Source organism: Acidithrix sp. C25 (genome assembly GCF_904848545.2).
Map to the genome: position 1 here is coordinate 173015 of NZ_CAJHCI020000002.1, position 922746 is coordinate 1095760.

General features: G+C 47.7%; 753 protein-coding genes, 14 tRNA genes, 3 rRNA genes, 31 pseudogenes and 2 riboswitches (1 of these 803 running past the window's edge). Of the genes and pseudogenes, 296 read left to right on the top strand and 505 right to left on the bottom strand.

Features of this window, described 5'->3' with window-relative positions:
- Positions 1-228: 228 nt before the first annotated feature.
- The gene (gene bluB, locus ACIDITHRIX25_RS94020) at positions 229-879 is read right to left on the bottom strand and encodes a 5,6-dimethylbenzimidazole synthase (protein ID WP_407071680.1); all 651 of its coding nucleotides are present in this window, start codon (positions 877-879) and stop codon (positions 229-231) included.
- A 227-nt stretch (positions 880-1106) separates the two neighbouring features.
- Between bluB and ACIDITHRIX25_RS94025 the strand changes: the two genes are divergently transcribed.
- Positions 1107-2831, top strand: coding sequence for an ABC transporter ATP-binding protein (locus tag ACIDITHRIX25_RS94025; protein WP_201733038.1), 1725 nt, complete (start codon positions 1107-1109; stop codon positions 2829-2831).
- Positions 2832-3032: 201 nt separating this feature from the next.
- Here the strand turns inward: ACIDITHRIX25_RS94025 and ACIDITHRIX25_RS94030 are convergent.
- Positions 3033-4132 (bottom strand): annotated as a pseudogene (locus tag ACIDITHRIX25_RS94030) (IS630 family transposase).
- Between the two features lie 352 nt (positions 4133-4484).
- On the opposite strand from ACIDITHRIX25_RS94030, the gene ACIDITHRIX25_RS94035 reads away from it, so the two are divergent.
- Together ACIDITHRIX25_RS94035 and ACIDITHRIX25_RS94040 are read left to right on the top strand one after the other, a co-directional pair.
- Positions 4485-5792 carry a methyl-accepting chemotaxis protein gene (locus tag ACIDITHRIX25_RS94035; protein WP_283770422.1) on the top strand — a complete coding sequence of 436 codons (1308 nt, stop codon included), beginning with the start codon at positions 4485-4487 and terminating at the stop codon, positions 5790-5792.
- 167 nt (positions 5793-5959) lie between these two features.
- Positions 5960-7069: a hypothetical protein gene (locus ACIDITHRIX25_RS94040; RefSeq protein ID WP_201733039.1), complete on the top strand. Its 1110-nt coding sequence runs from the start codon at positions 5960-5962 to the stop codon at positions 7067-7069.
- A 156-nt stretch (positions 7070-7225) separates the two neighbouring features.
- Here the strand turns inward: ACIDITHRIX25_RS94040 and ACIDITHRIX25_RS94045 are convergent.
- Both ACIDITHRIX25_RS94045 and ACIDITHRIX25_RS94050 read right to left on the bottom strand, forming a co-directional pair.
- Positions 7226-8313, bottom strand: a pseudogene (locus ACIDITHRIX25_RS94045) (IS630 family transposase).
- Positions 8314-8658: 345 nt separating this feature from the next.
- Entirely contained in the window at positions 8659-9393 is a 735-nt protein-coding gene (locus tag ACIDITHRIX25_RS94050; RefSeq protein ID WP_052605344.1) for a PIG-L deacetylase family protein, read from the bottom strand.
- Between the two features lie 1587 nt (positions 9394-10980).
- On the opposite strand from ACIDITHRIX25_RS94050, the gene ACIDITHRIX25_RS94055 reads away from it, so the two are divergent.
- From ACIDITHRIX25_RS94055 to ACIDITHRIX25_RS94070, 4 genes are all read left to right on the top strand, one after another.
- Positions 10981-11445, top strand: coding sequence for a peroxiredoxin (locus ACIDITHRIX25_RS94055; protein WP_052605345.1), 465 nt, complete (start codon positions 10981-10983; stop codon positions 11443-11445).
- 179 nt (positions 11446-11624) lie between these two features.
- Positions 11625-12500, top strand: coding sequence for a cytochrome c oxidase assembly protein (locus ACIDITHRIX25_RS94060; RefSeq protein ID WP_052605346.1), 876 nt, complete (start codon positions 11625-11627; stop codon positions 12498-12500).
- Between the two features lie 680 nt (positions 12501-13180).
- Positions 13181-13426, top strand: a complete 246-nt coding sequence (locus ACIDITHRIX25_RS94065; RefSeq protein WP_201733579.1) for an IS3 family transposase — start codon at positions 13181-13183, stop codon at positions 13424-13426.
- 53 nt (positions 13427-13479) lie between these two features.
- A complete protein-coding gene (locus tag ACIDITHRIX25_RS94070; RefSeq protein WP_201733040.1) occupies positions 13480-13752 on the top strand; it encodes a hypothetical protein in 273 nt (90 codons plus the stop codon).
- A 67-nt stretch (positions 13753-13819) separates the two neighbouring features.
- Here ACIDITHRIX25_RS94070 and ACIDITHRIX25_RS94075 read toward each other — a convergent pair whose 3' ends face one another.
- The 5 genes from ACIDITHRIX25_RS94075 to ACIDITHRIX25_RS94095 form a co-directional block, all read right to left on the bottom strand.
- Positions 13820-14068, bottom strand: coding sequence for a hypothetical protein (locus ACIDITHRIX25_RS94075; protein WP_213333439.1), 249 nt, complete (start codon positions 14066-14068; stop codon positions 13820-13822).
- A gap of 248 nt (positions 14069-14316) precedes the next feature.
- Complete coding sequence (locus tag ACIDITHRIX25_RS94080; protein WP_052605349.1) at positions 14317-14556, bottom strand: hypothetical protein; 240 nt, start codon at positions 14554-14556, stop codon at positions 14317-14319.
- Between the two features lie 52 nt (positions 14557-14608).
- Positions 14609-14923 carry a hypothetical protein gene (locus ACIDITHRIX25_RS94085; RefSeq protein ID WP_052605476.1) on the bottom strand — a complete coding sequence of 105 codons (315 nt, stop codon included), beginning with the start codon at positions 14921-14923 and terminating at the stop codon, positions 14609-14611.
- Between the two features lie 15 nt (positions 14924-14938).
- Positions 14939-15184 (bottom strand): hypothetical protein, encoded by a 246-nt coding sequence (locus tag ACIDITHRIX25_RS94090; protein WP_052605351.1) that lies wholly within the window; start codon positions 15182-15184, stop codon positions 14939-14941.
- Positions 15181-15597: an ACP S-malonyltransferase gene (locus tag ACIDITHRIX25_RS94095; RefSeq protein ID WP_201733042.1), complete on the bottom strand. Its 417-nt coding sequence runs from the start codon at positions 15595-15597 to the stop codon at positions 15181-15183. The genes ACIDITHRIX25_RS94090 and ACIDITHRIX25_RS94095 overlap by 4 nt, the downstream gene beginning before the upstream one ends.
- A 669-nt stretch (positions 15598-16266) precedes the next feature.
- Between ACIDITHRIX25_RS94095 and ACIDITHRIX25_RS94100 the strand changes: the two are divergent.
- The 5 genes and pseudogenes from ACIDITHRIX25_RS94100 to ACIDITHRIX25_RS94120 form a co-directional block, all read left to right on the top strand.
- Positions 16267-16782, top strand: a pseudogene (locus ACIDITHRIX25_RS94100) (IS607 family transposase); the annotation flags it as partial.
- Positions 16783-17212: 430 nt separating this feature from the next.
- Positions 17213-18379, top strand: a complete 1167-nt coding sequence (locus ACIDITHRIX25_RS94105; RefSeq protein ID WP_052605353.1) for an acetyl-CoA C-acyltransferase — start codon at positions 17213-17215, stop codon at positions 18377-18379.
- A 226-nt stretch (positions 18380-18605) separates the two neighbouring features.
- On the top strand, positions 18606-19322 hold the full coding sequence (locus ACIDITHRIX25_RS94110; RefSeq protein ID WP_200891221.1) for a histidine phosphatase family protein: 717 nt from the start codon (positions 18606-18608) through the stop codon (positions 19320-19322).
- A gap of 2 nt (positions 19323-19324) precedes the next feature.
- Positions 19325-19822 carry a DUF3090 family protein gene (locus ACIDITHRIX25_RS94115; protein ID WP_052605354.1) on the top strand — a complete coding sequence of 166 codons (498 nt, stop codon included), beginning with the start codon at positions 19325-19327 and terminating at the stop codon, positions 19820-19822.
- Positions 19783-20505, top strand: coding sequence for an SCO1664 family protein (locus ACIDITHRIX25_RS94120; RefSeq protein WP_201733043.1), 723 nt, complete (start codon positions 19783-19785; stop codon positions 20503-20505). Before ACIDITHRIX25_RS94115 ends, ACIDITHRIX25_RS94120 begins: the two co-directional genes overlap by 40 nt.
- Positions 20506-20548: 43 nt before the next feature.
- Here the strand turns inward: ACIDITHRIX25_RS94120 and ACIDITHRIX25_RS94125 are convergent, their stop codons facing one another.
- The 12 genes and pseudogenes from ACIDITHRIX25_RS94125 to ACIDITHRIX25_RS94180 form a co-directional block, all read right to left on the bottom strand.
- Positions 20549-24061, bottom strand: a complete 3513-nt coding sequence (locus ACIDITHRIX25_RS94125) for a putative bifunctional diguanylate cyclase/phosphodiesterase (protein WP_201733044.1) — start codon at positions 24059-24061, stop codon at positions 20549-20551.
- Between the two features lie 1158 nt (positions 24062-25219).
- Complete coding sequence (locus ACIDITHRIX25_RS94130) at positions 25220-26185, bottom strand: electron transfer flavoprotein subunit alpha/FixB family protein (RefSeq protein WP_201733045.1); 966 nt, start codon at positions 26183-26185, stop codon at positions 25220-25222.
- A 141-nt stretch (positions 26186-26326) separates the two neighbouring features.
- Positions 26327-27103, bottom strand: a complete 777-nt coding sequence (locus tag ACIDITHRIX25_RS94135) for an electron transfer flavoprotein subunit beta/FixA family protein (protein WP_052607104.1) — start codon at positions 27101-27103, stop codon at positions 26327-26329.
- 41 nt (positions 27104-27144) lie between these two features.
- Complete coding sequence (locus tag ACIDITHRIX25_RS94140; protein WP_201733046.1) at positions 27145-27861, bottom strand: glycerophosphodiester phosphodiesterase; 717 nt, start codon at positions 27859-27861, stop codon at positions 27145-27147.
- 24 nt (positions 27862-27885) lie between these two features.
- A complete protein-coding gene (locus ACIDITHRIX25_RS94145; protein WP_201733047.1) occupies positions 27886-29373 on the bottom strand; it encodes a sensor histidine kinase in 1488 nt (495 codons plus the stop codon).
- A 97-nt stretch (positions 29374-29470) separates the two neighbouring features.
- Positions 29471-30346, bottom strand: a complete 876-nt coding sequence (locus ACIDITHRIX25_RS94150) for a histidinol-phosphatase (protein WP_201733048.1) — start codon at positions 30344-30346, stop codon at positions 29471-29473.
- Positions 30347-30365: 19 nt separating this feature from the next.
- Positions 30366-31514 (bottom strand): ArsA family ATPase, encoded by a 1149-nt coding sequence (locus ACIDITHRIX25_RS94155; protein WP_201733049.1) that lies wholly within the window; start codon positions 31512-31514, stop codon positions 30366-30368.
- Positions 31511-32491, bottom strand: coding sequence for an ArsA family ATPase (locus ACIDITHRIX25_RS94160; RefSeq protein WP_052607099.1), 981 nt, complete (start codon positions 32489-32491; stop codon positions 31511-31513). Before ACIDITHRIX25_RS94160 ends, ACIDITHRIX25_RS94155 begins: the two co-directional genes overlap by 4 nt.
- Before the next feature lie 25 nt (positions 32492-32516).
- Positions 32517-32750, bottom strand: a complete 234-nt coding sequence (locus ACIDITHRIX25_RS94165) for a DUF3107 domain-containing protein (protein WP_052607098.1) — start codon at positions 32748-32750, stop codon at positions 32517-32519.
- Between the two features lie 276 nt (positions 32751-33026).
- A complete protein-coding gene (locus ACIDITHRIX25_RS94170; RefSeq protein ID WP_052607097.1) occupies positions 33027-33608 on the bottom strand; it encodes a cytochrome b/b6 domain-containing protein in 582 nt (193 codons plus the stop codon).
- Positions 33605-34270 carry a molybdopterin-dependent oxidoreductase gene (locus ACIDITHRIX25_RS94175; protein WP_160291923.1) on the bottom strand — a complete coding sequence of 222 codons (666 nt, stop codon included), beginning with the start codon at positions 34268-34270 and terminating at the stop codon, positions 33605-33607. The genes ACIDITHRIX25_RS94170 and ACIDITHRIX25_RS94175 overlap by 4 nt, the downstream gene beginning before the upstream one ends.
- 138 nt (positions 34271-34408) lie before the next feature.
- Positions 34409-35511, bottom strand: a pseudogene (locus ACIDITHRIX25_RS94180) (Mrp/NBP35 family ATP-binding protein).
- Between the two features lie 108 nt (positions 35512-35619).
- Between ACIDITHRIX25_RS94180 and ACIDITHRIX25_RS94185 the strand changes: the two are divergent.
- Both ACIDITHRIX25_RS94185 and ACIDITHRIX25_RS94190 read left to right on the top strand, forming a co-directional pair.
- Positions 35620-36360, top strand: a complete 741-nt coding sequence (locus ACIDITHRIX25_RS94185) for a helix-turn-helix transcriptional regulator (RefSeq protein WP_201733051.1) — start codon at positions 35620-35622, stop codon at positions 36358-36360.
- 1398 nt (positions 36361-37758) lie between these two features.
- Complete coding sequence (locus ACIDITHRIX25_RS94190; RefSeq protein WP_201733052.1) at positions 37759-38178, top strand: HIT family protein; 420 nt, start codon at positions 37759-37761, stop codon at positions 38176-38178.
- A gap of 315 nt (positions 38179-38493) precedes the next feature.
- Here the strand turns inward: ACIDITHRIX25_RS94190 and ACIDITHRIX25_RS94195 are convergent, their stop codons facing one another.
- The 11 genes from ACIDITHRIX25_RS94195 to ACIDITHRIX25_RS94245 form a co-directional block, all read right to left on the bottom strand.
- Positions 38494-39114: a sulfite oxidase-like oxidoreductase gene (locus ACIDITHRIX25_RS94195; protein ID WP_201733053.1), complete on the bottom strand. Its 621-nt coding sequence runs from the start codon at positions 39112-39114 to the stop codon at positions 38494-38496.
- Between the two features lie 210 nt (positions 39115-39324).
- Positions 39325-40467, bottom strand: a complete 1143-nt coding sequence (locus tag ACIDITHRIX25_RS94200) for a cytochrome c-type biogenesis protein CcmH (RefSeq protein ID WP_201733054.1) — start codon at positions 40465-40467, stop codon at positions 39325-39327.
- Between the two features lie 32 nt (positions 40468-40499).
- A complete protein-coding gene (locus ACIDITHRIX25_RS94205) occupies positions 40500-41120 on the bottom strand; it encodes a TlpA family protein disulfide reductase (protein ID WP_201733055.1) in 621 nt (206 codons plus the stop codon).
- Positions 41113-43077, bottom strand: a complete 1965-nt coding sequence (locus ACIDITHRIX25_RS94210; RefSeq protein WP_201733056.1) for a heme lyase CcmF/NrfE family subunit — start codon at positions 43075-43077, stop codon at positions 41113-41115. The genes ACIDITHRIX25_RS94205 and ACIDITHRIX25_RS94210 overlap by 8 nt, the downstream gene beginning before the upstream one ends.
- On the bottom strand, positions 43074-43574 hold the full coding sequence (locus ACIDITHRIX25_RS94215) for a cytochrome c maturation protein CcmE domain-containing protein (RefSeq protein ID WP_201733057.1): 501 nt from the start codon (positions 43572-43574) through the stop codon (positions 43074-43076). The genes ACIDITHRIX25_RS94210 and ACIDITHRIX25_RS94215 overlap by 4 nt, the downstream gene beginning before the upstream one ends.
- Before the next feature lies 1 nt (position 43575).
- Positions 43576-43746 carry a hypothetical protein gene (locus tag ACIDITHRIX25_RS94220; RefSeq protein ID WP_160291922.1) on the bottom strand — a complete coding sequence of 57 codons (171 nt, stop codon included), beginning with the start codon at positions 43744-43746 and terminating at the stop codon, positions 43576-43578.
- Between the two features lie 22 nt (positions 43747-43768).
- Positions 43769-44551, bottom strand: coding sequence for a cytochrome c biogenesis protein CcsA (gene ccsA / locus ACIDITHRIX25_RS94225; protein ID WP_052607085.1), 783 nt, complete (start codon positions 44549-44551; stop codon positions 43769-43771).
- 4 nt (positions 44552-44555) lie between these two features.
- Positions 44556-45215: a heme exporter protein CcmB gene (locus ACIDITHRIX25_RS94230; RefSeq protein ID WP_152626188.1), complete on the bottom strand. Its 660-nt coding sequence runs from the start codon at positions 45213-45215 to the stop codon at positions 44556-44558.
- Positions 45212-45946, bottom strand: coding sequence for an ABC transporter ATP-binding protein (locus ACIDITHRIX25_RS94235; protein WP_201733058.1), 735 nt, complete (start codon positions 45944-45946; stop codon positions 45212-45214). The genes ACIDITHRIX25_RS94230 and ACIDITHRIX25_RS94235 overlap by 4 nt, the downstream gene beginning before the upstream one ends.
- Positions 45947-46421: 475 nt before the next feature.
- Entirely contained in the window at positions 46422-47393 is a 972-nt protein-coding gene (gmd, locus tag ACIDITHRIX25_RS94240; RefSeq protein ID WP_201733059.1) for a GDP-mannose 4,6-dehydratase, read from the bottom strand.
- Between the two features lie 128 nt (positions 47394-47521).
- Positions 47522-48304, bottom strand: a complete 783-nt coding sequence (locus ACIDITHRIX25_RS94245) for an enoyl-CoA hydratase/isomerase family protein (protein ID WP_201733060.1) — start codon at positions 48302-48304, stop codon at positions 47522-47524.
- 169 nt (positions 48305-48473) lie between these two features.
- On the opposite strand from ACIDITHRIX25_RS94245, the gene ACIDITHRIX25_RS94250 reads away from it, so the two are divergent.
- The 3 genes from ACIDITHRIX25_RS94250 (at position 48474) to ACIDITHRIX25_RS94260 (ending at position 54238) form a co-directional block, all read left to right on the top strand.
- Positions 48474-48614, top strand: a complete 141-nt coding sequence (locus tag ACIDITHRIX25_RS94250) for a hypothetical protein (RefSeq protein WP_160291921.1) — start codon at positions 48474-48476, stop codon at positions 48612-48614.
- 1598 nt (positions 48615-50212) lie between these two features.
- Positions 50213-51511, top strand: a complete 1299-nt coding sequence (locus ACIDITHRIX25_RS94255; protein ID WP_201733061.1) for an ATP-binding protein — start codon at positions 50213-50215, stop codon at positions 51509-51511.
- A gap of 408 nt (positions 51512-51919) precedes the next feature.
- On the top strand, positions 51920-54238 hold the full coding sequence (locus ACIDITHRIX25_RS94260) for an IS1634 family transposase (protein WP_201733062.1): 2319 nt from the start codon (positions 51920-51922) through the stop codon (positions 54236-54238).
- Positions 54239-54354: 116 nt separating this feature from the next.
- On the opposite strand, the gene ltrA (ACIDITHRIX25_RS94265) is transcribed toward ACIDITHRIX25_RS94260, so the two are convergent.
- Complete coding sequence (gene ltrA, locus ACIDITHRIX25_RS94265) at positions 54355-55608, bottom strand: group II intron reverse transcriptase/maturase (RefSeq protein WP_201733581.1); 1254 nt, start codon at positions 55606-55608, stop codon at positions 54355-54357.
- Between the two features lie 83 nt (positions 55609-55691).
- Between ltrA (ACIDITHRIX25_RS94265) and ACIDITHRIX25_RS94270 the strand changes: the two genes are divergently transcribed.
- Positions 55692-56876: an IS1380 family transposase gene (locus ACIDITHRIX25_RS94270; protein ID WP_201733063.1), complete on the top strand. Its 1185-nt coding sequence runs from the start codon at positions 55692-55694 to the stop codon at positions 56874-56876.
- Positions 56877-57173: 297 nt separating this feature from the next.
- Here ACIDITHRIX25_RS94270 and ACIDITHRIX25_RS94275 read toward each other — a convergent pair whose 3' ends face one another.
- Positions 57174-57374, bottom strand: a complete 201-nt coding sequence (locus ACIDITHRIX25_RS94275) for a hypothetical protein (RefSeq protein WP_201733065.1) — start codon at positions 57372-57374, stop codon at positions 57174-57176.
- 1174 nt (positions 57375-58548) lie between these two features.
- Between ACIDITHRIX25_RS94275 and ettA the strand changes: the two genes are divergently transcribed.
- On the top strand, positions 58549-60225 hold the full coding sequence (gene ettA / locus ACIDITHRIX25_RS94280; RefSeq protein ID WP_052606841.1) for an energy-dependent translational throttle protein EttA: 1677 nt from the start codon (positions 58549-58551) through the stop codon (positions 60223-60225).
- Between the two features lie 1005 nt (positions 60226-61230).
- Positions 61231-61902 carry a TetR/AcrR family transcriptional regulator gene (locus ACIDITHRIX25_RS94285; protein ID WP_052606837.1) on the top strand — a complete coding sequence of 224 codons (672 nt, stop codon included), beginning with the start codon at positions 61231-61233 and terminating at the stop codon, positions 61900-61902.
- Positions 61903-62138: 236 nt separating this feature from the next.
- On the opposite strand, the gene ACIDITHRIX25_RS94290 is transcribed toward ACIDITHRIX25_RS94285, so the two are convergent.
- The gene (locus ACIDITHRIX25_RS94290) at positions 62139-63353 is read right to left on the bottom strand and encodes an acyl-CoA dehydrogenase family protein (protein ID WP_052606838.1); all 1215 of its coding nucleotides are present in this window, start codon (positions 63351-63353) and stop codon (positions 62139-62141) included.
- A gap of 786 nt (positions 63354-64139) precedes the next feature.
- Between ACIDITHRIX25_RS94290 and ACIDITHRIX25_RS94295 the strand changes: the two genes are divergently transcribed.
- Positions 64140-65105: a methyl-accepting chemotaxis protein gene (locus tag ACIDITHRIX25_RS94295; RefSeq protein ID WP_283770423.1), complete on the top strand. Its 966-nt coding sequence runs from the start codon at positions 64140-64142 to the stop codon at positions 65103-65105.
- Between the two features lie 376 nt (positions 65106-65481).
- Here the strand turns inward: ACIDITHRIX25_RS94295 and cysS (ACIDITHRIX25_RS94300) are convergent, their stop codons facing one another.
- The gene (gene cysS / locus ACIDITHRIX25_RS94300; RefSeq protein ID WP_201733066.1) at positions 65482-66849 is read right to left on the bottom strand and encodes a cysteine--tRNA ligase; all 1368 of its coding nucleotides are present in this window, start codon (positions 66847-66849) and stop codon (positions 65482-65484) included.
- Positions 66850-66870: 21 nt separating this feature from the next.
- On the opposite strand from cysS (ACIDITHRIX25_RS94300), the gene valS reads away from it, so the two are divergent.
- Complete coding sequence (gene valS / locus ACIDITHRIX25_RS94305) at positions 66871-69516, top strand: valine--tRNA ligase (RefSeq protein ID WP_201733067.1); 2646 nt, start codon at positions 66871-66873, stop codon at positions 69514-69516.
- 257 nt (positions 69517-69773) lie between these two features.
- Here valS and ACIDITHRIX25_RS94310 read toward each other — a convergent pair whose 3' ends face one another.
- A complete protein-coding gene (locus tag ACIDITHRIX25_RS94310; protein ID WP_052606433.1) occupies positions 69774-71231 on the bottom strand; it encodes an amidase in 1458 nt (485 codons plus the stop codon).
- Positions 71232-71911: 680 nt separating this feature from the next.
- On the opposite strand from ACIDITHRIX25_RS94310, the gene ACIDITHRIX25_RS94315 reads away from it, so the two are divergent.
- Complete coding sequence (locus ACIDITHRIX25_RS94315; protein ID WP_249685728.1) at positions 71912-73087, top strand: acyl-CoA dehydrogenase family protein; 1176 nt, start codon at positions 71912-71914, stop codon at positions 73085-73087.
- A gap of 318 nt (positions 73088-73405) precedes the next feature.
- On the top strand, positions 73406-73486 hold the full coding sequence (locus tag ACIDITHRIX25_RS94320) for an SEC-C metal-binding domain-containing protein (protein WP_407071689.1): 81 nt from the start codon (positions 73406-73408) through the stop codon (positions 73484-73486).
- Between the two features lie 381 nt (positions 73487-73867).
- On the opposite strand, the gene ACIDITHRIX25_RS94325 is transcribed toward ACIDITHRIX25_RS94320, so the two are convergent.
- The 5 genes from ACIDITHRIX25_RS94325 to ACIDITHRIX25_RS94345 form a co-directional block, all read right to left on the bottom strand.
- Complete coding sequence (locus tag ACIDITHRIX25_RS94325; protein WP_201733070.1) at positions 73868-74722, bottom strand: IclR family transcriptional regulator; 855 nt, start codon at positions 74720-74722, stop codon at positions 73868-73870.
- A 262-nt stretch (positions 74723-74984) separates the two neighbouring features.
- Positions 74985-75554: a carboxymuconolactone decarboxylase family protein gene (locus ACIDITHRIX25_RS94330; RefSeq protein WP_052606437.1), complete on the bottom strand. Its 570-nt coding sequence runs from the start codon at positions 75552-75554 to the stop codon at positions 74985-74987.
- A complete protein-coding gene (locus tag ACIDITHRIX25_RS94335; protein WP_052606448.1) occupies positions 75551-76426 on the bottom strand; it encodes a fumarylacetoacetate hydrolase family protein in 876 nt (291 codons plus the stop codon). Before ACIDITHRIX25_RS94335 ends, ACIDITHRIX25_RS94330 begins: the two co-directional genes overlap by 4 nt.
- A gap of 6 nt (positions 76427-76432) precedes the next feature.
- Positions 76433-77248 carry an SDR family NAD(P)-dependent oxidoreductase gene (locus ACIDITHRIX25_RS94340; RefSeq protein ID WP_052606438.1) on the bottom strand — a complete coding sequence of 272 codons (816 nt, stop codon included), beginning with the start codon at positions 77246-77248 and terminating at the stop codon, positions 76433-76435.
- Between the two features lie 106 nt (positions 77249-77354).
- Positions 77355-78131 (bottom strand): SDR family NAD(P)-dependent oxidoreductase, encoded by a 777-nt coding sequence (locus ACIDITHRIX25_RS94345; protein ID WP_201733071.1) that lies wholly within the window; start codon positions 78129-78131, stop codon positions 77355-77357.
- 306 nt (positions 78132-78437) lie between these two features.
- On the opposite strand from ACIDITHRIX25_RS94345, the gene ACIDITHRIX25_RS94350 reads away from it, so the two are divergent.
- The 5 genes from ACIDITHRIX25_RS94350 to ACIDITHRIX25_RS94370 all read left to right on the top strand — a co-directional run bounded on the left by ACIDITHRIX25_RS94350 (position 78438) and on the right by ACIDITHRIX25_RS94370 (position 82943).
- On the top strand, positions 78438-79310 hold the full coding sequence (locus tag ACIDITHRIX25_RS94350; RefSeq protein ID WP_052606440.1) for a fumarylacetoacetate hydrolase family protein: 873 nt from the start codon (positions 78438-78440) through the stop codon (positions 79308-79310).
- Between the two features lie 152 nt (positions 79311-79462).
- A complete protein-coding gene (locus tag ACIDITHRIX25_RS94355; RefSeq protein WP_201733072.1) occupies positions 79463-80485 on the top strand; it encodes an ABC transporter substrate-binding protein in 1023 nt (340 codons plus the stop codon).
- A 31-nt stretch (positions 80486-80516) separates the two neighbouring features.
- Complete coding sequence (locus tag ACIDITHRIX25_RS94360) at positions 80517-81350, top strand: ABC transporter permease (protein WP_201733073.1); 834 nt, start codon at positions 80517-80519, stop codon at positions 81348-81350.
- Positions 81347-82150 carry an ABC transporter permease gene (locus ACIDITHRIX25_RS94365; RefSeq protein ID WP_052606443.1) on the top strand — a complete coding sequence of 268 codons (804 nt, stop codon included), beginning with the start codon at positions 81347-81349 and terminating at the stop codon, positions 82148-82150. Before ACIDITHRIX25_RS94360 ends, ACIDITHRIX25_RS94365 begins: the two co-directional genes overlap by 4 nt.
- On the top strand, positions 82143-82943 hold the full coding sequence (locus ACIDITHRIX25_RS94370; protein WP_200891286.1) for an ABC transporter ATP-binding protein: 801 nt from the start codon (positions 82143-82145) through the stop codon (positions 82941-82943). The genes ACIDITHRIX25_RS94365 and ACIDITHRIX25_RS94370 overlap by 8 nt, the downstream gene beginning before the upstream one ends.
- Positions 82944-83959: 1016 nt before the next feature.
- Here ACIDITHRIX25_RS94370 and ACIDITHRIX25_RS94375 read toward each other — a convergent pair.
- The 5 genes from ACIDITHRIX25_RS94375 to ACIDITHRIX25_RS94395 all read right to left on the bottom strand — a co-directional run bounded on the left by ACIDITHRIX25_RS94375 (position 83960) and on the right by ACIDITHRIX25_RS94395 (position 92112).
- Positions 83960-84151, bottom strand: coding sequence for a hypothetical protein (locus tag ACIDITHRIX25_RS94375; RefSeq protein ID WP_201733074.1), 192 nt, complete (start codon positions 84149-84151; stop codon positions 83960-83962).
- A 1121-nt stretch (positions 84152-85272) separates the two neighbouring features.
- On the bottom strand, positions 85273-86277 hold the full coding sequence (gene glnII, locus ACIDITHRIX25_RS94380; protein WP_201733075.1) for a glutamine synthetase GlnII: 1005 nt from the start codon (positions 86275-86277) through the stop codon (positions 85273-85275).
- Between the two features lie 390 nt (positions 86278-86667).
- Complete coding sequence (queA, locus tag ACIDITHRIX25_RS94385) at positions 86668-87729, bottom strand: tRNA preQ1(34) S-adenosylmethionine ribosyltransferase-isomerase QueA (protein WP_152626092.1); 1062 nt, start codon at positions 87727-87729, stop codon at positions 86668-86670.
- 1547 nt (positions 87730-89276) lie between these two features.
- A complete protein-coding gene (locus ACIDITHRIX25_RS94390) occupies positions 89277-90767 on the bottom strand; it encodes a CoA-acylating methylmalonate-semialdehyde dehydrogenase (RefSeq protein WP_052604727.1) in 1491 nt (496 codons plus the stop codon).
- A 49-nt stretch (positions 90768-90816) separates the two neighbouring features.
- A complete protein-coding gene (locus ACIDITHRIX25_RS94395) occupies positions 90817-92112 on the bottom strand; it encodes an aspartate aminotransferase family protein (protein WP_052604728.1) in 1296 nt (431 codons plus the stop codon).
- A gap of 133 nt (positions 92113-92245) precedes the next feature.
- Here ACIDITHRIX25_RS94395 and ACIDITHRIX25_RS94400 point away from each other — a divergent pair, with 133 nt between their 5' ends.
- On the top strand, positions 92246-93574 hold the full coding sequence (locus ACIDITHRIX25_RS94400) for an aminotransferase-like domain-containing protein (RefSeq protein ID WP_201733076.1): 1329 nt from the start codon (positions 92246-92248) through the stop codon (positions 93572-93574).
- Between the two features lie 303 nt (positions 93575-93877).
- On the opposite strand, the gene ruvB is transcribed toward ACIDITHRIX25_RS94400, so the two are convergent.
- The 12 genes from ruvB to ACIDITHRIX25_RS94460 form a co-directional block, all read right to left on the bottom strand.
- Positions 93878-94954: a Holliday junction branch migration DNA helicase RuvB gene (ruvB, locus tag ACIDITHRIX25_RS94405; RefSeq protein ID WP_201733077.1), complete on the bottom strand. Its 1077-nt coding sequence runs from the start codon at positions 94952-94954 to the stop codon at positions 93878-93880.
- Positions 94951-95553 (bottom strand): Holliday junction branch migration protein RuvA, encoded by a 603-nt coding sequence (gene ruvA, locus ACIDITHRIX25_RS94410; RefSeq protein ID WP_052604731.1) that lies wholly within the window; start codon positions 95551-95553, stop codon positions 94951-94953. The genes ruvB and ruvA overlap by 4 nt, the downstream gene beginning before the upstream one ends.
- A gap of 66 nt (positions 95554-95619) precedes the next feature.
- Positions 95620-96129, bottom strand: coding sequence for a crossover junction endodeoxyribonuclease RuvC (gene ruvC, locus ACIDITHRIX25_RS94415; RefSeq protein ID WP_052604732.1), 510 nt, complete (start codon positions 96127-96129; stop codon positions 95620-95622).
- A 66-nt stretch (positions 96130-96195) separates the two neighbouring features.
- A complete protein-coding gene (locus ACIDITHRIX25_RS94420) occupies positions 96196-96666 on the bottom strand; it encodes a peroxiredoxin (RefSeq protein WP_052604733.1) in 471 nt (156 codons plus the stop codon).
- The gene (locus ACIDITHRIX25_RS94425) at positions 96666-97415 is read right to left on the bottom strand and encodes a YebC/PmpR family DNA-binding transcriptional regulator (protein ID WP_052604734.1); all 750 of its coding nucleotides are present in this window, start codon (positions 97413-97415) and stop codon (positions 96666-96668) included. Before ACIDITHRIX25_RS94425 ends, ACIDITHRIX25_RS94420 begins: the two co-directional genes overlap by 1 nt.
- A gap of 25 nt (positions 97416-97440) precedes the next feature.
- Complete coding sequence (gene pdxT, locus ACIDITHRIX25_RS94430; protein ID WP_235347610.1) at positions 97441-98040, bottom strand: pyridoxal 5'-phosphate synthase glutaminase subunit PdxT; 600 nt, start codon at positions 98038-98040, stop codon at positions 97441-97443.
- Between the two features lie 14 nt (positions 98041-98054).
- Positions 98055-98966, bottom strand: a complete 912-nt coding sequence (pdxS, locus tag ACIDITHRIX25_RS94435; RefSeq protein ID WP_052604807.1) for a pyridoxal 5'-phosphate synthase lyase subunit PdxS — start codon at positions 98964-98966, stop codon at positions 98055-98057.
- A 177-nt stretch (positions 98967-99143) separates the two neighbouring features.
- On the bottom strand, positions 99144-100199 hold the full coding sequence (locus ACIDITHRIX25_RS94440; protein ID WP_052604735.1) for a DUF3048 domain-containing protein: 1056 nt from the start codon (positions 100197-100199) through the stop codon (positions 99144-99146).
- Positions 100200-100258: 59 nt separating this feature from the next.
- Positions 100259-101068 carry a M48 family metalloprotease gene (locus tag ACIDITHRIX25_RS94445; protein ID WP_052604736.1) on the bottom strand — a complete coding sequence of 270 codons (810 nt, stop codon included), beginning with the start codon at positions 101066-101068 and terminating at the stop codon, positions 100259-100261.
- A gap of 21 nt (positions 101069-101089) precedes the next feature.
- Positions 101090-102169 (bottom strand): glycosyltransferase family 4 protein, encoded by a 1080-nt coding sequence (locus tag ACIDITHRIX25_RS94450; RefSeq protein WP_052604737.1) that lies wholly within the window; start codon positions 102167-102169, stop codon positions 101090-101092.
- Positions 102170-103556: 1387 nt separating this feature from the next.
- Positions 103557-104453 carry a lysophospholipid acyltransferase family protein gene (locus ACIDITHRIX25_RS94455; RefSeq protein WP_201733078.1) on the bottom strand — a complete coding sequence of 299 codons (897 nt, stop codon included), beginning with the start codon at positions 104451-104453 and terminating at the stop codon, positions 103557-103559.
- 213 nt (positions 104454-104666) lie between these two features.
- Positions 104667-105437, bottom strand: coding sequence for a CDP-alcohol phosphatidyltransferase family protein (locus ACIDITHRIX25_RS94460; protein WP_052604740.1), 771 nt, complete (start codon positions 105435-105437; stop codon positions 104667-104669).
- Positions 105438-105797: 360 nt separating this feature from the next.
- Between ACIDITHRIX25_RS94460 and ACIDITHRIX25_RS94465 the strand changes: the two genes are divergently transcribed.
- Positions 105798-107798 carry an elongation factor G gene (locus tag ACIDITHRIX25_RS94465; protein ID WP_160291731.1) on the top strand — a complete coding sequence of 667 codons (2001 nt, stop codon included), beginning with the start codon at positions 105798-105800 and terminating at the stop codon, positions 107796-107798.
- Positions 107799-108270: 472 nt separating this feature from the next.
- Here ACIDITHRIX25_RS94465 and ACIDITHRIX25_RS94470 read toward each other — a convergent pair whose 3' ends face one another.
- The 4 genes from ACIDITHRIX25_RS94470 to npdG all read right to left on the bottom strand — a co-directional run bounded on the left by ACIDITHRIX25_RS94470 (position 108271) and on the right by npdG (position 112718).
- Entirely contained in the window at positions 108271-108777 is a 507-nt protein-coding gene (locus ACIDITHRIX25_RS94470; RefSeq protein ID WP_052604742.1) for an HIT family protein, read from the bottom strand.
- Positions 108774-110738: a threonine--tRNA ligase gene (thrS, locus tag ACIDITHRIX25_RS94475; protein ID WP_201733079.1), complete on the bottom strand. Its 1965-nt coding sequence runs from the start codon at positions 110736-110738 to the stop codon at positions 108774-108776. The genes ACIDITHRIX25_RS94470 and thrS overlap by 4 nt, the downstream gene beginning before the upstream one ends.
- Before the next feature lie 190 nt (positions 110739-110928).
- The gene (gene cysS, locus ACIDITHRIX25_RS94480; protein WP_201733080.1) at positions 110929-112056 is read right to left on the bottom strand and encodes a cysteine--tRNA ligase; all 1128 of its coding nucleotides are present in this window, start codon (positions 112054-112056) and stop codon (positions 110929-110931) included.
- Positions 112053-112718, bottom strand: a complete 666-nt coding sequence (gene npdG, locus ACIDITHRIX25_RS94485; RefSeq protein ID WP_201733081.1) for an NADPH-dependent F420 reductase — start codon at positions 112716-112718, stop codon at positions 112053-112055. The genes cysS (ACIDITHRIX25_RS94480) and npdG overlap by 4 nt, the downstream gene beginning before the upstream one ends.
- A 125-nt stretch (positions 112719-112843) precedes the next feature.
- Between npdG and fabI the strand changes: the two genes are divergently transcribed.
- Positions 112844-113617 carry an enoyl-ACP reductase FabI gene (gene fabI, locus ACIDITHRIX25_RS94490; protein ID WP_052604745.1) on the top strand — a complete coding sequence of 258 codons (774 nt, stop codon included), beginning with the start codon at positions 112844-112846 and terminating at the stop codon, positions 113615-113617.
- A gap of 24 nt (positions 113618-113641) precedes the next feature.
- Here fabI and ACIDITHRIX25_RS94495 read toward each other — a convergent pair whose 3' ends face one another.
- Positions 113642-114136: a hypothetical protein gene (locus ACIDITHRIX25_RS94495; RefSeq protein WP_052604746.1), complete on the bottom strand. Its 495-nt coding sequence runs from the start codon at positions 114134-114136 to the stop codon at positions 113642-113644.
- Positions 114137-114660: 524 nt separating this feature from the next.
- Between ACIDITHRIX25_RS94495 and ACIDITHRIX25_RS94500 the strand changes: the two genes are divergently transcribed.
- Entirely contained in the window at positions 114661-115545 is an 885-nt protein-coding gene (locus tag ACIDITHRIX25_RS94500; RefSeq protein WP_201733082.1) for a hypothetical protein, read from the top strand.
- 250 nt (positions 115546-115795) lie between these two features.
- On the opposite strand, the gene ACIDITHRIX25_RS94505 is transcribed toward ACIDITHRIX25_RS94500, so the two are convergent.
- From ACIDITHRIX25_RS94505 to ACIDITHRIX25_RS94545, 9 genes are all read right to left on the bottom strand, one after another.
- Complete coding sequence (locus ACIDITHRIX25_RS94505) at positions 115796-119245, bottom strand: UvrD-helicase domain-containing protein (protein WP_052604749.1); 3450 nt, start codon at positions 119243-119245, stop codon at positions 115796-115798.
- A gap of 16 nt (positions 119246-119261) precedes the next feature.
- Positions 119262-122345 carry a PD-(D/E)XK nuclease family protein gene (locus ACIDITHRIX25_RS94510; RefSeq protein WP_201733083.1) on the bottom strand — a complete coding sequence of 1028 codons (3084 nt, stop codon included), beginning with the start codon at positions 122343-122345 and terminating at the stop codon, positions 119262-119264.
- 230 nt (positions 122346-122575) lie between these two features.
- Entirely contained in the window at positions 122576-124639 is a 2064-nt protein-coding gene (locus tag ACIDITHRIX25_RS94515; protein WP_201733084.1) for an AAA family ATPase, read from the bottom strand.
- The gene (cobN, locus tag ACIDITHRIX25_RS94520; protein WP_201733085.1) at positions 124632-128174 is read right to left on the bottom strand and encodes a cobaltochelatase subunit CobN; all 3543 of its coding nucleotides are present in this window, start codon (positions 128172-128174) and stop codon (positions 124632-124634) included. The genes ACIDITHRIX25_RS94515 and cobN overlap by 8 nt, the downstream gene beginning before the upstream one ends.
- Before the next feature lie 149 nt (positions 128175-128323).
- Complete coding sequence (locus ACIDITHRIX25_RS94525; RefSeq protein WP_052604753.1) at positions 128324-129928, bottom strand: cobyric acid synthase; 1605 nt, start codon at positions 129926-129928, stop codon at positions 128324-128326.
- Positions 129921-130916, bottom strand: a complete 996-nt coding sequence (locus ACIDITHRIX25_RS94530) for an aminotransferase class I/II-fold pyridoxal phosphate-dependent enzyme (RefSeq protein WP_052604754.1) — start codon at positions 130914-130916, stop codon at positions 129921-129923. Before ACIDITHRIX25_RS94530 ends, ACIDITHRIX25_RS94525 begins: the two co-directional genes overlap by 8 nt.
- Positions 130913-131959 (bottom strand): CobD/CbiB family cobalamin biosynthesis protein, encoded by a 1047-nt coding sequence (locus ACIDITHRIX25_RS94535; protein ID WP_201733086.1) that lies wholly within the window; start codon positions 131957-131959, stop codon positions 130913-130915. The genes ACIDITHRIX25_RS94530 and ACIDITHRIX25_RS94535 overlap by 4 nt, the downstream gene beginning before the upstream one ends.
- Positions 131960-132080: 121 nt before the next feature.
- The gene (locus ACIDITHRIX25_RS94540; RefSeq protein ID WP_052604756.1) at positions 132081-132803 is read right to left on the bottom strand and encodes an adenosylcobinamide-GDP ribazoletransferase; all 723 of its coding nucleotides are present in this window, start codon (positions 132801-132803) and stop codon (positions 132081-132083) included.
- A 22-nt stretch (positions 132804-132825) separates the two neighbouring features.
- The gene (locus ACIDITHRIX25_RS94545; RefSeq protein WP_201733087.1) at positions 132826-133341 is read right to left on the bottom strand and encodes a bifunctional adenosylcobinamide kinase/adenosylcobinamide-phosphate guanylyltransferase; all 516 of its coding nucleotides are present in this window, start codon (positions 133339-133341) and stop codon (positions 132826-132828) included.
- A gap of 34 nt (positions 133342-133375) precedes the next feature.
- Positions 133376-133550, bottom strand: a riboswitch (cobalamin riboswitch).
- Between the two features lie 78 nt (positions 133551-133628).
- Here ACIDITHRIX25_RS94545 and ACIDITHRIX25_RS94550 point away from each other — a divergent pair.
- Complete coding sequence (locus ACIDITHRIX25_RS94550; protein WP_249685729.1) at positions 133629-134078, top strand: cob(I)yrinic acid a,c-diamide adenosyltransferase; 450 nt, start codon at positions 133629-133631, stop codon at positions 134076-134078.
- 43 nt (positions 134079-134121) lie between these two features.
- Entirely contained in the window at positions 134122-135579 is a 1458-nt protein-coding gene (locus ACIDITHRIX25_RS94555; protein WP_201733088.1) for a cobyrinic acid a,c-diamide synthase CobB, read from the top strand.
- 322 nt (positions 135580-135901) lie between these two features.
- Here ACIDITHRIX25_RS94555 and cobI read toward each other — a convergent pair whose 3' ends face one another.
- On the bottom strand, positions 135902-136621 hold the full coding sequence (gene cobI, locus ACIDITHRIX25_RS94560; protein ID WP_283770424.1) for a precorrin-2 C(20)-methyltransferase: 720 nt from the start codon (positions 136619-136621) through the stop codon (positions 135902-135904).
- 415 nt (positions 136622-137036) lie between these two features.
- Between cobI and ACIDITHRIX25_RS94565 the strand changes: the two genes are divergently transcribed.
- Positions 137037-138077, top strand: coding sequence for a GGDEF domain-containing protein (locus ACIDITHRIX25_RS94565; RefSeq protein ID WP_201733090.1), 1041 nt, complete (start codon positions 137037-137039; stop codon positions 138075-138077).
- Between the two features lie 1442 nt (positions 138078-139519).
- Here ACIDITHRIX25_RS94565 and ACIDITHRIX25_RS94570 read toward each other — a convergent pair.
- The 4 genes and pseudogenes from ACIDITHRIX25_RS94570 to ACIDITHRIX25_RS94585 form a co-directional block, all read right to left on the bottom strand.
- Positions 139520-139897, bottom strand: coding sequence for a hypothetical protein (locus tag ACIDITHRIX25_RS94570; protein WP_201731841.1), 378 nt, complete (start codon positions 139895-139897; stop codon positions 139520-139522).
- Positions 139894-140657 (bottom strand): annotated as a pseudogene (istB, locus tag ACIDITHRIX25_RS94575) (IS21-like element helper ATPase IstB). Before istB (ACIDITHRIX25_RS94575) ends, ACIDITHRIX25_RS94570 begins: the two are co-directional and overlap by 4 nt.
- The gene (locus tag ACIDITHRIX25_RS94580) at positions 140657-141814 is read right to left on the bottom strand and encodes a DDE-type integrase/transposase/recombinase (protein ID WP_201733091.1); all 1158 of its coding nucleotides are present in this window, start codon (positions 141812-141814) and stop codon (positions 140657-140659) included. Before ACIDITHRIX25_RS94580 ends, istB (ACIDITHRIX25_RS94575) begins: the two are co-directional and overlap by 1 nt.
- Positions 141741-142154 (bottom strand): hypothetical protein, encoded by a 414-nt coding sequence (locus tag ACIDITHRIX25_RS94585; protein ID WP_201732502.1) that lies wholly within the window; start codon positions 142152-142154, stop codon positions 141741-141743. The genes ACIDITHRIX25_RS94580 and ACIDITHRIX25_RS94585 overlap by 74 nt, the downstream gene beginning before the upstream one ends.
- A gap of 586 nt (positions 142155-142740) precedes the next feature.
- Here ACIDITHRIX25_RS94585 and ACIDITHRIX25_RS94590 point away from each other — a divergent pair.
- From ACIDITHRIX25_RS94590 to ACIDITHRIX25_RS94625, 8 genes are all read left to right on the top strand, one after another.
- On the top strand, positions 142741-143781 hold the full coding sequence (locus ACIDITHRIX25_RS94590; RefSeq protein ID WP_201733092.1) for a GGDEF domain-containing protein: 1041 nt from the start codon (positions 142741-142743) through the stop codon (positions 143779-143781).
- Between the two features lie 101 nt (positions 143782-143882).
- A complete protein-coding gene (gene cobM, locus ACIDITHRIX25_RS94595) occupies positions 143883-144695 on the top strand; it encodes a precorrin-4 C(11)-methyltransferase (RefSeq protein WP_052604763.1) in 813 nt (270 codons plus the stop codon).
- 27 nt (positions 144696-144722) lie between these two features.
- The gene (locus tag ACIDITHRIX25_RS94600) at positions 144723-145781 is read left to right on the top strand and encodes a cobalt-precorrin-5B (C(1))-methyltransferase (RefSeq protein ID WP_201733093.1); all 1059 of its coding nucleotides are present in this window, start codon (positions 144723-144725) and stop codon (positions 145779-145781) included.
- Positions 145771-147033: a bifunctional cobalt-precorrin-7 (C(5))-methyltransferase/cobalt-precorrin-6B (C(15))-methyltransferase gene (locus tag ACIDITHRIX25_RS94605; RefSeq protein WP_201733094.1), complete on the top strand. Its 1263-nt coding sequence runs from the start codon at positions 145771-145773 to the stop codon at positions 147031-147033. The genes ACIDITHRIX25_RS94600 and ACIDITHRIX25_RS94605 overlap by 11 nt, the downstream gene beginning before the upstream one ends.
- Positions 147030-148733 carry a precorrin-3B C(17)-methyltransferase gene (gene cobJ, locus ACIDITHRIX25_RS94610; protein ID WP_201733095.1) on the top strand — a complete coding sequence of 568 codons (1704 nt, stop codon included), beginning with the start codon at positions 147030-147032 and terminating at the stop codon, positions 148731-148733. The genes ACIDITHRIX25_RS94605 and cobJ overlap by 4 nt, the downstream gene beginning before the upstream one ends.
- Positions 148730-149065: a 4Fe-4S binding protein gene (locus ACIDITHRIX25_RS94615; RefSeq protein ID WP_201733096.1), complete on the top strand. Its 336-nt coding sequence runs from the start codon at positions 148730-148732 to the stop codon at positions 149063-149065. The genes cobJ and ACIDITHRIX25_RS94615 overlap by 4 nt, the downstream gene beginning before the upstream one ends.
- A gap of 37 nt (positions 149066-149102) precedes the next feature.
- Positions 149103-149915, top strand: a complete 813-nt coding sequence (locus ACIDITHRIX25_RS94620; RefSeq protein ID WP_201733097.1) for a precorrin-8X methylmutase — start codon at positions 149103-149105, stop codon at positions 149913-149915.
- Complete coding sequence (locus ACIDITHRIX25_RS94625) at positions 149912-150784, top strand: sirohydrochlorin chelatase (RefSeq protein WP_201733098.1); 873 nt, start codon at positions 149912-149914, stop codon at positions 150782-150784. Before ACIDITHRIX25_RS94620 ends, ACIDITHRIX25_RS94625 begins: the two co-directional genes overlap by 4 nt.
- Before the next feature lie 76 nt (positions 150785-150860).
- Here ACIDITHRIX25_RS94625 and ACIDITHRIX25_RS94630 read toward each other — a convergent pair whose 3' ends face one another.
- Entirely contained in the window at positions 150861-151625 is a 765-nt protein-coding gene (locus tag ACIDITHRIX25_RS94630) for an SDR family oxidoreductase (RefSeq protein WP_201733099.1), read from the bottom strand.
- 600 nt (positions 151626-152225) lie between these two features.
- Here ACIDITHRIX25_RS94630 and ACIDITHRIX25_RS94635 point away from each other — a divergent pair.
- From ACIDITHRIX25_RS94635 to ACIDITHRIX25_RS94665, 7 genes are all read left to right on the top strand, one after another.
- Entirely contained in the window at positions 152226-152399 is a 174-nt protein-coding gene (locus tag ACIDITHRIX25_RS94635; RefSeq protein ID WP_201733100.1) for a hypothetical protein, read from the top strand.
- A gap of 1634 nt (positions 152400-154033) precedes the next feature.
- Positions 154034-155080, top strand: a complete 1047-nt coding sequence (locus ACIDITHRIX25_RS94640) for a LacI family DNA-binding transcriptional regulator (protein ID WP_201733101.1) — start codon at positions 154034-154036, stop codon at positions 155078-155080.
- 124 nt (positions 155081-155204) lie between these two features.
- Positions 155205-156557, top strand: a complete 1353-nt coding sequence (locus ACIDITHRIX25_RS94645; RefSeq protein ID WP_052604772.1) for an ABC transporter substrate-binding protein — start codon at positions 155205-155207, stop codon at positions 156555-156557.
- A 169-nt stretch (positions 156558-156726) separates the two neighbouring features.
- The gene (locus tag ACIDITHRIX25_RS94650; RefSeq protein ID WP_201733102.1) at positions 156727-157683 is read left to right on the top strand and encodes a carbohydrate ABC transporter permease; all 957 of its coding nucleotides are present in this window, start codon (positions 156727-156729) and stop codon (positions 157681-157683) included.
- Positions 157684-157689: 6 nt separating this feature from the next.
- Positions 157690-158535, top strand: a complete 846-nt coding sequence (locus ACIDITHRIX25_RS94655) for a carbohydrate ABC transporter permease (protein WP_052604773.1) — start codon at positions 157690-157692, stop codon at positions 158533-158535.
- 38 nt (positions 158536-158573) lie between these two features.
- The gene (locus tag ACIDITHRIX25_RS94660) at positions 158574-160187 is read left to right on the top strand and encodes an alpha-amylase family glycosyl hydrolase (protein WP_052604774.1); all 1614 of its coding nucleotides are present in this window, start codon (positions 158574-158576) and stop codon (positions 160185-160187) included.
- 122 nt (positions 160188-160309) lie between these two features.
- The gene (locus ACIDITHRIX25_RS94665; protein ID WP_201733103.1) at positions 160310-161461 is read left to right on the top strand and encodes an ABC transporter ATP-binding protein; all 1152 of its coding nucleotides are present in this window, start codon (positions 160310-160312) and stop codon (positions 161459-161461) included.
- A gap of 318 nt (positions 161462-161779) precedes the next feature.
- Here ACIDITHRIX25_RS94665 and ACIDITHRIX25_RS94670 read toward each other — a convergent pair whose 3' ends face one another.
- Together ACIDITHRIX25_RS94670 and ACIDITHRIX25_RS94675 are read right to left on the bottom strand one after the other, a co-directional pair.
- Complete coding sequence (locus tag ACIDITHRIX25_RS94670) at positions 161780-162244, bottom strand: MarR family winged helix-turn-helix transcriptional regulator (protein ID WP_052604816.1); 465 nt, start codon at positions 162242-162244, stop codon at positions 161780-161782.
- A 147-nt stretch (positions 162245-162391) separates the two neighbouring features.
- Entirely contained in the window at positions 162392-162814 is a 423-nt protein-coding gene (locus ACIDITHRIX25_RS94675) for an SRPBCC family protein (RefSeq protein ID WP_152625871.1), read from the bottom strand.
- Positions 162815-163019: 205 nt separating this feature from the next.
- On the opposite strand from ACIDITHRIX25_RS94675, the gene ACIDITHRIX25_RS94680 reads away from it, so the two are divergent.
- The 6 genes from ACIDITHRIX25_RS94680 (at position 163020) to ACIDITHRIX25_RS94705 (ending at position 170306) form a co-directional block, all read left to right on the top strand.
- A complete protein-coding gene (locus ACIDITHRIX25_RS94680) occupies positions 163020-164039 on the top strand; it encodes a PfkB family carbohydrate kinase (RefSeq protein WP_052604777.1) in 1020 nt (339 codons plus the stop codon).
- Positions 164040-164442: 403 nt separating this feature from the next.
- Complete coding sequence (locus ACIDITHRIX25_RS94685; protein WP_201733104.1) at positions 164443-165333, top strand: amidohydrolase family protein; 891 nt, start codon at positions 164443-164445, stop codon at positions 165331-165333.
- Positions 165334-165795: 462 nt separating this feature from the next.
- Positions 165796-166548, top strand: a complete 753-nt coding sequence (locus ACIDITHRIX25_RS94690; protein ID WP_052604779.1) for a GntR family transcriptional regulator — start codon at positions 165796-165798, stop codon at positions 166546-166548.
- 675 nt (positions 166549-167223) lie between these two features.
- The gene (locus ACIDITHRIX25_RS94695; protein ID WP_052604780.1) at positions 167224-167985 is read left to right on the top strand and encodes an SDR family NAD(P)-dependent oxidoreductase; all 762 of its coding nucleotides are present in this window, start codon (positions 167224-167226) and stop codon (positions 167983-167985) included.
- A 73-nt stretch (positions 167986-168058) separates the two neighbouring features.
- A complete protein-coding gene (locus ACIDITHRIX25_RS94700; RefSeq protein WP_160291733.1) occupies positions 168059-169276 on the top strand; it encodes an alpha-hydroxy acid oxidase in 1218 nt (405 codons plus the stop codon).
- 25 nt (positions 169277-169301) lie between these two features.
- Positions 169302-170306, top strand: coding sequence for an acetamidase/formamidase family protein (locus tag ACIDITHRIX25_RS94705; RefSeq protein ID WP_052604782.1), 1005 nt, complete (start codon positions 169302-169304; stop codon positions 170304-170306).
- 616 nt (positions 170307-170922) lie between these two features.
- On the opposite strand, the gene ACIDITHRIX25_RS94710 is transcribed toward ACIDITHRIX25_RS94705, so the two are convergent.
- Positions 170923-172308, bottom strand: a complete 1386-nt coding sequence (locus tag ACIDITHRIX25_RS94710) for a type I glutamate--ammonia ligase (protein ID WP_201733105.1) — start codon at positions 172306-172308, stop codon at positions 170923-170925.
- Positions 172309-172584: 276 nt separating this feature from the next.
- Here ACIDITHRIX25_RS94710 and ACIDITHRIX25_RS94715 point away from each other — a divergent pair, with 276 nt between their 5' ends.
- Positions 172585-173289: a gamma-glutamyl-gamma-aminobutyrate hydrolase family protein gene (locus ACIDITHRIX25_RS94715; RefSeq protein ID WP_152625872.1), complete on the top strand. Its 705-nt coding sequence runs from the start codon at positions 172585-172587 to the stop codon at positions 173287-173289.
- A gap of 184 nt (positions 173290-173473) precedes the next feature.
- Positions 173474-175102, top strand: a complete 1629-nt coding sequence (locus ACIDITHRIX25_RS94720; protein WP_201733106.1) for a long-chain fatty acid--CoA ligase — start codon at positions 173474-173476, stop codon at positions 175100-175102.
- A gap of 598 nt (positions 175103-175700) precedes the next feature.
- Here the strand turns inward: ACIDITHRIX25_RS94720 and ACIDITHRIX25_RS94725 are convergent.
- Entirely contained in the window at positions 175701-175859 is a 159-nt protein-coding gene (locus ACIDITHRIX25_RS94725) for a hypothetical protein (RefSeq protein WP_201733107.1), read from the bottom strand.
- Positions 175860-176227: 368 nt separating this feature from the next.
- On the opposite strand from ACIDITHRIX25_RS94725, the gene ACIDITHRIX25_RS94730 reads away from it, so the two are divergent.
- The 3 genes and pseudogenes from ACIDITHRIX25_RS94730 (at position 176228) to ACIDITHRIX25_RS94740 (ending at position 178962) form a co-directional block, all read left to right on the top strand.
- A complete protein-coding gene (locus ACIDITHRIX25_RS94730) occupies positions 176228-176503 on the top strand; it encodes a hypothetical protein (protein ID WP_152625873.1) in 276 nt (91 codons plus the stop codon).
- 550 nt (positions 176504-177053) lie between these two features.
- Positions 177054-177668, top strand: a pseudogene (locus ACIDITHRIX25_RS94735) (IS1595 family transposase); the annotation flags it as partial.
- Positions 177669-178179: 511 nt separating this feature from the next.
- Entirely contained in the window at positions 178180-178962 is a 783-nt protein-coding gene (locus ACIDITHRIX25_RS94740; protein WP_201733108.1) for an acyl-ACP thioesterase domain-containing protein, read from the top strand.
- On the opposite strand, the gene ACIDITHRIX25_RS94745 is transcribed toward ACIDITHRIX25_RS94740, so the two are convergent.
- Both ACIDITHRIX25_RS94745 and ACIDITHRIX25_RS94750 read right to left on the bottom strand, forming a co-directional pair.
- Positions 178959-179816, bottom strand: a complete 858-nt coding sequence (locus ACIDITHRIX25_RS94745) for a deoxyribonuclease IV (protein WP_201733109.1) — start codon at positions 179814-179816, stop codon at positions 178959-178961. The genes ACIDITHRIX25_RS94740 and ACIDITHRIX25_RS94745 overlap by 4 nt on opposite strands.
- Before the next feature lie 260 nt (positions 179817-180076).
- Positions 180077-180538: an aminoacyl-tRNA deacylase gene (locus tag ACIDITHRIX25_RS94750; RefSeq protein ID WP_160291736.1), complete on the bottom strand. Its 462-nt coding sequence runs from the start codon at positions 180536-180538 to the stop codon at positions 180077-180079.
- Positions 180539-180733: 195 nt separating this feature from the next.
- Here ACIDITHRIX25_RS94750 and ACIDITHRIX25_RS94755 point away from each other — a divergent pair, with 195 nt between their 5' ends.
- Positions 180734-182302 (top strand): hypothetical protein, encoded by a 1569-nt coding sequence (locus ACIDITHRIX25_RS94755; RefSeq protein ID WP_201733110.1) that lies wholly within the window; start codon positions 180734-180736, stop codon positions 182300-182302.
- 277 nt (positions 182303-182579) lie between these two features.
- Positions 182580-183368: a crotonase/enoyl-CoA hydratase family protein gene (locus tag ACIDITHRIX25_RS94760; protein WP_200891192.1), complete on the top strand. Its 789-nt coding sequence runs from the start codon at positions 182580-182582 to the stop codon at positions 183366-183368.
- A 22-nt stretch (positions 183369-183390) separates the two neighbouring features.
- Here ACIDITHRIX25_RS94760 and ACIDITHRIX25_RS94765 read toward each other — a convergent pair whose 3' ends face one another.
- From ACIDITHRIX25_RS94765 to ACIDITHRIX25_RS94840, 16 genes and pseudogenes are all read right to left on the bottom strand, one after another.
- On the bottom strand, positions 183391-183849 hold the full coding sequence (locus ACIDITHRIX25_RS94765) for a GNAT family N-acetyltransferase (RefSeq protein ID WP_201733111.1): 459 nt from the start codon (positions 183847-183849) through the stop codon (positions 183391-183393).
- A 48-nt stretch (positions 183850-183897) separates the two neighbouring features.
- Positions 183898-184584 (bottom strand): hypothetical protein, encoded by a 687-nt coding sequence (locus ACIDITHRIX25_RS94770; RefSeq protein WP_201733112.1) that lies wholly within the window; start codon positions 184582-184584, stop codon positions 183898-183900.
- 56 nt (positions 184585-184640) lie between these two features.
- A complete protein-coding gene (locus tag ACIDITHRIX25_RS94775; RefSeq protein WP_201733113.1) occupies positions 184641-185165 on the bottom strand; it encodes a DUF4193 family protein in 525 nt (174 codons plus the stop codon).
- A 200-nt stretch (positions 185166-185365) separates the two neighbouring features.
- Positions 185366-186970 (bottom strand): FAD-dependent thymidylate synthase, encoded by a 1605-nt coding sequence (locus tag ACIDITHRIX25_RS94780; RefSeq protein WP_160291737.1) that lies wholly within the window; start codon positions 186968-186970, stop codon positions 185366-185368.
- 200 nt (positions 186971-187170) lie between these two features.
- Positions 187171-189786 carry a DEAD/DEAH box helicase gene (locus tag ACIDITHRIX25_RS94785; protein WP_201733114.1) on the bottom strand — a complete coding sequence of 872 codons (2616 nt, stop codon included), beginning with the start codon at positions 189784-189786 and terminating at the stop codon, positions 187171-187173.
- A 141-nt stretch (positions 189787-189927) separates the two neighbouring features.
- Positions 189928-190653: a twin-arginine translocase subunit TatC gene (gene tatC, locus ACIDITHRIX25_RS94790; RefSeq protein ID WP_152625874.1), complete on the bottom strand. Its 726-nt coding sequence runs from the start codon at positions 190651-190653 to the stop codon at positions 189928-189930.
- A gap of 92 nt (positions 190654-190745) precedes the next feature.
- On the bottom strand, positions 190746-191252 hold the full coding sequence (locus ACIDITHRIX25_RS94795) for a Sec-independent protein translocase subunit TatA/TatB (RefSeq protein ID WP_201733115.1): 507 nt from the start codon (positions 191250-191252) through the stop codon (positions 190746-190748).
- A 115-nt stretch (positions 191253-191367) separates the two neighbouring features.
- Positions 191368-191706, bottom strand: coding sequence for a hypothetical protein (locus tag ACIDITHRIX25_RS94800; RefSeq protein ID WP_201733116.1), 339 nt, complete (start codon positions 191704-191706; stop codon positions 191368-191370).
- Positions 191707-191870: 164 nt separating this feature from the next.
- Positions 191871-192449 (bottom strand): signal peptidase I, encoded by a 579-nt coding sequence (gene lepB, locus ACIDITHRIX25_RS94805; protein ID WP_052604799.1) that lies wholly within the window; start codon positions 192447-192449, stop codon positions 191871-191873.
- Between the two features lie 77 nt (positions 192450-192526).
- Positions 192527-194002 carry a Pup--protein ligase gene (gene pafA, locus ACIDITHRIX25_RS94810; protein ID WP_235347624.1) on the bottom strand — a complete coding sequence of 492 codons (1476 nt, stop codon included), beginning with the start codon at positions 194000-194002 and terminating at the stop codon, positions 192527-192529.
- A 67-nt stretch (positions 194003-194069) separates the two neighbouring features.
- Entirely contained in the window at positions 194070-194750 is a 681-nt protein-coding gene (prcA, locus tag ACIDITHRIX25_RS94815; protein WP_052604800.1) for a proteasome subunit alpha, read from the bottom strand.
- Positions 194750-195574, bottom strand: a complete 825-nt coding sequence (gene prcB, locus ACIDITHRIX25_RS94820) for a proteasome subunit beta (RefSeq protein WP_249685730.1) — start codon at positions 195572-195574, stop codon at positions 194750-194752. Before prcB ends, prcA begins: the two co-directional genes overlap by 1 nt.
- 373 nt (positions 195575-195947) lie before the next feature.
- Positions 195948-196052 (bottom strand): hypothetical protein, encoded by a 105-nt coding sequence (locus tag ACIDITHRIX25_RS94825; RefSeq protein WP_502756216.1) that lies wholly within the window; start codon positions 196050-196052, stop codon positions 195948-195950.
- A pseudogene (gene tnpA / locus ACIDITHRIX25_RS94830) lies at positions 196052-196348 on the bottom strand (IS200/IS605 family transposase); the annotation flags it as partial. The gene ACIDITHRIX25_RS94825 and the pseudogene tnpA (ACIDITHRIX25_RS94830), both read right to left, overlap by 1 nt.
- A 68-nt stretch (positions 196349-196416) precedes the next feature.
- A complete protein-coding gene (locus ACIDITHRIX25_RS94835) occupies positions 196417-196818 on the bottom strand; it encodes an APC family permease (protein ID WP_201733117.1) in 402 nt (133 codons plus the stop codon).
- 80 nt (positions 196819-196898) lie between these two features.
- On the bottom strand, positions 196899-197105 hold the full coding sequence (locus ACIDITHRIX25_RS94840; protein WP_052604805.1) for a hypothetical protein: 207 nt from the start codon (positions 197103-197105) through the stop codon (positions 196899-196901).
- A 146-nt stretch (positions 197106-197251) separates the two neighbouring features.
- Between ACIDITHRIX25_RS94840 and ACIDITHRIX25_RS94845 the strand changes: the two genes are divergently transcribed.
- On the top strand, positions 197252-197416 hold the full coding sequence (locus ACIDITHRIX25_RS94845) for a hypothetical protein (protein WP_160291738.1): 165 nt from the start codon (positions 197252-197254) through the stop codon (positions 197414-197416).
- Positions 197417-197532: 116 nt separating this feature from the next.
- Here ACIDITHRIX25_RS94845 and ltrA (ACIDITHRIX25_RS94850) read toward each other — a convergent pair whose 3' ends face one another.
- From ltrA (ACIDITHRIX25_RS94850) to arc, 4 genes are all read right to left on the bottom strand, one after another.
- Positions 197533-198774: a group II intron reverse transcriptase/maturase gene (gene ltrA / locus ACIDITHRIX25_RS94850; RefSeq protein WP_201733118.1), complete on the bottom strand. Its 1242-nt coding sequence runs from the start codon at positions 198772-198774 to the stop codon at positions 197533-197535.
- A gap of 1018 nt (positions 198775-199792) precedes the next feature.
- Positions 199793-199993: a ubiquitin-like protein Pup gene (locus ACIDITHRIX25_RS94855; RefSeq protein ID WP_052606877.1), complete on the bottom strand. Its 201-nt coding sequence runs from the start codon at positions 199991-199993 to the stop codon at positions 199793-199795.
- A gap of 14 nt (positions 199994-200007) precedes the next feature.
- Complete coding sequence (gene dop / locus ACIDITHRIX25_RS94860; protein ID WP_201733119.1) at positions 200008-201501, bottom strand: depupylase/deamidase Dop; 1494 nt, start codon at positions 201499-201501, stop codon at positions 200008-200010.
- A 64-nt stretch (positions 201502-201565) separates the two neighbouring features.
- Positions 201566-203290: a proteasome ATPase gene (arc, locus tag ACIDITHRIX25_RS94865; RefSeq protein ID WP_349632171.1), complete on the bottom strand. Its 1725-nt coding sequence runs from the start codon at positions 203288-203290 to the stop codon at positions 201566-201568.
- Between the two features lie 256 nt (positions 203291-203546).
- Between arc and ACIDITHRIX25_RS94870 the strand changes: the two genes are divergently transcribed.
- Positions 203547-203786, top strand: a complete 240-nt coding sequence (locus ACIDITHRIX25_RS94870; protein WP_052606879.1) for a ferredoxin — start codon at positions 203547-203549, stop codon at positions 203784-203786.
- A 525-nt stretch (positions 203787-204311) separates the two neighbouring features.
- Here the strand turns inward: ACIDITHRIX25_RS94870 and ACIDITHRIX25_RS94875 are convergent.
- Positions 204312-205337 carry an IS630 family transposase gene (locus tag ACIDITHRIX25_RS94875; RefSeq protein ID WP_201733120.1) on the bottom strand — a complete coding sequence of 342 codons (1026 nt, stop codon included), beginning with the start codon at positions 205335-205337 and terminating at the stop codon, positions 204312-204314.
- A gap of 732 nt (positions 205338-206069) precedes the next feature.
- Positions 206070-206130, top strand: a riboswitch (Fluoride riboswitch).
- 40 nt (positions 206131-206170) lie between these two features.
- Here ACIDITHRIX25_RS94875 and ACIDITHRIX25_RS94880 point away from each other — a divergent pair.
- From ACIDITHRIX25_RS94880 to ACIDITHRIX25_RS94905, 6 genes are all read left to right on the top strand, one after another.
- Positions 206171-207115 carry a respiratory chain complex I subunit 1 family protein gene (locus ACIDITHRIX25_RS94880; RefSeq protein WP_201733121.1) on the top strand — a complete coding sequence of 315 codons (945 nt, stop codon included), beginning with the start codon at positions 206171-206173 and terminating at the stop codon, positions 207113-207115.
- 10 nt (positions 207116-207125) lie between these two features.
- The gene (locus ACIDITHRIX25_RS94885) at positions 207126-207806 is read left to right on the top strand and encodes a hydrogenase (protein ID WP_052606881.1); all 681 of its coding nucleotides are present in this window, start codon (positions 207126-207128) and stop codon (positions 207804-207806) included.
- Positions 207807-207930: 124 nt separating this feature from the next.
- On the top strand, positions 207931-209259 hold the full coding sequence (locus ACIDITHRIX25_RS94890) for a proton-conducting transporter transmembrane domain-containing protein (protein ID WP_201733122.1): 1329 nt from the start codon (positions 207931-207933) through the stop codon (positions 209257-209259).
- On the top strand, positions 209259-210740 hold the full coding sequence (locus tag ACIDITHRIX25_RS94895) for an NADH-quinone oxidoreductase subunit D-related protein (protein WP_201733123.1): 1482 nt from the start codon (positions 209259-209261) through the stop codon (positions 210738-210740). The genes ACIDITHRIX25_RS94890 and ACIDITHRIX25_RS94895 overlap by 1 nt, the downstream gene beginning before the upstream one ends.
- A gap of 6 nt (positions 210741-210746) precedes the next feature.
- Positions 210747-211556, top strand: coding sequence for an NADH-quinone oxidoreductase subunit B family protein (locus ACIDITHRIX25_RS94900; protein ID WP_201733124.1), 810 nt, complete (start codon positions 210747-210749; stop codon positions 211554-211556).
- Positions 211546-213543, top strand: a complete 1998-nt coding sequence (locus tag ACIDITHRIX25_RS94905) for a proton-conducting transporter transmembrane domain-containing protein (protein ID WP_201733125.1) — start codon at positions 211546-211548, stop codon at positions 213541-213543. Before ACIDITHRIX25_RS94900 ends, ACIDITHRIX25_RS94905 begins: the two co-directional genes overlap by 11 nt.
- A gap of 518 nt (positions 213544-214061) precedes the next feature.
- Here ACIDITHRIX25_RS94905 and ACIDITHRIX25_RS94910 read toward each other — a convergent pair.
- The 6 genes from ACIDITHRIX25_RS94910 to ACIDITHRIX25_RS94935 all read right to left on the bottom strand — a co-directional run bounded on the left by ACIDITHRIX25_RS94910 (position 214062) and on the right by ACIDITHRIX25_RS94935 (position 217167).
- Positions 214062-214919, bottom strand: coding sequence for a tRNA (adenine-N1)-methyltransferase (locus ACIDITHRIX25_RS94910; protein WP_201733126.1), 858 nt, complete (start codon positions 214917-214919; stop codon positions 214062-214064).
- 258 nt (positions 214920-215177) lie between these two features.
- Positions 215178-215408: a hypothetical protein gene (locus ACIDITHRIX25_RS94915; RefSeq protein ID WP_052606884.1), complete on the bottom strand. Its 231-nt coding sequence runs from the start codon at positions 215406-215408 to the stop codon at positions 215178-215180.
- Complete coding sequence (locus ACIDITHRIX25_RS94920) at positions 215389-215595, bottom strand: hypothetical protein (RefSeq protein WP_201733127.1); 207 nt, start codon at positions 215593-215595, stop codon at positions 215389-215391. Before ACIDITHRIX25_RS94920 ends, ACIDITHRIX25_RS94915 begins: the two co-directional genes overlap by 20 nt.
- A gap of 64 nt (positions 215596-215659) precedes the next feature.
- Entirely contained in the window at positions 215660-215992 is a 333-nt protein-coding gene (locus ACIDITHRIX25_RS94925; RefSeq protein WP_052606886.1) for a phage holin family protein, read from the bottom strand.
- A 74-nt stretch (positions 215993-216066) separates the two neighbouring features.
- Positions 216067-216693, bottom strand: coding sequence for an LON peptidase substrate-binding domain-containing protein (locus ACIDITHRIX25_RS94930; protein ID WP_052606887.1), 627 nt, complete (start codon positions 216691-216693; stop codon positions 216067-216069).
- Between the two features lie 57 nt (positions 216694-216750).
- The gene (locus ACIDITHRIX25_RS94935; protein ID WP_052606888.1) at positions 216751-217167 is read right to left on the bottom strand and encodes a PaaI family thioesterase; all 417 of its coding nucleotides are present in this window, start codon (positions 217165-217167) and stop codon (positions 216751-216753) included.
- Between the two features lie 312 nt (positions 217168-217479).
- On the opposite strand from ACIDITHRIX25_RS94935, the gene ACIDITHRIX25_RS94940 reads away from it, so the two are divergent.
- Together ACIDITHRIX25_RS94940 and tal are read left to right on the top strand one after the other, a co-directional pair.
- Entirely contained in the window at positions 217480-218202 is a 723-nt protein-coding gene (locus ACIDITHRIX25_RS94940) for a fatty acid desaturase (protein ID WP_213333443.1), read from the top strand.
- Between the two features lie 199 nt (positions 218203-218401).
- The gene (gene tal, locus ACIDITHRIX25_RS94945; RefSeq protein ID WP_052606890.1) at positions 218402-219529 is read left to right on the top strand and encodes a transaldolase; all 1128 of its coding nucleotides are present in this window, start codon (positions 218402-218404) and stop codon (positions 219527-219529) included.
- Between the two features lie 455 nt (positions 219530-219984).
- Here tal and ACIDITHRIX25_RS94950 read toward each other — a convergent pair whose 3' ends face one another.
- On the bottom strand, positions 219985-223632 hold the full coding sequence (locus tag ACIDITHRIX25_RS94950) for a beta strand repeat-containing protein (RefSeq protein WP_201733129.1): 3648 nt from the start codon (positions 223630-223632) through the stop codon (positions 219985-219987).
- Between the two features lie 1924 nt (positions 223633-225556).
- On the opposite strand from ACIDITHRIX25_RS94950, the gene ACIDITHRIX25_RS94955 reads away from it, so the two are divergent.
- The 7 genes and pseudogenes from ACIDITHRIX25_RS94955 to ACIDITHRIX25_RS94985 all read left to right on the top strand — a co-directional run bounded on the left by ACIDITHRIX25_RS94955 (position 225557) and on the right by ACIDITHRIX25_RS94985 (position 235256).
- The gene (locus tag ACIDITHRIX25_RS94955; protein ID WP_201733130.1) at positions 225557-226852 is read left to right on the top strand and encodes a methyl-accepting chemotaxis protein; all 1296 of its coding nucleotides are present in this window, start codon (positions 225557-225559) and stop codon (positions 226850-226852) included.
- A gap of 288 nt (positions 226853-227140) precedes the next feature.
- Positions 227141-228490, top strand: a complete 1350-nt coding sequence (locus tag ACIDITHRIX25_RS94960; RefSeq protein ID WP_201733131.1) for a phosphoglucose isomerase-related protein — start codon at positions 227141-227143, stop codon at positions 228488-228490.
- Between the two features lie 208 nt (positions 228491-228698).
- On the top strand, positions 228699-229478 hold the full coding sequence (locus ACIDITHRIX25_RS94965; protein WP_201733132.1) for a 6-phosphogluconolactonase: 780 nt from the start codon (positions 228699-228701) through the stop codon (positions 229476-229478).
- Positions 229479-229985: 507 nt separating this feature from the next.
- Positions 229986-232283 carry a 5-amino-6-(D-ribitylamino)uracil--L-tyrosine 4-hydroxyphenyl transferase CofH gene (cofH, locus tag ACIDITHRIX25_RS94970; protein ID WP_052605221.1) on the top strand — a complete coding sequence of 766 codons (2298 nt, stop codon included), beginning with the start codon at positions 229986-229988 and terminating at the stop codon, positions 232281-232283.
- Positions 232284-232339: 56 nt separating this feature from the next.
- The gene (locus ACIDITHRIX25_RS94975) at positions 232340-233431 is read left to right on the top strand and encodes an LOG family protein (protein WP_201733133.1); all 1092 of its coding nucleotides are present in this window, start codon (positions 232340-232342) and stop codon (positions 233429-233431) included.
- A 20-nt stretch (positions 233432-233451) separates the two neighbouring features.
- On the top strand, positions 233452-234075 hold the full coding sequence (locus ACIDITHRIX25_RS94980) for a hypothetical protein (protein WP_201733134.1): 624 nt from the start codon (positions 233452-233454) through the stop codon (positions 234073-234075).
- A gap of 96 nt (positions 234076-234171) precedes the next feature.
- Positions 234172-235256 (top strand): annotated as a pseudogene (locus tag ACIDITHRIX25_RS94985) (ferritin-like domain-containing protein).
- Positions 235257-235514: 258 nt separating this feature from the next.
- Here the strand turns inward: ACIDITHRIX25_RS94985 and ACIDITHRIX25_RS94990 are convergent.
- From ACIDITHRIX25_RS94990 to ACIDITHRIX25_RS95000, 3 genes are all read right to left on the bottom strand, one after another.
- Positions 235515-236207, bottom strand: coding sequence for a response regulator transcription factor (locus ACIDITHRIX25_RS94990; RefSeq protein WP_052605217.1), 693 nt, complete (start codon positions 236205-236207; stop codon positions 235515-235517).
- Between the two features lie 41 nt (positions 236208-236248).
- Positions 236249-237688 carry a HAMP domain-containing sensor histidine kinase gene (locus ACIDITHRIX25_RS94995; RefSeq protein WP_201733136.1) on the bottom strand — a complete coding sequence of 480 codons (1440 nt, stop codon included), beginning with the start codon at positions 237686-237688 and terminating at the stop codon, positions 236249-236251.
- 149 nt (positions 237689-237837) lie between these two features.
- On the bottom strand, positions 237838-238512 hold the full coding sequence (locus ACIDITHRIX25_RS95000) for a hypothetical protein (RefSeq protein ID WP_201733137.1): 675 nt from the start codon (positions 238510-238512) through the stop codon (positions 237838-237840).
- Positions 238513-239898: 1386 nt separating this feature from the next.
- On the opposite strand from ACIDITHRIX25_RS95000, the gene ACIDITHRIX25_RS95005 reads away from it, so the two are divergent.
- The 3 genes from ACIDITHRIX25_RS95005 to ACIDITHRIX25_RS95015 all read left to right on the top strand — a co-directional run bounded on the left by ACIDITHRIX25_RS95005 (position 239899) and on the right by ACIDITHRIX25_RS95015 (position 243981).
- Positions 239899-241278, top strand: a complete 1380-nt coding sequence (locus ACIDITHRIX25_RS95005; RefSeq protein ID WP_201733138.1) for a type IV pilus modification PilV family protein — start codon at positions 239899-239901, stop codon at positions 241276-241278.
- A gap of 52 nt (positions 241279-241330) precedes the next feature.
- The gene (locus ACIDITHRIX25_RS95010) at positions 241331-242020 is read left to right on the top strand and encodes a PulJ/GspJ family protein (RefSeq protein ID WP_201733139.1); all 690 of its coding nucleotides are present in this window, start codon (positions 241331-241333) and stop codon (positions 242018-242020) included.
- Positions 242021-242214: 194 nt separating this feature from the next.
- On the top strand, positions 242215-243981 hold the full coding sequence (locus tag ACIDITHRIX25_RS95015; RefSeq protein WP_201733140.1) for a pilus assembly PilX N-terminal domain-containing protein: 1767 nt from the start codon (positions 242215-242217) through the stop codon (positions 243979-243981).
- 33 nt (positions 243982-244014) lie between these two features.
- On the opposite strand, the gene ACIDITHRIX25_RS95020 is transcribed toward ACIDITHRIX25_RS95015, so the two are convergent.
- Positions 244015-245007, bottom strand: coding sequence for an NADP-dependent oxidoreductase (locus tag ACIDITHRIX25_RS95020; protein WP_201733141.1), 993 nt, complete (start codon positions 245005-245007; stop codon positions 244015-244017).
- Between the two features lie 958 nt (positions 245008-245965).
- On the opposite strand from ACIDITHRIX25_RS95020, the gene speB reads away from it, so the two are divergent.
- Entirely contained in the window at positions 245966-246943 is a 978-nt protein-coding gene (speB, locus tag ACIDITHRIX25_RS95025; protein ID WP_349632172.1) for an agmatinase, read from the top strand.
- 285 nt (positions 246944-247228) lie between these two features.
- Here speB and ACIDITHRIX25_RS95030 read toward each other — a convergent pair whose 3' ends face one another.
- The gene (locus ACIDITHRIX25_RS95030) at positions 247229-247984 is read right to left on the bottom strand and encodes an HAD-IIA family hydrolase (RefSeq protein ID WP_201733143.1); all 756 of its coding nucleotides are present in this window, start codon (positions 247982-247984) and stop codon (positions 247229-247231) included.
- A 63-nt stretch (positions 247985-248047) separates the two neighbouring features.
- On the opposite strand from ACIDITHRIX25_RS95030, the gene ACIDITHRIX25_RS95035 reads away from it, so the two are divergent.
- The gene (locus tag ACIDITHRIX25_RS95035) at positions 248048-249280 is read left to right on the top strand and encodes a DUF1015 family protein (RefSeq protein WP_201733586.1); all 1233 of its coding nucleotides are present in this window, start codon (positions 248048-248050) and stop codon (positions 249278-249280) included.
- Positions 249281-249434: 154 nt separating this feature from the next.
- Here ACIDITHRIX25_RS95035 and ACIDITHRIX25_RS95040 read toward each other — a convergent pair whose 3' ends face one another.
- The 8 genes from ACIDITHRIX25_RS95040 to ACIDITHRIX25_RS95075 all read right to left on the bottom strand — a co-directional run bounded on the left by ACIDITHRIX25_RS95040 (position 249435) and on the right by ACIDITHRIX25_RS95075 (position 257466).
- Entirely contained in the window at positions 249435-250193 is a 759-nt protein-coding gene (locus tag ACIDITHRIX25_RS95040) for a sulfite exporter TauE/SafE family protein (RefSeq protein WP_201733144.1), read from the bottom strand.
- A gap of 205 nt (positions 250194-250398) precedes the next feature.
- Entirely contained in the window at positions 250399-251484 is a 1086-nt protein-coding gene (locus tag ACIDITHRIX25_RS95045; protein WP_052604277.1) for a class I fructose-bisphosphate aldolase, read from the bottom strand.
- Positions 251485-251526: 42 nt separating this feature from the next.
- Positions 251527-252231 (bottom strand): tetratricopeptide repeat protein, encoded by a 705-nt coding sequence (locus tag ACIDITHRIX25_RS95050; protein ID WP_201733145.1) that lies wholly within the window; start codon positions 252229-252231, stop codon positions 251527-251529.
- A 119-nt stretch (positions 252232-252350) separates the two neighbouring features.
- Positions 252351-253727 carry a hypothetical protein gene (locus tag ACIDITHRIX25_RS95055; protein WP_201733146.1) on the bottom strand — a complete coding sequence of 459 codons (1377 nt, stop codon included), beginning with the start codon at positions 253725-253727 and terminating at the stop codon, positions 252351-252353.
- A 536-nt stretch (positions 253728-254263) separates the two neighbouring features.
- The gene (locus tag ACIDITHRIX25_RS95060; RefSeq protein WP_201733147.1) at positions 254264-254734 is read right to left on the bottom strand and encodes a Fur family transcriptional regulator; all 471 of its coding nucleotides are present in this window, start codon (positions 254732-254734) and stop codon (positions 254264-254266) included.
- Between the two features lie 76 nt (positions 254735-254810).
- Complete coding sequence (locus ACIDITHRIX25_RS95065) at positions 254811-255611, bottom strand: metal ABC transporter permease (RefSeq protein WP_201733148.1); 801 nt, start codon at positions 255609-255611, stop codon at positions 254811-254813.
- Positions 255612-255693: 82 nt separating this feature from the next.
- The gene (locus ACIDITHRIX25_RS95070; protein WP_052604281.1) at positions 255694-256506 is read right to left on the bottom strand and encodes a metal ABC transporter ATP-binding protein; all 813 of its coding nucleotides are present in this window, start codon (positions 256504-256506) and stop codon (positions 255694-255696) included.
- Positions 256507-256515: 9 nt separating this feature from the next.
- Entirely contained in the window at positions 256516-257466 is a 951-nt protein-coding gene (locus ACIDITHRIX25_RS95075) for a metal ABC transporter solute-binding protein, Zn/Mn family (RefSeq protein ID WP_201733149.1), read from the bottom strand.
- A 542-nt stretch (positions 257467-258008) separates the two neighbouring features.
- Here ACIDITHRIX25_RS95075 and ACIDITHRIX25_RS95080 point away from each other — a divergent pair.
- Entirely contained in the window at positions 258009-258932 is a 924-nt protein-coding gene (locus ACIDITHRIX25_RS95080) for a hypothetical protein (protein ID WP_201733150.1), read from the top strand.
- Between the two features lie 500 nt (positions 258933-259432).
- Positions 259433-260431: a hypothetical protein gene (locus tag ACIDITHRIX25_RS95085; RefSeq protein WP_052607181.1), complete on the top strand. Its 999-nt coding sequence runs from the start codon at positions 259433-259435 to the stop codon at positions 260429-260431.
- Between the two features lie 470 nt (positions 260432-260901).
- On the opposite strand, the gene ACIDITHRIX25_RS95090 is transcribed toward ACIDITHRIX25_RS95085, so the two are convergent.
- The 4 genes from ACIDITHRIX25_RS95090 to ACIDITHRIX25_RS95105 all read right to left on the bottom strand — a co-directional run bounded on the left by ACIDITHRIX25_RS95090 (position 260902) and on the right by ACIDITHRIX25_RS95105 (position 266964).
- Positions 260902-261885, bottom strand: a complete 984-nt coding sequence (locus tag ACIDITHRIX25_RS95090; RefSeq protein WP_201733151.1) for a hypothetical protein — start codon at positions 261883-261885, stop codon at positions 260902-260904.
- 145 nt (positions 261886-262030) lie between these two features.
- A 5S ribosomal RNA gene (gene rrf, locus ACIDITHRIX25_RS95095) occupies positions 262031-262147 on the bottom strand.
- Between the two features lie 56 nt (positions 262148-262203).
- Positions 262204-265208 (bottom strand): 23S ribosomal RNA (locus ACIDITHRIX25_RS95100).
- 238 nt (positions 265209-265446) lie between these two features.
- A 16S ribosomal RNA gene (locus tag ACIDITHRIX25_RS95105) occupies positions 265447-266964 on the bottom strand.
- The 16S, 23S and 5S rRNA genes sit together here, the layout of an rRNA operon.
- Positions 266965-267986: 1022 nt before the next feature.
- On the opposite strand from ACIDITHRIX25_RS95105, the gene ACIDITHRIX25_RS95110 reads away from it, so the two are divergent.
- From ACIDITHRIX25_RS95110 to ACIDITHRIX25_RS95130, 5 genes are all read left to right on the top strand, one after another.
- Positions 267987-269336 (top strand): APC family permease, encoded by a 1350-nt coding sequence (locus ACIDITHRIX25_RS95110; protein WP_283770440.1) that lies wholly within the window; start codon positions 267987-267989, stop codon positions 269334-269336.
- Positions 269337-269830: 494 nt separating this feature from the next.
- Complete coding sequence (locus tag ACIDITHRIX25_RS95115; RefSeq protein WP_201733152.1) at positions 269831-272194, top strand: transglycosylase domain-containing protein; 2364 nt, start codon at positions 269831-269833, stop codon at positions 272192-272194.
- Between the two features lie 728 nt (positions 272195-272922).
- The gene (locus ACIDITHRIX25_RS95120) at positions 272923-273588 is read left to right on the top strand and encodes a class II aldolase/adducin family protein (RefSeq protein WP_201733153.1); all 666 of its coding nucleotides are present in this window, start codon (positions 272923-272925) and stop codon (positions 273586-273588) included.
- A gap of 43 nt (positions 273589-273631) precedes the next feature.
- Positions 273632-274012 (top strand): carboxymuconolactone decarboxylase family protein, encoded by a 381-nt coding sequence (locus ACIDITHRIX25_RS95125; protein ID WP_201733154.1) that lies wholly within the window; start codon positions 273632-273634, stop codon positions 274010-274012.
- 45 nt (positions 274013-274057) lie between these two features.
- Positions 274058-274513, top strand: a complete 456-nt coding sequence (locus ACIDITHRIX25_RS95130) for a MarR family winged helix-turn-helix transcriptional regulator (protein WP_052606246.1) — start codon at positions 274058-274060, stop codon at positions 274511-274513.
- 69 nt (positions 274514-274582) lie between these two features.
- Here ACIDITHRIX25_RS95130 and ACIDITHRIX25_RS95135 read toward each other — a convergent pair whose 3' ends face one another.
- From ACIDITHRIX25_RS95135 to pheS, 12 genes and pseudogenes are all read right to left on the bottom strand, one after another.
- Entirely contained in the window at positions 274583-275191 is a 609-nt protein-coding gene (locus ACIDITHRIX25_RS95135; protein ID WP_201733155.1) for a DNA-3-methyladenine glycosylase, read from the bottom strand.
- A 400-nt stretch (positions 275192-275591) separates the two neighbouring features.
- Entirely contained in the window at positions 275592-276998 is a 1407-nt protein-coding gene (gene argH, locus ACIDITHRIX25_RS95140) for an argininosuccinate lyase (protein ID WP_201733156.1), read from the bottom strand.
- A 118-nt stretch (positions 276999-277116) separates the two neighbouring features.
- A pseudogene (locus ACIDITHRIX25_RS95145) lies at positions 277117-278305 on the bottom strand (argininosuccinate synthase).
- 495 nt (positions 278306-278800) lie between these two features.
- The gene (gene argR / locus ACIDITHRIX25_RS95150; protein ID WP_052606250.1) at positions 278801-279259 is read right to left on the bottom strand and encodes an arginine repressor; all 459 of its coding nucleotides are present in this window, start codon (positions 279257-279259) and stop codon (positions 278801-278803) included.
- Entirely contained in the window at positions 279260-279385 is a 126-nt protein-coding gene (locus ACIDITHRIX25_RS95155) for a hypothetical protein (RefSeq protein WP_283770428.1), read from the bottom strand.
- Positions 279386-279387: 2 nt separating this feature from the next.
- Entirely contained in the window at positions 279388-280293 is a 906-nt protein-coding gene (locus tag ACIDITHRIX25_RS95160) for an ornithine carbamoyltransferase (protein ID WP_201733157.1), read from the bottom strand.
- Between the two features lie 267 nt (positions 280294-280560).
- Entirely contained in the window at positions 280561-281778 is a 1218-nt protein-coding gene (locus tag ACIDITHRIX25_RS95165; protein ID WP_201733158.1) for an aspartate aminotransferase family protein, read from the bottom strand.
- Positions 281779-281869: 91 nt separating this feature from the next.
- A complete protein-coding gene (gene argB / locus ACIDITHRIX25_RS95170; protein ID WP_201733159.1) occupies positions 281870-282739 on the bottom strand; it encodes an acetylglutamate kinase in 870 nt (289 codons plus the stop codon).
- A 232-nt stretch (positions 282740-282971) separates the two neighbouring features.
- Positions 282972-284144 (bottom strand): bifunctional glutamate N-acetyltransferase/amino-acid acetyltransferase ArgJ, encoded by a 1173-nt coding sequence (argJ, locus tag ACIDITHRIX25_RS95175; protein ID WP_052606254.1) that lies wholly within the window; start codon positions 284142-284144, stop codon positions 282972-282974.
- A complete protein-coding gene (gene argC / locus ACIDITHRIX25_RS95180) occupies positions 284141-285229 on the bottom strand; it encodes an N-acetyl-gamma-glutamyl-phosphate reductase (protein ID WP_052606255.1) in 1089 nt (362 codons plus the stop codon). Before argC ends, argJ begins: the two co-directional genes overlap by 4 nt.
- A 49-nt stretch (positions 285230-285278) precedes the next feature.
- The gene (gene pheT / locus ACIDITHRIX25_RS95185) at positions 285279-287714 is read right to left on the bottom strand and encodes a phenylalanine--tRNA ligase subunit beta (protein ID WP_201733160.1); all 2436 of its coding nucleotides are present in this window, start codon (positions 287712-287714) and stop codon (positions 285279-285281) included.
- 188 nt (positions 287715-287902) lie between these two features.
- Positions 287903-288955 (bottom strand): phenylalanine--tRNA ligase subunit alpha, encoded by a 1053-nt coding sequence (gene pheS, locus ACIDITHRIX25_RS95190; protein WP_082058720.1) that lies wholly within the window; start codon positions 288953-288955, stop codon positions 287903-287905.
- Between the two features lie 728 nt (positions 288956-289683).
- On the opposite strand from pheS, the gene ACIDITHRIX25_RS95195 reads away from it, so the two are divergent.
- Together ACIDITHRIX25_RS95195 and ACIDITHRIX25_RS95200 are read left to right on the top strand one after the other, a co-directional pair.
- Positions 289684-290568 carry a YihY/virulence factor BrkB family protein gene (locus ACIDITHRIX25_RS95195; RefSeq protein ID WP_152626070.1) on the top strand — a complete coding sequence of 295 codons (885 nt, stop codon included), beginning with the start codon at positions 289684-289686 and terminating at the stop codon, positions 290566-290568.
- The gene (locus tag ACIDITHRIX25_RS95200) at positions 290565-290753 is read left to right on the top strand and encodes a hypothetical protein (RefSeq protein ID WP_152626071.1); all 189 of its coding nucleotides are present in this window, start codon (positions 290565-290567) and stop codon (positions 290751-290753) included. Before ACIDITHRIX25_RS95195 ends, ACIDITHRIX25_RS95200 begins: the two co-directional genes overlap by 4 nt.
- Before the next feature lie 1353 nt (positions 290754-292106).
- On the opposite strand, the gene ACIDITHRIX25_RS95205 is transcribed toward ACIDITHRIX25_RS95200, so the two are convergent.
- The 4 genes from ACIDITHRIX25_RS95205 to infC form a co-directional block, all read right to left on the bottom strand.
- Positions 292107-292904, bottom strand: a complete 798-nt coding sequence (locus tag ACIDITHRIX25_RS95205; protein WP_052606258.1) for a TrmH family RNA methyltransferase — start codon at positions 292902-292904, stop codon at positions 292107-292109.
- A 75-nt stretch (positions 292905-292979) separates the two neighbouring features.
- Positions 292980-293348 carry a 50S ribosomal protein L20 gene (gene rplT / locus ACIDITHRIX25_RS95210; protein ID WP_052606259.1) on the bottom strand — a complete coding sequence of 123 codons (369 nt, stop codon included), beginning with the start codon at positions 293346-293348 and terminating at the stop codon, positions 292980-292982.
- Between the two features lie 136 nt (positions 293349-293484).
- The gene (gene rpmI / locus ACIDITHRIX25_RS95215) at positions 293485-293679 is read right to left on the bottom strand and encodes a 50S ribosomal protein L35 (protein ID WP_052606260.1); all 195 of its coding nucleotides are present in this window, start codon (positions 293677-293679) and stop codon (positions 293485-293487) included.
- Positions 293680-294001: 322 nt separating this feature from the next.
- Positions 294002-294601, bottom strand: a complete 600-nt coding sequence (gene infC, locus ACIDITHRIX25_RS95220) for a translation initiation factor IF-3 (RefSeq protein WP_082058721.1) — start codon at positions 294599-294601, stop codon at positions 294002-294004.
- Between the two features lie 215 nt (positions 294602-294816).
- Here infC and ACIDITHRIX25_RS95225 point away from each other — a divergent pair, with 215 nt between their 5' ends.
- Entirely contained in the window at positions 294817-295188 is a 372-nt protein-coding gene (locus ACIDITHRIX25_RS95225; protein ID WP_052606262.1) for a hypothetical protein, read from the top strand.
- Positions 295189-295801: 613 nt separating this feature from the next.
- On the opposite strand, the gene hisG is transcribed toward ACIDITHRIX25_RS95225, so the two are convergent.
- From hisG to fdhF, 3 genes are all read right to left on the bottom strand, one after another.
- Positions 295802-296677, bottom strand: a complete 876-nt coding sequence (gene hisG / locus ACIDITHRIX25_RS95230; RefSeq protein WP_052606263.1) for an ATP phosphoribosyltransferase — start codon at positions 296675-296677, stop codon at positions 295802-295804.
- A gap of 198 nt (positions 296678-296875) precedes the next feature.
- The gene (locus ACIDITHRIX25_RS95235; RefSeq protein WP_201733163.1) at positions 296876-297283 is read right to left on the bottom strand and encodes a helical membrane plugin domain-containing protein; all 408 of its coding nucleotides are present in this window, start codon (positions 297281-297283) and stop codon (positions 296876-296878) included.
- Between the two features lie 4 nt (positions 297284-297287).
- Positions 297288-300251, bottom strand: a complete 2964-nt coding sequence (gene fdhF, locus ACIDITHRIX25_RS95240; protein WP_201733164.1) for a formate dehydrogenase subunit alpha — start codon at positions 300249-300251, stop codon at positions 297288-297290.
- Between the two features lie 630 nt (positions 300252-300881).
- Here fdhF and ACIDITHRIX25_RS95245 point away from each other — a divergent pair.
- Together ACIDITHRIX25_RS95245 and ribD are read left to right on the top strand one after the other, a co-directional pair.
- On the top strand, positions 300882-301361 hold the full coding sequence (locus tag ACIDITHRIX25_RS95245; protein ID WP_052606267.1) for a MogA/MoaB family molybdenum cofactor biosynthesis protein: 480 nt from the start codon (positions 300882-300884) through the stop codon (positions 301359-301361).
- A gap of 41 nt (positions 301362-301402) precedes the next feature.
- Positions 301403-302413: a bifunctional diaminohydroxyphosphoribosylaminopyrimidine deaminase/5-amino-6-(5-phosphoribosylamino)uracil reductase RibD gene (gene ribD / locus ACIDITHRIX25_RS95250; protein WP_160291851.1), complete on the top strand. Its 1011-nt coding sequence runs from the start codon at positions 301403-301405 to the stop codon at positions 302411-302413.
- Between the two features lie 345 nt (positions 302414-302758).
- Here the strand turns inward: ribD and ribH are convergent, their stop codons facing one another.
- The 5 genes from ribH to def form a co-directional block, all read right to left on the bottom strand.
- Positions 302759-303229, bottom strand: coding sequence for a 6,7-dimethyl-8-ribityllumazine synthase (ribH, locus tag ACIDITHRIX25_RS95255; protein ID WP_052606270.1), 471 nt, complete (start codon positions 303227-303229; stop codon positions 302759-302761).
- A gap of 243 nt (positions 303230-303472) precedes the next feature.
- Positions 303473-304687: a bifunctional 3,4-dihydroxy-2-butanone-4-phosphate synthase/GTP cyclohydrolase II gene (locus tag ACIDITHRIX25_RS95260; protein ID WP_052606271.1), complete on the bottom strand. Its 1215-nt coding sequence runs from the start codon at positions 304685-304687 to the stop codon at positions 303473-303475.
- A 58-nt stretch (positions 304688-304745) separates the two neighbouring features.
- The gene (locus ACIDITHRIX25_RS95265) at positions 304746-305324 is read right to left on the bottom strand and encodes a riboflavin synthase (RefSeq protein ID WP_052606272.1); all 579 of its coding nucleotides are present in this window, start codon (positions 305322-305324) and stop codon (positions 304746-304748) included.
- Positions 305325-305354: 30 nt separating this feature from the next.
- A complete protein-coding gene (gene fmt / locus ACIDITHRIX25_RS95270; RefSeq protein WP_201733165.1) occupies positions 305355-306272 on the bottom strand; it encodes a methionyl-tRNA formyltransferase in 918 nt (305 codons plus the stop codon).
- Positions 306272-306769 carry a peptide deformylase gene (def, locus tag ACIDITHRIX25_RS95275; RefSeq protein ID WP_052606274.1) on the bottom strand — a complete coding sequence of 166 codons (498 nt, stop codon included), beginning with the start codon at positions 306767-306769 and terminating at the stop codon, positions 306272-306274. Before def ends, fmt begins: the two co-directional genes overlap by 1 nt.
- Positions 306770-307257: 488 nt before the next feature.
- Between def and ACIDITHRIX25_RS95280 the strand changes: the two genes are divergently transcribed.
- On the top strand, positions 307258-308085 hold the full coding sequence (locus ACIDITHRIX25_RS95280) for an SCO6745 family protein (RefSeq protein WP_201733166.1): 828 nt from the start codon (positions 307258-307260) through the stop codon (positions 308083-308085).
- A gap of 440 nt (positions 308086-308525) precedes the next feature.
- Here ACIDITHRIX25_RS95280 and ACIDITHRIX25_RS95285 read toward each other — a convergent pair whose 3' ends face one another.
- The 15 genes from ACIDITHRIX25_RS95285 to pyrR form a co-directional block, all read right to left on the bottom strand.
- Positions 308526-308801, bottom strand: a complete 276-nt coding sequence (locus ACIDITHRIX25_RS95285) for a hypothetical protein (protein WP_052606276.1) — start codon at positions 308799-308801, stop codon at positions 308526-308528.
- A 771-nt stretch (positions 308802-309572) separates the two neighbouring features.
- Positions 309573-311663: a primosomal protein N' family DNA-binding protein gene (locus ACIDITHRIX25_RS95290; RefSeq protein WP_201733167.1), complete on the bottom strand. Its 2091-nt coding sequence runs from the start codon at positions 311661-311663 to the stop codon at positions 309573-309575.
- Positions 311635-312828, bottom strand: coding sequence for a methionine adenosyltransferase (gene metK / locus ACIDITHRIX25_RS95295; RefSeq protein WP_052606279.1), 1194 nt, complete (start codon positions 312826-312828; stop codon positions 311635-311637). Before metK ends, ACIDITHRIX25_RS95290 begins: the two co-directional genes overlap by 29 nt.
- Before the next feature lie 110 nt (positions 312829-312938).
- Complete coding sequence (gene coaBC / locus ACIDITHRIX25_RS95300; protein WP_201733168.1) at positions 312939-314192, bottom strand: bifunctional phosphopantothenoylcysteine decarboxylase/phosphopantothenate--cysteine ligase CoaBC; 1254 nt, start codon at positions 314190-314192, stop codon at positions 312939-312941.
- Positions 314193-315076: 884 nt separating this feature from the next.
- Entirely contained in the window at positions 315077-315442 is a 366-nt protein-coding gene (gene rpoZ, locus ACIDITHRIX25_RS95305) for a DNA-directed RNA polymerase subunit omega (protein WP_235347797.1), read from the bottom strand.
- Positions 315443-315710: 268 nt separating this feature from the next.
- Positions 315711-316271, bottom strand: coding sequence for a nucleoside/nucleotide kinase family protein (locus tag ACIDITHRIX25_RS95310; protein ID WP_052606001.1), 561 nt, complete (start codon positions 316269-316271; stop codon positions 315711-315713).
- Between the two features lie 5 nt (positions 316272-316276).
- Entirely contained in the window at positions 316277-316597 is a 321-nt protein-coding gene (gene mihF / locus ACIDITHRIX25_RS95315) for an integration host factor, actinobacterial type (protein ID WP_052605998.1), read from the bottom strand.
- Positions 316598-316740: 143 nt separating this feature from the next.
- The gene (locus ACIDITHRIX25_RS95320; RefSeq protein WP_201733169.1) at positions 316741-318165 is read right to left on the bottom strand and encodes a hypothetical protein; all 1425 of its coding nucleotides are present in this window, start codon (positions 318163-318165) and stop codon (positions 316741-316743) included.
- Between the two features lie 226 nt (positions 318166-318391).
- Positions 318392-319075 (bottom strand): orotidine-5'-phosphate decarboxylase, encoded by a 684-nt coding sequence (gene pyrF / locus ACIDITHRIX25_RS95325; protein ID WP_052605992.1) that lies wholly within the window; start codon positions 319073-319075, stop codon positions 318392-318394.
- 553 nt (positions 319076-319628) lie between these two features.
- Entirely contained in the window at positions 319629-320561 is a 933-nt protein-coding gene (locus ACIDITHRIX25_RS95330) for a beta/alpha barrel domain-containing protein (RefSeq protein WP_052605990.1), read from the bottom strand.
- Positions 320562-320800: 239 nt separating this feature from the next.
- Entirely contained in the window at positions 320801-324133 is a 3333-nt protein-coding gene (gene carB / locus ACIDITHRIX25_RS95335; RefSeq protein ID WP_201733170.1) for a carbamoyl-phosphate synthase large subunit, read from the bottom strand.
- Positions 324134-324222: 89 nt separating this feature from the next.
- Positions 324223-325344, bottom strand: a complete 1122-nt coding sequence (gene carA / locus ACIDITHRIX25_RS95340) for a glutamine-hydrolyzing carbamoyl-phosphate synthase small subunit (RefSeq protein ID WP_349632157.1) — start codon at positions 325342-325344, stop codon at positions 324223-324225.
- On the bottom strand, positions 325335-326735 hold the full coding sequence (locus ACIDITHRIX25_RS95345) for a dihydroorotase (protein ID WP_201733171.1): 1401 nt from the start codon (positions 326733-326735) through the stop codon (positions 325335-325337). The genes carA and ACIDITHRIX25_RS95345 overlap by 10 nt, the downstream gene beginning before the upstream one ends.
- Positions 326732-327661 carry an aspartate carbamoyltransferase catalytic subunit gene (locus tag ACIDITHRIX25_RS95350; protein ID WP_201733172.1) on the bottom strand — a complete coding sequence of 310 codons (930 nt, stop codon included), beginning with the start codon at positions 327659-327661 and terminating at the stop codon, positions 326732-326734. The genes ACIDITHRIX25_RS95345 and ACIDITHRIX25_RS95350 overlap by 4 nt, the downstream gene beginning before the upstream one ends.
- 14 nt (positions 327662-327675) lie before the next feature.
- Complete coding sequence (gene pyrR, locus ACIDITHRIX25_RS95355; RefSeq protein ID WP_052605986.1) at positions 327676-328278, bottom strand: bifunctional pyr operon transcriptional regulator/uracil phosphoribosyltransferase PyrR; 603 nt, start codon at positions 328276-328278, stop codon at positions 327676-327678.
- A gap of 138 nt (positions 328279-328416) precedes the next feature.
- Here pyrR and ACIDITHRIX25_RS95360 point away from each other — a divergent pair, with 138 nt between their 5' ends.
- Positions 328417-329928 (top strand): LCP family protein, encoded by a 1512-nt coding sequence (locus ACIDITHRIX25_RS95360; protein WP_201733173.1) that lies wholly within the window; start codon positions 328417-328419, stop codon positions 329926-329928.
- 1350 nt (positions 329929-331278) lie between these two features.
- Here the strand turns inward: ACIDITHRIX25_RS95360 and ACIDITHRIX25_RS95365 are convergent.
- The 6 genes from ACIDITHRIX25_RS95365 to ACIDITHRIX25_RS95390 form a co-directional block, all read right to left on the bottom strand.
- On the bottom strand, positions 331279-331926 hold the full coding sequence (locus ACIDITHRIX25_RS95365; RefSeq protein WP_201733174.1) for a cytochrome c oxidase subunit 3 family protein: 648 nt from the start codon (positions 331924-331926) through the stop codon (positions 331279-331281).
- Entirely contained in the window at positions 331923-333869 is a 1947-nt protein-coding gene (locus ACIDITHRIX25_RS95370) for a cytochrome c oxidase subunit I (protein WP_201733175.1), read from the bottom strand. Before ACIDITHRIX25_RS95370 ends, ACIDITHRIX25_RS95365 begins: the two co-directional genes overlap by 4 nt.
- An 85-nt stretch (positions 333870-333954) precedes the next feature.
- The gene (locus ACIDITHRIX25_RS95375) at positions 333955-334869 is read right to left on the bottom strand and encodes a cytochrome c oxidase subunit II (protein WP_052605975.1); all 915 of its coding nucleotides are present in this window, start codon (positions 334867-334869) and stop codon (positions 333955-333957) included.
- Positions 334870-334872: 3 nt separating this feature from the next.
- Positions 334873-335550: a hypothetical protein gene (locus tag ACIDITHRIX25_RS95380; protein WP_201733176.1), complete on the bottom strand. Its 678-nt coding sequence runs from the start codon at positions 335548-335550 to the stop codon at positions 334873-334875.
- A gap of 955 nt (positions 335551-336505) precedes the next feature.
- Positions 336506-337063: a TlpA family protein disulfide reductase gene (locus ACIDITHRIX25_RS95385; RefSeq protein ID WP_160291838.1), complete on the bottom strand. Its 558-nt coding sequence runs from the start codon at positions 337061-337063 to the stop codon at positions 336506-336508.
- A gap of 52 nt (positions 337064-337115) precedes the next feature.
- Positions 337116-338021 (bottom strand): heme o synthase, encoded by a 906-nt coding sequence (locus tag ACIDITHRIX25_RS95390; RefSeq protein WP_052605972.1) that lies wholly within the window; start codon positions 338019-338021, stop codon positions 337116-337118.
- 248 nt (positions 338022-338269) lie between these two features.
- Here ACIDITHRIX25_RS95390 and ACIDITHRIX25_RS95395 point away from each other — a divergent pair, with 248 nt between their 5' ends.
- The 3 genes from ACIDITHRIX25_RS95395 to nusB all read left to right on the top strand — a co-directional run bounded on the left by ACIDITHRIX25_RS95395 (position 338270) and on the right by nusB (position 340643).
- A complete protein-coding gene (locus ACIDITHRIX25_RS95395; protein ID WP_201733177.1) occupies positions 338270-339376 on the top strand; it encodes a M24 family metallopeptidase in 1107 nt (368 codons plus the stop codon).
- 227 nt (positions 339377-339603) lie between these two features.
- Positions 339604-340170: an elongation factor P gene (gene efp, locus ACIDITHRIX25_RS95400; protein WP_052605970.1), complete on the top strand. Its 567-nt coding sequence runs from the start codon at positions 339604-339606 to the stop codon at positions 340168-340170.
- Positions 340167-340643, top strand: a complete 477-nt coding sequence (gene nusB, locus ACIDITHRIX25_RS95405) for a transcription antitermination factor NusB (RefSeq protein ID WP_052605969.1) — start codon at positions 340167-340169, stop codon at positions 340641-340643. Before efp ends, nusB begins: the two co-directional genes overlap by 4 nt.
- 184 nt (positions 340644-340827) lie before the next feature.
- Here the strand turns inward: nusB and ACIDITHRIX25_RS95410 are convergent, their stop codons facing one another.
- The 9 genes from ACIDITHRIX25_RS95410 to ACIDITHRIX25_RS95450 form a co-directional block, all read right to left on the bottom strand.
- Entirely contained in the window at positions 340828-341466 is a 639-nt protein-coding gene (locus ACIDITHRIX25_RS95410) for a hypothetical protein (protein WP_152626047.1), read from the bottom strand.
- A gap of 533 nt (positions 341467-341999) precedes the next feature.
- The gene (locus ACIDITHRIX25_RS95415) at positions 342000-343037 is read right to left on the bottom strand and encodes a 3-dehydroquinate synthase (protein ID WP_052605967.1); all 1038 of its coding nucleotides are present in this window, start codon (positions 343035-343037) and stop codon (positions 342000-342002) included.
- 350 nt (positions 343038-343387) lie between these two features.
- Entirely contained in the window at positions 343388-344575 is a 1188-nt protein-coding gene (aroC, locus tag ACIDITHRIX25_RS95420; protein ID WP_052606007.1) for a chorismate synthase, read from the bottom strand.
- 110 nt (positions 344576-344685) lie between these two features.
- Positions 344686-345303, bottom strand: a complete 618-nt coding sequence (locus ACIDITHRIX25_RS95425; RefSeq protein ID WP_052605966.1) for a hypothetical protein — start codon at positions 345301-345303, stop codon at positions 344686-344688.
- Between the two features lie 13 nt (positions 345304-345316).
- Positions 345317-346042 (bottom strand): type IV pilus inner membrane component PilO, encoded by a 726-nt coding sequence (locus ACIDITHRIX25_RS95430; RefSeq protein ID WP_201733178.1) that lies wholly within the window; start codon positions 346040-346042, stop codon positions 345317-345319.
- Positions 346042-347955 carry a pilus assembly protein PilM gene (gene pilM / locus ACIDITHRIX25_RS95435; RefSeq protein ID WP_201733179.1) on the bottom strand — a complete coding sequence of 638 codons (1914 nt, stop codon included), beginning with the start codon at positions 347953-347955 and terminating at the stop codon, positions 346042-346044. The genes ACIDITHRIX25_RS95430 and pilM overlap by 1 nt, the downstream gene beginning before the upstream one ends.
- Positions 347952-348131 carry a helix-turn-helix domain-containing protein gene (locus tag ACIDITHRIX25_RS95440; RefSeq protein ID WP_052605963.1) on the bottom strand — a complete coding sequence of 60 codons (180 nt, stop codon included), beginning with the start codon at positions 348129-348131 and terminating at the stop codon, positions 347952-347954. Before ACIDITHRIX25_RS95440 ends, pilM begins: the two co-directional genes overlap by 4 nt.
- Before the next feature lie 754 nt (positions 348132-348885).
- On the bottom strand, positions 348886-349653 hold the full coding sequence (locus tag ACIDITHRIX25_RS95445) for a prepilin peptidase (RefSeq protein ID WP_201733180.1): 768 nt from the start codon (positions 349651-349653) through the stop codon (positions 348886-348888).
- Positions 349650-350912 (bottom strand): hypothetical protein, encoded by a 1263-nt coding sequence (locus ACIDITHRIX25_RS95450; RefSeq protein WP_201733181.1) that lies wholly within the window; start codon positions 350910-350912, stop codon positions 349650-349652. The genes ACIDITHRIX25_RS95445 and ACIDITHRIX25_RS95450 overlap by 4 nt, the downstream gene beginning before the upstream one ends.
- Positions 350913-351317: 405 nt before the next feature.
- Between ACIDITHRIX25_RS95450 and ACIDITHRIX25_RS95455 the strand changes: the two genes are divergently transcribed.
- A complete protein-coding gene (locus tag ACIDITHRIX25_RS95455; protein WP_201733182.1) occupies positions 351318-352103 on the top strand; it encodes a tyrosine-protein phosphatase in 786 nt (261 codons plus the stop codon).
- 308 nt (positions 352104-352411) lie between these two features.
- Here ACIDITHRIX25_RS95455 and ACIDITHRIX25_RS95460 read toward each other — a convergent pair whose 3' ends face one another.
- On the bottom strand, positions 352412-353719 hold the full coding sequence (locus ACIDITHRIX25_RS95460; RefSeq protein ID WP_201733183.1) for a zinc ribbon domain-containing protein: 1308 nt from the start codon (positions 353717-353719) through the stop codon (positions 352412-352414).
- Positions 353709-354332 (bottom strand): annotated as a pseudogene (locus ACIDITHRIX25_RS95465) (IS607 family transposase). The gene ACIDITHRIX25_RS95460 and the pseudogene ACIDITHRIX25_RS95465 overlap by 11 nt, the downstream one beginning before the upstream one ends.
- Positions 354333-354867: 535 nt before the next feature.
- Between ACIDITHRIX25_RS95465 and ACIDITHRIX25_RS95470 the strand changes: the two are divergent.
- A complete protein-coding gene (locus tag ACIDITHRIX25_RS95470; RefSeq protein ID WP_201733184.1) occupies positions 354868-356730 on the top strand; it encodes a N,N-dimethylformamidase beta subunit family domain-containing protein in 1863 nt (620 codons plus the stop codon).
- A gap of 60 nt (positions 356731-356790) precedes the next feature.
- On the opposite strand, the gene ACIDITHRIX25_RS95475 is transcribed toward ACIDITHRIX25_RS95470, so the two are convergent.
- From ACIDITHRIX25_RS95475 to ACIDITHRIX25_RS95485, 3 genes are all read right to left on the bottom strand, one after another.
- On the bottom strand, positions 356791-356958 hold the full coding sequence (locus ACIDITHRIX25_RS95475; protein WP_201733185.1) for a hypothetical protein: 168 nt from the start codon (positions 356956-356958) through the stop codon (positions 356791-356793).
- Positions 356959-357250: 292 nt separating this feature from the next.
- A complete protein-coding gene (locus ACIDITHRIX25_RS95480; RefSeq protein WP_201733186.1) occupies positions 357251-357484 on the bottom strand; it encodes a hypothetical protein in 234 nt (77 codons plus the stop codon).
- Positions 357485-357634: 150 nt separating this feature from the next.
- Complete coding sequence (locus tag ACIDITHRIX25_RS95485; RefSeq protein WP_201733187.1) at positions 357635-358144, bottom strand: MarR family winged helix-turn-helix transcriptional regulator; 510 nt, start codon at positions 358142-358144, stop codon at positions 357635-357637.
- A gap of 98 nt (positions 358145-358242) precedes the next feature.
- On the opposite strand from ACIDITHRIX25_RS95485, the gene ACIDITHRIX25_RS95490 reads away from it, so the two are divergent.
- On the top strand, positions 358243-358806 hold the full coding sequence (locus ACIDITHRIX25_RS95490) for a YceI family protein (protein ID WP_052605759.1): 564 nt from the start codon (positions 358243-358245) through the stop codon (positions 358804-358806).
- Positions 358807-359209: 403 nt separating this feature from the next.
- Here ACIDITHRIX25_RS95490 and ACIDITHRIX25_RS95495 read toward each other — a convergent pair whose 3' ends face one another.
- On the bottom strand, positions 359210-359827 hold the full coding sequence (locus ACIDITHRIX25_RS95495) for a NifU family protein (protein ID WP_249685770.1): 618 nt from the start codon (positions 359825-359827) through the stop codon (positions 359210-359212).
- A 308-nt stretch (positions 359828-360135) separates the two neighbouring features.
- Here ACIDITHRIX25_RS95495 and ACIDITHRIX25_RS95500 point away from each other — a divergent pair, with 308 nt between their 5' ends.
- The 3 genes from ACIDITHRIX25_RS95500 to ACIDITHRIX25_RS95510 all read left to right on the top strand — a co-directional run bounded on the left by ACIDITHRIX25_RS95500 (position 360136) and on the right by ACIDITHRIX25_RS95510 (position 365031).
- Entirely contained in the window at positions 360136-361359 is a 1224-nt protein-coding gene (locus tag ACIDITHRIX25_RS95500) for an ATP-grasp domain-containing protein (protein WP_213333444.1), read from the top strand.
- A 96-nt stretch (positions 361360-361455) separates the two neighbouring features.
- Positions 361456-362874 carry a radical SAM protein gene (locus ACIDITHRIX25_RS95505; protein ID WP_201733190.1) on the top strand — a complete coding sequence of 473 codons (1419 nt, stop codon included), beginning with the start codon at positions 361456-361458 and terminating at the stop codon, positions 362872-362874.
- 78 nt (positions 362875-362952) lie between these two features.
- Positions 362953-365031, top strand: coding sequence for an ATP-dependent DNA helicase UvrD2 (locus ACIDITHRIX25_RS95510; protein ID WP_052605770.1), 2079 nt, complete (start codon positions 362953-362955; stop codon positions 365029-365031).
- Positions 365032-365033: 2 nt separating this feature from the next.
- On the opposite strand, the gene ACIDITHRIX25_RS95515 is transcribed toward ACIDITHRIX25_RS95510, so the two are convergent.
- From ACIDITHRIX25_RS95515 to ACIDITHRIX25_RS95530, 4 genes are all read right to left on the bottom strand, one after another.
- Positions 365034-365747: a PaaI family thioesterase gene (locus tag ACIDITHRIX25_RS95515; RefSeq protein ID WP_201733191.1), complete on the bottom strand. Its 714-nt coding sequence runs from the start codon at positions 365745-365747 to the stop codon at positions 365034-365036.
- 59 nt (positions 365748-365806) lie between these two features.
- On the bottom strand, positions 365807-366586 hold the full coding sequence (locus tag ACIDITHRIX25_RS95520) for an exodeoxyribonuclease III (RefSeq protein ID WP_201733192.1): 780 nt from the start codon (positions 366584-366586) through the stop codon (positions 365807-365809).
- 90 nt (positions 366587-366676) lie between these two features.
- A complete protein-coding gene (gene fabZ / locus ACIDITHRIX25_RS95525; protein WP_052605773.1) occupies positions 366677-367093 on the bottom strand; it encodes a 3-hydroxyacyl-ACP dehydratase FabZ in 417 nt (138 codons plus the stop codon).
- A 106-nt stretch (positions 367094-367199) separates the two neighbouring features.
- Entirely contained in the window at positions 367200-371060 is a 3861-nt protein-coding gene (locus ACIDITHRIX25_RS95530; RefSeq protein ID WP_235347748.1) for a multifunctional oxoglutarate decarboxylase/oxoglutarate dehydrogenase thiamine pyrophosphate-binding subunit/dihydrolipoyllysine-residue succinyltransferase subunit, read from the bottom strand.
- A gap of 327 nt (positions 371061-371387) precedes the next feature.
- Here ACIDITHRIX25_RS95530 and ACIDITHRIX25_RS95535 point away from each other — a divergent pair, with 327 nt between their 5' ends.
- The 7 genes from ACIDITHRIX25_RS95535 (at position 371388) to ACIDITHRIX25_RS95565 (ending at position 379753) form a co-directional block, all read left to right on the top strand.
- Complete coding sequence (locus tag ACIDITHRIX25_RS95535; protein ID WP_052605775.1) at positions 371388-371708, top strand: hypothetical protein; 321 nt, start codon at positions 371388-371390, stop codon at positions 371706-371708.
- A gap of 157 nt (positions 371709-371865) precedes the next feature.
- Positions 371866-372093: a hypothetical protein gene (locus ACIDITHRIX25_RS95540; protein WP_052605776.1), complete on the top strand. Its 228-nt coding sequence runs from the start codon at positions 371866-371868 to the stop codon at positions 372091-372093.
- Between the two features lie 562 nt (positions 372094-372655).
- Positions 372656-373465, top strand: coding sequence for an alpha/beta fold hydrolase (locus ACIDITHRIX25_RS95545; RefSeq protein WP_201733193.1), 810 nt, complete (start codon positions 372656-372658; stop codon positions 373463-373465).
- A 1278-nt stretch (positions 373466-374743) separates the two neighbouring features.
- On the top strand, positions 374744-375646 hold the full coding sequence (locus tag ACIDITHRIX25_RS95550; RefSeq protein ID WP_082058663.1) for a TIGR01777 family oxidoreductase: 903 nt from the start codon (positions 374744-374746) through the stop codon (positions 375644-375646).
- Positions 375647-375840: 194 nt separating this feature from the next.
- The gene (locus tag ACIDITHRIX25_RS95555; RefSeq protein WP_052605778.1) at positions 375841-377460 is read left to right on the top strand and encodes an AMP-binding protein; all 1620 of its coding nucleotides are present in this window, start codon (positions 375841-375843) and stop codon (positions 377458-377460) included.
- Between the two features lie 152 nt (positions 377461-377612).
- Positions 377613-378332, top strand: coding sequence for a DUF169 domain-containing protein (locus tag ACIDITHRIX25_RS95560; RefSeq protein ID WP_213333445.1), 720 nt, complete (start codon positions 377613-377615; stop codon positions 378330-378332).
- A gap of 53 nt (positions 378333-378385) precedes the next feature.
- Positions 378386-379753: an ABC1 kinase family protein gene (locus tag ACIDITHRIX25_RS95565; RefSeq protein ID WP_213333446.1), complete on the top strand. Its 1368-nt coding sequence runs from the start codon at positions 378386-378388 to the stop codon at positions 379751-379753.
- A 299-nt stretch (positions 379754-380052) separates the two neighbouring features.
- On the opposite strand, the gene ACIDITHRIX25_RS95570 is transcribed toward ACIDITHRIX25_RS95565, so the two are convergent.
- Positions 380053-383181, bottom strand: a complete 3129-nt coding sequence (locus ACIDITHRIX25_RS95570; RefSeq protein ID WP_201733195.1) for an EAL domain-containing protein — start codon at positions 383179-383181, stop codon at positions 380053-380055.
- 1059 nt (positions 383182-384240) lie between these two features.
- Between ACIDITHRIX25_RS95570 and ACIDITHRIX25_RS95575 the strand changes: the two genes are divergently transcribed.
- Entirely contained in the window at positions 384241-384918 is a 678-nt protein-coding gene (locus tag ACIDITHRIX25_RS95575) for a hypothetical protein (RefSeq protein WP_052605782.1), read from the top strand.
- Positions 384919-385254: 336 nt separating this feature from the next.
- On the opposite strand, the gene aroQ is transcribed toward ACIDITHRIX25_RS95575, so the two are convergent.
- The 10 genes from aroQ to ACIDITHRIX25_RS95625 form a co-directional block, all read right to left on the bottom strand.
- Positions 385255-385692, bottom strand: a complete 438-nt coding sequence (aroQ, locus tag ACIDITHRIX25_RS95580) for a type II 3-dehydroquinate dehydratase (RefSeq protein ID WP_201733196.1) — start codon at positions 385690-385692, stop codon at positions 385255-385257.
- A 595-nt stretch (positions 385693-386287) separates the two neighbouring features.
- The gene (locus tag ACIDITHRIX25_RS95585; RefSeq protein ID WP_201733197.1) at positions 386288-387217 is read right to left on the bottom strand and encodes a ketopantoate reductase family protein; all 930 of its coding nucleotides are present in this window, start codon (positions 387215-387217) and stop codon (positions 386288-386290) included.
- A gap of 1815 nt (positions 387218-389032) precedes the next feature.
- On the bottom strand, positions 389033-390613 hold the full coding sequence (locus ACIDITHRIX25_RS95590) for a bifunctional shikimate kinase/3-dehydroquinate synthase (protein ID WP_201733198.1): 1581 nt from the start codon (positions 390611-390613) through the stop codon (positions 389033-389035).
- 1279 nt (positions 390614-391892) lie between these two features.
- Complete coding sequence (locus ACIDITHRIX25_RS95595; protein WP_201733199.1) at positions 391893-393209, bottom strand: arsenic transporter; 1317 nt, start codon at positions 393207-393209, stop codon at positions 391893-391895.
- Positions 393210-394474: 1265 nt separating this feature from the next.
- Entirely contained in the window at positions 394475-394666 is a 192-nt protein-coding gene (locus ACIDITHRIX25_RS95600) for a hypothetical protein (RefSeq protein WP_201733200.1), read from the bottom strand.
- A 191-nt stretch (positions 394667-394857) separates the two neighbouring features.
- Positions 394858-395001 carry a hypothetical protein gene (locus ACIDITHRIX25_RS95605; protein ID WP_160291776.1) on the bottom strand — a complete coding sequence of 48 codons (144 nt, stop codon included), beginning with the start codon at positions 394999-395001 and terminating at the stop codon, positions 394858-394860.
- A gap of 152 nt (positions 395002-395153) precedes the next feature.
- Positions 395154-395603 (bottom strand): nitroreductase family deazaflavin-dependent oxidoreductase, encoded by a 450-nt coding sequence (locus ACIDITHRIX25_RS95610; RefSeq protein ID WP_201733201.1) that lies wholly within the window; start codon positions 395601-395603, stop codon positions 395154-395156.
- Between the two features lie 136 nt (positions 395604-395739).
- Positions 395740-395810, bottom strand: a tRNA-Arg gene (locus tag ACIDITHRIX25_RS95615).
- A 144-nt stretch (positions 395811-395954) separates the two neighbouring features.
- Positions 395955-396182 (bottom strand): exodeoxyribonuclease VII small subunit, encoded by a 228-nt coding sequence (locus ACIDITHRIX25_RS95620; protein ID WP_201733202.1) that lies wholly within the window; start codon positions 396180-396182, stop codon positions 395955-395957.
- A 24-nt stretch (positions 396183-396206) separates the two neighbouring features.
- Complete coding sequence (locus tag ACIDITHRIX25_RS95625; RefSeq protein ID WP_201733203.1) at positions 396207-397682, bottom strand: exodeoxyribonuclease VII large subunit; 1476 nt, start codon at positions 397680-397682, stop codon at positions 396207-396209.
- A gap of 227 nt (positions 397683-397909) precedes the next feature.
- On the opposite strand from ACIDITHRIX25_RS95625, the gene ACIDITHRIX25_RS95630 reads away from it, so the two are divergent.
- Entirely contained in the window at positions 397910-398464 is a 555-nt protein-coding gene (locus tag ACIDITHRIX25_RS95630; RefSeq protein ID WP_201733204.1) for a hypothetical protein, read from the top strand.
- A gap of 152 nt (positions 398465-398616) precedes the next feature.
- On the opposite strand, the pseudogene ACIDITHRIX25_RS95635 reads toward ACIDITHRIX25_RS95630, so the two are convergent.
- Together ACIDITHRIX25_RS95635 and ACIDITHRIX25_RS95640 are read right to left on the bottom strand one after the other, a co-directional pair.
- Positions 398617-398859: pseudogene (locus ACIDITHRIX25_RS95635) on the bottom strand (zinc ribbon domain-containing protein); the annotation flags it as partial.
- An 18-nt stretch (positions 398860-398877) separates the two neighbouring features.
- On the bottom strand, positions 398878-399744 hold the full coding sequence (locus ACIDITHRIX25_RS95640; RefSeq protein ID WP_201733205.1) for a transposase: 867 nt from the start codon (positions 399742-399744) through the stop codon (positions 398878-398880).
- 31 nt (positions 399745-399775) lie between these two features.
- On the opposite strand from ACIDITHRIX25_RS95640, the gene tnpA (ACIDITHRIX25_RS95645) reads away from it, so the two are divergent.
- Positions 399776-400195: an IS200/IS605 family transposase gene (gene tnpA, locus ACIDITHRIX25_RS95645; protein ID WP_201733588.1), complete on the top strand. Its 420-nt coding sequence runs from the start codon at positions 399776-399778 to the stop codon at positions 400193-400195.
- A 225-nt stretch (positions 400196-400420) separates the two neighbouring features.
- Here the strand turns inward: tnpA (ACIDITHRIX25_RS95645) and ACIDITHRIX25_RS95650 are convergent.
- Positions 400421-400495 (bottom strand) — tRNA-Lys (locus ACIDITHRIX25_RS95650).
- A gap of 1040 nt (positions 400496-401535) precedes the next feature.
- Positions 401536-401613: transfer RNA gene (locus ACIDITHRIX25_RS95655), tRNA-His, on the bottom strand.
- A 176-nt stretch (positions 401614-401789) separates the two neighbouring features.
- Between ACIDITHRIX25_RS95655 and ACIDITHRIX25_RS95660 the strand changes: the two genes are divergently transcribed.
- Together ACIDITHRIX25_RS95660 and ACIDITHRIX25_RS95665 are read left to right on the top strand one after the other, a co-directional pair.
- Positions 401790-401862, top strand: a tRNA-Arg gene (locus tag ACIDITHRIX25_RS95660).
- A gap of 1011 nt (positions 401863-402873) precedes the next feature.
- The gene (locus tag ACIDITHRIX25_RS95665) at positions 402874-403605 is read left to right on the top strand and encodes an NYN domain-containing protein (RefSeq protein WP_052605334.1); all 732 of its coding nucleotides are present in this window, start codon (positions 402874-402876) and stop codon (positions 403603-403605) included.
- A gap of 37 nt (positions 403606-403642) precedes the next feature.
- On the opposite strand, the gene ACIDITHRIX25_RS95670 is transcribed toward ACIDITHRIX25_RS95665, so the two are convergent.
- The 6 genes from ACIDITHRIX25_RS95670 to ppk1 form a co-directional block, all read right to left on the bottom strand.
- The gene (locus tag ACIDITHRIX25_RS95670; RefSeq protein ID WP_201733206.1) at positions 403643-404407 is read right to left on the bottom strand and encodes a class I SAM-dependent methyltransferase; all 765 of its coding nucleotides are present in this window, start codon (positions 404405-404407) and stop codon (positions 403643-403645) included.
- A gap of 45 nt (positions 404408-404452) precedes the next feature.
- A complete protein-coding gene (locus ACIDITHRIX25_RS95675; protein ID WP_201733207.1) occupies positions 404453-404734 on the bottom strand; it encodes a hypothetical protein in 282 nt (93 codons plus the stop codon).
- A 724-nt stretch (positions 404735-405458) separates the two neighbouring features.
- A complete protein-coding gene (locus ACIDITHRIX25_RS95680) occupies positions 405459-406457 on the bottom strand; it encodes an RNA-guided endonuclease InsQ/TnpB family protein (protein WP_213333447.1) in 999 nt (332 codons plus the stop codon).
- Between the two features lie 9 nt (positions 406458-406466).
- Positions 406467-406682: a helix-turn-helix domain-containing protein gene (locus tag ACIDITHRIX25_RS95685; RefSeq protein WP_052605330.1), complete on the bottom strand. Its 216-nt coding sequence runs from the start codon at positions 406680-406682 to the stop codon at positions 406467-406469.
- A gap of 294 nt (positions 406683-406976) precedes the next feature.
- Positions 406977-407672, bottom strand: a complete 696-nt coding sequence (locus ACIDITHRIX25_RS95690; RefSeq protein WP_052605329.1) for a CYTH domain-containing protein — start codon at positions 407670-407672, stop codon at positions 406977-406979.
- A complete protein-coding gene (ppk1, locus tag ACIDITHRIX25_RS95695) occupies positions 407672-409777 on the bottom strand; it encodes a polyphosphate kinase 1 (RefSeq protein ID WP_201733209.1) in 2106 nt (701 codons plus the stop codon). The genes ACIDITHRIX25_RS95690 and ppk1 overlap by 1 nt, the downstream gene beginning before the upstream one ends.
- A 195-nt stretch (positions 409778-409972) precedes the next feature.
- On the opposite strand from ppk1, the pseudogene ACIDITHRIX25_RS95700 reads away from it, so the two are divergent.
- A pseudogene (locus ACIDITHRIX25_RS95700) lies at positions 409973-410538 on the top strand (IS607 family transposase).
- Positions 410535-412140, top strand: a pseudogene (gene tnpB, locus ACIDITHRIX25_RS95705) (IS607 family element RNA-guided endonuclease TnpB). Before ACIDITHRIX25_RS95700 ends, tnpB begins: the two co-directional pseudogenes overlap by 4 nt.
- A gap of 123 nt (positions 412141-412263) precedes the next feature.
- Here the strand turns inward: tnpB and ACIDITHRIX25_RS95710 are convergent.
- The 4 genes from ACIDITHRIX25_RS95710 to nadC all read right to left on the bottom strand — a co-directional run bounded on the left by ACIDITHRIX25_RS95710 (position 412264) and on the right by nadC (position 418527).
- Entirely contained in the window at positions 412264-414870 is a 2607-nt protein-coding gene (locus ACIDITHRIX25_RS95710; RefSeq protein WP_052605361.1) for a pyridoxal phosphate-dependent decarboxylase family protein, read from the bottom strand.
- Between the two features lie 257 nt (positions 414871-415127).
- On the bottom strand, positions 415128-416627 hold the full coding sequence (locus ACIDITHRIX25_RS95715) for an L-aspartate oxidase (protein WP_200891222.1): 1500 nt from the start codon (positions 416625-416627) through the stop codon (positions 415128-415130).
- Between the two features lie 7 nt (positions 416628-416634).
- Positions 416635-417558, bottom strand: coding sequence for a quinolinate synthase NadA (gene nadA / locus ACIDITHRIX25_RS95720; protein ID WP_052605362.1), 924 nt, complete (start codon positions 417556-417558; stop codon positions 416635-416637).
- 129 nt (positions 417559-417687) lie between these two features.
- Positions 417688-418527: a carboxylating nicotinate-nucleotide diphosphorylase gene (gene nadC / locus ACIDITHRIX25_RS95725; protein ID WP_201733212.1), complete on the bottom strand. Its 840-nt coding sequence runs from the start codon at positions 418525-418527 to the stop codon at positions 417688-417690.
- Positions 418528-419066: 539 nt separating this feature from the next.
- Between nadC and ACIDITHRIX25_RS95730 the strand changes: the two genes are divergently transcribed.
- Positions 419067-420455 (top strand): FtsW/RodA/SpoVE family cell cycle protein, encoded by a 1389-nt coding sequence (locus ACIDITHRIX25_RS95730; protein WP_201733213.1) that lies wholly within the window; start codon positions 419067-419069, stop codon positions 420453-420455.
- Between the two features lie 744 nt (positions 420456-421199).
- Here ACIDITHRIX25_RS95730 and ACIDITHRIX25_RS95735 read toward each other — a convergent pair.
- Together ACIDITHRIX25_RS95735 and ACIDITHRIX25_RS95740 are read right to left on the bottom strand one after the other, a co-directional pair.
- The gene (locus ACIDITHRIX25_RS95735) at positions 421200-421469 is read right to left on the bottom strand and encodes an integrase core domain-containing protein (RefSeq protein ID WP_201733214.1); all 270 of its coding nucleotides are present in this window, start codon (positions 421467-421469) and stop codon (positions 421200-421202) included.
- Positions 421470-421694: 225 nt separating this feature from the next.
- Entirely contained in the window at positions 421695-422003 is a 309-nt protein-coding gene (locus tag ACIDITHRIX25_RS95740) for a helix-turn-helix domain-containing protein (protein ID WP_201733589.1), read from the bottom strand.
- A gap of 1211 nt (positions 422004-423214) precedes the next feature.
- On the opposite strand from ACIDITHRIX25_RS95740, the gene ACIDITHRIX25_RS95745 reads away from it, so the two are divergent.
- The 4 genes from ACIDITHRIX25_RS95745 (at position 423215) to ACIDITHRIX25_RS95760 (ending at position 425500) form a co-directional block, all read left to right on the top strand.
- On the top strand, positions 423215-423337 hold the full coding sequence (locus tag ACIDITHRIX25_RS95745) for a PIN domain-containing protein (protein WP_201733215.1): 123 nt from the start codon (positions 423215-423217) through the stop codon (positions 423335-423337).
- A 314-nt stretch (positions 423338-423651) separates the two neighbouring features.
- A complete protein-coding gene (locus tag ACIDITHRIX25_RS95750; protein ID WP_201733216.1) occupies positions 423652-424668 on the top strand; it encodes a hypothetical protein in 1017 nt (338 codons plus the stop codon).
- The gene (locus ACIDITHRIX25_RS95755; protein ID WP_052604193.1) at positions 424655-424837 is read left to right on the top strand and encodes a hypothetical protein; all 183 of its coding nucleotides are present in this window, start codon (positions 424655-424657) and stop codon (positions 424835-424837) included. The genes ACIDITHRIX25_RS95750 and ACIDITHRIX25_RS95755 overlap by 14 nt, the downstream gene beginning before the upstream one ends.
- A 33-nt stretch (positions 424838-424870) precedes the next feature.
- The gene (locus ACIDITHRIX25_RS95760) at positions 424871-425500 is read left to right on the top strand and encodes a hypothetical protein (protein ID WP_201733217.1); all 630 of its coding nucleotides are present in this window, start codon (positions 424871-424873) and stop codon (positions 425498-425500) included.
- Positions 425501-426268: 768 nt separating this feature from the next.
- Here ACIDITHRIX25_RS95760 and ACIDITHRIX25_RS95765 read toward each other — a convergent pair.
- The 3 genes from ACIDITHRIX25_RS95765 to ACIDITHRIX25_RS95775 form a co-directional block, all read right to left on the bottom strand.
- Positions 426269-426330, bottom strand: a tRNA-Ser gene (locus ACIDITHRIX25_RS95765).
- Positions 426331-426504: 174 nt separating this feature from the next.
- The gene (locus ACIDITHRIX25_RS95770) at positions 426505-427884 is read right to left on the bottom strand and encodes an exonuclease domain-containing protein (protein ID WP_201733218.1); all 1380 of its coding nucleotides are present in this window, start codon (positions 427882-427884) and stop codon (positions 426505-426507) included.
- A 189-nt stretch (positions 427885-428073) separates the two neighbouring features.
- Positions 428074-428427 (bottom strand): hypothetical protein, encoded by a 354-nt coding sequence (locus ACIDITHRIX25_RS95775; RefSeq protein ID WP_152625797.1) that lies wholly within the window; start codon positions 428425-428427, stop codon positions 428074-428076.
- Between the two features lie 268 nt (positions 428428-428695).
- Here ACIDITHRIX25_RS95775 and ACIDITHRIX25_RS95780 point away from each other — a divergent pair, with 268 nt between their 5' ends.
- The 4 genes and pseudogenes from ACIDITHRIX25_RS95780 to ACIDITHRIX25_RS95795 form a co-directional block, all read left to right on the top strand.
- Entirely contained in the window at positions 428696-428971 is a 276-nt protein-coding gene (locus tag ACIDITHRIX25_RS95780) for a coiled-coil domain-containing protein (protein WP_201733219.1), read from the top strand.
- A 139-nt stretch (positions 428972-429110) separates the two neighbouring features.
- Positions 429111-429377 (top strand): annotated as a pseudogene (locus ACIDITHRIX25_RS95785) (integrase core domain-containing protein); the annotation flags it as partial.
- Between the two features lie 98 nt (positions 429378-429475).
- The gene (locus ACIDITHRIX25_RS95790) at positions 429476-429718 is read left to right on the top strand and encodes a hypothetical protein (protein WP_201733220.1); all 243 of its coding nucleotides are present in this window, start codon (positions 429476-429478) and stop codon (positions 429716-429718) included.
- A 251-nt stretch (positions 429719-429969) separates the two neighbouring features.
- Positions 429970-430383 (top strand): annotated as a pseudogene (locus ACIDITHRIX25_RS95795) (zinc ribbon domain-containing protein); the annotation flags it as partial.
- A gap of 183 nt (positions 430384-430566) precedes the next feature.
- Here the strand turns inward: ACIDITHRIX25_RS95795 and ACIDITHRIX25_RS95800 are convergent.
- From ACIDITHRIX25_RS95800 to ACIDITHRIX25_RS95810, 3 genes are all read right to left on the bottom strand, one after another.
- Positions 430567-431049, bottom strand: a complete 483-nt coding sequence (locus tag ACIDITHRIX25_RS95800) for a peroxiredoxin (RefSeq protein ID WP_052604201.1) — start codon at positions 431047-431049, stop codon at positions 430567-430569.
- Between the two features lie 194 nt (positions 431050-431243).
- The gene (gene recD2 / locus ACIDITHRIX25_RS95805; RefSeq protein ID WP_052604200.1) at positions 431244-433442 is read right to left on the bottom strand and encodes an SF1B family DNA helicase RecD2; all 2199 of its coding nucleotides are present in this window, start codon (positions 433440-433442) and stop codon (positions 431244-431246) included.
- Between the two features lie 210 nt (positions 433443-433652).
- Entirely contained in the window at positions 433653-434210 is a 558-nt protein-coding gene (locus ACIDITHRIX25_RS95810; RefSeq protein WP_052604183.1) for an MBL fold metallo-hydrolase, read from the bottom strand.
- Between the two features lie 279 nt (positions 434211-434489).
- On the opposite strand from ACIDITHRIX25_RS95810, the gene ACIDITHRIX25_RS95815 reads away from it, so the two are divergent.
- Positions 434490-435395: an NAD(P)-dependent oxidoreductase gene (locus ACIDITHRIX25_RS95815; RefSeq protein WP_201733221.1), complete on the top strand. Its 906-nt coding sequence runs from the start codon at positions 434490-434492 to the stop codon at positions 435393-435395.
- A 135-nt stretch (positions 435396-435530) separates the two neighbouring features.
- Here ACIDITHRIX25_RS95815 and ACIDITHRIX25_RS95820 read toward each other — a convergent pair whose 3' ends face one another.
- Together ACIDITHRIX25_RS95820 and rodA are read right to left on the bottom strand one after the other, a co-directional pair.
- Positions 435531-436136: a bifunctional nuclease domain-containing protein gene (locus ACIDITHRIX25_RS95820; protein ID WP_160291687.1), complete on the bottom strand. Its 606-nt coding sequence runs from the start codon at positions 436134-436136 to the stop codon at positions 435531-435533.
- A gap of 92 nt (positions 436137-436228) precedes the next feature.
- The gene (rodA, locus tag ACIDITHRIX25_RS95825) at positions 436229-437416 is read right to left on the bottom strand and encodes a rod shape-determining protein RodA (protein ID WP_052604180.1); all 1188 of its coding nucleotides are present in this window, start codon (positions 437414-437416) and stop codon (positions 436229-436231) included.
- A 686-nt stretch (positions 437417-438102) separates the two neighbouring features.
- Here rodA and ACIDITHRIX25_RS95830 point away from each other — a divergent pair.
- The 5 genes and pseudogenes from ACIDITHRIX25_RS95830 to ACIDITHRIX25_RS95850 all read left to right on the top strand — a co-directional run bounded on the left by ACIDITHRIX25_RS95830 (position 438103) and on the right by ACIDITHRIX25_RS95850 (position 447538).
- Entirely contained in the window at positions 438103-439176 is a 1074-nt protein-coding gene (locus ACIDITHRIX25_RS95830) for a PspA/IM30 family protein (protein ID WP_201733223.1), read from the top strand.
- Between the two features lie 209 nt (positions 439177-439385).
- Positions 439386-440009: pseudogene (locus ACIDITHRIX25_RS95835) on the top strand (IS607 family transposase).
- Complete coding sequence (locus ACIDITHRIX25_RS95840; RefSeq protein WP_201733183.1) at positions 439999-441306, top strand: zinc ribbon domain-containing protein; 1308 nt, start codon at positions 439999-440001, stop codon at positions 441304-441306. The pseudogene ACIDITHRIX25_RS95835 and the gene ACIDITHRIX25_RS95840 overlap by 11 nt, the downstream one beginning before the upstream one ends.
- Before the next feature lie 2383 nt (positions 441307-443689).
- Positions 443690-445411 (top strand): HlyD family secretion protein, encoded by a 1722-nt coding sequence (locus ACIDITHRIX25_RS95845; protein WP_052604177.1) that lies wholly within the window; start codon positions 443690-443692, stop codon positions 445409-445411.
- A gap of 168 nt (positions 445412-445579) precedes the next feature.
- Positions 445580-447538 (top strand): glycosyltransferase family 2 protein, encoded by a 1959-nt coding sequence (locus ACIDITHRIX25_RS95850; RefSeq protein WP_201733225.1) that lies wholly within the window; start codon positions 445580-445582, stop codon positions 447536-447538.
- A gap of 359 nt (positions 447539-447897) precedes the next feature.
- On the opposite strand, the gene ACIDITHRIX25_RS95855 is transcribed toward ACIDITHRIX25_RS95850, so the two are convergent.
- From ACIDITHRIX25_RS95855 to ACIDITHRIX25_RS95885, 7 genes are all read right to left on the bottom strand, one after another.
- Positions 447898-449016 carry a galactokinase gene (locus ACIDITHRIX25_RS95855; protein WP_052604175.1) on the bottom strand — a complete coding sequence of 373 codons (1119 nt, stop codon included), beginning with the start codon at positions 449014-449016 and terminating at the stop codon, positions 447898-447900.
- On the bottom strand, positions 449013-449999 hold the full coding sequence (gene galT, locus ACIDITHRIX25_RS95860; protein ID WP_052604174.1) for a galactose-1-phosphate uridylyltransferase: 987 nt from the start codon (positions 449997-449999) through the stop codon (positions 449013-449015). The genes ACIDITHRIX25_RS95855 and galT overlap by 4 nt, the downstream gene beginning before the upstream one ends.
- Before the next feature lie 282 nt (positions 450000-450281).
- A complete protein-coding gene (locus ACIDITHRIX25_RS95865; RefSeq protein ID WP_201733226.1) occupies positions 450282-451079 on the bottom strand; it encodes a DeoR/GlpR family DNA-binding transcription regulator in 798 nt (265 codons plus the stop codon).
- 97 nt (positions 451080-451176) lie between these two features.
- Complete coding sequence (locus ACIDITHRIX25_RS95870; RefSeq protein ID WP_201733227.1) at positions 451177-453198, bottom strand: beta-galactosidase; 2022 nt, start codon at positions 453196-453198, stop codon at positions 451177-451179.
- Positions 453195-454073 carry a carbohydrate ABC transporter permease gene (locus ACIDITHRIX25_RS95875; protein ID WP_052604170.1) on the bottom strand — a complete coding sequence of 293 codons (879 nt, stop codon included), beginning with the start codon at positions 454071-454073 and terminating at the stop codon, positions 453195-453197. Before ACIDITHRIX25_RS95875 ends, ACIDITHRIX25_RS95870 begins: the two co-directional genes overlap by 4 nt.
- Positions 454070-455038, bottom strand: a complete 969-nt coding sequence (locus ACIDITHRIX25_RS95880; protein WP_200891156.1) for a carbohydrate ABC transporter permease — start codon at positions 455036-455038, stop codon at positions 454070-454072. Before ACIDITHRIX25_RS95880 ends, ACIDITHRIX25_RS95875 begins: the two co-directional genes overlap by 4 nt.
- 120 nt (positions 455039-455158) lie before the next feature.
- Positions 455159-456508, bottom strand: coding sequence for an ABC transporter substrate-binding protein (locus ACIDITHRIX25_RS95885; protein WP_201733228.1), 1350 nt, complete (start codon positions 456506-456508; stop codon positions 455159-455161).
- A gap of 479 nt (positions 456509-456987) precedes the next feature.
- On the opposite strand from ACIDITHRIX25_RS95885, the gene ACIDITHRIX25_RS95890 reads away from it, so the two are divergent.
- The 4 genes from ACIDITHRIX25_RS95890 (at position 456988) to ACIDITHRIX25_RS95905 (ending at position 462670) form a co-directional block, all read left to right on the top strand.
- Positions 456988-458370 (top strand): glycoside hydrolase family 36 protein, encoded by a 1383-nt coding sequence (locus ACIDITHRIX25_RS95890; RefSeq protein ID WP_201733229.1) that lies wholly within the window; start codon positions 456988-456990, stop codon positions 458368-458370.
- 118 nt (positions 458371-458488) lie between these two features.
- Positions 458489-459421, top strand: coding sequence for an aldose 1-epimerase family protein (locus ACIDITHRIX25_RS95895; protein ID WP_082058392.1), 933 nt, complete (start codon positions 458489-458491; stop codon positions 459419-459421).
- Between the two features lie 370 nt (positions 459422-459791).
- Entirely contained in the window at positions 459792-460745 is a 954-nt protein-coding gene (galE, locus tag ACIDITHRIX25_RS95900) for a UDP-glucose 4-epimerase GalE (RefSeq protein ID WP_201733230.1), read from the top strand.
- A gap of 746 nt (positions 460746-461491) precedes the next feature.
- Entirely contained in the window at positions 461492-462670 is a 1179-nt protein-coding gene (locus ACIDITHRIX25_RS95905; protein WP_052604163.1) for an ABC transporter ATP-binding protein, read from the top strand.
- A 276-nt stretch (positions 462671-462946) separates the two neighbouring features.
- Here the strand turns inward: ACIDITHRIX25_RS95905 and ACIDITHRIX25_RS95910 are convergent.
- The 12 genes and pseudogenes from ACIDITHRIX25_RS95910 to ACIDITHRIX25_RS95965 all read right to left on the bottom strand — a co-directional run.
- Positions 462947-463642 (bottom strand): annotated as a pseudogene (locus ACIDITHRIX25_RS95910) (acyl-CoA dehydrogenase family protein); the annotation flags it as partial.
- Positions 463643-463741: 99 nt separating this feature from the next.
- A complete protein-coding gene (locus tag ACIDITHRIX25_RS95915) occupies positions 463742-463864 on the bottom strand; it encodes a hypothetical protein (protein WP_283770429.1) in 123 nt (40 codons plus the stop codon).
- A gap of 88 nt (positions 463865-463952) precedes the next feature.
- A complete protein-coding gene (locus tag ACIDITHRIX25_RS95920) occupies positions 463953-464990 on the bottom strand; it encodes a hypothetical protein (RefSeq protein ID WP_201733232.1) in 1038 nt (345 codons plus the stop codon).
- A 173-nt stretch (positions 464991-465163) separates the two neighbouring features.
- The gene (locus tag ACIDITHRIX25_RS95925; protein WP_201733233.1) at positions 465164-466486 is read right to left on the bottom strand and encodes an AlbA family DNA-binding domain-containing protein; all 1323 of its coding nucleotides are present in this window, start codon (positions 466484-466486) and stop codon (positions 465164-465166) included.
- Between the two features lie 68 nt (positions 466487-466554).
- Entirely contained in the window at positions 466555-469320 is a 2766-nt protein-coding gene (locus tag ACIDITHRIX25_RS95930) for a GIY-YIG nuclease family protein (protein WP_201733234.1), read from the bottom strand.
- 2 nt (positions 469321-469322) lie between these two features.
- Complete coding sequence (locus tag ACIDITHRIX25_RS95935; RefSeq protein ID WP_201733235.1) at positions 469323-470261, bottom strand: Eco57I restriction-modification methylase domain-containing protein; 939 nt, start codon at positions 470259-470261, stop codon at positions 469323-469325.
- Between the two features lie 191 nt (positions 470262-470452).
- The gene (locus ACIDITHRIX25_RS95940) at positions 470453-473062 is read right to left on the bottom strand and encodes a hypothetical protein (protein WP_201733236.1); all 2610 of its coding nucleotides are present in this window, start codon (positions 473060-473062) and stop codon (positions 470453-470455) included.
- On the bottom strand, positions 473059-474738 hold the full coding sequence (locus ACIDITHRIX25_RS95945; protein WP_201733237.1) for an Eco57I restriction-modification methylase domain-containing protein: 1680 nt from the start codon (positions 474736-474738) through the stop codon (positions 473059-473061). Before ACIDITHRIX25_RS95945 ends, ACIDITHRIX25_RS95940 begins: the two co-directional genes overlap by 4 nt.
- Positions 474735-475643, bottom strand: coding sequence for a hypothetical protein (locus ACIDITHRIX25_RS95950; RefSeq protein WP_201733238.1), 909 nt, complete (start codon positions 475641-475643; stop codon positions 474735-474737). The genes ACIDITHRIX25_RS95945 and ACIDITHRIX25_RS95950 overlap by 4 nt, the downstream gene beginning before the upstream one ends.
- A 115-nt stretch (positions 475644-475758) precedes the next feature.
- Entirely contained in the window at positions 475759-476196 is a 438-nt protein-coding gene (locus tag ACIDITHRIX25_RS95955) for an MBL fold metallo-hydrolase (protein WP_201733239.1), read from the bottom strand.
- Positions 476193-478322 (bottom strand): hypothetical protein, encoded by a 2130-nt coding sequence (locus ACIDITHRIX25_RS95960; RefSeq protein ID WP_201733240.1) that lies wholly within the window; start codon positions 478320-478322, stop codon positions 476193-476195. The genes ACIDITHRIX25_RS95955 and ACIDITHRIX25_RS95960 overlap by 4 nt, the downstream gene beginning before the upstream one ends.
- Positions 478319-479467: a hypothetical protein gene (locus ACIDITHRIX25_RS95965; protein WP_201733241.1), complete on the bottom strand. Its 1149-nt coding sequence runs from the start codon at positions 479465-479467 to the stop codon at positions 478319-478321. The genes ACIDITHRIX25_RS95960 and ACIDITHRIX25_RS95965 overlap by 4 nt, the downstream gene beginning before the upstream one ends.
- Positions 479468-479771: 304 nt before the next feature.
- On the opposite strand from ACIDITHRIX25_RS95965, the gene ACIDITHRIX25_RS95970 reads away from it, so the two are divergent.
- The gene (locus ACIDITHRIX25_RS95970; protein ID WP_201733242.1) at positions 479772-480092 is read left to right on the top strand and encodes a hypothetical protein; all 321 of its coding nucleotides are present in this window, start codon (positions 479772-479774) and stop codon (positions 480090-480092) included.
- 58 nt (positions 480093-480150) lie between these two features.
- Here the strand turns inward: ACIDITHRIX25_RS95970 and ACIDITHRIX25_RS95975 are convergent, their stop codons facing one another.
- The 13 genes and pseudogenes from ACIDITHRIX25_RS95975 to ACIDITHRIX25_RS96035 all read right to left on the bottom strand — a co-directional run bounded on the left by ACIDITHRIX25_RS95975 (position 480151) and on the right by ACIDITHRIX25_RS96035 (position 493100).
- Positions 480151-480945 carry a site-specific integrase gene (locus tag ACIDITHRIX25_RS95975; protein WP_249685736.1) on the bottom strand — a complete coding sequence of 265 codons (795 nt, stop codon included), beginning with the start codon at positions 480943-480945 and terminating at the stop codon, positions 480151-480153.
- A 321-nt stretch (positions 480946-481266) separates the two neighbouring features.
- Positions 481267-481395: pseudogene (locus tag ACIDITHRIX25_RS95980) on the bottom strand (hypothetical protein); the annotation flags it as partial.
- Positions 481396-481555: 160 nt separating this feature from the next.
- Positions 481556-482260: an Eco57I restriction-modification methylase domain-containing protein gene (locus ACIDITHRIX25_RS95985; protein WP_201733244.1), complete on the bottom strand. Its 705-nt coding sequence runs from the start codon at positions 482258-482260 to the stop codon at positions 481556-481558.
- A complete protein-coding gene (locus ACIDITHRIX25_RS95990) occupies positions 482257-483084 on the bottom strand; it encodes a DNA methyltransferase family protein (protein ID WP_201733245.1) in 828 nt (275 codons plus the stop codon). Before ACIDITHRIX25_RS95990 ends, ACIDITHRIX25_RS95985 begins: the two co-directional genes overlap by 4 nt.
- Complete coding sequence (locus tag ACIDITHRIX25_RS95995; protein ID WP_201733246.1) at positions 483081-484595, bottom strand: ISL3 family transposase; 1515 nt, start codon at positions 484593-484595, stop codon at positions 483081-483083. The genes ACIDITHRIX25_RS95990 and ACIDITHRIX25_RS95995 overlap by 4 nt, the downstream gene beginning before the upstream one ends.
- A complete protein-coding gene (locus tag ACIDITHRIX25_RS96000) occupies positions 484519-485079 on the bottom strand; it encodes an acyl-CoA dehydrogenase family protein (protein WP_201733247.1) in 561 nt (186 codons plus the stop codon). The genes ACIDITHRIX25_RS95995 and ACIDITHRIX25_RS96000 overlap by 77 nt, the downstream gene beginning before the upstream one ends.
- Before the next feature lie 122 nt (positions 485080-485201).
- On the bottom strand, positions 485202-485999 hold the full coding sequence (locus ACIDITHRIX25_RS96005) for an enoyl-CoA hydratase/isomerase family protein (protein ID WP_052604161.1): 798 nt from the start codon (positions 485997-485999) through the stop codon (positions 485202-485204).
- Between the two features lie 715 nt (positions 486000-486714).
- Positions 486715-487713, bottom strand: coding sequence for a glycosyltransferase family 4 protein (locus tag ACIDITHRIX25_RS96010; RefSeq protein ID WP_201733248.1), 999 nt, complete (start codon positions 487711-487713; stop codon positions 486715-486717).
- Positions 487707-487904 carry a hypothetical protein gene (locus tag ACIDITHRIX25_RS96015; RefSeq protein ID WP_201733249.1) on the bottom strand — a complete coding sequence of 66 codons (198 nt, stop codon included), beginning with the start codon at positions 487902-487904 and terminating at the stop codon, positions 487707-487709. Before ACIDITHRIX25_RS96015 ends, ACIDITHRIX25_RS96010 begins: the two co-directional genes overlap by 7 nt.
- 3 nt (positions 487905-487907) lie before the next feature.
- Complete coding sequence (locus ACIDITHRIX25_RS96020; protein WP_052604159.1) at positions 487908-489092, bottom strand: glycosyltransferase family 4 protein; 1185 nt, start codon at positions 489090-489092, stop codon at positions 487908-487910.
- Positions 489093-489248: 156 nt separating this feature from the next.
- Positions 489249-490394, bottom strand: coding sequence for a hypothetical protein (locus tag ACIDITHRIX25_RS96025; RefSeq protein WP_201733250.1), 1146 nt, complete (start codon positions 490392-490394; stop codon positions 489249-489251).
- 393 nt (positions 490395-490787) lie between these two features.
- Entirely contained in the window at positions 490788-491993 is a 1206-nt protein-coding gene (locus ACIDITHRIX25_RS96030; protein ID WP_200891155.1) for an acyl-CoA dehydrogenase family protein, read from the bottom strand.
- Positions 491994-492461: 468 nt separating this feature from the next.
- Positions 492462-493100 carry a DsbA family oxidoreductase gene (locus tag ACIDITHRIX25_RS96035; protein WP_201733251.1) on the bottom strand — a complete coding sequence of 213 codons (639 nt, stop codon included), beginning with the start codon at positions 493098-493100 and terminating at the stop codon, positions 492462-492464.
- Between the two features lie 275 nt (positions 493101-493375).
- Between ACIDITHRIX25_RS96035 and ACIDITHRIX25_RS96040 the strand changes: the two genes are divergently transcribed.
- Positions 493376-494113 carry an NUDIX hydrolase gene (locus tag ACIDITHRIX25_RS96040; RefSeq protein ID WP_052604198.1) on the top strand — a complete coding sequence of 246 codons (738 nt, stop codon included), beginning with the start codon at positions 493376-493378 and terminating at the stop codon, positions 494111-494113.
- Positions 494114-494688: 575 nt separating this feature from the next.
- Here ACIDITHRIX25_RS96040 and ACIDITHRIX25_RS96045 read toward each other — a convergent pair.
- The 7 genes from ACIDITHRIX25_RS96045 to alaS all read right to left on the bottom strand — a co-directional run bounded on the left by ACIDITHRIX25_RS96045 (position 494689) and on the right by alaS (position 505398).
- Positions 494689-495909 (bottom strand): type II secretion system F family protein, encoded by a 1221-nt coding sequence (locus ACIDITHRIX25_RS96045; protein ID WP_201733252.1) that lies wholly within the window; start codon positions 495907-495909, stop codon positions 494689-494691.
- A gap of 849 nt (positions 495910-496758) precedes the next feature.
- Complete coding sequence (locus ACIDITHRIX25_RS96050; RefSeq protein ID WP_201733253.1) at positions 496759-498396, bottom strand: type IV pilus twitching motility protein PilT; 1638 nt, start codon at positions 498394-498396, stop codon at positions 496759-496761.
- 18 nt (positions 498397-498414) lie between these two features.
- Positions 498415-500166 carry a GspE/PulE family protein gene (locus ACIDITHRIX25_RS96055; RefSeq protein ID WP_201733254.1) on the bottom strand — a complete coding sequence of 584 codons (1752 nt, stop codon included), beginning with the start codon at positions 500164-500166 and terminating at the stop codon, positions 498415-498417.
- Between the two features lie 64 nt (positions 500167-500230).
- Positions 500231-501112, bottom strand: coding sequence for a shikimate dehydrogenase (gene aroE, locus ACIDITHRIX25_RS96060; protein ID WP_052604153.1), 882 nt, complete (start codon positions 501110-501112; stop codon positions 500231-500233).
- A complete protein-coding gene (gene mltG, locus ACIDITHRIX25_RS96065) occupies positions 501109-502164 on the bottom strand; it encodes an endolytic transglycosylase MltG (RefSeq protein ID WP_201733255.1) in 1056 nt (351 codons plus the stop codon). Before mltG ends, aroE begins: the two co-directional genes overlap by 4 nt.
- A gap of 91 nt (positions 502165-502255) precedes the next feature.
- On the bottom strand, positions 502256-502684 hold the full coding sequence (ruvX, locus tag ACIDITHRIX25_RS96070) for a Holliday junction resolvase RuvX (protein WP_052604151.1): 429 nt from the start codon (positions 502682-502684) through the stop codon (positions 502256-502258).
- A 143-nt stretch (positions 502685-502827) separates the two neighbouring features.
- Positions 502828-505398, bottom strand: coding sequence for an alanine--tRNA ligase (gene alaS, locus ACIDITHRIX25_RS96075; RefSeq protein ID WP_201733256.1), 2571 nt, complete (start codon positions 505396-505398; stop codon positions 502828-502830).
- 637 nt (positions 505399-506035) lie between these two features.
- On the opposite strand from alaS, the gene aspS reads away from it, so the two are divergent.
- From aspS to ACIDITHRIX25_RS96110, 7 genes are all read left to right on the top strand, one after another.
- Positions 506036-507796, top strand: coding sequence for an aspartate--tRNA ligase (gene aspS, locus ACIDITHRIX25_RS96080; protein ID WP_201733257.1), 1761 nt, complete (start codon positions 506036-506038; stop codon positions 507794-507796).
- A gap of 42 nt (positions 507797-507838) precedes the next feature.
- Positions 507839-508969, top strand: a complete 1131-nt coding sequence (locus ACIDITHRIX25_RS96085; protein ID WP_201733258.1) for an AAA family ATPase — start codon at positions 507839-507841, stop codon at positions 508967-508969.
- Positions 508970-509461: 492 nt separating this feature from the next.
- Positions 509462-509653: a hypothetical protein gene (locus ACIDITHRIX25_RS96090; protein ID WP_052604147.1), complete on the top strand. Its 192-nt coding sequence runs from the start codon at positions 509462-509464 to the stop codon at positions 509651-509653.
- A gap of 1029 nt (positions 509654-510682) precedes the next feature.
- Entirely contained in the window at positions 510683-511711 is a 1029-nt protein-coding gene (locus tag ACIDITHRIX25_RS96095; RefSeq protein ID WP_502756220.1) for an ATP-binding cassette domain-containing protein, read from the top strand.
- Positions 511704-512522 carry an ABC transporter permease gene (locus ACIDITHRIX25_RS96100; protein WP_201733260.1) on the top strand — a complete coding sequence of 273 codons (819 nt, stop codon included), beginning with the start codon at positions 511704-511706 and terminating at the stop codon, positions 512520-512522. Before ACIDITHRIX25_RS96095 ends, ACIDITHRIX25_RS96100 begins: the two co-directional genes overlap by 8 nt.
- Before the next feature lie 1928 nt (positions 512523-514450).
- Positions 514451-514816 carry a hypothetical protein gene (locus ACIDITHRIX25_RS96105; protein WP_052605916.1) on the top strand — a complete coding sequence of 122 codons (366 nt, stop codon included), beginning with the start codon at positions 514451-514453 and terminating at the stop codon, positions 514814-514816.
- 3 nt (positions 514817-514819) lie between these two features.
- Complete coding sequence (locus tag ACIDITHRIX25_RS96110) at positions 514820-515086, top strand: hypothetical protein (protein ID WP_052605915.1); 267 nt, start codon at positions 514820-514822, stop codon at positions 515084-515086.
- 44 nt (positions 515087-515130) lie between these two features.
- Here ACIDITHRIX25_RS96110 and ACIDITHRIX25_RS96115 read toward each other — a convergent pair whose 3' ends face one another.
- From ACIDITHRIX25_RS96115 to tgt, 7 genes are all read right to left on the bottom strand, one after another.
- Positions 515131-516267 carry a glycosyltransferase family 4 protein gene (locus ACIDITHRIX25_RS96115; RefSeq protein ID WP_052605914.1) on the bottom strand — a complete coding sequence of 379 codons (1137 nt, stop codon included), beginning with the start codon at positions 516265-516267 and terminating at the stop codon, positions 515131-515133.
- A 259-nt stretch (positions 516268-516526) separates the two neighbouring features.
- Positions 516527-518854, bottom strand: a complete 2328-nt coding sequence (locus tag ACIDITHRIX25_RS96120) for a glycosyltransferase family 2 protein (protein ID WP_201733261.1) — start codon at positions 518852-518854, stop codon at positions 516527-516529.
- Between the two features lie 270 nt (positions 518855-519124).
- Positions 519125-521362 carry a RelA/SpoT family protein gene (locus ACIDITHRIX25_RS96125; RefSeq protein ID WP_235347771.1) on the bottom strand — a complete coding sequence of 746 codons (2238 nt, stop codon included), beginning with the start codon at positions 521360-521362 and terminating at the stop codon, positions 519125-519127.
- Positions 521363-521461: 99 nt separating this feature from the next.
- Positions 521462-522997 carry a protein translocase subunit SecF gene (gene secF / locus ACIDITHRIX25_RS96130; protein ID WP_201733262.1) on the bottom strand — a complete coding sequence of 512 codons (1536 nt, stop codon included), beginning with the start codon at positions 522995-522997 and terminating at the stop codon, positions 521462-521464.
- A 32-nt stretch (positions 522998-523029) separates the two neighbouring features.
- Positions 523030-524457: a protein translocase subunit SecD gene (secD, locus tag ACIDITHRIX25_RS96135; RefSeq protein WP_052605910.1), complete on the bottom strand. Its 1428-nt coding sequence runs from the start codon at positions 524455-524457 to the stop codon at positions 523030-523032.
- Positions 524458-524628: 171 nt separating this feature from the next.
- Positions 524629-525093 carry a preprotein translocase subunit YajC gene (gene yajC / locus ACIDITHRIX25_RS96140; protein ID WP_052605909.1) on the bottom strand — a complete coding sequence of 155 codons (465 nt, stop codon included), beginning with the start codon at positions 525091-525093 and terminating at the stop codon, positions 524629-524631.
- Positions 525094-525182: 89 nt separating this feature from the next.
- A complete protein-coding gene (tgt, locus tag ACIDITHRIX25_RS96145; RefSeq protein ID WP_201733263.1) occupies positions 525183-526298 on the bottom strand; it encodes a tRNA guanosine(34) transglycosylase Tgt in 1116 nt (371 codons plus the stop codon).
- A 456-nt stretch (positions 526299-526754) separates the two neighbouring features.
- On the opposite strand from tgt, the gene ACIDITHRIX25_RS96150 reads away from it, so the two are divergent.
- Positions 526755-528554: a glycoside hydrolase family 15 protein gene (locus ACIDITHRIX25_RS96150; protein WP_201733264.1), complete on the top strand. Its 1800-nt coding sequence runs from the start codon at positions 526755-526757 to the stop codon at positions 528552-528554.
- A gap of 752 nt (positions 528555-529306) precedes the next feature.
- On the opposite strand, the gene ACIDITHRIX25_RS96155 is transcribed toward ACIDITHRIX25_RS96150, so the two are convergent.
- From ACIDITHRIX25_RS96155 to ACIDITHRIX25_RS96175, 5 genes are all read right to left on the bottom strand, one after another.
- Positions 529307-530596, bottom strand: coding sequence for an ABC transporter substrate-binding protein (locus ACIDITHRIX25_RS96155; RefSeq protein ID WP_201733265.1), 1290 nt, complete (start codon positions 530594-530596; stop codon positions 529307-529309).
- A 192-nt stretch (positions 530597-530788) separates the two neighbouring features.
- A complete protein-coding gene (locus tag ACIDITHRIX25_RS96160) occupies positions 530789-531529 on the bottom strand; it encodes an ABC transporter ATP-binding protein (protein WP_052605906.1) in 741 nt (246 codons plus the stop codon).
- Positions 531510-532295 (bottom strand): ABC transporter ATP-binding protein, encoded by a 786-nt coding sequence (locus ACIDITHRIX25_RS96165; RefSeq protein WP_052605905.1) that lies wholly within the window; start codon positions 532293-532295, stop codon positions 531510-531512. The genes ACIDITHRIX25_RS96160 and ACIDITHRIX25_RS96165 overlap by 20 nt, the downstream gene beginning before the upstream one ends.
- Positions 532296-533321 carry a branched-chain amino acid ABC transporter permease gene (locus ACIDITHRIX25_RS96170; RefSeq protein ID WP_052605904.1) on the bottom strand — a complete coding sequence of 342 codons (1026 nt, stop codon included), beginning with the start codon at positions 533319-533321 and terminating at the stop codon, positions 532296-532298. It lies immediately after the preceding gene.
- A gap of 146 nt (positions 533322-533467) precedes the next feature.
- Positions 533468-534343 (bottom strand): branched-chain amino acid ABC transporter permease, encoded by an 876-nt coding sequence (locus ACIDITHRIX25_RS96175; protein WP_052605903.1) that lies wholly within the window; start codon positions 534341-534343, stop codon positions 533468-533470.
- 332 nt (positions 534344-534675) lie between these two features.
- Between ACIDITHRIX25_RS96175 and ACIDITHRIX25_RS96180 the strand changes: the two genes are divergently transcribed.
- The 4 genes and pseudogenes from ACIDITHRIX25_RS96180 to ACIDITHRIX25_RS96195 all read left to right on the top strand — a co-directional run.
- Entirely contained in the window at positions 534676-536379 is a 1704-nt protein-coding gene (locus tag ACIDITHRIX25_RS96180; protein WP_160291833.1) for a sensor histidine kinase, read from the top strand.
- Between the two features lie 66 nt (positions 536380-536445).
- Positions 536446-537237, top strand: coding sequence for a response regulator transcription factor (locus ACIDITHRIX25_RS96185; protein ID WP_249685738.1), 792 nt, complete (start codon positions 536446-536448; stop codon positions 537235-537237).
- A 335-nt stretch (positions 537238-537572) separates the two neighbouring features.
- Positions 537573-538706, top strand: a complete 1134-nt coding sequence (locus ACIDITHRIX25_RS96190; RefSeq protein ID WP_249685742.1) for an IS630 family transposase — start codon at positions 537573-537575, stop codon at positions 538704-538706.
- A gap of 638 nt (positions 538707-539344) precedes the next feature.
- Positions 539345-539461, top strand: a pseudogene (locus tag ACIDITHRIX25_RS96195) (hypothetical protein); the annotation flags it as partial.
- A gap of 399 nt (positions 539462-539860) precedes the next feature.
- Here the strand turns inward: ACIDITHRIX25_RS96195 and ACIDITHRIX25_RS96200 are convergent.
- Positions 539861-540073 carry a hypothetical protein gene (locus ACIDITHRIX25_RS96200; protein WP_152626041.1) on the bottom strand — a complete coding sequence of 71 codons (213 nt, stop codon included), beginning with the start codon at positions 540071-540073 and terminating at the stop codon, positions 539861-539863.
- A 177-nt stretch (positions 540074-540250) separates the two neighbouring features.
- Positions 540251-540385, bottom strand: a complete 135-nt coding sequence (locus ACIDITHRIX25_RS96205; protein ID WP_082058684.1) for an IS3 family transposase — start codon at positions 540383-540385, stop codon at positions 540251-540253.
- 363 nt (positions 540386-540748) lie between these two features.
- Here ACIDITHRIX25_RS96205 and ACIDITHRIX25_RS96210 point away from each other — a divergent pair, with 363 nt between their 5' ends.
- The 3 genes from ACIDITHRIX25_RS96210 to ACIDITHRIX25_RS96220 all read left to right on the top strand — a co-directional run bounded on the left by ACIDITHRIX25_RS96210 (position 540749) and on the right by ACIDITHRIX25_RS96220 (position 544181).
- Positions 540749-542308 carry an HRDC domain-containing protein gene (locus tag ACIDITHRIX25_RS96210; RefSeq protein ID WP_201733266.1) on the top strand — a complete coding sequence of 520 codons (1560 nt, stop codon included), beginning with the start codon at positions 540749-540751 and terminating at the stop codon, positions 542306-542308.
- A gap of 464 nt (positions 542309-542772) precedes the next feature.
- The gene (locus ACIDITHRIX25_RS96215; protein ID WP_201733267.1) at positions 542773-543888 is read left to right on the top strand and encodes a WD40/YVTN/BNR-like repeat-containing protein; all 1116 of its coding nucleotides are present in this window, start codon (positions 542773-542775) and stop codon (positions 543886-543888) included.
- Positions 543885-544181 (top strand): MoaD/ThiS family protein, encoded by a 297-nt coding sequence (locus ACIDITHRIX25_RS96220; RefSeq protein ID WP_201733268.1) that lies wholly within the window; start codon positions 543885-543887, stop codon positions 544179-544181. The genes ACIDITHRIX25_RS96215 and ACIDITHRIX25_RS96220 overlap by 4 nt, the downstream gene beginning before the upstream one ends.
- A 698-nt stretch (positions 544182-544879) precedes the next feature.
- Here ACIDITHRIX25_RS96220 and ACIDITHRIX25_RS96225 read toward each other — a convergent pair.
- On the bottom strand, positions 544880-545251 hold the full coding sequence (locus ACIDITHRIX25_RS96225) for a DUF3054 domain-containing protein (RefSeq protein WP_201733269.1): 372 nt from the start codon (positions 545249-545251) through the stop codon (positions 544880-544882).
- 738 nt (positions 545252-545989) lie between these two features.
- On the opposite strand from ACIDITHRIX25_RS96225, the gene ACIDITHRIX25_RS96230 reads away from it, so the two are divergent.
- The 5 genes from ACIDITHRIX25_RS96230 to ACIDITHRIX25_RS96250 all read left to right on the top strand — a co-directional run bounded on the left by ACIDITHRIX25_RS96230 (position 545990) and on the right by ACIDITHRIX25_RS96250 (position 550614).
- Complete coding sequence (locus ACIDITHRIX25_RS96230) at positions 545990-547273, top strand: ABC transporter substrate-binding protein (RefSeq protein ID WP_201733270.1); 1284 nt, start codon at positions 545990-545992, stop codon at positions 547271-547273.
- Positions 547274-547356: 83 nt separating this feature from the next.
- Complete coding sequence (locus tag ACIDITHRIX25_RS96235; RefSeq protein WP_201733271.1) at positions 547357-548235, top strand: branched-chain amino acid ABC transporter permease; 879 nt, start codon at positions 547357-547359, stop codon at positions 548233-548235.
- Positions 548228-549214, top strand: a complete 987-nt coding sequence (locus ACIDITHRIX25_RS96240; protein WP_200891263.1) for a branched-chain amino acid ABC transporter permease — start codon at positions 548228-548230, stop codon at positions 549212-549214. Before ACIDITHRIX25_RS96235 ends, ACIDITHRIX25_RS96240 begins: the two co-directional genes overlap by 8 nt.
- Positions 549207-549926, top strand: a complete 720-nt coding sequence (locus ACIDITHRIX25_RS96245; protein ID WP_052605897.1) for an ABC transporter ATP-binding protein — start codon at positions 549207-549209, stop codon at positions 549924-549926. The genes ACIDITHRIX25_RS96240 and ACIDITHRIX25_RS96245 overlap by 8 nt, the downstream gene beginning before the upstream one ends.
- Positions 549919-550614 carry an ABC transporter ATP-binding protein gene (locus ACIDITHRIX25_RS96250; protein ID WP_052605896.1) on the top strand — a complete coding sequence of 232 codons (696 nt, stop codon included), beginning with the start codon at positions 549919-549921 and terminating at the stop codon, positions 550612-550614. The genes ACIDITHRIX25_RS96245 and ACIDITHRIX25_RS96250 overlap by 8 nt, the downstream gene beginning before the upstream one ends.
- 828 nt (positions 550615-551442) lie before the next feature.
- Here the strand turns inward: ACIDITHRIX25_RS96250 and ACIDITHRIX25_RS96255 are convergent.
- Together ACIDITHRIX25_RS96255 and ACIDITHRIX25_RS96260 are read right to left on the bottom strand one after the other, a co-directional pair.
- Positions 551443-552042: a phosphatase PAP2 family protein gene (locus ACIDITHRIX25_RS96255; protein WP_201733272.1), complete on the bottom strand. Its 600-nt coding sequence runs from the start codon at positions 552040-552042 to the stop codon at positions 551443-551445.
- Between the two features lie 149 nt (positions 552043-552191).
- Positions 552192-552377, bottom strand: coding sequence for a hypothetical protein (locus tag ACIDITHRIX25_RS96260; RefSeq protein WP_201733273.1), 186 nt, complete (start codon positions 552375-552377; stop codon positions 552192-552194).
- 310 nt (positions 552378-552687) lie between these two features.
- On the opposite strand from ACIDITHRIX25_RS96260, the gene ACIDITHRIX25_RS96265 reads away from it, so the two are divergent.
- From ACIDITHRIX25_RS96265 to ACIDITHRIX25_RS96300, 8 genes are all read left to right on the top strand, one after another.
- Positions 552688-552990, top strand: a complete 303-nt coding sequence (locus tag ACIDITHRIX25_RS96265; protein ID WP_052605893.1) for an urease subunit gamma — start codon at positions 552688-552690, stop codon at positions 552988-552990.
- 76 nt (positions 552991-553066) lie between these two features.
- The gene (gene ureB / locus ACIDITHRIX25_RS96270; protein WP_052605892.1) at positions 553067-553372 is read left to right on the top strand and encodes an urease subunit beta; all 306 of its coding nucleotides are present in this window, start codon (positions 553067-553069) and stop codon (positions 553370-553372) included.
- Positions 553373-553377: 5 nt separating this feature from the next.
- A complete protein-coding gene (ureC, locus tag ACIDITHRIX25_RS96275; RefSeq protein ID WP_052605891.1) occupies positions 553378-555087 on the top strand; it encodes an urease subunit alpha in 1710 nt (569 codons plus the stop codon).
- 37 nt (positions 555088-555124) lie between these two features.
- The gene (locus tag ACIDITHRIX25_RS96280; RefSeq protein WP_052605890.1) at positions 555125-555829 is read left to right on the top strand and encodes an urease accessory UreF family protein; all 705 of its coding nucleotides are present in this window, start codon (positions 555125-555127) and stop codon (positions 555827-555829) included.
- Between the two features lie 24 nt (positions 555830-555853).
- Positions 555854-556486, top strand: a complete 633-nt coding sequence (ureG, locus tag ACIDITHRIX25_RS96285; RefSeq protein WP_052605889.1) for an urease accessory protein UreG — start codon at positions 555854-555856, stop codon at positions 556484-556486.
- Positions 556487-556539: 53 nt separating this feature from the next.
- Positions 556540-557397: an urease accessory protein UreD gene (locus ACIDITHRIX25_RS96290; RefSeq protein WP_201733274.1), complete on the top strand. Its 858-nt coding sequence runs from the start codon at positions 556540-556542 to the stop codon at positions 557395-557397.
- Between the two features lie 756 nt (positions 557398-558153).
- On the top strand, positions 558154-560127 hold the full coding sequence (locus ACIDITHRIX25_RS96295; RefSeq protein WP_201733275.1) for a M13 family metallopeptidase: 1974 nt from the start codon (positions 558154-558156) through the stop codon (positions 560125-560127).
- Positions 560128-560146: 19 nt separating this feature from the next.
- Positions 560147-560407 carry a Smr/MutS family protein gene (locus ACIDITHRIX25_RS96300; protein WP_201733276.1) on the top strand — a complete coding sequence of 87 codons (261 nt, stop codon included), beginning with the start codon at positions 560147-560149 and terminating at the stop codon, positions 560405-560407.
- 399 nt (positions 560408-560806) lie between these two features.
- On the opposite strand, the gene ACIDITHRIX25_RS96305 is transcribed toward ACIDITHRIX25_RS96300, so the two are convergent.
- From ACIDITHRIX25_RS96305 to ACIDITHRIX25_RS96320, 4 genes are all read right to left on the bottom strand, one after another.
- Positions 560807-560880: transfer RNA gene (locus tag ACIDITHRIX25_RS96305), tRNA-Met, on the bottom strand.
- Between the two features lie 65 nt (positions 560881-560945).
- Positions 560946-563885: a UPF0182 family membrane protein gene (locus ACIDITHRIX25_RS96310; RefSeq protein WP_201733277.1), complete on the bottom strand. Its 2940-nt coding sequence runs from the start codon at positions 563883-563885 to the stop codon at positions 560946-560948.
- A gap of 12 nt (positions 563886-563897) precedes the next feature.
- On the bottom strand, positions 563898-566672 hold the full coding sequence (locus tag ACIDITHRIX25_RS96315) for a DivIVA domain-containing protein (RefSeq protein WP_201733278.1): 2775 nt from the start codon (positions 566670-566672) through the stop codon (positions 563898-563900).
- A 526-nt stretch (positions 566673-567198) separates the two neighbouring features.
- Positions 567199-568203: a S16 family serine protease gene (locus ACIDITHRIX25_RS96320; protein ID WP_201733279.1), complete on the bottom strand. Its 1005-nt coding sequence runs from the start codon at positions 568201-568203 to the stop codon at positions 567199-567201.
- 709 nt (positions 568204-568912) lie between these two features.
- On the opposite strand from ACIDITHRIX25_RS96320, the gene ACIDITHRIX25_RS96325 reads away from it, so the two are divergent.
- Complete coding sequence (locus tag ACIDITHRIX25_RS96325) at positions 568913-569566, top strand: HEAT repeat domain-containing protein (RefSeq protein ID WP_052606825.1); 654 nt, start codon at positions 568913-568915, stop codon at positions 569564-569566.
- 187 nt (positions 569567-569753) lie between these two features.
- Here the strand turns inward: ACIDITHRIX25_RS96325 and ACIDITHRIX25_RS96330 are convergent, their stop codons facing one another.
- Genes ACIDITHRIX25_RS96330 through ACIDITHRIX25_RS96340 form a run of 3 tightly spaced genes read right to left on the bottom strand, consistent with a single transcriptional unit; the run spans position 569754 to position 571416 of the window.
- Positions 569754-570746: a rod shape-determining protein gene (locus ACIDITHRIX25_RS96330; protein ID WP_201733280.1), complete on the bottom strand. Its 993-nt coding sequence runs from the start codon at positions 570744-570746 to the stop codon at positions 569754-569756.
- Positions 570724-570918 carry a hypothetical protein gene (locus ACIDITHRIX25_RS96335; RefSeq protein WP_152626143.1) on the bottom strand — a complete coding sequence of 65 codons (195 nt, stop codon included), beginning with the start codon at positions 570916-570918 and terminating at the stop codon, positions 570724-570726. Before ACIDITHRIX25_RS96335 ends, ACIDITHRIX25_RS96330 begins: the two co-directional genes overlap by 23 nt.
- Positions 570919-570924: 6 nt before the next feature.
- Positions 570925-571416, bottom strand: coding sequence for a molybdopterin synthase catalytic subunit (locus tag ACIDITHRIX25_RS96340; protein WP_052606827.1), 492 nt, complete (start codon positions 571414-571416; stop codon positions 570925-570927).
- Between the two features lie 180 nt (positions 571417-571596).
- Between ACIDITHRIX25_RS96340 and ACIDITHRIX25_RS96345 the strand changes: the two genes are divergently transcribed.
- The 3 genes from ACIDITHRIX25_RS96345 (at position 571597) to ACIDITHRIX25_RS96355 (ending at position 575558) form a co-directional block, all read left to right on the top strand.
- A complete protein-coding gene (locus tag ACIDITHRIX25_RS96345; RefSeq protein WP_201733281.1) occupies positions 571597-572796 on the top strand; it encodes a PDZ domain-containing protein in 1200 nt (399 codons plus the stop codon).
- Positions 572797-572977: 181 nt separating this feature from the next.
- Positions 572978-574150, top strand: coding sequence for a zinc-dependent metalloprotease (locus ACIDITHRIX25_RS96350; RefSeq protein ID WP_082058816.1), 1173 nt, complete (start codon positions 572978-572980; stop codon positions 574148-574150).
- 70 nt (positions 574151-574220) lie between these two features.
- Positions 574221-575558 (top strand): hypothetical protein, encoded by a 1338-nt coding sequence (locus ACIDITHRIX25_RS96355; RefSeq protein ID WP_201733282.1) that lies wholly within the window; start codon positions 574221-574223, stop codon positions 575556-575558.
- Between the two features lie 20 nt (positions 575559-575578).
- Here ACIDITHRIX25_RS96355 and ACIDITHRIX25_RS96360 read toward each other — a convergent pair whose 3' ends face one another.
- Complete coding sequence (locus tag ACIDITHRIX25_RS96360) at positions 575579-575845, bottom strand: hypothetical protein (RefSeq protein WP_052606831.1); 267 nt, start codon at positions 575843-575845, stop codon at positions 575579-575581.
- Positions 575846-577459: 1614 nt separating this feature from the next.
- Between ACIDITHRIX25_RS96360 and ACIDITHRIX25_RS96365 the strand changes: the two genes are divergently transcribed.
- Together ACIDITHRIX25_RS96365 and ACIDITHRIX25_RS96370 are read left to right on the top strand one after the other, a co-directional pair.
- Entirely contained in the window at positions 577460-577702 is a 243-nt protein-coding gene (locus ACIDITHRIX25_RS96365) for a WhiB family transcriptional regulator (protein WP_052606835.1), read from the top strand.
- Positions 577703-577708: 6 nt separating this feature from the next.
- Positions 577709-578554, top strand: a complete 846-nt coding sequence (locus ACIDITHRIX25_RS96370) for a hypothetical protein (protein ID WP_201733283.1) — start codon at positions 577709-577711, stop codon at positions 578552-578554.
- Positions 578555-578640: 86 nt separating this feature from the next.
- Here the strand turns inward: ACIDITHRIX25_RS96370 and ACIDITHRIX25_RS96375 are convergent, their stop codons facing one another.
- A complete protein-coding gene (locus ACIDITHRIX25_RS96375; protein ID WP_201733284.1) occupies positions 578641-579462 on the bottom strand; it encodes a Druantia anti-phage system protein DruA in 822 nt (273 codons plus the stop codon).
- Positions 579463-579464: 2 nt separating this feature from the next.
- On the opposite strand from ACIDITHRIX25_RS96375, the gene ACIDITHRIX25_RS96380 reads away from it, so the two are divergent.
- From ACIDITHRIX25_RS96380 to ACIDITHRIX25_RS96390, 3 genes are read left to right on the top strand one after another with little or no spacing between them, the layout of a single operon-like run.
- Positions 579465-579635 (top strand): helix-turn-helix domain-containing protein, encoded by a 171-nt coding sequence (locus tag ACIDITHRIX25_RS96380; RefSeq protein ID WP_502756221.1) that lies wholly within the window; start codon positions 579465-579467, stop codon positions 579633-579635.
- Positions 579632-579904, top strand: coding sequence for a hypothetical protein (locus ACIDITHRIX25_RS96385; RefSeq protein ID WP_052604141.1), 273 nt, complete (start codon positions 579632-579634; stop codon positions 579902-579904). Before ACIDITHRIX25_RS96380 ends, ACIDITHRIX25_RS96385 begins: the two co-directional genes overlap by 4 nt.
- A gap of 54 nt (positions 579905-579958) precedes the next feature.
- Positions 579959-580402: an integrase core domain-containing protein gene (locus tag ACIDITHRIX25_RS96390; protein ID WP_160291723.1), complete on the top strand. Its 444-nt coding sequence runs from the start codon at positions 579959-579961 to the stop codon at positions 580400-580402.
- On the opposite strand, the pseudogene ACIDITHRIX25_RS96395 reads toward ACIDITHRIX25_RS96390, so the two are convergent.
- The 4 genes and pseudogenes from ACIDITHRIX25_RS96395 to ACIDITHRIX25_RS96410 all read right to left on the bottom strand — a co-directional run bounded on the left by ACIDITHRIX25_RS96395 (position 580289) and on the right by ACIDITHRIX25_RS96410 (position 586872).
- Positions 580289-581541, bottom strand: a pseudogene (locus tag ACIDITHRIX25_RS96395) (aldehyde dehydrogenase family protein). The gene ACIDITHRIX25_RS96390 and the pseudogene ACIDITHRIX25_RS96395 overlap by 114 nt on opposite strands.
- Positions 581542-582973: 1432 nt before the next feature.
- Positions 582974-583243 carry a WhiB family transcriptional regulator gene (locus ACIDITHRIX25_RS96400; RefSeq protein WP_283770431.1) on the bottom strand — a complete coding sequence of 90 codons (270 nt, stop codon included), beginning with the start codon at positions 583241-583243 and terminating at the stop codon, positions 582974-582976.
- A 222-nt stretch (positions 583244-583465) separates the two neighbouring features.
- Entirely contained in the window at positions 583466-585466 is a 2001-nt protein-coding gene (locus ACIDITHRIX25_RS96405) for a vWA domain-containing protein (protein ID WP_052604612.1), read from the bottom strand.
- The gene (locus ACIDITHRIX25_RS96410; protein ID WP_201733286.1) at positions 585463-586872 is read right to left on the bottom strand and encodes a sigma 54-interacting transcriptional regulator; all 1410 of its coding nucleotides are present in this window, start codon (positions 586870-586872) and stop codon (positions 585463-585465) included. The genes ACIDITHRIX25_RS96405 and ACIDITHRIX25_RS96410 overlap by 4 nt, the downstream gene beginning before the upstream one ends.
- 250 nt (positions 586873-587122) lie before the next feature.
- Between ACIDITHRIX25_RS96410 and sdhA the strand changes: the two are divergent.
- The 5 genes and pseudogenes from sdhA (at position 587123) to ACIDITHRIX25_RS96435 (ending at position 591036) form a co-directional block, all read left to right on the top strand.
- Positions 587123-588873, top strand: a pseudogene (gene sdhA, locus ACIDITHRIX25_RS96415) (succinate dehydrogenase flavoprotein subunit).
- A gap of 4 nt (positions 588874-588877) precedes the next feature.
- Positions 588878-589627, top strand: a complete 750-nt coding sequence (locus ACIDITHRIX25_RS96420; protein ID WP_201733594.1) for a succinate dehydrogenase iron-sulfur subunit — start codon at positions 588878-588880, stop codon at positions 589625-589627.
- Positions 589614-589964, top strand: coding sequence for a hypothetical protein (locus ACIDITHRIX25_RS96425; protein WP_201733287.1), 351 nt, complete (start codon positions 589614-589616; stop codon positions 589962-589964). Before ACIDITHRIX25_RS96420 ends, ACIDITHRIX25_RS96425 begins: the two co-directional genes overlap by 14 nt.
- A complete protein-coding gene (locus ACIDITHRIX25_RS96430) occupies positions 589965-590762 on the top strand; it encodes a hypothetical protein (protein ID WP_201733288.1) in 798 nt (265 codons plus the stop codon). It abuts the gene before it with no gap.
- 64 nt (positions 590763-590826) lie between these two features.
- The gene (locus ACIDITHRIX25_RS96435; RefSeq protein ID WP_052604618.1) at positions 590827-591036 is read left to right on the top strand and encodes a hypothetical protein; all 210 of its coding nucleotides are present in this window, start codon (positions 590827-590829) and stop codon (positions 591034-591036) included.
- A 526-nt stretch (positions 591037-591562) separates the two neighbouring features.
- Here the strand turns inward: ACIDITHRIX25_RS96435 and ACIDITHRIX25_RS96440 are convergent.
- Complete coding sequence (locus ACIDITHRIX25_RS96440) at positions 591563-592792, bottom strand: kynureninase (RefSeq protein WP_201733289.1); 1230 nt, start codon at positions 592790-592792, stop codon at positions 591563-591565.
- 577 nt (positions 592793-593369) lie between these two features.
- On the opposite strand from ACIDITHRIX25_RS96440, the gene ACIDITHRIX25_RS96445 reads away from it, so the two are divergent.
- The 6 genes from ACIDITHRIX25_RS96445 (at position 593370) to ACIDITHRIX25_RS96470 (ending at position 602236) form a co-directional block, all read left to right on the top strand.
- Positions 593370-594137: a hypothetical protein gene (locus ACIDITHRIX25_RS96445; RefSeq protein ID WP_152625850.1), complete on the top strand. Its 768-nt coding sequence runs from the start codon at positions 593370-593372 to the stop codon at positions 594135-594137.
- Positions 594138-595289: 1152 nt separating this feature from the next.
- A complete protein-coding gene (locus ACIDITHRIX25_RS96450) occupies positions 595290-595967 on the top strand; it encodes a GntR family transcriptional regulator (RefSeq protein ID WP_052604621.1) in 678 nt (225 codons plus the stop codon).
- Positions 595968-596043: 76 nt separating this feature from the next.
- Positions 596044-597285: a CaiB/BaiF CoA transferase family protein gene (locus tag ACIDITHRIX25_RS96455; RefSeq protein ID WP_201733290.1), complete on the top strand. Its 1242-nt coding sequence runs from the start codon at positions 596044-596046 to the stop codon at positions 597283-597285.
- A 239-nt stretch (positions 597286-597524) separates the two neighbouring features.
- Entirely contained in the window at positions 597525-599582 is a 2058-nt protein-coding gene (locus tag ACIDITHRIX25_RS96460) for a hydantoinase/oxoprolinase family protein (protein ID WP_201733291.1), read from the top strand.
- 17 nt (positions 599583-599599) lie between these two features.
- Positions 599600-601453, top strand: a complete 1854-nt coding sequence (locus tag ACIDITHRIX25_RS96465; RefSeq protein ID WP_201733292.1) for a hydantoinase B/oxoprolinase family protein — start codon at positions 599600-599602, stop codon at positions 601451-601453.
- A 141-nt stretch (positions 601454-601594) separates the two neighbouring features.
- Positions 601595-602236 (top strand): isochorismatase family protein, encoded by a 642-nt coding sequence (locus tag ACIDITHRIX25_RS96470; protein ID WP_201733293.1) that lies wholly within the window; start codon positions 601595-601597, stop codon positions 602234-602236.
- A gap of 538 nt (positions 602237-602774) precedes the next feature.
- Here ACIDITHRIX25_RS96470 and ACIDITHRIX25_RS96475 read toward each other — a convergent pair.
- The 8 genes from ACIDITHRIX25_RS96475 to ACIDITHRIX25_RS96510 form a co-directional block, all read right to left on the bottom strand.
- Positions 602775-603767: a malate dehydrogenase gene (locus ACIDITHRIX25_RS96475; RefSeq protein ID WP_052606566.1), complete on the bottom strand. Its 993-nt coding sequence runs from the start codon at positions 603765-603767 to the stop codon at positions 602775-602777.
- 122 nt (positions 603768-603889) lie between these two features.
- Positions 603890-605086 (bottom strand): NADP-dependent isocitrate dehydrogenase, encoded by a 1197-nt coding sequence (icd, locus tag ACIDITHRIX25_RS96480; protein ID WP_052606567.1) that lies wholly within the window; start codon positions 605084-605086, stop codon positions 603890-603892.
- 295 nt (positions 605087-605381) lie between these two features.
- Positions 605382-606275, bottom strand: a complete 894-nt coding sequence (locus tag ACIDITHRIX25_RS96485; RefSeq protein WP_052606568.1) for a methylenetetrahydrofolate reductase — start codon at positions 606273-606275, stop codon at positions 605382-605384.
- Positions 606276-606307: 32 nt separating this feature from the next.
- A complete protein-coding gene (locus ACIDITHRIX25_RS96490; protein WP_152626104.1) occupies positions 606308-607165 on the bottom strand; it encodes a bifunctional 5,10-methylenetetrahydrofolate dehydrogenase/5,10-methenyltetrahydrofolate cyclohydrolase in 858 nt (285 codons plus the stop codon).
- A gap of 108 nt (positions 607166-607273) precedes the next feature.
- Complete coding sequence (gene purH / locus ACIDITHRIX25_RS96495) at positions 607274-608785, bottom strand: bifunctional phosphoribosylaminoimidazolecarboxamide formyltransferase/IMP cyclohydrolase (protein ID WP_052606570.1); 1512 nt, start codon at positions 608783-608785, stop codon at positions 607274-607276.
- Positions 608782-609420: a phosphoribosylglycinamide formyltransferase gene (purN, locus tag ACIDITHRIX25_RS96500; protein ID WP_052606571.1), complete on the bottom strand. Its 639-nt coding sequence runs from the start codon at positions 609418-609420 to the stop codon at positions 608782-608784. Before purN ends, purH begins: the two co-directional genes overlap by 4 nt.
- 576 nt (positions 609421-609996) lie before the next feature.
- A complete protein-coding gene (locus ACIDITHRIX25_RS96505; RefSeq protein WP_201733295.1) occupies positions 609997-611541 on the bottom strand; it encodes a sensor histidine kinase in 1545 nt (514 codons plus the stop codon).
- Positions 611538-612272, bottom strand: coding sequence for a response regulator transcription factor (locus ACIDITHRIX25_RS96510; protein ID WP_052606594.1), 735 nt, complete (start codon positions 612270-612272; stop codon positions 611538-611540). The genes ACIDITHRIX25_RS96505 and ACIDITHRIX25_RS96510 overlap by 4 nt, the downstream gene beginning before the upstream one ends.
- Positions 612273-612425: 153 nt before the next feature.
- On the opposite strand from ACIDITHRIX25_RS96510, the gene ACIDITHRIX25_RS96515 reads away from it, so the two are divergent.
- Entirely contained in the window at positions 612426-612629 is a 204-nt protein-coding gene (locus tag ACIDITHRIX25_RS96515) for a DUF805 domain-containing protein (protein WP_502756217.1), read from the top strand.
- Between the two features lie 178 nt (positions 612630-612807).
- On the opposite strand, the gene sucD is transcribed toward ACIDITHRIX25_RS96515, so the two are convergent.
- The 4 genes and pseudogenes from sucD to ACIDITHRIX25_RS96535 form a co-directional block, all read right to left on the bottom strand.
- On the bottom strand, positions 612808-613692 hold the full coding sequence (gene sucD / locus ACIDITHRIX25_RS96520) for a succinate--CoA ligase subunit alpha (protein WP_201733297.1): 885 nt from the start codon (positions 613690-613692) through the stop codon (positions 612808-612810).
- Positions 613693-614844, bottom strand: a pseudogene (gene sucC / locus ACIDITHRIX25_RS96525) (ADP-forming succinate--CoA ligase subunit beta); the annotation flags it as partial.
- Between the two features lie 142 nt (positions 614845-614986).
- The gene (locus ACIDITHRIX25_RS96530) at positions 614987-615400 is read right to left on the bottom strand and encodes a cobalamin B12-binding domain-containing protein (RefSeq protein ID WP_052606577.1); all 414 of its coding nucleotides are present in this window, start codon (positions 615398-615400) and stop codon (positions 614987-614989) included.
- 176 nt (positions 615401-615576) lie between these two features.
- A complete protein-coding gene (locus ACIDITHRIX25_RS96535; protein ID WP_201733298.1) occupies positions 615577-617130 on the bottom strand; it encodes an AMP-binding protein in 1554 nt (517 codons plus the stop codon).
- Positions 617131-617647: 517 nt separating this feature from the next.
- Between ACIDITHRIX25_RS96535 and ACIDITHRIX25_RS96540 the strand changes: the two genes are divergently transcribed.
- Together ACIDITHRIX25_RS96540 and ACIDITHRIX25_RS96545 are read left to right on the top strand one after the other, a co-directional pair.
- Complete coding sequence (locus ACIDITHRIX25_RS96540; RefSeq protein ID WP_201733299.1) at positions 617648-619312, top strand: DUF885 domain-containing protein; 1665 nt, start codon at positions 617648-617650, stop codon at positions 619310-619312.
- Positions 619313-620272: 960 nt separating this feature from the next.
- Positions 620273-621478 carry an MFS transporter gene (locus ACIDITHRIX25_RS96545; RefSeq protein WP_201733300.1) on the top strand — a complete coding sequence of 402 codons (1206 nt, stop codon included), beginning with the start codon at positions 620273-620275 and terminating at the stop codon, positions 621476-621478.
- Positions 621479-621695: 217 nt separating this feature from the next.
- Here ACIDITHRIX25_RS96545 and ACIDITHRIX25_RS96550 read toward each other — a convergent pair whose 3' ends face one another.
- The 16 genes from ACIDITHRIX25_RS96550 to ACIDITHRIX25_RS96625 form a co-directional block, all read right to left on the bottom strand.
- Entirely contained in the window at positions 621696-623927 is a 2232-nt protein-coding gene (locus tag ACIDITHRIX25_RS96550; protein ID WP_249685746.1) for an ATP-dependent helicase, read from the bottom strand.
- A 44-nt stretch (positions 623928-623971) separates the two neighbouring features.
- Positions 623972-625516 (bottom strand): glutamine-hydrolyzing GMP synthase, encoded by a 1545-nt coding sequence (gene guaA / locus ACIDITHRIX25_RS96555; RefSeq protein WP_201733301.1) that lies wholly within the window; start codon positions 625514-625516, stop codon positions 623972-623974.
- 480 nt (positions 625517-625996) lie between these two features.
- Positions 625997-627160, bottom strand: a complete 1164-nt coding sequence (locus ACIDITHRIX25_RS96560) for a GuaB3 family IMP dehydrogenase-related protein (protein ID WP_052606582.1) — start codon at positions 627158-627160, stop codon at positions 625997-625999.
- Positions 627161-627310: 150 nt separating this feature from the next.
- On the bottom strand, positions 627311-627715 hold the full coding sequence (locus ACIDITHRIX25_RS96565) for a hypothetical protein (RefSeq protein ID WP_052606583.1): 405 nt from the start codon (positions 627713-627715) through the stop codon (positions 627311-627313).
- Between the two features lie 40 nt (positions 627716-627755).
- On the bottom strand, positions 627756-628478 hold the full coding sequence (locus tag ACIDITHRIX25_RS96570; protein ID WP_201733302.1) for an NUDIX hydrolase: 723 nt from the start codon (positions 628476-628478) through the stop codon (positions 627756-627758).
- A 407-nt stretch (positions 628479-628885) separates the two neighbouring features.
- Entirely contained in the window at positions 628886-630535 is a 1650-nt protein-coding gene (groL, locus tag ACIDITHRIX25_RS96575; protein ID WP_052606585.1) for a chaperonin GroEL, read from the bottom strand.
- Positions 630536-630829: a co-chaperone GroES gene (gene groES, locus ACIDITHRIX25_RS96580; protein ID WP_052606586.1), complete on the bottom strand. Its 294-nt coding sequence runs from the start codon at positions 630827-630829 to the stop codon at positions 630536-630538.
- Between the two features lie 153 nt (positions 630830-630982).
- Positions 630983-631984 (bottom strand): tRNA (adenosine(37)-N6)-threonylcarbamoyltransferase complex transferase subunit TsaD, encoded by a 1002-nt coding sequence (gene tsaD, locus ACIDITHRIX25_RS96585; RefSeq protein ID WP_082058775.1) that lies wholly within the window; start codon positions 631982-631984, stop codon positions 630983-630985.
- A gap of 545 nt (positions 631985-632529) precedes the next feature.
- Positions 632530-633069 (bottom strand): DinB family protein, encoded by a 540-nt coding sequence (locus tag ACIDITHRIX25_RS96590; RefSeq protein WP_052606590.1) that lies wholly within the window; start codon positions 633067-633069, stop codon positions 632530-632532.
- Positions 633070-633992: 923 nt separating this feature from the next.
- Positions 633993-634568, bottom strand: a complete 576-nt coding sequence (gene rimI, locus ACIDITHRIX25_RS96595; protein WP_201733303.1) for a ribosomal protein S18-alanine N-acetyltransferase — start codon at positions 634566-634568, stop codon at positions 633993-633995.
- 611 nt (positions 634569-635179) lie between these two features.
- On the bottom strand, positions 635180-635542 hold the full coding sequence (locus tag ACIDITHRIX25_RS96600; protein ID WP_201733304.1) for a hypothetical protein: 363 nt from the start codon (positions 635540-635542) through the stop codon (positions 635180-635182).
- 9 nt (positions 635543-635551) lie between these two features.
- Positions 635552-636577: an IS630 family transposase gene (locus tag ACIDITHRIX25_RS96605; protein ID WP_201732410.1), complete on the bottom strand. Its 1026-nt coding sequence runs from the start codon at positions 636575-636577 to the stop codon at positions 635552-635554.
- A 32-nt stretch (positions 636578-636609) separates the two neighbouring features.
- Entirely contained in the window at positions 636610-638451 is a 1842-nt protein-coding gene (locus ACIDITHRIX25_RS96610; RefSeq protein WP_201733305.1) for an IS1634 family transposase, read from the bottom strand.
- Between the two features lie 340 nt (positions 638452-638791).
- Positions 638792-638941, bottom strand: coding sequence for a VapC50 family PIN domain-containing toxin (locus ACIDITHRIX25_RS96615; RefSeq protein ID WP_502756218.1), 150 nt, complete (start codon positions 638939-638941; stop codon positions 638792-638794).
- Complete coding sequence (locus ACIDITHRIX25_RS96620) at positions 638913-639353, bottom strand: PIN domain-containing protein (RefSeq protein ID WP_201733306.1); 441 nt, start codon at positions 639351-639353, stop codon at positions 638913-638915. Before ACIDITHRIX25_RS96620 ends, ACIDITHRIX25_RS96615 begins: the two co-directional genes overlap by 29 nt.
- Before the next feature lie 4 nt (positions 639354-639357).
- On the bottom strand, positions 639358-639912 hold the full coding sequence (locus tag ACIDITHRIX25_RS96625; RefSeq protein WP_201733307.1) for a helix-turn-helix domain-containing protein: 555 nt from the start codon (positions 639910-639912) through the stop codon (positions 639358-639360).
- Positions 639913-640696: 784 nt separating this feature from the next.
- On the opposite strand from ACIDITHRIX25_RS96625, the gene ACIDITHRIX25_RS96630 reads away from it, so the two are divergent.
- The 9 genes and pseudogenes from ACIDITHRIX25_RS96630 (at position 640697) to ACIDITHRIX25_RS96670 (ending at position 649682) form a co-directional block, all read left to right on the top strand.
- Positions 640697-640942, top strand: coding sequence for a hypothetical protein (locus ACIDITHRIX25_RS96630; protein WP_201733308.1), 246 nt, complete (start codon positions 640697-640699; stop codon positions 640940-640942).
- A gap of 340 nt (positions 640943-641282) precedes the next feature.
- The gene (locus ACIDITHRIX25_RS96635; RefSeq protein ID WP_201733309.1) at positions 641283-641450 is read left to right on the top strand and encodes a hypothetical protein; all 168 of its coding nucleotides are present in this window, start codon (positions 641283-641285) and stop codon (positions 641448-641450) included.
- 98 nt (positions 641451-641548) lie between these two features.
- Positions 641549-642451, top strand: a complete 903-nt coding sequence (locus ACIDITHRIX25_RS96640) for a transposase (protein WP_201733310.1) — start codon at positions 641549-641551, stop codon at positions 642449-642451.
- Between the two features lie 320 nt (positions 642452-642771).
- A complete protein-coding gene (locus ACIDITHRIX25_RS96645; protein WP_201733311.1) occupies positions 642772-643251 on the top strand; it encodes a hypothetical protein in 480 nt (159 codons plus the stop codon).
- A 274-nt stretch (positions 643252-643525) separates the two neighbouring features.
- Complete coding sequence (locus ACIDITHRIX25_RS96650; RefSeq protein WP_201733312.1) at positions 643526-643888, top strand: DUF4011 domain-containing protein; 363 nt, start codon at positions 643526-643528, stop codon at positions 643886-643888.
- A gap of 135 nt (positions 643889-644023) precedes the next feature.
- Positions 644024-646750 (top strand): DEAD/DEAH box helicase, encoded by a 2727-nt coding sequence (locus ACIDITHRIX25_RS96655; RefSeq protein ID WP_213333451.1) that lies wholly within the window; start codon positions 644024-644026, stop codon positions 646748-646750.
- 153 nt (positions 646751-646903) lie between these two features.
- Entirely contained in the window at positions 646904-647491 is a 588-nt protein-coding gene (locus ACIDITHRIX25_RS96660; protein ID WP_201733314.1) for a DUF6431 domain-containing protein, read from the top strand.
- Between the two features lie 26 nt (positions 647492-647517).
- Positions 647518-648871, top strand: a pseudogene (locus ACIDITHRIX25_RS96665) (DDE-type integrase/transposase/recombinase).
- Positions 648868-649682: pseudogene (locus ACIDITHRIX25_RS96670) on the top strand (ExeA family protein). Before ACIDITHRIX25_RS96665 ends, ACIDITHRIX25_RS96670 begins: the two co-directional pseudogenes overlap by 4 nt.
- A 547-nt stretch (positions 649683-650229) precedes the next feature.
- On the opposite strand, the gene ACIDITHRIX25_RS96675 reads toward ACIDITHRIX25_RS96670, so the two are convergent.
- A complete protein-coding gene (locus ACIDITHRIX25_RS96675; protein WP_201733318.1) occupies positions 650230-651462 on the bottom strand; it encodes a HypC/HybG/HupF family hydrogenase formation chaperone in 1233 nt (410 codons plus the stop codon).
- Between the two features lie 104 nt (positions 651463-651566).
- A complete protein-coding gene (locus ACIDITHRIX25_RS96680) occupies positions 651567-651689 on the bottom strand; it encodes a Rieske 2Fe-2S domain-containing protein (protein ID WP_201733319.1) in 123 nt (40 codons plus the stop codon).
- A gap of 63 nt (positions 651690-651752) precedes the next feature.
- On the opposite strand from ACIDITHRIX25_RS96680, the pseudogene ACIDITHRIX25_RS96685 reads away from it, so the two are divergent.
- The 4 genes and pseudogenes from ACIDITHRIX25_RS96685 (at position 651753) to rnhA (ending at position 654382) form a co-directional block, all read left to right on the top strand.
- Positions 651753-652438: pseudogene (locus tag ACIDITHRIX25_RS96685) on the top strand (Kae1-like domain-containing protein).
- 240 nt (positions 652439-652678) lie between these two features.
- The gene (locus tag ACIDITHRIX25_RS96690) at positions 652679-652921 is read left to right on the top strand and encodes a HypC/HybG/HupF family hydrogenase formation chaperone (protein ID WP_201733322.1); all 243 of its coding nucleotides are present in this window, start codon (positions 652679-652681) and stop codon (positions 652919-652921) included.
- Positions 652922-653065: 144 nt separating this feature from the next.
- On the top strand, positions 653066-653509 hold the full coding sequence (gene cynS, locus ACIDITHRIX25_RS96695) for a cyanase (RefSeq protein WP_201733323.1): 444 nt from the start codon (positions 653066-653068) through the stop codon (positions 653507-653509).
- Between the two features lie 414 nt (positions 653510-653923).
- Entirely contained in the window at positions 653924-654382 is a 459-nt protein-coding gene (gene rnhA, locus ACIDITHRIX25_RS96700) for a ribonuclease HI (RefSeq protein ID WP_052604358.1), read from the top strand.
- Between the two features lie 4 nt (positions 654383-654386).
- On the opposite strand, the gene ACIDITHRIX25_RS96705 is transcribed toward rnhA, so the two are convergent.
- From ACIDITHRIX25_RS96705 to acpS, 6 genes are all read right to left on the bottom strand, one after another.
- Positions 654387-655145 carry a hypothetical protein gene (locus ACIDITHRIX25_RS96705; protein WP_052604292.1) on the bottom strand — a complete coding sequence of 253 codons (759 nt, stop codon included), beginning with the start codon at positions 655143-655145 and terminating at the stop codon, positions 654387-654389.
- 432 nt (positions 655146-655577) lie between these two features.
- Complete coding sequence (gene tsaE, locus ACIDITHRIX25_RS96710) at positions 655578-656039, bottom strand: tRNA (adenosine(37)-N6)-threonylcarbamoyltransferase complex ATPase subunit type 1 TsaE (protein ID WP_201733324.1); 462 nt, start codon at positions 656037-656039, stop codon at positions 655578-655580.
- Positions 656032-656616, bottom strand: a complete 585-nt coding sequence (locus tag ACIDITHRIX25_RS96715; protein ID WP_201733325.1) for a uracil-DNA glycosylase — start codon at positions 656614-656616, stop codon at positions 656032-656034. The genes tsaE and ACIDITHRIX25_RS96715 overlap by 8 nt, the downstream gene beginning before the upstream one ends.
- A gap of 42 nt (positions 656617-656658) precedes the next feature.
- On the bottom strand, positions 656659-657780 hold the full coding sequence (gene alr / locus ACIDITHRIX25_RS96720) for an alanine racemase (protein WP_201733326.1): 1122 nt from the start codon (positions 657778-657780) through the stop codon (positions 656659-656661).
- Positions 657744-659255 (bottom strand): NAD(P)H-hydrate dehydratase, encoded by a 1512-nt coding sequence (locus ACIDITHRIX25_RS96725; protein ID WP_201733327.1) that lies wholly within the window; start codon positions 659253-659255, stop codon positions 657744-657746. The genes alr and ACIDITHRIX25_RS96725 overlap by 37 nt, the downstream gene beginning before the upstream one ends.
- Before the next feature lie 213 nt (positions 659256-659468).
- Positions 659469-659900, bottom strand: coding sequence for a holo-ACP synthase (gene acpS / locus ACIDITHRIX25_RS96730; protein WP_052604296.1), 432 nt, complete (start codon positions 659898-659900; stop codon positions 659469-659471).
- 608 nt (positions 659901-660508) lie between these two features.
- Between acpS and ACIDITHRIX25_RS96735 the strand changes: the two genes are divergently transcribed.
- A complete protein-coding gene (locus tag ACIDITHRIX25_RS96735) occupies positions 660509-661735 on the top strand; it encodes a hypothetical protein (protein WP_201733328.1) in 1227 nt (408 codons plus the stop codon).
- 335 nt (positions 661736-662070) lie between these two features.
- Here the strand turns inward: ACIDITHRIX25_RS96735 and ACIDITHRIX25_RS96740 are convergent, their stop codons facing one another.
- From ACIDITHRIX25_RS96740 to ACIDITHRIX25_RS96985, 50 genes and pseudogenes are all read right to left on the bottom strand, one after another.
- Positions 662071-663138 (bottom strand): radical SAM protein, encoded by a 1068-nt coding sequence (locus ACIDITHRIX25_RS96740; protein WP_052604298.1) that lies wholly within the window; start codon positions 663136-663138, stop codon positions 662071-662073.
- Between the two features lie 221 nt (positions 663139-663359).
- Positions 663360-665207: a glutamine--fructose-6-phosphate transaminase (isomerizing) gene (gene glmS / locus ACIDITHRIX25_RS96745; protein ID WP_201733329.1), complete on the bottom strand. Its 1848-nt coding sequence runs from the start codon at positions 665205-665207 to the stop codon at positions 663360-663362.
- A gap of 510 nt (positions 665208-665717) precedes the next feature.
- Positions 665718-667031, bottom strand: coding sequence for a phosphoglucosamine mutase (gene glmM / locus ACIDITHRIX25_RS96750; protein WP_201733330.1), 1314 nt, complete (start codon positions 667029-667031; stop codon positions 665718-665720).
- A 9-nt stretch (positions 667032-667040) separates the two neighbouring features.
- Entirely contained in the window at positions 667041-667433 is a 393-nt protein-coding gene (gene rpsI, locus ACIDITHRIX25_RS96755) for a 30S ribosomal protein S9 (protein WP_052604301.1), read from the bottom strand.
- 16 nt (positions 667434-667449) lie between these two features.
- Positions 667450-667905: a 50S ribosomal protein L13 gene (rplM, locus tag ACIDITHRIX25_RS96760; RefSeq protein ID WP_052604302.1), complete on the bottom strand. Its 456-nt coding sequence runs from the start codon at positions 667903-667905 to the stop codon at positions 667450-667452.
- 101 nt (positions 667906-668006) lie between these two features.
- Positions 668007-668858 (bottom strand): tRNA pseudouridine(38-40) synthase TruA, encoded by an 852-nt coding sequence (gene truA / locus ACIDITHRIX25_RS96765; RefSeq protein WP_201733331.1) that lies wholly within the window; start codon positions 668856-668858, stop codon positions 668007-668009.
- Positions 668859-669044: 186 nt separating this feature from the next.
- A pseudogene (gene rplQ, locus ACIDITHRIX25_RS96770) lies at positions 669045-669395 on the bottom strand (50S ribosomal protein L17); the annotation flags it as partial.
- Between the two features lie 2 nt (positions 669396-669397).
- Positions 669398-670336: a DNA-directed RNA polymerase subunit alpha gene (locus tag ACIDITHRIX25_RS96775; protein ID WP_052604305.1), complete on the bottom strand. Its 939-nt coding sequence runs from the start codon at positions 670334-670336 to the stop codon at positions 669398-669400.
- A gap of 29 nt (positions 670337-670365) precedes the next feature.
- Positions 670366-670989 (bottom strand): 30S ribosomal protein S4, encoded by a 624-nt coding sequence (rpsD, locus tag ACIDITHRIX25_RS96780; RefSeq protein ID WP_052604306.1) that lies wholly within the window; start codon positions 670987-670989, stop codon positions 670366-670368.
- A 21-nt stretch (positions 670990-671010) separates the two neighbouring features.
- Positions 671011-671409, bottom strand: coding sequence for a 30S ribosomal protein S11 (gene rpsK / locus ACIDITHRIX25_RS96785; protein WP_052604307.1), 399 nt, complete (start codon positions 671407-671409; stop codon positions 671011-671013).
- 77 nt (positions 671410-671486) lie between these two features.
- On the bottom strand, positions 671487-671864 hold the full coding sequence (rpsM, locus tag ACIDITHRIX25_RS96790) for a 30S ribosomal protein S13 (protein WP_052604308.1): 378 nt from the start codon (positions 671862-671864) through the stop codon (positions 671487-671489).
- A 4-nt stretch (positions 671865-671868) separates the two neighbouring features.
- The gene (gene rpmJ, locus ACIDITHRIX25_RS96795; protein ID WP_082058421.1) at positions 671869-671982 is read right to left on the bottom strand and encodes a 50S ribosomal protein L36; all 114 of its coding nucleotides are present in this window, start codon (positions 671980-671982) and stop codon (positions 671869-671871) included.
- Between the two features lie 91 nt (positions 671983-672073).
- Entirely contained in the window at positions 672074-672298 is a 225-nt protein-coding gene (gene infA / locus ACIDITHRIX25_RS96800; protein ID WP_082058422.1) for a translation initiation factor IF-1, read from the bottom strand.
- Between the two features lie 170 nt (positions 672299-672468).
- Positions 672469-673230: a type I methionyl aminopeptidase gene (map, locus tag ACIDITHRIX25_RS96805; RefSeq protein WP_235347526.1), complete on the bottom strand. Its 762-nt coding sequence runs from the start codon at positions 673228-673230 to the stop codon at positions 672469-672471.
- A gap of 55 nt (positions 673231-673285) precedes the next feature.
- On the bottom strand, positions 673286-673945 hold the full coding sequence (locus ACIDITHRIX25_RS96810) for an adenylate kinase (protein WP_201733332.1): 660 nt from the start codon (positions 673943-673945) through the stop codon (positions 673286-673288).
- Between the two features lie 40 nt (positions 673946-673985).
- Positions 673986-675281, bottom strand: a complete 1296-nt coding sequence (gene secY, locus ACIDITHRIX25_RS96815) for a preprotein translocase subunit SecY (RefSeq protein ID WP_052604309.1) — start codon at positions 675279-675281, stop codon at positions 673986-673988.
- 190 nt (positions 675282-675471) lie between these two features.
- Positions 675472-675972 carry a 50S ribosomal protein L15 gene (gene rplO / locus ACIDITHRIX25_RS96820; RefSeq protein ID WP_052604310.1) on the bottom strand — a complete coding sequence of 167 codons (501 nt, stop codon included), beginning with the start codon at positions 675970-675972 and terminating at the stop codon, positions 675472-675474.
- 6 nt (positions 675973-675978) lie between these two features.
- Complete coding sequence (gene rpmD / locus ACIDITHRIX25_RS96825; protein WP_052604311.1) at positions 675979-676179, bottom strand: 50S ribosomal protein L30; 201 nt, start codon at positions 676177-676179, stop codon at positions 675979-675981.
- The gene (gene rpsE, locus ACIDITHRIX25_RS96830) at positions 676176-676721 is read right to left on the bottom strand and encodes a 30S ribosomal protein S5 (RefSeq protein WP_052604312.1); all 546 of its coding nucleotides are present in this window, start codon (positions 676719-676721) and stop codon (positions 676176-676178) included. The genes rpmD and rpsE overlap by 4 nt, the downstream gene beginning before the upstream one ends.
- A 4-nt stretch (positions 676722-676725) precedes the next feature.
- Positions 676726-677094 (bottom strand): 50S ribosomal protein L18, encoded by a 369-nt coding sequence (gene rplR, locus ACIDITHRIX25_RS96835; protein ID WP_201733333.1) that lies wholly within the window; start codon positions 677092-677094, stop codon positions 676726-676728.
- Positions 677095-677118: 24 nt separating this feature from the next.
- The gene (rplF, locus tag ACIDITHRIX25_RS96840; protein WP_201733334.1) at positions 677119-677661 is read right to left on the bottom strand and encodes a 50S ribosomal protein L6; all 543 of its coding nucleotides are present in this window, start codon (positions 677659-677661) and stop codon (positions 677119-677121) included.
- A gap of 34 nt (positions 677662-677695) precedes the next feature.
- Positions 677696-678097, bottom strand: a complete 402-nt coding sequence (gene rpsH, locus ACIDITHRIX25_RS96845; protein ID WP_052604315.1) for a 30S ribosomal protein S8 — start codon at positions 678095-678097, stop codon at positions 677696-677698.
- A 15-nt stretch (positions 678098-678112) separates the two neighbouring features.
- Positions 678113-678298 (bottom strand): type Z 30S ribosomal protein S14, encoded by a 186-nt coding sequence (locus tag ACIDITHRIX25_RS96850; protein WP_052604316.1) that lies wholly within the window; start codon positions 678296-678298, stop codon positions 678113-678115.
- Positions 678299-678308: 10 nt separating this feature from the next.
- Positions 678309-678875: a 50S ribosomal protein L5 gene (gene rplE, locus ACIDITHRIX25_RS96855; protein ID WP_052604317.1), complete on the bottom strand. Its 567-nt coding sequence runs from the start codon at positions 678873-678875 to the stop codon at positions 678309-678311.
- The gene (gene rplX / locus ACIDITHRIX25_RS96860) at positions 678872-679177 is read right to left on the bottom strand and encodes a 50S ribosomal protein L24 (RefSeq protein ID WP_052604318.1); all 306 of its coding nucleotides are present in this window, start codon (positions 679175-679177) and stop codon (positions 678872-678874) included. The genes rplE and rplX overlap by 4 nt, the downstream gene beginning before the upstream one ends.
- The gene (rplN, locus tag ACIDITHRIX25_RS96865) at positions 679177-679545 is read right to left on the bottom strand and encodes a 50S ribosomal protein L14 (protein WP_052604319.1); all 369 of its coding nucleotides are present in this window, start codon (positions 679543-679545) and stop codon (positions 679177-679179) included. Before rplN ends, rplX begins: the two co-directional genes overlap by 1 nt.
- Positions 679542-679814: a 30S ribosomal protein S17 gene (rpsQ, locus tag ACIDITHRIX25_RS96870; protein WP_052604320.1), complete on the bottom strand. Its 273-nt coding sequence runs from the start codon at positions 679812-679814 to the stop codon at positions 679542-679544. The genes rplN and rpsQ overlap by 4 nt, the downstream gene beginning before the upstream one ends.
- Positions 679815-679827: 13 nt before the next feature.
- Positions 679828-680034 carry a 50S ribosomal protein L29 gene (gene rpmC / locus ACIDITHRIX25_RS96875; RefSeq protein ID WP_052604321.1) on the bottom strand — a complete coding sequence of 69 codons (207 nt, stop codon included), beginning with the start codon at positions 680032-680034 and terminating at the stop codon, positions 679828-679830.
- Complete coding sequence (gene rplP, locus ACIDITHRIX25_RS96880; RefSeq protein WP_052604322.1) at positions 680034-680468, bottom strand: 50S ribosomal protein L16; 435 nt, start codon at positions 680466-680468, stop codon at positions 680034-680036. The genes rpmC and rplP overlap by 1 nt, the downstream gene beginning before the upstream one ends.
- Positions 680469-680470: 2 nt before the next feature.
- On the bottom strand, positions 680471-681331 hold the full coding sequence (rpsC, locus tag ACIDITHRIX25_RS96885; protein WP_201733335.1) for a 30S ribosomal protein S3: 861 nt from the start codon (positions 681329-681331) through the stop codon (positions 680471-680473).
- The gene (gene rplV / locus ACIDITHRIX25_RS96890) at positions 681331-682029 is read right to left on the bottom strand and encodes a 50S ribosomal protein L22 (protein WP_082058423.1); all 699 of its coding nucleotides are present in this window, start codon (positions 682027-682029) and stop codon (positions 681331-681333) included. Before rplV ends, rpsC begins: the two co-directional genes overlap by 1 nt.
- On the bottom strand, positions 682026-682307 hold the full coding sequence (rpsS, locus tag ACIDITHRIX25_RS96895) for a 30S ribosomal protein S19 (protein WP_052604324.1): 282 nt from the start codon (positions 682305-682307) through the stop codon (positions 682026-682028). The genes rplV and rpsS overlap by 4 nt, the downstream gene beginning before the upstream one ends.
- A 15-nt stretch (positions 682308-682322) precedes the next feature.
- On the bottom strand, positions 682323-683159 hold the full coding sequence (gene rplB, locus ACIDITHRIX25_RS96900) for a 50S ribosomal protein L2 (RefSeq protein ID WP_052604325.1): 837 nt from the start codon (positions 683157-683159) through the stop codon (positions 682323-682325).
- Positions 683160-683174: 15 nt separating this feature from the next.
- Entirely contained in the window at positions 683175-683462 is a 288-nt protein-coding gene (rplW, locus tag ACIDITHRIX25_RS96905; protein ID WP_052604326.1) for a 50S ribosomal protein L23, read from the bottom strand.
- A gap of 3 nt (positions 683463-683465) precedes the next feature.
- Positions 683466-684158: a 50S ribosomal protein L4 gene (gene rplD, locus ACIDITHRIX25_RS96910; RefSeq protein WP_052604327.1), complete on the bottom strand. Its 693-nt coding sequence runs from the start codon at positions 684156-684158 to the stop codon at positions 683466-683468.
- A gap of 3 nt (positions 684159-684161) precedes the next feature.
- Complete coding sequence (gene rplC / locus ACIDITHRIX25_RS96915) at positions 684162-684803, bottom strand: 50S ribosomal protein L3 (RefSeq protein WP_052604328.1); 642 nt, start codon at positions 684801-684803, stop codon at positions 684162-684164.
- 221 nt (positions 684804-685024) lie between these two features.
- Complete coding sequence (rpsJ, locus tag ACIDITHRIX25_RS96920; protein ID WP_052604329.1) at positions 685025-685351, bottom strand: 30S ribosomal protein S10; 327 nt, start codon at positions 685349-685351, stop codon at positions 685025-685027.
- A 133-nt stretch (positions 685352-685484) separates the two neighbouring features.
- Positions 685485-686672, bottom strand: coding sequence for an elongation factor Tu (tuf, locus tag ACIDITHRIX25_RS96925; protein ID WP_052604330.1), 1188 nt, complete (start codon positions 686670-686672; stop codon positions 685485-685487).
- A gap of 78 nt (positions 686673-686750) precedes the next feature.
- On the bottom strand, positions 686751-688835 hold the full coding sequence (gene fusA, locus ACIDITHRIX25_RS96930) for an elongation factor G (protein WP_052604362.1): 2085 nt from the start codon (positions 688833-688835) through the stop codon (positions 686751-686753).
- Positions 688836-689151: 316 nt separating this feature from the next.
- Entirely contained in the window at positions 689152-689622 is a 471-nt protein-coding gene (gene rpsG, locus ACIDITHRIX25_RS96935) for a 30S ribosomal protein S7 (protein ID WP_052604331.1), read from the bottom strand.
- 6 nt (positions 689623-689628) lie between these two features.
- Complete coding sequence (gene rpsL, locus ACIDITHRIX25_RS96940; protein WP_052604332.1) at positions 689629-690000, bottom strand: 30S ribosomal protein S12; 372 nt, start codon at positions 689998-690000, stop codon at positions 689629-689631.
- Between the two features lie 324 nt (positions 690001-690324).
- Complete coding sequence (locus tag ACIDITHRIX25_RS96945; protein ID WP_201733336.1) at positions 690325-694278, bottom strand: DNA-directed RNA polymerase subunit beta'; 3954 nt, start codon at positions 694276-694278, stop codon at positions 690325-690327.
- A 3-nt stretch (positions 694279-694281) separates the two neighbouring features.
- Positions 694282-697848: a DNA-directed RNA polymerase subunit beta gene (gene rpoB, locus ACIDITHRIX25_RS96950; RefSeq protein ID WP_052604333.1), complete on the bottom strand. Its 3567-nt coding sequence runs from the start codon at positions 697846-697848 to the stop codon at positions 694282-694284.
- A gap of 347 nt (positions 697849-698195) precedes the next feature.
- Complete coding sequence (rplL, locus tag ACIDITHRIX25_RS96955) at positions 698196-698573, bottom strand: 50S ribosomal protein L7/L12 (RefSeq protein WP_052604334.1); 378 nt, start codon at positions 698571-698573, stop codon at positions 698196-698198.
- 122 nt (positions 698574-698695) lie between these two features.
- Positions 698696-699229 (bottom strand): 50S ribosomal protein L10, encoded by a 534-nt coding sequence (gene rplJ / locus ACIDITHRIX25_RS96960; protein ID WP_052604363.1) that lies wholly within the window; start codon positions 699227-699229, stop codon positions 698696-698698.
- A gap of 191 nt (positions 699230-699420) precedes the next feature.
- A complete protein-coding gene (rplA, locus tag ACIDITHRIX25_RS96965) occupies positions 699421-700140 on the bottom strand; it encodes a 50S ribosomal protein L1 (RefSeq protein ID WP_052604335.1) in 720 nt (239 codons plus the stop codon).
- Between the two features lie 41 nt (positions 700141-700181).
- The gene (gene rplK, locus ACIDITHRIX25_RS96970) at positions 700182-700610 is read right to left on the bottom strand and encodes a 50S ribosomal protein L11 (protein ID WP_052604336.1); all 429 of its coding nucleotides are present in this window, start codon (positions 700608-700610) and stop codon (positions 700182-700184) included.
- Between the two features lie 115 nt (positions 700611-700725).
- On the bottom strand, positions 700726-701427 hold the full coding sequence (nusG, locus tag ACIDITHRIX25_RS96975) for a transcription termination/antitermination protein NusG (RefSeq protein WP_052604337.1): 702 nt from the start codon (positions 701425-701427) through the stop codon (positions 700726-700728).
- A gap of 43 nt (positions 701428-701470) precedes the next feature.
- A complete protein-coding gene (gene secE / locus ACIDITHRIX25_RS96980; protein WP_152625815.1) occupies positions 701471-701764 on the bottom strand; it encodes a preprotein translocase subunit SecE in 294 nt (97 codons plus the stop codon).
- A 27-nt stretch (positions 701765-701791) separates the two neighbouring features.
- A tRNA-Trp gene (locus tag ACIDITHRIX25_RS96985) sits at positions 701792-701863 on the bottom strand.
- Between the two features lie 512 nt (positions 701864-702375).
- Here ACIDITHRIX25_RS96985 and ACIDITHRIX25_RS96990 point away from each other — a divergent pair.
- Positions 702376-702969 (top strand): RNA polymerase sigma factor, encoded by a 594-nt coding sequence (locus ACIDITHRIX25_RS96990; RefSeq protein WP_052604339.1) that lies wholly within the window; start codon positions 702376-702378, stop codon positions 702967-702969.
- 879 nt (positions 702970-703848) lie between these two features.
- Here the strand turns inward: ACIDITHRIX25_RS96990 and rpmG are convergent.
- From rpmG to ACIDITHRIX25_RS97005, 3 genes are all read right to left on the bottom strand, one after another.
- Positions 703849-704013, bottom strand: coding sequence for a 50S ribosomal protein L33 (gene rpmG / locus ACIDITHRIX25_RS96995; protein ID WP_082058425.1), 165 nt, complete (start codon positions 704011-704013; stop codon positions 703849-703851).
- A 75-nt stretch (positions 704014-704088) separates the two neighbouring features.
- A tRNA-Met gene (locus tag ACIDITHRIX25_RS97000) sits at positions 704089-704165 on the bottom strand.
- A 1-nt stretch (position 704166) separates the two neighbouring features.
- Positions 704167-704242, bottom strand: a tRNA-Thr gene (locus ACIDITHRIX25_RS97005).
- Positions 704243-704361: 119 nt separating this feature from the next.
- On the opposite strand from ACIDITHRIX25_RS97005, the gene ACIDITHRIX25_RS97010 reads away from it, so the two are divergent.
- Positions 704362-704874: a GNAT family N-acetyltransferase gene (locus ACIDITHRIX25_RS97010; RefSeq protein WP_160291698.1), complete on the top strand. Its 513-nt coding sequence runs from the start codon at positions 704362-704364 to the stop codon at positions 704872-704874.
- Between the two features lie 1640 nt (positions 704875-706514).
- Here the strand turns inward: ACIDITHRIX25_RS97010 and ACIDITHRIX25_RS97015 are convergent.
- The 3 genes from ACIDITHRIX25_RS97015 to ACIDITHRIX25_RS97025 all read right to left on the bottom strand — a co-directional run bounded on the left by ACIDITHRIX25_RS97015 (position 706515) and on the right by ACIDITHRIX25_RS97025 (position 709250).
- On the bottom strand, positions 706515-707147 hold the full coding sequence (locus tag ACIDITHRIX25_RS97015) for a DNA-3-methyladenine glycosylase family protein (protein ID WP_201733337.1): 633 nt from the start codon (positions 707145-707147) through the stop codon (positions 706515-706517).
- Positions 707148-707186: 39 nt separating this feature from the next.
- Positions 707187-708704, bottom strand: coding sequence for a polyprenol phosphomannose-dependent alpha 1,6 mannosyltransferase MptB (gene mptB / locus ACIDITHRIX25_RS97020; protein WP_201733338.1), 1518 nt, complete (start codon positions 708702-708704; stop codon positions 707187-707189).
- Positions 708705-709168: 464 nt separating this feature from the next.
- Positions 709169-709250: transfer RNA gene (locus tag ACIDITHRIX25_RS97025), tRNA-Tyr, on the bottom strand.
- Positions 709251-709277: 27 nt separating this feature from the next.
- On the opposite strand from ACIDITHRIX25_RS97025, the gene ACIDITHRIX25_RS97030 reads away from it, so the two are divergent.
- A complete protein-coding gene (locus ACIDITHRIX25_RS97030; protein WP_200891172.1) occupies positions 709278-709766 on the top strand; it encodes a YajQ family cyclic di-GMP-binding protein in 489 nt (162 codons plus the stop codon).
- Positions 709767-710083: 317 nt separating this feature from the next.
- Here ACIDITHRIX25_RS97030 and ACIDITHRIX25_RS97035 read toward each other — a convergent pair whose 3' ends face one another.
- On the bottom strand, positions 710084-710581 hold the full coding sequence (locus ACIDITHRIX25_RS97035) for a phosphatase domain-containing protein (RefSeq protein ID WP_052604346.1): 498 nt from the start codon (positions 710579-710581) through the stop codon (positions 710084-710086).
- 92 nt (positions 710582-710673) lie between these two features.
- Here ACIDITHRIX25_RS97035 and ACIDITHRIX25_RS97040 point away from each other — a divergent pair, with 92 nt between their 5' ends.
- Positions 710674-713721 (top strand): bifunctional lysylphosphatidylglycerol flippase/synthetase MprF, encoded by a 3048-nt coding sequence (locus ACIDITHRIX25_RS97040; protein WP_052604347.1) that lies wholly within the window; start codon positions 710674-710676, stop codon positions 713719-713721.
- Between the two features lie 523 nt (positions 713722-714244).
- On the opposite strand, the gene ACIDITHRIX25_RS97045 is transcribed toward ACIDITHRIX25_RS97040, so the two are convergent.
- From ACIDITHRIX25_RS97045 to ACIDITHRIX25_RS97115, 15 genes are all read right to left on the bottom strand, one after another.
- Positions 714245-715873 carry an NADH-quinone oxidoreductase subunit N gene (locus tag ACIDITHRIX25_RS97045; RefSeq protein WP_052604348.1) on the bottom strand — a complete coding sequence of 543 codons (1629 nt, stop codon included), beginning with the start codon at positions 715871-715873 and terminating at the stop codon, positions 714245-714247.
- A 5-nt stretch (positions 715874-715878) separates the two neighbouring features.
- Positions 715879-717414, bottom strand: a complete 1536-nt coding sequence (locus tag ACIDITHRIX25_RS97050) for a complex I subunit 4 family protein (RefSeq protein ID WP_201733339.1) — start codon at positions 717412-717414, stop codon at positions 715879-715881.
- 56 nt (positions 717415-717470) lie between these two features.
- On the bottom strand, positions 717471-719402 hold the full coding sequence (nuoL, locus tag ACIDITHRIX25_RS97055; RefSeq protein WP_201733340.1) for an NADH-quinone oxidoreductase subunit L: 1932 nt from the start codon (positions 719400-719402) through the stop codon (positions 717471-717473).
- A 1-nt stretch (position 719403) separates the two neighbouring features.
- Complete coding sequence (gene nuoK, locus ACIDITHRIX25_RS97060; RefSeq protein ID WP_052604351.1) at positions 719404-719709, bottom strand: NADH-quinone oxidoreductase subunit NuoK; 306 nt, start codon at positions 719707-719709, stop codon at positions 719404-719406.
- The gene (locus tag ACIDITHRIX25_RS97065; protein WP_052604352.1) at positions 719706-720386 is read right to left on the bottom strand and encodes an NADH-quinone oxidoreductase subunit J; all 681 of its coding nucleotides are present in this window, start codon (positions 720384-720386) and stop codon (positions 719706-719708) included. Before ACIDITHRIX25_RS97065 ends, nuoK begins: the two co-directional genes overlap by 4 nt.
- Entirely contained in the window at positions 720386-721069 is a 684-nt protein-coding gene (nuoI, locus tag ACIDITHRIX25_RS97070) for an NADH-quinone oxidoreductase subunit NuoI (RefSeq protein WP_052604353.1), read from the bottom strand. Before nuoI ends, ACIDITHRIX25_RS97065 begins: the two co-directional genes overlap by 1 nt.
- A complete protein-coding gene (gene nuoH, locus ACIDITHRIX25_RS97075; RefSeq protein ID WP_201733341.1) occupies positions 721069-722292 on the bottom strand; it encodes an NADH-quinone oxidoreductase subunit NuoH in 1224 nt (407 codons plus the stop codon). Before nuoH ends, nuoI begins: the two co-directional genes overlap by 1 nt.
- Positions 722292-724856: an NADH-quinone oxidoreductase subunit NuoG gene (gene nuoG / locus ACIDITHRIX25_RS97080; protein WP_201733342.1), complete on the bottom strand. Its 2565-nt coding sequence runs from the start codon at positions 724854-724856 to the stop codon at positions 722292-722294. The genes nuoH and nuoG overlap by 1 nt, the downstream gene beginning before the upstream one ends.
- Complete coding sequence (nuoF, locus tag ACIDITHRIX25_RS97085) at positions 724849-726162, bottom strand: NADH-quinone oxidoreductase subunit NuoF (RefSeq protein WP_052604355.1); 1314 nt, start codon at positions 726160-726162, stop codon at positions 724849-724851. Before nuoF ends, nuoG begins: the two co-directional genes overlap by 8 nt.
- A complete protein-coding gene (locus ACIDITHRIX25_RS97090; RefSeq protein ID WP_201733343.1) occupies positions 726159-726794 on the bottom strand; it encodes an NADH-quinone oxidoreductase subunit NuoE family protein in 636 nt (211 codons plus the stop codon). Before ACIDITHRIX25_RS97090 ends, nuoF begins: the two co-directional genes overlap by 4 nt.
- Positions 726795-728051, bottom strand: coding sequence for an NADH-quinone oxidoreductase subunit D (locus ACIDITHRIX25_RS97095; protein ID WP_152625817.1), 1257 nt, complete (start codon positions 728049-728051; stop codon positions 726795-726797).
- Positions 728052-728208: 157 nt separating this feature from the next.
- Positions 728209-728670 (bottom strand): NADH-quinone oxidoreductase subunit C, encoded by a 462-nt coding sequence (locus tag ACIDITHRIX25_RS97100; protein WP_052604356.1) that lies wholly within the window; start codon positions 728668-728670, stop codon positions 728209-728211.
- Entirely contained in the window at positions 728671-729249 is a 579-nt protein-coding gene (locus ACIDITHRIX25_RS97105) for an NADH-quinone oxidoreductase subunit B (protein WP_082058433.1), read from the bottom strand.
- A 100-nt stretch (positions 729250-729349) separates the two neighbouring features.
- On the bottom strand, positions 729350-729793 hold the full coding sequence (locus tag ACIDITHRIX25_RS97110; protein ID WP_052604357.1) for an NADH-quinone oxidoreductase subunit A: 444 nt from the start codon (positions 729791-729793) through the stop codon (positions 729350-729352).
- Between the two features lie 237 nt (positions 729794-730030).
- Positions 730031-730189, bottom strand: a complete 159-nt coding sequence (locus ACIDITHRIX25_RS97115) for a hypothetical protein (protein WP_160291699.1) — start codon at positions 730187-730189, stop codon at positions 730031-730033.
- Positions 730190-731772: 1583 nt separating this feature from the next.
- Here ACIDITHRIX25_RS97115 and ACIDITHRIX25_RS97120 point away from each other — a divergent pair.
- The 3 genes from ACIDITHRIX25_RS97120 to ACIDITHRIX25_RS97130 all read left to right on the top strand — a co-directional run bounded on the left by ACIDITHRIX25_RS97120 (position 731773) and on the right by ACIDITHRIX25_RS97130 (position 735700).
- Complete coding sequence (locus ACIDITHRIX25_RS97120) at positions 731773-733113, top strand: geranylgeranyl reductase family protein (RefSeq protein WP_201733344.1); 1341 nt, start codon at positions 731773-731775, stop codon at positions 733111-733113.
- Between the two features lie 356 nt (positions 733114-733469).
- A complete protein-coding gene (locus ACIDITHRIX25_RS97125; RefSeq protein ID WP_201732276.1) occupies positions 733470-733673 on the top strand; it encodes an IS1634 family transposase N-terminal domain-related protein in 204 nt (67 codons plus the stop codon).
- Entirely contained in the window at positions 733616-735700 is a 2085-nt protein-coding gene (locus ACIDITHRIX25_RS97130; RefSeq protein WP_201733345.1) for an IS1634 family transposase, read from the top strand. The genes ACIDITHRIX25_RS97125 and ACIDITHRIX25_RS97130 overlap by 58 nt, the downstream gene beginning before the upstream one ends.
- Before the next feature lie 64 nt (positions 735701-735764).
- Here ACIDITHRIX25_RS97130 and hemL read toward each other — a convergent pair whose 3' ends face one another.
- Both hemL and ACIDITHRIX25_RS97140 read right to left on the bottom strand, forming a co-directional pair.
- The gene (hemL, locus tag ACIDITHRIX25_RS97135; RefSeq protein ID WP_052606639.1) at positions 735765-737072 is read right to left on the bottom strand and encodes a glutamate-1-semialdehyde 2,1-aminomutase; all 1308 of its coding nucleotides are present in this window, start codon (positions 737070-737072) and stop codon (positions 735765-735767) included.
- A gap of 240 nt (positions 737073-737312) precedes the next feature.
- A complete protein-coding gene (locus tag ACIDITHRIX25_RS97140) occupies positions 737313-739124 on the bottom strand; it encodes a methyl-accepting chemotaxis protein (protein WP_201733346.1) in 1812 nt (603 codons plus the stop codon).
- Positions 739125-739512: 388 nt separating this feature from the next.
- On the opposite strand from ACIDITHRIX25_RS97140, the gene ACIDITHRIX25_RS97145 reads away from it, so the two are divergent.
- Positions 739513-740643 (top strand): glycosyltransferase family 2 protein, encoded by a 1131-nt coding sequence (locus ACIDITHRIX25_RS97145; RefSeq protein ID WP_201733347.1) that lies wholly within the window; start codon positions 739513-739515, stop codon positions 740641-740643.
- A 402-nt stretch (positions 740644-741045) separates the two neighbouring features.
- On the opposite strand, the gene hemB is transcribed toward ACIDITHRIX25_RS97145, so the two are convergent.
- The 5 genes from hemB to ACIDITHRIX25_RS97170 all read right to left on the bottom strand — a co-directional run bounded on the left by hemB (position 741046) and on the right by ACIDITHRIX25_RS97170 (position 746808).
- Positions 741046-742026, bottom strand: coding sequence for a porphobilinogen synthase (gene hemB / locus ACIDITHRIX25_RS97150; RefSeq protein WP_201733348.1), 981 nt, complete (start codon positions 742024-742026; stop codon positions 741046-741048).
- 176 nt (positions 742027-742202) lie between these two features.
- Positions 742203-743705: a uroporphyrinogen-III C-methyltransferase gene (cobA, locus tag ACIDITHRIX25_RS97155; protein ID WP_201733349.1), complete on the bottom strand. Its 1503-nt coding sequence runs from the start codon at positions 743703-743705 to the stop codon at positions 742203-742205.
- A 220-nt stretch (positions 743706-743925) separates the two neighbouring features.
- A complete protein-coding gene (gene hemC / locus ACIDITHRIX25_RS97160) occupies positions 743926-744807 on the bottom strand; it encodes a hydroxymethylbilane synthase (RefSeq protein WP_201733350.1) in 882 nt (293 codons plus the stop codon).
- Between the two features lie 22 nt (positions 744808-744829).
- Positions 744830-746086, bottom strand: a complete 1257-nt coding sequence (gene hemA / locus ACIDITHRIX25_RS97165; RefSeq protein ID WP_052606633.1) for a glutamyl-tRNA reductase — start codon at positions 746084-746086, stop codon at positions 744830-744832.
- Positions 746074-746808: an NAD(P)-dependent oxidoreductase gene (locus tag ACIDITHRIX25_RS97170; protein WP_201733351.1), complete on the bottom strand. Its 735-nt coding sequence runs from the start codon at positions 746806-746808 to the stop codon at positions 746074-746076. The genes hemA and ACIDITHRIX25_RS97170 overlap by 13 nt, the downstream gene beginning before the upstream one ends.
- Before the next feature lie 120 nt (positions 746809-746928).
- Between ACIDITHRIX25_RS97170 and ACIDITHRIX25_RS97175 the strand changes: the two genes are divergently transcribed.
- Positions 746929-747633, top strand: a complete 705-nt coding sequence (locus ACIDITHRIX25_RS97175) for a hypothetical protein (protein WP_052606631.1) — start codon at positions 746929-746931, stop codon at positions 747631-747633.
- A gap of 34 nt (positions 747634-747667) precedes the next feature.
- On the opposite strand, the gene proC is transcribed toward ACIDITHRIX25_RS97175, so the two are convergent.
- From proC to ACIDITHRIX25_RS97200, 5 genes are all read right to left on the bottom strand, one after another.
- Complete coding sequence (gene proC / locus ACIDITHRIX25_RS97180; protein WP_052606630.1) at positions 747668-748456, bottom strand: pyrroline-5-carboxylate reductase; 789 nt, start codon at positions 748454-748456, stop codon at positions 747668-747670.
- A gap of 225 nt (positions 748457-748681) precedes the next feature.
- Entirely contained in the window at positions 748682-749149 is a 468-nt protein-coding gene (locus ACIDITHRIX25_RS97185; RefSeq protein WP_201733353.1) for a type III secretion system chaperone family protein, read from the bottom strand.
- Positions 749150-750394 (bottom strand): glycosyltransferase, encoded by a 1245-nt coding sequence (locus ACIDITHRIX25_RS97190; RefSeq protein WP_201733354.1) that lies wholly within the window; start codon positions 750392-750394, stop codon positions 749150-749152.
- Positions 750395-750724: 330 nt separating this feature from the next.
- A complete protein-coding gene (locus ACIDITHRIX25_RS97195) occupies positions 750725-751306 on the bottom strand; it encodes an RsiG family protein (protein WP_201733355.1) in 582 nt (193 codons plus the stop codon).
- A gap of 222 nt (positions 751307-751528) precedes the next feature.
- The gene (locus ACIDITHRIX25_RS97200; RefSeq protein ID WP_052606285.1) at positions 751529-751858 is read right to left on the bottom strand and encodes a S26 family signal peptidase; all 330 of its coding nucleotides are present in this window, start codon (positions 751856-751858) and stop codon (positions 751529-751531) included.
- A 186-nt stretch (positions 751859-752044) separates the two neighbouring features.
- Here ACIDITHRIX25_RS97200 and sodN point away from each other — a divergent pair, with 186 nt between their 5' ends.
- Complete coding sequence (gene sodN / locus ACIDITHRIX25_RS97205) at positions 752045-752437, top strand: superoxide dismutase, Ni (protein WP_052606286.1); 393 nt, start codon at positions 752045-752047, stop codon at positions 752435-752437.
- A 407-nt stretch (positions 752438-752844) separates the two neighbouring features.
- Here sodN and ACIDITHRIX25_RS97210 read toward each other — a convergent pair whose 3' ends face one another.
- The gene (locus ACIDITHRIX25_RS97210) at positions 752845-753675 is read right to left on the bottom strand and encodes a hypothetical protein (RefSeq protein ID WP_201733356.1); all 831 of its coding nucleotides are present in this window, start codon (positions 753673-753675) and stop codon (positions 752845-752847) included.
- Between the two features lie 306 nt (positions 753676-753981).
- Between ACIDITHRIX25_RS97210 and ACIDITHRIX25_RS97215 the strand changes: the two genes are divergently transcribed.
- Positions 753982-754054, top strand: a tRNA-Lys gene (locus tag ACIDITHRIX25_RS97215).
- A gap of 461 nt (positions 754055-754515) precedes the next feature.
- The gene (locus ACIDITHRIX25_RS97220) at positions 754516-755472 is read left to right on the top strand and encodes a pirin family protein (RefSeq protein WP_201733357.1); all 957 of its coding nucleotides are present in this window, start codon (positions 754516-754518) and stop codon (positions 755470-755472) included.
- Positions 755473-755562: 90 nt separating this feature from the next.
- Here the strand turns inward: ACIDITHRIX25_RS97220 and ACIDITHRIX25_RS97225 are convergent, their stop codons facing one another.
- A complete protein-coding gene (locus tag ACIDITHRIX25_RS97225) occupies positions 755563-756345 on the bottom strand; it encodes a thioesterase family protein (RefSeq protein WP_201733358.1) in 783 nt (260 codons plus the stop codon).
- A 139-nt stretch (positions 756346-756484) separates the two neighbouring features.
- Positions 756485-757681 carry an MFS transporter gene (locus ACIDITHRIX25_RS97230; RefSeq protein WP_201733359.1) on the bottom strand — a complete coding sequence of 399 codons (1197 nt, stop codon included), beginning with the start codon at positions 757679-757681 and terminating at the stop codon, positions 756485-756487.
- 259 nt (positions 757682-757940) lie between these two features.
- Between ACIDITHRIX25_RS97230 and ACIDITHRIX25_RS97235 the strand changes: the two genes are divergently transcribed.
- Positions 757941-759098 (top strand): 3-keto-alpha-glucoside-1,2-lyase-like domain-containing protein, encoded by a 1158-nt coding sequence (locus ACIDITHRIX25_RS97235; protein ID WP_201733360.1) that lies wholly within the window; start codon positions 757941-757943, stop codon positions 759096-759098.
- 1234 nt (positions 759099-760332) lie between these two features.
- Here the strand turns inward: ACIDITHRIX25_RS97235 and ACIDITHRIX25_RS97240 are convergent.
- The 9 genes from ACIDITHRIX25_RS97240 to ACIDITHRIX25_RS97280 form a co-directional block, all read right to left on the bottom strand.
- On the bottom strand, positions 760333-762393 hold the full coding sequence (locus ACIDITHRIX25_RS97240) for a hypothetical protein (protein WP_201733361.1): 2061 nt from the start codon (positions 762391-762393) through the stop codon (positions 760333-760335).
- A 65-nt stretch (positions 762394-762458) separates the two neighbouring features.
- A complete protein-coding gene (locus ACIDITHRIX25_RS97245; RefSeq protein ID WP_283770437.1) occupies positions 762459-762593 on the bottom strand; it encodes a hypothetical protein in 135 nt (44 codons plus the stop codon).
- A gap of 98 nt (positions 762594-762691) precedes the next feature.
- On the bottom strand, positions 762692-763948 hold the full coding sequence (locus ACIDITHRIX25_RS97250; protein ID WP_201733362.1) for a glycosyltransferase family 2 protein: 1257 nt from the start codon (positions 763946-763948) through the stop codon (positions 762692-762694).
- Positions 763949-763975: 27 nt separating this feature from the next.
- The gene (locus ACIDITHRIX25_RS97255; protein WP_201733363.1) at positions 763976-765862 is read right to left on the bottom strand and encodes a DUF2334 domain-containing protein; all 1887 of its coding nucleotides are present in this window, start codon (positions 765860-765862) and stop codon (positions 763976-763978) included.
- Between the two features lie 152 nt (positions 765863-766014).
- Positions 766015-766221, bottom strand: coding sequence for a hypothetical protein (locus ACIDITHRIX25_RS97260; protein WP_201733364.1), 207 nt, complete (start codon positions 766219-766221; stop codon positions 766015-766017).
- Positions 766222-766531: 310 nt separating this feature from the next.
- Complete coding sequence (locus tag ACIDITHRIX25_RS97265; RefSeq protein WP_201733365.1) at positions 766532-768166, bottom strand: hypothetical protein; 1635 nt, start codon at positions 768164-768166, stop codon at positions 766532-766534.
- 9 nt (positions 768167-768175) lie between these two features.
- Entirely contained in the window at positions 768176-769354 is a 1179-nt protein-coding gene (gene wecB / locus ACIDITHRIX25_RS97270; protein WP_052606298.1) for a non-hydrolyzing UDP-N-acetylglucosamine 2-epimerase, read from the bottom strand.
- Positions 769355-769477: 123 nt separating this feature from the next.
- Positions 769478-770005 (bottom strand): hypothetical protein, encoded by a 528-nt coding sequence (locus ACIDITHRIX25_RS97275; protein WP_052606299.1) that lies wholly within the window; start codon positions 770003-770005, stop codon positions 769478-769480.
- A 119-nt stretch (positions 770006-770124) separates the two neighbouring features.
- Complete coding sequence (locus tag ACIDITHRIX25_RS97280; protein ID WP_201733366.1) at positions 770125-771087, bottom strand: class E sortase; 963 nt, start codon at positions 771085-771087, stop codon at positions 770125-770127.
- Between the two features lie 255 nt (positions 771088-771342).
- On the opposite strand from ACIDITHRIX25_RS97280, the gene ACIDITHRIX25_RS97285 reads away from it, so the two are divergent.
- The 13 genes from ACIDITHRIX25_RS97285 to ACIDITHRIX25_RS97345 all read left to right on the top strand — a co-directional run bounded on the left by ACIDITHRIX25_RS97285 (position 771343) and on the right by ACIDITHRIX25_RS97345 (position 782023).
- The gene (locus ACIDITHRIX25_RS97285) at positions 771343-772458 is read left to right on the top strand and encodes a hypothetical protein (protein ID WP_201733367.1); all 1116 of its coding nucleotides are present in this window, start codon (positions 771343-771345) and stop codon (positions 772456-772458) included.
- Between the two features lie 178 nt (positions 772459-772636).
- On the top strand, positions 772637-772873 hold the full coding sequence (locus ACIDITHRIX25_RS97290) for a MoaD/ThiS family protein (RefSeq protein ID WP_052606302.1): 237 nt from the start codon (positions 772637-772639) through the stop codon (positions 772871-772873).
- A 767-nt stretch (positions 772874-773640) separates the two neighbouring features.
- Complete coding sequence (locus ACIDITHRIX25_RS97295; protein WP_052605479.1) at positions 773641-773889, top strand: helix-turn-helix domain-containing protein; 249 nt, start codon at positions 773641-773643, stop codon at positions 773887-773889.
- A gap of 127 nt (positions 773890-774016) precedes the next feature.
- Positions 774017-774517 carry a transposase gene (locus tag ACIDITHRIX25_RS97300; RefSeq protein ID WP_283770438.1) on the top strand — a complete coding sequence of 167 codons (501 nt, stop codon included), beginning with the start codon at positions 774017-774019 and terminating at the stop codon, positions 774515-774517.
- Positions 774518-774809: 292 nt separating this feature from the next.
- On the top strand, positions 774810-775880 hold the full coding sequence (locus ACIDITHRIX25_RS97305) for an ABC transporter ATP-binding protein (protein WP_082058725.1): 1071 nt from the start codon (positions 774810-774812) through the stop codon (positions 775878-775880).
- Entirely contained in the window at positions 775877-777130 is a 1254-nt protein-coding gene (locus ACIDITHRIX25_RS97310) for an ABC transporter permease (RefSeq protein ID WP_052606304.1), read from the top strand. The genes ACIDITHRIX25_RS97305 and ACIDITHRIX25_RS97310 overlap by 4 nt, the downstream gene beginning before the upstream one ends.
- Before the next feature lie 81 nt (positions 777131-777211).
- Positions 777212-778150 carry a flagellar motor switch protein FliM gene (locus ACIDITHRIX25_RS97315; protein ID WP_052606305.1) on the top strand — a complete coding sequence of 313 codons (939 nt, stop codon included), beginning with the start codon at positions 777212-777214 and terminating at the stop codon, positions 778148-778150.
- Positions 778137-778472, top strand: coding sequence for a flagellar motor switch protein FliN (fliN, locus tag ACIDITHRIX25_RS97320; RefSeq protein ID WP_082058726.1), 336 nt, complete (start codon positions 778137-778139; stop codon positions 778470-778472). Before ACIDITHRIX25_RS97315 ends, fliN begins: the two co-directional genes overlap by 14 nt.
- A 122-nt stretch (positions 778473-778594) precedes the next feature.
- Complete coding sequence (locus ACIDITHRIX25_RS97325) at positions 778595-779131, top strand: flagellar biosynthetic protein FliO (RefSeq protein WP_052606306.1); 537 nt, start codon at positions 778595-778597, stop codon at positions 779129-779131.
- Between the two features lie 62 nt (positions 779132-779193).
- The gene (gene fliP / locus ACIDITHRIX25_RS97330; protein ID WP_052606332.1) at positions 779194-779841 is read left to right on the top strand and encodes a flagellar type III secretion system pore protein FliP; all 648 of its coding nucleotides are present in this window, start codon (positions 779194-779196) and stop codon (positions 779839-779841) included.
- Positions 779838-780110 (top strand): flagellar biosynthesis protein FliQ, encoded by a 273-nt coding sequence (gene fliQ, locus ACIDITHRIX25_RS97335; RefSeq protein WP_052606307.1) that lies wholly within the window; start codon positions 779838-779840, stop codon positions 780108-780110. The genes fliP and fliQ overlap by 4 nt, the downstream gene beginning before the upstream one ends.
- 4 nt (positions 780111-780114) lie before the next feature.
- Complete coding sequence (locus ACIDITHRIX25_RS97340; RefSeq protein ID WP_052606308.1) at positions 780115-780885, top strand: flagellar biosynthetic protein FliR; 771 nt, start codon at positions 780115-780117, stop codon at positions 780883-780885.
- 4 nt (positions 780886-780889) lie between these two features.
- Positions 780890-782023, top strand: a complete 1134-nt coding sequence (locus tag ACIDITHRIX25_RS97345) for an EscU/YscU/HrcU family type III secretion system export apparatus switch protein (protein ID WP_052606309.1) — start codon at positions 780890-780892, stop codon at positions 782021-782023.
- Positions 782024-782594: 571 nt separating this feature from the next.
- Here ACIDITHRIX25_RS97345 and ACIDITHRIX25_RS97350 read toward each other — a convergent pair.
- The gene (locus tag ACIDITHRIX25_RS97350) at positions 782595-783611 is read right to left on the bottom strand and encodes a glycosyltransferase family 2 protein (RefSeq protein WP_052606310.1); all 1017 of its coding nucleotides are present in this window, start codon (positions 783609-783611) and stop codon (positions 782595-782597) included.
- A 305-nt stretch (positions 783612-783916) separates the two neighbouring features.
- On the opposite strand from ACIDITHRIX25_RS97350, the gene ACIDITHRIX25_RS97355 reads away from it, so the two are divergent.
- Genes ACIDITHRIX25_RS97355 through ACIDITHRIX25_RS97365 form a run of 3 tightly spaced genes read left to right on the top strand, consistent with a single transcriptional unit; the run spans position 783917 to position 787857 of the window.
- A complete protein-coding gene (locus tag ACIDITHRIX25_RS97355; protein ID WP_052606311.1) occupies positions 783917-785968 on the top strand; it encodes a flagellar biosynthesis protein FlhA in 2052 nt (683 codons plus the stop codon).
- Positions 785946-787529, top strand: a complete 1584-nt coding sequence (locus ACIDITHRIX25_RS97360) for a hypothetical protein (RefSeq protein ID WP_201733369.1) — start codon at positions 785946-785948, stop codon at positions 787527-787529. The genes ACIDITHRIX25_RS97355 and ACIDITHRIX25_RS97360 overlap by 23 nt, the downstream gene beginning before the upstream one ends.
- Positions 787530-787545: 16 nt before the next feature.
- Positions 787546-787857, top strand: coding sequence for a hypothetical protein (locus ACIDITHRIX25_RS97365; protein ID WP_201733370.1), 312 nt, complete (start codon positions 787546-787548; stop codon positions 787855-787857).
- A gap of 623 nt (positions 787858-788480) precedes the next feature.
- Here the strand turns inward: ACIDITHRIX25_RS97365 and ACIDITHRIX25_RS97370 are convergent.
- The 5 genes from ACIDITHRIX25_RS97370 to ACIDITHRIX25_RS97390 form a co-directional block, all read right to left on the bottom strand.
- Positions 788481-789338: an OmpA/MotB family protein gene (locus ACIDITHRIX25_RS97370; protein WP_201733371.1), complete on the bottom strand. Its 858-nt coding sequence runs from the start codon at positions 789336-789338 to the stop codon at positions 788481-788483.
- Positions 789339-789342: 4 nt separating this feature from the next.
- Positions 789343-790140, bottom strand: a complete 798-nt coding sequence (locus ACIDITHRIX25_RS97375; protein ID WP_052606316.1) for a flagellar motor protein — start codon at positions 790138-790140, stop codon at positions 789343-789345.
- A 2-nt stretch (positions 790141-790142) separates the two neighbouring features.
- Positions 790143-790400, bottom strand: a complete 258-nt coding sequence (locus ACIDITHRIX25_RS97380) for a flagellar FlbD family protein (RefSeq protein ID WP_052606317.1) — start codon at positions 790398-790400, stop codon at positions 790143-790145.
- A gap of 478 nt (positions 790401-790878) precedes the next feature.
- Complete coding sequence (locus ACIDITHRIX25_RS97385; RefSeq protein ID WP_201733372.1) at positions 790879-792156, bottom strand: flagellar hook protein FlgE; 1278 nt, start codon at positions 792154-792156, stop codon at positions 790879-790881.
- 79 nt (positions 792157-792235) lie between these two features.
- A complete protein-coding gene (locus ACIDITHRIX25_RS97390) occupies positions 792236-792577 on the bottom strand; it encodes a flagellar hook capping FlgD N-terminal domain-containing protein (RefSeq protein WP_502756222.1) in 342 nt (113 codons plus the stop codon).
- Positions 792578-792581: 4 nt separating this feature from the next.
- Between ACIDITHRIX25_RS97390 and ACIDITHRIX25_RS97395 the strand changes: the two genes are divergently transcribed.
- Positions 792582-792827 (top strand): hypothetical protein, encoded by a 246-nt coding sequence (locus tag ACIDITHRIX25_RS97395; RefSeq protein WP_052606320.1) that lies wholly within the window; start codon positions 792582-792584, stop codon positions 792825-792827.
- Between the two features lie 17 nt (positions 792828-792844).
- Here the strand turns inward: ACIDITHRIX25_RS97395 and fliK are convergent, their stop codons facing one another.
- From fliK to ACIDITHRIX25_RS97445, 10 genes are read right to left on the bottom strand one after another with little or no spacing between them, the layout of a single operon-like run.
- Complete coding sequence (gene fliK / locus ACIDITHRIX25_RS97400) at positions 792845-794542, bottom strand: flagellar hook-length control protein FliK (RefSeq protein WP_201733373.1); 1698 nt, start codon at positions 794540-794542, stop codon at positions 792845-792847.
- Positions 794539-795759, bottom strand: coding sequence for an NlpC/P60 family protein (locus ACIDITHRIX25_RS97405; RefSeq protein WP_201733374.1), 1221 nt, complete (start codon positions 795757-795759; stop codon positions 794539-794541). Before ACIDITHRIX25_RS97405 ends, fliK begins: the two co-directional genes overlap by 4 nt.
- A complete protein-coding gene (locus ACIDITHRIX25_RS97410) occupies positions 795756-796193 on the bottom strand; it encodes a hypothetical protein (RefSeq protein ID WP_201733375.1) in 438 nt (145 codons plus the stop codon). The genes ACIDITHRIX25_RS97405 and ACIDITHRIX25_RS97410 overlap by 4 nt, the downstream gene beginning before the upstream one ends.
- Positions 796190-797512, bottom strand: a complete 1323-nt coding sequence (locus ACIDITHRIX25_RS97415) for a FliI/YscN family ATPase (RefSeq protein WP_201733376.1) — start codon at positions 797510-797512, stop codon at positions 796190-796192. The genes ACIDITHRIX25_RS97410 and ACIDITHRIX25_RS97415 overlap by 4 nt, the downstream gene beginning before the upstream one ends.
- Positions 797512-798198 carry a FliH/SctL family protein gene (locus ACIDITHRIX25_RS97420; RefSeq protein ID WP_201733377.1) on the bottom strand — a complete coding sequence of 229 codons (687 nt, stop codon included), beginning with the start codon at positions 798196-798198 and terminating at the stop codon, positions 797512-797514. The genes ACIDITHRIX25_RS97415 and ACIDITHRIX25_RS97420 overlap by 1 nt, the downstream gene beginning before the upstream one ends.
- A complete protein-coding gene (gene fliG, locus ACIDITHRIX25_RS97425) occupies positions 798198-799211 on the bottom strand; it encodes a flagellar motor switch protein FliG (protein WP_213333453.1) in 1014 nt (337 codons plus the stop codon). The genes ACIDITHRIX25_RS97420 and fliG overlap by 1 nt, the downstream gene beginning before the upstream one ends.
- A complete protein-coding gene (fliF, locus tag ACIDITHRIX25_RS97430) occupies positions 799208-800740 on the bottom strand; it encodes a flagellar basal-body MS-ring/collar protein FliF (protein ID WP_201733379.1) in 1533 nt (510 codons plus the stop codon). Before fliF ends, fliG begins: the two co-directional genes overlap by 4 nt.
- Before the next feature lie 19 nt (positions 800741-800759).
- Complete coding sequence (gene fliE, locus ACIDITHRIX25_RS97435) at positions 800760-801161, bottom strand: flagellar hook-basal body complex protein FliE (RefSeq protein ID WP_201733380.1); 402 nt, start codon at positions 801159-801161, stop codon at positions 800760-800762.
- 42 nt (positions 801162-801203) lie between these two features.
- Positions 801204-801647 (bottom strand): flagellar basal body rod protein FlgC, encoded by a 444-nt coding sequence (locus ACIDITHRIX25_RS97440; RefSeq protein ID WP_052606328.1) that lies wholly within the window; start codon positions 801645-801647, stop codon positions 801204-801206.
- Entirely contained in the window at positions 801647-802000 is a 354-nt protein-coding gene (locus ACIDITHRIX25_RS97445; RefSeq protein WP_201733381.1) for a flagellar basal body rod protein FlgB, read from the bottom strand. Before ACIDITHRIX25_RS97445 ends, ACIDITHRIX25_RS97440 begins: the two co-directional genes overlap by 1 nt.
- Positions 802001-802788: 788 nt before the next feature.
- Here ACIDITHRIX25_RS97445 and ACIDITHRIX25_RS97450 point away from each other — a divergent pair.
- The 5 genes from ACIDITHRIX25_RS97450 (at position 802789) to tnpC (ending at position 806766) form a co-directional block, all read left to right on the top strand.
- Positions 802789-802992, top strand: coding sequence for an IS1634 family transposase N-terminal domain-related protein (locus tag ACIDITHRIX25_RS97450; protein WP_201732276.1), 204 nt, complete (start codon positions 802789-802791; stop codon positions 802990-802992).
- Positions 802935-804968, top strand: a complete 2034-nt coding sequence (locus ACIDITHRIX25_RS97455; protein ID WP_201733382.1) for an IS1634 family transposase — start codon at positions 802935-802937, stop codon at positions 804966-804968. Before ACIDITHRIX25_RS97450 ends, ACIDITHRIX25_RS97455 begins: the two co-directional genes overlap by 58 nt.
- A 51-nt stretch (positions 804969-805019) precedes the next feature.
- Complete coding sequence (locus tag ACIDITHRIX25_RS97460; protein WP_201733383.1) at positions 805020-805271, top strand: hypothetical protein; 252 nt, start codon at positions 805020-805022, stop codon at positions 805269-805271.
- 76 nt (positions 805272-805347) lie between these two features.
- Entirely contained in the window at positions 805348-805536 is a 189-nt protein-coding gene (locus tag ACIDITHRIX25_RS97465; RefSeq protein WP_201733384.1) for a hypothetical protein, read from the top strand.
- A 42-nt stretch (positions 805537-805578) separates the two neighbouring features.
- Complete coding sequence (tnpC, locus tag ACIDITHRIX25_RS97470) at positions 805579-806766, top strand: IS66 family transposase (RefSeq protein ID WP_201733596.1); 1188 nt, start codon at positions 805579-805581, stop codon at positions 806764-806766.
- 451 nt (positions 806767-807217) lie between these two features.
- Here the strand turns inward: tnpC and ACIDITHRIX25_RS97475 are convergent, their stop codons facing one another.
- The 4 genes and pseudogenes from ACIDITHRIX25_RS97475 to ACIDITHRIX25_RS97490 all read right to left on the bottom strand — a co-directional run bounded on the left by ACIDITHRIX25_RS97475 (position 807218) and on the right by ACIDITHRIX25_RS97490 (position 809933).
- On the bottom strand, positions 807218-807487 hold the full coding sequence (locus tag ACIDITHRIX25_RS97475; protein ID WP_201733385.1) for a hypothetical protein: 270 nt from the start codon (positions 807485-807487) through the stop codon (positions 807218-807220).
- 73 nt (positions 807488-807560) lie between these two features.
- A pseudogene (gene istB, locus ACIDITHRIX25_RS97480) lies at positions 807561-808343 on the bottom strand (IS21-like element helper ATPase IstB).
- Positions 808343-809470 carry an IS21 family transposase gene (istA, locus tag ACIDITHRIX25_RS97485; RefSeq protein ID WP_201733387.1) on the bottom strand — a complete coding sequence of 376 codons (1128 nt, stop codon included), beginning with the start codon at positions 809468-809470 and terminating at the stop codon, positions 808343-808345. Before istA ends, istB (ACIDITHRIX25_RS97480) begins: the two are co-directional and overlap by 1 nt.
- Positions 809471-809477: 7 nt before the next feature.
- On the bottom strand, positions 809478-809933 hold the full coding sequence (locus ACIDITHRIX25_RS97490; protein ID WP_201733388.1) for a hypothetical protein: 456 nt from the start codon (positions 809931-809933) through the stop codon (positions 809478-809480).
- A 444-nt stretch (positions 809934-810377) separates the two neighbouring features.
- On the opposite strand from ACIDITHRIX25_RS97490, the gene ACIDITHRIX25_RS97495 reads away from it, so the two are divergent.
- Complete coding sequence (locus ACIDITHRIX25_RS97495; RefSeq protein WP_201733389.1) at positions 810378-811064, top strand: Druantia anti-phage system protein DruA; 687 nt, start codon at positions 810378-810380, stop codon at positions 811062-811064.
- A gap of 281 nt (positions 811065-811345) precedes the next feature.
- On the opposite strand, the gene ACIDITHRIX25_RS97500 is transcribed toward ACIDITHRIX25_RS97495, so the two are convergent.
- Positions 811346-812218, bottom strand: a complete 873-nt coding sequence (locus ACIDITHRIX25_RS97500; RefSeq protein ID WP_201733390.1) for a hypothetical protein — start codon at positions 812216-812218, stop codon at positions 811346-811348.
- Positions 812219-812903: 685 nt separating this feature from the next.
- On the opposite strand from ACIDITHRIX25_RS97500, the gene ACIDITHRIX25_RS97505 reads away from it, so the two are divergent.
- Complete coding sequence (locus ACIDITHRIX25_RS97505) at positions 812904-814010, top strand: IS1380 family transposase (protein WP_201733391.1); 1107 nt, start codon at positions 812904-812906, stop codon at positions 814008-814010.
- Between the two features lie 50 nt (positions 814011-814060).
- On the top strand, positions 814061-814375 hold the full coding sequence (locus tag ACIDITHRIX25_RS97510) for a hypothetical protein (protein ID WP_201733392.1): 315 nt from the start codon (positions 814061-814063) through the stop codon (positions 814373-814375).
- Positions 814376-815312: 937 nt separating this feature from the next.
- On the opposite strand, the gene ACIDITHRIX25_RS97515 is transcribed toward ACIDITHRIX25_RS97510, so the two are convergent.
- From ACIDITHRIX25_RS97515 to ACIDITHRIX25_RS97525, 3 genes are read right to left on the bottom strand one after another with little or no spacing between them, the layout of a single operon-like run.
- A complete protein-coding gene (locus ACIDITHRIX25_RS97515) occupies positions 815313-815654 on the bottom strand; it encodes a paraquat-inducible protein A (RefSeq protein WP_152625792.1) in 342 nt (113 codons plus the stop codon).
- Positions 815651-816451 (bottom strand): IS21-like element helper ATPase IstB, encoded by an 801-nt coding sequence (gene istB, locus ACIDITHRIX25_RS97520; protein ID WP_082058385.1) that lies wholly within the window; start codon positions 816449-816451, stop codon positions 815651-815653. Before istB (ACIDITHRIX25_RS97520) ends, ACIDITHRIX25_RS97515 begins: the two co-directional genes overlap by 4 nt.
- Positions 816399-817184, bottom strand: coding sequence for a Mu transposase domain-containing protein (locus ACIDITHRIX25_RS97525; protein ID WP_201733393.1), 786 nt, complete (start codon positions 817182-817184; stop codon positions 816399-816401). The genes istB (ACIDITHRIX25_RS97520) and ACIDITHRIX25_RS97525 overlap by 53 nt, the downstream gene beginning before the upstream one ends.
- A gap of 228 nt (positions 817185-817412) precedes the next feature.
- Here ACIDITHRIX25_RS97525 and ACIDITHRIX25_RS97530 point away from each other — a divergent pair, with 228 nt between their 5' ends.
- From ACIDITHRIX25_RS97530 to ACIDITHRIX25_RS97595, 14 genes are all read left to right on the top strand, one after another.
- The gene (locus tag ACIDITHRIX25_RS97530; protein WP_201733394.1) at positions 817413-818024 is read left to right on the top strand and encodes a hypothetical protein; all 612 of its coding nucleotides are present in this window, start codon (positions 817413-817415) and stop codon (positions 818022-818024) included.
- Complete coding sequence (locus tag ACIDITHRIX25_RS97535) at positions 817961-818665, top strand: tyrosine-type recombinase/integrase (protein ID WP_201733395.1); 705 nt, start codon at positions 817961-817963, stop codon at positions 818663-818665. Before ACIDITHRIX25_RS97530 ends, ACIDITHRIX25_RS97535 begins: the two co-directional genes overlap by 64 nt.
- Positions 818662-819621, top strand: a complete 960-nt coding sequence (locus ACIDITHRIX25_RS97540) for a tyrosine-type recombinase/integrase (RefSeq protein ID WP_201733396.1) — start codon at positions 818662-818664, stop codon at positions 819619-819621. The genes ACIDITHRIX25_RS97535 and ACIDITHRIX25_RS97540 overlap by 4 nt, the downstream gene beginning before the upstream one ends.
- Positions 819618-820646 (top strand): tyrosine-type recombinase/integrase, encoded by a 1029-nt coding sequence (locus ACIDITHRIX25_RS97545; RefSeq protein WP_201733397.1) that lies wholly within the window; start codon positions 819618-819620, stop codon positions 820644-820646. Before ACIDITHRIX25_RS97540 ends, ACIDITHRIX25_RS97545 begins: the two co-directional genes overlap by 4 nt.
- Before the next feature lie 948 nt (positions 820647-821594).
- Complete coding sequence (locus ACIDITHRIX25_RS97550; protein WP_201733398.1) at positions 821595-822098, top strand: reverse transcriptase domain-containing protein; 504 nt, start codon at positions 821595-821597, stop codon at positions 822096-822098.
- A 137-nt stretch (positions 822099-822235) separates the two neighbouring features.
- Positions 822236-823471 carry a site-specific integrase gene (locus ACIDITHRIX25_RS97555; protein WP_201733399.1) on the top strand — a complete coding sequence of 412 codons (1236 nt, stop codon included), beginning with the start codon at positions 822236-822238 and terminating at the stop codon, positions 823469-823471.
- On the top strand, positions 823468-824277 hold the full coding sequence (locus ACIDITHRIX25_RS97560; protein ID WP_201733400.1) for a tyrosine-type recombinase/integrase: 810 nt from the start codon (positions 823468-823470) through the stop codon (positions 824275-824277). Before ACIDITHRIX25_RS97555 ends, ACIDITHRIX25_RS97560 begins: the two co-directional genes overlap by 4 nt.
- Positions 824278-824511: 234 nt before the next feature.
- On the top strand, positions 824512-825594 hold the full coding sequence (locus tag ACIDITHRIX25_RS97565) for a tyrosine-type recombinase/integrase (RefSeq protein WP_160291912.1): 1083 nt from the start codon (positions 824512-824514) through the stop codon (positions 825592-825594).
- Positions 825587-825859, top strand: coding sequence for a hypothetical protein (locus ACIDITHRIX25_RS97570; protein WP_201733401.1), 273 nt, complete (start codon positions 825587-825589; stop codon positions 825857-825859). Before ACIDITHRIX25_RS97565 ends, ACIDITHRIX25_RS97570 begins: the two co-directional genes overlap by 8 nt.
- Positions 825860-825927: 68 nt before the next feature.
- Positions 825928-826554 carry a tyrosine-type recombinase/integrase gene (locus ACIDITHRIX25_RS97575; protein ID WP_200891212.1) on the top strand — a complete coding sequence of 209 codons (627 nt, stop codon included), beginning with the start codon at positions 825928-825930 and terminating at the stop codon, positions 826552-826554.
- Positions 826541-827590: a tyrosine-type recombinase/integrase gene (locus tag ACIDITHRIX25_RS97580; protein ID WP_201733402.1), complete on the top strand. Its 1050-nt coding sequence runs from the start codon at positions 826541-826543 to the stop codon at positions 827588-827590. The genes ACIDITHRIX25_RS97575 and ACIDITHRIX25_RS97580 overlap by 14 nt, the downstream gene beginning before the upstream one ends.
- A 133-nt stretch (positions 827591-827723) precedes the next feature.
- Positions 827724-827936: a site-specific integrase gene (locus tag ACIDITHRIX25_RS97585; RefSeq protein WP_201733403.1), complete on the top strand. Its 213-nt coding sequence runs from the start codon at positions 827724-827726 to the stop codon at positions 827934-827936.
- Positions 827923-828933, top strand: coding sequence for a site-specific integrase (locus ACIDITHRIX25_RS97590; RefSeq protein ID WP_201733404.1), 1011 nt, complete (start codon positions 827923-827925; stop codon positions 828931-828933). The genes ACIDITHRIX25_RS97585 and ACIDITHRIX25_RS97590 overlap by 14 nt, the downstream gene beginning before the upstream one ends.
- Positions 828934-829037: 104 nt before the next feature.
- The gene (locus tag ACIDITHRIX25_RS97595) at positions 829038-829715 is read left to right on the top strand and encodes a group II intron maturase-specific domain-containing protein (protein ID WP_201733405.1); all 678 of its coding nucleotides are present in this window, start codon (positions 829038-829040) and stop codon (positions 829713-829715) included.
- A gap of 116 nt (positions 829716-829831) precedes the next feature.
- Here ACIDITHRIX25_RS97595 and ACIDITHRIX25_RS97600 read toward each other — a convergent pair whose 3' ends face one another.
- Together ACIDITHRIX25_RS97600 and ACIDITHRIX25_RS97605 are read right to left on the bottom strand one after the other, a co-directional pair.
- Entirely contained in the window at positions 829832-832237 is a 2406-nt protein-coding gene (locus ACIDITHRIX25_RS97600; RefSeq protein ID WP_201733406.1) for an IS1634 family transposase, read from the bottom strand.
- Positions 832238-832365: 128 nt separating this feature from the next.
- Positions 832366-833139: a winged helix-turn-helix transcriptional regulator gene (locus ACIDITHRIX25_RS97605; protein ID WP_201733407.1), complete on the bottom strand. Its 774-nt coding sequence runs from the start codon at positions 833137-833139 to the stop codon at positions 832366-832368.
- A gap of 151 nt (positions 833140-833290) precedes the next feature.
- On the opposite strand from ACIDITHRIX25_RS97605, the gene ACIDITHRIX25_RS97610 reads away from it, so the two are divergent.
- Positions 833291-833629, top strand: coding sequence for a helix-turn-helix domain-containing protein (locus ACIDITHRIX25_RS97610; protein ID WP_213333454.1), 339 nt, complete (start codon positions 833291-833293; stop codon positions 833627-833629).
- 69 nt (positions 833630-833698) lie between these two features.
- Positions 833699-834520: pseudogene (locus ACIDITHRIX25_RS97615) on the top strand (IS1595 family transposase); the annotation flags it as partial.
- A 1096-nt stretch (positions 834521-835616) separates the two neighbouring features.
- On the opposite strand, the gene ACIDITHRIX25_RS97620 reads toward ACIDITHRIX25_RS97615, so the two are convergent.
- The 4 genes and pseudogenes from ACIDITHRIX25_RS97620 to ACIDITHRIX25_RS97635 all read right to left on the bottom strand — a co-directional run bounded on the left by ACIDITHRIX25_RS97620 (position 835617) and on the right by ACIDITHRIX25_RS97635 (position 838269).
- Entirely contained in the window at positions 835617-835994 is a 378-nt protein-coding gene (locus tag ACIDITHRIX25_RS97620) for a hypothetical protein (protein ID WP_201731841.1), read from the bottom strand.
- Positions 835991-836754, bottom strand: a pseudogene (gene istB, locus ACIDITHRIX25_RS97625) (IS21-like element helper ATPase IstB). The gene ACIDITHRIX25_RS97620 and the pseudogene istB (ACIDITHRIX25_RS97625) overlap by 4 nt, the downstream one beginning before the upstream one ends.
- The gene (locus tag ACIDITHRIX25_RS97630; protein ID WP_201731840.1) at positions 836754-837911 is read right to left on the bottom strand and encodes a Mu transposase domain-containing protein; all 1158 of its coding nucleotides are present in this window, start codon (positions 837909-837911) and stop codon (positions 836754-836756) included. The pseudogene istB (ACIDITHRIX25_RS97625) and the gene ACIDITHRIX25_RS97630 overlap by 1 nt, the downstream one beginning before the upstream one ends.
- Positions 837838-838269, bottom strand: coding sequence for a hypothetical protein (locus ACIDITHRIX25_RS97635; protein WP_201733409.1), 432 nt, complete (start codon positions 838267-838269; stop codon positions 837838-837840). Before ACIDITHRIX25_RS97635 ends, ACIDITHRIX25_RS97630 begins: the two co-directional genes overlap by 74 nt.
- Before the next feature lie 266 nt (positions 838270-838535).
- On the opposite strand from ACIDITHRIX25_RS97635, the pseudogene ACIDITHRIX25_RS97640 reads away from it, so the two are divergent.
- Positions 838536-838716: pseudogene (locus ACIDITHRIX25_RS97640) on the top strand (IS1595-like element ISAxf1 family transposase); the annotation flags it as partial.
- A 96-nt stretch (positions 838717-838812) separates the two neighbouring features.
- On the opposite strand, the gene ACIDITHRIX25_RS97645 reads toward ACIDITHRIX25_RS97640, so the two are convergent.
- From ACIDITHRIX25_RS97645 to ACIDITHRIX25_RS97665, 5 genes are all read right to left on the bottom strand, one after another.
- Entirely contained in the window at positions 838813-839037 is a 225-nt protein-coding gene (locus ACIDITHRIX25_RS97645) for a hypothetical protein (RefSeq protein WP_201733410.1), read from the bottom strand.
- A 928-nt stretch (positions 839038-839965) separates the two neighbouring features.
- A complete protein-coding gene (locus ACIDITHRIX25_RS97650) occupies positions 839966-840283 on the bottom strand; it encodes a DUF6262 family protein (RefSeq protein WP_201733411.1) in 318 nt (105 codons plus the stop codon).
- On the bottom strand, positions 840280-841029 hold the full coding sequence (locus ACIDITHRIX25_RS97655) for a tyrosine-type recombinase/integrase (RefSeq protein ID WP_201733412.1): 750 nt from the start codon (positions 841027-841029) through the stop codon (positions 840280-840282). Before ACIDITHRIX25_RS97655 ends, ACIDITHRIX25_RS97650 begins: the two co-directional genes overlap by 4 nt.
- A complete protein-coding gene (locus ACIDITHRIX25_RS97660; protein WP_201733413.1) occupies positions 840915-842195 on the bottom strand; it encodes a hypothetical protein in 1281 nt (426 codons plus the stop codon). Before ACIDITHRIX25_RS97660 ends, ACIDITHRIX25_RS97655 begins: the two co-directional genes overlap by 115 nt.
- A complete protein-coding gene (locus ACIDITHRIX25_RS97665; protein ID WP_201733414.1) occupies positions 842161-843279 on the bottom strand; it encodes a tyrosine-type recombinase/integrase in 1119 nt (372 codons plus the stop codon). The genes ACIDITHRIX25_RS97660 and ACIDITHRIX25_RS97665 overlap by 35 nt, the downstream gene beginning before the upstream one ends.
- A gap of 72 nt (positions 843280-843351) precedes the next feature.
- Between ACIDITHRIX25_RS97665 and ACIDITHRIX25_RS97670 the strand changes: the two genes are divergently transcribed.
- Positions 843352-843594, top strand: a complete 243-nt coding sequence (locus ACIDITHRIX25_RS97670; protein ID WP_201733415.1) for a hypothetical protein — start codon at positions 843352-843354, stop codon at positions 843592-843594.
- A gap of 690 nt (positions 843595-844284) precedes the next feature.
- Here the strand turns inward: ACIDITHRIX25_RS97670 and ACIDITHRIX25_RS97675 are convergent.
- On the bottom strand, positions 844285-845040 hold the full coding sequence (locus ACIDITHRIX25_RS97675; RefSeq protein ID WP_201733417.1) for a glycosyltransferase family 4 protein: 756 nt from the start codon (positions 845038-845040) through the stop codon (positions 844285-844287).
- Positions 845041-845184: 144 nt separating this feature from the next.
- Positions 845185-847290, bottom strand: coding sequence for a methyltransferase domain-containing protein (locus tag ACIDITHRIX25_RS97680; RefSeq protein ID WP_201733418.1), 2106 nt, complete (start codon positions 847288-847290; stop codon positions 845185-845187).
- A gap of 294 nt (positions 847291-847584) precedes the next feature.
- Between ACIDITHRIX25_RS97680 and ACIDITHRIX25_RS97685 the strand changes: the two genes are divergently transcribed.
- The 6 genes from ACIDITHRIX25_RS97685 to ACIDITHRIX25_RS97710 all read left to right on the top strand — a co-directional run bounded on the left by ACIDITHRIX25_RS97685 (position 847585) and on the right by ACIDITHRIX25_RS97710 (position 851122).
- Positions 847585-847773, top strand: coding sequence for a hypothetical protein (locus ACIDITHRIX25_RS97685; RefSeq protein WP_201733419.1), 189 nt, complete (start codon positions 847585-847587; stop codon positions 847771-847773).
- Positions 847774-848343: 570 nt separating this feature from the next.
- Entirely contained in the window at positions 848344-848652 is a 309-nt protein-coding gene (locus ACIDITHRIX25_RS97690; protein WP_201733420.1) for a hypothetical protein, read from the top strand.
- Positions 848653-848728: 76 nt separating this feature from the next.
- A complete protein-coding gene (locus ACIDITHRIX25_RS97695) occupies positions 848729-849430 on the top strand; it encodes a tyrosine-type recombinase/integrase (RefSeq protein WP_201733421.1) in 702 nt (233 codons plus the stop codon).
- Positions 849430-849774: a helix-turn-helix domain-containing protein gene (locus tag ACIDITHRIX25_RS97700; RefSeq protein ID WP_201733422.1), complete on the top strand. Its 345-nt coding sequence runs from the start codon at positions 849430-849432 to the stop codon at positions 849772-849774. Before ACIDITHRIX25_RS97695 ends, ACIDITHRIX25_RS97700 begins: the two co-directional genes overlap by 1 nt.
- Positions 849771-850253 carry a hypothetical protein gene (locus tag ACIDITHRIX25_RS97705; protein ID WP_201733423.1) on the top strand — a complete coding sequence of 161 codons (483 nt, stop codon included), beginning with the start codon at positions 849771-849773 and terminating at the stop codon, positions 850251-850253. Before ACIDITHRIX25_RS97700 ends, ACIDITHRIX25_RS97705 begins: the two co-directional genes overlap by 4 nt.
- Before the next feature lie 155 nt (positions 850254-850408).
- On the top strand, positions 850409-851122 hold the full coding sequence (locus ACIDITHRIX25_RS97710) for a hypothetical protein (protein ID WP_201733424.1): 714 nt from the start codon (positions 850409-850411) through the stop codon (positions 851120-851122).
- A gap of 644 nt (positions 851123-851766) precedes the next feature.
- Here ACIDITHRIX25_RS97710 and ACIDITHRIX25_RS97715 read toward each other — a convergent pair.
- The 14 genes from ACIDITHRIX25_RS97715 to ACIDITHRIX25_RS97780 all read right to left on the bottom strand — a co-directional run bounded on the left by ACIDITHRIX25_RS97715 (position 851767) and on the right by ACIDITHRIX25_RS97780 (position 867993).
- A complete protein-coding gene (locus ACIDITHRIX25_RS97715) occupies positions 851767-852162 on the bottom strand; it encodes a flagellar export chaperone FliS (RefSeq protein ID WP_201733425.1) in 396 nt (131 codons plus the stop codon).
- A gap of 33 nt (positions 852163-852195) precedes the next feature.
- On the bottom strand, positions 852196-854748 hold the full coding sequence (fliD, locus tag ACIDITHRIX25_RS97720; RefSeq protein WP_201733426.1) for a flagellar filament capping protein FliD: 2553 nt from the start codon (positions 854746-854748) through the stop codon (positions 852196-852198).
- Positions 854749-854869: 121 nt separating this feature from the next.
- Positions 854870-855700 carry a flagellin N-terminal helical domain-containing protein gene (locus ACIDITHRIX25_RS97725; RefSeq protein ID WP_201733427.1) on the bottom strand — a complete coding sequence of 277 codons (831 nt, stop codon included), beginning with the start codon at positions 855698-855700 and terminating at the stop codon, positions 854870-854872.
- 201 nt (positions 855701-855901) lie between these two features.
- Positions 855902-858199, bottom strand: a complete 2298-nt coding sequence (locus tag ACIDITHRIX25_RS97730; protein WP_201733428.1) for a tetratricopeptide repeat-containing glycosyltransferase — start codon at positions 858197-858199, stop codon at positions 855902-855904.
- 183 nt (positions 858200-858382) lie between these two features.
- The gene (locus ACIDITHRIX25_RS97735; RefSeq protein WP_201733429.1) at positions 858383-858880 is read right to left on the bottom strand and encodes a hypothetical protein; all 498 of its coding nucleotides are present in this window, start codon (positions 858878-858880) and stop codon (positions 858383-858385) included.
- Positions 858881-858915: 35 nt separating this feature from the next.
- Positions 858916-859389 carry a chemotaxis protein CheX gene (locus ACIDITHRIX25_RS97740; RefSeq protein WP_201733430.1) on the bottom strand — a complete coding sequence of 158 codons (474 nt, stop codon included), beginning with the start codon at positions 859387-859389 and terminating at the stop codon, positions 858916-858918.
- Positions 859390-859755 (bottom strand): response regulator, encoded by a 366-nt coding sequence (locus ACIDITHRIX25_RS97745; protein ID WP_201733431.1) that lies wholly within the window; start codon positions 859753-859755, stop codon positions 859390-859392.
- A gap of 74 nt (positions 859756-859829) precedes the next feature.
- Positions 859830-860741: a CheR family methyltransferase gene (locus tag ACIDITHRIX25_RS97750; protein ID WP_201733432.1), complete on the bottom strand. Its 912-nt coding sequence runs from the start codon at positions 860739-860741 to the stop codon at positions 859830-859832.
- Complete coding sequence (locus ACIDITHRIX25_RS97755; protein ID WP_201733433.1) at positions 860732-862057, bottom strand: protein-glutamate methylesterase/protein-glutamine glutaminase; 1326 nt, start codon at positions 862055-862057, stop codon at positions 860732-860734. The genes ACIDITHRIX25_RS97750 and ACIDITHRIX25_RS97755 overlap by 10 nt, the downstream gene beginning before the upstream one ends.
- A 4-nt stretch (positions 862058-862061) precedes the next feature.
- Positions 862062-862436 carry a response regulator gene (locus tag ACIDITHRIX25_RS97760; protein WP_052604991.1) on the bottom strand — a complete coding sequence of 125 codons (375 nt, stop codon included), beginning with the start codon at positions 862434-862436 and terminating at the stop codon, positions 862062-862064.
- Between the two features lie 88 nt (positions 862437-862524).
- Positions 862525-862971, bottom strand: coding sequence for a chemotaxis protein CheW (locus ACIDITHRIX25_RS97765; protein WP_200891197.1), 447 nt, complete (start codon positions 862969-862971; stop codon positions 862525-862527).
- Between the two features lie 2 nt (positions 862972-862973).
- Positions 862974-865388, bottom strand: a complete 2415-nt coding sequence (locus ACIDITHRIX25_RS97770) for a chemotaxis protein CheA (RefSeq protein WP_201733434.1) — start codon at positions 865386-865388, stop codon at positions 862974-862976.
- A gap of 1039 nt (positions 865389-866427) precedes the next feature.
- The gene (locus tag ACIDITHRIX25_RS97775; RefSeq protein WP_201733435.1) at positions 866428-867309 is read right to left on the bottom strand and encodes an oxidoreductase; all 882 of its coding nucleotides are present in this window, start codon (positions 867307-867309) and stop codon (positions 866428-866430) included.
- Positions 867310-867873: 564 nt separating this feature from the next.
- Positions 867874-867993 (bottom strand): pentapeptide repeat-containing protein, encoded by a 120-nt coding sequence (locus ACIDITHRIX25_RS97780; protein ID WP_502756219.1) that lies wholly within the window; start codon positions 867991-867993, stop codon positions 867874-867876.
- Here ACIDITHRIX25_RS97780 and ACIDITHRIX25_RS97785 point away from each other — a divergent pair.
- Together ACIDITHRIX25_RS97785 and csrA are read left to right on the top strand one after the other, a co-directional pair.
- Positions 867948-868070: pseudogene (locus ACIDITHRIX25_RS97785) on the top strand (hypothetical protein); the annotation flags it as partial. The gene ACIDITHRIX25_RS97780 and the pseudogene ACIDITHRIX25_RS97785 overlap by 46 nt on opposite strands.
- A 77-nt stretch (positions 868071-868147) precedes the next feature.
- On the top strand, positions 868148-868546 hold the full coding sequence (gene csrA, locus ACIDITHRIX25_RS97790) for a carbon storage regulator CsrA (protein WP_235347646.1): 399 nt from the start codon (positions 868148-868150) through the stop codon (positions 868544-868546).
- Positions 868547-868981: 435 nt separating this feature from the next.
- Here the strand turns inward: csrA and fliW are convergent, their stop codons facing one another.
- Genes fliW through ACIDITHRIX25_RS97815 form a run of 5 tightly spaced genes read right to left on the bottom strand, consistent with a single transcriptional unit; the run spans position 868982 to position 873814 of the window.
- Positions 868982-869455: a flagellar assembly protein FliW gene (gene fliW / locus ACIDITHRIX25_RS97795; protein WP_052604986.1), complete on the bottom strand. Its 474-nt coding sequence runs from the start codon at positions 869453-869455 to the stop codon at positions 868982-868984.
- A gap of 22 nt (positions 869456-869477) precedes the next feature.
- Positions 869478-870437: a flagellin N-terminal helical domain-containing protein gene (locus tag ACIDITHRIX25_RS97800; protein ID WP_201733438.1), complete on the bottom strand. Its 960-nt coding sequence runs from the start codon at positions 870435-870437 to the stop codon at positions 869478-869480.
- A 5-nt stretch (positions 870438-870442) separates the two neighbouring features.
- A complete protein-coding gene (gene flgK, locus ACIDITHRIX25_RS97805) occupies positions 870443-871843 on the bottom strand; it encodes a flagellar hook-associated protein FlgK (RefSeq protein WP_201733439.1) in 1401 nt (466 codons plus the stop codon).
- Complete coding sequence (gene flgN, locus ACIDITHRIX25_RS97810; RefSeq protein WP_052604983.1) at positions 871840-872325, bottom strand: flagellar export chaperone FlgN; 486 nt, start codon at positions 872323-872325, stop codon at positions 871840-871842. The genes flgK and flgN overlap by 4 nt, the downstream gene beginning before the upstream one ends.
- Before the next feature lie 46 nt (positions 872326-872371).
- A complete protein-coding gene (locus tag ACIDITHRIX25_RS97815) occupies positions 872372-873814 on the bottom strand; it encodes a type IV secretory system conjugative DNA transfer family protein (protein ID WP_201733440.1) in 1443 nt (480 codons plus the stop codon).
- Positions 873815-873976: 162 nt separating this feature from the next.
- Between ACIDITHRIX25_RS97815 and ACIDITHRIX25_RS97820 the strand changes: the two genes are divergently transcribed.
- Complete coding sequence (locus tag ACIDITHRIX25_RS97820) at positions 873977-874189, top strand: hypothetical protein (protein ID WP_052604981.1); 213 nt, start codon at positions 873977-873979, stop codon at positions 874187-874189.
- Between the two features lie 504 nt (positions 874190-874693).
- Here the strand turns inward: ACIDITHRIX25_RS97820 and ACIDITHRIX25_RS97825 are convergent.
- From ACIDITHRIX25_RS97825 to ACIDITHRIX25_RS97840, 4 genes are all read right to left on the bottom strand, one after another.
- Positions 874694-876007, bottom strand: coding sequence for a helicase HerA domain-containing protein (locus ACIDITHRIX25_RS97825; protein WP_201733441.1), 1314 nt, complete (start codon positions 876005-876007; stop codon positions 874694-874696).
- 196 nt (positions 876008-876203) lie between these two features.
- Positions 876204-879179 (bottom strand): hypothetical protein, encoded by a 2976-nt coding sequence (locus ACIDITHRIX25_RS97830; protein ID WP_201733442.1) that lies wholly within the window; start codon positions 879177-879179, stop codon positions 876204-876206.
- A 32-nt stretch (positions 879180-879211) separates the two neighbouring features.
- The gene (locus tag ACIDITHRIX25_RS97835; RefSeq protein WP_052604978.1) at positions 879212-880177 is read right to left on the bottom strand and encodes a hypothetical protein; all 966 of its coding nucleotides are present in this window, start codon (positions 880175-880177) and stop codon (positions 879212-879214) included.
- A 228-nt stretch (positions 880178-880405) separates the two neighbouring features.
- Positions 880406-880717, bottom strand: coding sequence for a DUF6112 family protein (locus tag ACIDITHRIX25_RS97840; protein WP_052604977.1), 312 nt, complete (start codon positions 880715-880717; stop codon positions 880406-880408).
- A gap of 137 nt (positions 880718-880854) precedes the next feature.
- Between ACIDITHRIX25_RS97840 and ACIDITHRIX25_RS97845 the strand changes: the two genes are divergently transcribed.
- The 3 genes from ACIDITHRIX25_RS97845 to ACIDITHRIX25_RS97855 are packed head-to-tail and all read left to right on the top strand — an operon-like array spanning position 880855 to position 883123.
- The gene (locus ACIDITHRIX25_RS97845) at positions 880855-881913 is read left to right on the top strand and encodes a sensor histidine kinase (RefSeq protein WP_201733443.1); all 1059 of its coding nucleotides are present in this window, start codon (positions 880855-880857) and stop codon (positions 881911-881913) included.
- Positions 881910-882623 carry a response regulator gene (locus ACIDITHRIX25_RS97850; RefSeq protein WP_052604975.1) on the top strand — a complete coding sequence of 238 codons (714 nt, stop codon included), beginning with the start codon at positions 881910-881912 and terminating at the stop codon, positions 882621-882623. The genes ACIDITHRIX25_RS97845 and ACIDITHRIX25_RS97850 overlap by 4 nt, the downstream gene beginning before the upstream one ends.
- A complete protein-coding gene (locus tag ACIDITHRIX25_RS97855) occupies positions 882620-883123 on the top strand; it encodes a Fur family transcriptional regulator (RefSeq protein ID WP_201733444.1) in 504 nt (167 codons plus the stop codon). The genes ACIDITHRIX25_RS97850 and ACIDITHRIX25_RS97855 overlap by 4 nt, the downstream gene beginning before the upstream one ends.
- Positions 883124-883375: 252 nt before the next feature.
- Here the strand turns inward: ACIDITHRIX25_RS97855 and ACIDITHRIX25_RS97860 are convergent, their stop codons facing one another.
- The 4 genes from ACIDITHRIX25_RS97860 to serS all read right to left on the bottom strand — a co-directional run bounded on the left by ACIDITHRIX25_RS97860 (position 883376) and on the right by serS (position 887533).
- Positions 883376-885124: a glycoside hydrolase family 25 domain-containing protein gene (locus ACIDITHRIX25_RS97860; protein WP_201733445.1), complete on the bottom strand. Its 1749-nt coding sequence runs from the start codon at positions 885122-885124 to the stop codon at positions 883376-883378.
- A 137-nt stretch (positions 885125-885261) separates the two neighbouring features.
- The gene (locus ACIDITHRIX25_RS97865; protein ID WP_235347644.1) at positions 885262-885672 is read right to left on the bottom strand and encodes a succinate dehydrogenase hydrophobic membrane anchor subunit; all 411 of its coding nucleotides are present in this window, start codon (positions 885670-885672) and stop codon (positions 885262-885264) included.
- A gap of 1 nt (position 885673) precedes the next feature.
- Positions 885674-886072, bottom strand: coding sequence for a succinate dehydrogenase, cytochrome b556 subunit (gene sdhC / locus ACIDITHRIX25_RS97870; RefSeq protein WP_052604972.1), 399 nt, complete (start codon positions 886070-886072; stop codon positions 885674-885676).
- Positions 886073-886222: 150 nt separating this feature from the next.
- Complete coding sequence (gene serS / locus ACIDITHRIX25_RS97875) at positions 886223-887533, bottom strand: serine--tRNA ligase (protein ID WP_201733446.1); 1311 nt, start codon at positions 887531-887533, stop codon at positions 886223-886225.
- A 27-nt stretch (positions 887534-887560) separates the two neighbouring features.
- On the opposite strand from serS, the gene ACIDITHRIX25_RS97880 reads away from it, so the two are divergent.
- From ACIDITHRIX25_RS97880 to ACIDITHRIX25_RS97935, 12 genes are all read left to right on the top strand, one after another.
- Positions 887561-888514, top strand: coding sequence for an ABC transporter ATP-binding protein (locus ACIDITHRIX25_RS97880; RefSeq protein WP_201733447.1), 954 nt, complete (start codon positions 887561-887563; stop codon positions 888512-888514).
- Between the two features lie 248 nt (positions 888515-888762).
- The gene (locus tag ACIDITHRIX25_RS97885; RefSeq protein WP_052604968.1) at positions 888763-889491 is read left to right on the top strand and encodes an ABC transporter permease; all 729 of its coding nucleotides are present in this window, start codon (positions 888763-888765) and stop codon (positions 889489-889491) included.
- Positions 889492-889881: 390 nt separating this feature from the next.
- Positions 889882-890841 (top strand): COX15/CtaA family protein, encoded by a 960-nt coding sequence (locus ACIDITHRIX25_RS97890; protein ID WP_201733448.1) that lies wholly within the window; start codon positions 889882-889884, stop codon positions 890839-890841.
- Between the two features lie 98 nt (positions 890842-890939).
- Positions 890940-891233, top strand: coding sequence for an ATP-dependent Clp protease adapter ClpS (clpS, locus tag ACIDITHRIX25_RS97895; RefSeq protein ID WP_052605005.1), 294 nt, complete (start codon positions 890940-890942; stop codon positions 891231-891233).
- A gap of 20 nt (positions 891234-891253) precedes the next feature.
- Positions 891254-891730, top strand: coding sequence for a DUF2017 family protein (locus ACIDITHRIX25_RS97900; protein ID WP_052604966.1), 477 nt, complete (start codon positions 891254-891256; stop codon positions 891728-891730).
- A 433-nt stretch (positions 891731-892163) separates the two neighbouring features.
- On the top strand, positions 892164-893813 hold the full coding sequence (locus tag ACIDITHRIX25_RS97905; protein ID WP_201733449.1) for a Gfo/Idh/MocA family protein: 1650 nt from the start codon (positions 892164-892166) through the stop codon (positions 893811-893813).
- Positions 893814-893947: 134 nt separating this feature from the next.
- Positions 893948-894922 carry a Gfo/Idh/MocA family protein gene (locus ACIDITHRIX25_RS97910; protein WP_052604964.1) on the top strand — a complete coding sequence of 325 codons (975 nt, stop codon included), beginning with the start codon at positions 893948-893950 and terminating at the stop codon, positions 894920-894922.
- Positions 894923-895802: 880 nt separating this feature from the next.
- Positions 895803-896666, top strand: coding sequence for an alpha/beta fold hydrolase (locus ACIDITHRIX25_RS97915; RefSeq protein WP_201733450.1), 864 nt, complete (start codon positions 895803-895805; stop codon positions 896664-896666).
- 28 nt (positions 896667-896694) lie between these two features.
- A complete protein-coding gene (locus ACIDITHRIX25_RS97920; RefSeq protein WP_201733451.1) occupies positions 896695-897966 on the top strand; it encodes a CysS/YqeB C-terminal domain-containing protein in 1272 nt (423 codons plus the stop codon).
- A gap of 75 nt (positions 897967-898041) precedes the next feature.
- Positions 898042-898114, top strand: a tRNA-Glu gene (locus tag ACIDITHRIX25_RS97925).
- 87 nt (positions 898115-898201) lie between these two features.
- Positions 898202-898276, top strand: a tRNA-Asp gene (locus tag ACIDITHRIX25_RS97930).
- 20 nt (positions 898277-898296) lie between these two features.
- A tRNA-Phe gene (locus ACIDITHRIX25_RS97935) sits at positions 898297-898372 on the top strand.
- 92 nt (positions 898373-898464) lie between these two features.
- On the opposite strand, the gene ACIDITHRIX25_RS97940 is transcribed toward ACIDITHRIX25_RS97935, so the two are convergent.
- Positions 898465-898686 (bottom strand): hypothetical protein, encoded by a 222-nt coding sequence (locus ACIDITHRIX25_RS97940; RefSeq protein ID WP_201733452.1) that lies wholly within the window; start codon positions 898684-898686, stop codon positions 898465-898467.
- A gap of 173 nt (positions 898687-898859) precedes the next feature.
- Positions 898860-900269: an NAD-dependent malic enzyme gene (locus ACIDITHRIX25_RS97945; RefSeq protein WP_052604961.1), complete on the bottom strand. Its 1410-nt coding sequence runs from the start codon at positions 900267-900269 to the stop codon at positions 898860-898862.
- A 168-nt stretch (positions 900270-900437) separates the two neighbouring features.
- On the opposite strand from ACIDITHRIX25_RS97945, the gene ACIDITHRIX25_RS97950 reads away from it, so the two are divergent.
- The 4 genes from ACIDITHRIX25_RS97950 to ACIDITHRIX25_RS97965 all read left to right on the top strand — a co-directional run bounded on the left by ACIDITHRIX25_RS97950 (position 900438) and on the right by ACIDITHRIX25_RS97965 (position 907281).
- Entirely contained in the window at positions 900438-902981 is a 2544-nt protein-coding gene (locus ACIDITHRIX25_RS97950; RefSeq protein ID WP_201733453.1) for an alpha-ketoacid dehydrogenase subunit alpha/beta, read from the top strand.
- A 1004-nt stretch (positions 902982-903985) separates the two neighbouring features.
- Entirely contained in the window at positions 903986-905191 is a 1206-nt protein-coding gene (locus ACIDITHRIX25_RS97955) for a class I SAM-dependent RNA methyltransferase (protein ID WP_201733454.1), read from the top strand.
- Between the two features lie 880 nt (positions 905192-906071).
- On the top strand, positions 906072-906656 hold the full coding sequence (locus ACIDITHRIX25_RS97960; RefSeq protein ID WP_052604957.1) for a hypothetical protein: 585 nt from the start codon (positions 906072-906074) through the stop codon (positions 906654-906656).
- 13 nt (positions 906657-906669) lie between these two features.
- A complete protein-coding gene (locus ACIDITHRIX25_RS97965) occupies positions 906670-907281 on the top strand; it encodes a hypothetical protein (RefSeq protein WP_201733455.1) in 612 nt (203 codons plus the stop codon).
- A gap of 252 nt (positions 907282-907533) precedes the next feature.
- Here ACIDITHRIX25_RS97965 and ACIDITHRIX25_RS97970 read toward each other — a convergent pair whose 3' ends face one another.
- From ACIDITHRIX25_RS97970 to purF, 3 genes are all read right to left on the bottom strand, one after another.
- Positions 907534-908154, bottom strand: coding sequence for an orotate phosphoribosyltransferase (locus ACIDITHRIX25_RS97970; protein WP_201733456.1), 621 nt, complete (start codon positions 908152-908154; stop codon positions 907534-907536).
- The gene (purM, locus tag ACIDITHRIX25_RS97975; RefSeq protein WP_201733457.1) at positions 908151-909266 is read right to left on the bottom strand and encodes a phosphoribosylformylglycinamidine cyclo-ligase; all 1116 of its coding nucleotides are present in this window, start codon (positions 909264-909266) and stop codon (positions 908151-908153) included. Before purM ends, ACIDITHRIX25_RS97970 begins: the two co-directional genes overlap by 4 nt.
- 203 nt (positions 909267-909469) lie before the next feature.
- A complete protein-coding gene (purF, locus tag ACIDITHRIX25_RS97980; protein WP_249685752.1) occupies positions 909470-910999 on the bottom strand; it encodes an amidophosphoribosyltransferase in 1530 nt (509 codons plus the stop codon).
- Between the two features lie 235 nt (positions 911000-911234).
- Here purF and ACIDITHRIX25_RS97985 point away from each other — a divergent pair, with 235 nt between their 5' ends.
- The gene (locus ACIDITHRIX25_RS97985) at positions 911235-912092 is read left to right on the top strand and encodes a PHP domain-containing protein (RefSeq protein WP_052604953.1); all 858 of its coding nucleotides are present in this window, start codon (positions 911235-911237) and stop codon (positions 912090-912092) included.
- A gap of 697 nt (positions 912093-912789) precedes the next feature.
- Positions 912790-914223: an APC family permease gene (locus ACIDITHRIX25_RS97990; RefSeq protein ID WP_201733458.1), complete on the top strand. Its 1434-nt coding sequence runs from the start codon at positions 912790-912792 to the stop codon at positions 914221-914223.
- A 439-nt stretch (positions 914224-914662) separates the two neighbouring features.
- Here the strand turns inward: ACIDITHRIX25_RS97990 and purL are convergent, their stop codons facing one another.
- On the bottom strand, positions 914663-916870 hold the full coding sequence (gene purL / locus ACIDITHRIX25_RS97995; protein ID WP_249685753.1) for a phosphoribosylformylglycinamidine synthase subunit PurL: 2208 nt from the start codon (positions 916868-916870) through the stop codon (positions 914663-914665).
- 1611 nt (positions 916871-918481) lie between these two features.
- Here purL and ACIDITHRIX25_RS98000 point away from each other — a divergent pair.
- Positions 918482-918916, top strand: coding sequence for a hypothetical protein (locus tag ACIDITHRIX25_RS98000; RefSeq protein WP_052604949.1), 435 nt, complete (start codon positions 918482-918484; stop codon positions 918914-918916).
- Between the two features lie 865 nt (positions 918917-919781).
- Here ACIDITHRIX25_RS98000 and purQ read toward each other — a convergent pair.
- The 4 genes from purQ to purB form a co-directional block, all read right to left on the bottom strand.
- Entirely contained in the window at positions 919782-920456 is a 675-nt protein-coding gene (gene purQ / locus ACIDITHRIX25_RS98005; RefSeq protein WP_052604947.1) for a phosphoribosylformylglycinamidine synthase subunit PurQ, read from the bottom strand.
- Between the two features lies 1 nt (position 920457).
- Positions 920458-920718, bottom strand: a complete 261-nt coding sequence (gene purS, locus ACIDITHRIX25_RS98010; RefSeq protein ID WP_052604946.1) for a phosphoribosylformylglycinamidine synthase subunit PurS — start codon at positions 920716-920718, stop codon at positions 920458-920460.
- A gap of 75 nt (positions 920719-920793) precedes the next feature.
- Positions 920794-921819: a phosphoribosylaminoimidazolesuccinocarboxamide synthase gene (locus ACIDITHRIX25_RS98015; RefSeq protein ID WP_200891196.1), complete on the bottom strand. Its 1026-nt coding sequence runs from the start codon at positions 921817-921819 to the stop codon at positions 920794-920796.
- A gap of 350 nt (positions 921820-922169) precedes the next feature.
- A protein-coding gene (gene purB / locus ACIDITHRIX25_RS98020) for an adenylosuccinate lyase (RefSeq protein ID WP_201733460.1) crosses the window boundary here: on the bottom strand, positions 922170-922746 show its final stretch. It continues 749 nt past the right edge of the window; only the last 577 of its 1326 coding nucleotides appear in the window; its start codon lies off the right edge, out of view; the stop codon is at positions 922170-922172.

Here is a 922746-nt window from a genome sequence, read left to right on the forward strand (position 1 = left end):
CGTTAGTCAACTTACATTCATATTCTGATAAATAAGCAATTTTTTGCGATTGATTATCGAAAGTTATCCAACTTCACGTGTTGTAATTAGCGCTGTTGATGAAATCTACCAAGAAGAGCACCTTGCTATCTCCTATTCGCCGAGATATGACTCTTTCTTGAATCTATCGATTGACATCGCATAAGTTTGGCCAAAAAAGATAAGACCAATGAGGGCACATGAAATAGATCAGAGGTCCAGCTTCAAGCGTTCACCGTAGCGATTTTGAAAAAGTGCTTCTTCAAGGGGGCGGCGCCCTCTCCAGTTGAAGCGCTCCAAATCTGGAACCTCCATAAGCGTCGAAATGGGTCCAAGACAAAGCCATGCGATCGGCCGTAGCGGAGAAGGGATCCCGACCAGATCACAGAGGAAGGACTCTTGATAGAACGATACCCATCCAACGCCATATCCTTCAGCGGTAGCGGCTAGCCAAAGGTTCTCAATGGCCAAGCACACCGAATAAAGTCCTGTTTCATCAATAGTATTGCGGCCCAAAATTGCTGACCCACCCCGGCTCGGATCATAAGTCACTACGATTCCGATGGCTGACTCCATGATTCCTTCGATCTTGATAGGGTTGAAAGTCTCCTGCGCTTCTCCAATAAGCCGGTCCGAAAACTTAGAACGCTCCACCAAGACGTGATCTCGAAAGTCGATGCGGATAGCGTCGTCGTCCACAAGAATAAAGTCCCACGGTTGAGTCATTCCGACTGAAGGTGCCTGATGCGCAGCTCTCAGAATACGTTTCAGTTTGCTTTGATCCATCGGACCACCGATGAACTCATTCCTCACGTCCCGCCGCATCTGAATGATTTCGTAAAAACCATCTATGTCTATCAAATGAATACTCCGTTCTAAGATCTCTTCAACTGATAACTCATCATCACAATCAACAGGTTGAATGAAATTCAATTTTTGACGTTACAAATAAGATAAATAAAAGTAAAGGTCTACCATATGCAATACATGCGCTATGCGAGAACTAGCGGCGATGGGACAATACCAAAGACGCGATCTCCAAGGCAGCCATCCTTCGGGCCTGGTCATTTTTAGCTAAATATAAACGGATGCTGATCGTCTTTGTTCTCCTAATAGGCCTTGGGCGGCTAATCGATCTCGCACCCCCACTCATTACAAAGTCAATCATCGATACAGCGATTCCCAAAAGATCACTCTCACTGCTATATCTTCTAGTAGGAGCAGCGCTCGCCGCGACTGTCACATCCACGACAATCAGTGTCGCTTCGAGATGGATCAGCTCAAAGATGGGTGAAAGCTTAATACTTGACCTTCGCTCTGCACTCTTTGCGCATCTTCAACGACTTCCCATTGCCTTTTACACAAAGAGCCAATCTGGTTCGATAGTGTCGCGCCTCAACAATGACGTCCTCGGCTCCCAACAGGCAATATCGATTATTTCAAGTGTCTTTTCCGACGTTTTGACTTTGACATTCACACTTTTCATAATGCTAAAACTCTCACCGTCCGCTACTGCAATAGCCTTAGTAACCATGCCGCTCCTTGTGGTAGTAGATCGAAAGCTGGGGCGCCGAATCGCGCCATTGGCAAGGAATCAGATGAAAGCCAATGCTCAACTATCCAATCTAACCACCGAACGAATGAACGTCTCAGGCGCTCTTTTAGTAAAGCTTTTTGGCAATGTGACAAGAGAGACTCACAATTACGACTATCGAGCTGGAAAACTTCGAGATTCAGGGATCAAATTAGCAGTAGCTGGTCGCCTATATGGAGCAGCAGTTTCATTGATTGCGGCACTTGGCGTTACTGGTATCTACCTTATAGGTGGACGTCTCGCCTTGGACCGCCAACTAACCATCGGCACCTTGGTTGCGCTGACACAATTTGCCACCAACCTCTATACACCAATTACCGACTTGGCAACTCTCAAGGTAACCCTTTCTCAGTCTTTAGTCTCTTTCGATAGAGTTGCAGAGGTACTCGCCGTCGCACCAACCGTCACAGATCCAGAGTTTCCCAAAGCCATCAAAGAGATAGAGGGCAAAATCGCCTTCGAAAATGTCGATTTCACCTACCCTGACATTGAAACGCCCTTTTCAGAGGCGCCAGATGTGCAACCTTCAACCACGGTAGCGCTCGAGTCCATATCATTTATCGTTGAACCCGGAACAATGACGGCCATTGTCGGGCCTTCAGGTGCTGGCAAGTCAACAATTGCTTCGCTCATTTCACGCCTCTACGACCCAGATGCGGGAGAGATCTCTCTCGATGGTATCAATCTCCGTGAAATCTCACTTCAAGACCTGAGCGACCATATAGGAGTAGTATCACAAGAAACATTTCTCTTCCACGACACCGTAGCGTCAAATCTGCGTTTCGCCCGTCCTGATGCGACAAATGAAGAACTTATAGCCGCAACAAAAGGGGCACAGATCTATCAAACGATCATGGAGATGCCCGATGGGTTCGACACATTAGTCGGCGAACGTGGATATAGGCTCTCAGGAGGTGAGCGACAGAGACTTGCAATTGCTCGCGTTTTTCTAAAAAAACCTGAAATCGTAATCCTAGATGAAGCAACCTCTCATTTAGATACGGAAAATGAGGCAGCAGTTCAGAGCGCCCTCTTTAACCTACTCTCCAACCGAACCTCGATAGTGATCGCCCACAGACTCTCTACGATCGTCGCCGCAGATCAAATCGTTGTAATCAAATCCGGGAAAATCGCTGAAAAAGGACGACACGCTGAACTGCTGGAGAAAAAGGGAGTCTACCGAGACCTCTTCGAAACCCAACTCGTCCTAAAACAATAGCCACCTGAACTTTTAGCCGCCATCTGTTAGGCCAACAATAAAACCAAGCAAGTCTCATGATTGCTTTGAATCGATCAACCGCCCATATCCTTGAAGCCTCATTGGAAAATACCCATTTCTATGAATTTCAAAACCGGAATCTTTTTTTGGAGGTCAACACCTATCTGGATCTAGTGTCCCCTCTCATAAGTTCCCTGAGTTCTAGTTCCCCAGATACTTTGCCATCGATGCGAATATCTCGTCAGCTGTCTTTACCCACCTAAATGGTGTTGGGTCTTGGTTCCAGCGCTCTGCCCAGGTGTTGATCGAAGCAACGAGTTGCTTTTGTGACTTATGGGTGGATCTGTGGAGCATTTTGGTAGTCAGTTCCGAGAACCATCTCTCAACCAGGTTCATCCACGAGGAGTAGGTGGGTGTAAAATGGAAGTGGAATCTGGGGTTTTTTATGAGCCAGGCCCGTACAGCATCGGTTTTATGCGTTGCATAATTGTCCAGGATGACGTGGACTTCGAGTTCTTTTGGAACTTCTTTTTTCACCTGATCCAAAAAGGCTATGAACTCGATCGCCCGATGAGCCTTTGTGGTGTTGGTGATCACCTTGCCAGAGGCAACATCAAGTGCTGCAAAGAGATTTGTTGTGCCGTTGCGTTTGTAGTCATGTGTTTGCCGCTCTGGAACAAAAGGTCTCATGGGAAGCAGTGGCTGGGTTCTATCCAACGCCTGGATCTGTGTCTTTTCGTCAATACATAGTACCAGTGCAGCATCAGGGGGATTGAGATAGATCCCAGTTATGTCGCGGACTTTTCGGTAAAGGCCGGATCGGTACTGATGTTGAAGTATCCCAAGACATGGGGCTTGAGGCCAAAGGTTCTCCAGATACGTGAGATGCTCGCTGGTGATACCCCGATCCGCTTGGACATTGAAGACGTCGACCACTGGGTAGCAAGCGGGGGCTCTTCTTCCAAAGTGATCCTTAGAATCTCGGCGATCTTTTCGTCATCAATGCTTCTCGGTTTTCCACTTCTCGGTGCGTCATCGAGAAGTTCCACTCCGTAGTTGATAAAACGCCGCTTCCATTTGCATACCGTCTCTGTAGATATCTGAAGTCTTTGCGCGATCTCGTTGGTTCCAACCCCTTCGTTACTCCATAGGGCAATGCTGGCCCTTGCCACCTGTCCTATGGGAGCTGTGGACTTTCTTACCACTGCTTCTAATTCGCTACGTTCTTTGGGACTGAGCGGAACCACCGAAGCTTGTCGTCCAGATCTCTTCTTGGGCGGCTTGCTCTGGTTGGCATCAATGTTTGGCTCCTCTGAAACGGTGTGACTTAGCATCGTTCTCCCTTGCAAGGTTATGTCCTTACCAAGGAGAACAACCTTAGAAGGGATTAATTCCTCAGTTTCAGGGAAATTATGAGAGGGGACACTAGTAATTCGATGGAAAATTAGCACCATTAATGCGTCGTAGAAGTCCACAAAAACCTCTTCAGAGGCGGTACCACCTCCAATAGCAAAGCTGAAAAAATACAAAAGTCAAGTGGGCTCACAAAGTTGTCATGGTCTTAAAGGACGATCAACAATGGGCCGATAGCCACTATCAAGGTGATCCCAACGCTAGGGGAAACACTGGGCATCGTTATGAAAGGTACCGAATTTGATAGGGAAAATACTTTCTAAGCTTCCAAAAGGAGCCAATCTCGACGATCTGGCTTGGGCAAAACGGCATCGATTTATTGTCTATACTCTATATTTTCAGGTTCCATTTCTAATAATCGTCTCGTTACCAGAGCACTCCACCACCAAGGTACGACTGGTCGATATCGGTATACAATTTGCATTCTGCCTCGCTGCCACTCTAATTAAGGCGCGAAGGCTTGCAACGATCACAACTAGCCTCGGCCTTTTATGGGCCGGGGCCGCTCTCGTACACATCACACACGGTATGCCAGATTTCCATTTTTACTTCTTCGTTCTCCTGGCTATAGTGGCTCTCTACGAAGAGTGGACACCATATCTTCTCTCCATTGGATTCGTCTTAGTGCACCACATTCTCCTCGGCCTTTTTTGGCCCAATTCTGTCTTTTATACCTCCTATGAAAGAGCAAACCCAATTGGATGGGCCCTTATACATGCTGGATTCATCTCGGGAGCAGTAGCTGTACAAATTGTCTTCTGGAGCTTCTCAGATGCGCTACGCAGCCAGAGCTCCGCGCTCCTAGAAAAAAGCACCTTTGAAGAAAAGCAACGTTATGAGCTCCAGCTAGAAAAAGAAAAAAGTGACCGTGAAGCGATCGAAAGACGCTCTCAAGAGGTAGAGAGAGCCCGCAGAGACCAAATCGAGGTCGCTAGTCAAGCCAGCGGCCTCTTGGCAGGATCCGACCAGATTAGGGCAAACATCGATGCAGTCGCAGGTGCAATTCGAGAGATGGAGCTTACAATAACAGGGATAGCGCACGGTGCCAACCGTGCCGCAGAGGTTGCACATGATGCCGCTGGAATCGTCGGGAAGACCTCGATGACCCTTGATCGACTGGATAAAAATTCCGCCAACATTAGCCAGATCGTAGTTACCATAACTGAAATCGCAGAGCAGACGAACCTCCTTGCGCTCAATGCAGCCATTGAAGCTGCGCGCGCTGGCGAAGCCGGCAAAGGATTTGCCGTAGTGGCCAATGAAGTCAAAGCGCTTGCCGCAGCTACAGCGCGTGCTACTGCGGATATCGGCGCCATGGCAATATCGATGACTTCAGATACGAGCGCGGCGAGCGCGGCGTTCTTAGAGGTAACCGATACTGTGAGCGAGATCGGGAGACTTCAAGGCGAAATTGCCGTCTCGGTCGACTCCCAGGTTGCATCTACGAACGAGATCGCACAAACCGTAGATGATGTCGTAAAAACAACGATCGAGATCAATAACCGCATCGCATCACTTCAAAACGCTAAAGGGAAATCTTTAGCCTAAAAGTAGAGGTAATCCCGAGATCTTGGCCGGATGGAACTTCTCTTTGTTACCTTGACGATTCCTTCGACTCAATCCCGAGATCTTGGCCGGATGGAACCCTAAAAAATAAAAACTGTGCTCGGTGACAGGCAAGAAATAATAACTAAAAAGGATAAGGAGGAAGACCTATGCCAGGAATGACCTCGACACCCGGCCACCCCTTTGGCACCTTAGGTTCGCACCTATACCTAATAGTCGGCATAATCATCACAGTCGCCATGGCATTGAACCTAGCGGTATATCTATTCGCAGAATCAAAACCAAGGACAGATATCCAAAAGACAGAGGCGCAAAATATCGTCGCCACCGCGACGAGCTCCAACACAACTCTTAGCTTTCTATCCATTTCATTTGGCGCCATCTGGATCATCGACGGAATGCTCCAGCTCCGCAACGGAATGCCAAACGGCTTTGTGTCGAATATTATCAGGCCCGCATTTGTGAATGCTCCGTCTTTTTTGCGACCACTTGGGGACCTTGGTGCCTGGGCCTGGAATATCAATCCATTTCGCGTTGATTTAGCTACCGCATGGATTCAGCTCTTTATCGGCATGGCGCTCGTATCTCTCAAGCCAAGTAAAACCTGGCGTCTGGCAATCTACCTCTCGATCGTATGGGAGCTCATTGTCTTTTGCATAGGTAATGGCTTTGGACTCTTCTACAAGGAAGCGGCTTGGTACAGTGGAGCACCTTCAGCAATATTGATTTACCTCTTAGTCTCGGTAGAGCTGCTAATGGCTTCCAATGGTAAAAACAAATTCCCAACAAGCCAGCGACTGGGATGGGGATTGGGAATCTTTTTCCTTGTGGGTACCCTCCTTGGTGCGCTTCCATCCGAGGGATACTTTAAACCCAACGGATTTTTCACGATGATCACGTCGATGGCGAAAAATCGACAACCCGAGGTCTTTTCGAGCCTACTCAATGCTGCGGCAAATATTACAGAGGGCAGAGGATCCATAATCAGCCTGATTCTAATCTCACTGGGCCTTATTATTGCGACGGCCTTGATAGTAGCGCCAAGCTCAGTCGCCACCATCTATCTAACTATCATCGCCTCACTAGTAATGTGGGCAACAGTCATGGATTTTGGAGTATTTTCGCCAACTGGAACAGACTTCAACTCTGGCCTTCCAATCATCATGGTCTCAATCGCGCTGCTCATGGAGAAAAGAAAAAATCTATCCAATATAGACGAGCCCGTAAAGTCGGTATCTGACAAAGTGCTTCCGAGTTAGGGACACAACCACTTGGCTAGTATTTGTCAATATCCGACTCAAAGAGATGAGGTAAAAACTCTGTGACCTAAGCTCTGCACGGAGCTTATAGAAAAAGCAAACGGGCCCTTGGTAAGATTTTACTTTAGATGATTGCTAGTGTCCCTAGTCATAAATTCACTTAGTAAATGGTCCGAGGTACTTTTCCATGGATTTGAAGATCTCGTCAGCCGTCTTATGCCATCTAAAAGGACGAGGATTCTCATTCCAGGTTTCCGTCCATTTTGTAATAGCTGCAATAAGTTGCTTTTCTGACTTGTGTGTTGACCTCTGCAACATCTTGGTAGTTAGTTCAGAAAACCATCGCTCTACAAGATTCATCCACGATGAATAGGTGGGAGTAAAGTGAAAGTGAAAGCGTGGGTGCTCAAGGTTCCATTTACGCACTGTATCGGTCTTATGGGTGACGTAGTTATCCATAATGAGATGGACCTCTAGATCTTTTGGTACCTCTTTGTCAATGAGATCTAGAAATGAGATGAACTCAACTGCACGATGTGCAGTTGTCGTCTGTGTTATGACCTTTCCAGATGCTGTGTCAAGAGCAGCATAGAGATTGGTTGTTCCATGTCTTATGTAGTCATGTGTTTGACGCTCCGGTACAAAGGGAGTCATTGGAAGAACTGGTTGTGTCCGGTCAAGTGACAAGTATTTGTGTCTTCTCATCGACACATAGCACAAGTGCTGCTTCCGGGGGATTGAGATAGAGTCCAACTACATCTCGAACCTTTGAAGTAAAGTTAGGGTCGTTAGATATGTTGTAGTACTCAATGAGATGGGGTTTTAGTCCAAAGGTTCTCCATATACGAGAGACTTCTCGATTGAGAGACGCCAGCAACTCTTGCCATCTCAGTTGTTGACCACTGTGTAGCGTTCTTTGGCTCTGTGGTTGTAGTAAGACGAATGATCTCAGCTATCTTGTCATCGTCATGGATTCTTGGGGTTCCACTTCGTGGAGCATCAGATAGAACTGATACCCCAAAGAGAGAGAACCTCTTCCTCCACTTAGAGACAGTAAAGCTTGAGACACCGGACAATTCAACGATCTCTTCGTGGCTAAGGCCATCAGCTGCGCCAAGAGCAATCTTGGCACGAGTTACATGAGACTGTGGCGAGGTTGTAGCACGGATTACACCCTCTAGGAACTTTCTGTCGTTGTCTGAAAGAACAACCTTGTATGCCGGTCGACCGATCTTCTTTTCCATTACTCTCCTAAGTGTAGTGAAATGTACCTCTGTATAGGTAAAACACTACAAATAGGGATTAATTCCTTATTTAAATGAATTTATGACTATGGACACTAGCTAGGTGCCCAGTAACTGCACATTAAGCAATTGCGCACGTAGCGACTACCCGTCTAGCAATAGAATTCAGAATCAAAGAAGCCACGTCCAAAAGCGCCTCGAAAAGAAAGCGACGATCAACTCCGATGAGGCCACGACTAACGACAGGACCTTAAGGACAAGGGCATAGAGACCCATGGTCTCTATGCCAAAACAACAAACCCACTAAATAGAAGATGACACAAACATCCCAGCAGGCAAATCGCTCTAGAAGCTAGCTACGTAGAATAGTTCCGCAAGCTTACCGTCCTCTAGGCCAGCATACAATGCAGATCTCGACCCCCACTGACCGAGCATATCCGCGAGCTTCTCTGGAGTTGGAAGTTGGCTCTTGTGCTCATGCAGAGCCTTCAACTTGAGTTCAAACGTTCCTGTGATATCAACTGCAAAATTCGACCTTGGGCTTGCCATCATCAAAATCTGGCTCACACTGTGAGGCTCAAAACCTTCATCGATCAATTGAGGAAACGCAAATGGGTTTCTCGAATCAGGATAGATCGCCCTTAGAGCCGCCTCACCGGTAGCCAAATGGTCAGGGTGGGACGCCGGCATCCTCTCATAGTTTCTTTCAGGAGACTGGCATATAACCGTGTCGGGACGAACTCTCCGTATAGCTCGAGATATACCCTTCCTTAGCTCCAAGCTAGGCTCGACTTCGCCATCGATGAATCCAAGAAACTCTATCGAGGAGACGCCATAGACGTCACCAGCGCGCGTCTGTTCCAACTGACGAATCCCTGGAATCTCCGACCTATCAATCGTCCTATCAAAGCCACCGGCTTCGCCTGAGGTAGCAAGGCAATAGTGAATCTCGATACCGCTTTGGATCCACTTCGCTATAGTTCCACCCGCCCCAAAATCTGCGTCGTCGGGATGAGCGGCAACCACAAGAACGACCTTGGGCGCCTGAATCTCTACTGCTTTAAAACTTGAACTTTCCATGCTATATAGCCTAGGTGAATAGGCAAAAAGTTACCACACCGAGCTATTCCAAGATCGAATATCGATTTCGATCGAACCATAGGTAACTACAATTCATCCAGCTACTCCCTAGTAGCCTAGGAGACTATTGCGCAATTCATAGATCGACTCTTTCGGGTGGTATCTTTTGACTCAGAATGAAGTTGCTATGCCTTATCTAGCATTAAGTGCGGAGCTTTAAATCCAAAACAGCTAAAGATCTACTTATGCAATTGTCTCCGTGCGACATGAGGTTGCCGAATTTAACGCTTCGAAAAGGAGGAACTTGTCATTCAGCTGGCAAAGCCCACCGACACATGCCAGAGGAGTAATTCTCTGGTATGGAGCTGTCGGAAAAGTACCCACGGGGAATCTCATAGGCCAAATCCGTGAGGTGAAGCCGACACTGCCAGCAACAAGGCCCTAAGGGGCCAGACAATAAGGGACCAGACAGCATGGAGGTGGGCCTAGCTGGGTATGAGCAACATATGTGAACTGCTGGTTAAAGATCGTTATTGCAAACAAGCCAAAGTTGCTGATGGGCTTGGACCAAAAGCTACCTGCGACGGTCGCATCAGTGGAGATTGGATGCGCGCTGACAACAATTCCCTCCGGTGAAAAGGCAGGCCCTAACCCCAGCGTATATTATTTCGGTGGAACATTTCTAAGTCGCTATCTCCGCCCAAGCAATTGGGCAAGCCCCCCCAAGGAAGGCCGATGGGGATGTGAGCATAAGGATTGGATACAAAGCGAAACGCGCTCTTGTAATGCGACGGATACACCTTGAGACATTACCTAACACGGAGCCAAGCAGACTTCCCCGCCGTGCCAAGGTGTGAAATGGTCTTAGTTGCGAGATGGTCTTAGTTGCGAGATGATTCATAGAACCTCATAGGCTATGAAGGCAAATGAACATGGCTAACGCCACGTGTGGCCCTACTGACGAAACCAATTGGGATAAGATCGACTGGTCGAAGCTCAACAGTAACGTCAAGAGGCTGCAAACCTACGTCGTAAAGGCTATGCATCCAAGGCAAATTGGTAACTGTATGACCGGGTCCCAAAAGGGGCCTTCATAAGGCTTGATCCCAGTGCGATGAAAGTTGCCCGCTAGGATCTTAAGGAGGCACGGCTCAGCAATGAGTCGTGCCTACCCGACTAGAAAATCATACATTTCGATTGTTACCCGAATAGCCAAAACAAAAGACACCCACGGCCAGCGAAGTTGCCTATAACCAGTTCTCTTATGTTTGACCCAACAGCTATACCCCAAGAAGAACGAAGCTACAACATCTGCCGGTAAATCTGAAAAGAAATAGTATATTTAGCCAGAACTTTAATTCGTGGCGCTCAATGAAATGCGCTCGTAGCCCTTTAGATACCACCATTTGAGACGACCTAGCTTCAAATGGTAAAAAACAGGAATGCACCATCTGTAGTCGTAGCAGCGAAGTTTAGACTAAAAGTTACCGGTACCTCCAATTGTTTCTTTCTCATTATTGCTGGCCATCAAGAACTTTATACAGTTCAATTAATCTAGTTTTAATCAAAATCCCAAGAAGGACCCAAATGACTCCAAAATTAAGCCCTGGTGATCTCGCACCAAACTTCACGCTCAAAAATCAGTTCGACCAAGAGGTCTCTCTCAATGACTTTCGCGGCAATAGGGTGATCATATACTTTTATCCAAAAGACTTTACTCCTGGTTGCACCCAAGAAGCTTGCGACTTTAGGGACTTCGTCTTCAGCGTTGATGGTCCGAATAAAATCATTGGCATCTCTCCAGATTCAGTAGATAAACACCGGAAATTCGCAACCGAATTCTCACTCGACTTCGACCTATTGAGCGACTCCGACACTACAGTAATGGCTCAATGGGGTGCCTACGGAGAAAAACAAAACTATGGAAAGACTGTAATTGGGGTAATTAGAAGCACATTTGTCATAGATCCCTCAGGTTACATAACCGATGCCCTCTATGGCGTAAAGGCTAAGGGCCATGGAGCGCGCATCGCTAAACTACTGGGAATCTAATTCAAAGGCTAGACAATTCAAAGACGAGGTATTCGCCAAAGATGTAGCCGCATTTTCAGCGATAGGTGGGCACTACTTGTACTTTACGAAACCGCCGGTTACAAAAACTGGCGCATAACACCTTGTAGGCGATTTAGTAGGTACCATTAGAAATCCATCGGATATAGACTCCTAAACCAATGGTCCTATTCTTAGCCCAACTATCCCCATCTGTAACCATCAACCAACTACTTACAGGCTTTCAATTAGACCCGTTGTCGATACTTGCCGACGCAGCCCTGGTGGCAACAGCCATACTCTACATATTAGGAGTAAGAAGGCTCGCAAAACGAAACCGAATTTGGTCTAAATGGAGAACGCTCTCATTTATGGGGTCCCTCTTCACCATCTTTTTCGCTGTCGGATCTGGATTCGCTAGCTACGACGACTCCGTATTTTGGATGCATGTCATCCAACATCTACTTTTGATGAACGCTGCTCCAATAATGCTTGTGTTGTCAGCGCCGGTAACTCTAGCGCTACAAGCTTCTAATCGAAGCACGACTACTTCAATCCTAAAGATAATCAACTCACGATATATCAGCTTCTGGTCATTTCCGATAGTTGCGTGGCTGAGCAACTGGGTCACAATGTATGCCTACTTTTTGACCCCCCTATATAGCCTCTCAATTAGGCATCCTCTTTTTCACTACTACACCCATCTTCACTTTTTGATAGCGGGATTCTTCTTTTGGAGCGTAGTTCTCGGTCTAGATCCAGCCAAACATCGCCTTTCATTCGGAGCCAAGCTCGCCTTTTTATTGACCGGAATCCCTTTCGGTTCATTCTTGGGAATCGCCATTATGCAAAGTTCGAGATCCATTGACCCGGCGGCTAATACCCTGACCGATACTCACATGGGTGGATCAATCCTTTGGATCTTTGGCGAAATCTTCACATTTGCTGCTATCGGCATAATCTTTGTTCAGTGGTCCCGCGCTGAAGAGCGTTCAGCCAAACGCCTCGACCGAGAACTCTATCCCGATTCAATGCCGCCCTATCAACCAAATTCCTAGACAAGCGACAACGACAGTACTAAAAACCCTGGCTCCATAGCCATAAAGATAGAAGTTACCTTTCAATTCACCGAGATCGCTTTTGGATTTACCCGATTGTAAATTCACCACACCTTCAAATTGGAAAAAGCCAACATGCCCGTGGAAGGCTCCCATTTAATTGATCCGCTACCAATATCAGCTTTGTATCCATAATGTAGATGGAGGAAATTAATGTGAAGTCCAAAAGGCATACCCGTTCTCCTCAAGGTAAGCAGGGCGCAGGTGTGTAAGAAGATCGCCGAAGGGGACAAGATGCTAAATGACGGTGCAACCATAAGTGAAGTTGCCGCTTTGCCATAAAAGCCCTAAGGCGCTGCAGTTACCGAGACGACCTGGTACCGATGGAAGGGTACCTACGCTGCATTGAAGGGAACCAAAGTAAAGCTTACTCAAGGAACTTGAATCTAAAGAACCGTCGCCTAAAGAACATCGTTGTCGACCTAACTCTTGATGTCGCAATGGCCAAGGAGGCGACGATAAGAAACTTCTAACCCCGAATCGTCGTCGTATGGTAGTTCACAAACTACAGATACGATTCGGGGTTTCTAAAGAGACGAGCCTGCAAAGTAGCAGGTCAAAATCGTTCTACGCAGCGTACCGTAGCACCTGAACGCAAAAGTGCAGATCTAGACGAAGAGATCACGCAATTCCTTAGAACGTTTGTCCTAGAACACAAAGCTCAAGGTTACAAAAGAGCATATCGCTACGTCATAGACAAGGGATACCATGTCAATATCAAAAAGGTAAGGTCTCTTTGGCAACAAGCCGGCTTGAAGGTACCCTATAAAAATAAGAAGAAGTCGACCGTTGGAAATCCAAACGTTTGGATTTCCAACGGTATCGGTATCCGTCATTCATCCTTCCCGAGCTATGACATCGATTGAGCACAATTTGGTCTCCTTGGTATATAGTTATGGCAGATTGTTGGATAACAGGTTTGGTAGATGTCTTAAAGAACATATTGATTTGGGAAGAACGTGGCTGTGGGCGCGATGTGATCCTGAACCGTGTCGTCCGAATACATCCAGCTACAGATGCCTGTGGATACATTGCACTGGGCGCGCTTTATCATTGTGTAATACTGTGCGTATTCGGATCCCATTGCAATGACGCCCCACTCGCCAGGAGGGACAGTAACTTTGTAGGAGTAGCCTTCGGTTTGGCTATTGTTGATGTTGAAGCCTACCGCACTGCTGATGTCGGAGACTGATATGTTTATGGAACCGCCGATTTGCGCCGAGACCGTTACCGCGTAGTTGCATTGTTGCTGCGCAACGTTAGGTCTTGCGGTCGCGAAACCACATTGCACCCAGTCGCCTGAGTGATATCCCTGAAAGGTCTTTTGGACCTGGTAAGTCGGATAGATCTAATAGAGAGGTCTCATGTGCTCGGTTTGACTCGCTGTAGTCGCCCATGCGGCAGACCCAGTCATTCCGACCGCCACAGTCGATAACGCCAATGCCCCAATCCAACTCCGATCCAACTCCGATCCTTCCTGATATTCTTTTACTACCCACTGTGAACATCCCCCGCTCCGTTATTGGCTATCATGCTGATAGCGTTCGTCTATATGGCTCATAAAGCGAGTTCGCCTATCGTGGATAAGCCCTTGATCGATTGGTTCTGCTATAAATCATTCCATGGCAACCACATCCGTAGTCATAGAACACTGGTGGTAACGCTAACCATTTATTTTTTGCCAGACATCTGCCCAAAAGATGATTTCGAGGTCTTTTGAGCTTTAAATTCCTGGAAGATTACCCTCAAAAGACACCTAGGGTATGGTCTTTCTGGCTTGCAAAGCAAGTTGGAACAAACTGCCATACTCTAGAGTCAATGGATCTAAAAGTAGGCAAATGCAACAACTGTCCTGAAACTCACCGCCAAGACCTACAGGGATATTTGACAGGTAGAAGTCAAAGTAGTCGTAGTCAAGAACCGGAATCGGTACCGGTTTCTGAACCGGGCTAAGCGGAGCGACGGACCAAACCGGCGCACGGCCCGCTTGTGCCATATTTGTATCCAGCGCCGCTTTTACATTTTAGCCTCGCTAAAGTCCGGGCTTCCTATCTCCAATTCCAAAGGTGCGGTGCTACGCTAACTAGAAACCACACCTCAAGAAAGATTGATGTAGAAGCCAAAATAGCCCCACCAAAGACGTACAAGCGTCTCTTCGAACTGGAGTAGCTAGCGATTTTGATCTTAGCTTTTCTGTTGCGTTCCCTTCCTGCATGCAGTCGCATGAGCACCGGGAAACGATCCTCCCCATACTTGGAATGGAGGCTCCAAATAGCAAGCCCCGTATAGAAGTCCAGCAGGGGAATCGCCGTCAGAAGTATGGCCTTAGCTTTGCCTGACAGCGCTATTGCAGCATTTAACATCAGACCTTTAACCTCCTACGCACATCCATGTGAAGGCGATACCCAATAGTGCAAGCCTACCCATATATTTCTGCTGCCGCACATGGTCTGCGTCTCCCCAATGTAGCCAGCTGCTCCAAACATGGCCGCTGAGAGCGCGCCTGATACTCCAGCGATCGCGATACTGACGCCGAGAGGAACTAGTGCGGCCGTAATGACTCCATAAAGTGCTGCTCCTCCATTCAATTCGTCAACCAGGCCAGTTGCAAAGCATTGGTTCATGTACCATTGAAACCCATCCCACCCCTCAAAGCGGAAGCTCTCCCAGCCACTACACCCGCCCCCAACGAACAAATCAGGCTTAATAATTCCGCCCTTTGATGGGTATTTCGCAGAGAGTCGCACTGATGTTGAAACCCTACTGTCTTGGCGGCCATCGGTGCAGCATCGTATATCTGAATCATCTGTTTAACCGCACTGTATTCCTGCGGAGAACTCACTTTCGCGAAATCAGGCGAAAGATAAGCGAAGTAACCCCGGGTTACGACATAGGGAGAAGCCTGTGCCACCCAATCGGCGGGTAAAAGGCGACCAGAAGTGATTGAACTCGATCCAGAACCCGAACTCGCGCTTTGTGCAGATGCAGTGGTTGCACTAACGCCAATGGCGGCCGCGCTAACAGCCAATGCCCCCAAACCAACTGCGATCCTTCCTGTTATTCTTTAATACCCACTGTGAACACCCCCTCTTGCTTATTAGCTATCATGCTGATAGCGTTCGTCGATACGGCTCGTTAAACAAGTTCGCCTATCGTGGATAAGACCTTGATTTATTGATTCTGCTATAAAGCATCCCCGTGGCCACCACCACATTCGAAGCCAGCCTCCGTAGTCATAGAACACTGGTAGTAACGCTAACTATTTATTTTGCGCTCGGCATCTGCTTAAAAGATGATTTTAGGAGTTTTTCGGCCTTTATTTTTTTTGATGAAAACTTTTTAATAAATCTTGACTTACTCCAAGCTTCTGGAGAAATTATCCGATATTTCTGATGATATTGAACGATAACCTTGGCGAGTCGGAATTTTATCTCTGCGTAGATCCACAATAACTCTGGGGATCGACTGGAATTGCTTTGGTATTTGGATGCAAAGCAGTTCCCGGCGTTTGGATTAATCGATACGCCGGAACCTTTACCTACTTTCCCTTTAGTACCCGCCTTGTAAGTTGATGATCTTGGCTCCCGTAACTATCCGATTGCATATGGCATCGGCGGCGGTCGGGTCATCGATTAAACGGTGAAAGGTATCGGGAGCAAACAACAGTTGACACTTTTCTATCCAACACTTGCGATACTTAACTGTAATGGCTAATACTTACAGCATTGGTGAGTTCGCACGACGGATTGGGCGTAGTCCAAGTACAGTACGGCGATGGGAGCAAGAGGGCAAGATCACGCCCAAAAGGCTCCCTAGCGGGCATCGCTACTTCGATGAGTCTGATGTACGAGCTATGCTGGGCGGCGCTCCTGTTAGTCGAGTCACTGTCGTCTAGCGCCGAGTGAGTGGTTCAGGGCAAAAAGATGACCTGGTATCACAGGTTAAAGCTATGGAGATCTACTGTCTTAACGCTGGTATAGCTGTAGATGAGTGGACTTAGGAAATCGGCGGAGGTATGAACTTCAAACGCAAGAAGTTCCTAGCGCTTATGGATCGTATACAGCACGGAGAGATTGAACGATTAATAATCGCTCATAAAGACAGACTCGTTAGGTTTGGATTCGATCTTATCGCCCACATAGCTGAAGAATCGGGATGCGAGATAGTAGTAGTCAATCAACCATCGTGTTCACCAGAACAGGAGATGTCGGACGCGATCATTCCTAAATAATATCGACCATCCGGAATTAGATAATCAACCCAATTGAGGGATACCCATCGAAATAATTCGGCGAACTCAGCATCTTTAGGCTACTAAACATTGCCACTTTGAAGTAACCTAAATAAATAACTTCCCTAGGAGCTCAATATTTATTCATCATATAAATCAAAATATGTTAGTTCAAATCCATAAAGACAAAGAATAGCTGAAGTTTCAAAGGAGACATATCGTGCAAACCTCTAAATTACCAGCTATAAATGCATCTATCTATCTTGAGTCTTAACAAATTGGCCTAAGCTGACGCAGCCAAAATGGCCGTCATCGATAATCGCAAGAAAACTCCGCTACCTAGTGGTAACATAGGATGGCTAAGAGTTGTCAATTTGAATGTTCGGAATGGTCCGCGCTTCAAGAATTGGAATTGGTGAAAATGGAAGAAGCAGTAATTGTAGCTACGGCTAGGACGCCGATAGGACGCGCTTACAAGGGATCGCTCATCGACTACCGCGCGGATGATATGGCAGGATTCATCGTTGGCGAATTGATGAAGAAGGTGCCGAACCTTAGCCCATCGGAGATCGACGACGTTATAATTGGCTCTGCCAATCACGCTGGCGAGCAATCAATGAATCTGGGCCGAAACGTAGCAATGCTAGCTGGATTGCCCGATAGTGTTCCCGGAACAACAGTCAATCGATTTTGCGCCTCGTCCCTCCAAAGTATCAGAATGGCCTTTCATGCAATTCGGGCAGGAGAAGGGCATGCTTTCGTAGCTGGCGGAGTGGAAAGCGTTACGCGTACACTCGGAGTCGGCTTTTCCGCATCGGATATGAATCCCCGATTCACCGATACATCCCGGTCCGACTTTATAAACCTTATGTACATACCAATGGGGTTGACGGCTGAAAACGTCGCCGACCAGTATGGCGTAAGTCGAAACGAGATGGACGAATTCGCCAAGCTCTCACAAGATCGCGCAGTCGAGGCACAGAACAACGGATTCTTCGAAAGAGAGATATCTCCGGTTACGCTTCCCAATGGGACCATCGTCTCCAAGGACGACGGCCCGCGCGCTGGGACCACAGTCGAAGCACTTTCGACACTCAAACCTGTATTTAGACCAGATGGAAGAGTTACCGCTGGCAATGCATGTCCCCTAAACGACGGGGCTGCAGCAGTAATGGTGATGTCCAAGTCGCGCGCACAGGCACTTGGAATCAAGCCACTCGCTAGAATTATCGCATCTGCCGTCAGTGGCCTTGCTCCAGAGATAATGGGTGTTGGCCCGATCGAAGCGATTGCCAAGGTCCTATCTCTAGCAAACATGAAGATCTCAGATATCGACATAGTCGAATTGAATGAAGCCTTTGCTGCACAGGTAATTCCGATCGCTCGTGAGGTTGGCATTTCAATCGAAGATCAACTCAACCCTCACGGTGGTGCAATCGCCCTAGGCCATCCATTTGGAATGACAGGCGCCCGCATTATGACCACCCTTCTAAATGATCTTTCTACGCTTGACAAGACATTCGGTCTTGAAACCATGTGTATTGGCGGCGGCCAAGGAATGGCAATGATTGTCGAGCGACTCAACTAGAAGATATCGACCACATGGCAATATTAGCTTAGGAGATTCAATCTGTTAGCTATTGTCTACATCGATAGTAGGTCAAACTTCTAGGGATCTCTCGTCTCCTTGGAAGTTTGACCATTACCGCCCTCGCAATATGTCGGGGGCGGTTCTATTAAGATCGCCAATCCCTGTAGGATGTTTCCAGGTAAATTCAAAACATTTTGAGACTCTCACTAAAGATCGAGGCACCTTGGAGAACCAACATATCGAGAACCAACCCATTGTCGTTGATTCTCCCAAAGATACAGAGATCTCAAATAGCTCCGATCAAGGCGACAAAGAACCAAAAGAAACTTCAACCACGTTACTTCTCATTCGCCACGGCAAGACGCCAACCACTGGAACGACGCTTCCCGGACGGGCCCCTGGGTTGCATCTCTCAGAAGAAGGAGCCGAACAAGCAAATCAATTGATAGGTACGCTCCGCTCCATTGAGATAGACGCCGTCCTAACCTCTCCACTTGAGCGAGCCAAAGAGACAGCTCAACCACTGTGTCTCGATCGCCAAATTGAAGCAATAGTCGATCAACGAATCATAGAGTGTGACTTCGGCGATTGGACCGGACGAAGGTTAAATGAACTCTCAAGGCTTCCGGAGTGGAGAGTGGTCCAGGCTGCCCCAAGTAAATTCAGATTTCCCAATGGCGAATCTTTCAGAGAGATGTCAGAGAGAATGATCGACTTCTTGGACTTTGTGCACCAAAGATACAACGGGAAGACGGTCGCAGCCTTCACCCACGCAGATCCAGTAAAAGCTCTTATCGCACATTGCTTGGGTCTGCACCTTGACGCCTTTCAAAAGGTAATAATTTCAACAGCTGGAGTTAGCGCCATCTCCATAACCAATACGTCCAACTACGCTTTGTATGTGAATACAACAGCAAAACCCAATATGAAAGTCTCCTAAAATTGCCAATCGAACGCCACTTTAGAATGCCAATAGAAGTCGCCTTAGGTGCTATCGGAGAGCCTGGCAATAGAGTCTTCATTCTGCAAATTCGCGAGCCTGGCGAGCAACTCACTCTCAAGCTCGAAAAGACACAGGTAGCTGGGCTCATACAGTACATTGCTTTGATCTTGGGCGAGATTGATCGACTCGGTCACCTCCCTAAGGCCTTCCCTATCGAACCTCCAATCGAACCAGAATTTGCTATAGGTGAGATCGGGGTGGCCCATCTCGAAGCCGAAGATGAGGTAATCATCGAACTCTCCGAGCTCAGCCCCCAGGATGAAGAGGGTTCGTCTGTCGTATTGACAATTTCAAAAGAACTAGCCGGTACAATTGCAATTCAAGGTACCGAACTCATTGAAGCGGGTCGCCCGACTTGTCCGCTTTGTGGGTTTGCCATAGAACCAGAAGGACATCCTTGCCCGAGAACAAATGGATACAGGGCACCGACGCCCTAAATCTCCTAGGAACTGGATCGATTGAAGTTATAGGTCGAATGCCCTATAGCTCTAATGCCACGCTCTTAGTAAAGATCCAGGGAGAAGGCGACGAAATAGCGGCTATCTATAAGCCGCACCAAGGAGAACGGCCCCTGTGGGACTTTCCCGATGGCCTATACCAGCGTGAAGTAGCAGCATATCGACTCTCTGAATCTCTCGGATGGGATCTAATACCGCCCACCATAATTCGCTATGATGCTCCCTATGGAGTCGGATCCCTTCAACTTTTTATAGATGCTCGCTTTGATGAGCACTATTTCACACTTATGGATCGTCCCGAGCTTGCCTCGACCTTCATCCGCTTTTGTGTCTTTGACCTGATCGCCAACAATACGGATCGAAAATCTGGCCACATTTTAATCGATAAAAATGATCACCTATGGGGCATCGATAACGGATTAACGTTTCACGAAGATTCCAAGTTGAGAACTGTGATTTGGGAATTTGGTGGCGCTCAAATCCCAGAACAAGACCGGGAACTTCTAAGAAAAAATTCCAGTGAGATATCGGAATCATTGTCAGAATTAATCAGCGAGGTCGAACTAGAGGCACTTTCAAGGAGAATAAGGTACGTCATCTCAAAGAAAAAACTACCCGAGCTAGATCCAGAGTATCGCCCATATCCGTGGCCCCTCGTCTGATTACCTAACCGCTACCCAAGTTCATCGTCAACTTCAGGGTAAATCAGTAGATGGTGCGAGAGCCCAAAGTGTCAGAAAAACGAGCGTCAATGATTTCCGTTTCGATAGGAACGCTTATCTCTTCCAATGCAGGTGCAATGTAATAACCTTGCGCGAATGTGCAGCCAATCGAGGCTAAAAGTTCTAGCTGCATCTTGGTCTCAACACCTTCGGCGACCGTGCTTACTCCAAGCGCGTCACACATGGCCACAATTGCAGAAGCGATCTGACGCGAATCGTCCGCCTCCAATTTTGCAACAAATTGCTTATCAATCTTTACGATATCTGGTGCGAGTGAAGAGAGCTGAGCAAGCGAAGAATAGCCCGTTCCGAAATCGTCAATCGAGATCAATACGCCAATGCTTTGCAGGTCACGGAGCAAGGGAGCTATCTCAGAGGGGTAGCGCATCATCTCGCTCTCTGTAATCTCCAAGACCAGTTCGCCTTTCGAAAGATTTTTAGATGCTATCAAATCTATGAACGAACTCCGACTCCCCGTCTCCAATTGACGCATGGAAACATTAACGGCAATAAATGGACTGCGACGCGGATCAAAAGATTGAAAGGTTCTAAGCGCCGAAACTGATGCTGAAAGTGCAAAGGCACCATGGAGATGAATCAAACCTGAATCCTCAGCAATCGGTATAAACTCATCGGGGCCAATCGTGCCAAGCTTTTTACAGTTCCACCTCATCAACGACTCATATCCTACGACCAGGCCGCTATGTATATCCAAGATGGGTTGATACGCCATGTATATCTCATCTCGAGATAGGCTCTGGCGAAGGGCTGCCTCAACAACCATTCGACGCTCTGCGCTAGACCTAAAGCTCTTGTCAAAGAATGCTACCTTCGAGCTTCTACTCTCTTTAGCCTTATACATAGCAGTGTCAGCATCTCGCAAAAGTTCGTCCCACGGTGTATCAGATAATCCTGTCGCCACACCGATACTTGCCGAAGAAAAATAGTCTTCACCATCTATTACAAATGGCTTCGCGAAATTTCGGGCAATCCTAACTCCGAAAGCTTCGGCACCCGCTTGGTCTTTAAAGCCACCCGCAACGACTATGAATTCGTCACCACCAAGTCGAGCAACCACATCTTGATCGCGCCCGGCACTTATCATCCGTTTGGCTACACTCACGAGCAGACGATCACCAACGAGGTGTCCTCTGGTATCGTTTATCAATTTAAACCGATCGAGGTCTAGGAAAAATAACGCTACCAAGCGACCATCATCTAAATTAGAGACGATCTCCAAATAGCCCTTCTCGGCCCCCCGGCGATTTAACAAGCCTGTCAAGGAGTCACGTTCAAGGGCCGCTTCAAGTTCTGATTCATTCTGCTTATGACGCGAGATATCAGCAACCACAGCGAGACGAGAGATTACATTTCCGAAGCTGTCTCGAATTGGGGATATCTTAGCAAGGCCATGAACAGTCTTGCCGTCCCCTCTTAAGAGTATCAGTTCGTGCTGCATCTCTGGGAAGCTATCCCCGCTTCCCCATTCCAGAGTCGGATCGGTAGCTGACATCGGATCCAAGAAGTCCGAGACGTAGCATCCAACGATGTCACTAGCATCTCGATCAATTAGAGCCTCCATTGCCCTATTTGCATAAGTTACGCGCCCATCTAAAGAGACAACCCATATACCTTGACCAGAGGCCTCCACGATCGATCTATATCTAGATTCGCTCTCTTCGACCTCACGCTCCATCTTGCGTCTCTCTGTCACGTCACGAGCGCTGACAACCGTAGTCGCACCGGATGAGTGTCTAACAGGAAGTCGATTGGCGACGGCTTCTAAAAGGTGGAGATTTCCTCTGTGATCTTCAATTTCAAAGAGAAGTTGATCCATCGCCCCCAAAAGGTCACCATAACCCAGCTTCTCAGTCCCACCATGGTATTGGATTACCTCGCTCATGCGTCGCCCTTCTAAGAGCGAGGGGGAGAGTCCAAGCACCTCACGGTGGCTAGGTGAAGCCCAAACGATCCTTCCATCATCAGAGATAGCCCAGACCAACTCCGACATTGCCTGAACAATAGTTGCAAACAGTGCGTCATCTTCCCGCTGACGAATCATCGTGCTGGCCTCTAGTTGACTCGAGGAGATAGAGGCAACGGCTGGATTCAACTGTGCCACAGCTTGACGCAGGCCATTTCGTTCGATCTCGCTAAATTTGGAACCATCTATCTTAGCAAATCCAATCACTCCCAAAATAGAACGACCTTGAATGATAAAGTCGATCTCATCACTTACTGGGTCCTCCCCAAGCAATTGAACTATTCGAAGTGAGATGGCATCAGATGAGGCGAAGTCCACTAAATCTATGATCCGCTCACCATTACCGATAAATAAAAGCCGGTAACCGGTTATTCCTCTTGGGCGTTCGATGAATTTAGCCCCATCCAACAGGACCGCAAGCCGCAAGCCGGACGAAAGCACTCCAAGTGCACTAGTCGTCACATCCAACAAAGATCGAAGCGAGGTCTTGCCAGTGACTCCGCTGGCAAATGACCAATTCCACGCCACCATCCACTCGCGATCTAGTCGTAAAACGGCCAAGGTTACCTGCGAGGAAAAGGCACCAAGAGCCATCAAATCCAGTCTTGAAAAAGCAAAGCTGGTCGCACTGGCTATGACCGCCGACCCGATCGGCCTTTGACCAGGTAGCGAAATAGGAACTATAGCTATCGATCGGAAGTCGCCTAGGGCTCCCAGCCTATCGACGAATTCCAAGGAGAGGCTCGGAGTAGCCACCTTTTCTTGGGAGTCATAGACGATCGCCGCCTCAGATGGAACCTCTTCGGATTTCATTACTTCGCGCAAATGTGAGAGCGAATCCTCCGCCAAAGAATTACCAAGCCGGCTAAATGACCGACAATTCGAAACAGCGTCTTCGGAGTCATCCTCTATAAAAAATTCTATGTGACTGCAATCAAAAAGTTTGTTGAGCACCTTTGCAAATTCGTAGAACAGGTCACCCTTTGAGGAAACCGTCTGCATTGACAACGCACTAGCTTCAAAGATCTCAAACCTTTTCTCGAGTGCTCTGAGTTCATCCCCCGATAGGTAATCCTCGATGGCAGCGACGACGGACGTTGTGGTGGCCACAAATTCTTCATAATCCTTGCTAGAGTGAGCCAACGAATTCTGAAAAAAATCAAACCTGACGAATAACTGATCGAATGATCTACCTTGAACTTGACTTTGGACCACAATCGCACCGTCACAAAGGTCCAAAGCACATCTATCGATCGACTCTATGGAGGTAGATTTACGAATAACAAATGCGTCGCGATCGCTAAGGCTGAAGTCACCTGACGGATCAATCTCAAAGATCTCACCATCTATCTTTGAAAGCGACAAAATCAAATAGAGGTGATTGGTAGCAAGGTCGTCTATCGAACCCAGGTAGATTGAAACCCTTTTTACCTCATCAAGGTCAAAGCCACTGGCAACATCGAGCATGCAGCGAGCAAGGCCCTTGCTCAGTCGCAACTGCGATAGGTTCAATGTTGCCCTCTTTTCAACTCGGCTGACCCTGACAGTAGCCTACTTTTAGTCTCTTGGATTACATTCATCCTTATACTTGAACTCTCAATTAAAAGCTCATAGTTACATCGACATTTGGGGGCATTAATATTATCGATTCCTAAAACATCAAAATTGAATAGATCCGGATCAACTTCGATCCTACAACCAAAAACCACAATCAGTTGTTATTCGCTACTGATCAAAGAGTCTTCGCCCTCGCTAATCTACCTCTTTAGCAAAAGCATCGCCAAGGAGCATATGCGAAAGACGACAAACGATCGACTCTGGTAGCTTTCTTCAAAATCACATTTAGATGGCCAAAGCAAGTGTCGATCTTGCCTACGCAAGTACCATCCCAAGCGGTCAACCATTGCCCAAAGAGCAGCGCTCGCAGTGATAACCAGACGAGTCAAATCAATGCGCGATAAGCTCCGGGATTACATTCGACGTTCCCATGAAAAGTAAACCTTGTTGCCATCGTCAACTAACATTGCCCATCAAAATTATCTTCCAAAAAAATCAAACTCAATCACTACCTCCAAAGCCATTCGCACTTTTCAACTGGTCAATTAGATGACTGCGCACATAGATACTTTGCTCGTTGAATAAAAATCCATCAACCCTATAAAGCAACGAGCGAAATAAAAAGCAGACCTTCAGAAGCAAAAATCCTGGTAGAAAGTGATAAATGCTATTCAAATTGAAAATCGATGCCATATTCAAAAGACGTATCCACTCCCCCATCTCTTGAGCTGGGTAGTGGAAGATAGCATAATTATTGGAGATTGAGCGCACGCGAAAGAGCCTCCGTGAATATCTTCTTTCGGCGCGATTGAGATGATGAATCAAATTCGCAAAGCCACGTTAACAACTTTGGCTCAGGAGTCAACCCCTGAGCCAAAAAAATAGATCTAACACACCAATTACCCAAAGGCCGAGGCCACTGCTATCGTTGCGCAGTTCGCGCGGTGCCTACATTTCATAGGGTTGCAAACCTAGAGGCACTCTAGATCAAGGTCCAGTTGCTTAGAACTTGGCACAACCGCATAAAAAAAGCGCAATAAACTCCTATACAAAAAATGAGGAGTTAATTCGACCTGATAGCAATCATCCGATGAAAGAAGACTCTCTGGTCGACTATCTGGCTCGGAGGGCCTCGATCAATGCAGGAAGAACCTTATGAACGTCGCCAACGATTCCCAGATCGGAGATAGAAAAGATTGGAGCCTCTTGGTCCTTATTGACCGCGATTATATTCTTCGCACCCTTCATTCCAACCATGTGCTGTGTTGCACCAGAGATACCACAGGCTATGTAGACAGTTGGCTTAACCGTCTTTCCGGTCTGACCAACCTGATAGGAATATGGCACCCATCCGGCATCTACAATCGCCCTAGATGCACCAGGGGCACCGTTGAGCAAAGAGGCGAGCTCTTCAACCATCGTATAGCTCTCTGCTTTGCCAAGTCCTCGGCCGCCTGAGACAACGATCGCCGCCTCGTCCAACTTGGGACCAGTTCTCTCTTCAACGTGGCTTTCCAGTAATTTGGCGCGACCCGCGGCACCGATATCACCAGCCTCTCGAGTGATCAAAGTCGGAGTCTTTGGATTCTGCTCAGCCACAAAGGACTTTGCTCTGATCACAAAAATACCTGGCACCTCAGAGGTGAAACGAGCGGAAACGATCTCTGATCCACCAAAGATTGCATGCTCTGAGAGCAAGTCACTGCCCTCGAGAAGAAGGTTCACAACATTAGTCAGAACTGGCGCATCGATCTTGGCAGAAAGTCGACCTGCTGCATCTCTTCCCTCATATGAAGCAGCGAAAAAGATCGCCGATGGAGCTGCTCCACCTTGAATCTCTGAGGCCATAACCGCACCAACTGTAGTTCCGGCAAGACGATTTCCGGTATCAGAGATTCCCACCACCGAATCAGCACCATATTTTGACGCCATGTCTACGAATTCGCTGCTAGGAACAGACCATGTATAGGCTACAACTTCACCAGCTAGCCTTGCTGCTGTGCTTATTAGTTCTAGCGATGCCGCCGATATGGTTGATCCAGCTGGCTCAGCCAAAACCCAGATCTTTGCTAGTGTCATTTTCAAACTCTTTCGTATCAATTCAACCTTCGAGCAACTCCCCAAAGGCAATTAAGTTAGCTAACTGATATAATTCCGTGCGCACAAAGGTGCGACTTGAGGCGGTTTATTTATTAATTCAATGCCGATTGGCGCACGAACCTAGATGACTTTAAGGCTCTCGAGGTACTCGATAATCTTGGCAAAGCCATCGCCCTCGTCCACTACCACCGTACCGGCGCCTCTAGATTCAGCCGGGCGAATCGAAGTTATAGTCTCACGGGCACCGCTTGCTCCCACGCTATCGGGAGAAAATGCTAGATCATCGATCGACAGCTTCTCAACTGGCTTAGATTTGGCGGCCATTATGCCTTTAAAGTTCGGATACCGTGGCTCAACCACCCCAGCAGTTACAGTAACTAAAGCTGGTGTTGGAACCTCAATCTCATCGAAGCCAGCCTCGGTCTGTCGAGCTACTATCAAGGATTCGCCTTTAACCTCGATCCCCTTGGCAAAGGTTACGCTAGGTAGATCCAGAAGCTCAGCAATTTGAACAGGAGTAGTTCCGGTATAGCCGTCACTCGATTCAGTCGCCGCTAAAACGAGGTCGAAAGACTCTCGACCAATCGCCTTAGCCAGTACTTTGGCTGTAGAAAGAGCATCGGAACCGGCCAGACGCGGGTCACTGATAAGGACCGCACGATGAGCCCCCATGGCTAGGGCATTTCTAAGACCCGATACCTCTTCTCCAGGGGCCATCGAAAATAATACGACCTCTCCAGCGCCGGCTTTGTCGACAAGCTGAAGGGCCATCTCCACTCCATAGGAGTCTGATTCATCCATTATCAACTTGGTATCACGTGCCAGGTTGTAATTAGCGTCCATCTTTGCGGGCGCAGCTGGATCTGGAATCTGTTTTACACAGACAGCAATTTTCATATCTCTATAATCCCTTTAATCCTCTAGTAATTGCAAATGTGCTAGGCAGCGCCTGATAGCACAGCGACAGCTGCCTCAACCTTATTTGTAATAATCCCGTCGATCCCTAACTTAGCGAGCGTAGAGACACGCTCATTTAGGTCAACAGTCCAAGCTATCACACCCAAACCGAGTTCGTGGGCGTCTTTCAAAACCTGCCCATCCAAGGAAGAATGATGTGGCAAAATATAGTTCGCCCCCATCTCAGTAGCCGCGTGACAGAGTGCGACGGCATCTGAACCAATGGATGTCAGCAGCCCAATTGCAAAATCAGGCGCTAAATTGGAAAATACCTCAAGGGCTCGAATCGAAAAGCTAGAGACCATCAAACGCGACGAACCGCCGTAATTCGATAACTCCTTGGCCAAAAGACGAGAAGTTAGCTCCGATGGGACCCAACCTACTTCCTTGGGGTCGCTTTTGATTTCAATATCCACAAACTGTCCATTTAGAATCTCGAGTGCATCGCTTAGACGAAGCAACCCGCCACCCATCGCTTTGGAGATCTCTTCAAAACTATGCTCGGCAACCGCTCCATAGCCTCGAATAACGGGGTCATGTATAACGGCCAATACGCCATCCGAAGTGGCACGCACATCTAGTTCTGCCCCATCTCCACCCTCTGGAGCTATTGACTCGAAAGCTTCCCTGGAGTTGTCAACTCTTCCAAAAGAAGCTCCCCTGTGACCAAGAATCATTGGTCTTTTCTGGTTAGTCACTTTTTCCTTCCTAAACGACGTACTTCAAAGGCTAATCCGATCAGGAACCGGAACCCTGACCCGAATATGGGCACCCTGTTGGGAACCGTAAGATATCTCTCCACAAAGCTGCGACGTCACCAAGCTATCCACTATCGAAAGGCCAAGCGACGTTATCTCCTTGGGGTTAAAACCCTCTTTAAAACCGACACCACTATCGCTTATCTCAATAACTAAAGATGCTAGCCGCCTTGAAAAAGTCAACTTTATATGGCCTGAACGCTCGCCGGCGCTTTCATCCCTTGACGAAAAGGCATGTTCGATGGAATTTTGGATCAACTCGGTCAAAATAAGAGCTAGCGGCGTTGCAACCGTAGCATCCAATTCGCCTGGGCTACCTGAAATAGTTATCTCCAAATGAAGATCTGGTGGAACTGACTCATGGGCTAAATCAACGATTGCCGAGATCACCTCCCCGAAATCGACAACATCCCCGACGTCACGGGACAAGATCTCATGGACGACAGCTATGGAGCGAATTCTCCTCTCAGCCTCTCGAAGGGCCTCTTTGCCATCTTCAGAGGTAAGTCGGCGAATCTGCAACCTAAGCAGGGAGGAAATAGTCTGGAGGTTGTTCTTTACACGATGGTGAACCTCTCGAATCGTGGCATCCTTAGATAAGAGCAACCTATCACGTCTTCGCAGTTCACTCACATCCCGCAGAAGAACTAAGGAGCCAGAATATTCACCTAGATTCAAAAGAGGAAGCGCCTGAAACATTACAGTCGTGACTGGCTTTTTCTCAATCTCTTCAACGACTGGCTCAAGATTTAGCCTCGCTCTAGCGATAACCCCAAGGTCCAACCCCAGAGAGGCAAAGGTATCTCCTACTCGCGCCACATGACTGCCAAGTCGATGCAGGGCCGAGGCTCCATTGGGCGACATGAAGGTAATTACATCATCCTCATCTACAACCATGGCACCATCGCCAACTCTCGGCGCCTCAGCTAGATCATCCGAGCTAAAAGGAAACTCACCTCGGGTAATCATATTTGCAAAGCGCTCAAACAGAGAGACATAGATCCGTTCAAGCTCACCACGAACAAGTTTTGCATTGAGTTCGTATTCACGAACCATTGCTGCCACAACGACGCCGTCATGTCTTACTGGAATACAAAAGGAGACCCGGTGCTCATCGCTATGAGGGACCCGGCTCTCTTTAAAAGCAATATGGCCAGAAGAAAGACACTGAGTAATTCCCGGAGCAGATGAGGCTGTAATTACACTTGAGACCAGGTCCTTTGGGTAAAGCGTTCGCGAGGTGGCAGGTCGAACTTGAGCGACCACCATATAGTTGAGCTCGCCCGAAGGCTGGGCTGGGTTACTCAGATCAAAGTAGGTCGGAACATAGAGAATTAAGTCCGAAAAACACAAGTCTGCCAAAAGGCCCCAAGCTGAGGTCAACTTTTGAAGATGAGCAACAACTTCCGGCGCAATTCCTGCTCGGTGCGCTAAGCCTGCGAGAGTTGTCACTACTTATTTTCCCCGCTAGTAACGCAGGTCATTGACTTATCCATAGATTTCCTACATTCCATCGTTATACCCGTCAGTCAAATGCCACAGCGATCAATCAATTAACGTTGATGGATATCTGCCTTTTTTGCCTTGCAGAAAAGGCTGTTACGCTGTCGTAACCGGCACCTTTGACCATTGATGCGACATCGTTGAATCTAAATGAGACATCTCCCAGAGAGTGAGCATCAGAAGCTGTGGTTATCTCAACGCCATTACTTGCGAATTTCGACAAAAGATAGGGTGAAGGATAGGCTTCGCCCACGGGTTTACGCCATCCAGCGCTCGACACCTCTGCCACCATCTTGCAATCACGAGCAGCTTCGGCTATTCGATCGTAGAATTCATTAGGCGTATTTGGAAACATTCCTGTTACCTTTATCAAATCAGGGTGAGCCAAAACATCCACGACCGAGGTGGCTGCCAGTTCCTCAAGGGCACGGGTATATCCCTCCCAAGCATTTTCGACCCCTAGTTCTGCCCAGTACCCCTGGACAAATGGGTCGGTGGTGTGGTCAAATGGCCAATCCCCAACCCAATGTATAGAACCAAGCAAGACGTCGAATGGATAGTCCGCCAACAATTGGGTAACCTTATCCATCGATCCTTCGTAATAATCCACCTCAAGACCCATTACGATAGGAAGACCTGCAGCTTTAGCAGCTAGACAGACCTCGACGTAACGATCAAGATCGGCTCGTGCATGGTCTTTCCAGTAGTCCTGCATCAAAGTTCGCATCGGAGTATCAGGGTAGCGCTTGAAGAAATCCCCTAGAACCTTATCCGTCTGAGAAAAACGAAAGAGATGTTCAGTTACAGCGATCTCAACGACGCCATTAGCTTGAGCTTTTTCTAAATATTGGGCTAGATACTCAACGGTGGGGTCAACATCGCGCTGTCCGTGCGGCCATAGATGGAGATGGTAATCTATCACGACAATTCCTAAATCTGCTTTAAAATTTTACGAAGTCGAGATTAGATCCTATTCGCTCGAGAGAAGTTAAGTCTGCGACATCCGTCTCAAGATACGGCGTCGCAAGGACCTTGGCCTTATCCACAAGCAAAGTTGCCAAAAGATTGTGCTGTTGTCCATAGAGATTGGAAAAATCCAAATAAGTTGAACCTATCTCAGACAAGACGCCACGCATGATACGTGGGTCCACCCCTAAAAATCTGTCCTTAACCAAGATTTCTGAATCAGCGATTAGCCTTTGGGCGATCTGGATCGCATTCTGATCACCAAGGTAATAAGGAAGACTTCTATTCACGATCAAAGCACCAAGATTGAGGTGGCGCTCCCGAAGAGCTCCCAGAAAAAATTCAGCCTCTCGCATCGGAAGGTATTCCGGCGACGTTACTACCAAAAATGACGTCACATCGCTCCTCAACAATGCACTTACCGACTTACCTCTTTCGATAAAGCCATCGTACATCGATTGAAAAAGTATGAAAAACTCCGCCACCTGCTCCAGAAAGTCTGAACCTATAATGCGATCAGCTACTTGATAAAATGGTTTGAATGCAGTGGCCACCAGGCGAGAACGATATGGCGCAGTGATCCACCGCAGGAGTTTAGAGGAGAAAAAGTCAGCCATCCTCTCGGGGGCATCTAAGAAGTCCATTGCATTTCTGCTCGGAGGAGTATCAACTATCAGAAGGTCAAAGTCACCCTTATTGTATAGGTCATAAAGTGACTCCATGGCGATATAGTCGTGGCTTTGGACAAAGCGCGATGAGATATTTCTATAGATCGGATTCGCCAAGATCTCACCCCGAACCCTCATATTTGGAGCGTATCGAATCACAAGGTCATCCCAGGAAGCTTTAGTGTCAAGCATCGCGGCGTACAATTCACCCTTGGGGGATCTTTCTCCAAAGCCTGAGAGGTCTACCTTGGTTACGACGTTTCCGAACTTAGCCAACCCCATAGCATCAGCTAGACGTTTGGCGGGATCCACTGTCAGAACCAATACTTTACGATCGGTTTCAAGAGCTGCGATTGTACCCAAAGCCGCAGCCGTGGTTGTCTTGCCAACGCCTCCAGCGCCGCCTGTAATCAGAATCGACTTCTGTGTAACAAGTGAATTTACTAGCTGGTTCACGATCCGCTCAATTCGCCATCGAGCGCTTCGGCAATCTCTCTGGAAAGACGTATGCCATCCTCTGCACCCATGAAATATGGGATAAAGATAGTGGCAATACCTACGGGTAGTTTTGAGATGAACTCTCTGGAATGGCTGCTTCGTGACTCCCTTAGGCCAGTAGCTAACGACGAGGTTGCCAAAAATGCATCGCTGGAGTCACCCGCGATCGCTAAGAAATCGTCGTGAAGATCGCCAGTCATAATCGAGCGAAAGATCTCTCCCTGGCTATTTGAAAATGGTTCGGCCATAACTTTGTTGATCACGGCTCCAATTACATTCATTGAAGTCTCATTAGCCAAACGATCTATTAGCTCCAACGACTCGACTACCGGTGTCTCTTCTGGAGTTACCACCAAGATCAACGCGGTAGTTGATGGATTGCTCAGAATCTCCTGCATCCAGGCGGTCTGCTCTTTCACTAAACCAATTTGGAAGAGCTCTGATATCCCCGCTGGAGATGCTAATTGTGAGACGATGTGACCACTTGCTGATGCATCCACAAAGACGATATCGTAATTGCGCTCTCTTACTTCGTAGCAGATCTTACCCATAACTAAAATCTCTTTTACCCCCGGAGCAGCATTGGCCACAAAGTCAAATGCCTTGGCTAGAGGACCTAGCTTGGTGATAATCGGAATTCTAAGGTTTAGGCGCAAATATTCAGCTAGCGCATCCTCAGTATTCATGGCCATTACATAGAGGTTCGGAGCTACCGCCTTGGGCTTGAACTCAACGTTCTCTATGCCAAAAGCGGCGCTCACGTCACCCCGAGCGTCAACCTCACAGACTAAAGTTCGCAATCCTGCTTTGCTGGACAGGCGGGCTAGTCCGGCAGTTATGGTGGACTTTCCAACTCCACCTTTTCCGGTGACAATCACCAAGCGCTTGGACAGAATTGCATCGCCTAAGTCGCTATGTCCTTCGAGGTTGTTCATCAATTTTGGACCCTCAAATCACCACTTAGGCGCCAAAGCCTACCCGACGCTCTTCTTGCTGAGAACCGACAACGATATAAGCGATTTTCCCTGGAGCAACGCCGATCTTGCGCCCTTTTTTGTCCTCAATCCAATGAAGAGCGTCTTGACTCTTCGTGAGCGCATTCAGCGTCTCAACGAATTCATTCTGATCCTTATCGTCACCTACCTCAAACGCAAGCTCACGACTCGAATCCAAAAATCCAATTTTTATGTCCACTTGTAACTCCTTAATTCGACTTCGCAAAAGACCTTGCCGGCAAAGACTTCACCGAAATAGCACCAAACAATTGCAAACTATTACGCTTGACTAGAGTGATTGCCTATAACAACACTAGAGGATAGCCAATCACTTCTGTTATATTTCGTCTGGGTTTGAAAGCCAAAGCTCAGTCAAAGACGCTATCGCCTCCAGAAAAGCTACGAAATCGAGACCTTAGTCTGAGCGGACGTTGACAGATATAAGTGGAACCGCCAGAGCCAAGGACCCCGAAAGTCATTCCTTGTTGGGTCCTCTATTGAACTTGTCGACCACCACAAAATAGAGGTGACCAACGACAACCGCCATTATTAGATAGAAAAAAACCGTATGGGCTATAGTGGAACCCACCCGAAAGGAGTAGGGGAAATACCTAAAGAACCTCAGAATCAACCCTGAAATGATCAGCACGACCATCGAAGCAGCAATTATGGCAGTCGCAATCTTCTGTCCGCCATTAGGAGTTCTTCTACTATAGGTTGGCCTGCGACCGCTTGAAATCCACCCTCGAACAAATCTGGAGTCTGCTATCGTCCAAGAAGTCAAGACATTCCATGCCTTAGCAATGGGTCGATCGCGCAGAGGAAAGTAGCCAACTGCCATTACGGCTATACATGCTATGCCTGTGATTACGTGGACTTCCCTAAAAAATTCTCTATTTCCAAAGATGGCTTGCAAGCCACCTACGTAAAAGGTAAGCGCCGAGAGCAAGGATATAAAAAAGAGCACCGACGCCAAGTTGTGCAAAAAGGCAGGTTTACGCCCAAGATCACGATACCATCTCAAATCCCCCTTAGTTTCTCCGAGATGCGCCTTCAACTCTGGGGAATCCTTGCATCTGCGGGGTAACCGTAGTTCTCCCAGTATCCCGTAATTGGTGAATTGGATAGCTCGACGTCCTTTAGCCACTTGATCGATTTGTATCCATAGCTTTTATTGACAAACAACCTCAGCGGCCCCCCATGTTCTAGCGGCAAGGGCACACCATCTAAATGAGTGACTAGCATCGTTCCATTGCTCATCGCCTGATTCAAAGGAAGACTCTCCGTATAGACACCATCGAAAGAGCGAAAGTTAACGTACTTCGCACTACTAGCGGGCTGAGCCATCTCTATAACCTTAGAGAGTGTCACGCCGCCAAAGCGTTGATTCGGGACGCTCCAACCGGTAACACAGTGAAAGGTGGCGACTAGGTCCGGAGTATGCATAATCGCTAAGTTCTCCAAAGACAGAGTCAAGTTATTTGCGACCTGGCCCCTTACTTCCAATCTAAAGGAGGAATTGTTCGTCGTCGGGAATCCATTGGTAACCGTATAGATCTGATATCCAGATATACCGGCAATACCAGCCAAAGCAGAACCTCCGAGAAGATTCTTTAGCCCAGAGCCAGCAACGACTAATCCCACCCCACCGACACTTAATCCAACAAAGACCCTGCGCGGCACCGAAGCACCATTGGAGCTAGGAGTTTTGGTTTTCATATCCATAAACTATGAAAACCAAATCGTCCATTCAATGTTCCATAATTTCAAACTTCTCATACAAATCTCAGGTTCACTAAATCGCTATCTATTAGCTAGAAGATTAGAGAATGTGATCCTCGTTGCAAAGTCGTCGCACTAACGGACCTTCAGCTCACTTTTATAGATCCTGGCAGGTCCCATCGCTTCAATCACTTGGGCTATTCGCATAAACTCAACCGAAACCTCAGACTCCGGCGACGCAAAGACAATTGGATTACCCACATCGCCACCTTCTCTAAGAGCGATCTCGATAGGTATAGTTCCAATCAAAGGTAACTCAAGTGACTGCGCCAAACTCTCTCCGCCGCCCTTGCCAAAGATGTCATATCGCTTCTTATCGTCGCCGCGGAAGTAGCTCATATTCTCGATGACCCCACGAAGAGGCAACTTCAACTTTCGAGCAGCTAGAGCTGATCGCTGTGCAACCCTCTCAGCGGCGTCTTGAGGGGTAGTGACCACAAAGGTCTCGATCTTTGGCAGATATTCAGCCAACGAAAGCGTCACGTCGCCCGTCCCCGGTGGTAGGTCCACGCAGAGGTAATCGATCTCCCCCCAAAAGACATCCAGAAGAAACTGCTCAAGGCCTTATGCAACATTGGTCCACGCCAAATAACCGGAGTATCATCTGCCACGAAGTAACCGACGCTCATAGTTTTTATCCCAAAGCGCACAGGCGGTATCATTACCTTTCCAATCAAAGATGGTGGGCGAACTGCTCCAAGCATCCTAGGTATCGAAAAGCCATAGACATCAGCGTCCAAGATGCCAACACTGTGGCCACGGCGTGCAAGCGCACTTGCCACACCCACTGTGACGGAAGATTTCCCAACGCCACCCTTTCCTGAAGAAAATCCCAGGACTCGGGTGCGCGATCCTGGCGCCATCAAGCGATTCACTCGATTCTCGCCATCTTTAATCAAAGTCTTATCAAGAAGATGTGACTCGAGCTTTTTTATCTCAGCGTCAGTCATCGCTCGAGCTTTTATTTCAAGCGGCACACCATATTCTTGTGCGATTTGCTCCATTTGGTCGGCAATTGGGTCAAAGTATCCACCATTTGCCGGATATGTTAGAAGTTCGACGCTATAACCGCCCAACTTCTTAGTCACCTGTGAGATCATCTCCAAATCGGCTAGCGACTCCAAAATATCTGGTTCCACCACCTTGCCAAGGTGTGAATAGAGTTCCTGTGTGTTCATCCTGGCACTTTTTCTTTCTTATTTGAATCAAGGTCCGATATCGAGGATAGATTTCTCCTATCTAGATAGAATAATTTATAGTCATTATTAGATTGCTAAGTAGGTTCAATGAGCACGATAGAAAAAGTCGCTGATCTTGGAGCGCCACATTCTGTAGATGACCCAGAGTTTCAAGCAACGGTCAGCGCCGTGGTGGCAGCTTTTGGTGACCCAACTCGTCGCGAGATCTACCTCTTCGCGCGCGACAACGAAGGTGTTACAGCTAACCAAGTCGCTGATAAGTTTTCACTTCACCCAAACGTTGCCCGCCACCACCTAGATAAATTGGTATCAGGAGGCTACCTCGACGTAACTCTCGAACGTCCGATCTGCGGTGGCGCAGGACGACCATCAAAGCGTTATAAGGGCGCACCGGGTGTTACCTCATCAAACAGGGTCGCATCCAAACGTGATGAACTTCTCTCAATGCTGCTCAGCGCAGCCTTAGAACTACTCGATCCGACCACTGCTGAACTCATGGCTGAAAGTGTCGGTGAACGCTATGGTTCACAATTGGCCCAGACGATGCACCCTCACCTTGAAAATCGTTCTATAAAATACGCTATCAGGACGATCGCAGATGCACTTAGTGCCCATGGCTTTGCGGCAAAACCCAACCAAATTCGAGGCTCGCTATCTGTTGTAAATGAAAACTGTCCATTCGGCGATGCTTCGCTTACCAATCCCGTAATCTGTGCTCTTGATCGTGGTCTAGTCCGAGGAATGTTAGGTGCGCTAATCAAAGAAAAGGTACCCATAACTCTAACTTCTAGAGCCAAAGGCGACTCCTCCTGCTCAGTAAGTCTATAAATCAGTAAGTCTACAAAAAGTTACCTTCGTGAATTTCGAAGATCCAACTTGGGCCAAAGCAAGAAAAAACCGATACCCACTTTTGTCTCACCTAACTTGATGAATTGAATTTGCCTCAACGATGCTTAAAACAACGAAACGCCATCCAATTTCGATATAGAAGTTTCGATTCACAAGACGGTTACGATTGCACCGTAGATAAGTTGTCTAACCATCGTGTTGGCGGCAAAGATCCACGGATGACTATGAGATGCACCCATTTGGAAGGCGCTGAAGTTCTTTATCGTAATGAGGTATTTGATTCGCTCACACTCACAACTTCAATTAGGAAGCACGGGAGCACCCAGTCGGTCAGAGGCGAATATTTTTTCTATCAGGAGTCTATTTTACCAAAACAAGAACACTCCTCAAAATATACAAATAGACCAGACTGCACTCGACGAACCTACTCCGAACCAAGCGCCTACCAATGGCCATCAACGAGCCTCCAGCTCTTGGGGTTCCACGCAACCAACAGCGTTTGGGGTGGAGATTTGAAAAAGGGAATTACGGCGAGGCGAAGATCATTAATTAGCCACTTCTACAATTAGCTACTTCTACAAAGCGCCTATTACATGTCTGCATAGACTCCAAGAAAGGCAGGCGCCGCCAAGTAGATCAAAGGCAAATTAGCAAGAAAACAGATCGCTACCCTTAGAGACTCGCAGCTATTATGGGTCGAAATGGCGTCAGGCGTCCGAACTGTCGGCGTGATGGGCAGGTCGGAAATTAACATTCAGTACGACCGAGTAAAGCCACCTAAGTATTGCACGTGTTGCACCTACAAATATCCGAAAAGGTCCAAAGAACCAAAGCACCACATACTCATAGACTTGGCATTTGACCACTCCGTCTTAAACCCTACAGTGGTCAGAGCGGCATCCATGATAGGTCTCGACAAACCAGAGCGCTAGCCCTATTTAACAACGTAACTCGATATGAATGCGATCTTATGTCCACCTATTGAAAAACGAGTGTTCAATGGCCAATTCGACAAACAATGCAACGATAATTTCACCTTCACCAACTTGCTTGAAAAAGCTGGATAGCAAGGCAGCCACATCGATCCAGGTTGACGTTGGTCAATTCCGGCTGAACCAAAAAAAGATCCACCGGAAGAAATCACTCGCACTTGTCGATCTTATTTCTGTCGTGCCAACCTCTAATGATTCAATGGAAACGACTCTACTGATATCATGCTAAGTAGCCAAAAGATACAACGCCGCGAGTAAACCAAAGGCTCCACTTCAAAAGAGGTAGACCAAGTGCCATCAGTCCATGAAGACCATCCTAAGATACTTCCTTTACGCCAATTCATTCATCTAACTGGTCATCAAGGAAACGGATCGAAAGGGATCGATGACTGAAGAATCTCCCTTCCTAGATATACCAAGTTCGGAGTGGATTGCATCTAACCGGTCTGCGTTTGCAATCTTCGACTCTTTCCCGGTCGCTAAGGGTCACTGCCTTATTATCAGTCGTCGCTTCATACGAGACTGGTGGGAGGCACTTCCAAGCGAACAAGCCGATATTTTTGCTTTGGTTTCCGAAGTAAAAGAACTACTCGACAAGCAATATTCTCCAGCCGGATACAACATCGGTACAAACGCTGGATCAGCCGCCGGTCAGACTATCTTCCATCTACATCTTCACCTAATCCCGCGCTACATCGGTGACAGTGAACATCCACAAGGAGGAGTGCGAAATGTCTTCCCTGAAAAGGCTAGCTATCTTAGACCCCCTCTCCGACCAATAGACAACGCTAACGCACCCTTTTAGAAGAAAAGATCTAGATTGCCACTTCGTGCAAAATTAAGTTTGAACTATCAGCAATTGACCATACGGCTTGTAAATCCTAAGATTTGCAACCATAGAGCAATCCGATAATCCGATATGTTAAACCTTCTGGGAGCCCTTTGAGCAAAACACAATGCCAATCTCACAAAAGATCCCTTATGGAAGCTTCATGATGCTCTCAAATCCATTTAGTCACAGGCGTACAAATCAGCTCGATCTGTGTGACAGTAAATGTGGGAGCAAAAAAGATTGCGCCAAGCAAAGTCGAGCGAGGAAACGACTCAACTTTTCTCCAGCTCAATCACCCCAATAGCGCTGCTCCTGGAATGGATCTCCATACATGTGATAGCCATTAGCTTCCCAAAATCCAGCTTTATCTGCCGACATGAATTCAATTCCACGTAACCATTTAGCTGACTTCCAAAAATATAACTTCGGAAATAAAAATCTCAGCGGGTAGCCATGTTCAGGTTCGAGTTCCTTCCCATCAAATTGGAACGCTAAAAGAGCAATCGCCCCATCACTCAAAATATCAGTCAACGGGACGTTGGCACTAAATCCAAATTCCGAGTGAAGCATCACATGCGTAGCCTCATCTTTTACTTGGGCCATCTCGATGATGGTCGTCAGTGGCACTCCCCGCCAAGATGTATCGAACTTTGACCACTTGGTAACACAATGGATATCAGTAACGACATCAACGGCATCAAGAGCCATGAACTCCGCCCAAGAGATCACCAACGGATTGGCTACAGCCCCAACAACCCTTAAGTCCCAGGATGAAAGATCCTTATATACCGGTACGCTTCCCGCGTGCAATACCGGAAACCGATCAGTAGAATACTGTCCGGGAGGCAACCGCGAAGGATCGACACCCTTAGCAGCCAAATCTTTTCGATTGCGCTCAAAAAAACCCATTTGGTCTTCTAACCCTTTTCTATCAAATAAAGCTAGCCACAAAAAGTACCCGAGCTAAAAGCTTTCACAGTTCATAACCATTGGAGATACAAAATAGTTTCTAATTTCTTCACAAAATCAATCTTTTTAAGAGAGCCTTCCATCATCAAAAAAATAAATCAATATAAATGAGGGCACAAATACCGTAAAAATTCAATAAATTTTTACAACCTACGAAGGTACGAGAAGATGGGCTGCCTTATAAGCGCTCGCAATATCAGAATGAACCTGCTTTAACAACGCCGCAGACGGAGAGAGTTTGAAGAATGCGTCAAACTGCCTCACCGCCGCATTAGGGTTTCCCTGATCTGTAAAGAGAGCTATTCCATAAAATAACCTTCCGTATATATAGGAAGGATCAACCTGAACGGATCGACTAAGTTGTGCTAAGCCTTGGACTCGAAGAGCATTCGACTTATCCTTGTTTCCTGCCTGCAGTAGGAGCCAACCGTTCCAAGCAAGCGCCACAGGCTGACTTGGTTCACTATGCAAAACCGCGCTAAAGAGCGAAAGTGCGGCAGTATCAGAGCCAACACTAGCCAGATCTTGTCCATTTTGAATATCTAGGGCAACTTGCGAGACTGAAAGGCCTCCCGCGGCAGCGCTAGAAGTGGTAAGACTAAAAAGCAAAAGCCCCGCCCCGCTCAGAACCAGCACCACCCCTACAACAGCTACAATCCTCTGGGGCCATGTAGCCCGACGGATTATCTCAAATGATCGGCGACTAACAACCGGACGACTTATTGGCGCAGTCGAATCATCTACTAAATTCAGATCAGAGACGCCTAGATAATCGACCCTAACGGCTGAGTCCACCTCTTGGCCGTCATGGCTCTCTAGGGAGCTCTCCATTTTGGTACTTCGGCGTCGTCGATAGTACAAAAAACCACCTATGGGACCTGCGATGGCGACCAAACCACCAAAGACCGCCAAATAAAGACCGCCATTTGAATTAGGAGGGGTCAGAAGAATCGACGGGCCATATGTCGCAACCAATTGATTGATAATCTCCGAGTCGCTAGCGCCAGAATGAACCATTTGAGAGATAAAGGCACGTAGTGCATAAGCTGACGAAGTATTTGCATCCTTGGTCGAGACCGAAATACAGGTAGGACACTTTATAACTGCTTCAAGATGGCTAATACGACTTGCCATCGTCACTTTGTGAGGAGACAAAAAGAGATAGCCAAAGATGGTAACGACAAAGATCACCATAAGAATACTTAGGCGCCATGTTGTCTTAGAGTAGGCGAACCTCTTTGGTCGAGGTTGCCCATTTTCACTAATTTCGGGATCCAATTTGATAGCTTCCAACCGCTAAAAGTATCTCTTTCGCATTAATTCCTCTAACCGTAGGTCGAGTAGGCAAGGCTAAGTACTGAAGAGAGTGTAGCGGTTGTGACCTGTCCTACAATCCGAGTGACCACCTTCCCATTGGGTGCAACTATAAAGGTCTGGGGCGGGTTCACCACTCCCCAATTCAAAGAGATCACGCCATTACCGTCGTAAATGACCGGCCAAAACATTCCCGTCTGTCGAACAAACGCTGTTGCCGAAGACCGTCGATCGTTTACGGTTACGCTCAAAATCGCCAACCTAGAGCCATAAGGTCGACTCTTAGCAGATCTCACAAATGACTCGATCGCTCCAGTTTCGCTACGACATGGTATACACCAGCTAGCAAAGAAGTTCACGATCAAGTAATCGCCACGATACGGATGTGGCGCGATAGCCAAATGAGAGAGCGTAGTACCCGCCAATTCTGGTGCGTTCTGACCGATCAGATTAGAGGCAGCTACGGTCGAGGTTGAAGTCGGCGTGAGAAATGCCACTGAGACCGAAAAAGCCACCACAAGAATGGCGACCAAAGCCAAAACCCATCTAAGTCTTCTTCCCCCTCTCCTTTGCTCAGAAGGCTGACCCGTAACAAGAGGTTCAGCGTCATCATGTGTCAAATCGTTAGACACCTACTGCTTCACCCTTTAGCTGGTTTATTTGGGGAACCTTAGATTTGAACCGAAGCGAGCCTAAAAGAGCAAGGCCACCACCAAGTCCCATAAGTACCCCACCGATCCAAAGCCAAGACACCAGTGGCTCGACCACTACACCGATGATTACCTGCGACTTAGCGCTCTGTGGTGGTGAATCAAGTGTGACGGAGACATCTCTTAAAATACCGGCACTCACACTTGGGGTACCCACAACTTGGGAATTCGTTCCAAACTGAGAGATGGCTGGATAAAAGGGCCCCCGACCATCGATCATAATTGCAGCTCGAAGTGAGGTTTTAGCTGGCGTCACCAGGGTCGATACGCCCTCATATGTGAGTTTGTGACCTTGAAAATATGCGCTTTGAAATGGAGAGATCTTCACCTCTCCCCGGACACCAAAGGCGGTAGACGTGGCTAGAGCTATAGCCACGACAGCAACACCAATATGGGCAATCAAACCCCCCATAAGGTGTGCTCGAACCGAAAACGACTGCTTTAGGCCTCGTCGGGAGAGAAGTACCCCAATCATCTTCTTGAGCGAACCCGTCAAGGCAAAGGTACCAAAACCATAGGCTGCTATCAAGCCCTTATCCCTAGAACCCAAAAATACCGCTATCGCCATCGCTAGAAGACCCATCATCAATGGCACAAAGAGCTCATTGAAGAGAGACTTGATCGAAATATTGGTATAAGGGACAAAGGGTGAAACCGTCATAAAAAACAAAAGGGCCAACCCTAGTGGTGCTGTAAAGGCATTGAAGAACGGTGGTCCCACCGATACGATCGAGTTGTTGATAGCTTGAGCCAAAAGTGGAAACGTCGTTCCTAAAAGGACGATGCCGGCAAAGGCGCTAAATAAGAGGTTGTTCACAAGATAGGTGCCATCTCTATTTATACCAGTCGCAGAGAACGACGACGCACGCATCGACGAGGCGCGCCAGGCGATAAGGCCGAACGAAACTACAGTTACAAAGGCAAAAAAGATTATAAGGATAGGACCTAGCGTCGATCCCGAAAAGGCATGCACCGACTGCAGTACGCCACTGCGGGTAAAGAAGGTGCCCAAAATTGTCATTGAAAATGTAGCCACCAAAAGGCCAATATTCCAGATCTTCATATTTCCGCCCCGAGAGCCGGACATGGAAGAATGAAGATAAGCGGTTCCAAAAAGCCAAGGTAAAAAGGCGGAATTTTCAACTGGATCCCAAGCCCAATAGCCACCCCAACCAAGAACTTGATATGACCACCAAGCCCCAAGGAAGATACCAAGTGTCAAAAATATCCAGGCAACCAACGCCCAGTACCTAGTCTCTCGAGCAAATGTTGTATCGGAACGATTGGAGATGAGCGACGCTATTCCGAATGCAAATGGAACAGTAAAACCAACATAGCCCATATAGAGCATTGGTGGATGAAAGGCCACCAAGGGATAGTTCTGAAGAAGCGGATTAGGCCCGCTTCCGTCAATCGGCGGATGGGCAAGAGTCAGAAATGGGTTAGCAGAGGTGGCCATCATTATAAAGAAGAAGCCAGCTACAACCAACCCCACTACCATCGCCCATCCAAAGGCAACATCTAACTCGCGCTTTCGATATTTAAAAAGGACTAAAACCAGATAGAGAGCCAAGATTGTCGCCCATAGCAAGATGGATCCAGCAAGAGATGACCACATACCGGTAATTTGATAGAGAAGCGGTGTCTCCCGTGAAGAGTTCGAGGCAACGTAGCTAAGGGAAAAGTCATGAGTCAAAAGGCCATGCTGCATGGCACCGGTGCTAATTAGCGCACCAGCAAAGACCAGTACCACAAATCCCCCACTGCGCCGAATAGATTTAGCATCCTTAGCACGAATGCCAAACAGGTACGAGATAATCCCCGAGATTGAACCAACGATCGACACGACTAGACCTGCGGTGCCAATTATCGCGTTCATAGTTTCTTTCCGCCAAGTGACGCAACTCGAGAGGGGTGCGCCGCTATGTAACTCGATGAGTGCTTGACCATGATCTGATTAGAGTAAAAAGTTCCATGAGAAAGGTAACCCACCAGCACAACTGGAAGATTCGCTTGAAAAAGCTGAGGAGGATTAGCGCTGTCAATTACAGAAATCCTTCGCCCATCCACACCTGAAACTTGAAAATCAACGCCCCCCTGATTGTTAGTGGTAACACTGTGAGGCACAACAACTCCTTCCAGGCGAAAAGTAGAAGTCCCCAAGGTTGCCTCCATGGAGAGTGTCTCATCTACCGTCCTGAAATAAACTAAGGCGTTGCCGAGGCCCCGAACTAAAAGAAATCCCAGTGCTAGGGCTAAAACTACAAATGGAGACCATATCTTTAAGGCTCGGCGCCGTTTAGCCCTTTTTGGGAGTGGCGGTTCAAAGATTGCCCGATCATTGAGGAGGTCCGATACCTCTTGTTGCTCCGACAAACTATCTCTCTCCCTGTCTTGGGTTAGAGGAGTTCGGTCGCCTTCTTTCATTTTCAACTGGAATTGGAATCAAAGCCTTTTTTACTCTAGAATTTCGACTAGCTAACCAAGCCCAATACGCCCCAAGTCCACCTAGGACAAATCCATAACCTGCTTCTACGTAACCATTCATCTTTAAATCTATCCGATCCTGCTCAAACCATTTTAACGTTGCTTTTAGAATTAGCGTTATCTAGCAGTTCGCTAACGCGATCTGCATCACTTTGTGATTGAGCCAATCTTTCGCTTTGCCATTGAGAAATTTGTCTCTCTCGCAGAGAATCTTCGCCTTGAGCAATCCTGTATCTAAAGACAACCAATGCACAATACGCGAGAGTAAAAGCAACAAACCCTAGCAACATAGTCCAGGCCATAATCCCGTGAATCTTGGCATTCATCCCCAACGATGCAACAGTTGCGCCTTGGTGAAGGGTTCGCCACCAAACAACGGACTCATGAACGATTGGAACGTCAATGAAGGCAAATAAAGCCGCTATTGCGGATCGCTTAGCGCGTTTATCTGCCGGCATTGGAACAGCACGTAGCGCGAGATATCCTAGGTAGAGAACTAACAATATCGCAGTGGTGGTGAGCCGTGCATCCCAGGTCCACCAGACACCCCATGCGGGACGACCCCAAATCGATCCCGTAATGAGCGTCAGTGCTGTAAAGACAACTCCCACCTCCGCCGAGGAAGATGCGAGGCGATCCCACCTAAGCGAGCGCGTTGGCCTCCAAAGGTATAGAGACGAGGCCAAAGTGGTGACTCCGTAAGCTAAATATGCAACCCAAGCCACCGCCGGATGGACGTAAACCAACCTGGCTAAATTTCCCTGAACCGCATCTGGCGGAGTTATAAACAGGCCTAACACCACAGTTGCCGCGATGGCAACAAGGGCACTCGCGGCCAAATATCTCTGTGCAATCTTCAATTTCAAGAGTTCAGTCCTCCAAAATGGCGCCAAAGGAGACCGCGCCGCCAACTATAAATACAACAGCAAAGACCAATAAAAGTTTCAACCATGGATCAAAAATCGAACCATGGCCATTCAATGCATCGCTCCACGCCTTTGTCGCCGAAATTACAACTGGTGCTAATATCGGCAAGACAAGCATGGGAACCAAGCTCTCCGAAGAATTAGCTCCACGAACTAGGGCGCCAAAAACCAGACCTACAGATCCTATACCAGCAGTAGCCAATAGTGTCGACAGGGACAGTAGCAAAAAGCTATGAATTGGGACCGAAAATAGGACTACAACCCCAATTCCAACCAAGATATCCAGGATCAGCAGAATCAAAAAGAGAGCTAGAAACTTACCTACAAAAATTGAGATACCATCGAACCCAAGCAGCAGTAGACCGTCCACAGCATCATTTTCGGACTCCACTCGCATTGAACGTGATACCAACAAGATCGAAGAGAATGTAATCAAAACCCAAAATAGACCCGGCGAGATACTGACCATAAGCGGCCCTTGGGTATCGAAGGCGAAGCCAAATAGTAAAAGCACAATCAAGGCAAAGGGCAACACCTGACCAAGGCCGCTCTTGGAACGACTTTCAATCAAAAGATCTTTTTTAAAGATCGTCATCGCTCTCATGCCGAGGGATCCCAAGTCGAATCGATCGATGAGCCCTCTTTGTCAAAAGCAGCTTTATCGTCCCTTGGACTAGGGAGAAACCTTCCACCCACCAAAGTCAAAGAGCGACCACTACCTAGAAGCGGACCATGGCCTTCATGACTTGATACCAAAACAGCAGTACCTCGCTTTTTGGCTTCGAGAATTAACATATCGACAACACTGCGACCATTTGAATCCAACGAGGCATGAGGCTCATCCAGCAACCAAATAGGGGGGTTTTTTATCACCAAGTTAGCCAAGGTAACTCTTTTTTTCTGACCTGCTGAAAGTTGAGAAACCGATGTTTGACAGAGGCGTCGATCGAGACCAAGTAGCTCTTTTGCGCTATCTACTCTTTGAGGCGACAAACCAAGACTCTTAGTCGTAATCTTCAAGTTCTGATCCACGCTCAAATCCTCATAGAGGTAGCTGGTGTGGCTAATAAGTCCTATTCGAGACCTCAGACCTCTATCTGGGTAATACAAGTCGAAACCAAGAACTGAACCTCGACCCGAGTTGATCCTAGCTAGACCAGCTATAGCACGAAAAAGAGTAGTCTTTCCAGCACCATTAGGACCAGAAATCAAAAGCAAATCTCCCGGTTCAACCCTCAAAGTTAGACCGTACACAGCAGGAAAACCGCCGACTTGGATACCAATGTGATCCAGTTCTATTAGATATGCAGCCTCTGTCTCTGAGGCGAGCGACATTTCATTGGACTTCTTCTTAGCAAACGTGACGCTTCGCCTCCTTTGAGGAAAGATATATTCAAAAACTGATGTCGAAGGGTTTCAACGATGCAGCGAACTCTTTTATTGCAATCATCCTTATGGAGATCGTCAAACGGAATAATCAAGGCGACAGGGCGCTCATCCACTACGAAAATAAAATACCTAACCAATGACGCCGAGCACTTAAGCTTTATAGAGACCCAACTACACCTTTGAAAATTACACAGTCAACAAAAAAGCGACCAGGCCATCAAAACCAAAGACCATGGTGCATTCAAGGTATTTACGACCGGGATTGGTTCGCCATCGCCTCGGATTAGTCACTTTAAAATCTTCGACTTCTCCCACTAGCCGCACTCAAGCCAAGACAAAAACAAGTACAAAGCAACTAGCAAGCGGTCACTAAGAGAATCTCATCCGGTACAAGTGCGACCTTTGTCGAAAATCTTGCTACTTATCCGATCTGGCGTTTGAGAATCTCTAAATCGCTTTCGACCATCATTCGGATAAGCTCAGGAAAATCGACTTCGCGCTTCCATCCAAGCTTTGCCTCTCCATGAGAACTGTCGCCGACCAACAGATCAACCTCTGCGGGCCTCACAAAACGCTCGTCCAGGACCACATAATCTCGATAGTCAAGGTCCACTACCTCGAAGGCGAGCTTTGCGAACTCCCTTACTTCATGAGTCTCCCCAGTCGAAACGACAAAGTCACCGGGCTCATCTTGTTGAAGCATGAGCCACATCGCTCGAACGTAGTCTTTGGCGTATCCCCAATCTCTCTGTGCATCCAAATTACCGAGGCGAAGTTCGTTAGTGAGACCTAACTTGATCGATGCAACAGAATTTGTAATCTTACGGGTCACAAATTCAAGACCACGTCGTGGAGATTCATGGTTGAATAAAATACCAGAGTTAGTATGCATTCCATAGCTCTCTCTGTAGTTCACCGTGAGCCAATGGCCATACAATTTGGCAACCCCGTAGGGTGACCGAGGATAGAAAGGTGTCGATTCACGCTGTGGAACCTCTTGAACCTTACCAAACATCTCCGAAGAAGATGCTTGGTAAAACCGAGCGGATGGAACCACGGTTCTGACCGCATCTAGCAGTCTTGTAACACCAAGAGCGGTAGTTTCTCCCGTTAGAACGGCCTGACTAAAAGAGGTCTGAACGAAAGACTGAGCTGCCAGGTTGTAAATCTCATCCGGCTTGGACTCACTCAATACGGTCTGCAGCGAAGTTTGGTCCAGTAAGTCTCCAGATACGAGTTCTATTGAATCTTGGATATGGGCGATTCGCTCAAAGTTTAGAGTCGAAGATCTTCGCGTCATACCTATCACTCGATACCCCATCGACAAAAGAAACTCTGCCAAATAGGAACCGTCTTGACCGGTGATACCAGTCACTAGTGCTACTTTGCCCAACTACTGCTCCAAGTCTATGACATCGATGAATGAAAACAGAGGTCGAAATTTAGTGACCTCCAATTGCAACAGATACGAATCTAATCGTAATATCGCTAGCACCACTCTCAGAACCAGAGTCCGTCTATCTAGTTATCATTCCAAGAGGCTGCTCGCTTTTCAACAAAGGCCATAATCCCCTCTTTGGAATCCTGTGTTTGGGTCACAATTGAAAGCATGGACTGAAGGTAGGAAAGGGCTTGCTCGGAAGTCATATCCATAGCCTTGTAAAACGAACTCTTACCGAGTGCCGTAATAGATCCAGACTTTGAATTAAGAGTTGCAAGAACTTTAAAGAGTTCTCCATCGAACTTTTCTTCTGAAACTACCTTGTTGATCACGCCAAGCTCCAAAGCGCGATTGGCGTCAATACGCTCACCTGTTATCATCAATTCAAACAGTGCCCTAGGCGCAATATATCGAAGCAATGGCACCGTAATCACGAATGGCCAAACTCCAACGTTGATCTCAGGTGCTCCAAACTTTGACCGTGAGGTTGCTAAGACCATATCACAAGCAGCCATAAGGCCAAAACCTCCGGCCAGCGCGTAGCCATCTACGGCAGCCACTATAACCTTTGGATAGCTCCACATATATTGAAAGAGGCCACCAAGTGCCGCTCTGGCACGATGCAATTCGTAAAAGGTTGCGCCTTCGGCCATAGTCGAAAGATCAACGCCAGTCGAAAAGGCCTTATTACCACTCCCGCGAATAACCACCGAGCGCACGTAGTGTTCATTTTCAAAACGCTTCAACTCTTGATGAATCGCATCTAAGACCTCCATAGTGATGGAGTTCATCTTTGAAGGACGATTAATAATTAGAAAAAGTGTCGAATCTTTGACTTCTACGATTAATTCTGGACTAGACATAACCAAAATGTACTCCTATAAATCAATCCAAATATCTAATTTAACAAAAAAGAATCTCTAAGAATGATTCACATCAACACGAAAATCAGATTGCCTCAAATTCGGAACTTGAAAACGAGTTCCATCGAGGGCGCAGGTTGGATTACGAACTCTCGACAATCGGAGAAAATTGCCCTATCGCCGAAACGAAATTGCAACTCTCACCAACGACGCTGAAAATCTCCCAGTAAAGCTCCATATGACAATTCGAAACACCCTAGAGCTAAGTGAAATTGATCTTCCCAACGAATCTATCTTTGGTCAGCGTTAAATATCTGTCCTCATTCACCCCTTGGCTGCTAACTAGCATCTACTGCAAAGCAAATTGTCAAACTGTAGCTAAATGAAAATCTCCGATCGGAAGCGAAGACTTTGGAGATCCACTCCAGTGTTGTCCAATAATTAGAGCTCGCGATTTCAGGATTGATGTGATGGGATGCCCCTTTTCCGAGCCGATATCTCAATCTTTAGTGAAAGATATTTGGACTTAAAGATATTTGGGCAAAAACACCATTATCCAGATCGCCAGACTCTATATGCAACACATCCAATCAGAATCTAAAACTGCCGCGACGAAAAAACTTTGAGATTTAGATACCCTGAATCAGCTCCCATTACCTGTCCGAATACCTTGCTTGCAATAGCAACTATCGCCTTGAGACTGTCACCTTGCGCATGCCGCCCATAGACATAAGTGGCCTATCAACCTTTAAGGTTAAATCCGAAATCACTGAGGTTACCCAGAATCAGTAGACACCTAACAATTACCCATACGATGTTGCAATGTTAGGTGCCACTATGGCAATCAATAGGAGGAACTTCGCCTCGGAGTTCAAAAGCAGCCCATAGAGCAATTGATTACGGCCGTAGCGTAAAAGAGTAGCTATAGAGCTCATCCTTAAAGAGGATTCACTTAGAAGGTGGATCCGCGACGAACGTCGATGCATCCAAGCTAGCGAAATCACAAGCAAAGAGCCTCTGAGCGCTGCTGAACGCCAAGATCTCGTACGACTTCGCCGTGAGATGGCAGGATTACAGAAGGACAATGCCTTCCTGAGCAAAGCAGCCGCGTACAACGCATGAGAATCCACCAAGCAAGAGAGATTTGAACTAATGAAAGCGGAGTCATTCTGAAGGTAACTCTCCGATCTTATCGATCCCACCGTTCGTGATGGGAATTGCGCTAACTGCTAATTGTCCGATCGGTGGCTTAATTGCACAGTGACTGCGCACTTTATCAGGCGGATATCAATTGGTCGTGCTAAATCATCTGCACTTAGATAATGCTTCTTGGTATAACCGCCATGCCATGGCACCTTATGATGTATTGATCGCGATTTCATTTGCAATCTTCGATTATTTGGTTGCAAAGGCGAGGCTCGAGGCATCGAGGAATTCGTAACCCTAAAACTAAATCACCTCAGAAGGATAAACGATAGACAACTTGCCTTTGGAGTCGTCGGGGCGATCTATTTGAAGTTGTGTATCATAATGTTCGCGATATCGGCTTTTGAGTTGCTATCCGCACCGATGCCCAAAGCTTTATGTCGTCAACGACATTTCCCGTTATAACGACTTCAATACGGTAAAACGACCAGATCCAAATCGGTTCAAACGGGACGAAGAGCTAATTTAGCACATAAAGTGGATGCGTCATCCCCCGGAGCCTATCGGGAATGTCTATCCCAAAAATCTACTCTGATTGGGATTAGTTCGGGGAATGAGAAGATCGATTACAACTTCTAGACGATCAAGATGGAACTGATACGCCTGTGATATGCAGCGCCCTTTCACCTTGATTCCATGGAATTATGTGTATGAATTGACATTGTTTCCATGGAATTTTGTGCGACGAAGTATAATGGTTATATGGAACGGCATTGTTTAAAATCGCTGGAGAACTGGAAAAACAATAAGTTTCGCAAACCCCTTGTCATCCTCGGACCACGACAAGTCGGAAAGACTTGGCTTATACAAGAATTTGGTAAGCGCAATTACGAAAAGGTAGTGTACGTCAACTGTCAGCGTAACCCAGACGTGAATCAACTGTTCGAGGGCGACCTCGATCCAAACAGGTTATTACAAGGCCTTCAAATTATTGCCAAGGCTACTATCGATCCCGCTAGAACTCTTCTCGTGATCGATGAGATCCAGGATGTTCCAAGAGCGCTTACCTCTCTCAAGTACTTTCAAGAGCTACGCCCTGATATCCATTTAGCAACCGCCGGCTCACTCCTTGGGGTTGCGCTTCATAAAGATAACTCTTTTCCAGTAGGCAAGGTAAACATTCTTAACCTTCACGCCCTGGACTTTGATGAGTTCCTTAGAGGACTTGGAGAAGAGCATCTAGCCGACCTCTTGCTGGAACAAGATTACGGTCTAATGTCTACGTTCCATAATCATTTGGTTGAACTACTAAATGAATACATCTTCGTGGGCGGGATGCCGGAGGCGGTATCAATTTATCGAGAAGAGAGGTCGGTTGCGGCTGCTCGAAAAGTTCAACTAGAGATTGTCCGAGGATATGAGAATGACTTTGCCAAATATGCGACCCCCTCAATAAGTCGCCAAATCGCCCAAGTTTGGGAATCGATGCCCGCCCAACTTGCCCGCGAAAATAGACGCTTTGTCTTTGGCCACGTACGAGAAGGAGCTAGATCTCGAGATTTCGAGGATGCGATTAGCTGGCTACAAGGAGCGGGGCTAGTCCACAAGGTAACCCGGTTTACAAAACCTGCTCACCCAGCACGGAGCTATGAGGATCCCAAGATATTCAAGCTCTTCCTTCATGACGTTGGAATACTTGGCGCACTCACTAAATTGGACCCCACTGTCTTGGTCAACCGATCGAGGACGTTTGTCGAATTCCATGGTGCTCTCACGGAACAATACGTTCTACAACAGATAGTCGCTACGAGAAATGAAGTTCCAATGTATTGGACCCCCGAGAAGCCAACTGCTGAAGTTGACTTTGCCATCGAAAGACCTTCAGGACTAGTTCCGATTGAGGTAAAAGCATCTGAGAACCTGAAATCTAAGAGCCTTCGCAGTTATATTGATCGCTTTCAGCCACCAGAAGCTGCTCGCTTTTCATTGTCGAATTATCGCGTACAAGAGGATTTAGTAAACGTACCACTCTATGCCATCGGTTCCTGGCTGCGTCGTTAACGTGTAAAATCGCCGCACTGCGATGAAGATACGATCAAGGATCAACGATCACGATATCAATCAGTTCACTTCCTATAGAAAAGTGAGAGTAACTGTTCAGGTCGCCAATATTGCCAGCAACATTTAATTGACCCAACAGAACAGGCTGGTGAAGGAGAATCCACCCGAGTTGTTGTAAAGACTCCGCCAAAAGGAATATCGACTCGAAAACGACCTAACCCCAGTTTCGGCTGAATTCCCCCCAAGACCCCGTTTAAGCCCCCTTTTAGCCCCTATTTAGGGGTAACCCCTATTTGGAGATGCTGGTAGATGAAGTTCGGTTTTCTCAAGTGGCGAATGTAGTGCCCTAAGCTGAGAGTTAGCTGGGAATATTGGCCTACAAGGTAATTCATCTGGTATACTTGTTATATGTTCATTCGCGAGAAGACCACTAAGAATAAGGCAACTGGAACTAAATATATAAAGCATCAGTTAGTTAGGTCTTATCGCGAAGGAGACAAAGTACGCCAAGAGATAGTTATGGATCTAGGACGACTTGAGATTGATCCTAAGGACTACAAGAAGCTAGCTCAGATATTGACGATGAGACTAGCTGGCTCTGAGTCTTTGTTTGAAGGTGATCTAGAACTAAAGTCAATCGCCGATAAAGTTCTATCTAGCTTTTCTGTTACTCAAACACTTCGCTCTGATCGTGAAGTAATCACAAAAGATGCCGAGTTCCTAAATGTCAATACATCATCTCTAGAGGCATCTGATATTAGGCGCTTAGGTCCTGAACTAATAGCTAGTAGCTTCTATGACAGATTGAAGATCAAAGAGCAGCTACTACGTTGTGGCCTTAGTGAAAAAGAGACAGCAATTGCTAAAGCTGTAATATGTGCTCGTTTGGTTGCTCCTTCTTCTGATCTTGAAACACATCGCTTCCTAAAAGAGGACTCTGCACTCTATGAATTGGTAGACCAAGACCTTAGCAATATCGGTAAAGATGCTATTTATGAGATAGCTGATGCTATCTACGAAGCCAAAGACTCAATCGAGATGGCACTTATCAAAGCCGAGAATGAGCTTTACCCAACTAATAAGCGTCTCTTTTTATTTGATCTTACCAATGCCTATTTTGAGGGACGAACACTTGGTAATGATCTAGCCCAATATGGCCACTCCAAAGAGAAGCGCTTCGACTGTACTTTAGTAAGTCTTGCCCTTTTGGTGGATGATCGTGGACTACCGATCTATAGCCACATATATCCCGGTAATCAGTCAGAGCCTGAAACCCTTGGTGATGTCTTATCTAGTATCTCTAGTCACCTAAGACAGGGACTCTTTAGCGAAGATCTCCCAACGGTTATCATGGATAGAGGGATAGCAACTTATGACAACATCGCACTGATTGAGTCCTATGGTCTTAGCTATCTGGTAATTACACGCGCTAATGCAGCTAGACACTATCTAGCTGAACTACGCCAAGGAAAAGATACCTTCTTAGAGATCAAGAACTCCTCCAATGAGAGCATCTACATCAAAGAACTGGGTGATGACCTGGGTGTTGAGCTGGATGACAAGGGAGAAGCTGCCGAGGCGGGTGCCGAGATGGATGGCAAGGTGGGAGTTGCCGAGGGAGAAGTTGCTGAGGTAGAAGTTGCCGAATCGGGTGCCGAGGGAGAAGTTGCTGAGTCGGGTGGCCACCTGGGTGCTGAGGTGGATTCTGAGCAAATAGTTGTTCATCTACAAGGCATCGAGTCGATGGGCATCGAGTCGATGGGCATCGAGTCGATGGGCATCGAGTCGATGGGCATCGAGTCGATGCGTGTTGATTTCATCGATGCTGGATCACTCAGCGCTCATCCACAAGCTAACCATTCACTTGGCGGCGAGTCCCTCGGTATCGATTCGATGGATACTGCTCCACAAGTTGGCGGTCCACAGGCCAAGCACTCCCAGAGCAATGAACCCCAAGCCAACCATTCCAATAGAGCTCAACCATACGCAAGTGACTCAATGGACAACAAGATAAAGCAGATCCTATGTATCTCAGAGCGTCGCAGGGATAAAGAAGAGGCAATTGCTAGAGGTATGCAAACTAAGTTCCAGAGTGCATTTGACAAACTAGCTGACTCAGTTAAGCGTGGTCAATATTCCAATGCCACAACTGTGGCTTCAAGAATAGGAAAGCTAAAGCAAGAGCATCGCTCTATTGCACGTCGCTATGAGATAGATACCATAACTGGCGATGATCAAAAAGTCAAAGAGCTGGTTTTGACTGAGAAACCAAAAGTAAAAGAAGCAGCTGAGACTCTCTATGGTGCATATGTGATTGAGACCAATAGGAACGATCTAGAACCAGAAGAGATCTGGAAGCTCTATATGACCCTAACAAAGGTAGAGGATGCATTCAAAGCCCTAAAGAGCAATCTAGGGATGAGACCGATCTATCACCAACTAGCTAGTCGTACCGCTGCTCATCTATTTATCTCAGTAGTTGCTTATCACCTCTATGGAGCAATTGCACTTAGCTTATCTCAAGCCGGTGACAAAAGAAGTGTTCACAGCATTCTTGCTCAAGTGTCTACCCATAGCCGCTTGAACGTAACGATGTTAGATGATAACAAACGTCTACATAACCTTCGTATCTCCTCTACTCCAAACTCTACCCAAAAAGAGATCTACTCTATTCTTGGAGTAGTAGATACCCTAGCTCGAACCAAGAAGGTGATTGCTCAACTGTAGTGCCCAAATCCAGACACCAATATGGTCATGACCTGGGCTTTCATGGGGTGGTTGTCGAGTGGCGGGGAGGAACTTCCCCTCCCCGCTCTCACAGAACCGTGCGTGAACCTCTCAATTCACACGGCTCCTAGCGAACCGACTTTTGGTATTACCCCAAATGACCAGTGAGCCCAAAGATTGGGTTCACGTTCGGCTATTTGAGATAGGTATTTCCAAGCATTTGCTCGTATGCTAAGTCGCCTGTACTTTTTGCGTGCCCATCTAATCAAATAGATATTGATACGTCGGAGGAGTTGGCCTAATCTGGATTTGTAGAAGCGTCCATAGTAGTTGATCCAGCCTAAGATCACCGGGTTGTAAAGCCTGGCGAGTTCGGCTATGGTTTGGCCTGTTTGGAGGTGAATACGAAACCGCCTAAGTTCTCTGCCCATTTCTTCTACCGCTTTATCTGAAGCCGCTGGCAGGAAGTTGTTAAACTGCTGCTTGAACTTATTGCGGGCGTAGCGTGGTGCAAAGGTAAATCCTAGAAAGTCAAAGCGTATTTGTTCGAACTCTCCTTTACGGTTGGAGTCCTTACAATAGACGATTTTGGTCTTTTGTGGATGTAACTCCAACTTGACCTGCGTCATTCTCTGACCTATAGCCTCTAGGATCTCTTCGGCTCGTTTCTTTGTTTCCACATGTACCAAAAGGTCATCCGCGTATCGTTCAAACGGGGCATAGGGTAAGTTCTTTACCATCCATTTGTCAAAAGCGTAATGTAAGAACAGATTCGCCAAAATCGGAGAAATCACCCCGCCTTGGGGTAATCCTTGCTCTCGATCTATTAGTTGTCCATCTTTGTTTTGCATTGGAGCTTTCAACCAACGTTTGATGTAGAGAATTATCCATGGCTCTGATACGTGCATAGAGACAGCTTTTAGCAGCAGTTCATGATCTATTGTGTCCAAGAAGGCCTTGATATCTAGATCAATGACCCAATCGTACTTCCAACATCTCTTGCGTGCTTTTTCAATGGCATCATGGGCTGAGCGATTCGGCCTGTAACCATAGGAGTCTTCGTGGAAGACCTCTTCCAATCTTGGCTCTATGTAGGCTTTAGCTACCCCTTGGGCGATGCGATCTTTGACGGTTGGAATACCTAGGATTCTTTTACCGCCATCTGACTTGTCTATCTCGACATATCTAGTTGCCGCTGGAAAATAACTTCCAGAAGCCATTCGATTCCAGAGTTGGTAGAGATTGTTCTTTAGATCCATCTCAAAGACTGAGATGGACTGCTTATCAATCCCTGGTGCTCCTCGATTGGCTTTTGCCTCTTTGTATGCTTTAACCTGGATCCACCGAAAATTTAGCCGCTCAACTTTGATTTTGGTATAGAAAAGGTGCTCTGAACTGGTAGAATGATGTTTGAAGACACTTCAAATCCATCAGTTCAAGGAGCACCTTTTAGATGCGAGCATCTGCTAGTGCTTTAGAGTGTTTGATAGTCACCTTTGACGATTCGAACGCAGTTTCCAACAGTGGGTTAATACTCCCTATCACCCTTGCTGAGAGACTTGGCCTTAGGGATCTCTTTGATTTACACATTGACCTAGAGGATCGTCCTGGACGAGCAAATGTTGGCAGAAAAGCTATGGCTATCGTGGCCTCCATTTTGGCCGGTGGTGATTGCATTGATGACACTGCAATCCTTGAAAGCCCAAATGCACAAGTTATCCTTGGTCAGATAATGCCAGCACCATCCACTCTTGGTGTCTTCTTGCGTAGTTTTGAGACCAGTGACATCGCAGATGTTGAACGAGTTGCAGCTTTGTTGCTAGAACGAGCCTGGCTAGCTGGAGCAGGTCCAGGTGATGAGCCGCTCACCATTGATGTTGATTCCACGATATGTCAGGTATATGGAAACAAAAAAGAAGGAGCTGGATTTGGTTATACCAAAGTAAGGGGGTATCACCCACACCTAGCAGCTGTTGGCAAGACAGGTGACATTCTTGGAATAGTGACTCGTGAAGGCAATGCCAATACCGCCCGTGGTGCCGGGGAGTTTGTAACCCAGGTAATCAACAATGCCAGAGCCGCTGGAGCAACTGGTGAAATAACCATGCGTTTTGACTCTGGGTTCTACTCAAGAGCCGTTAGAGACGCAGCTAGTGCGGGTGATGTTCGCATTTGCATTACAACACGGATGTCCAAGAGACTAAAAGGTATCATCTCCGATATCCAAGAGGATGCCTGGACTTCAATTCCCTACTGGCTTGAAGGTGGAGCTGATGTAGCAGAAGTGAAATATCGCGCATTTGCAAGAGATAGACAAGACGTTCGTCTTATCGTACGAAGGGTCAAGCCTACTCCAGGGTCTCAGCTGGCACTATTTAGAGACTATGACTATCACGCATTTATTACCGATCGACAAGGCGAAACGCTCTTTCTTGAGGCTGATCACCGAGTACATGCCCAGATCGAACTAGTCATCAAGGATCTCAAAGGAGGTTCTAGATGGAATCATGTTCCATCCAGATACATGAACGCTAATGCCGTTTGGTTGGCTCTGGTCTGGTTAGCTCTGGTCTGGTTAGCCATTGGTGCAATTGCAGTGCAATTGCACACAACCTGGCACGGTTCACTGCACGAATAGGTGCTATTACAGAAACTGTTATCACCACACCAAAGCTTCGACGGTGTTACTTTCAGATCGCAGGACATATCACTCGTTCAGCTAGAAAAGTAATACTGCATCTTGAAGAACACTGGCACTATAAGGATAAGTTCTTAGAGGCTCTTGATCGGATCAGAAAGTTTGAGATCGCCATCACCTGAACATCTGGTTACCTAACACACTGAATATTACTTGAAGGAACTGCTCTAGAAGACAAGGGATTAGGTCACTATACCCAAAATGAGATTTCACAATCTCAAAAATGACCAAAAAGGCTCAATCACAAAGCGAATAGGTCATATTTGGCACTCTGAAACCAGATTTAAGCCATAGACCCTCCGTCAAACCTAAATCAGTTCCGAAAAACCGACTCAGAGTCACACCGAGGGGCTCAAGCTGGTCCATTTCTGTGGATTCAGGTTTAAGTACGACGTACTTGTCGATATCAAAAGCTTTTTCTTGTCGTGGTCTTGTCATTTGATCCCTCCCCCTCAACTTTTACCTTGAGAAGTTGTTCATTTGCATTTCCTGTTCACTCCATCCCCTTGGCTCCATCCTCATTACAAGGACTTCGTAGCTACTACGGGATGGTCCGCCCCCAATCCATAGGCATTTGGTACTTTCCCTCTTGTTGATCTGCAACTTGTAGGTTTTTCCTCATCTATGGGCTTAGCCCATGTGGGCTTAGCCAAGAACGTCTAGGACTGGGTTCTCATGTTCCACATAAACGCCTGATGTTAAGCTCACGCCACCTACACGCCGGATGCCCAAGGAGCACTAATTGGGTTAGTCTCCAAGTTGTCCCGAAAGTTCGACGTCCCTCGGTTTCGACATCATCCATACCAATTTCGAACGCTTCGTCAGTGGTTTGTTTTCACTCGTCTTCTTAACTCATACCTGAAAGAGTCATTGCTCTAACTTTTCCGTACCGCTTTGGACAACGCTCTTTGAACAACGCTCTTTAGCTAATGCCCCGTGCCATTATCGATAAGGTGGTTTGGAATCTCCTCCCAAAAGGCGATCCCGGAGGGCCTACCTCCATCATCTATGTAGCATTGCAGTGTGATTGTTATCAGCTTGTAGGTGATTTACAACCTCTTTCATTCATGACGCACGTCGAAAGTAGGGATAACTTTCTAGCTGTACTGCCAACACCACTATTGCCCAGCCCTCCTGAATAGTTACAAGTGAGAAAGATTCTCGCTAAGAAGTTCCAAGGCGAACCGGAAGTCCGTAGTATCCAAGTGGATACTACGGCTACAATCCACAGAAGATCTCAAAGTAAACCACGACAGCGCAAGATGTCCATGGGAGATGGGCAACCATCGATTCGTCTTTGTTCGGCATCTATGGATAAGACGCAAAGTACTAGACCGGCCAGAGCGAAAAGAAAAAGAGTACATACGCATGCGTAGGGATTTTGGAGCGGCGCAACGAATGGTTCATCGAGGTCGGGTACTCCACACGGAGGAAGACCCTGATGAAACGCCTTTCCTGCAAGGTCCGTGACGGACTTTGCAGTTACTCAAGGGTGGCGCTTTGGCCTTATCTGCGGACAAATAGACATACGGATATGTCGATGCGACTCATTTATGGAAAAAATTTGTTCGAAGTGAAGGAAAATCACTGCTCACAGGTGAGACTAGAGGTCATGGTTGCTCAACATATCTTTACTACTCGCAATCTCGGTCGCTTCTACCAACCCGATCGCGAGGTCCTCAAGGACATCAATCTATCGTTCTACCCAGGAGCAAAGATTGGCGTAATCGGAGCGAACGGATCAGGCAAGTCCTCACTCCTTCGAATAATGGCTGGACTAGACGACGGTTACAGCGGTGAGGCCCGACTCACTCCCGGGTTCACCGTAGGCTACCTCCCCCAAGAACCGCTCCTTGACCCAACAAAGGACGTCGCGGGCAATGTCGCAGAAGTCCTAAAAGAGCAGCTGGATCTCTTGGCCAGATTCAATGATGTATGTGAAGCATTTTCTGATCCAGAGGCGGATTTCGATTCTCTGCTGGCCGAACAGGGTGATCTTCAGACCAGAATTGACGCATTACAAGGCTGGGATCTTGAGCGCACTCTCGAAGTCGCCATGGATGCACTCCGTCTCCCGCCACCGGATGCCGACGTAACAACCCTCTCTGGAGGAGAGCGACGTCGAGTTGCCCTTTGCCGATTACTTCTGGCAAAGCCTGACCTCCTCCTTTTAGACGAGCCAACGAACCATCTCGATGCTGAGTCAGTAGCATGGTTGGAGCGGACGCTGCAGGACTATAGCGGCACAGTGATCGCCATCACGCACGACCGATACTTTCTCGACAACGTTGCTTCTTGGATCCTTGAACTCGATCGTGGTCGAGGCATCCCCTGGGAAGGAAATTACTCCTCATGGCTTGAGCAAAAACAGGCGCGCCTCGCCTCTGAGGAAAAAACAGATCGGGCACGTCAAGCAGCGCTCGCTCGTGAACTCGAGTGGATTCGAATGTCACCTCGAGCCCGCCAGAGCAAGGGTAAAGCTAGAGTCAACGCCTTTAATGAGCTGGTGGCAGAGGCCGAAGCAGCAGATCGACGAGGCGATGTCTTGGAGATCGCAATTCCACCAGGACCCCGCTTGGGCGACAACGTGGTCAACGCAAGCGGGCTCACCAAAGGATTCGGCGACCGCTTGCTCATCGAAGACCTTGAGTTTCGCCTCCCACCAGGGGGAATTGTTGGTGTCATAGGTCCGAATGGTGCAGGGAAGACGACACTGTTCAAATTGGTGGTTGGCCTAGAACAACCTGACAGCGGTACAATCGAAGTTGGCGCAACAGTGGCTCTTGCCTATCTCGACCAATCAAGGGACACGCTTAACCCGGCGGCAACCGTCTTTGACGAAATCACGGGCGGCATCGAGCGAATCATAGTGGGAAGCAGAGAGATCCATGCACGGGCCTACGTGGCGAGCTTTGGCTTCAAAGGAAGTTCACAGCAAAAGCGTGTCGGGGAGATCTCTGGTGGAGAACGAAACCGGGTACAACTCGCCAAGGTCCTGCGAACTGGTGGAAATTTACTCCTTTTAGACGAACCAACGAATGATCTCGACGTCGACACGCTCCGGGCACTTGAAGATGGCCTACTGACTTTTCCTGGCTGTGCAGTGGTGATCAGTCACGATCGATGGTTCTTGGATCGGGTTGCGACACACATACTTGCCTTTGAGGGAGAAGCAGAGGTCCGCTGGTTTGAAGGAAACTTCTCGGACTATGAAGCCGATCACCACCGACGCCTTGGCATCGACGCGGATCGACCTCATCGGATGAAGTACAAAAAGCTCACTCGATAAGCCATCGATAACTCACCAAGGCGGTTTCTAGGGCGATGTCGATGATTGTAAGTGCTCGCGCGAGGATCTCCCTAGGGCAACGTCGCAAATATCATTCGCCCTGAGGCACGTAACTGCTCGCTGGGATGTATGCAAAGATAGTCAAGGTAAAGCATTGAGCCGATACTGCGACTTTCGTCCCAATCGCATTAGCCTCGCGAGATGGGCGTGAACCTAAACGCCATAGTCCATTACTAGCACTATGCTAACCCTGTCCTAGACCTTATGGGCAACTGATAAATCTAGCGGTTATTTAATCATTGTCTTGGCTATCCCTTTGTGATATCCAAGACAATGAATAGCGTCTGGCGATGGCAATTCAATCTCCACAACTCTACACTCCCAAGGTGGTATCGAAAGAGCACAAAGAAGAATGCTTGATGAGACAAACAGGAGTTGGAACTCCCCGAGGACAATCATCCTGGATTTCAACGCTAGCAAGATCTCCGACCGCTAAGAGAAAAGAAACCTAGAAACTTTGGCATAAAAATGACTGGTCTTGCCATACCCGCCATTTCAAGCGGTGCAGAAAATCGACTGTTTCCAAACTATATAACTAATCAAGCGACAAATAACGCCAAACTACAAACAATACCTACCGAGATCTAAGCAAGTCGCATTTGCCAGGTCGTCTCCCACTAAGGGAGCTCGCAAAAAAAACGTCGCTCTTGGACCACGGAATCGACCGTCATCATCATTTCTCTAGCTCCAGTAGTCCCATGTCATTTGTGGATTAAAATAGTAGTCAACCGCCGGAATATCCCAAGCAATTGTTCATCAAGCAACAAAAGCAAGCTTTAAATCAACTAATCACAGTGACGTTTATTTCAGACATCTTACAATTTATCAAAAGCACGATCTCAGCCCAAGGATCCTTGACTCAAATTGAAGGCGCTAAGCTACCGCATGGTAATTTATATAGAAGGTATGTATTTTCAATCATCCCCAACCAACTAGAAGGTCCATTTGGAATCTAAGATCCATGAAGTTGTAGATCAGAATTCAGAGCGACAATTAAGGTTGCCTGGAGACCAAAGAAAGCGACTGCTTCTAAAACACGCCCTATGGCACTTTTCGCAAAAGGGCTTTCATGCGACATCGATGCAAGAGATCGCAACCTCAGCTGGAATAACGAAACCCGTTATCTACCAACACTTTGCCTCAAAACGCGCACTATATCTTGAGCTTTTAAATCTTGTCGGCATAGAACTCTGCAATGTTATTAGAGACGCTACCACCGGCGCTAAGACGGTACACGAGCGAGTGTCGCGTGGGTATATGAGTTACTTTCAGTTCGCTCATGATAACAGAGCCGGATACGAGCTACTCTTCGGCTCAGGCCAGCGTCTAGATGTCGAATTTCAAATGGAAATATCTAGAATTGAAAATGAAATATCAGACCTCGTCACCAGCCAGATAGATGCAGACATCTCTGAGGCTCACCGTCGCTTCCTAGCGCTTGGAGTTATCTCGCTAGCCGAAGGAACAGTGCGGCGATGGCTTCGTGAGATTGAGACAAGTGACCCCGGCGTAACTTCATTTACTGATACCAATGGACCAATGTGGGCTACGCGAGTGGCAGAACTTGCCTGGGCTGGACTAAGGGGTATCCAGCGAGAGCCAGGGAATGACAGCTAAAAGCACTCAATAGTTAAATTTCCCCACCAAAGATCACGGTCGCCATATGGTAAACCTTAAATATTACGCGCCGCTCATAACTACAAAGAGCCAAGATGAGCGGCGCGAATTATCGATTATTTTTCCTAATTGCAAAGACAAAGAAAAAAGCAGTCCTAGCGCGAAAGAAACCTCAGGTTCACACCTAAAATCTCCACAACAGCGGAGCCATTGCAGATACTCTAGAAGAGCGAGGCCTAGCGGATGGTTACACCCGAAATTGCTCTTGAAATTATCAGCCGCTGAATCTCACTTGTACCCTCAAAGATCGTATAGATCTTCGAATCTCGGTGCCAGCGCTCAACTGGGTACTCTCTAACGTAACCATAACCGCCTAAGATTTGAATAGCCTGTTCAGTAACCCAAACGGCTGTCTCACCCGCATAGAGTTTGGACATTGATCCCTCACCTTTAGTAAAGGGAACATGTGTCGCTGCCATATTTGCAGCTCTCCAAACCAATAGACGAGAGGCCTCCACTCGCATAGCCATATCTGCGAGCTTAAAGGCGATACCTTGATTCTCAATGATCGCCTTACCAAATTGCTTGCGTTCCTTGGCGTAATCGAGCGAGTACTCATAGGCAGCTCGGGCAATTCCCACCGCTTGTGCACCCACCATTGGCCTGGATGCCTCAAAAGTAGCCATTGCCGCCTGGGAAGAAGATCTCTTACCTTCACGTGCTCGAGCGAGACGCTCGTCAAGTTTCTCTTTTCCTCCAAGTAGCATCGACGAGGGAATCGTGACATTATCGAGGATAACTTCAGCCGTATGTGAAGCTCGAATTCCCATCTTTTTAAATTTCTGACCCATCGAAAGACCTGGAGTTTTCGGTGGTATTACAAAAGAAGCCTGGCCTCGAGAGCCAAGAGTTGGATCTACAGTAGCCACAACTACATGAATATCAGCTATGCCTCCGTTGGTAATCCAAGTCTTGGTACCGTTTACGGTCCAGGTGTCGTTGGCTTCGTTGTAGGTTGCACGTGTTCGAAGCGACGATACATCAGAACCTGCGTCTGGCTCGGTAACCGCAAAAGCGGCCAGTTGTGGCTTTTCCGGAGTCCCAAAACACTGCGGAACCCATTCGCCTATCTGTTCTGGCGTGCCATTGGCCATGATCCCAGCCACACCCAATGTAGACCCAAAGATCGCTAGAGCAATTCCGGCATCACCCCAGGACATCTCCTCGTTTACCAACGCAAGCATCAGCCCCGTCTTGTCTCCATAACATGTCGCCAAAAAATCAAAAGAGTACAATCCAGCATTAGCCGCCTCTTGAATGATGGGCCACGGAGTCTCCTCGCGCTCATCCCACTCCTGGGCAGCCGGTCGAATAACATTTTCGGCAAAATCATGGACCCATTTCTGAATCGAAATCTGGTCTTCATTTAGTTTTAGGGAAAAATCGCCCATTTAGACCTCACAACATAAAGTATCTATAAATCCACTTACTATGTTACCACTAAGTAACATCGTCAAGCCACTCGAAGAATAAAAATCTCCGATTGTCAACAGCGCAGCTTTTAAAACGAAAAAATCTACGATCATCCAAGCAAATAAAGCGGACTCCAAAACCAACAATTCACCACAGAGAAGCCGATTCAAATTATTGTCCACTAAAGATTGGCTAAAAAGCAGTCAAATTGACGCATCGAAAATCTCCAAAAAAAAGATCTGACGAACTGCATCCATCATTCGAATCTTGCTTTGCCCACCAGTTTTGGATTGAGCGCATTTGTCGCTTAGGACCCATCACCAAACGATCACCCATACATAAAGGCCAGCGCCACACCCCCTTATTTTAAGAATACCTAAAAAAGGGCCCACAGAAAGTTCCCACGTGATGGTCGTTGTTATCTGTCTGCGCCGTATTGCCCCAGAGCTGAGGCTTGGATCGAACCATAGTCGCGAAGGTAGATTTGAATCCGCGACTATCGCGAGTCAGCTGTTAAAGATCAGAATAGGAGTCATATTTATCACGTTGAGCCCTCTTCTGAAAATAATTATTCAAATCTCGAAAATATCTATAATAAAATGCCGTCGAATTGACGAAATGATACAAAGTAGATTTGCCTAACCAAAATTATTTTGCTCGAAGAAAGCTCAAGAGAAATGCTTATTTTTGGTCTAAAAATAAATACTATCGAGCTTCAAAACGAGCTGGCATCTTTACATTAGGAAAATTCGAGAGGAGACGGGGTGTCTTTAACTGAAGTCCCCACGAGGGAACCTTTTCTGCAAAGTAAAGGCGGCGCCACTTCTAGTTCGCTAGGAAGTGTATTTAGTCCCGAGGTGGCTCTCGCGGCGTTGGAAAAACATATGGCCATGATCGCCTTTGATACGAGAGGCAATGTTCTATGGGTAAATCGACTATTCGCCAATGCTGTCAATTATGAGATATCAGACCTAATCGGCCGTCATCATAGTGAACTATGCACGCGACATTTCGCCTCTTCAAGTGACTACAAGGAACTGTGGCGGCGCCTAAATGATGGAATTTTCTTCTCTGACAAGATCGAACGGGTAACTAAATCTGGATCAACCATCTACCTCGAAGCTACCTACATGCCCGTTGTTGATCTAGATGGCACAATAATTGGCGTCATAAAAGTAGCAACAGACATTACCCAACGAGAATTAGAGACCAAAAGGGCACTCTCAGTTCTGCAAGATATGGCAATAAATCTATCGCAACGAGCCACTGAAGGTATCACCTGTGCTGAAGAGGTATCTGGCGGAGCTGAGAAGCTGGTAGTTGATGCAGCCACTAATACGGCCCTGGTAGATCAACTTGTTGTCCAGACAGACCAAATCGACAAAGTTGTGGGGACTATCAGGGAGATATCTAGCCAAACAAAACTTCTATCTCTAAATGCATCGATCGAGGCCGCTCGAGCTGGCGATCAAGGATTGGGCTTTGCGGTCGTAGCGAATGAAGTTAGAACTTTGGCATCAAAGGTTGATAATGCGACTCATGAAATTCAAACACAGCTAAAGACGATAAGCGAGACTGCATCGCGGCTATCGCTTAGCAACAACGACACCACCGAGATTGTGATCTCATCTCAAGCCTCGACCCAACAAGTCCTATCGGAGTTTCAAGGTGTAGGCGTTGCAGCTAGCGAACTAGAAAATTACGTCCGAGTGACCTCAGAAGCCAACTAAAAAAACATTCCGCGGCACCCCGATCACTAGTTACCTCTCCTTGTGATCGGGGTGCCTTCTCATTGAAGGCTCTAAACACCCAGTGGAACCTTATGACAAAACATTACTGACAAAAGCTCAACAAAACCGACCAAACGAGAGACCTCGTGGCGCTGCAAATCTATAAAGCACCTATGGCTTCAAAAGTAGTTACCATTTCAATGGCGCAACTACCAAAAAATGGACTCATAGATTTTATTGCACGTACACTTAGCACCACGAACCCGCGACTGTCACCATTGGGGTTTTACTTGGGTTAAGGAGCTAGAAGGGTTGTGACTTCTAACGGCCAAGGAACCGCTATTTAGAAGTAGAATCAACCAACTTGGCCCACGACCTAAAGCTTTCGTATCTGGCCACCTTCCTTGGTATCTTCGATCCCATAACCCAATTCCAAAAGGCGATCACGCAATCGATCCGAAGCCGCGAAATCTTTCCTTTGCCTAGCCCCCTCGCGCTCCAGAAAGAGCTCAACCACAGCATCAGGAAGAACAAGCTCACTCCTGGTTACCCCAAGTCCAAAGACCCTAACGACGATCTCTATCGCCTTTGCGATTGCTATGGCCTTTGTCAGGTCACCATTGTCAAAGGAAACATTCATCGAGGTAATTCCCTGGAAGAGAATCGAGATGGCTAGCGGCGTATCCATATCGTTATCCATAGCTTGCCCAAAAGATTCAAGAATCTCCGAATCTGCTTGCACATGCGAAATAGATGCGTCGTAATGGCGATCAAATCGCACTAGCGCATTGTCAATTCGCTCTAAGGCCCGGGCAGCATCGCCAATCAAGGTGGAGTTCACCTCCAAAGGAGAACGATAGTGTGACTGAAGGACCAAAAGACGAAAGGCTCGAGGATCGTCCTCACCAATCAACTCGGGTAAGCTTACAAAATTTGAAAGCGACTTTGACATCTTCTCATCGCCAACCACAATAAACCCGTTGTGAACCCACTTGTCTGCAAAAGAACTACCTAAAGCCAAAGCTTGTGCGCGTTCGTTTTCATGGTGTGGAAAGGCTAGGTCAGCTCCCCCACCATGAATATCAAAGGATGAACCAAGCAGATCCTGTGCCATTACGACACATTCAGTATGCCAACCCGGCCTTCCTCTGCCAAAGGGCGACTCCCAAGCCCACTCGGCATTTGGAGTATTCTTCCACAGTGCAAAGTCGATTGGCGACCGCTTGTTCGGATTGGGCTCCACTCGAGCACCTGAACGCATGGACTCCAAAGATTGATGGGCCAAAAGTCCATAGCTCTCAATACGCGACACCTCAAAGTAAACTCCATCGCCACCTATGTATGCCGCACCTATCTCTATCAACTCAGATATAAAGGTGATCATCTCTTGGATGTAAGCGGTAGCATGCGGAACGTGGGTAGGTCTTAGGACATTTAGGTCATCCAAGACCTTCCACCAAACCTTCTCGTACTCGCCAGCTACCTGAGATGGCTGGCGATTCTCAGAGTCGGCTCGCGCGAGAATCTTATCGTCGACGTCAGTTATATTGGAAACGTGTATTACGCCGTGGCCTTGATACTCAAGGTAACGGCGTAGAATATCATAAACGAGCACAAAACGACCGTGTCCCAAATGGGGCACATCGTAGACTGTCGGCCCGCAAACATACATCTTAATGATGCCGTCGACGGCCGGTCGTAGCTCTTCAATTTGACCTGTTGCACTATTGTGTAAGTGAATCACAAAGGTATGGTAAAGGCAGCGATGACGTTTTCAGTCCCCGAAAAGCCAACTCTCGATGGCATTGAGGAAAAATGGAGCAAAAATTGGGAAAAAAGCGGAGTTTTCACCTTTAGAGAAGATGATACAACCTCTCCAATCTTCTCGATCGATACTCCGCCACCCACGGTCTCAGGTTCATTACACGCCGGACATGTTCTCTCGTATACCCATACTGACATCATTGCAAGGTTTAAAAGAATGACCGGCCATAACGTCTTCTACCCAATGGGTTGGGATGACAATGGCCTACCCACCGAGAGAAGAGTCCAAAACTACTATGGGATAGCATGTGACCCTTCCATCTCCTATGTCCCGACATTCGTACCGACACCGCCCACTGATGCGAATGCAAAACCTCTCCCAATTTCACGCACAAACTTTGTAAATGCCTGTCAAAAACTCACCCAAGAGGACGAGCAGGCCTTTGAAAAGCTGTGGCGCACTCTCGGGCTTTCGGTAGATTGGTCCAAGACCTACACCACCATCGGCCAACGTGCGCAAAGGGTATCCCAACTCAGCTTTATTCGCCTCTTCAAAGAAGGGGCTCTCTACCATGGAGAATCCCCAACCCTCTGGGACGTTGACTTCCAAAGTGCAGTCTCCCAAGCAGAGCTTGAGGACAAGGAAGAAGATGGGCTCTTTTACTCGATCAACTTCTCGTTGGCTGGAACCAGCGACCAAGTGGAGATACAAACTACACGACCCGAGCTTTTAGCTTCCTGTGTCGCCCTAGTAGCCAATCCTAAGGATCCTAGATACCAGAGCTTGTTTGGAAAATTCGCCATCACCCCACTATTCGAAGTCGAAGTTCCAATTCTGGCGCACCCCCTTGCTGAGATCGATAAGGGATCAGGGATCGCAATGATCTGCACTTTTGGAGATTTGACAGATGTACTCTGGTGGAAAGAGCTGAATCTAGCACTACGGCCGACCATTGACCGCAGGGGTCGCCTAGCCTCGATCGACTTCAGCGACGAACGCTTCCCGAGCAAAAATCCAAACAGTGCCAACGCCTTTTATAGCGAGATTGAAGGAAAGACCACTAAAACAGCGCGAACCACGATAGCCAAAACCCTAGAAGTACATGGGTTCTTTCATGATCAGCCAAAAAAGGTCCGACACAGCGTTAAATACTTTGAGAAAGGTGACAAACCTCTCGAAGTTGTAACCTCATGGCAGTGGTATATACGTACCCTTGCCCATAAAGAGCGATTGCTCGAACTCGGCAAAGAACTACATTGGAATCCGCCGTACATGAAGGTTCGCTATGACAACTGGGTGAATGGCCTAGCCTCGGATTGGAACATCTCTCGGCAGCGCTATTTCGGGATTCCGATCCCGGTATGGTACCCAATTGACGACGAGGGCCAAATTGATCGCCTTTCGCCCATTCTCCCAGAAGAAGATGAACTCCCTATCGATCCATTTCAAGATACACCTTCTGGATACGACCCGGGACAACGTGGGGAAAAAGGTGGCTTTATTGGGGACTATGACGTAATGGATACGTGGGCAACCTCTTCGTTGACCCCACAGATAGCAAGTGGCTGGGAAGAAAATAGCGACCTTTTCAAAAGACTGTTTCCCATGGATCTTCGGCCCCAGGGGCAAGATATCATCCGAACCTGGCTCTTTTATACAATTCTTCGCTCTTATCTCAGCGAAGATCGTCTACCGTGGAAAAATACAGTAATCTCTGGATTTGTTCTCGACCCCGACCGCAAAAAGATGTCGAAATCAAAGGGCAATGTTGTAACACCTATGCCTTTGATCGAAAAGCACGGAGCTGATGCGCTTAGGTACTGGGCTGCAAATGGGCGACCTGGTGTCGATACTGCAGCAGATGAAAATTCAATGAAGATCGGTCGTCGCTTGGCGATAAAGGTTCTCAACGCCTCAAAATTCGCACTCGCTATCGCAGCTAGTGAATTAGACGTTCAAGGTGTTAGCGAAGTTGAGCTATCCCCGATTGACGAAGCAGTTATCAGAGATCTAGAAGGCGTTGTCGCAAATGCGACAAAGTCTCTAGATTCCCTGAACCACACTCGCGGCCTTGAAGCAACCGAGACTTTCTTTTGGTCGTTCTGTGACAATTATTTGGAGCTGATAAAGATACGAGCATATGGCACATCCGAACAAGGGGTTACCTTTACAACTTCGCAGACTCTATCCGCACGAATAACTGCGCTCGCCGTAATCAATACCTCACTTCGCCTTTTGGCGCCTTATCTACCATTTGCAACAGAGGAAGTTTGGTCTTGGTTTGAGTCGGGATCAGTCCATAGCCAAGATTGGCCGAACGATCTCACAATAATGGACACAGCTAAGGCCTACCTAGGGAAGCTGACCTCTCCTGAAGCAACTCTAAAGACCGGCGAAGCCAATCAAATTGAGACCTCGGCGATTTACCAAGTACTATCCAAGGTTAGAAGAGCCAAAAGCGAAGCTAAGACCTCAATGAAATCTCCAGTTTCAAAACTCAAGATAGTTGGAAGCTCTAGCATCATTAGAAATTTCGAATTAGCCAAAAATGACCTCATGGTGGCATTGGTAACGAATCAAATCAACCTTGTCAACAACGAAGACCAGGCAGACCTCGAAGTTGAGATAGAGCTAGCTCCACGCTAGATAAAGTTCTTCCTTCTGTGGATTGATAAAAAACATAGACAAAAAAAACAACATAGACAAAAGGGAGAGGACCGGTTAAGTAGTACCCGTCGTCCATCTCCCTTTTGTAACTTCCTTTTTCACCTGGTCGACTGTTACCTGTTAGATCTCCTATCTGATCCGTTGAACTCATCAACTCCTATCACTCGCATTAAACCCCTGAGCGTATCGACCAGGTATGAAGCAATATAGATGCGAAAATAGCTTGGTGGATAGACTCACCCATTTGAGGCATGTACCGAGGGATACCTATCCATCCACTGAATCGCTTCCTCAAATTGACCACACAGACGAAGGAGCGTTCCTTCTCTTCCATATGCGCCCACAAGTTGAACACCGATCGGCAATCCAGAAGTTGAAGTGGCAAACGGAATCGAAGCTGCTGGATTTCCAGCAACGTTAAACTGCCCAGTAAATTGGATATATTCAAGTACCCGGGATTGGCTGACCCCTGGCTCGCAAAGGTATCCAATCTCTGGCGGAAGCTTCGGCAACGTCGGAGTAATCAAAATATCAAAACCCTCAACCTCCCAGAAACTGGCGATCCGTCGTCTATAGTCACTCAGCCATGCAATGGCATTGAGATATTGTGGCGCCGTCGTAGACATACCCACCTGACAAAAGAGTGCATTGTCCGCTTCCAACTCAGATGGATCGATGGTCCGACCCAAAAGATTCGACCACGCAAGAACGTCGCTTGCCACCCATGAAGCTACCATGGTGACAAAGGTAAACGAATACGCCGGGTCTTCTAGTGCTTTGGGGTAAGCCGAAACCACTTCATGACCGAGCGATTCACAGAGTTTCGCTGCATCCAAAACGCTTTGAACACATTCCAAATCACTGAAGTAACCCTCCATAAGAGGCTGTGTTACAAAGCCTATACGTAACCGACCAGGATCTTTGTTAACCTGATCTGCAAAACTCGATTCATGGACCGGAGCCACATAAGGATCACCTAGCCGGTAACCCGAGATAAGATCGAGAATGGAAGCTGAGTCTCGCACCGACCGGGTGAGAACGTGATCTATGGCCGCACCCGCCCAGGAGTCGGAGGCCTCGGGACCTTGTGAAACACGGCCGCGGCTGGGTTTAAATCCGAAGAGCCCACAAGCACTCGACGGGATTCTAATCGATCCTCCACCGTCATTACCGTGCGCCACGGAAACTATGCCAGCAGCAACCGCCGCCGCAGACCCACCTGAAGAACCGCCGGTGGAGTGATTCAAATTCCAAGGATTGCGACTGGGGCCATATGAGAGTGGCTCAGTCGTAATCGTGGTCCCCATCTCGGGACAGTTGGTCCGACCTATTACGTTAAAGCCTGCATCTAAAAATGACTGGGTGAGATAAGAATTACTCGTTGGGCGAAAGTCAATCACCTTCAAAAATGTCGTACCACCATAGTACGGCTCCCCCGCCATCGGTGCTCCTAGATCTTTCAGTACAATCGGAACACCTCTAAATGGACCGTCCGCCAATTGCCCTTTGGCCTCGGCTCTAGCCTTTTCATACCTTGGATGGATGATGGCATTCAACTTAGGATTCAGTTCCTCTGCCGCCTCGATAGCGGAATCAACGGCCTCAAGAGGAGAGACCTTCTTGAGTCGAATGAGTTCGGCCAAACCACAAGCATCCAACTTTGACAAATCTCGATCGATCACTTCATAGTCCAATCTTTTCTATCCCTAGGAATTAGGTTAACGCTAAAACCATGGCCAAGTATGACATAAACCACTAACTGACAAAAGGCCAAAAACTCTTGGACCCAAAGTCGGATGGAAAATCTGGACCTACGGTAACCACGGTCATTTAAAAGATTAAAGACTCAAATAAAGCGACATTGCCCAGATCAAACTCAATAACAATAAACGCCCATGGTGCCAAATCTGATCATTTATCACAAGCAAAATCCCATCCGCTCGCGCGGCCCTTTTGATAACATTGCAATTAATAATGAAAACCTTCACTCGAAGGATTCGAGGTTGCAAATTTGACTGAGAATCAAGGACGACTGTCGCCTCACAAAAAGATTACAGGCGCTACAATAGCACCTTGGATCGGTAGGCAATGCGTAACTCGCACTACAACACAACATTGAGATGCGAATATAAGAATTGACATTTTTCCTAGAGTTCTAGCAATTTTGAAAATATCAACAAATATCGAGTTGGCAATTGAAACAAAATGACAATTTAGACCTCTGGTTGATGGTGTATTCTTTGAAGGGAGGGCTTGGTGACGAACACTCAGAGTTCAATCTCCTATAGCTCACTAGAACTCTTCGACCTTGCAGATCGAAAATTAAGTTGGTCAGCGTGAACCATAAAGTCATGTAATGATCGGAAGGACAAAAATGGTTAAAACCCCAATCAAACCGCTTGATCTATTCAATATAGATTCGATGCTCTCAGCCGAAGAGATCGCGATACGTGACACCGTCCGAAAATACGTCGAAAAACGAATCAAACCAGAAGTCGCTGATTGGTATGAATCCGGAGAGCTTCCAGTCGCCGAGTTAGCAAAAGAACTCGGCGAACTCGGCGTTCTCGGGATGCATCTCGACGGATGGGGTTGCGCTGGAACTAGCGCGGTTTCATACGGTCTTGCCTGCACTGAATTAGAGGCAGGCGATTCGGGCCTTAGATCGTTAGTCAGCGTTCAAGGCTCGCTCGCCATGAAAGCCATACACGCCTTTGGATCGACCGAACAAAAGGATCAATGGCTTCCGGGCATGGCTGCCGGCGATATCATCGGTTGCTTTGGTCTGACCGAAGCCGACTTTGGATCAAACCCATCTGGAATGCGAACTAATGCCAAAAGAGACGGCGGAGATTGGATCCTCAATGGATCGAAGATGTGGATCACCAATGGATCGGTTGCTAAAGTTGCTGTCGTATGGGCACGCACGGATGATGGCGTGCGAGGATTTGTAGTCCCAACAGACACACCTGGATTTAGCGCAAATCTTATCCACAAAAAACTCTCATTAAGGGCTTCCGTCACCTCTGAATTGGTATTCGACAATCTGCGCCTTCCAGCAAGCGCGGTATTACCGGAGGTATCCAGTCTGAGAGGCCCCCTAACGTGTTTGAATGAAGCCCGCTTTGGAATCCTCTTTGGTGCATTAGGAGCGGCTCGCGACTGCCTAGAGAGTGCCATAACCTACGGTTTAGAGCGAGATCAATTCGACAAACCGATAGCAGGCTTCCAACTCACACAGAAGAAGTATGCCGACATGACACTAGAACTCGGCAAAGGAATGCTCCTTGCCATCCATGTCGGTAGATTAAAAGATCAGGGACTTGCCACTAGCGAACAAGTTAGCCTAGGAAAGCTAAACAATGCTCGGGAAGCTCTTGCTATCGCACGAGATTGCCGCAGCATACTTGGCGCAAACGGGATTACCTTAGAGTATCCAGTTATGCGCCACTTATGCAATCTCGAATCGGTCTTTACCTATGAAGGTACCAACGAAATGCATACTCTAGTTGTGGGTGAAGCCCTAACTGGACTAGGTGCATTTAGGTAAAATACAACACTACGGAGATAGCCGCAAACCCTAGGGGACAATAGAGTTGGCACCTAGGGGTATAGAATATTAATCAAGTTTACGGGGCAAGAATCAGAGGAACACGAGGCCGGCTTATCCCAAGGATCGGTTCACCACAGCCACCTAAAAGGGTCAAGTCGGCCTCAATTACCTCCGTGGAGGCTATATCTGTCCTACTATAGCCATATCCTGCCTTAATACCGCGAAATGGTAAAGCTAAAGCGGAAATCGAAACCCGTGCACCTACACATCGAGAACCTCGGCGAACGGGAAATAGGGCTAAGAACCACCTTCAAAATGGCCAAAAGAAACGATTTGTGTTCCTGTGGAAGTGGCAAGAAGTTCAAGGGGTGCTGCGCCTCTAGGAGAATTAACTAGCCAAGAACTAGTGAATACTGCGATCAACGACAGCTAACGAACCAAGGTCCATAGCGGACAAAGAAAATCGTCTCGTTATCCGAATCGCAATCGGCGACTTCGCCCTCATGCTTCGCAAGAGTTTGAATGAAAACCTGCGTTCAAAGTTAAAAGCCGCTCATAAGATGCAAATTCCAGAACAAAAACAGCACGGGCTATCGCAAACTTCGCCCAATCCTATCCGGTCCCCAATTGTTCGCCTTTCAAAGCTTCAATCATTTCACCGAGGTCGATCTATTCGTTAATGTCTATCGACTCCAAAATAGAATCCGTAACAGCGACAGTTCAATGACATTCAAATCTCGAAATAGCGCAATTTAAAGGCGTCATCTCTTAGACCATTCAATATTGAATACTTCCTCCAAGTCGCAAAGTAATCTCCCTTGAAGCCACAAGAAGGGGCTCAAGTATCTTATCAAGCAACTTCTTGCGAGTATATTCTGCAGTGGGAACCGCTACATTGATCGCAGCAACTATACCCTTTCCGCTCTGACGTATCGGCGCTGCAATAGAAGACAATCCCGGAATTGCCGACTCTTGCTGGAGAAGGTAGCCATCGCTTCGAGCCGATGAAAGCTGCTCAAGAAGCTCGTCCATCGTTCTAACAGCATTGGGTCCCCAACGACCAGCAAAAGAGGTCTGCGAGATGGTTCTATGAAGTTCATCCTCTGACATGCCGGCCAAAATAACTTTGCCAATTGAACTAAAGACCGCAGGCACCGTCGAACCAACCCGAATGGCATCCGAAAGAACCCCGTCACGCCGTGGTATCCGCGCAACAAAGAGCACCTGATCACTATATAACACCCCGAGATTGACCGTTTCAGCAGTCCTAGCGTGTAAATCTCGCATGTTGGGATCGGAAGTCTGCACAAGGTCCATACCCTGCACCGCTGCGAAACCGAGCGCCAGGACACTAGTCCCTGGCCGGACCTGACCATCTATCGTTCGTTCAAGGTAACCCTCTTCTTCTAGGGTCGCAACAAGCCGAAATGTGGTGGGCATGGGAATCCCGCTTAATTCCACTAGTTCCTTGACACGAAGGGTCGGTGTCTCCGCAGTAAAAAACGAAAGGAGTCGCAACCCCTTAGCAAGGGCTTCAACGCGATAGGAACGTGGCTGTGACTTGGTGCCATCAACTTTAGAATCATCGATCTTATATTTGTCATTTTCTTCTGGTATCGTCGAGTGCTCCATTACTGCGCTTTACTGCTTGGGGAATCAGAAATCGATTCCTAGAATACGATTACGATTCTCGAGTTTGCCATCATAATCAAATTGATATTGAACCAATAAGATCCACCATATCTATTTCGTTCGAATAAATGCTACCTCATCCCTTAGAAATTAATTTTTAGCCTCCGGCTTAACTCAAACCTACCCTTAAAGCATCTAGTTCACAGATTGCCATCTATCTTTGGTCAATCCAAAAGGACCGATCACAAGATGGGGGTCACAGTCATACTCTGAAAATTCGAAGTTGAAGCGCGAGAGTCTGATAATAACCAATCAGACTCGAAAGTTCAAAGATTGCCCTCTCACCGAGGTCAATTAGGCATTGCTCAAAGTCATCATCGTCCAAATCGCCTTCGCCCACGAGTAAAGCACCGATTCTAAAGGCTGTAGCCTCCGCCTGTGTCTCAGCCGCAGGAAGGCCACCTGAAAAGATCGCGGCAATATCTTCCGAGGTGAGACCAACATCAACAGCAATGGGCTCATGCGAACGGCGCTCAAAGTCACAGTCCCACCTGGCTGCCACCATCAAAATTGCTGCCTCACGAACTCTATCTGAGAGGCTAGTAGAGTAACGAATCGCTGAGCCAACCTGCGAAAGGGCAGCTCCTACCTTAGGTGCCAATAGCATCGCATTAAAGGGCCCCTCTAGTGCTCCATCTATATCTAAAAGAGGAAAACGCTGAATCCCCTTGGATCGCACCCCAAATGCTATCTCGTCGTAAAGTGCTTGCTGATCTGGATCTAAAACCTCTCGCGTAAATTTAGCAATACGACTACCGCCTCGTTGGCTCATCCAGCTCCCTCCCTAGCTTCGGTGGGTTCCACAAAGTCTGACACGATCTCACCTAAATCACCTATCGTGCTCGAAAGCCTATCTCCTGCCTTTAGATACCTAGGTGGGTCCATGCGGTTTCCCACCCCTGATGGTGTACCTGTGAAAATCAAGTCACCGGCTCTTAATTCACAGACGCTCGAAAGACGGCCGATCAACTCTGATACCGACCAAATCATCTCCGAACTTCTTGCCCGCTGAACTAGTACTTGGTTCAATCGACCTTCGAGAATGAGATCATCGCGATTTAGTAGCTTTGACGCTAAGGTAATAGATGGCCCCACTGGACCGAAATGTTCAAATGACTTTCCCAAACTCCACTGTGGAGAAGAACCACTGAGTTGCACATCTCTAGCCGATAGATCTTGGCCAACCATCAACCCCGCGACATAAGACCAGGCGTCCTCCTCTTTGATCCGCCGTCCATTGCGTGCCATCACAACCACAAGTTCTATCTCCCAATCGAGACGAGGAGTGACCACTTGCACTTTGGTATATGGTCCAGCTATGGAGCTAGGGAACTTCGTAAAGACTTGCGGAAGACCACTTCGGTCGTAACCCGCCTCATTAGCATGACTTCGATAATTTAGGCCAATAGCAAAGATCTGGCCAGGACGTGGCGTGGGCGTTCCCAGAAGGGAGATTTCCGGCGAGCCATCTTTCTGAGGTTGAGCTTGATCCATCCATTCTTCAAAGTCCCGCCAAACCTCAAACAAGTTCTGAGGATCGGAGCTAAAGCGACCCTTGCTCAACGTTGCTACATCGCTGTAGCCCTGATCAAAAAGCAAAGTTGCTCTACCTGAAAGATTTGCTAATCTGACATGTCGACCCATCTCCAACTATGCCCCAATCATCGAATAGCCGCCATCGCACATAATAAAGTTGCCCGTCATGTGACTCGCGTCGTCGGTGGCGAGCCATAAAGCTGCCGCAGCCAGCTCCTCAGGCAGTGGAACTCTACCCATAGGGGTCTGAGATAGCACCCTCTCACGCCGCCCGTTATTCCAATCTTCCCTAGTAATGGTCGATTCAGTCTCCATAAATCCCGGTCCAAATGCATTTACACGCACCGTTGGTGCAAAGGCAGCCGCATAAGACTTTGTAAGACCGATGATGCCATACTTTCCGGCAGCATATTGAGGCGCCCGAGGGCTTCCACGGACCACCACAGTTGAAGCGATATTGACGATAGAGCCTCGACCTCGCTCTAGCATTCTTTGCCCATTTTCCGAAATCATCAGTAACGTGCCTTTAATGTCAACCGCCAACACCCGATCTACGACGTCTTCGGTAATATCTCTCCAAGACATCTGATCAGTCGCAATGTCACCAACATTGTTGACTAGGACATCCAAGCCACCGGTCCGCTCCCAAACTTCGGCACACATCTCCTTAGTCTGATTCCAATTTCGGAGATCTGACTGAATCAGAAACGCTTTTCTTCCATATTTCTCTACCGCCTCTAGTGTCCTCTTTGCGCCTGCGCCAGAGGAGTTAAAGTGAATAACTACATTTGCACCCTCGGCGGCTGCTCGCTGAGCTAACGTTGCTCCAAAGCCCGTTCCAGCCCCTGTCACCATCACCCACTTTTTACTAAAACGAGGGTAGATCGCTTGTGGGAAGCTGAGACTTTGCGCCCGTTGATCAATATTCATCAAAACTCCTTGTAAATCTCCAGTTCACTAAAATCTCTCCACCCGGGACGCTGGAGTGGAAACTCTAGTGAAAATAATGCCGCGTCTAGTCGCAAAAGACGACTACTCATACCAGTGTCCTTCCACCATCCACATAAAGTACGTGACCCGTAATAAACGACGAGTGTGGCGACGCTAAAAAGAGTGCTGGTCCAGTTAGCTCCTGAGTCGTCCCCAACCTTCCAGCTGGAACCATCTTTTGGAGCTTGGCCCTATTACCATCTCGCTCAAGATAATCCATGGTAAGATCCGTCTCTGTGTAACCCGGTGCAATCGCATTTACAGTCACCCCAAATGGAGCCCATTCCCGCGCCATTACCCTCATCATCTGGTTTATCGCCCCTTTGCTTGCTGCATAGGGAGCATGGTCGGGGTGTGCTAGAAGTCCCGAAACCGATGAAAGAATGATGATTCTCCCGAAACCCCGCTCCACCATCGACCTACCAACAGACTGTGCAAGCCAAAAAGCGCTATCTAAATTGATCCTTAGGACTTTGGTCCAATCATCCTCGCTAACATCCAAAACCGGCTTTCTTTGGTTAATTCCTACGCAATGAATGAATATATCGATCTCGCCCAAAACTTCAGTGGCCTGTTTGACTGCCATTCGAGCACTAGTAGCCACCGATAAATCAGCGACGATCGCCTTACAGGGACCATGGATCTCCTTCGTCGTCGCCTCCAGTCTGGCTTGGTCTTGATCCACTAAAACAATCCTTGCGCCGCCACCTATGAACGCCTTAGCACAGGCCGACCCAATACCTCCGGCCCCAGCAATCAATACTCCTCGACCATCCAGTCCAAGCCAAGATGACGAAGTCTCTGGCTCGATTTCACCGTTCATAGAGGATCCTCTTTCGTTCTGAGTTTCATATAGTAAAAGTGACTTTCATTATTACACGTTCGATCGAAGTTGTCAACTAAAGTCGGGATGATTAAGAATTAAAATTTTCCCGACGAGCAAACCGGAGAATTAGCCAGAGGCTTGAATTGTAAGCATTGATAAACACCGAGCGCTCCGAACGCAAAGGCCATAGTTCCAAATACCAATAGTTGCTAGGAAAACTACTTGACAGCCAAAAGTATGACTGGTATTGTTTGAATAAGTAAAAGTGACTTTCACTGTATAAAACTATCAAGGAGGGGCGGAATGAAACTAGTTACATTTGATTCCGGGAGAGTCGGTAAGTTAGATGGGGAGACCGTTGTAGAGTTGGACTGTTCATCCATGCGTGAATATTTCGAACGCGACAGCGCCGTTCGAGAGACCGGAGAAAGACTCCCACTTTCGAGCGTGCGCCTCCGCGCACCAATCGTACCAAAAAAATTCTTTCACACCGCCGGAAACTTCATAGAGCATCATCAGGACCTAGAGCGTGTTAACTGGTCCCATCCTGTCAATAAAGGAATCGTCTTCTTCCAGAATGTAGACGCAATTATTGGTCCCGACGAGCCAGTGGTCTACCCAAGTCAACTGACAAACGAACTCGATTACGAACTAGAGATGGTGATGGTCATTGGCAAGGGTGGCAAGTTCTTCTCAGCCGAACAGGCCCTAGACCACATTGCCGGTTACATGATCTTCAACGACATCACAGCAAGAGATATTCAACGGCGCGAAATGAAATCTGGCGTCTTTTCATTCTCAAAGGCAATCGATACTTTTTGCCCGATTGGTCCATGGATCGTCACCCCAGACGAGGTAGGCGATCCTCACGACCTTGATATGGAGCTTCGAGTCAACGGTCAAGTTAGACAAAAGTCAAACACTTCTCATATGTCGGTCTCAATCGCTCAGTTGGTCGCATACCACTCACCACAGATCTATAGTCCGGGGGATCTAATCTCTACTGGAACAATCGCCGGTGTGGCCGCTAGTACCGACGATCCCTTCTCAAACTATCTACAACCCGGCGATATAGTCGAAGCGGAGATCGAAAAACTCGGAGTTCTTCGATCTCCGATCATCTCGTGGATGCAAAAATATGGCCAAGAACCGCCACCAGCGGATATATGGATGTAGCCCACCACCCGAGCGCCTCAAAAACGCACCGTATTTTTATATTTTATTGAACCATCGAATCACCAGCATCGCTTGGTCCAATAAAAGAAATCACCGCTACTTCGTACTACCTAATGTATAGCTGTCAAAACAATCAATGGGGGATCTAGAAAGTGAAAATATTCAAAAACATCAACCGCCGCTCTATAACAGCTGCTTCCTCGCTCGCAACCTTTGGCCTAATTGCGGCTGCTTGTGGAAGTTCAACGTCATCTACAAATACCACAAGCGCATCCGCGAAGACAAGCACAACCATTGCACCGGCAACCATTAATGTGGGAGTCCTCCCTATAGCAGACGTGGCACCCCTATATATCGGAATCAAGGAAGGATTCTTTGCCAAACAAAAACTAACTGTGGTCCCTCATGCTTTACAAGGCGGAGCCGCTGTAGCCTCAGCCGTAGTAGGTGGATCACTGCAATTTGGATACGGCGCTACGGCGAATCTAATTCTCGCAAACGCACACGGAATAGCGTTAAGGTTCGTGGCTGCCGGAGACTTCGCGGCTTCCAACTCCACCAATGCATGGTCTGGCATCTTGGTAAATGCAAATAGTGGCATTACTTCAATAGCCGGTCTGGCGGGCAAAACAATAGCGTCAAATGCTCTACAGGGTGAAAATGAACTAGCCCTAGATAGCGTCCTCCTCAAAAATGGTGTAAATCCATCCTCAGTACATGTCGTAGTCCTGTCATTTCCGACAATGGTATCAGCGCTGGCCGCTGGGCAAGTCCAAGCGGTAACCGAGGTAGAGCCCTTCGTGGCATCGATAGCCGCCCATGGAGGAAAACTACTTTCACCGCTATTCGAAGGCGAGCAACCGGGGATGCTCGTCTCGGGTTACTTCACAAGTGCGGCAGAGATATCTTCAAATCCAGGAGTAGTAAAGCGATTCGTAACCGCGATAAACCAGTCGCTCAACTATGCGGCCGAGAACCCAAGCGCCGCTCGCGCTATAATTCCAACCTATTCGAGCATCCCAAGCACGGTTGCCAATAATATGAAGCTGCCGGTTTGGAGTTCGACCATCACTTCAAGCAGCGTTCAAGGGCAAGAGCAACTGATGAAAAAGCTTGGTTGGATTACATCGAACGTCTCCAATAGCCAACTGGTCTGGTCGGGAGCAAACAAATGACGCTGAATAGGGATTGGACTTGGAGGACAGTGTGAATCAAGTGCGGTTTGCGCCTGATCAAAGCGAAAGGCCTCTTGAGCTTCCTCGAGCGCGCCTTACGCCTCGTCAGCGTCGCACAGTTCGTCAAATTGGCGGCATCTTGGTCGCGCTGGCGCTTTGGGAGTTATCAAGTGCAACTGGAGCCGTAAATAGTAACGCGCTAGTTACACCACTGGCAACTTTGGGTGGCATTACATCTCATATGACAGCCCTTGCCACAGCATTGGTTGCAACACTAGAAGCTTGGGCTCTAGGTATATCAGTTGCCGTAGTTGCCGGGATCCTAATAGGCACTTTGGTTGGACGTTCGCAAATCGCCGATGCCGCCACGGAGACGATCGTGAGAATGATGCGACCGCTGCCCTCACTCGCGCTCATTCCAATCGCAATTCTAATTGCAGGACTCGGAGTTAGAATGACCGCAGGATTGGTCTCCTTCGCGGCTTTTTGGCCTGTATTCATAAACACGAGAGTGGGTGTTCGTCAGGTAGATAACACCGTCCTCGAAACAGCGGCGGTATTAGGACTAAAAAAACTCAACCTCCTCTATCGAGTGGTTCTGCCATCAGCTAGCCCGATGATCGCAAGTGGTATCCAAGTAGCAATCAGCCTCGCCTTAGTGGTCACGGTGTCAGTCGAACTCGTCGGAGGAACCGGAGGGCTGGGCGAGTTCATTCTCCTAGCTCAACAAGGTAATGAACCCTCGGTGATGTTTGGGGGAATCATCATGGGAGGTCTACTCGGTTGGGGAATTAGCAGACTCTTCGCCTGGATAATCGATCGATTTATCCCCTGGAGAACTCAAGGAATTAGAACCAACGCATGATATCTAGAAAGCAAAACCAAACAAGACAGAGAAAACTCTCTCGTCTAGCGGTGGGATGGCTCGGTTTGGTCATTGTGGCTGCCCTCTGGCAATTGCTGGCCGTGACCCTTCACACCAGCGTGTTTCCAACCTTTATTGCATCATTGGTCGCTGCTTGGAAAGTTGTAACTAGTTCAGCCCTGAGGGTGGACATAATTCCTTCGCTAGAACGTACCGCGGTCGGCTTTCTAATCAGTGTAATCATAGGCATAACAGCAGGAATGATCATAGGCCATTATGAGGTGGTCAGAGACTGGACCTCTGCAGTAGTGGATTTTATGCGGTCTCTACCCACTCCTCTTTTGGTGCCTATCGCAATTGTAATCTTCGGGATCAACGGTCGGATGGTAGTGGCTACTATCGTCTCTGCGGCTATTTGGCCGATCTTGATCAATACGGCCAATGGGACCTCAACGATAGAACCCACCATGATCGATACAGCCACGACTTACGGACTCCGAGGTAGAACTCTATTTTGGAGGGTTGTTCTTCCCGCGGCTAGCCCACAAATATTCGCCGGCCTTCGTATAGCCCTAAGCGTCTCACTTGCCGTAATGGTCGTTGCCGAAATGCTAGGAGGTGGATCCGGAATCGGTTATTTCATTGCCAACGCGCAACAGTCTTTCAACATCAAAGGATCCTACGGTGGAGTGATCGTACTGGGGTGCCTCGGGTGGATCTTCGACACACTATTTTTATCATTTGAACGCCGATTACTGTCATGGCAAAGAGGCACCTTAGGAGGCTCGTTCGATGTCTAATTCAATTTTAAGTATTCGAAACCTTCGAGTATCGATTCAAAGTCGCGATGGATCCTTGAACGAGATTACCCGCGATGTAAGTCTAGAACTAGCTCCACACGAGTTTGTGAGTATCGTTGGGCCATCCGGCAGCGGCAAAACTACACTTTTACGTGCGGCATCTGGTCTACGCCCGCCAAATGGCGGCACGGTGGTATTTAATCAAATGCCAGTTACCGAGGTTCCCAAAGGCCTCGCGATCGTCTTTCAAGAGTACAACAAAAGTCTATTTCCGTGGCTTAGCATTTTTAAAAATGTGGCAATGGGAGCCCGTGATTGTTCGAGTCATGAGCGGTCGGAGCGAGTCACAAAAGCCCTAGCGCAAGTGGGATTGAGTGGCTTTGAAACTCGCTATCCATGGGAACTATCTGGCGGCATGCAACAAAGGGCGGCACTAGCTCGTGCTATGGTTTCAGATCCACAGATATTAATGATGGACGAGCCCTTTGCCTCGGTGGATGCGTTGACCCGAAACCACTTAGAGGATGTGGTTCAAAAGCTATGGGATAGTTCGACCTTCTCAGCCCTCATGGTCACCCACGATGTCGGAGAGGCGGTTTACTTGAGCGATCGAGTATTGGTGCTTTCAGCAAGACCGTCAACCGTTTTGGCTGAGATCAAAATAGATCTAGAACGTCCTCGCTCACATTTCGAGACAAAACAGAGCAAACGCTTCGTAGAACTGGCTGCCGAAGTCCTCGAAAAAGTGGAAGAAGCTGGGCGTCAAAGCGTCCAGGGCAAAGAGCTAATCTGAAGTGAGATTCCTTAGGAGAACTCATAACAACGTACTTCACCGAGGGAATCAGTCATACCTGTCATAAGGGTCGTTCAAACATCTTTATCAAATTTATAACACCGCAGATTCTATCATTTCTTTAACACGGATCGCTTCGACCATATTTATCGCACCTCGATGGTTTAATTTTCGGCTCTAAAAAATGGCTACAGCCAACGAACCGTTAGCCCCATTGGGGGCAGAGCGACACTTCGGAATTAACTGTCACTCGAAGTCACAAGCTGTGGAATACTCAAAGTTCATTTTATGAAGTCGCTTTGTAGGCGATTCGGAGTTCAGCCAGAATACAACTTGGCAAAACCCTCATCCGAGAACAGCTCTGAAAACAGCTTACAAAGCAACTGCAAAGGTCTCAATTGCCTCAAGGTGATATCAAATTACGCGGTATCCAGGATGACCACACTGAACCGTTGCACTAGCTACCATGTGAGTTGTCCGTAATCAAAGAAACGACGATAACTATCTAGATCGATAATACGGGGTATATCTACAAATAATTCCGAAGAAAACAAGACATCTAGTATCGAATCGCAGGAACATTAATAGTGGCCGTAGGCTGTAAATAGTCAGACACTCAATGAGAATGTCAAAGAAGACGACAAAGATGGTACCAAAAAGGAAGCAGTAACTCCTAACCAGAGAGTCAACTGGTGTGCCACTATGACTAAAAGAAAGCTTTATCTATCGATTGCCAAAGGCTAGACTGACATTAGTCTAAATGTTGACTCAGGAGGTATCCGTCCCTCGGTTTCGACGTTATCCAATTCGCTTTCGAGATACTTGTCGTGGTTGATGAAGATGGTTCGTTCTCACTCGTCTAGCCAACCCATATTTGACTTAGTCTTTGCTCTAACTACCCTTGGCCGCAAGTGCCAATAAATTACAGATATCTTTCATATCCACCGTCCATTTCTTTGAACTCATTTATGTTCTTTCCTCCTTTGGTATCCGCTTTTTTAAGACGCCGAAGCGAATTAATCAGGTAAAGAATCAGGTGGTCCAAAGATCCCGGCGAGATGGTCCAAAGATAAAAGAAAAGTCACTGACTTGAGCTTCTTTATATTGACCTTCTCACTTGCTAGTGCCGATCTGTATTTGGATACCGCTTCACCAGTCTTGTCATTCGCCTTTGAACAGGAGATTCTCCAGTCGTTCAGCTCCTTCATCAAGAGACCTTTTGTGCGAAGGTATTCTCCAAGTTGTAAGTCAGACATTGTTGCAGTTGCGAGTACGGACTTGTTACTTAGCCTCTGAGCTCCATAAGTAGCCGCGAACGAAATAGATGACGCCTTAGAACGACTTTATCAAAATGACTTTCCGCATCAAAAAGACGTATCGAGTAGCTTTACAAATGGTCTGGGACCCAGATACTCAAAAGATGCCTTGTCTATAATTTCTTTAACACGGGATCGTATCAGCCATATTTATAGCAGCTCGATAGCAAGGCCTCGGATCTAAAAAAATGGCTGAGGCCAACGAACCTATAGCCCCATTTGGGGGCAAGGTGACACTTCGGAGTTAACAGTCACTCGAAGTCGCAAGTCGCGGAATAGTCCCGCACTCAATGAGAAGGTCAAAGAAGACTACAAGATGGTGGAAAGGAGGATTGCGGTAACTCCCAACCCGAGCGTTTATTGCTGTAACAGTATAGCTAAGAGGTGGCTTTATCTATCGACCGTCAAAGGCTCGACTGAAATTAGTCTAAAAGTTGGCTCAGGGGGTGTCCAGCGCTCGGTTTCGACATAATCCAATTCGCTTTCGAGATACTTGTCGTGGTTAATGAAGATGGTTCGTTCTCGCTCGTCTAGCCAACCCATGCTTGAAATAGTCTTTGCGCTAGCTTCTTTAGTACCACTTTAGAGAACGCTCTTTGGCTACCTCACCGTACCGCAATTGCTATAGCCCTGCGAGGTCCGCTCCAAAGAGGAGACCTCGCAGGGCTAAGTTCTATAACTCATCTTTAGCGTTCCAGTATGATTGCTATCGCCTTTTAGAAGAACTAGAACCTATTTGAATTATGACAAACGACGAAAGTTCGGTCTAGATTCAATAAACCAAATCAGCTTACCTACTTAACCAATAGTGATCCCATCTACTAGCTCATTTAGCTTTCCAGGCGGCATTGAAAAAAGAGGATGCGTCACCAAAGCTAAAGACCCTCCTACATCTACAAAAACAGCCGGTGGTGAAAACTAGTTTTCACCACCGGCTTGTAGATCAGAGACCTAGACAAAGAGTTTTAATTTTTTCATCAAGAACCATCCCTCGAGGTTGATGGTAGTCAAAATTAATCCTGGGCAGCAGCACCACATACGGTTTCAACGATCAACCGCGAAACAACATAGGGGTCGGCATTGGCATTTGGACGACGATCTTCGATATATCCCTTCTTAGCCTTTACTACGTGCCATGGGATACGAATCGAGGCTCCACGATCGGATGGTCCGTAGCTAAAGACGTCATAGCGGGCTGTTTCATGCGCACCGGTCAAACGACGTTCGATTCCATCACCGTAGTTGGAAATGTGCTCATCTACATTCTTCCCAAGAGCTTCACATGCTGCGATGATCGCATCGTAATTTTCACGGGTTGCCTTGGTCGAGAAGTTGGTGTGGGCTCCAGCCCCATTCCAATCTCCGTCCATCGGCTTTGCGTCAAAACTAACTACTACACCATGATCTTCAGCAATTCTGGCCAACAACCAACGCGCCATCCAGATTTGATCACCAATTACAGGAGGAGCTAAGACGCCAATCTGAAACTCCCATTGACCCATCATTACCTCAGCATTTGTACCCTCAATCGCCAATCCAGCATCGATACAAGCGGCTGTGTGCTCTTCTACGATCTCGCGACCGACAATTTTCTCTCCGCCAGTACCACAGTAGTAAGGACCTTGTGGTGCTGGGAATCCATTTTCTGGCCATCCAAGAGGGCGTCCATACTGAAAGAAGGTGTACTCTTGCTCAATACCAAACATTGGCTCTTGGTCGGCATAGAGCTCGGCCGCAGCCAAACAAGCGGCTCTAGTGTTGGATGGATGTGGCTCAAAGTCCGTCGTAAGAACTTCACAGAGCACCAAAAGGTTCTCACCACCGCGAATTGGATCTGGACAAACCAATACGGGTTGCAACACGCAGTCCGAGTTGCTACCAGGAGCCTGATTGGTGCTCGACCCATCAAATCCCCAAATCCCTGGCTCGACGCCATCAGCAATAATTCGGGTCTTGTTGCGCATCAAAGGTGATGGCTTGGTACCATCAATCCAAATGTACTCCGCCTGATAACTCATTTTAAGCATGCCTTCCATCTCTCAAAGGGGCGCGGAATGATCTTACGCCCCAGCGACCAAATACTTGAAACAGGAAGACAGCTCTGTTTTCCTGCATCTAACCATCTTCAACGCCGTTTGTTTCGAACATTTTTCTAAAATATGAACGGAGTGTAAACGCAAAAAATGACGTCTTCACCGCATAAAAACCAGATACATCAGGGAATGGTACTCGCTATTGCCTAGGCCATTGCGACTTCGAAACCCATACATATCCAGTAGTGGCAAAAGAATTGGTCACAACCATAGTAAAAGGAGGAAAACAGAGATTTTCGTCTATAAATTTCCAAAATGTTAATTCTTTTGTTTCTCTAAACTTTGACTAGATCGGAAGCTAGATCGTAAATCGAATCATCGCTCTAGAGAATCCGAGTTGGCACGCTTTAGCAACATCGCGTCCCCGAAGGATAAAAACCGATATCTCTCTTGTTTTGCATGCTCGTAGATCTCCCTCCATCGCGGTCCCACAAAAGCATCTACGAGGAGCAGAAGTGACGACCTTGGAATGTGAAAGTTCGTCAGCAGTACATCGGTAACAAGAAATTGATAGCCCTGGTGGATAAAGATCGACGTGCGCCCACTGAGTTGGCCAGTCGTACCAACAGTCTCAATCGTTCGTACAACCGTGGTCCCAATTGCTATGACCCTAGGTGCCGATCGTATTTGATCCCAAGCCTCGCTGCTAACCGAATAGCTCTCGGTGTGGATTTTATGATCTCGAATTCGCTCTGTCTTGATTGGAAGAAAAGTGTCCAGTCCAACGGATAGCTCTACCTTAACCAAAGAGGCGCCAGCCCTTGAAATAGCTTCAAGCAAATCGTTATCAAAGTGCAATCCAGCAGTAGGAGCAGCCGCTGAAGAGCCTCGATTGGCATAGACGGTTTGATATCTCTCCGGAGTTTTCAATGGCTCCTTGATATAAGGCGGCAACGGAACTTCGCCACTTTTCTCGATCAATTCCGGCTCTAAGACCTCTACAATCAATCGAACTGGGGCATCACCTTCGCGCTCACGTCTTTCTTTTACGACAGCCACAACAACACCTTGCCTGTCGCAAAGGGGGACCCCAAAAAGGAGTTTCCTGCTTGGATTGGCCAGGGTCAACCAGAATCTTGGCGCCACCTCCTCTAAAAAGAGAAGCTCAACCGCCCCACCAGATTCTTTGAAAAGCGTTACCCGAGCTGGAAGGACTTTAGTGTCATTGACCACAACGACGTCGCCTTCTTTCAAAAGCAGGGGGAAGTCATAGACATGGCGATCTACGAATTTCTCACCAGAAGCATCGAGCAGCCGGGCAGAGGATCGAGGTTCAATAGGGCTCTGGGCAATAAGAGATTGCGGCAAATCATAGTCGAAGAGGGCCATTTCGTCGACAGCCGCAGTCGGATCTACATTCTTTGAATCATTATTCATAAACACCTGAAAAAAGTCTATGAGACCCACCCTCTAAAAACGACACCATCTTAGGTATTGGAATCTCGTCGAATTGAAAGTGAATTACAAATTCATAATCCAAAAGCAATTAGCGAAGAAGAAGTCAAACCCGAGATACGTCTCGCTAGAAGCCTCAAATCGACAATATTTGCATCGACATTATATGAATCGAAATATTTGCGGCGCTCAAACACGAATGTATTGGAACTCCATCCAATAGTCACACGGTGATCACACTGTGATCACAACGAGATCAAAGTGGTTTCTTTGGTCTCGATCCCTAGAGGCAACCCCAAAAATCTCAAATGCATAGTCACCTTGGAGCTAAAGCGCTGAATCGTTCAGAACTACCTCGTTGGGCGGACAATAATGATCAAAGAAGTATCTAAGTCTGTCAATAAAATTTTCAAATTCAAAGATCTAAGCCACCTCCATCGCTACTCCGCCCTCTTGGAAGGGCCATTCGAGTTAAGTGACAACCGTATCGACAACCTAATTGACAGAGAAAGCTTTCGATGAGGTTCCTCAGCAAAACACAGAGGCAGGATTACTCGCAATCCCCGCGAGATCCGATCAAGGCGCCTGGGTAATCCATTGCATTTTTACCGCTGTGAAAGCTGAAGGTCACAGGGAATAATTATCGATTCGCCCTGCCCCATCTTGGTCACGGAATAAACACTGAATTGACCAAATATGATAAGGCGCAATGGCTATTATGCATATTAAATATTGTCTGTTTCGACCATTCAACCCTATTAAAATCACAATCTAAGCAAAGCACTCAGGTTAGAGATAGAGCGCTTTTGGGCCAATTTGGTAAGCAATGATCGGCCTGGCAAATCGACAACACAAATCTGCCGGAGCTCTAACGACAAACCACTCAATCAAATGGCGAGGGAAAAAGTGGCGAGGGAAAAAGTGGCGCTGATGGTTGCAGTCGATGATTAAGATGGCTAGTTGCAGACAAAGATGCGAAGGTGCAATCAAGGTTGAGCGGGCTTAACCCATCGCATCTTTTCTTACTCTGCATCAATTCCTCTGCATCAATTCCTCTGCATCAATTCCTCTGCATCAATTCCTCTGCATCAATTCCTCTGCATCAATTCCTCTGCATCAATTCCTCTAGCACCTTATTGGCCCCCTAGCGATAGCTTATGTGCAAAGCTCGCTCGATTCACAATCAAATTTACCCTTTGCAATGCCATAGATCAAAGAGTTCCCTTGATATTGCCATAAATTTAGATGAATTGCTCAGAAATCAGTTACCAAATAGGCTGATGATTCCAGTGACTCCTTGTTAAAATACCTGCGTCAATTGAAGATAAACGTGCATGTAACAACGTCAACAAAACCATGAGATCCCATATCAAATCAGCGATATAGTGATCACTTGGTCATAGCGGTGGGTACTGGTGGCTTAGGCAAGCTACCAGTACCCAGCCTGATTGAAACCAAACGAACTGAGACCCAAGTACTATAGTTCGATCTTTATCTCAATTGTAGACCTACTGCGTCCTAGGTCTGTCTTAGGTTTGTGGGAATCCGAAGTCGACACCCCGTCGCGACTCATGGACCCAGCGCTGCGTGACCACTTTGCCTCTGGTGTAGAACTTCACGCCTTCTTCACCATGGACATGGGTATCGCCAAAGAGCGAGTCCTTGTATCCACCAAATGAGTAATAAGCCACCGGAACTGGAATTGGAACATTTATTCCGACCATGCCAGCTGATACTTCACTCTGGAAATAACGAGCTGCGCTTCCAGAACGAGTAAATATCGAGGCCCCATTGGCAAATTGATTTGAATTGATGAGTTCGAGAGCTGCGTTGGAATCTGCTACCCTTGTACAACTAAGTACTGGTCCAAAGATCTCGTTGTCATAGACGGCCATACCAGGGGTTACATTGTCAATCAGTGATGCGCCAAGATAAAATCCAGCCTCACTCGCTACCTTATGGTCACGGCCATCGACAACCACCCGAGCGCCGTCCTTTCTTGCCGTCTCGATAAATGATGCTACCCTATCACGATGCTCGGCTGTGACCAGCGGTCCCATATCTACGCCTTCGTCAATACCGTATCCAATATGTAGTTTTGCGATACGATCTGAGATCAGGTCGATCATTTTATCTGCGATATCCCCGACCAACACCAAAGCCGAAATCGCCATACAGCGCTCCCCTGCAGAGCCATAAGCCGCAGAAACAACAGCATCAGCAGCAGCTTCCAAATCTGCATCAGGCAACACAACCATATGATTCTTAGCGCCACCAAGAGCTTGGACGCGCTTGCCATTTGCGCTAGCTCGACCATAGATATACCTAGCTATTGGTGTCGATCCTACAAAGCTGACGGCTCTAACCAGGCTATGGTCCAAGAGGGCGTCGACGACGGTCTTATCGCCTTGCACAACATTAAAGACACCATCTGGTCCACCCGCTTCGCTAAAGAGAGAGGCCAACAATAATGAAGTACTGGGGTCCTTCTCAGAAGGCTTCAGAATGAATGTATTTCCTGTTGCAATTGCAACAGGAATCATCCAAAGCGGAACCATCGCTGGAAAGTTAAAGGGGGTGATTCCAGCCACCACTCCAAGAGGCTGGCGAATTGAAAAAGTATCAACCTCACGAGAGACACCCTCGGAATACTGGCTCTTTTGGAGTTGTGGAATACCACAGGCAAACTCCACCACCTCAAGACCCCGTCGCACCTCTCCAATTGCATCTGGGAGAGTCTTTCCATGTTCATTGGAGATAACCCGTGCAATATTTGTCACATTTCGCTCAAGCACCTCTCGGTATGCGAACATGACTCTCGCCCTTTGGCTAAGTGGAGTCTTACCCCATGTTGCGAAGGCTTGATGAGCACTAGCAACTGCGCTATCCACATCCAAAGAGGTTCCTAAGACAACGCTTCTTGTTACCTGTGCGGTACCAGGGTCATAGACGTTGGACGAACGATCCGACTCCCCTAGATTCTCTTTGCCGTCAATATAATGTGCTACTACATTTTCCATAGCGAACTCCTCACTGTAAGCAAAAATAAAAATAAATCAAGATCTCAATTTAAAGAGATTTACTAGCCGCAGCGATGGCCTCGACCAATGCGTCAATCCCGTGATCGGCTTCTTCCAACGTGATCGAGAGCGGTGGAGCAATTCGAAGTACATTTCCAGCGATTCCACCTTTGCCCACAAGCAGACCGCGACTCTTAGCCTCTTCAAGGACTAGGGAAGCGATCGCCGGAGATGGCACGACTGAACCAGCTTCGCACAACTCAATTCCAATCATTAGCCCCTTACCACGCACGTCAGCTACCGTATCTATAGCTTTGGTCTCGTTCAAAAAGCGCGTGATCATATGGGCACCTACTTTTGCTGAATTAGCCTGGAGGTCATTCGATAACAGATATTCGAGATTTGCTAGCGCACCACGAGCCACCAAAGGCGTACCTCCAAACGTCGAGATCGAGGTACCTGGGATCGCGTCAATCACCTCTGATCGACCTACTATTCCAGCCATCGCAAGGCCGTTTCCCAGTCCCTTAGCAAATGTAATGAGGTCAGGAGCGACACCGTGGCTTTCGTATCCCCAAAAATTCTCGCCAGTTCTTCCCCACCCAGTCTGAACCTCATCTGATATATAAAGAATTCCGTGCCGGTCGAGAACCTCTTTGATCGCTCCAAAATATCCATCGGGAGCCAGTGAAAATCCACCAACACCCTGTATTGGCTCGGCGATCAGGGCGGCAACTTGGCCTGATGTAGCAGTAGAGAGCAAGTCTTCCAAGTCTGCCACTCCACGCTTGATGTACTCAGAATCGCTCAAACCTGCCAATGGCCCCCTGATTCTAGAGCCACCGAGGATATAGAAGACTTGAAATGGTGAGAGATTCGTCGCGGCATACCCTGGATTAGCGGTAACTGCCAATGAAGAGAACGAACGACCATGATATGAGTTCCGTACCGCCAAAATCTGATTGGAACTTCGAAATGCTGTAGCGAACAATAGAGCGGCATCGTTTGCCTCTGAGCCAGAAGTCGTAAAAAATACCTTGGCGTCATCGATATTGGACAACTTAGCAATTCGCTCTGCCAACTCGATCATTGGTTCGATTAGATACAGAGTCGAGGTGTGGATCATCTTTTTGGCTTGGTCGACTATGGCATCGACAACCTCCGGAACCGAGTAGCCAGTCATTGTCGTCAGAATCCCACCAAAGAAGTCCAGATAGCGGTTACCGTCAGCATCCACCACATAGCGTCCATCGCCAGAGACGATACTTATCGGCTCGTTATAAAAAAGAGACAGCCACTTAGGCATTACTGCTTTATGGCGCATTAGTAAATCATGCTGAGACATGGTGAGGCTCCTTGACCTTAAATGGGCATCTGATCCTGAGGTAAAAACCCATACTCTACAAAATATCTTAAAAGATTGCACTTTGTACTAATTATAATGCTATTTTTGTATTAGTACAAAGATTGGTTTAGCGTTGATCCTAAAAATTGATTCGTCCCGCTTCCTCGGTGTCAAAAATGCTAAAGAGATCGCCGAGCAATTGGAGGAGATAGTCATCACCGAACAGGTCTCCTCCGACACAAAACTACCCCCCATTAGAGCGCTAGCTCGAACGCTTAGTGTCTCTCCATCCACGATCGCAAGTGCCTACTCTGAACTTGAGCGACGGGGGCTAGCCAAAGGTTTAGGGCGTGCTGGAACTGTGGTGACTCGAAGAAATCGTGACCTTGGACGTGCTCGGGTATTTAGCATGGTGCCTACTCGTAACGAAGGATTAGCGCTCGATCTTTCAACCGGCTTTCCAGACCCTATACTGCTCGATGATCTACATCGCCGGGCAAAGGTAGAGCTAGCAACTACGACATCGTCAAATTTCCTACATCGCACTGTCTGTGATGAACTTCTAATTCAACTTATGGTGCTACACGAGGTGAAATCCAACGAGATAACAGTTGTCAATGGATCTCTAGATGCACTTGATCGCATCCTTGAGCAGACAACAACTCCCAGTGACCGTATTGTCGTCGAAGAACCCAGTTATCCACCGATCTTCGATCTCTTAGAGGTGCATAAATTGATCCCTATCCCTGTCAAACTAGACAGCGAAGGAGTCGAGCCTGACTCTTTAGCCGCAGCCCTAACGCGATCTCCGACAGCGATAATAGTGCAACCTCGATCACAAAACCCAACTGGTATCTCAATGAGTGCAACTCGCTACCAAGAACTAGCTTCAATCTTCGCCAAATCTGAAAAAGTAACAATCATAGAAGACGACCACTCCGGAGCCATTTCAACTTCAACGATAAGATCCTTCAGGGGCAAGGTCCCTAATCGTGTTATAAATATTCACGGATTTTCGAAGTCTCATGGACCCGATCTACGAATCTCTTCAATTGCGTCAGATTTTGAGACTATCAGCGCCCTCAATAGTCGTCGACGTCTCGGGCCATCTTGGACCTCTGAGATAATTCAAAGGATCCTAGCCAATCTCCTGAGCGATTCAATTGCAAACGAATCTGTCAATAATGCCCGAAAGACCTACGCTAAGCGCCTCAGCGACCTAGCCGAGGCGCTTAGGCAAGATGGAATCGAGATCTCATCCAACGATGGATTAAATGCATGGATCCCAGTGACATCCGAAGTAGGGGCCATCACAGACCTCGCACGCCAAGGAATCGTAGTTGCACCGGGGAGCGCATTTCATTTAGATCCGAACCATTTACCTCATCTAAGGGTAACCACGGCGGCCCTTACCGATCCCCCACTTAGCCTTCATATGGCTCTAAATGCATGGAAGGTGTAGACCCCTAAAACAAAAAGTTAGACCTTTATGCCTATGGCGACCCAACAATAAAGGTCACGAACCTTGGAAGAAGATCTTGGCAAAGAAAGAGTGACATCGATATCTATATTTGCATCTAATGGCTCGTGATCATTATCGCAAGCCAAACAAATAGTCCCTTTTATTTAAAGTGGCTCTTGTCAAGGCCACCATTTGCGCAAAGCACTTGCGGTCTGGCTTTTTTAATCCGCTTGGCCAAAGATGGCCAAAGTTAATCCAAGATCTACTCCAAGACTCTCCAACTAGAAGCTTTGGACGGAGTCACTAACCAAAGAGATCTCCGCTATCGGCAGGCCTATCTAGCCCTATATGTTGATACGCCAGAGCAGTAGGAACGCGGCCTCGCGGGGTCCTTGAAATTAGTCCACTCTGGAGTAAGAATGGCTCATAGACGTCCTCGATCGTCTCAGCGTCTTCACCTATCGTCGCTGCGATAGTCGTAATTCCAATCGGTCTTCCACCGTATCGGATACACATGGTCTCAAGAATAGTTCGATCGATCTTGTCGAGACCCATCTCATCGGCTCCAAAAAAGCTAAGAGCACGCCGGGCAGTTTCCATATCTATCATCTCTGCTTCGTTCACCTGGGCAAAGTCACGCACACGCCGAAGAAGACGATTAGCCAATCGGGGCGTGCCACGGGAACGTCTTGCTATCTCAATCGATGCATCTCCAGTAATCTTTAGATTCATAACGCCAGATGAACGTTGCACGATCTTAGTAAGCTCGGGAACTTCGTAGTAGCCCAGGCGCGCCACAAAGCCAAAGCGGTCCCTCAGAGGACCAGTTAGCATTCCGGTTCGCGTCGTAGCACCAATAAGAGTAAATGGTGCTAGGTCCAACCGGATAGAACGAGCCGTCGGTCCCTCTCCAATGAGGATATCTAACTTGAAATCTTCCATCGCTGGATAAAGCACTTCACCTGCAGATTTAGACATCCTATGGATCTCATCGATAAAGAGGACGTCACCCTTGTTGAGGGAATTTAAGATCGCGGCCAAATCTCCTCCGCGAACCAGTGTTGGACCAGAGGCGACACGAAATCCTGCGCCCATCTCATTTGCAACTATCTGGGCTAGCGAAGTTTTGCCGAGACCGGGCGGCCCCGCAAAGAGAATATGGTCTACGCTTTCGCCACGCTGAATCGCAGCCTGGATAACAACATCCAGGTGACCTTTAAGGTCTGGCTGACCAATAAATTCCTCAAGACTTCGAGGTCTAATCGCAGATTCAAGTGCCGAATCGCCAACTATTGCAGCTGGATTGGTTGCTTCGATGCGATGACCACGATCACCACCGCCAACGTCACTAGCGCCGACGACCTCTTTTCTCGGACTCATTTCGTGAGCTCCTTCAGTGCAAATCTCAGGGCCTGCTCGGAATCGAGATCTCCATCGATCCTCGAGAGCGCCCCTCTAATCTCCTTGGAGTCAAAACCAAGTGCCGATAGAGCCCCTTCAACCTCGTTTCGCACCCCAGCCGAGATGCTCAAACGCCGCACATTGCCTATCGAATCATCTCCAACTGCAGTTCGAATGAGGCCAACTTTAGAAGAAAGCTCTACCAATATCCGACTCGCTGTCTTTTCCCCGACTCCTGGAACCCTAGTCAGCATCGCGGTCTGTTTAGTCTCTATAGCCTCAATCAAATCGTCGACCCGCAAGGTGGAAACTATCATGGAAGCCATAGATGGACCAATCAGGCGAACATTAATTAGCGCTTCGAACAGATTTCGATCCGCCATTGACCCGAAGCCGAAGATCGTAATGGCATCTTCACGTACGACCGTTACACAATATAGTTCAACGTCCTTATCGACCGAGACCGAGACAAAGAGCTCCGCCGAAACCGAAACGAGATACCCAACCCCACCAACATCTACAACTATTGATCGGTCTCCAGCCTTTCCTCTAACCTTGCCACGTAATAGCGCTATCAACGAAGATCTCTACTTTCCTAGAATTAAAACTAACAGATGAAAATCGAGCTTCTGATTTGAACCCAACTAAGAGAGTACCAGAGCTCCGCCACCAGAGACATTTGCTAGATGACACATTCCAAGAGCTAATGCATCAGCGACATCTGGAGGATTTGGCATCTCATCTAGGTTAGCTAAAAGTTGTATCATTCGTTGAACTTGATACTTCGAGGCGCTACCGTGACCAGCTACAGCCAACTTTACTTCAGCGGCGCTATATTCAACGACTGGAACCCCTCTTTGGTAACAACACATATGCACTAACCCAACGGCCTGGCCAACGCCAAAGGCAGTCTTGGCATTCTTGCGAAAAAGGATCCTCTCGATGGCTACGACATCTGGAGAAAAATCATCCAAAAGAGAGACAAAATCCCCATGAAAGACTGAAAGGCGATGGCCCAAGATATCCTTGTGATCCGTAACAATAACCCCACCGCTGATCATATCGACTCCAGGTTGGATGGAAGAAGCTGGATTATTCTGAACAACACCATAACCACATCGCGAGAGGCCAGGGTCAATTCCAAGTACACGCATCCGCGCCCCCATCTGGGTTTTAGTCGGCAATTGGGATCGTAATCTACGAAAATAGGAGACCTAAAATTAACGTCCCGAAGATTTGGCTTCAGCCTCTTGAATAGCCTCCAAAAGAGCGCTGGTGGGCTTATACGTCAAGCCAGCCGTAGTTCGATGACAATATGAAATAATACCGAACCTGTCGATCACAAAGATGCTTCGCCGATAAAAGCCAAGTGGCCCTAGCACCTCATATGCCTTTGCGACCGCCTTATCGCCATCACTGAGAAGTGGAAAATTAATCCCATATTTCTCAGCAAAGTCGCTATGAACTTGAGGATCTTGAGGGGATACCCCCCAAACCATCGCTCCCAATCTCGAAAAGTCAGCCATTCCATCTGAATAGGCCCTAAGCTGAATAGAACATACTGGTGAGTGGTCTTCGGGGTAGAAGGCAAGCACCAATGGGGTGCCAATCATCTCAGATACACGATAACTCGCTCTAGGGCTCCCGTCTAGCGTAAAGTCAGGAGCCCTATCGCCAACACCAAGTGGCACTACGCCTCCACCAATTCAAGAATCGAATCTGGAATATCAAAATTTGCATAGACATTCTGCACATCATCGAGATCTTCTAGTGCATCGACGAGCTTTAGCACCTTGCGTGCATCCAACTCATCATTTAGCTCAATCGTAGCATTGGGAACCAGATCTAATTCGCTCGATGAAACTTTGAATCCTGCTGCCTCGATCGATTCACGAACCTCTTGAAGAAGATGCGGAGGACATAGCACCTGCCAGGAATCACCTAGATCAACTAGATCTTCAGCACCTGCATCAGCAGCTGCGAGCATCAGCTCATCTTCGTCTATGTCACGTGAGGTTAAGATTACGCCCTTACGCTCAAATTGCCAAGCAACCGCACCCGGCTCTGCCATGGATCCGCCGTTTTTGGAAAAGATTGTCCTGACATCAGGACCGGTTCGATTGCGGTTATCGGTAAGACACTCGATGATCATTGCAATTCCGCCTGGGGCATAACCCTCATAGGAGACAGCTTCGTACTTTACGCCTTCAAGTTCTCCGGTTCCGCGCTTTATAGCACGCTCGATAGTATCGAGTGGGACTGAGGCTTCGCGGGCTTTAGCAAACATCGTGCGAAGCGTTGCGTTCGAGCTAACATCACCACCGCCTTCGCGGGCTGCGACTTCAACTTGACGAATCAATTTTGCAAAGAGCTTGCCTCTTGCCTTATCTTGAGCACCTTTTTTGTGCTTTATGGTTGCCCATTTAGAGTGACCTGACATTTATTTCCACCTAGAGCCAAAACAACTAAACTCGAAAGTCATCCACGAATAGCTTATGCAGCCTTGAGTCGTTGGTAACCTCGGGATGAAATGAAGATACCAATACATTAGCGTTACGACACACAGCAGGGACGCTCTCAATACGATTTGGTCCAAAGTCATATGTTACACTCGCCAACACCTCGACTCCAGCTCCAACTCGAGTGACTACCGGAGCGCGAATGAATGCTCCACGCATTGGCGTATCAAGCCCTTTGACTTGAAGATCCGCCTCAAAGGAATCGACTTGGCGTCCAAAGCCATTTCTTCGAACCGAGATGTCAATACCACCAAAGGCAATTTGATCCGCCCGGCCATCATGGATCTCCTTAGAAAGCAAGATCATTCCGGCGCAAGTCCCAAAACAGGCACCTTGGTTTGCCAAAAATTCACCAATGGCCCCGAAGAGTCCTGAGGATTCCAAGAGCATCGATATCGCCGTAGACTCCCCACCTGGAAAAACCAAATGCGTAATGCCAACCATATCTTTGGGGAGTCTTACAAGCTTGGACGAGACATCGATTCGGGCAAAAGCCTCTTGGTGCTCACGGAAATCTCCCTGCAGCGCCAAAACACCTACATTCACCGCCAAGGAACTAGTTACCAACCTCGTTCGGCGAGGTGAACATCTACTTCGTCCATCTCAATACCCACCATGGCTGGGCCTAGATTTCTAGAGACCTTGGTCAATATTTGAGGATCCATATAGTGTGTTGTTGCCTCAACGATCGCGCGAGCGCGCTTAGATGGGTCACCACTCTTGAAGATACCAGAGCCCACGAAGACCGCTTGTGCACCCAATTGCATTACAAGTGCCGCATCTGCTGGGGTGGCAATTCCACCGGCACAAAATAGCGGAACCGGAAGTTCGCCTCGACGGGCCACCTCTTGCACGAGTTCGATTGGAGCACGCAACTCCTTAGCCCAAGCGTACAACTCGGAAGAGTCAGCTTGGCCAATCTTTCTTACGTCCCCCAGAATGGAACGCAGGTGACGAACGGCTTCGATTACATTACCAGTGCCAGCTTCGCCTTTGGATCGAATCAGAGCGGCACCCTCGGAGATACGACGAAGAGCCTCTCCAAGATTTGTAGCACCACAGACAAAGGGAACATTAAACTTCCACTTATCTATGTGGTGAGCCTCATCCGCTGGCGTCAAAACTTCAGACTCATCGATATAGTCAAGCGCCATCGACTGCAAAATCTGTGCTTCAACGAAATGGCCGATCCTTGCCTTTGCCATCACTGGAATCCCCACCGACTCCTGAATCTCAGCAATTAGTGCCGGGTCGCTCATTCGAGCAACACCGCCATCGCGGCGAATATCAGCAGGTACTCGCTCAAGAGCCATAACGGCTATCGCTCCGGCGTCTTCAGCGATCTTGGCCTGATCGGCGTTGACTACGTCCATAATTACGCCACCACGGAGCATCTCCGCCAAACCGGTTTTTACGCGTACTGTAGCCTTCTCCAACGATTCTTTTACGATCTCACTGTTGTCGTTTGACACTTTTATCCACACCTAAGCTCTTATCCAATGTAGACACGCCTACATTGGAGCACCACACTATGGATACTCATTCTAGTCCTAAAATAATAAGTTAGGATTAGCGACCACGGCTCTCAAACCAAATCGTCCGGACAATTTCACAAGAAAACCATCGAAGATGGAAATTTAATACAACGCCTATTGTGTCGTTGTAAAAGATGCACCAATAGGCGCAAAGATTACCCAGGTCCTACCGGGACGAAGTTTGACCGGTGTGCCACTGCTATAGGAGTAGTTTGTCGGTGAAACATTTGAAGATTTGGCCCATGTTGCAGCTCCTACATATCCACCTATTGCAATCTCAGCGTTACCATTTCCTACAATCATCCCTTCTGGAACTGGATTGCCAGCCGGATCCACAAATCCTGTATTGGCGTAGGGAATAAACTCAATTATCAAATTCGTCGCCGAGATGGGAGCACCCGTCGTATCCACTACGTTGGTGCCATTGATGGACTTGGTCCAATCGGACCCTGAGCGATGGTAGGTCCAAGTGTCAGTGGTGACGCCTGACATCGCGATAGTAATGCTTTTATTACGTATTGTTGCACCAGGTATTTTCAAGTGGGCCGAGCCATATTGAAACAACGGCTTAGCTGGAACACCGCGCCCATTTGCTGCACCATAGAGCGCCTTAGTGCTAGAGTAAAGATTGTGTGGCTCTGCTCGAGAGTAGTCACGCGTGTAGGCGCTACCTGCTACCATCGCACCAACGTCAACGATGCCGGTTGCTCGAACTTCCGAGACAAAAGTAGGTATTCCCCCGGAATAGGCAAGTAAACCCGTCGTCTGGGCGGCTAGAGCAACGTCGGTTCCACGCACAGATCGAATTGGCCCAACCGAAGGTGCATTTTGGCTTTGAAAGACTGCCATATACCGAGTGATTCCACCCTCAACGACCTCTTCATAGACGAGATCGGCTTGGTTGATTCCAGACTGGGGCCAAGCCTGGGGAGCATTGTCAATCTTGACCATTAGCGCCGGTCTATTCAACTTCGAGGCATCGGCTTTTGTTGCCGGCAATCCCGTCAAAGGAAAGGTGCCAATCGTAGCCGAAGTGGTGGATGTGGTCGACGTCGGTACCGCATTTGTAGTGGATGAGGAAGCAACGGAACTACCCGAAGATCCACATGCTGCCAATAACATTCCTGTGGTTAAGGCAATACCAACTAATATAGAACCACTTTTTGGCAAAGTCTTCTCCAATTCATCGACGTCATAATTAGCGTAATATCAAGTACGTCAAATCTGATTCAAAATCCCGACAGCTCAGCTATGCGTTGGTCCATCTCGATATCATCGAACTCTGGGATAAACCAAAATTGTGCAAACAATCGTCTCTCGGTATCCTTTGACGGTCTGACACTTATCTCTTCGGCACGTTCCATAGCTGAGATGAGGGCAGGTGGAAATCGGGTTATGGTAATACCACCAATGTCATTGGCGATATCGCGGCCCAACATCTCGTGACTATGAGCCGATGGAACAAAGCGTTGGGAGTATTTGCCCATCGTTCTTTGGAAGGCTCGTAATCGAGCTTCGTATTGAACTTGACCTGTTCGAATCTTGACCAATTCGCGAGCTATAATCGCCTCTAATTCCATGCGAGTCAGCAGTTCCAATGCACCAGAGGTGACCACAAAGGCACCTTGACGTCCGGGACCCACTATAGCAACTGTATTGATCTGAGGTTCATCGAGCAGATAGGCCCCAGGCATATCTATTCCGACTGTCGCCGACAATCCCTCCAGCAGCGATACAACACGAGGATGAAGATCGCCAGAGAGCTCGGTCAACCCGAGAAATCTTGTCTCGTCAGCACCTCCCTGACTGAATGAGACAGATCCAAAGACAAGAGAGCCCGCGACGATGATTACGCCGATCAAAAGGCCAATCTTGTCGGGAACGCCTACTATTGCGACCAGAGATCCAATAACAATGCCAAGGACTGCTCCCACAATCCCTGAAACAACCATGAAGTAGGTCAACAACTCCGCGGCCGCTGCCTTGGTGTCAAAACCCTTTACTCCACCCCAAAATTTGAATGCGCCCTGTTTAGACAACGCTAAAAACCTCACCTAGCATCAAGAAGCTTCGGAAATCGATTCTTCAAAGGCTTTGAGATACCTTAAAGCAAGATTATCAATTGAGTGCTCTGATGCTCTCTGTAAACCGCTAGATACTAGCCGCTCTTTCAACTTATCATCCTGTAAGACCCGATCAATTGATAACGCTAGAGCCTCTGGATCACCAGGAGCCACAAGCAGAGCCTCTCTATCCTTCCTGGCGACCTCTCTATATCCCCTGATATCCGATGCCACCACAGCACCAGAAGCTGCCATAGCTTCAAGAAGAACGACACCAAATGATTCACCAAAAAGACTTGGTGCAACAAATACATCGGCCGCCCGCATACGTGATGCGGCCTCTGCATCTGAAATTCTACCAAGCCAATCCACATTCGACAAATGAGAGAACTTTTTATGCAATACCGGAGTCTCAGGACCATCACCGGCAATCCAAAAGGTGGCGGGTGATCGGACTAATTCCACGCTACGCAAAAGAACCTCTAAGCCTTTACGATTCTCATGGCGTCCCAAAAAAAGTACCACCGGGGATTCTTTTGGCCAAATGGGGCCTGTTGAATATCGACCCAAATCAACGCCATTACCCAAGATCTCATAACTTCCGCCTATGACACGAGATGCTGTTTTAGCAGCCTCAGCTGAGACTGCGAAGCGCCGGGTAATCCTACGCGCCAGCGGAGACATCGCCCTGCCAAAGGCGAGATAAGCTAGTGACACTCCTTGGCGGTGGAAGGTGCCAACGATGGGAATCTCTACCGAAGCCAACGTAACCAAACTAGGACCAGGCGCAAGGGGCTCATGTAGGTGGACGACGTCATATGAGTAACTCCTCAATTCGTGACGCAACTTAGCCATTGTCGAGGGGCGCAGGCCAGTAGGCGCAATCGAGCCATTTGCACGAAGTCTTAGCGAAGGACCCAAACAGACCATATCGTATGGAGGAATCAAATCGTCACAGGGGGCGAATAGTTCCACCTCGTGACCGTGTGCACGCATCGCCAACGTTAGGCCTACCACCTGAGATTGAACACCCCCAGGAAAACCAAGGCTATATGGACAAACTACTGCAACTTTCACTCAAAATAGGTTAGGCCACACTCTGGCTAATAGCTACCCTCAATTCCTGGCAATTACGCTGCCCAGTTATTCATCCCTCAATTGCTCAGATAACGCAATCTCAGCCAAAACCTTCCTTAGCGCTATAGCTCCAACAAAAATATCAATTGGTGGCTTCTGATCTACCAGAGCGGACTCAAAGTACCAATGTGGGTGCGCTTTGGCGACTCAACAAGAACTTCAGATCGTGGCATTCATGGGCCGTCGCCCCAATCGAGATCGAAATAGTCATCAAAAAGGCTATGGAGAACCATCGAGCACCCCTCTTCAAGGAGATACCTTCCCGAGGGGTAAATCGACGAACTCGAGGCAATTATTAGTCTCACACAAATCGCCGATTTGAAAAATACCCTAATCTCATCTTCCGCAAGCATTTTCCAATAGAAGATAGGCTGCAACGGCGAGATCAAGCTTCTCGAAGCACCAATAATGACCTAATTTCCCCAGAGTTACAGCCAATCGAGCCATCTAACAACTTCAAAAAGACACCTAGATAAGAGTGAAAATAGACCTTATCAATAAGAACGCGGAGTATAAACCTCCCAAAGGCTACGACATCGCTAAATTGGCCAACCATTTCAGGAGAACATTACGGAATTAGCTCTTTAACAATTTTAGATTTTTAGCGCTATATGGCTTGGTCGTCTAAGGGTAAAAACCTCTAACTGAATCAAAATAGACGACCATTAATAATTGACTTTTAAACTACTATGGCCACTGCTAAACAACCATCAATACAGGATCATTTGTAATTAAATCTCAAAAAATCAAGGGTGAAATATAACCCATAGTTGACCTACTATCTAATTTGGATTCTCAAGTCATATTATCGCCAGTGCTATCGCTTTAAAAATAGATCCAACGCTAACAGATAGCAATAAGAAACCGCATCGATCGACAACAGCATAACACCTAAAAATATCCCAATCGTAAAAAGCAGGGTGCAGAAAGGCTAAGCGTGGAGACGGATGTTAGGAGCCTGCGCTAGAAGTTTTCTCTACGATACAATCTTACCGCTAGGTCAGGCATCTTATGAAACCATAGCCCAGAACTTCGCTCCTGCTAGACACATCAAGCCACTTAGAATCACATTTCAGTGCGCAAAAATCACCGTTAGAACCTGATATCCTACGAGTACATTAGCACTGTTATACAATCAAGTAGCGAAAACCAAACCATGTTTTGGTAGGCCCGTATCCAAATAAAGTATCCCAATATCCGTGTTATCTATGGCTTCGAATAACCATGCTATTCATCTCTAGTAATATCGAAACATTACAAACAATAGCTATTATACAATCGAAGTGATCAGCAAAATTAAAATAATGAGCTTACTTTGTAAAGCCCATTATTTGAGATTTAAATTGTCAAAGAGGGGTTGAAAAACGTGCCACTGCTCTGGTGCTTGGCTAATCAAGGTCTCAAAAGCATATGCAATCTCTTGAGTTAAACGTTTTGCATCGCTTCGGAGATTGGTGCGCTCGCCCACCTTTATTTCAGGCAACATTCGCATGCAATGGCCTCCATTGGCCTCCATAAAGACGGCAGTTGGAAGTAGCGGCGCTCCCGTGCGAAGCGCCATTATTGCAGGCCCCAGTGGCATTGAGATCTTTCTAGAAAAAAAATCAACCTCAACACTTGAAGCGTCCAAAGAGCGGTCGGCCACGATCGCTACCACCTCATTTGCGCGAAGAGCGGCAACTATCTTTGGCATCGGATTGTCATCGTGGCGAATTGGTTTCACGCCAAATCGAGTCCGAAGTTCTAAAAACCACTCATATAACTCTTGAGGCTCAAGGCCCTCAACAACTGCATTGACGCCAATGCGATCCGTATCGAACCAAGCCGCGCCAAAGTCCCAATTGCCAAGGTGCGGAGCAACTACAATTGCTCCTCTTCCTTGTGCGATGGCTTCGTACAGGCTCTCCATTCCCTCAGACCGGCCGTGAGACAATATCATAGATCGTGATGCTGTGCCCATCTTGAATGATTCAAACCAATACTGGGCATAAGATACAAAAGACCTAGCAACAAAGGCTTCCAAGTACACGCCCTGTGTCCCCACGACAGGTGCAAGGTTATTTCTCACCACCAAGCGTCGCTTTGGATTGGCTAAATATGCTAGCGACCCGCCAAAAACTCCAATTTTAGAGCCCAATTCAAATGGAATCACTTCAGCTATGGCGTTGGCAATCTTATAGCCAAGCAAAAGCCCTCTGTCTTTGAAAAACTTCTGAATTTCCATCAACCTTCGATCAACAATGGAGAGTTCTCATCCAAAGATCCCTATCACCACTGGCCGCCAAAGCCAGCACTACCAACGGAAATTTCGGATCCACAAACAAAGCTCCAGCTTAAGCTCATCTTTGATGAAAACGAAAGACCCTGCTCTTTTGATCTATCAACGGTCAGCCAAAGTGGATTGTCGTGGAACTAACGAGCAAAAGGCTAAAAGGAGTTAGTCGTGGAACTTTGAAGTAAACCATCGTGAACGATCTGCATTTGCCTGGCTAACTCTAACCCTATGGCTTCTGCGGTTATCAGCACGATGACCACGACCACTACGAAAACGCTCTTTCAAAGACGTCTCCGAGAGACGCTTACGAGATTGATACGATTGTCGGATACGTAGCTTAACCCTGTTATCTCTATTGGATGCTTGAGCCCAAACCTTGATAAATCTTTGAAAGACAGTAACCACAGAAAGAACAAGAACAAGCCACAATATAGGAATCAACAAAGGTGGAATCAAAATCCCCACCATCAATAAAACGAGGCGCTCAGCGCGTTCCATGATCCCGCCCTTGGCATTGAATCCAAGAGATTCGGCTTTGGCTCGCTGATAAGAGATCAAAGATGCGCTCCCGTATACCCCAAATGGCAAGATGACAAGATAGGTATGATGGCTAGCGATAAAGTAAAAAGAAAGGCCAACTGTTATCATCAAATCGCTGAATCGATCCGATACCGAGTCGAAGAAGGCACCGCGGGCTGAAGAGGTTCCTCTGGCTTTAGCAACAGGTCCGTCCAAAAGATCAGGTACCGATGAGGCCACCAATGCTATGAAAGCTATGAAAAGATGCGACGTTGCTAAAAGAGCACCCGTCACGACTGACATTACCACACCTGTTAGCGTCAAAATATCAGCCGTAATACCGATACTAGCTAGCGCAATTCCAACAGGTTGGGTTCTCCGATCAACTTGTGACCTCAGATTCCCATCAAACACTTTAGAATTCTCCAATTTTGAGATAATTTAGTGCGATCTTATCTCAAGAAACCTAAGACCCACCAACCATTGCTTTCATCTTAGGCCATTTCGAAGTAAATTAGCACCCTATGTGGCAGATGTCTTAGTTACAAAAGTCACCTCCAATTCTTGGAATCGAGGTTCGCTTTCTGATAAGTTCTCAGGTACGGAGGTGTTAGGCGCTTGAAGTTTATGGATCAAAGAGTTGGAAAGAGACCGAAAAAAAAACCAGCCATCCACTTCCGCAGATAATCAGTAACTCTCAAAACGCTCCCAATAAGACGCTTTGAAAATGAGGCCATGGGGCATATATCCTCATGGACCAAGGAGGTGGTTGGATTGAACCCGACAAACTCGGAGAAGATCCGAAATGTTGCAGTCGTCGGCCAGACAGGTTCAGGCAAGACTAGTCTCGTAGAAGCTATCTACCATCACATAGAAAAGACCTCACGCAAAGGGCGTATCGAAGATGGTAACACAATTAGCGACTTCGAAGCCGAAGAGATCAAGCATAAGCACTCTATAAGCCTCTCTTTGGTAACCCTCAACTATGGCGGATACAAGATAAATCTCCTGGACACCCCTGGAGTGGTCGACTTTATTGGAGAGGTGCATAGTGGCCTTGGCGGCTGTGATATGGCACTCTTTGTCGTCTCCGCAAGTGAAGAGATCACATACGACACAAGACGAATATGGAATATCGCTGCAGCAAACTCCATCCCGAGGATGATCTTCATAAATAAGATGGACAAGGATCGCGCCAATTTTGAAGATACGATAGATGCATTGTCCCTGGCATTTGGGGCCGGGATCGCTCCAATCGAACTCCCAATAGGAAATGGCCCCAATTTCGCGGGTATCATTGACCTATTCGACGAGACTTCTACCTCATATTCTGCTGGGTTACCTACCATCTCTGAGATCCCAGCAGATATAGCCATTACCGAACACCGAGCTCATGATCTCCTCGTCGAGGGAATCGTAATTGCAGACGACTCTGCAATGGCTGCATATCTAGAGGGTGAAGTACCGCCAAAAGCCGAATTAGAAGAGCTGATGGCCCAAGGAGTGGCCAAGGCACAAGTCTTTCCTGTAGTTGTGGGCTCCGCCACATCCCAAATTGGAATAGACCGACTAGTCACCTTCCTCTGTGAGATCGCGCCACCACCAAACCCCAATACAAGCGACGCCCTTGGCCTTCAAACCTTTAAGACCTATTCGGATCCTTTTCTTGGCCACCTCAGTCTTACTAAGATCATCTCAGGAACGCTCAAGGTCGATAGTGAGTGCTTCAATCACAGATCAAACGCCACTGAAAAAATCCATTCCTTCTTCAGCCTGGTAGGTAAAGAACATCTAAATTTAGCTACGGCTTCAAGTGGCGACATAGTCGCTATAGCAAAGCTGGGATCGCTAAGGACCGGCGACTTTTTAGGAACACCAAACTCCTCGGCCCCTAGACAGCTACTTGAATTTCCAAAACCTACCCTTTCATACAAGGTAACACCGGCTGCTAAAGCTGACGAAGAAAAACTCTCGCTGGCCCTATCTAAGATTATCGAAGAGGACTCAACTTTAGATATCCATCGAGATACACGATCTCATGCCCTAATTCTCTCTGGAATCGGTGAGTTGCAACTCACAACGGCACTTGAAAAAGCACAACGAAGATACGGCGTCAAAGCAACATTGAGTCCTTGTGACGTAGCGTACCTGGAATCTCTGGCGGGAAACTGCGAGGTGGAGGGAAAGTACAAGAAACAAAGCGGAGGTCACGGGCAATTCGGAGTCGCTCGCCTTCGATTTGGCACCAAGGAGATCGGTGGTGGCTTTAGCTTTCACGACGAAATCGTTGGAGGTTCTATTCCTCGCCAATTCATCCCAGCGGTAGAAAAGGGTATTGTTGATGGTGCAAACACCGGAGGTAAATACGGGTTTCCTGTAGTAGATTTCGAAGCACACCTATACGATGGCGCCTATCACAGCGTGGACAGCTCGGAGATGGCCTTCAAAATGGCTGGTTCGATCGCCCTTCGTGAGGCGATCGAACGCTTAGGAACTGTTGTCCTCGAACCTATATCGCAGATAAAAGTTTCAATTCCTCCACAGCTCCAAGGCGAGGTCCTTGGAAATCTAAACTCCCATCGAGCAAAGGTTCTAGGTAGCGACCATGACCAAGCAACTGGAAGATTCATTATAAGTGCAGTTGTGCCCACCAACGAACTGATGACCTATTCAAATGAATTGCGTTCGATAACAGCAGGACAAGGTGAGTTCGATGCGACCTTTGACCACTACGAACCACTTCCCAAGGCTCTCTACGGGAAGTATCTTACCTAAAGATATCGGTCTTTTGCCAAGGAAGCGGTGACGCTCAAAGTCGCTCATCGATAACGGCATCTACAAAGAACTAATTCACACAGAACCCTGACAAACAATAAGGTCCCAAGGCTCATCTACACTATAACTCTTGGGACCTTTTCAATAGGAACCGAGCTTGCTTTTGTTATTTGCGACACAACATCTGAAGTGGATCTGATTAATCAATTGAAGAACAGAAAACGAATGCCTCCGACTTATTTTCTGGACCAATCTGTTATTGTTTGCCGCCCTAGTGATGCTACATCCAAATAATTGCTGGATTGCCAACCAATCAATCGAAAGATTCGAAAGAGGCTCGGTCTACTGCCTAGCGACCCCCAAACGACTCAATCGACAAGACCACTACATGCAATCAAGAAAGTTCGTTACCACATAGCAGGAGGAGCCAAAAAGAAGGGACCTACCCAATACACGCGTAGGCTCCATGAAATCAACTTTGATCCCTCTTTTCCCATGCATCCTTCAATCGCCCGTAGGTAGAATCCAACGACTCTGGGAGAACCCTAATATTGGCTATCGTGGTCGCAAAGTTAGTATCGCCAATCCAACGAGGCACTAGATGAAAGTGTACGTGGTCATCGATCGCTGCTCCCCCGGCCTTTGAAATGTTCGCACCCACATTGAAGCCATCAGGATTATAGACGTCCCTAACGATGCCAATAGCTCTTCGCAACAATAGCGTATTTTCGATCGCCTCCTCTTGGGAAAGATCCAATATGTCGTTGTGATGAAGATAGGGAATAACCATGAGATGTGCAGGTGCATATGGATAGGCATTCAGAACCACGTAGTTTCCCTCACCGTAGTGCAAAACCAAGTTCGACTCTACTGTGTTTGGTTCTCCCAATTTACAGAGAATACATCCAAGCATCTCTTGTTTGGTGCTAACCCCTTCAACAAAGGTGCGTCGCCAACCAGCCCAGAGGATGTCGATCATTCGGTGACCACCAGTGGCGTTGGGACAAGTTCGCCGGAGATCTCATCCAAGAAGGCACTAAATAAGACATCGGTCTCTGGCTTATCGGATCCTCTTCTATTGACACCTACAGTCTGGGCAGCAACATCCCGGTCACCTACAACCAAGATGTATGGCGTCTTGTCCAACTTAGAGCGCCTGATTCGAGCCCCTAGTGGCTCATTAGCCCCATGGACAACCACCCGTGCTCCAATTTGAGTCAAGGCACGAGCAATAGACTCCGCATATTCATGGTTCGACTCTTTCACTGGAACAACCGTTATCTGGGTTGGAGAGAGCCAGGTTGGAAGAGCACCTGCATAGTGTTCGAGCAAAATTGCAAAGAAACGCTCCACAGAGCCAAAGAGGGCTCTATGGATCATATAGGGCCTCTTGCGAGTATTATCCGAATCGACAAACTCCATATCAAATCTCTGTGGTAGTTGCAGATCAACCTGCAATGTAGAGACTTGCCAACGTCGCCCAATCGCATCCTTTAGATGAATATCGATCTTAGGAGCATAAAAGGCGCCCTCGCCCTCTGCTCTAACATAGGGTATTTCCGACTGCGATAGAGCATACTCAAGTGCGTTAGTTGCCTCTTCCCATTCATAGTCCTCTCCAACGGACTTGGCGGGCCTAGTGGCAAGTTCGGCCTCGAAATCCTCTAGACCAAAGGCTTTAAGGAGTTCTATAATGAACTTCAAAAGACGAGAAAGCTCACCGCCAAGCTGCGAAGGTGCGCAAAATATATGTGAATCGTCCTGTGTCAATCCTCGGACACGTGCAAGGCCATGCAACACGCCGGATCTCTCAAATCGATAGACAGTACCAAATTCAAAGAGGCGCAGTGGAAGCTCTCTGTATGATCTCTGATGGGCCTTGTAGATCAGGATGTGCATTGGACAGTTCATCGGCTTGGGGTAGTAGGTAGCTCCCTCCATCTCCATTGGAGGATACATGCCGTCCTTGTACCACTCGAGATGGCCCGAGACCTCAAATAAGGTCGACTTAGCAATATGGGGAGTCCATGCAAACTGATACCCCCCAAGAAGATGCGATTTCTTGGAGAAGTCCTCCATCAAGTGTCGAATCAGCGCACCCTTAGGGTGAAAAACGGGAAGTCCGCCACCAATTTCCGGCGGAAAGTGAAAGAGATCTAACTCCATTCCAAGTTTACGATGGTCTCTTCGTTCAGCTTCGTCCAGACGAACTAGGTATGCCTCTAGTGCATCCTTTGACTCCCATGCAGTTCCATAGATGCGTTGTAGCTGATCTCGCTTTTCATCGCCCCTCCAGTATGCCCCTGCCACTCTCATTAGCTTGAATGAGCCCAAATATGAGGTAGACGGGACGTGTGGACCCCGACAGAGATCCACAAATGTCTCACTATTTCGATAGATAGAAACACCCTTATCACTCACGCCTTCGTTGGCGTCTTCGGAATCATCCAAATGAGCTACACCTTCGATGATCTCTCGTTTGAACGGTTGGTTTCCAAAGAGATCGAGGCCCTCTTGTATCGAGAGTTCCTCACGCACGAAACGCTGATTTGCCTTTATGATGGAGCGCATCTTTGCTTCGATGCGTTTCATATCCTCGTCGTTAAAGCGACCATTATCAACAAGAGCAAAGTCGTAATAGAAACCATCCTGAATAAATGGACCTATGGCGAACTTCGAGCCTGGCCACAGTTCTAATACGGCTTGAGCCAAAACGTGAGCTGTGGAGTGGCGTAAAATCTCCCGACCGGAATCCGAGTCGCCCGCGACTAAAACCACCTCATCGCCAAAGGGAGTCCGCGACAGATCGACCAATTCGCCATTGCACTCCATCGCCAGAATAGATCTTTTGTTCTTGATTTCCACGGCATTCACGACTTCGAAACCGCTAAGAGCCGAATCTATCTCTCTTGAGGTGCCGTCGGGGAGCAATACTTTCATAGTCTCTTTACTCTCTGTCTTCCCAATTATTTACAGACAAGTCTATCGCTCCATAGGCCCATGGCCAATAAGCGTCTCTCATAATGACTACCTGTAGAGAAATTCACGTTTTGGGGCAACTATCAAGAGGGTGTCTAAGCCAACGACACCAAAGATCGATATGCCCCAAATTCAAGTTCCCAATTTTGGCTTAAAGTACAATTCCTAAGAGTGCTGCGGCTCTAGTAACATCAAAGTTGGCCCTTGCGGCATCGTCGATGATCGCTAAAGCAGATGGGGCGTCCAGGTCATTTGCTAAAGCAGTACATACTTCTATAGATACGCCATTATCTACCTTGGCAGAGGTGACAGATCTCCAAAGGTTGATACGCTCAGTCGCGTGCTTGAGCATCTCCTCGTTCCACTCCCAATGGCTCCGATAGTGGTTTTCCATGAGCGACGCCCTCACGATGCCAGCGTCATAATCGGCTAGGAGATCACCAATAAAGACAAGATTTCCAAGAGACTTAGACATCTTCTCGCCGCCCAAGTAGACCATACCCACGTGCATCCAAACATCAACGAAGTCGTGACCTGTTACTACCTTGGATTGAGCAGCTTCACATTCGTGATGTGGGAACAAAAGATCGTACCCACCACCATGAATATCGATCTTATCTACACCCAATTCGCGCATAGCCAAAGCCGAACACTCAATATGCCACCCTGGACGTCCTGGGCCGAATCGTGAGTCCCAGAATGGTTCATCCTCGAGCGAAGGCTGCCATAGCACAAAGTCAAGTGGATCCTTCTTGTTCGGATCTTCAACGTTTCCGCCCCGTTCGGAAGCTATAGCGAGCATCTCTTTGCGATCAAGATGCGAAATCTCGCCGAAATCTGCATACTTAGATTGGTCAAAATAGACCGCTCCACCGCTTTGATACCCATAGCCAGCATCAATAATGCGTTGGATCATCAAGAGAATATCTGAGATCGCAGAAGTTGCTCGAGGCTCAACTTGGGGTGCCAAAAGGCCCAATGCGGTCATATCTCGATCAAATCTAGCGATCTCAGATGCCGCCAAATCTAGATAATGAACTCCTAAGCTTCGTGCTTTACCAAGAATCGAATCGTCGACATCAGTGATATTTCGAACCCATTTGACCTTATAACCCTCTTGCATCAAAGCCCGCGACAGAAGGTCAAAGCTCAAAAAGACAGCTGCATGGCCAAGATGTGACGCGTCATATGGGGTAATACCGCAACTATACATCGTCACCTGATCTCCACTGGGTGAAATCGTCTTCATTTTCTGCGTAGCGCTGTCGAAAAGTTTCATTTATTACCTGCCTCAATCCCTGAAAGTGAAAGTGAAGTCCGAGTCTTATACCGAATGTTCACATTTATCAGCACTGCCGTCATTGCCTCAATCGCCAATGCGGCAGATATATTCCCAGCATTGATCCCCCGACAACCTGGAATCTCATTCACAAGTTCGATAACGCTGGCAATGGCATCGCTGTCATCGGAGCAAACCAAAATATCCGAGTGCAGCGAGGAACCCAAATCGCCCAATTCCTTCGCAGGCGCATGGTGAAAGGCTCCAACGATACGAGCTCCAGGTACACAAGAAGCCAGATGTTGCGCTACTGAACCTCTTGGTAGCGTCAAAGCGTGCATATTGCGGCCATGCTTATAGAGGGCGTTCGCCATTGAAATGACGATCTTTCCCTGGACTTGCTGGGCCACACTCGTAAGAGTCGCCTCTGCGCCATCCCAAGGTGTTGCTACGACAACGATCTCAGATTGGGCTGCACTCAAGTTGTCACCGCCAACTAGTGTTCCAGTCAAGGCGCTCAAATCTAAGGTGTTGACGAACTCCTTAGCTCGTTCGGGATCTCTCGACCCCAAGGTCACATTATGGCCCAAAGACGCATATCTAAGGCCCAAAGAAGATCCTGCGGGGCCTGTCCCGCCTAGGACGCCAATCGATGGTTTCATACAATACCTCCAAATTCAATTCGCTACCTTATCAAAAGGCGCGACTCTGTGCCTTCAGTCCTACTAGCGTGCATGTTGGAACTTTTTAGGTTTTGCTTGCAAGGCTATAAGGATTGGAGAGACAAATGGGCATTCTCGACGGAAAGAAGATACTCATCACTGGAGTATTGAACGACCAATCGCTGGCTTTTTCAGCCGCTCAGGAAGTTCAATCCCAGGGTGGAGATGTAATTTTGACCGGCTTTGGCCGCGGGATGTCGATTACCGCACGAGTTGCTAGAAAACTAGCCGCAACGCCTGAGGTCTTAGAGCTCGATGCGTCCAATCCTGAGCACTATGTAGCACTAGCAAGTGCAATTGAAGCGCGATTTGGCCATCTAGATGGAATACTCCACGCCATCGGCTTTGCGCCGGCCCCGTGCCTAGATCCCGATATGTTTGTGGCCGAGTGGTCTGATGTGGCTACTGCGGTCCAAGTATCTGCTTATTCACTAGCACCACTAATCAAGCACCTCTTACCACTCCTGAAAAAGGGAAGCGATCCTTCAGTGGTTGCACTTGACTTTGACGCAACTCAAGCCTGGCCCGGCTACAACTGGATGGGCGTCGCCAAGGCGGCTCTTGAGTCCCTGACTCGTTATATGGCCCGTGAAGCAGGACGCGACGGTGTTCGAGTAAACCTGATCTCAGCTGGACCAATTAGAACCATTGCCGCGAAATCTGTCGGCGGATTCTCCGATTTCGAAACGATATGGGCCGATCGTGCACCCCTTGGATGGAGCGTTACCGACGCAAAGCCGGTGGCAAAGGCCATAGCTGCACTCCTATCCGACCTCTTCCCAGCCACGACTGGTGAGATAATCCACGTCGATGGTGGATTTCATGCCGTGGGAGCCTAAACAATAAGCGTTCCCTTTGAGAAATTAATGGAGTCTCGATGAAATCTCGTCTGAGACTCCAGTCAAAAACGAGCGAACCGTTGACTCGGCCATACGATGCATAATCAATTTGTCGATCTTTTCGCCAAAAGCACCTAGAGGAACTCGATAGCTTCCACGAAGCGCCAAACGAACATGTGTCTCGTCCACCCTAGAGAATTCCAAGTCACCTTCAAGACGAGGAAAGAGAAACTTAGCCGAATGGGACTCCCATGCAATAGGCAACAAAACGCAACCAAAGGCTTGTCGACTTTCGCCCATATAAACTTCGACTTGTTTTGAGATCAATCCACTGGGCCCAACACGAGTTACGAAGGATTGATCCTCTAAGATCTCGCGACTGGCGACCCCTAGCCATTTAGCTTGGTCAACTTCAAGTAGTGATACCACCTCTTCATATTTGGCTTCAAAATGGACGAAGTCAAAGATGAAGGTAGCTGAACCTTCTTCAATGTCACCAGACAAATCCTCGATAGCCATAGATCTCACCTACTCTCTCTAATTAGTAATACTCAATTGGCAACGCTTCAATTGATAACGTCGTCGCCGCGCAAAACCTAAATGTAGATCTCGTCGCTCTCTCGCAACTAAATCCCTTATTTCAACGATTTTTCAAACTCAATATACCCACCTGGGATTGCCGTACTATCAAACAACGGGAGAAACCAATGGGATTTTAGGGTCAAACTCTTTCGAAACTTCTAATTCGTACCCTATGATTTTGGATCAAATCCTCACTTTTGTATTAGGGGAAAAGGTCACAAAGATCATACGACAGCCTCTTGATAAGCACTTAAACCAGTTCAAAGGCTATATAACACAGCTCGCACTCACCGCAATCGACCAGGTAATCTCTCAGCTAAAATTCAGATTCACCAAAAATATCAACTTTTGAGAGCTTACAAAGAAAGCTTCAAATAAGATAATGGTGGTAATTTCAATCCAAATCGCCTTCCTCCTCGCCATTGTGGCCTCCCGCGCTAACAGTCTAAGGAGTCGTCTAGGTGTTTGAAAGAAAGAATTACTGTGGTCCTAACGCTACAAGCAAGCCAGCAGCCGGCCAATTATTTTACAGAACGTTAATCTTTGTAACCATCTGTTTTACCAGCCTTCTTGGTCCTCTCCCAGCAAGCGCATCTGCTAAGGCAACTTCGGGCAATGGGTCGTACACTATTACGCTCTATGCGCCCTCTCAGGTCGGCACGCCAGCGCTCCCTGGAAAGACGATTGTAGGCACAGGCGGAAAGCCGATCTACCCCGTACTTTTTCCAACCCTCACAACGGACTCCAAACAATTTCAAATCACGCCCTGCGTTGCGGTCTTTTTCAAATATTATTCGACCAAAGCCCAAGCCGCCTACGCCTACAACTTAAATCCACAGCTCTGGTTTACCTTGAATCGTCACTATGGACCATGTAAATCTCGCCAAACCAACTATCAAACCAGCCCGACACCACCAAAGGTCTCACAAAGTACCATTGTTGCCGAGGTTTCGCGGCTTCTGCCATCGCCAGCTCCGTTCATGACGCCATATTTTGGAATATTCGGTCTAGACAGTTACCTCAGCAGCGGCGCCAAATTCGTTGATCAAATATCGGTGTCTACAATTGCCGGAAAGGTCGTCGCGGTGGCTAGCGGGCAGTTGACGATCGACTACGGCGATGGAAGCACTCCATTTGGGCCAACTTCAAACTCTGGCGGTAAATATCCTCTTGGGGATCTAATACACCTCTACAAAAATACCGGTTGCTATAGGATCACAATCGTTGAAAATTGGAGTGTCAACTATTCAGGAGGAGGGAGTTCTGGTACCATTGGGGGAATCACCACCCAGGGCTCATTGAACAATTACTGCGTCTATCAAATGAACGCGCTTATGGTTCGATAAGGCGGTTATCTACTGGGCCACACGCTTTTGAGATACTACGCCCTCTTAGGGTTCTTCATTCGGTATATTTGGCTTTCGATCCAATTCAAAATCATTTTGATACAAACAATATCCAGACCAAAATGACTCTCAGCCAAGAGGTAGCGATCTCCCTGAGTGCTCAGTGACATTGGCTCTGGGTTGCATTGACACGCAACTCTGTGTTTGATCGAATTCTCAACTAGACCCAAGTGATCATACGAACCTAGACTTAATCCAAATCTAGGTTCGTAGGATCCAAGGAAATGGCCATATCCAAGAGCTCATCCTCTCCAATTTGAGGAGCTTCTACCTCACGGTATCCGTCTTTTGTCAAAAAGATAAATCTAACATCGTCAACTACAACCCCCAAATTGCAGCTTTGGGCCAACGCTTTGTAGAGAAAACCCTGGCCCTTATATCGATCAAGCGCCTCATTTACAAAGTCATCCTCTAGAGTCGATACCACTTTATAATCGAACAGTCTCAGGTGACCATCGATCACATATCCCAAATCAATGACACCGTGAACTTGACCAATACCCTCCAAGGTCGCCACTATTGGAAACTCTCGCATAGAATCTTTGGCGTTTCGAATGGAGGGGACCTCTAGCGCCACTTCAAGTATCGAACAGACCAAACCTATAGTGAGGGGATCTACCCCTAGATTCGAGAGAAGCAATTTAGAGCGATCCATCGTCTGGGCCGGATCATCAAAGATCGCTTCCGCCAAACATAAATGTACATAAGAGCCAACTTCGCTCCTAGAACTAGGTAAGGCAGACGTCGGGGTGCTCCCTTTAGATCTCGAATGCCGATAAGGTTTATCGACTTCAAGTTGCGAAGCGTTGATCCAAGTTCCACGTCGAATTGATCGCTCGATCTCTAAGCGGGCTTGGACCATCTCCTTGGTAGAGGCCATGGAGTGTGATCTAGTCATCGTGGTAGAAACCACTGGCCGTGCCAGATCGGTCTCGACAAAGTTAACCGCTTCTTTGGATAGAGCGACTAACAGCTCCCAAGTAAACCTTATGTTGGAGATATCGCTCGATCCCCAAAGCGTCTTAGCGGCGGCGATCTCATCTCCTGTGGCTGGGATGGTAACAAAAAGACGATCTTTGGCGCGGGTGGTGGCAACATAACAAAGTCGTACGCTCTCTGCCAAGTCCAACTCCTTTTCTGCGTTCGCTGCTTGTTCGTATCCATCGCTGTATGCCTCTTTATGGAACCTATAAGCGAGCGGAACCACCCCTTGCCCAAATCGATCCGAAATTACCTTTGCACCGCCTCCATAAACGAGGTGAGTTGAGCGATGCGAACGAGTAAGCGAACTCGCAGTGGAGGTCAATATGACCACCGGAAATTCCAACCCTTTAGATGCATGAATCGTCATGATCCGAACGTTAGAAGTGCCCAGATCACCGCCCTCACTCTCGTTGGTCTTTAGGTTATCGGCCATCTTCTTGGTCACGAAACTGACATACGAGCCAAGCTCGCCAGCACCCGTTGAACTCCATGAAAATGCCTCCTCCTTGACGTAGTCAAGACGCCGCCAAAGCTCCGGCGGATTACTGGTCGCAGATCCACGGACAACGAGCGAAAAGGAATCGATCACATGCAATAGACATTCATAGGCTGATCGAGTGCGGGCCCTATCATTTAGATCATCAAGAAAGGAGATAGCACCTTTCAATCTCTCAACTTTTTGGTCGAGCTCTGGGGTATGGGCTGCATAGAATCCCCTTCGGATTGCCTCAACCGCTCGTCCTAGGCTTCCATGTGGCAAAGATAGGTCGACCAAATCCTGATCGCTAAAGCCCATCAAAGAGGACCTAAGGGCATGAAATAGACAAAGTCCATCATATGGGCGGACTCCAGCTCGCAAAAGCATAAAGAGCTCTGAGATCAGTGGATCTGAATAGATTGAGGTTGACTTAGAAGATAGAAAATCAATACCTTGACCTCTCAAAGCCCAGAACAACTCATCCAAAATGGCTCGATCCGGAACCAAAATTGCAATGTCACCATATTCAACGGGCCTCAAGCCATCCTCACCCTGAATTAAATGCCCCTCATCTATCAATTTGTTGATCGTGGCGATTACTAGCTCCACTTCGACCTGGCGTCTTTGATCAGCAGAGATTCGAAACCCCTCATCAACGACTTGGTACTTTGAACTTGCTAGTAAGCTAACGGGCTCATATCGGTCGCTTCGCTGTCGCACAGATGCAAGGGGGGAGGCCGGCAATCCACTCGTTATTGCAAAGTAGTCCTCAAATGAGTCATTGACCCAATTGACTATCTCCTCATTCGATCGAAAATTGACATTGAGGTCGACTCGACTTTCCGCAGAAGTCGACCGAGCAACCAAAAGATAGCCATCTAGATCTGCACCACGAAATCTATAGATACTCTGTCTGGGATCCCCTACGAAAAATAGCGGCGCCAAAGGAGTTTTTTCCTGGGCGTCTATCGATCTCTCAAAAGTCCCAGAGAGTCGTTTGACAATCTCCAACTGAACAGGGTCAGTGTCTTGAAACTCATCAACCATAATCACCGAGTACGAATTGCGGATCTCGCAAACAAGTTGCGGTGGTGCGTCTCGCAAAAGCTCCAAACAAAGATTTAATTGATCTCCAAATGTGATCTTTCCCCCTCGTCGCCTCGCAAGGCGAAGCTCAATTACAAACCCACAAAGCACCGAAAAGACATTTTCACAAAGCGCCTCAGTAATTTTTTCCACCACACCCTGACGGCGATCTTGAATCTCGCGGATCATCTCAACGACAGCGTTCTTTTGGGGAGCACCTCCCCAATTGGCAGCCTTGCCCTTATTACCTGGTTTGGCCGTCGGAAAATAGGGTGCAACCCTTGAGGAGAGGTATAAAAAAGCTAACGACGGCTCAGAAGAAGAGAGAGCCTCTCTTAGACGTGCACCCGCATCAACCAAAGAAGAGACAAGTTGGGCCAAAGCATCTTGATCCGCAAGGGCATATTGGTATTGTGGGTTGGCGCCAAGGGCGTCAATTTCCTCAATGATCCCGTGGATTTCATCAAAAACATCGACGACCTCCTCCTGATAGTTAGTATCAGGTGCGCTTAAAGTCTCCTTTTTGTGTCGGTAATCGCCGGGGTCAAGCACTTTGTTATCGATCGACCGCGCCATCTCAAAGAGGTCGCTTGGCTTTATGCCAAGTTCGACCAAGAGGCTTATGGAGGTAGCAGCGACCGGATCACCAAAGACATCTACAAAGAAAGAGTCCCATTCCCTTTGAAAAAATAAAGCCTCTTCCACCTCATCCATCGTTGAAAAGACAAGTGGAAGGCCGACCTCGAGAGGGTTTGAAGAAAGAATTGAATTTGCTAACGAATGAATCGTTCCAATTGGAGCACTCCCCAGGAGATCAAGGGCTCTCTTGGCGAGACCGAAACTCTCGCCTTCTTGGGCAACCTTATCTAGGAGGCGCATCCTAATCCGATGGGCTAGTTCGGTAGCAGCGGCATCGGTAAAGGTAATAGCGGCGATCTTGGTTATATCCACACCCGACTCTACGATCGAAATAATGCGAGAGACCATTGAGGTGGTCTTGCCGGTCCCAGCACCGGCTCGCACGAATAGGGTCGAATCAATCTCACTGGAGATTCGAGAACGCGAATGACTATCTATTAATGGCTCTACCATCTATCAACACCTATCATCAAAGATCTGATCTCACCAATGAGATAATCGATTGCCAAACCTGGAGGTCCCAAGGCACGTCATCGCCAAGGTTGACTCCGACAGAAAGAAGGCGAGCTTTGAGTTTTGCGCGCGTTCGAAGGGCATCTAATCCATCGGGATTACAGTATGAGCATCCCCCTTGGAAAGCTGTATAATCATGCAAACCTGCCAGAAAGAGTCCATCTCGGATCAGAGCTATAGCAATAGCACTGGTTTGTAGACCAAGATCTATAGCCTCTGCGGGTACTTCAAAGCGAGAAATTCCACGGCGCTCAGAGACAAACCAATATTCTAACTTTACCTGATCAACCACCTGATCAAAAGAGGTCATCAGATACCTCTCAAGTAGTTGCCGATAGAGAACAAGCTGGACCTTCTGAGGCTTTAGGTTTTTGCCAGATAGATAGCCCAGGGAAGAGCCGGTCTTATAGTCAATCACAATATAGGATCGATCACTCAGCTTTATGACCCTGTCCATCTTCCCCACCAAATTGACCGAGAGGTCCTTCAAAAAGGGGCTCTGCATTGTTAGAGTTGTAGGTTCAATGCCAAGCTCGCGAAAGTCGTCCTCGATAACAAGGCCAACGAGAGATTTATTCATGAGGTTGACAAACTCTCTCGCCTCTCTTTGGATCGTCCTGTAGTCCAGCTTCCTCCAAAACTTATAGATCGAAGTGGCCCAGGGCCTCTCTGGTTCAAAGTGCTGCCAGGCTTCATCTACAATCTTTGACAAGTCAGAGTCATCGATCTTCAAGATACCTCCCGAAGACAAGGTCCGCCCTTGAAAGTATCTATCGCCTAATCTCTCAAAGATCTCATGGAGGATCCCTCCTCGAACAAGTGGATCGAGCCTAAGTACAGTCTCCGGTTCGGTGATCTCTCGTATCCTTAGGATACGCATCGCAAAGAAGGCAAAGGGGCATGAAAGCCAGTCCTCAACATAAGTAGTTGCCAATGGTCGAGTCACCCCAAGATCCAACTTTGAAATATCTACCAATGAGAACAAAGGCGTTGATGGCTCTGGGGCCCTAGGGTAAATTGATAGCTGATCACGGGACCTCTCGGGCAATTCACCAGGGGTAAGGTCTTGGATAATCGCAGTCATAGAATCATTGATAGGCACCCGAATCTTCTCTAAAAGGTCAAACCGAGAGCGAATAGTCTCAACCCCTGTATTTGCAAGGGGTCGATCACTTCTTCTATTTGACCCCTTGAGTATCTCGATAAATGCCGAGGGAAACTGTCCCTTTGCTTTTGCTACATCAACACGAGGATACGTTAGCGTCACCGATTGACTCATGCCTATCGATAGCGCCAAAGCTCTATTTCCGATAGCGACCCGGTCACCTTGACGTTGGAGCTTAAGGATATTGCGGGTACGCTCCTCCAAAAGAGTAGCCGGAGGTGAAATCGGAAAAAAGCGTTCAGTCATACCTAGGACGAATGTATTTGAAGCACTCAATCCGCTAAATGACGACGCCAGTTCAAGGCGCAATCCAGCCTTATCGATCTCAAAGTTGCTGGGCGTACTTGGCGTTGCGTGACCCAAGGAGATCCAAAATCCAAGTTCATTCGGCCTCTCATCTAGATCGTCGCCATCCAAGCCAACTACTTGCGCCAAACCCGCGACTATCTCTTGCACCCCTTCTCGTGGTATCTCATTTCTATCGAGGGGCGAAGCTTCAAATAAAAGAGGAAGCTTCTCATAGACAACTGCAAGAAGTTTCCAGGTAGCAAATGCCAAATCTCGCCACGATCGACCACTTAGAGCTGCGGTCCAAACGGAAAAGCTCTGATCGAGACGAATCAAAAAATCACTAAGGATCTCTTTGGTAATCTCATCCTTGGAGGCAGAATTCTCACCCCTTGTTTCAAGTCGATTCTTCCAATCGTGAGCCCAGCCAAAGACGTCACCATCTATCTTGGCCGAAATCGTCACTCCAACTAGATCCCCAAGCGCCAGATTGTCACTTTGGGCCTCTAAGTTGGCATCTAAAAGTACCGAGACAAGGTCGCTACGTCGTTTATTTCTACACAGTTCCACAAGCTTAAAGGCCATAACTAAAGCCGGCTTAGTTCCTAGGTTGGATGCATCACTAAGAAAAGATGGTACCCTTGCTGCACTAAATCTCTCCAAAAGACGATGAAGGTAGGTTGGCTCGTTAGTATATCGAACCACAATGTCGGAAATCGATATACCGCTAGCCAAAAGCTCCAAGACCTTGGTCACTACGTAGTCAACTTCGTCGGCTACATCAGCCAGGGACACCTCTTGGAAGTCGGAGGCCGAAAGAGCTATCTCCCTTGGCAATTCCTCTGAATTCAAGCCATCGCCAACCGACCCTAAAAGGTCAAATACCTCACTAAATCGGCTATCCACCTCGGCAATTCCGCTTCTGAGGTGAATGATATTTAAAGGAGTCTTTTCATAGAGTGCAATTAGCATCTTAAAGGCCGATGCCAAAAGGCCATGGGGGGCATACAAAACCACCGAGCCGAAGGCCGCTTCGATTGTAATTGGAGCACTCGATCCAATTACATCGGCAGCTACCCCAAAGATACTTGACTCAAGTATTAAGTTAGCCTTTCGTAACTTTCTAGAGATCGAGCCATAGACATCCAAACAAAACCTAGTAGATACCGAGACACCCAAGCCGCTCTCGATAAAACCGAGATCTGAGCCACCCAACTCGACAATGGCTCGCTCTAGAGCACTCAAGGTCTCAGGGTCTGGAGTAATTCTGTCATAGAGGCTTGGATTTGAGGCCTTTACCTCAAAAAATGCGCTTCGCAGCATCGATTTGGCCGTCAAGGCTGAGGCGATTCGAGGCACTCCATCCAATTGCAATTGTGCTACCGATCGCTTAGCGAAGGCCAAAATGGACAAAAACTCGACATTAAAGAGATTTCTAGTAGTCGCCAACTTGCTCGAAATTAAAGTCGGACTAAGGCCACCTGGGACAATTACAGTTACGCCACGCATGGGAGAGTTTCCCTTTATACGATCGATCTCCCATATAAGACGTTCTAGCGCCTCTCCGAGATAAATCTCTTGGGCCATATTGTTTTCACCATTCCATTATCTGCGCAATAGAACTGGCCATCAACCAACTCCACCATCACCCAAGAAGGCCAAAGCCTCAAAGCGTTGCATATTAATGCGCAATACTTTTCAAGGTGCAATATAGCAAAGGTATGCGACCATTAAAAAAACAGAGCCTTCTTCGACCATTAATAAAGCAGAGCTTTCATAGCCACGAGCCGTCACCTAGAAAGCACCCAGTCGGTCATCTATTGACCTGTAAAATCAATGTAACTTGCTTTGGCTAATCGCGCTAACTCTCGACAAAGGCCAATCTTTGGATGGTCCATCTCCAAATCCACAAAGACTGCCTCGATCTTCTCAAATGCAATCGATTCAGCAGCCGCCATTGCTAAAACCCGAGCATCGCCTTGCACAGAGGTCGGGCGATGGTCGCTCAGCACAATTAGAAGCGGATTCAAACCGCCATTGCTAGTACTTTTACACAGCTTGATACCCTCTTGGATTCCGAGGTGCAATGGTGAAGTGCCTCCCGATCTAAGCTGGCCCAGCCGACGCTCGACCAACTCGATACTTCTAGTAGCTTTGAGAATCGTGGATGCACTCTCTCTAGCAAATGCCACCAAAGCAACTTTATCTCTTCTTTGGTATGACTTCTCCAAGACTCCAGAGAGTATCTCCCTTGCCAGGGTCACCCTACGATCGAGTCCCATCGAGGAAGAGGTATCTAAGACAACGATGACCAGCCGGGCTTGATTCTCTAAGAAAAGCGTGCTTCTCAAATCGTCGCTCGAAAGATCACTTTGTTCGGAGTTACTCATCGATATACGCACGATATTTGCCACAACACTGGCGGTGTATGCGATTTTATTTGAATCATAAGTGCTCAAAGCCACGCTAGCCACCGCAACACCTCGGCTTTGTGAAGGGGCCAGCGGGTTTGGTCGTCGCGAGGGGTCTACAAAATCTGAGTTTCTGGCTCCAAATGGTCGCGACTTATCGAAGAGCAACGGCCGAGCCGAAGCTTTCGATAGATCAAAGTCGGCCACATTGTAGCTTCCGCGGCCACGATTATCACCAAAGGCCGATGGATCATTACGAGACGGGCCGCCCTCAGTTTCAGTCTCAGTCTTGGCTAGGTTCTTGGCCCTAGCCTCACCAAGTGCGTTGTATGAACTTCCAACTTCGCTCATAGGACTAGGCGTATCGTCCATGGAATCGTTCTCATCTGTCTTGGTAGGCATATCAGCGTTAAGGTCTTGGCCAGGGGCTTTACTAGAGCCTTGGCTTACTCTATCTTGGGTTTCACCTTTTATCTTGGGTTTTGGGTCTTCTCGGCTATTGCGCTCATCCATCGATTTAGCGCCTTCAGCTTGGGAATTCGATCTACCTTTTGAAGAGGATCTGTTACCATCTCCTTCTTGGCGATCATTTTCGGTGGCTAATGTGGCATCACTTCTGTGGCCAAAGACCATTGGAGCCACTCTTTTTAGATGATAAGGCTTCACTACCTCCTCATTACACCAAGCTGCATAGGCCGCAGAACTTCGGATCAATACCAAATCTCCTCTGAGCGATGGTGCACCAAAGTGCGAAATGATCTTTCCAAACTCCTCCCATGAACCCTCATCAAAGGAGGCCGCCAAGCCAAGGTCTCCCTTTTGGGCTGAGAACTTTGCTCTTTGGATTGCCTCCCGAAGCTCTAATTGACTCTCTAGATAGGCCAGGCAAAAACGCTCTGGATCTCTGTCGAAATCCAATCTTCGCCTTACAGCATCGATGCGTTCACTTGGATCAACCAAGGGCTGGGCCCTAACATAAAGACCAAAACGATCAAGCAGCTGTGGACGCAACCAACCCTCTTCACGATTCATGGAACCAATCAGCACAAACCGCGACTCTTCGACAACCGACACATTGTCGCGCTCCACTCTGTTGATACCCGTTGCCGCAGCATCCAATACCAGATCCACCAAGTGATCCCCGAGGAGATTTACCTCATCCACATATAAGATGCCACGATTTGCCTTGCCGATAAGGCCCTGAGAGATAACCACTTCCTTGTCGCCAAGGAGGCGGGCAAGGTCTATCGATCCCTTGAGTCGGTCTTCTGTAGCACCTAGGGGAAGTTCCACGAATGGAGAGTTGAGATCTATCAATTCGCTCAAGCTGCGAGCCAAGGTGCTCTTAGCGGTCCCCTTGTCCCCTTCCACCAAAACCCCACCAATTGCTGGATCGATTGCAGCGATAATAAGGGCTAGCTTTAGGTCTTCGTTACCAACTACTGCGCTAAATGGAAAGATCTTACTCATTGGCCTCTCGCCTACCTTCTTCCGCCAATATTTCACCGGCAAGGAGCTCTTTGGCCTCGCGAGATGGCTCCTCCCAAAGTCCTCGTGATATGGCTTCCATCAATCGATTGGCAATGGATACCACGGCATGAGGATTGACCTCATGGAGAAAGCCTCTCACCTTCGGATCCCCTAGATAGGCTTGGGTGACTCGCTCGTACATCCAATCTTCAACCACATTTGCAGTGGCATCATAACCATAGAGATAGTCAACTGTAGAGGCGAGTTCAAAGGCACCCTTGTAACCATGATTTTGCATAGCAGAGATCCATTTTGGGTTGATAACCCGCGATCGGACCACCCTAGCTGCCTCTTCTGCTAGGGAGCGAACCTTTGGCGAGGTCGGATTAGAGGAATCTCCAAAGTAGCCCTTGGCATCTACCCCTGTAATGGACCTAATGGCCGCAAGCATTCCCCCATGGTCTTGGAGGTAGTCGTCGGAGTCAAAGATGTCATGTTCACGATTGTCTTGATTTTTGATCGCTATATTTGCAGCACCAAGTCTCTTTACCAGGGCCTCTTGGGCTGGAATCCCAAATCCACTGCTCGAATAAGAATAGCCAGACCATGCCAGATAGACCCGAGCCAAATCTTGGTCATCACGCCAATTCCCAGCATCCAAAAGAGGAAGTATCCCCGATCCATAGCCACCAGGAGCAGGTCCAAAGACTCGGGCTATCTCGCCCGAAGAACCTAAATTTGACTCTGGGAAGGACCTAGCAACCTCCATTGCAGCTTGGTCAAACAATCTTATGGCACCCGGAAAAGCATCCCTAAAGAATCCAGAGACACGCAAGGTCACATCCACCCTAGGCCGCTTTAGTTCTTCATCTGGAATAACGCTGAAGCCAACTACCTTTTGCGTTGACGGATCCCACTTGGGCCTCACGCCCATTAGCCACAGTGCTTCAGCTATATCATCACCGCCAGTACGCATAGCCGCGGTCCCCCAAACGACGATGGCAACCGATGTTGGATAGGATCCCGTCTCAAGCAGATAGCGATCACAGACCGCTTGGCCTAGCAGTGCACCGGTCTCATAGGAAGCGATGGTTGGAAGCGAACTAGGATCGATCGAATAAAAGTTTCGCCCGGTTGGTAGAACTTGAACCGCACCGCGAGATGGTGAGCCCGAAGGACCTGGCTCAATAAATTCTCCAGCCAAGGCTCGTTCTATGGCAGTTATCTCGTCAATTGTCGCATCCAGACGAGGCAGCAACTCCATGCGAAGGGCTTCAAGACAGCTTCTAACTTGACTATTTTCCCTAAGGTCTCGATGCAACTCTGAATCGCACTCAACCTCTTGGGCCAATATATATTCACTGATAAGTTTGGATGCTACATCGGCTATCGCATCGCTTTGGTTTCGATCTTGTGGGTCCAAGTGGGCAACCTCGGCAATTGTTTCATGCAGAGACGGGTATGAGAAGGCAGGAATTCGACTCAGCGCAAAGATCAAATCGACAAGGGGTTGCCCATCATGGCAACGACCCAGCACGTGCAAACCACCTCGAATGGTTGCATCCTTTATCTCACAAAGATACCCATCCAACTCGAGCAATATCTCATCAAAGTCATCGTCTTCAAAGTCAAATGAAGCACCGTCTAGATTTAGGTCCTTATGCATCTGGACCTCTTGCATAAGCTCCCAGATGGACGCCCGAATCGATGGCAGCTTTGAGGGATCTAAAACAAGATAGCGCGCATGGTTATCGAGCAATGTCTCAAGCTCAAGGAGCTCCGAATAACTCTCGGCTCTCGTGAGAGGGGGAATCATATGGTCAATAATCACTCCATGGCTACGCCTCTTAGCTTGGGTCCCCTCTCCCGGATCGTTTACTACAAATGGGTAGATAAGCGGAATCGAACCCAAGGTGAGATCTGGAAAACAGTGTCTTGATTGACCAGTTGCCTTACCCGGAAGCCACTCAAGGGTACCGTGTTTGCCGAGATGGACGACTGCATTAACGCCTATGATCTCTTCCAACCACCGATAGAAAGCAACATAGTGGTGCGTTGGCGCCAACTTTGGAGAGTGATAGATCGCGATCGGGTTCTCTCCAAATCCGCGCGGAGGCTGTATCGTTAAAAAGATATTTCCGAACCAAATTCCAGGAAAGAAGAATTCGCCATCTTCATGATACCAATCACCAGGTGGATCACCCCAGGACTTAATCATCGTTTCTTGGACCGAAGAAGAAAATGACCCAAAGATGCCAAGATAGTCCTTGACCTTCATGCGATTGGTGACTGCGGCCCCCTGCTTGATCCCTAGGGCAAACTCCTCATATTCATAGGTATCAGAGAGCCTCTCCATCAACTCGACGCCGGAGTTAGGGATATCTTCAATGTGATATCCAATCTCTTTAAGGTGATTCATGAGAACTATCACCGACTCTGGTGTGTCGAGGCCAACCGCATTTCCCAATCTGGACTTCTTGGTTGGATATGCAGAAAGCACTATCGCCACCTTCTTCTTAGCCGGAGCGAGGTTCGCCAGTTGAACATAGCCTCTGACCAACTGCGCCATTCGAGATATTCGCTCTGGGTCACATCGATAGGCATAGATGGCGGCAGTTTGAGAAAGATCCGACTCTATCTCCTCTTTGTATGAGACAGGAACCGTTATAATCCGTCCATCAAACTCTGGGATTGCGACCTGCCAGCTCGCATCGAGTGGCCCAAGGCCGACCTCAGACTCTAGGAACTCCTTGTTCGAAGCCGATGAGATAATTGCCTGAAAGACAGGAACACCCAGATCACTTGTGGCGCTAGCATCCCAACTCATCGTCTCTTCGTCGAAACTTCCAGCGGCTAACATGGTGACGATTGCGGCTTTTGGTCGGAATTTCCGCGCAAATGCCACGACATCATCGCCTTGGGCGACATTGTCGATTCGCCTAAGTGAATAGGCATAGATCGGCACTCCATGAAGGCCCTCTTTGGCCAGCCCTTGACAGATCTCATCTATGAATTTTGTATTTCCCGAGATAGCATGTGCCCGATAGAAAAAGACTATGACATTGTTATTATCATCCTCATCAGGAAGATAACCACCTAGAACGCCAACTTGTGGAATTGCAAGCGCCTTTGTGTACCCGATAGTTGTCATCAACAAGGTATCAGACAAGTAGTAAAAGAAGTTCGCGAAGTTATCGGGGCCACCCTCAATTAGATAAGAGGCTGCGCTTACCAAAATAGGTTCAGGGACGTTGGACAAAGTCGCAAGCTCGGGATCAAAGTCGGCCTCTCCACTAAATAGACAGACGAAGATCCCGCGCTCCATCGCACCTCTAAGTTGCTCCATTATTTGATCGCTCAAACCTCTTCGTCCGCCAAGGACTCGAAGTGCAATCAGCGACGCCGAGGCGATCTCACTTGGAGTCACCTCATCAATACGTCTTGCGCTAATTCGACCAAGCTCCCCAGAAAGTTCATCGCCGACCAAGGCGATCGAGAGGATCTCGGTGTCAGCGTTCGAGATATAAAGAATCATTCCATCTTTCCAATTCTCAATTAATTACTTGATAAAGCTCATACAAAAAAAAGCCAGAGACATGTCATCAAAAGACACAGGCCCCGAGTCCATCATCGTCAAGAGTCGCTCACTAAAACCGTAACTTTCTCAAAGGCGACTTGGGGTGCTCAGATACCGATCATCGAATAGATTGCACTCATCGAGAGATTTTCTTGGATCAACGACGCGGCACTTTCAAAGTACGCCTCGCGAATCAGACCATAGGAAAAGTCATCCCTATAGTGCTTATTGACTCTCTGGGCAAAATAGTCGAGAATTCCATTACGGGCTTGGTCGTTCTCAAAGAGTCCATGAAGGGTCGTTCCGCCAATAGCGCCCTGACAATAACCTTCTTCAAGATAGTCACTCTCATCAAGCGAGCTTTGTGAAGGGCCACCTGCATCAGATATCTGAGCTTTTTGGGTCGAATCTGGCGCCTTTAGATAAAAGAGAGGATTGCCCGGAGAACGATCTACAATGCCGTGGTGAATTTGATAGCCCTCGACGTATACCTCAGTGCTTTTCGCAATCGCCAACTTTCCATTACGTCGAGCTAGGGTCTTTTCGCCTTGAAAATTGACTGTTCCGGATATGAGATCCAATCCCTTGTAACCCATATATTCCGACTCCACGCCATCGTTGATAAGGCTCATCAACATCTGATAACCACCGCATATACCAAAAAGACCACCGCCATTGGCCACAAAGCCTTCGATCGCAGCTTCGAAACCCGCCGCTCGAAGCGCCATCAAATCCGAGACGGTGCTCTTGCTCCCAGGTATGATCAATAGATCTATCCCTCTCAGGGCTCGGGGATCACTCACCAACCGTAAGTCAACAAGAGGCGACTTCGCCAGTGGCTCAAAATCATTAAAGTTAGAGAGGTAAGCCAGGTTCAAGATACCAACGACAAGGCGTGAATCTACCCTTTTGCCATTCTCATCACCGCAGGGAACTCCCCCTTGAAAATTACCGTTAATCGAACGACTCCGTGGCGAAAAAAGCTCCAAGAGACCCAATGAATCCTCGGCGTCCACGCCCATATCTGGAAGATAGGGAATTACCCCTATTGTAGGAGTAGATGTGAGGCGCAACAGTTCTGTTAGTCCCGGCTCTAAAAGGCTAGGATCCCCACGAAACTTATTGATAACAAACGCACGAATTCTGCTGCTCAGCTCAGGGGCGAGGATGGTCTTGGTACCAAAGAGGCTAGCAAAGACACCTCCTCTATCGATATCACCGACCAGAATCGAAGAAATTCCGACTCGATCTGCAAATCCTAGATTCACAAGGTCATTAGAGGCTAAATTGATCTCCGCTGGAGAACCCGCTCCTTCACATATAACTACGTCATAACTCCGTGTCAAAGCTTTGAAGGCGCCATCTACAATCCCCGTCAACTCCATTTTCCTACTCTGAAAGGCGCTCGCAGATAAGGTTTCAGACTCCCTGCCCATGACTATAACTGAAGAGGCCATTGCAGAAGTTGGTTTGAGCAAAACCGGATTCATCTCAGCTGTCGCTTCAATTCTAGCTGCGGCAGCTTGAGACGCCTGGGCACGCCCAATCTCTTTACCATCGAGCGTCACATAGGAGTTCAACGCCATATTCTGGCCCTTAAATGGCGCGACTGAAACTCCATCATTGGCCAAGGCTCTAATGATGGCCGTGACCACGAATGACTTACCGGCATTGGAGCCAGTTCCAGTAACTAACAGTCCTTTATTAGACATTCCAAGCACCATACCTTTGACAGATCTCTTCGAGTGAGCCTTCTAGGCGATCCAATCCATGCTCGTCACAAACGGCTATTCGAACTCCGTCGATATAGCCAAATGATCCACCACTGCGCAATAAAATCCCCTTTTCTAGGAGCCTATGTAATAGCCTCGGTGCGTCTTTGATGAAAAGGTAATTTGCATCAGAGCGACAAGGAACCAACCCAGCCCTTGTCAAGATCTCGACAAGGCGGCGTCGCCCTCTAGCGGTTTCAAAAGCAACTTGGCTCAGATCGATTCGCTCTAAGATCAAAGGCACCATCGCCAAGGCGAGGCCAGAAACCGACCACTGCGTCTTAGCTCTACGAATTGAATTTGCAGTCTCATGGTTAGGAGCGATCAAAAAACCAAGCCTCAAACCCGGTAGTCCAGACAATTTGGTCAGCGAACCCAATGAAAATGCACCCGTCTCAAAGTCGCGTCGCGTCCAAGTGCCAGTTGCGATAGGGTAAAAAGCTTCGTCGTAGACGATCACATCATCAACATCACCTATCAATTGGCCACTTGGATTATTTGGATTAGAGACTATCATTTGCCCGCCACTACTATCGGCAAGGTATCGGCTATAAAGTCCAAAGTCAAAACGAGAGACCTTTGCACTCTTGATGTACCCACAGACTAATGAGATCGCCTCGGCGCCGCCATTGGTCAAAACCAAGAGGTTTGGATCGACGTTGAGTGCCTTCGCTAGAAGATTAGTGCTTGAAGATTCATTGGGATATCGGCTAAGGGAGTCTAAAGATGCGATCAAATCCTCGCGAAAATCCGGGGCAGCAAAATTAATGGATGCAGAAAGATCCAAAAGTGACCCGGCCTCCATCAAAAGAGCCTCTTCGATCATCCCACCATTGCCTCCATGGGGGGAGTTGGCGAGACCTAGTGCCATCTCAGCGACCTTATCATGATCGCATTTCGATATAGGCGTGCCAACGGGTATCTTCAACACGGAGATCCATCGGCTGCCAAAGGGCCAGAGTCATAGGAGTTGTTAGAGTTCGTAGTCACCTTTATCCCAGGTGAAAGAGCAATTGCCACACCGATTGCGACCATCCAAAGTGAAGCTCGATCTACAACCTCAATCGCACGCCTTACATCCGCCGGTGTTGCGCCCCTTGATCCGCCCAATTTGGGTCGATCAGATAAGACCCCGTCATATGTGATTGGACCGCCCAAGGCTACATCGAGCATATTTGCTAGGGTCGCCTCCATTAAGCCAGCATTGGGAGAAGGGTGAGCTCTAGATTGAGAGTGACTCAGACGAACTATCTTGATCACTTGTGCAAGGGTTGCTCCTCCCCCTCCCAAAATCAGGGCCAGTGATCCAAGTCGTGCCGGGAGATACCCCAAGGCGTCGTCAGTCTTAGCCGAGACAAATCCAAAGTTAACATAACGCTTATTCAAATGCCCCACCATGGCATCTGCTGTATTTGCCACCCTGTGTAAGAGTGAAAAGCGGTTACCGCCGACGCCCTCCCAAAAGATCGTCGCCGCCACAGCATCGTTGAAATTTTCAGCTAACGTTTCAACCAGAGCACTAGCGATAGCTTCGAAAGTTAGTTCGGCGGTATCCCTCCCAACGACCATCGAGAGAGCCCGTCGCGCAGGAGCGATATCACCGGCCTCCAAATGAGTCAGAACCTCCTCCACGTGCTGAACTAGAGAACGGCGCCCAAGTGCTAAGTATGTTGCAAAGGTCTCCCTCTTCCATCCCCTTGGAACCAACCCGAACAAGGCTATCGGAGCGGCTAGAGCAGCCAAATAACGAAGGCCCCCCGCCTTGGTGTCGCTCCAAAAGATCTCTTGCGCAAAATTGGCGTATCTACCATAGTGCACCAAAGGATGAATTGGGGATGGCAATTCACCAATTGTGGAATCTAAAAGGTAACCACCCACTATTCCCATTGCCCTTGAAACACTAGAGTTTGCTCCAACCCTAATGCGTAGGCCCTTGGCCATTTTCTTCTTCTGTCTCGCATAAAAAACCATCGTAAATCCCAACTCAAACCCCTAGGCCACGACTAAACGGCGCAACCTGATTCAAACAATCAACAAATCCTCAAAAAATTAAGCGACAAACGAACAGCGAGGAGCCACTAACGACGCCAATCTACCGAATAGCGCTTAGGAAAAATCCAACCTCAAAGGCGACCCCGGCAGCCCCAAGAACATCACCGGTGACTCCACCTAGGCAAGACCGCGCACGCCAAACAACCAAAATAGCCAACAGCGAGCCAAAAACAATGCCAACAAGCGGCCTTGCTCCTTCCAAAAGAGTCATAACGGCGACAATTGCAACGACCTCTACAATCAAAACAGCCATTATCGATTTAGTTTCTGACTCCTTGGTCAGACCAAAGACCCCAATCATCGAATTAGATCGAGCTGGCTTTTGGGAGATGACCAAAAGAGCCATTATTGCCCTAGAGAGGCCATAACCGCCAATGATCAACGCGCCAAAGCCAAAAGATGAACTCAGATATGAAAATCTAAGCAAAAGTACGGTTCCGACCGTGATCGCACCAAAGGCACCGATTTGAGGCTCTGCCATCACCAAGAGGCGTTTTTCTCGTGACAACGGCGCGATCAGACCATCGCCACAATCGGCCACCCCATCCAAATGAAGCCCACCGGTTATAACTACATCTACCCCAACCAAGACGCCACCAAATGGTATGACACCCAAAAATGGGTGGACCAAAAGAGAAACGATCACAATAACCAAACCAAGCAGCATCCCTACTATCGGAAACACAGCAAGTGATCCCCGGGAGAGGCGACCTCGAGTGGGAAAGATCGATAAAAAACTAAGTGATGCAAAAAAACTTCTCATCGTCAACTATCACGACCGATGGTCAGCTCCACCATGGAAGCTCAAGAGACATCAGACGATTAGCGACAACTAAGAATGCTTGATCAGCTATGTTGGAGATCTCACCGGACAAAAGACCAACCTTGTCAACAAAGTCAAATGTTGTAGTTGATTCAGGATGAACGCCCGCACCGACGACCTCCCCAACTACGACGATTGGAACATGTCTATTTCCAAGAGCGCTACAAAGTCTCTCAATCGGAGCGCAAAAGTCCTGGTATCGCACTAACCAGGTACCTATTGAATCAATTAAAAGTGGTTTAGTGGCATTGACGATTAGATCGACGAGTTGATCTCCCGACTCCAATTCAATAGTTGACATCCAATAGGCGCGCCGAGATTGGTGCCTGGCAATACGATCATTGATGTCATTGGATTGGCCCAGTGTTGCGACATAGGTGCAGCGCTGACCGTAGCGCTCCATCCACTTCTGGGCTATATCACTCTTACCTGATCGCGTTCCTCCAAAGAATACAACCAGTTCCTTATCTACTTTCAAGATGTCCTCGCATCTCGCGACCCCATGGGCGCGAACTATTTTTTAGGTCAAATCAGGTATCCTGGCTCCGTTTCATCACCTTCGCACAACCTTCCAGATGAGATTTTCATCCGTGGCATTGCTGTGCGATGCTCCACGTTACAGTTGCGGGACAGCGCGGGCATTTCACCCAACTTCCCTGAAATTCCAATTTCATACTACCGTTTAGAAGTATGGGAATTGCAGATTCAATCGTATTACTAAACACAGGTCACGGAAAAGGAAAGTCTTCGGCGGCTTTTGGAGTCATGTCACGTGGATGGGCGCGTGGATGGCGAGTAGTTGTCGTTCAATTTATCAAGTCAGGCAAATACAAAACCGGTGAAAAAAAACTTGCTGACACACTGGGAATTGAGTGGCACACCCTAGGGGATGGCTTCACGTGGGAATCGACCGATCTTGATGAAACCGCCGCTAAAGGACGCCACGCCTTTGGCGTCGCTAGAGACCTCCTTATCAGCGGCGACTACGACCTGATAATTCTCGACGAGCTTACCTACGCCATAAAGTACGATTGGGTGCGTGAAGATGAGGTTATCTCAGCGATAACAAACCGCGCGAAAAAGACAAATGTTGTCATCACCGGACGCGATGCAACAGATGGGTTGATAGAAATAGCCGACACTGTTACCGAAATGCGCAAGATCAAACACGCATACGACCAGGGAATCAGGGCAAAGAAAGGCATTGAGTTTTGATGGTGACCCGAAATTACTGCGGCCAATTTAATTCTTCATCAAAATGACCCAGGAGACAAAAATCCCAGACAATGACTTTAGATCATTCCTTATCGCTGGTTCGGCATCAGGAGTTGGCAAGACATCTATCTCAATTGGAATAATGGCTTTACTAAAAAAAGCTGGCTATCGAGTCGGAGCTGCAAAAGTTGGACCAGATTTCATAGACCCCTCTTATCATCAAATCGCAACGGGACGCCCAAGCTACAACTTGGATTCGTTTATGACGGGGAGAGATGGCGTATCGACCTCCTTTTATCGCGCATGCGAAGACAACGACGTCGTTGTCGTAGAGGGTGTAATGGGACTCTTCGACGGCTCTGACAAGCTAGGAATCGACGAAAAAACAATCAAAGGAGATCCCCCCAGGTTAGGATCACACCACTCAACCTACGAGATATCTAAAATCTTGAACTTACCGATAGTCTTAGTCCTAGACGGCAGGGGTCAGTCTCAATCCATTGGGGCCCAAGCATCTGGATTTATCGAGCATGCAAGAAAGGCCAGTGGCGACTCCAATATAATTGGGGTGATAGTCAATAAGACCAAGAGTTCCCGCCATCAACAGCTGATGGATGGTGCCTTTAGCAACCTGGGAATCAGATGCTTTGGGCATATTCCCTATGGTTCGCTCCCGAATCTAGAATCGCGCCACCTAGGTCTTATACCAGCCCTCGAGCGCTTAGAAATGGTTGCGACCCAAATCGACCAAATAGCCGATCGCCTCAGCCAATCCATCAACATCGAAGAGATCTTAGAGAAATCAACGTCAGTGGCTCGACCGAGCCAACTTCGGCTCAAGGATAAAGCACTTGGTGCTCATTTAGCGGCGCCAAGGAATTTGGCCCCAAGGTCAAAACCCTTACCGATTGCCATGACCATAGGAGCGGCATTTTCCTTTATGTACCAAGAAAATATCGACCTGATCAATGAAGCTGGCGGCCAAATCGTTCCATTTGATCCCTCAAGAGAGGCCTTCCCTAAAGATGCAGTTGGACTCATAGCCTCTGGAGGATTTCCTCAACTTTACCCAAGAGAGATCACAAACAGCGCTGGCCTATCTTTGGAACTTCAAAGACGACATCTCGATGGAATGCCGATATGGGCTGAATGCGGTGGTTTGATGTGGCTCACCCAAGCAATCGACGAGATCCCGTCAATCGGACTCCTAGATTGCAAATGCGCGATGACAAAAAAACTAACCCTAGGCTACAAAAAAGCGACGGCCACCGTCGAGAACCTACTCTTTGAGGCTGGATCAACGATCTACGGCCATGAATTTCACTACTCTAGGATCGATGTCGAGACTCAATCGCTCATTTCAGACGACTCGCCGATCTCCTGTTTCGCATCCCCAACCTTGTACGCTAGCTATCTTCATCTCCACCTTGGAAGATACCCAGTTGCTGCGAGCCGCTTCATTGAGGCTGCAAGAAGCTTCCAGAACAAAAGCACCATCTAAAAGCAATAGCTGCTAAAAGCTTTTGGCGCCGAGACCATTGGTTTCCCGAATCCATATTTATCCCGAATCCAAATGATCCTTATCTAACTAAAAATACTCACCGAAGTTCTTTAGTGGCAAAAAGCTTCGGCTTTATTGCTTTGTTTCTCCTAGAGTCGGTATTTCTCCTAGCATTGGGCGCATCTCTGAGATGGAAAAAACTATCCTAATATTTGCAAAAAGATCAATTGATTTAGACCCCAAGTAAGGCCTTTAGTTGATACCCTTGCGCTCTAGAGTTAGATCAAGATCGAAACTAAAAAAGATTTTGAAGATCTTGCTCCTACCCAAAGTCGGACCTTACCGCAGGGGAAATTACGGTGGCAAAATAACTTAAATAGTCTTCGGACACCAAGGAGGCTTCTACGATTCTCTCAATCTGAGTTCCCAATTGTTCGCCAACTAGCGCTTGGCTCAAACGATCGGTTTTGGCGAGTGCCTCTCTGACCTTGCCAAAACGACGCCCACACTTGTAAATTACCACAGTTGCCTGCCTGTCAGCCAAGAGGTCGCAAAGGCGATCGAGATCTTCGTCTTGGACTACCGCTACGACATATAGCCGCTCGCTATTATCCAAAAGGTCCATATTGACGCGGCAAGCCAAGTAAGTAAAGGCTGGTATCCCAGGAACCATCGAGATCTCAACGCCATTATCCAATTGCGAGACCGCCCTAGCCAACGGATAAAACGTGGAATATAGTGATGGATCCCCTAGGGTCACAAAGGCTACATCTTCATCTGGAGCACATCTCTCAAATAGCTCTCGTGCAGCCGCCTTTGCACTACTTTCACGCAAAGTTTGGCCAGAAGTTCCCCGAGTCATTTGAAAGACGATCCGTTCAATCTCACGATTTGGCAAGATCGCTCTCACAACCTCTTCTGCGCGACCAGAACTATCCATCGATACCGTGGGCGCTAAAACAATCGAGGCGGACTCAAGGATCTCCTTGGCCAAGATAGTCATCATCTTCGGATCACCAGGGCCTACCCCAACACCATACAACCGCCGCAGTTTACTTCTCCTCGTTAAATCGCCAACAAGGGACCATATCTTACAGGGATTTTAGATTCAACTAACCCGTCGCTCCCAGGAAGTGATTCTAACGGAAAACAGCTAAGAAAATTTTCACTTACCGCTTAAAAAACGCCCCTTGTGTCGATATGTATGATTGCGAATACAAACAACACTATAAGTGGTATTTTGTGATAATATTAAAAAATACAGTTCGATAAAAGAAATATAAATAGGATTGAAGAGATGCACTTTTAATTGCGATATAGTTAGCGTCTTGTGCGCTCAAATAGTGATTCAGCAGACTAGTGACGAGAGATAAGAAATGATGTGCCCCGACGGACCAAGATGCGATTACAAGCCACTTGGGCATAAAACCTTCAGAACGACTAAGTAGACCTTCGACATGCCAAAACAGAGCGAGCCGGGCAAGTTTGCTAGCGCAATTGAAAAAACACAACTAAACCATTGGCTAAAAGACGCACCTACTTCACTTCCCCTCACCACAGGTTCAAGGGGCAAATGGATCAGTGCATTGGTGATTGCTGGAAGCTTCATGGGTATCGTCATAACCTACGCGCTCGGGTCTCCAGCTTTCTTTCTAATTGACTACATCCTAAATGGTGCATTTATGATCGTCGGATTTGCAGTATACGCAATGGCTGAAAGAATCGGCCGGGTTGGCATCAACCTAGTGGTTATCGCGTCCACCTCGGTAATAACCCTAGAGATAGCAACAGGATACGGAAAAGATCCATCAATCCTGGCAGTTGTCTTTTATGTATGGGTTGCACTCTATGTCTTTTCATTTCTTTCCACCGCTGAATCACTTGGTCATGTTGGATATATCATTGTCGCCTACACCATTGCAATTGTTTATGGCGACAAACCAAGCGCGCCGCTAGCGGACTGGCTTTTAACTGTGTCAACCGTGATCGTAGCGTCAATAAGCTCTGGGTATTTGAATTACACGATTCGCCAAATTGCAATTACGGATTCAATGACATCCCTATCAAATCGCAAGGGATGGGATCTAGCTGCGCCCCGTGAACTCAATAGAGTTCGAAGAAATGGCGCCTTTGTGGTTTTGGCGATGATCGATATGGATGGCTTCAAAGAGATCAACGATACTCATGGCCACCCAATGGGAGACGAAATCCTAATAGGTGCAGCCAAGGCAATCAGAGCGAGCGTTCGTCCATTTGATGTAGTCGCTCGATGGGGTGGCGATGAGTTCATCTTTTTAAGTTTGGTCGCAACGCGAGACGACGCCAATGCATTTATTGATCGAGTTGTCACTAACATACAAAGCGTTAGCCCGATCTCCTGTGGCGCTGTTGTAGCTTCACCAGATCGTGAGATACAGGAGATGATTGACGCTGCAGACGCTGCGCTCTATCGCTCGAAAAGAAATCTAGAAACGTCCTACCAATTGCTAGACATTTGATTGATAAATTTCTTACAAGAGCAATCAAAAGCCAAAAACACCGTTGAGCCTTCGTGATAATCGAAAAAAGTAGCATCATTTTAAATTGCGACCATAAACCTCTTCGATTTTTGCCATATCCCAGATTGGAACCACAAACTTGGAACTACCCGTGGAAGGTAATATTCAACTCTAACACCATATGACATGAGCAATGGCCCATCTTTTCCACAGCTAGAGTGCAATGCCACCCCGTTGCAAACAGGACAATGCAACCAGGGCAAAATATTGGTGAGTTTTGACAAGAATTGATAGGCCATAATTTGACCTCATCTGGCCTACGCTCGTAAAATACTATCGATCGAGCCTTCATCTCTAGCAAATTGTTACTGGCCATTGAGAACTGCAAGTTGGTGGACACGAAGAATGCATACAAGTGGCCATCACTTTTGCACATTTTACCACAGCTCGCGTTTACCTGAGGCCGCTTTTTTTACTATTACAGTAGCTATTTCATTCGGTCCTTCTATGGGCATTTCTTGTCGAGGAGGTGAAATAATGTAACCTTTGGTCGCAAAGGTCTATTAACTACTCCAACTTGCATCCAAGAGCAGTTAATTGTCGATTAGATGAAAGTGCTCCATCGAGGCGCAGTGTGATTTTTAGATAGGGTTGAGATTTCGTTGAGGGCGACTTGGAAAAGATCTCTTTATTATTCTTTTTTATGGGTAGTAGCTACAGGTTGAAAGAGCCTCGTGGGCGAAGATCGTTGGATTGTGCGTAAACGCGAAGCGTTTTCCACATTTCAACTTTCGTTTGCGTAGCAATCGTTCACAACTCAATAACCCCCATTACGTTCCTGGATAGGTGGAGGTTCTAGGTTCTAGATTCTAGAGAACTAGCGAGTAGTGACGGCACCGCAAGTTACCCAACCCAACCAAGAGGCCCCATCGTGAACCCCAATGGCCCGTTACGCGACGATAGAGCGACGATAGGTTTGCTTGCAATCGAACAAATTGGCCCCATCAGCTCTTGGGCATGAAGTTGACATGGCGAATCAGTTGACATGGCGAATCAATGAGATCGTGGAACATTCGCGACAAGGGTTGGATCCCGTGGGCTTTGTCTATATGGTGACGATTCGCTATCCTTGTTGGTTCTCTTTGGTCAAGAGCTAAGACATATCGTCATTAGTTCTCTAAAGTGTGGGGTCTAAAGCGTGAGATCCATGTGTGGTCATTTGATTCATGAGGAACGGAGATTTCTCCGAGTCTGGTGACAGTAGGGCACCAGCAGCTATCAATCGAGAAACCGAATGGATGTATCAATCGTCCTGATAGTCGCCGATATAGATAGAGCACTACACGGATAGAGTCCTATATAGATAGAGCCCAACCAAGGACTATGTTAGGCCTTGGTTGGGCTCTTATTTGATTATTACTGGGTTTCTAAGAGTGTTATCTCTATATCTCTCCCATGAGTTCGCCTACTGCGAGAGGCTCGTCGCAGTGAGGGCACAGCCCGCCAATGCCAACGCGAGTCATGAAGACTCCACAATCGCTACAGCGTTGTATGCCGAGTTCGTGCACTCCACAAGAAGGACACTCATAGATACTGATATTTCGACGAGGTTTACTTATTCCAACTATGGCATTGCTCACCAATCCTTGATGGCGTCTTCGATAGGCTCTATGTTTACAAGTTGCCGAACAATAGATGCGTCGACCGATTGAGACAAATTGACCTCCACAGATAGGACAGGACTTCTTTAGAGAGGGATCATCTAACGCCTCTCTATCGTTGTGATAGGAGGGATCATCTAACGCTGGTCTCTGGCTCATAGTGGCACCACACCTTTACCCGAAAGAGCTTGGCTAAGGCGAATAGAGTCTCCTTTGGTTTCTATGAGATGGCCATGATGAGCCAGACGATCAACAAGTGCTGCAGCGAGAGATCTAGGCGTGATGATCTCGTCGAAGGACGCTATAGGGTAATTCGAGGTCACAATCATTGAAGTCTTCTCATAACAAGCATCGACCGCCCGATAGAGAGACTCTGATTCCATAGAGTTCATAGGAAGTATTCCTAGGTCGTCAATGACAATCAAATCCATTCTCATCAATTTGAGCATCATCTTCGCCAAGGTGTCAGTGGCCTTAGCTATATCCATATAACGACACAGAGTTTCAGGGGTGTACCAAGCTACCCTGAAACCTGCTTCGATTCCAGCACTTGCAAGTGCCTCCGCCAGAAAGCTCTTACCCGTTCCAGGAGGACCAAGAACCAGTAAGTTCTCTTTAGTCTTACCCACTCCAAGTTGGACAATCCCATAATGGTTCTATTTGGAATCGATGATATGGATGAGTCAAACCCCTCTAGGGTTCGATTGGAGGGGAGATTCGCTGCTATGCGGCGAATCTCTAACGTAGAAGCATTTCTGCCTTTTAGCTCGATTTCCAATAGCAGCCGGATCATCTCCATGGGATCCCATCGCTGTGCTCGGGCCGAAAGAGCTAAATCATAGTAGCTCCGCCTAATATGAGGAAGCCTAAGACGCTTGGTCATAGCTTCGATCTCGTCTTGGATTATATTATCGGCCATTATGACACCGCCGCAAGTTTGGACCAGGCGTCAGTAGATGCACCATAGGGACCCTGTGGTGAGCTAGATGCACCATTAGAACTCTGTGGTTTGGAACTCTGTGGTGAAGTGGCCTTAGTTCCACTACGAGCTGACCTTTTGTGAATTACCAAGAGATCAGCTATTACCGAGTGATTGAAGGCTCCAAGACGAAGTGACTCCTCAATTATTGAAGAGGAGACTTCATTATTGGCGTAGCCCACTAGATCTGCTATCGAGGTTTCAATACCGCTGGCTCCACTATTACAAGCCCTAATGAGCCATTGGCTAGCATCAGGTGTAATTGAAAGAAACTTAGCCTGAGTTTCATTGGTCGGAATCGGCATCCTCACAAGTGGGCCATTGGGATGATCTGGTTCCTTATGAGAATCGTCAATGACATAGCTGAAAGCTTCTCCTCTTGCATGGCGAGCTATTTCGTTAACATATCCACCAGCTTCTTCCTGGGCTACGATGACCACTTCTTCCCCAACGCTGCGAACATAGACTACTCCGCGACGATATTTCGCTGGTACCGAGTAACCACAGTGGTTGAACCTAACGATGGGCATCTTTGGCTCTACCTTGCGCATCACTCCATAAGCACCGAGATAAGGCACTTTAGGAAGGCTATGAAATGTCATAGCCTCAGATTGAAGTACCACTGATGGGATCTTGCCTGAGGTTGAGTGGACAACGGAGTTGATAGAAGTGGTATAGGCGGCACATGCAGCTTCAAGTTCAGCGATGTTCCTGTAGTTTTGAACGAGGTTGGTGTCTTTTGGGCAGATATCTTCTTTTGCCACCCTAACTGCAGCTTCTACTCCACCTTTTGATGCTGGATCATAGACAACGCAAGTTTGGATACTAAAGCCATACGCACTAGCGAAGGAGACCATCTTGGGGTTAATGACAGCCACCCCTGCGATATGCTTCACCGCAGCAGTCTTAGCGTTGTCGGTGAGTACATAAGCCGGAATACCCCCTATGTACCTAAAGCAGTAATCTAAGGCCATAATCACATTGGGCAGTGACTGATCCGGGATCCATTTAACGATCCTCACCTTAGAGAAAGGGAGATAGAAGTGAAAGAGTGTGGTCTTTTTCCCATCGATCACAGGACCATGAAGAAAAGTCATACTGTGCCCATTTCCCCATCTCGGCAATCCAAGGCCAAAAGATTCTTTGCGTAGATTTCCTCCAGGCGACCTTGGCTGTAGCTACAGCTCTTCTAGTGCTTCGAATTGAACCGTTATAACCTAGCGCCACCAGCCTGACATGGATCGCCTTAGCCCGGACCTTAGCCTTAGACTTGTCAACGGCTTCCTCAATTACGCCAGCGAACTTATCGGTGGCCTTAGGACGCCTCTCATATTGACCCTGTCGTATCAGTTGTCCGGCATTTCTTGCTTGAACATACTTCTTTAGGGGTATTAGGAGAACAGCCAACGAACTGCGCTGCTCCGTTATACGATCCAAAAAGATCGTAAGCCTCAATAATTTCCATGGATTCTTTGCTATCCTTCACTTTGGGCCCTTTCTCGGCATTAGGAACTGGATAAATCCATAATGCCCCAAGATAAGGGCCCTCATTCTTCTTTTTTCTCAAAAAGTGATAGCCAGACCGCCTTTGCGTGCCCACTCTCGGGTCCAGGGGACCCGAGAGTGGGCCGTCACGCTAGGCGGTCATCCTGTATGCAATTTTCGTGGCTATATTCATTCATGCCAAATGGCCATATTCATGCATTTTCAAATGGCCGTTGACACAAATCAATGCATCTAAAAGACCAAAGTCGATCAATAGTCACAATTACCTATATCAGTAGCTACATGAGAATCTCAAATCGGGATACCCCTTTCGGCAAAACAAATACAAAAAAGACTAAAAGAAGATGACTTTAATTGCGATATAGCAATCATCTTGTTCAGCCAGCAAAGGATATGGCGACAGGTGATTATCAATTGTCAAAGATACAAGATCACAGCATGGCCATTCCTTGAATCACACACGTAGTTCCAAGAAGAACATCATAAGGTCCAAGAAGAATATAAAGAGAGTCGTCGAGTGCCAGCCCTAACCAGACCAAGCAGTATTTCAAAGATAGCTCAAGATACGCAACTCTACCATTGGCTAACCGACGCACCAAGAGCGCTTCCACTCACTACTGGTTCGAGAGGAAAGTGGCTCGGCCTCTTTGTGATAATCGCGAGCATAATGGGTCTTTCGGTCTCGTTGATAACCGACCCGTCGCCCCAAACTCAGATCATTGACATCTTAGATGTTGTCTCATTGCTCTTAGGTGTTGGCATATACATAATTGCGGAAAAAATCCCCCGCGTTGGGATCAATGTTATTGTTCTTGGATGCACCACCACAATTACCATTGAGGTATCCATTGGATACAGCGCCCGTCCGGCCAATCTGGCAATCGTCTTTTATGTATGGGTTGCACTCTATGTATTTTCATTTCTTTCCACCGCCGAATCACTTGGTCATGTCGGATATATCATCGTCGCATATACCGTGGCGCTCATCCTTGGGGCGAGACCACACGAACCTCTGGCGGACTGGATCCTTATCATATCAACTGTGGTAATCGCCTCCATCAGCTCTGGGTATTTAAATTACACGATTCGACAACTTGCAATTACCGATTCGATGACCTCCGCGTCAAATCGCAAGGGATGGGATCTAGTTGCGCCCCGTGAGATCAATAGAGCCCGAAGAAATGGCGGTTTTGTAGTTGTGGCAATGATCGATATGGACGGCTTTAAAGAGATCAACGATACTCATGGCCATCCGATGGGAGATCAAATCCTAATAGATACAGCCAAGGCAATCAGACAAAGCGTTCGCCCATTTGACGTCGTAGCACGTTGGGGCGGAGATGAATTCGCATTTATGGGGCTAGTCTCAAATCGCGACGAAGCCAAAGCCTTTATCGAACGAGTGGTCACCAATGTCCAAAAGGTGAGCCCGCTCTCCTGCGGAGCGGTGGTAGCAACTCCCGATCACGATATTGATAACCTGATTTCAGCTGCCGACGATGCCCTATATCGATCTAAGGGAAACAGTAATAAGCGATTTCACATGGTGTACATTTAATTTATCGGATGATCCGTCAGATAATAGGCCAGTCATGCGGTCTAAACTAAGTTATTCGTTCAATGCTATAAATTTGACGAACAACTCTTTAGGAGATCTAATTGATAAGTTTCGTAGGGGCCGGGCCGGGAGATCCCGAGCTCATTACCATCGCCGGAGCCAAGGCGTTGGCCGTTGCTGACATCGTCATCTGGGCCTCATCACTGGTGCCAGAAACCATTCTCGACCACTGTAGCGCTTCTCCTAGAATCTATGACTCGGCATCGATGACCTTAGAAGACGTGATCGAGGTATATAAAACCGAAAAAGAATCAAATATCGTCCGTCTGCATTCAGGAGACCCTTCTGTCTATGGGGCCATTCAAGAGCAAATAGATATATGCATAGCCCACGGCCTCGACTACAAGATAATCCCCGGCGTTACATCACTAGCTGCAACAGCGGCACGAATCGGCCGGGAACTTACGATACCGAAGGTTTCACAATCGGTCGTCTTCACTCGAATTGCATCTCGAACCTCCGCGTCGATGCCAGAGCGGGAAAAGCTCTCATCCTACGCTAAAATCGGTGGCTCGATTGGAATCTTTTTGTCAATAGCCGATCCCCAGGGAATGCAAGAAGCTCTACTTTGTGAAGATAGCGCCTTTACTATCGAGACTCCAGTCGTAATTGCGATCCGCGTTAGCTGGCCCGACGAAAAAATTATTGAGACCACCTTGGGGAACCTCGCATCTTCCCTAAGAGCAACGGGGGCAAAGAGAACGGTACTTGTCCTAGTCGGCGAAGCCCTTGGGGGTCAGGCGGAACGCTCTCACCTCTATAGGCCAGATTTCGCCCACGTCTTTAGAAAGCGATCGCTTCCTGGTACCACGATTGGTAGAAGAGCAAAAAAGTCGACTTCGGCTCATCTGTGACCAGCCAAAAAGCTTAAGGGGAGATAGTTGTCACCCACTCCAGTCAAGAATTTAAAGAGCGGTTGGACTACTGGAACCTGTGCCAGCGCAGCCGCTAAAGCCTCAGCGATAGCTTTCTGCACCGCCCAAAAGCCCAATGAGATCGAGGTTCCTCTCCCTGATGGTTCAAGGGTATCGTTCATGGTGGGGTGGAACAACGATCAAGCCTTTGTAATAAAAGATGCTGGAGATGACCCTGATTGTACACATGGGGCGATGATATGTGCCTCCTTGACCCAAAGAGCTGACGAAGAAATTTCCTTTCTGGCTGGCGATGGCGTGGGGGTCATCACCAAGGAGGGGCTAGGGCTTCCTCTAGGTGACCCAGCGATCAATCCGGTTCCCCGAAGAATGATAGCCCAGGCAATACGTGAAGTGAGCAATCTCGGTTTCATAGTAACGATTAGTGTCCCCGGTGGCCAGGAGATGGCTAAAAAAACTACAAATGATCGCCTTGGAATCGTCGGCGGGATCTCCATCTTAGGAACTACCGGCATCGTACGACCATTTTCCACAGCTGCCTACCGGGCTTCAGTGGTCCAACAGATCGACGTTGCTGCAGCTCAAGGGGCTAACGAGCTATGCCTGGCGACAGGGTCTCGCAGTGAAGCCTTTGCAATATCGAAACGGCCCGACCTTGACTTGGTCTCTTTCGTTGAAATTGGAGACTTTACTAAAATTGCCCTCAAGCGCGCCAACCACTACGCCTTCGAGAAGGTTACCTGGGTCGGAATGGTCGGCAAGGTCACCAAGATTGCAAGTGGTTTTTTGATGACACATTTTCATCGAAGTGCATTAGACACCACCATCTTGGACGAGGTCTCTAAGATGACTACTACAAACAGTAAAATTCTCACTGCAGCAACAGCCACTGAGACCGCCCGACACTTCTATGAAGTCTGTATCGGCGAAGGCGAGATCGCCCCTTTGGACGAACTAACTCGACGCGCATACCAAAATTGCAAGCTAGAACTTCCAAAAATAAGCGACTTCCAGATGGTGATGTGCGACTTTGACGGATCAATGGAGATTTGCCGTGCCCACTGAGATCTTTATTCTCGGAATTGAGGGCGATCTAACCCAGAGAATTCCTCCTCATTGGCTCGGACAACTAAGAGGAGAGATAGTCATCCTGTCTCGATCGAGCTATCTGAAAAATCTCCAGCTTCCCCCTTCGATTCAGATCGCTTCAACCCATCTCTTTGACGAAGGCTACACCAAAGCACTGATGCAGGCTGTAACATTTGATGGTCCGATCCTAGTTCTAGCTTCAGGAGATCCAGCCTTCTTCGGGCCAATCCCCAGCCTTAGACGGATCTTTCCGGAGGTGCCTCTCCATATCTGCCCTAAGCCATCGTCAATATCTAGGGCCTTTGGACTTTTAGGGATGAATTGGGAAGATGCAGCTGTCATCTCTGGGGTAGGACGCGATCTCGACCTATTCGAAAGAGAACTTGGCGGCCACCTTCGCCTTGGTGTCCACAAGATAGCAGTGTTGACCTCTAAGACGACACCCCCATCCTATGTCGTCCAAAAGATCTATGAATTTTCCCGCACTGACTACGAGATCGAAATCGCAACCGATCTCAACCACTCCAGCCAAGCTATCTATGGTGCTCCATTCGAAATGGATGAGATCGATAAAAAAGCACTCGCAATAGTAATTGCATACCAAAAAGATGCCAAGACTCGAGACTCTCCAGCCGTTTCAACTTCTAAACTTGCCGACGCATTCAATCCAAAATCAAAAAGATTTTCTCAATTTGAATTTGACTCATTTGGATCAATGATCACAAAAAAAGAGATACGCGAATTGGTGGTAGGCAAGATAGCGCCTTGGAGATTGCCATTTGGCACCTTAGTCCTAGATATTGGTGCAGGTTCAGGCTCTGTTGGCCTTGAGGTGGCTAGACAGCGTCCCGACCTTCAATTAGTGGCAATCGAGCGACGGCACGAATCCATTGAAATAATAAAAGAAAATGCATCGCGCCTAGAACTTGCAATCAAGGTCATAGAGGGTGACGCGATCGATTATTTAGATAAGATCTCGACACCAAGCTCAATATTTGTAGGCGGAGGTGGTACCGAAATCCTCGAAGAAGTAGTTAGGCTCTTTGGAACCAAATCGATAATAGTGGCCACTTCAGCGACTCTAGAGAATGCGCAAAGGACCCACGATCTCCTTGGAAATCAGGTAATGGCTCAAATCTATCGAACAACCCCTCTTGGAAAATCCGGCAACCGAATAGATGGATACAATCCAGTCTTTATTTCATGGAATGAGAAAGCGCAACTATGAGCCGCTTTGTATTCACTTTGAAGGATGCAGATCTTGATTTAATTGCGCGACGAATCCCAAATTCACGGCTACTAACTTTCAATCACGAATCACTAGCCGAAAATTGGGAGTCGAAAAACGAACTTATATTGATTATGGCTCTTGGCGCCGCTATACGAATCATAGCCCCGCTTATAACAACCAAATATAAAGACCCAAAAGTAATAGTGATCGATTCAAATGGCGAGAATGTAATTCCGATCCTTGGAGCACACCTAGGAGCTAACCAGAGCGCACAAGAGATTGCCCAGCTTCTAGCGGCTCGCCCAATTATCACCACGAGCTCAGATCTAAGCCAATCCCTAGCAATTGACGCCTTTAGAGGATTTAGAGCCATCGGTCAAGTCGCAGGGTTCATCACAAGCACGAGCCGAGGAGAGAGATTTAAAGTTCTCAATCCAGCTAATCATTGGTTACCCCCAATGCTTAGATCCAAAGCAATGGATGACTCACGATCTCAGTTAAATGAAGTTCTAATATCAAACAAAAAAAGCCAAATAGAGCAGTTTTTACATCAAGACGACTCAACCTTGCGAGTCGTCTTGATTCCAAAAAATTTGGTCTTAGGAGTTGGCGCCTCCAGCGACGCAAGTAGTGGCGATTCTCGCCTTCTGCTAGATGAGGTCCTTGGCATCTTTGACATAACCCCCGAGGCTCTAGCTCTCGTCGCCACCATCGATAAACGAGCCAACCACCCAGCTATCTGCGGATTAGATCTTCCAATTGCCAGCTTTAGCCCAAGCGAGCTAGACAAGATAACGACTCCAAATGGCAACGAATTGGTTCGATCTTTTGTGGGCACCACCTCGGTAGCCGAAGCGTCCGCACTGCTTAGCTCCAAGGCCAATCAACTGCTAATTGAAAAACAAAAGGGGCCAAAGGTCACAATTGCAATTGCCGAAGCGCTCCGAGAGGGACACCTAAGCATCTGCGGATTGGGGCCTGGCTCTATGGATCTCGTGACGCCCAAGACGATAAGGGCTCTATTGGATGCCGATGTTGTAATTGGCTTTGATGGCTACATCAACCAAATCGAACATCTCCTCAATCCTTCTCAACTGATCCTCTCTTCACCGATTGGCCAGGAGACAAAACGCGCACAAGAGAGCCTTTCTCATCTAAGAATGGGAGACAATGTAGCTTTGGTTGCTTCAGGGGATCCCGGAATCTACGCCCTTGCAACATTAGTTCTTGAGCTAAAAAACGAGCTCCCACTTGAAGATCGCCAAAGCAGTTCGATCTCAGTCTTACCAGGAGTGACAGCTGGTCTTTCAGCAGCATCGCTATTGGGCGCCCCTCTCGGCCACGACCACTGCTATATCTCCCTGAGCGACCTCATGACGCCATGGAAAATAATTCGAAAGCGGATTGAAGCTGCCGCTGAGGCAGACTTTGGAATCGTCTTTTATAATCCAAGATCCAAAGAACGCAATTGGCAACTCAACGAGGCGCTAACTATAATTGCCGCTTCACGCCCGGGCACTACCCCGATCGGGATAGTAAAAGATGCCTATAGGCCAAACCAAGAGGTAATAGTTACCACCCTAGATGAGATCGACACCGACATAGTTACGATGACTACTACAGTGGTCGTGGGCTCCTCAACAACCTTTATTGTCGATGGATTGATGACCACTCCAAGAGGATACCTCTCAAAATGATGCAGCGGATACCTCTCAAAATTACCCAGGCGCTACCTCTCAAAATTACCCAGGCGCTACCTCTCAAAATTACCCAGGCGCTACCTCTCACAGACAAAAGACAATTAAAAGCAGAGGTCATCGCTGAGTCAAACTCGATTCAAAAAATCGCATTTGACCTTGACACCTGTTCAGGATGCGGCGCCTGTATTAGAACTTGTCCCCAAAGAGCAATTCATGGATCAACCATTGGCATCTTCATCGATGAGGATCTTTGTAATAGTTGTGGCGAATGCGTCGAAATCTGTCCCAAGGGATCTTTAGTCTTTTGTTCACCACCTGGTCAAACCTAATCTGACTTTTCAAATCCGTTGACAAGCCCCAAGATTAATGAAGAGTTCACTCGATCTAACCCTCTTCAAAGAATTAGATCGGTGTCATCGAAACAGCCTATCGATTTCACCAAAAGCCAAAATAAAGGTAACAAATAATGCCCAATCCCCCAGTAATATCGTCATTGAAGTGAAGAGCATCAACCGGTACCTCCAGCAAATGGCTGGTAACGACATTGAAGATAAAAGCATGGCAATTATCGCTCAAAGTGTAAACCTTAACGGCTTTGATCGATATGAGCGCGAAGTTGCTGCAAGGGTTATCCATGCCTGCGCGGATCCAACGATTTTAGAGACGCTCTCATTTTCAGATGGCTCAGTCGCCAAGGCTGTCAATTGCCTCGCTAACTCTAGAGCTAAGGTAATTACCGATGTTGAAATGACACGGCGAGCCCTCTATTGGAGAGAGACGATATGTGGCCTCGACCAAGTGGAAACTCCCGATCAAAACAAGACTCGGACACAGACAGGTATAGAGAATGCCCTACTAGAGTCGCCCTCTGATCCAATAGTCGTCATCGGATGTGCCCCAACAGCACTCTATTCAGTAATTGAACTGTGGGAAAAAGAAAGAATTGATCCGACTTTAGTCGTCGCACTTCCCGTCGGCTTTGTAGGTGCAGCAGATGCGAAAAAACTCTTGCAAGAAAGCGAGATCCCCCAAATCTCCAACATAGGGCCCCGTGGAGGCTCAGCTATGACAGCGGCGGCCTTCAACGCCATTGCGAGAATGGCAAAAGGCTCCTTCGTGCTAGAAGAAGCCTTAAATCGAATTACCCCAAAGGCCAACGAAACGAGAAGACCCAAATGACAAACGAGCTAAGCGACATCTTTATTGTCGGCCATGGAACAAAATCTGCAATGGGACAAGAACAACTAAGGACCCTAGTGGAAATGTGTAGTAAGCACTTCCAGGGACGCAAGGTTGGATATGGCTATTTAGAACTGGCAGATCCACATCTTGAAACCGCACTTAGGGGCTTCATTACCAAAGATACAAAAGAAATCACAGTGATACCTTTGGTGCTCTTAGGTGCTGGCCACGCCAAAAGTGACATAGCTGGAGCAGTCGAGGCTGCCCGAGGCGAATTTACTACCATTGAATTTCGCTATGGTCGAGATCTCTCGATAAGTATCGAGTTGATCGATGCATTCATGGAGCGCTACCGCCCTATCGACCCCAGCCAAGAAAAAGACGAGGAGGCGATCCTCCTTGTAGGACGAGGTTCAAGTGATCCTGATGCAAATTCAGAGGTCGCAAAGATAGCCAGGATGATCACCGAGATACACCAGATCTCTATTGTGGAAAGTGCATTTATATCCCTAACCACTCCCAGCGTCCCCCAAGGTCTAGAGCGCGCCTATCGCCTTGGCGCGAAAAGAATTACAGTACTACCATATTTTCTCTTTGCTGGCGCATTGATCGATCGAATTTCCCAACAGGCAAAAGAATGGAGTGTTACACACCAAGATGTCACCTTGGGCATCCATGGTGAACTTGGACCTCACGAAGTGCTGGTGGAGTTAATCGCCCAGCGCATAGCCGAAGCCGATGGGGACAGGGTCCAAATGAGTTGTGATCGTTGCATCTACAGAATTCGAACAAAAAACTTCGAGTCAAACTTTGGACAGCCACTGGTGGTGGCATATCCGAACGACAATCATCACCACCACCATTAATGGTGGTCATATCGCCACTTTCACGACAAGCCTATACTTTTGGCGCGGTTACCTTTAGCCTCCTTGGCACTAAAAGTTATGGGCCTCCCACAAAGCCTCCATTGGAATATAGGAGCTGACCATTTATCCAACCGCCTCGTGGCGAGCAGAGAAAAGAGACAAGATTTGCAACATCTTCTGGCTCCCCAACACGCCCCAGTGCAGTTTTACTCTTAATCAAATCAATAAGCTCAGGAGACATCCAGCCCGTATCGGTAGCTCCAGGATTTATCACATTCGATCGAATTCCCAATTCAGAAAGTTCATGGGCAGCAGCTAAAACAATTCGATCGAGCCCGCCTTTGGTAGCGCCGTAGGGGAGATTGAAGGCTGTGTGGTCGCTGGTAAGTGCGACAATGCGGCCTTGATCTGGCGCTAAGCTCCAACGAGTTGCAAACTCTCGAATCAAAAGCCAGCTTGCACGCATATTTACCTGAAAATGACGATCGAAGCTCTCAAGTGTCGTATCCATAATCGATGAATCCACAGACTCACAATGCGAAAGAACCAACACAGCCACAGGACCCAATTTCGAGTTGACCATATCAAAGATCATCGATGGAACAGAGAGCTCCGAAAGGTCGGCTTCTATGCCAATACTTAGTCCTCCCAAGTTGGCGATATAGTTGCTAAGTTCGCTGTTATGCTCAGGATCGGCTCCCCAAGGCATCGATTCGTCATATCGGCTCCAGTAGGTGTAGGCGATATCAAAACCATCCCGAGCTAGAGCCTTAGCAATCGCGCTTCCAATGCCTATTCTTCTGCCGACTCCCGTTATTAGCGCCACTTGCCTTGGTGCCATCGCATGCGCCCTCCTACCCTTTTGTAATGGCCAACTTCGAAATCATCACCGCTATTTATCGCAATCCATAAGATCGCCTCAGCTAAAGGGAAATCCCAAATCCCAACAGATACCGTCACGCCTAACAATCCTCATCTACCAAGTTATCTCTACATATGGCAACGGCCATTAGAAAATGCATGAATGTGGCAACGAAAATTACTACGGAATGACCACCTAGCGTGACGGCCCACTCTCGGTCTCTGGAACCTTCGAGGCAACTATCCCAAACCCATCGGAGACTGTCGCATTCGGCCTGCAACTACGACTCTGCGTCTCTGACGACGCGCAACCGGTAGTTATAACCAACTGTGGACCAACTCATCTTTGTCTTCTAGCACATGGCTACATACTTGCCTAAATGAAGATCAAATCCATAACAACCTAATCCAAATAACAACATCGTCTAGCATTGTAGCTATCACGTCGTGTGGTCTCCTTGGTACGCAAGATCAGTTATCACCAACAATACACCACAGTACCGCCAACATTGAAAAGAGCATTCCTACAATCAGCTAAAGGAGATCATTACCCAGGCTCCCTTTCGAGAAAGGGGTCGAATTGACTGAATTCAAGACCACCTCTGATCGCCTACATCCTCTCGTAGGCGTCGATCTGAAGCACGAAATTGGTAATCTCGTCGCGGAATCAGGGGTCGTTCTCTCGACTTATAGCGCGATAAGTCTCCACGTCTTAGTTACAGAGTCGCCAACGCTGTGGACAAACTCATACTGATCGCTAAAGGCCGACGACGCCCCGCTAGAAATCATCGAGCAGTACATGGCTAATCAGCGCAACGTTTGAGCACAGTTCTTTAGGGCTTCGCCCCAGTGGGGCTCTACATCTCCATGGCTAGTGCCATGGAGATTCTGCCCCACACCCATTGCGCTAACCCACAACTATGCAAGTTACACGTCAGAGGCGGCAATCATCGACTCGTATCGGTTCCGTCTCTATGGGATATGATGCAAGGCGCTGAAGTGGCGAGGTTACCACGACAAAAGGAGTGCCTATAGATCCGTAGACATTTCAGAACATCAGGATTATCCCAAATGGATAAAAACCTCTTCACTTTAAAGCACTCCACATTTGAAGCCGAAATTGGATTATGCCTAATCAAACCCAACGTCCGTGATAGGCACTATCGCCATAATCTCAAACAAAGAGGCCGAAGAAAATCAGTTATATCCAATTGCGATAATCAAACCCCGGGAAAAACGAGCTTAAGGGAATCGTCATAGCTCAAAACCTATAAGTGCAAAGATTGAATCCTGTTCACCTACCGAGTTGAATGTTCACCCACCGAGTTAACTGGTCATAATAAATTAATAAAAACACGACTTAAAATGGCGGAACACAGCTTAAAAATATAATTTACTCGATTGGACCAACCGAGTCAAAGGCGCAAATAGTAGCTGCCATGTCGACTAGTGACGTTCCAGCGACATATTAAAATAGCTACAAGTATGCAACTTGGGCTTCGATTGAGCGCGCCACTAGCCCCTGTGGGAATCAGCTCACCATCGCACACAGGACATGGCTCATCAATCAATCACCCACTGCGCATAAAAACATCGAATCTTCCCTTATTGTTACAGACCTGGATCCAATTGGATTAAATGGATTATTTCATAAAATCACTAGCGCTAAAGTAAAACTTTTGAATAGTTAATGTTGATACGATATGGCATCATCTAATAATAATTATCCCGGTAAATCAACTAACGAACAATCATAGATCCAAGCAGGTGAAGCAAAATCAGGTTAAATCCAAAAATAATCAGGTATGTCAACACAGTCGACATAGAGTCGACTGCTGGAGGAGACATTGTCACTGATAAAGTCCACGTGATTCAAAAATAAGAAAGTAACGGCCTAGGACTTGTTTAAAAATCACATTTTACTATTTCAAATATGGCCCATTCTCCGTCTTTGGATAATTCTCATGGTTCAAAATAACTGTAGCTAAGGCTACAGATAAAATTCTAGGAGAGGGTCCGGACCAAAACAATCCCTCACCATACCATGGCCATACAAAGCAGGCCAAATGCCAAAGCCGTAGCTGCACGATTAAACGAACTAGAGATAAACACGGCTAAGACAAGCATGCAATTGAATAGATAGATAGATCAAGAGCAGGGTAGAAATTTTTGAGGCAGCAGTGGTGAAGTTAGCCCTGATCTAGTCCCATCCCAAAAACTAATAAGCCTCATCATCTTCGCAGGTAGAAAAGTTTTTAAAAATATTTTCCGCAATTGACTTGAAAGTGCCATTACTAGTGAATAATATTACTTCTAGTGGAAGCGCTTCCACGGCTCGAATTACCTTGGGGAAGGTAGAGCCAGTGAACGCACAAAGGGGGAAACCACGTGCTAAAACATTCGAGAGTTAACATATTTGATGTTGCTAACCATGCTGGCGTCGCCGTTTCCACCGTTTCCAGAGTGCTAAATGGAAGCACTAAAGTTTCAGATGCAACACGTACAAAAGTACTTCTTGCGATCGAGACACTTGATTTTAAACCAAGTCGCCTCGCCAGCAGCCTATCTAAAGGAAGATTCGACAACGTCGCTATCGTGGCGCCGTTTCTCACTCGACCCTCAGTCGTAACTAGAATCGATGGCGCACTTGATTTCTTAGACCAAACGGGTCACAGCACAGTGCTCTACAGCGTCTCCAAAACATCTCAGCGCGACCACTACTTCGAAGCACTAATGGATCAACATGAAGCAACCGGTGTGATTGTGATATCTGTTCCGATGATGCCCGAGCATATACGAAAGTTCCAATCCGCTGGAGTCGCGTTGTCCCTTGTCGACACGATTGGCGAAGGAACCGCTCAGGTCACAATAGATGATCAATTGGGTGGACGCCTAGCTACTAACCACCTCATTGAAGAAGGACATAGCCGTATCGGTTTCATCGGCGATCTAATCAAAGGGGAAAGCCTCAAATTCTCGTCTTCTCGCGAACGACTCATTGGAATGGTCCAAGCACTAACGGCCAATGGATTGACCCACGATGAATCCTTGGTCAAGTTAGGTGATCATAGCGCTGAGGCAGCTCGAGTATGCGCCCAGCAACTCTTGGAATCAGCCAATCCACCGAGCGCAATATTCGCCGCATCAGATACACAGGCTATAGGAGCACTGGTGGCGGCTGAATCTTTGGGACGCAAAGTTCCTCAAGATTTGGCCATAATTGGCTTTGACGACCTAGAAGTCACCAGCCTTTTGGATCTCTCAACCGTGCGCCAACACTTACATGAGAGCGGAAGGCTCGGGGCCCAGCGACTAACCACTCTCATGGAGGGCAAAAAAATCGACGAACCAACACTCCTGATGGACATCGAGGTGGTCGTTCGCTCTAGCACTAAAGGAGAACGGGGGTCAAGCCTGAGTCGAATTATCTCGTAATTCAAATTCTTAAAAGGTAAAAAAACGATCGAGGTTATGGTCTTGGGCCACTTGGTAATTCGCGCCCAATACCTAACGCTCGATCGATGCTTATAGCTTCGCAGAAGCACGAAAGGAAGTCTAGATGAAAATCCATAGCAAATCTACGGTGAAGAGGAACCCTCGTAAAAGGGCGGGCAAATATGCAATAACCATCGCTACATCTGCTTTAGTATTAAGCGCTTGTGGCTCATCGTCAACATCTTCATCATCGGCCTCGACCTCAGCATCTGGGACCTCAGGCGGCATAACCACTATCAATTGGTGGGCGAGCCCCCTTGGTGGCGCAGGCGATCGCCAAAAGCTAATCACTGCCTTTGAAGCGGCAAATCCAAACATAAAGATCAAACTGATCTCCGCTCCAACGAACACAGATACAAATCGAGCCCAACTTATCACCCAGATCTCTGGGGGTGCCACAACACCTGACGTCTTTATGGGGGATGTGATTTGGCCGGCTCAATTCGGAGCCCATGGCCTTGCGCTACCGTTGAGCAAATACCTACCGGCGAGCTATTTTGCTAAATTTGCACCTGGACTAGTATCTGGAGCATCCTATAAGGGTCAGGTATATGGATCACCACTCTTTTCAGACCAAGGCTTTCTCTACTATCGCAAAGATCTTTTAGCCAAAGCGAATCTACCAGTTCCAACGACATGGCCACAACTCGAATCTGAAGCGGTAACCCTCGTCAAAGATGGTTTAGTTCAAAACGGCTTCGTTTGGGAGGGGAACTCCTACGAGGGCCTGACTTGTAACTTTATGGAATATCTCGCTTCGGCAGGTGGAACCGTTGTCAACTCAGGATATAGCGCGTCGACTATCAATTCCGCAGCCGGGCTAAAGGCACTCACCTTCATGCGAAGCCTAATTACCAGTGGCGCCAGCCCTGCCTCTGTCACTACAATGCAAGAACCACAAGCCGAATCAACGTTCGTAGCCGGCAATTCCGCCTTCTTGAGAAACTGGACATATGCATGGGCTGACTCCCAAAACCCCGCCACTTCAAAGGTGGTCGGCAAAGTTGGAGTGGCCCCTCTCCCAACCTTCCCAGGTCAAAGTGGACCTGGTTATTCAAACATTGGTGGGTGGAACTTGTATGTCAACCCTCATACCAAGCACCTTCAGGCCGACCTAACCTTTTTGAAGTGGATGTCAGGAACTGCAGCCCAGACCACTTTAGGAAACCTGTCCTTTATTCCTACAGTGGAATCCGTTCGTCAAGCCTTTGCTTCGTCGACGACGGCTCCTCCTCCGCTTCAGATAGCTGCAAAGACCAAACTGGTACCTCGTCCTTCGGGTACGCCAAACTATGCTGCGGTTAGCCAAGCAATCTACGCCAATGTAAATGCCGCTCTTTCGGGTTCCACCTCGGTAGCTTCAGCGCTTTCAACCGCTTCATCTCAGATGAACTCAGCGTTGGGTGGCGGCCTCTAACCCCCCCATAGCGATGTGCCCCTTGGAGTTTTCAACTCATGCATGCTTAGCCATGTATGAGTTGAAAACGACTGCCACCCCCAGGTCAAGGGGCACAAACAATTGACAACGGGTTCAGCCGTATCAATATAGAAGCAATCTATCTAAAACAGCGAGGTGAAAGATACCCATGGTTGCAACAGAAACGAAAGTCACAGAAGCCACGCCTACTTCAAAAGCCGCTTCGAAAAAGCTCCGAGATCGAAATCAAATCCTACTGGCGCGCCTCGGATGGCGCTTCACCACACCTTCACTGCTAATAGTTGGCCTTGTTACAATCTTCCCAATCTCTTTCTCAGTAATCCTAAGTCTCTCAAACGTAACCCTTTCAGGAAACGGCTTTTCGCTTGGGGGCTTTACCTTCAACAACTTCTCGATCTTGATTCACTCATCTGAGTGGCGTTACGCTTTAGCCTTTACAATCTTCTATACCATTGTTTCGGTCCTAGTGGAGGTAATACTAGGAACAATGATCGCGCTTTTGATGGAACGCCTTTCCGGAGGACGCGGTCCCATGATGGCCCTGCTACTCCTGCCTTGGTCGATAATCACCGTAATATCGGCCGAGCTTTGGCAATATATATTTCAGGGTTCCTACGGCGTCATGCAACAGATCTTTAGCGCCGTCGGCCTCGGCAAACCGGTCTTTCTCGGAAGTCCCACGCCAGCCATCATCTCAATGATGATTGCCGACATCTGGAAGACAACACCCTTTGTGGCGGTAATCGTCCTAGCGGGTCTCGTGATGCTACCCGGCGATGTCTTTGAAGCAGCCGCAGTGGACGGATGCTCTGGATGGGTTATGTTCTGGAAGATAACCTTCCCTCTGCTGCGACCAACAATTGCCATCGCGGTCCTATTTAGGATCTTACAAGCGTTTGGAATCTTCGACCTCCCATTCGTTTTGACTGGTGGAGGGCCCGGGACTTCTACTACCTCCTTGGCAATCCTGGGGTACAAAGCCATGTTTCAAAACCTACAATTCGGACCTGGTTCTGCAGTTGCGGTCAGTGCTACGGGCCTGGTTTTAATCGGTTGCCTTTCATTTCTAAAGGTCTTCAAGAGCCAAGTGAACAACGGGGAGTAGCCAAAGATGGAACGTAAGAAAAAAACCGGTTTCGCTCGATATATCAACTTGGTAAATCTCGGAGTCTTCGTAGTCGTCACATCGGTGAGTTTGCCGATCTACTGGCTAGTTATCTCAAGCCTCAAACAACCAGTGGCAATAGGTGCATCGCCACCTCAATATATCCCCTCTCCGTTTAGCTTTGCAAACTATCAGCAGGCATTCAGTCAATACGGCTTCAGTCAATACTTCATCAACTCAATGATCGTGACCGTAGCTGCTACCATTTTGGTATTGGGACTGGGATCTCTAGCGGGCTACGGCTTGGCACGACTTCCAATGCGAGGCAAAACCACGATCATGTTGACGCTTTTGGTCATTTCGCTATTTCCAGGAATTGCAGTAATTCCGCCCCTATATCTAATGATGCGCACTATTGGATGGTTAAACAGCTATCAGGCGCTCATAGTTCCCTACACCGCTTTCAATCTACCCTTTGCCATTTGGATCCTGAGAAACTACTTCCTGGGACTACCAAAAGAGATGGAGGAGACGGGACGAATAGATGGCGCATCCCCACTTCGCATCTACTGGTCGATCATCTTGCCACAAGCGTTGCCGGGCCTCTTCACAGCTGGAGTCTTCACCTTTACAGCGTGTTGGACGGAATTTCTCATGGCACTAACCCTCAACAACTCGAACAGTTTTAGAACCATACCTGTAGGAATCGCACTCTTTGGCACACCATTCAATATTCCCTATGGAACAATATTTGCAGCTAGCGTTGTAGCAGTTGTACCGATTGGAATTCTCGTATTTGTCTTCCGCAAGTCGGTGGTCTCCGGTTTGACCTCCGGGGCGGTAAAGGGCTGAGGAAAACGCCACAATTTTTATAAGGAAAGCTGAATTAATTGACAGATATTGACCTTAAGGCACAAAGACACTGGTGGGATGGATCACTGATCTATCACATCTATATTCGATCCTTTAAGGATGGCAACGGAGACGGGCTAGGAGATATAATCGGTGCCCACGAAATGCTACCGTATCTAAACTGGCTCGGCGTAGGCGGCATCTGGCTTTCACCGAGTATGCCCTCTCCAGATCGAGATTGGGGATACGACGTAGCCGACTACAAAGGCGTCCACCCCTCTATAGGTACAATGGAGGAGCTAGAGCGCTTCATATCAACAGCAGCAGAGTTAGGAATCCACGTACTTCTAGACCTTGTCCCTAACCACACGAGCGACCAACATGCCTGGTTCATTGAGTCTAAGGGTAACCCAAAGTCAAAATATCGAGACTACTACGTTTGGGCAAAGGGCAAGGGGCCGAACCAGCCACCTAATAATTGGATCGATGCAACTGGTTCGAGCGCATGGACCTTTGACGAAGCTTCCGGGGAATATTATCTCCACAACTTCTTAAAGAGTCAACCGGATCTGAACTGGTGGAATCCACAAATTCATCGAGAGATGGATGAGATCGTTCAATTCTGGTTCGCGAAGGGTGTGGCGGGATTTCGAATCGATGTAGCGCACGGCCTCTACAAGGACAAAGACCTAAGAGACGACCCAATTGCACCTCCTGAAGATACGGTGAATGAACGGTTCAACTTGATAGAAAAATATTCGAAAAATCAACCCGAGGTCCACGATGTCTATCGGAGATGGAGAAACTTAGCAGAGTCGTACTCTCCACCGCGTCTACTACTGGGTGAAACCTGGGTGGATGGCTTAGAAGGGTTGGCGAAGTTTTACGGAAAAAACGATGAACTTCAAATGGCCTTCAACTTCCTCTTTACCTTCTCGAAGTTCGATGCCAGCTCTCTTAGGAAGTCCATCGCCGAGACACTAAGACATCTCCCTGAGGGATCTACTCCCGTCTGGACTGCTTCGAACCACGATATCTCCCGCTTCCCAACACGATGGGCCAAAGGTGATGCGAAAAAGATCCGAGTTGCACTTACAATCCTTGCCACCCTTCCGGGCACGTTAGTCATTTACTATGGTGACGAACTTGGGTTTGGTGACGAAGCGGTACCACCAAAGATGATGCGGGACGAAATGACAGCGGGCATACCAGGTACTCGATTTGAAAGAGATAGCGCAAGACTACCAATGTCGTGGAACTCTAGTGCAAATCGTGGCTTCAGTGATGGCGACAGCGCTCCGTGGTTACCATATAGAGCAAATGACTATCAAGATGTGGCCTCGCAAATGGCCAATAGGAATTCGATCCTTCACTACGCTCGAGAACTATTTGCATTGCGCAAGACGGCCTATGACTTTCGACGAGAACATTTTGCCCTCTTGGAGAGTCCACCCGATGTACTCTATTACCGAACCGGGCGTTCTTATGTTGCCTCAAACCTTTCAGATGCAACGATAATTGCACACTGCGACCCAAATTCAATCGTCCTACACAGCCTAGATAACACAAGCTGGGAGGTCCAAAGTGATACAATTCAACTAGCGGGATGGGAGTCCGTGATTTCGACTCAAGAGCTACGTTTTACTTTTTAAGACAAAATCATTAGTCAAAGACCAAAGAAACCGCTGGTCTTAGCCATTTAAACAAATGGTGGCCACCAGCGGTAAAGACCGAAAAATTGCGAGAAACTACTACCTAACTGGGGGACGCAACCGTGGCAACTATCAATCTAGAAAATATTAAAAAGATCTATCCAAACGGTTACGAAGCGGTACATGACATCTCTTTATCGATCGCCGAGGGAGAATTTATGGTCCTAGTTGGCCCGTCAGGATGTGGGAAGACCACGCTACTCCGCATGGTTGCCGGACTCGAAGATATCTCACACGGATCTTTAAAGATCGGCGAGAAAGTAGTCAACGAAGTATCACCCAAAGACAGAGACATCGCGATGGTATTTCAAAACTATGCCCTTTATCCCCACATGACGGTAGCTGAAAATATCGGCTTTGCCCTGAAACTCAAGAAGCTGCCCAAGGAAGAGATCGGCAATAAGGTACGTGCCGCCGCAGAACTTCTTGGTCTGACCGAATGGTTGGACCGTAAGCCTCGGGAACTCTCTGGGGGCCAACGCCAACGTGTAGCCATGGGCCGAGCAATAGTAAGGGAGCCTTCGGTTTTTTTGATGGACGAACCTCTTTCAAACCTCGATGCCAAGCTTCGAGTGAAGATGCGTTCTGAAGTCCTAAAGATTCAGCGCCAGCTTGGCGTAGCAACCATGTACGTTACCCACGATCAGACCGAGGCTATGACCATGGGAGACCGCGTGGCGGTTCTAAATAGCGGCAATCTCCTCCAATGCGATACCCCGCAAAACCTATACGACTATCCCATCGACCAATTCGTCGCTTCATTTATCGGATCGCCCGCAATAAACCTCTACCAGGCAGAATTGACTCAGGGCGCCAAGGGACTTATTCTCGCTGGGGAACTCATCGATCTACCTGACAGCGTTCTCGTATCACATCCAATCCTCGAAAGTTACGCAAGCAAGCAAATTACCGTTGGTATTCGCCCCGAGGACCTATCGTTGGCTGACGAATTAGAGACTAATGCGGTAGGTGCTGTAGTGGAAATCGTGGAAGCGCTAGGCTCTGAACTCATCGTTCACTTCACGATAAAAGCTAATTCGATCACCGTTGAGGGTGCGATTGAAGAGGCAGAAACCATAATGGAAAGCAAAGGGGCAGGAGTTGCTCGGATCGAACCACGCGCAATTGTAAAGGCTGGAGATAACGTTCGCCTAAAGCCAAATTCTACCGCTTTTCACTTCTTCGATTCCGTCACCGGGATAGCAATCTACTAACGACTCGACTTTGCCGATTTAACCCTTTCGGCGCTTATATCGCTTCAGGGCTCTAAATGTCTATTGGCACCTTCGTAAAAGATTTTGAAGGTGCCAATCTCCAAAAGACGATGGGCCACAATTTAGTGCCACCGTCCATTGCCACTAGAGATTTCGCCACATAACATTCGTTATCAAGATAATCCAATTAGGCCGAGCTTATGTGATGTCAAAATCATCTCATCGCTAGATCTCTTAATCGGTTAGACCGTAGCAACAATCGAAATAGAAATTCACGATTTAAAGGTTGGCCCAAGGAAGACCAAAACACTTTATGAGCTATGCCTCTTCAATCGCCGACAAAGCCTTTAATTGCTCCACAAAAGCTTCTACATCGATGAGTCGACTAAAAAATTCCTCGTCACATCGCTCTACGGCAACTATGGCCTGATTCGCCAGTTCAGTTCCAGCTTCGGTAGCCGAAAGAAGCCACGCTCTCTTGTCGAGTGGGTCCTGACTTCGAACAATTAGATTCTTTGCCTCAAGGCTCCTCAAGACCTGAGAGGTCATCATCGGATCGATAGATGCAAAGCTTGCTAAATCTCGTTGGTTGATTACCCGCTTGTTCTTAAGCCAAACCAATGAAGCTAGAGCCACAAATTGAACATGGGTCAATCCAAATGGTCGAAGTGCAGCCCTTTGAGATGCCTGCCAACGATTCGTGGTATACCAAAGTAAAAAGCCAGGACTCGCCTGTGGCGTATCGAATTCACTATCTAAGTTTTGCCGAGGAGCTATCGCCATATCTTGAATCCTTCCCAAATCGAAATAAGCATAGTCAAAATCTAACAATGGCATAGCTAAAGTAATCTTGGTGGCCACTGAAGGTTAAATAGCTCTTGCGATCCGGCAACCAAAGCGGCCCTTATAATCACTGCGAAGTTCTAAAACCTAATTTTCAACCATCTCTACCAGGCGATCTAAACTGGCTTTGGTATTTGAGCGAATACCTGGAGCCAAAATACGTCGCCACATCCAGGTCATTGGCCCTGAAAGTGAAACCGCTACCTCGATGTCGCTTCCACCATCTTCGCGGGCCAAGAGAAAATGACCAAATATCAATTTGGCACCGACCAACCGTGAGCTATTGACAAAAGAGCTACCTAACTCCAATGACTCAATTTTGATAGAAACCTTCGGTCCCCTTTTTGGCTTCATCTCTCCAACGCCACCTTGAATCATAGGTCCCACAAGAGTGGCCCACTCGACATCTAAATCCCAATCACTCCAACTCCCAAGGTCCAGCCAGCGATCGTAGAAAGTCGATGGAGCTACCTTTGAGGACGCTCGAGCTACAGCAATCACTTTTTCCATAAATATATAGTATACGCGCTTATTATATTTTCGTCCCTTGGATCCAAGACCTCGCTCCACGATTCAGCCCTCAAGGTGCTAGGTTACAAATCCGGATATGGAAGTTACCCAACTCTCCAATGGGTAATCAAATCTCTTATGCAAATCTCCAATTCGCTTCTATCATGATTTAAGCAAGATGAAAGTCACGCGTGACAGGTGAGATATGCCCCAAAGCCAAAACGAGATAGCCATCGAAGATTCGACCGGCAATGCGAGAGACGACCAAACCTTAGAATCCAAACCGGCTGCTGTAATCTTGGGAGAAAACCTCGTAGACCTCTTTGTAAGCGAAGATAGCGCTATTAGGGCAATTCCTGGCGGTGGACCGCTAAACGTCGCTAGAACGATCTCTAGATTAAAGGGCCACTCATATCTCTTTAGTCGACTTTCCTGGGACGTCTTCGGGCGCAAGATTCGAGTCGGACTCCAAAAAGACGGAGTAATCCTTGGGCTACCCGATGAAATTCAACTACCCACTCCCCTAGCGGTGGTAAACCAAGACCAAGGTAAGACAACTTATGGCTTCCATCTAGATAGAACCTCCGCTTTTCAAATCAACACGGACGAAGTTAGCGCATTCATGGATCAATGCAAAAGGCCTATCGGCGCAATTTATGCCGGTACTTTAGGACTAGTAGTAGAACCCATGGCTTCTGTAGCAGAGGTAATTTTATCCAGCGCTGCGGAAGATACCCTTGTCGTCATAGATCCAAATTGCAGGCCCACTGCAATCGCCGACAAGGATCTATATATCGCAAGACTCACAAGACTATACAAACGCTGTGATGTCATAAAAGTCAGTGATGAAGATCTGGATTACCTATTCCCCGGGCTAGAGATTGCAAATGCCGCTAAATCGCTTCTTGCTCAAGGGCCACGATGTATCCTCGTAACCCGTGGTGGGGCACCTATAGAGATCTACATTGGGGATCAAACCGCATTCGTAGAGATACCTATTGTTAGGATCGCTGACACCGTAGGTGCTGGAGACGCATTTGTCGGAGGATTCATTGCCTGGTGGTTAAAGTCCAAACTAAGCCGAAATGAAATCAACGACATAGGCCAAGTCACTAAAGCCGCTAAAGCCGCTGCTCTAATAGCTGCTCTAAACTGCACCAAGCAAGGAGCCGAACCCCCGTGGGCCCCTGAGGTATCCTCCATAGAAGGCTGGTCCGATCTGTAGTTTCGAAGGAATGTGAACTTATAAAAGTTAACGCCATTTAAGCTCTCACGATCTAATCGGTATAGTGATTTTTACCAGCCCTAGAGGTGCTGGAAGACGAAGGTGAGCCGCCCTCATAAATCACCCAATTATTGCAATTTCAATCGACGATCGAGAGTTCTCAAAAACAAGCATCCCCGAGTAGGTCCCATCTGGGTCAATTACCAGAACGCTTTGGGTCCAACGAACCCTAATCACCAACCCCAATCTTCAATCGCACAAATCGCTGTATTGGTATTTCTCTGAAAAGTTCCCATCAGGGCGCTAAGTTAGGATCATAGGAAAGTTTTGCTGTCGCAATTTACCATCGATCGCAATTTAACGATTCCGAAGGTAGCAAGTATCGATCAATAGGAGATCAAAGTTGGCCCAAATTACACTTCAAGACCACGAGATCAACGACTTTGTCAAGTCCCTTTCATTACCAGGAATAATCGACATCCATATCCACTTCATGCCAGACAATGTGATGGCGAAGGTTTGGCAATACTTCGAAGATGCCGGCCCTTTAATTGGTCGACACTGGCCCATACAGTACAAAATCAGCCAGTCAGAACGTCTTTCGTTTCTAGATAAAATCGGAGTAATTGCACATAGCGCATTGAACTACCCCCACAAGGCCGATATGGCACAGTGGCTAAATCAATGGAGCGCAGACTTTGCCAAATCACAGAAGTCGGTCATCCATTCAGCCACCTTCTACCCAGAAGAATCCGCACCTCAATATGTAACTTCTGCAATCCAAGAAGGAGCCAGGGTCTTTAAATCCCATGTCCAGGTGGGAAACTACGATCCTAGGGACCCAAATCTAAACGAGGTATGGTCGATCTTAGAAAAATCACAGATACCCATCGTGATACATGCAGGCTCAGGACCAACATCAGGAAGATTTACAGGAGTTGACCCCATCTCATCTGTCTTGGAAAGATTTCCCGAACTGTATCTGATAATCGCGCATATGGGAATGCCTGACTATCTTCAATTCATCGAACTCGCCCAGCGATACCCTAACATTTATCTCGATACCACCATGGCCTTTACCCCCTTCACCCAGGAACAGTCTCCATTTCCTATCTCCTTATTACCCATCTTGCAAAAACTCCAAGATAAAATTCTCTTGGGCAGTGACTTCCCCAATATCCCATATCAATATGCCCTCCAACTTTCATCACTAGCCAACTTAGGTCTTGGCGATGAATGGTTGCGGGCCATCCTCTATGAAAACGCCAAACGTCTCTTTCACGTCGGCGCCTAAAGTAAAACCAACCAGAGACCAATAGATCGCACCGACAGATCTCATCGTACAAACGGACCCAAACCGTGATCTCAACTTGCTTTGCGATATCTAAAATTGCTCAAAAACAAATTAAGGTTCATCACTCTAACATGGATCCGGATCAGCGCTAGGTTCCCATACCTCAAAAATTATCTCGACCAAAAGGTTATGTTTCAAGTGGGTCAATCGCATTTTGAATGGCAGATTCCACTTAAACCCAAGCGATGATACAAGATGTGGGGCCTAGCTTAGCGAGAACTCTAGGAAACGATTCCCGACTAAAAAAGATACATTCCGCATAGATATTACCAAATTTGAAGCGCACAGCCACAACTTATAAAACGGTAACAATCGTCTTCCTTAGGGTCAATCCAAAGCATCGATCTGCTAATCTTATGACAAATTTGCCTTAGAATAATCCCTACAAAACAGGAGTACGGTTTGAATCGCAAAAGTCCGCTGCCACTTTGGTCACAGCTCCTAGAAGACTTACGCAGAAGAATATCTTCTGGCGAATTCACTGAAAGATTTCCAACGGACAAGGAGATGATCGAGCACTATCAAGTCTCACGTCAAACCGTTCGTGAAGCCGTGCGTCACTTGGAACAAGATGGCCTCGTGGTTCGCCATCGCGGGCGAGGAACCATTCTGTCACACTCTCGCTTTGAACAGCGTCTCGGCTCGATCTATTCGCTCTTTCGCGAATTAGAGCGGTGCGGATATCAGCAGAACTCTAAAGTTCTTTTTCAGGGTAGCGTCATCGACGAAGCTTTAGCGTGTCAGTTCCAATTGACCGACGACAACTTCTTCTACCTAGAACGTCTTAGATATGCGGGCGCCTTAGAAGTGGCTCATGACAAGGTGCACATACCAATGAGTTATGCAAAGCCTCTCCTAAATGTAGCCTTTGAGCACACATTCCTTTACGACGAACTTGAACTGCGTTGTCACATCTCGCCCACCAGTGGCGAAGAAAGATTCTCGCCAATCGTCCTACCACCATCAGAATCAGAACTACTCGGTTGTAAATCACCGAGTGCCGCTCTCTCAATCCGAAGAGTCACATATTTCGGCGCGGCTCAACTCGAAGTACGCGACACGATCGTTCGAGGAGACCGATATTGGTTCGTCTCCTCGTTCGACTCCGCCAAAACCTCCAATTCAACGCAATTGAGCCAAACGTTCTATAGTTGACATCCTCGAGAAATATGACTTGGAAGTAACTACACGATAATCAAAAGACAAGGGTGACACAAAGAAAAATTAAATCAATCCTTTATTCAGCCCCTTCGCACCTGTCCCTGCAGAATACTCTGCAATCGAGGGAGGGGAAACAACTCTCGAATTAAAGCGTTATGTCACGAAATTAAAGCAACATTCCTATAGGTCCAAAATTGTCCAACGTCCACATATTGGATCAACCAACTAACGATTTGTCCATTCGAAAATAAAAGTCCCAAGATCATTCGATACTAAAGATCACAATGCAAAATAGCAAGGCATAGATGCAAGGTGTCTTCCAAAAAGTCATTTACGAGGTCCACCATCTACCATTGTTTACCAAATCGTTCCATCTAAAAGGGCAAAGTACCAAACAGAAACTCCTAAGAGCAAGTGCCAAGCGACGGTCCAAAAAACCCAATGAAACCACCTCATCGTTTCGCCCAGTCCAAAAAACTCATGGTCATTTAAATAATTCGGGAGAAATATACCACTCGTCCTTGTGTGGTAGGGTATCATCTGTGATAATTCATAGATGCATTAGGGATACAAGAGGATCCTAAGCGTCGAAGGCGTTAGCAATTGAGATCATCGAAGATATCCAAAACGATGAAGAGAATTAAGATTTTAAATTCGGAGTGATAAAAAATGGACCTTGGCCTCAAAGGCAAAGTTGCGCTTATTTCAGGAGGAACCAAAGGAATTGGTCGTGCTATTGCTGTGGGATTTGCAAAGGAGGGTGCCAACGTGGCATTCTGCGCCCGTAACCCCTCAGAAGTGGCTGAAACTCAAACACTCTTAAATTCACTTGGCGTTCGAGCGATGGGGACAACGCTTGACATAGGAAATGCACAAGGTGTTGCTGATTGGGTGGAAGCCAGCGCATCGGAACTTGGCGGCCTCGATATCGTAATTAATAACGTCAGTGCACTTGCCATACCTGACAGCGAAGAAAATTGGAAGCTCTCACTAGAGGTCGATCTAATGGGTACAGTTAGAATCTGCAAGGCCTCGCTACCCCATCTAATTGCTCGTGGCGAAGGATCGATAGTGAATATCTCAAGCGTGTCGGGGCGCGAAGCCGACTTTGCAGGTGGGCCATACGGAACTGTCAAATCTGCAATTATCGCCTATTCAGCCCACCTAGCCTTCACCTATGCTGACAAAAATATCCGTGCAAATACGGTTTCACCTGGTAATACTTACTTTCCGGGTGGAGTGTGGGAAAATATTGAAAATGGAAATCCGCAACTCTTCGATATGGCGATGGCGCTAAATCCAACGGGAAGAATGGGAACACCGCAAGAGAGCGCCAATGCTGTAATATTTTTATCAAGCCCCGCAGCGAGCAGAATCTCTGGTACCAACCTCGTCGTCGATGGGGCGCTAACCCGAGGAATTCAGTTCTAGCCGTAGAAACAAAGCGAGCAGTTTAATTGAAAAACCCCTTGATAATTAGCTACTTGATCCAATGAGAGCAATCATGAAAAGACCGCGGCTAAGAAATGTTGGAAATTATTTGAACTTCTCCGACGACTTCTTCAATCTAGAAAGATCAAGATTGACCCGCGTGGCCGATATCGCCGACATGCGAGAGCTTGCGCGACGTAGAGTCCCTAAGGGCGTCTTTGATTACGTCGATGGTGCTGCGGGAACCGAGGAGGCGCTAAGGCGTCAAAAAGACTATTACCTAAGGGCCGAGTTCACTCCCCGCCTACTAGTCGACATCTCTAAGATAGATACCTCTACCTCAATTTTAGGGGTGAAGAGTCCAATGCCCTTCGCGCTAGCTCCAACTGGATTCACCCGGCTGATGCACCATAGTGGAGAGGTGGGCGTCGCCCGAGGTATTAAGGATTCAGGCCTTCATTATGCCTTGTCAACGCTGGGAACAACCTCGATCGAAGAGCTAGCTAAAGCTGCGCCTTCCACGCGCAAGATCTTTCAACTTTACCTTTGGAAGGATAGATTATTCAACATTGAACTGCTCGAGCGGGCAGCAAGAGAGGGATATGACAGTGTCGCATTGACCTTAGATACGCCAATTGCTGGACTTAGAAATCGCGACGTTAGAAATGGTTTTACAATTCCACCGACGCTCTCTCTATCTTCATTGATAGATATTTCAATGCATCCGAGATGGTGGTTCAATCTTTTGGCTTCACCCCCTATTGAATTTGCAAACCTCAAATCCACTTCGGGCTCTGTAGCTGACCTAGTTGGGCAAGTCTTTGATCCCGCGATTACAGCCAAGGATATTCATTGGCTCAGAGAGCATTGGCAAGGAAAGATAATCGCAAAAGGGGTAACTACAACCGAGGATGCCCTCACCTTAGTAGACCTTGGGGTCGATGCCATCTGGATCTCCAATCACGGAGGACGCCAGCTAGAGATGGCACCAATACCACTGGAGGTACTCCCGAAGATTCGTGCTGGGTTACCTGCTGAATACGAAATCTATATTGATGGCGGAGTCACCACTGGAGCAGATATCATAGCCGCCATTGCCCTAGGTGCAAATGCCGTATTTATTGGTCGCGCTTATCTCTATGGACTCATGGCAGGTGGACAAGATGGCGTTGCAAGAGCACTTGAAATCCTCTCCAAGGAGGTCCGCACCCAAATGGGATTGATGGGTGTTACATCTATCGATCAACTTTCAGAGAAAAACGTCAAAATCAGACCTCGAGAGGGTCGATAAGGGAACTACAAAGGCTGACAGGCAGATGGAAAAAATAGAATTTAGACCAGAACGAGAGCAATTCAACTATACCTTCGGGGGAGCAAAGCCGCTATTTAAGGTCCGTCCAGGAACGATCATGGAACTCTGGTCGGAAGACGCTTTCAACTATGCCCTTCAAACACCAGCAGATCTCTCCAGTCAAAAGGTAGATCTGCGCTATGTCAACCCTCAAACAGGTCCTTTCTACGTGGAAGGCGCAGAGCCCGGCGATACCTTGGTGCTTCATTTCATCTCAATGAAGCCAGCACGCGACTGGGGGGTCTCTGCGGTAATGCCATTTTTTGGCGGCCTCACTTCAACAGATCGAACCGCAACCCTTCAGGATCCCCTCGAAGATACCACATGGATATACCATATCAATCGGTCAAAGAATACGCTTGAATATGATGCTCGCTTTAGTGAATTTAAAGTTGACCTTCCTATCGAGCCGATGCTGGGAACCGTTGGAGTTGCTCCCGGCGCTTCCGAAGTAAGAACTTCCCTTGTCCCGGAGCGCTTTGGCGGGAACATGGATACACCTGAGATGAGACCAGGGGTTACTTGCTTTTTAGGGGTAAATGTAGAGGGAGCGCTCTTTTCACTTGGAGACGGCCACTACCGCCAAGGAGAGGGCGAAGCATGCGGAACCGCAGTTGAAGGAGCCATGACCACCACTTTGATAGTAGAGCTGATCAAAGGTAATGCACCCCTTTGGCCAAGAATCGAAAGCGACGACCAGCTAATGGTAGTGGGGTCATCGAGGCCAATGGAAGACTCTTGGCGAATTGCACAAGTAGAGATGGTTCATTGGTTTCAAGAACTATTCGAGCTGCACCATATGGACGCCTACCAACTGCTATCGCAGATCTCAAAGGCGCCAATTGCCAATGTGGTAGATGCAAACTATAGCGTTGTAGTCAAAGTCGCTAAAAACCTTCTTCCAAGGGTATCCATCTACAATGATATTCACAACGAACTGAGAGCAATTGCCTCAAAGCTTGGGATTTGATCACCGGCGATTGATCTCTAACCCGCAATAAATATGGTCCGTACCTCAATCGCCAAAAACACTGCGATGGTAGCACTTCCGTCCTTCCCTTCGCCTAATCTGGACCAAAACATAATCTAGACCAAAACTCAGAACCTAAAAGTCAATCCCCAATGCGCCGCTAAGGTGAAAAACCCTAGATCCCATATCTGCCAGCTCGCGCAAGATCACTCGAAGGAACCGCGTGAGGATTGAAACACCAGAACCCGGCCACCGCCACAAATAACGCACCTGGGTTCTGACGATCTCACTCCAACGCGCCACGTGCCACAGATGACAATATCGACAACACTGGGTCGCTTGAGTGTCGCTTGAGGGTCGCTTAAGCGCCAATAGAGGCCGGAAGCTCAAAGTAAGATTGAGCCAAAGACGCCAAATAACCCAGATCAATCATAGCGCTCCAAGTAGCGTCCTCTATCTTTTGGATCTTAGTGCCTGGATCCAAAAGATAGGATTGGGAAGGATTCGCCCGTATAAAACCAACTTACATGGAATCTCCGATCACGCATAAGTTGGCAAAAACCATCGCATCCACTATTGCGATAGATCCCATATCGAGATCCTAGTCTTGATATGACTAGTAACGATATCTGACTGCAGCGGTCGCATCTAGGTCACCAATGCCCTGTAGGTAATTTGACTCTGCAACTCGCAACGAAGCAAATGTTTCGATGAATACCTGTCCAAAGGCGTCCATCAAAACTTGACTCCCTTTTAATGCCTCAACTGCTTGATCGACAGAGGTTGGAAAAGACGGTGAATCCTCAAATTCCCCTAAGTCAACTAACGTCCCACTTGTATCGCTACCGATCGAACGCAACTTTTCAATGGCCGCTGTCGCAACTGCAGCCATTGAAGCGCCCACTAGGTATGGCGAAGCACTTTGATCAAAGACTCCGATACGCCCAAAGGCGCCAACCTCCCCAGAGATCTCATTCGCAGGAACCAAAGAGATTGAAGAACTCGGATTAATGAGACCAGCCACTCTCTTTGACTTAGATCGTTGCTCTTTGGCGAATCTCAAATATGAGCCATAACTCGGTGCACCAATCGCGACAAGCGCATTCAATTCCGAGATCAATTCACGAAAAATTGCCTCGCCCTCTGGTGTTAGTCCTGCGAATTCGCTACCGGCTCCAAATAGATTCTTCCCAGAGCTTTGAAAGACAAATCTAACCTGACCACAATTATAAGGACCATCAATACTGACTGTCGGCGAGAAGGATGCTCTCAAGTCATGGTGCCGAGAGGCAATTCGAATGACGTGACGAACCAAACTTGCCACATCGCCAGCTCGAACGATATCGTACGAATCCGTTGAAACCTTAAACTGGCCAGAAGCAAAACCAGGAAAGATCTCGTTTACTCCAACGCCGGCTGCTTCCAAGTCTTCTAAGATCTCAAGACAATACGCGCCAACGTCCACCAAACGAGCCAACCCAAAAGAGGAACCCTCCAGAACGTTTGGAGTATCTTTTCCCTCTTTCGAGGCCTTGGAAGTAATCGGTTCAACAGACCATTCGACTTCAAAACTAATGCGTGCTACAAGGCCAATTTTGGAAAGTTCACCTTGTAGTCGGCCAGCAATGTTTCGATGACAGAGTTCATAGGCCGAACCGTCAAAGTTGAATCGCGACCCAGCTACCCAGGCCCATCCCGGATCGCCCTCTACCAAGGATAGGGATTCAATGTCTGGGAAGAGAAGAATTTCGTGTTCTTTTGAATATGCATTGGGAGCAGGGACGTCATTTACCATATGGGTGTCCAAAACGGGTGAGATCAATAAACCTTTAGACAGAACCGTATCTAGACGTTGAAAAGGAATCGCCTTGGCTCTTGCAATGCCAGAGTTATCGATAAACGAAATAGCAATAGCTCGGACATCGCTCTTTTCTAGATTGCGATGGACCCCATTTACTAACGATGAATTTTTTTGTCTCAGATCGTGGAGAAGATCGTTCACTTCAATCCTTTCTTAGGCTGAATTCGAACTCGATATTCAATCCAAATACCATCTACACCTTAGGCAATAGTATCGCCTTTGATCCGCTATCTCGAGATCTCCCTGCTATGACGACAAAGGATCTTACACGATGTTGCTCTTTGGTTCATAAAATACAAAAAGAAACCAACGCACTCTCCGCGGCCAAATCACCGACTCGTGCTTATAAGATTGACGAAATCGATAACCCGTACTAGTCAATTTAGGACTGTGGCGACCGTAGATCAAGGGGAAGAGTTGAAGAGAATAGGCATAACCTTTGGCAGGCAAAATGACCATAGGTACGGGATACATGTTGGCTACAGCGATGCTTTGAGCAAACTCAATGCGCTTTCAATTCTCGTTTCGGCGGCGCCAACCAATCTTTTGGAATCCCCCGAATCTGAAATAACGCTCTCGGAGTACGCCCGCTCCACAATGGACCAATTGGATGGACTGATAATTTCGGGTGGTTGGGATGTCGATCCCGCGTTATATGGCCAAGACCCTCATCCCAAACTAGAAACCATTGATCCACAAAGAGATCGCTTTGAGATGGCGATGATAGAAGCAGCTCTTTCGTCATCCAAGAAAATACTCGCGATCTGTCGTGGGATGCAAATATTGAATGTCTTCCTGGGCGGTTCGCTTTATCAAGATCTGGTCAGTGCTGGCTTTCATGACCACTCCAAGCCAAAACAAGAATACGACCTAGCCCATGCCATTCGATTCGAAAGTAATAGCGAACTTGGATCACAGATGAAAGGTGCCGAAATGGTAAACACACTTCACCATCAAGCGGTAAAAGACGTCGGTAAAGATGTTCATCCTGTCGCCTATAGTCCCGACGGCGTCATTGAGGCCATCGAAGGCAACAATCTGATGGGAATTCAATGGCATCCAGAGCGGCTATTCCAGAGGGACGATAGACATCTAGCTGGTTTCGAATGGGTTGTTTCCTAAACCTTAGATCCCTCAACAAAGATGGATACCTCCACATTTCAACCTCCAGATCGACAGAACAAGCCCTGTCGATAAATTTCTCCCATCTAAATATATCGATAACCATTCAAACCAAAAATGTCGATAGATTTAGGCTAACTTTATAGGGGATAAGAATAAATTTTCAGGGGGAAACAATATGTCAATGATGGACGTCGATCTAAATACATGGCGCCTTCTCGCCCATGCAGACACGCACTTTAGTGACGTTGAGATCGTCACGCAAACTTCTCCAACGACGACCCACCGCTATAGCTTTGGTGACTTCACAAAGAGAAGCAAAAAGCTGATGAACGTCTTAGACGGCCTTGGTCTTACAGAAAACGCAAAGGTCGCCACTTTAAGTTGGAACAACTATCGCCATCTAGAGTGCTATTTCGCAATTCCATGCACTGGTCGCATACTTCATACTTTAAATGCTCGGCTATCTTCAGAGGACCTAATCTTCATAATCAACGACGCAAAAGACGAAGCCATCTTCACGACACCAGATCTCGTCCCAGTTCTAGAAGCCATTGCAGAACAAATTCCCACCGTAAAAAAGATCATCGTGATGGACGACGTAATTCCTCAAAGCTCAATTGAGGGCCTTGAGTCATACGAAGAACTACTCTCGAACGCACTCGATGAGTACGACGAAAAACCTATTCCAGAACGACAGGCGGCTGGCCTATGCTACACATCAGGCACGACTGGACGGCCCAAGGGAGCGCTTTACACGCACCGCTCCACCTTTCTCCATGCATTAAATACAGCATCGCCCGCTGGCATGTGTTTTGGAATCTCAGATTGCATCCTTCCTGTAGTGCCGATGTTTCACGCATCAGCATGGGGAATGGTTCATGCGGCAATTGCCACAGGCGCAAAGATTGCATTTGCTTATCCTCATCTACACCCCAGTTCATTTGTGGATCTTCTGATAAACGAGGAGGTAACACTTGCTGCAGGTGTTCCTACTGTATGGATAGGTCTAGAAGAAGAATTACGATCGAGAGGCGAACTAAAACTAAGCCTCAGAGAGATAGTTTGTGGTGGATCGCAACCGCCGAAAGCACTCATTGCTAGATATAGAGACAACTTTAACATCCCAATCGTCCAAGCTTGGGGTATGACCGAAACCTCACCATTAGCGACAGTCGCCAGGCCAAAGCACTCCATGCGCCACCTTGGCGCAGATGAACTTCTAGAGCGGGTTGGAGGCCAAGCTGGGATTCCAGCACCAGGAATTGACGTAGCCCTTAGAGATGACGAATGGAGCCAAGTTGACTGGGACGGGACGTCAATGGGAAATCTCTACGTACGCGGACCTTGGGTAATCAGCGCATATCTACACGAACGTGGCGCCGACTCCTTCACAGAGGATGGATGGTTCAAGACAGGCGACGTAGCAATTGGATCTCCAGATGGCTATTTCGTCATAGCCGATCGCACTAAAGACCTAATCAAATCGGGCGGCGAATGGATCTCCTCCGTCGATCTAGAAGGCGCCCTAATGGCAATGCCAGGAGTTGTCGAAGCAGCTGTGATTGCTATGCCCGATGATAAGTGGCAAGAGAGACCCCTCGCATGTGTCGTTCTGGACAAAGATGCAACTATTGACATTGAATCAATAAAAGCTCATCTTGAAACTCAAGGATTTGCAAAATGGCAACTCCCCGACAAGGTCGAATTCATCGATCAGGTTCCTCGAACCAGCGTCGGAAAATTCGATAAAAAAACACTAAGGGCTAAATTCACGAGCCAAGACGAACCCGGCAGCTACAACAAGAACTAAGGGTACAAACAATTAGAGTCGATTTCGAAGCAATTATCTCTACTAAAACAACAGGAGTTTCCTAGTGTCCCTGTGGGATTCGAGGGATTACATGTGTGCACACTATTGCCAGATCATCGACATCATACTCGCGCTAGCGATCTTTAGACTGCTAAGCGCGATCTTTCTAGAGATCTTTCTAGATGAGATATGCCGTGACTTGGGTGGTTACCACCGTCGCGAATGAACTCGTAAAAGTTCAGTGACTTAGCATATGCGAACTTTATACCTGATGAGCTCAACCACTTATACTTTTGCCAAACCACTCACCAAAAGACAAAGATAGAAAGAAGCTATGACGCCTTCGTCACAGCCATATCCCCAATTGAGGACAGTTTTGATGAAAACTACAGAGAAACCCTAAATTAATCCTGCCACTCGATGCCCACCTTGGATATCAATGACAAAGTATTTACCAGGAAATACCCAATAATTATGCCACAAGGCATCTTCCGCGCCAAGTTGCAAAATAAAACATGATCCAATAGTTTCAAGGGCCAAAAGCGGAGTTGTCTCCGCCTTTGGCCCCATTTGATAGTACTTCGGGTGGGAAGTTTTGCTAGGCCATATCTACTATTGGCTTGTTTAGCTTCATTGCACCTGTTGAGCCATAGAAGGCTGCATCACCAAAGCTGAAGACTCCACCGTCGCTTGCGACTAACCAGTAGCCCTTACCATCTGGGGTTCCAAGAGCACAACGAGAGATCAAATCGTGCACGAACTAACCGGCTACGAGCAACCTAGCGAAATTTCGGCCTCGATGGAATTTCTGTTTCTAGAAAATCTTCTTAAAGCAAATACTCGCCTTGGAACGCCCTATCCAACTTGATCTATCTATATTTCGTTTATGCGCAAATATCGTCAAGAAATCATAGTTAGACTTCCCCGTTCACCTTGGTGAGATAAATAATCGGAGATACTAAAACCATTCTGAGGCTTTTGGGGAACTCTTAAACTGCTGCGATGGGATTTCGAGCAACATTCCAATCAAGCGTCTAACTTTAACTATCTCTCATAGGGTCGCAAGTTTTCCTGCGTGACCTCAAAGGGATAAACTTTGCGTAGTTATGGTGAATAACCATATGAATGCCAAGCTCCCTAAGTCTGAACCACCATAACAATTGCGCAATCCCGCTACGAGGAACGAGCGGTTACCGAATGTGGGTGTATTTGACCAATTGCACCCGAAAAGATCAACTCACTAGTCACCACCGAGCCACCATAGTTCTTGCATCAGATAAAGGCGTTGTCTATCACATCCGCACCAGTGGTGTTTCTGAGCCGGTTCACAAAGAGATCTACCGTCTCTTAGGAGTTAGTGATCCCCTTAAACGGATAAAGACGATTGCGACGCATTTGTAGTGTCCCAACGTAAGACCACATACTCAACTAGCTGGGAGAATAGGTTGATTTTAGGAAAGATGGGTTGGTGCAATTGAACACAACCTGGCACGATTCACTGCACGAATACGTGCTATTACAGAAACTGTTATCACCACACCAAAGCTTCGACGGTGTTACTTTCAGATCGCAGGACATATCACTCGTTCAGCTAGAAAAGTAATACTCCATCTTGAAGAACACTGGCACTATATGAATAAGTTCTTAGAGGCTCTTGATCGGATCAGAAAGTTTGAGATCGCCATCACCTGAACATCTGGTTACCTAACACACTGAATATTACTTGAAGGAACTGCTCTAGAAGACAAGGGATTAGGTCACTATGGCCAAAATGAGATTTCACAATCTCAAAAATAACCAAACAGGCTCAACCACAAAGGGAATAGCTCATATTTGGCACTCTGAAACCAGATTTAAGCCATAGACCCTCCGTCAAACCTAAATCAGTTCCGAAAAACCGACTTGGATTCACACCGAAGGGCTCAAGCTGGTCCATTTCTGTGGATTCAGGCTAAATAAGCTACGAAAAGCAATGGCTGATCGTAATGGTTTATACAAACTTGGAGGAAACGTCCAGGTAGATGAGTTCTTTTTGGGTGGTGAGAGCCATGGCGAAGGCTAAAGAGCAAAAGGAACGACACAAACGAATGTCCTAATTGGCGTATCGCTTAGCAATGGAGCTCCGATCCATTGCTTTATGGAAGTAATCAAAGACACCACCGCCAAATCATTCAAAGATGTTTTTGTAAAGCGTTTAGATTCTGACACGAAGCCGATAAGCGACGGTAATCCAAGTTATGGGGCATGTGCTCGAGAGCTTGGATTACCAAATTCGGTTACTTTATCCAAAGACGAACAGGCACATGCAACATTTAAATGGTTCAATACCCTGATTGGAAACTGCAAAAAATTTATCGACGGAACCTATCACGGACGTGAGGAACGTAAGCAACTTTACCTCGAGGAATTCGTTTACCGATTTAACCGAAGGAGGTTTGGAATGTCATTGGTCGAGCGACTTCTCAATACATGTGTGTTTGCGTCGCCACATCCGCTACTCCGGAATGGCTCTTGCTTGCGAAAGTTTATAAGTACGTATACGAATACAGCCAGGCGAGATCAGTGATTACAGCCCCGTAAAATGCACACAAAATCTCCTCCCCGGTGACGGCCTAGCATGGCTGTCCGCCCTTGGGGCCAAGATACCTGAGAACTGCCAACATAAAAGTGGTTCGGAATCACTTTTTGAGAAAAGACTCCGACGAAGAACGATCTCTGACGCCACGTTAGACTCATGCTACTCATAATGTTAAGATACATAATGCAAAGATCGGGCTCAAATTGAAGGAAGCCAAGCGATCAAATGCAAATCATGAACATTTAGGCTCTCATTAGATCGTACACCTGCAACATTGATGCTTTAACCAATTCGAAGAACCTTGCTCGTTCTAATTTGCCTTTATGACCGTTCGTAATACTTGATATGGGCTCCTTCTCCTTGGCAATTCTCGATGGTCGCTTTGATGCAAGAAATCGCTCAGCAGTCAAACCCTATGCGGATAAGTCGAACTTCTAAAATAGCTTTAGAAACACCATAGACACCATTTGATCGGGTATCGAACTAAGTTATCCATGCAATGAATCACCGAATAGCTCAACTAGAAACAAACATAAGTAAATCGCCATTAACCCTGATTGAGATCCCCAAATCCGGTCGGGTCTTCACGTCGCAGCGGCGCTTAGGACTTGGCGATTGTGACACAATGGGGCGCCTTCGCATTGATTCTGCGGTCCGCATAGCCCAGGATATCGCTGCTAGCGATCTAATCGACTCTGGCCTCTCCCAAGAGGGTATTTGGGTTGTCCGTCGAACCGCAATAGAGTTCTTAGGTGACGCTCGCTACCAGGACCTAATCAATGTCAGCACATTCTGTGCCGGAGTAGGAAGAGCATGGGCTCAAAGAAGAACAACTATTCAAGTTGAAGAAAAACCAGTCGTGGAGATATCTTCTCTTTGGATTCAGACCGACCCGATAACCCGCACCCCAAAGAGCACTTCAGACTCCTTCCTAGCCATCTTTGGTCCGTCAGCATTTGACAGGCAGGTTACTCACCGATTAGCACTTGATCCTCACACGACAGGCAAGAAACTCGATTGGACACCACGCTTCACCGACTATGACCTGCTGGGACACATAAACAATTCGACCTATTTCGAAGCCGCTGAAGAACTAATCAACCGATACGACCCACCGAAAAATGACCGTCAACACTTCACCGTAGTTGGAGAGTATCGTGCAGGAATTGAAATAGGACGACCTCTATCGATCGCTATCAACGACCTGGAAAGTGAGGTCGCTCAAATCGACTTCGTCTGTAATCAAAAAAGTGAATGTTCAATCTGGTTGGCTCAGAACTAATTCTGTTCTGCTTGAACCATGCTTTGCACCAAATCGACGTCAGATCTTCTGGGACCATCGCCAGCACCAGGCGTCTCTAGGATCAAATCCACATTTCGAAACCACTCGCTATTTACGAATTGACCCAAAGCGACCAAACCGATGTGTCCATCGCCCAAATTCTCATGACGGTCGAGGTTGGAACCACATGTTGACTTGGAGTCATTGAGATGTACCGCTCCAATTACATCTTTTTTGAACTTCTCCGCAAGCGACGAGCTAAAACGCTCCATCTCTTGGGATACGGTATAGTCACAACCGCTCGCAAAGAGGTGTTGGGTATCGACGCACAGCCCAACACGTACGCTCTGCGAGGTCGACACCAATAGTGCGAGCTCGCTTAGGCTCGATCCAACTGAGTCACCGGCTCCAGCACTATTTTCAAGAAGTAATCGCACTCGCTTGGTTCCCTCGAGTGCTTGATCAATGGCGTCAACGATCTGGTTCAAAGCACTGTCAAAGCCGGCGCCCTTATGGCTACCCACATGAAGCACGACACTCTCGACGCCTATCTCATCGCAATAGTTGACAGTCTCTTTCAGCAGTGCTTTGGACTTCAAATAGAGTTCGGGGTCAGGTGATGCTAGATTGATCAGATAACTCGCGTGGCTGACGATCTTAGATACGACTCCTGATGTTGCCGCCATCGCCACAGCAACATCACTAAACCCATTTAAAGAGATCCGCTGGGCCTTCCAGCCCCGAGGTGAATTCGAAAAGATTTGAATTACACCAGCGCCTATCTCCTCACCACGTGTAATGGCCTTGGCTACGCCGCCAGCACCAGATACGTGTCCACCTATCAGCCTTGTCATGTCGTTCCTCCGAAGTTAACAACCTAACCAAAATCTCTATAAACAGCTACCAACTAAAGAGATATATAGTCACTTTCAAATCAGGTGCTAAAAAAATGAGCTAAGTGAGCCAAGCAACTGAGCCAAGGAAGGTTAACTCGAACTTGCGACAAGGAAGCCAACTATCGGTGAAGGTTCGAGGCCACTATCGTGAACCAACTCTGCCTGATTTAGCTATCTCTGGGCTACCTCAGGGGTATTGTGCAAATCAATTGTGCAAATCAGTCTTCGGCTAATTCGTACCTAGCTGGTCCGAAAAGCTCCATTCGCACACTTCGATTTAGAGCCACCACGCTAGTTGGCGTACCTGCACTAACCCAAACAACATCAAAGTCCTCTAAGGCGCTATCAACGAATAATGTGACCTCATCGGGAAGCGACAATGGGCTAACAGCGCCCACGGAGTAATTGGTCCTCTGGTGGACTAGAGCTGGACTACCAATCCTAAGTTTCAAGTCGCCATGAACGAGTCGAACCTTATCGCGTGATACTCTTTTGATCGCAGATATCAACACAACAACTGTTGACGAATCAGAGACAAATACAATCGACTTGCCGATTGCACCGATCTCAACGCCTAGGGCTCGCGACGCATCCAAGGAAGTTGCCGTCGAATCGCTAAAGTCCACTACCTCCAAGTTATGCTTGGCTATATCAAAATTAACTTGATCTGGTTGCGACATCTTGAGCCTTAGTAGATGAAAATAGTTAATTCCTAGAGTACTCATTACAAGCACAATCCATCAAATGCACCTATTACCGCTAATTTGCTTTATGCTACTCTAAGGCGTTAAAAACCTAAAACACCAAAGTTCACTACGGCACGGCACTTTGCGACCTGCCTAGCAGATTAATAAAACTGGAGTACGTTAAAGACAATGTCGTCCCGATTGGAACTAGAGCTAACCAGTAAGAGGCCAGATGAAACCTGGACCTGGAGAAAAGCCGGGGCTAAAGAGCCTAAGGGAGTACTTTCAGGGTCATTACTTTACGAAGGAGCCAAAGTTGGCGATGTCGTAAAGGCTGAAGTAAATTTCGAAATCGATGGTATATACGTTGAGTCCGTGCATGCGCCCCAAAAGCGCGAGGAATCACGTAATAATATTATCGAGATCGTGCCCAAGCCCATTAGCACCTTCACCACGATCGAGCGAGCAAAACAATCTCGCTCTAAGGATAAGCCCCGCGGCCGAAAAGAAGAAGGTGGAGCTAGTACGGGCGAAGCTAAACCTAGAGGCGAGAGGCGAGAACGTCGTGATGGCGCGGACTCTAAGCCGCGAGAAAAGCGAGAATTCAAACCACGTTCCAACGACGACCGTCGTCCTGCCACAGAGGGCGCAGATGATGCCCAAAAGACAGGAAGTCGGCAACCACGTGGCGATGGCGCGAATCGCAAGCGCAACGAATCACCTAGGACCCCGAACAATCGACCGGCCCCAGTTCGCTTTGCGCGATTGACTCCCCAGAGTCACCACAGAAACGCTTTCCTTGCAGAGGTGCCTGAGGAGCAAAAGTCAATTGCAGAACAGCTAATGGCCGGCGGATTACCTGCTGTTAGAACAGCTATAGCAACCCAAAACCAAGAGCTTGCCAAAGAGTCTAAGCCTCCTATGCCATCGGATCCAATTCTCGCAATCGCAGAATCGCTTCTACCTGCATATGAGCGAGCATCTTGGCGAGATCGTGCTGAAGCCGCTCTAGCAATCGCCGACAATATCTCCATTCGCGATATCAAGACAGTAGTTTCATTCGGCGAACGAGTGGCTAAAGCCGAAGAGCTCGTCGAATTGCTCGGTCGACTAAAGGTACTACTTAAAGCTCGAACTGAAAAGCTTGAGTCAGAATGGGTAGCCCAAATAGAAGAAGCACTTACAGAGAACAAGAGCATCAAGGCTGTACGTGCCTCAACAAGAGCCCCTGACGTTAACTCTAAATTGCCAGAGGAACTCCTAAACCGCCTCTCTGAGGCCGCAAGCCAGACCTTGAGCCCGGCTTCATCACCGGACCACTGGAGCGCCATGCTAAGCGCCCTTGAGACGTCGCCGATTAGAAAGCTCGTTGTTCCAAGTGGCCTTCCGGAAAACTCACCAGTTGAACTACAGGCCCTCGCACAGCAGATGAGTGGCCGCATACCTCACCTAGCTGAACTCCTTGGAATAAAGATGCCTCCGCCTCCACGTCCCCGACGCAAAATTGGAGACCCAGTTGAAGCGCAAGCTCCAGTTGAAGCGCAAGCTCCAGTTGAAGCGCAAGCTCCAGTTGAAGCGCAAGCTCCAGTTGAAGCGCAAGCTCCAGTTGAAGCGCAAGCTCCAGTTGAAGCGCAAGCTCCAGTTGAAGCGCAAGCTCCAGTTGAAGCGCAAGCTCCAGTTGAAGCGCAAGCTCCAGTTGAAGCGCAAGCTCCAGTTGAAGCGCAAGCTCCAGTTGAAGCGCAAGCTCCAGTTGAGTAACTTACAAGTCTGACTAGAACAAGCAAAAGTACCCCCGTTCAAACGAAAGTTAGGATGGGGGTACTTTTTTATTTCAAAGATCCCGAACCACGGAGATACGACACTGAACGACGGAGTACGTCGCCCGCGCCCTAACAATCAGGGAAACAGTGTCAATCTGGCGAAAAATCACAAACAAAGTCGCACAACTGAGATTTGGCCAAAGTATAAAGGGCAAAAAAGATAGGATCGAGTTGTTGATCATATCGAAGATCACTGACTAAGAATGTGAGAATAAATGGCGACCGGTACATCATCAACGGCTGTCGAGCAAATGATGCTTGACGAACACATTATGGCAATTGCAATAAATAGACCAGAAGCTCGAAACGCCATAAACGGAGCAGTTGCCCAAGGAATAGAGGCTGCGATAGACAACTACGAAGCCAACGAAGATGCATGGGTGGCAATTCTCTATGGCAATGGAACCAACTTCTCGGCTGGGGCCGACCTCAAAGAGATTGCGAGCGGCAATGCTAGTGCTCTAGCAACATCTCGTGGCGGATTCGCCGGCATCGTCCGTCGGGATCGAAAAAAGCCTCTCATAGCGGCTGTGCACGGCTCTGCCCTAGCGGGAGGATGCGAGATCGCACTAAGCGCCGATCTAATAGTTGCCACAAAATCAGCCAAATTTGGGGTACCAGAGGTAAAGCGATCCCTAGCAGCGGCAGCTGGGGGACTTTTTAGATTGCCAAAGGTCCTACCTAGAAACCTAGCATTAGAGATGATACTCACAGGGGATCCCATCTCTGCAATCGACGCTCACCTGCACGGAATGGTCAATGTGATCACCGAAGACGACCAACTGCTTATAGATGCCACTGCCTTAGCCAAGCGAATTGCAACAAATGCCCCACTTGCGGTTAGAGAGTCGCTCCATATCGCAAAGAGAGCTCTAAGCCTGTCTGAAGATGAGCTATTTTCATTGAGCGCCATGGCTATGAGCACCCTATCACAGACAAATGACTTTCGAGAAGGGCCCAGAGCGTTCATTGAAAAGAGAGAACCCAAATGGACTGGCTCATAAGTCCACTTTAGGCTCAGATAATTTATGCCTCTCGTGTCATCCTCAGGCCATCCGCTTTGAACCCAGCTCGTTCTAAAGCACTCTTAGAGGAACGAGCTCCGGGAGAGACAAAGCTGTGAATCGATAAAGTTCCGCAACCCAATGCCACTGCAACGATCTCATTGAGAAGTTTGGATCCATAACCTTGGTTGCGGAACTTGCTATCGACAAAGACTATAAACTCTCCACTTTGACCATCAATAATCAACGAAGCAAACCCAACTAAATCAATCCCACATCGTCCAATCAGAAGCTTCCGATCGTCAGATCTACTCAAATCTGGAAAAAACGAAGGGTAAAATCGATCAAAAGCTTGCCTTGCCAGTTCTTGACCACCGCGATATTTCGAAACCTCATGGACCAGAGCACTAATACAAGTGAGGCCAAAATCCCGCTCTCTTGGTGAAAATGGCTCGACCGAAAGGCTTTTTCCTATGACCAAAACTCCTTGCGACAACAAATTAGCTGACGACTGCAAAATCCGTTTTCGTTACGGCTGTTCTCCTAGCAGCTTTTGAGCCCTAGCTACTATGGTCTTTCGCCCTCGATGTTCTGTCTCAAAACGAACCACCAGATCCAGCTCAGAAGGGCTCAGCAGGTCAAATCTTGCGACTATTTGATTCGCCGATAAAGTCTGATAGTTAGGAATTATGACATCGATCTCGCCATTGGAGACGTCAGCAACATTGACATCATTTACCGATGCTAAAGGTCGTGACTTAGCATCTAGGTCACCAGCACCACTCTCATCTGATTCTGTCAAATCCGCCAAAACCGTTGTCTTCTCGCTGGCCTCCGCCTCGACTGTCGTTGTTCTATCAGGCTCAGAAGAAGGAACATCTGAATAAAAACCACCATCGTTAGAAGTCGACGATGAACCACCCGGAGTGGAATCATTACCCAGTATGAACCTCGCTAGATCGCCCCAAGGTTCAGGCAGCACCGAAGTAATTCCATCCGTCACAGAACGTCGGATATCTTCAACTTGGGTCTTTACCTTATTGCCCGTATAGTCGACGGCCATCTTTCCCATGAATTTGGCTACCATAGTACGCGACTCTACGATAGAGCGACCATTTTCAACGGCCTTTGGCAATGATTCCGCCACTGATGTTATTATTCCAACTGGGGCATATACGAGGTAGTCGAGAACCTTAGCAATATCTTCTTCTTGCACCGTGACATCAATTCCTTATTTCTTGGTAGAAAACCACCAATAATCATTACAAAATCTTACACACAGTCGCGGCAATAAGTATGTTCCTTATCAGCTAGCTGGGTAAGTTTCTTCACCAAAAAACAACTTTGGCATACAAACTCGTCGGGTTGCCTCGGTAAAACCGTGAGCGCGATATCTGATCTATCGTCGGAATCATCGTCGTCATAGTCCTCGTCGTCTGAATCAACGACCACGAGACGTTCTTTTAGAATGTCATCGAGACTAGCCTCTACCTCTTCTTCAATCTCTTCATCGTCATCGGATTCATCATCTACATCTGAATCCGGGAGGTCAGCATCGTCGTCGTCATCGACCAAAATATCGTCTGGTTCGAGTTCTTCCTCTTCCAACTCATCGACATCAAGCTCTTCTAGATCTTCCAAATCGTCAGGATCGTCGAGAATCTCTTCATCGTCGAACTCCACATCGTCTAGTCCCTCGTCAAATTCGTCGTCTAATTCGTCATCTAATTCAAGATCGTCGCTCAAACCCGCATCATCGTCGGGCTCTTCAAATTCGACTGCCTTCTTCCGAGCCATAAATTGTCCTTTCAATAACTTTATAAAATGTCACAGAGATCATCAACGTCATCCCTATGACCAAAAAAATACCCAAACCGGCCTGAATCGCTTGCAAATATAAATACTTCGCATAGTGGATCAAGATTAATACAGATTTTGTTCCCGAAAGAATCTAGTAACTTGGAAGCGGTTATTATGCCTGTTATGTCGATTAGTGACTATATCGATCTTTCCGCCTTGTCAATCTCACGCTTTATCGAATCCCTACGACCCAAAGAACCATCGCTCAAATCAACATGTAACATAGATGATGATATTCGTTGATGGCGCGCTACTTTCGAAATTGCCTTAAAAAGAAGTTGAGCAACCTCTCTATAGCTCTCATGTCCCTGTGGTTGGGATCGCAATTCAATCAAATGCATCAATTCGCGAGCATTTGCCTCAATTTGAAAGCGCACTCGATATGCCATCGGCACAAGATACGCACTTATGTCACTCCCATATCTTTCATCAATCCTGGCATGTAGCTCCAAAGGCGCTTCAAGCGCCTTTTGGTACCTAACCTTCTCTTTTGTCTTGAGTCGGCTAGAAGCATAGCTGCCAAGATCCATTGTCAAGGTTTGCCAGGAGATGTTGAGCATCCGGTGACGCTGAAGGTCGCGAAAGGCACCGTAATCGGTCTCTATCTCAAATAGATAACGACTACGCTCAAAGGCTCTCGAAGGGCGATGGCGTCGGTTCAATCGTTCACCTATGTACCCTTCAAACAAGTGGTCTAGCTCTATTGCTGTAATCGAATCGAGATAGCGATCTATTTGAGCGGCTGACAACTGAGTCATCTCAAAGAGTATTCCACTGGCAACTCGGCGCTCCCCGTCTGTGTCAAAAGAGATAAGGCGGACGCGACATCCCAACTCTCCCGTCAAACAATCATCATCTTCTAGAGGATCGCTGTTGGTCGCTCCTTTAAGTTCCCTTCTGGTGGAGATGTGGCGTGTATCTGAAAGATACTTTACCCACGGATCCCGCCGATCATTGCGATCAAGTCGAGAGACCAAAGAAGGAATCTGCGAATATAGCTGTCTTTGAAGCGACGCTCCAAGTCTTTGTATCTCCATTAGCGGATGCGCCAATAGGTGAAGGGTCAACGCCTCAAACGCCTGCGCAGAGCCGTAGACGCCAACGTTTGACTTGGTTGAAGCAGGTAAAAGACCTCGCGTAGCATCCAGTGCCGCAGCTCTTAGTGTAGCCCTTTGCAATGGCGAGTCCTCACTAGAGGTTGCGCCATCTTGAAGCAACCTAGCCATGACCTCCTTGGACAATGCGGCATACTCCACAAAAAGCTCATCCATGGCATTTGAAAAGGCCAAGGGGTCGTCGCCTTGTAACTCGGGTGGGGTGTAGTAGCGAAATTTCCCATTGGAATCGAGGAGGTCGTATGGTATGTAGCGAGTCGATTGTTCAAGATATGACATCAACCTGGGGCGCTCAAGCACCTTAGTGGCAATGTTAGATATGTTCTCAAAGGAAAAATGAATCGATCCAAGTTGAGCCACCGAATCATCCCCATAGTCGGCCAAAACTCGAGAAAAAAGGCCCTGGGCCCTAGCTACCCCCTGTCTGGATTGGTCGCTAACCATTTCATTATCATAAAACTCATCCAAAAACAGGCGGCGAATCGACTTTGGAGAACGAGAATATCTGGCAAACAAAGCTGCCTTGGTAACTTCGGGGAGGTTCGTTATCGAAAAGACGTCCTCTTCGATACTGGAAAAGTAACCGCTGAGGATCTCTTTTTCAATTTCAGTAAATTCTTCGGTCATTGCCCAATACATTAGGAGCACTTGAGGGAAATGGCTTCAATAATGTCTATCCAATAGCGGTATTTTAAGATCCCAAAGGAAAATTCATCCGCTCTGGCAGTGTTTGGCAAACCCTATTCGTCAATTGGTATAACTCTTTAGCTGGGGCCGAAAAGGCAAATTGGCCAAAAAAAGCGCTAGCGTGCAACCTTAGTACAATGTCACCGCTGAACTCTGATGGAAGCCTCCACGACACCTCGACACAAAAGGCGATTCAATGACGACAGGTTCAAAGCTACCTGCGGATCGTCCACCACCGAGGCTAACTGGCGCGCTAAATCGATAATCTGCTTCATGAATCGAACGAAGTCTCCACCAGGGACTCCATGATCGCCTATGACGCTGGCGAGGTCTCTGCCTCGAGCCCAAGCGCCGGCGTAAACCATAAATCCGGACTCGACTGATTTGGTTGGAGGAATTCTAAGGCGGGACTCCTCGCGATTTAGTTCCGCCCTAATATCGCACACCAAATTAAATCTCTTTTCAAGTTCACGAGACGGGAAACGATCCGACCCTGGAGCTGAAGTACGCGGCTCATAGACAAAGACCGACAGAAGAGATGCAAGCTCAACTGAATCTAACCCCGCAAAGACTCCATTATCATAGGCAAGAGCGATCAACAGATCAGATTCATGAAAGAGACCAGCTAGACGCTCGCCCTTTGTTGTAAGTTCCCAGTCAACAACAAAATTGTGAGTCGTGAGCACCTCAAGGACTCGATCAAACTGCCTAGCCAAGGACTCTGTATTGGACTTAACGCTCTGTCTGAGCTCCCCAGTTGTGAGTTGAATCCGCCGGAGCCGCTTTATCGCGGCTATATGTCTCGTAAAGTCTGGACAACGTCGAAGCTTATCCCGAAGTTCGTTCATCTCATCTTCATTTGCCTCCTCGAGCTCTCTTTGACCAGTGCGACGCTGGAGCAATGGCTCTACCAACAAACAGTCGGCTATTGGCATATCCCTTAAATGGTCAGCTACAAGATGAAGATAGTCATGGTCCTTGGGATCGTACTGGACCTCTACCTCGATGCGACCAACGACCTTAGGAATAAAATCGATCGTATTGGGCCGCAGAAGGTACTTCTGACCACTTGTACTGATCGCCCACGCGCTAATTCGCCCGCCCTTTTTCTTCGAGCTAGAGACGATAGCCAATCGTGTTGGAAAATGAGACTCTCCCTCGCTGGGTGCTATGATGACATCTCCCGGTCTTAACCTAGAGAGATGGAGGTGGATCAAGCGCTCTGGAGGAGGCGCAACGCCAACCTTTGGAGCCCGATCCTTCTTCTTCACCGAATCATATATAGCCTCAACGTCACCCAATTCACACGACGCCGCCTCTAGCAACTCATCTTCTTGGCTTCTAAGCTTGGCCAATCGCGCCTCTAAACGCACTATCTCTGCGTTAGATCTAAATTGTGCAAATGAAAGATTCAACAAGTTGTGCGCAATCTCGGGCTCGAAACTCTTCACCAAATTAGCGGCCATATTGTAAGTGGGTCGAAAAGATGAAGTAAGGGGATAGCTGCTTGTCAGCATCAAATGAGAGACTTGATCGAAGCTTACAAATGGAGACCAAAGCGAAAGGCAATAACCTATCTCGTCGATTCCGCGACGTCCTGCTCGCCCTGAAAGCTGTGTATATTCACCCGGAGTAAGAAGCTCATGAGTCTCGCCGTTGAACTTGTTTAACTTTTCAATCACAACGGTCCGAGCTGGCATATTGATCCCCAAGGAAAGGGTCTCGGTCGCAAAGACAACTTTCACTAGCGCTCTTGAAAAGCACTCTTCAACTGCCTCTTTTAGTGGCGGGACCATCCCCGCATGGTGCGCCGCTATACCGGACTCTAAACCAGCCATAAAGGTCGAAAACCCTAAAGCTTCCAGATCTTCCGATGAAAGATTAGTAATAGACCTATCGACGATTGCACGAATCTCGCTTCGCTCTGCCGGGGTCGTCAAACGTACCGAAGCACGCACCAACTGCTCAACGGCTGCTTCACAGCCTTGTCGTGAAAAGATGAAGAAGACAGCGGGAACCATCGATTCATCCTTCAAGAACTCGACCACCTCAAGGCGTCGTGGAACGCCGCTTCGTCTCAGCGGCCTCTTTCGAACGATAAGCCCTTGAGAGCGAGGATCGTCATAGCGTGAGCAATCTGGGTTAGGGCGACCATCTACTATTGCCTCCATAATGTTTAGGCCATTGAATCGATCTTCGGCAACTCCGTAGAGATGCACCAACTCAACGGGACGCTTCGTCTCAACCACCACATCTGTAGGGCCTCGAACGGTTCTAATCCAATCACCAAACTCCTCGGAGTTGGAGACTGTTGCCGATAGACAAACCAAAGAGACCGACTCAGGGAGGTGAATAATCACCTCTTCCCAAACCGCACCGCGATAAGGGTTCTGCAGATAATGGACTTCGTCCATAACCACATATGCCAATCGGCCCAGATCGGCATTACCCTCATAGAGCATGTTCCTAAGTACTTCCGTCGTCATAACCACAACTTCAGCATCTGGATTTACAACGTTATCCCCCGTTAGAAGGCCGACCCGATCGGGACCATAGAGAGTTATGAACTCATAAAACTTTTGATTTGACAGTGCCTTTAGAGGAGTCGTATAAAAGACTCTCAGACCCAGCGAGAGAGAGCGATCAACGGCATATTGAGCCACCAGCGTCTTTCCACTTCCCGTAGGAGCAGCAACCAGTATCGAACGATCCATGTCGATCGCTGCAAAAGCCTTCAGCTGGAAAGGATCCGGCATCAATCCTGTTCGTTCGATAAACGATTTGTAACTAGGAGTAGTGAGCAATGGGGGCTATTTCGTCAGTTGATTAAAGCTTTGATACAACTGATCTTATGGCAAATTCTAAAAAGAAAACCACCTTAGCTAGGTATTTCACAATTAGCTAGCCTTGATCTCTTTTTTCTCGCGAACCAAAACTCTTCCAATCAGGATCGCCACCTCATAAAAGACCACCAAAGGGATCGCTAGAGCAAACAGTGAAAACGGATCAGAGCTAGGAATCACAACAGCTGCCACTGTAACGATTATTACAATTGCCCATCGTCTAACCGAGGCTAGCTTCTTTGGGGTAACAACTCGAGCAAGTTCAAGAGCCACAAGTAATACCGGAAACTCAAATGAAGCCCCAAAGGCCGCCATGAGCAAGAATATCAGGTTCAAATAGCTTGAAGGCGTGTAGATCTGCTTGAGCTGTTTCCCACCGGCTGCCTGCAGAAAGGCTAAGGCGTGCGGAAAGATAAAGTAAGCAACATATGCACCGCTAACAAAGAGAATCAAAGACGCTAGGACAAATGGAACCGCATATTGCTTTTCCTTTTTTCGAAGGCCCGGCGTAATGAAACGCCATAGTTGCCACAAAATTACCGGCAATGCAAGAAAGACTCCGCCATATCCTGCAATCTTAATTCTCAGCGCAAAGCCATCCAAGGGACCCGTCACATAAAGCGAACATGAGGATACTCCTGATACGTGACAGTAAGGCTGGGTAAAGAAATTTAACGTTTGGTTATAGAAGATATAAGAGATCACCGATCCAACCAATATCGCAAGTGCAATCTTGGTCATTCGCGATCTAAGCTCCGCCAAATGCTCAAAGATGCTCATCGAGCCATCTTTATCACCTTTGTGTTTGAGCGATATTCTAGGTACCTTTATATTCTTCAAATTCGAGACCAACTGCTAGTTTAGGAAACTTCTTAGTTCCAATAGGGATCTGCGTTGAATCCTAGATGATCCACGCCTTCAATTGGGCTCCATGGACGTAAAGTCGCATCGGCACTCCAGCTTAACGACAAATTAGCCCCACCAGACGTATTAGCGCCTTGGGGGTCGACGTTAGATTCCTCTTGGGTGATCGAGTTGGTCCCAAACATAGATGCTGCATGCGCTTGTGAAGGCGCCACTGCGGACGTAGTCAATAGTGAAGCTGCAGCACCTAGAGGTCCTTTGAGAGACATGGCTGAACCTAGCGGTCCTTTGATTGAACCAATAGAGGAGTCCACAAAGGATGAGATAGGGCCTACACTCTCGGTAATGGTACTTAGAGCACCATTCATCTCGGTCTGAATGCGCCCACGAACCTTCTGAAACTCATTCCAGTACTTTCCAATTTGGCGCATTGCGACAGGAAGTTTGTCGGGTCCAAGGACTATCAAAGCAACAGTTGCAATAATCAACAACTTTGTCGGATCTAAGTTGAACATATCAACCAAGATACTCTGTTATTGGTGACAACGTTGAGCGTATTCTAAAGATAAGTGATGATAGGTCACATTAAGAACTCCCACCTTAGAATACTCACCTGGAACCGACAAGAAACTACTCTTCTTTAGTAGACCCCTTCTCTATAAGTCGATCCAGCCAACCATCATTTGAAATCTGATAGTGAAAGTCCATCAGCTCGTCATAAGAGATTGGTTCGCCTTGATGGTCCTCTTCGAGTTCCATCGGCATTCTCCAAAAACTCATGGTCACACCCGACGACAATAAAATATCTACAACAGCCTTCTCAGCAGGCTTGGAAACCCTATAGCGGCAACTAGGACACCTAAAATTGTAGGAGGCCTGCCCATCTGTTGAACAAACCATAACTTTGATGTCTGCTAGCGTCAATTCGACATCACCACAGGTCGGACAGCTAGCCTTAATTAAAGGCATCGCGACTCCCTTCGCAAATTTGCATCCATACAAATAACCTAACAACGTGACTAATTTTTTTACGTTGCTAACCTTGGTTATCGACCGCGAAGATTAAAAAGTTGAGGAGAACGTTAGGTGAACCGCTCAAGCTAAAAGCATGTCAATTGAGACTCAGTCATCGACTACAGAATTGCGATTCGGTTAAAGGGATAGTATCTCAAAACTACCTGCCCCACGAATAGCGAACCGGGAACTGGACCAAAAAATCGAGAGTCGTACGAATTTCCACGGTTATCTCCCATCATGAAATAGTCACCGGGCGGAATTTTAGTCGGCGGAAGATTGTAAGTGAAATCCCCCTTGGGTAGATAAGGTTCACTGAGCCTCGTGCCATTTATATAAACGTGTCCATGTGAGGCAGAGATCGTCTCACCCGGCAAGCCAACTACCCTTTTCACCAGATCTTTGATCGTCGGGTCGACCTTGTCTGCAGCTGGACGAACGAAGACGACCATGTCGCCTCTCTTGACGCCAAACAAGGCAAAATTTACCTTTGACACAACAATTCGATCATTTATCATAAGAGTTGGTATCATCGACCCAGATGGAATATAGAAAGATTGAAAGACAAATAACCGAATTAAAATCGCAAAAGTGATCGAAAGTCCAAATGCTATTAAATTCGGGCGTAACCATCGTCTTGGCTTATCCGAACGAGCTAATTTAGCAGCATTCTTACCGGCTTCATTTGGATCAGACAAAGTTTCTCCTCGGACCTCGGAATTCGGCAAAAATACACCAACAATTCCGATTTAGCTTACAAATCGAACAAAAGAGCTTACAAACTCTCAATCAGCTTATCTACCCTATCGTCTTCAGATCGAAATGGGTCTTTAAGCAGTACCGTCCGTTGCGCTTGATCGTTCAATTTAAGGTGAACCCAGTCGACAGTAAAGTCGCGGCGCTTCTCATTTGCACGCTTTATGAATTCCCCACGAAGCTTGGCACGCGTCGTTGAAGGAGGGGTCTCCACCGCTGCTTCAATAGCCTCATCGCTAACCATTCGCTCGACAAAACCACGCTTTTGCAGCTTGTAAAAGACTCCACGATCTCTTGATACGTCGTGGTACTGAAGGTCGATAAGTGAGATCTGCGGATGGCCCAGCGTCACATCATTACGGGCCATAAACGCCTCAAGTAGATTGTATTTAATAACCCAATCACATTCGCGGCCAAGCCTAAATGGGTCGATGGCTATATTCTCTAACACATAGATCCACATATCGAGGGCTTTGGACTCCTGATCGGGCAATCCTTGCAGATCACGATATTTGACTGCGCGTTCACAATATTCATTCTGAATCTCAAGTGCGCTTAGCTCGCGCCCATTGACTAGACGGATCTTCCTGGTGCAGGTGAGGTCGTGCGAGATCTCACGAATGGCACGAATTGGATTTTCAATTGACAGATCACGCAACACCACGCCGGAATCCTCAAGCATTCTCAACAAAACCGTAGTCGTTCCGACTTTGAGAAAGTTTGTATATTCACTCATATTGGAGTCGCCGACGATTACATGCAGGCGTCGATACTTCTCGGCATCCGCATGTGGCTCATCTCGAGAGTTGATTATCGGTCGCGAACGGGTCGTTGCAGAAGATACGCCCTCCCAAATATGCTCAGCCCTCTGTGAAATCGAATAAACCGGCCCTCGAGCGGTTTGGAGGACCTTACCCGAACCAGCAAAGATCTGACGAGTCACAAAAAATGGAATGAGGATATCCGAATATTTTGAAAAATCATCGGTCCTAGTGGTCAAATAGTTCTCATGACAACCATATGAGTTTCCGGCCGAGTCGGTATTATTTTTGAATAAATAGACGACGCCCCGAATGCCCTCTTCTCGCATTCGAGCCTCAGCCGAAAAAACCAATCCTTCTAAGATCTTTTCGCCTGCTTTGTCGTGTGCCACCAAGTCATAGAGCGAATCACACTCAGGCGTGGCATATTCAGGGTGTGAGCCTACATCGAGGTAGAGTCTGGCGCCATTTCCTAAAAATACATTCGAGCTTCTGCCCCAAGAGACGACCCTTCTAAAGAGATATCGGGCCACCTCGTCCGGACTGAGGCGGCGCTGACCACGCAACGTGCAGGTAACCCCGTATTCATTTTCAAGGCCAAAGATTCTCTTTTCAAGTGTCAAAGCATTCTCTCCATATACATCTTTGACCCAAAACGCCGTTCGAACCAAGATCTCCAATAATTTTAAATTCGCCATGGTCGTTTCTGGCCAGTGAAGCGTCGATAGGGTCACCTAGCCGCCTAGACCTAGAGGGAAAAGTATTTCCCTCTAGGTCCCTATCATACCTTCATCGAAAAATTCACTCCTCGAGCAATTCACTCAATTCGCTTCCAATGATGCGCCTAAAAGTACGGCGACCATTCTTGTCCTGTAATACTGCAACCTCAAGATCATGGGCCCCAAGCTTTCGTTCTGGACCACCTAAGGCTAAGATGGCCGAGGCTAGGGTACCTTTTAGGGAGTCCGAGGCGTCGTAAGTCTCGCCAAAGCGAGTCGCAATTGCATCCGATTCGCCTCCTAGAACCGTAAAACGATCTTCGTCCATTACCGTACCGTCGTAGAGAATATGGAACAATTGCGACCGAAAGTTCTTCCTTCCGAGTTCAGCGACGAGTATCTCAACTTCAAGGGGTTTCATCTCATGGGTAAAGACTTGACCTAGATAAGAGGCATAAAGATTGGCAAGCGACCGAGCATCTACATCATCCCTCGAATAGGCATAGCCTTTGGTATCAGCGTGACGAATCCCTGCGACTCTAAGTTGGTCAAATTCATTGTATTTACCAACGCCGGCGAAAGCTATGCGATCATAGATCTCCGAGACCTTGTGCAAGGACTTAGATGGGTTCTCAGCACAAAGAAGTATCTCATTTTGAAAGATCGCACAAATAAGTGAGCGGCCACGAGCAATTCCCTTTCGAGCGTAGTCTGCTCGATCCTTCATTACCTGTTCAGGTGCTACGTAATACGGCATACTCATTATTGGCCGCCTCCAATCCCTCTACGATTTCCAAATACTTCTACCGCGATTGCACCGATCTCTTCATCACTAGCGGCTTCAAAGCCCGCACTAGTGATAGTTGCAACAACTGGGAAGATCTTCCTTGCCAGGTCGGGACCGCCAGTTGCTGAATCCTCTTCGGCTGCTTCAGTCAAAGCCGAGATAGCAAGTTCGAGCGCACCTTGGCGAGAGAGTGGAACGTCTTCCCTCAGACCGGCCTTGATAGTGCCCTTTGCGTCCCTACCACCCGAACCGGTCGTCTGAAATGCAACTTCTTCATAACGCCCACCTGTAATGTCGTAGGCAAAGATTCTCCCGATCCCACGGATCTGATCCCATCCAGCAAAGAGTGGGACAACGGCGAGACCCTGCATTGCCATGGGCAAATTAGCTCGGATCATCTGTCCTAACTGGTTTGCCTTACCCTCAAGGGAGAGCACGACACCCTCGACCTTTTCGTAATGTTCCAGCTGGGTTTGAAAAAGTCGGACCATTTCAATAGCCGGACCCGCTGCACCTGCTATGGCCACTCCTGAGTAGCGATCAGCCGCAAATACCTTCTCGATCCTACGATGTGCAATAAAATTACCCTCAGTGGCTCTACGGTCTCCCGCCATTACCACCCCATCGGAAAACTTAAATGCAACAATTGTTGTGCCGTGAGGAACGCTAAGTTGACCATTGGAAGTGCTCAAAGAAGAAGCAATGCCTCCACTGTCAAATGGAGACAGACCTGCTCTATCGAGCGTCATCAAAAAATTCGGACCTGGGTCCTCTGTTGGACGAAAAATCGGCAAACTCACCGTAACTCTCTCCTATCCACTTCTACCTGAAACGGACTCTAACCATTACCTTATTACCCTACGGCAGTGATCAACAATTCCGAACACTTCCAAGGCAGCTCTTAGGCCGTTCAAGCAAATTCACTTTGGTGCAATTTCCCTATTGAATTGCTAAAACTTCATTGGAATTCTACAACCCTCCAGTCGCCCGAAGTGGATCAAAATTCGCCTGCACTTTTTCATTTAGGCCATTTAGGTCATTTAGGTCAATGGCACTAAAGCGTCAAAGCACAACCAGGCAATGCGCTGGTGCAACGAAAGATTGCATCTAAAAGAACTAGCAGCTCCATAAATTTAAACCAATGGGAGCGCAATCCCCTCCGTAAGGGAGGGGTCAAGCGACCCCATCCTTTCTTGGTCTCCCTGATTTACCTCTTGGGAGTTTCTGCTTTTCTATGTACTTCTTTACTTTCTCTAATGGGGCTCCACCACAAGACACTATCGACCATGAGGGTGACCAGAAGTGGTTCCCCCACAAAGCATCTCGGACTTCCGGCCAGTTCTTTGGCTTGCTCTCATGGCTGCGAGCGTCTTCATCAACATCACCAGCCTTGATAAAGCAACTTTAGCTGCGTTGGTTATCGACAGGTGAGCATGATCACCGTCTATCTCAAAAGCATCGGAGATGGAATCAAAACGAGTACACACTTCAATGAGAGCGGATTTGATCTCGTTACTTACTCTGTTCGTCATCACATAACGGCGATATTTAGGAACCAGTACAATGTGGGCATGAAATTGATATAGACCACATGCCTCGGGTTACGCTAATCATCGATCACGAACTTCGGGTGAGCACTTCTTTACTCTTGCCATAATGATGACTCCTTAACCCAAGACTTGGAGTCTCCAAGATTTCCGGGGCGTATCAAAAAGATAGCTCCGCCACCCACCGTCATATATAGCAATCCAAAGACACCGACAAACCAGCCATAGGCCGATCCGCCCAAGCGCGAGCTCCACTGGCATGCATATCCAACTAGTGGAATCCGAATGCCCAGTTCAGCCACCACTCCTGCAACTAAAAGTTGTCCGACTCCAACCACCAACCACTCCCAAATGCTTGCTGGTCCAAAGTTATTTAGGGCGTCGCCATAGGCGAGAAAAATTCCCGTCCTAATCGAAATAATCGAAGACGAGACTCCAAAAAGAGTAAAAAAACGAAGAGACCGACTCAAATCCTGGACATAGCCAAATCTAGCCATTTCATCGCTTGTATCGCTTTTCGTGGTCGGCTTGATCCGACGCCGATCTCGACTAACAATCAAAACGCACCCGGTGAGTGTCAAGATAGTTGGCACATTTGCTTAGTTGGATCTTGGCGATCTATCTGGTCCTTTAATTCACGATTCCAGATGTAGATAGTTGTCTTTGGTATCTGGACTTGTTTAGCCAAATCGGCGATTGCACCTCTGGGTGCATTGGGATCTGACAACAGCTCCCTCAGCCTCTTGACAACAGCTTCTTTTTGATCCTTTGGATAAGGCTTCATCGTGTTCGATCAAAGTTCTCGCCCTGCATGGTTGGTATTCTATTCGAATAGATGCCAACTCCCTTGACACCTAGGGCTATGGAGCAATTGCACTTAGCTTATCTCAAGCCGGTGACAAAAGAAGTGTTCACAGCATTCTTGCTCAAGTGTCTACCCATAGCCGCTTGAACGTAACGATGTTAGATGATAACAAACGTCTACATAACCTTCGTATCTCCTCTACTCCAAACTCTACCCAAAAAGAGATCTACTCTATTCTTGGAGTAGTAGATACCCTAGCTCGAACCAAGAAGGTGATTGCTCAACTGTAGTGCCCAAATCCAGACACCAATATGGTCATGACCTGGGCTTTCATGGGGTGGTTGTCGAGTGGCGGGGAGGAACTTCCCCTCCCCGCTCTCACAGAACCGTGCGTGAACCTCTCAATTCACACGGCTCCTAGCGAACCGACTTTTGGTATTACCCCAAATGACCAGTGAGCCCAAAGATTGGGTTCACGTTCGGCTATTTGAGATAGGTATTTCCAAGCATTTGCTCGTATGCTAAGTCGCCTGTACTTTTTGCGTGCCCATCTAATCAAATAGATATTGATACGTCGGAGGAGTTGGCCTAATCTGGATTTGTAGAAGCGTCCATAGTAGTTGATCCAGCCTAAGATCACCGGGTTGTAAAGCCTGGCGAGTTCGGCTATGGTTTGGCCTGTTTGGAGGTGAATACGAAACCGCCTAAGTTCTCTGCCCATTTCTTCTACCGCTTTATCTGAAGCCGCTGGCAGGAAGTTGTTAAACTGCTGCTTGAACTTATTGCGGGCGTAGCGTGGTGCAAAGGTAAATCCTAGAAAGTCAAAGCGTATTTGTTCGAACTCTCCTTTACGGTTGGAGTCCTTACAATAGACGATTTTGGTCTTTTGTGGATGTAACTCCAACTTGACCTGCGTCATTCTCTGACCTATAGCCTCTAGGATCTCTTCGGCTCGTTTCTTTGTTTCCACATGTACCAAAAGGTCATCCGCGTATCGTTCAAACGGGGCATAGGGTAAGTTCTTTACCATCCATTTGTCAAAAGCGTAATGTAAGAACAGATTCGCCAAAATCGGAGAAATCACCCCGCCTTGGGGTAATCCTTGCTCTCGATCTATTAGTTGTCCATCTTTGTTTTGCATTGGAGCTTTCAACCAACGTTTGATGTAGAGAATTATCCATGGCTCTGATACGTGCATAGAGACAGCTTTTAGCAGCAGTTCATGATCTATTGTGTCCAAGAAGGCCTTGATATCTAGATCAATGACCCAATCGTACTTCCAACATCTCTTGCGTGCTTTTTCAATGGCATCATGGGCTGAGCGATTCGGCCTGTAACCATAGGAGTCTTCGTGGAAGACCTCTTCCAATCTTGGCTCTATGTAGGCTTTAGCTACCCCTTGGGCGATGCGATCTTTGACGGTTGGAATACCTAGGATTCTTTTACCGCCATCTGACTTGTCTATCTCGACATATCTAGTTGCCGCTGGAAAATAACTTCCAGAAGCCATTCGATTCCAGAGTTGGTAGAGATTGTTCTTTAGATCCATCTCAAAGACTGAGATGGACTGCTTATCAATCCCTGGTGCTCCTCGATTGGCTTTTGCCTCTTTGTATGCTTTAAGTACGACGTACTTGTCTTTTGTCAAAAGCTTTTTCTTGTCGTGGTCTTGACATTTGATCCCTCCCCCTCAACTTTTACCTTGAGAAGTTGTTCATTTGCATTTCCTGTTCACTCCATCCCCTTGGCTCCATCCTCATTACAAGGACTTCGTAGCTACTACGGGATGGTCCGCCCCCAATCCATAGGCATTTGGTACTTTCCCTCTTGTTGATCTGCAACTTGTAGGTTTTTCCTCATCTTTGGGCTTAGCCCATGTGGGCTTAGCCAAGAACGTCTAGGACTGGGTTCTCATGTTCCACATAAACGCCTGATGTTAAGCTCACGCCACCTACACGCCGGATGCCCAAGGAGCACTAATTGGGTTAGTCTCCAAGTTGTCCCGAAAGTTCGACGTCCCTCGGTTTCGACATCATCCATACCAATTTCGAACGCTTCGTCAGTGGTTTGTTTTCACTCGTCTTCTTAACTCATACCTGAAAGAGTCATTGCTCTAACTTTTTTAGTACCGCTTTGGACAACAGTCTTTAGCTAATGCCCCGTGCCATTATCGATAAGGTGGTTTGGAATCTCCTCCCAAAAGGCGATCCCGGAGGGCCTACCTCCATCATCTATGTAGCATTGCAGTGTGATTGTTATCAGCTTCTACATGATTTACAACCTCTTTCATTCATGACGCACGCCGAAAGTAGGGATAGGCCAAGTTCAAATTGTTCCCAAATGGTGATGAATCGATAGCCTCTAGGGTAATGTGACAGTGAAGGGTAGCTTCTGCTGCAAGTAGAGTCTCGGCACCAAAACAAAAACCGATATCAAAATCGACTATAGGCTCTTCAATTTTCTTAATCGTCCAAAGAGATTGCCAGCTAGCAGGCCCAAATCAGATAAACCGAACCTGCTAAATCCGCCATAATTATGCCCAGAGAGAGATAGCGTCATCCAGTTGATCTAGATCGAACTAGAGATCTTATTATCACCCAAAAGTTGAGCCACTACATCAAGATGATCTTGCGTCTCTGTTCTTTGGGTATTAGCCCCACAAGAAGTTATTGTCCACCTTTTTGAACGTAGTTGCGGACAAACTCCTCCGCATTGTCTTCTAGAACTTCATCAATTTCATCGAGCAAATCATCAAGCTCAGCCTTAAGCTTGTCTGACTTATCAGCCGTGCCTGGCGTGACCTCCTCTTCTACCGTCTCTTCTGTTCGAGTCGACGCAGTTTTTCGAATCATCTCACGTTCAGCCATCGTTAACTCCCGTTCTAAGAACCCAACCGTTTTATCAGCTCAGCAGCTGTGGCGCATTCTCTAATTAATTCATCGACGTGCTCAGCACTACCTCTTAGCGGATCCATCATAGGAACCCTACGCAAAGGATCCTCACCAAGATCAAAAATCATAGAATCCCAGTTAGCAGCCGCCACCGAAGGTCCATATTTTTCTAAACATTTACCTCGAAAATATGCCCTAGTTCGTTTTGGTGGCTCATATACCGCATCCGCTATTTCAGTTGGACTAACCACATTTTCCATATTCAATCTATAGAACAAAGATTTTGCCGGTCTTATGTCATGATATTGCAAATCAATCGCTGCAAGCTTTGGGTCATCCCATAGAAGGCCATGTCGTTGCTGATAGCCCTGGACCAACCTATATTTGGCAACCCAATCGAGACGATCAGCGGCCAGCATAGGGTCCCGCTCTAGAAGTCCAAGAGTCTCTTCCCAAGCGCCAAGGAGTTGCTTGGCCTCAACCTCGTCACCCAAAGCCAAAAGGCCGTGGCTCTGAGAATATCGTTTAGCTCGCTCTAGGTATCTATGTTGAAGATCCAAGGCGGTAATCGTCTTACCAGAGGCAAGCCTTAGAACCTTTTTGAGAGTGACGTCATAGGATATCGTTCTAAGCGTTGTAACAGGGTGCTCCAACGATGCTTCTATCCCATCCAAGGCTCCATCTTCTATCATCGCCAAGATAAGGGCCGTTACGCCCACCTTCAACCACGTTGAGAATTCAGACATATTTGCATCCCCAAGAATTACATGCAACCTACGATATCTCGTAGCATCGGCATGAGGTTCATCTCGGGTATTTACAATGGGCCGCTTGAGAGTCGTTTCGAGACCGACCTCTTCTTCAAAAAAATCAGCTCGCTGTGAGATCTGAAATGGAACCTGCTCCTTCGGAACGTAGCTCATCTCAGTACCGACTTTTCCAGCACCTGCGAAGATTTGTCGCGTTACAAAATAAGGGGTAACTTGCTCTACGATCTTGGCGAATGGAACGTTGCGATCCATCATGTAATTCTCATGAGTCCCATAAGAATTACCCTTTCGATCAGAATTGTTCTTATAGACCACTATGGATTGGCCCTGAGGCAAGACCTTGGAAGCCGCAATCATTGAGCGTCGAAGGATCTCCTCGCCTGCCTTATCAAAGACAACAGCTTCGCGCGGCGTCAAGCACTCAGGAGAGGAGTATTCAGGGTGGGCGTGATCTACGTAATATCTAGCACCATTTGTCAAAACCGTGTTGACCAAATGAGTTTCGACCTCGGGGCCCAACAAGAACTCCCGCTGAAAGCCCCGAGCATCTACCATTGGAGACTCGTCGTCAAAGTCCCATCCAACGCGTTTTGAGATCTGCGTTACGTAAGAGTTGACAAGCATCGATGAAGAGGTTATTGGATTGGCATCCGCCACACCAACTGTTTGAATTCCATACTCAGTCTCAACTCCACACACTTTTGCAACTGCCATACTTAGCACATATCCTTAATAAACATCATCTTCGGGAAGTGACCTAGTGATCGTAACCAATAATTTATAGATATTGGCCAGTTCCCACCTTCTCAATCGCTCGACCACCCTTTGCCTCTTTACCTTCAGCAACTAGGGTTCGCACATAGACGATACGCTCGCCCTTCTTGCCCGAGATCTTGGCCCAATCATCAGGATTGGTAGTATTGGGCAAGTCTTCGTGCTCTTTGTATTCCTTGGCGATCGACCAAATCAAATCCTGAGTACAAATTCCGCCATCCGACCCAGCAATTGCTCGCTTGATCGCTAATTTCTTAGCTCGACGCACGATATTCTCAATCATGGCACCAGAAGAAAAATCCTTGTAATAGAGGATCTCCTTGTCTCCATTTTGATAAGTCACCTCGAGGAAACGATTCTCTTCGTCTGTACGATACATCTCTTCGACAGTTCGCTCAATTATCGAACGAACTGTCTTTTCTCGATCTCCGCCGCCGAGGTTTTTCACCTCTGACGGATCAAGCGGAAGGTCAGAGGTGAAATATCGACCAAAGATCTGTGTCGCTGCTGTCTCATTAGGACGCTCAATTTTAATTTTCACGTCAAGGCGTCCTGGGCGCAAAATTGCTGGATCTATCAGATCTTCTCGGTTAGAGGCGCCGATAACAATAACGTTCCTAAGCGTCTCTACACCGTCAATTTCGGCCAAGAGTTGTGGGACTATGGTTGACTCCATATCTGAGCTGATACCGGTACCTCTGGTTCTAAAGAGTGAATCCATCTCATCAAAGAAGATTATGACTGGATTGCCCTCTTCAGACTTTTCACGAGCTCGCTGAAAGATCAGTCGAATTTGACGCTCCGTCTCTCCAACGTACTTATTTAGAAGTTCCGGCCCTTTGATATTCATAAAGTAACTACGCCCAGTAGCTTCGCCTTTTATCGCCGCTACCTTCTTAGCCAACGAATTGGCTACCGCTTTTGCAATTAATGTCTTTCCGCAACCTGGAGGACCATATAACAATATTCCTTTTGGAGCCGGAAGTCGATAATCCAAAAAGAGTGCTCGGTGCAAGAATGGTAATTCGACTGCATCGGTAATCTCTTCGATTTGAGTGTCGAGACCACCCACATCCTCATAGGAGACGTCTGGGACTTCTTCTAGGACCAACTCATCCACCTCAGGCCTTGGGAGCTTTTCTAGGATCAGATTCGTCCGGGTGTCCAATAGAACCGAATCCCCCGAGCGCAGCTTTTCATAGCGTGCATCTCCAGCGACTTCTACCACTCGTTCCTCATCCGCTCGAGCCGAGACTAAGAGCCTCTTACCAGGCTCTAACACATCCTTGACAGTTACAACCTCGCCGACCCGCTCTGGGGATCGTGCAAAAATTACAGCAAAAGAATCATTAAGTGCGACCTCTTGTCCAATCGTTATCTCTTCATCCAGTAGATCTGGATGCATAGAGACGCGCATCTTCCGCCCCGATGTGATGATATCGGCACTGCCATCATCATTCAACGATAAAAAAATGCCATAGGCGCTTGGTGGCTGAGTTAGCTTCTCAACCTCTTCCCTCAGTGTGGCGATATGCTCTCTTGCCTGCTGAAGGGTAACAGTTAGCTTCTCATTACGTGTAACTGTCTGAGATAGCTGTCCATTAACCTCAAGAAGTTTCTCTTCGAGGGCCCGCATCCTAAGTGGCGAATCCTGCAAACGCTGTCTAAGCTCTGCCACCTGCTCAGTAAGCACGGCCACCAACTCTTCCGGCGTTGCATTTCCATTCAATGATTCACTGTTAAAATCGTCATTGCTAGTCGTAGAGACCACCTCCCTAAGCCATACGCTACACCCTATGTCGACACTTTTGACACAGACAAAAGGCGTTTTGATGAACTAGTTACCTCGATTGCATCGTAATTGTCAAAATGTGCCCAATAAAGGACGCTGTCCTTCTAAATTTATATCTTGCGTAATCAACGTTGAATTAAAAAGTAAGTCAAAACGAGCCAAACGAATCACGTGATATAAGAAGGACCAAAGAATGAAAGTCTGGATTGACCAAGATCTATGTACTGGGGATGGACTCTGTGAAGAGATCTGCCCTTCCGTATTTACCCTTCAAGACGATGGCCTTGCATACGTAAAGGATGAGACCACAGTCTTCAACTCTCCCGGCGGAGCCCAGCAGATGGCGCTGGTTCCATCATCCAAAGAGAGCGAAGTTATCGAAGCTTCCGAAGAATGCCCGGGTGAATGTATATTTGTGGAGATGGAAGCTTAGATATCGCACCAGGTTGTAAAGACCCTAGGGCCATGGACATCTAAATTTAAAAACAGTTCCAAAAGACTCCAATTAACTCCTTAGCGCTAAATATGGAAAGATCTTTTAGCAGGTGGCTACAGCACAGAGTCACCTGCTACTTGCTTTCGAGGATAGTTTCAATCCCAGAGCCATCGGAATCGCATGGCCGCAGAAGAATTTGCAATGTCTAATAATTCACATTTACCCAGGAGCCTATCGCTAGAAGGTTTTGGACCTTGATTCATGGCAGGTCTTGGTCTTTTTATTTGCCCCGCACTTTCAGAAGAAGACAAGCAGATAGGCACGCTCATCCTAAAACCAGCAAAAACTTAGTCATCGTTTTTTGGGAGGAGGCTGGGCCATTGCCAAGAAGTGCCCTGGGCCGACACTTTGGCTTAGACACTTTGGCTTAGAGTAGAAATATACGCGATTCAAAGGGGTGCATCTTTGGTGTAATCAATGATTTGATGGTATTCGTATCGATAATCAGACTACCTATAGAGCTCACACTCTGACTTGCTCCTTGAAATCAAGCAAAGAGTATGAGAATGTCGTCGTGTTGAGATAGTCGACTAATTCCTTTGTGACTGGTTCAATCTTGGGAATGAAGCGATTGTGGGTTACAGCAGAGCGCCCTTGCTTCCAAACGTGTTCCTGGGGATTGAGTTGCGGAGAATACGGAGGGAAATGGACTGCTTCGATGTGATGCTCCCTAATTGCCTCTTGAGCGACGCTCCCTCTGTGCCATCCTGCCCCATCCCATATAAGCAGAATCTTCTCTCTTGGGTAGATCTTGCGGAGCTTCAGCAGTATGGCCGCTGTTTCATGCATAGTCTGGCGCTCTGTTGCAAATGCATGCTCCTTGCCTGTCTTGAGGTTCAAAAACCCATAGATGCTCCGGTTCATTCTGGTTCCATTGGTCTCAATTACAGCTGGTGTGGTTCCTTTCGGTATCCACACTTTCTGAGTAGTTGTCGCCTGAGTGAGAACCATCTCGTCTTCACAGAGAATCACCGTATCTGGATCAGAGAATGCCTCTTTCAGACGTTCTTGCTGCTCGTCTTTCCATTCAGCTACCGCTTGTGGATCAGCCTTCTCGTACTGTTTGCCCGGCAGATGGAAGCTGAACTTACTTTCCCGAAACAGAACGTAATAGCTAGTGCTAGAGGCATAGAGAACACCGTATCTGCGCTTGAGTACTGTAGCCAGGATCCGTGTTGACCAAAACGGGGAACTGCTATAGCCGTGGTCATTGGGAGTTGTAGTCGTGAGCATGATTGCCACTTCATCTCTTTGAGACTTTGAGAGAAGTACCGGAGCGTTGTTATGGCGCTTGTCCTTGAATGCCTCAGTGCCAACGCTGCGGAATGACCGTCGAATTCGCTGTACATGCTTGACAGAGAGGGCTGTCCTGTTGAGGGGACTCCCATCTTCAAGGGTGAGAACTGCCAGCGCCCGCTTATATTCGTCGATGTTTTCAGTCTTCGCCATGAATGCTTCAATAGTGGCGAGTTCCTCGGGTGTAAGCATGTCATGAGAAGATTAACACACTTTACAAGAAATTAAAAGGGCTCATTGGAGCATTTCAGAGTGTTATGCGAATAGTCGTTTCCTAGGCGAAGATTAAGCGTGGCCTTAACAATCCAGCAATATTGAGTTTTGATAAGTTATCGAGAGTCAGCGCTGAGAGTTACCAAAGTGCCGATGCTGAACAAAATGCCACTAGCACGACCACTAGCAACGCGACCTTCGTCGAAAGGAGTCTTGCTCAAATGATCAGCGGTTCCCTATAGCAGACAACCCAAGATCACCGGCTAGCCCCCACTTCTATTGATCGCACGATCTGCCTTGTCTTAAAAGTTGCAGTATGCACTAGCAACCCAAAGCATAAAACCAGCGTCTTTTTGTCGTTGACCATGGCAAACCTACAAGCCTTGCTTGGAATGTGGGTCCTCAGAGACGATGTCCATGGAAATCGTGGCAATGGGGTCTTTACTGATCAAAACTTACATACCACAGCAGTTAAATTAAATAAGAATACTGGCGCAATCACCAGGCGTGCGTCTAAATTCTCTGGCCCATAACCACCGGTCTTGGATCGAATTTGCGACCCATCCTGAAAATACGACGGAGCGTCCTCGGCCTCCTTGGACCTTACTTTAGATCCATGGGTTTCCCACAACGAAATCGTGGGTGTCTCGACTTCAAATTCATTTCACCAATCAAGTTGCCTCTAGTATTCCTTTCTGATAGTGTGCAAGTTTATGGACTGGCGATGGAGTTCGCCATAACTGCCACAATGGCTAATGACTCCTACATAGCGTAAGTATCAATACCGTATCGACTTACTTATGGAGGAAATTTTGGTCGTCAGCCCAGTTCTAATTCAAGTATGTCAAGTTCTAACCGTCATACTTGGAGCACCCCTTTTACATGGTTTTATCGTGAAGCTGGAAGAGAAAATTCAGAGAGGCCAAGGACCATCGGTGTTCCAGCCTTATCGTGACTTGATAAAACTTCTGAATAAGGAACTAGTGATACCAGAAACCGCATCATGGGTATTTTGGGTCGCGCCAGTGGTCGCATTCACCTGCATGTTGATTGTACCGATTCTTATTCCAGTGCTGACAAATTATCCTCTCCCGCTGTCCAATATGGGTGACATTTTGGGAGGCGGATTAATTTTAACATTGGGGAGTTTCGCAATCCTCTTAGCCGGACTAGATTCAGGACAACCATTCGGGGGGTTAGGTTCTTCTCGAGCTGTAATGCTGACCATACTGGCTGAACCTACCTTGATTCTCATCTTTGTTGGCGTATCCTTTTTGGACCATTCAATGCTCCCCTTCGTCGCAAACCATTTACTAGTCAGAAACCCCTCCACCTACTGGAGCCCCGCCCATCTATTTTTAGTCTTCGGGTTCTTGATACTTTTAACAGTTGAGACTGATCGACTACCTATCCATTCGTCAATACATTACGAAATCTATATGATTGACGATGCCAGGATTCTTGAATATTCAGGACCATTATTGGCGGTCATCAAATGGTCTACATGGATGAAGCAGTTCATTTTGTACACCATTTTCCTAAATGTATTTTTCTTTCCGTGGGGACTTTCCACGAGCGGATCCATTCCATCATTGCTTTTAGCAATGGGCTTTATTGTCCTAAAATATGGGGCAATTGCCGCGGTTATGTCAGTTACAGACACGATTCAGTCTCGACTACGGTTTTATCGATATCAAGAACCGTTGGCGTTATCATTTTTGTTCGCCGTGGTCGCCTTGATCGCAAATCAGATCTAGAGGTAATGGTATGTTAATAGCTCATTTAAGCTCTCTTGCGACTTCAATTTTCAGCTTTCTGATAACCATTGCATTAGTTTTATCCTTTGTAATGATTGGATCACATTGGCTGAGAAACCACATCTTGGCATTTGCGGCCGAATCTTGGGTCATTGCAATTTTGTCAGCCTCGGTAGCATATTACGGACACTACAAAGAGCTGTATTTAATTGCTATCCTAACGGCGCTATTCAGAGGCAGTTTACTACCCTATCTCCTATTGCGATTGGCAAAAAGGCTTGATATAAAGAGAGAATTTACGCCCATATTTCGGCCGGCCTCTGGCATGGTAATCGGCTCTGTTTTGGTAGTTTTCGCCTTCGTAATAAGTAGATCCCTTGGAGGAACATTAGGTTTAGCGAACAACATCGCACTAACGGCGCTGACAGCAATGTTCGGGCTAAAGCTCATTGGGTTTTTGCTAATGATTCTTCGATCAGAAGCAATTAGCCATATTCTTGGACTTTTAGTAATCGAAAACGGTATTTTCCTAGGATCTCAAATTTTAGTACCTGGACTTCCGCTCCTCTTGGAGCTAGTGATCTTGTTCGATCTGCTAATCATCGTTATGACTTTTGGAATCCTAGTCCGATACCTCAAGCTTGACGTAGGAACAACGTCATCTCGGGATCTCCAAAAGTTGGTTGGTTGAGACGATGAACCTGATATGGATATTATGGACAATTCCCATGGTGGCAATTTTGCTAGGCTTCCTGAGAGGGAAAAGTCTTAGGGACGAGTATGTAAATCTCATATCTTCCCTTGGTGTTTTTGTCGTGTCACTTGTCTTGCTGATTGCAGACGGTAGCAGCCAGAAGGTATACCTATCTGGGTACGTCCTCGTCTCGCCACTTGGAAATTGGGTAACATTCTGCGTAGGAATTGTATATCTCCTCGCATCTATCTATTCAGTTGGCTATATGAAACTCTTAAACGTATCGCCTAGACAGTTGTCGAAGTTCTACAGTTTAATGGAAGGATTTGCCCTTTCGATGCTAGTAGCGGCCTTTATGAACAACCCTGGACTCTATTGGATTGTTATAGATGTCACCACAATAATAAGCGCCTTTTTAGTTGGGTTTGAGCGGGGACCTGAGAGCATCGAGGCTTCTTGGAAGTACCTAATCATTGTTTCCTCAGGTCTATCACTAGCACTATTGGGAATTGTTCTATTCTATTGGGGAGGCACCTTCCACCTGGGCCAGGTATATTCAATGAGCTGGGAAACTTTGCATTCCGTTGCAGAACAGGTCCCGACGCCCCTCTTGTTGACGTCTTTCTTTTTAGTGCTAGTTGGCTTCGGGACAAAAGCTGGATTAGCACCAATGCACACTTGGCTTCCTGACGCTCATAGCGAGGGGCCTGCTCCTGTTTCAGCCATGCTATCTGGTGCCCTTCTCAATACAGCGATCTTGGGAATTGTACGTTTTCTTGCCATCTTAAAGGGCACTAAGTCCTCGGGTCCAGCTCATTTAGCAGTAATAATTCTCGGAGTGTTTTCTCTATTTGTTGCAGCTACTTTCATAGTACGTCAACAAGGCATCAAACGACTAATGGCCTATTCGAGTATTGAACATATTGGCATCATCGCGATTGGCTTTGGCTTTGGAGGGGCCCTGGGTGTCGCAGGGGCTATGTACAACATGCTCAACCACTCCCTAAATAAATCGCTAATGTTTTTCGGTTCCGGGAATGCAATGCGAAATTACAGATCTAAAGAAATCGATAAGATTCGGCGAGTGCTCACCTATTTCCCCGTGACAGGCTCCCTGTGGCTATTGGGCGCCATTGCAATTACGGGCGCTCCTCCGTTCGGATTATTCCAAGGTGAGGTATCTATCCTTCGCGCTGGGATGCAAAGCAAAAATGTTTGGGCGGTTTGGGTGGTGGCAATTCTTCTAATTGTTATCTTTATTGGTTTCCTAAATCACTTCCGAGCAATGTATTTCGGTTTAGATGTTGAACCAGGAAATGCACCAACAATAACAATGAACACTTGGCTGTCACTCCCAATGTGGTTGAGTTTACTAGCGATTGTAGTGTTAGGGCTCTGGTGGCCATCAGGGTTAGTGCATTTCTTCATAAACGCAGGGAAGTCACTTTAATGAGTAAATCAGTTCGAAGATACGTGCAGCCAACGGAACTAATCGATGTAGCGAGGGAACTTCTCGCCCTCGGATGTCGATTTCAGATGGCCTATCACCGCCACAGCGGACGATCCCTAGAGATTGTTTACTTGGTTGATCAAGGCCCCAACCTTGAATTCTTGGAGATAATCGTGCGCTCAGAAGGGGAACTACCTTCCCTTTCTGAGGTCGCCCCGTTACTTAGCTGGTACGAACGAGAGATCATGGATCTCTCGGAAATTACATTCATAGGTAATCCAGAATCTTTTCCACTGGTTGTGCTAAACGGAATGACGCTAGATGGCTCACCATTTGACCCCAACTGCGACGTTCAACCCCTTTTATCAGGAACTCCAGCGTCGCCAAGCCTTCCTGAAATTGAAGCAAGTCAGGTCCAAGACCTTTTTTGGGGTCCAATTCGCGCAGACATCGTTGAAACGGGCGAGTTCCATTTTGCATATATCGGTGAGGAAATCTTGCACCTCACTCCGCGATTATTTTACAAGCACCGTGGAATTGAACACGGCCTTCAAAATCGTGATCCCGCAGCTGGACTCATATTAGCAGAGCGAGTGTCTGGAGTTGGAACAATCAGTCACGGCTTGGCATACTGCCTTGCCGTCGAAAATGCGTTTGGGTTTGAAGTTCCCCAACGTGCACAATTATTGAGAATAGTATTGGCGGAGCTTGAGCGTATCTACAACAATCTTCACTTCTTTGCAATGTTAGCCAAAACGACGACCTTGAAAGTTGGTGAAGCCTTCGGACTACTGCTGGAGGAAGAGGCAAAGCAGATCAATGCCAAGTTGAGTGGTCACCGTCTACTTAGAAATCTTCTGTCCACCGGAGGTTTGCGCAGAGATCTCAACGTTGGGTTTCTCGCCTTTGAGCTTCGGTCCCTCAAAGCAAAGGTTCAAGACTATTTAGATTCGCTTGCCAACACGCAAAGCTACCTAGATCGTCTTATGGAAACCGGCATTCTTTCAGCTGATGCTGCATTCGATTTCGGCGCAACAGGTCCCATCGCGAATGCCTCAGGGCTTCAAAGAGACTTACGTGTCCATCATCCATATTCAGGATATGACGCACTTTCTATGAAAATTCCGCTTCGAACAAAAGGGGATGCCCTTGCCAGAGCCGAAGTTCGTGCCGAATCGCTCATTGGGGCATTTGATTTGATCGATCAAGCTATTGAGACCTTAGAACCAGGTGATATAAACCTATACAAACCAATCGTCCCTGTCGGGACTGTAGATGGACTCGGCTGGACTGAAGGGCCGAGAGGCTCATGTTTTTATGCAGTTCGTTTGAATGATGGAATCTTTGAACGGGTGAAGATAAAGTCACCTTCCTTTTCAAACTGGAAGGCGTTTCCCCTTACGGTTCACTCCTCCAACATGATGGATTACGCGATCAACGAGGCAAGTTTTGGGCTAACAATTGCTGGCGCAGACAGGTAGACAATAATGAAAAATTGGACCCTAAAAGGATTAGTCGCTGGTAAGGCGACAACGAACTGGCCGAACTCAGGTGACAACGATGGTCAAGATGGAGTAGCTGGAATGCCAATCTTTGACCCCAAACAATGCTCCTTGGGGTGCCAAACGTGCGTACAAGTATGTCCCACTAAGGCTTTTAGTGTAGAAAAAAATAATCTAGATGAGGTATCTGTCTCACTCGATTACGGACGATGTATCAACTGTCAAATATGCGTGGAGACTTGCCCAAGCGAAGCCTTGAAAAGTTCTCCCCAACGGGCCATGGTTTCAAGATCGAAAAGTGACCTTGTATCTTCAGACCTGGAGGGCGAACCGGAGGTCAATCGACTTCAAAGTCGAATAAGTTCTATCTTTAGGGGTAGCCTTCGCCTCCGGCATGTCGATGCCGGATCGTGCAACGGTTGTGAATCTGAGCTCGGCGCCCTGAACAGCCCATTTTACAATCTTCATCGCCTCGGAATATTCTTTACGCCGTCACCTCGATTCGCCGATGTCCTGCTTGTTACAGGCCCAGTAGTTCCCCAAATGAAAGAGCCGCTTCTGCGAACTTGGGAGGCAATGCCCAGACCACGTTTCGTAGTTGCCGCTGGGACATGCGCAATTTCGGGTGCACCTTTCGATTTTGGATATTCAGGCGGATATGGCTTAAGCGATCTTCTGCCCGTAGATATTTTTATACCAGGTTGTCCGCCCACTCCCGCAGAACTAATCCATGGTCTGCTTCTACTCACAGATCGAATCGACCAAAAAATACACGGTGGTAGAAATGAGCCTTGAACTAATTTCAATTGGCGCCGTATTATTGGCTGCCACCGTGGTGGCGGCTGGCCTCAAGCAATCCTTTTTCATTACCAGATCTTTTTTCTCCCTAGGAGTGCTATTCCTCCTAATAGGAAGCATGTTTGCATTGCCTCACGGTACCAGAGGCGTCGAACTCTTCCCAAGTGGAGGTCTTGCCGTTACCTTCTCACTTGATGCTTCAGCTAGCTGGCTTGTGGCGTGGGGATTGGCCCCAGCCCTCTTTGCAGGGATTACCATCTCCCGTAGCCGTATCTCCCAGGGCTGGTATGGGGGCGCCGCTCTTACCATTCTCGGAGCAATTGGAGTCGCTGGCTTACAAGACGGGATCTCATTTCTAATCGCCTGGGAAGTAATGAGCTTGGGCGGGGCATTCCTGTTGCTAAACGATCGGCGCGCTCCTACCGCTGATGCGGGTCAATCGAACCTATTCATGCTCTCATTACTTGAAGTAGGCAGCGTCTCATTGCTAATTGGCATGCTGGTGCTTGGATCGCGGGATCCTAGCTTTTCAGTCTGGCACGGCTTATGGCTTGGACTGTCACCACTAGAGACCTTCGGCATCGGAGTGCTGTTCCTGATTGGTTTCGGAGCAAAACTCGGGGTTTTGCCTTTCTATGAGTGGTATCCGTCTGCCTATTCAAGTGGCAGTGGTGCAACCGGGGCAATACTCTCGGGTGTGGTATTAAATGTCGCATGGTATTCTCTAGGTCGTGCACTTCTTCATTGGATGCCAGCCTCAAAAACGCCTCTGCTTTTTGGGGTGTTGGTTCTAGCCGCTGGCGTCATCTCGGCTATTCTAAGCATTTTGTACGGCTTCCAGCAAGGTGATTGGAGAAAACTACTTTCATTTTCGACAGCTGAAAATGGGGGCCTTGCCACAGCAGCACTTGGCGCTGCAATTATGTTCAGAGTTGCCGGACTCCCTGACCTTTCAACCCTGGCTTGGGTTGTTGGCCTTTTGCATCTGGGAGGACACTCACTTGCTAAGGGTTCGCTTATGATCACGGCGGATCAGATTTACGAGACAGGCGGAACCTACGAAATCAGTCAGCATGACGCCTTATCTAGAGCGCCTTGGACCCTAGGCGTTGGCGCCGTAATGGGTGGAATGAGCCTTTCCGCCATGCCTCCTATGGCTGGATTTGTAAGCGAATGGTTTCTTTTCCAAACTCTATTTCAGGCCTTTAGATTCACAAGCTCGACCGGTAGGGTTGCGCTGGCGTTAGCGGGTGCAGGTATAGCGCTAACCGCTGCACTCTCGCTCGCTACCATGATGAAGGTTTTAGGTGTCGGGATGCTAGGAAAAAACCAAAATAGAACGCCACAGCGCCAGACATTGCCCGTTGACCAAAAAAGCCGTTCTCTTGCAGTACTAAGTCTTGGAACATTGGCCCTTGTTTATTCGGTAGGAATGATCTGGTGGATCCGTGAACTTACATATGCATCTTGGATAGGACCATCACAAACCGTAAACCACATGGTTGACGGTTTGCTCCTAGTGCCGCTCTCATCTGGTTTCGCATTTATTTCACCATTTCTCTTAGTTGTAGTAGGTGGATTGCTCTCTCTTATTCCACTGGCACTAATTCGACTTAGACGTCATGGGATCAACGGTTATAGAAAAGTTCCAATATGGGCACAAGGTCTGGAAAAGGTACCCGAATCAAGCGCTACCACCGCTTTAGTATTCTCCAATGCTCTGCGCCAATTTTATAGCTTCATATACCGACCCAAGACTGTTGCCAAGTCTGACGGAAACGAGAAGGGCTACTTCGTAAAACAGGTAAGTTTCGAATACTCGGTGGCTCCAATTTTTGGGCCATTTCTTTTCTCACCAATTGTACGATTAGTTAGGTGGACCTCAGAAAAAACCTCAAAAATGCAAATGGGGTCGATGAACGTTTACATCCTCTACATAGGCTTGATGCTAATTCTGATCCTTGCAATAGCTATTTTTATATAGCCTTAGGTTCGGCCGCCACCGAACTATGCTAGACGCCGACCATGGTAGCCACCATGTCGTAGCACGATGGGTCAATGGCGACTGAAACGTGTAAGTTTGCGCCCATGAAACATGCATACTGTAGCCACTCGATCATTATGCATAACAACAAAAGCCCACAAAGGATGTGCCGAGCCCACCCAATTTCGGCCAATTATGGATTTCTTACCACGAGGTACTGCGCCTCGATAACATTAACCAACAAATGGCCAGATCAAAACCATATTGGTCCATCCACTTAGGGCCCTTTTTGTCAGGGTTCCACAGCCAAAGAGTCAACTCCTCAACAAAACTTCCACTGTCGTAGTTGGCCGGGAAGCATCTACTGCGTAAAAGTTAGAAGACCGACTCAACAAGACATCACCAACTCATCTTTACGTCCGGTGAAGAACGTCCTCGGTCCTATAGCACCTGCACCTTTGGGCCGGAAGACGATAGAAATCAAAAAGACAGAGCAGCTACCAAGAGTGGGGGTAAAATTATTCCTGCGGGCTCGGGACGAAATGGTCTTCCAAGAGGACAGCGCCATCTATTTCTATGGGTTTTACAAAATCGCCAAGGATTCTCGCTTTAGTCAAAAATCCCGTATGAGCGACCATCCTGTGATCGGGTCGAAGAGCACTAGAGGAGTGGTACCACTCCCTCACAAAGACCTCAAGGGTCTCGCCTAAAAAGAAGCCATTGACGTTCAAGCTTGAGCGAAATTTCTCCAACTGGCCAACACTGGTTTGGTAGGCAAGTACAATTCCCCCCGGAACAAGCTTTCCATGGAGGTGTTCTAAGACGCGCCATGGTTCAGGAAGGTCCAAGACCACTCGATCAAACGGGCCATCCTCAATGGCGGTATATGCATCTGCTATCTTTACGGTGTATCTCGATAGCGCACTTGGTCCTAAGTAACTTTGAACATTATTCCAAGCCCTGTTGGCAAAGTCCTGTCGAATCTCATATCCAGTGACTATCGCGCCTGCATTCAACAGGGCCATCGATAAAGCACCAGAGCCCACGCCGCTCTCTAACACTCTTGAGCCTTGGCCGATGTCAGCCATCATCAAAATCTGCCCGAGATCCTTAGGATAGATAACTTGGGCACCTCTAGGCATTCCCGTAATAGCCTCAGCCATGGTGGGGCGAACGGCCCTAAAGGCTTTGCCCTTGGAGCTAAATAGGCGAAAGCCCGGTAGTTGACCGATAAGTTCATCATGAACGATTGAGCCATGATGCGTGCTCGACTTTTTGCCCTGACCCAAATCGATGAATTGGCTTCGCCGCCGCTCATCGATCAGAAGAACTCGCTCACCATCTCTAAATCTATATTCGTCGTTTTCTGGATTCACTGGAAATCAATTCTGCTAATTAAATTAAAAACTTGTCCGCTGAAGGCAATGGTTGGGATTAGAGGCTCGTGCACACCAAAGTCGTAACTCCTCAATCCAGTTGTCTCCGTAGTCTCCACCAAAAAGCTAACGGGATCAAGATCCCACTCAAAGGGCCACGAGAACGGAATCTAAAAAATTGACTGTTGAGGATTTGGTCTAGCGAGTTTTACTCTTATCGTCAGGCTAACGGGCCAACAATTGAGTAACGTCGTAAATCTATTTGACTTTGTAGCTTGTGATTTTGAGATTCTCACCGTCTTTAAGAACGATTCGAGCGTTGCCGCCACGTCCTCTTTTTTTAAGGCGATTATAAACCCATGCACCAATTACGAAATAGCGAACCAGTGGGGAATAACGCGCTAATCGGCCCTTTAAAAGACGATTGATTACGCGGGCGAGAGTTGCGCCTAAACCTTTTTTGACTACCTTAGATGCGGGTGATTTCAACGATTGTATTCCTCTTACGTCCTAAACGATAGCCTAGATAAAGTGCCACCACAAAGACACCAACACCAATTGCAGTCCCAATCGCAGGTAGTGCGGGCAATGCAGTCTTGCCTGCCTTCGTCAAACCCGACTCGAGTTCTTCGAACTTCGCTTTGATGTCTTCTCTAGTAATCTTGTCTTGTGCCACTCAATTCCCTTCGTAAGTTATTATCAACATAAGGTCATCAAACCAAACCTTGAATTCAAGAAATTTATTTAAGCAGTTCTTTGGCTGACGCCTTTCGCCGGGCCGCCTTCAGCGAAACCAGCGTAAGAGCAATACCAACTACAGCGATGATCAGATATGGGATCCAACTTAGATCACCTGTAAATGTTGAACCAGTTTGACTCTGGAGAAGTCGTAAAAATCCAAGTAGCAGTAGGATTACTCCGAGCACCAAAAGAAGCGATCCAGCCAATCCGAAGATTAGATAACGCCCTAGCTTTTTCGCGGGCCCTAAAGTCTCTTGCTTGACATATGCCAAAAGGGTCGCCCTCAAGTCCTCGAAGGGACTCTTGGTCTCAAAGATCTCTTTCAACGTCATTTATCGACCTATCTCTTCAAAAACTACCAACGTCTAATGACTCTCTTTGATCGAAGCTAGTTAGGGTCACAAGCCTATCGGATTCCCAGCATCTTCTCATAAAACTCAATCTGTTCGGCAACGAAGCCGCCTAATGTCTCTAGCCTATTTGATCCAAAGGGTTCCACAAGCAACTCATGGCGTTGGTCTTTATGTAATGGTGTCTTAGCGCACAAAGCCCATAGGCGCATCGTTGGATCAGTTGGCAACTCACTAGAGTCAAAGATATTTACCTTAGCACCCATCTCAATCGCTAATCGGATCGCATGCTTTAGATAATTCTCTAATTCCCCTAGTCGCACTAGGTCAGGCAAGTCCATATCATTGGCACTTCTAATCAAGGCAACCGGATACGGATCGTCAGGCAACCAGTTCTTAACGGAGATTCGCTCGTCTCCCACCACCTCTACAATTCGGTCTCCAGTTGTTAGGAGTCCTGACGAAACGATACGGACCCTCGTTGCATAAAAAGGAGACTCCTCCTGAAGCGGAATAGTAACCTTGTCATTGTCGGTGTCAGCTATCACAAAGCAGCCATCATTACGATCACAGTCTCGAATCAGTTGGTGGTACCGGGGTTCAAAGACCCTAATAGTCAAGCTTTCACCTGGAAATAAGATCAGTGGAATTATAAAGACACCGCTTGGAGTATCGAAAATCATCTATGAGCCCTTCGAGAGATCGACGCCTTTATCAAGTCCATCAACGAAGCCTACGCTCTATCCCTCTCGAGGACGCAAGAAATAAGTAGAGCGAGCAGTCGCAACGAATCGATCAGCGTCGTCATAAACATCCGCGCTTACAAATAGTACTCGCTCACCGCCGGAAATCACTTTCGCGGTGCAGATCAAACGACTGCCGACCTTTGCAGGACGCAAAAACGAAACACTCAAATCGGTATTTGAGGTATAGACCTTTCGCCCAGCAAAGGTGACTGTGGCTGCGCCCATGGCCGAATCGATAAATGCAGCTATGAAACCGCCCTGAATTACGCCCGCCGGATTCGAAAATCTCTCATGTGCAATCATCTGCCAAATGGAGACTCCAGGTGTCGCCTTATCGAGGCACTCCATCCCTAGAGTAAGATCACAGGGAGGAGGGATCTGTATCTTTGGACGCTCTTGGCGTTGCACCACTCAAAACCCCTTAAAACTCGATGAGATAACTCAAACCATTCATAACCTTAGCGGAAGTTGAGGATCAAAAAGATGCAATTATCCTCGAGGAAAAAGGTTCGCGCGCCACTAAAAGATCAAAAATAGCCAGAATCTAACGACGTCGAAAAATAGTTGAAATCTTTTTTGAAAAAAGTCAAGGTTATTTTGAAGAATTGTTCCCTGACTGGAAATAATTTCAATAACATTTTGTTTAGTAATCATCGTTATAAATTCAATGACAACTAATCTGGCCTAATGCACCTTTTCCTGAAATCACTTTTAGTGGCCTTTTTGGTAACCCAAGTCGCTATCTTCTGCACCACCGTCTTTTTGCATCGCGCTGCGTCTCATAGAGCCCTTAAGCTTTCCAAGCCACTCACCTACATCTTTCGAACCATAATATGGCTGACAACTGGAATCAAGCCACGTCAATGGGTCGCCGTCCACCGGGTTCATCACGCCTACACCGACGTTCCGGGAGATCCACATTCACCAATTGTCGAAGGCTTCGCAGCAATTCAATTTGGTAACGTCTACTTTTATCGCAGGACTATTCGAATTCCTGGGTTAGTGGAACGTTACGCCAAGGACCTAGCGCCAGACAAGATGGACAAGATCGTCTACGATCGATCGCTCCTAGGACTCGGTATAGGCATAGTCATTTTGTGGTTAACCTTCGGTTGGGAACTAGCCCTCATAACGTCGGTACTGCATACAGCGATGTATCTACTTCTATCCGGCGCTATAAACGCAATTGGTCACACCTATGGCCGTAGACCATACGACAATTTGGCAACAAACAACAACTGGCTTGCGCTTTTGACAGCAGGCGAAGGTCTCCATAACAACCATCACGCTGCGCCAACGTCTGCGAAGCTAGCTCTTGGCAAACGCCAAATCGATCCATCCTGGCCCTTTATCAAAGTTATGGTTGCATTGGGACAAGCCACAATACGCCATAGCGAGCCGAAATTTGTAAATCCCAAGCGAATTACCAAGGAAACCATCGCCTAGGCAACCTGTAACCGCCTGCTTTTTTGGCAGTGGCTAAAATATGACAAACCCGAACTTTACAATCTCCCAATGCAAATGGCTGCACTGGGAGATTTTGATTGATATTGATTACCTAAATATAGGCACTGCGACCTAAGATTTTCACTATCATCTATCGATTGTGCAAAATGCAACATATCTGTGAGGAGCCGAATAAGTGATGACAGAGATCGCCCCAGAACGTAATCCCCACCTAGCTAAAATTCTAGAATTTGGCACATCTCCGTGGATCGACAACATTACAAGAGATTGGTTTGTAAATGGAAAACTTTCCGAGCTAATAGCTCTTGGGGTCGTCGGTCTCACCTCAAACCCTTCCATCTTTTCCAATGCGATCTCCTCCACTGATATCTACGATAAGGACATTGCAGCTTTTGCATCAAAGGGTCTCAACTCCTCTCAGATCGCCTTCGAACTAGCAAAATATGATGTATCGGCCGCAGCACGACTTATGGCACAAATCTACGAATCCTCCAACAAACAAGACGGTTGGGTCTCCCTAGAGGTCGATCCAGACCTCGCATTCGATTCACCAGGAACTCTCGCCGCAGCAAAGGCGCTTCATCAAGAACTCCATATTGATAATGCAATAAAGAACATCATGATCAAAATTCCAGCCACCAAAGAGGGGCTTGGGCCCATCGAAGATGCCCTTGCATCTGGAATTAGCGTGAATGTTACTCTAATATTTTCCCTAGAACGATATCGCGAGGTCTATCGCGCCTTCCTTCGAGGCGCCTCTCGTTTTGCACAAGATGGTGGCGACCTAACTACCCTAAAGAGCGTCGCATCATTTTTTGTGTCGCGCTTGGACTCAGCAATCGACCCGCTGCTGGTTCAAAGGGGTCGCCCAGATCTAGTTGGAACCGTTGCCTTAGCTCAATCCAAGATGGCCTATCAAGCGTTCTTAGAGTTTCAAAACGAAAGCGAATCCCAAGAGCTACTTGCCAAGGGGCTGTCGCCACAACGTCCTCTTTTCGCCTCGACATCAACTAAGAATCCCGACTTTCCTGACTTGTTGTATGTTGAAAACCTCATTGGCCCTAACTCTGTCAACACAATGCCACTGGGAACCCTGGAAGCACTTGTAGATCATGGCAATCCTAGGAAAGAGTCCGTGCTCGAAGATATTGAAGGTGCAATAGAACTACTTTCATCAACACTATCTTCTTTAGACATTGACCTTGTCGAGGTCACTCAAGAGTTAGAACGCCAAGGTGTATCCTCATTTTCCAAAGCTTGGCATGCACTTCTTGAAGAGATTGAAAAAAAGATAGCAAACTTCTAACAAAATCAATCATCTCTGCAAAATTTACTACATGACACCTAGAGAGGCATCACTTGACGGAAATATATACCAAGTGATGCCTTTGCGTTGAGGCTTATGCCAACCTCACCAAAAATAAATTCACACCGGAGCAAAAAGCTATATGTCCTAGCCAAACTTTCCAAAATTCAACCCATTCTCCCAGCTAGTAGCCTTAAGGTCTAATGTTGGGACACTACTAATGCGTCGCAATCGTCTTGATTGGATAATACTCTTTGGTTAATGCCCCATGCCACAATCGCTATAGCCCTCAAGGATCTCCTCTAAAAAGGAGATCCTTGAGGGCTAAGTTCCGCTATTTATCTTTAGCAGTGCAGCGAGATTGTCATCTCCTTGTAGCAGGTATACGACCTCTTTGATTTATATCACACGACGAAGTAAGGTCTGGATTCAACAAACCAAATTAGCTTTCTTGCTCAGCCAACGGTAATTGCATCTATTGGCTCATTTAACTTCTTAGGTGGCAATGAGCCATAGAATGCAGCATCACCGAAGGAGAAGACCCCTCCATCACTAGCTACCAACCAGTAGCCCTTGCCATCTGGGGTTGAAGCAATTCCTACTATTGGCTTGTTGAGTGTCTTAGGTGGCAATGAGCCATAGAAGACAGCATCACCAAAGCTAAAGACCCCTCCATCACTAGCTACCAACCAGTAGCCCTTGCCATCTGGGGTTGAAGCAATTCCTACTATTGGCTTGTTGAGTGTCTTAGGTGGCAATGAGCCATAGAAGACAGCATCACCAAAGCTAAAGACCCCTCCATCACTAGCTACCAACCAGTAGCCCTTGCCATCTGGGGTTGAAGCAATTCCTACTATTGGCTTGTTGAGTGTCTTAGGTGGCAATGAGCCATAGAAGACAGCATCACCAAAGCTAAAGACCCCTCCATCACTAGCTACCAACCAGTAGCCTTTGCCATCTGGGGTTGAAGCAATTCCTACTATTGGTTGATTTAGGTTTTTATTGGCTAGAGATCCATAGAAGGTTGCACTTCCATAGCTAAATACTCCACCATCACTAGCTACCAACCAGTAGCCCTTGCCATCTAGGGTTGAAGCAATTCCTACTATTGGTTGATTTAGGTTTTTATTGGCTAGAGAGCCATAGAAGGTTGCACTTCCATAGCTAAATACTCCACCGTCTTTTGCAACTACGTAATATCCAGGCTTTGTGGTGGTAGATGGATTTTGAGTTGATGGACTTTGATTAGTTGTAAGTGTTGTTATAGATACCTCGTTAGAAGGTAACGAACTACCTGAGGTGTTAGTTGCTTCTATATAGAAATAATAGGTAGTAGATGGATTGAGGTTTGTAACTGTACAGCTTGTTGAACTAGCAGTTAAAGGTGTTGTACAGCTAATAGGTGTAGTTGATTCTTTTCCACTTGTTGTTCCTTCAAAGATGTTGTAGCCAGTAGCTGGTAGATAGCTTTGGTTAGTAGATTGGCTCCAGCTAAGTGTTATAGATGTTGGTGAAATAGGTGTTGGATTGTTTAGTTGTGGGGGTGCTGGGTATGGAAAAGTAGTGGTGATTACTCGAGGAGTTTGTTGGACAGAGCCAGCATTGCAATATGGACCAGTAGCGCTTATACCTCTTTGGTCTGTTGTTGGACAAAGGGTGATGCTCGGTCCATTAGTACCAATAGTTACAGCTGTTTTAGTAGGTATCAGCCCTATTGCTGGGTTGCCTGGCTCAGGCAGGATTGTTTGTGTTGGACCACCGTTGTTTTGAAGGGGACCGAGATTTTCAGACGCGATCGAAACAATACTTGTAGATTTATTAGCAGTAGGTGAGCTTGGAAAACCACAGGTGTTATCGTCTGCGACGATGTAGCCAAGGTCAGTAATGGTGGTACCGTACCCGCCACACTCACCGCCAGATGGGGCACCACCTTTAGTTGCGAGTAGGTCGGCGGCGAGGTATGTCGCGGCATCGCCGCTAAAGATTGCAGCGGCGTCCGCAGAAATGTTGTTGAAAAAGGTGGAGTTGGTAACGGTGAGCGTACCACCATTACCGTAGATGCCCCCGCCTTGGTCGCCTTGGCCGCCCGCAATGTTGTTGAAAAAGGTGGAGTTGGCAACGGTGAGCGTCCCACTATAGAAGATGCCTCCGCCTTGGCCTCCGTTTTGGCCGCCCGCAGTGTTGTTGAAAAAGGTGGAGTTGGTAACGGTGAGAGCGCCATCGTTGGCGATGGCTCCGCCTTGGCCGCCATAGCCACTAATGGCGCTGTTGTTAAAAAAAGTGGAGTTGGTAACGGTGAGCGTCCCACTGCTGAAGATGCCTCCGCCTTGGCCGCCTTGGCCGCCTTGGCCGCCCGTAACCGTTACTCCATTTAGGTTCACGAAGTTGCTGTTAATAGTTAGGACTGTACCTTTGCCTTGTCCATCAAGAGTTGGGTTTGTTACCCCAGGGGCAGGTTGTATCGTGACTGGTGTCGTCGCTGAGGTATTTGCTGTATTGAGGGTGAAGTTGCCTTCATAGGAGTTGGTGCTTGTTATTGAGCTACTTCCAGATGTTACGAGGTCAATTGTTCCACCAGCTCCAACATCACCAAGAGCTGTTGTAAGGTTGCATGCATCAGTTGCATCAGCACAGGTAGCTGAACCAATTGGCGTTGCTGCTGCATAGAGAACGCTTGCCAACTGTAGAGAACCAGCATCACAGTAGACCCCAGATACGGTTGCAAAACCACGCTGATCTGTTGTTGGACATAAGGATAACTTAGTATTATCAATAGTTACAGTTGCAGTAGGCGGTATCAGGCCGATCGCTGGGTTGGTGTGCCCGGGCAAGATTGTTAGTGTTGATCCGCCGTTATTTTGGAGGGAACTTAAGAGTCCTGGCGAAGAGGCTTTGTTAGTACTTGGTGGAAAATAGTCACTGGATTTATGTAGGCCACAGGTGTTATCGTCTGCGACGTTATAACCATAATCGATAAATCCACCCCCTGAGCACTCACCGCCAGTCGAGGGGGCCGAGGGAGTTGCCAGAAGATCAGCGGCGAGGTTTACCGTGCCAGATGCGTTGTAAATTCCGCTGCCGAGGCCAGAAGCGCCGCCGCCAAGGACACTGTTTCCACTGATGGTCGAATTGGAAATAGTGGTCGTGCCACCATTGTTGTAGATACCCCCACCGTCGCCGGAGAGACCGGGAGTGGTATTGGTACCAGCGTTGCCCGCCCCATTACCCGTAATCGTGGCATTCGAGATCGTGAAAGAACCGGAACTATGATAGTAAATACCACCGCCGTTACCGCCAGTGCCCGCAGAGGCGAAAGTGCCGTTACCACCAGTGCCAGCAGAGTTACCAGAAATAGTCGAGTCAGTAATTGTGAGAGAACCAGTACCGACATAGCTAATACCACCACCGTTACCGCCAGCGCCGCCAGAACTAAGTCCATTGCCACCATTGCCAGCAGAGTTACCAGAAATAGTCGAGTCAGTAATTGTGAGAGAACCGGAACCAGAATAATTAATACCACCACCGTTACCGCCACGGCCGCCGGGACCCTGAGTGCCATAGCTGCCGCTTGCTGCTTGTCCACCCGTAATCGTTACTCCAATCAAGTTGACGTATACGTTGGTGTTGATTGTTAGGACCGTACCGCTGTTATTTCCATAAAGTGTTGGGTTTGTTACCCCAGGAGCAGGTTGTATCGTGATTGGTGCGGTCAGTGAGGTACCGTTTGTATTGAGGGTGAAGTTGCCTTCATAGGAGTTGGTGCTCCCTGGCGTTACGAGGTCGATTGTTTCACCTGCGGTTACCTTGGTTAGTGCAGTTGCAAGGTCACATGCATCGTTTGCGTCAGCACAGTTGCCTATACCAGTTGAGCTTGCCGCTGCATAAAGGATTGTATTTGAGGAAGTGGTACCAGTAGAGGCACCACTTGGTGATATCGTTGAAAATCCAATAGCACCTACTAGACAGATAAGAGATAGGGCAATTCTCTTAAATGATCTACTTACGAATGAGATGACACCGAAAGTAGATCTTGCAAAAGATACCTTCTTTGAATTTGAATAACCGCTAAATGGCTTTCTGTGCGATTTAGGAAGTTTTGACATAAAAGTTGTGACCCATCTCATTATCCTTGCGTTTACCTGTGCTTACTTGTTTGATTCAATTATGCAACATTTAAACTAACATTCTATGTGTAACTATACCGCATAATCAAACACAAAGAGTGACTTTAAAGCAAGCAATCTCAATCAACTGGGAAATTAGTTAGCAAGAAGAGATAAATAGTACCTTTGGTGACGGTAAGCGTGAGAATGGCTAAATCGTTGCTCTGTTCTTCCATTGGTGGTTTCTAGCACCAGTGTCGCCTAAATCTAATTAATTTCGATTTCTCGTGGATCGACTTACCTGGTTGAAAATTTCTTTTAGTTGGTGATCACAAGTCAGCAACTTGGAAACGCTAGACCCCACTTAGCTCCAACGACAGCTACTGAGCCCTTCACCAATAGCCTTTTCTTGATCTTTAGAATGAAGCCCCTCATCGTCCGTTCAAGGTTTTCGTTCTACAGGGTTGATATTCCGTACAAAGCGATGCTAACTTCCTTGACGCTTGCGGTGTCAATGGCCGCTGAGAAATGCAAGTTAATTGCCGCGAACAATGCATACAGGGGGCCGTCGCTTTTGAATGTTTTACCACAGCTCGCGTTAAGCTAAAGCCCTCCTTTTTGGCCATTACGAGTAGATATTTCATACGGTTCTGCAATGGGCATTTCTTGGAGGGGAGAAACCATACAACTCGTTGGGCGCTCTAGCCGAATTCGCACCTTACAGGCCTCGGAGAGCTATGTAGAGTCGATCAGATGAAAGTTGTCGATGGCAGTTTGATTTTTAGCTAGGGTTGACATTTCGATGTGAGGGAATTGGAAAAAGATCTCTTTATTATTCCTCTTTAATTGGTAGAAATGATACTTGAGAGCATTGCGGCCACAGTTGGTGAAGCCGATCGTTTGGCAATTGCCCGGGTACTCAATCAGACGACTGCTAAACCTGCCATGTTCGCTTCACTCTACCGAGCGTTCAACCCATCCTGACGCAGTATCGATCGGTGCGCCTCCATTGGTGGGACGTCTGGTTATGGCTTTGAGAGAGGCAGGTATAGCAATTGGCGAACCCACATGTGTGGGATGTGGACGAACAAATCACAAGGCGACCTCGTCGCAGGAAGGCGGGGTGTGTGGTAATTATCGGCGTCGACAGCTGGCTACAACGTGTGTTTCGTGTGGGAAGATAAAGATCGTCCACAAACCTAATCAGCACGAACGGAACATTGCTCATCACCACTAGCAATGCTCCACAACTCAATAGCCCCAATGGCGGCGCTAAAGAGCTAGAAGTCTATCCAACCAAACAGGAGGCAGCTATTTGCGAACTCCACTGGCCCGCTACGTGACGATAGCGCGACGATTCTGTTATACATCTTCGATCTCCTAAGCCAAAAGCAATGAGAGATCGTCAATTAGTTGTCTGAATTGGCAGAGTTAAGTGTGGTCATTTGATTTAGTTGCCGACTTATCGTCGGCAACTAAATCAAATGACCACCACGGGTAAGTCGATCCACGGGAAACCTAAATTAACTAAATTTTGGCGGCACCAAGGTGCCAGAAAACCATTAATCTGGAACTGAGCAAATGTGCCAACTATTCTGACACTCACCGCTACCCAAAAAGATATCTACTCAATTCTTGGGATAGTAGACACCTCAGGTCGAACCAAGACGGTGATTGCTCAACTGTAGTGCCCAAATCTTGACACCAATATGGTCATAACCTGGGCTTTCATGGGGCGGTGCCCGAAACTAGAGCTAGCGATATCAGGTCTATCCAAGCGCGACGTCTCCAGCCATCAAACTTTCATTTAATTCCAGGATAAAACTTACATAAGGTCATCTTAAGGCCGATAACCAAAGGGATGAAGTGGTCCTAGTTGTTCTGAGTCTCAACAATAAAATCAGCTGAAAGGTCGGCATACAATATGTCTATCGACATAAATCACGGTCAAGCTTTCGATACTACTGAGCCAACCGTGGCAAATCAATCTTCGATTTCGCGATATGAACTAATGGATTCAATCGACCTTGCAGATCGCATAATTGACCTTATTGAAGGATCTTCTCATATCGCGATTGTAGCTCGCAACTTCGCCGATCGCCTTGATGTCACCTCGCATGATACCACGACTATAGCCACCTCGATAGAGGAGATGTCAGCCACTGCCAGGGAGATCTCACAGAACGCTCAGATCGCATCAGATGTAGCCGAAGCGTCCAAACAGCGCGCCGAAAACGGCTCGCAAGCGCTAACTCGCCTCTCTGGCCAGCTTCAAAATATGGAGAGCGCGGCCTCAGCAATCTTCCATTCGGTCGAAGAGTTCGTTTCCGAGACAAGAATAATTACTACGCTGACCGAAAGTGTCACCGATATTGCCGACCAAACCAACCTCTTGGCCCTAAATGCGGCTATCGAATCTGCTCGAGCGGGGGTGCATGGCAAAGGATTTGCTGTAGTGGCGGAACAGGTTCGCTCCCTCGCAGATCGCACGCGAGAGATGGCTCGTCAAATCGCCGAAAGCGCAACAGTTATAAACTCGAAGTCAGAGGCGGTTCGAAGTCTATCCTTACAAGGACAGGAACTTGCAAGCACGAGCTCCGCTTACATCAATGAAGCCATTGGAGTTCTCGCAGAGGCAGAAAATGCCTCAATCGAGGCCAAAGAGAGAATCTTGCAGATTGCCATTGGAGCGGAAGAACAAAGCGTAACATCCTCAGAGATGGCACACAACGTATCAAATGTCGATAGCGAACTTCTAAATATAAAGTCGAACTTCTCTACGATTACCGATGGCGTTATGAGGCTCACTGAATCCGGCCATAAAGCGGTTTCAGACGTTACATCAAATGGCCACAGCGCGCAGCTAATTTCAGCGACCAAAGCTGACCATCTACTTCTAATACAATCAGTCATCTCGGCAGCCTACAGTAGTGATCTTCGAACGCGCTCGGAGTTCAAACTCGCAGACGAACACCATTGCCGCTTAGGTATATGGATCGATAATGTCGGCTTCGAAGAGTTCTTCGACAGCGTCGCATTTGCCCAATTGCTTCAAGTACACCCAGAGATTCACAACAGTGCCAAGAAGCTCTTGGCAAGCGCGGTCGATAACGATCGCGATCGAATGGCCAGATACACAGTTGAACTACTCTCACACGTGCCAATAACACTTTCAAGTTTAGATGACATGAGATTTGAAATCCTAAAACTCGAATTCTAACGAGACCACCCGGAAAACAAAACGAGCTCGAGAATTGGACGACTCGAGCTCGAAGAGCCTTTGGTCACGCTAAAAAATTGACCATTTAATCGATAAAAAAGGTCCGTCTTTTTTCGTGTTTATATCTATTTAAAGGCAACTTAGCCATTGAAGCAAAGATCAACGACGGATAGTTACGACTTTGATAAATCGGTATCCATGAATGTTGCGCCAATGCCATTAGGGTATAAAAAGTCTTGAACGTTGGGGGCATTGCTCCCATCCCAAACAACGAAACGAGAGATTAATATGGCATTCGACCTCGCAACTCGTATCCTTGAAGGAGACAACACTATTTGGGGACCCAATAGTGTCGCCCCAAATCGCCTTGGTTGGATACATCTAATTGAACGCACACAGGAGTTCCTGGACGACTTACGCTCATGGAGCGAAAGTATCGATCAATCCAAAATTGTAGTACTAGGTATGGGTGGGTCTAGCCTTGGACCGCGCGTCTTCTACGACTTTACAAAGCGGACTAATAGTGCGATCCGAGAGATAGTGGTAATTGATTCAACAGACCCACGTGGCTTTGCTGACCTAGACATTACCGACGCAGCCTTCATCGTCTCATCTAAATCTGGAACGACAGTTGAATCAGAGGCTCTATTTCGTTTCTTTCGAGGTCGCCAGTCGAATCCAAAAAGATTTATCGCCATTACCGATCCGGGGTCACCACTAGAGGCAATGGCAACCGAACTAGGCTTTAGCAGAGTCTTTTCAACTCCACAAAACGTTGGCGGTCGATTCTCGGTCTTCAGCGAATTCGGCCTCGTGCCTGGCATATTGGCAGGCATCGATATAGTTGAACTCCTCAGCGCTGCCCAAAAGACTGACAGTGGCAAATATGTCGAACTCGGAGAGACTCTCGGTGCCAACGCTAATTCTGGAATACCATTCGTCTCTATCGAATATGAAAGCGACGACAAGCGCTCAATCGGTATGTGGACCGAACAGATCTTGGCCGAGAGCACTGGCAAGGAGGATAAGGGGCTAGTTCCTGTACCACACCGGTCAAAAGAAGGAACTTATCCAACCTCTAACTTGATAGTGGAGTGCAATAACGTACAAGAGTTGGGCCAACACCTATATGGAATGCAACTCGCTACCGCAGCAGCAGGATACAGCCTAGGTATCGATCCATTCAACGAACCAGACGTCGGCGTATCAAAAGAGATAACTCGCCGAGTTTTGGCTGGCGAAAAGTTCAACCCGACCCTAGAGGATCTCGAGTGTGACCAGGTGGAGAGCTATATCTCCGACCGTAGTGACGAGGGTAAATACTTCGCACTATCAGCCTATCAACCACTTGGGTTCGAGGACGAACTATACGCCTGGCGAGATGACCTAGCCAAAGCTATAGCTACCTCACCAATCACAGCAGGACTCGCACCTCGACATCTTCACTCCACTGGACAACTGCACAAAGGTGGGCCAAAGACGCTTGAACTGATCCAAGTCGTCTCAAAGGACTATGGGCCTAAGGTTACAATCCCAGATATGGATACCGACTTTGGAACTCTGATTAGAGCTCAGGCAGATGGCGATGCGATAGCTTGTCAAAATCGCGGTCAAAAGGTATCGCGACTCTATCTTTGAAGAACTTAACGACTGAAGCTCCAAGTCTTCTCGTAGAAGCCTGGAGCTTCAGTTCGATCTATGGTTTCCAATTGATAACTTACAAGATCGGAAAGCCATAACAGCCTGAACCAAATGCCGCACAAATAAGTCTCAATTGATCATTTGCACCTATAAAAGCTAATGACAAAACTAATACCAAGATAAAGATCCCAAAGGCGAAAATAAAATGGATAACTACCGATTCGAGGTCTCACCAGACGTTGGGGCCTCGCTCTCCAATCTCCTAGCACGACACATTGAAACTTCACCTGACCATCGAACCTCATTCTTTGCCACAGGTGGATCCCAGGCTACAATGTGGTACCCAACGATAGCATCGAAGTGGAATTCTATCATTTCGAAAAATGGCGCTCTTGATCTTTTCTTAGGTGATGAACGATTGGTTCCCCTAGAAAGCCCAGACTCAAACACTCGACTCATCAATGACCTCTTGATGGAAAAGGCTTCTGGCGCGGATATCACCTATTTCACACCTACCCTTGGCCAAGACACAGCTTCATTAATTGCGATCGAGCAACTTTGTGGGTCGTCAACACTGCTCGCAAATGAAGAGATCGAGCCATACCGAAAGTTTCTAGCTTCCCTAATAAATCGATATGACGAGCTTCTGGAAAAAACAGTTTCAAATCGATTCCTCCATCTTGGTCTAGGGCCAGATGGTCACATAGCCTCGATTTTTCCAAATAGAACTGACTTCAACATCAAAGGCAAGTTCTGCGAGATCGGTTATGACTTAGCTCAAGTCAACAAAAACCTACGCCTAAGCGTAACCATGGACTTTATCAACTCTTCAAAAACTGTTGTGCTATCTGTAACTGGCCGTGAAAAAGCTAAAGTTCTACGTAAGGTACTTGAAAATCCAAGCGACTACCCCGCAGGGAGCCTTGGGGCTTTGGATCTGATAATCCTAGTTGACGAGGATGCAGCTAGCGAATTCGATCTCTAGAGGGCGAATTTATCTTTCCCTTTGATCGCCAATACCCACTCACAAAGAGTAAAAGCAATCACCTTCGAGATCAATCGAAGTAGATCAATCGAAGTAGTAGTCCCCCCCCCAATCCCAATAATCTTCCATCTCTCGAACTATCAATGAGTTTTGGTCTCTCAGCCATCAAAGCGCATGGGGACCAAAACTCGATGACCAAATACGACGTCGCAAAATAAAAGAGGCGCTAACACCAAGCCAAAAACCAAACAAAACTCGCGCTCGCCGCCATAGTTTTGCTGAAATACGAACAACAAGACACCAAGTATTACAGGTCCGACCCCAGTCCCATCTCCCAGTCCCATCTTGGCGGTGCAAAAGTCGAGTGAACCTTCGAGGTCGCTACTAACAAAGATTCGGCTCTCCCAGTAGTATTCGGGTCAAGCAAATGAACTTTGGAGATATCAAATGTGGCGCAGTCTCCCAAGAATGACCCAGAACCAATTAATTTGACCTATTGTTAGAAATATGGGATCACAACTTTCTAATTTATCCACCACCCAACTGCTGGAGCGAGCAAAAAAGATACGAGATGAAACCTTTGGTGATTGCATAACATTCTCGCCAAAGGTCTTCATTCCGCTAACCCAACTTTGCAACGATAGTTGTGGATACTGCACCTTTGTAAAACGCCCGTCTCAATTAGAAAGCCCTTTTTTATCACCGGCTCAAGTAGAAGAGATCGTCCGCCAAGGCGTACAAGCAAACTGTCATGAAGCACTTTTCACCCTGGGAGAGCGACCTGAAGATAGGTGGATTCAAGCTCGTCAATGGCTAAATGACAATGGATACTCCTCGACCGTTGATTACATTCGGGATATCTCAAAAAAGACAATGACGACCTTCGGCCTCCTTCCACATGTAAACGCAGGTGCACTCTCCAAGAAAGAGCTAGAAGAGGTGGCCCCCTATTCTGCATCAGTTGGAATGATGCTCGAATCGATCCGAGGGGATTTAGATTGCCACAAGGGCGCCCCTGACAAGACGCCACAGCGTCGATTAGAGACCATAAAAAGTGCAGGCGAACTGGCGATTCCATTCACAACAGGACTGCTAGTTGGAATTGGCGACGATGAATCCGATCGCATCGAAGCCCTAGAGGCAATCGCCAAGCTCAACGACGAATACGGCCATATCCAAGAGGTAATAATTCAAAACTTTCTGCCCAAGGATCAGACCCGCCTATTTGCTATGGAAAAATGCGACGATGAAACCTTTCTGCGCAGCATCGCGCTGGCAAGAATAATCCTTCCTACCTCGATCCATCTCCAAGCACCTCCCAATCTTAGCGATAACATAAGAGCACTCATTGGCGCTGGGATAGACGACTTTGGTGGAATATCGCCAGTCACAATCGACCATGTGAATCCCGAACGTCCTTGGCCACACCTCGAAGTGCTTGCCAAAGAGGTCAGAAACGAAGGTTATGATCTAATTCCGCGCCTTCCAATATATCCTGAATTTGCCCGCGATGAAGAAAAGTGGCTACGGCCTGAGTCGCGCTTTTATGTAATGGACCACAGCGACTCGCTTGGTTATGGACGAGAAGACGACTGGGTCTCAGGCGGTGATACTCCCCCACCAGAGATCTTGGAGCCCATCTTGAAAAAGAGTGGACTCGCCCTATTTTCGCCAGATCCACATAACTCAAACCGAAACGAGATCGACGAGATAATTGATGGTATCTTGATTGGCCATGAGATAAATGAACATGAGATAGAGGTTCTATTTGGAGCTAGAGGCTCAAAAGTTCGTAAAATCGCAGCAGTCGCAGACGAACTTCGCGCTAAAAGCGTTGGCGACACTGTAACCTTCGTGAGAAATCGCAACATAAACTACACAAACATCTGCACCTTCAAATGTCGCTTTTGCGCCTTTTCCAAGGGCCCTCTCTCATTAAACCTAAGAGGAACGCCATATCTGTTGGACATGGATCAACTTGCCCAAAGGGTAGTAGAAGCAAGCGAGCTAGGAGCAACCGAGGTATGTCTCCAAGGCGGTATCCACCCTTCTTTTGATGGTAACTATTACATTGAGGTAGCCAAAACGGTTCGAAGTGCCGTTCCGGAGATGCATATTCACGGTTTTAGCGCCTTAGAGGTCCATGAAGGTGCACGTCGCCTTGGGATCGAACTCAGCGAATATCTTCAAATGTTAAAAGATGCCGGACTCAAGACACTACCTGGAACTGCTGCTGAGATCCTAGACGACGATATCAGAGCTAGGTTATGCCCGGACAAGATAAATACCCGCCAGTGGCTTGACGTGCATCGAGCAGCTCATGGTGTTGGTCTGCGCTCGAATATAACCATCATGTTTGGAACCTTCGAAAGACCAAAGTCATGGGCAAAACACTTTGTACTGACACGTGACCTTCAAAAAGAGACAGGCGGCTTTACCGAATTCGTACCTCTTCCATTCGTCCATATGGCGTCACCAATCTACCTTCAGCAAAAGGCGAGGCGTGGCCCAACTTTTAGGGAATCGCTGTTAATGCATAGTGTTGCTCGATTGGCATATCACGGCTGGATCGATAACATTCAGGCATCATGGGTAAAGATGGGTATCGAAGGGGCAAGGACACTCCTTCGATCAGGAGCCAATGACCTTGGCGGCACTCTGATGGAAGAAAACATCTCCAGAGCAGCCGGGGCTTCTCATGGACAACTCCTCGACCTTGAAGGCTTCAAAGAGATCGTCAACCCACTGGGGCGAAGATTAGCACAGCGAAGCACACTCTATAAGGAAATAGCGCAATTTAGCTAGGTTGGATTCGCATAGACTTATTGGCTAAGAACTTCCAAAAAACTTTTACGAGACGATTGAATACGACATTGACGCAAGATTCGCGATTTAAAAACTCCATGCACCAATCGACACTGCTCCACGATGAAATCGTGGCCCTTATTGATAAGTTAGGACCCAAAAAAAATCGCGATCTTATCTTTCAGCTTCTCAGCGTCTGTGTTAACTTCGCTGACGAAGAGACTGATCGTCTGGATATTAAGATTGCCTCAAGTGCTCTTGCAGAATTGAGTAATGCATTTTCAACCTTTAGGGCCTATCGCAATCAGCACAAATTGACGATCTTCGGTTCGGCTCGAACCACAAAGGACGACGCCGATTATCGCGCAGCCCATGATCTAGCTCAAGCAATGGTCGAAAATGGTTGGATGATAATTACCGGTGCTGGCCCCGGTATCATGGAAGCTGGAATCGAAGGAGCAGGACGTGAAAACTCCTTTGGAGTAAATATCAAGCTGCCCTTTGAGGGCGGGGCGAACCTATTTATCGCTCAAGACCCAAAACTCGTAGAGATGAAGTACTTCTTCACCCGAAAACTTATCTTCATGAAAGAGTCGCATGCCTTTTTAATCCTTCCAGGAGGATTTGGGACTCTAGACGAAGCATTCGAGCTTCTCACTCTCGTTCAAACGGGCAAGTCGCCTCTGGCACCGATTGTCTTTTATGAAGCCAAAGGCGGAAACTACTGGAACCATTGGCTCGACTACGTAAATAAGCAGCTCTTTGAGCGAGGAATGGTCTCGCCCCAAGATTCAGCCCTCTATCTCATCACCGACTCACACGAAAAGGCCGTTGATGAGATAGTCAGCTTTTATCGCAACTATCATTCGATGCGCTGGGTGGGAAACTTGCTTATTTTACGGATGAGGTCTGCCCCATCCAAGAGTGAAATGAAGGCCATTAATCGTGACTTTGGGCACATCTGCCAATCTGGGACCATAGAATCCATACCAATCACTGGAACGGAAAAAGGCGAAAAAGACGGCCTTGATCTGGCAAGAGTGGCACTTCGTTTTGACAAAAGCTCCCATGGCGAGTTGCGAAACTTAGTCAATGCTCTCAACGGTCTGTCAAGCCTAGAGATAAATCTTCCGATACAGACTAGGTGAAATCTTGTGTTGCTTGTGGGATGCCAGCTCCCGACGGATCATCTAGCTGTGCATACTGTGGGCAGTTCTATGACTCACCGAGTGCCTATGAACTTTCGCCATCACCTACGACCTTCCTTTGGAGAACAGCGACCACAACCCTCGCTGAGGCAAGGATAGAAGATGGCATATGGAGGATATCAGCCGGACCTGGTGCGAAACCTCAGATCTCGATGCTGGCCATTAGACGTGATAGCAAATATACAGTAGCACTTCTAGATAAGGATCTACAGCGGGTCTCAACCGTAATTGTTAGAATACCCGATCCATCGACAGGTGAATCATCTCGATTCCTAGCGGTTGTAAACGACGATGTAAAGACCTGCCTGGTAATTCATGGCGATGGTCCTACCGGATTCCATATAGTAAATCGCCAAGGTGACGTTGTAGGGCTGGCATCTCCCCGCCCGGGATTTCCTCTTTCGGGAATGGATGCGCTCCTAACTGGAACCCATTACGACTGGAAGCCCCTTGAATTCTTCGCCATCGTCTTTAGTCTGATGCTCGCCAAGATCTCAGCCAAAAAGTGTGACTTGACGGATATAGATCACCTTTGCCTTGACTCAGATGAGAACCTTGAGGGATCAGCCTCCGACGACAACTAGCAATGAACTTGAAATCTTTGCACATCTCCACCAAAATGTTTCGTGCCTAACGATTCCCTGTGATATCTTAATTATTAGGCATCAGGGGGAGCAAAAATGACTACTAAACGCTATGTCCTTCCAGTCGAATTGACAGGCTGGAAGACCAAAGACGACACCGGAGAAGTTCATTTCAGTTGGGACTATGACAGCGGGCGCGAAAAGATGCTCAACTTATACGACAAGGGTAAGCGACGCCAGTGGGACGCCCAAATTAGAATTGACTGGTCAGAGACGATCGACATAGACAATCCCTTGGGCACAGAGGACCACTTCGTACCCATTTGGGGTTCGCCAATGTTTGACAAACTAGATGCAAAAGGTCTAGGCGAGCTGAAGTTGCACCTGGCATCATGGCAATTCTCACAATTTCTCCACGGCGAACAAGGGGCTCTCATATGCGCTTCTAAGATCGTTCAAAATGTGCCGGACATGGATTCGAAATACTACGCAGCTACCCAGGTGATGGATGAGGCACGCCACGTTGAGGTCTATTCAACCTACCTAAATAAATTAGGAATTGCCTATCCAATCAACCCTAACCTTCGCTCCATCCTTGATGATGTTTTAAACGACTCTCGCTGGGATATGACCTACCTAGGCATGCAGGTTCTAATCGAGGGCCTTGCCCTTGCAGCTTTTGGCATGATACGTAATATGACAGGTAATAAACTTGCTCGAGACCTGACTGCCTATGTTATGCAAGATGAGGCACGCCACGTAGCCTTTGGGAGAAATGCACTCCGCGACTACTACCCAAACCTAACAGAGGCCGAACGTCAAGAGCGCGAAGAATTTTGCGCCGAGGCATGTATAGCCATGCGCGACCGATTCTTAGCCAATGAGGTCTGGTCAAACCTAGGTCTGGATACCAAAGAATGTGTCCAATGGGTAAATGAATCCGAGTCGCAAATTGCATTTAGAAGTTTGCTCTTTACAAGAATCGTACCCATCCTAAAAGATATTGGACTCTTCGGTAAAACGATGCGCGACACCTTTGAAAAGATGGGGTTCTAGGCTTCGCCGAAGTTGACATCGACCAAATTATGGACGAAGACGATCAAATAGCTAGCGAAATCGATAAGGCAAGGGTCGCCGACGTCGACAAGACCGTTGCCCTTGGCGCACTGGAAGACCTATAATTCAAGGCAATAACCAATTGTAACCATGAGCCTTATGGCTCCCATAAGGCTCATGGTCTAGATGAGAAACCACCGATACGGCCTACATTAGCGCCATAAAGTCGACGAACTGTCAACGAACTTAGGGCCACTAAGAGAACGAGTTAGCCTTGTAGTTCTAGCGCCGCTGTCAGCTATGAATAATCTTTGGAGTCCCGATAAACTCTTGCACGGTCTATTCCCGGAACAAAAGCTCTAAAGATCTACCAGATGCGAGATTCATTGCCACCTCGAAGATGGCGGCAGAAACCTATATCCCGCACCTCGCACTGTCTGAATCAAAGAATCATGGTGAGGTATATTGATCTTCTTGCGCAAATACCCGACATAGACGTCCACTATATTTGACCCAGGATCAAATGAATAGTCCCAAACATGATTGAGAATCTGAATTCGAGAGAGCACTTGACTGGGATTTCGCATGAATAGCTCGAGTAACGCCCATTCGCGTTGAGCCAATTCAATGCGACGTCCGCCTCTAAATGCAACTTTGGAGACTAGGTCAAAGCTGACATCGGCCACCTCCAGAGTTGTAAGAGAGGTCGTCTCAAAGTTTCTTAGAGCTGCGCGAATTCTAGCCAAAAGTTCATCGAAGGAGAACGGTTTGGTTACGTAATCAGTCGCGCCAGCATTTAGGCCTTTCACCTTCTCGGAAATCTCATCTCGAGCAGTAAGAATAATTACCGGCTTTGAAAACTTCTCCGACCGCCAATGCGCCAATACAGCCTTGCCATCCTTGCCCGGCAAACCAAGATCGAGCAGTACCAGATCGATGTCGTCGCGCATCAGTGGAACCACGGACATCGCCGAATCACCATCTTGAATCAATGTCGTTGCGTAACCTTCAGCACGAAGCCCTCTGGAGATAAAACTCGCAATCTTTGGATCGTCTTCTACAATGACAATATTCACGCTTGCATCCTCACATCTCGAAATTCGCTCATTAAAACCGCCTATAGCTCATAGTCGTCATCTGGTATTTCAGCCATTACCAACGGAAGGAGCATGGAAAAACGTGCTCCACCATAGGGGGAGACCTCAAGAACCACACACCCCTTATGTGCCTTCGCAACCGCATCGACAATTGACAGCCCTAACCCTGCTCCCTTTTTATAGGGTTGAGAGCCCCGAGCAAAGCGAGCAAAGATCGCATCTTCCATTCCAGTTGGAACCCCTGGTCCGCTATCAGAAACTGATATCTCCAAAACCGAACCCCGAGTGGTTGCACTAATTTCTATTACATCATTCATTTGGGTCACTTTGACTGCATTTTCCACCAAATTCAAAAGAGCGCCACGAACTTTTGCAGCATCAAACTCAACTACTAGATCAGGAGGCTCTTGATATTGCCAATTACGGTCAGCAATCACAACTGACGACGAGTAAAGATCCGCCATAAATGATCTAAAGTCAACTGGCCCTCGAAGAATAAAATCTCGCTCCATAGTGCGTCCCAAAAGCAGAAGCTGATCAATTAGATGGCTCATAAAGGTTATCTCTTCCTTAGCCGCCTCAAAGCTCTCAATATTGTCCTGCGATAAAACTTGACCAGAGCGCGCTATGAGCTCCAAGTTCCCGTTGATTATGGTAAGCGGGGTCTTGAGTTGATGTGAGACATCCGAGAGAAGTCTCTTCTGTCCCTCCATCATCTCATCCAGTCGATTCAGCATCTCATCAAAGGTCTTGGCCAAAGTACCAACTTCGTCCGTTGCCCCGCTGTAATCGATTCGCCGGCTTAAGTCTCCATCTGCGATTCCGATTGCTGCATTTGTGATTCCGCCCACGGTCTTCATCACACGTCGCAAAAGAAGGTATCCACTGCCCATAGTAAACAAAAGTGCTATCGCCGCCTCGAAGAGCACCAAAACCAACATCTGATGCATCTGAGTTATCTCTTGAGATAGGTCCGCAGTTGCAATGAAAACCCCAAAAGGTCGTCCGCTAATCAATATCGGAGTGGCCACAACCAAATATGGTACGCCAAGCGCGCTGAACGTCAACACCTTGGTAGTCGTAGGGAAATGATAGACGAGATTCTTTATAGGGCCGTCGGGAAGGACTCCTTGAGATCCCGTAGAACCCAAAATAGGGTGACCAACAATTGCTATAACTATACTTTTTTGACTATTGAGCTGATGCTCAATCAGGTATGTTTTAGAGTAGATAAAGACATTGCTTGACGTAGAGGTACCAATCGCCCTTTCATATTCAGCGACCTCGTCAACCAAGTTTTGTCGAACAAGGGCGACCGAACGCTGTCCAAAAGTCTGAGAGACCTGAAGCACTACCAGACCTAAGACACCAGAGGTCACGATAAATAGGGCAAGAACAAGACGTGGGACCGTGCCGATTCTTCTCTTTATACGCCGTGTCTTAGGTGAACTATTTTCCATTGCACAACCACAAAGACTCAATGCATTGATTTGAGGAATCAACAGCGCCAGTATTCTTTAGAGGTTGGCACAGGTAGAAGTGAATCATATTTACTCGCATGACATACCAGGCTTCAATCATCTAATAAAAAGGTAAGAGACTCTGGCTATCAAGAGTCAGACTTCTTCGTTGAGGTGGAAGGCGATGACGATATCGAACTCGAAGACGAGCTCAAATCACCACCCGACGAACTCTTGGAATCCCCTGTAGCAGAGGTAGTTGTTGTCGATTTATTAGAATCAGCTGAGTCACTCGATGCTTGAGTTGTGATGGTTGCGATTGATGTCGAAGGCGCAGTGGCTGTTGCCAGTGTAGTCTGAGGTGCCGGCGTGGAGACAACAGGGGCGACAGGCTTTGAATCCTCCACCGATGATGGCTTCGAATCAGCCGAATCATAGGAGTAAACCTTGACAGTGGGGGTGACAACCTCTAGGTTCTGGGAGTTAGCCATCAACGATGTAGTCGTTGTGGGAGTTGTCGTTGAAGACGATCCAACCAAAACGGTGCCCGAGGTAACCGAGGGCGAGGTAGTAACTAGCGATGTTGAAGAGGTGGTTGTTATTGTCATTGTGCTTGGAGCTATCAAAACTGCACTCGGCAGCGCTCCAGGTCCGCTACCCAAGATTCCAAAGTGCATATAGGCCGCTATGATGCTGGCACCCAATATCATAGGCGCGACAAACCCGGCAATTCGAAGTGACTTCGAGGCTCGAAACCCCATTGGCCATGAATTACCCTTTTGTGGCCTATTGTGACTAAAGTCTGGCCTATCATCGCTGACCATTTAGATCATTTCTCAATTCTACAAATATCTCAAAGGTACAAAATCCACGCGCCTTAGCCAACCACAGCCAAGACGGGATCTGTGAATATTAAAAAGCACTAACCTCATAACAATTATGGTGGGACTATCCCCGGCAAAAGATTAATAGCTCATGAAAATTCTCTAATCAACTACCCGCCACCTAAAGCGATCGAGACTCACACGGCTTTTGGATCAGCATGAACATGACTATAGTGCACTACGGCTTTCCTGGACAATCTTAGCCCAAGGAGCTCAAAGAGTAAGAGCAAAGACAGCGGCAATCGGTCCGCTTTCATATCGATGCGCTGGACCTTCCGCTTCGCCAAGGAGAGATTAACAACCCAATTCATCCACAAAGGGCCCTGAGCTCATTCGTATAAGCGATTTCGCATCTGGTGGCAAAACATAAAACACTTTTTAAGTTAAAAGTCCCTCAGTCATTTTGACCAAAGAGCTATTTCGCCCAACACGAAAACCCATTTTACGATCATGACACCAATCGAATTAGAAGATTCTTGCTGTCATGACAAGCGGTGAAGGAATACTCCCTAGGAAACAGTGGCGCAATCGGATTATTTACCACCCTCGATGACATCAACACACCTACTTTTAGATTTCTAACGCCGCATCAAAGGTCGAACATGGCACGACAAAGAGCATCTGAATCTACCTTCGCCAAATGTAATAACTGACTCTGGATTTGTCCAGTTGTCTCATGCGTCAGAGATTACCCCAAGTCAGAAGGAATGCCATTTGTCACAAATGAACCACATGGACATAGGCAATCGATGAACCAAGATTCAAGGCTCCCGAGGCAAGATCCACTTAAAACTCTTTGAGGTACCAAAAGAGCTAACCTTATTCAAAGATATGACCATCAAAGGCGATGGTCATCCAGCCAATCCAGATCGGCTACCTTCGGCTACCTTCAGCTTTCTTCGGCTCTGAAGTACCCCCATAATTTGTCGCGACATACAACACCACGACTCCAAAACTACAATTTAGAAAATGTGTCTAAAAATTCCGCGCCTATGAGCCAAGCGAGCGCCCTAATAAAGCTATAAAAGCACCCCTAAATATGGCGGCCAATCGACTCCGCCTATCAAGAGCAAGATCTTGCGAACACACCAGCGACTCTGTTAATCTCGACAGTCCCTCATTGCTTTGGGGTTGGGTTATGAAGCGATGCAAGATGGCGCTCAACGTGGCGCTCAAGCCAAAAACTCCTAGGAGCTACAGGTCTGACCTGCCCTAGTGAGATTTACCTTTTGCTAACAGCTCTAATATGAATCGCCCAGCCCATCAAGTCGCAATAAGGTAAAGATTTACGCAAATATCGCCGATAACACTCCGGTGAGCACAAGGATGGCAATCAAAACTTCCTCGACACGCTACAAAAAAAGCGACGATGGACTGAGCATAATAGGGATAGTTATCGCTGTCACTATTTTGCTACTCACGTTAATTCCAGCCACCAAACTATTAGAGGCCACCATTGGAGTCTCTGGGAACAACAGAGATCGTGTAGCAGCTGCTGGATTAGCCAACTCGTCACTAGAAACAATCAGACTTCTAGCGAATTCGAACTTCACGGGTTTCGTCAATGCCAATCTAGGGACCAAGATCACCACACAAAAAGTTGGTCCTACAACTTTTACAATTCAAACAGAGCTAGCCTGGTCGACTGGAACACTTACCGAGCAAGGATGCGCCGTCCAAGGTACCTCCAAAACATACAATCAACCGATAGTTGAAGCCACAGTATCCATCTCTTGGGTCGCCACACCACCAACCCCGCCTGAAATTGCAAACGAAATTATCATTCCACCTCCTCAGGCCTATGGTGGACCATCCCAATCAGGTTCATCCACCACGACTAGTCCATATTCGCCTTCGAGCGGTAATCTTTCCATCGACATATCCAATGCGGCCAATGGACCAAGCTCGGGAGTTTGGGTCCAAGTTTCGAACTCCACACAAACTCAAACCGTCGCAACTGACGCCAATGGGTGTGCCTTTTTCCCATTTCTCACGGCAGGCGCTTATACCGTTAGCCTTCCATCCAGTCTCAACCCTGGTTATGTCGACAACTCAAACAACCCGAATCCCTCTGTCTCTGCCACCGTTACCTTAGGAAATACTACGTCGGTACAGTTTGCCTACGATAAGGGTGCATATCTCTCCTTGGGCGATCCCAACAGCGAGCAACTAGCAGTTGCATCTGGACTAACCGCTGCAAATTCACAACTGCCCGTAGGTGGCTCGTCGAATGTCACGCAATCAAACAACCCCTCAAACAACCTCCTATGGGGTCCTCTCTTTCCCTTTTCCTCAGGCTATCAAATTTGGCTGGGAAGTTGCTACACTCTAAATGCAGTTCCACGTTACCCTGCGCTTTCAAGCACACCGATAATATCAGTTACCCCAGGTGGAACCACCGCCATATCACCGACATATGCAACCGTGACAATAACCGCGACCATCAACGGTTCACCTGCCACAGGTGATACAATTCAAGCAATTCCGGTGGCAGATACAAGCGGTACGCCTTGTGGAACTTCGACGCCAATCTCACTGGGGCAGATAGGAACTTCACCTAGTACAGCTTCAAGCGTAACTTCATATCTTCCTCTTGGCTATTTCGACCTCCAGGCGGTCGATTCTAACAATACTGTGGTCATTCCACCCTCATCTCCCGTTTCGATATTGGGTGGTGGTCCAATTGCTTTCACAATCGGAAACTAAAAAACGAAGTCAATGGCGAACCAAGAAAATAACAACCACACAAAAAGGAGGTGTGGGCTTTGACGACGCGGGCCTTGGTTTGGTAGAAATCCTTATTGCTACATTTCTCTTTGGGATTGTATCGGTTATGACTTTCCAAATCATAAACACCTTTGCGTCAACCCAAGCTTCGATCACCAACAGTTCAAAGTCAAGCGCGACCGCGATGACCGCGATGAATCAAGTTACCCGTAGCATCAGGAACGCGCAGACCCCAAGTAACCAAAGCAGTCCGTTTGTCTCGGCATCCGCCAATTCTATCGATTTCTATACATACGATTCAGCAACTAATTCCGACGTCGAAATGATAATAAGCGCTAATCCCATAACCGGAACTTCGTGTCCATGCACTTTAACCCAGGAGACCATCAATCCTGGCTCATCCAATACGACTTTAGTGTTGGCAACGCACCTAGCTAATGACTCCATCTTTTCATTTGGGACGATTACCTCTCCAACCTCGATCTCAATCTCATCTCTTGCGATCTCCGGATCAACAACTAGCGCCAGTACGCTCGCTCAGATAGCTTCAGTCTCGATAACTTTGGTGGAAGCGGTCGGCACCACAGCACAATCATCCACCATTACCAGCACTATTGGAGTTTTTGGCTATGGATCAAATCAATCGATCGACACTACAACAACTACGAGTGGATCAGAAAGCGAATCTACTACAACAACTAGTGGATCCTCGGATAACTGATGACGAAAGAGAACGCAAACCGAAAGTTACTAACACCACGAATAAACGGCCCCAAACCTCGCTCTTTTTACCAAATTTATTGACCCAGTATCCCAAATGAAACGATAAAACATCTGCGGATCAGCCACATAAGTTTAAAAAAGAGAATTAAGAAACTTGAAGCCACGATCCGTCATAAAAAAAGGGAAAGAATAATGAAGGTCACTTCCAGAAAAGATCGGATGACGAAGCAGGCCTACCGCGGGAGATACTTATCCAAAAATAATCGTCACATTCCCAATAGCGAACGAGGAGATTTGGCCATCATTGTGGCGATATTGGCGGTACTCCTACTGAGTGCAATTCCGCTGGCCACTTATGCTGCTACCGTAAATCAATTACCCCTTACGCGAGGATCACAAGACTACCAAAGCGCTCTAGGAGCGGCAGAATCTGGCGTTACTGACTACCTCAACAGGATGAACCAGATAGCACTAAATCAAGCTGGAAACTACTGGAAGTACTCTGCATCTAATCTACCGCCTGATGGAAATGGCGCATTTACCGGGTGGGTCGCGGTACCCGGGTCAACAAATGAGTACTTTCACTACACTCCAGATGCCTCTAATACGGCTTCAACAGGTATCGTCTATCTTACGTCTACAGGCATTGCCCTTCACGGAGCCCAAACACAAACAAGAACAATTAAAGTAGCTCTGCGGACGAACGGCTTCTTAGACTACCTCCTTATGACGGACACTATGATGGTAGATCCCTCGCTAGCTCCTAATTTCGATAGTGCATTTAACAGCGCTAAAGCTGCCACCACTGAATGTGGATACAAATTCTCACAACCCAATGATAACGCCGCCGGATCGCCGGCTGATTCCGACTCTGACAGTTATTCCTATGATCAAAATACCACCGGACCAGAGCGGTATACATGCTATGGACTCATCAATTACTACGGTACCGGACAAATCTTCAATGGGCCGTTGATGACAAATGACATGTACTACCTATACGGCACCCCGCAATTCAACGCTCGGGTTTATTCTGGATCAACAACAACTAGTGGATACTCTTCCCACCCATACTGGATCGATCCACAAAATGCATATTTCGATATGAACTCTAGCGACAACCCCACCTTCATCCATCCTGGAGATCCCAGTCACCAACCAGCACTTGTCTTTCCTACCAACAACAGTTCATTAGCGAACGCAGCAAAAGCTGGCGGTTGCATCTACTATGGACCAACTTCGATTGTCTTTTTAGGATCATCAATGAGCGTCTATAGCCCTGAGACATCATCCTCAGCAACAAACGCTGGATGCACCGGCAGCGGCAATTTGCCATTACCAGCTAATGGCGCCATTTACGTAAATTCGCTACCATCCGGTCAAAGTTGTCCAGTAAATACCCAAATCACCGTTGGAGGAAATTCATTCGACTGCAGCCAGGGAGAAGTTGCAGTACAAGGTACAATCACCGGAGGGATCACAGTTGGCTCTTACAACAATATCTATATCGATGGAAACCTCGAATATACCAACTGCGGGAGTTCTTCATCGAATGACGTCCTCGGTCTAGTTGCGCAAAGCTTCGTCAAAGTCTCCTCGAATTTTGCAAACGACAACATTACGCCCGACAATTGCTTTTCTCAACCAAGCACAAACCCTGTGATAATGGCCGCGATCCTAACGTTGAACGATTCTTTCGAGGTCCAACACTTTTGGGACACATCTAGAGGGGTGCTCGGGACAATATATCTTGACGGATCTCTGGCTGGCAAATACGCAGATATCGAAGGTTCGTTTAATAATGGCGCAACGGTTTCAGGCTACAACACGACCTATACCTATGATCCTCGTTTGGCGTATCTCACCCCGCCCTTCTTTTTGTCACCAGTAAATTCTGCCTGGAAGACGGTCTCCTCGGTGGAGACCGTCAACCCAAGCGGACTTCCAGCAATACCCTAGACATAAAAGTATGAAATTGTCATCTCGGACTATCTAGAGGCGAACTACCATCTTGCCGGTATTCAAACCAGAAAACAGGCCCATAAAGGCCTCAGGAGCATTTTCTAGTCCATCCACAAAGGTCTCATCGTAGGTGAGCTTGCCATCGCTAATCCAGCTAGAGACATCTTTCAAAAATTCATCTCTGCGACTGCCGTGATCACTAACTATGAAGCCGGTAATGGTCAATCGACGCTGGATTGCCCGAAATAGATTTCCAGGTCCAGGCTGATAGGTCTCGTTGTTGTACTGTGAGATAGCGCCGCAAAGTACCAGTCTCGCAAAATCATTGGTTGCTTCAAGAGCAGCAACTAGGTGATCTCCTCCTACGTTATCGAAATAGACATCGACGCCATCGGTAGCGGCCTCCATAAGTTGGTTCATGATCGGTGCTTCCTTATAGTCGATAGCTACGTCGAAGCCCATTTCAATCAGACGCGCGCACTTCTTGGAACCACCGGCACTTCCTATGACTTTGGCCCCAGCAATCTTAGCCATCTGACCCACAGCCGATCCGACAGCGCCACCAGCACCTGAAACAAAGACGGTCTCACCTTTCTTAGGCTTGCCTAAGTCAAACAATCCCACATACGCAGTCATGCCAGGCATTCCCAAAATGCCTAAATAGGCACTTGCCGGGATACTCGAGGTTGGAATCTTTAGCAGGTGCTTAGCCTCGGCAACGTCATAGTCACGCCAGGCAAGCATTCCGGTAACCAAGTCTCCGACTGCAAAGCCTGGTGTATTTGACTCTATGACCTCACCAACTCCTCCTCCGGCTAGTGGAGCATCGATAGCAAATGGAGGTACATAACTCTTAGCATCATTCATACGACCGCGCATGTAGGGATCAACCGACAAAAAGAGGGATTTTACCAACACTTCACCCTCACCAAGTGAAGGCAATTCAACGTCGCTACGGCCAAAATTATCCAGAGTTGGATGACCTTTAGGGCGCGAACTAAGTATTATCTGATGTGCTTTCATAATCTCAACTAACTTTCCTTATCGGGTAATTTCAGGTCCTGCCGAAGCTTTGGAGCTAACGCAGTTTCTTCAATCACTCAACCACAACTTTTCCAATACAACGATAGTCCTTAAATTGTCCCCAAATTGCTCAGATTGAAATCCCGAAAACTTTTAGAGATCGAAATCTCCATTACGAAGTTTGAACCTTGCTCATCTTTTCAAATGCAAGGTTTCGATAAAATCAAAGACGTAGCGGCAAAGACATCATGTGATTTCTTAAATACCCAAGCGAAAATTAGATGACATCCGCGTATTTGGATGCAAACCCGAAGTTGTAAAGCCATCTTACCTAGATATCTCCGAGTGAGTAAGAAGTACTAATTTGACAATCAGTTGCTAACAATAGAACCCAGATAGATTTCACCATGCCAAAGAGGCAAAAGCGACAGAGGCAAAAGCGACAGAGGCAAAAGCGACAGAGGCAAAAGCGACAGAGGCAAAAGCGACAGAGGCAAAAGCGACAGAGGCAAAAGCGACAGAGATGAGGGAGATGAGGGACTAAATCCACCCTATGCTCGAATTACTCAAACCATTAAAACCAAGTTTGCATAATACTCTCTCTGCTAAAAGAGGTAGCAGACCTTATTGCGCTGGGAGAATGTAGTCAAATCTCAACATAAGATGGACCATAGCTGTCGCTCTCGGCATCAAACTAAACCATGCCTTGGGGCTCATAGCGCGCCAGTTCGTTGGAATATTCAATAAATAAATTGGAAAACCTACAATACCTACCACCCTTATCTGTCAAGATTTACCAAGAAGCCACTCGTAGCATTCTGACATCTGACACCTAAAGCCGCTCCGAAGGGACATAGAATCGCGCTTAGGAGATATTAGGTGTCCACCTTCTGTAGATTTTCACTAGTGACAAGACGAAAAGGATCACACAATGCCAAAGAGAGAGCTCAAACCAGGAATGGCCTCCCAGCTCGATACCGCGTCTTACCAGGGTATTGCCACCTTTGCCCAGAGACCGCTGCTGACAGAACCCTCAGAGCTCGATGAGTGGGAGCCAGATATCGCCATAGTGGGTGCACCTTGGGACGACTCAACTACAAATCGCCCAGGCGCACGATTTGGCCCACGATCACTGCGTGCTGCTGCATATGGGCCCGGAACATATCACATGGACTATGGGATCGAGATCTTTGAAGAGCTCGAAGTGGTCGACTTCGGCGATGCTATCTGCTCGCATGGAATGTGGGAGGCATCTAGAAGTGCTATCGAAGAACGCGTCTATGAAGTTGCATCTCGAGGAATAATACCTATAGTTATCGGAGGCGATCACGCTATCACGTGGCCCAGCGCGACGGCCGTCGCACGAGCTCACGGATGGGGAGAGATCGGGATAATCCACTTCGATGCCCATGCCGATACTGCCCTTGAGATAGATGGCAACTATGCGAGCCATGGCACTCCCATGAGACGCCTAATAGAATCAGGTGCTGTCCAAGGACGCCACTTTGTCCAAGTTGGCCTTCGAGGCTATTGGCCACCAGCAGAGACCTTCGAATGGATGGGCGAACAAGGTATGCGATGGCATACCATGAATGAAGTCTTTGAGCGCGGCCACCATGCTGTGATCACAGATGCAATCGAGGAGGCAAGCGCTTCGCCCAAAGGAATATACCTCTCAATCGACATAGATGTCCTTGACCCTGGATTCGCTCCCGGAACTGGAACCCCTGAGCCAGGAGGAATGGCCCCAGTTGATCTATTGCGAATAATTCGACGCATCACCAGGGAAGTCAACGTGGTCGCTATCGATATCGTGGAGGTCTCGCCCCCATTTGACTGGGCCGAACTCACAATAAACAACGCTCACCGATGCGCACTTGAATCGATCGCTGGTATCGCTATGCGCCGTAAGGATCTAAGATCCACCCAAAAATAGGTAGATTCGCCTTATAAATTGGCGCTCCTTATCTTCCTGGAATGTTCTTGGAGCACAATGTTCTTGGAGCGCCAAACCAACGAACCACAGCCCAAACCAAAAAGAAGCGCCCAATCAGAGATCTATCAGCACGACTACCCAACCCCAAATTCTAAGGTCGTCTAAAACCCAAAAGATCTATAGCCATGCCAAAGAGCGACTTATCCTCGAACAGACCGTATGGCCAGCTCCAAGGTCGATCAACCACGTAGCAATCAACCACATAGCCGACTGATCTCACCTGCCTCATCTGACAATTGCCTCGTTGACCAATTCCGAAAAGTTAGCGGCAATATAAGCCGGCTTGGACTCTCCATCTGGAACACCTTTAGATACGCCCGAAAGCACCAATCCAAAGCCGCAGGCAAGCTCATTGGCAAAGGCGCCATCGGTCTCAAAGCGATCTCCCACCATGAGGGTAGGCTGACCAACTAAATCCCTTATAAGTTTCGCCATGGGCGCGCTTGGCTTTCCAGCAACCAGTGGAGCCTTTCCTCCAACTGTGGCTACAGCTGCGACCATCGATCCGGCACCTGGCAAAAGACCACCAGTGATTGGAAATGTAGCGTCGGTGTTAGTAGCTATAAAGGTTGCACCATTTCGAATTGCATTTCCAGCCCGGCTCAACTTAGCATATGAGATCTCTCGATCTAAGCCAACAACTACCACATCGACATCATCGTCATCTACAACCTCTACGCCCCTATTGGCCAATGCGTCGTTGATTCCAAATGCTCCAACCACATAAGCCCGACTCCCTGGGGCCACCATAGACGCAGCAGCCATTGCGGAGGTAACAAGATTTGTCGCTTGAATGTCAATTCCGAGACGTTCAAGCTTTTGAGAGTATTGTTCCTTGGTCAGGGTTGAATTATTTGTAGCAAAGGTAACGGTTATACCGGCCCTTACCAGCTGAGCGACCGCCTCGATCGATCCTGGAATTGGATCATTCAATAGCCAAATCACTCCATCAAGATCTATTACCCAATTCTCTTCCGTCACCGCTTAGAGCCTTTCTAAAGTTGCTATCCGTTACGTCCACTAGGTCTAGCTCAACAAAATTCAATAAAAGTTGCAGGCGATCCATTCCGAGCAAATGGCCCTTGGAGACCAACAACCACTCCAACCACTCCAACAAGTGCAACTAGAAGCTATAGAGTCTATAGTTACCATGACACCAAAGCCAAGCAAATGGCCCTTTTAAAGAGTGGAGCTACACTATTGCATAACTTTCGCGACTTTCGTGCCATCCGCGCCAACACAGAGGAACTCTCCTTTGCACGGCTAAGTTCAAATGAAGCCTTCGAACCAGATGATCTTGTCGAAGATGAAGAGTCAAGTTATTACCTCTATGAGATCTCCAAATGGTCACAAACCTGTGAGCCACTAAGGGTTATGGGGGTAGTTGGAATACTCAGGATGACAAATCTCCCAGATCAAAAGGGTTACGAAACCGAAATAATCACAGATGAAGCTCTCTATTCATCAACAGATCCATTTTCAGAGATCCTCACCCACGAACAAACTCTAGATGAGGCGACAGCTAACTTTACTATCGCTCCTTCTCTAGCTAAAGAAGGAGTTGGGCCTATCTGGGCCTTAATAGACAGCGAGATAATCCAAGAGGTAGCGCCCATGAAAATCGGTCCAATCTCTCGAACCCAAGATGACGATTCATACGCTCATAGAATCTTCGTTCTACCTCAGCCAAGTGCTAAAGCACTCATCAAAGAGGCGATCGAATCCTCCCAAATAATCCTAGCCGATGGCCATCACCGCATCCAAAGAGCAAAGGTCGAACTAGCCAGTCAACCAGCCGGATCCGCTATTGAAATGATTGCCTTTGTCTGTGCGATAGACCAAGCCTCCCACCTCATCCGGCCAATTCATCGGATATTCTCAGTATCTTGGAGTAACGATGAGATCGAATCAGCACTTTTGGAGCTAAAAGAGCACTTCACTGGGGCCTCCATCGATCTACCTGGGCCATACGTCACACTGATAACTTCAAATACAAAAATGAAACTTCCAATTTCATCGTCAATATCGACTGCACTTAGCCTTGTCGAAGAACGCCTTGGCGCAGACGAAAGCGCAAAAATAGAATATTCAAGCGACAAAGACTATGCGATCTCAAAGGCAACGGCACCTGGGGTGATAGCGATGATCTGTCCTAAAACTCCAATTGAAGAGATCGTAGATAGTGCAATCAACCACAGGCCACTCAGAGCGAAATCGACTCTCTTTTACCCCAAACCACTTCCGGCTCTCATACTCAAAGAGGCAGATAATCAATAGTCAAAATAGCTAGTTCCAAGGAGGAGACAACCACTTCCTAGACGAAGGAGATCCTCGGTGCCTTCTCCGGGTCGATCCCATCTAAAAGGCCTGTCCCCTCTATAAGGTCAGTCTCCTCTAAAAGGCCAGTTTCTTCTCATAGATCAGTGCCTTCTCATAGGTAGGTCTGGTAGAACAAGATAGAACTGACGCAAACACCAAAAATAACAATAGAGATACGCAAAACTCTCGCGCTGAGACGACTAGCGATCTTAGCGCCTAAGAATCCACCCAAAATGAAGCCGATCGCCATCACACCAGCGTCCAAGAATGCAACGTGGGTGACTAAAACATAGATCAGATCGCCCACTGAAGCTATCACTACCGAGAGCGTGATCTTTAGAGCATTATTGTTCTGCAACGTCTCATCCGAAAAGATGGAGAGAATGGCTAGAAGGATGATACCTAACCCTGCGCCAAAATAGGATCCATAGATCGCCGAGATACCAATGGCCAAGGGCATGACCCATTTGCTCTTTGAACTCACCTTTGAGAAAGAGACGAACAAAGAGATACGCTCTTGAAAGACTAACAGCGCACACGCGCCTAAAATCAAAAATGGAACCACAGCGCGAAAGTATGATACCGGCGTTGTGAGCAGTATCACAGTACCAACGACAGATCCAAAGACACATGCAATCGAAGCTTGAATCAAACGATGCCGTTGATGAGGCAGGGCCCGGCGATATCCAATGGTCCCACTTATATATCCAGGAAGCGAGGCCAAAGAATTTGTTACATTGGCCACTATCGGACCCAGGCCGACGAAAAGCAGTGCTGGAAAGGAGATCAGCGATCCACCACCGGCAATCGAATTAACGGTACCCGCAACCAAACCAGCAGCGACCAAGAATAGAAGGTGTGCGATATTCAATTAAATTTCCTGGAGTTCACCAAATAGCATTCGAAAATTACCGCTCTTTACAAAAAGAAGACCCAAGCATCTCACTTGGCATCGAAAATGGAAGTTCCAAATTAACGACAAAGATCGAGATAGATAGGGTCTGCTAATAAAAGTCGGCGCCCTCAGCATTAGGGGGCGCCGACGTAAGCGTGAGAAAAGACTCTACTTTGAGGGCTTATGCAACATCGATAGATGTGTCTAGATAGACATCTTGGATTGCATTCAAGAGCTCAACACCTTGGTTTCTCGGACGTTGAAAAGCCTTTCGGCCAACTATCAAGCCACTACCACCTGCGCGCTTGTTGATAACAGCCGTTCTAACTGCCTCGGCTAGATCGGTAGCACCTTTGGATTCCCCACCGGAATTGATCAAGCCAATTCGACCATTGTAACAATTGACTACTTGCCAACGCGTTAAATCGATTGGGTGATCGGTAGTGAGGTCACTGTAGACCAACGGGTCCGTCTTCCCAAAGCCGACCTTGATGTATCCGCCATTGTTTTCCGGTAACTTTTGCTTGATGATATCAGCCTCGATAGTCACACCCAGGTGATTCGCCTGCCCAGAAAGGTCAGCAGATAGGTGATAGTCAACCCCGTCCACCTTGAAGGCATTATTTCGAAGATAGCACCACAAAACAGTAAACATCCCCAAACGATGAGCCTCCGCAAAGGCGTGGGAGACCTCCTGGATCTGACGAGTAGATTGCTCTGAGCCAAAGTAGATAGTGGCACCAATGCCAGCCGCTCCTAGATCCCACGCTTGGCGAACTTGTCCAAACATCACTTGATCAGGATTGGCTGGATAGGTTAGAAGCTCATTGTGGTTGATCTTGACGATCATTGGGATTCGATGCGAATAACGACGAGCAACAATTCCCAATCCACCCAAGGTTGTGGTCACTGCGGAGCACCCTGCTTCGATAGCAAGGTCACATATGGCTGCTGGGTCAAAATATTGTGGTGCCTTAGCAAATGAGGCGGCACCCGAGTGCTCAATCCCCTGGTCAACAGGAAGGATAGAGATGTAGCCGGTGTTGGCCAGACGACCATTCCCATAGAGAGAAGCGAGCGAACGCAATACCTGGGGAGATCTATCTGAGAGCGCGAAGATCTCATCAAGAACATTTGCTCCAGGAAGAGTCAAACTCTCCTTAGGAATTCCCACACATCGATGCGAAAGGAGATCTTTCGCATCGTCACCCAACAATGATTCAACGTCTATCGTCAACGTCAATTCCTCCTCAACAGCTCTTGGCATCCTCGCCAATATCCTAGCGAATCAAATAAATGCGACTACAGGCTAGCGCAGGTCAGCCAGTCTCTCCGCGACGTCATATATTCCTGGCTCCCATGTTGTAATCTTACGAAACAGATTACGGGCATGCTCTAGATCTCCGACCTTTTCATACAGATCAGCCAGCACATACCACTGGCGAATATCGATCAGTCGTGGCTTTACCCGCCGAACGGTCTCAAATCGAGAAAGCAGAGCTATACCTTCGGTATATTTCTTTTGATCCGACAAAGATCCTGCCAAAACAATCCTAGCTTCAGCCATAACCTCAGCCGAAGGAGAGACAAGGCCGACTTCCTCATAGATCTCGCGCACCTTATTGTGGCGACCCATTGCTCGATAGCAGTCCGCTATCACAGGTCCTTGATCGACAGAGCCAGTCGTTGAAGCAGATGCCTCAAGCTGCTCAATCGCAAGCTTCCACTTGCCCTGGCGATAATAGGTTAGACCTAGCACCTCTCTTATGCTCTGAGATACAGGAAGATGCTCTAGAACAGCTACTAGGTTTCGCTCAGCGTCTTTGTATCGATCTGCTTGATAGGCTCGGATACCCTCTGCGAGATCACGTCGAATTTGATTAACCTTGAAGGTAGAGAGCCCCTTTGGAGACTCGCGCAGAATAATCTCATCGACGTTGTATCCAACAATCCCACCAACAATGCGCCTCTGACTCTTTTGAGCCGGAACCTCAACTTCAGGCTCTTGTGCCACCTGAGGTTCCCACTTTTGCAGTGGTTGCGGCTGAGTGTATTGGCTCTCGTCGATTTGATCTCGAGTTGAATGAAGCTTTTCATCTTCTCGAGGCGCTACATGGGCAGCTCCCTTTTCGGCTACTCCGCCCCAGGATTTACCTTTAGTCTCGTTATCTCTAAAGGATCGATCTCCGCCTGGACGATCTCCGCCACGACCTTGGTAACCGCCACCTGAGCCGCCACCAAATCCACCTCGGGATCCGCCACGGTCGTCGCGTTCACGGAAGGAACCACCACGGTCTCCCCGGTCTCCCCGGTCTCCACGGTCTCCAAATGGCTTGTCTCTACCTGGTCGATCTTCACGGGATCTAAACGGACGATCTCCGCCGCGACCTTGGTAACCGCCACCTGAGCCGCCACCAAATCCACCTCGGGATCCGCCACGGTCGTCGCGTTCACGGAAGGAACCACCACGGTCTCCAAATGGCTTGTCTCTACCTGGTCGATCTTCACGGGATCTAAATGGACGATCTCCGCCTGGACGATCTCCGCCGCGACCTTGGTAACCGCCACCTGAGCCGCCACCAAATCCACCTCGGGATCCGCCACGGTCGTCGCGTTCACGGAAGGAACCACCACGGTCTCCCCGGTCTCCACGGTCTCCAAATGGCTTGTCTCTACCTGGTCGATCTTCACGGGATCTAAATGGACGATCTCCGCCTGGACGATCTCCGCCGCGACCTTGGTAACCGCCACCTGAGCCGCCACCTGAGCCGCCACCAAATCCACCTCGGGATCCGCCACGGTCGTCGCGTTCACGGAAGGAACCACCACGGTCTCCCCGGTCTCCACGGTCTCCAAATGGCTTGTCTCTACCTGGTCGATCTTCACGGGATCTAAATGGACGATCTCCGCCTGGACGATCTCCGCCGCGACCTTGGTAACCGCCACCTGAGCCGCCACCAAATCCACCTCGGGATCCGCCACGGTCGTCGCGTTCACGGAAGGAACCACCACGGTCTCCCCGGTCTCCACGGTCTCCAAATGGCTTGTCTCTACCTGGTCGATCTTCACGGGATCTAAATGGACGATCTCCGCCTGGACGATCTCCGCCGCGACCTTGGTAACCGCCACCTGAGCCGCCACCTGAGCCGCCACCAAATCCACCTCGGGATCCGCCACGGTCGTCGCGTTCACGGAAGGAACCACCACGGTCTCCCCGGTCTCCAAATGGCTTGTCTCTACCTGGTCGATCTTCACGGGATCTAAATGGACGATCTCCGCCTGGACGATCTCCGCCACGACCTTGGTAACCGCCCCGGCCCTCTCTGTCTGATGTGGTGTTAGCACCTGGGACATATGGGGCTCTAGGCTTACGTTCAAAGGAGCCTCTCCCCGAGTCGCCTTCACCCTCGGAAGAACTTGATCGAAAGATCCGCTTTGTTCCTGGATCGCTCGATCCCCCTTCGCCGTCAGGTCCGCTTCGCTTACTAGCTCGACCATCGCCCTTGTCATTTTCAAAATCTTTATTACTACTCACACTGATTCTCCGTTATACGACTTTCAAGGGACGATGGGACAGATTTACGGTCGATGTTTGACGACCTAGTGGCTCTGACCATGCCAAGTTGGCAAAGTTAAAGATTCTACCATCAAAAAGCCAAGTCCCCTACCACAACGCATCGACAAGCAATCCGATCGAAGGAAATTACACCGCAAGGGGGCCTTCGGCCCTGGCATCTAAGTAACAATTTAAAGCTACGAGTGCTTATACAAAAGTGAACTATTCAAGTAGGATCGACCAGCAAGAAGGCTCTAGCGGCCAGCGCAATTGAGCTGTGTAATTGAGCTGTGTAATTGAGCTGTGTAATTGAGCTGTGTAAGTGAGCTGTGTAAGTGAGCTGTGTAATTGACTAGCGCAACCAGCCAGCGCAATTGGCCAACCGGTAGATAAGTAGCTCTAGTGCGCCGCCAAAGCGGACAATCAGTCAGCTTCCAAAGTGATAAAAGATATCTTATGGTAGATCTTGAGGTTGAGCAAGTTTGAGATTTCACCTCCGAGAAATCTCAAAGCTACACCGCTGACACCTTCCCTCAATCTCGATGGTGTGAGAGATATCGGTGAATCCAGCCTGTTTTGCAACCTCATTAGTCCAGCTCTCAACTAAAGCAGCTTCGATCTCAATTGCATCTCCACAATCTCGACAGATTAGATGGTGGTGATGAGAGGAGAGGGAACAAAGTCTATAAAGCGTCTCGCCTGAGGGAGTGAGGACAGAGTCAATGTTCCCCGCCTCCGCAAGAACTCGAAGCTGCGAATAGACCGTAGTCAGCCCAACTCGATAACCTCGCTCACGCAATTTGGAGTGCAATTCTTGGGCACTTGAGAAGTTTGAAGCCTCTTCCAAGACCTCCGAGAGCGCCTTTTTTTGACGGGTCGCACGCCCCCTTGCCTGAGTAACCTGACCGCTAGTTAAATTTGCATCTGCCCCAAGGTCATCACCTGAATTTTGAACTTCCATCACCCCATCCAATCATCAAATAGGGTCTGTTGGACCCAGCTCGCTACCCAATAATGCAACAATACGGCAAAATCAACTAGAGCGCTCGGACAATCCTAGAACGATCATGACGAAACCATGAAAATCCTCGGACACCTAGGTAGACCAAGAAACCTATAGCAGTTATAAAAAAGCTGACAGGATATGGCGAATAAAAGGCCAAAAATAGGCCAATCCAAGTGATCAATAATCCAATAGCTATCGAGTAGACGAGACCCAACAGGGGACGACCAGTCAGTCGCACTCCTGCAGCCGCAGGCGTTACCAAAAGCGCAAAGATCAAAAGTACGCCAATTACCTGAACCGCAATCGAGACGGTAAAGGCAACCAAAATCATAAAACCAAGCGAAATAAGAGTCACATTCGCACCAGATGCACTTGCGACTTCTTCATCGACAGAGGCAAAGAGCAAAGGATGGTAGATAATGATCACTACCGCCAATACCGCCACACCTGAAATAACAGTAAAAATTACATCTGAAGAAGATATCCCTAAAATCTGTCCGAAAAGAATGGAGTAGGCCTCTGAAGAGTAACCCTGGTAGAGAGAGATGAATAAAATTCCAAGTCCCAGCATGAATGCCAAGACTATCCCGATCTGAGTATCTCTAGATGCTGCCTTCTTGCCTAATGCTCCCATGAAGACCGCCCCACCCATGGTGAAGGAGAGCAGACCCACAATAGGACTCAAACCCAGATAGACAGCGCCGGCTGCTCCAGCAAATCCCACGTGAGAGAGTGCATGGGCTGCAAAGGCAGACTTACGGATAATGACAAAATAACCGACTACTCCTGCCACAATGGCTACAATCGTTCCGGTTTCAAATGCATTTCTCATGAACGAAAAGGTCCACATAAATGAGAAATCAGAGAACAAGTTGATACCAAAAGTTGAGCCACTCGTAATAGAACCAAAGATATTAATGGTGGTTACCTCCTTCTAGCTCGCTAAAGATCGCAATTCTGCCCCGATCGTCCCTAAAGACCTCGACCGACATTCCATATAGCCTCGAGAGGTTCTCCGAGGTAAAGACTTCATCTGGAGTTCCCGTAGCGACCTTATGGTTGGCGATGTAAATAACCCGATCCAGATAGGGCAAAAGAGGGTTCAAATCATGTGCGACTAAAAGCGCAGTAACGTTATGACTCTTCACCAAATCCGATATGGCTTGGGCTAAATTGGCCCCGGCTCTCATGTCGAGATTTGCCAAGGGCTCATCGAGCAAGAGCATCGAAGGCGATCGAGCCATCGCTTGAGCCATAAAGACCCGTTGAAGTTGACCCCCAGAGAGTTCGTGAATCCGTTTGCCTATGAACTCCTCAGCGCCTACCAGCCGTAAGGATTCCTCTACCAGTTGTCTTGCTCGAGCCTTCTTCGCGCGAGAGACGGGACCAAAGTTACCTCCAAGTAGCGCCAACATAGCAAACTCTCTAACGTCAATCTGAATCTCAGAATCTATGAATCGCCTCTGGGGCACATAGCCAATTTGACTTCGCGCATTGGATGGAGCTCCTCCAAAGACTTTAAGATCACCCTCCAATATTTGAATATTCCCAAGCAAAGCACGAAATAATGTTGTCTTTCCGGCACCATTTGGGCCAAGTATCGCCACAAACTCCCCTTGGCCAACGCAGATATTGGCACCGGACCACAATAGGTCTTGGCCGTATCCGACTCCTAGGTTCTTGGCCTCTACAACCATCTTTGAATCGTTTGACGTCACATTAGACATATCGATCTATCAACCCTTCTGGCCTTGGTTTTTAGTAGTTATCGATCGACCAAGTGCACTTGAGATACGATCGATCTGAGATCCCATCCACGCTTCAAATGTCGCACCTACGGGCTCGATGATCTCAGAAATCCCCACAACACCGATTCCTTTCCTGATGGCCATGGCCCTGATTGAACTGGTAAGTGGAGTGATTGTTTGGGTATTGTAGATCAAAAGGCGTGCGCTATGGCTACGTAGCTGCTCCTCAAAGGTGACAACAGACGAAATTGGAGGATCGTTTCCATTGGCTATCGCAGCCATAAAGCTCAAAGGTGAGATCAGATTGAGGCCCGAAGCCCGCGCAAAGTAGACAAAAATATCCTCCGTGGATGCAACAGCCATGGAGTGATAGCGCCGAGATAAATTAGCTAGGCTTTGATAGAGCACGTCCAATCGCTTTGAGACCAGGCGAAAATTCGCCTCAAAATACGCCCTATGCGTAGGCATGGCCTTTATCAAGTCGCCTTCCATAACAGCCACGATTCGACGCACGTAAGTTGGGCTGTACCAGAAATGTGGATTCGCTCCAACACCTTGTTTTAGCACTGCAGCCACATTTAACTCCTGTCGAGTCTTCGACGGTGTGGCGCCTAAGACCTTGGCAGCCCAATCATCGTATCCAGCCCCATTGATCACAACTATCGAAGCGGAAGAAAAGGCTCTAGCTACAGAGTTCGAAACTTCATAGGCGTGAGGGTCGGCATTTGGATCTGTGATGACACTGAGAACATGCAGATATCTGCCGCCAAGCTGCGACAGGAGACTTCCCCACGTATCCTCAGCAGCTACAGCAGTAATGTAATTACCCTTGGACTGCGTCAAAGCTGATGTCGAGGTGGTTCCACAGCTAGCAACCATCAAAACAGCCAGCATTATAACGATCGCCCTAATTAACTGGAGCCGGAACGTCTTCACCATTACTTAGCACTCTTATCCGAAATCATTACGATTAACACTATCCATAATGATAACGGTTACCGATAAAAAAAAAGTCCCGCACGGACAAGCTTAAAGATCAATTCCGGGCCAAATTAACCACTCCATGAGACAACGAATCCAACGAGGCAGACAAATTGCCTGCTAGTAACGTATTCGATGGGGTTCCATGGTGCTACGAAGCCTTGATCGTCTGCAGCCGACGATGCTTGATCTATAGATCGAGGGAGTTACTAATCAACCAGTTCGCCCTAGCTCGTGGTCTCGATGCCAAGATGATCGCTGAAAAATCAATTATCTGCTTGATAGTCTCGGCTCCTAAAGTCACATCCATCGATAAATTGGACAAAAAACCATCAAGTTGGCTCCCCTGTTGGCTTGTGATCATTAATTATTGGCAAGACAAAATAATATGACATAACTGCCATTTTCCAACTAAAATAAAAATTGCCAAGATCTCTCAGATCAAAGCGCCAGCTAACCCAAAATCCATGGACCGCCCAACTATCACAAAGCGAGCTAATTTGTCTGAGTTGAACAATAATCAAAGTAGCGCACTCAAAACAATCGTGAAGAATCCAACTCGGGTAGATGAAGTCATAGCGTATTTTCTCACACCGAGTCTGGCCGGAACTGCCCAAAGAGCGGCCGCTAAAGAGCTAGAGTTGAAAAAAGAGCCATCTCTAGCAGCGCAAGCATCAACAGCTCGCGCGATTCGTCGAGCACGGATCGACGGTGCAATCTCAGGCACCTCGCTCTATGCGGCACTCCCTGGGGCGTTTGTATCGGCAATTTGCGCACAAGTTACGCTCGTGCTCGAGATAGCCCAAATCTATGGCCACGACCCAAACGATCCCGCCCGTGTCGGAGAACTTCTATATTTTCTCGGGAAATATAAGGACATAGACAGTGCACATTCCGGGGTGGAACTCGCCTTGAATCCACCCGAAAAAGAAAAAACAACTCGCAGCATCTACGGCCTCCTTGCCACAATCAAGCAACTACCCGAACTAGCTGGGGTCACCTTCAAATCGTTCAAAAGCGCGACCAGGGCGCAAAAGATCAAAATGATCCTCACCTATAGTTGCATGGTATTGCCACTTGTAGGAATTCCCTTTTGGAGCTACAGCTACTCACGCCAAACAAGAATGCTCTCTGACGCCGCCCAAAACTACTATGGCAACCCAAATTCATCTTCACAAAAAGTAAAAGTCAACTACGACTCGCAAACCTTTAGCCTCTCTGATCGTATAAAAGTTGGCTTGGCATTGGCGAGCATTACTATCATTCTGATTGCGGCCACCATCGCGATAGCCCTCAGTGGTCTGGGACTAAACCATCGAACGCTACTTAAACTATTTGTTGGAGAAGCACTTCTAGTGGTCTTTTCGATACGCCTATTCTGGTTGACCAAAACAATTGAATTTCAGAGAAAACCAATTCACTAAATCTCTATAAACCAAGCTCCACCTCGAAGGAATCGATTCACATTTGAGGGTCCCAAGAATTATCCCCCACTTCTATACAAAATCTCAATCAAAAAAACCGAAACCTAGAGATGACTCGGTCGAAAAATTGCAGAGAACAAGATGAGACAGAGACTGAGTCCAACTAAACCAAGTCACATCCAGCTGTAATCGGCCCTAGACACCAAGCAGGGCCACGGTAAAGACAAAGCTAAATCTCAGGCTACCCTCCCCATAAGTATTGAAATAAAACCAACCAAACATAATTCAAGCGTCATCTAAGCCCAATACCTAAGCCCAATACCTCAGCTGTAAACCTAATAATTATAAACAACTCTCATGATGCAACCCGTCGATAGATCACTCGATAAAAAAACCAAAATCGAATTGATACACCACTATGATAAACTTTGCACTGATTTCAAAGATAACGAGACAAAGCTGATTTTTACTTTGTAAGAGATGGTCCAAAAGGAGATAAATTGCTTTTAGCAGCTGCTTCAAATCCACTGGCCGCTCAACTTATAGCGTGGCTAATACTCTTATCCATTTACATGTCGCCATCAATAGTCGGTCACTTTCGCCACTACAAAAAGATGCCAAAACTCATAATTGCTAATATCGTCTTAGGAATGACCCTTATCGCGCTGCCAATTCTTTTGGTATACGTAATAGTTAAAACTAGAGTTACCTCTACACAAACTTCATTTGGTCAAATCGCCCAACCAACTGGAGATTCAACCGCTCTAGGATCACCAGCTAAATCTAAAGCAGGCAGACAACCCAAGACAAGCCAAACCTCATTTAGTCAAATTGCCCACCGTATCAGTGATATCCGTGACCAAAAGATCTTCGCACGCGCTCTAAATCGATACAACGCAGAGCTCAACATCTGGCAGGAAGAGCGCCAAGACCTACTAGATACGATCGAGATGGCTAAGACTGGAAAAGGAATACGACCCGATGATCTGAACCTCCTCCCTGGGGAAACAGTCTTCTTGGTAATAACTAGCGTCAGCCTCATAGAGATAAAAAAAGGACCAAGTACATACGTAGGAAAATCGAGCGGAATCTCAGTACCAGTTGCCAAGATCGGGGGTCGAACCATACGGTATCGCGTCGGGAAGACGAAGGGTCACGTGGTCTCGGGCACTCCTTACCCAGAAGCCACAGATAAGGGAGACTTTTATATTACTTCACAACGCCTCATCTATATAGGGGCCCAAAAAACCGCCACTACTGAACTCTCAAAGATGATTGCAGCAACTATAGAGGCAGGAACCATCACAATCTCATCTACAAGCAGAGTCAAACCAACGACAATCGCTTACGGAGCGCATCTAGACAACAGAGTGCGACAAAGTATCATCATTGCACAGGGTTGGCACCACAACGATCCAACAAGTGCAGTCGAAGAACTCAACCAAGAGCTACTAACACTAGAGAAGCGAAAGCCACAGATACCACCGACCCCCAAGTAGAAAACGCCATCATAACCATGGCAACCAACCAAAATGTACCAAAAATAAAGGCGCCTAAGCCCTACCCCATCACAACCAGGGAATGCTGCCTTGGCTCCTAGGTGGGAGTCCTAATCACCTAATAGGAATTTCCAACTCAAAATCCATGATTCATCCCACGAGAACATCTTGGCCATAACGGACCCATCCTTCATCGACAACAATTAAGTCCCATCAACAAGGAGCCTCAAATCCAACGATCTTCAATCCTTCGACCGCTAAATAACAAATAAAGCGAGCACTGGGAATCAAACCTTACGACCAGCTAATTTTTCTGAGTAAAAGTCGCCACTGACCCTAGCGCTACCGTCTGGTCGAATCAACAAATCACGAATCCCCTGTTGTGGAAGTCACACCTAGATTTCAAGAGTCGAACTACCAGAATTGCGATAATCACCATAAAAAAACTATCACAAAGGCTGACGGTACCACTACGCCAACGCATCAAGGAGGCCAACCGCAACCTCTGGGTTAGCAACAGCGCATTTAGGACAAGACGGGCCCTGCCCCGGAACATTCAGCCAATAACCTAAGACAAAGGAGTGTGTAGCCGCCACATCACGCACCAACTGGGAACTTGACACAACTTGACCATTTGGCCCCGTCGAAAGACCGGCATAGATCGAAATGGTCGGATTCACACTCCGGGCCAGCTCAGCGGCCTGTTTTACGAACCTTGAATAGACCGCAACGGAGGTCTCCATGGATTGGCTCTGAATCACTATTCCGAAGGCCACCTTAGAGATAGATTGAATCAATCCAGAGGCCAAAAAGGCACTTGCACGATTCTCGCCCGGCGACGAAAGTGCCATGAGATCCAAACCCGGAGCGACAATAACAGAAAGATTCGACGGCTGAGCCAATCGCACAAGACTCTCAGTCGCTAACGAAACATTCTCTTGCTCAGAAATCGGAGTAAAGCTCCAATGCTCAGGATCATAAAGAACAGAACCAAAGCCGGCATTCTTCGAAGAACTCAGCTGCGAAGCGTTAACCCCAAGAACAGACCGAAGATCGAAAGTAAATGTAGATCCCCAATTAGCAAGTGGTCGGGGCAGAACATTACCATTCAGCAATATATTGGTATTCGAATTATCAAAGGCTCGCCGCGCCAAAGCATTACTACCGTTCTTGTCCAAGAGGCCAATTACATTCGCCGCTATGATCCAATGCAGCCCACCAAGCAAACCACTAACCCCATGAGAAAAAGAAGGCGAAGTCGAAGTAGTACCTCCACCACCTTGACCAGGGAGCGACCCAGAAATTGAAAGCGCGGTAGAAGACGACGCACTACCAGGCCTAGGCGCTGTTGAAACCTTCGCTAAGGTCGTAGCAGTATTACCGCAGGCACCAGCCAACACAGCTAATCCGACTAACCAACTTTGATAGAAGAACCGACGCGATCGCGCTCTCAAACGTCACCCCAAAATATAGATATACAAATCACCATCAAGGATATACCGAGTGGAAGTGAAAACTAAAAGCACCACCACTGCCAAAACGAATTAAACCATAATGAGCGAAGCTACCAATGTAGCTTCGCTCATTTATCAAATATATATCCGGCGGCGTCCTACTCTCCCAGGGAGTTGCCCCCCAAGTACCATCGGCGCTGGCAGTCTTTACTTCCGTGTTCGGAATGGGAACGGGTGTTTCCCCGCCGCTATGGCCACCGGAATATCTTGGTTGCTCGAATCATCGAGCTACCTATAGCGAGCACGAGCTTTATATTTAGCTCCAAGCCCTCGGCCGATTAGTACCGGTCAGCTGAATGTGTTGCCACACTTACACTTCCGGCCTATCAACGTGGTAGTCTGCCACGGGCCTTACCAGGTTAACCCTGTGGGAGACCTCATCTTGGAAAGAGCTTCGCGCTTATATGCTTTCAGCGCTTATCCCTTCCGTAGGTTGCTAACCAGCCATGCCCCTGGCGGGACAACTGGCACACAAGAGCTACGTCCGTCCCGGTCCTCTCGTACTAGGGACAGCCTTCCTCAGGTCTCCTGCGGCTGCATCGGATAGGGACCGAACTGTCTCACGACGTTCTAAACCCAGCTCGCGTACCGCTTTAATGGGCGAACAGCCCAACCCTTGGGACCTACTACAGCCCCAGGATGCGACGAGCCGACATCGAGGTGCCAAACCTTCCCGTCGATATGGACTCTTGGGGAAGATGAGCCTGTTATCCCCGGGGTACCTTTTATCCGTTGAGCGACGGCGCTTCCACACGCTACCGCCGGATCACTATGCCCTGCTTTCGCATCTGCTCGACTTGTAAGTCTCGCAGTCAAGCTCCCTTTTGCCATTGCACTCAACGACTGATTGCCAACCAGTCTGAGGGAACCTTTGGGCGCCTCCGTTACACTTTAGGAGGCGACCGCCCCAGTCAAACTGCCTACCTGACGCTGTTCCCGATCCGGATAACGGATCTAGGTTAGAACCTCAATACAAACAGGGTGGTATTTCAAGGATGCCTCCACAAAAGCTAGCGCTTTCGCTTCATAGGCTCCCACCTATCCTACACAATCTGTACCAAAGATCAACATCAAGCTACAGTAAAGGTCCACGGGGTCTTTCCGTCCTTATGCAGCTAACGAGCATCTTTACTCGTAGTTCAATTTCGCCGGGTCTGTGGTTGAGACAGTAGGGAAGTCGTTACGCCATTCGTGCAGGTCGGAACTTACCCGACAAGGAATTTCGCTACCTTAGGACCGTTATAGTTACGGCCGCCGTTTACCGGGGCTTAGGTTCAGAGCTTCGCTTTTTAGGGCTAACCCTTCCCCGTAACCTTCCGGCACCGGGCAGGCGTCACAGCGTATACGTCGTCTTTTGACTTTGCACGCTGCTGTGTTTTTAGTAAACAGTCGCTTCCCCCGATTCTCTGCGGCCCACTTGAGCTACGGAGAGTAAATCTCCTCACCTAATGGGCCCTCCTTCTCCCGAAGTTACGGAGGTATTTTGCCGAGTTCCTTAACCACAGTTCTCCCGATCGCCTTAGTATTTTCTACCTACCCACCTGTGTCGGTTTGGGGTACGGGCACCACAGATACTCACTAGAAGCTTTTCTTGGCAGCTTGGAATCAATGACTTCGCCTGAATCGGCTCGGAATCACGCCTTGGAGTTTTATAGGGACCGGATTTGCCTGGGCCCTCTCCTACACGCTTTCCCCGGGATAACCAACACCCGGGATCACCTATCCTCCTGCGTCCCTCCATCGCTGAATAACGCATCTGTCGTGGTACTGGAATATAAACCAGTTGTGCATCGGCTACGCCTCTCGGCCTCGTCTTAGCTCCCGACTCACCCTGGGCGGATTAGCCTTGCCCAGGAACCCTTGGGTTTTCGGCGGAGGAGTTTCTCACTCCTCTCTCGCTACTTATGCCAGCATTCTCACTCGAATCAGCTCCACAGAATGGTTTCCACCTCTGCTTCACAGCTTGATTCGACGCTCCCCTACCACTCCCTATAAATAGGAAGTCCGTAGCTTCGGCTCTTGGCTTGAGCCCCGTTAAATTGTCCGCGCGGGATCACTCGACCAGTGAGCTATTACGCACTCTTTGAAGGGTGGCTGCTTCTAAGCCAACCTCCTGGTTGTTTTCGCGATCCCACATCGTTTACCACTTAGCCAAGAATTAGGGGCCTTAGCTGACGGTCTGGGTTGTTTCCCTTTCGACCAACGAAGCTCATCCCTCGTGGTCTCACTGCCAGACTGTTGAAGCGTTGGCATTCGGAGTTTGGTTGAGGTCAGTAGGCGGTGAAGCCCCATCGCCCATCCAGTGCTCTACCTCCAACGCTGATCATCTGACGCTGCACCTAAATGCATTTCGGGGAGAACCAGCTATCACCGAGTTTGATTGGCCTTTCACCCCTATCCACAGGTCATCCCCCATATTTTCAACTATGGTGGGTTCGGCCCTTCACGGGGTCTTACTCCCGCTTCAGCCTGCCCATGGATAGATCACTCGGCTTCGGGTCTACAGCGTGCGACTAAATTGCCCCATTCAGACTCGCTTTCGCTCCGGCTACCCATCACTGGTTAACCTCGCCACACACCGTAACTCGCTGGCTCATTCTTCAAAAGGCACGCCATCGCTAGTTGCCTAGCTTTGACTGATTGTAAACCAACGGTTTCAGGATCTATTTCACTCCCCTCCCGGGGTGCTTTTCACCTTTCCCTCACGGTACTAGTTCACTATCGGTCGCCTGATATGTACTTAGCCTTACGAGGTGGTCCTCGCAGATTCACGCCGGCTTTCCCGGATCCGGCGCTACTTGGGAGACTAAACAAAAGAGGTCGAATACCTTTAACATACGGGGCTATTACCCTCTGTGGCTAAGATTTCCATAACGATTCTGCTAGGTATCGACTTTGTAACTCTTTCTTAGCTTCTGACATAGCTAAACGTCATAGTTCCCACGACCCCACAACTGGCAACGCTGTCAGGCTATCACACCAGTTGGGTTTAGGCTTGGTCCCTTTTCGCTCGCCGCTACTAAGGGAGTCACATGTTGTTTTTTCTTCCTCGGGGTACTTAGATGTTTCAATTCCCCCGGTTCCCTCTACTGACCCTATATATTCAGGCCAGAGTGCCATGACTACTCATGGCGGGTTTCCCCATTCGGATATCCACGGATCAAAGCTAGATAGGCAGCTACCCGTGGCTTTTCGCAGCCATCCACGTCCTTCATCGGCATCAGGCGCCAAGGCATCCACCGTTGGCTCTTTATAACTTGGAGAATAAAGTTGCTCGTGCTCGCTATAGGTTTCTCAATGAGCGAATTGGTCGCTCCTTGGTAACGAAATAGGATGGTCCACATAATTTGACTCATATGGCATGCATTTTCATATACAGTCAGTTCTTCGACATATCTAAGGAACCCATGACCGTTGTACTTGGCGTAATTGCCGTTTTCGAACGTTTTATCTACTATTGCTAGTTGATATGTCATGGACCTAGCTATGACAGCTCCTTAGAAAGGAGGTGATCCAGCCGCACCTTCCGGTACGGCTACCTTGTTACGACTTCACCCCAATCACCGACCCCACCTTCGACGGCTCCCTCCATTACTGGTTGGGCCACCGGCTTCGGGTGTTGCCGACTTTCGTGGTGTGACGGGCGGTGTGTACAAGGCCCGGGAACGTATTCACCCCGACAATGCTGATTCGGGATTACTAGCGACTCCGGCTTCACGCAGTCGAGTTGCAGACTGCGATCCGAACTGAGACCGGCTTTGTGGGATTAGCTCCCCCTCGCGGGATTGCGACCCTCTGTACCGGCCATTGTAGCATGTGTGCAGCCCTGGACATAAGGGGCATGATGACTTGACGTCATCCCCACCTTCCTCCGAGTTGACCCCGGCAGTCTCTCATGAGTCCCCGACATTACTCGCTGGTAACATAAGACAAGGGTTGCGCTCGTTGCGGGACTTAACTCAACATCTCACGACACGAGCTGACGACAGCCATGCACCACCTGTGAAGGGCCCTAATGGACACCGTATCTCTACGGCTTTTCCCAACATGTCAAGCCCAGGTGAGGTTCTTCGCGTTGCATCGAATTAAGCCACATGCTCCGCCGCTTGTGCGGGCCCCCGTCAATTCCTTTGAGTTTTAGCCTTGCGGCCGTACTCCCCAGGCGGGGCACTTAATGCGTTAGCTACGGCACGGAACCCGTCGAAGTAGGTCCCACACCTAGTGCCCAACGTTTAGGGCGTGGACTACCAGGGTATCTAATCCTGTTTGCTCCCCACGCTTTCGCTCCTCAGCGTCAGTGTCGGCCCAGATTGCTGCCTTCGCCATTGGTGTTCCTCCCGATATCTGCGCATTTCACCGCTACACCGGGAATTCCACAATCCCCTACCGAACTCAAGCCATAGCAGTATCGAATGGCGGCCCCAGGTTAAGCCTGGGGGTTTCACATCCGACTTGCCAAGCCGCCTACGAGCTCTTTACGCCCAATAAATCCGGACAACGCTTGCTCCCTACGTATTACCGCGGCTGCTGGCACGTAGTTGGCCGGAGCTTCTTCTGCAGGTACCGTCATTTTCGTTCCTGCTGAAAGGAGTTTACGACCCTAAGGCCTTCATCCTCCACGCGGCGTTGCTGCGTCAGGCTTTCGCCCATTGCGCAATATTCCCCACTGCTGCCTCCCGTAGGAGTCTGGGCCGTGTCTCAGTCCCAGTGTGGCTGATCGTCCTCTCAGACCAGCTACCCGTCGATGCCTTGGTGAGCCGTTACCTCACCAACAAGCTGATAGGCCGCGAGCCCCTCCCAAAGCGAAAAACTTTCCTCACTCTATCTTGTGATAGTGTGAGCATATTTGGTATTAGCATCGGTTTCCCGGTGTTATTCCAAACTTTGGGGCAGGTTGCTCACGTGTTACGCACCCGTTCGCCACTATCTATAAGGGCAAGCCCTTATAAACCGTTCGACTTGCATGTGTTAAGCACGCCGCCAGCGTTCGTCCTGAGCCAGGATCAAACTCTCCATCGAAATTGATGAAAAAGCTTAATTCAAGCTAATTACTGTTTTTTTGAGTTTCTCAAAATTTTTGAATTGATTAGGTCTGTACTTGTTTAGAAGTTGTTGATCGAATTCATAAGAACAGGTGTCTTCGTTTCTCTAAGAGGTGATATGTGTCTTTGGCTTTGGCTAGTAAGTACCTAAGTTATTTGATACTTATCAGTTAGTTGTCATTGACTCACCTAGTGAGTCGTTACGACTCTGTAGATATGAAAGTCGTTCAACAGACCAAAACTGGCTGTAATTCGAATGCACGCTATATGAATCTCATTTAGCTATGCTTCTCATCCTATTTCGTTGTCAAGGAGCGGCCCTTATATAGCTAGGTGTTAGCTTTTAGAAGTTAGCTTGTCCTTTTGATAGATAAATCATATCTAAGGCCTTAGCTAACTACTAGCTTTCACTTTCGCTACAAAAGTGTTTCCGTTGGATCATCTCTTATGCCTTAGTTCAAGGAGCCCAAGAGCTCTTTTCCCTTGTGGAATAAGAAATGATCTCAGAATTCCTTCGCATTTGTGTTTCACGAATGTTTCGTGGCTTTCAAAGCGGACTTATAAATCTATAAGGGTTGATGGTGAGTTGCTGCAATTTTGTTTGGATTTTTTGAAAAATGTTTGTGGGGGGTGAGGGGGGGGTCAGCAAGGCCTGACGGAGACTTTGGCTTGGGATGGTCTGCAACCCACAGCCCGAGCACCAACTCAAAGCTAATGTCCCCCTCTTAGGCCATCTACTAGTTCTCCTTCACATCCTCTAGCGGTAATCGGTCTACAGCGCTTTACTTGCACCGCGGACGCAGCACGAAGACCTAAAGTCTGAGATCCTGATTTGGAAAGATCACGCCAATCACCTTGATGGGACTAGATTTTTATAGACAAAAGCGCTGATGCCAAGGAATCGATTACAAAATTTTACATTCACGAAGAACCCCAATTGATAGAGGCTGGACAGCCATTGAACGATGGATCAATAGCGAACCCACAGAGATAGGACTGCTGCAATCCGGCGCGCTTTCAATTTCGAGCACTGTACCATTCGTTGGAGTTATCGTAACATTGTCCCTACTGGTAGCAGCTGCGGGCATATCTACCCTTTATTACATCCTCGCCGGAGCTCTAATTAGTGCCCTGCAGGCAAACAGCATCTCGGAGTTCGCGCGAGTAGCGCCCAGTTCCGGATCGCTAATAGCTTGGGCTCAAATGACCTTCGGGGAAGTGGTATCAACACCGCTCGCCTATCTTCTAACGACCTCTTATTTTGCCATTATCTCGGGGCTGATCGTTGCAAGTGGATGGTGGCTCCAAGAAACATTAATATCATTCAGCGCACCTTCGATACCTTGGCAGGTCTATTCGATTTTCATCGCGCTGATCGTCTTGACTTTCATCGTCGGAAAGGCAAGAAGCCTCCTAAACATCAACCTTGGACTTGTTGTAATCCAGATAGTTGGCCTAGCGGCCCTTGCTGCAATCATAATTGCGCGATATTACAAAAACTGGAACAGCTCCTATGTCGCACTACCAATCCATGGCCAACTAGGGACATCTTGGACGAGTGCAGTCCCAATCGCCTTTTTCATCTTCCTGGGTTGGGAAAATATCTCGGCACTTGCTCCACAATTTAAAGGTGGGTCTAAGTCAGTAGCAACCAAAATATACTTAGCAATTGGTGCAACCGCACTAATTGCAATAGTCATCTCTTTTACTACCACACTTGGTCTAGCATCTGATCTTTCCAAAATCATAGCAAGCCCCACTCCACTGGTTGAAGCAGCAAAATCAACAGCGCCATACCTGGTAAAAGTTACCTATTTTCTGGGACTGCTGTCGCTAATAAGCGCACTGTTTTCGCTTGTAACAAGCCAAGCTAACATTATCAATTACTGTGGATTACAAAGCTATTTTACCAAAAGAATCACCTCTAAAAACTCTCAACCCATTCCACACAAATCTGGCGTCATCCTAATAGTTGGTGCAACTGTGATAGGGGTTATTCTGGGATCTGGTCGTGATCCATTGCTGTACTTCTCCGAAGCTGCAACGCTATCTGCCCTGCTTACCATCATTGCTTATCTCACGATCAATCTCGCCGTACCAATCTATTTTCGAATTTATAGGCCCGAGGTCTACTCTAAAGTCAAACATCTTGTAATCCCAATAATCGCCTCAATCACCTTGGTCTATCCGATCTATCTACTGGTCTCACCGAACCAATCTGCACCATTTGGCTATTTTGGGGACATTCTAGGGCTCTTGCTTATCGTCGGCCTTGGAGTTGGCCTCTATAGACGAACTCACCTACAAAACCTTAAAAATACAAAGCTGCAAGAGTCAAGATTGCGATGACTAAATGGCAATACAATTGTCTCTAGTTCATTTAGAGCCTTCCATTTCAAACTATCTCTTATCAACTAGATCTTCATCAAATTAAAGATCAAAAATCTATATATAACCCACATTCACCATTTTTTTGCATCTCACAGCAGCTATATCGTCTCAATCAAATGTGCTTCAACAGGCTCGATGACCCATGCGAAACAGCGCAGCACTAGCGATGGCCAAACACTCTCGTGATCATCCCATCTCATTCTCACCTAGCCAACGCGCTGATGCTTAGGGCAGATCCATGATCCCATAGATTGGTTAGGCGTAGCCATTGCCACATGAAGGCCGCATGAAGTTGGGATTCTCCTATAAAATACCAAAAGAGGTGTAGGAGAGCTTTTCTTAGAAAGACTGCCTGTGTTTTCTGTGCAACTTTCCAAAGCAGCTAAACCACACCCCCATTTAATACGATTAAATAAATAGACAAAAAGAGCCGCCAACTCAAAGCAAAGAAGATGGTCCATAATCTAAAGCCAAAAACCAGAAGGCGAGAGATGATCTCGCTCTTTTTATCGCTCGCGTCAATAGGGCTACTTCTTAGTGCCTGTACTCTTCCAAAAGTCGTTTCGACCAACCCAGATACCTTCGCTCAGATCTCTTCTATTTACGCTTCGAATGGCACACTCATAACCCAAGTACCCACCAACATCGTACGTATCCCAATTCCACTCAGTCAGATGGGAAGCGAAATTCCAAAAGCCGTCGTCGCAATAGAGGACAGGCGCTACTGGAAGCGGGGTCCCATAGACATAAAATCGACAATTCGTGCAGCGCTTGCTGATCTTTCGGCTGGAGCGGTAGTACAGGGTGGTTCTACCATCGAAGAACAACTAGTGAAACTAGAACTTGGAACTCCTAAGCGAACCCTGGCCGAAAAGACACACGAGATACTACTGTCCCTCGGCTCTCTAGCCGGAACCACCAAAAGCATAGTTTTGGACAAATATCTAAACGATGTCTACCTAGGTGAAGGGACATTTGGAATCCAAGCCGCCTCACTTAGATATTTCTCCCTTAACGCAAATCAGTTAAATCTAGTGCAGGCAGCATTATTGGCCGGATTGATCAATGCCCCATCTGCCTATGATCCAATTCTTCATCCAGCACTTGCCCTATATAGGCGCAACCAAGTCCTGAACGCTCTATATGTGAATAAGCAGATCACCAAACAACAGCTAAGTTCTTCGCTATCGGCTCCAATTCAATTGAATCCTTCGAATACCGTAGTAAATCCAAAACTAGGGTATTTCTCAGAGACCGTTCTAAACGAAGCCGCAACCCTACCTGCGCTTGGATCGACCCCTACCCAGCGCCTAAATCTTATCGAGCACGGGGGACTGAAGATTGTAACTACAGAGGTCCAATCCCAACAAAAACAAGCACAAAAAGCTGTCTTAGATGGCATTCCGAACTCTGCCAACATGCCAAGCGGAGCACTGGTCTCGATCAATCCGGCCAATGGCGCCATTGAGGCATTGGTGGGCGGCCCAGGGTACAATTCGGGTAAGGCCTATTCTCAATTCAACATGGCAACCCAAGCACAACGTCCATCGGGATCGACCTTCAAGGTGATAGCACTAGCAGAGGCACTTACACAAGGCTTTACCGCTAAAAGTGTCTTTTATGCACCAAAAGTCCTTTACGTTGCACCTGCAAATCATCAGTCAGCTTGGGTTGTCCATAATTACGAGGGGGAACCCACTGGCTATATGACCCTTCTTACAGCCACTGCCCTTTCGGTGAATACCGTATATGCACAATTGATCACCAAAATTGGCCCAGCTAATGTAGTCTCTATGGCTCATGCTATGGGAATCAAGAGCCCACTGCTACCCTATAACTCGATCGTACTAGGTGCCCAGCCTGTCACACCGCTTGACATGGCTAGTGTAAATGCAACCTTGGCGGATTACGGAACCTACAACGCTCCCTATAGCATCTCGGCGATCTACGACTCCTCTGGAAAATTAATCTACTCCCATGCGCTTCACCCCAAGCAAGTGCTCTCGCCAACCATAGCGGCAACAGAGATCCAGATACTAACGCACGTAATGACAGAAGGAACAGGCGTCAACGCCTCCCTCTATCGCCCGGCTGCTGGAAAGACTGGAACAGGAGAAAACTGGGCAGACGCTTGGTTTGCAGGTTTTGTACCACAATTAGCTACCGTTGTATGGGTTGGATATCCAAGCGGCGAGGTACCAATGATTCCGCCAACTACGCCGATTTACGTAACTGGAGGAAGCTGGCCAGCAAGGATCTTTGCGCAGTATATGACCTCAGCACTTGCGGCATCTCCAATTGAGCAATTTAGGACTCCCACATCATTTGCAGTCGCGCCACCGGTGCCAACCACGACTTCCCCGCCAAAGGTATCGACAACGGTTACCACACCATCCACAGCCCTTACCAATGTCATCGGGATGCCAGTCAGTCTGGCTGAGTCAACGTTGTCAGGGCAAGGCTTTAAAGTTTCACTATCTTTTGCCCCATCTAGCGAATACCCGCCTGGATATGCAATTTCACAGAGTCCATCCCCTGGGGTTGCATTAGTTAAGGATGCGACAATCGATCTAACGGTAGCAAAGGGGACCTTGACCTATCCCTCGATAGTGGTGGTGCCCAACCTACTAGGCCTAACCGCTAGTCAAGCAAATGAAACCATATCAAGTGTCTCCCTGTCGGGAAGCTGCACCACCAACCAACAGACAGGTACTTCAGGCGCCAACCAAACTCCCCAAGCAGTTTGGGAGCAGTCGCCGATACCAGGCACCCAAGTGCCCTTAGGCTCCACCATTACCTGCTATAACAATCCCTAAAATCAATACAAACAAGTCAATACAGCCAGGTCAACACAACTGGGGACTCCCTCGGCAAAGCCACCATCACAGAGGTCAAAGCCACCAATAGAGGTGCCGGAGTCACCCGCTAAATTCTCAAACGATCATACCATAGCTACTATTTTCCAATTCTTATGATCTATACGAGATGGGCATCGAGATAAAAGCAGCGCCGCCACCGGATTGACAAAAAGCTAGAGCATCGAAACTATCTTCGGCCCCTAGATCATCTTCGCAGACGCTGAAGCGATCAAGGATCGATACTGTATTGCTGGTAGCTAAAACATATACCACCCTATTTTAGACTTCAGGGAGATCTATTCTTGCGAGGTGCATAGCTCAAAAGATACAGACAAGGTAACTATCGACTCTCAAGTTAAAGAACCGCATCACTTACGCTCGACCAAATTAGATAAAGGCCCATATTGGAGCCCGCGCCCATCCACAGGGCTGCGCCAAGCAATAAGACAAAGCCCATTTTGAAATCGCACCCATTTGGATCATCTCATCGGTAAGAGGCCGACAGTTAAAGCTCTGGACTTTTAGATTCCAAATCGGATCCTAAAAAAATAACGACGAATCCTAAAAAACAAGACTCTCAGTCCAAGCAAAAGGGCATCTCAAAAAAGTTTTACATCTTTCGGAATAGTGTAGTAACTACTACAGTTAGAGGTATTAGGAAAAATACGCGATGAAACGGAATGCCAATGTCTAACACACTATCAAATACACAGATCAAAGATGAGATTGTAAAAGCTACAGAGCACCTATTTAGAAGTGGAGTGATGTCTCACAGCGGTCACGCAAATATCTCTGCGAGAAGCGAAGATAACGAAATGCTTCTAAGCATCGAGGGACAGGTCCGCAATCTCACCGCTAGCGGAATCGCTCGCGTAACCTTAGAGGGAGTGGATGTCGACCATCTATTGGACCCAACAAATACCGAGATCGTAAGGATGCACTCTGAAATCTATAAGCTCCGACCCAACGTTGGTGCGATCATTCATACCCACTCCCCATCCCTACTTGCATTCGCACTTGCGGCAAAGGAACTACCAATCAGATACGAAGCCCTTTTGCGATTTGGCCAAGCATCGAACGTACCAGTTGCGCCATGGGCTCCTCGTGGTTCAGATGAGTCAATCACATCGATTATAAATTGTGTCATCGAAAACGAACAAACCAATGCGGTACTTTTGGCTAACCATGGAGTTTTAGTGTTTTCAACCACGCCATGGGCAACGGCAGCTTTACTTGTCGCCCTTGAAGAGGCAGCTCAAGGCGAACTAGCCGCGATTGCATTAGGTGGAGCAATACCGTTTCCTCAAGGTGCACTCAAAAAAGTACTTGAATCGATAGCCCGCGTCCACTAACTCCATCCAAAATCACTCCCGGAGACTAACAAGAAGAAAAACAATGGAAGAAGAAAAACTAAAAGAGATTCAAGATCGCTATATCGATCTTACGGGAGCACTCCCAAGTTCAATCGAACTTCGAATCGCACTTTGTAAAGCAACCAACCGAATCAATACCGTCCTAGCGATCGAAGACCTTCGTCAAGTGGTTATCAACGAAAATCCACTCGGCCACAAAATTAGCCAATTGGTTCAGTTTGGTCAGCTCGTCGTGCTAGGAGAGCGAGATCCCGCCAAAATTCACGCGCGTGCCGCAATCAAGGCCGGAGCCTCGACGACAGAACTTCTTGGAGTGGTTGAATTAGCTTTAATAACCTCCGGCATGCCCGCCTATAGCCTAGGCGTAGAGATCATCTCGGAGGAAACCCAACCAAGGCAATAGAATATCCTACAAAAGAGGGATACGACCTCTCGGAGGTTAAATACATTGGTAGAGGCAGAGCCGAAAACTAAAATTGAATCTGGCATCGGCTTTCGTATTAGTCGACTAGCTCGCAATATGCGCTCGCAATGGGCTCAAAACTTATCCGAACTCGATATTTCACCTCCCCAAGCAGCGATTCTACGAACCGTTGTCGAGGAAGATGAAGTCGGGATCGGAATCAGGGAAATTGCAAGACGTCTTGGCGCAGATCCAATGAATGTGAAACGCACGACCGACACCCTTGAGGATCGCGGGCTAATATCAGCCGCCACTGCTTCAAAGGGCCAGAGAAAGCGGATCTTGCTCACACAATCGGGAATTGCACTAGCACGTCAAGTTGAAGAAAAGGTGCAAGCTCAAGAGGAGGAGTTCAGAAGAGTCCTGACTCTAGAGCAAAGGAAAATTCTGATCGATTCAATAATCGCACTGGAAGAACACTTCGGAATAAGCAACGAATAGAAGTATCCAATTACAAACTCAGTGTTCGATCCCACCTTAGAAATCAGCGCGGGATCGAACACCTTTTGGTTAGCGCCCCTTAGAGAGGTAGGTCGAATCACTATCCACGAAACGCCACTCTAATTCTGTCCCTTTAGTGATGCCAATTCGGGGTGTGGCTTTAATAACTTTCGACGCAGCTTCTAAGACCGCAAATAACGATATTCCTTGGTCATTTCGGCAAATATTGATTCCGTCATCACTGAGTTTGACGTTCAGGTAGCGTCCGAGGCGCCCAGGTCCAACACTGGACAAAGGCTCGCGCTCTTTGGAGGGGCCAATGACGCGAACTTTAGATCCTGCCTTGTCATATTCCAAGGGCTCACCAGCACGGACCAAGATTCCAGAGGGCGACCCAGCCGTCTCAGCGACGATATTTAGACAATGATGAATGCCGTAACTGAGATAGACGTAGATGTGACCTGGCGGTCCAAACATAGTTTTATTGCGAGGTGAAATACCGCCAAAGCCATGCGAAGCAGGGTCATCTTTACCGCGATATGCCTCAACCTCGCTCACGCGAATAGCCCGACCTCGATAGAGTATCACCATCCCAATCAGGCTTTTAGCGACTTCCAATGTGTCTCTTTGAAAAAACTCTTCGTCGCAAATTTGCCTCAACGAATAGATCTCATTCATGACTATCGTGGGTCTCCATCTGCCAGCTAGAAACAAAGAAAGCCAATAAAGGCACATCAATCTCGATTTTATAGTCAATCAGAGATACTTGATTTGAACGATCTACAACCCAATCAAATCGCTGGATCTTATCTCACCGCAAAGGCCAGCCCCTGCGACAAAAATCATCGAGATCCTTATCCAAGATATCTAGCAAAGAAAGGCACAAGGGCGCCTCGACAAAGCAAATTACAAACCATTTAGATCAATCATCTGAGTTTGCTGATGTGACAAGAATTAAAATAAAGACTACCAATGTCAAGGCCTAAAAAAATCTAGGCCCTCACTTGTTAGCATTCACCATTATTTGCCGTGCCACAGGCGATCCCATCATTGGGCAAATCACATCTGGTCCCTGACGCTATAACTCGCGCATGTTTAGATGCGACAATTCATCCAAGCGCTTCGCATCGATAGTCAAACGCTCGGAAAAGATGGACCGCTGAAGTGCAACAGCCTCGGTACCAGATCCTCCTCGAGTGATCCTTCGCTTAACGCTTTCACCTGGCAGAAGCAGTACCGCAGCTTCATCACCAAGAGAAGGATGCGCCGAAACCAACTCCTCCAAAGGAACGTGGCGCTCAAGGGAATCCCGCACCAATCCGCCAACTATTGAGTGAGCCTTGCGAAATGGAATACCCTTTTTTACCAGAAACTCTGCTAAATCAATAGCACATAGATAAGGTGAATCGGCAGCCTTTTTCATCCGAGCAAAGTCAAACAAAGCGGTCGATAGCATCCCATTTACCGCCAACAGAGCTCGCCCAACTTGGATCAAAGAGTCAAAGAGAGGCTCTTTATCTTCTTGAAGATCACGATTATACGAGAGTGGCAGCCCCTTGAGAGTTGCGAGAAAACCACTTAGATGACCAATCAGTCGGCCAGCTTTACCTCGTGCCAACTCAGCAATGTCTGGGTTCTTCTTCTGGGGCAACATGGAGGAGCCTGTCGAATAAGAGTCATCTAGTCGCACAAATCCAAACTCTTCAGTTGACCAAAGTACTATCTCTTCACCAATCCTGGAAAGGTGTACGCCAATCAGAGAGAGGTCGAACAGTGCTTCGGCGACGAAATCTCTATCTGATACTGCATCTAGGGAGTTTTCAAACGGTCCTGCGAAGTTCAAGACCGCCGCGGTGTAGGAGGGGTCGATTGGCAAAGTAGAGCCACCAAGGGCTCCGGCACCCAACGGGCTCACATCCATTCGTCCCAGTGTGGCAATAATGCGATCGAAGTCTCTCGATAGTGCCCACCCATGGGCCAAAAGGTGGTGCCCAAAGAGAACTGGTTGCGCCTTTTGTAGATGGGTATAACCCGGAAGATAGGCATCCTTTGCGTCATCAGCTAGTTCCGCCAAGACGATTTGGAGATCTAAGATGCGCTCGGCAACTATCGTCAACTCTCGACGAGTAAAAAGGCGAAGATCGGTAGCCACTTGATCATTGCGAGAACGCCCAGTGTGCAACTTGGCACCAACGTCACCGGCAATCTCTGTAATTCGCCTCTCGATTGCGGTATGGATATCTTCATCCCGGTCTGAAAATGAAAATGAACCGCCGGCGAACTCAGACTCTATTAGGACCAATGCATCATATAGAGTTGCGGCCTCTGTGGCAGTTAGAATTCCAACCTTCTCTAGTCCTGCTAGATGCGCCTTTGAACCCACTATGTCATCTAGCGCAAGGGTGCGATCAAACGACAACGATTCGGTATAATCCCAAAGCAGCGCCGACGGTTCGGAGCTAAATCTCCCGTGCCATAAGGTCATACGTCTTCCACTTCTCCTTGCATGTCACAGCTCATTTGAGATATTCCATGACTAAAACCTTTGGTCCCCAATGGCGCACCATCGGGGCACAATCCAACAAACGATTGCGGACTCAAACCTAATCGTGATTTACTTGCTTTCTAGACCAAGTTTCGACACCTAAGCCCCAAATCCTTACAAATCCTTCCGCATCACTATGTCTAAATGCATCTTCTTTTTCATAAGTAGCTAATTCGTAGTCGTAAAGCGAATACTCCGAGCGACGTCCACTGACAAAGACTCGATTCGGTTCGAGTCCTAGTCTTACCTCACCGCTTACATATTGCTGTGTATATTCCATGAAGTTGCTTAGACCTTCGCGCAATGGGGAGTACCAGAGTCCGTCGTAGAGAAGCTCAGAAAAGCGATGTGACAATTTAGCCTTTTCATGGCTAGGTCTCTCTCAAGAGTTATGTCCTCTAGAGCATCATGTGCCATTATCAATCCAAGGGCCGCCGGGGCCTCATAGACCTCTCGACTTTTAATTCCCACGCGGCGGTTTTCGACCATATCGATCCGTCCAAAGCCATAGGAGCCAAAGGTGACATTCAACTCATCGATGATATCCACCAAATCCATTGGCTTATGATCGATCGCAGTTGGCTTTCCCTTGTCGAAGGTGATGACAACTTCGCTTGGCTCACTCTTTGTACGAACGGTCATCTCATAGACATCACTTGGAGGTGGGGCCCATGGGTCCTCCATCTCTCCACATTCGATCGCTCGCCCCAAAGGTTTTGATCGATCGAATAGGGCTTATCCTTCGTAGCAACGATGGGTATCGAATTCGCCTCTGCATAATCGATCGAATCAGCACGTGAAAATCCCCAGACTCGAACGGGAGCCACGATCTCTAGCTTTGGATTTAGTGCGCGTATTCCAACTTCGAATCTGACCTGATCGTTTCCTTTGCCAGTACAACCATGGGCTACCGCTACCGCATCGTACTTCTTTGCTGTTTCCACGAGATGGTGCGCAATCACAGGTCGCGACAACGAAGAGACGAGTGGGTATTTATTCTCATACATTCCATTTGCAAATAGAGTAGGCAGAACAAAATCATTTGCAAATTGACTTCGAGCATCTATAACCTCGACGGCGATTGCACCAGCAGCAATTGCTCGATGGCGGATAACTTCAAAGTCACCGCCTTGGCCGACGTCCACCGCCATAGCTACTACTTCATAGTCGTGTTCCTTGGCTAACCATTTAACTGCGACAGAGGTATCGAGACCTCCAGAATAGGCAAGAACAATACGCTTTTTCATATCTAGTTACCATCTCCTTATATTTACTTATCAACTATCACCGATGTGAAAGTTAGATTACTGACTAAAAAACAATTGAACAAATGAAAGCTAGAGAGATCACCTTTTGGTTCTCGAGGTCACTCCGTTGCCTCAGGCGATCATACAACTTATTTGGGGCTGGCCCAATTGACAAATCTGACATCTCCTAGCTAAAGCCTACCTAGCTCATGCCAACCCCATAAAAAAGACCACTAACCAAAGGCCTAGAAAAGCCACCTTTTTGATAGCCCTTCCTAGCTGCAACCTTCCTAGCTGAAATCAAGGAGCTGAAATAAACAAGCAAGTACAACCGGTAAGAGCTTTTATCGCCGATTTTCATCTTTGTGTGCTCCTATTCGAGTCACGGTCAACCCATCTATATGTAGCATGATCGGACCGTTTAGTGCGATCGGACCATATAGCGTGATCGCACTCGCAAAATCTACGAGCAAATATCTGGTCAAATCATCTCTCTCAGAGGCCAGCCAGTCCGCTAAGGCGTCGATGAAGCTCACTGGCGCCACCCTCGGCAGTAACCAGCAAAATAGTATCATCACCAGCAACCGTTCCCAGTAGCCCCTCCACTGTCGTTCGATCCAATGCAGATGCGACAACGTGCGCAGAACCCGGGGGCGTCTTGATGAGGACCAAGTTACCCGAGACAATCATATCCACAACCCACTCTGAAAGGACCCTGCGAAGATGGTCAGTGTCTAAGCCATTGTCACGCAACCCCGACGGAATCGCATAGACAAGTTCTCCGCCAGGAACCTTCACTTTGATCGCCCCGAGCTCTTCCAGATCTCGCGAGACCGTCGCTTGAGTGGCATCTAAACCAGAGCGAGCCAAGATTGCAACCAATTGCGCTTGCGATGAGACGTACTCATTTTCTAGGATCTTTGCAATCTGATATTGTCGTCTATTCTTAGTCACCTAAAACTCCATCTCAAAAAAGCACTCACTGCGATCGCGATAGGTCTCTTCGAAATGGTAAGTCGCTGCAAAAAAGCCATCGACGACAAAAACCCAGTTACCATTACCGTGGTCGTTCAATTTCACGACTACCTACTCAGGGTCATGCTAAGGACCCCTTTGAAGGCAGCCATCCGATTGGCTGCTTGTTTAAAGATTACCTTCGCGTAGCGCTCCATTACTTCGTTGGTGACCTCTTCGCCTCTATGTGCAGGCAGACAGTGCATATAAACCGCATCGGAATCCGCTTTGGCCATCATTGCACCATCAACCTTAAAACGCGGCTCAAAGGCTGCCCTGATCTCTTGGGCCCTTGCTTCATCTCCCATCGAAACCCAGGTGTCACCATAGACCACATGGGATCCGCTCACCGCATCAATTGGGTCGTCGTAAAAGGTTATCGGACCCAGTTCGATTAGGGAACGCTTGGTTTGCTCGTCAAAGTCGTACCCATCTGGAGATGCGATTGAGATCGAGGCGCCGATTTTGAGGGCAGCCTGGGCCAAAGAAAGTGCAACATTATTTGAATCACCCACATAAGCGATGCGAAGTAGCTCACGGTTGAACTTGGAATCAAATAAATCAGTGATGGTCAATAGATCTGCTACTGCTTGGCATGGATGAGCCTTATCAGATAGAAGATTTATTACGGGAACCGAAGAACCCAGATCAGAGATCGATCGAGCCATCCGTTGGAGCACCCGATGATCAAAGACGCGTGCCGCTATAACACTATGATATCCAATCAATGTCCTAGCGATATCTTCGGCCGACTCACGAACATCTATCCCTACCTCGGCGGCTTGGATGTAGACCGGATGGCCCCCTAGGGCAACGGTGGCCATCTCGGCGGAGTTTCGAGTACGTAGAGATGGCTTTTCAAAGATCAAAGCTACTCCTTTGCCTCGCAGGAGATTTGCATCTTCCTTCTTCGCCATCTCTAAGATCTCTTTTATTTGGTCTCCATCAAAAGAGTCAAAGTCTAAAAAATTCACTTTTCATCGCCTTTATAAAAAATCCACAAAACTCATCTAAATCCACTACGCCGACCCAATGCAAAAGCTTCAAAGACGGCCCACATACAACCAAATCATCCACAGACTCACTAACGCCACAGCTAAAGCCCTAAGCACTAAAACCCAGAGCACTAAAACCCAAAGCATCAAAGTCTCCAACCACGCCATCTGGAGCCTTGAAAGATAAGCGTCTTAGCGCCAGTAATTCACAGCAGCCATTAAGAGCGATGAGGGCCCTTTGATACCTTAGAGAAAGTCGATCGCGCTAGCAATTATCCCTAGTGCAATATCTATCTCTTGAGCTGTGACCAAAAGAGAAGGAGCAAGTCGAATGATGCTATCTCCAATTGGATTCACAATCAACCCAAGTTCCAAGCACCTCTTGGCCATCTTGGAGGCGTTTTGATCTCTAAGGCCAAACCCAATCAAAAGACCTTCACCTCGTACTAAAGAGATTCCTTCGATACGACTCAAACCCTTCTTTAGGTAGCTTCCCATCTCAATTGCACGCCTCACAACATCTTCTTCGATCATGGTGGTAATAGTCGCTAGGGCGCCAGCCATTGCTAATGGCGACCCACCAAATGTTGTCCCATGATCTCCAGGGGCGAAAGACTCCCAAATACCGTTCCTCGCCCAAAGGGCACCTACTGCAACGCCCGAGGCCATCGCCTTTGCCATGGTTACCATGTCAGGGGAAATTCCGCCTCGATGGTGATCAAACCAGTTTCCGCAACGCCCAAAGCCGCTTTGAACCTCATCGATAATCAATAGAACTCCATATTGACTAGTAAGTTCACGACAGAGCGCCAAATAGTCACGATGGAGTGGGATCACCCCTGCTTCGCCTTGAATCGTCTCGATAATCAGCGCCGCCACGGTAGGCCTGGAAAGAGCCTCCCTGAGTTGTTCGACGTCACCGGGTTCGATATGGGAAAAACCAGGGACTAGGGGCATAAAGGGAATCTGTTTGGAGACTTGACCCGTTGCGCTAAGTGCCCCATATGTCCGACCATGAAAGCTACCATTTAGGGCCACAATATCAGTTCTTTGTGGGCCACCATATCGCCGAGCCAACTTTAGTGCTGCCTCGTTGGCCTCAGCCCCTGAATTAGAAAAGATTACACGACCACCTTGGGCGTCATCTCCGGTAATTAGACGATCGATAAGATAGGCAGCCTTAGGACCGTTTTCATTTGCGAAGAAGTTCGAGGTGTGAATCAACTTGTGTGCTTGCGTTGCAATTGCATCGCTAACGCTCCTAGGACAGTGACCTAGCGAACAGACTGCAATTCCACCTAGAAAGTCCAGAACTGCGCTCTCGTCACTACGATAGAGCCAAGAACCCTCACCTCGAACAAAGGCATCGCGCGGTTCGCCGTAGTTTGCCATCAAATAGCTCTTAGTCCCCTCCATCGCATCGATGGTCTGAGAAAAGGCCAAAAGCTCTTCATAATCACTCAATTAAATCTCTTTTCTGTCCATGTCTAACCAATCGCTAATTTGGTCTCGACAATCTCTAAATGACGGCTTCACCTGCGACTTTCCCGCAGGATTATTTCACCACCATTGTTCCAATTCCATAGTCGGTGAAGATCTCAAGCAGCAGTGAATGTTCAAGGCGACCATCTAAGATATGGGCTGATCCAACTCCTACCTCAAGCGCCCCTAAACAGCTCTTTAGCTTTGGGATCATTCCATCGGCAATCGATGGACTTCCCAGAAGCTTGGCCAACTCAACTGAGTCGGTACGCCTGATCAGCGAAGATAGATCGGGGTAGTTGGAATATATCCCCTCAACGTTGGTCAGATAGATCAGCTTTTCTGCTCTAAGAGCTCCAGCAATGGCACCAGCTACAGTATCTGCATTGATGTTGTAGGCTTGGCCACTGTCATCTAGCGCAACTGTTGCTACCACCGGTATCAGCCCCTCATTTAGGAGCTTCAATAGGAGCTGTGGATCGACACTTTCAACTTGTCCCACAAAACCCAAGTCACCTCCAGCCGCGCTCACATTGATCAGACCGGCATCTCCACCGCTTAGGCCCACCGCAACCGGGGCCAGTTGATTGATTGCACCCACGATCTCTGGATTGATCTTTCCCAAAAGCACCATTCTGGCAACTTCGAGGGTCGCTAAATCTGTAACCCGAAGTCCCCCTACGAATTGGCTCGCAATTCCCAATCGACCTAACATCTCACCGATCTGTGGTCCTCCGCCATGGACGACAACAACTCTGATGCCAACTGACGATAGGGTGACGACGTCCTTGGCGAAGGAGACCAGGGCATCCTTTTCATCTGAGTCTGAGATCGCATTTCCGCCGTATTTGATTACAAAAGTAGCACCATGAAACCTTCTTATATAGGTCAGAGCCTCAATCAAAACACCAGATTTTAAAAGTGCATCATTAAATTCAACCAAGAGAACTCATTTCAAAACCACCCAACAATAAAAGAACTAGTAGGAAAGACGCTTCCTTCACCACCGAGACCAACTACCTCAAATAATCATCTTTGAACCAAAGTCGACCTGGCCATCCGCCTTGTTTTATGTACCAAGCATCGCAACTAACTAAATAAAAGAGCACTGGCCAAATTGCATCTAGTCAAGCCAGTCAAAATTGAAGTTAGGCGTTCACGTCCACCGGTGGGCGTTAGGAGGTCCTCATGTTTTCAGCTATGTATGCTGGCGATAGGTCAGCTGTGATGATTGAAGCTGACTCGATGCCACATGAGAGGTCCACTTCAAGATGAATCTCGCGCAAGGCCATCACCGCTGCCGTAGTAGAAGGATCAACCAGAATCTCTTCACCGTCGCTATAGAGCATTATCCCGCCGTATCTTATTGTGACTCGATCGATATCAAGGTCCACGCCAGCAGTGCCAACCTCGCTAATAATACGTCCCCAATAAGGATCCTCGCCAAAAAACGAACACTTGACCAAAGACGATTCCGCTATCTTGCGAGCAACAGCTAAGGCATCGTCGACGCTAGCTGCCTTAGTTACAGCCACCTCAATAAGTTTGGTTGCACCTTCGGCATCAAAGACGATTTGGCGAGCTAGGTCATAGCAGATCGAATATAACCCTTGGTAAAGCTCTCCTGCGCTTAGTGATCTTCCGCTTTTTCCTGAGGCCATTACAAAGACGGAATCATTCGTAGAGGTACAACCATCTATGGTGATTCGGTTGAAAGTAGCATCAACAGCCCGAAAGAGACCTTCGGCAAGGTCATCGCGATTTACTTGCGCATCAGTCGTAACCATGGCAAGCATCGTCGCCATATTAGGGGCGATCATCGCCGCACCTTTAGCGATCCCTCCGAATTTAACTCCATTTATCTCATAAGTCGAGGTCTTAGCGAAGGTGTCTGTGGTCATCATTGCCTCAGCCGCTAGGGTTCCGTCTTGAAGGGTAGCACCAAGGCTGTCTACCGCTCCTTCGAGACCGCCAATTAGCTTTTCCACCGGCATTTGAATTCCGATCAATCCGGTAGAAGCCACCATCAAAGAAGTCGGATCAACCCCCAAGAGTTCACCCAGGCGCTCGAGCGACCGCTTAGCCGCTTCATCTCCCCGCTTGCCGGTTGCAGCATTGGCATTTCCGCTGGTTAGCAAGACGCCAACCATCTCGCCTTTGCTCAGAGCTAAATTTGCCTTCGACAATTTGACCGGTGCCGCAGCAGATAAGTTTGTCGTGAAGGTGCCAGCGGAAACATATGGACGGCAGTCTTCGCTTACGACAAGAGCCATGTCAGCCTTATTGGACTCTTTTATGCCAGCAGAGACCCCTGATGCCCTAAAGCCACCTGGAAATGTAACACTCATGGATAAAAACTCACTTTCGATAAACCGGCATCCTCGGCTAGACCAAAGGCGATATTTGCCGCCTGTATAGCCTGACCAGCGGCGCCCTTAACCATATTGTCGATCGCAGCTAGAACTATGACCTTATTTGTCTGAGCGTCGTAACTGACCGAGACTAAGGCATTGTTAGTACCTAATGTGGATTTAGTTCGTGGGGAGACTCCTGGTGCCAATACCTCGACAAATTGATCTCCACTATAGAAGTCACTAAGGAGACCATTGAGATATCGACTTAGAAGAGATGACTTAGCAGTAATGTCGCTGACGTGGGAAAGGCCAAGCTCGCCCGCAACTTCGCCCGATAAATCGCCAAAACAAGTCGCCAATATTCCCCTTGTCATTGGGACCAGATGGGGTATGAACAAAACACTAGATCCTAAGTTTTGCTCAATCTCAGGGCGATGGCGATGGCCAAAAAGACCATAGGCCATCACATTTGAGTCAATCTCACTAAATAGATTCGCAACCGATGAGCCTCGCCCCGCCCCCGAGACGCCACTCACCGCTGAGATCACGACGTTGTTCGAATCGATGATCGACTGATCCAAAAATGGAAAGAGGGCTAAAGTCGAGGCAGTTACATAACATCCCGGCGCCGCTATCAACTTAGCCCCTATCAGCTGGGATCTATTTAATTCACAAAGGCCATAGACAGCTTCTTCAAGTAGCTTAGGCTCCGGGTGGACATAGCCATAGTAACTCTCATAAAGCGAGGGATCTTTGAGGCGAAAGTCAGCTGATAGGTCGATGACGCAGGAGACCTTATCGATAATTCGAGGCACGATCTTGGTTGCAGTATTATTTGGTAGTGCCAAAAAGGCGAGGTCGACTTGGTTGTGTTCGATAAAGTCACACAAACCATCGGTATCGAAGAGCACCATCTCACCAAAGCTTGAGGTCTCAAGGTGAGGATAGATCTCGCCTAGGGTAGCACCGGCATTTGCGCCACCCGATAGACCAACCACTTCAAAGCTGGGGTGCACCCCCAAGGATCTAATGAGTTCTGCACCACCATATCCTGATGCTCCAAAAATAACTGCTTTCACAAGAGTTAAATATACATCGCTATGAATTATTCACTGCGATGTATCATAACTAATCTCGCAATTTACCAAGTCCTGCACGCTCTACCTGGTCAATTAGGCCATTTCGCACAGCTCTGATCTCAGCATCGGTCAAAGTATGGTCAAAAGAAGCAACATTTATGCGATAGGTAAGAGATCGCGCATAGTCACGAAGAGCAGGGCCTTCATAAGCGTCAATCAGCTCGATGGTACTCGCGTAGCTCTTTAGCCCCTTTTGAATCTCTTTAGCCAGCATGTCTGCCAAGACCGCTCGCTCCACTCCAAAGGAGAGGTCAAACTCGGCCGAAGGAAATTGTGAAGGAGCTGGAACTACTTGGGTTGCAACCTCACCAAAGATCGTCTTATCTAAGTCCATCTCCATGTAGACAACCGGACTAGGCAAAGCCTCGCCAAGGATATCTTCAACCACAAAGGGGTTTATCTCGCCACAGACCCCAACCATCTCACCATCTCGCAAGATCGCTAGGGTATTGTTTGGGTGCATCCCGAAGTAACCAGCCTCCAACTGGCGAGCCACCTCTATCTCGCTGAGACGAACAACGCTCAGATTTTCTTCCACTCCGAAATGACTGATCAAATCAAGGTATAGATCATATCCCCAAATGCCCAAACCACTCTGTCGATAAAAGAGCCACGCTCCATGTTCACTTTCATCGGGCAGAGCTTGGTCATATTTGGGGTAAGAAAAGACCTTGCCTACTTCAAAGAGAGCTACAGTCTCCTCGCGACGTCGAACATTGGCTATTAGACCACGGAGCAAGCCTGCAAGCATAGAGCGTCTAAGAATTGACTCTTCTGCGACCATCGGGTTGGAGACAGAGAGTTCACGGCCGTAATCGCCCAGGCGGCGCTGTTCGTCCGGGCCAAGAAGGGTTGAACTCCATGCTTCATAAAATCCCTTTGCCACGCAAAATCCAACCAGCTCCCGCCTCTTTCTTTGCACCAGACTGAGTCCCCCAACATTTGGGACCAACAACTGGTGGCGTTGAATATTTGAATATCCAAAGTGGCGAGCAAACTCCTCAATCACATCTGCTTCAATGCGGACATCTGGTCGATTCGACGGCGGGGTTACCATAAGGGTCGCCTCGTTAGCCTCATCGATCTCAAAGCCCATTATCCCGAGCTTCTTTGCGACGATCGAGATAGGAATATCACTTCCAAGGAGAGCCACGATCCTCGATGGTCGCACCTCAATAACAGGAGCCACAAACTCGCCCCTAGCAATTGCAATTGAGGTAGGACTAGTACCTAATAGGAAGGAGAATCTCCCAAGTGCCAATTGACCAATGAGTGGATCCACGCCTCTTTCAAAGCGCGCCGAAGCCTCACTTCTAAGACCCAGGCGCTTGGATGTCTTAGCAATCAAGTCGCTCCTAAAGTGAGCAATCTCTAAGATCACCTCATCGGTAGTGCTGGCAATCTCACTTGAGTGACCACCCATGATTCCAGCGATTCCAACGACGCTGTCATTTGAGTCGGCAATCACTAGGTCAAGCGGCTCCTCTGAGCCTCGTCTTGGTTCAGCTAAAGTCCGCACCACTCCGTCAAGGGTCACAATCTCTTCTTTTGGCTTGGCTGAACGAACCACTAAAGACGACGATGGCAAAAGAGTCAAATCATATGGGTGCGTGGGTTGTCCAACTTCCAACATCACATAGTTGGAGACGTCGACTACGGGCGAGATCGAACGCATCCCAGCAAGCTCAAGGCGACGAGCTACATATGGTGGTGCCTCCAAAAGTGAAGTCCCCTCGAAGTTCGCAATAATCAACGAGGTAGCGCCTTCTCCAAGTACCCCATCATCAAGGGGTTTGACCTCAACCGAGCTAAGGTCGGCCACCTCAGGCCCACTAAAGTCAAGGCCAAAATAACAAGCTAGCTCTCGGGCTACCCCAATGTGAGAATTAGCGTCTGGCCTATTGGCTTCGATCGCCAAATCAAAGACCACCTCTGGGGTGATTCCCAAGGCTTGAGTGACTTCTAATCCAGGTGCCAATGAAGGATCTAAGATCATCAACCCATCTAGATCGAGACCAAGGCCAAGCTCCTTGGCCGAGCAAAGCATCCCGTTAGAGGCTACGCCCTTCATCTTACGTGGCGAAATTGCAAAGTCACCAGGAAGCACAACGCCCGGACGAGCTAGAGGAACTTGATCACCAACGCCAAAGTTAAAAGCTCCACAGACGATCTGTTCGGTTTCGCTTCGACCGGCGTCCACTACAATTCGCCGGATCCTATCAGCACCCTCTATCGAATGAACCTCAAGAACTCTGGCAACGACAACGCCATCTAAATTAAATCCGCTACGCTCTACGCCCTCTACCACCAGGCCAAGGGAGTTCATCGCCTCCACCATGATCGAAACGACGTCACCTTGCTCGCTAGAATTCGAAAGCGAGTTGAAGTCTGCGAATTCATTCAACCACGAAAGTACTACACGCATCTAAGTTGATCTTTCACTAATTATTGAAGAGATATGGCCAACGTCGATTCGAATGAGAAATTCTAAATCTCAGTTGGCATCAAAAGGGCTAGAAAAATATGGAATGGGGTAAATTTACGCCCTTTTAGGGGCAGTGGCTTATAAAAATTTCGCGATAGCGTCCTTTATGGCGGCCATGCAAACGCCAATCAAGCACGCGAGAGGTAGCGAAGGTCATTCTCAGTAAGGATTCTCATATCTGGAATCTCATATCGCATCTGGGTTAAGCGATCAATCCCAAAGCCAAAGGCAAAACCTGAATAGACCTCCGAATCGATCCCTACTGCTGAAAACACATTCGGATGAACCATTCCACAGCCCCCGAGCTCAATCCAGCCAGTTGACGAGCATGTGCGACAGCCACTTCCGCGACAGATCGTACAAGTAACCTCAAATTCAGCAGATGGTTCTGTAAAGGGAAAGTAAGCCGGACGAAGGCGAGATTTTATGTCAGGTCCAAAATACGATTGTGTAAAGGCTTCAATCGTGCCTGCGAGATGGCCAAAGTTTATACCCCTGTCAACAACCAGTCCCTCGATCTGGTGGAAACCAACAGTATGTCGCGCATCAGCGGTGTCACGTCGAAAGACCCTGCCTGGCATAATCGCATAGATCGGAAGTGATTGGTTCTGCATCACCCGTATCTGAACTGGCGAAGTGTGGGTTCGTAGCAGTACCGAATTATCTGCTCCATAATTTAGGTAAAAGCTATCTTGACCATCACGAGCTGGATGGAACTTAGGTATATTGAGTGCCTCAAAGTTATACCACTCTGATTCAACCTCTGGTCCTTCTTCAACGCTAAAGCCCATGCCAATAAAGGTATCTTCAAGCTGCATCCGAGTACGAGTCACCAAGTGACTACGGGCTGAGGAGATACGGTCTCGTCCTGGCCGCGCCGTTGGGTCACTAAAAGATGACGCTAAGACCATTGAGCGCTCTCGATTGACGAGATCGGGTCGCGCCTCTGCCACGACACGGTCGATTCGATCTCGAAGTTCGTTTATTATCTCGCCAGCCTTTGGCCGAAGAGAGGCCTCAAGACCCCCGAGTTGTCGGTATATGCCCGCAACCTTACCCTTTTTACCGGTAAAGTCCGAGGCGAGAAGGTCTAGGTCACCGACAGATTCAACCTTAATAAAACGTGAATCAAATTCTGTGGAAAGCTGCTTTACCAAATCTTGAAGTTGATCAATATCCATATAATCCTAATTCCACGACGCCTAAAACTCTAGAAAGATAGCCTAACCGGGCACGGATCCAAAATTTGACATTCAAATCGGTAGATACAACATTGCTAAAAGATTGCCAAAATTGACCACCACGAGAGATCCAGTCACCGCCTAATGGGTTAGTCATCTGACGGGTTGATCATCGCCAGGATAATTGCCAAAGTAAAAGTGAGCCACCTAAAGCAAATCGATACTCTTTTTTCAACAGAGCGTTTTTGGGTCGTATCATTTTTCGACGTGGCATCTTTTGACGTGGCATCTTTTGAGGTGGCATCTTTTGAGGTGGCACAACATAGCCAAGCAACAAGTTAGCACTCAGGTCCAGTTGACTTGCCTTCGATCAGCTAACCTTATGGTAAGGGCCACATTTTGAATTAAGGACGGCGTCGCAATTCGTGATCACCCCGCTAAATCGATGAAAACTTCAACGCTATAGAACCTACCTGTTTAAAAACGAGATATTCACCTTCGTGTACAACCACAAAGCTTCATGGGTCATATAAATGAGATCCCTAGGATTGCTTGGCACCTTTGATAATCAGCTAATAGCAGCAATCATCTACTTCAAAATCCACATCGACTAGGGTGGTTTGAAACTGACTCCAAGCAAAGAAACTTTCGTGAAAATCTCCTCTTTAATCCCATCGCTTGTCAAGCTAATCGATTCCATCCAACGAAAAAACAAAGTCGCTTCATTTATGGTTGCGGTGTATATAAAATCCTCGAGAGATCGAGTCTCTTCGATGGCTGCGCTCTTTGCCTATTATGCCCTCTTTGCGATTATCCCACTATTAATCCTTCTTGTGGGCCTCTTGGGGATCTTTACGACCCACAACAGTTCCCTCAAAGAAACGGTCCTAAATTCAGCTTTAGCGAACTTCCCAATCATTGGCGCCCAGATTAAATCCAACATTCACGTACTGGTGATTGGAACTATCAGCTCGATCGTCTCGGTCGTAACATTAGCCTCAGCTACGAAAGGGCTATCCTCCATCGCCATGCGATCAATGCAGGACATCTGGTACGTGGTACCAGCCGAGCGCGGAGGCTTTGCACCCCAACTTGGCAGAAAGATCCTATGGAGCTTAGTGATTGGAATTGGATCAATAGCATCGACAACCCTAGCTGCTTATTCATCAAGATTCTTGATAATTTCAATCCTCATCGCCGCCCTAATCAACATAGCAATGTTCATCTTGGCTACAAATATCTGCTTACCTAAGTCGATTGGCATTCGTAAGATCTGGCGCGGTGCTGTTGCAGGAGCAATCGTCTGGCAGATCCTTCAGTTCTTTGGCTCTTCGATCGTCTCTCATCAACTCTCAAAGGCAAGCGCTCTATATGGCTTCTTTGGGATCGTAATCGGGCTTTTAACATGGGTTTATCTGATCAGCTACGTCACGTTAATCACTGCACAGATCGACGTCGTATTTGAGCTCAAACTTTGGCCAAGATCGTTGGATCGATCTAACCCAACCACAGCCGACCTAGCTGCTCAAAAGCTACAAAACAAGGCAAATGTCATCTACACAAACCAAACCCTAGAGTCGACACCCGCACCAAAATCTATAAATGGGAGATGAAAAACCAACGGCCCTACCATGCGCCCGTTACAAACTTTCAATTCACCCAACCGTTCAGAGTCGAACCCGGAACTACTACAAATCCACATACGACAACAGAGCTATCTCCTGCCACCCAGATCAAAGAAGGTTACCACTTCGATAACCACGACAACCTCGACAGTTCGCCGCTCACCAAAGTTTAAACCCAATTAGTCAAAATCCAATTAATCGTGCCCTCGGTTGGCACTTCGTCACCCAGGGCATCGCCTTGAATGAAACGGCGCTCACGAGCGTACCGTGGGCCTCGCCACGACACCATCACAGACAGGCAACACCTCTGCTAAAGCAACACTTGGGTCTATAAAAGAATCCAATAAGGTACTGACGTAGAGAGGTACCTGCCTAGATTTTCGAAAATCAAATGACATCGACCGACGTGTTAGTCCCACACGGCAATAAAAGCACACTTATGGTCGAACTAGGACTGGAGGTTCTTGAGGGAATACGAGCGCTACAGATGGCTTTCGCTGCGCTTCTTCTGGATTACTAGCAACCTGAATCGCCACGCGGGTTGCGAAGTCAACTTTCAAATCATAAACTTAAGGATACGTTTCTTGGTACTGTTCTAAGAGAAAGTCGCGAGTCCCAGAGGGCCAGCCCGAGGATGCCAAGTGGTATCGTCTAGGACGGGAGCCGGGACCCGCGCATTTATTGAATCAAATTCGCGCCAAAGTAAATAGCTTTCCCTGCCACTCCTCCTTATTGGAGTCGGTCGAAATAGCCCTTAAGTACTCAGAAAAAACTCGTACAATCCCACAAACTGCTCCAACCAACCGAAATAATGGATCCTTCTTTGCGTGTCAGCCATAGGTAAGCTATCCAGAATCGTAAAGATTGTTTAGCCCATCAAGAATCGTTACCCCGTCGCGTCCATCCTCTCCTTGGCCTCGACTCTCCTTCCACAGCTTCGCAATCCTTCATGGAAGATTGCCGGAGCAATCGTGGTAAATCCGCTGGATCGCGCCACAATAAGAGGACGCCGTCCATTAGCGATTCCAGGAGTTCAAAACCGGGGCAGGTGATCTATATCAACGATGCACCAAGGCAACTGAATCTAACCAAAATTGAGAGTTGCATTTGGCATCTCTCAATTTCCACCAAATCTACCTTAGTACTTCGTTACAATTAAAAGCTGAGTGGAGCCACTGGCTCAGACGTGTTAGGGCCATTGTGGTCAAGCGTATCCAAATAAGCCTCGAAAGAAATTGCAAGTGATCAAGTCCATCTGCGCCTGGTAGTGGTAGCGGTAATAGCATCGCCCACAAGAAACCTCACGACTTCAAGAAAACTTGCCGAACAGTACCTGCTAGCTGGCTAAACGGCAGATTCTCATTTGTTATCACAAATTGACGCTGTCGTTTGGACCGGCCATCGCATCGCAGAAAAGGGAGTTAATCACACTATTACCAGGAATAAAAAGTAGTTAGAATCAGCAGGCAGAAGTCCGCTATCAGGGTATGTCAATTCAGAAAAGATCAATCATCATATATAGTTCGCTATATCAAACCGACAAAACCACGTTGTCTGGCTGACTCAAAGAGTAATAGCGTTGCTGCCATCGAAGCATTCAGAGACTCGAGACTAGGGGCGGTTGGAATTCGAACCATCTTATCGCAGCGGTCCTCAACCTCTTTGGTAATTCCAAAGGCCTCGTTGCCAATTACAATCGCTACATTTGCAGAGAGTTGTGCATCAACATATGAAAGTTGCGAGCCAAGGCTAGTCCCGTAGATCTCATATCCTCGATTGGAAATCTCCGCCAAAGTGTCGTCTTTATCAACGGCAACGGTGACGTCCACAAAAAATATGGAACCAACAGAAGAACGAACAACCTTGGGGTTATAAGGGTCGACACAACCTGGGAGAAAGACGATCTCACGGATACCCGAGGCATGCGCTGATCTAATTATGGTACCTGCGTTGCCAGGGTCTCGAATCTCATCTAACACAAGTATTGGCAATGTGGTACTAGATGATGGAGTTCGCCTGGTCTCCATTGGAGCCACCGCAACGACAGGTTGGGCATTCGAGAGATCCAATATCGCCTCTAGGAGACCGCTCTCAACTTCAAAGACGGAGATCCCTCGCTCAAAAGAGTCGGTAATCAAAGGAAAATGGCTCTGATTTAGATCGCAGGAGTAATAGACACCCTCTAGATCGATTCCCGATCGAAGTGCTGCCTCAAGGCAATTAGGGCCCTCAAGGACAAATGCTCTCTCAGAAAGACGGAAGCTGGCCTTGGAGACCAGCTTCCTCAATCTCTTTATACGTTCGCTTCGCCCGCTCAAACGCATGGCTTACCCAAACGACCTAGTCGTCAGAGAAACCAAAACGAAATAAGACGAAAGGCAATAGTAAAGCAACTGTCTCTAAGCTTCTTTAGCGGCTAAGGCTTCTTTGGCTACACTAGCGATCTGGGCAAAGGTGTCGCCATCGGTGACAGCTAGCTCTGCGAGCACTCGCCTATCCAAATCAATCTCCGCTAACTTTAGCCCTGCGATCAACTGAGAGTAGCTGATGCCATTCAAACGCGCTGCTGCATTGATCCTTTGAATCCACAAGCGACGAAAATCACCCTTTCGCGCGCGACGGTCGCGATATGAGTACTGCAAAGCGTGCATGACTGCTTCGTTTGCTGACCTAAAACTCTTTGACCGATTACCGTAGTAACCTTTAGCGGACTCTAATACTGCTTTATGGTTTTTCTTGGCGTGAACGCCACGTTTTACTCGAGCCACTTGTCCTACCTTTCCTCAAAACTAATCGCACCTAACCATCAATGAAAGATGCACAAACCAAAATACGATCTATCGCATTCTCCTGTAAGACCTATAAAACCAAGATCTATAAATCCGCGACCGATAACCGGCTCTGTTAGAGACCTAGCATTCGACGGATTTGTCGAGCCTGGCCGCCAGTAACTTCAGCATCTTGTGCCAAGCGCCTTGTCCTTGTTGAGGACTTCTTCTCGAGCAAATGCGCTCGATAAGACTTGCGCCTTGTAATCTTTCCGGTAGAAGTCACTTTAAAGCGCTTCTTCGCACCGGTATCAGTCTTCATCTTTGGCATAACTATGCTCCCATCTCATTTATCTAAAAACTTCTCGTACCCTAGGCATTCGTCCACGGCAATCAAGTATCCAAAACTAAAAGTACCCCAACTGGTGCCAAGGCGAAACAGCGGCCGGTCAAAAAGAAAACACGACCTCTAGCAAAACACCAAAAGTAACTGCATCAACTTTAGCGCACCAAACAATAAACTTTTTTGGGCTTTAGGGACACAAATAACCATCGACCCGAGTCAAAGAATCAGGCAAGTATCAGCTTTTCAACATAGTCTTACCAGTAACCTTGGGACTGTCAGAATAGACAGTGCCTCTCGGCAATCCTAACTAAATATCACCATCGGCGATAATGTTAGGATGATCATCCCCGCTGTCGCTACGAGTAGCTACAGGTTTTACTGGTGACTTACGCTCGGGTGCTAAAACCAAAATCATGTTCTTCCCGTCAAGCTTCGCCGCAGCCTCAACCTTGGCGATTCCGGCGGTCTTCACTTCGATCTTATCGAGAATCGACTTACCGAGCTCTGGATGAAATACTTCTCGTCCTCTAAACATCACAGTAATTTTGACTTTATGGCCCTCACCTAGAAACTTGATAACCTGTCGGGTCTTAGTGTCAAAATCTCCGATGCCAATCTTTGGACGGTACTTCATCTCTTTTAGCTGCGAGCTTACCGACTTGCGCCTTGAATCTCTAGCCTTTTGAGCGCTATCAAACTTGAATTTGCCATAGTCCATTATTCGACAAACTGGAGGCATTGCATTAGGTGCCACCTCCACCAAGTCAAGGTCCATGGTCTTGGCAAGATCTATAGCCTCGGCCACAGATTTAATGCCTAGCTGATTTCCTTCTTGATCGACGAGTCGAACTTCTCGCGCGCGAATCCTCTCGTTTGTACGAGGTTCACCTGGTGTTGCAGTTGCTATCTAACATCACTCCCTAAGTATGAAAAATTCAAACCAAAATCGACATCACTAAAAAAGAGACACTCGATCGGTACTAAATTAAAAATTACAACAAATTGGCTCAATAAATCAAGCGAACTCTATGCCGAACTGAGTCGAGCCCGATGAAATAAGATTCATCAAGGCGGCAGCCGAAGCTAGCACTTGCAAAGAATAGTGCTATTAGTCTATCGGTAATGAGTACGCTTTGGACACCTGATGGTGAATACACCCCGAAAACAGAACAAAATGAAACCCCGGCGCCACAGCAAATGGGAGATTTGAAGAATGCCGAGGAAAAAAAGGACGAAACACAGGAGCTGGCAGATCAAATTAGAAAAGCCGATCCAGCGGTAATCGTGGCAAATCACTGCTATGGCCTCTTCGAACTTGCCGCAATACACCTTTCAGATCAGCCACCAAATCTAATTGGCGCATCTCTTGCCATTGACGCACTAGCTGGTATTGTAACCTCACTTGAAGGTAGACTTGGAGAATACGAGCCAGAACTAACTGATGCCCTAGCACAGCTTCGCCTAGCATTTATCCAGATGTCTTCGCTCCAGTAGCGATTCCACGGAGCTGCTAATACCTAATAGATCTGAGTTTCAGCAAAGCAATATGCTCACCTGAGACTCAGATCAAGACCATAGCCAAAATGACAAATTCGCCGATCCATAACAAATCCTGCCCTACAAACATTGGCCGAACCATAGATAGCACACTTGCATCCATTCACATAACATATAGAGAAAAAACAATCGGAATCCGCGCCTAAAAACTCTCGATAAATGGACATCAAAATTGGTATCAAGATAACCATGGCCGACCCCTGATTTCGCACAAGTACTCCACCACTAGAGATGGCCGCAAGAAATCGATGGCGTAGCCTAAGTTATAGCCAAAGTTACAGCCAAAAGACGAGCTGAAGCTTAAATCAAGTCGGCTTCGCCACTATGTCTACACGTCCAAGGATTGCACGCCACAGAACAATGGATGCCGTTGCAAATCTCCCATCCCCACAGGGGAACTTATCGTGAATTTAACGCCACACGGCTACAAGACGAGAGTTGTACCCCGCCCAAAATCAAAAAGCACCCATATAGGTAAATTCAGCCCAACAATGGAGCTAGGGATGAGGCGGCGACCGAAACCTTACCTTATCGTCAATCAAAAGAAGCACTACGGGATAATTTTAGAGAGCGGAAGCTCCAAGATGCCGGTAGCACCTGCGTCTACCAACATTGGAATCAAGGTGTTAATCCCCTTGCGCGGCACGACCGTCTCGACCGCAAAACCAGCGTGACCAAAGAGTTCTGCCACCGTAGGCGCCTTCATGGATGGAATTAGAGAAATTACCTTCTCGAGATCCGATCCACCCACATTCAGCTTGAGTAAGACTTGACCCCTTGCAGCAAGCGTTCCCGACAAGAGGGTATAGAGCTGATTCATCGCGTGCCTTTTAGCCGGATCAGCAGCAGCAATTGGATTAGCCAAAAGTTCAGTGTACGAGACCAAAACTGTATCGATAATACGCAGTCCTGCCGCGCGGATAGCCCTTCCGGTCTCAGTGATTTCTACCACAGCATCGGCTATATCTGGAATTTTAGCTTCAGTCGCTCCATAAGAAAGAAATACGTCTGCATCAATCCCTTTGTCCTCGAAATATCGTCGAGTCAAATTCGGGTACTCGGTAGTCACCCTGACGCCGTCTTTGAGATCTGAGACCGACTTGACTCCTGAAGATTCCGAAACTGCCAGCACAACTCGAATTGGATTAGTAGTGACCTTTGAGTATCTCAGCTCTCCAATACTCACCAACGTGCTCGAGGTCTCTTCAACCCAATCTCGACCGGTAATTCCTATGTCAAAGAGGCCATCGGCAACATAGGTTGGAATCTCCTGTGGTCGCAAGATTCGAACCTCATCGATCCTTGGGTCGTCGACGCTAGCTCGATAGTCCACCTCCGATGAACGCTCAACAACTAGATCAGCATCTCCAAATAGCTCCAGAGTCGCCTTCTCCAACGATCCCTTTGGAAGCACAACCTTTAGCATTCAAACCTCTACTTTATTCAAACTCATCGATAATAACCCTAGCCGTCAAGGATCTGACCAAGAGTAACCTTGAGCAATTGATTTGTGGATGTTTCGCCAATATCCAAAGAACTCAACCAAACCAACGATTCACCCTCTTTGAATGCAAACAAATACAAAGGTGATGGTCCATCAGGTAAGCCTCAAATGACTTTCACTTTATGACTTTGAACCAATGCCAGCCACAAAAGCAAGTCCCATGGCGATTCCTCTTCTCACCTCAGCACTTCGCATCGTTCTAAACAATTCCATAAATGTTGGAGGACGCTTAGATCCAAGGATCTCCGAAGTAGCCGAAAGACCACTTTGGAGGCCCCGGAGCAACTTCGGATCGAGTTGTCCTGCCAATCCTAAAAAACGAGCCAAATTTTCAATTCCTTGTCGAGTCGATGGATTATTCATCTTCTCCACAATCACACTTGTCGACTGCGGTCCATTCTCTAAAAGGGCATTCAACAACTCAGTGACCTTTGAGGTTGAGAGGTTCTCCACAAGACGTGCCAGCTCATCTTGAATCAATAGCTTTTCATCAAATTCTGGTTTGTAATTTTCAATCGCCTTGGCCATTGGATTATAACCCTCCATCTTTTCTGGGTTGCGAAGGCTCTACGTAGTCGCTTCGCTCCCATTTGCTTTCTACCAAAACTCCCATTTGGGGGTTCCTCACACCATTGCGAAAGTTATTTTTAGGAAGTGGAGACTTACCTTTAGCCGACAAAACCTCCATCTTGACCGCTAGCTCTTTGTATGCAGGGGTATGAGTAGCTCGATCTGTATGAGACGAGGTAAGTGCATTGATAGCGCTCTCATTACTTTGAGAATTCATGGGCAGGTAAACTTCGCGCCCATGAACCCGGTCACTAATCAAAACCGACACCTTTACCGCTCCACGGCGAGAGGTAAGTCGAACAACACTCCCATCGCTAAGATTTCGTTCTTTAGCCAGCTCGGGAGATACTTCCAAGAAAGTACCTGGAGTTCTAGATGAAATTCCCTGAGACTTATATGTCATATTCCCCTCATGAAAATGCTCCAGGAGGCGGCCATTGTTGACGTGTAAGTCGAATTCATCGTCAGTCACTTCGCTTGGTTCAATGAACTCGAGTGGATAGAGTTGAGCTTTTCCAGATGGAAAGGCAAAACCATCCAAAAACAAGACGGGGGTATCGCTTCCATCTGGTTTTACCGGCCACTGAAGCGATGAAAATCCCTCCAGCGCCCCATAGGTAACACCGACAAAGATTTCGGCACACCTAGATGCCTCGTCCATGATCTCCTCGGGCGAGCCATAGCTCCAATTGGCACCAAGCGCATTCCCAATTGAAGTTATAATCTTCCAGTCAGGGCGTGACTCACCCAATGGCTCTAACGCTTGATAAAGTCGCTGAATGCGACGCTCGGTATTTGTGAACGTTCCCTCTTTCTCTAGACTCGGACTCGCTGGCAGAATTACATCTGCAAATTGCGCAGTCTTAGAAAAGAAGATATCTTGCACAACAAAGAGCTCCAACTTCTCAAAGGCGCTCTGGACGTGGTTAATGTTAGCATCGACAAGACCCATATCTTCGCCGATCAAATATAGGGCCTTTAGGGAACCGCCATGGATGGCGTCCACCATCTCATGGTTATCGAGACCAGCCGTCTTTGGTAGACCGACGCCCCACTGTCGCTCCCACTTGGCCACTACAACAGGATCAGATAGTTTTTCATAGCCTGGCATCATCGCTGGCATCGATCCAAAATCAGAGGCACCTTGAACGTTGTTATGTCCACGCAATGGATAGGAACCACACCCTGGTTTTCCATAGTTTCCAGTGATCAAAAGTAAGTTAGAGATCGCCGTAGAGGTATCTGAGCCCCCATTATGTTGGGTAACGCCCATTGCCCAACAGATTACGACGCCCTTGGCGCTGACGATCTCATTAGCCACTTCTATGAGTGTCTCTTTTGAGATTCCAGTAATATTTGAGGTTGTCTCTAGATCAAAAGGCTCAAGGCTAGCGATATAGTTCTCTAGGTTTTCAACCTTTGACGTAAGGAACTCCTGATCAGCTAAGTTATTTTCATAAATATACCTAGTGACCCCACTGAGCCAAACCAAATCGGTTCCTGGTTTTGGATGAAGGAAGATATCTGCACGCTCGGCCATCTCATGACGACGAAGATCCGCGACTATCAACCGCTGACCCTTGAGCTTATGTGAACGTTTTATTCGCGTCGCGATCACCGGGTGGCTCTCTGCTGTATTTGAACCAATGATTATCACCAGCCCCGCGGCCTCTATATCGGTCACCGAACCAGAGTCGCCTCCGATTCCAACCGTTCTCCAGAGTCCCATCGTCGCTGGACTCTGGCAGTATCTAGAGCAATTGTCAATGTTATTGGTCCCAACAACCGCACGAGCCAACTTTTGCATGAGGTAACTCTCTTCGTTGGTGCACTTTGAAGATGAGATGAAGCCCAATGCGTCGGCTCCGGCTTCACCTTTTATCTCTCTCATGCGTCGGGCTATATAGGATATAGCCTCATCCCAACTCGTTTCACGAAAACCCTCGCCATCTCGAATCAACGGAGTAGTAAGTCGTTCCTTGGAATTTATGTAGTCCCATCCAAATTTACCTTTTACGCAGGTAGATACGGCATTTGTCGGACCATCGCTCGGTTCCACTTTTAGGATCTTGCGACCTTTGGTCCATACCTCAAAGCTACAGCCGACTCCACAATAGGTACATACGGTCTTGGTCTTTTTGATCTGCGACCCTCGAAGCCGAGATTCCATCTCCGAGATAGCCATAACCGACTGAATTCCAGTAGCTGGTTCGGCTGCTTTTGTAAGTGCGATCATTGGGGTAGTCAACGAAGAAGGTAGGCCAGAAAGAAACCCGGCTTCACCAAGCATCGACTTTTCTATCAATGCATTACATGGACAAACCGTAACGCAGTGACCACATCCTACGCAGCTAGATTCACCGGCCAATACACCATCGTCCCATATGACACGTGGCCGTTCCAAACTCCAATCGATCGAGAGGGTCTCGTTGACCTGGAGATCCTGACAAGCCTCTACGCAGCGACCACAGAGGATACACTGGCTTGGATCATATCGATAAAAGGGATGAGAAGCGTCAATCTCATATGGCTTAGCTTCAAATTCATACTTTGGGTGCTTAATCCCAGAAGCCGATATCGTGTTATGGATTACGCAATTGCCGTTATTGTTCTCACATAAGGTGCATGCGAGGTCGTGATTATGCAAAACACGAGAGATTGCTTCTATTTGAGCCGCCTTAGCACTTGGAGAATCACTCAACACGGCCATGGCGTGGCTAACTCGGGTATCGCATGCTCGTACAAGCTTTGAATCAACCTCAACAAAACATGTATCACATGTCCGAATTGGACCCAACACTTCGTTGTAACAGATCTGAGGCAACGTCTGCTTGTAACGATTGACTACATCTATTAGCAACTCACCAACTCGACAGGTCGCCTCAATACCATTTATCGTAATCGAAATCTCTTGACCATATTCCATAGTAGCCAAGCCTACATCTATAAATTTACGATTACTGAGTCAATAGGGAGCCAAAATTCCAGATGGGCACCAAAAATCATTTCGGCTAATGGCGATAACTGGCCGGCTATCTGACAATCCATACAGTCCAGTGACCCAAAGGTCGCCAAAGCCAAATCTCACGACCTCTTCAGAGACCAAATTACCGTCTAGAGCTACCGAAGGTTGCTTAGAAATAGGTAGCTTTGACCCGAAATGACGTATCACCTAATTGCGAAGCGTTGCTCGGCACCACAATACTAAATCTATATCTATCTCAGCTAAACGACACCCTGGTCACATCTTGTACAAGGGGTGCGACAGAAATTGCCATACAACTGGGCAATCTAATCGCAGGGCAACGAGATGTTTCGACGCCCACCTCTTTGCGCCCACAAGCGACAACAACGGCGGACCGAAACCCACCTGATACAAGTTGTCGAGTCAAGTGAGCTGCGATCGTCCTATATTCAACTAACAACTAAGTCAAGAAATCTGACCAAACAGTGGCGTCTTTGGTATCTATAGTTAGAAGGTTATTTCGTCGATCCATCCGTCTGGCCACACCGAACACCTCCATTTACTAGGGTGTAGCCAAGGAGGTTTTAATAAATGCAAGAAGCGAAGATTCTCACTGTATCAGATGGAGTAGCGAGCGGAGCCAGACAAGATCTATCGGGGCTAGCAATTGAAGAACTCCTAATCAATAACGACTTCGTAGTTATCGAGCGACGCGTCTGTGAAGATGGAAGAGACGTTGTAGCTTCGAACCTGTTGGAGCTAGCAAAAGACTTTCATGGCCTCATTGTAACCACCGGTGGCACAGGATTTAGCAAACGAGACCAGACTCCCGAGGGTACGGCTCTCGTAATCGAACGGGAAGCACCAGGCTTTAGCGAATATATGCGCGCAGCTAACCCCTTGGGGATGCTCTCACGAGGAAAATCAGGTATTTATCGATCGAGCCTCATTTTAAATACACCGGGCTCCCCAAAGGGTGCGACCGAAAACCTTCAAGCCGTGATCGATCATCTAGGACATGCTCTAGCACTTTTGGAGGACCCTGCGAATCCTCACCCAACTAAACCATGAGCCAAGACGACACTAACAGCTGGAGCGACAAAGACGACCAAATGATGCGTCTTGCCATCGCAGCCTCTTGCGATTCTCGAATCATTGCCCGACCAAATCCATGGGTGGGAGCGATAATACAAACTTACGACAATGAAATTGTAAGCGGGTCGACTCAAGCACCTGGCGATCGCCATGGCGAGATTGTGGCGCTGGACAAACTGGGTGATAGAGCCCGATCTGGAACCCTTTGGGTAACACTAGAGCCATGCTCACACCATGGTAAGACTCCCCCGTGCGTCGAGCGAATCATCTCATCAGGAATAGAACGAGTCGTGGTCGGAATAATCGACCCTGATCCAAGAGTTGCTGGAAGTGGAATAAAGATCCTTCGTGAAGCCGGGATTGAAGTTTGCGTCGGTGTCCGCGCTAAAGAGGTCGCAATGGATCTAGTTGGATATCTAATCTCTAGGAAGTTGGGACGCCCAATGACATTGGTCAAGTTGGCATCTACCTTAGATGGATACATCGCCGCAAGTGACGGAACCTCCAAATGGATCACCAACGAGGAATCCCGTCTGGCAGTGCAAGAACTTCGGGCCGACAGCGACGTGATAATCGCTGGATCTGGAACCCTTAAAATCGACGACCCATCTCTCACAGTTCGATTAGAAAATCGACGCTCGCCCCTACGAGTAGTACTCGGAGCGATCCCACCAAATGCGAAAGTCCATCCCGCTAGGTCATTTAGTGGTGATATCAAAGATCTACTTAGCGAACTAGGCAAAGAAGGCAACCTCATGGCAATGATAGAGGGAGGCGCACACGTAGCAAATCAATTTCTCAATCAGCACCTGATCGACAGATTACACATCTTCTATGCCCCTAAAGTTTTAGGAGGTGGGCAAGGTCTGCGACTCTTCGAGGGCCAAGGTGCGCTAACGATGGCCATGGCCTATGAGTTTGATCACCTCGATACTAGAACTCATAGGGGTGACATAGAGGTAATTGTCCAATCAAAAGAGACCACGAAGCTCATCCAAGAAGTCGTAACAGCTTCAACGAACCACTAAGACAGTAATCCGCTTTGATTCGTCAATCACTATGGGAAAATCCAGAAATTAAATTTCGCCGATCAGAAAGTCTTAAAGCCCACTAAATGATAACCAAGCCAGTGCAACTTATATCTGTCCAAGTCTCTCACCACAACAATCAAGCCTTAGATTTCTTGGTTGACTCCTAAAGTTGCCTTGGTGAGACTATTGCCAAAGAATGCAACGACACCTTGATTTGTCGTTGAGCCAAAAAGCGCTTTCCTCAGTCCCTGGCAACTAGTCTCTTGCAGCTGTTCTCGATCTCTTGCAGCTGTTCTCAATCTCTTGCTAAAGACTCTTACAAAAAATAGAAGTCCATCAGCGTCAGCTTTGGATCTGGTCCATCACCGAGCGCATCTCAAGAGCCGCCATCGCTGCATCAAATCCCTTATTTCCGGCCTTAGTTCCCGCCCGCTCAAGAGCTTGTTCAATACTATCCGTTGTAAGAACACCCATAATCACTGGGACTTCACTCTCAAGCGAGGCGTTCAATATACCTGAGGCCATGGAGGAGACGACAACGTCGTAGTGGCTCGTAGCTCCACGAATCACTGCACCAAGGCAGATAATTGCTCCGTAGCGACCGCTCTTAGCCCCCACCTTTGCCAGCAAAGGCAACTCCGCTGCTCCGGGTGCATAGGCCAGGTCAATATTGGCTTCATCCATTCCATGACGAACCAAGCAACGCTTGGCGCCCTCAACCAATGGATCCACAACCAGCTCGTTGAAGCGAGACGCCACAATCAACACTCGCCACTTCGGAGGTTCATATGTACCTAAATAAACAGCTCCCATTCGAGCTTCCTTTCACCTTGTGGACTATTCATCCAAATTATGACAGATGACCGCAGTTATGGAGTCATCGAAATTCATTGTGCTGTCAATTTTGCTCGATTAATTTTGCTCCATCAAGGGTCAAAGTCAACTGTCAAAGCGCTCAAAAAACCATTTTGCACAGGCTAGCTTTGACCCAAAACGCTTTGGCCTAAAACGTCACGACCCAAAAATGCTGCGACCACTCTCGCAGAATTGAGTCGATCATATACCTTCGATCAGGTGACCCATGCGACTCTTCTTAGTCCGAAGATATTCAATATTTGACGGATTAGGAGAGGTCGTTAGTGCAACTCTATCGACGATGTCAAGGCCAAAACCGGCCAAACCTCCGTATTTGGCGGGATTATTAGTGAGCAGCCGCATCTTTCCGACGCCAAGATCCACCAATATCTGAGCTCCAATGCCATATTCTCGCGAATCAACTGGAAGTCCAAGCTCCAGATTGGCATCAACGGTATCGAAGCCCTCATCTTGTAGAGAATAAGCACGAATCTTATGCGCGATTCCAATTCCGCGCCCCTCGTGGCCCCTCAAGTAAACAATTACCCCTGATCCCGCCTTTGCGACCATCTCAAGAGCACTATCGAGCTGCGGACCACAGTCGCATCTCATCGAGCCAAAGACATCCCCTGTGAGACATTCCGAATGAACACGCACGAGAGTTGCTACATCTGGATCGATCTCACCCATCGTAAGGGCAAAGTGGCTTTCGCCATCGAGCAGTGATTCAAAGACATATCCGACAAAATCACCGTATTTTGTCGGGATCTTAGCCGACGCACCATCGACCCGACGAACTAATTTTTCGTTTTTTCGCCTATACCGAACAAGATCTGCAATAGAGATCATTACAAGGCCGTGCTTTGTCGAAAAGGACTCCAGCTCATCAAAACGTGCCATTGCCGATTTATCACTGGTGACAATTTCACAGAGAATACCAGAAGGAGCAAGTCCTGCCAAAATCGCCAAATCGACAGCCGCCTCAGTGTGACCTTGACGCTTGAGAACCCCACCTTGGCGATATCGTAGCGGCAGCACATGGCCAGGTCGAGCCAGGTCCCTCGGCTTTGTTAGAGGATTTACCAACGCCTGAATAGTTGCTGCTCGATCAGAAGAAGATATGCCAGTTGTGGTTCCGTGCACCGCATCCACGGTAACGGTAAAGGCAGTTCTTTGAGATTCCGTGTTCTCATGAACCATCAGAGGAAGGTCTAGCTCGTCGAGGCGCTTACCGATCATCGAGGCACAGATTAGACCTGAGGTATGTTCTAGGTAAAAGCTTATCGCTTCGCTGGTAACGAATTGGGAGGCCATAATGAGGTCGCCCTCATTCTCACGATCCTCATCGTCGACCACCACCACCATCTCTCCACGTGCGATGGCTTTAATAGCCTCTTCAATTGCAGCTAACGGCACAACAAAACCTCAATTACGAAAAAATAAACTTGGCACAAGCCAAATACAATCGGCAAAGCTATCTAACTGCCGAAAACTGCGCGCTGGCAATTCGAGATACGTGCTTAGCCAAAACATCAAATTCTATGTTGACAAGATCGCCCGGCGCTCGATCTCCAAGAGTTGTGACTAAAAGAGTGTGAGGGATCAAAGCTACCTCAACCCAATCCTCGCCATTTCCAGCAACGGTCAAAGATACCCCGTCGATAGCGATAGACCCCTTTTCGACGACGTAGAGGGCGTCGCTTGGTGAGATTTCAATGCGAAATCTCTCGCCAGCGCTTAGCACCTTGGCGGTTGAATCAATGTGACCTAAAACAAAGTGGCCACCAATTGAATCGCTGGCGAGCATGGCAGCTTCTAGGTTTACCCTTGTCTCCAAGGTGTAGGTCAGTACCTTTGTCCTAGATTGAGTCTCGCAAACAACATCGGTGCTAAAGGTCTCATCACTGAAATCCACCACAGTCAAACAACAACCATCCACCGAAATCGATTCACCAATTTCAAAGCCTTTGCCTCGGTTGAGCCATTGAAAGATATATCTTGAAGAATCTATTCCAACCACAGAGCCAATACTTTGGACTAAACCGGTAAACATTAAATCATCAACTCCAATGATTGATAGCTGCTACTGAAATGATAACTTCTTAGAGCCGACTCTAACTCCACGCAACCAATCAGACGCAGTCATCACCCTTCGCCCCTCAGGCTGCACCTCTAACAAAAGTAGGCCACCTGGATTACAGATTACGATATCATCAACTATCGTTCCCGGATCATCATCATCGAGCGCATCGATCTCTATAGGCCGCGCTGAAATGATCTTGACGCGCTTATCCTTTAGCGTCGTCCAGGCCTCACCCAATCTAACGATCTTGAAATTAGCCTCAGAATCCAAGTTGAAGTCGCAATGGAGGTCGTCAGAGGTAATCTTCTTAGCGTAAGTCACTTCACCATTCTGCGTAACTCTTTGTGAGAAACCCTCGCTACCCTTAGAAAGATGATCGACCAATAGCTCGGCGCCTATCTCGGTAAGTGTCTCTCTTAGCTCTTGAGAGGTCTCATCACCCGATAGAATCAACTCCGACTGGGCAAAGATATCACCTTCATCAAGGCCAGGGCCGATCTCCATTAGGCACACCCCTACCTTTTCATCTCCGGCAAGAATTGCCCGCTCGATCGGAGCGGCACCTCTCCACCTTGGTAGCAGCGAAAAATGTATGTTGACAAAAGGAGCAAGCTCCAGAATCTCATCACTAAGGATCTTTCCAAAGGCAACCACCACTCCAAGGTCGAAGTCAAAATCAACCAACTCCACCGGATCATAAAGAACTTTGATGCCATGGACAAGTGCAACTTCTTCAACGAGCGTGGGCGAGATCGCCTTTCCTCTGCCGCGTCGAGCTGGTGGATTAGTGACTACACAAACCGGCGTCATATTCGATTCGATAAGGTGCTCTAAGACGCTTGCGGCCTCTTGGGGTGAACCCATAAAGACAATCTTTGGATTACTAGAAAGGCTACTGAACTCATTTTTATTTGCCACTATTTCATACTTTCGAGTGCGAGCTTACGAAGTTCCTTCTTCGAAGCCTTTAATTGATCAGGATCTAACCGTTCAACAAGCAATACACCGTTTAGGTGATCAAGTTCGTGTTGAAATACGCGACCTAATAAGTTGTCCCCTTCTATAGATACGGGATCTCCGTTTAGGTCGATCCCTTCCAAATGAACCACTTTGGGACGAGTAATCGGCCAGAACAACCCGGGCACACTAAGGCACCCTTCCTCGTAGGTCCATTCGCCGGAGGTCTCGGTGATTACGGGATTTAGAACAACCCTAGAACCATCGCCAATGTCATAGACAAAGATGCTTTTGGATATACCTATTTGGTTCGCAGCCAACCCTACACCGGGTGCGATGCGCATTACCTCGATCATCTCTTCGCAAAGGCGTGCAATCGAACCGTCGATAGTGTCGACCGCCTTAGTTCGTTGACGTAAAACTGGATCACCATAGGTACGAATCGGAAGTTTAGACACAACTTACATCCTAGTCCGCTTCGTGTCGCTATTGAAACCAACCGACCTTCGCGTTCTTCAAAGTTCAACGATTATAACCGAGCTGATGCTTTCAAAAGGTTACAAACATCTCCTTTGAAGCTCACGGCCAATGCTATTGTACAAAACACCCCACAAAGTGAGGTTTGAGAAACGCTCGATTAAACACTGCCTCTTGGACTTACCGACTAGTCAAACCAAAGTAAGGCAGCTGCCCCATTTCGCTAAATTAGGGCCACTTTAACTTCAGCCAATATAGACCATCGGCAAAGAGTAAGATCATGGAGGAAGTTGAGTTCTCGTTTTGTATATAACCGAGAAAACTAATGACACGCACCTAAACACAAACCTAAACAAGACAAACCCCAAGAACGATAATCCACTGACCATCCAAACCAAAGATAGGAATCTTCTATTTGAGGCGAACTATTCAAAAAGGATGAAAAAAATGATGAAAGGAGCCAACGGAATTGGAAAACTTGGCAAATGCACGTCGCTTTTATAAGGCATATGAGTTAGCGCATGCTGGCATATACTTCTATGACCCGGCCCACCAATACTACAAACAAGCTGGCGTCTCGTCCCGCTTTATGGGCTATTTCGCCTCACGGGTGGCAGGTATGGGAGCGGTAACAGCCCCTGTGGTCACTTCTAGCTTCTACTCATTTTCGCCTTCAGCGATAGAAAATTTCATACCCCTAGCTTGGTCTCTAACAACCCCAGGGGCCATGATCGAGGCGAGACTCAAAGCAGCAGGCGAGATGCTCGCCGTTCCATGTCAAAGCCTTGGAGACGAAGTTGATTATTTGATTGAGAAACTTGAACCAATTTCCAAGACGTTGCCCCTCTACGGTCGACCACTATTTGCCGGTCACCTATCCATAGAATTAAGCTCCGATCGACCAACGCGGCTATGGCAGCTGATCACTCTATTTCGTGAACACCGAGGCGACAACCATATTAACTGCCTCGTGCATGCACAGATAAGTGGAATTGAAGCAAATTATCTCCACTTCCTAGATGGGAGAATCCCTAGAGAATTTCTCACCAGATCGCGAGGATTTAGCGATCAAGAGTGGGATGACGCTCTCCAAGTGCTAATCACTAGAGGTCTTGTCGCTAAAGACGGTCAATCACTCACCACCGAGGGGAAATCTCTGAAGGCATCTATTGAAGACGAGACCGACGCACTCTCAAACCAAGGGCCTGCCCAACTCGCCGACGATACCGAAAGGGTCATCGAAACTCTTCAAAAGCTATCGAAGTTAGTCAAAGAGACCCACTCACTTCCGATTTAGAAGATACATCTTCCCGAGGCGACCTTCCCAAGTGTCAAAGCTTTAGGAAGGTCGCCCGCATCCATAAAACCAAACAGATTCGAATTCAGACAAACAAGAGCGCGCTAACATACCATTCGAAAGCCAATATGGCATTATCTCACCATTTCAAAAGCACTAGTTCATGCATTTCTGCGTAATTTAGCTCTGTCTTATTGAGATTTAACTCTGTCTTATTGAGATTTAACTCTGTCTTATTGAGATAGGTCTATGCCTCATATGTCAAAGCGCGCATCGCCACCTACGGTCCTGTCGTGTTTCGACTTGAGAACCAAAAATCAGGTGACACGCAGCCTTATCTAAGTCAGGGTCGCTCGCATCCCTATCTCCCAAAAATTCTAAGTCGGCATTTGTCTAAGATTATACCAGACTAGACCTATCGCCGAAAGATTAATGAAAAGTCACAAGGAGTCGTTCCTACAATCAAAGGCCACTAATTGAACCTCAAAGTTTTCGACACCTAAAATCAAATTTGCCGCAACCGTCAATTCGACCCCGCAGCAAGGCAAGCCAACTTTAAATCCTTCCAAAAACTCACGCACCTCTCGAAGATTCGCGACTGCTACCCAATTTCCTTTGATCGCCATAACGAGACACGTCACGGATTTAGACCTGTTGAAATTCGAGTTCGCCAAAATACCAATGAGAGCAACTATCCAGACTGCCACTGTCGCCATTATCAAAATCCGAAATCGAATCTACCTCGGGACGAATACGCTCCCAATGGCCTCACCCAGTCAAAATAAAGCGATTCCAACAAGAACAACCCACCACAAACGCTATTATAAAAAGTAACGATCACATAAAAAATGATCCGTAATCGATGCTTCGAATGCGTCTACATGGCTCATTCCAAAAATATTCAACCGAGCCAATCTAAATGAACAATCTCAATGAATCACGGATGCACCACTGGGTAAAAAGCACATAAAAGATCGGAGATCCTTTGACGGAGACCAAGAAAGGATCCTTTAGAGATTGCTCAACAACACCCAGCTAGAGAGTTGGAGCAAAAGAGTTGGAGCAAAAATCATGGGCATCGCCTTGCCTAAAAAGCCTCATCTGGGACGACTCACATGGGACGAATCGCCGAGGATCGCTTTTGTAGTCACCTGTTTAAAGTCGTCGCTTCTAAAAATCCTGTTCATCTCAATGATTCAATTTCACCATCCATATCAACCAGCGACACAGAGCACAACTTTACGACCTATCAAGACGATCAAAAAAGTAATTTCACCAAGAGGAATCTTTCAGATCTTTATTGCCTTGGGGCTATTGCCCCATACAGATACACCGCTCGCCATAGCGGTCTCGACAATTCGACAATTCGACAATTCGACAATTCGACAATGCCCTACAATGCAACAAAGCTCAATAATTCAATAACGCCTCGGAATAAGTAGTCAGTAAAGATAAATCTCGCAAGAGCCTCTCGTGCTTCAAAGCGGCTAAATCTCTCTTGGGTCCACGTGCAGGTGAACTTCATTGCGGTAAGGGCTAAGAGTCTCAATCAGGCCACTAAGGAGGTCATGGTCTAGTGCTTTTATGACGTAGCGATCCTCACCTAGGGAAATCATCTCGACATTTGAAAAACGGGGATCAGTATTTATCAAATCAAAGGTTGAAAGACTAAAGAGCGAAGCTCCATCACCATAAAAGGTAGCCAGTGCACAATATGGAGGTAAGTCTAACTCCTTGCGTTGATTTCGATCTAACTCCAAAAGAGACTTTGGTGACCTTGTTATCATCGAATTTAGAAGATCTGAGCCCAAATCTCTGCTTTGGATCAAGATCCGACTTTGAGATTCACCATTGGGCTCGAAGCCACTTTGAAAAAGAAGGCGAGCTGCCCTATACCAGTGGCCAAAGATTCGATTAGTCGAATGAAAGCTAGGCGTAGCAAAGAATTGGTCAAAGTCCACGAAGCCAACTCCCGACACTCGCTCGAGCCTCGTCAAAGCTCCCACGGTACCAACGACCACCTCTGCCGATTCAACTTCGATTGATGAGAAGTTCTTCTCATCTAAGAGCGGTACCTTTATAGAAAGTATCGATTCAAGTTCGTCTGCGATTCGGGTCGTACCAAATGAGACCGCTACAATTCTGGTCGATTTACAAAGGCCACAGGCTACTGGGGTAGGAAGACGGCACTTTGGACAAATCAGACCCCTGGGGAAAAGCTTCTCAAAATCGCTCTTTGCCTTCTCGGTTCGAAATTCATAGTGATGTAAAAAATTCGGCGTGTTCTTTCCCTCTTCGCTGTATGGTTCTCCCATGATCAACGGGGTGGAACACGCCTCACACAAAACGGTCTTCTTGCACTTTGTACACTTAAATCGATTGATCTTTCCCTTTCTATTATGAATCAAAAGAACTGGAGCCTTATCTCTTCCTACAACGCTCCCCCTAATCCGATTGATCCAATGTACAAGATCGCTATTGACAAGAACTCCTCCGTTCTCATTCAAATCCACCTCAGCGACCTTTGGCCAGCACTTGGAGTCGTTTCCCTTGGTTACGATCCGAGTTTGATGGGAATATTCCGGACTTGGATAGCCAGATATTGAAATCAGGTCACAACGCTCCAACTCGCCTCGCCGCTGAGCGATGACGGCACTCTCCCAGGTAGGCTCCGAGGAATTCTTGTGGCCGCTATCGGCAGGATCCACGACAACAATTGCTCCGAGATTACCAATTGGCGCGAAGACGCCAATACGACTCGATATTATACAGCTAGCGTCAACTCGCTGTGACCTGGCCTTTTTGGTATCGCCTCGCTCTAGAACGTAAGTAGATAGACCCATTTGACCAAGGCGCAAGTTACTTCTTTGCATCTCAAACTCATTACCAAAGAGAACGAGTACTCGTTTTTGCATAGAGATAGCCCGAATGCAGAGTTCAAAGATGGTATCCTCAACGCTTTCACATGGGCTAATTCGGATGTAGGTGGAACCCGGGGCGGCCTTTTTTTGAAGATCAGAGCCTTGTCTAGCTTCTAATGAGCCAGCTTCAAATGCGTCACCTCCTGACGCCTCAATTCCTGCATCTAGGCCCTGCCTGGAGGATCTCTTGGTGGGGGGATTAGTCAAATTCGCCCGCCCCATACCTTCGCCATCCCCTTGAAGTGAATACGGAGTTGAAGCGGCCGCACTTCGTGCATGTTTTAGGAAATGTACTAGATTCGACCCATAGCGCCACGCACCAAATCGACAGAGCTCATAGAGATCTGTCGAGAGAGCATAATTATCTAGAAAATAGAGCTCTAAAACCTTATCGATTGCTACGGTGGGTCGATGAGGATATTCAACAACCCATCCTCTAGCACTTCTGTTGTTCAGCGGGGCTCGTACTGGAGTTCCCAGTCCGATCTTTCCTATCAACTCTTTGGGAACCGAATATGAAAATACTCGCTCCAAAGAGACGACGTCAAAACGAACCCCTACGAAATGACCAACATGGTCCAAACCCTCATCGAGTTCATGAAAATCACTGGGGAACTCTGAGATGGTATTAGTTGCCGAGGGCTCGCTTGAATTCATCAAGGTTACTTAGGATCTCCCATGTGAAGCCCTTGTCGTTACGGCCGAAATGGCCATAGGCTGCAGTCTTACGGTAGATAGGACGTCGTAGATCGAGATCACGAATGATCGCGGCCGGACGTAGATCAAAGGTCTCGCCAATTGCCTTGGTTATCGCATCTGGTGAGACCACTTCAGTACCGAAAGTTTCGACCATCAACGAGACCGGTCTTGCTACACCAATTGCATAGGCCACCTGGACCTCGCAGCGACTCGCAGCGCCACTGGCTACCACATGCTTTGCAACCCAACGAGCTGCATATGCGGCAGATCGATCGACTTTAGATGGATCCTTGCCTGAAAACGCACCGCCACCGTGACGGGCCGAGCCTCCATAGGTGTCAACTATAATCTTGCGCCCCGTTAAACCCGTGTCGGCATGTGGCCCGCCAATCTCAAAGCGACCGGTTGGATTTGCTAGAATCCTAAATCCCTTATGGTCAAGTCCTTCAGGAATCATAGGATTGATAACCGACTCTCGTAGGTCTGGTAGCAGAAGAGTCTCTAAATCGATTCCAGGCTGATGCTGAGTAGAGATCAAAACTGTATCGAGGCGAACAGGAACATTTCCTTCATATTCGATCGTTACTTGAGTCTTACCGTCAGGGCGTAGATATGGTAAAACACCCGCCCGACGTACCTCAGAGAGCCTTTGGGCCAATCTGTGCGCGAGCCAAATCGGAAGCGGCATCAAATCTGGCGTCTCATCACAGGCGTAACCAAACATCATCCCCTGATCTCCGGCCCCCAAAAGATCCAGTTCATCCGAGGTTGAACGAGAGCGAGTCTCAAGAGCGGTGGTAACACCCTGGGAGATATCAGCGCTTTGCTCGTCAATCGAGACTATTACTCCACAGGTATTTCCATCAAAGCCATAGCTCTCAGAGGTGTACCCAATATCACAGATCGTATTTCGGACTAGGTGGGGAATATCCACATAGCTAGAGGTCGAGATCTCGCCAGCCACGACGACCAAGCCAGTTGTCAGGAGGGTCTCACAAGCCACACGACCATTTGGATCCTGGGTCAAAATGGCATCCAGAACCGAATCGGAGATCTGATCGGCCATCTTGTCTGGGTGACCTTCGGTTACAGACTCCGATGTAAATGTATACCGCTTTGACATTTTATAAACTCCCATGTCCTTGATTAATAGTCTTCCCTAAGGAATCCGTGGGGCGAATCTGAAAACTCTTCCAACACAAATTACTAACGGTGTTGAACTATCCCCAAAGCTTAGTTTTTCAACGGGAACTTCAAATCAAGTATTTTCACCAATGATAAAAGAAGGGACTTGGCTATCTTGGACTTCTTGGCTAGATCGATACGCTCAGACGAGCCCTGCGAGTCTAAAATCCACACAGCGTTGGAGTCCGATCCAAAGCCACTTCCATCTTCAGTGACGTCGTTTACGACCATCAAATCGATCCCCTTCTTGGATAGCTTCTTCTTCCCATTTAAAAGAGCATCATTGGTCTCAGCTGCAAAGCCAACGGTTACACATTTAAGGTCGTTCGATTTTATGTAGCTAGAGGAGTCAGCCAAGATATCGGGATTCTCGATCAGTTCAATTTGAGGCGCACTAGCACCCTTTTTGATCTTAATTGAGGCAGGATTTTTCACCCGATAGTCCGCTACAGCAGCACACATGATGAGTCCGTCGCTCTCTGACAAATGGGAAAGTATCTCTTGGTGCATCTCAAGCGCGCTCTCAACCCGAATCGTCTCGAAACCATCAACGCGAGCAAAGTCCACGGTAGATACAACCACACCTACAGCGCCAAGTAAAGCGGCTTCTGTGACGATTGCAATTCCCTGTTTGCCACTGGATCGATTGCCAATAAAGCGAACTGGATCGATCGCCTCTCTGGTGCCACCGAGACTTATCAAAAGGCGCCGGCCTTTCAGCGGCTGAGAATCTCCTGCCTCTTCCTCATCTCTCCGCTCCAACTCAGTTTGAATCGCTTCCATAATCTTATGCGTCGGGGCTAGCCGCCCAAAGCCAACGTCGCCACCCGCTAGTCGACCCGCCTCAGGATCCACTACGCAAAATCCCCGATCCCTGATCTTTTGAACATTCTCTATGACCCCTGGGTGGAACCACATCTCTGTGTGCATTGCCCCGCAAAGAACTATCGGCGCAGCGCTCGCAATCAATGTAGTAGTTAGCGCATCATCGGCGATAGCACCTGCAAACTTTCCAATGAGATTGGCAGTCGCAGGAGCAACAACTATTAGATCTGAATTCTGCCCTACCTTGGTGTGAGGAATTGGATCTCCTGAAGTCCACAGATCGGTCAACGGCTCGTGGGTACCCAAGGCGCGAAAGGTTGCAAGGCCGACAAATTGAAGCGCCGACTCGGTCAATATCGGAGTCACATAGGCGCCGGCATCAACGAGTGCTCTGCAAAGCTCAACTGCCTTATATGCAGCAATGCCACCCGAAACCCCCAGCGCTATATTCTTGCCTTTAATTAAATTCTTTTCCATTACCTTCGATGTTATCCAACTTGATCCCAACTACCTCGATGAGACGTAGGTTATGGTCCTACTTTGACGAGAGAACCCGAACCTTCAATAAGCAGATTATGAGTCAGACAGCCAGAAAAGGCAACGTCACCGGAAGAGAAAAAGAAGATGGAAAGCCGTTGCCGTCAATGTCTTCGCATTTTCCTGGTTCGCACTTACTTTGGTGGCTGTCACTTGTGAACAACCAACAAAGCAATCAGGGAACTAATTACGAAAAGAATAGATAACACCGATCAATATCTTAAGCCCCATCTTTAGCCGCGCCCAAGGATAAATAGAGCTCAACAAGTTGACCCCTCAAAAGACCTAGAAATATCTTGAGAGATAAGGGAGAAGGGAGAAAGCACAAATAGGTACTGGGGAAGAATACAGAATCCCAGCTGTTCTGCCCATTCGAATGAAGCGAAAAAGCTACCGCATTGGGACTTCTTGGGCTAAAAGCTATTGGGCTGAAAGCTATTTGGCTAAAACTTTTGGGCTAAAACACCAAACAAGTCATGTAACTCAAAGTGGCTTTTGCAGAGCCGAAGTCAATAAATTCCAAAAACAATCGATAGTCATCGCAGGAACACCCATTAGTTCGCCATCTCTTGGATGCATTTTTGCCTTCAAGCTAAAGGATTCGCTTTAGCTGGGAGCAACATAGGAAAGACATCGAATCAGCTGCGAACGGGCGCCTTAGAATACAAAATTTAAATAAAGTATTTGAATAAAAAAATGGCACCCGCTCGTCGCAGATGCCATCAAAACTGATGCGAGGGAAAGAAAAACTACGATAGGCAGAGATTCACTCAGTAGTTTTTTCTAAGTCGTTACGAGAAGGGATTACCCAAGAGCAAAAGACCTCAGTCCAGTTCGCCGTTACCATCGATCTCAGAGGCAATAAAGATCTCATCGCCAAGATCCATTGCATCGAACTCCTCAGCGTCCTCTGACTCTGGTATTACAACAGCTGCAATCGCCTCACGAATCGGAACCACAAAGCCAGAAGCAATTTCATCAAACGATGCTGACAGGGGCTTTCGTGTAACGTCGTCAAATTGGGGTGGGACTATAGCTCCCATATTTCCACCAAGGTGAGCATGATAGGCATTGATCTGTCGGGCCCGACGCGCAGCGAGTGTCACTAGGGAGAACTTGGAATCAACCTTATCCAAAAGGTCCTCAATTGGGGGACTCATAAGCGAACCATCGAATGCAGACTTAGCCAATGCGAATCCTTAAAAAAAACATTAAATACGGCTTTTCAGTCTAGTCCAGTTCACTGAAGTTACGACTATCGCAAAGACTAAGGAATCCGAGCTACTCTACCTTGATGGCCATGACCACCTCGGTGTTGATAGCTAATCTCCCAATTCAAGTCAAGTCATCAAGTCAAGTCATCAAGTCAAGTCATCAAGTCAAGTCATCAAGTCAAGTCATCAAGTCATCAAGTCAAGTCATGAATGACAAAGAGCCACTAGGGATAATCTTGGCAATCTAGGGATGATCGTGACAATCGCCAATACAGGTTTCAATAAAACCCGCTATCTCAGCGACTACCGCCTCAAGATCATCATTGATAAAGCGCTGTCCGCCTAGAGCCAGTGCACTTTCAATTTCGCTATTTGCCAAGGCAACACGAGCAGCAATATGACCCTGGTCGTCACCTCGAACGCGAAGCCGACGCTCTAGCTCTGAATCGCTTGGCGGAGTTAAGACCATAATCTTTGCAGATGCAATCAGCTCTCTAATCTGTTTGGCACCTTGAACATCTATCTCAAGGAGAAGATGACTTTCGCACCCAAAAAACCGTTCCTCTGGAAGCGGTGTTCCGTAGAAGTTGTCTAAAAAACGAGCATACTCAATAAAGCCGTGGTCGGCAACCTTAGAGAGAAAGCTCTCTTCATCCACAAAGACGTAAGCGCTCGCCGATTCATTTTCACGACGAGTTCTTGTCGTCCAAGAGCGAGACAAAGAGAGGTTCTCAACACATTCAATGAGTCGGCCGGCAACGGTACCTTTACCGACGCCGCCCGGACCACAAAGGACGAAAATCAAGCTAGCTAGGCTTTAGAAGCCTCTTCAAGCAGATTTTGCTTCTGCTTGACCCCTAGACCCTGGAGGCGTCTCGTTTCAGTGATTCCGACAGCATCCATAATCTTCTTAGAGCGAACCTTGCCAATTCCTGGCAGAGATTCAAGAACGGATGCGACTTTCATCTTTCCAATAAGTTCATCGTTAGGAGCCTTTTCAAGAAGCTCAGAGAGGGTAACCGTACCCAGCTTTAGCTTTTCTTTGATTTCAGCTCGTTGTTTACGGGCTTCAGCAGCTTTCTTTAGTGCGTCGGCTCTTTGTTCTGGTGTTAATTGTGGAGGCAAAGGCATATTGTGAAATTACCGCAGGCTACGACACTTCGTGTCGATTTCGGCAAAATTTCAAAAAAAAGTTGGTAATTAATATCAATGTAGTCATTTCATGAATCGAATATCAACATATACGTAATGTTATTAATGGATTTGAGGCCAAATCAGTGGAGTCCGGAAACCTTAAAATCACGAAGTTGATCCTGGCCGTATGATGCACGAAGGACTTCCTTGGCACCATGGAGTGTATCGAATTCCCCACGGGCAGCAATCACAGAATAGATATTCTTTGACAACTCGATCTGGTCTTCGATTTGACAGATCGAATGCAAAAGGCTCAAGCTCTCTCGCTTGTCAAATTTGATCTTTCCCGCCAAAAAAAGCTCACCTAAAAGAACACGGTTCTCTTCGTGAATGAAAAAGAAGTCGTCATAAGGAAGGCTCTTTCCAATCGAAAGGTCCACTGCGCGACGAGCATTGATCGGAGTCAAACGGTGGTCGCCCCAAAAGACCAGCCACGCAAAGTCAGGATTGGAGTCCATAAACTTCTCCACCTCTTCATCGCTGTAAAAGAGCGGTCGGCTGGGATTGTTGACAAGGTTGCGACGTACGCTTGCACGCTCGTCAAAGCGGAGCCTTGCATAAGTAGCCACCGACAGAGCACTATTTGCCGCTAAGTGATGTCTCACGCTATAGTCGGGGTCTTGGCAAAGCTCAAGTGCCAAATCCTCCGGAAGGCAGCTATTTGCGGCCACTTTAGATCTCGCTGGGACATCTCGATCGCAAGCCAATGCCCGAAAGATCTCTAACGATCCATCAATTACAGCGGTAATGGATGCTCCGAGGGCTCCCCTCACGCGCCAATCTACATCCCGAGATAGTTTGAGCGCCAAGGATCGATTCAAGTTAGGGTGCGTAGCCGCTCTGATTCTAATCTCATGTGATTTGCCAGAGATCAGTGACTCTAAGACCGCTGGGGGTGAGATTGGATTTTTGACCAATGCTAATCTCACGGGGTCGCTATCATCGTGCATAAGGCTTATCAAGATCGCAGGATCCACCACCGTGTTTGACGCAACGGCCGCCCTCACAGTAACCGAACGATCGCCCGCCAAGCTAGCATGAACATCCCTTGGACAAGAGGTGTTTTCTGCCACATTAGCACGAACCTCATAGTCGCTATGGGAACTCATGGTCACCAACACATCCGCCGGAGCGCATCGATTTGTCGAAGCAGCACGAAGAACTTTAAGCTCTTTGAAATCGATGATCTTTCTCATCACCTCGGGCGGGCAGCATCTATGGCGCGCCAATAAAAACCGTCCCTCCAGCGAGGTTGACAAAAAGTCACACAACTCCGTCGAGAGGTCATCGTCGCTTTCGATCCGCTGAAGTACCACCAATTCATCGGGCTCAAAGCCAACACGGAGTGCATCTCGAATTACTATTGCATGGCGACTCGATGTATGTGAATCTATCTTGCATCTAAATCGATCCGCATCTAAAAGCACTTCATGACAGCCACCGCCCCACAGATCCCCGCACTGGATCATATTGGCGTCAGAAAGCATCTTTTCTTTGCGCTTCATAGTGCGACCTTCCTAATAGCACACTTGCGGCTACAGAGGCATAGATAGGCAAATCTAGCGATCCTAAGATCTCTATTAGACGTCCCCAAATGTCAACAAGCCCGAAAACCTACATGTATAGAAAATCTTCGTACTCAAAACGAGTCGACTTTAATTCCATTTAGAGACAGCGATGCCACGGGTAAAATTGATAAAATCAAGGTGATTCGCTCAGCTAATAACCATATTAAATCTTCGAAATCGACTCCAGAAGCATCTCAATAGCCTCGCGAGGTCTCTGTGAGCGCGTCACGCTTCGACCCAGAACAAGAAGGTCCGCTCCTTGAGTCAGCGCTTGGGTGGGTGTCATGACTCTAGATTGATCATCTCTAGCATCGTCTCTAAAACGTATTCCGGGAACGACCGCAAAAAGATCTGGCTCAAGCTCCTTAGCTCTAGCGACCTCGTGACCAGAAGAGACAAATCCACGGGCGCCGCTGTCTTTAATTAGAGTCAATCGCTCGGCGAAACCCGCGGGGTCGATGGATGAATCACTGGTCAGATAGGTCACCCCTATGATCGCCGGAGGCTCTGCGACTCCAGCTAGAACCGCCCCAGTCACCACGCCCTCAACGGCAGCCTTTAGCATATCAAGGCCTCCCAGAGAGTGAACAGTCAGGAGTTCCACACCAAAGCTACCTATGACCTTGGCTGCTTTGAAGACGGTATTAGGAATGTCATGAAGCTTCAAATCCAAGAAAATTCTATATCCGAGCTCCCTCAAGGAGTAGATTACACTTGGTCCTTCCGACACAAACAGCTCCAAACCAACCTTTGCATATCCAAATGCATAGGAATACTCCTTCGCCCAGCGAAGAGCTTCAACCACATCATCGGTATCTATCGCCAATGCGAGCCTAGAGTCTGACATCTCACAATCTTTCTTCTTGGTATCAAAGGACCACAAGGGCTAGTCAAGCCTGCCTTTTTTATTACGCGACTTCACAGGTCAAAATTTCACAGGTCAAAACTAAAAAAATCAAGTCAATTTAACTCGAAACTTCCCAAATCAATACTTGCATAGAAGTCGTATGCATATATCAGTTTTGGAAACGTATTTACCATTAAATAGGTTGCAATTGAAAACTCATAGAGCGTCTTCTTGCTCCAATCATGCCAATGAAACAACGAGGTGCTAGAGGCCCCCTCAATCAAGCATCCTCCCCGAGTTACCCCTAGTAGCCAACATGGTGGCAAAGATATAGGCACACATGGAATTGTTCTTGATGGCCAAAGGAATCTTATAAGTATTGGCCCACTTAGCCCAAGGCGATTCTCTGTGATACACGCGGCTCTGTGGTACAGCCGGCTCTGTGGAGTCAACTATGTGGGAATCGACCAATCTATCGTTATCTACCGCCTGGCTTCAGTTGCCATGCTCGACCAATTGAAGAAGCCAAAGTATGGAAAACCACAGAAAACGATCAATCTCGTGTAGCGGCAGCTCCACCACGATGAGCGGCACCTACGAGGTCCGAAACAGCTGAAAACCCCAACTTCTCGATCTCTTTTGGAAGATCCTGAATCACCTTCGAGATTACTCGAGGCTCGACAAAGGATGCCGTTCCAATTTGGATTACTCGAGCCCCAGCTGCCAACATCTCAATAGCCCCTCGGGCATTCGAGACTCCGCCCACACCGACGATCGGAAGATTCGGAAGTGCCCTATAGGAGTCGTAGATCGCTCTCAATGCAATCTGATGCAACGCTGGACCCGAGAGTCCTCCACCGCGCGCCCCAAGAGATGGCAGAAGGTTACCCATGTCAAGAGAGAGACCTAGAGCTGTATTTGTGAGGACCACCCCAGATGCACTTGAGGCATCAACTACTTCAAGGATCTCCCCCAGAAGGTGTGTGCTTGGAGAAAGTTTAATAAGTCTAGGCAGTGACAATTCCTTTGTGGCATCAAGAATCTCGCCTACGCTGGTAACCGAATGGGCAAACATCTTGTTCTTATCCTCAATATTTGGACAAGATACATTTACCTCAACGCCAACCACTATTGGATCTACCCCTTGTAGAAGAGCTGCAGCTCGAGCGTAATCATCGATGGTTCTTCCCCAAATGCTCACGATCGTGGGAACATTTATCTTCACCAACTTAGCAAGTAGGTTCTCTCGCCAAAATTCAATTCCTGGCCCCGTAAGGCCAACCGAATTCAACATGGCCGCATTTGCACCAACAACCCTAGGAGCTGGATTGCCTTTGGTTTCAAAAGGGGCTAGCGATTTAGTGACAAATGCACCCATCTCGGCCATATTGACATATCCGTGCAACTCATTTGAAAAACCCCCAACGCCTGATGCATTCATAACTGGCGTCTTCAAGGTCAGCCCTTGGCAAATCACACTTGTCATATCAACCAATTGCTCGACCTCCCGATTTAGCCATCCAATTCAATTCGGCTCCATTGTCTAATATCGCCTAATATCGCCTAATAAAGCACAACCGCTCCAATACTATTTTCTAGATCCAGTGACGTTACTACCCAAACTAAAGAATACTTCGGTTGTGCCCTGCCGTTTCGTTGCGCCCTGCCATTTCACTGTATCAACGGCGCTGTATCAACAACATGGTATCAACTTGTACTGTAGCGCTATCTCGAACCCTTGGAGATCGAACGGTGGAACTCTTGAATCGAGGTAATGGTCATTTTGTTGTCTTTTAGTGCCTCGATCGCCGAAACGCCAGCTAGCGCAGCAGACATGGTAGTTACACAGGCCACCTTGTAACGATTGGCGGAACTTCGAATATGATATCCGTCACTTCTTGGTCCTCGTCCTCGTGGTGTATTTATCACAAGACCAACTTCACCCGATGAGATAAGGCTCACTGCGTCCAACTCGTCGTCTTGAGCTTCGCCAATCTTACCAACCACGTCATCAACCGAAATATCAAAACTCGATAGCAGCTTTGCAGTCCCACTGGTAGCAGCTATTGAAAATCCTAGAGCGCGCAGACGACGGGCCAACTCAACCCCCGATGCTTTGTCTCGATCGGCGAGGGATAAAAAGACCTTTCCGCTAGAGGGAAGGGAGGTTCCGGCTGCCAATTGAGATTTAGCAAATGCCAGGGCAAAGGTGGAGTCGATACCCATTACCTCACCGGTGGAGCGCATCTCTGGCCCAAGCAAAGTATCAGCTGAAGGAAAGCGTGAAAATGGCATTACAGCCTCTTTTACCGCATAGTAGTCTCGATCCACCGCTACAGGAAGGATCCCCTCTGAGGCAAGCTCTTTTAGGCTACGTCCGACCATCACCAAACTTGCGATCTTGACAAGTGGTACGCCCGTTGCCTTAGAGACAAAGGGTACGGTACGCGAAGCTCGAGGGTTAGCCTCAATGACATAGAGCGAACCGGCTTTGAGGGCAAATTGTACATTTATCAACCCCACCACCAAAAGTGCATCTGCTATCTTGGCTGTCGTTTGGACGATCTCTTGCTGGATCTGCGGGGGAAGCGTTATCGGTGGAATCACACAGGCTGAATCGCCTGAGTGGATCCCGGCCTCCTCAACGTGCTCCATGATGCCCCCTAGTAAAAAGCCACCATCTTGATCCCTGATGGCATCGACGTCGATCTCAATTGCATCCTCTAAAAACGAGTCGATCAAAACCGGGCGCATCGACGCTTCGCCACCTTCGGCCGACAGCGCACTAAGGCGCGAAAATGCAGCCTCAAATTCTTCAAGATCGTAGACAATCTCCATGGCTCTGCCACCAAGGACATAAGACGGACGCACCAAAACAGGAAAGCCAATCTCTGCAACGACCTTTGAAGCCTCTTCAAAGGTCGTTGCAGTACCACCTGGGGGCTGTGGAATCGAAAGTGACTCACACATTGCCGACCATCGCTTTCGATCTTCGGCGATATCGATGGCGTCAGCTGATGTGCCTAAAATCAGGCTTGGATCAATTCCTTGAGCTAACCGAAGGGGTGTTTGACCTCCCAAGCTAACGATAATCCCAGCGAGATTACCGCCACCAAGACCGCTTGATTCGGCTTCAATTACCGAATTTAGATCTTCAGGAAAGAGCGGCTCGAGATAGAGCTTATCTGAGGTATCGTAATCAGTGCTAACAGTCTCTGGATTGCAATTGAGCATTATCGTCTCATAGCCTGCTTCAGATAGCGCATAACTAGCATGCACGCAGCAGTAGTCAAATTCAATGCCTTGGCCAATTCGGTTTGGCCCCGACCCCAAAATTATTACCTTCTTGCGATCCCCAAGGGTGGCCTCGGACTCTCCGTCATAGCTGGAGTAGTGATATGGGGTTGTCGCCTCAAATTCTGCTGCACAGGTGTCAACTGTCTTATATCCAGGCACTAAGGCGAACTTCGATCTAAGCTCACGAAACAATGTCTCAGATGTATTGGTCAAATAGCCCAATTGAGCATCAGAAAAGCCATTTCGCTTCGCGCGAAGTAGATCCTTACGTGTTATTTGATCTTTCAACGAATCAATAGAGTCGCCTTCGTCGTCAACTGCTAGATCGCTCCAAAACCTCTTCTCGTCGACGATCTTTCGAATCTGAAATAGAAACCAAGGGTCAATCTTTGTCTTTTCGTAGACGAGCTCAATCGATGCCCCCTTGCGCAATGCTGATTCTACCTCAAAGATTCGACTAGGAGTTGCCTTTGTAGCCAGGTTCAAGACCTCATCGAGGCCTAGTAGATCAAGTGACTTATCCAGCGGATCTCCCCCAAGGCCATAACGACCAAGTTCGATCGAGCGCATCGCCTTTTGGAGCGCCTCAGTAAAAGTTCGACCGATCGCCATCGCCTCGCCGACACTTTGCATCCTGGTTCCAAGTCGGCTAGAGACACCGGGGAACTTCTCAAAGGCCCATCTAGGTACCTTTACCACCACGTAGTCGATGCTCGGCTCAAAAGAGGCGGGTGTAACTTTTGTTATGTCGTTTTCTATCTCATCGAGGCGATAGCCTATCGCCAACAGAGTTGCTATCTTGGCTATGGGAAAACCTGTGGCTTTAGAGGCCAAAGCTGATGACCGCGAAACCCTTGGGTTCATCTCAATCACAACCATCTCACCGTTAGTGGGATCGATGGCAAATTGGATATTCGATCCGCCGGTCTCCACTCCAATACGGCGGATAATTCTAAATGCAGCGTCTCTCATCATCTGATATTCGACGTCACTTAGCGTCTGGGCAGGGGCAACCGTTATGGAGTCTCCTGTATGCACGCCCATTGGGTCAAAGTTCTCAATAGAACAGACAATGACTGCGTTATCTGCTCGATCGCGCATCACCTCAAGCTCGAACTCTTTCCATCCCGCAATGGACTCTTCGATCAAAATCTCAGATATCGGTGAAGCGCTCAGGCCAAAAGAAGCAATCTCTAGGAACTCCTCGGAATCTAAGGCAATACCAGTACCAGCACCACCTAGGATAAAACTTGGTCGAACCACAACTGGAAAGCCAATCTCCTCGGCGACGCTTATAGCCTTTTCCATGTCATGAGCAAAGCCAGAGCGAGGAACCCTAAGTTCAAGCTCGTCCATTGCATTCTTGAAGAGCTCTCTATTCTCAGCTGTATTGATAGCAAGGGCATTTGCACCAATCATCTCAACTCCGTAGCGCTCCAACACCCCAGCAGCATTCAACTCCATTGCTAGATTCAAAGCGGTCTGTCCGCCAAGGGTCGGGAGCAAGGCGTCCGGTCGCTCCTTGGCAATGATCATCTCTAACACGGCCAAAGTTAGTGGTTCGATATAGGTGGCATCTGCAAAGTCGGGATCGGTCATAATCGTAGCTGGATTTGAATTCGCCAAGATTACTCGATAACCCTCTTTAGAGAGGACTCGACAGGCTTGTGTGCCGGAGTAGTCAAATTCGCATGCTTGTCCAATGACAATTGGACCAGAGCCGATCACCAATACCGATCTAATATCTGTTCTAGCCGCCAACCGAATTCCTCCTAGTAGTTTAAATTTGTTTCTTAGATCAATATTGAAAGTTGGTGTGAGCCCAGCTCTAGGGCTCATCGCCCGTAGTCTCAGGCAGATCGCACTTCTTTTGCGAATAGATCAAAGAGGTAGAGCGAGTCGTGGGGACCTGGTGAAGCTTCTGGGTGGTATTGCACTGAAAAGGCCCTTGCATCATCTAGCGAAAAGCCCTCAACCACATTGTCATTCAGATTGACATGAGTAATTGTAGATTTGCCATAGGCCAAAGAGAGCGAATCTCGATCGACTGCGTAGTTGTGATTTTGGCTCGTTATTTCCACCACCTGGTCGCTCAAGCGCGAAACCGGATGATTACCACCATGGTGACCAAAGTTCAACTTATAGGTTGTGGCACCGATAGCTCGAGCAAGAAGTTGATGGCCAAGACATATTCCAAAGAGCGGTACCTTCCCAAGTACCTCTGTTATCTGGCTATTGGAATAGGTGAGCGCGGAAGGGTCACCTGGACCATTGGATAGAAAAACGCCAGCTGGACCATAGCTCAAGATCTCGGCTCCACTTGTAGTCGCCGGGACCACCCTAAGGCGAAAGCGCCCCGCTAGATATCTTATGATCGATGACTTCATCCCGTAATCGATCGCAACTACCAAAGGTCCCTCTCCAACTTCAAAGGAGTTACCCCTAGTGACCACCGCAGCTAAATCTTTATTGTCGGTAGAGTGTTCGGAGGTGGCGAATTTGGCAAGTTCCCTTGGGTCGCCAACGCCAATTACTCCAGGCATGGCACCATGTTCTCTGATATGTCTCGTCAGGGCTCGGGTATCCAAACCTTGTATCAGGGGAACGTTGGACTCTTCACAAAGCGCCAGAAGCGACTTCTCCCCACGATAGTTGGAGCGCACTCCGCTGTAGTTGCGGATAGCAACCGCGTTAGCCCAGATCCGATCTGACTCCATATCATGGAAGTTGCAGCCATAGTTTCCTATCTCTGGAGTAGTAAAAGTTATAAATTGGCCTGCATAGGATGGATCGGTAACAACCTCTTGGTATCCCGTTAGAACAGTGTTGAATACAACCTCGCCAAGGGCTACCACCCCGGCGTAGCTCTTTTGAGAGAGCGAGAGGATCTCGATCTCATAAAAGGTACCATCACTCAAAACGAGATAACCATCACTGGAAAAAAAAGTTTCTTCGCTAAAAATCAACGCCAATTACCCTCTTCTTGAAGTTTCTCATCTATTACCAAAGCTTTGCCTCCAACTATCAAATGGCGAACTGCGCCATTTAGTGTCATGCCAAGATATGGCGAATTCTTGGCCTTAGAGGCCAGAGCCTCTATCGCCATGGTTCGCGTCGCTTCAATATCCAATACCACCAAGTCTGCTATTGCCCCTACGTCCAAGATTCCACTCGATCCGCCCGTATCACCAATGAGGCTTGCACTTTGCCAGGAGATCATCGAGATGATCCGCCATAACCAGGCCAATAACTCAAATGGATGGGGATCGTTATCGAGCAATTGTGCACTTTTTATCACCTGGGATGGAAGCTTCGGAATGATCCCTAAATCCGCAATTACACCTTGTGCTCCAGTGAGTAAAACTTGGAACGAGTTTTGTAGGCCCAACATCCCAAAGGCAGCGATCTCTATTGGAGCATCCTTCTTCCAGGTTGCATGGGGGGCATGATCGGTCCCAATTACCTCAAAGACTCCATCACCAACCGCTCTCCAAAGCGCCTCGATAGAGGCCCTATCTCTAAGGGGCGGATTGACCTTGAAGCGCGAATCAAAGCTTCTAGTTGCTCCATCGTCTAAAAAGAGGTGGTGTGGGGTGACTTCAGCCGTCACTGCTAATCCGTTCGCCCTAGCTGAACGAACCAGTTCGGCCGAGCGAGCGGTCGAAAGATGTAAGAAATGAATTGGAGCCTTGGTATTGGTGGCTAATTCTATATCTCGAGCAACCATCAACTCTTCAGAGATGCCAGGAATCCCAGGTAGACCTAACTCAGCTGAGACAAGTCCCTCGTTGATTACCCCACCATCGAAAAACTCTGACGTTTCAGCGTGCTGTGCAACAACGACACCCAGGCGCGATGCCACCTCTAGAGCCCGGCGCATCACTAGATTACTTTGAACACCCGAACCATCGTCGGTAAAAACCCTAACTCCGGCACTGGCCAGCTCACCAATTGGCGAGAGAACTTCTCCTTGTCTCGCCTTAGTAGTTGATGCAGCAAAGGCAATTCGAAGCGGCAGGTCTTTTACCATCTCTCGAAGGTGCGACAAAATAGAAAGGTTATCAACCACTGGAGTGGTATTGGGCATGGCCAAGAGCGATGCATAGCCACCTAGCGCACCGGCTCGACTTCCGCTTTCAAAGGTCTCTGACTCGCCATCACCTGGAAGTCGTAAATGAGTATGAGGATCCACAAACGCCGGGGCAACGACGCCCCCGCGAACATCTAGTACAATATCGCCATTGCCCGGAGTCAATCGATCGCCAACCTCTTGAATCAGCCCTTCGCCAATTCGCAAGTCACCCAAACGAAACCCATTACGATCAGCAATAATTGCATTCAAAATCAAGATTGAACGATTCAAGCCTCTCCCTTTGTATTTGAATTGGCCTCAAAGACCGCCTCTAAGACCGCCATCCTGGTAAAGATGGAATTTCTAGTCTGCTCTCTAATTAGCGAACGCTGAGATTCTGCGAGATCCGAATCCACCTCCATACCTGGAAATACAGGACCAGGGTGCATGATCATCGCGCCTTTAGAACCCTTTGAAAATCGCTCCTTGGTCAAGGAAAACCTGCTCGCATATTCTTGGTCATGGATCACTGAGTCACCTCGAATCCGTTCGCGCTGCACTCGTAACATGTAGAAGATATCGACCTTAGGAACAACCGAATCAAACGAATCACTGATTTCGACAGATTCGCCTTCAAATTGCCACGGAACAAGATCCCTGGGACCCACAAGTACCACCTTGGAGCCAACCTTTGACAATAGGGATATCAGGGAACGCGCGACGCGCGAATGAGAGATATCGCCGACAATTGCAATCTTTTTACCCGCCAGAGCATCGATCGACCCAAAGTGTGAGACCAAGGTAACAAGGTCCAAGAGAGCCTGAGTCGGATGTTGGTGAGCTCCATCGCCAGCGTTAATGACCGCGCTATTGGACCACCTTTGAGCCAGTATTGAAGCACCACCGAAAGAGGAACGAATCACTATGGCATCTGGACAATAGGACGAAATCGTCGAGATTGTATCCTTTAGGGTCTCGCCCTTAGCTAAGGATGAGTTCTTCGAATCAAAGACCACCACCGAGGCACCCAACTTTTTGGCTGCCATCTCAAAGGAGACACGCGTTCTAGTGGAGCTCTCAAAAAACATCAACGCTAAAGTTTTGGACCGATAAACCCTTGGACTTGCACCACCGCGAAGATCCAGCGAACGGTCTATGATAGACCTCAAATCCGCTTCGCCGAGTTGTTGAATTGTATGAAGCCCCTCTGAAAGCATTTAGCAATACCGCCCTAGGATTCTTGAACTTGGTTTGTCTGTCCCTGATCTTGGTAGATGGAGATCGATTCAGGGGTAACCTCAACGTATTCACTAAGAGCTGTTGGCAAGTTCTTGCCGACAAAGTCAGGGCGTATTGGCACCTCCCGATGGCCACGGTCCACAATCACCGCAAGTTGGACCTTAGATGCCCGAGCGCGAGATAAAAGCGAGTCCAAAGCAGCACGGACCGTTCGACCTGTAAAGATAACATCATCAACCAAAATGACGACTTTATCCTCTGCGGAACAAGGCAGAAAACTACGATCGGCTGGAAGATCCATTGCGCCAGCCGAAGCCTCCGTGGAATCATCCCTGAAGTGGGTAACATCTAAAACACCCTGAGGGACCGTTACCCCTTCGAGAACTTCAATTCGTTTGGCCAACGCCTGGGCAAACCATTCGCCACCGCGGAGCAAACCTAGCAGCATTAGGTCATGAGGACCTCTGTTGCGCTCTAATATTTCGTGGGCTATTCGAGTAATCGCGCGATCTATCTCTGTTTTGGAGAGAACTTGCGCTTTGAGTGTGAGGCCACCCGCACCAGTTGGTACGAGCCGCAGTTTATTCGATGGCATTTAGCCTCCATGAACCGTGTAAGTATCGCAGTACTTACTTTACGGGCAACTAATACCTAATAGGCTAGTTTGAGCGATTGCACTTTCAACCCAATTGCACAAATCTCATATTCGATCGATAACAAAGAACGCAACTAAATGCCCGAGAATCAATTTTACTATCAACCTCCTCAACCAAAGGACTCAAAGCCAGCCCTACCAAACCACAAGATCTATCGCAGACGACGAATATTGGTTGCAACAATTGGTATCTTGGTTCTGGTTCTAATCCTCGGGGTAGTAGGCGTCTATGGCTATGCCAGGATCAAATTTGGACAGATAAAAAAGGTAGGAGTGGGCGGTCTCTCTGCAACCATATCCAACCAACCAATCAACATCCTTCTGGTTGGGAACAACTCCAGAAGCGTTTTGAACGGCAAACAAGCCAGCGCCTTTGGCACAGGAGCTCAAGTCGGTGGCGCCAGAAGCGATGTGACTATGATCGCTCATCTCGACCCCGCAACCAAAAGGGTCACCTTGGTATCCTTACCTCGTGATCTGTTCCTGCCCATACCCGGCTCAACCAAATCAAACCGCGTCGATGCCGCTCTAAACAAAGGGCCATCGGTGCTCGTTAGCACAATAGAACAAGACCTAGGGATACCTATCCAGCACTACGTCGAATTGAATTTCGATACATTTCAATCCCTTGTCAACGCTTTAGGTGGCTTATATATGGACTTTCCATATTATGTAAAAGACGCTATGACCGGTCTCAACATAACCCACACTGGGTGCCAATACCTCAACGGCACACAGGCCCTAGCTTTAGTGCGCTCTCGCGAAATGTATTATTCAACAAATGGGATCAACTACCTACCCGATGGACTAGGAGACCTCTCTAGGATTCGAAGAGATCACGAATTCCTCAGAGTACTGGCCCAACAAGTAAAAGCTAAAGGAATATCCAACCCACTAAAGCTCAACTCAATCCTCTCGTCAGTGGTCCCCTTCCTCAAGCTAGACAGTACTTTTACCTTCAACGGACTTCTTGGCCTGGCCACAACGTTCAGAAATATTAATCCAAGCGCGGTAGCAACAGCCACCCTCCCAATTGCCCTCGAGAACAACTATCAATACCTAGGTGCCAGCTACGGAGATGTGGTCTTTCCAGCACAACCCCAAGACGCTGCGGTAATGAACCAATATCTTGGCCTTAGTGTACCAAAACTGTCACATAGCACCATCTCTATCGCAGTGCTAAATGGAACAGGTCAATACCAACAAGCCTCATCCATCGCTACCTCCTTAGGCGCCCTGGGCTACAAGATCCTAGCAACAGGAAATAGTCCTATCTACGGCTCAAACCTAGAGACGGTGGTGCGTTATGCTCCTGGATATCTAAACCAAGCACAAGTAGTCATGGCGAGCCTCTCAGGCGCAGTGGTCCTAAGCCAAGGAACGACATCCAATGGTGCAAAGATAAATGTCATAACAGGCACCTCACTAAGCGTCGCCCCACCTCAACAACAAGCACAACCTTCGCCAAATTCAACAGCCGCAAACTCCCATCCGACAGTTACCACAGCACCCATCACCCTGCCGGCAACTAGTTCTAATACACCGCTTCAGCCCTGGGACCCCCGAGCCTGTACCACCAACGCCGGATAGAAAAACCGAATCTACAACCCACCAAACCATTGCCAATTACAACAAAATAGAGAGATGTACCAGCTTGAGAGCTAGAGCCATACAAAAAAAGAGAACGTTAATACGACCTCGACAGCTAACCAAAGCCCTCTCGATCTAATCAAACAACCATCCGACAAAACGCTTCATCTAGAGCAATGGTTCTCGTAAACCAATAGACAAGCCTCGGCCGAATCTAAGAGACCTCTCTCCAAGTTCGCCTCTAGAGCAGCCTTTACCAACCTTTGCAAGAACCCTTAGATCAAAGCAAAAAAAGAACCAAATAGTCCAAATCATGAGCAAATAATCTCAATTGCGTTAGTTAACCCAACCCTAGAAGAAGCCCTGGAAAAACCACAATCTCGTCTATATCTTGATATGTGTCATAGCGTGGGTCGCAATGTCTGATCTGATGCTCTTGCGAAACCCACAAGAGCTAAAATTAACGAAGACCGCCTTGGCACCTTGCTATGACCAAAATGCACCTTGCCAAGACCAAAATGCAACTTGGTGACTTTTCTTTAATCTTTGGACCACCTATATCCAACCCTCAGAGACAATTACACAATTGAAAAAATCAACTATTCCAAGTGGCATTTTCTCCCTCCACCTACCGGTGCTAGGCCATATTGAATAAAAACACTTGAACAAAAGGTGCGCGTTGTATTACAAAAAGTACATGATTTAAATACAAAAGGGTAAAAAATCCACTTGTGCAACTGTCGCCTCTCTCCGCTATCGAATCGCATCAATCTCTAATTCGACAAATTGTCCGCTAAAGCGATCCTGGGAAACTTTGTCACTACAACCCATGGACACTTGAAAACTGGGTAGCAATTAAAGAAGCCAATGTTACAGAAAAAAATCCACCAGGAGACTAAATACCAACTCAGCGTTCACGCCCAATGCGCCCCTAGTCACTCCGCTATGGCATCAATCCCAAAAACCAGCCGAATCCACCGAAGCCTACATCCAAACACGATGGACTAAAGAAGATCACGAGTTCGATAGCAAGCTAATAGGAACACCCCTAAGCCACCTTGGCATACGTCGCCAAAAAGACGACAAGGGGAACAAAACCAAAGAGAATAAAAAACGGGGGTACCGGCCAAAATGGCCAACACCCCCGTTCCTGCATAATTATTAACTAAAAACTAATTGAATCTTTTCCTTTGGAAGAAACCCCAAAAGAGAATTCCTATAAATATGCCTAGCGGAATGACCATTGTCAGGACACCACCAGCAGGCACGTTCATCGGACCTACACTAGTAAACATGGCTACCTTTCTTTGAGTTGTGACGAATAGGCACTCTATTCATCACAACCACAAGTTAGAGAACGTAAAAGAGGACAAAAAATACCACTGAAACGATTGCCACGAAAGCCCAGTAATAGCTAAACCCCTCAAGATTAGATCTAAAGTTCTCAGCCATCATCGAGCTCGAGAGCCCCACTCCCCCATCGCTAGCAAGTGCGCGAGCATTGCGTAACGAACGAGCAATCAAGGTCTCTAGCCAATACATTGACAGGATAATAACGCCGGAATAGACAGGAGCAAATGCAACATAGACGCCAGCGTATCCAAAAGCACCTGGAAAGAAGTTCAACCGACTCAGCTCCCAAATCTGGAAACCAGCCGCAAACAACCCAGCCAGAAGAGCCGTAATGTTGGCTACCTGCCAGTCAATTGTCGAGCCCTTCTTTAGGCGAAAGTTGCCATATGCATTTAAGATAGCGCTCAGAAGAACCAAGGTCAGAATAAGAGAGCCCATAAGGGTCGAAGCAGTCTGACCATGTGGATCCCAAAGGCCATGCGAGTTCAGAGAACGTAGATAGAAATAAGCAAAGGCAATTCCACCAAAAAGGGTCATCACCAAGCCAATAGCTATCCTCGCGCCCCACCAGTGAGAACCTAGTGCAGCCTCATGATAGAGTTGCACCTCGTCCACTACGGGACGATCTTCGGTAATTTCACTCATGCTTTGCCTCCCGTGCGAACTACATCCTTATCGGCATTCTCAACAACTATATCAGCCATTGGCAATGCATCCAGATCAGCATACTCATAGGGTCCAGCCATTACAACAGGTACCGTCTTGAAGTTATGTTGAGGCGGTGGATAAGAGTCCACATGCCATTCAAGACTGCGCGATCCCCATGGGTTTCGAACTGCAGGAGTACGAGTAACCACAAGCTGCCAAAGGAAGGTTACGACAAAGAAGGTCAAAGAGAGCCCAAGCACATAGCTCGAGATCGAAACCCAATCATTCAAGGTCTGAAGACGCTGAGCATACTCGAATACTCGGCGCGGCTGACCCAAGAGTCCGACCGCAAACAAAGGCAAGAAGGTCGAGTTGAATGAGATCATCATCGACCAGAAATGAATCTTACCCCACTTCTGGTTGAGCTGGAATCCAGTAACCAAAGGAGTGTAGTAATAGATCGCACCAAAGAATGCGAAGATTACCCCACCCATGATGGTGTAGTGGAAGTGAGCCATAACAAAGAAGCTACCGTGCACCGTTACGTTGATTGGTACGTCAGAGACGTAAACTCCAGTCAGTCCGCCGAAGAGGAAGTTGAAGTAAACACCCAACATAAAGAGCATCGGCACAGTAAGGCGGATTCGAGCCTTCCAAAGAGTTCCCATTCCAACCAAGTAAATAAAGCCTGTAGGAATTGAGATCAGCTCTGTTGTCAACATGAACAATGGACGCATATCCGGGTTCATACCGCTCTGGAAGAGATGGTGCTGCCATACAAAGAAGCTAAGCACTGCCAGACCAATCATACCAGCGGCTGATGTCTTGTAACCAAAGATCGGTTTTCTCGCGAAGACCGGAATAATCTCTGCGACCATTCCAAAGCCTGGAATCGCCAACAGATAGACCTCCGGATGGCCAAAGAACCAGAACAAGTTCTCCCAGAGGAAGGATGAACCTCCGTGGGGACCATAGAGCATCGAAGTTTGGGCAGTGCGATCAAGTGCCAAAACATACAAACCATCAATAAGCACTGGAACTGAGAGAATCATTGTGAAACCAAGGGACAGCATCGACCAACCCATGATATTCAAACGATTCCAAGTCATACCTGGTGCTCGATAGTTGATAATCGTAGCCACAATGTTCGTCGAAGCACAGACCATTGAAAGGCCCTGCAGGCCGAATCCAAAGATATATGCATCCTGGCCCACACCTTGTTGGATCGAGAGCGGAGCATACGACGTCCAACCAGATTGGAAGCCGCCCTGCCACAATGCGGACAACAATATTACATATGAGATCGGCGTAAACCAGAACGAGGCTGCCTCTAAACGAGGAAATGCCACCTTCTTGGAGCCAATCATCAAAGGAATCATAAAGTTACCAAACGGCCCAAGAACCACCGAAGTCATCATCATCATCATCATGGTTCCATGCTCACCTACGATTTCAAGGTAGGTGCTTGGTCCCCAAATATGGTGGGTCGGCGACAACAGTTCTGTTCGAATGGCTAGAGCTAACAGGCCAGCCGTGAAGAAGTAGACCAACATACCAAAGAGATATTGGATTCCAACTATCTTATGGTCTTGGGTATATTGAAAATACTTCGTCCATCCAGGCTTTAGTTCAGGTTCGCTAAAGTCGGGCTCGTAACCCAGCATCTTCTTGATTGGATAGTTGAGGGCCCCAAGGCCAGCAAACCATCCAACGACAGCAAAAGCATAACCAAGACAGATAGCAACGTCATTTTGACCACTACCTATAACTTGTGGATAGCCGCCGGCGATGGCATTACCCATCCAGTGGCCAAAGAGATACCCTATGCCACCGGCGACGGCTCCAGTTATTATGCTCGGGCTAAAGATACCCTTACCTGAAGTACCTGGAGTGCCACTCGAAGAACCTGATTCGGTCTCTTTCGAGAAGTCAATTGCCATGAATGCAATCCTCCAAATTCAAAAAAAATAAAACAAAATATTTGCTGTTTTCGCTATACATTACATACCGCCAATTCAAATCAAACTAAAGATTCGCATTGGGGTCGGTTGCAGTATTGTAATAACCGCCACCAGCACCTGAGTAAGAAGGCGTATAGGTCAATGAATACTTAGGTAGAAGTTTCGTCAAAGCAGCATTTTGGGTCTCCATATTGGAGGCCCATGTCTGAAATTGTGCTTGACTTACCACATGTCCGTAGTTATACATAGCCCCGTGCCAAATACCACATAGCTCGTCGCAACGAACAACAAACTTTCCAGTCTGTTGAGTCTTGGCGTAAGCTATGTTATTGTAGTCTGGGTTCGCATCAGCCTTAACCCCTAGGCCATAGGCCCAAAAGTCGTGAATAACGTCCAAACTTGTAACATTGAACTGAATCTCTGTATTGTTTGGAAGTTCAAGACTAGTGGTCTCCATGCCACCAAATTGGGGCCATCGGTAAGTAAAGCGCCATTGCTGTGCAATGACTTGAACCTGCAAAATGTTCTTAGTTGCAGGCCTCCAAATCGGGCTCGAACCTTCAGCTCCTCCAGCTCCGGCTGGAACCACCAAAAAGTAAGTACCAAAGGCAGCCAAACCCAAGACCAAAGTGGTGGTGATTATATACCACGCGCCCTGAGCCTTAGAGTTTCCGCTGATATTGGCGCCGGGAGCGAGTGGGTCTTCACCCGGACGCACCCTCCACTTCATAATCGAATACCCAAAAAAGAGCCAGACGAAAAAGAGCACAGGTACTACCAGTGTTGACACCAACCTGATGTCAAACTGAGCGCCTTGGGCTTGGTCGGTCATCGTGCCAGGCGGGAGGTGAGGTCCTAATACGAACCAAACCAACGCCATGCCGATAACCGAGGTGATAGCCCAAATTACCAGGATCTTAGTCAGATGGCCCTTAGTGGATTCTTCGCTGCGGGATTCGTCTAAAACGAAATTAGCCATCGACTAAACCACCTTCAGAAATCCGGCCATGTAACCTATGTTTTGCATTGGGCCACCATTGCCGTCTACATAACCAAGTCCACATGGAACAAAGCATTGCCATCTATAGCTACCAACGCCACCGGTGTGGAATTGGAAGGTAATAGTGGTATGAGCCTCGCTCAAGTTGCAAGGACCTGCATTACAGAAATTCTTTGCAGTTGAGCTGACGCCATACATCGGGACATTGATCCCAAGGCCTGGAACATTAAATGTATGAGCTATTCCATTTCCCGTATTGGAATTTGGATTTACTATATTCTCCGCTACTCCATTTACATACGCAATATTACCGACTGTGCCTTGTATTTTGGACCAGACGGTATTTCTCAGGTTTCCACCTGAATCGTATTCGTAAAGCGTTACGTGAACAGTGCTATGTGTAGGAAGCTGGATCAGAGTGGTCTGATGCCAAGCACCGTTGGCATCTTGGATAAAGTACCCCACCCAGTTTGGATGAGGACCTACGCCCACTGCACCATCAGTCTGCATAACAAGGTTAACGACGCCAGGAGTAGAGGAGGGTGTTGCTGAAACAGTCGGCGGTGTCGACCTAAGATATCCTGCGACCGCAAAGACAATTAATCCAAGCAGTGCCGCAAATGATACTAATAGCGCGCCAGCGCGAGCTCCTTTCGACAATCTTACCCCTTTCTATAACTACTTTGAAGACTACAAAAGACCCTATTGAGAATAGGACCAATGGCCCTATCGATAGTGTCTTCCTTCACCTTCGTCTAAAAATTTACTATGCCTGAGGATCAACTGAATGTCATCTTCGAGAATATTTAGAATAAAGTTTGTATATGCAAATCTGTAGTGTAAATAACGATACAAATTAGTAGACAGTATCTCGCTTTATTAATTTACAGCTCTAAATGAAGTTGACAAAAATATCAAGCGCCATTGGCAAATCTGCCAATGTAAAGAACCAACTCCCTTGCCTTGGGGCCAAGGGAGTTGGTTTGGCTCAGCGCTTTACATAGTGCTTTTATGCGCCTCATAAAACTCTTGGGTTGAATGTTTTAACCAAAATCAAGCTAACGATAAATCACCTATGGAGCGTTGTCACGTTACGACAAGACAGATTTTGACTTTTCTTCTATCTTTGGACCATCTCGCCGAAATCTTTGGACCACGATTCCATAATCTTTGGACCACTTCGCCGTGGTTAGACAACTCGATCAACTCGCTAATGACCCAAAATGCCCAATAACCGCTCGATCCAATAACCGCTCGATCCAATGGACAACATCGTCGCTGGGGTCAAAGCGAGATCTTCTGTGACTTACTTCCCAATGCTCCAAGCAACCATAATAAGGAGACCTTTAGCTCATCGGATACCTGCAGGTTGAAGAAAGATCTGCCAGTTGAAGGTAGCCTCGTTCGAAATTGATTCAAAAGAGGAATGACTACCGAATTGTTCCTCACCTCGCAGTCACTTTGCGCGTGATACAAGATCTTGGCCGGCTGCTTCACGGTACATGTCCAGTCTCGGTTGCATTGCGCGTGGTACAGGCCCCGAAAGCCACTCCGAATAAGGCCACAAAGACCACCAGAGCATCAAAAGGAAGCTAAAACACCTAACTAAAGACGCTTAGGCCAAGGCGTTAGTGCGTGCGATGAGGGTCGACTTTGAGATTGCCCCAGCAACGTACCCTTTGATCACGCCATTAGATCCGACAAAGACTGTCACTGGTACTCCCGGAATCAAATATGGTCCGACTAAATCCCCATTTGCATCAATGACCGTAGGATAGGGAATCCGAAAGGAATTAACGAACGAAAGCGCGGCGCTAGAACTCGACGTCTCATCAACCCCAACAAAGTTAATCTTGCCAGCGTATCTTCCACCCAAAGATGCAAATGTTGGCATCTCCTGTCTACAGGGAATACAGGCGGGAGAAAAGAAATTTATCACCAACGGTCGTCCTTCAAGACTCTTTAGAGAGACGAATTTCGAACCATTAGATAGAGAAGGTAACGAAAATAATGGTGCCGGATGCCCAACGAGCGGCGAGGAGGTGACCACGCCAGAACCAGGAGCTGAGAGAGCTAGCGACGCTTTAGAGCTAGTAGCTTTCAAAACTGCAAAGACCACCAACAGGCCAATCGCTAATACCCCGATCAAGGTGAGCACCCGAGTTGGTGTCACCTTTGATCCTCTTTGGTCACCACCCATAGACCCTGACGGCTCAAGTGGTGAGCTAGTGGTGGAAGACAAGGGTATCAATCCCCATTGCTAAAAATAGGACTGTCAAATAGGTTATCGAATAGCTAAATACCCGCATTGCAACCTTGGGACTATGACTACTGCGCAACTTTAAGGCGTAGTAGATAAAGCCTGCTCCTAGTGCTATAGCTGTAACATCATATATCACCCCAAGGTGTGCGATTGGCCCCATAACCAGTGTCGCGATGACCAGGATAACTGTATAGATCAATATGGATCGAGATGTCTGCTCGAAGCTAGCCACCGACGGCAGCATTGGAACGCCAGCGTTCGAATAGTCCTCCTTGTAACGGAAGGCTAGAGCCCAAAAATGTGGCGGAGTCCACAGAAATATGATCAGAAACATCATAACTCCGGAAAGCGTTATATCATTCTGCACTGCAGCCCAGCCAACCAAGACAGGAACGGCACCAGCAGCACCACCTATAACAATATTTTGAGAGCTACTCCTCTTTAACCACATTGTGTAGACAAAGAAGTAAAAAGCTGCTGCTGCAAGCGAGAGTGACGCCGTCAGAAGGTTGTCATATTTCCATAAAATAATGAACGATATCAGCTCGACCAAAATAGCAAACGAGAGGCCCGCCGTTGGAGAGATCTCGCCGGTTACAAGAGGACGCTGCTTTGTACGCTTCATCAAGGCATCTATATCTCGATCAAACCACATATTGGCTGCATTTGCACCGCCAGCGCTTAAAGTTCCTCCGAGAAGCGTTATCAAAACTCGACTTATTGATGGTAGTCCACGCTGTGCTACAACCATAGCTGGGAGAGTTGTGGTCAAAAGCAACTCGATAATGCGCGGCTTCATCAATACTACATATGCCCGAACCGTCTTAAATCCGGAACCGGTCTTTAGGGCAACAGGGATGGAATTCATCGTTTTTGGTTACTCGCTTCTGCCGCAAAAGTTAGGACTTTATACCCTAACCAAATCCACATAAAAAACTTACTTGATTTTTAGATGATAGTGAGTGTCATGTCGATTCGCCCACATCTCTTGGTCGACAATAAAGGTGGCTTCTCAAGGAAAGGTCACCTCATTATCTCTCCACCCTCAACAGCCACACCATAACAAGACATTCCGAGATCGCAAAAATCCACCAAACAAGCTACTATTGTGACTCAATGATGTCCATTTCAAGAATTTTGCGCTTCGTTGAACTTGCACTTTCCAAGACCCAAGAACCGTTCATATTTCTATCCACAGAACCGACGACTGTCTACTACTTCACCGCCTTTGCCTCCTCGAATGCGACAATTCTTATAACCAAATCAGACCAGGAGACCGTCGAAGTCAATCTGGTGACAGACGGACGGTACCTAGATCAAGCTCGTTCAAATTTATCGGACCTTTTGCAATCGACGCAGATCAACTTTCAAATTATCAACCAGGCCGAAAACAGCTTCCAAAGCATAATCCAATCGAACTCCACCAAAGAACCACGTCTGCTTTTGGAGTTCGATAGAATCTCCCACGCCAACTTCCTTGGTGTATTAAGTAGCTTTGCAACCAAACCTGAGGTTTTAGACGTCACTTCCCTTTTGGTTAGTCAACGCCAGGTTAAAGACCACAAAGAGATTGAAAAGATAGCTCGTGCCGCAACCATTGCGTCCATGGCCTTTGAGGAATTTGCGACCGAACTACGACCGGGAACGACAGAAGCCCAAGCGGCGGCCAGACTCGATTATCTGATCCGAATCAACGGAGGAGAAGGAGTTGCCTTTGATACGATTGTCGCATCCGGTCCCAATTCGAGCTTTCCCCACGCACTTCCAACCAATCGACCGATAATGGCGAACGAGCCAATCGTGGTTGACTTTGGCGCTACCTTCGAAGGATATCGCTCCGACTGCTCCCGCACGATCAAAACCGCCGGAACAAGCTTTAGTGACGAGGTCGAAGAGGTCTATCAAAAAGTTCTATTATCCCAGGAAGAAGGCATCTCAATGCTTAGGCCGGGCGTTTCATCAGGCACCATTGACGATAGATGTCGCAGCTCCTTCGACGAGGGATCCCGAAGATACTTCTCTCATGGCACGGGCCACGGCGTTGGCTTAGAGATCCACGAAGCACCCTGGCTGCTAAAGGGCCAGACTACTGAACTATGCGAAGGAATGGTCGTAACGGTTGAACCAGGCCTTTACTACCCAAACCAATTTGGGATAAGGATTGAAGACCTATTCGTTATCACAGACCAAGGTGCGAGGTTACTAACCAACCTGACCAAATAACTGACTCGAAAACCCGAATTAAGGTTCCTAATAAAGGATCTCTAACTGCTTCATTTTGGCTTCGTCAGGGACATCGGTTCATCGACCCAGTGGAAGATAAACCACATTGGCGAAGTCGCCAAAGTCGCCTAGCCGAACAACAACTGATGCTCAGCTAAGCTTGAATAGGAATATTTCAGAGATCTTTGACTTCAGGCAAAACTTTGCCGACTACCAACGGAGCTAATATGGGCGTACCCACGTCATCTAACGACTTTAAAAATGGCATGACCTTAGACCTCCCTGATGGTCTTTTCGCAATCGTAGAATTTCAACACGTAAAGCCCGGTAAGGGCGGTGCATTCGTAAGGACGAAACTTAAGAACCTAAAGACAAAGGCTGTTATCGATAGAACCTACCGTGGAGACGAGAAGGTAGACCAAGCGATAATTGAAAAGCACGATATGCAATACCTTTATCGAGATGGTGAAAGCTACGTCTTTATGGATAATTCATCCTACGATCAGATCTCGGTAAGTCCAGACGAACTTGGAAGTGCCGCAAGCTTTATAAAAGAAGGTGACACCGCATCGGTGTCTTCGTACCAAGAAGTAGTGGTTGGAGTTGAACTGTCAGCTTCAGCTAACCTGACAGTAACAAATACTGAACCTGGAATTCAAGGTGATCGAGTCTCTGGCGCGCGCAAGCCAGCCACCCTTGAGACGGGATTCGTTCTCCAGGTGCCACTATTCATCGAGCAAGGTGAGAAAATCACAGTCGATACCCGTACTGGTGAATACATATCCAGAGCATGAGCAAAACCACTGGTTCTGGATCGTCGCCCGCCAAGAAGGGCGTTAACGACCTATCGGTCGGCCTTGCGCGGCGGGAGGCTCGCCAAAGAGCTGTTTCGATTATCTACGAAGCAAAGATCAAAGAGATCACCCCAAAGAGTGTCGCCGAAGAGCAAGGGCGGAGCTCGCTTGATGACCTAACGGCATATCTTGTAGATGGTGTCGACGCAGAGGCCCAATCGATTGATGCAATCATCGATCGCCTCTCATCCAATTGGCAATTTGATAGACTCCCACTAGTTGAGGTATGCATCTTAGAGATTGCCATATTTGAACTTCTCGATGGCAGAAACAACAAGGCAGTAGTCATAAACGAAGCCGTTGAATTAACCAAACTTATCGCCGATCCAAAGTCGGTCAAATTCATAAATGGAATCTTGGCCAATATAGCCAAGCAGTACCTTGAGCCAAACCCAATCCAAAATATCGATTGAGTAGATATCGATCGAGTAGATATCAATAGACAAAATCTAGCCTTTCCAAAAAAGGCAAAAAAAAACAGCCACCACCTCAATCAGAGGTGGTGGCTGTTTTTACACTGTGGCGGCTGTTTTTACACTGTGGCCACCTAGTCATTATTGGTTCAATACCTAGTAATCACGACTTTTACTATGGAAGTTAGGAAACCGAGACAAGTGCTGACGGATAGTTCTTTATAGTGGTCAATCCGAGAGTCTTTGGTGCGACTCCCAGCTCCTTTGCATCGAGGTTCATGGTCGCTTGAGCCTTGGCGGCAAGGCGATCCATTGCCTTTTGGTGGCTAACGATATCCGCAAGCAAGGCTGTGTTTTTAGGATTTACCAAGATACCCTTAAAGTCGATCAGGATTTGAGCAGCATCTGGGAATGCCCAACTTCCAAGTGAATTTACTATCACGTTGATATGGTAATTTTGCAGAATATTAGGTATGCTCGTCGACGCTAGATCAAGCAGATCCGAGTTGCCGATCGGCGAACAGTTTGGCTCCGCATTGCTTACAATCGCCTTGGCAGTTGAGAGCTGATTGCTGGTCTTGTTGATTATCGCAGTAACAGCGATAATCGAGTCGGCCAACGAGGCGTTACACGACTGGATCTGGCCCCACATCGTAGTTTGAAGTATCTGATACTGACTAGACCTATCTGCCTTGGTTGCAGACCTTGGATAGTCTGATACAACAACTATCGCGATTGCCAAAATGGCAATAGTCGCAATGGCCCAAGTTCTTCGGTACCATGGTTTCGTACCTGGCTCAAATACCGTTGGACTTGCCTTCAATTTTACCCCTTTAAAACCATCTTGCAGATCGACTAAAATCAGCCGAAGCATCGATGTCTCTTGTCTATCCAGTTTCCGAGCGTGGAAACTGGGGTCACTTGCTCATATCTTTTTTAAGTTCGTACCCATAGTAATCGAAGTCACCAACTTAGTGGATCCCATGACCTCGCGAAGGCAGCCACACTAGATTAGACAAGATTTCCTGGGTCGCCTTGGCGTTTCAGGAAACTAGCACAGGTCGTCTCGATCAAAACCCGATATTCACGCCACAAATTATCCAAAACCCACATCGGCCACCACTGCCATTAGGTGTTAGCGAATTACCAAAGCAGCAACTGCGATCGATCGGCACTTGAAATACACATAGGAATACACCTTTCCAAAAGCCGCCTAGCAAACGGCAATCTCGCAAACGATTAGGTCATCTTCAATGAATCTCATCTGCCACATTGGTCGGCTCGTAAAAACCACCCGTACGACCACGCAGCTAGGGCCTAAGTCAATCAACTAATCAATTTGAATCTAAAACCCAATCAATTGCGATGATATGACCCCATAGAGGCAATTGCCGATTCAATCAATTGCGATGGGATGCCATTTACAACCTCTAGTTCTCCAGTTTGATTCATTAAGACGAAAGTTAGCGAACCATAGGCCTTTTTATCGCGAGCGAGATATCCAATGACATCGTCAAAGTCGACGCTGTCTGGAATCGAGGTAGAAAGTTCAAAGCGAGAGACTATCTCATAGTGACGATCAAGCATCTCCGAAGAGATTCGACCCATTATATGACTTAGGTGCCCAGCGAAGATTAGACCAATTCCTACCGCTTCGCCATGCATCAACGGAGAGATCTTCCCCGCCAGGGAGAGCGCCTCTAGGCCATGGGCCATAGTGTGGCCATAATTCAAGAGGGCCCTTCTACCACCTTCACGCTCATCGAAAGAGACTACGTCGGCCTTAATCTTGACGCACTGCGAGATGGAAGCCTCTAGGTCATCAACATCTAGATTGCCAGCACCTAAAAATTCATACTTTGCCATCTCGCCCAAACCTGAACGAAATTCACGCTCAGGTAACGACTTCAGCGTCGAAACGTCACAGATCACCGAGGACGGGTGCCAAAAACTACCAGCTAGATTCTTTCCAGCTGAAAGGTTCACTCCGGTCTTTCCTCCAATTGCAGCATCTATTTGACCCAGGAGAGTAGTGGAGATATTTATATAGCGAATACCTCTAAAGTAGATCGAGGCCACAAACCCGCCTAGGTCACTCACGACTCCACCACCTACGTTTACTATGCAATCTCGTCTACTTAGGCCAAAGGCAGCTATCTCCTCAAGTAGCCTCTCGACAGTGGATATCCGCTTTGCATTCTCTCCATCTTCAATGACAAATGTAGAAGACGCAATATTTGGCGGATCAGGAATCATCGGAATATTAGGTTGCCTAAGTATTACTACCTTGGAAACGTCTTCCGGTAAGTACTTCCACCATTCATCCAACAGATCGTTGCCAACCAAGATAGGATAGCCACGATCGTCACCTAGATTGAGGTACGTCTCTCTCATGTGTAAAAATACTCCCCATACAGATATTGTTAAATCACGCTGTCAAAGTGCCACCCGGAACGATCAACTAAGCCGCTCAAGTTCACACTCGCCAGACGCCCCATGATGAATGTAACAAGGTGAATATAACAAGGTGAATGTAAATAGAATCCCGCCAACCATAGCTACCGCTTCAAATCAAATTGCAACCTCGCACATCTCATTGAACCTTTTTAGATTGAATGCTTAGAGATCCAAGGCGCACCTTGGCGATCGCTGCCAACCAAGTCGAAGAAGTTAGTGTCGAAATCGACGGATTAAACCTACATTAGGTTGGCACTGCCTCAAAGCTACGACCAAAGGCTCATCTATTACAGATGAGTTCCTTGAGACTTGGAATCAGTATTCCCTAACGCCTGGACATAGCTGCTATAGTTTCGCACAAACTCTGAGACCGAGTCTCCACCAAACTTTCGCACTGCCTCATCGAGCAAGACCAATGCGACCATCGTCTCAGCTACTACGCCCATTGCAGGGACTGCCGTGACGTCAGTTCGTTCCTTGAAAGAGACCGTGGCTTGCTTGGTGGCCACATCGACAGTCTCTAAAACCGGACGATTCAGGGTTGCGAGAGGCTTCATATAAGCAGTCATGATCAAAGGTGCTCCAGTGGTCATGCCACCTTCGACACCGCCAGCGCGATCGGTAGTTCGGTAGTATGAATTCTCTTGACTATCCCAAAAAACAGCGTCATGGGCTTGGGAGCCCAGTTTGGAGGAGACCTCGATTCCATCTCCGATTTCGACGGCTTTTATCGCCTGAATGCTCATTAGCGCATGGGCTAGCAATCCATCAATTCGTCTATCCCAATGCACATGAGAGCCAAGACCAACGGGAACACCCCATGCTACAACCTGAGCGGCACCGCCCAAAGAATCTCCTACTTTGGCGGCAGCTTTGATCTCTGCGATCATAAGCTCTTCTTTAGACCTATCAAAACACCTGATCTCCGAGGCGTCGATCTCGGCTAAATCCTTGGGTTGTGGAAGTTCTTCAACTAAAAGCGATACTTGGCCCAGAGAAATTACATGAGATAGGATGCTTACGCCAATCTCAGCCAACATTTTCTTAGCTATAGCACCAGCAACGACCCTCGCAGCCGTCTCGCGAGCACTAGCACGTTCCAGCACGTCGCGAGCGTCGTCAAAGCCGTACTTGAGCATACCAGTCAAATCTGCGTGACCGGGTCTTGGCGTAGAAAGCGGCTTCGTAGTCGCTCCAAGGCTTGGAGACATCTCCTCTTGCCATTTGGGCCATTCACTGTTGTGGATCTCAATGGCTATCGGAGAACCAAGGGTACGTCCATGTCGAATTCCACCAAGAAGCGTCAACTCGTCTTTTTCAAAACGCATTCGAGGACCACGGCCAAAACCCAAGCGCCTTCTTCCAAGCTCGCCTTGAATCTCTGCTTCACTTATCGCAAGGCCCGCAGGAACACCTTCAAGCACAACCACCAAACCCTGTCCATGGGACTCACCTGCAGTTAGAAATCGAATCATGGTCAACAATCTAGCTTGTCTGGCGCCAAAGGTATTTCCTCTTAGCGGATATCGCCGACGAGCGACTTCAAGGTTCATCTAGAGAAGTCGCCACAGCTCTTATTTGCCTATTATTTAACTATCGCTTGGTTGAGACAAAGCTCGAATGGATTTGCTCCACCATTGCTAAAGGTAGCACAACCCGTCGTTTGATCTATCGAAGTCAACACGTAGCTTACGCCAACAGTTTGGCCGGGGGTGATCCCTGAATATACTGTCCCGTTCACAGAGACTTGAGCTACAGCGGGTTGTCCAACCGGCGACACCGATATCAATGCAATTTGGCTAGGCGACCCCGTCGTTGTCGTCGTCAATGACACCAACGTCGTAGAGGTGGAACCTCCCGCCAATGTGGTTGTAGATCCTGTAGCCGAAGTGGTAGGCGACGATGCGGCGGTCGTTGTCGTGCTAGCAACCAAAGGAACAAATGGATCTTTGTTTCCGTAGTTCAAAATTGTCGTGGTCACGCCTGGCAAGGTGGTTGAAGTGGTAGTTGATGATGTCACCGTCGGAAGAGATGGAGTGGATAAGGTACTTGGCGAAGATGACGCGTTACCCTTTACGTAAAGATAACCACCAACCCCAATCAATATGACCACTAGAGCCAAAGCCCCGATGAGCAAAGTTCGACGACTCGAAGCGCCGCCTCCTTTAAGTTTCGATAACAGATCTTCTATAGGGTTAGCCATTTTGCCTCCTTGGCTATCCGACAGCGCTGGTCGTAGTCGAGGTACCCGACGAAACGCTAGGACTAGTTGGGGGCGCCACCTTTATGGTTGCACCAGAGGATGTTGACGCCTGTCCCGGAACTCCAGGTGGTATTTGCTGGGAATAGATCGTGATTCTGATATTTGCTGAAAGCTCAGCCCCCGCCGATTGAGACGGAGAAGCCGTAGAGCTACCGCCAGAACCCCCTGTCGCTGAGAGGTTTACCGAATTCACTATTACTAAGCGCGAGAGTTGATTTAGGCGGTTCAGAAAGTCAAGAACCTGAAAGTAACCACCCTGAATCTGAATTCCCGCTGTCACCGCTGGCAAATTGGCGGCCCCTTGGGATGTGGAACCTTGAGTCGAAGCACTCGCTTGAGGCTGCGATGGCGTTACCGACATAAAGGTAATACCGCTCATCTCCGATATCGTATTCAAAGAAAGAAGAAAATTTGCTAAATCGGGGTAGACCGGAATCGCCAATGCGAGAGTTTTCAATTCGTTTTGCGCAGCTGGGAGTTCCTTTTTGAATGCCTTCAAGGTCGAGATCTGGCTCTGCATCGAAGATAGCTGCGATTGATTCGATAAGAGTGTTACATTAGCCGCCTCAATAGCTTTACTTTTAGGTTGCCATATCAAAAAGTAGAAGCTTACTATCAAGATCAGCCCAACCAGGGTTGCGACAATGACGATGCGCCTACTCTTTTCGTTTTTCATCATTATGAGATCCCCCCACCAATGAGATAGGACTGAAAGCGACTAGGCGTAGGATTCGGTGCCAATGTCGCAGTCGAGCTAAAGGTGACGATATTTGCACTCGCTCCATTTACAACTGGAGCATTTGTACATGATTTACCTGAATCTGTCGTGGAAGACGATACCCAAGGATCAAGGATGCTAGAGAGGCTCCCGATACCATTGATCCAGTGAGAAGGCGACTGTTGAGAACACCCCATAGCGCCAAAGCTAACTGTAGCAGGCCCGGATCCACTCGAGGATATCCCCGAAAAATTGGTCCACCACACGTCATTAGGAGTCGCGGAATTCAGCTTCGTAATCAGAACCGACCAATTCACATCATTGGTAAGGACGGCTCGAACTTGATTTTCTGCATTCGTTAGGGTCGTCCTCACCCCTGCAACCGGACTCAATTGAGCTATCTGTGCCGCATCAAGAGTTATCTGAAGGTCAGACTGAGATATCTGGGAGTTGATATTTGTCAATTCATTATTATGAAGGAGATAGAGGCCGGCGAGTCCAGCGATTATCACCACTACTGCAGCACCAGAATATAGGCTCGCACTTCTAATTTGGCGCTGTAGGGCCGCATCACCACTTAGAAGGTTTACGACGTGTCTCGGACCTGAACCGATCCAACGACTAAGCGCCAGCGCCAATGCTTCAGGCATTACACTGGCTATTCGATCTTTGTCGGCGCTCGAGAGGTCAGGTACATCGAGTTCAATCGACTCGAACATATCCAATCGGGCCAATTCAATCTCTGGAGACAAGCTTTGGCGAAGCGCCTCGTAAAAGCCAGCAGTTAGAGATCCTCCCCCTCCTACCAAGACACGGACGTTAGCATCCTCTTCTCTCTGAAATAGGTAAGAGCTAAGTGTTGTGGTTATGGCTTCAGTGATCTCATCAATGCCGTTGCGAACAACCGTACGAAGACGCTTCGGGTCAATATCGGCATCAATCTCTTCATTTACATCAGAAAATGCTCCCAGGGATCTCTTGATCGCCTCAGCTGTTGCCAAATCCACCGAAAACTCTCGAGCTATCGATTTAGTAACAAGATCCCCGCCTATGTCGTCCAACGATCTCGCGACAGTCAGCATCCCATCTTCGGCGATACCAACGCTCACCTTATCCGCCCCAACAACTACGATTACGATCACCTGGCTCGACCGACCCCGCATTGGATCCGCAAGAGCATCTAAAAGATCTGTGGAATCACCGGTGGAATCAAGGTTCGAGGAGTCATTTGCTTCGAGTGAACTATCGCCTTTGTCCGCCTTGACCCTATTGATCTTTGGAAAGCGAACCACTTTGCTCGAGGATTTCAACAGTTCTGAAACAGAGCTACCTGAGGCAATCTCATCTAGAAGGCTCACCGTGCGAAAGAGTGCTATGAATGATGAATCGATAGCCGCCAACCGCAGATTTGCCGCTGCAACTGCAACTTCGTATTCAGAAAGCACCTCCACATCGCCGGCGACCAAGTGCATATAGTCCAAGTTACCTCGGGGGACCCGCTTCATCTGAAAATTGGACTCATAGTCGACTCGATATTCGTTGATATCACCAGGCAAAAACTGTGCTGCCTCGATCGTCATGGCCCCTTTTAACTCTTGCTCTGTCATCTTGGGCAGCTCTAAATCGCGAATAAATACGCGTGATCCCGATGCACCTACGACGACTTCGGTAGAGCTAAATTTACCCTGGTTCCAAAGTCTCTTGATCGAAGCAGTTACCGCTGCTGCATCGCGAATCTCTCCACCTACTACCGCACCGTTAGGAAGAGTCACAAGGCCAAAATTGGAAATCCTTGGCAGGCTCTTGCTGTCGTATTCGATCTCTACAGCTTTGATAGCAAAAGAGCCAATGTCAACACCAGCAACTCGTTTCAACTGATATATCCTCCGCGCTTGAGATAGCTCTCGACATCTCCCCTACGGATCCGCCAAGCCTTTCCAACCCGTGTAGCTGGCAACTCCGACGTCGCTATCAACCGATAGACGGTCGTAGTGGACACCTTCATCACGTCCGCGACTTCGCGTACTCGCATCAATTCGTCTTCAAACATTAAGGCACCCCTCTTAGGGCAAAACTAACGAATCAACATTCAAGAAATAGTCACCATAACGCAATGTCATGCAGTGTCCCAACTTCCGCCGCATCATCTACTTATTCAACATCTTCAACATTGACAACAATAAGAATATCGGCAACATCTTGCCCAAGTTGACGATTAATGATGAAATTACAGAAAAATAATTACCGATGTATAATTACATCAATGTAATTTAGTTTATAAAAATTGTCGCTCTAGAGCATCTTTGAAGAATCTATCCGAAATAAATTGATCCAATTAAATCAGAAATAGAGATCGACCCAAGGTCGACGTCACCATGAGTCACTAACGAATAAAGCCAGCTAGAACAAATCGTATAGTCTAAGCCATCCAAAATACCATGGGCCGATGAGCTATCGAATTAGGCCATACTAACGAAATATTCATCATAAAAGTTACATTTTACTCTTCGATATTGAAATTAATAACCTCAAAAATATCCAAATAATTGAATCAAAATTGAACTAAAATTTCTAATTAATCAACCTAAAAAACAAAGTCTTCGGCAAAACAACATAAAAAAATACGGCTGCTGCACCACAAAGAGGTGGAACCCACTCATAGACACAACTGGGAGTCCCATAGTAACGCTCTAACACGTTAGTCCCCTGCAAAGGGCCTGTTAGATCGATCCAAATGATCAATCAGGAAAGACTACGCCTGGTTCGAGCGAATAGACCTTCACCAAGACGAAAACCGCCATATCCTAAAATATACGAAAACTATTTCCAATAACCATCGACGTCAGTGCCGAGAGTGCCATAAATGGACCAAAGGGAATTGAGGATTTAACGGATCTAGAGACAAGCAATATATAGCCAATTCCAAAGATTGATCCAAATCCGAAGGCACCGTAGAGGAAATTGATCGTGGGATTCAGCCCCAAAACACCCAGGTTCAGGCCGATAAAGCCGGCCAGTCTAACGTCTCCAAAGCCAATCGAACTGGGTCGCAACAAAAAGATCAATCCAAAGATACCTATGTCAATACCAAATCCTTCGATCGAAGAGACCAAGTAGTGAAACGACCCCATCTCATTGCAGTAGGCCACAATCAGAAGAAATGTCACCAAGGCGCTGGGATAGATGATCTTGCGGGGAAGCTTTCGTGTCTCTATATCAATAAGGGCAAGGCAAACTAAACTCGCGCTAAAAAGGGCTAGCTGCGGAGCGACGAAGGTCCTTCCAAAGAGGGCTGCGACAAGACCAAACAGGGCTCCGGTGGAAAGTTCCACCAAAGGGTACCTAACAGATATCTTTGAGCCGCAGCTATGACATTGCCCCCTTAACGCCAAAAAAGAAGCTATCGGCAGGTTGTCAACAGCTCGCAATCTATACCCGCATGAGGTACAGTGTGACGGTGGCAATACGATAGATTCACCTCTTGGAACCCTCCATATGACCACATTCAAAAACGAGCCCACTGCTAGACCGACAACCGCGAATAGGGCTACGAAAATCCCGTTTGGTGTCACCTTGGTAGATCTCTTTGTGATTGACGCAGGCGCCGAGTAGCTTCTTTACTCAATCCAAAACGTCCGCGGCTCTCCGAGGAATCAAAAATCTTAGCTAACGTCGATCGTCGAGCCATCGAAGTTGGCGCTGTGGGTTCATCCTCGACGATATATAGCTTCATCGGAGTTGGACTATGAATAGCGGTGGTGCCATACAACTGCCAAGATACGGCGGCAAGAAAGACCGCAACCATTGAAAAATCAAGTATCGAGCTATAGACCAGCGGGGAAAACTTTTGAGCAGAAAAGTAGAATGCAATGACCGATGCCAATACCAATGATCCAACCACCAAAAATCGATAGTCTTCAATTCCTGCCGTACACAGAATAATCAATGCCAACGATGGTGCTAGATAATACGAAACCATCACAGGTTCAAAGAAGACTCTCAAGCTCAGGCAAAGCGTGGCAATTGTAACAAGCTCGCTCCATTGCATCTCCCTCTTTAGCAATCGGCTCCGAAGTTGAAATGAAATAAGCACAACGAGCACCAAAGCGGCCAAGCGAAACGGACCAGCCGAGAGCGCCTTTGAATGAATTGACCCGATCAGTCCAATCAATGTCAGATGATCGACCGCCGGAAAGTTCGGTTGATTGAGAATGGATTTCAAGCTCTGAAACGGAGCGGCGATAACTGCTGGCAAAAACAGAAAAAAAGGAACTCCTGCCATTCGCGCCAAACTTCCAAGCAGTTGCTTGAACTTTGGCGTCTTGGCAATAAATATAGGCAGAAGTAGAAACAAGGTGAGAGGCTGGAAACCCAGGGAGATACCAGCCAAATAGGAGGCCTTTACCCTTCTACCTTCTTTAACTTCCACTACTGCCAAAATGCCAAAGGACAGTGCTGCTAGATCCTCAGGGTGACCCCAGGGGAAAAGCAGATAAGCCCCAACCGCACATGCACCTAAGATATATGAAACCTTGGCTTTTCTTTCAGGAAAGATGTGCTCAATGAACCTCTGAGCGCAATAAGCCCAAAAGGCGAGAAATAAACCTAGATAAAAGATCGAATATATCCATGCCACGGGGTGATGTGTCGGGTATGGATAGGGCTCTACGAGATGCAATAGGCTCAGAAATTCAGCTAGAGGCGTGAGGGAAAGTGGACCGAACGGTGGCGCTATAAGGCCATTGTGGGACGAGTACATTATCCCATATCCCCCCAGAGGATCATATGAGAATCCCTCAGAGTGGCGAATAAATCCCCCGAATAGATCCAACTTCTCTTGCCGAAGAAGAGTTCAGCGTAAAAAAAAGTGGCACAAAGTGCCAGCGAGACAAATAAGAGATACAAAAAGAGCGGATAGAACCACCTCTTTGAGGTAACTCTAGATCTCCCAACAACTACTGCCAAGGTCTCCGATTCGTTCTTCACTCTGTATTTATCGGTACAAAAAGAAGTTTCCTGTACATAAAAGCACCATCGAGCTATGACCGACACCTCTCGGTCACTCTAAATCACCCTTCAGAATAAATCGCCCCCTAGAGAGCCACCTGGGCCACCTGAATCAAAATAGATCACGACCGTCATTCATTTAAGAACCCTGAGCGTTATGCAATCCGATAGAGCAATATAACTTAGAGGTTAATAAAAAGCGATAAATCGAAACGGAGCACCTACCAAAATGTCAACAACACAAGATAAGTCCAAAGGCCAACAAGGCGATCCACAACCGAATCGCCACATAAAAATGGATGGTGCATTCAACTTCCGCGACCTAGGAGGCTACAAAACCCAAAATGGAGGCACTGTAGCATGGAGGAAGCTATTTCGATCCGACGACCTCTTTCGCCTTAGTGATTCAGACATTTCATTATTTGATCAAATAGGGATAAAGACGGTAATCGACCTTCGAACCCCCCAAGAGGCGACTGCGAGGGGAAGGTTTCCCCTCGATAAGTACAGTCTCAATTACCTACAGAGGTCTTTGATCGACATCTCGGCAGATTACTCCCTAGCTGCTGGCGATGGCGCTCTGAACTATATCTTTGAGCGATATACGCAAATATTGACCGAAGGATCCTCCGGGATCGCCCAGGTAATCACAACGCTGGCCGCCGCTCCTAGTCGACCCGCGGTCTTTCACTGTGCCGTAGGGAAGGATCGAACAGGACTAATCGCCGCTCTATGTTTAAGCGGCCTCGACGTAGAACGACAATCCATCGTCGAAGATTATGCACTGACACAAAAGGCTGTTGAGGCAATGCTCGGCTGGCTCGATCTCCAGCTACCAGATGTGGCCAAGCAAATTAGAGCTTTACCACAAGTTGTCATGGGTGCAAAAGGTGAAGACATGGAACGCGTTTTGGCATGGATAGACCAAAAATACGGTAGCACCCATAAGTATCTGACCTCGATTGGCGTCTTGGAATCCGACCTAGCGACCTTCAAAGCCTCAATGATTATTTAACCTCAGCCAAGTCATAGCTAATGCATTCGTTACTTCCACAAATAAATGTGCTTAGCTGTCTCATTCTTATCTATATGTGGCCAATTGTTTCGCCTCTAATTCGGAACCTCAAATGTACCCCGAGAGGCGAAACAAAGAAGGTATAGCCGCATAGTGCCTCAAAACAAAGGCAATCCAAAAGATAATCCAACCGAGGTCACATTTGAAGTCTGTAAATCATCAACTGCTCCCAAAAACCTGAGCATAATTGCTCAAAGCCGTTGGGCTTATCCGCACATGGTTGATAAGAGATTTGGGTCTCTTGCAACTCATGCCCCTTGACGCATCGTTGCGCCGGATGAACGAGCTAGTAAGATACGTCGAACTTCCCTATGAGGGGTATAGAGAGTTATCTCATGATCGAAGTATCTATGTCGCAGGTTCAAAGCAGCGTTGAAATCAGCCTGGAGAACATCCCCGTTTGCACAGTGAAACTTATCCACCACACGCTTACCTTCCAGTAGATGTGTGTTGGAGTCCATTTGCGATGTATAGGCCGCATTCACGAGAACATTTCTCGCTTTAGCCTGTTGTGTTGTAGATTCAAGGGCTTCTGCTAGTGTGCCTTTGGCCCATGCTGACATTTTCTTGTTGTACTTCTTCTGGGGCTTCTTCTTGGCGATAGGACGGCTTAGGTCTTCGGAGATAACGAGGCTGGCCTTGTCTACTACCGAATGGGCTGCCTTGAAAGCAATGTTCCTGATTCGTTTCTGTGCCTTATTCTTGCGAGCGTTGATCTTCTTTGTCCCAAGGTTGTTGGTCTTGATACGGTCAGCCTTAGCTGTGTGTCCGGCTTCTCTGTGCTTTTTTTCTAGGGCGTGTAGCTTGTTGCGAGCCTTGGCGGTTTTACTAGCCTTGCCACTGTACTCGGTCATGATTTTGCCAAGCCCCATGCCGTGCGTGTCTCCATCTGAGTCCACGAACGCTTCGGTGTATCCTTTGTCAACGGCGATAACATCGGCCCCGACTGGGCGGCCTGGTGGTTTCTTGAATGCGTAATGGATCTCGGTAACGTCGTCCTTGACTATGATCCTGAGGTTCTTGCCATTGGTAGTTGTGACTAGACGGATGGGTTGTCCGTATTTGGCTGCGATGTTGATGACCACGACGACTTTGCCATCAACAATCTCGGTATGGTGTCTGTCTGAACGGACTACGAATTGGTTGTTGACCTTGGAATGTCCGTGCTTGAAATGCTTTCGCATCTGGCGCTGTCGGAAGTTGTCTTTGGTCCACTCGTCCTGCAAGAGTGTGTAGAGGCGAGCGAGTTCTTCTTTGTCGTCTTTGGCTCGGGCATAGATAGCCCTACGTACCTGCTTGCGAGCGGCAGCTCGATAAAGGAAGACATCATTAACAATATCTTTCGTGCTCTCGTTAGGGATGGTGCCATCTATTGGCAAGTTAAAATAGAGGGCGAGACTGCTGATTTCGTTACGAATATCGTTAGAGCTTTTGCCAACCGTCTTTCGTCCACCGTATCTTCGCCAGATGTCCGCTCTTATGTAGCCAACGGCCTTAGCTATCGGCAGTAGCTCTTTGGGTGTGTCGGCGTAGATGATGCGAGTGCTAGTTGTCACTGAGTACCTGAATCTTGTGTTTGGGATACTCGGCCTGGAGCTGTTGCTTGTATTTCCTCACGCCATAAAGCCGACAGCTAAAAGTGTGGACGATAGCGAGCATATCTTCGACCATCTCCTGTTCTGGTGAACACGATGGTTGATTGACTACTACTATCTCGCATCCCGATTCTTCAGCTATGTGGGCGATAAGATCGAATCCAAACCTAACGAGTCTGTCTTTATGAGCGATTATTAATCGTTCAATCTCTCCGTGCTGTATACGATCCATAAGCGCTAGGAACTTCTTGCGTTTGAAGTTCATACCTCCGCCGATTTCCTAAGTCCACTCATCTACAGCTATACCAGCGTTAAGACAGTAGATCTCCATAGCTTTAACCTGTGATACCAGGTCATCTTTTTGCCCTGAACCACTCACTCGGCGCTAGACGACAGTGACTCGACTAACAGGAGCGCCGCCCAGCATAGCTCGTACATCAGACTCATCGAAGTAGCGATGCCCGCTAGGGAGCCTTTTGGGCGTGATCTTGCCCTCTTGCTCCCATCGCCGTACCGTACTTGGACTACGCCCAATCCGTCGTGCGAACTCACCAATGCTGTAAGTATTAGCCATTACAGTTAAGTATCGCAAGTGTTGGATAGAAAAATGTCAACTGTTGTTTGCTCCCAAATACCTCAAGACATACCTAATATAGGTTTTTTCTTTGGATCTATCACAGCCACATCGATAGCGCCTGAAAATTGCCATCAACTTACAACTAGAATACACCCATCCGTAGTGGTGGAGCTGCAGAGTCGAGGGCGATCCAGACTAAATGAAAAAAGACTGTGCCTGAATCAAAATATCAAATAATGCCGCTAATCTATCAAGCCAAGAAACAGCCTTTAGTGCATTATTGAATAATAAGAGGTTCCAAAATCCATGTCTCCAGGAAAATCACGATCCCACCAACCTGTGGAATCCAAACCCCAAATATCTCCATTTGATAAATTATATTTAGATCAAGTTGGCCCATCGTTTTAGTCCAACAAACAAGTAATACAAACCTTGTCAATTCCTAGAAAACTATTTAAATGCATTATTACCCTTCCCTTAGCACCCAATTGACTTCTTCAGGAGCTGAAAGAGTTCTTAGCGGAGCTGACAAATGATCAAGCAATGGTTTTCAAAGACCACGACGCTCAAACGAACAATGACCCTTTTCGTGTTAGCCTCACTTGTCATATCGGCACCTATTGCCATTGCGCACTCAATATGGTCTCCAAGCAAAACAGCCGTGACCACAAAGACGTCCAATAGGTCCAAGACTACGACAACCACCGCTAAAGAGACAAGAAAGACTATCGCTAGCCTCAAGGCACAATTCCCAACCTTATCTCCGGGATCGCTATATTCAGCGTCGATCGCAGCCGAGAACCGAAAGCCTGGTACTACAAGTTGGAGAATCACGGGCAACCCAATACCAGGGCAAATCGAAGGTTTTGCATCTTCCACCTTTGCTAGAGTCGGCGATACCTTACCCTTTTACATCTCTACCATTTCACCCTCCTATTCAATAGTGGCTTACCGAATGGGCTGGTACCAGGGAAACCTAGCGAGACTGATTTGGAAATCTGGGACCCTTCCGGGCCATCTACAGCCACAGTGTCCAATACTTGCTCCAACAAATACCGTGGAATGCTCGAATTGGAGTCAAAGCATCAAGGTTCACATATCAAAGGCGTTTATTCCGGGAGACTATCTCTTCAAATTGATAGCATCAAATGGCCAACAGCAGTACATTCCCCTAACTGTCGTAGACCCATCTTCCAATGGGGCAATTGTAGTCATAAACGCCGTAAGCACTTGGCAGGCCTATAACAATTATGGCGGCTATTCCCTCTACCATGGACCCAATGGAGCAAATGCGACCAGGGCTACGAAGGTCTCCTTCGATCGGCCATACGCCTTCGATTTTGGTTTAGGAGGAGGAGACTTTCTCGGAAACGAGCTACCCCTAGTTGCATTTGCCGAAAAATTAGGGCTCAACGTTACCTACGTAAACTCGGTATACCTCCAGATGCATCCTTCATTGATCCTAAATCACAACGCAGCGGTGAGCCTAGGTCACGACGAGTACTACTCGGTCAAAATGCGAGATGCTCTCCAGAATGGAGTCAATAACGGAAGAAGCATTCTATTTCTGGGGGCCAACGCAATCTTTAGGAGGATTCGTTTCGAGCCCTCTCCTATGGGTCAAGATCGGATAGAAGTAAACTATCGAAACCCTTATCAAGACCCACTATTTGGAAAGAACAACGCCAGAGTCACAGCCAATTGGCCTGCATTCCCTGATGCGAATAATGAAAGTTCTTTGATCGGCCTACAATACGAGTGCAACCCTGTTAACGCGCCTCTCGTCGTAACGGATCCATCGTCGTGGATCTTCAGCGGCACCAACGCGTATCTCGGCTTTAAGGTACCTTCGTTAGTAGGACCGGAATTCGACCAATATATTCCTTATTCCCCGCATCCGTCTAACCTTCAGATTCTCGCGCACTCTCCACTTCTATGTCGAAATGTCCCGTATTTTTCGGATATGTCATATTACAGCACTCCTACCGGTGGAGGCGTATTCGCAACGGGCACTAACTACTGGGTGGTTTCACTGATGGGCGGATGTCCTTCGTTTACTGGACCGTGTCCAGATCCATTTACCCAAACTGTCACCGCCAACGTGCTAAAGGCGTTTGGATCGGGCGGAGTTGGAATCATTCACCCATCGATTCCAAATGCCAACTCAATCTACTACAATCCCCCCTTCCCAGCATTGACTCCGGTTCCTCCAATCATCTCAGCACCCACCACAACCAAACCACCCACTCCGTGTTCAACCGGCCCCAAATCCCAGGTCACATCGACCACGAGTGGTTCTAAAACAACTTCGTCTACGACAACGACTCTTTGTCCAACTGCTACCACCTCTCCATCTACTACCAGTACCACAACTGCTACAGTGACGCCAGGGTAGAACTCGGTTGGCATGGGCAAAATTTTAAAGCAGATAAAACCGCGGGTAAACCCCTTGGTGCTAGCAACATCGGATAAGAACGATGCCAATTGGACCAGACCTGCGGAGTGTCGTTGGAGTGGTTACCTTGGTTAGCTCAATATCGGTGGAACCACCTATCCGAGTGTATGTCACCACCGTATCGCGGTGGATATCAAGACCAGCGACTCTGTCTCTAATCTGTTCCATTGTGCTAACCGCACTAATTGTTTATTAGTGGAGGTTGTAGGGATCAGGCCAAGGTAAAGCGGAATCTGGAGTACGTGCTCGTAGCGACATTCTTTGGTTCTCAACGGTCCACCACCAAACTTATAACGCGCTCATGGCTGCAAGAAAGGACGGTGACTACTCCCGAGGGCCTTCATCGCTAGCATTACATGCTTCAGCGGTGTTGCCAACGTCATAAGAACTTTTATCGGATTTACCGGAATACTCAGCGAGGATGGCGTAACGGCCGAACCCTGAGAGGTCGAGGAAGTTTTCAGGCACTGTGAATGAGCTCTTGATGAGCCGTCGGAGCCAGCAAATCATCGAGCCAGGCAGACATCTGGAGTCGGCCTCCCAATAATCGCGTCAACTCTTCGAAAGACAGTTGTCGCGCGACCTTCTCGACAATCTCAGGCGTCACTTCACGTCGACCCAGATAGTGAACCTCCCCGCCCTTACGGACGGGGAGGTTCACTCCGCCAGCGAGCCGATACCTCAAGCAAGACAAAAGCAGAACCTGAACGAAGATCTTGGTCCACGACTTGAATCCAACAAAAGGGCCTCAAGAATAGAAACTGGGATCTAAAAGATCTTGTAGTCTCTTATCGGATTCTATCAAAGCCAGCTTTTTTTCTTGCCAGCCCCAAATAAGGCTGATTCAGGAGAGGCTCGGACATCTCGCAGAATCACAGTCGCTAGTTGCAACCGCGACACTTTCCAATTCTTCAATCGGGCGATCAACAAAAATGGTGAGTATGTCCAAATCGGCTTCATCATACTTAGATAGAAAGTAACGACGAACTCCATTAACGTGGGTTGGAGCAGCCTCATTCAACTTATCAAATCCCAATGGTGTAATAGTTGCGTTCATTCCTCTGCGATCAGTAGGACAAGTCGTCTTTTCGACAAACCCAGCAGCAACCATATGTTCAAGCCGGCGAGTCAACCCCGAACGGGAGACAAAACAGGCGTTCGCCAAAGCGGACATCCGCATCGTTCCACCTAATGCTTCAGATAGATGTACAAGCACTTCGTACTCAGCCAATGATATCGAATGCGCCGCTACTAGGTCTGCATCGAGTCTCGACATAAGCAAAGCATTCAACGTCAGAAATTTACGCCATGCATTTTGCTCACGTTGATTCAACCAAATACCTTCATTTAACATTTTCTCTCATTTATTCTAAACATTACGGAATTATTTGCGCACGCAACTATGTTGAAAGGTACAACTATATGATAGTCAACACCGAAAGGAACCATTAAATGTCTGCAATAACAAGTTCCGCAGAATTAGGCCTCAAGGAAGGGACCTGGACAATCGACCCAGCCCACTCCTCTATCGAATTCGTCGTAAAGCACCTTGTTGTCTCAAAAGTACGAGGACGATTCAACGAATTTGCAGGAACCATCACCGTCGCATCCAACCTGCTCGATTCCGCGGTAAATGCTACCATTGCAACAAACAGCATCTTTACTGGACAAGAGATGCGCGATAACCATCTCAAGTCTGGAGAATTCCTCGACGCCGAGGCGAACCCACAGATCACCTTCGACTCGACATCTATCGTCGCCAATGGTGACTCTTACACCTTGAACGGGGATCTATCAATACATGGCGTAACCAAGGGCGTAGCGCTTGACCTTGAATTCAACGGTATCGCTTCACATCCAATGGGGGGAAATCGGGCTGCATTCACCGCCACGACAACCATCTCTCGCAAAGACTTCAACATGGAGTACAATGCACCTCTAGAGACCGGCGGAATGCTCCTAAGCGACAAAATTACAATAGAACTCGAAATTCAAGCCTCAGCTCCAGAAGCCTAGACCTAAAAAGTCCAAATCTGGGAAATCCAGCACGAACTTTGTAACCCATCAAGTTGCGACCAAATCAACTAAAAATGGTCGCAGCTTGCAGGCTCAATATCGTTCAGCCGTTGTCCAAAAAACTAAAAGCGCGAGATCGGCCACAGTCGTGGCGGATCTCGCGCTTTTTTATACCTTCAATATCCAAAGACTAACCTTAGGCGACAGAGTTGCCAAAGCTCAATCTGTCCTGGTTCGAATGACCATAGTTCAAGAGAGTGAGCCATGCCCTAAGCGACAAACCTATACCCGCAATGACCCCTTGGACTAGTTGGCCCTACCAATTGGAAGAACGAGTAGAAACTAGACTTGGCAAGAGTTTGATTTAGGAGTTACATCTCGCTCTGAGTAGCAGATCAAAAAGCTACTTCTTAGATGGCTGATAAAAAGGATTTAGCCCTGAAAGGTGATCCGTTACATCTACAATCTGCTTAATGGATGGAAGGGCATCCTTTATTGCCACTTCAATACCTTGAGAAAGAGTGACTGAAGCCATTCCACACCCTTGGCAACCACCCGAAAGGCGCAAATACGCTATCTCGCCATTTACGCCAACCAGGTCAGCTCGACCACCATGGCTTGCAATTGCCGGGTTAATTTCATCCTGTAAAATTGCAATAATAGCACGAGCATCGTCGGAGTCTAGAGTTGCATCCGCAAACCCCTCTGGAGCGGGCGCTGTGGACGTAGGGGAGTTAGGGTTGACTATCACCAAACCGCCATCTTCGCCAACTTCCATACGGCTCCCGCGCAAGCTTGCGATGCTCTTCGAAGGAATCACCACTGTTATCCCTGGTGCTATCTCCTCTATCGCATCATTGCGGTCAGCGTCTGAAATCGCTTGAAAATAGACGTCATAATTGTAAGTTGAACCATTGGTACCTGCAATTTCAACCCACAATGCAAGTAAACTTGGATCAGCCTCCTCGGCTGCAACGGATGCAACTAGTTCCTGAGCCTCAGGTGTCAGATCCAAAACCATCTCGTCCACGGATTTCCCGCCTTTTTGTAAAAAACTAAACTTTTTCATATCCTCTTAAAGCCACTAAACTAGTCCTATAGACATGATAGGTGAGATCGGAAACTCTTCCCAGCTTAGCCCACATCTCTTTGTTGTTATTCTTCCCTCGAAGGATAACAACATAAAGACCACAACTTATATGCCTTAACACAAAGACTTTGGCCAAACCAGACCAAAAAAAAGAGCCAGTAGGAGCCTTTGAAGTACAGGTCAGAGGATTTATCACTCGCCCCCAAAGAAGAGAAAGCGACGCAGATATGGAAAGACTAATGATTATCATGCCCGCAAATACATACCGGGCCCAACGATTCATCACGGCAGCAATCGAGTTGGGCGTTGAGGTGACAGTCGCCACAGATAGTGACTTCTCGCCACCAGATCCTACCAAGAACGTTATAGACGGTATATCCTTCTGCGATCCCAAAAGTGCAGGCAGAGCCCTTGGAGAGATAGCGATTGAAAAAGGAATAAAGAAAGCTATCGCGATCGACGAGGGAGGTGTGGAGGTTGCAGCTTGGACTCAGGCTACCATTTCCAACCTTTCATCACCACCAATTGGAACCCTAGTCTCCAGAGACAAGGCAAATCTCCGTAAAACCTTGACTGCCGCCGGAGTCCCCCAGCCAACCATGCACCAAGTGATCAAAGGTGAACAATTAGAGCAATTTAGCGAAAATGATTTTCCGCTCATTGTAAAACCCTCCAAAGGATCTGGTTCGATTGGAGTCGTTCGAGCAGACAACCTCAAAGAACTCAAAGAGGCCCTTGAAATTACAGACCTAGTCATCTCAGAGATGGCCCTTAACGATCAGGTAACGCTTATTGAGAGTTATATTGGCGGCACAGAATTTGCCGTCGAGCTCCTAGTCGTCGAAGGTAAAGTTCACGTTCTCGCAATCTTTGAAAAGCCTGATCCCCTAGAGGGCCCCTACTTCGAAGAAACGATATACATCACCCCACCAAGAATCTCAAAATCAGACTACGAAGTTATAGTCGCCAGCATGGATCTGTGTATAAAAGCACTCGAGATATCGAATGGCCCGATGCACATAGAAGTTCGCGTCCGACCCGACGGAGTGGTATTTCCAATCGATATCGCTACGCGGTCGATCGGTGGAAACTGTTCCGACGTCCTAAACTTCGATGGCATGGTATCGCTCGAGACACTGATCATCTCAAACGCGCTCAATCTAGAGATGCCAAATATCTCCAGAGAAAAACAAGCCTCCGGCGTCTATATGATTCCCGTGGATGATCGAGGTTACCTAAGGGAGATCTCTGGCCTTCATGATGCCGAAAGAGTTGGATTTATTGAGTCAATCTCCATTACCGCAGCGATTGGAAACCATTACCGCCCTGTACCCTATGATAATAAATATCTGGGGTTTATCTTCGCAAAAGCACCAACCTCCGCATTGGTCGAAGCGGCACTTCGAAAGGCAAGAAAACGATTAAATATCGTCTATTCACCTTCTAAGTCTGAGCTTGTGTAGTCTGGGTACCACTCAATTAGCAGAAGCGATCCCCTAGGATATCAACCAAGCTCTTTCGACGACAAAAACCACGACAACTCTTACCGAGGCTTTGAATTGAATATATTAATCGCAAGCACATATGAACTTGGACATCAACCATTCTCAAGTCTCTACCTAGAAAGTCAGCTACGAAAGCAGGGGTGGAATTGTCAAATTTTAGATACCTCCCAATACGAGAACTCTCCAGCGATCTTATCTGGCATGCTCAGCAATTTCGATGCACTTTTGATCTCAGTACCTATGCATACAGCCTCTTCTTTGGCACTTGAGCTCGTTGAGACGATCACGGAGCGATTTTCCAACCTCCCAATTGGCCTCTTTGGCCTTTACGCCTCATCGCTTGAGCACCTCAGCCTTCCAGCATCAATTAGCCTCCTCGCAAGCGGCGAGATCGCAGACGAAGTGACCCAATGGATAACCGAAATTGAAGCAAACTCCCAAATATCAAGAGTTGTAATTAGAAAAAACCGCTCATCCAACCCAAATGCAAATGAGCTTCGACTGGATCGAAGACTAGTTGGACCTTTGGAAAATTACACGAAATTGGTCCACAAGGAAAAGACCATTGCCGTCGGCTACACCGAAACTACAAGGGGTTGCATGCATCAGTGCCGCCACTGTCCTGTACCGGTCGTATACGAGGGAAAGATTCGAATATTTGAACGCGGTGGCGTCTTGACGGATATCGATGACCTCGTAGCCATGGGTGCGCAGCACATAACCTTTGGAGACCCCGACTTTTTCAATGCACCAATTCATGCTATGAAAATCGTTGCCGAGATGCACAAAAACCACCCTCAGCTAACTTTCGATGCGACAATCAAGGTGGAGCACCTTCTAAAGTATGAGACGCTTATAAAACAACTCAAAGAGTTTGGATGTCTCTTCGTGGTAAGCGCTTTTGAACACGTTTCGTCGTCGGTGCTTGAAAAGTTCCAAAAGGGCCACGATAGGCACGACATGGTAAGAGCCCTAGAACTCTGTCGACTTAACGGAATCGAAATTCGACCCTCCCTCCTTCCATTCACTCCATGGACTACGCCTAGCGATCTAATGGAGCTCTTCGAATTCGTAGTAGAAAACGACCTCATAGACAATATTGATCCTGTACAGTTTGCCATACGACTTTTAGTACCAGAGGGGTCGCTCTTGCTAGGCGACGAAGAAGATCAAAATAGATTCAAACCTTCCAAAGATAATCCACTTACGCTAATATGGGAGTCACCTGATCCAAAGCTCGACGAGCTGGCAAGGATCTTTAGTGATATCGCTGCAGGTTCAATCGACTCGAAGGATCCAGCCATATCGAAGTTTGATCTCATGTATCAGACAGCTGGTAATATGCTAGGTCTCCCAATTCGCTACTCAAATTGCACATCATCTACAAACCGCGAGGTGCCACGACTCAGTGAATCCTGGTTTTGCTGCGCCGAACCTACTCAAGGGATGTTGGCAAAGACAAAGGCCCAGTGAGCAACTTCTTGACATCTTCGTCCTAAGGAATTCAAAGAGCCGCTCCTAGCCAGTACGGCGCCCATAACTGGAGGATCTGTGTCGGACATTGCACTATTCAAAGGATTGACTGAAGAACAAATCACAGCGGTAACAGACCAATCACCAATTGTCTGCATCATTGCTGGTCCTGGCAGCGGAAAGACTACAGTCTTAACCAAACGTATAGCTCACCGTGCCACAAAACACCAGATCGCTCCAAAGAACACGGTAGTCATAACGTTCACAAATCAAGCGGCTCAAGAGCTACGAACTCGCTTGGCCACCTTCAATCTTTACGACCTACCTTGGATTGGAACCTTCCACGCCTTTGCCTTTCAAGTTATCCGCAAGTATCACGAAGAAAGACGGACCCACCCGCCTCTGCTAATCACATCCAAGCCGCGAGAGATCCAAGCGATGCTCCATGACTCCAGAGACCTTAAAGGGCTCATAAGTCGTTCACCATCGAGTAGCTCCGAGACGTCAAAACTATCTCATTTGGTCATTGCTGAGATTGCCACAGAGATAGAAAATGCTAAGTCGGAGATGATATTAGTCAACGACTATTTGGAGTGGTACAGAAGGACAAATCGCCAAAGTAGTATCGGCGGTGACGTCCTAGCAGAGATCTTCATGGCTTACGAAGCGCGTAAGAAAAAGCTCAACCGAATTGACTTTGAAGATCTTCTCCTAGTTGGTGGCGATATCCTGGTCGATAATACCAGCTTTGCAGCCACCTTCAGATGGTGGTATCGACACTTTTACGTAGATGAATTTCAAGATGTCAACCGCCCTCAAATACGCCTTCTTAAAGGACTGGTAGGCGATAATCCTGATCTTTGTGTGGTGGGAGATCCAAAACAAGCGATCTACACTTGGAACGGCGCTACGCCCGGAATCCTTTTGAACTTCGACCAGACCTTCCCCCGAGCTCAATACCGCTATCTGACCGCCAACTTTAGATCCTCACCCGAGATCGTTGATCTCGCCAACGCAATAGCAACCTCGTTTGAAGACAGCGACCTATCGCGTCGCGGAGGGGTGATCTACGCAAAACGCCAGGGTGGATCTATGCCAAAACTCCTGGAATTCGAGAATGACGAAAATGAATCCAAAGAGATCGCAAAGTCGATCTATGAATCTATCACCGATGGAAGATTGGCAAATGAGATCGCCGTCATAGCTCGGACAAACTCTCTCCTTCCACCTCTAGCCGAAGCGCTCTCATCTCTAAGGGTTCCCCACCAAATCTTAGGTGGAGAGCAAATCCTAAACAACAACTTAGTAAAGTCGACGATGAAACACCTAAAAGAGGTGCTCGGCCCTCGAGGTCGTCTTCAGGATGCGATAGTTGAGATAGACAACCTCATAAAAGAGTTCGAAAACGATCGCAACTCACAAAAGACAGAAGAGTCACTGGAGTACCTCCGATCAATCGCCCTAGAATCACTCCGCTTTGACCCGCGAATGGATATCTATGGCTTCACGACCTATTTCAAGGCTCGAGCCAACGACATTGGATCGACAAAAAAAGACGGAGTAACTCTCACAACGCTGCATCGATCCAAGGGCCTTGAATGGCCATCGGTCTACTTGATTGCACTGGAAAATGGCATCTTGCCACACAGTAAATCTGTTACTCCGAGCGCCTACGAAGAGGAAAAACGTCTCCTATATGTCGGCATAACGCGGGCGCGAGACAATCTGATTCTTAGCTACGCAAAAAAACGAGGCAGTTCTAACAAGTTTCGCAGTCCCTCGGACCTCCTATATCCAATTGAGGAACTTGTAACCATGGGTAACCAAAAGCTTGCAACCAAGGAGGTCGCACTCTCTTACATCCGTCAAAATCGAAAGATGCTACTCGAGCCCCATAAGTCGTCACTTCCTCAAGGGATAGACCCGATCATCGACACATTACTTCTATGGAGAAAGACAAAGGCGCTAGCAGAAGCCAAAGAAGATCGATCTATCCTTAGCGAGGTTACCTTGGAGGCAATCGCGGCCTCCTTGCCTAGAGGGATCGATGAACTAAATCGAATTCCGGGGGTATCCACTCACTTTTCAATCACATATGGCAGGGAACTCTTGCGTCTCACCAATGGCCTTCGCAAAGCATCAAAATCGAGAACCTAACATCAGAGCTGGGGCTTTTGACCCTCGTTGGTTCTTTCACGCTCGCCAGCCAACTGCGCCAGCTTTGAAAAGTCCACAGAGATGAATAGGGCATCTGCCTCCGCAGTCAAGATGTCCCCAAAATAACACTTGCCCTCGGTGAAAACCTTTTTTCCCTCCTTTTTCACGATACGTGCTACAAATGTGAGAGGCTCACCAAGTGGCGTGGGCTTTCGATAGTTCACACTCAGGCGAGCTGTCATTCCTGGAGAACCCGACATAGATTGAGCCAAACCCAAAACTTCGTCAAATGCAGCAGCGATATGACCTCCATGAACAGATCCTGGAGGACCCTCATAGGCCGAACCAAAGGTCACGACACCCACTACGATCGGAGAGCCATCAGGGTCACTGCTCAAGGAAAGTTCTACCGGAGGAGCTATTGGATTTGCAGCACCGGAAATAGGTGAGAAGTCCATAAATCCCCCATTTCCACCCGTATTTGCAGCTTCGGCAAAACCCTCATAAACGCGTCCGGATGGAAATCTACCTATATCTTCGGCTACCTTTTCGATCGCATCTGCGATCAACCCCAATTGTTCGGTTGGCGCTTTTGATGCGACCACAGATTCAATTACCGCTCTAGTCGCAGTGCCAATACGATTGAATTGGCGACGGCGATCCGAATCAACTCCATTAAATGAGTCCACGATACTGTCAAGCCACGAATTCGTCAACTTACTCCCAATCTCCATCTCAAAAATAAAACACCCTAACAGGAATCAGCTTCGCCGATCTAGTGGTCAAATTCGATAACAAGAGGTGCGTGATCGCTAGGGCGAGCTTGACTTTGACCACCCTTTCGTTCATTACGGTCAATCAGGGCCCAAACCATATCACGCGATACCTTTTGTGATCCTAAAACGAGATCGATCCTCATTCCATTCTTTTTATGAAATGCACCATTTCTATAATCCCACCAGCTGTAGAGGCCAGAATCTTTGTACATCTGCCTAAAAAGATCGACAAATCCTGCCTCAATGATCGCTTCGATCGCCTTACGTTCTAGGGGCGAAACATGAGTCATGCCGTCAAAAGCCGAGATATCCCAGAGATCCAAATCACTAGGCGCGACATTGAAGTCACCGCCAAGAACGACAGCCTCGTATTGCTCGGATTCTAAGCGACTATCTGACAAAAGTGCTTCGAGCCAACGTAGCTTATATTGGTAGTGGTCGTCTTCTAGAGAACGACCATTTGGGATATAAAGTGAGGCTACCCTAACCCCTTGACAAGTGGCCCAAATAGCCCGTGCTTCGCCAGAGGGGTCATTGGTCAAACCATATCGCGGTGATTCAATTCCGACTTTCGAGAGAATTGCCACACCGTTCCACTGACCCTGACCATAGTGAATCGACTCGTAACCCAATTGGGCAAAGAGGTCATCGGGAAATTTATCTTGGGCGAGCTTGGTCTCCTGAATACATAGGACATCTGGGGAAACGTCATCGAGCCAAGCAACCACACGGTCGATTCGCGCCTTTAGGGAGTTTACATTCCAGGTTGCCAATCGCATTATCTAACCGTCGTCCAACCTAAAAAAGAAATAGCGCGATCAAAGATCTCGCTATTTCTACCTAAACCTTGAATTGGGTCTACTTTGGCACTAGGCATCAGCGATTATGAACATAATGTCCACCTCAGTCGTCGTCGCCCCGTTAATAGATGCGACCCCATGACCCTTGCCCGCACGAGCCGAGAGTCGACCTATAGTGACTTCGAGATCCAAAATATCACCGGGTACAACTTGCTTGCGGAACCGAGCCTGGTCGATTCCTCCAAAGAGGGGCAACTTGCCCTTGTAGCGCTCGTCAGCTAGGACGGCACATGCCCCCAACTGCGCTAGGGACTCCACCTGCAACACACCAGGCAAAGTTGGTCTTCCTGGAAAATGACCGCCAAAAAAGTCTTCGTTGCCAGTCAAGTGCCATCTACCTCTGGCATACTCACCGGGGCGAATTTCAAGGATCTCATCGATAAGTAAAAAGGGTGGACGATGCGGTATTAGCTCTTGTGGTTTCACACATTAAAGACTAGATCATCAATTCAAAATGAGCTACCGAGAGATAGGTCTTATAGCCTCAATAAAGAGACAGAAAAGCCAATCCCTCGGTAGTATCAACAAATCACTATTGATGGTTCTTTACTCGACCCAAAAGAGCCGTCTCCACGGACTGTTCAATCGCTCGATAGAGCAGGTCCTTCTGTTCAAGTCCATGCATAGCCGCAGAACCAGTTGCCGGAGAACCAGAAGGTACCCGGGAAACGTGCCGAAGTTGGAAGTCTTCCCTTAGCAACGAGTGAAGCTGGGAATGGACAAAACTCCATGCCCCTTGGTTCTCGGGCTCCTCCTGAAGCCAAACTACCTCTTTAGTGCGATAGTACTTAGAGAGAATTGAACCCAATTCAGAGACTGGCCATGGGTACAATTGCTCCACTCTAACGACAGCCGTTGTCGAAGTGGGGTTCGACTCATTCAACATCGAGTCTCTCTTTGCGATGGCTTCATATGAGATCTTCCCAGAGCAAAGAACTACGCGGTCTACATTCTCAGCCGAGTTTCCACTTCCAACGTCAAAGCTCGGATCATCGATTATTGGCTGGAAGGCTCCATTTAGAACTACGTCCAACGGCACACGAGTAGTCTTGGCTCTCAGTAGAGACTTGGGAGCAAATAGAACAACCGGACGAGCTTGAGTCCTCATTACTTGACCACGCAACATATGGAAGTATTGTCCCGCTGTAGTCAAATTCATGACAGCCATATTCTCCCCAGCACAGTTCTGCAAGAAACGCTCCATGCGTCCCGAAGAGTGTTCTGGCCCTTGGCCCTCATAGCCATGGGGTAAGAGTAGTACGAGACCAGAGCCCTGATCCCACTTATCGTGAGCGGCGATTAGGAACTGATCCATGATAATCTGAGCACCATTTGCGAAGTCACCAAATTGCGCCTCCCAGATTACTAGGGTATCCTTTCGAACCGTTGAATAGCCATATTCAAAGCCAAGAGCGGCATATTCAGACAATAAAGAGTCAAAGATCATAAATCGACCTAGAGAGTCCCCATTATCTACAAAATCCGCCAGATGCTCCAGTGGAATATGATTATCGCCATTTTTATAGTCGATCAATGCTGCATGGCGATGCGAAAATGTTCCTCGCCTAGAATCTTGACCAGCCATTCTGACGTCATGGCCCTCAAGCATGAGGGTTCCAAATGCCAACGCCTCACCTAGTGCCCAATCCACTTCGCCCGAGGCAAGGGTATCCCTGCGAGCCTCTAATTGACGCAATAGCTTGGGGTGAACGGTAAAGCCAGACGGCCACGAGTGCAAAGCCTTAGCCAAGACGTCGATATCTCCCGATTTAGCGCGAGTATCAACTACGGTCATCGGCACATTGTGTTGGGGTGCCCTAGGAAGTTCCGTAGGCTTGGGAGGAGCCGTCGATCTCGTTTGATCCAGGGCAGACTGCAACTTCGAGAGAAAGTCGTCCAAGGAGGCTTCAGCCTCTTCCATCGAGATATCACCACGAGAGACTAGCGACTCCGTGTACAGTTTTCGAACCGATCTCTTAGCCTCAATTACTTCATACATCTGCGGCTGGGTGTAGCTTGGCTCGTCTCCTTCGTTATGGCCGAACCGACGATAGCAGACCATGTCCACAACTACGTCTCTATGAAAGGCTTGTCGATAGTCAGTCGCCAATCGTGCGACGGAGGCTACCGCTTCAGGATCGTCACCATTGACATGGAAAACGGGCGCTTGTATCATCTTGGCAACATCGGTCGCATACCTTGAAGAACGGGCTTGAGCTGGATTAGTCGTAAATCCAACCTGGTTATTTATGACCAAATGTATCGTTCCACCGGTTCTATAGCCACCAAGTTGGGAAAGGTTCAAGGTCTCAGCCACCACACCCTGGCCGGCAAAGGCTGCGTCACCATGTAAAAGAATTGGAAGAATTGGGAAGTCGGTACGATTTCTGGTTATATCCTGCTTAGCTCGAACCATTCCCTCGACAACAGAGTCAACAGCTTCTAGGTGCGATGGATTAGATGACAAGGTAACGTCGATAGGGCTATCACTCATTCCGCGATATACACCATGAAATCCCTTGTGGTATTTGACGTCGCCGGAACCCTGTACGCTCGAGGGATCTAAATTACCCTCAAACTCCTCAAAGATTTCGCTATAGCTCTTTCCAACAATATTAGTCAAAACATTCAATCGTCCTCGGTGGGCCATTCCAATGACAGCCTCGGTCAAGCCTGAGGTAGCAGAACGATCTAGCACCTGATCCAAAAAGACGATTGCTGACTCACCGCCCTCTAAGCCAAACCTTTTCTGTCCGATATATCGGGTATGTAAAAATCTCTCGAACGCTTCGGCTGCATTGAGGCGTCCCAGAAGGTGTAGCTTTTCAGCACCGGAAAATCGGCTAACCACGCCTTCGACGCGCTCTTGGATCCATCGCTTTTGCTCAGAGTCCTGAATGTACATATATTCAAGGCCAATAGTTCGACAATAAGTGTCCCTTAGAACCTGAAGGATCTCACCGAGGGACATCTTATCCTTGGCGGTAAGCCCACCCGAGAAAAAGACCCTGTCAAGATCCCAAAGAGTCAGACCATATCTGGCTGGATCCAACTCTTCCGGCATTGCTGGAGACTTGCTTGTCAAGGGATCCAACCGTGCCATGAGGTGGCCACGGGAGCGATAGGTATCAATCAGCTGATTGACCATCGCCTGCTTACGCAACTTGATCATATCCGAAGCATCATTTTCGGTATGATCCCGCTGCCAAGTCACTGGAGGATAAGGCACCCCCATTGACTCGAATACCTCTTCGTAAAAGCCGTGCTCGCCGGTGAGTAGTGAAGAGATATATGCCAAAAACAGTCCAGATTCGGCACCTTGTATGACCCTATGGTCATAGGTTGAGGTAAGCGTCACAGTCCTAGATACACCCAAATCAACCAAAAGCGTCGGATCTGCAGCCGCCATCCCAACAGGATAGGAGATTGCGCCTACGCCAATAATTACACCTTGACCTCGCATCAATCTTGGCACTGAATGTTGCGTGCCGATGGTGCCAGGGTTAGTAACTGTCAAAGTGGCACCAGCGAAATCATCCGGAGAGAGCCGATTGGCTCGCACCTTTCGAATCAGAGCTTCATAGGCTTTGAAGAAGCCAAAGAAGTCTAAGTCCTGAGCCGAACGAATTACTGGAACCATAAGACTTCGCGAACCATCTGACTTTTCAAGATCTACGGCAATTCCTATATTGATCTCCTTGGAGCGCTGTACTCCTGGAGTTCCTTTAGCGTCAATCTCTTCTAAAAATACAGAGTTCATCACAGGAAAGTTGCGAACCGCTTTGACTATCGAATACGCAATGATATGAGTAAATGAGATCTTCTCACCAGAGCTTCGAGCCAAATGATTGTTAATCACTCCTCGGTTGATTTCGAGAAGCTTCGCAGGTATCTCTCGCACTGAGGTAGCCGTTGGAACCGTAAGAGACGCCTCCATGTTTGCAACGATCCTAGATGCACTACCGCGAATAGCTTGTACATCTGCACCCAAAAGTGGGACTATAGGTGCTAGTGAAGGTGATGGTTTCTTGACATTTAAGACTGCACCCTGATTTGATTTAGCATCAGAGACAGCCAAACCAACCGGGGCCGCCGGGGTTATAACTGCTTCAGGAGTCGCGATAGGTGTATCAGAAATGACCTCACCTACGGGAACTCTTGCTACTAAACCTGCTTCTATCGCTCCAGTTTCATCATGGCCTTGGCCATAGAGGTTGGAGTCTTCTTGGGTCTGTTGTTCGCTAGTCTTTGAATCAACTCGGTAGTCGGCGAAGAAGTCGCGCCAAGATTCCGGAACGGAATTTGGATCACGCCTGTACGCGTCGTAGTAGTCTTCCACAAGCCAGGAATTTGGACCAAACGTATTTATCGAATCTATGTGTTTTTCACTCACCTTACTATGGTAGTCAACTATCACACCAATGTTAAAATCTAGGCTAACCAATCTCCAAATGGCCATGAAAGCTTCGCCATACAGTCGCCCAAAGCAACCAACAGGCAAGCTCAGCCATGGACGAAACCTCCTTTGGGTCCTATTGACAAGTCATGTCATCGAACTAACCTTGGGACTTGATTCGCAAACATCGTCGGCAAAAGACGTCCCTGGTGATGGCCCAGCAATATCATGGTCCAGACAAAACAAAATAAGAGAAAAGAAATGGTTATAATCATTTTGTAGATGGCCCACGAATAATTTTCCAATTCAGCTAAAAGGAATCTCATGAAGCTAAGAAGTCTCAGGCTCGTAATCGCGACAATTTCAGTAATCGCAACCGCTTCAATGATTATCTCTGCAATATTGCTCCACATAGGTGCCGTAATTGCATTTGGATCTTTCGCCGCAGTATCAATAATCGTTCTAATTACGGCCACAACCGTGGTTAAAGGTGAAACCGTTCCAAAAGATGGAGCAAGCTCAAAAGAGCTTTCCTTGGAACTCGAAGACAAAATCACTATGATCTCATCAGAAAGCGAGGTCGAGGAGTCCGACCTTAGAGACCTCGTTCGGATCGCTGTTAAATTAGGCGAAAACCTGCATTAAATAAATCAGCGGGATTTCCACTTTCCCTTCTCGACTTGTTGTATGACAATCTACGATCTCATGCCAAAACCATAAATCTGGCCTTCAATGCCATTAAATATAGACAAAAGTTGCAGCTATATTAAAGGATGGTTCGTTTACTTCCGAAACTCATGGGATGACAACAGTTTCACCGAGCACGAGCCGAGCTGTAATGAGAGGCGTAGACCCAGGATCAATATCGGACTGCGCCGTTTGCGCCAAGCACATTAGATTTTCAGCAAAATTGCGACCACGTCAGGTTATCGCCAACGTCTATGAAGATGGCAAATGGCAACGAGTCGAATATTTTCACGAAGAGTGCTACCAGATCGCCAATGCCCCCTATGGCAACACCCAATCTTAATTCTTTGAGGCAGCTCTAATCCAGCGCTTTATTGGCCTAAGTCGCAAGGGCATCCACCTTCGCAAGTCAACTAATAGGATTTAAAACGTTTGAGATGTAAAGCACTATCCAGCGGCCCCTGCGGCCCCTGCGGCCCCTGCGGCCACGTAATTTTACAATTACGGATTCAAAATACAGATTTAAAACAATTTTAAAGTGAAAATGACTATCACTTGGTGATTAAGGTACTCGCGCCAAATCAAGCAGCGCGAATTCCCATAGAAAACTAAAGGTCACGAAATGTGGCTCCATTGGCAATATCTACTGGCAGCACCCAAACCCAATTGGAAAACTCATTCTGATTACATAGTTCCCAAGGGCTCCAACTAAAAAAGGGCCAAGTCCATGCAACGACAGCAAAAACCATGCCCTAGATCCGAAGAGACCATATCAATGGCGATCTCCAAGGTTCCCTTCAAACAAATGTAGATCGCCACTAGCCCTGTCGAACAAAATTGTCTAAGCCGACCCATCCAACAATTGGGCACTTAGACCATTCGAATAAAATAGGCTATTGGATGTGTTGACTTCAAGATCCGATTCTCTTTCTATAACTTTCCAAGAAGCACGAGGACTTCTCTTCGAGGGAACGACCCAGTTGATCCTCGTGCACGGAGCGATGGATCGAGCAAAGTCATTCTCTAGAATGACGCGGTCATTAGTCGACTTCGGCTTCGATACCAAAAGCTATGATCGGCGCGGCTATGAAGAGTCCGCCCTTGTTGATCCCTATTCGCAACAGAACCCTCCCACGATCGAAGACCACATTTTAGATTTGGCAAGCGTTATTGGAGAGCAGAAATCGCTGATCTTTGGCCATTCTCTCGGTGGCACTATTGCGTTACTCCTATCGGCACGAAACATCTCTCCGATAGCTGGAATAGTTACCTTTGAAAGCCCACTGCCCTGGATGGAATTCTGGAGGAGGTCTGGCGCATACGGAATCGACCCAGATAAGCCTCTGGACCTCGACTTTTGCGAAGAGTTCGCTGAAATATTCATGAAGCGAATGCTTGGCGAGGAAAGGTGGATGCGACTTCCACCCAGCACTCGAAAAAAACGCCGATTAGAGGGGTCGGTCCTGGTAGCCGAGATGGCTTCCATGAGCCATCTCACCCCACCCTTGGACCCGTCACTCATAAAAGTTCCAACCATCATAGGTTGTGGGATCAATGCGCCGAGTCGCCACAAAGAGGCTACAGCCTATCTCGCATCCAATATTGCTGGGGCAAAAGCGGTGGAAATTGCAGATACTGACCACGGAGTTCATCTGACGAACCCAACAGCTGCCGTAGATCTAATCAAAGGACTTTGGCAATTTACCAAGGATTAAGATAGATCCCTGGCCACAGAAAGCCAAGTTCAAATCAGAGTCGACTTGGAAAATCAAAATTCAGAATAAATAAAAGTTGAGCTAGTTGAGATAATAGAGCGTATCTAGATCAGGTACCACAGCGCCTCCAGGATTCTCCAACTCAGAAAGATCAATATATCGGCTGGACCACAGAAAGGGCCTAAAATATCACCTCAAAGCTGGAAGATCCACCGTGACATCGACCTTGGAGATTCCTCATTGGTTCAAATGAATTTCATCGACTTAATAGAACCATGCCCAAAAAGACCCAATGGTCTGAAGCCCTCTGGATTTGATCTTCAAGTCATGTCCTTCTAGCTTCATAATCTTTGAACAAAAAGACATTTATTCGAAATAAGAAATTGAATCCGCAATCGATGCGTTGTGTCAAGTTGACAAGATTATGTTCAGCGGATCGCTCTGATAACTTGATTTTTGCTCAGGCAAGAAACCGTACTAGAGCTATTAGGTAGTGCTAGATCGGTTGTAGGTAAAAGGTGGTGAGAAATGAACACTATGTCGTTCATGGCTGGTGACATTATTCGAATGCAAAAGCGTATAAAAACAGACCTCGCGGCCAGGTTGCAACTAAAATTCTATAAATGATTAAGGTGCAAAATATAAATGAATCAATCCTTCATCGATAACCGCTAAAAACCTTAGCACTGCGACAGTAAATCTTGCCATAAACGCTAATCCTACTTGGTTGATAATCAGTATTTGGCGAAAGACAGAGAGCCTGATATAAAAAATGAAAGCTAAAGATCTCTTTAAAGGCACTGCTAATTTACCTAAATTTCCTCCAGATGGTTGGATACAACTGGAGTAGATTCCCTTGGCAAGCTAGCATACCCCCAGTTCGAAGATGACGTCGGCGTCACGTCTTCGTCGACGACCAATCCTAATTAATCCGCCAAAGCAACTCCAGATAGACAAGACCATACATTAACATCCACTGTCAAAACCCATTGTGAAAATATTTAAGGCTTGTCAAAACGGTCAGAATTTACCTCGCTTGATTCACAGCATATCAATCTCTAGCATATGATTTTCGTTAAAGAGCGGCGATAGCTATGCTTCTATAAGTCAAAATATTGAGCAAATTCTAAAATTAGAGCAATATATCAAGTCAGATAAAGAAGCAAATATCTAGAAAAATAATTTCGACCAAAAAGTGGAATTATTATAATCAAACAATTGATGGATGATAAAAACTTCATCTGTAACTATGAAATTTAGATCAGGAGTAGAGATAAATTGAAGATTTTACTAACTGGCTCCTCGGGGCTCATAGGAAAAAAATTAAATGGCGCCCTCAAGGCTAGGGGTGACGAAGTACTAATTGCAAAAAGAGGTACCACGTCTGAAAGAAACACCGTTTCTTGGGAAATCGATCGCGCTGAACTCTCAGGAGTTGGTCTATCCAACCTCGATGCAGTAGTTCACCTAGCGGGAGCCCCAATCGCACAAAAACGGTGGAGCCCAGAACGCAAAGCGGAGATATATGACTCTCGAATCAACGCCACAAGGTCTATCTTCCAGGCGGTGGAAAAACTCGAGGTCCCCAAGGTTAGATTTGTCATAGCATCAGCGATTGGCTTCTACGGTGACCAGGGGGATAAGATCCTCGACGAAAAATCCCCTGGCGGAGTGGGATTTCTGGCAAAAGTAACCACCGATTGGGAAAAAGCCGCAGCGCCAATCAACCAAGATGGTTGGTCTGTTGCACTCGCTCGCACCGGAATTGTTTTGGATTCAAGAGGAGGCGCCCTTGCCAAACAGCTCCCCCTCTTCAAACTAGGGTTGGGTGCCAAATTAGGGGCTGGAACTCAATGGAGCAGCTGGATTCATATCAACGATGAAGTGAGCGCTCTCGTCTTCCTTTTGGACCACCCAGAGATCGAAGGACCTGTCAACCTCGTGGCTCCAAACCCTGTTACTAATTTAGCCTTTACGCGCGCCCTTGGAAATGCACTGCATCGTCCGGCAGTACTCGGAGCCCCCAGTGTGATACTGAAAGCACTGTTGGGCGCCGAGATGGCCCAAGAGATGCTATTTTCATCGGCGCGAATTCTGCCGTCAGTCCTAGATTCAGCCGGCTTCAAATTCGAATTCCCCGAAATTAACGGCGCTCTCGCCAATTTAGTGGCGAATAAATAGGAATCTGGAGATACAAATCTCGTGAGGTAAAGTTTCGAGGTTGTCACCACCTTCCTAAGTCGCAATATCTGCAATCTAATTCTTACTTTAAAGTGAGTTAGACATCGAAATAAATTGAAATAGACACAATCGACATATTGCCAAAAATATAAATTTTGACGATATGTCGATCAAAAAGGCGATAATTTAAAGGCGTGGCTATTTCATATGAACAAGGATCTTCTTCAACACCCCTTTTGGCCGAGACAATTGGAAGTAATCTAGAAAAAACCGTATCTAGATTCGGTGATCGCGAGGCGCTAGTAGCGATCCATCAATCAATTCGTCTCACTTACAATGAATTCAACAAGCTGGTCGACGACCTAGCGCTCGGCCTTCTCAACGAGGGGTTCACCAAGGGCGATCGGATCGGGATCTGGAGTCCAAACCGCTACGAGTGGGCTATCGTCCAGTATGCAACCGCAAAGATTGGCGTAATACTTGTAAACATCAATCCCGCCTATCGTACCTTCGAGCTTGAATACGTCCTAGACCAGTCGGGCTGTAGTGCAATCTTTGCCATGACCAGCTTCAAGACCTCAGACTATTCGTTGATGATCAACGAGGTAAAAGAGAGGCTACCTGGGCTTCGTCGCGTCTTTCTCTTCGAGGACTCGAGCTATAGCGATCTTTTGGTCAGTGGAGCAAAAGGAGACAGAGAACAATTGCGTTCGATCTTGAACCAGTTGGACTTTGACGATCCGATCAACATCCAGTACACCTCCGGGACTACGGGCTTTCCCAAAGGTGCAACCCTCTCTCACCACAACATTCTAAATAATGGCTATTTCGTGGGAGAAACCTGCAAATATACGGAATTCGACTCTGTCGTAATCCCTGTGCCTTACTATCACTGTTTCGGGATGGTGATGGGGAATCTAGCATGCACCTCGCACGGTTCAAAGATGATAATCCCCTCTTTCGCGTTCGAACCAAAAGCAGCCCTGTCTGCCGTCACCACCGAGACCGCAACTTCTCTTTATGGCGTACCGACCATGTTCATAGCAGAACTAGCAGACCCGACCTTTGGCGACTACGATCTATCGAGCCTGCGCACCGGGATAATGGCCGGTTCGCCATGTCCTGTGGAAGTCATGAAACAAGTCGTAAGCAAGATGAACATGAGTCAGGTCACTATCTGCTATGGGATGACAGAGACTTCGCCTGTTTCCACCCAAACCAAGGTGGATGACGAAATCGAAAAACGAGTTGGAAGTGTCGGGCGAGTACTTCCGCACTTGGAAGTAAAGGTCGTTGACAGTGACGGGCACTGCGTTGAACGGGGGGTTCCTGGAGAGTTTTTGACTCGCGGCTACTCGGTAATGCTCGGCTATTGGAATGACTCTAAAAAGACGACCGAAGCGATCGATCCTGCTCGATGGATGCACACTGGCGATTTAGCAATAATGGACGAAGACGGCTTTCTCAACATCGTTGGAAGAGCAAAGGACATGATAATCAGGGGAGGCGAAAACATCTATCCACGAGAGATCGAGGAATTTCTATATTCGCATCCAGATATCATGGACGTCTCTGTCATTGGAATTCCCGATCCTGTCTATGGTGAGGTCGTCATGGCTTGGATAACACTCAAAGAGGGGGCTAATCTCACTCAAAAAGATATCCATGACTACTGCGAAGGTAAGATAGCCCACTATAAAGTTCCAAAGGTCATTAAATTTGTCAGCGAATTTCCTATGACCGTTACAGGCAAAGTCCAAAAGTACGTCATGCGACAACAGGCCATCGCGGAGTTAGGACTTGCGCCTTCATAGTCGAACCAGGTGATCAATGATCAAATCACCACCGTCCGGAGAGTCCTGAAGCGTCGATGACGTTACTAGTCAGTGAATTGATCAAGTAATTTTGACTCGCCAACTACAAATCAGTCCCGATTACCTTTTAATTACGATCTAGACTCAATTGAATGATAGAAATGCAAAACGCCGCTTCAAAACTCAAAAGTACGCTCCATCTAAATGTAGAACCTATCGGAATAAGTTTTTCAGATAGGGTCGATCCATCGCAGGAGTTCTTCGACATTGAGATGCCACTGCCCACAGAAGATGGACGCACCGGCAGAGTCGCCGCTGGATGTGTATTTTGGATGCACGCGGTGGAAAGGCGTTTCGCAACAGTTGCAGCCGACCATGCAAACTGCTCGGTCGGCTCTTTTACCCATGGTTTCTTGGAACTATCCGTGGCTGCAACAAAATCAGATGTCGGTGCTCTAGTAACTTCGGGCTGGGTCAGTGAATCTGACTTCGGCACCATAGAGCACGTTACAACCCAACCCGAACAGGTAATCTACGAGCCGCTCTCCTCTTCAAGCTCCGTTCCTGATGTCGTTTTTCTGCGATTGAATGCGCGCTCTGCAATGATCTTTAGAGACGCATTTCCAACCGCTAGGATCGAGGGAAAACCCCAATGTCATATCGTGGCTATCGCCAAAGAGCTAGGGGAGATAGCGCTATCGTTTGGATGCATGCTTTCGCGAACCCGAACCTCGATGCCATCTTCGGAGATGACCGCCGCCATTCCTGGGCCATTACTACAAGAGGCACTGGATCGGCTCGAAGAGACAGCGTCGATCGATCGAAACGTGGCCAACTATGCATCGATTGATTCGAAACGATTTGCGAATTAGCAGATAATGAAAGTCTCCTCTAGCAAGATCATCTCAAATCGATGAAGCCTCCTTTGAACTCATCACGGATACGACGTCTAAGCAAGCTCGTCAATATGGGTTCAAAGGTTGCAGGCCGAACAATCGCTGAAAAGGCTTTAGCTACCTTTAATGCACACGAGCCTGGTGTGCCAATCGACAGGTCTCGACAGATAACAACTATCAATGATGTGGCAAAAGAGCTAGGTTCGATGAGAGGCGTTATGACCAAATTCGGTCAAATGCTAAGCTACGTATCAACCCCAATTCCTCTCGAGCTACGTTCACCATTTAGCTCACTCCAAGACAGCGTCCCGCCGATGTCAAAGGAGTTGGTAGACGAGATTATACGACAGGAACTTGGAGATGGTCCCGATGGCGTATTTGCAATTTGGGATCCAGAGCCAATTGCCGCTGCTTCAATTGGGCAAGTTCATCGTGCCGTTACATCAGATGGAGCAGCCGTCGCAGTAAAGATTCAATATCCCGGAATCAAAAATACCATTACCGCAGACCTATCAAATCTCCGCCTCATAGCCAAGGGTCTGAAATTGGGATATCCATCGATGGACACCGATTCGATGATAGACGAAATCGCGGATCGCATCTTAGAAGAGCTTGACTACAAGGCCGAAGCCACCAATCAAAGAAAATTCGCTAACTTCTTTGAGGGCCACCCAACAATAGTCATACCGAGAGTTATTGCAGACTATTCAACCGAAAAATTACTCACTACCGAACTTGGAGAAGGGGTCAGCTTTTCAAAATTCCAAGAATACGACCAAGAGGCCAAGGATCTGGCCAGTGAAACAATATTTCGATTTGTCTTTAGAAGTTTATATCAACTTAGGTCATTCAACGGAGATCCCCATCCTGGCAACTACCTCTTTGGAGAAGATGGCCGAGTCACTTTTTTAGATTTCGGATTGACCAAACACTTCGGAAAGCAAGAGATCGAGATCTTTGAACATCTGATTATTGCAATGGTAATCGACAAGGATCCAGTGGCTTTTAGCGCATCGATCAAATCGGCTGGATTGCTCTCTGAATCGTGCGACCTTGATGTCGAGCAAATCTATGACCATTTTGTCCCATTTTATGAGTCGGTTATGGACAACAACAAATTCGCCTTCAACGAGGACTACACATCACGCCTCTTCGCCCATACCTTCAACCAGAAGGCACCGATCGCCAAGTACCTAAATGTATCGCCATCGTTCGTGGTCATTCAAAGAATCAATCTGGGTCTCTATTCAATCCTTGCCGCCCTCTCTGCTGAAATGAATTTCCGAGGTATAGCCGGCGAAATTTGGCCATTCACGAAGACGCCGCCATCAACTGACATGGGAGCAAGAGAAGTAAATTGGCTCAAAAACCTCGATGAAGGTACCGCGAAGCAGTAAGCGCCGGGGGTGACCCACGGGCAACCTCACTTAGAAAGCTCCTTCTAGTTATCTCCAAAAGAAAGAACAAGAGTGAATCTGGATAAAGTAGCTCCACCTAAATTATTTCCACAGCCCAACGCCAAGATCTAAATACTACTTAGAGATCACCAGCAGATAAAAGTGGTAGAACCACTACCAAAGGTCAAACACATCCGACTCCAACCCCACCATTCAAAAATGACCAAACTCTTCCAAACTCTTGAAAAGAAATCTTCGCATTAGCAATTACAAAGGAGACCGGTCTCTTCGAGCATTACTTAGGTCACCTTTAGGGCGCAATCCTCCTTTGCAAGAAAGAGCGCTTCATCTGGATCCATCGGCCTTGCGAAAAAGTATCCTTGGATAAAGTCAACCCCTAGGGCTTGAACCCTCTCTAGCTGCGCCTGGGTCTCAACTCCCTCGGCAACTGTCGCCAACTTTGATGCTTTTGCAATCTCCACCAGCGCTGGCAATATAGCTGCGGCTTTAGATCCTGAATCGGAGTTTTGGACATAGCTCTTATCGATCTTCAAAATGTCAAAGGGAAGATCTCGCAAATTAGCTATGGTCGAGTTTCCTACTCCAAAGTCATCCAGGGCAACCAGAAACCCAAGGCGCTTCAATCCGTCCACCTTCTCTAAAAACTGGTCAGATTGAAGTGCTAGATTACCTTCGGTAATCTCCACTACGACGTCGTTGGGCAAAAGCCCAAACTTTGCTAGGAGGCGATTCAACTTGAAAGAAAAGTCACGCTCCAGGAATTGAAGTGGTGAAAAGTTAATTGCGAAGGTTGTGTTTAGCTTCATAGATCGCCATTTAGCAAGTTCTTGAAGTGCATCGCCGAGAATAGACCAGCCCAATAGATTTATAACGTGGTTCCGCTCTGCACTTGGTATGAATAAGTCAGGCGGAATTATTCCTCTTTGAGGATGGCGCCATCGAGCCAGAACTTCAAAGGATTCTATTTTTCTCGTATCTGCCCTATAGATTGGCTGATATTGAAGAAAGATCTCTTTTCTCTCCACAGCTCGCCGCAGCTCAACCACCAAATCAAGGTCGGAGAGAAGATTTGCGTCGGATCTAGAGGCTGGACGAAATACCTCCACCCTGGCTTTACCCAATGATTTGGCACGATACATGGCTAGGTCTGATTCGCGCAACAGATCTGCTGGAGTAACGGATTTATCTCGCGAAAAGGCCACCCCGAGGCTAGCAGTAATCACGTGGTCGGCCCCATCTATAGATATTGGAGCCGATATCCCCGCTAGGATTCTCTCGGCAATATCGGTGGCCTGAGAAACGCTTCGAATTCGACTCAACAATACTACAAACTCGTCTCCACCAATTCGAGCCGCAACGTCTCCGGGTCGAATCAAATCAATTAGCCTCTTGCTAACTTCGATGATCACAAGGTCGCCATATGCATGACCCTTTGAGTCATTGACGGCTTTAAAGCCATCCAAATCAATAAAAATGAGAACCGTCAACTGCTTAAGACGCTGTGAATCAATTGCTGATTTTGTCCGGTCCAAGAGAACGCTTCTATTGGCCAACTGGGTCAATTCATCTCGAAGGGCTCGTTGTCGCAACATCTCTTCAAGTTCAACGCGATGAGTAATATCGGTAGCAGAGAGATAGAACCCATCGATTTTTCGACCAGAATCAAATCTTGGTGACGCATTCAACTGTAAGTGAATATCGCTTCCACCACGACCAGGCACCTTGACCGTCAGGGTCTCCAGCTCTAAGCTTTCGTCAGACATCGAATCAAAATTATCTAAAAAATCGACAAAAAACCTGCCAATTCTAATCTTCTCGTCCGCTCCGACCATGCTAAATAAATTTCGACCAACAATTTGATCGCCCGGAATTCCTAATGTTCGTCCGACCGAAGGAGACGCTAGCTCAACGACGCCACAGACATTGACTATAGCAACCATATCTTGTAAGTTTTGGGTCAAAGAACGAAAGACCTCTGCCTCTCGTTCCGCTTGCAGTCTCAACTCTTGGCTGACTCGAGATTGAACTGCGCCATTCAAAGCAGAGGCAACGACCTTAGAAAAGTTTTCGACAAAATGAAGGCTCGGGCCTATTCGATTTGAAATTGGCGAAACCGATATCGAGATAGTTGATCCATTTGGACCTGAAATACTTATAACTTTGGACTCATGCAGAGAGGGCGACTCAGGGGCAAGGTTATCATTGGGGCCTACGGAATCCGCGTCAGCAAAATCTGACTTTAGAGCTGCGTGGTCGCCATCAAAAGCCACCTCTACTTCAACTTTGCCAAACTCACCATGACTTGCCAGTGAGTCAACTATGCGACTTGCTAGGGCCTTTGGCGAGGTGATCTCTTGGGGCTTTTGCGCCATCAAAACCAGTGATTCAAGCTCGCGTTCACGACGCATGGCCTGCTTGCGCAAGCGCAACTTCAAAATCGCGGCGCTGATAACTCTGGAAAACTGAGTCATCACATCCAAGTCAAAGAGATCAAATCTCTCCTTATTAGAAGAAAGCAGTCCGATAACTCCAATGCAAGAAGCAAATTCATCCATCAGCGGAACGGCGATAACAGATTGGGAACCAGATTGTACACTATGTAAATAATCCAACAGGGCAACTTCATTTGGCCAACAACGTCTAGCTGAAAGGTCAAAGATGATCACAGGCTTGCCGGTCTTTCGAACCACGCCAGCGACTCCTTCGTCGAGCGATCGCTGGCGTCCGACTACACCACCAAGCGGTCCATAAGAGGCTTCAATCGTCGCCAGGTGAGTCTCATTGTCGGCAACGATAATCCTCGCTGAGTCTGCGCCCACTCCTAGAGCCGCCTGCTCGCAGATCTTATTCAGGCTATCGAATGCAAATTCTGCATCCACAACGCCTTGGATGGCACCACCTAAAACCTCTAGATGGTGGCCCTGCCTCACAAAATGATCTTTGCGTTGCATATCCATCAAGTAGCGAGACAGGCGTCTAACGCCTCGATAGGTTATGAATTTAGTCAACTCTTGCAGCTGGCTACCTTTGTCTACTTTCGCAACCAATACGCCCAGCAGACTACCACTTAGAGCGTTATCAAAAAACGGAACAGTCAGTAAAGAGATCTGGCCATCCTTGGACGAATTCGGATGTTCTGATAGATTGATGATCCGATTTGATCTTGGGAAGGCTTCGCTCACCCACTCTGTCAAAAAGTTGCCTTCTGCCTGTATTGGCATGAAATCAAACAGGCCAATTCCGAAACCCAAGGAACCCCGCTGGGAAGTACCTACCTTGATAAATGCGAGTCTAAATTTATCGTAGGCATATATGACTGCGAAGTCAAAATTCGCACTCACCACCAAAGCCTCACATGTATCGGAGGCTACTTGACGAAGCTCTTGATCATCTGTCCAACGCTGCAACTAAGACCGACTCTCTCCCCTGATAAATCTGTTTCTACCATCATTACGCGAAATCAATATCAAATAAAGAAATGTCCTAAATTTAAAAAGCACCTAACCAGATAGCAATCGGCAAAAACACCATCACACTATAGTTAGCCTTTGCTCAAGAATCCTTCGCACCAAGTTATTACGACCCCTCAAGGGGCCCAATCTCCTTATCAACACTCCATAAGAGCGACTCCCAAAAGCAGAATCTAAAATAAACAGATATACAACCAGTTCAACATCTAGGGCTCGACATCTAGTGCTTGCCAAAATCCGATATCTCCTATTGTTCGAGATGCTACCACTCAAACAATAGCGGAGACCAAGCAGACCAAGTAGTCAAATAATACTTCCAAAGGCTAACTATCATATTTATTTAATCCAGGTACAGTCTACGAAGGCCCTTGACGTCTTTAAATGGCTAAAATGCTAAGCGTATTTCACCATCCATGATGCTTGCTGGGGCCAGATTCCAAGACCTTGAGCCCGCCTCCTTTAGTTGGATTGGGTTCACTCATTTACTTTTGATGATTCAGCTATCAAACCAGCTCGTTCTGAAATCACAGCTGTCACAGCTGTTATCTGATAATTTTTCTCTCTAGCATTTGCAAAGAACTATCTCTCGATCATGTTGATGCGCGCTCACGGGCAAGGAGCAAAATCCAGAACTGGGAGAATCGGGTAATTTCTCCTCATAACTACACCCCATCAGACTCTTCAATGGCGCTAATAAAATGGGCGCCAAAAGATAAGTTACCGGCAAAGAGGGGCCTAACAACCCATGAGGAAGGCCAAACAATTAGATCGCTCACAATAGCGTAAAAAGCAAGGTGTCGGATTTCTCAGAGCAAAGGCGCCAAAAGGCCCATATCTGCCGCTATTAAATTATTTCCAATATAGCCTTATCTATAATGGTTCAAAGTCGTATTAAATCTGCCCTAACAGCCAGAGCGAAACATTCCATGCATCGATGTGCAAACGATATTGACACAAAGATAGCAATCGCCAATTGATCAGAGATGAAAACATCAAGTGAACCAGAGTCCATCGCCTCACCAGAATTCCAATGATCCAATAATTTCGAAAGAACCCCGTTGGCCAGCTTCGATCGCCCTCTTAGTTGCAATCGCACTTTATGTCGTCCTTCCACAGACTCTCATCTATGGTCCTCGGTATCTAATTCCCGCCCTTGAAATCGTCCTCATCGTACCACTCACAATCTTCAATCCATTTCGAGAACACCACGAAACTAAGGCTCTTAGATACCTAGCTATTTCACTTATAGCACTTGTAAATTTTGCCAATATTACATCTGTGATTCTCCTGGTTCAAAGGCTTCTCGATGCATCGAAGATCTCCGGACGAAGTTTGGTCTATTCGGCAGTTGCAATATGGCTGACAAATGCAATCGTCTTTGGACTTTGGTTTTGGGAGTTAGATCGAGGCGGACCAGCCAAACGTGCTGTCCATCATGAGGCCGTCCCTGACTTTCTTTTCCCTCAGATGACAGACCCACAATTTGCTAAACCAAATTGGAGGCCCACATTGATCGATTACGTCTACGTCGCATTCACCAATGCAACAGCCTTTAGCCCCACAGACACAATGCCCCTAACATCCTTTGCCAAAATGCTCATGACCGGGGAGTCGATCGTCTCCATGATAACTGTTATCGTTGTCGCGGCTAGAGCGATCAATATTCTTCCCTGAAGGGTTGATGCAAGGAAATTGCCCTAGAAATGCAGAGTTAGCAAGGATTATCAAAAAAAAAAGGAACACCCGAGCAAAATCCTGATAAATCGATACTCTCCATATCTGGCCTTTGTTTCCCCTTTTCAACGTTGTCTGTCTTCCTTTATTTTTACCTAAGTGCTACTACTAAAGCACTTAGGTAAAAACCACGCTGGCAACTCGAAAGCATTCAAAGAACCATACGGGTCGTTAGCTTCGAACTAAAGTGCCGAATATACAAAGATGTCTATTGCTCGCAGCCCCTAGGTGTCAAGGGAGTTGTGAGCTAGGCGATTATTTGCATCGCCCTCAGGATTAGGATTCGAGGCTTCGCAATAGACCCCGTAGTGCTAGCTCGTATCCATAAACTCCAAGGCCGCTAATTTGACCAACAGCTAACGCCGCCAAAACAGAGGTATGTCGAAAAGCTTCACGTGCATGAACATTTGATATATGGATTTCGACAAAAGGCACCTTAACTGCTGCTAATGCATCCCTAATCGCATAGCTATAGTGCGTGAAAGCACCAGGGTTGATTACGATTCCATCATGATCACCAAACGTTGCATGAATTGCATCGATGATGGCGCCTTCATGGTTTGACTGAAAAAATTCAAGCTCCACATCTAATTCGCTTTTCAGAGACTCCAATCGAGCCTCAATCGTTGCCAACGAGTCAGAGCCGTAAATCGTGGGCTCCCGTCGACCCAGCATATTCAAGTTCGGGCCATTGACAATCAGTACCTTTTTCAATTATCTCTCCCTCCAATTGGATAACTATATGACCATACTTGTCAAGCGCAATCTCTATCAACTTGAGAATTGGCCCTTCTAGTCACTCGAAAGTACCCTTTCCTCGTCTCATCTAAACCCTTGATCGTCAATTTGGAATGCCACCTAGGCTCCATGGCGTCCGAAGGACGGCCGAGATGCCTAGAACCTCCGAGTCGAACTGGACTAACTTAATGCATAAACCTCCTTGAAGGCAGATCCAATTTAGACCTCAAAGTAGTTCGGTTGTTCCGGGGGCGAAAACTTTTCGTTTAACTTGGTCGATATTGCTCATCTTGACGCCAACCTCAGTCACCTGCTCGGTGAAATTCAGAATACTTCGGATCTCTAGTCAATTAGATTCAACCTCTCACCCCACGCTAGGAGGAGTTATCGTCGACTCTATCGACGAATGTGACCTCAACCACTAAGACCTCCTCAAATACAACTACGTTACTATCGGACGTCACGAACAACTATTGCTACGTGGTCGAGCACTTAAATGGTCCTATCCGACAAGGTCAACTCCTCAAACTCATCTCCGTCCACCCAAAGATCCGAGTGCGGACCCTTCTAGCTAACTAAAGGATCTCTCTATCCCCTTAAGAGCTGCCAGCATTGCATTATTAGCCGGAGTGGCTATACCAAAGCGCACTCCAAGTCGCGCGATAGCACCGTTGATAAAATCAATCTCCGTCAATTCGCGTCTCTCCACGCTTTGAAGCATCGACGCCTTAAAGTCTCTGGGCAAGTCCACCCCGGCATGCTCCCAGATCGCCTTAACATTTCGCTCGGTAATGGAAATGCCGGCTGCATCTGCAAGATTGATCCCTTCAGTGATAATCTCAAAAGCAGATCTTTGCACCTCTTCAATTTCATATAGGTCGCCATATGCAAGCCTGGTAATCGCGCTAAGCGCTCCAGTAGCCAGATTCACCAAAAGCTTGTCCCAAATCGTTCCAACTATGTTGTTGGAGATGACGGTCATCAATCCAGCGTCGTCAAAAGTCCGGGCAATTTTTTCAAGTCGCGGAGTAATTCTGCCATCTGTTTCACCTATGACGGTCTCCCTATTTTGAATGGTCACCCCAAATTGGCCCAAGTGGTTCCGAGCACTGCCTACGTAAGTCCTGGCACTCAAGACCTTGTCGACGCCAACTACCTCAGCCAATATCTCTTCATTGCCAAGGCCATTTTGAATGGTCAAAACACTACTCTTTCCCCCAACCACGCCAAGGACACTTTGAATAGCTCCCCTAGTTTGCCTTGATTTGACCAAGATTATAATCAAATCGGCAACCGGTATTTCGCGAGAATCGGCTGTCGCCCTTACCATCGATACCTTGGTTTGACTATCAATATTGATAGTCAAACCATTTTCATTTATCTCCTTGGCTTGTTCGCTTCGCCGGCAAAGTAGCGTAACTTCGCAGCCGCTATCAAAGAGCAAGGCTGCGAAAGCACTCCCCAGCGCGCCAGCGCCCACCACACAGACCGAAATGCCCATCTATTTACACCATTGACCTTCGAAATCTAATAAATAACCGCTTTTAGCTTGATCCAAAAGGACAACGAAGACCACACCAAGAAGAAGCATCGCTCTAAAAGAATCAAATCCGACCCATATGACGGTATCAAAGTCCACAAGAACCATCAATCTAAATTCCACAAGACTCAAATACAAACGAATGAGACAACCGCTCCACTTAGTAGAGTCGTAGAGGCCCGACCGCTCCCAAATACCTACGCATTCAAAGGTGCTCGATTCCCCTTCGCTCTCCAGCCGCTTTCATTCTTCCTGCACGTCAAGAAGGAACCGAAGTGAGAGGTTGGTAGCCCATTTCCCACGCCCAACTTTCGTTGTCGTAGTTTGCTTGGAGTCCTACCATCGTCGACAGCATTTTCTACTTTACGTTCACCACAGCAAACTAACATCAAGAGATCTTATTCACTTCCCGATAGGAAGTGAATAAGCTGATTTGGCGGTCGCAGATCCTCAATTTGATGTCCACATCAGTGAGGTAATTCTTGTTCGTCTTGCCGATCGCATTCCGAACAAGAATTGCCATCCTGAAAGTTATCCCCATGCTGAAGCGTTGAGAGAGAGATCCAAGGACTCGATCGGGATAGTTTGGGCTGCCATGTGCCGCATTAATCCTTTGAACCTTGGAACATCCGACCTAGAAATTTATTTAATGTATTTATTCTTTATTCTCGATGATTGACCATGGTGAACAGATCCTAGAGATCTTCTTCGACTTCGCATTACCAACCAAGCGGGGAAGGTCTTCAGTGCGATGAACGTAGTCCTCGATCTGAAATAGGTCACTTTGTCACATCGGGTTACACTTTGAAGTCTTTCTTATGCTCAACGAATCTCAGCGATTGTTAGACGATACACTTTCTAGGGGTGGTTCCAACAAACTTTGCATTAGAGAGAAAGTCTCCCTGGCGTTTTCAGTTCAAGCACCGCATGCCGTGTCAAGGCTAAGTACGCTGGGGGATATTTCGTGCCAGTGGGCTAGGTATCACTTGTAGCTTTTTGGGATATTCGAAGATGACGCAAATGACCCTATCTCTAATCTCGGGTATAAAAATGAAAGTAACCAACTACTGCGCCGCACCACCAATAATCTGCCTAATAGCAGATTAACGTCTTGCATACACCTAGTAGGAACAGGTAACGTCCTTGTCATTGGATCTCCCCTGCCTCGATATCGACCCTCCCGAGCCAAGAGTCGATATAGTGAATACGGATATCCACCGCGTTAAAGCCCGCCTGGTCCTTAAATTGGATACGGGCAGCTTCTCTAGTCACAACTCTGCGTTTTGTTTTGATCTGGACACTTCAGCCACGATCCAATAACTTCCGTCAGCAAATAGGCTGAAGGTTGTATAAAAGCGAAATTCAGAACAGTCATCGTCTCTGATCACCGAGCACAGCTCGGCATCGTTAGTTGAGCGAAATCCCACTCCGGAAGAAATCCGCTAATGCTTCCATGGTGATTTTAAAAAGAACTAATAGCCCCTAATTAAGGTTAAATCCGAAGTCCTGCACCATTTACGATACGACACAACCTCTAGATTCGAAGATACGATGTTCATCATCGGACTGTGGAAGTTCATAAATTGCTGGCCAACGCTATTAGCGGTTCCAATCATATTGTTGAAATTAGGAACATCTAACCCTGGTCGTGCGTAAAGAAAATGATAATCCAACAATCTGCCAAAATCAACGGCGACAATTTGCCGCCAAATTTTCGACACTAACAATCTAAGATCGACATAAGCAAACTAAAAAAGATCTCCTGCAAATGAAAGGCTAAGTAGCCAAATCATTTAGGACGTCAATCAATGTCTCATCAGAAACCTCCACGCCTCCTTCAGGCAGGCCGATTCCATTTAGGACCACAAACCGGACTCCGCCACGATATTTTTTGTCATGCATCCAAGCGCGGTGCATGTCTTCCATTTGAAACCGTCCGAAAGTACAAAGACCATAAGCGCTAAGGATCTGGCGATGCTGCTCCACCACCTCATTTGAAATTCGTCCCTGTCTGTAAGCGAGATATGCCGCTGCCATCATTCCAAGCGCTACGGCTTGACCGTGACGATCAGGCGTCTCTTCTAACAGGTATTCAAAAGCGTGTCCAAAAGTATGGCCATAGTTAAGATATATACGCTCGCCTTGCTCGCGCTCGTCCGCAGCGACAATTTGCGCCTTTATATCAACCGAACGAGCCACGACAGAACAAAGCAAGTCCTTGTCACCTAATAATATAGCCTGTGCATTCTTGAACAAAAACGATAGAAGCTCTGCATCGGCAATCAATGCATGCTTGATGGTCTCAGCGATCCCCGAGACGAAGCCATCCTGTCTCCTAGAAGATGCAATATCAACGTCATCAACAACAACAATTGGCTGATATATGGTTCCTATAAGATTAGATCCCTGCGGTAAATTGATGGCATTCTTACCACCAATTGCAAGGTCAACCTGCCCTAGCAATGTAGTCGGTAATAGTGCGAGCTTAATTCCACGGTTAAAGGTAGATGCCACAAAACCAACCAAGTAGCAGAGCGAATCGTCCCCTACCCCGACGATGACGTCGTCGCGATGAGCATTATGGCTCGCCAAAAAGAGCGAAAGTTGATGAACGATCTCAAATGACTTACATCTCGGACCCAAAGGAACTACAAAAGTCGAGACAACTAGCCCTCGATCCCTCAATCCAGTTGCAACAGATTCAACCATTTCAACGTCATCGATCGCCGATATCACAAAGGCATTTTCGCCACCGTGGAGCACTGGCAGCAGATCGCCAAAACGTTCGATCAAACCCTCACCAATATGCACGTAGTGAGCCCCACCCATCGGCGCCACCAATATGCTTTGAACTTGGTCAGGAACGGTCGCCGGAGCGACTACGGCCTCAATGATCTCCATGACGATAGCTTCCGGGCGACGTCCGTTAGTTCGCACTTTGAGCGTTGCAACACTTCTATATAGTGGCAGGCGCCGCTCGTATATTCCCCTCAAGTTGGCCATTGACATCATTGGGCGATAGGCGTCATGGCCAATTCTAAGTACGGCCTCGTCATATTCGACCTCAAGATAGATTACGATTGCACCAGGAAAGGCAAGCCGAGTCCCCGCGTGCTCGGCAGCACCTCCCCCTAGAGCGACCACTGCGTCAGGACCCGAAAGTATCTCAACTACGGTTCTATGTTCGATCTGTCTAAAGGCCGCCTCTCCGTCTTCGTCAAAGATCGCTCGAATAGATCTTTTCTCTTTCCTTTCGATATGAATATCGCTGTCAACGAAGGGAACCCCTAGTTTCTCGGCCAGCAAATAACCCACTGTCGTCTTGCCTGAGCCCATAAACCCAATTAGGACTATCACTGAACTACCTCAACTCCAATATCTACAATATGAGATCGTGATCTAGCAAAGCCCGCTTTTCCATCTAAATGGCGCCTAATAGGAATTTCACTGCACCTGCGAAAAAACCCGAGGTCTCACCCATCGAAGGTACAACTAGCTCGTAAAAATCGCCGATACAAGCTAACCCTAGTGCTACAGGATAGTGTCCCGATGATAACGCCGTGATGCCATAGTATCGCCAGAGACCAGCATTTCGCCGCTCAGGGACACACCTAATATTTGGGCCGTGTTCCCTCGACAGTGAAAGGCTCCCATTTAATTGATCCGCTACTAATCTGAGCTTTGTATCCATAATGTAGACGGAGGAAATCATTTCGATGTCCAAAAGACCTTTCCGATACATGCAAAGAAAGCCAAGCGCTGATGCTGAAGAAGCTCACTCTCTAAAAGAGTCCGAGGTTACTGAGATTTCCGAAAATGCTTACACCCTGGTGAGAGTACTTTCGGTGCAATAAGCTGCAATGAAGTAAAGCAAACAAAAAGACCTCCATCCTAAAAAGAGCATCAATCGAAAGAAGCGTCGCCTAGAAACGATCGACACTTTCCTGTCTCTTGATGCTCCAATGGCTAGATAGGTAATGCCGGAATCTTCTAACCATAGAATCACACTTCATCAGTGATCGCAAGCTATCGCATGCGATCGGTGTTTCGGAGGCGATCATTGGTACCTAAGACTCTGAGGCCCAAGAGGGATCGTAATTTCAATGACGCCACAAGTCCGCCAATACGCGACACAACCCAGACGACCCAGTAAGGGGTTTCCCGCTCCTAAGTCCATTAGCTTTTGTGTAGCGATAGGACGACGAAGGGCACAAAAGACCATCAATCACGTGACAATTCAATGCCAATGGGATCAGCCTGTAGACCAAAAAGTACCGTTGCTGTTTCGAGGTCCAGTTGGCATAGCAAACCAAAAGCTCAGGTAGCAGCGGTGTTGAGATTGTCGGATCTCCATGAAGGAAATTGGACCCGGTGGGATTGGTTCAATAGTGACGATCCCATATCTAAATCTAACTTCAATCTCATAAACCAAGAGCTACGAGGGAATCGGCAAATAGTTAACCAAAATGCAAACGCCACAGGTGGGTAAATCCATATAAAACCAAAAATAACCAGACTTCACAGGCACTAAGGTTCGAAAAACTGAGCAAATATGCCAGCTATCTTGGCCCTGTCCAATAAGGACACTAAGTCGAAGTGCACCAAACAGATGATGGTCGATACGGCAAAACCGAGCTCAATGAATCAAGCTTATCCAACCTGAAAGGGCTAGCAGGGTAACTAAAAGTACCGGAACCGTTAAGATGATCCCCTGCTTGAAATATTGACCCCAAGAAATCTTTATTCCTTTTGTTTCAAGCACATGGAGCCACAAAAGCGTGGCTAGCGATCCAATAGGGGTGAATTTAGGACCAAGGTCTGCCCCCACTACGTTCGCGTACACCAAGACTGAGTGAACAACACCAGATGTGTGAGAGCCGTGAATGGCAAGCGCACCAACTAGAACCGTTGGCATATTGTTCATCACCGCCGACAAGACCGCCGCTCCAACCCCACCAACCAGGGCCGAAGGAACCACGCCCGCATGGCTTACGCCAGACAGGGCCTCCGATAGATAACGAGTGAGACCCGCATTGAAGAGGCCATAGACAACCAGATACATGCCGACTGAAAAGACCACGATCTTCCAGGGTGCGTCCCTAATCACCTTAGAACTTGATAAGGCTCGAGACGAAGACGCCAAGGCTAAAAATACGATAGCAATAAGCGATGCAGGGACTGAAAGTGCGAAATGAAGCGGCTCCGAAAGCAGGTAACCAATTACAAGCGCTACCAAAACTACCCATCCAGCTCGAAAAATCCTTCGATCTGCTATCACCGAACTTGGAGTTGGCAAAAGACCAACGTCGTATCGAGATTTCAAATCCCCACGGTAGTAAAGATACAAAACACCCAAACTTGCCCCAAAGGCGACAACATCAACCGGCGCCATCGTCGCCGCATATGAGACAAATCCAATATGAAAGTAGTTGGCACTGACGATATTAACCAAATTCGAGACTACAAGCGGAAGGCTGGTCGTATCGGCAATAAAACCTGCGGCCATTACAAAGGGCATGGCCGATCGCCGATCAAAACCCAAGGCAATCATCTGCTCGTAAACTATCGGCGTGAGAATCAGAGCAGCTCCATCGTTTGCAAAAAAGCAAGCGACAAAGGCTCCAAGTACAAGTTGGTATATAAATGCGCGCGTCACGCTTCCTCGCGCAAGGATCAGCACATGCAGAGCTGCCCACTTGAAGAAACCAACTCGATCTAATACCAGAGAAATAATAATTACCGCAACAAAGGTAAAGGTCGCATTCCAGACAATCGACCAGACGGTGGCCACATCAGCTAATTTAACCACGCCAAGGGAGATAGCGACGATCGCCCCGCCAGCCGAAGACCAACCGATTGAGAGCCCCTTGGGTTGAATTATGACCAAGGCTAAGGTAACTCCAAAGATCACGACGGCACAAAAGGAGAGCCAAAATCCACTCAATGCAATCATTAGAAGGCACTTTCAAAGAGGATGAGTCGCCCAACCCTACCGAAGGGGAGATCAATAAAATTTGCACGACGACTGGATCGTAAACTGAAATTTAAGGTGTTCAAACCAACGTTCCTAACCACTTGAACTAAATAGACACTGACAAACGGCCACAGAATCAAGGAAGGGCTATCGAAAGTGAGAGGAATCAACTAGGCAATATCAATCTAACTGACCATCGCCTAAGTGCATCCAAAATAACCAAAGGACAAATCGACATGGACAAAGGCTCCCTGGCCCAAGAACGCAAGTAGCCGAGAGAAAAACTATGGAAATCAATCACATCAAGTTAGAAAAGGTTACAGCGTGCGATCCTAGGTCCATTAATTGGCCCAAGCAACTTCGAATCGTGACAGTCTCAAAATAGCCATTCGCTTATAAGAGACCACGGACTGGATAAAGCCTGGCCAAGATAATTCTCCGGAGAAAAACTGCATCAAAAAATGAGAGAACTAAAAGATCAAAGGTAAGCTATCGTCACTATCTAATTACCCAAGGTTTCACATTCAATTTCCTAGAGCTATGAACACAACTAGGTTCTAGCTGCAAATTTACCTTAAATTACTCATAAGGACTTCCGCGATAAGCCAACTACCACAAGCTAGCAAAAACGACACTGCGATAAACACGGTCTATTTAAAGACGATCTATATAGAGGCCACTTATTGAAAGCCTAGATTCTCGGACTTTCTTTTCATCCCAGCGTTCATTGCAACCCATGGATGAAAAAACCAATGACGACGATTAAAACCCCCGCTCTTAAAAGAGCGATTCATCTGGCGACGTTAAATCGCACCCAAAGATACTAAAAATGCTCCCAAATCGATTTGTCACAGAATTTTTCCAATTCAGATCCAGCTGATACAAATAATCCCTCTACCTTGAAAATGACAGATATGACAAATGTTTATGATGCCATATAATGTGAAGCTAGATCTGGGCAGAAATCTTAAAAGTTAGATTGATACAAGATCGACGTGGCACCGTATCCGACGCAATGAAAAATAGTGGTCAGACGATAAAGAAAAAGAAGAAAGTAGCTTACCTAGTAGGAATCTTCGCAGTCTTCATGCTGGTCTCACAAGTTATCATTTCAGATACTGTCACGTCAAAAATCGCTAATGATGCACAAAATGTACTCAAAGCACGGCCGACGGTTTCCCCTAACCTAGGACCCATGAGCTTCTCAACCACCAACTGATAGGCTTTAGACTCTCAACCAATACCTACAAAACAGCCCGAATCTCAGATATTACTCCGAATGCCTCATTTGCCGGGGTTAAACTTGCCCATAACGGAGTCTGTCCTAGTGCAAACAAAATTGATTTGGATGCCACAATTAAAGCCGCCTCGATATCAAACCACATCCAAAGCCAACTGCTATCTGCTAGCGGACTTTCTGTAACTAATGTGACCATCGATCACTCTGGGATCCACCTAACTGCTGGACCAGGAGGTCTCGCTCAGATCCTCCTCTACCCTTCGAGAGGCAACGATAAAAAAACTTCCAAATCAAATCAGTCCAGCTGTTTGAACATTCGCTGCCCTTGAAAACTGTCGCTCAAAGCCTAGACCCATCCATCTCGCTCAACCAGGTCTCAAAGTATATTCATCTAAAGGTGATAAGACCATCATCATCTGGGCTTTTACTCAGTTTTACGGCAAGCAACGTACCCTTGGCGGCCTCTTCAAATTGCCGCCCTTGAGCCTCAAAGAGAGCCCGACCATTTTGGGCCAAACCGTCATCTCGCAAAAAGTGCCCAGCGATCAAACAAGTCGATGCGATAGATCCACATCACTACATCAAGAGTAAAAGCTTCTGGGTGCAAGATGCCGCTGGATCAGTCCAAAGTTACTAGGCGATTCCAAAAAGACCTGCCCCAAGAGCCCTTGAGTCAAAGCGGCCTATTGATCCAAAGGCATTGCAACGAATACTGGAATCAACCGAGAAGTCTTAGTTGCATATTCGCCATATGGTGGAAAAGCCTCGACAGCCCTAGCCCACCAAAGTTCTCTTTCTTCACCAGAGACCTCCTCGACCCGATAGTCAAGCACCCTTGAGCCATCTTGGATCATTATCAAACCAGGATTTGCCTTGAGGTTATGATACCAAAGTGGATGATCCTTTGATCCGCCCTTTGAGGCCACCAATGCGTACTGGCCGGAGTGTTCCACCCTCATCAATGGCGTCTTTCTAATCTTTCCCGATCGACTACCGAGGCTTGTAACTATCACGACAGGTAGGTTCGATTCACCTAAAGTATTACCTTGTCTACCTTCTGAGCTTTCATAGGTCTCTACTTGATTTCTAACCCAATCACTCGGACTGGCTTCGTACTCTCCATATAGTGGCATGAATAGATACTATGCGAAACCACTAGGTGAGTCGATACTCTCGCGCGATCCATCCACAAAACCACATACATTGATTTAGCCCAACTTGCAGCTGAAATCTAAAAGCACAAGGTTTCAACCTTGTGCTTTTAGATAGTGCCCCCGGCAAGACTCGAACTTGCGCTCATGGTTTAGGAAACCAATGCTCTATCCCCTGAGCTACGGGGCAATGCCCGCTTAGAAAGATCTAATCCCTCCGCAAAAGTGGACCACTATAGATTACACTCATAGCACGCGAATCAAGACCGAACAACGCCTTGGTGAGATAAGAAAATGCCATCTGACCATTAAAAAGTCATATCTTGGCAAACCCTATTGCGAATCAGAGGCATGAACGCCATCAACCCCTAAAATATCTTCGAGCTCAGATTCGGTGGCCAGGATCCTCGATTCGCACATGGTAATCAACTCCTTGGCGCGCTTGACATCCGCAACTAGAGAATCTAGAGAACGTTGATTTTGAATCTTTTTAACAAGCGCATCAACCTCGGCAATCGCGGCCTCGAATGAAATCTCATCTGGAGTATTTTCAGCTGTCATGGTTCACTCTCGTCTTTCCCTTACCTAATTTATCGAGCTAACGCTAGAGACCGTTGCATTAAATTTGCCGTCCTTCATGGTAACTGTAACCTTGCCCTTAGCCCGTATCTTAGAAATCTCATTTGCCACCTTACCTTCAACCTCAACGATTGCATATCCCAACGCCAAGATAGATTTCGGATCAATTGAATTCAACAGGAGGGTGGCAGATAACAGCTGTGAACGAAATCTCTCTATAGAGGAAGTCGAAGCGTACAGAAGATCTCGATCGAGGCGCGCTAGGGCCTTTTTGGGATCATCTACCATCCTCTCGACAAGGTTCCAGTCCAGTTGAGACGATGCGCTCTCAAGTAAAGCACGAGAATGTCTCAAAAGATCATCTCGACCAAGTGCTACCCTTTCGCCTGCGCTAGCTACCAATTTCGAGATCTCACCGATGGAGTCCCAAGCGACCACTCCTAAATTCCAACCCGCACGAGAGATCGCTTGCTTATGGCCACCAAGTTGCCGCGAGGCACCGGCAAAGACCATGTACTTCTGAGTCACCAAGGCACTTCGAGCGATTTCAATCCGCTCCTGCGCGAAGCTATTAGCATTACTTACTGCCTCTTTTAATCTCAGATGGAAGGTAAAAACCATTCGATTAAGCTCGCTAGCGGCATCATTAGGGTTAGAAAGTGCCTTATTCGACACTTCATTAACCAATACATCATCGGTTGAGTGGCCAATTGCGGCCCAGACCGGTACCTTACAAGTAGCAACAGAGCGGGTCGGCCCTTCAAGGGAAAAACTAGCCAGGTCCACGTGATCACCGCCACCTCTAGCCAAGACGACGATGTCAAAATCATGCGACCGCTCATTTATTCGAGCCATGGCTTCCGGTATCGAGAACGCAACATTCTGACCGGAGGTATTCACGTAGAATGGTGTCACCAAAAATTTATAATGCGTGCGATCCAAACGCGTAACAAAGTCTGACTCAGCAGCTGAACCCCGAGATGTAACCAATGCGATTCGAAGAGGAACTAAAGGTGCTTTCAAACCTCGATTAAGATCGAAGATACCTTCTTCTTTCAATCTACGCCGGAGTAAATCCTTTGCGCCTTCAGCTATCTGACGAGTCCTTTCGATATCTACACCAACTATGACCAGCTGAAGCTTGCCAAAGGGCTTGTAGATATCAATATGACCGAAAAAGACCGCTCTAAGATCCGGGACCAGAGCCATCTGGGCGGTTGCAAGTGACGCCTTGATAGATTTCAGTTGGCTCTGAAAAATCACCGCGTCTAACTTGGCAATGGGCTTACCTACGGGCGAATTCCGATCCGCATATTGACATAAGCTCAGATACATCTGGTCATACTTTGCGGTTGTTGCATTAAAAGATACAAAACCTTCGACTCGAAATGGTTCGCGCGAACTGCCTAAGCTGGACAATAACGCTTTCGACGTATCCAAAAGAGAGCCAACGCTATAGGTGCCGATTTCACTGCTCAACATGTTCACATCCTAATGGGGTCCAACATCTCCGCGTGGAACAACAACGCGTGCACATGTAGAATAATGACAAGAAAGCAAATCACGATTATTTAGAATCTTGCCAGAAAAGGCTTTAGTATCCATTGGCTAAGGATTAGCATAATTTAGTCGATCTAGTCTTGTGGAAGTCATCGTTACAAGACGACAACCGAGAAAGATCTCCAAAATCGCCACCTCGGAAGGAAATCGTGACAAACGGTCTAAGGCAAAAAGGGTTGGTCGCAGGGACTATAGTCTTAGTCATCCTACTGTTGGGCTTTACCTTCGTAACATATAATGGCTTTGGGACTTCCACGGACACCCAAATCAATCCGGTCCAGATCGAGGCACAACCGAAGGCGAACTTTCCCGAAAAGATCAAGACGACAGCCACGACTCATCGAACTAATATCCTCAAATACAGAACATCTGGTTCCGTCTCGGTAGGTCTCCCCAATTTTTCTGGAGACCTTTCCGTTGTATTCAAAGGAACTTTCGCCGAAGATCCAAACTCAAAATTCAGATTGGCAGTTGATGGTGTACCAACGCCATTTGGGACCCTAACCCTAAGAACCTCAAACGTAATGGTACAAACCGCAAAAAATTATATCCTTCGCGGCAACGTGACCCAATTCTCGTCCCGCTTTGTTCGAATGCAACTCACTTCAGCCAACGGTTTAAAGTACATAGCCGTGCTCCACGACTTTGTAAATGGAATAGCTAACACCTTTACGGGGATCTTTTTTCTAGCACCTCGGGGTTGACAATCCAACCGTCAAGATGATGGTAGCAATAGCAGGCGACAAGGTTGGTGTCAACTTCTCGGCCCTGAAGGACCGAGCTTGCAAATCACAGAAAGAGGCAAACTGCTTAGGCTCGCCTAAACGAGGCAACGTTAGTTGCGCAGTATATGGGCTCATGCGGCCTCTCCTGTGTTGCGTTCGGTAGCGTGACTCACTACCCAGCTATCGTATGCGCGCTTGGCGATGTTAATAGCTGCGTTCCAGTCGGCTGACAGCGACAGCCCACAACTGGTGTAAAGAAAAGTATCCCTATTAGGGCGGTTTTTCTTGTCTACATGCCCACAAGCAGAACATTGCTGACTGGTATAGGCGGGATCAACATAGACCACTTTGATACCAACGCGGATTGCTTTGTAGTGAACAAATGATCCAAGCTAGTGAAGTCCCCAAGAATTGAGTGCTACTCGCTGTGGCTTTGGTAACCGTGCCCGATTACGGATGCCTTCGAGATCTTCTAGGGCAATTGCGTAGCCGGTGCGTTTAGCCTCAGTAACAATCTTCTTGGAGATGCAGTGGTTTGTGTTTTTCACGAATCTAGCTTCACATTCTGATCTTTTTATCAGTAGGCGCTTTGCAGATCGTCTTCCCTTCTTTTGTAGCTTGCATCGTAATTTCATATTGCGATTACGAACATGATTCAGGTGTTTGCCTGAAAAATTGGTTCCATCTGACAGGGTGGCGATGTTGATGATGCCAAGATCTACGCCCAAGAACCCATCTGGGGATTCGTTCATGATCTCATCAGTTACATCAATGGTTGCATAGACATAGAACGATCCTTTGCGAAACACTAGATCACTCTCAGCGATCTGAGTATGTTTCAGAAGTTCTAGCTGCCAATCAGCACAGACAAACGGTGCTGATTTAGCTCGTCCATTAATTGTCCATATACTGAGCGTTTTAGCTTCAAGACACCAAGACATGTTTCTTGCATCAAATGGCTGGGCTGAACTCCACGAGAACTGCCTCTTGCGCGTGCGTCTAAACTTTTTGTCCCCAGAGTTATAGGCATCTGCTACCTTTGCGATTGTTCTCACCGTGGCTTGGGCACCAAGGCGAAATTCCTCTTTGGCTTTGGAGTAGGTTAAGCGATGGATAGCAAACCTAGAGAACTCTCTAGTCTCCCAAGCGACTGTGGATATGTAGTTAGCAGTGGCGTTGCACAGTCGCAGGGTTGCTCCTAAGTCGTCCGTTATCTTGCGGTTTGCATTAATCTTGATCGGCACGACTATCTTGCTCACAACCTGCAGTTCTCAATGGCCATTAACAGTAATAAGCACACTTCCTAAGCAATTTGGTCGAGGTAGAAGCGTAGTCTCCGCCCTAAATGCACATTTGGTCTTTGTCACCAAATACAGAAGGGGTGTCTTTAATGGTGACCTACTGGATGTCTGTAAAACAGTAATGGAGCAGGTTTGTTTGGACTTTGGTGTATCTCTAATCGAGTTCAACGGCGAAGACGACCATGTTCATCTCTTGATCGAGTATCCACCGACCGTACAGCTATCTCGTCTAGTTAATTCTCTCAAAGGCGTATCAGCCAGAATGCTGCGCACGCAGAGATCAGCACAAGTAAGGAAGTATCTATGGGAAGAACACTTCTGGTCGCCATCGTACTTTGTGGGCTCTGCGGGAGGTGCAAGTCTAGATGTGTTGCGCACGTATATAGAAAACCAACGGAGGCCGAGCTAATGTGTACGACTATCCCTCCCCGCCCGCAAGGACGGGGGTTCCCGGCGCATCTGATGAAACACTAACCGACTGGGTTGTCGAGCGACTATCGGTGTCGCCCAACTAAGCGAGGAACTTTGACGACACGTGCACGGGATTTGAGCCATAATTATCGCAATGTCGGGCTTTGCTTTGCCTGATCTTGTCCACCAACTAAAAGTTCATTGGCTCTAAACAGCGTAAATATGGTGCGCCCCCTGGGATTCGAACCCAGAACCTGCGGATTAAGAGTCCGTTGCTCTGCCGTTGAGCTAGAAGCGCATTTGGAACTATCAATTTAGCAGCCACACCGTGATCACACTGCGGAATTATCAAAATTCGCATCTCAAAATTACTTTGGTCAACAAAAACAAGCACTCATCGACTATGGGATATAATCAGAGATTCACTAGATAAGGCAGTGATTCACTTATCAAGCAACCTTAATGCTTAGATCACTGTGGCTTAATTGGACTTCCATAAAAAATATCCATTTCGCTACGCAAAGTGGCCATTCTCAAGGAGCAGAGCACTTCTCAATCGCGTTTCACCTCAAAGATTCACCTAATGGTCGCGCTCTAATAACCCATGGGCGCCCGTTTAAACAAGGCCCCATTTTGGGACAGTCTTATGCTGACATAGCAGAACGAGATGCACCTCAAACCTTAGAACTCAACCCTGCCCGACTTGTCGCCCTTAGACGATGCGATTGCGGGCTATCAACAAGGATAACCTAGAGATGCGCGGCAAAGATATTTGACCATTGACTTTGCGCAAATCAAAATATGACCTCAATTCGCCTTCTCCCTTTTTATGCGACATTCGAAGAGGTCATGAATGAGCAAGGGGGCATCGCTTAAATCGAGTTTCATCCAGCATCAGCCGAATTTCTCAACCAAGACAGCAAGCACCTCCTCTAAATTTCCCACTGTTTGGGCGTACCCTAAATCTCACCACGTTATAAACGCATTGAAATGGATTGGCTTCTCTGACGCCCCGTTCAATATTGATTCTCACCTAAAAAAGCTATCTCCACTACCTGCCGTACCTCTCGAATGGCCAAAGAGAGGGAGTATTTGATGGTCCCAAAAAGCTAGGAGAAGGAGAAACTGTCAGCAAAATTGATTTTAGCAAGCCTTCGATCCGTCGGCAAAGGAAAATAGATAGCTCGCCAACAAGGACCTACAGACCACGGCCTCGGTCACGAACAGAGATGACGATCTTCGGCGATCTGGAATTTAGATTAGCAAAGCGGCATCAAACACTTTGGCTAACATCAAAAAGACTTCTCCAACGATATAAACGTAGGAGAAGTCTCAACTTGGGGTGATCGAGGGGACTTGAACCCCCGACCTCCAGGGCCACAACCTGGCGCTCTAACCGGGCTGAGCTACGACCACCAAGAAAGTACTAGTTTAGCGCGGCAATGGCAATGTTAGATCCGAAAAAGCCATTACACTTTCCCGTAAGATAAATTATTGTTGAGTTATCTGGAATCAACTATAAAATATCCTCTTCAACAGCGTCCTAAAATCCCGTTTCGTTCGACTAAAGTTATAGACCGATTTATATTTTCGCCCCTGTAGCTCAGCGGATAGAGCAACTGCCTTCTAAGCAGTGGGTCGTAGGTTCGATTCCTACCGGGGGCGCAACTTCTTCCTAGAATGAAAGATCACAAATGAATCCAGGTTCGTCTTTGTCATAGCTTGCATAGACGAATCAGACAAGACAATTGCAAAGACGAATTTCATACACAAATAGGAAAAGTTCCGTGGAAAGTCAAGCGCATCCTTTAAAATCCCGCCCTTTAGCAAATGCCCTTTGTTATTACAACCACAAGAGGCGAGAGTCCTCGGATTCCGTTGACTTTTACCCTTACCGCATCAACTATTTCCAATGATCGAAGTAGACACGAACCACCATTAGTACCAAGAAACCATCAAAAAGTTGTACCAGCTAGATTATTGTGCCTTGGATTTCGACGGAGTCTTGGCCCCTTGGGAAGGGCCAAGACCATAACAAAATACCTCTTCGATTCGCACGTAAAGCTGGGAAACCAAACCTCAAAAACCCAAAAACGTTGCCTTCTTTAGCAGGATTTTAAAACAATGGTCGTTTGAATCCGTAATAGTTCCACGTATAAACCTTCCCTTCAAAGCCGCTTATCTTTCAGTAGCGGGACAATGCCACACCCCGGGCCTCCAAATTAAGCTTTATCTCAAATCAAATCATCCATCATAAAATGCACAAACTGGCTTTTGATCAAACGAACGCCGTTCAAAAAACTAGAATGACCACACCCAATAGGAAACCGCTAAATCAATAGGCCATCTGGCTCGCCCAATAGAAGCTGAGCGTGATTGCCAAGCGTTGGCGAATTGCTTGAAGCTGATTTGATTGGGAGGGTCGACCATTCAAGTGAAATCCAAATCCAAAGCTTTTAAAGGACAGATAGTGGAATGAGAAGTGGCTCGATTGCGCCCGAAGACACAACCTTGTGACAAGTCACCAGTATTCTAACTATCGCAGAGATCAAGTTACAAAATAGGTCAAATGATTATGAAAAAATCACTTTTGCGTGATGCTTGCGCCACGATCAATTAGTTTATAATCCCGATAAATGATGCTAAAATAATTCAAGCGATAGAACGGATAACAATTTGAACAAGCTGCGCGTCGGTTTTTATTACGATGGATCCTTTTTTGACAAGGTAAACAGATATTATCGTTTCTCTCATTCGAAGGGTGAATTCATCAACCTAAACGGCCTCCAAGATTTGATATCTCGGCAACTTGCAATGCAAAACGGACTCTCCCCTAGCTCCTACCAGATCGTAGAGGCGCATTTTTTCAAAGGACGTTATTCGACCAAATCTCTAAGGGACTTCGCTCGGCCAATCCAATCGCCACGTCAAATTATGGGCGACGAATACCAGACGCCCCAGATTGCCGCACTTGGCGAAGACGATCGCTATGTGAGAATCCTAGAAAGCGAAAGGTACGTCGAAGACAATTTGATGTATGCGGGCATAGTGCCTCATTATTACCGAGTAACGGAGGGCAACGGAACGCATTCTGAAAAGGGTATTGACGTATGGCTGGCGCTAACAGCTTACGAAGCAGCCCTCGAGCGAGGGATCGATACCGTAGTGGTCTTTACCGGTGACGAAGACTTTGTGCCTCTTTTCAAGCGGCTCAGTTGTCGTAACGTCCGTGTGGCATTGATCTCCGAGCGCGCAGAATGGGAAGATCGAAACGGAGAAAAACGATTTCTGGGTTATTCCCGTCGTCTCGCCGAAGAATCAGATTATGTCTTTACTCTTTCAAAGCTCATAGCAGACCTTGAAGCAAAAGACCCTGAGTCGTGCCTTGAAATATTTATCGGCCCGTAATAGAAGAATGAGAAAACCTAGCTTAAAGTGCCTTTGGTTACAAAACCGTCGAAGTGTATACATTGGCAACATATGGAATTGAGATCTTTCCCTCGCTATCTAAATTATCCATGAGGATACCCAGCGCGGCTTCAACAACCCGTTCTCGATCCACAGAATCAAGCGTGGATACCGGCGAAAAGCTCATTATCAACGACCGAGCCAACTCCGGGTCAAGACGATGCACAAATGGAGTTTTTGTGCGAGAAAAGCTTGAAAACCGCTTTGTACCCGTAATTTCTTCAACGATTCTAGCGATAACGATTCGATTCTGATAGGAATCCACAACTCTGTCAAAATCACTTACCCAGGGGACACTGCCGTCACGGATATTCCATATCAAAACGAGCTTGCCCTGACTACCTAAAATACGCGAAAATTCTCTAGTGGATCTATCAATATCAAACCAATGCGCAGCTTGGGCGGCAAAGATCGTGTCAAACATACCGTCTGGAAACGAAAGGTCCTCTGCCTTAGTCGCAACCATATCGAAAGGTTCGACCTTTAGCTTGGACCGCTGCAAGTCCTGAAGCATTTGCACAGAAAGGTCCGTTGGAATCAATAATGCCGGGTCCAAGCTGCTAAGACGCTTAGTAAGAGCTCCGGTACCAGCAGCAATTTCAACGACCTTTTTACCCTTTACAGTAGCTGGATCTATACAATCAATCGGATAGCTAGGGCGCGCACGCCCATAATGATCCGCGACTGCGCCAAAACTTTTTCCGAGCTTAACTTGCTGATCCCGATAATGCGACTCGCTCATAACAACGCTTTAGTCCTTTCGTAACCATGGAGAAGATTTTGCCAATCAACCAACTTTGGGAGTCAAATCAGAGGTTATCCTCGCGATATCCGAGGTCAACGACTGAATAGACTTATCCATCTTAGGAACATTGGTGGCGAAATTAGAAGATGAAGCGCTACTACAAGAATCGGCAAAATCCTTCGCGTCAGAGAGCGTCCTGCTCCAATCCGACGAGAGCGGACTTTCTGGTGCTACAGGTTGAGAGACCATCTTTGATACTTTAGATTCCAGCTTCAGGCAGCCACTCGCTGTAAGTGGAATATTCCCATGTGAAACTGAACTCACTATCGATCCTAAATTTGAATTCAATTGAGAAACATCCGGAATCCCATATTGAGTTATCCATTTTGATAGAGAGATGGCTTGAGTAGCTGCATTGGATGTGCTTGAGATTGTGGACGATACCCCACAACTACATAAAAGCGCAACCAAGAAGGGAACGAATATCCATCGTAAAGAGCTGAAAGTCTTCAGGTCTGGCTCCTTATTAAATCATGAAACTATTAATGGCAAATTCACTCTTACAAAAGCTTATGGTCGAAAAGATGGTACCCAACCAACTTAGCGAGTATTGCCACCTCGAGCAACCTTCGCGCTGCTAAAGCGTTGTTCATCAACAAGAAATGACTCGGAACAAAGCCCATTAGACCTCAAAAACCCTTCGCATTACTAGTACTAACCGCAAAGAAAGACTCTGAATCTCTTCAAATTTTTCACCGCAGAGCCTAGACTGACCAATCAAAGTACCGCTATTCTGCCATGACCTCTTGTGATAAACTCTTCACCAAGATGATTGCCACGATCATGGGTATATGGACTTTATCTCTGTGATTTCACTCAGTAGGCCAAAGGCACCACAAGACCGTACCATCCAAAAACCACAATCGCCGAAAATTCAACTTACCCTCTATCCAGCAAGGCGAAGTTACAGCGAAAAAAATAGGTCAAAAAGAGATCAAAACGGTGACATCCTCCCCGCCCTTACGGACGGGGCTTCCTATACCTGCTTTTATGCAGGTATAAGTGGTTGACGCTTCATCGGGTTGCTTTGCTTAGTCGAAACAGACTTCGCCTGCAATATCCCTCTGCGTCCTGTGACCGCAAGCCCTGCGGCAATTATGTTTTTAGCTGCATTTACATCAGCGTTATCTATATGACCACACGATTGACAAGAAAAGACCGCTTGGCTCTTGCGGTTTTTTCTCATCGTATTGCCACATACCGAACAACGCTGGCTTGTATATGCAGGATTGATAGATGTTACTTTAACTGGCACTTGAGCATTGGTAGCTTTGTCGTTGAGTCTCTTTCTAAAGATCCCCCAGCCTTGTTCCAGGATCGATCTGTTTAGGCCGGACTTGGCTGCTACGTTCTTGCCAGGGTTGGCAATTGTCCCCTTGGCTGATTTGGTCATGTTCTTGATCTTTAGATCTTCTATGACAATTGTGTCATAGTCATGGGTCAACTTGGTTGTTGTCTTTTCGATCCAATCCTTACGACGATCTACTTCCCTAGCTGATAGCTTGGCTATGGCTAGCTTGGTAGCTTTTCTACGGTTAGATCCTTTGCTCTGTCGAGCTAGCTTTCTCTGGAGTCTCCTTTTTCTCTGGAGCTGGCCTTTGGTTAGTAGCTCTGGCATCTGCATCTGCTCGCCATTGGATAAGGTAACTGTAGAAGAGATGCCCATATCGATCCCAATAGAAGAACCGGTAGAGACTCTATCCATCTGAGAGGCTGGAGCGGTAAAGCTAACAAACCACCTACCAGAGCGATCCTTAGTTACTCGTGCAGAGGTGGAGTTTTCTATATCGAGCCACTTACGACTAACACGGAACTTCACCCATCCACACTTTGGGACTAATACCTCGCCCCACTTACGGTTGAGTCTCTTTACGGATAAGTCCCGTATGGCAAAGCCCTCATTTATCTCAGCCTTACGCCATGTCGGTCGCTTGAAGTGATCTGGCCTTCCCCACCAGTTTTGAAAAGCACGGTCTAAGTCTCTCAAGGCTTGTTGTTAGATTGCAGAAGAACCCTCTTCTAACCAAGTCTCTTTGCGGGCTTGGGTGAGTTCCTTAGCTTGGGTGTTGTAGGTGATCTTTTGTGACCTACCCCTAACCCATAAGTTGCGTTGTTCGAGGCCAAGATTCCAAACAAAACGAGCATCGGAGCAGTGTTGTACCAGAATGGGTAGTTCCTCATCCTCTGGGTACAAGCGCTCTCGAATGCTCATATCTATACCTATCGACCAAATGCACGCTGGACTTTAGTTGGACTTGTCAACAAACAGATTGAGTCCTTTAAGCAAAGAGAACTGCGCCTATTCATCCCCGCCCTTACGGACGGGGTTTTCCGGCGCGCTTTGATAAAAATAATATGCCACAATAAAGCGTCGCGGTAACGCACCAAAATACAATTATCGACGACCTGACAACTTGTCTGGGCTTTAGTAGAGATCCGAATCCTTGTCCTTGACGCATTAACGCCCCTAGATGAACTTCGCCGAACTACAAGTGATAGATTTAGCCTAAGAGCCGGATATCGCACGTTCTAGTTTGGAGCCCGCGCTAGCATATTTCGCTCCAGCTTCAAGGAATGATGAGACTAAAGTCGATCGCAAGGCAACTGCACTTTTGTCCAGCAACTCAAGCTCGATCTCCCGAAAGGTAAGCTTTGATTTAGAAGGTTGACATAGATCGATAACATTGACTATATCGTCGTCGATCTCAATAAGCCTAGAGCCCCGTGCGCCTATAATGTGGCTATTTCTCCGTGACTCCAGAGCAGCCACCAATACAAGCGAACCAAACTTCTCAGCTACTAATGGAAATGCGTGAACAATATTTCCGGGCATCTCCGAAAAGGTGCTACGATCTTCAATCTCTATTCTTGAGGTGGTTCGAACGCCATCAGCTTCAATAACTTCGCCCTTGGTCTTCAACGCCCAAACTCCAAGCTGATCGCCTTCGGGATGGATACGACCACCTAATGTCGAGGCATGATCAACACCAAGGCGGTACCTAAATCTCAACGCCATGCTTTCATTCGACAGAGCCCCATCAGATGAATCAAAATACAGCGTATAGGTATGAACCTCTGGAAGAATTTCAATCTCGTCCAAACCTTCACCAATAGTGAGTCTTGGTGGAGAATAGTCGATCTCCACCTCGAGCTTCACTTCGTCTTCTGTATTCAAAGCTCCCCCTATTTCAGGAATATCCATCAAAAAATCGTCTCGATAGACGACGATTGCGTACGTCTTGCCTCTTCGGTCGCAAGTTCGCAAAGACGATCTTGCACCGAGATTCCAACCTTGGTCTCCATGCGGGCGTAAAAACCTGACGAATCCATGGACCAAGAGAACATGTCATCATCTAAATTAAGGCGAAGAATATCCAAAATTCGCGCCTTGTCTAGCTCGGCCTCAATCGGAAATATCGCCTCGATTCGTCGATCCAAGTTCCTCTCCATGAGATCTGCCGAACCGACCCAGATTCTCACTGGATTCTCTTTAGTACCCCCAAAAGCAAAGACTCTGGAGTGCTCTAGGTATCGCCCGACGATAGATTTGACGATGATGTTATCGGATAAACCCGGAACCAAAGGACGAAGACAACAGATCCCACGTGCAATGATGTCGATCTTAACGCCACGCCCCGACGCAGCATAGAGTGCGTCGATAATAGCTGGATCAGTCAGATTGTTCACCTTGATAATGATCCTACCAGCATCTTCTCGTTCAGCCTGTTCGTCAATTAGCTCTATCAACCGCGACCTCAAAAATGCTGGGGCCAATATCATCTTTTGATATTGTCCGGGGCGAGAAAAGCCAGTGAGGAGATTAAAGACCTCGGCAAGGTCTCGTCCGATTTCGGGATTCGAAGTCAAAAGGCCTAAATCCTCATAGGCACGAGCAGTCTTTGAGTTGTAGTTGCCGGTTCCAAGATGACAGTAAATTCTGCTCCCTTGCTCTTCGGCCCTAATCACCAAGGCTGCCTTTATGTGAGTCTTGAGACCCATTAGACCATAGACAACGTGTACCCCTGCCTCCTCAAGTCGCTTTGCCCATGAGATATTTGCCTGCTCGTCAAATCTCGCCTTTAGCTCTACCAATACTGCAACTTGCTTTCCAGCTTCAGCAGCCCTAATTAGCGCTGCCATAATTCTTGAATCACCTGAAGTCCTATAGAGCGTCTGCTTGATTGCCAGGACACTCGGGTCGACTGCAGCCGCTTCGATAAAGTTTTCAACCGTGGTTGAAAACGACTCATAAGGATGATGCAACAATATATCTTGGGACGACAATACATCAAAGACATTGACCCTACGCGAGGCAGTCGATTCAACGAGTTCAACGGGGGTAACTGGTGAAAAATGCGGTCCAGAGATCTCTGGAATATCAATGTCATAGACAGCCCAAAGCCCTGAGAGATCTAGAGGAAAGTCAACTTCATAGACGTCATCTCTATGAAGCCTCAACTCGTCTATGATAACTTCCTTGATCCAAGCCGGTGCACCCTGAGAGATTTCGACCCTCACCGCGCGCCCAAAGCGCCGACGCCTAAGTTCAATCTCAACCAATTCAAGAAGGTCGTCCGCCTCTTCCTCTTCAAGCGAAAGGTCTGCATTTCGCGTTACTCTAAAGGAAAAGTGGTGGCCAATCTCCATCTCTGGGAAGAGTCGATCGAGATGCGCGCCAATAATGCTCTCTAGGGTGACAAATCGAGTCGAGTCGTCAAGTGGAACGAACCGAGGCAAGATTGGAGGCACTTTAACTCGAGCGATTCGTGACTCTTTTGAGATCGGATCCGTTACGACCACGACCAAGCTCAACGTGAGGTTTGATATGTAGGGGAACGGATGGGCGGGATCCACAGCTAAAGGTGTCAAAACTGGAAATATCCTATTATTGAAGACTTGAACCATGCGTTGGCGATCATCTTCACCGAGATCGCCAAAGTTCAATATCTCCACGCCATGGTCCTTGAGCTCCGGGAGGATCTGCGACCTATAGACGATCCCAACCCGCTCTAGAAGTGGGTTCAAAAGCGCCCTAAGCGCTTTTAGCTGCTCTCGGGTACTCATTCCATCCGAACTCTTGGAACGAACACTAGCGGCCAGCCGATCCTTTAATCCGGCGACCCTAACTTGAAAAAACTCGTCCAAACCACTTGAAAAGATAGCTAGAAACTTGATTCTTTCCAAAAGTGGTAATTGCTTATCTTCGGAAAGCTCTATAACCCGTTCCGCAAATCTAACCCATGAGAGCTCTCGATTAACGAATCGAGATGGTCCCAATAGCTCCGCGACATTCGATGATCCGTCCATACCTATAAGGTTATGGTCTTTGGAGGTACTACGCGCGACAAAAGGACCATTGCTGTTGTTTGCACGATTAATTCAACAAGCAATGGTAATTACAAGGGGAAAATACAGAAAAGCTAGTGAATGGTTTGCGATGAAACTTCAAATTAAAGACAGGGTTGCAACAGTTGACGCAGAGATGTTCCATAACGATATGTAATGAACTTGCGTGAGTGGGCGCTGTCCCAAGGTATACATCCTCAAACGGCATATAAGCGGTATCGTGCCGGTACTCTGCCTGTCCCTGCGCTAAAGTAGGGCAACTCATATTGGTGGGAGATCTAGAGTCTCAACCGTCCGTATCTAAGTCTGCCGTCATATATGCACGAGTGTCTTCTGCAGATCAAAAATCAGACTTAGATCGCCAGGTTGCCAGAGTTCTCACTTGGGCTACAGAGCACGGGTACTCAATAGATCGCGTAGTAACCGAAGTTGGTTCGGCACTTCGCAGACATAGGCGAAAGTTTCTGTCGTTACTTAAAGACCCAACAGTAGACACGATTCTGCTACAGCACAGATACCGCTTCTGCCGGTTTGGAGCTGAATATATAGAGGCTGCACTTGAGGCTCAGTCCAGGAAATTGGTTGTGGTAGATCCAGCCGAGGTAGACGATGACTTAGTGCGTGATGTCACGGAACTACTCACGTCTTTGTGTGCTCGGTTATACGGTCGCAGTTCGGCTGCTAACAAAGCTCAGCGTGCTATTGATGCGGTGTGCTCATGATCGCGATAATGCGGACAAAAGCACAGGCTCAAAGAGTATCCGATCTCACCGGAGGTAAGGTTCTTCTTGACGAAGGTAACCCAACAAGGAAAGTATCGCTCACCGGAGATTTCGAGCAATACCGAGATGAGTTAGAGTCAGTCAGCGTACTATTTGCAGTTATGTGACGATACCGGCGAGAAGGTTCCGACTGGTTGGACGGTCACAGGGGCTTCGTTTGAGGTCGAGTGGCCAAAAGACCCGCAGTCAGCCTCTCTTGTCTGGTCTCACTTCGGAGCCAGAAGAGTCGCCTACAACTGGGCACTAGCCAAAGTCAAGTCGGATATGGATGCCAAGAGAACAGACGTAAGCTACCCATCCACACCGTGGACTCTTGAGGCTCTTCCTAAACGGTGGAACCAGGAGAAGAACGAGGTCGCGCCCTGGTGGGGAGATAACTCCAAAGAGGCGTATGCCTCTGGTATAGCTGACCTAGTTCGCGCGCTATCTAACTGGTCTAGCTCTAAACACGGCAGACGAAAGGGTAGAAAGGTCGGCTTCCCGAAGTTCAAGTCTAAGAGAAAAGACCGCAACAGAGTACGTTTTACGACTGGCACTATGGGTTTTGAGGACGATCATCGAACAATCGTGCTGCCGATGATAGGTGCGCTACGCTCTATGGAGAACACGCGCAGAATACAGCGTCACCTAGCTAAGAACAATGCTCGTCTACTCAAGCGCACTCTATCACAGAGATGGGGTCGGTTGTTCGTCTCCTGCCAGCTCGCGATCAAGACAAGCGTAGTTACTCCACCGTCTGCAACTATGTCCAAGAAAGACCCGCGCGCCGGTGTCGATCTAGGACTAAGGTCACTTGCTACTATCGCAGACAGCAATGGCGGCATAACAGCTATTCCTAACCCCGCTCCGCTCAGAGCTACCATGAATGAGCGTCGTAGGGTTGGGCGCAATCTCACCCGACGGATACCCGGATCACACGGTCACAGGCAAGCGAAAGCCAAGCTTGTCAAGTTAGACCGTAAAGCCGTATACGTCCGTCGTGAAAGTATCCATCAGTTAACCTGTTACCTGGTGGATAACTACAGCGAAGTTAAGATTGAAGACCTTAACATCGCTGCCATGGGTCGAAGTATGGGAAGACGGGCATTGCGCCGTTCGGTATCTGATGCCGGACTCGGAGCCTTCAAACCAACGCTTACCTATAAGGCGATAAGTGCCGGAGTCAAGGTAGTCGTTGTAGATCGCTTCTTTCCCTCGTCGCAAATCCACCACAACTGCACAGGCAGACTCACGGGTGCAAAGCTCGCAAAGAGACTTATCTGTGATACTTGTCATGTTGAGGTGGATCGAGATGAGAATGCTTCATTGAATATCCGTGACTGGTCGGTTATCAGTTGTGGGCCAGTTGGGTCCAGCGCCCTGCCCGTTCCCAGGCCATTTGGTACAGGCGGCAGTTGCGACGATGGGATGACTCATCATCGCAAGAGAGAACGTAAGACCGCTAGCAATACTGGCGGTGCTCAAAGAGGCAAGAACGACCCTCGGGCGAGTGAGAATGAAGCCCGAAGGAAGAACCTTGAAAAAGGTGCATCTAGTGAGTAGACTCACCATTTATCATTCAGATGCAACGGACTGCTAGCCATCAATCAATAGGGCTTTCGCGCCAGCATTTAATTCACAGAACTAAGTTCGCCTTTTAGCCCCGAGGCCACCAAAGTCGATCAATTACCCAAGAGGCATTTGGATAAGTTTTTCCGTCTCCATCTGAGCCACTCGGCTAAACTCCAGAATAAATTCTCGAAGAATCTCTACTCGTCGTCGCTTAGCTAAAGTTATTAGGTAGGGATTCATAACGGTCGAACGCAAAACCACTACCCCACTTCGGCGATACGATGCCTCGCCATCAGTGATTCCGGCCGCCTCAATAAAAGTTCTCATCGTCGGGTAGCTATAGGCTGGTTGGGCAAAGGTCGTCTTGGAGAGAAAGAAGGGTTGCGAGTAGCTGTACTCCCTTTCACCATGTTCAGCCTGTATTGAAAAATGCTTATAGACCCGATTTGTAAGATCGCACATACCCTCTAAAGTACGATCCCCCTTGGCTCTAACCCCAAAGATAATAATATTTGTATCTGGCGGCTTGGATTTGCCATCTTCCCTTGCATAAGTGAGCACCTCAAAGTCTCGTCGAATCCCTGTGGCGTCTAGCGCTTCATTTAAATTCGACAGCCATTCAAAGAGTTCCCTTGCTGCGAGCCACGACGATCGCACGATCTTGCCATGATTTAGCCGATCCAATGGAATCAACTCAGTATTTAGCCAAAGAGCGGTAGCTGGGAAGCTGGGGCGTGAACCCTCGAGAGTGTAGGGGGCAAAGGCCTCGGTTGCTATCAACCCTACCTTGGCCCGATCTCCCGGCTTGGCCGTCTCGACGAGATGTCTTGGAGGTAGGTGTAATATTCTTGCATCTGCAACCGAAGTAATATAAGGCGCTTTTTGTCTAACCAGTAGTCTGACCCAGTCATTTCGAAATGCTACTGCACCGCATGGGTAATTCACATACCCCATCTTGTGGGGATCTACGGTGACAGAATCCGCTAGTGCAATTGCATCTATCGCCCCAACGATCGCGCTATCTGAAAAGGCCACCTCAACCGACTTGTGAAAGTGAGCTTCCCTCCTTCTCTCGTAGTCGAAGTTAGAGAGAACAAGCTCAATCTCTCCCGAAAGATCGCTAACCATCTCACTAGAAGCGCAACTACCCAAGTCATCTGGAGGCAACGCAGTTCCTTTGGAGTCAGCGTCACCATCTCTCAATTGATTGACAACCGATAAGAGCAAGTCCAGCGCAGTTGCAACCGAACTTAGTTCCCGACCAGCCAAGGCCTCTAATGCAGAGGATGAGTAGTGCAAGAACAAGACGTCGCTATCACCTTCGCCAAATAAAAGATCATCTAGTGCTTGGATTAAACGAACGACCTTCTCGACAAAATGATCTGTTATTGTCGGCTTGACCTCATCAACTTCGAACACCAATAACTCGAACTCGCCATCTAATAATTCCAAAGACGCTATTGAAACCAAAGAGTTCAAATCGTCGATCACGCGCTCAGAGGCCGCCTTGATGAGCAAAGTCCTAAAGAACCCTCCCCAGGCAGCGTCCACATGTACCCAAAAACTGATGCCCTTTGTTTGCATTCTTTGTCGCAACTCAATAATCTTATCGACAGGGTCTATCGCACCCTCTTCTGTCGTACCAGCAATTCCAATTACACAAAGCGGAATTCGCCCCTTTTTGGTCGCGTCTAGAATCTTCAACTCAAGGTCGTTGATATCTAAACGAAAGGTCGAATTCATCTCAACTGGGACCAAACAGTCCTTGCCAAGGCCCAAGAGATCAAGCGCCTTTGAGATTGAGTAGTGGGCTGCTCCAGAGACAAAGATCGCAGGCGGGAAGTCAACTAAGCAACGCGCCATCCCATTAGCAAGGCTGTACTTGGAATCACTCTCCAAAAAGCGCCATGCCATATCAGCAATTTCATTATCTGATGGGCCATCCTGGCCTCGGGGAGAGCCCATCTTTTGCTTTATCGCCTCTAAATATCTAGAGATCAAAGCCAATGACTCACTAGGTTCGATATTGAGCAGCTCTTGAGGGTCAACCTCAGAAATATTTCGCATGCCAACAAGGCCATCTTCGCCGATGACGTTAACTTTGAGTTCGAGAGCCCGCGCGATTGCGGTATCACGCACCGATAGCGGAAAATACTTTACAGCTCGAGCCACCCAAAGCGATTCGATATTGGCGACAGTTCCCCCGGAAGTCAAATGACACCAAGCATATTCAAATGAGAGCATCTTGTGATATTCGTCCAAAGAAGCTTGGGTGACGACCCGAGGTGGATCGGGAGGAGGGGTAAATCCTATCATTCCAAGCAGCCGATTACAGGCGTCAATCTCATATTCAAGAGTCACTGCTCCGGTCTCAGAGGTGACGTTGTTTGAGTTGTACAAAAGACCAGCAAGAGAACCGACCAGGGCGGGAATAGTGGTCTCTCCCTGTTGGTGAGCTATATAACGAGGAGAATAAAATGGGAAACTCCGTCGTAGTCGCCCTAGCATCTCACTCAAACGCTCTTGAAGATCACTCCGTTCGTCGATGAAATCATGCGCCTCGGACGGGGAGATAACCGTGGGATCTGACGGATAGTAGTTGCGCCTCCAGTGAAAATAATCATCCAAGACCGTCCCGAAAAGTTCCTTTATAAACTGCGAGTTTTCACCCTTTGGACCTGGAAAATACGCGAGAAAATTCTCCTTTGAAATCTCTGACATTCAGCCATACCCCCACAAAACCATTCAAATATGCAAGCTCTAGAAAACTCTAATAGCATATGGAGTCCCATTCGGATACGAACGATAATATTTTTAAGATCTCAGCGCAATTTTCGACCACCAGAGACGAAAATGAAAACCTTTACCAAGATACCAAAGATATGGTGGCTGGTAAAGCGAGAATTTACCGCCGAAGATTTCTAATTATACGACTTTATCTTTCTATTGTGACGATCCCAAAGACACCAATGAGTTGGTTAAATTCCAAATGGAACTAAAGAGATTGAATCCTTAGTTTGATCGACATGAAATGCAATACTGGAGAGATGATCGAAATCCTCTCGATAATGAGCACCTCGAGATTCCTGTCTTGCCAGCGCACCCGAAAGGACTAACTTTCCTACCTCTAGCAGATTCAGGGTCTCCACCTCACTTGGAAGTGAGGTTTCAAATGACTCAAAAAGGTTCAACCGTCTCCTGCCGTCTTGAATTTCAACGCCATTTCTCAAAACCGATGCACAGGAGGTCATAATCTGTTGAATCTGAGGACGCAAATAAAGGTCAAGACCGCCAACAAAAGGAGGGGCATCATCACAATGCCCGGGAACCTCGAGTTCCTTTAGAGCTGTTCTAGCTGCCCTTGCACCCATTACCAGCCCCTCTAACAGTGAATTTGACGCTAGGCGATTCGCACCGTGCAGTCCAGTGCTTGCGACTTCTCCTGCAGCAAACAAGCCAGCAACGGTAGTTCTTCCGTGACTATCGGTGCTTACTCCACCCATTTGATAGTGGGCAGCAGGCGAAATCGGCACTGGCGACGACAGAGGGTTTAATCCAAGGTCAACACAAGAGGCATAGACCGTAGGGAATGAGTTCGCAAGGTCTCCCACTGGACGCAGGTCTAAAAAGACACCACCACTTGAGCGCTCTTCATTGATTACTGCACGCGCAACAACATCACGAGGTGCCAATTCACCCAAAGGGTCGTAACGAGTCATAAAGCGCTCACCATTTTTGTTGAGCAATATGGCACCTTCGCCTCGGCAAGCCTCAGAGATAAGAGAACCATCCATAAGTGCCGTAGGGTGAAACTGAGCTAATTCGATATTTCTGATGGTGGCGCCTGCCTTCAATGCAAGCACTATGCCATCACCAGTTGCCTCTGGGGGATTTGTTGTAACGGAAAAGAGCTGGCCTGAGCCACCTGTGGCAAGGACTACCGAGGCTGCAGTAATCTTTATCAACTCTTGATTAGGACCAAAAGCCCAAGCGCCCATGACAGACTCGTCCTCTGCCGCTCTCAGACCAACGACAAAGTGGCGCTCTAGCGAGGTTATTCGGCCAATAAGTTTGCTATGCAAAAATTTCAAGAGGAAGAGACCAGAACGATCGCCTCCGATATGCTTGACTCTCGGTCGTGAATGTCCACCTTCTAGTGCCAGCTCAGGGTCAAAGTCCATACCCAACTCCTTGAGTAGCGCCAGATGTTCCAGAGATTCACCAAGAATCTCCCGCGTTACCGTCGGGTCACTCAAGCCACGACCAGCACGAAGGGTATCCTCGAGGTGCGACGGAATATCATCTCGGCCATCAGGGAACGCAATACCGCCTTGGGCCCATTGAGTGGATCCAGAGACAAGTTCGGTCTTCGTAACAAGCATCACCCTAGCGCCCATCGAAGAGGCCAGCAAAGCTCCATAGGCTCCCGCTACGCCACTTCCAATAATCAAAAGGTCAGTTTCAATCTCTTCAAACACAGACTGACTAACCAATTGAGATCATGGCTTCGATTGCCCCTAGTGCAGCCCTTGCGATCTCCTCGTCCACCGACACAACATATTTGTCCTCGACCAAAGAGTCATATATCTTTTCAAGGGTGATCATCTTCATATATTGACAGATAGCACTTTCTTTGACGGGTAAAAACTTTTTACCTGGCGCCATCTTGTTCAACCGATGAATGATACCGACTTCCGTAGCAATCACAAATTCTGTCCGGTCGGACGCCTTAGCGTAGGTCACCATCCCTTCAGTTGAAAGCATTTTGGCATCGGGCTTCAAGTACAGACAAGAGCTTCCACAGGAGCATTCAGGGTGTATCAAAAACTCGGCGTCTGGATGCGCTTCAAGAGTCTCGCGAATCTCTTTATCTCCAATTCCGCCATGCACGTGACATTCTCCCATCCAAACGTGCATCTTGATGCCAGTGACACGCTCTACGTGAGCTCCAAGAAACATATCAGGCAGAAAAAATATCGGTCGAGTTGCATCTAAAGATTGCACAACTGCAACAGCGTTAGCGCTAGTTACGCAGACATCGGCCAGGGCCTTTACCTCTGCGGATGTATTGACATAAGCAACCACTTGCCCGTTAGGATTTTCATCCCGCCACTCCTGGACGTCCTTTGCGCTTATCGTGTCAGCCAAAGAACATCCAGCATCTAAATCTGGAATCAATACCGTCTTTTTAGGATTCAAAATCGCGGCGGTTTCGGCCATAAAGTGAACGCCAGCAAAGACAATGATGTCGGCCGAAGTGTTGGCCGCCACTCGGGAAAGGCCAAGTGAATCTCCTACAAAGTCTGCCACATCCTGAACTTCGGGACGTTCGTATGAATGAGCTAGGATAACTGCATTCCGCTTCTTCTTCAACTCCATAATCTCTTGCGAGAGATCAATGCTCAACATAATTCGCTCCCTATGCCTTAAGCACATGCGGTTGTAGTCATTAAGACTAGTACCTATCGATAATCATACACCAAGCAAGCTTTACCTTGCCATTCGCTTAGGATCCATTGTTGGTATGCACTATTGCTGCTATGAGATATCCAATGAGATGTCGATCGCATTTGCGGAGTGAGTCAGGGCACCTACTGAGATCAAATCAACGCCGGTACGGGACACTTGAGCAATCCGACTCAACACCATATTTCCGCTAGCCTCGACCAGGACTCTGCCTGCAACGATTCGAACTGCTTCCTCTGTAGATCTATCGTCCATATTATCCAACAAGACTCCATCAGCTCCGCTTTCAAGAGCCTCTTGAAGCTCGTCCAAATTAGAGACTTCAACCTCGACTTTTAGATAATGAGGCGCATTTGCCTTGGCAGCCATCGTAGCTGCTCGCACTGATCCCAAGGATTCGATGTGGTTATCTTTGATTAAGATCCCATCGAATAGGCCAAACCTGTGATTCACGCCACCACCAACTTTGACCGCATACTTCTCCAAATACCTAAGACCAGGAGTGGTCTTGCGAGAATCGGCGATCTTCGCCTTTGTCCCACGAGCCTCTGCCACAAAAGTAGATGTCATAGTAGAGATTCCGCTCAATCTTTGAATTAGATTCAAAGATAACCTCTCGCTAGCCAAGATAGATCGAAGATTTCCCCTGACCCGGGCGAGCACTTCACCATTGCGAACATGGCTACCTTCGTCAACTTCCAATTCAAAGAAGACATCTGAATCGATAGTTCGAAAGATCTCTCGGGCGATCGGCAGGCCTGAAATAATCGCGTCGCCTTTAGAGACGAATACAGCCTCGCCAGATCTCTCATTAGGAATGGTGAGTATTGACGTAATGTCACCTGCTCCTAGATCCTCTTCGATCCATCGAGATATATCACCGCGTAAGTGGCGAAAGTCTAATTGCGTCATTCAAACGACTCCAGTTCAATTCTGTCTTGGGGCGCCAACTGCTTTTTGCCTAAGATTGAATTCATCCTAGACGTCAACTAGGATCCCTCAAATAAATAGTGAAAACCAGGCAAAAAATTAGCCCGGCGCATAATGCAAGTCTTTTTATAGATTTCTATCAGACAAAGCCCCCACTAAAAGATAGGGGCCTAGTTGCGACAAATTACCTATTACACCACCTGCAAAACGAGCTGGCTAATCTGAATTCGTATTCAGAAATCTTTTGCCTCCAATTTCCCTGCCCACGCCAGAAGAACCAGGCATTAAGGGATCTGATCTAGCAATGAAGACCAAACGTCTGTGGTGGCCAGAGGCGAAATAGTAGAGGTCAAAGTGCCAAAGATAGATTCGACCAAGGACATCGTCAAACCTTGGCAATGGTCATAACGTGGCCATAACTCGTGTTAGCTTGGAATCGTGTTATCATAGACGCCAACGGTTCGGAATAATTGCGCTAATTTATCACTGCGCTAACCTACACCCAGAAAAGGAGTCCGTTTTTGGGTTCAAGAATTGCCGCAATGGGGCAAATTCCACAACGAGCTAATGTCAAACGCTATACCCGGCAGCGAAAGAGCGAGCTCGGTATGCTGCTACTTGCATCTGGGATTACAATTCTTGCCTTTCTATTAGCATCGCTAGGCCTCAATTCCGCCCTACCCTCCAACCTGATCATCGTCCTAGTCGCCATGGTCGCATTGCCACTTGTTGTCCACATTGCAAATCTCTTTTTGGCACCCTATGCTGATCCAGCGCTGATGCCCATTGTCGCCCTCTTAAACGGTCTGGGCTACGTGATGATCGCACGTCTAGATCCACAAGAAGCACTTCTTCAAGGGGTTTGGGCCACTTTGGGCGTGATAGCCTATATTTCAACACTAATAATAGTAAATCGATCTGAAATTTTGGACCGATATAGATTCCTCCTGGCGCTTTCGGGACTGCTGCTATTAGTTCTGCCGCTAGCACCAGGAATAGGGCAAAATATAAATGGCGCCAGGTTGTGGATAAGACTGGGACCGGTCAGCTTTCAGCCTGTAGAAATTGCCAAGCTAAATCTCGCAATCTTTTTTGCCTCCTACTTCATTGAAAAACGCGACGTGTTGGGCGCCATGGGGAGTCGTTTGAGCCTCCGAGAATCGCTAAATATACGAATCTTAGGACCCATTGCCACTGCGTGGATTGCATCGCTTCTAGTCATGACTCTCGAGCGAGATGTTGGCTTTTCGTTGATGCTCTTTTTAGTCTTCATCATCACGATATGGATGGCGACTTCTAGAATTCGCTACCTCTTTGGTGGCAGCATTTTGTTTGTCCTTGGAGCGCTTGGCGCCTCTAATCTTTTTACACAGGTCAACGTAAGAGTAACTATCTGGATAGACCCATGGAAGTACGCCCAAGGAATAGGGTATCAGATCGTCCAGGCACAATATGCTCTGGCTGCAGGTGGGATCTCTGGTACCGGTCTCGGGAGGGGTCACCCCACAATCATTCCTGTTGTAACGTCAGACTTCATCTTTGCCGCTATCGGTGAAGAGATGGGGCTCTTGGGAACCAGCGCAATAGTGATGGCCTTCCTACTCATAGTTGGAATCGGAATCAGAGCCGCACTGCGAGCAAAGAGCCCTTTTGGCTCCCTAATCGCGGCTATCTTCACTATGATAATTGGTCTTCAATCGTTTTTCATAATGGGTGGAATCGTGCGGCTGCTACCCCTTACCGGAGTGACCTTACCATTTGTTGCCTATGGCGGATCATCGTTGATCTCAAATTACATTCTGATTTCGATCCTTATGAGAATTAGCGATGAAGGTAATCGCCCAGACGAGCTCGAAAATGAACTCAAATCCAGACGATCTTTACTTAGCCGCAGGGCCAAAACCGCATAGGCCAACCTTAAAGATTAACCCTTTGGGCCACGCCACTTCTTCCTAAATTCACCATAGGACTAAAAGGATCTAACTTAAAGTCAAGGTAGAAAGTACCCAGAACGACCGCGATCTGGCTCGGCCCAATCACCTTCAACGTCGTGGAGACAAATTGTGGCCAGAGATACCGTAGCCTGAGATATTGCAAGAATGCACCTGACCGACTAGGTGCAATGTATGGCAATTTTTTCTAGAACAATAACACTATCTCCCCAGGGCCTCTATTACCAACTTGGATTTGCGCTATCGTTATGAGTTGTCTGCATCATCAGGCATTGCAACAAATTGCATACATAGGTCCTGATATCTTTAAACATTCGCCTTGAAAGTCACCATGACTTTCCTAAACAAACGCACGGCATGATCCCCAAAATCCGCCTAAGCCTCATTCGGAACTTTAACTTTAATTTACAAAAGATCCCAAACCGTGTGTAGTCAATTGAACCAACGGGAGCGTAATCCCCTTCCGTAAGGGAGGGGTCAAGCGACCTCGTTCTTTCTTGGTCTCCCTGATTTACCTCTTGGGAGTTTCTGGTTTTCTATGTACTTCTTCACTTCCTCTAATGGGGACCCGCCACCAAGAAAATTAATCACGAACCATGCGGAATAGCAATTCTCAAAGTATGTTTAAAAACCTATTCAACACGAACGGAACATTGCTCATTACCACTAGCAATCGTCCACAACTCAATCAACCTTTCTTCCTCAAACCCTCACGAAACACGCCGGAGCGTACCAACCTCGTCGTTTATACGACTTGGTAAGCACCATTCGTTGGTCTTGTGCGGTGAGTTCTAGGAATCGTGTCGGAGATAGGTATCCAAGAGAGCTGTGACTTCTAAATTCATTGAAGTCATCGCTATAGATATCTAGCAGCGCTTGTCCTTCTTCGACGCTCTCGAATAGATCGCCGTTGAGAAATTCATCTCTTAATCTGGAATTGAAAGATTCAACTCTGACCCCATAAAGCTGCACTGGGCCATGGAGATACAGGTTCGGTAGGCATAAGGGTTACGCCCATTTCAATTGACCATTCCGAAAGAGCTTTCGAGATGAACTCTGGTCCGTTGTCACACCTTATTTAGATAGGATGACCTCGGCTTGCTACGATATCATCCAGGACGGCAATAACTCCTAGTGAATCGATCGATCTGGCTGTTATTGACGCTAGGGCTTCCCTCACAACCTAGGGCTTGAGTATTAATCAATGATACTAAAGGATCTTGATAGTACGAGTATCGGTTGTCTGGTCGAATTGAAAGTCAAGTGCCCATGAAACGTTTTTCTCCAGAGGAACGTGGTAGCCCATGGATTGTCGTGACTAGAAGATGCTTTACCAACGGTGGACTTCTTCTTATTTTTATAGGGTACCTTCAAGCCGGCTTGTCGCCAAAGAGACCTTACCTTTTTGATATTGACATGGTATCCCTTGTCTATGACGTAGCGATATGCTCTTTTGTAACCCTGAGCTTTGTGTTCTAGGGCAAACGTTCTTAGGAGTTGCGTGATCTCTTCGTCTAGATCTGCACTTTTGCGTTCAGGTGCTACGGTACGCTGCGTAGAACGATTTTGACCTGCTACTTTGCAGGCTCGTCTCTTTAGAAACCCCGAATCGTATCTGTAGTTTGTGAACTACCATACGACGACGATTCGGGGTTAGAAGTTTCTTATCGTCACCTCCTTAAGCATGGAGACATCAAGAGTTAGGTCAGCAACGATGCTCTTTAGGCAACGGTTCTTTAGACGACGGTTCTTTAGACGACGGTTCTTTAGATTCAAGTTCCTTGAGTAAGCTTTACTTTGGTTCCCTTCAATGCAGCGTAGGTACTCTTCCATCGGTGCCAGGTTGTCTCGGTAACTGCAGCGCCTTAGGGCTTTTATGGCAAAGCGGCAACTTCACTTATGGTTGCACCGTCATTTAGCATCTTGTCCCCTTCAGCGATCTTCTTGCGCACCTGCGCCCTGCTTACCTTGAGTAGAACGGGTATGCCTTTTGGACTTCACAATAATTTTCTCCATCTACATTATGGATACAAAGCTCACATTGGTAGCGGATCAATTAAATGGGGGCCTTCCAAACCTCCCGTTGTTTGATTAGAAAATTGTCTTTCGCTTTTCTGAGGATTACGGACAACTCTAAGCCAGGAGTAGCACAAAGGGTAACTGGTTCCGAAACTACGTATTGGAACCAAACCCCTTTATTTCGAGTCCAATAGAGCTAAAAACACAACTTTCAGATCCAATTACGGGACTGCTTATTTCTTTGGATCCAAAGAAACGCTCGAGGGGAGTTCTTGAATTCTAAGCAACCATTTTGAGTAAATGCGTTGCTGTCCAATACGCAAAAACGGTCATTTCACAATGGCCCCTGTGGTAGGTTAAAAGCACTGGTAAAGAGTTTTGGAATACTCACGAAGTGCGGCGACGGTTATCTGAGTAATTGTGGTGGTCGACGCGAGAGTGCTCATTGCAGAGTTGCTCCGCAGACGAGAACGTGACCTTTTTCGCCATCCGGAGTTGCACAGTGTCGTCGCTCAAGAGCAGTAGTAAGGGACTTGGCACCAACTACCAAAATGAGCAAGGAACATTGTCGAAGGTGGCCATTTGAGCCAATTGCAGGTCGACCTACTGTTGAGCCTCGTTGATGATCGTTTCTCTAGCCGCACCATTGACATCATTCCTTCGTCTGCATACGAGAAGAAGAAGGCAGTCGCACTTCGTTGAGTCCGCAAGATCCGCAGGATTGGGCTCCTGTCGCGCTAGCCATGACCATGGATGCTGGCATTCTTACACGTGACGGTGACTTCCTCGGATGCGGACTTCCGATATGGACGGTGGAGTAGTTGCACTTATCGAGTTGCTGGCCACCCTGGATAAGCTCGATAAATTCGCATATTTAGATCCACCAAAATAAGACGCTGCTGCTGCGGCTCCTCGAAACTTCAACTCAGACGATGGAGGCTATTCTGGGCTGATTTATCCAAACGAACTCGTTGCTATGTCTAACTTGAATCCGCTCAGTATTTGGAAGCTATCTAATCCGGCGATCTGTGCGGGCTCAGGTAGAAAGAGAATCGCGTTCAGAGAATACCGTTGTCGCTAATTTACTTCCCTATAACAGATATATCGGTGCAGCACCGATATATAGTTATATTCGATGAATAACATTAGAGCACATGATGGGCGGACGCCGCGGCTTGTTTCGGCATTGCGCGAAGTACTTCCTCGAGCTGTGACATTGAACGTATCTTCGATAAATGGCTCGGTTGCCACTGTAGCCGTTGGTTCTCGGGAGTTAAAGGTGCGATGGGTTGGAAGGGGTGGTCTTCCTCAGATTCGTGACGTCCTTCAATTTCAGGAACGGCCAGACGTGATCGTGGGTTCGGAGATCTCGCTCGCCGCTCGAGAGTTAGCCTCGCAAGCTGGTGTTGGCTGGGTTGATGAAACGGGAGCTGCTGAGATCGTAGTTGGGAACATCATTATTGCATTATCCGGGAATCGGCAAGCTAAGACCTACGAGCCGAGTTGGAGTCCGACGGTCCTCGGGGTTGCCGAGGCATTGCTCTGTGGCGTACCGGCTACGGTCACGGCAGTAGCGAAGGTGTCAAGGCATTCCACTAGTTCGATTGCAGAGGCGCTAGCCGTTCTTTCGAAGTGGGAGCTGCTCCAGACTAAAGCGTCGAGAGGCCCCCGTTCGGGGCGTCAGGTCGTCGATCCGGATCGTTTGTTGGATGAGTACGCAGACGCTGTGGCCCTGCAACGACCAAAGGCTGAGTTGCGTTGTGGGGTCCTGTGGAGAGACCCTCTGGTCACCGTCAGGGAGTTGGGCGAGCAATTTGATAACGCTGGTATTGCTTGGGCCGCGACGGGGGCGCTCGGAGCGGCGATGCTTGCCCCCTACCTGACTGAGATATCTGGAGGAGACCTCTATGTCGATGGCCGAAGAGAACTGGATCTTCGCAACGCTGCGCGTTTCGCGCACGTTGAGCCTATGGATGGTGGCAGGCTCATCCTCCGACCCTTTCCCACTCAATTCTCTAGACGAACTGCTGGTGAACGAGATGGCATACGCGTAGCCCCCTGGCCGCGGATATATGCCGACCTTCGCCATGTCGGAGTCCGGGGAGAGGAAGCGGCAGAACATTTGAAGGAGGTCCAGCGTGGCACTCGATGATCCTCCTCGCTCCAGAGCAGCTCGTCGTGCAGCCGAAGAAGCGCTGGTCCGAGTGGTGCACCACTATGGAGAGAACCCCGAGTTTGTCCTACTTGGCGGTTTAGTGCCCGATCTGCTCTGCTCAAAATCAGGAGTCATCCACGCCGGCACAACCGACGTCGACGTTTAAGTCGACCTTGAGATAGCAGCCGGCGCGACCAACATGTCCCGTCTCGAGCAGGCTCTCAGCAACGCAGAATTCACTCCCGACCCTCAGCGCGTCTGGCGATGGCAATCAGATGCAGATGGACAGAAGGCCGTCGTCAAGTTTGAACTGCTCGCTGATCTAGAGTATGCGCCGGCCGGCTCCTTGGTCAGCTTCGATGACTGCAAAGAACTCGGAGCGGCGAACCTTCGGGGTACCGGATTTGCAGCTCGCGATTTTTTACCTCGGACTATGAGCGCCCAGGTTGGCGGAAACCAATATTACGTTGATGTGAAAGTCACTGGCCTTGCCGGCTTTCTCTTGGCAAAGATCGCAGCCGCCTATGGGCGACGCAAGGAAAAGGATTGGTATGACATCGCCTTCGTGCTCCTACACAACGACCTAGGTGGGCCAGTGAAAGGAGCAGAACTTGTCGAAGCTCGGTTCGGAAGTGAGCTGGTCGGAGGTGTTCGAACTGCTATTGATGATCTTTACGCTAACTTTGCCAACACTGGCGCCCAAGGACCTGTAGCCTATGCATCTCAAATGATCATCGACCATCCGGAACTCGATGAGAAATCACTACGCGCTGATTCGGTAGTCGCAGTCCGAACTTTTTACACCCGCCTTAATTTAAGCGTTACGTAAATTGCGATTTTGCAATGAAGTTCTCGGCGCGCGCGTGGAAAAGCTCTTTCTGGAAATCTAAAAACTAGCTCCCCAGAGTTGTACAAATTTAGCTGTACAACTAACGGGGCAACATACGATGTTGAATGAATAGATGCTCCTACAGTAATCGAAATGAATTACGTATCCTAGAAGTTCGAAGACATCCCATCGCAATATTTGATTCTTTGCTGATACCGACTACTTTGCACCGCCTCCTGTTGGTGATCCATCCCCTATGCGAGTCGACGACGTCGATTTTATATGCTTATCCGCGTTACCGCCTTTTTCCGAAAGTGGCTAGTTGCGTAGAAATCTCTACACTTCGAAGATCCTCGTAGGGGTACCGCCAAATGGAAGATCGATGTAGGTGACGAAGGGTCACTCTTTTACGAGTGCTACAAATCAACACACAGGACAGCGAACTTCAGAGACGGTCTGCTCAATAGCGATCTCGGCTACGGGACCAATTCTCTGGTAATGGAGGATTCTCACCTCCTTTAAACCAACGAGGGCATTACAAATATCGCTAGGATCGAAAAGGACGGGGGAGCCTATATTGGCTTTGTTTTGTTTCACAGTGTCAACGCTCTTCCAAAACTGAGCCATTCTCCAAGTTTGGAGAATGATCGATTTGGAAGATTGGGCATTAATACGGAAGGCTCCGAATTAGATGGCTGAGAGGAATCTGGTTAGAGCCCGCTGAAAGCTGAAGGGCCCCTTTAAGGCTTCTGAAAAGGTGAGGTCTTGCGCGCCCGGAGGGATTCGAACCCCCAACCGTCTGATCCGAAGTCAGATTTAGGTTCGTTCGCAATATATCTGGAATGAGCTTTAATCGTCTTGAACTGCAACAACTTGTTGACTATCAATCAATAAAATGAGGGATAAGTCAAAAAAGTGTGACACGAAATGTGACACGCTCAGTTTTTGGTGACAGATTAGGCTGGCTAGATTGAGCCGAGCACTTCTCTTTCGCCCGCCATTGGTCACCTCAAACTAAGATCGACAAACGCATTTGCAAACTCAAGTTCCTTCTTATTCGAAAGCTTGATGTGATAATCCACCATTGGCAAATATCCTTCTCGACAAAGATTTTTGAGCTTTCGATCAAACGGGGTGTGTTTTTTAGTGTCAATCTCACCAATAAAGATCTGATCGTGAAACAATGCTAAATTTTCGTCTATTATTCGGACGTTACCGACTTCCTTGAAATTCATTCTTTTCGATTTCCCTCGAATTTGATCCACGATAAGGTCGAGTTGACCAGGATCTATAATTAGAGACAGCGGCGAATGCTTTGGAATACGTAAGGGCGCCTTCCCCAGAATCTGTGGACCTTGAACATCGTGTAGAAATTCAGCTTTACCGTCTTCGTTGTAAGCGTTATTGGACCTCAAGTACACGTTTGCTTTTTGCTCTGACCAGCTTCCGGATAAAGCTTCGTCAAGCAAGGCGGCGCTGTCACCCTTGACCATTCCGATTTGACGTTTGCTAACGGTAAGAGCCCAGACAATCTCATCTCTGAAAGTTAATCGCGTGAGATCGACCGAAACTGTGGCTCCGTATTTTTTCATAATCAAATCGGCCTCAACCGAGTCGAAAGCTGATTGGGTAATTTTAACTCCAGTCGGTACAGCAAAGGAGGCTGGCGTGGGCCATAAAAGTACATCCTTTGAAGGGAGTACCACCCTGTTAGATCCTCGAACTTCCGCCATTCCCGTAGTCCAAATTTGCCCAGCGACTTTGGCATCCGATCCGGCATTGTGATGATCCAGTGAAAGCCCGAGCTTTTCAGCAATTAGGTCGAGCTTCCAGTATCTCGATTGCGCCCAAGTTGGAATACCAAATTTCGAATCGGTCCAAATCAGACCTGGCGCAGAAAACTCACATGCACGCGCACTTTCGCGAAACACTTCAGAATCAAATCCAACGTTATGGGCAATCACGTACGTGTCTTTTAGAATTGGGTAAAGCTTTTCAAGAATCGCCGAAAAAAGAGGAGCATCAGCGACATCGAGTGCACGGATACCATGAATGTCGTAAAAGACCCATCTGTCAGTACGAGGATTTATTAAAATTGCAGAATTGTGAACTATCTCTTTGCCTCTAAATGCAGCGATGCCGAGGGCGCATGCACTGCTTCTATCTTCGTTTGCAGTTTCAAAGTCAAGGGCAATAAAGTCATATTCAAGATTTGGCAGGTCGCCTATGAACGTGTCGATGTTTTTCGTGTACTTATGTTGATCAGCGACTTTCGCAGGCGCAGTAGTTTTTTGTTTAAATTCCGAATGAAGCTTTCGATTACTTTTTGCGGGATCGTTACCGCGTTGGATCGCGTCTTTGAATTTCTCCCGTAAAGATTTCAACAATTATCCCCCCAGTGTTCCGAATATTTCGTAGCACATTTGAGTACCGAGATTTTCTAAATAGCTTCAAAAATAAATATTTCGTAAGCAAACGTAGTTCTCAGGCTCTTGATATCAACAAGTGTGAAAAAATCGCACACCAGATAAGCGGAGCCTGCCAAAGAACTTGTCACTTTCGCACAATCTAAGCTACCTCCCTTTGCCTCCCTTTTGATTCATCTCTGACCGACTTATTCGTAGGAATAATTGGTACCTCTGATACTGGATTCCAGTCTCTGCATTTGTCCGATATCCACCTTCCTGGTGTAGATTTGCGTTGCTCCCGCCTACAGCTTCGCGCCGCTTAGCAAGTAACTCGATATGTTCGCCGCTGTAAGCCTGCTGTGGGGTTACGAACTTGATACCTGAGTGTTGATGGTCGTTGTTGTAGTGATCAACAAAGTCACTCATCCACTTACGCGATTCTTCAATTGTCGGAAATCCTCCATAGCGATAGTTTGGAAAGTACTTCACGGTCTTGAAGAGCGCAGAGACTCTCTGCATTATCATTTGATACCGAAAAGCCGTGACCTCGATATATTTACATCTAGCTCATACAAGTACTCAACTAGCGACAACGGTTCGCCTATGAAGGGGATAACCCTAGTGGCACTGTGTTACCTACTTGATACAGCTGCCTCCTACTCACGTCCCAGGAGTTCACTGTTAACCGGCTAATAGGATCTCATTTCGTAAACGTTCGGTGAACCCGTACCACCCCTGACGAAAACAGGACCGGACACGAAGCGCTAGATAGTGTTAACTGGTAGTCATGGACAGTTTGCATACAACCGAGTCAGCGTACTGGAAGGCGGAGGCAGAACGCCTCGCTGGCGATAATGCCCGTCTTCAGGCGGAGAACGCCGAACTTCGAGCACGGGTTAGTGAGCTCGAAGGCCAGATTGGCGCACTCACCGAGAGGGTGACGACTCTCGCAAAGCTCGTCTTTGGCACCTCGTCGGAGAAGAGTAAGCCAGTCGAGATGTACACACCTTTTTGGGATTATCTGCCGAAATCAGTCACCTACGCACTGCAGTCGAAGTTCTAGCAGACAATGTTCGTCGTCATGAAGAACAGATTCGACGTCTCAGCAGAGAAGATCGTTACCGACGACCGGCGACTTGAAATCTTCAAAAGTCCATAGATTGTTTGGAACAGGATTAGCCGGTTAATCGAATGACAATGCTCACATGGAATCGATGTTTCGCACAGTCAAGTACTGTGCGAGCTATCCCCACGATGGCTTTGCCTCCCTCATGGCGGCAAGGGTCTGGATCGAGGGATTCGTCCAGTTCTACAACGAGGAGCACCATCACTCTGGCTTGAACTTTGTGACCCCAAACCAAAAACATAACGGCGAAGATGTCATGATCCTCGCCAAGCGAGTCAAGGTCTACGAGGAGGCCAAAGCCAAGAATCCAAAACGATGGATCAATGCCAACACCCGGAACTGAAAGCCAGTTGTCTCTACGTCACTTGTTCCAACAAACCAGACAACGACAACATCAAAGTCCACCACTGCAGCGTCTGATTTGAACCTAACGAGTCTGCCATGAGTGCCAGACCTCCGTTGCGTCACGATAGCGTCACGATAGCGTGCCCTGTCTGTGGAGGCAACTTCCCCTTGTCAGGGAGGAGAACCTATTGCTCCGATGCTTGTCGGGCTCTTGCTTATCGACGACGTCACGATATAGGTGACATTCTCCAGTCACAGTTCCAAAGTCACATCGACGCTTCACCGTCTATGAGTGTAGGTGTTGTGGTGAACGATCCCTCGGAGAACAACGCTGCTTAGAGTGTAATACCTTTATGGCTCGAGTAGGAATAGGGGGATATTGTCCCTCCTGTGACGAACCAATCTCCATCATCGATCTACTTGGGGAGGAGTTGACACAAGCAAGAAAATAAATCGGGGATAGTTGACTTATTGCTACCCCGGTCGAGTGGATAGCAACTAAGATATATAACAGTCACTTCCAGCAAATACACTGACGGTTACCGCAGTGGTCAAGAGGCCCTCAAGAGCAATACCTCAATGAGAAAACTAACTTAGAGATAGAACCCCTAAACGAGTCATATTCTAGCCAAACTTGTCCAGCGTGCTTAAGACGCAACCGACCATCAGGTCGGCACTACCGATGCAAGAGCCCTATCTGTGGGTTCAGCTGTCATCGAGACGCCCTAGGAGCAATAAACATTCTCCAGAAGGCGATATACGCAGAGTACTCTCCAATTGGACTAGATACAACAATCTTAGTCACGTATCTTCGAGCTGAAAAACATTGGTCACTCAATCAACGCAAGACACACCAAAAGGTGCAGTGCCCTAAGGCCAGAGCCCGAAGTAGTGCCCAGAACCGGGCCTTGTCTGAGGTATCTCAGACTAGCAAGCCAAAACTAGCGAACTCATCTACCAGTGCTAATTCATTAGTACCAGACCAGTCGGTCGCGGTGGCGTGATGGAAGCGATGTTAGGGAACCCCAACCAAACAGACGAGGCCAGAAGCCCCGTCCGTAAGGGCGGGGAGGTTCACTGAACTTCTCACCCCAGCCACAACTGCTTTTCCAATTGTGATGGCTGGGGTAACCATTGGTTGGCGGATTCGAACAACCAAATGAGCAGCAATCGAGATGGATTTGGTCTTATAGCTTAGCCAAGATAGCCTCGGCTGAACTGACATCCAGTCCACCACCTGGCTCTACCTCAAGTGAAGTAACAATTCCATCTTCAATGATCATCGCATATCGCTGGGAGCGAATTCCCATCCCGAAGCCACGGCCATCTAGCTCGAGACCCACAGCCTTGGTGAAATCGCCATTTCCATCGGCAATCATAATAACCTCATCACCAACATTTTGAGACTTTCCCCATGCACCCATCACGAATGAATCATTTACAGATATACATGCAATCTTGCCAACGTTCTTGGCTTTGATATCTTCTGCACGAATAACAAACCCAGGAAGATGATAGTCAGAACAGGTGGGGGTGAAAGCTCCCGGTACTGCGAAAAGCACCACCTTCCCGCTACCCAAAAGATCCGCACTAGAGGCAGATTCCGTTTTGTCGCCGATAGTCACAGCCACGTTAAGATCAGGAATCTTGTCGCCGACAGCTATTGCCATATAAAACTCCACAATGCTATTTTGATCCACTTCGACCAAAGCTCTCTCTGTATTTAGAGAGGCCACTCTCAAAAACCACCAAAGCCACCTTTTGTATTCCGCCAAAGACCATCGAGCCACAAAATCTACCTTAAAAAGCGACTTCGGCTATAAGGCCAATAGGTACCCAAAACCGAGTCATGTGCCAACAGTGCCTAAATAGCCCGGGTAAGTTGCTGTCTGAGGCCACTCAAGCGCTTTGATGAACTTCGATTCGAGACTGCAATAGCAAGTGCTCTTTTATCCCCCACAATGACGGCTAACGACTTTGCGCGGGTTAGCGCTGTATACAAGATGTTGCGATCAAGCATGGAATAGTGTGACATTGAAAGCGGAATTACCACACATGGATATTCAGAGCCTTGTGATTTATGGATAGATGTGGCATAGGCCAAAACGATCTCGTCCAAATCACCAAAGTCATAGGCAACGCGGCGGTTCTCAAAATCTATCGACAATACTTCTTCGTCGAGGTCTATCTCTTGTATGATCCCTATATCTCCATTGAAGACGTCCTTATCGTAGTTGTTCACAACTTGAAGAACCTTGTCCCCTACTGAAAAAGAGTTTCCGAATTTTGTAATGCGATTTGAATTCGAACTAAGAACTGCAGCTAAGGACTCATTTAAAGCGCGGGCACCCGTCCCTCCACGATTCATAGGAGTAAGAACTTGTACTTGCGAGATCGGATCCAAGTGAAATCGCGATGGAATTCGAGAGGTTACCACACGAACTACTCGTTCTACTATCGCTGCTGGATCTTGAGCTTCAATAAAATAAAAATCATTTTTCGGGCCTGGATCGTCCAAAATTGGCAAAAGGCCAGAATTGATCCTATGAGCATTTCTAACGATCATGGACTCGCCGGCCTGCCTAAATACCTCCGTGAGACGCACAGTAGGAACCACATGCGACTCAATTATGTCAGACAAAACAGCACCTGGTCCAAGGGATGGTAACTGGTCGACGTCTCCAACAAAGACTACTCCTGCGTGCTCTGGGAGCGCAGACAGAAGTTTGTTCATCAAAACGACATCGATCATTGAGACTTCATCAATTACCAAATAATCACATTCGAGACGATTATCTTGATTGAAGCGAAATCCTAACGTAGCTGGATCAAAGTCCAAAGTACGATGTATCGTCTTTGCTAACTCCCCTGTCGCTTCGCTCATTCGCTTTGCCGCACGTCCTGTCGGCGCAGTCAAGAGCACTCTTTGGTGACGGGCTGAGATTATTGCAATCAAGCTGTTCAAAAGGGTCGTCTTCCCAACTCCCGGTCCACCGGTAATTACCAGGACTTTCGACTTCACTCCTAACTCAATTGCCTCTCTTTGCGAAAGCGAAAGTGAGATAGAATTTTTCTTTTCGATCCAAGCAATCGCTCGTTCAGCTACGATCTCACGCCATGGCGAGGGTGCTCTCATCAATCTGGCTATATTCGTCGCCACGCCTAACTCTGCGTAATAGAGCGGCGACAGATAGATAAGTTCGACGCCATCTACCTCCCATGGGATCAAGGAGCCTTCACCTATTTCAAGATCGATGGCATCCCTTAAAATCAACTGATCAATCTCAAGAAGCTTCTCGCCCAGCTCCAAAATCGTCTTTACCTCGGCGCCGCAATGGCCCTTATTAGATAACTCTGACAGGACATAGCTGACCCCTGCTCTAGCGCGTAGGGCTGAATCGCTTGCTATTCCCAGGCTTTTAGCCAATAAGTCAGCCGTTTTGAAGCCAATCCCCCGGATCTCGCTAGCAAGCCGGTAGGGATTTGCCCTTACCACCTCGATCGCCTCATCCCCGTAGGTCTTGTAAATGCGAACGGCACGAGCAGTTCCAACACCATGTGAATGCAGAAACACCATGATTTCGCGAATCCGCACCTGTGCATGCCAGCTCGCAGTAATCTTTGCGATCCGCTTTTCGCCGATTCCCCGAATCTCGCCCAAGACCTTTGGATCGCTTTCAATCACATTAAAGATCTCAGATCCAAAGCGCTCCACCAAGAGCTTGGCAAAGTGTGGGCCAACCCCTTTGACCATCTTCGATCCCAAGTATCTCTCAATGCCCTCTAAAGAGGTCGGAGTGGAACAGACGAGACGGGTGGCTTGGAACTGCTTACCGTAGTTCGAGTCAATCCTCCAGAAACCCTCTGCCTCCACATATTCACCCGGAGAGACCTGGGCAATGGTGCCGACGACAGTTATCTCTTCCCTAACCGCCGGAACGACCACCTTTAGAACACAAAATCCCGACTCTTCGGAATGGAAGGTTACCCTCTCAACGGTTCCCGAGATTGACAGACTCTCATTTCCGCTAGTTTTTGTCGGCCTAGGCTGATTTGAATTCAATTTGACTCGACTGACCTCCAAAAGATCTCACCTAAATCTCCCAAAGTATTTTAGGGGGTCCAGCCATCACGACTTCGAGAGATCTCGATCGTTTGGCTGCAATAACTTCAATTAAGTCATTTACGAAGCCTCTGAAGCGCCAGAGACTATCTCTCTAACCACCCAGGCCGCTCCAAGACAATCACCTAAAATTTCCAAACGAGGCAGCGCTCAAAGCCTTAGTTCGCTTACCTTGAAGGAGGGCCCATGGCCCGGTACAATCAAATCCGGCTTCCTCTGTAAAACCATTGAACGAGAAGACTCCAAAGTTCTCTGATCGTGCGAATAAGGGTCAACCTCCGGTCCGCTACTCGACCACCAAAGGTGAGTGCAGACTACCAATCCGGAGTCGGCCTTGACAAAAGTTGAAACATCCTCCCGGGTATGTCCAGGCGTTGAGACGACAGTGATATTTTCAGTGATTGAAAAATTCTCCTCGTGGTTTTCCCATGAATCATCCTTATAACTCGCCATAAAGTCGTGAACCGTCGCATTCGAAAACAAAGCTACGTTCATCGTGTGGTCCAGATGTAGATGCGACACAATCACATCTGTAACTTCCGGTGCGGAATACCCAACCGATTGGATGGCCGAGATGATCAGTTCCTTATTGGAGACCATCCCTGGATCAATCACTACAACTCGCTCGCCATCGGCCGCCAAAGAGACACTAGAGGCTACGCCTGGCGATACATAACCGCTCAAAAGTTGAAAAAATCTTGCATTCATGGCCGATTACCCTACACGATCTACGCATAGTGATTCAAGTCACCCATGGCTAAAGTCCCAATTGTCAAAAGTGAATAGACCCTAAGAAAACCTTTCGACCAAGGACCGCTTCGCAGCCAATTTTGCAGCTTTTATCCCCAGGTTCGACCTACCTGACTTTTATTTTATCTTTGAAACAGTTCAATCTCACTTGGACCTCTAGGACTAGCACGAGGAACATGGTGGGCTTTTTCGATTCATCCAAGATCGAGATAGTCTTTGAGATTGTAGGATTTTGATATGCAGATATTGATTCCACACGCATTTTCTCACATCAAATTACCCAACGGCATCTCCGCAACGATATTCGATGGCGACGTTGATGAACTTCCTCCCAACCTAGATGAGATCGAGATCTATGTCCCTTCTTACATGGGCGGCGACGGGATCTACAATGCTATCGACAAGATGCCGAGACTGAAATGGCTCCAATTGCTCACTGCGGGAATCGACCGCGCTTTACCCTTTATGAGGGAAGGCGTCACCCTTTGCAATGCCAAAGGGGTACATGACGATGCAACGGCCGAGTTGACGATAGCCCTGATTCTAACCAGACTGCGAGGCATCGACGCAACCATCCGGGCAAAGAACCAAGGCTGGAGCACCCGAAAAACACGTCCCAGTATCTTCGGCGCCAAAGTCACAATAATAGGAGCTGGATCGATCGGAAGACGAATAGCGACCCTAATCACAGCCTTTGGAGGTCTTCCAACGCTCGTGTCTAGGGGCGGCCACAACGACACGATAGCATTCAACGTGTGCGAAGAAGTTGTACGCAACTCAGATATAGTCGTTGTCGTCGTGCCGCTCACATCGGAGACCAAAGGCCTCATAGACGCAAACTTCTTAGCCATGATGCCCAATAATTCACTCTTAATCAACGTTGCACGAGGAGAGGTAGTGGTAACTGCGGACCTCTACAAAGAAGTCTCCTCTGGGAGGATATCAGCTGGCATAGATGTTACCGATCCAGAACCATTAGATCCCAGCCACCCGCTCTGGGAGTGTGAAAATGTGGTCATAACTCCCCATGTTGGAGGAGCAACCAAATCGTTCTACATAAAAGCAACCGAACTTTTAGAGGACAACCTTGCCAGAATTTCAAGGGGAGAGACCCCAAAAAATGTTATCGAAGGTTCTTACTGATCTTTAGAGGTCGCAGGCCCCTAAAGGCAATGAGAGATCTAGGAAAAAGATGCCGGGCAATGATATGGGCCATTTAGATTCATGAGCAAGCTCGTCACTCACACGAAAATCAAAATGGCCCAGCCACAGAAGTCCTTATCCAAATAGCGTCTCTGAAACCATCAATGGGGGCATGATGGGAGAGGCTAGACCCAACAAAATAGCGTCACTAAGCCGAGAGGGAACGGTCCTTTGTTGACCACGGCTATCGACAACGGTAACCTCCGCCAAGAAGACACCCCCTTGACGCCCAGTGATTGAAATCATTGCGATAGTCATGGAAAATTGATCAAAAAGGTCTGACACCACATCGGCGAGCAAGGGTCGCCTTCTCGGAAGATGGAGCAATGCCGCTGCTATCATAGACGCCTGATCTAGAGATATCGGAACCGAAAGCCGTCTATTGGGCTCATCCGTCTCTTCTATGATCACATGGCCAAAGGTGTCTGGTAACGCGACGCCAACGTCCACAACACGGCTACGCCTGCGACTGGACAATCGAAGAACGGTTTCATCAAAGCCAGATGACACGCACTCTTCGTCGATAGTATCAACTTTTGGATGTGAAAAATCTAATTCATCGAGCGATGAATCGACCTCGAGCAACTCCTTGGGTGAAACATCTTCGTGAGAAGTGCCCGATGGTACGAATGGAGAATCGTCAAGGGTCTCAGACTGAACTTTGCCATTCAATTCTTCCACTTGCGGTATTTCTTGTCTTTCCAACTCAGGTAGCTTCGTCTTCCTAGGGCCAGGCCCCATTCCTAGCCTTCGAATCTAAACCCAGTCGAGGGCTATTCGTTCATTTGAGCGGCAAATTGGCGTTTATCATCCGGTACATATCTAGAGTTTCGCATCCCAATCCCCAATGCTACACCCACAGCTGTGAAAAAGGAGAGTGCAGCAGATCCACCATAGCTCATAAATGGAAGCGGTATCCCAGTAATGGGCATAATCCCCATAGTCATCGCTACATTCTGGAAGATCGAAAAGGACAACAGCCCCAAAACACCAGCAGCCAAGAGGCGACCAAGTCTGTCTCTAGCGATCGACATCACATGCCAAACTCTCCAGCATATAAAGCCGAATCCTAAGATTACGAGGCTCCCTCCGATAAAGCCAAACTGCTCCCCAACTGCGGTAAAAATAAAGTCTGTCTGCTGCTCGGGTACGTATGACAGATTTGTTTGAGTCCCATGGAACAATCCTTTGCCATAGAGTCCACCGGAACCAATGGCGATCTTGGATTGCGCCAAATTGTAGCCCGTCGTAGCATTATTTGCATGAGGATTTACGAATGAAGTCAACCTGTTGAGCTGATATTTCTGCAATATATGAAGATGAATCACGACGTAAATACCAAATACCGCCAACATGGCCAATACCACCAAATGAACCAGACGGACTCGAGCAACGACCAACTGGCACAGAAAGACCACGCCGATGATGATGGCTGTACCGATATCAGGTTGCTTGATGACGAGTGCCATAGGTAGCCCAGCCAGGGCCAAAACCCCTATCAATCTTCCGATCGGTATTGGTCCTTCGCCATCCCTTAGAAAAAAGGCCGCACTTAAAAGAACTGCTAGGGTTGCGAACTCCGATGGCTGGAGTTGAAGTGGACCAAGTTGGAACCAACGTTGAGCGCCTAGTGCGCTATGGCCAATAGGAGAAAGGACCGCCAGAAGTCCTAGACATACCCCGCCATAGACCACGTAAGCCAAGCGACGAATATGACGATAGTCGATCAGAACCGTTACGATCATTGCGATAAAACCCAAGACGACCCAGATCGCTTGGCGCTCCAAATAATATTTGGGGTTCAAACCTCCACTTTGGAGTTTTCCCTTCGTTGCGCTATAGACCATAACAACGCCCACGAGTGCCAAGGCAAGCGTTGCGATCACGAGCGAATAGTCAAAGTGCAAAAGGCTCTCTTTCGCCACTCGTTTCCGGGTTGCAAACATCGAAAATGTCGTCATTTTTCACTGATCCTGACAAATAGTCATAGTTAGGGTGTATCCATCGTAATCTTGTCCTGATGCTCGGATCCAAGCTTAACCCCTAAATCAAATTTTAGCGATTGACGCCAGTCAACCCGAGTCACCTCGACAAAACCCAAAACAATATCTTGGGCAAAGCTTCTAGCTAACAACCCATGCAAAAGAAAATCCGAACCAATCTATATCTCACTAGAACCAATCGGCGTGTCTCCTAGAGAGAGGTAAATTTTAACACTAAACACTGCGTGCTCAAGGGTGCAATCGACACACCTACAGCCGAGAAATATTCAAAGAAAAATGCCAAATTCAGGTCATTGCCCACTTCAAAGTCACATAGTGTCTCTCGTGGCCTCCTTGAAACTAGTCTCCAGCAGATACCATTTCGGACTCCGAGAAATGGAGCGTCAGCTCAGGATATCAAGTACTCCCGCCACTTCGCGCTGGCAGATAACGGGGCTCGAAACCTGTTCTTTCCCATCGAGAAATAAAAATCATTCCACAAGGTTACAAAATTTGACGCATCTCTAAGTGAATTCCTAGCCACCACAAACTACAGTTATTACTATGCTAGTTTTTTGGCCGATCAGATTGCCAAAGGTTTGCACGTGTGCAACTTAAGTCAACGGCGCTACTAGCTAAAGCGCTAGAGAGGGAATGGATAAAAGATGAGCGTCTTTAAGCGGCTCTCGCAGGTCTTTCAACAAAAAGCCAATGCAGCTCTTGATAAGGTTGAAGACCCAACCCAAGCACTTGACCTGTCTTATACCAAGATGATGGAGAATCTCCAGCAAGTAAGGCGATCGATTGCCGATGTCCTTACATCACAAAAGAGATTAGAGGCTCAACGAGCACAGCTCAACAGTCAGTTTGAAAAACTACAAGGACAAGCCCGCCAAGCACTCCAACAAGGGCAAGAAGATTTAGCCAAAACTGCCCTTGAAAGGGCAAGGGTGGTCAAGAGTCAAGTGGATGCCCTCAACCCTCAGATCGATCAGCTACGTACACAAGAGCAAGCTCTAGAGGATACGGGGCGCAAGCTTCAAGCCAAGATCGAGGTCTTCAGAACACAACGCGAAACAATGAAGGCTCAGTACACAGCAGCCAAAGCTTCAAGTGAAGCCGTTGAAAACCTAAGCGGTCTTTCCGAGCATATGACGGATGTAAATCTAATGCTTGATCGCGCTCAAGAAAAGATCACTCAATACCAGGCACGTTCTTCAGCCGTTGGCGAACTGGCGGACTCTGGAGTGCTTGATTCCCTGGCAATTGGCGGTGGGAACGATGACATCGAGCGTCAACTGCGTTCAGCCACCTCAAGCACTGGCGTAGATCTAGAGCTTGAGGCGATGAAAGCCGAATTGGGGTTAACGGCAGCGCCAGCCCCGGTCGCCCAGCTTCCAACCATGCCCACACCAACACCGATTGCACCACCTATTGCAGCACCAACCCCACACACAACGGCTCCGTTGGGAGAGGTATTGACGATCAGGATCGCTGGGGAATCGGTCTATCAGGTTCCAATAACGATTAAGCCGCAGCTCGATGCTCTCGATACAGCCATGGAAACCGCTATTTCCCATAGCGACGAAAAGGGTTTTGCAAACTGCGCCCGACAATTGAATAATCTTATCGTCAGCTCTGGAGCACTTCTGGCAGATGAGACAATGGCTGTCTCTGATCTAGTAGTCCCAAGTGGTGACATGACCATCGACGAGGCAAAGAAGCTATTCGATATGTAGCTCCCTTTCGCGACGGAGTCCTTCATTGAAAAGTTTCCATGAAGGACTCCGCTACAACCTTGACCTTTACACAAATCTATCTAGATGCATAGCCATAGGTTGCGCAATGGTTTTATGGGCATCACGTATTGCTTGTGAAGATCTCTAGCGCCTTAGGAGCAAACAACAGTTGACATTTTTCTATCCAACACTTGCGATACTTAACTGTAATGGCTAATACTTACAGCATTGGTGAGTTCGCACGACGGATTGGGCGTAGTCCAAGTACGGTACGGCGATGGGAGCAAGAGGGCAAGATCACGCCCAAAAGGCTCCCTAGCGGGCATCGCTACTTCGATGAGTCTGATGTACGAGCTATGCTGGGCGGCGCTCCTGTTAGTCGAGTCACTGTCGTCTAGCGCCGAGTGAGTGGTTCAGGGCAAAAAGATGACCTGGTATCACAGGTTAAAGCTATGGAGATCTACTGTCTTAACGCTGGTATAGCTGTAGATGAGTGGACTTAGGAAATCGGCGGAGGTATGAACTTCAAACGCAAGAAGTTCCTAGCGCTTATGGATCGTATACAGCACGGAGAGATTGAACGATTAATAATCGCTCATAAAGACAGACTCGTTAGGTTTGGATTCGATCTTATCGCCCACATAGCTGAAGAATCGGGATGCGAGATAGTAGTAGTCAATCAACCATCGTGTTCACCAGAACAGGAGATGGTCGAAGATATGCTCGCTATCGTCCACACTTTTAGCTGTCGGCTTTATGGCGTGAGGAAATACAAGCAACAGCTCCAGGCCGAGTATCCCAAACACAAGATTCAGGTACTCAGTGACAACTAGCACTCGCATCATCTACGCCGACACACCCAAAGAGCTACTGCCGATAGCTAAGGCCGTTGGCTACATAAGAGCGGACATCTGGCGAAGATACGGTGGACGAAAGACGGTTGGCAAAAGCTCTAACGATATTCGTAACGAAATCAGCAGTCTCGCCCTCTATTTTAACTTGCCAATAGATGGCACCATCCCTAACGAGAGCACGAAAGATATTGTTAATGATGTCTTCCTTTATCGAGCTGCCGCTCGCAAGCAGGTACGTAGGGCTATCTATGCCCGAGCCAAAGACGACAAAGAAGAACTCGCTCGCCTCTACACACTCTTGCAGGACGAGTGGACCAAAGACAACTTCCGACAGCGCCAGATGCGAAAGCATTTCAAGCACGGACATTCCAAGGTCAACAACCAATTCGTAGTCCGTTCAGACAGACACCATACCGAGATTGTTGATGGCAAAGTCGTCGTGGTCATCAACATCGCAGCCAAATACGGACAACCCATCCGTCTAGTCACAACTACCAATGGCAAGAACCTCAGGATCATAGTCAAGGACGACGTTACCGAGATCCATTACGCATTCAAGAAACCACCAGGCCGCCCAGTCGGGGCCGATGTTATCGCCGTTGACAAAGGATACACCGAAGCGTTCGTGGACTCAGATGGAGACACGCACGGCATGGGGCTTGGCAAAATCATGACCGAGTACAGTGGCAAGGCTAGTAAAACCGCCAAGGCTCGCAACAAGCTACACGCCCTAGAAAAAAAGCACAGAGAAGCCGGACACACAGCTAAGGCTGACCGTATCAAGACCAACAACCTTGGGACAAAGAAGATCAACGCTCGCAAGAATAAGGCACAGAAACGAATCAGGAACATTGCTTTCAAGGCAGCCCATTCGGTAGTAGACAAGGCCAGCCTCGTTATCTCCGAAGACCTAAGCCGTCCTATCGCCAAGAAGAAGCCCCAGAAGAAGTACAACAAGAAAATGTCAGCATGGGCCAAAGGCACACTAGCAGAAGCCCTTGAATCTACAACACAACAGGCTAAAGCGAGAAATGTTCTCGTGAATGCGGCCTATACATCGCAAATGGACTCCAACACACATCTACTGGAAGGTAAGCGTGTGGTGGATAAGTTTCACTGTGCAAACGGGGATGTTCTCCAGGCTGATTTCAACGCTGCTTTGAACCTGCGACATAGATACTTCGATCATGAGATAACTCTCTATACCCCTCATAGGGAAGTTCGACGTATCTTACTAGCTCGTTCATCCGGCGCAACGATGCGTCAAGGGGCATGAGTTGCAAGAGACCCAAATCTCTTATCAACCATGTGCGGATAAGCCCAACGGCTTTGAGCAATTATGCTCAGGTTTTTGGGAGCAGATACCCGGACCGTCACCACTCCTTTGTTGACACAAGCCAAAGAGACCTCAAAGGACCGAGAAAGGTCTTCAAATACAAATCTAAGCTTTCAAAGAGCTACGGACAACTTACCCCTCGACAAGGGTCGGCATTCATTTTGCTGTTTTTGGATAAACCTCTCCGATTTGGTTGACACCCATAAAGGATGCAATACGCCCCTTCACAGCCATTAGAGCGGGCGGTTGCTCGCTCAAAATGCGAATCCTAAGCTATCTGACCTTCACCATAAGAGCAGTAGCCGTTGTCAGGCCGTCAATCACCATCAGGTGATCTCGTGGCCCCATTCGCCGAAAGAATTCTCTATCATCTTGGCAAGCTATGCAGCTCAAAACCAAGCTATGCAGTCCAAAGCTAGGAACAACATTAGCATCCGCACCGAAGTTATCCTCAAGTTGCGTAATGGTAACGCTATGTCTAGCAAACTCAAATCTTTGACGAGTAACTCTTTGGACCAATTATTCCAAAATGGCTATCACCATTGGCCCTACGAACGTGGTCGCGAAATGGCCAACTGCCCGTTTCGCGAACAAGATACCCTATTCACACGGCCTCCAAGCTATAAGCAAATAGACAAATAGTTGAAACTTCCCATTACTGATAGTTCGATTTGACATCTAAACTACCCAATTGAAGGAACTTGACGATGTCAAAGACCAGCACGTAATTTGTTCAACGTATACTCCGAAGTATATAGAGATAGCCACCAAAATTTAGGCTACTCAGTGTGATCTTTAAAAATAAATACGACAATCACTGCCAAATCTACTAATCACTATCACTATATGATGCAAAGCAAATAGCAAATAACACAATTGGAACAAATTATTCCTTTGGGCAACTACAACACAAAAGCGGACTTCAAATTCGCCATATCGTTCAAGAAACGAGTGTAATTGACACTAAAGTCTCATCCAATTATTTGAAACTTGTGATCGTGAGCAAAACTTGCGCGCCAAATGGCTTGAATGTTTCTCAAAAAAAAGAGGCCCGTTGCCGTGAAGTAGCCAATCTCGGCTGTTGGAATCAAAACCCTAGAAGTACCAATATGGCGTTGTGATTCCAACTAATAATAATAAGCAAGATCAAGGAATTAGATTCCACAACCATAAACGAGTGTTCCTCGACGCACAGATCGTGCTCCACCCCTAACAACCGACCCGACAAGCCAACTTTACACAATCCCCACTTGCTAAAAAAGCACCCCAGCCAAAGGCTCTTCGCTCGGTATCGCGCATTCAAGAGAGAAATATTTAAAAGAATCCAAAACTTAAATTAAAATCGACTGGTCAAGAATGAGCGCACTTATCATGACATCATTACTTGCACAAAATTGAATACCAATCCAACAAAGCGGGCAATAGTAATGCCTTATCATCAATATCAAAACTCATGATCTTCAAAATCGACCTTAGGATAGCGCAAAATCAATATAATAATTTTACAGTCCACTTGACTAATTATATTGCATGCTAACCCAGATCTAAAATTAATGATAATATAATAACAAAGTAATCCTTGCTCCAACTACCAGCCATAGATGTCTAAAATTATTCAAACCTAATTGATAGAATCGAATTTTTTTAACACCACATTGGAGTCAACTCACCCAAAATCTCGATCATAAGTTTTTACAGCAACCCTATGATCGAAAATATCTCAAAGTCGAAGGTGTTAAACCTTTAAAAATCCCCGATACCTTCGGCTCTTTCTCTTCCCATAAACCCTTGATTCAAACAGGATGGATGGATGGATGGATGGATGGATGGATGGATGGATGTCCTCGGCAAGGGCAAGACCAAAAAGAAAATCAGCGAGTTCCACAGAACACCAATGATGATCTAGATAGATTCAATTTCGCCAATGGCCACCCGATAGCCACTCAGGTCGACTTTTACCAACAAGACCAGCGACAAATACCCCAACTGCTTATCGCTCAAGTGACACAAAGGCCACTCACGAAATGTTTAGAAATCCATTAGATTACACAAAATGTAATAGACTGCCATACTGGAACTGTTCCCAAATAGTATCGCAAACAACACAACGAAAATACGATCTGACAACTTATTAAAAAATCCAATTGAGATAATGCATTGGCTACTTTAGATTATGTTATATTTTAATACTACCTAAAACTTATCAATCGAATTTTCTATCCTTACCTTCTAATAGATTCAATTATCCGCGCAAAGTCAAACGAATTGAAAAAAATAAAACCTAACGATACCGGATCGAAAATTTGTCGACTTAGGAGCTCTTATGGACGAGAACAGCTGCCACGATGTTGAATCTAAAAATACACCTGACGTTGGTGATATTGGTCTAAACAGATCGAATGAAAACGATAGTTTCTTCTGGTCCTTCATAGAGGAACATCTAGACAAGCCAACCCTAGAATCAAAATCTGCCATCCTGCGTAACAATCACAGTGGCGATAGTAAAAACAATCAATCTGGAGAGTCAACACAACCATCAACTGATAGTTTCTCACAAGAAGGTCTAATGCCCATGAAAAGTGGGCCGATTGAAGGAGTAACTAATGCCTCTGCGATCGCGCAAGTACAGGATCGACCTCTTAGCGCAACAAGATGGTCTGGTTCTCCAGTATCCCCTGCCCTCATGGACGTTTGGGCCCCGCTAAATGACAGGTTAACCGCCCCGGATTTAAGGCGAAACACAAGGGATCGATCTAGAACAATAATCGCTACTCTTTTGGCAATCTTGCTTTGCATAGCCCTCTTGGTGGTGGTAATCAAAGCAATAGCACTAACCAAGCACCCCGTCGTCGCAATTGCTGCACCGGCAAAGCAGGTCGACCTCAACTTTCCAACTACGGCAAACGTCACCACTATAGATGTGACTCCAGGGCAGTATGTAAAGCAAGGTCAAACCCTTGCAACACAAGATTCTTCGAGTTATAACGCCAAAATAGCCTCAGATAACGCGGCAATTGCAGCCGACAAAGCAACGATCGCGCAAATAAGCAGTCCGACCTCGCAGAACAGCGCCAATCAACTCCTAATACAAGACGTTAATGCCGCTCAGGCAGCGGTCTCACAAAACCAAGCCACCCTGCAAGACACAATCAACACAGACAACGCACTTATTGTTGCTGACCAAAGTCAATACAACGTTTCGCTTTCTCTCCTAAGTTCTGATCAAAAGCTATACCAAACCACGTGTCCAAACGGCTTAGTGGAGCCCGCCGGATACGGATCATCCCAAGTCTCCATCCCACAGAATCAAATCGCTTATTACCAAGAATGTCTCTCACTTTATCAACAGACCAACAAAGACCAACGAAATCTTTCCGTAGCACAATCCACATTGAGCAGTGTAAATGCATCGTCAGTTGCCCAGGTCGACCAAGACAAGTTAAACCTTGCACAAGCCAATGCGGCTCTTAGCAAAGCTAAGATAAAGCTAGGCACTCCCTCAAACATAGGAAGTTCGAGTCAGATCAGCGCAGCTAACGCACAGCTACAAAAAGATCTCTCACAACTCCAATCCGACCAACGAGCAAAGCTACTTACCGCGATAACTGCCCCCATCTCAGGCATAGTCGAGCAGGTCAATGGTGCGGTGGGACAATTGGCCGGAGCATCTGGAACTGTCAACTATACAAATGGACCAAATCTTCCAACTGGATCATCAAACACGCTATTTCAATCCGCGGCCTCCGGCTCAGGATCTAGTCCTTCGGCAACGCAGCTTCCGTTCATAGTACTTAGCGATCGAAATAATTGGAAGGTGCAGCTGCTAATTCCTCAAAATAGTCTGTCTAAATTTCACTCCGGTAAAAAGGTAACGATCACCTTCTCGGGAAACCCTACAAAGACCTTTTACGGCGTCATTTCAAATGCTTCGCCCATCGAAGTAGTTCAGGGTGGTCAGATCCTCTTCGAAATAACCGCCAAAGAAGTGGGTGGAATGCCGAAGGGAATAATCCAAGGGATGGTTGGAAGCGCAACTCCAAATTAGCTAACTAAAACCGCTATGAACCGGAGTTTTACCTTGCAACTAGCTCTATATAGCGATTTAGATAAAGACATTGAAGCCTTTTCGATCTAGCGCCTACCAACAAGCAGTGCTGCAAAAGTGGCAAAGTGTTACCTTGTCTGTAACTTAGATTTTGACAAAGAGGAAACGATGACAATCAACTACTTTGGACTTGGAGCTGTAGTAACCGTCGCATTAGCAGCACTTGGCGCTGGTGTTCTTCCACTATTTTCACCGTCGAAATTCGATCTTGGCAATGGCAAGGACCTAGTAATAATCCCTAAATCGGCCAAGGGTGATTGGAGACGCCCCGCAATGCTGATGGTTACAATCATATTTGCCACATCTTTCGTGCTCATTGACCTTCACCAAGTTGCCCGGCTCTATAAATTTGCCACTTTGGCTGTAGTCTTGATCGCCTTCAATTCGCCAAGTGCTCATAGGATTGTCTCTACCGGTGAGATTCCAATAGCAATCCGAGTCTTAATTGCTCTGGACTATCCTTTAATCGCCCTATTTATTCGTGCTCGATTGGTTCGAAGGTTAGCCATAGCGTCGAACGCAATCATCTACCTTATCCTCACTATCTCCTTAGACGCACTTGAGATGATCATCTCAAGTACCACTGGCCTGGCGGTGGGTCCATTTTCAATTGAAGGCACCCTGCTGACTCTCTTTCTGTCAACAGTGATCTACCTGAGGTTCCTGCATTCCACATTCGTCCTACCGGGAGTTACATCGGTTAAAAGAGAAGGAGCCAAAAACTGCTCCGATACAATCCGGGTTCTCAGCATTGTGACTGGTCTATTGCTGATTCTCGGAATAGGACTGTTCTCACTGGCATCAATCTTCAAGATGACACTTGCAAGCCTTACAGTAATTGGAATTACGGCATATCCTGCCTTTTACACCTTGTCGTCGCTATTGATAATCGCCGTTACTCCTAAGGTCCGGCCAGGCCTACCCCGAAATAGCTCCCCTCCACTTGAGATAATCACTCCGGCCTATAACGAGAGTGCATCAATTGCATCAATGATTAAAGCAATCGATGCGGGGGCACTCACATATGGCGGCCCTGTATCGATCATCATCGCCGATGATGGATCCATGGACGATACAAGAGATCAGGCGCTATCGGTCGCATCACAATGCCGATGGGTCAAAGTAAGAGTACTCAGCTTAGGCCATGCCGGCAAAGCATTCGCGCTCAATTCTGCACTTGCCGAAACGTCGACAGAGATCGTAATAAGAATCGATGCCGACACTATTATTGACTCTGACGCATTTCTTCCGCTCCCTGGGTGGTTCGCCAACCCAGAAATCGGTTTGGTTGGGACGCTTCCCTCACCACGTAGCGACGAAGGAGTCACCTGGTTCGACCACATGCGTCGATTGGAAGAGATCAAGACCTTTGGCTTTAACCTCTTGGCACAAAGCAGGGTAAATTCAATAAATTGCATTCCAGGCACCTTTGTGGCGTTTCGAAGGAGTGCCGCGCTGAGAGTGTCTGGCTTCGCCTTCGGGATGAATGGCGAAGATGCAGACTTTACAATGCAGATATCACGACTGGGCTTTAGGGCAGTCGTTGACACTTCCATCAAAATCAAAGAAGACGTCCCCTCCGACATAGCATCATTCCGTGAACAAAGGGTGCGATGGACAAGAGCGGTCCTCCATACCTGGTCTCGCCATAGCCCCTTTTACGCAGGCTTAGTTGGCCCCAGGGCTTGGTTTTTCTATCCAAAGATGCTCTCGATGAGAGCCCTCTCACTAGCGAGAGGAGTTGTGCCGCTTTGGATACTCGCATCAATATTTTCCAGAGGCACCGCCACTACCAGAGAGGGAGCGCTAATCGCATTTGGCATATCTGGGGGAATTACCCTCTCGGTCTTAATGGTATTGGTAATACGTTATGACAACATTCGGCGATTGCCATGGCTGCCAACAGTCTTTTTATATTCACTACTCAAACGGTTCATAGGCATTGAGGCTCTATTTACACTTCCGCTCATCGACGATGCTCGTTGGAGATTAAGAAATCTTACCAACGAGACTGCATATCCACCGACAGCTAATCACGTCACTGAAGAAAACTGGACTAAAAGCTAAAAATAACCAAGCTTTTCCTCTCTTCTTTTGGGCGATGGTGCAAAAGCCGCAACCTACCACAATTGGGAGATCTCCCAGAATGAGCTCTATTGGCAACTTATCCCAACTCGAAACCATTATGGAAGCTAGGGGTACCAACGCAGTTGAAATCGCCTTTAAAGGTTGACCTATAAGCTCCTCGGCAAAATACTACAAGTGATCTATGTGTTAGAAAAACTTGAGTATATTGGGGCAGAAGAAAGCAAAATCTAGCTGCTCCGAGGGCCTAGAACCTGACCTATAAAAGCAAGGTCAACCCATAGGTTGAACTCAATCGATCTCAGCCAAAGTGAGATCTCAACACTCCTATATTTGGACTCTCAAGCGACCCTTTGGAGTGTCCCAGTAGTTGAGACGATCAACACCTTTGGTTCAACCAGCGACATCGCATTAAATTTAACCTCTAGCGATCTAGAAAGTGCCTCCCAATCACCTCCTAAAACTAGCACAGAACCTCCAAAGCCGCCGCCGACCATCCTTGCGCCACTGGCACCAAAATGTAAGGCCTCGTCCACGATTAAGTCCAACTCCTTACAGGAGACCTCAAAGTCATCACGCAGAGAGGCGTGAGAGGCCGTCAAATAGATACCGACGTCAAGGCCCTTTCGAAGAGAATCCACCACCCTTGAAACACGACTATTTTCATTAAGAACATGACGCGTCCGTCTATAGTGCAGATCATCCAATTTATCGTAGGCATCACTTAGCGAAGCTAAACTCAAGCTAGCCACTCCAAGGCGTTGGGCTGCTTCTTCGCATTCGCGACGACGAAGTCCATATCCTCCAGCGCTAATAGAGTGTTTGACCCTTGAATCAAAAATGGCCACTTCGCCAAAGGGTAACCCCACGTCCAAGGTCGATTTATCCGAAAAATCAATGCGGAGAGCATGATTCGCTTTACTTTGAACTATTGCCATTTGGTCCAAGTACCCCACAGGGGATCCACCGTAGTGACTTTCAGCAAAGTGGATGACCTCGACTAACTCTGACTTGCTAAGTTCAAATCCAAAAGACTCCATCAATGCCAGACCAACGCCCGCTAAAAGAGCGGCACTCGAAGAAAGGCCAGCTCCCATGGGTAGGTCGGAGACAACTCCTACGTCGCAACCACCCAAGGGCAAACCTCTAGCGATTAAGGTCTGAAAGACACCAAGGGGATATCTCACCCAACCACCTAGAGCGGGGGACTTTAGTAGATCTTCAATAGAGATCTCAAAAATTCCATTCTGATCATTTGAAAGCAACCTGATTTGGCCGTCTACCCGTCGGGAAATCCCAACCATAACATATCGATCGATCGCAAACGGAAGCGAAAGTCCCCCGTTGTAATCGGTGTGCTCGCCAATCAAATTCACACGACCAGGCGAACGGATAATCACCTCAGCTGAACGATTGAAATTTTCGTCGAAGAGTTTACCCAATACGGATGTGAGGTTCACTTAATCAAAGCTCCCGCTTTACGAATCCGCTCCGCCGCCATCTCTGGAACAACATCGGTAATAAATGCACCACCAGCCAACTCTGAGCCAGCTAGATACTTCAACTTGTCGGAACTTCGATGAGGGGGCGCGAATTCCACGTGAAAGTGAGATATCGGATCCCAATCCTGAGCCGAGTCGGTGGGCCGCTGATGAAATGCCATTATATAAGGAAGCGAAAAACCAAAGAGACAATCATAGCTCTTAGCAACCACGGAAAGGATATCTGCAAAATCAGCTCTTTCATCCATTGTTAGATCAACTAGGCTTGGACGATGCAACTTAGGCGCCACATGTACCTCGTATGGAAATCGGGCCCAGAAAGGAACCCAAGCTAGCCAGGATCCGTTGGAATAGATAACTCTATCTCCGCCCTCCAACTCAGCTGCAATAACGTCGCATTCGACACACCTACCCGTATCTTGTAAGTACTGTGCTGCGGCTTCTAGCTCCCTCTGGGCGCGTGGTGGAACGTTAGGATATCCATATATCTGTCCGTGTGGATGTGACAAGGTTGTGCCAACCACTTCACCCTTATTCTCAAAGGGCATCACATAGGAGACCTCCGCCTCCTCTCCCAATATCTTCCATCGGTCTATCCACACCTCGACCAGCATTCGCAGACGACTCAAAGGTAGATCCGCGAACGTCAAGGAATGGTCATCGGAATAAACAATTACCTCACACCTGCCTGAAGCCGGAAGAACTCGATAAAAGGAGCTATCAGCAACATCAGGAACCGGCGCATCTATCGAATAGGCCGGAAAGCGATTATCGAAGGTAACTATCTCAAAATGCTCGCTTGGAATCTCAGTGGGTGCCGACTCGTCCTTGGTGGGACAAAGGGGGCAGAAGTCATCTTTTGGCTTGTAGGTCCGATTCTGACGGTGAGTTGCAAAAGTTACCCACTCGCCTGAAGTCGGATCATATCTTCGTTCGGTCATTACGCGATCTCAACTTTTACTTGTCTATAAAAAGTGATCCTCCGCGCATCCGCCATAGCATCGACATGTCGCAGTAAAATACTCGTACCATCACTAGTGTGCACTCTCACAACAACCTCATCGCCATAATCAAAGGCGTCAGTTGCATTAGTCGGATTCTTAGTCATCATCACTCCCGTCAAAATATCTCATCAAATTCATTTAAAGACCATCCGAACTCGGCTACCACACTCAATTCACTCAACTAGTGCCGATCTTAGAAAACTAGGATCACCTAGCTTTCTATACATACCCAACTCCATCGAGGCCATGGACAACGGGGGCGATAATTAATTCACCAACCGTATCGCTCAGGCTACGACGGCCCTCTTGACATATACCGTCGTCAGTAACTAGTATGTCAGCAGCCGAAAACGGAGCTATCCGGGTCATACCGATTGTCCTCCATTTAGTATGATCAGCAAGCACAACTACCCGACGAGCGCTACGGAGAAGGGTTCGATTGGTTTGAGCCTCAGCCAAATTAGGTGTTGTAAAACCAGCATCCGGGTCCATCCCGTGAACCCCTAGAAACAACACATCCACATACAGAGATTCAATAGCCAGATCCGCTACCAAGCCAACCAGCGCTCCCGAAGGAGTCGGTATTCCACCTGTGAGTATCAGCGGGAGAGAAGGGTGTTTCGCATGGAGCTCTACCCCTAGGCTCAAAGAATTCGTAACGACTGTTACTTGAGGCACCAATGGAAGTAGTCTCGCTAACGCCCAAGTAGTAGTTCCACCAGAAATCGCGACTGAGGATCCGGGCGCTACCAACTTGACCGCCTCACCCGCTATGGCCATCTTCTCGTCGGCGCATTGAGAGATCTTTGCCTCGAAACCGGGCTCCTCGGCACTCTTGCCCACAGCAATAGCACCGCCGTGCACCTTGGTCAGGACACCCGACTCCTGAAGCACTTCAAGATCACGTCGAACGGTCATCTCCGAAACATCCAAGAGACCTGCCAACTCAACAACTCTAACCGAACCACGATTTCGCAACTCTTCGAAGATGCGCGACCGGCGCTGACTTGCTATCACCCTGAAACTACCCTCCCTCGTATGTCCGAAAAAATTAGATTTACCATTCATCGTTATACCAGCAAAACTCAATCCTGCTCAGGGTAGATCAAAATCTCTATTCCCTAATTAACCGATAGAGAACATAAACGTCGTATTGCTCAAGGCTGAGCTCACCGCTAACTTCGCATTTGGTAAGCACGTCAATCCAGTCTCCCTCCAGCGAAAGATTCGTCTTCAACCCATGGTTAATGATAAAGACGAGATTGCCTCGATTTATAATCTCTACATCTTCGCTAGTTGGCCTAATGGCTATTTCTTCATGACCACTTAGGGCATCTGTCAAAACCAATCCCCATGTATCTGGATCCAAGGAAGTCGACACATAGTATGCCTTCCCTGAACCAAATGCATTCTTTGTAATTGCCGGCATGCCCTCAAGTCGACCACTTCCAAAGCTGACTAGCACCTCGGCGCCAACAAGATTAATCGAATCGCTCCATTGCTGACCACTTCCGCCATGCAATTGAAGAAACTCGCCCTTTAGGCTCACCGATTCACCGATAGCCAAGGGCGAAAATTCCTCAATCTCTATACCTAGAAGCTCTCGCCACAATCCGGGGTAGCCTCCCAAATAAACATGGTCATTCTCATCTACGATTCCAGAAAAGTATGTAACAACGCCTACTCCGCCATTTTGAACATACTCGACGAAAGCGCAGCTAGCGTCCTCTTTGACCAAATACAAATTAGCAGCCACAACGACCTTGTACCTTGAGAGATCAGAGCCTGGGTGAACAAAATCGACTACCCGACCGGCCCGAGCGAACGATCTATAAAGGTCCAAAATCCCAAGTGGGTAAGACAACTTCGTACTCGGATGCGAATCGAGTTCTATCGCCCACCAATTATCCCAGTCAAATAAAATAGCAACATCGACAAGAGTTTGAGATGATCCAAGGCTGCCAAGCGCCTTTAAATCATTTCCGAGGCGAACGGTCTCACGCCATACACGGGAATTGCGACCCGAATGCGGAACCATCGCACTATGAAATTTCTCAGCACCCGCCTTAGCAGCTCTCCACTGAAAATACATAACTCCATTGGCCCCACGAGCTATAGATGACATACTCAAAGCTCGATTTTGTCCAGGAGCCTTTGGTGCATTGATCTCACGCCAGTTCACCGCGCTAGGAGCTTGCTCCATAAGAATCCACGGACGCCCTTGACCTACCGATCTAGTCAAATCACCAACGGCGCCCGAGATTAAAGAACTCGTTGGACTAGCTGGATCAGGATAATTGTCAACAGCACAGAAATCTAGAGCCTCTGCCCATTTGAACTGGTCTACCCCTTTGAAGAATCCCATGAAGTTCGTTGTAACGGGGATCTGCGGTGTAACCTCACGCAAAATAGCGCGCTCCTCCAAGAGGCAATCCAAGAGAGAGTCCGAACTAAATCGCGCGTAGTCCAACTGCTGGGTAGGGTTTGAAAAGGTAGGAGCAATCCTTGGAGGGGTTACTTGGTTCCAATCGGTATAGATCTGGCTCCAAAAAGTCGTGCCCCATGCGAAATTCAGACCAGCGATATCGACATATCGCTTCACAAGCCACTCTCTAAAGGCTACCTCACAGACATCGCAGTAGCATGAGGTCACATGACAACCGTATTCGTTGTTGATATGCCACATCTCTAGCGCACTATGGCTGCCATACCTTTGCGCTAGCGCATGGACCAACTCCGCCGCCGCATCACGGTATGGTCTAGAATTGGGACAATACGACTGACGCGAACCAAAACTCAAAGTCCGCCCAGAAAAATCCCTTGGAAGGATTTCAGGGTGTGCATGAACTAACCATGGCGGCGGGGACGCTGTAGCAGTCGCCAAATCCACCATAATTCCATTTGAACTTAAGAGTTCAAAGATCTCATCCATCCACCCAAAATCGAACTTCCCAGGAGCACTCTGAAGGCGCGACCAGGAGAATACCCCTAAAGTTACCAGATTTACTGCGGCCTCGACCATCATCTCGACGTCTTGTTGCCAAACATCTCGCGACCACTGCTCTGGATTGTAATCGCCACCAAAGTAGAGGGGACGTCCCAAGGGAAGAGAAAGCCTCTCGCTATAGACCGTCAAAGCTTCACACTCCCCGCAGTAAGCCCAGATCGCCAAAAGCGCTGCAGTGATAGAAATGCTATTACCAGGGGGATCACCGAGATCAACGAACCCAAAACCACATAGCTTATCAACTGAGGAGCCTGGCCGTATTGGTTGTCCCAGCTATAGAGCCCCAATGTTACTGGGTATAGCTTCTGATTGGAGAGCATCACAAGTGGCAAAAAGAAGTTATTCCAAATAGCAACAAATTGAAAGAGAAAGATCGTTACAAGCGCAGGCGACATAATTCGAAATGCAATAGTTCGAAAGATCTTAAATTCGCTCGCTCCATCTATTCTTCCGGCTTCAATAAGTTCATTAGGGATAGCTGCTCCGGCATAGACTCTTGCCAAAAATACTCCAAATGGAGAGACAAAGGCTGGAATCAAGACGGACCAGTAAGTATTGGTCAGATGCACCTTCGCGAGCAAGAGATACAGCGGCAAAGCCAATGCGGTACCTGGCACCAACACTCCACCCAAAATTATGGAAAAGATCAGCTCTTTACCTTTAAAGTTGTATTTAGAGAGGCCATACCCGGCAAGCGCAGAGATCAGCGTTGCGACCGCCGCACCGATTCCAGCATATAAAACGGTATTAATTATCCATTGTAGATAGATCCCACCATTGTAACTAAACAGACCGCTCAAGTTGGAGAACAGCTTGAAGCCACTAATCCAAAGACCTTGCGAGGCATATAGCTGAGTAGGCCCCTTGGTCGATGAAATTACCAGCCAATAAGCGGGAAGCAAAAAGTAGGTAGCCATCACAAACATAAAGGCCATTGCCAAAATTGAACTCTTGCGAAAAGGCGCCCTCTGGCGCTCAGGTGCAATTGGTGGAGCGATACTCATACTTCAACCTCACTTAGAGCTCGACGCTGAACCAATTTCAAAAATCCAAACGAGAGGATGAATGTTCCGACCGCCAAAACTACAGCAGCTGCGGCCGCGAAATTTGGATTATTCTCGACGAAGGCTTTTGTATAAGCCAGAAGGTTTGGAGTAAATGAAGAACTAATGTTAGTCGTAACAGACCTTAGAACCTGAGGCTCACTAAAGAGCTGAAGGGTTCCAATGATTGAAAATACTGCGGTAAGAACCAGGGAAGAGACGACCAGCGGAATCTTTATCCTAAAGGCCACCTGGATTTCGCTCGCCCCATCTATGCGCGCAGCCTCATATAAGCTCTGAGGAATCGCTTGAAGACCGGCATAGATAATGAGCATATTGTAACCGGTATACTCCCAAGTTACGATATTTGCTATCGACCACAAGACAGAGTGAATTCCAAGAAAATTGATCGACCCAAAGCCAACACCTTTCAATATTGAAACAATTGGGCTCAATCCAGGTAGGTAAAGAAAAGACCAAAGAATTGCCGCTATTACTCCAGGAATTCCGTATGGCAAGAAAAAGACCAGCCGAAAGAACCTCTTTAGATAGACAGATGCCGAATCTAACAGCAGTGCCAAGGTCGTGGCCAAGATGAGCATTATGGGAACCTGTACGATCCCAAACTCTAAAACGCGTCCAACCCCGGAGATAAAGGAGGCGTTTGCAAGAACTTTTGCGTAGTTGGCTAATCCGGCGAATTGAGTAGTTGTGGAATTGGGACCTATCCCAAGGCCCGAAACCTTTATTTGCAGCAAGCTCTCATAGATTGCATACCCAATTGGCAGCAGAAAGAAGATAGCAAATAGAAGTAAAAAGGGACTCATAAATGCCAGAGGGGCCCCCATCTTCGAAGATTTATCTTTTATGCGACGTCGCTGAGGGACATCTGCTTGTCCCTTTGGCGGAGCAGAACTTAAAACCACCCTAGAGCTAACTCCTTAACTTGTCCAAAGGCTACCAAAGTTTCCACAGATTAGGTTGTGGGTGGTTCACAGCGCCTAAAAGTGAACTACCACAACCTAATCCGATCCTTTTGGTACTTCCTAACCGGTGATAACCGAGAAGCCTTGCTGCTTCATGGATGTTACTGTAGATGCCTGAGCAGATGAGACCGCAGATCCGATAGTACCGGTTCCAGTCGTCGCCTTAGCAAAGGCATCATTCAACTGAGTAAAGGTCGTGCTCATCAATGGTCCCCAGAGGAAGTTGGTGTTTACGATAGCAGATCCAGCCTTGAATACTTTCCAGATATTTTGACCACCATAGAATGCAACGGGCGAATTATCAGCAGGCAGGGACTGTCCAGCGATATCAGCTGGATAAAGGCCACCCGTTGTGATCATATTGTTAAGACTTCCGCTGTTTGTATTTAGCCACTCAGCGAACTGTGCCGCTTGTGCTGGATACTTTGTTCCCTTGAAGACCGCGGTAGTTGAGCCACCCCAGTTACCGTTGCTAGGAGTGGAGGTCCAGTTTGGCATTGGAGCAACTCGCCAATCTCCTGAAGTCGTTGAAGCGTTGGTGGCGATGGTATTTTGACCCCATACTGCAGTTGGCCAAGTCAAAATTGTGCCATCTGACAAGTCCTTATACCAGCCAGTTGCAAAGTCCGGCTCAACTTTGACAAGATGATCCGCAACCATAGTCTGCCACAATTTCGCCACTTGTAGAGTTGCCGGGTCTGCCATATTTACAACCCATGAATTACTCTTAGTGGAAAACCACTTCGCGCCCGCTTGCCACGCAAGTGCCGAGAACCATGCTGAATCCGATGCCGGGAAGGCCGCGATATAGGCATTTGGATTGGCGGCGTGAAGCTTCTGAGCATCAGCGAGATATTGAGCCCATGTAGTTGGAACCGTCAAACCGTATTTCGTAAAGAGATCTGCACGATAGAAAAGGCCCATAGGCCCGGTATCTTGAGGAATAGCATAGACCGCAGACCCCTGGCTCACCTGATTCCAGGTCCATGGCACAAACTTGCTCTTGTAAGATGTTGCACCATAGTTTGCAAGATTTACCAAGCCACCTACGTGCTCAAAGTTAGGAATAACTGGATATTCAACCTGACCAAGATCTGGTGCAGTACCAGCTTGCAAGGCACTAAACATCTTGGCATAAGTTCCCGCTGCGCCTGAAGTAACTTCGTCTAGTTTGACTTGAATATTTGGATGCGACGTGTTCCAAAGATTTACCGACGTTTGAAGGCCAGGTACCCAAGACCAAAAGGTCAGGTGAACTACGCCCGCTTGGGTCGTCGCTGGAGCCGCAGTGGTGGAACTGCTAGCCGTCGTCGAGCCACAAGCTGCCGCCAATGTAGCCACAGAGAGCGAAAGGGCTACTCCTTTTCCGCTCTTAGTAAGGAATCGCTTGATTGAGCTCTTGTAGCTCATGGTGTTGTCCCCCTTGTATTTTTCCCGTTACCCAAACATTGTTTCGAGCAACGGACCCCACGGAAGCTCTTGCTTCCAAACAAAAACTAACATATCCGAAACATCAATGCAACATCAAGTTAACAAAAAATCTCATTTATCGCAAAATTATTGCCATTGAGCAGCAAAAAATTTAAAATATTTTCTTATCGCTGCCTAAAAGATCTCAAGAAACCAACGCAAATAGCGATATATCCCCACGCCCCCCTAGTCAATAGTCGCCATAGAATCGAGATACCCCACAATAGAAATACATATGTAGTCTTTTTTCGATATTTTTTATTGTAAAATGCCTGATGTTCATTCTAACAATCAGCTGATACACAGCAAAAGTTGACCAGCGTGTAAGATTCTTAAAATCTAACAAAAACTACCATGATAAGTGGTGCAACTGTTATATTTCACTAAGCGACCAAGCAGCACAGGGAGTTCTAGATAACATGGTTTCTTTGCACTTTGACGAGATTGCCGAGATCGAGATCGACCCCGATCGTGCCTTAGTCTACGAACTCGGTTGGCAATCCTGGAGTCCATCGGGGTCATATTCTTTCAAGTCAACATCACCGCGACCGCTCAAAAAAATATGGCAAGCGATGGCATATCGCCCTGAATTCGTTGACCCCTTAAATTGCTTTCAAAGCGACGGGGTGCTTATCGTCAACCCAGGAGATGGAAGGCCGATCGTTAGCTTCGGCGTGGCAGACATACAGGGTCAAATCCCCCACATCTTAGCAACGCCCAAAGGTAATAAACACCTGGTCATTTCATCCAATCTACCAATTGAGGCTCGAAGTTGGCCAAGCGCCGTAACGATCGAAGATGCCCTTAGTGGGTGGGCTGAATTGATTCTTTCAAAGATGGAACTCCAACTGCTAAAGGCAATTGCACCTGCATGGTGTTCATGGTATTGCTACTGGTTCAACGTCACACAAAACGACATCGTCGGAGCGCTAGGCGACATCACCAGGGCACAACTACCCATAACCACAATTCAAATCGACGATGGGTGGCAAGAAGCAATAGGTGACTGGACCATATCAAAACGCTTTGGCGATCTAAAAAGCACTATAGCCACGATCAAGGAGGCCGGCAAAGAATCCGGCATTTGGCTCGCGCCATTTTTGGTCGGGGCCAACTCCCAGTTGGCCGAAAAAAACCCGAGTTGGATTCTAGGGGGCGCTGATGCAGGCTTCAACTGGAACCAGCCGCTATTAGCCCTCGATACGACTGCAAACGGCGCGATGGACTACCTTCTAGAGACCTTCACGATGTTAAAGGAGTTAGGTGTCACCTACTTTAAACTTGACTTCCTCTATGCCGGCGCTATGGAAGGTAACCGCAATCGAGATATCCCTAGTGAAGTTGCATATCGTCAAGCAATGGCTTCCATAAGGGAATGTGTCGGTGATGAAGCCACCATAGTCGGTTGTGGCGCACCAATACTCTCGAGCGTCGGGTTGGTAGACGCCATGAGGATCTCGCCCGATATCTCTCCGCTATGGGACCCACCCGAACAAGACCTAAGCCAACCCGGATCTCGCGCGGCGATTCTCAACAGCCGGGCTCGCCGAGCACTACATGGTAGATTCTGGGTAAACGACCCGGACTGCCTTCTTTTGCGGCCCTCAATCGAAAATCGAGAATTGATAGCTGATGCCGTCGCCTCCACCAACGGATTACGCACCTTTTCTGACCCAATATCGTCATTGGACGAATGGGCTATCGCCAAGGTGCGCGAGTTGATTACTCCAGCAGAGACGGCTCCAGCGGTTCCATCTCCTCGAGTTGCTTCAGTTCAATATATTTCACAACAAGTCCAATAAGCACCAATATTTCGCCCCAGCACTTCACATGCGAGAATTGAATCTTTGAAATAGCTTTGAGACTAACAAATTATGCTAATTGAGTGCGATCGCCCTGGCTAAAAAGACAAGGAACACCATGACTAAAATGCGTCCACCATCAGGCAATCAAGCCACGATATCATTCGGTGATCAAAAGGTCACAACCACTTCGGTCGGAGGTGGCCTTAGAAGATATACAAAAGATGAGACTGAGGTAGTCGAGGGCTTCGAAGAAAACTCGATAGCAGACAGTACACGAGGCCAAACCATGATCCCATGGCCAAATCGGATCCGTGGGGCGCGCTATCATTGGGCCGGCAAAGCCTACCAGCTCGACTTGAGTGAGGCACGAAATAACAATGCGATCCACGGCCTCACCCGTTGGCAAAACTTCGAATTAGTTCGTTCAACCCAAGAATCGGTTACATACGAGTTATTCCTGCCTCCAACGACATCGTGGCCATTCATGCTGCTATGTCAAATCAGATACGACATAGGAGAAGCTGGACTTAGAGTAGAAACGACAATCAAAAATATAGGCGACACCCCGGCGCCACTAGCCACCGGAGCACATCCATATATATCATTATTTGGTGAAAAAATCGACCAATTGAAGCTACAAAGCCCTGCACACTCCTACTTTGAAAAGGACGATCAGGCGATCCCAATCGCAAAGAAAGAGGTGGAAGATACCATCTATGACTTCAGGAAAAATAAAAAGATCGCATCGGTGGCCTTGGACCACACCTTTAGCGATATTGATCGCGACAAAGATGGGTTAGCAAGGATTACTCTTTCAAACGATACTGACTCCAAGACAACACTTTGGATGGACGAGTCCTACCAATATCTGCAACTCTACAGTGGCGACACCCTGCCTGATGCAAAGAGACGCCGCCACTCAATAGCGATTGAACCAATGAGCGCACCACCGGATGCCTTTAACTCCGGCGTAGATTTGATAAAACTTGAACCAGAAGAGACCAAGAGTTTCACATGGGGCATTGAACCCAATCTCATAAAGAGCTGAGCCTAAAAGGAGTTCTTCGTTACTTATGAGTAAACGTCCGAAATGCCTCGGGCCAAAGATTCAAACCAGCCTCATGACAGTCGACAAGCACCAGCTCCTAATTGAGCTCCCAAGATCAATCAAGAGCTGGTGCTTAGCTGTTTCGGCTTGCCTATTGAGGAGCGGAAATCTACTATCCAACCTTTCAAAAACTCCTAAGATAAGCGTTGCTGGCTAGCATTGCCCACGCGAAGATATCCTTAGCGCCCAAGTGCCAGTCTCAAGCACCAGTAACACCCATAATTCAACCTCTAGATCAATAAATTATGGGCGTCGAAACAATTCCAATTGGCACATCGGGCCAAGCTAATTCAAAACGAGGTACTAAAAGATGAAAATTCTGGTTACTGGCGGAGCCGGTTATATCGGAAGCGTAATGGCTCGCTACTTCCTTGACCAAGGTGACACTGTCACTGTCTTAGACAACCTATCACGTGGTTATTTAGATGCAGTGCCTCAAGGTGCTATCTTTGTACAGGGTGAAATATCCGATTTGCCTAAATATTTTACCGAAACCAACCAATTCGACGCCGTAGTTCACATGGCTGCTCACTCTAGGGTTGAAGAGTCGGTCTCTAATCCCGAACTCTATTGGCACAACAATGTGATCGGAACAATCAAGTTACTAGATGGAATGCGAAAATTAGAGATTCCAAAATTAGTCTTTGCATCCACAGCTGCGGTATATGGCAGGGCAGGCCAGAGCCCAATCACCGAGGATACCCCTCCCAATCCGCTCAACACCTACGGTATGACAAAACTTACTATGGACATGGCTATCGCCTCCGAGGCCCAAGCTCACGGATTAAATGCAGCTAGCTTGCGTTTCTTTAATGTAACTGGTGCTTATCGTGGTGCCGGTGAGAGGCATAACCCAGAGACCCACCTGATACCAACGGCCCTTAAATCAATAGTCGAAGGAAGGGTTATCAAAATCTTTGGGTCGGACTATCCAACCCCAGACGGCACCTGCATTAGGGACTACATTCACGTCGTCGACTTGGCACTTGCCGCCAAACTGGCACTAGAGAAGATGAAAAGCTCGAACCATAACATCTTCAACCTAGGCAATGGTGATGGATTCTCCAATCTCGAGGTCATCGATGCAATAAAAAATGTGACAGGAAAGACTCCAAAGGTTGAGTTTGCACCTCGTCGCCAGGGCGATGCACCGAGCCTTGTCGCCTCAAGCAAAAAAATAAGACAAGAGCTCGGATGGGTTCCCACTAAGCCCGACCTAGAGGAGATGATCTTAGATCTTTGGAACTTCGAAAACCGTCACTAAAAGAGTATTGCCGATGGCAAAATAAACGATTTTGATTCCATTTTCGCCTTACCTTAATTTTCGACCCAAGAGGCGAATGCAACTTCGAAAAAATCACCCAGGCACGCAATTGAAGCTCCCTTTGATCTAACCCTATTGCGCTGTTCGTGAACCCGCCGAAAGTTGGCCGCTCAACTTCGAAGAGGACCTTCGAAGGGCATTTGACTTGAATAGCCCAGCTTTAACTAGCGATTCAAACGCCATGAAACAATGTCGCCAGCTTATGGTCTATCTTCTCGCCTCAATCATTCTGGCCAATCTCCTAAAAAAGGCTGATCTTGGCCAGAATGACTCCCCTAGGAGAAAATCGCACGATTCGGAAATCAACTCTTTCGGGAGGTATTTTTGACTCGGAGTGGGGTTGCTATGCCTTATTTAGCATTAAGTGCGGAGCTTTAAATCCAAAACAGCTAAAGATCTACTTTTGCAATTGTCTCCTAGAGCTTTGTAACACTAGACACTCGACCATCTCGACCACATTAACGTATCAACTTTAAGAGATTGTTCTTGGGGGCTTTCAGTCGCCTTGAAGATGAGCCACCCATATAACGTAAAAAATTTCCAAAACTTCGCCCATGCACGCTCAAAATGTGATAAATTTAAAGGATGAGATGGCTGGATCCATATTTTCCACGCAGCCCTACTTCATTTCAAGCGCCTTAAACCTATGTAAAGATATCTAACCATGCACATGGAAGGGGAAGGCCTTGGCCAACGTAACTCTCGATCGGCTCTCAAAAACGTACGCAAACGGATATGTTGCCGTCCGCGAGCTCAATCTCGAGGTGTCTGATGGTGAATTTCTAATTCTTGTTGGACCCTCTGGCTGCGGTAAGACCACAGCACTACGAATGGTCGCAGGACTTGAGACGATAACTTCGGGCGAATTAAGGGTAGGTGGCAAGCGAGTCAACGAAACATCACCCAAAGAGCGCAACATTGCGATGGTCTTTCAGAACTACGCGCTATATCCCCATATGACCGTAGCCGAAAACATCGGCTTTGCGCTCAAACTTCAAAAGCTCTCCAAGGACCAGATAGAGGCGAAAGTCAAAGAAGCAGCCGCCAAGTTGAGTCTGACAGAGTATCTAGATCGAAAGCCCGCTCAACTCTCAGGGGGTCAACGCCAAAGAGTTGCAATGGGACGAGCCCTTGTCAGAGATCCTGCAGTCTTCCTAATGGATGAGCCCCTATCGAATCTGGATGCAAAATTGCGGGTTCAGATGAGAGCAGAGGTCTCTAGAATACAACGTGCCCTTGGTACTGCTACTATCTATGTAACCCACGACCAGGTGGAAGCAATGACAATGGGCGACAGGGTTGCTGTTATGAACGGCGGCATCCTCCAGCAGATTGATACGCCTTCTGCCCTATACAACTCTCCAAAAAACTTATTTGTAGCTGCTTTTATCGGCTCACCATCCATGAACCTCTACCACGCAACTATCGCAGGAGACCTAACAAACCTGACGATTGGATCACAGAAGCTAGCACTTTCTCCTGGCCTTTTGAAGAAACATTCCACGTTGACGGAGTACCGCGATCGTAAAGTAATAGTTGGAATCCGCCCGGAGGATCTCGCGCTGAATTCGAGTAGTCAAGAAGCAACCAACCGCCTTCGGGTCAAAGTTGACATATCTGAAGTTCTCGGCTCGGAGATACTCGCCCACTTTCAGATAGAGGCGACATCCGTCAAGGTGGAGGGCGAGACCCCAGAAGAAGATAAATTAGATGAAATTCAACTCGACAACCCGGGCAATAAATACGCTCGAGGAGTCGCTCGGCTTTCACCCGACTTGGACGTTACTGCGGGAAGCTATATCGACCTTACCGTCAATATAGAAAAACTCCACTTCTTTGACCCAGATTCAGGGGATGCAATCTAGCCGCATGGCCACTTGGTGTTGGAAATGTCAATTCCAACTCCAAGTGGCCATAGGCCGGCCACGACATAGGCCGGCCACGAAAAAATATCTCGATCAACACCAAGTTACAGCATCAATCATTTAGATTGCCATAGATCTCCCTTGATATCCGCATTTTGCACCCAACTGCGTTAAAATGCGAAAAAATGCTGTTGCCCATGAATTGCAACCTAATTCTTGCTCGCGACTTAAAGGGCATTTTTGAACATGGGTGAGTAATGCCATGGCGAACCAGTCTCAAAGTCCGAGATCTTTAGCAATGATCTCTTTCATAATCTCAGAAGTACCGCCGTAGATTGTCTGAACTCGGGCATCTACATATGCTCGGGCTACTGGAAATTCACGCATATAACCATATCCACCAAACAACTGAACCGCTCGATCGACGACTCGCAGTTGCATCTCAGTAGTCCAAAGCTTCACCTTGGCTGCTCTACCTGGGGACAGCGCGCCCCTCAAATGGCTAAATAAACAATCTTCAACATAGGTCCTACCAACGTCAATATCAGTGGCAAGCTCAGCTAACGTAAACTTCGAACTCTGAAAGCTGCCTATGGCTTGTCCAAATGCAAAACGTTCCTTGGTATAAGCGAGCGTCAAATCAAAAACGCCTTCGGCTGCTCCCACGGCTCCAAGGGCGAGAGAAAGCCGCTCTTGTGGCAGATTCCGCACCAAATAATAAAATCCCCTATTGACCTCTCCGAGTAAATTCTTAGCGGGCACTCGTGCATCCACAAAAGAGAGCTCGCTGGTATCTTGGGAATGAAGTCCTATCTTGTCCAAATTCCTACCGCGAAAAAAACCCGGCGTGGCTGATTCAACGACCAAAAGCGAAAGCCCTCTATGTGGATCCGGCGACGTACGTACAGCCACGACTATCAAATCAGCATTTTGACCATTGGAGATAAAGGTCTTTGCACCATTTAGGATAAAGGGGTAAGCGGATTATCGTGTGGAAATCTTTGCATCTCTCATTTATACATTTACACTTGCGAGTGTGGAATGAGAGGACAAACATAGATTCAAGCACTTTTAGGCTCCAAGGATGAAGCCGTCAATATTTGCTCGTCGGTCTACCTCCGCCGAACCATCACGACCAGAGAAATGGTACTGGTTCGAATGAAACGAGCCGAGCTTGGCAGTTGTCGTGACCATTCATACCCCTCATTTCGACCTTTCAGTCAATTCCCCGACACCATGAAAAGCTATTTGTGCAGTCATGTTCCAGCTTGCTGACTTCTTGCTACATGAGGGTTGCGACGACATGAGACAAGTGCCCGTTTAGCTCTTTTATCTGTTGAGTGGTAACGGGGTCGTCGTACCGCACTTGACGATGATCGTAAATATCAAAGGGGACGTCGGTGTTATCGTCGCGTCTTCGTATCACCACTGAATGCTTTTTTAGTCCTTCGGCGAAGCCGAGTTCCCATATAACGTTGGCGTTTACACCAGTGATATCGACTATCAGAAAGTCAGCAAGCTGAAGTTCTTTGACGAGCTGCTCAGTGATTCTGCCAGGTGAATGGACTTCGTCGAGACGGACTAGATCGATAGGCAGGCCTGCCTGACGAATACTTTCGCGGACCATCTCATGTGTAGCATTCGACCACGGCTGAGTAAACGGCATTGCTAGAAAGACCCTTAGGTTTCTGGCGGTCTGGAGATTTATGTCCTTCTTGTCGACTTCAGCACACCATCCCTCGATGACCGATAGTTGACGATCAACGTAGGTTTGATAGGTCGTTGCCCCTTGGAAGTTCATCACAAAGTTCTCAGATACACCCATTGACCAAGTGTTCTCAGACCAACTGAATCCACTAAAAGGGGTTGGATAATCTGACGAGACGAATCGTGGAACTAACCCCAAGGCATGAGGATCAAGATTCCATCTAATGGCTACCTCTTGGTCAGTTATTGCTAGCGGGAACTCTCTGGCGGAATCCTTGTACGCTTCCACGGCAGCCACGGATGAGACTACAAGGGCGTCAAGGAGCAATTGGGCTTGAGGAACACCGAGAGTCAGCAAATGCCGCGCGTTGATGATGAGTGACTGAGGGGCGGAGGATTCAAAATTCGCCTGACCAGGGATGCTGGGCTTGCCTCTAGCAATGTCGACAACGGAAGGAGTTGCCTTGCCGGCAATATCGCGTTCGCGCCGAAGGTCTCTAATGTTCGGCCACTCACCAGTCTGGTAGAAACGTAGAAAGGTAGCCCGAAGAACTTCGGCATTCTCTCTCGCCCATTCTTCATCAGCTTCACGCCAATTTTTAAAAGATCCCATTTGGGGCTCACCTTCTCTCGTTCTATGATCTGCATGTTTCATACAAATATTACTTCTAGAGGGTATGTGGATTAGCGTCCCTTGTTTCGCAGTACGACAGTCTTGTAGATTTCTGTCTTGGATTAAGAGCAAGCGTTCCGTCAGCACTTATGGGTCTTATCCCCATGAATCCCTCAAGGTTGTATTAGACCAGTCTGAGCCGGTCGGCTCGCCAAGACAATATTTCGAAGCTGGTCTGGTGCTGCAGCAAAAGTGGTGGCACCACGACGCACGTAGTACTCCCGTTTGGCAGGTCGGGTAGTCCTTATGCAATAGGGTGATGAAGATCCGTGTCCGACTTCAATGGATATCACCTTCGAACTGAGCGTCTCTCCCGATCCGTCCGAGTGAATGATCTCTACCGTGCGAACGTCGAAGTCCGGGAGAGGCTCCACTATATCTTTGATCCAATTGGTAATGGCGTCGACCGCATCTCGTGTCTGTTGTTCGTCGGGGACTCCTTTGATGTTTCCATCGTCTTTCACTCCGAGCAGGATGGTTCCCCCGAGTCCGTTAGCGAAAGCCGCTACTGTCTTACATACGCCATAGCGTTCTTTACCAGGCTGACTAGGTACGTCCTCCTTGAACTCAATAGTCGATCCCTCCCCTTGACTTATGAGTGACTGGATTTCGTCCTGTTCTTCGACGATCTTTTCGACGCCTGAGTCAGGCCCAAGGGCGTAAGGCCAATTGAGGAACTTGTAGTCCAGCCACTCGCCATCGCGTCGGAGTACAAGCCAAGAGCCTGAAGGTAGTCCAGTGTCCGGGATGTCGAAGCGAAACGTCTGAAATGGATGTTCGGATAAAGAGTGCTCTTCGCCGGGTATCGGTGATGCCAATTCGATCACTGAGTTCGCAAGAGCATCACCCTCAACCACCACATCAATAGTGGTGGGCGACCAAACGACGTTCGTGATACGTCCCGACCTATCGTGGCGGCGTAAGGAAATATCGCTTCGGTTAAATTGACGACCTGGCATTAGGTCAATCCCAAGAAACGCTGCGATGGCCGCGTGATAACTCTGGAACGAGGGACTGTCTCTCCCTATAAGTAAGCCCGAACCAGGTTGGGCATGAGAAGTCACCGACAAATTGTACTCTACGGTGGGCCACGAAAATTTCCCGAGACCCCAGTCGCTAAGACTTGGGTGGCGAGTCCAATTCGCTGTGTCCCCAATCGCCGGGAAATATACCGTCTGCTCGCCTAAAGCAATTGCCCCATCTTCGATAAACTGCCGTAGCTCGCTACCATGGAGAAGCCGGTCGAAAAAAGATAGATCTTCGTACGTCCAAGTACGCTCGTCTTGCCGATCGAGCTCAGCACCAAATTCGCCGTCCAGCAAGATGAGTGAGTTTTTCCCATCTTGATGAGCTACCCCAAAGCGGAGTCGAACGTCCCCGCTATCTTCCACCTTCTGGAGAAGGTCTGACTTGGATACGTTTCCACGTTCAGCCACGGCACTCTGCGCCTTCCCGAGTAGGAGTTACCACCGTGAGGTCACACTTCCAAGATCTGGCTAGCTTATCAGTCAAGCAGGCTCGAAACCTCGGCTAGCGAGCTCCCGTCGTAGTCGTCCGCTCTCCAAAATGTCCAACCATCGAGGTCTAACCTTCCCGTCGCCGCCGCAGCAGCGTCATTTGGTGATTCATATCGGATTCCCCCGACCCATAGACCAAAATCGTCGCCAACGGCGGCTTCAACGATGCCAGAGTCGGTTGTCCCCACCAGTCGTGCACCCGGAGCGATAAGTCCCGTCTCTACGAGACGCGCAAAGCGCTGATCTCGACGAAGAGTCCATCCTCCTAAAGTCTCAGGAGCTAGGACATTTTCTCCGTAACGAAGACTCGGCTCTTCAAAGGTACGGAATTTCCATACTGCATCATTCATCTTCGAGTCACTGAATACTCGAAGATCCACCAGCTCTGCAAAATCTGAGAGTGTGAGTCCAGTCACTTTCTCAAAAAGTTCCGGTTCAATTTGACGGATGATATCTTGAACAGTCCGCTCACGAGCATCGGTCAGGTACATAAAAGCTGGAATACGCGTCAAGAACCGTTGAAGACGCTTCTTGATATTGTCACGTTTCTTCGTTGCCTCTTTCTTTGCTACTTTCTCCTCACCATCTAGCGGCTCTTTTGCGAGGGATTTCTGCCGGAGCTCCTTGTTTGTGGCGATCATTGCCTCAAGATCAGCTTTGAGATTAATCTCCCTGAACAACTCCATCTGTTCGAGTGAAGCGAGAAGATCTGGATTACCAAGCAGCGCCTCCATAGCACGGGCATCCAACTCAATGAGCTCTGGGGAGTTCCATCGACGCGCAAGCATGCTTGCACTAATCCCGTGGGTGAGGTAATCGATCACATCCGCTGCGTTCAGCTGGCGCATGGAGTGTCCGTCATATGCCAACACCGGAAGGAATGCCATGAACTCATCCACGGCTTTTTGGTCATCTCGAACCGACGGATCGTCTGCCCTCAAACGAGTGGCGTAGTCCACTACCTGCTGTAATGCACGGTTAGGAGCGAAGTCGAACACGAAGCATTGCTCTTTGAGTACGATTTCGTCCTCACCGCCAGCCACTGTGTCAACAAATCTGGACACCCAGGGAGATTGCACTCGAAAGGCTGCCTGAAAGTATGATTCTGGGCTTTTGAGTTCTCGCAACATGAAGATCCCAGTCCATGGAGGCACGGTCACGCCGGTCATCAATTTCCCACACGTCAACGTGATGGTCTTAGTATCTTGTGGTACTGGTCCAATTGCTCGCAGAACGGGGGGAAGTGCTTCCTCACCAAGACCGGCACTATTGCCTGCTGCTACAACCGTTCGATACTGGCGAAAGAACGTGTTGTGAGTAGCCCCCAAGAGGTTTGCCATGGCTGTACAAGCGTCAACGGACGGTAGGTACCACACCGTGTGCTGGAGGGCCTGCAAGAGATTTCCATCCTCATAGGGCAGTGGAGGGCGTTGTCGAGTGGATGATGCAGACCAGTAATCCGTAATGTTTTGTCCGATCAATAACGAAAGCCACTTCTGCACTTCGTCTTCATGAATGAACTTCGGAGGTCTGCCAGTTTCTTTGGTTGTTCTGAAGAATTCGGTGAAGGAAAACATTGACTGGTTGTTTAGGGCTATATCTCGAAGCTTGTCAGGCATTTCATAGGTTAGAAGGGCCATACGGGGTAACGCAACATATGGATTAGATGGAGGCTCCACCCAATCTTGCTTCGCTCGTTGCTCGTCACTGTACGTCCAGTTGAAGACTTGATCTTCTAGGAACTCCCCTTGAGTCAACGCTCTAAACGGTGTCCCAGACAGATAAAGGTAGTGATCGACCTGAACGTCTAATTCCTCTTCAACGTTGGTGCTGAAGTCTTCGTCTAGGTCTGGATTATCCAGCGCTTTCTGCTCCGAGACGTCTCCGCCTTCGTCACCATCTTTGAGATAGAGGGACCGTGCCGCCTCCCTCCAAGCGCCGAAGTGATACTCATCAATAATTATTGCGTCCCACCGCTCGTGGTAGAGAACCTCGTTTTTGGCTTTGGTCTTGCCGTCTGCATTCTTGCCGAGCACATCTTGGAATGATGCAAACCACACGAGCGGGCTTGGGTTGGAGAGATCCGGTCGCACATCGTCCTTACCGCTGAAGCGCCATCCTTGGAAGTCTCGATGACCGAGTAAGTCTTCTCGCCAGTTCTTCTCTACCGCTGGCTTGTAGGTCAACACCAGGACTCTTGTCCACCCCAGGTGTTTGGCTAGCTGATACGCAGTAAATGTTTTGCCGAAGCGCATTTTTGCATTCCACAGGAAATGTGGGGGATTGACCGTATCCCTATGACCTTTGAAGTAAGTAGCTGTCTGCAATACGGCCTCTTCTTGTTCCGGTCGCATAGGGAATGTTGCTAAGGGTCGAAGATTGCTTAGTGGAGTCGCTGATCTGACAGATTGGACCGCAGCGCGCACCTCATCAGTTGTACATTCGAACCACTCTCCTGACACCCTGTGAACACCTGCATTAACAAGAGCACGGTGCACGCTATGGTCCCGGAAGGCGTCTCCATGATCGTCCATTGCTGACTCAGTCAACAGCACCGTGAATTCGACTTCCACCGGCATCTGGACGCCTTGGAGTTGTTGGCGAATACGGACGTTGGCATCTTGATCGGTATAGCCAACCTTCAGGAGGCCCTTGCCCTGTCTGGCTCCCTGCCAAACTATATCGGCATACTGCGGAATGGTGTAGGCGTAGATCTTTGGCTGACGGACGCTTTCTGCGAGAGAGACGGGCATTATTACGGCATCTCCTTGACCATACTCTCGATGTAGGCCTGCTCGTCTTCTGTGATACCGTACTTAGCGTAGAGTTCTTCGTCTGTCCAGGTACGGTCCCAGGTTTGCTGGGGTACCCAGGTGTAGACCGACTTCATTGCGTGTTGGCTGATCTTGCGTAATGAGATCAGGAAGCGTACTAGCCGCGTGCGCATAAAGGAAAAAGCGCTGTCCGCTTCAGCCTGAGTATCAAAAGGTCCGACGAAAAGGAACGTCTGTGTGCTCACACTTCCAGGACCTCCTACGAACGGCTTTCCAAGAACGATATCCGGGATCCTCTGGCCTCCATCTGATCCGGCTTCCGGCACGAACACCTTCCACTTCTCGATGGCCCTGGTATTCTTTCGAATGAGATCACTGGCAATCCACTTCTCATTTCTCGCTCCATCCTTCAAGAAGAGTCTGAGATCTCCAGGCTGCACGTCCCCTCGGCGATATCCAGTAAAGTTCGTCGAAATCCCAAAAGGTGTGTCGCCCGATACAAGCTCCGCGAAACTTCCTTCGCGCTTTTTGAGGACCTTGTGAAGGATACCAACCGCGCGACTGTCGCGCACTAATACGTCAAACTCGCTGAGGTCACGCTCTCCTGGACCATAAATTTCGTCACCGCGAACAATAGTCATGTCGCAGAAGCCGGGATTGTCTCGATCCCGCATGAAGTAGCAGACTCCTCCCTTGATCTCTACGCCCGGAAAGAGTTCACCGGCATTGGGGTAGTCAACGAGTACCCTAAGATGCCTGTCCTTCAGCATCCCAGAGCGGAAAGACTCAAGCCCACGGCCACCGGCCATCCACCGGGAGGGGATGATCATTGCGAGGAACTGAGGGTTGAGTTTTATCGCCTCTTCTACGAAGACGTTGTAAAGAGGTGTGTCGTTTGTGCCTCCACCTCCACCTGACATTTGGTATGGCGGTTCCTTCTATAGTTCAGACGTGTTACAAACCAATACGAATACCTGTACGGATGTGCTCTAGAAGGTGCTGAGAGATAAGTGGGGTCCTCAGGCTTGTGCACTTCAAGGACGAGCAGACATGGGTCGAATCGGTTGGATTGAGTCGCCTCGAGAAAACGTTCCTGAGAAGTGAATCTTGCCTAAGTGACCGTTTCGCCTTCGATCGCAACAGTACGTTCCCATAGGCCCACGCGCTCCTTCGTGTCCTCGCCAGTGCCGGTACCGAGGTAGTCCAGGCTCGCTCTTTCGAAGAGACGGAACTGCCAAATCGCCTCATCCATCTGATCGGGGTTGAAGACGCCCACATCTGAGAGCTTGTGGAAGTCGTCCAGGGTTAGCCCCGTCACGCGCTCGAAAAGCTGGGTGTCAAGTGACTCAATCACGTCGACCAGAGACTCCTCACGAAAGTCCGTAAGGTACATGAAGACTGGGATCGACTGAACGAACTTGAGCAGCTTAGCCCTGAGGGTCTTCACTTGCTCACGCTTAGCTTTGCGCGCCGCCGTCACCTCTGGGTCTTCGGGGTCGCCATCGAACGCTTTGGGCTTCTTGCCGGACTTGATCTTCTTGGACTGCGCGATGATCTTGGTCGCGTCTTCGCGCAGGTTGCGGAAGTCTTCCATCTGCTCCAGGCGGTCGAGAAGGTCAGTGTCCTCGAGCAGCTTTGTGAGCACCGCTTCGGAGAGGTCGATGAGCCGAGGGCTTCCCCAGCGCTTGGCGAGCATGGCCGCACCAGCCCCCGCTGTTCCCCAGTCCATGACTGCGTTAACGTCAACCGGGTCCATCCGGCCCCCGTCAAAGGCGAAGATGGGCAGGAACTCAATGAGTTCGCCGATGACCTCAGCCGGCGCCGTCTTCGTTGTCGAGCGTGCAAGCTTCGTGCCGTACTGATAGATGAGACTCAAGGCGCGATTGGGGTCGAAGTCGAAGACGTAGCAAGTCTGTTTCTTGACGACTCGCGTTCCATCGGGTCGCTTGGACGTCCACGGGGACTGCACCCGGAAGGCCGCCTGGAAGTACGCCTCGGGCGACTTCAGGGAGCGAAGGACCAGGATTGCACCCCACTGGGGCACCGTCACGCCCGTCATCAACTGACCAACAGAGAGCGTGATCGTCTGCTTGCCGAGCTTCGCCGCTTCCGCGAGCATCTTGTCAACGGGGGGCTTGGCTGCTGCACCGACTTTGGTACCACCGGCCGCGACGTGGACCAAGAAGTCCTTGAAAAACGGATGGGCTAGCAGTGAAGCCTTCATCGCATGTGCTGATGCGACGCTTGGCATGAACCAGACGGTGTGCTCAACTGCCTCGGTGAAACGACCGTCACTGAAAGGAAAGGGTGGCTTGAAGTTGTTGAGCAGCTTCTCTGTCGCTGACTGAGTCAGGCGTCCGAGGAGCATGTTCAAGAACTCGCTGATGCGATCTGGATCGTCGAAGTGATACTCCGAGCCGACTTTCTTAGCGGCAAAGTACCCAGAGAGGTCAAACAGTCCGTCTGGTCGCTGATCGATCTCAACCGACGCCAATTCCGATAGGGAGTACGTGAACATCTCCATTGCTGGGAGTTCCCGGTAGGGGTTGCGGATCGGGTCTTTGGCGGGGTCTGTGTCCCACGCACGCTTCGCACGCTGCTCGTCCGGATAGGTCCAGTTGAAGATCTGCTCTTCGTTGAACTCGCCGTCAGCGATAGCTCGAAAGGGAGTACCGGAGAGGTATAGGTAGCTGCAGCTCGATAGTCGCATGTCCTTAGCGTCAAGGTCCTGGTTGATGCCGGTGGACTCAGGCGTGGCGGCGAGCAGACGAGGAATACCGTCATAAACGAGCTCAGTGACCTCGTCAGCGCGCCCTGTCTCTTCATCGAGATCGCGCAGCTCGGCCTTGCGTTCGGCCTCCGTCGAGCTAGCGGCGCTCGCGGGGCTGCAGACTTCTTTGGCTGCACCCTGCCAAGCACCGAAGTGGTATTCATCGAGGACGATGCAGTCCCAGTCGATGAGGTGGATGGACTCGTTGTGTTCCTTGACGTCGCCATCGGTCGTAGTTCCAAGCAGGTCCTGGAACGAGGCGAACCAGACCATGGGGGCATCGATGTCCGGGTCACTGGGGTGATCGCGGTCTGCGTAGACCCACTCAGCAAAGTCCACATGGTTACGCAGGTCGTCTTGCCAGGCGTTTCGTACCGCTGGCTTGTAGGTCAGGACGAGGACGCGCCGCCAGGCCATTTGACGCGCCAGTTGGTACGTCGAGAACGTCTTGCCGAAGCGCATCTTTGCATTCCAAAGGAAGCGTGGTGGCCGAAGATCATTGGCGTGCTGGGTAAAGTACGTCTTCGTGAGCTCGATGGCTTGCTTCTGTTCAGGACGTGGCCTGAAGTCCTCAGTGCGCAGCGGGTCGTAGTCTAGCCCCGAGCGCACCGCCGAGATGGCGGCCTTGACTTCATCGAGTGTGGCTTCGACAACCTCGCTGTTGCGCTGGACTCCAGCGTTGTCGAGGACCCTGTGGATGTCCGAGTCAGTGAAGCTCGTACCGTCTGAGCGAACTGCCGGTTCGTCTAGCAGGATAACGATGCCTTCGCCGTCGGGGTACATAGTCCCCGACTGCTCTTTGATACGTACCCGCGGGTCGGGTCGACCGGTCCAGCCAACCTTCAGACGACCACGCCCCTCGATGCTCGATGAGCCGACGGTGCGAGTCCACTCGGTGTCGTATCCCGGTGCCGTGTAGACGTAGATGCGACCGACAACCTGGCTACTCACTCTTCATCCTCCCCGTTCGTATCGAGAGCCTCGGTAGCCTCGCGCTCCCTGCCGGGTGCGCGGTACTTCGATCCACCCGGCAAGTGCGACGCGGGAATCGAGGATTCCAAGGACATTATTGCCTCACGAGGATGGATGGTGCTTTCGATGTACTCGCGCTCTGCCTTAGTTAGCCCGAAGCGATCGTAGAGCGCTTCATCTGTCCAATTCTGCTTCATGTCGAGTTGTGGCACGAAGGAAAAGACATCCGGGCGAACGTCCTGTGTTACCTTGCGTTGAAGAACGAGGAAGCGCACAAACTTGGTTGCCAGGAAGTTGGCATAGTTCCTCGCCTCAGTCTTCGTGTCGAACATGCCAGCAACCACATAGGTGAACGTGCACGCCGACCCTGGTGCGAGTGCGATGGGTTCACCCAGGACGTAGGACACCTCCCGACCATGCCCATCGCCCGCCTTGGGCAGCAGGACTTTCCACTTGGTGACCCACTCAGCGTTCTTCTCGATCTGATCGGGCCGGACATAGCCGACGTGACTACCGAAGACGAGCGGCACAGAACCCTCGAACTCGGATGACGCGGCGTCGGTGAAGTTCGTTGTCAGGGTTGGACCAAAGCCGCCAACGGAGTTGACCCACTCCACAATCGACTTGCCGTGAGCCACTTTCTTGATGATGGACATGGCTTTGTTGTCACGGACTAACACACCCTTGCCCAAGCGGAGATCCCTTTGAGCCGTCGAGATGATGGTGCCCTCAATACGGGTCGAGAACTCGCAGTCTCCATCATGATCGCGATCCCACAAGAAGTAATTGACTCCGCCTTTGATCTCCACGCCCGGGAAGCAGTCGAAGAGTTTAGGGTTGTCAACAACCTTCACTAAGTGACGGTCCGCAATCATTCGAGTACGGAAGGTGTCAAGGCCCATACCGCCAGTGAACCAGCGCGAAGGAATGATCATCGCGAGATACTTGGGGTTGAGTTCCATGGCGCGCTCGACGAAGTAGTGGTAGAGCGGCGTAGCTTGCGCGCTGGTAGTGCCAGTCTGTACCTGGTACGGAGGGTTGCCAACAATCACGTCGAACTTCATGTCTTTCATCTCCTCGGTTGGATACGCCCCATGGATGAAGGCGTATGCATAATTCTCACGGGTAGCCCCACGTTCGAGTCGGACAGGGGCGCCACAGATGCGACACGGCCCCGATGCCCGCCCATCCCTGTTCGTGGGGTAATCATGTTCAGTTTGAATGAAGGGCAGGTTTCCGTCGGGGGTGTAGAACAGCACAGCCGAGTGGGTGCTCGTTGCGTCGCGCGACACGTAGACCGACCGGCGAGTCATCTCGCCGTGGACTTGGGTGATGGCCACGCCAAACAACATGTTCTTGAGGATGTGCTCGGCACGCTTCTTGGGGTCCGGTTCCCACTTAGCCAAACCCTCCATCAAGTGGCGGGCAACTTCTCGAAGAATCGAGCCTGACTTCGTCGCTGGGTCGAGCCAGCGATAGTCGGGGTTGCTCCATACCTCGATAGGCAGTAGATCGAGCAGAGCGCGAGCTAGCAACGGTGGCGTAGGTATCGCGTCTGACGAGAGCGCCGCGATGACGTCCAGGATGTCGGGGATATGGTGAGTGCGCACGGTCCCCACGCCGATGGTGGTGATCTTTGAGTCAGTTTTACTCATTTCTTCGTCCTTGTTCGACTCTTGGTCTTGGGCGGCGTTGCCGCGGCGACCAGCTCGCTGTAGTGAATCGGCTCAACGTCTTGCACTCGCTCCTGCCAGAACAAGTTTCGTGAGTACTCGGGGACCAAGGCGCAGCTCCAAATTCGCTGGAACCGCCCAGCGGGGAAAGGACGCCACTCACACAGCTCGATCTCGTCGGCGTTGTTAATTAAGTCGCCGAGCACGATGTTGTCGCCAAGGATGACTGCGGCAGCGTTCAAGAAACCAGTCGTTGGCTCGATAGTATTGGCGTCCGATTGGTAGTGGCTTAGCACCGTGTGGGCCATACGAGCTCGTGCCTCGGTGACGTTGTCTATCGAGATGTCAACGCCGTAGATCGACGCCAACGCTCGCAGTAGGCGATGTTCATAGTGCTCTTGGGAAACGCACTCCGCTTTTTTGACTATCTGCAACTTTCTCCGCAGGATTTCGATGAGAAAGTTACCGGAACCGCAGGTCGGTTCCAAGAACGTCACGTCGAGTTCAGTGAACGCATCCGGGATCATGTCAAGCATTGCGTCTACCTCGCGCTGATGCGTGAATACCTCTGCCAACTCACGAACGCGCTGGCGTGATCGGACTTGACCGAACTGCGCTTCAAGGGGAGCCAGGATGGCGTCGTCGGTCAGTTCCACCAGTTTGGCGGACTCATGCCAGGAAATGTTGGTATCAGTTTCGCAAACCCAACCAGCATCGGGATCGTTTCCGCAGTCAGCGCTTCGTGTGGCTGACCACCATTTTGGTGCAGACATCAACTTCCCCCTCGGTGCACTTGCCCCTCTTATGCTCTCATTTTGGAAGTGACTCTTTGTGCCCTCAACCATGTTCTTAGTGTCGGCACGAACCGATCTATTCGGTGACGTCATTCAGGAACCGTCCTCCGTCCTATTGTCCAATAACTCAATTGCCGCACGCCGACAATCTCCATCGTGCGCGAGGCCATCATTGTGGCACTCATCCCTATCATCTGGAGACCGCAGGTCATGGCTTGATCCGCACGACGTTGGCAGTTGCTGAAGCCTCAACTTGCAGACGTTGATTTTCCAGCGTCAAAGCGAGCACAACACGCTCTAGCCGTTTTACGGTTTCACGTTCCTGGCGCAGCTCCGCCGCCTGGTGAGCGACCCGCTGCTCCAGTTGCTGTCTGGCTTCGATGTACTGCTGAACAACGGCTGGCACGTGGTTGGTCTGCGCAACCTTGGCCCGGAACTCGTCTTGCAGGTCAATGTGCTTATGGGTCAAGAGCCACCGCTTCACTTGGACTTCTTCGGCGAGCGACTTCACGGTCAGTTTCCCGTCGGAATAGAGCGGTGCTCCATCAATCAAACGCGCCATCGCATCTCGGATGCGCAAACGGTCAAGATCGTTTTGACAAATGGCCTCGGTCTTTGCTGCCGGCTTGCGCTTGTCAGGGGTCATGAGACGCTCCGTTGTTCGGCGTGTACTTGAAGTTCGTTCTCTCGTCTGACGATTCTCGCAAGCAGCCGCACACGAATTGGCTCGGGCGTGAGCGGGTTCTCCGCCTCTTCTCGCAGATTACCGATCTCCGCTTGCAGAAGTTCGGCGTGAGTATCGGTGCGAGCGGTGTTGCCACAGTTATCGCGACATCTGCTCATGTCCGGAGTGCGCGTGACATCCGCTCGGCCACGGTCGCGATCCGGGTGACAGAGTGCCTTCGTCTGGTCGTACACGCAGGCGAGTGCGCGAGAAGGGTTGTCGTAGATACGTAGTCGAGGATCTCTACGAAGCGCCGCCATTTGTCGAGTCGTCAGGTAGGAGCCGCCGAATGTCTGCTGGAAAATGCGGACGCCATTTACGTACCTAGAGGATGCGGGTCCCGAGACTTGTTCACCCGCATCAAGCCGCCTCGCCGCCTCGTGAAGACTTTCCGCCACCGCCAGTGCCTCTTCCATTGGAAACACGTCGCGTAATCCACTCGCAACACGAGATCCGTAGGCATCGCTCGTATAGCCTCGTAAGTGCCCGTACTGCAGACCGAGAGCAATCCGGCCTCCGGGTACTCGGTAGATAAACCACGCCAGCGTGCGCCGAAAACGAGCAGGGACTATGGCTCCATCAGGATCTGGTGGAATTACGTCACGTGTGTTGCCGTTGGTCTGGCAATAGGCATTCCACCAGTCAACGAAACTGCGAATGGAATCGCGAGCGGCCTGCGCAAGCGGCGGTTCGAGTTCTTCTTGCTTCTGAGCTCTGAACAACCCACGTGTGAAGACATAACCGCTGCTGTGCATCGCCTCTGCGGTGGCGATCGCTTTCGCGACTGGCTCGAGGACAATCCAAGGAGTTTCACGCTCGACTCCACCGGGGATGGCATTGCCGTCCTCGTCCAACGCATCTTTGAATGAAAGCCCGCGAATCTCGAAATGCGGTGGCATGTCGGGCTCGGGACGCGTGGCGGTGCAAGAGCCTCGCCTAAGCGCACGACATTCTTCGACGCGCATGCCCGATAGATACGCAACCACGATGAAACACGCAACCATCAGCATGTGACGCATTTGCTCCACTTCGTAGTAGTCGATAGCGCTACACCACGGTTCGCCATCTACGAGACCAGTGATGGTGGTAGGCATCGGAGTACCGAGACGAATCGCGAGGCCACGATTGCCCATTGACGCTGCCTGGTCTTTAGTGATTCCAAGCGTGGCTGCCAGATACTGAATGGCAAGGTTTATGTCGTTGGGCGGTTTTGGATTGGTTCCTCGCATTCCGGGCAGCGATCCACCCGATGCCTTTAGACGGTGGAGATACGCGTTTGCCCTCTTAACGTGCTCGGGCTCTTGGTGCAGAGGAATCTGACTCTGCATCCTCGCCTTATCAGCGACGGCATCGAGAATATCGTCACGGAACACTTCTATGAAACGAAGAGCAGCGAGCAGAAGTGCCGACATGGACTGGGGATGTACCGGCAGCCTCTTGTTTTCGCCAGTCCAGTTGGCGGGTCCGATGACGGAGTCGATCCGATCTTCTTGCGCTGCAATGTCTTCCCATGTCGGACGCAGCATCCGATCCTCGGGTGGCAGATACGGGGCAATCAGCCAGATGCGCGTCACACTAAAAAGCTGGCGACCTTTCACGTCGCGTGTAACACTTCGCCCAGCGACGTAGCTTGCGTACGCCCGGTAATCGCCTGGCGTCACTGAACGAAGATCAGTGATGGCACGCGCGTCTAACCACTTCAGGAACATGCGAATGTCGTGAAAGATTGTTAGGATTGAGCCAGCGGCTAGGCGATCTCGGATTGCCGTAGGGCGTGACAGCGCATCCATTGGAGTTCGTTCATTGATGAACGTCCAGACGAGTCGCTTACCCGTGTCGCGATACGACGAAGGCAGGGTCGCGAAATCAATCTTGAGAGGATCTGACGTGAGCTTCTGTGCCATTGGGTGCAAGAGCCACGCATCGTCGCCGTAGCGCGATAGCGGACCGCTATCGGGATCTGCCTGCACGTTACGGAAGACGACTTCTTCCGCACCCGTCTGAAAGATTTGCGGTTCACGGTGTCTCGCTGCGGCAGATCTACTCATGCGTCAAGCCTCCTGGCTAGTAGTCGTTCGAGGCACTCCTCATCTGCATCGCTGAGCTGTGTTCGTGCATGGTCGCGTTGCTCCGCGGTGGTGTTGGCCGTGAGCAGTGCTGTCAGGCGTACGAAGTGGCCAGAGAAGTCCTCGTTCCACACGGCTGGAGTGACGGCTGACGCAATGCGCTCGAGCGCGTCGCTCAAGGCGACTAAGCGCGGTAGGTGGTCTGGTGTAGCCACAGCATTGGGGCAGCCAAGACATGCAAGGAAGGACGCGGTGCAATTTCCGGAGTCGTCGTGGGTGAAGGGGCTGCTGTGAAAGTCGAGGCATGCTCCCGTCCCGGTGTCCAGGAGGCCCGAAATTAGCAGAGGCACCTTCTCCACCGAAATGCCGAGACGATCTGCGAGTGCGGATGGATTCACTTGCGCCTCAGCGATGTCCTGGTCACTCAGTGACCGCATCGCGACGGTCACCCGTGCGTGTTCGAGCGCTTCGGCCTGCCCCCTAATGATGGTGGCCGTTGCCTCCCGGCGAGTCTGTGGATCTGAGCGCCGGTACACCGACTCGCTGACAGTTTGTGAGTTCTGTCGAGGCTTGGTGTTGAGTACCTGCTCGGTTAAGCGAAGTCGTTGGTGAGTGACTTGAAGTGCGGTTCCGTCGTCGGCCAACAGGCCCGCCACGGCGTGCCACCGCTTCTGTACCGAATGTGGATTTTCCAGCTGTGTCTGGAATATCTGCCTACCGCCGTATGAATTGCCGCTGCGGAATAACAGCAGCGAATCTGTAGGGTATCCCAGTTCAGCCATTGTGGCCCTAGCCTGCGCTGTCAACGCAATCGCTCGATCAATCAACCTTCCCGACTCACCGCTGAGACTCTCATCACTGAATCGTGCTGCCGGTCCGCGACGTGGCTTGTCCAGATGCAACACATGCACAGGCATTTCATCCTTGCGATCATCTGCGCGGTCAAGGTTGACTGTCAGCTGATTGATTACTGAAAGGTTATACCCGCGCTCGCACACGAGCAGGTACGTCATTGATAGAGCTTCCATCGAGTTTGGGAAGAGGGCCTCATTGATTATGGATGCGCCCTCGAGCTTGAGTAACCTCCTCAACGCGAACTGCCCCGCTGCGGTAAGTTCGGTGGGCACGCAACCGGTTCGCGCAAGATAGTCAAGCAGCGAGCCAGCGCTCCATAGCTCCCCTCGTATGCGGACCGTCGGGGAGTCGGACGGCTCCCCTCCGGCGCGGTAGGTCGTGAGCGTTGCAAGGTTGGCGTCAATACGCTGCTGGCCAGTCCGAACGATGGCCGATGCGGCACTCTTAATTCGTTGGAACTCACTTCGCGTGTAGGCATCGTAAAGACGGGTTTTTGGTTTACGCGTTCGACCCCGTAGGGCTTTTCGGGTGGTGTCCGGAAGCCCAGGCGTGTCGAGAAGCAGAACGCGCATGTGATTGACTGCGGCCGGCCAACGACTCTTAGTCTCAACGTCAGCACGCCAGGTCCACCACACTTCTGGTCCAACCTCATTGATCGAAGTCGGCGGTCTCTGCTGCATGGCAATTTCACGGATAAACCGACGCAAAGTATCTGCCCCGGCAGCAGCGGACGATGCCGACTTCCAACGTCCGTCAGTTCCCGTCGCTACGGCGAACCCGCTGACCAATGACCGTAAGAGAACCGGCGGGCAATCGACTTCACGAAAGTCAAACACTTTCGTGACCGCCCCGTCCTCGGTGATATGCGTAACCATGAGGCCAGTCGCGTCACGCTGAGAAGGACGGCTATACCCCGGCTTCGGCATTGCTGCGGCGTGACCCGAAGTCTTACGCGTCATGCGGGACCTTCAAGGTCTTGGACCAGCGGCGACGTCTCAGAAATTCTGGTGAGCAGCTGTTGCACGGATTCATCGTCAGTGTCCGCGTTGAGAAACATGTCAACTTGTAGACCCTGAACCGGCTCCAAGTAGTAGGACTTAGTCGTCACGAGGTTGGAGTGACCTAGCAATTGCTGTACCAACACCCAAGGGTCGCCAAATAGGTGCCGGTACTCAAGGCGCTCTCGCTCGCTCAATCCAAGACGCCTGTCGAAGTTGTGAATAAGCGTGACCAACATGCGGAGGGCGAAGGAGTGACGAAGCATGTGCGGATGGCAAGTGATTGGGACGCCCTGTGTGGCACATCGACTGCTCGCGCCAGCGAACACCGCCTCCCAGGTCAGATAAGGCATCGGAGCTCCGGCCTCCGTTAGCCACAAAGAGAGCGGCTCGACGCCGTCGTCAGTCTGTTGGAAGAGGCATCGGCGGATCTCGCTGTCCAGCTCATTGATGTTCGTGCGTTCGGATCGCCCACGACGGTTTTCCATGGTTAGATCTCCACGAGCGTTCATCTGAGTAACTAATCGCCGCTCGGCGATTTCCTCGTAGCGCCCAGAGACCTGAGCACGTCGAACCGCTGCGGCCCTAGTCGTCATGACGTAAGCGTCAATGCGCCGCAGGGCACTGCGCGAGACCCAAAAGTCGCGACCCCTACCTTTCGCGACTGCCTCAGCGACGTGTCCGCGAACGTACTGGTCTGCGGGTTGCGCTGTCGGTAACTCGGTAAGCAACACCGAGCCAGCCTCTCGCAATCGCAGCCCGCTGGACCACATCAGCTCGCACATCGAGACATTGCGATCGTCGTTGCGACCTCGCCACGAACTGTCCAGCAGGCCATCCCCGTTGTAACCACCAAGCCCGACATCGCGCCAGCGCCGGTAGGCGCGGGGAGTAAGCCACTTGACCTTCACGGATCGCACGTTCGTCGGCTGGAGCTGCGCTCTTGTCGCCACGTCACCACGCCGATCACGATACGTCGTCGTCAGCACAGGACTCGCTTCGATGACACCGTGGTCAACTTGCCACTTGTAGAAGCGACCACAGGCAGCCAGTTCGCGGGCAAACTTGGCGCCACTCACTCGCTGAAGGTTATCGGCGTCACGCCGACGCCAGTATTCGTAGTCGAGCAGGCTGTCGTGCGTGGCATCTCGCCAAGTCGTGCCCTGTCGCTCCAGGAAGGAGAAGAACACCTTCAGGTCCATTGCGTACGACCACCGAGATGCCGGAGCCAATCTCTTGAAGCTTGAACTGGTGAAGTACGCCACCACGTCGCTATCGACAGTTCCGTCTGGCCGCAACAGGAACGGCAGTCCGGGAATGATGCCTAGCCCCTGCTCAACCTCTTCGAGGTTATCCCATTCGTCAAGCAGCGACGAGCTGTAGCTCCCTCTCCACGTCGAGCGCTGCGCCCGGCAGAGCCGCCAGTCCGTCTTTTCTAAGTCCTCCGTCACTGCAACACATTATATCACAACACAGTGACATTACAAGGAAGGGTGGATTACCCACGATTACGTCGAACTTCATCCCTAAATCCTTCCAAACGGCTGTGCGCCCTGCCTCGTGAATGAAGGCATATGCATAGTTGTCTCGATTATCTCGCTCCATCTGCGTCTTTGAAGCCGAGCACTCTCGGCACTTTCCATTGACGTAAGTATGTTCAACTCGCTCGAACCAAATGTTGCCGCTGCTCGTTGGCATTTGAACCACGGAGTGGACGCTGGCTGCATCTTTAGAGCAATACAGGGTTCGGCGAGACATCATCGAGGTAAGTTCCGTAATGGCGATACCGAAAACTTGGTTCTCGAGAATGTGTTGAAGTCGTTCTTGGTCATCAGGAATCTCATCGGCAAGTCCCGACATCAATCGCCTAGTTATCTCGCGAAGAAATACGCCTGTCTTACAGCCTGGGTCAAGCCATCGCAAAGATGCATTGCTCCATACTTCTGCCGGGAGAAGGTCGAGCACCTGGGTCACAACTCGTGGTGGAGTGAATACTTCGTCGCTAGAGAGGTCAGAGATAACTTCTAAGATATCGGGTGCTTTGGAAGATACAAGGTCGTTCATCATGAAGCTCGTTTCCCACTAGTGCGCCCACGCTTCACCGTGACCCGATACGTCTCTACTTGATGTAGCTCAGAAATATTTCCAGTCCATAAATGCTTTGGAGGTGTTGCGCCGAACAACGAAACGGTATCGCCTACCTCGGCTTCGGCGCCCTCCATAACCGCACCAAGAGTGGTTATGGAAATCGAAACTTCTGCACACTCCGGGTTCCAGCTGTATTCGACGAGCGGAATCTGTGCCCTATCGCTCGGTCGACCGTCGGCTCCGAACGGCAGCATGTTGCCAACCTGGACGTTTCGTTCGACTATCCATTTTGCTGACAACAGGATTGGATTGTCACTTTCAAGCTTCTCGTCGAGACACTCTGCATGCCAGTCGGAAAACACCCGTAGAAGTCTCTCTCTTGCACCGATCTCGTGGCCAGGGGTTCCTCCGATGACATTATCGGGAGAAATATCCACCCCGTAAATCGACGCCAGAGCCTCAAGTGCGAGAGCGCGAGTTACTTCTATCTGTTGGCGATCTGCGACAACGGCTGCGGCGCTCATGACTGCATATAACTTCTTAGTGAGAATTGCGACGAGAAAATTACCGTCCCCACAAGCTGGCTCTAAAAATGTCTGAGCAGGGTGGGGGTGCCAAACGTCTGCGGGGAGCAGATCCAACATATCTTGGACGATCGCAACAGGGGTGAACACCTCACCCAAGTCTCGAACTCGTTCTGTGGACTTGACTAGGCGCTCAGGTATCTTCTCGAGACCTGAGGGTGAAGCGGATTTCGATCTCGGCTCGCCAATTTCGGGATCGCCGTGCTGCGTGTCCTTCACGGGGTATCCCTCATTTCTTCCGTTTCTGCATCCTGAGTTATTGAACGAGTATCTTCGTCATCAATATCATCGACACACAATTGTATCAGCGCGGGAATACTCGTACCCAGGCGAACAGAAGTCGTAGTGGGGCGGTTGGAACTGCCGAGATGCCCCGACGTCCGGAGGGTGAGATAATCGTTTGTGCCGCTCCAGCGCACTCCTCGAGTAGTGGTGCTCCGTGTCAGCTGGGCTCTTGGGGCGTAGAGCATCTTCGCACGGAGAATATCAAAGCTGTATCCCTTACCCATGTGGTTGACGATCTTGATGAGTGCGTTCATCGACTCCGTGAGCGCGTTGGTGTACCTATAGTCAAAATACGCGAAGATCTCGTCATGCCAATTCGTGAGTGCAGTAAGAAGTGGTTTAAATGCTGGAAGTAGTCCTGGGGTGAGGTTCGACTTCCAATCTTCAAGGGCAGTTTCAGCCGCAGTTCGAGTCGCACAAGCATAGATATCAAAGAATGCTTCTTTAGACGCATGGGCTATGGCCAACGAGGGGTACTTGTCGAAAATTTGATCGAGCTGAAGGCTTTGAGACTCATCAAGCTCCGATCGCCGATAAAGCATCAGGAACCGATCTTGTTTCAGTTGGATGCGGTCGCTCTGGCTCAAAGTTGCTCGGTGAGCTTTTCGAATCGTCTCTAGAGCTTGATTCGCCATTTTCACGACATGGAACTTATCAATGACGACCTGGGCATCGGGGAGGTGCTTGCGGACTCCGTCGCGGTAGGGACGCCACATGTCCATCGTGACCACTTGTATCACCTGGGCATCGGGTAGAGAGGAAAGATAAGCATCAACCGTGTGGCGATTCCTTTTCTCGAACATCTCGATGATCGTTTTCTCCAAAACGTTGGTAACCACTAAGTGATAGCCACTGCGAGTGTGAACCTCGTCAATGCCGAGTACCGTAGGGGTCTGCACTGTTGGGCCGCTCTGCAGGTGAGGCAAGTAATCGTTGAAGACGTTACGAACCGTCTTTTCATCTACTCCGACTTCGCGCGCAAGCTCATAGAACGTGTGGGTTAGCGCCTTCCGCTCAAGATAACTCCGCAATCTGGTCGTTATCGAGCGCTGATGGTCGAAACCATCTGGGAGGTTGAAATACGTCGCTGAGCATTGCTTACACCTGTATCGCTGACGCTCAAGGTCAACGACAACTTTGACTCCTCGCACGGGCAGATCGATATAGCGTTGAACCTTTGTTCCATGTCGGAAGGGACGCAGGTCTCCACACTTCGGACATGGTGGAGCCTCATGGATAGATCGCCCTTCCACTAACCGAATTCCCTCGTTGAGTTCAGTTCGAATACCGTGAACGCTGGGTAGATCTAAAGAAAAGCTTGGAGCACCCCTGTCTGGTGAGTCATCAGCTGATAGCGGCATAAGCAGATCATAACGAAGGGCTGTTACACGCGATCGTCCGTTGTGAATTATCACGGCAAGCAGGAGTTGGAGCGACCTTTCCACACGATAATCCGCTTACCCGGATAAAGTAGTCCCCGTCCCTATGAGCGCTAGTCGAAATTCCCGACAAATCACTACCTGTGTTGGGTTCCGTCATTGCTATTGCTATCACCGACTCACCAGCCACGATAGATGGCAGCCACCGCTCCTTTTGTTCATCATTGGTTAGATCTGTAAAATATGGCAGGACGACATCATTTTGAAGGCTCAAAGCGAGTGCAACCCCCGCATAACCTCCATTTGAAAGGCCACGATTCAAGATTGCGTTGTAGCGAAAGTCATTGACTCCCGCGCCACCATACTCCTCTCCGACACCAAAAGCCAATAAACCCTGCCGGCCTGCCTCCAAAAAGAGAGTTCGGTCGATTATACCTTGCTGCTCCCATCTTTGATAGTGCGGCTCAACACTTCGAGCTATAAATACCTCAACGATCTCACCAAACGCCTCGTGCTCAGCGTCATAGTCGACATTTGAATTATTCTTCATTTCAATCCTCTAAATCCAATCATGGGAATGACAATTGCGATCGAAGCTGTTCAGTTCCTTTTAGGTTTCGACCCTTTGGTAGCAACCCTAGCTTTGATAGGAGCCTTCATAAAAGCTTTTAACTATATAGATGAAGGAAATGATGGAGCGCGCTTTTCGCGCAACGCCGCCACACCTTCTACGACATCCGGACCCATAAAGGTCAACATCTCATATGCAGCAGAGGTATCAAAGATCTGCCCCGCATTACGCAACCATCCATTTATTGCTTTCTTGGTCAACCTAATCGCATCTTGCGAGCCCTTAGCCAACCCATCGGCGACGCGTAACGCCTCATCTAGGACCTCTTGTTTTGGAAGCGCTTTGGAGACCATTCCAATCCTCTCCGCCTCCTCACCCGTGATCATCTCTCCTGTAAGAAGGTAGTAACGCGCTCTTGCTATCCCTCCAAGCAATGGCCACAAAATTGATGCATGATCTCCCGCCGCCACGCCGAGCTTCACGTGTCCATCACCTATCTTGGCATCTAGAGCACAGATTGAGATATCAGCCAAGAGTGCAACCACTGCACCGGCACCGACTGCCACTCCATTTATGGCCGATATTATGGGCTTCTCGCAGTTGATTATGTTGTAAACCATATCGCTCATCTCACGCAACATGTGATTTACTCTCTCATAGTTACCGGCCATATTCAAGACCATATCCAGATCGCCTCCGGCGCTAAAAGCCTTTCCCGATCCAGTAATAACTGCAACTTTTGTTAAATGATCCTCAGAAACATCCCGCCATATTCGCGCTAGCTCACCGTGGCCAATTTCATTAGTAGCGTTAAATTTCTCAGGTCTATTTATAGTTATTAACAGTACTCCATTTTCTTTTCGTTCGAATAAAAGATACTCATACTTCGAAAAATACATAAAACCTCAACCTTACTTTAGAACTCTATAGTTGTCTGCGAGATGAACATCGCTAACCCATAATTAATAGAACACTTAGAACCAGAGATAGATATCATCGATGGAGGTCTTAAACCATATCTGCAATTGAACTTCGATCATAGGTATCTCCGCAAATAAATAATCCAACGGGTAAGATAGCATAAAGTCATCGTTGCGACCAGTCCAAAAGAAATATCCAAACCATTGATTCGACAAAACGGGTCAAACTGGACGAAAAAGAATCTAAAATCAGGATCGAATCCAAGACAAAGGTCTTCCTTCAGTAAGATTCCAAACAGTCATGGAAACAATTACAGCCTTAAAAATATGCATCATTAATCGGTCTTTTTATCAAAAATAGCGTCATATTTAAAATCCACCGAACGGCAATCAGAAAAACTAAAGGCAAAAATCATGCAATCATATCCGCGATGTCCATAGATCGGCCTGACGCCAACAGACTTTAAATTGACAACTTCACCGAAAATGACAGCACTAATTATGATTTTCCAACATAATTAATTAGTCCATCCTCATCAAGGAGTGTGTAAAACGACAGAAACTAACCCAGAAAAAACATGACAATTTCGCAAAAGAGTAGTTGTCCGCGATTCTCTTTGAATAAGCAACTTTAGTAATAATCAATAGATCATAAAGGATCGATCTACATTATCTTAAATATTTAAATATCTAATCATACCCTTGCGACCGAACGCAAAAAATCCAAGTACCGCTTAGCGAGGACGTCCCAGGAGAAGTTTTGCCGTATATAACGCTTGCCATTTTTCGCCAAGAGGTCGCGATATTTTCTATTCTCCAACAAAACATGAAGAGATTCCTCGAATGTCCCATAATCCTCAAAAGACAATGCACCCCTTGAAGAACGAGCCAGTTCGTAAGTTGCAGCACAATCCCTATTGACAATTACAGCCTTGGATGCATTCCAAGCTTCAAGAAGGACAATACCAAATGACTCATATGCTGATGGAGATATCACAATCGTGGCCTTTTCCAACAGCTCCGCCTTGTCCGCTTCCGAAACCTCTCCCAAGTATCTCACATCCACAAATCCCGGACCGGCCTCTGAAATCGCACCCGCGAACACAAGTTGCACTCCACTTCGGTTGCGAACCTTGTATTCATGAAAGAGTCTTGCCAGAAGCACCGATCCCTTTTTCGCTTCCACGCGCCCCAAACAAAGGATGAACTCCTTCCCGTTCAATCCAGACCGCTCACACACATTACCCCTGAGACCTTCATAAGTCCGAAAACCCATGCCAAGATCGATACTCTTCTTGGAGGCGACTCCAAATCGCCGCTCGACGATGGCGCGCTCGGCATAAGTATGATAAACAAGACCCTGAACCTTAGCAAATACATCTCTGTAGATAGCTAGATCTATAATCGGCTCATCGTGAGCTGCAGGATGAAGGACGCTGGGTACTGGACAACTGAGTACTCCCTGTACCGTTGTATGGTAGAGGTAGGGATAAAAAACTACAACATCAGAGTCACAGGTTGCTATCGACTCAATAAGTTGATTTGATACTGGCCCTTGCCAATTGATCAAATCCAATGATTCTTGTCGGCTAAAAGACTTAGGCGCTGACAGCATCCTTCGCGAAATATATTCAAAGTCGCTTCTACGGCCAGCATCGATGGAGAATCGTTCAATGGAGACATTGTTTAGCAACGACGATCCCGGGGAAGGTTATTCGACCAATCAAGATGAGATAAAGCCGTGGTAGTAAGGACATTTACCTCTAGCTCTTCGCGTGTTGCCAAGGCTTCAGCCAACATCCGAGCCGCATTTTCTGCTCCGCCAAATACTTCTTTGCCATAACGTGGAACTACAAAAGTTACTCTAAACTTCGACGAATGCATCGATCAATCTCTACTCGAGTTGACCAATGGTTGCGAGCCTAAAATACCATTGGAGCCTTTATCGGCTATGAGCGAAGATGGTCTTGAAAAATCTCCTAGCCCATCAAGACCACATTCCGAAAGTAACTTCTCTAAAACTTTATCCAAGATAGCTACAGTCTCAGAAGGAGCAAGCTCCATAAGGCGACTTCGACCAAGTTCAGCCATCGCGCTCGAAAGAGAATATGAGTTGGTGATCTCATGCGCCCAAGAAGCAACTACTATCGGATCCCGAGTATCTAGGACAATGCCACCCTTGCCCACAGTCTCTGGAACCGCCGCCTTACCATAAGCTAGAACTGGCAATCCATGAAACATTGCCTCCACGAGCGGCATGCCAAACCCCTCGTGTTCAGAAGCAGATATAAACAAATCCGCCATTGCATAAAAGCTCGCTAGCTCTTTAGGTGATACACCAAGGACAAAGTTTACCCTTTTGTCTAGCCCCAATTCGACGGCGAGGCGATAGAGAGAGTCCAAATAGGCTGGATATGTTGGACGACCGACAATGTGCAGCATCGCATTGTCACCATAGATTTCTCTATGTGCACCAAGAGCCATTATTAGGTGTTCTTGTGCCTTATTGGGAACGATTCTTCCCACAAATAACCAATTAGAAAAACCCCTCTGATTGATATCCCAAAGCATCCGCTCAACTGCTGGGTCTCGTTCACCCATAAAATCAGAGGTGTCAAAGATTATAGGAACCTGTTCTACATTTGCGTATCCGCATTCAATCATATCGTTGCCATTGAAGCGGGAAGGAGCAATTCCCATTGTCGATCTTCGAGCGAGCAAAGAGAGCTCTGCGCGAGCTTGCTCCTGCCCAACCGCCCCAAGGAGATCGTAAGGCGCAAAGTAGGAGGCGGGAGTCAAATTTTGATATAGAACCACAACCCTATTGGGCAGCGAATCCAAAAATATAGGAATCGGTGAAGAAGTAGCTAGGTGATAGATGAGTATATCTTGGGGATCCATCACCTTCAGATAGTCGCTATAGAAATAACCTTCCTCACCTGAAAAATTTTCAACGAGATAGATCCTAGAGTCAATGCCAACTTCCCGAATACGTCGTGTGATCGCTAACGCATTGTTAGAGGTACCATCGCCCCGCGATAGAACTGGTATAAATTGATGAATTCCCGCCACTACTGGGTCCTACAATCCAAAATTATCTGCCAACTAAAACTTATTAATAATTGCCAGGAAGCAATCAAAAGCTAATTAGCTCCTTATAAAAACAACGGAACCAAAATCCATAGGGTAAGTAAAACACTACGCACCTTACGGCTGGCGAGACGCAAACTAATTATCGGGCTTGTTCTCTTTGATACCAAAATCCGCCAACGAAGATAAAGGCGAGACTTTAGTATTATTCGCAATCACTAAACAGCCACAGCCATCCTTTGCTTCCACGACCTTCACGTGAGAAAACCCGAGTTTGGTCAAGATCGAGGTCCAAGTCGAACTAGAAAATGGGCGACCGATAGACAGATCAAACTCCATATGGTTCTCGACTTTGGAAAAGTGCTCCATCGTGGAACTCACGAGAATCAATTTGGACCCTTGATTTAACACTCTTTTCGCTCCAAAAAGCAAAGCGGTCTTTTCTTGAATTGATCCCCTATCTACAATTCCGCTTACCACCAACCCATCAAGAGATGAATTGCCGACTGCCAAGAGGTGCTCAAGGATGCTACTTTGGCGAACATCATAAGAAGCCAACTCGCCTAGATCCAAGAACTCCGTCCTAGTCTCGATCCCATAAAAATCCTTCTTCTCAGAGGCAAGTGCCTCAAGCACTTGCGCTCTTCCAAATTCGGCGACCAGGATTCGACCATTGACGTTTGTGAGTTCGCCCACAATCTCATCAACCAATGAAGCATGTAAGACCAATGATGCGGTTACTCCGACGATATCGAGCTTGGGCGATTCAATGGTAACGGCCTTTTCCTCTAACGCAGTCAAACGATGATCGACTACCGTCAAAAGCCGCATTAAATTCGATGTAAAATTATTGAATTGTTGTGCCATGTAATTGAGGTACCAGGCCATTGCCATACGTAATACCTTTTTTACATAGGAAACTCCCGGCTTAGACGATCCAGTGGGCACATCTACATCCATGTAGGCAACACGATCGGTGATAAGAAGTATCTTTTCGAAGTCCGCTTTAGAGTGCCCACTTCCAATTGGCTTTAGCGACTCATAGTAGCCATTTACGCGAGCCAAAAGAGAAGGTGGATATGCGCCAGAAGCCCTAAGGGTTTTTACGCGGGAATCGATCTTAGCCTGCATCTCCTCCACGAATGCGAGCGCCTCGGCCGTTTCGGTGCTTTCATTTGTAATCGCTACAGCTTCCGCGAGATATCCCTGCACCCTCTCGCTGGAAAACTCTGGATCAACTTTGCTGGTCTCGTTATCTTGAGATCGTGGTTCTGCCTTGCCCAAAACGATTTCCCACCTTATCCGCCTAAACATTTGCTCATTAAAAGCATATGTAGGAAGTTTAGTTGAAGCGCCACCAGAACAATTGGCCCTATTTGTCTTCTCCTGGATAAAGGGGCACAAAACCAGAATCAAGTAAGACTATGACTTGGTTAGAAGGTTCAAAGACGCCACCTTGTGAGATCATTAAATTTACCCAAAATCTGTTATCTTTCCAAAGCTGAGCTATCAGGAACTTTTATTACAAAAGGCTTCAACTGAGAAAGCCGCCGATTCATAACGAGAAACGCGCTACGGGACAATAATCTACGCCCAACGCTGACCTCGCCGAATCATTACGGCTTAGTCAACGTTGGGCGCATTATCAAGGCAACCAGATATCAAAAGCTAGGGATACTATTCGTGTTTTCTAAGCTCTCGGCGGGCGATAGTCATGCGATGCACCTCGTCTGGACCATCGGCCAGCCTCAATGTCCTTTGACCGGCGTACATCCTTGCCAACGGAGTATCCTCGCTAACGCCAGCGCCCCCGTAAACTTGAATAGCACGGTCAATCACCCTAAGAGCAACATTAGGTGCGACCACTTTGATCTCAGAGACTTCGGTTCGCGCCCCTTTATTTCCAACGGTATCCATCAGCCAAGCTGCATACAATGTCAAAAGCCTAGCTTGGTCAATCTCTATTCTAGAATCCGCAATCCAAGTCTGAATTGTGCCTTGCTCTGCCAAAGTTTTACCAAAGGCCACTCTGCTTCGTGCTCGCTTGCACATAAGTGCTAAGGCTCTCTCTGCGGCACCTATGGAACGCATCGTGTGATGGATGCGCCCTGGTCCTAAACGAGCTTGAGCAATTGCGAAACCGCTACCCTCTTCTCCAAGAAGATTCGATATTGGAACCCGGACGTTGTCGTAGTGAATCTCTCCGTGGCCCTCCCTGTCGGTATAGCCAAATACCGTCAGGTCTCTGATCAACTTAACCCCAGGGGTATCCAGAGGTACCAAAATCATAGATTGCTGCTGATAAGGAGAGGCCTTGGGATCGGTCTTACCCATAACTATTGCCACTTTACAACGCGACGATGAGGCTCCAGAAGACCACCACTTGCGCCCATTTATAACGTATTCGTCACCATCTCGGGTAATCGAACATTCGATATTGGAAGCATCACTCGAGGCTACCGCTGGTTCGGTCATAGAAAAACACGATCGGATCTCGCCATGAAGCAGTGGCCTCAACCACTCTTCCTTCTGTTCCTCTGTTCCAAACATTGTGAGGATCTCCATATTCCCCGTGTCTGGAGCGGCACAATTGATCGCTTCTGGTGCCAAATGGCTACGCCCTGAAATCTCCGCAAGTGGCGCATAGTCGAGATTAGAGAGTCCCTCGGTCCATTCAGTCTTGTGTGGCAAAAACAAGTTCCACAGACCTCGCGAGCGAGCTTGGCTCTTCAAATCTTCAATTATCGGAGGATAAAAATGAGGATCACCAGAGCTTCTCATTTGCTCCTCGTACACCTCTTCAGCTGGGTATACAGCTTCGTCCATGAAGGCCAAAAGACGATTTTGTAGGTCCTTTGCCTTCGGGCTATATTCAAAATCCATAGTCATTACCCCGGATATATCAGTCTCTTACAGATCGAAGCATACAACCAACACAAAGGTTCGTTTGGGTAAATCTGAATTCGATCAAATTAGTTAGGAGATCTCAATAAGAAAAGTTACAGAGAAAGATTACATAACCATGACATCCCTGTATCAAAGGCAAAATCACTAGCGCGTAACTCAGAATCAAGCGCGTAATCAAAAAACTGCCGACCCCAAATCAAGACAAGGCAAATTTAATCCAAAAAAAACGGCCAACTCCTCTAGGCTGTGCCAATGTTCGATCGTAGGAAGAAAGAGCTAGCGCCAATAATTTCCAACCACTCGAACAAATCAGCCACCCTAGACTTTGGACCTCAAGCAAAAGGCAACATTTGTGATCTCAATGATGGCTAAAACGGCCTTCAAGTCGAAATAGTGTTCGAGCTAGGGCTATATCCATGTGGCAAAGTATCTCCAAATTTGGAGTCATTTGAGCTTAGACCATACCGCCGTCATAGCAGAGACAAAAGTCATAGTATCCTGAGCACCCGATATCGCATATTTATCTTCGATCAAATAGAAGGGCACACCGCTTACACCAATCGAGGCAGCAAAAGATTCGTCTCGTCGGACCTCTATGGCAAACTCATCGCTCCGTAAAACTTCACTCACACGCGAGAAGTCCATTCCAGCGCGACTGGCCATGCTAGCGAGTTGTTCATGATCCGAAATCAATGCACCATCTTCGAAGTATCCTTTCATCAAAGATTCCACCATCTCTTCTCCAAGGCCACTTTTGATGGCCAACTGAACCAGACGGTGAGCATCGAAGCTATTTGTAGGCGACATCTTCTCAAAGTCGAAGTCAATTCCAAGTTCCACGCCAATATTTAGAAGATTCTCATTGAAGCCCCTAGCCTCTTCGAGCGTAACGTTGTACTTTTTCGAAATCAGCTCAACAATCGATGCACCTGAATAAAGTTGCGCACCTGGGTCGAGCTCGAAGCTTCTATAGGAGATAACGACATCGTCACTATGGTCGAAATAGGTAAGCGCCTCATCTAGTCGCCGACGCCCAACGAAACACCATGGACAGACTATATCTGCGAAGATCTCGATTTTCATTTACACGTCCATAATTGTCATACTTATTTCTAATAAAGATAACTAAGCATACGGTTCTTTTAGTCCATTGATCAAAATAATCATCGTTGCTCAGCGCGCTTGCCCTAGTATTAAATTACTCAGAGCCGTCACGGCACCAAGCGAGGTGGGAGTCTGGAACTTTCTTTAGTCAAGATTCACAAAATGAGATAAAATCAACTCGTAGATCTATAGTCAACTCTGATATCAAGGTACCAATTGCAATCAACCGTTACAAGATTCCTTACGAATTGATAATGACCCGAACAAATCAGACCCATCAACCCCAATTTGCACTAACGGTCGACCTGGCGATCTTTACCGTGAATTATGGAAAACTCTGTGTGCTTTTAATTTGCAGAGGCGAGGATCCTTTCTCGAATTACTGGGCACTTCCAGGTGGATTTGTCCTTCCCGAAGAAGATGTTGAAGATGCCGCCCGGCGCGAACTCACCGAAGAAACTGGGTTAGACGCAAGTGAAATGCACCTCGAACAACTAGGAACCTACGGCAACCCAAAGCGTGATCCCAGGATGAGAGTCGTCTCAGTAGCACACGTGGCTCTTGTGGCAAACTTAGATCGACCAGTTGCGGGAGGAGATGTGTCTCAAGCAAAGTTTTGGCCCGTGGATTCACTGGCACTTGGACGCGGTGACAAGGCAGAGAGGATCCCGCTGGCTTTCGATCATGACACTATTGTCACGGATGCTATCGAACGCGTTCGATCAAAATTGGAATACACAACACTAGCGACCGCATTCGTAAACGAGCCATTCTCACTAGCCGACATCCGAGGAGTTTACGAGGCAGTTTGGGGCAAGGCTCCTGATGTTGCCAACTTTCGACGCAAAGTGCTCTCAACCAAAGGGTTTGTCCTTCCTGCTGGCAAGGCGGGAGTCCCAGGAAACCGCGGAGGCAGGCCCGCTGCTCTTTATCTTCGGGGGTCAGCAACTCACCTTCACCCACCAATTTTACGCTCTGAAATCAACACCTAGCACGGGAAGTCCAAAAGAGTCCGTAAAAGTTTCAAAGACCAACTATTACATACGCAAACCACGCTTTTGCGATCGGTCTCAAGCAAAGCTGCTGTTCATCGAACAAATCTTCAATAAGAGAGTAATAAAAAGAGGTCTCATTGCAAACTCCAAAGAGTCGAGGCACCTTTTCGCCCATCGTCCCCGATGGTGTTTTTTGGTACATGGCTAAAAATAAGAGGCTCAAGAAGAGGCGTGCTCCGACTGCAATAAAGATTCGTCGGGGAGTCAAACTCTGTGGGTCTAATCAATTCGTCATAAGAAGATCATCCTTATTCATCAGAAAATTAGATCAACGCTCTAATTGGAGGGGACATTAGTGTTTCGGTCCATCATGGAAGTAAAAACCGCTAGCCATAATACTTCAGGACGTTTTGAAACGCTTCAACCGAAGCTGGCTTTGTAAATCATTGATCCAAGGCAATTGACACAAATATGCTTTTTGATCCGACAGATTGAAAATTCGAGCAATCGATCCAAAAAAGCCAAGCTAGAAAGAACGATCAGGAGAACCGAAAAATAGCAGCTTCTGGATCCTATTTTATAAGCTTGATGACATTGAACATTGGCAGATATAGTGAGATCACCATAGAACCGACGACCCCTCCCAGGACCACAATCAGGACCGGCTCCAAAAGTGATGAAAGTGATGCAACCATCGCCTCGACTTGCTCGGCGTAAAAGTTCCCTATTTTGGCCAACATTGTATCAACTTCGCCAGTCTCTTCCCCTACTGCCACCATCTGTGTAACCATAGGAGGAAATATATCATGTTGAGCCATTGTCGTCGAAAGTGAAACTCCCTGTTTCACACCGTTTTGCATTGCAGAAATAGCGGATTCAAAACGCGTATTATTAGCTGTTCCCTTGGTGATATCGAGTGCCTCCAGAAGCGGAACTCCCGATCGAACTAACGACGATAGTGTACGACAGAATCTAACCACCGCTGATTTATGTAGAAGTTTGCCGAAAATCGGCACCTTCAGAACCAACTTATCCTTTACAATCCGCCCCTTTTCGGTGCGAATATACCTACGTAATAGGTATATGAGGAGAGCGACAACTAGTGCCACTTCCAAAAAGTAGGAAACCATGATATGGGAGATGTCAAGCAATATCAATGTTGGGGTCGGAAGCGTGCCATGCAAGGATGCAAAGATCGACTTAAATTGAGGAACTACAAACAGAAGCATCGCCGTCAAAATCAAAACAACCAAGATCAACACCGCAACAGGATAGGTCATCGCCGATTTAATCTTGCGACGAATCGAGGCTGCATTCTCTAAAGTGGTGGCCAGATCGAGAAGAACGCGATCCAAAACACCACCGACTTCGCCGCTTCTCACCATCGACACAAAGAGACGATCGAAGATCTTTGGATGCATAGCCAAAGCAACCGAGAGCGATGAACCCCTCTCGATCTCCTGTCGAATCTTGACTAGAGCAGCCGCTAGTGTCTTATTTTCAACCTGAGTTGAAAGAATTACAAGCGAGCGCACCAACGGCAAGCCCGCTGAAATCATAGTTGCAAACTGTCGGGAAAATGTTGCTAAATCGTCAGCACTGACACGATCAGAGATACCAGGAATCCGAATCTCCATCGAGAGAGCAACCGTATTCTTGGATTTGACTGAAACGGGAAGATAGCCCATCTCATGAAGGCGTTCGGCTACCCTGCCTTCACTCTCTGCATCGATCACACCGGATATCTTTCCGCCGGTCTTTCGATCACGTGCTTGGTATTCAAAAGTCTTCACAACCGCACCTTCAAATATCTCGGGGAATATTCCACACTTACTCTTTCGACCGCTTGGAATGTGAACCTGTAATAAAAACCCGAAATCGCATCACCACGGATCTCAAAAATTCGTATCGACGCTATCAATACCGTTGTAAAATCGTTTATGCTTTCGCATCTCCAAGAAAGGTCATCTTAACCAAAATCTGCCAGTTGCTCTAGTGGAGACAGCTAGATCCCCCGTTTTTACTAAGGCTATCGCTCAACCTAAAACCCCCCAGAGACAGATAATCCAACTCCTCCGCGAGAAAAACGCTGGAATAGCGTTTCTGATCCAAAAGTCAAGCTTGGCACCTCGAAAATGCTATAACCACTCAAAAAGAGTCACCACGGCGATTTCAAGATATAGCCGTAGTCCTTGTGACAAAAGTGAAAAGTTTTTTATCACTCATAGATTGCCACTATCGACGTTACGACAGCCTTGTGTCTTGGGACGGACAACCACCCCTGATATCGCTTTGGTAGATCAGCTTTGGCTGAATTCTTGGACTATTTTGGGTAACTTGATAGATGCGAATCTTCGTGTCAGTGATGTTATAAATCCATAACCACTCAAACCAACGCCATCGGATCAGCTCCTCAACCCAACAGAGCAAAATGAAGGTGGCTTATCTACCAAAACAAGGAGTCAACTTGACAAGCAAGGCAAGATCCTCCGCTACAGGATCAAAATATTATCGATCGACTCTCTTTCTGGTCCCGTTGACATGCTTAGTGCAAACCCCTACCTATCTCCGATGGGTACCCAGATTTTAAAGACGCGTCTTAGAGTCAAACGCCATTTCCACCCAAAAGCGCCAAGATGGTCTTAAGCGCCCCTGCGTAGCTGAGAAGGGGAAGAGTTGGAAGAAGAGAGTAGCCTGCGGAGTTCGTCGGGGTTCGAAGAGCCCCTCAGTGCCGCTTCGGGCGTTACCGTTCTAGCCCTTACAAGCTGAGCGAGCGCCACTTCCATGGTCTGCATGCCAAAGGCTCCACCGGCTTGCATGGATGAATAGATCTGGTGGATCTTTGCCTCTCGAATCAAATTGCGTATAGCTGGAGTAATTACCAATACCTCCGCTGCAACCGTCCGGCCATGCCCGCTTGCCAGCGGTAAGAGTTGCTGAGTAACGATCCCTTGAAGGCTCGAAGCAACTTGTACTCTGACTTGGGATTGCTGATGCGATGGAAAGACATCTATAATTCGATCTATAGCCTGTGGGGCGTCCTGAGTGTGAAGGCTCGCATATACAGCATGACCAGTCTCAGCGGCAGTGAGCGCCATTGAGATCGTCTCATGATCGCGCAACTCACCAACTAGTATGACATCGGGATCCTGACGTAATACATGACGTAACGCTTCCGCAAAGCCAAAGGTGTCCTCGCCAACTTCTCTTTGATTGATCAACGCCTTCTTGTGGCTATGCAAAAACTCAATCGGATCCTCGACCGTGACTATATGGCACTCACGGGATGCATTTATACTATCAACGAGCGAGGCAAGTGTAGTTGACTTGCCTGAGCCAGTAGGGCCGGTGACCAAAACCAAACCCCTTGGGATATCCGCAAATGAAGAAACGACCTTAGGTAAACCCAAACTTTCCAGAGTGGCGATCTTGTCGGGAATCGATCGCATAACTGCACCCAGACTGGAGCGCTGCATGAATACATTTACCCTAAAACGCCCAATTCCCGCAACGCCATAGGAAACATCAAGCTCACGGCTGGCTTCAAAGCGATCCCGCTGCGAATCAGTGAGTATGGAATAGATCAATTCCCTTATAGTTTGCGGCTTTAGAATTGGATATTGATCGAGCCTTATCAGTCGACCATCAACCCTTATTGTGGGACTCGCCCCAACGGTCAAATGGAGGTCTGATCCTCTTTGGTCGGATGTAACTCGCAATAATTCAGCAATTGAGGGTATCGACGCATCCATTCGCGCCATCGATACTAAACGATCCGAAACGCCAATTGATTTAGAATCGGATTCACCTTGAGAAAGAGGATTTGACTCCTCGAACTCTTTAGATATCGCCGATCCAAAGATCGAGGTGGCAATCTCCACCATTGATGATCGAGATACTTGGACCATATCAATGCCATAGCCGACCAAGGCACTCTTGAGCTTCGAAATCACACCGTCAGAGTAAGGATCCAAAGTCGAGATCTGCAGCCTCCCGTCGACGACCAAGAACGGGACCACCCAGAATCGTTTAAACAACTCCAAAGAGGCGAGCTTATCCACCATTGAAGATCGAACCACAGAAGGTCCATCGCTATATTTTACGGAGTTGGATTCAGAGACGGTGGCCAAAAGATTATCATGAGACAACTGAAATTCTCGAGCCACAATGTCTACGAATTCAATCACACCCGAAGAATCTTTGGTTAGTCCCTCCAAGCGATCCGGATCTGAGATCCCATTCCGGACTAATGCTGCAATCGCCTTTGTCTTATCTAGCACCTAGGTCTAATCCTTGACTCATGAAACAACTCTAAATATCTCATCCAAAGTTGTATTTCCGCCTAAAACCTGCCGCAATCCAGCAACCTTCATGGGTATCATTCCTTTGGCCATTGCCAAATCGCGAATATCATGGCTATTACCATTCCCAGCAATAAGACGCTCTACGTCATCAGTTACCACGAGAACTTCATGAATTGCAAAGCGTCCCTTGTAGCCCGTATTAGAACAAACACCACATCCCTCGGCCTTGTACAAATTCGGAGGTACTTCAAGCCCCCAGCGATCAAGATTAAGAGGAGCGAGCTCAGCTCTAGTTGGTGCATAGGCCACTTTGCAATTATCACAGAGACGCCGCGCTAGACGTTGAGCCACAATGCAGTCAAGTGCGCTTGAAACCAGATAGGGCTCCACGCCCATCTCAATCAAGCGAGCAGGAGTGGATGCCGCATCATTTGTGTGAAGAGTGGACAGAACTAGGTGGCCAGTTAGCGCTAACTCCGTCGCGATAACCGCAGTCTCTTGGTCTCGAATCTCGCCAACCATGACGATATCTGGATCTGAACGCAAAATCGATTTCAGGGCTGATGCAAAGTTGAGGCCAGCCTTATAGTTGACTTGAACCTGGTTGATGCCTGGAATTCTATACTCAACCGGATCCTCAACCGTAATCAAGTTTTTCTCTGGCGAATTCAAGACATTCAGCGTTGCATATAACGTGGTGGACTTACCAGAACCGGTAGGTCCAGTAACTAAAATTGTTCCGTAGGGCTTTTTGAAAGAGGCTTGATAGAGCGCTAAGGAGTCCGACAGAAACCCCAGATCTGCCAAGTCCATCATCGCAGTAGCGTTCTCTAAAATTCGAAGCACTACCTTCTCGCCATAATTGGTTGGAAGGGTAGCAACTCGAAGATCAATCGATCGGCCCCCAATAACTCCTGAAATCCGCCCATCCTGAGGCACTCGCCGCTCGGCAATATTAAGATCCGCCATTATCTTGATGCGTGAGATAATCCCTGCTTGCAGATTCTTTGGAAGCATCGACACTTCGTGAAGCACTCCATCAATACGATGCCGAAGCCTAACTCCATCTGCTTGTGGCTCCACATGAACGTCGCTAGCCCGATCATTTACCGCTTGAGCAATTGTCGCATTTACTAACTTTACGATCGGTCCTTCTTCGGCCACCTCTTTGAGTGCAGAGGCATTTTCATTACTAGACGAATCGGCAACCTCAGCGGCCGCTATGGCATTTGCCTCTACGGATTCATTTCCGATTCCAACCATACGATCGATAGTTGAAAGCACGGCAGTTCTTGAGGCGACAACAAGGACAATATCCCTACGAATATATGCTCGAAAGTCGTCAATTCCCTGCACATTGTTGGGGTCGGCCGCTGCCACCACCACCCGCGCATCCCTAAATGAAATAGGAATCATCTCATGCTTGACTGCAAGATTACGTGTTATCAAAGATGAAGCAGCTGGGTCAACGGATATTCTATTTAGATCTACGAATTCTAGCCCCAAACGTGTAGCTAGGATCTTTCCAAGAATGGCTTCGTCGACTAAGTTGTTCTCGATCAATACCCGTGACAGGGGTACGTTACGCCTTCTCTGTTCGTCTGCAGCCTTGTGAAGGTTCTCCTCCGAGACCACGCCATCTTGAAGCAAAAACCGAGCTAAGGGGGAAAGGATACCACCTACCCCACTCTGGCGAGCGCTTTGATTACGTTCTAACTGCGTTGAAGGTGGGACCGGGAAAGTCATCAACTTCATTTTCGTCAGTTACTAACCAAAACTTCAACACTATTTGTGAAGTCGAAGCGAATACTCAGCTTCGGCGCAGAGTTTCGGCTTTGGCCGCAGCTCTCATCTCTTCAAGCGGCGGCTCAACTCCCGTCCAAAGTTCAAAGGCTATCTTTGAAAGTTGCACCAACATAGAGACTCCTGAGCCACCTTCTAAATGCTTGGACGCAGCCACTTCCATCAGGGGTGTCTGCACCGGATAATAAACTATGTCGTAGACAAATTGACCAGATGAAAGCTGGTCAGGGGTGATAGGACTCAAACCACTAAGTTGAGTACCAGCCATTCCAACCGGGGTCGCATTGATTACGATATCGGCTCGCGCAATATCGGCGGGGACTCCCACAAAGCCTACTGATCCAGCTAGCTCTGCTGCAACTGCAGCTGTCGAGAGGTTTCGCGACACCACGTATACCTCACCAACCCCAGCCTCACCTAGAGCTAGGCAGATCGCCCGTCCGGCACCGCCGCTACCGATCACTGCCACAGATTTGCCTTTAACTGAAATACCATGATCTTCTCGAAGAGCTTCGACCAAAGCTGGGCCATCGGTAGAATCACCAATGAGCTGATCACCTTTTCGATAGACCACATTTACACTCTGCAGTAAACGAGCACGCTCTGTTACCGAATCGAGAAAAGGTATGATCTCCTTCTTGAGAGGCATTGTCACCGACAGTCCCTGGATCCCAAAGATACGCACGGCCGCCATCGCGCTCTCTATATCTTGGCGTGCGACCTTAAAACCCACATATACGATGTCCAAACCCAAACGTCTTATAGCTGCATTGTGAATCACCGGAGAAAGCGAATGATCCACAGGGTCACCTATTACGGCTAAAACTTTAGTGGCTCCGGTGGGCCAGGCCCACGATGATAGGTGAGCCTCAACTTCAAAATTTGTCATCCTAGCCCTCTCTGGCCAGCTAAAGCTTCATTAGCTAACTGCTGACTATAGGTTGTTGAAAATGCCTCTGCTCCATTTGAGCTAACAGTTACGAAATATATCCACGGCCCACTTGCAGGATTTAGCGCTGCGTGAATAGCGCTTTCTCCAGGAGCGCTGATGGGCGTTGGTGGCAATCCAGGATTCAAATAAGTATTATACCGGGTAGCCACCTTAAGTTGTTGATAAGTAGGCGAACCACCAGTCAAGCCAAGTCCATAGAGAACAGTCGAATCAAACTGCAGGTTCATCGGTATAGCGAGCCGATTGTATATCACCCTAGCAACCTTGGCGTAGTCCCCACTCAACAAAGCTTCACGCTGAATCAAAGATGCGACTATCAAAACCTGATAGGCGCTGATGGAATCAAACCTGGTGCTTGGCGATAGACCTGCCTGAGAAGCAACTTTTGTGGTCTCATCCAGCATCTCTTGGATCAATTGACTATCGGGCTCATTTGGAAGAACAAAATATGTGTTAGGGCTCAAAAGACCCTCCAAATTTGTCGAACCAGGAGGAAGAAATGGACTTTTAAAGTTGCCCTTCGATAGAGCTTTATCAAAACTCTTGAGGCTATGACCTGGAATTTTAGCAACTTGATGAGCTATTTGAGCTACGGTCATCCCTGGAATGATGGTCAGGCGATACTCATTGGCGCCACCTCGAAAGACCGAAATTACAGCTTTGGCCGACTCATTCTTATGAAAAGTATACTCACCTGGAAGAAGGGAAGGAGGAGCATTTAGCTTCAGGTAAATGTCGAAATAAAAACTAGAACGAATCACTCCTAACCCTGCGAGTTCACGTCCGACAATAGAATAATTATCTCCGCTCTTTATCAAAAGATTCACGACCGAACCTTTAATTGCTCCAGATATCCCTCTTTGGTAAGAAGACCAAGCTAGGAAAGCGCTAATTATCACGATAAACACTATGGAGAGGATGCCAATGATGACCTTACCCCTAAGGGTCACTCGACGCCTTTTAGTAAGGTCGTGGTCTTCTACAACCAAAATCAGACTCCCCTTGAATACCTAGAGTTAACAGAGCGTCTTGCTGGACAGATAAACAAACTACCCTTGGAGACCTCGGACAAACCCATACTCACGAATCGTGACCATTGATAGTATCAAAATAAGAAGAAAGAATTACAGCTGCACTCGCTGAATCAACTCGGCTACGCAATTTTTTCCCTCTCTGGCCCGTTTGAGCAAGTTCCCTCGTCGCCGACCTGGTGGTCAAGCGCTCATCAACATAGACAATCTCTATTTTCCCAACGCGAGCTATCTCATTACCAATCTCATGTACCCAGCTCGAAGCGATCCCACTACTTCCATTCAAAGAAACAGGATCGCCGATTACGATCACGCTTGGATCGTAATCCATCAGATGAGACACCAACTTATCAATCTCTAACATAAGATCGCCACTCACCAGGAACGATTCGCTAGGAACAGCTACCCCAATCAAATTGTTGCCAACTGCGACGCCTACACGTCGCTTTCCTAGATCTAACGCTACATACTTAGCCACTTCAAACCTTATAAGTTACAATGAGTTGACTCAAATAGTTGACGATACCAATTCGATCTTATTTACTTGAACAAGGCTCATTGCCAGCTATTTGAGCTTTATATCTAAAGCCAAATATGTTCAACCCCTGCAGAAACAACTAGTTAGATCGACTTCTTAATGATTTGAAGGGCCTCGTCGATCTTTTCATAATTCTTGCCTCCGGTTTGAGCAAAATCTGCATTCCTGCCTACTCCTCCACCCAGAACGTTTGCTGCGCCAGCAACCGCGCTCGAGACGTCGATAGACGAATCCGGGCCTCGCGTCGCAATCAAGGCAACCTTATTTTCATCATAGAGTGAAATTAGAGCTACAAACTTCAACCCCACATGCGACTTCAAGATGGAGGAGATCTCTTTGAGAGCATTTGGATTCTGTCCATCAAGGCGTTCAATAAGGATTCCATCGTCAATCCGAGAGAAAAGGTCCTTTGTAAGTTTTGAAAGTCGCTCTCTTTCGTAGCCTGCGAGAGTCGACGTTAACTCTCTTTCTTTGATCCGCATCTGTTCCAATCTGGACAAAACCTCGGTCTCAGAGGTGCCAAGAACACTTGTAACTTGACCCAGCAAGGCAGCCTTGGCCTTTAGGTAGCTAAGCGCACCAAGACCGGTAAGTGCCTCGATACGACGAGTGTTAGCGCCGATAGAAGTCTCTTGTGTGATCACGAAGAGCCCTATCGCACCCAATTCATCTACGTGAGTTCCTCCGCAAAACTCCATAGACGTTGAACCCGCCCGCACCACGCGGACTGAGTCGCCATACTTATCTCCGAAAAAAGCGATAGCACCCATCTCCATGGCTTCAGATTTAGAGGCTACTTTGGTCTCCACCTTTTCACTAGCCGATATGGCTTCATTGACGAGTTCTTCAACTTTAATGATCTCATCTGGCAAAAGCGGACCCCAGTGAAAGAAATCAAATCGGAGACGATCTGGAGCCACTAAAGAGCCCTGTTGCTTTACATGGTCACCTAGCACCGAACGAAGAGCGCTATGAACAAGGTGAGTAGCTGTATGATTCTTGCGAATTGCATTTCGTCGCGCCCGGTCGACGCTCATAGAAACATTCTGTCCAATTCGAAATTCACCACTTGGGATTCGAACGATATGCCTTGTCAACGATGAGAAGGCGAAATTTGTATCTAAAACTTCACCAACAACTCCCTCGGTCGAGATTACGCCAGTATCACCCACCTGACCACCTTGCTCGCCATAGAAGGAAGTTCGATCTAAAAAGACCTCATAGAGATCGTCTTGACCTTCCGACTTGAAAATCCCAACAATTCGGCCCTGATCACCCAATGTGGAGTAGCCGCTAAAGATAGTGGGGCCAAAGGTCTCGAAAATCTCTCGATAACGGTCGTTGAGCTCGTTATCGCCGCCTTTTTCCTTGCGATCCGCACGAGCACGCGTTCTCTGCTTGTCCATTTCAACTTCAAAACCCGCAGTGTCGACTTCGACCCCTCGATCCATTGCAATCTCTTGAGTCAATTCAATTGGAAAGCCATAGGTGTCGTGAAGGCGAAAAGCCGCCTCCCCAGAGATCGGCAAACCACGTTCAAGTTCAGCATCTAAAAGGTTAGATCCCGCTCTCAACGTCTTGGCGAAGCTCTTTTCTTCTCGGTCGATCACGGATTTTATGAAATCCGCTCCAGTCACCAACTCCGGATAAGCGACTCCCAAGTTATCGATAACTGCATCTAAGAGGGTGATCATTACAGACTCTACGTCTTTTATTCGCCATGCTCGAAGCGCAGCCCGCCTTATGATCCGACGCAGTACATAGCCTCTACCTTCGTTGGAAGGTATCACTCCGTCCGCCACTAAAAATGCCATTGACCTCGCATGGTCCGCCATGATCCGCAATGACACATCGACTTCTGGATCTTGACCATAGGTAGCACCAATCAAGGCCGCGCCTGCAGCCAATATAGGCCAAAGCAAATCAGTCTCATAGACAGAACCCTTACCTTGAATAACCGGAAGAATTCGCTCTAGTCCTGCCCCAGTATCAATACAGGGCTTAGGCAGTAAGTGCAAGGATCCGTCTTCGGCCCTATCGTATTGCATAAAGACCAGGTTCCAGATCTCCAGAAATCGCTCGTCCGATCCAAAAGCGGGGCCGCCGTCGGCACCGTAACTCTCGCCCTTGTCGTAATAGATCTCCGAACATGGCCCGCACGGCCCAGTATCGGCCATTTGCCACCAGTTGTCTTCATCAAGTCGCTGAATTCTCTTGGGATTTACGCCAACTTTATCACGCCAAATGGCTTCCGCCTCATCATCGCTCAAATGAACGGTGACCCAAAGGCGGTTCGGATCTAACCCTAAGACTTCGGTGACAAGTTGCCACGCATAGGGGATTGCTTCGTTCTTGAAATAGTCTCCAAAACTAAAGTTACCCAACATCTCAAAAAAAGTTAAATGCCTGGCGGTTCGGCCGATTTGATCTAGATCGTTGTGCTTGCCACCAGCCCTCATACATTTTTGAATCGAGGTGGCTCGGCTGAAAGCAGGCTGTTCTTCACCGAGGAAATACGGCTTAAAAGGAACCATCCCTGCCACTGTAAATAATACTGTAGGATCGTGAGGAATCAACGAGGCTGACGGTACCAAGGTATGACCGCGCTCTACGAAGAAATCTGTAAAGGCTTTTCTGAGTTCATTTGCTTCCATTTGAATGCATATCTTATCAGCACGCGACATGCCCTTAGTTGGAATAGTCCGATGTTGTTATACAACTCTAAAAATTACTTCCGCGAAAATTTGAGCCAGACCAGACACGACGAGTCGTCGAGTAGATTCATCCAGCGCTAAAGACAGAGGCCGAAAATGCGCCAGAGTTATATTGAAACAGAGCGAGAACTATAGTCAATTATATCAATGGGTCAGAGACAAAAAAACGAACAAAAATCAAAAGACCCAAGTTTGTTTCATTTTACAAGTTTGTTTCATTTTAAATCTAAGATTCACGAACGATCTACCCTTAGGCCACTTCCTCAATCCTCCTCGATCGAGTGCGACACCCTTGTTAGAATTACGCCTGAGCTATTGCAACAAAAATTCATTCGCCTCATAAACCATAAGAACGCCAAAAAGCACCAAAGTATATGGATCTCCAGCGATCATTAGCCCCTTCAGCCATGCAAATCAAAGGGTTGTCAAAGTAATATGGCAAAGAAAAGGTCAAGCGGACTTAGGCTATAATCGCAGATTATTACAGTTAAATGCGGTGTGGCGGCTCTTTGTGGCCAGGCATCGCATCGATAATTTCTGACAGATCTATTTACAATGAAAAGTGGGCATCTCAAAAATGGGACAAGCAGTCGGCCTTAGGAGTCTCTATTGCGGTCAAGTTAGCGCAAGTGAGATAGGCAATTCCGTAACACTATGCGGTTGGGTTCAGCGAATTCGAGACCACGGGGAGCACCTAAGCTTCATCGACCTGCGAGACCATACAGGTATAGTCCAAGTTACAACCGACAGAATTACCGATATCAAGCCCGAGTATGTAATTCGCGTCAGCGGGACCGTAGCGCCTCGTCCAGAAGGTACTGAAAACGAAAACCTCTCAACTGGAACCATCGAGATACGAGACGTAGAGATAGAAGTCCTATCACAGGCGGCGCCTATTCCTTTTGCACTGGACGATAGAGGTGACGTCGAGGAGATTACCCGACTTCGCTTTCGATATCTAGACATTCGACGAGAAAAGATGCAGCGAAATCTTCGAGTTAGAGCCAAGGTAAATAGCGCCATTCGACGGTCACTTGAAGACCAAGGCTTTACCGAAGTTGAGACACCAATGCTTTGGACGCCTACTCCAGAGGGCGCTAGAGAGTTCCTAGTACCTTCACGGCTTCAGCCAGGAAGCTTCTATGTTCTACCCCAGAGCCCGCAGATAGCCAAGCAACTACTTATGGTTGGCGGTTTTGATAGATACTATCAAATAGCAAGATGCATGCGAGACGAAGATCTAAGAGCAGATCGCCAATTTGAATTTACCCAACTCGACCTGGAAGCATCCTTCATAACGCAGGATGAAATCCATGAATTCGTATCATCAACGATGCGAGAGATCGTCAGTCTAACAAGGGGCATAGAGATCGGCGATTTCCCCAAAATGACCTGGCGCGAAGCTATGGACTCATATGGTGTCGATAAACCAGATATGAGATTTGGATCCAAACTCTTTGATCTCACCGATATTCTTGGAAGTTCGGGCATACGCGCCTTTAGCGCTGAATGCGTAAAGGGCATCAAGGCTCCTATCTCAGAGATGCCTAGCAGGTCAAAACTAGACGCCCTAATAGCCAAGGCAAAATCCCTTGGAGCCGGCGGTCTTGCCTACTTCAAGGTGATTCAAGAAGGTGACAACCTAGCCTTCGAATCTCCGCTAGCAAAATTCCTAGACGAAAAACTAACCGCCCAAATCATTGAAAAATTAGATCTTGTCGCCGGCGACCTTGCCCTGATCGTGGCTGACAAATGGGAAAAAGCAGTAGAGGTGCTGGGCGCGATTCGCTTGGAGCTTGGACGAAATGGCCTAAACCACGACGATCTTAAGTTCGTATGGATCGTCGACTTTCCGCTTTTTGAAGGTTTGGACGACAATGGCAGGCCAATCTCGGCTCACCACCCCTTTACAATGCCACATAATGACGACTTTGGCCTGCTGGATTCAGATCCACTATCCACTAGAAGCCAATCCTACGATTTAGTATTAAATGGTTGGGAATTAGGCAGTGGCAGCATAAGAATCCACCGTTCGGAGATCCAATCCAAGATCTTTGAGATCATTGGCATTTCAGAGGAAGAAGCTCATTCCAGATTTGGCTTCCTATTGGAAGCATTCAAATATGGAGCACCGCCACATGGTGGTTTTGCCTTTGGAATCGACAGAATCGCGGCCATAATGGCGGGAGAAGAAAATATTCGAGAGGTGATCGCCTTTCCAAAGACACAATCGGGGCAAGATCCAATGACGAACGCACCTAAACCAGTTTCGCAAAAGATACTCGATACAGTCGGACTGCGAACATTACCTAAGGCGAGTAAACCCGGATCCAATTAGATATCAAATTAAAGTAAGTAGGTTTTAAAGGCGGGATTTTAAATGTCTGAGAACGATGTCGATAGATCACAAGTCCCACTTCCTCAAGCAATCCGCCCACAGTCATTCGATGCTATCGTTGGCCATGAAACACTTCTTGGCCAAGGCGGCCTCATAGGATCATTCCGGACCTCAAATAGGACATTGTCTATAATTTTATATGGGCCCCCCGGAAGTGGAAAGACCACCATCTCCGAGAACCTACTCAGAGAGATCGGCGCCACGGTGCTAGCTCATACCGGCTCGACTCTTTCGATCCAGGAGATCAAACGAGCAATTGATGCCACTAAAGCAGCCCGTGGATCCCTTTTTGGTGGTCGTGTGGTCTTATTTGTCGACGAAATACACAGACTATCCAAAGTTCAACAAGACGCTCTCTTGGAACCTCTAGAGCGTGGCAAATTGGAGATAATTGGAGCTACTACCGAAAATCCTTCATTTAGCCTTAGCTCCGCGTTGCTTTCGAGAATGCTTACCATAGCATTGGCTCCCCTGACCAAGAAAGAGGTGGCAGAGGTAATTCGACGCTCAAACAAGTCCATTCAAAATCCGCTTGTTGAGGAGATCGTCCTAGCACTTGCCGACTCCTGCCACGGTGATCTACGCTCCGCTTTGACTTTTGCCGAGATATTAGGAACTTTCCAAGGCGCCAAGCAGCTAGAAAAATTCGAGGAACTCAAAGATGAAGTATTCAACTTCCGACGAGGACTCTCAAACGACAGCCACTTTGAACTAGCGAGTGCACTCATAAAATCGATGCGATCTGGCCAAAAAAATGATGCGATACAATACCTTGCGCAAAGTTTAGACCTAGGCGAAGACCCTCGTTTCATAGCACGAAGGATCGTGATCTTCGCATCGGAAGATATTGGAAACGCAGATCCAATGGCGATAGTGCTTGCCACATCGACACTCAATGCCGTCGAACGCATTGGTATGCCAGAAGCTCGAATAATCCTTTCTCAGGCGGTAATTTACATGGCAGACGCCCCCAAATCTAGAGCTGTCTACGATGCCATAGATAGTGCAATCTCAAATATCGCCAATCTTGGATCGACCCCCAGTCACCTCAGAGGAATATCAGGACAAATTGAAGAGCGATTAACCCAACGAGGCTCCTTCTATCGAGAGTAGCTCTTTTGATACGAATCGAGCCGATTGTCGCGTCCTGTAGTCCGATACTCTAGAAATAAATATCACCCAATACCAAGGTAGTTCTGAAGATATTAATACCATCTATGATCCGAACTTCCTTTTTAAGATCGCAATTCATCAATGTAGCTTCGATTGAAAATGGGATTTGCTCTACCCTAATCATATGAAAATAAAAAACTCACAAAGCACCCTTATCTAAAACTCAACTTTGTACCAGAGTCTTGCAATCCGGGCATCAAATTCTATTGTATAGCCATTGAAATGGGGATTCTCCGCAAGAAGCTGACCTAATCGCGCCTAGCTGAACCAACAAAGGGATTCATCCCCAAGCTCACCGAAGGTGAATCCAGGACTTTGCTGACCAAATCTGAAGACTCCCTGAAGAGGCAAATTCAAGAATTAACTAACCCGGTCGATCAATTCCTATATAAGGATTGGGTCAGCTCATTCATGAAATATAAGGAGAGAATCATGAGCATTTCGGCAATAGCGGCAGCCCCTGTAATGGCTGGGGGCGGCGCTTCAAAATCAGCATCAGCAACTTCGAAGGCTCCAGATGGTGACGGAGACAAAGGAGTTGAACCAGCAAAAGGAGGAGCCACCGCCACAACTGGAGGTTCACCACTTTCCCAGCTAAAGTCAGGAGCACCAGTTTACGGATAACTAAATAGTTCTAAACAAAACCTAAAGCGCCAGGCAAGATTCACAACGAAAAATGCCCCAAAGGCAATTCCTAGACAAACTCTCATCTTTTGCTCTTTGGAACTCTTTGGGGCACTTTTAGCTCTTAGACGTAAATAAGAACCAATGCTCAACTGCTATCTTCGACGGCATCGAAGAAAACCTTAAAAACAAAATTGGAAAAACCCAGTTGGCTCCCCAGCGAATCTTAAACCACCTCATTCAAGAGTCGTGCTTAATTCCCAAAGAGCTAAATCTAAAGAGATATAGCGACAAGACAAAAGTCTCTTCTCTCAAAAACCTCCAAGAGAATCCCGGCTCCAAGGTCAGCTACCCAACCCTCCAAGAGGTAAAAGCTACCATCAATTTCTCTTTAGCAAAGAGGGACTAAAGTTGTCGATGAACCAAACGAGTAGCCACCTTATTCTAATAAGCATTCAAATAAGCGGTTTGACTATTGCAATTGGCCAAATTCATTCACTTTGTAACGACCACTGCCGGGCTCGAATCGACCATATTTGATTTGCATAATGAACCAGCTCACTCCAGAGTGCATGCAAGACGAACAAGATGAACCAGGGAGATAAGCTGCTTTGGAGGATCGACCCCTATTTGACTAAAGATTATCTCCAGAGCGTACCGATTTTAGAAATCACATCTGGGAAATTTATCTACCTCTATGAGCCATCCCGAGATGGCCCACAGCCAGACCAAACACACAAGTTGAAAGAGCGCGGATTGAAACATGTCGACAGTAGAGTCATATGCTTTTCGTGCAGTTGGGTTTAGAAAACCATTAACCGACCACGTCAAATTAAAAGACCAGCGCAAGGGCGCCCGAATGGGCTAAGTTCCTATTTATTGTACGTCGAATTCCAAAGTATCTGGTAGCCAATGGCCATAGAGGTGTCTAGGATCTCGAATGAAACCCTAAGTCGTCTGGTTGATATAAAGAAGTTCAGCCTGTCTACCCTACCTGAAGAAAACCAAAGGATAAGCATGGAAAGTCAATTGGAAGATGCGGTTGAAGTTCGCGACTTGAAGAAGAACTTTGGTAGCGTCTTGGCCCTATCTGGAGTTAGTTTTGCAGTCAGAAGAGGAACAGTACTCGGACTTCTAGGTCCCAATGGTGCAGGGAAAACCACGGCGATAAAGATCCTTACCACGCTTTTGAGACCAGATGGTGGTTCAGTATTTATTGAAGGTTGCGACGTACTAGCTAACCCAGCAAAGGCAAGAAGGCTAATTGGATTAGCAGGACAGAGTGCGGCGATCCAAGAGGAGCTAACCGGACGAGAAAATCTCGAAATCATGGGGCGACTTTATCATCTCAATAAAAAGACCTCACAGGCCAGAGCTAGCGAACTCCTTAATCGATTTGACCTCATTGAAGCCGGAGATCGCCCTGCTAAGACGTATTCAGGTGGCATGCAAAGGCGCCTCGACTTAGCGGCAAGTCTTGTTGGACGTCCCGCAGTACTCTTTTTGGACGAGCCCACGACAGGCCTTGATCCAAGAGCTCGAAACGGGATGTGGAGCGTAATTAAAGAGCTGGTGGAAGAAGGAACCACGCTCGTACTTACGACGCAATACCTAGAGGAGGCCGACATCCTAGCGGACAAGATAGTCGTAATCGACCAAGGAAGAGTTATTGCCGCTGGAACGGCGAACGAGCTAAAAGCCCAAGTCGGTGGTGATGTCATAGAATTTACTGTCACCGACCCAAGCCGAATCGAAGAGGCACAGCGTGCCGTCTCTGATCTATCATCGAAGGAACCAGTTGTGAACTACGATTCAGCAAGGGTAACTGTCGGAATTGGCGCCCTTGGAACAAATGGGCTGGCCAAAGCGGTCCTAAACCTCGACTCCGCTGGTGTAAACATTGAAAAACTCTCACTGCATCGCCCTTCGCTCGATGATGTCTTTCTCTCTATCACTGGCCATTACAGCACCGCTGTCGATGAAAACCTCCAGAAAAGTCAAAACCGCAGGGCAAAAAGAACAACTTCTAAAGCTCGAGAGGGAACAACCAGTGAATAATCGTCCGGTATTGGATCGACCAACGGAAATCAATGTCTCTTTACTTGAGGAACTTAGGTATGGCATCAGCGATGCCCTTATTATCGCTAAACGAGATCTTTTGGTTTGGCTTCGGGTTCCAGCGTTCATATTTTTCGCTATAGTCCAACCCGTAATGTTCGTCTTACTGTTTCGTTATGTCTTTGGTGGGGCAATCTCGGTCAACGTGCCAGGCGGCTACGTTGACTACTTGATGCCTGGGATAATCGCTCAATCTGCAGCATTTGCTTCATTCGGAACTGCAATTGGCCTTGCTCGTGAAATCCAACTCGGAGTGATCGACCGATTTCGCTCGATGCCTATGGCTAGGTCAGCGGTCCTACTTGGAAGGCTAACAGCCGATTCAATTCGACTCTTAGTGACGGTTGTAGTAATTCTACTAGTTGGATATGCCGTAGGTTTTAGATTTCACAATGGTGTCGCTGCTGGCATAGCAATGCTGGGCTTGGGCGTCGCCTTTGGCATTGCTATCTGCTGCGTATCGGCCTTTTGCGGATTGGCACTAAAAAACGAAGAGACGGTTCAGTCCTTTGGGCTGGCATGGTTATTTCCATTGACATTTGTCTCGTCCGCATTCGTCCCAGTAAGTTCAATGCCCAGTTGGCTTCAAGTATTCGCAAAAAACCAACCGGTCACAATCATCATCAACGAGATGAGATCCTTGGCTCTGGGCGGACCGCTCTTTTCAGGTGGAATCAAAAGCGTAATATGGTTAATCGTCATTATTGCAATATTTATCCCCTTGGCGATTCGCTCCTATAGGCGCATTTAGTACCTAGGTCTCAATTTCAACCAACTCCCCTGGCGCCTAGCCCTACTTTCGGCAACCACCCCATGAAAGCCCAGTTCATGACCATATTGGTGTCTGGATTTGGGCACTACAGTTGAGCAATCACCTTCTTGGTTCGAGCTAGGGTATCTACTACTCCAAGAATAGAGTAGATCTCTTGTTACTGGCCATTGAGAACTGCAAGTTGGTGGACACGAAGAATGCATACAAGTGGCCATCGCTTTTGAATGTTTTACCACAGCTCGCGTTAAGCTAAAGCCCTCCTTTTTGGCCATTACGAGTAGATATTTCATACGGTTCTGCAATGGGCATTTCTTGGAGGGGAGAAACCATACAACTCGTTGGGCGCTCTAGCCGAATTCGCACCTTACAGGCCTCGGAGAGCTATGTAGAGTCGATCAGATGAAAGTTGTCGATGGCAGTTTGATTTTTAGCTAGGGTTGACATTTCGATGTGAGGGAATTGGAAAAAGATCTCTTTATTATTCCTCTTTAATTGGTAGAAATGATACTTGAGAGCATTGCGGCCACAGTTGGTGAAGCCGATCGTTTGGCAATTGCCCGGGTACTCAATCAGACGACTGCTAAACCTGCCATGTTCGCTTCACTCTACCGAGCGTTCAACCCATCCTGACGCAGTATCGATCGGTGCGCCTCCATTGGTGGGACGTCTGGTTATGGCTTTGAGAGAGGCAGGTATAGCAATTGGCGAACCCACATGTGTGGGATGTGGACGAACAAATCACAAGGCGACCTCGTCGCAGGAAGGCGGGGTGTGTGGTAATTATCGGCGTCGACAGCTGGCTACAACGTGTGTTTCGTGTGGGAAGATAAAGATCGTCCACAAACCTAATCAGCACGAACGGAACATTGCTCATCACCACTAGCAATGCTCCACAACTCAATAGCCCCAATGGCGGCGCTAAAGAGCTAGAAGTCTATCCAACCAAACAGGAGGCAGCTATTTGCGAACTCCACTGGCCCGCTACGCGACGATAGCGCGACGATTCTGTTATACATCTTCGATCTCCTAAGCCAAAAGCAATGAGAGATCGTCAATTAGTTGTCTGAATTGGCAGAGTTAAGTGTGGTCATTTGATTTAGTTGCCGACTTATCGTCGGCAACTAAATCAAATGACCACCACGGGTAAGTCGATCCACGGGAAACCTAAATTAACTAAATTTTGGCGGCACCAAGGTGCCAGAAAACCATTAATCTGGAACTGAGCAAATGTGCCAACTATTCTGACACTCACCGCTACCCAAAAAGATATCTACTCAATTCTTGGGATAGTAGACACCTCAGGTCGAACCAAGACGGTGATTGCTCAACTGTAGTGCCCAAATCTTGACACCAATATGGTCATAACCTGGGCTTTCACGGGGCGGTGCCCGAAACTAGAGCTAGGGCGGTCCTGCTAGCAAAGATACCAAAAGTCTTCGTCCACCCAAGCGGGCGCTACTATATAATCAACTCGACCACAGATAAAGGGCTCATTCATCGCTATCGATCAATGGCTGAGCTCAAATTCCTGGGGCTAACTCGAATTAATCTTCTCGATCAATCAGGGGTGGTCATACTAGATTTAACCACCCAAAACCCAAAGAGACAGATCTCTCGAAGCCCACATCCAAATAGCTAAAACCCCACTTCACAAAGGTACCTATTGGAACAGATAACTAAAAGTGATATCGCCGGATTGAACTCAAATCGCTCAATTCAGCCCGTGTTGGCCTCTGCCCCTGGGTAAACGTGCCGACAAATGGACGCTCACAGCAAAAAGTATTCGAGTATCCATGCAACAATAGCTACGATCATTCCCACTCCCTTACAGAAACCGATTGCGCTCCCATTGGTTCAAATCGGAGTTATCGCCCAAGGCGGTATTATGTAGAAACAGGAGAGATCTTTTGACGTTAATTGCCGCAACTACCATGATCGCATCGATAGCTGCAGCGGTGGCTGCTATCTTTTCATACCTAGCAATTCGACGAACTCGCCGCTTGGAGCGCTATCTAGAGCTTTCAATCAAATCGCTCCGAGATGAGACTCTGCCATTGATTAGAGATGCTGCCAGTAACATCTCAAGATCCGAAGACGAACTTGAAAAGCTCGAATCACTAATTGATTCCACCGCTATCGCTACCGAAATGATGCACAAGACCTCCCGAGCTGCCTTCTCGGCCTTGACCTCACCTATCGTCAAAGTTCGATCCCTCCAAGCCGGGTCACGCGCTGCGGCTTCAGTACTTCGAACAAAAAAAGAAAGAAAATAGCCCGTGCCAAAAAGAACACTCTGGTTTGGGGTTGGCGCAACCATCGGTGCTTGCGGATCCCTATGGACGAAGTACAAAATCGAAAAACGAATTGCCGGTTCGACGCCACTGCAGATAACTATCGCCACACTCAAGTCATCTCGCTCGACACTTGCCACATTAAACGAAGCTGTAAAGACTGGATCCAGAGAGATGAAAAAGGAGTCAAGTCGTCTTAGGAGTGAATTTGGGCTAACAACTCCTCTCGAAGGACCCCGGATGAAACGTTAGCTAAATTCCATAGCCAAAGATATCTCATTCTTGAAGCCAAATACTTACTTGGGATCCTTTTTCGCCTCATAAAATAACTTGGCTGGTGTGACCCCTTCGATGGGAACCAGATTAGCAAGTGCGGCTATATTCTGTACTTTATTTGCTTCAAGGTCCACTCGCTTAGACTGCTTATATCCATTTTCAACCAAGCGTTGGCGCAAGGAAAGGTCGGACAAGACCATATTCCAAGCAGTTGCCATCGCGATCGGATCATTGTCGCTCACCAAAACAGTTCCATCTCCAACCGATTCTGGGATAGCAGTCGTACCTATTGCGACACTTGGTAAACCAAAACGCATTGACTCTATGAAAGGAAAGCCAAAGCCTTCATGACGAGAAGCAGATACAAGAAGTTGCGAAGTCTCGAATAGTCCCGCCAGTTCGGTTTCGTTCAACGAAGAACGAAACTCGACATATTCCGAGATACTCAATTCAACAACTAAAGATTGAAGATACTTTCTGTAATCTTCTATAACGGTCGAACCAACGAAGGTCAATTTAGCTTTTGGCTCGAAAGTGGCGTTGTAGATCGCCAACGCCCGAAGAAGATCTTCCTGCGCTTTGTTCGGGACTATTCGACCCACACAAAGCAACTTGGCAAGAGTCCCTGACTCAGATTTGAACCTACTCCCAGGGTTCCTTGGAAGCTCCCTAATCAGTGGAGGCGAAAGCACTATCTTTGAATAGTCCGCGTTGATGAGGTCTCTTGCATTGAACGGCGAGATGGCAAGCGCTAGTTCAACGTGGCGGCTGAGCGTCTCCAACTGCCTGCGCCCCCAAGCCATAGCAGAAGATATTCCAGGCTCCCAGGCTACGAATTGAGAACGAGGAGTTATATTATGAAATTGAATCATCAAAGGCTCAGAACGAGCAACTAAGTGACGGACAAGGTTAGACCCAGTGGCAGCCTGATATAACAGGTATCGACTTTGAGAATGGGGCAGATATTTAAATTGGCGAAACGGCTTAGCTTCGCTCTTCATTTCGGCCTTAATATCGTCGGCATAGATTGTCGAGCGCAATCCGTGAGCATTTATTGCATCGCGCAATGAAATCACATGGGTCGCCATCGCATCATTAGGCGCTAAAGACGGCATAAATATCGGGACTTCGATTTGTGATCGTAGATTAAAAAACATTTGAACTTTCGTGCCTTTAATTCCTTGTCTACCAGCCTATCGGAGTGCTTTGATATCAAATACCGCCAAGATAAACAAGATAATATCGATCGACCGCAAATGACTATCGACCGCATTCAAAACGACTAGCACCTTAGCTTCGAATCGATCAAAGGCGCAGGGCTTGAGCCTTTATTGGTAATCTCAAGCGATCCTGCAAGCCGATCCAAACCAAAGGATAATAAAACTCGAGCTTCTCTTTGACAAATTCAAAGTAAAATCATTCTATGTCTAGGTCAAAGAGTACCGACTTGGAGTAAAGGGGACTGTAGAAGCGGTCATCTTCCATAAGACAATCCCACCTGGCAAGCATATAGGCCCTTTCGCTTGCATTTCGGCGAATTTTCTTGGGGTCCAATCCGTCTAGACCTCGAGTCTTTGACTCGTGATGTATCAAGACAGCTCCCACTTCGACCATTACCCGCAATCCAACGTCCCGAACCTTCATGCACAAGTCAACATCGTTATAAGATACCCCCAAATGAATCTCATCCATCCCTCCAACTTGCATCCAAAGTGACCTGGAAATCAAAAGAGCAGCGCCGGTGACCGCGCTTACCTCGTGTGTAGCCACACACTGAGAGATGGACACAAAATCCCTAACGCCCTCACCTTGAGCACTTAGAGCTTCGCCAATGCCTAAATAGATTCCGCAGTGCTGAAGGGTACGATCTGGATATAGCAGTCTTGCTCCAACCACCCCTACATCCTCACGTAGAGCCAACCCCACCATCTTTGTCAACCACTCCCCTTCTAATACCTCGGTATCATCATTGAGCAGACAAACCAACTCGCCATCACACTGCGACAGAGCAAAGTTTTGAATCTTAGCAAAGTTGAAGGGGCCATCAAAGCTCACGACTCTAACGGAATCCTCCGTGGAGACAGAGTCCAAATAGTCAATCATCCTTGGATCCAAGGAACCATTATCGACTATCAGGATCTCAAAATTTTCATAAATCGTCTTAGACCTAAGACTATCGATGCAGTTGGGCAAAACATCAATTCCATCGCGAGTTGGAATTATTATTGAAACCTTTGGCTCATTCAGAGGCGGCTCATATGTGATCTCGAAAATCGAGATTTCCCCCTTGGCCTCTAAAGGGCCAGTGGCATTCTCGATCTTCTTTTCTTTGAGCACGACATTGGGAAAGATCTCTTGAAGATGTCTTTCAACCAATTCGAACCGGGCTGGAATTTTGGGATTGCTCTCGAAGCTTGCGTCGAAATTCAGGTAGTCGAGGTAGTGAAAACCAACTACTGGTACATGCACAATTGACGAGCAATTATCACTTCGAATCAAGAAAAGACATGCGCGATCTATTGCACCTTGTGATAACGACTCCGCTAGCGACATCTCCAATGTGCCGAGTAGCACACCAGAGACGAATGTGCCTCGACCAATATAGTTACTGGCATACCAAAGATCAGGGTCGAAAAACGCCTTTAAGTGAGGTGAATGATGGATCCCGTTTCGTGCTACAAGGTCGTGATCGAAATAAACGACCTTTGGAGAGAAGCCCTTTTTGATCTCGGCGTCAAGAACAGTTAGTAAGTCCAAACCAAGTAAAGTTCCCCCTTCTAAAAAACACCAGAAACGCTCCGAGTGGTGGCCCGCATCTGGCATGGGGGTCTCATCGATCAGCGTACTTAGATCCTTATTGGCCATCACCCGAAAGTCCACCAATACGACGGTACCGCCAAAGCCATAGAGGGAACTCATTATGGCGATCTGCCGCTTCCATGTGTTATAGTCTCCTTCTTTGAAGACCACCACAATCGCAAGGTTGCTAACACGCTGACTAAAGATCGAGGAAAGCGTCAGTAGCACTTCATCGGATGTACAAGCTCGACCATCGAGCACAAGGCCAACTGGAGTGGCTCCAGAGCCATCATCGCGACTCGATACAGTCTCGCTCAACCCTGCCATATTCGAACCCTGTTCGACCGCTATCAAATCACCTTGGTGCACCAACAGCCATCTTTGGTATCTATCAAAGTCGCTGGCCACCGCCTTAATCCTCTCCAAACCTCCACTTGGTTCGCCCTTACGAATCCGCCTAAAAACACTTCTGCAAGCTACTTCTAAAGCGCCTCTCAACCCTTTTTCAGAGGGCGATCTCAATCCATTCGAAAAGCCGCGCCAATAGTCTTTATCTTGAGCAATGATTAGAGCTCGGTTGACAAAACTTTGGCGCTTGGAGATAGCTGTGAACAATACCTTGGGAGGATAGCATAGCAAAAAGGAATCTGTAAAATTGATTGAAATCTCGAATCCAGCTTCTACATAAGCCGTGGTCCTAAAGGTTGTCTCTTGAACCTTCGTCATTTCGAGCACCTTGGAGGAAACGAACGAATCCGGTTTGCCAATGACCACAAATGGCCGAGCTGAACCTAGGTATTGACCCAAAACCTCTACTTCAACCCGAAACCATCCCGGTAAAGACTGCATACCCAACACGACAAAAAGTGTGTTAGTAAGCGCCACTTTGTTCTTAGGATCAAGACCTTGGTATGCGACCTGGGGAACCTTAGTAAATATAGACATCAAAAACCTACGACCATCAAGTGAAAAGTCCTCGCTTCTTACCTTTTCGAGCTGAGAAAAGCCTAGCCAAAGTTATCGAGCCTATCCCGAATGTTTCAAGATCAAACCTCACATCGCTTGACTAGTCCCAAAGATGGAGCGAAAATTAGAAAGAAAAATTAGCTGTCTGTACAGCTGAGACCTTACGATTGTCTCAATCTCATACAGGACCGCGTTAAATGAAACAATCAGATATGGGCCCGATGCTCTGCGAGGGATCGCCCGAATCGTCTAGTTCAGATTGCCCCCTAAATCGCCTTCACCATGACCGCCTTCAACCACTCGATAAGCGTCATACACACTATCTAGCTTTCTTAACGCTGACAACACAGAGTCCAAATGACTGGGATCTGCTAATTCAAATTCGAAACGCATCCTTGATATTCGATCCACACCGGCCTGAGTTGAGGATGAGAGAATATTCAAATGATGCTCCGACAGAACCCTCGCAACGTCTGCAAGAAGTCGCGAACGATCAAGTGCCCTGATTTCAATCTGGGCGCTAAATACGGAATTAGATATGTCACTATCCCATTCAACTTCAATAAGACGTTCTCGCGAGGATGCCGCCAAAGCGGCAGCATTTGAACAATTAGTCCTATGAACAGATACGCCACGACCTCTGGTTACAAAGCCGATTATGTCATCACCAGGAACAGGGCTACAACATCGCGAAAAGCGAATAACAACGTCATCCAACCCCTCGACGTAGACGCCTGGAGTTCGACGACGCTTGCTCTGTCGCCTAGAGGGATTAACCGTAGTTGGAAGTTGAATCTCAGATTCTTCGGGCGCCATCTCCCGGACAACGCGTTGAGCTAAACCCTTAGCCGAAGCATGACCTTCCCCAACCGAGACGTAGAGGGCTTCCACATCGCTAAAACCTAAGGAGACTGCCAACTTCCCAAGGGTATCCGATGCCGCCATCTTCTGTACTGGCAACCCTTCCTTGCGCAAGGCTTTAATTAATTCATCCCGTCCGCTCTCAAGTGCATCTTCGCGACGCTCACGAGAAAACCAATGGCGAATCTTGCTTCGAGCCCTAGGGGTGACGACGATAGATTGCCAATCCCTAGATGGCCCAGCACTCTCCACCTTCGAGGTGAATATCTCTACCGTATCTCCCGACTTCAACACTGAGTCCAAGGGAACTAGGCGACCATTGACCTTGGCTCCAATGCACCTATGACCTACCTCGGTATGAATCGTATAGGCAAAGTCGATCGGCGTCGCTTTGGCTGGCAAGGAGACGACTTTACCCTTAGGGGTAAAGACATAGACCTCATCAAGCTCCAGATCAAGCTTCAAATTCTCCAAAAATTCAATAGGATCAGGAGTATCTTTTTGCCAATCTAATATCCGCCCCAGCCATGCCATCTCTGAATTCGACGAACCCTCCTTATATCCCCAGTGGGCGGCGATTCCAAATTCTGCACGTTGATGCATCTCAAATGTACGCACCTGAACCTCGAGCGGATTTCCACCCGGAGCTACAACCGTCGTGTGAAGCGATTGATAGAGATTGAATTTAGGGGTATTTATATAGTCCTTGAATCGGCCCGGAATTGGATTCCATAAGGAATGCACCACACCCAAGGAAGCCCAGCAATCCTTCTCGGTCTCACAGATGATTCGAATGCCGATGATATCGTAGATTTCGTTGAATTCCTTGGTCTTTACGACCATCTTTTCATAGATCGACCAAAAGTGTTTAGGTCTCCCCTTCACATCAGCTACGACACCTGCATCCAAAAGTCGATCTTTGAGGTTCTTGAGCAAGAGACCAATGGATTGCTCTCGCTCTGGAGTCCTCAATTGAACCATCTGTTCAATTTCGGCGTAACGTCGAGGTTGAAGAACCGCAAATGCAAGGTCTTCAAGTTGCCAACGAATCTCTTGGATTCCGAGGCGGTGCGCCAAGGGTGCATAGATATCGATGGTCTCTTGAGCGATCCGACGCTGCTTCCATTCAGGCAACACTGCCAAAGTGCGCATATTGTGCAAGCGATCGGCAAGCTTGATTATTAGAACTCTTGGATCTTTAGCCATTGCAATTATCATCTTGCGAACAGTGGCAGCCTGTTGTGCTTCTTTAGAGTCAAAACTAAGGCGATCCAACTTTGTAACACCATCGACTATGGCTGCTACTTCAGGAGAAAATCGTGTCGAGATCTGATCTAGCTCGATTGAAGTGTCCTCTACCGTATCGTGTAGAAGGGCCGCTACAATCGTTACCTCATCAACGCCTAAATCTGTTACGATTTGACTTACAGCAATAGGGTGGGTTACGTAGGGTTCGCCGGATCTACGAAACTGCCCTTCGTGCGCCCGTATGGCGCTCGCAAAAGCACTTTCAATAAATCCGCTAGGTGCTTCAGGTCGACGAGCACGAAAGGACCTGAGCAGCTTATCCAAAAGAACTGTTTCAAACTCAGCTGAAATTCCAGGTACCATATATACAAAATACACGTGATAGTCGATTATTATTACCCAAGATGAGTCAACTTAGTTACAATTGCGCCAAACTAATCCGAATTTACCACAATCAGTGTCATGTAGCCCAACTACTCAACGTTTTTTGTTTCTACGGCTCTTCAACTCTCGAGTTCCGGGCTCCACCAACTTGGGTCGACCTGTAGGTCTGCCTGAGTTCGTCTGCGAACTTTGTGTCAAGTCTGCTCCGTCGTCGATCTTGACTTCGTCCATATCAAGCACTTCATCAGAGTCACTTTCGGGGACATCAGTCTCTAGTTCATCAAAATCTGAGTAGTCCACCACGCTATAGGTAACCGAACTAGAGTCGCCTACCAAAGCCGACAACTCCTCGTCACCCTTGTTCGATCCAGTCTTAGGAGCGACATTTGACTTTTTCGTTTCTCCTGATTTGGATGACCCTGAATTCACAGGAGTAGCGACAAATTCTGAAATATCTGAAGTACTTTTCGCCCCTTTGATCGCCTTTCTCGAAGGTGCATTCCCCTTTGAGCCGGTAGTCTTTGTCACCTTAGGTCCAGAGGTGGAGCCTTTAACAGCCGGCACCGCCTTTGTAACTTCATTTCTCTGTGCTCGTGCCTCTTTGGATTCAAGACGCTGGGCAAGATTCATATATCTGGGCTCTCTCTCCTTCAGGGAAGCCAAAATAGGCGACGCGATAAAGAGTGAAGAGTAAGCCCCAGTGGTCAAGCCTATAAACAAAGCCAAGCCAAATTGCTGTAAAGTGGTCGCGCCCAGCAACTCTGCCCCAATCAGCAGTACCGATAGGATCGGTATGATCGCTACGATCGAGGTATTCATGGACCGCATAAGAACCTGATTCATCGAAAGGTCGACGGCATCTGAATATGTCATTCGCCCTGGATTAACAAGCTCTTTCACATTCTCCTGGACGCGGTCAAAAACGACTATGGTGTCATATAGTGAATATCCAAGAATCGTCAAAACAGCAATCACCGTAGCTGGGGTTACCTCAAAACCCACAATCGAATAGATTCCAACCGTCACTAAAAGGTCATGCACAACGGCGATCAGCGCAGCGATGGCCATTTTGAATTCAAATCGGATAGCTATATAGAGGGTGATCGCGATAAAAAATCCAATAAGCGCTCTTAATGCTTTGGAGGTTATCGATCCACCCCACGTGGGACCAACGTCCGTCAAGGAAACTTTCGAGGTTGGGACATTAGCGGCCTTGGCCAGCACTGACGTTACTTGGTTTTCCAATTGGTTCTTCTTAGCCAAGCTATAGATCGAGAGATCTGCTTGGACTTGGATGCTCGTATTCGAACCCGATCCTAACGATACAATGACCGGTTGCTTTAGCGCCAAGGACGAAAGGACTGCCTTAGCTTTTGATACCGTCAAAGTCGTATTGGTGATCTCCCAAGAGGTGCCACCTTTGAACTCAATACCAAAGTTCAAACCACGCACAGCTAGCGAACCAATTCCGATCAAGATCACTAGGCTTGAGATTATATACCAACGCCTACGATTGCGCACAAAACTCAACTTGGTATGACCGTTATAAAGCTTGGACCACACCGACTCGTTTGAGATAGAGTCATCCTCTTGCGATTGGTTTGAGACCATTTCCTTTGCTTTGCTCACTTTAATCCTTCAACACCATTCCAAAATCTCATCTATGCGCCCTTGACCGCGAGGCCACGTGCCATTCCGAGCCATTTAGCTTTAGTTACAACTTCGCTCCGCCCAAGTATCATCACCAGAGGTCGAGTAAATGTCCACGAGGTAACAACGTCAAGGACTGTCGAAAGTCCAAGGAAGAATGCAAAACCTCTAACCGGTCCTATTGAAAGGAGATACAAAAGTAGGGCGCCAATGAAAGAGACCAGGTCGGCAGCGACGATTGTTCTAAAAGCCTTTTTAAAGCCACGATCAACAGAGCTACGCACGGTCTTTCCCGAACGCACCTCGTCTTTTAGACGTTCAAAAAAGACAATGTAAGAGTCAACAGTGACGCCGATTGATACAATTAATCCCGTTACTCCTGACAGGTCAAGAGTCAAACCGCTGGTATGGCCCATATAAGAGATAATTCCCCATAAAAGCGCCGCGGTGGTACCAAGACCCAAGACGACCACTATTCCCAAGGCCCGATAGTAAAAGATCGTATAAGCCATTACGACGATTAGACCGACTATGCCAGCAAAGACTCCGGCCTTTAGGGAGGATTGACCAAGGGTAGGTGATACAGTTTGCACTGTCTGTTGAACCAACTGAACCGGTAATGCGCCATATCTGAGAACAAGCGCCAAATTATCAGCTTGCGATTGAGTGAACTGACCTGAGATCTGACCCTGTCCCCCAAAGGAGGTCGAATTGATCTTCGGTGCACTTATGACATTTCCGTCTAAGACTATGGCGACGTACTGGCCATAATACTTCTTAGCCAAGGCATCAAAGGCAGGAGAGCCGGTTTTGGTTAGCGTAAAATTCACTAGCCAGTTTCCCGTAGAGTCAAGCCCTGCATATGCGCTCTTTAACGCTGATCCAGTCAATACGCTTGGTCCCATTACATAGCGACCTACAACTGCTCCATTTACTATCTGGGGCAATATAACGTTAGAAGTAGGAAGGTCTGCAGCCGTTGACGTGGTCGGAACATATGCCAATATGTTGGAATTAGTGGCTGAAGTCGGACAAGTTGGTGTGAGTTCACTAGCCGTTAGATGTAGTGAAGCCGGAGGCTTTGTATACGGAGCGGCAGAGCAAAGAACAGGTCGAAACCTCAACAATGCCGTCTGCCCAATTATCTTTAGCGCCGCTGCTGGATCTTTTACACCAGGCAACTGAACCACAATGTCATGTCCTTGGGAGGTAATATTGGGCTCAGCCACACCCAAACCATCGACTCGATTTCTAATGATAGATATCGTCTCGTTTAGCGTCGCCTGACTTACTGTATGCGCGGGAGCATAGACAACTGAGAGCCCACCCTGAAGGTCCAGGCCTAGTACCGGCGCATAGTTCAATGCCAGAACCGCAACGAACGCACCAATAGAGATGACGAAGGTCGCAATGACCATAAACCATCCAGAGCGTTTCATTAAATACCCACCTCAAATTGAACGAAATATCTGTTCAAAATCAAACGATCGACCATCTACAACAAGGTCTGACCGAGAATCAACATTTCCACCAAAATGACCAAGCTGGAAGCAAAAGACCTAGTCTTCATCTTCCAGCAATTTGTCAATCAGAGAACTCTGCTACTGCTACTACTTATCGCCATCTTCGTCGAGTGCATTTTTAGGAGCCTCAGATCCAATTTGACCGTCGTGGGTGGAGTCGTCGGCCGACCCAGTCGATTCATCTTGAGCATCGTCACCTTCGACATCGCCATCTTCGTCTTCATCGTAATAATCGAATTCATCCATGGAATATAGAGGATCTGCCTCTTCAAGCTTTCGTGAAACCGCACGACGTACAAAGCTCAGCTCGATATCAGGAGCAACTTCAACGACCACGGTCTCTTCGGTAGTCCGAACAACTCGACCCAAAATTCCAGAGGTCATCATGACTCGATCTCCAACTTCAACAACCCTGGCGTTGGCTTGGGCAGCTTTCGCTTTTGCTGCACGTGGCCGCAGCACAAGAAGGTATATTCCAGCGAAAAGGACGATTGGTAGAAGTAGCGTCAACGAACTTCCGCCCGTTTGTGCAGCAGCGGCCCCTAGAAACATTCAAATACTCCATTTGTAAAAAATATGCCGTAACTTTCAATAGCCATAAACGCTAAAAATCCACTTTGGCATAAACAACCAGATCTATGCTAGTTGCCCCAAGCAGCATAGATCGACTTAATGTATTCACCTAGAGTTTTTGTAGAAATAGCATTTCGCGAACCCTCTATTAGTCGGTACATAAAAGTAAGATTATGCAAGGTCAGAAGGCTGCCACCGGTAGGTTCACCTACCGACACAAGGTGTCGAATTAAAGCCCTTGGAAAATTCGCACAAGCTACACATGGACACCCGGGCTCAATTGGGGATTCATCACGCACGTACTTTTGATTCCTCATATGCATCTTCCCTGAAAAAGTCATGGCAACCCCATGACGTGCGACTCGAGACGGAGCCACACAGTCAAACATGTCTATTCCGCGTGCTATCGCTTCAACGACCCCAATTGGATCGCCCACGCCCATCAGATAACGCGGCTTATCTGGTGGAAGATGAGGAACTACCGCGTCGATGGCCCGAAGCATGTCGTCACGGGACTCTCCTACCGCCAATCCTCCTAGGGCAATTCCTTCAAAACCAACATCAGAGATAAATTTGGCGCTCTCTGATCTTAGGTCTACCTCGGAGCCCCCCTGAACGATCCCAAATTGCGCCTGATCTTGTCGGTGCTTTGCAAAACGCGCGCGAAGGGCCCAGGAATGAGTCAAATCCATAGCACGTTTAATTTCATCACGGCTAGCTGGAAGATTGGTACAAACGTCAAGAACCATTGCTATGTCTGCGCCGATCATCTCTTGAAGCCAGACGGCCTTCTCGGGGGTTACATCATGAATGGATCCATCGTAGATAGAGCGAAAGGTCGCACCGGCATCGCTAAAGGTTGCACCAAGAGACATCACTTGAAATCCACCTGAATCCGTGAGCATACTGCGCTTCCACCCGCTAAATCTACCAAGTCCCCCCAAAGCATCGATAACTTCAACTCCAGGTCGCAACATCAGATGGTAGGTATTTCCGAGAATAACCTCAAAGCCGATTGCGGCTATGTCATTGGCGATTGCCGCCTTAATGGTGCCCCTGGTCCCAACTGGCATAAATATAGGTGTCGAAAAAGATCCGCGATTCAATTTAACCGTGCCACGTCGACTCCCGTTATGAGTGTCGCCCACCGAAAACGAGAGGGCACCTTTCAAATCATCAACCACGACTAGACCCTCCTTTTAAATACCACCAACCCAGATAGGATAAACGGCTAGCGCACCTCCGCGTTTATCCTTTGACATAAATCCCCCAGAAATCATAACCACTGACCAAATCTCAAAATAAACAGACTGAACACGTGCTTAAAATCATTAATTAAATCAAAGTTATCCGTAAGTTCACATCGTATTGCTAGAACAATTTATTCAGCTAAACCTCATAAAATATCTGCTTTGATCCCCCGCCCTACATGCTATTAAGGCAACAACATGAGGTCACATAAGTCACCAATCTCCGCCTTTCACCGAACAAAGCTGGCAACTGGTGATCAAATTAAAGCGAACCAAATCTGAAATAATTCAATTACTTGACCTTGGAAATTAGTCATGATTAAGATTTAGAACAGGCAAAAATCCTCGAGGTAGCTTCCCACAAAGCAAAATCTGAAGTAATGTCATTCTATGGAAAGAGAACTTATCGAAGACTATGGCATCATTGGCGATTTACATACAGTCGCCCTAATCTCAAAGAGAGGTTCAATCGATTGGCTATGCCTGCCTCGCTTTGACTCAAATGCGTGCCTGGCCCGGCTGATAGGTAGCGACGAAAATGGCTTCTGGAGAATTACCCCTAAGGAGCCAGTCATCAAATACGAACGACGCTATCTTCCCAGAACGCTAATTCTAGAAACAACCTTCACAACGGCATCAGGAAAGGTAAAAGTCATTGACTTTATGCCACCTAGAAACTCTCATCCAAGCATCTACCGTCTTGTAGAGGGGATAGATGGAGTTGTAGACATGACCATGGAACTTATAGTTCGGTTTGACTACGGAACCACGGTTCCTTGGGTGCGACACATGGAAGGTGGACTATCTATGGTCTCTGGATCTGGAGGTCTGGCCATATCGTCCAACGTAGCACTAGAGAGTGAAGACTTTAAGACTATAGCCAATTTCCAAGCTATCCCTGGCGAAACTCAAACGTTCAGCGCGATCTATCATGATTCAATCACCAAACCTCCAGCCCCCCACGAAGCTCGCGAATCATTCGAACATGCCTTTTCCTTCTGGCAAAACTATATGAACGGATGCAAGCCAATCTTTGGAGAATATCAAGAAGTTGTAGAGAGGTCGATCATCACCCTAAAGGCCTTGACCTACCAGCCTACGGGGGCAATTGTAGCTTCGCCAACGACCTCGCTTCCTGAGCAAATTGGCGGTATTCGAAATTGGGATTACAGATACTGTTGGCTGAGAGACGCCACCTTTACCCTATATGCCTTAATGATTGACGGATTCGAACGCGAGGCTCTAAAGTGGCGAGAATGGCTCCTCCGGGCTGCAGCCGGAGATCCTACGCAGCTTCAGATTATGTATGGAATTGGAGGCGAACGACTTATACCGGAATTCACGATACCGTGGCTATCGGGCTATCGAGACTCAGCACCAGTTCGAATAGGAAACGCAGCATCTAACCAATTCCAGCTAGATGTCTATGGAGAATTGATGGATGCATTCTATCAATTTCGTCGATCTGGAATTAAATACTCCGAAGAGTCCTGGCATCTTCAGTTGGTAATCGTAGATTTTGTCGCTAAAAATTGGGACAAACCTGACGAAGGAATCTGGGAAATACGAGGGCCAAGGCGCCATTTCACCTATTCAAAGGTAATGGCATGGGTGGTATTTGATCGCGCAATAAAACTTGTCGAACGATACGGAATGGCTGGCAAAGACCAAGAGTGGAGAGCAATTCGTGATGACATACACAAATCAATCATGGCTAATGGCTACAATGAAGAACTCGGCTACTTCGTACAAGACTACGAATCCACTAATCTAGACGCATCGCTCCTGCTCTTGCCATTGGTGGGATTCATAGATGCAGCAGATCCAAAGATGGTTCGCACCGCCCAAGCAATAGATGAACGGCTATCGATAAACAACGTAGTTAAAAGGTATGAAACTGGAGAAAGTGGCGAAGATGGCCTACCCGGAGATGAAGGAGTATTTTTAGCTTGCAGTTTCTGGCTAGTCGACAATATGGTTTTAGCGGGCAAGACTAAAGAGGCAAAGATTCGCTTTGACAAACTCCTCCAACTAGGAAATGAACTTGGTCTATTTTCAGAGGAGTACGACCCAAATAACCTCTCCATGCTGGGCAATTTTCCACAAGCACTCACTCATGTCGCATTGATCAATACGGCCCGCAACGTTACTCAAGAGCTCTCACCAGCAAAGCATAGGACCTCCAGCTAGCCCAATCACTTGAGTGTCGATTCTCGAATATTTGCTCAATGAACAAAATATGCAAACTGAAGCGAGATGAACCTAGCAAAGATTAGATCATCTCGCTTAATCATCTCACCTAAAGGCGACCTCTTCGCAGTGGAACGCAGTAAATGTCTAAGGCGCAATTCACCATGTTACAACCACTAAAGAGGCGACCTTAACCATTGCAACCATGCGACTACTTATAAAATGGTCCCCTCGAACCAAGACCGCCCTGGAAAGCTACGCTGGCAAGCTACTCTGGCAAAATATCAGCTGACCATGGTGTCCTCCCGTCGATAACCGAGCGATCCTTCGATCACCAAATATCAAATAGCTCGATTGGCTCACATGACTTCAGCCAGTTCAAATTCGAAATAACTACGACCACAGAATTCCCCGCGGCGCCGTGGCCTTCTAGCGCATTCACGAGAAATCCTAAAACGCTTGCTGGCTTGCTGGTGAGAAAAACATCAATGCCTCTCGAACTCAACCTCCTACTTTGATTCTCTCAGACTCTCTAGCGAACTATCACTTCAGACAAATACGGGTAATGGGGCCCTTCTATACATTCCTTTGGATTGTCGCTCAGGTGGTGTCAGGAATCAGAGTTACTGGCTGAAAATCCTGTTAAAAAACGTCGGCCAAATCCAAGTGGATTTGGCCGACGCTGCTTCTCGGGGGAGAACACTAATTCCTAAAAGCTAAGTGCATTATAGGAAATCAAGACAACTCATTGGTTAACCCTTGGAGTTGTACATAGCTGCCACTTGGCTAGAGGTAATACTTTGGACTGTATGCAACACACCGGCCGTATTGAATTGCTGAACGTCAAAGCCAGAAAAGACGTTGTGATACTGATTGAAATTCTCAGGACCACTCGCACCCTGGTAGTTGATCTTCTTACCTTGCTTTAGCAGTGCCACACCCTGTGCATATGTATAAACAGGCGTGCCTGGCGGGTTGCTAATCTTGGTAATATACTTCACCCAAACATGTGGATTAGTGGAATGTGCAGCTGTCATTGCCAACGCCGCCATAACAACCGCATCATACATAGCTGGTGATGCTGGCAGTGGCTTAGAGCTATTCCATTGCCCCTTATAGGCTGCTAAGAACTCATTATATGCCGGTGCGTACGCTGCTGGCGCAGCCATACCTGTCATCCACTTGCTGGCATCGGCTAGGCCGACAGCTTGTGCTAGCTGAATAGAGGTACCGGTATCACCAGTAATAAAGTGAACATTCAGGTGACCGAGCTGCTTTACGTTCGCGAACAGAGTTGCGGCAGTCTGTGGATCGGCATGGAAAAATACACACTGTGGGTTATTCGCAAATGCGCGAGATACCTCAGAGAGATATGAGCTCTGGCCGGCCTGAATCTGCTCGTTGTCCAAGATCTTCCCACCATTACCGGTGAAGGCTGCAGTCAAAGGAGGAACTTCGGCCTGGGCGTTTGCATCGGAGGTGTAAATTAGCGATGCCTTTGTGCAATTCAAACCTTTGAGGGCATAATAGGCCTCTGCTGCCAATAGCACTGAGTCAGATGGGAAAACTCTATAGATATATGACTGCGTCATGTGGTCCAACTGAGTTGTACCACCTTCCATGAGGTCCACCACTTTTTGTTGTTGGAACTGATTGATAACGCCCATGATCGATAGAGAGCTCGGCCCGGTTACAAAATTTGGATGTTGTAACTGAAGCGACTTCCACGCTGTTACTGCATCTACTGGGTCGCCCGCAGTATCTTGAAGTGCCGTAGTAAGTTGATGGCCAAGTACTCCGCCATGGTGATTTATCTCATAGACACCAGCTTTGATCCCATGATCAAACCACTGACCGACGAACGCCTCTGCCCCAGACATAGGCAGGAGCTCCCCGACTGTAAGCGGGCCCGTTGATGCCGCTGTCGTAGCCGATGATGATGATGATGATGATGAAGAAGAGCCGCTCCCACAAGCCGCTGCCACCATAGATAGCGATGCCAGTGCTGCCGTCGCTTTTACCCACTTTTTAATACCCTTCACGGGTACCCCCTTTTTTATCCAAATACTGATCATCAGTTAATTTGATGAGATCATTGAAACTACTGAAATGAAGCTACCGAAATCGAAACTCTCCATTAGAGATGAAATCACACGATCCCCAAGTAGCCTTAAAACTTTGTCCATCGCTCAAACCATAAGCAACGGAATCCCCCAAAACTGCCCCATCTATTGCTAGGCGATCACCTCGCTCTCTGACTCCATGGCTGCTGCTGTCGCACCCAAGAAAATTTCGCCCAGGTCAAGTGCTGCCACCTGACTTGCAGGGCCGTCGAGTCGATTTCGCCCAGCCACAAGGACGTATACCCATTCCGAGTTCGAGATGGCCCGATCAACATTTTGTTCAATCACCACAATTGCGGTGCCAGTCTTAGCGATGCGGCCGACCTGATCCCAGACTACGTCGACGTAGATAGGCGAAAGTCCCGCCGTGGGCTCATCGAGTAGCAGCACCTTAGGATCGGCCATGAGCGCTCGGGCCATACCCAACATATTTCGCTGTCCGCCCGAAAGCTCTCCGCCTTTTCTGTTCTGAGCAGCCTTGAGGTCTGGAAAGATCTCAAGCACAACCTCTACTCGCTGAGCCAGTCCCCGTCGGTTGGAGTATCCACCCATCTCCAGGTTCTCTTTGATCGTCATGGTCGTAAAGATATTGTCAACTTGGGGCACATAAGCCATACCCGCGCGAGCCAACCGAAATGAAGGCAGTCCCTTGACGTTCTGGCCATCGAGTACCACTTCGCCGCCGGTCACGTCTGTAATCCCGAACAGGGACTTCATGAAGGTTGACTTACCAGCGCCATTTGGCCCAACAATACTAACCACCTGGCCGACCTTGGCCTCCATGGATACTTCCCAAATAATTGGGGTCTTCCCGTACCCTCCGCTAAGTCCTTTAACTTCCAATACGCTCATGAACTTCACCTCCCAAATAAGCCTCGACAACGTCACGATTCGAACGCAGCTCAGCCAAAGTTCCCTCAGCAAGACGTTTTCCGGTCGCCATAACCACGACCCTCGAACAGATTTTGTCTACAACCTCTAGGTTGTGTTCAACAAGCAACATTGACATGCCTGAACCCTTATTTAGGTCCAGTAAGTGTTGTCCAAGGATTTCAATAAGAGCGGGCGTTACGCCTGCCATTGGCTCATCCAAAAGAAGCATCTTTGGTTTGGCCATCACTGCTCGAGAAAGCTCCAGAAGTCGCTTTTGGCCACCCGAAAGATTCGATGCATACTCATTGCGCAGTCGGTAAAGACCAAAAGTATTTAGGATTTCGTTTGCTTCGCCTACAAGTGCATTGGTTTCAGTCTTAGATTTCTTCGGCCGAAAGACCGCATTAATTAGGCTTTCTCCGCTCTGTCCGAGCCGGACAACAAGCAAATTCTCAAGAACGGTCATCCCTCCGAACTCCCGTGAAATCTGATAGGTCCTTATCAATCCGCCTTGAGCTCGCCTATATGTAGGCAGGTGTGATATCTCTTGCCCGTCGAAGGTAATCGAACCAGAAGTAAGAGAAACGGCTCCGGCAATTGAGCCAACCATGGTTGACTTTCCTGCACCATTCGGACCAATCAGGGCAGTAATTGTACCCTTTTCTACCTCAAAGGTGCATCCATCGATCGCCTTCAGCCCACCAAATGCCACATGGACATCCGAGATCGCTAAAATATTACTCATCTAGACCTCCGTCGCTAACTCTTGATTCGCGCTTACTCCACCAAAGGTTTGGGCATACTTATCCTTCAGGGGAAGTTCAAAAAACTTGGCCTTACGTTCCGGAAGTACACCTTGAGGTCTAAACCAGATGCTCAAAATAACCAACGAGCCAATAATTATGTTACGAAGATCAGGAACCAGGTTAGGGCTAGATGCCACTTGGGGAATATATCTAGTTCCCTCGTTGAAGATCACAGCGACCAACAAAGAACCGAGCATCGCGCCAATATTGTTCCCACGACCGCCGACCAACAGCGCAGCCCAGACTACAAAGGTCTCCCCAGTGGTCCATCCAGCAGGTGAAAGTGCTCCAATGTACTGAATCGTAAGCACTCCTCCGATTCCTACGATGGTAGAACCTATTACCATCGCCATCATTCGAACCTTGAAGGTATTTTTTCCAAAGGCGTCCACCACGTCTTGGTCCTCACGGATTGCACGCATCGAACGTCCCAACGGTGATGAGTAGAGCTGATTGGCAAACCACCAAACGATTAGCATCACCACTCCAGAGATAACCACAAAGATCCAAGAGAAGGTGTTCGGGTGGTTGTTAGCCACACTTTGAAAAGGTTGATTTACCGAAAATAGCCCAGCCCAACCATCAAAGAGTTTATTCTGATCGCCAGATAGCCCATAGAGAAGAGTTCCCGTTGCTAGGGTAACAATTGCCAGGTAGTCAGATCGAAGTCGCTTTAGCGCTATCAGACCAATTAGATAGCCAAGGATTCCCGAGGCAACTATTCCCGCAATCGACGCAAGGGGCCAGGGCCAGTGTAAACCAAGGATATAAAAGACCTGATTTGAAGCATTCGCTGGGGGCATTACGAAGACTGCGTAGAAGTAGGCACCCATTGCCATAAAGGTAATGACTGTGAAGTTCAAGATCCCGGCGTAACCGAATTGAATATTGAGGCCCAGGGTAAAGATATTGTAGGTAAACAAGGTAACCAATATGGTTGCAACATACCCGAGAAAAATTGACATAAACCAACTCCTATGTGTAAGAATTTCTCACCGTGGTCGAAGTAGAAATAAGATAAAAAGAGAAACCAACGTTGTGATATGACGGGTTTGGGTTCCATCATGGCCCATGGATTTCGAATCAATCGTCATCCAAAGGAGTCGCTAGGTTAGGCTTTTCCTTTTGCAGGAATCAACCCTTGAGGACGTACCAAAAGCATGATCACGAGAACCAAAAATGCAATGTCCTGCTTGTACGCAGAAGATATAAAGACCGTGGATACCTCTGTCACTACACCAATTATCAACGCACCAAGCATAGCCCCGTAGGTTTGACCAATTCCGCCAAGAATAACGGCTGCAAAGATGACAAAGAGCAGTGCATCCCCGCTAGTCGTTTGAAATGAGACGATATTCAACGCCAGGACAATACCACCCAGACCCGCAAGAGCCCCACTGATAAACCAAGTCCAACGAGTTACCATGTTGGTATCGATTCCAGATGCTCTAGCTAGATCAGCGTTATCACTCATCGCTCGCATAGCCTTGCCCAATCGTGAACGAGAGAGCAGGAGATGAACTCCGATCATGACAATTCCAGCAATCGCAATTATGATCAATTGGTTGCCTGTGAAGCTAAAGGGGCCAATGGTAACAGGCGAGGACTGACCTATGGGATATTCGTTGAAGCCGACTCCGTAGATGATCTGTAAGACGTTGTCGAGAATGAGAGAGAGGCCAAAGGTCACGATCAACATGTAAAAGAGAGATTTTCGCCGCTTGACAAACGGACTTAGGATGAACTCCGATATCAGCATGGAAACTATTCCAGTACCAATTGTCGCCAGAACGATAGAGAGCCAAAATGGCAACCCAAGCGTGGCTGAAAATGTATAGGTCAAAAGCATTCCGACGCCCAGATACGCCCCATAGGCGAAATTGACGAAGTTTGTAACACCAAATTGGAGCGACAAGCCAACACTCAAAAGGGCATAGATTGAAGCCGAAACAAAGCCGAAACCTAATGTGAGTAAGAATAGTTTCACCGACTACTCCTTAGATATGCAAAAGCATCTAATTTGTAGCCCGAAACCGAGACATGATTGCACAAAAGCAAAACAACCCCCCAATTGCAGACATTTCCTCTGCCGTTTTTTATTCGAGATGACCATCCCCCGGTACACCTCGCGGCAGTAGGTAAGAATCTACATCCAGGCAATTCCCAGCCGATATTAATTTCGAATTAACCAGATAATCCCAAATAAAGCTATTTATCCCATAAATCCCATGAGGGATCGGCGCTGTTCTTCTTGGTTCAAAGGGCTAGTTTGTATATATCTGAAGGTTCAAAAAGACAATGTCAGGGGGTCTTTTGTCCTTGAGCACCAGATCCAATACAAGTTCCATCCGTCAAATCGCGATCTATGCATTCGTACTGACGATGACCATCACCGTGGCGATCGGTGCTCTTTTAGTCTTGACCGAATCGTCGACCGAGCTACGACTAACAACCATATCGATCGATCGATCCAAAGCGATACTTGAGTCTCTCGGTTCGATTGGAGATGGAACCTCAACAAATAACACCAAGGTCGAAATTACGCGCCAGACCAGAGATGAGCTAAAGAGCCTTTGTAAAATAGAAAACTTAACCTTTGTCTTTTTTCCGTCCTATCTCACGACAAAGGCGACAGCAACAGGATCCGCCCCTACGTCGAGCCCACTTTCAGCAACAGCTGTACCCATCTTCCCCTCTAACCACGCGCAAAACCTCAGCAACCTCCCTTACCAAAGTCCGAATCTCGGACTATCATTCTGTGCCAAAAACCTCAATCCGACTACCCTTATAAATTTTTCATATTTCGCGCTATCTAATAGGCATACCAGACAGGTGGCGATAGTTGAAATAGTCGCCACACGCCAACGCCTTTACTCTTATTTGAAGTTTGTATTTTCAAAGATCGTCTTTGCATTCCTATTCGTCGCAGCACTCACAACCCTCAGTCTGTGGTATCTCTATCGCCGCAACCTAGCCGAGACCTTCGGACTCACTAGCATTGAACTATCGTCTCTGCTTCAAGAACAAGAAGCGCTCCTAAAAGGCATCTCTGAAGGCGTAATAGCCTGTGACGCCAATGGACTAATAAGATTTTTCAACCAAGAAGCACGACGGTTGATAGGGATCCCCGAGAGATCAATTGGAAGACCTCTACGACACCTCGTCCGAGGGCGGCGTCTTCGCCAAATTGTAACCGGAGAAATTCCCGGTCGAGACCTTCCAGTGGTAGTTGGCCGATCCATCCTTTCGATCTCCCGCCTAGCGGTTGAACGCGACGGCCAAAACCTTGGTCACGTTATAACCATTCAGGATCGGACCGAATGGGAGGGGCTACTTCGTGAACTCGACGGCATGGTTGGAATGACAGAAGCCCTTCGGGCGCAAGCCCACGAATTCTCGAACAAAATGCATACCATTGTTGGACTTATAGAACTTGGGGAATCCGAAGAAGCAATCGACTTTGCCCTCAACATCTCTTCGAGGAGTAACCTTACAAACGATCGGATTGACGCCATCGACGACCCTCTTTTGCGAGCTCTGATCCTGGCCAAGGGCGCAGTTACCTCAGAACGAGGTGTCACCTTGGTGGTAACCAATGCAACTAAGGTTCATGGAACTCTTCGAAATTCGTTGGATATATTGACAATCGTTGGAAATTTAATCGACAACGCCCTAGACGCCGTCTTGTCGAGCACCGAGCACACAAATCCATACCAAATGGAAAACGATCCCAAATGGATCGAACTTCACATAGAAGCCGTCGAAGAGAAAATCTACATAACCGTAACTGACAGTGGCTTAGGAATTCCCATGGCACTCCTAAGCTCAATCTTCACGGATGGATTTTCCACCAAAGTGGCAGGCAGAGGTTACCGACGAGGCCTAGGATTAGCTCTCGTGGCTCAAATCGCCGCTAAATATAATGGCGAAGTTCAAGTAAAGAACGTTCCAGGCGCATCTTTTAGCGTTACTCTTCATAGCGCCATTGACAGCGCTGCCGAAAGGATCGGTCCAATGGATTGAACCATAAAAATCAAAATAACTAAAGATTTACAGTAAGACTTCCACTTCAAGGCAATAGTGCCAAAGATGATCGCCCCAAAAGCACTTTGGCCAAATATTACAGTAGTGGTCAAAGTTTTAATTCACGAAGAGATCGCCAAGGTAGGAGCTTCCATGACCGAGGAAAGTTTACAAGGGACAAAGATCCGAATTCTCGTAGTAGACGACGACTTCCGCGTCGCCCAGCTTCATGGCGCATATGTCGACCGATTGGAGGATTTCGAAACCTGTGGATTTGCAAACACAGGAGCTCTAGCAGTCTCGGCCGCAAAGGATCTATCTCCAGATTTAGTTCTGCTTGATCTCTATCTGCCAGATACTGATGGATTAACGGTCTTAAGGCAGCTAAGAGCGATGGATCCTCCCCGTCCAGACGTCATAGTCATTAGCGCTGCCCGCGACAGTGCGAGCGTCCGAGAAGCGATGAAATGTGGTGCGATACACTACATTACTAAGCCTTTTGACTCACGTGGATTAAGTGAAAGACTCCAGGCGTACCGCCTCATGAGAGCGGAATTTGACGCATCAAGCGATCTCGACCAAGCACAAATCGATCGCCTTTGGTCGGTGCTTCGGACCGCTCCAGACGAAGTCAATCTGCCAAAGGGTCATTCTCCCCACACCCTAGAAGTTGTAATGTCGACGCTGAGGGCGGTTGATGAAATACTCACTGCAGACGAAATAGCACGTAGATCCGGCCTCTCAAGAAGTACCACTCAGCGCTACTTAGCGTACCTAGCCAGATTAGGCAAGGTAAATCTCACTCTCAAATATGGGGCAAGTGGGCGACCTGAGCACCTTTATGAGTGGGCCAAATAACCAACCAAGGCGGCTGGTCTCCAATCAAGTCTTAATCAACAGAAGTAGACCAGCTCGAGCCCTTCGGCGTAACTCTGCGTCGGTTATTTGGAACTGAATTAGGTTTGACAAAGCATCTATGGCCCAAATCTGGTTTCAGAGAGTCAAATAAGACCTATTCCCTTTGCGATTGAGCCTTCTTGGTCACTTTTTTAGATTCTGAAATCTAATTTTGGGTATAGCGACCTAATCAATTGTCTCCTAGTGTCCCCTCTCATAATTTCCCTGAAACTGAGGAATTAATCCCTTCTAAGGTTGTTCTCCTTGGTAAGGACATAACCTTGCAAGGGAGAACGATGCAAAGTCACACCATTTCAGAGGAGCCAAACATTGATGCCAACCAGAGCAAGCCGCCCAAGAAGAGATCTGGACGACAAGCTTCGGTGGTTCCGCTCAGTCCCAAAGAACGTAGCGAATTAGAAGCAGTGGTAAGAAAGTCCACAGCTCCCATAGGACAGGTGGCAAGGGCCAGCATTGCCCTATGGAGTAACGAAGGGGTTGGAACCAACGAGATCGCGCAAAGACTTCAGATATCTACAGAGACGGTATGCAAATGGAAGCGGCGTTTTATCAACTACGGAGTGGAACTTCTCGATGACGCACCGAGAAGTGGAAAACCGAGAAGCATTGATGACGAAAAGATCGCCGAGATTCTAAGGATCACTTTGGAAGAAGAGCCCCCGCTTGCTACCCAGTGGTCGACGTCTTCAATGTCCAAGCGGATCGGGGTATCACCAGCGAGCATCTCACGTATCTGGAGAACCTTTGGCCTCAAGCCCCATGTCTTGGGATACTTCAACATCAGTACCGATCCGGCCTTTACCGAAAAGGTCCGCGACATAACTGGGATCTATCTCAATCCCCCTGATGCTGCACTGGTACTATGTATTGACGAAAAGACACAGATCCAGGCGTTGGATAGAACCCAGCCACTGCTTCCCATGAGACCTTTTGTTCCAGAGCGGCAAACACATGACTACAAACGCAACGGCACAACAAATCTCTTTGCAGCACTTGATGTTGCCTCTGGCAAGGTGATCACCAACACCACAAAGGCTCATCGGGCGATCGAGTTCATAGCCTTTTTGGATCAGGTGAAAAAAGAAGTTCCAAAAGAACTCGAAGTCCACGTCATCCTGGACAATTATGCAACGCATAAAACCGATGCTGTACGGGCCTGGCTCATAAAAAACCCCAGATTCCACTTCCATTTTACACCCACCTACTCCTCGTGGATGAACCTGGTTGAGAGATGGTTCTCGGAACTGACTACCAAAATGCTCCACACATCCACCCATAAGTCACAAAAGCAACTCGTTGCTTCGATCAACACCTGGGCAGAGCGCTGGAACCAAGACCCAACACCATTTAGGTGGGTAAAGACAGCTGACGAGATATTCGCATCGATGGCAAAGTATCTGGGGAACTAGAACTCAGGGAACTTATGAGAGGGGACACTAGTGTCATTATTGATAATTTCCTTTGTGCGTCATCGGATGGTTTGTTTTCGCGCATCTTCGTAGTACTTACCCAAGGGAGGCATCTCCGCCTTTTGAACACAACGCTCATTACCTGGGCTCTTTACCAACGCAGCTTGTGCCGGTTTGATATCCCTTTGTCGATTGACGGGGAGGAACTTCCCCTCCCCGCTCTCCTTTTATGTGGCTAATAATTAGTATCAACGGTTGTTGGGGTGAGGAAACTCCGAGAGTTTGTGCAGGATACTGGGGATGTGAGTGCTCTTTTGGGTTTGTGGTACTCAGACTAACAAATTCCACCCCATCCCCTCGCGGAATGCGACTGAAGATACAGATGGGGCGAAGGGATGGGGTGGAATTGGCCGATCATCCATCCAAGTTCCATCTGATTTGCTTCTTCGAAAGTTTTCTAAAAAATAGCTTGCAATGAGATAAGACCGGTGAGATACTAATGTTCTAGGCAAACAAAGACGCTACGTCTGGATCGCCACGAAAAGGGCTGGAGCCTATCGGGTTCGCCTAGCGATGGTTTCGAGGCGGAGAGTGCTTACCTTAGCTATCTCATGGATCGGGCTTAGTCGCCAAGAACGGTAGAGGCTTATGCCTTTGATCTTTTGTCCTTCTGTCGGTGGCTGATTGAAGAGGGGCTTTCGTTACAAGAGGTAACAACTCAAGCGATTGCTTCGATACTTGAATTTGCATCGTAACGTTGCGGTTCGGGGTTAGCCGCTCAAGTCGAGCAACTCCGTGTTAGTCTTGAAGCGATGGCCGCCGTCCTTCGTCGTCACGAAGAGCTCCTAGGCTCAGTTGCCCGCCAATCCGGAGAAAAAACAAGGTAATAAAGACTAGGCGTGTGTGGGAGATAGCTAAGTCCGGACTCGGATTAGCCGCTTAACTCACAGAACCGTGCGTGAACATCTCAATTCACACGGCTCCTAGCGAACCGACTTTTGGTATTACCCTAAATGACCATTGAGCCCAAGATTGGGTTCACGTTCGGCTATTTGAGATAGGTATTTCCAAGCATTTGCTCGTATGCTAACCCAACTTACCGTCACTCAACCGATTCTCCCAGCTAGTTGGATATGTAGTCTTTTGTTGGGACACTACAAATGCGTCGCAATGGTCTTTATCCGTTTAAGGGGATCACTAACTCCTAAGAGACGGTAGATCTCTTTGTGAACCGGCTCAGAAACACCACTAGTGCAGATGTGATAGACGACACCTTTATCTGACGTAAGAACTATGGTGGCTCGGTGGTGACTATTAAGTTGCTCTTTGATGGTTGACCATCTTCTCTTGTCGTTGTTGTGCCTCAAAGTCAGCTCCGGAGCCTGCCAATAAAATTGTCACTTTCGCACAATCTAAGCGACCTCCCTTCGCTCGCCTTTTGATTCATCTCCAACTGACTTATCCGTAGGAATAATTGATACCTCTGATACTGGATCGGAAGTCTCTGGAATTGCTCACCAAACGCGACACGAAACTCCGCTCAACTACGCAGCTTTCAACATAGCTGACCTTTCGAACTCAGTTGGTGAAATATCACCAATACGTAAATGTCTTCTTTTCCGGTTATACCATTGGATCCAATCAAATATCTCCGTTCTCGCCTCCTCTCTGGTGTACAAAACTTATCCTTTGACGAGCTCTTTTTTCAATGAAGCACAAAAGTGATTCAGTCATTTCAATTATCGTAGGATTATCCGGTTATTGGGCATACTAGTGCGTCCAAATCTCCGATTAGTACCCGGACAATACCCTGTTAACCTGCTAATCCAGGCGCAATGATTCTCGGGGAGGAAGCCTCACGATTAGCCGGTTAACACCAGGGAAATGACAAAATAGAAAGCTATTTCATCGACTACCCTCTACTAACGTTGGCAAATAGCAACCCCAAGGTGTTCGTAATTTTCAAGGAGTACGGTTTGCCCACTGTGGTAAAAGCATTATAAGGTCTAAAGGTCGCTCCAGAAAAAGCTAAGGTCTAATGGGTGAGACAAAGCCAAGCACTTCAAATCATGATGAACTCAGCCTCCGTCTTCCTTACGGGAGCACCGGGCGCAGGCAAGTCATATGTATTGTCAAATTTTGTTCGTTATAGTCGAGCATGGAACATCCAAGTCGCAGTTACCGCATCAACGGGAATTGCAGCGACTCAAATTGCTGGAGTCACAATACATTCATGGTCAGGTATCGGAATCAGCGATTCATTGAACGACCAAGAGTTAGCCAAGATAGCCGCGCGCGACAGGATATCTCGTCGGTTCTTAGAGGTGCAGACTCTAATAATCGATGAGATATCAATGCTTCCAGGGCGATTTTTGGACTCTCTTGATGACCTAGCCAGAAAGATAAGAGGCATAGACGCGCCCTTTGGGGGAATACAGATGATCCTTGTCGGGGATATGTTTCAGCTGCCACCGATTTCAAAGGGTTTAAGCGACTTCGATTTTGCTTTCAACTCGCGCAGTTGGCGAGATCTAGATCCCGACCCCTGTTATCTAACCGAACAGCACCGCCAGGAAGGCGATGGCCTCCAAGAGGTGCTTGAAGCAATGAGATTAGGGTCGCTGGGCCCAAAACATCTTGAGATTCTAGAATCTAGAACCGCGATAGCGCCGGAAAATCGAAATGAGATAACGAGACTCTACTCGCACAATATCGATGTCGACACCATCAACCAGCGCCATCTAGATGAAATACCAATGCCAACTAAAAGATTCACTATGGTTTCCCGCGGTGAATCAACATCGATTGAAACTCTCCGCAAAGGCATGCTTGCCCCTAGCGACCTTGACCTAAAGGTTGGAGCAGAGGTGATGTTTGTGGCAAATGACCCTAATCGACAGTATGCAAATGGAACCCTTGGCAAAGTCATCGACCTCGATTTGGAGTGGCCACGTGTAGCACTAGCAAGAAACGGCCGAGTCATAGAGGTAGAGGCCCATACGTGGCAGCGCGAGGAAGATCAAAAAGTCACCGCTGAGATCAGCCAGGTACCATTACGATTAGCGTGGGCAATCACGATTCACAAAAGTCAAGGGATGAGCCTCGACGCCGCTGAGGTGGACCTAAAACGATCATTCACACCCGGCATGGGATATGTCGCACTGTCTAGGGTTCGCCGTCTAGATGGACTCTTCATTGCTGGATTAAATTCAATGGCACTGCGACTCAACGAAAGGATCTTTGAGCTAGACAGGGTTCTGCGAGCGCGTTCAGAAGCACTCGCTGCAAATACCGTTGATTTTGACGAATCGATACAAACTCCCCAAACTCACACGTTAGAGATAAAGGATATAAACACCAATATTCTCGACCACCTTAAAATTTGGAGGCGCGAACGCTCAAGAAGTGAAGGAGTGCCTCAATACATAATCGCTCACGACGTTACCCTTGAAGAAATTTCCCGAATGCTTCCCAAGACCGATCAAGAACTCCTCGGAGTCAAAGGAATTGGTCCAACAAAAGCTACCAAATACGGAAGCGACATTCTCGAAATAGTAAAAAAATTCGCGGAACCGACCTGGAGTCAAGGAGAGCTTTGGTAATTTACAAAAGTTGCACTTAAAAAGTTTTAGCAAATAGTGAACAAGCCTTTTAGCCATCCCACATCTCTTTTAAATGATTATTATCATAGCAATTGTGCCCACTAGCTAGTTCAAAGATAGGGAAATAGACCACGATCTAAGAGCTAATCGGACTGGATATCTGGCAATTATTTTGAGCGAATTCTTTCGCTGAGAGCCCATTTAATAGAAGATATGTAACGTCTGGCGCACACTCAAAGATCCGGATTAAGTGCGAAAACCAGTGGCTAGATTGTCTTTTGTAAAAATCCACCTCCTACGCGAACCCTCAAAGCAGAAACTGTTAGTTGCAATTTACGACTTAATTCATAATCTCTTGAATTTGACGTGATAACATCATAAATCAATAACGTCGGAAATCTTAAAGACAAAAGATCCGGTGTAGTCCTTTTTCTTTGGTCTGGAATAGAAAAAAAGGAGCTGCTGTGACTGAGGTCAGGTTGCTAATTGGCACCAAAAAGGGAGCCTTTATAATAGATAGCGCCAATGGCCGATCACAATGGCAGATACAAGGGCCTCTCTTTGGGGGTTGGGAGATCTACCACATCAATGCATCACCACTAAATAAAAATCTCATCTACGCGTCGCAATTCAACGGATGGTTTGGACAAGTCCTGCAGCGGTCGTTCGATGCCGGCAAGACCTGGGAAGCGGTTTCGAACAGCTTCAACTACTCCGGTGAACCAAAACCACACCTGTGGTATGACGGATCTTCTCATCTATGGGAATTCGCGAAGGTGTGGAATCTCTCCCCTTCCCTATTTGACGAAAAAACGGTCTTCGCAGGTATTGAAGATGCGGCTATATTCGTCTCGCACGACGCCGGAGAATCATGGGGCGAACTGCATGGACTGAGAGAACATTCAACGGCTGGTTCGTGGCAACCTGGCGCCGGTGGGCTATGCCTTCATACTGTTATTCAAGATCCGACCAACTCAAATCGGATCTACGTAGGAATTTCAGCAGCTGGCGCATTTAAAAGTGATGACGCAGGACTAAATTGGAAGCCGATCAACAAGGGACTCCGAGCAGACTATCTTCCCGATGACGACGTAGAAGTGGGACACTGCGTGCATCGCCTAGCGCTACACCGATCGAAGCCTGAGGTGCTATTCATGCAAAAGCATTGGGATGTAATGCGCAGTGACGACGCGGGAGAAAATTGGTACGAGATATCAGGCAATTTACCAAGTGACTTTGGTTTCGCAATCGCAGTCGACTACAACAATCCAGAAACCGTTTACGTGATCCCCATAAAAAGTGACTCGGAGCACTTTCCCCCGGACCACCAGCTAAGAGTCTACAGAAGCCAAAGCGGGGGTTACGACTGGCAACCCATGTCAAAAGGGCTGCCCCAAAGCCACTTCTACGGGAATGTCCTAAGAGGAGCTCTCTCCAGTGATCAATGCGATCCCTGTGGTATATATTTCGGCACGACAACTGGGGAAATCTACGCCTCTCGCGATTCAGGCGATTCCTTCATGGAACTAGCCTCCCACCTTCCCTCTGTTTTATCCGTAGAAGCACATACACTTGAATGATACAAATCCGCCTTCCCCAACACCTCAGGGATCTAGCAAATATCTCCGGAGAATTAACTCTTGAAATATCAGGCGAGCTGACATTAGCCGCGATTGTGAGCACGATAGAAGTAGAATTCCCTATGCTTCGAGGCACAATCCTAAATCCAACGACGCAATCGCGTCGAGCCTTCATTAGATTCTTCGCCGATGGGCAAGACATTTCCAATGTGCCCATAAACGAATCATTGAAAGAATATATTCGACATGCAACCCCTAGAATCGACATCTTAGGAGCGATTGCTGGAGGATAAATAAAGTCGAGCGAACCCTAATAGGCCACAGAAGGAACGTCTCTCGCCCAATCGCCTCTTAGAGGTTGGGACAAACAATCACTCAAATTACCAACAGAATCCATGTCAAGGCCCAACCTAAAAATGGCCCTGCAACTTCAACACACTCAAAACCATGGCTCTAATAAAGCAATGAAATCAACACTTCGATTCGGATCCATCATCGATACAAGCCAACAAAAGCGCCCAGACTCGGCAAAATCGCAAATGAAAAAACCCCATCGACGCTGCGGGAGCTAAAGACCGGCTTCCGGGGGTAACGAGCCGGGGATATAGCGCCGGGGATAGAAAGTCAGTGCTTCTTTGAGCCAAGGTGCAAACCCTGCAAGCCCGCTGAAGGAAGTTGACCAATGACCTAAATACGATGCGATAGCTTTGGCACTCGATTAGATAAGGTCAACCTTGGCCCATGGATTCCGGCCTCGGAGAACTAACCCATCGATTGAACATTAAGGGGTTTGACTGGACTTAGTTGATCCAATTACTGTAATCATTGCTAGAAAAACTTCATCCGTCCATAAAACCCTCGCTAGCAACCAGCTAACGCTAGGCACCAGTCAAACCCAAATTCAAACCAACCATGGTCGACACAAATCATGACTAGGCGAATCGATTTACATACAGGTTATTCCTCGGCGTGTAAACGGGAAAGACAAAGCCTATTTGAGCAAGAAGGTCCCTTTGGATCTAGAAAAGAACGACGCAACAGCCCTCCAACCCACCAAACCTAATCCCAAAAAGCCTAGTGAAACTCCAATGAAAGCTAGGGCAGTTCCCTGGCCCGAGATCACACGAAACAACTGACCAAAGATAACCGTTGAGAGCCAAACTACAACACCCACTGGATAGATCTGCGTCGAAGTCATCCATGGTCTAATAATCAACCATCCGAGAGTCGTTCCTGAGAGAAATGGCCATGCGGTAGTTACTATTCCGGCGATGGTCTCTCCGTGTCCATGGGCGGAACGACCGATCATTACAAAAACTACAACAACTAGACAGTCAAATATGCCGGAACGTACATTTGCCAAAATCCTCATTTTCTAATCCACCTACGACCTTAGCTTTACCTGGCCAAAAGCCACATAGCGAACACTTAATATTCAAATTTGGGTGACAACAAGAATAATCAAGTAACCCTTATATGGTATTAGCTCGACTAAGCCAATCGCGACAAGAACTTACTCGCCATCTCAAAAACCAACAAAGCCCAAATAGATTCCAAGGCGCAAAATTCACTTGCACCACTTGCCATAGCGGAAGCGGCACCTGTTCCTCTACCTCGTTTATTAACTTTACGCACCGACTATGAGCAATTGCAATTGAGAAACAGAGGCAAATCGCTCATCTATCACCTAGGGCCAAATCCACTCAACGGGTGCCCAACCCTCTAAAAGCCGGTTCAGCTAGGTCCTTTCCAAAAAAATACGGCTAAACCCCACTAAGAGCATGCCAGATATCATGACACCGCTTCCCGATTAGCCCTAGCAAATAAATCATCGAAGCAAGATCGTTCAAGAGCCAGGTCTAGAACGAAGATAGTTTGGAAACAAATAATACAAAGTATTGGTAAGATCACGGAGATAAAAAATGATTGATAAAATCGTCAAATCAATCAAAAATAGACCGGAAACTCTCTGAAATCAAATTTCCCAAAGCGCTGACTTTACTTTTTTAGTTTTCATGCTATTCTAGGTAAGCACCTTATGGAGACGGGGGATCTTCATCACTAAAGGTGGAACAAAAGCAAATTTAAAGGGGATAAATAGTTGCGTAAAAAAACATTTCCAGTGATTGCCGCATCATTCGGTATAGCATTAGCAGCATGCGGATCATCTTCCACATCGTCTTCTAGCTCGGGCAGTTCGGGCACTAGCGCGTCTAACCTGCCGGCTGCACCAGCCCAGATCACCGTCGGTACTACCTATTCGGGTTCTGGATCGTTCGCCACTTCATCACTGCCGGAATTAGCCGGCCTTAAGTTTTGGATCAAAACCGAGAACGCAAAAGGTGGTGTTTACGTTGGTGGATATAAGAAAAGAATTCCGCTAAAGCTCATCGCATACAACGACTTAAGTTCAGCTACCACTGCTGCAACTCTCTACAATCAGCTTTTAACTCAAGATAAAGTTAATATCTTTGTCTCAGACTTTGGATCAGTGTTGACTGCTCCAGCTGTCTCCTTGGCTCAAGCTCATAAGGTCGTACTCTTCGACCAAACTGGTACCGGCATTCCATTTTTCACACCACAAAATAAATACATAGTTCTGACTGATCTACCCGAATCTTCCATTTGGCCCAACGTGTTAGCAAAATTCCTCATCTCCAAGCAGATCAAGAACCTTGCAGTACTCTATGGAACCAACGATTTCGATGCTTCGCAGGCGACCACCCTAAAGAGCATCCTCTCGCAAAACGGAATCAATGTCGCATACTACCAAGGTGTACCATCATCTACCACAAGCTTCGGTACACTCCTGCAAACGATCTCGGCATCCAAGCCAGATGCGGTTCTAGAGTTCGGTTACGCAGCCAATGACACTCCGTTCCTTCAAAACGTTCAGAGCTCCGGGATGCACTTCAAGATGGTATTTACCGTCTTTCCAGGGCAGCTACTGAGTCTCTTCCAGCAACAGGTAGGAACCGCAGGTTTGGCATACACCTACACCTATGGAACCAACTTCTATGTCAATTATCCAACGGTATCCGAGGGACTAAATAGCTCCCAATTCAAGACGCAATTCGCTGCTGCATTCCCTGGTCAGCTAAACTCGCTGTCGTTAGATGGATACAATACAGGACTTGTAATTCAAGCTTCGCTAAAAAATGCTAAGTCACTCTCACAAACCGATATACGCGCCGGAGCGGCTGCGGCATCTGGCCATTTGAACACACTTAATGGGAACTTCGTCATAAATTCAGAGGGAGCTCAAACTGGCGAACTTCTTCCAGTAGCACAGCTCTTCCCATCAAGCAGCGGAATCACACTCAAAGCCGTCTATCCTGCCAGCCAAGCCACCGGCTCTGCCGTCTACCCTGCTCCTGTAGGTTAATTCCCCTAAATAGCCACCGCTCCATGCTTGTCACTTTGACAGCTAGTGCGGTGGCTATTTTCGTATAAGTAAAGGAAAAATCTGTGCTCTTCGAATACGCCGTTATAGGCGGTATTCTCCTAGGCATTTTTTATGCGTTATTGGCTGTGGGATTAAATGTCGTTTACGGTGCGCAGAAGATAATCAATCTCGCACATGGCGACATCATAATGCTCGGCGGATATGGTGCCTGGGAACTCTACAATACCTACCACATCTCACCGATACTTTCGACCATAATAGTAATTCCAATAACCGTACTCTTTGGCTATCTATTGAATCGATTGATCGCACCACGCCTCGTAAAAGCTTCAGATCCCGAAATGCTTTCGTTGATTCTGTTCTTCGGCCTTTCAGAGGTCATTCAGGCACTGGCCTCGCTCGTCTTTGGAAGTGCTGAAAGATCTTTGCCAGTCTCGTCGATACCAACATCTCGCCTAGTGCTCTTTGGTCAAGGCTACCCAGCCACCTGGTGGGTGAGCGCTTTAGTCATCATTCCACTACTGGCAATATTTGTGATCTTTCTCTATCGCACATCTATCGGCCTTCAGGTAAGGGCCGTCATCTCCGACTCCGTTGAGGCCGCAGTAGCTGGAATAAATTCTAAAAGAGTCTCCGGTATCTACTTTGGAATCGGCTTTGCACTTGCAGCTTGTGCTGGAGTCTGGGGAGTATTTATATTTGGCGGAGTCAGTCCTACCGAAGGTACTGCAATTACAATTACTGCCTTTGCAATCATCGTCTTTGGATCTTTAGGAAACACATTGGGAACGATCGCAGCAGGAATCATCTTCGGAATCTTTTACCAATTGGCTCAGGTCTACATTCCTAGCTGGTCAAACCTTGTACCCTATGCATTAGTCATCGCCACAATGCTCATTAGGCCTCAAGGCTTATTCGGAAGAAGGCAGAGAATTGCCTAAATTAGATGATCTAGATCTGACATTAGAGACAGGATCAAAGGGAAAGAAACTGATCTCTCCAGCGATTGCAGCATTGGTGCCAATCGTTGCATTTGCCGTAGGTGTCCACCTCTATTCGAACGAACTGCTCCTAACTTACATGGCAATTTACATTGCGCTCGCCCAAGGAATCAATATCATCTATGGATTCACTGGATACCTGCCATTTGGCTATTTCGGCTTTTTCGGAGTCGGAGCTTATGCCTCTGGCCTTGTAATGCTGGACTATAACGTTCCCCCGGTACTAGCCGTTATCATTGGCGGCGTAGCGGGAGCACTTGTAGGTGCAATCTTGTTACCATTATTTAGATTGCGTGGGGCCTATTTCGCGATTGGAACTCTAGCAGCCAGCGAAGCGATCTACACGATAATCTCCAACCCCTCCCTCCAGTCGATTACGAATGGGCCATACGGCCTCAACCTAGCAGGATTTTACTCCTCTGGAACGGCATATGGAACCGCTATAGCCTTGGCAGCCTTATCGATACTTGCTACAAGCTTTGTGCGCTCTTCGAAATTCGGGTTGACGCTCAAGGCGATCCGTGACGACTCATATTCGGCATCAATGGCTGGAGTGAACGTACCACGCCAAAGATTCTATGCATGGTTAATCGCAGCTGCCATAGCAGGTATGGCAGGCAGTGTCTTTGGCTGGTCGACAAGCGTCTTCTATCCCCAAGCAGTGTTCGACCCGGCCCTCTCAGTGCTAGCTATCGTTTTCGCCCTATTCGGAGGTGTTGGAACCATTTGGGGTCCGACGATTGGCACGGTCGTTCTATATGCGATCTATAACGCAATTGGGGTTTCAAATCCACAATACTTCCAGCTAATCTACGGAATGGTAATCGTACTTTTGGTCCTTTTTGCACCCCGAGGGCTAGCTGGCTTTTGGAACTACATCACTACAAAAATCACCACGGTCAGGGCAAAAAATGACTGAATCGAAAAGTCTTCTAAAGATCGAAAATCTTACGACCATATTTAGCGGATTTAAGGCACTTAACGATGTATCTCTAGAACTCTTCCAAGGTCAAGCCTTAGGCCTGGTTGGACCCAACGGCTCAGGGAAAACAACACTGGTAAACACGGTTTGTGGACTCTATAAGCCTGCGCACGGTCACATAACCTTAGAAGGCCTAAATATCACAGGGAAACGCCCTCATGACATTGCGAGAGCCGGGATAAATCGAACCTTTCAGATACCAAAACCTTTCCGAGACCTTTCAGTCTATGAGAACGTGGCGGTCTCCTCGATCCACTCCAAAAACCGGACATCGATCCCAGAAATCTTAAGAAAAGTCAACTTGGCCGATTGTGCAAATTATCCGATTGAAAAGCTAACAGCCTCTCAGCAAAAAAGGCTGGATCTAGCTCGGGCACTAGCACTAGATCCCAAAGTAATCTTTGTTGATGAACTAGCAGCCGGATTAACTCCGACAGAGCTAACCGAAGTTGCCGAGATGTTAGCCAACTTTCGACAAAATGGTATAGCGCTTATCGTCGTGGAACACTTAATGGGATTTTTGGAGCAAGTTGTCGATTCGGTCTTTGTTCTAAGCGCAGGCAAAGGTATCTTTTCTGGATCCCTTCGCGACGCGCTCTCAGACGAAGAGGTAAAGCGGGTCTTTCTGGGAGGTGCACACGATGCTTGAGGTGTCACAGTTAACGTCCGGTTACGGTTCGATGCAAGTGCTATGGGATATAAGCCTGAGCGTTAAAGAAAATGAGATCCAAGTCGTCCTAGGAGCGAACGGTGCGGGTAAATCCACCTTTCTAAAAGTAGCGATCGGCTTACTGCCTCTGTGGTCCGGTGACTTGAAGATGAATGGCACTAACATTGCCCCTCTAGCTGTTGCCGAACGTGTAAAACACGGTCTTGGCTACATGAGCGAACAGGGAATCTTCCCTGATTTGAGCGTCGAAGAAAATCTCCGCTTGGGTTCCTTGCGCACCAAGACGAAATCAGTCGGAGATCAAATCGACAACATCTACGAACGATTCCCTGAACTCAAAGAACGCAGAAAGTCACTCGCTGGAGGACTATCAGGTGGACAGCGAAAGCTAGTCGGAATCGGGCGCGCGTTAATATCCGAACCTAAGATTCTGCTGATGGATGAACCTTCGTCAGGCCTTTCTCCGAGGTACGTAAACGAAGTAATCGAACGTCTTGCAGAACTCAGAGGCGGGATAACTCTCGTCATAGCAGAACAAAACATATCTTTCCTAAGTATCGCCGATACGGTAAGTGTTATTGAAGGTGGAAAAACGAGATTTACTGGATCAGTAAGTGACTTCAACAATAACGACACGCTAAAAGAAGCATTCTTTGGAATTGAATAAAACCTCGGTGTACCGATTTCGTGTCACGACTCCCCCGTGTTGGGACACGAAATATCACCTTCCTTTTGCCCTCATCAACCGCTCGTATTTGGATCTCTGTCGAGCCAAAATAGATCCAAACCAGCTGGTTCGGACCCAAAAAAGACCTTTATTTCCGTATCGTGTGGCTGCCTTATCAAAAACCAAATAGTACGAAAACAAACGTCTTTTAGGGAAGGGCGGCAGGCACTCCTCTACCACGATCGCATCTACTTTGCCTAGCTAAAATATCAATTTCCCCATACAACGCTCTGCAGGGGCAACCTTGAGCTAGCCAAATCAAACAAACGATCCAAACGGAATCATATATCTCACCCCGAAGAAGCTTGAGAAGCTTGAGAAGCTTGAGAGTAAAACTTTAGATGGCTAAAACTACTTCTACAGCCATCGCATCCATCAAAGCCACCTGATAAATCGATCCTAACTAAAATCTAACAGAAGACACCGTCCAGTGCATATTTGTGTTAGTAAATGCGACATAGTGTCATTACGGACAAACGCGTCGCTTCGATAAATTCCCTGCATATGGACTTCGTAGATTCGCGAAAATTCAACAAGTATGTTTGCAGAGTAGGGGCGAGGTCATCACGCAATCAATAAGAGCGAACGTATCGAACAAAAATAAGCTTAAAAGAAATAACATTCATCACATACAACATAATTACCCCATTTATGACAAAGAATCTCGCCAGATTTATAGTCTAAAACCATCGATATACCGATCCCATTAGATCGAACTAGCCAGAGAAGCGAACGGTTTCGAATTGGATACACGTGATCAAAATCCGCCTATATAGCTCGGCGTCCTCCACTTGAAATAACCGGCGCAAACCCGGTATGGAGTAGATACTCAGCCGGGCGGCTCAAAAGCTTTGTCGCAAGAGGAAGCGTGACAGCGACAAAAAGGCCAGCCCAAATCAAGCCAGCTACGATATCACCCGGATAATGAGCTCCTACGTAGACTCGAGCAAAGCCAAGAAATAGCCCAAATACCGCAGCGAAAATTCCTACCTTTCGATCAACCAACAGGAGCCCTACGATCATGGCTCCAGCCACCGTCCCGTGATCAGAGGGAAAGCTAAAGTCATTAGCCCTAGCTATCAAGACCTCCATTCCCGGTATCGAGTTATAAGGTCGCGGCCGTCCAAAAAAGTGAATTATAGGCTGATTCAGACCCAAGGCTATCAACGTAGCTGCACCAACCCAAACGACTCGAGCTGATTGAAGTGCCCCAACCTTTCTCGCCCTAAGAAAAGCCCAGAAACCGAGCAACCCAAGGATTACCAGGCCGCCATAGACCGCATAGGCGCTCATGAACCCGTGAGCGAATGAGGTGTTCCTAGCAAAACGATTTACGGACTCATAGAGACTACGGTCAAGACTGTTCATCGACACTCATTTCTAAAGAAATAAATCCTTTTATATTTACCTAAACTTTACCTTTAATTCATATTTTAGGTGGTAACAAGAGGCCTACCAGGACTTTCATTTGAATTAGCGCGGTTTAAATTCAAGACAAAGCAAGGAATTGAGATCCACTAGATATCAATACGATAGAGAATCTCTATGGCGTCACACAAAAAACCCCCAGGAACCATTTCAACAACTGCACCTGGCAAGAAGCGCACTTTCGACTTACCTAAGAAAACAAGCGCCATATTAGAGGTCAGCCAGGAGTCAAAATAATTGCTGACGGAAAATAGATCAGCCAGTCTAAATTGCATTTGATAGCCTTGCTATCAATACTCGCCGCTCAAGTGGTAATAAAATCCTCTCCGAAAGGAGATAAGGAATACCTAAAAGATATCCTGGCGAGATAGTAGTGTCAAAAAATAATCTATCTAGAAGCAGAAAATAGATTAAATATCAACAAAATTACAAATACTAAATTAGCTAATTGAACTCTTAAGATTGAAGGAAATGTTTCATCTTTGTTAAATAGTGCATCAAGAAGTGCATAGGGGATCCTTCTATAGTTTCCATGCGCTAACCTTCGTTTTACGGAAAAACTAACAGGCAAAAGCGAGTCAATCAATGTTACTTACCGACAGGGATAAAGAAAAACTCCTTCTAGTGGTAGCCGGAGATCTTGCTCGACGGCGCCTTCAGAGGGGTCTACGTCTCAACTATCCGGAGGCAATTTCATTGATCTCCTCGGAACTGCTCGAAAGCGCCCGAGATGGTAAAAGCGTCTCTGAGCTTATGGTTTACGGCACTCAAATATTAACAGCGGATCAAGTTCTAGAAGGTATTCCAGAGATGATAGAGGAGATCCAGATAGAAGCCACATTCCCAGATGGCACCAAATTGGTCACGGTCCACAACCCAATCTCATAGTTCAACAAAGACGTCAACTCCAAGCTCAAAGTTGGCAACTTCCTAGAGTCACCAACTTTATTACAAAAGGACAGACATGATTCCAGGCGAATTTTTCCTCACAGAGGAAGATATTCTTATCAATTCTGACTCTCAAATCGTAGAAATCGAAGTCTTCAATAGCGGAGATCGGCCCATCCAGGTTGGATCGCACTTTCACTTCTACGAGAGCAACCACGCGCTCTTATTCGACCGAAGCTTGGCATTTCACACTCGACTCGATCTCGCCAGTGGAACTGCTATGCGCTTTGAGCCAGGTCAACATCGAAACGTGAATTTGGTTCACTTTAGCGGTTCGCTAACCACACCAGAATCGACGTCGGCCCCTGAGATGAAACGATAAATCTAATGGCAAGTTCAATCCCTAGATCAATCTATGTCAGTCATTACGGACCCACAACAGGCGACCGAGTGCGCTTGGGCGATACCGACCTCATCGTAGAGGTGGAAAAAGATCTAACGACCAAGGGCGAAGAGGCCAAATTCGGCGGCGGTAAGACCATCCGTGATTCAATGGGTCAGAACCCAATCATTACACGCTCAATGGGTGCGCCAGATCTTGTCATCACCAATGTGCTAATTCTGGACCACAGTGGAATTTATAAAGCTGACATCGCTATCCGAGATGGCTTGATTTTAGCGATCGGAAGCGCGGGAAACTCTCTCGTCTCCAAAGGTGTCACGATTGAAATCGGTGCGAGCACAGAGATAATCGCCGGAGAAAAAATGATTCTCACCGCAGGCGGAATCGACTCTCACATACATTTCATATCTGCAGATCAGATCCAAGCCGCAGTCTCATCTGGCATTACAACCATGATAGGAGGCGGAACCGGTCCGGCTACTGGGACAAACGCAACAACGGTGACACCCGGAGCCTGGTATATGGCCCGCATGATCGAGGCATTCGAAGATCAACCGATCAACGTGGGCTTCATGGGCAAAGGAAATTCATCGTCACACGAGGCGCTGCGAGAACAAGTTATCGCCGGGGCTATGGGTCTCAAGTTGCACGAGGACTGGGGGTCTACACCTAGGGCCATCTCCACCTGTCTAGATGTCGCCGACGAGATGGACGTTCAGGTTGCAATTCATACGGATACCCTGAATGAAAGTGGCTTTGTCGAAGAGACGATAAATGCCGTATCAGGTCGAACCATCCATGCCTTCCACACCGAGGGTGCCGGTGGTGGCCACGCGCCCGACATCATAAAGGTTGCCGGCCTTTCAAATTTTCTTCCCTCTAGTACAAATCCAACACGACCCTATACCCTCAACACCATAGAAGAGCACCTAGACATGCTGATGGTCTGTCACCACTTGGACAAGTCTGTAGCTGAAGATATAGCCTTTGCTGACTCTCGAATTCGAGCTGAAACGATAGCCGCCGAGGATGTTCTACATGATCTCGGCGCAATCTCTATGATCTCCTCCGATAGTCAAGCGATGGGTAGGGTCGGTGAGGTAATCATTAGGACATGGCAAGCCGCCCACAAAATGAAGCAAGAGAGAGGTCCACTCGAAGGTGATAGCGATAGATCCGACAACAATCGAGTAAAGCGATACGTCGCCAAATACACAATAAACCCAGCCATTGCCAATGGAGTCTCGAGCTATGTAGGCTCCGTCGAAGTTGGGAAGATTGCCGACTTGGTGCTTTGGAAACCGGCATTCTTTGGAGTCAAACCCGAACTGATCATCAAAGCAGGAATGATTTCGTGCGCTGTCAGTGGTGATCCCAATGCGTCCATACCTACTCCCGAGCCACGCCTATATAAGTCACAATTTGCATCCATGGGACTCGCCGCATCGTCGGTTGGCTTCACGTTCGTCTCTGAAATCAGCCTTAGCAGCGGTAGTAGCTTCAAAAATTCGAATCGCAAGAGACTTCCCGTCAAAGGAACAAGGACTCTTACAAAAGCTGCAATGGTGCTAAATGACAGAGTTGGAGATATTGAGGTAAACCCCCAAACATACGAGGTGCGACTCGATGGTGAGCTTCTAACTTCACAGCCGGCAAGGTCACTCCCTCTAGCTCAACGCTATTTTCTCTTTTGAAAGATTATTTCACCAAGGTAAAGGGCCAGCTTTAACTATGGAGAGCTCCAATAAAAGATCCGACGCACGCCAGATATCGCAAATGCACTACTTCTTTGATTCAGCGTTTCCCGCGGGAGCATACGGTCATAGCTTTGGATTTGAGACCTTCGCCGCCTCAAAAGATGGCGCAGACCCAGAGAAGGGCCTCAATTGGATTGAAAACTATATGGTCCATTCCCTTTGGTATGGCGATCTCGAAAACATATCAAAGATCTCAGAGATTTTGCAAACTCCACAAGCCACCACCCAACAAATCACCAAAGAGGACACGATCTTGCATGCAAGTCGATCAACTTACGAAGGACGAAAGTCTGCAATATCCCTCGCTCGCGCTATTGAAATAGCAGGCAATAAATTGTTCGCGAGCAATCCGTCTTACGGTACAAAACTGCAGGAAGATCTTCGGGAACCATCAAGCATCGTTGGAATTATCTCTGGTCGCCTTAAATGGCCGATCGATCTCACCAGGCTCTTTTATCTACAAACCCAGGCATTGGCCGCCACATCGGTACTGGTTCGCTGTGGACGAATTGGCCAATTCGCACAACTAGAGATGATGGGCACGATTCTGGAATCTTCTGCCAAGCTAGCCATGGTTCGGCCTAAATCGCTTCCAGATAGATCGGCGATTTCAGCTTGGCAGATAGAGATGGACCAAATAAACCACCAAGAACTCTCACCAAGGCTATTTCAGTCGTAAAAACCAAGAAAAGGAAGTTATCAGATGACAATAGCACTCGACAATACCAAAAGCGCAACTCGACGGGCACTCCGAATCGGAGTGGGCGGGCCAGTTGGATCCGGCAAGACAATGCTGGTGAGGAGAATTATCGAATCGTTACAATCCTCGGTTCAAATTGGTGTTGTGACCAACGATATCTACACGAAGGAAGATGCCGATTTTCTAACAAATTTGGGGATTTTACCCCAGAATCATATCTTGGGTGTCGAAACAGGAGGCTGTCCTCATTCGGCAATTCGCGACGACGTTTCAATGAACCTAGCTGCCATCGACGAGCTGACACAAAGGTGCGATCAGCTGGACCTGATATTAGTTGAATCTGGCGGCGACAACCTGACTGCGATGTTCTCTCCAGATCTAGCTGACAAAACTATCTACGTGATCGACGTAGCACAAGGAGACAAAATCCCCAGAAAAGGAGGACCGGGTCTTACCTTCTCAGACCTCCTTATCATAAACAAGATCTCCCTTGCTCCTTTTGTCGGAGCGAACCTAGAGACAATGGAACACGACGCCCAAACCCTAAGAGGCGAACGAGCCACTATCTTCTCGGACTTGGGCGACGGACGAGGCATCGATCAAATTACAAGGTGGATATCAGACCAAATTGGCTAGGCAAAAAAAGACAGCAAAACTCGCTCAATCTCCACCAAAGGTCGCTACTAACTATGACGGTAAATACATCTACCCTAACTAGCAAAAATCTCCCAGCAGCTATAGATTCTGCTAGATGTAGTTTCGGCATGGAACCCACATCATCACTCGTCGTCGACTTTAAGAACGGGGTACCAAGATGTCAAGAGCAATTTGGACAATTCAGGCTATCAAATCGAACTACCGAGGTCTTTGGACGCAAGCGGTTCTTTATCACCGAGATAGGACCTGGCCTTTTCCCTGGAGAACGCCACCAAATCTCACTAAGTCTTGGTGATAAAAGCAATGTCGTAATCGAAAGCCAATCAGCGACAAAGGTCCATCTTTGTGAAGATGACAGATACGCTAAGATGAAACAGAACTTCAAAATAGCCAGTGACTGTAGCCTCATTGCGCTACTGGCTCCTACGATCTCCTACGAAGGTTCAAACTTTGTTTCATCGATTCAGCTCGACCTAGCGCTAGGTGGCGTAGCCATCACCTCGGAGATAATAGCAAAGGTCGCTCCAACCAAAAACTCCCATGGCACAACAACCATCGATATGGCTATGGAGGTGATCTACGGTGGCGAAACTGTACTAATCGATCGAATCGCAACGCACGAAAATCCACTCTTCGACCCCTTGGGAGCTCGTCAACGTATAACGGGCGGCTTTGATGTAATAGGCACGATCTACTTCTGTGGATTTGGTCCGCAAGGAGATCTAAAATTACACGAACTCACCAAAATTGGTACTTCTGCTATGACCAAGGTGCAGAGCTCTCTTGCGACATCGCCAATGGAACAAATTACGCTAATTAGGGGACGTGCCAGAGATCCTTTTTATCTTGCGTCGTACTTCTCTTGGTTGGCTCAAAACTTCCTAAATTAACCACATTCCCTTATTATCTGCCGCCAACCAATGTTAAACATCGAGGACATTCCAAAACTCGTCAATATCACAGTGACTTATCCGCTTTGCAAAAAGACGGCTAACTCCCTTGCTTCCTAGCGAGCCCAAGCGCACATTGTTTTGGGACACTCTGACAAAGGACGCCTAGGATCCTAAACTAACCAGAATTTGTCTCACAAACCTAGAAAAACCACTTCTCCCGGTGGCCTCAAGAAATAGGCAAAATACTTACCAGGTCAAAAATGTAACCAAGCGATCACCTAAACACAACCAACCGCTTTGGAATTGCCCAGACTACGAACTCGAAGGAAATCTGCCACACCTAAGGCACTTTATGGTTTTGTGGATTCATTCATTCCATCTGAGGAATAGAACAAGCTAATCTTTTAATGCGCTTGGACCGCCAAACATACTTTAAATACGCTCTATGTTAAGAGACCTAGCGGTAAAAGTCACCGCTACCAATCAATTAACTGAGCTGGGGATTTCCGGGGCGCCCGCCGAGCAACCACCCCATCGACTTCACCTAAATCACCAAGCTCGTCTCACTCTTGAAGAATACAAGACCTCACAGCATTGATTGTCGCCGAACAAACCTTATCCCGCCTTAGCAGTACTAACGACAAACCCACACCTCTCTCAAGGTGTGAAATAAAGATGACCGAAGTTTGCTGTGACTAGATTGAGTCAAACTGAATCTATCAAAGTCCATAGGATGTCAACTAATATGACCATATGACAAAGGCTTCTGGGATCCGCAAAGATGGAATGGACGAAGATATCTCGCCCAAAGACGACCTATTTAGGCACGTGAATGGGAAATGGCTACAAAACAGCGAAATACCTTCAGATAAGGCTCGCTACGGATGGTTCGCAATCCTTGCCGAAGAGGCAGAGTTAGCGGTCAAAGGGATCGCAGAAGCTGCAATTTCCAATAAAACCGACCCTCAAGCTGAGAAAATTGGTGCGCTGTATCAGTCGTACATGAATGAGGCTGCGATTGAATCAGCCGGCTCACTCCCAATCGCAGACCTGCTGGATGAGGCAGATTCGATTCAAGACCTCAATTCCCTTTTTGACATCTTTGGCCGCTTCGAGTCGATATCAATCCCGGGAATCTTCGGTGGATTCGTAGACAACGATCCCGGGGATCCAAATCGATATCTCCTCTTTATTGAACAAGGTGGCATTGGTCTTCCGGACGAGCAGTTCTATCGTGATGAACATTTCGCGTCGATATTGGAAGCCTACAAAGTCCATATCGAACGCACCTTCGCACTCATTGAACCTGAAAATGCACCCACATATGCAGATCTCGTAGTTGATTTAGAGACAAAGATTGCCAGGTGCCACTGGGATAACGTCACCTGCCGAGATCAGACCAAGGTTTACAACCTCACTACCTGGAGCGACTTTAAGAAATCAATCCTCGACATCGACCCAGCTGTAGGGAAAGCCTTCGATAGCTACCTCCTTCATATTTCAGAGGCCGTAGAAAGGTCCCCTGAAATTGTTGTTGGGCAACCTTCATTTCATAGCGAGGTCACAAAATTACTTTCCGAGATCGGAATAGAGAGATGGAAGATCTTTCTAAAGTGGAACATTCTTAGAAGCTCATCGGCATATCTCTCTTCGGCCTTTGTAGAAGAACACTACGACTTCTACTCCAAGACGCTCACTGGGACTCCGGCCATTCCAGAGCGGTGGAAACGCGCCGTCTCGTTACTAAATGGCGCAATGGGCGAAGCTGTTGGAAGAATCTACGTCCAAAAGCACTTCAACGAGGAGTCAAAGGTAGCGATGGATCGCTTAGTTGCAAACTTAGTTGAAGCGTATCAACAAAGTATTACGAAGCTCAACTGGATGAGTTCTGAAACCAAAATACGGGCAATCGCCAAATTGGATCAATTCACTCCAAAAGTTGGATATCCAAAGAAATGGCGTAATTACGATGCGCTCTCCATAACCTCCGAGTCGCTGATCGCCAACATTCGAGCAATTGCAACCTTCAACCACAATCGAGAAATTAGAAAACTTGGAAGCGCAATCGATCGCGATGAGTGGTTTATGAACCCCCAAACCGTCAATGCATATTACAATCCCGGGTTCAACGAAATCGTCTTCCCAGCAGCAATATTGCAATTTCCTTTCTTTGATCCAAATAGCGACGACGCAGCAAATTATGGTGCAATCGGTGCTGTCATTGGCCACGAAATTGGCCATGGCTTCGACGATCAAGGCTCCAAATTTGACGGTTCCGGCAAGATGGAAAATTGGTGGACCGATAGCGACAGAGAATTATTCGACGAGCGGGCAAAGGCCCTCATTTCGCAATATAGCGCACTATCGCCCGCTCAAACACCACACATTAAGGTAAATGGAGAGTTGACGGTTGGGGAAAACATCGGTGACCTTGGAGGACTGGGAATCGCTTGGAAGGCTTACCTTATTTCATTGGATGGCGCCGAATCCCCAATAATCGATGGCTACAATGGCGCTCAAAGGTTCTTCCTGTCGTGGGCGCAAGCGTGGCGGGAAAAGCGACGTAATGCCGAGATGGAGCGTCTCATCGCAATCGACCCACACTCGCCAAGCGAATTTCGATGCAACCAAATCGTTAAAAACTTAGATGCCTTCCATGAAGCATTTGAGACAAATGAAGATTGTCGAATGTGGCTCGATCCTTCACAACGAATACAAATCTGGTAGATGTGATTCGGCGACTTAAATGTCATCAAAGATAAAAGTAGATCTCCATCCAATCTTCAACAACTCTCGTGCTATCGACGCTGCTCTAAACGATGCCTTCGCAGAGGCCGAACGTATAAAGGCCTCTTCCATCGAGATCATTCCCGGCAAAGGAAGCGGGCAGCTCAAAAAGCATGTAATCAGGTTTTTAGAAAGCAAAGAGATCAAAGGAAGATACCACAGACTCGAGAAAGATTCTGACAACTTTGGACGTATCTTTGTTCACTTCAAATGGAAGTAGAACGCTAAAACACTCTACGACAATGGCAGAAAGTCAAGGCATGATTCAACATTTAGTCCTATTTCGTTAGTGACAAGTTGGCAATTCCAGCAAAGATGTGATCTCAGATCTCGACCATGTAATGACATTCCTGGCCCTCAACAAGTGCAACCAGAGAACAACCTAAAGCTTGACCATATAAGTACTTATCCCTTTCAACTGTGCTGGCTTGGCCTAAGGGGATAAGTGGCTCTTCCGTTTCTACCGGGGTGGGGAACTCGATTTCATACGCGGTAGAACTCTTTATCCGGTACGTATCGATAGTAGCGACGAGCTGTGACGTTCATGGGATTGCCCATGGATTAGAATTCGAAAAACAACAGGACCGATCCTTGCGGACCGGTCCTGCATTATCATTAGTGGCGGGGACAGGATTTGAACCTGCGACCTTCGGGTTATGAGCCCGACGAGCTACCATGCTGCTCCACCCCGCGTTGCAATACTTACAATATAATAGCGGCCATAGATAAATACGGCCGCTATCGCAACATCCCAAGATCTACGCCGACGAGGAAGCCGAGGCCTTAGGAGCTGTCGTCGTTGTCGGAGAGGCCTTCGTTGTTGTGGGCGCAATATGAAGTTGGCTCAATATCGTCCCTATTTCATTTACAGCACTCTGGTAGCCGCCCAAGTTTCCAGCTTTTAGATCGGCTTGAGCCTGTGAATAAAGCTGATTAGCTTGAGCGATCAAGGATGACGCATTGCTACCAGTAATCGGAGATATTTGCGATGTGCCACCGGGTACCGTAGTCGTCGAACCTGAGGCCGCGGCAGCCAGCTGATTGGCTCCCTGAACACCTGGTAAAACCGTACCAAATACGTCCTTTAGTGCTCCGGCTAAGGTAGGCTCCATTGCTGCCTGGGTCCCATAAACAACTATTACCTGCTTTATCTCCGGCAAAGAGTTCTGAACGGATGCAACGTATAGCGGCCTGATATAAAGCAGTGACTGGCCCACCGGAACCATCAATGTTGTTCCAAAACTCACTTGAGATCCATGCTGATCCAAAAGACTAATCTGCTGAGAGATGGCCGGCGTTGCACTTATTCGGGCATTTATCAGAGCGGGACCATCAATCTGCTGCCCTCGTGGGGTTACGAAGTCTGTAAGTTGCCCATAGTTTGAAGGGTCACTGCCTGCAACCAAGAAACCCGATAAGTTTTGTTGAACCCCGGACTGTGAGACAGGGACAAAGGGTTCGAGCAAATTAAAGGTTGGCTTTGTCTGCCCCGGCAATTTAAGCAGCTGATATTCAGGAGCAAATTTCGCCACGGTACCTTGCCCTATCGAGGTGCTCAAAGCTTGAGTTACTGGACCGGTTCCTGGATCTTGGGCCAAAGTCCACGCATCACCAGCATTATAAAACGCCGTTGCATTTGTAATGTGATAGTAACCATACATGGTCGCCTGTACCGTCAACAGATCCTCTGGATATCTGAAATGTCGAACTAGTGCTGCCGGAGCCTGCGAAACTGGTGTAAACATTCCAGGAAAGATGGACTCGTAACTTCTAATGATCGGGTCACGCGGATCGGTAACATAAAACTTCATGGAGCCGTTGTATGCATCGATAACGACCTTTACAGAATTTCTTACGTAGTTAAAGTTTCCAGCAAGTCCACTTGAAGTGCTTAGTGCCGAATTATTTCCCTGTTGGGAGTATGGGAAGTTACTAGTTGTAGTGTAGGCATCTTGAATCCAAACAATCCGTCCATTCACAATCGCTGGATATGGATTTGCATCCAAATGAAGGAATGGGGCCGCCGTGGTGATCATATTCTGAATGTTACGTCGGTAGATAATGCGCGAATTGGGACGAATCAATCCGGAAATCAACAAATTAATATCGTTATATCGCAAAGCATAGGCTGCACGACGAACGATCGAAGATAACCTTACACCACCGGTGCCGTTATAGTGGGTCTCTACTGATGTGCCCGATTGCGTCTGATAATCAATCTCAGGCTGTGCAGTATTACCGACGACATAGCTACTATTTCCCAATCCGTAGTAGACCTGTGGCTGAGTAATTTTCGTCACACCCGGAGCAGAAACTGGAGGTACGTCACTGATTGCAAACTTAGGATTGCCATCGGGCTTAACCGCATTAGCTGGCGAAAGTACCGCTCCATATCCATGGGTAAATTGTAAGTGCAAGTTAACCCAAGACTGAGATGGAAGGTCAGCTTGGTTGAGTTCACGAACTCCCAACAAAACAGGCGTAGTAACGCCTGAAATCTTGTACCTGTCTACCGCCAAAGCATTGAACTGATAGTAAGAACGAATGTCTTGGAGCTTATTAAAGGTGTTGATCGGCGAGATCGGATCCCACAGTCGCACAGCTTGTAGAGTAGCTAGATCCGAAGTCAACGATGCAGAAGTTAGATTTTGCGAATAGGAAAACGGAGACTGTTTGATTTTGGTAAGCCCAAATGCATAACGTGTCGCCGATATATTGCGTGCGATATAGGGTGATTCCTTAGATATCTGAGAGGGCTGGACGATAAACTGCTGCATAACTGCGGGGTAGATTCCACCAAGAATTACCGACATCAACGCCCAAAGACCCACAGCTATAATTGGCAGAACCCAACCTCTGCGCCGAATGTTGTAGATAAGAATTCCGCCAGAAGCTAAAGATATAATCACTAACAATGTCAGAGCTGGCAAAACCGCATGAACATCGGTATAGCCGGCGCCTTCCACAAAGCCTCGAGTGGACGTAACTAGGTGATAGCGTTGAAAATAGTATCCCACGGCCTTCAACAGAGCCATCAGTGCCACGATAAGGGATAGGTGCGCCTTGACCTTTGGACCGACACGCTGCCCCTGGCCTTGAACGCGAATTCCTCCATTGAAATAGTGGAATGCGAGCGAAGCAAGCAATATCACAGTCAGGGCAAGAAAACCCCAACTTACCAAAAAGGTAATGAAAGGTAATTTGAAGACATAAAAGCTTGCATCTTTATGAAAGAGAGGATCTTTCATATTGAACGATACGCTATTTTGGAACAAGAGCCAGTTTCGCCATTGGGATGTCGCGCTCGATCCAACCAAAAGAGCTAGAAGTAACGAAACTCCTGCGCGTCCCAGAATGCGAACTCTTCGCCTTGCAGATTTAAATCGCCTAATCAAATCCTCTTCTGGGCTAATTTGCGACTCTGAGGATGCAACCTTCTCTGCAACGGTAAGACTGGCAAAGCAGCCTAAGAAAAAGATCAAGTCAAAGACTACGGTCAACTCAACCTTCGTAAGAAGAGTCTTTGACCATACGCTAGATAAATTTACAGATCTAAACCAAAGGTAATCTGTGTAAAACATGGCTATTCCCCTCAGGGAAAGCACCACAGCGATTATTACGACTGCAACAATAAGAGCAATCATTTGCCTCTTGGTCAGTCGCTTACGGGTAATTGGAAGGTCAGGTGGTCTTTTCATTTCATAAATACCCTAGGCGAATTCCGGGACTAATAGACATTCACAACCAATATGTGCTGGTGGAGCATTTGTTCCAGTGGGGAAATTCGCTCCTACGTCTATTGGTCCCTCCAATTCATTATCCTCACAGTCCGAACAACCGGGACGAGTGGACTTAATCCAACGAACTTTTGAGACATTCGTATGAGTCAGCAACCAGGTGCTTACATAGATCGAAACCAAATCAGAGGTCAGCGCCTCTACGTAGTCAATCTTCAGCTCTCGAAATGCTGCACCAAACTGCGAGGCTAGAGCCATGTCCTCATCGAGATCACTTTTAGCCAATACTCTCTCAATTCTGCCAATTAGTTCTTCAGCTAGTTCACGTGACAGGTCCCGAGCGATAACATACATCTCATCGCTTGGCTCCGTAAGAATGGCGATTGAATTTCGATCCCCGGTCAAGCGTTCAGCAATCAGCGAATAAAAATCGCGCGACTCATTCATCACTGGCAACACAAAAGATCCTAATACCTCAAAGTACCTTGAGGTCAAATGGTCCAATTTGCCCACAAGGTCCTCCGCGGTTCGTAAAGATGAAGTTCTCAACTTGTCCAAGAGCTCATTCTGGTCGTCTTGAAGCACTCGCTTTATCCGCCGGGCAATCTGAGTTTGAATCGGTGCAAAGGCATCGCGGTAAAGCTCATGAAAGACTACAGAAAGATGGATCTTGGGATCGCTGAGAAGCCCTTCGGTTTTGTCGTCCAAGACACTGTCAACAGCAATAAATCCGTCTATTCGACTGTGGGCATCTTTAGAATCCCCTTGACTAAGCTCCTTGTCGGAGATATCATCCAAGAGTTCATTCGTTCCCTGAGGGGTTTCACTCACTAAAGTAGGATGCGGCTCTTTGACTTTAACGCCGGCAACCTTGCCTTCATCTTCCACTATGTGCGCTGGCTTCACGCCCAACGACCCACTGTCCCCAAGCGAATGTGGACGTTGAAGGTCAGATATACGATTGATAGTGGTGTTGAGATCTGGCTTGGAAAGCGACCCATCCCTAACTCGAGATGTTGAACTCTCCTCGGGATCATCAACCAAAAGGCGCGCAAAGATGTCTTCCACTGTCGTGTGGTCGCGCTTCTTTGATTTATCGCTCACTCGATCTTTAGCTAAGTCACCATCAAAACCTTCACGTTGACTCGATTGAAGTTCGTCGATTTCACCAAGTGTGCTGCGCTCGATTATTTTAGCGACTGTCGCATTAGCAGAATCAACATCATCCAAAGATCGACCCAGAACTCCTAGGCTCTGCGGCAAAGGAACCACCTGGGCTTCAAATCTTTTGCCATCTAGAGTTGATCGCTCTTGGTCGGCTGTCTCCAAATCCAAGTTTGAATCTACATAACTAGTCGATGGATACAAGGCATCTTCATTTGACAAACTCTGCAAACCAGGTGCTCTATCACCTCGAGCATTTCCCCTATTTCTAGAATCGGAGGTTCTAACCGAATCACGGATAATCACTATCTCAGTTTCAAAGTCATCTGCAAAATCGTAGGATCCCCGATCTCGCGCCTCTGTGGTATCTTGTTCATCCACCACTCTTCGTCTTGGCGGAGACTGAAAACCTGCGGACGAAGCTCGTCCACGAGAAGGACCTGAAACACGGGGTTCGGAGATCGACCGCTCTTGTCCCAATTTAGCCCGCATCTCATCTTGATCGGAGATCGCAATCTCAACCGATGAAACTTCGCGATCCACAAAGTGCGCCCCGCGACCATCGTTGCGGCCACCATCGACTGACCGAGCCCCTAAATCAGCAAAATCTGAATCATTTATAGTTGAGGAATTCAAAGTGACATTCTCAGCCCCAGAAGGCTCTCCTTCGGGATCACTCGAGGCTCCTGCCATGGTATAGAGACTATCCCTAAGCGCTTGATCTGTTGTGCGACGCCAATTAGTTGCCGAAGAATCGTTCGTTTCGCTTGGTGCGACAACTGGGACCCCTTCTGGTTGAACAGTTGGTCCTTGGGGATCCGGTCGTGCAACCAAATAGGGATCATTGATAGAGCTAGTCTCTCCGTTCATCAACGACGTCAACGACTGGATAGAGAGCGCGGCTTGGCTCAATAGTGAGACCACCAACTCTTTGTGCTCTTCAAGTTCCAATAACTCAGTTTTCGCGTCTTGAGTTCTACCTCGGATCTCTTCGTACACCTCGCCACGGACAGCTTTTGCTTTTGCAATCATTTGCGCCGCTTCGTTCTGAGCATCAGCAACCAACTCACGAGCCGTTTCCTCGGCTCGTTGAACCTCGGCAGTAATCTTCACGTTTGCATCACGAGTCAATCTATCTATAGTGGCCTCATGCTCTTTTAGCCTTTTAGCGAGCTCATCGCGATGTGAATCATTACTCTTTGAGATATCGTCCTCAGCGCGCTTCCTTAGATCTTCAGCATACGCATTAGCTCGAGCCTTTATCGACTCCGCAGCTGCAGTCGCAGAACGAAGAATCTCGCCTGCCTCTTCGCCTAAAGCAGCCGTAACAGCGGAGATATCTAACTTCGGTGCAACCCCCTGATTGGCCATTGCAACTTTGTAACGATCTTCAAGATCTCTCTTTTCGAGCAAAAGAGCGTCGAATAATTTATGCTGTTCGGCAATGTAAGTCGCCAAAAGGGCGAGATAACGATTAACTTCTTCTGGCTTGAAGCCACGCCTTGCAATCCCAAACGACTTGGAAACGACTTCATTTGGTAAAAGACGTTCTTTTGGGCCACTAAAACTTGAGGAATCGCTCATAATGCCTTTAGCCTAAGTCACAAAAGTAAAAAGATAGGGCAAAATTTTAGATATTTACGCCCTAAATTCATCAGGCTATCAGCTCAAGGCCAAATGAAGTCCGAGCCATGGTCTAGCAATATGTATTTGGGAGTGGGAATGAAATTTGTCGTAGCCCGTCTAGCCCATCCAGCTCGACAAATAAAGCTCTGACTGTCCAAGACTGTCCAAAACTAAGCTAAATTCAACAGTTCCAAATGTGGACAAGAAGTCACTTGCCAGCTATAGATGCGACGTTACCATTCACCAAGGGTCCTTGCCATCAAAATCGCACTCAGCTGTCATTTGATTCAAGGTATCTAGATCTGTATGATTACCTGTCGTTGATAAATCTAAAAAAATAAACCCGATCACTTAAATTACTACTTGAGAAGATAAGTGATTGCCAGTCCTTGTCACAAAGCTGTATCAGAATCAGAACCTAGATTTTCTAGCAAAGACCAAGATCGCTGAAAATATGAATCACATAATCGTCATAGATCAAAGATCAGCGAGCAACCGTCGCCAAGGAGGCCACCGATAAGTAATGTAGAGCTTGCGTAAGCGTCGCGACCGGAACGATCTTCAATCCAGCGATGTGGTCAGATTTTGCCGCAGCTACTTCTTGTGGTGGAACTAAAAAGACCTTCGCGCCAGCCCTAGCCACCGCAATGGTCTTTTGCCGAACTCCACCTACATCACCGACGGCACCAGTTGGGTCAATCGTTCCAGTGGCAGCAATGACGCCTCCGGCCTTTATATGCAAAACTCCCATTGCCTGAAGCACACCTAAAGTAAATGCGAGACCTGCTGATGGTCCACCTATCTGTCCTGTTGAAATCGTAACCGGTCGCTGGAGCTTCACCGCTTCACCTGCTTGAAGCGAAATCCCCAAGATCTGTCGACCCGAAGCTTTATATTTTACCCCAACGACTGTCAAGGTATTTGGATTCCCAACTTGGGTTGAAGCCCTAACCATGGTGAGCTTAACCTTCTTCCCGGAAGCCACAATAGCCGAGACCACTCCTGAGAGAGTGGTCTCCTTCTGGCCATTTACACCAACGATCAAATCCCCCGGCAATATTGATGGCGTGGTCTTAGGCGTAGTGGCTACCACCGATGCTCCAGGGATCGTAGAGTACTTTATGTGAGCGAAAGAAAGTGCCGCGACAACAGCAGCCGTCTTAGAATCGATCATCTGGCCTAGTTGCTGGGTAGCTAGGTTGGAGGGATTCGAGGCTCCGAAGATATCAGCCGCAGGATAGATACTTATCGTTGAATCGAAGTGATCAAATAGCCAAGTTATAGGGGTTAGCTGAGTTAGGATTACATCCGTCATCAAGACTTTTCCCTGCTTATTCAAATCGGGCTCTGCCGCAATGTGAATCTGATTGGCAACGGCAATCGCATTGCCAGGCGAGAAAGAATAACTCGAAATTGGCAAAAATCCCACAACCAAAATAACGCTAAGCACTAGAGCGATGACCCCAACTACACGTAATTGATTTTTCATGACCCACTACCCACGTTCAAACCAAACAGCCTTTTTCACCAAAGTAAAATAACCTCGGTTGCAAAACTACATGCAAAGTCAAGCTAGTCGATAAAAAAGTGAATCCGCTGAAGCAATATATAAGGTTGGCACTGAAAACCGAGGCTCGTCGAAGTTAATTGTATCGCCACAGTGCTTTTCATTCACAAGCCACGCGGCAAATAGTTCCACATGGGCTGAGGCGCTTCGCTAGAAGGCAATGTGTAAAGGGTGATTCCCTTTTTTAGACGTTCTGAGCTTTTGCGGACCGTCACAATTAGGCACTGTAGCCTAAAATAGGAACTGTAGCCTAAAAGTTTCTAGCTATCAACAAAAAAGTGACCTGAGATCAACCTCAGCCGCTCACAATCAAATTTGTTCAGGGGCGATTTTGAACAAACGTAATCAGAAGCTAGTTCGGCTCAAGAGAACACATATCATCTCAAAGAGAAATTCAAAAAAGTAACATGACACTGGAGGTCCAGAAAAAACATGGGTTACAAAAGGCCATCCTCGCCCAACCCGCCACCTTGGTATAATCGACCTAGAGCTTCGCTTGAAATTTGCCAATATCAGAGCACAGATATCAACCAAAACCCATAGGTGACCGAACCTAGGTACGTCGTCGATTCAATTTGCCAGATTTTAAAACAAGATCTTTGATCTCAGTAGACCCAATATAGGATTTTGAATGACTTCCAAAAAAGAAGATCTTTTATCTCATCTCGAGCCCATGAATCAGTCCGAATTGTCGGATATGGTTAAAGCGGTAGTGGCTGGATATCAATGCGATGAAAAGATCGCCAGAGGACTCATTGACAGTTCAAATGGTCGAATTCGCGCCGCGGCTTACTCTGCACTCGTCCGCATGGATAGGATTAGCAAGATTGACATTATTCGAGCCCTCGCCGATCCGGCTATTGAGGTTCGTCTTTTTGGAGCTAACGAAGCGATCCGGCATCCTGGGGTAAATCTAGTGGAATGCCTAGAGGCAGAAAAAGATCTAATTGTCCTTGAAGCAATCGTCTTTGCACTTGGAGAACGCGGTGACCCTTCTTGTGCTGAGATAATCTCAAAAATTGCAATCGAACACCCTGACCCGCTCTGTCGCGAAGCCGCTATCGCTGCGCTCGCAAACTTCTCACTCGAGGAGTCTCTCAGTCTATTTCTCCAGGCGATGAGCGACAAGGCGCCAATTCGTCGCCGAGTGGCTATCGCTTTAGCCGGATACGACTCCGAACGGGCTACGCAGGGACTAAGAACGCTCTCCAAAGACCGAGATTGGCAAACTGCAACTATTGCTAGAGAACTACTAGCAATCGAAGATGGCACAATTGCTGAATAGAGACAAGATGGGTCTTTCTCTTTCCAAATCGTTGAGGTAAAGCATCGGCACTCCCATAAAAAGGACTATTTACCGCCATTAGACAGTCAACCCCACCAAAGGGAGAGCCAGTAACTTAAAATAATCCGAACTACGATTTGAAGAAACTTTAGGCCACAGCCCCAAGACAGCGAAGTCGGTCTCTAAATTACTTAGAGGGAACCTGTCCTAGGATACGCGCAGCTCCGATAACTACTGCCCGCTCGACCACCGAAGCATGACGTACCGGAACGCCAGCTAGCGCTTCCAATCTCGACTCAAGTCCTTTTATTTGACTTGACCCACCGACAAGAGCAATGCCCGTTAGCGCTAAATCTTTAGCGATCTCAGCAGGAGCTTCCTTAAGTGTCGCCAAGACTACGTCACAAATTGCAGAGATAGTAGAGTCAACAGCATCAACTAGCTCCTCGCCGCCCATTTGGACAGTGATCTCCTCGCCCGAATCAACATCTCTTCCAATGATCTTGGCGATCAGAGCACTGCCGTTAGCAGCCACGTCGAGCAGAGACACCTTTAACTCTTCAATGTCCGTACTTAACATTGTGACGTTGTAGCGATTTCGAAGAAATTGGGCAATATCTTCAGAGATGCTATCGCCACCTACAAGTTCCGATCTACATTCCACGACATCGCCCAAAGAGAGGATGCCAGCAAAGGTAGTCTGCGCACCGACACTGGCTACCATTGTGCCCACGGGGCCCTGCATCTCCAAGTTGGCGCCAACACCGGCAGAGACAAGACTATCTATAAAGATGACATTGCTCGCACCCGCCTTGGACATAGCAGCGGCAATTACGCGCTTTTCGGCACCTGTCATAAAGATCGGAGCACAAAAGCCTATGGTGGGTTTTGAAAAGTGGCGTTGCCCCACGCGCCGTAAAATCGCCTTAAAATACTGCTCCGCAAGTGAGACATCTTCAATTCGGCCATTTCTAACCGGTCGAGAGACCCGGAGGTTCCCCTCGACCCGACCCTGCATTGAAGCTGCAGCTTCACCAATCTCAACGATCTTGCCCTTTTTCTGATCAAAGATAATCAAATTGGGCTCTGAAACGACTTCGTCCGTAGAGGTATCACACCAAGAAATAGTCGAACTTCCTAGATCGAGAGCGACCGCCCTAGACAGCCTGCTTCCTCTCATCGGCGTTGTGATCCTGAACGGTAGGCTTCAAATTGGAGATAACCGCCATTCTCGCAGAAAAATTATCGATACTCGAGGTCGGACTCTTTGGCTTTCGCTCAATTAAGGCAATAAGCAACCCAATAACGACTACTGCCGCTATTGGCACAAGCACATACAGTAAATTAGACATCTTTAGTTATAGCTCCTCGAACTGCGTAACAACATTCGCTCCAAGCGCCCAGTCGCTACCATTTGACCAGTGTTCTTTCTTCCAAATCGGCGAAGTCTGCTTCAAAGTATCTATGCAAAATTTGCTAGCAACAAATCCCGATTCTCGGTGCTCGCTCGACACGCCAATAATAACGCTGGATTCCCCTAAAGCACACAGACCTAAGCGATGGTGAATGGCGACTTTTAGGACGCCTTCAAACCTCGACATGGCCTCATTGGCAATCTTCAAAAAAGAAGGTACCAACTGCTCTTCGTATCCTTCGTACTCCAGTGAGTCAACCCCATCACGTCCCTCTGAATGGTTTCGAACATTCCCGGAAAAAAGCACGACGCCGCCAGCGCGATCGTCGCCCAAAAACGAAATCACATCGTCAAAGGAAAGCGCCTTACGCGCTACCTTCAACCAAATAGTTTCGCCCTGAAATTCATCGGGGCCAATCAAATCTGACGAGTTCAATCATCACTCTTTCCGCGCTTGGCTTCTTAGCGAATTCCTACCTTTATAGCCTAACGTACATACCTTTAGTTTCGCTGAGTTAAAGATGGTCAAAATAGGAAAACTTTGGGCATCAACAGCAACTTTTGTGCTTAGGTGCTTTGATCTCCGGCCATCTCTCAGCTATCGTTATTACCTGAAATGGCATTCAACGAAAATGACCCGGAGTGGAATGAGGAAGACGGCGACGACGAACTCGGCCGAGGTGAGATTCTGCCCCCGGACGATCGAATCTGGATGCATCCAAGCGAAATCTCCTTCCTGCATCTAACTTCAAAAAGACAATCAAAACTGAGTAGGTTCAAAGATCGACTTTATAGATTCCCAATTTCGAGTGTCATTGTACTTTTGTTGGTGGGGATAGTTCTTGGAGCCTCAGCGCAATATGGTCTAACCTCAATGGCGTCTGCCTCCCCCAAGGTCCCAAAGCCGACATCCAACACCTACAGTTCTGTAGTATTGCCAAGCGAACTTTCTAAGAAAATTTCCATTGAAGCTTTAGCAGTCACAACAATAAAGACCAGCAGCGGAAGTTTTTGGGAAGCTGCTACTTTCGTCAATTCCTCGCATTACCTGGTAACATCTGCCGCAGCCCTCAAAACCAACGAAAAACTTCTGGTCAAAGGAAAGGGCAACAAATGGTCCATGCTCTCGGTCACCGCACTTGATCCATTGACCAATTCAGCAGTTTTGCAGTCGACAAATAGCTCACCCAACTTCATTCCCCCATACTCAAAAGATCTACCGCCAGTTGGAGCACTCGAAGAGCTGATATCCCCTCAACATAAGGGCGCCAAAAATAAGGTAATTACGGCCGAGGTCAAAGCGACGTCAACCCCATTAACGCTCTCTAAATCGATCTACATACCCAACAGCATCGAGCTTACGACTCAGTCACAGAACGTAACCCTGGGATCGCTGGTGCTCGACCCAGAGGGCGATCCGGTAGGGATAGTCGTAACAACTAAAAAAATAAAGCGCCAAGTAATAATTTATGCCACGCCAATGCCCTCATTGATAAGAATCACGACGATGGTTGCAGAGCACAAGGCAGTAAGTCACGGTTATATTGGTGTCTCTGGACTAACTACCAATAACCCAGCTCCAAAGAGTTCTGGCTCTGCCGTAAAAGTCACATCAATCGCACCAAATTCCCCAGCACAACTAGCTCACATTGCCATCGGGTCATATATCACTTCCTTGAATGGCTTAGCGATAACGTCGCTTCCGCAACTCCAAGGCATCCTTGAGTCAACAACTCCAGGAACCAAAGTTAAGCTAGGGCTCTATATGGGGTCAAAGCGTGAAACGATAACTATAACAGTCGGCAAACATCCATAAATGTAAAGGACGCGAATCAGTTAATTTCAACTATCAACCGTTGTGATGCGATTCTTCTTCTAAGCTTTAGCTCATAGCTTTCAAAGCAGACTGTCAGCATCAACTGCAATGATTAAATCAAATTACTAGAACTTTTCAGGGCCAAAATAAATCACAGTTCGGCCAAGTAACGGGGTAAGAGATGACCAATAATCCGTTCGGGAATAACCCGTTCGAAACAGTACTTAAAGACCTAATGAAGGTGATTGGCGGTCAAAACAACTTGGCTTCAACAGTCGCAGGTCAGTTCGCGATTTCTCTATCCTCCCAAGACGGAGGGGATGCAAACATAGATCCAGTTCAAAGAATTCGAGCCGAATCCATCTTCGAAATCGCCAAGCGCGAATTGGCATCCAACTCTTTAATCTCAGATATCGCCTTTACCAATGATGTAAGTGTCGTCTGCGTCTCACGCCTTGAGTACGTTCAACAAGTTTTGGTAAGCTATCAACAGCTCATCTCGCAAGCAGAAGAGCTGTCAAAGACCTCTACACCCGCCTCTTTTGAGGACGAGTCAATGCAAGAGATCGAGATACCAGGACTTCCTTTTGGTCAAATGGCAACCCTAATGGGGCCAATGATGACCGGGGTCAATGTCGGATCTATGCTTGGCCATCTTTCGCAAGAAATCCTAGCTAGCTACGAAGTCACATGGCCCATCGACGGAAACCAGATTTTTATTCTGACTCAAAATCTGGATACTTTTGTTTCCGACTGGAATCTAAAGATCGACGAAGCGACAATGTGGACATCGCTCAATCAAATTGCAATGGGCGCCATCATGAAACAACCAGCAATCAAAGAGAAGCTTTACGCAATAAACCAGGCTCACACTGGTGCTTCAATGAAGCTATTAGAGACGATGTCAAAGCAGATCGGAGAGATGGACCTCAGCGACCCTTCCTCTATCGAGGCTCTAGCATCGAATCCAGCTGCAATCATGAACATCGAACTCTCCCAAGAGCAAGAAAGGTTGATCAGACAGAGCCGTTCAGTCATCGCTGTAGTAGTTGGTTTGGCAGATTATGTCGCATCCAATGCGGCGCGTCACCTATTGGGCACCTTCGATTCCTTGGCAGAGGCGACTCGCCGGAAAAGAATTGATCGTCCTCAGGGTGTGGACCTATTCGAAAAAATCTTCGGCATCGGGGCTGACGCGGGAACTTACGAACTAGGACATAAGTTCATATTTGGAGTTTTAGAGAGAAATGGCGAAGAAGCTCTCGCTAGGATCGTGAACGACTCAATTGCATTTCCGACCGCAAATGAGGTCGAGGCACCAGGACTTTGGCTTGCGAGGCTCGAAACGCTTTGATATTCCAGCAAATATTTGATACGTCAATAACAAATATTTGCATGTAAAGGCCAGATCACTATTTGACGATATGCGAGATATGGAGTGGCCAAATGAAAAATCACCAGATGAAGAGTTTCTAGCCGACTACTTCTCATCTCACCAAGTATACGAATATCCATCTTTCGAAGCATCCCCAAAGGAAGCTATCGAAGACTTCGATGAACCAATTGAGAATCCTCAATCTTTAAAAAATGATTACGAGGGTTTCGAAGCAGCTCTATTGAAGATCGCCAATTTAGACCCATTGGAAAGTGGGAAAGGTTATGGATACTTCAACGAAGATGAAGAGCCTTCAGATCCAAAAGTAATTCCCAAACTTGACACCTTTGTCAGTGAGGGAATCAAATCAGAGTCGATCGATCTCGATCATATCCCGAGCAACGACGACGAATTCATAGAGATACCATTCAACCCCGAACCATCGTACAACTTTCACTACCAGAATCCATTCACTGGCGAAGAAGCCGAATATGTCTTCAAAGGGGACGCGTCTTCGAAAGTTGACCCGGTTGAAGAGCAACCTCTTGCAAGAGAAGTGCCTTCAGAAGCAGGTACCTTCGGCAAGAGCGGAGCAGAGCGGCGTTTCATGGGCGCAAGATCTTACGTAGATCCCTACCCATCAAAAGGAACCGACGAAGGTCGTAAACGAACTCCTGGAATAAGCGCGGATGCATTCAATGCGCTAAGACGTACGGCGCTATTTGCGAATCCTGAGACGTCCGTTCGAAAATCATACTTCGAAGTAATGGATCCAGAGGAAGACGGCAATTCTATAGAAAGCGATTCTGATGGGCTAGGCAACGATCATATGCCCACGAGTTCGATAAAGTTAAAAGTAGGCACGAATAATGCCAACGATACGGTACAACCACCCAAACAAAGGCAAATCATTACCTTCGGCGTCAGTAGTGCAATCTCGCCTCACAGTTCCGAAATCACCGGCTTCTCCTCACGCGTAGGTCGAGGAAAAGCACCTTCGAACTCAGCCGAACATTCAGTGGTAGACAGAGCCAAATCAGCTCCGATAACAGCAAGTCCAGGAAATCCTTCAGACGAATCGCGTGGCAACGAAGAAGGATTCTTCAAAGACCTCGAAACAAAAAATAATATCTTTGGGAATACCATGGAGTTAGATTCGAAAAGAGTAGCCAAGGAGTCGAACCAGGCCCATCCGATCCCATGGTCGAGAGGCGACGACGACCTCTTTAGCACCAACGCCAATATAGATTCATCGTCACATTCAAAGGGTCGACGCGGAAGTCGGAGGAAGAACGAGATCGCCTCCGATCCAATCACCGCAGAAATAACAATAACTCAGCCAGCCAAAAAATCCAAAATTATGGCGATTCTGACCAAAAAGCTCTAAGCACTTTTTCAAGTTGTGAACTAATCGTCACCGGTTCCGAGATCCCAGACAAGAGTAACCCTCTCGATCTCAGAGTCCTTGACGATTCGTTCACGATTTCTCTTAAATTGGGGGTCGTGCGGCGGAAGTAGCATCAATCTAGCCAAAACTCTTTGTCGGAAAAGATCAACGACCTTGCGCTCTCCACCCGTGTGATAGACCTCCCAGTGCGGCGCAACGGGACCTAGATAAACTATTCGAGCACTCGCCAGAGGCGGAGAGTCAATCTCATTTTCCACATACGACATAATAGACAACCTGACTTGAACACTTAGGAATCTTCAAATAACAATCTAGGCCGCGACGGCGGAAATCTCGCAACGATCCCAAGAATACGCCAAGCTTGAACACATTCACAAAGGTCCAGCCCCACAGTTCCAAACCAAAGAGATTCTCATCTCGACCGAACTAAGCGTCTATTGGACGCCACAGAAGTTGAGCCATGGACAACCACCCAGTTCACCGCAAGACTAGACAGTAGGAAATAGTGCAATAAAAGCCAGATCGCGGAAGTATCAAAGCGCCACCATTATTGCTCTCCGGTGTTATTACCCCAAGAGGTGCCAGGCATCGATCCCAGAAATAAGCCGACAAGGGCTACGTTTGGTCTTTATGTGGAGTGCCCATGGAAACAGATTGTCCTTTAGCATTGGATCCAACGAGTCAAGGATCCCAGGCATATTCCTTAGGGCTTAGATGCTTCTGCCCACTGGGTTTCCACCACTGGGCAGGTAAATGACTAGCATTGTTGCATTGCTAACCTCGGTCATTCTTGGTATGAAGATTGACCAAGGAAGTCTTTTTTGGCCAACTTGGTCGAGGCCCACAAGGACCAAGTTGCAAAATCTTAGCAGGACCTTATCCTGTGGTTGTTTGCTCCGCGCGTTGCGTTGATCTAAAGGCTTCGCTATTTGCATAGCCGATAGCTGCCAACATTGGCAATTGGAGTATCTATTTTTGAATGAAAATTGCCATGACGCCACGAGGCTGAAGAGTCCTTTACATCCTGGAGTGGAAGCTCAGCAGTAAATTGGCCCCAGTTAGCTTGACGAGGTGGCCCCGTTTTTAGAGACAATATTTCCTGCCATTGAGTTTATGATCAACTACTCAAAATCAGAAAAGGAATAATGCCACCAAAATTCACGCCTTTTAGATTCAAACATAAGTGGTTAAAAAAGAACAAGATGTTATTAGCCCTGATGCCTTAGCAATAGAGGCTAGATATTACAAGAATAGCAACTCTCTTTGGGCTCCAAAATCTCAGAGACGCCCCATCTCGTGGCAAGGGAGGCATAGCCGTGACGCAACCATAAAAGCACTAACTCCAAGTCAATGATCGAGCAACCAAGAGCAATAGCCACAGGCATAATAAACGTTTATATGCGGGCGTACCAGAAAACTGCGAACTAGCATCTGGCGAACTTCACGCTTGTCGAGCAAGATTTGAAGAAAAACAACAAACGTGCGGTCCAATCAAGATTTGGACCATTCAAAAAGAGTTAGCATCCTAGATCCTAAAACCACAAGGGAATAGCGATACGATCACTAAATGTAGCGGAATTACCCTCAGAATGATCTGGTTTAGCAGTAATCTTAGAGTTAGAAGAACAAGCCAAATAAACAAATCGATCTAAAAATTACACAGGGGTTGCTAACGGGGATAATTTACAAGACTTAAAATCATATAATCGTATCATATAATCAAAAAGGAATACTTTGGTGCTTCTTAGCATTATTTATTTTAACTAGAGGTGATCCGATACTTAAAATGATCCTACTATCATGGCTTTCACGCCATGATGAGTTCGACAAAGAACACTAGGCAAAGAGGTGGGGTGAGCGGCTTGAGGGATACCTCTTGGATGGGAAATGGCAATTGCAGAAATCTGCCACCAGACCTATTTTTTCCAACAGATGGCGCAGGAGTTGAAGTCGCAAAGCGCATTTGCGAAGGATGCCCAGTGTTAGACATTTGCCTGGACTACGCAATTGAAAATCATGTAGACCACGGAGTTTGGGGCGGAGAATCAGAAAGATCTCGTCGTAGAATCGCCAGACAAAGAAGAGTCCATCTACGCTCTAAACAGTCACTTCGAGATCTATAAGTTATCGTGTCGATTGATTCGTCTAGCTTTTTCGGCTTAGAGGTTGTTGCAAACGTCTCCGAAGGTCAGCGACAAAACGTAATTGATGAGATAGCCGTCGCTGGTGGTACGTCCCTTTTAGATCTCCACTCCGATCCTTATCACAATCGATCAGTATTTAGCCTTTATGGTAGAACACTTCGCGACGACCTTAGGTCTCTAGCAATTAAAACAATCGAAAAGATAGATATTGCAAGTCATCACGGCGTACATCCGCGAATTGGCAGTCTAGATGTAGTACCGTTCGTCTGGTTGAATCTGGACCTTGGGATATCAAAATGCACGGAGGACGATGCAAGACAAGCTCGAGACCTCTTTGCAACTTGGTTGTGGGAAGAGCTTTCGGTGCCATCATATCTGTATGGAACAGGCCGAACGCTTCCTCGACTACGATCCGACTTCAACGCCGGACAAGCACCCGACATAGGTGACCTCTCAAAGGTTCAGCGATCTGGGGCAGTGGCAGTTGGTGAGAGAGGACTGCTTGTAGCCTACAATCTCATAGTTGAAGAGACTTTAGAAAGCGCAAAATCGATTGCCGCCCAGCTTCGATCCAAATATGTTCGTACTCTTGCCCTGGAAGTTGGAGGATCCACTCAAATATCAGCCAATTTGATCGAGCCACTCGATTTTGGACCAATCGAATTCTATCGCGCCGTCGCCAAATTGACAAAAATTAGCTCATCGGAACTTGTTGGACTAGTGCCAAGCATAAATCTATCATCAATGACGGATGAAGATCTACGTCCGTTCGGTCTCTCAAAAGATAAAACCATCGAGGCAGCCCTCCAGCGACAAGGGCTTATCCAATAAAGCTTTCAGATGATCAAAAATCGCAAACATTCGGCCAACCCGTTAGAGAGTGACCTCCCGGGCCAATCTGATATCCTGTTGCGTTTTCACTCAGGTGAAGCAAGGATGCTCCGATAGTTACGGTGCAGCGGGTAGAGATAGACTTCCTTGACAGAGAGAGCGTATTGGTTGTAGCGATCAAGTTTGCCCCGACCTTTGGTTTGCCCGACACGGATCCAGTTCGCCGCCTTGTAGCTCGCTTCGGTGAACCGGGCAGACTCCACGAAGGTCTCCAAGAGTACAGGTTGGTACCCGTAGGCGAGTTGCCAGTCGCCAGGGAGGCGGCGAGCGACACGGGAGAGGATGTATGAGGCGAGGTTCACAACACGTACCTGAGGAAGAATGAGAAACCTCGCGTTGCCAACCACAAGGTGCAGCCGTGCTTCGCGGGTCGCTTTGTCCCAGCCGATATAGTTATCGCGTGGTGCGCAGCTCCATGGCGAGGCAGCGAAGCCGATCGCACCGATAGTTCCAGAGGAGCTCTCGATGAGATAGCGCCCCTCAGCACCGGCAAAGGTGGTGTAGCCGAGGTAGTGGTAGCTTGCAATGAGGTTTCGCCAGCGCTGCTTTTGGGCTTTGGTATTTGCTATGGCGAACTTGATTGGACAGAGATCGTCGAGCGATTCAGGATAGGCAAAGGGTAGCTCAGCGATTGGCTTTGCGTAGCGGGTGATGAGTCCGTTGCCGTTGCCATGCAGTGGCTTGGGCAAGGTGATGAGTCTGTCTCTGTCCATACGCAACAATGCAACGCGCGCCGACATGTCCTTCTTTGTTGCCAGCAACATTAAATTGACCCACCCTCCAGTAAGACTTGTCTGTGGAACATTCAAAACCACGGAGGAGTCATCAAATGCTGAAGGGCAGGACATTAATGAATTTAATTGAATTAAGATCACAAGGACACAGCTATCACGAAATATCTAAACTTGCCGGTGTATCTAGGAATACTGTACGCAAGTACGTTCGTGATGGAGCAATGTGCGAAACTAAACCACCTAGAGCCCCTTGGGGATCAAAACTTAGGTCCTCTATAAGGAGATGATTGATGGTTTTGTCAAAGACGGATTGATCAGTGCTCCAGCGATACTCTCTCGAATAGAACCTTTGGGCTATAGCTCTAAAGAAACGACGATCCGTAATTACGTAAAATCTATCAAACCAAATATTCGACCTCACGCCAAGGCGACCATTCGCTATGAAAGCAAACCGGGAGCTCAGATTCAACTTGATTGGGGACTCTTTGGTTATGACGATCACCGAGGAACAAGGAGAAACATCGCTGGACTTATGGTGACAATGGGTTACAGCTAAAGGGTCTATCTAGAGTTTGCCCTAACAGCTGACATCTATGGCTTTTCTACCTGTTTGATCAATGCTCTTTATTACTTTGGTGGCATAACCGATGCATTTCTTACCGATCACATGAAAACAGTTGTCCTTGGTGGCTCAACCACTCAAGGATGGGACCTAAATAGTCACACGAGCGACTTGGCTAAATATTTAGGTATATCAATCAAGTTAGCTCCAGTGAGAAGACCCCAGACAAAGGGCAAAGTAGAACGAGGAATACGATACGCCAAGGATAACTTTTGGCCAGCACGTACTTTTACCAACTTAGCCGACTTGAATGAACAGGCTCTTTCTTGGTGTCGACAAACTGATACGAGAGTACATAATGGCCTTGGCGAGACTCCCCTAGAAGCATTTGCGAATGAGTCGCCCTATCTTCGGGCCAAAAATCTCTTCCTGGAAGATACGCATCGAATTGTTGCCTTCAAAGACGGTTGGGGTCACGTAATAACCCTTTGACAGCGAGCCTTCAAGCTCAGCCCTAGACCCACCGGTGAGGATCTTAGCGCCTTCAGCTTTGCCAATCTCAATATAGGAAAGATTTTCTCTAATTGGTCATTGCTCGCTTGAGCACCCATCATGGTCTCTGCGTCTAATGGATTCCCAAGCTTGATAGCTTTAGTGCGCGCAATTGCATCGACCATAAATTCATCGTACATCGACCGTTGAATCAGTGCTCGAGAAGGGCAGGTGCAAACTTCACCTTGGTTCAATGCGAACATTGTAAATCCCTCTAGCGCCTTCGAGTAAAAGGCGTCCCTCTCATTTGCGATATCGCCAAAGAATATATTTGGACTCTTCCCGCCTAACTCCAAAGTAACAGGAATTATATTTTGGCTAGCGTACTGCATGATCAGACGCCCAGTAGTCGTCTCCCCCGTAAACGCAATCTTGCGAATCCGAGAACTCGAAGCCAGCGGCTTACCGGCCTCGACACCAAAACCGTTCACGACATTGAGAACGCCTGCGGGCAAAAGATCAGCGATAAATTCGATTACCTTCAGGATTGAAGTTGGAGTCTGCTCAGCGGGCTTGAGAACCACACAGTTGCCGGCTGCCAAGGCTGGTGCCAATTTCCATACTGCCATGAGTATGGGGAAATTCCAGGGAATCATCTGCCCCACCACACCAAATGGTTCGTGAAAATGGTAAGCGATCGTCGATTCATCAATCTCAGAGATGCCGCCCTCTTGGGCACGAATGGCACCTGCGAAGTATCGAAAGTGATCAACTGCCAACGGAAGGTCAGCAGCCAATGTTTCTCTAACCGCTTTACCGTTGTCCCACGTTTCGATGACTGCAAGTTCCTGTAAATTCGCTTCAATTCGATCAGCGATCTAGTTGAGAATATTTGCTCGCTCGGCAACCGATGTCTTGCCCCATTTCCCAGCCGCCGCATGTGCCGCATCGAGAGCCAGCTCGATGTCCTCGGCAGTTCCTCTCGCAACCTCGCAAAATACTTCTCCATTGACGGGTGAGATGTTCTCAAAGTATCCTCCCTTTACTGGTGCAACCCACTCCCCTCCAATGAAATTATCGTAACGATCGTTGAACTTAGTAATACTTCCAGAACTGCCTGGTGCTTCAAAAACTGCCACGGCTCCCCCTTGTGACTGACAAATCTCAATATGAGAAATATTTAGTGCATAGTTCTTATCGAAAATGCATCATGATGCTAAGCCTCAAACGTTGCATGAGAGTTGCGTTCCATGTCAAGAGTCCGGACCTCACGAAAAAGAAGCCAAGGGCCGACAATCAAGAGGAGGAGTCCACCCTCGCACGAATCATCCACGTACGACCAAGCCTAAGATTGCTCTGTATCTGTGAGCCGTGCTATTTTGCTTATCTTGAATCTTCAATTGTCCATCAGTCGAGCTCAGTCAAACCACCAGCTTTAGCATTGCCCAGCCATTAGACGATCGACCTATTTGCCGAGGATGGAACCTTCCCATAGTCACAAATCGAAAGATTTCCGTTTCGGCTGGCCTAACTACCTAAGCGAAACAAAGTGTCCTATGCCATTGAAAGCCAGCCCAGAGCGACGTATAGAAAATACTGGAACCTTATCGATCTTTAAAGCCACAAGGTGGCCCTTATGGCAAAGAAGAAATACCCACCCCAAGGTCGTGATCGAGCGTTCTTGATGGTCATTGATCGTAGGGATGTGCTTGCTTGACGTATAGCACCTAAGGTGGCCGTTAATGGAACATTGAAGAAGTCCTTGCTTTCCACTCATTCATTATCCAAACATAGCATCTCGCCACACTTAGTGGCTTTACGCAACATGTCGTCTTTTTTGACAAGCTCTTTGAAGACTTCTTCGTAGGTGCCGCATAAATTAGGAATGCCTAAACTCGACTAGAGTCATGACGGCACTCATGAACCAATGGGTCCTACTTGGACCACAAATCTAGGCTTTGCAAGATCGCTCATTGAGTAGCTAGAGTCGGAGTTAGCTCGTCTAGAAATTACCGTGGTACACGACTAGTCGGCGACCTTCTATGAGCAGATTTGCCGGAGATTGCGCCTCGGTGTGTCGGTACCAAAAATCTTAATAAAGGACGAGTTGACGACCGCTAGGTCCGTCAACTCGTCAAGCATTTTAGCTAATTTCGTGCCCGCATCATTACTCGTTGAAGAAGTCCTTGCTTTCCACTCATTCATTATCCAAACATAGCATCTCGCCACACTTAGTGGCTTTACGCAACATGTCGTCTTTTTTGACAAGCTCTTTGAAGACTTCTTCGTAGGTGCCGCATAAATTAGGAATGCCTAAACTCGACTAGAGTCATGACGGCACTCATGAACCAATGGGTCCTACTTGGACCACAAATCTAGGCTTTGCAAGATCGCTCATTGAGTAGCTAGAGTCGGAGTTAGCTCGTCTAGAAATTACCGTGGTACACGACTAGTCGGCGACCTTCTATGAGCAGATTTGCCGGAGATTGCGCCTCGGTGTGTCGGTACCAAAAATCTTAATAAAGGACGAGTTGACGACCGCTAGGTCCGTCAACTCGTCAAGCATTTTAGCTAATTTCGTGCCCGCATCATTACTCGTTGTCGATGAAGCTTTCGCCGTTCCCTCTCAGAGAGTCCGCCCCAAATCCCGAAACGTTCATCTTGATTCAAGGCATACTCTAAGCAATCCCCTTGAACCGGACATTCATTACAAACAGCCTTAGCAGAAGCCGATGGAACCCCGCGATCTGGATAAAAAATCTCTGGATCCCAACCCTTGCAGCGGGCAAACTCCTGCCATTTTTCTTTACCTAAAGAGAGCTCGTAGCCAACAATGGTCACACCACCCCTCCTTCCCCCAAAGGCTCAAACTTAAAATGCAACAGACGAAGCATCTAGCGTCGAATATCAAATACTTGACCTTGAACTGCGACTATGAGTGAGCTTAGCTATCGCATCTAAAAAATCGTTCAATTCCAAACTAAATTTTTCTATTTCCCAAAGTAAGCACTTTTGTCCCGAAAAACGGGAATAAAACTCTCTTATCTCGAAATTTAATTAAGGTTACGAAGTCCGCTGAGCCATAAAATCGACAAGAACATATTTCCCCAAATCCGATGGATCACTATAGAAGACCTTGCCCCGATTGATCTTGGCAACCTGGTTCATAAAGTCCACGAGATAGTCGGTTGCATCCAACACAAAGGAGTTGATTGTTATACCGGCCTTTGTGCATCTATTCACTTCCGAAAGAGTCGCCAATATTGTCTCCCGGGCCGGAGGGTAGCTAAAAAATGGCTCGCCATTTTCTAAGATATGCGCCGTTGGTTCCCCGTCGGTTACAAGGATGATCTGCTTGCGTCCAGAACGCCTTCTAAGAAGCGTTCGTGATTGGCGCAAAGCATCCTCCATATTGGTTCCATATACATAATCCCATGAAACGCTAGGCAAATCCATCGGCTTTATGACGTGTGCCACCTCAGAAAAACCCACTATGGCAAGGTAGTCTTTGGGGTAAGCCGTAGATATCAGGGTCGACAGAGCAACTGCGACCTTCTTTGCGGCTAAAAAGTTATCCCGTAGCGGCATTGACAGCGAGAGGTCCAGACACAGCACAGTCGATGCGCTAACCATCGCTTCAGTGGTCTCAATTTCAAAGTCCTCGACCTCTACTTTGAGTGGAAGTCCGCCTCTCTGGCGAACGATAGTATTGGCTAAGGTCTTTCCTAAGGAGAGGTTTAGCGGATCGCCAAACTCATATGGCTTTGTCTCGAAGTCCTTGTCAACGCCTACCCCACGCCTCTTCAAATCATGACCACCCAAGCGCGATGCATCCAAATCATCAAAAACTTCCTGAAGCATCTTTTGCCCAATCGCTCTGAGTCCGCCGGCACTTAGGGTCAACCTCTCGTCGCTCATTCCAATCAAACCAGCATCCTCTAGCTGCTTCGTAAGTTCCGAAAGTCGCCGAAGCGAGGAGGCCTCTTTTTCGCCCAACAATTCAGAGATTTGATCGAAATCCAACCGAGATAGATCACCAGGAGTTCCAATACTTCGGAGATAACTCTCGATGGAATCGAGTTGGGAAAGTTCATCCAATACTTGGCCGGCTTGGCCAATAGACATAGGATCGCTCCCCCGAAAGGACCTTGGATCAAAGCGCATCGAGTCCATCATTGGGGACAAAGATCGCATCAGCTGAGAGATAGCCCAGGAGAGATCGAGATCACCATTGACATTCTGAGCAAGATTAGCCAATTCCATTTGCTGTTCTTGGCTCATAGCTCCAAAGGCGAGCGAGGCGGCCGCCATCTGCGTGAGAAGGTGGTCGAGTAACTCTTGAGTGTTAGCGATGCCAGGCGGAAAAGATCCACCATACCTATCCATAAACGCCTCAAAAGCTTCGGATGTATCCTCGTTTGCATTATGAGCCTCTATAAGGGAGTTGAGGGCGCCGATCATCTCTCGGAAGTTCTCTAAATCCTCTGGCGTCATAGTCGACAATGAATTTTTAGCAGACTCAAAGAAGCCTTCGACAAACTCTCTTTCGAGAGATTCTCGCAAATCATCAAAGTCTCTCTTCGCAGTCGGAGAGAGAAAGTCATAGTTTCCAAGCGACTGAATCTTCGAAGCAATCGAAGGTCCAAGGGAATCAAGCGTCAATTGATCGTTCAGATAAAGTTCTTCTGCCTGTGCGATCCGAGGAGCGTCCTTGGAGTTGGAAGCTGCCTCTAGATACTCCTCAAGCGCCCGACGTTCACTTTCTAGGATCGATCTAATTGCATTGTCAATCTCGCTAGCCTTGCCCGATGGGTCGTACTTACCAAAGAGCTCAGAGCGCCTCTGTTTGAGTCGCTCAAGAACCTCTTTCAGCCCGAGGATATCACCACCATCTTTAGTTCTCATTCCGCGATTCATTAGCTCCCGCAGGGCAGACATGGGATCGCCGTGATAGAGCAGTGCGTCGGCAATCTCGTCGAAAATCTCAGATACATCTACCTCGATCTCTTGAGTCCCATCCCATCTTCCATAACGAACGGAACTCCAACTGCCGGGGCGTCTCATCTTGTTCGCTTTGCATAAATCGAGCCAGCATCGCCCTCGTACTTATTCAATCGCTTAGCAAGGTGCAACCCCTCCAAGACGAATTCAAGGGCACCCAACTTAGCCTGCGGTAATGCACTAGGCTCGATTCGGTCGATCACCAGTTGGGTTTCAGGCGAACTCTCCAGAGCCTTTGCGAGATGTTCATCACTGCCATCTTCTCCAACCGTTACCTCAAAACCTTCGTCAAAGGTCGCTACCAATGGTCGCAGTTCATCCAAGGTCACTAATGAGCGAAACACTTCAAGATTTGCGCGATCCACGAGCTTGGAGATGACCATGACTTCGTCGGTGTCATCAACCGTGTCAAGTTCAATCTTTCCAGACATAGACGAAGCAAGGACCCAAAAATCACAAGGTCGTACCACCGCGTCGGGTGAATCGGATATCAACGTACGTCGCAAGGCCGCTGCAGAAAGAGCTTCATAGTTTGCCACTGTAGCTCGTACCGACACTCCCGACTTCTGGTTTATATTTGGAGCCCTCCTGGCCAACTCAGAGACCAACGCGACTACCCCTCTTAGATGTTGGGGGAAATATATATTCGAATCCTCATCATCATAAAAAAGAGCCTCCTGGTCGACTATCTCCAGTTCAATAGCCGAAGAAAGTGGATAATGAGTTCGAATTTGAGAGCCAAATCTATCCTTTAGCGGAGTAATCAAACGACCACGGTTGGTGTAGTCCTCCGGATTAGCCGATGCGATCAGAAAGATATCGAGCGGAAGCGAAATTCGATATCCCCTGATCTGAATGTCACGTTCCTCAAGAATCGAAAGAAGACCGACTTGAATCCTCTCGGAAAGGTCCGGCAATTCATTGATGGCAAAAATACCACGATTTGTCCTCGGGACCAGTCCGAAGTGCATCGTCAACTCATCTGAGAGGTACCGACCTTCAGCGACCTTGATCGGATCAACATCGCCTATCAGATCGGCCATAGAAGTATCTGGCGTCGCCAATTTCTCGCCAAATCTCGCACTTCTATGGACCCATGCTATGGGTGTCTCGTCGCCGTTTTTCGCTATCAATTCCTTCGCATAGACTGAGACTGGATTGGTGGGATCATCATTTATCTCAGAACCTTCCACAATCGGCAGCCATTCATCCAAAAGCGAGACCAAACTTCGAATAATCCGGCTCTTACCCTGGCCTCGCTCCCCTAGCAAGATCACATCATGGCCAGCTAAAATCGCCGTCTCTAATTGGGGCATCACCGTATTTTCATACCCGTGGATCCCGTCGAAAAGTCCTCTGCCGCTACGAATCGCCTCAATAGCATTCTTGCGCATTTCAGCAGCGATAGGCATAGAGGTCCATCCGGATTTATTCAATTCACCAAGCGTCTTTATCTTTACATGTTCCATTCATACAACGATAGGCCAACCATGGGAGCTATGTAGGGCGATCGAGGTCATTTAGGCTCCTTTCAAGTCCCAAAAATCGATAAATTCATCTGAGCTAGAGCCACCCTGGAGCGATCAAATGCGGTATTAATCTGAAATTTGAGACAAAAATGTGACATAAGTCACTGAATTAATAAAAAAATACAATTCTTTTGATCTTTTCTCGGTTACAGATTTCAAAAAGTCACCATTTCGTGTAAAGCTATATAGCGTGAAAGTCCATTACCACAGTTACGATGCGGTCATCGTCGGAGCCGGAGGCGCAGGCCTCCGCGCAGCGATTGAAGTTGCCGGAAAAGTTAAAACCGCCGTTATAACCAAGCTCTACCCAACCCGCTCTCATACCGGTGCCGCTCAGGGCGGTATGTGCGCAGCACTCTCAAATGTCGAGGAGGATTACTGGGAATGGCACGCCTTTGACACGGTCAAAGGCTCTGACTACTTAGGTGATCAACCCGCTATCGACATCATGTGCAAGGAAGCCATTGATGCGGTCATAGACCTTGAGCACTTTGGCATGGCATTCTCTAGAACCCCGAAGGTCGAATCGACCAGAGGCGCTTTGGAGGCCACACAAGAAACCATGGGGAAGCGCCAGTGCGGCGTTCGTGCTACGCTGCAGACCGAACCGGCCACATGATCTTACAGACGCTCTATCAGCAGTGTGTCGCTCGAGATGTGACATTCTTCAATGAATTTCAGGTCTTTGATATTCTCTTTGATGAAAGCACAGGAGAGCGAAAGGCCGCTGGTATCGTCGCATACGAGCTCTCGACCGGCGACCTACATGTATTTGTGTCCAAGGGAGTTCTCTTTGCCACCGGCGGCTACGGAAAGATGTTTAGAATCTCCTCAAATGCCCACACCCTCACCGGTGACGGTCCGGGCCTCCTGTTCAGAAAACAAATTCCGATCCAGGATCTAGAGTTCTATCAATTCCACCCAACAGGCATTTATGGATTTGGGATCTTACTCTCCGAGGCTGCACGAGGCGAAGGCGGAATTCTAAGAAACGGCAGTGGTGAGCGCTTCATGGAGCGCGTTGCTCCAACTGTCAAGGATCTTGCACCCCGCGATATGGTCTCTCGTGCTATTCATGCAGAAATTCGCCAAGGAAGAGGAGCTGGGCCAGATAAAGACTATGTCTATCTCGATCTCACACACCTTCCTCCAGAGCAAATCGATGCCAAGTTGCCCGACATTAGTGACTTCGCGCGTACATATTTGGGCATAGAGCCAAAGACTCAACCCATTCCAATTCAGCCAACGGCACACTATGCAATGGGTGGAATTCCAACCAACGTCGATGGCGAAGTCCTTGTCGACTCCAACGAGACAATTCTCCCGGGTCTCTATGCGGCCGGCGAATGTGCTTGTGTCTCGGTACATGGCGCAAATCGACTTGGAACCAACTCACTCTTAGATATCGTCGTCTTTGGCCGTCGCGGTGGCAAAGCTATGGCAGAATATGTTGCCAAAGTACCGCACCCAGAGGTTGCCCGAGGCGTGGAGACTCCTGTTCGCGAACGAATCCAGGCGCTCAAGGATGCTAACGGAACCATGAAGGTTGGAGAGCTTCGAACGAATCTTCAGCAAACAATGACTCTCAACGCCTCGGTCGTAAGAACGCAGGAATCCTTAGAGGAAGCGCTCACAACGATCCAAACTATCAAGAAGCAATATAACGACATCGCCATCGACGACAAGGGTGAGGTCTTCAACTACGACCTAGTTGAAGCCTTGGAACTTGGTCACCTCCTCGATTTAGCGGAGGCATTTGTGATCGGGGCCCTAGCGCGCAAGGAGAGCCGTGGCGCACACTGGAGGGACGACTTTCCCACCCGCGACGACCAAAACTGGATGACACATACCCTTGCATATCGACAAGAAGATGGCAGCGTGCGCCTTGACTACAAGCCGGTCAAAGGTGGCAAATATCAGCCCATGGAACGAAAGTACTAAAGATATGACCGTTACAGATCAGAGTTCACCACAGATCGATTCACATGAGGCCGAGGTAAAGGTCCATTTGAAGATCAAGAGGTATAATCCAGAGGTCGATACACGCCCTCATTGGCAAGAATACGACATAATGCTAAAGCCTGGCGACCGAGTTCTAGATGCCCTACATGTTGTGAAGTGGAAATTCGATGGAACGCTAAGCTTTCGCCGATCTTGCGCTCACGGAGTCTGCGGATCTGACGCATTAGTGATCAACGGAGAGAACAAACTCGCATGCGTCAATCTAATTCGCAATATTGGAACCGACCTAACGATAGAACCAATCCGTGGGTTACCGGTAATCAAGGATCTTATCGTAGACATGGAGCCCTTCTTTGCACAATATCGTTCGGTTCTTCCCTACCTAATAGCAAATGATGATCCAGGCTACAAAGAGCGTCTACAATCCCAAAGCGACAGAGAAAAATACGACGACACCACTAAATGTATTCTCTGTGCCTGCTGCACGACTTCGTGTCCTGTTTACTGGGCAAACGATGAATACGTTGGCCCAGCGGCGATCGTTAACGCACACAGGTTCATCTTTGACTCAAGAGATCAAGCAACGACAGAGAGACTCGACATACTGAATCAAAAATCTGGCGTTTGGCGCTGTAGAACTTCTTTCAACTGCACAGAAGCCTGCCCAAGAGGCATCTCTGTAACAAAAGCGATCGAAGAGGTAAAGCGCGCGATACTATATGACCGTGTCTAATATTCGCCTTGAAAAATTAGCGGATGAGATTCGGCTTGGGTTTTTAGAGACGGTAGATCTTCCTAACTTTTCCAAGCCATACTCAATCGCGCTCGAGATACACGATCATGACGATCATGCCGTCGTTTATCTCAATCTCGGCAACGGCGGTCCAACTGCTCTTAGCGATGGACCGCCGACTCTTACCCTAAAGGCAGCGGCGGATATTGCAATTGCCATCCGAAACGGAACGCTTCAAGTAGCCGATGCTATCGCTGCTGGTGAAATTAAGATTTCGGGATCGGTCAGCGAGGTAAATACGCTCGCATCAGAGCTCACTTCAAAGAGTGAAAAGTAAGTGAGAAAAAGGCGTCGAAACCCCAATACTACACTTCCTGGTGCCGCTGGTTGGTATCGAATTGGTAATCCCAATGGAGAATACCTGCGATATTTCGACGGCTTTTTCTGGAGCAGCCAGACGCGATCTACCCCGTTTTGGCTCGAAGGACCAGAGTGGGCCGAACTTGTAAAAGTTCAAGCTGATATCGACTCTGACGAGCCAAAACATGTGGTTAGAAGACTCCTAGCTCCGGACCACCGTCCACTAGGCGATACTCAACACACAAGGTCGCGGGTAAAGAGATCTCGACATTTGCTAGCGATTACACTCTTTTTAGTTCTGGGCATTGCCACCGTCTCAAGTTACGCAATGCAAATGTTTGGTGCCTCCAGCCGTATTAGTAAAAGCACTCCCGCTGTACCTCTTTTGAGCGAAACGACATTGGTTGCCAAACTTGCCTCTACTTGCACGATTTACAAAGCTTCATCTATTGCTCCGATTGGTGAAATCCTCTCGGGCCCTTATTCATCTTCTAAAGCAAAACGCACTGCGTTCATATCAAAATACTCCAATCAACTTACATCGATCTCTAAGGCCATGAACGCTATTTCAAATTATCCAGCCGATCAAAGTGCACTTAGTTCGTGGCAGGGACTATGGACAACTGCCGTATTTGATCTTTCCAAAGTTCAGTTTGATATCAAGACAGGCAAGCCCTACCTCAATGCTATAAAGACATTGCAAGGAGACCTTTCATTGATCGACGACTTCGCAATCGCAAATAACATCAATTCATGTGATGTTTTTTCGCTTTAGACCCTCGTTTGGGTGTATTATCGAGAAATTATCAACACAAACTCTTAGAACCTAGGAGGTAGCCTTGACCATTCGAGGTGTAATTGATGACCGTATACTCGCAAAATATCGCGAGCTTCTCGATGCAGAGGATACGGCCTTCTACGAAGTTGAACACGCCTATGAAGACGGCGACGGAAATCACTTTCAAAAGGACTTGGCAAATTGGCGGGAAGCAATGGCTGCAAAGCTCTCATTCTTAGACTCGTGCGGACTAGGTCTTAGAAGCTCCTGATCTGGCTTGGGGGATAAGTCTTTTTGACCCCCCCAATACGTCAAAAGAACGGATATAGCCCATAGAACGAAGCTAACGGGCAGGTGGTAAGCAATCGCCAGCCAACACGTAGCAATTGTTACAAATCTCAAAAATTAATGCGCTTGAGCCGTCACTAAAGCCCTACGAGATGTAGCGGTTTATGCAAAGACTGGGATCTTCTATTAGTTTCGCTTGAATCAACTAATAGAAGATCCCCATACCCTCAATAGTTTCGCTTGAATTGGGCCGGGTCCTGAATTGGGCCGGGTCCTGAATTGGGCCGGGTCCTGAATTGGGCCGGGTCCTGAATTGGGCCGGGTCCTGAATTGGGCCGGGTCTTTACTTGGACTTTGACAATCTTGAAGTTTTACTTAAACTCGAACCATCGGCCTACTGGCTTCTATCTCGCGTTTAAGTCAATATGAAACTTACAGAGGAAAAGATCGGGCTGCAGAAGGTCGATTCGTAGTCGTTGATAGAAAATCCGCCATCAGCTGCCTGCACCTTATCGCATCCCGATAGTCACTTCTCGAATCACTTGGATTGCCCTAGAAATTTCTATAAAGGATTGATACAGCGGTGCAAATCCAAACCGAATGAGCGATGGAGTTCTAAAATCCGGAACAACTCCGTGATCAATCAACTCAGAAGTAATTTGACGTGCTCTTGGATGCGACAGACTTACGTGTGAGCCCCTGAGGCTCTGATCTTTGGGCGACGCAAGGCTAAAGCCGAGGTCCTTGAGTTCGACCTCAAATCCTTTGATGAAAAAGTCACCCAAGGCGTGACCTTTGGCCTCAAGAGCTTCAATAGTAGCCTCCGCTATAAGGTCAATTCCGGCACCTACGAGGTAGCTTCCGATAATATTAGGAGTACCGGTGCAAAAGCGACTAATACCGGATTTAGGACTGTATTTTTCAGCCATTTCAAATTGATCATCCTGAGAAAACCAACCTTTGATAGGGTTCTCCATCGCCTCTATCAAATCAGAGCGCACATAAAGGTAAGCAGGGGCACCTGGCCCTGCATTTAGGTACTTATAGGTGCATCCGATTGCGTATTGAGATTCCGTCCCCTCCAAATCAACGACTACCGCCCCACCAGCATGGCTTAAATCCCATATCACTCGAGATCCAACACCTTGGGCGATCGAGTTAACTGCCGCCATATCAATTCGAGCACCACTCTTGTACGAGAGCGCGCTGAAGCAACCAAATATGACATCTTCGTCGAAGGCCTCTTCGAATAGATCAATCGATATCGTCAGGGAGTCATCCACCGGAAGTGTAATAACCTCAAGTCCAAACTCTTGGGCCAGGGAATCCACTATGTAACGATCGGTGGGAAAGTTATCTGCCTCGATAACGATCTTCTTCCTCGCCTCCTTATCACCTCGTTGTTCTTTTATGATCGACAGGGCAATCTTATAAAGATTGATAGTTGTTGAATCGCATACAACCACCTCGCCCTTCTTAGCACCCAAAACACTTTGAGATAGTCGATCACCCAAAGTAGTTGAGAGATCGATCCAAGTCTTCCAAGATTCGATCAATTGCACACCCCATTGTCTGGCAATGACATCATTAGCAATCTCGATCGAGCGTTTTGGTAGGCGTCCTAGGGAGTTTCCATCCAAATAGATTAGATCGGGCTCTATAGGTACAAACTCGTCACGAAAGCAAGAGAGTTGATCAGAGTCATCGAGAGACCGAGCCTCCGAAAGAAGATCCCCCATGGATATAAACCTCCAAAATAAGTTCTAGACTACGCGAACTAGCATTGGCCCCATAAGTTGTTAGCCTTCCAAGTAGCCAAGGATCAATCGCTGATCTAAAAAGAATACCCTAAGATCTACCTCATTTAAATCTTCGCTAAAGATAGCCAATTGATCTCCAACGCATCCACCAAGTGCGCGATTCAGCGATCGGATTTGACCCACCTAGCAAAGCCCCAAAGCTTACAAGATTCAACTATTTGAAAAAGCCTCCCCCCCCCTAAGCTCTACAAATCCATTATCTCATTCCTCATAGATCCAATCGAAAGGTCTTTTGGACAAATTCGTAAAAATCGGCTCTAATCAAAGATCCAAGTACCGCTTGAAGGCGTAAACAAATGTGGAAAAGCCAATCGACTCCTTTCCGATGGGATCTTCCAAAGGACGTTGTTGTTTCAGGGTGATATCTTATCAAGGAGTTATTTGCCGATACAACTAGATCGTTGGCTGCTCTGTTAGACAGGTACAAAAACGCAAAAACAGTGGGGTCGGCATTGAGGTCCGTCTATAAATTTCCCAATTGGGCTAGCATGGTTGCGTGCCAAACAAAAATTTAATGATATTTCCCCTTCTTGCCTCCATTGTCCTAAGTGCATGCGGCGGATCGAGCGCGCCCACTAACAACGGTATAGACAAGCTGAACGCGACTGCAGCTGAGAGCTCGGTCACCAAAGCAATTCTTGGCGCCACTTCTGTTCGTATGGTCATCAAGGTTCAGCAGGGAACATCCTCATCTAGCCAAGTTCTCGACGCTGCAAAGACGGGCGGAATAAGGACAGTTACGATACTTGGTCAGACCGCAACGATTTTAGTTACACCGACAAATGCCTATGTAAAGGCTCCAGAGGCAATCTTGGCTAGCAACTTCGGCCTTCCGGTCAATCTTGCCACCCAAGACGCCAATAAATGGCTAATAGTCCCATCTGGAAGCAGTGGCTATACGTCACTTGCATCTGGCGTAACAATGTCAAATCTGGCCCAATCCGTTGGTCTAAGCGGAGTAACCAAAAAAGCCCATGCCAACGTCGCTGGAACCAAAGTGATTGAGCTCGACGGAACGAGCGTAGGAGGAAAACTTGGGTTGGTCGTACCAACTGTGGGGTCACCACTCCCAATAAGCGGAATTATTAGTGGAACTTCAATCGCAGTAAACCTCCAATTTAGCAATTGGAACCAAACCGTAAATCTAACGCCTCCAGCATCAGCCATACCATTCCCGACAGCGCCAGCTTCACCCACGACCACTGCACCAACTTCGCCGTCTACTTCTGCGCCAGCTTCACCCACGACCAGTGCCGCTGGTTAATCCGCAGCTCGATTTGCCGAGCAAATCTTGAGGTTGGCCTTTTCTAACTTGGGTAAATTATGATTGAGTCGCAGCCAAAGCGTATTTGAGCCCGAAGCCTCGCGGCTCAAATACGCTTTGAACTTGTATTCGCAAAATGGTATTTCCCAAGACCATTAGGGTCCCAGAAATTAATCGAAATTTGAAGTATATCTTCTCTTGAATACAGATTTTCTTCGGCAAAAGCCCGCCTTGAAATGCTACAAATCACTCAACCACTCACTTGGCGTCAAAGATACCGTCGATGGCCCCCGGATTTATCTACCGAGCGCCATCGACAATTAGAGATTCTGATGATTTCCTAAAATGGCTCTAATCGCCTCAATGGGCACGTCTGCATTTGACACACATGGCGAAATTTGATCTTCCGCCAAAATCATCATTTGGATATTAGTAAACTCCATGAAAGCTGCATAAAGCTCTTTGCTCAATTGGCCATCTTTAGGGGTCTAAAGGGTCCCTGGATAAATGTCAATGATTTCGAATAGATTTTAGGCTACCTGGGTCTATCACGATGATTTTCAAATCGAATCGTCGGCTAGTTCATCAAAATTATCCGATGAAAGTGACTTTTCTTTTATCTTTGGAGCATCTCGCCGAAATCTTTGAAGCAGCCGATTCTTCATCTGATTAACTTTTCTTGGGCATCTTAAAAATATAGACGCCATAGGAGGAACGAAAATAAATGGGTCCAGAGAATCCACCAAGGTGCTTTAGAGAATCGGAAGAATCATGAAAGAATGCAAATGAGATCGCGTGGTCTTGATTGGTTGAGTTATCTCAACTCACAGATAGCTCATTATGGACAAGTGTGCCACCATAATTAGGGTTTAGGCCTCTAAAGCCCGCGTCATGGCTACATGACACCTCAGCAACGATCTTCAACAGCCCTATCCCTGATCTATGGCCGATCTATGACTGATACACCTTGTGAGCTCAAACGACCAAACTGCCCACAGCCATATCGTGCGGTTATGGTCAAAATGTCTTAAAACCTTGGCAAAAAATTTAATATAAAAACAACTTGAAAATCCAACATTTGATCGTGCGATGCGATAAATTGTACACAATTTCGATTAGTTCTTTGAGTTTATGGACTGTTGAGGCAAATTTATGGCATCGATTAGCGAAGACGTATACAATATCTTGCGATCCGAGATTCTCGATGGTACTTTCGTAGCTGGTGAATCATTACGCGAGGAGCAACTAGCAGGTCGCTATGGTACCTCAAGAACGCCAGTAAGAGAGGCTCTACGTAGGTTAGATGCAGAGGGGATCGTGAGTGTGATTCGCCATCGTGGAGCACGAGTGTTGGAATGGAAACCCAACGAACTCGGCGAAGTCTTTGCTCTACGTGGCCAACTGGAATCTTACGCCGCTCGAATCGCCGCTAGCCATATCTCCAAAGACGACATCGATCTTTTAACCAAGCTGGCTGGCGAGATGGAAGAGATAGCCTTTTCGACTTCATCGGAGGTCGTAATTGATGCAATCACTCCACTCAACAACCACTTCCACTCGGTAATCGTTGCAAGTGCTGGAAATGGTCGGCTATCTGAACAGTTGTCCTCTGTAATTCAAGTTGCTACAGTTAGAAATACCTTCCGCCGCTACAACCATGAGCAGCTGATACGATCTATGTCCCACCATCGAGAACTGATCGCCGCCTACATGGTTAAAGATGGAGAATGGGCGGAATCTGTGATGAAATCTCACATCTATTCAGCAAGAGCCGTTCTATCTGTGCCTCCAAAAGTTGAAGAGATAGCAATCTCAGATAGACGACCATAGCCATCGAGCCAAATCAATCATCATGCATATTTTATAGGTTTTCAATAGCCCAAAATCATAAGGAGAAAAGCTCACAATGGGCCAAAATGGCGATCTTTTAGGGACAAAACTAGGCCACGACGGTAAAGACACTCCGTTAAGCGATATTCGCGTAATAGAAATGGGCCAACTTTTAGCTGGACCCTTCGCGGGACAGCTCCTGGGGGACTTTGGAGCAGACGTAATAAAGGTAGAAGATCCCGGCGTAGGTGACCCGATGAGACAATGGGGGCGAGAAAAACCACATGGATTGAGCCTATGGTGGCCAGTCGTAGCACGTGGAAAGCGTTCTCTAACCACAAACCTAAGGACAAAAGAGGGCCAAGATATCATCCGAGACCTGGTCAAAGAGTCAGATATCTTGATCGAGAACTTTAGGCCTGGGACCTTAGAAAAGTGGGGCCTCGACTATGAAACCCTAAAGTCCATTAACAAGAAAATCATAATGGTAAGGGTCACCGGCTATGGACAAAGTGGCCCCTACTCCCATAAGGCCGGTTATGGATCGATAGGCGAAGCGATGGGAGGCCTGCGCTACGTAACTGGAGATCCCTCCACCGCCCCCTCGAGAGCTGGCATCTCAATTGGAGATTCTCTAGCCGCCACCTTTGCGGCGCTCGGTGCGATGATGGCACTTCATTCCAGAGATCGAACCGGAGTGGGTCAAGTGGTTGATGTCGCAATCTACGAAGCTGTCCTTGCGATGATGGAATCTCTAATTCCAGAATTCACACTGGCCAACTACATTCGGGAAAGAACTGGCTCAATTCTCCCTAACGTGGCTCCCTCCAATATCTACCCCACCAAAGATGCTGCACTAATTCTGATCGCAGCCAATCAGGACTCAGTATTTAGCCGCCTTTGCGATGCGATGGAAAAGCCCGAATACGTAAGCGACCCCCGATTTTCAACGCATTCATCAAGGGGTGCCCACCAAGGGCTCCTAGATGAGATCATTAGCGAGTGGACATCCCGCCATAGCACATCGGAACTTGAAGTTATACTTGACAAAAATGGCGTTCCTCAGGGAAAGATCTTTCGTGCGCCAGATATGCTAAGTGATCCACATTTTGCAGCAAGAGACGCCATTGTGAGCGTCGACCATCCAGACTTTGGCTCAATCCTTATGCAGAATGTCGCTCCAAAGCTAAGCGACACACCTGGATATATCCGTTGGGCAGGACCAGAACTGGGAGCACACACCACCGAAATTCTCCAAAGCTTGCTTGGATACTCACCAGATCAAATTAAGCAACTATCGACAAAGGGGGTTATCTAGGATAAGGTCAAAAACTACGAGTCAAAACCCAAAGGCACACGAAGTCAAAAGGCCACTAAACGAGACCACCGACACCTTTGATATCTTGGAACCTTCCTAATCAAGGGCTGTTGGCGAACCTCTCGATCCCACCAGCGTCTTTAACCAAAGATCATCTCAATCAAACCTCAAAAAGCCGCTTTTTGGCATCGAGGTTGATCGCCCCCACCGAGAATAAAAGATAACTCCAAGGAGGAAAATTGTCCTACATATTGGGCGTAGATGTGGGCGGAACATTCACCGACCTACTTTTAATCAACGAGACCAACGGTGAGACTCACCGAGCTAAGGTACCTTCAACACCTTCGGATCCATCCATTGGTGTCTTAGAGGGAATTTCCAAGATATGTGACCGTGCAGGAATATCTCAAGCCGACCTCTCACATGTAATGCACGGCACTACCGTGGCAACAAATGCCGTATTGGAGGGCAAAGGCGCCAAGGTCGGATTGATCGTCACGCAAGGGTATCGCCAAATCCTTCAAATCGCACGTTCGTTTGTCCCAGGTGGATTGGCAGGGTGGATAGTATGGCCAAAGCCAACGCCACTAGCTCTCCTTGAAAACACAGTTGAGGCAAAAGAACGAATCTCAGCAAAGGGCGAGGTGATCGAAGAGCTAGATGAACCAGCGATGATCGAGTCGTTGAAATATTTGGCCGGCCAAGATGTAAAGGCACTCACAATCTCCCTTATCAACTCATTCACCAACGATTCTCACGAACGCCGAATTGCAGAACTAGCCGCCTCTGTCATGGGGGAGATCCCGATTTCACTCTCTTCTAAAATTCTCCCAGAGATAAAGGAATACGAGCGAACCCTTACGACCGTAGCGAACTCTTATGTTCGACCCACGGCAGCGAAGTACCTCAAAAATCTAGGAGATGAGTTGACAAAGATTGCGCCCTCGGCACGTCTTCATATCCTGCGCTCAGACGGCGGACTTATGGGTGTCGAGACAGCCTCTAGTGCCCCGGTGAATATGCTAATGAGTGGGCCTGCCGGAGGCGTATCCGGAGCACTCTGGCTCGCACGCCAGAGTGGATACAAGAACCTTCTCACCCTTGACATGGGCGGCACCTCAACCGACGTCGCATTGGTTCAAGATGGCGAACCTCGCATTGGCCGAGAGACGACAGTGGGTGACCTCACCATCAGAGCTTCATCGGTCGATGTTCGAACAGTGGGTGCAGGTGGTGGTTCGATCGCCCACGTACCAGAACTTACTAAAGCCCTTAGGGTTGGACCACAATCAGCAGGTGCCGTACCAGGACCTGCCGCCTATGGCAAAGGTGGCCTAGAGCCAACGGTTACCGATGCAAATGCTGTACTTGGATACCTTCCAGTCGGACTCCTAGACGGAGAGATGGAACTCGATTATGAGGCCTCGCAAACGGCGGTGGCCGGTGTCGCGCAAGCACTAGATCTCGACATATACAAAGCCGCCTCCGGCATAGTTGATATCGTGAACGAAAATATGTTTGGTGCACTACGCCTTGTCTCTGTCCAACAGGGGTACGATCCTCGTGAATTTGCATTAGTCGCATTTGGTGGAGCTGGACCGTTACATGCGAATGCACTAGGGCGACTCATGGGATCATGGCCGGTCATCATTCCACCATCGCCCGGCGTCCTTTGCGCCTACGGCGATGCCACTACGAGACTTCGTTCTGAATCGTCGCGAACCTATATCCGTCGATTCAGCTCAACTTCAGATCGTGAAATTGAAAAACTTCTGGGTGAATTGCACCAAGAAGCATCCACGGAACTTTTAGGCGAGGGGGTAAGCGCCGATCTTCAAGAGGTCACCTATTCCGTTGATGTTCGCTATCACGGTCAGGGGTTCGAAGTTACAATCGGACTGAGCTCTAACGAAGTAAGCGGCGCCATCCTTGAGATAATCGGCGATCGATTCGCAAAGGAACACGAAAGACTTTTCACCTTTGCTCTCGATACCGAGTGTGAACTGGTACACCTACGCGCAGTCGTTCAAGGCGAACATCCCAAAGTAAGTGCCGAAATGATCGCCCAGGCAGATAGCGATGCCTCCAGTGCGGTAATCTCCACGCGCGAGATCTACGTAGATGGAGCCATGGCTAGCGCATCAATCTATGACCGTAGAAAACTACGGGCTAACAACGTGATAAATGGCCCAGCAATCGTAACCGAGATGGACTCGACCACATTGATCTTGCCCGGCCACGCTGGCAAACTAGACACCTTTGGAAACTTGATAATCAATCCAATTTCGGCTAACTAACAAGGAAAAGTTCTTCTATGGCACGAATAATCGAAACGAATACTGACGGATTCAAAAGCGTCGATGTCGACCTTGTTACCGTTGACATCATTGAAAACGCACTAAGAAACGCTCGTTATGAGATGGACGCAGTCCTATTTAGAACTGCCATGAGCCCTGGTATTAGAGAACAACACGATGAGTTCCCTCTGATAGCAGACCACAAAGGACGAATGGTCGTTGGACAATTTGGCTCCTTTATCGGGGGTTTTCTCGACAACTATGCTGGCGACATAGAAGAGGGCGATGTCTTTTTAACTTCAGACCCCTATTCATGTGACGGAGCTATCTCGCATGCAAATGACTGGCTAGTGCTCATGCCCATCTTTTTAGATGGTCGCGCAGTTGGATGGTCTGCAATGTTTGGACACATGACGGACGTAGGCGGAAAGGTCCCAGGTTCTCTACCAACCGATGCCCATTCAATACACGAAGAAGGGGTGGTAATTCCACCGATCAAGATCTACAACAAAGGTCAACTAAACACCGAATTGCTGGATTTGATCTTGAATCAAGTTCGGATGAAACAGTGGAATCGCTCCGATCTAAATGCAATTGTCGCAGCTTGTCGCACGGCAGGAAGAAGAGTGGTCGAACTATGCCAGAGGTTTGGAACCGATATCTACATCTCCACGCTTGAAGCACTTCTGGATAGAAACTATCGAGCAATGAGCCAACTCATTCAAAATACTATATCGACAGAAAAGCTCTCATTCACCGACTACATCGACGATGATGGCCTCGGAAATGGACCATACAAGATCCACTGTACGATGTGGCGAGAGGGGGATCATGTAGTCTTGGACTTTGAGGGTACCGACCCTCAGTCGATAGGTCCAATCAACTTCTTCTTGAACGTAAACATGTTCAAGATGTTCTTTGGAATCTACATGATAATGGTCTTTGATCCTCAGATCCTTTGGAATGACGGCTTCTATCCCCTAGTTGAGGTACGCATTCCAAACCGATCTCTGCTCAAGCCCGAATATCCGGCAGCCCTTTCCTGTCGAACACACGGCCTTGGACGCATCTTTGACGTATTGGGCGGCCTGCTTGGTCAACGTCAACCTGAATTTCTATGCGCTGCTGGCTTTTCTTCCTCCCCACACCTCATGTATTCGGGAACGGATCGAAATGGCGAATGGTTCCAGCTCTATCAAATTGGCTTCGGCGGGATCCCCGGACGTCCCTTTGGAGATGGCCCAGATGGCCATTCACTTTGGCCCTCATTTACAAATGTGCCTAATGAATTTCTAGAGGCCTATTTCCCATTGGTAATAGAGAGCTATGAGACCGTACCAGATTCTGGTGGTGCTGGCTTCTTTCGGGGCGGAAATGGAATTGATATTGCATATCGCTTTCTTGAGCCTGGAACCATCTCTATCCATGACGACCGTTGGCTCACCTATCCTTGGGGCGTAAATGGTGGCGAACCAGGAATGCGTAGTACGAAGTATCTCATAAGATCCAACGGATCAAAAGAGATACTGCCGTCCAAGTGCGACAACGTTGATGTTAACGTCAATGATGTGCTCCATTACGTCACATGGGGCGGCGGAGGATGGGGCGATCCCCTCATCAGAGATCCAGAACTGGTAGCGCTAGAACTAAAGCGGGGACTTATAACCGTTGCTGGAGCTAGAAACTATGGCGTCGTACTAAATCAAGACTTTAGCCTAGATGAAGATGCCACAGCAGAACTACGCTCTCAACTTCTCAAGAGTCGCCCTGGGCTAGAGGTATTCAATCGAGGTGGCGAGATTGTCGATCTAAAGGAGCGGTGCGAGGCCGAGACTGGCTTGATCGCACCAATCGATCCAGTCTTTACCTAAGCTGGCATAACCCATTCAAGGTCAAAGCGACAAACTGCAAAGGAATCCTAAAACGCACTTTGTCGCTTTGATCAAATGGGATAATCCCGTCCCAATACCTCTCATAGACCAAGACCACCTTAGACACCGAGGACTTTGCAATTGAGTAAAGACTTTTCAAAAGACGAACAAGACTACCAAAAAGCAGGCTTCAACGGAACTGTAGGGTTCGGCAATACCCCAGCAATCATCGTAATAGACCTGGTCAGCGCATATCTAAGAGAAGGTTCACCGCTTTTTGGAGACTACCAATCAGTGGTCGCGCATTCAAATGAAATCATAGAGGCTGCACGCAGCCATGGCGTCTTGGTCGTCTTCACTAAGGTTGAATACCAAAATGATGGCCTTGATGGGGGTCTATTTTGGAAGAAGGTACCGAGCCTCTCTGCCTTTTTGCGAGGTTCGCAATACTGTGAATTTACACAAGAGATCAAGCCTCTTCCTGGAGATCTTGTCCTCACCAAACAGTACGCTAGTGCCTTTTATGGCACTTCTCTATCTGCCACCCTAAATGCATCAAATATCGACACTACGATCTTTTGTGGCGTTTCAACCTCAGGTTGCGTTCGAGCCAGTGCAACTGATGCAATTTCAATGGGATTTCACTCCATTGTCGCTAGGGATGGCGTTGGAGATAGAAGTCCGCAGATACAAGAAGCCAACCTCTTTGATTTAAATGCGAAATATGCAGACGTAGTAACAACACCAGAGATCCTCAAGTACCTCTCATCTCTACAGAGATGACGACAGGGCAATCGACTCTGAGAGTTACTCATTCACCTTTATCACGCTACAACTAGGCCTTTGTTCATAAGACCATGGTTTCAAAGAGACCTAACCCTCTGCGCTGCCTCCGATTAAGTTGGATTTGATCGACAATATAACAAACTGTCTCTGTCTATGGAAAGAGACAGACCTTGATCGGCCATCTCAAAAGTACCCCAAATCGAAGAACGCATTCCCATGGCAGGCGACCACCTCAATCGGCAGCACTTTAAATATCACAAGAGAAGGATCCGGCGGCGACATCAGGAAAATGATACCGTGTCAATCTTGGTAAATGTGGAAAATAATTTGCCAGCTTGGTCGGGGTTTGAAACCACTGCGGATCAAGGATGAGAATCATCAAGCCAAGATCAGATCAACCACTGAGATATCTTCCAGACAAAGTAGCAACCTCTGACTTTTCGAGATACCACGCAGAGGTCCAATATAAAAATGGGTTAGCGCAACCTGATCGGCCACGCCAACCCATCACTAGACCAAATCTAGAGATAGTCCCCTAGGAGTTAGCCAAGATCGCCTTGATCTCTTGACGCTCAGCAATGAGTTCATTGGTTGTAATTGCGATCTTAGACTTGGCAAAGTCGTCAAGGTCAAAACCCTCTACAACGCGCCATGATGTACCATCGCTTCGAATTGGGAAGCCAAATTGTAGCCCCTCTTCAATTCCATACTCACCACGACTCGGTACCACCAAAGAGACGCAGTCACCCTCTGGGGTCGGGGTAATAATTGACTTTATTGAATCGATAGCCGCGCTCGCTGCAGATGCAGCTGACGATGCACCTCGAGCATCAATAATGGCAGCACCACGTTTTTGAACGGTGGTGATAAAGTCACCGTGGAGCCAATCATGATCCTCAATCACATCAACAACAGGACGACCAGAGATTCTAGCATTTAGAAAGTCTGGGAACTGTGTCGCCGAATGGTTTCCCCAAATCGCAACGTTAGAGACCTCGGTTACGGCCACGCCCGCTTTCTTGGCCAACTGGCTCTTGGCCCGGTTCTGGTCAAGACGAGTCATCGCGAAGAAGCGGTCCGCCGGAAGATCCTTGGCTGCGTCACGAGCTATCATTGAGTTGGTGTTGCACGGGTTGCCAACTACAAACACCTTTACATCAGAAGCTCCATGAGCGGCAATCGCCGCACCCTGTGGCCCAAAGATCTTCCCATTGATTCCGAGAAGATCTCCTCGCTCCATCCCAGCCTTTCGGGGCATTGCTCCGACCAAGATAGCCCAGTTCACACCGTCGAAACCGACTTTTAGATCCGAGGTCATCTCGATGCTATCCAAAAGTGGAAATGCACAATCGTCGAGCTCCATTGCGACACCCTCTAGAGCTCGCAACGCTGGATCCACTTCAATCAAGCGCAGCGAAACCGGCTGATCTAACCCAAAGAGAGCACCAGATGCAATCCTAAAAAGTAGAGAGTAACTTATCTGACCGGCAGCGCCAGTCACAGCTACCGAAATTGGCTTGTTTGCCATTGATGACTCCTATTCAAAATTCTAAATTATCAAAAAGCACATAGCGACGCCACGGAAACTGCCTGTTAGTTGGGATCAAAGATCCTTGGCCATAGAGGCAGAGTTTCCGTGGCGTTGAAAAACTAGAGGCGATCCACAATCGCTGAAGCGAACTCTGAGCACTTCACTTCGGTAGCACCCTTCATTAGCCGCGCAAAGTCGTAGGTCACGATCTTGTCGCCGATTGTGGCTTCAAGGGCCTTGACGATGTCATCGGCGGCTTCTTGCCAACCGAGATGCTCAAACATCATTACCCCTGAGAGCAACACAGAACCTGGATTGACCTTATCCTGGCCAGCATACTTTGGAGCAGTTCCATGAGTTGCCTCGAAGATTCCATGACCAGTAACATAATTGATGTTTCCGCCAGGAGCAATGCCAATTCCACCCACTTGAGCAGCAAGAGCATCTGATAGATAGTCACCGTTTAGGTTCAAGGTTGCGATAACATCAAATTCGTCCGGCCTAGTGAGAACTTGCTGCAAGGTAATGTCGGCGATAGCGTCTTTTACGAGAATCTTATCGCCTGGATCTCCTCCACAATCATCCCAGCCCACTGCGATATTTGAGAACTCGTCACGAACGACCTCGTATCCCCAGTTTCTAAATGCGCCTTCGGTGTATTTCATGATATTGCCCTTATGGACCAAGGTAACGCTCTTGCGATTTCTAGCCTTAGCGTATTCAACCGCAGCCCTAACAAGCCTCTTGGATCCGGTCTCTGAGACAGGTTTTACACCAACACCGGAATCTCGTCGAATATCCCAGCCAAACTCTTCTCTTAGAAATTCAAGGAGCTTCTTTGCATTTTCGCTACCCTCTTCAAATTCATAACCAGCGTAGACGTCTTCGGTATTCTCTCTAAAGATAACCATATCGACCTTCTCGGGATGCAGTACCGGAGATGGAACCCCCTGGAACCATCGCACCGGTCGTAAGCAAACATAAAGATCGAGGATCTGACGTAGTGCCACGTTCAAAGAACGAATGCCACCGCCAATTGGGGTAGTAAGAGGCCCCTTGATGCCGATGAGGAGATCTCGAAAGTCTGAGACCGTCTCTTCAGGGAGCCAGCTGCCCGTCTCCTTGAATGCTTTTTCACCCGCCAAAACTTCTTTCCACGCAACGTTCTTGCCATACTTCTTGGCGGCGGCGTCCATCACTAGACGTGCAGCCGGCCAAATATCGACCCCTATTCCGTCACCCTCAATGAATGGGATGATGGGATCATTTGGTACATTGAGCGTCCCGTCAGGGGACATCGTAATTTTCTCTGCCATAACAGCCGATTTTACTCCTTTTTTACTCCATTGCCTAAACGAGATTCTCGTATGGTCTATCACCTAAGGTTTAAGCCAACAAAACTCGATCCAAACCCTAGATCTAAACCAATAAATCGCACTCCCTGGCTGGGTGAAAAGCGTGAAAAATGAGCTCTTGGTCTTTAGCAATGGGGGCAGAGGCAGATCTTATTCCCAAAAAACCAAGTATATGCATATGACCAAAAAACCGCTAGCCAAGAGATGATTGAATGGGAGCATAACGGCGATTTCATGAGCATAGATTAAAATCCGACTATTTAGAAGCGGCGGACCGGCCTGGAAATAGCGCTGAATATATGGCCTTGGTGGTCGAGGCTTGATTCATCGTAAAGACGTGAATTCCAGCCACGCCACCATCGAGAAGTTCTTGAGACAGTTCAATCGCTATCTCTATTCCCTCTTTCTTGAGCGATTGAGGATCACCTTGATAGCGGTTCAGACGATTCAAAACAACCTTTGGTATCTCAGCACCGGACAACTCCGACATCTTGATGAGCGTTGAAAGACTCGTCGGAGCCATAATCCCTGGAATTATTGGCTTTTGGATCCCAATACTATCGAGTCGCGAGAGCAGATCGAAATAGTAATTTGAGTCGTAGAAGAATTGGGTAATTCCAAAGTGTGCGACCTCAAGCTTCTCGGCCAAAAAGCGAATATCGCTCTCCCTGTCAAATGCACTTGGATGCCCCTGAGGGTGGGCAGCCACCCCAACACACATATCGTATTTTTCAATCGCGTAACGTGCCAAGTCAATAGCGTGAGGAAACTCCCCGTCGAGAAGTTGATCATTCCCAGATAGTGGCGGATCTCCATGAAGCGCCAGAAGGTTTACAATTCCCCCTTTGGCATATCGGCTCAAAATAGAATCAATCTCTACCTTGGAATGGGCCGCTGTCACCAAGTGGGCCACCGCAGTCAAACTATACTCGCGATCGAGCTTGACAACCAGGTCGTGAGTATTTTCCCGAGTAGACCCACCGGCTCCGTAGGTTATGGACACAAAATCGATCGAAAGCTCAGAGAGCTCCAACAGCGCTTGGGTCAATCTTCTTTCTGATTCAACGTTACGCGGCGGCCAAAGCTCAACCGAAAAGAGGGGCCTCGAAGCACTTGAAATAAGCTGATCGACACGCACTAAGTTTTTCACATTTCTACTGATTGTCTCGAGCGAGACAGCAACTATATTAAACGACCTTTAGCGGCTTGAATGGCATTCACCAACAACATAGCCCTAGTCATCGGGCCCACACCACCAATTCTCGGAGTAATGGCTGATGCTACCTTTGCCACCGAATCCGAAAGATCAGAGCGAAGTTTTCCATCAACAAAAGGTGTTCCCGCGCCAACAACCACCGCTCCTTCCTTCACCATGGATTCAGTTATAATGTCGGCAACGCCAGCGGCTGCAATAAGGATATCTGCCTGGCGCGTAATTGATCCCAAGTCCGCCGTTCCGGTATGCGCTACAGTTACCGTCGCATTACAGTTTGGGGATTTGGACGCAAGCAGTAGCGACAGGGGACGACCGATAGTGAGCCCCCGTCCCACCACAACTACATGCTTATGTGCAATTTCAATGCCATAGTGGATTAGGAGTTCCACGATACCAGCGGGGGTGCACGCAAGTGGCCCTGGCTCTGACATCACCAATTTTCCCAAGTTGACTGGGTGAAGGCCATCCACATCTTTGTTTGGGTCGATCGCTAGAAGGGCGGCTAGTTGGTCTAGATGTTTGGGAAGCGGAAGCTGCAATAAAATGGAGTCGACATTCGAATCACCGTTGAAGAGGTCAATAGCCTCCAACAGCTCTTCCATCGTGGCATCTTGATCTAACTTGCAATGAAAGGATTCGATGCCGACTTCTGCGCAGTCGGCGTGTTTCATTGCGACATAACGAGCACTCGATGGATCTGATCCAACCAAGATTGTGCCCAAACCGGGTCTTATGCCAGCGGTGAGCAACTCTTGTGCTTCATCCTTGAGACGTGTTTTGATTATCGAAGCTAGCGCGTTGCCATCAAGAATTAGTGCCATAATAACTTTCCCCGATCAATATTTCATTCCAAAAAGATATCTAAATGACTTGGGTTCAAGAAAGTCGAATGACACTCCTTTGAACCCACCAGCCAACAGGTAATCCAGTGCCTAATGTCTAAAATGGCGCTCGCCTGTGAAGATCAAAACGACTCCGGCGTCGTTTGCGGCTTCAATTACACTTGCGTCATTGATTGACCCACCTGGAGAGATAATAATCGAGACGCCAGCCTCGGCTAGAGTAAGCATTCCATCGGGAAACGGAAAGAAAGCATCTGATGCAGCTACGGATCCCACTACCTTTTCCTTGGCTTTAGCGATCGCAATTCTAGAGGAATCTAAACGATTCTGCTGGCCAGCACCAATGCCAATAGCCGCACCCTCTGATACGATGACTATCGCATTGGAAGAGGTCTTGGCGCAAACCTTCCATGCCATCTCAATCTCTTCCCAACGAGACGGATCCGGCTGAGCCGTAGTCACCACCTTCCATTGCTCTTTGGTAGTGACAAACGTATCAGGCGCTTGAACCAAGATAGCATCCCCAATAGATCTGAATTGAAGGGCTGGCACCTCTGGGGGTTCGCCCGTTAGAAATCGAGTATTCTTTCGCTTCTTGGAGAGAAATTCGATGACTCCATCTTCATAAGAGGGCGCAATTACCACGTCAGCCTTAGGGTTAGAGGCCATCTCCTGCGCTAGGTGCATATCGACCGGGCGATTTAGTGCAATGATGCCTCCAAAGGCTGAAATCGGGTCGCACTCAAATGCTCGCGAGTAGGCCTGTGAAATATCGACAGTAGAAGTTGCAACTCCACAAGGATTTGCATGCTTTATAATCGCCGCACTAGGTGAATCACCAAGCTCATGAACGAGGCGCCAAGCTGCATCTGCATCAAATAGATTCAAATAGCTCAATTCCATTCCGGAATGGCGAACCATACTTTCAAACCAACTTGGACGACCCACCCTAGTATAGAGAGCACCGTCTTGATGAGGATTCTCACCGTAACGCAAAGATGACTTCTTCATCAGTACTGGTGCTATCTCATCATCTAGAGCCAAAGCGTCCTCTTGTTTTCCGCCTAGCCATAGAGAGATAAGCCGGTCGTATCGCGAAAGATGATCAAATGCCTTTGCCGCAAGGGCCCTTCTGGTTTCATAGTCGACCGAGCCGCCCTCGGCAAGCGCCTTCAATACAGGCTCGTAGTCGTTGCTATCGACCAAGACGCTCACAAAGGTGTGATTCTTGCCAGCTGCTCGAATCATCGAAGGGCCACCAACGTCAATAGTCTCGATACTGGGCGACCCAGCAAAAGGATACAGATTGCAAGCCACGATGTCTATCGTCTCGATCCCGAGTGACTCGATATCCAAGAGATGTTGAGGCTTTGAACGGTCCGCCAAAATCCCCGCATGGACCTTTGGGTGAAGAGTCTTTACTCGCCCATCCAACATCTCAGCAAAACCAGTTACATCTTCTACGCTCATGTGAGCAACGCCATGAGCAGCTAACTCCCTAGAGGTGCCACCCGATGCAATAATCTCGTAGCCAAGGTCGACCAAGCCACGCCCAAAATCTACAATTCCATCTTTTTCATATACAGAAAGCAAAGCTCTCATCGTTTCTCCCTGGTCTTTCCTAGTGAATTAGCATCGTGGATCATCTTTTGGTACTCAAAAAAAGATCCACCAAAATTGGTGTCAAGATAGTCGTTATAGGCTGCAACTGTCTGTGGGTACAAGCGTCGCTCCACCTTCTTTATTCGTTCATGGAGCGAAGACTCATCATCACCATAGTTAACCTCGATAGCCTCTTGTGCCAATATCGGTCCGGCATCAACTGCAAGAGTGGCTAGATGGACAGTGCATCCTGTGACCCTCACTCCATATTTGAGGGCCTCGCTTACAGCATGCCATCCTGCAAATGCTGGCAGAAGAGAGGGATGGGTATTTAGAATTCGCCCGGCATAGCGCTCGTGAATCGGTTCTTCGAGAATGGTTCCGTAACCAGCCATCGCGATGAGCTCAATGCCATTTGCAACCAATTCAAATAGGACGTCATTGGTATAGCCCACTCTATCGAACGATCGAGAGAAGTCCCGTCGATAGCAACTCGAAAGCGCTATACCATGGTCTATGGACAATCCCTCTGCCTTGCAAGGTCTATCGACCAGAACTAGAGAGACATCTATACCACAACCAACCATGGCATCGAGAATGGTACCACTTCCAGAAGCTAGTACCGCAATTTTCACCCAATAGAGCCTAGATCACAGCAGGGCTCAAACCGCTACCAAGAAGTACCTAATCCCAAGGTGCAAAGAAACAAAGTGTCCAATCACGTACAAACTACGACCCATCAAAAGCTCATATAGGCATCTCGGGCAAACTCAACCTTGGTTTTGCGACATTCAACAAAGCTTGCACAGCACCAAAAGGCGAGGACATTCTCTCACTTGCTTGGAAACAAACGCCCTATCTGATTCCCATTTGCTTGCCATTCGAGCCCGGCAAGCAAAAAAAGAAAGACAGATTATTTCTAAAAAGTCTAAATGACTAAAGAACACTTCCATCTTGGCACAAAACACAAGAGCACACGAGAAAACACGATGCAAAAATCGCTAGCCTTGGCCCTAGCTAGTGGAAGTCGTGATCGTAAAAGATCATCACTATTAGATCACGATATCGGAATCGATCTCAATCCAAAAGTTCAAATTGCAATCTCAAGGCCGCCGATTGCTCAAAAAACTTGAAACAAATCTCTCAATGAGGCAGAATCAAAAAATAAACCTTTATCCAAGACCCAACCAAGTCTACCTGGAGTTGAATAGTTAAAAATTCTGACTGTGCCTAATCGGAATTCGGACGATAAAAGTGGCGCCGATCCCTGGCTCAAGTGAAATTTCTCCTAGATGAGCGGTCACTATCGACTGGGCAATCGCCAAACCAAGGCCGGCTCCACCACTATGTCGCTGGCGAGAGCGGTCGCCTCTGACAAAGGGCTGGAAAATAGTATCGGCTAAATCCTTATCGATACCAGGACCGTCATCGTGAACAACTATAAAGGCGTCAGAGCCTTCGAGTGCAAGGTCAAGCGAAATCGCCACATGGCTTGGAGTGTGCTTTGTGGCATTTACTAAAAGAATATCAATGACCTGCCGAAGGCGAAAATTGTCTCCTTGAAGGAGCAACTCTTTTGCCCCCTCCAGAGTAATCGTTCGATTCGGATTGGTAACTCTAAGTGCTGCCACTGCCTCATAAGCGATGGTACTCAGGTTGCAGGTGGTAATCTCAAGTGGCCGCTCTTGGTCGAATTGCGCCAGAGAAAATAGATCATCCACTAAATTTTTCATTCGATTCGCGTCTTCTCTAATGTGGCGAAACGCTATATCTAGGTCGTATCTATCGTCCTTCTTCCAAAGTTCAAAGAGGTCAGAGTAACCAAGTATCGAAGAAAGAGGAGTCCCTAGTTCGTGGGAGGCATCTGCCAAAAAGCGGCGCAACTTTCCCTCGGACTCCGCAACTTCTCCAAAGGCCCCTTCAATCTCGGCAACCATAGCATTGAATGACCTAGCAAGTTGAACCACCTCGTCTTTAGCATTGCTGCCAACTTCGGGGACACGTCGACCAAGGTCCCCTTGGGCGATCTCCTTAGCCGCATTCGCAACCTCAACAAGTGGCCTAAGATCCCGCCTCAATATGAACCAAGCTATGGCGCCCAAAGCAACCAGAAGGGCAAGAGATACACCCGCCTCTACCAATAAAAGACGATGTAGAGTTCCCAGGGCCACCGCCATCGGCACGCCAATAATAACAACCCCGACTCCGTTGGCCAACCGCGCAACAAGTGCCGAATAAGGTGCCGCCCCAGAGCCTGTACTTGTAATTGAGAAATACTTAGTTGGATTAGGTCCCACCATCGCCGAGAGCGCGATCTTTTCTATGGATGGAAACGATGGCGTATCTTGTCCATAGCCATAAAACAGTCGCGACAAGACCCTTCCCTGCGGGCTCAGGAGCTCGCCAAATGTACCCTGTGGAATAAGCACTCGTCGCCCCCCAGGTGCTGGAGGCACATTTGGAGACGACTGGTTTGGAGAAAACAATGTTCCGGCTGCATTGCCTGAAGCAACCCCTACGAGAGGTCCGCGCCCCCCGGGAGCCCCGCCTAAACGAGATAAAGGCCGCCCAGGCAGAGTAACTCCTGCTATCGATGCGAGAGAACGCGTAATTGGAAATGATGCCGAATCGAGCTGATGGCTTACACCCTGATCCAAAAATGAACTTATGGACTTATAGGTTACAAAATCGGCAATTGAAAAACCAAGAAGGACCACCGCCACTATCAAAGCTATTAATCGAGTCCGAAGAGTCATGAGGTGCTTTCAGAGGCGCCATTCGAATCATTCACCGGCGCCCTCAAACTATAGCCAATGCCTCGCACCGTTCGAATCATCGAAGGTCCCAATGCATCGATCTTCTTACGTAAATAACTTATGTAAACAGCTATCTGGTTAAAGACGTCATCTTGAGAATGTTCCCAGACTCGATCACGAATTTGAGAACGAGTAACCACTTGACCGGCATTGATCATCAAAAACCGAAGGAGCTTAAATTCAGTAGGGGTGAGATCTAGCAAGACCCCCCGCCTGCGAGCTTCTTGTGTATCGGTATCTAAAATCAAATCACCGACACTAACGCTCGAGCCATCCGGACCGTCGCCAACTGTTCGCCGTAAAATGCCCTGCACCCTAAGGGTAAGTTCCTCGACGCTAAAGGGCTTCACGACGTAATCTGTCGCACCTGATTTGAGGCCAGAAATTCGATCGTCAAGGCCACGCCGTGCAGTTAGCAAAAGAACAGGAATTGATGCACTTCGCCATGACTCAGACATACGGCGCATCACCTCGTAACCATCCATATCCGGAAGCATCACGTCTAAAACGACCAGATGAGGATAGAAAGATTCGACCATCGACAGAGCCTCTTTACCGGATTTGGCACCTCGTGTAGTCATGCCCAAAAGCGAAAGAGCCATCGTGACTAGATCGACTATGCTCGCTTCGTCATCAACGACTAATACGCGTCGCTCCTTGTCGCCACCCACAGTAAAAACCTCGCAACTTGCCAAAGCAACCGAAGTCGCCACGTCACAACTTCTGAATATGATTTATGCTACCGGATCACGCCTAAAATCAGAGAGCTAGACAAATAATCACCGAGCATTGTCCCCAGTCGATGATCCCTACAGCTCTTTGTAGTGGCATCGATTATTCCAAGCTTCTCAATGGCAATACGCAGGCTCCATGATATTGACCGTTCTGGATACACGGCTCTGATTGGCCTCATACCACTTCTCGGCCCAATCATACTGTTCATCTTTACCGTTCTTCCAGGAACAGCTGGTCCAAATCGTTTTGGAGCACAACCTCCAAAACTCTCCAATTTAAATCAACTCCATTAAGGTCAGCGCGCAAAATGACATGGCTACAAATCAAGCTGGCCCGTTACCTCAAGAATCTCCTTGAGACAACGGGCCAGTAACGGATTCCCCAAAATGCGTGAACTTATTTTGCTCAAATGCCCTCTCGCGGGCCACCAAGTACGCTAAAACCACGCAAGCTTACTAGATCCAAAAGCTTCTAGAAGGCCCGAACTATCTCGACCATCTTTTCACCGGCAGCAGTTGGATTTGCGGCGACGACTACCCCCGCAGCCGTTAACGCCTCCATCTTGGCCGCTGCTGTTCCTTGCGAGCCTGAAATAATAGCTCCCGCATGGCCCATCTTCTTCCCCGGCGGAGCGGTCTGACCAGCAATATACGCTACGACTGGCTTAGAAAAGTGCTCTTTAATAAAAGCTGCAGCCTTCTCCTCCTCAGTCCCACCGATCTCCCCGATCATCAAGACAGCCTTAGTCTCTGGGTCGGCTTCAAAGGCAGCCAAGCAGTCTATGAAGTTCGTACCCGGTACGGGATCGCCCCCAATACCCACGCATGTCGTCTGGCCGATGCCTTGTTGGGATAGTTCGTGAATCGCCTGATACGTCAAAGTTCCAGATCGTGAGACAATCCCCACGGGCCCCCCAGCTAAGGCAATGGAACCAGATGTAATTCCAATATTGCACTTTCCTGGAGAGATAATTCCCGGACAGTTTGGTCCAATCAATCGGGTCCCCGGGTAATCTCGGACAAGGACGTTATAGAAAAACGCCTCATCTTTTGCTGGTATGAATTCGGTAATACAAACAACCAGAGCGATTCCGGCCTTTGCGGCCTCCAAAACTGCCCCACCAGCAAAACGTGGCGGTACCGAGATGAAGCTGGCGTTGGCATTTGTAAGCGCCACCGCCTCTTCGACGGTATCAAAGACTGGAATGCCATCGACGTCCGTGCCCCCCTTACCAGGGGTAACACCGCCTACAACTTTTGTACCATAGTCACGGTTTCTAAGGCCATGGAATCTACCTTGGCCCCCAGTCAATCCTTGGACGATGACACGGGTATTTTCATCAACAAAGATACTCAACTAAGCTCCCTTATTAGCGATCTCAACGGCTCGTCTAGCTGCGCCAAGCATCGTCGATTCAACTATCAAATTCTCCGACTCACGAGGCGCAAGTATTTCACGTGCAACCTCTGCATTTGTGCCATCGAGGCGTATCACAATAGGTGCGGTCAACTTCACACGACCTAGTGCCTCGATAATTCCATTTGCAACCTCGTCACATCGCACGATACCGCCAAAGATATTCACAAGAACTACCTTGACGTTTTCGTCGGTGTTTATAACTTCAAGCGCTGCCGACATGGTGTCAGCGCTAGCGCCACCGCCTAGATCCAAGAAGTTTGCTGCAGATCCGCCGACTTGGTTTACGACATCCAAAGTAGACATAGCTAGACCAGCGCCGTTGGCGATAATTCCAACGGTCCCCGAAAGACCAATGTAGTTGAGGCCCTTCTCCTTCGCCAAGCGTTCCCTACCGTCATATTCAACAGTCAACGCCCAATCTGCCCACTCCGGATGACGCCATGTTGCATTGTCATCGAGAGAGACCTTTGCATCAAGAGCATGCACCAGGCCCTGGGTATTTAGGATAAGTGGATTTATCTCAGCAAGGTCAGCGTCACCCTTGACAAATGCGCCATAGAGCTTCTCTAAGACCTCTACCACTCCTTCGAAGGCCTCTGGGTCGATCTTGGCACCCGTGACCGCTTCTCGAATTTGGTCATTTGATATTCCATCAACCGGATCGATATGAACATAGACGATGGCATCAGGGGCGCTCTTGGCGACATCTTCAATCTCCACGCCACCCTGTGCTGAGAGCATCAAAAGATACTTCTTGGCGCCGCGGTCCAAGGTGTAACTTGCATAATATTCCTTGGCAATATCAGAAGAATGCTCAACCCATACTCGCTTGACGAGATGACCTTTGATGTCCATTCCCAAGATTGCGCCGGCATACGAACGAGCCTCGTCTTGGTTGTTGGCAATCTTGATTCCGCCAGCCTTTCCACGACCGCCGACCTGCACCTGCGCTTTGATTACAGCTGGATACCCTGCTAAATCAGCTTGGCGAACCGCCTCGTCGACCGTCTCTGCGATACCACCCGGTGATGTAGCGATACCGTATTGAGCAAAGAATTGCTTGCCCTGGTATTCAAAAAGATCCACTTTCCTACTTTCTCTAACTCTTCAATAGTTATTTAGACATTTCCTATATGACATTCTCAGACATGATTGGCGCTAAACCAAATCGATCGCTAAAGTCCCTGCAAGCGCGGTGTTTTCAATCCACCAACAATTTGGGTCAATTCGATTAATGAAGTTGCGATTCGCGCTCATCCAATGCGACCTCTAGCCAATTAGCTATAGTCGCCAGCGGACTTCCCGGAGTAAAAACCTGAGCCACCCCCATCTCCATGAGTGGAATGATGTCAGCCTCTGGGATGATACCACCAACGATTATTAGGACATCCTCAGAACCTGCGTTCTTCAGCTCTGATATCACCTTGGGCACCAATGTCATATGTGCCCCAGACAAAAGTGAGAGGCCCAAGGCGTCAGCATCCTCTTGGACTACAGCTTGCACGACCTGTTCGGGCGTCTGATGAAGTCCTGTATAAATTACCTCAAAGCCTGCGTCTCTAAGCGCTCTTGCTATAACCTTTGCACCTCGGTCGTGACCGTCAAGGCCAGGCTTGCCTACTACTACTCGATAAGGACGTTCCACGGCTCTTTATAATAGGCATAAACCACTACCGAATTGCCAACCGAAAGGCTAATTAACTTGTTTTTTAGATCAAATTTCACCATTATGGCTATAAAAAGCTATCATTGTCCAAAAATCGCCACCGACTGGCAAATTGACCCACCGACAAATCGCAAAAACAGCCCTTTGCACAACCTCTAAATCTTGCGCGAGGTGTTGATCCAATAAGGCGCGCGGATCTGAGCTTTCAGAATCTTACCGGCCAAAGAACGAGGGATCTCACCAGAAAACTCAATCTTGCGAGGAACCTTATAACCCGAAAGATGTGCCCGGCAAAAATCAGCTAGCTCGGTTGCTAACTCATCCGTGGCTTTTTCTGGATCCACCAGTGACACGATTGCTAGAACACTCTCGCCAAACTCATCGTCTGGGATCCCAATCACCGCAACGTCAAGCACGCCAGGATGTTTGTGAAAGACAGCTTCAATCTCGGCAGGATAGATATTTACCCCACCCGATATGATCATGTCAATTTTGCGATCCGAGATAAATAGATAACCGTCTTCATCTAGGTATCCAATATCGCCAACTGTGAAATATCCCTCGCCAATCATGGTCGACTTAGTCTTATCAGGCTCATTGTGATAGTGAAAGCTCCGTTGAGATCGAGCAGCAATTATTCCCGGAACACCAGCGGACATAGGCTCGCCATCGTCGTTTAGGATTGCAACTTCAACTCCAGGTACGGCCTTTCCTATCGAGCCTGGCTTGGCAGCGGCCTCACTTGCTGTGATCATGGTATTTACGCCAAGCTCAGTTGAACCATAGTATTCAGTTACACAATCGCCAAAGAGCTCAATTATCTCGGCTTTGACTACCGGAGGACACGGTGCTGCGCCGTGCCAAATCTTTACCAAAGAAGAGAGATCAAACGACGAGCGCACCTGCGGATCAAGCTTTAAGATTCTCACAAATTGCGTTGGAACCAAATGAATATTGGTTATTTTAAAGCGCTCTATTGCCCTGAGAGTTTCAAGTGGATCAAATTTACCTTGAATTATCGTAGATGATCCCCACAACATGGGTAAAAAGGCATAGAGCCACTGTCCAGAGTGATAGATAGGGCCATCTAGCAAAGTCACGCCCGGACGGGGAGTTCCAATGCGCGCATTGTAGGCTAGGGCAAAGGCTGACAAAGTTGTGCCCGGTGGCAAAAGACTTCCCCTCACCCCCTTAGGCCTGCCTGTGGTCCCAGAGGTATAAAACATCGGGGTTCCAAAGACAGTCTCTTCCAAATCGCCTTGGACTCCAGGGTGCAAGATAGCGTCCTCATAAGAGATTGATCCAATTGCATCTGTCAGTTGGTGATCGCCATATTCAAAAACAATCCCGCTATAGCCCGACAGAGCAATCGCATTGCCAGCAATCTCAAAAAGTTGAGAGTCCACAAAGAGAGCCTTAGGCTGGGCATCGCTTAGGATATAACTCAGCTCCTGAGCCGATGAATGCCAATTTATCGGGGTATACCTAATCCCACCTACAGTGGCTGCGAGCAGGGTCTCCATATACTCGACACGATTAAAAGAAAAGATTGCTATCAAGTCATCTGGGGCGATATCGTGCTCTTGTAGCGCTCCTAGGAGATTGGTTACCCGCGCAAGAGACTCATGTCGCGAAAGACTCGAACGAGAATCGACCAACCAATTAGAGTCATCACCGAGGCTTGCCAGACCTTCTAAAAAAAATTTCATGCCAAAGACTAACTTAACGAAAAAGCGGTTTTGACCTATTTGGCCAAATTCCCCTACCCTATGGATTTTGGCTACCAAACCAACTCCTAAGGGCCAAAACTTTTCCCAAAACTTTTCTGGGCCTCCTAATTAGCGATTAGAAGCCAACAGAACTACAAAAAATCAACAAGCTACAAAACGTTCCTTACGATTCCCACTTCAAAAGGTGGCGTAGCTATCTTGATTAGCTCAGCTTGGCAAAGCTGATGTGCCTGGGCAGCTTGATTTACCTGGGCAGCTTGGCTGGAACAAATCTTATCCAAATAGATTAAAAACTCAGATCTCAAAATTACCAAGGCCTAGCTGCAGCCACCAAGGCTGCGCCATAACCATCAAAGGCTATCGTCCCCTCAGTCGGCTAAGGTTCATTTCTTTTTAGCACAATACGCCAAGGAGACCGCTTCTGGGCGAATAGATTTTAGTCGTACTTAAATTCCTTGCCATATAAGCAGGTATAAAGATATCTCGAGGAGTCACAGTGGAGCAGATCTCACTTGGCAAAATAGCAGACCAATATCTAAAGGCAACAACGGAACTTGACCCAACAAGCGCGACATATTTTGGACTAGCTGGAGCCAACGATAGCTTCGGGGACTATTCTCCCGATGGAGCCAGAGCGTCTTTAGATCTCGCCATATCCACTCTGGCCCAATTATCCAAGGTCACAATCTCCAATGACAAAGACCGAATCGCCAAGGAGTCGATGGTTGAACGCCTCGGGCTGATAGTTGATCTCTTTGAGTCTAAAGAACACCTGAGAAACCTAAATGTAATAGAGAGCCCTCCACAGCAAATTCGCCAAATTTTCGACCTCATGAAAAAAGAGACCGACGATGACTTTAGCGACATAGCGGCTCGCCTTAGCCGAGTACCAAGTGCTCTTATTGGCTATCAAAAAAGTCTCGAAGAGGGACTTCGCCTTGGCGTTGCGGCTTCACCACGTCAAGCAAGTGAAGTTGCAAAGCAGGCACGCGCTTATGGCGGTAGCGACAATGTTGGCTTCTTTGCATCCCTGATTACCGAGTACGAAGGCAGCAATACACAAGTCAAAAACGACCTTGCCAGCGGGGCCGAGGTGGCATCTTTGGCATATCTCGAATTGGCGCAATACCTCAGTTTCTACGCCCAAAGGTCAAACGCTAAAGACGCAATCGGCCCTGATAGGTGGGCTCTAGAGTGCAGACGCTTCAACGGGATTGAAATAGATCCCACAGAGGCCTATGAATGGGGGTGGAATGAGGTCTTTCGCATCGATGACGAGATGGTCTCGATCGCTCGCGACCTATATCCCAACGCTACATTCGAAGAGGCGCTCATAGCTCTCGACGAACGACCGGGATATGTGATTGAAGGGGTGGAGACCTTCAGAGACTGGAACCAGGGACTCTTAGATAACACCATTTCAGAGCTAAATGGAGTCCACTTTGACATTCCTGTCCCGATCCAGAAGCTCCAAGCCATGATTGCACCGCCCGGCGGTGCTGCGGCAATGTATTACACAGGGCCAAGTGCTGATCTCTCTCGCCCAGGGCGGACTTGGTATCCAACCTTAGGACGCAATCGTTTTCCCCTTTGGACAGAGGTTTCAACCGCATACCATGAGGGCGTGCCGGGCCATCACCTACAGATCGGATACATTACCTACATGGGCGAGGAGCTCAACTCCTTTAGCAGACTCCTTGGCGAAATCTCTGGCCATATCGAGGGTTGGGCACTTTATGCCGAACGCCTTATGGATGAGTTGGGTTACCTTGGTGACCCGGTCTACAGACTTGGGATGCTAAGCGCTCAGGCGATGAGAGCTGCTCGAGTAGTCATCGACATTGGCCTTCACCATGGATTTATGATACCGCCTGGCCATCGTTTTCTAAAAGCTGGACCCTGGACGATCGAGAATGCAATAAATCTGCTGCAAGCCACTAGCGGCAGAGAACGAGCTTTTGCAGTCAGTGAGATCGACAGATACCTTGGGTGGCCCGCCCAAGCAACAAGTTATAAAATCGGAGAACGAATCTGGCGAGCGACCCGAGAAGCATCCAAAAAGGCTCAGGGTAAAGATTTTTCGCTCTCAAGATTTCATCAAAAGGGTTTTGAATTGGGATTTGTCGGCCTAGCGCAGCTACAGCGAGAATTGGGGCACTAACCCAGTTCACCAAAGGACCAATCGGATGAGCATAACGAATTAATGAACAACCAATTGGCAACCCAAGACAACCAGCAAAAGCAATGCTACGCCAGCAAAAGCGCGAGCTGCGAAAGAAAACCGCCCATGAACCGAAAACCGTCGTAACATTAGATCATCTACTTAGCACTCACCACCTAAGCCATCCTTACAAGAGTCGCCACTTAATATCGTAGTTTTGAAGATTTAAAACTTCCTAAAATATTCAAAAAATCCACAAAAGGCTAGAAGCCTTCAAATTCTGATATATAATAAATTAAACTATTCGGCAAAAGGAGGGCGAATCCATGAAGATTACATCGTATTCAGACCAGAGGCACTCGCTCTCACCCAATAGCTGATCACTCTAAAGTACGCTTAATTAGCGATCTTTCGCTGAGACAAAAGATCTTTAAATCTAATGACTCATAAGAGTCAACTCTCGATTTGAACCTTAGATAGGCTATCATCTATCGGTCATGAAGAAAAAGTGCTGCGACTAAGTCGATCGTCTTTTTCATAGTGATCTTCACCGATACAATAACTATCCCCATGGAGACAAATAGCCGCCTCAAAGCAGCTTCGATGATTTTTATCGATAAAAATCATCGACATTTAAGTCATATCTTCAATATGCCCCACAAAAATCTTACAAATTCAAGATCGAGATAACTAATGTTCAAAACGATATATTGCAAACCATCTAGTTTGCCAACTCGCCACCTTGATAATGAAATCTTGGCTGATAAAAATGATTATTTACCCATATATGATCACTACAAGCAAACGATGCTAAGCAATATATGAGTGACCTTTGATCTTATTTTAGACAAGTAAAACTCTAATTGTATTCCCAAGTTGCGGCCACTCAACTGAATAAAACAACCAAGAGCATTCCTACTCACGATTTTAATATCTCAAATCAAATAAAGAAGTCCTTAGATGGAAAAAAATTACAGACTAATCAAAGACAAAAATGCCAGGGCATTCCTTGGATCTCAGGCATTCTCATTTATCGGCTCAGGTGCGATGCCTATTGCCCTATCGTTCGCACTCTTGGATCATGGATTTTCTGCACTCTCCGTGGGGGGAGTTCTGGCAGCCACCGATCTACCCTTCGTACTCTTGCTGCTAGTAGGCGGCGTGATCGCCGACCGCTTCTCGCGAAAGGCAGTTGCAATCTCATCTGAGGTGGTACGTGCTCTTTTGGCTCTGGTCTTGGCCTACATTGTCATATGGGTCACTTTCACCCCCTTAGAGCTTGCAATCGTTGGGGCAGGATGGGGAGTTGCACGAGCCTTCTACGCTCCAACATTGACAGGAATGACACCTGAGATCTTCACTCAAGATGCGCTAGTAGCTGCAAATAGCTTTCGAGAAGGGGCGAGAGCCATTGGCAACCTTGGCGGTCCAGCCCTCGCAGGCTTTGGCGTAGCCTATCTAGGAGCCGGAAAGACCATCTTGATAATCGCGGTTTGCTATGCGATCTCTGGCCTATGGCTCTCCAAGGTAAGCGGCACGATAGCTCCAGATGTCGTTGAGAGATCATTTCTAGAGGACCTAAAGACGGGATATCGAGAAGTTCGCTCACAGACTTGGTGCTGGCTAACGATCATTGTCTACTCATTCATGCACCTTTTAGTCTTTGGACCCCTGGTGGTTCTTGGTCCGCTAATTGCAAAGCGCCATCTTGGTGGAGCAGCGACATGGGGAGTCATCTTAGCTTTTGAGGGAGTAGGAGGAATCTTGGGCGCAGTCGCTGCATCTAGATTTAAATTGAAACGACCATTGTGGAGCGCGAGTATCATCGCCCTACTTGGATCGCCATCATTTTTTCTTCTGGCCCTGAGAGTCTCCCCCGTATTTATCGCACCTTCAGTGGCAATGTTAGGCTTTGGCTTTTCATTCGTAGGGATCAACTGGGAGACGACGATTCAAAGGTTCTTTCCACAAGAAGCCATGTCTAGAGTCTCAGCATATGACATCTTCGGCTCAGTTGCCCTATATCCCCTAGGACAGGTCCTTGGCGGGCTAGAGACTCATTTTATGAGCGCATCACTAGCAACTATTGCCTGTGGTATCGCGTTGATAGCGACTTCGTTGATCCTAATTGGATCGAAATCAGTATATCGACTCAAATCAACCTAGATCTGCCAACATTTGGCAGATCTAGCTGGCAACCTCGACATCAATAACCATGACTAAAAGACATTGCCATAAACAGCCAGAGAGCTATCACGAACTTACCACTCCTAATAAATACAAAGAGGATAAATACGAAGAGGGCACGATCCACCAGCCATCTCTCTCAGAGAACCTCTACACCCCTTCCAATGCCCGCTAATGCGTTTTAAGGGGTAGCTTTTTAGGCCAGCTTGAGCGGTGCATAAGAGAGAATTAGCTTCTTTGAGCCAACACTGCTAAAGCGAATTGTCACAGAGGCGTTGTCGCCGTTGCCATCAATTGCAGTTACCACTCCCTCTCCCCAACTGCCATGGACAACTGGAATTCCGGGCTTTAGTTGACTCACACTAAGACGAGGTCCGCTATCAACCTTTGTAGAGTTCGACGTAGTTCCATATCGCTTCAAGGTAGAACTACTGAGCCCCGAAGCGCTCTGGACGACAGAGTCCCCCAAGTAACGACTACGACGCTCCTCGTAACTCAATCGAACAGAGACGTCCTCAATCAGACTAGGGGGTATCTCATCTAGGAAGCGAGATGGAATTGTCAATGACGACTCACCATATTGGGACCGTTGGTTTGCGCGAGTGAGATATAAAATCTCTCTAGCACGGGTCACTCCAACGTAACATAGTCGCCGCTCTTCTTCGAGCTCTTTAGGCTCATAGAGGGATCTTGAATGAGGGAAGATACCATCTTCTAATGCAGTCAAAAAGACAACTGGGTACTCCAAACCTTTGGCCGTATGAACTGTCATCAAAGTTACTACATCGTCTCCTTGGATTTGATCGGCTTGAGCTACAAGCGCAGAAGCATCCAAGAAGGCCTCGAGCGTCTCATGCTCAGAGGCAACCGATACCAGCTCAGAAAGGTTATCAAGACGAGATAGATTGTCAACACTATCGTTGGCAGCAAGTTCGCTGCGATAACCCGATTCATCCAAGAAGGCCTCGATCAATTCACCCGGAGGCATTTCGTCTCTCACATGACCCCGCAATGCCTCCATGAGCACCAAAAAGTCAGCAATCCCAGATTTTGCACGTCCAGTTACACCTGCTGCCTCATATTTCGAAAGAGCATCGACTAGGGTCGTTCCCATCTCGGCTGCTAGGGTTGCAACCTTAGCAATGCTTTGATCACCGATGCCTCGCTTGGGTACATTTATAACTCGTCTCAGGGCGATCTCGTCGGTGGGATTCTGAATCAGCCTCAGATAGCTCATCGTATCTTTGATCTCTCGGCGATCATAAAAGCGCGTTCCGCCCACGACACGATAGGGGATTCCGCGACGAATAAAGGCCTCTTCTACGGAGCGAGAATTCGAGTTGATCCGATAAAAGACTGCGAAATCACTGTATCTTCGACCGCCCGTCTCCCTCTCTCGCAAAATACTAGAAGCTATAAAATTTGACTCCTCTGAATCGTCGTCACCCACAAAGAGACGGACCTTTTCGCCCGAGCCCTGGTCGGTCCAGAGATTCTTAGCTTCTCGATATTGGTTGTTAGAGATGATCGAGTTAGCTACATCCAAGATCGTCTGAGTGCTTCGATAATTCTGCTCTAATTTGATTACAGCGACGTCCTCAAAGGCCTTTTCAAATTCCAAGATATTGCGCATATCTGCACCGCGAAAGCCATAGACGCTTTGGTCTGAATCTCCCACCACAAAGACGTTTCGACTTCGCTCTCCCAGTTGCATAACAAGAGCATTCTGTGCCACGTTGGTATCTTGATATTCATCTACCAAAAGATGAAAAAAGCGCCTCTGGTACTGCTCCAAGATGGCAGGGTATCGCTCAAAGAGTTCGTGAGTATTATAGATCAAATCATCAAAGTCCATGGCATTTGCCCCAAGCAACCGCTCTTGATATTGGGCGTAGACCTCAGCGACCTTACGTTCCATGATGTGAGTCGCCTTAGCCATCAACTCCTTTGGACCCAAGAGCTCACTCTTGGCATTTGAGATGCGACTTGCACTTTGGCGAGTTGGAAAGCGCTTAGTGTCAAGTCCCATTGAGGAAGAGATCAAAGAGATAAGCTTCTCGGCGTCGCCTTGGTCATAGATAACAAAGTTCTTCCGATACCCCAATGCCTCGGGGTGATTTCGCAATATCCGAACACATGCCGAGTGAAAGGTTGAGACCCACATCGACTTGGCAATAGGTCCCACCAGTTCGTTGACTCGCTCTTTCATCTCCGCTGCGGCCTTATTGGTAAAGGTAATAGCCAGGATGGATCCTGGATGGACCTCTTTCGCCTCGATCAGATAGGCAATACGCCTCGTCAAGACTCGAGTCTTTCCTGATCCTGCTCCCGCTATCACCAGTAAAGGACCACCATCATGGGAGACGGCGGCGGCCTGTGCTGGATTTAAGCCAGCTAGCAAAGGGTTATTGGAGTTTGTAATGGTCAAAAAACTATCCTAATCAAAGTCTAACAGGCTTAATAAAACCAAAACTATTCCCATTCGATGGTTGCCGGTGGCTTAGAAGTAATGTCATATACGACTCTATTTACCCCCTGGACCTCAGCCACAATGCGAGACGAGATGCGCTCAAGCAACTCATAAGGTAGCCGAGCCCAATCCGCAGTCATAGCATCGCTTGATTCAACTGCTCGCAAGATTATCGGATAGGCGTAGGATCGCTCGTCACCCATAACGCCTACCGATCTAATATCTGCTAGAACTGCAAAGCTTTGCCAAAGCGCCTTCTTGTCCAAATCAGCCCTTAGTACTTCCTCGCCTACGATACGGTCAGCAGCGCGTACGATCTCTACTCGCTCTCGCGTTACCTCGCCTACGATTCGAACGGCTAGACCTGGACCAGGAAATGGCTGACGCCAAACTATAGCCTCTGGGAGGCCGAGCTCTTCACCGATAGCTCGAACCTCGTCTTTGAATAGTTCCCGCAGTGGCTCGACTAATTCAAAGTCCATATCCTCAGGAAGGCCGCCTACGTTGTGGTGGGACTTGATTCGCGCTGCAGACTTGGTTCCTGACTCAATTACATCTGGATAAAGGGTTCCCTGAACTAAAAACTTGGCTCCAGATATATCCTTAGCAGCCGCTTCAAAAGTTCGAATAAAATCCTCACCAATTATCTTTCTCTTGGCCTCGGGATCCGTCACTCCTTCTAGGTGACTAAAAAATTTATCGCTGGCATCGATTGAGAGTAGATCGATCTCAAACTGCTCCCGAAAGGTCGCCTCTACCGTCTTGGATTCACCATGGCGCATCAATCCCGTATCCACATAGACGCAATGCAGCTGATCCCCGATTGCCCGGTGCACAAGCGCCGCTGCAACAGATGAGTCAACCCCACCCGAAAGTGCACATATAACATGGCTATTCCCCACTTGGCTTCGAATTCGATTGATCGAATCCTCGATAATCGAATAGTTCGTCCAAGATGGCTCCGCCCCTACGATCTTATGAAGGAAATTATCGAAGACCCTATAGCCATATTCACTATGTTCCACTTCTGGGTGGAACTGAAGTGCATATATCTTGGCAGCTGGATCAGCAAATGCGGCACAGGGCGCTTCAGGCGTAGATGCCAAAAGCTGAAAGTTCGGCGGCAGTTCTGTAACAGCATCGAAGTGGCTCATCCATACAACCGACTTCTCCGGCACGTCCTCCAGAAGAAGTTGCCGATTGATAACCTCTAGATTCACCTTGCCATACTCACCAGAGGCTCTTTTGGAGACAACTCCGCCCAAGTCATGCGAGATCAACTGAGCACCATAGCAAATTCCAAGGATCGGGATCCCCAAGCTATAGATTCTTTGATCTATTCGGGGGGCTCCCTCAACATTTACGCTCTTTGGACCACCCGATAGGATTATTGCACGTGGTGCAATAGCTTCAATCTGTTCGGAGGTGATAGAGCTAGGTACTATCTCGGAAAAGACGTGGTGTTCTCTAACTCTTCGAGCTATCAACTGGGCATACTGAGCCCCGAAATCCAATACAAGGACTTTGGACGATCGTAGAGTGTGCATTTGAACCTCGGCATTAGAAAGCGACTACGGTCCCGAACAAATTGAGTTCTGGTCTATTCAAGACTAGCGCTCGCCGATCTAAACAAGGATCGAAGAGCCATCCCCAAAAGCGCCAAAAACCACTTTAGGGCTAACGCAAAGCCGCAATCTCCAAAGGTGCAAAAGTTGACCAAAGAAGTCAACTCTGCCCCGGAACCAATAGATCATCACAACTTCATCCATGAGATACGTAATCCGACAAAAATATAAATCACCTGCATCTCGTAGATGAGACGCAGGTGATTTATAAAATCTATCGAGCTTATTGAAAGACCATCGCGGAGTCGCTTGAGCAACTACGCAAAAACCAAACCAATCCCCGAAGTCCTTTTAAAATACACCCATAAGGATCCAAAGAATACCGTCGGCCTGGTAGATCTCACTTATTTTGAAAAGCGGTCAATCATAGACTAGACCTTTTGATTCCAGCTGATCCAGCTACTAGTGGCCCATACCAACTCGTTGAGCTTGCTGAAGTGCCTTACCCTCAGTTTGAAGAGCAGGTGCAACCATAACCTCAGCCTTTTGGAACTCTTTGATTGTCTCGTATCCACACGTTGCCATCGATGTCTTTAGCGCACCAAAAAGGTTCAAACGTCCGTCGTTCTCACGAGCAGGACCAACAAGGATCTCCTTTAGAGAACCACGCTGAGAGACTGAGACTCTGGCACCTCGAGGTAAGGTTGGGTGGAATGTAGCCATTCCCCAGTGATAGCCCTTACCAGGGGCCTCATAGGCTGAAGCTAACGGCGAGCCGATCATAACTGCATCGGCACCACAGGCGATTGCTTTGGCGATGTCCCCGCCCTTACTCATTCCACCGTCAGCAATGACGTGGACGTAAACTCCGGTTTCATCCAAATGGCGCATCCGAGCGCCAGCGGCGTCAGCAATAGCGGTAGCTTGAGGCACGCCCAATCCGAGTACTCCTCGTGTGGTACATGCATTACCAGGACCGACGCCCACCAAAACTCCGACGGCTCCAGTTCGCATCAGGTGAAGTGCTGCTTGATACGAAGCGCATCCTCCAACGATAATTGGAACATCAAACTCACGAATGAACTTCTTCAGGTTGAGGGGTTCGTGATTTTTAGAGACGTGCTCCGCAGAGACGACAGTTCCTTGGATTACCAAAAGATCTAGCTCTCCAGCTAAAGCGGCCGGCGCAAGTTCAGGGGTACGTTGAGGAGTTAGCGATGCAGCCGCGGTAAGACCCGCAGCTTTAATCTGCCTAATTCGCTCAGTCACCAAAGTAGCCTTGATTGGTTCAGAGTAGATCTCTTGCATTCGCTCTGTAGCTTTTTCACTCGGAAGTGAAGCAATCTCGGCCAGGAATGGCTCTGGATCCTCATATCGAGTCCACAACCCCTCGAGGTTCAGAACTCCCAGTCCGCCTAAGCGACCAATCTCAATAGCTGTCGCTGGAGAAATTACTCCATCCATCGCAGATCCAAGAAGTGGGAGGTCAAATCGAAATGCATCGATCTCCCAAGTAATATCGACATCCTCTGGGTCACGAGTACGTCGCGAAGGTACGATTGCGATGTCGTCGAAGCCGTACGCACGGCGTCCGGACTTTCCCCTACCGATTTCGACTTCTGCCATCAAAAACCCTCCTTGGAGAAGTTAATGAGGCCATTTTCACAAAAGAAGCGTTCCATATGATCAGTATAACCACTTGACAACAAATTGCATTTGTGTTATACGCCACACCTAGGCGATTCTAGAAAATGACCTCAAAAATAGAATTTAGAGTCAAAGTCCTATGATCTTGAGGACTCCACGAGCCACAGCCTGGCTCATCTCATAGATAGCCGCATCACGGGCCTTGTCCACCTTGTCCATAATTCCTTCATCTCCTTCAGTCTCGCTCAAGGCGTCCAGAGTCGAGGTTACGGTCCTCTTGGCGGTTTCGGTTACTTCAAAACCGAGTGAGGTCAGCCTCTTAAAGATCTCGGAGCTAGAGACTGGTTCGGGTGCCGATCGAGCAATGAGCTCGATAGCAGCCTTTGCTAATTCACTGGTAACTTCAGTAGCACTACCCATAGCACCAGAAAGATCCGACGATCGTTTACTCATCTGATCAGCGCTATGTATCCATAGCTTCATCTTAGAGACGAGCTCTTCTAAAGTTTCAGCCTCAAACGTTACAGACGCCATTGGTCCATCTTCCCTTCGTACGTTGATCTCTTGGCGCGCCTCACTTCTGACGCAAACCCAGATATATTCTCTTTAGCGCTTGAACCGTAATGTATGCTGTGGCACCCCATACAAGATCATCATCGATGGCAAAAAAGTGCATCTCTCGTTCTTCATGACCACGTATCCAAACTTCCCGATGGTAGATCGCGCTCGAGAGGAGTTCTGCGATTGGAACTTCGATAACAGCTGCCACTTCATCTTCACTAGGGTAATAGATGGGGGATGAGACACTTGACATGGCCAAGTATGCCGACATTGAGATACCACTCGTTGACGTTGCCAACTCAGTAATCTTCCCCAGAATATCCAATGTGGATGGTTCGATTCCAATTTCCTCATAAGTCTCACGGATTGCGGCATCCATCGGAGTCTCGCCATGCTCGACCTTGCCACCGGGAAAGGCGATCTCTCCACTATGACTCTTTAGATGAAGGCTCCGCCTGGTAAAAACCATGGAAGGCGAGAAAGCGGATCCTGTCAATACCGCCAAGACGCCGGCAGGTCGTTTCATATCTCCGTCGGGCAGACTTGGTGCGGGTTTTGGTGCGAGATCTCGAGAGGCTTCACCCATGGAAAAAGCTCTAGCCAAGTCAAATCGATTCAAAGGTAAGGATTCTGCCAATTCATCCATCCAAACCGGCCGCTTCATCCGCCGAGTTAGCGGAGGTCTCGGAACTAATTGCCGATATCGACTGTCGAGTTCAATAATTTCACCCATCATTTACACATCACTATCCTGCCCCATAAGGTTCAATCAAACGATCAGGACCCCAGGGTCAGGCAAGATCATTTGGCTCTCCATCCGATAACACATTATTCCACAACACATTTTCTGACGTTCTGTTTCGTCAATGTAGACTTTGAGCCTTATACCTATCTCACAATAGCCATAAATACTTCAATTTGTGGACCTTTACTATTAGAAAAACTAATGGTTACCAAACAAAGGCCGACGTTCATTCCAGACATAGAGGACGGTCATCCTTTTAGAGTTCCCTCGTGATCACGATCTACATAAATAAAGCAGAACCCTATTAAATAAGATTTGGGCCAAGCGATTACTCACTTGGCCCAAATCTCAAACAATTTGAAGATTTTATCCCTTATAGAGATTGATAACCTTCAAAACTACATCATGCCGCCCATGCCGCCCATGCCGCCCATGCCGCCGGCGCCGCCGCCTGGCATAGCCGAATCGTTCTCAGATGGCCTCTCGGCGATCAAAGCTTCGGTCGTCAAAAGCAGTGCAGCGATTGAGGCTGCATTTTGAAGTGCAGATCGAGTGACCTTAGCTGGATCGATTACTCCCGCTTTTACGAGATCCTCATAAACTCCGGTTCGGGCATTGTAACCAATTGAACCCTCTTCGCGAGCAACTCCTTGGACTACAACAGCGCCTTCAACACCGGCATTATTTGCGATCCATCGAAGTGGCTCATCTAACGCCTTAGCAACAAGAATCGCTCCGGTTGCCTCATCGCCAGAGAGTGTAGCAGCTAGGTTTTCAACATCGATACGGCTACGAATCAATGCTGTGCCACCACCGGCAACAATACCTTCTTCGATTGCAGCTCGTGTAGCAGAGAGGGCATCTTCAATACGGTGCTTCTTCTCTTTGAGCTCAACCTCAGTGGCTGCTCCAACCTTGATTACAGCAACGCCACCAGCAAGCTTTGCCAGACGCTCCTGTAGCTTCTCGCGATCCCAATCCGAATCGGTAGCATCGATCTCTCGACGAATTTGAGCAACACGGCCCTCTACGTCATCCTTAGATCCATGTCCACCAATGATCTTGGTATCATCCTTGGTAACTTCGATACGTCGAGCCGTACCAAGTAAGTCAAGGGTGGCATTCTCGAGCTTGAGGCCAACCTCTTCTGCGATAACTTGGCCACCGGTAAGAACTGCCATGTCTTGTAGCATCGCCTTGCGACGCTCGCCAAAGCCGGGGGCCTTGACTGCTACCGAGGAGAAGGTTCCGCGGATCTTATTTACAACCAAAGTCGCTAGTGCTTCGCCGTCGACGTCCTCGGCAACTATTACTAGTTGCTTACCCGTCTTCATAACCTTCTCTAAGAGAGGCAAGATCTCGCTGACCGAACTAATCTTGGAGCCATAAAAGAGGATATAAGGATCCTCTACTATTGCCTCTTGACGATCCTGATTGGTAACAAAGTAAGGGGATAGATATCCCTTGTCAAATTGCATACCCTCAGTGAATTCAAGTTCAATACCAAAGGTATTGGACTCTTCAACCGAGACAGTTCCGTCTTTACCAACACGGTCGATGGCTTCCGCCAAAACATCGCCAATCGAGGTATCGGCCGCAGAAATTGATGCAATTTGAGCGAAGTCGGACTTCCCGTCAACAGGCTTAGCCTGCTTTTGGATCGACTCCACTGCTACTGCTACTGCCTTTTCGATGCCCTTCTTGAGCACCATTGGATTAGCACCAGCTGCTACGTTTCGCAATCCCTCACGAATAAGGGCTTGTGCTAAAACAGTTGCTGTTGTCGTGCCGTCTCCGGCTACGTCATTTGTCTTTGTCGCGACTTCTTTTACAAGCTGAGCACCCATATTCTCATATGGATCCTCTAGCTCGATCTCGCGGGCGATTGAAACGCCGTCGTTTGTGATTGTCGGAGCACCGAACTTCTTGGAAAGTACTACGTTTCGACCCTTTGGTCCCAACGTTACCTTCACAGTGTCGGCGAGTTTATTAACTCCGGCCTCAAGCGAACGACGTGCATTTTCGTCAAACTTGAGCATCTTTGACATCTACTTGGTCACCTTTGCTAGAACATCTCGCGAAGAGAGGATCAAAAGTTCTTCACCATCAACTGTGATTTCAGTGCCACCATACTTCGAGTAGACAACTGTGTCACCCACGACGATATCAAGAACGATAACTTCGCCGGTTGCATCTGCACGACGGCCTGGGCCAACTGCCAAGACCTCGCCCTGCTGTGGCTTTTCTTTCGCTGTATCCGGAATAACAAGCCCAGAAGCGGTCCGTTCTTCGGACTGCGCTGGCCTTACTACAATACGATCATCGAGTGGATTTAGCTTCATTTTCTCCCAAAGCCTCCTTGTGTGATTGACTTCACTTTTAATATAGTCTCGATTTTAGCACTCTCTACCTATGAGTGCTAAAACGATTTGTCACAAGGTTCTAGTTTCATCCAACAGATTGACCTCTCACCGTTAAAGGAGTTGGGTCAAAAGCTAAAGACGCAGAGAGGCCTCAACATCCAAACCGTAGTCGTCCGCGCCGAAGGTCTCGAGACGAAAACGACCCGCTTGGGCAATCATCGCTCCATTATCGGTGCAATTTACCTTGGCCGGAAGGACAACCTCTAACCCCGCAACACTTCCTGCAGCCAACAACCGCTCCCGTAGCAAACTATTGGCGCCAACACCGCCTGAAAGGCCAATTGAGACGCAGTTGGTTGATATCGCAGCATCCATAGTCTTTGCAACCAGCGTCTCGACGATGGAGGCCTGAAAGCTAGCGGCGACATCTTCTACTGAAACTCCTGGATTAGACCGAAGGTAGTTGACGACAGCCGTCTTGGGGCCCGAAAAGGAAAAGTCAAAGCGTCGATCCACCTTAGCGATAGGAAATCGAATGGCGCTTGGATCTCCATTGGTCGCCACCTTCTCGATCTCAGGACCCCCGGGAAATCCAAGGCCCATAAAGCGTGCAACCTTGTCAAATGCCTCACCGGCAGCATCATCAAGAGTCTCACCCAATATCTCATAACTGCCCAAGCTATTCACGCGCACAATCATCGTATGGCCACCTGATACCACGAGCACAGCCATTGGAAAATGCATTAGGCGCCCCTCAAGGCTAAGGGCAAAGATGTGGCCTTCTAGGTGGTTTACCCCAATCAGCGGAATACGCCATCCCAAGGAAAGGGCCTTTGCTACTGCAACTCCAACCATCAAAGAACCAGCCAACCCAGGACCCTTGGTTACTGCTATGGCATCAAGGCCGCAACTTTGAGCATTTAGACCAGCTTCTTTTAAAACTCGCTCTAGGACCTCTATTATCACGGCTTCATGTGCTCGAGAGGCCAACTCTGGGACCACCCCGCCAAAGTTAGAATGAATATCGATCTGAGATGCAATTACAGACGATAAAACGATGCCACCACTGTCGACGACTCCTAATGCAGTGTCATCGCAGGAGGTCTCAATACCAAGTATTAAATTCTTCACAATGCTCCTAAACAATAGATCACATCCACCCAGTTAGACCTCGCCATTTGGGTGCGATCTTATCGCGATAATTCTCTAATGACCCATCGAAACCTACCCACAATTGGGCTCGGTCGGCTAGTAAGGTTCGCAAAAAGCAATCGCGAAGGTTTGGAGATTGCCGAAGTACCTATCTGAGAGTCAGCCAGGCGCCCAAGCATCCTTGCGTATAATCGAGCTTGCGTATAATCGGGAAAAATCGAGCTCACAATCAGTATCATCATGAGTGGCCAAACAAAACCGAAAGCCCTGACAAAAACCGAGCCCTGTCGGTATGCCTATTACCCATAGCGGACTCTACAAAACAAGATCCCACACAGCTATCGCCCCATATATCGTCCCCAATATCGTCCATCGCAGATCAGGCAGATCCATCAGACCTCTTGTAAAAACATAGGTAGAAAAAGTGAGCGAGCGAGCCCTAGAGATAACGCCGAAAGGGTTCGCCTTGCCATTAAAACTATAAGGTAAAGGCGAAACTCTCCCAATGGGATTGCTTTGGATTGAACCTATATTATCTCCTTCTCATTATGTGTTACATCCCAAATATGATGGACAACATCATGCAGGAGGTAACGAATTATCGACTCGACAGTAAATAAACTTCCATTCGAGCGAAGCCCTTCGCGCTCCCAGTCAGATACCTCTAGTGTTTCAATACGACGAGCTAATTTATTTGCACTCACACCAAGGTCAAAAACAACAGCATCCGGATCTGAATCACCATAGCGCCCGTCAATGGCAGCCTTATCCTGGTCCCAATTTGCAAAAGTTGGCTTAGTTTGCGACAGCATAAGTTCCAGTCGCTCATTGAAGATCTCATAGACGTCACGGACATGACATCCATATTCAAGGGTCGACCAACGATGCGGACTCTCTCGAATCCCAACTTGGGGTTTAGATAACTCCTTGGACCATTGCGCAGCATTAGAGGCAATAGCACCAGAAAAGCCAGAGCGATTATAACTCTTTGGATCAAAACCGCACTCGCTGCACGGCCTCTCAAGGACCCAGGTCCAATCTTTTGTATCAGCGGGAATCATCGTCATAGAATCAAACTAGTCGAAGGCCAGATCACAAAAATCTCTACCTTGAATTTAGAGCTTTTCTTTACCTTTTAGCAAAGCGAAACTGGCATTGCAAGCTGGGAGTTCAGAAATCTATCTGACCAAAAACGGCTCTCCTAAATCTGTGTGTTAGTAACTTCAAATTTAGAGGTCACAAACCGTGCACGTTTCATTCAATGCTTTTAAAGACCCAAAAGTTCTTATCGTACAGGCGTTACTTACCGGTTATGGGGTCTTGGTGACCCACATGAGGGTTATGAGAGCCCCAAAAACCTACACAAAGGCAAACCCTTTACAAATTATCAACGAGTGTTCATATTCGTCTTGCAATCTAAATACCAAAGGCTTTAAACGACTCGAACTTCTTGGAGACTCCAGAGCCTGCCAATAAAGTTATCACTTTTGTAAGATCTAAGCTACCTCCATTCTCCTCCGTAGTTCTAATTGTTACCTCGCAGAAGCAACTACTTCTAAGATCATGGAGCATCCATCAAAGCCGGAGACACCGGTAAAGGTTGACACATAATTACTAAATGATGTGATCTAGATTCGGCAAGGGAAACTCTGAGTTAGCGATACTCTACTTGTGAACCTAACAGCTTGAAACTCCTCCGCAGGAGGTCGGTCGAAGTGCGATAACGCCAAGATTAGTAACTTACCGGCTGACAATCAATGGTTTTGGCCCGGCCGAGCACAAATGCAAAATTATCGAGGAATCAATTCCATCTCCTTGTGATCGCTTCGGGCAAGTTGTCGGGTGCTTGATGCTTTTAGCTTGCTCGATCTGTTTGACATAATCCTGCAGCGGGATACCCTAGCTTAGTTTCAGTGTAAAAACGTGACCACCGGCACTAACCTAGACGTAACATCAACTTAGCAAAACCGCTGGCTCCACAATGGTATTGTTACTTGAACCAACGGAAATGGCGTCTTCGAGCGCTCAAATTGCGCTTTGAGGCAAGCTGCACCAAGCGATCTCGATATTCGGGCGTATCGACCTCATATACCCACATGATGATCGCATCTTCATTATTTTCCTGGTAATACCCTTTTCTGACCCCAACTGGCATAAAGCCAAAACTGGCATACATACGTTGAGCAGCCAAGTTGGTCACGCGGACTTCAAGCGTTAGGTTCTTAGCACCATAATCAAGGGCTTCTAAAACCAACGAATACATCAACGCCGAGCCGATATGATGGCGATGAAAGTCTGGGTGAACGGCGATATTGGTAATATGTGCATCTTCTAAAACGTACATTACCCCCGAATAACCCACCACAGCGCCGCCCAGAACCGCAACTGAGTAAGAACGCTCTTTATGGTGTGCTAATTCAGATAAAAAAACCCCTACACTCCACGGCTTTGGGTAGACAAGCTTCTCGATCTCATGAATAGCCGAGAGGTCCTTTTTGCGCATTGGATTAATGCTGAGTTCGCCGGGCCCAACTGTAGGATCTTCGCTTTTTATCCTCAGAACCATTTTCTGACCGCACCTGACTTTGGATGACCTTAGACAATTCAATTCTATTATTGTAAGACTATTCCATCGACGGAAATTCAATTACACCTAGGTCCTCTTTGGGCCATAATGTGGCGTTTATGGCCGCGATTGTTGACAATTAGGTTTCGGAACAAGTTGGTCATCTGCCCGGGCCCAAGGGTGAGTACATACTTTCATACAGAAGAAGAAAGCTCTGGTATAATCCAAACGAAGAGGGACCGCCTTATCCAAAACCATCCACACCACCAGCTGCGCTTTTGTCTAGAAACGATATCACAATCCAAGTCGCCGCCATCGCCTATAAACTCTTCAAAGATCACCTAAGTCAATAGCTATCCCCAATCTGATCAGATTGGCAGATCAGATTGCGATCTGGCCTAGTCGACCCAGGCACTAATTGATCCAGTCAAAGGAGATGAAAATCTATTTCAATAGTCAACCATGAAGCCAACGTAAGGGCCACTAGCCCATTTTAGATGTGCAAAACTATTAGTAACTAATTTTGCTCTTGATTGATTGCCTAGCCCTACTTTCGGCAACCACCCCATGAAAGCCCAGGTCATGAGCATATTGGTGTCTGGATTTGGGCACTACAGTTGAGCAATCACCTTCTTGGTTCGAGCTAGGGTATCTACTACTCCAAGAATAGAGTAGATCTCTTTTTGGGTAGAGTTTGGAGTAGAGGAGATACGAAGGTTATGTAGACGTTTGTTATCATCTAACATCGTTACGTTCAAGCGGCTATGGGTAGACACTTGAGCAAGAATGCTGTGAACACTTCTTTTGTCACCGGCTTGAGATAAGCTAAGTGCAATTGCTCCATAGAGGTGATAAGCAACTACTGAGATAAATAGATGAGCAGCGGTACGACTAGCTAGTTGGTGATAGATCGGTCTCATCCCTAGACTGCTCTTTAGGGCTTTGAATGCATCCTCTACCTTTGTTAGGGTCATATATAGAGCTCACACTCTGACTTGCTCCTTGAAATCAAGCAAAGAGTATGGGAATGTCGTCGTGTTGAGATAGTCGACTAATTCCTTTGTGACTGGTTCAATCTTGGGAATGAAGCGATTGTGGGTTACAGCAGAGCGCCCTTGCTTCCAAACGTGTTCCTGGGGATTGAGTTGCGGAGAATACGGAGGGAAATGGACTGCTTCGATGTGATGCTCCCTAATTGCCTCTTGAGCGACGCTCCCTCTGTGCCATCCTGCCCCATCCCATATAAGCAGAATCTTCTCTCTTGGGTAGATCTTGCGGATCGCCAGCAGTATGGCCGCTGTTTCATGCATAGTCTGGCGCTCTGTTGCAAATGCATGCTCCTTGCCTGTCTTGAGGTTCAAAAACCCATAGATGCTCCGGTTCTTTCTGGTTCCATTGGTCTCAATTACAGCTGGTGTGGTTCCTTTCGGTATCCACACTTTCTGAGTAGTTGTCGCCTGAGTGAGAACCATCTCGTCTTCACAGAGAATCACCGTATCTGGATCAGAGAATGCCTCTTTCAGACGTTCTTGCTGCTCGTCTTTCCATTCAGCTACCGCTTGTGGATCAGCCTTCTCGTACTGTTTGCCCGGCAGATGGAAGCTGAACTTACTTTCCCGAAACAGAACGTAATAGCTAGTCCTAGAGGCATAGAGAACACCGTATCTGCGCTTGAGTACTGTAGCCAGGATCCGTGTTGACCAAAACGGGGAACTGCTATAGCCGTGGTCATTGGGAGTTGTAGTCGTGAGCATGATTGCCACTTCATCTCTTTGAGACTTTGAGAGAAGTACCGGAGCGTTGTTATGGCGCTTGTCCTTGAATGCCTCAGTGCCAACGCCGCGGAATGACCGTCGAATTCGCTGTACATGCTTGACAGAGAGGCCTGTCCTGTTGAGGGGACTCCCATCTTCAAGGGTGAGAACTGCCAGCGCCCGCTTATATTCGTCGATGTTTTCAGTCTTCGCCATGAATGCTTCAATAGTGGCGAGTTCCTCGGGTGTAAGCATGTCATGAGAAGATTAACACACTTTACAAGAAATTAAAAGGGCTCATTGGAGCATTTCAGAGTGTTATGCGAATAGAGCTTCCAGATCTCTTCTGGTTCTAGATCGTTCCTATTGGTCTCAATCACATAGGCACCATAGAGAGTCTCAGCTGCTTCTTTTACTTTTGGTTTCTCGGTCAAAACCAGCTCTTTGACTTTTTGGTCATCGCCAGTTATGGCATCTATCTCATAGCGACGTGCAATAGAGCGATGCTCTTGCTTTAGCTTTCCTATTCTTGAAGCCACAGTTGTGGCATTGGAATATTGACCACGCTTAACTGAGTCAGCTAGTTTGTCAAATGCACTCTGGAACTTAGTTTGCATACCTCTAGCAATTGCCTCTTCTTTATCCCTGCGACGCTCTGAGATACATAGGATCTGCTTTATCTTGTTGTCCATTGAGTCACTTGCGTATGGTTGAGCTCTATTGGAATGATTGGCTTGGGGTTCATTGCTCGGGGAGTGCTTGGCCTGTGGACCGCCTACTTGTGGAGCAGTATCCATCGAATCGATACCGAGGGACTCGCCGCCAAGTGAATGGTTAGCTTGTGGATGAGCGACTTGAGGACCGGCAACTTGTAGACCAGCATCGATGGAATCGACGCCAAGAGACTCATTGGCCGCCTCGGCAACTTCTACCTCAGCACCCGCCTCAGCAACTTCTACCTCAGCAACTCCCACCTTGCCATCCATCTCAACACCCATGCCATCACCCAGTTCTTTGATGTAGATGCTCTCATTGGAGGAGTTCTTGATCTCTAAGAAGGTATCTTTTCCTTGGCGTAGTTCAGCTAGATAGTGTCTAGCTGCATTAGCGCGTGTAATTACCAGATAGCTAAGACCATAGGACTCAATCAGTGCGATGTTGTCATAAGTTGCTATCCCTCTATCCATGATAACCGTTGGGAGATCTTCGCTAAAGAGTCCCTGTCTTAGGTGACTAGAGATACTAGATAAGACATCACCAAGGGTTTCAGGCTCTGACTGATTACCGGGATATATGTGGCTATAGATCGGTAGTCCACGATCATCCACCAAAAGGGCAAGACTTACTAAAGTACAGTCGAAGCGCTTCTCTTTGGAGTGGCCATATTGGGCTAGATCATTACCAAGTGTTCGTCCCTCAAAATAGGCATTGGTAAGATCAAATAAAAAGAGACGCTTATTAGTTGGGTAAAGCTCATTCTCGGCTTTGATAAGTGCCATCTCGATTGAGTCTTTAGCTTCGTAGATAGCATCAGCTATCTCATAAATAGCATCTTTACCGATATTGCTAAGGTCTTGGTCTACCAATTCATAGAGTGCAGAGTCCTCTTTTAGGAAGCGATGTGTTTCAAGATCAGAAGAAGGAGCAACCAAACGAGCACATATTACAGCTTTAGCAATTGCTGTCTCTTTTTCACTAAGGCCACAACGTAGTAGTTGCTCTTTGATCTTCAATCTGTCATAGAAGCTACTAGCTATTAGTTCAGGACCTAAGCGCCTAATATCAGATGCCTCTAGAGATGATGTATTGACATTTAGGAACTCGGCATCTTTTGTGATTACTTCACGATCAGAGCGAAGTGTTTGAGTAACAGAAAAGCTAGATAGAACTTTATCGGCGATTGACTTTAGTTCTAGATCACCTTCAAACAGAGACTCAAAGCCAGCTAGTCTCATCGTCAATATCTGAGCTAGCTTCTTGTAGTCCTTAGGATCGATCTCAAGTCGTCCTAGATCCATAACTATCTCTTGGCGTACTTTGTCTCCTTCGCGATAAGACCTAACTAACTGATGCTTTATATATTTAGTTCCAGTTGCCTTATTCTTAGTGGTCTTCTCGCGAATGAACATATAACAAGTATACCAGATGAATTACCTTGTAGGTCAATATTCGCAGCTAACTCTCAGCTTAGGGCACTACATTCGCCACTTGAGAAAACCGAACTTCATCTACCAGCATCTCCAAATAGGGGTTACCCCTAAATAGGGGCTAAAAGGGGGCTTAAACGGGGTCTTGGGGGAATTCAGCCGAAACTGGGGTTAGCAGACTCCTAGAACGTCAGCTACAGCTGGAACACCTCGAACCGAGTCTTCCCGAATGGAATCGACCGGGCCGAAATCATTACCGAGGGATTGAGAGGCTAATTCAACTTGCATTTTGCAAGAAGGGCAATTATTTGTCCTTCTCAACTCAGATGAGTCGTAAAACTTCTTGAGCAAAATGAGGAACTCCCGCTTTAGCAAGTCTCGCCAGAAGGTCTACAGGGTCTAATTTGGGGTGGCGTGCATGTGAAGCCTGTTCCCGAATTACTTCAACAATGTTTTTTTGGAGCAAGGTCAAGCTGATTCAACAAAAAGTAATCCGGGTGGATCACCTCGAGGTTAAATGCTTCAAGTACATCGTAAGGATAGTCCTTAAGATTGAAGGTTACAATAACGTCCGCACGTCCGCAGATCGCCGTCGATACCACGTGTCTGTCGTCATCGTCCGGAAGTTTTATTATAAGTTCTAGATCTTGCCTGCCTTCCACACATGCATCGTCAAATGTCCTATTCATATCTTGAAATCTCCCAAAAATCTTTTCGCCGTTCATTTCTGGGTAAATCATTAAAATTGCATCCATGGCTTCGGCGATGATCCTGGATGACCAAAGCGGCCGATAAAGTCCGCTTTCGGCTACGCGTAGCAATGTGTCAGCTAGTGCGATAGGTACGATCACGCAAGCGTCTAAAACTGCAGAATAACGAGTCATTGCCTTATGCTTTATGATCAGATTGAGACCGTCTTTGACGGACTTCCCTGAGCGCATCTTTGTAGTCGTCAGGAGAACCATCATAAAGTCCGAGTTCAGATGCCTCTTCAGTTAACTGGTTCAAGACTTGCTTGCGCTCAATTCGGCGTCTTTGCTGGAAGTCAACTAGGTCCTGGAGGCGAACGCGACGATGGCGATTCGGCTTTTCGAATGCAATCGTACCTTCTTCGAGAAGCTTGACCAACGTAGGTCTACTTACTCCCAAAAAGTCGGCGGCTTCTTGGGTAGTCAGAAAGAGTCCCTGCGATGATACGAGTATTGCCCTGCCACGGCGCATTGCTTCTATTACCTGCCGCAGAACCTCATATACCTCTGCAGATAGAGGTGTCTTTTCTCCGTCGGGTCCTACTAAGAATCCAGGTTCCGTATGAACCTGAATGAACCGAGACAATTCGAGGAGCTCGTCGAGAGTATCAGGAGGGAAGACGGGAATTTTTTCACGATCGCTATTGAAATTAGCTTCAGAGGTTTCTTCGTCTGCTTGGCCTATCGTTGTCATATAACCAAATTAGCATAATTCGAAAAAATCGAAAATGATTTATTTTTATCATTGAAACCTGCTACGTGAAATGTTTCCGCTCCGAAATGCATATACATTCATATGCACCTCTTTTGTTTTCGCTCTCCAGACGCCTTTGCGTGTTCTGCCACATCCACGGGGGCAGAACTAGGGCAAGACTCTGATTCTCCAATATCAATAACGATGGCCAGAAGGCAGCAATTGCCACTTGACAAATTGGCATTTCTAGGAGAGCAGTAGTTCGGGAAGAAAAAAAACTAACTTCAGAGCGGCACTCCATGAAAACCACATCAGGGTAACAGATTTATCGCCACCAAACCAGTCGCTCCTTCGGGGCATTTCAGTGCTATCCGTCGCAACGACTCTTGCAACGATCATGCGGGTACAAAATGTTATCTAGCAAGTCTTCAAGCACGAATATTGACACCCATATGCCTTTGGCGATTTCCGTAAATTCAAAGAATGGATCAGCTCAATAGATCCAAGTTTTACCATAAATGAAAAAGAAGATAAATACAAGAGAGATGTCCGCGGTCAAAAACTTTCCAGTTTCACAAGTGGCATCCATGGCTGCTCAGACAATATGCCAAAGCAGTCGTAACCCCAGTCAAAGAATCCCGCAGACAAGTAAATTGATTGTCGCAACTCACTAAAGGTCAAGCCCACTGCACTAATGCTCTAAAAAACGAATTCGCCTCAGGGAGTACCCTATGACTACGCTCGTAAAGCACAATGCGGCATTTGAAGACCTCTGGTGTTAGAGTTGGCGATTCGCAGCTCTCCGAATTACGTAGCACCCACCGTCGTCATTATCGAACCACGCTTACTTCAAGAGATTGACGGTGCACTTTTGATCGCCTCCGTTGGCCAGGTCGCAAGAACTAGTAAGCCATTGACACCTCGAAAGGGTCCTTTTTGTATTTCGGAGCGAATGGTCTCATATTTGGCGTTTTCCAAGTCTGATTCTGATGAAATTCCAATATCGGATCGAAGGGTCTATCGCTTCTGAAACGGTGATTTGATAAATAGCTGACATCGTTCTGGCCGACTATATAATTTCATATCGATAAATTGGTACCGCTGTTCAGAAGTATAATAATTTTTGCACATCGGTTTCGAGGATTTCGGAGAAGTATGCATTGCACGTTTTTTGCTCTGACTACCAACCCACAGACCTTGTTCTATTGAACAGATATTACCTTGTCACTTTTATGATTTTGAATATTTAAGGTAAGTTGAATTTGTCGTTGTTTTTCGAAAATTGAGCAAACCTAAGCCATAATCAATCAAAAGCCCCCCAAATCGCATATTCTTGTCCGAATCAGCTTTAAATGCGAGTGGAGATTTTTGTGAGCGAATTGAACCCGACAATCGTAACATCGGCTGAATCTGCGAATAAGCGCGTCGAACTCGTCACGAAGGCGGCAAGCGCTTGGATCAATGAGCTTGTCGACCTTGGTGGAAGAAACAACCTGCTCTATTACCGCGATCTAAACCTAGATCCACCGAAAATTTAGCCGCTCAACTTTGATTTTGGCATAGAAAAGGTGCTCTGAACTGGTAGAATGATGTTTGAAGACACTTCAAATCTATCAGTTCAAGGAGCACCTTTTAGATGCGAGCATCTGCTAGTGCTTTAGACCGTTTGATAGTCACCTTTGACGATTCGAACGCAGTTTCCAACAGTGGGTTAATACTCCCTATCACCCTTGCTGAGAGACTTGGCCTTAGGGATCTCTTTGATTTACACATTGACCTAGAGGATCGTCCTGGACGAGCAAATGTTGGCAGAAAAGCTATGGCTATCGTCGCATCTATCTTGGCCGGTGGTGATTGCATTGATGACACTGCAATCCTTGAAAGCCCAAATGCGCAAGTTATCCTTGGTCAGATAATGCCAGCACCATCTAGGTTTGGTGTCTTCTTGCGTAGTTTTGAGACCAGTGACATCGCAGATGTTGAACGAGTTGCAGCTTTGTTGCTAAAACGAGCCTGGCTAGCTGGAGCAGGTCCAGGTGATGAGTCACTCACCATTGATGTTGATTCCACGATATGTCAGGTATATGGAAACAAAAAAGAAGGAGCTTACTTTGGTTATACCAAAGTAAGGGGGTATCACCCACACCTAGCAGCTGTTGGTAAAACAGGTGACATTCTTGGAATAGTGACACGTGAAGGCAACGCCAATACCGCTCGTGGTGCCGGGGAGTTTGTAACCCAGGTAATCAACAATGCCAGAGCCGCCGGAGCAACTGGTGAAATAACCATGCGTTTTGACTCTGGGTTCTTCTCAAGAGCCGTAAGAGACGCAGCTAGCGCGGGCAATGCTCGCTTTTGCATTACAACACGGATGTCAAAACGATTGAAGCAGGTTATTGCAGCCATACCAGAAGAAACATGGACTTCAATTCCTTATTGGCTTGAAGGTGGAGCTGATGTAGCAGAAGTTGAATACAGGGAAATACAGGGAAATATCGCGCATTTGCAAGAGATAGACAAGACGTTCGTCTTATCGTAGGAAGGGTCAAGCCTACTCCAGGGTCTCAGCTGGCACTATTTAGTGACTATGACTATCACGCATTTATTACCGATCGACAAGGCGAAACGCTTTTCCTTGAGGCTGATCACCGAGCACATGCCCAGATCGAACTAGTCATCAAGGATCTCAAAGGAGGTTCGGGGTGGAATCATGTTCCATCCAGATACATGAACGCTAATGCCGTTTGGTTAGCTCTGGTCTAATTAGCTCTGGTCTGGTTAGTTATTGGTGTAACTGCACACAACCTGGCGCGGTGCAACTGCACAACCCGACACGGTGCAACTGCACAACCCGACACGGTGCAACTGCACAACCCGACACGGTGCAACTGCACAACCCGACACGGTGCAACTGCACAACCCGACACGGTGCAACTGCACAACCCGACACGGTGCAACTGCACACAACCTGGCGCGGTGCAACTGCACAACCTGGCGCGGTGCAACTGCACAACCCGACACGGTGCAACTGCACACAACCTGGCGCGGTGCAACTGCACAACCTGGCGCGGTGCAACTGCACAACCTGGCGCGGTGCAACTGCACAACCTGGCGCGGTGCAACTGCACAACCCGACACGGTGCAACTGCACAAATAGGTGCTATTGCAGAAACTGTAATAACCACACCAAAGCTTCGACGGTGTTACTTTCAGATCGCAGGACATATCACTCGTTCAGCTAGAAAAGTAATACTGCATCTTGAAGAACACTGGCACTATAAGGATAAGTTCTTAGAGGCTCTTGATCGGATCAGAAAGTTTGAGATCGCCATCACCTGAACATCTGGTTACCTAACACACTGAATATTACTTGAAGGAACTGCTCTAGAAGACAAGGGATTAGGTCACTATACCCAAAATGAGATTTCAGAATCTCAAAAATGACCAAAAAGGCTCAATCACAAAGCGAATAGGTCATATTTGGCACTCTGAAACCAGATTTAAGCCATAGACCCTCCGTCAAACCTAAATCAGTTCCAAAAAACCGACTCAGAGTCACACCGAAGGGCTCAAGCTGGTCCAATTCTGTGGATTCAGGCTAAAGCAGGGTACTTTGGCGCTCGAACCGGTATCGACTCAAAATGAAGCCGTTTTGAAGGCCCTGCTCGCTGGAGGTAAGGTGCTACTTTCAAATTTGTTTGGTGAATCAGCACGAGAAACAGCCGCTCGCCGTGTGCGCACCATCAACGCTAAGGCGGTAGAGAACTTTCAGGAGAGGGGGCTTCAAACCTTACACGTAGCGTGGGGCATGGCCACTTGGAACAACACCAATAGCGAAGCGACTCCTGCGGCTCCGGTTTTATTGCGGCCGATCAATCTAAAACCGAAAAATAGCGCAGGAGAAGATTTTGAGGTAGAACTAACAGAAGAGTGGGAGACAAACCCTTCGCTCTTACACATGCTTAAGACCGAATAGAAGATCGATTTTGAAGCTATCGATCTGCCAAATATTACCGATAGTAGAAATGGTTCTATAGACTCCAATAATTTATTTGATAATCTTTCAAAAGCATGTGTCGCAGTTAATGGATTTGAGGTAAAACCTCGAATCGTGATTGGAAATTTCTCCTATGCTAAGCTCCCCATGGTCCTTGACCTTGAGAAATCACTTGATACGATGGTCGCATCAGACCTTATTTCCTCTCTCGCTGGCGATCAAGCTTCGCTCGAGTCTCTCCGTAGTCGACATCCAGAGATAACGCTCTCTGATCCCGATCGACAACCACCCCAAGATGAATTCCTTGTCCTTGACGCCGATGCTAGCCAATCCTACGTAATAAATGCTGTCGTCGGAGGTGCGGACTTGGTTATTGATGGACCTCCGGGCACTGGAAAGTCACAGACAATAGCCAACCTTATTGCCACTTTGGCCGCTCGCGGGAAAAAGGTCCTTTTTGTCGCCGAAAAACGTGCTGCGATCGACGCGGTAGTAGACCGTCTACGGAGCGTTGGACTTGAGGACCTTGTGCTCGATCTCCATGACGGGGCGGGGTCGCGACGCAAACTTGCCGAAAATCTCGCTAAGTCCTTAGCCTCTGCCTCTTCTATTGCTCGTCCGGATATGACTGCCGTGCATGAGAACCTAACTCAACGAAAGCGAACCTTAATAGAGGTAACCGACGCATTACATAAGAGTCGCGAACCATGGGGCTTGAGCATTTACGATGCCCAATCGCGGATCATGGCTATTTCAGATTCAGCAACTTCAACGTTTCGGATTCGAGGTGAAGCATTGGTACGACTGGACAAAGATAAATTTAGAGATACTTATGCGAATCTAGAAAAGTTTTTCGGCTTGGGTGGATTTACCCTTTCCTCACAGAGCAGCCCTTGGGGAGGAGCCTTCATTGACTCCACAATTTCAACTTCCGACGCCGCCTCTCAAGTCCTCGAATTGCTGACAACCCTCAACACGAAGACATTGACAATTGCATTCGAAACCTTCTCAAAGACGGTCGCCGACTGTGGGCTTCTTATTCCTACGGCGATGAGGACGTGGGGTGACATCCTTCAAATCATTAGAGATACGAAAACGACATTGGAAGTCTTCAACAAGGATATCTTCGAACTTCCGCTGGCTGAATTTGCACGCGACCTTACCCCAGGCAAATCAGGTGGCATCGGTGGTTGGATTACGAAAATTACCAATAGAACCTATCGTCATGCCCGAAAGCAAGCTTCACGGATTTGGATCGGTCCTAAGCCCTCTCCCAAAGAGCTTTCGATTGCCATAAAGAAGGCACAGCACGTTTTGGAAGCGTGGCCTCAGATCAAAAAAGATGTCACCGTTCCCGAGACCGCATTTAAATTGTTGGACAATGAAGACGGCTATCAAAAGGTCGTACTACAACTAGAAGAGCTTGCTAAATTGACAGCACACACCAATCTTCTGGATATGTCTTTTCCTACGCTTTGCGACCTGCTAATTAGCCTCTCTGAAGACACTACAACACTGTTTAAGATTCCTGAATTAATTCGATTAAACGCTAAACTCCAAGAATCGTCACTAGGTGGTCTCCTGGCAGAGATGCGTTCGAAAAAACTAACTGTAGACGGTACCTTGGAGACTTTGGAGTACGTCTGGTTGATATCAATAATTGAATCCGTCTCACTATCTAATTCACTTATTGGAGCATTCGATGGAACAGCGCATTCTCGCACCGTAACTGAATTTCAACGAGCAGATCGCGAACATATAAAAAGTGCGTCAATTAGGGTTCGCCGAGCGGTTAGCGAGCGCATAACCCAAGTTCGCGACAGCTGTCCGAGGGAATCGGAAGTCATTGAACGCCAAGCTCACTTAAAGCGAAACCACCTTCCGGTACGGACATTGTTCGAGGCCGCACCTAACGTCTTAGGGGCACTAAAGCCATGCTGGATTATGAGCCCACTCGTTGTAGCTCAACTTTTGCCAACCCAACGACTATTTGACGTTGTCATCTTCGACGAGGCATCTCAGGTAAGCCCCGCGGATGCCGTTGGCGCCCTAATGCGAGCAGAACAAGCTGTGGTCGCTGGTGACCCACGTCAATTACCGCCTACAAGCTTCTTTGCGACATCGTCAGGAGGGGGAGAAGACGACGAGAGTGCCGAAAGCGAAATATACGAAACCGATGTCACAAAGGATATGGAATCAATCCTGGATGCGATGAGCGCAATTTTGCCTCCTCCTATCGGTACTCGCACCCTTGGCTGGCACTATCGGTCAAAGGACGAGCGCCTTATTGCCTTCTCAAATGCACAGAGCGAACTTTACAGTTTTTCTATGACGACCTTCCCAGGCGTGAGCAGTGAAAGTTGTATAAGCCACGTACTTGTCCCATTCCATTCCAATAGGTTAGATCCGCTGGAATCTGGCGCCGATGAAGTAAGGCGAGTGGTAGCACTCGTCGCCGAACACGCCGCGCGTCACCCAGGTGAGTCCCTTGGCGTAATAACAATGGGCATAAAGCACGCTAATCGCATCGAAGAAGCACTTCGGCGCGCCGGAAGAGAGAACCCCGTACTAGAGGCATTCATTAGCGGAAGCGCCTCTCCCAAAGCAAGAAATGAGATGTTTTTTGTCAAGAACCTCGAGAGAGTTCAAGGCGACGAACGCGACTCAATCATCTTGACGATCGGATATGGCAAAACAGCGGATGGGCGAATGCAGTACCGCTTCGGTCCGATCAACATGCAGGGCGGTCACAGACGCTTAAATGTAGCTATAACAAGAGCGCGGAAGAAGATTACTCTGGTTTGTAGGGCGACGCTTTCGTTGATTACGCGGGGGTATTAAGGCGTCACTGAAGCTGATGATGACGTAGAGGTGGCTGTGTAGTTGCGTTGTCGCTATCTGTTAGGGCAAACTAGGGAGTCCGAATAAAATGGGACCCCCTCGCTGTTTTTTGTCCGAACTACAAGAGGGTCCCCCAGAGATGCCAGAGGCACCATGACCTTAATTGTATCTAGTGATCCCGACGTTGTGGAATCTGAATTGTTGGGTGGAAAACTTTTTTGTCCATCCTGTAACGGAGTGCTTCGGAAATGGGCACATGCGAGGTCGAGAACCATTCGTATGCGTGACTGCACAAAGACGCTTTGTCCACGAAGATCGCGCTGTAGTGATTGTTTTAAGACCTCGGTTCTCCTGCCCGATTACCTTTTAGTTCGCCGGGTGGACGAAGCAGCGGTAATCGGGTCAGCTTTAGTTCAAAAGGCTGAGGGACTTGGACATAGAAAGATCGCTGCAAATATCTGTCGTCCCGAGACAACCGTCCGAGGCTGGCTCAGACGTTTTAGAGAAAAGTTGGAGATACTCCTAGAACACTTCACCAATTGGGCTCTGGTTTTAGATGTCACATTGTCTGAGATTGCCCCAGCGGGATCTCTATTCGCAGATGCAATAAGTGCAATTGGGATTGCTGTTCGTTCTCTAAGCATCCGCTTTGGTCCTAGTCCCCCATGGTCCCAGATGTCAGTTATGTGCGGAGGAAGACTTCTTTCCAACACCAACTCACCCTTTCCAGCACCTTCATAATCAGTAATGATTCTTTTTGTCATTTATTGGCACGACAAAAAGGAGAAAAAGTGACAACGGATCCACTGGAAGAGCCAAAACATCACCGAGCGGAAGATATAGCACTATTTCGCTACGGGATAGTTCGTGAAGCTGCAGATGAAACCCTCTCTAAAACAAAGCGGGGGCAACTTGTACGCGAGTTGGCTTCTGTAACACATATTGGTATTGACGGAGTTCCGGTAGTGGTATCGCGCCAAAGCATCGACCGCTGGATCCGTACCTACAGAAAAGGCGGCTTTCAAGCTCTTCACCCTTCAGCACGCCATGTTGAGCCCCGTACCCCGGAGCATCTGCTTTCTTTAGCATGTGAGCTAAGAAAAGAAGATCCTTTTAGAACAGCAGCCCATATTGCCCAGATCATCAGAACTCAAAATGGATGGTCACCTAATGAAAGAACTCCACAGCGTCATTTCAAAGCTTTAGGACTCACAAGATCCCAGCTGAGCGGTCAAAACATTGCATTTGGGAGATTTGAGGCAGACTATCCAAATGAGCTCTGGGTGGGAGATGCTTTACACGGCCCGGTAATTGCCGGAAAGAAGGCAATCTTGTTTTGTTTTTGTGACGATCACTCCCGATTGGTTACAGCTCACCGCTGGACATATTCTGAAGATACTCTTTCAGTTCAGGCAGCGCTACGACGTGGAATACTCTCAAGAGGTATACCGGGTACCGTGTATCTCGACAACGGGAGTCCATTTGTCTCGCGTCAACTGCTAAGAGCCCTGGCAGTTCTCGGGATTCGGCTAGTGCACTCGAAACCTGGGCGTCCAATGGGTCGTGGAAAAATTGAGCGTTTTTTCATCAACGGTAAGAGACCAGTTCCTAGTAGAAGTAGCCCACAGCGATATCTCTTCGCTGGAAGTTCTCGAAGAACGCTTCCAGGGGTGGGTGGAACAGGTCTATCACCGATGGATTCATTCTGAAACCGGCCAGACACCACTTGAACGGTTCTCCATTCTGCCAAAGATACCAGATCTTTCTCTTGTGCGGGAGGCATTTCTATTCTCTGAATCAAGAACTGTTACAAAAACTGCAACGGTTTCCCTCTATGGGAACGACTACGAAGTAGACCAGGCTCTGGTAGGTAGGAAAGTAGATCTGGTCTTTGATCCATTCGATCTCTCAGCTATCAATGTGCGGTATATGGACAGAGACTTTGGTAAGGCTGTTATTCATAAAATCTCCCGCCATTCGCATCCGATGACCATTGCCCACTCGCCAGAAACCATAAAACCAACCGGAATTGACTATCTATCCCTGGTGGATAAACAGCACAGGAAATACCTTGGATCTCCAATTGGCTACAGGGAGCTAAACGCAGAGGAAGAGAAATGAGCATAGATCAGATACGTTCACATTTTGGATTTACAAAGATGCCATTTACAAAAGAAATATCCCCGTCTGATCTCCACCCCAACCAGGGGCACTTAGAAGCAGTTGCCCGGATTGGCTTTTTAGTTGATGAATCAGCTATTGGAGTGATAACCGGAGAAGTTGGATCTGGCAAAACAGTAGCAGTGAGAAAAGCAGTGTCACTGTTAGAGCCATCGAGACACAGTATTATCTATCTGGCTAATCCGGCACTTGGAACTAAAGGGATATATTCAGGGATCGTCTCTCATTTAGGCGAGAGTCCCTGTTTTTACAAAACACCGCTTATCTCCCAGACAATCTCGCTGCTTGCATCTGAATCGGAAAAGGGACGAAAGGTGATAGTGGTATGTGACGAGGCTCATCTCTTGGAAGGTTCCCAGTTAGAAGAGCTGAGATTTCTTACCAATAGCGATATGGATTCATCCAGCTCTTTTGCTCTGGTTTTAGTTGGTCAGCCAAATCTAAAGGCACGGCTGCGACTTTCAACCTTTAGCGCACTTGAACAGAGAATATCGCTTCGCTATAGCGTTCCACCAATGAAATCGGAGGAAACCAAAAGCTATACGCTACATCACCTGAAGCTGGCAGGTCGAACGGATGCTCTATTTTCAGATGAAGCGTTGGGACTGATTCATCAGGTTTCCAGAGGTCTGCCGAGAGCGGTCAACAACCTTGCCCGTCAAGCACTGATAGCTACATTTGCAAATATAAAAGCGCAATCGTAGATGAGAAATCGGCACGCCAGGCAATATCAGAAGTTGATTCAGAGTGAGAATGAGAAAGTTAGCGACAACCAGAGGACCGCCGTGACCACCATCAGTGTCACTGGCGACATAGCGATCACACAACATGATCAGTTACCATGTCGTCTGCATGATCAGCTTGGCTGGCGGGCAACACCACATAAACGCCTGATGTTAAGCTCACGCCACCTACACGCCGGATGCCCAAGGAGCACTAATTGGGTTAGTCTCCAAGTTGTCCCGAAAGTTCGACGTCCCTCGGTTTCGACATCATCCATACCAATTTCGAACGCTTCGTCAGTGGTTTGTTTTCACTCGTCTTCTTAACTCATACCTGAAAGAGTCATTGCTCTAACTTTTTTAGTACCGCTTTGGACAACAGTCTTTAGCTAATGCCCCGTGCCATTATCGATAAGGTGGTTTGGAATCTCCTCCCAAAAGGCGATCCCGGAGGGCCTACCTCCATCATCTATGTAGCATTGCAGTGTGATTGTTATCAGCTTGTAGGTGATTTACAACCTCTTTCATTCATGACGCACTGCGAAAGATGGGGCTAGTTACGTCTAAGCGCTTTTTCTATTTTCCTGCCAAAAGGGCGCAACGCTGTGGAACGATCTCTGCGTCGCTACCAAGTTCACCATCAATTAGGCCAAAGTCCCTAAAGATGGCAAGTGTCTCATGATCGCTAGATTCATCCAATACTGTCAACGCGAATCCGACATGTACCAGAACATAGTCTCCGACCTTTACATCTGGCCATGAAGCAAAACAGACGTCACGACTAACACCTGCGAAATTCATATGGCCGACAAAGGGTGTCGGGAGCAACCCCAGCCCATCGGTTCTCACCATTTGAGCTAAAGTCCTTTTGGCCAATTGACCCATAAGGAAGGTAACTATAACTCTTAGGCAGCTTATCGTAAAGAAGCACCCGATTATTGGCGGTATCTGCAACCATAAATCTGTCACCATCTTTGGCAATGGCATATGGAAAACGATAAGCATTTGAGGCTGAAGGCCATAGGGCCACTCGCTATTTGAACAAGGATCAACTTGACCAATCACACAAAGCGCATCGCAATCTTTGTCAATCTTTAGATCAAACATAAGGACTGTATGGTTTCCCGCATCAGCTACATACATTCCATCACAGTCACCGACTACGGAGTGGGGCCACCTAAAACTCGATGGCCCTACCTCTCCTCTGTTTTCATGACGTGAGTTAAAGTCACTTTGCCCAACTATCACCTCGGGCAGTTCGCCATCTAGAGGAAGATGATCCCAACCCAAAATTCGACGATTGCCAGTATCCGCAATAAAAAAACGGTCTTCTACAAAGCCAACACCAAAGGGCCAATCCAAGCTGGCAGTGCTACACTCTCCGCCCTGGTTGGGTTCGACATCCTCCATAGTGGCTTGTCCGATTACGTGATCGGCTCCGGTCCAATCTTCTGTCGGGATGGCGTCCCATATGAGAACCCTGTGATGCCATACATCGCCCACAATCAACCTATTATCCCTAGTTGCAACCCCTGTAGGCAAAAACAACCCTTGAGATCCGCCTCCGTTGCTGTGGCTCTCTGAATAAAAGTCAGGCTGTCCAAGGATCGTTGACGCCTTTGGACTGACAATCCCATCGCACAAATCTCTGAAGACCAAAACCCGATGATTTCCCGTATCGCATACGATCAAAGTCGATCCGATCAACACGAGTCCACGGGGACCATAAAATCGATCGGGCGCGGAAGTTGCAGCGGGAGGTGCTAGCCCTCCTGGCGACTCGGCCCCGAGAGAAATTACTCGAAGCATCAAGGACATGCCTTGATAAAGATCTCTCCATACACGACCTTACATTTGTGGCACTCTAGAAAGACATCCGGAAATGTTATACATTCACCAGTTAGTCCATCGAATCAAAAGCCATGCCATGGGCATGCCAAGACGCCATCGGCGTCAACACTTGCTCGGTCAAGAGGCAGTTCAATATGAGAACATGCATTCTCAAAACATGAGAACTCATCATTGTGGGCAACCACAATAACATCTCGGTCGCCAACCTTATCAGCTCTTTTCGACTTGCAACTTCATCGTCCATACCAATGATCGGTGCTGAAAAGGCGATAACCGAGCCCTACCGCATGGCAATTTCCTACTCAATAGCAGCCTTCGGCGACGAGGCACAATTTTTATCATTTCCATCCATCGCCAGATTCGAATCCAAACTCAAAGATCTACTCGCAATCTCAAAATCTCCAATTTTTTCGCCATGCACCTCTGAAATGGGAAGATTCTTTGACGCGGTCGGTGGGCTCATAGAGCTATGTGACGTCGCACCTTCGAGGGCCAAGGGGCCATGTACCTAGGGGCGCTGGCCCATCGCGCTATGAACTCAAATCAGGCTGACCCCCATGTGCGCTTTGACAAAGACCAAGAGCGATGGGTAATTGATACGGCATCAACCTTTAGAGAGACCGCTCAAAAGATCCTGGATGGTCATGACCCTTCTGAGATAGCGCTATATGCATATTGGGCCTTAGCGACATCAACAGCTGAGGTTCTAATAGAACTCTCAGCGACTACAAATCTTCGAACCGTGGTGCTTGCAGGTGGATGTTTTCAAAACATAATCCTGCTCAAAGAGTCAACTAAGGAGCTAGAGATGGCGGGGTTTAGAGTGCTTTGCTCTTTAGAAGTTCCTCCAAACGATGGGGGTATCTCCTTGGGGCAGGTCGCCATAGCGGCAGCTCGCCTTGGCCAAACAAGTTCGCCAAAAGCCATAACCTGAGGTTCATGAAACCAATAGCGGTTCACACCTAAAGAAAAGCTAACCATGAAACCGCAATCGAAGATATAGTGACCAAATCCCCTAGCGCAAAGATCAATGAAATTTCTATTCTTAGTCAATAACTTTAAATAAGGAAAATAAGGCTACTGTCTTGGCTTTTTCCAGATCGATAATTATTCACCTCAGCACCTACCCTACGAATCAGATCTGAAAGGCTTCTCTAATGAAAACTCCTAGCTCATGACAGATACCAGACGTTTCCTAATTCCCTTGGCGCTAGACCAAGAAGAACCTGCGAGCTGTAGCGTCTGCCTAGATGATGCGACCGCAATCGAGATAGTGGAGATCAAATCAGGCTTCGCATTAGGGGTCGACCCTTGTGGAAATATCTCTGAGGTGGCTTACGCCTTTATCGAGCACCTAGCCGTTGGCGACGTAGTTCTCGTACAAGCCGGAATCGCACTCGCAAGAGTCCAAAGATAGGCCTTATGGCCACTCAGCATATAAGTCCAAGAGGTGTTAGCACCATGGGATGGCCACAAAGATGAATTTTTTGAGAAGGTTGCGAACTGCATTCGTCAATTCACCTTAGGATAGCTCTATCTCTCACTATCTAAAGGTAGGGCCATGGATCGAAACGACGTTACTGAAAAGATTATCGAGACCAAAATCCGACGAAACATCACATGGTCGAAAGTTGCAGAAGAGGTTGGCAAGTCCAAAGAGTGGGTTACGGCAGGTTGTCTTGGACAAATGGCCTTCTCCGATCACCAAGCACAGGTAGTCGGTGAGTTATTTGACCTTTCTCCGGAAGAGATCGCCATGTTGCGAGTCCCTCCATTTAGAGGAAGCCTACCAAATCAGATACCGGCGGACCCAACGATCTATCGCCTATACGAACTGGTTTCAGTCTATGGACCGACAATCAAAGAACTGATCCATGAAGAATTCGGAGATGGAATCATGAGTGCTATCGACTTCGATATGTCAATTACCCGCCAAGAAGACCCAAATGGCGACCGCGTACACATAGAGCTCTCAGGCAAATTTTTACCTTACAAAAGCTACTAACGCGGCGAGTCACCTCAACTGGCAAATGAACAACATAGCTTGCAGATTACTTTGGTCTCTTTGGCTTTGACCTCGTGATCCCCTTTCACTGGGATCACCGGGGCTCTCACAATCGATACTCGATAAAGACCTCAAGGTTGGGCGAAACAACTCACCTGTTAATACTCCTCAAAGAAATATCGTGCTTCGAGGAGTCTTGGAGATTTGGTATTTATTTATTCAACGACATACCTTTGGGCCAAGATAGTCGTGGCCTCGCGCCACATCTTCTACCGCGCCTATAAGATCATGGGCCAAGAATAAGTCGACTTTGAAGGGAATCTGCGCAAGCTCACCAGGGATATGCAAGAAAAAAATAACCAATCCACATCTGTGGGACAACCCAGTGGTGCCTCTAGCTCTGCCAATCAAGAATTGCAGGCCGTGACGATCTACACAGATGGAGCATGCCGAGGTAACCCGGGGCCCGGAGGCTGGGGTGCGCTGTTGATTAGCCCAAAAAAGCAACGAGAGATCTACGGTGGTGACAACCCAACAACCAACAATCGGATGGAGCTCCAAGCGGTAATTGAAGCCCTAGAACTCCTAAAAGTACCGTGTCGTATAAGCCTCCACACCGACTCGAGATATGTTATGGACGGCATTACAAAGTGGATCGTAAATTGGAAGAAGAAAAATTGGGTCAACTCTAAAAAAGAGCCAGTTAAAAATACCGATCTTTGGAAGTTGCTAGATCAAGCGACCAAACGCCACGAGATCAACTGGATTTGGGTTCGGGGCCATAACGGCGATGAGGGCAACGAAAGAGCCGACCAACTAGCAAATCTTGGAATTGACCAATTGCTAGCAAATGGTTCAAAGCGCAACTTTTAGACCATCAAGATGGCAGAATCGTCTCGAAGTTGACCTTCGCGTCATAGTCTCTAGAATACCTAACCACTACGCTAGAGGCCTCCACCTCGCCCCCTTGTGCTGAAAGTCGGCCGATATATCTCCCAAGGGACTTTGAATTAACGTAGGAAAATACTTCACTTGCTACTTGCATATCACTACGATCAATCAAATCGCCCAAATTCAATGCTGTCACCGGGTCTGAAAATATGACTGAGGATAGATCCGCGTCCATGAGGAGATCGCTCATGTCATGGTAGTCCAAAGTCTTTGAGAACTGACCATAGGAAAGGTTGCCTTTTGGGTCGCCCTCCTTGATCATAAGATGGCCTTGACCTCTTCTCGCGTCGCCAATCACAGCGACACCTCTTGTCTCAGCGCGCATCCATTCAAGGTATGAATTCGCCACCATCTCGTAATGATCATAGACCAAGACCCCCAAGCCCATAGAAAAACCTAACGACTTGGCGATGCCGACTCCAAGGCGACTTCCAGAAAACCCTCCAGGGCCAACAGCCACTGCAATTGCCTCGGGAAGACCAAAGTTCGCATTGGGACCAAGAGCTCTTTCTAAGAAGATCCCAACTTCTGAAAGAAAGGCTCTTGGTTTAGAGATCTCCATGTAATAGGCACATTCGCCAGCGTCAAATTCACCTTGTGGAAATTGGACCAGCCCTATGTATGACCTCGGCGAGACGGTGTCTATGGCCAAAATAGTTCGTTTTGGTGAATTTCTCTTTGACAAGGTGGACTCCGATGTAGATCAAATAGGGCAGAAATAAAATTCTATAAAAGAAACCGGAGGTGCAATCTATTCACCCCAAAGGTTTCCCCCTGGACAAAGTCGAGGTGATCAAAAAACACCGCTGAAAACACCATATAGTGTTGACCAACTCTGCGTGCTTGGTTTGATCGAATCTAGCGATACACGATGCAACCTGCACTCCATACCGCTTGCATGGCACCTATATTACCCCTTGTAGAACCTTACATGCCCTTTATTATGGGCGCCTTGTAAATATGCCCCGGACCCAATCCAGGCAAGTTCTTTATATTTTGTTATAGTACACAGCTACATCAAGCTTTGCATCCCTGACATAGGATCTCCTAGACTTATTCAAGGAATCCTTAGGGATCGTTTTTAGTCACAAGTTGTGGAAATTGTCACCTCATCTAGTCAAAACTTTAAAAATCGTTCATTCCATCTCGAATTGTTCTCAGTGAACGTTATCGACCTGGAATCTTCATCAGCCCCATTGGCAAACAAAACCACTAAGGGATCAAAGTCGTCGAATTGCCAAAGGCATAGATCTGCCCATTCGACGACCGTAACGCTATCTTCGTCGAAGAGTTCCAAATCATCGAAGTCAACTCCTCTGGTGGTGTCAATTCGATAAAGGTCGCAGTGGACCAAACGAAAACTCCCAAAATACTCCCGAACCATTACAAATGTTGGAGATGCGACCCTCTGAGAAATTCCCATTCCAACCGCGATACCAGAAGTAAATGCAGTCTTACCCATTCCCAAATCGCCAATTAGAAGGACTACATCGCCACCATGCAAAAGAGAGCCCAGGCGCTGACCAATAGCCTTGGTCTCTAGCGCCGATGATGACTTTACTCCTAATATCTCATTCAAAGTTCCACACACCGATCTCTTGCAGGTACCCTTTAGCGCCGATGAGGTCATTGCGAATAGCGTCTTGAGCTACTCGCCCTCGCCTCAGCGCATAGGCTGGATGAAAGATGGGCATCACCAAAGCAAGTTCACTCTGTACAATTTCCCCATGGCATTTAGTTATCTGAACGTCTCGACCCATAAAAACCTTTGTCGCAAGCGAACCGAGTGAAATCACAAGAAAAGGCGAGATGAAGTTCAACTGATCCTTTAGGTAGCCACTACAGCTTCTAACCTCATCTGGTTTTGGTAATCGATTTTCTGGTGGACGGCACTTTACAACATTGGTGATGTAGACATCACCTCGGTTAAGCCCCAATGCCTCGAAGATTAAACGTTCGAGCAACTTCCCTGAACGCCCGACAAATGGCCTTGATTGAAGGTCCTCTTGAGCTCCTGGGGCTTCACCGACAAAGAGTATCGGAGATGACAAATCACCTTCGCCAAAGACCACATTCAAACGACTCTCACATAAAGAACACTTTTGGCACTCCAGGGCCGCAGATCTTGTTCTCTCAAAATCAGTTCGCGAACTCAATATTATCCCTTGTTTTGAATGGCTAGAAACAGGCTATCTGGCCTAAACCACTCTTCTGGGAACCCGCTTTGAGATTCCACAAAGAATCTCCCACGAAATAGTTCCAGTGCGCAAAGCCCACTCATCTGCCCAAATTGAAACCGGATTATCCGAACCCAAAAGTACTACTCGGTCGCCTATTTGCACCCTTGGATCTGGCCCAAGGTCTACTACAGATTGATCCATAGAGACCATTCCTGCAAATGGAAATAGCACACCATTAATTGCCACCTTACCCCCACCCCTAAAGAGTGCCCTAGGAACTCCATCTGCATATCCAATTGGAACCAGCCCTAGGAATCCATCTGAATCAATAGGGCGAAGGCGCCCATAAGATGGCCTGACACCTTGTTCTACCTGCCGTATGAAAGTCACCTTGGAGATCAAAGAGAGCACCGGACGCAAGCCAATCGATCGTGACTTTGGATTTGGGTCGTAACCATAGAGTCCAAGACCTACGCGAACTTTTGAAAATCGCACCTTTGGAAAGTCCAAGAGCCCTGCAGTATTGGCAATATGCAACTGACGAGCGGTGATACCCTTTAGCGAAAGCGCTTCTACGGCATCTCTAAACCTTTCAATCTGCAACTTGGTAAAGGCAACCGACTCAGGATCGTCCAAGTCGGCAACGGCAAAGTGGCTCCAAATGCCATCTAAATCAACTCCTTCTAAGAGCTCTGAGATCCTGTCTAAATCGGACAAGGATGCACCGGCTCGATACATTCCTGTATCTAACTTCAGCTGAAAAGAGAGTCGCTTTCCCTCCTTGCCAAATCGAGTAGCCAACGCTATCCCTATAGCCTCGAGGCTATAGAGCGTGAGAGAGATATCTGCATCGCCCGCAACTCCAAAGTCAGAGACGGCGGGCTCACTCAAGACTAAAATCTCTCCATCGATACCAGCTTGTCTAAGCTCGACTCCCTCGTCGACAAAGGCGACAGCAAAATCACGACATCCCACTTCATGAAGGATTCGAGCCACATCCACGGCACCATGGCCATAAGCATCGGCCTTTACAACGGCACAGATTCTTGCGGGCGCAGCCAGAGCAGCAAATAAGCGATAGTTGTGAATCAGCGCCTGTGCATCTATCTCTGCCCAGACGGGCCTATGTTCTGCCCCCATGCGAGTACACCCCAATCGATCTTGGATTCGCGGCTAGAGATCAATGGACCGCGAGAAAACAATGGCACAAATTGGCTTTGTTGGCGTTGCAGCTCACTGCTTGTTTGACACAGCCACCTTGCGCGCGGAATTTTATCCAATAGATCATAGGAGATCATTCCCCTTCGGAAGGTCAGACGACCGGCAAGTCCATGAATATAGGCAGCCTTAGCAATAGCAGAGATAGAGATCACTTCATTTGCAAGAACACCAGCAATGATGCCGCTTAGCACGTCGCCTGAGCCTGCGGTTGCCAGCTCACTACCGTTGGAGGAGACCACCCCAAAGTGACCCTCCGGAGAATATATAAAGGTCGGAAATCCCTTAACCAACATATATACGCTCCACCGCCGACAAAACTCCAAGATACCGAGATCTGTCTTAGCAAAGCCAAATGCAATAGAGAGGCGGTCAAGCTCTCCCATATGTGGAGTTAGCACAATGCCTCGTTTACCCTTTTTAAGTAATCCGAGAGAATCCGGCGAGGCCGCCAAGGCAGAGATGGCGTCCGCATCGACAACTAAACTAGCGCCGCTGGCTCGTCCAACATATTCAAGCAACTGGCCGCTAAATCGCCCTAACCCCGGGCCAATTGCAATAGCATTGAACCGTGAGAGGTCTTCCTTCGGGATCTGCAACTCTCCGTCGTGGAGCAACGGACGCAGGACAACTTCTGGATTCGAAGCAGCCAAAAGGTATGAGATTGAACTGCTCGGCGAAAAAAGATGAACGATTCCCGCCCCCGCCCGCATCGCTGCTACCGACGATAAGATAGCAGCACCTTCCATTCCCTGTGATCCACTAAAGACCGCTACCGAACTTTTCCATTTGTGATGCTGTGTTGGAGTTGGGACTTCGCTAAAGTCAAAGGATTGATAAAAGGTTCCTTCACCCGCGAGATTGGTAGCCACACCTAGATCACAGAGATAGCTCTCACCCATAACCTCAATGGCATCACCGGAAAGCAAACCTCTCTTCAGCCCAGCTAGGACCAGACAAAAGTCGCTCTTGAGTGTTCCTGGTGCAACTTCACCGCTCGTAGAATTGACGCCGCTTGGCATATCGACACTTAGGATCAACGCTCCACGGGGAGTTTTGATCGACCTTTTCAAATCACCATGAAAGCCAAAACCAAAGACAGCATCGATCAAAAGATCGCATCGAGGAGTCGATCTTTCGTGGAGATCTTCATATTCAATAACCCCTACACTTGCTCCAAGAATAGAGAGATACTTAGCGCACGCCCTGCCATCTGCTCCATTGTTTCCCTTGCCCACTACGATTACTACCACCTTGCCGTAGGCTCCACCTAGAATCAAGGCGCTAAATTGTGCCAGTGCAAAACCAGCGCGATCAATTATGGTGGCCAACGAACCCTGGGCGGCCAAGGTTTCATCTAGAGATCTCATCGTTTCGGTCGAATATATTTGAATCATGGCTTCCTTGGGGCTTTACCCTATTTTTCGTGAACCTTCCCCGCCCTTACGGACGGGGCTTCTGGCTCCGTCTGTTTGGTTGGGGTTTCCTAACATCGCTTCCATCACGCCACCGCGACCGACTGGTTTAGTATTAATGAATTCAAGGAGATAAATTACACCTTTAGAAGTGCTCCAAAGAGACGATTTCAACGCCCCAACCGACCATAGGGTTCAGCCGAGCTCTAGTGGTCCTTGAAGATCAACGCTCCGAATCTCGGCGATTGCCATAGCGAAGGCAATTGAAACTCTGACTTCGTGAGAAAATGAAACTTTGACTTCAACAACATTTGATTGAAAAGCAACCTCCTTTGCCTTAGCGTGTAGCTTCACCTTCGGTGGTCCGTCACTGGAATTCACTACCTCAATGTCATGCAGTGAGAGCGAAAAGAGGGTGACGCCTAGCGCCTTTGAGACTGCCTCTTTGGCCCCAAAGCGCGCGGCCATACGTGCAATTGCGCCATCTCCCTTAAAGCGGTTGATATAGTCAAGCTCACCATCAGTAAAGATCCGATCGACCCCTCGACTCCGACGCTTCACAAATAAAGCAAAGCGATCGTGGTCGACCACGTCCACCCCAATTCCAAAGGTATATCTTTGATTCATACAGAGCCCAACCCTCATTCAATACGACCGGAATCTATCCAAGCCAGATCCCTAAAACGCCACCACGTCCTATGAAGTACCCGAGAATACAGCCGTGATCGGCTTGATGGTCCTGGGCCAACAAAGACAAACCTACCACCTTTTGCTTAGGGCGGAATATCTCCTTTATGCCAGCCCGAAAGTGCTACGGTAAATCAAGCCGTGAAGAATTAATTCAACGCTTCGAGCTTGCATAAAGCCCATTACCTCGATCCACCACCGATATCCAGCTAGCTGAGACTATCTCTTGCCCTGCGTCCAATTTGCCATTGGGTCCCAAAATACCTTCGACACAACCTTTTCGTTAGGGATCATTGAGCACTTTGCCATAGTTTTTTACAAGTTCCATTTGAGATCTTTAGAATTGCTTGGTGTCTACACCTATTGCTAGCTGGGACTTTATTCAAATATGAAAGTTGTCTAAGAAAGGTAAAAGTAAGTTCAGGAATTATAAACAAAGTCATTAATCGCTCCACAGCTAATTTTAGGCAATCTCAACGAGCATGTAAGTATCCCCTGAAGGCCTAGGGCGAAGCAAAATAGGAAAGTAAATCTCAGAGGAAGTTCAAATGAGAAAAATTAAACTAAACGCAAAGATAGCAAGTGGTCTTACAGTTTTGGCGATAGGCGGTGGATGGCTAGCAGGTGCAACACTTGGAACCCCAGCGGTATCATCTGCGAGCACAACCCCATCTACATCGATACCTGCGGCTCTCTCTTCATTCACAACGACGAGCCCAAGTGGTGGACACCATGGTGGTCTTATGAGAGCTGTTGCTGGAGATCATCTCTTGAAAACTGCAGCTAGTGACCTAAAGACAACTACATCTGCTCTCAAAGCAGACTTGCAAGCTGGAAAGACCCTAGCCGCAGTAGCAACGGCAGCTAATATCTCTCCATCTACCTTGATCTCAGAGTTGGTAACTAGTGCTACAGCAAATATCAACTCCGCTGTAACCGCTGGAAAGATAACCTCTACTCAAGCCACTCAGATCCTGTCTCATCTAAATACAGCTATCACCAACTTCGTCAATAACCCACGTCCCGCTGGTGGCCCTGGCGGTCATGGTGGCCCTGGCTTTGGTGGCATGAGAGCTGTTGCTGGAGATAATCTCTTGAAAACTGCAGCTAGTGACCTAAAGACAACTACATCTGCTCTCAAAGCAGACTTGCAAGCTGGAAAGACCCTAGCCGCAGTAGCAACGGCAGCTAATATCTCTCCATCTACCTTGATCTCAGAGTTGGTAACTAGTGCTACAGCAAATATCAACTCCGCTGTAACCGCTGGAAAGATAACCTCTACTCAAGCCACTCAGATCCTGTCTCATCTAAATACAGCTATCACCAACTTCGTCAATAACCCACGTCCCGCTGGTGGCCCTGGCGGTCATGGTGGCCCTGGCTTTGGTGGCATGAGAGCTGTTGCTGGAGATAATCTCTTGAAAACTGCAGCTAGTGACCTAAAGACAACTACATCTGCTCTCAAAGCAGACTTGCAAGCTGGAAAGACCCTAGCCGCAGTAGCAACGGCAGCTAATATCTCTCCATCTACCTTGATCTCAGAGTTGGTAACTAGTGCTACAGCAAATATCAACTCCGCTGTAACCGCTGGAAAGATAACCTCTACTCAAGCCACTCAGATCCTGTCTCATCTAAATACAGCTATCACCAACTTCGTCAATAACCCACGTCCCGCTGGTGGCCCTGGCGGTCATGGTGGCCCTGGCTTTGGTGGACCTAATGGTGGCGCGGCACTTAGAAGTACTACCAGCGCTGGAACGGCTCAAGCTGCCTAAGTGGGCTAAATAAGTGGGCTAAATAAGTGGGCTGCTTAACTCACATAGCCGTTTTGGCCCATCTAGGTCGGACATAACGGCTATGAAAGCTATAGGAGCCTTCTTGGGTCAGCTCCCTCACCCTGTTGCATCAACCAGTAGGGATACAACAGGGTGATTAATCCAAAGACAGACGATCGAACTGATCCGTATTTATCCATCAATAGACACAAGCCCCTAAAAGAGATCTCTTTTAGGGGCTTGTGTCTTTCATTATGATCGCGAGTTCCATGAAATTGGCGCCGACCAGAACGGCCATACAACTTATAAATGAAAACAGATCTGGAGCCTAATTGCTACTCTATAACCAATTCTACAGGTTCTAAATCAAGAAATGATCCATAAGAGTCAGTCCTTGGACAGCCTGGGTCAGAGGCAAGCACATCTTTTGTCACTGCAAATGCACGAGCCCTGGATCCTCCACAAAAGCCGCTGTAGTCACACGATCCACATGCACCGCTGTAATTAGAGGGGTCGCGCATTGATGTGAACAGTGGCGAACTGGAGTAGATATCCACTAGCGATTGCGATCTCACATTTCCACCGGACAAAGGAAGGTAACCCGAAGGATAGACTTCCCCTAGGTGGTCAATAAATGCAAATCCTCGACCCTCTCGTACCGACGGACGAAGGCCAGAGGTCTCTAGGTAGTTCATCTCATGAAGCACCCTTTGAAATTGCGGCGCGCCAACCGCAGTAACGCGAAAATCAACGCTGCGGCTAAAAGTCGCGAGATACCGAAGCACCTCTTCCATCTCTGAGGAATCTAGGGCGCTCGACAACTTCGCTCTACCCATAGGTATTACAAAAAATACCTCCCAAGACGACACCTTGAGATCTTTGGCCAGATCCGCCATCTCGGCTAAACCGTCTAATGTAAATCTCCCAATTGAGGTATTGATCTGCAGGGACATCTTGGCGTCAACGACTGTGCGAGCTATTTCAATGGAGCGTTCAAAGGTTCCCTTAACGCCTCTAAATCTATCGTGAATCTCAGGAGATGGTCCATCGATTGAAAGAGAGATCGCACGAACCCCAAGTTCTGCCCAATGATAGACCAATTCAGGAGTAACGCGATTAGTAACAGATGGCGAGATAGATGTGATGAATCCCATCTCGATCGAACTCTTCAAAATTTCATCGAGATCTGGTCGTTCGGTTGGATCACCGCCAGTGAAGACCATGATCGGCTTTCTTGGAAGCCGATTCGAAATATCTAATAAGACACTTTGGATCTCGTCAATATCAAGTTCTCCTTCATTTCGGTTTGGGATCGCTCTTGCTCGACAATGACGACAATGGAGATGACATGCCTTGGTCAGCTCCCAAGTAATCACATGTAAAAACGATGAAAAATCCTCCACGACAACCTCTATTCAAACCCGACTAGTCCCCCAAGTTGGCAACTTCGAGAAGTTGAGCCGCCAATGGAACCTAGCTTTTTATATCATGCCTATAAAAGTCTTTACCATCCAAGGCTAGGCGCAATTGTAAGATCAAGTTAGAGTCCAAATCCCCAGCCTTAAGGCTCAAAATCGCAATCGTCGATTCTCATAATAAAACTTGATCCCCGTGGGGTCCAGCATCACTCCACAGTCACCGTCTTGGCGAGGTTCCGTGGACGATCGACATCCATACCTAGGTTCCGAGCCATATGGTATGCGAATATCTGTAGGGGAACCACGTCTACCAATGGAGCAAAGAGAGGATGAACTCTGGGTACCGAGATGAAGGACTCGCCTAAGTTAGCCTGTCCTTCATCTCCAGGATTGCCGATAATTATCACAGAAGAATCGCGAGCACGTACCTCTTCTATATTCGAAACGATCTTCTCGTAAAGCCTGGTTCGAGTCGCTATCGCCACAACAACCGCCATCTCATCGAGCATTGCAATTGGACCATGCTTGAGCTCTCCAGCGGGATAGCCTTCCGCGGGTAGATATGAGATCTCTTTAAGCTTTAGCGCTCCTTCTAAGGCAACAGGATAGCCAACATGACGGCCAATAAAATAAAATCTACTTGAGCCACTAAAGCGCTTAGCCACCTCGCCAATGGCATCCCATGAGTTCAAAACCTCTTGGATCTTTGCAGGTACCAAAGTCAACTCTTCGTACAATGCGTCGATCTCACTCGGGTAGAGCTGGCCCTTAGTTCGAGCTAGATTCAAAGCTAAAAGTAAAAGAGCCCCTATCTGTGCGGTATGAGTCTTCGTGGCGGCTACACCAACCTCAGGTCCGGCTCTGGTGTACATCACAGTATCGGCCAATCGCGCCATTGATGAACCCACTACGTTACAGACCGCTAACGTCTGGGCTCCGAGGTTCTTTGCCTCGTGTAAAGCAGCAAGCGTATCTAGGGTTTCGCCCGATTGACTAACGGCCACTACGAGAGTACGCTCATCCACCACTGGATCCCGATAACGAAATTCCGAAGAAATATCTAATTCAACGGGGACTTTCGTCCAATGCTCGATTGCATATTTCGCTACCATACCTGCGTGATAAGAGGTTCCACAGGCAACGATAAAAACCTTATTTATGCGCGCTAAAGAATCTGGATCGCTGGTCGTCTCGTCCAAAATCAACTCACCAGAGGATGCTAAGCGTCCTGCCAAAGTGTCTCGCAGCGCCCCAGGTTGTTCAAGTATCTCCTTCGACATAAAATCATCGAAACCCGACTTCTCAGCGGACTCAAGCGACCAAGTAACGGGGAATTCAACCAGATCAACCGAGTCCCCTTCGAGGTTAAAGATCTCAGCACCACCCCCAGTAACACAGACAAGATGGTCATCTTCTAAGTGGTAAAAAACCTCCGCACGATCAAGAATCGCCGGTATATCACTCGCAATAAACCAGGTGTTTGAAGCCCGACCGATAACCATCGGCGCCATACGTTTAAAACCAACCAAAACCCCTGGCTCTGTCGAAGAGATTGCCACAAAAGACATCGCGCCACGCATGATTGGCGCTATCGATGAAACAGCCTCGACCAAGCTTCCCTTCGAAATCAAAGATTCCTCTAGAAGGTGTGCGATTACCTCCGTATCGGTCTCGGAGGAAAATATATGGCCCCGCGAAATAAGATCATCCTTGAGCTCTCTGAAGTTCTCAACGATTCCGTTATGAACCACACTTATTGTCCCATTGCAATCGATATGGGGGTGCGCATTAAATAGGGTTGGACCACCATGAGTTGCCCATCGAGTATGACCGATTCCGCTGATGATCGAGCCAAATTCGCTCTCTTTAGCATCGCTATCTAATCGATCCAAAGAATTCTTACCCTGTGCTACCCGCAATCGCGAAAATAGACCATTTTCATCACAGACTACAATTCCAGCGGAATCGTATCCCCGATATTCCAGACGTTTGAGGCCACTTGTCAAAACCTCAACGGTTGCGCCTTGGCCAGTTACTGCAATAATTCCACACACGCTTTAATACCCTAGCCCTTTGATCAAAATATAAAATTCGTTCGTCAAAATGAGATTAAAACCTAAATCAAAGAAAGACTTTAAGCCCTTCGGTCAATGATTCCGAAAAAATACGAGACAGCCATCAACAGCTCTACCACAATTGGAACAAACACCCTGGCAAAGATCACAAATCGCGCCAAACTATACCGCTAAGCCACTTGCAACCAAGCCAGAAATAAAGATATACAGAGATCCGCCATCGGCCTTTCGATCATCAAGATTACAAACGCGTTCTTGGATTCTTACCAAGTACCATTGATTAATTCAGCATGGACGAATCAACATGCAGCACAAGAGATGAGCTCAACCCTAAAACTCGCAGCGCTGTAATTATTTGCATACAACGAGCTTCCTAGATGTTCTAAAGCATTGCCGGATAAGGCGTCGTGGGTAATGATGCTGGGAGATTACCTGCTTAGATGGAAAAGGCCGCCATCACGTCCCGATCACACTAAAGCTCAATCTGAATTAAAGATCAGTCTGAGAAATCACCTTTAGGATCAGCTCGATCGACTCGGTAGCGAGAGCTTCGTCCCTAGCTTCGACCATAACACGTATCAAAGGCTCAGTGCCTGAAGGTCGAACCAAAACCCGGCCTGCATCACTCAATTGCTGCGCGGCTCTGGCGATCACATCTTTGACCTCTGGAGCACCAAGAACAACTTTTGGATCCCCAACACAAGCGACATTACGCAAAATCTGTGGGAATCGCACCATGGTTCTATTGGCCAACTCGCTAGCAGCGATGCCGGACTCCAAAAGAGCGCGGCTAAAGACGGCTCCGGTGAGCATTCCATCGCCGGTTGCCGCCAAATCCGCCAAGATTATATGGCCACTCTGTTCGCCGCCTAGCACAAAACCATGCCGCTCCATAGCTTCAAATACATGGCGATCACCAACCGGCGTCTCAACGACGACGATGTTAGCTTGCGCCATGGCGATCCGAAGGCCCATATTGCTCATAACCGTTATCGCCAGACCATTATGCGACAGCAGCGAACGGCTATTCAAAAACTTAGCTAAAACCCCTAGGATTATGTCACCATCTATAACGGAGCCGTCCTGAGCTACTGCTAATACTCGATCTGCATCTCCGTCAAACCCTAAACCCAGATCAGCCTTCTCTGCTAAAACGGTGTCAATCAAACCTTGAAGATGAGTCGAACCTGCATTTGCATTGATATTTACACCATCAGGGGAGTCGTTGATCACCACAACACTTGCACCGTAACGCTCAAAAACCTCTCGAGCAAATCCGGATGCGGCACCATTAGCGGTATCCAAAACCAGCTTTAGTCCAACTAGCGATTGAATCAGCGGCTGAGATGTAATATAGGTTAAATAGTCAGAGACTAGATGCGAAGCGTCATTGATGGTTCCAACACCTTCGTCGATGGCAATGCCATCTCTTACGCCACGTTCAATCTCAATCTCGGTTGCATTCGATAATTTAGCGCCTGCCGGCCCCAAAATCTTGATCCCATTGTCGTGATAGGGGTTATGGGAAGCAGAAATCACCGCGCCAGCTAGCTTCAATCTAGAGCACAGATAAGCGACTCCTGGAGAAGGAATTACCCCGAGATCCAAAACTGAGGTACCCGCAGCGGCTAAACCAGCAGAAAATGCAGCCTGCAACATGGTTCCAGAGACCCGAGTATCACGACCAACCAAAAAAGTAGAGCCAGCAATTGTATTTGCAACACTCATACCAAGACGAAGGGCGAACTCTGAATTAAGCTCAGAGTTCGCCCTACCACGTACGCCATCCGTACCAAATTCCAACACCGAAGATTAACGCTTGGAGTACTGAGGAGCCTTGCGCGCCTTCTTGAGGCCGTATTTCTTAGATTCCTTCTCACGGGCATCGCGAGTAAGCAATCCGGCCTTCTTGAGCTGTGCTCTAAGTTCAGGATCCAACTCGACAATAGCTCTTGCCAAACCTAGGCGAAGGGCTCCAGCTTGACCAGAGACGCCACCGCCATTTAGGGTGACATCCACGTCATAGTTGGTCAACAAATTGGTCAGCCGAAGCGGTTCGATCGCGTGCTGGCGCAGGCTTGGAGCACCGAAATACTCTTCGAAACTTCGCTTATTACAGGTCACAGAGCCTTCGCCTGAGCGAAGCCTAACACGAGCGACTGCACCTTTGCGACGACCTGTCGATTGAACTAATGGTATTGACATATAATCTCTCCCCGGCTTAACGGTTTGCAGTGCGCGTAGCGCCTGGAATCTCTAGCGGAACTGGCATCTGGGCAGAATGCGGGTGAGTCGGCCCTGCATATACCTTCAACTTCAAATACATAGCGCGACCCAATCGGTTCTTAGGAAGCATACCCCTAATGGCCTTCTCCACGACGAAGGCAGGCTTATCAGCCATAAGGTCAGTGTATCGAGTCGTACGAAGGCCACCCGGATAACCCGAGTGATGATAGGAGAACTTTCGTTCCGCCTTGTTGGAAGTCAAAATAACCTTATCGGCGTTAATCACGATAACGTGATCACCGGTATCGAGATGTGGTGCGAAATAAGGGTTGTGCTTACCGCGCAGAATTCTGGCGACTTCGGTAGCCAAACGACCAAGGACCATGCCCTCGGCGTCGACTACGAACCACTTTCTCTCAATTTCTGATGGCTTTGTTGAATAGGTGCGCATAATCTCACTGGTTTCAAAGGTACGAATTAGATGCCTACGACAGTTTCGGTCGCATAAGACACAAAGGAACATTATAACAGGATTAATCGATAGCCAATCCGCTAATCCTCCAACCTTTTGGACATAAGTCGATTGCCAACCGAAATTACAGGCCGATTCAAAAATTCAAAGCGCTCCTCAAAGCGAACCATGATAAGAAAAAGACCATACGGTGGGGCGAGATCGACTCCCTTAGAACGATCCTGTGCATCAAGAGCCCTACTGAAATCCCAAGGAGTAGCATGGCCTAGAGCGACCTTTACTAAGTAACCCACTAGAGCCCTAACCATCTGGTGACAAAAGGCATTGGCTTCAATCTCTATATGGATATGATCGCGATCGGTCTCAAAGACGCTGACTTCACTCACACGTCGATTAAGAGAACCACCATTGGGATCGGCTCTACAAAAGGTAGCGAAATTCTTCTCACCTACCAAGTAGGATGCCGCTGCAAATAGAGCATCTCGATCGAGTGGAGAACCGATATGCCAACCCGCACGGCGCTCCATTGGCAGCGCAAAGTCGCCGGTAAGAAGACAATACCGATATCGACGGGCCACTGCGGAAAAGCGTGCATGGAAATCCTCCGGCATCGACCATACCGCACGAATAGCAATCGAGGCACTAGTGAGGCGCTCGATCGACCGCCGGAACTTATCCAAATCAATGTACTTGGGATCCTCCAGTACAACTGAGACGAACTGAGAGTTAGCATGAACGCCCCGATCAGTTCGCCCAGAAACAAACGTTCGAAAAGAGTCCCCAAGAACTGCCCTTAGTGCGGCCTCGAGATCCCCTTGCACCGTAACCTGATCGTGCTGACGCGCGTAACCGCTAAATGCTGAGCCATCATAGGCAAACTCTATAGCCAAGTTATTGACTTCTTGTGGAAGATAGTTTCTAGGCGAAGACAACGGTCCCACCCTTTAAACTGATTTCACCATAAAACAATGCCACGGAGATCTCTCCAAATCCCTTAGAAACCCGCCGAAGAACCAAGCCATAGACAAAGAAAACTCAGCCAAGAAAAATAGCGGATGAGGAGCTTACGCCCCAACATCCGCTATCAAAAACTCTCTAGATCACACAGAGACTTGTTATACCAACTCAATAATGGCCATAGGCGCATTATCTCCTTGGCGAGGACCCTTCTTCAGGATCCGGGTATAGCCACCTTGACGCTCTGAATAACGCTCGGCGATATCAGAGATCAACTTCTGGGCCATATCCTTATCACGAAGATAGCTAGCGAGCTCACGGTGGTTAGCGAGACCCCCTCTTTTTGCCTTTGTAATAAGCTTCTCTGCCACTGGTCGTAAAGCCTTAGCTTTGGCCTCTGTAGTAGTAATCGATTCAGCTGCAAAGAGCGAAGCCGCTAGATTAGCGAGAATCGCCTTTTGATGTTTTGCGTCGCCACCAAAACGACGTCCCTGCTTAGGCCTACCGGGCATAACTAGTCCCTCTTCCTTAGTGAAAGGCCGCGCTCATTGAGTCGGCTGACAACCTCATCAAGTGACTTCTGGCCAAAGTTAGTAATCGCGAGTAGGTCGTCGGTGCTTCGCGAAAGTAGCTCACCGATCGTATTAATTTGAGCACGCTTGAGGCAGTTACGCGGACGCTCAGTCAATTCAAGATCTTCAATAGGAAGGTCAAGATCTGGTGAACGAACCTCTATAACTGGCGTCTCCGTCAAAGCAAGTCCTTGGGGTTGATCACTCATATCAGCAATCAATCCAACCAACGACCTCAAAGTCTCTCCAGCCGAGGCCAAAGCCTCGCGTGGAGTAATTGATCCGTCGGTCTCGATATCTAAGACCAAGCGGTCGTAGTCACGAGATCGCTCACCTGCAGTGGCAATCACCTCAACCGCTACACGACGAATTGGAGAAAAGATCGCATCCATAGGGATACGTCCAATGATTCCACTCGAACGCGACGAATCGGCACTCTGATAGCCTTTGCCCTTATCTACCACAGCATCAAGAGCTATCCGCCCTCGATCCGACAGAGTGGCGATATGTAGATCGGGATTAACTATCTCTAGATCAGCAGTGACCTGAAAGTCACCCGCTCTTACAATTCCGGGGCCTCTGACGTCCAGACGAATAGTAATCGCCTCGTCTACCTCAGAGCGAATCACAACGTCCTTTAAGTTAAGGATGATCTCAGTGACATCTTCTTTAACTCCGGGCAGCGTCGTAAACTCATGGAGCGCATCGTCAAAGCGAACTTCAACGAGAGCAGCACCAGGAATCGACGAGAGCAAAACCCTACGCAACGAATTACCCAAGGTATGTCCGAAACCGGGCTCCAGAGGTCCTATCGCAAATTTTTGACGACCCGCAACCTCTTCGGATGCTTCCTCAACGGCGGGTCTTTGAATAAAGAGCATTCCTTCTCCTTAGCGCTCTTGCGAAACCTTTACTTGGAGTAGAGTTCGACGATTAACTGTTCGCGAACCTTGACATCAATCTGTTCACGCAGTGGTGGATTCGAAACCTCGACTTCAAAGCCAGATCCGATCGATGTCAACCAGGCCGGGATGTGAGGGGCCTGAGATGCAATCGACTCCGTAACAACGGCAAGTTCACGAGCCGATGGCTTTAGAGCGACGATATCGCCTCGACGAAGTCTCATCGATGGGATTGTAGCCTTTCGGCCATTTACCGTCACAAAACCGTGCAAAACAAATTGCCTAGCTTGCGAACGAGATACACCCCAACCAGCACGAAATGCTATATTGTCGAGTCTCATCTCAAGCATACGCAACAAGTTCTCACCGGTAATACCATCTTGGCGTGAAGCCTCTTCGAACATATTTCGGAACTGCTTTTCCAAAACACCATAGATACGACGAGCCTTTTGCTTCTCGCGCAACTGGGTCAAGTACTCAGAACCCTGACGGGCGCGGTCACGACCGTGCTCACCAGGTGGATAATTACGCTTTTCCAGGGGGCAATGGGTATCACACTTGGAACCCTTGAGAAATAGCTTCTCACGCTCTCTTCGGCACAGACGGCACACAGGGCCTGTATATCGAGCCACAATAAACTCCTTTTAAACTTTCTAAACCCTGCGGCGCTTTTTGGGGCGACATCCATTATGGGGAGTAGGTGTCACATCGCGCACGGACATAATCTCAATACCGGCATTAGCAATGGCGCGATGCGCTGTATCTCTACCGGAACCAGGTCCTTTGAGCAAAACATCGACACGACGCACGCCGTGTTCAGCCGCGCGCTTGGCGGCGGCTTCTGCAGCTAGTTGAGCCGCGAATGGGGTGGATTTACGGGATCCCTTGAAACCGACGTTTCCTGCGGAACCCCAAGAAATGACGTTACCATCTGGATCTGTAATCGAAACTATGGTGTTATTAAAAGACGAATGAATATGGGCAATCCCATGAGCGATATTCTTACGCTCTTTTTTCTTTACTCTTCGCCCAGCTGGTTTTGGCTTGGCCATCGACGCTCCTTATAGGAATTTTCTAACTTCAAAACAAGATCTAACAGAGGTGTTACAAGCGCTCTGTTATAGGGTTACTATCGCTTGACCTTCTTCTTACCAGCGACGGTCTTCTTTGGACCCTTACGCGTACGCGCATTAGTGTGGGTACGCTGACCGCGAACTGGGAGCCCCTTACGGTGACGCAGTCCTTGATAGCAGCCAATCTCCTGCTTCCTCTTGATATCTTGGGATACCTCTCTACGGAGGTCACCTTCAACCTTGAAGTTAGCGTCGATGTAGGCACGTAAACGTGCTACTTCTTCGTCGGTTAAGTTCCGAACTCGAGTGTTCAGATCTACACCGGTTGCAGCACAGATCTGCTGCGAGGTGGTCAGTCCAATTCCATAGATATAGGTCAGAGAAATCTCCAACCGCTTTTCCCTTGGAATGTCTACTCCGGCTATACGTGCCATTTACCTATCCCTGTCGTTGCTTATGTCTAGGGTTTTCACAAATCACCAACACAACCCTGTGGCGGCGAATTACCTTGCATTTCTCGCAAATTGTTTTGACGCTCGGTCTTACCTTCATTGCTTACTCTCTTGACTTGAAAATCGTCACTCCTAATTTAGAAGCGACGATAGAGAATTATTTACCAATCAAAACTGGTAAGTATAGTCTCCTACTTGTACCGGTATGTTATCCGGCCCCGATTGAGGTCATATGGGGTCAGTTCAATCTGCACCCGGTCACCCGGAAGAATTCGAATTCGGTGCATACGCATCTTTCCAGAACTGTGAGCTAATACCTTATGGCCATTTTCGAGTTCAACTCGGAACATCGCATTGGGAAGGGGCTCTACCACGGTCCCTTCGAGAACAATTGCATCTTCTTTCGGCTTCGTCAGATCAAACTCCTTAAATCGCTACAACCAAATCGGTTGTCAATCCCCCATAGGAGACAGCTGCACAAACTTAGGTGCACCCTAAGATCTTGCACAGAGAGATTAGTCTAGCGTACGCCGAGATCTTTCCGGTATATCACAAAAAGAAAGGCAATCCAAAAATTAACCCCTTACTAGTCCTCTAAGGTAAAGACCTCTGGACCATTATCTGTAACCGCAATCGTATGCTCGAAGTGAGCCGAGAGTGAGCCATCAGCGGTCATCACCGACCATCCATCAGCCAAAACCTTAGTATCGGCACTACCTAAATTCACCATCGGCTCAACTGCAAAGACGTTACCGGCACGAAGCTTCGGACCTGGAGACCCGGGCCAATAGTTTGGCACATTGGGCGCCTCGTGCATCGCCGTACCAATTCCGTGACCAACATACTCGCGCACTACTGCCATCTTGTTAGCTTCGACGAGATTTTGAATAGCCCGACCAATATCATGAAGGTGATTTCCGACCACCATCTCATCTATACCGGCAAACAAAGAGGCCTCAGTAACCTCAATCAGCTTCGCAGCTACCTTCGAGATCTTTCCCACCCCAACTGTATAAGCCGAATCGCCATGATATCCTTGCCAAATGGCGCCACAGTCGATGGAGATAATATCCCCCTCGACTAATCGATAATCACCAGGGATACCATGAACAATCATAGAATTCGGCGAAGTGCAAATAGTAGCTGGAAAACCATGGTAATTCAGAAAATTAGATTTAGCACCTCTAGCATCGATTATCTCATGGGCTATCTTATCAATCTCGCCTGTAGTAATTCCGTCTCGAATAGCTTCGCGAGTCTTAGCGCGAATCTCTGCAACTATCTTTCCAGCTTTACGCATCTTATCAAGTTCAGCACCTGAACGACGGACCGTAGAATCCCACTTCAATTCGAAACCTCACGTTTAGCGATAGGGGCCTAATAAGCCAATAGCGACAAGTACTCTAACCTATAACGCTATCTATAGCGCTACGTATTTCCTTGTGAATCAAGTCGAAGTCGCCATCGCCAAAAACCGAAATCAATTTGCCCAACTGGCCGTACCAATCAATCAGCGGTGCAGTCAGCTCATCATAGAGTGCCAGTCTTCTCGCGATAGCCTCTTTGGTATCATCACTGCGTTGTATGACTTCCTCACCACAGCTATCACAGCTCCAATTGCGATTTGGCCTCGAATGGATCGAATAAGTCCGACCACAGCCCACGCAAACACGTCTAGAAGACAAGCGATCCAGGACTACTTCGGTTGAGACGTCTAAGTTGATGACAACCTTCAACCCCACTGGAGCTAACGTATCCTCCAACATCTGGGCCTGAGCCAAGGTACGGGGAAAGCCATCCAATACAAAACCATCATTTAGAGCATCACTTTGTGCAAGTCTCTCAGCTACGACGCCAACGATGATAGAGTCAGGAACCAACTCCCCACGCTCCATAAACTCACCCGCAGCCTTACCGAAATCGGTACCTTCACGAAGTGCAGCTCGCAGCATATCGCCTGTGGATATATGGGGGATCCCCAATACCTCGCTCAAACGAATACATTGAGTTCCCTTACCGGCGCCTTGCTTACCAAGCATGCCAATTCGATACGGCTTATCCAACCCCTTGCCCCCTAAATTCTAAAATATGCACCCAAAGATGCTACTTAAGAAAGCCGTCGTAATTTCGCATCGAAAGCTGAGAATCGACCTGCTTCATAGTCTCTAACGCGACACCAACGGCAATCAACAATGTCGTACCTGCAAAAGGATATCCCGTTACATGCCATAGTGCCAAAGCGATAGCGGGTACTAATGCAACCGCCGCCAAAAAGAGCGAGCCAGGGAAGGTGATCCGATTGAGGATCTTAGCCAAGTAACGCTCTGTCGGCGCACCTGGACGGATACCTGGGATAAAACCGCTTTGCTTTCGAATAATATCGGCTTGTTGATATGGATCAAATGCCACCTGCACATAGAAGAAGGTGAACATGACTATCAAGATACCGTAGCTAATAATGTAATAAAAGCTGGTGGCAGAGACCAAATGGTTATTCACAAAGGTTCTAAAGCCGGCCCACGGGATAATATTCGTCAAAAGAACCGGAAAATACAAAATAGATGATGCAAAGATGATTGGAATAACGCCAGCCTGATTGACCTTGAGCGGAATATGAGTGCTTCCACCGCCATACATATTACGACCAACTACACGCTTAGCAAAGGTAACAGGAATCCTACGCTGGCCTTGTTCTACAAAGACGATAGCGACCAAGATTATAAGCGCAAGGACAACGATAACGCCGAACTTAAAGCCACCAGCCTGAGCAAGAATCGCATGGCCACCGCTAGGAATACCAGCCACGACATTGGCAAAGATGATGATCGACATACCTTGACCGATTCCACGCTGTGTAATCAACTCACCTAACCACATAACCAAGGCAGTACCCGCCGTAAAGGTGAGGACGATGAAGAGAACCCTCGCAATTGTAAAACTAGGAATTAGATCGATCTGCTGACCGTTAGGCAAAAATCCAGCACCACCATTGTGAAAGACAAAGGCTAAACCAGTTCCTTGGAGGATCGCTAGAACAATGGTAAGATAACGGGTAGTTTGCGTCAGCTTCTTTTCGCCAACTGGTCCTTGATCACGCCACTCTTCGAACTTAGGGATAACAGTCGTCAACAACTGGATGATGATCGAGGAGGTGATATAGGGCATAATCCCAAGGCCGAAGATGGCAAAGCGGGTCAGAGCGCCACCAGAAAAAAGGTTTAAAAACCCAAGGACTCCGCTACCAGAGGCAGATGTCTCCAACTGCTTAAGTGCCGCGAAGTCAATACCAGGTACTGGTAAATTCGCGCCCAACTGATAGACCGCAATGATCATCAGCGTAAAAAGAACTTTATTGCGCAAGTCTGCGACTTTGAAGATGTTTTTCAAACTGCCAAGCACTTAACGACTCACCTACCATTCATAAGGCTCTTACGTACAATTGGACCCAAGCCTAGCTATCCCATACTAGTCAATGGCGAAAAGATTCCATAGAGACTCTTAAAAAACCCATGAAACTGGGTCCGAAACTAAAAAAAGAGCCGGCAAGCTTAGAATAGCAACCGGCCCCACAATCAGATAAAAGAAATAATTAACGGTTTGCGTGTTGGTTACCACGGACCGGTGGTCGCCCACCAGCATAAGGTAGATCCACAGTGACTATCGAACCACCGGCAGCTCTAATGGCAAACTCAGCCGCCCTAGAAAACTTATGGGCCGTTACAGTAACACCGGTACGAATCTCCCCGTTTCCAAGGATCTTCACCAACGAACCACGCTTTACGATGCCATAATTGGCTAAGACGCCTGGATCTATCACCAGGACACCCTGAGCAGCCAATTCAGCTACCTTATCCAAGTTGACGATCTCGTAGATCACCTTAAAGGGGTTCTTGAATCCCTTAGCCTTAGGCGTACGCTGGGTCAGGGGAAGCTGCCCACCTTCGAAGCCCATAGGAATCGTATCGCGAGCTCCTTGGCCTTTGGTACCACGGCCAGCAGTCTTACCGCCCTTACCGCCAATACCTCTACCAACGCGTTTTGGCTTCTTTTTTGACCCCTCAGCTGGAGTCAGATCATGTAACTTTAACATCAGCCTCTATACCTCTTCCACGACTTCGACCAAGTGCGGCACTCTGGCAATCATCCCGCGAATCTCTCTGCGATCAGGAAGCACATTGCTTTTACCGATACGTCCAAGCCCTAGAGCCTTAAGGGTGGCACGATGCTTTGGCTTTGTACCGATCCCTGACTTAATCTGCGTAACTGTAAGTTTCTTCTCCGAATTAGTCTCGCTCAACCTCGTTCGCCACCTTCTATTTGCTTTTTCTTCTCAGCATAAGCACGGTTAATGGCGCCTGGAATGATCTCATCGACATACTTACCACGAAGCGCAGCTATCTCGTCGGGACGCTTTAGATCCTTCAAACCAGAGATGGTGGCGTGTGCGACATTGATAGCATTGGACGAACCCAAAGACTTAGCAACCACGTCATGAATTCCGGCCATCTCAAGAATAGCTCTAGCAGCGCCACCAGCGATAACACCTGTACCAGGAGCAGCTGGCTTGAGCAAAACTCGCCCAGCCCCAGCAGCACCTAAAACCGGGTGAATTATTGTATCTCCCGCCAACGGAACACTAAAAAGATTCTTTCGAGCCTCTTCAATACCCTTTTGGACGGCAATACCGGCCTCCTTGGCCTTACCATAACCGAGTCCTACACGACCATTCTTGTCACCAATCACCATAAGTGCTGTGAAGGAGAAACGACGTCCACCTTTTACAACCTTGGCAACCCGGTTGACCTTAATCGTGCGCTCTTCATAAACCTCTTCGGCCATATCCTTAGAACTCCAATCCCTTGCTACGGGCTGCATCGGCTAATGCCGCCACTCTACCGTGGTATTGGAATCCACCCCGGTCGAAAACGACTGCTTTAATTCCCTTTTGCACTGCGCGCTGCGCAACGAGTTCTCCAACCTTGACAGCAGCAGCTATATTACCGGTAGCGCCACCGCCACGAAGGTCGGCCTCAAGCGTCGAAGCTGAAGCGATCGTTGAACCAGTCGAGTCATCAACGATCTGAGCAACTATGTGCTTATTCGAACGAAAGACAGCCAAACGTGGGCGAACTGTGGTACCGATAACGATACGTCTAACTCGCTTATGTCGCTTGATACGCAGCGCGTGGCTGTTAACTTTGTTAATTGACATTGCTATCTCCAAAAAGCTCTGGCACTACTTACCAGTCTTACCAGCCTTACGCTGGACCTTTTCTCCCAGGTACCGAACGCCCTTACCTTTGTAAGGCTCTGGCTTTCTAATCTTGCGAATATTGGCAGCGACCTGACCGACAATTTCCTTGTCGATCCCTCTAATAATGATCCTTGTAGGCGTGGGCACCTCGAAGGTAATACCCTCTGGTGCAACGACCTTGACTGTGTGCGAAAAACCCAACGAGAGCTCTAACTCTCCAGGGCCCTTAGCTATACAGCGATATCCAACGCCAATAATCTCTAGCTCCTTGGTGAAACCACTGGTTACACCGGCGACCATATTCGAGACCAAAGTGCGCGAAAGGCCATGCAGGGACTTAGAGAGTCTCTCATCGTTTGGACGCTCAATAACCAAAACCGACTCTTGCTGGCGGACCGAAATCTCACCAGGAAGCACTCTCGAAAGCGTCCCTTTAGGACCACTTACCTTGATATCGTTAGATCCAAGAATCTCGACCGACACGCCCTGAGGTACTTCTACTGGGACTTTCCCAATTCGTGACATAGAACTTACATACTCCTCAATAGATGGGTCATCACTACCAGACGTAGCAGACGACCTCACCGCCGATCTTTTGCTTTCGAGCTTCTCGATCAGTCATCAAACCCCGAGAGGTAGAGACGATCGCTATCCCAAGGCCACCAAGGACACGTGGAACAGACTCCGCTCGGGAATAGACCCTGAGCCCGGGCTTTGAAACCCTCTGAATACCAGAGATTACCCGCTTGCGCTCTGGTGAATACTTGAGCTGAATCTCTAGAGAGTTACCGGGCTTACCCTCAGTCTCTTTGATATCAAAGCCCTCTATATAGCCCTCGCTAACGAGCACCTCAGCCAAAGCCTTCTTTAGCTTCGAACCTGGCATTACAACCGTATCATGCATTGCCGTATTGGCATTACGGATTCGCGTCAACATGTCCGCGATCGGATCCGTCATCATTGGTCAGTTCCTCCTCTACCAGCTAGCCTTGGTCACGCCAGGAATCTCGCCTGCGTGAACCATTACCCGAAGGCAGATCCTGCATAGACCAAACTTGCGATATACCGAGTGTGGACGACCACAACGACCGCAACGGGTATAGGCGCGAACCTTAAACTTCGCTGCACGCCTTTGCTTTTCGATTAGAGCTTTCTTAGCCATTATCTACTTCCTAACCCTCTCTTTTGAAGGGAAATCCAAATGCGAACAAAAGCGCTCGGCCATGGTCGTCACTTGTTGCACTTGTAACGATGGTTATATCCATACCACGCATTACATCAACCTTGTCATACTCGATCTCCGGGAAGATCAACTGCTCCGTGACGCCGAAGGTATAGTTACCGTTACCGTCAAACGACTTAGGGTTCAATCCCCGAAAGTCTCTAATGCGAGGAATGGAGAGCGAGACCAAACGATCAAAGAACTCCCACATGCGATCGCCTCGAAGCGTTACCTTGGCACCGATAGCATTTCCCTGACGAAGCTTGAAACTCGCCACGGACTTTCGTGCCCTGGTAACTATGGGCTTTTGGCCAGAGATAATCTCTAGATCCCGCAGCGCTCCCTCAAGTAGAGAAGCCTGAGCGGTAGCACGGCCAACACCCATGTTGATAACTATCTTCTCCATGCGAGGGACCTGCATGATATTTGACAGGCCAAGGCTCTCTTTGAGTTGGCTTCGCAGTACAGTGTTGTACTTTTCTTTCAGACGCGGCTGCGGTCCAGCGAACTCATTCATAGGTCACCCCCACACTTTTTACAGACGCGAGACTTAACGCCTGCGTCGGAAAACTTATAACCGACCCGTGTTGGACCACACTTAGCACAAACTATCTGCACATTCGAAGCCGAAAAAGGCATGTCCTTGTCGATAATTCCACCTTGAGAGGTCTGATTGGTCGGCTTTTGATGCTTGCGAGCGACATTAATACGATCAACTATGATACGTCCCTCTTTAGGAATCACCCTAGAGACCACGCCCTCGCGACCCTTATCTTTACCGGCCAGCACCTTTATCTTGTCACCCTTACGGATCTTCATCAAAGCACCTCCGGAGCCAACGATATGATCCTCATAAACTTCTTGTCCCTGAGTTCCCGGCCAACTGGCCCAAAGATACGGGTTCCTCTTGGCTGCATCGCATCGTTGATAATAACAGCGGCATTCTCGTCGAACCGAATGTAACTACCGTCTGAACGGCGCTTCTCCTTCTTGGTTCGCACAACCACACACTTTACAACATCCCCGCGCTTTACATTACCTCCAGGAATTGCATCCTTAACAGTGGCCACAAAGATATCGCCAATGCTGGCATATCGTCTCCGTGAACCCCCCAAAACCTTAATAACGAGGACTTCTTTTGCGCCTGAATTATCAGCCACCCTAAGTCTGGTTTCTTGCTGTATCACTTGGCACGCTCCAAAATCTCCACAACACGCCATCTCTTTAGCTTGGAAAGAGGCCTTGTCTCTTCCAGGCGGACGACATCTCCAACGCGTGCACCAAAGGTCGAGTCGTGCGCATACAACTTCTTAGTACGCTGCACCGTCTTTCGGTACTTCGGATGGCGAACTCGCTCTACAACCGCTATAACAACCGTATCGGTCATGGCGTCAGAAATAACTGTACCTTCACGGACCTTACGGGTATTCTCATTCGGACTTTCAATCTCACTCATTATGATTTCCTACCTACTTGTCCTCGGATGAAGCGGATCGCTCGGTCATAATCGTATGAATACGAGCAACCTCTCGCTTTAATAGACCCACACGCGAGGTATTGGCGACCTGGGCAGTAGCCAGGTCAAACCGAAGTTGAAACAACTCCTTGATATTCTCATCAAGACGCTCTTGCAACTCTTGATCACCGAAATCTCTTAATTCAGAAGCCTTTGACATTATTGACCCTCATTCTCGTGAGAAAATGCATCTCTTACAACCACACGTGCTTTAAAGGGGAGCTTTTGAATAGCTCTCTCCAAAGCGCCACGAGCTAGCTCTTCCGAGACACCATTCAATTCAAAGAGGATGCGACCCGGCTTTACAACTGCAACCCAAAACTCCGGGTTACCCTTGCCCGAACCCATGCGAGTCTCAGCAGGCTTCTTGGTAACTGGCTTATCTGGAAAAACTCGAATCCAGACCTTTCCACCTCTTTTGATGTGCCTCGTCATAGCAATACGAGCTGCTTCTATTTGACGAGCGGTCAACCAACCAGCTTCCAAGGCTTGAATACCGAACTCACCAAAGTTCAACTCGGTACCACCCTTGGCCAGCCCAGTTCGCCGGCCACGCTGCACCTTACGGTGCTTTACCTTCCTAGGCATCAACATGATTAATCGCTCTCCCGCTTGAAGTGCGCTGTCTCATGTGACTCCTGGCGCACCTTCTTCTCGAGCTCCTCAGACCGATCTAGGATCTTCTCAAGTTGCTCTTCTCCATTTACGACCGGCGCCGCGTTACGGGGCCTTCCTTCGCTTACGCGTCGACCGCCACCTGCAGAAACTCTTCGCGGCCGTTGCGCGGCCTGCTCGGTAGGAGCTGCTTCGGTAAGGCTAGGTACCTTATAGGGAACGATATCGCCCTTATAGATCCAGACCTTAACACCGATACGACCAAAGGTAGTTCTAGCCTCTCGGAAGCCATAGTCGATGTCTGCTCTCAAGGTATGAAGCGGAACTCGACCTTCGCGATAGGACTCCTTGCGTGCCATTTCAGCACCGCCAAGTCGACCAGAACACTGGATCTTGACGCCCTGACCACCAGAACGCTCCACGAGCTGCATAGCGCGCTTCATCGCTCTTCTAAAGCTAACTCGCCGAGCCAGCTGATCTGCAATACTTTGTGCAACCAATGCGGCATCAAGCTCAGCGTTTTGAATCTCTTTGACGTTTAATTGGACCTTTTCATCCCCAATTAGCGCACCGAGATCATGGCGAAGCTCTTCAATCTTCTTGCCTTGATGTCCGACGATAGGACCAACCTTCGATGAGTAGATATCAACTCTGATATCGCCTCTTTTACGCTCGATCTCTACTCGCGAAAGCTGCAAGTTCTCAAGTCTCTTGATAAGAAAGTTACGGATCTTCCAGTCCTCAAGAACTGTCTCTTTGTAATTCTTATCCTCGTACCAGGTCGACTTCCACTTGGTGGTTATACCAAGGCGAAAACCGTAGGGATTTACTTTCTGACCCATTACTTATTCTCGCTTTCAGCATCGTCATCGACAACGTCTTGATCTTCGCTTGAAACTACCTCAAGGACGTCGTTGGAGACTGCATCACTTGCACCTAAATCACCTTGATCGCTCACGGTCTCCGAGCTCTCTGGAATTGTCGGCTCTGTGTTAGCGGTCTCTGTGTTAGCGGTCTCTGTGTTCTCGGTCTCAGTATGAACAACAAGATCCGAATCCTCGGCGTCAAAGACAACTTCTATTTCGTCGAGAGAACTGTTTGAGCCACGGACACGTGCACTACGACGTTCTTGACGACGAGCTTCCTCAGAGGATCTCTTAGCATTGATCTGAGCAATCTTGGTAAATTCCATGCGATCGACATAGATCGTGATGTGAGCCGTACGCTTCAAAATCTGTCCTGCACGCCCACGAGCTCGCGCACGAAAACGCTTCATAGTCGGCCCCTCGTCTGCAAAGCAGGCAGAGACATAGAGTTCATCTGCTGGAATACCGTCGTTATTCTCAGCATTGGCCACAGCAGAGGCCAGAAGCTTCAAGATCGGACGAGCCGCTCCACGATCCGAATAGACCAAAATATCTCGAGCGGTAATAATATCCTTGCCCCGGATCAGGTCAAGAACTTCACGAACCTTCGATGCCGACATGCGATATTGACGCAAGACAGCCCTAGTGCCTGAATTGAAAGTAGTGGTACTCATCTTCTCTTACCCGTTCTCTCTTGACCCGCATGGTATTTAAAGGTTCGAGTAGGGCTGAATTCACCTAACTTGTGACCGACCATGGACTCTGTCACATAGACAGGAACATGCTTTCGGCCATCATGAACGGCGATGGTGTGACCCACCATGTCAGGAATAATTGTAGATCTACGAGACCAGGTCTTAATGACCTTCTTCTCGTTCTTCTCATTTAAAGCGTCGACCTTCTTGAGTAGGTGAGAATCGACAAAAGGACCCTTTTTAAGGCTACGTGCCATCTTTTATAAGACCTCCTAGCGCCTTGCGCCGCGTCCGCGACGACGACGTACGATCATTGCATCACTTGCCTTGCGCCTTGAACGCGTACGACCTTCAGGTTGACCCCAAGGGGAAACTGGATGACGTCCACCAGACGTCTTGCCTTCGCCACCGCCAAGTGGGTGATCCACTGGGTTCATAGCGACACCTCGTGTCTGAGGCCTAACGCCCTTCCAACGGTTACGTCCAGCTTTACCAATCGAAATCAGCTCATGCTCGGCGTTGCCAACCTCGCCTACGGTAGCCCGACAATCAATAGGAACGCGACGCATTTCAGTAGAGGGAAGACGAAGTGTAGCAAAATCGCCCTCTTTGGCGACTAGTTGCACCGACATACCTGCTCCACGAGCAATCTTGCCGCCCTGACCAGGTCGCAATTCCACGTTATGCACCACAGTACCAACTGGAATATTCCTTAGAGGAAGTGCATTTCCGATCCGAATATCAGCACCGGAACCCGACTCCACCAATTCGCCGACCTTGAGGCGATTAGGAGCCAGAATATATGCCTTTTCACCATCAAGATAATGAAGCAAAGCAATCCGAGCATTTCTATTGGGATCGTATTCAATCGCAGCAACTTTTGCTGGAACTCCGTCTTTGCGACGCTTGAAGTCCACCAAGCGATATTGTTGCTTGTGACCACCGCCGCGGTGGCGGGAGGTCTTTCGTCCATAGGAGTTACGACCACCACTAGAGCTCTTAGGAGCCAAAAGCGACTTCTCAGGCTTGGACTTAGTAATCTCGGAAAAGTCGGACACCGACTGAAACCGACGTCCAGGACTAGTGGGTTTTCTCTTTCTAATAGCCATATTCTTAAAAACCTTCTATCTCTGGAACAGTTCGATCTGACCCTCTTTAAGGGTGACCATGGCATGCTTTGTATCAGAGAGTTTGGCATAGAGTCCGCTTTTACGTGAACGCTTCCGCTTACCCTTGCGATTCAGAGTGTTGACCTTGCCGACCTTTACGGAGAAGATCTCCTCTATGGCCTTACCAATTTCAATCTTGTTGGCCCTGCGATCGACCACAAATGTATAGACGCCGGCATCGGAGAGTCCATAGGACTTCTCGGAGATAACTGGCTTGATGATAATCGAGTATGGATTTGCCATCGTTTAACCTTCCGTGGCCACTTCGTCATCGGCGTCGCTGGAAGAATCAGCCTCGCCAATCAGTGTGGACTTATCAAAGATAACGACATCTGACCATAAGATATCGTAGGGATTCAACTCAGCCTCATCGATAAGACGAACGAGAGGCAAGTTGGAAAAGGTTCTTACCAAGTTATATTCAAATGGATCCACCACCAAGAGGACCTTCTTATTCGAAAGACCGGCATTGGACAAAAATGCGATACCACTTTTAGTCTTAGGAGTCTCATACTCAAACGATTCAACAACTACGATTGCGTCGTTAGCCGCTCGATCAGAAAGCGCATGATATAGAGCCGCACGCTTCATCTTCTTTGGGGTGCGTTGCTCATAAGAACGTGGCTTTGGCCCTAGGGCTACGCCACCGCCTGCCCAATGGGGAGCTCGTATGGAGCCTTGACGGGCACGTCCAGTACCCTTTTGGCGAAATGGCTTACGACCACCACCGCGCACCTCGGCGCGAGTTTTGGTGGACTGTGTTCCACTTCGGGCAGCAGCCAACTGAGCAGTAACTACCTGGTGCAAAAGCGAAACATTTGGCGTGTAACCAAAGACTGTTGGATTCAGTTCAACTTCACCGATGCGATTGCCGTTGTGGTCCAAGAGGGCCGCGACATATTGATTGAGTTCGATCACTCGAACAACTTCAGCGCTCATAAGTTACTTGCCACCCTTCACAGCGTCACGAACGACTACAGACGAGCCCTTAGCACCTGGAACGGCACCCTTGATTAACAAAAGACCACGCTCTGGATCGGACTTTACAACTTTGAGGTTCTGGGTCGTTACCTTATCGGAACCCATTTGCCCAGCCATGCGCGTCCCCTTGAAGACTCGTGCTGGGGTAGCGCAAGCGCCAATTGAACCTGGAGCTCGATGCTTCTTATGGTTACCGTGAGTAGCCTTCTGGCCAGCAAAATTATGACGCTTCATAACTCCAGCAAAACCGTGGCCTTTGGATGTACCTGTTACATCAACAAAGTCCCCACTCTCCCAAATCTCAACTCCATATTCAGAGCCGACAGAATAGGAGGAGACATCATCGAGTCGAAACTCCATAATTTCTACGCCCGGTTCTACGCCGGCAGCCCGAAAGACTCCTGCCTCGGGCTTATTCAATTTCCTAGCATCCTTCGCGCCATAAGTGACGCAAAGGGCCGAATATCCGTCAGTGGAGGGCTGCTTCACCCTCATGACCCTCATTGGGTCAACCTTGACGACAGTAACTGGGATGATTTGGTTCTGGTCGTCCCAGAGTTGCGTCATGCCCAACTTCTTGCCTACTAAAGCCTTGGTTGCCATTTCTATACGAAACTTTCATAATTAAATGCAAAGACATTCTTTGCTTAGATCTAAAAACCCGACGTTCAAAGGTACAAAGCACCTTTGCTCAGACACAAAAACTCCGCCTAATCGGCGGAGCTCTGCCATCTGTTTGCTAGGCGGTTCCTCAAGGGCCTACCCAGACGTCAAAGCTTTCAAACTCTTCTAGCCTACCGGTCCAACCTGGACCATCCGGCTACTTATAGACTCTGGACTTTTATTTCTATATCCACACCGGCTGGGACGTCGAGACGCTGAAGCGAATCTACAGTCTTAGGGGTGTGCTCTACGATATCCAAGAGGCGCTTGTGAACTCTCATCTCGAAATGCTCGCGGGAATCCTTGTGCTTGTGCGGGGATCGAATCACAGTGTAGCGCGACGTCTCCGTCGGCAGTGGCACTGGACCCTTTACCTTAGCATCGGTACGAAGGACAGTATCGACAATCTTCCGAGTTGAGGCGTCCAATATGGCAGCGTCATAGGCCTTTAGCCTGATACGAATTCGCTGCTTTGAGTTCTCTGCCATCATAATTCCTTATAAAATCCACGAATACGCGCCCTACCATCATAGGGCATCAAAGGCACAAGTCGGTCCCTAGATTTCTCTGGGACCGACCAAGCGTACCTTGACCGCTGAGAAGTTGTCTATTTAGACAGCGTTACTTTATGATCTTTGTTACAGCGCCAGCACCAACAGTACGGCCACCTTCGCGAATAGCGAAACGAAGACCCTCATCCATTGCGATAGGCTTTTGTAGCTCAACCTTCAAAGTAATGTTGTCACCAGGGACAACCATCTCTTTACCCTCAGGAAGGGTGATCGAGCCGGTAACGTCTGTCGTTCTAAAGTAGAACTGGGGACGATAGTTGTTGAAGAAAGGCTTGTGACGGCCGCCTTCATCCTTGTTCAAAACGTACACATTAGCTTCAAACTCAGTGTGAGGAGTGATCGAGCCAGGCTTACAAAGCACTTGGCCACGCTCAACGTCAGTCTTCTTAGTTCCACGAAGCAAAACGCCTACGTTATCTCCAGCTTGTCCTTGGTCCAAGATCTTATTGAACATCTCAACACCGGTACAAACTGTCTTTTGAGTTGCGCGTAGACCGACGATCTCGACTTCTTCCGAGATTCGAACGATTCCTCGCTCAACCTTGCCAGTTACGACAGTACCACGACCCTGGATCGTAAAGACGTCCTCGATTGGCATCAAGAAAGGACGCTCTACTGGGCGCTCTGGCTCTGGGATGTAAGAATCAACTGCATCCATGAGCTCTACGATCTTACTTTGCCATTCGGCGTCACCCTCAAGAGCCTTGAGTGCACTTACGCGAATAACAGGTGTATCGTCACCAGGGAACTCGTACTCGCTTAGGAGTTCGCGTACCTCTAGCTCCACCAGATCCAGCAACTCCTCATCATCGACCATGTCAGCCTTGTTTAGGGCTACAACGATGTAAGGAACGCCTACCTGACGGGCTAGCAACACGTGCTCGCGAGTCTGGGGCATGGGGCCGTCGGCGGCGGAAACAACCAAAATTGCTCCGTCAACCTGGGCAGCACCAGTAATCATGTTCTTAATGTAGTCAGCGTGGCCTGGCATGTCCACGTGGGCATAGTGACGATTTGGCGTCTCATACTCAACGTGGGCAATCGAGATTGTTATACCACGAGCTCGCTCTTCAGGAGCCTTATCGATCTGATCAAAGGGGGTGAACTTCACTCCCGGGTTGCGATCCGCAAGCGTCTTAGTGATCGCTGCGGTCAATGTAGTCTTACCATGGTCGATGTGACCCATGGTTCCTATGTTTACGTGTGGCTTGAGGCGCTCAAACTTTTGCTTTGCCATCTCTCCAACTTGCTCCGTTATGTATGACCGACGCCGAAAATTACGGCGCCGACTTGCTTACAAGGTACTGATACTAGGCTACTCGCCCCGCACCCTCGCCACGATCTCCTTGGCTATGGAGTCCGGGACTTCTTGGTACGAGTTGAATTGCATAGTGTATGTGGCGCGCCCTTGCGTGCGCGACCGTAGGTCAGTGGCGTATCCAAACATCTCAGACAGCGGAACCTGAGCGCGAATTGCCTGAGCATTTCCTCGCTGGTCCATACCTTCAATCTTTCCACGCCTTGATGACAAATCTCCGATTACATCGCCCATGTATTCATCAGGGGTAACTACTTCGACTGACATAATCGGCTCTAATAGAACCGGCGATGCCCGCCTTGCAGCCTCCTTGAATGCCATAGAACCAGCAATCTTGAATGCCATCTCCGACGAGTCAACATCGTGATAGGACCCGAAGGTCAAAATCACCCGAAGATCCACTGTCGGATAGCCCGCGAGTACACCAGAGGTCATAGCCTCTTGAATACCCGCATCAACCGGAGGTATATATTCCTTAGGAATTACACCGCCGGTAATCTTATCGACGAATTCGTAACCACCACCGGGGCCCGTAGGCTCCAAGGTGATTACGACGTGACCGTATTGACCACGACCACCGCTCTGGCGAACGTACTTTGACTCCACCTTTTCGATCGTCTTGCGAATCGTCTCTCGGTAAGCAACCTGGGGCTTACCGACGTTAGCGTCAACCTTAAATTCGCGCAACATACGATCCACGATCACTTCGAGGTGCAATTCGCCCATGCCTGAGATAACAGTCTGGCCGGTCTCTTCATCAGTCCGGATCCTAAAGGTCGGGTCTTCCTCGGACAATGCATAAAGAGCTTTGCCCATCTTGTCCTGATCGGCCTTGGTCTTAGGCTCGACTGCAACGTGAATAACTGGCTCTGGGAACTCCAGCGACTCAAGGATAATGGGGCTGTCGCCGTCACAAAGGGTGTCACCGGTGGTGGTGTTCTTTAGACCAACCGCTGCAACAATATCACCCGCGAAGATGGTATCGATATCTTCCCTATGGTTAGCGTGCATCAACAAAAGTCGCCCGATTCGCTCTTTTTTGTCCTTGGTGCTGTTCAAGACAGAAGAACCCTTTTCGAGCGAACCAGAATAGACCCTAAAGTAAGTCAACTTACCTACATATGGATCGGTCATGATCTTAAAGGCCAAGGCAGAAAAAGGTGCCTTATCGTCGGCATCTCTGCTCAGTCCGGCTTCTCCGCGAAGGGAAGTACCAATCGCTGCTGGAATATCCAACGGGCTAGGAAGGAAATTCACAACGGCATCTAGCATTGGCTGAACGCCCTTATTTTTAAAGGCCGAACCACACAGAATCGGTACACCGTAACCTGCAATTGTAGCTTGGCGCAAAACCTCTACGACCCGAGCTGGAGTTATCTCCTCTTCAGCCAAATAAGCTTCCATGAGATCATCGTCAAAGGATGCAAGGGATTCCATTAGATCGTGGTGATAGGCTTGGGCAGACTCCAGAACATCCTCTGGGATCTCTGTAACGCTAAAGCGCTCACCCAGTTCATCCTCATAGATGGTCGCCTTCATCTCGATTATGTCGACAATTCCCCTAAAGCCGTTCTCAGCACCGATTGGGAGTTGAATCACAAGAGGATTGGTATCCAAACGATCCTTTATCATGTCGACACAGCGATAAAAGTTCGCCCCGACACGATCCATCTTATTTACAAAACAAAGGCGGGGAACGTTGTAGTTATTTGCCTGTCGCCAAACCGTCTCAGTCTGAGGTTCCACACCAGCAACTGCGTCAAAGACTGCTACCGCGCCGTCTAGAACCCTAAGTGAGCGCTCTACCTCAACGGTAAAGTCAACGTGGCCTGGAGTGTCGATAATATTAATGCGGTGGCTATTCCAAAAGCAGGTGGTCGCGGCCGAAGTAATGGTGATTCCACGCTCTTGCTCTTGAACCATCCAGTCCATTGTCGCAGCACCTTCGTGAACTTCACCGATCTTGTAGTTCTTACCGGTGTAGTAAAGAATTCGCTCAGTCGTCGTTGTCTTGCCCGCATCAATGTGGGCCATAATGCCGATATTTCTAATTTTCTCTAACGGATATTCTCGAGCCGTCATTTTGTCCCTCAATGTCCGACACCATCTTTTGGTGTCACCTACAAGACCGCGATCATCAACCACTCCAAGGATCTGGAGTTATTCGATCCTTGACTTCAATTGATAAATTCTCTGTCCGACTTTGTACTAGTTTTTCATGCCGCCCATAGGATTTTTAAAACCCAGAAACTGCATTAATCAAAATCCATACCAAAGCGTGGGTTACTGACGCAACCCACGCTTTTAAATTTTTGGCCGGGAAATTTACATACCCAAAGCACTTTTGACCAAATCTAGCGTATCTTAAAACCTAGATCGATCATAGGGCAATGGATGGCTACCAACGATAGTGAGCAAACGCCTTATTGGATTCGGCCATCTTATGAAGATCCTCACGACGCTTCACTGATGCACCGATGCCATTAGAAGCATCAAGAATCTCGTTCGCAAGCCGCATTACCATCGTCTTTTCACGGCGCTTACGTGAAAATGAGACGAGCCAACGAATCGATAGAGTGTGAGCCCTGCGGGATTTGACCTCAACTGGTACCTGATAGGTTGCCCCACCAACACGCCTCGATCGAACCTCTAGTTCAGGCTTAGTATTATCGATAGCTTTTTTGAGGATCACCAAAGGATCGTTGCCGGTGCGCTCTTTGATATTCTCCAATGCACCATAGACAATGGCTTCCGCCAAGGTCTTTTTGCCTCGGGAAAGAATCTTATTTATTAACTGAGTAACCAAGGTGGAATGATAAATGGGATCTGCGACGATCTCCCGCCTTGGAGCTGGACCTTTACGAGGCATAGCTTACTACTTCTCCTTCTTAGCACCGTAGCGGCTACGAGCTTGCTTACGGTTCTTTACTCCCGAGGTGTCTAGTGCACCTCGAATAATCTTGTATCGAACACCAGGTAGGTCTTTGACTCGACCGCCACGAACGAGCACTATGGAGTGCTCCTGTAGATTATGGCCAACGCCAGGTATGTATGCAGTCACTTCTACACCTGAAGTCAATCGCACACGGGCCACCTTGCGTAAGGCCGAGTTAGGCTTCTTGGGCGTAGTCGTATAGACCCTGGTGCATACACCGCGACGCTGCGGGGCGCCCTTTAGCGCAGGAGTCTTGGTCTTTGACCTCTTTGACTCTCTCCCGGTGCGTACCAGCTGAGCAATCGTTGGCATTGGTACCTCTCCACTTTAGTAGACGATCATATGACCGCTACGAATAACATGACCCCAAAGCCACCATCAGGCCTCGGGGAAAACAAACTTTAAAAACAGGGGATCCCTGTCCGCCACAAACAACCCTGGCTAATCTGTCGCGCAACTCTCGACAGTTTGGCGAAAATTTGCCAAAATTACACTATAGGGCGGATTTGACGAACAACCTGCATGGTATTTCTACCAAACGCTACAACCCTTAGATCAAATGACCCAGAAAGAGGCCACGGACCACCCTTAATGATAAAAAGATGGAAGATGAACTCTCTCTGGAATCAAATAATATCAGGCGCCTTCGCCCAGACCGCTACCGCCAATTCCACCGGGAATGTCGTTTAGATCTACATCAAGATCAAAGTCAAATGAATCATCAATGGTCGACTCAAGGTCGGCCAATTCATCCTCATCTGGGTCCTCATACTCATCAAAGTCATCACTAGATGACCAATACGACATCTTCCGTGCATGAGGAGTTGAGACCTGAACACTGCGATAGAGCGGCATGCCGCTACCGGCCGGAATCAACTTCCCGATGATAATATTTTCCTTCAAGCCAAGCAGCGAATCAGAACGGGCCTCAATGGCCGCTTCAGTCAGCACGCGAGTCGTCTCCTGGAATGACGCAGCAGAAAGCCACGACTCGGTAGCGAGACTCGCCTTGGTAATACCCATAAGTTCGGGCCGACCAAGAGCTGGCTTTTGATCAGAAGAGGTCAGTTCGACGTTGCGATCGTGATAGACACGAGCGTCTACCCTCTCGCCGGGCAAAAAGTCCGAATCGCCTGGCTCGGCCACTGTAACCTTCTTGAGCATCTGTCGCACGATAAGTTCAATATGCTTATCGTGGATAGAAACGCCTTGGTCACGGTAGACCTTTTGTACCTCTTCAACCAAATACTGTTGAACTTCGCGCATGCCTTTAATGTCTAGGAGTTCCTTAGGATCTTTGGGGCCATCGACAAGAACGTCTCCAGCCTCAACCATGTCACCACCGTGAACCTCCAAGCGCTGCTTAGGAGATAGATCGTACTCCTCGCGCTCGCCCTGATCGTCAATGACAATAAGCTTTCGATGACTTTCGCCCTCTTCAACTTGCACAGATCCACTACGGTGGGCCAAGATGGCCGATCCCTTGGGGGTACGTGCTTCAAAGAGCTCCACCACCCTAGGGAGTCCATGGGTGATGTCAGCGCCTGCAACGCCACCCTGGTGGAAGGTACGCATTGTTAGCTGGGTACCAGGTTCACCAATCGACTGTGCAGCAATAACGCCAACGGCCTCACCCAAGTCGATCAAACGACCTGCGCTCAAGGATTGTCCATAGCAAACCCGACAGACTCCATGAGGAGTCTCACAAGTCAATACAGAACGCACCCTGATCCTATCGATACCCGGATCGTCACGGAGTTGAGCTAAAACGTTATCATCAATCAAGGTACCGGTCCCAAGGACCGTTCCATCGACCAGTTCAACGCCCTCTACTAAGACCCTTCCATAGATACGAGTCTCCAAATAAGAAGAACGCTTAGCTTCATCGGGAACTATCTCGTCCATCCAAATACCACGGGTAGAACCGCAATCATCCACACGAACGATCAACTCTTGGGCAACGTCGACCAAACGACGGGTCAAATATCCAGAGTCAGCTGTTCGAAGGGCGGTATCAGCCAATCCCTTTCGAGCACCGTGTGTTGAAATAAAGTATTCGAGTACCGAGAGGCCCTCACGGAAGGAAGATTTAATAGGACGGGGAATCATCTCTCCTCTAGGGTTAGAGACAAGACCCTTCATACCAGATATCTGGCGAATCTGCTGAGCATTACCACGAGCACCTGAGTCCACCATCATGTCCAAGGGGTTGAAGGCAAACGAAGAGAGTACTGCCTCCATCGCCTTACCGATCTCGCTGTTTGCAGAGGTCCATATCTCGACCTCTTTTTGACGCCGCTCGTCGTCGGTAATAATACCGCGCTTGAACTGCGTCTCAGCCTTTTCCGCTTCCTTCTCATAACGATCCAAGATTTCACCCTTGATCGACGGCGTCTTTACGTCATTGATAGAGATCGTAAGACCAGACTGAGCTGCAAATCGAAAACCGAGGCTCTTGATCGCATCCAGCGAGGTAGAGACGACCTGCTTAGAGTAGTTATTGGCTATCTCTTCTACGATCGAGCCGATTGGAGTTGCCTTCTTACCTATCAAAGTGTTTACGAAACGAAAGTCACTTGGAAGGGCATCATTGAAGAAAACTCGACCAGGAGTAGTGACAATCTCTTCATATCCATCCTCGGTTGGACGTCGAAAGAGGATTCGAGCGTGCAAGTTGACGTCGCCTGCCTCATAAGCACGCTGAATCTCATAGCTGTGCCTAAAGACTCTTCCATCCCCTTTAGCCCCATTTACCTCCATGGTCAGATAGTAGATACCAAAGACCATATCCTGAGTAGGAACTGTAATTGGACGACCAGTAGCAGGAGAAAGAATGTTATTAGCACTAAGCATCAGAATGCGAGCTTCGGCTTGCGCCTCGGAACTAAGCGGAAGGTGAACAGCCATCTGGTCACCGTCAAAGTCAGCGTTAAAGGCGGCACAGACCAACGGGTGAATCTGAATTGCCTTTCCATCCACCAACACTGGCTCAAAAGCTTGAATACCTAAGCGGTGCAAGGTCGGGGCGCGGTTCAGGAGAACTGGGTGCTCTTTGACAACTTCAGAGAGAACGTTCCAGACCTCATTTCGCCGTCGCTCAACCATTCGCTTTGCAGACTTAATGTTCTGTGCGTATTCAAGATCAACCAACCGCTTCATAACGAAAGGTTTAAAGAGTTCAAGTGCCATCTGCTTGGGGAGGCCGCACTGATGCAGCTTTAGTGTTGGTCCAACGACAATAACCGAACGTCCCGAATAGTCAACGCGCTTTCCCAGAAGGTTCTGACGAAAACGTCCCTGCTTGCCTTTGAGCATGTCAGAAAGACTCTTTAGTGGCCTATTTCCTGGACCAACAACGGGTCGACCACGTCGCCCATTGTCAAAGAGAGCGTCAACTGCCTCTTGGAGCATACGCTTTTCGTTATTCACGATGATCTCAGGAGCCGCTAGATCGAGCAATCGCTTTAGGCGGTTATTGCGGTTTATGACCCTACGGTAAAGGTCATTGAGGTCCGAAGTAGCAAAACGACCACCATCGAGTTGAACCATAGGGCGCAGATCCGGTGGAATCACTGGAATAACGTCCATGATCATCGAAGATGGAGAATTTATCTTTCCATGCTCACCAGCGCTTGCCGCGGCATTGAAAGCCGAGACAATCTTAAGTCTCTTGATAGCCTTCTGACGACGTTGGGCAGCTAGTGGCTTTCTTCCGTCGGTGGGATCAATGATCTCTCTAAGCTTTCGCTCCTCATCGACCAAATCCAAACGACCGATCAGCTTAGCTATAGCTTCAGCACCCATGCCGCCTTCGAAGTATTCGCCAAAGCTCTCCCGAAGTTCACGCCACAGGATTTCATCCTCGATAATTTGACGACCATGTAGATTTCTAAAGGCATCAAAAGCCCTCTCGGCCACTTCGATATCTCTATCAAAGCGAGCACGAGCTAGCTCAAGACGCTGTTCAAAGCGCTTCTGAACTGCTCGAATCTCAGCCTCTTTGGCACCCTTTGCCTCGAGTTCAGCTAGTTCTTCTTCGTTTTCTTTGAAGATAGCATCAAGATCGAGATTCTTTCGATTCTCAACCTCTTTTACCTTGGCAGCGTGTTCGATCTCTAGATTAGAGAGATCTTCGTGACGCTTATCCTCATCAACCCAGGTAACCAAGTTGGCGGCGAAATAGATAACCTTTTCTAGCTGCTTAGCCTTGAGTTCCTCTTTTAGAGATGTACCCATCAATAGATAAGCCAACCACGATCTAGTACCACGAAGGTACCAGATATGAACTACAGGAGCTGCCAGTTCGATATGGCCCATTCGCTCACGGCGAACCTTGTTTCGGGTAACCTCGACGCCACAGCGTTCGCAGATAATACCCTTGAAACGAACCCTCTTATACTTTCCACAAGCGCATTCCCAGTCCTTAGTTGGACCGAAAATCTTCTCGCAAAATAGACCATCACGTTCGGGGCGCAAGGTTCGATAGTTAATCGTCTCAGGCTTTTTGACCTCGCCATGAGACCATGAACGAATGGCATCAGAGCTAGCGATGCCGATACGAAGATTATTGAATTCATTGACATCAATCATCTATTAAAAGCTCCCTTCTCCACCGAAGCGCCTTTGACCGTCGTCGTAATCCGACCCACGTTCAGGACGTGCTAGTGAAATCCCGAGTTGTTCGGTTGTTCTAAATGCGTCTTCATCGATCTCACGGATCTGAATCTCCTCGCCAGAATGCGAGAGAACCTCTACGTCTAGACCAAGCGATTGCATCTCTTTGATCAAAACTTTAAAGCTCTCAGGAATTCCTGGCTCAGGAATATTCTCTCCCTTTACAATCGCCTCATATACCTTGACACGACCCAAGACGTCGTCAGACTTAATAGTCAAAAGTTCCTGAAGAGCATATGCAGCTCCATAAGCTTCAAGAGCCCAAACTTCCATCTCTCCAAAGCGCTGACCACCAAATTGAGCTTTACCACCCAACGGCTGTTGGGTAATCATGGAGTATGGACCGGTCGAACGTGCGTGAATCTTGTCATCTACAAGGTGAGCGAGTTTTAGGATATAGACATAACCGACAGAAACCGCGTTGTCATACTTATCCCCGGTACGCCCGTTATATAGTGTGACCTTGCCGTCATTGCCAATCAACCTCACCCCGTCGCGAGATTCTGGATTCAGATTCTCAAAGATATTCTGGATCGTCGGGTGACGACCAGCTTTATCTTCTTCATCCCAGTGCGCACCATCAAAGACGGGCGTTGCAATCCACGAAGATGGCTTAGTTCTTGGTCGAGTTTTAGTCTCAGTACCTCGCACGGGCTCATCGGCCAAGGGGTTGCCTGGCCATCCCCAACGTGCCGTATACCCTAAGTGCGACTCGAGGACCTGACCAACGTTCATCCGGCTAGGAACTCCAAGTGGATTCAAGATAATATCAACAGGAGTGCCATCTTCCATATAGGGCATATCCTCAAGGGGCAAAATCTTAGAGATAACACCTTTGTTACCGTGGCGACCAGCAAGCTTATCGCCTTCTGTAATCTTACGACGTTGAGCCACATAGACCCTTACCAACTGATTGACCCCAGCAGCTAAATCGGGATTCTCATCGCGTGAAAATACCTTCACGTCGATAACTTTCCCGTATTCACCATGAGGGACCTTAAGCGAAGTATCTCTAACCTCTCGAGATTTCTCCCCGAAGATAGCTCTAAGAAGCCTCTCCTCGGGTGTCAATTCGGTCTCGCCCTTTGGTGTGACCTTACCGACCAAAATATCATTTGGTCCGACTTCAGCACCGATGCGGACGATACCACGTTCGTCCAAGTCAGAGAGGATCTCTTCTGAAAGATTTGGTATATCTCTGGTGATCTCCTCTGGTCCAAGTCGCGTTTCACGAGCATCAGTCTCATGCTCATCGATGTGAATAGATGTGAGCACGTCATCTTTTACCAGGCGCTCCGAAAGAATAATCGCGTCTTCATAGTTGTAGCCTTCCCAAGGCATAAATGCCACAAGAAGGTTCTTACCAAGAGCCAACTCACCTTCATGAGTTGCTGGCCCATCAGCTATCACAGAGCCCTTGACCAAGTGCTCCCCAACGTTGACTAGCACTACCTGGTTATAACTAGTATTTTGATTGGAACGACGAAACTTAGCGATTGGGTAGATCTTGCGACCAAGAACTCGACCGTAACGATCGCACTCCCCAACCTCATATTCAACCGTAACCCTATCTCCGCTGACATCGGTAACAGTTCCGACACCTTCCGCCAAGACAACGTCACCTGCGTCTCGTGCAGCACGAGCCTCAACACCGGTCCCGATATAAGGAGCCTCAGGCACCAAAAGCGGAACCGCCTGCTTTTGCATGTTCGCACCCATAAGTGCCCTGTTAGCATCGTCGTGCTCAATGAATGGAATCAAAGAGGTCGACACTGAGACGATCTGCTTTGGAGAGACGTCCATCAACTCCACCTCTTTAGCAGAGACAAAGTCAATCTCCGAGGTAGACGCATACGAAGTGGTATCTACGCCAACTCGAACTTCTGCACCAATTGGACCACGTCGAACAAGAACCTTATCTTCAATGAACCGTCCGTCTTTGTCGATAGGTGCGTTCGCCTGAGCAATAATAAACTGCTCTTCCAAGTCCGCAGGATAGTAGGCAATCTCATCGGTGACTATTCCCTCGACTACCTTGCGATAAGGAGTCTCGATAAAGCCAAACTCGTTGATACGCGCATAACTAGCTAGCGCACCAATCAATCCGATGTTTGGACCTTCTGGCGTCTCAATTGGGCACATCCTGCCATAGTGAGATGTGTGAACGTCACGGACCTCAAAGCCTGCTCGCTCACGAGAAAGACCACCAGGTCCCAATGCCGAGAGACGACGTTTGTTTGCTAGGCCAGAAAGAGGATTCACCTGATCCATAAACTGGCTCAACTGAGAAGTCGCAAAGAACTCTTTGATAGCTGCACTAACTGGTCGTATATTGATCAGAGTCTGAGGAGTAATTGCCTCAACATCCTGAGTAGACATACGCTCTTTGACCAATCTCTCCAATCGAGAGAGGCCCAAACGAAGCTGATTCTGAATCAGCTCGCCTACGCTACGAACTCGACGATTGGCAAAGTGATCCTGGTCATCAAGGCGATAGCCGGGCCGCTGTGCCACCAAACAGAGCATGTAAGAGATTGCGCTCAATATCTCAGCTGGTGAAAGAGTTGTATCTTTGCTACCTGGCACCGGAAGATCCAACCCCAATACATCAGATAGTCTTTCAATCTCAGCACCAAGCTTACGAGAGAGCTTATAACGACCAACTCGAGTAAGGTCGTATCGCTTGGTCGAGAAGAAGGAACTCTCGAAGTAATTTCGAGCGGACTCAATATTCTGAAGGTCAGCAGGACGAACCCTCTTATAGATCTCGAGCAATGCCTCTTCTTGAGTCTTGTGTATATTTTTGTCCTTGGACCATTGATCCGAAAGAAAATCAAACTCCTCAACGAAGCGCTCAAGCAGCTCTGGATCGTCATAACCCAGTGCACGAATCAATGTAAAGATAGAGATACGCCTCTTTCGAGCAACTCTAGCCCCAGCGTTTAATTCGCGACCAGGCTTAGACTCGACATCAAATTCGAGCCACTCCCCACGGTAAGCATGAATCGTTCCGCTAACGACAGTCTTGGCCTCTCGACCTTTTTGGAAAATAATTCCGGGAGATCGGACCAACTGGGAGACAACGACACGTTCAGTGCCGTTTATAATGAAAGAACCTCGTTCAGTCATCATAGGGAAATCACCCATGAATACTGTGTGCTCTTTGAGCTCACCTGTACCCTTATTGATAAATGTAGCCTTCACGAAGATCGGAGCCTGATAAGTTAAATCACGCTCTTTGCAGAACTCTTCGCTATATTTTGGCACGGGCGTAAGGTCGGGGTCATCGGCGTCGAAATTTAATTCAAGAGCTAATTTACCCGAAAAATCCTCAATCGGACTTAACTCCGCGAAGGCCTCTGAGAGGCCCTTGCGGAGAAACCAATCGAAGGATTCTCTTTGAATAGAAATGAGGTCTGGTAGAGGCAAAACCTCATCCAGATTTGCAAACGAATACCGTTCAATAGAACGAGATCTAGAGGTCAACGAATCTCTCCCAGCTAGAGTTCACCTGAAATAGGACATGAATCGCCAAGGGGCTCTTAAAGATGCTCAAAAAGCGCAAGAGGGCGAGTAAGAATGAAAGCACGGCAATCTTCTAGTTTACACATAGAGACGCAAAAGCGAGTCAATCCTTTGCAGGATTGACTCAACTTTCATCAAATATTTCGTCAAAGGAGGCAAAAACAGAGAAAATATCGATTTTGACTCCTTTGATCAACAAGTTCGGCAGGATTAGTGAAACACCATATCATCTCTGAGCAAGTGGCTCACTAATCTATTGCTCTAACTATAAACTCAATTATAGATCGAACGCCACCGAAAAACTTATGTTACTTGAGCTCGACCGTGGCGCCTGCTCCTTCGAGCTGAGCCTTAGCCTTCTCGGCGTCTTCCTTCGATACCTTCTCCAGTACGGCCTTAGGAGCACCATCAACGAGATCCTTGGCCTCTTTTAGACCAAGATTTGTCAAGCTGCGAACTTCCTTGATGACCTGAATCTTCTTCTCGCCGGCGCCGGTCAAGATAACATCGAACTCATCTTGCTCTTCCACTACAGGTGCTGCATCGCCGCCACCAACTGGAGCTGCAAAAGCCATAGGAGCAGCTGCGGTTACGCCAAACTTCTCCTCGAAAGCCTTGAGCAATTCGCTCAGCTCTAGTACGGTCATGGATGCAATTGATTCTAGAATTTCCTCAGAAGTTGCCATTTGTGTTTCCTTTCTATTTTTCAAATTTTAAGCACATCACTAAAGATGTACTCTCCCGCCAGCCACCTGGCGTAGGGATCTAAGCGGCCGCGCCAACTGGCGACGACCAAATTGGGTAAATGCTATGCTGCTTCTTCGGTCTGCTTGTCCACCAAGGCAGATAGAGCATATGCAAAGTTTTGCGGCAGTGCCTTGAGAACCGAAGCGAAGTCGCGCATAGGCGCGGCCATGACTCCAGCCAGCTGGCCCAAGAGGGCCTCGCGCGAAGGAAGCTCTGCGAGGGCAAGTGCGCCCTTGGCATCTATCACGCTATTGCCTAAGACGCCAGCCTTCACGACGAGAAGCGGGTGAGTCTTTGTAAACTCCTTTAGAACCTTCGCTACCTCAACGACGTCTGTTTCCACGAACGCCAGAGCTGTTGGCCCATCGAGGTAAGCTGCCAGTCCTTCTAGCCCTGCGGCATCGGCTGATCGCTTCACAAGAGTATTTTTGTACACCTTGAAGGAGCCACCGGCTAGCGCAAGAGACCGACGAAGCGCCTCGAGATCCGAGACCTTCAAACCACGATATTCAGCGACCACAACAGCAGCGGAACTAGCAAATTTTTGGTTTAGCTCCTCTACTATCGCCACCTTATCGGGACGCGGATTATCCATACTCTCTCCAATCCAAAAGATTTGCTCCAAAGTCGGAACAAAACAAAAAGCCACAAGTCGCTTGGAGGCGATCTGTGGCAGTACCAAAAACTTTTATCGTTACCTACTTTGGCTTCACTTGGAATTTACACTCTAAAAGAGCACCAAAGGTCTTTGGCAACTGCCTATATATTTGAAATCTATCAGGGAGTCTAGCTCGCTAGATCCTCTTCTGTAACCCTCAGACGGTTAGTATCAACTTTGACGCCAGGTCCCATTGTCGAAGCCAAGGTAACGCTCTTGAAGTAGCGACCCTTTGAGGATGCTGGCTTAGCTCTACTGAGCTCATCAACGACTGCTCTAAAGTTCTCAAGGAGCTGATCCTTGGTGAAGGATGCTTTGCCGATCGGTACTTGAACATTTCCCACGCGATCGGTGCGATATTCAACTCTTCCGCCCTTGAATTCACGGACTGCCTTGGCAACGTCAGTGGTGACAGTACCGGTCTTGGGGTTAGGCATGAGGCCTCTTGGACCAAGAATACGACCCAACTTGCCAACTTGACCCATAAGGTCCGGAGTGGCTATTGCTATATCAAAATCGAGAAAACTCTCACCTTGAATACGAGCAACCAAATCATCAGCGCCTACGACGTCAGCTCCGGCCTCACGGGCCTCATTGGCTGCTTCACCGGATGCAAAGACTGCGACTCTGACTTCTCGACCAGTACCAGCTGGTAGTGAAACGGTACCTCGCACGATTTGATCGGCCTTTCGGGGGTCAACACCCAAGCGTACCGCTAACTCAATCGACTCATCAAACTTTGCAGTTGCAAGCTTCCTTACAGTCTCCACCGCTTCAGCTGGAACATTTAGATGTTCTCTGTCATAGGACGCCGTTAGCGCCTTCATGCGCTTTGTAACTTTTGCCATTTAAGGTAAATCTCCCAAATATATGAACTGCTCGACGAGGCCTATTCGGCGACCTTGATGCCCATTGATCGTGCCGTTCCGGCAATTTGACGCTTAGCGGCGTCTAGATCGTTGGCATTTAGGTCCGGCAGCTTGGTTTTAGCGATCTCTTCGAGTTGGTCACCAGAAATAGTTCCGGCTACAACTCTCTTGTTGGTTGCAGATCCCTTTGGAACGCCGGCTGCTTGTCGCAGCAAAACCGGTGTCGGAGGGGTCTTTAGCACAAATGTGAATGAGCGGTCATCGAAGATTGTAACCTCAACCGGGATAACCGTTCCACGCTGCGCTTCTGTGGCTGCATTATACTGCTTACAAAACTCCATGGTTTGAATTCCATGGGGTCCAAGAGCGGTACCTACCGGGGGAGCTGGAGTAGCAGCTCCAGCGGGCAGCTGAATCTTTACAATTGCGGTAACACGACGCTTTGCCATCTTTAGTTTCGTTTCACTTTGTTAAATTTTTGGCTGACATACAACAGCTAATGAACTAGTACATCATACGGCGGATCCTGCAATATCCTGCAGAGGCCAATATGATTTTAGGTAGCTATACCTTGGCTACTTGAGCAAATTCCAACTCAACAGGCGTTTCCCTGCCAAATATATTGACAAGCACCTTCAACTTGAGGTGATCTTCATTTATCTCAGATATCATCCCTGTTAGCCCCTCAAAGGCGCCGTCCTTGACGGTTACTGGGTCACCTACCTGATATTCAAGAGTAGGCCTTGACTTTCTTTGAAGATCCATCGGTTCGACAGAGAAATTAAGAATGGATTCGACTTCTTTACGTGATAGCGGCGTCGGCTTCGATCCCATGCCGACAAAACCAGTTACACCAGGCGTATGCCGCACCACATCCCAAGTCAGATCGTCTAGGTCAGCGCGCACTAGGATATACCCGGGAAAAACCTTCTTCTGGGAGACAACTCGTTTGCCATTTTTTATCTCGGTGACATCTTCCATCGGAATAAAAATTTGGTGAATTCGATCTTCCACTTGCATGGAACTCATGCGAGACTCCAGATTGGACTTCACTTTCTTCTCATAACCAGAATATGAATGTATGACATACCAGTCCCCTGGCAGATCAAATGGGCTCTGTTCCGGAGGCCCTTGTGGCTCCAGAGGAACCTCGTCGCCATCCTTTACATACTCCAATTTCCCAGGTATCACCTGGATCGGAGCTTCAACCTCCTCGCGTGAAGGTATATCTTCTTCTGGGGGTGTTTCATCAAAAAAGTCAGTCATTTAAATCCTAAAGTAGCAGCGGCACCCAAGAGCCAAGACTGAATCAGCCAAACAAAAATAGAACGGCTTTGGAGAAAGCCAAGTTCAGCACGAATATCAAAGCGATAAGAAAGGTAAGGGTTATAAAAACTACAGTCGAATAGTTAATGACCGTCTTTCGAGTTGGCCAAGTAACCTTCTTGAGTTCATCACGAACTTCACGAAGATATATCTTTGGCGTAAGTCGCTTTGACTCTGGCTGATTCTTCTGAGATATAACTTTCTTTGGGGCGTTCGCCCGTTCCGCTTCGCTCTGGCTTTGCTGGCGAGCCATAAGACGTTTCGATTGACGATTCACCTAAAAACCTCTTCCGGTAAATTTGCGCAGGGTAGGAGGGACTCGAACCCCCAACACCCGGTTTTGGAGACCGGTGCTCTACCATTGAGCTACTACCCTAAGACCGACACAAGCTTATCAGACTACCGCGAAGTTAGCTCCATGAAGAAGTCAAACCTAAACAGTGTCCGAAAATACTTATCGGAGATTCAATTCTAAGCGCTTGCTCTCCAACTTCAGGAATATTTACGACCATGAAATTCTGATCTCGAACAATTATCTCCCCAAGAAAGCTAATTGCCTCCCAATTTCACCCTCCAACCTTCAATTAAATCCACAAAGGTCTGAGCCAATGGCTACGAGAAGTCCAGATCAAGCGCAGTCTGGCGCTCCAGAGTCCGGACAAAGATCTAGATCAAGATATTTTCTCATTGAACGCCTCCTATTTGCTTGCGGCCAATGAGGAGACCAGGGATTTAATTAAACAAATCGACGGATCTAGCGTGGTCAAACGAAGGTAACGTCGCAGTGGGTTGCTCGCGAGACCAAAATGCTGTAGCTATTGGTCTCCTCTACCAATTTTAAGAACTATCATAGGAACTTATCGGTTTGGAGAAAGTCGGGAGCAGAGCATGGACACCAATGCAGTCAAGCGTCTCGTAGAAGAGGCCAAAACCGGCAGCCATGAAGCTTTCGACGAATTAGTACGGATTACATATCCAAACCTCCTAGCGCGGGCCGTAGCCCTAACGGGAAATCTAGACGACGCACGTGACGCACTCCAAGAGGCCTATTTGAGAGCCTTCCGCTCGCTCAAGAACTTTAGAGGAGACTCTAGCTTTAGCCGGTGGATGTCTAGCATTGTCACAAATGCTAGCTCGACCCTGCTTGCTAAAGCTAGGAGGCGACGCTTTGAAGTAATCGAAGGAGCTGACGTCCTACTCGGTGACACCCTTTCTAATTCAAGCGTCACCGATCAAGATATAGCATCCACGATGGAGGTTCAAGCGGCCTTAAAGAAACTCCCAGAGGAGTTGCGGCGCATCGTAATCCTAAAAGAGCTCTATGGAATGGAGCATTCAGAGATCGCTTTGGTGCTTGGAATTACCGAATCCAATGCAAAGGTTCGCCTACATAGGGCGCGTAAATTATTGCGAATCCACCTCATCGCCGAAGGTGAAGCGCCAGATGTCATAGGTAACGGGAAAAAAAGGCGCCACGCTTGAGGTAACGTCCGACTTGATCCCACAGGCCATAGTTTTTGTACATCGGCTTGATTCCAAAGTCGATACAAATATGCCGGGGTTATGTCGTCAACTCCATTGAACTCAAAGCATGAAATAGCTACAAGACAAAAATAGATAAAAGTTTCACTCGCCAGTGATCCAAATGAAATAGCGAATTTTTATCCCTTAGTGCCACACACCATCGCCAAGGTAGCAATACGGGTGACTCACCTAAATGCCCCATGAATCAAAACCGACAATCACCGCGGCGACCCAATTTGCGCAGACCCAATTTGCGCAGACCCAATTTGCGCAGACCCAATCAGAGCGCCCTGTCGGTTAAAGTTCAAAGTACCGCCGAATGACATTACGACCATGGCGACGATTGCGACGCGCTAGCGGTCCTAGGGGTGAAAATCCAAGAGACAGGAGAATCCAAGAGACAGGAGAATCCAAGAGACAGATATAACCAACAACAGCGAAATTCTAGAAATTGCTATTACCCCCACGCCATACAATCAAGCCACGACCATCACACCACTCCTTCAACCCAAAATCGAAACGGTAGCCGTACCCTAGCGCCCCAAACACCGACTCAAACAGAAGATAGCGTTGCTGGGTCAAACTCCAATTGGATATCTCCTCAGATTCAATGCAAAGGTTTAACATCCATTGGCGAAACTGCACTTTGGTGGCGAAGTTTCGGTTATTACAAACCACGGATTTGAAGAGCGCAAGGCCGTCGCATTGAAAGTAGCTAGAAATAGCTATCGCTAATGGATAGATCTAGGAGTTCGCAAAAAATTAAATAAAAACGCCGCATCTTTTGCCAAGAGTAACCCTTAGCAAAAGATGCGGCGAGATCTAATAAGAAAGAAACTACCTAGTCTCTTTGTGAGTTGTGTGCTGACGATCCCAACGACAATACTTCTTCATTTCGATTCGCTCGCGATCGTTGATTCGGTTTTTTGTCGTAATATAATTACGCCTTTTGCAGGTCTCGCAAGCGAGCGTTACTTTAATTCTTTTTTCGTTCTTTGCCATTGAGCTCTCCGTGTATCTCTAAACTCGTTCACAGCGACTACCTATACATTACGAAAAGCAATGCACTGCTACTTCTGGTAGCGGCGGTCGGACTCGAACCGACGACCCCACGATTATGAGCCGTGTGCTCTAACCACCTGAGCTACGCCGCCTTGGAGCCCCCTGTCGGAATCGAACCGACGACCCCATCCTTACCATGGATGTGCTCTGCCGTCTGAGCTAAGGGGGCGCTTGATAAAAATAGCTTAGTTATTCTATATCCGCCCAAAGGCAAAACCTGACGTTTAAGGGAAATCAAAATTCACAACAATCTACTAGCTGGCATCAACTACGATTATGAAAATAACAATGCCAAATACCCCGAAAGTCGCCGTAAGACCGGCAACACTTACCGACACAGTGCCATTGATGCAAATCTACAATCGCGAAGTACTTGGCTCCCGCGTGACACTTGACCTTGTTCCAAGAACGATCGAGACACAGACTAAATGGATTGAAGAACACTTAGGCCCATACCCTGCTCTCGTTGCCACCATTTCAGAACAAGTCGTAGGGTTCGCGTCAGTATCACCATACCGCGTTCGTCCTGGCTATTCGACCACCGTCGAAGACTCTATTTACATTGACCCTAATTTCCAGGGTCGAGGTATCGGCAAATTACTCCTCTCCAACATCGTTGGACTAGCGGCGAAACATGGCTTTCATGCCTGTATGGCTAGGGTGGCTTCAGATCACACCGCATCGCTTGCCCTTCATAAGTCAATTGGCTTCTTCGAAGTTGGCCTTGAGCGTGAAGTCGGTAGGAAATTTGGAAAATGGATCGACATGATGCTCCTTGAACTCTTGCTAAAACCTCAATAAAAGATCCCCGTCGACGGCGCAATCTGCCAAGCACGGAGGCCGGCTTTGATCATGAAGGCAACGCTCTTATCGCACCGGGAATCAGACAAGATAGTCCGCCTCCTCTTAAAATCTTCGTAGGCCAGAAAGCAAATGCCCACCAACCAAGGTCGAGAAGAAGGGGAGCAAAATCTACAACTACTCACAAAGGCGTATCTAGGTCGATTAGTTGGAATCGGTGATTTACCCTAGCGATGCAAAAGTGCCGACCAAAGTAAATAAACCCAGCCAAGGACACCATCTGTGTGCTCTATCTTCTCATTGGCACTTGGCACCTTATCAAAGCAGACCACACCTTGGCACTTTCAGGAGTCAAGAATCATTTGGTATTTCCAAATAAACTTGATACAAAGATGATCTCAGCCACAAATCCCCCTTGGTGGAGAGTCATTTGGTAGCCCAAAGCACCAATTGTCTATTCACATATCAATAATCTAATCAGTGTGATCAATGCGGAATCGATTATCGCCCGGTCGCTTATAGAACCACTATGGATCACCAGGAAAAGCTTCAGTCGATCCGTGGCTGCGCTGATTAATGGCTTTATGTAAAATTGCTTCCTCTAAAAAAATCACATCGCAGATCGCTTATCCTTAAATCAATCCACGGTAAGTCAATTCAAGAAGTCATAGAACCAATTCATAAGACGACGAAGCTGATCGGCCATAATGGGTACGAAAAAGCTACAGCCATCTAGAACAATGAAACCCATCGGAATAGCCAAAAGACTAAATTGGGCAAAAGTATAAAGACCTATTGCAGACAGCTCGTAATTTCTAAGCCTTCAAAATCGACCAAAGGAGGGTCACCCGAGTCAAAAGGCGCCATCTCAATGAAACTCCTACCCTTTGGAGTCGAATGGCCTCTATCCATTGGCCTCTATCGAATAGCCAGTATGGACCAATTATTTAAAACGATATAGCATGCTGGCGACCATACCAGTACCCCAGAACAAGCATTGAAACGCCAGCGACTAAAAGGTGTCGTCATTCAAATAAAAGAGCAAAGCGTCATGCCAAGCGTCACAAAAACTATGCAAATAGTCTCAGGTTGACGGCAAATACCCCACTCATCACCTCATTAATCCAGAAAAGGTTGCGAAATCTAGGACTTCTCGTCCTTGATAGGTTACAAAAAGATCAATCACCAATTAAACCGACCTTGGCGAGGAATCGGTACAATATCATGACTAAATCTCTTATTCTCACAAGAGTCACCAAAATGCCAATGAGTACAAACCTAATCCGATAAATTAGTTTAATCAAAACCAGCACTAAGCTAAATATAAAACCACCACACTCGTCAGTTTTATATTGCACTTAATCTCAATAAAACCTATAATCACTGAAAGCTTTTCCCGAGTGGCCAGCTCACACCAAATCGGCGCTCTTAGCGGCTTTTATTTTTATATAACCAAACTATTCACGGCGCTAAATTACGAACCCTGAGAACCTCGATGGCAGCAATTCTTCAAACACAAATAGATACACTGGAATGTGAAGATAGCAAATTTGATCTCCCCTTAGGAGAATCATATCAGGATCGAAGAATCCCCATCATCCTCAAATCGAGCGGTCGGGCAGCCAAGTCAATAGATCAGATCAAGAGATCGACTTAGGCAATTCAAGCACTCGCCATAGGTACCAAGTTGCAAGTGAAGCAAGGGGAGAATACCTCTCACCATGTTTAGTCATCTCTGGTATTGAAGGAAGATCATCAAGGCCATAGAGAATACGAAAGCCCTTTCGAACTCCTAAATCGGCTGGAGCCCAAACATTTCTCTTGCCTAAATCAAATAGCAAAAACATCTGCGCAGACCAAGGTCCAAAACCATATAGCCCGCACAATGAACTAGAGATAGCAGCCTCATCTAAAGTAACTAGTTCTATCAGATCCAACTCACCTATGTAGACCTTCTGAGCGAGCTCTAAAATTGAGCGGGACTTGGAATTTGATAGTCCCAATGCGCGTAGTCCCTCGAACGAAAGAGCCAATACCTTCTCTGGTGAAACATCACCCGAAGCAGCCTCTTGTATTCTTTTGTCAAAGACGCTCGCGACGGCGCCCGACAATTGCTGATGCACAACAGTTCGAACCAAAGATGCAAAAATCTCATTTGAACTTCTAACAAAAGACAAGTTAGGAGTTAAAAAGCCAGGAACCCCAAAGTGATTATAGAGACCAGCAAATTCTGGATGAGATCTAAGGAAAAACTCAACGTCTGGATCGATCACTTTGAATCCAACATCAGTACTTCAAGAGCCCTACTGCGACTATCGATTGACAAATAGTCTCTCACGGGTGAGATTCAGCGCCTTTAACTGCGACGGGATAAAAGACAACTGATATCGCACACCCAGATATCCCACAAGAGCGAGGGTTCCAACGACGTACACAGTCCAAGAGACAAGCATCGGGCCGTCGGGGAGACCTAGCATCATGCCCATAAACGTCACCACTACTACACCGTTCACAACTCGCTCGCTGGGCGAAATGGCCACGAAAATCAGGCCCCATGCAATATACCATGGTTGGATAACTGGTCCCAACAAGACAAGCGCCAATAACGAGTACCCAATCGCTCTTTCAAAGCTAAAACGCTCTAGGTGAAAGGCAAAATACAGCGTGATCAAAGCCGCCCCAAGAAGTCCCAAAGCCCTATAGAGCGTTAGGAATCCGGCAAAATGAAGCGGAATCCCCAACAAAGAGGTCAACCTATCTGACCAAGCCGCCAGGGCTGTAGTAGGTACCGCTGGCGATCTAACAGTGCCCGGCGTTCCTAGATTATGGATCCAACCCCATCCAAGACCTGTCGAATATGAAATAGCCCCTACAGTTGCAAGTGCTATCGACCCATACTTGATTGAAGGGATGATCTTATCCTTGATCTTGTTACCAGCCGTAGAATTCCAGGCGATAAAGGCCAACGCTATCACGGCAGGAACCTTGACCGCCGCACCTGCAGAAATCAAGACCGTCGCTAAAATAGAATGACCCTTGTAAAACATCAAAAGGCCCAGGGTCATGAAAGCTATCATGAACGCATCGTTATGGCCAGAAGATGCAAGGTGAAAGATTACGATCGGATTTAATCCAATCAAAACCAAAGCGATCCTTTTGTCTTTACCCAAAATCTCTGCGATTCTCATCGAACTGAAGATGATGGCTAAGACAGCAATGACCGTGGCGACTCTCAAAAATAGCATGGTGGCAAATGGATTATGCTGGGTTACGACCGCCGCAACACCGGAAAACCATAAAAAGAGCGGGCCATAAGGAGCTGGAGCATTACCCCAAAATGGGTCAACTGTATTCAAATATGGCGTCGCTCCCAAAATATTGGGGCCATACTGATAGGGTGAAATATGCCTCGAGACCATTTCGCCAATTGCAGCATAGCTGTAAATATCTCTCGAATATAGGGGACCGGCTATCGCAAGGGGTACAAACCAGATTGCTCCTATCACTATCAACTGCTTAGTGGTAACTTCCTTTGCCATGACAAGTTGAACTAGCCATAGCCAGGCTAAAAGACCTGAGATAAAGCCGAAATAAAAAATCGCTTGTGCGAGCCACGAAGGAAGTATCCCTAACGAAAGCGGACCGTTGGCGATTCCAAAAAACCATGAACCGGGAATTTTAGAGGTGAAGGGAACCGATGGAGAAAGCGAGCCAATGACTATAGCCACGGTCGAAACAATTCCAACGTTGCGTACAAATTTTAGATCATGCCTACGCACGGTAGTTAGATTGTTGATTCCATTCATCAATTTCGATTGAGCTAATTGCATTTGCCTTCTTGGGACCGTCGTTCTTTAAGATTACTAAGACTGCCAACTACATCGATTGGGAAATTTCGGGTCGAAGCGGACTTGCACTTTCCAGATCGGGTTACTATTCAACTATCTATAACAATTAATCGTACCTGATATTTCACTCACACAATCCCGAATGGAGGTCGAATACTAATCGTCACTTCAGCACAATTTCATAAATAACAGAAATCGACCACTTCCCAGCCTAAGCAAACGAAATCAGCAGATAAGCAATTGCCATGCGAGAAGATCATTAGTACCAGGTTAAATGTCGCTAGCAGAATCTAAATCCAAGAAACGCAATAAGGTCAAAACTTCTCAATATACCCAAAGGGAAACTTTACGGTAAAAAGGGTGGTAAGAAGGGAGACTCTTGAGTGCTATGTCGCCAATAACTTTATCCACTTTTTCGGATACAAATAAAGTCGAACATAGCTTTGTGGGCCGGGTAGGGTTCGAACCTACGTAGGCGTAACCGGCAGATTTACAGTCTGCTCCCTTTGACCGCTCGGGCACCGACCCACTCTTTTGTGAATATCCTATATTAGTGTGCCAACATTTGATGTCGTTTCAGAAGTAAACCTACAAGAAGTTCGAAATGCGGTTGATCAAGCAAATCGCGAAGCATCGACACGTTTCGACTTTAAAGATACAAATTCGGAGATCGAATATACCGACTCCGAGCTCCACCTTTCATCATCGTCTCAGGACCGCCTAAAGGCTCTTGAAATCGTACTGGAAGAAAAACTAGTAAAAAGGGGCGTCTCGCTAAAGAGCCTCGAGAAGGGTCAAATTGTAGAAGGTAGTCGGGGATCGGCTCGTCAAACGATCAAGCTCGTTGCCGGAATTTCCTCTGAAAAAGCAAAAGCAATTAACAAATTCATAAAAGACTTAAACCTCAAAGGCGTCTCGGGTTCAATCCAAGGCGATTCCTTGCGGATCTCAGGCAAAAAACGAGATGATCTCCAAGAGGTGATCTCCAAACTGCGCGAGGGTGATTTTCAGATACCCCTACAATTCAATAATTTTCGAGATTGACTCCTTCGTAGCTAAAGATACAAGCAAACCGCTACATTTCTAGAAAGCCAACGCCCAATGGGTGCGCAAGCGAATTGGGAGACTCTTTAGGCGTTGTGGAGCCTCATTGTGGTAGCTGATTATCGGCCATTGAACAAGTTAGGTCGATAATCAGGCTGGTCCTTAATGTAAGTTCTCAAAGAGACCAATTGATAAGAATTATAAACTTTATCGCCGATAGTTGCCCCAAGGGGCAACTATCGGCTAGATCAAAGCTGATTCATACGATTCAAGCAGGGCAAACCGTGCTTTAGCTTTTGGTCTTTCGATGCAATGGATCAGTAGTAGCCCGACTCAATGTAGATACATGGCACCCCATTTTCTCGAAACATCTCGACGTTTCGCTTATCATCTTCGAATGCCAAAACGATCTCAAAGTTCATCCCCAACAACTGATTGGTCTCTAACGCCTTGAATTCTCTCGCTCGGCTATAGTCCCCCCAATTACGGGTAATCAACAGATCCCACCGAAGGTTGTTCGTAGCTAACCATGCAACGGTCAAGTCGGCGATCGACGACGGTCGACCGGTCATCAAAATAAAACTAAATTGGGGATCGATAAGCGTCATCAAGGTGCCCATCTCTTTGATCAGGGGGTCATCACCAGCCGCATTGAAAAATCCATCCCAGTCGCGTCTCGGGCGATCTAAAAAGTGTTGCCGGAGAGAAGCATCCGCTAGAACTCCGTCAATATCAAAGATGATCGCGGTTTCATTGATACTGACCTTCTCGTTGATTATCCAATTCTTGGGTCGGCCTGAAAGGTCAATTTGCATATTTGGATATCTCCTTGGATCACTTCAGTCAGATAATCAATCCCTGATAGCGATTATCCTATTGAGATATGAAAGGGGTAAGGATAACTAACTTGGATTCACTATCTGCAAAACCATATGAAGCCGAAAATCAAACGATGCACATTAAAGAAAGCATCGATGATTTTGTGGATGAAAGCCTTCATAGCGCTTGCAAGAAAGAAATTGAAGTTCATGTCGGTATCGGAAGCCGGGTGATCGTAGCTTCAGATCTTTTGATCGGTCGCTTTGAGCCCGGCACTCGCGGCGAACTAACCAAATTCAAGGAATACCTGGCAACACTCGATGGACCAGGGGTAATAATCTTTGCTGGGAATCTCTTTGATCTTTCTAATCAAACCCTACAAGTCAAAGTTTGTGACCTAATCGATCAGGAAAAGGAGTTCTTTGGTCAACTTCGGGACCTCACTACCTCTCACGGCTTTGAAATCTACATTCTTCCTGGTTCTAGAGATCGATCTCTAGCTTGGGATCTCTCTCAACAAAAAGACTTAGAAACGATAGGCCAAGCCAGCTTAGGAATCAAGGTCAGCCTTATTGTCGAGACCACCAATGGACCAAAAACAATCGATATATTCTCAGGGCGAGAATTCGAAGCCAGATCGAATCAAGTCGATCCATATTCAAAAGTTGATACCCCATGGTCTACGCATCTCATTGGGGAGATAATTCCCCATCTGACCAAACGGGCAAAATGGCTAGAAGGCATAGACCTCGTCGACAACCAGGGCGCAATATCTCGATTCTTCGCATCCCGAATCTTCTATCGAAAGGCAATGCGATATCTTCCATGGCTCATCGCACCGATTCTGGGCGCCTTTTTCATTAAGTTGCCGGTAATTCTGGCGCTGCCAACGATAGGTCACTTCAAACATCGAATTCGCGCGTTAGCACCCTTTATCCAAATTGCTGGCGCAGCCACACTATTGGATGCAGTCCTAGTCCTGACCATTGCAACGTGGCTAGCGCGTCGAACATACGCCGGGATGATTGAAAATCCACTTATCGCCACAAATAGCGGAGAAGCACTACCAAACCTTGCCGCACGAATCGCAGCCATGGAGGCGTTAGACGACAGCCATATCGGAACCATCATCGGCAACAGCCTGAACCCCGAGATGACCGACATGACCTCAGGATTCTTTTGCGCCACTGGTGGAATATCAAAATGCTACAGAGAGTCCCCAGCACGATTTGGACTACCATCAGTCTTTCAGCCGATCGCGCAGTGCACCTGGGTAGAAATTCAGCCAGGTGCCAAAGTGAGAGTTCGTCTCTATTCTCAGACTGAAGAACTGCCCCTAGAGTCAAGGAGCGAGCGACTTGTTCGTCTAGGAAAACACGATCCGACGAGTGGCCTGCGTATCCTGGCGTCATATCCCGGTGGCGAAGGCTACATTCCTAGCGACGCAACCTCTACCAAATTCTCAAGGCCACGGCGACTAGTGGCCCTTGGCGTTCTGCTAGTTGGATTAATTGACTTAATTTCAACTCTGGTGCCACCACTTCGCTCGCGGCTAAGTCTTATAACAGAGTTCATCCCACTAGCGGTACCCGTGGCCGCCAATGCGATTGCTGCGATCGAATCCGTGGGGCTAATGGCTCTCGCCAGTGGTCTAAGAAGGGGTCAACGAGTCGCCTACCTGCTGACAGTGGCTATAGCTAGCGCCAGCGTCATAACCAACCTGATCAAGGGTGGCGACATTGAGGAGTCGATTCTGACCGCGATATTGGTTGGATCGCTCGTCGCCTCTCGCAAAGCATTCACTGCGCCAACAAATAGGATTCCCATGCTAAAGGGCATCATCAGGATACCAATTGGATGGCTTTTGATCTTTATCGCTGGCTCTTTAGCATTACGCCTTGATCTTCTGCTCTTTAGCCGTAGCACCTCTATAGGAATACTCAATGGACTCCTAGCGGTTCTTGAACGGATGGTAGGGTCACAATCGATCCCAATTCCTCATTCAATCAACCTTTTTCTAGCCCCAGCGCTCAGCTACTCCGCCTTAACGCTTCTAGCTCTTCTTCTCCTTCGAGCATCTCGACCAGTAGTTGAGGCAAAGGTGGCAAGATTGACTCTGCCAGGTCGACCTGCACTTACGCCAACTGAGATAGTCAACCGCTACTCCAAAACCACACTTGACTACTTTGCTCTTCGCGACGACAAATCGCACTTTATCGCCTATAACACCTTGATCGCCTATGCCGTGATTGGCACAGTAGCCGTGGTCTCACCTGACCCTATAGGACCAGCTGCAACGGCCACTCAAGCCTGGAATGCATTTCGAAATCATGCAAATTCAAATGGTTGGACGATATGCGTACTAGGTTCTGGCGAACCATGGCAGACAACCTATGCCTCTAGCGGCCTTCACTCCATCTATATCGGAGATGAAGCAGTGGTAAATGTCTCCGACTTCCACCTAGATGGAAATAAGAATAAATCGCTCCGGCAAGCCGTCAACAGAATGCGCAACTACAACTACCGTGTCGAATTCGTAGACCCGGCAACTGTTAGCGGCCCGTTGCGCGATGAACTCACCAGAGTCCTCGCACAAAGTCGCAAAGGTGGGGTCGAACGAGGCTTCTCTATGACACTTGGTCGCTTTCTAGATCCAAGAGATATTGGCCTCTTATTGAGCATAGCTTATGGCCCAAACAACGAGGTGGTGGGCTTCTGCCAATGGGTACCCGCACCAGGAATAAATGGATATTCACTTGACCTTATGCGTCGGGATCTAGCTGACCATCCAAATGGACTAACCGACCTTATGGTGGTAGCCACAATTGAATATCTAAGGGCAAATGCAATGGAGGCGCTCAGCTTAAACTTCGCGACAATGCGTGCCGTCATAGCTGGAGAGACTGAAGACGGTGTCAGTTCGAGGATCGAAAGATGGTTTCTCAAAAGATTATCAGATACAATGCAGATTGAGAGCCTCTGGCGCTTCAACTCCAAATTCCATCCAATCTGGCTTCCTCGCTATCTGGTCTTTGAATCCCCAGACAGCCTCCCTCAAATTGCTATCGCAATTGCTCGAGCAGAATCGCTTTGGGAACTTCCAGTTATAGGAAAGTTTCTAGTTCCAAAGCAATAGCAATCGGTATTGCTACTTGAAAGAGCCAAACGATGCTAGAACTAGTTCTAAAAGGCCAATCTAAAAGGCCAATGGGGAGCTGTGTTTAGTCCTTAGGTGCCGGTTTACCCCCTCTTTCCTTGCCCAAATCAATGGCAAGGAAGTACTAAAACCCACTATTAAAACCTATACCGCGAAAATACATTCAAGAATCTCTCCGAAATTCAAAAACAAAACTAGCTCCTTGCAATTCTTTCAATCCTGGCATCCTGGCTCGCAAGAATAAAGTATCCGAACTTCATTCCCCCACAAAAAACTGAAAGACCGCCTTTTTTAGACCGAAACCAACCATCCAAGGCAAAGCAGGAGTTGGTCCCCTTTTAATGCTAATTGCGACCAACATTGCGAGAAAAGCCCGAACGCGCCACAATCGCTAAAAACAAAGGGCTCGATCAGGGTGATAAACACCTTAATCGAGCCCTTTTGATTAACATCTACTCATTGCGAACCCGCCCTAAAAACTGGTTCTCGAAGAATTGATTCTCTAAAACAGAAGCTTGGCTAAATCTGCCATATGAACAAGAGGATTCGGAAAGATACCAAATCCAACAGTAAATAGAATGCTTATTCCGACCACGATCTTAGCTTCAGTTGAAATTCGTAGCGAGCGAGCTACCGCCACCTTTGCGGGAGCTAGTACCGCCAAATCGCCTTCGGGTCGATCGAACGAACCCAGATCACCATCACCGCCACTCGCAAATACCAACACTTCCTCATCGTCAATAGGTGATTCAGAGACCTTGTCTTGTGGAACCTTAGAGTACATGACGGCTACCACTCGCAGATAGAAGAAGGTGGCGATTACAGCTGATAGCATCGCAATCACGGCGAGGATATAAGAATGAGCCTTTACAGTCGCAGCAATAACTGAGAACTTAGCCAATAAACCAGTTGTGAGCGGCGCACCTGCTTGAGCTACGAGTAATACTGCCATAAAGAGCGCTAGCGCCGGATTAGTTCTAGCGAGACCCCTAAGGCGTTCGATCGGAACCACACCCGTATCGCTATCTTCAAAGACATTTACAATAGCAAAGGTGCCAATGACCATGAAGGTGTAAGCGATCAAGTAGTACAGCGAGCCTGAAACCCCACCGGCAGTGCCAGCTGCAACTCCAAGTAGTACAAAACCAGCATGATTAATCGAGGAGTATGCAAGCATGCGCTTGATATCGCTTTGAACTATCGCCAGTATTGCACCCACAACGAGCGTAAGAGCCGCAAGTCCCCAAATAATAGGCTGCCAATCAAGGCGCTGAGTAGGAAACGCCGTTATCAGAATCCTCAGCAGACCTGCAAAACCTGCGGCCTTGGCCACTGCTGCCATATAACCACTCGCAGCCGCTGGAGCTCCTTGATAGACGTCTGGTGTCCAAAGGTGAAAAGGAACTGCAGCAACCTTGAAGCCCAAACCGACGATCAAAAGCGCAATTCCAGCCAATAAAACACCGTTAGAAGTTACGGTATTAGTGGCCAAGAAAGAGGCGATCTTTTGAATGTTGGTAGTGCCGGTGGCACCGTATGTAAGGGCAATTCCATACAAGAAGATTGCAGAGGAAAAACCGCCAAGTATGAAGTACTTTAGTCCTGCTTCGCCAGATAGTTGATTGCGCTTTTCGAAAGCTGCCATGACATAGAGGGCAATCGACAAGATCTCAAGGCCCAAAAAGACAACGATCAGGTCGCCAGCGCTTGCTAAAAGGATGGCGCCAGCGCTTGATAGAAGCAAAAGGCAGTGATACTCAACTCGACCGATCCGGCTCCTCGATAGGTAAGCTTCGCCGGCCAATACCGACAGAAGCGCCGCAGAAGAGATCGTAATCATCAAAAATATAGCAAATCCATCGAGTACGATCGAGGATGCTATCGCTCTCGATGCCCCATGGGAGACAAAGTTCGACCAAAGAACAATCGAATCGATCAAAGCAATGGCGGTTACGGCAAATGCCATCGCGCCAATCGCCTTGGTCCGTTTTAGCGATGGCGCAAGCGATGAGATCAGCATGATCACCAGGGCTCCCACGATCAGAATTATCTCGGGGCCAATTGCCTTATAGGAAATCGACGGAAAGACAATCTTGGGGCCAGTAGATATTAATCCAAGGATTGAATTCATAAGGACTATCCCTTTCCTTTTTGCACGATAACGCCCATAGCATTTGGAGAGACGTTCGCTGCATTTACATGGCTTATAAGGGCATTCACACTGGGAGTTATTCGATCAAGGATCGGTCGTGGATAAAGACCCAAAGCAACTACTATCACGATCAGTGGTGCAAGGACCAAGATCTGACCCTTCTTGATCTCAATCGGACGACTCTCTGGAATCAAGTCTGGCTCCGATGGCTTCCCATGAAATATCCGTTGGTATGACCAAAGCATATAGACGGCCGAGATAACGACACCAAAAGCAGCCACAACAGCCCACCAGCGATGGGTGCTAAAGCTACCAATGAGAATCAAAAACTCACCTACAAAGCCGCTTAGTCCAGGCAGTCCTATCGATGCCATTACAAACAAGGTGAAAATACCTGCCATGACCGGTGCCTTGGATTGAAGCCCACCAAGGCGATCCATGTCGATAGCTCCAGTTGCCGCAAAGAGAAAGCCCACCAATAAAAATAGTGCAGCAGTATAGATGCCATGATTTATCATCTGAAGCACGCCGCCAGCTACGCCCTCGCGCGACAGGGCAAAGAATCCTAAGATTATAAAGCCCATGTGACTCAAAGAAGAATAGGCGAGCATTCGCTTTATATCACGCTCGCCAGCGGCCACGATTCCTCCGTAGATGATCCCTATTACCGCCAAAGTAAGCAGCAATGGACCAAATGAGACAACCGCATGCGGAAAGAGCGTGAAGTCAAAACGCAAGATACCATAGGTACCAAGCTTGGCCATAATGGCAGCAAGGACAATTACGCCCGACGTAGGCGCTTGCCGATAGGCGTCAGGCGACCAAGTGTGAAAGGGGAAGATCGGAGCTTTCACGGCAAATGCCGCGGTAAAGGCCAAAAAGAGCCACTTCTCAGTTCCGCTAGAAAGTGATGTCTTAGCCAAAGCGGCAATGTCAAAGGTCGTAACGCCAGTTTGAGCCGAATGGATAAAGACGAGTGCAAGCATTCCAACTAGCAAAAGTGCAGAGCCTAGGAAGGTATAGATAAAGAACTTGATAGCCGCAGCGCCACTCTTTTCATAGCCCCACGACCCGATCAGGAAATAGGTCGGTATTAAGGTCAATTCAAAGGTAACAAAAAATGCGAACAGGTCCAAGCTCATAAAACTACCCATACAGGCTGCCTCTAGGAGAAGCATCCAGGCTGCGAAGCTCTGCGCGTTGGCTCGCTCCTTGGCACCGATATATGCAATCGGAAAGATCAAGGCCGTCAGAAGGACTAAAAAGATCGAGATCCCATCTACCCCGAGCTTCCAAGAGATCCCAAAAGAAGAGATCCAACTGTAGCTCGAAACATATTGATAAGATGCCACTCCAGCCTTGAAGTTGACGGCGAGAACGATCGCCAATATTGCCTCGGCAATAGATATAGCTCCTGTTATTGGAACTACCAGTCTTCCTCGGACCTCTTTGGGAAGGAGCGCAATCAAAAGAGCACCTATGGCTGGCAAAATAACAAGGACTTCCAATACGTTACTCAACGAACTTCACCGCCACTATTAATCTCATCTTGCATTGGTTCGACATATAACATCTCCTAAAGACCTGCTCTCGTAATTACAAAGCCGAGAATCAAAACCACACCAAAGCTGATGATCAAGGCATAACTTCGAACGTAACCACTTTGAATTCCCCGCAGCGATCCACCAAGAGCGCCAATTAGACGTCCCGAGCCATTTACGGCACCATCGATAACTTCATTATCAACTATCTCATTCAATTCGATCGCGAGTCCGCTAGATCCTCTAGCGAAGACTGAGTCGAAGAGATGGTCGATCTGCCATCCCTTTTTCAAGAAACCAACCTCGAGAGATGGGTTGCTTGCGGTCTTAGACCAAGCTCTAGTTGCTATGAAGATACCAAGGAGCGCAAAGACGATGTCACCGACTTCCAAAATCACTTTAGTACCACCACCAAAGGTCAAGTTTGCCTGAGCCTTACCAAAGACTGGCAATAGCCAGTTGGTTAGAAAGTCTGTGCTCGAGCTAATACCAAGGTTCATGACACCAGCCAAGATCGAGGCAATTGCCAGGATAATCAGCGGCACGGTCATAACCTTTGGAGATTCATGGGGCTCTGAATGAGCACCGTGGCCATCATGGTTAGTGAGCGCTTCGCGATATCTTGGTGAACCAAAGAAGACCAGATAAACTTCTCGTCCCATGTAGTAAGCCGTAAGTATTGCTGTTATGGCTCCAACGGCCCAAAGTATTGGAGACTTTGAATAGGCAGCTAGGAGGACATCGCCTTTGGAGAAAAATCCCGAAAAAGGCGGCAAACCTGCAATGGAAAGCCACGCAATGATAAAGGTGAAGCCAGTAATTGGCATCAATTTATAGAGCGCTCCCATCTTCTTGATATCTTGTTCATCACCCAAGGAGTGAATCACCGAGCCAGCGCCAAGGAACAAAAGTGCTTTGTAGAATGCGTGGGTTATCATCAAAAAGATCGCAGCAACATATGCTCCTGAACCAATTCCAAGAAACATATACCCGAGCTGTGAAACCGTTGAATAAGCAAGAACCTTCTTGATATCATTCTGGGCGGTCGCAGCGGTCGCAGCGACAAAGGCAGTCGCAGCGCCAACTATCGCAATCACGGTGCCAGCGTTCGATGAGAGGTGAATGATCGGAGCGACTCTAGCCATCAAATAGACGCCTGCGGTAACCATTGTGGCGGCATGAATCAAAGCTGAAACTGGAGTTGGACCCTCCATGGCATCCACTAGCCATACAAAGAGTGGAATCTGAGCGGATTTACCAGCCGCACCGACAAAGAGCAGCAAGGCAATCGCAGTAGCTTGGGGGCCGCTTATGAAGGGATGACCACCATGTGCTGCGCTCGAGGCAATATTGCCAAATACCGAAGTATAATTGAGCGACTTTGCAACCTCAAAGAGCAAGAACATTCCAAGCATGTAGCCAAAGTCACCAATTCGGTTGATAATAAAGGCCTTCTTGCCAGCTGAAGCTGCACTATCTCGGTCGAACCAAAATGAGATCAACCAATACGAACAGGCGCCAACACCCTCCCAACCAAGGAAGGCTACGACAAAGTTATTGGCAAGAACCAAGACCAACATTGAGAAGACAAAGAGGTTCAAATAGACAAAGAACGTTCTAAATCGAGGATCATGATCCATATAGCCAATGGAATAAGCATGTATCAAGGTCGCTACACCGGTCACGAACAATATCATCACGCTCGACAACGGATCCAAATAAGCCCCGAAGTGAATGCTCAAATGACCCACTGCAAACCATGTAAAGAGGTTAGGTGCCAACGCCCTAGCAGCTGAAGTCAGAGAAAGCAGGTGAAAGTATTCAGTCAGTGCAATTACAAATGAGACACCGACCAGAGCTGTTGCCAGCCAACCTACAACCCGCTTTGGAAGAAATCTCCCAAAAAATAGGTTGATAAAGAAACCAGCTAACGGCATAGCCGGTATGAGAAAAATTAAACCTTCCACGCTAGCCCCTCAAAAGATGTAAGTCATCGGCGGTAGCGCCTACGCGTCGCCTAAAGATTGAAACGATGATTCCCAATCCCACTACTACTTCTGCAGCCGCAACAACTAGAACGAAAAAGACAAGTACCTGACCGCCTATATCGCCCAACATTCGTGCAAAGGTAACAAAGGTCAAATTCACTGCATTTAGCATCATCTCGACGCACATAAACATCACGATTACATTACGTCTAACCAAAACGCCAACGACGCCAACACTAAAGAGCACCGCAGCCAGTGTTAAGAACCAACTTCCTGGAATACTCATAGATCGATCACCTCTTCATCAGATTCATTCTCAAAATCCTCGCTATAGTCGGCCGTTGAAATCGAGACCCCAAAGTCGCTATCATCTGGCTCGGGAATCGCAACTGCGATCTCTTCTTCTTCGTTATGTTCGACAACCACACGACGAGCCAGATACACCGCGGCAAGAACCGCGATGACGAGCAGAACTGCGGTTGCTTCAAATGGGAGAAGATAGGTCGAAAAGACAGCCCGTGCAATTCTTGTTACATTGTCCACGGAATTCCCGACTGGACCCGTCGATGCTTTAGCCCCCGTTGCCCAGGTGGTCTTAGCCAAAAGGAGTACTTCGCCCAAGGCGATTACTCCTGCAACGATACCCATAGGGAGTTGACCTCGGAGCTTCTCACGCGAAAAGATCTCTCTTCTATCGACGCCAAGCAACATGATGACAAACAAGAACAAAACAACGACTGCACCGGCATAGACAATTATCTGTACCGCCGCTAAAAACTGCGCATTCTCTTCAATAAACAAAATGGCGATTCCAAACATCGTCATCACCAATGACAAAGCCGAATGGACTGGATTCTTTGATGCCACAACGCCAAAAGCGCCAGCCAAAACAATTGCTGCAGCCGCAATAAATGTAATCAAATCCGGCTTAGCGATTGCAGCTAAGATAAGGCTTGTCTCCACTATCTAACCCTCCCACCGTTAGCTTTGGAGATGCGATCCCCTTTGATCTTCCTAATTGCAAAGGAATTAACGGCGCTCTCGTCTCTATCGCTCTTTTGACCGTCTTCGGGAGTTCTCGTCCCATAACCCAGTTCATTGGACCAATGAACAATACCTTCGAAGCCCGGATCACCACTTGGAGAGGTTGCGCGCATCCAACCAGATGTCATCTCGTCATCGCCTTCTCGCCAGTCCTCCCAGGGCATTTGCATCGGCTTGCCATCGTCATCGACGACCAATTCATCCTTTGTATAAATGGCGTCTTGACGCGAAGTAAAGGAAAACTCAAAGAGCTTCGACTCGGTGATTGCCTCGGTCGGACAGGCCTCTACACAAAGGTCGCAGTGAATACATCGAAGATAATTAATCTCATAGACAAATCCATATCGCTCACCAGGTGAGACTGGATCATCGATAGGATTATCCTTACCTCTTACATAGATGCAACCTACGGGGCAAACCCCGGCACAAAGCTCACAACCGATACACTTTTCCATGCCATCTTCGTAGCGATTCAGGACGTGACGTCCATGAAACCGCGGTGGCTTTGGCCTTTTATCCCTTGGATATTGGCCAGTAATGCGAGGCTCGGCCATTTGCTTCAGCGTGACTTTGAAGCCCTTGAAGCCATCAAATACGCCCATCAGTTATCTCCCTCATTTGAGCCTTCGATGGAGGTTTCATCGTTGAACTTAATCCGTGTAAATGTAGCAATCGTCTCAACGTCTGAATCGTTGTCGCGTCCGATCGATACAGCTCGATAGAGCACCGATCCACCTATCAAAAAGACTACGAAAAGGACAAAACCATAGACCTTAGATACTTGCATAGCTCCAACCAACAGAAGCCAAGCCAGCGAGATTGGGATAAGTATCTTCCAACCCAAATCCATCAGCTGATCGTATCTCAATCGCGGTAGAGCCGCTCTTACCCATACGTAAAAGAAAAGAAATGCACCAGTCTTGATCAAGAACCAGAGAATCGGCCAAATCCATGCAGGCCCACCGAGGTTGGGGCCATCTGGACCACCGAGGAACAAGGTCACGATGACAGCTGACATCGAAATCGTATTCATGAACTCAGCCAAGAAAAAGAGGGCAAACCGAATCGAAGAATACTCGGTATGGAATCCACCGACCAACTCTTGTTCTGCTTCGGTTAGGTCAAATGGAGGACGATTCAACTCGGCGGTGATCGCGATCACAAAGATAACAAAGGGTACGATACCAAGGCGAATAATATTCCACTTGGGGAAGATCCCAAAGAACGATCCCATCTGAGAGTTGACTATGTCCCGAGTACCCAAGGAACCAGTTATCAATACAACAGCTGCGACCGAAAGTCCCATCGCGGCCTCGTAGGAGACCATCTGTGCTGAAGCTCTAACAGAGCCAAGCAACGGGTATTTAGAGCCAGAAGACCAACCAGCCAGCATTGTACCGTAGACCGCGACCGATGACATCGCAAGCAAAAAGAGAATTCCAATCGGGGGATCCGCGACTTGCAACTCCACTACGTGACCAAAGATATGGACTGTGCCGCCAATTGGTACGATCGTAAAGATCAAAAATGCCGGGATAACCGTCAAATATGGAGCCAATTTGAAGGCGAATCGATCACTCTTTTCTGGTATCAAATCTTCCTTGAAAAAGAGCTTGATTCCATCGGCAAGTGTCTGAAGAATACCATAGGGGCCTGCTCGATTAGGTCCAATTCGGTTCTGCATATCCGAGATTATCTTACGCTCGAACCAAATCATCAAAAGAACTGAGACCAAAAGCGCTACAAAAGCCACGAGGACCTTTACAACGACGATCAGGACAACCCCTAGTGAGATATGGCCGAGAAAAAGCGGGTCTTGACCCATCAGTTTATCCCTACCTTCACATAATTTACTTCTTTAGACGAATCCACGATGGACAACAAGTTGACTCCCGACCCCAACGTACCGACCACTATGTCATCAGGAAGCGTCTTATCAATCAGAGCAGGAACCCTAAGGATGCCCATCTCTCCGTTGCTAAGTTCAACCTCCTGGCCGTCAATGAGTCCAAGACTATCCGCCAGGATAGAAGGAACTCGAACTTGCGAGGATGGTATCAAAGCCTTCATCACAGGAGACACCACAAGATCGGGGGTCGGATAATAGAGTGGACGCGTCAACACTAGGAGGTACTCGCCATGTTGTTGATGGTCAACAAGGTCAACTTTATCTGACTGCCTTGCAAAGCTCGCCTGAGTAAATCTTCCCACGTAGTCAGATGGTCCATTATCGACAGCTTCATCGATATTTGCTGGAGGACCTTGGCGACCACTAGACACCAGACCAGGAGTGGCGATCGGATCCAAAGAACGACGGCGACCAATCGCAACCTTCGTTCTCGGCAGCGGGACAATCACCCCGTCCGGAGACCGCTCAGAACCAAGTTCGCTATAGGAGAGGCCGCTATATAGTGCGCAGGTGGCCACCATCTCATTGAAAATATCTTCATGGTCATGGCTTGTGGCTTCGATCATCATCTCGCGAGCAATCTCAGCTGCAATCACCACGTCGGTCTTAGCTTGGCCCATCGGTACCACAGCCTTACCTAAACGCGAAACACGTCCCTCAAAGTTTGTATGAGTTCCAGCGGTCTCTCCCGGAGCCACCAGTGGCAAGATAGCATCGGCGTATTTACCCGTAGCAGTCAAATAGCTATCGATCACTATCACCGTAGATCGCGAAAGTGCAGCTTCGACTAAAGCCGTATCGGCCATCTTGGTGATTAGATCCTCAGCCAAGATAACAAGGACCATATCTTGGTCACAAGCACGTCGCAATATCGAATATGTATCGATTCCAATATTGCTATCGCCATTTGTGCCTAGGGCTACCCTACCTGGACCATATCCAGGAATCGCTCCTAGGTCATAGGCACCAAAAATATTCGCATCCGACATCATAAAGAGAAAACCCGCATTTGGGACCTTCTCGTGCAACGCCAGGGCGAGTTCGTCCGTGATCACCGAAGCATTCGCAATGGTTTCGTCCCCTATGACAAAGGTAACTTTATCCACAGTTGCAAGTCGATCAAACAAAGACTCTAAAGATGTGTTAGTGCCGAAGTTACCTTCGCGCAGTTGGCGCAAAAGGTCGATCTGAGAGACCCCAATATGCTTGGAAAAAGTTGAAATCGATGTCTCGACCCTAGAAAGCTCATAGATCTCAGTCTTGGTCTTAGATGCCTCGCCCATTCTCAGAAAGAGGACTGGCATCTCTTCGCGAGGATCGGCCCCTATGACAACTACGATCGACGAAGCCATGGCTTCGTTCAATGACACTCGCGGAAGCGAAAATAGAACGTCCGCTGAGCGACTTGGCATAACTCTGGCATCGAAATTCTCCACAGAAAGTCCCGACTTGGCAAGTCGAACAAAGGAATAGATTCCCTCATTGGTAAGGCTCGAGCCACCTATAAAGGCGACATTTGCTGGATCCTGGGAGATCGCTCCTCGAAGGATACTTCCGACCTTACCAATCGCATCCCGCCATGAAACCGCTGCAAGATCTGAGCGATATCGAACATATGGCTCTGAAAGCCGTTCGGAAGAGTTAGTGGCTTCGTAGCCAAAACGTCCCCGATCACACAACCAAGAGTGATTTACTGCGTCGGAATCGATTCCTAGATAGCGAGTCACTTCACTACGAGAGGTCTGAATCGCAATTCGACAACCTACAGAGCAAGTAGTACAGGTGCTTTCACTCTGCTCTAAGTCCCAAGGGCGTGCTTTGAATCGATATGGCTTCGCTGTCAAAGCGCCAACGGGACATATCTGAACCGTATTACCTGAGAAGTATGAAGCAAAGGGGCTGTCAGGGAAGGTATTTACCTCGGTATGATCACCTCTTCCGATGAACTCAATCAAGGGGTCAAAGGCAATTTCACTGGCAAATCGAACGCATCGGTCACATTGGATGCATCGCTCCCGATCAAGATAGACGATCTCAGAGAGGGCAATTGGCTTCTCGAAGTGACGCTTTTCTTCAACAAAGCGGGATTCGCCCGGGCCATAGGCTAAAGTCTGGTCCTGAAGTGGGCACTCGCCTCCCTTGTCGCAAACTGGACAGTCAAGCGGATGGTTTACTAAAAGAAACTCAAGAACGCCATCCTGTGCCTTTTTTACCTTATCGGAGTTGGTGATGACTTCCATTCCGGGAGCCACCGTCAGATAACAAGAAGGTGCCAAGCTAAAACCACGTGGCCCCTTTACATCCACCAGACACATTCGACAGACGCCAACCGAAGACATTCTCGGATGATAGCAAAAACGAGGTATGAAGACACCGTTGCGCTCGGCAGCCGAAATTATAAGTTCACCTGGCTTAGCGTCAATCTCTACTCCGTCAACGACAATCTTTAGTGAATCCGGATTCGATTCGGTATTACTCATACGGACAACCACCCTCTTTGATGTGAATTAAAAATTCGTCGCGAAACATCTTTATCGCAGCAACTACTGACGAAGGAATCGATGGTCCTAGAACACATATCGTCGTTTGGGCCGGAGGCCACGAAAGACCCGGCGCGATATTGTCGCAGGCATCCAAAAGCAAATCTAGATCGGCCTCGCGTCCTCCACCGTTTTCAATGCGTCGCATCATCTTCTCAATCCAACCGCTTCCTTCGCGACACGGCGTACATTGGCCACATGACTCTCGATTGAAAAATTTAGTGATACGCCACGCAGCCCTGACCATGCAGGTGTGGTCGTCCATCATGACTATCGACCCTGAACCAAGCATCGATCCAGCTTTGGCAACGTCATCTTGGCTCAAGGGAATATCCAAACCCTCAGGTCCAAACCATGGTGCCGAAACGCCACCTGGTATGAAGGCTTTGACTGATCTGCCAAGCCTCATGCCACCGCCGTATTGTGGCGAATCGACCAAATCTCTAAAGGTCATCTTCGCCATCTCGACCTCGTAATTACCAGGTCGATTGACGTGACCGGCCAATGCAAAGATTCGAGTACCTGTCGAACGCCCTACTCCCAGAGAGGCGAAAGCGGCACCGCCGTTATTTACAATCCATGGAATATTGGACATCGACTCTACGTTGTTTACAATCGTAGGTGCACCGTAAAGTCCAATTACCGCGGGGAAAAATGGAGGTTTGATTCGAGGATATCCGCGCTTACCCTCTAAAGATTCGATCAGAGAAGTCTCTTCTCCGCAAATATAAGCTCCGGCTCCGGGGTGTAGCACCAAGTCAAGTGAAAAACCGCTCCCGAAGATATTTTGCCCTAAAGCACCATAGCGATAGGCTTCGTTTATTGCAGCTTGAACTCTTTCTAGTCCTAACGCGAACTCACCTCGTATGAAGATAAAAGCTCGCGAAGCACCTACTGCATAGGCTGTAATTATGGTACCTTCGACTATTTGATGGGGATCGCCTTCAATAAGCATGTGATCCTTGAAAGTTGCAGGCTCAGATTCGTCGCCGTTGACTACCAAATATCGAACGGGCGAGTTCTTTAGCATGGACCATTTGCGTCCAACTTCAAAACCAGCTCCACCTCGACCTAATAAGTTTGAAGTCATAACCTCGCTGGCCACGGCCTCAGGTGTCATGGTGGTAAGCGCCTTTCTTAAGGCGACATAACCTCCAGTTGCTAGATAGGTATCAATCGAATACGATTGATCCAACCCGATGCGCGAAGTCACAATCTTGGGGACGTGTTCACTAACAGTTGTCACTTAGACTCCTTCGCAGCTTCAAGTGCTGCCTTACGACTGGCAATAGCGGCGTCCGACTCTCGGCGCTGAGCGACAATCTCCTCCATTGGAACCTCAATCCCAACCTCGCGATGGACTCGAATGAGTGTTCCATGGCTAGGAACTTCACCCTCGTACTTTCCAACGCTGAGGTCATCGATCAACTCATCAAAGGTCTCATCCGTCAGAGGCCCAAAAAAACGATAGTTGACTTGGACAGCAGGCGCTTTGTCGCAATGGGCAACGCACTCAACCTCTTCAAGGGTAAAAACTCCGTCATGGGTAGTTCCACCAGGCGAAACGCCCAACTTCTCCTCGGCGTGTTCGAGCAATTCGCCACCGCCCTGCAAGAGACACGCAATATTGGTGCATACGCCGACTAGATATTTGCCGACTGGCTCAGTGTGGAGCATGTCATAAAAACTTGCCGTTCCATAGACTTCAGCGGGCGTCACGCCTACGAGATCTGCAATATCTCGCATCATATCCTCACTGAGGTATCCAGCCTCTTCTTGTGCTAGATGACAAAGAGGAATCAAGGCCGAACGTCGCTCGGGGTAAAGTTCCACGAGAGACTCCGCACGCCTTCGCATTATTTGCGAAAAACCACTCATTTAACGATCCACCTCTCCCATAACTGGGTCAATCGAGGAAATAATTGCAACCGCGTCCGCTATCAAACTTCCAGCCATCATCGTTGGAAGCGACTGCAGATTCACAAAGGACGGCCCTCGAATATGCATACGGAACGGCTTAGCTGAACCATCCGCGACCATGTAACAACCCAACTCACCGCGTGGTGACTCCACAGCAACATAGCTCTCCCCAGGTGGCACATGAATGCCCTCTGTGAAAAGCTTAAAGTGGTGAATAAGTGCCTCCATCGATTCATCGATGCGCTTTCGCGGCGGAGGGGTAACTTTCTTATCCAAAGTGCGATATGGACCCTCGGGCATCTTTTCAATGATCTGGGCTATTATGCGCACCGACTCTCGCAACTCGGCAAGGCGAACTGCAAAACGATCAAAGGTGTCCCCCACGCTTCCCACGATCACGTCAAAATCAACTTCATCATAAGCCAAATAGGGAATGTCCTTACGAAGATCCCACGCTACGCCTGTCGATCGAAGCAATGGACCAGAAGCCGAAAGGGCGATCGCTTGGGCTTGGGTTATGATTCCAACCCCTTCAGTTCGCTCGCGAAAGATCGGCTGACCTGTAAGCATCTCATCGTATTCATCGAGTCGACCCGGAATCGTTTGACAAATTGCCAAAACGTCGTCGTACCATCCATCGGGAAGGTCCGCGGCGACGCCACCAGGACGAATGTAATTATGGTTCATTCGAAGACCGGTAGTTTTCTCAAAGAAAGAAAGCACCATCTCTCGCTCTCTAAAGCCATAGATCATCATCGAAGTCGAACCAAGGTCCATTCCATTCGTCGCCATCCACATAAGATGCGACGAAAGACGGTTTAGCTCCGACATCAACATCCGAATCCAGGTTGCACGAGGTGGCATATCAATTCCAAGTAACGACTCGGTCGCCAAGGAAAAGACCAGTTCGTTATGGAGTGGAGCGAGATAATCCATTCGAGTTACGTTGGTCGAACCCTGAATATAGCTAAGACCTTCTGCAGTCTTTTCCATTCCAGTGTGAAGGTAACCGATAACTGGCTTAGTTCGAAGAACCATCTCGCCTTTGAGCTCCATCATCAACCTCAAAACACCATGGGTTGAGGGGTGTTGGGGGCCCATGTTTATAATCATGGTTTCGTCTTCTGAAACCTCTACATCAATATCGCTCGAGTCAAGGATAGCACCCTCTGCAATTCGCAATACCGAGCCGGACTCTCGTCGGAACTCCACCATATCTGTGTCAGAGCGTTCGAACATCTCCTGAGAACCCTCAGAGGTCTCAGCCGCTAGAGCTTCTATCTCAACCTCCTTAGAGAGTAAATCTTTAGAAGGATTCGAAGCCTTATTTGGAGATCCGCTTGATACTTGCTTCACCATCGTCAATTCACCCCTATCTGATTGCCTGAGAAGCTTTAAACTGGACAGGGACTCTTCCAATCGAATAGTCCTTGCGCAATGGATGGCCCTCCCACTCTTCTGGAAGCAAGATTCGGCTAAGGTCAGGATGACCCTCGAAAACTATTCCGAAAAGGTCATAGACCTCGCGCTCCATGGCCTCACATCCCACATAAAGGTCAAAGAGCGAACCTACGATCGGGTTTGCCTCTTGAACTTGAACGCGTACCCTAACCCGCTTGCGTTCTACCAGAGAAGTCAGCACCACTACAACCTCAAAACGCTCACCGAGCACTCCATCTGGAAGCACCCTGGTGGAATCGCCAAGGTAATCCACACCGCATAGATCCGAAAGGAATTCATAGGTGTGATCCTTCAAATCCTCTATGAGCGCTAGATACTGATCGGGCCTTGGAAAATATACGCCCGAAGAATCTTTAACAACTTCATCCATCATCTACTTATTCACCACTTTTACCGAAGCGCTCTTTGGGGAGGCACTTGCAGGTGCAATCGGAGAGATCCTCGGACGCTCCTCAACTACTATCCCTGCTCCCTCACCCTTACGACGAGTAATCTCGCCAGTTCGAATCTTCTCATGCAAGGTCAATATTGCATGCATTAACGTCTCGGGGCCAGGTGGACACCCAGGCGCATAGACGTCGACTGGAACGATTTGGTCTACCCCTTGTACGATGGCGTAGTTATTAAACATTCCGCCAGTTGAGGCACAGACACCCATGGATATGACCCACTTAGGCTCCATCATCTGATCGTAGACCTGCCTCAGAACCGGCGCCATCTTTTGAGAGACACGCCCGGCTACGATCATCAAATCAGCCTGCCGTGGGGAAGCCCGAAAGACCTCCATCCCGAAACGGGCAAGATCATAATCTCCAGCGCCAGCAGACATCATCTCAATTGCGCAGCAAGCCAAACCAAAAGTGGCCGGCCAAACGCTATTACGACGCGCCCATTTGACTAAGTTTTCAATATTCCCGGTCAGGAAATTATGACTCAAGTCCTCTAAACCCACAAAAAACCTCCAAATTGGATTACCCAAGGGTATGTGGCGATTTAGATCGCCAAAAAAATGCACACGGAGACTATAAGCCTCCGTGTGCGCTATTGAGTTATCAAGCGGCTTCTTCGCCAGATGCAACTCGACGAATCGTCGATGTTGTCGTACGCTGCGGATAAGGTTCTTGAATTCCATAACGCTTTACTGGACCCCAGTCAAGCGCTCCATTTGAAATCAAATAGACGAAAGAAACAAAGACCACTACCGCGAAGACAACCATCTCTGAGAGGCCAAACGAGCCCAACTGATGGAAGACAACCGCAAACGGGTATAAGAAAATTATCTCTATATCAAAGATAATAAATATCATAGCTATGAGGTAAAACCGAACTGGAAAACGTGCTACGGGTTCTCTCTGTGGTACGATTCCACACTCATAAGGAGCAGATTTCGCATTTGTTGGCTTCTTTGGAGCCAACAAACCAGAGCCTATGAAAGACCCTGCAGCGAAAAGCATTCCCAACCCCAGCATGATAACTATTGGCAAATAAGGTGCCATAGCTAAAACATCACCTCTTAACAAAATCAGAATTTAGCCTACTAGTCCGACCTTGGAACAAAGCGTTCACTCTTACGGAAAACTAAGGCAACATCTGACACGCAAAAATCAATCGACTCCGCGTCCCGTTAATGTCTAGCACCTAGGTTAGTAAGAATCCCAAACGGGTCACAACATACTTTGTTCATAAGGACTTTCGCCTTTTATATAATGACAACAATGCATCAGCATCACACATCAATTTACACTATTCAACTTCGTAAGCTGAATCCCATCAGGCAACTTGGCTCGAACGTCACACAAAACAGTCTCTGAATTTAAGCCCTCGACCAAAGAGTCATAGGTACCGTCTTCGCCTCTTTGACGACCAAAGACAGCATCGTCTGCCCTGTTCACAATCGCATTGTTCGATCAAAATTAATCAACCTGAAACATGACCGACGAATAAATGTGACCAAAATCACCTAAAAGTTAACTCGCCGATTCCTGGGTCGATTCCTGGGTCGATTCCAAAAGGAAGAGAACTCAAAAACCAAAGTAAGAACGATGCAATTTAGGCGATGCATCCATTCGGTGCTCTTGAAGCCAGAAAGACTTCCAAAAATACATTACAGCTCGAAAACAACCGATTAAATCTAAGTCATTCGAAAGCCCATTTAATCAAGGTTTCGCATATGAAATTGTATAAAATACCAAAGGATTGATAGGGCCAAAATTCCTGAGTTGACATCCAGGCTTCTACCGGGATCCATTCCTGATGCCCGCAATGCCATTAATCTAATTTGCGATTGATCATTGAAGTGATAATTAAGTTAGCACCCGCGATTTATCACATTATCTCGCTGAAGCAATAGCAATATTTATCAACCTTTTAAGAAAACGAGTCTTCAGATCGATATACAGCAACCTGTTCCGACAAACCTACTGATGTGAGTTAATTATTAATCTGCATAAATTAACCTGAAGAGGATAATTATTAATCTACTTCTCTGGTGATAATGGGGCAATTGCCAGGACCCAAAACCAGATAGGTTACTCAGCAAATCAATACACAGACGCACTGCGAGCGTTAGTGGGATCTGAAATCCTCGATCAAAAAAACGAGATTTCCTTGAGATCACAAAAATCCCACCCATAATATCATTCGGTACCTAAATGGCAGGTAGCCAATCAACAATTTTATGCCGCCAATTAGTAGAGCTTCGAACTTGATGGCGATCTGTGCCAAATTGGGCTATCAAAATTAGGCTATCCAAATTGGGCTATAAAGTCCTTGATTGACCACCAGGATTGTACAAATCTAATCACACGTTCATCCTAGGCCGAGCGCGACGGATACAAATAAATCTTTGAAATCTAAATAGTTGCCCATGGTCGAAATATTTTTTAGAGCAAGGAAAAGAGATGTGTTCCCTTGAAATATTTCATACGACAATCCAATTTTTGCTTTTAAAAGAACGAGCAGAGCTCTCGATCTCCACACCTTCATAATTCTTTATAGTCTGCGCCTTTATTAGAGGAATTTATGAAAAGGTTCAAATAACGCTTTATCACTTCATTAATTTGTGGGGAATAAATATCTTAAATACCCGATGTCACAAGCCAGAAACCATAACGAAATGCGTTGAATAATTCACCAAGTAATCTTATGCCGGCAGATCTAGCACTGGTTTATTCCAAGATCTAGTCATTGTAGTAGAAGATAAAACGGCGAATATCAACCGTCCACAAACACCTCTGACCAAGAATTAACACACGAAATCTACAAAGTTAATCCAAAATCCCTGACCACTTCGAGCAAACAAAACTAAGGCACGCCAAGGGGACAACTAACGATCAGCTATGGTTGTCTTCGCGCGCGGTCTATAAACCGATGGTCATCGGTAGACCATGCGAGCAAGCATGTGAATATCAAAAGTTTACGACTGCTCTTTACTGCACCTTTGAGTTAACTTCAATAGAGCCCTAGGCTATAGGCGATGACTGAGTTGAACAACCAATGTGATGTTTTGATAATTGGAGCAGGCCCTAGCGGGGCAAGTGCTGCTTATTGGCTCTCTAAATACGGGGTCTCTGTAGTAGTCCTAGAGAAGAAGACGTTTCCAAGAGAAAAGACTTGCGGAGACGGCCTTACTCCACGTTCTGTCTTTCAGCTCGAAGCAATGGGAATGGGGGACTTTCTTGAAACCACCCATCGCTATGACGGTCTGCGAGCTGTAGCGCTAAAAAAAGAGATGGAACTCTCATGGCCAGATCATCCAGACCTTCCATCATATGGATATGTTGTGACTCGCTTTCGACTGGACGAAGCAGTTGCGAAGAATGCGGAAAATGCTGGAGCAACAATTCTCCAAGGTCATGAAGCCGTATCGATTGAAAGAGATCCAAATGGTAAGGTAACAGCTGTCGAGGCATACGACAAAGCCTCATCCACTACAGTTTCATTTCACCCTAAATATCTACTTGTTGGAGATGGATCCAACTCACGAATAGGGAGGTTACTCGGGGCAAAAAGAGATAGATCGCTCCCTATGGGCTTAGCGTTACGGGGATACTTCTCATCGCCACTCTCGGGTGATCCATTCATCGAATCCCACCTCGACATAAGAACAAAAGAAGGGGAGATACTCCCCGGATACGGATGGATCTTCCCACTTGGAGATGGAAGAGTAAATGTAGGAATCGGCCTCCTTTCCACTTTAGGCAAGTGGAAAGATGTCAACACCACCAAAGTTATGGAAGCCTTCGTCGAAAACGCACCCAAAAGATGGGGCCTTTCCCTTGATGATCCGATCTATGTCGGCACGGGCGGAAAACTTCCGATGGGGCTATCGGTTAGTCCACGAGTTGGCTCAAACTTCATCTTAATAGGAGATGCAAGCGGAACAATTAACCCCATGAATGGTGAAGGAATAGCATACGGCTATGAGACTGGACGTCTGGCGGCCGGAGTGATATTTGATGCATTATCTTTAGATGATCCTTCCATTTTATCGCGTTACGAACGTAGCCTTGAATCAATATATGGGAATTACTACAGGGTCGCCAGAGCTTTCGTAGGCCTAATAGGACACCCAACCATTATGCGAGCTAGCGTTGGTCTTGGAATGAACTCTAAGAGCGTCATGACCCCTATCGTACGAATTATGGCAAACCTTATGCGACCAAACCACATCGGAACTCCGGAGGCGCTCTATCAGCTTGGCCTTGGCGCAGTCAAGACCAAAGATCTCATCTGGAGGCCAGTATCCAAAAACCGCGCCAAATTCATGAAATTAATTCAGATACCAAAGCGACCTTCCGTAAAAACAGATAACTAACGCCTAGGCCTCGGACGATTATCGAATGAGACACTTCGATAATCGTCCACTATCTTGGGTTCCTTGGGGTCTATCGCTTTTATGACTTGTCGCTCTTTCTAGGTAATCGCATCTTTTCTAGGCTACTCATAGTTACAAAGTGCGATTGACTCTAACCCATCTTTCGCAGATTTCCCGAAAAATCGCCCTAATTGGTCCCTTTTGAGGGGATTTTGGGCGATTTTCGACTTGGGCGATTTATAGATGCCCTGGTAGATGGGTATTAGGTCTTTTTGGGTCGCGAATGTAGTGTCCTAATTTTTGAGTAGTGTTGATTATGACTTGCATTAGCTCTGACATGGTGCTATTGTCTTGTTGTGTTTATCCGTGAAACTCCAACAGTTAATAAAAAGACCGGCGTTAGCTACAGTAAGTACCAACTCGTTGAGTCCTACCGCTGTGAAAAAGGTCCCCGTCAACGTATAGTAATGACCTTGACCGAACTGGACCTGGATAAGTCATTGTGGCCAGCTCTGGCCAATGCAATTGCCAATGCTATTACCTGGGACTCTCTGGAGTAACCTCACTCTTTGAATCAGATCCTATTATTGCCAGATACGCAGATCTGGCAATCACTAAGTATGCAATTCGTTCCGAAGTTGCAGCCGCTAAAGAAACAAGAGCTACTGAGGCTGACCTTGAGATGGTGGATCTCTCTAGTGCTAAGACTATCAATAGTAGAAGTATCGGTCCAGAACTCATAGGAAACTCGTTCTATGAAGCTCTTAGCTTCGATAAGATCCTAGAGAGTGCAGGTCTATCGGGTGAATCCCTTGGTATTGCCAAGGCAACGATAATAGCTCGTCTTATTCATCCTGGATCTGATCGAAAGACCTATTCTTATATCAACTCCAACTCTTCATTACCTGAGATATGTGGTATCGATCTCTCTAAGTTTCACAAGGATAAGGTCTATGCAATTGCAGATAAGCTCTATGACGCTAAAGGCGTCATAGAGCCAGCACTCTATAGAGCTAGCTCTGATCTCTTTAGGACGAATACCAGGCTCTTTCTCTTTGATCTAACCAACACCTACTTCGAAGGTTCTACTAAGGGGAACTCCCTAGCTAAACATGGACATTCCAAAGAGAAGCGTTTTGATTGCACATTAGTTTCTCTGGCACTACTTGTTGATCACCGGGGACTACCCATCTACTCAGAGATACATGAGGGCAATACCTCTGAGCCTAGAACTCTCATTAGCGTACTTGATGCCTTGGAGTCTCTATCGGATGGATCTCTCTTTGGGGATGTTGTTCCTACCATTGTGATGGATAGGGGAATTGCTACCAAGGCAAACCTAGAACTTCTCATTAAGCGCAATCTCAACTACGTAGTAATTGAGAGAGCTAACAAAAAGAGCCTCTATCGAAGCCATTTCATGGAGATGGAAGGCTTCACCGAGATCTACGATGCCCAAGGATCCCCTGTGATGGTGAAAAAGCTCCAAGTGGAACCACAAAAGCCACAAGGGCGAGTGAGAACGCAAGTGCAAGTGCAAGGACAAGTGCAAACGCTAGAAGAAGACACCGGCACTGACGACAATAACAGTTACACCACCTCCGGCAACACTAGCAACAGTATCAGCAACAGCGACAGCAGCAACGACACCAAAATCATCAAGAGCGACAGTAGCACCGACACTGACGACTATATCCGTAATGGTGCCACCGGCAAGAATACCGGCAACAATATCAGCGACAGCACCGACACTGATACTAACGCCACCTCCATCTCCTCCTCCATCTCCTCCTCCATCTCCTCCTCCATCTCCATCTCCACCTCTTCCACCAACAACAACACCACAACCGTGGTGTTGTGTCGTTCTTTGGGGAGATCCAAGAAGGAATCAGCGATCTCTAGTCAAGCTAACGAGAGATTCTTAGTAGATATCACTTCGTTGAATACCTCAATCACAAAGGGTTCTATATCTAAGACCACAGTTGTCTCAGAGCGTATCGGACGCATCAAGGCCAAGTACCCAAGTATTGCTTCCAAATACGAGATATCCCTTGAATATCATCAAGACCATGGCAAGATCATCAAAAAGAGACGCTTTGACAAAGTAATCAATCTCACTATTACAGAAAAACCCACAAAAGCCAAAGATGATAATCTCCAAGGAGCCTACGTCATAGACACCAGCCATAGCGAGCTAGATGCAGGTGAGATCTGGAATATCTATACGACTCTCACTAAAGTAGAAGATGCCTTTAGATCCCTCAAGAGTGATCTTGGACTTCGACCGGTCTATCATCAACTAGCTAGCCGAACTGCTGCTCACCTCTTCATCTCAGTACTTGCCTATCACCTCCTTAGTGCTATTGAGCTGACCTTGAGGCAAAATAACGATAAGAGAAGATGGTCAACCATCAAAGAGCAACTCAACAGTCACCGCCGAGCCACCATAGTTCTTACATCAGATAAAGGCGTCGTCTATCACATCCGCACTAGTGGTGTTTCTGAGCCGGTTCACAAAGAGATCTACCGTCTCTTAGGAGTTAGTGATCCCCTTAAACGGATAAAGACCATTGCGACGCATTTGTAGTGTCCCAACGTAAGACCACATACTCAACTAGCTGGGAGAATGGTTTGATTTTTGGAAAGATGGGCTAAGATTTCGATCTTTTCTCTATATGCTTTGCCACTTCTCCAGCCGCAGCACTCGCAATGTCAACCGTCCATTCGATGTCGTCCCAACTATGTGCCAAAGAAGGAAAGATAACCTCATAGGCGCCAGGAGCAAAGGCGACACCACGGCGAAGCATTTCTCGAAAAAAGATACTGTAGAGACCGCTGTCTCCGCTCACCTTGGACTCTGAATAGTTCCTTGGAGCAGTATCTAAAAAGAATAATCCGAGCAAAGACTCAAATACCGAAACCACAACGTTTACGCCGACATCGGAAAAAACCTTAGATAGCCCTTCACCAAGAGCCTTAGAACGGCCCGCTAGCATAAGATAACTTGATTCGTCCAAGAGGCTCAAAGCAGCAATGCCTGCGGCGGTGGCAACCGGATTGCCCGACAAGGTGCCGGCCTGATAGACCGGACCAATTGGCGCCAACTTAGACATTACTTCGCCTCGACCACCAAAAGCGCCAATCGGCAATCCCCCTCCGATGACTTTACCAAAGCACCAAAGATCCGGGGTAACACCAAAATGCTTAGACGCGCCGCCAAAGCCCACTCTAAATCCAGTAATTACCTCATCGAAAATCAGTAATGCTCCAACACGATCACATTCGGCGCGCAGTCCTTCTAGAAAACCAGCAACCGGGAGCACAAGGTTCATATTGGCCGCAACGGGCTCCACAATGACAGCCGCGACCGACTCGTCCAAGGTGGGAACAGTGTTATATTCAAAGACCATTGTGTCAGCAATAGAACTAGGTGAGACACCCGCACTATCTGGAAGCGAAAGAGAGGCCAAACCGCTACCTGCTCCAGCCAACAAACCATCGGAATGGCCGTGATAACACCCATCGAATTTCACTATCTTATTTCGCCCCGTAAAACCTCTTGCGACTCTGAGGGCAGACATCGTAGCCTCGGTGCCGCTAGAACAAAGGCGAATCATCTCACAACCGGGCACCCGATCTATTAGCAATTGGGCAAGTACAACCTCGTTAGGCGTTGGTGCTCCAAAGGTAGACCCTTTCCTGGCCGCCGAGATGATGGCTTCCACAACGTCGTCGTGGGCATGGCCATGAATCGACGCTCCGTAGGATTGTACGTAATCAAGATACTTTCTGCCTTCGACGTCAACGACAAACGCACCCTTGCCCGATTCAACAAAATATGGCGTTCCTCCGCCTACCGAACGAAAGGCTCTGACGGGCGAATTTACACCGCCGGGTATTAGCTCACATGCTCGATCGAACAGTGAAGCATTGGTGACTTTTGATTCAGGGCTATTCACGTGCAATTTTCCTCGGAGGTCGGGCCAAAAGGGCCACAAATAGTTTTTATAACCCACTTAATGGCGACAGATCGGCTAAAAGTGGATAACAGAGATCCTAGCTGAAATCCCCCAAAGCTCATGAGACCTATTTAAAAGCCCCAGTGGGCACTATCACGAGATGCTGCGTTGGACCCAACATCCATAGTGCTACCTTGGGCGCCTCAATTACAAAAACTCAAGCAACCCCAGAGAGGATCGTTAGGCACGATAGGCTATCCGAAGGGCTCCCCAATGACGTCCTCCGACATAAATAGGCGAGGAAGCGTCCTTGCTGATCACAAATTGTCCGGTGCCCATATCTAGACGATAGAGCTGAATCAGATGTTCGTCTTCATTAGCAGCCGCTGCTTTAGCAACATCATCTAAAAAGATTCGCCTGTTTCTAGAGTTCGCTGCGTTCCAAACCACATCATCTCCCTGTGGTTTGGAATAGATATGGTTGTGAGTCCCTATGTATTCATTTCGATCCATTGCAGCACAAAAGATAATTCGCTTATCCATAGCCAGAACCCGCTCTTGAATTGCTGGTAGAACCTGGTCGGTAAAGTTAACGTACTTTGTTGTGTACTGGGTAGGTAAAGTACCATCGATTGGAAGATAATTATCATCAAAGAGGCTCGATGCCGAGATTCGACCTTCCCGAATAGATCTCTCGAATAGACCAGCTATCTCTCGTGCTATATCAAACGAGAGATGAGCAAAAAAGTAGTCAACGGTCTTGACTCCCGAATTCACAGTCTGATTTACCAAAAAATTCGAGGCTGCTTGAGCTGATGCTACGAGCTCTCGACCTTCGAAGAGCTCTTTATTAGAATCTGCGACTTCCTTTGATAGGCGACCAATGCCATCTGCGAACTCCCGCATCTCTGTCGCTGACTCTGATGCAGATACGGCTATTTCAGATACTGTCAAATCTGCGTCTTCCAACGAACTCTCTATCTCCGATATCGCATCAGCCATCGAGGTAGTTGCCCATTCAGCACGTTTCGCCCTATCTTTAGCAGTGCCTGAATCCTTTGAAAGAATATCAATTCGTTCACGCAAAAGATTTGCAGTATTTGCGCTCTCAGCGGCAGCTTTAATTGTCTGATCAGCAAGTTGTCTAATCGAATTAGCTATCACGGCAAAACTTGCGCCCGCGCTTCCAGAACGCATAGCTTCAATTCTTGCATTTAGGGCCAAGATATGGGTCTGTTGGGCAATCCTCGATATTGCAGTAGTAAATTCTCCTATACCTCCAGCGACATCACTAAGCCGAACCAATTCCTCAGATGTGGCATTCACCCACTTGATAAGCTGCTTAATTTCGCCAACAGCGTCATCGACTTGGCTCTTAGTAACTGAGATTCGGCTATTCAAGTTTTGAGTTAGCCCCCGAGCCAAATCGGCCGAATGCGCGACACCGCTATTTCGCACAGAGAGTCCCTCTGCCAAATCACCAAGTGATGCAACCTCGGCCAATTGATCATCAATTGAGCTCGAAACCACCTCCAAGACACCAGCCATCTCGGCAATACGTACCCCTAGATTTGACCCTGTGACGGCAATTCGATTCAGTGATGCTTTGACCTTTCGCGCATCGTCAGAGATAGCAACTTTATTTGTAACCACTCGATCCCCCGAGATCGAGCCATTCCTCAGGTGGGACCCAGAATCATCTACCATCGATCGATTAACACGAAATCGATCCGATCCAAAAGAGAAACCTTCTTTTCCAACTTGTCGTTCATCACTAGATTCATTAGAACCTCGTCCCAGAAGATCACCCCCGAACGATAGCTTTTGGAAATCAAAATCGACCTCCACTTCAACAGAGGACTCTTCAGGGACCTCGGGTTTTACAATTGATGAGGCACGGTCATCACTTGAAATACTTCGACGAACTTTCAATGCAGCTACTGCCTTATCGCTTCGCGGACGCCGCGTTCGAGTATTAAAAGATGGCGCTTGAAGTCCTTTCGATGCGGGCGCATCCTCAGATAAGGTACTTCGAGATTCAGTTGTGGTCACTCTAATCGTCTTCCCTAGTTCGTTTCAAGATCGCGCGCTCTTAGTCTCAACGACCGAGTCGGGCTAGGACTTAAGTTAAAAGTCTCCAACTCTATATCGAAACAAAGTTGACCAAACTCAAGCTCAATTTAAGAATCCATACACCTTGCCACAAAAGCTATCTCTGGCTGATTTAGATCCCAAAAGCATCATCGGGTATGTCTTTAGATTCTTGCATATGGCGTCAGGGCTTCAGAACTATCCTGGTTATTCCGATATTGAAGGCATGAGTTTTTTGCTTTTGGTTTTTGCTTTTGGTCTTTGCTGATTCTGATGTAGATGTTAACGCCTATATCCAGTTGATCTCGGAAATGGAAACGCGAAGCCATATATAGGCGCCATCGCCTTTTTGCCCTACGGCGAGCGCGCTGAACTCTCTGTAGATGCGATCGCTAAATTTCGAGAATACCCTTTTCCAATATTTTCTCTGGCCGACCCAAATCAAAAGTCCCAATGGCCCCAGGAATCTACCGAATTCCATCCAATGGCCAAAACAATTGCATTGAACCTAAGTAAATTCGGCATAATCGATCAATTGACTCGCTTTCTAGATGCTAATGCAAAAACGGAACAAAGCAATATTAGTTCTGCCGACCAGTCGATAGAGATCGCAATCGAATTCGAGGGTATTGAGGTAATCGAGACACAACTGATTATCGAAGAACTCTCTCAGATCAATCACTTTGGTCTCAATGAAATATCCGAACTCAAAACATTCACGAAACGAGCTGCCAACTATCCCATCGACTTAAACGAAACTGCAAAAAAGACCAAGATGGGGACAAGACATGCGAATCCTACCAAGGCCAAAATCCCAGCAAACCCTGGACCTGGTATAAAACCGATTCTCACAATAATCGTCCCAACATTGGATGTCACCTCGGCGCGTTTCCTACGATTGGTCAAATCTATATATCAAACCACAGAGGTACCGTTTCAAACAGTTATCGTCGACAACGGAGGTGCGCCCCAGGGATACACGACTCCAGTCAACACTGGAGTACGCTCTGCTCAAACTGAATATATCGCGATCGTAAATGATGACGTTCAGTTACTCCCAGGATGGTGGGACCCTTTGCAAGAATCACTTGACTCAGGAGAACTTGTAGTATTTCCCTACACCTTAGAGATGACTCGATATGACTTTTCCGCTTGGTGCTTTGTATTCAAAGCCTCATCAATCGAATTGCTTTCCGCAGGTAAGGACGAGTTCTTTGACGAATCTTTTACAATTTGGTTTCAAGATACGGATCTTTATGTAAGAATGCGCGAATTTGGAAGGTCACCGACTTGCGTTCATGAAAGCAAAATCTCCCATGGCCTCTCCGAAACCGTTGGAACCAAAGATCCAATCATTGCCTCCTGGATCCGCAAGATAGTCAAAAAAGACCAAGAACACTTTGTTCAAAAGTGGGGAGAAGGCAAGCTTTTAGAGTTAGGGTTTGTAAATCCATTTGAAGAACCAGTGGTACATTCCTAGTAAAATGCTCTACCGAAAAATAGGTTCGTTATAAAATCTGATCCGTCATGCCGAGCTGGGGTGGGATCTACCTAGCTTCATTTGACTAAGCTGCTAAACGCTTTAGCTTATGCCCCATTTTAAACTACAGCTCGAGACGACAAGTCTGACCCAAGCTATGCCAGCATAAAACACATTATGACGATCGACTATCTAACTGTTCGAATCTCTGTTATGTCACCCACTTGATGGTCCATAAGATAAGATTCGGCCGTTATCTAAGACGTCGACTGAGTTTTTAGGCTTCTAACGCCATTCACGTTGAGGCGTTGAATAGGATCTGCAACCACCCAAATAAATGAACCTTGAAATTTGCTCCAATGTGTAGAAATCTACAAACCATTGGAGATGCCAGTGGGATTATTATCTAAGAATCTCAGCAAGTTCGTGCGAAAAGTAAGTCAATATAAAGTCCGCCCCAGCACGCTTGATGGCGTGTAACTGCTCAAGAGCCACTGCAGTACCGTCAATATATCCTGCCGCATCAGCGGCTTTTACCATTGCATATTCACCCGATACCTGGTAAGCGGCGATTGGCAGGTTGACCATTGGTCGAATGGTAGAGATTATGTCGAGATAGCTCGAAGCGGGCTTCACCATAACCATGTCAGCACCTTCAGAGATGTCGAGTTCTATCTCCAATATTGCCTCACGACGATTTCTAAAGTCCTGTTGATAACCCTTCCTGTCACCACCATTGGCAATCGTCACATCAACCGCATCGCGGAACGGCCCGTAGAATGCTGAGGCGTACTTGGCCGAATACGCCAAGATACCCACACCCACGAATCCGGCTTGGTCTAAGGTTTGTCGAATAAATGCAACTTGTCCATCCATCATTCCGGAGGGCGCTACAAAGTCAACGCCACTTCGGGCTTGAGCCAACGCCATTTCGCCATAGAGTTCAAGAGTCTTGTCGTTGTCCACGCAACCGCGTTGGTCCAGGACTCCACAATGACCATGATCCGTAAACTCATCAAGACAAAGATCCGCCATTACGACTGCCTGGTCACCAAAAGCCTCTTTGAAGGCCCCGATCGAGAGTTGAGTTATCCCATTATCGTCATATCCTTGGGTTCCAAGGGGATCCTTTTGACTCGGGACTCCAAAGAGCATGAAGCCCTTTACCCCTAAGTCATTCAAACGACGCGCCTCTTCGATCGCCGAGGTAACGCTATGTTGATAGATCCCAGGTAAAGATGAGATCGGAACTGGCTCATCAAGTGCCTCTTTTATGAAAAGTGGTGCAATAAGATCGTTGTTACTTATTTGCACCTCCGAAACTAGATCACGAAGTGCTGCGGTAGAACGAAGACGCCTTGGGCGCCGCGCGATATTTGCCATAGTTAAAATTTAGGGCCAAATCGCCAAAGGCCATCAAGCAAATCGAAATCCGACGTAACAACCTATCCGTTACCGAAATAAAATGATTATCAGCTGACAGCCCTCGTGCAAAAGACATTCAGAAAAATCTAAAAAGACACCCCTAGTGATGGCGCTTATTATGAATTTGTATAGATCTATCCAATTCTGTCCACAGATGGAAAGTCATCAGCAAAAAAAGCAACAAGGGTTTCAACCAAACCATCGAGATTGTGAAGATCAGCTGTAGCAGATACCTCAATTCCACAGTCACGCGCAGTCTTAGTGGTGATCGGCCCTATTGAAAATACGGAACGCGGCAGTCTATCCTTAGAGTAGATCTTTAGGAAGTTTACTACCGACGAAGATGACGTAAAACATATACCGTCACAACCTAAAATTGCATCGATTTCGATCTCACTAGGGTCATAGTCGACATTACGGTAGGCTATTGGATCGACAACTTCGTGACCCAGTTCGATCAGTCCACCGATCAGGAGGTCCCGAACTATCTCGGCTCTCGGATAGAGGACTCGACCCTTATCAATCGGAAACTCTTTCAGTAAAGCCTCTTGGTGAGCCTCTCTTGGCACCAAATCCACACGGAGTTGAAAACTCTCTATCGCCTTTTGAGTTGAAGTACCAATTGCCACGAGTTTGAGTCTCGCGAGTCTCCTAATATCATCGATTCGACTAAAAAACGCCTCCACTGCATTAACGGAGGTAAAGATCAAGTATTCATAGGTTTCAATCCGTGAGATCTCCCGATCGAGAGAGTCATAGTTATCGAGAGGTGGAGCAATGTCGATCGACGGTGCAACCACTACCTCGGCGCCTAGTAATCTCAATTGGCCTTCGAGGAGGCCCGTTTGACGGGGTGCCCTCGTGATCACAATCTTCTTTCCAAAAAGTGGCCGCGACTCGAAAAAAACTAGATTGAAGGATGCCACGGCACCTATAACAATGGTCGAAGGAGAAGATATCGGAGCTTCCCCAAGCTCGCCAACCGTACCACGCCAGCTCTTTTGTGCAGCTTTTGTTCCCCATTGAATACTTGCCGCCGGTGTGTTGGATGCCATCCCAGCATCAATCAATCCTTGAGCTATCGCCTTTCGGTGTGCCACACCCATGAGTACAACTATCGTTCCACCTAATCGAACTAAGGCTTCAAAGTCCATCTCGCCCTCACCACCTCCTTGTCGGTGGCCGGTGACTATCGTCAAGGTATTTGAAACGCCCCTATGGGTAACCGGAATTCCGGCATAAGCAGGTACAGCAATTGCAGACGAGACTCCGGGCACAACTTCAAATCGAATCTTATGTTCAACAAGAGCCATGGCCTCCTCGCCACCGCGGCCAAAGAGCATAGGATCTCCACCTTTTAGACGCACCACCCTCTCATGTCGTTTGGCGCAGGCAAGAATAATTTCATTGATCTCATCCTGGGGCATTGGTCGATCAGGACGCTTACCTACGTCGATTATTTCAGCGTCACTCGGGACATATTTGAGTAGTGACAAATCGGCAAGGTAGTCATATATAACGCAATCTGCACTTGACAAAAGATCGCGACCTCGCAGAGTTAGCAATCCGGGATCCCCAGGTCCAGCACCAACTAGATAAACTACGCCGCTTGAAAACCTCTGATAAGAACTACTCACACAAACCTAACTTAGTCGAATCAGAACAATCCTATTGCGGTTTCAATGAGGTACCGGGCACCTCGGTCAAGTGACAAAAATGTTCCGGGGGCAAAGATTACAGCAGACAAAGGCCACTTCGCCTGAGATGAGTCACCAATCAACGGGTCGAGGCGACCTCGCAAGAAAATAAATTATGGCCCAACATCGGCTCTAATCAAAAGCAGACCAAATGAAAAAATTAGCCATTAGACAAAAGGCGTGAGCCACCATTCTCAAGAAGAAATGCACCCGCCCTCTGGCCTAGTAGGCCCGGGTCCTCGCTCTCCATTTTGACTGTGACAAATTCATCTCCATCGCTGGAGCTAATCATCCCAAAGAGGGAAACTCGAGGCCCGATCAGCGATGAATAGGCTCCAACCGCCAATGTGCAACCCGCCCCCAATGTGGCCAAGAGACTCCGTTCGGCGGTCAACTGCAAAAACGTATCAGAATCAGAGACCTCCCGAACAAGCTCTAGGGTCGACAGATCGTCGAGCCGAGCTTCAATAGCAATTGCTCCTTGTCCAATCTGTGGGCAAAACTCTTCGGGCTCGAAGATCTCTCCAAGCTCCAAATCAATGCCAAGACGCACCAAGGCTGCATTTGCCACCAAGATCGCGTCAACCTCACCAACCTTCGAGAGACGACTTCGGATATTCCCCCTCAAGTCAACCACTTTAACGTCGGGGCGCTTAGATAAAAGTAGCGCCCTTCGCCGGGCCGACCCAGTGGCCACAATGGCGCCTTCACGAAGATCACTTATTCGAGATCCAAATATTGCATCACGGATGTCACCTCGGGGAAGATATCCCGCAATGGTCGTCGCCTCAGGAAGAACCCCAGGAAGGTCTTTAGCTGAATGAACAGCTATGTCTGCCCGCCCTTCAAGCAGAGCATTTTGAACCTCTTTGACAAAGATTCCCGTTCCGCCAATCTGCGACAGCGAGCTTATTAGGTCACGATCACCACTTGACGTAATCTCAACAATTTCAAAGTCACATTTCAGCCGAGAGGCTACCTCTCGTGCTTGATAGAGGGCAAGCTCCGAATGGCGTGTGGCTATCCGAACGATCTTCGTCATGATTTTTCGCCCATACCTAAAACTAAAGTCCAAAGAGGTAGTGCAGAGAATCCGCTAATCGCTCGGCGCGTTCTAGGTTCGTCTGTTTTAATTTGCTCACGGGAGCGTGCAAGATCTTTCCAACAATGCCAGATACTAACGCCTCTACTGCCTTTGCTTCTTCGGGGTCCAAGTTCGACAGCCTACTCCTAAACCGCTCTAGCTCTCCAGATTTGACACTTTCTCCAAAGGCATAGAGTGAAGCAATCGTCGGCCCAAGGGTGGCGGCCTGGGTGGCTCGGGAAGAAAAGTCTGCCAACTCCAAATCGATAATCTCTTCAACGAGAGATATCTGAGACCTTCGTTTTTTCATCTCATCGTTTAAGTAGTCGTAGATACGCTCGAGATCAACCAGCTCAACACTGGAGATTAAACCCAGTTGGGGGTCAAGGTTTCTAGGCATGCCGAGATCAAAAAGCACCAGTTGAGAATCGACATCCACCTTCGATAAGATCGCCTTAGCAAGCGCACCCTTTTCAACTAAATAAGTCGAGGTACCAGTCGCGAAAAAGGCAGCGTCGTAGTCGACTAGGTTTGAAAGGGCAAAGTCTAAAGGAATAGACGATGCGCCAAAGGACTCAGCCAACTTCTCACCACGCTCGGCTGTTCGATTCGCAACGTGAACACTAACTCCATTATCGACCAAGGCTTGAGTTATCTTCGAGCCGATCTCTCCAGCACCCACTACGAGCGCTCGCTCCACACCAGGCTTTATTCGAGCCAACATTTCCGTGGCAGCATAAGCAGAGGAGACTGTTCCCTGCGAGATCGCGGTCTCGCTACGAACCTTCTTACCTACCTCAAGTGACCGTTGGAAGAGGCGCTCCAAGAAACTCTTAGTGGTGCCCACATCATGAGCCCTTGAATAAGCACGCTTAACTTGCCCAATTATCTCTGACTCACCAATAATTGTCGATTCAATGCCAGATGTAAGTCTAAACAAATGACGCGAAGCACCATTATCGTAATATACATGAGCGACCTCAGCGATCTCTGACCTATTCGCCGAAAGCCACAGACTTAGGTGCTCAATTACAGTGTCAACCCCAGCATGGAATGAAGAGACAACTGCATAAACCTCAGTTCGGGCACAGGTATTTACAACGACTGCCTCTTCAACAAGGCTAGAAGCGGTCAAGTCGACCAACAAATCCATGCAACGCTGGTCGTCTATCGAGAAATCACTGAAATCTCTGCTACCTAATTCATTTTGGGAAATTCCCACTGCTACGAGAGGCATTTATAAATCTCACTAATCGCCAAATCTGTTTCGCCCATCTTCATAAAATCAAAAGCTCCCGATTCAAGAACCCTCGACCACGCCCCCCTTGACAGGCTCACCTTTTCCATCTTCAAAGTCTCACGAATACTCGCACAGGCTTCTATAAACTTATCAAGCGATGGATCCATGCTCCGAACAAGTCCGTCGCAAACCCAATCGCTTACCGCCGGTACCGGACGATGGGAACTTACCCCCACAGAAAAGTTCTCCAACGCCCTTACCGCAACATTTCTCACCGTACTAGATCTAAAGTCGCTAGTATTGTTCACTAAAACTTTACCACTTAGTGCGGCTTTGGTAATAGAGTCATTCAGCTCATGCTTATCCGTACATACGACCACATAGTCAATGCCATCAAGGTCGCCTTCATTATATTCGCCTAAGCGAATCTCGATAGGCCCAAATCTCAATTCAATGTCCTTGGAATTATCCTCAAGGTTGCCTTGGATCAAAAGGAGAATCTGATCGGCGCACCCAATAGCATCGACCCCTTTGATAACTTCTGGATCGTAATCTTCCAAGAGGCGTCCAACCTGGAATAAAAGTTCCCTCGATATCTCAGGAGATACGATAAAAAGGCGCCTTGGAAGGGCGTCGAACCTTGCGATCTTTCGAGCTGCAACCGCTCCAGCGCCGATCACTGCCACATTCAAGCTGGACAGATCTAAGTCGACCATCATCGTTTAGTCACCGCTCCGCCTCGACGTCGGTCACTTTCAACCAATTGGTCGGCGCAATAGTGCCTTTGTTCGGGAGCTACTCTCACTTTTACCATAGGATAAGCGCCAAGGCTAACACATTTGTCCATATCTCATCTATCCTTAGATAAAATGGTAGAGCTAATCTCGGCAATCGTAGCCACACTAGTCGGAGTCATATTTGCACTATCGACCTATGAACGGTGGCTGAATAAGAAAAAAATTCATGAATTGGCATGGGCATCATCGCTTTCGATGTTTGCGATTGCAGCCTTCGCGCTAGCTCTAGGCGCAGCTGGTAGCTGGAACCACCTTCTATTCAAAGTCTTCTATCTCTTTGGTGCGATCTTGAACGTGCCATTTTTGGCACTAGGAACGGTCTATCTCCAATTCGGAGAAAAGATTGGCAACAAAGTTGCCAAGGTCTTGGTCTTATTGGCATTCCTTGTAACCGGAATGATGATTTCGGCTCCATTTTTAGCCCCACTCCCCTTGCATCATTTGGCACAAGGTTCAAAGGTCTTTAGCGTCCTACCAAGACTCTTTGCGGGAGTCGGATCCGGAGTTGGGGCAACGGTAGTCTTTGTGGGCGCAATTGCATCTTTTTTTCGAACCAACACTCTTCGATTCAAGGTATCCAACGCCCTCATAGCAATCGGAACGGCAGTAACGGGCGCTAGCGGACTCCTAAATTCATTGGCAAATGCCATGACGGCATTCTCAATAACATTGGTAATTGGGATTACCATAATTTACTTTGGCTTTATCGCTGCGACGACCGCCAAGGTGCCCGCTAAGGTATCCTGAGCGGGCACCAATTCAGAGCAGTGATAAAGAAAACTCAGCCTTGCATTTCCCTTGCTCTTTTATGAGCTGCGGCAATTCCACGATGAATTGCTCTGCGTAAACCAGAATCTTCCATCTCATTTGTAGCTGCAATAGTGGTCCCTCCGGGAGAAGAAACCGCAAGGCGTAGTCCTCTGGTATCATAGTTTGATCGTGCCAAAAGCTCAGACGAACCCAAAAGCGTCGAAACCGCCAAACGCGCGGAAAGATCTGCGCTCAAACCCAGCGCTACGCCTGCGTCAATCATCGCCTCGGCAAATAAAAATAGATAGGCAGGACCAGAGCCTGAAATCGCAGTAACGGCGTCAATTTGACTCTCAGGAACCACAACCACCTCACCAAGAGCCAAAAGCAACGACGACGCCCAAGTCAACTCGCCAGCAGTTGTATTTGAATTAGCACAGAGAGCGGTAATCCCCATCGCGATCTGACCAGGGGTGTTAGGCATGCAGCGAACGATGGACATCTGGGTCCCAAGTGACTCCTCCAAATAGGATATGCTAAGGCCAGCGGCTATTGAAATCACCAAGCCCTTACCGATCAAGCCGATCTCACCTGCAACTTCCCGAACTACAGGCGGTTTGGTTGCGATAATGTAAATATCTGATGCCTCAATTTTGTGACCCACAGTTATAGTTGGATGAGCCAGAACCGCATCGTCCAAAAGGGCTGGGTTGGCATCGAAAATTACGATCTCATCTAGCCCCGTAATCCCCACCGCGACAACAGCATCTAGAATTGCCCGACCCATTTTACCTACACCAACAATTGTCAATCTCGCCATAACAAGACACGCTATAGCAAATTTTCAAAAGGTAAGATCGTCATCGGGGCAAATAGTCAAACTGATAATCAACCAGCCTTGCTATCCGCAGCACGACCATATGAAAAGGTAGTCCTTAGCTACGCTCACCAATCATTTAAAAAACAAACCCTGGAAGAAACTTAGGTGGATTTACTATTGAAGCAGATGATCACCCATGAGTCATCGGAGGTCGAACTTCAAAGATCAGAAAGCTCTAGAACGGCGATATTTGCTTTCATAACCGATAGACATCGCAATTGGAAAGATCTCGTCGCTATATTGAAGTTGAGCGCCGGCATATTCCTCTAGCTGGTTCCTCGTGAAGTTTGAAGTGGGGCAAGTTCCCGTGATAAAGATCGCATCCTCTATCCCTATTGAAAATGACATCGGGTGAATTCGTGAATTCGAGGCAAGCAGATACTCAAAACACTGCGCAACATTCTCCTCGGGATATGGCATAAAGTAAGTCTCAAACATTACTGTACGACCCCTTTGGGTAATCCATATAGTAATAACTTCACGCTCTTGACCGCGACAACGCAAGTAATGGCGAAATATAGTCTCATCGCTATCAACGTTCAATACTATGTCAGACCTAGAAAAGTCCAAAAGATACCCATTGATCTCCATGAAGAGTTCTTTCTGCTTGGCTAGAGAGACCAACTCGGGCACTTATCCACACTCGATCAATTGTCGAACATCCAAAGATTCCACTACCGAAAGCGCTCGCTCAGCCGCTTCCTTCCAAGAGTATGTCCGTGCTTGCATAAGAGCATTTCTGGCTATCATCGAAGACCGCTCACGAGTAGACAAAAGCTCCAACATCAAATTAGCAAACACACCGCCATTTCGCACAGGAGCCAATAGGCCTGTTCGGCCATGCGATATTAGGGACTTCAATCCGCCCACGCTTGAGGCTACAACGGGGGTTCCAGATGCCATTGCTTCTAGGGCTACTAATCCAAATGACTCGGTACGCGATGGGACTACCACCAGGTTTGCGGCCCGATAGTAGCTTGCTAGGCGGATGTGAGGCTCTGGCTGTCGCCAGATAATCTTGTCCTCAAATCCCTTGGATCTAGCCATATCGAAACAATAGTCAAGTTCAACCTCGCCTAGATGGCCCGAAGGTCCTCCAACTACCACAAAGCGGCTATTGGGAAAGTCACCAAGGGTGCAAGAAAAGGCTTCGAAGGCAGTTGCAAGACCCTTGAGAGGCTGAATTCGGCCCACATAGAGGCTTATTGGATCGTTCTGAGGTAGCTCCATTGCAGATCTAGCCATAGCCATATCTCCCGGCGCAAAATAGGCATGTTCAACGCCCAATGGCACAACAGCAATTCGCTCCGAAGCTAAACCCAAATACCTCTGAATATCGAGCGCCTCTTGGTCACAGGAAGCGAGCACGAAGTCTGAACAACCGGCAATCTGATCCTCGGCATCCATCCGAAAGGATTCACTGACTCGATCGTCTGGAACAGTACGACCAATCGCTTTTATGGCTTCAATTGTGTGAAAAGTCGTAATCATCGGGACTTGATAGAAGTGCTTCAGTTTGTGGCCGACCAACCCTGAGATCCAATAATTTGAGTGCACGACATCAGGCTTAAGTGAACGGTCTATCTGAATTCTTGCGATCACATTTTCGGTGAACTCATCGACATATTCCAGCAGCTCGTCTTTATCAAGAGCCGCCAAAGGGCCTGCTGGGACATTGTGGACCCTTAGTCCAGGTTCGATTTCAATGCGAGCTGGATCGTCTTGCGAGGTCGCTCGCGTATAGATGTTAACGTCATTGCCGAGTCTCGCAAGGGCCGACGCTAATTGAAAAACATAGACATTCATTCCCCCGCCATCACCACTACCAGGCTGATCCAGCGGGGAACTATGGAGCGAAACTACGGCAAAATTGGTCATACAAAAACCCACAAAGTCTTACCTCTTACCCAAAGCATCTTCGATAACAACAATCATCGTCTCCAAGTTGTTTCCGGAACTACCATAACACCAAGACCATCTATCGTTTCAGAGAAGAGAGATACAACCTCATCAGGTAGATGTCGCTCACTTTGAGCCAATGTGGATCGAAAAAAACGACTTCAAAGATCATCTAAAAAAGCACGCTCCAAAAAATTCCCTTAAAGGTCAATAATCCCCAAATGACGAAAATGATAAAAATCCAGGACCGCAAGCACAAAAGTTCGACTTTGATGAAAGAACCGTTCGAATCTCAGAACCTCTGGAGTGCTAATCCCCTGAAGTTTCGCCTTGAATTACCTTGTTCAAAAGGCTGTCGATGATCGAACCATCATCTCGATATCGAACCACCAGCTCAGCATGAATAGCATCTATACTCAAAAACAGCTGCTTTCGCCACTCAGATAACTTCGTCTCCACCTGATTCAAACTAGAAAATTCAATAACTGAGTCCGGAGTAGGCTTTTCTAACGTGGTGCTTACTTGTGTCCTAGCGGCTGCGATCAATTCTAAAAGCTGAGCCTCGACTTCATCGATCTGGCTCTGACTAATCGAGACGTCAACAAAACGGCCATAAGATATTGGCCTGCCCCCTGAGTTGGGGGTAATAACATCACCGAGACGATCGACTGCCCCCGCATCGGCACTGGAGCCCTCTGCTGCCAAGGTCGTCGGATCGTACTCAAAAATTTCCATTCGCCCTTGGGTAATCCTCCGGGCGTAAGAGACCATTGCCTCGATGGCTTCAGCATCCTTCTTTCGAAGACGCAGTTCCTCGGTTGAAACCGAATCAAGATCGGTATAAAACTTTACATTTAGAATCCGCTCGATATCTGACTCAAGTCTTTGCATGATCTAAAATTATAGACTTCAATAAGTTATTGGCATCATTAAGGTGAGTCCAATGCCAATAGCGCGATCCCTTTTGCCCTTATAATTAGCCAAAAAGTAAGTTTTGCACCAAAATTTCGCTCCATCGACCATGCCATAACCCTAAAAAACTCCTTCGACGGAATTATACATCTCCTCGGAATTGTATGTAAAAGCGTTTTGGGATGTTCACTATGAGCTCTTCTATGTAGCTCGCCACAAACTTCGAAAGTTGGGCGAGTAGCAAAACCAGACTCGCCCCTGCAGGGAATCCGGCGAAACAACCCCAAATTGACGTGAGTCGATAGAAATACCTCGGTTATCGCCCATCACCTCAAATGATCCATCTGAGAAAATCTTTGATACCCTCTTGACCATAAGCTCACTTGTGGCTTCAAAATCAGCTATCACAACTATTGCGCCTAGAGCTAGAGATCTTCGTCGAAAGATCCCAACGCAAAGGAGTCTCTCCTTTGGCATCAAAGTAGGAAGCATGCTCAATCCGGTAACCTCTACTCTAAAAACAGGTCTCATTCACTTCGATCCTACAAAGTAAACCCCTAATCAGACAACTATATTTTCACCAGAAAATTAACGTTGGCCGACTAAGTCAATTACAAGAACCGAATTCCGATGTAGATTGGAGATGAAAGAAAATAGCGGCAAGGATGGCCGTATTCGGAGACCATCGGAATCGGATGAAAATAAACGGAGGATACCTTGAAAATCAGAAAGACCTTGGCGCCACGAATCGCATCTGCGCATTGCGACCTTCCTTGTGGAGTTTACGATCCGGCGCAAGCCCGAATAGAAGCCGAATCAGTCAAAGCCTGCATGGAGAAGTTCAATGCATCCAGCGATGATGTCTTTCGCGAGCGTGCTGTCAGAATCAAAGAGGACCGAGCTGAACTCGTCAAGCATCACCTCTGGGTTCTTTGGACTGACTACTTCAAACCAGCTCATCTAGAAGCACATCCAGATCTCCATCAGCTCTTTTGGTCTGCCACCAAGACCGCAGGCGAAGCCAAAAAAACTAATGACGTAGCAGTCGCCGAAAAATTGCTCTCAGAGATTGCCGCGATCGACACGATCTTTTGGGATACAAAGAAGTAGATCTTTATACTTTGTTTAGACCTAGTAAAACCTAGTAAAACCTAGTAAAACCTAGTAAAAATAAGAATAAGAATAAAAAAATGGAGAGCCCTAGCTGAAGTTTTCAGATAGGGCTCTCCATTTTATGAACAAATCCTTAGTGAAACGTAGGCCCCTGTTGCAAGTCGGACTAATGCCAATTCCAGCGGACCAATGCGTTGAATAACTCCAAGTATGGCCGATTAGGTGTTTACGATCAAGTATGACCAAGCAATTGCGTTCGAAGCACTTTTTAGTTAGAGAATTGTCTCAAAGATAGCTAGATCTTAAATCATCCCAAGCAAGACTAAAGATAGATCAAGACTAAACACCAATTATCCATCTTGGAATCCATTAGCTTGGGGCTATCGAATCAACTTCAAAAAGAACTAATGAACCTTGATCAACCGACCGGTCTGAAATAGGTGAACCCACGGAGCGATACTTCCATAACCCAGGCTAACGACGACAATACCAAAGATGATGGCAATCAAGACCACGATCAAGCGCGCCTCACGTCCTTTGAGTCTCACGCTTGAAAACTGAAAGGAACCAATCGCTGGAAGTCGAATTTCACCACCCATCTGATAGACAGCCCTTGGCAGATAGGAGACAACATGCATTGCCGTCAGAGCAAACCAAACGACGAAACTGGCTTGATGTATCCCTTTCCATGTATTCATCGCACTCGCGGTTGGACCTATCACCATCAGCACCACACCTGAGGCCATTAAAGCCACGGTCGATAATACCAATAATGGTGCCGCAACACGCAAAAGGGTGTGTGGCGGACCAGCGGCTTTATATCGTGGAGCGCCACTATAGTAGCGAAAAAATCGATACCCAGTCGAAACTAGCTTGAACAAAAGTGGTGGGATTAGCATAAAGCCAATGATTGCATGAAGTGTAAAGAGTTGGCCGACCACAGGTATGGTAATGCCAATTACAAACAACTCAAGAAAGATCAAAAGTCCTATGGAAGATGTAAGACGTGTATTTGCCAATACCGCTCGTTTGGGACCCTGATCGTCAATTTCTGGGTGAAAGATCTCTTCTACGATTGGAGCAATCGCCGGATGAAGTGGCTCGCTGAGGCCATTGCCCGAGATTGGTGTCCGCTCAAAACCAGTCGATATCCGAGATTCGATTCGGACTATGGGAGGCCGTTTCATTTCACCATAGTCGTTGACTATTTCCTCATTACCGTTCGCATTCATCACTATCAGTAATAGTCCTCCATTCTGAAGGCAACATTAATTGACCATGGAATCTACAAGGAAAATTTAGAACAAAGATCAAATTCCAATCGAAACGAAAAATTAAAACTGAATCGATGAAGCGCAGCCTTAATCGACTAACCTTTAAAGCTGTTCTTGACGTGAATTGGACGATTTTGGTCTAATGAGTCGGCTCCAGGTGCTGGAAGGATGCAAAATCCATCGGTTTGCCTACAACAAATCGGACTCATAGCCCAAGGGCCGAGGTTAGACTCTGTCATACTCCGGAATACGTTTCTAGATCGGACTGCCCTCCTGGCGCAATGGTTAGCGCAACGGACTTTTAATCCGGCGGTTCTGGGTTCGAGTCCCAGGGGGGGCACTTAAATCGATAAATTATCTAGGAATTCCACACATAAATGCCCTGGATCTCTAGTTCAAAAGCTATGTGTCAAAGGTGCAGTTTGCACAGGGAACTCAAAGACACGATGACACCATCTAATACACACACGTTTAAGGCACAGACCCTCCCAAAACATGCACCCTGATTCCAAGAAGATCATCCCTCCCACTAGGAAATTCTCCCAAAACTCCGATCCAATTGCCCTTGGTTTATCTGGTCTAGCTGGCTCTTGGATAAGTAGCCAACTATGCAACTCGTGAGAAGTTTTGACATCCCCCACTCCACTTCAGCTTGAACACCCAAAGACCAATAGAGGTGGCGTCATATCATGGCCTTTGGATTTATCCCTGATTTTCAGCGACAGTTGGAATACAACTGCGCCATAAGTTGGTTATAATTTTAGTTGCGTGCGCAACTATAGACACTTTGAGGTAAATAAAATGCCAGCTGTAACAGTTTCCGACCTCCTCGTCCTGCCGAGGACTAACAGAATTGACAGATCCATCTCCACTTCACGTTCTGTTAGTTCGATTACTAATGCCCCCAAGGGTCACGAAGGAGAAGGATTCCCAGTAAGGCGAGCCTTCCACGGCGTCGACCTAGCCTATCTAGATCCCTTCATCCACATGGACCAAATGGGAGAGGTAAACTATGCACCCGGTGAACCCAAGGGAACCCCTTGGCATCCACACCGCGGCTTCGAAACAGTCACCTACATGATTGATGGCACCTTCGTTCACAATGACTCGACCGGTGGTGGTGGAATAATCCAAAATGGCGCCACGCAATGGATGACCGCAGGAGCTGGAATCTTACACATAGAGAGACCACCTGAATCCCTTGTAGTGTCTGGAGGTCTATTTCATGGAATTCAGCTTTGGGTCAATCTTCCAGCACGGTCCAAGTGGACACCACCAGGGTATCAAAACTTGGAATCCGATAAGGTCAAATTGGTTACGACGCCTGATGGTGGAGCCCTCATACGCATCGTGGCTGGTGAAGTCGACGGATACGCCGGCCCGGGCGCTACCATGACCCCCATTAACTTTGTCCATGCTACCCTTGAACCCAACTCAATGGTCGAATTGAACTGGCCATCCAACTTCAACGCGTTGGTATACGTTTTAAGCGGACAAGGTTTCGTTGGTTCGGATAAAGCTTCAATCAAAACTGGAAATCTATCCGTCCTCGGGCGGGGTGACCATATAACCCTTTATGGAGACGAGCGAAATGCTCCAGACAAACTCGAACTGCTAATCTTGGGTGGACAGCCGATTAAAGAATCCGTGGCCTGGCATGGACCATTCGTGATGAATACAAGATCCGAGCTGCAAGAGGCATTTGACGATTTTCAAAGCGGAAAAATGGGTCGCATTCCTTCCTCTTACCAACACTAGACGAACAGTGGCCGCCTTTTTCTCTAATAGCTTCCTGCCTGCAAATAGAGAAAATACGAATAGGGCAAGGCTTTGTTCGAAGTAATTCTTCTAAGCCTTGCCCTTATCAACATATAAAGTATGCAAACTACTGGCCTTTAGACGTCCACCTTGAGAGATAGTCATTATCGAAGTTCCAACACCGCCTGAATCAATCCTGGTTCGAGCGTCGTATTTGATAAATTCACCTGGTATCGGCTCATCTAGAATACTTATCATTAGATCAACCGGGACATAGACAAACTCTCCCATCGTTAATTCTTGGGATATCCCATTCGCAGAGTCGGCAACGATGATCATCTCCGCTAATCCGGAGGTGGTTTCATTGGAAATTAGGGGGATCTTTGGTCTAGCGTGTACCAATACGGGGCCTGGATCATAGAAGGACCCCTCCTCGAATCTCCATTCAATATTTGATATGTAAGGGAATGCGTCAAGATTTAACACTTCAAATGCTTCTGGATCTAAGACCAAGCCCTCTGCCATTGAAACCTCGGGCACCCGATTCGGAGTCTTGCGGAGTCGCCATGCACGCCCGCGCAAGGTCGGCTCTCCATTTACAGCCAGTTCTCCTTCAACCAAAGATACCTTATAACCCGGTCGCACTATCCGAAGCGATACTTCAACCACCCCGAACAAAACCGGCTTCAAAAACTCTATCGAGATCTTCGATATAAAGGTGGAATCCGAACGCGAAAAGTCGTCCATCATCTTTGCTAAAAGTGCACACGGAGGTCCGCCGTGCTGTGCATCAGACGACCACGGACCAATGGTCGCTTCGTTCGGGAAAAACTTTCCATCACCAATTCGTTCGTAAAATCCACTATTTGCCATAGCGCCAGCATAGAAGTAAAGGCCCCGGTATATTTGCGAGCTAACACTAAAAAATAGTTGATTGAAGCTCGTTGATAGATCTAAGGTGCAAAAAACTTCGTGCTATCGCAATGACGCCTCAGAGATTCGATGGAACCAACTACTTCTGCAGCAAACGATAGCGTTTTTGCACATCTCCAATAATGAACCGAACGAAAACTATAGTCAATCCAACCGCGAAGCCATAGATAGCCACCGACCTATAGCCATACTGTCTAAAGAACAAGGTAGATAGAAATGAGCCGATTGCGCCTCCAAAAAAATAAGAGGTCATATAGATGCTTGTGATGCGACTTCTGGCTTGTTGCCCAATGGCATAAATAACAGATTGATTCGCAATATGTGCCCCTTGAACACCAAAATCCAAGAGCAAAACCGCAATCACGATCACAACTAAGTTATATTCAAAGAGATACAACAAACCAAAGGCGACGACTATCAAGGCTGCACAAAAAAGTGAGACGGCAAACTGACGGCCCTGGTCGGCGAGTTTGCCTGAAATTCGTGCCGCAGTCGCTCCCGCAGCACCAATCAGACCAAAAAGGCCGATATCAAAGGGACTTAGGTGTAATTTTGCCGACGACAACTGAAGCGAAGAGGTATTCCAAAATATCGAAAAGGCCATAAATTGCAACAGGCCGAGAAGTGAAGCCTGACGTACAACTGGCTCCGACTTGAAGGTAACTAACAAAGAGCCCAAGAGGGAACCATATCCACCTTGGTGCGATCTCGGTAAGGTGGCGATATTGGGAGCGATCACCAAGGCCAAAGCTCCAACTGCTATTGCACCCATGACAAAGATTGCACGCCATCCAAAGAATTGGTCGATCGTCCCAGAGATGGTTCGCGCCAGAAGAATTCCCATCAAAAGTCCACTCATAACGGTACCAACTTGCGCTCCTCTTCTAGCAGGTTCGGCGATCGTAGCTACAAAACCAACTGTGATCTGAGCCACCACCGATGTAACGCCAACAAGAGCGCAAAAAAAGAGAAAGAGGCCGAAGTTTGGCGACAATGCCACCCCCAGAAGTGACAGAGACGACAACCCCAACAAAAATGGAATCAGCTTACGCCTATCGAACAGATCCCCGAGTGGTACCACGAGCAAAAGGCCAAGTGCATAAGCAAGTTGCAACACAGTAGAGACTAACGACACAGTGGCCGGCAAAATATGAAGCGATCTTCCGACAGATGGAAAGATCGGCTGAAGGTAATAAGTCGATGCAACACTCGCACCGCAGGTAACAGAAAATATATAAAGTGCTCGATTTGTTAGAATCGGATCTTCTTCTCGCATTCTCTCTCACACCTCACTCTCGCTCAAAGATATTCAGACAGCAAAATGAGCAATTGCCGCCTTGACATACTAGGGCGCCATCGACGCCAACATCAATGGATCCCACATCTTTGGACCTGAGTGACAACCTTCGATTTCAGTGGTCAGCCAAGAGATTTCCAGTGATAATTTACACTGCGAGCGCCTAAAGTAGCGTCAATCAACGCGCTAATATGATTTCTAACTTATAATTATCACTCTCAGTGACGATACACAAAGTATGAAGATAGCTTTGAAGGCACCGATTCTGTTCAGACTTACGGCGATAGCGATCATGCCGCTCACAACGGCAGTTGTAGCTCACGAAGCCGGGGTAAACATGGCCAACACAGCCTCCGTCACCCTACTTAGCCCGGGATTGACTTCTCAAACGAATATGGTCAATGCACCAATTATTGCAACAGGTGCCGCCAAGTCGGCCCAAGTATCTCCAGCCCGAATATCCTTGGTCAATACCTTGGGATCCACTACGCCTAGCTCTCAAGCAACATCGACTACCGCTATCGGCCAAGAAAAGACCACCGCTTCACAAGCAACGATATCAAACCCGACCCAGCCAACCAAGAACGCAACTTTAGCGAACGCCGCACTACTTAGTCAAAATGCCAATCCTACAAGCCAAAGAGTAACTGCCACATCTCTCGCAGTATCTCAGGTGACAACGGCTGCTCCAAGCCAGGCTCCTGCTCCAGTCGCAGTTCCGACCACCTCGAAGCCTATAGCCACGACCACCACATCTACAACCGCAGCTACCCCCACTACAACCACACCTTTGGGAACAATAGGGTATTCGTCCTTTCCAACAAACAACCAAGGTACACCTGGTCAAACCTATGGTCCGTGGTTTGTCGACTTTAACGGCTATGGATCAATAAATCGTGTAAACGACCCAGTCCTTGGCCCTTCGCTAAATCTCTCACCAGCAGTTGCAAACGCTTCCAACGTCACACACTCCGCACTAGTGACCACAACCTCAAACTATGGAAATTTCAACGCGACCTTTACCTACCGAACTATCAGTCAACTTAGAACCGGCACTCCCCCAAACCCTTGGGAAGAAGGTTGGGTGCTCTTTCATTACACCAATAACACTCACTTCTACTACTTTCTGGCAAAGCCAACCGGGTGGGAGCTAGGAAAAGAAGATCCAAGCTATCGCGGCAATCAGCGGTTCATGGCCACTGGATCTTCCCCAACATTCCCCGTTGGAGCGACGTACAAGATCAATGTCATTATGAACGGCTCGACCATCTCAGTTAGTGTAAATGGAACACCAATTGTGACATTCACCGACAATCAGAACCCATATCTCTCAGGATCTTTTGGCCTCTACGATGAGGACTCATCCGTTGACTATGGCCCCCTTCAAATAAATTAGATACTCTAAATCCAACTTATTCGATTCTTTGTGCTGGAATCACCCAACAATTTATCTCAATCCAACTACATCAATGCCCATTCGTAATGGGTAGGGCCATCAATATCTTTGAAGCGCATCCAAGCGTAACGATTCAAATATTTCAATAAAGATACCAATAGATATCGTAACGTAAAAGTCAATTCCCCACGAAATTCCCAACGAGGAAACAACGGCCTTAGAAACTGGCAATCAATAAGTTTGTGCCGTTGCCAGTTCCACGCCACTTTGGCGGAAGCAAAATCCACTCATAGTGCTAAAATTAATCTTCATCCTCTGCGCAGATCCCCATTTACGATATGCCTTAATTCAAAAAGAGGGCGGGTCATAATCGCCGATATCGGTTGTATGCCAACCATCTCTAGCGGCACTACTCATCGCGCAATCCGAAATTTAGGTATCATTTGATCTTTAGAAATTTGCCTCGCGATTAAATTGCCTCGCGATTAAATTGCCTCGCGATTAAATTGCCTCGCGATTAAATTGCCTCGCGATTAGCTTTTAAAAACCACCTTAATCACTACTTCATCACCAAACGACTGTAAGCCCCAATTTATCCCAAAAATTAAATTAATACTCTAAAAAGCCTAACCATCAAAGGTAAGTAAATCTCGAAAATGAGCCAACTTCTAATTTTGAATGAGTTGTAATCTTCGAAATAATATTGCATCTAAAGCACGATAGCCTTTTCACCTTAATCAATCGTAAAAAACAGGCCAACTCAAATTGACGATAAGACCGAAAGATAGGGTACCTTCAAATCCTGGAAGCTCCATCAATTCGATAAATCAATCCGATAAATCAAATCGATAAATCAAATCGATAAATCAATGATATCTCAGGGAGTATCCATCATTCATAAGCCTCATTAGATAGGTTATCTACTTTCATAGGAGATAAACCCAAAGAACTTTCAGCGCTATGAGTCACGACATCGCAGCCGAAGACAAAGATCCACTCAATCCCGACTTTATTATTACGACTAGAGCCCAACAAGCAAAGCTCAAAGAACGCTTACACTTTAGAGAAATAGCTCGAACGAGATAACATCCCTGATATCCTAAAAGAACCCAGTTCGTTCCCAATAAGATAAGAATTCGCAATGATCGATACAGAACCCATGAATTCGATCGCCACCATAAATAGTATCTTCGAATTTATATTAATAAGCATTAGCTTAAATTGAAAAACTTGATTAAAAGTCAATCGTAATACTTTGGGTGCCGCTAGGAAGCCGTACCCAATAGCCCCCGAGTGGATCCTGGCGGGGTTGGAAAGTTATAGCCGCACCACCTTTAGCGGTAATAGATCTAGGTAGAGCAGACAAAAGCGCGTAGGTAGCACTTCTTGAGTAGTAATCAAATGAGATACTTTTGCTCGAGATGACCTTAGCTGTGGAAATTGCTGCATCAATTCTCATCAACCCCGGCGAAAGAGGTGAACCCTTCTCCCAAACCAAATTATGTTGCCCCGCAGGAATGACGCCAACTCCGCCAGAAACTGGCCACTGTACACCATCCACCTTAAGTCTTCCATAGGATGATTTCACGGACAAGACAACGGGAAACTTTGACGAAAGTCCATTTGGAAAATACACAGTACTGCCCGCAACACCATACGACAGATTAGCCATATCGTAGCTAGCAATAGTTCCCAGTGCGTAAAAGTCAACTCTCGAGCTATTCGCGCCCGCAAACATCGAGGCCAAATTGAATTCGCCCATGGTGGGTTTTGGCGTCGGTGCGGCTGACGCACCTCTTTGAACGTCGTTTATATCGATCGAATAGTTGGGTGCTGTCACCATCGACGAAATGTATTTATTGACTCCAACGTAGCGATTGGGTCCCTGCGTCCACACGGTATAAGGATCTTCGATAATCATCGATGCACCCCCATTTGACGCCACCTTTGCCAACTGATGGACATTCATACCAATATCCTGAGCCTCAACCGGGTCTATCGAGTCATCGATTACCGTAATCTGAAACGCTAGTGACTTTGCGTTTGCAAGTCCATTTGCCGATTTCAATAGCTCCGAATATAGACGGTCAACAAGGGAATATCGAAATTGTATCCATGCGGCAGGGTTGGTAAGTGGGTCTTTACCAAATTGACTCAGCGCAGCCGAAGAATAAGGAGTCGAAAGAGCCGGAGTTGCCAAAGTCTCAAAATAGAGTTCAGCAAAGTTGACACCATCCCAGTTGTAAGACGTCAACACCTTGCTAAATTGGCCCCATGCTAAGGCATAGCAAGTTGGATCTTCAAGTGCAATCAGCTCGCGCCAGCCGCCAATCGCCTGACTTCCACTTTGTGTCTTCTCACGACACTGAGGATACTTTTGCCATAGGGCATCGTTCACAAATGGCGGTTCCAGCCATGCATAAACTAAAATCCCACGCGCGTGAAGAGCGCTGATCAATTTTTGATAGGGGTAGTTCGCCGATGGAACAGAAAAACCAAAGTCCCAAGCAGCAAGTTCAACGGCACGAACACCATAAAGATCGTTAGCGATCTGAGCATAGTTGTACTCCAGATTCGGCCCCAAAACACCAGGATCAACAAATACTGTCGTCATGAGGGATTGAGCACCATGAGGGGCGTTGGTAAAGCCCCCGATCACCCTCGCCAGTGACGGAATAACTTCATATCCAAGGAAACCACCACTAAATGGATCAAAGGTCGAAATCAGTGCCTTTCCAATTCCGAACCCCTCACTGGCGACAAACGCGTTGGAGGGGTTAGCAGCACTACCTCCAAATACGAGTGGATTAAAGCCCTTAGTGAGTGAAATTGGTGTAATCTTTATGGGATTTTTGATGGTAACCGGAGTGCCAACAAAAGGAACCAATGCTTTTGGGTAGAGGTTAGCTGGCAAAAGCTTCACCCCTAAAGCGCTATTGAGCACTCGATTAAAGCTAACTAGATAACCACCCCTTCTAGTCCAGGTCAATATCGCATCGATCTGTGGCTTTGACAAAATTGCATCACCGAGCACGACAAGGCTTGATGCATTTGTGAGGAATGAAATCGATTCGCTATATGCCGCTAAGCCTCCAGAACGTAGGATATTCAAAGCTTTGGATATCTCGCTCGGTCCGCCTGCGACGACGATGGGGGAAGTTCCTCCCCACGCACTTAGCGTCTCTTTAGGAGCCATAGTAAAGGTGGAACCGGTCGATGGAACGGTTGCCGCCGAGCAAGCAGCCAATGTAACGGTCAATATTAAAAGTGAAACAAACCAACGCAAGAAGGCCACTGTCGATCTGGCCCTAGGATGGCTCGGACTTGATTTCGATAGAATTTTTCTCATTTATCAAATGCTTATTCGAAAGTGTCAGATTGAAGTTCGGGCCAGAGAAACCCCCACCCAGAGACCGTAGATTCTCTTCTCACGAGATCATCCAAAAATGCCTTCGGTAGTTCCCTTGCAATCAATTCCAGATCGTCAATTGCCACATCGGCGACGGACCCTCCTTGGCCGAAAGACATTACTGTTTGTCTTGGCCTATTTGGGTTAGGCCTAGAAGAACTGGTTTCATAGGGATCTAATATAGCTAGCTGCTTAGTAAATCTAGAGGTCTTAGACCAACCCTTTTTCCGAAACACGATTCGAAAAATGGCCTTCCAACCAGATATAAACCAAATGTAGGAATAAAGCACATATATATGGGCATAAAATAGGCCTTCATGATGCCGACGCCTGGAGTGTTCTTTAAATATAAGTAGGCATAGATTGGGCTAAATCCAAACGAAAATAGATAAACAATGATCAACGGCAGGCCATAGTTAGACGTCACCGCGTGTAGATACCTCATCGGCATTGAAATCGCGATAAAAATATTCGCCACCATAACCGTTACGATTGACAGGCTAAGCAAAAGGACGGTCATTGGCCCCATGAGGTTATACAAAAGGTCAATCGTTGCCGTCACCGGTAAGCGAGCTTTGATAAGCTTGGGCATGTGGTGCCAACATTGCAAATGGCCCTGAAACCACCTAGTCCGTTGTCGAATCAACTTTGAAAATACAGTGACGCCTTGCTGGGCAACGTAGGTCTCCTGACAAAAGGCATTCACCCATCCACGCTCAATCAATTTCAAGCCAAGGTCAAGATCTTCAGTTAAACAGTTTGACCAAGGAGATTCTCCTAAATCCGCCAATCCGCTCAATCTATTAAACTGCCCGTTTCCACCTAGTCCAGAACTGCCAATTTGATGGCGAGCCCGTTGAAAGATCTCGGTAAAGACTAGGAACTCGAAGTCTTGCATCCGGGCTAAAAGAGACTTGGCGCTATTGTACATGCGCACGCCAATCTGAACGGCTGCAACCTTTGGGTCACTAAAGTATGGAGCTACCCGAGCAAGTGCATTCTTTTCAAGACGACCGTCGGCGTCCACAATGCACAGAACCACCTTGGACGGATCGGACGCTACAATCTCCGGCGACGATGTGATTGCTCGATAGGCGGCATTGAGAGCTTCGCCTTTGCCTCGACGTGCATCTGGAAGTTCGCGCCTCAACAGCGAGACACGACGGTCGAAATATCCTGCTACGACATCATAGGTATTATCGTCAGAAGCGTCGTCTATGACGACGACGCTCTTATTTTTATACGGTAGCTCTAATAGTCGATCCAGACTTCGCCCAATGACTGCGCCTTCATTTAGACAGGGCAGCAAAAAGATAAAGTGAATCTCTTCCGCGGCTTCCTCAATCGCCGGTGGCATTGGCTTCTTAGTTCTCGAGAGAACCACATAACCAACGCCATAGGCAAGAAAGAGAAGTATCAATAACGCAGTGATCGATTGCACATGACCCTCTTGATCTATTTCAATTTGTTAACTTCCAGATGAAGCTCCAAAGGTAGTGGTGCTTTGTGCTCCTAGTAATGTCTTCGGCGATGCAAAGGTGTAGCCTAAGCCCTGAATTCCACTAACTATCTGAGTGAGGGCAGTAGTACCATAAGAAGGATCATAAAAGAAGCTGGCGAACCCATTTCGAACGGCCAAATTATCCTTAGCCTCAGCAACTATGTCGGCTGGAGTCCTAGCTGGGTGATTATTTAGCGCAATCGGCTCGTAGTCACCAAGGTTTTCTGGGATAACCGTGGATCCGTATAAGTCATGAACCATATAGGGGAAGAACTGACCCATCACTTGCGAATAGTTAGGAGCAGCAGGCGTGCTCAATTGCCCACCGAAGTAAAGCCTTCGATCGTATCCAGCGGTCGTTGTATTGGAACCGTAGTACTTCGCAAAGGCCAAATAATCCACAGAAGAAGCCGCGTAATGAGGCGTTACCCAATAGGTCGGCCTAGGAAGACCAACCGCAGCAATCTCAGACAGACCAGCCTGGACTCTCGAAGCAGCCCAAGATCCTGAGTCTCCCGGCAGTGGCCCCTCTTCTATAACCCAATCTGTATTTGCACACGGAGTTACAAAGGTATACGGCGCTGACGCTGTAGTTGCACATTGTCCACGATAGAACTCGAAATCATCTGCAGTGGTACCGTCATATGGATTTGGTATATTCGAATATTGATGGGTGTATCCCTCTTGTCCCAACACCCCGCCCAACCGTATCATCTTCTTGATGGTCGCAACAAAGCTCTTCGCCTTTGGCGAGGTCAATGGAATGTTGGTTGGCACGCCATTGCTATAAGTTCCAAGCGGATCCAACCAGTGAGGAATGAGGTTTATGCCAAACGAAATGTGCTGGGAATGAAGGTACCGCGCTGCTGCCAACAACTGACGGTTTGAGTCACTGACGCTGATATCTTCAAGACGCACTAGCGCGGTATGGCCGGTTACCGCAGGAGCTGTCAACCCCTGAACTAGATCTGCCAATGCAAGGTATCGATCCGTCTCGGTCATGTAAGAAAGCGGGTTCTCTCCAACGTAAGTCAAGTTAGCAGAGGTAATAGCCCACGGGAAGCTAGTAGCCCCATTTACTCGAGCCTGGCTTGCACAGGGGATAGCCACACCGGCAGTCGTAGTGCAATTGGCAGTGCCAAGCACTGTCACCTTAGCAGGCGTTACTATGTTGGGCCCGATGACGCCACCCGCCAAGGGGTTTCTAGAGAGCGTCTGACCTTTGTAATTAACCGATGCAATGTTATTTGTATCAAAATAACTAGTCGAAGGATCCCACCCGTATTTGTTGATGAACGCGCTCGTAGCAGTTGCGGACGAATTATCCAACACCCATGGATTCTCCCCCAACCAAAGTACCTTGGTGGAGGAGGTCGTAACATCACTTATGAAAGATTGTGGAATGGGCTCACCGTAGGTAGATCCTACATAAATCACAGCAGTGAACTTACTCATCTCACCAGCTGTGTAGTCAACCACCGGTTGTGCGGCAACCATCCCAGCGTTCGACGCTAGGTTCCCAAGCGAAATAGCATACATCTGACCAAGATATCCCCATGGACCAGTTGTGTCGTAGAGGACAAGCGTTTTAGCCGGCAATGAGGTAGTTCCCCAAACTGTAGAGCCCGGGGCAGTTGCTGAAATACTCTTGGCTATGTTGGCGGGAGTAGTCGAATCTTCGGCGAACGCCTTGGTAGCGGTAAGACCTCCAACACCAGCGCTCGCAACCGTGGCCATTGCCAGTGCCGACATGGCTAACCGTACAACAGGAAAGGACCTGCCCCTTTGGAAAATACTTACCGTACTTCCAAATCTATGCTTATCATCTCGCTTAACTACCGTCGTCCTAGACATCCCGACACTCCTTGTTGAAACTTTCGCTGTATGAAATTGAACATATATTAAAGCCGGATAATATCACGCGAGAACCGGCTTGGACTCTTTTATAAGACCGATATTTATGAAACCTAAAGCAGATGAAGCAAAAGCCACATCAAAAAACAATATTAATGGTTGAAGATCTTTACCACTAAACCAACTACTACCAGGCCCGCCACTAAAAGCGCATAGCCTCCCAGGGCAAAGCCAGTAAAGGCAAGAGCGTCATGGGCAACTCCGGTTGTTTGGCCTGCTGCAAGGGTAGTAGCGACACTACCTAGGGTCGTCCCTGTCACATTTCCAAGCGTTGTTAATGTAGTTCCTACACCAGACATAAAACCATTCCTTTATGGGCAGCATAAAACATGCCCGACCTCTTGTTACCACCCTATGTGACTATTATACGGATAATAAAGATTTTTCTTACCCAAAAAAAGTAAAATCTCACAATTTGTTAATATTACTTTATAAAATTAAGACGGAAGTCTCTTATGACTACGAATTCGCTAGAACTTACCGAAATTTTATCGAATCACCGGGAATATTTAGCTAGAAGGCACATAACTGCATTTTCCGTGAAAGGAAAATCGTAAATCCTACTCTAAGTTGTATCTATATATTGCGATACCTAGCTCAAGCGACGCATTAGGGCGCTTTGGGGTGGCTTAGTTGATAAAAATTTGCCAAGGCAGAATCTAAGCCAAGATTGCTCTTGTACTCTTCACCAAAGTACCACCAAAAAGTCCCACCGCCACTAAAGCTAAAGCCAGCCAATTCATCCTGATAGAGAGAAGCCACCGCTGCTCGCTGGGAGTCCGATGCGACACCGGGACTTACCCACCACCAGCTTCCCGTAACTCCAGAGCCACCATAGCCCAATTCGGTGATAAAGATCCTCTGACCTGGAGCAAACTGGCTGTGCAAAGTATCCAATACCCGATGAAATGCGGTACCCATTGGTGCTTCTTGTGGGTAGAGAGAGATACCTATATCGTTTATTCCAGAAAGTTCACTGTTTGTGATATTTGTAGCAAACCAATTGAATATTGAATTAGAGGCAGTATCTTCACCCAACTGCCAATAGAGCGTTAGCAAGGTAGTTGCCGAGGAGTGAGATCTAACGAAGCTAATTGCATAGGCCACCTTGGCAGCGACGTTCGTGCCCAGCCAATTGCCATTTACTTCATTTCCAATTTCGTATGAGTCAACATTCCGTAAAGTCGTTACGATTTGACTTACGCGAGCCTCATAGTTGGCAAGGTTCATCGATGCCATGTATTGTGAATCCACCAACTCCACCATCACTGATATACCAAGTGAATGGGCAAAATTGATAATAGATTGATATCTAGAAAGAGGCGTGCCTGGATCTATTACCAATCGAACCCGGGCACCGGTTGGATAGATGCTCTTTAGTGATCGAAGAGTCGTAATCGCAATGGCTGGGGAGTCAATTGTAACTCCATATCGATAATTATTGGCTAGTCCAACCGTAGAAATCTGATAGAGGCCCGCGTCACTTGTAACACTTACATCGAGGTCCATTGCCGCCTGGAGTTGGTTTTGGTTAAAACTCCCACCGGCCGGTTTGAGCAACTGGCTTGCAATCGAGTTGAAGGTGGAAGCTTGACCCAAAGTCAATGTCATTCCCTTATGCTCTGACAATATCTCAGAGACATCTCGAAGGAGAGACAAAGAACAAACCTGATCAAAATTGTATTGACCAGCCCCTGGAAGGTCGCAGATCAAATTCGAATATCCCAAATCAGACGGCCACGCCAAAGACAAAGATTCATATCCTGTCGCATCCAACGCAGCACTAACACCTATCCCTTGGTTATAGAGAGGTCCAAGATCTTCAACTTCAAGGGTCTTTGGATTCAAAAGCGCATCGTCGTATCCATTGGATCCAGTGTTATTAGATTCAATAGATCTAAAGTTTCCCCATGAAATTAGCGAACCATTTGCATTGAAAGCGCTCAGCAGAACAGTTCCTGGTGGCCCTGGAGTGATATTAGGTAGGGCAACCAGTGGTGGCGGTGCAATGCTAGGTGATGAAGTCAAGGTTGTAGACGGAGGTCCAGGTAACACCACTATGTTCGAGGTAGACGACGTAGTAGAAAGAGTTCGACCATTGACCACCGTCGTTGGGGCCGATGAAGACTTGACCTTTGTGGGACCAAGACAACTAGTTAGGGCCACCCCTAAGATTGCTAAAGTAGCTCCAGCTCTAAAACATTTTCCTAATAGGCTAGGTCCATCCTTGGGATAAGTGATCATTTTTATCGCCTAGGAGGCCAGAACCTTAGAGTCCCTCAAAGAGTCAGCTACGAAATCCGCCGGCTTGAGTGCCATTCCAAAGAGATAGCCAATTGCCATAAGTGATCTGAGTGCCGCGCTACCATCACCAAATGGATTCGCAATCTGAGCGATCGATCGAAAATATTGTGGGTCCGATAAAAGCCTCGAGGCTTCAGCGACGATCTGCGACGGTTGCGTCCCAACTAACTTTGCCGTACCTGCCATGACGGCCTCGGGTCGCTCGGTAGTGTCTCTAGCGACCAAAACCGGCTTTCCGAGCGATGGCGCTTCTTCTTGAATTCCACCGCTATCTGTAATAACCATCTTTGCACCATTCATCAAGCGACAGAAGTCCCCATAGGGCACCGGCTCGGTAATAATCACATTATCTAGGCCACTCACGCCACTTCGCATTGCCTCTTGCACTAATTGATTTGGATGAAGCGGAAGCACAAAATCGAGGTCTTTGAAAGTTTTAGCCAACTCGCCTATCGCCTTGGAGACCATGACCATCGGTTCTCCCCAAGCCTCTCTTCGATGCATGGTTACCAAAACAAATTCTCTCTTGCCAGAAAGGATCTTTGGCACAATCTCTGTCTCGAACGGGAAACCCCCATTCACCACGCTCAAAAGTGCATCAATAACGGTATTGCCCGTGATGACAATCTTTGCCTCGTCCACACCCTCTCGAATCAAATTCGCCGCCGAAATCGGAGTCGGAGCTAGATGAAGATCAGCAAGGGTGGAAGTCAGTCGCCTATTGATCTCTTCGGGAAACGGGGAAAATTTGCTGTCGGTGCGCAGGCCTGCCTCTAGGTGAACCACCTTTATCTTGTGGTAAAATGCCACAAGCGAGAGAGCGAAAGTCGTTGTCGTATCGCCCTGAACACAAACAACATCAGGCGAGGCTTCCACGATGACCCGATCGGCAATCTCTATCAAGGCGGTGGTCAGCTCAGCTAGATCTGGGGACTTTCGGATTAACTCAATCTCGTAATCTGGGATAATCCCAAAGACCTCCAAGACCTGCCGTAGCATCTCCTTGTGTTGACCGGTTGTTAAAACTATCGAGTCAAAGTCGGCACTTTGTTGCATCACCTTAACCAGAGGCGCCATTTTGATTGCCTCCGGGCGAGTGCCAAATCCAATCAATACCCGTTTTTTCATTTAATGTAATCCTTGCCTAATAATTTGATTTTCAATATCTATAAAAATTACCCAAAAACGGTTGTCTAATTCCTATCCATAGGCTCAAAGCAACGTCTCGGACAAAACCCAACTGACCATAGATCAACCAACGCACTGATCTGGTTTTGGCCGTGTATCGACTGAAAAAATAACCGTCTTTATATCCATAGATGGATCAAATACAAAAAAAGCCACAGGAATCATATGGTCGAACCGACTATAGCTAACCTCAAGACATGAGGCGCTCTTGGCTGTTGAGATCTGCTTTTCCGAGAGAGGCAACAACGAAAGTGCCAGCCCCTTGGCCAAAGCCAACGATATCGATGGATACAGCGCGAAAGTAAATCCAACAACCACTCCTGATTCAACGATCAAAGAGGTATAGGTGTCGCGGCCATCGCTCAAACGTGGCCAAAATGCCGAAGGCGCCCTCGGGTCTACGGTGTGATTTTGATCCCATATAGCCATAGTTGCTCCCCAGTTATTTAGGACTACTGGAAAAGTCACAGTTGTGGATGAAATCATCGAAGTTACTACGGTCTTTTTGATTAGCGCCTTCGAAGTTGGAAGCAATTGACAACCGCTTAGGCCAACTGCAAGAAGAGCCACCCAGCAAATAGAAGTCCGCATTAAAACGTCGGCCCCTCTAGATCGCCATCGCCTGGGTGAGAATTTGAGCCAATTCTTGCACCATCTCCTCCATCTAGAATCGCTCCATCTCAACCTCAAGGTGCATTCACCAAGATGCATCAAAAAGATCCTGGCAGCATGGAAGCACCAAAGTAAAAAGCCCCAATCCACAACACCAAAGACCCAAGCACCAGCGCAAAGCCCACTAAGTGAGCGCGGCGAATTGAAATCTTCCAAAGTCCATACAGTCCAACCAAAAGTGAAACAAGCGCCAAGGCAATCCCTCGCCAGCTAATCGTTGAGGAGGTACCGCTAGAGATAGAGACCTGTTTGTGGATTGTTTTGGTTAGGGTGATTGTAGAGCCTATCGGCTTTCCCAAAAGACGAGCAAAGACCACCAGGCGAGTTGATGCTGAAAAGGCTGGATTGCATGTTGTAAGGGTTAATTGAGCGAAATTAGTTTGATCCAGAACAGAATTGTCACTTGGAGCAACGACCTCAGCGCCAGTAACTAAATATTCAAATCGCCCGGCGCTGCTTCGAATATATATTGGATCGCCCGCGGCCAATTTTGCGATGTTATAAAAAGGTGCGCCGTATGTAGTTCGATGGCCAGCGATTCCCACATTACCCATTTGTCCAGGTAGCGGCGTTCCGACGTAGTGACCCGGACCCAAGATAAGGTCAGATTCCATGGAACCTTGCACTATTACCCTGTCAAGTCCGATCTTTGGGATATAGAGAACTCCGAGTACACTCCCCTGTTTTGGAGGCAGATACGAGCCATGGGTTACTCGACTTTGATAGCTATTTAGAAGGCTTGACTGCTCGCTGGCATTTATCAAGTTCGTGCCAAAGAGCATAAAAGCTATAAAAAGCGCGACAACCAGCGCCAAATAGAGCGCGATCGATCCAATGTACTCTATCGAGTGCTTCTGGTAACTTCTAGCATTCTGAAAGTGTATGGCGGACTTTCTATTGCGCCTTAGATCTTGGTTAGCTAAATGAGCATCCTTAAGAGTCCTAGAATCAAAGGAGTAGCGATCCCCAACGACCTCCTTTTCATAAGTCCGATTCGCCAAAGCATCAACCCCTTATCAAAAAATCTAGGGAACCCCAAGTCATGGTACTAAAGTAAATTTACCACTATCGGTGAATTATTCGACAATGAACGCATGCAACTTTACCCAAACACACTACTTTACGATATCGCAAAGTCGAAGCCTCCAATAGATAACTGCCGCATCTTTTTCGTCGCTTGATTTGACTTTCCACGCTATGGGGGTTAGCCACCATCGAACCATGTAGCCTAGCTTTGTAATCTAGGTTTGCCAAGAGTGAGCGATAGGGAGTCGTCTTTGAGAATATTCGTCGCCATAGTGGGTTCCCTTTTATTTGGCCTAACCGTTGCAAACATTCTGAAGACCCTAGTAATACCGGGCGGATACATTACCAAAACCGCAAGAACAATCGATCATGGTGTGAGTTTCATCTACCACATGGCGAGTGGCTTTCGTCCAAACTATGAAGATAAAAATGCACTTCTCACTAGCCAACCAGCTGCCGTCCTATTCGTACAATTGAGCACTTGGGGCATAATCTTTCTCCTGTCAACTTCAATGCTACTTTTTCCTGTAGTCCCAAACTTTGGTGCAGCCATCCGAGAAGCCGGCGCTTCACTAATGACACTTGGATTTGTAGCCACTAACCGCCCTTGGGCAACATTTGTTGATTTCACCGCCGCCTTTACTGGAATGATCCTGGTGGCACTGCAAATTGCGTACCTTCCGACGCTATATGCCGCCTACAATAAGAGAGAAACCGAGGTAACTCTACTAGTTGCACGAGCGGGTCGACCAGCTTGGGGACCAGAGGTTCTAAGAAGAAGTCGTCTCGGAATCGTCGCAGATGAGCTCCCAATCATCTATTTGGCTTGGGAACGCTGGTCTGCGCAAGTTGCTGAAAGTCATGTCTCATACCCAATTTTGCTTAGGTTCCGATCTCCTGGTTTTGCTACATCATGGATCACCTCCCTAATGGCTGTCTTGGATGCCGCAGCAATCCATCTCTCCCTAGCTCCCAGCGACGCTCCGATGCAGGCGCGTCTCTGTCTTCAAATGGGCTTTAGCGCGCTACGCCAGATTGCTCGTTCACTTAGAATCTCCTACGATCCAGATCCCCTTCCAACAAATCCGATCTCGATATCGTTGAGTGAATTTGCAGAAACGGTCGAGATGCTGAGGATCGTTGGCTTTCCAATTGAGCGCAGCGTCGAAGATGCATATCGACATTTTCAAGGCTGGCGAGTAAATTATGAGGCGATAGTCTTTCGGCTGTGTTATGAGATCGATGCACTTCCAGCACCATGGTCTGGGCCAAGGCGCTGGAAAAACCTCGACGTCGATTTTCCAAAATTCAAAAATAGAACGCCTGAAAATCCAAGCGGGAGCTAGTTTCCAAGATATCATTGCTCAAAGGGCGCTCCCAATCACCATATAGGTTTATCCCGACCTAGATCTAAATGATGCTTTAGCTATCATCGAAGAATAATTTGAACAAAAACCTATTGGCCAGCTCTGTTCATTCGCTGGCTTTGTTTAAAAGTGCCCTCTAAGCGCTAAGGTGGATGTGGTGGCAACCTTACTATTTTTTGCGCAATTCAAAGACATAACCGGCAAGACTAAGATATCGATCGATGCTAAGACGGTAGGAGAAGCAATAGCTTTTGCTCGACAATCTTTTGGAACAAAATTTGAAGAACTCCTCTTGGTCTCAAAGGTTTGGCTTGACGGCGACGAGGTTCCTTTGGATACCGAACTCTCCAATAATAGCGAGTTGGCATTTTTACCCCCTGTATCAGGTGGATAACAACTCTAGATGACAACTCCTCCTGAGCCTTATGCTTCCATAAAAGGCCCCACAGGCCCGACATCATATCTCAATTGCCTTTCGTGATCGCCTTAAAAGGGTGATTAATAGGGTGACTATAAGATAAATGTAGATATTGCATTTTTGGGTCAAAGAGATCAACCCCAAGGCTCATCAGGCACAGCCGTAACCTGCCCGGACTAGGAGGTAAACTTATCCCGAAGGATAACAAACTACCGGTCTTTTGTCGAGCTATATTTCAACTGAAATTGATCACTCGAGTCATGGGCGATCGTTCGGGGAAAATTTGGGGCTCTCCTAACCCTCATGTGGGTCACCAAGACCCCATAACTGATAAGTAACGCCTGTACGATAAGAACTTTTGGGTCTTTAAAAGCATTGAATGAAACGTGCACGGTTTGTGACCTCTAAATTTGAAGTTACTAACACACAGATTTAGGAGATCTAACCGTGCACGCTAACTCTCTAGTCAAGCAGTTGCTTGACGTTAAAGGTGTCATTGTCAACGATATTTTTATCTCAAAAGATGAAATTGTTGTAGATGTCAAACTTGCACGATCCAAACTCGCATGTCCACCGTGTTGTTGAATAAGCCGTAAATTCAAAACCAAATACCGCTACGACATCAGAACTTATCAACTCACGCTGGAGACATCTTGACATGGGAATACGTCGTACTTGGATCTCTTGTGCCCTACGGAGACCGAAATGCCCCAATCATGGAGTAATCACTGAGTCAGTGCCATTTGGGTGACCGGTATCGCAAATCTCGCTTCACGAGAGACTTTGAACATCTAGTTGCCGGCTCAACCGCAAAGATGGATAAAACAACAGTTACGAAGCTCACCCGAATTGCTCAGAAAACAGTTGGTACGATCTGTGAGAGAGTAGTAGCCAAAGAGATCGATCCAAAGCGACTAGAGAAGCTCTCAATAATAGGGGTAGATGAGATTGCCTATCGTAAACACCATAAGTACATAACCCAAGTTATTTAGAGCCCGTAACAGATCATGAAACTGGAAAGATCGTCTATGGAGCAGAAGGAAAAAGCGCTAAGAGTCTAGATGGGTTCTTATGTGAGCTTGGTTCGCAACGTTCCAAGCTCTCACACAAGTAGCAACAATGGACATGGGACCAGCTTTTGCTAAAGCTTTCGCTGATCGCACACCAGATACTCAAATCGCACTCGATCCTTTTCATGTCGTTAAATTGGGCACTGAGGCCCTGGAGGAGGTAAGATGCGACCTATGGCGCCAACTGAGAAAACTTCCTACTCCAGATTACGCCCGTAGGTTTGTGAGTGCAAGATGGGCATTACTAAAGAATCCTGGTGATTTGACTCAACGCCAAAATGAGACTCTACGTCAAATAAAGTCAACCGCTGCAATACTCCTAAAGCCCTTAGAGATGAAAGAATCCCTAAGAGGGATATTCGGTACTGGATTATCCAATGACGAAGTAGCTGAGTTCTTGGATTCCTGGTGTGCTCGTGCTTCACGATCACAGATACCTAGCTTTGTCAGATTGTCAAAGACAATTCGAATCCATAAAGCTGGAATTATGGCTGCTATTGAGCCCCCTAGCTTGAAAAGGGTGTCTCTAATGGAAGGCTTGAGGGTCTAAACAATATATTAGATCCGCCATTGCTAGATGCTATGGTCTTCACTCTGCAAAATCAACACTTGGCTTGGTGATGCTTTCATGCGGTCCGATTGATCTCAAGCTCCCCTACGAAAGGGTTGCTTGATCCACATCTATGTTAGGAGAGCCAAATTTGGTTCTAGAGCAGAAATCCTAACACTTGGTCTCATTGTTCTATCTCCAATTACTATCACATCACAACACCTTAGAATATGGCCAACCACATTTGCATAGATAGCAATACCTAATTACTCATCTTGAGGAGTAATTAGGTATGAGAAGATTTCCTATAGTTATCCAAATAGATATTAGGTCCTACCAAAGTCAGAGGGGACATTACAAACATATGCTCGATTTGATAGATCTCACCAAGACGTACGGCCAAGTTAAAGCTCTTGATCGAATGACATTTTCCGTTCAACCTGGAGCAGTATTTGGGTTTCTTGGCCCAAATGGATCTGGCAAAACCACGGCAATGCGATCAATCTTCGGGTTGATCTCGCTTGAGGCCGGCCATGTCCAATGGAAAAACGCACCCATTACGCCCGATGAAATAAGACAATTCGGATATATGCCAGAAGAACGCGGGCTGTACCCCAAAATGTCAGTAATGGATCACCTAGTCTACCTAGGTCGTCTTCATAGCCTATCCACTGAAACCGCTACCAAAAGGGCGCAGGCTCTTATAGACGAATTAGAGGTTAAAGGTGGTGGAAGTGCCAAAGTAGAGTCGTTATCGCTAGGAAACAAACAAAGGACCCAGATTGCAGCGGCGCTCATACATGAGCCCACCCTGTTGGTTATGGATGAGCCATTTTCTGGCCTCGATCCTATCTCGATTGAGGTAGTGCGCGGGATATTTAAAAAATATGCGCAGGAGGGCAAGACTGTACTCTTCTCATCGCATCAGCTAGAAGTGGTCGAGGACCTTTGCGAATCAGTGGCGATAGCTTACCAAGGTCGAATCGTCGCCTGGGATCGGCTCACAACGCTCACAGAGTTAGATAAAGACCTAATCATCAAGGTCCAAGACGATTTAGATGGTAACTATCTAAATCAAATTGATGATATCTCAATTTTAGATAATCATGAGGGCACCTTTCGACTACGCCTCGCACGACCAGAATTGGCTCCAGTCGTATTGCACAGAGCTATGGAGTTCGGGACCTTAGAGCGATACGAAGTCGCGCGAAGACGCCTCTCCGATGTTTTCAAGGAAGCCATCTCAACCTCTGGCCTATCAAATAGCCAATGGGAAACAAGAGATGACTTCGACGAAGACCTAAAATTCAAGGCAGAACACCAAACCGAACTAGGCCACGACCTAAAAGATGAGATCTCATGAAACTGAAACGACCCCAATTCGGGACTTCCTCGCTGGCACTAATCGCTAAGAGAGAAATTAGACAGCGCACCAATTCAAGAGCATTTAGGATAGCAACGATCCTAACGATGCTCGCAGCCTTTGCATATGTTCTGGTACCGCATTTAACCGCATCAAAGGCTGGACCTCAAAGCGTCGGTATCGAATCCTCTGCCCCAAAATCCGTTCTAGAGGCTTTTCAAATCGCCTCAACTGAAATTGGTGTTCACATTCGGATCGAAACCATCGCATCATCCAGCCAACTTGAGAAAGAAGTTCGAAGCCAAGCCATATCCGTTGGCTATTCACCATCAAAGCGATTCCTAATAAATTCCGCCTCTACCTCCTCTTCATCTTACGTTCTAGCCAATAGGACCGCCAATGTTCTTGCAACCATCAACGCACAGGATCAAGCAGGATTGACAAAGAGCCAACTCTATATAATCAATCATCCCGCTCCTTTTTCAATCACCTCCTTAACGCCAAGTAAAGCACCAAATCAGGGAGCGCAAAAAGCTGCGATCTTCGAGTTGATATTAATGTACGTTCTTCTATCCCAATACTCCAGTTGGGTAATGTTTGGAATAATCGAGGAAAAATCGACCCGAGTCATAGAGGTCCTTTTGTCGATCGTACGTCCAATTCAACTATTGACGGGAAAAATTGCTGGGATTGCAGTCGTAGCCCTCATACATGCCACCTTACTGATCCTCTCGCTAATCGTGGGGTTAGCTGTAATTGGAGTGTCGCCGACCAGCGTCGTCTCCGGATCACTCTTGGTCACTGGTCCTATCTGGTTCATCGCAGGTTATGGCTTTTATGCAACTCTCTTTGCTTCGGTAGGATCGATGGTCTCTCGAGTTGAAGATGCCCAAGCTGTTAGTTTCCCATTGGTTCTACCAATGCTTGCCGGCTATGGACTTGGCTTCTTTGAGGTCGCATCGTCCTCTCCCTCGCTATTGGCCAAAGTGCTCGTATTCATCCCTGGGGTATCGCCATTTTTGGCACCGGTTCTTTTTTCTCTTGGAAAAATCTCACTTGCATATTTCATAGGTTCGATTGCAGTTTCAATAATTGCGACTGTCCTAGTCGCACGAATAGGTGCTCGTATCTACATTGCTTCAATTTTGCGAATAGGTGCCCGCGTAAAGTTTTCCGAACTAGGCCCTATGGTTCTAAGACGCTCCAAAGGCCACGACTCTAAAAAACTGCACCAACTACCTCCCCTTTGAATTAGCGACCAACTAAATTTAGGAAATTCCACTCGAGATATTGAAGATTGGTTATGGAAGTGCCGAAAACTATAGATAGGTATGACTCAGACTTCCTTCGACATCGCAAATGTCTCTAAAAAAAATAACAAGCGAGCTCCTAGAAACTTCGACTTTCGCCAGCCGAAGTCTCTAGAGCGTAACCAACTTAGAACCCTCCAATTGATATTGGAGAGCTTTCTAAGGGCAGCTTCGTCGGTCCTATCTGCCAACCTTCGCATGCCATTTCGATTGAACATCGGCGAGTTAGAACAAAAGCCTTGGGAAGATGTAATCACAATTCTTGAAGATCCTGCGTCAATTGCAGTCTTTTCCCTCCCTCCATTGCCGTCAAAGGCTCTATGGCATATGCCAATTGAGCTTGTTATGCGTCTCATCGATATGCGACTTGGCGGAAACGGAAGAGGCGAAAACCCAAGAAGATCTCTAAGCGACTTAGAACGGGTTATCGTTCGAAATCTCATCGAAGAGATGCTTGCCCAATTAATTCCGGCATTCGCCCCAATAACCCAAATTTCAATAGGATCCATCCATCAAGAAGCATCCCTTCAATTTGTTCAGCTTGTATCGCTGTCTGAGATGTGCGTCTTGGCTCAAGTTGAGATGTCAATCTCAAATGACCCGCCAATTCAAACGGCTATCTGCCTACCATTTCCGCTACTTCGTCCCATCACTGACATATTAAACAATCGAGCCAACCCAGTAGAAGACGCGGCCGATACCACCTTAAGCCATGATTTAGAGGCTCGGCTATTTGACATTGAGGTAGAGGCAACGGTGGAATTCGAGCCAACGTCTCTTACCTCACGAGAGATAGTCTCTCTTTCGGTCGGTGACGTGGTGCGATTGAAACATCGAAAAGGTAACCCTCTGAAAATAAAGGTCGATGGAACCTATCTTTACTGGGCTCAACCGACACAGGTCGGTAAACGAGTTGCCTGTCTATTAGTCGAACCGGAGGAGACAAATGACCGACATTAGTACTGACTTTTCCGATACTAATCAAAATGGAAACGAAAACTTTCTTGGGAAGAGACTTGAATCAGACCTTGGTCCGCTAGGGGTTATCCAAAATGTCGAGATGGAGATTACGGTCGAATTGGGTCGCGCCAAGATGTCAGTTCGAGAACTCCTCTCCCTGACAAGCGGCGACGTCGTAGAGCTCGATCGCTTGGCCACCTCCCCAGTGGATGTTCTGGTGAATGGAACCCTAGTAGCCAGAGCAGAGGTAGTCGTCGTAGAAGACGAATTCGGCATACGTATCACCGAAGTGGTCGGCCGAGATGAGCGAAGCGACTCCTAGCCAAGCGAGTCAACTTTATCACTTAATTTTTCTATTACTTTTCAAACACGGAAGAATCCAAACCCTGCCAAGGATCGGCTTATTTAGACATCGCGATATGCGATGTCAGGAGAGTTACTTCAATGAGCATGGTCCTTCTAGCAGCACGAGTTGTTCTTTCCTTGGGAGCGACAATTGGAATCATCCTTCTCTTTTCAAAAATCTACCAAAAGCGAATGGTCAAAGGGACGCGACCCAAGCCCAAGCAGTTGCAGAATCTTGTCATCAAGAGTCGAATAACCATTGGGAAATCGAGCCAGATCGCCCTTGTAGAGTTCGGAGAGCACTCCTTTATCGTTGGAATCACGCCGTCCAACATCTCGCTAATCTCAAAGATAGAGGCCGAATCAAATGATGAAAGCTCCCATGAAGCCTTAGATGCCACAAACCTACTTGTCATGAAACCGCAAAAGCGCCAGGGTGGATATCAAGGTGAAGTTATCGACTTGACTGACGATGCAAATCAGCTCTCTAATAATAGCCTTGAGGATCTGACTGCACAGATCAGACAAAGCCAAGGTCGCTCAGGTACAAAACTTCGATTTGAAGAAGCTCTCGCTACCAAACTCTCCCAGAGCCTATTTAGTGGAACCCAAAGATTCACCAAGGCAAGCCGATGACACCCATTCTCGCAGCCGCCGGTCTCATAACACCGACCACAACAACTCTTCCTACCGTCAGCATCAATCTAGGTAACACCCTCACAAAGCCAAGTCAGAGTATTATTGTCATTCTGCTGTTGAGCCTGCTTTCAATAGCACCATCGCTTCTAATTATGATGACTAGCTTTGTCCGCATTATCATCGTCCTTTCCATTACCAAAAACGCCCTGGGCCTCTCAACGATCCCCCCAAGTCAGGTCCTGACAGGACTTGCCCTATTTATGACATTCTTTATTATGGCGCCAACCTTCACCCAGATTAATAATGTTGCAGTCTCACCGTATCTAAACGGCAAAATATCAGCAGTGACTGCATACAATGACGCCCAGGCGCCCCTGAAGACTTGGATGCTCAAACAAACTCGCACACCCGAGCTAGCGCTCTTTACACAGGTGACAAACCAACATCCCGCAAAGCCACAAGACATCTCAATGAGTGCATTGGTTCCGGCCTTCATGCTCTCTGAGCTCAAGTCTGCCTTCATTATTGGCTTCGTTATCTACATACCTTTTATGATCGTGGATCTGGTGGTCGCATCGATATTGATGTCAATGGGAATGATGATGATACCACCAACACTTATCTCTCTGCCCTTTAAACTTCTTTTATTTGTGCTGGTGGATGGCTGGACCCTGGTGGTTCATGGGCTACTGGTGAGCTTTCGGTGACCGACTCTCAAGTAATAAATATTGCAGGACAAGCACTCTACCTAATTGGCAAGATCGCAGGGCCAGTTATGGTAGCAACCCTTGCAATCGGACTGATCGTCTCCTTTATCCAGGCGATAACGCAGATTCAAGAGCCAACTCTAACTTTTGTTCCAAAACTAGTCGTGGCGGCGGCCGTGCTATTTGTTGGGGGACATTGGATGATCGGCCAATTGATCTCCTTCACCGACTCGCTGTTTTCTCAACTACCTCAGCTACTGGCTGGATGAGACCGTGACGCTCTCTGAAGCATCCTTGCTCTTGTTGCTTGGCGCACTGCTTCGCATCGGAGCATTCGTTGCTGTCGCACCGCCATTTTCATCACAGCAGATCCCGGTCTCAGTTAGAGTCGGTCTCTCCTTGGCGATGGCACTTCCAGCAGCTCATCTCTTGGCAGTTCCAAGTGGGACATTTTCAAACCCCAACTCGACGCTAATCTTTCTGGTTGTACAAGTCGTATTAGGGCTGGCCCTTGGAGTCCTTGTCAACACATTGATATCGGCCTTTTCTAGCGCTGGCTTTCTTAGTGGTCTACTCGGTGGATTTTCACCTCCGCCTCAATTAGACCCACTGAGTTTAAACCAAAACTCTGGACTTGGCATCTTGTACGAGATGATCGCACTTATGCTCTTATTCACCTCAGGTGCCTACCTATTTATTCTAAAAGGACTATTTGTATCACTGAAGATCGCGATGCCAACCCACATCTCATCCTCTGCGATTAGTCAACTAGTTATTAACAACTTCTCGACCTTCTTCGGAGCGACCCTGCAGATAGCAGCGCCAATTGCAGCGGTGGCCTTTACGGTCCAAATACTCTTATCCATCCTCTCTAAGGTCTCACCTTCGATCTCTATCTATGCACTCTCATTTCCCATTCAAATCTTGGCAACAATCCTGGTCGTCTCCTTGGTAATTTCGAATCTTCCTGGCTTTGTACAACTAATTAGTGGTGACTCGGTAACGACGATGATGAACTTCATGCGTTTGATCAACGGGGGGTGACCAGATGGCCGCCGACAAGAAGAGTAAGACTGAAAAACCCACCGCTAAACGAATCAAAAAGGCGAGATCTGAGGGTAGTGTAGCAAAATCTCCGGAATTATTTTCATGGTTTTCACTTTTAGCAGCGACGATTCTGATGCCAATCCTATTGGGACCTGCCGAACAAAAGATCGAGGTGCTCTTTTATACAATTCCTCGCGTAACCCTGAATCCAACGACAACAAGCACAACGGCCATGCTCAGCGATGGATTCAGCGCATTCGTATTGATTGTGGGTCCGATAATTGGAGGAGCAGCCCTTGTTGCTATCATCATTTCGGTTGCTCAAACGGGATTTGGTCTCTTCTATAAATCTATAACCCCTAAACTCTCCAAAGTCTCGCCCCTCAAGGGCATCAAGAAGATCTTTTCTCCATCTGGCCTCACAGAAGTGCTAAAGAGTTTTGTCAAGCTAGTTGTCGTGGTTGGGCTTGGCTATTCACAGGTTCATGGCCTCACATCTTTGCTCTCCACAAATTCAAATCTGGCAATTGGAAGCGTTACAACTGAAACGGCCGGTATTGTCCTAGGAGCTGCCAGAATGATAGCAGGATTTGGTCTAGTAATAGCCGTAGCCGACTATGCCCGTCAGAAAAAAATGCTTACCAAAAGCTTAAAGATGACCAAACAAGAGGTCAAAGAGGAAAACAAAGACGATCAAGGCGATCCAACCGTAAAAGGTAGAATCAGAAGAATGCAGATGCAAATGTCCAGGCAGAGGATGATGGCTGCAATAGCAAAATCAACTGTTGTGGTGGTAAATCCAACCCACTTTGCAGTCGCCCTCTCTTACAACCCCAAGATCTCACCGGCGCCTAGGGTCGTAGCCAAAGGAAAAGATAACATAGCGCTCCTGATAAAGGAACGAGCAAGCCAAAATCATGTTCCGATCGTTCGCGACGCACCATTAGCTCGCGCACTCTATGTTTCCACGAAGATTGACGATCAAATTCCATTTGTGCTTTATAAGGCCGTTGCTAAGCTGATCGCATTCGTCTTCAAGCTATCTGCCTTTGCTAAAAGCCAAGAGATGAGCCACACAACTCCGAGCGCAGAGATCCCCAATGAACTATTAATCAAAGCGGATTCAATTGCCTAGGCGACACCTCTATGGGCAACCAACTATCGCGATTGGCACTGGAGGTAGGCAAAAGATCGATCTAAAGAGCGTCCAAGAGGGCTAACCTACTATCACATCGATTTGAAATATCACGGATCAAATTGAGATATCGCTACGTGAAGTAAAAGCCCCTAGAACCCAGACTATCTATAGTCGACCTATAGTCGACCTATAGTCGACCTATAGTCGACCTATAGTCGACCTATAGTCGACTAACCAGAGCTCGCCTAGGTCCGTCCATTCAAAAAGATTGTCTCTTTGGGATCGTCTCTTTGGGATCGTCTCTTTAAAGCAAGCGAGGCGGCCAAAGTGCCGTCCTTAGAAAAAGAATCAAACGAAATCTAAAACCAAAGATCGACTTCTACCTCAGGTCAACAAAGTCTCGACTTTCAATCAAAGTTAGTTCGAGGGGGCTCAACGCTAAAGGCAAAAACGCTCTACGGCAAATAAATTGACCTTGGTCACAAGGCCTCAGATTCCTCTATTTACTTTGGCGCTGTAATCGGGTGCTTATCTCTGCCTGGTTGATTCAGTCCCTTTTTCAAAGACTCTATCCTGTGGACTCCTCAAGTTCACTGAGTGCAAGACAGAGCGAGCGAAATTCTACTACCCGAGCTCGATCGAACTCACACCCCGAAGGATCGATGACTTGGTCCACGCCTTCTAGAAAGTCCAATGCATCGTGTGGTTGACCGGCTTGAGCCAAAGCCTGGGCGCACAACCAATTGCAATATCGCTCTTCACCACCACGCTGGCGTAGCGAGATCGCCAAGCTTATGCAATAGCGGAACCTTCCAAGGGCAAGATATTGGCGTGCTAGAAAGTCAGTAGCGCACATCCAAAGTTGCGGGTCTCTAGCGGTGCCCCGAGCTTGCTCAAAATATTCACAAGACTCTTCTCTACGGCCTAAAGTGACTAAACTGCGCCCAACTTCGAAGGCCTTTTGCGCAAGGAGGTTTTGATCGAACGAGAACTCTTGGTGATCTAACAAGTCACGAAGAGCCAGGGTATAATTTCGCTCACCTTTAACCAAACAATCATCCTCATTTTGATAGCCAACGTCAATAATCTTCATTATCGACGACTCCAAAAAAGAGACCACTGGTTCAAAGCCATCTGGGGTCAAAACCTTCTCATGAACCCGATTAAACCAGCGAAGTTCCGTCCTGGTAAAGAGCCGTGGAGCTCGAAAAGAGTAATCTCCTCCAAAGCTAGTTGCGCTTTTCACTTCTATATCAATCAAATAAGCTTGAGTACCTCTTGGATATCTAAGCGCAAAGTCCAAAGCGTCCCAATTTACTTCCACCCATTCGTCTGCATCGATGCTCAAAATCCACTCCGACGAGGCGAGATCTAGCGCTGCATTTCTGGCGAGGGCAAAGTCGTCTTTCCAGGAGACCGAAAAAACCTTGGCACCAAAACCCTGCGCAATCTCAACTGTACGATCATTCGAACCGGTATCTACGACCACGATCTCATCGACATGGCCATAGACAGAGCTCAGACACCTCTCCAGGTGGATCTCTTCATTTTTTGTTATAAGACATGCGCTTATGGTCTTGACCATATTTTAATTATTCGACCTAACAACGAGGAGACTTGAATAGCATTTAACGGCGACGATTTAGATCGCGATCCTAGCCATTTTGCCCTTCTGCGGCTGGTGCACCTTGGTTGGATTCCAACTGGCCCGACCCAAGAGATAAAATACATTGATTGATCGCCAACTCTAGCAATCGAAGACGAAGCTCAAAGTAAATCAAGTAAAAATTTTAGTCAGACCTTCAAGCTGTCGAAAATTATTGAAAGCCAGGACGGCTCTTTGGAACTTAACCATGATGGTTGCGTAAGAACGCGATGTGAGGATAAGTCTTGAAGGCTGGTAAATGGACGCTCTTTGGTGTTCCCTTGGCAATCGTAGCGATCGTTGTCATGTTGGTGGTACCTATACCATCGATACTTTTGGACATCTTGATATCTATCAACATAACCTTTGCCGTGCTCGTGCTAATGATGGCGATACGAGTGAAATCAGTCTTGGAATTTTCTGCCTTTCCATCGGTCTTGCTCATCGCTACGGTCTTTCGCCTTGCGCTCAATATAAGCGCCACACGCCTAGTTCTCCTGCATGGATTCGCTGGATCCGTTATTGAAAGTTTTGGCCACTTTGTCGTCGGTGGCTCGATCGTTGTCGGCCTAGTAATCTTCTTTATCCTCTTCATCATCCAGTTCGTTGTAATTACAAATGGTGCCGGAAGAGTCGCTGAAGTCGCAGCTCGATTCACACTCGATGCAATGCCTGGAAAGCAGATGGCAATCGACGCCGACCTAAATGCAGGCCACATCAATGAGGCTGAAGCACGATTGAGAAGAGAAAAGATCTCAAAAGAGGCTGACTTCTACGGAGCTATGGATGGCGCATCGAAGTTTGTAAAAGGCGATGCCATCGCAGCCGTCATAATCACGATGATAAACCTTATAGGTGGATTTACCGTAGGCGTACTACAGAATCATCTTGGGCTCACTCAGGCGATTTCTACCTACTCGCTCCTGAGCGTTGGAGACGGTTTAGTCTCACAGATTCCGGCTCTATTGCTCTCAGTTTCAACTGGCCTTATCGTAACCAGATCAGCTGGAGAAAACGACTTTGGTTTAGACCTACTATCGCAATTCAAATCTCAAAAACATGCTATGACCATGGCTGGAGGTATCATCGCCGGCCTTGGAATCCTCCCAGGACTTCCGAAGCTCCCATTTATACTCGTTGGTTCAGTTGTCTATATAATTGGTCGTCGAAACAACGCACAAGCTGACGCTAGCGCCAAGGTGGAAAAAGAAGAGCCAAAGGTAATAGCTCCGCTTCCACTTGACACCCCAGAAGCCCTTATGAACACTATGAAGGTGGAACCTCTCACTCTGGAACTTGCAATTGATCTTTTGGATCTATTGGATACTCCCATGGGTGGCGACCTTTTGGATCGCGTTCGAGGCCTTCGTCGCAAGATTGCAAATGAACTAGGGCTTGTCCTCCCACCGGTAAGAACTAGAGACAACATAGAGCTAGCCATGACTGAATATGCGATCTCAGTCCATGAAGTACAAGTCGCAAAAGGACGAGCCCCTCAAGGGCGATCTCTAGCAATCGGAGGCGATCTCCATCTAATCCCGGGCGAGATGGATAAAGAACCAGTCTTTGGCCTTGAGGCCAAGTGGATCCCCTCTTCAATGAAGCAACAGGCCATGATGATGGGTGCGACAGTTGTCGACCGCTCGTCAGTAATTACCACCCACCTCTCCGAGGTGGTAAAACGTCACGCAGGCGAACTACTCTCACGACAACAAGTCAAAGAACTCATAGACGCTATCAAAAAAGGAAATGAGGCGGTTGTAGAGGAGTTGGGAGCAGCTGGCATAAACCTCTCGGAAGTACAGCGAACCCTAAAAGATATCCTCGACGAAGGCGTCCCGATTCGCGATCTCACACGAATCTTAGAAGCTATCACCGAAAGAGCTCGTGTGAGTCGCGATCCCGATAACCTCCTCGAAGCCGCAAGAGTGGCGCTTGGCCCGTCGATAGTCTCACTAAAACTCACCGATGGCGAGCTGCCTATGATCACACTGGACGGCCTTGTAACCACGCATTTGATGGAAACGCTCAAAATTACAGAGGCTGGTCTGACCCTTGGAGCCGACCCCACATATGTTAGACGAGTTGTCGACGAGGTGGGAGCGATATTTGCAGACTCAGAAACCAAGGGAAAGTCCCCGGTTCTAGTCGTCCAACCCAAGCTTAGGGCAGCGACCTACCGAACCATACACCCTCTAATACCTCGATTAAGCGTCATTTCGACCGCCGAACTGGGTGGTTCATACCGCCCCAATCTGATAGGAGTAGTGAGCCTTGTCAACGCTTCAGCAATTTGAGGGTGAATCCCTCGAGCTCCTGATTCTCAATGTGAAGAATCAATGGGGCTCCGCCGCAAAGATTATAAAAGCCGAAAAGATTAAGCCAGCGGGATTAAAGTCGCTGGTCTACAAAGAGAGATTCTCCATTCTCGTTGAAATCTCCGACAATCCCAACTTCTCAAATGCTTTAGTTGAAGACCGTTTTCGTGCGGAATCAGCCCGTCTAAGAGAAGATACTCTCGTTCGAGATCCTGCTGAATTTGCGGTACGACTAGCACGTGCATACGGAGAGGTCGCCCCATCGCAGCCCCAGTCACCTTCGACCTCTCTTCCGTTTCCAAATTTAAAGGTATCTTCGAACCCATCACAGCACCTCTTAGACGATCCATCCGATCCGGATAAACGAACGCTTCGCTCAAATTCAAAAGGAGCAAAAAAGACAAAGACGCCAAAAGAGGTTACCACTCCCCTTTGGACTCGCCTATCGAAAAAGTTCGATGGCGAAGCTGAAGCTAACGCCCCGACCAATGACAACTTTGAGTTGGACCTCACCAAAGAGAGCAAATCTCCTAAGGCTAGCAAAAATGATCTGGCCTTTGACTTCTCCAGCGAACTCAGCCAAGCATATCTAGGAAGCGATGCCTCAAACGATGAACTCTCAAATGAATATCTAGTCTCTAGAAGCTCCAATAGCTCCTACGATTATTTGGAAGACGACCTCTCCCTTGAACTTCTCGATGACATCTCAAATAATGCGGCAGCACAAGCCACCCCGTCGTCCTATCGAAATTCTCCCGAAAAAGAACAAATAATAGACCTTCGAACTCCAAGTACCTTTGAGCCCAAGACCCCTTTTGAGCCCAAGACCCCACCAGAACCCGAACTTCTGCGTGGGAATGTAATCGAATTAGACGACCTTCGTCAAATTAGAGACAACAGCTCCGCTCACGATACGAAGTCCGATCCTATAACTTGGCTCGAAGCTCGAATCAACAGCCTCACACGGGGCCTAGCTGCCGACATAAACGAACAAAGCCGCCCACCGAGCCCAAACGGAACTCTAAATCAAAGTCGAGATGGAACTCTAAACTCTCCTTCGCTGGCTGCCCTAAGAACGATTTTCATAGGCGAGAAAAGGCAGATCCGCAAAGGTTCCTACCAGCTTTTAGATCTTATTGAATCAGAATATCGGATCGAGAGTCCTTCACTCTTTCTTGCTGTGGCTACAATCGAGCAGATCAACAACCTCTTTGGACAAATTGAAACCTCTAATTCTCCAATGACAATTGCAATGGAGATCGACGAAGAATCGCTAAACCCGACAGAAGTGGCCTTTGTACGTCGCGAACTTGGCCTTCCATCTACATATCTATTTTGTGATCCACGGTGGTCTAATGCCTATATCAATCATCTAGCCCGAGAACTCGGTGGCAAAAGCGCAATGACGCTCGTCTTTTTGAGCAACTCGCCTGGCTTTGACGCAAACAACTTCGACCTGCCAGTTCTGAACCTGGCAACAAATCAAGCCGGTCGAGTTGTTCCAACCAAGATGACCAGGTCGCAAAGTAACCCTGATTGATAGGAGGTGAGACTCGATGCACTTTCGACCAAAACTAACATTGGCAGCATCTGCTGCGATTACCTTTCCGGCCTTTTCGTCTTATAGTGCGGGCTTCATCTCCCTCAACGACCTTCTTGGCCGTGCATTAATCTCAATTGCGGTCTCGTTTGTTGGGGTTACCCTTCTTTCGTATGTACTTGCAATCTTTACTGCTCAATCCTTGGAAAATATAGAACTCTTAGATGCCAAGGAGAAGGAGAACAAAGGCGATAATGTGGTGCCTGCCAAACTCGCCTTAGAGGAGATAAACCAACAGACCTCTCAGCCACCACCTGCCATTGGCTAAAAGAGCTAATTTAGAACCTATCGACAACTACGCCATGGCTTCAATCTAAAGAGCATTGTCTCTTTAGATTGAAGCCATGGCGTAGTCAATTTAGTTAACTGATTTAGTTCCATTGCGCCTCACCTTTGCGCCTCACCATTGCACCTCACCATCATCGGCTATCTCAAATGAATCTGCGGAAATCGATCCCTAAATCGATCTTCTCCCAAAATGCTAAAGATAGCTAACTAACTGGACCCTATCAAAGGGTAAAAACATGGTCTTGGATCGTCAAGAAGACAAGAGACGAAAAGAGAAAAGGAAGAGATCAAACAACTACCATAGCGCAGATAGACTCTGCAAAATCAATTTAGAGGTTGCGACCTACAGTACCAATTCGAATCGTGTCTGTGTCCCAATCCCTGGCAACAATCCTGGTCGTCTCCGTGCCAATTGCGCCTGGAGGGTCTTGAACTTTGTAGCCGACCATGAGAAAGTCAATCACAGCTCCAGCTCATATGTTCAGTCGCAGCGCTTTGGTCACACTAATAATGAGGACCCGAGCTCAATGAATCTCTTTATAGATCTATTCACAAAAATGTAGAAATCAACATTCGCTCATGATATCCAGTAGCGCGAGTCAGCTAACCTAGATTCGGAAGCGTAGTCAAGGTCGGCGCTAAAGAGGTGGCCGTAGAAGAGAGACTCGTCGATATCGTCGTGTTGAGAATCACGATATCAACTCGTCGATTTTCCATCATGTTAGCTGGGGTGGTATTTGGAAGCAATGGCTGCGTTGATCCATATCCGGTTGCGCTCAAGCGCGAAGCCAAAATATGATCGTTCTTCACTAAATATTCAAGCACGTTCACGGCACGCATGGCCGATAATTCCATATTAGAGCTGTAAGGTCCTCCTACAATTGGCTGGTTATCGGTGTTACCTTGAATAACTACATTATTTGGAATCGGTGCAATCACCGAGGCGACGGCATCCAAAATCTTGGTTCCACCAGGCTGAACGTTGGCAGAATCAACGGCGAAAAATACCTTATCCGTCAGAATCCTAACAATAACTCCTTGGGAGCTTGTCAAAACACTTACCGAAGAAGAAAGTCCTGAGGATGCGATCGACCTGCTCAACTGGCGTTCTAAGCTAACAGTCGCATTAGAGGAGCTCGAATTTGATGAGGACGAGATCGTAGCCTTAGCTGACGAATTGCCAGGACTCGATACAAGTGAATTCGCTTGTAAAATTCCAGTTCCTCCCGCTTGTAGGGAGTTTATTTGAGGAGAAAATGCAGAGATCACACCAGTCCTAAATTCATTAAATTTCTTTACACTGATAGAACTCATAGCAAAAAGAACCACAAATAGAGCAAGCAAAAGAGTAATCATATCGGCATATGTCAGTAGCCAACGTTCAGAGTGCTCACCAACTTCTTCCTCGTGCTTTTTCTTTCCTCGATGAAGTGCAGGAGCAGTATGTCCCTTAACGCTCATCTTGTTATGCTGCCTTCTTCTTAGAAGCCGCTTTTGCAGCTTCAAGCGCTTCTCGGTCTTTTGGCGCCAAATAGGTCAAGAGTTGCTGTTCGACAATTCGAGGAGCAGATCCCTCTTGAATTGCCAATATCCCATCAAGAGTCAATTGCTTGGCTTTGACTTCTAACTCTCCCATGCGATGAAGTTTGCCTTCGATTGGAAGCCAGATCACATTAGCAGTCATAACACCCCAAAGGGTTGCGGTAAAGGCTGCCGAAATTGCGGGCCCTAGAGTGCTAGGGTTAGAAAGGTTCTGCAGAACATGGACCAAGCCCATAACTGTTCCCAAAATACCAATCGTAGGTGCATATCCTCCCATGTCCTTGAAGATCTTTCCCGCAGCCTTATGCCGTGCCTTCATCGAGTCGATATCGCCCTCTAAAATCATCCGAATTACCTCCGGATCGGAGCCATCCACAACCATTTGAAGGCCCTTTTTCATAAAGGGATCCTCTATGTCTTTTGCCGCAGATTCCAGCACTAATAGGCCTTCCTTGCGTGCAACCTCTGCGTATTTGACTAAATCGGCTATCGACTCCTCTGCCACTGGAGCCTTTGCTAACATTGCAGATTTGATTCCACCGATCAACATAGACATATCTTTAAGACGGACCGTCGCCATAGTAACGCCGATCGTGCCTCCAAAGATCAAAAGCATTGAAGACGGAGCGATCAGCGATGCAGGATTGCCCCCGTCCATTATCATCGAAACCATAATTGCCACTAAGGCAACTCCAATTCCGATTGGTGTTGCGAAATCCATTTCTACCCCTCTTGGTCAGGTCCTATAACCAGTCGAAGTGCGGGAGAGGGCTCTCCGGTGCGTCCCAAATATGCAGCCTCTGCCAAAACAGATGCCTGAAAGGTACGAACCCCAGCAACGATCTCATCGACGCTCTCTCGAACAACGTAATGAGTCCCGTCACTCAGCATTATCACGGTATCAGGGTTAGCCTCAACGCGTTGTATGAGATCCGAATTGATGACCATCTTCTCACCATTCAATCGAGTTAGATTAATCATCTATAAGTTTCCTTTTCGAACATCTCCCGACAATTCCAACACCTAGAGTGTCGGCACTCTAGGTGGCTAATTTAAAGAAATCAATAAATAAATAACGCAATGCTCAAGATCATCGAAATTACAATCTGAAGATTTCCTCAATTGCGTTCGACCAAAAAGGCTGGGGTCCGAGGCAAATAGTGTTTTATTGGATAATCCAAAAATCGATAGATACATTAAACGATGGTGTCTTCGCTATCTCATTTGACACCAATAGTTTCAGGGGTATCGCCTCATGGGGCTGCCCTTTAATCGGTTGAACTATATCTGTTATAGACAATGGAAGTTTCTGACACAACGATCGAGTAGCACGCATATCTTGACTGCTCACGGCATATCCGAAGGCAAAAACATGGGCACCAGGTTCACAGTTACCCGGTGCCCATTTGGCGGATTCGTCGAAGAAAAAGTGATGAATTTATTTATTCAAGGTGGTCAGCTACATCTGAACCAACGACTGAAGGACCATGGAAGTTGTTGAAACCACTTTAGTGTCAGCCTGGTAGGCAGTTTGGGCGACTATCAGGTTCGATAGTTCAGTTCCAAGGCTGACGTTAGAGTTTTCCAAAGAACCACCTAGAAGTTGCCCTCGACCACCAGTACCAGGAGTACCAAGTTGGGCAGTTCCAGAGTTCAAGGTGGATTGATAATTTAGATTACCCACCTTGGTTAGGCCATTTTCATTGGCAAAGTTTGCCATTGCGATAACTCCCAAAGATTGCGTCTTACCGTTTGCATAAGTACCAGTTACCGTCCCGTCAGACCCAATGGAGAAGTTCTGCAAGGTTCCAGAAGGATATCCATCTTGAGAAGCAACCGCTATCGTACTTGATCCAGAAAACTGAGTTACAGCCCCTGTCGTCCCAGCGGCCGGAAAGTCCAAATTCATTCCCGCCGTCGGCACGCTATAGGATGTTGGAAAACCCGTCAACGGTATTGGAGTCGTTGACGTCATTTGCCCGGTGGTCGGATCAAAGGTAATCGTACCGCTCCCTAGGGAGGTGGTGCCTCCCGTTGTACTTCCTGGCGTCGGCGTGGTTACCTTTACGCCATAGCTATCTGCCGTCCCCGATGTGGCTGTAAATGTAACCGTAATTGGTATCTGATTGCCAAGGCTATCATACGCTGTAGTCGTAGCTGTATAGCTTGGCTGCGTGGTAACCGTAGCTCCGTTCCAAGCAGGGAGGTTTCCCCCCAAGGTTATATTCGCTGTAGCTGCTGGATTTGCAGCTTGGCCCTGAGGTATTGATAGGGGCCCTGTCGGTCCTGTAGTTAAGATAGTACCCCCTGCAGTCGTTGGGGACCAGCCTTGGATCAGTGCTCCAGTTTGAGTAACGAGCTGACCGTTGGCATCAAGCTTCAAATTACCAGCTCTGGTGTAGTAAGTTTGGCCATTTTGTTGAGCTACCAAGAAGCCCGTTCCTTGAATTGCAACGTCAGTCGGACTTCCGGTTTGAACATTTGTACCTTCAGTAAAATTAGTACTTGTGCTACTGACACGAACACCGCTACCGACAAAGATTGGGTTTACGCCACCCGTTACTCCAGTCTGCGGCGCTCCAGCAGGAGCTACCTGCTGATTTAAAAGGTCTGCGAACTGGACACTTGTGTCTTGGTATCCAACCGTATTGACGTTTGCAATGTTGTTACCGACATTATCAAGCATTGTCTGTGCGGCATCTATTCCTGATATAGCAGCGGATAAAGAACGAGTCATTTGGCTTGCCTTTCTAATTTAATTGTTGGTCGAATTGAAATACTTATGATTAATAAATGGATAACTAAGAGAGCAAGATCTAAGAGACTGAGCTGACGCTTGCGAGTGGCACGGATTGAGAACCAACATTTAAATTTGGCCCACTTGCTGTTACGGAGACAGAAGATACCAAACCCGAAAAAGGTGTTCCATTGGATAATGTACCCGAAACCGTCTTACCGATCATCGACGTCGACGCCATCACCCCCATCTCCTGGTTCGTTTGAGCTGACGATGTTTGAACCGCTTGAAGCGCCTGAACCATCGTAAGTTGTGCAGTTTGAGTTACAAAGGTAGTCGGATTTGTTGGATTCAGGGGGTTTTGATTCTGCAGCTGTGCGACTAATAGTTGCAAAAACTCACTCGAATTCATCGAAGCAATCGCATTGGTCGAAGTTGCACTCGAACCACCCGACGAGGACGAACTTGGTGTCGTCGAAGTGGATGACGTAGTAGGCGTCGTCGTAGAAGTACTGGTAGGCGTAGTACTGGTAGGCGTCGTCGAGGTTGAAGTGGTGGTTGTGGGTGATGCGATCGAGCTAAAGGTCGGCATTGCAGGTGGGATGATCGGTGGTATCGCCGGTATCGATGAAATAGATGACATTAATTTCCTTCTCTCAAAAAATAGATAGTTCTCTCATTAGTCACTTCAAAGACGCATATCAAGTACGTGATATCCGCTGATCAAAACTGAAGAAAGCGAAGCGGGCGAGGGCTGTTGATTTTCGATAGGTCCGTCTAGAACGGCTGTGGCGGCCGTTGGTGAAAATGCGCTCGGGGTAGGACTTCTTTGTCCAAACGAGCGATTCTGCGAAAAATCTAAGTGGGTAGATAGGCCAGATGCACTCGTAAGTTCACTCGTGAGTTGGCCAGCATGTCGCAATAGAAGGGAATTAGTTGCTGAATTGCTAGAGGTCAAAGAGACCACTAGACCGCCTGAATCAATGGTCATATGTGCTGTGATTGGTCCAAGATTTGGTGGTGTAATAATAAGTTCCACATTTGCGCCCATCCCAGCCTTAATCCCCAATGTTGCTATCGCACTTGAGATAGCTTCAGAAGGTGCAAGGGGCGTCGGAAATGAAATGGTCAAAGTCTTCGGCGCGCCAGAAGTTGGGTCGTTTGACGCAATAGTTCCAAAGTTGGCTAAAAGACTAGCCAACTTCTCTTCTGAGGGGCCAACTGTGGCAACGCTTGGTTGGTTCTGTGTTCCTGGGGTTAAATTACCAGAAGTATGACTCTGAGACGCAGCCGCCTTAGTAGCTTCGCCAACCAAGGTTGAAGAGATACCAGAAGCACCTGATCCGCCAATCTGTGCTGAAGAAGAAGTCATTTTAGAGCCGCTCATAACTGCACTAGTAAAATCAATAGGGGCTGCACCTTTAGAAGACGCCTCCTGTTGACTTTGACTAGAAGACAAAGGCTGACTCACACTCGATGCATCTTGGGTTTGGTTAGGGACTGTTTTGGCTAAATTCTCTCCCAAAACAAAAGTCGGACTGTTTGAATTTTGAATCGCCTTATTAGAGGCCGTCGCCTCCGGCGCAGCAGCAGTGCTGGATTTGTTTCCAAGCTGATTTGGCAAAAGGGCACTCTCTGACACTGAGGCACTAACCAAAGATACCGAAGCACCTTGCTTTGATGCACTTTGGACGCTTTGGCCATTGGTGCTCGAAGATGCCACCTTACTTGAGAGATTGGAAGCACTCAATGCAATCGTGATTGGTGCAAGCTGATTCGACAAAATCTGATTCGGAACAGTGGTCGACTGTGCCGGTGACCCTATCGAATTACCAGGTGATGAAATAGGTTTCGACTTTGATTTGGTAGCTGTGGTTGTGGTTGTCTTCGTAGGTTGCTTGTCCAAAGGCGCGCCAATTGTAGTTATTGGCTGGGAATTTGAATTTGCGAGATAAGCATTTTTGGCATCCGAAACAACACTGGCTAAAGACGGATTAGTCGCTGGTCCAGTGCCATTTGCGACACTGACATCTGTCAGCATCACTGTCGAAATAGCAGCACCTTTAGGACCATTATTCACCCCATTCGAAGAACTATTCGCGGCCGCAGGGCTCTTTGAGGTCGCATCTTGACTCTGCGAAGAGGTAGGTGTGCTCATATTGGTTTGGGAAGCAGATGCCCCTTGGCCGATAGTGTCACTGACGCGAGAGATAGTTTGAGACGAAGAACTTGATGCAGCGTTAGATGTTGCAGCATTGGGAGGGGATGTCGCCTGCGAGATCGCATCTAAAAAAGAGGAACCGCCTGACGAGGAGGACCCATTTGAATTTGGCGTTGAACTTACTGTAGAGCTAGAGGACGAATTGGATGCAGAAACACTTATCATGCAGCTGCTCCTTTCATATTCTGAAGTACCGAGGTGACGTAATTTTGAGTTTCTGGATACGGAGGAATTCCTCCATAGGCTCTTACCGCATTGTCGCCGGCATTATAGGCAGCTGCAGCTAAAGCCGGGGTCTTGAAGGCTCCAAGCTTTTCGCTGAGCAACTGAGCAGCGCCATAGATAGCTTGGGTTGGATTCATTGGGTTAATTCCAAGACCGCTAGCCGTTGATGGCATTATCTGCATTATGCCTTGGGCGCCCGCCGACGAAACGGCATTTGGATTAAAGTTTGACTCGACTTTAGCGATTGAAAGCAACAAGTTCACATCAATGTGATTTGCCGCAGCCGCAGCCTGGAAGGTCGGAAGGTAGCTTCCAGCTTGGCTCACCAAAGAAGGATTTGCTGTTGCGCCAGTTATTCGCACAATTGAAGTAGGAGTGCCAACCGAATTTACCTGAACGTTCTGGCCTGCTTTTGGAGCATCGATCATCTTTCCATTACCTATATAAATGCCAACGTGATAAGCAGGGCTTCCATAAAAGATCAGATCGCCAGGTTGTGCAAGTGCCAATGATGCAACTGGGGTTCCTGTGCTCTGTTGTTGAGCCGCGGTTCGAGGAAGTGAGACGCCGAGATCCGAAAATACCTTTTGCACCAGGCCCGAGCAGTCAAATCCTGTTGATGGAGAGGCCCCACCCCATTGGTAAGGCACACCTAGGTATTGCATAGCATCACTAACTACAGATGCACCATTTACGACAGGCGCGCCCCCTGTGATAGTTCCGCTCGAAGCTACAGGAGACGCTGGAGATGTAGCAAACGTAGGAGATGCAGGAGACACAGAGGGGGTACTAGATGGTGAAAATGCCCAATTGCCTGTGGCGAGAGCTTGTGCGCCGCTTGGTGATGTGGGCTGTGATGGAACTTGAGAAGTTACCGCTGCCGCATTAGATAAATTTGTCGCCGATGGATTTGCCGCATTATTTAAGTTCTGCAATAGGTTTGCGCCATTGATCAATCCGCTAGGAGTCGCAGATGCTAAAGCCGAGGCAAACGATGCACTTGAAGGTACCGCTGCATCAACGCTGCTTGCCAAGGTCTTGCCCATGTTAGAGATGGAATTTATGGTAGCCAAAATGCCCGAGATCGCACTTTGGCTCATTTGGACCGATGGGTTCACAGAAGAAGAGCTCGATGGAGCGAGGCTAACCATACTCATTGTTCGTCCTCTCTCTTTCTCATATACCACATAACCGATCCGACTTCATCGTTTTCCATCTGTTCAAAGCGTGTTAGTTCCTCGATGTAGTTTCTATAATCGCGTTCCTCTAAACGAGAAAGCGATTCGAATGAACGCTTTTCAACGGTCCACTTATCCTTTGCACTATCTCTCTGATCAAGAGCAATCGACTTTTCTCGCTCAGAAAATTCCAGGGCTTCCACTCCGTTTAGCTGAAGGGCGAAGGTGCCTTGCAACTCCTCTTTGGAAGAGGCATTAAAGCTCATGGCAGATAAAGAATGAGACCTCGTCTTCACCTGGACCTCCGCGAGACGAACGATATTCTCCTGAGTTAAAAGCTGTGCCCGAGCCACCTCCTCGCGCATCTGAGCAAGGCGCATCAGCCGCTCCAGGGAAAAGACGAACTTCTTCATCGAGACACCTCTTCGTAGGAGGAATTCAGAATCTCACCAAGTCGCCCAAAGGCTAGGTCCACATCGCTTTGATCATCGATAGTCTGACGTAGGAATTCATCAAGTCGTGGTTTGACTGAGATAGAAAGGTCGATCTCAGGATTAGAGCCACGCTGATAGGCACCTACCTCAATTAGATCGCGGGCCTCGCGATAGGTGGCCATCAACCTTCGAGATCTTGTGCACAAGGCTCTGCGTTCAGGTGTCAATATTGCGCCTTCAAGACGAGAGATCGACTCCAATACATCAACAGCTGGATACTGACCTGAGGTAGCTAACCGCCGTGACAAAACAATATGACCATCCAAAATCGACCGTGCGGCATCTGATATTGGCTCGTTCATCTCATCGCCATCAACCAAAACGGTGTACAAACCAGTTATGCTGCCTAATTCGGAGTTTCCAGCTCTCTCTAGCAACTTAGGCAAAAGGGCAAAGGCAGATGGTGGATATCCCCGTGTAGCTGGTGGCTCGCCGGCACTTAATCCAACTTCTCGTTGAGCCATAGCCAAACGCGTTAGCGAATCCATCATTAGCACTACTGAGTTGCCCTGATCCCTAAACCATTCTGCAATACGAGTAGCGGTAAATGCGGCCCTGATTCTCACCAAGGCAGGTTCGTCAGAGGTGGCCACCACAATTACCGAACGCGCCAAGCCGTCAGTCCCAAGATCGTTCAAAATGAACTCATTTACCTCTCGACCTCGTTCGCCAATCAGTGCAACTACATTTATGTCGGCCGCGCTACCGCGAGCTATCATCGACAGCATTGTGGACTTGCCGACTCCAGAGCCAGCAAAGATCCCAAGGCGCTGGCCAATTCCACAGGGAACTAAGGTGTCAAGCACCCGCACCCCTAGAGGGATCTGACGTGAGATCGTTCCTCTCGCCATGGGACTTGGCGGCTCTCCATGAACTGATATCACTTCGCCACCACTAATAGGCTTACCGCCATCGATCGGGTACCCTCGGGCATCGACCACTCGCGCCAAAAGCGCTTCACCGACTCTAATTGTTGGTGGCCGACCTGCTGGCATCGCAGAACTTCCAAAACGAAGGCCACGTAAATGACCAAATGGAGTGCAGATCAAACGCCCCTCTCGAACGGCCACTACTTCGGCTTCCATAAAACCATCATCTCGTTGGACCATTACCAAGTCGCCAATTGCAGCGCTAACGCCCTCTATCTCAAGTTGAAGGCCGGTGATTCGAGAGACCTTCCCAACTGGGCGAAATGCTGCCCCCTCGCGAAGGGCATCTTTGATAGAACTAGGTATCATTAGTCGTTTCCTAGTTCATTAAGGACTTCCCTCATGCGAGCCAATGCTGAAGAGATCTGAAGATCGAGTTTCATGGAATCCGCCTCTAATATTGCGGCGCCAGCCTCTATATCCGGATCTTCAACTAGCAAGAGTCCTGACGGAGGTGGAATCTTTCGCTCTTCAAAGGCGACTGAAACCACTTGGAAATCTTTAGGATTGAGTCGAATCGTGACAGCTTTAGCATCGATACTCATGGAGATGGTACTCTTGAGCACCTCGATCAATCTCTGACGCAGATCGAAGATAGGGGCAGATAACACTGCTTCCACCAAGTCAACCACGAAGGTAGCTAGGTCGGTTGACTCAGTCATCTCTAGGATTTCGCTCTTTGACGAGATTGACTCGATGGCTTGAGAGAGTGACGATATTGCTGAATCAAAGGCTCGAACCTTTGCTCCAAATTCACTTTGGGCTTGTTCTCTTGCTTCGTTGTAACCCTGGAGCCTTCCCTCCTCAAATGCATCCTGGCGTATTCTCTCTTTTTCTTGGGATTCGAAGCCTGATGAGGGATTCCCCTCGGATGAATAAGATGCAACCGATGGTAGCTCAAGTGGTGAGATCAGCTCTGGATTATCGCGCATTGCTCCAAATCGCAAAACAGCTCTCGTAGATGCGTCCATATTTTCATATCGATTGCGGCTCATTAGATCATCTCCTCATCGTTTCGAGTGAGAACAATCTCTCCAGCTGACTCCAATTCGCGCACAACCCTAACGACCGCCGACTGTGCCGCTTCAACAGCTGAAACCCTCATAGCACCAAGCGTCTCGATCTCATCGACCAAGTCCCCAGCAGCACGCTCTGACATATTCTTTAGGACCTTTTCTCTCATGTCGTTTGGAACACCCTTGAGTGCGACGGCTAGATCCTTAGGCACAACCTGCCGAAGGATGCGTTGAAGCGTTCGATCGTCCAAATTCATCACATCTTCAAAGACAAACATCTGCGTTCTAATTCGGTCAGCCAATTCAGGATCCATGGCATCTAAGTCGCTTAGGATCCTCTTTTCTGTATTTTGCTCTGCCCGATTCAGCATCTCCACAACTGCTGAGACCCCACCTCTGCTAGAAGTTTGCCCAGCTTTTGCCAGACCAGCAAGCTTTCTCTGCAAGACCGATGCAGCAAGCTCTAGAACCTCTGGGTCAACTCGCTCCATGTTGGCTATTCGCCTAGCTATATCGGCGCGCGAAACATCCGGAAGTGCAGACAAAATTGCAGCCGCAGTATCTGGGGACAAAAAACTTAGAATTACTGCGACTATCTGCGGGTGCTCATCTTGAAGGTAAGAAGCAGTCTGGCCCGCATCCACATGTGCCAAAAACGAAACCGGATTATTTACCTGAGATCCAGAAAATTCATCAAGTATCTCTTCGGCCGCCTGGGCTCCAATTCGAGAGGCCAAAAAATCCCTGGCGGTGTCAACTCCGCCTTGGGTGAGGTTTCTAATTCCAGCCAAAGAATTAATAAAGTCATCAGCAATTTGACGATTCAGATCATTTTCAATCTTTGGAAGGCGCGCTATTTCGAGCGTGAGCGATATCGCCTCAGTCTCCGACATCGATCGAAGGATCCGACCAGCAACATCTCTTCCGAGTTGCACCAAAACAATGGCTGCTCTTTGGGTTCCTGTGAGTTCGCTGGCTTTCACCGCCATCATCCCGCCTTTACGGCTGAAGTCATCCAGACTCGAAGCAGCTTGGCGACATCTTCAGGCTGGCTCTCTATAAAGCTCACAATTTCAGTTGAAATCATCGGAGCTTCAGCAGGTGGAAGTTGACGAATCTGTGCCTCTGGAATCTCATCGTAATAATCGCTATAGGCAGGAATATCTATCTCGGCTCGAACCTCTTTTTTGGACGATCGAATGACAAAGAACATGGCCAAGATCACGCCTAAGACTAGCAGTGCAGTCTTTATCAGGGAATAAAGCGATGATGCAGAAGACGCTCCAACAATCGGGGTAGTCTTAGGTAAAACGCTAAAGGGCATTTGAACAACCGAGATAGTATCGCCCCTGGCCGCTACAATTCCGGCAGCCGCCGAGACAAGTTGCGAGACTCGCGCCGGGGTCACACCTTTTACCTTTGAGTTCAACAAAACTGCGACGCTCAGCCGCTGAACCTGCCCTGGTGCTTGGGTGGTGCTTTGGTTGATTTGGCCAAGGGCGTAGTTGGTCGTGTTGTTGGTTTGCTGGTAGGTGGAATTAGCAGCACCGGTAGCGGCATTAGTCGTGATACTTCCCAGAACTCCACCTGTTGGGGATCCAGTTCCGCTAAAGTTCTGAGTTGCAGTTTGAACCTGCGTTGGAACCGTGATCGGAGTTCCCTTAGGGTTAGTCTGAACGGCTTGACTCTGAGTGGTGACTTGATTGAAATTCAGGGTTGCAGCCACGCGAACCACGGCGTTGTTAGCTCCCACCAAGGGAGTCAGAAGAGACTCTAGAGCGGTCTGAAGGTTCTGGTCATAAGCAGTAGTAGCTGCCGAATTGGTCGAAGACGCAGTATTCATCCCCGGTGCTGAGAGAACATTTCCATTTGAATCAACGAGGGTGATGTTTGATGCTGAAAGATTTGGAATCGACGAAGCCACTAAATGGACGATCCCTTGGATTTGCGTAGCGCTAAGAACAGTCCCGGTAGCCAGTGTTACCAAAACCGAAGCAGATGGCTGTTGGGTATTTGAAATCGCAAAGACATTGTTAGAGACCAACGCAAGGTTGACCTGAGCCGCAGTAACACCTTGGATTGCTTCGATCGTAGAGGCGAGTTCTCCTTGCAAAGCACGCTGGTAGTCGGCTTGCTGTGTGAGTTGCGAGGCAGTAATTCCGACTTTGTCCAAGATCGCAAGGCCAACCGTCGAATTGGCTGGAAGATTTGCTTGGGCCATATTTAGGCGCTGCTGGTAAACATCTGGCTGTGGGACCATAATCGTGGCACCACCGTCAGCTATTTGATACGGAACGCCCGCCGCCTGAAGCTTTGCCGTCATAGCAGCAGCGTCAGATGCTGCCAACCCCGTAAACAAAGGAGCATAACTGGGCTTAGATGCGTACTGGGAATACACAAATCCACCAAGCGCTAGAGCCGCTATGGCAAGAACTGTGAGAACTTTTTGACCGGACGTAAAGCCATTTGCGAACCTTACGCCATATTGCCTAAGCGATCCTACGCTATCTGAAACTGCCACATTAGTACCTAACTATTTCTTAGACCGGCATGGCCATAATTTGATTGAACGCTCCAACTCCAGCAGTTTTAATTGCCGTCGCTACTTGGGTATCCAAAGAAGCCTGCTGTGCTGAGATCATCGCGTCAGCGAGATTAGCTTGACCGGTAGAGACTTGAAGTGCTTGAGAACTTGCCTGGTTCTGCACTGAAGAGATCGAATCCACAGCCGAAGCGAGGGCATTACCGAAGCTAGAAGTTCCACTGGTAGCTGCAGCCCCTCCGATTGGCTGTATTGCGCCGATGGTAGGGTTTGTGGCAATTGCACCTGTCGCAGATGAAGAATTAGTCGAGTTAGGAGTCGCGATTTGATTCAAAGGGGACAATCCGCTCTGAAGTGGTGGGATCGATGGAATGGCGGAGATAGCCGGAATCGCAGTCATGGTAGTCTTTCTCGGTAAATAATTTAGGAAACTTTTCGCTTACTATACAGCGAGCGTCAATGCGGATTGATAGATCGACTTCGCATGGTTGATCACAGCAACATTGGCTTGATAGTTTGCCTCAGCGATGTTCAAGTTTCCAAGCTGATCGGCAAGACTGATCCCAGGAGTGCGCACATAGCCACTTGCGTTAGCTACCGGGCTCGTTGGATCATAGGTGAGAACTCCATTTGGAAGATTCGTCGTAACAGCTGCGACGTGCACACCCATACCATTTAGGGGAGATGTTGGAATTGCACTCTGAGAGGGACCGTATCCTGTTGGTACCGCTCCCGGTGCGGCTACGATCTCCTGCTGCAAAAATGGCGTTTTCGCTGGATTTACCGCGTCATTGATATTGGCGATATTACTTCCAATTGCATTCAACCAGGTTTGATTCGTATCAATACCAGAACCAGAAATTGACAAAAGGCCAAACAGAGACATTAGAAGGACCCTCCCGCTGAACCACGCATTAGGTGATATTGGTTATTGATTTCAGCAGAAGCTGATTGATACCAGACCGTAGATTTTTCAATTCCAACAAGCTCTTGGCTCATGGAGACATTGTTTCCATTTGTGGAGGGCAATCTACTTGAACCCGTTATTGCCACCGAAGCTACAGTTGGAGCACCCTTTGTGCTTGACGCTAGAGCGTTCTGGAGAGAAGATGCAAAGTCAACCCTAGAAGCAGTGAATCCAGGCGTACTGACATTTGCGATATTATTTGCCTGAACATTCTGCTGGATCGTCAGGCCATCTAATGCGAATTGTAATGCTTGAACTACAGGTCCACCCATTAAGTACTCACCGAAATCCTTCATTTGGACATAAATGTCCGAATCCGAATACGGCCCTTCCTGGGCTCCTACTGCGCTATCCTGCTCGCACTATTGTTTTCGGTGTCAATTGAACAGTACTTAAGGCAATTTCCAAATAATTTGGATACAAAGGGTAAAAATCCGTTAAGCCAGTGCTGGTATTGAGAATTCACTTATAACGATAAGAACCAACAATCGACTCTCCCCTGGCAATCAGCCGGAGCACCCATCTTTATTTATTCCAATCCAAGCAAGCGATTACTTGAATCTCTTCACGTTTTGACCTTCCAAATCAGATCGCTATAGAATAAATACCGCTCATAAAATCTCATGCGTTTCACAACTTCTCGCTCAAGTTAACGGGTTTCAATCCTCTCGTTGAGTATTTGTTCCTTTACCGTCACGGACATCTATAGCAGCCTGTGACGCATCAAAGCACGAAAGCGTCTTGGGTGACATTTAGTGATTCTGAGCCCTAGGTGTCAAGGGAGTTGGCATCTATTCGAATAGAATACCAACCATGCAGGGCGAGAACTTTGATCGAACACGATGAAGCCTTATCCCAACCCATCTTTCGCAGATTTCCCGAAAAATCGCCCTAATTGGTCCCTTTTGAGGGGATTTTGGGCGATTTTCGGCTTGTGTCATTTATAGATGCCCTGGTAGATGGGTATTAGGTCTTTTTGGGTCGCGAATGTAGTGTCCTAATTTTTGAGTAGTTTTGATTATGACTTGCATTAGCTCTGACATGGTGCTATTGTCTTGTTGTGTTTATCCGTGAAACTCCAACAGTTAATAAAAAGACCGGCGTTAGCTACAGTAAGTACCAACTCGTTGAGTCCTACCGCTGTGAAAAAGGTCCCCGTCAACGTATAGTAATGACCTTGACCGAACTGGACCTGGATAAGTCATTGTGGCCAGCTCTGGCCAATGCAATTGCCAATGCTATTACCTGGGACTCTCTGGAGTAACCTCACTCTTTGAATCAGATCCTATTATTGCCAGATACGCAGATCTGGCAATCACTAAGTATGCAATTCGTTCCGAAGTTGCAGCCGCTAAAGAAACAAGAGCTACTGAGGCTGACCTTGAGATGGTGGATCTCTCTAGTGCTAAGACTATCAATAGTAGAAGTATCGGTCCAGAACTCATAGGAAACTCGTTCTATGAAGCTCTTAGCTTCGATAAGATCCTAGAGAGTGCAGGTCTATCGGGTGAATCTCTTGGCATTGCCAAGGCAACGATAATAGCTCGTCTTATTCATCCTGGATCTGATCGAAAGACCTATTCTTATATCAACTCCAACTCTTCATTACCTGAGATATGTGGTATCGATCTCTCTAAGTTTCACAAGGATAAGGTCTATGCAATTGCAGATAAGCTCTATGACGCTAAAGCCGTCATAGAGCCAGCACTCTATAGAGCTAGCTCTGATCTCTTTAGGACGAATACCAGGCTCTTTCTCTTTGATCTAACCAACACCTACTTCGAAGGTTCTACTAAGGGGAACTCCCTAGCTAAACATGGACATTCCAAAGAGAAGCGTTTTGATTGCACATTAGTTTCTCTGGCACTACTTGTTGATCACCGGGGACTACCCATCTACTCAGAGATACATGAGGGCAATACCTCTGAGCCTAGAACTCTCATTAGCGTACTTGATGCCTTGGAGTCTCTATCGGATGGATCTCTCTTTGGGGATGTTGTTCCTACCATTGTGATGGATAGGGGAATTGCTACCAAGGCAAACCTAGAACTTCTCATTAAGCGCAATCTCAACTACGTAGTAATTGAGAGAGCTAACAAAAAGAGCCTCTATCGAAGCCATTTCATGGAGATGGAAGGCTTCACCGAGATCTACGATGCCCAAGGATCCCCAGTACTGGTGAAAAAGCTCCAAGTGGAACCACAAAAGCCACAAGGACAAGTGAAAACACAAGTACAAGGACAAGTGCAAACGCTAGAAGAAGACACCGGCACTGACGACAATAACAGTTACACCACCTCCGGCAACACTAGCAACAGTATCATCAAGAGCGACAGCAGCACCGACACTGACGACTATATCCGTAATGGTGCCACCGGCAAGAATACCGGCAACAATATCAGCGACAGCACCGACACTGATACTAACGCCACCTCCATCTCCTCCTCCATCTCCTCCTCCATCTCCATCTCCTCCTCTTCCACCAACAACAACACCACAACCGTGGTGTTGTGTCGTTCTTTGGGGAGATCCAAGAAGGAATCAGCGATCTCTAGTCAAGCTAACGAGAGATTCTTAGTAGATATCACTTCGTTGAGTACCTCAATCACAAAGGGTTCTATATCTAAGACCACAGTTGTCTCAGAGCGTATCGGACGCATCAAGGCCAAGTACCCAAGTATTGCTTCCAAATACGAGATATCCCTTGAATATCATCAAGACCATGGCAAGATCATCAAAAAGAGACGCTTTGACAAAGTAATCAATCTCACTATTACAGAAAAACCCACTAAAGCCAAAGATGATAATCTCCAAGGAGCCTACGTCATAGACACCAGCCATAGCGAGCTAGATGCAGGTGAGATCTGGAATATCTATACGACTCTCACTAAAGTAGAAGATGCCTTTAGATCCCTCAAGAGTGATCTTGGACTTCGACCGGTCTATCATCAACTAGCTAGCCGAACTGCTGCTCACCTCTTCATCTCAGTACTTGCCTATCACCTCCTTAGTGCTATTGAGCTGACCTTGAGGCAAAATAACGATAAGAGAAGATGGTCAACCATCAAAGAGCAACTCAACAGTCACCGCCGAGCCACCATAGTTCTTACATCAGATAAAGGTGTCGTCTATCACATCCGCACTAGTGGTGTTTCTGAGCCGGTTCACAAAGAGATCTACCGTCTCTTAGGAGTTAGTGATCCCCTTAAACGGATAAAGACCATTGCGACGCATTTGTAGTGTCCCAACGTAAGACCACATACTCAACTAGCTGGGAGAATGGTTTGATTTTTGGAAAGATGGGCCAAGGATCAAAAAGAAGCTGTAGTCAAGAGGCCGAGGGAGCTGTTGTCAGATCCCAATGCACCCAGAGGTGCAATCGTCGATTTGGCTAAACAAGTCCAGATACCAAAGACAACTATCTACATCTGGAATCGTGAATTAAAGGACCAGATAGATCGCCAAGATCCAACTAAGCGAACCCCAGCCAGTTTATGGAGTTCAGAGGCTAAGTTCCAAGCCGTGCTTGCAACTGCAACGTAAACGTTCGGTGAACCCGTACCACCCCTGACGAAAACAGGACTGAACACGAAGCGCTAGATAGTGTTAACTGGTAGTCATGGACAGTTTGCATACAACCGAGTCAGCGTACTGGAAGGCGGAGGCAGAACGCCTCGCTGGCGATAATGCCCGTCTTCAGGCGGAGAACGCCGAGCTTCGAGCACGGGTTAGTGAACCCGAAGGCCAGATTGGTGCACTCACCGAGAAGGTGACGACTCTCGCAAAGCTCGTCTTTGGCACCTCGTAGGAGAAGAGTAAGCCAGTCGAGCCTAGAAGAGGCAAAGACGATATCACAGGTGAGAAACGCCTCCGTGGTCAACAACCAGGGAGTCCAGGGCATGGCCGACGGGACTACTCGGCCCTTGAAACCGTCGAAGTGATCCACGACGTACCAGACAACGAGCGAATCTGTTCGGGTTGCGGGGCACCTTATGCCGCCTTCGGCGAAGAGACCTCCTACCAGATCGACTGGCAAGTACACATCGTGCGACACCGACATCGCCGCCCTACCTACCGGCGCACCTGCAAGTGTCAGACTCGGGGCATGCTCGTCGCACCGGTCCCGGCCAAGCCAATCCCCAGGGGAATGTTCACCTCAGGGTTCCTGGGCCGCTTGGTAGTGGAGAAGTACGTGCTCGGGCGTCCCTTGGAACGCATCGTCGCAGCTCTCTCAAATGACGGGTTCGAGGTTTCAAAAGGCACCTTGACAGGAGCGCTCAAGGCGCTTTCGGACCTACTTGAGCAACTTGACGCAGCGATTAGGGAGAGGAACGCAAAGTCGGCGCATCTGCACATCGACGAGACATCCTGGAAGGTGTTCGAGGCGGTAGCTGACAAAGCGGGCAACCGCTGGTGGCTGTGGACCTTCCTCGGTCCCGACACCGTGGTGTTCTTGATCGATCCCAAATGCTCGACGAGAGTGGTAGCCGAGCATTTGGGTATCGATATAGATGCGGGTTCGCTCGAACCTGGCCGACAGCTCCTGATAAGCTCAGACTTTTACAGTGTCTACCAGCCCCTTGGTGCACTTGAGGGAGTAGATCCGTTGTGGTGTTGGGCACACATCAGGCGCTACTTCATCCGCGCTAGCGATGCGCATCAAGAGCTGCGGAGTTGGACTACTTCATGGCTCGCTCGCATCGGGTCGCTTTATGTAGCACATCATGCACGCCAAGCACTTGAGACGGGAACTACCGGGCGCTTACGCGCTGAGGAGGACTTTACCAGGATCATCAGAGCAATGGATACTGCCAGAAAGGCTGAGGCTTGCGATCCGACGCTTCACCCTGGGGCCATAAAGGTGCTCGCAACACTGGATCGTGAATGGGAAGGCCTCTGTCGCCACGAAGAGTTCCCCGAGTTGCCACTCGATAACAACCCAGCAGAGGCTGTACTTCGCAACCCAGCAGTAATACGCAAGAACTGCTATGGATCCGGTTCAATATGGGCAGCCACCCTGGCGGCGCGGATCTGGTGAGTATTCCAAAACTCTTTACCAGTCATTCCAGTAACTCTTTACCAGTGCTTTTAACCTACCACAGGGGCCATTGCGAAATGACCGTTTTGGCGTATTCGACAGCAACGCATTTACTCAAAATGGTTGCTTAGAATTCAAGAACTCCCCTCGAGCGTTTCTTTGGATCCAAAGAAATAAGCAGTCCCGTAATTGGATCTGAAAGTTGTGTTCTTAGCTCCATTGAATTCGAACTAAAGGGGTTTGATTCCAATACGTAGTTTCGGAACCAGTTACCCTTCTTTTTATTATTTGTTTATCGGTAGTAGCGATAGCGGTGGGCCCTGTGGTCGAGATCTGGCACCTGTGTGTAAACGCGAAGCGTTTTGCTCATGTGTTAGATTATTTGCGAAGCAATCGTGCAGGCGTCCACCGCTCATTAAAGATTCTCAGATCTTTGATTCGCTAGATTCGCTTAACCAACGGTTAGCTCGTCATAGGCAACTGCGCCATCACAATGAGGACACAGTCCTCCAAAGCCAACACGACGCATGAATTTCTGACATTCTTGGCAGCGTTGCTCCCCGAGGGCTCGCTCCCCGCAGATATCACACTCATATACGGTGATTGGCTTTAGCGGCTGTTTCTTATTTACGATAGGTACCTTGGGCTGGGTGTTATCGCGTCGAGCTCGGTAAGCACTAGCTCTGCAACGCTCTGAGCAGTAGGTTCTCCTCCCTGACAAGGGGAAGTTACCTCCGCAGACGGGCAAGCTATCGTGAGCCTATCGTGACGCAACGGGGTTTTGGGATCTTGTGTCATTGCGACACCTCGGTTTGGTTTCCCCGAACCGATGGTGCGCTTTGATAGGAGGAGCCAACAAACTTGCGCATTGACTCTCCGAGTAATTCCACTTTGATCGAATTGTGAATCACACGATCAAATACCCCATCAACCACAGTACGTTCCTCAATGGTCATATACCAAGAAGAAAGAGGTAGTTGTGAAGCAATGATCAAAGAGGAGACTCCGCTCCTGTCATCGATGATGTCAAGAAGCTCCCGGGCACCATTTACCGTTATAGGAGATAATCCCCAGTCGTCAATTACTATTAGGTCAATACGCGAGAATTTGTTTACAAATGATCGGTAGCTACCATCAAGACGGGCAGTTCAGATTGTCTCTAGAAGGCTAGAGCACTTGAAGTAGCGCACCGTGGCATCTGATCGAATTGCAGCAGTTGAAAGTGCACAAGCCAAATATGTTTTGCCAGTTCCTGTAGCTCCAGTGATCAATACGTGGTGGTTCTTTAGCCAACCAAGTCCAAGTAACGAAGAAGCAAGTGCTTCGGGGAGTCCACGGGCACTCTTATTTTCTAACTCTTCTGGTACTGCGTGAATTCTAAGATTAGCTTCTTTTATCCGACGCTCTATCCTGCGATAACTACGTCCAGATAACTCCGTATTTAGCATTAGTTCAAGTCGATCTTCAAAGGATAACGAAGTTGAGCTTGCATCTGTAGTTTGTCGGCGGTATTCCTTTTCTGGCGCGGGGAGACAGAGTTGGGATAGTTGGCTTGATATAAGAGTGGGATGTGTCATTATGACACCTCCTTAGCGTAGAACTCTTCACCACGGATATTTTCATGTTCGCCGGTGGGTAAAGACACCGCCTCGATCATGGGGGTACGATTTATATGCAGTCCCCTTGCCAAAATAGAACTGACACTAGCTCGGGTGGGTGAACCTATCTCAATGGCCACCAAACAAGCCGCTTCAAGTTCAACATCTGTGTAGGTATTGGCAAGACGAAGAATTGCTCGAGCGGATTTATGTGCACTTTGTGGAAAAGCATGAGATAGCAAAACGACCCCTATCAACTCCTCACAAGCACTTCCGACTGTTTTAGCCCGAGCGGTAATTTCATCAGTAGTATTTCGTAAATAACTTCGATGAGATTCTGGCAAATGGGTGTTATCAGTAACCCAAGTACCAACTTCCCTCGTGCGTCGATGGCTTGTGATGTGAATATTGTTCGAATAGGCCGATACGAGATCATTTGTGATCCGAAGCATAATCTCTGATCCTCTTAAATGAAAGGGTACGCAGTTGTAGACTCCCTCAAGAGAGAAGTGGTAGTTGGACCCCACTTTCACGGGCTGCCAGGAGGCGTACTCGTAGGAACCAAGGGTAATATTGCCAAGTGCGGCTTTTTCCTGGTTGAGGTACCTCTCCTGGCGACTGCCTGGTAGTTTTTGGAACTTCTTTTGGTTGACGCTAGTGAGTAACGGACTAATTGCCTCGTTTAGCTCTGCTAAAGTGAAGAACTTCAACTTTCTCAATCGTGCCAGAATATTAGTCTCGACCAGGTATACAGAGCCTTCAACTTTACTCGTATCGCGAGGGTGGTATGGTCTTGGCGGGGCTGGAATCACATTGTAATGCTGGCACATTTCTAGGTAACTGCGAGTCAGTACCGTTTCGTCTCTAGTGTTCTTGGTGACGCCAGCGCGGAGGTTATCGCCGATCAAACTCTTTGGTACACCTCCTATGAATTCGAACCCCCGAGAATGGCCCTCCATGAGGTTGGCGATATCTTGTGACCTCTGGGCCTCGACATAGACGTATCCCGAATAACCAAGAGTCATAACAAATATTGACGCTTCGAAACTTACCTCGCCACTTGTGCAATCATAAATTGGTATTTTCTGCCCGGCGTAGTCAACCATTGCAACGTCACCTTAGAGCGTGATGAAGGACCATCGATATCTCTTTGGATTCATCAAAACGACCAAGTTTCTCACAGAAACCTGAGTATCCATAGGCATGATCTTCGCCTACCTCATTTTCATATTCGCACCAAAGCAGGTATCTGGTAAGGTTTTGTCGCTTGCCAGCCTCCAATTCCTTTAGCACTATCGCGAAGTCGGGTTCCACCTTGTTGGCTACCCCATGGCGTCCTGGCGCTAAAGAATAGAATTTATCAGATATGTCACTATCTGTCATTGACTCTAACTCGCTAGCGCTAAGGCCTAACTGCCTAGCTTGATTGAGTACTTTCCCTACCGAGGGATGCGAAGCTCCAACTGCTTTTGCAACTTCGCCTTTGGATATTGATGGTGATGATTCTTTGATCGTCACGATATTTCTAATCACAAATAGTTGCAGGGACCATCCTCCTTTTCTTTTCAATGCTTCCTCCTTGTAAGTGGATCGAATACTTCGATCCACTTACAAGTTTCTCGCATTTACCTACTTCAAAAGAGCGGTAAAGAGTTTCCGGAATGGGTGGAAAAGAATTAGTGGAATAGGTGGAAACGTATTACTGGAATACGTGGAAAAGAATTAGTGGAATATTCACGCTGGTGGAAAGGCCCCGAATCCCGCCGCGCTGGAGCGGTTCTTTCCCTGGGCGGCGAGCGAGACTGATCTTGTTGAGTGGCGCATGCCGCCACCTGGTCCAATGCCATGAGTGAAGCGCTTCGCTACTGCGGGCGGGACTTCTCCCAAGCAGACCTTGAGGTCATCTCCAACCTGATCGCTGTGTACTGTAGGGCGACGCTTTCGTTGATTACGCGGGGGTATTAAGGCGTCACTGAAGCTGATGATGACGTAGAGGTGGCTGTGTAGTTGCGTATGGACAGAGACAGACTCATCACCTTGCCCAAGCCACTGCATGGCAACGGCAACGGCCGCATCACCCGCTACGCAAAGCCAATCGCTGAGCTACCCTTTGCCTATCCTGAATCGCTCGACGATCTCTGTCCAATCAAGTTCGCCATAGCAAATACCAAAGCCCAAAAGCAGCGCTGGCGAAACCTCATTGCAAGCTACCACTACCTCGGCTACACCACCTTTGCCGGTGCTGAGGGGCGCTATCTCATCGAGAGCTCCTCTGGAACTATCGGTGCGATCGGCTTCGCTGCCTCGCCATGGAGCTGCGCACCACGCGATAACTATATCGGCTGGGACAAAGCGACCCGCGAAGCATGGCTGCACCTTGTGGTTGGCAACGCGAGGTTTCTCATTCTTCCTCAGGTACGTGTTGTGAACCTCAGCTCATACATCCTCTCCCGTGTCGCTCGCCGCCTCCCTGGCGACTGGCAACTCGCCTACGGGTACCAGCCTGTACTCTTGGAGACCTTCGTGGAGTCTGCCAGGTTCACCGGAGCGAGCTACAAGGCGGCGAACTGGATCCGTGTCGGGCAAACCAAAGGTCGGGGCAAACTTGATCGCTACAACCAATACGCTCTCTCTGTCAAGGAAGTCTATCTCTACCCGCTGCACCGTAACTATCGGAGCATCCTTGCTTCACCTGAGTGAAAACGCAACAGGATATCAGATTGGCCCGGGAGGTCACTCTCTAACGGGTTGGCCGAATGTTTACGATTTTCCTAATAACAGCTTCTTTTCTATCCTTTGGATAAAGTATCATCGTTCGCCGGAATTCTCGCCCTATCCGATCATTCATGCTTTACTTGAGCAGATACCAACCATCCGGACACCTAGGGATAAAATGCGGAATGAGATATCAATTTAGGAACTATAAATTAGCATTATAAATGATAATTATTTGATGATTGATAATGAATTGCTCGTTATGGCTATATCTTATCGAATATCATTTTCCCGGGATGATGACCACTTCCGATAAACTGAGATGCTATCAGGTGGTGTCTAGCTGGGTGATAAAGTTCGTTTGAATCATACTGACCGAACTTGTTGGCTAGGTCATTTCGAATAAAAAAGGCATTAACTCCCGTGATCGAACAGCAGATGAGTCGGTATCCCTTGCGTATTCCAAGATCAACGAGGGCTCCTAAAGAGGCACCGTAGTCATCAGTTGCGTGGTTCCATACCCAGCGCTCATCGTACTTTTGTACAAGTTTCGCCGGTGGTGGAAATTTTGAGTTGTACTCGATAATTACCAACGGAGGACTAAGTTGAAGTTCTTCCCATATGTAATAGTCATTTCCATCGATATCGATGGACACCATACCTAGTCTCTCTGATTCTTGTTTGTTTGTTAGTTCGTTAATATTTGAACGGGTGATAAAACTATTTTTAATGATTAGCTTTTCTTCTTGCAAGTATTTTGCGAACGTCAGAGATGCTGAATTTAGTTTTTCGTGGTTCCCGTCTATCCAAATTCCTTGCCATCCATTTTGCAGTAACAGACGGGAATTGCACTCCAATCCGTCCTCTACTCCTATCTCAATAAAGGTCGCAGTCGTTAGTCCGATTATCTCCATTATCTTGGAGATAATTCCGTCTTCCTCGTGTTGAGAGTAGACTTTATATCCATAGTTTTCTAGACGGTTAGGATCGTTCGAGTGGCGAGCAATAATACGATCGCGTTCGGCCCGTGCCAGATATCCGTCAGCCTCAAAGATTTTTTGAAATATAGCTCCTTGGTTCCCAATTGCAACGCTGATATTATTTAGCAGTAGGTTCCAGGTTTCAGGCGTTTCGTTCAACTTGATACTCTCATTCTCGGCATATTGGTCGTTTAGGTGGAAGCATTCGACTAAAAGGGTTTCATAAAGGTGGGGGAATTACTCGTTTCATTCAATTATATATTCTCTTTTTTCCGGGGTAATTGCTAGATATTGATCTTTCGATAATATCGCAGCGTCTGTGTACTTCCTGCATTCGATTTACATCGATATACTTCTAGTTGTGGAAGGCTCCCATTTAATTGATCCGCTACTAATGTGAGCTTTGTATCCATAATGTAGATGGAGGAAATTATTGTGAAGTCCAAAAGGCATACCCCAGAACAGGTGCGCAAGAAGATCGCCGAAGGGGACAAGATGCTAAATAACGGTGCAACCATAAGTGAAGCTGCCGCTTTGCCATAAAAGCCCTAAGGCGCTGCAGTTACCGAGACAACCTGGCACCGATGGAAGAGTACCTACGCTGCATTGAAGGGAACCAAAGTAAAGCTTACTCATTGAATTTGAATCTAAAGAACCGTCGCCTAAAGAACCGTCGTCTAAAGAGCATCGTTGTCGACCTAACTCTTGATGTCTCCATGCTTAACCTGGATCCACCGAAAATTTAGCCGCTCAACTTTGATTTAGACATAGAAAGGGTGCTCTGAACTGGTGGAATGATGTTTGAATACAATTCAAATCCATCAGTTCAAGGAGCACCTTTTAGATGCAAGCATCTACTAGTGCTTTAGAGTGTTTGATAGTCACCTTTGACGATTCGAACGCAGTTTCCAACAGTGGGTTAATACTCCCTATCACCCTTGCTGAGAGACTTGGCCTTAGGGATCTCTTTGATTTACACATTGACCTAGAGGATCGTCCTGGACGAGCAAATGTTGGCAGAAAAGCTATGGCTATCGTCGCATCTATCTTGGCCGGTGGTGATTGCATTGATGACACTGCAATCCTTCGAAGCCCAAATGCGCAAGTTATCCTTGGTCAGATAATGCCAGCACCATCTAGGTTTGGTGTCTTCTTGCGTAGTTTTGAGACCAGTGACATCGCAGATGTTGAACGAGTTGCAGCTTTGTTGCTAAAACGAGCCTGGCTAGCTGGAGCAGGTCCAGGTGATGAGTCACTCACCATTGATGTTGATTCCACAATATGTCAGGTATATGGAAACAAAAAAGAAGGAGCTGGATTTGGTTATACCAAAGTAAGGGGGTATCACCCACACCTAGCAGCAGTTGGTAAAACAGGTGACATTCTTGGAATAGTGACACGTGAAGGCAACGCCAATACCGCCCGTGGTGCCGGGGAGTTTGTAACCCAGGTAATCAACAATGCCAGAGCCGCTGGAGCAACTGGTGAAATAACCATGCGTTTTGACTCTGGGTTCTTCTCAAGAGCCGTTAGAGACGCAGCTAGTGCGGGTGATGTTCGCATTTGCATTACAACACGGATGTCAAAACGATTGAAGCAGGTTATTGCAGCCATACCAGAAGAAACATGGACTTCAATTCCTTATTGGCTTGAAGGTGGAGCTGATGTAGCAGAAGTGAAATATCGCGCATTTGCAAGAGATAGACAAGACGTTCGTCTTATCGTACGAAGGGTCAAGCCTACTCCAGGGTCTCAGCTGGCACTATTTAGTGACTATGACTATCACGCATTTATTACCGATCGACAAGGCGAAACGCTCTTTCTTGAGGCTGATCACCGAGCACATGCCCAGATCGAACTAGTCATCAAGGATCTCAAAGGAGGTTCGGGGTGGAATCATGTTCCATCCAGATACATGAACGCTAATGCCGTTTGGTTGGCTCTGGTCTAATTAGCTCTGGTCTGGTTAGTTATTGGTGTAACTGCACACAACCTGGCGCGGTGCAACTGCACAACCTGGCGCGGTGCAACTGCACAACCTGGCGCGGTGCAACTGCACAACCTGGCGCGGTGCAACTGCACAACCTGGCGCGGTGCAACTGCACAACCCGACACGGTGCAACTGCACAAATAGGTGCTATTGCAGAAACTGTAATAACCACACCAAAGCTTCGACGGTGTTACTTTCAGATCGCAGGACATATCACTCGTTCAGCTAGAAAAGTAATACTGCATCTTGAAGAACACTGGCACTATAAGGATAAGTTCTTAGAGGCTCTTGATCGGATCAGAAAGTTTGAGATCGCCATCACCTGAACATCTGGTTACCTAACACACTGAATATTACTTGAAGGAACTGCTCTAGAAGACAAGGGATTAGGTCACTATACCCAAAATGAGATTTCACAATCTCAAAAATGACCAAACAGGCTCAATTACAAAGGGAATAGGTCATATTTGGCACTCTGAAACCAGATTTAAACCATAGACCCTCCGTCAAACCTAAATCAGATCCTAAAAACCGACTTGGATTCACACCGAGGGGCTCAAGCTGGTCCATTTCTGTGGATTCAGGCTTAAGGAGGTGACGATAAGAAACTTCTAACCCCGAATCGTCGTCGTATGGTAGTTCACAAACTACAGATACGATTCGGGGTTTCTAAAGAGACGAGCCTGCAAAGTAGCAGGTCAAAATGGTTCTACGCAGCGTACCGTAGCACCTGAACGCAAAAGTGCAGATCTAGACTGACTATTCCGATTCTCTGGACCACTATTGGTAGAATCTTTGGACCACAGCACCAGTATCTTTGGACCACTGTACCGAAGTCTTTGGACCAGACTTTCCTGATCCCTTTAACCTATCTCTAAGTTACCTCAATCCTGGTAGATGTCAGGCTAGAAGGTCCCTTAATTAATGCCTAAATGGCTCGTCTTTTTGATATTTATTTGTCCATAGTCCTCTCGTTGTTGGATTAGAAAGTTGTCTTTCGCTTTTCTGAGGATTACGGACAACTCTAAGCCAGGAGTAGCACGAGGGGTAACTGGTCCCAATGGGTAGTTTCGGAACCAGTTACCCTTCTTTTTATTATTTGTTTATCGGTAGTAGCGATAGCGGTGGGCCCTGTGGTCGAGATCTGGAACCTGCGTGTAAACGCGAAGCGCTTATTCACATGTGTCAGATTATTTGCGAGGCAAGCGTGCAGGCGTCCACCGCTCACTAAAGATGGCCTGATCTTTAGTTTGTTAGATTCGTTTAACCAACGGTTAGCTCGTCATAGGCAACTGCGCCATCACAATGAGGACACAGTCCTCCAAAGCCAACACGACGCATGAATTTCTGACATTCGTCGCAGCGTTGCTCCCCGAGGGCTCGCTCCCCGCAGATATCACACTCATATACAGTGATTGGCTTTAGCGGCTGTTTCTTACCTACAACAGGTACCTTGGGTTGGGTGCTATCGCGTCGAGCTCGGTAAGCACTAGCTCTACAACGCTCTGAGCAGTAGGTCTTACGACCCGATACTAAGAAATCACTATGGCAAACCGGACAAGCTATCGTGACGCTATCGTGACGCAACGGGATTTCGTTACTCATGAGCCGTCTCCCATTTCGCTATGTTGTGCTCGTATCTTTCGCATTGACTCGCCTTTCATCTCGAGGCGCATTGAGTCATGAACGAGACGATCGAGTATTGAGTCTGCAACTGTTAGATCTTCAAAACTTTGATACCAAGTGCTAACGGGAAGTTGTGAGGCGATGATGGTAGATCCAACACCAATGCGCTCGTCAAGAATATCTAGTAGCTCTCGGCTACCCCGTGATGCAATTGGTGCTAGACCAAAGTCGTCTATCAAGATAACGTCCTTGGACCTTATCTTGGTGAGGAACGACTTGTAGGTGCCATCGGCTCTTGCTATGGTTATCTGTTCAAGTAGATGCGACAGTCGAAAGTAACGCACTGTATGGTCCGCCACGATTGCGCTATGGGCTATAGCACAGATCAGATAGGTCTTACCGCAACCAGTAGGACCGGTAACTAAAAGGTTATGGTGACGTCTTAGAAAACCAAGTGAGAGTATCTCGGCTACCTTGGCCTTAGGAACACCCCGATCAACTGAAAAGTCTATTTCGCCTGGATGAGCTAAAACTTTTAATTCCGCCTCTTTTATACGTCGTTGGATCCTACGATTAACCCTTAGATCAACTTGTGCACCAAGGATCATGGCCAGCCTCTCTTCGAATCCCAATGACAGTGAGGCTGGTTCATTTAATTGCCGATGAAACTCTTCCAGAGCGCCCGATAGTCCTAGGCTATTTAGGTGTTGGGTAACTATGGCCTCAGATGACATCTTCCATACCTCCGTAGTAGCAGGCACCCCGGATGTTGTCATGAGTTGTGATGCATGGCAAATTTGGGGTTTCACCTATTTCGCTATCGAATAGTCCCTTGGCAGCGATGCTCCTAAGAGAAGATGACTTAGTGGATCCAATAGCTATTGCATATGCGCACGATTGCTCACATACTTGAGCTCCGTAGAGTTTGGCTACTTCAGCTATCTGAGCTAAAGAGCCAATTGCTAATCCAGTAGATGGCCCCACTCTATCTAGGATTACCTCGGCGAAGCTAACTGCTGATGGACCTATGTTTTTGATCTGCGTCATCAGTCCATCGATGGATGTGGATCTTTGATAGATGAGGTGATTTTGTGGCATATGTGCTTCGATGGTGGTGTATTTTCCAGATAGCATCGATCTTGTATGAATAGCCACGCAGTTGCTACCTTCATAGATCTCAATCGTATCGATGGTTGCCTTAGCACTTAGGGAGCTATTTGCTAGGCGGTATGGAACGCTGTAGTAGTTTCCTGCTACCTTGACGTGGTAGTTGGATCCTGCTCTGGCATTAGACCAGATGCCGAATTGGAACTTATGAGGAGGAAGTGGAGCTAGGCAGTTAGCTTCGAATTCTACGAATCTATCCTCGCGAGAGAAGTCCTGGCCACCTATCTTGGTGTTGTTTAGCCGATTGATCCCATCTAAAAGTGCTACATTGAGCTCAGCTATAGAGTAAAAGCGTTGATTTCTCAGTCTCCCGAGAATATCTCTTTGTACATAGCCAACCATCTGCTCTACGCGAGCTTTGTCTTTTTTATCCCGAATTCGGGATAAAAAAGATTATCCCGAAGTTTTAGTTATCCCGAATTAATTTCACAAGTCCCGTTCAGGGTGTCAAGAGTAAGCAAATCTTCGGGATAACCAAAAAATGAAACCCCAAGTGCATTTACCCAAATCATAACATCATCCATACTTATGACACCGGCAACAACGCCGGTTCGAGCTATGGAGAACCAGATGGAGAAACAGCTTTCACTTGAGGAATTGATCGTTTGTACGAGAAAAGCGATTGCTCCCCTTAACCACAGCAAGTCAACGCTGTGGCAGTACAACTACGGCTGGGAAGAACTGCGCTTTTATTTTATTGCCCATGGCTACGACTCATTTTCGATTGACCTGGCAGGTCGTTATGTTGATGAGGCCAGGGAAAAGTACGAAAAGGGTGCGTTGAAGATGTGGAAATTCAAGCTATTCCGCAAAACTACGGATCTTTTAGTTCAGTTTCATGTAAGTGGAACCGTGCAATGGAAGAACTTACCAAAATGGGGAAACCAAAGACTCAAAGAACAGCACTTCATCGACATTTATGACACTTACGTCCAAAAGCTAAGGATCGCTAGCTACGGGGAAGGAACCGTAGAGCTTTATGCCATCGTCGCCAAGGAGTTCTTCAAATACCTTGAAGACAGAGATATAAAGAGTCTTGGGCAGCTGACTCTAGCGGATATTAGCTTGTTCATTTCTGTTATTTCTGGGCCTATCAACCAACAAGTATGCGCACGGTATTGTCGGGGCTTAGAAGCTTTACCCGCTTTGCTGCAGAGAGCGGTCTCACCCCATCGGATCTAACAGCAGCTGTTCCGAAAAGCTTCGGGAGAAAAACCGCACTCATCCCCACGATCACAGCCGAAGAAGAAGAGTTACTGCTTGCAGCTGTCGATCGGACAACCACTGTCGGTAAAAGGGACTTTGCCATGCTTCTGCTGGCTCTGCGTCTTGGATTGCGCTCCATAGATATCATTCAGCTGAAACCTACTGACATCAAATGGAGGACAAACTCCATATCGATCATCCAGCAGAAAATACTGCGTCGCTTAGAGGTTCCGCTACTTACAGATGTCGGCAACGCAATCATAGATTACCTGCTCAACGGCAGGCCAGAATCGAATTCACCCTACCTATTTCTTCGAATTCAGGCCCCTTATATAAACATCGCGCCTCGTGGAGGCATCTATAACATGGTCGCTTTGTACATGGAAAAGGCCAATATACGCCAAGAGATAGGACAGCGGCGGGGTCCTCACTGTCTGAGACATTCCTTGGCCGCACGTCTATTGGCTGACGAAACTCCTCTGCCTGTAATCTCAGGTGTTCTTGGCCACGCAAATAAGAACAGCACCAAAGTCTATCTCTCTACCGATTCTGAGCATCTACGCCTCTGTGCGCTGGGGCTTGAGGGAATTGAAGTCAGCAGCAAGGCATTGTCATGAGCAAATTTTCAAGTAGCTTCAAAAAAGATCTAGAAGGCTTTGTTGCTCAGAAGCGAGCAGTTGGGTTCCCTTATGATACCGCGGAGCGAATACTTGGTGTCTTTGACAGATTTTGTTTAGAACATTATCCAGATGAATGTCTCCTAGGGATGGACATGGCAATGCACTGGGCACAAAAACGGCCGGGTGAACACGTCAACACGCTCACCCGGAGGATCACCCCGGTTCGCCAATTTGCGAAGTATCTACTTAGCTTTGGAATTGACGCCTATGTTATCCCAGATGGGATTCCAGCCAAGAGTGTCCGCTATGTGCCGCACGTATACACCAAAGACGAACTGAAGTCTTTTTTCTCGGTGCTCGACCAGTTCACCTACAACGTGAATTCTCCTACTCGCCATCTGGTTGCTCCGGTCATCTTTCGCTTGCTTTATTGTTGTGGCCTACGTTCATCAGAAGTCATCGGGCTGAAAGTACAAAACGTGGATCTTATTACCGGAACCCTGAGCATCTTGGAGTCAAAAGGACACAAGGACAGAATCGTGATGATGAGCCAAGACGTTCTTCGCCTTTGTCAGATTTATCATCAAAGAGTCAGTGTGATATGGCCCGAGAGGACCTATTTCTTTCCAAACCATCGTGGGGATCGGTATAGCAATGGGTTTTTATGGCATACCTTTCAAAAGTGCTGGAAGGAGGCAAATATAGGATACATCAGCGGAAATTCACCTAGAGTTCACGACTTTCGCCACGGATTTTCGGTTAATCGTTTGAATAAGTGGGTATCGGAAGGGAAAGACCTAAACGCATATTTGCCATACCTCTCGATGTACCTCGGCCATGCGCATTTAAGCGAAACTGACTACTATCTTCACCTTGTTCCGGAGTTTTTCCCGACCCTGATCGCTGCTAGCGAGCAACGGTTTGCTCATCTGATACCGGAGGTGAACCAATGAGCCAAGATGATCGCTTCTTTTGCTATGTGCGTGACTTTCTTTTGATATATCTACCCAAGAATCGCTGTTTCAGCGGGAACACGGTGAAATCCTACCGCGAAAGTATCACGCTACTTTGCGCATTTGTAAGTACAGAAAAGAAAATAGCTATTTCAGAGATCACCTTTGACTGCCTCAATCACATTCTCATCGGGGAATTCATAGTTTGGCTGGGTGAGAAACGAAACTGTGCCACCTCGACTCAGAACCAGAGGCTGGCGGCGCTCAAGTCATTTTTCAAGTATGCAGCTCAGCGCGATATCTCCCTGATGGCGGCATATGTGGAACTCTCTAAAGTTCCGCTAAAGAAGGCACCTGCATTACCTATGCGATACTTGTCAGAAAGCGCCTTAGAAGTACTGCTGCGACAGCCAAACGTAAAGACTCGACTTGGAATCCGTGATCAATTCTTTATGGTGCTACTGTACGACACCGGCGCCAGAATCCAAGAGATACTAGATCTTCGTCTTATGGATCTCCACCTAAGCGACACTGTTCCAAGTATTTACCTAACGGGGAAGGGACAAAAAACACGGGCGGTGCCACTGCTTTCAAAAACAGTCCGACATCTCGAGTCGTACATGGGATATTTCCATAACCCAAAGCCACACGACGTACAAGAGCTGCTCTTTTACACGGTGATAAAGGGTAACTCCGGCAAAATGTCACCGGATAATGTTGCATCCTTTCTTAATCGTTACGCGAGATCAGCAAGACAAATTTGTCCGGAAGTCCCCGAACGAGTCAACCCTCATCTATTTCGTCATACTCGCGCCATGCACTTGTACCAAGCAGGAATGCCGCTCTCGTATATCAAGGACTTTCTCGGCCATGCAAGTGTCAACACGACAGACATCTACGCCTCTGCTGACTTGAAGATGATGAAACAAGCACTTGAAAAAACGTATGTAAACGAAGATGCTCCTCGAGAGATGCCACTGTGGCAAGACAATGAAATACTGTTGATGCAATTATCTGGGTTGTAATAAACGAACTTGGTTATCCCGAAGATTTGCTTACTCTTGACACCCTGAACGGGACTTGTGAAATTAATTCGGGATAACTAAAACTTCGGGATAATCTTTTGGCCTGCGAACCCTGGTCGGAGCTATTAAAGTACCAAGATGGTTGGCAAATTCCTTGAAAGAATTATTTAGCCCTACTTTCGGCGTGCGTCATGAATGAAAGAGGTTGTAAATCATGTAGAAGCTGATAACAATCACACTGCAATGCTACATAGATGATGGAGGTAGGCCCTCCGGGATCGCCTTTTGGGAGGAGATTCCAAACCACCGTACGGGGCATTAGCTAAAGACTGTTGTCCAAAGCGGTACGGAAAAGTTAGAGCAATGACTCTTTCAGGTATGAGTTAAGAAGACGAGTGAAAACAAACCACTGACGAAGCGTTCGAAATTGGTATGGATGATGTCGAAACCGAGGGACGTCGAACTTTCGGGACAACTTGGAGACTAACCCAATTAGTGCTCCTTGGGCATCCGGCGTGTAGGTGGCGTGAGCTTAACATCAGGCGTTTATGTGGAACATGAGAACCCAGTCCTAGACGTTCTTGGCTAAGCCCACATGGGCTAAGCCCAAAGATGAGGAAAACCTACAAGTTGCAGATCAACAAGAGGGAAAGTACCAAATGCCTATGGATTGGGGGCGGACCATCCCGTAGTAGCTACGAAGTCCTTGTAATGAGGATGGAGCCAAAGAGATGGAGTAAACAGCAGATCTAGTTGTAATTGGCAAATGAACAACTTCTCAAGGTAAAAGTTGAGGGGGAGGGATCAAATGACAAGACCACGACAAGAAAAAGCTTTTGACAAAAGACAAGTACGTCGTACTTAAAGCATACAAAGAGGCAAAAGCCAATCACAATAGACACAAAGCGAGCACCAGGGATTGATAAGCAGTCCATCTCAGTCTTTGAGATGGATCTAAAGAACAATCTCTACCAACTCTGGAATCGAATGGCTTCTGGAAGTTATTTTCCAGCGGCAACTAGATATGTCGAGATAGACAAGTCAGATGGCGGTAAAAGAATCCTAGGTATTCCAACCGTCAAAGATCGCATCGCCCAAGGGGTAGCTAAAGCCTACATAGAGCCAAGATTGGAAGAGGTCTTCCACGAAGACTCCTATGGTTACAGGCCGAATCGCTCAGCCCATGATGCCATTGAAAAAGCACGCAAGAGATGTTGGAAGTACGATTGGGTCATTGATCTAGATATCAAGGCCTTCTTCGACACAATAGATCATGAACTGCTGCTAAAAGCTGTCTCTATGCACGTATCAGAGCCATGGATAATTCTCTACATCAAACGTTGGTTGAAAGCTCCAATGCAAAACAAAGATGGACAACTAATAGATCGAGAGCAAGGATTACCCCAAGGCGGGTTATGCGAAGCTTCGCATAACCCGCCTTATGTGAAGTAAACGATTATGCGAAGTTGAAGGACATACCCGCATTTCACGGTGGTATTTGGGTCTGATTTACTTCGCATAACGCCATGGTGTTCCAAAATGGAGTGGGAGATCCTTACGATCCCACAGTCCATTGAGGAGGCACTAAATTGATTCCTGAATCATTTTCACAATTGACAACTGACTTAGAAGCCGAGCTATATCGGCTGCACTATACCCAGGCCACTACCAACTACTATCGCCGCATGTGGGGCCATGTGGCAACGTTTCTTGAAAGTGAGGGGGCTCAGCAGTTCACTGAGGAATTAGGTCTGCGATTCTTAGACAAGCAATATAACTTCTTGGCTCATCAGCAAGCCGGAACGCTGACACAAAACATGATTACAGCTCTTAGAGCTGTCCGTATGCTGGGTGACTTTTCTCAGCACAGAAGCATTCTACGGCGATACTACAAGCATCGCCAACTATTACAGAGCGACGAGTTCACAGACACGGTGGCTGCTTATATCTCCATGTGTCAAACGCGCGAGTATTCGCAAGTCACTAAGGCACATTATCAACGGAGTGCAGAGAAATTCTTTAGTTTTTTAGAATCCCACACAGTGACCAATACCGTTCAGATTATACCAAAACACATAGGCGAATACGCTTCGACTTGGCTGGGATACAGCTCTAAGACAATAGAACTTGAGCTCACCGCGTTACGATCCTTGCTTCGCTTTTTATATGCGGATGGTAGGAACAATCGAGACCTCGCCCTGGTGGTCCCCACAGTCCACGTACACCAGCATGCCCGAATCCCCTCGGTGTGGAGTCCTGAGAATGTAAAAAAGTTATTGGATGTGATAGATCGAGGGAATCCTGCTGGCAAGAGGGATTATGCAATGATTCTTTTGGTAGCTCGCCTAGGCCTTCGAACTATGGACGTCAAGCACTTGCAATTTTCCAATCTCTGCTGGGAAACCAACCGTATCGAGTTCGTCGCTCAGAAAACAGGGCAAGCACTGAGCCTGCCTCTACTTAGTGATGTTGGGTGGGCCATTATCGATTACCTACAAAATGGCCGTCCGAAGGTGAGTTCGCCATTTATTTTTTTACGACATCTGGCGCCACTTGTACCGTTTTCAGATGACGATCATCTCCATCAAGTGATCAAAAAATATATGCAACAGGCTCATCTACCACTTTCACCCGACAAGAAACGTGGCATGCACTCGCTTAGACACACTTTGGCTAGCGTCCTCTTGGAACAACACACCCCGTTGGCAGTGATTTCCGATATTTTGGGTCACGCCAACTCAGATACCACTGCTATTTATCTTAAAATAGATGTGAATCGGCTCCGTGAATGCGCTCTCGATCTCGAAGAGGTGGAACTTTCATGACCACCTATACCTATCACAGCAGCCTGCACAGCCAAATCGAAGGAGTGCTCCGACAGAAGAAGGCTCTTGGCTACGATTGTGACGCCGTCGCGAGACTCTTTTACAAGTTTGACCAATTCTGCACAGCCTACGGTTACGAAGGGGCAGGACTAGACAAAACACTAGTCGAGGCTTGGAACGAAAAACGCTCCCACGAAGCTCCCGCTACATGGAAGAGAAGGATAAGTGTGGTCCGTCAATTGGCACTGTATATGGAGCGAATAGACCTTCCGGCATACGTGACACCAACTCATATCTATCGAGACGGACCCCGTTATGTCCCCTATATCTTTTCGAACGCGGAACTGAGTGCAATATTTCGACAAATTGACAACTGCACCTATTGTTCGACTGTTCCTTATCGAGAGTGGGTAATGCCTTTATTATTTCGTGTTTTATATGGTTGTGGTCTTCGACTCTCTGAAGCATTATGTCTGCGTCTGGCGGACGTTGACCTAGAGATGGGGGTACTTACAATTCGCGATGCCAAGTTTCACAAAGATCGTCTGATACCAATCACTCAAGATCTGTTACAACGCTCCAGGAAATACGCGAAACTTGTACATCAATATTCAAACCCTGATGCAGCGTTCTTTGTCGGCAGGCCTGGTCACCCCCTTACATCCGGTAATGTTTACAAGAACTTCCGCCGGTTCCTATGGCAAGCTGGGATTTCCCACGGGGGATGGGGCAAGGGACCTCGCGTTCACGACTTTCGTTATCCCAACCTTAATAAAATCCCAACCTTGGCCCCCAAAACGATCTGACACCGGCCAGCTTTGAGAGAAAAGGTTGGGATTTTATTTCATTGTATGCTCCACTTTGTCAATCTAAAGAAGGGCATTCCTATGGATATACAAAACCTGCGGGATCACTATCCCGAGCTTCTTGCCTACATGGAAGACCACGGCTACTCGAAACTCTACGTGGAACGGTTCGCCCGGGAGTTGAAACAAATATTGGCTCGGGCGGATTCCGCGGCCTGGTCCTGTTATGCAGATGTGTATCGGGACTATACCTACACCTCGCGCTCTGTCGGGTATCTCCGGGATAAACGCACGATCATTGGCGCTATTGAACAGTTTGATCTCTATCACCGATTCCCAGATGGTCGGCGGCGTCATGAGCTTTTTCCACGAGGCGCTTACCCATTACTATCACCCGAATTCCGATCGATCATTGACGACTACGGTGCCATCGCAGCCCAACAGGGCAAGAAACCAACCACCATCGACACCGAATCGCATCAGGCTGCGACCTTTTTCTTGGCCCTTCAGAACCAGGGCATCGATCGCCTCATGAACGTAACCCAAGCGGCAGTGCTATCGGTCTTTCTGTCTTCGGATGGCACCCTACGACGGAGTGCTTCGTACAAGAAAAGTGTTATGGCGGTCTTGAAAGCGGGTCTCTCCGACCACGAAGACCTGTGCAAGCGAATTTTGACCTTTCTACCGGCATTACGGGAAACGCGCAAGAACATTCCGTATCTCACCCCTGAAGAGATCGATAAGGTGAAGGCGGCCCTCGCACCCGAGAACCCCGCACTAACGCTGCGCGATAAAGCCATCGGGATGCTCGCGCTGTATACAGGGTTACGAAGTTGCGATATCGCGGCCATGACCCTTGATTGCCTTGATTGGGATCGGGACGTCATCACCATTCGCCAGCAGAAAACAACGGTGCCACTGGAGCTCCCCTTGACAACCGGCGTCGGCAATGCCCTCTATGATTTTCTAACCCATGAGCGTCCATCAACAGACAGTCGATACATTTTCCTGTCCCAACGTCGGCCCTATGAACGATTACAAAGTAGGAGTCTTGGCAACGTCGCAGCGCAGATAATGCGCTCTAGCGGCATCCGACAATCCTTTGGTGATCGACGGGGACTACATCTCTTTCGGCACCATCTAGCGACCACCCTTTTGGGCCAGGGCGTTCCCCAGCCGGTCATCAGCCGGACCCTCGGCCACACATCGCCCAATTCCCTAGGGCCCTATCTCAGCGCCGACTTTACACATTTGAAGGACTGTGCGCTCAGCATCGTGAGGTGGCCAGTGGCCGAGGAGGTGTTCTCCAATGACTGAGTTCACTTCGCACTTAGCGCCGCTCATTCTGGAATATATCACCTATCAAAAAGCATCCGGGCGATGGAATGACACATCGTATGGACCGAACCTCCTATTGTTCGATCGATACCACGAGGCTCATGATCCCGAAGCGACCTGCCTTTCCCAAGAGCTGATCGACACATGGTGTGTTGCCAACGAGATACCGAAACTAACAATTCGTGTCGATCCCGCATCTATGTGGTGGTTAGTTTCATCAGATACTGCCGGGCACGTGGCATAACCGAAGTGATACCGCCAGTTATGCCCAGGAAAGAGCCCCGTACATATATTCCCCATGCCTTCACGGAAGTGGAACTAACGAATTTTTTCCGAGCCTGTGACAACCTGCCTTCGGGTTCAAGCACGCCCGACCAACGGTTGCGTAAGATCACCATTCCGGTCTTCTTCCGGCTTCTCTATAGCAGCGGACTGCGTACGAATGAGGCTCGCCTGTTGCGGGTAGAAGATGTGGACTGGCAGCATGGCATTTTGAATATTCGCTATTCCAAAGGGCGTGCCCAGCATCACGTCGTGCTGGCCGACTCCATGTTTGATCTGTTGACCCGGTATGATGCGGCTATTTCCCGTTGGTATCCGAATCGTACCTATCTATTTCCGGCTCGCGGTGACTCATGTCACACTCGGCAATGGGTGCAAACGAACTTCCGAGTGCTCTGGGATCAATGTCACTCGTCGCATGCGACGGCATATGCCCTTCGGCACCATTATGCCATCACCAACGTCAATCGCTGGATCGATGTTGGTTTTGGATTCGATGCCAAGCTCCTCTATCTCTCCAAGAGCATGGGCCATTGCACGGTGGAAAGCACCAAGAATTACTATTGCCTAGTACCGGGACTGGCACAGATCCTTGAAGAAAAAACCAGCGCCGATTTCGATCAGATTGTTCCGGAGGTGGCTAATGAAAAAAGCTAACAATGAATCAATTCTCATTGCCCGTCACATCAACACATTTTTGAATACGTATGTTCTGTCCCAACAGACCTACAGTCAACATACTGCGAAATCATATAGAGATGCCATCGTCTTATATCTCGGCTTTTTGGAAAAGGAAAAAGGGATTCGTACCGAAACGCTAGGGGCCCCGTGTTTCAGCCGCGCCATGATCGAAGAATGGATGCAATGGCTCTTGACCGAGCGTGGCTGTAGCCCTGCCACCTGTAACAATCGCCTGGCCTCCATGGGGGCGTTTCTCAAATACATAGGAAGACAAGACATCGCACTACTGTACTTGTTTGAAGATGCCACCCTCATCCCAAGAATGAAGGACATGCATAAGCCCGTCCATGGAATGAGTAAATCAGCCATGCAGGCCTTGTTGGCCGTGCCAGATGGATCCACCAAGTCGGGACGGCGCGACCTAGCTCTCATGGTTACGCTATATGGCACTGCTATGCGCTTAGATGAGATCCTCTCTTTGACAATGGAACACCTGCATTTAGATGCCGCCAAACCGCACGTCACGATCGTCGGCAAAGGGCGCAAAATCCGCACTCTCTATCTGCTTCCGAGGGCTGTAGCCCATTTGAAGCAATACCTCAAAGAATTCCATGGGGATATGCCCCACCCCACTGCGTATGTTTTTTATTCCCGCAACATTGGGCCCCAGGGAAAAATGAGTCAGACAGCGGTCAACAAGCAACTAAAGAAACATGCCGGCATCGCCCACACACGGCGTCCTGAGGTCCCCCTGGATTTGCATGCCCATCAACTGCGGCATGCAAAGGCCTCCCATTGGCTAGAGGACGGAATGAATATTGTGCAGATTTCCTTTCTACTAGGCCATGAACAACTGCAGACGACGATGGTCTATCTAGACATTACTCTCGAACAAGAATTGCAAGCCCTGGCAACTATAGAAGACGAGAAAGACCGAACCGTCTCAAAGAAATGGAAAACGGGGAGCGGCGGCCTCGCTGCATTCTGCGGCGTAGCATCTCTGGAAAAGTGAAGAAAAAATCCCAACCTTTTCTCTCAAAGCTGGCCGGTGTCAGATCGTTTTGGGGGCCAAGGTTGGGATTTTATTAAGGTTGGGATAACGAAAGAAATCCAAACGTTTGGATTTCTTTCGCCATACCTATTCCGTGCATTGCTTACGTAAATGGGTTCGCGAAGGTAAGGACCTTGGCGCCTATCTACCCATTCTGAAAACGTACCTCGGCCATTACGAATTTAGTGATACCGCCTATTACTTAAGCTTGACGGCCGAACTCTATCCAGATATCACCGCCCAGATGGAACAGGCCTTTGGCTATATTATGCCAGAGATTGGAAGTGGCTCAAATGAAACCGACTGACTTCGCCCGAGCATTATCTACCTATTTGTCCCTCTATCTACCAGGCCACAGAAATGTCAGTCCGAATACGATTGACTCCTATCGGGATACCTTTAAGTTGTTTCTTGGCTACTGTCAAGGTGAGCGGCACTTAGCAGTAGAACGACTCACCCTTTGTGATATCGACGATCAGTTAATCATAGGGTTCCTCAACTGGTTGGAAGAGGAACGGCACAACGCTAAATCGACTCGTAACCAACGCCTCGCATGTCTACACGGGTTTTTCCGCTATTTACAAGTTCAAGACCCCGCTGGACTCTTGTCGTACCAGAGGATCCTGGCCATCCCTATGAAAAAGACACCGCAACCGCTCGTCAATCATCTCAGCGCCAACGCAATGCAGCTGATATTATCCCAGCCCAACCGCACAACACGTCAGGGACGGCGCGACACTACGTTGCTCGCTGTGCTCTATGATTCCGGTGCGAGGGTTCAAGAATTGGTCGACCTACGCGTGAGAGATGTGCGACTCGATCCTCCACCGGTTCTCTCGTTGACCGGCAAGGGTAGAAAAACTCGTCAGGTACCGTTGATGTCTCCTACACAAGCGTTGCTCAAGGCGTATCTAAAAGAGAATCATCTGGGTAGTAACCGAACCGATGATGTCCCACTTTTTTGTAACCGTCAGCATCAGAAGCTAACTTCCAAGGGCGTAGCTTATATTCTCGACAAATACGCGGCTTCTGCTCGATTGGTTTCACCAATCGTTCCAGAAGGTATAACTCCCCATGTTTTTCGTCATTCTAAAGCAATGCACTTGCTCCAAGCTGGAGTGAACTTGATCTATATCCGCGACCTCTTGGGGCATGTAGATATTTCCACTACCGAGATTTATGCCCGAGCCGATACCGAGTTGAAACGCCAAGCTCTCGAAAAGGCGTATCCCAACATGATCTCGCCAGATTTGCCCGAATGGAAGGACGATGCTAACCTCCTTGCCTGGTTGACAGGTTTTTGAGGAATTGATACCCGATTATGCGAAGTAAATCAGACCCAAATACCACCGTGAAATGCGGGTATGTCTTTCAACTTCGCATAATCGTTTGCTTCACATAAGGCGGGGTGATTTCTCCGATTTTGGCGAATCTGTTCTTACATTACGCTTTTGACAAATGGATGGTAAAGAACTTCCCGGATGCCCCGTTTGAACGATACGCGGATGACCTTTTGGTACATGTGGAAACAAAGAAACGAGCCGAAGAGATCCTAGAGGCTATAGGTCAGAGAATGACGCAGGTCAAGTTGGAGTTACATCCACAAAAGACCAAAATCGTCTATTGTAAGGACTCCAACCGTAAAGGAGAGTTCGAACAAATACGCTTTGACTTTCTAGGATTTACCTTTGCACCACGCTACGCCCGCAATAAGTTCAAGCAGCAGTTTAACAACTTCCTGCCAGCGGCTTCAGATAAAGCGGTAGAAGAAATGGGCAGAGAACTTAGGCGGTTTCGTATTCACCTCCAAACAGGCCAAACCATAGCCGAACTCGCCAGGCTTTACAACCCGGTGATCTTAGGCTGGATCAACTACTATGGACGCTTCTACAAATCCAGATTAGGCCAACTCCTCCGACGTATCAATATCTATTTGATTAGATGGGCACGCAAAAAGTACAGGCGACTTAGCATACGAGCAAATGCTTGGAAATACCTATCTCAAATAGCCGAACGTGAACCCAATCTTTGGGCTCACTGGTCATTTGGGGTAATACCAAAAGTCGGTTCGCTAGGAGCCGTGTGAATTGAGAGGTTCACGCACGGTTCTGTGAGAGCGGGGAGGGGAAGTTCCTCCCCGCCACTCGACAACCACCCCATGAAAGCCCAGGTCATGAGCATATTGGTGTCTGGATTTGGGCACTACAGTTGAGCAATCACCTTCTTGGTTCGAGCTAGGGTATCTACTACTCCAAGAATAGAGTAGATCTCTTTTTGGGTAGAGTTTGGAGTAGAGGAGATACGAAGGTTATGTAGACGTTTGTTATCATCTAACATCGTTACGTTCAAGCGGCTATGGGTAGACACTTGAGCAAGAATGCTGTGAACACTTCTTTTGTCACCGGCTTGAGATAAGCTAAGTGCAATTGCTCCATAGAGGTGATAAGCAACTACTGAGATAAATAGATGAGCAGCGGTACGACTAGCTAGTTGGTGATAGATCGGTCTCATCCCTAGATTGCTCTTTAGGGCTTTGAATGCATCCTCTACCTTTGTTAGGGTCATATAGAGCTTCCAGATCTCTTCTGGTTCTAGATCGTTCCTATTGGTCTCAATCACATAGGCACCATAGAGAGTCTCAGCTGCTTCTTTTACTTTTGGTTTCTCGGTCAAAACCAGCTCTTTGACTTTTTGGTCATCGCCAGTTATGGTATCTATCTCATAGCGACGTGCAATAGAGCGATGCTCTTGCTTTAGCTTTCCTATTCTTGAAGCCACAGTTGTGGCATTGGAATATTGACCACGCTTAACTGAGTCAGCTAGTTTGTCAAATGCACTCTGGAACTTAGTTTGCATACCTCTAGCAATTGCCTCTTCTTTATCCCTGCGACGCTCTGAGATACATAGGATCTGCTTTATCTTGTTGTCCATGGAGCCACTTGCGTATGGTTGAGCTCTATTGGAATGGTTGGCTTGGGGTTCATTGCTCTGGGAGTGCTTGGCCTGTGGACCGCCAACTTGTGGAGCAGTATCCATCGAATCGATACCGAGGGACTCGCCGCCAAGTGAATGGTTAGCTTGTGGATGAGCGCTGAGTGATCCAGCATCGATGAAATCAACACGCATCGACTCGATGCCCATCGACTCGATGCCCATCGACTCACTGCCTTGTAGATGAACAACTATTTGCTCAGAATCCACCTCAGCACCCAGGTGGCCACCCGACTCAGCAACTTCTCCCTCGGCACCCGATTCGGCAACTTCTCCCTCGGCACCCGACTCAGCAGCTTCTCCCTTGTCATCCACCTCAACGCCAAGGTGGCCACCTATCTCAGCAACTCCCATCTCGGCACCCATCTCAGCACCCGATTCGGCAACTTCTACCTCAGCAACTTCTCCCTCGGCAACTCCCACCTTGCCATCCATCTCGGCACCCGACTCGACAACTCCCACCTTGCCGTCCAGCTCAACACCCAGGTCATCACCCAGTTCTTTGATGTAGATGCTCTCATTGGAGGAGTTCTTGATCTCTAAGAAGGTATCTTTTCCTTGGCGTAGTTCAGCTAGATAGTGTCTAGCTGCATTAGCGCGTGTAATTACCAGATAGCTAAGACCATAGGACTCAATCAGTGCGATGTTGTCATAAGTTGCTATCCCTCTATCCATGATAACCGTTGGGAGATCTTCGCTAAAGAGTCCCTGTCTTAGGTGACTAGAGATACTAGATAAGACATCACCAAGGGTTTCAGGCTCTGACTGATTACCGGGATATATGTGGCTATAGATCGGTAGTCCACGATCATCCACCAAAAGGGCAAGACTTACTAAAGTACAGTCGAAGCGCTTCTCTTTGGAGTGGCCATATTGGGCTAGATCATTACCAAGTGTTCGTCCCTCAAAATAGGCATTGGTAAGATCAAATAAAAAGAGACGCTTATTAGTTGGGTAAAGCTCATTCTCGGCTTTGATAAGTGCCATCTCGATTGAGTCTTTGGCTTCGTAGATAGCATCAGCTATCTCATAAATAGCATCTTTACCGATATTGCTAAGGTCTTGGTCTACCAATTCATAGAGTGCAGAGTCCTCTTTTAGGAAGCGATGTGTTTCAAGATCAGAAGAAGGAGCAACCAAACGAGCACATATTACAGCTTTAGCAATTGCTGTCTCTTTTTCACTAAGGCCACACCGTAGTAGCTGCTCTTTGATCTTCAATCTGTCATAGAAGCTACTAGCTATTAGTTCAGGACCTAAGCGCCTAATATCAGATGCCTCTAGAGATGATGTATTGACATTTAGGAACTCGGCATCTTTTGTGATTACTTCACGATCAGAGCGAAGTGTTTGAGTAACAGAAAAGCTAGATAGAACTTTATCGGCGATTGACTTTAGTTCTAGGTCACCTTCAAACAAAGACTCAGAGCCAGCTAGTCTCATCGTCAATATCTGAGCTAGCTTCTTGTAGTCCTTAGGATCAATCTCAAGTCGTCCTAGATCCATAACTATCTCTTGGCGTACTTTGTCTCCTTCGCGATAAGACCTAACTAACTGATGCTTTATATATTTAGTTCCAGTTGCCTTATTCTTAGTGGTCTTCTCGCGAATGAACATATAACAAGTATACCAGATGAATTACCTTGTAGGTCAATATTCGCAGCTAACTCTCAGCTTAGGGCACTACATTCGCCACTTGAGAAAACCGAACTTCATCTACCAGCATCTCCAAATAGGGGTTACCCCTAAATAGGGGCTAAAAGGGGGCTTAAACAGGCTCTTGGGGGGAATTCAGCCGAAACTGGGGTTAGCTTCAGCGCAGTCTTAGGACCTTTGGCGGTAGTTACCGCTGCAGCCATATTGTCTGGGACTAATCGACCTACAACACCGCCAAAGAAGTAGAGAGCCCTTTCGGTTGCATCTATCACACAAGATACATCTTGATATCTGGTAGCCCAAATAAATGTCTTGCCTGAAAAGGCAAGAGTAGCAACAAAAATAGAGGCTTGGTAGTCGGGATCACTAGCACCTGGCGATGAGTAGATTCCCACCTTATCCCCAGCGAAGTCAATCAATAACTGATCCCCTGGTACATGCTCTAAGTGCATCGTGAGACTACGGTCTTTTTTGGCTTGACGGATAAATTCGGCAAATTGCGAATATCCATAGTGCTCATCGGGAAATTGCTCACAATACTCGTCAAAAAGTACTTTGCGAGTTGGTGGGTTCGGCTTGGCTAGCTCTGTGAGTATTGCATCCAAATTCGGCATTACCGCTCCATTGGATTTTGGACCCGGACTATTTGGATAGCAGATAGCAGAGAGTGCCTCATCGTCAAGGTCGCATGCCTCTTGGGTACTAACGCCTGCTTTGGCGAGCCTATCGAGATGTCGACTTACGCTTTGGTGTGAGATACCAAGCGATGTTGCTATCTCTCTATTGCTGTAACTACCCTTGGCTACAAGAGCCAATAAATTACGGATATCTTTCATATCCACCTTCCATTTCTTTGAAGCCATTTATGTTCATTCCTCCTTTGGCGTCCACATTTTTCAAGACGCCAAAGCAAGTTAATCAGATAAAGAATCAGGTGGTCCAAAGATTTCGGCGAGGTGGTCCAAAGATTGTGGAATCATGGTCCAAAGATTTCAGCGAGGCGGTCCAAAGATTGTGGAAAAGTCATTAGACGAAGAGATCACGCAATTCCTTAGAACGTTTGTCCTAGAACACAAAGCTCAAGGTTACAAAAGAGCATATCGCTACGTCATAGACAAGGGATACCATGTCAATATCAAAAAGGTAAGGTCTCTTTGGCGACAAGCCGGTTTGAAAGTACCCTATAAGAAGAAGAGAAAGTCACCTGTTGGCCATGGACAAGCCATGGGCTACAACGTTCCCCTGGAGAAACACGTTTCATGGGCACTTGACTTTCAATTCGACCAGACAACCGATACTCGTACTATCAAGATCCTAAATATCATTGATGAACATACCTATCAAGTTTCGTAAGTTTCGCCTCCACCGAGACCAGATTGGAGCTAATCTTTAGTAGAACAGATGTTCGATAAAGCTGTCTAGGTGGATCTCTCAGGCTTTATGGTACGCTTCGCTTCAGAGGAAGCATGTGAAGATCATTTGATCAAATTGCTTATGCTATGAGGGATTTAGATGCCCAAAGTGTGACTTCGACCAATTTACCTTAGTCAGGGCAAATCATTTCAAGAAATGCAGCATCTCGAGCTCCACTTTTTCAATGTAAATCTTTTCACCGTCAAACTAGCGTTACCTCCGGGACTATCTTTCATCGAAGCCATATCTCTTTATCCAAGTGGTTTTCTGCTATCTATCTATCTATTGTCCAACGACAAGCGTGGTCTTTCGGCTACTACCCCCTAGCCATCAGAGCCCTTGCTAAATTCGTTCAAGTATCTTATCCAACTGGCTGGTTGATGCTAAATAAGCTACCTAAGGCAATGGCTGAGCGTAATGGCTGAGCGTAATGGCTGACCGAAATGGTTTATACAAACTTGGAGGAAACGCCTGAGTAGATGAGTTCTTTTTAGGTGGTGAGAGCCATGGCGAAGGCTAACGAGGAAAGGGAACAAAACAAACCAATGTTCTAATTGGAGTGTCGATTAGCAATGGTGCTCCTACTCATTGCTTCATGGAAGTAATCAAAGATACCACTGCTAAATCACCCAAAGATGTTTTTGTGAGACGTTGAGATTCCGATACCAAGCTGATAAGTAATGGTAACCCAAGTTACGGGGTATGTGCTGAAAGACCTTGGACTAGCGCACTGGTTCACTCTATCCAAAGACGAACAAGCACATGTAACATTCAAATGGCTCAAGATCCTAAATTGGGAACTGCAAGAAATTTATCGACGGAACATACCACTGTTACTGGCCATTGAGAACTGCAAGTTGGTGGACACGAAGAATGCATACAAGTGGCCATCACTTTTGCACATTTTACCACAGCTCGCGTTTATCTGAGGCCGCTTTTTTTACTATTACAGTAGCTATTTCATTCGGTCCTTCTATGGGCATTTCTTGTCGAGGAGGTGAAATAATGTAACCTTTGGTCGCAAAGGTCTATTAACTACTCCAACTTGCATCCAAGAGCAGTTAATTGTCGATTAGATGAAAGTGCTCCATCGAGGCGCAGTGTGATTTTTAGATAGGGTTGAGATTTCGTTGAGGGCGACTTGGAAAAGATCTCTTTATTATTCTTTTTTATGGGTAGTAGCTACAGGTTGAAAGAGCCTCGTGGGCGAAGATCGTTGGATTGTGCGTAAACGCGAAGCGTTTTCCACATTTCAACTTTCGTTTGCGTAGCAATCGTTCACAACTCAATAACCCCCATTACGTTCCTGGATAGGTGGAGGTTCTAGGTTCTAGATTCTAGAGAACTAGCGAGTAGTGACGGCACCGCAAGTTACCCAACCCAACCAAGAGGCCCCATCGTGAACCCCAATGGCCCGTTGCGCGACGATAGAGCGACGATAGGTTTGCTTGCAATCGAACAAATTGGCCCCATCAGCTCTTGGGCATGAAGTTGACATGGCGAATCAGTTGACATGGCGAATCAGTTGACATGGCGAATCAATGAGATCGTGGAACATTCGCGACAAGGGTTGGATCCCGTGGGCTTTGTCTATATGGTGACGATTCGCTATCCTTGTTGGTTCTCTTTGGTCAAGAGCTAAGACATATCGTCATTAGTTCTCTAAAGTGTGGGGTCTAAAGCGTGAGATCCATGTGTGGTCATTTGATTCATGAGGAACGGAGATTTCTCCGAGTCTGGTGACAGTAGGGCACCAGCAGCTATCAATCGAGAAACCGAATGGATGTATCAATCGTCCTGATAGTCGCCGATATAGATAGAGCACTACACGGATAGAGTCCTATATAGATAGAGCCCAACCAAGGACTATGTTAGGCCTTGGTTGGGCTCTTATTTGATTATTACTGGGTTTCTAAGAGTGTTATCTCTATATCTCTCCCATGAGTTCGCCTACTGCGAGAGGCTCGTCGCAGTGAGGGCACAGCCCGCCAATGCCAACGCGAGTCATGAAGACTCCACAATCGCTACAGCGTTGTATGCCGAGTTCGTGCACTCCACAAGAAGGACACTCATAGATACTGATATTTCGACGAGGTTTACTTATTCCAACTATGGCATTGCTCACCAATCCTTGATGGCGTCTTCGATAGGCTCTATGTTTACAAGTTGCCGAACAATAGATGCGTCGACCGATTGAGACAAATTGACCTCCACAGATAGGACAGGACTTCTTTAGAGAGGGATCATCTAACGCCTCTCTATCGTTGTGATAGGAGGGATCATCTAACGCTGGTCTCTGGCTCATAGTGGCACCACACCTTTACCCGAAAGAGCTTGGCTAAGGCGAATAGAGTCTCCTTTGGTTTCTATGAGATGGCCATGATGAGCCAGACGATCAACAAGTGCTGCAGCGAGAGATCTAGGCGTGATGATCTCGTCGAAGGACGCTATAGGGTAATTCGAGGTCACAATCATTGAAGTCTTCTCATAACAAGCATCGACCGCCCGATAGAGAGACTCTGATTCCATAGAGTTCATAGGAAGTATTCCTAGGTCGTCAATGACAATCAAATCCATTCTCATCAATTTGAGCATCATCTTCGCCAAGGTGTCAGTGGCCTTAGCTATATCCATATAACGACACAGAGTTTCAGGGGTGTACCAAGCTACCCTGAAACCTGCTTCGATTCCAGCACTTGCAAGTGCCTCCGCCAGAAAGCTCTTACCCGTTCCAGGAGGACCAAGAACCAGTAAGTTCTCTTTAGTCTTACCCACTCCAAGTTGGACAATCCCATAATGGTTCTATTTGGAATCGATGATATGGATGAGTCAAACCCCTCTAGGGTTCGATTGGAGGGGAGATTCGCTGCTATGCGGCGAATCTCTAACGTAGAAGCATTTCTGCCTTTTAGCTCGATTTCCAATAGCAGCCGGATCATCTCCATGGGATCCCATCGCTGTGCTCGGGCCGAAAGAGCTAAATCATAGTAGCTCCGCCTAATATGAGGAAGCCTAAGACGCTTGGTCATAGCTTCGATCTCGTCTTGGATTATATTATCGGCCATTATGACACCGCCGCAAGTTTGGACCAGGCGTCAGTAGATGCACCATAGGGACCCTGTGGTGAGCTAGATGCACCATTAGAACTCTGTGGTTTGGAACTCTGTGGTGAAGTGGCCTTAGTTCCACTACGAGCTGACCTTTTGTGAATTACCAAGAGATCAGCTATTACCGAGTGATTGAAGGCTCCAAGACGAAGTGACTCCTCAATTATTGAAGAGGAGACTTCATTATTGGCGTAGCCCACTAGATCTGCTATCGAGGTTTCAATACCGCTGGCTCCACTATTACAAGCCCTAATGAGCCATTGGCTAGCATCAGGTGTAATTGAAAGAAACTTAGCCTGAGTTTCATTGGTCGGAATCGGCATCCTCACAAGTGGGCCATTGGGATGATCTGGTTCCTTATGAGAATCGTCAATGACATAGCTGAAAGCTTCTCCTCTTGCATGGCGAGCTATTTCGTTAACATATCCACCAGCTTCTTCCTGGGCTACGATGACCACTTCTTCCCCAACGCTGCGAACATAGACTACTTCGCGACGATATTTCGCTGGTACCGAGTAACCACAGTGGTTGAACCTAACGATGGGCATCTTTGGCTCTACCTTGCGCATCACTCCATAAGCACCGAGATAAGGCACTTTAGGAAGGCTATGAAATGTCATAGCCTCAGATTGAAGTACCACTGATGGGATCTTGCCTGAGGTTGAGTGGACAACGGAGTTGATAGAAGTGGTATAGGCGGCACATGCAGCTTCAAGTTCAGCGATGTTCCTGTAGTTTTGAACGAGGTTGGTGTCTTTTGGGCAGATATCTTCTTTTGCCACCCTAACTGCAGCTTCTACTCCACCTTTTGATGCTGGATCATAGACAACGCAAGTTTGGATACTAAAGCCATACGCACTAGCGAAGGAGACCATCTTGGGGTTAATGACAGCCACCCCTGCGATATGCTTCACCGCAGCAGTCTTAGCGTTGTCGGTGAGTACATAAGCCGGAATACCCCCTATGTACCTAAAGCAGTAATCTAAGGCCATAATCACATTGGGCAGTGACTGATCCGGGATCCATTTAACGATCCTCACCTTAGAGAAAGGGAGATAGAAGTGAAAGAGTGTGGTCTTTTTCCCATCGATCACAGGACCATGAAGAAAAGTCATACTGTGCCCATTTCCCCATCTCGGCAATCCAAGGCCAAAAGATTCTTTGCGTAGATTTCCTCCAGGCGACCTTGGCTGTAGCTACAGCTCTTCTAGTGCTTCGAATTGAACCGTTATAACCTAGCGCCACCAGCCTGACATGGATCGCCTTAGCCCGGACCTTAGCCTTAGACTTGTCAACGGCTTCCTCAATTACGCCAGCGAACTTATCGGTGGCCTTAGGACGCCTCTCATATTGACCCTGTCGTATCAGTTGTCCGGCATTTCGTGCTTGAACATACTTCTTTAGGGGTATTAGGAGAACAGCCAACGAACTGCGCTGCTCCGTTATACGATCTAAAAAGATCGTAAGCCTCAATAATTTCCATGGATTCTTTGCTATCCTTCACTTTGGGCCCTTTCTTGGCATTAGGAGTGGTATAAATCCATAATGCCCCAAGATAAGGGCCTTCATTCTTCTTTTTTCTCAAAAAGTGATAGCCAGACCGCCTTTGCATGCCCACTCTCGGGTCCAGGAGACCCGAGAGTGGGCCGTCACGCTAGGCGGTCATCCTGTATGCAATTTTCGTGGCTATATTCATTCATGCCAAATGGCCATATTCATGCATTTTCAAATGGCCGTTGACATACCACGGAGATGAGGAACATAAGCAACTTATGCCTCGAGGAATTCGCATACCGATTCAACGCAAGGCACTTTGAAATGTCCTTGGTAGAGCGACTTCTCAATACATGTGTGTTTGCGTCTCCACATCCGCTACTCCGCGAATCTGACTCCAAAATGGCTCTTGCTTACGAAACTTGATAAGTATGTTGATGAATACTCAAGCCCTAGGTTTTGAGGGAAGCCCTAGCGTCAATAACAGCCAGATCGATCGATTCACTAGGGGTTATTGCCGTCCTAGATGATATCGTAGCAAGCCGAGGTCATCCTATCTATATAAGGTGTGACAACGGACCAGAGTTCATCTCGAAAGCTCTTTCGGATCATAGAAGGAGATAGTCGACGCGCCATATGCTGACATCGCCATCCCTCCAACATTGCATCAAATAACATCGGCTCTACGCGCAGTGGCGTTCCAGCACCCACCAAAACCAATGCAGCCGAACCAGACGGTCGTCTCATTCGTGCTCCTCCCTGTTGTGGCATCAGATACAACATTATGTACTTCGACCCAACTTATTAGATGCATCATTATTGCATCTAGCTGACTATAGGTGTTATATATCCATTCCCACCAGCGCTTTGGTGCGCGATGGACAAACTTCTATAGAACTGCTTAAAACTGTTTTCCCAGGTGGGAACTAATCACGAACCATGCTGAATGATGCATCAGACCTAACATTGCTCATTTTACGCAAACGAAAGTTGAAATGTGGAAAACGCTTCGCGTTTACGCACAATCGATTGATCTTCGCCCACAGGCTCAACAAACAGCTACTACTAATTACTTAAAAAGCTCTATGGATTTGCCCTAGAGTCGCTAACCCCTAAAAACAACCCGATCCAAAAATAACATTAATTTTGGACCATTAAATGGGGACCCGCCAGTTGTATTTTCCGGCTGCTATGGTTTTGAATTGTATTAGTTGGCTTGTGGGTATTAATCAGTCTTTTCCGTTAATCTAACAGGATGGAGTTTTGTTAATTTATGCACATGTCAAAATGATTTGTAACTTCGCAGTCACATCATTACGGGACTCATGGCGGACATGAGAAGGGAGTGAAATCTTCAGGGTGATGTTTCAAAGTTGTTTCTTTCCCGAGGAGATATCCCTCGAAATTTTATTGTGTGAGCTCGTTTTGCTGTTTATTGACTTTGTGATAGCGAATATCGTTTGAAATGTAACTTTCTTTTTTTATTCTTATAATTTCGGTGGATATCCCAGAAGGAGAGCCTCCAATATATCGGACTTATTAATGTTTCGAATATCGGTCATAAAATTCTCTATGGCTTGCTGTGATGTCCTGCCTTTCGCCACCGTTTCATCTGGATTGTCCTGTGATTAACCGGCTAATCCTGTTTCAAGCAATCTATGGACTTTTGAAGATTTCAAGTCGCCTGTCGTCGGTAACGATCTTCTCTGCTGAGACGTCGAATCTGTTCTTCATGACGACGAACATTGTCTGCTAGAACTTCGACTGCAGTGCGTAGGTGACTGATTTCGGCAGATAATCCCAAAAAGGTGTGTACATCTCGACTGATATTGCGGTACTCCGTTACAGTTGCACGAAGTTCTTCATTTCGATAAAGTCTGTTTCTCGTGATTCCTATCCGACGGGCAACTTCAACAAAACTAACCACTTTGCCTTCGTCAACTAGCTCTCGGCAAGCTTGCTCCACTTTGGAAATGACCTCTGGTGACGTCAATTTGAACCTGCTTGTTCTATGAGTGCGTCAAGACGTGCCACTAAAGAGCGGTGACGATCAGCTTCGGTGATCCAACCCCTATTAGTCGCGTCCTCTGCCAGTATTTGACTATCCCTGCGCTGGGAATCAAGAACCGCAACGTTAGTGGCATCAACGCTAAAGTTGGCACAGTGCTCACAGATATTGCAATACGAGCATGGCCCTTGTGCTACTGAGCGCAGACAGTGTCCTTTAGAGAGCCTGGATTTGATAAGAGGAGCACTCTGCCAGGGGCTAGATTCATCTAGTGTTACCGCAATGTACTCACGCTTTTTCGGTATTGGTCCAATCCTGGCTTTTACCAAGTTAAGAGCCCTTTCATATTCTGCTCGAACGGTTGAATCAAAAAGACGGCCATATCGAAGACTCATTTCTGATGATTTATGTCCTAACAAAGCCATTAGAACCTGAAGTGATACTCCAGAATTTACCATAGAAGTGGCAAAAGTATGACGGAGTTGATGGGGAGTTACATGCCTAATCCCCGCTTCTTCGCCAGCTCTGCAAAGTTCTTCTCTTAACGCATTTTGTGATAATCGCCTACCGTAGTGCATAAAGAGAAACTGGGCAGGTTTGCCAGTTCGGGGATGAATTAATGCCCTTCCGCAACTTCGTGTAGCAACAATAGAGTCAATGATTGAGACCGTCTCCTCATCAAGGGGACCATACGCTCGGTGTCGAGTTTCCCAAGAGGCACCTTTAGCCATGAACCATTGTTTGGGATCTCATGGATACAGTCCAGTTCAAGATCCAATAGTTCCCCGATTCTAAGTCCAGTAGCTCGGGCTAATAAAAGTGCATCGGCAGCTAGACGGTGGTTGGAACTTCGCAGTGCCAGTGTGAGCCTGCGGTCTGCATCTATGGGTATATACCGTGGAAGCGGATCAGGCAGGCGAGGCATATCGGAGCGAAATATCAAAATACGACTTGGGATGTCCTCCCAGCCCCATTCGGTTATATCTCTAAAAAAACATGTAACTGCGAGGATGCGCCGTGCTTGGTCGGCTGTTGTAATTGGTTTGCCAGTTCGGGAATTAATTGCAGTTGCGATTGAATTTAGATATGGCTCGATGTGACGGCGTCGCTCTAGATCTCTAATTGAGGTAAGTTCAGGATCACATTTGGAAATAAAGCGACCAAAGTGTGACAGACGAGTTGCCAGCGAGCTTACAGTTTTTAGCCTACAGGTCCCCGATTTCCGCTCCAAATACTCAATCAGTGAAGACTGCAATGCTGGATGCGTATCAGACATTCTCACTAAAAATGACTTGGGCACCAAACAAGGTTTGGGCGGAGACTCAAGCACTCCTAGATGAAAAAGTATCCGTTCGGCTGCAGTGAGTGCAATTTTATAGTGTTCCCAGCCCTGACCGGTCGCATCCTTACGTTCCCGACAGGCGTTGGCTAGGTCACTAAGGTCAGAGGCTTTCAGTTCATGAAGGCTTTTGCCACTCTGTATTAGCAGTCGTGCAATCGTCTGAGATGCGACTCGTATAGAAACCTTTTCGCTAAATCCAGCTTTCTGTGCGCCAAGTAGAAAAGAATCGATATCACTTTTTATAGGGCTCGCCTCGAGTTCATGCCAGAATCCACAAAGCTTTCGCTCCACCAAATAGTCATAACCTGGATGTAAATACCCATGCAGCATTAAAAAAAGAAGAAATCGCCCAGCTTTGGGGAATTCAGTCAATCTCAACGAAAGTGGGAGATCTGATAAGGTCTCAAGATCTGGGTGCAATTCGAAATACGAAGTCGCAATATTTATAAGCCTAGATTTGCCAAATGGGTCAACTCTTAGAACGCTAGCGTAGTGAAGGAGGATGTCTTCCTTTGAGCAATTAGCGTAAGTTGCGACTACGGGCATAAGCTGCATCAAATTCAGCCTTTATATGGATAGGTGCAAGATGGATATAACGGGTGGTGGTATCTGTGTGGGTATGTCCGAGCAGTGCTTGCATAACTGCCAAATCGACCCCGGCCTCAGCTAGGCAAGTGCCAAAACTGTGTCTTAGGGAATGTGGGTTCCCGCCGACAACGCCACTTGTAATGCGGTGATAGCGAAAGATGGACCGAAGCCCTGCAGAAGAAAGAGGAAGTCCACGATTTGGACCTTTGGCAACCAGGAAAAGGCAGTCACTCAAAGATTCTGGACGTTCAACTAGAAGGTAGGTCTGGATAACTCCAGCCACATCAATATCAAGGGGGACCTTGCGCTCCTTCCTCCCCTTGCCTAAGACATGAATCCATCTTGCCCCAATGTCTATATCTGTGACTTTGAGACCAAGTACCTCACTCGAGCGAAGACCACAGTAGACCATAAGTCCGCAAATGGCCCTATCGCGCCAGGTCTTCATGTCCTCAATAAGATTGACGACTTCCTTAGAGCTAAGAGCATGAGGCAGACGCTTTGAATCTCTAAGTCTCAGTTCTGAACGGTATTTTGGCCCTCGGTTTATATGGGCCAAAAGCCCATTACGTTCAGACGAAGACAACCGCCGGACATTTACACCACGTGGAATCGGACTCCTTTTTTCCGGATCTCGCATTGACCAAAACCCGAACAATCCGGAGATGGCAGCTAGGCGATGATTGACCGTAGCGGGCGCGTAACCATCAACTCTTGTACCATCAATGCGCACAACATTGGAGGTGGACCGGCCTAGAACTGTGGCCTGACGGCATGAAGATAGATACTTGAGCAGTACCTTGGTGTCTACTGTATCCAAATCAATTTTCTCTGTCAACAGCCACCGACAAAAAGCAAGGAGCGAAAAGGCGTAGGAGCGAACAGTCTTCGGTGAATAGTTGCGGTCAGCTAGATAACCGAGGTAATCGTTCACAAGCTGGAGCCCAGCTAACCAAGAGCCAGTCAGTACCCAAGTGTCGTTTACATACTCAACCCGAAGTTCAACTTCATTCATAGATACAGATGTACCATAGATGATCCAAAAAAGCAAGAGGTTTCCATCATTTTCTGGGTTTATTTACTAATTTGGAAACGCTCGATCGCTATGGCCCAATACGTCTAAGTGAGTGACTGCGGTCGCCATTCAATGCCGACGACGCGCCATGAGAGATTTGTTGGTTACAGACAGATCCCTTTGGGATCTGTCAATTTCGCTAAGATTCACCTATTTGGCGCTCCTTTTGAGCTTGCCACTTGGATGGCTTCTAGTCAACCAAGTGAAATTGCATTTGCCCGTAAAGCCGTATTTATCGGCGTTGTCGTGATAATCGATGACAACTTGGCCCTGGGCTTACTAAGAATTTAGACCAAGGAGATTAATTCTGATCGATTCTTTGGCTTTAGGATCAATCAGAATCTGGCGATAGTCCTATAGTTTTTGGATTCCTCGAGAATCCACCCGACACCAGCGCAAGTGAGATAGCCTCAGATGTCTACGTGAAGCCCATGGCCCAAGGCATCAAAGAGAAGGGCCGCTGTGGCGAGTATGATTGTTGCGAATATGGTTGTAGAGGGGTATTCCTCAATCTTTCTGAGCCCTAGGCCGCAATTCGATGATTTAGGTGACTTGGAGACAAAAGTGAGGTATTCCTCCCCGATTGTTTTGGATTCAATTCACATCCGCATTGCTTATGGACCAGGCACCGCCTTTAGCTAACCCGATGACACTTTGAGATCGCCAATGCGTAAAGACTTCAAAAGGGGCTATGGATTTGTGGACCAAGAACACGGGCTAACCCCAAAGCTATGGCTTTCGTCCATCGATTTGTCATCGGCTACTCTTGGTCAACAAGACCCACAGCCCGTCACTACTACCAATTAAACAAAAGGTTCTTTATTTTTGGTCCTGCTCTAAGTTGTCATAGCCATAGCCAACATCTGCGTTTTTTCTTGGTAGGTGAAGTTGAGGAATCATAGTTGTTAGACCATCTGATCAAGCTCATCGGAGCTGGTTAAATCCGGTGTTTCCACTAATCCATATAGAAATGAGATCTTATTAGCCGGTTAACAGTGAATATTTCATTTTCTCAAAGAGCGATTCCTCGTCCACCTCTAGCCAGAGACAATCTCGAAATAGTTGATCGTTTGATGTAGCTACAACGGGAACAAGACCTGACTCCACTAGGTATGAATTTTCATTGGAGCAGAAATCCATATGTCCCCCTTTGTCTGGTGCTATGACTGGTTTGGACATCATCATAGCTTCTGCATAAGGCAATCCGAAACCTTCTCCGCGAGATGGTAAGACGAATACGTCGGATCGATGGTAGAGATCTTTGATCTCGGAGGTGTCCAAGTTTTCTGTGATGATTGTGATCTTTTCCAAAAGCTCCTGACGCAATCCTTGGGGAAGCACTCCATCCATGAATTTTATTAATTCAGGCGTACTAATACCATTTACCTTCAGGATGAGGCGAGAGTCTTGGTGCACACTAGCGACTCCTTCGAATGCTCGCAATAGAGATGCTAGATCTTTCCTATCCTGAAAGTCGAAGATCGATAGGTAGGTGAAGGGGTGCGATGCTGACGTATCTTCAGTTCTTACATCTCTTGTCGGTATATTTAGTGCGTTAACTATTATGGGAACTCGGCGAATTTTGGTGGGATCTAATCCTGATGCGATAAATATGGATCGGTCGTACTCCGAAAAGGTCCAAATTTCGTCAAATTGTCGAAGGGAACTAGCAATTGTCTTTGGAATTGACCAAGCTTCCCAGGAGGTTCGAGCGATTTTGACTTTTGATCTTGTCAATGGCGTGATCTTCGAGATCCAAGTCAAAGGTGTATTGATTATTGTGGTGCTATAACTTTGTCCCCGCACGTCGGAGAGTGGCGGATATTCGCTTCTGTAGTCGGTTGCTAGTACGTCGAATTTTTCAAGTCGCACCCCTTGCGGTCAGTCGCTTAGAAGCGTGGCACAGTCTTTCGAAAATCCACTGTTTCCCTGGAAGAGCCCCATATAAGCAACCGATAGTGAGGATTGGTCGTTTGTGGTTACTTCGTTCGATGGAGTGTTTTTCTGAGTCGAGCGATGGTTTACCTTTTTAGCCATCGCAATGACATCAAGGGGTGCAATTTCGCTGATGCGCCGGCAAGCCCCTTCAATTGGCGCAAATCCGGCGGCCTTGAGCATCTCCTTCATTAGTTCGATGGGATAGAGACGAATGTTAGTGGAGTCAAGCCAGAAGTTGAAAGAGGTGACAAACGGGTTTGTGAAATCTGGAGTTTGAAGCAATATGGTTCCACCGTCGTCGATTCGACTATGTATCCATTTGAAAATCTCTTCAGCGTGACTCGGTTGCAGATGTTCGATGATATGGCCCATGAATACTCCGTCGAATGACGAGATCTCGATGTCGTTTAGAGTCTCCGACAGCCAGCCTTCGAATACGGTGAAGCCGTCTGATCGGAGGTTTGACACCAGAACGGGGTCAGCCTCTATCCCAATTGCATCGATGCCACGTTCTCGCAGCGCGCGCAACATCGAACCTTGTCCACAGCCAATGTCTAGGACCTTTCGTCTTCCCGCGAAGTACTGCGAGAGGTGTAGTGCGATTTGATAAGTTTGATCGTCACTACCCTCGAAGACATGAGCCACCAATCGGTTATTATTCGATGCGGACAAGTTATTGATCAGTTCGCGATGGTGGGATTTCGACCAAAGGTCTTTTCGAGTGTTGGCTAAGGTAAATAGTTGTTCGCGAATTTGCTTAAGTTGACGATTCGAATCAGCATCTGAGGCGTCGATAAGTGTGAGAGCGCTTTGAAAGTCCCCCAAATTTGTAAGTTGCTGTACGACTTGCAATACCAAATCGACGGTTACTGGACTTTGAGACCAAACGGTCATCGCATCTGTAATTATGCTGTAAGCATCGAGGATGTGTTGCGAGTTGGCAAGCGACTGAATGTGCTCGACCGCCTTACTGGCAATGTGCTCCCAAAGATAACTCTTTGCTCTTTCGTGTGCTAATTTCGCGAATTGTGGAAGTTCGTAGCGATACGTAAGTACATTTCGCAATGTATTGGCAATGTCGATCGGTGAGCATTCGAGGTACCAGAGCCTGTCGGAGAGCAAACTATTGCTGACTACCGGAATGTCTTGAACAACAATATCAGATTTGATTAGGACCGATATGTCCGAAGTGCAAAATTCGTTTGTTGGACCATTTGCGGTGTGAATTACTGGGGTGCCTAGTGCCATAGCTTCAAGGACTGGCATGCCGAATCCCTCTCCTCTGTAAGGGTGTATTAGAGCATCTGATCCCTGAATCAAGTCGTAGAGCTCCCTTTGATCCAAATGTTCGTCGATAATTTCGACGATTGTTTGGATTTCGGGGTGTTCTGTGAGCTTTTGCTCTACGAGAGATTGGCCGAGGTATGCACCGCCGGAGCCAACTTTTTTTATAGTTAGGCGTAACTTTGATTGCTCGGCTGCAGAAAGCAGAGCGATGCCGTCCATTAGGAGATCAACGCCCTTCCTAAATATGGCGCCGCCGAGAAATAAGAGGCGAAAAGGATCGTTGTATGTAGTCGATTTTGTGTTTGATAGTTTTTCAGCCCCCAGTTTCAGAGCGTCAGAATTTACGCCGTAGGGAATTACTCGAATCTTTTTGTGATCAACCCCAGACTGTACGTAACATGCTTTAACGAATTCAGTTGGAACCCAAACCTGATCCGCCGAAGCCACGCCCTCAATCCAACTTATTGGGATCGAACCGAACTCCCAAGGTTGTAAGACGACCAACTTTTCATCTGGAGAGTACTTCGTCCAAATTGGCGGCCAAACCATTCGGATTCTTATATCGCAGGAGGCGTCTCTATCTGCAACCTGAAGCTTAGAGTTATTTATAAGTAAGTGTTTTGAGAGTTTTTTTGCGGATGTGTCGAATGGGAGCAGCGAAACATCAAAGCCAAGTTCGAGAAGTGACTCGGCAAGCGAAATATTTACGATCGCATAGCTTCCCGATGTGTCCAGATTGCCTTCAATTATTATCTTTTCCACATTGCCTCTTGTATTCGAATTTACGACCTCTTTAGGTTTGATAAATATCGTCTCGTTTGGCGTTGTGCTTGAACATGGCAGCAGTTTTCCTGACCCATCTTTCGCAGAATTCCCGAAAAATCGCCCCAATTAGCCCCTTTTGAGGGGATTTTGGGCGTTTTACAACTTGTGTGATTTATAGATTCCATGGTAGATGGCTATTAGATCTTTTTGGGTCGCAAATGTAGTGTCCTAATTTTTGAGTAGTTTTGATTATGACTTGCATTAGCCCTGACATGGTGCTATTGTCTTGTTGTGTTTATCCGTGAAACTCCAACAATAAATAAAAAGACCGGCATTAGCTACAGCAAGTACCAACTCGTTGAGTCCTACCGCTGTGAAAAAGTGTTACTGGCCATTGAGAACTGCAAGTTGGTGGACACGAAGAATGCATACAAGTGGCCATCACTTTTGCACATTTTACCACAGCTCGCGTTTACCTGAGGCCGCTTTTTTTACTATTACAGTAGCTATTTCATTCGGTCCTTCTATGGGCATTTCTTGTCGAGGAGGTGAAATAATGTAACCTTTGGTCGCAAAGGTCTATTAACTACTCCAACTTGCATCCAAGAGCAGTTAATTGTCGATTAGATGAAAGTGCTCCATCGAGGCGCAGTGTGATTTTTAGATAGGGTTGAGATTTCGTTGAGGGCGACTTGGAAAAGATCTCTTTATTATTCTTTTTTATGGGTAGTAGCTACAGGTTGAAAGAGCCTCGTGGGCGAAGATCGTTGGATTGTGCGTAAACGCGAAGCGTTTTCCACATTTCAACTTTCGTTTGCGTAAAATGAGCAATGTTAGGTCTGATGCATCATTCAGCATGGTTCGTGATTAGTTCCCACCTGGGAAAACAGTTTTAAGCAGTTCTATAGAAGTTTGTCCATCGCGCACCAAAGCGCTGGTGGGAATGGATATATAACACCTATAGTCAGTTAGATGCAATAATGATGCATCTAATAAGTTGGGTCGAAGTACATAATGTTGTATCTGATGCCACAACAGGGAGGAGCACGAATGAGACGACCGTCTGGTTCGGCTGCATTGGTTTTGGTGGGTGCTGGAACGCCACTGCGCGTAGAGCCGATGTTATTTGATGCAATGTTGGAGGGATGGCGATGCCAGCATATGGCGCGTCGGCTATCTCCTTCTATGATCCGAAGTCGTGAACGAGTGGTAAGGCGATTCGGTGACTACTGCGAAACCTGGCCCTGGGAGTGGCAGTCTAAAAAAGTTAGATGCCTGGATTGCCCAAGGCAACTGGTCACATTCGACAATCAGATCTTACCAAGGATCAATCGCTTTGTTTATGGGGTTTCTCTGTGACCCTCACTATGGATGGACAGCGGAATGTCTCAGCCAGGTTGGTGTTGCTCCAAGTTAGATATGTCATAAAGAAAATATGTCAGTGCATGTTTCAGGGTATGAAGGTCGACCGGCCAGGCGTCCGTTCACCCGAGGGGAACTGCAGGCACTATTTGATGTCGCCGATGCTTGTGTCGAAGAAGCTGCCACCTCACCAAGAAAAGGTTGGCTGGGGGCTTTCCGGGATGCGACACTACTGAAAGTAATATACGGGTGGGGGCTACGGCGCAGAGAAGCAGCCATGCTAGATGTATCTGATTTCGGGATAAACCCAGCAGCTCCTGAACTTGGCGAGTTCGGCATATGTCATGTACGATTCGCAAAAGCAATGCGCGGCAGCCCGCCGAAGCGACGTTCAGTAGCTACAGTGTGGCCGTGGACATCTGAGGTTGTAGGCCAGTATGTAAAAGAGATTCGTCCATTACATGGCGATCCTGCCCGTGGTTCCGCACTATGGTTAACCGAACGTGGCGAAAGAATCTCACTTCGCTCAATTGACGACAGATTTGCCACCTGGCGTAGGTTGGCAGAGTTACCACCTGAGCTGTCAGTTCATTCCTTGAGACATTCTTATGTATCACATCTGATAGAAGATGGTGTCGATCCGTTATTTGTACAGCATCAGGTGGGCCATTCCTGGGCATCGACCACTGCTATTTACACTACTGTCGGATCTGACCATATGAATCGTATGCTACGCGGTGCACTGGACCGGGCATTTAGGGATAAGGAGTACTGATGAGTACCAAGAGGATTGCGCCAGTTAGTTTTAGGTGGCATTTGCGGACGGTCTTAGCCCAAAAGGGGATCTTTGTAACATCGGAACTGGTGCCGCTATTGGCATCACGTGGGGTAACACTCTCTCGGGAGCAGGTTTACCGACTGGTGGTAAAGACTCCTCAGCGCCTCAGTTTGATGACACTATCGGCACTATGCGACATTTTAGAGTGCAGCCCATCGGATTTGATTGAACCACTTTCTGGTACGGAATCTGGCCCAGCAGATACACCAGCGCCTGGTCGGGCACAAATATCAGCCATTCACCCGATAAAGGCAAAAATCACACCGGATCCCCGTCTATGAACCAAATGCTTAGAAGTCACACATATGACCATCACGACAACTCATCTAATGGAACTCATCGCACCTCCCAGGTAGAAATGATACTTGAGAGCATTGTGGCCACAGTTGGTGAAGCCGATCGTTTGGCAATTGCCCAAGTGCTCAATCAGATGACTGTTAAACCTGCCATATTAGCTTCACTCTACCGAGCGTTCTTAGACCATCCTGACGCAGTATCGATCGGTGCACCTCCATTGGTGGGACGTCTGGTTATGGCTTTGAGAGAGGCAGGTATAGCAATTGGCGAACCCACATGTGTAGGATGTGGACGAACAAATCACAAGCTGACCTCGTCGCAGGAAGGCGGGGTGTGTGGTAATTGTCGGCATCGACAGCTGGCTACAACGTGTGTTTCGTGTGGGAAGATAAAGATCGTCCACGGACGTGATCCCAACGGCGGAGCGTTGTGTTCGCTATGTTCTCCACGGAAAAACGATTAGGTTCTCTATGTGGTCGGATCCGAGTAATAGCGCTTCGAGCCCACCAAGACAGTGGCGACGTATGTAATTCCTGTTACAAGGGACCGCTGGCGCTGTGTCGGGTATGTGGCCGGGAACGTCCATGTAATTTCGTATCATCCGGCCGGCCGGTCTGTGTGTCTTGCTCACCACGTCCAAAGGTACTCTGTGTTCACTGTGGAAAACTCTCTCCACCGGCGGTGCACTGGCCAGAAGGGGCAGTCTGTAAACCTTGTTATCGCGGCGCGCTCAGCCGCAGGGGTATTTGTGAGACCTGTAGGAGTGAACGCCGTCTCGTAGATCCACCAGGTCCAAATGCACGACTATGTGCTGATTGTTCGGGTACCCAAGGCCTATTGCGTTGTCGAGAATGTAACGCCGAGGAATGTCCCTACAAAGATGGCCTTTGTATCCGCTGCGCACTTAGAGAACAGACACGTTTACTAATTGACAATATAGATGGTCCACTTGCACCAATTTATCGGGCGATTATTTCAAACCCCCAGCCCTACAGCGCATACAACTGGGTAAGACAATCAGCAAGTGCGAAGATTATGGCTGAAATATCTAATGGCACCCTTGCGCTTTCTCACGAAGCTCTTGACTCATATCCCAAACGAGTCGCAGCCAACCTGGTGCGCCAGATTCTGGTAGCAAACGGCGTGCTTATGCGGCGCGATGACAGACTTAGTGAACTTGAAACCTGGATAAACAGCAAACTCGACAAGGTGTCTTCGTCCAAAGATCAACACCTACTTCGGTCGTATGCAATTTGGTGGGTCCTGCGACGAAACCGTGAGCGTGGCGCGCTTTCGAATCGATCTACAACCTCGACAGGTCATTCGAAGTGATACGCCCCGGAAATCTTGGAGACTCCTAGTCTTGAGCTAAGGGGTCATCATTATCAAGGCTAAAGAAGTACTCACCCGAAGTTCGTGATCGGCCAATACGAATGGTCACAGACCATCGGGGTGAGTATCCCCCACAGTGGGCAGCTATCCAATCTGTTGCTCAGGAGCTGTAAAAGACGCCCGAGATGCTTACGTACTTGGGTGCGTTAGGCTTCGATAGATGTCGGTGAAGCTAAAGGAACAATTACTCAATGAGAGAGCGCACCCGTCAACTAGAGCGAGAAGTCGTAGAGCTTCGTAGAGCTAATGAGATTTTACGACCAGCAATATTTCTTGCAAGTACGTCCAATCCACAACAAGCTAATTAGCCAAACTCTCATCAGGCGTGAATATCAACCGCAAGTGGACGATTCAACTCGGGACGCTTCGAGCTTGCCAATAATTCTGATAGGACTTCTTTACGAGCATTAATCGCCTCAATTAAAGATTCATTGCGACTAAGCAACCCAAGCAATAGAGCCTTCGAAGATTTCGGAAAGCTGACCTGGCTAAACTGATTAAATTCTAAAGGCATAGGCCAACTCCGCTTTCCTTCCAATGCTAGGACCGATTCATTTTGATTGTCCTCTATCTGTGAGATTACGTCACGCCACTCCAATTGAAGCTCCCTCTCCTTGTATTTGGTTAGCTGCCCCTCGCCATGCCATAATTATTTGAAGTATCAACTTATATGCCACGTCAAATCGCTTCCTGTCGGCTCGAATATTGGCGTAAACCAGTTCACTGTAGATGAACCCATAAACCGAGGCCAGCTGTATAGCCCCATCCCAGATATCAGGTCTTAGAGAATCCCGAAGATGTAAAATGATCTCTTGTGCATGAATCAATGCGTCGTTCCGACTTTGCACATTAGCTTCGTCAAAGCCTATTTCAGCGCGTTTCATATCAATTTCCAGACGATCCAGAAACATCAAAAGACGTTGTGTCGGTGACGCAGTTAAAATTGCATCTTTTACATAATCATTAGGCTTTGAATACATAAATGCCTTCCATGGAACGAGTAAAACAATTCATTAAGGCAGCTTGGCAATCGCCGATGTAAGCCATTGCGTCTGATTTTGCAGAGTTCCCAACTGAACTTCCATATTTGAAAACTCCTGCGTCAACAATTGCTGCTCTGCGTTAATCATCGGCGTATATGAGCTGTACTGAAACTGCAATGCGCCGACTTGGCTATTCAGGCTAGCTATCGTAGTAGTTGTCATGCCATTGACAGCGTTGGAGCCTAAATTACCGGTATATGCCATTCCCCCGGCAATGCCTGGCGTATAGGAAAATGAGCCTATATTCGTCGAAGATGTAATTCCAGATGCCGTAACAGATAGAGCCATGCCCGCCAGAGTTGGATCAGTAGCTGGAGCAGTCAAAATCTGACCCGATCCAGTAGCGGTCACACCATTTATCGTTCCCGCCACATCAAGACCACTAAAGGTCGAGGGAGTATTAGCCACGCTAGCCAGCCCGGTCTGACCGGCACCAACAGCTGAACTGGTTACACTAAAGGAAGCAGCCGAACCATATGCACCGCTATTTAGAACCAACTGGCTCCCAGATCCGTTTGTAACTACAGATGCATTTACCCCTATACCCTGTGCGGATAGAGCGGAATTCAAACCAGTAGCTATGGCGCTGAGACTTTCACCCGCAGTCGCCGAATACGATGCGCTCGCAGTCCCTGAGGTTATCGTCAAATTCTCCGCGCTTGTAATGGTTCCCGTTGAAATCACATTTCCAGCATCCTTGGCTTGAGTAGCAGATTGTGAAATATTTACTGCATAGGTTCCTGGAACTGTAGCATCTGCGCCGTATACCAGAGAAACCGCTCCGTTATAGGTGGCACTAGAAGACTGAAAGTTCCCACCCTGGGAGAAGATCGATGCAACGGCTGAGGGGTTTGCGTTGTATGCACTTATGAATGTATTTTGGTCAAAAGTTATGGTACCAGTCTTCGTCAAGGAAAGACCAACAGCTGCAGAGTTATAAGCCCCGGCAGGCCCCGTCGCTGACGCCACTGTTTGCAAGATTGCCTGTGTTAGAGTTGTCATGTTAGGATCGGCCATCAAAGGTCCCGCGGTTGATGTTGAAGAGTTATAACCTGCTAACTTATTGATTGTAGACAAAGCGGTATTAGCTGCTGAAACCAAGTTAGAAACTGACGATGCCATAGCTGTTGCATTTGGAGTTATTGAAACACTCACAGGGGTGCTTCCAGCAGCTTGCGCCGATACCAAGTTCAGCGTCACCCCTTGCATCACTCCTGTAACGGCGTTAGTTGCAGAATTTACGGTGTACCCGCTAGATCCACCGATTTGAATTTGTGCATCCTGACCAGCAACTACCTGCTTCATACCACCCAGCGAAGACGACAGTGCAGAATTATCGAGGGTTATTTGAGAGGCAGTACCTGTTGAAGTTGATGCAAGTTCAAGGACGTAACTATTCGTTCCGAGATTTACAGCAGATGCACTAATTCCAATACCAGCGCCATTGATCGAACTTACAAGATCCGAGAGAGTGCCACCACCTATGTTTAAATAGTTCGCCGTAAACGATCCGGTACTAAATCCCGTTGTACCAACGGTTGTTGCGATCGTCCCACCCGTACCGGAATTGAGAGTAACAGAAGATCCAGCCGCAACATTATTGACGGTATTGACAGTCCCATCAACAGTAATAGAACCCGCGGTACCGTTAACCGCCGAGGCAGCTGCGGTAAGTCCCAGAGAGGACAATGCGTTGCCACCAGTTATTTGAAGAGACGAGCTTGATCCGAGCTGAGTCGTACTAACCGCTAAGCCACCATTCTGGGCAGCTGAAACATTTAATAGTCCACCTGATGCACTCGCAAGGGCGCTGGCGAGTTGTGACTCCGAATAAGTTCCTGCCGCAATGGTGAAGGTCTGTGCTGTTCCGTTGACGTTCGCGGTAACGGTATCGTTAGAGCCCGTGGTAATCGTAGTAGAAGAAGAGCCTGAAGTTCCCGTAACCGATGCTCCGCTGAGTGCAGATGTCACATCAATCGAATGCGAACCAATCGCTAACCCGGTTCCCGCGGTCAATGATGCAAATCCAAGGTTACTAGCCCCGGTAGCAATTAATAGCGGAGCGGTGGCTACGATGCTGGAAGTCGATCCAACGGAACTATTGCTCATTTCAACTGCGCCCTGAGCAAGTTGGTTCACACTAAAGCTTAGGGTGCCCGTAGGAGCACCTGATGTGGAGGTAGCCGTGGCTACTGAAGAGTTGGATGAAGATGCAGAGGTGGCGTCCCATAGATACGTCTGGTTGATAGCATCGGCTGCGGCTTGAAGGGAACTCAGCTGACTCTGGATAGTTTCGTAGTTTGAGATGTTGGAATTGATTTGTGAGATTTGATTCGTGATGTTAGTTTGAGGTTGTTTATAGGCTGCCATGAGTGCAGCTATTATCGATTGGGTATTCAATCCAGAGATGACCCCGCTGAAAGTTATCGGCGCTCCACCGGATGTACTAGTAGTGCTACCGGCAAATGGGTTGACAGTGGTTGTACCGCTACTAGTGGTAGAAGACGTGGAAGATACTGTCATCTAGAATCACCCTTTCAATTTATCTCAAAATGAGTTCCAATCAAACAATCCAATAACCAAAGAGCTGGGGCACCGAAGCCCAAAAAGCTCCCGCACCCCAGCCTTGGCTAAAAATTATTTATTACGGTATGAGTTTCAACAATAGGTTAGGCAACTGCTGCGCTTGGCTGAGCATAGCAGTACCTGCTTGCATCAATATCTGCTGAGAAGAAAATGTTGTCATCGCTTGGGCGACATTAGTATCAACAAGTGTCGAGTGCGCTGACTGAACGTTCTGCTGACTAACTGTCAAGTTCGCGATATCGGCTTGAATCTGATTTTGCGCCGCACCCAGTGCGCCTTGAATCGACGAGATATTGTCAATTGCCAACTGAACCGAAGCCATTGCCGCGAGTGCCGCTGTTCCGGAGCCAATTGACGCACCGGAGAGAGTGAGTGCGCCGAGTGTGGTAGCGTTCAACCCTACTGTTACCTGATTCGCAGACGTTGTAAATGCACCGAGTTGGAACGTCAGCGTCTGAGTTGAATTCAAAAGCGTGTTAGACGCGGAACCAAAAGACGTTGAATTGGCAATTTGATTTAGCTGATTTGCAAGCGAAGTAAATTCAGCATTGACCGCACTATAGGCATTAGAAGTCATGGCACCTTGGTTGGAGGCTTGCGTTGCAAGTTGGTTCATCCGCTGAAGAATAGATGCCTGCTGGTTCATTGCTCCATCTGCAATTTGAAGAACTGCAATTGCATTTTGCCCGTTTGTTATTCCAACATTTAGGCCATTTGATTGTGCCTGCAAATCCTGGGCAATTACATAGCCTGAAGCGTTATCAGCAGCTGTTTGAATCTGAAGACCCGAAGACAACTGAGATATTGTCTTACTCATTGCATTGCTAGTACTATTCAGGTTGTTATAAGCGTCAATTGCTGCGATATTAGTATTGATAGAAAGTGACATTTGGTAATTTCCTCCTTGATTTTTACGTCTCCCATCCTTGGTGACGCGATTCTTGCGGCAAGATTCACAGGGTCACCGATGGAGTGGCTACCTAATATCTCGGCTTAACTAATACGAACTTTAATTTTTCCTTGATCTTTAAGCCTTTAATACTTTCACACATTGTCACTTGGATTTTTGAGACATATGGCAAATCAAACTTCACGAAATACCAGCTTGAAGGGGTACTCCAGCAACTATCATTGGGATTATTATTTCATATCTTTGACGAATCTCTTCCAAGGCATCTTCGAGCACGCATCGATCCACTGACCGCATCAGCTCGTCAAGCTGTTTATGTGCAAATGGATCCCCGAATGCAAAGTCAGCGACGTACAAAGATGCGACCCGCTCCAAAAGTTCCTTTGATTCGTCAACACCAACCTTTACGAGTGGGCATTTATCGCTTTGTCCGCAATTCCTAGCGATCGCTGACCACTCCAGGCGATCACTCAACGAGGCGTTATCGACAAAATTGAGTGCGCATGCGAGCAATAGATCCTCTTGGACTTGGCTCTTCCATAACGAAAGTAAAAACTTACTCGCAACTTCGGGGTCGCTGTAGCCTAGCTGTTGAATAAATCCAAAGACAGGAATTCGCCGTTTTTCTGGAATTCGCTTATAGAACTCTAAGGGCTGGACATTAGCTTTCTCCAGAATTGACACAATCAATCCAGGGTGAATCTCCAGATAACCCGAGATATCAAGGCCCTCAATAATAATTCCCAGTGCCTCTGAATATCTTTCACTCTCGTAGAGGTGTCCAATCAACGCTGGCAAAAATCTGCTTTTATCAAACTGTTGATCACCTAAGTAGCTCTCAGAGAGAGGCAGCGAATGATAAACTAAAAGAGCTTCGTCTGTTCTATCAAGCGAGATCAAGATCATCATCTCAAACGCGGCTTGGTCTGCTCGATGTGGAAATCTATCTTTGAATTCTTTATGCCAATCGATCGCGGCCTGAGAATTACCGCGGTCAAGCTCAATTTGAATTAATAATCTCAGAACAATCGGATACCAACTAAGCGGGGTCGAAGTGGAGCGAATCACATCCTCAAAGAGTTGGGCCGCTTCATCTATTTCTTGAATCATCAAAAGGGAGCGACCAAGGTGCACTAACGACTCGGCACTTCGATTTGTGGATTCGACAAAATCTCGGGAAATCGTCACGTTTCTCAAAGCTTTAGCTTGCATATCAACCCTGGTAGGCTGGTATCCGAAATGACTGATCGATCCGCTCTCAAGAGTGGAAAAATACGGTGGCAACAAGGAGTGTTTAGGAAGCACTATTTCATGCAAATTTCCTTCCCACCTCGCGTCTACCCTTCTCAGAATACGGCCCATTTGGTTGCGAATTGGAGTGGATATGTCAAGATTGTCCACACTTTTTATATTCACCATAAGTCCAATGCCAAGGCCAAGGTTTTGCGACAATTCAGACAAAATATCAGGAATAGTAAAATCAAATTCCTCATCAGCGTCTAAACACAGAACCCAGTCGCTATCGACCGATTCAAGAGCTAGTTGCCTCGCCTTACCAAAGTCGCCGCACCATTCAAACTCCCCGACCGCACCTCCATGAGAACGCACGATATCGCGGGTCGAATCACTCGATCCAGTATCTAAGACAAAAATCTCCTCTACCAAATCAGATACCGAGGATAGAGCTCCGGAGATAATATGCTCCTCATCTTTAGCGATCATCGTTAGGCTCAAGACCGGAGTTTTCACTCGTCCTGTCGCCGGTATCTCGCGAGAAGACAGCGCATTGTCACAAATGGCGAATTTTTGATATTTGTGAAAGCCGGTTCCTTGATTTACATTTCGATATTCAAGGGTTAGATGATAATCAAGCACTGCATCGCTATGGAGAAATTGGGAGTCATCCACGACCATAGAGAGCTGGTTCTCACTGGCCCAGGTCGCTATCGACCAAGATAGCTCAACCAGGTCATCGCAATCGGTCAGCTGCGAGGCAAATCGAATGAATGTCTCCTTGGCCAATGAGATACCGTCAATTCCTAGAAAAGGAGTCGATGAAAAGAAACCGCTGTGACTTTTAATCCATTCGCACTGAAACTCTCGCATAGCGCTTCTTCCGTGGTAGCTCTGTCCAAACGAGAGCTGATATCCTGGAAGATAAGCACTACGAGGACCGGTGATCACATCCGTGGCTATCAGGGATGAATTTCTGATCTGGTCCAAATGCGCCCTAGTCACAAAGGCACCTGCGCAAAAGAAGACGACCTTGCCACAAAGATGGTTAGAGGAGATAGATGCAATGGATTGGACCAAGTCTGCGCCTCGAGTGACCTTGAATCGAGGTGGCATTCTAAGTGTTGAATCAACAAGTTCAACAATTGTCACTTCATCTCCGGCACGAATTGCCGAAGAAATTGAATCAACAGATTGCGAGAGCAGCTTGGTGTTTTTTTCAGAGTATAAAACAACGATTGACAATGATTGATCTACCATGGACTATTAATCGACCAAGAGGTCGCCTCAATTGAGACGACCTTTTGAAAATTATGGTCTATTTCCGATTAAGAACTATCTTCACCTAGCCTCTAGATGGCCCAAGCCCCTTGAAACTATTACAAAAATACCGACCCAGAAGGAAGAGCATTCAGTCAAAACGGTCTATCAAAGGCAAAAACGAAGCTCGCCCCCAGGATACCCTCCCGGAATAAAAACATCGTAGGACACTATACGACCTGGCGAAGCTATGAGACTGCTTGTTTCATCGTCGAGTTCTTCCGGCAGAACGACAACTCTATCTAGCTTCACTCGCTTGGCATGGCTACGGCGATCATTCAAAAGTGATGTGATAACATTTGCCACCTCGTGAAAGTTCTCCAATAAATTCTTTGGGATCTCACCTTCGTCGGTTGCATCTTCTGCGGCTCCTGCTGGGATCATCATCATAGAAGCGCCCAAGGAGTTAGTAAGGCCCAGTTCGCAAAAGACCGCTGCTCCAACTTCATCATCATCGAATGTATAGATAGAGACAGTACCCACTCCGGGCAACTTACCCGGCGTTGCTATCCGCTTGGCTGTGACCGACTTGCCAAACAACATCCCCAGTGTCTCTTCAACATCGTTCGGATTTGGCAGTTTTAGGTCTGCTCCTTGATTCGACATGGGACTACCTCTCTCTTCTCTCGTGCTATAAAAAATTACGTTCGGTGGCGAAATACCATCAAGTAAACTTCCGCTCCCGCTAGATCAACTTTAGAGGCTGCTGCCTCTTGATGAGATGTCGGATGCAAAGTTCCATTGAAGAATGCAGGAAGTCCCAGTTTGAGGCCAGTATCAATCTCCGACATACGTCTTTTTATGCCTCCAGCTACAATGTTTATAACTTCATTTACGGCATCTGCCAGATCATCATCGCTGAGTTCTTCCTCTGGCTCCATGAACAATAGCGCCCGTGCTAGAACCGCACAAGAATCCCAGCTTCCTGCTATCCCATATTCAAAATTATATGAATCACCAATCAAGGCTACATACGAACCTGGGAAGTCCCTCTCCTTTGGGAGCTCTTCATTTATAACGGTAATACCTTCAAGACCAAGAGTCGAAGTGGCGAGCTCCTCGGCAGAATTTACCATTGCATGAAGCCAAGTTGAAACTAACGTCGGATCATCCATCTATACCACCCCAGCTGCATCTAGTGTCTCCCTAAAGGTATCCACAGTAAATGGCTTGGCGATCAAAAATAGAGCACCGGAGTCACGGGCAAGCATGTGCATATCTGGAGTACCTTCTGATGTTACAAAACCGAATGCAGTGTCAAAGCCATCCGATCGTAATTTACGAAGAAATTCGAGACCATTCATCTCGGGCATGTTCCAATCGCTCAGGATTAGATCCGGACTTTCGGCTCTAACTTGGCTAAGGCCCTCGAGGCCATTTGCTGCCTCGCAGAAGTCCGCGTCACCATGTCCCGCTTGGCGGAGGTGCCGCAGGACAATCATCCGCATCGCCTTTGAGTCATCAACAATAAGTATCTTCATTCTAAGCTCCCTATTCAATCCTTTGCTAGAAGCTGTTGTCTTATTCGACCTAACTATAAACAACCTTGAAATTATTACCGAAGTCCAGCTCGTGGTGCAACTGGAGTTCCACGAAAGGTTGGGGTAGATCCAACCGATGGTGCAACCGAACTAGCACCCCCACCTTTTATTCGATAGTAAAAACTGGCGCCTACTGTTACGCGGTCAAATTCATTAGTGACATTCATGGTCGTTTCGGATCCACCAAGCAATAACGAAGCATTCGGTGCCATAACCCGAACAACCTTCTCCAAAATTGCCCTTTTGGTAGGAAGATCGAAATAGATCAAAACATTTCTCATAAAGACGATGTCCATCCTGGGCAATATGGGCCAGTTCCCGGCTAAGTTCATCACAGAAGCATCGACCATCGAAGTCAATTCACCTTTGATCTTCCACTCGGAACCCACCTTGGAGAAGTATTTCACCAACAGAGGAGCGGGCAATCCACGATTTATCTCGATCTGTGAAAAAATCCCCTCTTTAGTTCGCTCCACCATAGCCCTTGAGATATCGGTACCAATTATCCGAACTCGCCAAGTAGACAAAGAAGGAAAGTGCTCCTTGATTGTCATCGCAATCGAATATGCCTCTTGGCCTGAAGAACATGCTCCAGACCAGATATTTAAAGATCGATCACTTCCTCGGCGTTCCATCGCTTGTGGCAACAGTTCGTTCCTCAATACATCAAAAGGTTTTACGTCTCGAAAAAAATAGGTTTCGTTTGTCGTCATCGCCTCGGAGACCATCATTCCGATCTCCGAAGTCGGAGACGGATTGGCTCGCAATTTTGAGACCAGATCGGAGATACTTGAGGCACCTAAGCGCCACGCCACGGGATTCAATCTCGACTCTACCAAGTAATCCTTATCTGGAGTCAAAACAATGGCAGTTGAATTCTTTACGTAGTTAGAAAGAAAGGTAAAATCACCTGGAGTTAGTGCCATTTACCACCTCCTAGCTCTCTCGATTGACCACGAGGTGAACCCGAGGTTCCAACGAGGCTTCCGGGAGTCAACATTTTGGGTTGCCTGGCAAATCCACTAGATCCATTGCTTGGCGCACAGCGCTTGGAGATAAAGTCGGCCATTGCTGACAAAGCGATAACATTGTCGGACAGTCCAGCATTAGTGACAAATCCAGGCATTCCCCAGACCACCGAGGACGCCTCATCCTGAGTCGCAATCTCGGCCCCTACGCCCTTGAGCTCTCGAGCTCCTACGTAGCCATCTTGGCCCATACCGGTCATTACGATCGCTAGGACTCGACTTCCTAATCTGACAGCCGAATGAAAGAGCGTGTCAACCGAAGGTCTGCAAGAATTTACCGGCGGTGAGTCATCTAAAGCCAAGGTTAGGTCGCCGCGAGAGTTGGTATTGACAACCAAATGATGTTCTCCTGGTGCAATGTAAACTTCTCCTGCACGAGGATTCTCCCCTCCTTTAGCTTCCATCACATGAAGCTTTGACTTGGTGTCTAGCCTTTCCGCTAAAAGTCGGGTAAAGGTCGCAGGCATATGCTGCACGATCACAATTGGCACCGAAAGGTTGGCTGGCAGTGCTGGGATTACCTCCCCTAGAGCATTCGGCCCCCCGGTGGATATGCCAATCAATACAACAGAAGGAGCTCGAGTAGGAGCCGCTCTTGGCACTTGCCTCGAGCCACTATCGCGAGAGCCTTCATCTCGGTGAGAAAGACTACGGCCAATTGGCTCTGGCAGAGCGTTGCGGGTCTCGCGCGAATTGGAATGGCGAGTTTCGATAGTTGAAGAAGACCCTCTGGTGGCACCTGGTCGATGAGTCGGATTGACACCGCTTGATCCCGGTAACGAAGGAGGAGATTTTTTTCGCTTTTGGCCAAGTACCCTAATCTTACCGACCAAAGCAGATGCAATAATGTCTTTCGATGATTCTATGCTGGCGCTAGATGTTGGCTTTGTTACATAATCAGTCGCACCACAGCTGAGTGCATCTAAGGTAGCCTTGCCCCCAGCCTCTGTAAGAGTTGAAAACATGATGATAGGAACTCGCGAATCCATAGCGCGAATATGACCAATCGCCTCAATCCCATTCATCTCGGGCATCTCGATATCTAGAGTGATTACATCGGGTTGCAACTCCCTAAAGCGAGCAATCGCTTCTTTACCAGAGGCTGCAGTCCCTACGACTTCTATATCGGGCTCCCGAAGTAGTGTCGAGGTTACGATCTTACGAATAACAGCAGAGTCGTCGACGACCATTACACGGATACGCGTACTATCCATCCGCCTACCTCGCTCCGAGACCCAGGAGCGAGAGCTTCTCATCTATAACGTCCTTAGTGAAAGGTTTCATTACATATTCGTTAGCACCTGCTTCGAGAGCCTTTAAGACTTGCTCAATTTCGGTTTCAGTAGTGACCATCATCATCGTCACATCGTCGAATTGAGCCATCGACCTCGCCTTTACCAAAAACTCATAACCATTCATAACCGGCATATTCCAGTCAATTAGAATCAGCTCTGGCTTGGCCATCTTCGAGAGTTTATGAAGAGCATCAGCGCCATTTTCTGCCTTTTCGACCGAATACCCAAGCTCCGTTAAGATACGTGCCAAAATCATCCTCGTTGCGCTCGAATCGTCTATTACCAGGGCCAACGCCATCTAGATCCCCTCCGGAGATAGTTGTGATTTAATATTTGCCCAAAGCGATCCACTGGGCCAAAAGGTGAATGTGACTACTCGGGCCAAATCAGGCGTCGACTAATGAAAATACCGCTCGCTCAAGATCCAGAACAAGCATCAGTTTGCCTTCGAGCTTATAGACACCCCTAATCAGGTGACGAAATGAAACCTCAAGCGTCTCGGGCGGATCCTCAAAGAAGTCCGCCTCCACTTCGACGACATCTCCAATCTCATCGACCAAGAGACTCAAGGGGCCATCGTCGCTTCTAACCACTATGTTCATAGGAAGACGACCATCTAGATGCGCGAGACCCATGACCTTCCTAAGGTCAAGAGCAGTTACAATCTGGCCTCTCAGATTGATGAGTCCAGCAACTACATCATCGGCCAATGGAACACTTGTCATCGGTTGGTATTTGAGGACCTCTTGAACCTCGCGAACGCCTATTCCAAGAAAATGATTGTCCAAATAAAAGGTACAATACTGCTTTTCACTCAAAATCTTTTGGGACACTTCTAGCCTCCGTATCCAGCTAAAGCAAAATTGGACGAATCGATAAAGTTCACAAGAGCGCTTTGAACGATTTCGTCGACGTTAACTATGTCAGTTACTCGATCGTTGATAACTGTTGAACCGATGACTTGTGACTTTATAGAACACTTCTCTAGGTTCATATTGACAGCAACTATGTCAAGGATCCGATCGACCACTACTCCGACACGCCTGCCATGGCCCGAATGAACCACAACTTGAATGCTCGCGGAATCGACTTCTGTTGCACTCGGTACACCAAGGGTGCTCGAGAGCCAGATGAGTGGCATTATTGCGTCACGGTACTGAACAACTTGGTTATCCCCTGCCCATTCAAGGGCATCGGAAGGAAACTCTTCCAGACGATCCACGCTCGACAGCGGAACCGCGACCCTGTACGAATCGCCGACACCTAGCAGGAGCAGGGTTTGGCGCTCTCCCACCTCGAGCGTTGAACTAGCTGAAAGTTCACTTAGCTTACGATCTCGCACCTCTGAAATCACCGACGACCGCTGTGCGATTCCCATTACATCTAAAATCAGTGCAACGCGTCCATCACCCATTATTGTCGCGCCAGCGTAGACATCTACATTCTTTACTTGCTTACCGAGTGGTTTCACGACGATCTCTTCGGTGTCAACGACGTTGTCAACTACCAGGCCAAATTGCCTCTCGTCGGCTTGAAGCACCACTACGTTTACAGCATCATCTTCTATCTTTTTCGTCGAGGTATGCATCAAGTCGCACAGATAGACAAGAGGAAGGAGATTTCCCCGCAATCGACAGACAGGGGCACCATAGACAGAGTCAATATCGACCTTAGCTTGATCTCGCTCCAGGCGCACAAGTTCTACTAAGGAGACTTGAGGGATTGCATAGCGCTGGCCGCCTGCAGCCACCACAAGTGCAGGAATGATAGCTAAGGTAAGTGGAATCTTGATCTTGATAGTGGTTCCCTCACCAGGAGTGCTTTGGATGTCGATAGTGCCGCCAATCTTTTCGATATTGGTCTTGACCACATCCATCCCAACGCCACGCCCCGAGACATTGGTAATCTTCTCAGCGGTGGAAAACCCTGGCGCAAAGATGAGATTTGTAATCTCACGCTCACTCATCTTGTCAAGTTGATCCGCTCGAAAAAGGCCCTTCTTGAGAGCATTAGCCCGAATCCTATCGGGGTTAATTCCAGCACCATCATCTGCAATTTCAATATTTACGTGGCCACCTTCGTGGTATGCACGAAGGATCAATCGACCATCCCGAGCTTTACCTGCTGCAATTCGACCCTCTGGTGTCTCAATTCCATGATCTACTGAGTTACGGACAAGGTGGGTCAGGGGATCCTTGATCGATTCGATGATAGTTCGATCCAGTTCCGTCTCTCTGCCTTCGAATTCAATAGCCACATTTTTACCGACAGAGAGGGCTAAATCTCGAACCACCCGAGGGAACTTAGACCAGACATTCCCAATCGGCTGCATCCTCGTCTTCATCACACCCTCTTGGAGTTCAGATGTAATCAGATTCAACCGTTGCGAAGCTGCGACGAACGAAGAGTCGGTCTGAGAAGAGGTATATTGCAGAATCTGATTTCGTGCTAGAACCAACTCTCCGACTAAGTTCATAAGCTTGTCCAGCAACCCAACGTCAACCCTTATATTGGCGTCAGAGACAGATGTGACAACTTTATCCTTGTCGACATCACCTCTATTTGGAGGAGTTGCATCCTTTGAGACATCACTTATAGGCGATACGGCCAAAGGCTCATCGACTGTGACCTGCTCGGATGTCGGAGCCGCTATAGAGACGGGTTCCTGGGGTGGAGCAGGCTTTGAAACCTTCTTATTGAAGACAAAGGAAGACTCCCCGACCTTAATTGGCGCATGAATCTCTGGTTGAACTTCTTCCGGCGGAGAGATGGGGTCTTGAGATGTAGGGGCACTCGAAGGAACCGTGGCTGGGTTAGAGCCTTGGCTCGGTTGCGGTAGCGTTCCATTGGTCATCGAAGCAAGAAGCTCGATTAGCGCGCTGTAGTCGCCATTGCCCTCGTAGTTTTCCTGCTCTATAAATGAGAGCATCTCACGAACTGCATCTACCGTTGATAGAAGCGCCGAGGTAATCCCCGGATTTATCATTATCACGCCGTCACGTAGCTTCGACAACAGATTCTCACCTACGTGGGCTACCTTTTCCAACTTCTCAAACCCTAGAAAGCCACATGTGCCCTTTATGGTGTGAATAGTTCGAAAAATCGACGAGAGCGTCTCCTTATTATGTGGATCGCTCTCTAGTATCACTAGATCTTGGTCAAGTCTGTCAAGGTTCTCATAACTCTCAACTAAAAATTCCGCAACTTCCTCTGGTATCTGACCGCTGGTGTCGCCCGAATTGGAACTCATCTAAACCCCCGATGGTAAAGGATGTCTCCAATGACTTTCGGCAAGAAGATCGGCCACCTTGACCAATTGAATAAAGTGCGTACTCAACCAGTTCCAAGCACTATTAAGATCGATAACTATCCAGCCTCTCAAGGATCAAATGAAACTATCCCAGCGACAGTGCGCGCCATTAATAATCCCTAGCTAAAGTTGGTATCTCAAAAGTCCGATTCGTAATCTGCATCTATAAAACTATGAAGAGTCGGCTCCAGGCAAAGACAACCATAGCCAAAAAGAAAGTATTATCCATCTAGAACTAGACGTAATACAGCCAAAGCCAAAACCTAAAACTACGCCTGGCACACCTAGCACGCTCCGGGTGAGATCTCTAAGTGAACAATTAGTTGTCTCAAAGATTGAAATTTGAGCCGCATCCATCTAAATAGGTATGGTTTATTTCCCTGACGAAGAGTCGGCTCCAGGCTCTTACACAACAGCTTTTCAAGATATCCTATAGCTTATAAAATTCGTGAATTGAAGGCCTCAGCGTACCTGCCATAGGGTTAAGCAAAAAACCTTTGCAGTCAAAGTGCTATCGGTAAAAATGAAATCCTTAATTTTTCGAACCAGGAACCGTTACCATACAAGGCTAAGCCTGTCTGCAACTAGCATTGAAATCAGATACTTGATCTAAGAATAAATAAAAGTCAAAAATTAGCTCTCAGACAAACCACACGGTTACCCATCGAAAATAGCAAAATTGCGCCGAAGTAGCCTTTTCTTTCGATCGGTAACAGAGCAGAATTTAGAGCAGTTGGTCTTTGAATCTAGCTAGTTAGATTTGCCCTATACCTTTATGTTTCAAGACATGATCGCATCGTTGATAGTTTGTCATCTCTGGATACAATACAAAAAATCACAAATTACACAGTTCCACCATAAAGATTTTCCAGGCCCTAAAAATCAAGACCACCTAGTTGAAAACCATCTTTAATAACGACCTAGCTGAAAACAAGCCTATGCCGCCATAACTATCATGGAAAGCAACTCAAAGAAAAATCTAAATTCCAAAAGTAGTTTTTGTCATTTCCTCGGAAATATTCCAAAGACGCTCGCCTGCGACATCATCGAGAGCCTTTGGCGGAGGCGAAACCACTGTTGGCTTACCTCTCAAACCAAAGGGGCCGCGTGGGCCGAAATAAGTCCAGTTCTCGATCGAAGACGTAGCCGCCATTATCGATGGACGTGCACCCATACAGGGCCTCTGCGCAATCAGTGGTTGCAAAAGCTTTAGCACTCCCGGCGTTCCCTTGCCAATTCTCGGCCCATTGAAGGAGAGATTGGTAGCGCTATATCCTGGGTGTGAGCTTAGGGAAATGATTGGATCGGAGTTGGCCATTGCTCTCTTTGAAAGTTCTCTGGCAAATAGCAGATTGGCGAGCTTTGATTGGCTATAGCTCTTCCACGGCGAGTAATTCTCGTTCGCATTCAGATCATCGAAGTCGATAGTTCCAAACTTAGCTACCATCGACGAGACCGTAACCACACGAGGCGAATTGGACTCAAGTAAAAGGTCGTAGAGGCCAGCTGTCAAGACAAAATGGCCGAGATGATTCGTCGCGAATTGGCTCTCAAATCCATCGTTGGTCTCCATTCGCATAGGAATAGCCATCACGCCGGCGTTATTGATTAGGATGTCAATACGATCAAATCGTGCCTTGAGCTCTATGGCAGCCATCAATACCGATCCAACCTCTGAGAGGTCGAAGACCACTTGATCGAGCGTTGCCTTTGGCGCCACTTTAGCAATTTTCTCAATCGCATCATCAATCTTGCGTCTATTTCGACCCGCGAGAATCACATGATCATCCCGTTTGGCAAACTCCAAAGCAGTCTCTAGGCCAATTCCACTTGTGGCACCTGTGATCAAAATTACTGCCAACTAAATCCACCGATCATAAAACTAAACCGCTACTACCTAGGCGATAGCAAGAAACACACGCTTCATCCGTAACAAAACTTAGCGCATCGTTAGCAAATCGAATGCAAAGCCACTGTAAATTGATCATAACGCATCAAGAGACCTAACCAAAAAGACAATCAAACTCAAGGAAAATTGCTAAGACGCCCTTCCTTCCTCTAGCCATTGCGATGATTTGCCTCTTTCATAAAAAGCCTTCTAAAGCATCTAATAATAAAGATGCAAACGGAGCCGATCACATTGAAACTAATAACAGCTGGAATTGACCCAAAAAGCACGACGGCTGGCCGAGTAAGTTCAAACTCCACTGGAGGATTTCGACGCGTAACTCCAGGACCAAAGAGGTGCGATATCAAAAGACCTCCAAAGCTGCAAGTCGCTTTGTCGATCTGATGGCAGGGCAATGGGAAAGCTTCTCTACAAGGATTAGTCATTCCGACTCGCACCTTATCGACTTGCGCCTTGCCAATTTGTGCCTTGCCAATTTGTGTCTTGCCTAATTGAACTACAAGGCCCTTTGGCAACTCACCACAACAGCCAGTTTGACCCAGTGCATTTTGACCCAGTGCAGTTTGACCCAGTGCAGTTTGACCCAGTGCAGTTTGACCCAGTGCAGTTTGACCCAGAACAGTTTGACCCAGGCAAAAGCGACCCAGAACAGTTTGACCCAGTGCAGTACGTCACTCAAATACCTTCAGTTGCAAGTGGCACCAAAGGCATAGCTTTCGGATACTAACCAACTAAAGTCGAGATGCTACCCGGAGCCATCTCCACATAGTCAAAGCTATAAGACACTCTGGTGGCTAAGAAAACAGTTATCTGGGGAAAAGTAGCTAAATTTCAATCCTTTTGCGAAGTATTAGCATTTGATCGCAAAATATACCCAAATAGGCCCTATTGTATAAGTTGTTCGTTACTTGCCTACGACCATCTCGCGCAAGGAGGCGCTTTGCTAGTACTAACACGCCGAGCCAACCAAAGCATCGTCATCAGTGACGATATTGTAATTACGATACTTGATATCCATAGAGATCAAGTAAGAGTCGGGATTTCGGCGCCACGGGATGTAGAAATTCACCGAGAAGAAGTTTATCTGGCGGTGAAAGCTGCGAACGAAGCGGCGGCAACCAGTCCTAAGGCATTAGGCATCGATATGGGTGAAATCAAGATGCCGATTGATGATTCCGCCAAAGAATAGCTAACGCACATCGGCCACCTAAGCCATTTGCTTGATGAAGACCTACGCCTACCTCCTAGGAGTAACTCTAATAGACCAGGGCTGTAGGGTCACATCACCATCTCGGCGTTAGGTTTGGGCTGTGCTAGCAATAGAGTTTTAGGTAATTTACTTATAACCTTGGGCTAGCGCCAGCTTGTCAACTAAGGTTGCGGCCCGCCCAAGTTCGACTATCCCGCAATGGCGCTGAAAGTGCCCTGGGGCTTCTTGTGGTTTGTCCTATATTAAAAGATGTACCCGGGTGGGTATCTTTGTCGAGTTCTCTAACGACCTAGTTCAAACCCCTCGTTCAGGTCCCTAGAGAGTACCCTAATCCAAAGGTGATAAGAGACTAAGTACTTGGGCTGCAGGAAGATCGGATGGTGGTTTTTAAAATCGACCATCCCAAAACCACCCCTAGAGTACAACTCGGTCTGAAGCCCGAAGAGCTAGTGAAACTTCGTGGGTAACAGAGTAGTCACTCTCCACCTGAACAACTTGGGCTGCAATCTTGCTTTCAACATTTAGAACTATCGGTCCAAGTAAATTCACAACAGGATTTTTGTTCTCCCTTAGAGTTGCTATCACAAGCACCAGTGCGTCCTCTGATCGCGTCAAACCCAAAAGATTCTGCGTTGGGTCATCCACGTGAACCTGGTAGTCCTCAACGACAAATCGAGGTTCAACCACGATAAGAGTGAGTTCGGAGGTGAACGAACGTAATGCCATATAAGGGTTGTAGTCGTCTCCTAGATCCAAAAGTGCAAACTTGCGCTCAGCAAAGAAGCCGGGCAAGCCCTTCGGCAAGTTGACTTCGGCTACGATTCGAAAACTCGGAGCGCCCGACTTTGGTGACTCATCCACCTCTGGCTCAGATTCTATGGTATTCATTTATTACTCTCCAGTCCTAATACTAGTGAAGGTATGTGGCCAACGATGGTTGTTGGCCCAATTGTGCCGTCGCATAAAGTGCGACTTGATAGTTTGAAAGAGCTTGCTGATATTGTGTAGAGACGGAAGCCACATCGACATTTTGAATCGCGCCAAGTTGGGTATTCAACGATTGTTGAGTATAGGTCGTCTGCTGTTGCATGGCCTGCATCTGCTGATATTGAGCACCAACTTGACCAGCATTTGTCTGAAAGACTGCAAAAGCAGTATCAAATTTACCTAAATCAGTAGACATATTGGCAGATGATCCAGATTGTAAGTCTTTGACAATACTACTTAAGGTAGTCATTATGTTAGCTGTGTTATTTGCGTACCCAAGCTCTCCAGAAACAGGAGAAGCTGGGTTTGAGGGTGGGTTTCCAGTTCCAAAAGCGTCAGCCAAACTCGCATTTACCGTGACTCCCGGAGCAACCGTTCGGCTCGGAGCAACACCATTGCCCTGATAGGTATAGACCGTCGTGCCGCTAGTAGTAGTTGGGGTATAGGCGGATTGCGCACCCGAGGTTCCCCCAAAGATTGCCACACCTAGATATTGGGTATTTGCTATCCCCGCCAAGGTCTGGACATATCCATTAATTTGGTTAGCTATCGCCTTTATCGAGGCTGAGGGTAAGGCACCATTTCCCGCAGAGAGAATCGCCGTGCGAGCTTGTTGTAGAACATTCATCGCAGTACTCATTGCGCCATTAGCAACCCCAAGCATCGTCGAACCGTCTTTTGCATTCGCCACGAACTGATTAGCGCGCGAAAGCCCAGTCTGCACCGCCAGCAAGTTGGAGATTCCAACCGGACTATCACTTGGCTTTGAGATGTTATTGCCTGTAGCTAAAAGCTGCTGGAGATTTACTAGTGTGTTTTGGTCTCCTTGGACTGAGTTGACCAAAGAACCAACGAGTGATGCATTTCCTATTCTGTCTGTCATTTAACTTATACCGCCGAAATAAGACTTTGAATTGAGGTCGCTACGGTTGCAATTACCTTTGCAGCCGCCTGATATGCATTTTGAAAGGCAACCATATTGACCAACTCTTGATTTGTATTTACACCAGAGACGCTAGCTAGCGCCGAGGTAGCAGATTGAGAGCGAGCAGATTGTGTCTTCACATTTGATTGAGCCGTCGAAACGTCAAGGCCAACCTGAGTAACAATCGCGTTGTACAGTGCATCCGGAGATGTGCTAGAAGATGACGACCCCAGTGCAGCTACCGCTGCCGCGATAGATCCATCCATAGGTGTATTCGAGGACGACGAGGACGCAATTAAATTTGGATTTGTTGAAACTGCCTGATTGACGGAGATGGTCGCTGCAGCCGTTGACGATGAAGTCGACACGCTAAAGAGCGGTTGACCAGCAGGAAGCGGGTTAGTAGTAGAAATAGGAGGTGTTGCGTATCCATATGTCCCTCCGCTTGACGGCGCTAGTGCACCATTGACCTGGGTGGCAAGCTGATCGGCGAAGTTATTCAAATTCGTCATATAACTCGGTATATTATTATTTAATGCTGCCAAGTTACCACCAATCGTACCCGAAGCAACTGGAAGTGTAGCTCCAGTCGAGTTCGAGACGATCGATGCGGTACCAGTAGCTGGCGCTGTTGGAGCTTGAACATTGAGCGAATCTGCTACTATCCCACTCACTAGCGCAATACCACCAGAAAAGATCGATATAGAACCGTTACTACCATTTACAACTCGCGCTCCAATTGAGTCGGTAATCGACTGGACGAGTTGATTTCGCTGATCTATCAATGTATTCGCGCCATTTTGACCCTGAGCTGCCATAATCTGGCCATTCAAAGTGGCCACCTGTTTCAACTGCTGATTGATCGAGGTAACCGAAGACTGAACCTGGCTCACAGTACCGTTATAAAGATTGGTCAACCCTTGTGAATCACTATTGATAGTCGTAGAGAGTTGTTGGGCAATATTGACCAATTGTGTTCGAGCCGCCATAAGGTTGGGCTGATTTGAGACCTGATCAAATGCATTCCAAAGGGATGACAACTGTTCATTAATTCCAATTGGCGAGGGCTCTTGAAAATTTGTTTGAGCCGATGAAAGCGCCGATGAAAGGCTGGTCGCCGCATGCGAATCCGCAGAGGCACTTTGAGCTTGCGCTTGCAAAAAAGAGTCAGAGATTTGAGAGACAGAGGCTACTATAGCACCGGATCCTATGTTGGATCCCGGGTTGATAACAGCCGAAAGGTTAGCAGTCTCCCTTGTATAACCAGGCGTATTGACGTTAGCAATATTCTGGCTAACGACATCCATACTTTTAGTTTGCGCCTGAATCCCTGAGAGTCCAATATAGATCCCAGCATTGCTCACAATAGACCATCCAATAGTGAAATCGTGGCTTCCTTGCTACGCCTTCCATTCCTTCCGTAGAGATTGGTTGTTCCGCTTGAATCGATTAGATTCAAAACGTCTTCAACCAAAGCGATGCGCTGTGCTAAGAGACTATTGATCTCATTTTGCGCTTTAGCGATCCTGGCTGTGACCAAAAGCATCTGGCTTCTTTGTTCAGCAAAGACAGACTTCCATGGCTCAGGAGTCGCCGAAATAATCTCCGACAGCGGAGCCATCGAATCGATCTCAAGAAAGTCACAGACCTCCGAGGATGCGATTGCTCGTCGCAGTTCGGCATGCTTGATCTCGCCGCTTACAGCTTGAATCTCAAAGTTAGCTTCACCTAAATAATGGTGACGTTCATTGGCAACTAAAAGGCGTTCCTCTTCCAATTTGAAGAGGAGTTTTTCAAGTAATGCTGTCTCGTATTCGAGTGATTGCGAAAGTTCAGAGTATCCCACGGCCTTAGTATCGGCAACTCAGATACAAACCTAAAAATAATAACAACTACCGTCTTGGAATTCTTGCCGAGAGCTCTATTATGGCCGGTGGTCGATGACCATAGACCAAAAGAGCCTTACCTGGCTGAAGCCTTCTAAGTGCCCCAAGTGCAAGTAGATGGCGCAATTGGCCACCATCTGAGTTGGACTTTTGCCAAATTGAATTTGGGTACTCACTTTTCATCCCACATAACTCTTGTGCGAGAGTCATGGTTGATGGATCTGAAATCGCCCCTAAAAAGATCTTAGCTCGATGGTTATTTACAATAGTGGTGGCAGCCTCGCCATATCTAGCACGCAACTGTGCTAGATCTTGATAGATAGTTATCAACTGAACGCCAAAGGATGACACGGTCGAGATTATCTCGTCAAAATTTGCTATCGGAGCTAAATTAGCAGCCTCATCCAAGACGATCAAAAGAGCACGCTCTGTCACTTCAAATTGAAAGATGCGATCGAAGATCTCTGCTAGTAATGCGCCGAAGACGGTTCCAATCTCTCCTTGTCGATTCGGTGGGGCAATCAAAAAGAGACTCGACGAACCAGAGGAATCGAAATCCACCAAGTCAAAGTAGCCCTCAATAGGCGTTGTGCCAATTGAGAACGGAGTTATCGAGCGATCTAGGGTTGTAAGAATTGACGAGAGGATTCTCTCATCCAAATCAAGGGTCGCCGCTATCGACCGGGCATATTCAAGATAGTTGTTTTCGATCAGAAAATTACCAGCTTCCTCGAAGTCCCTTTGATCAATCCAACCGATCACGTCGATGATGCTTAGCCCTAAATGAGATGCTGCCAATAGCAGTGGCGCCAACAATCGAGCTGCTAAAGTCGCCCAGAATTGCCCTTCTTCACCCATATGGCGCAAAGTTCGAGAAAAACAGATACCTTGTGCAAGTCGTCTCGATGAATTAGCATCCAATTTTCTAGAGAGAGGGTTCCAAAAAGAATTACCTCGATCGGTACTTCCCAGCGGGTCATACACGATCACCCTACCCATAGTCGATCGTGCCTCAATGGTTGCCTCCATCAAATCACCTTTGACGCTCGAGGCGATCACTCCCCCGCGATGTTCCAGGATCGCCGGAATGGCCAGTCGAGATGTCTTAAACGACTGCGTTGGGCCAAAGACGATTGCCGAGTCCCGGCGATCAAGTCGGATAGATCTCAAACCCAATTTGCCTATAGAGATAGAGGGATTCAAAGTTTTAAAGTCGCTCAAATTGAAGCGACCCGCAAAATGCACTCCCTCATGGATTCCTCTGCGACTCGACTTGGTTGGTCGAAACCTCCCCATGGTCTTTTGGTGCTCGCCCTTTGAGTCACCAACAAATAAAAAGATCGCCACTAGGACAAGAACCACACCAAAGCCACCAACGCTAAGGTGAGGCATCACCACATCAAGCGACCTACCGAAAGAGAAACAGCTCTCCAGCGAGCTAAAAACCATGAAACGCTCCTAATGTCAACCAAACAAACCAAAAGGAAAAATCAAAAGGAAAAATAAGACCCACCAAAGCGCCATCAAAACGCCAAACAAATAACTTTTTGCGCCCAAAAAGACCACCCAAATAGTGGACCTAAGATAAAGATTGCAACGGATAGATCAACGATGCAGGATCCATCTAACCCTAAAAGTAATAATGACCGAGATCAGAGTGCCAATAAAGCAGTCAAGACAAAGGACGATGTCACAGATACAGAAAGGTCAAAACCGACAATCATCCAAGTAACAACTAAAGTAACAATTGCCAAAAAGCCTGGTACTGCTATCTTTGATTTCCAAATAGAAAAGGGCCTCAAGGCCAAAGGTAGTGAGCAATAGCCCGAGTTGGAGCCCCGAGATAATAGCCCACTAAAGCCATTCCATAGAATCAGACCTTACATCGATCTAAAACCGATACCTGATCAGATTGGATTAGTTGAGGTATAAGTCTGGTCGCCATGAACCAATCCAATATGGCTAGAACGGCCCAACTGGCCCAATCAGTCTGGGCCAATCAGACTGGGCAATCAGACTGGGCAATCTGTCTGGGCAATCTGTCTGGGCCAATCACTATCTCACAATTACATCTGGCACTTTATTAAGCGCCATGGCTATTAGAGTCAAAGACCTGGATTTTTTGGCTCGGCTTTCATTTAGGCTTCTAGCAATTCGATAGACAAAAAACTTGCGCAAGACAAAATAGGCGGAAATCTCCACTACAAGCTTCCCATAAAACCGCCACGGAAACAGCAGCCCATACCTTGGCCGCCATTGATTTGGCGGTCACTGGCAATTCAAGATTTAGAGTGAGTTTATAACTTCATTCAATCTATTGCGGTTGACTCAATTAGGTTTAGCCCGTACGCCCCTGCCAAGCAAGGGTGCGTCCGTATTGAAGAGAGCCGTCTCGATTGAAGTTAAATAATGATCCACCAACAGATTTCGCTCTCCAATCTTCCACAGCGCACTTCCCTTTCGTAGTTGACGCAGTAGCGGTGCCACTTCTAGGGAAAATCCAAAGGCGCTGCAAAGGTGATGGGCCTCGTCCACTTCAAGCGCGAACGAAACTATCGTCTCTGTATCGTTGATCATTCCAAGACCACGGTTTATCTCGCTTATCACAGTTCTATTAGGTCCATTGGAATAGTTTGTAGAGCTATTGAGCGACTGTGATTTTAAATGGGCACCGACATCATCTCCGCCTGAGAAGTCACTCAGCCTGTGGCTAACTCCTATATTTGCAATTCCAATTCCTCTTGATAGTTTCCAATAGCTACCTAGCCAACTCGCAATATTTGAGTCACTCATCAGCGCCCAAATCTCATCTATGGCAATTATGAGAGGAGGAAGATCCCGGGTCATCTTGTGAGCTCTAAGCGCCCCCAGCAATAGCGCTACTACGAGTGGATATCGGCCGGATCCAAAGAGGCCTGATAAGTCAAATACTAAAATGCTCTTGCCTAAAACTTTGCCCAGATCAAAAGACGACTCACTTTGAGCGACTAGACCCGACTCAATCAGCGAATCCAATACCGCTAGCAGACTAGCGAGACTCCCGATTGAATACGAGCCTCTCCATGTGGTCGGACCTCCACTACGGTCGATCTTCTCCAGGCATGATCGCAACTTGAAGAAGTCAACTCCCCTTGAAATCTCATTCAGCGCCTCCGATATGGCAAGATGCTCAATCTCGGTAGGTCTCCTTCCTAAAGCCACAGAGATGACATATGTCGCCATTTCGCTATTTAGCTCCCGTGCTAAAAGACCATTAGGAGCCCCTTCCACCTCCACGAAAGGGTTAACCCCTCTCTTGGATGCCAGATAGTCAATCGGATCAAAGCCAAAAAAGCGTGCCAAAGCGCCATATTCTCCCTTTGGATCAAAGACTACAGATGGATAACCCAAAAGAAACATTCGAGCGAGATAGCTCTTCAATAGGGCGGATTTACCTTTTCCGACTTGGCCAAAGACAAAGGCGTTAGGGTTAGAGATCACGCCGTCGCGATAGAGCTCAAATGGATTAAAACCAAATCTACCGCCGAACCTTGAGGCACCAAGGATCGGAGCTACATTTTGAGAGCCGGTCTCACAAAATCCAGGCAACCAGAGCGAGAGCGCCGTGGTTGATTCAATATCTGCTATCGCATTTAATTTCATGGGAGATCCTTGACTAGATTTACAACTTAGATTCAAAATCACCAAATGAAAATACCTAATTCTTGCCGTCATGAGCCCAATTCGACTCGTTAGGCAGCCAAGCCAAATAGCGCTAAATCACAAAGTGGGTACTTTTATCTAAGCTCAGGGGGCTCCTTCGGCTTGATTTAGGCAATTATCATTCTGAAAGGTTCTTTTAAAAGAACGAGAAGGAACGAATTCGATTGATAAGCTCGGCCTGCTTACCAACTTCGAGGGCGACGCTCATAGACATAGCCTCAAAGGTCTCACCTATTGGCCGTCGGCCTTTTGGGTTCTGGCTCTCGATAAAAAGGCACGAATATTCATAACCAACATGCCCGTTCAATAGGTCAATGTCAAGGTCATCAAGGCCAACCGCACGCATATCCTTGGTTCGATTCGCAATAAAGCCTCGGTCTCTTGAAGCCATTAGATCTGCGGTCCCCTTGGCTCTTTGGCTTCGAATCGAATTAGCCATCTTCCTTTTGCTAACCGGACGCATAAAAATCACCAAAGCATCAAGTGAGCTTGGGAACCTAAATAGCCTAAGAAAGTCACCAGGAAATAGCCTCGATGTGGCCATCAACCGTAACCTCCATATCCGAGATCCTCCCTTGGAATTTGATATCGCCCCAAATCTCTCTGATTCACCTCCACATTGGGAGTCACCATCGCCTAGATACCGCTCTATCTCAATCAACTCCCTGGCCCCAACCAAATAGGATTGAGGAAGGTCTGAACTAAAACACAACTTCTCGAGAGCGTCCACCATGGTCTTAGCAAGGAGACTCGAGACTACCCGAGATCCAAGATCATCTCCTTCTGCCACCGAAGCGACTTTGGGTGAATCCCCTGGTGAATCCTTGGACGACGAAGCATCGCCTTTGAACAAATTCTCATAGTTTGCATTTTTATCCCTGGAGCTACCAGAGGTCGCCGGAGGATCAAAGACCTTATCTTTGGCCTTTGTATTGGGTGGCCCTATGGGATAATTCGACCTGGTAGGTCTCTTCTCGTCGAAAGAGCACCATTTGACACCGACCATAGGGGATGCTTGGGGCGGTGCTTCACAAGCCAGACCCAGAGGATCCAGCTCCATTTCATCCAGCTCCATTTCATCCAGCTCCATTTCGTCCAGCTCCATTTCATCCAGCTCCATTTCATCCAGCTCCATTTCGTCCAGCTCCATTTCATCCAGCTCCATTTCGTCCAGCTCCATTTCGTCCAGCTCGTCTAAATCGATGCCAGTAGAGCTATCACAATCTGTGTGACCATCGAGCAAAGAGGAACTTGGAACCAAGGCGTCCTCGGCGACATCGGTCAAAAACGAAGATAATCTCAGGTCAGCCTCTCGCTTTAGATCAGAGTTATCACGGGGAGACTTGCGCCATCTGCTGTAGCTTTTCTTGGTGCTGTAGTTTCTCCTGGAATTTCCGCTACGGCCTCGGTCTCTCAAAAAGAGGTCGGCTCTTCGTTGGTCCTTAGCGGCTTTTGAGAGATCCTTTCTTGCTGGAGCTCCTTGACTTCTTGGTAGTCGTCTACCTTGGGTACTGGAAGTTCTTGAATCAAACCCACTAGTAGATGAAATGCCAGCGGAATCCAAAGGACTCTTATTATCAGGCCCACCAGGTTTAGGGGAGCTAAAAACATTCAGTCCAAAGTTACGTGGCCGATTTGAGCCAATATCGGTTATAGCTCGAGAGGAACCCCTCTCAAAATTGCGTTCAAAGAAAGGAGGCAACCTAGCCGAGAGGGCAATAAAACTACTTGGGCCGCCATAGCTTGATATGATCGTTCGATCCAGCTCATTCAATTGATCAATTAGGTCGAAGGGAGTTGCCCCTTGGGATAGATCTGGGTCAACCTCAACTACAGCCTCAGCTTCCTCAGGGGAATATTGCCTGAGAGGTGCTATAAAATCGCCACTAAAAGCGCCTGGGTTGTCATCGCTAGATCCCCTGTGATGGCTGGCATTGCCTATCGAATTCTTCTTAGAATCGTTGGAGCTATATCCTCCAAATCTTTCAGTACAATTGGCAAAAGTTACCATTGCGATCTCCATCTCGGCCAACTTTAGGGTGGACAAGTTATCCAGCGCATCACAAAAACGCTCGGCACGCTCGCCTAGCTCCAAAGAGCCCAAAAGATATGGGGTTACATTCGCATTTACATGGGCGATGACTACGATTCGAGATCTCTCTTTGGAATATAAGTATCCAACACCACTCTTGTGATCACCAAAGATGAACCTTCCTTTGCCATCCAACCCAAAGCTAAAGACTCCATCGGCATCGCTCATGTGATTAGCAGAAGTTCGCTTTGGCTGATCGTAGCCACCGTTTTCTTCTGCTACCTCTTCTGCTACCTCCTCTTCAACCAAAGCGTCAGCGCCGCCATCCAAAGTCTCCCTTGGTGGTTGCCCATGGGCCAGCGCCTCAATTTGGTCTTTTGAACTATGGAAAAAGCGGCGCGACCTTCGATGGTCAAGATCACCTCTTGGTTCCAAGTCCCCATCACGACGCAGCCAATTCGTCAATGACTCCGCTGGGACCGTACCATCCATCGGCAAAAGTCGCCAAGGTGATCTCTCGGACCCATTAGATCTAAGCCGTCTAAAGTGCGAAAGGTCGAACAATCCACCTCGATGACGCCCGATATAGCTTCGATCTTCACCGTGATGCATAGCTGTGAGGGGGCTTTTGGATTGAAGACGACCGCCAAACCCTAGGCTACCTCCAATTAAAGCGAACTTCCCCGTCTGAGATCTTTGACTTCGAGGGCCCCTGTTAAACCTGTCACCTCCTGCTCTGTCACCTGCCAATCGCTCGCCTTTTATCAGGACAAAAATAGTGAAAAAGTAGCCCCTAAGTCTCTTGAGTGAAAGACAGTATTTGACGTATCGAATTCCAACCCCTAAAAGAGGAAGACCTCGACTTCGAAAGCCAATCAAGGACGAAAACAAGAGCGTAATAAGTCCTGCTCTTTCTATCGAAGCTAGAGAACCAAGCGATAAAAAGACAAAGCCGCCTAGAAGTGGTCCGCAAAGAACTAAGATTCCAATCGAATAGCGATCTACTACCATTCGATAAGGTCTCAGACTCGAGACAAAGTAACGTCCTAATTGATCATTGCGATCACCATTGGTGCTCATTATCCCCTCCCATCGGCGTCGAGATTCGCTTTCTAATTTTTAGTTCCTGGATGCAGAGCTACCCTCGATGAATATCCTTCTAGATCCACCGAAGAGCGAGATCGCCCTTTGAGGTGTTCAGATCCACTCTTATAGATCTTTGAGGCCAGATGAAGAGCCCTCATCGGAGCCGCCTCGATCCCTGGAGTAACTGGATTCTCCAATCCAAGGAGGAGTCGAACCAGAAGAAAAGGAGAAACAACAGATAGAACTAAAATTGCAGTACCAGAGATGGCCAAAGAAAAAGATCCCCTGGAAGAAGAGTTCCCCATCGCCACATTTAATCCAAGACCCATCGCAATTACTATCTTGGATCCAACCACTCCACCTAAAAGAAGGAGAAGGCGAAAGACAAAACTTCGCAACTTTGGATTTATTGAGAGCGCCAGTGCTATCGGCATCAAAGCGACCACCAAATAGATGAGAGCCGCTCTAAGAGATAGCTCTAAGTAGGTGAGACCAGCAAAGACAAAATAGAAGAACTGAAGAAAGAGCTCTAGGAGCGCAGGTGGCCCGGACGTACCTTTACTCAAGACCCCTTTTGGTAGGCCACTGCTGGGTAAGGCCATTGAAAAGGTAGAAAAGATCCAACCCGAGATGGAGTCAGCCGCCCTCATTCCCAGAGTCACAAACGAAAGGAAACCTCCACTTCCAACTCCAACCACAGGAAGTGCAATTACGATCTTTTTGATAGATTCATAGGTTGTTCCCGAGATTACCGCCATAGCCACCCCTGACAAGAGAGACAGCAGTGCTATCAGTAACCCGACACCAAAGAGACGTTGGTAGGGAACCCGAAACCAACTGGAATTCAAGGTTGGGTCACCCATGCTTGAAATGGATTGATAGAGATGCCCCGAAAGAAAGGCATTTGACTTTATCAATTGATCTGTGATCGAACGGCCTATGGAGCTAATAGCACCACTGACAATCGAAGAAGCAAAAGAAGCTATGAGCATCGAAAATCACCACTTCAGAGAATGCAACGCTAGATAAATCACTAGCCATTTATTGAGGCTCTAATCAGAGCAATAAGCAAAAGCGCTCTCTTTTGTACAAAAACCAAAGACACTCTCACAAAAGAGCTGGTCTAAATCTGTGTCAAAGTGCTATTCACTATCAAAAAATCCAAGGACTCTTTGAAAAGTAGACAGCCGACAGAGTCTTTCAAAAAAAGACACAGTCTTTCAGTGCACGCCTTGTCCAAGATGAAAGAAAAAATTTATCAATGCAGGAGCGGCCCCGACTACCACCGCAGCGGCTGCGGATGTGCCGAGAGTCTTCTTTCCGCTGTAGGTTTGTTGATAGTTGCCAGCATGTGCACCTAAAGCCCACATAGCTGCTCCGACCAAAAGACCCACAAGAGACAGAACTAAAGCCCACGCCGCAATTCCATTTGCGATCGATTGAAGCGCAGCCGAACCAGGCAATGAGGAGATGCTAGGAGTGATAGATACGTCGGCAACCAGTGCGATAGAAGTCCGTAGGAGTTCTCTCATAACTCAATTATAACATGTTTCATGCTATTTCATTATCTAATAGCACTTTTGTTTAAATTCATATTGCCCATCGTGTGACGAAAGAGTCACAACTGCCTATAGTTTTGACGTAGGGTTCCACTGAGTGAGAATGAGCTATGGACGACTCGATAGAAAATATTGTTAGCGGCGGCAACGAAGATGAGCTGAGATTTGAGGTCGAGAGCCTAAGAAGTGCACTCGACAGCGTCTCTCAGGCGGTATTTATCCACGATAGCAGTGGAGGTACCTACTTTGCCAACCAAGTCGCCAAAGAGTTAGAAAATGCGCGCCACGAAGAGGCCGGGCTTATGCGTGCTATCAATGAAGCCGTTGATAGTGCACTGAACGGTCGCTTCAAAGAGCAGAGTTTTTCAATCTTTGGACCTCCAAAAAGAGACTTTATAATTAGGACAACCTCGGTCGGTGAAAGATTAGCGCTAGGCGTCATAACCATCGTCGATGATTTAACTGTGCGAAATCAATTGGACACCATTCGCCGAGACTTCGTAGCAAATGTTAGCCACGAACTTCGAACACCCATCGGAGCACTCGGCCTTCTCGCGGAGACCTTGGCGTTCGAAGATGAACCAAGCGTTCGCCAGCGGCTGGCCAATCGAATTCAAAATGAAGCCTTTAGGGTCGCCAAGATAATCGACGATCTCCTCGACCTCTCAAGATTTGAATCCGAGGGGGCAGCATCGATAAGTAGGGTTTCAATGCCCGAACTTGCCATGGAGGTAATCGATCAAATAAGTCCCGCCGCAGAACTCCAGCGCGTAACTATCGATCTACGATTGAATAGTGAAGATACTTACGTTCTAGGCGATCGAGGACAACTAAGATCAGCGCTGACAAATTTAATTGACAATTCAGTAAAATACTCCGAACCCAACTCAAGCGTATTGGTAGAAATATCACAAAATAACTCAACCGTAACCGTAGCAGTCGTCGACCATGGAATCGGAATTCCCCAAAAAGATATAGAACGGATCTTCGAACGCTTTTATCGCGTCGATCAAGCCAGATCGCGACAGACCGGTGGAACAGGCTTGGGCCTTTCGATAGTTAGGCACGCCATAAGCAATCATAATGGCACTATCGAGGTGGATTCCCGCGAAGGAGCTGGGTCTACCTTCAAAATTCACCTCCCAATCGAACCAGGAGCCAATCAATGAACAAGACCCTCACAACCGTACTCGTCGCCGAAGACGAGGAGTCATTTATTGACGCAATCACCCTAGGCCTTTCGAAAGAGGGCATGACTGTAGCCGTAGCCCGTGATGGAAGAGAGGCGCTCGACCTCTTCGCCTCAGTAAATCCTGATGTTATATTATTAGACGTAATGCTCCCCAAGCTCTCTGGGATCGATGTATGCAAGACAATTCGAGCGACTAGCCAGGTACCCATAATCATGGTGACCGCACGAAGCTCGGAATTAGATACGGTAGTTGGCCTAGAAGTCGGCGCCGACGACTACGTTGCAAAGCCATTTCGAATGAGAGAGCTTACGGCTCGAATCCGGGCTGTTCTTAGGCGCTCACCTAACGCTATCGACTCAATTGAGATCGAGGACATGATTGAGATAGGCGAGATTGTGTTGGACACCGCCCGCCACGAACTACGTGTTGCCCAAGTCCCTGTGGCGCTACCGCTAAAAGAGTTCGAGCTGTTGGAGTTACTGATGTCGAATCCCAATAGAGTTATGACACGAGATATGATAATTGATAGGGTATGGGGCCCTTACCACACAAGCGATACCAAAACCCTTGACGTTCACATCAAGAGACTAAGAAGCAAGATCGAACCAGACCCATCAACCCCAACCTACATCAGTACCGTTCGTGGACTCGGCTATAGATTCGAATACAAACAAATGAACAAATGAACAGCGACTCAAGGGCCAGCCTTTTCTCCGAAAAAGAATCCGTAGATCCTGCTGCGCGAATTCGCGCAGCAGGAGCACGTGTTACTCCGGCGAGAATGATGGTTCTTGAGACAATCATTCGGTCCAATGGGCACCTTAGCGCAGAAGAGATCTTTAGCGCAGTTGGAGCCATCAATTCAGAGATTCACCTGTCAACTATCTATCGGGCCCTCGAAACACTAGAAGAGATCGGAATCGTTGAACATGTACACCTTGGCCATGGGAAGGCGATCTATCATCTCTCAGAAAACCTCCACCAACACTTAGTCTGTGAATCGTGCGGCTCTACCTTAGAGGCACCACCGGATCTAAGCGCACGCTTAGAGCTTGAACTCAGTGCTCGTTTAGGATTTCATATCCGGGCATATCATTTTTCAATTCTGGGGATCTGCCAGAAGTGCTGGAACGAAAATAATTCAACTGAGAAATCGAAACAACCCCAAGAAGAAGAGACGCTTTGAATTGTCGATTCTAGCTCGATTCGACGATTCTCCCCTAACTCATAGCGACCGATTTGCGCCCAGACGGGCTCATATGCGAACTACCTAAAGATCAGGCGCTTTACAGATTGTCCTTTGGCCAAGTTGAAAAGCCTCAAAGGTCTCGAGACTAACGAGACTTGCATCTAAGACAGATTCTGCCTTAGATGCAAGGCAACCTAAGGCAGAATAATAAAATCAAACTAAAAATCAGAAGACTAGCAAACTATTCTTCTAGCAAGCAGTATCGCCATCTATCTGACGCGGCGAGCCATTGACCCCCGAAGCATTGACGTAGGACGTCTGCAACAGCCAAACTGGCCCACCCCCAAATTGCTTGGTTGGATCGGTGCAGTAGGAAGAGCCAGAGGCTCCAGCAATCCAAGTTGGAACTCCGGGTGAATAACTACCAGCAATTATGTGAAATTGATATGCGGTTGAGTAGATCCCACTTTGATGACCGGTCGATGCTAGGTAGGCCAAGGCGCCCGCAATTACATTTTGATTGGCAATAGCATTAGTCCCCCAAAGTCCCGGCGTTCCATACTCGACATCAACCCACCAGAGCGGAGAGTTGACCCCCTGGGAATTCGCCCAAGCAACACCAGCACTCATTAAATTCCAGCCCCAGTTGTAAGATTGACAATTTATCGCTGAGGGATTCGCGACATTTGCAGCACAAGAGGCTTCCGGTCCACTAAGAGTATTCGTAGGGTCAACGATTTGAGAAGGGGCCGACCAAAGCGGAGCGAATAGTGAAACCGTCGCACCTTCATTCTTTAAAAGTGAGACCTCAGAAGCTAAACAAGGATTGGTGGTCATGGCATTAGAAAGAGTGCCACCAAATCCTTGGGGGTCCGAGTCAAAGTATGCGCCAACTACACCAACACCGGTAGTCGGAACAGACGCTAACGCACTTGGTCCACCAGGAGTTGAACCCACACATTGAAAGGCGGAGAGATCAACGCCCGTGGCACCGGTTGTATATGGATCGAGAGATCCCGTAGAGGAGATCCCAACGATCGCAGCATTAAGCGACGTTCCGCCTTCAGAGCCAATATAGGGCGCATTAAAACTGAAGATTCCACCATCTGAGGCAACCAACCAATAGCCTCCTGTTGTTGGATCTGCAGCCATTCCAACGATCGGCTTATTGAGAGTTATATTTCCAGTGGAACCGTAGAACACCGCGTCACCAAAGGTGAAGATTCCACCATCTGAGGCAACCAACCAATAGCCCTTGCCATCTGGAGTAGCAGCCATTCCAACGATCGGCTTATTGAGAGCGATATTTCCGGTGGAGCCGTAGAAGGCGGCGTCACCAAAGGTGAAGATTCCGCCATCTGAAGCAACCAACCAATAGCCCTTGCCATCTGGAGTAGCAGCCATTCCAACGATCGGCTTATTGAGAGCGATATTTCCGGTGGAGCCGTAGAAGGCGGCGTCACCAAAGGTGAAGATTCCGCCATCTGAGGCAACCAACCAATAGCCCTTGCCATCTGGGGTAGCAGCCATTCCAACGATCGGCTTATTGAGAGTTATATTTCCAGTAGAGCCGTAGTAGGTGGCGTCACCAAAGGTGAAGATTCCGCCATCTGAAGCAACCAACCAATAGCCCTTGCCATCTGGAGTAGAAGCCATTCCAACGATCGGTTTATTGAGAGTTATATTTCCAGTAGAGCCGTAGAAGCCTGCATTACCGAAGGTGTAGATTCCACCGTTAGCACCAACCAGGTCGTAGGTAGGAATTGCACCTGCAACCGTGGTTGAAACCTTGGCCGTGGCAAGCTTTGAGAAGTTAAAGGTCGAATGCCCAGCGTTGCTAGATAAGTTACTAGATAAGTTACTAGACGAGTTACCAGACAAGGATGAACTGCCTAAAAGACTGATCGAACCCGTGGCTTGGCCAATACTTAAAAAAGCTAGGAGAGCTAGCAGGCTTACCAAGCCACGGCCACGGTTGAAGTCGAATAAACGTCGCATTCTTTTCCCACTTTTAGCTAATCATTACCCGCCTCCGAAGAAGTATTCGGGGCTTTCTACGCAATTTGTCACGCAATAGATTAGCCACCGAATCTAAATTCAAAACACCCGGATTAAAATTAGCTAAAAATTTCTCTCTACAAGGTACCTTTATAGGTCACTATGGTGATCGTACCAAGAACAAAGAGTGCAAATGAGAGGGAGTAGATGGCCGCCTTTGTAAAGGCTCTGCGCCTTGGAGTGCGAATGTAGTCATCCATAATAAAACGAAGCCCATTATTACCGTGAAGAAGACCAAGTGCCAGCAAGAGCCAGTCAAAGACTCTCCAAAGCGGATTGGACCAACGCTTGGCCACAAATGCGACGGTGGTCTGAGTGACATCGGTAAAGATGTGCGTCAGGGAAAAATGAATCAATGCCAAAAAGAAAAGGACAAGGCCGGAGATTCTCATGAAGAACCAAGACCAAGTCTCGAAGTTCTGCTTTGATCGACGACGAGGCGTTGAACTAGAACCTTGGGATGCGTCGTTCATCGGTCTAACTACCATATCAGCCCACACTCCCTGTAAAGAATGGCCTCAAAATAATAACGCCCCCAACAACTGTTAGTAAGAGAGATAAAGATAAGATCCCGACAAATACTCTTTTCTCATTCTTGATCGCACCCGGGAAAAAGTCAATCATGATAACGCGCAACCCATTGAGAGCATGATATAGAAGTCCAAAGAGAAGACCAACTTCAAAGGTACGTAAAACCACGTTGCCATAAAGTCGATGAATCGAATTGTAGATACTCGGATAGTTGATGGTTGAGATGTCTATTACATGCAAAAGAATAAACATCAAGACCAAAAAGCCAGTTACTCGATGCAAAACAAAGGCCCATTGACCCGTCTTGCCCTTATACATAGTCGAGCCGGAACTCATTTTGGGGACCTCCGAATCCACTTGTCTCCCCACATAGTGGTGGATACTACAAAGAGAGCAAAGCCAACAACGCTGAGGCTTACCACTCCTAGACCAATAGAAAACATTATCTGTGCCATATTCACGTCATAAAAACTATCGCGAATTCGCGCTTAGCTCAAACTGAAAGGGCTATTTTGGGACAATGTTTTGAATTCCGCCCATGTATGGCACCAAAACGAGCGGTATTGTAACACTCTCGTCCTGATTTCTATAAGTCTCTATCAGCACCGCAAAGACTCTGGCCCACGCTAGAGCCGACCCATTCAAGGTATCGACATAGGAAACCTCGTTGGTCGAAGCATCCCTAAAGCGTATATTTGCCCTACGAGCTTGATAGTCACCGAACCATGAGACCGAGGAGACCTCTAACCAACGGCCAACGCCCGGGGAATAAGCCTCTAAGTCGAAGGTCCTCTTGGCCGAAGCGCCTATGTCACCTGTGCATAGGTCTAAGACTCGATAGGTCAACCCAAGAGATTGCAGGATACCCTCGGCTCGTCGCAACATATCCATAAAGACCCCTTGGCTATCCTTTGGGTTCGAATAGACCATAAGTTCAACCTTATCGAATTCATGAAGACGCAAGAGTCCTCGGGTATCTCGACCAGCCGAGCCAGCTTCGCGTCGAAAACATGGGGTCGCAGCCGTCATTCGAATTGGGAGTTCTTCACTTGGAAGTATCTCATCGCGTGCCATTGAGGTAAGTGGAACCTCAGCCGTTGGAATGGCCCAAAGATCGTCTCGCTCCATTTGATAAGCATCTTCAGCAAATTTGGGTAGATGGCCAGTTGAGATCATGGTCTCTCGTTTGACGAAAGTCGGGGGTCGGACCTCTAAAAAGGCATCGCTATGAGCATCAAGAGCAAAGGAGGTTAAGGCACGCAACATGCGTGCACCTGCTCCCTTGTACATTGGAAACATACTCCCCGACAATTTTGCAGCTCTTTCAAGGTCCAAAATTCCCAGCGCAGCCCCAATCTCCCAATGTGGAACCTTTTGAGCTGGCTCATAATCAAGGTCCACCTCTACAGTGGAATGGCCCGTCTTTGGACTCCAATATCGAAGGATTACATTGTCTTTCTCGCCTTGGCCAATTGGGGTATCAAGTGATGGAACGTTTGGGATAACCAGCCAAAGGTCCCGTCGAGCGTTTTCAAGCTCTGAGACCTCCTTAGAAAGCTCCTCTAGGGCCTCACCATGTGCTTTTGACTCTTCCTTCAGCTCCTGTGCGAGGGCGGTCTCTTTTTGCCTATAAGCCTCTGCGACGCTTCGAGAGAGGTCATTGATCACTGCGCGAAGGGAGTCTCTCTTGGAAACTGAACTTCGCAACCTTAAATCTATCTCTAGCAATTCGTCTACTACAGCTGTATCTATTCCACGTCGCGAGAGCAATTCTTTTGTCTCGTTGGGATTTTCTCTTAGCGCTCGAATGTCGATCATCAAAAGTAAAGGCTAGCTTCTATTAACGTGTCAACAATCGAAGTTAATGACCTTTGGGTCTCATATGCAAGCAAAGAAGCGGTCCGAGGGATAAGCCTCGAAGTAAACGCTGGTCAGGTTATAGGAGTCTTGGGCAGAAATGGAGCTGGCAAGACCTCCACTGTCGAGGCGATCGAAGGGTATCGACCCATTGCCAAAGGTAAAATCACAATCCTCGGTCTAGATCCAATTCAAGATCGCAAAAAACTATTGCCTTTGGTGGGGGTGATGCTGCAAAATGGAGGCGTCTACCCAAGAATGTCACCTCTCGAGGTTCTAAAACTCTATTTCGGATATTATGACGATCCGATCCCAGTTGAAGAGCTCATAAGGCTGACCGACCTCTCTCGCGCCCAAAAAACCCCATATAGGCATCTTTCAGGTGGCGAGCGCCAACGACTCAGCCTCGCTTTGGCCCTAATTGGAAGGCCTAAAGTGCTCTTTTTGGATGAGCCAACAGCTGGGGTAGATGCAGGCGGGAAAGGGCTGATTCGACAAGCGATATCGACATATGCAAGTCAGGGGGCTGCCATATTGCTCACCACACATGAATTGATCGAGGCAGAGCGCATCTGCGATGAGATAGTCGTCATAGACACCGGAGAGGTAGTTGCAAAAGGAAGCGCCGAGCAGTTACGGGAGAGATACGGAAAAAGTGCGATCACCTTTCGCCTCTCCAAAAGCATCGATGTGGCCGAGATCTCAGCCAAGATAGGCGCGGAGGTAACTGAGCTCGAAGATCTCTCATATTCAGTCGATCCCTCGGCTTCCCCTTCGGTCATATCACTACTAACCTCGGCAATCTCGCAGTTGAATGTGGAGATAAAAGAGCTAAATGCTGGAAAGTCCTCACTCGAAGAGGTCTTTATCGGGCTAACCGACCACCTCGAAGCCAATAGTGATAACGCTAACCAATCAAAAAGAAGACGAAGGCGATCCTAGGTAATGTAATCTGGCGCGATCTAATCTTTATCTGGTGCATCTAGCGCGAAAGATCAAGACAAATCGACCAGGTTCTAACCCATGGACAAATGATCGATTATCCAGTGATCGATTATCCAATGATCGATTATCCAATGATCGATGGGCCAGACAAGGGGCTGTCCTTAGCTAGAAGCCAATTCGATCCTACGAGCCCAGAAATAAAAAATCATAAACAACCAATACAAAGTATTTAGGAGAGATAACAATTGACAGGGCATCCCTATAAGTCTCAGGCAAGAGCAGAGATAAAACTAGCTCTAACACAATATGAATCGTTGCTTGTAACTTTTTTCATACCACTACTTGCCCTAATTGCATTCGCGAAGATCCTCAAGATCTCTTATATGGGCTCAAGCCGAATCAACTTTTTGGTCCCCGGCACGATAGCAATAGCAATCATGGCAACCGGCATGGTCTCTCTGGGGATCGCGACCGGTGTTGAGCGCAGCTACGGGGTTCTAAAGCGCTTAGGAACAACCCCGCTTTCGCGCAGCAGTCTCCTTGGCGCGAAGATTACTGCAGTAGGGGTAATCGAGGCAATTCAAATCGTTCTAATCTTGGCGTTGGGCATCGGCCTTTCTTGGAGCCCCTCCATGAACATAGCAGAATTTGTAATCGCGGTAATATTGAGCAGCGCTACGTTTGCTGGAATTGGATTAATCATGGCAGGCCGATTGAGTTCTGAAGGCGTATTAGGAGCAGCAAATGGCACATTCCTATTCCTATTGTTTTTTGGTGGAATGATTATTCCAGTTACCTTGCTTCCATCTCCACTTGCCGACCTAGCTAAAATACTCCCCGCATATGCAAGCGCGCACCTTCTCTTTTCCACCACAACAAACGGGGTGAGCGGGACCCTCGGTGCCTGGATAACTCTAGCCATTTGGGCAATTGGTGCTCCTGCCTTAGCAATTAAACTCTTCAAATACGAATAAACCACGGCTACTTATTTTGTTTTACGCAATCACCCAAAAACTCACAAAACCCCCAAAGAGATCAAAGACCTATGCTTTTTTGGGGGCAGTCGAGTTAGACCAACGCCACACGGACCAATAGAGCGGGCCAGCAGATCCAGTACATTCCAGTAAATTAAAGATCAATAAAACCAACTGCAACCAAAGTCTCAAAAGACAAACAAAGACTACCTAACGATCACTGGGCAAACAAGTAGGTCAAAAATAACTTTGGCGGTGCCGGCGTCACTCACATGCGGCCCTTTCTAGTAAATGACGATCTATCTAAAGTCGATCCACCACGGGAACCTTGTTGAGGTTTGGGGAGACGATGTACCAAAGGGCCAAAAATGGTTTAGCCTTTAAGGTGTGTTGAAAAAATGGCTAACTGAGTGGAAAGTTTCTCCGGAACTTTATAAAAAACTGTCCTTTTTCGCCCTAATCGGCCTCTCTCTGATAATTGTCTCAGGTGGAGCAGTCCGGTTGACTCAGTCTGGATTAGGGTGTCCGACTTGGCCCAATTGTCAAGGTAACCAGCTAGTGGCTCAATTTTCATTTCACCCAATGGTCGAATTTACCAATAGGATCGTGACGATATTTCTGACAGTAGCGGTGATGATAGCTACAGCAGCAGCCTTCTTCAGAAAGCCATTTCGTCGCGACCTTGCATGGCTATCAATGGGAATGGTCGGCGGCCTTTTGGCTCAGGTTGTCCTGGGAGGGATAACCGTTCTAGAAAAGCTCGCACCCCCCTTTGTAATGGCCCACTTCTTGCTCTCTCTCGTCTGTGTGCTCGACGCGATAATTCTCTACTATAGGGCTAGCGGATCGCAAGATAAGCCAACCAGAGTTGTGACCAAAGAGGTAATGTGGCTTGGAAGAATCATCCTGGGTGCTCTTACCTTTGTTGTGGTAATTGGAACAGCCGTCACAGGTTCAGGGCCGCATTCAGGTAGCCCTCTAGCTAAGCGACTGCCATTTCCGCTACGCGACGTTGCTCAACTCCACGCTGACGGTGTGCTCTTTCTAATCGGCTTAACCCTCGCCATGTTGTTTCTCCTGCACCAATCCAATGCCCCCGAAAACGTCCTCAAACGAGGAAGAGCGTTGCTTTGGCTAATGGCAATCCAAGGAGCAATTGGATATACGCAGTACTTTAGTAATCTTCCTGCCCTCCTAGTTGAGTTTCACATCGCCGGAGCAGCTATCCTTTGGATTGCTGTCTTATGGTTCAACCTAACGCTATTCGATAGGGGCGAGATGGACAAGGGACCAAGTGACGACGAACCCTCTGAAATAACCTCAGATACCCTAAGCAGCTTCGGATCGTAATAGATTACAAAGATATAAATGGGATCGCGTTCCCAAGATCTCCTGAAATATAAAAGAGACAGAAGAGACTATAGCGATGCAATCGAATGGAAGTTTTGATGGCTACACTAACAATTACTGAGGAGAAAATCGACACTTCTAGTTTGAATGCTCTCGATAGCTCCTGGAGAGTCGTCCTTTGGAATGACCCTATAAATTTAATCTCCTACGTAATCTTTGTATTACGATCAACATTTGGCTATTCACTCGAAAAAGCTACTGAATTGACGATGGAAGTCCACAACCATGGCCGTTCGATCGTATCTAGCGGCAAAAGGGAAAAAGCTGAAGCTGACGCCCATAGTTTGCACCAATTTGGACTTTGGGCAACTTTGGAAAGAGAACCGGCATAAATAGTGTTGAAACAGCTATCATGACAATTCCCAGCGGACCTATCCGACGAATCGGACCCGAGCTTTTTGAAAACCAGCTTCGCGAAGAAGAGATTGAGCTTTTATCTCTCCTTCCTTCGCTAGTGGAAGAAGCGATTGAGATGAACTCACCATATGTGGCACGTATGTTTCCCCCCACCTATCCTTTCGATGCCGTAGCACAGTCAAAATTCGAAAAGACCACCGGAGATTCACTAGTTGAAAAACACAAAGTTATGCTCGAAGGCTTCACATCTAGCCTTCACAATAAGCAACTGAACTTTGCAGACCTAGCGATTTGGGTTGGGGCAATTAACGATATTCGCCTTCTACTCGGTACAACTCTTGACGTCTATGAAGGCATGGAGCCACCTGATCCGAGTGATCCGACCTATCATAATTTTGTCATTTACGACTACCTCGCATGGCTCCAAGGCTCAATATTAGATTTTCTGGGTAGTCAATTTAGCGACGATTAGACAGTCGCCAGATAGTCATTCAAGGTGTTTCAACTTTAATTTAGCCCCATGACAACAGGCGTCTCACCCAAAGCGCCAGATACAAGGAAGCAATACCTACTTAATTTCGTTATCTAACAGACTATAACTTGAGCAATGTAGACCTAAAGGCGACAAAGATAAGCTACGCGAAACAATTTCAGGAAGATGAGATGGTATCGACCCTTCCAAAGAAGAGTGACTATGAATAACCTCGAGAATTTGCAGAACTAGATCGAAAATAAAGGATCAATCTTCCGGCCCTAGGGCATAATAATACAAAAACAGAAATGCCCGATACTTCGACGATCTAACAGCCCAGCAACGGGTCCCAAACTGAGAACTATTCCTGGTAGTTGAATAGAACTATTTCAATAAAGGCAAAAAAACTATTTCGAAATGAAAGGAACCAATCTTGAGCTCTCTTCCCAAGATAACAGAGTCCAAAATTGCAATCCACGCCAAGAAAGAAGGCGAGAAAGCAAGAAAGTATTGGTCAGAGATCTTTTGTGGCTCCGCCTGTCTCGTAGCGGTCGATTCGCTCGGCAAGTGCAGTGGCGACAACTTTGATCTGGTAGTAATTAACGATTCACAAGAATTGGCTCCCGAGGAATTGCTCCTCTTGGAAAAAATGGCCAGTGATACCACCCATTTTTTGGTGGTTGTTGGATCCGGGGATTTAGAGACCCCATCGCTCTGTGATCTACTTGGAGCCGAAGGTACAATTCCGATAGCGCATGCAGAATGGTATCTAAAATCCATAAATGCACAAAACCAGCCAATTGAAGTGGCAATTTACGGCAAATTCCATGAGATAATGCCAAAGACTGATACAACTACACTAGCCAGTATCTCAGTTGGATATCGAGATCGACCAGCCCTAATTGGTCGAGGTAACATTTTTACCTTTGGAGTTGATATCGACCTTGATCAAAGGGTGCAGAGACAACTTTCACGGGCCTTCAAAGAGCTCATCTTCAAAGACAACACCTCCAACGTAGGGCCATTCGGCGTCGGTGTGGCTGGATATGGACCTTACGGCGGCATGGGACACTACCATGGCAGCGCATGCAATGCCACCCCACATCTAAAGTTCGTAGCAATCGCTGAGCCCAATCAACAAAGACGTAATTCCGCAAAAGAACAATTTCCAAAGATTCAAACCTATGAGAGCGCCAAAGAACTGATCGAAGACGATGAGGTAGATATCGTCATAATCGCAACTCCACCAATTACCCATTTCGAACTAGCCAGTCAAGCGCTAAAGGCTAAAAAACATGTCGTAGTTGAAAAGCCAATGTGCCTCAAGGTCTCCGAAGTCGATGAGTTGATTGAGCTAGCAAGGCTAAATAACGTAGTGCTGACCATCCATCAAAATCGAAGATTCGACGCCGACTACTTAGCCCTCAAAGAGCTCATCGAATCGGGAACGATTGGCGAGGTCTTCAATATAGAAACCTTTGTTGGCAGTTTTGAACATCCATGTCGCGCCTGGCATTCAGATCAGGAGATCTCTGGAGGCGCCGCCTATGATTGGGGATCACATCACATCGATTGGATTCTTCAATTCTATGGGACAACTCCATCACACCTCTTTGTCAACTCCCATAAAAGGGTCTGGCACGACGTGACAAACGCCGACCAGATTACGATTTCAATGGCATTTCAAGATGGAAAAGAAGCCAAATTCATACAAAGCGACGTCGCAGCCATCCGTAAACCGAAGTTCTATGTTCAAGGCACGAAAGGCACCATCCAGGGTTGGTACCGACCACTCGCAAACGACGTTGTTGACTTTCCATTCGGCTATCGAAGTGAAAGATTTCACCATGCGGAAGCGCCTGTGGACTTCGAAGTCGTACAGTACGCGATAGACAATCAAACCCGTTCATATAGAGTTAGCCCCACAGAGGTAGAGCCATTTGAATTTCATCGAAACTTAGCTGCCCACCTGGTCAATTCAGAGCCGTTGGCTATCGTGCCATCTAGTGTCCGAGGGGTAATTGAGATCCTTGAGGCCACACAGAGGCTATCCAACTCGAAAGAGCATTACGTCCAAATATAAAGAGTTAGAGTTGAGTTGCCCTCAGCAATAGGACAACTCAACTAACATACCCATATCTCAAAGCCCTTTTCGGGCCATTCCGGGAAGACAAACTTTAGACGACAGGCGGAGATCTACCTAGAAAAGGGGAAAAGGTGGCAAGAAAAATCAAATGGGGAATTTTAGGTGGCGCATCTTCCATTGCCAACGAAGAGATAATTCCAGCGATTCTAGAAAGCTCCACCTCGCAGTTAGGTGGCTATGCATCAGCTTCTGCTAGATCACCACTTCCACTCGATGAATTAGGAGTGCCAAGATTTACTGACTACCAATCGCTAATCAGCGATGGCGAACTCGACGCTCTATATATTGCATTGCCTAATTCATTGCACCACAAATGGATAATCGAAGCCGTCAACCATGGCGTCGCTGTTCTCTGTGAAAAGCCCCTTTGCATGAACGTAGCTGAGATCCAAGAGATCTCTCTTGTCTCTCAGTCAAGAGAGGTGTTGGTCGCAGAGGCGTATATGACCCCCCACCATAACCGAGAGATAGAGGTTCGTCGCCTGCTCAAATCGGCCCGTATAGGAGAGCTAAAAGATTACCAAGCTACCTTTGCCTTTACACTTTCCAATCCCAACAACTACAGATGGATAGATCACCTTGGCGGAGGCGCCCTTCGCGATGTAGGAATCTATTTAATTGACCCAATCGTTCACCAATTGGGGCTTCCGTCGGCGATCGAGGTCAAGAGTGTGGCTATGAAAGGTGACGTAGACGCAGACATAGTGGCTCAACTTATATACACCCAGGACGTAAGCGCGACTATCCATGCATCCTTTATCGCCAAGGAGAACCTCACCCAACGATTCACTGGAACTGATGGATCATTATGGATCGATAATCCATTTTCCCCAGCGCTTGAAGATGTTGAGATCCATATCGAAGAAAAAGCTTCCGGCGAGCTACAGACCATAAAAACAACACCCGGGAGTCTCTATGGAGCTATGATCGAAAACTTCAACTCTGCCCTCCTCAATGGAACCAAATTTTCTCGCACTTTGAGTGAATCGATACAGGTTCAAGAGGTAATCGATCAAATTCTTTCAATCGCTAAAGCAAGTATTTAGCCTCTTTGCAAGCTTGTCCCAGACAATATCCCATTCAATGAAGAAGTTGATCAACAAATTATATACTTGATAGATTTGACTGACTCACTGCAAATCTATCCAATTTCATACGACCATATCGCAGCACCACTAAAAACGAGACATAGATATATATGTCTTCACATTATTGGTGTAACGCAGGATCGATACCATAGCAGTTTTCAATCAAATTGATTGCTCTATATCTACATAGAGACGTTAGTTTCAGTTATCATCTCGGAAATTCTCCGTAATATATTAGATGTAATCGCACAACATAGGCGGATAATAGATGAGAGTCATCGAGTTCATGGGGCAGCTCCGACAAAAAGGCTCGGCTAAAAAGAAGCTTTCAGATCAGAAGAAGCCAGATCAATGATCTATCCGTTGAAATGGTCCCTTTGTGGACATGAAATAAAGATCGCCAAAAGAAATTGTCTGGATTATCGATCAAAGTTGCCATAACGAAAATTTAAAAACCTTTGAGACAAATAATACTAGTTTTCAAAAAATATATCAATTAAAAACCAAGCATTTATGGCGGATTATGCAAGAAAAATATGTGCCTTTAATGTTTAAATGGCGCGGTTGATATTGCGCGGTTGAAACAGCACGGATCAAAATTCATCAACACTATTTCCCTCGTGTTCTCGGGTTATTGCTTATCTTCATAGCTAACTCTTGTCTTTAACCTATATCTCTGGTCAAATCCATCTTGTGCATCTTGAGGGTGACTATTAAGACGGAAAAATAAAATAAAGTACCACTTCTGGCAATACTACATCTCTTGGAGAATTCTATATATAAAGGGTAAATTCAAGCCTTCGGAATTACAAGTCAAACCAGAGGGTTAAAGAGATTTGTGAAGGCTGAAAATATCAAAATAAACGACGATCTCACCATGGCGATCATCACCAGAGGAGATCCTCCGTGGGACTTCGTCTTAATCCACGGTTTGGCCTCCAACGCTCGCTTATACGACGGTGTGGGTGAATGCCTAGAGGCCAAGGGGTACTCCTCTATCGCGATCGATCAACGAGGCCATGGAATGTCCTCCAAGCCCAACTATGGATATAGCACCGACCAGACAACCCAAGACTTATTCGACCTATACAGTCACTTTTACAGCGGCGATACACATACCAACCCGGTCTGGGTGGGTCAATCCTGGGGCGGTTCCGTAGTTGTAAACTTTGCAAATCGCCACCCCGAATATGTCGATGCCATAATGGCAATCGATGGCGGATTAATCGATATGAAGTGGAACTTCCCAACCTACCAAGAGGCTTCCAGCCTCCTTTCACCACCGGAGTTAAGCCATTTATCGCCTAGCCAACTCTCTTTCATGATTAGGAAATCTCACCCTGGTTGGAGCGACCAAGCCATCGAAGCAACCATGGCGAATCTAGAGATCGACCACGATCAAAGGGTAAGGGCACGCTTGAGTCGCCAAAATCACATGACAATTCTGCGCGAGTTATTTGACTACGAACCAATGAAAGAGATTGCGAAGTTATCGGTGCCAGCGCTCTTTTTAATGGCTCAGCCCGCAAAGCCCAAGGGCGAACAAGACCTCCAGAGGGCTCAAGAGACTCTAAGTCACCTCAAAGATATTCAAATCGAGACTATTGAGGGAGCAGACCATGATATCCATGCTCAGATGCCCCAGGTGGTAGCTAACTATGCAATGGGTCTTTTGGGCCTAACTCGACAGAGCCACATTTGAATTCAAAGAGAAAGACTGGAGTTATAAATTGAATCGTCGGATATTGATTCTTCTCGGATCTGGTGAAACATCACCGACAATGGTAAAGACCCACCGCGAGGCATTTAGCGCATTGCCTAAAAACTACAAGGCAGTGATGCTCGATACACCTTTTGGCTTCCAAGAAAACGCTCCAGATATCTCGGCCAAAGCAATCGATTACTTCCGTAGCTCGATAGGCGCCAAGGTGGCACTCGCCTCGATGCGTTCGGCGACGGAGGCCTCCGTCCTTGAATTGGAAAATTTTGCAAACACACTAAGAGATGCAAACTACATCTTTGCGGGGCCCGGAAGCCCCACCTATGCCCTGTCCCAATGGGCTAAAACCCCAATCGCCTCGATTCTAGAGGACAAAACAATCAACGGTGGAGTCGTCACATTTTCATCGGCAGCGGTGCTTACGCTAGGTAGATATACAATTCCGGTCTATGAGATCTACAAGGTTGGCGAGGCGCCAAATCTAAGGGATGGATTGAACGTCCTTTGGGCACTTGGTCTAGACGTTCTTGTGATTCCACACTTCAACAATGCCGAGGGAAACAACCACGACACCCGCTACTGCTACATGGGTGCTTCGCGCCTGCGGATCTTAGAGAGCCAAATGAACGCGACCACCGCAATCGTCGGAATCGACGAACATACCGGAATCGTAATCGACCTAGATCAAAATCAAGTTGAAATCGTTGGCCTTGCCACGGTCACGATAATGCGCCATGGATCGACAAAGATTCTCCGCGCCGGAGACAAGATGAGATTCGATGAATTTTCAAGTTACATACGTGAAATAGCGAACAAGACTCCCGCCTTTGAAGAGAGTGAACCTATAAAACCTGAGGCCTTCTTCGAGGCACAACAGCCCAATGGGACTACTTCTTTGCTTATTGACTCCCTCGCAAGACATGAGGAGAGATTTAGTGTAGCACTAAAGATGCGCAATGCGAAAGAATGCTTGAACGAGATTCTCGAACTAGACAAAGAGATCTTCGAATGGGTATTTGACACCCTTGAATCAGACGAAATAGACAAAGCCAGAACATCGATGCGCTCTATGATATCGCGACTAGCTCCGATCCTAGAGAACGGATTCCTTACCAAGTTAGATCACCTTCGGGGTGCGATCGAAGCCCTCGTAGAAGTTAGACAAACCTCCCGAGAACAAAAGCGATGGAGCGATTCCGATCTAATTCGAGATCGCTTGGCCTCTATAGGAGTCACCGTTACAGATACGTCAAATGGTCAGGCATGGGAACTTAAAGAGTGAAAGCAATTATTATTTGACCAAAACATAGGCTATCTCTTGTTAGAAGTCGCACTAGACTGTCTTGCTGTACCTAATGCCCCCATCGTCTAGCGGCCTAGGACGTCGCCCTTTCACGGCGGTAACACGGGTTCGAATCCCGTTGGGGGTGCGTTATTTACAATTTGTTGCAAGGTTAGGAAACTATTGCGCTAAGATATAGTTTCCTGCTTCGCAAGGAAGTTGGTAACGTAAGTTAGGACCTGTGGTGCAGCTTGGAGTGCACGCCGGCCTGTCAAGCCGGAGGTCGCGGGTTCAAATCCCGTCAGGTCCGCTGGTGGTTCTAACCGCCTTGGTCGGGTAGCTCAGTTGGTAGAGCACACGCCTGAAAAGCGTGGGGTCACCGGATCGAAACCGGTCCCGACCACCAATTTGATCAGCCCGAATGCCTAACTTTTGGGCTCGTCAAAGCAAAATCATAAAAGCCAAAACCTTGGATCTCCTTCTATTTCCACCTTCTGATCAAACGACCCCTGTAAGCCCCAGCCCTGTAAGCCCCAGCCCTGTAAGCCCCAGCCCTGTAAGCCCCAGCCCTGTAAGCTCCAGCCCTGTAAGCCCCAGCCCTGTAAGCTCCAGCCCGTAGATCAATCGATTTCGCCTCGAAAAGCTAGCCATCACACCTCCTTGAATCGAAACAATTAAGGTCCAATAATGGCTCGAAGTCGCCGGGGCCCTTCGATGCAATCGACGATCCTTGATATTGCGCTTATTTTTATTCACCAAGAGATTAAATAATCAAGAGCCTCCTTCGAAGTTAAACCTTCGAAGGAGGCTCTTGGTAAATTCCTATCAACAGCTAGTAACTACACAGCTAGTAACTACACAGCTAGTAACTACACGTGGCCAATAGGTAGCATCTAGATGCGATCCAACCGGATCACGCCATCTAGTCGAGCGGCTTCGGCAACGGCCTGTGCAACGCGAGGGGCAATGGATTTATTGAAGACGGAAGGAATTATATACGACGGCGACAGTTCACCATCTCCAACGCTAGAAGCGATAGCGTTGGCTGCCGCTAACTTCATCGACTCGGTAATAGCCATCGCTCCTGCATCGAGGGCGCCTCTGAAGATTCCAGGAAAACAAAGGACGTTATTTATCTGGTTTGGATAGTCGCTTCGACCCGTGGCTATGACCGCAGCTACCCCCTCAATCTCCTCAGGGAGAACCTCTGGATCTGGATTCGCAAGTCCAAAGACAATCGGGCGACTCCCCATCTTCTGAACGTCGCTACGCTCTAGGAGCTTTGGTCCCGAGACACCAATGAATACATCTATCCCCGCAATCACATCCGAGAGAGAGCCGTGACGTTTGTTTTGATTGGTATTTTCTCCCAGCCAATCCTTGGCCCCGCCAAGGCCTTGACGGCCATCAAAGATCGCTCCGTGGCGGTCTACGACGATGATCTCTGGAACGCCTGCATTCTTCAGGATTTTAGCAATTGCCACCCCAGCAGCTCCAGCTCCCGCAATGACGACTGAGATCTCGGTGATCTTTTTGTCAACAACAATTACCGCATTTCGAAGTGCTGCTAGAACTACAACGGCAGTTCCATGTTGATCATCATGAAAAACCGGGATATCTAAACGTCGCTTCAGCTCCTCCTCGACTTCAAAACAGCGAGGAGCTGCAATATCCTCTAAATTGATTCCCCCAAAAGTTGGCTCCAACATCTCGACCGCTTCAATTAAAGCTTCAGAGGTAGCGACGTTCAAACAGATAGGAAAGGCGTCGATTCCCCCGAACTCCTTAAAGAGCTGCGCTTTTCCTTCCATCACTGGCATAGCTGCATATGGGCCGATGTTGCCGAGGCCGAGCACCGCCGTACCGTCGGTAACCACAGCCACGCAATTCGCTTTGATCGTGTAGTTATGGACTTCAACAGGCTTTCTGGCAATTTCCAAGCAGACCCGAGCAACTCCGGGTGTGTAAGCCATAGAAAGATCATCACGATTTTTAATAGGACTCTTGCCTACAACTTCAATCTTGCCCTTTTGGTGCATCCTAAAAGTTCGATCCATAACACTTTGAACGTGCACTCCTTCTACAGCTTCGACTACCAAGCGAATCGCTTGAGCGTGATCGGGATCGCTAGCAAGGATCGTGATGTCACGCACGATTGTGTCAGAGTTAGCCTCAATGAGATCAAGGCCCAAGATATTGCCACCGGCCTCGCCGATCGCAGTCGTAAGCCGACCCAATACGCCGGGTCGATGATTGAGTTCAGCTCTAATTGTTACAGAATGTGAGACATTTGGTATAGTCATAGCTTCCTACATTAGCCGAATCACAATCTTGACTGAGTAATTTATGATTCTATTTGCCTTAGGACACCAAGCAATTGCAGCTACAATGCGCCTAGAAGGGGATTTTGACCTATATTATCACTAGCGAAGACAACACGTAGCTAGCTAATAATTACACGAGGTTATAAAGTGGCCCTCTTCAAGAAGAATAATTCCCAGACTCCAAAGGTCAAGTCTCAGGCCGCTATCATTGCAGCACAACTGCGGTCGTCCATCATTGAAGAGACAACCGAATTCAACGCACAAACAGAGGCTCAAGCGCAAAACAAAGGTAAAAAACCTTCTCGCAGATCCAAGAATGCAGCCGCTCCAGAAAAGGTGGGGTCAGCCCTCCCAGTCAATCAAAGTAAGTCAAAAAACCCCAACGACCTCGCTCCACCGGAAGTTACTACTCCAGCGCAAGAGCACCAATTGGATGAAGTGCCAAAAAGATCTGGAATTTACAACTTCAACGATCCGATGACAGAAAAACAAGACGATCGCGTCGAAGGCGATACGAACAACGAGGATGCGAGCTCTAACGTAGATAGTGGTCTCTTCGAGTCACAAGCGACTTCTAGGAGCGAGATCGGTAATCACTTTGCCAGAGAAACGCAATCATCACCCGAAGTGGAGTCTGGGCGCGACAATGGCCCTATCACAGATATCTCCGCTAAAAAGCCTCACCATCTCGTCGGACTAAGCGACAACGATATCGTTGCAATGTATCAAACCATGCTAGAGGCAAGACTGCTGGATCAAAAGATGTGGAACCTTAATCGTTCTGGTAGAGCTCCATTTGCAATCTCATCCCAGGGGCACGAAGCGACCCACGTCGGCATAGCCGCCGCAATTGAAGTGGGTATTGATTGGATCTTGCCGTACTATCGCGACCTTGGCCTTCTTCTGGGTCTTGGCGTCAGAGACAAAGACATTTTGCTCTCGCTCCTAGCAAAAGCTCCCGACCAGATGTCTGGCGGACGTCAAATGCCCAACCACTGGAGCGTGAAGGAACGTAACATAGTCACGGGATCATCTCCGGTCGCAACTCAACTTCCTCATGCCACCGGAATCGCCCTAGGAATCCAGATCGACCATGGCGACAGTGTCGTCTTTACAACCTTTGGCGACGGCGGCGCGTCCAAAGGAGACTTCCATGAATCACTCAACTTTGCATCTATCCATAAGCTTCCAATCGTATTTATCTGCGAAAACAATGGATATGCAATTTCGGTTCCCTTAGAGTCCGAAAGTGCGGTCGCAGATATTGCCACAAGAGGAATTGGATATAACATCTTCTCTGAGATAGTCGATGGAAACGATCCTATCGCCGTCTACGACGCAGTCAGAAAGGCCCGCATTCGTGCCGCAAGTGGCAATGGACCTAGCCTCATAGAAGCCAAGACCTATAGGTTTCTCAGTCATGCCTCTGACGACGACGATCGCACTTATCGCTCTAGCCAAGAGGTCGCAGACGCCAAGGCAAATGATCCCCTCATTAGTTTTGGCAACTATCTATATAACCATGGTCTCATGACAGAATCTCTAGAAAAAGAGATGGTGGAAGCAACAAGAGAGGCAATAGAACTAGCACTAGCCGCGGCAGAGTCATCGAACGACCCGGATCCCTCTACCATTTCCGATCATGTCTTTGCTAAGCCCATTCGCTTTGATCAACCGGCATCACCTAACCAAGTCATTGCCGATCCCAGTGCCAAAACCGTCAACTATATAGAGTCAATTAGAAACACCCTTGGAGAGCTCTTGGAGGAATTCGACGAAGCGATAATTATGGGGGAAGATGTTGGAACTCGGGGCGGAGTCTTCAAAGCGACTGAAGGACTGATAACAAAGTTCGGACAAGACCGCGTCATTGATACCCCAATAGCAGAATCTGGCCTCGTTGGCTTTGGAATCGGCCTTGCCGTATATGGAAAAAAACCCATCGTTGAGATCCAATTTGGCGACTTCATCCACTCCGCTTTTGACCAAATCCTCTCTGAGGCAGCTCGAATTTGCTATCGATCCAATGGTTCCTACAACGTTCCTATGGTTATTAGAGCCCCGTTCGGAGCAGGAGTACACGGAGGCCTCTACCATTCTCAATCGATAGAGGCCTTCTATGCTCACATACCTGGAATCAAGGTAGTAGTCGCCTCAACACCCGAAAATGCGGCCGGTCTGCTTCGCTCAGCGCTAGAGGATCCAGACCCTGTGCTTTTCCTGGAACACAAAAAGGCCTATCGCATGATCAAAGGGGCCGAGGCGGCGAGCGGCCATAGGTTCCCAATCGGAAGAGCGGAGATCGTGCGCAAAGGGAGAGATCTATCGATCATTGCCTATGGATTGATGCGCCACTATTGCCTTGCGGTGGCTGAAGAACTTTCTGGCATGGCATCCATTGAAGTCGTAGATCTATTGACTATCTCACCACTGGATCGAGCCACAATCATCGATTCGGCCAAACGATGTGCCAAAGTGCTGGTAGTCCACGAGGATAATAGAGAATTCGGAGTCGGCGCAGAAGTAGTCGCGACCATTATGGAGGGTGCCTTCTTGGACCTTGATGGGCCAGTTGAGCGCCTCGCACCAGACCACTTTCCAATCGCCCCATTCGCACATTCTCTTGAGGGAGCCTCACTAATAACCCCCGAGCGCATCAAAGAGAGAGTCCTAAAGATGCTTTCAGATTAGATAAAATAAATTCACTACATCTCTTGTAATACCTCTAAAGTTCCCTAGCACATAGTCCGAATACAATAACTAGGAGATCTCGCAGAATTGCGAAATCTCCGTAGGTTTTTGCGCTTTCATAAGGAAAAAGTGGATTTTCTCTTCTACCACAACGGCTCAGTGAACCAGCCCAGGGAACAAGATGGTTTTAGTGCTCCTTCTTCCCATGGTTTTCTATGGTCTAGGAGAATGAATGTAACTTAGGGAGAACGAAGTATCTAGTCGTTTTCATTTTAATTCGTCCCTATAAGGAAAACCAGCTCAGCCAAGTGGTCACCCAAGAAACAATCAAAACAAAGGCATGACCAGACAGAACAGGTCACAAACTTTGAAAATCGTAAAAAGCTACCTTGGGTAATCTTCAGCTATGGTCTCATGGAAAATGGACTTCACGGGTTAAATCAATTAAGCGAAAGATGGAGCTCAAATATTGAAGTTCACTGATAAAGGGACCTCGGCTCCCAACGAGGCCCCTCAATCTAGCAGTGGCTAAGACAAACGAACGTAACGAATTCGTACTTGAGTAACGTCTATCTCTTGCAGTAGAGATGAGGCATAAGATAGGTGCAATCTTTTGCCCCACCGCGAATCATAACGACTCCTAAATAAGGGAATCGACAAGAATCGCTCAGTGACTAACCTAAACTATCTTATCACCCTTATCACCACTCTAGGCAACATTGCCGCCATAGAGGGCGAATATAATGACATTACGTCCACGAACTGCCCTTCAATCTTTAAATGATGTTAAAGGTATAAATTCGAATACGCATATAGGGCAAATAAGTCATTACGGCATTTGAGATTCTCAAATCGTAATAGCATCGATAGGTAAGCTATCCAGCGATTACGAGCACTACCATTGGGATCATAGCGCTAGACACCCGATCCGCTTGAAATAAATAATGTAATTGACACCCGGACAAATAAATTACTTGAGCGCCCTCAGAAAGGCTCTAGATACAGTGAATGAACCATTGCAACGAATTAAAATTGAACGACCCGCAACGGGTGGGGGTGTTGGACGGTTATCCGACGGAAAAGTCATCTTTGTCAAACATTGTCTTCCAGGTGAAGTTGTAGACGTCTCAATTACGACCACCAATGCCAAGATGGCTCGCGGCGACGCCATTGAGATTATCGAACCATCACCCGATCGAGTCGAGCCCCAATGCCAATACGCTCGTCCCGGAATGTGCGGAGGATGCGACCTTCAGCATGCAAATAAGGCATCTCAAGTCAAATGGAAGTTAGATATCGCAAAAGCGCATCTCGAACGCTTGGCAGGAACTGACCACGAGATCAAAATCATTGCCAATGATATCGATGATCTAGGCTCGCGTACTCGACTGAGATGTGGCGTAGACGACGAAGGACGCCTTGGGCTTAGAACTTCTAGATCTAGAGAACTGATAGCGATAGATCATTGCCCCCTTGCTAGCGACCGATTGATTCCGGCCTTTAGCACCTCTTGGAAAGGAGCCGAAGAAGTAGAACTCCGAGCCATAGGAGAAGGAGAACCCTTTGGAGTAGTAAGGTACCATTCCAAGCGAGGAACCAGTATCGACCTGGCACGCCTCGATGGGAGTCCCCTCAACTCCAAGTACACCTCCTTTGCAAATGTGGATGGATACCAATATCGCATAAGTCCTCTTTCGTTTTGGCAATCACACGTCGGGGCACCTAGCCTGCTAGTCAAAGAAGTCATGCAGACCGCAGAACTCAAAAGAGGAGATCACGCTATCGACCTCTTCGGTGGTGTTGGACTGTTCTCACTTCCCTTGGCCAAGGCGGTAGGTGCAAGTGGAAGAGTGACATGCGTAGAATCATCAAGTCACGCTGCCCAAGATGCCCGTTATAATTCGACTGACATAAGTCAGATCGAGGTCCAAGAGGCCACTGTCACCAAACGAACGATTTCAAATCTACTGATGGAAAATAGTGTTGTCGTCTTAGATCCACCGAGATCAGGCATCAATGGCGCCGCTTTGGCAGAGCTCACCACCTCTAGGGCGAGACAGATCATCTACGTAAGTTGCGACGCGGCCACCCTCTCTCGCGACTTGGCGACCCTAAAAACTCAGTACGAGATAAAAGAGATAAAAGCTTTTGATCTCTTTCCAATGACAGAGCACCTAGAGTTCATGGTTAACCTCGAAATAATGAGGTAACTCTATAACCTGGCAATTCTAGGGGCGGTGGAGATTCAAAATGGGTCAGTCGATTCCTATTGGAATCGCTATCTAAATAGACCGACCTTTATTATCTCCTTTGAATAGGAGTGTTCGATTTAGGATCCCAACCGATTTGGGATCTCAACCGATTTGGGATCTCAACTTGGTGAAATCCCAAAAAGCTACAGATCGTCCAAAAGCTAAAAAACGCAACGGGACGATCTGCAGTTCAAAAAGGATATCAAACCGTCTCAAAAGCGCGACCAAATCGGATCAACTCCTGGCCTTGGAGACCATTTCGCGACATAGCACCTCTGTTAACTGAAAATCCACAACTTAGGACCAAAAGCCCACAAAGATAATGATCTGCTTTGGGAGAGCTACACAAGAGGCGTTAATGTGGTGGGGTTCCACCGCTCATTCCAGGGACTAAAGGCCGGCCAACCTAGCAACTCACCAGGGGCAGCTGTCTAAATTACCGCATTCAACGCACGAATCTAACCTTTTGACAAAGGGGCGATGCAACCACACAAGGGCGTAGTCCCCCTGACATAGAAAACTCCGCTAGTTCCTTGTGCAATCGCTGTGTCCAAAGATCACCCTATATAGATGGGAGATCATTCAAAAGCTATCTAACCAAAAACCCCTTGACAGTAGTGAAAATGCCACCTTGACATTTAGTCATCACTCCTAAAACCCCATAAGTCGCATCAGAACGCATAGATATTCCAAGAAGGTGCAAACGAGTGTCTGTGATGTCACAGATCATTAGGCGAAAATAAAATCTTTGTCGAAATATTCAAGTATTGATAGATCTGCTAAGGATAGTTGCAATCATAAATATATAATAGAGATATGATTACTTAAGAAGGCGTAAATGGAAATTACATTTGCAAATTTAATCAAACTCAAGTGTCGATTGCATATTTTGTCGATTAAAAAAATGCAGCAAAATCGTAATGGACAAGTTAAGTCAAATCCAATGGACGTAAGGCAATTTCGCCAATCAATTGTTACGCCGAGTGGTGATATAACCCTCCTGCGTCGTCCAGTAATCGTCACGACAATCTCATTAATTGCAGTAATTATCGATACAATTCCACTTCACCACTGGTTGCTAAAGCTAAAGGCTGACCATAATCTCCTACTTCCATACACCATTATCAGCGATTCCATCAAGATATTGACCTTCGCAGGATTGCTTAATTGGGGAAGATATGGCGCAATTATTCTATTGTTTGCTTTGTCTATTCTGACAATAGCAACTAACGGTATCGCTAGGGCAAATATTTATCTTACGATTGCAATTTGCATAGTAGTCGCGATTGGTCTTATCTTATCGATGCCACTTTTGATAAGTTCTGCGATTCTGACATTCACAGCTCTCGCAATAATGGGAATGTTTGTAATCCTGATTGCAAGCACCATTGCTTTTATCATATTGATGATTCGCAAAAGTTGAATGGAAAATTCAAATGGAGATACTCGAAAGTAAAATAATTACAATCTTGGGATTATCAAATCAAGAAACATTAGATCCAAAAGAACCACGGACGGAGTTAGAAGACAAGACCAAAGAACAAGGTGGCGATCTTCTAACACCTCTGGGTCCTGCACAAATTCATCACACTCCTGTTGGCATTTCAACCCATGGTGAAACCGATTGGGTCATATTTGACGTCGAAAGGCATCCACAAATCAAAGCGGGTAATTTTTCAGCGCCATCATCGCCACTAAGAGAACTGCGTCGAATTGATCGAACCGGCGTTCATTTCGACCGATTATTCATAGCGCACGAGCTTCCGATCGGCTCAGTAGCTCAGATAAAATCAAATCATGGCATCAACTGGGAAAAGATTATTGGCCCACCTGCCGTAGATGAGCGAATTAGGCCGATTACTCGTACCTTCGCAAAGGCATTTGCTCTCCGAGACAAAGGTACCCATAGTCATTCTCATTCGCTTAGATACGACGGAGAGACCAACGTCAAGCCTCTGAAAAATCTAGTCTTTGGATGTGTTTCAGAGTCAGGTAGATCTAGCGCCGGCGAGCTCGGATATTGGTTTCTTTTGACCAGTTGGAGCTAGCTAAAGACGAACATCACCAATAACCATTACATCTAAAATGGTTATTGGTGATTGGTGATTGGCGATTGATGATCCAATAACGATAGGCCATACCCATCCAAAAAGTGTCGCTCCCGCTCTGAAACAGCAATTCAGCGGGTAGTCTCCCTACCTTGAATCTACAAGGTTGGCACTTCCATCAAAGCTATGGGTTGGTTTTATTGATGCGCCACTACCCCGAATCTGCGTATTAGGAGCCTATGTTGGGGGTCCCTATGCACCCTCGTACTCAAAGCCAAGCTCGGGCGCGGTGACAAGTGGCTTATAGGCAATACCTTGGTCATTACACATTCGCGCTACAGTACCTCCGCGATCCACTATTGCTGTCACAAAGGTAACGTCGCCATCACAACGTCTCACTTGCTCAATCGCCTCAAAGATAGAAGTTCCCCTCGTAACCGTATCTTCTGCGATTGCCAGATGATTCCCACTATTTAAAACTCCTGCGATCCTTCCCTTGCCGCCATGGTCCTTCTCCTCTTTTCTTACCGAAAACGAACCAAGCATCCGACCCATCGCACAGCCAATAGCGGCTGTCGCATACGAAACTGGGTCAGCTCCCATGGTCAAACCGCCAATGCCATCGATATCGGGAGGAAGAATCTTCATAATCGAGACGGCAACCAGTAGGATCCCCTGGGGATGACATGCTGTAGCTTTAGAGTCGATGAACCACTTGCTCTTTCGGCCAGACTTTAGGATGAAATCACCCTTACGGATCGAAAACTCCTCAAGATGGGTCATCAAAAGATCCTTGCGAACGCTATCTGTTAGGTTCAAGGCCTCTTGTAAGTTCTCAGGATACATTGCAGATAGTTGCTGATACCTTGTCACCTTAGTTCCACGCCTTTCGCAGCCGATTCGATAGAGCCAATTTCATAAGCCCTATGTCCCAATAATTCAATTGTGGCAATAGCTTCTTTTCGTTGATCGTGATCGATGACCAACACCATGCCTACGCCCATATTAAAGACCCGAAACATCTCATCGTCATCGATTGCACCCGAACGTTGAATAAGCGAGAAGATAGGTGGTATCTCCCAAGAGTCGCGTTTGACAATGGCACGTTCACCGTCTTTGAGCACTCGAGAAAGATTTCCCTCGATTCCTCCCCCAGTAATATGTGCACCAGCGTGAATATCAATGGTCTTGGAGAGCTCTTGAAGGATCGGACTATACAGAACGCTAGGTTCCATGAGGATCTGACCAAGCGTGCGTCCATCGTCAAATGGTTTGGCATCCACAAGAGTCTGAAACAGGTCTCGATTGCCCCCATGGTCTATGTCGCCAGCGTTCCCCAAGAGCGCACGACGCGCCAGCGAAAATCCATTGGAACGAAGATTAGGGGATTCAATGGCAACTAAGGAGTCGCCCGCTCTCACGAGATGGCTCCCTAAGATCTTAGATTTCTCTACCACTCCAACCACGAAGCCCCCAAGGTCGAAATGACCATCCGTCATTGAACCGGGGTGCTCCGCCATCTCGCCACCGATCAGTGCAGCGCCCACCGCCTTTGCCCCTTCGGCGATTCCACCTACAATCTCTAGGGCCAGATTGGAGTCCAACTTGCCAACAGAAAGATAGTCAAGCAAAAATAGTGGCCGCGCCCCCAGTACCGCTATATCATCGACACACATCGCAACTAGGTCGATGCCTATCGTCTTATAGGAGCCAAGAGCCCCGGCGAGATACGCCTTAGTGCCGACACCGTCGGTAGAGGAGACCAACACCGGTTCCGCCATGTCTAGGACGCTCAAATCAAAGAGGCCACCAAAGCCGCCGATCTTGCTCATGACGCCATCTATCGAGGTCGCCTCCACAATCTTTTTAATAGACCGAACGGCCGCTTCGCCTTCATTTATGTCGACGCCAGCACTGGCGTAACTCAACTTCTCGCTCATCAATAAAAGTACCTTTTCTATGCTCACAATATTTGAAAGTGTCATGTCGATTTGTGCACATTGGCCCTTGGGATGGTCAATAGTTCAAATAGATCGCAAGGATTCGACTTCCTCGTGAAATTTCATTAGAAACCATCGATTAGAAGTGATCTCTCTCACCTGGATAAACAGGACTCACCTCGATAAAAAGGGCTAGCCAAGATCCATCGGTCATTGCTTGACCGAGTAAGTAAGTCTCAGAGTTGCCTTCAGCCAATCTTCTTTGGACGTCGAGCGTTCAACATTGCTTCAGGAACATCGATTGGATACGAACCTGTAAGACATGCATCACAAAAACCATCTTCAGGCGAGCCAATAGCGGCCTTGAGATCCTCGAGATCCAAATATGCAATTGAATCCACCTCTAAAAATGCCTTAATCTCATCAATATTTTTAAAGGAGGCCAAGAGGTCGGGTCTAGATGGGGTGTCAATACCATAAAAACAAGACCATCGATATGGAGGCGAAGAGATTCGCAAGTGGACTTCAGTTGCTCCTGACTCCTTCAAAAGCTTTACCATCGCCTTTGTCGTTGTTCCACGAACTATTGAGTCATCTACAACCACAAGTCGTTTACCTGAAATGTTATCACGCAAAACGTTAAGTTTTCGCCTAACTCCATCGATTCTCGATGCTGGATCGGGAGAGATGAAGGTTCTACCGATATATCTATTCTTTACTAAACCTTGCCCATAGGGAATGTGGCTAGCCGAGGAGTAGCCGACCGCTGCTGGAACTCCCGAATCAGGCACGCCCATAACCAGATCTGCATCCACCGGTAGCGCCTTGGCCAAAAGCTCGCCCATGCGCCTTCGAGTCGAGTAGACCTCTTGCCCCAACAACCGAGCATCTGGTCGAGCAAAATATACAAATTCGAAGATACACAACTTGGGATCAATGGACTCGGGAGGAAAGGGGCGAAATGAACGGACACCGAGTTCGTCGACGATGACCATCTCACCTGGTTCCACCTCTCGAATAAAGGTGGCGCCAACTACATCTAGCGCTGGAGTCTCGGAAGCAATAACATATCCCGCCTCCAAGCGACCTAGACAAAGGGGCCTAAAGCCATTTGGATCACGAACCCCAATCAATCGATCATGGTCCATAATCACCAGTGAAAAAGCACCTTTGAGCTTTGGTAGCACATGCTCGAGAGCACTTAGCACCGCCTCGGGATGACTCTTGATCGACTCAGTCACGGATCCAGGTTTACCACCTAGGTTTGAGGCTATCTCGGTGGCCAAAAAGTGAGCGATAAGGTCCGAATCACTTCCGAGTTCCATCGAATCAAATCCAAGCTCTTTGCTAAGGGCTTGAGTATTAGTAAGGTTGCCATTGTGGCCAAGTGCTATTCCTGAGTCACCCACGGCCCTAAAGACCGGCTGAGCGTTCCCCCATGTTGAGGAACCGGTAGTTGAATATCGAGTATGGCCTATGGCCAGATTACCCGGCAAAGACAAAAGTGTACGATCATCAAAGACATTTGAGACCAACCCCATGTTCTTGACAACCGTAATGGAAGTTCCATCTGAAACAGCCATGCCCGCGGACTCTTGCCCTCTATGTTGCAAGGCGTAAAGACCATCGTAAGTAGCGTGCGAAACCGATCGAGTCATTGGTTCAACACGTATTCCAAAGACCCCGCAGGCCTCTTCTGGCGAATCACCTCGCTTTAGTTGATCGAAACGATCTTCGACCATTTCATCGCCAACTCCAACGCTATAATTGGCGTCCATCTTAGGCTCCCAGATAAAATGCCACAAAAAATGTGACCACTAGTTAAATCGACTCTACAACTTGCACAGGTCAGCCCTTGCCAAAACTCCCACTTGGCTCCCACCATTGAGTGATTTGAAAGAATTTCTTCATTTGCGACGATGCCATCGCCGGCACACACCTAAAATTTACTAACTTGAAACAAATTGCGCGCGAACTTTTCACCTTAAGAATAACTGCCCGAGGCGGCCTCTAATGATAGACCTTCACACACATTCACGAGTTTCAGACGGATCCGCAAGCCCGACTGAGGTAGTTGAGCTTGCGGCAGCGGCTGGATTGAGGGCAATAGCGCTCACTGATCACGACCGCTTTGACGGATTGACCCAAGCTAAGGCGAGAGCAATAGAGCTTGGTATTGAATTCATTTCAGGCGTAGAAGTCTCTTGCCACTACAACGAAGGGACGATGCATATGCTCGTCTATTTCGTTGATGCGCACTCCTCGCCAATCGCAGAAACCCTGATTGAGATGCAGATGGCGCGCGAAGACCGAAACCTCAAGATTCTAGAACTAATGAACAAGGACGGAATCAATATAACCTTTGAGGAACTCTCGGCAGAGGGCGGAGGCGTCGGCATAGGAAAGCCACACTTCGCAGCACTCTTAGTCAAAAAGGGCGTTGTATCGACTCTCCAGGAGGCATTCGATCACTATCTTGCCAAAGGCAACAAATACTACGTTGAAAAGATTACTCTATCGCCCAAAGATATGATCGCCCTTTCCCTGCGATCCGGAGGAATGCCTGTCTTAGCTCACCCATTCACCGTAGAAGAAGATCGGGACCGACTAGCTGACATTATCCAAGGATGGGTCTCTGATGGCCTTGCAGGTATCGAAGCACACTATGGCCGCTACAACCAAGAACAGCGAGAATTCCTAGTTGGTCTCGCCGAAAAATTGGATATCGTAGCCACTGGTGGCAGTGACTTTCATGGAACTTACAAACCAGACCTTTCAGTAGGGGTAGGAAAAGGAGATCTAAGAGTTCCATATAGGGCACTAGAGCAGCTTCGCCTGAGATCCGAAAATCACCTTTCCAAAGTCTACTGATCATCAAATGCTAAAAAAGATCAATTGAGGGCTAACCAATTAGCTATCACTTGGTAATGACAATCTCACCTAAAAAATTTATGGGTCGCTCCCTGTTGGGGACCATCGATGAAGCGACCCGAAAGTGTTCATGGTGCAACTCTTTTGTATTTAGTTTGTATTTAGGCTTCCGAAGTCACGTCGTAAGGAACCACACGAGTGACAACTCGGCCACCAAAAAATCATCCCATAATTATCATCCCATAATTATCATCCCATAATTTAAGATCCAAAGGTCAGATCCCTAGATTGTGGCCAATTGGGCGATGAAACTTCAATGTGGCAACCCCAAGAACTCTCAGCCTCAATTGAACAATGTACCAATTAAAAAATGTACGAACAATGCACAAAAACTGCGCAGGGTGCCTAAGGCGAAAAATCAATGACGGTTTCGATTTCACTTTGAACCTAGATAACCACCGCACCCATTACTTGGAATCGCCTCGGCGCCTTTTACAGCGAGCCAAGAGATCGAGATCCAATGGAATAGTCATACGTCCGTGGGGGTTATAATGCGAATAGTTCGCAAGAAATTTTAGTCACAAATTTTTTTGGAGTTTGATCATTGCCTCAAGACAAAACAAGAGCACCCGCGAGCTCAATCAGCCCCAAAAACCAAGACGCCCCCATTTCCCAAGGTCTAAACCAGTCACTCCACATGCGCGATCTAATCGCACTATCAGTATCGAGCGTTGGGCCACTCTTTTCAATTGCAGCAACTGGAGGCGTCATGGCTGCAAACGCTGGCCTTTGGACGTTGCCATCGGTCGCATTGATAGCCATACCTTTCATAGTTGCAGCCTTTGTCTTTAGACTTCTAAATCGTCATTTTCCCCATGCTGGTGCCTCTTACCATTGGTCCGCTCGAGTCTTAGGGATAAGAGCCTCTAGGTACCAAGCGTGGATCTTGATAATCGCCTACTTTACCTCTATACCTCCGATCATCATTCCAGCAGCGACTTATACCTTAAATCTTCTCTTTCCGAGCTACAGTCCATCACCGCTCGCCGAACTTGGAATGTCCTTATTCTGGTCTTCATTTGCCCTCGTTCCGCTCCTGCGAGGCGCTAGACCTACCGCCAAACTAACCCAGGTATTTCTGGCTATTGAGCTAATTTCAGTCGCGGTAATCGCCACTATTGCCATTGCAAGGTGGCACTCCATCTCGGTTCCTATTCACTTTGGATCGCCTCCAATCGGCGGAATGATAGTTACAGCAGTAATAGCAGCTACGATTCTTGACGGCTGGGAGATTGACAGCTACGCCTCTGAAGAATCCGTCGCACCCAAGGCAGACCCTGGAAAAGGCGGCATCATCGGAGCGATAATGGCTCTTGGATTCTATGCCCTGATCTATCCGCTTATGTTTGGAGAGACACCGCTTCACCTCCTAGCCGGAGCCACCAATCCCATGGCGGTTTGGGGTCACAGATTGGTTCCTGGAGCGCCATGGCTAATTCTCTTACCCGTTCTCGCCTCTACTGCCGGTGGCCTTTGGTTGACTTCGTTTATATTGATTCGAGCTCTCTATGCAATGGGGCGAGAAGGGCTAGTGCCACCATCGTTTTCGACCCTAAACAAAAATCAAGCTCCAAGCGTTGCGACAATAGTTGTCGTGGGCGCATCTTTCGCAATCACCGCGCTCCAAAGTCTCTTCTCTTCACTTAGCTCATTCTTTGGCCTAGTCCTATCGGCGGCTGGCTTCTTTTTGGTCGCAGAGTTCTTCTTAGACTCCCTAACTGCGAGTGTATTCCTGGGTCGAATTCACAGAAGTGAATCGCTGGAGGAAAACCAACCCCACCGCCATCGGCTACTATTACTTTTATCGTGCCTTGCCTGTCTAAGTTTCTTCGCCTTCATGGTGGGATTCGTAATATATGGGCCAAGTGCAATCGGCTCTTCAATCGACTATGTGATCTTTGCTCTTCTAGGGGGTGGCTTCGTCTTTTCCTTCTTTGCCAAACGGCACAAAAACATCGTCATCTTCCACGGAGATTCAGAGCCAGATAAAAGTGGCGACCAATCACGAAAGTACCCAGACAAAGAAGAGGAAGTCTCAGTCTCCTTACACTCTCTTGGAGATATTGAATAATTGAGTGTCACCTTTTGAATTCGAAGAAGAGCCCTATTAGCGGATCGAATTCCCGGGCTCCCAAAAGACCGATAGCCCCTCTAAATCGCTCCTCATCGACCGATCCAGATCACAACATAGCTAGATCCACATAGCTAGATCCACATAGCTAGATCCACATAGCTAGATCCACATAGCTAGATCCACATAGCTAGATCGCACCTTATAAGATGGCACCAGCCGCTGACATCGCTATAGAAGATCTCCTTTGCGATCAAATATTTGATCCAATATTTGATCAAAAAAGCAACCCAAATCGTCGATAGCCTATTTTATAGCGGCTATCGACTCTTAGTTAAAAGATCCTGCTATGGCCATAAAACAAAGAGACCACTAGCTACGAAAAATAGGTGTCTGGTGCCTTGGATAACCCAGTGGTTATCCAAAGTCCTCGCCTAATTCAATTAGGTCTTAGACCTGAGGTAGTCAGCGTCATTAAAGCCTGAGCCCCAAAGTCAAGGGTTGCCGTGGAATTGGTGCTTCCAATTACTACTGCCGGAATTGACCCTTCGTCAAAAAAATCGATGACACTAGTAGGATTCGAAGTGACTACCACAATTCGAGATGGCGCTTCGCTAAATAGTTGGCCTGGGGTGAGCTTGTAGTCACGATCGTCGCTACCAAGGCTAAATCCATACCCACTAGCGCGAGCCATCTCAAAAAGGGCCAAAGCCAAGCCACCATCAGAGATATCGTTCATAGCGCTTATGCCATATGTAGATGAGTCATTGGCCAAACATAGAACTGCTTCTATCAAGGATCGGTGGCGATCGTAATCCACCTCGACGAGGTTGCCGCCCTTGAGGGAGCGGCTCGACCATGCCAGCTTGGAGCCTGCCAACTTCGATGATATATCTCCAACCAAGACGATCGAGCGATCTACGCCATAGGAAGTGGTAGGTGGAATTCCACTAATTTTTTCCACCAAGCCAAGGGTTGTCAATACTGGAGTTGGCTCAATGTTTCGCCCCGAGGCCTCGTTGTATAGGCTGACGTTGCCGCCCACCACTGGAATACCAAGTTCTAAACTTGCTCTGGCTATTCCATCAATCGACTCCGAGAGTTGCCACATAACGCTGGGATGAGTCGGATTCCCAAAATTCAAGCAATCAACCATGGCTACGGGCTTAGCACCAACCAATGCTACATTTAGCGCTGACTCGGCAACTACTAGCTCTGATCCAACTCTTGGATTCAATTCACACCAACGTGAGTTACCATCACACGAGAGCCCTATGGCTTTATTAGAAACCCCTATTTCAGGACTTGCCAGCTGAAGCAAAGTGGCGTTGGAACCCGGTCCAACTATCGTATTGAGGAAGAGCTGATGATCATATTGGCGATAAACCGCCGATGGATCTCCTATCATCTTGGTTAATTCCGCAATCACGTCTATCTCACCAATTAAAGAGTCGACGTCCATTTGGCTATTCTCATCAAAGTTATCCGGCTTGGCTAGAGGGCGATGATAGAGTGGGGCTTCATCAGCTAGTGACGCAGCTGGCACGTTGGCTAATACCTCTTGACCATCTAATATTCGCAACATACCCACACTTGAGCCATCCTCGTGGACTACGGCCGGGGTGACGGTACCGATGACGGCCGCCAATATCTCCCATTTCTCAGCAATCGCCAACACCTCAGCGACGTTGGCATCCTCCACAATGGCCAACATTCGCTCTTGAGACTCTGAGGTCATAACTTCAAATGGTTCCATATTTGGCTCACGCCGTGGAATGGCACCAATTTGAACGTCCATTCCCAATCCAGCCTTGGCCGCAGTCTCAGAAGTTGCACACGACAACCCCGCCCCGCCTAGATCTTGGATTCCCACAACCAGCCTCTTGTCCAAAAGCTCAAGACAAGCTTCTATCAGACGCTTCTCTTCGTAGGGATCTCCTACTTGGACGCTTGGACGCTTGGACGAATCCACCTCTTGACCAAAACCCGCTGAAGCGAGAACCGATACACCACCAATTCCATCCCTACCAGTGGTAGCACCTAGCAAAATGGCACGATTTCCAATTCCATCAGCTCGTGCAAGCACCAGCTTGTCGCGCATCAATACACCAACCGCTGCGACGTTTACCAGAGGGTTAGCGTTATAAGTCTCATCAAAGACGATCTCGCCGCCAACAGTTGGAACACCGACGGCATTTCCATATCCCGAAATGCCTGCAACGACTCCATTGTATATGTACCTATTTCTTGGATCACTTTGATCGCCGATTCGCAGTCCATCTAAAAGTGCTATCGGTCGCGCACCCATCGTGAAGATATCGCGCAAAATTCCGCCAACGCCCGTAGCAGCGCCTTGATATGGCTCTATAGCAGATGGATGGTTGTGTGACTCCATTCGAATCGCAACAGCGATCCCATCACCAGCGTCGATCACACCAGCATTCTCTCCGGGACCCAAAATCACCAAATCACCCTTGGAAGGTAGGCGACGCAGATGAACTCTCGAAGACTTATACGAACAGTGTTCTGACCACATAACAGAGTACATCGCAAGTTCAAGATAGTTTGGCTCTCGCTTCAAAATCTCTATAATCATGGAGAGTTCTTCGTCTGTTAGACCGAGCGCGGCGTGTATTGGTTGATCCATGTCATAAAGACTAAAAGACCCCGGCGCTCGCCAATGCGACATTGAAAAAACTAAAGTCTTGCCACCGCCAACTTCTCGGGAAGAAGACTTTATTTACAGGATAACCTTCACCATGGATATCCACCGTTTTAGTAAAAAACTATCAGTATCACGGCTGTCTTTGTCAAGAGTCATGATCCCTCAAATGAATTCATCAAATTAGAACGCATGCTCCAATCTGCATGATCTCGCATCTACTTTAGTAAATGCAAAGGGAAGTTATCATCAACCATCTCACATCATTCGTGCCAATTTAGATCCGCTTGAGGAAACAACCGAAGCAACAACAATGAATATCAACGCAAAGCTTCATTAAATTCAACAAAAAATTCAATCAAATCCTTTGACTCGCCAAGCCTCTAAGTTAGAATGCATAAAAACTAACCAAATCACACAGCTAAGCACGTTCGACCCTCCAAAACCAAAGAACAATCCAAAGAAGTAGACAAAATCTAAGAGAGACCACCGGTTGGCGCGAAAAGCACTTCCAATGCTAACGTAACCTCAAAATAGAATCCAATAATTCAGCTAGAGCTTGCAAAACTACAAACCTTTTATTCTATTAAAATCTTTGGCCGTTCGATAGATCCATCCATAGGATTTCCCAGATTCCAAAATCACTTATTTCGCCATAGGTCAACCCTAAACTTAGCATTATCCAAGAAGAGGTCTCAAATGAAACACCGATGCCGTCGTCATAGCTCTATTTGAAAGATACCCAACACCTCAAAACTAACTAAGGAATACATCGACCATTATCAATTCCCAAATGGTTGCACTAGGCGTTAGCAGATCAGCAATCTTGGTGTCAGGGCGTCCTTTAGCTCGAAAAATCTCAACGAGAATTTTCATTTCCATCAAAGGCTACTCAATCGAACCAAAGATCATATAACCACAGTGGTACCTTTTAAATTCCCGAATCACCTAGGGATCCACCTGCCTCATCCAGGTTGTCGAATCGGTCATAGCCTGCCATAACTCAATGAGCACAAGCGATGCTGGCCTGTTATAGAAGGATGATCCTTATCTGGATCATCACCAGGAAAGCCCTAAGTACTAAATGAATACCTGTGAATCGCCATGCCATCATAGGTATTACAACATCAGCCACAACTGGTTAATTTGAAATAAAACCCTAGATATCGAAGAAAATCACAAAGACCAGCAACAGATAAGTTGCCCTAGGGCTAACCTTGGCGTGGATCGGCTTTTTATGACTTGGATCTAATTAGCCAGTCGACTCCATGGTATCTAACAAATAGACGATGGTTTATGAATCTCTTCAGGCAATTCACAGCAATCACTTAGCTTTTTATGGACTGCTCAGATCAAATAACGAGGAACATGGCCGCGCCCTCTCCCAAAGATAGAACCCTATTAGCAAAAAAAGAAATTATAAGCCTCAATATAGTATGGATAAGGGTCCCCTTATAAAATGCTATCCAGAAATGTCAAATAAATTAAGTCAATTTCCAGCTAAAACAACCAAGTATCGCTTGAGTTCTTGCAATGATTTGCCAATAATCGCTTAAATAATTATCGTCCTGTGATATTACGGATATAATTAATTACATGGCAGCACACGATGTAGAAGTTGAGATTGACGGGGCCAAGGATGCTTCGGCACGCGCTCAATCCAAAATTATTAGAGATTATTTGGAAGCACTAGAGAGAAATCGTCCTCGGAGAGGAAGAAAAAGGACTCGAGATACGGTAGAAAAGCAACTCGCCTTAGTTGAAGAGCAGTTAAATGATGCCGATCCTTTGGATCGCCTTCACCTGATTCAAAAGCGAATAGACCTCGAAGCCGAGCTAGTAAATCTTAAAAATAAAGTAGATATTGGAGAGCTTGAGGAACGTTTCGTTGCCTCTGCTCGAGAATACTCTGATAGAAAAGGAATCTCCTATGATGCATGGCATGCACTTGGAATTCCAAACGAAACTCTAGAAAAAGCTGGTATTGACGTTCCTAAGGTGACAACCCGTCGTCGTCGATCCGCTGAATAGACTTTATTTTCAAAAGAATAAATAATAAGTAAAGATAAAACCAATTCAGCCCTGACCAAAGTCAGGGCTGAATAAATTAAAAGCTCCAACTTGTCTCCCAATGCAAAGTGCTATCTCCAAGGCTAAACCTTGCGGGCAGTCCCAAAGAATGGCTGAGTTAGACATTCTCCCCGACGAAGGAGATTCGGTCTTAGTCTTCGGGGGAAAATGCAGTCACACAAATTAGAACCGCGAGTCAAAACCACAAGCAAGAGAGCTGAAATCAAGTCGCTTTACCCTTTTCACCAGGGCCGAAAGCCAATAAGTAGCGGCTCGATCGCGCCATTGCATCGACAAGCCAAATCCTGCGACTTCCAGTGGATTTACCACATTACCAATAAAAAAGGATTTGAGAACTCACGACGTTTTTGCTCCTTATCCGGAATCAAAAAGTCCAAAACAAAGCGATCGTAATCGACTTCATCGGGTCAAATTTAGGGCTCCGTGTCGCGACACGCACCTACCAACCATGTCGCTAGCAACGCCACTCAACCAACACGGATTCAATCAACGCTACATCGATCAACAAAGGTCACCTCTAATGTAAATCTTGGCGACATAAGATCCATATGGAAAGATTTGGTAAAGTTTTCCAAGCTAGATGTAGCAAAGGTAAGACCTCTTCGGCAAAACTTAGCACCGTGTTGTAGGCCCCTTTGAGCTTAGACGATCAGAGCACGCCCATGGCGTAACCATAAGAGTCTCATCTAACTCGCCAAAACAGCTACAAAGAACAGACGACTCTGGGCCATCTAGATCCAACGATAATAAATTGAAAAGATATCAATATTAGCTTTAGTCAGCTAATTTGCAACAAAGCGAGTACCTACAAGGCACCGACAACAAGCGACGCTGCAAAACTCGCTAGAACCTTCAATCCGTCGCTATTTCCTAAAAGTGCACTGCTAGCCCGTTCAGGGTGCGGCATCATCCCTACGACATTCCCACCCTTGTTGGATATCGCAGCAATGTTATCGATCGAACCGTTGGGATTATCTATATAGCGCATCACGATCTGGTCATTGTCGATGAGCAGATTAAGTGTTTGCGAATCGCAGGTGTAGTTACCTTCGAAATGGTTTATCGGAAGGGTAATTCTATCGCCTGGCGACAATTGAGAGGTGGTGATCGAACGCGTTGTAACGACCTCTAGAGCCTCAGGCTGACAGATAAAGCGTAACCCACTATTTTTTTGCAGAGCTCCCGGAAGAAGTCCCGCCTCTGTCAAGACTTGAAAGCCGTTACAAATTCCAAGAACCGGAACCCCTGAATTGGCGCAAGAGATAATCTCACTCATAATCTTAGAAAAGCGCGCAATTGCTCCTGGTCTGAGATAGTCTCCGTGGGCAAAACCACCGGGGATTATAACGCCGGAATATGAAGAAAGATCGCTATCGCCGTGCCAGACTAGCTCAGATTGAACGCCCAAGTTCGCCAGTGCGCGAGCAACATCATGCTCACAATTTGTTCCGGGAAATACGACAATTCCTACTTTAGACATTTTAACTATTTGACGATACTAAATCTCGTACTCGAAAATCCTCAAGTACCGGATTAGAAAGAAGGCGTTCCGCAATCTCTGAGACTACGTCGGCTGCTGAATTTTCGTCCTCTGCCTGAAGAAGGAGACGGAACAACTTGCCCGAAGCCACTTTAGAAACCGAACCGTAGCCCAATGAGACTACAGCATCAAGGATTGCTACTCCTTCTGGATCGGATACCCCATCCTTGAGTAGCACTTCTACAACTGCTTCGTACTTCAATTTGAAATACTCCGATATGCTAGATTTTCCAATTCGCGACGTTCACGGGAAAATGTGCGACGACGAGTGCAAAGTCTAGGCGAAAATATTTCCATTTGTGCCAAAATAAGCATTCTTCGCATCTGTGATCCAATTCTCTATAGGTTGACCAGCAATTCTCTCGTAAACCATTGCATAGCGATCAGAGAGAGATTGTAAAACTTCTTCATCAAGAGAAGGCGGCGGGGGCGTTTTATCCCAATCGAGTGTGTCTAAATAGTCGCGTAGCGGTTGTTTGTCATACTGCATTGGCTCTTTACCAGCTTCGTAGGTAGATGCCTCCCAAAAGCGCGACGAATCCGGCGTCAATATTTCATCACAAAGCGCGAGTTCCCCATCGATAAATCCAAACTCAAATTTGGTATCTGCCAAGTAGATTGAGGACTCCTCGGCAACCCTAGCTCCGCGGTTATAAATCTCAATCGATACTTCGGCTAAAGTAGATATCAGCTCCGATCCAAATATCTCTTTCGCTCGCTCGATAGATATATTCTCGTCATGTCCACTGTGGTTCTTGATAGAGGGGCAAAAGATAGGCTCATCTAGTCGCTCGGCCATAACTAGACCGTCTTTGAGCGACCTACCGTGAACAGTGCCAGATCTAAAATACTCACGTGCGGCACTGCCTGCCAGATAGCCGCGAACGATGCACTCGACTTCAATCATCTGAGCCTTAGCAACTATTACGCCTCGTCCGATGAACTTTTCGAAGGAGTCGTCATCAAAGGTTTGCTTGGTCGGAAAGAGTTCGACGAGATGATTCGGGACGATATCTTCGACAAGCTTCATCCAATACGCACTCATTGCTGTCAGGATGGTGCCTTTATTGGCTACCTGTTCATTCATAATCACGTCATAGGCGGAGACTCGATCGCTTGCCACCATCAAAAGTGAATCTCGATCTATCCCGTCAAGTTCATAGATGTCCCGGACTTTACCCGAATAAATATGGCGCATCTTTACCACTCTTTGACCACATCCCTCAGAGTCGATCCCAACTTCACCAAACTGGCGCGAAGGCACCACAAAGCAAAGATTCAATAACGGTTTAACCCATCCCATAATCTATTAGCAGCGCTTTAGTTTTTCACCTTCGCAAAGGCAAAAGCCAAACGTGCCTCGAAGAAACAACCATCTCAATAAATACCTAGGGTGAAGTAGCGCTCATTGGCCTGAAATATCACTTATCTGTCTTGCGCGGCATTTGGCACAGAAGGAATCCAAAAAGGACTCTAAATCCAATTGAATCCTCTGTTGTCAGCCAAACAATCCCTAGCCAACCAGCCAAGGATATTCAACCAAATCGATCGACTCTTGGGTTCTTCTGCAGATCTTGTAGGTAAAGCTACCCTGTCAAACAATCCTTATGGCACTCCCCTAACTAACAAAGGGCACCACAGATTGTCACCGTTTCACTGAAATTCGTTGCGCACAAGAGGAATCTTTGACGCCTCTTTCAACGTCAATGAGGCGTTAGCAATTATCCTATGAGCGTCGAAAGCGGCATCTAGCACGCTCTCGTCCAGTTGAACACTAGCCTCATCTTCAAGAACCAAGCGCAGGTGACGCCTCTCTTTTATTGCACGAGCAGCGGCACCTTGAACGATTCGATATGCATCATCACGAGTTCGCCCTGAATCTACGATCGCCAACAAGAGCGACTGAGAAAAAACTAATCCGAACGAATTGTCAAGATTTCTCTTCATCGCGACCTCATCGACGACCAAACCGCTAATCAACGAGGTGAGTTTGTTTGCCATATAGTAGGCCAAAATAGATGCATCGGGCATGATGACGCGCTCGACTGAAGAATGTGATATGTCTCGTTCGTGCCAAAGGGCGATATCTTCCAGCGATGAGATCAAGTAACCTCTCATCACACGGGACAACCCTACCAGTCTCTCAGAGAGGATGGGATTGCGTTTGTGAGGCATCGCGGAAGACCCCTTCTGTCCGGGCTGAAAATACTCCTGGGCCTCGCCAAGCTCT

Coding starts and splice junctions, on each gene's coding strand:
- ACIDITHRIX25_RS94105 (WP_052605353.1), top strand. CDS start 17,213: ATGGAAGAAGCAGTAATTGTAGCTACGGCTAGGACGCCGATAGGACGC.
- ACIDITHRIX25_RS96295 (WP_201733275.1), top strand. CDS start 558,154: ATGACAAAGGCTTCTGGGATCCGCAAAGATGGAATGGACGAAGATATC.
- ACIDITHRIX25_RS97465 (WP_201733384.1), top strand. CDS start 805,348: ATGGACAGTTTGCATACAACCGAGTCAGCGTACTGGAAGGCGGAGGCA.
- ACIDITHRIX25_RS95895 (WP_082058392.1), top strand. CDS start 458,489: ATGACTAAAATGCGTCCACCATCAGGCAATCAAGCCACGATATCATTC.
- ureB (WP_052605892.1), top strand. CDS start 553,067: ATGATTCCAGGCGAATTTTTCCTCACAGAGGAAGATATTCTTATCAAT.
- ACIDITHRIX25_RS95205 (WP_052606258.1), bottom strand. CDS start 292,904: ATGCGTTTGAGCGGGCGAAGCGAACGTATAAAGAGATTGAGGAAGCTG.
- rplJ (WP_052604363.1), bottom strand. CDS start 699,229: ATGGATAATCCGCGTCCCGATAAGGTGGCGATAGTAGAGGAGCTAAAC.
- cofH (WP_052605221.1), top strand. CDS start 229,986: ATGGGATCACAACTTTCTAATTTATCCACCACCCAACTGCTGGAGCGA.
- ACIDITHRIX25_RS95750 (WP_201733216.1), top strand. CDS start 423,652: ATGAATAACATTAGAGCACATGATGGGCGGACGCCGCGGCTTGTTTCG.
- fliG (WP_213333453.1), bottom strand. CDS start 799,211: ATGATGGCGGTGAAAGCCAGCGAACTCACAGGAACCCAAAGAGCAGCC.
- fliD (WP_201733426.1), bottom strand. CDS start 854,748: ATGACAGTATCTTCCACGTCTTCTACCACTAGTAGCGGTACAACCACT.
- ACIDITHRIX25_RS95070 (WP_052604281.1), bottom strand. CDS start 256,506: ATGTCTAATGTGACGTCAAACGATTCAAAGATGGTTGTAGAGGCCAAG.
- ACIDITHRIX25_RS94190 (WP_201733052.1), top strand. CDS start 37,759: ATGACTGAAGAATCTCCCTTCCTAGATATACCAAGTTCGGAGTGGATT.
- ACIDITHRIX25_RS97745 (WP_201733431.1), bottom strand. CDS start 859,755: ATGAAGATACTTATTGTTGATGACTCAAAGGCGATGCGGATGATTGTC.
- ACIDITHRIX25_RS97750 (WP_201733432.1), bottom strand. CDS start 860,741: ATGGCACTAACTCCAGGTGATTTTACCTTTCTTTCTAACTACGTAAAG.
- ACIDITHRIX25_RS95595 (WP_201733199.1), bottom strand. CDS start 393,209: ATGATTGCATTGAGTGGATTTTGGCTCTCCTTTTGTGCCGTCGTGATC.
- ACIDITHRIX25_RS94760 (WP_200891192.1), top strand. CDS start 182,580: ATGGCGACCGGTACATCATCAACGGCTGTCGAGCAAATGATGCTTGAC.
- ACIDITHRIX25_RS95950 (WP_201733238.1), bottom strand. CDS start 475,643: ATGACGTCACCGAATAGATCGGTTCGTGCCGACACTAAGAACATGGTT.
- ACIDITHRIX25_RS95850 (WP_201733225.1), top strand. CDS start 445,580: ATGACAATCAACTACTTTGGACTTGGAGCTGTAGTAACCGTCGCATTA.
- ACIDITHRIX25_RS95290 (WP_201733167.1), bottom strand. CDS start 311,663: ATGAATTCAAGCGAGCCCTCGGCAACTAATACCATCTCAGAGTTCCCC.
- purQ (WP_052604947.1), bottom strand. CDS start 920,456: ATGTCTAAAGTAGGAATTGTCGTATTTCCCGGAACAAATTGTGAGCAT.
- ACIDITHRIX25_RS96675 (WP_201733318.1), bottom strand. CDS start 651,462: ATGCTTCGAGTAATTTCTCTCGGGGCCGAGTCGCCAGGAGGGCTAGCA.
- ACIDITHRIX25_RS96640 (WP_201733310.1), top strand. CDS start 641,549: ATGCGAGCATCTGCTAGTGCTTTAGACCGTTTGATAGTCACCTTTGAC.
- ACIDITHRIX25_RS97645 (WP_201733410.1), bottom strand. CDS start 839,037: ATGAGACGACCGTCTGGTTCGGCTGCATTGGTTTTGGTGGGTGCTGGA.
- ACIDITHRIX25_RS94675 (WP_152625871.1), bottom strand. CDS start 162,814: ATGGAAAAAGTGATTGCTGTAGCTCGAGCGTCCTCAAAGGTAGCTCCA.
- ACIDITHRIX25_RS96850 (WP_052604316.1), bottom strand. CDS start 678,298: ATGGCTAAGAAAGCTCTAATCGAAAAGCAAAGGCGTGCAGCGAAGTTT.
- rplE (WP_052604317.1), bottom strand. CDS start 678,875: ATGAATGAGTTCGCTGGACCGCAGCCGCGTCTGAAAGAAAAGTACAAC.
- ACIDITHRIX25_RS95685 (WP_052605330.1), bottom strand. CDS start 406,682: ATGAGCATTCGAGAGCGCTTGTACCCAGAGGATGAGGAACTACCCATT.
- tal (WP_052606890.1), top strand. CDS start 218,402: ATGACAGAGATCGCCCCAGAACGTAATCCCCACCTAGCTAAAATTCTA.
- ACIDITHRIX25_RS96090 (WP_052604147.1), top strand. CDS start 509,462: ATGAGCATTTCGGCAATAGCGGCAGCCCCTGTAATGGCTGGGGGCGGC.
- ACIDITHRIX25_RS97255 (WP_201733363.1), bottom strand. CDS start 765,862: ATGTCTAGGACGACGGTAGTTAAGCGAGATGATAAGCATAGATTTGGA.
- ACIDITHRIX25_RS94315 (WP_249685728.1), top strand. CDS start 71,912: ATGGTTAAAACCCCAATCAAACCGCTTGATCTATTCAATATAGATTCG.
- ACIDITHRIX25_RS95075 (WP_201733149.1), bottom strand. CDS start 257,466: ATGGTGAAGACGTTCCGGCTCCAGTTAATTAGGGCGATCGTTATAATG.
- ACIDITHRIX25_RS97090 (WP_201733343.1), bottom strand. CDS start 726,794: ATGAGTGGTTTTTCGCAAATAATGCGAAGGCGTGCGGAGTCTCTCGTG.
- ACIDITHRIX25_RS97445 (WP_201733381.1), bottom strand. CDS start 802,000: ATGGGTGGACCTGTAGTTCAAGCATTACAATTCGCATTAGATGGCCTG.
- ACIDITHRIX25_RS97190 (WP_201733354.1), bottom strand. CDS start 750,394: ATGACCAATTTTGCCGTAGTTTCGCTCCATAGTTCCCCGCTGGATCAG.
- ACIDITHRIX25_RS96380 (WP_502756221.1), top strand. CDS start 579,465: ATGAATTTAATTGAATTAAGATCACAAGGACACAGCTATCACGAAATA.
- pheT (WP_201733160.1), bottom strand. CDS start 287,714: ATGCGTGTAGTACTTTCGTGGTTGAATGAATTCGCAGACTTCAACTCG.
- rplK (WP_052604336.1), bottom strand. CDS start 700,610: ATGGCAAAGCGTCGTGTTACCGCAATTGTAAAGATTCAGCTGCCCGCT.
- ACIDITHRIX25_RS95375 (WP_052605975.1), bottom strand. CDS start 334,869: ATGGCTAATTTCGTTTTAGACGAATCCCGCAGCGAAGAATCCACTAAG.
- ACIDITHRIX25_RS94325 (WP_201733070.1), bottom strand. CDS start 74,722: ATGGAGCACTCGACGATACCAGAAGAAAATGACAAATATAAGATCGAT.
- rplL (WP_052604334.1), bottom strand. CDS start 698,573: ATGGCAACTTCTGAGGAAATTCTAGAATCAATTGCATCCATGACCGTA.
- ACIDITHRIX25_RS95120 (WP_201733153.1), top strand. CDS start 272,923: ATGTCTAACACACTATCAAATACACAGATCAAAGATGAGATTGTAAAA.
- rplC (WP_052604328.1), bottom strand. CDS start 684,803: ATGGCAACCAAGGCTTTAGTAGGCAAGAAGTTGGGCATGACGCAACTC.
- ACIDITHRIX25_RS97495 (WP_201733389.1), top strand. CDS start 810,378: ATGGACAGAGACAGACTCATCACCTTGCCCAAGCCACTGCATGGCAAC.
- rpsM (WP_052604308.1), bottom strand. CDS start 671,864: ATGGCACGTATAGCCGGAGTAGACATTCCAAGGGAAAAGCGGTTGGAG.
- ACIDITHRIX25_RS95415 (WP_052605967.1), bottom strand. CDS start 343,037: ATGAGAGAGACGTACCTCAATCTAGGTGACGATCGTGGCTATCCTATC.
- ACIDITHRIX25_RS95495 (WP_249685770.1), bottom strand. CDS start 359,827: ATGGTTTTGGATCTGACACCTGAGGCTCAGGAACTAGTTGCATCCGTT.
- ACIDITHRIX25_RS97855 (WP_201733444.1), top strand. CDS start 882,620: ATGAACAGCGACTCAAGGGCCAGCCTTTTCTCCGAAAAAGAATCCGTA.
- tuf (WP_052604330.1), bottom strand. CDS start 686,672: ATGGCAAAGCAAAAGTTTGAGCGCCTCAAGCCACACGTAAACATAGGA.
- ACIDITHRIX25_RS94645 (WP_052604772.1), top strand. CDS start 155,205: ATGAAAATCCATAGCAAATCTACGGTGAAGAGGAACCCTCGTAAAAGG.
- ACIDITHRIX25_RS96335 (WP_152626143.1), bottom strand. CDS start 570,918: ATGTCTAATTTACTGTATGTGCTTGTGCCAATAGCGGCAGTAGTCGTT.
- ACIDITHRIX25_RS95045 (WP_052604277.1), bottom strand. CDS start 251,484: ATGCCAAGAGCTGTTGAGGAGGAATTGACGTTGACGATAGACGTTGAA.
- prcA (WP_052604800.1), bottom strand. CDS start 194,750: ATGAGTATGCCGTATTACGTAGCACCTGAACAGGTAATGAAGGATCGA.
- ACIDITHRIX25_RS96220 (WP_201733268.1), top strand. CDS start 543,885: ATGATACAAATCCGCCTTCCCCAACACCTCAGGGATCTAGCAAATATC.
- ACIDITHRIX25_RS94835 (WP_201733117.1), bottom strand. CDS start 196,818: ATGGCTAGATTTGGCTATGTCCAGGATTTGAGTCGGTCTCTTCGTTTT.
- ACIDITHRIX25_RS95235 (WP_201733163.1), bottom strand. CDS start 297,283: ATGGCCAAGGCGATTGAAAATTACAAACCAGAATTTGATGAAAAGCTA.
- rpmC (WP_052604321.1), bottom strand. CDS start 680,034: ATGTCAAAGGCTTCTGAATTAAGAGATTTCGGTGATCAAGAGTTGCAA.
- ureC (WP_052605891.1), top strand. CDS start 553,378: ATGGCAAGTTCAATCCCTAGATCAATCTATGTCAGTCATTACGGACCC.
- rpsS (WP_052604324.1), bottom strand. CDS start 682,307: ATGGCACGTAGCCTTAAAAAGGGTCCTTTTGTCGATTCTCACCTACTC.
- ACIDITHRIX25_RS94055 (WP_052605345.1), top strand. CDS start 10,981: ATGACTCCAAAATTAAGCCCTGGTGATCTCGCACCAAACTTCACGCTC.
- ACIDITHRIX25_RS97550 (WP_201733398.1), top strand. CDS start 821,595: ATGGATCTAAAGAACAATCTCTACCAACTCTGGAATCGAATGGCTTCT.
- ACIDITHRIX25_RS96160 (WP_052605906.1), bottom strand. CDS start 531,529: ATGAGCGTATTGGAAGTTAAAGGACTTAGCGGAGGGTACGGGAAGACC.
- ACIDITHRIX25_RS97705 (WP_201733423.1), top strand. CDS start 849,771: ATGAACCAAATGCTTAGAAGTCACACATATGACCATCACGACAACTCA.
- rpsG (WP_052604331.1), bottom strand. CDS start 689,622: ATGCCTCGTAAAGGTCCAGCTCCAAGGCGGGAGATCGTCGCAGATCCC.
- ACIDITHRIX25_RS94375 (WP_201733074.1), bottom strand. CDS start 84,151: ATGAAGGAGCTGAACGACTGGAGAATCTCCTGTTCAAAGGCGAATGAC.
- ACIDITHRIX25_RS95225 (WP_052606262.1), top strand. CDS start 294,817: ATGAGTACGCTTTGGACACCTGATGGTGAATACACCCCGAAAACAGAA.
- ACIDITHRIX25_RS97260 (WP_201733364.1), bottom strand. CDS start 766,221: ATGTCTGGTGTAGGAACTACATTAACAACGCTTGGAAATGTGACAGGG.
- ACIDITHRIX25_RS95670 (WP_201733206.1), bottom strand. CDS start 404,407: ATGAGCGAGTCGCATTATCGGGATCAGCAAGTTAAGCTCGGAAAAAGT.
- ACIDITHRIX25_RS95015 (WP_201733140.1), top strand. CDS start 242,215: ATGAAGGTCACTTCCAGAAAAGATCGGATGACGAAGCAGGCCTACCGC.
- purM (WP_201733457.1), bottom strand. CDS start 909,266: ATGACACTTTCAAATATTGTGAGCATAGAAAAGGTACTTTTATTGATG.
- ACIDITHRIX25_RS97695 (WP_201733421.1), top strand. CDS start 848,729: ATGTCAGTGCATGTTTCAGGGTATGAAGGTCGACCGGCCAGGCGTCCG.
- rplB (WP_052604325.1), bottom strand. CDS start 683,159: ATGGCTATTAGAAAGAGAAAACCCACTAGTCCTGGACGTCGGTTTCAG.
- ACIDITHRIX25_RS96085 (WP_201733258.1), top strand. CDS start 507,839: ATGTCTGAGAACGATGTCGATAGATCACAAGTCCCACTTCCTCAAGCA.
- ACIDITHRIX25_RS96350 (WP_082058816.1), top strand. CDS start 572,978: ATGACCAATAATCCGTTCGGGAATAACCCGTTCGAAACAGTACTTAAA.
- ACIDITHRIX25_RS97410 (WP_201733375.1), bottom strand. CDS start 796,193: ATGAAGAAGTTCGTCTTTTCCCTGGAGCGGCTGATGCGCCTTGCTCAG.
- ACIDITHRIX25_RS94965 (WP_201733132.1), top strand. CDS start 228,699: ATGGATAACTACCGATTCGAGGTCTCACCAGACGTTGGGGCCTCGCTC.
- ACIDITHRIX25_RS97120 (WP_201733344.1), top strand. CDS start 731,773: ATGACTGAGTTGAACAACCAATGTGATGTTTTGATAATTGGAGCAGGC.
- ACIDITHRIX25_RS97515 (WP_152625792.1), bottom strand. CDS start 815,654: ATGAGTAACGAAATCCCGTTGCGTCACGATAGCGTCACGATAGCTTGT.
- hemB (WP_201733348.1), bottom strand. CDS start 742,026: ATGGCAAATATCGCGCGGCGCCCAAGGCGTCTTCGTTCTACCGCAGCA.
- pyrF (WP_052605992.1), bottom strand. CDS start 319,075: ATGTCAGACTCTAGGCTCGCATTGGCGATAGATACCGATGATGTGGTT.
- ACIDITHRIX25_RS97220 (WP_201733357.1), top strand. CDS start 754,516: ATGCCAGCTGTAACAGTTTCCGACCTCCTCGTCCTGCCGAGGACTAAC.
- ACIDITHRIX25_RS95800 (WP_052604201.1), bottom strand. CDS start 431,049: ATGGCAATAGCTGTCGGCGACAAGATTCCTGATCTTAACGTGGCTGTG.
- ACIDITHRIX25_RS95760 (WP_201733217.1), top strand. CDS start 424,871: ATGTCCCGTCTCGAGCAGGCTCTCAGCAACGCAGAATTCACTCCCGAC.
- rpsK (WP_052604307.1), bottom strand. CDS start 671,409: ATGGCCAAGCCAAAACCAGCTGGGCGAAGAGTAAAGAAAAAAGAGCGT.
- ACIDITHRIX25_RS96035 (WP_201733251.1), bottom strand. CDS start 493,100: ATGAAAATCGAGATCTTCGCAGATATAGTCTGTCCATGGTGTTTCGTT.
- ACIDITHRIX25_RS96605 (WP_201732410.1), bottom strand. CDS start 636,577: ATGCTTACACCCGAGGAACTCGCCACTATTGAAGCATTCATGGCGAAG.
- ACIDITHRIX25_RS95330 (WP_052605990.1), bottom strand. CDS start 320,561: ATGACAAGTGTGATTTGCCAAGGGCTGACCTTGAAGACGCCAGTTATG.
- ACIDITHRIX25_RS97110 (WP_052604357.1), bottom strand. CDS start 729,793: ATGGCACCTTATTTGCCAATAGTTATCATGCTGGGGTTGGGAATGCTT.
- ACIDITHRIX25_RS94175 (WP_160291923.1), bottom strand. CDS start 34,270: ATGAAAACCAAAACTCCTAGCTCCAATGGTGCTTCGGTGCCGCGCAGG.
- ACIDITHRIX25_RS94550 (WP_249685729.1), top strand. CDS start 133,629: ATGTCACGTGGATGGGCGCGTGGATGGCGAGTAGTTGTCGTTCAATTT.
- ACIDITHRIX25_RS94390 (WP_052604727.1), bottom strand. CDS start 90,767: ATGGAAAATGTAGTAGCACATTATATTGACGGCAAAGAGAATCTAGGG.
- ACIDITHRIX25_RS96040 (WP_052604198.1), top strand. CDS start 493,376: ATGACCCGAACAAATCAGACCCATCAACCCCAATTTGCACTAACGGTC.
- ACIDITHRIX25_RS94505 (WP_052604749.1), bottom strand. CDS start 119,245: ATGGTAGAGCCATTAATAGATAGTCATTCGCGTTCTCGAATCTCCAGT.
- rodA (WP_052604180.1), bottom strand. CDS start 437,416: ATGACGACATTTTCGATGTTTGCAACCCGGAAACGAGTGGCGAAAGAG.
- ACIDITHRIX25_RS97580 (WP_201733402.1), top strand. CDS start 826,541: ATGAAAAAAGCTAACAATGAATCAATTCTCATTGCCCGTCACATCAAC.
- ACIDITHRIX25_RS95830 (WP_201733223.1), top strand. CDS start 438,103: ATGAGCGTCTTTAAGCGGCTCTCGCAGGTCTTTCAACAAAAAGCCAAT.
- ACIDITHRIX25_RS96450 (WP_052604621.1), top strand. CDS start 595,290: ATGGCATCGATTAGCGAAGACGTATACAATATCTTGCGATCCGAGATT.
- ACIDITHRIX25_RS95960 (WP_201733240.1), bottom strand. CDS start 478,322: ATGAGTAGATCTGCCGCAGCGAGACACCGTGAACCGCAAATCTTTCAG.
- ACIDITHRIX25_RS94255 (WP_201733061.1), top strand. CDS start 50,213: ATGGAACGGCATTGTTTAAAATCGCTGGAGAACTGGAAAAACAATAAG.
- ACIDITHRIX25_RS94230 (WP_152626188.1), bottom strand. CDS start 45,215: ATGAGAGCGATGACGATCTTTAAAAAAGATCTTTTGATTGAAAGTCGT.
- ribH (WP_052606270.1), bottom strand. CDS start 303,229: ATGGGAGCTGTTTATTTAGGTACATATGAACCTCCGAAGTGGCGAGTG.
- ACIDITHRIX25_RS96475 (WP_052606566.1), bottom strand. CDS start 603,767: ATGGCAAACAAGCCAATTTCGGTAGCTGTGACTGGCGCTGCCGGTCAG.
- argH (WP_201733156.1), bottom strand. CDS start 276,998: ATGACCTTATGGCACGGGAGATTTAGCTCCGAACCGTCGGCGCTGCTT.
- ACIDITHRIX25_RS94235 (WP_201733058.1), bottom strand. CDS start 45,946: ATGTCGCTCGCCTCAGAGACAGAGGCTGCATATCTAATAGAACTGGAT.
- ACIDITHRIX25_RS94925 (WP_052606886.1), bottom strand. CDS start 215,992: ATGACGTTGAAAGAGATCTTTGAGACCAAGAGTCCCTTCGAGGACTTG.
- hemA (WP_052606633.1), bottom strand. CDS start 746,086: ATGCCTCTCGTAGCAGTGGGAATTTCCCAAAATGAATTAGGTAGCAGA.
- ACIDITHRIX25_RS95775 (WP_152625797.1), bottom strand. CDS start 428,427: ATGCAGAGAGTCTCTGCGCTCTTCAAGACCGTGAAGTACTTTCCAAAC.
- rplR (WP_201733333.1), bottom strand. CDS start 677,094: ATGTCAATTAACAAAGTTAACAGCCACGCGCTGCGTATCAAGCGACAT.
- ACIDITHRIX25_RS95455 (WP_201733182.1), top strand. CDS start 351,318: ATGTCAACAACACAAGATAAGTCCAAAGGCCAACAAGGCGATCCACAA.
- rpmJ (WP_082058421.1), bottom strand. CDS start 671,982: ATGAAGGTAAGACCGAGCGTCAAAACAATTTGCGAGAAATGCAAGGTA.
- ACIDITHRIX25_RS96015 (WP_201733249.1), bottom strand. CDS start 487,904: ATGCATTCGTCGAAGTTTAGAGTAACTTTTGTAGTTCCACGTTATGGC.
- dop (WP_201733119.1), bottom strand. CDS start 201,501: ATGGCAGTTGCAAAAGTGTGTGGAGTTGAGACTGAGTATGGAATTCAA.
- ACIDITHRIX25_RS95135 (WP_201733155.1), bottom strand. CDS start 275,191: ATGAATGAGATCTATTCGTTGAGGCAAATTTGCGACGAAGAGTTTTTT.
- nusG (WP_052604337.1), bottom strand. CDS start 701,427: ATGACTGACTTTTTTGATGAAACACCCCCAGAAGAAGATATACCTTCA.
- ACIDITHRIX25_RS97545 (WP_201733397.1), top strand. CDS start 819,618: ATGAGCCAAGATGATCGCTTCTTTTGCTATGTGCGTGACTTTCTTTTG.
- ACIDITHRIX25_RS94875 (WP_201733120.1), bottom strand. CDS start 205,337: ATGCTTACACCCGAGGAACTCGCCACTATTGAAGCATTCATGGCGAAG.
- ACIDITHRIX25_RS94615 (WP_201733096.1), top strand. CDS start 148,730: ATGATGCAGCGGATACCTCTCAAAATTACCCAGGCGCTACCTCTCAAA.
- ACIDITHRIX25_RS95195 (WP_152626070.1), top strand. CDS start 289,684: ATGGTTGCGGTGTATATAAAATCCTCGAGAGATCGAGTCTCTTCGATG.
- ACIDITHRIX25_RS95065 (WP_201733148.1), bottom strand. CDS start 255,611: ATGAGAAATGCATTTGAAACCGGAACGATTGTAGCCATTGTGGCAGGA.
- galE (WP_201733230.1), top strand. CDS start 459,792: ATGAAAATTCTGGTTACTGGCGGAGCCGGTTATATCGGAAGCGTAATG.
- ACIDITHRIX25_RS97740 (WP_201733430.1), bottom strand. CDS start 859,389: ATGGATGATCCGACGTTAGTTTCAACTTGGCTTCATGCAATGGTAAAT.
- ACIDITHRIX25_RS97275 (WP_052606299.1), bottom strand. CDS start 770,005: ATGCGGACTTCTATTTGCTGGGTGGCTCTTCTTGCAGTTGGCCTAAGC.
- ACIDITHRIX25_RS95955 (WP_201733239.1), bottom strand. CDS start 476,196: ATGACCCCTGACAAGCGCAAGCCGGCAGCAAAGACCGAGGCCATTTGT.
- ACIDITHRIX25_RS94320 (WP_407071689.1), top strand. CDS start 73,406: ATGGCCAAAAGAAACGATTTGTGTTCCTGTGGAAGTGGCAAGAAGTTC.
- ACIDITHRIX25_RS94570 (WP_201731841.1), bottom strand. CDS start 139,897: ATGAGCCAGAGACCAGCGTTAGATGATCCCTCCTATCACAACGATAGA.
- ACIDITHRIX25_RS95520 (WP_201733192.1), bottom strand. CDS start 366,586: ATGCGATTGGCAACCTGGAATGTAAACTCCCTAAAGGCGCGAATCGAC.
- ACIDITHRIX25_RS96120 (WP_201733261.1), bottom strand. CDS start 518,854: ATGTCTATATTTACTAAGGTTCCCCAGGTCGCATACCAAGGTCTTGAT.
- icd (WP_052606567.1), bottom strand. CDS start 605,086: ATGGCAGAGAAAATTACGATGTCCCCTGACGGGACGCTCAATGTACCA.
- ACIDITHRIX25_RS94720 (WP_201733106.1), top strand. CDS start 173,474: ATGATGGACGTCGATCTAAATACATGGCGCCTTCTCGCCCATGCAGAC.
- ACIDITHRIX25_RS97620 (WP_201731841.1), bottom strand. CDS start 835,994: ATGAGCCAGAGACCAGCGTTAGATGATCCCTCCTATCACAACGATAGA.
- ACIDITHRIX25_RS97035 (WP_052604346.1), bottom strand. CDS start 710,581: ATGCAAATTGACCTTTCAGGCCGACCCAAGAATTGGATAATCAACGAG.
- ACIDITHRIX25_RS97345 (WP_052606309.1), top strand. CDS start 780,890: ATGGCCGCCGACAAGAAGAGTAAGACTGAAAAACCCACCGCTAAACGA.
- ACIDITHRIX25_RS94895 (WP_201733123.1), top strand. CDS start 209,259: ATGAGTAAATCAGTTCGAAGATACGTGCAGCCAACGGAACTAATCGAT.
- ACIDITHRIX25_RS96590 (WP_052606590.1), bottom strand. CDS start 633,069: ATGACGATGATTCCCGCTGATACAAAAGATTGGACCTGGGTCCTTGAG.
- fliN (WP_082058726.1), top strand. CDS start 778,137: ATGACCGACATTAGTACTGACTTTTCCGATACTAATCAAAATGGAAAC.
- ACIDITHRIX25_RS96055 (WP_201733254.1), bottom strand. CDS start 500,166: ATGACTTTCCCGGTCCCACCTTCAACGCAGTTAGAACGTAATCAAAGC.
- ACIDITHRIX25_RS95815 (WP_201733221.1), top strand. CDS start 434,490: ATGCAGATATTGATTCCACACGCATTTTCTCACATCAAATTACCCAAC.
- secD (WP_052605910.1), bottom strand. CDS start 524,457: ATGAAACGCTCTGGATGGTTTATGGTCATTGCGACCTTCGTCATCTCT.
- ACIDITHRIX25_RS97770 (WP_201733434.1), bottom strand. CDS start 865,388: ATGAGTTCCAATTCGGGCGACACCAGCGGTCAGATACCAGAGGAAGTT.
- ACIDITHRIX25_RS94160 (WP_052607099.1), bottom strand. CDS start 32,491: ATGAACAACCTCGAAGGACATAGCGACTTAGGCGATGCAATTCTGTCC.
- ACIDITHRIX25_RS95945 (WP_201733237.1), bottom strand. CDS start 474,738: ATGAGTAAAACTGACTCAAAGATCACCACCATCGGCGTGGGGACCGTG.
- ACIDITHRIX25_RS96250 (WP_052605896.1), top strand. CDS start 549,919: ATGCTTGAGGTGTCACAGTTAACGTCCGGTTACGGTTCGATGCAAGTG.
- ACIDITHRIX25_RS94580 (WP_201733091.1), bottom strand. CDS start 141,814: ATGACTTTTCTTCATGGTCCTGTGATCGATGGGAAAAAGACCACACTC.
- ACIDITHRIX25_RS97200 (WP_052606285.1), bottom strand. CDS start 751,858: ATGAGACCTGTTTTTAGAGTAGAGGTTACCGGATTGAGCATGCTTCCT.
- ACIDITHRIX25_RS96325 (WP_052606825.1), top strand. CDS start 568,913: ATGACTTCCAAAAAAGAAGATCTTTTATCTCATCTCGAGCCCATGAAT.
- mihF (WP_052605998.1), bottom strand. CDS start 316,597: ATGCCTTTGCCTCCACAATTAACACCAGAACAAAGAGCCGACGCACTA.
- ACIDITHRIX25_RS96570 (WP_201733302.1), bottom strand. CDS start 628,478: ATGATGGGTGAAATTATTGAACTCGACAGTCGATATCGGCAATTAGTT.
- rplD (WP_052604327.1), bottom strand. CDS start 684,158: ATGAGCGCTGAAGTTGTTCGAGTGATCGAACTCAATCAATATGTCGCG.
- ACIDITHRIX25_RS94220 (WP_160291922.1), bottom strand. CDS start 43,746: ATGAATGGTTACGTAGAAGCAGGTTATGGATTTGTCCTAGGTGGACTT.
- cobN (WP_201733085.1), bottom strand. CDS start 128,174: ATGATTCTTTATATCTCGAACGCTGACACCGAGATCCTCTCGATCGCC.
- coaBC (WP_201733168.1), bottom strand. CDS start 314,192: ATGGAAAAGAATTTAATTAAAGGCAAGAATATAGCGCTGGGGGTTTCG.
- ACIDITHRIX25_RS96545 (WP_201733300.1), top strand. CDS start 620,273: ATGGAAAAAAATTACAGACTAATCAAAGACAAAAATGCCAGGGCATTC.
- ACIDITHRIX25_RS97100 (WP_052604356.1), bottom strand. CDS start 728,670: ATGATGGATGAAGTTGTTAAAGATTCTTCGGGCGTATATTTTCCAAGG.
- ACIDITHRIX25_RS97990 (WP_201733458.1), top strand. CDS start 912,790: ATGCGCGATCTAATCGCACTATCAGTATCGAGCGTTGGGCCACTCTTT.
- ACIDITHRIX25_RS94210 (WP_201733056.1), bottom strand. CDS start 43,077: ATGAACGCGATAATTGGCACCGCAGGTCTAGTCGTGTCGATCGTTGGT.
- ACIDITHRIX25_RS95535 (WP_052605775.1), top strand. CDS start 371,388: ATGAAGCTAAGAAGTCTCAGGCTCGTAATCGCGACAATTTCAGTAATC.
- guaA (WP_201733301.1), bottom strand. CDS start 625,516: ATGCACACTCTACGATCGTCCAAAGTCCTTGTATTGGATTTCGGGGCT.
- ACIDITHRIX25_RS96115 (WP_052605914.1), bottom strand. CDS start 516,267: ATGTTTTTTAATCTACGATCACAAATCGAAGTCCCGATATTTATGCCG.
- ACIDITHRIX25_RS95000 (WP_201733137.1), bottom strand. CDS start 238,512: ATGGTCAGCGATGATAGGCCAGACTTTAGTCACAATAGGCCACAAAAG.
- ACIDITHRIX25_RS97865 (WP_235347644.1), bottom strand. CDS start 885,672: ATGGTAGTTAGACCGATGAACGACGCATCCCAAGGTTCTAGTTCAACG.
- ACIDITHRIX25_RS95885 (WP_201733228.1), bottom strand. CDS start 456,508: ATGAGCTACAAGAGCTCAATCAAGCGATTCCTTACTAAGAGCGGAAAA.
- ACIDITHRIX25_RS96440 (WP_201733289.1), bottom strand. CDS start 592,792: ATGGGGGATCTTCTTTCGGAGGCTCGGTCTCTCGATGACTCTGATCAA.
- ACIDITHRIX25_RS94525 (WP_052604753.1), bottom strand. CDS start 129,928: ATGTCTAATAAAGGACTGTTAGTTACTGGAACTGGCTCCAATGCCGGT.
- ACIDITHRIX25_RS95490 (WP_052605759.1), top strand. CDS start 358,243: ATGTCTGCAATAACAAGTTCCGCAGAATTAGGCCTCAAGGAAGGGACC.
- rpsQ (WP_052604320.1), bottom strand. CDS start 679,814: ATGAGTGAGATTGAAAGTCCGAATGAGAATACCCGTAAGGTCCGTGAA.
- ACIDITHRIX25_RS94955 (WP_201733130.1), top strand. CDS start 225,557: ATGTCTATCGACATAAATCACGGTCAAGCTTTCGATACTACTGAGCCA.
- ACIDITHRIX25_RS96560 (WP_052606582.1), bottom strand. CDS start 627,160: ATGGCAGAAGTCGAAATCGGTAGGGGAAAGTCCGGACGCCGTGCGTAC.
- ACIDITHRIX25_RS97350 (WP_052606310.1), bottom strand. CDS start 783,611: ATGGTCAAGACCATAAGCGCATGTCTTATAACAAAAAATGAAGAGATC.
- aroE (WP_052604153.1), bottom strand. CDS start 501,112: ATGACAAATTTTGAAGTTGAGGCTCACCTATCATCGTGGGCCTGGCCC.
- ACIDITHRIX25_RS94900 (WP_201733124.1), top strand. CDS start 210,747: ATGAAAAATTGGACCCTAAAAGGATTAGTCGCTGGTAAGGCGACAACG.
- hemC (WP_201733350.1), bottom strand. CDS start 744,807: ATGACGAAGATCGTTCGGATAGCCACACGCCATTCGGAGCTTGCCCTC.
- acpS (WP_052604296.1), bottom strand. CDS start 659,900: ATGAATCAAAGATATACCTTTGGAATTGGGGTGGACGTGGTCGACCAC.
- ACIDITHRIX25_RS95875 (WP_052604170.1), bottom strand. CDS start 454,073: ATGAGTATCGCTCCACCAATTGCACCTGAGCGCCAGAGGGCGCCTTTT.
- ACIDITHRIX25_RS97845 (WP_201733443.1), top strand. CDS start 880,855: ATGGACGACTCGATAGAAAATATTGTTAGCGGCGGCAACGAAGATGAG.
- ACIDITHRIX25_RS94780 (WP_160291737.1), bottom strand. CDS start 186,970: ATGACCGAAGAATTTACTGAAATTGAAAAAGAGATCCTCAGCGGTTAC.
- ACIDITHRIX25_RS96775 (WP_052604305.1), bottom strand. CDS start 670,336: ATGCTCTTTATTCAAAGACCCGCCGTTGAGGAAGCATCCGAAGAGGTT.
- ACIDITHRIX25_RS95430 (WP_201733178.1), bottom strand. CDS start 346,042: ATGATGAAAAACGAAAAGAGTAGGCGCATCGTCATTGTCGCAACCCTG.
- ACIDITHRIX25_RS95395 (WP_201733177.1), top strand. CDS start 338,270: ATGATGTCCATTTCAAGAATTTTGCGCTTCGTTGAACTTGCACTTTCC.
- purH (WP_052606570.1), bottom strand. CDS start 608,785: ATGAGAGCTTTGCTTTCTGTATATGAAAAAGATGGAATTGTAGATTTT.
- ACIDITHRIX25_RS96260 (WP_201733273.1), bottom strand. CDS start 552,377: ATGCAATTTAGACTGGCTGATCTATTTTCCGTCAGCAATTATTTTGAC.
- alr (WP_201733326.1), bottom strand. CDS start 657,780: ATGGGGGCAGAACATAGGCCCGTCTGGGCAGAGATAGATGCACAGGCG.
- ACIDITHRIX25_RS97660 (WP_201733413.1), bottom strand. CDS start 842,195: ATGCAGCTTATGCCCGTAGTCGCAACTTACGCTAATTGCTCAAAGGAA.
- ACIDITHRIX25_RS97265 (WP_201733365.1), bottom strand. CDS start 768,166: ATGATCACTTATCCCAAGGATGGACCTAGCCTATTAGGAAAATGTTTT.
- ACIDITHRIX25_RS95560 (WP_213333445.1), top strand. CDS start 377,613: ATGATAGAAATGCAAAACGCCGCTTCAAAACTCAAAAGTACGCTCCAT.
- ACIDITHRIX25_RS97170 (WP_201733351.1), bottom strand. CDS start 746,808: ATGATGGTCGACTTAGATCTGTCCAGCTTGAATGTGGCAGTGATCGGC.
- ACIDITHRIX25_RS95320 (WP_201733169.1), bottom strand. CDS start 318,165: ATGAAGCGCAAAGAAAAGATGCTTTCTGACGCCAATATGATCCAGTGC.
- ACIDITHRIX25_RS97525 (WP_201733393.1), bottom strand. CDS start 817,184: ATGGTTGGCTATGTACAAAGAGATATTCTCGGGAGACTGAGAAATCAA.
- yajC (WP_052605909.1), bottom strand. CDS start 525,093: ATGTTTCTAGGGGCCGCTGCTGCACAAACGGGCGGAAGTTCGTTGACG.
- ACIDITHRIX25_RS95245 (WP_052606267.1), top strand. CDS start 300,882: ATGCAAGAAGCGAAGATTCTCACTGTATCAGATGGAGTAGCGAGCGGA.
- ACIDITHRIX25_RS95350 (WP_201733172.1), bottom strand. CDS start 327,661: ATGCTTTCAGAGGGGCTTCATACAATTCAACAACTCGGCGAAGCGGAT.
- ACIDITHRIX25_RS95285 (WP_052606276.1), bottom strand. CDS start 308,801: ATGGCGACAGTGGCAGTCTGGATAGTTGCTCTCATTGGTATTTTGGCG.
- rpsI (WP_052604301.1), bottom strand. CDS start 667,433: ATGTCAATACCATTAGTTCAATCGACAGGTCGTCGCAAAGGTGCAGTC.
- ACIDITHRIX25_RS94800 (WP_201733116.1), bottom strand. CDS start 191,706: ATGCCTTTAATTAAGGCTAGCTGTCCGACCTGTGGTGATGTCGAATTG.
- rpsH (WP_052604315.1), bottom strand. CDS start 678,097: ATGATGACGGATCCGATCGCGGACATGTTGACGCGAATCCGTAATGCC.
- ACIDITHRIX25_RS95425 (WP_052605966.1), bottom strand. CDS start 345,303: ATGGCTAACCCTATAGAAGATCTGTTATCGAAACTTAAAGGAGGCGGC.
- ruvB (WP_201733077.1), bottom strand. CDS start 94,954: ATGAGTCCGAGAAAAGAGGTCGTCGGCGCTAGTGACGTTGGCGGTGGT.
- ACIDITHRIX25_RS94565 (WP_201733090.1), top strand. CDS start 137,037: ATGCCAAAACAGAGCGAGCCGGGCAAGTTTGCTAGCGCAATTGAAAAA.
- ACIDITHRIX25_RS94995 (WP_201733136.1), bottom strand. CDS start 237,688: ATGGAAAATAGTTCACCTAAGACACGGCGTATAAAGAGAAGAATCGGC.
- ACIDITHRIX25_RS94650 (WP_201733102.1), top strand. CDS start 156,727: ATGGTTGCAACAGAAACGAAAGTCACAGAAGCCACGCCTACTTCAAAA.
- ppk1 (WP_201733209.1), bottom strand. CDS start 409,777: ATGGACGGATCATCGAATGTCGCGGAGCTATTGGGACCATCTCGATTC.
- ACIDITHRIX25_RS94795 (WP_201733115.1), bottom strand. CDS start 191,252: ATGTTCAACTTAGATCCGACAAAGTTGTTGATTATTGCAACTGTTGCT.
- ACIDITHRIX25_RS96310 (WP_201733277.1), bottom strand. CDS start 563,885: ATGAAAAGACCACCTGACCTTCCAATTACCCGTAAGCGACTGACCAAG.
- serS (WP_201733446.1), bottom strand. CDS start 887,533: ATGATCGACATTCGAGCGCTAAGAGAAAATCCCAACGAGACAAAAGAA.
- ACIDITHRIX25_RS97835 (WP_052604978.1), bottom strand. CDS start 880,177: ATGCTCATAGCTTCTTTTGCTTCTTCGATTGTCAGTGGTGCTATTAGC.
- ACIDITHRIX25_RS94775 (WP_201733113.1), bottom strand. CDS start 185,165: ATGGCTCGGAAGAAGGCAGTCGAATTTGAAGAGCCCGACGATGATGCG.
- valS (WP_201733067.1), top strand. CDS start 66,871: ATGACGTTTTCAGTCCCCGAAAAGCCAACTCTCGATGGCATTGAGGAA.
- ACIDITHRIX25_RS97225 (WP_201733358.1), bottom strand. CDS start 756,345: ATGGCAAATAGTGGATTTTACGAACGAATTGGTGATGGAAAGTTTTTC.
- ACIDITHRIX25_RS97945 (WP_052604961.1), bottom strand. CDS start 900,269: ATGACTATACCAAATGTCTCACATTCTGTAACAATTAGAGCTGAACTC.
- ACIDITHRIX25_RS96600 (WP_201733304.1), bottom strand. CDS start 635,542: ATGACCCTAACAAAGGTAGAGGATGCATTCAAAGCCCTAAAGAGCAGT.
- ACIDITHRIX25_RS94625 (WP_201733098.1), top strand. CDS start 149,912: ATGACAAACGAGCTAAGCGACATCTTTATTGTCGGCCATGGAACAAAA.
- hisG (WP_052606263.1), bottom strand. CDS start 296,677: ATGCTAAAGGTTGTGCTTCCAAAGGGATCGTTGGAGAAGGCGACTCTG.
- ACIDITHRIX25_RS98015 (WP_200891196.1), bottom strand. CDS start 921,819: ATGGGATGGGTTAAACCGTTATTGAATCTTTGCTTTGTGGTGCCTTCG.
- ACIDITHRIX25_RS97735 (WP_201733429.1), bottom strand. CDS start 858,880: ATGTCGAATCAAGGAGCAGACCTAAAACTGCCAAATCCGAACGATGTT.
- fliW (WP_052604986.1), bottom strand. CDS start 869,455: ATGAATACCATAGAATCTGAGCCAGAGGTGGATGAGTCACCAAAGTCG.
- ACIDITHRIX25_RS95845 (WP_052604177.1), top strand. CDS start 443,690: ATGGACGAGAACAGCTGCCACGATGTTGAATCTAAAAATACACCTGAC.
- ACIDITHRIX25_RS97825 (WP_201733441.1), bottom strand. CDS start 876,007: ATGAAATTAAATGCGATAGCAGATATTGAATCAACCACGGCGCTCTCG.
- ACIDITHRIX25_RS95935 (WP_201733235.1), bottom strand. CDS start 470,261: ATGTCAGGTGGAGGTGGAGGCACAAACGACACACCTCTTTACAACGTC.
- ACIDITHRIX25_RS94335 (WP_052606448.1), bottom strand. CDS start 76,426: ATGGGTCGACATGTCAGATTAGCAAATCTTTCAGGTAGAGCAACTTTG.
- ACIDITHRIX25_RS96455 (WP_201733290.1), top strand. CDS start 596,044: ATGGGCCAAAATGGCGATCTTTTAGGGACAAAACTAGGCCACGACGGT.
- ACIDITHRIX25_RS96660 (WP_201733314.1), top strand. CDS start 646,904: ATGACCTTAATTGTATCTAGTGATCCCGACGTTGTGGAATCTGAATTG.
- ACIDITHRIX25_RS94195 (WP_201733053.1), bottom strand. CDS start 39,114: ATGGGTTTTTTTGAGCGCAATCGAAAAGATTTGGCTGCTAAGGGTGTC.
- ACIDITHRIX25_RS96245 (WP_052605897.1), top strand. CDS start 549,207: ATGACTGAATCGAAAAGTCTTCTAAAGATCGAAAATCTTACGACCATA.
- ACIDITHRIX25_RS95600 (WP_201733200.1), bottom strand. CDS start 394,666: ATGGTCACATTAGTTACAGAAAGTCCGCTAGCAGATAGCAGTTGGCTT.
- ACIDITHRIX25_RS96610 (WP_201733305.1), bottom strand. CDS start 638,451: ATGTTCATTCGCGAGAAGACCACTAAGAATAAGGCAACTGGAACTAAA.
- ACIDITHRIX25_RS97305 (WP_082058725.1), top strand. CDS start 774,810: ATGAGAAGATTTCCTATAGTTATCCAAATAGATATTAGGTCCTACCAA.
- ACIDITHRIX25_RS97310 (WP_052606304.1), top strand. CDS start 775,877: ATGAAACTGAAACGACCCCAATTCGGGACTTCCTCGCTGGCACTAATC.
- ACIDITHRIX25_RS97365 (WP_201733370.1), top strand. CDS start 787,546: ATGCACTTTCGACCAAAACTAACATTGGCAGCATCTGCTGCGATTACC.
- ACIDITHRIX25_RS94555 (WP_201733088.1), top strand. CDS start 134,122: ATGACCCAGGAGACAAAAATCCCAGACAATGACTTTAGATCATTCCTT.
- ACIDITHRIX25_RS95710 (WP_052605361.1), bottom strand. CDS start 414,870: ATGTCAGAGATTTCAAAGGAGAATTTTCTCGCGTATTTTCCAGGTCCA.
- ACIDITHRIX25_RS95625 (WP_201733203.1), bottom strand. CDS start 397,682: ATGTTGAGCAGTGAAATCGGCACCTATAGCGTTGGCTCTCTTTTGGAT.
- ruvC (WP_052604732.1), bottom strand. CDS start 96,129: ATGCGTGTACTTGGAATTGACCCTGGCCTCTCGCGATGTGGTTATGGT.
- ACIDITHRIX25_RS97370 (WP_201733371.1), bottom strand. CDS start 789,338: ATGAGCGTTAAGGGACATACTGCTCCTGCACTTCATCGAGGAAAGAAA.
- ACIDITHRIX25_RS94700 (WP_160291733.1), top strand. CDS start 168,059: ATGAAAAGACCGCGGCTAAGAAATGTTGGAAATTATTTGAACTTCTCC.
- ACIDITHRIX25_RS95200 (WP_152626071.1), top strand. CDS start 290,565: ATGAAAAACCAACGGCCCTACCATGCGCCCGTTACAAACTTTCAATTC.
- npdG (WP_201733081.1), bottom strand. CDS start 112,718: ATGAAACCATCGATTGGCGTCCTAGGCGGGACAGGCCCCGCAGGATCT.
- pyrR (WP_052605986.1), bottom strand. CDS start 328,278: ATGCCATCGAATAAACTGCGGCTCGTACCAACTGGTGCGGGTGGCCTC.
- ACIDITHRIX25_RS97415 (WP_201733376.1), bottom strand. CDS start 797,512: ATGATACCTAGTTCTATCAAAGATGCCCTTCGCGAGGGGGCAGCATTT.
- ACIDITHRIX25_RS97405 (WP_201733374.1), bottom strand. CDS start 795,759: ATGAGTATGGTTAGCCTCGCTCCATCGAGCTCTTCTTCTGTGAACCCA.
- ACIDITHRIX25_RS97655 (WP_201733412.1), bottom strand. CDS start 841,029: ATGGCTAAAGGTGCCTCTTGGGAAACTCGACACCGAGCGTATGGTCCC.
- ACIDITHRIX25_RS94040 (WP_201733039.1), top strand. CDS start 5,960: ATGCCAGGAATGACCTCGACACCCGGCCACCCCTTTGGCACCTTAGGT.
- ACIDITHRIX25_RS95470 (WP_201733184.1), top strand. CDS start 354,868: ATGATCAAGCAATGGTTTTCAAAGACCACGACGCTCAAACGAACAATG.
- ACIDITHRIX25_RS97505 (WP_201733391.1), top strand. CDS start 812,904: ATGCAAGCATCTACTAGTGCTTTAGAGTGTTTGATAGTCACCTTTGAC.
- ACIDITHRIX25_RS96990 (WP_052604339.1), top strand. CDS start 702,376: ATGGACACCAATGCAGTCAAGCGTCTCGTAGAAGAGGCCAAAACCGGC.
- argJ (WP_052606254.1), bottom strand. CDS start 284,144: ATGAGTGTTACATTTCCAGGTGGCTTTAGGGCATCAGGGGTCTCTGCT.
- ACIDITHRIX25_RS96505 (WP_201733295.1), bottom strand. CDS start 611,541: ATGACTCTTCGGACTCGATTAATAGCTTTGATAGTGGCGGTGGTCCTT.
- ACIDITHRIX25_RS97440 (WP_052606328.1), bottom strand. CDS start 801,647: ATGTCTCTGTTTGGCCTTTTGTCAATTTCTGGTTCTGGTATTGATACG.
- queA (WP_152626092.1), bottom strand. CDS start 87,729: ATGAATAATGATTCAAAGAATGTAGATCCGACTGCGGCTGTCGACGAA.
- ACIDITHRIX25_RS96315 (WP_201733278.1), bottom strand. CDS start 566,672: ATGAGCGATTCCTCAAGTTTTAGTGGCCCAAAAGAACGTCTTTTACCA.
- ACIDITHRIX25_RS95585 (WP_201733197.1), bottom strand. CDS start 387,217: ATGGGCATTTCGGTCTGTGTGGTGGGCGCTGGCGCGCTGGGGAGTGCT.
- ACIDITHRIX25_RS94540 (WP_052604756.1), bottom strand. CDS start 132,803: ATGAGAAGTTTTTTTGCATCACTTAGTTTTTTATCGATCTTTCCCACT.
- ACIDITHRIX25_RS96345 (WP_201733281.1), top strand. CDS start 571,597: ATGGCATTCAACGAAAATGACCCGGAGTGGAATGAGGAAGACGGCGAC.
- nadC (WP_201733212.1), bottom strand. CDS start 418,527: ATGACGCAATTAGACTTTCGCCACTTACGCGGTGATATATCTCGATGG.
- rimI (WP_201733303.1), bottom strand. CDS start 634,568: ATGGTTCTGAGGATAAAAAGCGAAGATCCTACAGTTGGGCCCGGCGAA.
- ACIDITHRIX25_RS95790 (WP_201733220.1), top strand. CDS start 429,476: ATGAGTGCCAGACCTCCGTTGCGTCACGATAGCGTCACGATAGCGTGC.
- ACIDITHRIX25_RS94740 (WP_201733108.1), top strand. CDS start 178,180: ATGAATCACCGAATAGCTCAACTAGAAACAAACATAAGTAAATCGCCA.
- ACIDITHRIX25_RS95985 (WP_201733244.1), bottom strand. CDS start 482,260: ATGATGAACGACCTTGTATCTTCCAAAGCACCCGATATCTTAGAAGTT.
- ACIDITHRIX25_RS94670 (WP_052604816.1), bottom strand. CDS start 162,244: ATGGCGATAGCTCCTCGGCAAAACTTAGATAGTGAATTCGATACGCCA.
- ACIDITHRIX25_RS96355 (WP_201733282.1), top strand. CDS start 574,221: ATGCGAGATATGGAGTGGCCAAATGAAAAATCACCAGATGAAGAGTTT.
- ACIDITHRIX25_RS94745 (WP_201733109.1), bottom strand. CDS start 179,816: ATGACAAGGCTGATAGGTGGACACGTATCTGGTGCTGGCGGCGTAGCC.
- ACIDITHRIX25_RS94885 (WP_052606881.1), top strand. CDS start 207,126: ATGTTAATAGCTCATTTAAGCTCTCTTGCGACTTCAATTTTCAGCTTT.
- ACIDITHRIX25_RS95060 (WP_201733147.1), bottom strand. CDS start 254,734: ATGGAAGTTCAAAATTCAGGTGATGACCTTGGGGCAGATGCAAATTTA.
- ACIDITHRIX25_RS94050 (WP_052605344.1), bottom strand. CDS start 9,393: ATGGAAAGTTCAAGTTTTAAAGCAGTAGAGATTCAGGCGCCCAAGGTC.
- ACIDITHRIX25_RS95020 (WP_201733141.1), bottom strand. CDS start 245,007: ATGAAAGCACATCAGATAATACTTAGTTCGCGCCCTAAAGGTCATCCA.
- groES (WP_052606586.1), bottom strand. CDS start 630,829: ATGAAGCTAAATCCACTCGATGATCGTATTGTAGTAAGGCCAGCGCAG.
- ACIDITHRIX25_RS95115 (WP_201733152.1), top strand. CDS start 269,831: ATGGTCCATAATCTAAAGCCAAAAACCAGAAGGCGAGAGATGATCTCG.
- ACIDITHRIX25_RS94275 (WP_201733065.1), bottom strand. CDS start 57,374: ATGACAAGACCACGACAAGAAAAAGCTTTTGATATCGACAAGTACGTC.
- ACIDITHRIX25_RS96030 (WP_200891155.1), bottom strand. CDS start 491,993: ATGGATTTTGAATATAGCCCGAAGGCAAAGGACCTACAAAATCGTCTT.
- ureG (WP_052605889.1), top strand. CDS start 555,854: ATGACAATAGCACTCGACAATACCAAAAGCGCAACTCGACGGGCACTC.
- ACIDITHRIX25_RS96405 (WP_052604612.1), bottom strand. CDS start 585,466: ATGAGACGCCCCGGCAGTTGGAGTTCCGTTCGTTATGGAAGATGGGAT.
- ACIDITHRIX25_RS97860 (WP_201733445.1), bottom strand. CDS start 885,124: ATGCGACGTTTATTCGACTTCAACCGTGGCCGTGGCTTGGTAAGCCTG.
- ACIDITHRIX25_RS97630 (WP_201731840.1), bottom strand. CDS start 837,911: ATGACTTTTCTTCATGGTCCTGTGATCGATGGGAAAAAGACCACACTC.
- rpsC (WP_201733335.1), bottom strand. CDS start 681,331: ATGGGTCAGAAAGTAAATCCCTACGGTTTTCGCCTTGGTATAACCACC.
- rpsJ (WP_052604329.1), bottom strand. CDS start 685,351: ATGGCAGAGAACTCAAAGCAGCGAATTCGTATCAGGCTAAAGGCCTAT.
- ACIDITHRIX25_RS94345 (WP_201733071.1), bottom strand. CDS start 78,131: ATGAACGGTGAAATCGAGCCAGAGACTTCGTCATCTTGGCTTGGACTG.
- ACIDITHRIX25_RS95360 (WP_201733173.1), top strand. CDS start 328,417: ATGCCCGAGAATCAATTTTACTATCAACCTCCTCAACCAAAGGACTCA.
- ACIDITHRIX25_RS95810 (WP_052604183.1), bottom strand. CDS start 434,210: ATGAATGCAAGATTTTTTCAACTTTTGAGCGGTTATGTATCGCCAGGC.
- ACIDITHRIX25_RS97530 (WP_201733394.1), top strand. CDS start 817,413: ATGGAGAAACAGCTTTCACTTGAGGAATTGATCGTTTGTACGAGAAAA.
- ACIDITHRIX25_RS97985 (WP_052604953.1), top strand. CDS start 911,235: ATGATAGACCTTCACACACATTCACGAGTTTCAGACGGATCCGCAAGC.
- groL (WP_052606585.1), bottom strand. CDS start 630,535: ATGTCAAAGATGCTCAAGTTTGACGAAAATGCACGTCGTTCGCTTGAG.
- glnII (WP_201733075.1), bottom strand. CDS start 86,277: ATGAGTTATCAGGCGGAGTACATTTGGATTGATGGTACCAAGCCATCA.
- rpsE (WP_052604312.1), bottom strand. CDS start 676,721: ATGGCCGAAGAGGTTTATGAAGAGCGCACGATTAAGGTCAACCGGGTT.
- aspS (WP_201733257.1), top strand. CDS start 506,036: ATGGGACAAGCAGTCGGCCTTAGGAGTCTCTATTGCGGTCAAGTTAGC.
- ACIDITHRIX25_RS96360 (WP_052606831.1), bottom strand. CDS start 575,845: ATGTCGTATGTGGAAAATGAGATTGACTCTCCGCCTCTGGCGAGTGCT.
- ACIDITHRIX25_RS97815 (WP_201733440.1), bottom strand. CDS start 873,814: ATGGTTTTTAGCTCGCTGGAGAGCTGTTTCTCTTTCGGTAGGTCGCTT.
- ettA (WP_052606841.1), top strand. CDS start 58,549: ATGGTTGCTCAACATATCTTTACTACTCGCAATCTCGGTCGCTTCTAC.
- ACIDITHRIX25_RS94630 (WP_201733099.1), bottom strand. CDS start 151,625: ATGGCACCAAGGCAAGTGGCGCTAATAACGGGAGTCGGCAGAAGAATA.
- ACIDITHRIX25_RS96465 (WP_201733292.1), top strand. CDS start 599,600: ATGGCACGAATAATCGAAACGAATACTGACGGATTCAAAAGCGTCGAT.
- ACIDITHRIX25_RS96005 (WP_052604161.1), bottom strand. CDS start 485,999: ATGTATTTTTCGAAGTATGAGTATCTTTTATTCGAACGAAAAGAAAAT.
- ACIDITHRIX25_RS96280 (WP_052605890.1), top strand. CDS start 555,125: ATGGAGAGCTCCAATAAAAGATCCGACGCACGCCAGATATCGCAAATG.
- ACIDITHRIX25_RS95440 (WP_052605963.1), bottom strand. CDS start 348,131: ATGTTTGAAGACGAATTGATGCGAGTACGCGAAGTCGCGGACGTGATG.
- ACIDITHRIX25_RS96365 (WP_052606835.1), top strand. CDS start 577,460: ATGGGAAATGGCAATTGCAGAAATCTGCCACCAGACCTATTTTTTCCA.
- ACIDITHRIX25_RS97820 (WP_052604981.1), top strand. CDS start 873,977: ATGCAGGATCCATCTAACCCTAAAAGTAATAATGACCGAGATCAGAGT.
- ACIDITHRIX25_RS94370 (WP_200891286.1), top strand. CDS start 82,143: ATGTCTAATTCAATTTTAAGTATTCGAAACCTTCGAGTATCGATTCAA.
- ACIDITHRIX25_RS95920 (WP_201733232.1), bottom strand. CDS start 464,990: ATGGGATCTTTTAAAAATTGGCGTGAAGCTGATGAAGAATGGGCGAGA.
- ACIDITHRIX25_RS97300 (WP_283770438.1), top strand. CDS start 774,017: ATGGACATGGGACCAGCTTTTGCTAAAGCTTTCGCTGATCGCACACCA.
- ACIDITHRIX25_RS97325 (WP_052606306.1), top strand. CDS start 778,595: ATGAGCATGGTCCTTCTAGCAGCACGAGTTGTTCTTTCCTTGGGAGCG.
- ACIDITHRIX25_RS94980 (WP_201733134.1), top strand. CDS start 233,452: ATGCCAGCTCCCGACGGATCATCTAGCTGTGCATACTGTGGGCAGTTC.
- ACIDITHRIX25_RS96150 (WP_201733264.1), top strand. CDS start 526,755: ATGGAAAGAGAACTTATCGAAGACTATGGCATCATTGGCGATTTACAT.
- ACIDITHRIX25_RS94075 (WP_213333439.1), bottom strand. CDS start 14,068: ATGTTCACAGTGGGTAGTAAAAGAATATCAGGAAGGATCGGAGTTGGA.
- purF (WP_249685752.1), bottom strand. CDS start 910,999: ATGGACGCCAATTATAGCGTTGGAGTTGGCGATGAAATGGTCGAAGAT.
- ACIDITHRIX25_RS94535 (WP_201733086.1), bottom strand. CDS start 131,959: ATGGTTTTTTATGCGAGACAGAAGAAGAAAATGGCCAAGGGCCTACGC.
- ACIDITHRIX25_RS94340 (WP_052606438.1), bottom strand. CDS start 77,248: ATGAATATTGATCAACGGGCGCAAAGTCTCAGCTTCCCACAAGCGATC.
- ACIDITHRIX25_RS96410 (WP_201733286.1), bottom strand. CDS start 586,872: ATGGAACATGTAAAGATAAAGACGCTTGGTGAATTGAATAAATCCGGA.
- ACIDITHRIX25_RS96255 (WP_201733272.1), bottom strand. CDS start 552,042: ATGAACAGTCTTGACCGTAGTCTCTATGAGTCCGTAAATCGTTTTGCT.
- ACIDITHRIX25_RS96375 (WP_201733284.1), bottom strand. CDS start 579,462: ATGTCCTGCCCTTCAGCATTTGATGACTCCTCCGTGGTTTTGAATGTT.
- rplX (WP_052604318.1), bottom strand. CDS start 679,177: ATGAAGATCCGTAAGGGTGACAAGATAAAGGTGCTGGCCGGTAAAGAT.
- rpsL (WP_052604332.1), bottom strand. CDS start 690,000: ATGCCAACGATTGCTCAGCTGGTACGCACCGGGAGAGAGTCAAAGAGG.
- rpmG (WP_082058425.1), bottom strand. CDS start 704,013: ATGGCAAAGAACGAAAAAAGAATTAAAGTAACGCTCGCTTGCGAGACC.
- wecB (WP_052606298.1), bottom strand. CDS start 769,354: ATGAAAAAACGGGTATTGATTGGATTTGGCACTCGCCCGGAGGCAATC.
- ACIDITHRIX25_RS95620 (WP_201733202.1), bottom strand. CDS start 396,182: ATGACAGCTGAAAATACTCCAGATGAGATTTCATTCGAGGCCGCGATT.
- ACIDITHRIX25_RS97830 (WP_201733442.1), bottom strand. CDS start 879,179: ATGAGCACCAATGGTGATCGCAATGATCAATTAGGACGTTACTTTGTC.
- nuoG (WP_201733342.1), bottom strand. CDS start 724,856: ATGAGTAATACCGAATCGAATCCGGATTCACTAAAGATTGTCGTTGAC.
- fliK (WP_201733373.1), bottom strand. CDS start 794,542: ATGATAAGTGTTTCTGCATCCAATTCGTCCTCTAGCTCTACAGTAAGT.
- ACIDITHRIX25_RS97725 (WP_201733427.1), bottom strand. CDS start 855,700: ATGTCACTTTCTATCAATACTAATATCGCAGCAATTGACGCTTATAAC.
- cysS (WP_201733080.1), bottom strand. CDS start 112,056: ATGAAACTTTTCGACAGCGCTACGCAGAAAATGAAGACGATTTCACCC.
- ACIDITHRIX25_RS94950 (WP_201733129.1), bottom strand. CDS start 223,632: ATGTCAAAACTTCCTAAATCGCACAGAAAGCCATTTAGCGGTTATTCA.
- istA (WP_201733387.1), bottom strand. CDS start 809,470: ATGGTTGACTACGCCGGGCAGAAAATACCAATTTATGATTGCACAAGT.
- nuoH (WP_201733341.1), bottom strand. CDS start 722,292: ATGGGTCAAGACCCGCTTTTTCTCGGCCATATCTCACTAGGGGTTGTC.
- ACIDITHRIX25_RS97700 (WP_201733422.1), top strand. CDS start 849,430: ATGAGTACCAAGAGGATTGCGCCAGTTAGTTTTAGGTGGCATTTGCGG.
- ACIDITHRIX25_RS96190 (WP_249685742.1), top strand. CDS start 537,573: ATGCAAAGTCACACCATTTCAGAGGAGCCAAACATTGATGCCAACCAG.
- ACIDITHRIX25_RS94750 (WP_160291736.1), bottom strand. CDS start 180,538: ATGTCGCAACCAGATCAAGTTAATTTTGATATAGCCAAGCATAACTTG.
- ACIDITHRIX25_RS94730 (WP_152625873.1), top strand. CDS start 176,228: ATGCCAAGCTCCCTAAGTCTGAACCACCATAACAATTGCGCAATCCCG.
- rplP (WP_052604322.1), bottom strand. CDS start 680,468: ATGTTGATGCCTAGGAAGGTAAAGCACCGTAAGGTGCAGCGTGGCCGG.
- rplM (WP_052604302.1), bottom strand. CDS start 667,905: ATGCGCACCTATTCAACAAAGCCATCAGAAATTGAGAGAAAGTGGTTC.
- ACIDITHRIX25_RS97755 (WP_201733433.1), bottom strand. CDS start 862,057: ATGGATAGTACGCGTATCCGTGTAATGGTCGTCGACGACTCTGCTGTT.
- rplA (WP_052604335.1), bottom strand. CDS start 700,140: ATGGCAAAAGTTACAAAGCGCATGAAGGCGCTAACGGCGTCCTATGAC.
- ACIDITHRIX25_RS96170 (WP_052605904.1), bottom strand. CDS start 533,321: ATGTCAATTTTTCTCGGGTATGTTGCAACCATATTGGTTACCTTGTTT.
- ACIDITHRIX25_RS94135 (WP_052607104.1), bottom strand. CDS start 27,103: ATGAAAATTGCTGTCTGTGTAAAACAGATTCCAGATCCAGCTGCGCCC.
- ACIDITHRIX25_RS94260 (WP_201733062.1), top strand. CDS start 51,920: ATGTTCATTCGCGAGAAGACCACTAAGAATAAGGCAACTGGAACTAAA.
- ACIDITHRIX25_RS96565 (WP_052606583.1), bottom strand. CDS start 627,715: ATGGCGTCTGTAACGTTTGAGGCTGAAACTTTAGAAGAGCTCGTCTCT.
- ACIDITHRIX25_RS96425 (WP_201733287.1), top strand. CDS start 589,614: ATGACCGTGTCTAATATTCGCCTTGAAAAATTAGCGGATGAGATTCGG.
- galT (WP_052604174.1), bottom strand. CDS start 449,999: ATGACCGAACGAAGATATGATCCGACTTCAGGCGAGTGGGTAACTTTT.
- ACIDITHRIX25_RS95055 (WP_201733146.1), bottom strand. CDS start 253,727: ATGACAAGGGCGATGGTCGAGCTAGTAAGCGAAGCGGACCTGACGGCG.
- ACIDITHRIX25_RS96620 (WP_201733306.1), bottom strand. CDS start 639,353: ATGACTCGTTATTCTGCAGTTTTAGACGCTTGCGTGATCGTACCTATC.
- ACIDITHRIX25_RS97590 (WP_201733404.1), top strand. CDS start 827,923: ATGAAACCGACTGACTTCGCCCGAGCATTATCTACCTATTTGTCCCTC.
- ACIDITHRIX25_RS95610 (WP_201733201.1), bottom strand. CDS start 395,603: ATGCCACTATATGGAGAGTACGAAGCCAGTCCGAGTGATTGGGTTAGA.
- rplF (WP_201733334.1), bottom strand. CDS start 677,661: ATGTCACGAATTGGGAAAGTCCCAGTAGAAGTACCTCAGGGCGTGTCG.
- ACIDITHRIX25_RS96265 (WP_052605893.1), top strand. CDS start 552,688: ATGTTACTTACCGACAGGGATAAAGAAAAACTCCTTCTAGTGGTAGCC.
- ACIDITHRIX25_RS96320 (WP_201733279.1), bottom strand. CDS start 568,203: ATGAAAAATCAATTACGTGTAGTTGGGGTCATCGCTCTAGTGCTTAGC.
- ACIDITHRIX25_RS96625 (WP_201733307.1), bottom strand. CDS start 639,912: ATGACAACGATAGGCCAAGCAGACGAAGAAACCTCTGAAGCTAATTTC.
- rpmI (WP_052606260.1), bottom strand. CDS start 293,679: ATGCCAAAGATGAAGACTGATACCGGTGCGAAGAAGCGCTTTAAAGTG.
- ACIDITHRIX25_RS97375 (WP_052606316.1), bottom strand. CDS start 790,140: ATGGATTTCGCAACACCAATCGGAATTGGAGTTGCCTTAGTGGCAATT.
- ACIDITHRIX25_RS94060 (WP_052605346.1), top strand. CDS start 11,625: ATGGTCCTATTCTTAGCCCAACTATCCCCATCTGTAACCATCAACCAA.
- ACIDITHRIX25_RS96290 (WP_201733274.1), top strand. CDS start 556,540: ATGACGGTAAATACATCTACCCTAACTAGCAAAAATCTCCCAGCAGCT.
- ACIDITHRIX25_RS94705 (WP_052604782.1), top strand. CDS start 169,302: ATGGAAAAAATAGAATTTAGACCAGAACGAGAGCAATTCAACTATACC.
- nuoI (WP_052604353.1), bottom strand. CDS start 721,069: ATGGGCGTATTTGATGGCTTCAAGGGCTTCAAAGTCACGCTGAAGCAA.
- ACIDITHRIX25_RS95365 (WP_201733174.1), bottom strand. CDS start 331,926: ATGAGTGAAATTACCGAAGATCGTCCCGTAGTGGACGAGGTGCAACTC.
- ACIDITHRIX25_RS95540 (WP_052605776.1), top strand. CDS start 371,866: ATGACAACAGTTTCACCGAGCACGAGCCGAGCTGTAATGAGAGGCGTA.
- ACIDITHRIX25_RS96420 (WP_201733594.1), top strand. CDS start 588,878: ATGACCGTTACAGATCAGAGTTCACCACAGATCGATTCACATGAGGCC.
- nuoK (WP_052604351.1), bottom strand. CDS start 719,709: ATGAGTATTCCAGGAAGTTGGTTCTTAACACTGGCTGCGGTGCTCTTT.
- ACIDITHRIX25_RS95780 (WP_201733219.1), top strand. CDS start 428,696: ATGGACAGTTTGCATACAACCGAGTCAGCGTACTGGAAGGCGGAGGCA.
- ACIDITHRIX25_RS94785 (WP_201733114.1), bottom strand. CDS start 189,786: ATGCCGGATCCTTTCCAGCTGAAGGCTTTTGCAGCGATCGACATGGAT.
- ACIDITHRIX25_RS97560 (WP_201733400.1), top strand. CDS start 823,468: ATGACCACCTATACCTATCACAGCAGCCTGCACAGCCAAATCGAAGGA.
- ACIDITHRIX25_RS97690 (WP_201733420.1), top strand. CDS start 848,344: ATGAGACGACCGTCTGGTTCGGCTGCATTGGTTTTGGTGGGTGCTGGA.
- ACIDITHRIX25_RS96000 (WP_201733247.1), bottom strand. CDS start 485,079: ATGAAGAATAATTCAAATGTCGACTATGACGCTGAGCACGAGGCGTTT.
- ACIDITHRIX25_RS95485 (WP_201733187.1), bottom strand. CDS start 358,144: ATGTTAAATGAAGGTATTTGGTTGAATCAACGTGAGCAAAATGCATGG.
- rplV (WP_082058423.1), bottom strand. CDS start 682,029: ATGAGTACCACTACTTTCAATTCAGGCACTAGGGCTGTCTTGCGTCAA.
- ACIDITHRIX25_RS94090 (WP_052605351.1), bottom strand. CDS start 15,184: ATGAACCAATGCTTTGCAACTGGCCTGGTTGACGAATTGAATGGAGGA.
- ACIDITHRIX25_RS94620 (WP_201733097.1), top strand. CDS start 149,103: ATGAAGAGTTCACTCGATCTAACCCTCTTCAAAGAATTAGATCGGTGT.
- metK (WP_052606279.1), bottom strand. CDS start 312,828: ATGTCAAAGCGGTATACATTTACATCGGAGTCTGTAACCGAAGGTCAC.
- ACIDITHRIX25_RS97045 (WP_052604348.1), bottom strand. CDS start 715,873: ATGAATTCAATCCTTGGATTAATATCTACTGGCCCCAAGATTGTCTTT.
- clpS (WP_052605005.1), top strand. CDS start 890,940: ATGGCTACACTAACAATTACTGAGGAGAAAATCGACACTTCTAGTTTG.
- ACIDITHRIX25_RS95390 (WP_052605972.1), bottom strand. CDS start 338,021: ATGAATTCCATCCCTGTTGCCCTAAAGACCGGTTCCGGATTTAAGACG.
- ACIDITHRIX25_RS94365 (WP_052606443.1), top strand. CDS start 81,347: ATGATATCTAGAAAGCAAAACCAAACAAGACAGAGAAAACTCTCTCGT.
- ACIDITHRIX25_RS94515 (WP_201733084.1), bottom strand. CDS start 124,639: ATGAGTAAGATCTTTCCATTTAGCGCAGTAGTTGGTAACGAAGACCTA.
- ACIDITHRIX25_RS97195 (WP_201733355.1), bottom strand. CDS start 751,306: ATGCAAAGACTTGAGTCAGATATCGAGCGGATTCTAAATGTAAAGTTT.
- fusA (WP_052604362.1), bottom strand. CDS start 688,835: ATGACGGCTCGAGAATATCCGTTAGAGAAAATTAGAAATATCGGCATT.
- speB (WP_349632172.1), top strand. CDS start 245,966: ATGGCCTCCCAGCTCGATACCGCGTCTTACCAGGGTATTGCCACCTTT.
- purL (WP_249685753.1), bottom strand. CDS start 916,870: ATGGATCAACCAATACACGCCGCGCTCGGTCTAACAGACGAAGAACTC.
- ACIDITHRIX25_RS97010 (WP_160291698.1), top strand. CDS start 704,362: ATGCCAAATACCCCGAAAGTCGCCGTAAGACCGGCAACACTTACCGAC.
- ACIDITHRIX25_RS97385 (WP_201733372.1), bottom strand. CDS start 792,156: ATGACTCGTTCTTTATCCGCTGCTATATCAGGAATAGATGCCGCACAG.
- ACIDITHRIX25_RS97960 (WP_052604957.1), top strand. CDS start 906,072: ATGGAAATTACATTTGCAAATTTAATCAAACTCAAGTGTCGATTGCAT.
- ACIDITHRIX25_RS97900 (WP_052604966.1), top strand. CDS start 891,254: ATGACAATTCCCAGCGGACCTATCCGACGAATCGGACCCGAGCTTTTT.
- ACIDITHRIX25_RS94025 (WP_201733038.1), top strand. CDS start 1,107: ATGCTGATCGTCTTTGTTCTCCTAATAGGCCTTGGGCGGCTAATCGAT.
- ACIDITHRIX25_RS94680 (WP_052604777.1), top strand. CDS start 163,020: ATGCCCCAAAGCCAAAACGAGATAGCCATCGAAGATTCGACCGGCAAT.
- rplW (WP_052604326.1), bottom strand. CDS start 683,462: ATGGCAAATCCATACTCGATTATCATCAAGCCAGTTATCTCCGAGAAG.
- nusB (WP_052605969.1), top strand. CDS start 340,167: ATGAGCAAAACCACTGGTTCTGGATCGTCGCCCGCCAAGAAGGGCGTT.
- ACIDITHRIX25_RS97600 (WP_201733406.1), bottom strand. CDS start 832,237: ATGTTCATTCGCGAGAAGACCACTAAGAATAAGGCAACTGGAACTAAA.
- ACIDITHRIX25_RS94330 (WP_052606437.1), bottom strand. CDS start 75,554: ATGAGCCAACGAGGCGGTAGTCGTATTGCTAAATTTACGCGAGAGGTT.
- ACIDITHRIX25_RS97840 (WP_052604977.1), bottom strand. CDS start 880,717: ATGAGAGAACTCCTACGGACTTCTATCGCACTGGTTGCCGACGTATCT.
- ACIDITHRIX25_RS94470 (WP_052604742.1), bottom strand. CDS start 108,777: ATGATCGACATCCTCTGGGCTGGTTGGCGACGCACCTTTGTTGAAGGG.
- fabI (WP_052604745.1), top strand. CDS start 112,844: ATGGGCATTCTCGACGGAAAGAAGATACTCATCACTGGAGTATTGAAC.
- cobJ (WP_201733095.1), top strand. CDS start 147,030: ATGAGCCGCTTTGTATTCACTTTGAAGGATGCAGATCTTGATTTAATT.
- ACIDITHRIX25_RS95915 (WP_283770429.1), bottom strand. CDS start 463,864: ATGGTCACGACAACTGCCAAGCTCGGCTCGTTTCATTCGAACCAGTAC.
- ACIDITHRIX25_RS96735 (WP_201733328.1), top strand. CDS start 660,509: ATGAGAAAAATTAAACTAAACGCAAAGATAGCAAGTGGTCTTACAGTT.
- ACIDITHRIX25_RS95475 (WP_201733185.1), bottom strand. CDS start 356,958: ATGGAACAGATTAGAGACAGAGTCGCTGGTCTTGATATCCACCGCGAT.
- ACIDITHRIX25_RS96185 (WP_249685738.1), top strand. CDS start 536,446: ATGATCGCCCCAAAAGCACTTTGGCCAAATATTACAGTAGTGGTCAAA.
- ACIDITHRIX25_RS94840 (WP_052604805.1), bottom strand. CDS start 197,105: ATGAAGCCTTATCCAAAGGATCAAAAAGAAGCTGTTGTCAAGAGGCTG.
- istB (WP_082058385.1), bottom strand. CDS start 816,451: ATGACAACATCCGGGGTGCCTGCTACTACGGAGGTATGGAAGATGTCA.
- ACIDITHRIX25_RS97315 (WP_052606305.1), top strand. CDS start 777,212: ATGACTCAGACTTCCTTCGACATCGCAAATGTCTCTAAAAAAAATAAC.
- ACIDITHRIX25_RS94080 (WP_052605349.1), bottom strand. CDS start 14,556: ATGGCACAAGCGGGCCGTGCGCCGGTTTGGTCCGTCGCTCCGCTTAGC.
- fliE (WP_201733380.1), bottom strand. CDS start 801,161: ATGACTGCGATTCCGGCTATCTCCGCCATTCCATCGATCCCACCACTT.
- ACIDITHRIX25_RS94655 (WP_052604773.1), top strand. CDS start 157,690: ATGGAACGTAAGAAAAAAACCGGTTTCGCTCGATATATCAACTTGGTA.
- ACIDITHRIX25_RS94870 (WP_052606879.1), top strand. CDS start 203,547: ATGAAAGTCTGGATTGACCAAGATCTATGTACTGGGGATGGACTCTGT.
- ACIDITHRIX25_RS94695 (WP_052604780.1), top strand. CDS start 167,224: ATGGACCTTGGCCTCAAAGGCAAAGTTGCGCTTATTTCAGGAGGAACC.
- ACIDITHRIX25_RS97540 (WP_201733396.1), top strand. CDS start 818,662: ATGAGCAAATTTTCAAGTAGCTTCAAAAAAGATCTAGAAGGCTTTGTT.
- cynS (WP_201733323.1), top strand. CDS start 653,066: ATGGATCGAAACGACGTTACTGAAAAGATTATCGAGACCAAAATCCGA.
- ACIDITHRIX25_RS94085 (WP_052605476.1), bottom strand. CDS start 14,923: ATGTTAAATGCTGCAATAGCGCTGTCAGGCAAAGCTAAGGCCATACTT.
- aroC (WP_052606007.1), bottom strand. CDS start 344,575: ATGATTCGATTTCTAACTGCAGGTGAGTCCCATGGACAGGGTTTGGTG.
- ACIDITHRIX25_RS96300 (WP_201733276.1), top strand. CDS start 560,147: ATGTCATCAAAGATAAAAGTAGATCTCCATCCAATCTTCAACAACTCT.
- ACIDITHRIX25_RS97800 (WP_201733438.1), bottom strand. CDS start 870,437: ATGACAGACAGAATAGGAAATGCATCACTCGTTGGTTCTTTGGTCAAC.
- ACIDITHRIX25_RS94930 (WP_052606887.1), bottom strand. CDS start 216,693: ATGATTTTCGATACTCCAAGCGGTGTCTTTATAATTCCACTGATCTTA.
- ACIDITHRIX25_RS97965 (WP_201733455.1), top strand. CDS start 906,670: ATGGAGATACTCGAAAGTAAAATAATTACAATCTTGGGATTATCAAAT.
- ACIDITHRIX25_RS97230 (WP_201733359.1), bottom strand. CDS start 757,681: ATGCGAGAAGAAGATCCGATTCTAACAAATCGAGCACTTTATATATTT.
- rplO (WP_052604310.1), bottom strand. CDS start 675,972: ATGTTAAAGTTACATGATCTGACTCCAGCTGAGGGGTCAAAAAAGAAG.
- proC (WP_052606630.1), bottom strand. CDS start 748,456: ATGGCGAGATTGACAATTGTTGGTGTAGGTAAAATGGGTCGGGCAATT.
- ACIDITHRIX25_RS94395 (WP_052604728.1), bottom strand. CDS start 92,112: ATGTCTCAGCATGATTTACTAATGCGCCATAAAGCAGTAATGCCTAAG.
- mptB (WP_201733338.1), bottom strand. CDS start 708,704: ATGCAATTAGCTCAATCGAAATTGATGAATGGAATCAACAATCTAACT.
- ACIDITHRIX25_RS95690 (WP_052605329.1), bottom strand. CDS start 407,672: ATGGATATTCCTGAAATAGGGGGAGCTTTGAATACAGAAGACGAAGTG.
- ACIDITHRIX25_RS98000 (WP_052604949.1), top strand. CDS start 918,482: ATGGCAGCACACGATGTAGAAGTTGAGATTGACGGGGCCAAGGATGCT.
- thrS (WP_201733079.1), bottom strand. CDS start 110,738: ATGAAAGTATTGCTCCCCGACGGCACCTCAAGAGAGATAGATTCGGCT.
- ACIDITHRIX25_RS94495 (WP_052604746.1), bottom strand. CDS start 114,136: ATGGCTATCGAGGATTTGTCTGGTGACATTGAAGAAGGTTCAGCTACC.
- ACIDITHRIX25_RS96945 (WP_201733336.1), bottom strand. CDS start 694,278: ATGATTGATGTCAATGAATTCAATAATCTTCGTATCGGCATCGCTAGC.
- ACIDITHRIX25_RS94185 (WP_201733051.1), top strand. CDS start 35,620: ATGAGCACGATAGAAAAAGTCGCTGATCTTGGAGCGCCACATTCTGTA.
- ACIDITHRIX25_RS96330 (WP_201733280.1), bottom strand. CDS start 570,746: ATGAGAGGAAGCAGGCTGTCTAGGGCGGTCGCTCTCGATCTAGGAAGT.
- ACIDITHRIX25_RS97095 (WP_152625817.1), bottom strand. CDS start 728,051: ATGGTGGAGTTCCGACGAGAGTCCGGCTCGGTATTGCGAATTGCAGAG.
- ACIDITHRIX25_RS97715 (WP_201733425.1), bottom strand. CDS start 852,162: ATGTATTCAAAGCCTAATGATTATGTAAAAGATGCAATTTTAACTGCG.
- ACIDITHRIX25_RS95005 (WP_201733138.1), top strand. CDS start 239,899: ATGGCAATCAAAACTTCCTCGACACGCTACAAAAAAAGCGACGATGGA.
- ACIDITHRIX25_RS95125 (WP_201733154.1), top strand. CDS start 273,632: ATGGAAGAAGAAAAACTAAAAGAGATTCAAGATCGCTATATCGATCTT.
- ACIDITHRIX25_RS97605 (WP_201733407.1), bottom strand. CDS start 833,139: ATGGCTTCAAAGAAATGGAAGGTGGATATGAAAGATATCCGTAATTTA.
- efp (WP_052605970.1), top strand. CDS start 339,604: ATGGGCGTACCCACGTCATCTAACGACTTTAAAAATGGCATGACCTTA.
- ACIDITHRIX25_RS94350 (WP_052606440.1), top strand. CDS start 78,438: ATGAAACTAGTTACATTTGATTCCGGGAGAGTCGGTAAGTTAGATGGG.
- ACIDITHRIX25_RS96385 (WP_052604141.1), top strand. CDS start 579,632: ATGATTGATGGTTTTGTCAAAGACGGATTGATCAGTGCTCCAGCGATA.
- ACIDITHRIX25_RS95500 (WP_213333444.1), top strand. CDS start 360,136: ATGATTATCATGCCCGCAAATACATACCGGGCCCAACGATTCATCACG.
- ACIDITHRIX25_RS97760 (WP_052604991.1), bottom strand. CDS start 862,436: ATGGCGTTGGCCCTGGTAATAGACGATTCGAGCGCAACGAGGATGATT.
- ACIDITHRIX25_RS94245 (WP_201733060.1), bottom strand. CDS start 48,304: ATGTCTAGTCCAGAATTAATCGTAGAAGTCAAAGATTCGACACTTTTT.
- tatC (WP_152625874.1), bottom strand. CDS start 190,653: ATGAGCATCTTTGAGCATTTGGCGGAGCTTAGATCGCGAATGACCAAG.
- ACIDITHRIX25_RS96535 (WP_201733298.1), bottom strand. CDS start 617,130: ATGAAATTTTTTTTAGAAGGTCTGGCAAGCCTCGGTGATGACTCTAAT.
- ACIDITHRIX25_RS96690 (WP_201733322.1), top strand. CDS start 652,679: ATGACAGATACCAGACGTTTCCTAATTCCCTTGGCGCTAGACCAAGAA.
- ACIDITHRIX25_RS97420 (WP_201733377.1), bottom strand. CDS start 798,198: ATGAGCCGCAATCGATATGAAAATATGGACGCATCTACGAGAGCTGTT.
- ACIDITHRIX25_RS94130 (WP_201733045.1), bottom strand. CDS start 26,185: ATGACACTAGCAAAGATCTGGGTTTTGGCTGAGCCAGCTGGATCAACC.
- ACIDITHRIX25_RS94960 (WP_201733131.1), top strand. CDS start 227,141: ATGGCATTCGACCTCGCAACTCGTATCCTTGAAGGAGACAACACTATT.
- ACIDITHRIX25_RS94425 (WP_052604734.1), bottom strand. CDS start 97,415: ATGTCAGGTCACTCTAAATGGGCAACCATAAAGCACAAAAAAGGTGCT.
- ACIDITHRIX25_RS97235 (WP_201733360.1), top strand. CDS start 757,941: ATGAAGATAGCTTTGAAGGCACCGATTCTGTTCAGACTTACGGCGATA.
- ACIDITHRIX25_RS94290 (WP_052606838.1), bottom strand. CDS start 63,353: ATGGGCGATTTTTCCCTAAAACTAAATGAAGACCAGATTTCGATTCAG.
- ACIDITHRIX25_RS94755 (WP_201733110.1), top strand. CDS start 180,734: ATGTCGTCCCGATTGGAACTAGAGCTAACCAGTAAGAGGCCAGATGAA.
- ACIDITHRIX25_RS94855 (WP_052606877.1), bottom strand. CDS start 199,993: ATGGCTGAACGTGAGATGATTCGAAAAACTGCGTCGACTCGAACAGAA.
- ACIDITHRIX25_RS96725 (WP_201733327.1), bottom strand. CDS start 659,255: ATGATTCAAATATATTCGACCGAAACGATGAGATCTCTAGATGAAACC.
- ACIDITHRIX25_RS95370 (WP_201733175.1), bottom strand. CDS start 333,869: ATGGCAATTGACTTCTCGAAAGAGACCGAATCAGGTTCTTCGAGTGGC.
- ribD (WP_160291851.1), top strand. CDS start 301,403: ATGATGCGTCTTGCCATCGCAGCCTCTTGCGATTCTCGAATCATTGCC.
- ACIDITHRIX25_RS95930 (WP_201733234.1), bottom strand. CDS start 469,320: ATGCCCGTCTCTCTCGCAGAAAGCGTCCGTCAGCCAAAGATCTACGCC.
- ACIDITHRIX25_RS94455 (WP_201733078.1), bottom strand. CDS start 104,453: ATGGAAATTCAGAAGTTTTTCAAAGACAGAGGGCTTTTGCTTGGCTAT.
- ACIDITHRIX25_RS94510 (WP_201733083.1), bottom strand. CDS start 122,345: ATGGCCCAAGAGATTTATCTCGGAGAGGCGCTAGAACGTCTTATATGG.
- ACIDITHRIX25_RS95890 (WP_201733229.1), top strand. CDS start 456,988: ATGGTTTCTTTGCACTTTGACGAGATTGCCGAGATCGAGATCGACCCC.
- ACIDITHRIX25_RS97380 (WP_052606317.1), bottom strand. CDS start 790,400: ATGATTAATCTAACTCGATTGAATGGTGAGAAGATGGTCATCAATTCG.
- ACIDITHRIX25_RS97850 (WP_052604975.1), top strand. CDS start 881,910: ATGAACAAGACCCTCACAACCGTACTCGTCGCCGAAGACGAGGAGTCA.
- pheS (WP_082058720.1), bottom strand. CDS start 288,955: ATGGATATTGATCAACTTCAAGATTTGGTAAAGCAGCTTTCCACAGAA.
- ACIDITHRIX25_RS94270 (WP_201733063.1), top strand. CDS start 55,692: ATGCGAGCATCTGCTAGTGCTTTAGAGTGTTTGATAGTCACCTTTGAC.
- fdhF (WP_201733164.1), bottom strand. CDS start 300,251: ATGGAATATGGTCAAGAGATTTCGATTACGATAAATGGTATTGAGGCG.
- ACIDITHRIX25_RS94905 (WP_201733125.1), top strand. CDS start 211,546: ATGAGCCTTGAACTAATTTCAATTGGCGCCGTATTATTGGCTGCCACC.
- ACIDITHRIX25_RS97570 (WP_201733401.1), top strand. CDS start 825,587: ATGACTGAGTTCACTTCGCACTTAGCGCCGCTCATTCTGGAATATATC.
- alaS (WP_201733256.1), bottom strand. CDS start 505,398: ATGGAAGCAAATGAACTCAGAAAAGCCTTTACAGATTTCTTCGTAGAG.
- ACIDITHRIX25_RS96165 (WP_052605905.1), bottom strand. CDS start 532,295: ATGAGTAATATTTTAGCGATCTCGGATGTCCATGTGGCATTTGGTGGG.
- nadA (WP_052605362.1), bottom strand. CDS start 417,558: ATGTTGAGCATTGATCTCTCGCAAGAGATTATGGAGTTGAAGAAGAAG.
- ACIDITHRIX25_RS95265 (WP_052606272.1), bottom strand. CDS start 305,324: ATGTTTACCGGTTTAGTCCAAAGTATTGGCTCTGTGGTTGGAATAGAT.